Raw genomic sequence first — 886467 nt, 5'->3', positions numbered from 1 at the left:
GGTGCGCCTTGCGATCGGGGATCGTGGCGATGTCGAAGGCGGGCAGCAGGTGCACGTACGACGTCCACCGACTCGGCCAGCTTCCTCAGTGCCGGGAACCGTCGCTGTCCTTGTCGTGAACGCCAGGTAGTGCCCGGGTGCCTGGAGGTGCGGTCCTCGACGGAGAAGTCCCTGATGTGCAGCTCCTGGATCCGCGCGTCCCGCAGCGGCACGGCCTTCGGCTTGCGCAGGTCCGACCAGCCCGCCGGGGCCAGGGACCTGTCGTCCAGGTCCACGACCAGGCTGCGCTCGGAGTCCGCGGTGAGCGCGAGCGAGTACGGGTCGGTGACCTTGTTGGTGACCACCTTGCCCGCGCTGGGCGCCCACACCTTCACCACGTACCGGTACGGCTTGCCCTTCCAGGACGCCGGCCCCGTCACGGACCACACGCCCGTGGAGTCGTCCCGCCGCATGCTCCTGACCGAACCGTCCAGCTCCAGCGACACGCTCCGCGCCGTCGGGGCCCACACGGACAGCGTGGGCCTTCCGTCGCGGAACACCGTCCGAGGTGCGCCTTCGTGGCACCGGGGTAGAGGTCGTCCAGCACACCGGCGGTCTGCACACCGGTCGCCGCCAGCACGGCCCCGTTCTCCGCCCGCTGCGAGACGACCAGCTGCCCCTTGACCGCTTCACGCACCCGGTCCCGGTCGCGCGGGTCCACGGACCAGGCGGCGTAGTCCTTCAGGTGGGGAACTTCGCCTTCTGCGCGTCGGTCAGGGCCGTCTTCCCCAGCCTGATCCAGCGCTCGTCGTCGCTGCTCAGGGTCCCGTCCCGGACGGTCAGGGAGCCGTCGAGGGAGTACAGCAACTGGGTGGAGGCGGCACCCGCCACGCCGTTCCAGGCGACGGTGTCCCGGTCGATCCACACCGCCTCGGCGGTGGTGAGGTCGAGCGCGGCGGCGGTGCCGGCCGGCTGCGGCAGCAGGTGCTTCTCCTGGCCGCTCACCAGCCACACCTCGTGGCCGTCGGCCGTGAGGTCAAGGCTCCGGTCGGCCGGGAGGTCCTTCTCGTCGCCCTTGTGGATGATGTAGCCGAGACTGGTGGCACCCGCGGTGAGGGGCACCTCGAAGACCGCGCCATAGGCATCAGTCTTCACCGGCTCCAGCGGCCGCGACCAGTCGGTGGGGTGCGCGGCGCCCGTCCAGACGTGCAGGCCCCAGCCGTCGTAGTCCCCGTCGGCGCGGTGGTAGTGCAGGACGGCCTTGGCCGGGTCCTGGGCGGGGTGGTCCGGCCGCTCGGTGCGCACGTCGGCCTCGCCCTGTTCGATCCACACCTCGCCGGTGCGGGTGACGTCGATGAACCGGTCGGCGGAGATGTCCTTGTTCCCGTCCTTGTCGACGACCAGGAACCCGACGTTCGAGGCGCCCGGCCGGAGCTTGACGTAGGCGAAGGCGCCGTAGCGTCCCGGCCGATGAAGGGGTGGCCGGCCGGCCAGGTGGTGGCCTCGCCGTCGGCCAGGTCGCCCCAGGCGTACAGGCCCCAGCCGTCGTAGTCGCCGTCGGGGCGCTTGTAGTGCACGATCGCGTAGTCCCGGGAGGAGGCCCTGGGGACCTCGGGCGCGGGCGGGGTGCCGGTGGTGCTGCTCGCCGTGGCGCTCGCGGTGTGCCCGGCCGAGTCGATGACGACGGCCTTGTAGCGCAGGGCGGTCCCGGCGGGCACGTCGGTGCCGAGGGTCTGGGTGACCTGGTAGGGGGCGTGGTCGGCGGAGCCGAGCGTCCGCCACTTCCCGTTGCCGACCTGGGCGGCGAAGACGACCCGGTTGAGCTGTCCCCCATCGACGTCGGCCCTGAGGTCGACCGTTCCGGTGGCTCCGGCGGCCGGGGCGGTCAGGGTGATCGTGGGCTCGGCGGTGGGCTCGGCGAGCTTTCCGGCCGCCTTGTAGACGACGGCGGACCCGGCCGGGACGGTGACGGTGAGCCGCCGGTCGCCGTCGGAGCGCACCGGGCCGGTGGCGCCGTGGATCCCCCGGTACGTCATGTCCGGCGACCCGGTCGCGAAGGTCGCCGTCCGCTCCGAGCCGGCGTTGTTGAAGGCCACGACGTACTCCTGGCCGGACGCGGCGTCGGTGCGGGTGAAGGCGTAGATCCCGGGGCCGTCGGCCGCGTACCGCTCGGTCTGCACCCCGTCCGTCAGGGCCGGCTCGGCCTTGCGGAGCCGGGCCAGGTCCGCGATCCGCCGGTACAGCGGGGCGCCGGTGTCGTAGGCGGCGCTCGCGTGGGTGCGGTCGGTGCCGATCTCGTCGTCGTCCAGGTAGTCGGCGACCTTGGAGGCGAACATGGTCTGGCGGGCGTCCTTGTCGCCGCCGGAGCCGGTGAAGCCCTGCTCGTCGCCGTAGTAGACGACCGGGTTGCCCCGGCTGAGGAACATCAGCTCGTTGGCGAGCCGGTCCTTGGCCAGGATCTCGGCGTCGGTCGCGTTCGGGTTGTCCTGCTTCAGGAAGGTTCCGATGCGGCCCATGTCGTGGTTGCCGAGGAAGGTGACCTGTTCGTAGGCGTTGGCCTTGTCAGTCGTGTACTTGTGGTCGGCGCCGAAGACGGCCGCCAGCTTCCGGGCGCTGCCGCCCTGGGAGGCGTAGGCGCGGGCCGCGTCCTGGAAGGGGAAGTCGAGGGTGGCGTCGAGCCGGCCCCGGGTGACGTACGGGGCGGTGACGGCGGGGTCGGCGGAGTAGACCTCGCCGAACATGAAGAAGTCCTTCCGGCCGCGCTCGGCCGCGTAGCGGTCCAGCGCGGTGGCCCACTGGGTCCAGAACTCCATGTTCACGTGCTTGACGGTGTCGATCCGGAAGCCGTCGACGGCGAAGTCCCGCACCCAGCGCTGGTAGATCCGCTCCATCCCGCGGACGACCTCGGGGCGCTCGGTCCACAGGTCGTCCAGGCCGGAGAAGTCGCCGTAGGTGGTGGACTCGCCGGTGTACGTGGAGTCGCCCCGGTTGTGGTACATCGCCGGGTCGTTGAGCCAGGCCGGGACCTTGGCCTGGCTGGTCGCCCTCGGGGTGTGGGGAAAGGAGCCGGTGCCGACGGGCGGGAACTTCCCCGTGCCGTCGGCGTGGTCGGCGTCGTCGAAGGGGCGGCCGTCCTCGGTGAGGTAGGGGAAGGCGCCCTTGGAGAGGTAGTCGTAGGTCTTCTCGTCGTAGTCGACGACGTCGGCGGTGTGGTTGTGATGACGTCGAAGAAGACCTTCATGCCCTTGGCGTGGGCCTTGGAGATGAGGTTCTTCAGGTCCTGGTCGGTGCCGAAGTGGGGGTCGACCTGGGTGAAGTCGGTGATCCAGTACCCGTGGTAGCCCGCCGAAGCGTTGCTTCCGGTGCCCTGCACGGGGCGGTTCTTGAAGATCGGCGCCAGCCAGATGGCCGTGGTGCCGAGCCCCTTGATGTAGTCCAGCCGCTGCGTCAGGCCCTTGAGGTCGCCGCCCTGGTAGAAGCCCTTGTCCGTGGGGTCGTAGCCGGTGCGCAGCCGCGAACCGGTCAGACCACCGCGGTCGTTGGACGGGTCACCGTTGGCGAAGCGGTCCGGCAGGACGAAGTAGAACTGCTCGCGGGTGGCGTCGTGCCGGGCGGGTGCGGCGGCCAGCTTCGCGTCCGAGGGAGGCGCGGGCGGGCCGGCCGCGTGGGCGGCCAGGGGCGACAGCAGCGTGGCGGCGAGGGCCGCGGCGCTGACGGCCGCGGCACCGGCGCGCCGCCGGGTACGGCGCCTGGGCGGCGCCGGCCATCGTGGTGTCACTGGGTGGCTCCTCAGCAGTCCGGCTTGCCGGCGTACAGCGCCAGGGCGGTGTCGGGGGCCAGGGTGGCGGTGAACTGACCGCCGGCATTCACCGTCACCGGCCTGTTGCCCTGCACGTCGCAGTAGGTCCCGGCGGGCAGGGAGGTCTGGTAGGTGCGGGTCATGCTGCCCGGCTCGTGGTTGATGGCCACGTATCCCTTGGCGCCCCGGCCGAAGGCGACCCAGTCGTTGCCGTTGTCCCACCAGTTCGTGACCGCCTGGCCCCGGGTCGCGTTGCGGAAGGCGACCATGGACTTGATCTCCGGCCAGGCATGCTGGCACTTCCAGCCGCTTTGCCAACAGGCGTCCACCCGGCCGCCGTTCGGCGGGCCGGCGTCGGCGTCCGACCACTCGTAGCCGGAGTTGACGTCGGGGGCGCCGTACGGCCAGGCCAGCATGAAGACGTTGGCCAGGGTGTAGTTCGCGCCGCTCTTGTAGGAGAGCGTGCTGCCGTTGCGCTCGGTGTCGTGGTTGTCCACGAAGACGCCCGCGGCCGAGCCGCTCAGGTAGCCCCAGCCCTCGCCGTAGTTCTTCAGGTACGCCAGCTTCTCGGCGGTGAAGACCCGCTTGAGGTCGTAGGCGTAGCGGAACTCCTGGACGTCTCCGTTGCCGGTGTACTCGGAGGGCTGGACGGCCTCGCCCGCGCCGTGGATGACCTCCTGCTTCCAGTGGACCGACGGGTTGGTCAGCCGGCTCTTGATGTCCGCCAGGTCCGCGGCCGGTATGTGCTTGGCCCCGTCGATCCGGAAGCCGTCCACGCCCAGGCTCAGCAGGTCGTTCAGATAACCGGCGATCGCCTTGCGGACGTACTCCTCGCCGGTGTCCAGGTCGGCCAGGCCGAGGAGTTCGCAGTGCTGGACGTTCCAGCGGTCGGAGTAGTCCGAGATCTGGGCGGTGCAGTCGTCGAAGTCGTAGGACGAGTACAGGCCCGGGTAGGCGTACTTGGTGTACGACGAGCCGCCGGTGCCGGTGCCCGAGCCGGCCGACATGTGGTTGACGACGGCGTCGGCGACGACCTTCACCCCGGCCGCGTGGCAGGTGTCCACCATGTTCCGGAACGCCGTGCGGTCGCCGAGCCGGCCGGCGATCTTGTACGACACCGGCTGGTACGACGTCCACCACTGGGCGCCCTGTATGTGCTCGGCGGGCGGGGAGACCTGGACGTATCCGTAGCCGGCGGGGCCGAGGGCGGTGGTGCACTCCCTGGCCACGGAGTCGTAGTTCCACTCGAAGAGGACGGCGGTGACGTCCTTGGTGCCGGGCGGGGCGGCCTCTGCGGTAGTCGGGGTCATGCCCATCAGGGCGGCGGCGGTGAGGGCGACCGCCGTGGGGAGTGCGCTGCGTGCCATGTGGGGTTCCTTCGACGGTGAAGGGGGTGGGGGCCGCTGAAGCGGTTTGCTGAAACTTTTCAGCAAGCTTGCGGTGACGCAGATGGTAAAGGCCCGCTGCCCGGAAGGCAGCGGGCCGGAGTGAAGGTGATGCGGGAAAGTTCTCCGACGGAGCGTCAGGGGGCCGCTCCGGTGCGGGCGTCAGCGCTCCGCGGACCACCAGACCGTGGTGTCGGCGGGCACCTTCGTCTCGCCGTCCGCCTCGGTGACCTCGCCGCTGGCGAGCAGCACCCGGCCGTGGGACGGCATCGTCACGGACTCGCCGGTGGTGTTGGCCACGCACACGAAGTCGCCCCGCCGGAAGGCCAGGACGCCCTCCGGCGCGCGCAGCCACTCCACCGACTCGCCCGCGCCCAGGTCCGGCCGCTCCCGGCGGACCCGCAGCGCCGACCGGTACAGCTCCAGCGTGGAGCCGGGGGTCCCGGTCTGCGCCTCCACGCTCAGCTCGGCCCAGGCCGGCGGCTGGGGCAGCCAGCTTCCGCCGTCGCCGAAGCCGTAGGAGGAGCCCGTACGGGTCCACGGGATCGGCACCCGGCAGCCGTCGCGGAAGCCGTCCTGGCCCGCGCCGCGGAAGTACGCCGGGTCCTGGCGGACCTCGTCGGGCAGGTCCACGACGTCCGGCAGGCCCAGTTCCTCGCCCTGGTAGAGGTAGGCCGAGCCGGGCAGGGCGAGCATCAGCAGGGTGGCGGCGCGGGCCCGGCGCAGGCCCAGCTCGCGGTCGCCGGCCGTGCGGATCTGGGTGCCGAGGCCGGGCGGGTTGGCGAAGCGGGTGGCGTGCCGGGTGACGTCGTGGTTGGACAGCACCCAGGTGGCGGGGGCGCCGACGGGGCGCATCGCGTCCAGGGTGCGGTCGATGACCGTGCGCAGCTCCTCGGCGTCCCAGGCCGTGCCCAGGTACTGGAAGTTGAACGCCTGGTGGAGTTCGTCGGGGCGCACGTAGTTCGCGGTGCGCTCGACGGTCGGGGTCCACGCCTCGGCCACGAAGATGCGGTCACCCGAGTACTCGTCGAGGATGCGGCGCCACTGGCGGTAGATGGCGTGCACGCCGTCCTGGTCGAAGAACGGCATGACGTCATTGCCCAGCAGCTTGACCTGGTCGTGAGTGCCGAGGTCGGGCAGGCCCGCCGCCTTGACCAGGCCGTGGGCGACGTCGATGCGGAAGCCGTCCACGCCCATGTCCAGCCAGAAGCGCAGGATCGAGCGGAACTCGTCGCCGACGGCCGGGTGTTCCCAGTTGAAGTCGGGCTGCTCGGGGGCGAACAGGTGCAGGTACCACTCGCCGGGGGTGCCGTCCGGCTCGGTCACCCGGGTCCAGGCCGGTCCGCCGAAGATGGACTCCCAGTCGTTGGGCGGCAGTTCGCCGTTGTCTCCCTTGCCGGGGCGGAAGTGGTAGCGCTCGCGCAGCGGGGAGCCGGGACCCTCGGCGAGGGCGCGCTTGAACCACTCGTGCCGGTCGGAGGAGTGGTTGGGGACCAGGTCCACGATGACGCGCAGGCCGTGCGCGTGGGCGTCGCGGATCAGCGCGTCGGCGTCCAGCAGGGAGCCGAACATCGGGTCGACGGCGCGGTAGTCGGCGACGTCGTAGCCGGCGTCGGCCTGCGGGGAGGCGTAGAAGGGGCTGAGCCACACCGCGTCCACGCCGAGGTCGCGCAGGTACGGCAGGCGGGAGCGTACGCCCTCCAGGTCGCCCATGCCGTCGCCGTTGCCGTCGGCGAAGCTGCGCGGGTAGACCTGGTAGATGACCGCGTCCCGCCACCAGTCGCGGCGGTCGGCGACGGTGACGGCGCTGGAGTGGCGGGCCGGTGCGGCGGAGTGCTGCTGGCTCATGGCGTCCTTGATACGTAACTGGTGCATGGTGGGCGGTCGTTGATGGCCGGAGTACGAGGCGGGCCGCGGTGGCGGCGGGGTCGGTTGGGCCACCGCGGCCCGCCCGGCCGGTGCGGGCGTCAGCCCTTGGTGCCGCCGGCGGTGAGGCCGGTGACCAGGTTCTTCTGCACGAGGTAGAAGAACACCGTCACCGGTATCGCGATCAGCACCGCGGTGGCGGCCATGTAGTTCCACTGGGCGTCGTGCTCGCTGACGAAGGTCTGCAGGCCGACGGCGAAGGTGTACTTGGAGTCGTCCAGCAGGAAGGTCGTCGCGAAGGCGACCTCGCCGACGGCGGTGATGAAGGTGTAGAACGCGGCGACGGCCAGCCCCGGGCGGGCCAGCGGCAGGATCAGCCGGAAGAAGGTGCCGAAGGGGCTGAGCCCGTCCACCCGCCCGGCCTCGTCGATCTCGAACGGGATGGTGTCGAAGTAGCCCTTCAGCAGCCAGGCGCTGTACGGCACGGCGGTGGAGCAGTTGATGGCGATCAGCGCCCAGTAGGTGTCGATGAGGCCGAGCTCGCTGAAGATCTCGTACATCGGCACGATCAGGATGGCGATCGGGAAGGCCTGGGTGAGCAGCAGGACCCACATCAGCTGCTTGTAGCCGGGAAAGCGCATCCGGGAGACCGCGTAGCCGGTGGTGGCGGCGACGAGGACACCGATCACGGTGGTGCCGAGGGCCACGATCAGCGTCGACTTGAACCAGTCGAGGAAGCCGGTGTGCTGGAGCACGAAGCTGTAGTTGGAGAAGGTCAGCTTGCCCGCGATGCCGCCCGGGTGGAGGTAGTCGTCCTTGTCCGGGCCGAGGGACAGGTAGCACAGCCAGGCCACCGGGGCGAGGGCGATCAGGCTGGCCAGGGCGAGGCCGCCGTGCAGCAGGGCGGTGCCGAGCGGTCCGCGCTCGCCGCGCCGGCGGGTGCGGCGGACGGGTACGGCGGCGGGGGCCGGCGCGGTCTTCGTGGTGTCCAGGGTCGTGGTGCTCATGGCGGCGGCTCCTGCGGCGTCAGACGGCGAGTTGGTCATTGCGCTTCAGCCAGCGGAAGTAGAAGGAGGTGAAGACGGTGAGGATCGACAGCAGCAGCACGCCGTAGGCGGCGGACTGGGCGAAGTCGCGCGGCTGCTGGCCGAAGCCCAGCTGGTAGGCCCAGGTGACGAGGATCTGGGCGTCCGGGGCGGAGTTCTTGCCGAACAGCAGGAAGATGATGACGAACTGGTTGAAGGTCCAGATGACGCCGAGCAGGACCACGGTGGAGCTGACCGCGCGCAGTCCGGGCAAGGTGACGTGGCGGAAGCGCTGCCAGGCGCTCGCGCCGTCCATCTCGGCGGCCTCGTAGAGCGTGGAGTCGATGGACTGCAGCCCGCCGAGCAGCGAGAGCATCATGAACGGCACACCGCACCAGGTGTTCACCATGATCGCGGCGAACCGCTGCCAGAAGGTGTCCTCCAGCCAGGCCGGCTGGGGCAGGTGGAGGGCGCCGAGGAGCTGGTTGAGCGCGCCGGAGTCGGCGAGCATGATCCGCCAGGAGAAGACGGTGACGAAGGTCGGCACGGCCCAGGGCAGGACGAGCAGCAGCCGGTAGACGGTGCGGCCGCGCAGCTTCTGGTGCAGCATGAGCGCGAGGCCGAGCCCGAGGGCGTAGTGCAGGGCGACGCAGGCGGCCGTCCAGAAGACGGTCCACAGGAAGTGCGACCAGAACCGGTCGTAGGCCGTCGGGCCGAACAGGATGTCCTGGTAGTTGTCCAGGCCGATGAACTCGTAGGTGGCGTCGATGTGGTTGACGCCGATCGTCCGCGCCGAGTTGAGGCTGTTGGCGTCGGTGAGGGTGAGGTAGAAGCCGCGGGCCAGCGGGTAGCCGACGAGGACGCCGAGCACGATGACCACCGGGGCGATCATCGCGTAGGCGTACCAGTACTTCTGGAGGCCGTTCTTGACGCGCTGCCCCAGCCCGGGACGAGGCGCGCGGTCACCGCGGCGCTTGCCGGTGGCGCGGTCGATGGCGACTGTCATGGTTCGACACCTTCATTGGATCAGGGGGGCGGGCCGGGCACAGGGCGGTGGCCGCCGGTCTCCTCCCCCGCGCGCGGCGGGAGCGGCCGACGGCCACCCGGGCTCACTTGCCGAAGCCGTCCAGCAGCTCGGAGATGGCCAGTTCGGCGTTGCCCAGGCCCTTGTCCAGCGACTCCTTGCCGCCGGCGACCTTGGCCAGCTCGGTGTCGAGCGGGACCCACAGGGAGCTGTACTCGGGCAGTGCCGGGCGGGGCTGGGCGGCGGCCAGGACGCCCTGGTAGCCGGCGATGCCCGGGTCGGCCTTGACCTGCGCGGTGTAGGCGTCGGAGCGGGTGGGCAGGGTGGAGTTCTTCAGGGCGATGGTCTCCTGCGCCTGGGCGGAGGTCATGAAGTTCACGAACTTCAGGGCCGCCGCCTGGTGGGCCTTGTCCGAGCCGGCGTACACCGACAGGTTGTGGCCGCCGGTCGGGGCGCCCGCCTTGCCGGTGGAGCCGGCCGGGACGGTGGCGATGCCCAGGTTCTTCTTGTCCTTGAAGGCGCTGCCCTTGTAGAAGTTCGTGATCTCCCAGGGGCCCTGGATGATCGCGGCGACCTTGCCGTTGACGAACGCGTCCTGGATGTGGGCGTAGGCGTCGGCGGTGGTGTCGGCCTTGTGCAGGCCCTTGCCGGAGAACAGGCTCTGCCAGGTGCCGTAGCCCTTCTTGGCGGCGGCCGAGGTCACGGTGATCTTCTTGGCGGCGGCGTCGACGGTGTCGGTGCCCTCGCCGTAGAGGAAGGGCTGGGCGTAGTAGGCCTGGACGGAGCCCCAGTAGCCGTCGGCCCCGGTCTTGTCCTTGATCTTCGCGGCGGCGGCCTTCAGCTCGTCCCAGGTCCCCGGGGCCTCGGTGAGGCCGGCCTTCTGGAACAGGGCCTTGTTGTAGACCAGCGCGAGGGTGTCGGTGACCAGCGGGACGCCGTAGGTCTTGCCCTCGTACTGGGCCTGCTTGATCAGGCTCGGCTGGAACTTCGCCTGGTCGGCGAGGGCCTCGGTGCCGTCCAGCGGCAGGAAGAAGCCCTTCTTGGCGAAGGCCGGGGTCCAGCCGACCTCGGAGCGCAGCACGTCCGGGGCGCCGGTGGCGCCGGCCGCGGTGTCGAACTTGTTCTGCGCCTGGTCGAAGGGCACGTTGACGTACTTGACCTTGATGTCCTTGTGCGCGGCCTCGAACTGCTCGACCAGGGCCCGGTAGGCCGGGGCCTCGTTGGTGGCGTTGGAGGTGTCCCACCAGGTGATGGTGACCGGGCCGTCCGACTTCCCGCTGTCGCCGTCACCGCCGCCGCACGCCGTCGCCGTCAGGGCGAGGGACGCCGCCAGCGCGGAGGCCGCTATGCCACGCCGCATGAGTTCTCCTTGAGGGTTAAAGCCCGAGTGGTACAGGGGGCGGTGCAGGTCCGCCCCTTGCGACTTGCCGACTGCGCCGTTGCCGCGGCCGGGCGACAGGGAACGTAACAGCGATGTAAGCGCTGCGAAAGACCTTGCAGAAAAAAAGTGCAAGGGAACACGATGGTTACCCGGCCGTAACCGTTCGGCGGCCGCTGGACACTTGTGCAAGACTCTGCAAGCTCTTGCCACCATGATTCGAGGGAGCCGCGATGAGGCAGCAACCCACTGCGGGGCGTCCGGCCGTCCGCGCCCGGCGTCCGGCCGGTGTGCAAGGGCGGAGCCGACCGGTACAGTCCAGTGGCGTGACCACACGGCTTGCCGACATCGCTGCGCAGGCGGGGGTGAGCGAAGCGACCGTCAGCCGGGTCCTCAACGGAAAGCCGGGCGTCGCCGCCACCACCCGCCAGTCCGTGCTCGCCGCCCTGGACGTCCTGGGCTACGAGCGCCCGGTACGGCTGCGGCAGCGCAGCGAGGGTCTGGTCGGGCTGATCACGCCCGAGCTGGAGAACCCGATATTCCCGGCCCTGGCGCAGGTCATCGGCCAGGCGCTGACCCGCCAGGGCTACACCCCGGTGCTCGCCACGCAGACCCCGGGCGGGTCGACCGAGGACGAGCTGACCGAGATGCTGGTGGACCGCGGGGTCGCCGGGATCATCTACGTCTCCGGGCTGCACGCCGACACCACCGCCGACATGCAGCGCTACGAGCGGCTGCGGGCGCGGGGCGTGCCGTTCGTGCTGGTGGACGGGTTCTCGCCGCGGGTGCAGGCGCCGTTCATCTCCCCCGACGACCGCGCGGCGATGACGCTCGCGGTGACGCACCTGGTGTCCCTCGGGCACACCCGGATCGGGCTCGCCCTCGGGCCCAAGCGGTTCGTGCCGGTGCAGCGCAAGATCGAGGGCTTCGTACGGGCCGTGCGGGACCAGCTGGGGCTCGCCGCGCAGACCGTGGAGGGCGAGCTGATCCAGCACTCGCTGTACACGCTGGAAGGCGGACAGGCCGCGGCGGCGGCGCTGATCGAGCGGGGCTGTACGGCGGTGGTCTGCGCCAGCGACATGATGGCGCTGGGCGCGATACGCACGGCCCGGCAGCGGGGCCTGGAGGTACCCCGGGACGTGTCGGTGGTCGGCTTCGACGACTCCCCGCTGATCGCCTTCACCGACCCGCCCCTGACCACGGTGCGCAAGCCGGTCCCGGCGATGGGGCAGGCGGCGGTGCGCACGCTGCTGGAGGAGATCGGCGGGACCCCGGCGCCGCACAGCGAGTTCGTGTTCATGCCGGAGCTGGTGGTGCGCGGCTCGACCGCCTCGGCTCCGCACGGTTCACGCGCGTCGTAGGCCGCGGGACCCGGGCTCGCCCCGGCCGCGGGGCCCGCGCCCGGCCCAGAAGGTGCGCGGCGGAGCCGGTCTTGGGATGATCGGCCGGGGAAACAACCTTTTCTGGCAGACTCTGTGACCATGAGTGACTCGACCGTGACAGAGCCGGACGGTCGCGAGGAGGTGGCCGCTCCGCGGGCCGTCACGGGCGAGGACGGACCGGGACGGCCGCGCCGGCCGCGCCCGCGCCGGCCCCGGCTGTGGTTCGAGATCCTTCTGGTAGCGGTGAGTTACTGGACGTACTCGCTGGTGCGCAACGCCGTCCCGGAGCAGCGGGACGCGGCGCTGCGCAACGCCGACTGGATCTGGCGGTTCGAGCACGCGATCGGCGTCGGCGTGGAGCAGACGGTCAACCACGCCGCCAACTCGGTGTCTTGGCTCATCATCGGGATGAACTACTACTACGCGACACTGCACTTCATCATCACGCTCGGGGTGCTGGTGTGGCTGTACCGGTGGCATCCCGGCCGGTACGCGGCGACCCGGCTGGTGCTGTTCGCGACCACCGGTGCGGCCCTGCTCGGTTACTACCTGTTCCCGCTCGCACCCCCTCGGTTGATGCGCGGCGGGCACTTCGTGGACACCGTGATGGTGCACCACACCTGGGGTTCGATGGCCTCCGGCGACCTCAAGCACATGTCCAACCAGTACGCGGCGATGCCGTCGATGCACATCGGCTGGTCGCTGTGGTGCGGGCTGACGGTGTGCGCGCTGGCTTCGGTGCCGTGGGCGCGGGTGCTGGGGCTGCTGTACCCGGCGCTCACCCTCGTGGTGATCGTCGCCACGGCCAACCACTTCTGGCTGGACGCGGTGGGCGGGGTCGTCTGCCTCGCCTTCGGCTTCGCGGCGGCCCGCCTCTGGTACGGCAGCCCGCCCTACGCGCTGCCGCGGCTGGTCCCCCGGCCCGCTGGGCGGGCGTGGGGGTCGGCGCCGACCGGGTAGGCCGCGGGGGCGGCGACGGTTTGGGCCGCCGGCCGGTGCGGGTCGGACCTGGGCACCTGCCTCGCGGGCGTCCCGGGCGCGGCGGTCACGGGCTGCCACGGAGTCCTTCGGCCGCGGCGCGTGCAGCTCGTCGGAGACGGGGTCCGGGGCCGGGTTCCGGCGGGCGGGTTCCGGGCCTCCGGCGCGCGCGGGTCCCGGCTCCCGGCGCGCGGGGTCCCGGCTCCCGGCGCACGCGGGGTCCCGGCTTCCGGCGGGCGCGAGGTTCCGGTTACCGGCGCGCGCGGGGTCCCGGCTTCCGGCGGGCGCGAGGTTCCGGTTACCGGCGCGCGCGGGGTCCCGGCTTCCGGCGGGCGCGAGGTTCCGGTTACCGGCGCGCGCGGGGTCCCGGTTACCGGCGCGCGCGGGGTCCCGGCTTCCGGCGGGCGCGAGGTTCCGGTTACCGGCGCGCCCGGGGTCCCGGCTTCCGGCCGCGGAGTCCGGGCTTCGGGCGGGCGGGTTGCGGTGTTCGGTTGTGGGGCGGTTCGGGGGTCCGGGCCGGTGTCAGTCGCCGTAGAACAGGTCCTCCACCACCGTGCGGGCCCGGCGGGTGGTGCGGCGGTAGGCGTCCAGCATGTCCCCGGCGTGACCGGCGCCGTAGCCGAGGTAGCGGCCCACCGCGGCCAGCTCGCGCGGCTCGGTGGGGAAGGTGTCCCCGGCCCGGCCGCGCACCAGCATCACCGCGTTGCGCACCCGGCTCGCCAGCACCCACGCCTCGTCCAGGATCTCCGCGTCCTCGGCGGACAGCAGCCCGGCCGCGCGGGCGGCGGCCAGCGCCTCGCGGGTGCGGGTGGTGCGCAGGCCCGGCTCGTGGTGGGCGTGGCGGAGCTGGAGCAGCTGGACCGTCCACTCCACGTCGGACAGGCCGCCGGGGCCCAGCTTGGTGTGCAGCTTGGGGTCGGCGCCGCGCGGCAGCCGCTCGGACTCCATCCGCGCCTTCAGCCGGCGGATCTCGCGCACCGCGTCCTCGGTGAGGCCCTTGGCCGGGTAGCGCAGCGGGTCGATCAGCTCGACGAAGCGCCGGCCCAGGTCGGTGTCGCCGGCCACCGGCTCGGCCCGCAGCAGCGCCTGCGACTCCCAGACCAGGGACCAGCGGCGGTAGTACGCCTCGTACGACTTCAGGGTGCGCACCAGCGGCCCCGACTTGCCCTCCGGGCGCAGGTCGGCGTCGATGAGCAGCGGCGGGTCGGCGCTGGGCAGCTGGAGCAGCCGGCGCATCTCGGCGACGACCCGGTTGGCGGCGGCAGCCGCCTCCTGCTCGGCCACGCCCTCCCTCGGCTCGTGCACGAACAACACGTCGGCGTCGGAGCCGTAGCCCAGCTCGTGCCCGCCGAAGCGGCCCATGCCGATGACCGCGAACCGGGTGGGCAGGGTGTCGCCCCAGCCCTCCCGGACGACCGCGCGCAGGGTGCCGGCCAGGGTGGCCTTGGTGAGGTCGGAGACGGCCGCGCCGACCCGGTCCACCAGGGCGCCCTGGTCCGCCTCGGCGGGGCTGGTCTCGGTGCCGTAGGAGCCGACGATGTCGGCGGCGGCGGTGCGGAACAGCTCGCGGCGGCGCACGCCGCGGGCGGCCGTGACGCCCTGCACGGCGTTCTCGGCGCGGCCCACGGCCGCCAGGATCTCCTGCTCCAGCGCGGCGCGCTGCCGGGGCGCGAGGCCGCCGTCGCCGTCGCCGTCGCCGAGCAGGGCCACCGCCTCCGGTGCGCGCATCAGCAGGTCGGGGGCGAGGCGGCCCGCCGACAGCACGCGGGCCAGGTTCTCCGCCGCGGCGCCCTCGTCGCGCAGCAGCCGCAGGTACCAGGGGGTCTTGCCGAGCGCGTCGGAGACCTTGCGGAAGTTCAGCAGGCCGGCGTCCGGGTCGGCGGAGTCGGCGAACCAGCCGAGCAGCACGGGCAGCAGGGTGCGCTGGATGGCCGCCTTGCGGGTCACGCCGGAGGCCAGGGCCTCCAGGTGGCGCAGGGCGGCGGCCGGGTCGGCGTAGCCGAGGGCGATGAGGCGTTCGCGGGCCGCCTCCGCGCTCAACCGTGCCTCGCCGGGCGCGAGTTGGGCGACAGCGTCGAGCAGCGGACGGTAGAACAGCTTCTCGTGCAGGCGGCGTACGACCGTGGTGTGCCGCTTCCACTCGCGGGTCAGCTCGGTCACCGGGTCGGTGCGCAGGCCCAGCGAGCGGCCGAGGCGGCGCAGGTCGGTCTCCGCCTCGGGGACGAGGTGGGTGCGGCGCAGCCGGTACAGCTGGATGCGGTGCTCCATGGAGCGCAGGAAGCGGTACGCCTCGTCCAGCCGGGCCGCGTCCTCGCGGCCCACGTAGCCGCCGGCGGCCAGGGCCCCCAGGGCGTCCAGGGTGGTGCCGCTGCGCAGGGCGGGGTCGGTGCGGCCGTGCACCAGCTGGAGGAGCTGGACGGCGAACTCCACGTCGCGCAGGCCGCCCGGGCCGAGTTTGAGTTCCCGGTCGATCTCGGCCGCGGGGATGTTCTCCACCACGCGGCGGCGCATCTTCTGCACGTCCGGCACGAAGTTCTCCCGCTCGGCCGCCTGCCAGACGAGGGGGTGCAGCGCGTCCAGGTACGCCTGGCCGAGCGCCGGGTCGCCGGCCACCGGGCGGGCCTTGAGGAGGGCCTGGAACTCCCAGGTCTTGGCCCAGCGCTGGTAGTAGGCGACGTGGCTGCTGAGGGTGCGCACGAGGGGGCCGTTGCGGCCCTCGGGGCGGAGGTTGGCGTCCACCGGCCAGATGGAGCCCTCCACGGTCGTCTCGGAGCAGATCCGCATCAGGTGGGAGGCGAGTTTCGTGGCGGACCGGAGGGCCTGTTGCTCCGGGGTGCCCTCCGTCGGTTCCGCCACGAAGATCACGTCGACGTCGGAGACGTAGTTCAGTTCGTGGCCGCCGCACTTGCCCATCGCGATCACCGCGAGGCGGCAGGCGGCGGCGTCCTCGGGGGCGGCGGCGGTCGCGAGGGACAGGGCGGTACGGAGGGTGGCGGTGGCCAGGTCGGCGAGTTCGCCGGCGGTCTCGGCGACGTCCGTGGTGCCGCAGACGTCGCGGGCGGCGAGGGAGAGCAGGCAGCGGCGGTAGGCGACGCGGAGGGTGACCGGGTCGGTGGCCTCGGCCAGGCCGCGTTCGAACTCCGTGACGCCCGGGTGGAGGTCGTGCGGTTCGTAGGTGACCAGGGCGTGCCAGTCGGTGGGATGGCGGGTGAGGTGGTCGGCGAGGGCGGTGGAGGCGCCGAGGACGCCGAGGAGGCGGTCGCGGAGGGGTTTGGCCGCGATGAGGGTGTCCAGCAGTTCGCGGTGGGCGGTGGGGGTGGGCTGGGCCTCCAGGAGGCGGACCAGGCCGTGCAGGGCGAGGTCGGGGTCGGCGGTGGCGCCGAGGGCTTCGAGGAGGACGGGATCGTTGCGGACGGGGGCCAGTTCGGGGCCGTCCAGGAGGCGTTCGGCTGCGGAGGGGTCGGTGAAGCCGTGTCGGAGCAGACGGGTGAAGGTGCTGCTTCTGCGCCCCGGCGTCATGTCCGTGGTCTCCTCTGGTGTGGTGCGGCGTCCTGGCCCGAGCGTAACCGGCGGGGGGCGGGGGGCTTGGGTGGTGGGGCGGTGCTGCGGCGGGTGCGGGTGCGTGGGCCTTGTACCTGCGACGGGTGCGGGTGCGGGCCTTGTGCCTGCGGCGGGTGCGGGTGCGGGCCTTGTACCTGCGGCGGGTGCGGGTGCGGGCCTTGTACCTGCGGCGGGTGCGGGCGCGCGGGCCTTGTACCTGCGACGGGTGCGGGCGCGCGGGCCTTGTGCCTGCGACGGGTGCGGGCGCGCGGGCCTTGTGCCTGCGACGGGTGCGGGCGCGCGGGCCTTGTGCCTGCGACGGGTGCGGGCGCGCGGGCCTTGTGCCTGCGACGGGTGCGGGCGCGCGGGCCTTGTGCCTGCGACGGGTGCGGGCGCGCGGGCCTTGTGCCTGCGACGGGTGCGGGCGCGCGGGCCTTGTGCCTGCGACGGCCCGTGCGGGCTCGTCGTGGTTGCGGTCGCGCCCACTGTCGTGTGGGAGTCGGGGCCGCGGTGGGCAGTGTCCGTCCTCGGTCCGGCGCCCTGTCTCTCGTGCGTCGCCGGACTTCTCGCCGGCCGCTGCGGGCGGACACAACCCGCCAACGTCCCCTTCCCGCCGTGCGCGGCCTCGGGTTCGCTTCGCCTCCCCGTTCCCGGGCCGCCGTGGGCGGGCGCGGGTCCGCTTTTCTATGGGCCCGTCGGCCTCCCCTCCGGCGCTGTCCTCTGGTGTGGGATTCCCCTCCTGCTCAGTAGGTCTCGCATCATCTCGGCCGCCCTTGGAGCCGCGTCGCCGCAGCAGTTGTTGAAGAGGAGGTGGGTTTCGGCGGCGGCTGCCGCTGAGGTGTGGATGTGGGGGAGCCATTCCTCCAGTTCACGCTCGGTGTAGGTGTGGCGGAAGCGGTCTTCCTTGGTGCCGGTGCGCCAGTGGGGGCTGCGGCCGTGGAAGCGGACGATGGTGAGGTGGGGGGTGGTGACGGGGACGGGGTGCCGGGGGTCGGGGGTGTCCGTGGCCACCGCCGTGGCGTTCAGGTCCTTGAGGAAGGAGGTCGTGCGGGGGGCGTTCGCCGGGTGCCACCAGGCGGGGTCGCGGAACTCCACGGCGAAGGGCCAGCCTTCGGCGCGTTCGCGGGCGGTGCGGATGAAGGTCTCGGCCTCGGGGCCGGGGTGGAGGGAGGCCGGGTACTGGAAGAGGAGGGTGCCGAGGCGGCCGGAGTGGAGCAGGGGGGTCAGGGCTTCGGCGTAGCGGGTCCAGACCTCCGTACGCAGGGCCTCGTTCCGGGGGTGGGCGCGCAGGTCCGGGGGGAGGGCCGCGGGGCGGGTGGGGTGGCCGGTGAGGAGGGAGAACGCCTTGACGTCGAAGCGGAAACCGGGGGGTGTGCGTTCCGCCCAGTGGGTGGTGGTGCGGGAGGACGGCAGGGCGTAGTACGGCGAGTCCGCCTCCACCAGGGGGAAGCGGGTGGCGTAGTGGCGCAGGCGTTTCTCGGGAGTGCCGGTGCCCGGGGGGTACCAGTCGCTCCGGAGCAGGTTCGGGTCGGTCCAGCCGCAGGTGCCGATGAGGATGTCCGCCATGGGGGCGGGGGTACCCGGCGTTCATCCGGTCTTCACCCGTGGGGTTGGCTCGCGTGCGGCGCGGGCATTTTGGCGTGTGCATGCTCTGTCCGCACCGCCAGCCGTCCACCCATTTCCGGAGGTTGAAGTGTCCGGCAGTTCCGTGTACCGCCGCGCCCGGGCCCTCGTGGCCGGTACGGCGGCCCTCGCCGCGGCCGCGGCCGGGCTGTGGACCGGGCTCGGCCAGGAGTCCGCGCACGCCGCGGGCACCGTGCCCCGCCCGGACCACGTCGTCGTCGTGGTCTTCGAGAACCACGCGTACAGCCAGGTCATCGGGTCGTCCAGCGCGCCGTACCTCAACTCGCTGAAGGCGGGAGGTGCCAACCTGACCCAGTCGTACGCCGAGACCCATCCGAGCCAGCCCAACTACTTCGCGATGTTCTCCGGCTCCACGCAGGGCATCACCGACGACAGCTGCTACACCCCGGGCTTCTCCTCGGCGCCCAACCTGGCGTCCGAGATGATCGCCGCCGGGCGCAGCTGGGCCAGCTACAACGAGACCCTGCCGAGCCAGGGGTCCACGACGTGCAGCAGCGGCAAGTACGCGCGCAAGCACAACCCCTGGTTCGGGTTCAGCAATGTGCCCACGTCCACCGCCAAGACGTTCGCGCAGTTCCCCACCGACTACTCGACGCTGCCCCAGCTGTCGTTCGTGGTGCCGAACCTGTGCAGCGACATGCACGACTGCTCGGTGTCCACCGGTGACACCTGGCTGAAGAACAACCTGGGCGCCTACGCCACCTGGGCCAAGACCCACAACAGCCTGCTCGTCGTCACCTTCGACGAGGACAACCGGCTGAGCGGGAACCGGATTCCGACCGTGTTCTACGGGCAGCCCGTCGCCGCCGGGTCCTCTTCGAGCACCACCTACAACCACTACGACCTGCTGCGCACCCTGGAGGACACCCAGGGGCTGACCACGCACGCGGGCAACGCGGCCTCCGCCGAGGACATCACCGGGATCTGGGCGTCCTGACGTGTACGTAGCGGACAGTCGTGCCAGTACGTCCGCTCATGACGCCGTCCGGCCCCCGGCCGGGCGGCGCCGTGCGGCGGTCACGCCGACCGTGCTCGCGCTGGGGACGGTGAGCCTGGTCACCGACGTCTCCTCGGAGATGGTGACGGCGGTGCTGCCGTTGTACCTGGTGAGCGGTCTGGGTCTGTCGCCGCTGGGGTTCGGGCTCCTGGACGGCGTCTACAACGGGTTCTCCGCGCTGGTCCGGCTGGTCGGCGGGCACTTCGCCGACCGGGGCGGCGGGCGGCACAAGTGGATCGCCGGGCTGGGCTACGGCATCTCGGCCGTGTGCAAGCCGCTGCTGCTGGTGGCGCACTCGCTGACGCCGATCGGGGTGGTGCTCGCCGCCGACCGGACCGGCAAGGGGCTGCGGACCGCGCCCAGGGACGCGCTGATCTCGCTGTCCAGCACGCCGGAGACGCGCGGCCGGGCCTTCGGCGTGCACCGGGCGATGGACACCGCCGGGGCGCTGCTCGGACCGCTGGTGGCCTTCTGGATCCTGCGGGCCACCGTGGACGGCTACGACGCGGTGTTCACCGTCAGCTTCTGCGTCGCCGCGGCCGGCGTGCTGGTGCTGGTGCTGTTCGTGCCGGGCGGGCGGGGCGCGCCGACGGCGGTACAACGGCCCACGCTGCGGGCCGCGTTCGCCCTGCTGCGCCGCCGCGACCTGCGCCGGATCACCGGGTGCGCGCTGCTGCTGGGCCTGGCCACGGTCAGCGACTCCTTCGTGTACCTGCTGCTCCAGCGCAGGCTCGGGGTCCCGGACCGCTGGTTCGCGCTGCTGCCGCTCGGCACGGCCGCCGCGTTCCTGCTGCTGGCGGTGCCGCTCGGCCGGCTCGCGGACCGGGTGGGCCGCTGGACGGTCTTCCTCGCCGGTCACGGCGCCCTGCTCGCCGGGTACGGGCTGCTGCTCGGCTCCTGGCGCGGCACCGCGCTGCCCTGGCTGGTGCTCGCCCTGCACGGCTGCTTCTACGCGGCCACCGACGGGGTGCTGATGGCCGCCGCCTCCGACAGCGTGCCGGAGGGGCTGCGCTCCTCCGGGCTGGCCGTCGTGCAGACCGGGCAGGCGCTGACCCGGTTCGCCTGCTCGCTGCTGTTCGGCGCGGCCTGGACGGTGTGGGGCGACCGGGCGGCGCTGGCCGGGGCGGCGGTGGCGCTCGTGGGCTGCGTGGCGTTCGCCCTGACGCTGCGTCCGAAGGGAGTGGTGGGCGCGTGAGCGTACGCAATCGGGTGCTGGTCCTCGTCTCGGCCCTCACCGTGCTCGCGGCGGTCGGGCTGGCCGCCGTCCTGCACGCCTCCGCGCGGGCCGAGCGCCGTGACCACACGCAGGCGGGCGGGCCGCGCGTCACGTCCGGCACGGTGTCGCTGCGCGGGTCCGGGCGGCTGGTGTTCCGGAACCTGGCGTGGGGGCCGCACCGGGACGAGCTGACGAGCGTCCCGGCCAACGACCCGGACGGGCCGCGCACCGCCGCCGGGCTGAAGTGCCTCAGGTTCTACGCCGCCGCGGGCACCGGAGTGTGTCTACAGGCGGTGCGCGGACCCGTGTCGGACACCTACCGCGCACTGGTCCTGGACGCCTCTCTGCACATCCGGAACCGCTACGACGTGCCGGGCATCCCCTCCCGCGCCCGGGTCTCCCCCACCGGGCACTTCGCCGCCTGGACGGCGTTCGTGGGCGGCGACTCGTACGCGGGGACGGACTTCTCCACGCGGACGGCGGTCGTGGACACCCGCGGCGGGGAGCTGATCCCCTCCCTGGAGGCGTTCCGGATCGTCAAGGACGGGCGTCCCTACCGGTCGGCGGACGTCAACTTCTGGGGCGTGACGTTCACGGACGACGACCGTACGTTCTACGCCACGCTCGCCACGAAGGGCCGCACGTACCTGGTCCGCGGCGACCTGCGCGCGCGTACGGTCACCACCCTGCACGCCAACGTGGAGTGCCCGTCGTTGTCGCCGGACGGCACCCGGGTCGCGTACAAGAAGCGGGTCGCGGGGCTGCCGGAGGACGCGCCCTGGCGGCTGTACGTCCTCGACCTGCGGACGATGCGGGAGACCGCGCTCGCCGAACCGCGCAGCGTGGACGACCAGGCGGTGTGGCGGGACGCGCGCACGCTCGTGTACACGCTCCCCGGGGACTACGGCGCCGACCTGTACGAGGTCCCGGCGGACGGGTCGGGCCGGGCGCGGGAGATCAGCCGGGCCGCGGTGTCGCCCGCGTACCTCGGTTAGCCGCCCTTTGCGTCAATGCGGTGGTCGGATGATGCGCTATCCGGGTGTTCTGCCGTCGCCGCCGCCCCCTCGCCCGGCGGGCCGCGCCGGAGACTTTCCGCGGCGGCGGCCGGGCGGCCGCCGGGAGAGGGCAGGGCACCGGATGAGCGAGAGCAGGATCCTGGTGGCGGTGCCGGAGCACCCGCGTGCGGAGGGTGCCGGCGCCGAGCAGTTGCGGAAGATCCGGGAGGCGGTGGAGGCGGACGGCTTCGGGGTGCGCTGGGCCGTCACCGCCGAGGACGCCGACGCGGTACTGCGCACCGAGGCGGGCCTGGCGGCGGCCCTGGTGGCGTGGGACCTGCCCGGCGGCGCCCGGGCCGGTGACGGTCCGGGGGCGGCGCTCGCCGGGCCGGCCGGCGCCCTGGAGGAGGGCGCGGGCGGGGCCGCCGTACTGCGCCGGATCGGGCGGCGCTACCGGAATCTGCCGGTGTTCCTGGTCATGGCCGAGGAGGGCGTGCGGGAACTGCCGCTGTGGGTGTCGGAGACGGTCATCGGGTACGTCTGGCCGCTGGAGGACACCCCCGGGTTCATCGCGGGCCGGATCACCAGCGCCGCCCGCACCTACCGGGAGGACGTGCTGCCGCCGTTCTTCCGGGCGCTGCGCCACTTCCACGACGCGCACGAGTACTCCTGGCACACCCCGGCCCACTCCGGCGGCGTCGCCTTCCTGAAGTCGCCCGCCGGGCGCGCCTTCCACGAGTACTTCGGCGAGCGGCTGCTCCGCTCGGACCTGTCGATCTCGGTGGAGGAACTGGGCTCGCTGTTCGAGCACACCGGGCCCATCGGCGAGGCCGAGCGCAACGCGGCCCGGGTCTTCGGCGCCGACCTGACCTACTTCGTGCTGCACGGCGACTCCACCTGCAACCGCCTGGTGGGCCACTTCAGCGTCACCCGGGACGAGCTGGCGCTGGTGGACCGCAACTGCCACAAGTCGGTGCTGCACGGCCTGGTGGTCTCCGGCGCCCGGCCGGTCTACCTCATCCCGACCCGCAACGGCTACGGCCTGGCCGGCCCGCTGCCCCCGGCCGAGCTGGCGGCGGAGTCGATCGCGGCCCGGATCGCCGCGCACCCGCTCGCCGAGGGCGCCGCCACGCGCGACCCCCAGTACGCGGTGTTCACCAACTCCACCTACGACGGACTGAGTTACGACGCCGTACCGGCCGCGAAGGCGCTCGCGGCCAGCACTCCGCGGGTGCACTTCGACGAGGCGTGGTTCGCCTACGCCCGCTTCCACCCGCTGTACGCGGGCCGGTACGGCATGTCCGTGGACGAGGCGGCCTTCCCCGGGCCCGAGCGGCCGACGGTGTTCGCGACCCAGTCCACGCACAAGCTGCTGGCCGCGCTGTCGCAGTCGGCGATGGTGCACGTACGGCCGGCGCCCCGGGCCCCGGTGGAGCACGACCGGTTCAACGAGGCCCTGATGATGCACGGCACCACCTCCCCGCTGTACCCGATGATCGCCTCGCTGGACGTGGCGACGGCGATGATGGACGGGCCGCAGGGCGAGTGGCTGGTGGACGAGGCGGTCACCGAGGCCGTCCGGTTCCGGCAGGAGATGGTGCGGCTGGGGCGGCGGGTGGCGAGCGCCGGGGACCGGCCGCCGTGGTTCTTCGGCGTCTGGCAGCCGGCGGAGGTCACCGACCCGGCGACGGGCAAGCGGCTGGCCTTCGACGAGGCGCCGCCGGAGCTGCTGGGCCGGGAGCAGTCCTGCTGGCTGCTGGAGCCGGGCGCGGCCTGGCACGGCTTCCCGGGGCTGACCGAGGGCCACTGCATGCTGGACCCGGTCAAGGTCACGCTGACCTGCCCGGGGATCACGGCGACCGGTGAGATGGCCGAGGAGGGCATCCCGGCGCGGGTGCTGACGGCGTACCTGGCGACCCGGAGCATCGTGGTCGAGAAGACCGACAGCTACACCACGCTGATCCTGTTCTCGATGGGCATCACGAAGGGCAAGTGGGGCACGCTGCTGGACGCCCTGATGGACTTCAAGGCCCTCTACGACGGCGACGCCCCGCTGGACCGCGTGCTGCCCGAGGCGGTGGCCGCGCACCCGCGCCGGTACGCGGCGATGACCCTGCGGCAGCTGTGCCAGGAGATGCACGACCAGCTGCGCTCGGCCCGCCTGGTGGAGCTGCTGGACACCGCGTTCCAGGAGCTCCCGGAGCCGGTCCACCCGCCGCAGTACTGCTACCAGCGGCTGGTGCGCGGCGGCACGGAACGGGTCCGTATCGCCGACGCGGCGCACCGGGTGGCGGCGGCGATGGTCACGGTGACCCCGCCGGGCATCCCGGTCCTCATGCCCGGCGAGTCCACCGGCGCCCCCGACGGCCCCCTGCTGCGCTACCTCACCGCCCTGGAGACCTTCGACCGCCGCTTCCCCGGCTTCCGCAGCGAGACCCACGGCGTGACGATCGACGAGGACACGGGGGACTACGAGATCGAGTGCCTGCGGCAGGAGTGACACGCGCGGGGGCCGGCGGTTTGCGAACGCCGGCCCCCGCGCGTCCGGAGGCTACAGCACCGGCAGGTTCTTCCGCAGCTCGAACGCGGTGACCTCCGAGCGGTACTCCTCCCACTCCTGGCGCTTGTTGCGCAGGAAGAAGTCGAAGACGTGCTCGCCGAGGGTCTCGGCGACCAGGTCGCTGCCCTCCATGAGGGTCAGGGCCTCGCCGAGGTTCTGCGGGAGGGGCTCGATGCCCATCGCGCGGCGCTCGGCGTTGGACAGGGCCCAGACGTCGTCCTCGGCGCCCGGCGGGAGCTCGTAGCCCTCCTCGATGCCCTTCAGGCCGGCGGCGAGGAGGACGGCGTAGGCCAGGTAGGGGTTCGCGCCGGAGTCCAGGGAGCGGACCTCCACGCGCGCCGAGCCGGTCTTGCCGGGCTTGTACATCGGGACGCGGACCAGGGCGCTGCGGTTGTTGTGGCCCCAGCAGATGTACGACGGGGCCTCGCCGCCGGCGCCCGCCGTGCGCTCGGAGCCGCCCCAGATGCGCTTGTAGGAGTTCACCCACTGGTTGGTGACCGCGGAGATCTCGGCGGCGTGCCTGAGCAGGCCGGCGATGAAGGAGCGGCCGACCTTGGAGAGCTGGTACTCGGCGCCGGACTCGTAGAACGCGTTGCGGTCGCCCTCGAAGAGCGACAGGTGGGTGTGCATGCCGGAGCCGGGGTGCTCGGAGAACGGCTTCGGCATGAACGTGGCGTGGACCCCCTGCTCCAGCGCCACCTGCTTCATGACCAGGCGGAAGGTCATGATGTTGTCGGCCGTGGACAGCGCGTCGGCGTAGCGCAGGTCGATCTCCTGCTGGCCGGGCGCGCCCTCGTGGTGGGAGAACTCCACCGAGATGCCCATCGACTCCAGCATGGTGATCGCCTGGCGGCGGAAGTCCATGCCGACGCTGGTCGGGGTGTGGTCGAAGTAGCCCGAGTTGTCGGCCGGGGTGGGGCGGGAGCCGTCCAGCGGGCGGTCCTTCAGCAGGAAGAACTCGATCTCGGGATGGGTGTAGAAGGTGAAGCCCAGGTCGGAGGTGCGGGCGAGGGCCCGCTTGAGGACGTAGCGCGGGTCGGCGAAGGACGGGGAGCCGTCCGGCATGAGGATGTCGCAGAACATGCGGGCCGTGCCGGGGGTCTCCGCGCGCCACGGCAGGACCTGGAAGGTGGCCGGGTCCGGCTTGGCGATCATGTCGGACTCGTAGACCCGGGCGAAGCCCTCGATCGCGGAGCCGTCGAAGCCGATGCCCTCGTCGAAGGCCTGTTCCAGTTCGGCGGGGGCCACGGCGACGGACTTGAGGAAGCCCAGCACGTCCGTGAACCACAGGCGTACGAACCGGATGTCGCGCTCCTCCAAGGTCCGGAGCACGAACTCCTGCTGCTTGTCCATCTTCCGCTTCCCCATCCTTGCTGGTCAGGCCGCCTGCCCTGGTACTGCGGGAGGCGGTCGGGCACCTGAGCATCCCACCACAACAGCATTTCACGCGCGTTGCGGAGCGTGATCGCCCGAGCGTCCCCGCGCCGAAGGCCTGCTGTACGGCACGTGTACCGCGCTCTCGCCCATCTTGCCTTCTCACCCCGGCATCCGTAACGGGCGCCCGGCCCGGCCCCGCGGAAGGTTCCGCCAGGACCGCCCTCGCCAGGGCACCGTGCGTGCCCTTCTGGGCGGCGAACTCGCGTACCTCAACCCGCCGGACTCCGTTCAGCCGTTCCATCAGCTCGGTGGTCCCACCTCACGAGCCGGGCGACGGCCCGGTCCCGCCGCGGGGCGCTGTTGCGGGAGGTGCCGGACGGGATGGAGGAATGGGCCGTCGGCGAGCAGGACGCGAGACAGGACCTGCGACAGGACAGCTGAGACAGGACTGGAGACGGGACCGAGGCGGGGCGGGTCGCCGCCCGGGGCCTCGGCGTTCGGAGCGGGCCGGCGGGGTCCTGGGTGCCGGAACACGGCACGGGTGAACCCCGGCGGGCTCCCGCGCGCCGCCACCTGGTGCGGGCGGGCCCCGGCGGCCCTGTCTGCCGGCGCTTCACCGCCGCCATCGCCGCCCCGGCAACGGCCCGAGCCGGACCGTTGTCATGGACAGCGATCCGGCCGGCGGGGAGTACGGCACCTGGTCAGTGCTCCACGACCTGGGCTTCCTGCGCCCTGGCGGCGATCCCCTGGGCGGCCTGCGGGCTCTCGACGGGTTCCTGGGTCTTCCCCGGCCGGTCGGCGAGCTTGAGCCAGACCACACCGACGATGATCACGACGAGCCACACGGCCTGGCCCGCGGTGAGGGTCTCGTCGAAGAAGACGGGGCCGAGCAGCGCCGCGCCGGCCGCCCCGATCCCCGCCCAGACGGCGTAGCCGATGCTGACGTCGATGGTGCGCAGCGCGACGCTCAGCGCCCACAGGGTCAGCAGGAAGAACACGACGGCGACCAGCGACCAGGTCAGCCGGGTGAAGCCGTGGCTGCCGCCGACGGAGAGCGCGTAGCCGATTTCGAAGACTCCGGCGAGCAGGAGCGTGAGCCAGGAGTCGGCGGAGGAGCGGCCGGTGTCGGACATGTGGGTGGGTCCTCTCGTGAAGGGGGGCGGACTGCGGACGGGCCGCTCAGGCGGCGCCGCTGAGCTGGAGGCCGACGACGCCGACGATGATGGCGAGGATGCCGAGCGCCTTGCGCCAGTTCAGGCGCTGGGCGAAGAGCAGCGCGCCGAGCAGGGTGATGCCGACACCGGCGACGGACGTCCAGATGGCGTAACCGACGCCGACGTTGAAGGTCAGCAGCGCCTTGCTGAGGAAGAAGGTCCCGAGGGCACCGCTGACCAGGGTCACGATGGTCCACTTGCGGTTCTTGAAGCCCTCGGCCTTGCCGGCCGCGATGGCGACGGCGATCTCGAAGATGTCCGCGATGGCGAGGTAGAGCCAGTGCATGAGGAGTCCTTGTGTTCGGTGGAGGCCGGGCTTGCGGGGGCAGCCGGCCGTGGCGGGAGGCCGTACCGGGCGAACGGGTGGCGGCCACGGCGGGGAGGTGGTCCGCCGGGACGCCGGGACGCCGGCGGAGGTCCGCACCGCGCCGCGAACGCCGGGACGGCCGGATGCCGGCGGGAGTTCACAGCGCCGGGACGGCCGGGCGCAGGCGGGGGTTCAGCGCCGGAGCGACCGGGCGCAGACGAGGGTTCACAGCACCGGAGCGACCGGACACCGGCGAGGGTTCACAGCACCGGGGCCGTCCGGACGTTCCGCTCCGGGTCAGCAGCCGTCGATCCCGCAGGCGGCACCCCGGGCCACCGCCTGTTCGGCCACGTGGACGATGTGGCCGACGTTGAAGTGCAGCGAAGCCATGTAACACAGGGCGCAGGGCTCGCCGGAGGCGAACAGGGTGGCCCCGGCGGTGGCGTGCGGCCCGTACGTGGCGGCGGCCTCGCGCAAAGCGACGACCTCGGCGTGCGCGGTGGAGTCGGCGTCCTCGCGGACCCGGTTGACGCCGGTGCCGAGGACGCGGCCGCCGTTGACCACCACACCGGAGAACGGGATGCCGCCCTTGGCGACGTGTTTGCGGCTGATCCGTACCGCCTCACGGGCGTACTCGGTCAGCTCGCTCTCCGAGAGTCCGGAAGCCGACACCTGTACTCCCCGCCTCAGACCGTGGCCGGGCGGCGCGGAAGGCCGCCGCCGGGAACCGGGACGGAGGGGAGTGTCCGCAAGGGCGCGCACTTCCCCTTCGGCGTGCTCGCGGATGTCTTGGGATGCGACAGAACCAACACGGGAACCTCCATATTTGCTTGTACGTACATCTTATTGGGCCCCATGACGTCCGGCGGCCGGGGTCTGGGAACAGCTCGAAGCTTGCATGAACATGTATCTTGTTGTCAATGCGCAGCTGAGAAGGAGCCGCACCATGACCACGATCTCCTGTACGCCGGCCGCCGCGTCCGACCAGGCCATGTGGGGGAAGGTCCTCACCCTGCACGCGCACGTCGAGCGCCGGCTCACCCAGGCCCTGCAACGCAAACACGGCATCGGGCTCTCCGAGTTCCGCGCCCTGGAGTGCCTGGTCCAGTCGAAGGCCGGTGAGCTGCGGATGCAGGAACTCGCCGACAAGGTCGGGCTCGGGCAGAGCTCGGTGACCCGGCTGGTCGGCAGGCTCTTCTCGGCCGGTTACGCCTTCCGGGACCTCTGTCCGGGGGACAAGCGCGGTGTCTACGCCGTCATCACCGACGAGGGCAAGGAACGCTACGCCGAGGCCCGCGGCACCTACTCCGAGGTCCTGAGCGCGGCGCTGAACACCGCCGGCGCCACCCCTGAACTGGCCGGCACGGTCCAGGCGCTGCGCAGCGCCCGCTGAGCGCACCCGCCCCCAGCGCCCCCGTCCCGGCCGCCCCCCGTCCCGGCCGCCGCCGGCACCGTGACAGCGGGCGTTGCCGCCGAAACCCTTGACTGCCTGAGCAAATATGGAGCGCGACCATCCACCCGAAGGGAGTGAGGTGCATCACTGCATGCAGGCCAATAACATGCTTGATTCTGCATATAGCTCCGTTACGGGTGATCCCGCCTCGGCTCCGCCGTTTCTTCGGCGCGACTCGGTGAATCCGCGCCACGGTCGCCCGGTACCGGCCCGAGGCCGTCCCGGTGGCCGGCAACGGCATCCGGGCGGTGGGTGGCATCGACGCCCTGGAGCGGGAACCGGACTTCCCGCTCCCGACCGCCAACCAGGTGCTGTTCCGGCACGCCCCGCACCTGGCCGGGGCGCACGAGGCGGCCGCCCGGCTTCCGTCGCCGTGCCGGTCCCCTGGAGCACGACGCAGGGGTGAGCGACTCCCCACTTAACTTGCATCTCAGATGCAAGTTTTCATAGCGTGGCGGTGCCCCGACATCTCACGAGGAGTCGTGATGCTGACCGAGCAGTCCGCAGCCACCGTCCGCGCCACCCTGCCCGCCGTCGGCGCGGCCATCGGCGAGATCACCGAGCGGTTCTACGACCGTCTCTTCGCCGCCCACCCCGAACTGCTGCGGGACCTGTTCAACCGCGGCAACCAGGCCGCCGGCACCCAGCGGCAGGCCCTCGCCGGCTCCATCGCCGCCTTCGCCACGCACCTGCTGGACCATCCCGGCCGGCGGCCGGACGCGATGCTCGCCCGCATCGCCCACAAGCACGCCTCCCTGGGCGTGGCGCCGGAGCAGTACCAGGTCGTCCACGAGCACCTCTTCGCCGCCATCGCCGAGATCCTGGGCGAGGCCGTCACGCCCGAGGTGGCCGCCGCCTGGGACGAGGTCTACTGGCTGATGGCCAACGCGCTCATCGCGACCGAGAAGCGGCTGTACGAGGAGAGCGGCGGCCCGGGCCCGCGCCGCTGGGAGGTGGTCGAGCGGGTCGAGGAGACCGCGGACGTCGTCACCTTCCGGCTGCGCCCGGCCGACGGCGGCCCGGTCAGGGCCTTCCGCGCCGGTCAGTACGTCTCCGTCGGCGTCACCCTGCCCGACGGCGCCCGGCAGATACGGCAGTACAGCCTGACCGGGGCGCCGGCCGACTCGGTGCGCCAGTTCAGCGTCAAGCGGGTGCACGGCGGCACCACGCCCGACGGCGAGGTCTCCACCCACCTGCACGCACACGTCAAGCCCGGTGACGTCCTTCAGCTGTCCGAGCCCTACGGCGACCTGTTCCTGGACGCCGGTGACGACACCCCGGTGCTGCTCGCCTCGGCGGGCATCGGCGTGACCCCGATGATCGCGATGCTGGCCGGCCTCGCCGCCGGCGGCCACCGCGGCCCGGTCACCGTGGTCCACGGCGACCGCTCCCCCGCCGACCACGCCCTGCGCGCCGACCACAGCTCCTACGCCGGCAAGCTGTCCGACGCCGAGGTGCACTTCTTCTACGAGCGGGACGCCGGACCGGGCAGCCGCACCGGCCTGGTCGACCTGGCGGACATCGCCGTACGGCCCGGCACGCGCGCGTACCTGTGCGGCCCGCTGCCGTTCATGCGCGCGGTCCGCGCCCAGCTGATCGACAAGGGCGTGGCCCCGGCCGCCATCCACTACGAGGTGTTCGGCCCCGACCTGTGGCTGGCGCAGGGCTAGCGGCGCCTCAGTCCCGCTCCGCCGGCCCCCGCGAGATACCGAGCAGCAGGGGGCCGGTGGGGTCGGTGACGATGTCGGCGACGGTGACCGGGTCCAGGGCGGCGAAGAACGCCTCCTGGGCCCGTCGCAACGCGCCCCGCAGCCGGCAGCCGGAGCGCAGCGGGCAGCCCGGGGTGCCCTCGCAGTCCACCACGTCGCCCTCGCCCTCGAAGGTGCGCACCACCACGCCCACGGACGCCGTGCGGCCCCGCTCCGTCAGCGCCAGCCCGCCGCCCCGGCCCCGGCGGGCGTCGACCAGGCCGAGGTGCTGCAGCTCGGCGACCACCTTCGTGGCATGTGTGTACGGCACCTCCATGTCGGCGGCGACCTGGCGGGTCGTGGGGGTGGCGTCGGCGGCGACCGCGAGTCGCATCAGGACGCGCAGGGCCAGATCGGTGGAGCGCAGCAGCCGCATACGGCGAGCGTAGGTAACGCGCATCCTGGCGCCAAATCATCCGTGCCGCCGTGCGATCCCTACGGATGTCGGCCCTTCCCGCATTACGATCAGCGAGCCCCACCGTCCCCACCCATTCCTCTCGCGAAGGACACGTCTCATGGGCTCCGGCAACAACAGCAGCACCGCCGCGCGCAAGGCGCGCATAGACGAGATGCGGCGCGCCGAGCGTGCCCGGGACCGCCGCAACCGCGTCCTCGCCATCGCCGCGAGCGTGGTGGTCGTCGCCGGTCTCGCCGTCGGCGGCGTGGTGCTCGTGAACGCGCAGTCGGACGACAAGGACTCCACCGCGAGCGGTGACGCCAAGGGCTCCGGCGACTCCGGAAGCTTCACCACCGGCAAGGACGGGGTGCGGACCTGGTCGGGCAAGCTGGGCCGCAACCATGTGACGACCAAGGTGTCCTACCCGATGCACCCGCCGGTCGGCGGCGACCACAACCCGGTCTGGCTGAACTGCAACGGTGACGTGTACACCGCGCCGGTGCCGGAGGAGAACGCCGTGCACTCGCTGGAGCACGGCGCGGTCTGGGTGACGTACACCGCCAAGGCGCCCAAGGCGGACGTGGACGCGCTCGCGGCGAAGGTGAAGAGCACGCCGTACTCGATGATCAGCCCGTACGAGAACCAGGACGCCCCGCTGCTGCTGTCGGCGTGGGGCCATCAGGTGGCGGTCAAGAGCGCGAAGGACCCGGAAGTGGGCAAGTTCTTCGAGAAGTACGTGCAGGGTGACCAGACGCCCGAGCCGGGCGCCTCGTGCACCGGCGGGGTCATGAAGTGAGCGGGCGTTCCCTCGGGTGGGTCGCCGGGACGGCGGCGGCGGTGCTCGTCGCGGCCGGCGCGATCACCTACGCGGTCGCCCAGGACGGCGGCGACCCTGCGACGCGGACGCCGGACGCGAAGTCGGCCGACGCGGGCTTCGCGCGGGACATGGCCGTCCACCACCAGCAGGCGGTGGAGATGTCGTACATCGTGCGGGACCGCACCGAGGACGAGGAGGTGCGGCGGCTCGCGTACGACATCGCGCAGACGCAGGCCAACCAGCGCGGGATGCTGCTGGGCTGGCTGGACCTGTGGGGGCTGCCGAAGGTGTCGGCCGACCCGCCGATGACGTGGATGGGCATGCGCGGCATGCCTCCCGGCGAGGACGGCGCGCTGATGCCGGGGATGGCCACCAACACCGAGCTGAAGAAGCTTCAGTCGCTCGACGGCAAGCAGGCGGAGGTCTTCTACCTCCAGTTGATGACGGACCATCACAAGGGCGGCATGCACATGGCCGAGGGCTGCGCGGACAAGTGCGCGGTCGGGGCGGAGAAGCGGCTCGCGCAGGGCATGGTGGACGCGCAGCAGTCGGAGATCGAGCTGATGGCGGGGATGCTCAAGGAGCGTGGCGCACACCCGCGTTCGTGACGCGAGGCACGAAGCCCCCCACTTGATCGTCTTTTGACCCGCCCGTTCCCCTGGCATGAACGGTTCATCGCGAGAGTGGCCCCACCAGCCACTACACGCAGGTGAACCGCATCGCAGGGGGTTCTATGAGATCCGACCGCGCCACCGTGCGCGCCGGTGTGAGCATGGCGGCGACGCTGCCGCTGATCGCCGGCGCGCTGGCGCTGGGCATACCCGCGGCCCACGCCGCCGACGGCCCCGCACGCGCCGTACTGAAGGGCACCAAGCCGCTGTGGGCCACGGCCGAGGCGGACAAGGGCGCGACCCCGGACGGCGCCCGGGTGAAGGCCCGCGTCTACCTGGCCGGCCGGGACGCGTCCGGCCTCGCCGCCTACGCGAAGGCGGTGTCCGACCCCGCCTCCCCGCTCCACGGCAAGTACCTGAGCGCGAAGCAGACCCAGGCCCGCTTCGGCGCCACCAAGGCCCAGGTGGCCGCCGTGAAGTCCTGGCTGACGTCGGCCGGGCTGACCGTCACCGAGGTCACCCCGCGCTACGTCGCCGTCTCCGGTGACGTGGCCGCCGCCGAGCGGGCCTTCGGCACCCAGCTGCACGACTACGCCAAGGGCGCGAAGACCTACCGCGCCCCGGCCGCGACGCCCTCCGCGCCCGCCTCCCTCAAGGGCGCCGTCCTCACGGTCACCGGCCTGGACAACGCCCCGCACAAGGCACGCCACGCCGACCAACTCCCGCCGCCGGACGCGGTGTTCAAGAACTCGGGCCCGTTCTCCTCCTACTACGGCTCGAAGCTCGCGACGACCCTCCCGGACGCGTACGGCGGGAAGATCCCGTACGCGGTCAAGGGCTACACCGGCAGGCAGCTGCGGGCCGCGTACGGGGCGGGCACGTACACCGGGCGCGGGGTGCGCATCGCGATCACGGACGCGTACGCCTCGCCGACGATCGCCTACGACGCCGCGCGGTACGCCGTGAAGAACGGCGACGCGCCCTGGAAGACCGGCCAGTTGCACCAGGTCCTCCCGAAGAACTACACCAGGACCGAGGAGTGCGGCGCGGCCGGCTGGTACGGCGAGGAGACCCTCGACATCGAGGCGGCACACGCGGTGGCACCGAACGCCGAGGTGACGTATGTCGGCGCGGCCTCCTGCTACGACGACGACCTGCTGGACTCCCTCGGCAAGATCGTCGACAACCACCTGGCCGACATCGTCTCCAACTCCTGGGGCGACATCGAGGCCAACCAGACGCCGGACCTGGCCGCCGCGTACGACCAGGTCTTCCAGCTGGGCGCGGTGCAGGGCATCGGCTTCTACTTCTCCTCCGGCGACAACGGCGACGAGGTGGCCAACACCGGTACGAAGCAGGTCGACACCCCGGCGAACTCGGCGTGGGTGACGGCGGTCGGCGGTACGTCGCTGGCGGTCGGCAAGGGCGACACGTACCTGTGGGAGACCGGCTGGGGCACCGAGAAGTCCTCGCTGTCGGCCGACGGCAAGAGCTGGGAGGGCTTCCCCGGCACGTTCACCTCCGGTGCGGGCGGGGGAACGAGCAGGACGGTGCCGCAGCCGTACTACCAGAAGGGCGTGGTCCCCGACTCCCTGGCCAAGGCGCACAACGCCGCCGGCAACCGGGTGGTCCCGGACATCGCGGCGATCGCCGACCCCAACACCGGGTTCCTGGTCGGCCAGACGCAGACCTTCCCTGACGGCACGGAGCGGTACGACGAGTACCGCATCGGCGGCACGTCTCTGGCGGCGCCGGTCATCGCGGCGGTCCAGGCCCTGGCCCAGGAGGCCGGCGGCGGCAAGCCCCTCGGCTTCGCCAACCCCGCGATCTACGCCAAGTACGGCAAGAAGGGCGTCTACCACGACGTCACGGACAACCCCACGGGCTCCGGCCTCGCGGTGGCCCGCGTCGACTTCGCCAACGGCCTCGACGCGACGGGCGGCCTGCTGTACTCGGCTCGCACCCTCGGCCACGACAGCTCCCTGTCGGCGGTCAAGGGCTACGACGACGTGACGGGCGTCGGGTCACCGGCGAACGGGTACGTGCAGTCGTTCCGCAAGCGATAGGCGTGTAGACCGGTCGGGGGCGTGGGGTTCGGCCTCACGCCCCCTTCGTGTTGCGCGCCGATGTGATGGCCGAGAACAAGACAGCCATCACGTACGTGCTTTCGGGCCGGGATCATCCAGTGCGAAGCCAGGTCCCCCACACAGACGTATTCCACCAACATTTGGTTACTGACCGCAGTGGATCTCTTGCGCTCCGCAAGCGTCACTTTAGGGTCGAAGCACCGCCGACACCGTATCCATGGAGGATTCGTGGCACGCTTGCGCACTCGTCTGGCCCTGCTCGGCTCGGCCGCCGCCCTCGCCGCCGGCGCTCTCGTCCCCGCACAGTTCGCCGGGGCCCGACCCGCCGCCGCGGCCGACAACTACCAGTGGGTTGCCCTGGGTGACTCCTACACCGCCGGGGTGATCCGGGCCGCGGGCGACACCTTCGAAGTCCCGCGCGACGGCTGCGAGCGCACCGACCGGTCCTACCCCCAGGTCATCGACCGGGACCTCGGCGGTCTCTTCGATCTGACCAACGTCAGCTGCGGCGCCGCCACCATCGAGGACGTCACCGACACGGCCCAGCCCCCGATCGGCCGTCACCTGCCGCCCTTTTCGGAGGACCCGGACTATCCCTTCCCCCGGGTGCGCGCTCAGTCCGAGGCGGTGAACTCCGGTACCGACGTCATCACCGTCGGCGCGGGCGGAAACACCCTCGGCTTCGCCGAATTCCTCGTCAAGTGCTCGGAGCTGGGCAGCGAAAGCGGCGGCAAGGGCACCCCGTGCAAGGAGGCCATGGCCGCCGGCGTCCCGGCCCGGCTGAAGAAGGTGCGCCAGGACTACGACCGGATGCTCGCCGACCTCCACCGGCGCGCCCCGCACGCGAAGATCCTGACCGTCGGCTATCCCACGGTCGTCCCCAAGGACACCTCCGCCTGCCGCTTCGGCGAGCTGACGCAGTTCGGCACGATCACCCCGGGCGACCTGGCCTGGCTGCGCCATGACGTCCTGGAACCCCTCAACAAGGCCATCGCGAACTCGACCGGCACACAGGAAGCGGCCCGCTACATCGACCTCTACGCCTCCTCCCAGGGCCACAGCGTCTGCGACGACAGCAAGTGGGTGGAAGGCTTCGTCACCCTCCCCTACCAGATGTCCTTCGTACACCCCAACGCCCTCGGCCACCGCAACGCCGCCGACCACGTGGAACAGGCGATGCTGAACGCCATCAGCTGAGCCGCCCGGCTCCCAGCCGACAAACCGGCCTCCGGCACCGACGGGGGCCGGTTCGCGTTCCTCAGTACGCCCGCAGGCCCTGGTCGACCGGCAGCCCGAGGGCACGCAGCACACCCGGCGGCTCGTCAGCCCCTTCAAGCACGTCGGCGAGGCGCAGAGCACGGTCGGCGACGAGCAGGTCTCGGGGTTCTTCGGGTACGACGTGTCCAGCGCGGGTCAGCCATGCGGCGATCTCGCGCCAGGAGTAGGACTCCGTACCGCCGGAGGAGGCTTCCGGTTCGGGGAACCCGTGGCGCCGGGCCAGTTCGAACAACTCCCGCCCACAGCGCTGGGCCGCCTCCGCCAGTGTGCGGCACGGCGACACCGTGACATATTGCGGAAGGCGGCGGCCGAGCGATGACGCCGATGGAGTTCCACACGCTGGCGACACCTAAGGCCGCGCCGGACCTGCGGCACCAGTTGCGGGAGCACGGTTACGACGTGCATCTGTGCGCGACCGAGTTGCTGACCAACGTCATCGACCACTTGGGCGACGGTACGCCGGTGACCGTACGTGTCATCGGTACGGCGCCCCATTGCGGCCGTACCCGGATCGAGGTGACCGATCCTGATCCGCGTGCGTTGCCCGTGCTTCTCGCAGCCACGGAGTCGGAGGAGTCGGGGCGGGGTCTGGCGCTCGTAGTTGCCTTGGCCGAGTGCTGGGGCGTGGTGCAGGGGCCCGACTGCAAGACGGTGTGGTGTGAGCTGAGGAGTTGAAGAGGTTGCCGTGGGGCAGCCCGGGAAAGTGGCCGGCTCAGCTCCTTTGGCCCCTGCCGTCGGCTGCGTTCGCATCCTGGGTCGGGGATGCGCGCCCGCGCCTCGCCGGCACGCCGGGCGGGCTCAGCGGCTTGCGGCCCGGTGGGTGGTACGCGGTCGCGCCCGCATGCACTGCGGGGCGGTTGGGCGTCTGACGGCCGGGCGCACGGGCCGCAGGGGCGCCTTCGGACTCCGTTGGCGGCCGAGGCAACCGGGGTGCCGCCCACTACACCAGGTGGGTTGTTTTGGAATACCTGTCCATAACCAACCCGCCCACCCCTCTCGCCGCCACGGCAGCAGCGGGGACGCCTCACCATGCGGGTCACCAGGCCGCGACCGCTCTACGATCGTGTCGCCCTCGCGCACTCGTCGCCGGCCGACCCGCCCCGTCCGACCGGGCCGCTGCGGTCGTACGGGTCGATCTCCCTGTCGGCCTCGTCCGCCCGGCGGTCCGCGCCGAAGGGCGGGGTGAAGTAGCCCGTGGGGGCGCCGCAGCCGCCGTTGGTCATGGTGTATTTGTACGAGACGATCGAGAACGTGCCCGGCTCGGTGATCACCTTGTCCGGGTCGTCCCAACTCATGACCAGCTCGCGCCGGATGATCGTGCGCACGATCTCGTCGTCGCCGCCCGCGTCCGCGCGGGTGACCGGGTAGACGAAGGTCACGTCGGCGGTCACCTGGAGCGCGCCGCGCTCGCCCTCCTGGAACGTGAGCCGGCCCCGGGTCTTCACGACGCTGCCGACCAGACGGGCCTGGGAGGGCCTGAAGCGGCTGAAGAGGAGCAGCGGGTCGCTCTCCTCGCCCGGGGTCCGGAAAGCGGTCTTCAGGAAGTCTTGGACGTCCCGCTGGTGCGGATTGATCAGCGCGATCGCCTTCTCCGGGCGCTCGCCCCGCAGCACCCCGCGGTCCAGGCTCGACGCAACGAGGAAGTCCCGGCTGCGGGCGAGGGCCCGCTCGACCTGTGCCGCGCTCATCCAGCCGACCGCCCTGGCCTTCGGCACGGTGATCCCGGCCGCCCCACTCGCCCAGCGCGCCGCCGGCGAACCGCGGAACGGCTCCTGCGCGGTGGGGCGTTGGTCCGCCTCCGCCGGGGGAGCCTGGGTCGGGCGGACGGTCTCGGCCGCCAACGGCGCGGAGTCACGGTCGTCGCCGGCGAACAGGTCCACCGTCCGCCCCGGCGCGAGCGCCACCACAAGCAGTGTCAGCAAGGCCAGCAATCCGACCACGTACCAGCCCGTGCGCCGCTTGGGTCGCGCGGGCGTGTAGCCGCGCCAGCCCTCCGGGCCCCGGGCGGGGGCCGTGCGCAACCGCTTTGCCACCTCGCGGGCCCGCGCCGACGGCTCCTTGGGCGCGTCGGCGGCGCCCGCCACCGACTCGCGCAGAAACCGTTCCCACTCCTCGTCGGACCTGGACGAGCCGTCCGGCCCCGTACCCACGCCCATCCCCCAACCCCCTGGCAATCAGCAGACCCGCGCCCACTCCCCTGGGACGCGACCGCATCATGGCACAGAGCACTGACAGCGAGCCCGGCCGATGGGTTGTTTTGGAATGACTGGTCCAGAGACAGGGTCCCTGCCCGCCACCACCCGCCGATCCCACGAATCAGCCCCTTTCAGCCCCTTCCCTCCCCCCTCACGGACAGCCGCCAAGCCGAGCCGGCGTGCAGGCGAGGCGAGGACGCGCACCCGCCACCGGGCCGCAAGCCGCTGAGCCCGCCCGGCGTGCAGGCGAGGCGAGGACGCGCACCCGCCACCGGGCCGGTAGCCGCTTTGCCGCCCCGGCGTGCAGGCGAGGCGCGAGCGCGTGACCCTGCCGACGGGGCCTCGTAGGTCGCCCATGGGTCCGGTACCGGGCTGGGCCACTGTTCCTTCGGGCCGCTCGCTCGCTTCTCACCCGGGCTGGAGCGAGGTGTGTCAAGGGTGGGCCGCAGGCCCATCGGCGCAGCCGACGCGGAACGCGCCCTTGACTCGCCTCGTGGAAGCCCGACACTGACCAAGAAGCGAGCGGCCCAACGGCCACTTCGTCCCCAGAGGACACAGACCAAGCCCACCGGCCCAGGTCAGCCCCGTAGCTCCTCAAGACGCTCCAGGTCATCGCGTACCGACTCACGCTCCCCCGCCGTCAGGCGGACCGCGGCCGCCTTCGCGCGCGCGGACGCCGCCGTCTCCTCGTCACCGAGGCGCCCGGCGACATCCGCGCGCAGCACGAGAAGGCGGAGCAACTGCACGGGAGTGGGCCGCTCGTCCTCCATGCGCAGCACCCGGTCGATGATCTTCGCCGCGCCCTCCGGGTCGTCCCTGGAGTCCGCGAGGAGGGCGGCATGATGCAGAGCGCGGAGGAAGGTCTCCTTGGGCGCGGGCCGGTGGTGGGGGTCCTGGCTCGTCCGCTGGCCGATCCGCAGGCAGTTGCCGCCCGGATCGGTCATGAGGAACTGCCGTACACCGTGCGACGTGTCCTTCAACGCCCCTAAGCGCGGCAGCCCGCGGATCGGGACTCTGCCGTACGCCGCCTTGAGGCCGGCCCGGAAGGTCTCGTGCAGGCCGTCCACGTCATCGGTCTCGATGTAGCACGTGCTGTACGACTCGGCCGGTTCGTACCCCTTCATCCCGAAGAAGTGGAGCTGGATGCCGCCGCGCGCCACGACCGCGTACGGGTTGGGGCTCTTCTGCTGGAAGGTGACCTCGAACCCGAGGGCGCCGTAGAAGTCGAGGACGGGCTGGATGGTGCGGCACGGCAGGATCGGAACGGTCTTTTCACCCATGCCCGCAACCTAATCAAACTTGAATAGCCAGAGGAAGGGCGAATCCCGCGGATCACTACCCGTTGCGCGCCCCGGTCGTCTCCGCGGCCGACGGCACGTGCGCCGCCACCACCCGCCCCGCGTGCGCCACCGCACGCCGACGGTCCACTCCGTACGACACACCCGCCACGCCCAGCCCCAGCACCGCCAGCAGCGCGCCCGCCAGCGCGGGGGACGTCGTACCGAAGCCCGCCGAGAGGGCCAGGCCGCCGAGCCACGCGCCGCCCGCGTTGGCCAGGTTGAACGCCGCCTGGTTGGCCGAGGAGGCGAGGGAGGGGGCCGCCGACGCCTTCTCCATCACCATCAGCTGGAGCGGGGAGCCCGTGACGAACGCCGCCATGCCCAGCAGGGCGACCGCCAGCGCCGCGCTCCACTCCGCCCGCATCATCAGGGGGAACAGGAGCAGGACCAGCATCAGGGAAGCAAGCCCGCCGAACAGGGTGGCCCGCAGGGAGTGGTCCGCCAGGCGTCCGCCCAGCAGGTTGCCCGCCGTCGCGCCGACGCCGAACAGGGCCAGCAGCAGGGTCACGCTGGTCTCCGCGTAGCCCGCCGTGTCCGTCAGCATCGGGGTGACGTAGCTGTACGCCGCGAACAGCGCGCCGAAGCCCGCCACCGTCGTACCGAGGGCCAGCCAGACCGGCAGCGAGCGCAGTGCCGCCAGTTCGCCGCGCAGGCCCGTCGCAGGGGCGGGGGCGTGGTCGCGGGGGATCAGCAGCGCCAGGGACGCTATCGCGGCCACACCGATCGCGCTCACCGCGAGGAACGTCGCCCGCCAGCCCAGGTGCTGGCCCATGAGCGTCGCGGCGGGGACGCCCGCGATGTTGGCGACGGTCAGGCCGAGGAACATCAGGGACACCGAGCGGGCCTTGCGCTCCGGCGGGACCATCGCCGTGGCGACCACCGCGCCCACCCCGAAGAAGGCGCCGTGCGGCAGGCCGCTCAGGAAGCGGGCCGCCAGCAGCGAGGCGTTGCCGGGGGCGAACGCCGACAGGGCGTTGCCCGCCACGAACAGGGCCATCAGCGCGATCAGCACCGTACGGCGGGACATGCGGGCCGTGAGCGCGGCCAGCAGCGGGGCGCCGATGACGACGCCCAGCGCGTACGCCGAGACCAGGTGCCCGGCGGAGGGGATCGAGATGTGCAGGTCGTCCGCGACGTCGGGCAGCAGGCCCATCATCACGAACTCGGTCGTACCGATGCCGAAGGCGCCCACGGCTAGGGCGAGCAGGGCCAGGGGCATGAGGGACCTTTCAGAGCGGAGGAGGGGACGGAAAGTCTCGCAGTATGTTCCCGTGCCGAACAAACGCTCTCAGGGTCGGTATTCCGGCAGGTTACGAGCCTGTGTCCAGCTTCACACGGGCCGCCACCGGCAAGTGGTCGCTGTCGGTGCGCGGCAGCGTCCAACTGCTCTCCGGCTCCGCGCCCCGGACCATGATCTGGTCGATGCGGGCCATCGGGAACGACGCCGGCCAGCTGAACCCGAAGCCGCTGCCCGCCGCGCCCTGCGTGGAGCGCAGCTGGGAGGTGACGGCGTTCAGCGAGCGGTCGTTCATGGTGCCGTTGAGGTCGCCCAGCAGCACCACCCGGCGCAGGGGCTCGTCGGCGATGGCCTCGCCGAGCGCGTCGGCGCTCTTGTCCCGCTGCCGGGCGGTGAACCCGGCCTCGATCTTCACCCGGACGGACGGCAGGTGGGCGACGTAGACCGCGACCGGACCCTCGGGGGTCGCCACGGTGGCGCGCATCGCCCGCTTCCAGCCGAGCTTGATGTCGACGGCGCGTACGTCGGTCATCGGGTACTTGCTCCACAGCCCGACCGTGCCCACCACCGCGTGGTGCCGGTACGCCGGCGCCAGCGCCTTCTCGTAGACGGGGACGGCGGAGGCGGGCAGCTCCTCCAGGGCCAGCACGTCGGCGCCGGACGCGGCCACGTCGGTGGCGGTGGCGGCCGGATCGGGGTTGTCGGCGTTGACGTTGTGGGTGGCCACCGTGAGATCGCCGCCGCTGCCCGCCTTGTCGGTCAGCAGCCCGCCGAAGAGGTTCAGCCAGACGATCGCCGGCAGCAGTACGGCGATCAGCGCGATCGCCGACCTGCGCACCACGCCGAGCACCAGCAGCACCGGGATGGCCAGGCCCAGCCAGGGCAGGAAGGTCTCGGTGAGGCTGCCGAGGTTGCCCACCGCGTTCGGGATGTGGGCGTGCACCAGCATCACCAGGGCGAGCAGCAGGGCCAGCGCGGTGAGCACGGCGCCGCGGTGCCAGATGCGCGGATCGCCCCGCCAGCCGGTGGACAGCCGGTGCGCCAGGCGTCGGAGCCGGGTCCCCGGTCGCTCGGGCCCCGAGCCGCCGTCCGCCGTCTCCGTCATGTACGCCTGCTGCGCCATACCGTCTGCCTCACTGCCTGCCGTGCACACCGTTCGTCCCCCGTGGTCCCGACCCTAGGGGATGACCGGCTCTGTTCCGCCGTCCCGTGACGGCCGTACGGAAGACGATGACGTGTGATGCGGCGGCGGGAGTTCCGGCCGGGCCCCGGGCGGGCGGGGTCTGTGACGAAACGCGCACACGAGTGCTACGAGGCTGTGGAGCTGACGGGCCGTAGGCCGGCCAGGACCGAGTCGACGATCTCCTGCGCCAGGTCTTCCGGCAGGTCGACCTCGGGGCGCAGGACGGAGCGGACCAGGATCGGTCCGACGAACAGGTCGTTCGCCAGGTCCACGTCGACGTCCGCGCGCAGTTCGCCGTTGAGCTGCCCGCGGCGCAGCACGTCCAGGACGAGCCGGCGCCGGGGCTCTATGACGTTCTCGTGGTACGCGGCCCAGATCCTCGGGTTGCTCTTCATCTGGACGTGCACGTTGTGCAGCAGGACCGAGGAGCGGCTGGCCAGTCCGCGCTGGCGCAGGTTCTCCAGCAGGACGAGGAGATCGTCGCGCATGGAGGTGCCGGGGAGTTCCGGCTCGGGTGGCTCGGCCGCGCGGACCACCTCGATGAACAGTTCCTCCTTGCCGCTCCAGCGGCGGTAGATGGTGGCCTTGCCGACCCCGGCGGTGCGGGCGATCCGCTCGATGGACAGCTCCGCGAGGGGCACGCCCTCCTCCAGGAGCCTCATCACCCCGTCCAGGATGGCGCGCTCCGCGGCTTCGCTGCGCGGGCGGCCCCGCGCTGGTGCGTCCGGTCGCGGCCGGCTGCCGGCAAGGCTCACGTCGTTCCGTCCTCTCGGTGTGCTGCGGTGATTGTCCCGCAGCGGCCTCCCTCCCCCGTTGGACCGCGCCCGGATCCAGTGTCCCGCGCGGTCCTGTTGCGCCGCGGCCGAATCCAGTGTCCCGCGCGGTCCCGTGGCGCCGCGCCCGGTCCGGTTCCCCCGTGGTCCCGTGGCGCCGCGCCCGGTCCGGTTCCCCCCGTGGTCCCGTGGCGCCGCGCCCGGTCCGGGTTCCCCGTGGTCCCGTAGTCCGGTTCTCCCGTGGCGCCGGGTCCGGGCCTCAGTCCAGCGCGGCGGCCCTCTCCGGCTCCTTCTCGCCCTGCGGCGCGGCGGGCGTCCGGCCCGGCAGGAACAGGGCCGTCACCACGGCGCCGACCAGCGCCACGCCCGTGCCGCACAGCGCGGTGACGTGCATGGCGTGCAGGAACGCGTCGTTGGCCGGGGTGACCAGGGCCTCGCCCCGCGGGCCGAGCTTCTCGGCGATGCCCAGGGTGGCCTCGATGGACTCCGCGGCGGTGTCGCGCAGGTCCGGCGGCAGCGGGCCGAGCTTGCCCTCGATGCCGTTGCGGTAGGAGGTGGCGAGGACCGAGCCGAGGACGGCGATGCCGAGGGCGCCGCCGACCTGGCGGAAGGTGTTGCTGAGCGCGGAGGCGGAGCCGGCCTTCTCCCGGGGCAGCGCCTGCATGATCACGACCGAGGTCGGGGTCATGATGTGCGCCATGCCGGTGCCCATGAGGAAGAAGACGACCTCCAGCACCCAGATCGGGGTGTCGGCGTCGAAGGCGGTGAACGCGGCCAGCGTCGCGGCGATCAGCAGCAGGCCGCCGGTGGTGGTGGCCCGGTTGCCGAAGCGGTCGACGACCAGCCGCGCGCGCGGCGCGAAGAGCAGCTGGGCGACGGCGAGCGGCAGCATCAGCAGGCCGGACTCCAGCGCCGAGTAGCCGCGCACGCTCTGGGTGTAGAAGACGCCGAAGAACGTGACGCCCATCAGCGCGAAGAAGACCAGCGCGATGGCGCTCATGGCGGCCGAGAAGACCTTGTTCCTGAAGTAGGTGACGTCCAGCGAGGGGTGGTCGGTGCGCTTCTCGAAGACGACGAAGGCGGCCAGGACGACGATGCCGCCGAGGGTGGTCGCGAGCACCTGGGGGTCGGTGAAGTCGGCCAGCTCGCCGCCCTTGATGATGCCGTAGACCAGCAGGATGAGGCCGACGACGGACAGGACGACGCCGATGGGGTCGAGGCGGCCGGGCCTGGGGTCGCGGGAGTCGGGCACCAGCCAGGCCATCAGGATCAGCGCGATGATCACGATGGGCACGTTGATCAGGAAGACCGAGCCCCACCAGAAGTGGTCGAGCAGCGCGCCGCCGGTGATCGGGCCGATGGCGATGGCGAGGCCGACGCCGCCGGCCCAGATGCCGATGGCCTTGGGCTGCTCGTGCCGCTCGAAGACGTTCATCAGGACGGCCAGGGTGGCGGGCATCACGAAGGCGGCGCCGAGGGCCATCACCGCGCGGTAGGCGATCAGCTGGTTCGGGGTGCCGGACTCGGCGGCGAGCGCGGAGCCGATGCCGAAGACCAGGGTGCCGGCGAGCAGCACCTTCTTGCGGCCGAGCCGGTCGCCGATGAGTCCGGCGGTGAACAGCAGGCCGGCGAAGACGAGGGTGTAGGAGTTGATCGCCCACTCGATCTCGCTCTGGGTGGCGCCGAGACCGGTCGGCGCCGGGGTCGCGATGGTCTTGATGGCGACGTTCAGGATCGAGTTGTCGAGGACGACGATCAGCAGGGCGAGCATCAGCACGCCGAGGATGGCCCAGCGACGCCGGTGTACGGCTTCCGGTATTCGGGAGGCAGGGACGGGACTTGTCATGCGCCCGAGCCTATGTTCATTTCGATACGGAACCGTCTCGTATATAAATTTCTTTACCAAGCTCTTACGCGGAAACGGGGTTCAAGGGGGCGCGGCGGGCGGCCCGGGGGATCAGCGGGACCCCCTCTGGCCCTGTCCGGCACGAGGTGCCACCATGGAGACGGTCCGGGGACGCCGTCAGGGCGCCTCGAGATGACGTAAGGAGCCGTTGCAATGACGCAGCTTTCGGCTGCCCAGACGAAGCCTTCCGACGGCAGCAAGGCGCTGTACGGAGGGAAGGGCACCCGCCGCATCACCGTCCGCGACATCGCCCTCGCCAAGGAGCGGGGCGAGAAGTGGCCCATGCTCACCGCCTACGACGCGATGACCGCGTCCGTCTTCGACGAGGCCGGGATACCGGTGATCCTGGTCGGTGACTCGGCGGGCAACTGCCACCTCGGGTACGACACCACCGTGCCCGTCACCCTCGACGAGATGACCATGCTGTCGGCCGCCGTGGTACGCGGCACACGGCGCTCCCTCATCGTCGGCGACCTCCCCTTCGGCTCGTACCAGGAGGGCCCGGTGCAGGCGCTGCGCTCGGCGACCCGGCTGGTGAAGGAGGCCGGGGTCGGCGCGGTCAAGCTGGAGGGCGGCGAGCGCTCGCACGAGCAGATCCGCCTGCTGGTGGAGTCCGGCATCCCTGTCATGGCGCACATCGGCCTGACCCCGCAGTCCGTGAACGCGATGGGCTACCGGGTGCAGGGCCGCGGCGAGGAGGCGGCCCAGCAGTTGCTGCGGGACGCGAAGTCCGTGCAGGACGCGGGCGCGTTCGCGGTGGTGCTGGAGCTGGTGCCGGCCGAACTGGCGGCCGAGGTCACCCGGGTGCTGCACATCCCGACGGTCGGCATCGGCGCCGGTCCGGAGACGGACGCGCAGGTGCTGGTGTGGACCGACATGCTCGGCCTGACCTCCGGCCGGGTGCCGAAGTTCGTCAAGCGGTACGCGGACCTGCGCGAGGTGATGACCGGCGCGGCCAAGGCGTTCGCCGAGGACGTGGTCGGCGGCGCCTTCCCGGCGGAGGAGCACTCCGTCCACTAGTCCACCGCGGCACCACCGGACGGCCCGTCGATCTTCCCCCGTCGGCGGGCTGTCCCTTTTTCCGGTTTTCCGGCCAAGAGGCCGCTCCCGCTCTTCCGGCCGGGAGACCACTCCGGCACTCAAGCTTTGGCCTCAACTTCCCTCTCCGGAGCGGAAGTTGTAACAGAGTTGCGTCGAAACGCGCGCGGGGGCTTCCCCGCTCCTGGCTCAGTGGTGCACTTGACAGTGTGGGCCGTCTCACACTCGGGGGAGAGACAATGAGCCAGCCACCGGCCGTCTGCGCCGACTGTTCCACCGCCACCGTGCCCGGGGCGGCGTTCTGCGGCGCGTGCGGGGCCACGCTGGCCGTCGCCGGGAGCGCGGACGCGGACCGGTCGGTGCCCCACCTCGCCGTGCCCCGCTGGACCGGCGGCCGGGACCTGACCCGGTACATGTGCGCGGCCGTCTACCTGGACCGGCAGTACGCCGACTCCCTGATCAGGGACGTCGCCGCCGAACCGCACCTCGGCGTGGCACCGGCCCCGGGCTGCGACGTACCCGTGGTGCTGCGCTACGCCTACGAGGCCAACGCGCGCCGGCACGCCAGGGACCTGCTGCTGGCCGTGGAGTTCCTGGTGCTGGTCCTCGGCCTGCTGGTGATCCACAGCGGCCTCGCCGTGTTCCTCATGCTGCTGTTCGGCTGGCTGACCACGCTGGTCTTCGCCCTCTCCACCCAGTACGGCGAGCGCCTCCAGCGGCTGCGGCCCGACCGGTTCGACCCGGCGCAGGCACCGCCGCCGCCCAACGAGTCCGCCGCCCGGCGGCTGCGCCAGATCGACGAGTACGCGCGCGGCAACCTCACCGTCTACAGCGGCTTCTCGCCGTTCACCGGATACGGCCAGGAACTGGACTCCTGGTCGCTGGTCTTCGACGTGACCGCCTCCGGGCGGGAGGGCGTGCGGCCGCGGGACTTCGACGTCGCGGACCTGTACGCCCATATCGCCCGGCGGGTCGGCGAGTTGTCGCTGCCCTGCCTGGAGCTGGAGGAGCGGGTGTTCGTGGAGGGCTCGGCGCTGCTGGGCGACACCCGTTTCCTGCCGGACCCGCTCGGCCGCCCGGTGGCCCGGATCGGCGCCGACCGGCTGGACGCGCTGAAGCGGGACCCGGAGGAGACCGCCCGCGCCTATCTGGTCACCCACTCCTCGGGCTGGGGCGGGGAGCTGGTGACCTCGGTGTTCCTGCGGCTGGTGCGCTCGGACTCCAACCTGTTCGTGGAGGCCCTGCCCACCGTGCTGTGCCCGCTGCTGGACCGCTACCGGACCATCGACTCCCTGATGCCGGCCCCCTCGCCGCGCGAGTTCCTGTCGATGGCGCTGCAGAGCCTCGCCAGCACCCCGTTCGTGATGATCGCCTCGCCGGGGCGCGCGGTCACCGGCTTCTTCCCCGACTTCGGGATGCGCAAGCGGCTGAAGAAGCAGCACCGGCAGATCACCCGGCTCGGGGTGTTCGACTACGGGGCGCGCAAGAGCGTGCGGCAGCTCGCCTCCGCCACGGACCACCACCGCTACTTCCAGAAGGTCGACTCCGGGATGGTCCTCAAGACCGTCGAACGGCGGATTCTGGACGCCCTGGTGGAGTTCGCCGTGGAACACGACATCGACGCGGGCGATCTGATCAAGCGTCAGGAAACCATCATCAACAACGGCATCATCGCCACCGCGGGGGCGAAGGTCGAGTCGAGCGCGGTCGCCTCGGGCGACAAGTCCCGCATCTCGGCCATCCTGAAGAAGATCCCGCGGCCCAACACCGACTGACAACCACCGCATACGCAACGGACGAACGGGGACCGGCATGCACCAGCGCAGCAACGACGGCGTCATCGCGACGGGGAACGCGCAGGTCAGGAACACGGTGGTGGCGAGCGGCAGCAACGCCCGCGTCGACTTCCGGGTCACGGAGGAAGAGGCGGAGCGGACCGGGGGCCGGCCGCTGACCCCGCAGGAGATCAGCGACCTGCTGGCCCGGTTCGTCGAGGAGCTGCGCCGCTCGGACCACCCGGAGCGGGAGGACCTGGCGGAGTTCGCCGAGGACGCGCGCGAGGAGCTGGCCGCGCCCGAGCCCCGTACGGGCAAGCTGCGCCGGGTCGCGAAGGCGCTGGTGGAGGCCGTGCCCGGGTTCGCCGGGCTGGCCTCGCTCGCGGTGACCATCGAGGAAGCCGTCCGCGGCCTGTAGCCGGAGAGCGGCACGGAGACGGAAAACGGGCCGGAGACGGAGAGCGGCCTGTAGCGGAGAGCGGGCCGGAGACGGAGAGCGGGGGCCATGCATTTCTGTGTTCACTGCGGCGCGCGCGTCGAGGACGCCGCGCGGCCGGACTGCCCGGACTGCGGGGCGCCGCGCGCCGCGCCCGAGCCGGCCGGGGGCGGGTATGTGCGCGTCGGCGCCACCCGGCTGCCGGTCTGGCTGCCCTGGGCGCTGCTGGCGGTGCTGGTGGCCGGCGGGGTGACGCTCGGGGTGGCCGTCGCGGACGGCCCCGACACCCCGTCGGCGGGCGGCTGGTCCGGCGTCACCGTGTCGCCCGGCGGGTCCTACGACGGCTGGACCTCCCTGCCGTCCCCCACCGACGGCGGGTACACCACACCGGCGGTCACACCCGACTACGACGACAGCGGCGGATACGACGACACCCCGACGCCCGAGCCCTCGGCGGAGGAACAGGACGCGAGCGCGGTCGTCACCACGTACTACGACCACCTCAACGCCGGGGACTTCCAGGCCGCCTGGTCCATGGGCGGCGGCCGGCTCTTCGGCGGCTCCTACTCGGACTGGGTGGCGGGCTTCTCCTCCACCCGGCACATCGACGTCACCGCCTCCGACAACGGCGGCGGTGAGGTCGCCGCGGAGATCCGGGCGACCCAGACCGACGGCAGTGTGCAGGTGTTCCGGGGCACCTACACCGTGTCCGGCGGGCAGCTCGTCGGCGCCGACATCCGGCAGGTGTCGTAGCGCCCCCGCCCGCGCCGACAGGCCGCCGACGCGGCGCCGGTACCCGGTGTCGGCGCTCTGTCGGCGGTTTGTCAGTGGGGCCTGGCACTGTCTTCCCCATGACACGCATCGACGACAACCCCGCCGGCGGACGCTCCGCCGTGACCGTACGGGGGCTGGTCAAGCACTACGGCGAGACCAAGGCGCTGGACGGTGTCGATCTGGACGTGCGCGAGGGCACCGTGATGGGTGTGCTCGGGCCGAACGGCGCCGGCAAGACCACCCTCGTACGCATCCTGTCCACCCTGATCACCCCGGACTCCGGGCAGGCCACCGTGGCCGGCTACGACGTCGTACGCCAGCCCCGGCAGCTGCGCCGGGTCATCGGTCTCACCGGCCAGTACGCGTCGGTGGACGAGAAGCTCCCGGGCTGGGAGAACCTGTACCTGATCGGCCGGCTGCTGGACCTGTCCCGCAAGGAGGCCCGGGCCCGCGCCGACGAGCTGCTGGAGCGGTTCTCGCTGACCGAGGCCGCCCGGCGCCCGGCCGGCACCTACTCCGGCGGCATGCGGCGCCGGCTGGACCTGGCCGCCTCGATGATCGGCCGGCCGGCCGTGCTGTACCTGGACGAGCCGACCACCGGCCTCGACCCGCGCACCCGCAACGAGGTGTGGGACGAGGTCAAGGCGATGGTCGGCGACGGCGTCACCGTGCTGCTCACCACCCAGTACATGGAGGAGGCCGAACAGCTCGCCTCCGAGCTGACCGTGGTGGACCGCGGCCGGGTCATCGCCAAGGGCGGCATCGAGGAGCTCAAGGCCCGCGTCGGCGGGCGCACCCTGCGGGTGCGGCCGGTCGACCCGCTCCAGCTGCGCCCGCTCGCCGGCATGCTGGACGAACTGGGCATCACCGGGCTGGCGTCCACCACCGTGGACACCGAGACCGGGACCCTGCTGGTGCCGATCCTCAGCGACGAGCAGCTGACCGCCGTGGTCGGCGCGGTCACCGCGCGCGGCATCACCCTGTCCTCCATCACCACCGAACTACCCAGCCTGGACGAGGTGTTCCTGTCCCTCACCGGCCACCGCGCCAGTGCCCCGCAGGACGCCCCGCCCGCCCGCCAGGAGGTCGCCGCATGAGCACCGCCACCCTCTCCCCGGCCGCCGCGCAGGCCGATACGCCGATCCCGCTGCGGGCCCACCTGCGGCACACCGGCGCGCTGATCCGCCGCAATCTGCTGTGGATCCGCCAGGACCCGGAGTCGATGTTCGACGCCATCCTGTTCCCGGTCGTCTTCACCCTGCTGTTCGTGTACGTCTTCGGCGGCTCCATCGGCAAGTCGCTGGGCGGCGGCCAGGAGCAGTACGTGCAGTACGTGGTGCCCGGACTGCTCGCCATGATGGGCATGAACATGGCCCAGGGTGTGGGCACCGGCTTCAACCAGGACTTCAACTCCGGTGTCATGGACCGCTTCCGCTCGCTGCCCATCGGGCGCGGCTCGGTGCTCTTCGCGAAGATCGCGGTGGAGCTGATGCGGATGCTGTTCGCGACGGCGGTACTGCTGGTGGTCGCCCTGCTCGTGGGCTACGACGTGGGCAGCTGGAGCGGTCTGCTCGGTTCCGTGGCGCTGTCCGCGCTGTTCGGGTCGGCGCTGATGTGGGTGTTCCTGACCCTCGGCGTGGTGATGAAGAACGCGCAGTCGGTGCAGGCGATGGGCTTCCTGGTGCTGATGCCGCTCCAGTTCGGCTCCTCGATCTTCGCGCCGACCCAGTCCATGCCGGGCTGGCTCCAGGCGTTCACCGACTACAACCCGCTCTCCGCGCTGGCCGACTGCGCGCGCGGGCTGATGGAGGGCGGCCCGGTGGCGCACGCCCTGTGGGTGACGGTCCTCTGGTCGGTCGGGCTGACCGTGGTGATGGCCCCGGTCGCGATCCACAAGTTCCGTACGAAGAGCTGACGCCGCGCGACCGTCAGACCAGGGCGGTGGCCTCCGCGAGGGAGAGGCCACCGCCCTCGGCGTACGCGGCCTCGTACGACCGCTCGTCCAGCCGGGCCCGGAGCCGGGCCTCGGCCAGGTCGCGGATCCGCAGCTCCACGCCGGCCACCACATGACCGGCCGGCAGCAGCGCCTGGGCGGCACCCAGGCAGCGGGCGGCGTCGGCGGCCCGCTCGCCGCCGTCGGTGTCGGCGAGGGCCATCGCGGCGGCGGTGAGGCAGACGGAGTGCAGATGCGGGGTGAGGGCCTGGGACAGTGGTTCGGCGCTGAGCCGCAGTGCCTTGCGGGCCAGGGTGAGGGCCGTCCCGGTCCGCCGGTCCAGGGCGTCCAGCAGGGCCTCCTGGCACGTCAGCAGGGAGTCGAAGATGACGAACCGGGCGACGGGGAGTTCGGCGCGCATCACCCGTAGCTGCTCGCGCGCCTCGGCGGTGCGGTCGGTCAGGCCGAGCCAGGAGGCCAGGTGCAGCCGGGCCATCGTGGTCGCCTCGTTCGGCGCGCCGTCCTGGTCGGCGATGACGTCCCGGAGCATCCGCTCACCGCGCTCGCTCTCGCCGGACTCCAGCAGGACGCCGCCGAGCCGGGCGCGCAGCACGGCCGTCTGGGTGCGGGCGCCGAGGCGTTCGGCGTGCTCGATGGCGGCCCGGTAGTCGGCCGCCGCCCTGTCGTAGGCGGCCCTGCGTTCGTTGGCCTCGCCACGGGCGGCCAGGGCCTCGGTGGCGCCCCAGGCGTCGCCGAGGCGGCGGAAGATCTCCAGCGACTCGTCGGCGTCCCGGGTGGCGTCGCCCGTCCAAGCGGCCCGGTTGGACAGGAAGTTGGCGCGCAGGTACAGCACTCCGGCCAGCTCCCACTCGAAGCCCGGGGTCTCCCGGCAGGTCCGCACGCAGGCGTCCACGATGGTGTGCAGCCGGTCGGCGCCGCCGGTCAGCAGCACGGCGAAGAACCACAGCAGGCCAGGTGTCCGGCAGGTCTGCGGCAGGCCGGGTTCGTAGACCTGGGCGATGGTGCGCAGCTTGGCCTGCGCGGCGGGCGTCTGCCAGGCGTCCATCTCGGTGTCCATGCAGGCCAGATGGGCCAGATGGACGCCGCGCCGGGCCTCCGCCAGGGCCTCGCCGGTGTACGGGGGCGGGGTGTCGGTGCAGCGCTGCCAGACGGGTGCGGCGGGGCTCGCCGGTTCGGCGAACGGGTCGGGGCCGAGCGCCATGACCTCCCGGCACCAGTTGCGGGTCTCCACGCGCTGGTCGCGCATCTGCCAGAACCACAGCAGGGAGTGGACCAGGCACAGCCCCTCCTGCTCGTTGCCGAGGGCGAGGGCGTGCCGGAAGGCGGTGCGCAGGTTCTCGTACTCCAGCTGGAACCGGCCGATGGCGGCGAGCTGTTCGGGGCCGCGCAGCAACGGATCGGTGGTGCGGGCGAGTTCGCGGTAGTACGTCAGGTGGGCGCGTTCGGTCTCGGTGCGCCGCCCGGTCTCGGCGAGCCGTTCGGCGGCGTACTCGGCGACGGTCTCCAGCAGCCGGTAGCGCATGCCGCCGGCCGCGGGCGCGGCCACCACCAGGGACTTGTCGACCAGGGAGCCGAGGGCGTCCAGCGCGGCCGGCCCGCACACGGCCTCGGCGGCGGCCAGGTCGCAGCCGCCGGCGAAGACCGACAGCCGGGCCAGCACGTCCCGTTCGGCGGCGTCCAGCAGGTCCCAGGACCAGTCCACGACGGCTCTGAGGGTCTGCTGGCGGGGCAGCACGGTGCGGCTGCCGGAGGTGAGCAGCCGGAACCGGTCGTCCAGCCGGTCGGCTATCTGCCGGGGGGTCAGCATGCGCAGCCGGGCGGCGGCCAGTTCGATGGCGAGCGGGAGTCCGTCCAGGCGGCGGCAGATCTCGGCGCACGCCTCCGGGTCGTCGGCCACCCGGAAGCCGGGGCGGGCCGCCGCGCCGCGCTCGGCGAGCAGCCGCAGCGCGACCGGCTCGGGCAGCGGTTCCACGGGCCGCACCAACTCCCCCGGTACGCCGAGGGGTTCCCGGCTGGTGGCGAGGACGGTCAGCTCCGGGCAGCGGGCCAGCAGGGACTCCGCGAGCCGGGCGGCGGCGTCCACGACGTGCTCGCAGTTGTCCAGCACGAGCAGCATCCGGCGCCGGGCGCAGTGCTCCACGAGCCGTTCGAGGGGGTCGTCGTGCCGGTCGGCGACCGCGCGCATGCCGTCCACGCCGGCGCCGTGCAGCACGGTGTCCCGGGCGCCGATGGCGGTGAGCACGGCCTGGGGCACGGCGTCCGGGTCGTCCACGGGGGCCAGTTCGGCGAGCCACACCCCGTCCCGGACGCGGTGCCGTACCGCCTCGGCGGCCTCCTGGGACAGCCGGGTCTTCCCGGCGCCGCCGGGCCCGAGCAGGGTGACCAGGCGGGTCCCGGCGAGGTCGGCGGCGATGGCCTCCAGGTCGGCTTCGCGGCCGACGAAGGAGGTGAGCCGGGCGGGCAGGTTGCCCGGGGCGGCGGGCGCGGCGGGCGCCGGTTCCGCGCGCAGCAGTTCGGCGTGCAGGGCGCGCAGCTCCGGCCCGGGGTCGGAGCCGAGCCGGTCGGCGAGCAGCCGGCGTACGTCCTCGTAGGCGGCCAGGGCCTGGGCGGGGCGGCCGGTGTCGCGCAGGGCGCGCAGCCGCAGCGCCTGGAGCGGCTCGTCCAGCGGGTGGTCGTCGCACAGCGCGGTCAGCTCGGGCAGCGCCTGCTCGGCCCGGCCGAGGGCGAGTGCGGCGGCGTGCCGGGCGCGCCGGGCGTCGAGCCGGCGGGTCTCCCAGCGGGCCGCCTCGGCGGTGCGGTCGGGCAGGTCCGGCAGGGCGGGCCCGTGCCACAGGGCGAGGGCCTCGTCGAGGACGGCGGCGGCCTTGGCCGGGTCGCCGTCGGCGAGGGCGGTCAGGCCGTCGCCGGTGAGCCGGTCGAAGCGGGTGAGGTCGACGTCGTCGGGGGCGGCGGTGAGCCGGTAGCCGCCGTCGGCGGAGGCGACGGCCTCGGCGCCGAGGGCGCGGCGGAGCCGGCCGACGAGCGCCTGGAGGGCGCCGGTGGCGTCGGCGGGCGGGTCGGCGCCCCACACCTCGTCCACGAGCACGGCCGTGGGCACGGTCCGGCCGGCCCGCAACGCGAGCACGCTGAGCAGGGTACGCAGCCGCGCCCCGCCGACCGGGACGGCCGTGCCGTCGGGGCGGAACGCCTGGGTGGTGCCGAGCAGCCGGTAATACACGGGGTCCATTGTCTCCGGAGGGGGCGCGAACGGTGATCGGTGGTGGGGGCGGCCGGTGTCGGAAAGGGGGCGGGAGGGTGCCGGGACGGCCACCGGCTCGGCGAGAGCGGCGCTCGCCGGTCACGACCGGCGCGACCGCCGGGGACGATCGCCGACTGGACGGGGAGCCGCGTCCGGCGAACACGACCGGTGAAGCCGCCGGGGACGACCACCCACCGGACCGGAGCCGCACCCACCGGACGCAACCGGTGAGACTGCCGGAAACGGCCTCCCACAGGATGGCGAACCCACCCACCGAACCAACCGGCCGACCTCCCGGAACGACCGCCCGATGGGCGGAAGCCCCACCCACCGGACACGACCGGCCAGGCTGACGGCGTGGCACCCGGCGGGCCGGTGGCGGGGCAGGCGCGCGTGGTGGTCGGGGCGGTGGCGCGGGCCAGTGCCCGACGGCCATGCCCCCGGCCCCCGCCGTCAGGGGCGGTCGCCCGTCGGCTCCAGGGTGACCAGAGCGCCGACCGTGCGGTGCAGCCGCTGGGGGCCCGGGTCCGGGCCGGGTTCGTCGGGCTCGAACCACTTCGGACAGCTGTCGGCGCTCTGGAGGGTGTACGCGCCGGGCACCGCCTCCCAGCGGTACGGGGAGGGGAGGACGACCAGCCCCTCGGAACCCGCGGCCGGGTCGGGCGCGCGGTCGAGGCGTTCGCGGGCGCGCCGGTCCGTGTGGACCAGGTATTCCTGGCGGACCAGCTCGACGGCGCGGACCCTGCCGGTGGCCGGGCGGGTGCGGTCGCCGTGGTTCTCCACCCACGCCTCGGCCCCGTAGCACCGCTCCCGGTGTTCCTCCGTGGTCACGGCGACCAGCGGCCAGGCCACCTCGTCGCCCACCGCGAACGGCCGCCCGCAGCACTCCATCTGCCAGCCCTCGTAGAACACCCGCATCCCTGTCATCCCCCCAACCTTCCAGGAACCCGGCGGCGACGGCGAGACGTTTTCCCCGTATGCTCTCGGATCTTCCCGGAGTCCCTCGCCACGTCCCTCGTCACCACAGGAGCCGATGCATGACCACCGCCACCACCCGCCCCGGCGACCGGCAGGTCAGTCCCGTGTTCGTCGGCATCCTGGCCGTGACGGCGGTGACCGGCTGGGCCACCTGGACCGGGTACGCCGAGCAGCCGGGCGTCGCGGTGTTCCTGTTCGTGACCGCGGCCTGGATCGTCTCCCTGTGTCTGCACGAGTACGCGCACGCGCGCACCGCCCTGCACAGCGGGGACATCTCGGTCGGCGCGAAGGGCTACCTCACGCTGAACCCGCTGAAGTACACGCACGCGCTGCTGAGCATCGTGCTCCCGGTGCTGTTCGTGATCATGGGCGGGATCGGTCTGCCCGGCGGCGCGGTGTTCATCGAGCGGAACCGCATCCGGGGCCGCTGGCGGCACAGCCTGGTCTCGGCGGCGGGCCCGCTGACGAACGTGCTGTTCGCCGCGGTGTGCACGGCCCCGTTCTGGCTGGACGCGCTGGACGGCGTGCCCGCGGACTTCCGGTTCGCGCTGGCGTTCCTGGCGCTGCTCCAGGTGACGGCGGCGATCCTGAACTTCCTGCCGGTGCCGGGCCTGGACGGCTACGGCGTGCTCGAACCGTGGCTGTCGTACAAGGTGAAGCGGCAGGTGGAGCCGTTCGCCCCGTTCGGGCTGCTCTTCGTGTTCGCGGTGCTGTGGCTGCCGTCGGTCAACGAGGCGTTCTTCGACGTCGTCGACGCGGTCATGCGGGCGCTGAACGTGGACATGTTCTCCCAGTACTGCGGCGACGCCCGGTACCGCTTCTGGGAGGAGAGCCCGGCGATCTGCTCGCTCGGTTCGTGACCGGCTCGTTCAGCTCGTGACGGACGTGTCGCGGGCGGCCTCGGTCCGGCCGCGCTTGACGTAGTACCAGGTCATGTTGGACGACAGCCCGGCCAGCAGCACCCAGACGATCCCCAGCCAGCTGCCCTGGACGAAGGAGACGACCGCCGCGGCCACGGCGAGGACGCAGACGACGAGGGTGTAGAGGGCGATGCGGGGCATGACGGGGGGCTCCTGTCGGGGACACTGCTCGGAACTGCTTCGCGGACCAGTGTCCCCCATGGGCTCCGGCGGCTCACACGTCGGTCACGCGCAGCCCGCCGTGCGCCTTGTACCGGCGGTTGACGGAGATCAGGTTGGCGACCAGCGACTCCACCTGGTGGGCGTTGCGCAGCCGGCCGGCGAAGATGCCGCGCATGCCGGGGATGCGGCCGGCCAGGGCCTGCACGATCTCCACGTCCGCGCGCTGCTCGCCGAGGACCATGACGTCGGTGTCGATGCTCTCGATCTCCGGGTCCTGGAGCAGGACGGCCGACAGGTGGTGGAAGGCGGCGGTGACCCGGGACTCCGGCAGCAGCGCGGCGGCCTGCTCGGCGGCGCTGCCCTCCTCGGGCTTGAGGGCGTAGGCGCCCTTCTTGTCGAAGCCGAGCGGGTTGACGCAGTCCACGACGAGCTTGCCGGCCAGTTCCGCGCGCAGCGCCTTCAGGGTGTCGCTGTGGCCGTCCCACGGTACGGCGACGATCACGATATCGCTGCGGCGGGCGGCCTCGGCGTTGTCGGCGCCCTCGATGCCGTGGCCGAGTTCGGCGGCGGCCGCCTCGGCGCGGTCGGCGACGCGGGAACCGATGATCACCTTCTGCCCGGCCCGGGCCAGCCGGTAGGCGAGGCCCTTGCCCTGCGGTCCGGTGCCGCCGAGCACGCCTACGGTGTACCCGGAGACGTCGGGCAGGTCCCAGGGGTCCTTGGCGGGGGCCTTCTGTGCACTGTCGGTAGAGGTCATGGCCCGACTCTACGTCCGGTCCTGCCGGGGCACCGGCTCAGGTCAGCCGCCGTACCGGCACCCGGCGGAAGGTGATCGTCTCGTAGGGACCGAAGTCGCCCGTCTCGTACAGCAGCCCCACCGTGCGCGGGTCGACGCGGACCAGGTCGGAGTAGGCGGCGGGCAGTCCGTCGGCGGTGTAGGCCGGGCGCCAGGTGGTGCCGCCGTCGCGGGAGACGCGGATCGTCATCAGGGCGCGGGCGTTGCCGGGGTCGGCGGGGGCGGAGAACAGCAGCAGGTCGGGGTCGCGGAGCTGGAGGACGGCGGCCTGGCAGACGGGTGCGGTCAGGCCGGCCTGCGGGCGGAAGGGCTTGAGGAGCGTCCTGCCGCCGTCCGGGGAGTGGGCGTCGGCGCGGTTGCCGGGTGAGGGCGAGTCGTTGCGGGCGTTGAGGTAGACGCGGCCGTCGGGGAGTTCGGCGGCGGTGGTCTCGTTGACGTTGACGTAGCCGTCGGTGTTGTCGTCCAGGTAGCCGAGGTACCAGTTCTCGCCGCGGTCGTCGCTGAGCAGGCAGTGCCCGCCGTTGTACTTCGCCTCGGCGCCGGTGTCGGTGCCGGTGGGCGGCGCGGTGTGGTTGGCCGGGACCAGGACCCGGCCGGAGGTCAGCTGGAGGGCGTGGCCGGGGGTGGTGGCGTACCAGCGCCAGCCCGGTGTCTTCACCTGCTGCGTGATCTCCCTGGGCGCTGACCACGTCACCCCGTCGTCGTCGCTGTGCTGCACCCACACCCGCCGGCCGTCGGCGTCCGGGACCTGCCCGCGCACGATGGCGGCCTCGGTGGCCCAGCCTGCGGCGCGGACGTGGACCAGCAGGACGCGGCCGGTGTCGAGGACGACGGGGGCGGGGTTGCCGGCGAGGTCGGTGCCGTTGCTCGCGGCGACCTGGAGCGGGCCCCAGGTCCGGCCGCCGTCCGTGGACCGCTTCAGCACGATGTCGATGTGCCCGTGGTCGGCGGCGGAGCCGGCCCGGCCCTCGCAGAAGGCGAGCAGGGTGCCGGCCCGGGTGGCGACGACGGCGGGTATGCGGAAGCTCGCGTACCCCTCGCGGCCCGCGCGGAAGGGGACGGTCACGTCGGTCGGGGAAACGGTCGGGTCGGTCACGGGGCGGCTCCTCGGTCACGGACGGTCGCATACGGTCGCGGATGGGCGTGCAGGGAGTGCAGGGGCGCGGGTGGGGCCTTGTGGAGCTGACGGGGGGCGCGTGCCGGGCCGGCACGCGCCGCGTACGGGTCTCTCGGGAGCCGTGTACGCGTCTCCCGCGGTTCCCGTATGGGGCGCCTTTTCCCCGGGTCGGGCGAATTCCCGGTGAACTCCCGGTCACGAGTGGCCCGTTGCGGCAGGATTCGGCCACATGGACGCCGTACGGGTCGCGTTGCTGCGGGAAGTGCTCGCCGGGACGGAGTGGCTGGGGGCCACCCGGAGATTCGCGGGCGTGCTGCGCGGGTCGGTGGTGGCGCACGGGGGCGGGCTGCTGCTGGTGGGCACGCCGGAGTACGAGCCCTGGCACCTGGCCGCGCACCTGGTGGACGAGGCCGCCTGGTCGGGCACGCCCGAGCTGGCGCCGACCCTGGTACGACAGCACGCGCGCCCGTCCGACCCCGCGCACCTGGCGGTCGGGCCGGGCCGGATCTCGGCGGCGCGGCGCGGGGAGACCCTGCTGGTGGTGGCGCCCGAGGAACCGGCGTCGCTGCTGGAGCGGGTGCACGACGCCCGGCGGGCCGGGGTGACGGTGCTGGCGCTGGGCGGCACGGGCGGGGGCGAGCTGGCCGCGATGGCCCATGACACGCTGGCCGTGCCGGAGGGCGCGGAGCTGGACCTGGACAGCGTGCAGCACCTGGTGAGCGCGGCGGCCGGCGAGAACGCGGGGTCCACGGGATGCCGGCGGGGCTTCCGCGACCGCCTGTCCCGCCTGACGGAAGCCCTGACGGCACCGCCGCCGGCCCCCTGGTGACGCGCCCGCCACCCCCGCAAAAGTGGTTGCCGTGCGGCGGCCCGCGGCTCAGCATGCCTGGGTGACCCGCGCCCTCCTCCCCGACCTCGCTCCCTGGAAAGCCTCCGCCGACTTCCGGCGGCTGTGGATGTCCGGGCTGATCAGCAACTTCGGCAGCTTCCTGACGTTCGTCGCGCTGCCCGTGCAACTGAAGGACCTGACGGAGTCCACCGCGGCCGTGGGCGCGATCGGTGCCGTGGAGCTGCTGCCGCTCATCGTGTGCGGCCTGTACGGCGGTGCCCTCGCCGACGCCCTGGACAAGCGCAAGCTGATCGTGTGGACGGAGGCCGGGCAGGGCCTGCTCAGTGCCGTCCTGTTGCTGAACGCCCTGCTGCCGCACCCCGCGGTCTGGCCGCTGTACGCCGTCGCCGCCCTCTCCTCCGCCCTGGTGTCCGTGCAGCGCCCGGCGCTCGACTCCCTGTGGCCCCGGATCGTCGCCCACGACGACATGCCGGCCGCGGCCTCGCTGAACTCGCTGCGCTGGACCGTCGGCGGGGTGGCCGGCCCGGCGGTCGCGGGCGTGGTCGTCGCCTACGCGGGCCTCGGCTGGGCCTACGCCGCCGACCTGCTGACCTTCGCCGTCTCGCTGCTGTACGTCCTGCGCATCGCCCCCTCCCCCGCCGCCGAGGAGGCCGCGAAGCCGGATCTGCGGGCCGTCGCGCAGGGCGCCCGGTACGCGTGGAGCCGCAAGGAACTGCTCGGCACCTACGCCGTCGACCTCGCCGCGATGTTCCTGGCCATGCCGCTGGCGGTGCTGCCGTTCCTCGCCGACGATCTCGATGCCGAGTGGGCGCTGGGACTGATGTACGCGGCCGTGCCGGCGGGGGCGCTGGTGGTGAGCCTCACCAGCGGCTGGACCTCGCGGGTGCACCGGCACGGGGTGATGGTGGTGCTGGCGGCGGCCGGCTGGGGCCTGGCGATCGCGGCGGCCGGGGTGTGCGGGAACGTGTGGCTGGTGCTGCTGTTCCTGACCGTCGGCGGCGGCTTCGACATGGTCAGCGGGGTGTTCCGGTCGGCCATGTGGAACCAGACGATCCCGGACGAGCTGCGCGGCCGGCTCGCCGGGATCGAGCTGCTGTCGTACTCGGTCGGCCCGCAGCTCGGCCAGGTCCGGGCCGGTGGGACGGCCGCCTGGGCGGGGGTGCGGGCCTCGGTGTGGTCCGGCGGTCTGGCGTGCGCGGGCGCGGTGGGGCTGCTGGCGCTGTGCCTGCCGGGGCTGATGACGTACGACGCGCGGACGAACGAGCACGCGGTGCGGATGCGGGAGCGGCGCGCCGCCGTCGCCTGATCCGGCCCGCTCAGTCCTCGTCGGCCCGCTCGCCGGACGGCGCGTCGTGCCAGCGCGGGTCGTTCTCCCATCGGAGGTTGCGCTCGGCGGCGGTCCGCATCGCGTCCCGGGCGGCCTCGGGGGAGGCGTACGGTCCGAACCGGTCCTTGCCCGGGCAGTCGGGGCCCTCCTCGACCGTCCCGTGCTCCAGGCAGTAGTACCACTCGCCCGGTTTTCCGGCCGTGCGCTTCTTGAACAGGGCCATGGACAGCTCCTCTCGCCACCGACATGTTCCCCCATGTCCGCTGGTTAGACTCGCTGGCATGTCTGGCCAGTCGCTGCTCGTACCAGGGGAGCTGTCTCCCACCCGTTCGGTTCCCGGAAACATCCGCCGCCCCGAGTACGTCGGCAAGCCCGCGCCGGCGCCGTACACCGGGCCGGAGGTGCAGACCCCCGAGACCATCGAGGCGATGCGGACCGCCGGCCGTATCGCCGCGCGGGCGATGGAGGAGGCCGCGAAGATCATCGCGCCGGGGGTGACCACGGACCAGCTGGACAAGGTCGCCCACGAGTACATGTGCGACCACGGGGCCTACCCGTCCACGCTGGGCTACCGCGGTTTCCCGAAGTCGCTGTGCACGTCCGTCAACGAGGTCATCTGCCACGGCATCCCCGACTCGACGGTCCTCAGGGACGGCGACATCGTCAACCTGGACGTGACGGCGTACATCGGCGGGGTGCACGGCGACAACAACGCCACGTATCTGGTCGGTGACGTGGACGAGGAGTCGCGGCTGCTGGTGGAGCGCACCCGGGAGGCGCTCAACCGGGCGATCAAGGCGGTGAAGCCGGGCCGGCAGATCAATGTCATCGGCCGGGTCATCGAGTCGTACGCCAAGCGCTTCGGCTACGGCGTCGTGCGGGACTTCACCGGGCACGGCATCAACTCGTCGTTCCACTCCGGGCTGATCATCCCGCACTACGACAGCCCGCACGCGACGACGGTGATGCGGCCGGGGATGACGTTCACGATCGAGCCGATGCTGACGCTGGGCACCCACGAGTACGACATGTGGGACGACGGCTGGACGGTCGTGACGAAGGACCGCAAGCGCACCGCCCAGTTCGAGCACACCCTGGTGGTCACGGACACCGGCGCGGACATCCTGACCCTCCCCTGAGGCCGGGCCCCCCTGGCCGGGTGCGGGAGGGGGACCCGGGCCGCCTCAGAACAGGGTGTCGGTGCAGTGGGCGCCGGCCCAGGTGATGTGGTTGTAGAACGAGGACAGCGAGCCCGCGTACGGGCTGCAGACGGGCTTGTCGTCGTTCTCGGTCGCCTGGGTGCCGGCGGCCGCCGTCGACGCGCCGGCGCCGGCCAGGGCGACGGCGAGGACGGTCGCGGCCAGGACGGATCTGATGCGCATGGTGCTCCTCTCGGGGGGTGGAGTGGTCACGCCCAGAGGTCCCCGTTCGCCCTCGCACGCACACGCGGTTCCACCCGGACGGCGCGCTGCCGGTCACCCGGACGCGCGTGGCCGTCAGCGCTCCAGGCGGACCCGGCCGCCGATCTCGGTCCAGCCGTGCGGCTGGGGCGCGGTCAGGATCTGCGAGCCGCGGCCCTGGGTGATGTTCAGGGCCCGGCCGAGCCGGTCGGTGAGCAGCAGCGCCGCGGCGCCGGTGGCCTCGTCCTCGTCGATCCCGTCGCCGCGGCCGGGAAAGGCGCGGGCACGGATCCGCCCGGCGGCCTCGTCCTCCCAGGCCCAGGCGTAGACCCACTCCCCCGGTGGCGGCACGTCGAGCGCGTCCACCTCGGCCGCGCTCGGGTACTGGCGCAGGGTGCGCGGCGGCGCCCACTGTGCGCGGGCCTCGATCCAGCTGAACTCGCCGTCCTGCCGGGCCCCGACCACACCGGCGGGGGTCACGAGCTCGGGCACGTCGAGCAGCCAGGCGGTGCCCACGCAGGGGTGCCCGGCGAAGGGCAGGCGCAGGGTGGGCGTATAGATGTCGATCACTCCGCGCTCGGGGTCGTCCACGAACACGGTCTCGCTGAAGCCGAGTTTGCCGGCCAGTGCCTGCCGGTCGTCGCGTCCGGGCAGCAGCGAGCCGTCGCGGACGACGCCCAGCTCGTTGCCGTAGCCGCCGTCCGGCCCGCAGAAGACGCGGAGTACGTCGTAGTCGGTCACCCGGGCATTGAAGCACCGCGGCGCCCGCCGGGGGCCACACCGGGCGTTTTGACCCTCCCTTTGCCGTGGCGTGATGTCCGCTTTGCGGCACCGCAACCAAGTCGTGTCTGTGAGCCCGCTGTGAGAGCCGAATCACAACAGTACGGGTACGGGCCGGATAAGCCTCGGGTAAGTTAGGGCAGCCTCACCATACGAATCGCCCTTGGAGCCTGCATGCGAGCCGTCCGACTGACCGTCACCGCCGCCGTGACCGCGGCCGCTCTGACCGCCCTTTCGGCCTGCACCTCGAAGAGCGACGCCAAGGACGGTGACGCCATCCGGGTCACCGCCGCCGACTCCACGTGCGACACCTCCAGCAAGTCCGTGCCGGCCGGCCAGGTCACGCTGAAGATCGAGAACAAGGGCTCGCGGGCGACCGAGGTCGAGATCCTCTTCCCGGACGACCGGATCGTCTCCGAGAAGGAGAACATCGGGCCGGGCACCAAGTACACCCTCACCGCCGAGGTGAAGGCCGGCTCCTACGAGATCGCCTGCCGGCCCGGCATGAAGGGCCACGGCGTGCGGCAGAAGCTGACCGTGACCGGCGGTGGCGCCACCGCCGAGCGCGACCCGAAGCTGGACGCGGCAGTCGCCCGGTACCGCACCTACGCCCAGGAGCAGGCCGACGAGACGCTGCCGAAGGCCGAGGCGTTCGCGAAGGCCGTCCAGGACGGCGACCTGGACGCGGCGAAGAAGGCCTACGGCCTCTCCCGCCTCGGCTGGGAGCGCACCGAGCCGGTCGCCGAGTCCTTCGGTGACATCGACCCGAAGGTGGACGTCCGCGAGGACGGCCTGGAGCCCGGCCAGAAGTGGACCGGCTGGCACCGCCTGGAGAAGGCCCTCTGGCACGACAAGAAGATCGGCGCCGAGGAGAAGGCCCTCGCCGGGCAGCTGGTGACGGACCTCAAGGACTGGCAGAAGCGCGTCGGCAAGGCCGAGATCACCCCGACCTCCATGGCCAACGGCGCCAAGGAGCTGCTGGACGAGGTCGCCACCGGCAAGGTCACCGGCGAGGAGGACCGCTACGCCCACACCGACCTCGTCGACTTCAAGGGCAACGTCGAGGGCGCGCGGAAGGCCTACGAGCTGCTGAAGCCGGTCGCCGCGAAGAACGACCCGGCGCTGACGAAGGAACTGGACAAGCAGTTCGCCGCGCTGGACGCCCTGCTCGACAAGTACCGCTCGGACAAGACCTCGTACGACTTCGTCTCCTACGACAAGGTCGGCAAGGACCAGCGCAAGGAGCTGTCGGACGCGGTGAACGCGCTCGCCGAGCCGCTGTCCAAGCTCGCCGCCGCGGTCGTGAAGTAGGCAAGGGAAGGGCGATGACCGACACCCAGGGGAGCAATCCGTCGCGCCGGGCGCTGATCGGCTGGGGCGGTGCCGGGCTCGCGCTCGGGGCCGCCGTGGCCGGCGGGGCCGTGGCCGTGGCCCAGTCGGGCGACGACAGGGACCCGGCGGCCGGCGAGGCGGGCGGCGCGGTGGACTTCCACGGCGCCCACCAGGCCGGCATCGCCACCCCGGTGCAGGACCGGCTGCACTTCGCCGCGTTCGACGTCAAGACCGACGACCGCGAGGCGTTCGTCCAGTTGCTGAAGGACTGGACCGAGGCGGCCCGCCGGATGACCGCCGGCCAGCCGGTCGGCGAGGGCGCCTACGGCGGGCTCCCCGAGGCCCCGCCGGACGACACCGGGGAGGCGCTCGGCCTCGATCCGTCCCGGCTGACGCTGACCATCGGCTTCGGTCCGTCGCTGTTCGACAGGTTCGGGCTGAAGGACCGGCGGCCCGAGGCCCTGGTCGACCTGCCCAAGTTCCCCGGCGACAACCTGGAACGCTCCCGCACCGGCGGCGACCTGTGCGTCCAGGCGTGCGCCGACGACCCGCAGGTGGCCGTGCACGCCATCCGCAACCTCGCCCGCATCGGCTTCGGCAAGGTGGCCGTGCGCTGGTCTCAGCTCGGCTTCGGCAAGACCTCCTCGACCACCCCGGGCGCGCAGACCCCGCGCAACCTCTTCGGCTTCAAGGACGGCACCCGCAACATCGCGGGCACCGAGACCGGCCGGCTGGACGAGCACGTGTGGGTCGGCGCCGGGGACGGCCCGGCATGGATGACCGGAGGCTCGTACCTGGTCGCCCGGCGGATCCGGATGAACATCGAGACCTGGGACCGCACCTCGCTCCAGGAGCAGGAGGACGTCTTCGGCCGGGACAAGCGCGAGGGCGCCCCGGTCGGCAAGGCCAAGGAGCACGACGAGCCGTTCCTGAAGGCGATGAAGCCGGACGCGCACGTCCGGCTCTCGCACCCGGACTCCAACGGCGGGATCACCATCCTGCGCCGGGGCTACTCCTTCACCGACGGCACCGACGGCCTCGGCCGGCTCGACGCCGGCCTGTTCTTCCTGGCCTACCAGCGGGACGTGCGCAAGGGCTTCATCCCGCTCCAGCGCAAGCTGGCCGCGCACGACGCGCTCAACGAGTACATCCAGCACGTGGGTTCGGCGGTCTTCGCGATCCCGCCCGGCGTCCGGGACTCCGGCGACTGGTGGGGCCGGACGCTGTTCTCGAAGGAGGCGTAGCCCGTGTTCTCCAACTACCTGATCGGCCTGCGCGAGGGACTGGAGGCGTCGCTCGTCGTCTGCATCCTGATCGCCTACCTGGTCAAGACCGGCCGCCGGGACGCCCTCAAGCCTCTCTGGACCGGCATCGGGGTCGCCGTCGCCATCGCCATGGGCTTCGGCTGCGCCCTGGAGTTCGGCTCGCAGGAACTGACCTTCCAGGCGCAGGAGGCGCTCGGCGGTTCCCTGTCGATCATCGCCGTCGGCCTGGTGACCTGGATGGTGTTCTGGATGCGGCGCACCGCCCGGCACCTGAGGTCCGAACTGCACGGCAAGCTGGACGCGGCACTCAAGCTCGGCACCGGCGCGCTGGTCGCCACCGCGTTCCTCGCCGTGGGCCGGGAGGGGCTGGAGACCGCCCTGTTCGTGTGGGCGTCGGTGCACGCCGCCTCCGACGGCACCCCGCGCCCGCTGATCGGGGTCGCCCTGGGCCTGGCCACGGCGGTGCTCCTGGGCTGGCTGTTCTACCGGGGCGCGCTGAAGATCAACCTGGCGAAGTTCTTCACCTGGACCGGCGGCATGCTGGTCGTGGTCGCGGCGGGCGTGCTGGCGTACGGCTTCCACGACCTCCAGGAGGCCGACTGGGTGCCGGGCCTGAACGACCTGGCGTTCGACATCAGCGGTGCCATCCCGCCGGACAGCTGGTACGGGACGCTGCTGAAGGGCGTGTTCAACTTCCAGCCGGATCCGACGGTCGTCCAGGTCACGGTGTGGGCGCTGTATCTGGTCCCGGTGCTCGCGCTGTTCCTCTCCCCGGTAGGGTTCGCCTCCGGGAAGGGGAAGGTGAAGGAGCCCGATGAGCAGGGAACGCAGCCCTCGGCGGCCTCGCAGGCGTGACCGGAACGCACTCATAGCGGCCGCGCTGACCGCTTTGTCGCTGACGGCGAGCGGATGCGTGGTGGTGCACGGGGAGCGCGAGGTGCTCCCCGCCGCCACCCGCGCCGAGGCCGCCAAGGCCGTCGCCGCGTTCACGGACGCGTACAACAAGGCCGACAAGACCTACGACAGCTCCGTGGACGCCCCCTATGTCACCGGCGCCCTCGCCGACATCGACTCCGCCCGGCTGAAGGCGGGGCGCGTCAACAGTCCCTCCGGCAACCCGGCCCACACCCCGCTGACCCTGACGGACGTGAAGATCACGATCGTCAAGAAGGCCGGCTGGCCCCGCTGGTTCGTCGCCGACGCCCGGGGCAACAAGGGCGGCGACGTCCGCTGGGTGCTCGTGTTCACCCGCGGCGACCTCGGCGAGCGGTGGCGGGTGGCCTATCTGACCCTCATGGCGCCCGGCACCGTACCGGAGTTCAAGAAGGACGCGGACGGCCGGGCCGAGGCCGTGCCCGCCGACACCACTGGACTGGCCGTCCGCCCCGACGAGTTGAGCAAGTCGTACGCGGCCTACCTGAAGAACGGCGGGACGGCCTTCGCGGACGGCCGCGACACCAGCGGGCTGCGCGCGGCCCGGAAGAAGGAGGCCGAGAAGCCCGGCCTGGTCCGGCAGTTCATCGACGAACCGCTGACCCACGGCGCCTACGCGCCGCTCGCGCTGCGCACGGCGGACGGCGGGGCGCTGGTGTTCTTCACCACGCACCACTACGAGAAGCGGACCGCCGCGACCGGCGCCACCGTGCCGATCCCCAACAACGACGTGCGGGCCCTGATCAAGGGCGAGGTGAAGCAGTCCCTGACGATGGAGTCCATCGCCAACGAGGCCGTGCTCGACCCGGCCGGCGGCGGGCCGGTACGGATGCTGGGGCGGGTGCAGGGACTGACGTCCGCGCAGGGCGGCTGAACCGCGGCGGACCGGTCGGCGGAGTCGGCCGGGCGCCGGGCGGTGAAGTCGGTTGGGAACCGGGCGGTGATGTCGGTTGGGAACCGAGTGGTGAAGTCGGTTGGGGGCGCCGGTTTCAGTGGCGCAGGGGCCAGGCCGCGCCCGGGTGGTCGGCCTCGGCACCGTGCCGGGCGCAGGCGTCGGTGAGCGCCTCCAGCAGGCTCAGCGGATCGGGCAGCGCGTGCTCCGGGCCGCGCACCCAGCGCACCCGCTGGTCGTCGTCGCCGGGCAGCCGGGCGGGCGGTACGAGGACGTAGGAGCCCCGGCAGTGCCAGCGCAGGCCGGGATGCTCGTCCATCGTCTCCGGATGGCAGTCCAGCTCGCAGGGCCACCACTCGTCCTCGTCCTCCGGGGTGCCCCGGGTGAGGGTGAAGAACAGCATGCGGCCGTCGTCGCTCTCGGCGACCGGACCGACCTCGATCCCGGCGCCGAGCAGCCGCTGAAGGGCCTCCCGGCCGGCCTCCAGGGGCACGTCGAGGACGTCGTGCACCATGCCGGTGGCGGTGATGAAGTTCGCCTGCGGCTGGTGCCGGGCCCAGCGCTCGATCTGCGCGCGGTCGGTGGTGGACTGCGTCTGCCAGGCGAACGACACCGGGTGCCGGGCGGGGGTGGGACAGCCGACGCGGTCGCAGGAGCAGCGGTAGCCGGGCGCGGGGTGCGCGGCGGGGGCGAGCGGCAGACCCGCGCCGGCGGCGGCGAGCAGCAGGGTCTCGCGACCGCCGTCGTCGGCGGCGCCCTCCTTCGGGCGGCGTCCGCGCAGCCACTGGGAGAGTTTGCCCTGCCGGCCCGACCGGCCGCCGAACGTCCCGCTCATCTATCCCCTCGCCTCGCTGGTGTAGCGGACAGCATGCCTTATCGTCCCATCTTCGCGTGGACCGGGGGGTCGGCGCAGGCGAGTGGCCGACTGTCACCGGCAGGGGTACGGGCGGTCAACGCGGCGCCAGGCCGTACAGGGCGTAGTCGACCAGGGTGTCCGTGTAGTCGTAGGTGATCGGGCCGGTGTGCTGGAGCCAGCGCTGGGCGAGCGGCGACACGAACAGTTCCAGGGCGATCCGGGGATCCACGTCGCGCCGTACCTGCCCGGCCTCCTGCGCCGAGCGCAGCCGGGCGACGTACAGCTGGAGCTGCGGTTCCAGGAGCCGGGACACGAAGACGCGGCCGAGCTGCTCGTTGACGACGCCCTCCGCGGTCAGCGCGCGCGCCGGTGCGTCGAAGCGGGGGTCGAGCAGCTCGTCCACCGTGGCGCGCAGCACCGCCTTGAGGTCGGCGGCCAGGTCGCCGGTGTCCGGGATGCCGGCGGTCTGGTCCGCGGCGGTCTCGTCCCCGGGCGTGCCGGGTCCGGCCGTGCCCTGCCTGGCCGCCTCGTACCCGGCCGTGTCGTGTCCGGCCTCCCGAGCCGTCTGTTCGGCGAGGTCCAGGAATGCCTCCAGCAGGACGTCCGCCTTGGAGGACCACCAGCGGTAGATGGTCTGCTTGCCGACCCCGGCGCGGGCGGCGATGCCCTCCACCGTGGTCTTCGGGTAGCCGACCTCCGCGACCAGGGAGAGGGCGGCGGCGTAGATCGCCCGGCGGGACTTCTCGCTGCGGCGGGTGGCGTCGGGGGCGGGCTTGCTGACCATGGGACCGAAAGTAACAAGCCGGGGCGGCGGCTACGACACGGAGTCGTACGGCGGCCAGGCGTCGCCCCAGTCGGCGTCCCGGGCGGCCTTGTACAGGTCGCCGTGGCGCTTGGTGACCGTGCTGCGGCGCAGCCGCTCGTCGGCCTCGCACAGGTCGAGCAGTACCTGGCCCTTGCGGATCTGCGGGCGGCGGACCACCCGGGCGGGGGCCGGTTCGGCGGGCAGCCGGGTCGCGGCGACGTAGGAGAACTTCTCGTCCTCGTACGCCAGGGAGCCGCCCTTGACCTGGCGGTGCAGGGAGGAGCGGCCGACCCGGGCGGAGAAGTGGCACCAGTCGCTGCCGGGCGCGATGGGGCAGGCGGCGCTGTGCGGGCAGGGCGCGGCGATCCGGAAACCGGCCCGGACCAGCCGGTCGCGGGCCTCGATGACGCGGGCGTAACCGGCCGGGGTGCCGGCCTCGACGATCACGACGGTACGGGCGGCGCGGGCGGCAGCGTCGACGAGGGCGGCGCGGTCGGACTCGGTCAGCTCGTTGAGCACGTACGACACCGTGACCAGGTCGGTGTCGTCCAGGGTGAGGTCCGCGCCGATCCGGGCGCGCCGCCAGCGGGCGTCCTTCAGGGCCGGGTGGGCGGCGGCGAGCCGGCGGCCGACGGCGAGGGCGGGTTCGGCCCAGTCCAGCACGGTGACGGCGCGCTCGCCGGGCCAGGTCGTCTGGACGGCCCAGGTGGCGGCGCCGGTGCCGCCGCCGACGTCGGTGTGGCCGGCGGGGGTCCAGCCGGGGAGGGCGTCCGCGAGGGCGGCGAGGGCGGAGCGGACCGCCTCGAAGGTGGCGGGCATGCGGTAGGCGGCGTACGCGGCGACGTCCGCCTGGTCGCGGAGGATCGGCGCGTGGGTGGGGGTGTCGCCGCGGTAGTTGGCGATCAGCCGGTCGACGGCGGCGGCGACCTCCTTGGGGGGCAGGCCGTCCAGTAGTGCGGCCAGGGCCGTGCGGAGGTCGTTCACCCGGCGATTCTATGGCGCCCGGCACCGACACGAACGCCCCGGGGGGCTTCGCCCCCGGCCCCCCCGTTTCCCACCCGCCCACCCGTCTCGGTCGGCCGGAAGGGCGCCGTCACCGAGTCGCGGCTCGGCGGGTTCGGAGGGAACCGCCCCGACAGGGCGACTCGACCGGCCGGGAAGGAGCTGTCACGGAGTCGCGGCTCGGCCGGTCGGGAAAGCACCGTCTCCGAGTCGCGGCTCGGCCGGGCGGGAAGGCGCTCCCGGCTGCCTGTGACGACTCGGGCGGTCGAGTGGGCGGCGTCAGCGGGCCGTCGGTCCGTCGGCCGGGAAGGCGTCGGCGGCCGGTCGTCGGTCGTGGGGCGGACGTGACGGGGTGGGCGGTCAGATCACCGCTCTCGCCAGTCTCGTCGCCAAGGTCGCTCTCGGGGTGTTGTCGGGTGGGCGGCGGCGGGGGTGGACCGTGTTGGCCAGGAGGATCAGGAACGTGTCGGTGGCCGGGTCCAGGACCAGGGACGTGCCGGTGAAACCGGTGTGGCCCGCCGCGCCGCGGCCCGCCAGTTCGCCCATGAACCACGGCTGGTCCAGCACGAAGCCCAGGCCGGGCGGGGTGAACAGCAGCTCCACGTAGTCGGGGCCGAGGATGCGCGCGGGGCCGTAGGAGCCGCCGGCGAGCAGGGCGCGGCAGAAGACGGCCAGGTCGGGCGCGGTGGAGAACAGGCCCGCGTGTCCGGCGACCCCGCCGAGCGCCCAGGCGTTCTCGTCGTGGACCACGCCCCGCAGCATCCCCCGCTCGGCCTTGGCCCACGGCCGCCGCTGGTCCTCGGTGGCCGCGGCGCCGGGGCAGGGCCCGAAGCCGGTGCGGGTCATGCCGAGCGGCCGGGTGATGCCGTCCCGCACCAGGACGTCCAGGGAGCGGCCGGTGATCCGCTCCAGGACGGCCTGGAGCAGCAGCATGTTCAGGTCGGAGTACCGGTACGCGCCCGGCCGGGCCGTCGGCGCCTCGGCGCGCAGCAGGTCCAACCGGGACGCGTCGTCCGGGCAGTCGTACAGCGGCAGTTCGGGGCGCAGCCCGGAGGTGTGCGTGAGCAACTGCCGTACCGTGACGCCGTGTTCGGCGGCGGCGTGGAAGTCGGGCAGGTAGTCGCCGACCCGGGCGTCGATGCCGAGGGTGCCCCGCTCGATCTGCTGCACGGCGGCGACCGACGTGAACAGCTTGGTCAGGGAGGCCAGGTCGAAGCGGGTGTCGAGGGCGGCCGGGACCCGGGCGGAGAGCGGCAGCTCGACGCCGGTGCCGGTCTCGGGGTCGTGGCCGGCGTAGCGGACCGCCCAGCCGGCGGCCTCGGCGACGGCGATCACGGGCCCGCGGCCGGCCAGCACGACGGCACCGGCCGCCCAGGGACGCTCACCGGCGGTGAGGGCGTGCACCTCGGCGACCAGGTGCCCGAGCTCGACGGGGTCGAGCCCGGCTCGTTCCGGTGTGCCGGCGCGCAGTCTCGGTGCGCTCAGCTCGCGTCTCCCTCCGCGTGCGCACGGGTGGTCTCCCGTGTGGTCCGGGGACGGCACATTCCCACGAAGCAGGCCGCCGCGACCAGTGCTCCGGCCAGCTGGACCACGGCCATGGGCACCGCGGTGTGCTCTCCGGCGACGCCGACGAGCGGGGAGACCACCGCGCCGACGAGGAAGGAGGAGGTGCCGAGCAGCGCGGAGGCGGAGCCGGCGGCGTGCCGGACCCGCAGCAGCGCGAGGGACTGGGCGTTGGGCAGGGTGACGCCCATCGCGGACATCAGGACGAACAGGGCGGCGGCGACGGGCACCAGTCCGGTGTCGCCGAAGACGCCGGTGGCCATCAGCAGCAGGGCGGCCGCGGCGAGCGCGACCACCGCCAGGCCGGCCGCGAACACCTTGTCCAGGCTGACCCGGCCGACCAGCAGCTTGCCGTTGATCTGCCCGGCGGCCACCAGGCCGACCGAGTTCAGGCCGAACAGCAGGCTGAAGGTCTGCGGGGAGGCGCCGTAGATCTCCTGGATGACGAACGGGGAGGCCGATATGTAGGCGAACAGCGCGGCGAAGGTGAAGCCGCCGGCGAGCATGTAGCCGGTGAAGGGCAGGTCGGCGAGGAGGCCGCGCATGGCGCGCAGGGTCTCGCCGACGCCGCCGCGGTGCCGCTCGGCCGGGGGCAGGGTCTCCGGCAGCCGCACCCAGACCAGGGCGGTGAGCAGCGCGCCGATCACCGTGAGCACCACGAACACGCCCCGCCAGTCCGTCACCCGCAGGATCTGCCCGCCGACGAGCGGCGCCACGATGGGCGCGGCCCCGGAGATCAGCATCAGGGTGGAGAAGAAGCGGGCCATGGCGACACCGTCGTACAGGTCGCGTACGACGGCCCGGGCGATGACCACCCCGGCCGCGCCGGCCAGGCCCTGCACCAGGCGGAACGCGATCAGTGCCTCGACGGTGGGGGCGAGGGCGCACAGGGCGGTGGCGGCCAGGTAGATGACGAGCCCGGCGCGCAGCGGGCGGCGGCGTCCCCAGCGGTCGCTGAGCGGGCCGACGATCAGCTGGCCCAGCGCGAGTCCGGCCATGCAGGCGGTCAGGGTGAGCTGCACGGTGACGGCGGGGGCGTCCAGGGAGCGGGTGACCTGCGGCAGCGCGGGCAGGTACATGTCCATCGCGAGCGGGGAGGTCGCGGTGAGGGCGCCGAGGAGAAGGGTGACGAGGGGGCCGGTGCGGCCCGGGGCGCCGGCCGCCGGTGGCGCGGCCGCGGAGTGACGGTCCTGGCCCTGGCCTTGTTCCTGGTCCTGTTCCTGGTCCTGTTCCTGGCCCCGGCCCTGTTCCGGCTTCGGTGTCGCCGCGTGCTCCGGCATCTGCCCCTCCCTGTCCGTACTGTGAGCCCCTGAGCCGTCGGTGACGCTGACACGGGTGGCGCCGGCATCGGGCGTCGCGACATCGGTGTCACCGGTCCGACCGGCACCTATGCTCTCAGCTCGGACAGACTGCCGAGGCACACACGAGCGAGGGCGGGGCGGAGATGGCGGAACAGAGCGTGCGGTGGGGAATCCTGGCGACCGGCGGGATCGCGGCGGCGTTCGCGGCGGACCTGGTCGATCTGCCGGACGCGGAGATCGCGGCGGTGGCCTCGCGCCGGCCGGAGTCGGCCGAGGCGTTCGCCGAGCGGTTCGGGGCCCGGCGGGCGTACGGCGACTGGGAGTCGCTGGCCGCCGACGAGGACGTGGACGTGGTCTACGTCGCCACCCCGCACGCGGCGCACCGGGCAGCGGCCGGGCTGTGCCTGCGGGCGGGCCGGAACGTGCTGTGCGAGAAGCCGTTCACGCTGAACCTGCGCGAGGCGGAGGAACTCGTCGCGCTGGCCCGGGAGCACGGCCGCTTCCTGATGGAGGCGATGTGGATGTACTGCAATCCGCTGGTCCGGCGGCTGAGGGAACTGGTGGCGGACGGCGCGATCGGCGAAGTGCGCACGGTGCAGGCGGACTTCGGGATCTCCGGGCCCTTCCCCGCGACGCACCGGCTGCGGGACCCGGCGCTGGGCGGCGGGGCGCTGCTGGACCTGGGGGTGTACCCGGTGGCGTTCGCGCAGTTGCTGCTCGGCGAGCCGGACGGGATCGCCGCGAGCGCGGTGCTCTCGCCCGAGGGCGTCGACCTCCAGACGGGGGCCGTGCTGTCCTGGGAGAGCGGCGCGCTGGCCGCGCTGCACTGCTCGATCGCCGGCGGTACGGCGAACACCGCGTCGGTCACCGGCACGCGCGGCCGGATCGACGTGCCGTCCGGGTTCTTCCACCCGGAGCGGTTCGTGCTGCACCGCGAGGGCCGGGAGCCGGTGGAGTTCGCCGCCGATCCCGCCGACGGTCCGCGCACCAGCATGCGGCACGAGGCGCGGGAGGTCATGCGGGCGCTGCGGGCGGGCGAGAAGGAGTCGCCGCTGGTGCCGCTGGAGGGCACGCTCGCGGTGATGCGCACGATGGACGCGGTGCGGGAGCGGGTCGGGGTGCGGTACCCGGGGGACGCGGCGCCGGTGGGCGTTTAGCCGCGCGCCGGGCACCCTGTCCGCGCCGGCACCCTGTCCGCGCCGGCACCCCGTCCGTGCCGGGCACCCCGTCCGCGCCGGGCACCCCGTCCGCGCCGGGCACCCCGTCCGCGCCGGGTACCCCGTTCGCGCCAGGTAACCGTATGGCGGACAGTCGATTCCGTATGGCGGACTCTCCGCCTACGCTGCGGAGTCATGACTGACAGGAACTCGAAGATCGCGGTGGTGACCGGGGCCGGGTCCGGCATCGGGCGGGCCGTCGCCGTGGAACTGCTGCGCGCCGGCTGGTCCGTGGCGCTGGCCGGCCGGCGCGCCGAGCCGCTGGCGGAGACGGCGGCGCTGGTGCCGGGGGCGGCCTCGCTCGCCGTCCCCACCGACGTGTCCCGGCCGGAGGACGTCGAGGCGCTGTTCACGGCGGCCGTGGCGCGGTTCGGCCGGGTGGACCTGCTGTTCAACAACGCGGGGACCTTCGGGCCCGGCGGGGTCCCGGTCGAGGAACTGCCGTACGACGCCTGGCGGCACGTGGTGGACACGAACCTCAACGGGGCGTTCCTGTGCGCGCAGGCGGCCTACCGGCGGATGAAGGAGCAGGAGCCGCGGGGCGGCCGGATCATCAACAACGGTTCCATCTCGGCGCACACGCCCCGCCCGCACTCGGTCGCCTACACCGCGACCAAGCACGCGCTGACCGGTCTGACCAAGTCGCTGTCCCTGGACGGGCGGCCGTACGGCATCGCGGTCGGCCAGATCGACATCGGCAACGCGGCGACCGACATGACGGCCCGGATGCAGACCGGTGCGCTCCAGGCGAACGGGGAGGTAGCCCCGGAACCGGTGATGGACGTGGCCGACGTGGCGCGCACGGTACGGCACATGGCGGAGCTGCCGCTGGAGGCGAACGTGCAGTTCGCGACGGTACTGGCGACGACGATGCCGTACATCGGCCGGGGCTGAGCCGCGCCCGGGGCCGCGCCGGCGGCGGAACCGGTACGTCCGCGGTATTGCGGCCCGTTGCTGACCTATGCTCAACTTTTCTCCACCGGAGCTTCACAGTTGGAGCACGACGGTTCCGCGGCCATTCCGAGGGGGGAGGCGGCGGCCGTTCCACCGGACCGGAACAGGGGGGTACACCTCGCGCCACCGCGAGGCCGGACCGGGCGCGGGAACGGCCGCCGCACAAGCACGCGGGTGCGCGGACGCCGAGTACGTACGCCGGCTCAGTCCCGCTCGCCGGCCGTCGGTTCCGGTTGCTCGCCCTCCGGTGTCGCCGTCCGGGTCCGGCGGCGGCGCAGGGCCCAGGCGCCCGCCCCCAGCAGGGCGAGCGCGCCGGCGCCGGCCGTCAGCGCGACCGGGCCGGTGGAGCCGCCGCCCGCGGTCACCACACCGGGGGCACCGGCCGCCGCGCGCACCGTCTGCCGACCGGCCTGCGGACTCGCGCTCGCCCCGCCCTCGCTGAGCGGGGTGACCAGCGTGCCCACGGGCCGGGCCGAACGCCCGTGGCCGAAGCCCCAGTCGAGCAGCGCGGCCGTCTCCTCGTACACGGCGTTGCCGCCGGAGTCGGGATGCATCACGGTCACCAGCAGGGTGCGCCCGCCACGGGTGGCCGCGCCGGTGAACGTGTTGCCGGCATGGCTGGTGTAGCCGTTCTTGACACCGATCAGGCCGTCATATGTCTTCAGACCCCATGCCCCGGTCAGCAGACGGTCGGTGTTCTGGATCTGGAACGTCTTCTTGCCGCCCGCCGGGAAGTCGGCCGTCCTCGTGCCGCAGTAGCCGCGGAAGTCGGCGTCCTTCAGCCCGTGGCGGGCGAAGAGCGTGAGGTCGTAGGCCGAGGACAGCTGCCCCTTGTGGTCGTAGCCGTCGGGGCTGACCACATGGGTGTCCAGGGCCTGCAAGTCCTTCGCCCTGGCCTGCATCTCGGCGACGGTCTTGGCGAGGCCGCCGTTCATGCGGGACAGCACGTGCACGGCGTCGTTGCCGGACCGCAGGAACACGCCCTGCCACAACTGCTCGACGGTGTAGGTGATGCCGGGCTTGATCCCGACGAGGCTGGAACCGGCCGGGACGTCGGCGAGGTCGGCGTCGGTGACCTTGTACCGCCGGGCGCGGTCGAACTTCTTCAGCACGGTGTCCGCGAACAGCATCTTCAGCGTGGACGCGGGCGCGAGCCGCCGGTGCGCGTCGAACGAGGCGAGCACCTCCCCGCTCGCGCAGTCGGCGACCAGCCAGGCGCGGGCGGTCAGCTTCCGGGGCAGCCCCGAGGCGCCGCGCACCTGGACTCCGGTACGGGCCAGCCGTTCGCCCCCGACGGCCGTGGTGGCCGCGGCGGCGTCGGTGACCGTGGACAAGGGCAGGGCGGCGGCCGTCAGGCCGAGGACGGCACGCCGGCTGAGGCGGGAACATTCACGCACCCGGGGACCGTACACCGCGCCGAGCTGACGTTCCGCGCCCGGAGGGGGGTACGGTCCGGATCACGCCGCGTACCGGCGAGACGGGCCAAGTCGACACGCCCGAACGGGCCTTGGGACGCTCACCGGCCGAGCAGGCGGTCGATCTCGGCCACCTGGCCGGCGGTGAGCGGTCCCTTCTCGATCGCCCCGGCGTTCTCCTCGGCCTGGGCGACGGTCCGGAAGCCGGGGATCGGCACGGTGCGCGGGCCGCGGGCCCACAGCCAGGCGAGGGCGCCCTGGGCGAGGGTACGGCCGTCGCTGGTGAGGACGTCCCGGACGGCGTCGATCCGGGCCAGCCACCGCGGATCGGCGCCGGAGCCGTCGGGCGCGTACCCCGGGAGCCAGGCCGGCGGCCGGCTGCGGATGTCCCCCGCCTCCAGTGTCCCGCCGCGCCGCCCCGCCAGCAGTCCCATGGCCAGCGGGCTGCGGTTGACGCTCGCCAGCCCCAGCCGCTCGCACAGCGCCAGCGTCCGGGGCGCGTCCTGGAGCACGTTGAGGGCGTGCTGCACGGCCGCGCAGTGCGGGCCCTCGGCGAAGACGGCGGCCCGCTCGGGATCGTCGGTGCTCCATCCGTAGGCGCGCACCAGCCCTTCCCGCACGAACTCCTCGCAGGCGTCGCGGAGTTCGGCGGCGCGGTCCGGGTCGGCGTCGGAGATGTGCAGCTGGTACAGGTCGACGTGGTCGGTGCCGAGCCGGCGCAGGGAGGCGGTGAGGGCCCGCCGGGCGTACTCCGGGGTGTCGTCGGTGCCGGTCAGGGTGCGGGCGCCCGGGTCGAAGACGTTGCCCCACTTGGTGGCGAGGACCACGTCGTCCCGCCGCTTGCCCAGGGCCCGGCCCAGGATCTCCTCGCTGTGCCCGGTTCCGTAGGAGTCGGCCGTGTCGAAGAAGGTGACACCGAGGTCGAGCGCCCGCCGGACGGCCCGTACGGACTCGTCGTCGTCCACCTTCCCCCAGCCGACGGGCTGCCCGTCGGCCATCCGGTGCTCACCGCCGATGGCCCAGCACCCGAAACCGAGCGCGCTCACCGCTATGCCGCTGCGTCCCAGCGTCCGTGTCGTCGCCATGGGCCGGACGCTAGGAGTTGGAGCGCGCGCGAGGGCAAGGGCCGTACGGGGTCCCTCTCACACCTGTCGTGATCAGCCCGCCACCCGAACGGCGGCCACGAGGGGCCGGGCGGGGCCGTGGGTGCGAAGGTGGACGGAAGGTGGGGGAGCCCCGTCCGCCTGTCTGCTGGGAGTCACCGTGACCTGTTACGACCGACGTGATCTGGGCCTGCTGCTGCTCCGGCTGGGCACCGGAGGGGTGCTCGCGGCACACGGCACGCAGAAGCTGTTCGGCTGGTTCGGCGGACACGGCCTGGAGGGCACCGGCCGGTTCATGGAGTCCGTCGGCTACCTGCCCGGCAAGCTGAGCGCGATGGCGGCGGGCCTGGCGGAGACCGGCGGCGGCACGCTGCTGGCGCTCGGCCTCGCGACCCCGGCGGCCGGCGCGGCGGCGGCCGGCGGGATGGCCGGGGCGGCGGCGGTGCACGTGCCCAACGGTTTCTTCGCCCAGGAGGGCGGCTACGAGCACGCGGCGTTCCTGGGCCTGACCGCGGCCGGCCTGGCCGTCACCGGCCCCGGCCGCCTCTCCGTCGACCACGCCCTCGGCCACGTGCTCGACCGCGGCTGGATGGTCCCGGCCGCCCTCGGCGCGACGGCGGCGGTGACGGCCGTGGTGGTGGGCGCGCGCAACCGCCGGCTGCGGCGCAAGGCGCAGGGCGAGCAGGAGACGCTGTTCGAGGAGTGAGCCGGAGCCGGCGTCCGTACGGCACCGGGGCGGAACGCCTCAGAGAAGCGCGGCAGTTGGGCACGTGCGCGGATGGCCGTAGACGCGCACGTACAGGCGTGGACGCGCCCGGACAGCGATAGACGCGCACGGGCGATCGTAGACACGCACGGACAGTCGTAAACGACGCTGACGGGACCCATGGGGACGGTACGAGCAAGCCGTCCCGGGGCCGCCGCACGCACTGACGACTTTCGGCCATCTTCGGGCTTCCGCCTCTTCCATCCCACCCGCCACACCCCGCCTCGCCACTGCCCCCGCCCCTGCCGACCCCCCTCCGCGGGCGCCGCCGAAGAGTCCCCGGAGCCCTTGCCGCGCCTGGCTCAGGAGCCCTGTTCTCCCGCGCTGTCCGAACACTCGGCACCCCCGCCGGACACTACATCTGGGGTCCGTTGCGAGCCGAGACACAAGATGTATGCTCCCACCTGATTTCGCGACACCTGAGACGCCCACGGCACAACGGGCCCCTCAGGCACGGGCGGCTGCCTTGCCACGCCTTGCCCTCCTGTGTCCCGGGCCCCGTTTCCATCCGACGAGGGAGCACCACGTGACCATGGCTCCAAGCCATCCGGCCGCGCTCACCGAGGAGCGACCGCAGCACGATCCGGAGCACGCGCTGCTGCGGACGCTGTCCGAGCTGACGGCCGATCTGCCCGACGCCGACCCCGGGCGGGTCGCCGCCGCCGCGCTGCGCGGCCGGTCCGCGCGGGCCGACGAGGCGGAGCTGCGCGAGCTGGCCACGGAGGCCGCCGCCGGCCTGATCGCCGAGGACCCCGCCTACTCGAAGCTGGCCGCCCGGCTGCTGACGATCAGCATCCGCCGCGAGGCCCGCACCCAAGGCGTGTCGGCCTTCACCGACTCGATCGCGGTGGGTCATCGCGAGGGCCTGGTCGCCGACCGCACCGCCGAGTTCGTGCGCACCCACGCCGGACGGCTGGACGCGCTGGTGGACTCGGCCGTGGCGGAGGGCGCCGACGACCGCTTCGGCTACTTCGGCCTGCGCACCCTCTACACCCGCTACCTGCTGCGCCACCCGGTCACCCGCAAGGTCATCGAGACGCCCCAGCACTTCATGCTGCGCGTGGCCAGCGGCCTGGCCGAGGACCACACGCCCGGAGCGGTGGGCCAAGTGGCCGACCTCTACGGCCTGATGAGCCGCCTGGACTACCTGCCCTCCTCCCCCACCCTGTTCAACTCCGGCACCCGCCACCCCCAGATGTCCGCGTGTTACCTGCTCGATTCACCCCTGGACGAGCTGGACTCGATCTACGACCGGTACCGGCAGGTCGCCAGGTTGTCCAAGCACGCCGGCGGGATCGGCCTGTCCTGGTCCCGCATCCGTGCCCGGGGCTCCTACATCCGGGGCACGAACGGGCACTCCAACGGGATCGTGCCGTTCCTGAAGACCCTGGACGCCTCGGTCGCCGCCGTGAACCAGGGCGGCCGACGCAAGGGCGCCGCCGCCGTCTACCTGGAGACCTGGCACTCCGACATCGAGGAGTTCCTGGAGCTGCGCGACAACACCGGCGAGGACGCCCGCCGCACCCACAACCTCAACCTCGCCCACTGGATCCCCGACGAGTTCATGCGCCGGGTCAACGCCGACGCCCAGTGGTCCCTGTTCTCCCCCGCCGACGTCCCCCACCTCGTCGACCTGTGGGGCGAGGACTTCGACACCGCCTACCGCAAGGCCGAAGCCGCCGGCCTGGCCAAGAAGACCCTCCCCGCCCGGGAACTGTACGGCCGGATGATGCGCACCCTGGCCCAGACCGGCAACGGCTGGATGACCTTCAAGGACGCCGCCAACCGCACCGCCAACCAGACCGCCGAACCCGGCAACGTCATCCACTCCTCCAACCTCTGCACCGAGATCCTGGAGGTCACCAACGACGGCGAGACGGCCGTCTGCAACCTCGGCTCCATCAACCTCGGCGCCTTCGTCCGCGACGGCGACATCGACTGGGACCGCCTGGACGCCACCGTCCGCACCGCCGTCACCTTCCTCGACCGCGTCGTCGACATCAACTACTACCCCACCGAACAGGCCGGGCGTTCCAACGCGAAGTGGCGCCCGGTCGGGCTGGGCGCGATGGGCCTCCAGGACGTCTTCTTCAAACTCCGCCTGCCCTTCGACTCCTTGGAAGCGAAGCACCTGTCCACGAGCATCTCCGAGCGGATCATGCTGGCCGCCTACGAGACGTCCGCCGACCTCGCCGAGCGCAACGGCCCCCTGCCCGCCTGGGAGAAGACCCGCACGGCCCGGGGCGTCCTCCATCCAGACCACTACGACGTCGAGTTGACGTGGCCCGAGCGCTGGGCGGCGCTGCGGGAACGGGTGGCGGCGGTCGGCATGCGCAACGCCCTGCTGCTGGCGATCGCGCCCACCTCGACCATCGCGTCGATCGCGGGGGTGTACGAGTGCGTCGAGCCGCAGGTGTCGAACCTGTTCAAGCGCGAGACCCTGTCCGGCGAGTTCCTCCAGGTCAACTCCTACCTGGTGCAGGACCTGAAGGACCTCGGCGTCTGGGACGCCCGCACCCGCGAGGCACTGCGCGAGGCCAACGGCTCGGTGCAGGACTTCCAGTGGATCCCGGAAGACATCCGCGCCCTGTACCGCACGGCCTGGGAGATCCCCCAGCGCGGCCTGATCGACATGGCCGCCGCCCGCACCCCCTACCTCGACCAGGGCCAGTCGCTGAACCTGTTCATGGAGACGCCGACCATCGGCAAGCTCTCCTCGATGTACGCCTACGCCTGGAAATCGGGCCTGAAGACCACGTACTACCTGCGTTCCCGGCCGGCCACGCGGATCGCCCGGGCCGCGCGGGCGACGATCCCCGTCCAGCAGACCACCGATCCCGAAGCGGTCGCCTGTTCCCTGGAAAACCCCGAGTCCTGCGAGGCCTGCCAGTAATGTCCCGTAACACCAACCTGCTCGACCCCGGCTTCGAACTCACCCTGCGCCCCATGCGCTACCCCGACTTCTACGAACGCTACCGGGACGCCATCAAGAACACCTGGACCGTCGAAGAGGTCGACCTCCACTCCGACGTCGCCGACCTCGCCAAACTCACCCCCGAGGAACAGCACCTCATCGGCCGGCTCGTCGCCTTCTTCGCCACCGGCGACTCCATCGTCGCCAACAACCTCGTACTCACCCTCTACAAGCACATCAACTCCCCCGAAGCACGCCTCTACCTGAGCCGACAGCTCTTCGAGGAAGCCGTCCACGTCCAGTTCTATCTGACACTCCTGGACACCTACCTCCCCGACCCCGACGACCGCGCGGCCGCCTTCGCCGCGGTGGAGAACATCCCCTCCATCCGCGAAAAGGCCGAGTTCTGCTTCAAATGGATCGACGAGGTCGAGAAGATCGACCGCCTGGAGACCAAGGCCGACCGCCGCCGCTTCCTGCTCAACCTCATCTGCTTCGCCGCCTGCATCGAAGGACTCTTCTTCTACGGCGCCTTCGCCTACGTCTACTGGTTCCGCAGCCGCGGCCTCCTGCACGGCCTGGCCACCGGCACCAACTGGGTCTTCCGCGACGAGACCATGCACATGAGCTTCGCCTTCGACGTCGTCGACACCGTCCGCAAGGAAGAACCCGACCTCTTCGACGACCAGCTCCAGCAGCAGGTCACCGACATGCTGAAGGAGGCCGTCGAAGCCGAGCTGCAGTTCGCGCGCGACCTGTGCGGTGACGGCCTCCCGGGCATGAACACCGAGTCGATGCGGCAGTACCTCGAATGCGTCGCCGACCAGCGCCTCACCCGCCTCGGCTTCGCCCCGCTCTACGGCTCGGAGAACCCCTTCTCCTTCATGGAACTCCAGGGCGTTCAGGAACTGACGAACTTCTTCGAGCGCCGCCCCTCCGCGTACCAGGTCGCCGTCGAGGGCACGGTCGACCTGGACGAGGACTTCTGACCCCTCTCACTGTCCCGGGCCTCGGCGGCGGCGGCGAGGTCGTCCAGGAGCCGGGCCAGGGCCGTGCGGGTGGGCTCGTCGGTGATCCGGCCGTCGGTGATCATCAAGGTGGCCCGTGGGATGCCCAGTTCCCTCGGGACCACCTTGGCCCCCATCACGGCGAGGGTCTCGGCGAGCCAGGCCCGGGCCCGGTCGCCGCCGGTCGTCGCGGGGGACGCGCTGGCCAGGGCGACCGGCTTGCCCTCCATCTCCCCGCCCCCGACCAGCCACTCCAGGGCGTTCTTCAACACGCCCGAAGTACCGTGCGCGTATTCGGGGGTGGCGATCAGCAGCCCGTCCGCCGCGCCGACGGCACCCCGCAGTTCCGCCACGACCTGGGGCAGCGCCGTCATCTCCACGTCGGCGTCGAAGAACGGCAACCGCCCGAGCCCCGGGTCGATGAGGAGTTCCCGCGGAGGCACCACCAATTCCGCCGCCGACCGCAGCACAGCCGCGTTCAACGACCCGGCCCGCAGACTCCCGCACAACCCGAGGATTCTCATATCGGCCAGCCTATGTCCCGACGGCCCACGAGCGGTGACGAACCGGATCGCGCCAACTGGTGCTTATCCGCGTTGCCTCCGCGACGCCGGGTGAGGGAGGATGCCCCAGGTTCCGGGTGGTCTGCGCCGAATCGGCGGCAATGGGGCGTCCGGCACACGACACGCTTACGGGGTGAGTGAATGAAGTTCGACATGGGGTCGGCGACCCTGTCTCAGCTCGGTAAGAGCACGGTCGGTTCCAGCGACGACCTGGGCACGCTGATCAGGCAGCTGATCCAGGCGGCCGAGCCGTTGGAGGGCAGGTTCAACGGTGCCGGCAAGGCCGCGTTCGACACGTTCAAGGCGCACGCCGACGAGATCACGGCCGATCTGAACAGCTCGCTGAGCGCGATCCTGGGCGGCCAGTCCGGTATGGACACGGCGTTCGGCAGCGGTGACACGGAGCTGGGCGACAACGCGCGGCAGAACATGGGGGCCGCCAACTTCGACGCGGCCCGTTTCGGGGCGCGATAACCGGCCAAGCAGATCACCGGCCGAGCACCGGCCGAGAAGACGAACTCACCGCTGCCGCACACCTTTCCGAAGGGGGCCTGAACATGGCGCAGAACCAGGACCGCCGCTCGTACGACACCGGCGCCTCCGCCGAGGTGCAGACCAGCCTGGCCGGCATCATCGGCCGGCTGGAGCAGGTGCTGACCGACCGCGACCGGGCGGTCAAGGTCGCGATGGCCGACTTCCAGGCGGACGGGGTCTCGGACGAGTACCACGGCAAGGAGGTCCGCTGGCACCGGGCCGCGGCCGAGGTCCGCGAGATCATCCGTCTGGTCCGCACCACGCTGGAGCAGAACGACGGCACCGCCCAGGCCACCCTCGCCAAGGCGCGGGCGGCCGTCGACAGCATCGGCTGACGCGACGGCACGTCACGGGCGCGAGACGCCCGGCAGCAGGAAAACGGGGACGAGGGGATTGTCGTGACGGGGTGGGACATTCACCCGGCCGGGGTGTACAAGGTGCTGTCCGACTGCGGTACCGCCGCTAAGAACCTGTCGGACGCGGGCAGCGCGGTGCAGGACAACCTGGAAGAGGCCGCTTCCGCGGCCGGTACGCTGACCAGCCAGTACGGCCCCTACACCAGCACGGCCGGGCTGGTCGGCTCGGCACTGGGCCGGTTCGCCCAGCACTGGAGCCGGGACCTGGTGTACATAGCCGAGCGCGCCTCCCGGTCCCTGCGCGGGGCAGACGAGGCGACCCGCCACTACCTGGCCGGCGACGTGGAGCTGGCCGCGAACGCGCAGCGTGAGGCGGCCAAGGAGCCGAAGGTGGACCTGCCCGGCGTGGGCGGGGCGGCACCCGGCGCGAAGGGCCGGTGACGGTGAGCGACGAGGCAGAGCTGATCGATCCCTCCGGCATCCCGCACTTCATCGGCGACCTGGCCACCCTGGACACCGATGTGATGCTGCTGACCGCGGACGCGGGCCAGTTCCGCGCGTCCGGCGCGAATGTGCACACCACGTTCCAGCAGCTGTCCGCCTTCTACTCGGCACCCGAGGCGGAGCAGTTGTTCGGCACCACGCTGCCGGTGCGCACCAAGTCCGACGCCTTCGCCGACGACTTGGAGAAGGTCGCCGGCGCCCTGTCGGACTACAGCCTGGAAGTCCAGCCCCTCGTGAAGAAGCTGGACGCCCTCAAGGCGGAGGCGACCGCCTTCGTGCACTCGATCGCCGGGGACGACGACTGGCGCAAGGACCAGGACAAGGTCGACCACAACAACGACCTGTGGCACGACGTCAATCACACGGTGGCCGCCTTCCAGGCCGCCGAACTCCGGGCCTACAACAGGATCATGGCCCTGATCGGCGGTACCGCGCTGACCACCGACGACGGCTCCCACGGAAAGAACATGTACGGCTACGCGGCCGCCGACCTCGATCAGGCGGAGGCGACTCCCTGGGGCGCACCGGCGGAGCGGGAGTACGAGGGCTGGTCCTGGCTGGCCCACCAGGGCAAGCAGGTGTGGGACGGCGTCTGGCACGACGGCGTGATGGGCACGGTGCACGGCCTGGGCACCCTGGCCGGATGGGACGGCGCCGACGCGGCGGGCGAGGCGTGGAAGAACCTGGCCAAGCTCGGCACGGGCGTCGGCATGACCCTGGGCACCCTCGGCACCTGGGGGTGGGTGCCCGACGAGGATCTCCCGTCCTGGCTGCGCGACTCCCGTACGGTCCTCAACCAGACCGCCAAGGGGTTCGTCGCCTGGGACCAGTGGAAGACCAACCCGGGCCGGGCGGCGGGCGCCTTCGGTTTCAACGCTCTGACCGTCCTGGGCACGGGCGGTGCCGGAGCCGCGGCCTCCGGCACGGGCAAGGCGGCGGCGACGGTCCGGGTGGTGTCGGCCGTCGGAAAGACCAGCCGGGTCATCGACCCCATGACCTACGTCGGCAAAGCGGGCAAGTTCGCGTTCACCAAGGTCGGTGACACCTTCACCGCCCTGAGGAACCTGCACACCCCCGACCTGCTCAGGCAGGCCGAAGCCGCCCGGTCCGCCGAGGTCCCCGCCAACGCGATCCCCTACCTCGACCACACCACCGGCAAGATCGTCTACCTCACCGACGAGGGCCACCTCCTCAACGCGGACGGGAGCGTGCGCCAGTACGTCTCCCAAGCGAAGGTCGAAGGACCGGCCGCGCCCCGCACCGTCCAGGCATCCGGAGCGGACAGCCGCACCCCGGAACTTGTGGGAGCCCACCTCGGGAACGACGGCGGCGCCATCGCCGGGCACGCGGGTGACAACGCGGCGTCGCGCCTGCCGGAAGGCGGCATGGGCCGCGCCTCTCATGAGCCTTCTGCCGGCCATGAGGGGCCGACGGCTGGTGGCAGTCACGTCGAGGACCGCGGCCTCGGCCACGACGCCCGGCCAGGCGGCCATAACGGTCATCCAGCAGGCCCTGATCACATGGACGCGTCAGGGCACGACAACCCGATTCCGTCGAGTGGGAGGCAGGGGGGCGGTGATGTTCCGGGCGGGCCCCCCGACATCGACCCGGGCAGATACACCAAGAATGACCACGACCTCACTCAAACTCCGACGGGCCGCATGGAACCGGAGCAGGAGACCGGGGTCCTCGATGAGCTGACGCATGCCAAAATGCCCGAGCCGGAGCGGCAGAAGGTGCTTCACGCTCTGCGCAAGTCCCCGTACGGGGCCGGTGTCGCGGAAATGCTCACGCGGGGACACCTGCGGGACATCGAGGGGTACAGGAAACTGCTGGACATGTGCAAACAGGGACCGACCAAGTCCGACAAAGGAATGATCCCTGCTGCGTACATGGCGATGCGGCTGGCTACCGAACTTCAGGAACACGGTATCGGTCGTGTCGGGGTGGAACTCGACACACAGACTTTCGATCTCGATGTCTACACCCTGCACGCCGACGGTTCCGTCGACTACGGCTATCAGCTCAAGGATGTTGACACCGTCAACGGAATCAAGAAGGCGGTGGAAAAGTCCGCCAAGCAGCTGGCTTACGATGGCGTTGGCCATCGCGTAGCTGTTCTGGACGTTCACCAGTCCATGGCCGACCTCACGCCACGCGCGTTCAGACAGGCGGAGTTCCAGGCGGAGCGAATGGGCGGAGCGGTCGTGCTCCGTTTCACGGATGGTTCAATAACCGTCCCACCGAACGCGCCTACACTCCCGTAAGGAAAGTTCATGTCGAGGTTGATGCGCTCGCCGAAGGAACGTGGCTCCTGGTACTGGGACCTCGACGACTTCGCCGAGCCAGGTCTGGAGTCGGCGCTTTCCGTCGCCGCGCGCATGTGTGACGTCCTGGAGCGAGCCGAACTCCTCTTTCCCTCCGAGCTCAGGTACAACTGGTACGTTCTGGGCGCCGGGACGACCGGCGTCACCAGCGTCCTCGAACTCGCGAAGACGCCGCTGGGGGACCCCGGCCTTCCGGAGCGAGTACGTGGGACCCGCCCCACCGCTCATCCCTCCGCCGACATCGCCGACTTCGAGGTGCTCGGCGGGGGAACGTGGATCGGCGAGGGCGGTCACTCCCACACCGAGTACCGGCTCGTCGACCTTTCCCTGTCCACGGCCCCGACCGGTCTGTCGGCCGAACTGTCCGTGCATCACGACATCTGGGGGCTGTATGACTTCGCGGGCCGTCCCCACCCCGAGATCCATCAGAACAACGCCCCACGACTCGCCGCCGTTCTGAGAGACCTCACCGAATTGTTCGGCATGCCCCCCGAGCCTGGTGAACGAACCTATTTCGGAGCATCCGCCGTCGACGGGGTCGTCAACCCGGAGCCGGACCAGAACGGTCTCGGGCCCGATCTGACCAGCCGGCTCTGACCAGCGCAGGGCCAGGGGCGCATACATGTCAGCGCAGGATTACGACAGTCAGCTCCTCGAGTCCGTCGCCGTGCGGCGGCGGCGGTTGCGGGATGCCGTGTTGTTCGGGGGGCAGCGGCAGCGGCGTACCGTGGACGAGCGGCTGGGGAAGGTGTTCGCCGGGGTGGTGATCGCCGCCGTGGTGTGTGCCGGCTGTGTGGGGTGGTCCTTCCTCTCGCACCGGGTGGCCGGGCAGGATCCGTACGGGACGTCCGTGCCCGCACCCGCCGTGCCCTCCGGTCAGGCCAACGGAACTCCCCGGCCTGCGGATTCGGTCCGGTGATAGGTTCGAACCCGTGACATCCCGGGGGACTGTGAGCGGTACGGCACTGAGTCGGGTCACCTTGGCCGGTGAGCGGCGACGGGTGGATCTGGTGTTGCCGTCCCGGGAGCCGGTCGGACTGTTGCTGCCCGAAGTGATGCGGCTTCTCGATGACCGGGCAGGTGAACGTCCCCAGGCCCGGCACCTGGTGGCGGCCGACGGCAGTGCGCTGGAACCGGACGACACGCTGGAGTCGGCCGGCGTGCCCGACGGAGCCGTACTGCGGCTCGTCCGGGTCGAGGACGCGCCGTCCGCCCCCGTGATCCATGACGTGAGCGACGAGGCCGCCGACGATCTGGACGCACGGCTCTGGCGGTGGGACGCGCGGGCACGGCGGATCGTGGCCGCAGGCACGGGCGTTGGCTGGGCATCGGCCGCCGGGTTCATGGCACGGCAGGGCTTCGCAGCCGGAACCGCGGGTGCCGCCCTCCTCGTCACCGCGGCGCTGGCCGCTGTGGCCGGGGCGCTGCTGGGGCGGGCCGGGCGCAAGGGGTTCGCCGCCGCCCTGGTCGTCGTGAGCGCGGCCGTGGGCGTGCAGGGCGGCTGGGCCGTCGCCGACGCCCAGGCCTGGCCGAGAGCCGTGCGGCTGGCCGTGGTGCTCGCGGTCACAGTGGCGGACCTGGCTCTGCTCGGCTGGTTCTCCCCGTTCGGACGGGGCGCGCTGGTCGGGGCGGGGGCGCTGGCCGCGACCGGGGTGTGCTGGGAGGTCGCGCTCGCGGTCCAGTCCGGCGGGGCCGCGCGGGCCGGGGCGGTGCTCGCCGTCGTGTCCGCCGTCGCGCTGGGCGTGCTGCCCCGGTTGGCGCTGACGGCGTCGGGGCTGTCCGGGCTGGACGACCGGCGCGCCGCCGGGGCGTCGGTCAGCCGTTACCAGGTGGGTACCGCCTTGGCCGCCACACATCGCGGACTCGCTCTGGCCACGGTCGTCACCGCGGTCTCCGGTGCCGTCGCCGCGGTGCTGTCGGTGCGTACGGTGACGGTGTGGACGGTGCTGCTGGCCGTCGCGGTCACGGTGGTCCTCGCGCTGCGGGCGCGTGCCTACCCGCTGGTCGGGGAGGTCGTCGTCCTGCTCGGGGCCTCCGTGGCCGTGGCGCTGCGGCTGGTCTGGCTGTGGCGGGAGCACTCCGGTGCGGTGGCCCCGCTCGCCGTGCTCGGTCTGCTGGCCGTGCTGTCCCTGGGGGTAGTGGCCGTACAGCCCGCCGAGCATGTGCGGGTACGGCTGCGCAAGGCCGGTGATGTGCTGGAGTCGGCCGGTGTGATCGCTCTGTTCCCGCTGGTGCTCGGGGTGTTCGGGGTGTACGGGCGGCTGCTCGGCACCTTCGCGTGAGGTGGCGGTGATGACGGGTTCCGGTCGTTGGCAGGACGAGGTGCTGCGCGAACTGAACGCGGGCTCAACCGGCGAGACGGGTGAACCGCCGTCCCCGGAGGACGTCCGGCCGCCCTTGCCCGTACGCCGGCCGGACGAGGAGCGTCCCAACCCGGGCAAGCGGCGCGGCAAGGCGTCCCACGAGGCACGCACCACGCCGCCGGTCCCCGCGACCCCGCCGCGTCCCACGACCGCCCCCCAGCCGACCGCACCCCGGCCGGCTCCACCCCGGCCGACCGCATCCCGGCCCACCACGTCTCAGCCGACCACACCGCCCCCGGACCACCCGGGCACCTCCACCACGCCCGCCGCACCCACCGCACCCGCGTCGTCTCCGGCCACCGGTGTCCGGCCGGCACCGGAGGGCCGCCCCGCCGCCCCGGCCCCGCCCCCGGCGGACGCTCCCTCCACCGGTCCTTCCACGCCTCCGGCCACCGCTTCCCCCACCACCCCTTCCGCGCACCCGCGGAACGCCTCCCGCACCGGCTCGCCCATGCCCCCGGCCAACACCTCGCCCGCCGTGCGGCCGCCCCGCCAGGCCTCGTTGCCGACGGTGGCGCCCGAGCCCGTGCCGACGCTCGATCCGCGTCTGGCCATAGCGCTCGGCTCACCGCAGCACGGCGACTCGCTGGCCCGGCGTTCGGGCCGGTCGCTGCGCAGGCTGACCGCGTCGGCCGCGCAGGCGGTCGCCGAGGAGAGCCGGCTGGGCGGCCTGTTGCAGCAGCCGGTGACCACGGGCCGGGTGATCGCGGTGACGTCGATCCGCGGCGGGGTCGGCAAGACCACGACCGCCGCGCTGCTGGCGCGGACGTTCGGCCATTACCGGCACGACCCGGTACTCGCCCTGGAGGCGGACGCCGCCCTGGGCACGCTGCCGGTGCGGATGGGCGCGCAGTCCGTACGCTGGTCGTGCGTCGAACTCGCCCGGATCCTCACCCCGTCGATGCGCCTGACGGACGTCACCGGGTACCTGGTGCCGGTCGCGGACGGCGGCTGGCTGCTGCCCGCCGGTCAGGGCCGGGTGGGCGCCCCGCTGGACGTCCCCACCTACCGCACGGTCACGCTCGCGCTGCGCCGCTACTTCGCCGTCACGGTGGTGGACTGCGAGACACTGCCCGGCGAGGTGGCCCGTACGGCGATGGACACGGCGCACGCGCGGGTGGTCGTCGCCCCGCTCACCGCGGAGGGCGTGGGCGGTACCCGGATCGTCCTGGACTGGCTCGGCCGGCTGCCGCACGCCGCGCTCGCCTCCACCGTCGTGGCCCTCGTCTCGACCACGCCCGACATGAACCTGGATCCGAAGGCCGCCGCGGCCCATCTGCGCGAAACCGGAGTCACGCTGGTGCATCTGCCCTACGACCGGCACTTGGCCGGTGGCGGACCGATCAGGACCGACCGGCTCGGCGAGGACACCCGCCGCGCGGCCACCCGGCTGGCCGCCGAGGCGCTCCAGCGGGCGGTGCGGCGCCGTTGACACAGCGACTCGTCCACCGTCCGGCCCGAGCCACCCACCCGTTGCTCCCGCCCGCGCCCCGTACGATCGAGCCCCCGCCGAACCTGCCCGAGGGCAAGACCGGCACTCCGGCGACCGCTCTGCTGCCGATGGCCGGCGTCCTCAGCTCGGTCGTGATGATGACGGTGATCCGCTCCAGCCGGTTCGCGGGCCTGGGCGCCGTCGTCCTGGTCGTCGCGCTGCTCGGCGCGGTCGCCCTGTTCCTCTCGCAGCGCGGCAAGGCGCAGCGGCAGCGGCGCGTCCAGCGCGAGCGCTACCTCGAATACCTGGAGGAGTTGCGCGCCGAGTTGGGCGCGGCCGAGCGGGAGCGGCGCCGTGCCGCCCGCATCCTGCACCCCGCCCCCGCCGCCCTGTACGACGTGCTGCGCGATCCGGCCCGGCTGTGGGAGCGGCGGCGTACGGACGCGGACTTCCTCGATGTGCGTGTGGGGGTCGGCGACGTACCCGTGCAGGAGCTGGCCGTCGGCCGGAACGCGGCCGGGGGCGTGCTCACCCCGCCCGACCCGTTCATGCTGAACGAGGCCCGCGCCCTCCAGGCCCGCTACGCCACCGTGTCCGGCCATCCGCTGACCGTGCCGCTGGACCGGGCCGGCAACGTCAGCGTCATCGGCGACCGCGCGGACGTGCTGCGCGTCGCCCGGTCCCTGCTCGTACAGGCCGCGGTCACGCACGCCCCGGACGACGTGGCCATGGCGCTCGCCGTGCCCGAGGACCGTGCCGAGGAATGGGAGTGGGTGAAGTGGCTCCCGCACGTGCTCGATCCGCACGGTCTTGACGGGGCCGTGGCCGCGCGGCGCGTCGCCTCCGACCCGGCCCGGCTGGCCCGGGTGATCGGCACGGACCTGGCGCGGCGGGCCTCGTACGCGGCCGAGGTGCGCCGCGGGCTGTCCGACGAGAAGGCGCTCACCCTGGCCGGCCGGCTGCTCGTACTCAGCGACGCGTACGGGGGGAACGCCGTGGACCTTCCGCTCCCGGACTCCGCCGTCGCCTTGGCCGACATGGGCGTCACGGTGCTGCACCTGCTCGCCGAGCGGGTCCAGGAGCCCGATCACGTCGCCGTGCGCGTCACCGTCGACGGCGACCGGGTCACCGTGGAGGACTTGCGCGGGCAGCCGACCGTACCCACGCAAGGGGTGGCCGACCGCACCGGTCCCGCGGAGGCCGAGGGGCTCGCGCGGGCCCTCGCCCCGCTGCGGCTGTCCGCCGAGTCCGCGGCCGAGGGCACCCCCGTCTCCGGTCCGGTCGACTTCCCGCAGCTGCTCGGCATCGACGACATGGGCGCCCTCGACCCGGCCCGGCAGTGGACGCCGCGCGGTGAGCGGGACTTCCTCCGGGTACCGATCGGCCTGGACGACCGGCACCAGCCGGTCCTGCTCGACCTGAAGGAGTCCGCCGAACTCGGCATGGGGCCGCACGGGTTGTGCGTCGGCGCGACCGGCTCCGGCAAGAGCGAACTGCTGCGCACGCTGGTGCTGGCGCTGGTCACCACGCACCCGCCGGAGGATCTGGCGATGGTCCTGGTCGACTACAAGGGAGGTGCCACGTTCGCCCCGTTCACCCCGCTGCCGCATGTCGCGGGCGTCATCACCAATCTGGAGAACCAGGCCGGCCTGGTCGAGCGGGTGCACACCTCCCTGGCCGGGGAGATCAAGCGTCGCCAGCAGGTCCTCAAGGACGCGGGCGACGTCGCCGACATCGGGCACTACCGCGCGCTGCGCGCCACCGGCCGCCCCGGCCTCGAACCCTTGCCTCACCTCTTCGTCGTCATCGACGAGTTCGGTGAACTCCTCACCGCCAAACCGGATTTCATCGCCCTCTTCCTGTCGATCGGCAGGATCGGCCGCTCCATCGGCGTCCATCTGCTGCTGTCCAGCCAGCGCGTCGAGAGCGGCGGACTCCGGGGTCTGGAGACGTACTTGTCGTACCGGCTCGGTCTGCGCACCTTCTCGGCGGACGAGTCGCGCACGGTGCTGGAGACCACCGACGCCTTCCATCTGCCGCCGCTGCCCGGCTTCGGTTACCTGAAGGTCGACACCTCGACGTACACCCGGTTCAAGGCGGGCTTCGTCTCCGGTGCGTACCGCGGGGCCGCCGTACGAGACAGCGCTGCCGACGCCAGGCCGCCGGCCCGGCCGTACCCGGCCTTCCACGCGCCCGCCGCCGCGCCGGACGGGGACGCCCCCGCGCCACGTGAGCGCGAGACCGGGCCGACGGTCCTCGGGGTCGCGGTCGGCCGGCTCACCGGCGCGGCCGAACCGGTGCGCCGGATCTGGCTTCCGCCGCTGCCCGCGGCTCTCGCGCTGGACTCGGCCGCCGGCCCGGTGCGGGCGTCCGCCGAGGGTCTGCGACTGGCCGGTGCGGACGGGCCGTTGCGGGTGCCGTTGGGGGTGCTGGACGATCCGGCCAGGCAGTGGCAGGGCCCGTGGGTGCACGACCTGAACACCGCGGGCGGGCACACCGCCGTCATCGGCGGCCCGGCCTCCGGCAAGACGACGCTGCTGCGCACCCTGGCGCTCTCCCTCGCCCTCACCCACACACCACGTGACGTGGCCGTCTACGGCCTGGACCTGGCCGGCGGCGGCCTCAGCGCCCTGGCACGGCTGCCGCACGTCGGCGGTATCGCGACCCGCGCCGATCACGAGCGCGCCGCCCGCACCGTCGCCGAGGTGCGCGCGATGCTCGCCGAGCGCGAGGAGATCTTCCGGGAGCGGGGCATCGACTCGGTCGACCAGCTGCGTGCCCTGCGCGGCCGCGGTGAGCTGCCCGGGCTCGGCTCCACCGACGTGGTGCTGCTCATCGACGGATTCGGCGCGCTGCGCGAGGAGTTCGCCCACCTCGACGACGATGTGGCCGACCTCCTCAGGCGTGGCAGCGGCTACGGCATCCACGTGGTGGCCGGCATGCTCCGCTGGAACGACGTACGTCTCGCCGTCCAGTCGCTGTTCGGCAGCCGTATCGAACTGCGGCTCAACGATCCGGCGGATTCCTGCGTGGACCGCAAGCTGTCCGCGACCTTGTCGGCGGAGACGCCCGGCCGGGCCCTGACGGACGGCAAGCTGTTCGCCCAGGCGGCCCTGCCCCGCATCGACGGGCAGGCCACCGCCGACGGTCTGGGGCCGGCCCTGGAGCAGACGGCGGCCACCCTGCGCGCCGCTTGGCCGGGAGAACCGGCCGCCCCCGTACGGATACTGCCCACCAGGCTGCCCGCCGAGCGGCTGCCCTCCGCCGTGGCGGAACCACGCGCGATCCCGATCGGTGTCGACCAGGAGACGCTGTCCCCGGCCGTCCTCGACCTGTTCGGTGCCGACCAGCACCTGCTGGTCCTCGGCGACACCGAGTGCGGCAAGACGAACCTGCTCACCCTCGTCGCCCGCTCCCTCGTCGCCCGCCACGACGAGGACGAGCTGGTCTTCGGCGTGTTCGACCCGCGCCGCGGCCTGCGCGGGGTCGTCCCGGAGCCGTACCGCGGCGGCTACGCGCACAACGCCGCCCTCTCCCAGGCGCTCGCCACCGGCATCGCCGGCGAACTGGCGAAACGCCTGCCGGAGACCGCCGACCCCGACGCCCCGACCGACGAGCCGTCGTTCACCGGCCCGAGGATCGTGATCCTGGTCGACGACTACGACATCCTCACCGCCGCCGGACAGCAGCCACTCACCCCGTTCCTGCCGTACCTCTCCTCGGCCCGGGACATCGGCCTGCACTTCGTGGTCGCGCGCCGGGTCGCCGGGGCGTCCCGGGCGCTGTACGAGCCGTTCCTGACGGCCTTGCGGGAGACCGGCGCCACGGCTCTGGTGATGGCGGGCGACCGCGGCGAGGGCCAGCTGTTCCCCGGCCTGTACCCGTCCGCGCAGCCGCCCGGACGGGGCACCCTGCTGCGCCGTGGCAGGCGCCACCAGCTGATCCAGACCGCCCTCGCGACCACCGGGGACCCCAGGGAGGCGTCGGCATGACCAAGGATGTCATCGCGCTCACCGAGCGGATGCCCGACGCCGCGACGCTGCTCGCGGCCCTGCACGCCGGCGGCCCCGGCCTGGGCGTGACCGCCACCGACGACGGCGCGGTGATCCACCTGTGCACCGCGGCCGGCCGCCCCCTGGTCTCCGTGGAGTCCCCGCTCCTGGTCCAGGTGCCGGGCGAGGCCGAACGCCTCCTCGGCCCGGACGTCACCCCGCCGCCCACGCCGTACTGGTGGACCGAGACCCGTGCCTCCACCGCCGTTCCCACGGCGGAAGCGCTCGCGGGTTCGGTGTGCGGACGCCTGGCGCTGCTGCTGGGCGGAACGACCTGGCCGCGCCGGGCGGACGGCACGGCGGTCGTGGAGACACCCCCGGACAACACGGACCGCGCCGCGTCCCCGACACCGGACGGGGCCCTGCCCGCCGTCGACGTCCTCACCGAGACCACCGCGGTGATCATCGCCGACCGCCCCGTCCTCGGTTTCACGGCCTGGCTGTCCGGTGTGCTGCGCGCGACGGCGGCGTCCGGCCGGGCCCTGCACCTGGTCACACCGCCGCACGCCCGTCTCACCCTGCCCCTGCGCACGGCCCTCGGCGGCCCGCCGAACCGCTGGGTGGTGAGGCATCCGGAAGGCGGCTACTACGACGGCCTGTCCGGCGCCGAACTGGCCTGGCGGGACGGCACCTTCGCCCCGGCGGTCAGGCCCGCGAAGGTCGCGGACGCCTTCACGGAGGGGGCGCGGCCCACGGTGGAACGCCGGCTGACGGTGGCCCTGCGCACCGTCCGTCCACCGGATGCCGGCCTCGTCCTCGGCACCGCGCTGGAGACGGCCTGGCGCCACTTGACCGGAGCTGCGCCCGCCGGGTGGGGCACCGCCGAGCCGGTCAACCTGCCCTGGTCACCCCGTCAACTGACCGAACTGGCCCGCGACCGCTCCCCCGAGCCCACCCACGCCGTCGTCATCGGGACCCCGGGTGTTCCGGCCGTGGCGACCCACCGCACGACCCGCACCACGGCCGGCGTCGCCGAGGACGTCACGCTCACCGTCGGATACCCGGCTGCCGACCAGGTCCCGCTGGACGCGGTCGAGGCACTGGCCGCGGAACTCGTCGATGCCCAGGGCCTGTCGACCATGCTGACCACCCTGACCGCGGCGGACGCCGGCCTGACCGTGGCTCCCCGGCTCACCGCCCCGCCGGTCCCGGTCGCGTTCACCCTGGGCGCCCGGGACGTGCGGGCCGTCGGCCTCGCCCACTCCCGCCGTCCCCCTCTGGCGACGAGACCGGTACCGCTCGGCACCTCCGCGGACCCGGCCCTGCACTACCCGCTCGGCGACGGCACCGACCCCGCCGCCTGGGCGGCGCTTCAGGCCCTCACCGGGCACCTCAAGGCCGGCGGCGCCTGAAGCACGGGGCGCGTCACCCCGCCAGCAGCCCCCGTTCCAGGGCCACGACGACGGCGCGGGTGCGGTCGCTGACGTCCAGCTTGGCGAAGACGCGCAGGAGGTGGGTCTTCACCGTGGCCTCGCCGATCACCAGGCGGCGGCCGATCTCGGCGTTGGACAGGCCGTCGGCGACCGCCCGCAGCACCTCGCGTTCGCGGGCGGTGAGGGCGACGGGTTCGGGGCGGCGCATGCGGGCCACGAGGCGTTCGGCGACCTTGGGCGCGAGGACCGTCTCGCCGCGTGCCGCCGAGCGGATGGCGTCGGCGAGCTGTTCGCGGGTGGTGTCCTTGAGCAGATAGCCGACGGCGCCGGCCTCCACGGCCCGTTCGATCTCGGCGTCCGTGTCGTACGTGGTGAGGATCAGCACCCGGGTGGCGACGGGCAGGGCGACGATCTCGGCGGTGGCGGCGGCCCCGTCGAGCACCGGCATGCGCAGGTCGAGGAGGGCCACGTCGGGGGCGAGCCGCCGGACCAGGCCGACGCCCTCGCGGCCGTCGCTCGCCTCGCCGACGATCTCGATGGCGGGCTCGCCGGTCAGCAGGGCCACGACCCCGGCGCGCATCACGGCGTGGTCGTCGACCACGACGACCCGTATCCGGTCGGTGGCGGGGTCGGTGTCGGTCATCTGGTTCCTTCGGGGGCGGGCGCGGCCGGGGCTCAGTCCTGGGCGGGTGTGGGCAGGGTGGCGAGGACGCGGGTGCCGTCCCCGGGGGAGCTGGTGACGGTGAGTTCCCCGTCGAGTTCGGCGAGGCGCCGGCGCATGCCGTCGAGTCCGAAGCCGCGGGACTCCGCGACGACGAAGCCCCGGCCGTCGTCGGTGATCTCCAGTTCGACGCCGCCGGGGACTTCGCTGAGGACGACGCCGACGGTGGAGGCTCCGGCGTGTTTGCGTACGTTGGCGAGGGATTCCTGGGTGCAGCGCAGCAGGGCGACGCGGGTGCGCTGGTCGAGGTCGATGTCGGGCAGCTCGGCGGTGACGGTGAGGCCGGTGTCCTGGACGAAGCGGTCCAGGGTGCGGCGCAGGGTGGTGGCGACCGAGCCGGCCGCGACGCCGCTCGCCGGGACGGAGCCGACGAGCACTCGGGCCTCGGTGAGGTTCTCACGCGCGGTCTGCTCGATGGAGGCGAGCTGCTGGGCGCTGCGTCCGGGGTCGGTGGTGAGCGCGGCGCGGGCGGCTTCGGCGAGTACGACGATGGAGGCGAGGCCCTGGGCGAGCGTGTCGTGGATCTCCCGGGCCATCCGCTCGCGTTCCTCGGCGGCGCCCTGACGCTGGTGGGCGAGGGCCAGTTCCTCCTGGGTGAGGGCGAGTTCGGCGGTCAGCCGCTCCTGCCGTTCGTTGCTCTGGCCGATGAAGCGGTGGATCCACAGGCCGAGGCCGGTCCCGACAGCGTAGTCGGCAAGGGTGAACACCGTGTTGCCGGTGAGGAGTTGGGGGCTCCAGCCCTGGCCGAGGGTGCCGCCGAACACGGTGAGGGCGGCGGCGCCGCCGCTGAGGGCGACCGCCTCACGGGGGGTGCGGGTGTAGAGCCAGAACTGCGGCAGGGACACGACGTAGAAGGCGGCTCCGCCGTCGAGGAGGTACGAGCTGCCGCCGAGGGTGAGAGCGAGGAGGCCCAGGTAGGCCCGGCGGTTCATAAGGCGGGTGCGCGGGCGGGCGAGGGTGAGGGCGTGGCCGAGCGCGATCAGGGCGAGCAGGCCGAACATCCAGCCCTTGCGGGCCGGCGACCGGTCGAGCACGCCGCCGGCCGTCGGCAGCAGGCCGAACAGGACCCAGACCGCCGCGTTCCACAGGCGGATTCGGTCCGGGCTGAGCCGGTCGCTCGGCTCCTGCCGCCCGTGGGCCACGCTGACTCACCTCATCCGTAAGGGTGTTCGGAATCCTAGCGGCGGGCGTGGTCAGTTCACCGGCTCCAGGGAGCGGGCCGTGGGTTCGGCGGTGGCCCGGGCGTGGCGCACGCCCCGGGAGGGCCACCAGTTGGCCTCGCCGAGCAGCAGCATCAGGGAGGGCAGGACCAGCATGCGGATGACGAAGGCGTCCAGCAGGACGGCGACGGCGAGGCTGAAGCCGATCTGCTTCATCTCGATCAGGTGCAGGGCGGCGAAGCTGGCGAAGACGGTGACCATGACGACGGCGGCGCTGGTGACCACGCCGGCCGAGCTGCCGATGCCGTCGATGACGGCCTTGCGGGTGGGGACTCCGCGCAGCGCGGCCTCCCGGATGCGGCTGATCACGAAGACCTGGTAGTCCATGGACAGGCCGAACAGGATCACGAAGAGGAACAGCGGGACGCGGGAGCCGATCGATCCGGTGGAGGTGAAGCCGACCAGTCGCTCGGCCCAGGTGTGCTGGAAGACCAGGACCAGGATGCCGAGTGAGGCGGCGGCGGACAGCAGGTTGAGGACGATGCCGACCAGGCCGAGGACGACGGAGCGGAACGCCCGGACGGTCATGGCGAAGGTGACCAGGAGGAGGGCGCCGATGATGAGCGGCAGCTTCTGTGCCTGGTGGGCCGGGTAGTCGGCGTAGCGGGCGACGTCCCCGGTCACTGCGGTCTCGGCGCCCGTGACCCTGCCGACGGTCCCGGGGACGTGACGCTCGCGGATGTCCTTCAGGGAGGTCTGGGCCTCGTCCGTGCCGACGTGGTGCGGGACTTGGAGCTGGAGCATGCTGATCCGCCGGTCGGGCGAGGTGGTCAGGGTGGAGGTGCCGCTCAGGCGCGGGTCGTCCCGGACGTCGGAGGCGAGGGCGCGCAGGGCGGCGGTGACCTCGGCTGAGCGGCCGGCGTCGGCGCGGACGACGACCTGGTGCATGGACTTCAGCTCGGGGAAGGCCGCGTTGAGCCGGTCGTAGACCCGCATGGCGGCGATGGAGCGGGAGTGGGTGTCACGGCCCATGTCGGTGAGCTTCAGGCCGAGTACCGGGGCGGCCAGGCCGAGCAGCGCGAGGACCGTGACCAGGAGGGCGGCGGCGGGCCGCTTGGCGACGGGCCGCAGCACGGCGGCGGTGAGCCGCCCGGGCCCGGTCCGGTACGTCCGCTGCCTCTTCGGCGCGAGCCCGCGGGCGGCCCGCCGCTCGGCCCGGCGCTCCGCGCGCCTGCCCATCCGGGCGAGCAGCGCGGGCAGGACGGTCAGGGAGCTGACGACGGCGACGAGGGTGACGACGATCGCACTGGTGGCGATGGAGGAGAAGATCACGTCGTCGGCGAGGTAGAGGGTGGCGCTGGAGACGGCGACGGCGAGCCCGGAGAGGACGACGGCACGGCCGGAGGTGGCGGCGGCGATCTCCACGGTGGCCCGCGGGCCGATCCGGCCACCGCCGCGGGCGCGTTCCTCCCGTTCCCGCTTGAGGTAGAAGAGGGTGTAGTCGACGCCGACGGCGAGGCCGATGAGCAGGATGACGTTGGTGCCGATGCCCGCGTCGGGGAAGACGTGCGAGGCCGCCATCGACAGCCCCACGGCCGCCACGATCGAGGACAGGGCGAGCAGCAGTGGTACGAGGGCCATGGCGAGGGAGCCGAAGACGAGCAGCAGGGTGATCAGGGTGACCGGGAGGGCGATGACCTCGGTCCGCGAGAGGTCGTCGCCGCGCAGCTTCTCGACGCCCTTGCTGATGGAGGGCGAGCCGGTCTCCTCGATCCGCAGCCCGGGGTGGGCCCGCTGCACGGCGGCGGTCCGCGCGAGCAGCGGCCCGACGTGCTTCTTGCCTTCCAGCTCGGGGCCGTTGAGGGTGACGGTGACCCGTAAGGCGGTGTGCCGGACGTCGTACACCGGTTTCGCGACGGAGCGGACCTCGGGGAGCCCGCGCATCAGGGCGGTGACATCGGCGGCGGCCGCGTCGGCGTCACGGGCGTCGAGCCGCCCGCCGCCGTGCCTGGCAGTGATCAGGACGTGTTCCACGGGCCGCTGCTGCAACCCGCCCTCGGCGGCGATCGCCTCACCGCGCCCCGCCTCGCCGGTACGGAAGTCCTCGGTGGTCGCCGCGTTGGTGCCTACGGCCATGCCGACCCCGAGACACAGCACGACGAACACCAGCCACCCGACGATGCCCCGCCAAGGGTGCGCGGCACTCCAGCCGGCCATGCGCACAGTCAGATTCTTCATGCCGACCATGCTCTTGGCGGGGGGTACGCCGCCGACAGCGGCGACCGGTTGAACCTGGGGTCCACCGGGTGGTGGACGGGGGGAGGGCGGACAGTGGCGGCCGGCACGGACCGGCCCAGTGGGAGGCGAGCGGCAACCAGACCGCCGCCGACTGGCCCGCGCGGCAGTTCGGCGACGACGGGTACGGTGAACGCGACTGTCAGGGAGCCGACCTCGTCCGCGTCGGCCGGATCCGGCTCACCCAGGTCGTCACTCCGGACGGCACGGTGTGGCGGTACCCGCCTGGGACGCGACGCCCGCTTGGCACCACATTTCATCTCGGGACGAGCGATTGCACCTAGGTGGCCGATGCCTTCGACCGGCACCTTGCCGGCGAGGGCATCGAAGCCGTCCTATGCTTGACAAGGCATTCAAGCTGATGAGGACCAACTGATGTACACGATGGAGCAGGCGGAGCGGCTGGCGGCGGAGGCTTTGCGCCATAAGTTCGGCGAGTGGAGCGATCAGGTCGCACTGTTCGGCAACGGAGAATTCGCTACAAAAAAGGGCGACTTCTTCTATTTCGGTTTCCAGTCCGTGAAGTACATCGAAACCCGGGACGAGAAGTACTTCAACTACGGCCCCAACTGCATCTCGGTACACCGCGAAACCGGCGAGTGCCGCTTCCTCGACATCCACGAGATCCTGACCTTGAATCCCTTCAAGGCGGACTGAACCAAGTCACTGGCTGGTCATCCACCGCGACCCGCAGCAGAGCCCACCCAGCGATGATGCGCGCCACGCCAGAATGCTTCTGCTGGCCACTCTGATCCCGCCGTCCCCGGGAGGCATCACCACATGAGGCCCCCAGCACCCGTCCCGCCGACACCGACGCGTGGAACGCGTACCTCGCGGAGGGCACGCCAGGCAGGCCCGCAAGCGCGTGGCGGCCGATGTGCTGCGCGGGACCCGTCCGGCCGTGTGCTCCTGGTGAACCCCACCTGCAAACCGGGGGTGGGACCTGCCCGGCGGGATGGCGGAGGCCGACGAGCCGCCGCGGGATACGGCGGTGGTGGACTGGGTGGCCCCGCACGGGTCCCTGGGGTGATCAACACGCGTTCGTCTTCGACGGCGGCACCCTGGACGAGGACCGGGCCGACCGGCTACGTCCACGAGACGGCGAACTGTCCGAAGCAGCCTTCGTCACGGCCACCGAAGCCGCCGGTCGCCTCCAAAACCGCACCGGGCGCCGGTTCGAGCACGCTCTGCAGGCACTGGACACAGGACGGCCGCTGTACCTCCGCGACGGCACAGCCTTCATATGACGATCGCGTCGCCCAGCCCCGACACCAGTGGGTCAGGCCGGCAGGTTCCAGGAGCGGCCGTCGGGTGCTCCGAGCCACACTTGTTGGGTGCCGTCCGGGTCCACGGTCAGGCCGAGGTCGGAGTGTGGGGGTGAGCCCGCGTCCTGCCAGGCAGTGAGAGCGTCTTCCACCTGATCCCAGAGGCGAAGAGGGCCGTGCTGGTGCACGGTCCAGCCGCGTCCGACCGGTTCGGTCCACGCCTGTGACCCGGTGGCGACGTCCACGAGGATCACGCCCGTGCTGGTGGTCATGAGTTCGGCGGACGGTGCGGCGAGCTGAGCGAGGAACTGCCCGGTCCAGTCGTCCAGGAGTGCGGGGTTCACGCGGGTGGCGCGGGTGTGGCCGGGATACTGGCGGAAGGTGGGTCGGGGAGGGCGTTCGTGGGGGCGGGCGAGCATGTAGCCGATCTCGTCGGGGTGGAAGCGGCCTGTGGCGGTGCCGTCGTCCTGGACGGTGAGGCGGACGAGTCCGGAGGCGAGCATCCATCCGCTGATGGTTGTGGTGATGGTTCCGCCGGCGCGCACTTGGTACAGCCAGGCTGGGGGGATGTGGCGGACGGCGCAGGTGGCCACGATGTGGTCGTATTCGGCGTCGTCCTCGTGCCCGGCTAGGCCGTCGCCGGTGATCAGCGTGGGGTGATACCCGGCGGCGTGGATGTGGTCGGCCGCCGCGGCGGCCAGGCCCGGGTCGTACTCGATGGAGTACACGTTGTTGTCGCCGAGGCGGCTGCACAGGATGGCGGTGGAATAGCCCGTACCGGTGCCGATCTCCAGCACCTTGTGACCCTCGCTGATCCCGGCGACGTCGAGCATGCGCACGATCAGGGAGGGCAGCGTGCTGGACGAGGTGGGGCGGCCGGTGACGGGTCCGGTGGCGTCGACCGCGGTGGTGCCGTCGACCTGGGTGACCCAGGTGGTGTCCTGGTAAACGAGCCCCAGCCACTTTCCGGGATCGGTCCGGTCACGGTGCACGGGGGTCCACTGGCGGCCGTCGAACTGGAACAGGCCGTTGCCCAGGAAGAGTTCGCGGGGCACCGTTTCGAGGGCTGTGCGCCATGCCGGGTCGTCCACGGGGACGGCGGCGGCGAGTTGGCGGCGCAGCTCGGCGGGGTCGGTCATGCGAGGGCTCCATGCTGTAGGCAGTCGGCGATGGCGTGCTTGATGGGAGCAGTGATGTGGCCTGGGAACCAGGCCCATTGACCGTTGGGGTTGCACTCATACCAGTGCCAGACGCCCTCACGGTCCAGACCGAAGTCGAAGGCGCCGAAGGTCAGTCCGAAAGCATCGAGGTAGGTGCGCACGCCTTTGACGATGGCCGGAGGGACGGGCACGGGGGTGTAGGTGAGCCGGTCGTAATGGCGGCGCCAGTCCACGCCAGGTGAGCCGTCGATGCGGACGGCAGTGAGGTGGTCGCCGACGGCGGTAAGGCGGATGTCTGCGGACTTGCTGACGCGCTGCTGGAACAGGTGCGCGGTGTGACGTAGACGGTCGTCGATCTGTTCTGGGATGACGTCCTCGATCCACACGGTGAGCGCGCGGCCGGTGCCGTCGATGTACTCGGTTTCCCTGAGCGGCTTGTAGATGACCGGCCCGTGTTCAGCGGCGAAGGCGCGGGCGCGGTCGGGGACGTTGGTGATGAGCGTGGGTGGCACGGTAAAACCGCAGGCGGCAGCCGTGGCCAGTTGCGCCGGCTTGTACTCGGCATCCCTGTTGCGCCATGGGTGGTTAAGGTAGTGCGCGCCGGGGAGAGTGGCGAGGATACCGCCGAGCCCGTAACGGGCTTCTCCGACGGCCCATCGGCCGGTCTGCGCGTCCATGGCAAGGTCGGCGGTGTAGGGGGTGGGCCGCCGCCAGTACACCGAGCGGACGTTCCCGAGGTCGACGCTCCGGGACGCGGTGGCGAGAGTGCCACCGGTCCCGGTGCTGTCGAAGGTTCCGAACAGGGTCACCTCGCGGGGGAAGTCGCCGGGGTCCAGGCGGACTACTGGCACGCGACGCCGGTTCAGTTCAGTGATCACTTCATCAGCCGTCGCGTCGTCCAGGCGCGTGACAACGAGGACGGGCGGCCCACCCACAGCCATCAGTCGGTGTCCCCGTTCTGGTCGCTCCCCTGGTCCGGAGTGCCGTCCAGGCTGGTCTTCGTGCTCGTCTCCTGCGACGTCTCCGACCGCTTGTGCTTGGCCTCCGCCGTCAGCGGTGCGCCGTCGCGGCCGACCCACGCGGGGATCTGCGTGTGCGGGTCGAGGACAGGCCGGGCGGCGGGGAGGACGGCCGCAGCCGGGTAGGGCCGCATGCGTCCGAGTCCCCAGGGCTTGACCTGAACCAGTGGCGTCAAGGGCTGTTGCATGAGTCTCCTCGTCTCTCAGGTGATCCGACAGTGGCAGCCGCCGCCCGGAGCTTCCGGACGGCGAGAGGGGCTCGGCCGGGGCAGTGGATGTGAACGAGCGTTGTGCCCCGGCTGGGGCAGTAGTTGGGCCATCCGCCCCAGAAGACAGGGCGGGCGGCCGTTGCGGTCCCCCTCGCGTTTGAGGGACCGCTGCGCACACCGGCAGGGACGGCTATGGGGGGCGGTCCGGTGTGGCGAGAGTCGCCACGTGCGGCTCCTTGTCGGGAACGGAGTAGGTATTCGGGGCAGAATCCGTGTGGACTTCGTCGAAGACCATGGACACCACCAGCCCGAGCCCAACGGCGACGGCTCCCAGGAGCCCTGTGCCGGCGGTTACCCCGTCGGCTTGCAGCATGCGGTGGCGGCCGGTCATTGGTCGCCGACCCTGATCGCGATCTCGGCCCAGACGCGCTTACCCCAGGGAAGGAGATCGGTTCCCCAGCGGTCGGAGAGGGCGTCGACCAGGAGGAGACCACGGCCGCCGATGGCGTCTGGTCCAACGATGTTCAGCTCGGGCATGCGGCGGGACTTGTCGACCACGGCGACGCGGAGCCGGTCGGAGCGCGGCTGCTCGGCGATCACCCGGACGCTGTGAGAGCGACCGTGGCGGACTGCGTTGGTGACGATTTCGGAGATCAGGAGCGTGCCGGTCTCTACGGCGTCCTGGTCCATGCCCCACTCCGCGCATGCCTCGCGGACTACCTGACGCGCCACCGGAACACTGGCGGCCTCGCTCGCGAGGGTGGCGCTCTGGCGCGGGTATTGCCCTGGAATCACTCGCTCGTTGGTCATGGTCGTCGTCACGCCTTGGTCTGGGCGGCTGGGGGGAGGCCCCGCCCGCGTGCCTCGGGGGAGAAGCCTGCGGGCGGGACGGCGCCGAGGCGCGTTCACGGGTGCGCCTCCCGGCGGCTGACAGTCAACGCGTGGAGAAGGGGATGGGGAGACTCCAGAGGGTGACTCCAACGCGAAGTCAGGTCAGCGGGGTTGGCCTTAGCATCGGTTCCATTCGCTACCCGGGGGGAGTTGCAGATGGACCGTCTGTCACCGAATCCGCGTGAGGTCGTCGCCGGTCTGCTCGGGGATGGACGCCTGCTCCATGCGTGCGCCGAGCGGGACATGGGGGCGGTGTTCCGGATGCTCAATGCGCGCGGTGTCAGTACGCGGCGCATCGCTGCCGCCGTCGACATTACGCAGGGGCGGCTGTACGACTACATGAACGGCAAGAGCCGGGTGGAGAAGCTGACCCTGTTCGAGCAGATCGCCGACGCCTTCCACATCCCCGGCCATCTGCTGGGGCTGGCTCGACGCTCGTGGGAGCCCGCGCCAACGACCGCCGAGCACGAGCGCACGGACCGGCCGCCGCCGGACGGTGACGACCTGGTGGCGATGGATCATTTCCGCAGCGCTGACCGGCAGACCGGCGGCGGCAGGTTGTACGGGGCTGTCGTTCGGCACCTGTCGGACCGGGTGGCGCCCCGGCTGGTCGATATCGGCAGCGGTCCGCAGGTGTTCGCCGCCGCAGCCGCGCTGACCGAGATGGCGGGCTGGATGGCTCACGACTCCGGTCATGATGACCGCGCGGCCCAGCACTTCGCCTGCGCTCTCCCTCTGGCCCGCACCTCTGGTGACTTCCCGTTGGCCGCGCACATCGCTGCGAGCAGCAGCCACCTTGCCCTTGAGACCGGGGATGTGGCCGCGGCTGTCGGCTGGGCGCGGACCGGGCTCGAACTGGCCGCGCAGGGGCCTCGGATTCCCGCGCTGACGGCGCGGCTGCACACCATGCAGGCCCGTGCACTGGCGGTCGCGTCTCAGCGCACCCCGGCCACCCACGCGCTGGAGGCCGCGCACCGCGACCTGGAGGCTTCGCCCGCTGCTGATCACCCGTGGCTGAGCCCGTTCGACGCCGCCGCGCTGGCCAGCGAGTCAGCTCTGATCCTGCGTGACCTGGAGCTGTACGACGATGCCCTGTCGTACGCCGAACAAGCTGTTGCGCTGCGCGAGGCGGGGCGGGCGCGGTCCCTGGCTCTCAGCCGGATCAGCCTGGTGGACGTCCACGTGCGCCGGGGTGACCTGGACTCCGCGGTGAGCGTCGGCCACGACCTGCTCAGTACGAGCCCGACTCTCGGTTCGGTCCGAGTGGTGCAGCAGCTTGACGGGCTACGCCGGCTGCTGGAGCCGCACCGGGGGTACCTGCCGGTCCGGGAGTACCTGGCGCGGTTCGATGATGCACGCCACGCCAGAATGCTCCTGCTGGCCGATCTGATCCCGCCGTCCCCGGGAGGCACCACCGCATGAAGCCCACAGCACCCGATCCCGCCGACACCGACGCGTGGAACGCGTATCTCGCGGAGGGCAACGCCAAGCAGGCCCGCAAGCGCGTGGCGGCCGATGTGCTGCTACGGGACCCGTACGGCCGTGTGCTCCTGGTGAACCCCACGTACAAACCGGGATGGGATCTCCCCGGCGGGATGGCGGAGGCCAACGAGCCGCCGGAGGACACGGCACGCCGTGAGCTGATGGAGGAACTCGGCGTACGCCTCACGCTGCTCGGGCTGCTGGTGGTGGACTGGGTGGCCCCGCACGGTCCCTGGGATGATCAGCTCGCGTTCATCTTCGACGGCGGCACCCTGGACCAGGACCAGGCCGACCGGCTACGGCCACGAGACGACGAGCTGTCCGAAGCCGCCTTCGTCACGGCCGCCGAAGCCGCCGGCCGCCTCCGGGACCGCACCCGGCGCCGGTTCGAGCACGCCCTGAAGGCACTGGACGCGAAACACCCGCTGTACCTCCGCGACGGCGCACCCCTCATGTGATCAACAGTGCCGCACCCGTCGTGCGCACAGTGGATCGATCGGAGCCGTCACTGCGCTGGGAGCACCGGATCACCTGACCCACTACGCTCCGGACATGGACGACGAGCCGCTCGCCGAGTGGGCTGAGCGCCGGGATGCGAGGATCGGGCAGCTTCGCGCCGTACCCCTCGTGACCGGCGACGGCCCGCAGGCATCGCATCTGAACCCCGAGGCGCCCCGCGCGATCCAGCGGTGGAACGGCCATATGTGGGAGCCGCACGGCTTCGCGGTGAACCTCGCGGAAGCAAGGCGCATGCTGTTTCCCCACTCCGAGGTTGCCCCCGCCCCTGAGGCAACACCCAAGCTCGGCCCAGGGACCGGCAGACACCGGAAGCCGCCGCCCTGATACCTCTGCTGGAGTGCCGGCCCACGCCAAGCCCCCCCGGCGTGGCTACCTTCATGGCTACCTTCGTAGCGGCGAGGTTCGGTCTGAACCGGTACGGAACGGGGTGAGGCGACGCCCGCGATTCCACGAGAGAAGGCCCCTGGCCTTCGATACCGCAGGTCAGAGCCCTGAGCGGCAGACGAGTCGGGCTGTACGCCGGGTTCTGTTCCCCGGTTGCCTCGCGGCGGCCGGGGCGACGGCCATCCATCTAGGGCCGGCGTTGCCGTCGGCCTCGTGCGGTCTACCCGCGGACTCGGGCGGGCAGCCCTCGATCGTCCGCGCAGGGACACCGAGGTGCCCCCTCTTGACCTTGCTCCGGGTGGGGTTTACCTAGCTGCCCAGGTCACCCTGGGCACTGGTGGTCTCTTACACCACCGTTTCACCCTTACCAGGGACCGGAGTCCCTGGCGGTTTGCTTTCTGTGGCACTGTCCCGCGGGTCACCCCGGGTGGCCGTTAGCCACCACCCTGCCCTGTGGAGCCCGGACGTTCCTCGGGAAGCCCCCTAAGGGACTCCACGCGGCCGTCCGCCCGGCTCGTCTGCCGTAAGGACCATGGTACCGGGCGGCCGGCTCGGCCCGGACCGCGCCCACTACGGCAGCGGACGCTGTTCGTCGTACGGTCGCGGCCAACGGACCTCCGGGGCCGCCCGCTCCAACGTCGCGAACGCCGCCTCCAGCCGCTCCCTGTGGTCCCGGGCCACCTCCTCCACCGGATCTCCCGCGAGCAGTCGGCGTACGGAGGTGACGAACACCGTCCGGTACGCGGCCGTGGTCAGCGCCGCCCACAGTTCCGGGTCCGCCATGCCCGCCTCGTCGAACGCCTCGGTCAGCGCCTCCTCGACTTCCTCCACGCCCTCCCGGGCCCGGGCGCGCAGAGCGGGCGAGTCGGCGACGATCCGCCAGAAGTCGGCGAAGGTGTCCCCGACCCCGCCCAGCGGATGCCGCTCTTCGAGGAGCCGGAGCGCGAGGCGGCGCAGGGCGGTGAGCGGGTGCTCGTCGGGTGCGCGATCCCGTACGGCCGCCGCGAAGAGGGCCGCCGCCTCCGGGATGCGGTCCAGGAAGAGATCCTCCTTGCGCGGGAAGTAGTTGAAGACCGTCATCGGGGAGACGCCCGCCGCGCGGGCGATCTCCGCGACCGTCACCGCGTCGAAGCCGCGCTCCCCGATCAGACCCGTCGCGATGTCCGAGATGCGCTGCCGGGTCTCCCGCTTCTTCCGCTCCCGCAAGGAGAGGTCCCGATCGTGCCTGGAGTCCATGGGGAAACTCTATCCCAGAAATCTATAGTCACTCGAAACTTTTAGTGACTACAGTTACCCGTCATGACGACGAGCGAGTACGACTACGACGTGGTGGTGGCCGGTGCCGGCCCCGTGGGCCTCTTCCTCGCCTGTGAGCTGCGGCTGGGCGGCGCGCGGGTGCTGGTCCTGGAGCGGCGGACCGAGGTGGACGAGACGGTCAAGGCGGGCTCCGTCAACATCGCGACCGCCATCGCCCTGTACCGCCGGGGCCTGCTGCCCGAGCTGGCGGCGGCCGGGGAGGCGTCCCTGGCCCGGCTGCGCGACTTCCGCGGGAACGGCCGCCCCCAGCCGAAGTTCGCCAGGCGCTTCGCCGGGCACTTCGCGGGGATCATGCTCGACCCGGACCTGTTCGACGGCTCCGATGCCGCATGGACGGACGCGGGTCCCGCCGCCGGTGTCGGGCTCGCCGTGCCCCAGGCCGAACTGGAGCGGATCCTCGGCCGGTGGGCCGGACGGCTGGGCGTCGAGATACGCCGGGGCGTCGAGCTGACCGGCTTCGACACCGACGCCGACGGGGTGACCATGCACCTCGACACCGACTCCGACACCGACACCGACACCGACTCCGACTCCGACACCGGCACCGACACCGACACCAACGGGGTCAGCATGCGCACCGATAGCCCGCGCACCGGCCCGCGAACTCTTCGGGCCGGACGCCTCGTCGGGTGCGACGGCGGGCGCAGTACCGTCCGCAAGCTGGCCGGGTTCGACTTCCCGGGCACGGCACCGGAGATCACCGGCTACCAGGCGGTCGTACGGCTGTCCGGGGCCGAGCGGCTGGGCACCGGCTGGCAGACCACCGACACGGGGACGTACGTCCACGGGCCGTTCCCGGGGCGCGTGCTCACCGTGGAGTTCGACGGTCCGCCGGCCGACCGGTCCGCGCCGGTCACCGCCGGGGAACTGGAGGCGAGCCTGCGCCGGGTCTCGGGCGTGCCCGAGGTGAGCGTCACGGAGGTGCTCACAGCGACCCGGTTCACGGACAACGCCCGCCAGGCGACCGACTACCGCAAGGGCCGGGTGCTGCTCGCGGGCGACGCGGCGCACGTGCACGCGCCGTTCGGCGGGCAGGGTCTCAACCTCGGCATCGGGGACGCGCTGAACCTGGGCTGGAAACTGGCCGCCGTCGCACGCGGCCGGGCCCCCGAGTCGCTGCTAGACACCTACACCGCCGAACGGCACCCCGTGGGCGCCCGGGTGCTGGACTGGACCCGGGCCCAGGTCGCGCTGATGCGCCCCGACCGGCATGCCCGCGCGCTGCGCCGGGTGGTCACCGACCTGGCGCTGACCTCCGCCGGCGCGACCTACCTGGCCACGCGGATCTCCGGCGTCCGGCAGCGCTACGACCTGCCCGGCGACCACCCGCTGACCGGCGTCTGCGCGCCCGACCTGCGGCTTGCCGACGGCACCCGGCTCGGCGAGCGGCTGCGCACCGGCCGCGCCCTGCTCCTGGACCCGGCCGACGACGCCGGGCTGCGCACCCGGGCCGGGGGCTACGGCGACCGGCTGGACGTGGTCACGGCCGCCTGCCCGGACCGGCCCGGCTTGCGGGGGCTGTTCGTACGGCCGGACGGGTTCGTGGCGTGGGCCTCCGACACCGCGGGCGGCGCGGGGCTGCCCGAGGTCCTGGAACGCTGGCTCGGCACACCCCGGGCAGCCGCCGCATGACCGACGTCAACACCACCACACCGACCCGGCGCCCCCGGCCCACCCCTTGACCCCGCCGTGACGTCAACGTCTGTACTGATCCCATGCGGATCGGAGAACTCGCCGCCGCCGTCGGCGTCACGACGCGCACCGTGCGGCACTACCACCACCTGGGCCTGCTGCCCGAGCCGGCGCGGCGGGCCAACGGCTACCGGCACTACGCGCTGCGGCACGCCGTCGTGCTCGCCCGGATCCGACGGCTGACCGAGCTGGGCCTGGGCCTGACCGAGGTCCGGGACGTGCTCGCCGACGACGCGGGCAAGGACCTCACCGAGGTGCTGACCGAGCTCGACGAGGACCTGGCCCGGCAGGAGGCGGCGGTCCGGGAGCGCCGACGGCGGCTGCGGGCGCTGCTGGACGCCGGGGAGCCGCCCGCCGACGGACCCGTCTCACCCGAACTGGCCGTCCTGCTCGACATGTTGCCCGCCGATGACTCCCCCACGGCCGCCAAGGACCGGGAGATCCTGGCCCTGGTCGACACGGGGGCGTCGGCGGAGGACCGGGAGCGGCTGTCGGCCGCGTTGCGCGGCGCCCTGGACGACCCGGACGCGGTGGCCCGTACCCGCGAGGCGTACGCGCTGCTCGACGCGCTGGCCGACGTGGACCCGGGTGATCCGCGCGTGGAGCGGACCGCGCGCACGCTCGCCGCGTGCGTACCGGACGGACTGCCCACGGAGGGCCAACCCGACCTGGACAACGCGGTGTTGCGGGCCGTGTACGCCGACTTCGCACCTGCCCAGGCGGCGGCGGTGCGCCGTATGCTGGAGATCATTCTGGGGGTGGAGAGATGACGCCGATGTACCTGATGGCCCGGCACGAGATGCGGCTCTTCGTCAGCCTGGCGCTGTGGCTGGCCCGGCGCACCCAGGGCACCGCCGACGGGCGGGCGTTCGGGTACGCGCGCGGGCAGGGCTCGACGCTGCTGGGGCTGGCCTTCGTCTGTGTCGTCGAGACGGTCGGCGTGTCCTTCATGCTGCGGGACATGCCGCTCGCGCACGACGTGCTGCTGGCGGTGGACGTGTACACCGTGCTGTTCGTGATCGGCCTGCACGCGGCCGGCGTGGTCCGGCCGCACGTGCTGTCCGGCGACGCGCTGCGGGTGCGCCACGGCGCCCATGTCGACCTGCGGATTCCGCTGGCCTCGATCGCCGCCGTACGCCGGGAGACCCGCACCACGCACAAGCCGGAGCCGGACGCCCTGGACCTGATCGTCGGCTCGCAGACCACGGTGACCCTGGAGCTCGCCGAGCCCGTCGTGCACACGTCCCTGCTGGGCCGGCGCAGGCCGGTGCGCGTGGTCCGGCTGTACGCCGACGACGCGGGTGCCCTGGTCCAGGCCCTGGCCGCGCGCTGAACCCCGCGGTCGAGGCCGCGGGCGGGACCGCCGTACCCTGGCGCGGAGGTCTACGTAAGGAGTACGTGTTGCTGGTCCTGCTGCCGCCCTCCGAAGGCAAGGCGAACTCGGGCGACGGCGCCCCGCTGGAGCTGGACTCGCTGTCCCTGCCGGGGCTGACCGCCGCGCGGGAGGCCGTGCTCGGCGAGCTGGTCGAACTGTGCTCCGGCGACCCGGAGAAGGCCCGCGAGGTGCTGGGGCTCAGCGAGGGGCTGCGCGGCGAGGTGGCGAAGAACGCCGGGCTGCGCACGGCCGGCGCCCGCCCCGCCGGCGAGATCTACACCGGTGTCCTCTACGACGCCCTCGGCCTGGCCACGCTGGACGCGGACGCCCGGCGGCGCGCCGCCGACTCGCTGCTGGTGTTCTCCGGGCTGTGGGGCGCGGTGCGGGTGACGGACCGGATTCCCTCCTACCGCTGCTCGATGGGCGTGAAGCTGCCGGGCCTCGGCGCGCTGGCCGGGCACTGGCGGACGCCGATGGCCGAGGTGCTGCCGGCCACGGCCGGCGAGGGCCTAGTGCTGGACCTGCGCTCCTCGGCCTACGCCACCGCCTGGAAGCCGAAGGGCGAGGTGGCCGGGCGCACGGCGACGGTACGGGTGCTGCACGCGCCCACCCGGAAGGTCGTCAGCCACTTCAACAAGGCGACGAAGGGCCGGATCGTGCGCGCCCTGCTGACGTCCGGGGCCACTCCGGAGAACCCGGCCGAGCTGGTGGAGGCGCTGCGGGAGCTGGGCTACGCAGTGGAGGCGGAGGCCCCCGGCAAGGCGGGCAAGGCGTGGGCGCTGGACGTGCTGGTGGACGAGATCCACTGACCGGCACGCCGGCCGCACCGGCGCGCGTTGCAATATGCGCAACGCTCGTTGCGAGTAGTGCGGCTGATGGGCACGATGAGGGCATGACCTCGCCGCTGCCCCGCTCCGCCGACCCCTCCGGCCCGGATGCCGACCCCTGCGTCCTTGACCTCGCGCCCGTCCTGCCCGTGGTGGTGCTCGCCGACGCCGCCGAGGCCGTACCGCTGGCCCGGGCGCTGGTGGCCGGCGGGCTGCCCGCGATCGAGGTGACCCTGCGGACCCCGGCGGCGCTGGACGCGATCCGCGCCATCGCCCGCGAGGTGCCCGAGGCGGTGGTCGGCGCGGGCACGGTGGTGACCCCGGAGCAGGTGGACGCGGTGACGGCGGCCGGGGCGCGGTTCCTGGTCAGCCCCGGCTGGACGGAGTCGCTGCTGACGGCGATGCGCACGTCCGGGGTGCCGTACCTGCCCGGGGTGTCGACCGCCTCGGAGGTGGTCGCGCTGCTGGAGCGCGGGGTGCGGAAGATGAAGTTCTTCCCGGCGCAGGCGGCGGGCGGTACGGCCTATCTGCGCTCGCTGGCCGGGCCGTTGCCGCAGGCCCGGTTCTGCCCGACCGGCGGCATCGGGCCGGCGACCGCGCCGGAGTACCTGTCCCTGCCCAACGTCGGCTGCGTCGGCGGCAGTTGGATGGTCCCGGCGGAGGCGGTGGCCGCCCGCGACTGGGACCGGATCGAGGAGCTGGCGCGGGCGGCGGCCGGGCTCAGGAGCGCAGGTGGGACGTGTCGTTGAAGAGCCGCACGCTCGCGTTGCCGTCCGCGTAGTACGCCACCGCCGACAGCGAGGCCGCCGACAGCTCCATCCGGAACAGCGACTCGGGCGGGGCGCCGAGGGCGAGGCGGATCAGCGTCTTGATCGGGGTGACGTGGGTGACCAGCAGGACCGTGCGGCCCCGGTACGCCGCGACCAGTTTCTCCCGGGTGGCGGCCAGCCGTACGGCGGTCTCGGCGAAGCTCTCGCCACCGCCGGTGGGGTGCGCCTCCGGGTCGGCGAGCCAGGCGTTCAGGTCGTCCGGGTAGCGCTCGCGCACCTCGCCGAAGGTCAGGCCCTCCCAGGCGCCGAAGTCCGTCTCGCGCAGGCCGTCCTCGATCGTGACGTCCAGGTCCAGCCGGGCGGCGACGATGCCGGCGGTCTCGCGGGTACGGGCCAGGGGAGAGGCCACGATCGCCTGGATGGTGCCGCGCCTGGCCAGGGCGTCGGCGACGCGGTACGCCTGCTCGCGGCCGGCGGCGGAGAGGGCGGGGTCGCTGCCCCCGCTGCCGGAGAAGCGTTTCTGGGGGGTCAGCGGGGTCTCGCCGTGCCGCAGCAGCACGAGGGTGGCCGGGGCACCGAGATCGGGAGCGGCGCTCCAGCCGGGCGCCGAGGGATGCGCCTGACCTCCGGTCACCGGCCGCTGCCCACCGGCGGCCGCCGGGCGCTGCCCGCTGCCGGCCACCGCTGCGGCCGGGGCGGCCCCCGCCCCGGCGGCACGACTACCCGCAGCGGATTCGGACGCCGCGTCAGCCGCCCGGCCGACTGCGTCCGCGGAAGACGGCGACCCCCCGGCGGAGGACGACGACTCCCCGGCGGATGCCGTCCCGGCCGCACGGTCAGCCCCGGCGGCGGCCGGCGTCGGCTCGGCGGGCGGCGTCCCGGCCGTCGGCTTCGCGGTCGCCGCCTCGGCCGTGCGGCTGGCCGCGGCTGATTCGGACGCCACCCCGGCCGCCCCGCGGCCCGCCCCTGCCGAGGACCGCGGTTCACCGGCGGTTGCCGCCTCGGCCGTGCGGTCAGCCCCTGCTTCGGCGGCGGTCAGCGCCGCCTCGGCCGTCGTCGGCTCGGTCGGCGTCGGCTCGGTCGGCGTCGCCAGGTCGGCGCGGGAGCGGGACGGGGTCCACTGTTCGCCCTTCGCGCCCGCGTCCATCGCCTCGTTGGCCAGGCGGTCCGCCTGTTTGTTCCGCTCGCGCGGGATCCACTCGTACGTGACCTGGTCCGGCGGGAACACCGAGCGTGCCTCCATGGCCAGGGGCTTCATGTCGGGGTGCTTGATCTTCCAGCGGCCCGACATCTGCTCCACGACGAGCTTGGAGTCCATGCGGACGCGGACCCGCGCGCCGGGGTCGAGGGCGTGCGCGGCGCGCAGGCCGGCCAGAAGGCCGCGGTACTCGGCGACGTTGTTCGTGGCGGTGCCGAGGTACTCCGCCGCCTCGGCCAGCGTCTGCCCCGTCACCGCGTCGCGCACCACGGCCCCGTAGCCCGCGGGCCCGGGGTTGCCCCGTGACCCGCCGTCGGCCTCGACGATGAACTCCCGCACGCCCGCGCCCCCGGGTTCCTCAGATGCCCGACTCGGCCGTACGCACCAGGATGCGCCCGCAGTTCTCGCAGCGGACCACCTTGTCCCGGGCCGCCGAGCGGATCTCGTTCAGCTCGGTGATGGCCAGCTCCTGCCGGCAGCCCTGGCAGGTCCGGGCGTACAGCTTGGCCGCGCCGATGCCGCCCTGCTGGGCGCGCAGCTTGTCGTACAGCTTCATCAGGTCCTCGGGCACGGACGCGGCGACGACCTCGCGCTCCTTCGTCACCGAGGCGACCTCGCCGTCGATCTCCTCGAACGCCGCGTCCCGGCGCCCGGTGGCGTCGTCGATCTTCGCCTGCACGGAGGCGACCCGCTCGGTCAGCTCGTTCACCCGCTCCTGCGCGGCCTCGCGGCGCTCCATGACCTCCAGGACCACGTCCTCCAGGTCGCCCTGCCGCTTGGCGAGGGAGGCGATCTCGTGCTGGAGGTTGGACAGGTCCTTCGGCGAGGTGACCGCGCCGGAGTCCAGCCGCTGCTGGTCGCGGACGGCGCGCTGGCGCACCTGGTCGACGTCCTGCTCGGCCTTGGTCTGCTCGCGGGCGCAGTCGCTCTCCTCGGTCTGCGCGGCCACGAGCAGGTCGCGCAGCTGCGTGAGGTCCTTCGTCAGCGAGTCGATCTCGGCGTGCTCGGGCAGCGACTTCCGCTTGTGCGCGAGCTGCTGGAGGCGGACGTCGAGGGCCTGGACGTCGAGGAGTCGGATCTGGTCGGCGGGCGCGGCGTTCAGTTGGGGGCTCCCGTGGGCTAGAGGGTTGTGGTGGACGCCGCGTGGGCGGTCCAGGGGTCGGTGACCGTCTTGGAGACGTGGACCCGCAGGTCCCAGCCGTTGCGGTCGGAGATCTCGTCGAGCTGGCTCGCGGCCAGCTCGCACCAGGGCCACTCGGTGGCCCAGTGCGCCGCGTCGAGCAGCGCGAGGGGGCTCGTGGCCACCGCCTCGGAGGCCGGGTGGTGGCGCAGGTCCGCGGTCAGGAAGGCGTCGACGCCGGCCGCGCGGACCTGGTCGAAGAGGCTGTCGCCGGAGCCGCCGCTGACGGCGACCGTGCGGACGACGGCCTCGGGGTCCCCGGCCACCCGGATGCCCTGCGCGGTGGCGGGCAGCCGCTCGGCGGCGCGGACGGCCAGTTCGCGGACGGTGAGCGGGTGGTCCAGCTCGCAGACCCGGCCGAGACCCCGGCGCCCGTGCGGGTCGGTGGGGTCGGGCACGAGGGGCCGTACGACCCGCAGGTCCAGGGCGCCGGCGAGGGCGTCGGAGACACCCGGGTCGGCGGTGTCCGCGTTGGTGTGGGCGACGTGCAGCGCGATGTCGTTCTTGATCAGCGTGTGCACGACCCGGCCCTTGAAGTGGCCGGCCGCGACCGTGGTCGTGCCCCGCAGATACAGCGGGTGGTGGGTGACCAGCAGGTCGGCGCCGAGCTGCACCGCCTCGTCGACGATCTGCTGGACGGGGTCGACGGCGAACAGCACCCGGGTGACCTCCTGGCCGGGGTCGCCCGCCACCGTGCCGACCGCGTCCCAGGACTCGGCCCGCTCGGCGGGCCACAGGTTCTCCAGCGCGGCGATGACTTCAGACAGACGGGGCACGGGCCAAGGCTACCTGGCTGTTCGACGGGGGTGTACCGCATGCGTCCGGTCTGGCCCGGCTCGGCACACCCGTCCCGGTTTCCTCGGGTGAATCGCTTCTGCGCCACCCGTATGTGTGAAGCGGGCCTCGGCGCCCGCGCGCGCCGGAGCGCGCCGAAACTAGCGTCGTCGCCGGAGGTGACCGAACGATGACGGCCTGTGCTATCGAACCCCCGTCCACGAGCGGGACGGACGGCGTGCCGGAGGCGGGGTGCGTGATCACGGCGGACGGCGCGTACGCGGCCCGGCTCGCGCCCGCCGGTGACTGCTGGTTCCCAGAGCGCTGGACCCTGGACGGCCCGGAGCCCTACGCGGTGCCGCTGCCCGGCACGCAGCCCGAGGAACCGGGCACCGGGGTGCAGCCGATGGGCGACGGCCGGGTGCTGGTCCACCGGCCGTCGGCTTCGCGGCACCTGTTCTCGTTGCTGTACCCGGCCGGGACCGGCACCGGTGAGCTGCCGCTGGGCTCGGTGGAGTGCCCCGAGCCCGGCACCCGGCTGGTCCTGCTGCCGCCCGCCCCGGGAGGCGGCCGGGCGTACGCCCTCGCCGCCGGTCCGCGATCCGGCGTGGTCTGGCTGGTGGCGGGCGGGGCGGCCGGCCCCGAGCGGCTGGCCGAGGTGCCGGGGCGCTGCGCGGGCGGGGTCTGGCTGGACGGCACCGGGCGGCTGCTGGCGCTCGACCGGGAGCTGGGCGGGCGCACCAAGACGGTCGTGCTGGACCTGGAGCGGGGCGTGGTCTCGCCGCTGCTCCAGATCACGGACGACAGCGACGACCGGCTGCTGCTCGCCGACCCCGACAGCGGGCTGCTGCTGATCTCCTCCGACGCGCCCTCCCCCGGGCAGGAACGATTGGGCTGGGGCGTGCTGGGCAGCAGCCTGCCGGTGCGGTTCCCGGAGTGCCTGCGGCTGCCGGACTGCGCGGTGACGCCGTTCGCGATCCAGCCCGGGCAGGTGCTGACGCCGGAGAACTGCGCGGTGGCCTTGCGCGTCGACGGGGCGTTCGGCACGTGGGTGGGCACCTGGCGCCCCGCCGAACGCCGGGTCCGGCACCTCCCGGCCCCCGAGGGCTGGCTGGCCGGGGCCGGGGTGTGGACTCCTAAGGGGGTCCTACGACTCCCGTACGCGACCCGGACCACACCGTGCGGCGTGACCGACCTGCCGGCCGCCCCGCCCGGAACCCAACCCGCCACTCCGCCCGGAACCCAACCCGCCGCTCCGCCCGGAACCCAACCCCCCACCCCGCCCGGAAACCAACCCCCCACCCCGCTGGAAACGCCGGCCCCCGCGCCCGCGGCGACCCGGGCCGTCAGGCCGGTGCCGGTGCGGCCCGTGCCCTTGCAACAGGCCCCTCTGGGGCGTCTTGTAACGAACTAGTGCCGGTTGGCGTGTGCGCCTGGATTCGGCCCGTGGTGCGCCGGTTACACTCCCCGGCTGTACCGAAGATGATGTTGACGGGGTGAATACGTCCGATGAGCGACACCAGCACGACCGAACAGCTGTCTGCCGGCTCTTCCGAGACCGCGGGCCACGGCCGGCACCGAGGCCCGGTCGCCGTCCAGGAGAGGGAGACCGCTCCGCACGGCCGGCACCGCAAGCCGGTCCAGGAAACGGCCGAGGCGGCAGCCTGACGGCAGTGAAGAGGCGGGGGGCGTCCGACACCGGGCGCCCCCCTTTTTTCCTTCTCCCCTTGTCTCCTCTTCTCTTCTCTCCTCTTCTCTGCTCTTCTCTGCTCTGCTCTTCACCCGCGCTTGAGCGACAGCACCTCCGCCGCCGCGAACGTCTCCCCCGCCGGCCGCCCGGCGAAGTACGGAGTGAGCAGCGCGTCGAGTTCGTCGTAGGTGAACGTCTCCCGCTCGCTGTCGTACTTCGCCCGCACCCGGGGCCGGTCCAGCACGGCCACCATGCCGCCGTGGACGACGAACAGCCGGCCGTTGACCCCGGCGGCGGCCGGTGAGGCCAGATAGCCGACGAGCGGGGCGACGTGCTCGGGGGCGAGCGGGTCCAGCCCCTCCGCCGGCGGTCCGAAGCCCGCGAAGACGTCCTCGGTCATCCGGGTCCGGGCGCGCGGGCAGATGACGTTGGCCGTGACGCCGTACTTGGCGAGGGCGAGGGCCGTGGAGGTGGTCAGGCCGACGATCCCGCCCTTGGCCGCCGCGTAGTTGGGCTGGCCGGCGGATCCGGCGACGAACGCCTCCGAGGAGGTGTTCACGATCCGCCCGTACACCGGCTCCCCCGCCGCCTTGGACCGCTGCCGCCAGTGCGCGGCGGCGAACCGGGTGGTGTTGAAGTGCCCTTTCAGATGGACGCGGATCACCGCGTCCCACTCCTCCTCCGACATGGAGAAGACCATGCGGTCGCGCAGGATGCCGGCGTTGTTGACGAGGATGTCCAGCTTCCCGAACGCATCGGCCGCCAGCTCGACCAGTTCCCCGGCCTGCCGGAAGTCGGCGACGTCCCCGGTGTGCGCGACGGCCGTGCCGCCGGCCGCCCGGATCTCCGCCGCGACCTGTTCGGCGGGCCCCGCGGACGCGGCACCGGAGCCGTCCCGGCCGGGCTGCCCGTAGTCGTTGACGACGACGGCCGCGCCGAGCCGGGCGAGTTCCAGCGCCTCGGCCCGGCCGAGCCCGCGCCCGGCGCCGGTGACGATCGCGGAACGTCCCTCTAGTGGCAGTGTCATGGCCCGGCTTCCTCAGATCTCGATGCAGGTGCGCAGGGCGGTGCCGGTGCGCATCTGGTCCAGCGCCTCGTTGATCCCGGTGAGCGGCACCCGGTGGGTGATCAGGCCGGCCAGGTCGACGCGGCCGGCCCGCCACAGGGCGATCGCGCGCTCGTAGGAGCGCAGCACGTCCCCGCCGCCGTACAGGGACGGCAGGATGCGCTTCTCGTCGAAGAACAGCTCGAACATGTTCAGCCGGAGGTGGTCGTCCAGGGCGCCGGCGCCGACCACGACGAGGGTGCCGCCGCGCCGGGTGGTCTCGTAGGCGGTGCGGGCGGTGGCGGACTTCCCGACGACCTCGAAGACGTAGTCGAAGCCCTCGCCGCCGGTGATCCGCTGCTTGGCGTCGGCGAGTTCCTCCGGTGCGACGGCCCGGGTGGCGCCGAAGCGGAGGGCGGACTCCCGCCGGGAGGCGACCGGGTCCACGGCGACGATCTCGGCGGCGCCCTTCAGCCGCGCCCCCTGGACGACGGAGATGCCCACGCCTCCGCATCCGATGACGGCGACCGACGAACCGGCCGTCACATCGGCGGTGTTGAGGGCGGCGCCGAGTCCGGTCGTCACCCCGCAGCCGATCAGCGCGGCGATGTCGAAGGGCACGTCCTCGGGGATGGGCACCGCGCAGCCGGCGTCGACCACGACCTCCTCGGCGAAGGTGCCGGTGCCCGCGAAGCCGAAGACGTCGCCGCCGGAGCGGCGGAAGTTGGGGGTGCCCGCGTTCATGAACCCGGCCAGACACAGCTGGGTCTGCCCGCGTCTGCAGGCCGGGCAGCTCCCGCAGGCCGGCAGCCAGCACAGCAGCACCCGGTCGCCGGGCTTCAGGTGCGCCACCCCGTCACCCACGTCCACGATCTCCCCGGCGCCCTCGTGGCCGGGCACGAAGGGGGCCGGCTGGGGCAGCACCCCGTTCATCGCGGACAGGTCCGAGTGGCACAGGCCGGTGGCGCGCACCCGGATCCTGACCTTGCCGGGGCCGAAGCCCACCGCCTCGACGTCGTCGAGGACCTCCAGCTTCTCCCGGCCGATCTCGTGCAGTACGGCGGCGCGCATGCTGCGGCTCCCCTCACTGGCTGCTCAGGCGTGCGGAAACGACGGCTTCTTGCGGCTTTCCGGGAGTGACACCGCTCAGGAGTGCTCCACGACCGTGTCGGCGAGCACCGGCGCGTCGTCCCGCTCCACGGCGCCGGCCTCCGCCCGCACCCGGCTCTCCTCCCGCCACATCCGGATGCGCAGGGTCTCGCCCGGGAACACGACTCCGGCGAACCGGGTGTGGTAACCACGCACGCGGGTCACGTCCCCGTCGAGCAGCGTGTCCACGACCGCCTTGAGCGTCATGCCGTAGGTGCACAGCCCGTGCAGGATGGGCCGGTCGAATCCGGCGCGCTTGGCGAAGTCGGGGTCGGCGTGCAGCGGGTTCCAGTCGCCGCTGAGGCGGTAGAGCAGGGCCTGGTCCTCGCGGATCGGGCGCTCGACGGTCCGGTCGGGGTCACCGGCGGGCGGGTCGAGCCGGCCGGAGGGGCCGCGGTCGCCGCCCCAGCCGCCCTCGCCGCGGACGAAGATCCGGGCGTCGCTGGTCCACAGCGGGCCGTCGGCGTCGGCGACCTCGGTGCGCATGACCAGGACGGCGGCGGTGCCCTTGTCGTGGACGGCGGCGATCCGGCCGGTGGCGGTGGCGGTGCCCCGTACCGGGAGGGGGCGGTGGACCTCGATGCTCTGCCCGCCGTGCAGGACGCGTGCCAGGTCGACGTCGATCCCCGGCATGGACAGCCCGCTGATCACACCGGGCGAGCCGTTGCCCGCGACGGTGGCGAAGCTCGGCAGGACGCGCAGCCGGGACTCCAGGGTGTAGCGCAGCTCGTCGGGGTCGGTGGCGGGGTGTCCGGCGCCGATGCCGAGGTGGTAGAGCTGTACGTCCTTGTGGTCCCAGGTGATCTCGCCGGTCCGGGGTGCGGCCGCGAGGGCCTGCGCTGCGTCGATGGGCATGGGGCTCCTGAAGCGGTGGAGGCGGTCGTGGCGATGGTGGTGGCGGTCGTGACGGAAGACCCCGGCGCGGACGTCCGCACCGTCGGCCGCACCGGGGCCGCCACGAGCCGATCTAGAACGCGTTCCAGTCCGGCGCCCTCTGTATAGCCGAGCGCTCCCCAGTTGTGAAGGCTCCTGACGCCGCGTCAGCCGGGCGTGCCGGACCGTGACATTCGTACCGCTCGTTTCCGTACCTCCGTATCTGCCGAAGGAGGCGTCCGGTTCCTTACGTTCGCTCCATACGCTGTGCGGCCTGACGCCGTACGGCGAGGACCATTCGATCTGGGGGACACGGAGATGACGGGGTGGCGCGGACCACGGGACCGGCGGGCGGCCCGGCAGAAGGCGATGGACCGGTGGCGGGCGCGGCGCGCGTGCGCCCGGACCGCGCGACAAGCCCGGCGGGCGGAGGGGAAGTCCGGCATCGGCCATCCGGGCCCGCCGCCCACCGGTTTCTCCCTGCTGCCCTGGCTGCTGCTGGGCATGGGCGCCTTCTCCAATGTGCTCCAGGGGGAGACGCCGAACCCCTGGATCGGCGTCCTGGGCCTGCTGGCCTTCAACTCCCTCTACGTCCATGTCACCTTCCGCGCGTTCGACCGGGCCAAGCGGGAGTCGGTGTCCAACCGGGTGGCCCTGGGACTGCTCTTCCTGGTCACCACGGGACTCGCCCTCGGCTACGGCGGCAACTGGCTGATGTTCTTCCCGCTGCTGGGCCTGGCCACCGGGGCCACCCTGCGCGGGCCGTGGGTGGGCCGGGCCGGGTTGCTGCTCACCCTGTACGCGGGGGCGATCTGCTGGCTGCGGGCCGGCTGGGACGAGGCGACCGGCATGGCCTACGCCACGTTCCTGTCCAGCATGGTGACCGCCGCGATCCTCGGCCTGTCCGAGGCGGTACGGGAACTGCGGGCCGCCCGCGAGGAACTGGCGCGGCGCGCGGTGGAGAAGGAGCGGCTGCGCTTCTCCCGGGATCTGCACGACCTGCTCGGGCACACGCTTTCCGTGGTCGTGGTGAAGTCGGAGGCGGCCCGCCGGCTGGCCTCCCGCGACCTGGACGCGGCGCTGGCGCAGGTCGCGGACATCGAGACGGTGGGCCGGCAGGCGCTCACCGAGATACGGGAGGCGGTGACCGGCTACCGCGAGGGCAGCCTCGCCACCGAGCTGACCCGGGCCCGGTCGGCGCTGTCCGCGGCGAGCGTACGGCCGGTGGTCCGCCAGCTGGGCACACCGCTCGCCCCGGAGACCGAGGCACTGCTCGGCTGGGTGGTCCGCGAGGCGGTCACCAACGTCGTCCGCCACAGCGACGCCACCCGCTGCGAGATCACCGTCGAGTCGGCCGCCGAACGGGTACGCCTGACAGTGACGGACAACGGCACGGGCCCCTTTGGGGGCGGGGGCGGGGACGCCCCCGGCGGTGCGGGTACGGACACGTCCACGAGCTTCTCCGAAGACGGGCGCGCTCCCCTGCGCGGGGTCGTCGGCGGTACCGGGCTGAAGGGGCTGACCGAGCGGCTCGCGGCGGCGGGCGGTTCCCTGACGGCCGGTCCCGCGCCGCGCGGCGGCTTCACGGTCACGGCCGTCCTGCCCGTCGGCGCCGACGAGTTGACGCACACGGGGTGACGCCCGGGGCCGGGGCCAGGCGGGCCCCCGTCCGCGCCCGCCGTACTCTGGCCCCATGAGTGACACGCCCGGGAAGCAGCGCTCGGCCGCCCCCATCCGGGTGTTGCTCGCCGAGGATCAGGGGATGATGCGCGGCGCGCTCGCCCTGTTGCTCGGGATGGAGGAGGACATCGAGGTCGTGGCCGAGCTGGGCTCGGGCGACGGGATCGTGGACACCGTGCTCGCGCGGCGCGCGGACGTGGCCCTGCTGGACATCGAGCTGCCCGGGACGAGCGGGCTGGACGCGGCGGCCGAGCTGCGGACGCGGGCGCCCGGGTGCCGGGTGCTGATCCTGACCACCTTCGGCCGGCCCGGATACCTGCGCCGGGCCATGGAGGCCGGTGCCGCCGGTTTCCTCGTCAAGGACGGGCCGGTGGAGGAGCTGGCCGCGGCGATCCGGCGGGTGCTCGCCGGAGAGACCGTGGTGGATCCCGTACTGGCCGCCGCCGCGCTCAGCGCCGGGCCCAATCCGCTGACCCCTCGGGAGTGCGAGGTGCTGAAGGCGTCCGCGGACGGGGCGACCGTCGCCGATATCGCCACCCGGCTGAGGCTGTCCGAGTCCACCATCCGCAACTACCTCTCCTCCGCGATCGGCAAGACCGGCACCCGCAACCGGACCGAGGCGCTGCGCGAGGCCCGGCAGCAGGGCTGGCTGTGAGGCCGTGGGCGCGGCTCCCGACGCATGCACATACCTGACGGTGAGCCAGAAACCCATGGATCGGTCAAGACTTCGTTAGAGGCCCGAAGCAACGGAATAGTTGCCTGTGCATACGAGGTTTACCTGGCACTTATGACGCGTGGAAGGCCTCACTCCATGACAGACACGACGACCGACCAGCCCACCCGGCAAGCGGGCGGCGCGGTGGTCCCGGTGCTCGCGTTCGCGGGCATCGTCGTCGCGGTGATGCAGACGCTGCTCGTGCCGGTCATCAAGGACCTGCCGCAGCTGCTGGACACCGCTCCCAGCGACGCCACCTGGGTCCTCACCTCCACCCTGCTCTCCGGCGCCGTGGCCACCCCGATCATGGGCCGGCTCGGCGACCTCTACGGCAAGCGCCGGATGCTCGTCCTGAGCCTGTCCGTGATGGTGATCGGCGCCCTGGTCAGCGCGTTCACCAGCGAGCTGATCACCATGATCGTCGGCCGTACCCTCCAGGGCTTCGCCATGGGCGCGATCCCGCTGGGCATCGGCCTGATGCGGGACATGCTGCCGCGCGAGCGGCTCGGCTCGGCGATGGCCCTGATGAGCTCCTCGATCGGCGTCGGCGGCGGCCTCGCGCTGCCCGCCGCGGCCCTGGTCGCCCAGCACACGAACTGGCACGCGCTGTTCTACGGCGCGGCCGGCCTCGGCGTGCTCGCCATCCTGCTCACCCTCCTGGCCGTGCCCGAGTCCCCGATGCGCGCTCAGGGTTCCTTCGACCTGGCCGGCGCGCTGGGTCTGTCCACCGGTCTGGTGCTGCTTTTGCTGCCCATCACCAAGGGCAGCGACTGGGGCTGGTCCTCGGGCACCACGCTCGGCCTGTTCGCCGCGGCCGTCGTCGTCCTGGTCCTGTGGGGCCTGTACGAGCTGCGCGTCCAGGCGCCGCTGGTCGACCTGCGCACCACCGCCCGTCCGGCGGTGCTGTTCACCAACCTCGCGTCGATCATGGTCGGCGTCGCGTTCTACGTCGTCTCGCTCGTCCTGCCCCAGCTGCTCCAGCTGCCCACCGCGACCGGGTACGGCCTCGGCCAGTCGATGGTCGTCGCGGGCCTGTGCGTGGCCCCGCTGGGCCTGACGATGATGTTCACCGCGCCGGTGTACGCGCGGCTGTCCGCCCGCTACGGCCCCAAGGTCACCCTGATCACCGGCCTGCTGATCATCGCGATCGGCTACGGCGGCGGGCTCGGCCTGATGAACGCGGCCTGGCAGACGATCGTCACGTCCGTGGTCCTCGGCGCGGGCATCGGTCTCGCCTACTCCTCGCTGCCCGCGCTGATCGTGGGCGCGGTCCCGGCGTCCGAGACCGGTGCCGCCAACGGGCTGAACACGCTGATGCGGTCCATCGGCACGTCGGTGTCGAGCGCCGTCGTCGGCATGGTGCTGGCCAACACCGCGAACGACGTCGGCGGGGTCGCGATACCGACCATGCACGGGTTCCGGGTGTCCTTCCTGATCGCCACGGCGGCGGTGGCCGTCGGTCTGCTGCTGGCGCTCTTCCTGCCGAAGAGCCCGCGGCCGGCCCAGCGGCACCCGCAGCTGCGGGCCAGCAGCGAGGAGGACGCCGCGCTGGAGCGGGCCGAGGAGGTGCTGCGGGGCTTCCGGGGACGGGTGCTGGGCGCCGACGGCGCTCCGGTGGCCCGGGCGAAGGTCACGCTGATCGACCGGCGGGGGCGGCAGGCGGGGGCGACCGTCTCCGACGAGGAGGGCCGGTACGCGCTGGCCGTGCCGGCACAGGGCGCGTACGTCCTCGCCGCGAAGGCATCCGGCCACGGACCGCTCGCCTCTTCCGCGACGCATTCCGGGGAGGAGCGGACCGTCGACCTGGACCTGTCACTGCCGGGGGAGACGGTGAGCGCCTAGCGCGGCAGGGCGATCGCTTGGACCGGCCGGGCATTCGCCGCCCGGCCGGTGAGGCGCGTCAGGAATCGAACCTGATGTCCAGCTCGGACGAATAGCCGGGCCGCCCGCTGTCGTCGGTCGAGCGTCGCGCTCCGGCTCCGGCTCCGGCTCCGGGCCACACGGACACGGCGCGCCGGCGGTACCCGTCCTGTTCGGCCCGCTCGGCGGAGAAGGTGACGGACTGGCCGGCGGTGAGCTCCCGATAGCCCTCGGCCCGGATGGCCGAAAAATGCGCCCACACCCTGTCCGGGAGGGCGTCGGAAGCGAGAACTCCCCAGCCCTCCTCGCCGTGCCACTCGAGCACGCGGCCGGAGAACACGTCCGCGGACGTGGTGTCAGGCATGTTCGGTCCCCCCTCGCCACACCGGTGTTCCGCCGACCGTACCCCCTGTCCCCCACCCGGCCGGCCGTGCGGCAGCATAAGCGTTCGGACAGTCGTACGGTCGAGAGGAACCCATGGCCACCGCCACGCCCAAGCCCGAGATCATGGCCGCGTTCGAGGCGGCCAAGGGGTTCATGCCCGTGGACGAGGGACTCGCCCTGTACACGGCGGCGGTGGCGGCCGGGCGGCTCGGGCTGCCGTTGCTGGAGGTCGGGACCTACTGCGGGCGCTCCACGATCCTGCTGGCCGACGCGGCCCGGCAGGCCGGGGTCACCGCGCTGACCGTCGACCACCACCGGGGCAGCGAGGAGCAGCAGCCCGGCTGGGACTACCACGACCCGGAGACGGTCGACCCCGAGACCGGCCTGATGGACACGCTGCCGCTGTTCCGCCGCACCCTGCACCGCGCGGGACTGGAGGAGCACGTCGTCGCCCTCGTCGGCCGCTCCCCGCAGATCGCGGCGCTCTGGAACTCCCCGCTCGGCCTCGTGTTCATCGACGGCGGCCACACGGACGAACACGCCGGCGCCGACTACGAGGGCTGGGCCCCGCACGTCGCCGAGGGCGGCCTGCTGGTCATCCACGACGTCTTCCCGCACCCCGAGGACGAGTTCACGGGCCAGGCACCCTACCGGGTGTACCTGCGCGCGCTGGATTCCGGGGCGTTCACCGAGGTCAGCGCCGCGGGCTCGCTGCGCGTGCTGCGGCGTGCGGGGGCGGGAGCCTGAGGCCCCGGTTAGAGTCGCAGACGTGTCGTACACAGGCCCGGAATTCGAATCCCCGCAGCCCCGCCGCCCCCGGCGCGGCCCGCTGACCGTGGCGCTCGCCGCGCTGGTGCCCGGCGCCCTGCTCGGCTGGGGGGTGTACGAGACGCTGGGCGACGGCGGTTCGGGCGGCGCAGGGCGTACGGCCGCCACGTCCGCCTCCCGGCCGGTCTCCTCCGCCCCCGCCCCGGCGGCCTCCCGGGGCGACGACGGCAAGGTGTCCGGCTCGCCCTCCGCGCCCTCCGGCGGCTCCGGTGCGCTCCGGGGGAAGGTCGTCGTCGTCGACCCCGGGCACAACCCGGGCAACTTCCGGCACACTGCGGAGATCAACCGCCAGGTGGACATCGGCACCAACTCCAAGGAGTGCGACACCACCGGTACGTCCACCAACGACGGTTATACGGAGGCGTCGTTCTCGCTCGACCTGGCGCACCGGCTGCGCGACCTGCTGGAGCGGGAGGGCGCCACGGTGAGGCTGACCCACGACGGCGACAGCCCGCCCTGGGGGCCGTGCGTGGACGAGCGGGCCCGGTTCGGCAACGCCGCGCACGCGGACGCGGCGATCTCGCTGCACGCCGACGGCTCCGCCGCCGGCCACCACGGCTTCCACGTCATCCTGCCGGGGTCCGTGCACGCCGGTGCGGCGGACACCCGTCCCATCGTCGGCCCCTCGCACGAGCTGGGGGTACGGATCGCGGACACCTACCGCCGCGCGACCGGCGAGCCGCCCGCCAACTACGTCGGCGACGGCACCGGCCTGGTCACGCGGACGGATCTGGGCGGTCTCAATCTGTCAACGGTTCCCAAGGTGTTCATCGAATGCGGCAACATGCGCGATGACACGGACGCGGCCCTGCTGACCAGCGGAACCTGGCGGCAGCGTGCGGCGCAAGGGATCTCTGAGGGAATCGTGAGTTTCCTGCGCGTTTCGTGACCGGCGGCCATAACCGGCCGGACAGCCCGTTCTGGCGGACGGTAGGGTCTACCGACGACGAGACGACCTACGAAGGACCTGAAGTGAATATCCGCTCCCTCACTAGAGGCGACGGCGTGGTGATCGGAGCAGCGGTGGTGCTGTTCATCGCGTCGTTCCTCGACAACTACTCGTACGACGGACTGCCCGACAGCGTCGAGCTGCCGAACCTCTGGGAGAGCGGACCGGTCCTGCTCGGCGTCGTGCTGGCGGGCATCATCGGCGCGGCGCTCATCGTCGTCAGCCGCGGCCTGCCGCAGCCCCGCAAGATCGCGGGTCTGGAACTCGGCGCGTTCGGCGTGGCGTTCGCGGTCTTCGCCGCGTGGAGCGCGCTGGGCAACGTCATCGACCCCATCGGCGGTCTGGACAACATCGGCGAGGGCGGCGACCGTTCCCCCGACGCCGGCACGGGGCTGATCCTGGCCCTGATCGCCACCCTGGTGATGGCCGCCGCCGCCATCGCCACCCCGCTCGTCCCCGCCCTCCAGGCGTCCCTGGTCCCGGCCCCGAAGCCGCCGGCCCCGCAGCCCTACGGCGCCCAGCCGCCCGGTGGTTACGGCTACCCGGGCGCCCAGCCGCAGCAGCCCTACGGTGCCCAGCCGCAGCCGGGCCAGCCGTACGGGCAGCAGCCGCAGCCGGCCGCGCAGGGCGCCCCGGCCGCGCAGCCGCCGGCCGCGGACTTCTCGCCGTTCTGGTTCGCCGTGCCGGTGACCCGTCCGCTGTTCGCGGAGGACGGCTCGGGCGGCCAGATCGCCGAACTGGCGCCGGGCACCTGGTACCTGGCCGTCGAGCAGCGCGGTGCCGCACTGGTCGCGCAGACCCAGGACGGCCGTCGTGGCCTGCTCCAGGACACCTCCGGCATCCAGCGCGGCTGAGCCCGAGTCCCGTGGCGCAACGGCCCCCCGCCCTTCCGGGCGGGGGGCCGTTGCCGTACAGTCGCCTCCCGGCTGGTATCTGACGGAGCGTCAGGAGGCGGACGCCATGCGGCTCGGTCTGGCACTCGGCTACTGGGGACGCGGTCCGGACGCCGGCCATGTGCCGCTGGCCCGGGAGGCGGAACGGCTCGGCTACGACTCGGTGTGGACGGCGGAGTCCTGGGGCTCGGACGCGTTCACCCCGCTGACCTGGATCGCCGCGCACACCTCCCGGATCCGGCTGGGCACGGCGGTGGCCCAGATGGCCGCCCGTTCCCCGGCCGCCACCGCGATGCACGCGCTCACCCTGGACCACCTCTGCGGCGGCCGGCTCCTGCTCGGGCTGGGGCTGTCCGGGCCGCAGGTGGTGGAGGGCTGGTACGGCCGCCCGTTCCCGAAGTCGCCGCTCGCCGCGACCCGGGAGTACGTGGACGTCGTACGGCAGGTGCTGCGCCGCGAGGCACCGGTGGAGCTGGACGGCCGGTTCCACGCCCTGCCCTACCGGGGCCCGGACGCGACCGGCCTCGGCAGGCCGCTCAAGTCCGTCACCCATCCCCTGCGCCCCCGCCTGCCCGTCCTGCTCGGTGCCGAGGGACCCCGGAACGTCGCCCAGACCGTCAGCATCGCCGACGGCTGGCTGCCGCTGTACTGGGCGCCGGGCCGGCCGGAGGTCTACGGGGACGTGGTGCGCGAGTTGCCCGAGGGGTTCCTGGTGGCCGCGATGGCACGGGTGAAGGTGTGCGACGACGTGGCCGAGGGGCTGCTGCCGGTCAAGGCCATGCTCGGCTTCTACATCGGCGGGATGGGGCACGCGGCCCGCAACTTCCACGCCCGTCTGATGGCCCGCATGGGCTACGGGGCCGAGGCCCGGCGGATCCAGGAGCTGTTCCTCGCCGGGCGCCGCGAGGAGGCCGTGCGGGCCGTACCGGACGCCTTCGCGGACGAGATCTCCCTCGTCGGACCGCGCGAACGCATCGCCGAGCGGCTCCAGTTGTGGCGCGCGGGCCCGGTGACGGACCTGCTGGCCCTGTCCCCGGACCCGCACACCCTGCGGGTGCTGGCCGAGCTGAACTCCTAGCTCTTCGTCAGCTCGGCGGCCGTCGGCACCTGCTCCTTCACCGGCGCGCCCGCGCTGCGGCCCGCTTCCTTGATCTGGCCGATGATGTCGTCGAACGGGCCGGCCGCGCTTTCGTCGCCCTTGCGGAGCTTGCTCGCCAGGCCCTTCAGCGATTCGATGCCGGCCCCGAGCGGGATCAGGGCCTTGGAGAGCGTCGGGTCGCCCTGGGCGTTGCGCTGGGCGGCCTTGAGCCGGTTGTACGCGAACAGGCCGGCGGCACCCGCCTTGACCAGGGCGAGCCTGCGCCCCTTGGCCCCCTTCTTGAACTTGCCGGCCTTCCAGGGCTTCACGATCCACTGGTAGGTCGCGCCGGCGGCGAGGCCGGCGTTCGCCACGAACCGGGTCTTGGCGAACTTCTGGTGTTCGGCGGACGGGCTGGGGCTGTCGACGGCGGGCACTGCCTGGGCCGCCGCCGAGGTGTTCCTGGTACTGCTCTGCTGGCCGCTTCCGCAGGCGGTGGCACCGGCCACCAGGGCACAGCACAGGGTGAGCGCCACGATCAGGCGCCGTATCGGTACGGGCACGGGGTCCTCCCGGCGTGTCCTCCCCGAGCGGTCTGGTTCCTCCGGCAGGTTCGCCCGGGGCGGTCGGATGCGCCACTCGGGGGACGCCGTCCGGGGCGGGCGCGGTCGCCGTCCGGGGCGGGTCGGGGGCGTCTCCGGGGCGCGTCGGGGGCGTTTCAGGGGTTACAGGGCCCGCGGTGCGGCAATCCGGGAAGTATGTCCACTCGATATCGCAACGGTGCGAACCAGGCCGGACGGGTCGTGGCGATCGTCGCCGACCTCGCCGCGCTGATCCTCGGCCTGTGGATTCTGATGTACCTGCTGGAGGCGAACCGGGGCAACGACCTGGTCCGGTTCGTGCACGACGCGGCCTCCTGGCTGGCGGGGTGGTCGCACGACCTGTTCACCTTCGACGAGGCATGGGCCCGCGTGGTCGCCGGGTACGGCCTGGCCGCCGTGGTCTATCTGTTCGCCGGCCACGCGATAGCCCGCCGAATACACCGGCACTGAGCGATGCGCCCGCTGCCGGTGCGGGTGCCGGTTCCGGGGCGCGTGCCGGTGCGGGCGCCGGTCCTGGTACGGGGACCGGCGCCGGGGCCGGTCAGGCGCAGCAGTCCGGGTCCAGGCCGGCCGGCAGGTGCTCGCCGCCGAAGACCGCGCAGGTGGCCTCGTGGCCGCCCAGCGCGGCCACGGCCAGCAGGAGCGAGCCCGCCGTCCAGGTGGTCAGCTCGCGGGGCCAGATCGCGTCGTCCTCGAAGACGTAGCCCGTCCAGTACAGGCCGGTCGCGGGGTCGCGCAGGTGCTGGATGGACTGGAGGATCTCCAGGGCCCGGTCGGACTCGCCGACCGCCCACAGGGCCAGCGCGAGTTCGCTGGACTCGCCGCCGGTCACCCAGGGGTTGGGGTCCACGCAGCGCACGCCGAGGCCGGGCACGACGAACCGGTCCCAGCCCGCATCGATCCGGGCCTTGGCCTCCGCTCCGGTCAGGGCGCCGCCGAGGACCGGGTAGTACCAGTCCATCGAGTAACGGTCCTTGTCCAGGAAGCGCTCGGGGTGCCGGCGGATCGCGTGCCGCAGCGCCCCGGCGGCCAGCTCCCAGTCCGGCTGCGGCTCCTCGCGCTGCTCGGCGATGGCGAGCGCGCAGCGCAGCGCGTGGTGGACGGAGGAGCTGCCGGTGAGCAGGGCGTCGGCGGTGGGCGTGCCGTCGTCCTCGCGCCGCCAGCCGATCTGCCCGCCGGGCTGCTGGAGCCGCAGGACCCACTCGACGGCCGCGTAGACGGCCGGCCACATCCGGTCCAGGAAGGTGTCGTCGCCCGTGGAGAGGTAGTGGTGCCAGACGCCGACGGCTATGTAGGCGACGAAGTTGGACTCGCGGGCCCGGTCGGTGACGTCGTCGTGGGCGCCGTCGGCGTAGGCGGCGTACCAGGAGCCGTCCTCGTTCTGGTGCCGGGCCAGCCAGGTGTAGGCGCGCTCGGCGGCCTCGTGTTCGCCGGCCGCGTCCAGGGCCATGGCGGCCTCGGTGTGGTCCCAGGGGTCGAGGTGGTGTCCGCGGAACCACGGGATGGCGCCGTCCTCCCGCTGTCCGGCGAGGATGCCGGCGACGGTCGCGGCGGCCTGCTCGGCGGTGAGGACCCCGGGCAGGACGAGGTGTTCTGTCCGGGGCGTGGTCACCTGGCGTCCGCCTCTGCGCCGAGCGAGGGGAGGTGCGGCTTGGTCGCGTAGACCACGAAGCTCTTGCCGATCAGCGGGTTGAGCGCCTGTTCGGCGAGCCGGGTGGCGAGCGGCTTCTTCATGATGTCCCAGACCAGCAGCTTGTGGTACGCGCGCACCGGCAGCGCCTTGTCGTTGTCGACGCCGAAGGCACACTTCAGCCACCAGTAGGGGGCGTGCAGGGCGTGGGCGTGGTGGCTGCCGTAGGGCTTCAGGCCCGCCTCGCGGAGCTTGCCGGTCAGCTCGTCGGCCTTGTAGATGCGGATGTGGCCGCCCTCGACCTCGTGGTAGGCGTCGGACAGGGCCCAGCAGACCTTCTCGGGGCCGTAGCGCGGCACGGTGACGGCGATCCGGCCGCCGGGCTTGAGCACGCGGACCATCTCGGCGAGCACGCCCTTGTCGTCGGGGATGTGCTCCATCACCTCGGAGATGATGACGACGTCGAAGGACGCGTCGGGGAACGGCAGGGCGAGGGCGTCGCCCTGCATGGCGGTGGCGGTGGCGCCCTCGGGGGCCTCGCCGGCCTCCTTCATCGCCGCGAACCACTTGGCGACCTCGCGGATCTCCTCGCCGTTGCGGTCCACGGCCACGACCCGGGCGCCGCGCCGGTAGCACTCGAAGGCGTGCCGGCCGGCCCCGCAGCCGAGGTCCAGGACGCGGTCGCCCGGGGCGAGCGGGAACCGGGAGAAGTCGACGGTCAGCACGTGGCCCTGCTTTCGGAGGAGACGCTGGTGTCACTCGTGGAGGTCGCGGACGCGGCGCTGGGCGGGGCCGCGACGCTCGCCGGGGCCGCGTCGGGGATGCCCCCGCGCGGGCCGGTCCGGGCGTGGAGGAGGCCGTCGCGGGCGGAACCCGTCGAGGGCGCGGTGCGGGCGGCGCGGGCGATGGCCTCGCGGTAGTGGGCCACGGTGCCCTCGGCGGCGCGGGCCCAGGTGAAGTTGGCCAGCACCCGGTCGCGGCCCGCCGTGCCGAGCCGCGCCCGCAGCCCGGGGTCGCCGAGCAGCCGGTTCAGCGCGGCGGCCAGCGCGTCCGCGTCGCCGGGCGGTACGGCCAGGCAGGTCTCGCCGTCGCGGCCGGCGACCTCGGGGATCGCGCCGCCGGTGGTGGCGACCAGCGGGGTGCCGGTGGCCATGGCCTCGGCGGCGGGCAGCGAGAAGCCCTCGTAGAGGGAGGGCACGCAGGCCACCTCGGCGGAGCGGATCAGGTCGACCAGTTCGGCGTCGGAGATGCCCTTGACGAAGTCGACGGCGCCCGCGAGGCCGTGGCGCTCGATCGCCTGGGCGACCGGGCCCTCGGCGGGGCGCTTGCCGACGACGACGAGGTGGGCGGCGGGGTGCTCGGCGCGCACCTTGGCGAGCGCCTCCACGAGGAACACCAGCCCCTTGAGCGGCACATCGGCGCTGGAGGTGGTGACGATCCGGCCCGGCACCTCGGCGACGGCGGGATTCGGCGCGAACAGGCCGGTGTCGGCGCCGATGTGGACGACGTGCACCCGGTCGCGGCGGACCCCGAGGTGGTCCACGATCTCCTGGCGGGAGCTGCCGGAGACGGTGAGGACGGAGGGCAGCCGGCGGGCGACGCGCTTCTGCATCCGGGTGAAGGCGTACCAGCGGCGCACCGAGTAGCGGCGCTGCCAGGTCTCGGCCGCGTCCAGCTCCAGCCGCCGGTCCACGGTGATGGGGTGGTGGACCGTGGTGACCAGGGGCGCGCCGATGTCGCCGAGCAGGCCGTAGCCGAGGGTCTGGTTGTCGTGGACGACGTCGAACTCGCCGCGCCGGGCGCGCAGGTGCCGGCGGGCGCGCAGCGAGAAGGTCAGCGGCTCGGGGAAGCCGCCGGTCCACATGGTGGCGACTTCGAGGGCGTCGATCCAGTCCCGGTACTCGTCCCGCTTGGGGGTGCGGAAGGGGTCGGGCTGGCGGTACAGGTCGAGGCTGGGCAGCTCGGTGAGGGTGAGGTTCGGGTAGCCCTCGTCCAGCACGGGGTACGGCTGGGAGCCGATGACCTCCACGCGGTGCCCGAGGCGGGCCAGTTCGCGCGAGAGATGCCGTACGTAGACGCCCTGTCCCCCGCAGAACGGGTTCCCTTTGTAGGTGAGGAGCGCGATGTCGAGCGGTCGCCCCCCGTCGGCAGCGGGCTCCTGGTCGGCAGCCGCTTCCCGGGCCTCAGCGGTCACTCCGTGCCCCCTTCTGCCTGCACTGTCCCGCGAGACTACGACGGGACGCTAATCTAGAACAAGTTTCAGACTTGATCGTTCGGGAGGCTCCGAATCTACCGGCAGGTAGGGACGCTGTGAGCAGTGGATCGGGTGATTCGCGCCACGGCGCGCGGCCCTGCCATGCTGGCTGATCACGAGCCCTACAGCCCCCCTCACCGACTGTCACGGAACGGGACCCATGCCTGCGGAAGCCAGCACCTCGCGCCCGGCCGCGCCACCCCTCACCGAGCGGCAGGAGGCCCGCCGCCGCAGGATTCTGCACGCCAGCGCGCGGCTCGCCGGCCGGGGTGGGTTCGACGCCGTGCAGATGCGCGAGGTGGCCGAGTCCTCGCAGGTGGCGCTGGGCACGCTGTATCGCTACTTCCCGTCGAAGGTGCACCTGTTGGTCGCCACCATGCAGGACCAGCTGGAGCGCATGCACGGCACGCTGCGCAAGAAGCCCCCGGCGGGTGCCACGGCCGCCGAGCGGGTCGCGGAGACCCTGATGCGGGCCTTCCGCGCGCTCCAGCGGGAGCCGCACCTGGCCGACGCGATGGTCCGCGCGCTCACCTTCGCCGACCGCAGCGTCTCGCCCGAGGTCGACCAGGTGTCCCGGCAGACGACCGCGATCATCCTGGACGCGATGGGGCTGGCGGACCCCACGCCCGAGCAGCTGTCCGTGGTCCGGGTCATCGAGCACACCTGGCACTCGGCGCTGATCACCTGGCTGTCCGGCCGTGCCTCGATCGCCCAGGTGAAGATCGACATCGAGACGGTGTGCCGGCTGATCGACCTGACGGACCCGGCCGCCGCGCGCCCCTGACAGCCGCGGCGGCACCGGCGGGGAGGCACAGGAAAGACCTACGAGACGGGTTCCCTTCGCCGGTATGGTCCGGATCAGGTGATGGGGGTCGTCGTCCGGCGTCGCCGCCTTCCGACCTCTCAGCCCTACCGTCGCTGTCGGCCCGGGCGGACGCTCTTCACGTCTCGCCTGAGTCGGCTACTCCGGTCGGACTCCCTCACTCGCCTCGTAGGCTGATATCAGGATATAGCGGATATCCCTGACGGAATCGCCCAATTCCCACCATTTACCAACGCATCCCTGGTCTCCCCGCGCCATGGCCGCCGCGTCACGGGACGAGGGGCCGCCCGTCTACTCCTCCGGCGGGAACACGGCCTCCCCGCTCTCCGCCAGCGTGATCACGATGGCCTCCACCGGGCACCCCTCGGCCGCCGCCAGGAGCTGTTCGCTCGCGTCGGTGTCCGGCGCGAGGGGCCGGGACCGGCGGGCGGAGTCCAGCCGGAAGCCGCCGGGGGCGTGGTGGAGGCACTGGGCCGAGCCGACGCACAGGGACCGGTCGACCCGCACGTGCCAGCGGTCGCCCATGGCTCAGGCCCCCGCCGGCAGGTGGATCGTCTTGTGCTCCAGGTAGGCGCCGTAGCCCTCGGGGCCGAACTCCCGTCCCAGGCCGGAGTTCTTGTAGCCGCCGAACGGGCCGAGCATGTCCAGGCTGAAGGTGTTGACGGAGTAGGTGCCGGTGCGGACCTGCCGGGCGATGTCGGTGCCGTGCTCCACGTCGGCCGTCCACACGCTGCCGGACAGGCCGTAGTCGGAGTCGTCGGCGATCCGCACGGCCTCCCGCTCGTCGCCGTAGGGCAGCAGGCAGACGACCGGGCCGAAGATCTCCTCGCGGGCGATGCGCATGGTGTTGTCGACGTCGCCGAAGAGGGTCGGCTCCACGTACCAGCCGCGCTCCTGCCCGGCCGGACGGCCGCCGCCGGCGAGGATCTTGGCGCCCTCCTCCTGGCCGATGCGGATGTAGTCGAGGTTGCGGCGCAGCTGGCGTTCGGCGACGAGAGGGCCGACCTGGGTGGCCGGGTCCAGCGGGTCCCCGACCTTCAGGGAGCCGGCCGCGCGGGCGAAGGCGTCGGCGAACTCGTCGTAGCGGGAGCGCGGCAGCAGGATGCGGGTCTGGGCCACGCACGCCTGACCGTTGTTCATCCAGGCCGCCGGGACGATCCCGGCCACGGCCGTCTCCAGGTCCGCGTCCGGCAGCACCACGGCCGCCGACTTGCCGCCCAGTTCGAGGGTGACCCGGGTGAGGTTGCGGGCGGCGACCTCCATCACGCGCTTGCCGGCCGCGACCGAGCCGGTGAAGGAGATCTTGTCGACGCCGGGGTGCCCGACCAGGTACTCGCCGACCTCCCGGTCGGCGGGGAGGATGGACAGCACGCCCTCGGGCAGCCCGGCCTCGCGGGCGATCTCACCGAGGAGGTAGGCGTCCAGCGGGGTCTCCGGGGACGGCTTGAGGATCACCGGGCAGCCGGCCAGCAGCGCGGGCGCGAGCTTGGCGGCGGCCACGAACTGCGGGACGTTCCAGGGCACGACGGCGGCGACCACGCCGACCGGTTCGCGGCGCACCAGGATCGGGCCGAGGACACCGGCCCGGCGTTCCTCGTGGGTGAAGTCGCGGGCGACCTTGACGGCCGTGTCCCACACCATCATCGCGCCGAGCGCCTGGGCGAGGACGCTCCAGGAGTACGGGGAGCCGTTCTGGGCGGAGATCACCCGGGCGATCTCCTCGTGCCGGGCGGCGATGCCGTCCTTGATCCGGGTGACGACGTCGATCCGCTCGGCGAGCGACGCGCGCGGCCAGGGGCCCTCGTCGAAGGCGCGGCGGGCGAGGGCCACGGCCCGGTCGACGTCCTCCCGGGAGGCGTGCGGCACGCGGCCGATGACCTGCTCGGTGTGCGGGGAGATCACCTCGATGACGTCCCGGCCGTGCGGGTCGGTCAGCTCCCCGCCGATGAACAGCTGTCCGTGTTCCACGAGTCCGGTCATGACCGCCTGCCTCCCGCCGCACGTCATCGCGTCCCCGGCGTTTCTGACGCTGTGTCAGACTTGATACCAGCTCCCGTCCGAGGAGACCACCCGCGCGGCGGCCTCCGCGCGCTCCACGCCCAGGGCGACCACGGCGTCCACGCCGTCCGGCCGGCCCCGCCCGGCGTTCGCCGCGCCGGTCAGGGCCGGTTCGGCGGCCCGGTCGCGCAGGGCGTACCGCTCACGGCTCTCCTACCGCCCGTCCCCGGTACCGCCGGGCTCCTCGCGCCGCGAGGCGGCCATCCGCCACCACCCGATATGTCTGGCACCGCTGGGTACCCGACGGGCGACGGCGTGAACGCCTTCCTGCCGCGAGCAGGCGTACCCGGACATCGGGTTCAACGCGAGCGCAACGTCCCTCGTACTGCGCTGATGAGGTTCCGAGCGTCGTGGCCATACACGGCGGAATCTCGGAGCGTGGTCCAGACCCGCAGGTAGGTGGCCACGCTCTCGGCGTCGTCCAGCCACAGCTCTGCATGCCAGTCCTCGGTGATCACGAGCCTGTCATCCAGAATCCAGAAACCGTTGGCCGTCGGGACTTTGAGCGAGGCGCCGAGCGGAATGATCCCCAGCTCCACGGTGTCCATGCCGACGGTGCCCGCCAGCCGGTCGAGCTGGCCGGCGAGGACAGACGGAGGACAGATCAGGGCGTGGAGGGCCGCCTCCCACACCAGGGCGTGGAACTTCCGGCCCGCCTCGTACAGCCACTCCTGGCGCCGCATGCGGGCGCGGACCGCAGCGTCTGTGTCGCGGACCGACCCCTGAAGGTTTGCGTAACGCAGGAAAATATGCCGTGCGTAGTCGGCCGTCTGCAACATGCCGGGAACGACAGACTCCTCCCAGGCATAGATGGCCTGGGACCGCCCGACCTCAAGGTTCCAACTGTCCTGCACGGGGCGGTGCCCGGCGGCCAGTTGCCGGCGCCAGGAGCGGATGTGGGACTCGAAGCCCTTGAGCCGGGCGTCCAGTTCATCGAAGACGTCCGGTCGGCCGACGCCCCCGGCCCAAGCCCGTAGGTCCTCGCTGGTGGCGGTCTGCCGGCCGTTCTCCAGCTTGTAGATCTTGGAGTGTGGCCAGCCGAGTCGCTGAGCCAGTCGCGTACCGGTGAGCCGTCCTCCCGGGGCCGACAGCCGGAGTTCCCTCAAGCGCAGCCCGAGGGCCTCCCTGGCCTGCTGGAAGTCTGTGCTCACTGGTTCCGCTCGCTAGTGGTCGGCGCCGAGTCGCGCCGCGAACTCGTCGTACGGGACGGACCCGTGCACCGCTGCGTCGCGGACCTGGCAGTACCGCAGGACCTCGGCTGGCTCCGTGATGACCTCGACATCATGGAAGGCGTCCTCGTCATCGAAGCGCAGCACGGCCACCAGCCGACTGTCGAAGATCCAGAAGTCTTCAGCGGGCAGCCGGAACCGCTCCGCGTCTTCGCGCCACATGCTCCGCACGTCCTCGCCCGTGGCCGCGTTGCACCTCGCATAGTCGAGCAGGAACAACTGTCCCTCGGTCGGCGGGTTGTCCACGACGCGTACCCGCCCCACGTACTTGCCGCCGGCCGTCTGCCGGCGGATGTTCGCGCACCACTCGCTGTCGAGGTCGCACGGGGCCGTTCCGGTCGCAAGGAATTCCGCGTATCCGGGGTCCTCCCGGTCTGATGCGTAACCCCGCCGTGTCTCCAGATGCCAAGCCGAGTGCTCGAAGGTCTCGAAGAGCCGCCCGAACTCTTCCAGGACGATCAGCTTGGGCACGCGGGTGACCTCCTTGGGCCCGTGATTGACGAGGAGTTCACGCGGTACGACCACCGCGGCATCTCCAGGGCCGAAGTGCTGGAGCCGGGCGATGTCCTCGGGGTCGGTGAGCGGTGTCCCTTGGACGATGATCTCACCGGAGTCGAGATCCTCGTGAACGGCTGGGCAGCCACCGTTCTTGCTGTCGGTGCCGTTGAAACGCAGTCGTCGTGCCACGGTCGCCTCCCATGGTGTGGGCCCTGTCGCCATCAGCATCACCGGCGCCGATGCGCCCGCACCACAACGTGCACCCCCTCGCGTGAGACCACACGAGAACATTCAGCCGGAGTGAGAGAACATACGAGAACATCGCATCGCGGCCAGCAACTCCTCATCATTACCGTCCTGTACATGGTCACAGCACGCGACGTTGTTGATCCCTTCGGCAGCCATGGAATGTACGCGCCGACGTGGCTATGCGACTGGCCGATCACCCAGTAGCTCCCGCTGGGACGGGATCCGCAAGGCGCCCGCACCGCGCATCCAGGCCTGGACAGGCCGGCAGACGGGGCGGGCTCGAACCGGTACGGCACGACCTGTCTCCGAAGGAGTAGTCCATGACCGTCACACTCGACCGACCCACGAGCACCCGCGCACGGGACCCGAAGGAACTCCTCAACACCGTCCAGCCCCACATCAAGCACCTGACGATCAACGTCCTGGCCAGCGGCATGACCCTCTGGGACCGCGAGGTCGCCCTGTTGCTCCGCGACCACACGATGGTCCGCGACATGGCCGAACGCATCCTCGGCAACGCCGTCATGTACACCATCGGCTGCATGGAGCACCCCGAGGTCCACCTGGGCGTCGGCAAGCTCGTCGACATCGGCGTCCACCAGCTCATCCTCGACACGCCGGTGTGGTGGGCCCTCTGCGACGTATACAACGAGGGGCGTTACAAGCACCACGCCCCGTTCATCGAGCGCCGCCGCGACGGCCTGTGCCTGCGCACGGCAAACTTCCTGAAGTCCATCGGCTTCGACACCGACGAGGAACTGTGGGCGATCGACGGCACTGACTGCTCGCCGTGCGACAACAAGGTCCCCGACAGCCACTGAACGGTCCTGCCCTGGCCCCTGCCCTCGGCCCTCCGGAGGACAGGGGCCCGGCACTTTCGAAGAGGAATCGCCTTGCCCGCACAACACGACATCGCCGCCGAGACGGAGCTGTGGGACGCCTACGCCGCTTCCGCCTTCGAAGACGACGCGGAGCCGAGCTTCTGCTGGACCCAGTACGCCGGTCACGGACCCGGCCCGGAACTACTCGGCGAACCACGCTCCGTCCTGGAGATCGGCTGCGGCACCGGCCGCTCCCTCGCGTACCTCGCTCAGCGCGGCATCGCCGCTCGGGGTGTCGACCTGTCTCCCGTCATGGTGGAGAAGACCACCACGAAGTGGGCCGGTACCGGTGCGGAGTTCGTGTGCTCAGAAGCTCTGGAGTACCTGAGCGAGCACAAGGAGGTGTACGACGCGGTCTACTCGATCTTCGGAGCCGCCTGGTTCACCGACCCGGGCCGTCTCTTCCCTCTTGTCCGCCGGCGGCTGAAGCCGGGGGGCGTCTTCGCCTTCTCGCAGCCTCCTGCCATCCCCGGCGCCTACGGGCCGCAGGGCATGTACAAAGGAGGCTTTGCGGGCAAAGCCATGTTCACCTACCGCTACAGTTACCGTCCGGCTGTTTGGGAGCGCCTGCTCACCCGAGCCGGCTTCGCCGTGGCCGACGCGCGGATCCTCGGCGCACCGCAGCCTGGGCATATCGGCACGCTCCTGGTCCACGCGGTCACCCCGTGACGGTGTCCTCTTCCTCGAGCATGGCGGTCGTCGGCCCGCTGATGCCCGGTTTCCACTCCAGCACGGGGTGTCCTCGGCGAGTCTCTCCCCCGAGACCTGCGCTCGCTGCTCGACGAACCGCTCCGGGATCTCTCGGAAATCCTGGCCTCCGTCGTTGACGGTTGCTTGGTCCGCGCTTGTACTACCAGTCAATTGAACAAGGGGCGGAGGACCGGATGGCGGAGACGTTCGATCACGGTGGGGGCGTGCGGTCCGTGCGGGTGCCGATTCCGGACAACCCTCTCGGCCACACGCTGGTGTACGTGGTGGACACCGACCGGGGCCCGGTGCTGGTCGACACCGGCTGGGACGACCCTGGGGCCTGGGACACGCTGGCGGCGGGCCTCGCGGACTGCGGTACGGCGGTGCGGGAGGTGTACGGCGTCGTCGTCACCCACCACCACCCGGACCACCACGGGCTGTCGGCGCGGGTGCGGGAGGTCTCCGGCGCCTGGGTGGCGCTGCACGCGGCGGACGCGGCGATCGTGCGCCGCACCCGGGAGGGCCGGCCGGAGCAGTGGTTCGCGTACATGGCCGACAAGCTGGCGGCGGCCGGGGCGCCCGAGGAACACGTGGCTCCGCTGCGGTCGGCCCGCGGGCGGACGCTGCCCGGCCTGTCCCCCGCCCTGCCGGACCGGGAGATCGTCCCCGGGAAGCTCCTGGACCTGCCGGGCCGCCGGCTGCGCGCGGTCTGGACCCCGGGCCACACGCCCGGCCATGTCTGCCTGCACCTGGAGGAGGAGCATCCGGCCCGGCTGCCCGGCCGGGGCCGCCTGTTCAGCGGCGACCACCTGCTGCCCGGGGTCACCCCGCACATCGGCCTGTACGAGGACCCGGGCGACGCCACGGTGACCGATCCCCTGGGTGACTACCTGGACTCCCTGGAGCGGGTCGCCCGGCTGGTCCCCGCCGAGGTCCTCCCGGCCCACCAGCACGCCTTCACCGACGCCCCGGGACGTGTACGGGCGCTGCTCGACCACCACGAGCGCCGGCTGACCGGCCTGCTGGCCCTGCTCGCCGAGCCGCTCACCCCCTGGCGGCTCGCCGAGCGCATGGAGTGGAACCGCCCCTGGGGGGACATCCCCTACGGCTCCCGGAACATCGCGGTCTCCGAGGCCGAGTCCCATCTGCGCCGCCTGGTGAAGCTGGGCCGGGCGGAGCCGGTACCGGGCAGCGAGCCGGTGGCGTACGTGGCGGTGTGAGAGCGGCGGGACGAGCAACGGCAGCGGGACGAGCAGCGGCAGGGGTCAGGCCGACGCGCCCGGATCCCGTGCCCCGGGCCCCTCCACGACACCGGCACCGGCACCGGCGCCGGAGCCTTCCGCGGCGAGGGCCTGCCGGTGGAACCTGTCTATCGCCGCCTCGTGGTTGCGCAGCACGTGCGAGACGTTCTGCAGTTCGCTGTCTGGGACACAGGGGAACACGCACAACTCGTCATCGGCGTGCGGGTGTTCCGGGTCGTCGGGCGCGTGCAGCGCCACCGCGGCGAACCGGAGGTCCACCGCCCCCGCGATGCCCCGCGCGACCTGCTCCGGGTAGCCCGCCTCCAGCGCCGCGCTCCGTATCCGCTCCCGCCGGGACGCGCTCAGGTACGGCCCGAGCTTCAACAGGCCGTCGTTGATGGCGGCCCGGCGCAGCTCCAGACGCAGCGCGGCGCCGCTGACCCGGCCGGTGGCGGGCGCGGCGGGCGGGGTGATGGTGAGCATGGTCTGCCATAACGGCTTCAGCCGCCGGTGTTCACGCACCAGGCGCCGTCGCTCCGCCAGCACCGGACCGGCCTGGCCGACGATGAAGGCGACGGCCACCAGGCCCGCCTCGGCGATGGCGAACGGCGGCGCCGCGTGGGTCGACAGCCAGTCCCAGTCCCGGCCGCTCCACCGGCCGGCGATGGCCGCGAACTTGGCGACGTCGAAGAGGAGCCCGAGGGCGTAGGCCTCCTGGAGGAAGATCACCGCGCGGCGCAGCCAGGCGTCGGCGACCTCCCGGTACCAGGCCCGCAGCATTCCGGCGGCGACCAGCGCGGACGCCGTGTGGGCGATGACGTAGAGCAGGATGAACTCGCGCATCCACGGCGTGCGGGCGTAGTAGGTGTCGAGGTCGCGCAGCCGCTCCACGCTGTGGTCGGCGAGCAGGAACGTCACGCAGAGCCCGGCGATGACGGCGGCGTACGCCAGCCCGACCTGGCGGGTGCGCCGGCGACGGGTGGCGGACGGCGGTTCCCGCCAGGTGATGATGAGCCACAGGCAGGCCCCGCAGTAGGCGGTGGCGAGGGAGTACACCCACACGGCGGCGAAGTTGGGGACGCCGGTGAGGACGTTGATGCGGTGCAGGTTGGCCGGCGGCAGCGAGACGAAGACGAGGGTGCCGATGGCGAGCAGTACGGCGGTGGCCCGCAGGATCGGGTCCTGCCAGGCGCGCCGCAGCAGCGGCAGTTTGATCACGAAGGCGACGGCGAACAGGACGGCCGGGACGGCGTAGGAGATCCAGGAGCCGGAGATGTCCCAGCTCATCAGGGGCCGCCTATGTTGCCCAGCGAGGAGGACAGCCGGTCGGTGAGGGTGTCCTGGGTCATCCGGCCGGCCGCGCCCGGCCCGACGACCTTGGAGAACTTGGCCGCGAGGCGCAGCCCCCACTCCTCGGCCTCCCACTCGGCCTCGGCGGCCTCGGCGGCGGGCGACCGGGTGGCCATGGCGACCACCCGGTCCCAGGGGATGTCGTCGTCGGCGCGGGCCAGCAGCCGGCGGGCGGCGGCGGGCAGCCCGGGGGCGTAGTGCACGTCCAGGGTGCCGTGGTGGATGTGGCCGATCTCGTGTCCGGCGATGACGAACTTGTGCGGGTCGGAGGCGCGTCGCTCGACCACGACGATGTAGTCCTCCTCGCGGGCCAGGGTGATCCCGGAGATGTCCAGGCCCGGCGGGAAGGCGACGAACCGCAGCTTGACCGGGCGGTCCAGGTGGGGGCTGAGGGTGGCGCACAGCGCGTGCAGGAACGCCTCGGGGGTGGTCGGCGGGGTGAGGGTGCGGACGGTCTCGCGCACGAGCCGGTCCAGGAAACGCTTCGGGGAGCCGAAGGGCCGCAGGGCCATCGCCGACCGGGAAGTCCGCTTGGCCTTCGGGGTCTTGGCGGACTGTTCAGGCACGCCCGGTGTCCCCCGCCTTCTCCGAGGCGATGATCATCTCGGCCAGGTCGGCCAGGGTGGAGAGTTGCCGGGCGTTCATCTGCGGGGCTCGGGCGGCGAGCCGGATCAGGCCGCACTCGCGCAGCCTCAGCAGCGGGTCGGCCTCGGCCTCCAGGCTCTGCAGCACCGGTTGCAGCGCCTCGCACAGCGCCTCCGGTTCGTCGGCCGTGAAGAAGCCGGCGGGCAGGCCGAAGAAGCGGCGCAGCCGGTCGGCGTGTTCCAGGCTGGGCATGCCGCTCTTGCGCCACTCGCTCAGCCACTGCCTGCTGGTCCCGGCGATCCGGGCCAGTTCGTCCAGGGAGTACCGCTTGCCGTCCGGGCGGCGCCGGGTCTCCCGGATGAAGTCCAGCCGCTGGCGCACCCGGTGGGCGAGGCAGGTCTCGCCGGCCCGGCCGCCGGAGAGGAGTTCGACGACGACGCCCACGGGGATGCCGGTGCGGTAGGAGAGGCCGGCCACGTCGAGGGCCTCCGGCAGCCGGCCCGGCCTGCCGGTCAGCTCGCCGAGCCGGTCCAGCACGTCGGCCAGCGCGGCGTAGGCGTCACTCACCGAGTCCCCCCTGAGCGTGTCTTTCCGTTCGCTGGCTGGGCGCGAGGCTACTAGGTCGCCCCCTCGGCGACCAGATCTGACAAGGCTCCCTGCGTAATAGCGCAGCTATCGTTGACAGTTCAGGGCGCGGTGGGTGAGGATCACTGCACGGAGAGCAAGATCCGACCCGCCTCGGGTGCCGCCTATGGGGGAGCGGCACCCGGGGCGCTCCTGATCGCCTTCCCCCCGAGGAAGGTCCAGGCCCATGGCCCAGCCCGTCGTGCTCCTCGGGGCCGGCCGGGGGGAGATCTGCGGCGAGTTCCCGCTGGCACGGGTCGCCGCGGCCCGCCCGGTCCTCCTGGTCGACCCGTTGCCGCCCGCCCGCTGGGCCCGCCCGTATGCGACCGCGCACGTGGCGGCGGACCCGGCCGATACGGAACGGACAGCGGGGGCGTTACGGAGACGTTCCCCCGGAGGCGTACTGGCCTGGTCCCCGGAGTACCTGCCCGCGGCGGCCCGGCTGGCCGCCCGGCTCGGATTGCCGGGCCTGCCGTACGAGACGGCCGTGACGTGCGCCGATCCGGTGGCGTTACGGGCGCTGCTGGACCGGCACCGGGTGCCGACGGCGGATCCGGGGGACGCCGAGGGGGAAGCGGTGTCGGCCGAGACGGTCGTCCTGGACGACGAGGTACGCATCGTCGCGCTGACCCGTACGACCCCGGGCCCGCCGCCGGCCCGCCGCCCGCTGCGGCACGGCGTCCACGCCCACGACGGCCTGCTGCACAACCGCTTCCTGCGCCAGTGCGTGCAGCGGGCCGTGTGCGCCTTGCGGCTCACCGACACCGTCGCGCACATCACGCTGCGGCTGACCGCCCGCGGCCCCCGCGTCCTGGGCGTGGCACCCTGCCCGCCCGGCGACCTCATCACGCTGCTGGTGGAGCAGGCCACCGGCGTCGACCTGGCCGGGGCGGCCGCGACCCTGGCCACCGGCGGGCTCCCGGACGTCACCCCGACCCGGCAGCGGGCCGCCGCCGTCCAGTTCGCCTACCCGGCGGTGACCGGCCGCCTCACCCACCTCCGCCTGGACCCGGCCGCCGCGGACGAGCCGTCCGCCGAACGCATGGTCCTCACCCGCGGCCCCGGCGACCCGGTGACGGCGGCCCCCCACGCCGGGATCGGCGACCGCCTGGCCCACTGGGTGGCCACGGCCGACACCCCGGCCCAGTGCGAACACGCCCTCCACCGCATGTCCCACCACCTCACCGCCACGATCCACCCGGCGACCCACGTCTACGCGGCGTAGCTGTCGACCGGTCAGGCGGGCGTGACGAGGATGCGGTACGCGCTCGGGGCGCCGAGGAGGGTCAGGGGCTGCTGGGTGGTCTGGTCGGGCTCGTAGACCCCGATGCCCTTGTCCTCGCCGTACAGGATCTGGGCCGTACAGGATCTGGTACGTGTCCTCCTCGCCGTACAGGATCTGGTACGTGTCCTCCTCGCCGGCGACCGTCACTAAACGGAAGTCCGACGCCCCGGGACGACGGGCGGGCCGAGGAGCACTCGCGCGGGGGTCTTCTGGTCCGGCGTGAACCAGGCAGGGGACCGGTCCTCGGCGCTGCGCATCAGGAACGTGTCCCGCGCTACCGGCTCCAGCAGCCACTCGCTCAGCTTCCCACCCACGGTGACCTCGCCGTTCTCGTGGCCGATCGGCAGGTCGTCGGCCTTGACGCGCAGGTTGACGGGGCGCTGGACCAGGTCCGACAACCGTTCCGTGGTTCCTCCGTGTTCTCCGCCCTCGCACGCTCGGTTCTCCACCCTCGCACGCTCGTGGCGAGGGGTCCGTGGAGATCACCGCGCCGGGCCCAACCCGCCCGATCGCCCGCTCTCGGACATCCTCCCGTCCCGTCCCGCCGCCCTCCGGTCACCCTCCTCGGTCACCCCCGGAGCAGAAACGATCACTCGAAGGCCGATGCGGCGGTGAAGCGGAGACAAGACGAAAACCGCGGAGCCGCCCCGCCCTCCCGCGCGGCGTATCCGGGTGGCTTGATTCTTGCGCGCGCTCCCCGCCCGCCGCAGCCCCGGCACATCCCCACGGCCACCGCCGGGCCCGCTCCGGGCGGCCGGTAAAGTGGCGGGGTCGTCACACCCGTACGGGGGAAAGCCGGTGCAATTCCGGCGGTGTCTTCGCCGCGTCACCGGCCTGGCCGGAGCGGGCGGGAACGCCCCGCCGGGTCGTTGACGGCTCGCGTGCGCCGGTGGTCCGCCGCGCACGGCACCGTCGAGGTTGACGGAGCCGAGCCGCCCGGGGTGTCACCCGCGTGCTGCCCGGCTCCCCGCAGGAGAGGCAGTCGCCGACCATGAACGTCCGCCGCAGTGCCGCGGCTCTCGCCGCCGTAGGCGTGCTGGCCGCCGCAGCGCCCGCCACGGCCGCCGACCCGTCCCCGTCGCCCAAGACGACGGTCCCCTCCGGGCTGTACGGCAAGGGTGACCCGACGTACGACGGCGTGTGGCGGCAGTCGCTGACGCTGGTCGCGCAGCGGACCCTCGGCTACAAGCCCGCCCCCGCCGCCGTGGACTGGCTCACCGGCCAGCAGTGCGCGGACGGCGCCTTCGCCGCCTTCCGGGCCGCCCCCGGCAAGCCCTGCGACGACAAGCTGAAGACGGACACCAACAGCACGGCCGCCGCCGTCCAGGCCCTCGCCGCGACCGGCGGGCACGGCGGCGTGGTGGAGAAGGCCGTGAACTGGCTGAAGTCCGTCCAGAACGAGGACGGCGGCTGGAGCTACTACCCGGGCGACCCCAGCGACACCAACTCCACCTCCGTCGTCATCGGCGCGCTCGCCGCCGCCGGCACCGACCCGGCGTCCGTCCGCAAGTCCGGCAAGTCCCCCTACGACGCCCTGCCCGCCTGGTCCATCCCCTGCGACCGGGACGGCGGCGGCGCCCTCGCCTTCCAGCCGGACAAGAAGGGCGAGCTGCTCCCCAACGCCGACGCCACCGCCGCCGGTCTGCTCGGCGCGCTCGGCAAGGGCTTCGTGGCCCGCGCCGCCAGCCAGGCCCCCGCCAAGGACACCTGCGTCAAGGCCACCTCCCGCACCCAGGTCGCCGACAACGCCGGCGCCTACCTCGCGGCGGCCGTCGGCAAGACCGGGCACCTGGAGTCCACCCTGCCCGGCGCCAAGGCCCAGCCCGACTTCGGCAACACCGCGGACGCCGTCGTCGCGCTCGCCGCGGACGGCCGTACCGAACCGGCCCGCAAGGCGTACGCCTGGCTGGAGAAGAACGCCAGCCCGTGGGCGGAGCAGAGCGGCCCCGCCGCCTACGCCCAGCTGATCCTGGCCGCCCACGCCCTCGGCGAGCAGCCGGGCGACTTCAACGGCACCAGCCTGGTCAGCGCCCTCAACGCGCAGGGCCCGGCCCCGCAGATGGACACCTCCGGTCAGCAGCACGAGGAGGAGAAGAAGGAGTCCCGGAACTGGGGCTGGTGGATCTTCGGCGTCTGCCTCGTCGCCAGCATCGGTGTCGGGTTCCTGCTCAGCGGCCGGAAGAAGCGGCAGCCGTGACCGCCGTCCGCCGTGCCGCGCCGGTGCTCGTCGCCGCGCTGCTCCTCCTCGTCTGCGCGGGGCGGGCCGGTGCGACCGGCTACCGCTACTGGTCCTTCTGGGAGCGCACCGGCGACCACTGGACGTACGCGACGCAGGGCCCGGCCTCCGCCCGGCCCGACGACGGTACGGTGCAGGGCTTCCGGTTCACCGTGGGCGCGGACTCCGCGGACGCCGGCCGGCCGCGCGGTACGGCGGACTTCGACACGATCTGCGCGGACACCCCGGCGAAGTCCGGGTCCAAGCGGGTCGCCCTGGTCCTGGACTTCGGCACGTCCGCGGACGCGCCGTCCGGCGAGACCCCGCCGGAGCGGCGGGCCGTGTGCGCGCGGGTGCCGTCCGGCGCGTCCACCGCGGACGCGCTCGCCGCGGTGGCGGGGCCGCTGCGGTACGACACCAACGCCCTGCTGTGCGCCATCGCGGGCTACCCGCACAAGGGTTGCGGCGAGCAGGTCTCCACGGACCGCGAGCCCTCCGCCACCGCGCCCGAGTCCGGCTCCTCCGACTCCTCCGACTCCGACTCCGGCCCGTCCCTGGGGCTGCCGATCGGCGTGGGGGTGGTGGCCCTGCTGGCAGGCGCGGCGATATGGCAGTCCCGACGGCGGCGCAATGCGTCCGGGTGAGCCCGGCCCGTCCTGCGACCGCGGCGACGCCGTGGCCGGTCGCGCAGTTCCCCGCGCCCCCAGGGAGTCGCAGTCCCGTCCGCCGGAAACCACCCCCACCCGGTCCCGCCCCACCCTCCACCCCGGTGCCTGGTGGCTCTGGGCGATATCCCTCGGCGTCGCCGCGACCCGTACCACCAACCCCCTCCTCCTGGCCCTCCTCCTCGCGGCCTCCGGATACGTCGTGGCGACGCACCGCTCCCCCGCCCCCTGGGCCCGCTCGTACGCCGCGTTCGTCCGGCTCGCCCTCGCCGTGCTGCTCATCCGCGTCCTGTTCGCGGTGGCGCTCGGCTCTCCCATCCCCGGTACGCACACCCTGCTCACCCTCCCCGAAGTCCCCCTCCCCCACTGGGCGCAGGGCATCCGGCTCGGCGGCCGGGTGACCGCGGAGGCCGTGCTCTTCGCCGCGTACGACGGCCTGAAGCTCGCCACCCTCCTCGTCTGCGTCGGCGCCGCGAACGCCCTGGCCAGCCCCACCCGCCTGCTCAAGTCCCTGCCCGGCGCGCTGTACGAGACGGGCGTGGCCGTGGTCGTCGCGCTCACCTTCGCCCCGCACCTGATCGCCGACGTCCGCCGCCTGCGCGCCGCCCGCCGCCTGCGCGGCCGTCCCGACCGGGGTCTACGGGGTCTGCTCCAGGTCGGTCTGCCGGTCCTGGAAGGCGCGCTGGAGCGCTCGGTGGCGCTCGCCGCCGCGATGGAGGCCCGCGGCTACGGCCGTACCGCCGAGGTCCCCGCCCCCGTCCGCCGTACCACCGCCGCCCTCACCCTCGGCGGCCTGCTCGGCGTCTGCGCGGGCACGTACGGGCTGCTGACGGCGGAAGGCGGCACGTACGGGCTTCCCGTACTGCTCGCCGGGGTCCTCGCCGCGCTCGCCGGGCTGCGGCTGGGCGGCCGGCGTTCCCTCCGCACCCGGTACCGCCCCGACCCCTGGGGAGCGCACGCCTGGCTGGTCACCGGCTCCGGTGCCGCCGTGGCCGCGCTGCTGACGCTGGCCTCGGTCCGCGACCCCGAGGCCCTGCACCCCGGCGTGGTCCCGCTGGTCGCCCCCACCCTCCCGCTGTGGCCCGCCGTGGCCGTCCTGCTCGCCCTGCTGCCCGCCTTCGTCGTCCCCAGGGAGCCGTCGTGATCCGCTTCGAGGATGTCAGCGTGACGTACGAGGGTGCCGCCGGACCCACCGTCGCCGGCGTCGACTTCGAGGTGCCGGAGGGCGAACTCGTGCTGCTCGCCGGTCCGTCCGGGGTCGGCAAGTCCACCGTGCTGGGCGCGGTCAGCGGGCTGGTCCCGCACTTCACCGGCGGCACCCTGCGCGGACGCGTCACGGTGGCCGGCCGCGACACCCGTACCCACCAGCCGCGCGAACTCGCCGACGTGGTGGGCACGGTGGGCCAGGACCCGCTCGCGCACTTCGTGACGGACACCGTGGAGGACGAACTCGCCTACGGCATGGAGTCCCTGGGGCTCGCCCCGGCGGTGATGCGGCGCCGGGTGGAGGAGACCCTGGACCTGCTGGGCCTGGCCGCCCTGCGGAACCGTCCCATCGCCACCCTCTCCGGCGGGCAGCGGCAGCGGGTGGCCATCGGCTCGGTCCTCACCCCGCACCCTCAGGTACTCGTCCTGGACGAGCCGACCTCCGCGCTCGACCCGGCGGCGGCGGAGGAGGTGCTGGCCGTCCTCCAGCGCCTGGTGCACGACCTCGGCACGACGGTCCTCATGGCCGAACACCGCCTGGAACGGGTGATCCAGTACGCCGACCGCATGGTCCTCCTCCCCGCCCCCGGCGCCACCCCCCTCACCGGCACCCCGTCCGAGATCATGACGGTCTCCCCGGTCTACCCCCCGGTGATCGCCCTGGGCCGCCTGGCCGACTGGTCCCCGCTTCCGTTGACGATCCGGGACGCCCGCCGCCAGGCGGCTCCCCTGCGGGCCCGGCTCGCGAAAGTTTCTTCGGACGAGGGCAGGCGGGCAGCCGTGCCTGCCCCAAGCTCTTCGAGCAGGGAGTGCCCCCAGGCGGCACGGGTGGGCGATGGGAGTCCCCCCGCGCGAGCGAAGTCGAGCGTGGGGGAGGCACCCCGCGAGCGCGGGCAAGCGACCCGACTTCCGGCCCGCACCAGCACCGGGCCCCGCACCTGGTTCCGCCGCACCGCCCGCACCTCCCACCAACCGCGACCGGGGTCCCACCTCGCCCAGATCCACTCCCTCTCCCTCCGCCGCGAAACCACCCAGGCCCTGCGCGACGTGACCCTGACCATCTCCAAGGGCGAGACCATCGCCCTCATGGGCCGCAACGGCGCCGGCAAGTCCACCCTGCTCGGCGCCCTCGTCGGCCTGCTCGCCCCCACCACCGGCACGGTCACCGTCGGCGGCCTCACCCCGCACCGCACCCCGGCCCCCACCCTGATCCGCCAGGTGGGCCTGGTCCCCCAGGACCCCCGGGACCTGCTGTACGCCGACACGGTCGCGGCGGAGTGCGCCGCCGCCGACAAGGACGCGGGCGCCACCCCCGGCACCTGCCGCGCCCTGGTCTCCGAGCTGCTCCCGGACATCACCGACGACACCCACCCCCGCGACCTCTCCGAGGGTCAGCGGCTGGCGCTCGCGCTGGCCGTGGTGCTCACCGCCCGCCCGCCGCTGCTCCTGCTGGACGAGCCGACCCGCGGCCTGGACTACGCGGCCAAGGCCCGCCTGGTCTCCGTGCTGCGCTCACTCGCCGCCGAGGGGCACGCGATCGTGCTGGCGACGCACGACGTGGAGCTGGCCGCCGAGCTGGCGCACCGCGTGGTGCTGCTGGCCGAGGGCGAGGTGATCGCCGACGGCCCGATGGCGGAGATCGTCGTCTCCTCCCCCTCCTTCGCCCCGCAGGTGACGAAGATCCTGGCCCCGCAGCGCTGGCTGACTGTCTCCGAGGTCCGCTACGCCCTGAACGAGGTCCGCGAGGCCCTGACATGAGCCGCACCAGCCACATCGGCCACACCGACCCCACCCGCCCCACCCGTCCCACCCGCCTGCACGCCGTCCGCCTGGGCCCCCGCTCCCTCGCCGCGCTCGCCCTCACCGGCGCCGTCGGCCTGGTCGCGTTCTGCTGGCCGTTCCTCGCCCCGCCCCGCTCCCAGCTGAGCGCCCACGCGCAGGACGCGCCGTGGCTCTTCGCGGGCCTGCTCATTCTTCTGGTCGCGGTGGTCGCGGCGACGATCTCGGAGTCCGATCTCGGCCCGAAGGCGGTGGCGATGCTGGGCGTCCTGGCCGCCACGGGCGCGGCGCTGCGCCCGATCGGCGCCGGTACGGCGGGCCTGGAGCCGATGTTCTTCCTGATGGTGCTGAGCGGCCGGGTGCTGGGCCCGGGGTTCGGCTTCACCCTGGGCTCGGTGACGATGTTCGCGTCCGCCCTGCTGACGGGCGGGGTCGGGCCGTGGCTGCCGTTCCAGATGCTGGCGATGGGCTGGTTCACGATGGGCGCCGGGCTGCTGCCGGGCCCGGTCCGGCTGCGCGGCCGGGCCGAGCTGCTGGTGCTCGCGGTCTACGGATTCCTGGCCGCGTTCGCCTACGGCACGGTGATGAACCTGGCCGGCTGGCCCTTCATGGGCGGCGGGGCCTCGGGCATCTCGTTCGTGGCCGGGGACGCGGTCGCCGCGAACCTGGCCCGGTTCGTCGCGTACTGCACGGCCACGTCCCTCGGCTGGGACCTGGGCCGGGCCCTGTGCACGGTCGTGCTGACCCTCGCGCTCGGCCCGGCGGTACTGCGGGCACTGCGCCGGGCCACCAGGCGCGCCGCGTTCGAGACCGCGGTCACATTCGACGACCCCAAGCAGTGACCCAGCGCGCGAACCCAAGCACGCGTCGTGAGCGAGCCGGTGAAGGACCCCACATGACGCACGTCACCTACGACCCGACGCCGTAGCACCTTTTGCCGGATTCGCCCCATCCCGCACCGCCTGTGACCTGCGGATTGAGACGCACGCCACATACTTCGCGTCCCTCACGAATCCGGCCACCACTAGTAAAGGGGGTCATTGCGGGCCCCCGGCGGGCCTGCTTATCTGGATGACGTCGCCAGGCGCCACGAGCCCGAAGCGGGCCGCGGCGCCCACGCATGCCGGCCACACCACGTGGCCCACCACATGCGGGCGATCCCCTGCCCCCGACGCAAGAGGTACTTCGTGACCGTCTCCATCATCCGCCGCATCGCCTCCCCGAAGAAGGCCCTCACCACCGCCGCCGTGGCCGCCGCCACCGCCGGCATGGCGCTCACCGCCGCTCCGGCTCACGCCGCCCCGGCCCAGGCCTCCTCCGCCCAGGCGATCGCGCACAAGATGATCCCGGACGCCGCGCAGTTCAACGCCTTCAGCAAGATCGTCTCCCATGAGAGCGGCTGGAACCCCCACGCCACCAACAGCTCCTCCGGCGCCTACGGCCTCGTCCAGGCCCTCCCGGCCTCCAAGATGGCCTCCGCCGGCGCCGACTGGAAGACCAACCCGGCCACCCAGATCAAGTGGGGCCTGGACTACATGAACTCCCGCTACGGCAGCCCCGTCAAGGCCTGGGACTTCTGGCAGGCCAACGGCTGGTACTGAGCCCGGCCGACAGCACCCCACAACGCTCCCGCGCCCCCGCCCACCCGGCGGGGGCGCGCGCGTATGTCCACGGTTCAGCCGGCCACCACCCGCAGTTCCTTCACCCCGTTGATCCAGGCCGAGCGCAGCCGTCGCGGGTCGCCCGCGAGGCGCAGGCCGGGCATCGCGTCGGCTGTCGCGCGGAAGATCAGGTCGATCTCCAGCACGGCCAGGGACTTGCCGAGGCAGTAGTGGGGACCGCCTCCGCCGAAGCCCAGGTGGGGGTTGGGATCGCGGGTGATGTCGAAGGTGTCGGGGTCGGTGAAGACCTCCGGGTCGCGGTTGGCGGAGGCGTAGAAGAGCCCCACCCGGTCGCCCTTCCTGATCGGTACGCCGCCCAGCTCGGTGTCCTGGGTCGCCGTCCGCTGGAAGGCGTTGACCGGGGTGGCCCAGCGCACGATCTCCTCGGCCGTGGTCGCGGGGCGCTCCCGGCGGAAGAGGTCCCACTGGTCGGGGTGGGTGAGGAAGGCGTGCATGCCGTGGGTGATGGCGTTGCGGGTGGTCTCGTTGCCCGCGACCGCCAGCATCAGCACGAAGAAGCCGAACTCGTCGGAGTTCAGGTTGCCCTCGTCCTCCGCCGCCACCAGCGCCGAGACGATGTCCCCGGCCGGGCAGCGCTTGCGCTCGGCGGCCATGTTCATGGCGTAGGCGATGATCTCGACGGCGGACTGCGCGCCGATCTCCTCCGTGATGGCGTACTCCGGGTCGTCGTACGCGATCATCTTGTTGGACCAGTCGAAGATCTTCGTACGGTCCTCCTGCGGCACTCCGATCAGTTCCGCGATGGCCTGGAGCGGGAGTTCGCAGGCGACCTCGGTGACGAAGTCGAAGGGCTCGGAGCGGGCGCGGGCGGCGGCGACGATCGACTCGGCGCGGGCGCGCAGCCGCTGCTCCAGCGCGCGGATCGAGCGTGGCGTGAAGCCGCGCTGCACTATCTGGCGCACCCGCGTATGTTCCGGTGGATCCATGTTGAGCAGGATCAGCCGCTGGGCGTCGATGGCGTCGCGCTCGATGTGTTCGTTGAAGCGGATGACCGCCGTGTTGAGGGACGAGGAGAAGAGTTCGGGGTGCGTGGAGACGTACTTGACGTCGGCGTGCCGGGTGACGGCCCAGTAGCCGGTGTCGGCGAAGCCCGCGACGCCGTGCGGCTGCGGGATCCAGCGGACCGGTTCGCTACGGCGCAAGGCGGCGAACTCCGGGAAGGGCACGCGGTGGTGCAGCAGGTCGGGATCGGTGGGGTCGAACCCGTCGGGCAGCGCTGGACAGGGCATCGGCGGCTCCAGCCATCTGACGGTCCATCAGCGGGTGCGGCGACGGTAGTAACGGGTTCTACAAGTCGCAAGAGCCGCGACTGAGCCAATCCGCGCCGAAACCATGCGGATCACGCCTTCCGCACCCGCAAGACCCTTGCGGTGACGCACATCACGTCAGCAGACTGCCGAGGAGAACTAGAACACGTACTAGTTCTGGAGGAGAGCCCTCTCGGAGAGGACCCGCAGCCATGGCCGCCGAACCCGTGATCGTCGAAGCCGTCCGCACCCCCATCGGCAAGCGCGGCGGCGCGCTCGCCAATCTGCACCCGGCCTATCTGCTGGGCGAGACCTACCGTGAACTCCTCGGCCGCACCGGCATCCCCGCCGACGCGGTGGAGCAGATCGTCGGCGGTACGGTGACCCACGCCGGCGAGCAGTCCATGAACCCCGCGCGCACGGCCTGGCTGACCATGGGCCTGCCCTACGAGACGGCGGCGAGCACGGTCGACTGTCAGTGCGGCTCCTCGCAGCAGGCGTCCCACATGGTGGCCAACATGGTCGCGGCGGGCGTGATCGACGTCGGTATCAGCTGCGGTGTCGAGTCCATGTCCCGGGTCCCGCTGGGCTCCGGCTCCAAGCACGGCCCCGGGAAACCCTTCCCCGACGAGTGGAACGTCGACCTGCCCAACCAGTTCGAGGCCGCCGAGCGCATCGCCCGCCACCGGGGCCTGACGCGCGAGGACGTCGACGCGCTCGGCCTGCTCTCCCAGCAGCGCGCCGCGCACGCCTGGGCCGAGGAACGCTTCAAGCGGGAGACCTTCGCCGTTCAGGTGCCCACCACGGAGGAGGAGCAGGACGCCGGTCAGGGCATGTGGCGCCTGGTCGACAAGGACGAGGGCCTGCGGGACACCACCCCGGAGGCGCTGGCCGGTCTGAAGCCGGTCATGCCGACGGCCGTCCACACCGCCGGGAACTCGTCCCAGATCTCCGACGGCGCGGCGGCCATCATGTGGGCCTCCAAGCGGATGGCCCGCGCGCTGAAACTGAAGCCGAGGGCCCGGATCGTCGCCCAGGCCCTGGTCGGCGCCGACCCCCACTTCCACCTGGACGGCCCCATCGACGCCACCCGCGCCGTCCTCGGCAAGGCGGGCATGACCCTCAACGACATCGACCTCGTGGAGATCAACGAGGCGTTCGCCTCCGTCGTCCTGAGCTGGGCCCAGGTCTTCGACCAGAACCTCGACAAGGTCAACGTCAACGGCGGTGCGATCGCCCTCGGCCACCCGGTCGGCGCGACCGGCGCCCGCCTCATCACCACGGCTCTGCACGAACTGGAGCGCGCGGACAAGGAGTTCGCCCTCGTCACCATGTGCGCGGGCGGCGGCCTGGCGGCCGGGACGATCATCCAGCGGCTGTAGCCGACGCCCAGGTAACGAAGTCGCCGAAGGCGGCGGGGCCGACGTTCAGCACCGGTCCCGCCGGGTTCTTCGAGTCACGGATGGCGACGGTGGTGGCGCAGGGGGGTTCGGCGACCTCCAGGCACTGGCCGCCCTGGTCACTGCTGTACGAGGACTTCTGCCAGGTCAGGTCACCGAGGGGGGCGCACTCGACGCACTCACCGCCCTGGTCGCCGCTGTAGCTCGACTTACGCCACTTGCTCTCCATAGCGGTCCTCCATGACGCCTCGGATCAACTCCGCCGACTTCTTGATCGAGAGCGCGGCGGCCTGGAGGTGATCGTAACGGAGCGAGCAGTCCCTGACGGTCTCCGGGTTTGCGGTCGGATGCCCGCTGCTGTAGCCCTCCGTATAGACGATGGCTGGATCAGCGGCGAACTGGAAGACAGTGAACGAGCCTTGCAGGCCCGGGTGTTCCCCCGCCGAGTACGGCAGGATCTGCACGTTGACCCTCGGGTCGTCCTCGAACGTCAACAGGTGGGCCAGTTGCTCACGCATGACCTCGTGGCCACCGATCTCCTGATGCAGCGCGGCCTCGCTGAGGATCATCCAGAAGACCGGCGGGTTCTCCTTCTCGAAGACGCGCTGTCGGGCGAGTCGAGCGGTGGTCCGGTCCCCGAGCTTGTCCTGGTTCAGCACTCCGAGCACCGCCCGCACGTAGGCCGGAGTCTGAAGCAGACCGTGGACGACGTGGGTTTGAAAGGCGCAGATCTCCACCGCCCGCGCCTCCAACTCCGCCGCCTCCTGAAACCACGGCGGAAGCTGACTGCGCAGCACCAGCTGAACCAGCCGCGTAAGCGCACCCCCCGTCCCCAACGCCGCGTCCACCCGCTGACTGAACTCCAGCGTGGGCACTTTCCTCGCTGTCTCGATCTGACCGATGAGCGAGCCGGTGTAGTTGATGATTTCCCCGAGCTGGCGCTGTGTGAGGCCCGCCGCCTCCCGATACCGCCGTAGCTCGAAGCCGTAGTAGTGGAGCGGAGACGCGCCCGCGTCGAGGGTGCTGATGTTGGCCACGGTGGGACCCCTCTCACGCAACAGAGTCCACGTGGGGACTCGTTGTGTTCTTCCTGTAGCCGAGCGTAGTGAGAACAGGTCAGTCTCGTACCGTGAACCTGAATTTTCCCCACATTCCCCAGTACCGCATGGAAATCACGGTCGGCGAGCACTCGGTGCGCCACATCCGCCGGATCGTCCGCTCGCTGCTGCGCGAGTGGGAGCTGGAGCCGCTGACGTTCGCCGTGGAGCTGGGCGTGAGCGAGCTGGTCACCAACGTCGTACGGCATGTGCCCGACCGCCGCTGCCGGGTGGTCGTGGCCCGGCAGGCGGCGGGGGTCCGGGCCGAGGTGAGCGACGGCTTCGCCGCGCTGCCCCGGATGGAGACCGAGGTGGACGAGGAGTCCGAGGGCGGCCGGGGCCTGGCCCTGCTGGACGCCGTGGTGGACAAGTGGGGGGTGGCAGCGGGCGCCGGCGGGAAGACGGTGTGGTTCGAGTGCCACGGCTGCCCCGCCGCGTCGGCCCGCTGCACTGAAGGGCCGGTTGCGGAACCGGCTCAGACGAGGACGCGCACGGACAGCGGGTTCGCGTAGGACACTGTCCGGTTGGGGGCCAGGACGCCCCTGAGGTTGGAGCAGTTCGCGTTGTAGTAGTAGGCCACCGACCGGTTCGTGTTGTTGGCGAGCAGCCGCGCGCGGAAACGAAGATTGATGCAGACGTTGTCCGGCGGGTTGTCGATCCGGGCTTCCTCTCCGGTGGAGCGGAAGTACCGGATGTTCCCGGTGGCCGCCTCCGCGCTGGAGGTCAGGCCGACGGCCAGAACGGCCGCGGTGCCGGCCGCCAGGGCGAGCCTGGCCGGACGTGCGATGCGGAACATGGAGGGACCGCCTTTCTCAGCCGATGACGCGCACGGACAGGGGGTTGTTGTAGGCCACCGCGCGGCCGGGGGGCAGATTGTCGGTGAAGTTGGTGCAGTTCGCACCGAAGAAGTAGCTCACCGTCTTGTTCGTGTTGTTGGCGAGCAGCTGCGCGCGGAAGCGAAGGTTGATGCAGACGTTGTCCGGCGGATTGTCGATCCGGGCCTCCTGGCCGGACGCGCTGAAGTACCGGATGTTCCCGGTGGCGGCCTCCGCGCTGGAGGTCAGGCCGACGGCCAGGACGGCCGCGATACCGGCCGTCAGGGCGAGTCTGGCCACATGTGCGATGCGGAGCATGAGTGGGTGTCCCCTTTCCGTTCCAGCCCTCGAAAGGGGAAATCCCACCGATCGAGGGAATTAAAGGGGACACACCCGAACTCTCACCTGAACAAGTGATAGTTCAGGTAATGAGATTTCACTCATCCGGCGCGTTTGATCCACTGCTGGTCCTGGTCCCCGTACGCGCAATCGACCAGCTCGGCCGGACCGTTCAGCCGGGTCGCCGCGAGGCATTTGCCCTGGGCGTGGTTCCGGTAGACCCAGCGGTTGCCGCCCACGGCGACCTGGGTCCACCGCGTCACCGACCCGTTGTTGCCGCAGCTCTGCATGGACACTTCGGCGATGCCGTTGAACACGGCGGAGGCACACAGTTCCCGCCCGCCGATCCGTTGCATGATCTGGACGGTGTTGCCGCCCTCGGGGGCCACCTCCCACACCTGGTTCGGCCCGCCGTGCCGGTCGTAGACCAGGACACTCGAGTCCTCTCCCCGGCCGGCGTCGTTGTCGAGGACGTACCCGGGGTTGGCGACGTTCTCCAGCACCAGCCCCGACTGTGCCGCCGCCTGCCCCGTCAGGGCGCCGGAGGCCAGCAGCCCGGCGCCCAGCAGAGCGACGACCGCGCGCGTCCTGGTCTTGTTCACGGATGACTCCTTCACTCCCGTCCGCTACAGCGGGATGAGCCTTGCCCGCGAGCGGCCCGGAGGAGGCGTCGCCTCGCCCCGCCGTCACCTGAAGTCGGTACGCCCCAGAGCCGGGTGGAGCCCTGGAACCGGCGCCGGGGAGACCGCGGGCGCCGGGGCGGCCCGGGGCCCCTGGAAGACGTAGGACAGCCCGAAGCCCGCGCCCACCACCGCCGCGCCGCCCACCGCGTCCAGGACCCAGTGGTTGCCGGTCGCGATGATCGTGGAGACCGTGAGGAAGGGGTGCAGGAGGCCGAGGGCCTTCATCCACCAGCGGGGCGCGACGACCGCGATCACCACGCCGCACCACAGCGACCAGCCGAAGTGCAGCGACGGCATCGCCGCGTACTGGTTGGTCAGCGCGGTCAGGGTGCCGTAGTCCGGCTTGGCGAAGTCCTGGACGCCATGGACCGTGTCGATGATGCCGAGGGTCGGCATCAGGCGCGGCGGCGCCAGCGGGAAGAGCCAGAAGCCGGCGAGGGCGAGCAGGGTGGCGAAGCCGAGGGAGGCGCGGGCCCAGCGGTAGTCGGCCGGGCGGCGCCAGTACAGGACGCCCAGGATGGTCAGCGGGACGACGAAGTGGAACGACTCGTAGTAGAAGACGAAGAACTCCCGCAGCCAGTCGATCTTCGCGGTGGCGTGGTTGACCGCGTGCTCGATGTCGATGTGCAGGAAGCGTTCGAGGCCGAGGACCAGCTCGCCGTGGTGCTCGGCGCGGGCCCGGCCGCCGGAGATCGTGCCGCCGGTCGCCGCCAGGCGTACCTGCTGGTAGGCGGCGTAGGTGACGCGGAGCAGCAGCAGTTCCAGCAGGAGGTTGGGGCGGGACAGGACGCGGCGGAGGAAGGGCAGGAGGGGGACGCGGCTCCAGCGGGCGGGGGGCTGCGGCGCGTACTCGGCGGGTACCGGGTCGCGATAGTACGGCGAGGTGCGCGGCAGGAAGGGGACCGCCGTGGCGGCGGCCAGCGCCGCAAGCAGCACCAGGTTGTCCCGCAGCGGGTACAGCACGGACATCTCCGGCAGCATCATCGACGCCGGGAGCGTGGTGAGGAGGACGACGGCCACCGGCCAGACGTAGCGGTCCGAAGCCCGCCGCCCGGCCCGGCCGACGATCGCGAGCAGCAGCCACAGCAGCTGGTGCTGCCAGGTGGTGGGCGACACGGCGATGGCGGCGCAGCCGGTGACGGCGACCGCGAGCAGGAGCTGGCCGTCGCGGGCGTAGCGGACCGCGCGGCGCAGCGCGAGGACGGCGACGGCGGCGCCGAGCACGAGGTAGAGGGCCGTCTCCAGGTGGCCGGTGAGGCCGAGGCGGAGCAGGGCGCCGTGCAGGGACTGGTTGGCGAGGGCGTCGGCCTGCCCGCCGAGCCCGGCCCCGGCCAGGTGGTGCACCCAGTAGGCGTACGAGTCGTGGGGCAGCGCGGCCCAGGCGAGCGCGGTGCACACGGCGAAGGTCCCGGCGGCGGCGCCCGCGGCCCGGCGGCGGTCGGTGAACCACAGCAGGGGGACGAAGAGCAGCACGGTGGGCTGGAGCGCGGCGGCCACGCCGATGCACAGTCCGCTCGCGCGCTGTCCGCGTACGGTGAAGCAGCCGAGCAGGACGAGCAGGACCGGGGTGATGCTGGTCTGGCCGAGCCACAGGTCGTTGCGGACCGGCAGGGAGACCATCAGCAGGCTGACGGCGACCGGCGCGGCCAGCAGCGAGGTACGGCGGCCGACCGGTCCGGGCAGCGCGCGGGCGGCGACCACGCCGAGGGCGACGACCAGCAGCAGGGAACCGAACGTCCAGCTCCAGCCGAGGGCGGCCTCCGCCCAGCGGGTCAGGGGACGCAGGACCAGGCCGCCGAAGGGGGTGCCGGTGAACTCCGTGGAGTCGTAGATCGAGCCCTTGACGTGCAGGACGCCCTCGGGGCCGATCCAGGTCTCCAGGTCGGTGAGGCGCTCGTTGCCCGGGGTGGTGAGGACGACGGCCATCTGGCGGGCGGCGAGGATCAGGGCCACGGCCCACAGGGCGAGCCGGGTGGCTCTCAGCCGCGCGCCGGCCTCCGGCCCGTCGAAGCCCCCCGTGGGTCGTCCGCCGTGCCTCACGCTCATCACGACTCGTCGGCCTCCCGCCCCTTCGTCCCGGACGCCCGATGCGCCGGATTCCTGTCCGCGTGCCCTATGAGGCTCGCAGACACCTTGAGGAGGAACGCAGGCAACCCCCTGTTAACCCGACGTGGCCGCTTATGTCCGGATGCGTTCGACCCCGGGAGGCTCCGGTGGGCTCCGGTTGCAGCCCGGGGGCGCGATAAGGATCACACTGACCAGGAGGAATGACCTCGGGTGAGGGGGCAGACGTACCTGCGTACCCGCGGTTTCGCTGCAGTATGCACCTAGTCGCATACAGCACGTAAGACGCAGAAGCCGCCTATGGTCGATTTTCGGCCCACGCACGTCACCGTTGCCGTCGGCGGGCCCGACCCTGTCCCCGTCGAAAGGTAGGCGAGCCCCGTTTTGGCGACCGCCACTGCCGTCACCCCGCGTCCGACGACCCGCCGGGCCGCCAAGGCCCGCAATGTCACCGTCACCGATCCCGCCCTGGTGAGGCGCGCCGTCAAGGCGGCAGCGCTCGGCAACGCCATGGAATGGTTCGACTTCGGTGTCTACAGCTACATCGCGGTCACCCTGGGCAAGGTCTTCTTCCCGTCCGGCAACCCCACCGCGCAGCTGCTGTCCACCTTCGGTGCCTTCGCGGCGGCCTTCCTGGTCCGCCCGCTGGGCGGCATGGTCTTCGGGCCGCTGGGCGACCGCATCGGCCGCCAGAGGGTCCTCGCCCTGACGATGATCATGATGGCGGTGGGCACGTTCGCCATCGGCCTGATCCCGTCCTACGCGATGATCGGCGTCGGCGCGCCGATCCTGCTGCTGGCCGCCCGGCTGGTGCAGGGCTTCTCCACCGGCGGCGAGTACGCGGGCGCGTCCACCTTCATCGCCGAGTACGCCCCCGACAAGAAGCGCGGCTTCTTCGGCAGCTGGCTGGAGTTCGGCACGCTCGCCGGCTACATCGGCGGCGCGGGCCTGGTCACCCTGATGACCGCCCTGCTGTCCTCCGAGGACCTGCTCTCCTGGGGCTGGCGCATCCCGTTCCTGATCGCGGGCCCGATGGGCATCATCGGCCTGTACCTGCGGATGCGGCTGGAGGAGACCCCCGCCTTCGCCGCGCAGCTGGAGAAGGCCGAGGCCCGGCCGAAGGTGCCGCTGCGGGACATGGTCGCGGGCCAGTGGAAGGCGCTGCTGATCTGCATGGGCCTGGTGCTGGTCTTCAACGTCACCGACTACATGCTGCTGTCGTACATGCCCAGCTACCTCACCAGTGAGCTGAAGTACGACGAGACCCACGGCCTGCTGGTCGTGCTCGGCGTGATGGCCCTGATGATGATCGTCCAGCCGTTCGCCGGCGCGCTCACCGACCGGATCGGCCGCCGCCCGGTGATCGCGGCGGGCTGCGCGGGCTTCCTGCTGCTGTCCGTCCCGGCGCTGCTGCTGATCCGCCAGGGCAGCCTGCTCGCGGTCGGCCTCGGCATGGCCGCGCTGGGCCTGCTGCTGGTGTGCTTCACCGCCGCCATGCCGGCCGCGCTGCCCGCGCTGTTCCCGACCCGGGTGCGCTACGGCTCCCTGTCCATCGGCTTCAACGTCTCCGTGTCCCTGTTCGGCGGTACGACCCCGCTCGTCGTCACCGCGCTGATCGGGGCCACCGGGAACATGATGATGCCCGCGTACTACATGATGGCCGCCGCCGTCGTGGGCGGCTTCGCCGTCTGGCGCATGTCGGAGTCGGCGGGCCGCCCGCTGCCGGGCTCGGCACCGTCGATCGAGGGCAGCTGAGCACTCTCTCGCGTGCGGTTGGGGCCCGCGGCCGGATTCGTCCGGCCGCGGGCCTTCGCCGTGTCCGGGGGCGAGGCAACTCTTCCGTTCCCGGTCGTCTGCTGGGATCATCGGCCGTGCAAGCGTGAACAGCCTCCGGAAGACACTCGGGAAAGGCAGCAGGCGCTATGAGCGGGTCGCAGCTCTGGGTCGACGTCGACGACTACTTCACCAGCCATCTCTCACCGGACGACGAGGCGCTGCGGGCGGCCCTGCGGGACAGCGAGACCGCCAGGCTGCCCCCGATCGCGGTCACGGCAGCGCAAGGCAAACTCCTCCAGCTCCTCGCCCTCACGCAGGGCGCCCGGAACGTGCTGGAGATCGGCACGCTCGGCGGATACAGCACGATCTGGCTGGGCCGCGCCCTGCCGGAGGACGGCAGACTGGTCACGCTGGAGTACCACGCCAAGTACGCCGACGTGGCCGTCCGCAACATCTCCCGGGCCGGGCTGGAGCGGATCGTGGAGGTGCGGGTGGGCCCGGCCCTGGAGTCGCTGCCCAAGCTCGCCGACGAGAACCCGGCCCCCTTCGACCTCGTGTTCATCGACGCGGACAAGGAGAACTACCGGCACTACGTGGAGTGGGCGCTCAAGCTCACCCGGGCGGGCAGCCTGATCGTCCTGGACAACGTGGTGCGCGGGGGCCGGGTGGCCGATGCGCGCAGCACCGAGCCGGACGTGGTCGGCATCCGCGCCGCGCTCGACCTGTTCGCCTCCCACCCCCGGCTGTCCGGCACGGCCATCCAGACGGTCGGCCTCAAGGGCTACGACGGCTTCGCGCTGGCGCGGGTGCAGGACTGAGTCTCACGGCCGGCCTGTTGACCGGGTTCACAGCTGCCGTGTGCGATCGGCTGCTCACACCTGTTCGCGCGGCGCCGCCGGTTCACACCTCGTGGAAGAACCCCACGTTGACGCTGCGCCGCCCGGAGCGTTCCTGGACGACGATCTCGCCCGCCCCGCCGCGCGGCAGCGGCACGGTCGCGCCGTAGCCGACGGCCTGGGCGTGCGGGCCGTAGGTGAGCCGCACCTCGGAGGCCGGATCGGGCCGGGAGCCGCGCAGCCAGGTCAGCTGCCAGGTGCCGTCCGGGCCGCAGCGGAACTCCAGGTGCACGCGGGAGACGAACAGCCAGTCCTCCGGGGTGACCAGCCGGCACACCCCCGCGTCCCGGCCGACCCGCAACGCGGAGCCCGGCTCGCTGGGCAGCTCGGCCAGCGTCATGCCGGCCGTGGCACCCGCGTCCGCGCCCGCCCCCGGGACGGCGACCATGGTGAGTTCGAGCACGAGCGCTCCCCCTGAACGTCTGAAACGCCGTTGCACGGCGGTGGGTTGCGGCGGGCGGGCCGCCGTACCGTCGCCGCATGATAAAGCTCCCGGCACGGTGGCGTCCGGCACAATGGACCCATGACCGAGCGAAAGCCACCGGGCGTTCCGTTCGACTCCTGGGTGGACAAACAGATCCGTGAAGCGCAGGGGCGCGGGGAGTTCGAGGCGCTGCCGGGGGCGGGGGCGCCGCTGCCGACGGAGGTCGACTCCACGTACGACGAACTGTGGTGGGTCAAGCGGAAGATGGCTCGCGAGGGCCTGGCCTACCTGCCGCCCGCGCTGGCCCTGCGCAAGGAGGCGGAGGACGCGCTCGCGGCGGCGTACGCGGCGCCCTCCGAGCGGATCGCCCGCAAGATCATCGAGGACGTCAACGTCAAGATCCGCGACATGATGTTCAAGCCGCCGCCCGGCCCGCCGCTGGGGAAGAAGCCGTACGACGTCGAGGAGGTCGTACGGGAATGGCGGCAGCGCAGGGCTGCCGCCGGTGGCACGGACGCGACGGGCTCAGCTGTGCAGTAGCCGTTCCGCGAGTTCCCGGTAGTCCCGCAGGGCGAGCCGCAGTTGCTCGGTGTCGGTGTCGGCACCGGTTCCGCGTTCCTCGGCGCCCTCCCAGGACATCCGCAGGGTACGGCGGCGCCGCGTCACCGCCTCGCTAAACCGGGCGGCGATCTCCTCCAGGGTCCGGTCGGCCCGCTCCACGGCCCCCTTCGGCTGGTCCACGAACCCCCCGACCACCTCCCGCATCCGCCGCTGCCACTCCTCGACTTCCTCCCGCGCGATCAGGGGGGAGCCATGGCCGGAGGGGGCGGGCTGTGCGGTGGCGGGAGCGGCGACCGGGGTGACCGGAGTGACCGGTTCCGTGCCCACGGGGCCGGTGGCGGGGGCGGTGTCCGAGCGGGGCGCGTCGCGGGTCGGTGCGCCCGGTGCCGTCGGCCAGGTGTCGCGGCCCGGTGTGTCGGTCGTCATCGCCTCGCGCCGGGATGCCTCACCGGGCGCCGGCGCGCCCAGACCGTTGTCGGGCATCCGGTGCTCCTCCGAGATCGCGTCCCGCTCCGCCCGGTGACTGGCCCCGAACCCGTCGCCCAACTCCTCGGTACCGGGCCGCAGTCCCTCCGTTCCGTGCGACGTCCCGGCCCGCTCCGTACCCTGTCCGTGCCCGGCCTGCTCAGTACCCCGTCCGTGCCCGGCCTGCTCAGTACCGCGCCACTGCCCGGTCTCCTCCGCACCGCGCCACTGCCCGACGCCGGCGCCGGCCGGTCCCGGGGGTGGCGCCGGGGTGTCCTCGGGCGTGCGGTCGTCGCCGGTCAGACCCTCGCGACCGGGACCGACGGAACCGGGAAGCCGCCCGCCTGCCGGTCCGATACCGGACGCGTCCGGGGCCCGGTCAGCTACCGGTCCGACACCGTCGGCTTCCGTGTCCGGGGTCCGGCCGCGTGCCGAACCCGTCGTTCCGGCTTCCGTGTCCGGGGTCCGGTCGCGTGCCGAACCCGTCGATCCGGCTTCCGCGCCCGGCGTGCCCGTGCCCGTGCCCTCGCCCGCGCCCGAGATCCAGCCCGTCGTACCCCCGCTCGGGGCCTCCGCCCGGCCCGGTTCGCCCGGGAGGCGTTCCTCGGGGCGGGGCCTTCTCGGGGTGCGGTGGGCGGGGGTGGCGTCGCCCGGGCTCCATTCGTCGGTGTCCGGGGAGTCCTGTTCCGGTGTCCATTCCTCGCCCGGGGCCCGGGAGAGGCGTTCGGTGCGGTGGCGGTCCTCGCCGGGGCCGCGGCCGCTCATGCTGTCCCGCATGGCGCTCAGCTCTCCTTCGGTCGGCTCCGGTGCAGGGCCCACGGTGTGTGGGAGCGGGCGTGGGAGCGGCTGCCGTGGGACGCCGTGGCGCGGCCCGTACCCGCCGGGGCCCGGTGCCGGCCGGGCTCGGCACTGGTCAGGTCGTCGAAGAGGGCGCGCCCGCCGAGCAGCGCCGAGCGCAGTTCCTCGGTACCGCCGCCCTCGCGGGCCGCCCGGTGCAGCCGCCGGTAGCCGTCGACATGGTCGGCGTGGTGCACGGACAGCGCGTCGACCTGCTCCTCGTACCGCCCGCCGTCGGGGTAGCCGCGCGCCCCGGCGAGCTGCGCGAGCAGCCGGTCGGCCTCGGCCACCGCCTCCTTCGGAGAGTCCACGAAGCGTTCCTGCACGGCCGTCCAGAGGTCCGCGTACCGCTGCCGCTCGGCCCCGTCCAGCGGCCGTTCCCGCAGGTCCCCGTGGCGTTCGAGGCGTTCGCCCAGTTCCCGTTCGGCCGCCTTGGTGTCCCCGTCGTGCAGGGCGACGGCCCGCTCGTACTCCGGCCCGAAGCGCCGCTTCAGGCTCGTCCCGCCGCGCCGGCCACGGCCCCGCCGGGCGACGAGCCCGGCCGCGCCGAGGACCACGACCGCGGCGATCACGATCAACAGAATGATCAGCCAAGTGGACATGGTTGCCTTCCGGCCCCTTCCGATCGGACCGGCTCCGCCGGCCGGTTCACCCCCCGGGTGACCCGGAACCCGGTCCACAAACGACGGCCCGCACCCCACAATGACGCCCATGACGTGGACGATCACCGCCGAGCCGTACGACTCCCCGGCCGCCGCCGCACTCTGGCGGGCGTACTACACGGAGGTCAGCGACCGCTGGTACCTGCTGCACGAGGGCCGCCGCACCGACCCCGCCGAGCTGGAACGGGAGATCGCGGCGGGCAGCGGCGCGGAACTCGCCCCGCCGACCGGGTGCCTGCTGGTCGGGCGGTACGACGGCACCCCCGCGGGTACGGCGGGCGTACGGCTGCTGGACGCGGACACCGCCGAGCTGACCCGGGTGTTCGTGCTGCCCGAGCGGCGCGGCCGGAACGGGGCCGCGCTGCTCGTGTCCGCCGCCGAGGTGCGCGCCCGCCTGCTGGGCGCCCGGCGGATCGTCCTGGACACCCGCGGCGACCTGGTCGAGGCCCGCGCCCTGTACGCCCGCCTCGGCTACACCGAGACCGCCCCGCACAACACCGACCCCTACGCCGAGCACTGGTTCCGCAAGGAGCTGGGGTCGGACCCGGTCCCGGTACCGGAGTCGGCGGACCCGCTCAGCTGACCTTCGCCACCGTGCTCCCGTTGTGCGGGCGTTCGCGTTCGGCGCCGCACAGTTCGCCGGTGAGGTCGTGGACCAGCCGGGTCAGGTCCTCGGGGCGGCCGGGCCCCCACCAGTCGCCGAGCAGCTCGGCCAGCGACTGTTCGCGGGCCGCGGCGAGCCGTTCGGCGACCTCGCGGCCGGTGTCGGTCAGCACCAGGTCCAGTCCCCGGCGCTCGGCGAGCCGCCGCTCCTCCACCTGGCGGGCGGCGGCCATGACCGCCTGGAGCGGGACCGCGCTGCGCTCGGCCAGCAGCGCCGGTTCCACGGAGCCGTAGCGGCGGACGCGCAGCAGCAGCCAGCCCGCGGCGGGCAGCAGGTCGTACCCGGCCCGGTCGATGATCTTCCGGTAGACCTCGCGGCGGCCCTCGCGGGAGCCCAGCACGGACAGGGCCCGGCAGCACTCGTCGTAGGAGGAACGCTCCACCGGGTTGGGCGGGATCGTCTCGGAGACGTCCGGCGCGGTGACCGAGGCGCGCAGCCGGTCCTCCTTGAGGAACCAGGCCAGCAGGAAGCCGAGGAGGGCGACGGGGGCGGCGTAGAGGAAGACGTCGGTGATGGCGGACGCGTAGGCGTGCAGCGCGGCCTGGCGCGGCACGGGCGGCAGGGCGGCGATGCCCCGCGGGTCCGACTTCAGCGCGTCGGCGTCGGCCCCGGGCGGCAGCCGTACGCCCCGGAAGGCGTCGGCGAGCTTGTCGCCGAGGCGGCTCGCGAAGACCGTGCCGAAGATCGCCACGCCGAAGGAGGCGCCGATGGAGCGGAAGAAGGTGGCGCCGGAGGTGGCGACGCCCAGGTCCTCGTAGGGGACGGCGTTCTGCACGATCAGGATCAGCACCTGCATGACCAGGCCGAGTCCGAGGCCGAAGACGAAGAAGTAGGTGCTCATCACGGCGGTCCCGCCGTGCTCGTCCAGCCGGGCCAAAAGCAGCAGGCCCAGCGTGGTGACGGCGGTGCCGGCGACCGGGAACACCTTCCAGCGGCCGGTGCGGCTGACGATCTGCCCGGAGACGGTGGACGACAGCAGCAGGCCGAAGACCATGGGCAGCATGTGCACGCCGGACATGGTCGGGGTGACGCCGTGCACGACCTGGAGGAACGTCGGCAGATAGGTCATCGCGCCGAACATGGCGAAGCCGACGACGAAGCTGATGACGGACGCCAGGGTGAAGGTGCGCACCCGGAACAGCTTCAGCGGCAGCACGGGTTCGGCGGCCCGTCGCTCCACGGCCACGAACGCCGCGGCGAGGACGACGCCCAGCACGGCGAGCCCGATGATCCGCGCCGAGCCCCAGGCCCAGGTCGTGCCGCCGAGCGAGGCGACCAGCACCAGGCAGGTGGCGACGGCGGCGATCAGGAAGGTGCCGAGATAGTCGATGACGTGGCGGGCGGCGCGCCGCGGGAGGCGCAGCGCCACGGCGATCACGGCGAGCGCGACGACGCCGACGGGCAGGTTGACGTAGAACACCCAGCGCCAGCTGAGGTGCTCGGTGAACAGCCCGCCGAGCAGCGGCCCGAGCACGCTGGTGGCGCCGAACACGGCCCCGAACAGGCCCTGGTAGCGCCCGCGTTCGCGCGGCGGCACCAGATCGCCGACGATCGCCATGGACAGCACCATCAGCCCGCCGCCGCCCAGGCCCTGGAGCGCCCGGAAGGCGATGAGCTGGGGCATGTCCTGGGCCGTCCCGCACAGCGCGGAACCGATCAAGAAGATCACGATGGCCGTCTGGAACAGCCGCTTGCGGCCGTACTGGTCACCGAGCTTGCCCCACAGCGGGGTCGCGGCGGTGGACGCCAGCAGATAGGCGGTGACGACCCAGGAGAGGTGTTCCAGGCCGCCCAGGTCGCTCACGATGGTCGGCAGCGCGGTCGAGACGATCGTCTGGTCCAGGGCGGCGAGCAGCAGGCCGAGCAGCAGCGCGCCGATCGGGACGAGCACGCTGCCGGGTACGTGCTCGCCGCCGTGGGTGCGCTCGGCCGTGCCGTGCGTGTCCAGGGCCATGGCAACCTCCCGGGGCTCGGATGCACCTTCCATCGTGATCTGTGTGTCCGGTTATGGCCTGTCGAGACCTGCGGAAACCGCGGTCGTCCGCATAACCTCGGAAGTTCCCGAGGGGAGGGGGCACAGCGTGACGGGTGAGGGCGCACAGTGTGACGGGTGACGGGGGCACAGCGTGACCGGTGAGGGGGATACCGCGTGACGGGTGAAGGGGATACGGCGTGACGGGTGAGGGGGATGCAGCGTGACCGGTGAGGGGGGACTCGGCGTGACGGGAGAGCGGGGCAGCACCTGCCCGGAGTGCGGGACACCGAGGGGGCCGGACAACACGCCGGCGTGCGACTGCACCGAGCGCGCGGCCGAGGCACTGCGCGAGACCCGCACGGCCGAGGCGGCATCGGCGGAGGACTTCGACCCGCTGCGGATACGCCCGTACGTCACGACGACGACCCCGGCGACGACGGCCGTCCCGCCCCCGCACACCGACTTCCCCGACCCTCCGCCCCCGTCGGCCCCGGCCCCCCGGCCGGTACCGCCCGCCCCCGAGCAGCCCGCCGACCCCGGCCCCCGTTCCCGCCGCACGCTGCTGCTGGCGGGCGGCGGCCTCGGTGTGGCCCTGCTGGCGGCGACCGCCTTCGCCCTGACCTCCTACCGCACCCCGACCCACGACCGAGCGGCCCAGGAAATCAGACAGAGCATCCCGGCCGCCCCTACGAAGACTCCCGCGACGACCCCGGCACCGGCACCTCCGGCGGCCCCGCCCACTCCCCCGCCGACCTCACCGACCCCGGCGACCCCGAGCCCGACGCCGACCACCGCGTCCCCGTCACCGACGCCGACGCCGACGCCGTCCCGTACCCCGTCCGCGGCCCCGTCGCCGACGGCCACCTCCACCCCGCCCGCCACGCCGACGGCACCCCTGGTACTACGGCGCGGCGACACCGGCCCGGAGGTGACGGAACTCCAGCAGCGCCTACGCCGGCTGAACCTCTACGGCGACCGCATCGACGGCACCTACACCCGCCCCGTCGAAGACGCCGTACGCAACTACCAACTGGCCCGGGGCATCAAGGAGGACCCCTTGGGCGAATACGGCCCGGCAACCCGGAGAAGCCTGGAGAAGGAAACGAGGGAAGCCTGAAGCGCCCCAAAGGGGCGCGGGGAACTGCGCGACCAGCCACAACGCACCCGCACCCGCACCCGAAGACCGAGCGCACCGCGCCCGCAGACCGTCAGCCGATCAGCAGCCGGAGCGTCCCGTCGGCCCCCGCCTCCACCCGCACACACGTAAGGTCCGGCACAGCCACATCCGGCTCATGGACGACCGCCCGCGGCCCGACCCCCACGACCCGCATCCCCGCGGAGCGCCCCGCCGCGATCCCCGCACCGGAGTCCTCGAACACGACGCAGTCGGCCGGATCGATCCCCAGCTCGGCCGCGCCCTTCAGGAACCCCTCCGGGTCGGGCTTGCTCGCGCCGACCGACTCCGCGGTGACCCGGACCTCCGGCAGCGCCAGCCCGGCCGCGGTCATGCGCGCGGTCGCCAGCCCGAGGTCGGCGGAGGTCACCAGCGCGTGCGGCAGCCCCGCCAGCGACGCGAGGAACGCCCCGGCGCCGGGCACCTCGACCACGCCCTCGGTGTCGGCGGTCTCCTCGGCGAGCATCCGCTCGTTCTCCGCGAAGTTCTCCTCCATCGGCCGGTCGGGCAGCAGCAGGGCCATGGAGGCGTGCCCCTGCCGGCCGTGGATGACCTTCATCACCTCGTCGCCGTCCAGCCCGTGCCGTCCGGCCCAGCGGCGCCAGACGCGGTCGACCACGGCGTCCGAGTTGACGAGGGTGCCGTCCATGTCGAGCAGGAGGGCACGGCAGGTGAGGACGGTGGGCGTGGCGGTGGCCGGCATCGGCAGCTCCAGAAGGGAGGAGGACCCGGGTCGGGAAAGACGGCGGGAGGGACAAGGCGGCCCCGCCCGCCGGTCAGGGAAAACGGGCGGGAGCCACTTTGTTCCTCCACGGTACAAAACGGTTGCGCGTTTCCGCCACCGTCCCCGGCGAGGATTCATCGCCCGTTCGCCCGCCCGACCGCTCAGCCGGCCACCGCTTCCCACAGGCTCCAGGCGCCGAGCGCCAGCATCAGCACGGCCGCGATCTGCGTGATCAGCCGCAGCGGCACCCGCCTCATCAGGGCCTTTCCGCCGACGATGCCGAGCCCGGCGACGGCCCACAGACCGAGCACCGCGCCGAGACCGACGGAGACCGGGTCGTCGTAGCGGGCGGCGAGGTTGGCGGTCATGATCTGGGTGAGATCGCCGAACTCGGCGACCAGGATGAGCATGAAGCCGGTGCCCGCGACCTTCCAGAAGGACTGGTCGGCGGGCTTCTTGACCTCCTCCTCGCCGTCGTCCTTCTTCAGCATGAGCATCGCGGCCCCGCCGAGGAAGAGCACGCCGGTGAGGGCGTGCACGATCTGCTGCGGCAGCAGGGTGAGCACGCTGCCGGCCGCGACGGCGAGCACGACGTGCAGCAGGAAGGCGGCGGCGACGCCCGCGAAGACGTACGAGGCGCGGTAACGGGTGCCGAGCACGAGACCGGCGAGCGCGGTCTTGTCCGGCAGTTCGGCGAGGAAGACGACGCCGAAGACGAGCGCCGTCACGGTGATGCTGATCAAAGGTCCTCAATCGGTCGGGCTGCCCCACCGAGAGTGCGGTACGTCACGCGATGACACCTCGGCACGGCAGCACACTTCTCGCCCGTGCCGGTGGGGCACGGGCGTGCACTGCTTGCCGAAGGTCTCGCTGGCGGCTCCTGCCGGAAGCCGCCTCCGGGCGCCGGCTCAGGCTCGCTGAGCAGTATGTCGACGGTCCGGCGAAGAGCTACTCCCCTTCTGCGCCTCCCATCGTACGGGATGTGAAGGTTTTGCCGTCAACCTTGTCCTGACATGATCACGTCACTAACTTCTAATCAAACGCTCATCCGCCGGCAACCCCTCATCGCGAGCATTCCCTCGCTCGCGCTCCAACACCCCAAACTCCAAAGGGAGTTCACGCATGCCCACGTTCTACGCGCGTCGACGGACGAGCATCCTGGCCGCCCTCACCGGCCTGATCGCCACCGTCGCCCTGTTCAACTCGCCGAGCGCCTCCGCCGCCCTGCCCACGCCGGTCAGCGCCGCCACCGCCCGGGGATACCTCGCCCAGCTCACCGTGGCCACGGAGAACCGCACCGGCTACAGCCGCGACCTGTTCCCGCACTGGATCACCGTCAGCGGCACCTGCAACACCCGCGAGACGGTCCTGAAGCGGGACGGCGAGAACGTCGTCACCGACTCCTCCTGCGCCTCGACCAGCGGCAGCTGGTACTCGCCGTACGACGGCGCGACCTGGACCGCAGCGTCCGACCTCGACATCGACCACCTCGTCCCGCTGGCCGAGGCCTGGGACTCCGGCGCGAGCAAGTGGACGACCGCCCAGCGGCAGGCGTTCGCCAACGACCTCACCCGGCCGCAGCTCATCGCCGTGACCGACAACGTCAACCAGGCCAAGGGCGACCAGGACCCGGCCACGTGGATGCCGTCGCGGTCGGCGTACGTGTGCACGTACGTGCGGGCGTGGGTGCAGGTGAAGTACTACTACGGCCTGTCGGTGGACTCGGCCGAGAAGAGCGCGCTGACGAACTACCTGGCGAGCTGCTGAGTTCGTCCGCCTACGCGCCGTAGGGGTTGCGGGTGCACTGCGGCCGCGGCCCTCGTCGTGGCCGGTCGCGCAGTTCCCCGCGCCCCTTCGGGGCGCCCGTGCGGGGCCGTCTCAGGAAGCGGGCCTGCGCCTCATCAGGAACCCCGCCGCCGCGCCCGCGCCGAACAGCGCGGCCACCGACACCCCCGTGGCGAGCCAGGTGGCGCCCAGCCACTGGGCGCCGTAGTAGCCGAGGGCCACGCTGTAGGCGGCCCAGGACAGGCCCGCAAGGGCGGACCAGGGCAGGAAGTCGCGGGCGCGGCGGTGGGCGGCGCCGGCGCAGAAGGAGACGACCGAGCGGCCGGCGGGGGCGAAGCGGGCCAGGACGACCAGCGCGCCGCCGCCGCGGGCGAGGGCGTCACCGAGACGTTCCTGCGCGGAGGTGAGCCTGCGGGAGCGGGCTATCGCCCGGTCCAGCCGCTCGCCGCCGCGCCAGGCGAGGCGGTAGGCCACCAGGTCGCCGAGGACCGAGGCCGTCGCGGCGGACAGGATCAGGGCCAGGATGTCCGGCACCTCGTGCGCGACCTGGCCCGCCGCCGCGCCGGTGCCCGCCGCCGCTGCCGTACCCGCCGTGATGACCAGCACTCCGCTGGGCAGCACCGGCAGGAACACATCAAGCAGGACCGAGACGGCCACCACGGCGTAGATCCATGGCCCGGCCGCGAGCGACCCCACGCTTTCCCACACGACGACTCCTGACATTCCCCCGTTGACAGCTGTACAGCGTACGCGGCGGGTGTGACAGGAGATTCGCGGGGGGTTCGTGAACCGATCATGCGACGTTCACGGGCGGCCGGTCACCCGAGGTGCGCCGGCCGCCCGTGCGCTGTCCGGCGTCAGACCGCCACCGGGGCCTGCTCGGCCGCCTCGGCCTCCTCGGCCGCGTCCCGCGCCGGGCGCCGGGAAAGGAGGCGGTCCAGGCCGAAGGCGCCGGAGCCGGTGAAGACCAGCAGCAGGAACGACCAGCAGAACATCGCCGACAGCTCGCCGCCGTTCTGTATCGGCCACAGCGCGAGCCGCTGGTGGACGTCGAAGTAGGCGTAGGCCATGGAGCCGGAGGCGATCAGCGCGGCCCCGCGGGTGCCGAGGCCGAGCAGGACCAGGCCGCCGGCGACGAGCTGGATCACCGCCGCGTACCAGCCGGGCCAGGTGCCGGCCGCGACGGTGCCGCCGGTGCCGGCGGCGCCGCCGAGGACGCCGAACAGGGAAGCGGCACCGTGCACGGCGAAGAGCAGGCCGATGACGATGCGGAAGAGCCCCAGGACATAGGGCTGAGCGGAATCGAGACGAGCGGACATGTGGGGATGACTCCTCTTCGGTGTCTGTCGGGCCGGCCGGGGACGAGGCCGGCTAAGGGGAGGGGAACCGAATCAAGCCAAGGTTAGGTGCACCTAATCAGTGCTTGCAAGTTCAACATCTAGCCAACCCTTTCACGCCCCACCAGTCCCTCCAGTCACACCGTCACCGCCCGTGATCACTTGGGACCCGCACGCCCCCGCACCTCCAGCGCGCCCAGGAGTTCCGCCGTGGCGCGGGCCACGGCGTCCACCGCCGCGTCGAAGGCCTCGCGGTTGTGGGCGGCCGGGGTCCTGAAACCCGAAACCTTTCGGACGTACTGCAACGCGGCCGCGCGGATGTCGTCGTCCGTGGCCTCACCTGGCAGCACGGGCGGGCGCAGCGTCTTGATGCTCCGGCACATACCCTCAGTCTCGCGCCGCGCGCCGCGCCCTGCGATGATCACCGCGAAGGCGGCCACCGACTCCCGGGGCCGACCGTCGAAGGGAACAACTCCATGACGCATCCGCTCTCCGTGGCCGTCCTCGGCCCCGGCGGCACCGGCGGCCTGCTCGCCGCCCTGCTGTCCCGTTCCGGCCATCGCGTGCTCTGCCTCGCCGGGCCGGAAACGGCCGAAAAGCTGCGCCGCGACGGCATCACCGTCCGCAGTGCGCAGTTCGGCGACTTCACCGCCGCCGTCGACGCGGACACCGAACTGCGCACACCGGTCGACGTCTGCCTGGTCACCGTCAAGCACACAGCGCTCGACGCCGCCCTCACCCGGGTCCCGCCCGCCGTGCTCGGTGACGCCCTGCTCGTCCCACTGCTGAACGGCGTCGAACACCCCGGGCTCCTGCGCGAGCGCTACCGCCCCGACCGGGTCGCCCCGGCCGTGATCCGCGTGGAGTCCACCCGCGTCGCGCCCGGCGTGATCGAACACGGCAGCCCGTTCACGGAGCTGGACCTGGCCGGGGACGCCGTGCCCCGCGCCCGGCTGGAGGCACTGGCCGCGCTGCTCACGGAGTGCGGTACGACCGCCCGGGTGGCCGGGGAGGAGTCGGCGGCGCTGTGGGCCAAGATGGCCTTCCTCGCCCCGTTCGCACTGCTCACGACCCGGTACGGCGTCCCGCTCGGCACCGCCCGCACCCGGCACCGCCCGGAGCTGGAGGCGCTGGTCGCCGAGACGGCCGCGGTCGGCCGGGCCTGCGGCGCCGCCACCGACCCGGTGCGGGCCCTGGCCCGGTACGACGCCTTCCCGCCCGCCGCCAAGTCGTCCATGCAGCGCGACGCCGAGGCCGGCCGCCCGCTGGAGCTGGACGCCATCGGCGGCGCCCTGCTGCGGGCGGCCGAGCGGCACGGCGTGCCGGTGCCGGTGGCGCGGCGGCTGGTGCGGGAGCTGCGCGCGGCGGGATACTGACCAGCGGTCAGTCGAGCTGCCGACCGACGGTCACTCGGGCATACTGACCGTCGGTCACTCGCACGGCTGAAACCTCACCCGTACCGCCCGTACGGTCTCGCTTCACTAATTCGAACAGGCGTAGCATTGCCGCGTGGCTACGACCTATGAATTCCCCAGTGACCTCCTCGCCGGTCAGGAGGAGCTGCATCAGGTCCGGGCCGAGCTGTCGGCCCTGCTCAAGCGGCTGCCCTGGTCGGTCGAGCCGATGGACGGCTTCAGCGACGACAACGGCTGGCGCAAGGTGGAGCGGCCCGCGTCCCCCGGCTGGACGGAGGACGAGCAGGCCCAGGTGGAGAAGCTGCGGCGGCGCGAGCACGAGCTGGCGGTCTTCGTCAGCACCCACCGGTTCTGGACGGAGGTCCCGGCGGCGGAGCGGATGGACGCCCGGACCTGCCTGAAGCACGCCCACGAGGAGCGGGCGGAAGGATAGGGGAACGAAGAAGGCCCCCCGGAGATCTCCGAGGGGCCGTATCCGTGGGCGCGGACGGTTTCGAACCGCCGACATCCTGCTTGTAAGGCAGGCGCTCTACCCCTGAGCTACGCACCCGGACAGGTCGACAGCCTACATGGCCCGGCGGGCCGCTCCGCAAACAGCCGGGAACGTCACGCGCCCCCGGGCGAACCGACCGGCCCGTGTGTTCGTCCTCACCGGGTGGGACAATGGCACCACCCAGGGCGAATCACCACGCGGGAGAGGCATGTGACGGCGACACGGGGCACGCCAGCGACACCGCCGTACCCGCCGCCGTCCACCACCCGGACCCGGCGCGGCCGCCGTGCCGTCCGGGACACCCTCGCCCTGCTCGGCCTGCCGCTGCTGGCCGCGCCGCTGCTGGCCGCCGCGTTCGCCGGCGGGGGCACCCGGCGCTGGTTCGGCGGGCGGGCCGAGAACCAGCGCGCGGAGGCCCAGGCCGCCAAGGACGCCGCCGCGGCGGCCTTCTACGAACTCGACACCGCCCAGCGGGACCTCAGGATCTCGGTCGAGACCATCGCGGCGGCGGACGCCTCCCCCGCCGCCCGCCGCGCCGTCACGGACTTCGCGGCCCTCGGGCACCGCGTCGACGAGGCCAGCCGGCGGTACATCGAGGCGGTCGACGCCCACGACCTGGACCGCGACGCGCTGGAGGCCGGTCCGGCCGCGCGGGCGCGCACCGAGCTGACCGCGGCCCGGGACGAACTGCTGCGGGTGCGGCGGGAGCTGGAGGAGTTCGGCCGCTCGCTCGGGCCGCTGCTGGACAAGGCGGAGACCCGGCTGGCCCGGCTGGCGCCCGCCGTGGAGCGGGCCCGGCAGTCGCTGCTGGCCGCGAGCGACGCCCTGGACGCCGTACGCGCGAAGCACCTGCGGGCCGACGGCCTGGCCGCGCGGCTCGCCGCCCTGGCCCCGGAGCTGACCCGGCTGAACCAGGGCGCCGGGCAGCACGGGGTGGACGCCACGCTGGAGCGGGCCGAGCGGGTGCAGCGGGAGGCCGGGGCGATCCGGGCCGAGGCCGAGCGGCTGCCCGAGCGGGCGGCCGAGATCGACCACCGGCTGGTGTCCCTGCGCACCCGGGCGCAGGCGCTGACCACCCGGGCCGAGCAGGTGGAACCGGTCCTCAGCGAGCTGCGCCGCCGGTTCACCGCCGCCTGCTGGCAGGACCTCCAGCAGGTGCCCGCGCTGGCGGCCGGCAACGTGCGGCAGGCCGAGGCGAGGCTGGCGGAGGCGCGGGCGGCGCGGGACGACCAGCGGTGGGCGGACGCCACGGCGCTGCTGTCGACCGTCCGGGCGTTGCTGAACGCCACCGACGAGGCGGTGTCGGCGGCCGGTGACCGGCTGGCCCGGCTGAACGCCGTGCAGAAGGACCCGCAGGAGGAGATCGAGCGGACCCGGTTCGCGATCCGGGACGCCCAGCGGCTGGCGATGGCGGGCCGCACGACCCCCGACCCCCGGCACGCCCGCCCCCTGGACGAGGCGGTGGCCCGGCTGGAGCGGGCGATCGGCACCCTGGCCGGGCGCCACCCGGACTACTGGCACTTCCTCGGCGAGACGGAGGCGGTCCGGCAGAGCGTGGCCCGGACGGTGGCCCTCATCCGCGAGGACCGCGGCACCGGCCACTGAGCCACGCGGGCCGCACGGGCCGCACGGGCCGCCGACGGACGCGTGTTGCCGGGCAGGCGGGGGTGGCGGATATTGGGGGGACGGACGGATGGCCTCCGCTAGTGCGCGAGGAGGCGGACATGGCCACACACGCGGTGCATTCGAGGAAGGGCCGGGAACGCCGGCGGATCCGGCTCGACGACCACCTGCCCGTGGACCACCGGCTCAACCGGGTCTACCGCGCCGGGGCGGGCCTGATCGGCGCGTTCCTGGTCGCCTTCGGCATTCTCGGCCTGCTGGACCAGATCGGCTTCTTCAGCACGGGCGGCAACCAGGTCGCCGGGCTGAACACCAACGGCGCGCTCAGCGTGCTGTCGATCTGCATCGGCCTGCTGCTGCTGGTGGGCGCGGCCATCGGGGGGAACTTCGCCTCCACCCTGAACATGGTCCTCGGCGTGCTGTTCCTGCTGAACGGCTTCCTGTTCCTCGGCCTGCTGGACACCCCGAGCAACTTCCTGGCGTTCAAGATCCAGAACGTGTACTTCAGCTTCGTCGTGGGCCTGCTGCTGATGACCTTCGGCATGTACGGCCGGGTAGGGCACGCGCTGCCGCACGACAACCCGTACTGGCGGGCCCGCCACTCCGAGCCCTCCCCGCACGAGGAGGACGGCCGGCGGCCGGGCCCGCGGCAGGGACCCGATCAGGTCCGGTAGGCGTAGAACGCCGCGTTCGGGTACGAGGCGACCAGGCTGGCCACCGACCGGTTGTAGGTGTTGGTCGAGTGGTAGGTCACGTACGGCACGCCCCGGCGGTCCCGGGAGGTGACGATCATCGTGTGGTCCTTCGACCCGTCCCGGTTGAAGTCCATCTGGAGCACGTCACCGAGGTCCATCTGGTAGACGTTGGCCAGGCTGGTGGCCCGCTTGGACGACAGGGCGAACCAGGACCACTCGTTCACGCCGACGAACGAGTCCGACTGGATCTCGGCGTTGCCGAACCACTTGTGGAAGTCGTACGTGTACCCGGGCACGTGCTTCCAGCCGCCCGCCTTCAGGGCCTGGCTGACGAAGTTGGTGCAGTCGCCGCCGGCACCGTGCCCGTTGAAGTTCGGGTAGTCCGGGTTGTACCTGCTCCAGTACTTCTGCGCGTAGGCGACCATGGCCTTGTAGTCGTAGCCGCTCGCGGAGAAGTTCTTCGGGTTGGCCGGGGCCGTGCGGGTGGTGGCCGCGCGGACCGCGCTCGGCGGACCGTCGTCCTCGGCCGCGGCCTGCGGCTCGGCGGTCTCCGGCTTGGCGACCTGGTTCACGGCGAGGTAGCCGTCGTCGGTGTCGCGGATGCCGGTCAGCCGCCAGTTCCCGTGCCGGTCGGCCGAGAAGGTCAGCTCGTGGTGCGCCTGGAAGCCGGTCGACTCCGGGCTCTTCGTCGCGGTCTTGCCGTAGGTCAGCGTCGTGGTCTCGGTGACCGCGACCTTCGCCTTGCGGCCCTTCACCTGCGTCGCGTCGAGCCGGACCTGGGTGCTGCCCGCGCGGTACGTCTCCCCCAGCCGGGCGAGCCGGCCGCGGCGGTCGCGCAGCTGCTTCAGCGCCGACGCCTGCTCCCGCGTCTGTCCGCCGGACAGGCTCACGGAACCGGCGAAACCGGCCGTGTGCCGGGTCTCCTTCGCCCCGGCGCCTTCCACCAGGGCCTGCGTGCGGTCGGTGAAGACCGCGTCGGCCAGCCGCTGGAAGGTCGCCTTGGTGGCCGCGTCCACCGTCGGGTCGTCGGTCACCGCCGCGCCCGCGCTCCAGTTCGGCACCAGGGCCACACCGGCGACCACCGAGGCGGCCGCGGCGGTCACTATGGCCGTACGGCGCCGCTTACGGCTCAGTCTTCTGGATTTCAATGATGTTCCCCTCTACTCCGGTACACCTACCGGGAGAGGGGCATCTTCGCATGGCCGGTGCACCGGTTGTGAAGAGGGGCGCACAAGTGGAACCAGCCGTGCTGACCGGCTATTTGACGACCGCCGACCAGTCCGGCGACTGGGCCGGGTCCAGGCCCCGCAGGGCGGCCAGGGTCTGCGGTTTCTGCGCGTCCAGCCAGTCCGCCAGCTCCTTGAAGGAGACGCACTTGACGCCCTCCTTGGTGCACACGTTCTTGACCACCTGGTCGATGGCCTTCATGTAGATGCCGCCGTTCCAGTCCTCGAAGTGGTTGCCGATGAACAGCGGCGCCCGGCTGCCGTAGTAGACGCGGTCGAAGCCGTCCATGTAGGAGTCGACGGTGCGCCGCTCCCACTCGGGGAACTTGGCCGGGTCGCCCTGGGTCTCGCCGTCGGACTGGTTGTAGAGGAAGTTGAAGTCCATGGACAGGCCCTGGTACTTGCCGTCCTCGTACGGCAGCATCTGCAGCGGGAAGTCCCAGATGCCGTTCTTCTTCGTGGGCCATATCTGGAAGTCGCCCGGGGAGCTGGCGTCGTAGCGCCAGCCGTAGTCCTTGATGGCCTTCAGCAGGTTCGGCTGGCCCTCCAGGCAGGGTGCCCGGCCGCCGGTGACCTCCCGCTTGAAGTCGAAGGGCAGCGGCGGCAGATCGGTGAAGCCGGTGTTGGTCTTCCAGTGCTCGACGAACTTGTAGAACTGGTCGATCTCGCTCTTCCACTGCGCCACGCTCCAGTCGCCGCCGCCCTTGGCGCCGCAGAAGTGGCCGTTGAAGTGGGTGCCGATCTCGTTGCCGTCCTTGTACGCCCTGGACAGCTCCTCCACGGTGGTGCGGATGTGGTCGTCGGTGGCGTAGTCGATCGCGGCGTCACCAGGGGAGTGCATGGGGCCCTGGTACTGCGCCTTCTTGCTCTTGGGCAGCAGGTAGATGCCGGTGAGGAAGAAGGTCATGTGCGCGTTGTACTCCTTCGCCAGCTCCCGGTAGTGCGAGAACAGGTGGTCGCCGCCCTCCAGCGCGCCGTCCCAGGAGAAGACCACGAACTGGGGCGGCTTCTCACCGGGCTTGAGCGGGACCGGCTTCAACTGGCCCTTCTGCGGGCCGGTGTAGGAGGTCGAGCCGTCCCCCAGCACCTTGACCTTGCCGTCCCACGACGGGCTCGGGCTGGGCTTGGGGGGCGCGACCGGTTCGGGCTTCTTGCTTCCGGTCGCGGCGGCCGGTGTGCTCTCGCTGTCCGTGCCGGACAGCGCCAGGAACCCGGCCACCAGGGAGGCCACGACGAGGAGCGCGGCCAGTGTCAGGACCTGGGGACGGGTGGCACGGGGCGCGCCGCGGCGGCGGGGGGCTCGACGGCGGCCTGACGACGACATCTTGCGGGGCATGCGCGGCTCATTCTGCGGGAGGGGAGGGTGGACGGGGGACCCGGCTCAGCCGAGGCCCGTCGCGGCCGACCAGAGGGCGTACGGGACGCTGTGGGCGGGCCCGGCCAGTCCCTGGAGCGGCAGTGGCTCCAGGGACTTGGCCAGGTCGATCCGGTAGACGACGACCGCGGTGGACACGGAGTCGGCCGTGCCGACGTACCAGGCGGCGGTGTCCTTCTCGGTGCCGCCGGCCTTCCCGGACACCCCGGACCGGCCGGCCGCCGCGTCCGGGTGGGCGGTGCGGAAGGAGTCGGTGAGCGCCTCGGTGACCTGCTCGGCCACCCGCGCGGCGACCGCCCGCTTCGGGCGCGGGGTGTTCAGCGCGACCGGGGCGCCGTTGCGGGTGATCCGGACCACCGAGTACGGCTCGGTGTGGTTCCCGCCGGCGGCGAAGGTGGCGTAGCCGTTCGCCATCCGGATCGCGCTGGGCGTGGAGGTGCCCAGCGACAGCGCGGGCACCTGGGGGCCCATGCTGGAGCGCAGCAGCCCGGCGGCCACGGCGGTGTCGCGCACCTTGTCCAGTCCGGCGTCCATGCCGAGCTGCATGAACGGGGTGTTCACCGACTTGGCGAGCGCCTCGCGCAGGGTGATCTTCCCGTACGACTTCCCGCCGTCGTTGTGCGCGGCGACCTTCTTGCCGCTGCGGTCCCAGTACGGCCCCTCGGGGGTGGTGACGGGCACGGCGTCGTCGCCGTCGTAGACGCTGTCCGGGCCGATGGGGGTGGCGGAGCCGCTGCGCGTCTTGTGCACACCGTGTTCGAGTCCGGCGGCGTAGACGAACGGCAGGAAGGCGGTGCCGGCCGGGACCGTGGTGGCGTTGGACTCGTTGTAGCCCTGCTTGCGGTGGTCCGGGCCGCCGTAGACGGCGAGAATCCTGCCGTCGGCGGCCACCGAGGCGGCGCCGTAGTGGCCGTCCTCCGCCGCCTCGGGAGTCGCGTCCCGCGCCTCCTCGCGGGCCTTGGCGACGGCGTCGGTGAGGGCCTTCTCCCGCTTGCGGTCGAAGGTGGTGTAGATCTGGTAGCCGCCCAGGTCGAACTGCTTGTCCGTCAGGTGCGCGGCCTTCTTGGCGTACTGCGCCGCCAGTTCCACCAGGTAGTCGCTCTGCTCGCCGGTGTCGTACAGCGGGTTGGTCTTCAGCGGCTCGGGGAACTTCGTGTACGCGGCCCGCTCCTGCTTCGACAGCTTGCCGATCTTGACCATCCGGTCCAGGATCCAGGACCAGCGCTCCACCGCCCGCGCGTGGTTGGCCTTGCCGAGCGTCGGGTCGTACAGGCCGGCGCCCTTGAGCAGCGAGGCGAGCATCGCCGCCTCGGAGACGTCGAGTTTGTCGACGTCCTTGCCGTAGTAGGCCTGGGCGGCGCGCTGGATGCCGTAGGTGCCGCGGCCGAACCAGCTGGTGTTGAGATAGCCCTCCAGGATCTCGTCCTTGCTCATCTTGTTGTCGAGCTTGAGGGCGATCATCGCCTCGGTGAATTTACGGCTGACGGTCTGGTTCTGCGTCAGGTAAACGTTTTTCACATACTGCTGGGTAATGGTGGACCCGCCTTCGGTGTCCCCCGCGCCCACCGTGCGGAACAGCGCCCGGCTGATGCCTTTGAGGGATATGCCCGGGTCCGAGTAGAAACTCTCGTTCTCCGCGGCGAGCACCGCCCAGCGCACGTCCTGCGGAATGTCCTCCAGCGGCATCGCCTGCCGCTGCACCCAGCCCGTACGGGCCATGGGCGTGCCGTCGGACCAGAAGTAGACGTTGTCCTGCTGGGTAGCGTACGAGTTGATGTCGCTCGGTATGTCCGTCATCGCGTACGCGGTCACCAGGAACGCGCCGAGCAGGCCGAACGAGGTCAGCAGACCGCCGATCCACTGGCGCCAGGAGGGCATCCAGCGGCGCCAGCCGGTGCGGCCGGGGCGCGGATAGACAGGCTTCAGGCGGCGCGCGTAGGGGGCTATTCGGCGGGCGTACGGGGCGAGCGGGCCGAGCAGGCGGCTCCGCGAGCGCTTCCGGCCGGCGGAACGCGCGCCGCGCCGGCGGTCGGCCCGGCCGCCGGTCGGGGCGGAGTCCTTCGACGGCGAGGGCCGTTCGGACGGCGCGGGCACACGCAGCTGCATCGTCTCGTCCGCCCTGAGGGCGTCGACCCTCAGATGCAGGGTCTCGTCGGCCCCCCGCGGGTTCCCGCCACGGCCACCCCCCATGGGGCCGTCCTCCCCCTGCGACGCATCGGTCACGCCTGCGTCTCCCTCCGCACTCGGTCTCGCTCGCGCGGGTGAGCTGAGCATCCTCGCCACGGCGTTCACAAATTATCAGTAACGTTTTCGAATGCCCTGCACATATGCCGCACGGATGGCAACACTCATGAAACATTGAGCTGCCCCCGGCGCCCCCCTGACGGCTAACCTGGCCCCATGCCTCGCTACGAGTACCGCTGCCGGAGCTGCGGCGACACGTTCGAACTCAACCGTCCCATGGCGGAGTCCGCCGCCCCCGCGACGTGCCCTGCCGGGCATGACGACACGGTGAAGCTTTTGTCCACGGTTGCCGTGGGCGGCGTCTCCGGTGGGCCGGCGCCCGCGCCCCGGGCCGGGGGTGGCGGATGCTGCGGTGGAGGGTGCTGCGGATAGTCGCCAACCGGGGTGCCGCGCTTCGCCGTCGGGCGGGTGCGGCGCCGTTGTGGTACTTCGCGCAGTTCCCCGCGCCCCTAGGGAGTCGTCGCGCTGCTCGCTTTCAAGAACTCCCTGAGGATGCGCTCCCCCGCCAGTACCCCCCGTTCCGGTAGTGCGGTGATCCGAGGGGCCGTCCAGTCGGTGTCCGCCAGTTCTCCGTGGCCCGGGCGCCAGCCCCGGTCGGCTGCCAGGAGGAGGTCGGCGTCCAGCAGGGAGTCGCCGGCGGCCAGGGTCAGTTCCGCGCCGGTGCGGCGGGCGACCTCGCGGACGGCCGCGCTCTTGGTGAGCGGCTTGGGCACGGCGTAGATCTTGCGGCCCTGGAGCGAGACGGTCCAGCCGCGGTTCTCCGCCCACACCGCCAGCTCCTTCACCCAGTCCTCGGGCAGCAGTTCGCGCTCCACCACCAGGTAGGCGAACAGGTCCTCGGCGACCCGGTGCTTGCGCACCCACACCGGGTCGGCGGCGCGCAGCAGATGCTCGCGGACCTCCGCCAGCGGCGCGCACTCGTCGGCGAGCCGTGCCAGCACGCGCGCGTGCCAGCCGGCGTCGGCGACCCCGTCGACCAGCAGGTGGCCCCCGTTGGCGCAGATCGCGTAACGGGGCGGGGGGCCCGGCAGGTTGATGCGCTGGTACTGCTTGCGGGTCCGGGTCGTCGTCGGCACGAACACGGCAGCGTCGCCGAGCTCCGTCAGCAGCCCGGCCGCCGTCTCCGTCAGGTAGGACAGCGGCCTGGCCTCGTGCACCTCCACGCACAGCAGCCGGGGCGCCCGGGCGTCCGGCATGGTCAGCGCGAGGGCCGCCGAGGAGTAGATCAGCGTGCGGTCGAGGTCGCTCGCCACCAGCACCGGCATCAGACGTGCACCGCCTTCCCGTCGGCGCCCGTGGCACCGCGTGTGTACTTGGGGTGGATCAGCCCGACGCAGCTGTAGGGCAGCTCGCCGACCTCCTCCACCGGCACGCCCCGCTGTTCGGCGAGCAGGCGTACGTGGTCCAGTTCGGGGCCCGCGCCCGCGCGCGCCAGGATCTTCCACGGCACCCGGCGCAGCAGCACCCGGGTGGTCTCACCGACGCCCGGCTTGACGAGGTTCACGTCGTGGATGCCGTACTCCTCGCAGATCCGCTCGACCGCCCGCCAGCCCGCCCAGGTCGGGGTGCGGTCGGTGGCGAGCAGTTCCTTGACCGCGCCGGTCACGGAGTCGGCGACCTCCTCGAAGCGGGCGGAGACGGCGTCGAGGAAGGCCACGGAGACGTCGGCTCCGGCCAGTTCGCGGTAGAACTTCGCCCCGTGGTAGTCGTCCGGGCCGACCAGGTCCGCCCGCAGCACCGTGCGCGAGACCAGCCCGGACACGGTGGAGTTGAGGCAGGCGGAGGGGATGAGGAAGTCGTCCCGGGTGCCGTACGTGCGCACGCAGGAGCCGGGGTCGGCGAGGACGGCGATCTCCGGGTCGAACCCGGTGACGCCCTCCCGCTCCCCGAACTCCTCAAGCGCCTGGGCGAGCTCCCGGGTGATGGCGCCCTTGCCGGTCCAGCCGTCCACGAAGACGACGTCCCGGGGGTCGTGGTGGGCGGCGAGCCAGCGCAGCGCGTTGGTGTCGATGCCCCGGCCGCGCACGATCGACACGGCGTAGTGCGGCAGGTCCAGCCCGTGCCGGAACCGCGCCCAGCGGCGCATCAGGATGCCCACCGGGGTGCCGGCGCGGGCCAGGGAGACCAGCACCGGGCGCGGCGAGCGCTCGGCGATCACCGTCTCGGTGACCACGCCCACCGCCCGCGCCAGCCGGGCCGCCGACGCCTTGAGGGCCGCGTGGAACAGCGCCTGGTAGCGCTCGCTGGGCTGGTACTCCACCGGCAACGACTCCGCGTAGTGCGCGCCGCCGCTCTGGACGGCCTCCTCCCGCTCCTCGGTCGGCGCCTCCAGGGGCACGTCGGACAGGTCCTGGAGCAGCCAGCCGACCTCCTCCGGCGCGTACGAGGAGAACGCGGGACCGCGCAGGGGCTCGGGCAGCATGGCCGGCCTTCCGGGAACGTGCGGGACGTACGACGGTACGACCGCGAGCAGAACGTGCGGGACCTGCTCGGCGAGCCGGGCCGGCAGGCCGTCCCGCGCGTGCAGGGCGGGGGTGTCGGCGACGGAGTCGACCACGGCCACGACGGCGTCGAAACCGGCGCCGGCCACGTTGTAGGCGTAGCGCTCGCCGGGTCCGTCCGCCGGGTCGTCGTGGGCGGGGAAGACCAGGCGGGTACGGATCGCGTAGCCCGGGTCGTCGACGGCGAGCACGGGCGAGCGGGTGGTGGTGGAGAACCGCACCTCCGCGTCCGTGGCGCGCTCCAGCTCCCGCGCGAGCCGCAGCGGGGCGTACATCAGCTCCTCGAACCCGAGCACCAGCACCCGGCGCGCACCGGCCGGCAGGGCCGCGCGCACGCGCTCGGCCATGGCGGGGAGCGCGGCTTCGAGCCGGGCGCGGTGGGCGGGGGTGAACCCGTGCCGGGCGCCGTCGGGGAGGCCGGGAGGCCAGTGCAGGTCGACTCGCCTGACCCGGTGCGCCCCGGTAGGGGCGCGACCGGCCACAACGGACCCGCACCCGGCCGCCTCACATTCCGCGACCAGCCGCTGCCCCTTCTCCAGCACCCCCTCCGGCAGCTCCACGACCCCGGACGCGAGGGCTACCACGTCCACCCGTGCCCCAATGTCCCCGGCGAACCGTTCCAGCCGGGCCGTGTCCTCCGGCGACCGCATGTCCACCAGCGCGACCACCACGTACCGCCGCCGGGGATATCGCGCGTGCAGGTCACGGATGGTGTTCAAGACCGTGTTGCCGGTGGAGAACTCGTCGTCCACCAGCACCAGCGGCCCCCGCCCGGCGAGCAGCCCCGGATCCTCGGGCAGCAGCAGATGCGACGTGGCGTGGGAGTGCGACTCCTCGAACCCGCCCGCGGCGGCGACCCCGCGCACCGGCCGCCGCGTGGAGTGCAGATACGGCACGGAACCGAGCCCGTCCGCCACCGAGTGCCCCAGCCCGGTCGCGGTCTCGGCGTACCCGAGGACGAGCGCGTCCGACGCCTCGGCGCCGAGCAGCGCGGCGACCCGGCGGCCCAGCCGCAGGCCATGGTCGTAGACCACGGACGGCGACTGCGGGACGTGCTTGCCGAGGACCTGGGAGACGAGCAGGTGGGCGCGCTTGGGGTTGCGGCGCAGCGCGAGCCCGAGCAGGGCCGGCAGCCCGTCGTCGCCCACGAGCCCGACCCCGAGTCGCTCGGCGACCCAGCTGCCGGACCAGACCCCGTCGTTCACTGCGTTCTTCATGCGTTCCTTGCTGAGGTGGCGAAAGGTTCAGCCGGGTATGCCGGCGGCGAGCAGTTCCACGAAGCCGACGTCCTCGTGGGCGACACCGAACGCCTCGGCGCGCAGCAGGGTCCGCTCGGCCCAGGCGCGGTGCGGCTTCACCTCGTTCATCTTGTTCGTGTAGGCCGACCGCAGTACACCCCCGCCGCCGCGTTCCGGCCGCAGGATGTCCTGGGCGTCACTGAACTCCTCGTGACTGACCACGGAGAGCGCGTGCACGGGCAGGACGTGGGAGGGGTGGATGCAGGTCTTGCCGAGCAGACCGTTGGCCTGGTCCAGGGAGATCTCCCGGAGCAGCCCGTCCATGGCGTGGGCGATCAGCCGCTCGCGCAGCTCGGCGGCCTGCACCTGGAGGAAGGGGCTCTGCCGCAGCTGCGGCTTGAACATGCGCTCGGAGGCGCGGAAGTACTCCCAGACCGGTCCGGTGACGGTGAAGCCGGTGCCGTCGGCCCGGCCGAGCATGTTCACGACGTCGGCGATCACGGAGGCGACCACCTGGACGTCGTAGGCGGTCATGTCGGGGGCCCGGCGCAGGCCGTAGGAGGAGCAGAAGTCGGTGACGCCGAGGCGCAGGGCCAGCACCCGGTCGCGGTACTTGTCGACCGCGCGGAAGATGCCCTCCAGCGTCTCCACGCGCGACTCGCGGTACAGCAGCTCGGGCGACTCCAGGACCGGCATGGCGAACAGCCGCCGGCCGCCGGCGCTCTCGGCCGCCGTCAGGGCCTCCAGGAAGGGGATGCCGCGTTCCTCGGTGAACTTGGGCAGCACGAACCCGGACAGCAGGCGCCCGGCAGAGCCGAGGCGGCGGACCAGGTCCGGTATCTGCTCGGGGGCGCGCACCCGGATGAACAGCAGCGGCGGCTCCGCCCCGGGCCGGGCGGCGAGGTCGGCGAACTGCCGGACGAGGTTCTCCTCGCCCGCCGCCACGTCCGCGTCGCCGATCGAGTCCTCCAGGCACAGCACCATCGAGACCACGCCGTTGCCCGCCTGCTTGACGATGTCGTCCGCGAGTCTGGGCCGGGTCGCCGGGCTGTACAGCGTGGCGCCCAGGGCCGCGGAGAGCAGCCTGGCCGGGGAGTCGGCGGTGAACGCGCACGGCTCCTGGTGGAAGAGGCGCTGCCGCACCTCGGGGGCGATGTGCCCGAAATGACGCATAGGGCTCCCTTTGAACTCCGGCCACGCCTCTGGGTTCGGTAAAGGGTGGCCGGTAATAGTACGTAGGGACCCATGGCGGAGGTTCCCCGTGGACATGAATTTCCGGTAACTCGCCCCTGTTGGCGCCACGCCCCCACATTGTCGTGACCAGGACCGAGAGGGCAGGATGACCGCATGACGCACGCCATGCTGAAGGGGTCGAACGTCCCGCTGGAGGCCACCACGGTACGCGCCGTGCTGCGCTGGACACCCGGGCAGGGCGTCCCGGACGTGGACGTGTCGGCGCTGCTGCTCGGACCCGACGGCCGTGTGCGCTCCGACGAGGACTTCGTCTTCTACAACCAGCCCCGGCACCCCTCCGGGACGGTGTGGCGGCTGGGCAAGAAGCGGGTCGCCGAGGGGCTGACCGACACGATCCAGTCAGAGCTGACCGGGGTCGAGCCCGGCGTCTCGCGAATCCTGCTGGTCGCCTCCGCCGACGGGGTCGCCTTCGACCAGGTGCCGGCGCTGTGCATCCTGCTGTACGACGCGGGGGCCGCCGACGCCGAGCCGCTGGCCCGGTTCGACATCAAGCCGGAGACCGGGGCCGAGACGGCGCTGATCTGCGGTGAGCTGTACCGGCGCGGGGAGGGCTGGAAGTTCCGCGCGCTGGGCGAGGGCTACTCCAACGGGCTGGAGGGGCTCGCGACGGACTTCGGCATCTCGGTGGACGAGTCCGAGGCGGCGGCGGAGGAGCCGCCGACGTCCGCCCTGCCGTTGCCTCCGGAGGTGCCGGCGTACGGGTATCCGCAGCCGGTGCCGGTGCCGGCGGCTTCGGCGGGGGACGGGTACTTCCGGATGCCGCCGCAAGGGCCTCAGTTCATCGGGCGGTAGGTTCGCCTACCAGCTCGGGGGGGGGCTTCGGTCGTACGGCGACTGCGGGCCGGGCGTGGTTCCCGCGCAGTTCCCCGCGCCCCTTTCGGGGCGCCCCAGTGCGGAGCGTTCATCTGTCCGCCTTCGCCTTGTAGCCCCTGCCCCACTGGAGGCCCCAGCCGTAGAGGCGGTCCAGTTCGCCCTGGAAGCCGTAGACGAACTTGACCTCGCGGCGGACGATCAGTTCGTCCTTGACGTTCTCCAGGAGGACGACGGCGCAGGAGCGGGCCTGGGGATGGCGTTCGTCCAGGCCGATCTCGATGCGGGGGCCGTTGCTCGGGTAGAGGGTGACGACGGCCTGGGTACGGTCGAAGGCGGGCGTCTGGTCGTAGATGTAGACGAAGACCAGCAGCCGCCTGATGTCCTCGCGGTGGTCGAGGTTGACGTACATCGTCTCGCCGGAACCGGAGCCGAACCGGTCGTCGCCGCTGAGCTTGATGTACGGCGGTGCGTTGACGTCGCCGAGGTAGCCGCCGAGGGGCTGGACGACGCCCTTGGTGCCGTCGGTGAGCTCGTACAGGCAGCCCAGGTCGAGGTCGACGTTGACCATGCTCTGGCCGTGGCCGAGGATCTCCGGCGGCTTCAGCGCCTTGAAGGGGTGGCGCAGCAGGCTGGTGCGGGGGCCCGGACCGAAGTCGGAGGTCCGCATCCGCCAGGTGAGGTTGACGCGCAGGTTGCCGGTGGCCGCGCCCTGCTTGGTCAGGGACACCGTCGGGTGCCGCCTGGTCAGCTCGATCGCGTTGGTGGCCGCGTTGCCCGAGTCGAAGGCCGCGGCGCGCCCGCCGAGCAGCCCGTCGAAGAAACCCATTCCCGCCCCCAGGTACCCGTTGTGACACCGACGGGGCGGCCGACCGCGTCGGCCGCCCCGTTCGAAGCGTTCCTCACCGGCGGGGGTGTCACACCCCGGAGGAGACCTCGGTCTTCGCGCCGCCGCCCTCGCCCGCGGCGGCCAGGGCGCGGTTGCGGCGGACCGAGGAGAGGAAGGACGCCAGGATCAGGATCACGCCGATGGAGCCGGTGATGACCTCGTGGATCTCGTACTGGATGGTGATCAGCAGGACCACGGCGAGGGCGCCGATGGCGTAGTGGGCGCCGTGCTCCAGGTAGACGTAGTCGTCCAGGGTGCCCTGGCGGACCAGGTAGACGGTCAGCGAACGCACGTACATGGCGCCGATGCCGAGGCCCAGGGCCATCAGGACGATGTCGTTGGTGACGGCGAAGGCGCCGATCACGCCGTCGAAGGAGAAGGACGCGTCCAGGACTTCCAGGTAGAGGAACATGAAGAACGCGGCCTGGCCGGCCAGCACGATCGCGGGCTTCTTCTTGCCGCTGCGGGCCGCCGCTTCCTCCTGCTCGTGCTCGCGCTCCTCCTCTTCCTCCAGCTTGTCCTCGAAGTAGCCGGAGAGACCGCCGACGATCATGTAGGTGATCAGGCCGGCGATGCCGGAGATCAGCACCGTCTGGGCCTTGTCGGCGTGCACGCCGCCGTGCTGGTGGGCGTGGGTGGCGACGGTGAAGGCGGCGACCAGCAGGACGATCAGGGCGATGCAGACCGACAGCATGTCGACCCGGCCGAGCTTGGCCAGGGGCCGCTCGATCCAGCGCAGCCACTGGATGTCCCGGTCCTCGAAGATGAAGTCGAGGAAGATCATCAGCAGGAACATGCCACCGAACGCGGCGATCGCCGGGTGGGCGTCGGTCACCAGCTGCTCGTAGCGTTCCTTGTTGTTGATCGCGAGGTCGACGGCCTCGATCGGGCCCATCTTGGCGCTGATGGCGACGATGACGACGGGGAAGACCAGCCGCATGCCGAACACGGCGATGAGCACGCCGATGGTGAGGAAGATCTTCTGCCAGAAGGGGCTCATCTTCTTCAGGATTCCGGCGTTGACCACCGCGTTGTCGAAGGACAACGAGATCTCCAGGATGGCCAGGATCGCCACGACCCCGAAGCCGGTCCACCCCCCGTAGAACGCCCCCGCGACCAGACCGAGCGCGGTGATCGCGAAGGACCATCCGAAGGTTTTGAGAAGCACTGGCTACCCCATCATCTGTCGAGGCCCCTCCCGGACGAATTCCGAGGAGAGTTCTCCCCCGCGCCGTACGCGGCTTTACGAAACGTTGACTCCGAAGTCTAGAGCGATGCCCCGGAGCCCCGACGCGTACCCCTGGCCGACCGCTCGGAACTTCCATTCGCCCTGGTACCGGTACAGCTCCCCGAAGATCATCGCGGTCTCGGTGGAGGCGTCCTCGCTGAGGTCGTAGCGGGCCAGTTCCTGGCCGTCGGCCTGGTTGACCACGCGGATGAAGGCGTTGGAGACCTGGCCGAAGGTCTGGCCGCGCTCGTCCGCCATGTGGATGGAGACCGGGAAGATGATCTTCTCGCAGTGGAGCGGGACCTTGGCGAGGTCCACCAGGATCGACTCGTCGTCGCCGTCGCCCTCACCGGTGAGGTTGTCGCCGGTGTGCTCCACCGAGCCGTCGGGGCTCTTGAGCTGGTTGTAGAACACGAACCACTCGTCGCCCAGCACCCGGTTGCCCGCGCCGCACAGCAGCGCGCTGGCGTCCAGGTCGAAGGGGGCACCGGTGGTGGAGCGCGCGTCCCAGCCGAGCCCGATCATGACGTTGGTGAGGTTCGGTGCGGCCTTGGAGAGGGAGACCTTGCCTCCCTTGGCGAGCGTGACGCCCATGCTGGTCCTCCCCTGGTGGTGCTTCCCTGGTTCTCCTGTGCGTCCGGCGCCGCCCGTAAACGGTGCGGCGCCGGACACCGAGGATGTCGTTACGCTGCCGGGATCAGACGTTGACTCCGAAGTCCTGCGCGATGCCGCGCAGCCCGGAGGCGTAGCCCTGGCCGATGGCGCGGAACTTCCACTCCGTGCCGTGGCGGTACAGCTCGCCGAAGACCATGGCGGTCTCGGTGGAGGCGTCCTCGCTCAGGTCGTAGCGGGCGATCTCCGCGCCGCCGGCCTGGTTGACGACGCGGATGAAGGCGTTGCGGACCTGGCCGAAGGACTGCTGGCGGTTCTCGGCGTCGTAGATCGACACCGGGAACACGATCTTGTCGACGTCGGCCGGGACGCCGGCCAGGTTCACCTTGATCTGCTCGTCGTCGCCCTCGCCCTCACCGGTGAGGTTGTCGCCGGTGTGCTCCACCGAGCCGTCGGGGCTCTTGAGGTTGTTGAAGAAGACGAAGTGCTGGTCGCTGATGACCTTGCCGGAGTTGTTCAGCAGCAGCGCGCTCGCGTCGAGGTCGAAGTCGGTACCGGTCGTGGTCCGCACGTCCCACCCCAGACCGACGATGACCGCGGTCAGGCCCGGGGCCTCCTTCGTCAGCGATACGTTGCCGCCCTTGCTGAGGCTGACTCCCACGGGTCCTCCATGTGGTGTTCAGGGGCGGGGAGCCCCGTCGTGCTTCGGATATGGGATCAACGTGCCGATCCTAGTGACGGGTTCCCGCCTGCCGCTCAGCTTGGGCCGAGGAAACCCAGGTGTCGGCCCGCGTGGCTCACAGAGTGTCGAGCGCCTTCACGTAGTCGCCGAGGTCGCGGGCGTCCGGCAGGCCGTTGACCACGGTCCACCGCACGACGCCCTCCTTGTCGATGATGAAGGTGCCCCGGACGGCACAGCCCTTGTCCTCGTCGAAGACGCCGTAGGCGCGCGAGACGTTGCCGTGCGGCCAGAAGTCGCTCAGCAGCGGGTACTCGAGGCCCTCCTGCTCGGCGAAGACGCGCAGGGTGTGGATGGAGTCGTTGGAGACGGCGAGCAGCTGGGTGTCCCGGTCCGTGAACTTCGGCAGGTTGTCACGCAGCTCGCACAGCTCGCCGGTGCACACGCCGGTGAAGGCGAAGGGGTAGAAGAGCAGGACCACGTTCTTCTCGCCGCGGAAGTCCGAGAGCTTCACGCTGCGGCCGTGGTTGTCCTTGAGCTCGAAGTCGGGTGCCTTGTCGCCGACCTGGATCGCCATCGTCGTGCATCCCTTCGGGGGCTGTTCGGGTGGAAGTGACGCATGAGCGCACACGGCGCTCGGGTCCACCCTACGCAGCGGTCGCCGAGGGGTTCACGGCGGCCGGGCCGGGCCGAAAGGGGCCCGGCCCGGCCGGCCATCGGCTCAGACGGTCACCGCTTGGACTTGGCCTTGGGCGTCGCCAGGCGCGAGCCGCTCCAGTCCTTGCCGACGCTGACGCTCTTCGAGGCCGTCAGACCGGCCGTCGTGGCGGCGTCCTGGATGTCGCTCGGTTCCACATACCCGTCACGGCCGGTCTTCGGCGTGAAGAGCAGGATGGCGCCGCCCTCTTCGATGTACGTGGTGGCATCCACCAGCGCATCCGTCAGGTCGCCGTCGTCGTCACGGAACCACAGCACAACGGCGTCGGCCACGTCGTCGTAGTCCTCGTCCACGAGGTCAGTCCCGGTGACCTCCTCGATGGCCTCGCGGAGCTCCTGATCGACGTCGTCGTCGTAGCCGATCTCCTGGACCACCTGCCCGGGCTGGAACCCCAGCCTGGCGGCAGGGTTCGTCCGCTCCTCCGCGTGGTCCGCGGTCGCGCTCACGGGTTGCCTCCTGATCATGTCTTTGTTGAGTATCTCAGCCACGCGCGTGCGCGAAGCATTGGCCGTAGTCCACACGGGCGGGGCGGATCGCGCAAGTACCCGGCCGTCGGGACCGTCGAAACGGTGACGCTCCCGGCCGTGTCGCCGTAACTCCTGGCACCGTATCGCGCTTTTCCCTCCCCCACATCACGCCGATGTGCCCGGTTTGCACCCTTCGGAATCATCCTGGGTTACGCCACTCGAACAATTTTGCCAAGCACGTCACACCCCGGGCGTATCGTTGCGTTTTGACCGGTGGTGCGCCGGCGGAGACGACCGTGGAGATGACGTACGCGTTCCCCAGGTACACGATGGGGAACGGTGCAGGCAGCCGTTAACGAGAACTGGCCCTCCGACAGGTAAGGAACAGCGTGGCTTCCGGATCCGATCGCAACCCGATCATCATTGGCGGCCTTCCGAGTCAGGTCCCTGACTTCGATCCCGAAGAGACTCAGGAATGGCTCGACTCCCTGGACGCCGCCGTCGACGAGCGCGGCCGGGAGCGGGCCCGCTATCTCATGCTGCGCCTGATCGAGCGGGCCCGCGAGAGGCGCGTGGCCGTGCCCGAGATGCGCAGCACGGACTACGTCAACACGATCCCCACCAAGAGCGAGCCGTTCTTCCCGGGCAACGAGGAGATCGAGCGCAGGATTCTGAACGCCACCCGCTGGAACGCGGCCGTCATGGTCTCCCGCGCCCAGCGCCCGGGCATCGGCGTCGGCGGCCACATCGCCACCTTCGCCTCCTCCGCCTCGCTCTACGACGTCGGCTTCAACCACTTCTTCCGGGGCAAGGACGAGGGCGACGGCGGTGACCAGGTCTTCTTCCAGGGCCACGCCTCCCCCGGCATCTACGCCCGCGCCTACCTGCTCGACCGGCTCACCGCCGGGCAGCTCGACGGCTTCCGCCAGGAGAAGTCGAAGTACCCGGACGGCCTGTCCAGCTACCCGCACCCGCGCTCGATGCCGGACTTCTGGGAGTTCCCGACGGTCTCCATGGGCCTCGGCCCGCTCTCGGCGATCTACCAGGCGCGGATGAACCGCTACATGCAGGCGCGCGGCATCGCCGACACCTCCCGCTCGCACGTGTGGGCGTTCCTCGGCGACGGCGAGATGGACGAGCCCGAGTCGCTCGGCCAGCTCACCCTGGCCGCCCGCGAGGGCCTGGACAACCTGACCTTCGTGGTCAACTGCAACCTCCAGCGCCTCGACGGCCCGGTGCGCGGCAACGGCAAGATCATCCAGGAGCTGGAGTCGGTCTTCCGGGGCGCCGGCTGGAACGTGATCAAGCTGATCTGGGACCGCTCCTGGGACCCGCTGCTCGCGCAGGACCGGGACGGCATCCTCGTCAACAAGATGAACACGACCCCGGACGGCCAGTTCCAGACGTACGCCACCGAGTCCGGTGCCTACATCCGCGAGCACTTCTTCGGCGACGACCACCGGCTGCGCGCGATGGTCGAGAACATGACCGACGACCAGATCCTGCACCTGGGCCGCGGGGGACACGACCACCGCAAGATCTACGCCGCGTTCAAGGCGGCCAAGGAGCACAAGGGCCAGCCGACGGTCATCCTGGCCAAGACGGTCAAGGGCTGGACGCTGGGCCCGAACTTCGAGGGCCGCAACGCCACGCACCAGATGAAGAAGCTGACGGTCGACGACCTCAAGCGCTTCCGGGACCGGCTGCACCTGCCGATCTCCGACAAGGAGCTGGAGTCCGGCCCGCCGCCGTACTACCACCCGGGCCGGGACTCGGAGGAGATCCAGTACATGCACGACCGCCGCCGCTCCCTCGGCGGTTACGTTCCGACGCGCGTCGTGCGCTCCGAGCCGCTCGCCCTGCCGGACGACAAGGCGTACGCGACCGTGAAGAAGGGCACGGGCCAGCAGTCCATCGCGACGACCATGGCCTTCGTCCGGCTCCTGAAGGACCTCATGCGGGACAAGGAGATCGGCAAGCGGTTCGTGCTGATCGCGCCGGACGAGTACCGCACGTTCGGCATGGACTCCTTCTTCCCGAGCGCGAAGATCTACAACCCGCTGGGCCAGCAGTACGAGTCGGTGGACCGCGAGCTGCTGCTGGCGTACAAGGAGTCGCCGACCGGCCAGATGCTGCACGACGGCATCTCCGAGGCGGGCTGCACGGCCTCGCTGATGGCCGCGGGCTCGGCCTACGCCACGCACGGCGAGCCGCTGATCCCGGTGTACGTCTTCTACTCGATGTTCGGTTTCCAGCGCACCGGCGACCAGTTCTGGCAGATGGCCGACCAGCTCGCGCGCGGATTCGTCCTGGGCGCGACCGCCGGCCGCACGACCCTGACCGGCGAGGGCCTCCAGCACGCGGACGGCCACTCCCAGCTGCTGGCCTCCACCAACCCCGCGTGCGTGGCCTACGACCCGGCGTACGCCTACGAGATCGCGCACATCGTCCAGGACGGTTTGCGCCGGATGTACGGCGGCTCGCCCGAGCACCCGCACGGCGAGGACGTCTTCTACTACCTCACCGTCTACAACGAGCCCATCCAGCACCCGGCCGAGCCGCCGAACGTGGACGTCGAGGGCATTGTCAAGGGCATCCACAGGCTCGCCGAGGGCACCGCGGGCTCGATCCCGGCGCAGATCATGGCGTCGGGCGTGGCGGTCCCGTGGGCGCTGGAGGCGCAGAAGATCCTCGCCGAGGAGTGGAACGTCAAGGCGGACGTGTGGTCGGCGACCTCCTGGAACGAGCTGCGCCGCGAGGCCGTGGACTGCGAGCGGCACAACCTGCTGCATCCCGAGGAGGAGCAGCGGGTGCCGTTCGTGACCCGCAAGCTCGGCGGTGCGGAGGGACCGTTCGTGGCCGTGTCCGACTGGATGCGATCGGTTCCGGACCAGATCGCGCGCTGGGTGCCCGGCCCGTACCAGTCCCTGGGCGCCGACGGGTTCGGCTTCGCCGACACCCGGGGCGCCGCGCGCCGCTTCTTCCACATCGACGCCCAGTCGATCGTGGTGGCGGTGCTGACGGAACTGGCACGGGAGGGGAAGGTCGACCGGTCCGTGCTGAAGCAGGCAATCGACCGGTACCAGCTGCTGGACGTGTCGGCGGCGGATCCGGGGGCGGCCGGGGGCGACGCGTAGCCGTTGCGCTTGGCTTGGGCCGACAAGGGGGTGCGGGGAAGGCGCGGGCCGGCAGTGGGCTGGTCGCGCGGTTCCCCGCGCCCCTTTGGGGGCTGTACTTACCGTTTCTTTACGATGCGGGCATGGAACAACTGTCCGCGCAAGCGCGGTGGGAGCGGTTCACCGAGCGGCCGTTGTTGGGGCTCGCGGTGGTCTTCGGCGTCGCCTACGCGGTGCCCATCGTGGACGCCTCCGCCGGGCGGTTCCTGACGGCCGTGTGCACGGGGGTCGAGTGGGTGGTGTGGGGGGCGTTCGCCCTGGACTACCTGGTCCGGCTGGCGCTCGCCCCGCACCGGAAGACGTTCGTGCGACGGCACTGGCTCGACCTGTGCGCGGTGGTCCTGCCGCTGCTGCAACCGCTGCGGCTGCTGCGGCTGGTGTCGACGCTGCTGCTGGTGGGCCGGCGGGCGCGGATGGCTCCGCAGATCCGGCTGACCACCTATGTCGTCGGGGCCGTGATCGGCCTGCTGATGTTCGGCTCGCTGGCCGTGCTGTCCGTGGAACGCGAGTCACCGCACGGGAACATCCGGACGCTGGGTGACGCGGTGTGGTGGTCGTTCACGACGATGACGACCGTGGGGTACGGCGACCACGCGCCGACGACGGGACTCGGGCGGATGATCGCGGTCGGGCTGATGCTGTCCGGGATCGCCCTGCTCGGTGTCGTCACCGCGAACATCGCCGCCTGGTTCATCTCGCGGTTCGAGAAGGACGACGTGGAGGAGCGGCGGCAGACGGAGGCCATCGCCGCGCTGGCCGAGGAGGTGCGGTCGCTGCGCGCCGAGGTGGCGCGGCTCGCGGAGACCCGGAGGGACGCGGAGAGCTGCGCGGTCGGCAACAGTCCCTCCGCGCCCGGCAACGGGCCGCCGGCCCCCTAGAGAAGGCCGTTCCCCCAGGCCGCCGCGCCCGTGAGGGCCATGGCGGCGAGCAGGGTGTCGATGGCGCCCAGGACCAGGGCCACCAGCGCCGGTACGTTGCGTTCGCCGGACCAACTGCGGCCCATGGACTGCCAGCCGCAGAAGATCGCGACGGGACCGAGGACGATCCCCAGCGCGAAGAAGCCGGCCACCGCGCAGATGGCGCCGATGATCCCGAGCGTCGCGCGGTCCGGCCCGGTGCGTGACCACGTCCGGCCACGCGACCGGGGGTACCCGCGTGTTCCGTGCCCGAAGCCTGCCATCATCAACTCCCTGGGGCATCTGGACAGTTCGGCTTCACGGTGCGAGTACCCCGGTTGCGCCGGAGCAGACCGGGCGCGCTGTCCCCCTCCGACAGCGCGCGCCGCGGCCCCGTGGTCCTCCCATGTCCTGCGGAGGAGTTGACCCACTGTGACCTGCGGCGCGCGCCGGGAGCCAGCGATCTTGAGCGGAGTCACCCTGATAGGCGAACTCCGCCGGGAAGGGGCCGTCAGATGTGGCCCACGCCCGCGCCCGCCTCCGCGTTCGCGCCCCGCTTGGTGAGCAGCGCGACGAGGACGGCGACCGCGGCCACGCCCGCCGCCACGAGGGAGGCGAGGCTCATGCCGTCGATGAAGGTGTGGTGGGCCACCTCGGTGATCTTCTCGGCTATGGGTGCCGGGGTGTCCTTGGTCACCGGCGCGACACCCTGCTGGACCGCCTCGGCCGCCTGGTGCAGCTGCTCCGGGGGCAGCTTCGGCAGCCCGGCGTCCGCCCAGTTGTCGCCGAGGATGCTGTCGACCTTGGAGGCCATCACCGCGCCCAGCACGGCCGTGCCGAGGCTGCCGCCGATCTGCATGGCCGCCTGCTGGAGTCCGCCCGCGACACCGGACAGCTCCATCGGGGCGTTGCCCACGATGACCTCCGTGGCGCCGACCATGACCGGGGCCAGGCCGAGGCCGAGCAGGGCGAACCAGACGGACATCAGGCCGCTGCCGGTGCCCTCGTCCAGCGTGGACATGCCGTACATGGCGATCGCGGTCACGGCCATGCCGCCCGCCAGCGGGATCCGCGGGCCGACCTTGGTGATGAGGGCACCGGCCAGCGGGGAGCCGACGATCATCATGCCGGTCAGCGGCAGCAGGTGCAGGCCCGCGTCGATCGGGCTCATGCCGTGGACGTTCTGCAGGTAGAAGGTGACGAAGAACAGGCCGCCCATGAACGCGATGGCCATCAGCACCATCAGGACGACGCCCGCGGACAGCGCGACCGAGCGGAACAGCGCCAGCGGGATCAGCGGCTCCTTCACCCGCTTCTCCCAGAGGGCGAACAGGGCGAAGCCGGCCATCGAGGCGACGAGGAACAGCCAGGTCTTGCCGTCGCCCCAGCCCCAGGCCGGGGCCTTGATGAGGGCCCAGACCAGGCAGAACATCGCGCCCGAGAGCAGGGCGATGCCGAGCAGGTCGAAGGAGCGCGGGGCGTTCTCGGCGCGGTGGTCGAGCAGGATCAGCAGGCCCAGCAGCAGGGCGAGGGCGCCGACCGGCACGTTGATGAAGAACACCGACTGCCAGTTGACGTGCTCGACGAGGACACCGCCGAGGATCGGGCCGCCGGCGGTGGAGGCGCCGATGACCATGCCCCAGATGCCGATCGCCATGTTGAGCTTCTCGGCCGGGAAGGTCGCGCGCAGCAGGCCGAGCGCGGCCGGCATCAGCAGCGCGCCGAACAGGCCCTGGAAGACGCGGAAGGTGACGACCGCGGCGATGCTGTCGGACAGTCCGATGGCACCGGAGGCGACGGCGAAGCCGGTGACGCCGATCAGGAACGTCTGCCGGTGGCCGAAGCGGTCGCCGAGCTTGCCGGCGGTGATCAGGGAGACCGCGAGCGCCAGGAAGTAGGCGTTGGTGATCCACTGCAGCTGCGCCCAGCTGGCGTGCAGATCCTTGCCGATGGCCGGGTTGGCGATGGCCACGATGGTGCCGTCGAGGGCCACCATCATGACCCCTACGGCGACGGTGATCAGCGTGAGCCACGGGTGGCCGCGCAGGCCCGCGGCCGGCTGCGGCCCGGACGGGGCCGCCGGCGCTTTGTCCCCCGGCCCCGTCGCGTCGATGGTGGTCCGACTAGTCATACACTCAGGTTAGTGACAGCCGCTGACAGTTGACAAACCAATTCACTAGTCGGTTACTGACACGAAAAAAGGGGGTCAAGCCCAGGGCCGGACGGAGGTTCGCCCGCGTTCACAGGAGAGTGGCCATGGAGACGCTGCGCGAGCGCAAGAAGCGGCGTACACGGGAATCGCTGCTGCGGGCCGCTCTCGAACTGTTCACCACGCAGGGCTACGAGCGCACGACCGTCGACGAGATCGCCGACGCCGTCGACGTCTCGCAGCGCACCTTCTTCCGTTACTTCGCGGGCAAGGAGGACGTGGCCTTCGCGGTCCAGGACATGGCGGAGGCGGCGTTCGTGGGGGCCGTACGGGCGCGCCCGCCGCACGAGGCGCCGATGCGGGCCCTGCGCCAGGCGTTCCTGGAGAGCTGGGACGAACTGCACGCGACCGTCGAGTCGGTCGTGCCGGTCGAACTGCACCTGCGCATGTACCGCACGATCGAGGCCGAGCCCGCGCTGTTCGCCGCCCGGCTGCGCCGGCTGGCCGCGACGGAGGAGGCCCTCGCGCGGGTGCTGGCCGAGCGGGAGGGCGTCGACGTGGACGCCGACCCCCGGCCCCGGCTGGCGGTGGCCGTGTTCGGCGGGGTGATGCGCGTCACCGAGCGGCAGTGGTGCACCAGCGAGGACTCGGGGGCCGAGCTGATCCGGACGCTCACCACGTCGTACCTCGATCAGGTGGGTTCGGCGCTCACCGGAAACTGGCGGACCACCTGAGATCGTTGGCAGATCGCCGACTCCCTCACCACCGCCCGCCGAAACGTGATCCCCGCCACTCGGTTACCCCGAGACCCGCTCGCTCTCCTAGTGTGTCCTCCCAGTGACTTCCTTCGACACCTCCCCGCAGCTCAGCATCTGGCGCGCCCTGCTCGCGCTGGCCGTGGTGTTCGTGATGCTCGCGACCACCGGCTGGACCGCCCTGCGCACCCACCGGGAGTCGTCGGCGCTCGCGGCCTCGCTCGCCGAGTGGCGCCACGGTCACCTGCACGGCCTGCGCCTGCCGGACCCCGACGCCGCCCCCACCCGGCTCGCCCGATTCTTCGGCTCGCTCACCCCCGGCGACCGCGACCGGCTGGCCCGCCGCTACCCGCTCGCGGTCGGCAACATGAACGGCGCCCCGGTCTCCCTGCGCTACCGGGCCAACCACCTCGCGCTGGAACGCGCCCGCGCGACCGAGCGCGCCCGCATGCACGACAGCCGGCTCAGCGCGGCGGGCCAGCAGGACGCGGGCCGGCGGATGCACCGCTACGAATCCCTGCTGAGCGACGGCCGGCAGATCCTGGCCTTCGACCCCGCGGGCCCGGGCCGGATCGCCGAGGTGTTCGGCGACCTCGCCGCGGCCCGGCGGATCTCGGTCGTCGTCCCCGGCGTCGACACCGACCTGCTCACCTTCCAGCGCACCAGCCGCCCCTACAGCGCCCCGGTCGGCATGGCCAAGGCGCTCTACGCGGCCGAGCGGGCGGCGCGCCCCTCGACCCGTACGGCGGTGATCGCCTGGGCCGACTACACCTCCCCCGACGGGCTCGGGGTGGACGCGGCCACCGGACTGCGCGCCGAGGAGGGCGCCGTACGGCTGAACGCGCTGCTGCGGGCGCTGCCCGGCCGGTCCCCGGTGTCGATGTTCTGCCACAGCTACGGCTCGGTGCTCTGCGGGGTCGCCGCGCGCGACATGCCCCGCCGGGTCGCCGACCTGGCGGTGGCCGCGAGTCCCGGCATGCGCGCCGGCAGCGCCGCCGGCCTCGGCACGACGGCCCGGGTGTGGGCCATGCGGGACGCCAGCGACTGGGTGCGCGACGTGCCCTACCTGGAGCTGGGCGGCCTCGGCCACGGCGCCGACCCGGTGTCCTCGGCGTTCGGCGCGCGGGTGCTGTCGGCCCGGGACGCCGAGGGCCACAGCGGTTACTTCGAGCCCGGCACGGACAGCCTGCGCAATCTCGCCGACATCGGGGTGGGCGCGTACGGCGAGGTGACGTGCGCACAGCAGGATGATGCGTGCCGGTCCGGTCTGTCCGGCACGCCGACGGCCCAACGCGCGTAGAAACAGCAGGAAGTGCGGTCTGCGCGGGTGGCGACGGAGGGACACGTGCCGCATACGATGAGCCGCATGGGTGACGTACTGGCGGGTTTTCATGCCGTCTGGGAGTTCGAGTCCGACTCCGTGCTCATCCGTTACGAACGGGGGATTCGGACACCGAAGCTGTTCCAGGCGCTGGGCGAGCGCCGCATCCCGCTGACCGCGGTCGAGGGCGTGACCCTCGGTCCGGGGCGGCGCGGGACGGTCGTCCTGCGCCTGCGGCCGCGCCCCGGCGCCGATCCGCTGATGGAGGCGGCCGACGGGCAGCTGAAGGAGGGCTCCGACCCGTACCGGCTGGTGCTGCCGGCCGAGCGGGAGACCCTCGCCGAGTACTACGCCGACGAGCTGAAGGGGCTGCTCACCGAGTCCGGCCCCGCCGACCGGCACCTGGTCGCGGCGCCCGAGGCGCCCCTGCACTTCAAGGCCTACGACGGCAAGGCGTCCTTCGACGGGACGTCCGTGCAGTTCCGCTGGTCCTGGACGGGGGCGTCCTCGACCAAGTGGAAGGCCGGCGACCAGAGCTTCGCGGTGACCGAGCTGAGCGGGGTGGAGTGGCGCTCGCCGGAGGTCTTCGAGGGGCATCTGCGGCTGGTCCGGCGAACGCCCGGCCCGGCGGCGCCCGCGCAGCCCGACCAGGACCCGGCGGCCGTCGTCTTCGGGCTGGGCTACGGCCCGGTGCACGAGTCACTGCCGTTCGCCGCGGCGGTCCTGGCCGCCGTGCGCACCCGGGGACCGGTACCCGCGATACCGTCCCCGGCCCGGCGCGACCCCGCCGACATCGCCGAACGCATCCGCCACCTCGGCGAACTCCACCAGGCCGGCCTGGTCACCGACGAGGAGTTCTCCACCAAGAAGGCACAACTCCTCGCCGAACTGTGACCACCCGTCCGGCTCCCCCGTCCGGCCCAACGGGCCGGCAGGCCCCGCCGAACGGCCGGGCGCGCCGGACAATCGGCCCCGGCGAACGGCCGGGCGCACCGGACAGCCGGTCCGCCCGACAGCCAGCCCAGCCGCACAGCCGGGCGTGCCGGGCAGTCGACCCCGCCGGGTAATCAGCCCCGGCAGACAGCCAGCCCTACCGGGTAATCAGCCCCGGCAGACAGCCGGCCCCGCCGGGTAATCAGCCCCGCCGGACAGCCGGCCCCGCCGGGTAATCAGCCCCGGCGGACAGTCGGCACGCCGGATGGTCGGCGCGCCGGACGGGCAGTTCCGGACAGCCCCGCCGGATCGTCGGCCCCGCCGCGTGGTGCTTACTCGCGGCCCGCCGACGCGAAGCGCATGTCCGGGTAGCGGTCGCCGGAGACCTGGGAGGCGATGGGTTCCAGGGTGGCGAGTTCGTCGTCGGTGAGGGTGATGCGGGTCGCCGCCACGTTCTCCTCCACCCGGCCCGGCTTGCGGGTGCCCGGGATCGGCACCACGGTCAGGTCCGCGACCGACGCCCGCTGCTGCGCCCAGGCCAGGGCGATCTGGCCGAGCGTGGCGCCGCGGGCCTCGGCGATCGCCCGGATCGGCGCCAGCAGGGCCGCGTTGGCCGTCGCGTTGGCGCCGGTGAAGCGGGGCTGCTGGCGGCGGAAGTCGTCGGCCGTCAGGTCCTGCTCGGCGTTGGTGAAGGAGCCGGTGAGGAAGCCGCGGCCGAGCGGCGAGTACGGCACCAGGGCCACGCCCAGGTCCCGCGCGGCCGGTACGACCCTGGCCTCGATGTCCCGGCTGAACAGCGACCACTCCGACTGCACGGCCGCGATCGGGTGCACGGCGTGCGCGGCGCGCAGCTCGTCCGCGGTGACCTCGCTGAGCCCCAGGTGCTTGACCTTGCCCTCGCGGACCAGCTCCGCCATCGTGCCGACGGTCTCCTCGATGGGCACGTTCACATCGCGGCGGTGCATGTAGTACAGGTCGATCACCTCGACGTCCAGCCGCTTCAGGCTGGCCTCGACCGCCTCGCGGATGTAGGGCGCGTCGTTGCGGATGATGCGCTTGGTCGGGTCGTCCGGCGGGATGGACAGGGCGAACTTGGTGGCGATGACCACCTCGTCCCGGTGCGCCTTGAAGAAGGGCGCGAGGAACCGCTCGTTCTCCCCGGCACCGTAGGCGTCCGCCGTGTCGTACAGCGTGACGCCCAGCTCCAGCGCCCGGTCCAGGGCGGCACGGGCCTGCCCGGCGTCCGTCGGGCCGTAGCCGAAGTTCATGCCCATGCAGCCGAGGCCCTGCACGCCGACCTCCGGCCCGTCCGCGCCGAGCCGTACCGTCGGAATCCTGGCGTCGGTCATCGAGTGGTCCCCTCCGTGGCGTAAAAACTGATCTTGCGGTCGAGTACGGCGAGCGTGTCGCGCAGTTCGGCGATCCGGTTCAGGACGTCCCGGCGGGTCGACTCCAGCAGGTCCCGCCGCTCCGCGTAGGTGCCCTCGCCCTCCCGGACCAGCTCCGCGTACCGGACCATGTCCGCCACCGGCATGCCGGTCAGCCGGAGCTTGGTCACGAAGTCCAGCCAGTCCAGGTCGCGGTTGCGGTAGCGGCGCTGGCCGGTGTGTGAGCGGTCGACGTGCGGCATCAGCCCGATCCGCTCGTACCAGCGCAGGGTGTGCGCGGTCAGACCGGTGAACGCCACGACCTCGCTGATCGTGTAGCGGTCCTGGCCGTCGGGGCGGGGGTGGCGCCGGGGAGGGGCGGAGCAGATGTCGGCGGGGGTGGCTTGCCCGGTGGCCGCTGGCGTGGTCTGCATCACCGTCATGTCCCCACGCTATGGCGTTGGAGTGCACTCCAAGCAAGCCGGTCCGGTAAGAAATCCCCAGGACCGGACCCGGTGGCGGTGGTTAGCCTGCGCCCCATGAGTCTCGTACGACGGGCCCGGCCCGAGGATGCCGGGGAAGTACTGCGACTGCGCCAGATCATGATCGATTCCCTGTGGGGCGACGGAGGCGGCGGGGGTGACGGGGCGGCCGGCTGGCAGCGCGAGTCGCTGCCGGAACTGCGCGAGCGGCTCGCCGGGGACGCGGACTTCGCCGCGTTCGTGGTGGACCACCCCGGCCGGCCGGGGGCGCTGGCCGCGCTGGTGGCGGGGACCGTGGAGTACCGCATCGGCAAGCCCGGCAATCCGCGGGGCCGGGTCGGGTACGTCTTCAGCGTGGCGACCGACCCCGACGCCCGCAGGCGGGGCTACGCGCGCGCGTGCATGGAGGAGCTGCTGGCCTGGTTCCGGGCGCGCGGCGCCGGACACGTGCTGCTCAACGCCTCGCCGGAGGCCGAGCCGCTGTACACCGCGCTGGGCTTCACCCGGGATTCCGACCCGTCGATGCGGCTGTCGCTGTGAGCCGCATAGGCTCGGACGCATGTCGTTGCAGAGCCTGGCGCTGATCGAGAACTGGCCCGTCCCCACCGCCGCGGCGGGAGTCGTACGAGCCGACGGGACCGTCCTCGGGACGCACGGTCCCGTCGGGCACCGCTTCCCGCTGGCCTCCGTCACCAAGCCGCTGGCGGCCTACGCGGCGCTCGTCGCCTACGAGGAGGGCGCGATCGAGCTGGACGAGCCGGCCGGTCCGCCCGGGGCGACGGTCCGTCACCTCCTCGCGCACACCTCGGGCCTGGCCTTCGACGAGCACCGGGTCACGGCCCCGCCCGGGGACCGGCGGCTGTACTCCAACGCCGGGTTCGAGCAGCTCGGGGACCACATCGCCAAGGCGACGGACATCCCGTTCGCGGAGTACCTGCGCCAGGCCGTGCTGGAGCCGCTGGGCATGACGGCCACGTCGCTGGAGGGGTCGCCGGCGAAGGACGGGGTGTCGACGGTCGAGGACCTGCTGCGGTTCGCGGCGGAGGTCCAGGCGCCCCGGCTGCTGGACGCGCGGACGGTGGCGGCGGCGATGACCGTGCAGTACCCGGGGACCAAGGGCGTGCTGCCCGGGTACGGGCACCAGAACCCGAACGACTGGGGCCTGGGCTTCGAGATCCGCGACGGCAAGTCCCCGCACTGGACGGGCGCCTCGTCCTCGCCGCGCACGTTCGGGCACTTCGGGCAGTCGGGCACGTTCCTGTGGATCGACCCGGACGCCGGGGCGGCCGGGGTCGCCCTGACCGACCGCGCGTTCGGCCCCTGGGCGATCGAGGCGTGGCCGGCCCTCACGGACGCGGTCCTCGCGGAACTGCGCGGCTGACGAGGCCGCGTCCTTCGGGGGCTGCCGCCGCTACGGCGTCATCTCCCACAGCAGCAGGTCCGCCGGGGCCGACGCCAGCGCCCGGAGCCCCTCGGCGCCGGTGATCCGGGCCGCGTCGCCGGGGCCCAGCCCGGTCCCGGCCAGCCGGACCGCGCCGCGCACCACATGGACGTACACCCACGGTGCGTCCGGCACCGCCGTCCGCTCCCCGGCCCCCAGCCGCCGGACGTGCAGCACCGCGCCGGCGGCCGGGACCTCGTACCTGACGGGGCCCCCGGCGGCCGGGACCAGGGTGTAGGACGGGGTGCCGCCGGGCTCCCGGGGGGTCAGCCACATCTGGAGGAAGGTCAGCGGGGCCGGGCCGTCGTTGCGTTCCACGTGCCGCACGCCCGCCGCCGCGCTCAGGTGCTGCACGTCCCCGGGGCCGACCCGCGTCTCGTGCCCGCCGGAGTCGCGGTGGGTCAGCTCGCCCTCGACGACCCAGGTGACGATCTCGGTGTGGCTGTGCGGGTGCTCGTCGAAACCGGCGCCGGGGGCCAGCCGCTCCTCGTTGCAGGCGATCAGCGCGCCGAACCGCAGGTTGTCGGGGTCGTAGTGCGGCCCGAAGGAGAAGGCGTGCCGGGTGTCGATCCCGGCCCCGGGGTCCCCGCCGCGATAGCGCTCACCGGCGCGCCGTACGTCCGTCATCACGGCCCCCACGGTAGCCCCGCGGTCCGGACCGGGCCGCGGGCGGCCCCGGTCCGGGGCACCGTACGGAGACCGGCCGGGGGCGCCTTCCGGTTCCTGGCCCGGCCGCCCGGCGAAGGGCCGCCCGGCCGCCCCGCCGCACCGTCCCGGCCGCCCACACCGGTCCGGGCGTCGGCCGCGCGCCCCCGCCCGCCACCGGCCGGGCCGCCCGTCACCGCCCCCCGGCGGCGCGGGCTCCCGTCCGGATAAGGCACCCTTGTCCCCGTGCCCGAACCCGAATCCCACCACGGTGACCCCGCAGCCCGTCACGTCCACCCGCACGCCGCGACCCTGAAGCGGCTGGAGAAGTCCTCCGGGAGTCTCGCCGCGCAGGCCATCGCGCGCATGGACGAGACCCTGCCGTGGTACCGGGCCATGCCCCCGGAGAACCGTTCCTGGATCGGGCTCGTCGCCCAGGCGGGCATCGCCGCCTTCACCGAGTGGTTCCGGCGCCCGGACGCCCCGCAGGCGATCTCCACCGACGTCTTCGGGACCGCGCCCCGGGAGCTGACCCGGGCCATCACGCTGCGGCAGACCGTGGAGATGGTGCGCACCACCATCGAGGTGATGGAGTCCGCCATCGACGAGGTGGCCGCCCCGGGCGACGAGAGCGTGCTGCGCGAGGCGCTGCTGGTGTACGCCCGGGAGATCGCCTTCGCCACCGCCCAGGTCTACGCCCAGGCCGCCGAGGCACGCGGTGCCTGGGACGCGCGGCTGGAGTCGCTGGTGGTGAACGCCGTGCTGAGCGGGGAGGCCGACGAGGGGGCCGTCAGCCGGGCCGCCGCGCTCGGCTGGAACTCGCCGGAACACGTGTGCGTGGTGCTCGGCACCGCGCCCGACGGGGACAGCGAGCTGACCGTGGAGGCCATCCGGCGGGCCGCCCGGCACGCCAAGCTCCAGGTGCTGACCGGGGTGCTCGGCGACCGGCTGGTGGTCATCGCGGGCGGCAGCGACAACCCGCTGGCCGTCGCCCGCTCGCTGATCGGGCCGTTCGCCGCCGGACCGGTCGTCGCGGGCCCCGTCGTCCCCGATCTGCTGGCCGCCACCCGGTCCGCGCAGGCCGCCGCCGCCGGGCTGAAGGCGTGCACCGCCTGGCAGGACGCACCACGCCCGGTGCTCGCCGACGATCTGCTGCCGGAGCGCGCCATCGCGGGCGACCCGAGCGCCCGCGAGCAACTGGTGGAGGAGATCTACAGACCGCTGGAGGAGGCCGGCTCGGCGCTGCTGGAAACGCTGAGTGTCTACCTGGAGCAGGCCAGCAGTCTCGAAGGCGCGGCGAGAATGCTCTTCGTTCACCCGAACACCGTCCGCTACCGGCTCCGACGTGTGACTGACGTCACCGGCTGGTCCCCCTCGGATGTAAGATCCGCGTTCACACTGCGGATCGCGCTCATCCTGGGGCGTCTGGCCGACGCTGAACCCCAGACATAAGGTTTTGTCGAGGCTCCACAAAAGCCCTACGTGTTCTTCGTCCCTGTCCCCACGGGCGGCCCCCGCCCACCCCAAGAGAGAGTGTGAGAGTGCTCGTACTCGTCGCTCCCGGCCAGGGCGCCCAGACGCCCGGCTTCCTGACCCCCTGGCTCGACCTGCCCGGTGCCGCGGACCGCGTGGCGGCCTGGTCGGACGCCCTCGGACTGGACCTCGTCCACTACGGCACCCAGGCCGACGCCGACGCCATCCGCGACACCGCCGTGGCGCAGCCGCTGCTGGTCGCCGCCGGGCTGCTGTCCGCCGCGGCACTGGGTGACATCTCCGACATCGCGCCGGGCGCGGTCGCGGGCCACAGCGTCGGCGAGATCACCGCCGCCGCCTTCGCCGGCGTCCTGGACGACACGGCCGCCCTCGGCCTGGTCCGCACCCGCGGCCTGGCCATGGCCGACGCCGCCGCCGTCACCGAGACCGGCATGTCGGCGCTGCTCGGCGGCGACCCCGAGGTGACCCTGCCGCACCTGGAGAAGCTGGGCCTGACCCCGGCGAACATCAACGGCGCGGGCCAGATCGTCGCCGCGGGCACGCTGGAGCAGCTGGCCACGCTGAACGAGGACAAGCCCGAGGGCGTCCGCAAGGTCGTCGCGCTGAAGGTGGCCGGCGCCTTCCACACCCACCACATGGCCCCGGCCGTGACGGCCCTGGAGGAGGCCGCGGCCAAGCTGTCGCCGGCCGACCCGAAGGTGACCTACGTCTCCAACAAGGACGGCCGGGCCGTCGCCTCGGGCGCCGAGGTGCTCCAGCGGCTGGTCGGCCAGGTCGCCAACCCGGTCCGCTGGGACCTGTGCATGGAGACCTTCAAGGAGCTGGGCGTCACCGCGCTCGTCGAGGTGTGCCCGGGCGGCACCCTGACCGGCCTGGCCAAGCGGGCCCTGCCCGGCGTCAAGACGCTGGCCCTGAAGACCCCCGACGACCTGGAAGCGGCCCGGGCTCTGCTCGCAGAGCACGCCGGCGCCTAAGGAGAGCCGTACATGGCGAAGATCAAGCCCAGCAAGGGCGCCCCGTACGCGCGCATCCTCGGCGTCGGCGGCTACCGGCCGACCCGGGTGGTGCCGAACGAGGTGATCCTGGAGAAGATCGACTCGTCCGACGAGTGGATCCGCTCCCGCTCCGGCATCGAGACCCGGCACTGGGCCGGTCCCGAGGAGACCGTGGCCGCGATGGCCATCGAGGCCTCCGGCAAGGCGATCGCGGACGCCGGCATCGACGCCGAGCGGATCGGCGCGGTGGTCGTCTCGACCGTCTCGCACTTCAGCCAGACCCCGGCCATCGCCACCGAGATCGCCGACCAGCTCGGCACCGCCAAGGCCGCCGCCTTCGACATCTCGGCCGGCTGCGCGGGCTTCGGCTACGGCCTCACCCTGGCCAAGGGCATGGTGGTGGAAGGTTCCGCCGAGTACGTGCTGGTGATCGGCGTGGAGCGGCTGAGCGACCTCACCGACCTGGAGGACCGGGCCACCGCCTTCCTGTTCGGTGACGGCGCCGGCGCGGTCGTCGTGGGCCCCTCGCAGGAGCCGGCCATCGGCCCGACCGTGTGGGGTTCCGAGGGCGACAAGGCCGACACGATCAAGCAGACCGTCCCCTGGGACCGGTTCCGGGTCGGCGACCTCACCCAGCTGCCCGTCGACAGCGAGGGCAACATCAAGTTCCCTGCGATCACGCAGGAGGGCCAGGCGGTGTTCCGCTGGGCCGTGTTCGAGATGGCGAAGGTCGCCCAGCAGGCGCTGGACGCGGCCGGAATCACCGCGGACGACCTGGACGTCTTCATCCCGCACCAGGCCAATGTGCGGATCATCGACTCGATGGTGAAGACACTGAAGCTGCCGGAGCACGTCACGGTCGCCCGTGACATCCGCACCACCGGCAACACCTCGGCCGCCTCGATCCCGCTCGCGATGGAGCGGCTCCTGGCCACCGGGGAGGCGAAGAGCGGCGACACCGCGCTCGTCATCGGATTCGGGGCGGGTCTCGTCTACGCCGCCACGGTCGTTACCCTCCCCTAGACACTCCGTGCCGGATCACCCGGTCCGGTTCGGATGCAAATGCCATTAACCGTCTGGAATATCAAGAAGGAGCGCCTGACATGGCCGCCACTCAGGAAGAGATCGTCGCCGGTCTCGCCGAGATCGTGAACGAGATCGCCGGGATTCCGGTCGAGGACGTCAAGCTGGACAAGTCCTTCACCGACGACCTGGACGTCGACTCGCTGTCCATGGTCGAGGTCGTCGTCGCCGCCGAGGAGCGCTTCGACGTGAAGATCCCGGACGACGACGTCAAGAACCTCAAGACCGTCGGCGACGCCACCGACTACATCCTCAAGCACCAGGCCTGAGGCCACCGCGTAGGCCGCGTGTAGCAAGGCCCCGCCACCCGGCGGTGGCGCCGTAATCCCCGCACCGGCGGGGGTAGTCCTCCCCCGTATCCGTTGGAGAAAGAATTCCCGTGAGCCCGACCAATCGCACCGTGGTCGTCACCGGTATCGGCGCAACCACACCGCTGGGTGGCGACGCAGCCTCGACCTGGGAGGCCCTGGTCGCCGGCACGTCCGGTGTCAGACTGCTGGAGCAGGAGTGGGCGGCGGACATGCCGGTCCGCATCGCCGCGCAGATCGCCGTGGAGCCGGGCGAGATCATCCCCCGGCCGCAGGCCCGCAAGCTGGACCGGTCCGCGCAGTTCGCGCTGATCGCCGCTCAGCAGGCATGGAAGGACGCCGGTTTCACCGCCAAGGCCGGGGTGGACTCCTCCGTGAACCCCGACCGTCTCGGAGCGGTCATCGCCTCCGGCATCGGCGGCGTGACGACCTTGCTGGACCAGTACGACGTACTCAAGGAGAAGGGCGTACGCCGCGTCTCCCCGCACACCGTGCCGATGCTGATGCCCAACTCCCCGGCGGCCAACGTCGGGATCGAGCTGGGTGCCCGCGCCGGTGTGCACACCCCCGTCTCGGCCTGCGCCTCGGGCGCGGAGGCCATCGGGTACGCGATCGAGATGATCCGCACCGGGCGTGCGGACGTGGTCGTGGCCGGTGGTACCGAGGCCGCCATCCACCCGCTGCCGATCGCCGCGTTCGGCAACATGATGGCGATGTCCAAGAACAACGACGACCCGCAGGGCGCCTCGCGTCCCTACGACGCCGGCCGCGACGGCTTCGTGCTCGGCGAGGGCGCCGGTGTGATCGTCCTGGAGTCCGAGGAGCACGCGAAGGCCCGCGGTGCCCGGATCTACGCCGAGGCGGTCGGACAGGGCATCTCCGCCGACGCCCACCACATCACGCAGCCGGAGCCGTCCGGCAACGGGATCGCGCACGCGCTGCAGAACCTGCTGGACAACACCGACCTGAAGCCGGCCGAGATCGTGCACGTCAACGCGCACGCCACGTCCACGCCGCAGGGCGACGTGGCCGAGATCAAGGCGCTGCGGAAGGTGTTCGGCGACGACGTCGACCACATGGCGATCTCCGCGACCAAGTCGATGACCGGTCATCTGCTCGGCGGCGCGGGCGGTGTGGAGACCGTCGCGTCGATCCTGGCGCTGGTGAAGCGCACGGCGCCGCCGACGATCAACCTGGACAACCTGGACCCCGAGGTCAACGCGGACATCGTGAACGGTGAGGCGCGGGCGCTGCCGGAGGGCCGGATCGCCGCGCTGAACGACTCGTTCGGGTTCGGCGGGCACAACGTGGTGCTGGCGTTCCGTACGGTCTGAGTTCCGTAGCGCTTGAATGGCCCGGTCTCCTGGAGTGGAGACCGGGCCATCCGCTCTACACCACCTGGTGCAGCCAGCGGACCGGGGCGCCCTCGCCCGCGTACCGGAACGGCTCCAGTTCGTCGTCCCAGGGCTTGCCGAGGAGTTTGGCGATCTCGGCCTCCAGGTCGCTCTCGCCGCGCTGGGAGCGGGTCAGGGCGGCGCGCAGGCGGTCCTCGGGGATCAGGATGTCGCCGTGGAGGCCGGTGACGGCGTGGAAGATGCCGAGGTCGGGGGTGCAGCTGTAGCGCTCGCCCTCGGCGGTCGGGCAGGGTTCGGCGGTGACCTCGAACCGCAGCAGGTGCCAGCCGCGCAGCGCGGACGCGAGCTTGGAGGCCGTGCCGGCCTGGCCCTGCCAGGAGAACTCCGAGCGCCAGGTGCCGGGGGACGCGGGCTGCCGGATCCAGTCGAGGCTGACGCGCGTGCCGAGCACCCCGGCGATGGCCCACTCGACGTGCGGGCAGAGCGCGCGCGGCGCGGAGTGCACGTACAGAACTCCACGTGTCGTCACCGGAACCTCCGGGCAGAGCGGGACATCTTGCGGACTGGCTGGGCGGCAGTGGCACGACGGCCGCGTTGATGGCGAGGCTACCTTGCGACGGGGCAAGGAGTGTGACGTACCGTCGGTCCCGGCGCCAGGAAAACGCCGCCATTCACCCAGGGGGACGCTTGTACGGGGGCCGGCCGTTCCCCGGGTGCCGGACCGGGAACCCTCAGTCGTTGTCCTAGGGGGAGCACCGGGCCGTCGAGCGAGGGGAACAGCAGGGATGCGGAAGCGAAGCCACCGTGTGCGAGCCGCTTTCGCCGTCGTGGCGGCCACGGTGCTGGGGGTCGCCGGATGCCAGGGCGGGGACGGTTCGCCGGCGGCGGAGGGCACGAAGGCGCGCGCGGCCCGGCCCCCGCTGTGGGACACCAGCCCGGACTCGATCGCGGCGGTGGGCGATTCCATCACCCGCGGCTTCGACGCGTGCACGGTGCTGTCGGACTGTCCGGAGGCGTCCTGGGCGACGGGCAGCGACGCGGCGGTGGAGAGTCTGGCGGTGCGGCTGCTGGGGGTCGCGGGAGCGGCGGAGCGCAGCTGGAACTACGCGGTGACCGGGGCCCGGATGGCGGACCTGCCGGGGCAGATGGCGCAGGCGGTGGCCCGCCGCCCGGAGTTGGTGACGGTGATGGCCGGCGGGAACGACGCCTGCCGGACCACGGCGTCGGCGATGACGCCGGTGGCCGAGTTCCGCGCGGGCTTCGAGGAGGCGATGCGCACGCTGCGCTCGGCGCTGCCGAAGACGCAGGTGTACGTGTCGAGCGTGCCGAACCTGATGCGGCTGTGGTCCGAGGGCCGGACGAACGTGCTGGGCAGGCAGGTGTGGAAGCTGGGCATCTGCCCGTCGATGCTGGGCGACGCGGACGATCTGACCAGCGCGGCGACGCTGCGCCGGGAATCCGTGCAGCGGCGGGTGGTGGAGTACAACAAGGTGCTCCGGGAGGTCTGCGCGAAGGACCGCCGCTGCCGCTTCGACGGGGGCGCGGTGTACGACTTCCGCTTCGGCACGGACCAGCTGAGCCACTGGGACTGGTTCCACCCCAGCAAGGACGGGCAGGCCCGGCTCGCGGAGATCGCGTACCGGAAGGTCACCGCGAAGAGCCCGTGACCTAGGGTTTCCCACATGAGCGAACTTTTCGGCGCACTTTCCGACGGCACTGCCGTGCACCGGTGGACGCTGGAGCGCGGCGGGGTGCGGGTGCGGGTGCTGTCGTACGGCGGGATCGTGCAGTCGGCCGAGGTCCCGGACCGGTCGGGGCGGACGGCGGACGTGGTGCTGGGCTTCGCGGACCTGGACGGCTATCTGCGGCATCCGGAGCCGTACCTGGGCGCGGTGATCGGCCGGTACGCCAACCGGATCGCGGGCGGCCGGTTCCCCCTGGACGGCCGGACGCATGAGGTGACGCGCAACGAGGGCGCCAACTCGCTGCACGGCGGCAAGCGGGGCTTCGACAAGCACGTGTGGGAGGTGACTCCGGTGCAGCACGGGCTGCGGCTGAGCCGGGTCAGCCCCGACGGCGAGGAGGGGTTCCCGGGGCGGCTGGCGGTGACGGTGACGTACACGCTGACGGCGTCGGGGGCGCTGCGGATCGGCTACGAGGCGGTCACCGACGCGCCGACAGTCGTGAACCTGACCAACCACACGTACTGGAACCTGGGCGGCGCGGGTTCCGGTGCCACGGGCGGGCACGAGCTGCGGCTGGCCGCGTCCCGGTACACGCCGGTGGACGCGGACCTGATCCCGGTGGGGGCGCCGGCCGATGTGTCGGGCTCCCGCCTGGACTTCCGGGCGCCGCGCCCGACTGGCTCCGGATACGACCACAACTTCGTGCTGGACAAGGGCGTGACCGGGGCGGCCGAGGAGGTCGCGGAGCTCTACGACCCCGGCTCCGGCCGCACCCTGACGGTGTCGACGACCGAGCCGGGCCTCCAGCTCTACACCGGCGACCACCTGTCCGGCCCGTTCGCCCCGAACGCCGGCACCGCCCTGGAGACGCAGCACTTCCCGGACTCCCCCAACCGCCCGGACTTTCCCGCCACGGTCCTGCGTCCCGGCGAGGTCTACCGCTCGGAGACGGTGTACGGCTTCGGGGTGCGCGGCTGACGGCGGTGAGCCCCGGTCCAGGGGTCAGGTCCCGGACCGGGGCTGTTCGTGGGGGCTTCGTCCGCGGTGTGCGGGGAGTGTCCCGGATCAGACGTTAATCGGTGCCGTGAGCCGGCGGTCGGTGATCGAGCGGCCGGCGGAGATCTCGTACGAACCCTTCACACACGCCCACGTCTTCGTCGTGTCGTCCCACACCTCGAAGGCGCGGCGGGGCAGTTCGATGGTGGCCTCGGCGCTCTCGCCGGGGCCGGCCTCGACGGAGGCGAAGGCGGCCAGGCGGCGGGCCGGGCGGCCGGGGGCGGGCCCGGACGGGGAGAGGTAGAGCTGGATCACCTCCCGGCCCGGCCGTTCGCCGGTGTTGCGGACCCGGACGCGGACGGTGGTGCCGTCGGTCTCCAGCGACTCGTAGGCCCAGTCGGTGTAGCCGAGGCCGTGGCCGAAGGGGTAGGTGGGGGTGCGGCCGGCCCGGTCCCAGGCGCGGTAGCCGATGAACAGGTCCTCGCTGTAGGGCAGTTCGCCGTTCACCGGGACGACCTGGGTGACCGGGGCGTCGGCGAGGGTGCCCCAGGTGGTGGGGAGCCGGCCGCCGGGCTCGTGGGTGCCGGTGAGGACGTCGGCGAGGGCGGTGCCGCCCTCCTGGCCGGGGAACCAGGTGAGCAGAATCGCGGCGACCTCGTCCCGCCAGGGAAGTTCCACCGGGGAGCCGGAGTTGACGACCACGACGGTGTCCGGGTTGGCGGCGGCGACCGCGTGCACCAGGTCGTCCTGGCGGCCGGGGAGCCTCAGGTCCCGGCGGTCGAAGCCCTCGGACTCCACCCGCTCGGTGGTGGCGACCACGACCACGGCGGTGTCCGCGTTCCGGGCGGCCTCGGCGGCCTCGGCGATCAGCTCGTCCGGGTCGCGCGGCGGGCCGCAGTGGGCGAGCGCGAAGGCGACGGCCTTCATCGGGAGGTCCTCGGGGAGGCGGACGGCGTGGGTGAGGGAGACCTCGACCGGTTCGCCCGCGGTGAGTTCGGCTTCGGCGCGTGGCACGGGGGCGCCGAAGAAGGCGTCGAAGGGGTCGTCGGGACTCGGGCGCTGGACGTCGTCGTAGTACGTCGTCCCGCCGACGGTGAGCGTGAAGGCGCCCGTGCCCTTGACCGCGAAGGTGTGCCGGCCCGACTCGCGGGGGGTGTAGGTGCCGGTCAGTTCGACGGTGTCCAGGGTGTCGTGGGTGACGCCCTCGGGGAGGTCGGTGCCCATCCACTGGATGGCCGCGCCGGGGACGGAGCGGGTGCCGATGACCTCGCCGGCCGCGTTCCGGCAGACCGCCCGCACGGTGAACCCCGGGTCGTTCAGGGCCGGTTCGGTGACCGGGTCGGCGCCGACGTCGTACGTCAGGGTGCCGGCGGGGAGGGCGGCGGTGAGGCCGTCGAGCGGGGAGACGGTGCGGGCCGGGAAGACGGTGGCGGAGCCGCCGCCGAGGACGCGGGCGTCGCGGGCGGCGGCGCCGATCAGGGCCACGGTGCCGCCCGGCTTCAGCGGCAGGACGCGCCTTTCGTTGCGGACCAGGACGAAGGAGCGGCGGGCGATCTCCCGGGCCAGGGCCGCGCCGTCGACCGGCGCGGGCGGTTCGGTGACGGCCGGTTCGGCGCCGGCCAGGGCGCCGACGCGGGCGGCGAGGCGCAGCACCCGGCGAACGGCGGCGTCGACCGTGGCCTCGGCGACCTCGCCGTCCCGTACGGCCCGGGCGAGGGCGGGGCCGTAGACGGTCCGCGGGCCGGGCATGGCGATGTCCAGGCCGCCGTTCGCGGCGCCCACCGTGTCCCGGGCGGCCGTCCAGTCGGAGACGTTGACGCCGTCGAAGCCCCATTCGCCGCGCAGGACTTCCTCGACGAGGTGGTGGTGCTCGGTCATCGTCGTGCCGTTGACCGAGTTGTAGGCGGTCATGACGCCCCACGGGCGGGCGCCGCGCACGATGGCCTCGAAGGGCGCCAGGTACAGCTCGCGCAGGGCGCGTTCGGAGACCAGGTTGTCCACCGTGAACCGGTCGGTCTCGGCGTCGTTGGCGACGAAGTGCTTGACGGTGGCGCCGACCCCGCCGGACTGGACGCCGCGCACATACCCGCCGCCGATCACCCCGGTCAGGTACGGGTCCTCGCTGTAGCACTCGAAGTGACGGCCGCCGAGCGGGGAGCGGTGCAGGTTGACGGTCGGAGCGAGCAGGACGTGGACGCCCTTGCGGCGGGCCTCCTGGGCGAGCAGCACCCCGGCGCGGCGGGCGAGTTCCGGGTCCCAGGCGGCGGCGAGCGCGGTCGGCGAGGGCAGGGCCACGGAGGGGTCGTCGGCACTCCAGCGCACGCCCCGGACGCCGACCGGGCCGTCCGACATCACCAGGGACGCCAGGCCGATTCCGGGCAGCGCGGGCAGGCTCCACATGTCCTGCCCGGCCAGCAGCCGGGTCTTGGCGTCGAGGTCGAGCGCGTGCAGGGCAGCCGCCACGACGGCCTCGCGGGCCTCCTCGGCGGGGGTGGGCTCCGGTCCCGTCATCGGTACCTCCTCGTGGCGCCCGCACCGGCCCGTGCGGGAGCCTCCATCGTGCCCGCACCGCCGGTGGCCCGGTAGGTGGCCGCGCCCGGTCACCGCCGGTCAGGAGGTGACGTCCTCCGTGTCGGGCCGCCCGCCGGGGGCGTCGGCGTCGGTGGTCTCCTCGCCGAGCAGGTCACGGGCGAGCAGCGTGGCGCCCGCGACCGCGCCCGGCATCAGGAACACCGCGACGAACGGGACCAGGAAGGCCAGGCCGAGGGGGGTGCCGAACCCCCAGACCAGCGTCTTGCGGGAGCGCAGCAGGGCGAGCCGGGCGCGCAGGTCGACGTCCCTGCGCTGGAGGGCGACGGCGGCGAGTTCCTCGGTGAGGAAGAAGCCGGTGACGAAGAAGCCGATCACGGGGACGACGGTCTGCCCGACGAACGGCAGGAAGCCGAGGGCGAAGAGCAGCACGCCCCACAGTCCGGCCCGGACCAGGACCCGCAGGCTGTCCCGGGCGGAGATCCACAGTTCGCGCCAGAGCGGCAGGCCGGACTCGGGGGCGGTGCCGTCGGGCGAGACGTCGGCGTCGACCTGCTCGGAGAGGGACTCGTAGAAGGGCTGGCCGACCAGCAGGGTGACGGCCGTGAAGGTGAGCACGGCCAGCAGCAGGCCGAGCGCGAACAGGACGGCCGTCAGGAAGCCGCGGAACAGGCCCTGCCAAGGGCTGGACCAGTCGTCGGCGAACGGGGTGGCCCAGGCGACGGCGTCCTCGCCCCAGACGGCCAGCGCGACCAGCGCGGCGGCGTACAGCACCAGTGTGATCAGGCCGGGCAGCAGGCCGAAGCCGTACCGGCGCCCGTGCCGGGTCACCCACCGCTGGCCCTTCAGCAGATAACCGAAACCCACCCCGAGATCGCGCATGGCCAGGACTCTACTGGCTCCGCGAGGCGGTACGGCGCTCAGGCCCCGAGCATGCGGCGCAGCAGGTCACGCAGGGAGCGGCGCTCCTCCTCGGACAGCCCCGCGAGGGGTTCGCGGGCGAACCGCAGGCCCTCGCGCAGGTCCCGGGCCACCTCGCGGCCCCGCTCGGTGGCGGCGGCCACCTTCACCCGGCGATCGGCCGGGTCGGGGCGGCGCTCCACCAGCCCCCGGGACTCCAGCCGGTCCACGATCCCGGTGACGTTCGACGGCTCGCACTTCAGCTTCTGGGCCAGCTTGCGCATGGGCAGCGGCTCCAGCGAGAGCAGGCTGAGCAGCCGGGCCTGCGGGCCGGTCAGGGTGTGCTCGCCCGCCGCCTCCTCGTAGTCCGCGTAGAAGCGGGCCACGACCTCACCGATCAGCTCGACGACCTCCAGGGCGAGGGGGTCGGGGCGGCGGGCGTTCGATGGGGTGGGCATGCCCGCCAGGATACCCGGTTACTTGACATCATGAAATATTCAGGAGCATGGTTGTTTCAGGTAGTGAAGTACCACCCCGAAAGGCTCCGTCATGATCAACCGCGAGTGGCACCTCCTCAGCCGTCCCGTCGGCTGGCCGAAGCCCGAGGACTTCGCGCTCGTCGAGTCACCCGTCCCGGCCCCGGGCGAGGGCCAGGTGCTGGTGCGGAACAAGTACCTCTCCGTCGACCCGTACATGCGCGGCCGGATGAGCGCCGCCAAGTCCTACGTCGCCCCCTTCGAGCTGGGCAAGGTCATGCAGGGCGGCGCGGTCGGCGAGGTGATCGAGTCCAAGGCCGAGGGCATCGAGGCCGGCGACCACGTCCTGCACTTCTTCGGCTGGCGCGAGTACGCGGTCGTGGACGCGAAGAACGCCGTCAAGGTCGGCACCGAGGACGTGCCGCTGTCGGCGTACCTCGGCGTCCTCGGCATGACCGGCCTGACCGCCTACGCCGGCCTGCTGCGCACCGCCTCCTTCAAGGAGGGCGACAGCGTATTCGTGTCCGGCGCGGCCGGTGCCGTGGGCAGCCAGGTGGGCCAGATCGCCAAGCTCAAGGGCGCCTCCCGGGTCATCGGCTCGGCCGGGTCCGACGAGAAGGTCGAGCTGCTGGTGAACGAGTACGGCTTCGACGCCGCGTTCAACTACAAGAAGGGCCCGGTCGCCGAGCAGCTGCGGCAGGCGGCGCCCGACGGCATCGACGTCTACTTCGACAACGTCGGCGGGGACCACCTGGAGGCGGCCATCGGCTCGCTCAACCAGGGCGGCCGGATCGCGATCTGCGGCATGATCTCGGTCTACAACAACACCGAGCCCGCGCCCGGCCCGACGAACCTGGCCCGGCTGATCCAGACCCGCGGCCGGATCGAGGGCTTCCTGGTCGGCGACCACTACGACCTCCAGCCGCAGTTCGTCCAGGAGGTCGGCCCGTGGGTGGCCTCGGGCGCGCTGAAGTACCGCGAGACCGTGGTCGAGGGCGTCGAGAACACCCTGGAGGCGTTCCTCGGCATCCTGCGCGGCGACAACATCGGCAAGATGGTCGTCAAGCTCTGACCTGGAGCTCCCGCTCAGGCTCCGACCTTCCCGGTTTTTTCGCGATGCGGTAACTTCTTTCCGGAATCCTGTGGCGATCGTGGGCGCGAGTCGCCGTGGACCGAGGAGGAAGACAACCGCATGCCCATCACGCAGTCCGACGTCCTGTACACCGCCGTCGCCACCGCCGAGAACGGCCGTGACGGCCGGGTCGCCACCGACGACGGCAAGCTCGACGTGGTCGTCAACCCGCCCAAGGAGATGGGCGGCAGCGGCGCCGGCACCAACCCCGAGCAGCTGTTCGCCGCGGGCTACAGCGCCTGCTTCCAGGGGGCGCTGGGCGTCGTCGCCCGCCAGGAGGGCGCCGACATCTCCGGGTCGACGGTCACCGCCAAGGTCGGCATCGGCAAGAACGACGACGGCTTCGGGATCATCGTGGAGATCTCCGCGAACATCCCGAACGTCGACGCCGCGACCGCGAAGAGCCTGGTCGAGAAGGCGCACCAGGTGTGCCCGTACTCGAAGGCGACCCGGGGCAACATCACCGTGACGCTGGCCTGATCCGCGTCGTCGGCCACGACGGCAGCCGCATCCTTGGACGTGGGATGCGGCTGCCGTCGTGTGCGCGCCGCTCGGGCGCGGCCCCAGCACCGCTCAGCGGCACCACCACCGCTCAGCGGCACCACCACAGCTCAGCGGCACCACCACAGCCAGCGGTCGCAGGCCTTCTCGGGCGAGGGCGTGGGGGCCGGGGCCGAGGTCGTCGGGTCCGGAGTGGGGGCGGTGGTGGCGGGCCCGGTGGGAGCCGGGGCGGCGGACGTCGTCGCCGGTGTGCCGGAATCCGTGGCACCGGTGGTGCCCGACTGTCCCGCCTCGCCGGACTCCCCCGGCGAGGCGGAAGCGGAACCCTTGCCGTCCGTGTCCCCCGTGTCCCCCGTGTCGCCCGTGTCGTCCTCGTCGCTCGCGTCCCCCGCGGCCGGCGGGGCGGAGTCGGAGCCCGGGGCCGGGGCGTCCGGGGAGCCGGAGGCCGCGCCCGGGACGGCGCCCGAGGTCACGCCGGCCGGTCCCGCCGTACGGTCCGGGGCGCCGGAACCGGAATCGTCCTCCGCCTCGGTCTGACCGGCCGTGGCCGAAGGGTCGTCGGCGAAGGGCGAGAAGGGCGCGTCCGTACCCAGCTCCGCGAGACTGAGCCCGCCGGCCGCGAGCACGAATCCGGCGACGACCACCAGGACCCGCCGCCGACGGCGCCGGTGCCCGGCCGCCTTGCGCTCCCGCCGCCCCCTCCCGGCACGGACACCGCCCCGCCCGCCGACGGACTCCTCGGCGGGGCGCTCCTCGTCGGCGGCCCCTTCGGCGGACTGCCATTCGACAGGGTGCCCCTCATCGGCGTACCCGCCACCGGTGTGCCCCTCGGCGGTGTGGACACCGGCGTCCCTGTGAACACCGGCGTCCGCGTGGGCGCCCTCGCCGACAGGCGGGCGGCGACCACCGGCCGAGGCACTGCCGTCACCGCCGGGCGCCCGGCCGTCGTCGCTGAACTCCCCGCCGGAGCCGCCGAGTTCACCACCGTCCACGCCCGCTTCGCCACCGCCCCCGGCCGGCGCGCGGCCCGGCCCGGCGGGTCCCGGGCCGCGCTGCTCGGGCACGCGGACGGTGCCGGGCGGGGCGTAGTGGATTCCGGCGGGCGCAGGGCCGTTCCCGCCGGGGCGCCAACCGCTCCCCGTGCTCCCCTGGCCGTTCCCGCCGGGGCGCCAACCGCTCCCCGTGCTCCCCTGGCCGTTCCCGGCGGGCCACCCCTCCGTCGTGGTGGACGCCTGGTCCGGCAGGCAGCTCGCGGTGAGCCCGTAGGCGTCCCCGTCACGCCCGGTTCCGCGCGCCGGCCCACCCCAGGCGTCCCACGACGCCTCTCCGGCGCCGTACGCGTCGTCGTAGCCGTCGCCGGAGGCGGGCGTGCCGCAGCCGGGGCACGCCAGGGCGCCGTTCAGGTGGCGTCGACAGGGGTGGCAATAGTCCATGACGCGGGAAGACTAGAGTCCGCGCGGGCCGGGTTCCAGGCGCGGCTGTGAAGGTTCGGTGCGGGAGCGAAACAATCTCGAAAGCCTTGCCGAAACCGTTACCTGTTCGACCCATTGACACCCCCGGCGCCCCGTCCTTACTGTCACGCCAGCATTTCGAACGAGCGACGAAATACCGAACAGCTGAAGGGCAACTGCCGTGCGCATCACCGGAATCAGCACACACGTGGTCGGCACGCCGTGGCGCAACCTGACCTATGTCCAGGTGCACACCGACGAGGGGATCACGGGAGTCGGCGAGACCCGGATGCTCGGGCATACGGACGCGCTGATCGGCTATCTGCGGGAGGCCGAGGTCAACCACATCCTCGGCTCGGATCCGTTCGCCGTCGAGGACCTGGTGCGCCGTATGAAGTACGGCGACTACGGCCGCGCCGGCGAGATCGTGATGTCCGGCATCGCGGTGGTCGAGATGGCGTGCTGGGACATCAAGGGCAAGGCGCTGGGTGTGCCGGTGTGGCAGCTGCTCGGCGGGAAGGTCACCGACAAGGTCAAGGCGTACGCCAACGGCTGGTACACCACCGAGCGGACGCCGGAGGCGTACCACAAGGCCGCCCAGGGGGTCATGGAGCGCGGTTACAAGGCGCTGAAGATCGACCCGTTCGGCACCGGCCACTTCGAGCTGGACCACCAGGAGACCCTGTACGCCGTCTCGCTCATCGAGGCCGTGCGGGACGCCATCGGCCCGGACGCGGAGCTGATGCTGGAGATGCACGGCCGCTTCTCCCCCGCCACCGCGGTCCGGCTGGCCAAGGAGATGGCGCCGTTCAAGCCGGCCTGGCTGGAGGAGCCGGTGCCGCCGGAGAACCTGAAGGCGCTTCAGAAGGTCGCCGCCAAGGTCGACATGCCGGTGGCCACCGGCGAGCGCATCCACGACCGCATCGAGTTCCGCGAGCTGTTCGACAGCCAGGCCGTGGACATCATCCAGCCCGACGTCGGCCACATCGGCGGCATCTGGGAGACCCGCAAGCTCGCCGCCACCGCCGAGACCCACTACATGCTGGTCGCCCCGCACAACGTCGGCGGGTCCGTGCTCACCGCCGCCTCCCTCCAGGTCGGCTTCACCTCCCCGAACTTCAAGATCCTCGAACACTTCAACGACTTCGCGGACGCGGAGATCAAGAAGGTGGTCAAGGGCGCGCCGCAGGTGAACCCGGAGGACGGCTGCTTCCACCTCTCCGACGCGCCCGGTCTCGGCGTCGAGCTGGACGTCGACGCGGCGGCCGAGTTCCCGCAGCAGCGGGCCCACTTCGACCTGTGGGCCGAGGGCTGGGAGAAGCGCAATCCGAAGGACGCCCGGTGAGTTCACAGGTCCTCGTCGAGGCCCCGGGCGTGCACCGGGTCGAGGCCCACACACCGCGCGAACCGGGCCCCGGCGAGGCGCTGGTGGCCGTGCACGCGGTCGGCATCTGCGGCAGCGACCGCGAGGTGTACCAGGGCAACCGGCCCGAGGGGTACGTCCGTTACCCGCTCGTCCCCGGGCACGAGTGGTCGGGGACGGTCACCGCGGTGGGGGCCGGGGTACCCGGCTCGCTGGCCGGCCGCAAGGTGGTCGGCGAGGGCTTCCGCAACTGCCAGGTGTGCGACCGCTGTCACGCGGGCGAGACCACACTGTGCACCGCCGGGTACGAGGAGACCGGGTTCACCCGGCCCGGCGCCATGGCGGCCACCCTCACCCTGCCCGCCCGGCTGCTGCACGTACTGCCCGACGACGCCGACCTCACCGCCGCCGCGCTGCTGGAGCCGGCCGCCTGCGTCGCCGCCGCCGCGCTGAAGGCGAACGCCCGGCCGGGCGAGCGGGTCGCGGTGGTCGGCACCGGCACCCTCGGGATGTTCGCCGTGCAGTTCCTCGCGGCCGGCTCGCCGGCCGAGCTGCTGGTCGTGGGCACCCGGAACGACCGGGAGGCGCTGGCCCGGCGGTTCGGGGCGAGCGACTTCCGGCTGCGGAACCAGGAGCTGCCCGCCGACTTCGACGTGGTGATCGAGACCGCCGGGTCCGCCTCCGCCGCGCGGACCGCCGCCGCGCTGCTGCGGCGCGGCGGGCGCCTGGTCCTCACCGGCATCCCCGCGCCGGGCGCGGACGGGCTCGACCCGACCGATCTCGTCGTACGGCAGCTGGAGGTGCACACCGTCTTCGGCGCGCCGCCGGACGCCTGGGCGCACACCGTGCGGGTGTTCGGCGCCGGGCTGCTGGACCCGCTGCCGCTGGTCACGCACGAGGTGCCGCTGACCGACTTCCCCCGGGCCATCGAGCTGGTGGGGGCCGGCGATCCCGCCGTGGGCAAGGTGCTGCTCCGCCCCTGACCGTACGCCGGCCGGGGGGTGCCCTGACCACGCCCCGGCCGGCGTACCTCCACGCTTCTTCCGCCACCCAGAGCCGCGACCCTTGTCCGATATACCGAACACGAAGGACAGCTTGTGACCGACGCTTCCGCCCCGGCAGCCCGCAGGCCCGGCGAGCAGGTGCTCGCCGCTCTCGGTCTGGGCGCGCCCGCCCTCGACCCCGCCGACGCCTCCGTCCACACCTTCCCGGGCGGCGGCCGCTGGCGCACCGAGATCCCCTCGTGTGAGGGTCCCGAGGCGCTGGCGGTCGTCCTGAAGGAGGCCTCCCGCCTCGATGTGCCGATCCACCGGATCAGCCAGGGCAGCGGCGTGTGGATGCTCACCGACGACGAGATCACCGAGATGGTCGAGGCCACCGCCGACCGCGACATCGAACTGTGCCTGTTCACCGGTCCGCGCGGCACCTGGGACACCGGCGGCTCGGTGCGCTCCGACTCCCGGGGGGCCGGACTGCGCGCCCGGGGCCACGACGCGGTCGCCGGTTGCGTGGAGGACGCCGTCCGGGCCACCGAGCTGGGTGTCAAGTGCCTGCTCGTCGCCGACGAGGGCGTGCTGTGGACCCTGCACCGGGCCCGCACCGCCGGCCTCATCCCGGCCGACACCACGCTGAAGGTGTCCGCGCTGATCGGCCCGGTCAACCCCGCCTCGTACGCCGTGTACGAGCGGCTCGGCGCCGACTCCGTCAACGTGCCCAGCGATCTGACGCTGGACCACCTCACCGAGATCCGGCGGGTCTCGGGCGCCCCGATGGACATGTACATCGAGGCCCCGGACGACCTCGGCGGCTACGTCCGGATGTACGAGGTCGCCGAGCTGATCCGGCGCGGCGCCCCGCTGTACCTGAAGTTCGGCCTGTCCAAGGCGCCCGGCATCTACCCGTGGGGCCGTCACCTGCGGGACCTGACCCTGGACACCGCCCGGGAGCGGGTGCGGCGCGGCCGGCTCGCCCTGGACCTGCTGGCCCGGCACGGAGCGGACGGCGACATGGCGCCGCTCGGCTCCCGGATGCCGGGACCTTTGCACCGGTTCCCCGCCGAGAGTGCCACTGGATGACCGATCGGGGCTGCGGACCGTGTGTGGCTGGTCGCGCAGTTCCCCGCGCCCCTTCAGGGCGCTTCGACCGACCCCGACAGACATCTCAGCGAAGAGAAGAACAGGGACGACCACCATGCGCACTCGCAGAAGCGCCCTAACCGTCATGGCCGGCGCCGCCTCGCTCGCGCTCGCCCTCACCGCCTGCGGCCAGAACAGCGAAGGCGGCAGCAAGGAGAAGTCCGGTGACGCCAAGGGCGGCACCATCGGCATCGCCATGCCGACCAAGTCCTCCGAGCGCTGGATCAACGACGGCAACAATGTCGTCAAGAACCTTCAGGCCAAGGGCTACAAGACCAAGCTGGTCTACGGCGAGGACGACCCGGAGACCCAGGTCTCGCAGATCGAGAACCTCATCACGCAGGGCGTGAAGGGCCTGGTCATCGCGGCGATCGACAACAAGTCGCTGAACAGCGTGCTCCAGCAGGCCGCGGACGCGAACATCCCGGTCATCTCCTACGACCGGCTGATCCTCGGCACGAAGAACGTCGACTACTACGCCTCGTTCGACAACGAGAAGGTCGGCACGCTCCAGGGCACGTACATCGTGAACAAGCTCGGGCTGGACAAGGGCGCGAAGGGCCCGTTCAACATCGAGCTGTTCGCCGGCTCCAACGACGACAACAACACGAAGTACTTCTTCGGCGGGGCGATGAAGGTGCTCCAGCCGTACATCGACAAGAAGCAGCTCGTCGTCAAGTCCGGGCAGACCCGGCTCAACCAGGTCGTCACCCTGCGCTGGGACGGCACCACCGCGCAGAAGCGCATGGAGGACATCCTCACCTCGTCGTACAAGACCGGCCGGGTCGACGCGGTCCTCTCGCCGTACGACGGCATCTCCATCGGCATCCTGTCCGCGCTGAAGTCGGACGGCTACGGCTCGGGCAGCAAGCCGCTGCCGGTCATCACCGGGCAGGACGCCGAGCTGGCCTCCGTGAAGTCGATCATCTCGGGGCAGCAGACGCAGACCGTCTACAAGGATCTGCGCAAGCTCGCCGAGATCGCCGCCACGATGATGGACGAGTCCCTGAAGGGCAACAAGCCCGAGGTCAACGACACCAAGACGTACGACAACGGCGCCAAGGTCGTGCCGGCCTACCTGCTCCAGCCGGTCAGCGTCGACAAGTCGAACTACCAGAAGGTGCTGGTCGACGGCGGTTACTACACCGAGTCCCAGCTGAAGTGACCCGCCCATTTCCTCCAGAGTGAAAGGCACGACCATGGCGGGACCCGTCCTGGAAATGCGCTCGATCGTCAAGACCTTTCCCGGTGTCAAGGCGCTGTCGGACGTCACCCTGGCCGTCCGGCGGGGCGAGGTCCACGCCATCTGCGGGGAGAACGGCGCCGGCAAGTCCACCCTGATGAAGGTGCTCTCCGGCGTCCACCCGTACGGCACGTACGACGGGGACATCCTCTTCGACGGGGAGGTCTGCCGGTTCCGCGACATCCGGGCGAGCGAGCAGCACGGCATCGTCATCATCCACCAGGAGCTGGCCCTGGTGCCGCACCTGTCCATCGCGGAGAACCTCTTCCTCGGCAACGAACACGCCACCCGCGGCTTCATCAACTGGCGCGAGACCCTGCGCCACGCCACCGAACTGCTGCGCCGGGTCGGCCTGGACGAGCACCCGGAGACCCGGGTCGCCGACATCGGCGTGGGCAAGCAGCAGCTGGTGGAGATCGCCAAGGCGCTGTCCAAGCAGGTGAGGCTGCTGATCCTGGACGAGCCGACGGCGGCCCTGAACGACGAGGACAGCGACAAGCTCCTCGATCTGATCCTGGAGCTGAAGAAGCAGGGCATCACCTCGATCATCATCTCCCACAAGCTCAACGAGATCCGCAAGGTCGCCGACTCGGTGACGATCATCCGCGACGGCCGCTCCATCGAGACCCTCGACGTGAAGGCGCCGGAGACCACCGAGGAGCGGATCATCGCCGGCATGGTCGGCCGCGACCTCGACCACCGCTTCCCCGAGCGCACCCCGCACCGGCCGGAGCAGGGCGCCGCGCCGGCGCTGGAGATCCGCGGCTGGACCGTCTTCCACCCGATCGACCAACAGCGCAAGGTCGTCGACGACGTGTCGCTGACCGTGCGCCGCGGGGAGATCGTCGGCATCGCGGGCCTGATGGGTGCGGGCCGCACCGAGCTGGCGATGAGCGTCTTCGGGCGCACCTACGGCCGGTACGCGGGCGGCACGGTCCTCAAGGACGGCCGGGAGATCCGTACCAAGACGGTGGCGGAGGCGATCGGGCACGGCATCGCGTACGTCACCGAGGACCGCAAGCACTACGGCCTGAACCTCATCGACACCATCAACCGGAACATCTCGCTGACCGCGCTGGACAAGGTCGCCAAGCGGGGCGTGGTGGACGAGCACGAGGAGCGGCAGGTCGCCGAGGGCTTCCGGAAGTCCATGAACATCAAGGCGCCCACCGTGTTCGAGCCGGTGGGCAAGCTGTCCGGCGGCAACCAGCAGAAGGTCGTCCTCAGCAAGTGGATCTTCGCCGGTCCGGACGTGCTGATCCTCGACGAACCGACCCGCGGCATCGACGTGGGCGCCAAGTTCGAGATCTACACGGTCATCGACCAGCTCGCCGCCCAGGGCAAGGCGGTCGTCTTCATCTCCTCCGAGCTGCCCGAGCTGCTCGGCATGTGCGACCGCATCTACACGATGGCCGCCGGACGGCTGACCGGTGAGGTGCCGCGGGCCGAGGCCACGCAGGAAGTGCTGATGCGCCAGATGACGAAGGACAAAGAGGTAACGCGATGAGCACGGATGTGACCGCCAAGAGCCCGGCCCCCGCGCCGCCGGGCGGCGGAACGGGGGCCGGCGGACTGCTCGGCGTGATGCTGGCCGGACTGCGCCGCAACATGCGCCAGTACGGCATGCTGATCGCGCTCGGCCTGATCGTGGTCCTCTTCGCGATCTGGACCGACGGGGACCTGTTGCTGCCGCGCAACGTCTCCAACCTGGTACTCCAGAACAGCTACATCCTGATCCTCGCGATCGGCATGATGCTGGTGATCATCGCCGGGCACATCGACCTGTCGGTCGGCTCGCTCACCGCCTTCACCGGCGCCTTCGCGGCCGTACTGACCGTGCAGCACGGGGTGTCCTGGCCCGTCGCGCTGGTGCTGTGCCTGCTGGTGGGCGCCGCCGCGGGCTCGATCCAGGGCTATCTGATCGCCTATCTCGGCATACCGTCCTTCATCGTCACCCTCGCCGGGATGCTCCTCTTCCGCGGTCTGACCGAGATCCTGCTCAAGGGACAGACCCTCGGCCCGTTCCCCGAGGGCCTGCAGAAACTCGGCAACGGCTTCCTGCCCGAGGTCGGCCCGAACACCAACTACCACAACCTCACGCTGCTGCTCGGGCTCGTGCTGATCGCGGCCGTGGTGTGGCAGGAGGTCCGGGACCGCCGCCGCCAGCAGGAGTTCTCCCTGGACGTCCTGCCGGCCCGGCTGTTCCTGCTGAAGCTGACCGCGCTGGTCGCCGCGATCCTCGTCGTCACCCTGCTGCTCGCCAGCTACAAGGGCACCCCGATCGTGCTGATCGTCCTCGGCGTGCTGGTCGTCGGCTACGGCTACGTCATGCGCAACGCGATCTTCGGCCGGCACATCTACGCCATCGGCGGCAACCTGCCGGCGGCCAAGCTGTCCGGTGTGAAGGACAAGAAGGTCACCTTCTACGTCTTCCTGAACATGGGCGTGCTCGCGGCCCTGGCGGGTCTGGTGGTCGCCGCCCGGCTGAACGCGGCCTCGCCGAAGGCGGGCGTCAACTTCGAACTCGAGGCCATCGCCTCCTCGTTCATCGGCGGCGCGTCCATGAGCGGCGGTGTCGGCACCGTCCTCGGCGCCATCATCGGCGGCCTGGTCCTCGGCGTGCTGAACAACGGCATGAACCTCCTGAGCGTCGGCACCGACTGGCAGCAGGTCATCAAGGGACTCGCCCTGCTGGTGGCGGTCGGGTTCGACGTGTGGAACAAGCGCAAGTCCGGTTCGTAAGCGCCCAGGAAACGGAGCCGCACCCATGGAACTGAACAGACGCACGGTCATCGCGGGAGCAGCCGCGGCGGGCCTGGCCGCCACCACGCTCGGCGGCACGGCCCACGCGGCCCCGGGAAGGAAGCCGGTGAAGGAACTCTTCGGCACGCTCGCCGACGGCACAAAGGTCCACCGCTGGTCGCTGGAGAACGGCGGCACCCGGATGAAGGTGCTGTCCTACGGCGGTGCCGTCCAGGCCCTGGAACTCCCCGACCGGCACGGCCGGTACGCCAACGTGGTCGCCGGTTTCGGCGACCTGGCCGACTACGCGGCGAAGAGCCCGTACTTCGGCGCGCTGATCGGCCGCTACGGCAACCGCATCGACGCCGGCCGGTTCACCCTGGACGGGAAGCCGTACCAGCTCGACGTGAACGACGGCGGCAACAGCCTGCACGGCGGCGCCCGGGGCTTCGACAAGCGCGTGTGGGACGTCGAGCCGTTCACCGAGGGCACCGACGTCGGCCTGCGGCTGCGCTACACCAGCGCCGACGGCGAGATGGGCTACCCGGGCACGCTGCGCACCCAGGTGACGTACACCCTCACCCGGCACGGGGACTGGCGCATCGACTACGAGGCCACCACCGACAAGGCCACCGTCGTCAACCTCACCAGTCACGTCTACTGGAACCTGGCCGGCGAGGGCAGCGGAAGCATCGAGGACCACGAACTGTCCATCGCCGCCGCCCGCTACACCCCGACCGACGCCGGCCTCATCCCCACCGGAGAGCTGGCCCGGGTCGCGGGCACCCCGTTCGACTTCCGGCACGCCAAGCCCGTCGGCCGGGACCTGCGGGCGGGCCACGAGCAGCTCGTACTGGCCAAGGGGTACGACCACAACTGGGTGCTGGACAAGGGGATCACGGCACGGCCCGAGCACGTCGCGACCCTGCGCGACCCGCACTCCGGCCGCACCCTGAAGATCGCCACCGACCAGCCGGGGCTCCAGTTCTACTCCGGCAACTTCCTCGACGGCACGCTCACCGGCACCTCGGGCCGCACCTACCGGCAGGGCGACGCCCTGTGCCTGGAGACCCAGCACTTCCCGGACTCGCCGAACCACCCGGAGTTCCCGTCGACGGTCCTGCGCCCCGGCCGGACGTACCGGACGACGACGATCCACCGCTTCAGCGCGTGAAGTCCCTCTGGAACCGAGCAGAGTGAACGAGGCTGCCGACACCTCCGTATCCAGGAACGGTCCGCCCGGGCCCGCGCTCGGATACGGAGGTCGTCTTGGTGCCGCCGGTCACGCCCCCGGTGCTGGTGGGCGGGCAGCCGGTCCCGCTACCGTCCGTCCGGTAGAGGACCCGCCCCCGGAAGGAACACCGCACATGGCAGCGCACCGGCACCTGACCGTCCTGACGACCACGGACAGCGAGGAGAAGGCGAAGTCGCTCGCCGCCGGCGCGGTGGAGTCCCAGGTCGCCGCGTGCGCGCAGATCAGCGCCCCCGTCACCAGCGTCTACCGCTGGGAGGGGGCGATCCGGACCGAGCAGGAGTGGCAGATCCTGTTCAAGACCACCACGGCGCGCTACGAGGACCTGGAGACCTACATCAAGGAAGCCCACGACTACGACACCCCCGAGATCATCGCGACCCCGATCGTGACGGGCAGCGACGCCTACTTGGCGTGGCTGGACGAGGAGACCAGGCCGGCCGGGTAGCGGCCGGTTTCGGGCCGGGGCCGGGAACCGGGTTCAGGGACGTGACTCGCGGGACGTGAAGAGGCGGGACGGGTCCCATTGGTTGGTCAACTGGCCCATCACGGCCTGAGCGGCGACCTGTGGCGGGTCGATGTACTGCCACTCACACCGTCCGGGGCGGCCCCGGTAAATCGTGCATCCGGTACCAAGGGGCTCCGGCTTCTTCAAACATACGTCGATGTCCGCGAGCCACCGGACGGACGATCCGTCGCCCACATCGAGCTGGGGAATCCGGACAAGGCCGTGGACATGAGCACTCCGCTGCTCGATGAGCCGCCGACCGGCCTTACACCCAACCGCTTGGGACGTATGTTCATCGACATAGACCGCCTGCGCCCGAGAGGGGAGGCAGGGGGCTTGATCCAGGCGCGGGGCGAAGGGCGAAGTCGGAGTCACCCCTGTGAATCCCTGTCAGAACCGTTGACTCGTTGACTCATCGCTTCTACGGTCCCGTCCGAGCTGGCGATCGCTGTTCGATATCGCGAACACTCCAGGAAGAGGGAGCCGCAATGAAGCGCACCGCACTCCTCGCCGTCCCCGCCGCCCTGCTGCTCGCGCTCGTGCCGGGCACCGCCTCCGCGTACCCCAACCCCGGCACGGTCACCGGCAGCACCGTCGTGCACGACCCGACGATGATCCGTACCTCCGGGGGCCGTTACCTGCTCTACGCCACCGGCGGCGGCCTGGGCCACAAGACCTCCACCGACCGGATCTCCTTCACCGCCGGCGCGGACGCCTTCGGCACCAAGCCGTCCTGGTGGTCGTCGTACGCCACCGAGGCCTGGGCGCCGGACATCTCGTACGCCGGCGGGAAGTACCTGATGTACTACGCCGTCTCGAAGTTCGGCGAGAACACCTCGGCGATCGGCCTGGCCGGTTCCACGACCGGGCTGCCCGGCTCCTGGACCGACTACGGCGTCGTCTACACCTCCAACGCCGGCAGCGACTACAACGCCATCGACCCCAACCTCTTCGTGGACGACGACGGCAAGTGGTGGCTGTCCTTCGGCAGTTGGTGGACCGGCATCAAGATGATCCGCATCGACCCCGCGACCGGGAAGCAGTACGCGGGCGACACCAAGCGCTACTCCCTCGCCGCCCGGCCCACCGGCAGCAAGGCGGTCGAGGCCCCGTACATCGTCAAGCGCAACGGCTACTACTACCTCTTCGCCTCCTACGACGTCTGCTGCGAGGGCACCAGCTCGACGTACAAGGTGAAGGTCGGCCGGGCGACCTCGGTCACCGGGCCGTACTACGACAAGAACGGCGTGGCGATGACGAACAACGGCGGCACCCCGGTCCTGGAGTCCCACGGCAACGTCATCGGACCCGGCGGGCAGTCCATCATGCACGACACCGACGGCGACCTGATCGTCTACCACTACTACGACGGCAACGCGGGCGGCACCCCGAAGCTCGGCATCAACCTGCTGAACTGGTCGTCGGGCTGGCCGGTGGCCTACTGACCCGCACAGCCGGCCGCCGACAAGCCGTTCCGCGCCGTCCTCGTGGCGACTCGGCCCGTAGGGGCCACGGCCCCGGTGCGGGCCACACCACGCGGCACTCCGGCCGCGATCTCGGCGGCGGCTTCTAGGATCTGCGGCATGCCATCAAGACTCGTGCAGATCAACATGAAGGCCCGTGACGACTCCGCGCTCGGCCGGTTCTGGGCGGAGGCACTCGGTTGGGGGGTCGACAGCGAGGGGCCCGGCGTCACCAACCTCGAACCCGTGGGTTTCTCCTACCCCGACCCCGCGGCCGTCTGCGTCGACATCATCGCCCGCCCGGAACCCAAGACGGTGAAGAACCGGGTGCACCTCGATCTGGCCACCACCTCGACCGCCCATCAGGCCGAGTTGGTCGCCCGCCTGAAGGATCTCGGCGCGACGCCCGCCGACGTGGGTCAGGGGGACGTCCCCTGGACCGTGATGGCCGACCCGGAGGGCAACGAGTTCTGCGTCCTGGAGCCCCGCCCGGTCTACCAGGACACCGGGCCGGTCGCGGCGGTGGTGGTCGACTGCGCCGATCCGCGCGCCATGGCCCGGTTCTGGGACCAGGCGATCGACTGGACGCTGCACGAGGTCACCGACGACCTCGCGGTCATGCGCTCCGCCGACGGCGTCGGCCCGTACCTGGAGTTCGTCCGCACCCCCGACACGAAGAGCGTATGGAACCGCGTCCACCTCGACATCGCCCCCTATCCCGGTGACGACCTGGCGGCAGAGGGAGCCCGGCTGCGCGCCCTGGGCGCCACCGATCCCGGCATCGATCAGTCCGCGCTCTCCTGGACGGTCCTGGCCGACCCGGAAGGCAACGAGTTCTGCCTCCTCACTCCTCGCTGACCCCGGGCGACGGCACCGGCCCCGGTCCGCCGCCCCGCGCCGTCGGGAAGTCGGCCGGACCGCGCGCTTGACGGTTCCGCACTTTGCCGAACTGACAGCTCGCCGACAGGTGGCGTCCCTACGGTGCCGTGTCCATGACAGACACCTCTGATGCCCGGAAGATCGGGCGCCGTACCGTGCTGGCCGCCGCCGGCGGGGCCGCCGCCGCGTTGACCGTGGGGGCCGCGGCTCCCCCGAAGGACCCGGGCGGCACGCGGAACGCCGCCGCGGTGTGCACGCTCACCACCGAGATGACCCAAGGTCCCTACTACCTCGACGGCGCCCTCGTCCGCGCCGACCTCACCGAGGGCAAACCCGGCATCCCCCTGAAGCTCGCCCTGACCGTCGTCGACGCCGCCTGCGCCCCGCTCCCCGGCGCCCTCGTGGAGCTGTGGCACGCCGACGCGCTCGGTGAGTACTCCGGCTTCGTGGGCGCCAACGGGCACCAGGAGCCCGACGACCGCACCTTCCTGCGCGGCGGTGTCCTCACCGGCTCCGGCGGGGTCGCCAGGTTCACGACGATCTACCCGGGGTGGTACCGGGGCCGCTGCGTGCACATCCACGTCAAGGTGCACACCGGCGTGACCGTGACACCGGACGGCCACTTCACCGGCGGCTCGACCGTCCACACCGGCCAGCTCTTCTTCGACGAGACGGTGACGGCGGCCGTCGCCAAGGTCTCGCCGTACTCCACCAACACGGTCCCGCGCACCACCCTCGCGCAGGACTCCGTCTACGACGACCGGGGCGCCCGCTCCGGCCTGCTCACCCTCACCGCCCTCGGCGGCTCCGCCTCGTCCGGCTACACCGGCACGCTCACGCTGGGGGTGGCGGACTGACGGCCGGCCGGGGCGGGAGGGGGCACCCTCGGGCGCCCTCGCCTCCTCCCGCCCCGGCCGGGGGTACTCGCTCAGCGGCCCTGGATGCCCAGCGGGAGCAGGTTGTTCAGGGAGGTGGCCGGGTTGCCCGCCTCCAGTGAGCCGAGGAGGCCCGACAGGAGGGAGACACCGGGGGCGCCGGCGGCGGGGAGGGGGGAGCGGACGGCGTCGGCGGCCCCTGCGGCGGGGGCGGCGGTGGCCAGCAGCGCGGTGGCCAGGGCGGAGGCACAGGTGAGTTGCTTGATCATGTCCGCCCTAACGAACGGCACGGGCGGCGGGAAACGCGCCGGTCCCCCGGTCGGCCCAGTCCCGCCCGGCCCAGTCCCACCGGGCCGGTGCCGTCCCTCACGGGTTCTCCCACGCCGCCGGTTCCGCCGCCAGCGCCCGGACCGGCTCGGGCAGGGCGTCCGCCGCGAGGTCGGCCACGGTGACGCCCTCCAGGATGCGGCGGACGTTGGCGCGCAGGGCGATCCACAGCGGCAGCAGCGGCCGGGCCGTGCCCGTGTAGGCGAGGCCCGTCGGGCGTTCGCCGCGCACCGACACGATCGGGCCGTCCACCGCCCGGATCACGTCGGCCACGGTGACCGAGGGGGCCGCCCGCGCCAGCCGGTAACCGCCGCCCCCGCCACGCCGGCTGTCCACGATCCCGGCCCGCCTGAGGTCGCCGAGGATGCCCTCCAGGAACTTGTGCGGGATGTCCTGCACGGCGGCGATTTCCTCTGCTTTCACCGGGCCGTTACCCTGCCGTACGGCCAGCTCCAGTACCGCCCGTACCGCGTAATCCGCCCGTGCCGAGATCCTCATGGATCCATTGTGGGGCGTCCCGCCATGGAGAATGGCCGGACCCGCGCCCCCTAGGACCGCCCGGGAGGACCCACCTTGGCGCTCAGCAGACGTTCCTTCAGTGCCCTGGCCGGCTCCGCCGCGCTCGGGCTGGCCCTGGGCGGCAGCGGCGGCCCCGGGGCCCCCTCCGCGTACGCGGGCGGCAGCGCGCCGACCGGTCCGGCACCGGCCCCGCCGCGCGCCGACGGCACGCGGCACACCATCGGCTACGACCGCTACTCGCTGCTCGTGGACGGGCGGCGGCTGGTGGTGTGGTCCGGCGAGCTGCACCCCTTCCGACTGCCCAGCCCCTCGCTGTGGCGGGACGTGCTGCAGAAGATGCGGGCGCACGGCTACAACGCCGTCAGCGTCTACGTGGCCTGGAACTACCACTCCCCCGCGCCCGGCCGCTACGACTTCTCCGGCGTCCGGGACCTGGACCTGTTCCTGCGCATGGCGGCGGAAACGGGGCTGTACGTCATCCTGCGGCCGGGCCCGTACATCAACGCCGAGGTCGACGGCGGCGGCTTCCCGGGCTGGCTGACCGCGACCGAGGGCACGGCCCGCACCGACGACCCCACGTACCTGTCGCACGTCGACGAGTGGCTGACCCAGGTGAACCGGATCGCCCGCCGGCACCTGTTCACCCAGGGCGCCGGCACGATCCTGCTGTACCAGATCGAGAACGAGTACGACGCCCACCCGGCCGACGCCACCGGCCGGGCGTACATGTCGCACCTGTACAAGAAGGTCCGGGCCGACGGGATCGACGTCCCGCTGTTCCACAACGACAAGGGCAGGAACGGCTACTGGATCCCCGGCTCCTTCGACACCGGCGGGGAGAAGGGCGGCTGGCTGTACGGCTTCGACGGCTATCCCTCGCCGTTCAAGACCCCCCCGGACTGGGGGCATTTCGGGCCCGGCGGGCCGAAGGGCGGGGCCACCGCCTCGCCGAGCACGCCCGGGTTCGTGCCCGAGTTCGGCGGCGGCTGGTTCGACCCGTGGGGCGGGGCCGAGTTCGACGGCAAGGGGTACGCCGAGTCGCGGCGCACCCGGGACGCGGCCTACGAGCGCCGCTTCTACCTGACCAACCTGGCCAACGGCCTCACCCTGCACAACGTGTACATGACGTTCGGCGGGACCTCGTGGGGCTGGCTGCCCGCACCGGTCGTCTACACGTCGTACGACTACGGCGCCGCCATCGACGAGGCCCGCAACGTCACCGAGAAGATCGCCCCGATGCACCAGCTCGGGCACCTGCTGCAACGCGTGCCCGACTTCGCCAAGCTGGACCGGGCACCGGACGTGCGGGCCGAGGGGCTGAAGGTCTACCACCTCGCCAACCAGGACACCGGCGCGCACGTGTACATCGCCCGCAACGACGGCACGGAGGCGGTCACCACCGACCTGCCGACCGACGCCGGCACGCTGCGCGTCACCGTGCCCGGCAAGGACGCCAGGCTGCTGACCACCGGGCTGCGGCTGGGCCGGCGCAAGCTGAAGCACTCCACCGCCTCGCCCATGCTGTGCCTGACGACGGGCCGGCAGGACATCGCCGTGTTCACCGGGCCCCGCGGCGAGATGGCCGAACTGGTCCTGAAGTCCCGGTCCGAGCCGTCCGTGCAGCGGCTGGACCCGGAGGGCGGCTGGGCCTACGACCGGGGCGAGCTGCACGTCAGCGCGCCCCTGGGTGAGGACGGGCTGACCCGGATGCTGGTGCGGAAGGGCGACAGCGACACCCCGCTGCTGCTGCTCTTCGCCGACGACGCCACCGCCGTCCGCCTGTTCCCGTACGACACCCCGTCCGGGACCCTCCTGGTGTACGGCCCGGCGCTGCTGCGCCACGCCGAGCTGCGCGGCTCCGAGGTGCACCTCACCGGTGACCTGAAGGAGTCGACGAGCCTGGAGGTGTGGGCGCCGCGCGGGATCGACACCCTGGTCTGGAACGGGCACCGGGTGACCACCCGGGTCACCCTCTCGGGCTCCCTGATGTCCAGGGGCTCGCTGCCGGGGGTGCCCGAGGTACGGCTGCCCCGACTGGGCGGCTGGCGCATGCGGCGGGAGAACCCGGAGGCGGGACCGGGCTTCGACGACTCGTCGTGGAAGGAGGCCGACAAGACCTCGTCGTTCTCCACCACGGCCGTCCCCGAGGGGCAGCCGGTGCTGTTCGCCGACGACTACGGCTTCCACTACGGCGACGTCTGGTACCGGGGCACCTTCACCGACAGCACCGACATCGAGGAGGTCGCGCTCGCCTACAGCACCGGCACCCAGGGCCTGCTGATGGCGTGGCTGGACGGCGAGCCGCTGGGCACGCACCGGATGCCCGTTCCGGACAAGAAGACGGTCCGCCAGGGCAGTTGGGCGGACACGGCGGTCTTCCCGGTGCGCGAGCCGCTGCGCTCCCCCGGCCGGCACGTGCTGTCGGTGCTGGTCCGGCGGATGCAGCACGACCAGGACGGCAAGGCGCTCGACACGCACAAGGTGGCCCGCGGGCTGACCGCGGTCACCTTCAAGGGCGGCGCGCCGAAGGTGCGCTGGCGCATCCAGGGCGAAGGGCCCGCCGACCCGGTGCGCGGGCCGCTGAACAACGGCGGTCTGTACGGCGAGCGGCACGGCTGGCACCTGCCCGGCTTCCGGGACGGCGACTGGGAGAGGACGGAGTTCCCGCGCGCGGAGCGGTACCAGGGCGTCACCTGGTACCGGACCGCGTTCCGGCTGTCGGTGCCGGCCGGCGTCGACGCGTCGATCGGGCTGACCCTGGACGACGACCCGTACCGGGCCTACCGCGCCCAGCTCTTCCTCAACGGCTGGAACCTGGGCCAGTACATCAACAACGTCGGTCCGCAGCACACGTTCGTGCTGCCGAACGGCATCCTGCGCACCCGGGGCACCAACACGCTGGCGCTGGCGGTCCTGTCGGAGTTCACCACGCTGTCGGGCCCCGGGTCGGTGCGGCTGACGCTGCTCGGCGCCGCGAGCGGCGGCGTGCCCGTCACACCGGTGTGATCACACCGGCCCGGTCACGCCAGCCTGATCACGTTCCAGGACAGCGGCTCCAGTACGGCGGTGAGGGTGCCGTCCGCCAGGGCGGTGCCCTCCACCGGGTGCGGGGTGACGCGTTCGGGGTCGGTCAGGGTGTTGCGGGCGTCGGGATCGGCGTCCGCGAGGGCGGTGTGCTCGGTGACGGTGGTCAGCTCCAGCCCGTTCAGCGCGACTTCGAGGGGCAGCGGCTCGGTGCGGCTGCGGTTGACCGCGAACACGGTGACGGTGCCGTCGTCCGCGCGCACGGCGGTGGCGTGCAGCAGGTCGGTCTCGCCGTACTTCTTCGTCTCGTACGTCGGCGACTCCACGCGGACGTCCAGCACCTGGCCGCGGCCGTACCTGGAGGCCTGCGCGAACGGGAAGAACGTCGTCTGCCGCCAGGCCGGGCCGCCGGGCTCGGTCATGATCGGGGCGATGACGTTGACGAGCTGGGCGAGGCAGGCCACGGTGACCCGGTCGGCGTGCCGGAGCAGGGCGATCAGCAGCGAGCCGAAGACCACGGCGTCGGTGACGCTGTAGTTGTCCTCCAGCAGGCGGGGCGCCTCGGGCCAGTCGGACAGGTCGCGGGTCTCGGAGAACTCCACCCACTTGGTGAGGTACCAGACGTTCCACTCGTCGAAGGAGAGGTTGATCTTCTTCTTCGACTTCAGCAGCGCGCCCACGTGGTCGGCCGTGGCGACCACGTTCTCTATGAAGGACTCCATGTCGACGGCCGAGGCGAGGAAGGAGTCCACGTCGCCGTCGACGGGCTCGTAGTAGGCGTGCACCGAGATGTAGTCGACCAGGTCGTACGTCTCCTTCAGGACGGTGGCCTCCCACTCGGCGAAGGTGGGCATGGCCTGGCTGGAGGAGCCGCAGGCGACCAGTTCCACGCGGGGGTCCTGCTGGCGCATGGCGCGGGCGGTCTCGGCGGCGAGCCTGCCGTACTCCTCGGCCGTCTTGTGGCCGGTCTGCCAGGGGCCGTCCATCTCGTTGCCGAGGCACCACAGCCGGATGCCGAAGGGGTCCTTGTCGCCGTGGGCGGCGCGCAGGTCGGACAGGGCGGTGCCGGAGGGGTGGTTGGCGTACTCCTGGAGTTCCAGGGCCTCGGCGACGCCCCGGGTGCCGAGGTTCACCGCCATCATGGGCTCCGCCTGGGGGCCGACCTTCTTCAGGAACGCGATGTACTCGGACAGGCCGAAGCGGTTGGTCTCGGTGGAGTGCCAGGCCAGGTCGAGCCGGCGGGGACGGTCCTCCACCGGGCCGACGGAGTCCTCCCACTTGTAGCCGGAGACGAAGTTGCCGCCGGGGTAGCGGATGGCGGTGACGCCGAGTTCGCGGACCAGGTCCAGCACGTCGGTGCGCAGGCCGTCGGCGTCGGCCGCGGGGTGGTCCGGCTCGTAGACGCCGGTGTACACGCAGCGGCCGAGGTGTTCCACGAAGGAGCCGAAGAGTCGGGGGTTCACCTCGCCCACGGTGAAGGCGGGGTCGAGGGTGAAGCGGGCGGTGTGCTTGCTCATGGGTTCCTTCCGGGTCACTTGAGAACGGGCCAGCCCGTGCGCCACCGGAGCTCGTTGAGCCCCAGCTTCGGGGTGCCGTCGTCCGTCGCGTCGTAGTAGTGGTAGGCCAGCCAGGTCTTGCCGCGGGTGCGGAACACCGACTCCCCGCCGGGGCCCGTGTAGCGGCCGTGGCCGGCCAGGAGGAGGTCGCCGCCGCCGTCGAGCATCGGTTTGCCCGTGCTGTCGGTGTACGGGCCCGTCACCGACTTGGAGCGGCCCACGCGGATCTTGTACGTCGAGTCCACGCCCGCGCAGCAGGTGTCGTAGGAGGCGAAGAGGTAGTAGTAGCCGCCGTGGCGGACGATCGCCGGGCCCTCCACGGCGTACGGGGCGTCGGGGCGGGTCGCCAGGTGGTGGACCGGGGCCCCGGGGAGCGCCTTGCCGGTCCGCGGGTCCAGTTCGGTCATGCGGATGCCCGTCCAGTACGAGCCGAACGCCAGCCAGAGCCGTCCGTCGGCCCGGATCACGTTGGGGTCGATGGCGTTCCAGGTGTCGGTCTTCTCCGAGGTGAACGCCGGGCCGTGGTCGGTCCAGGTGCCGGGCAGGCCGGTGGGCGAGGTGGCGACGCCGATCGCGGAGTGGTTGGTGCCCCAGGAGGAGACGGCGTAGTAGAGCCAGTAGCGGCCGTCGCGGTAGGTCAGGTCGGGGGCCCAGGGGTCGGCGGTGGAGTTGTAGTCGTGCCACCAGGCGGGCGGGGTGGTGAAGGCGTTGCCCGCGTCCGTCCAGTGGCGCAGGTCGGTGGAGAGACGGGCGCCGAGGACGCCGCCGGTGGAGTAGGCGACGTACCGGCCGTCCTTCAGCCGGTGGACGGTGGGGTCGTGGACGGTCTGCTGCCCGGTCAGGGGCAGCGGGTCGGGGTACGCCGGCGCGGCCGAGGCCGTGGCGGGGAGCAGGGCGAGGGCGGTGGCCGCGAGGACGGCGGCGAGTCGGAGTCTCAACGCGGGGGCTCCTTGCGTCACTGGCCGGCCAGGCCGGTGTGGGCCACGCCCCGCACGATCTGGCTCTGGAAGAAGACGAAGACGATGATCAGCGGCAGTCCGGCGATCAGGCCGCCGGCCATCAGCTGGGGCCAGACGATGCCGAAGGCGTTCTGCACGGTGGCGATGCCGTTGGGCATGGTCATCAGGTCGGGGTTGTTGGTCACCATGTACGGCCACAGGAAGTTGTTCCAGGACGCGATGAAGGTGAAGATCCCGACCGCGGACAGCGAGGGCTTCGACAGGGGCAGCACGATGGTGAAGAAGATCCGCCAGCGGCCGGCGCCGTCGATGAACGCGGCCTCCTCCAGCTCCCGGGGCAGGCCCTGGAAGAACTTGTAGAGGATGTAGACCATCGCGGCCGGGGCGCACTGGGGCAGGATCATGCCCCAGTAGGTGTCGACCATGCCGAGCGACTGGACCGTGGTGAACAGCGGGACGCCGAGGATCGCCGGGGAGAACATCAGGCCGGCCATGGTCAGGCCCATCAGGGCGCCCTTGCCGCGGAACTCGGTGCGGGCGAAGCCGTATCCGGCGAGGGCGGCGACCAGCAGCACGATCACCGTGACGGACACGGAGACGACGACGGAGTTCACGAACCAGTTGGGGATGTCGCCCGCCCGGAGGACCTCCTTCCAGGAGTCCAGGGTGACGTGCTCGGGTATCCAGTGCGGCGAGGTGACGGACTCCGTCGGGGACTTCAGGGAGGTGGACAGGGCCCAGGCCAGGGGGGCGAGCCAGATCAGGGAGAGGGCCGCGGCGACGGCCGTGAGCGCGATCTGGGCGGGGGGCCAGCGGCGGGCGGAGCGGGTGGTCATCGGGTGGCCTCCTCGCGGCTCTTCAGCAGCCACATCCGGGCGAGCGCCACGGCCGCGATGATGACGAACAGGACGAAGGAGATCGCGGAGGCGTAGCCCACGCGGTAGGTGGTGAAGCCCTGTTCGAGGGTGTACTGGACGAAGGTGCGCGTCGATTCCTCCGGTCCGGGGCCGAACTGGTACATGACCACGGCCTGGTCGAAGACCTGGAGGGAGGCGAGGACCTGGAGGGCGACGACCAGGCCGGTGATGGAGCGCAGGTTGGGCACGGTGATGTACAGCATCCGCTGCAGGGCGTTCGCGCCGTCGAGTTCGGCTGCCTCGTACAGGTGCTGCGGGATGTTCTGCAGGGCGGCCAGGTAGAGCAGGAAGGAGAAGCCGACCGTCCACCACAGGGTGGCGACGACGACGGCGAGCATGGCCGTGGACTTCTGGGTGAGCCACGGTGTGTCCAGGCCGAGGACGTGGTTGACCATGCCGTTGGTGGGCTGGAACAGCCACCACCACAGGTTGCCGATGACGGCCGAGGGCAGCAGGAAGGGCGCGAAGAAGCACAGCCGCCACAGCCACTTGAAGTGCGTGGTGTGGTGGGCGATCAGGGCCATCAGCAGGGCCACGAGGACGATCAGCGGGACGACGTACAGCGTGAACTGCGTGCTGTGCCACAGGGAGTCCCACACGAGCGGGTCCCGCAGTGCCTCGCGGTAGTTGGCGAGGCCGACGAAGCCGGTGTGGTCGCCGGAGATGTTGGCGTCGGTGAAGCTGAGGTAGAGGCCGCGGACGACGGGCAGGATGACGAACAGCCCGTAGAGGACGAGGAACGGGGCGACGAACCAGCCGCCGTGCTGGAGGCGGCGGGACCAGCGCAGCCGGGTGGAGTCGGTGCCGGCGGCGGCGCGGGGGCGGGCCGTGCGGCCGGCCCTGGTCAGTGCCGTACTGCTCATGCGGCGGCTCCCTTCAGTTCCTGGGCGGCGGTCCGCCCGGTCATCGGGTTCTTCGCCGCGAGCAGCTGCTCCAGCAGGGACTTCAGGCGGCGGGCCGCCTTGTCGGGGGCGGTGGAGCCGAGGTTGGAGGAGGCGATGACCGGGCCGAGGCGCTGGGCGAGGATGCCGGTGGAGCCCGCGAACCAGATGTGCGGCTCGTTGGCCTGGTGGTCCATGGCGGGCCGGGAGTACTCGTTCTGCGGGGTCAGCTCGCGGTAGCCCGGGTCCTCGAAGGTGGGCAGGTAGGCGGGGATGTGCCCGCCGAGCGCCCAGGTGGTGGCGTGGGTGACCATGTAGGCGGCGAGGCGGTAGGCGCCCTCGTCGGCGGCGCCGCCGCGGCCGGCCCGGTGAGGCAGGACGAAGGAGTGGGACTCGGCGTGGGTGGCCGGGGTGCCGAAGACCGCGGGGAGCGGCTGGGCGCCGTAGTCGACCTTCTCGCCGGTGAAGTAGGGCACCGACCAGTTGCCCTCCCAGGTGAAGGGGGAACCGGCGAGGAACGCCTCGGCGTCGGTCTCGCCCGGGGTGACGTAGCCGTCGGTGACGTGCTTGCGGAAGAACTCCAGGACCTCGGTGGCCTTGCCGGTGTCGAAGGTCAGGTCCGTCTGGGCGGCGTCGAAGTAGGTGCCGCCGAGCTGCTGGTAGAAGGCGACGAAGAACCACCAGCAGAAGTTCTGGTCGTTGGCGTGCAGGCCGAGGGTCTGCTGACCCCTCTTCAGCTGCTTCCTGGCCTCCTTCAGGACGGCGAACCAGTCGTCGGTGGAGGTGACGGCGGGCAGCCGGCCGGCGGAGTCCAGCAGGCCGGCCCTGCGGCACACGTCCTTGCGGTAGAAGCAGAGCTGGACGTGGATGTCGAGGGGCAGGGCGTAGAGCTCGCCGTCGACGACGCCGCGCTTCCACAGCACCGGGTTGAAGTCGGCCTCGCGCACCCCGTACTCGGCCAGCAGTCCGGTGTCCCAGGGGTCGAGGAGGCGTCCGGGGGCGAAGCCGGGGACGCGGCCCTGGTGCATGACGGCGAGGTCGGGGGCGCGGTTGCCGGCGGCGGCCATGGCGAGCTTGGTGTAGTAGGGGCCGCCCCAGGTGAGGGTGGAGTCCTTCACCGCGGTGCCGGGGAACGCCTTGCGGAACGCGTCGACCATGGCGACCTGGTTGGCGCCGTCACCGCCCTGGAAGAGGTTCCAGTAGCGCACCCGGGTGCGGGCGCCGGTGGCCAGCGCGTCGGCCCCGCTGCCGAGGGCGGCGAAACCGAGGCTCGCGGCCGTCACCAACCCGCCCGCGGCGCCGAGGAAGTGCCTGCGGTTCAGGCCAGGTTGTCCCATACCTTGCCCCTACGTTCGATATGTCGAATGATGCCCGTAACTTCGAACGGGACCGTAGATTCCCCGCGCGTGCACGTCAATGGGTTGGACAAAGCTCATAGGTCGTTTCACGTTGAACGACGTTTGGGGGAACGCATGACGCGGGCACATCCGTGCGCGTACCCTCGGACCAGCCATGACCGGGCCGGACACGGTACGAAGGGGGGCCGATGGGCATCGCGGGCGCGCGACAGCGGCTGACCGGACTCACCTCCCGGCTGCTCCGCCCGCGCACCGGTCCGGCGATGCGGGAGCTGGCCGGCGACCTCTCCGCCGCCGTCCGCGCCCGGCCCGAAACCCCGCAGGACATACGGCAGTTGTGCCACGCGCTGTGCGAGGAGATGACCGCGCTGCGCGCCGGACGGCCGGTCGAGCTGCGGTTCGAGCGGTTCCCGGACGAGATCGAAGTGACCGGACTGTGGGTCGAGTTCGCCGACTTCGACCTGATCATCGTGGAGGAGCGGGCGGAGGACGTGCAGCAACTGGTCATCCTGGGGCACGAACTGTGGCACCTGCACGCCGGCCACCGCCACCACCACCTGGCCGGGGCCGCCGCGGCCCGCGCCCTCGCCGACGCCCCCGGCTGGCGGGAAGCGGCCCTGACGGTGGCCGCCCGCAACGGCTCCCGGGAGACCGACGAGGCCGAGGCGGACCACTTCGGGCACCGCCTGGCCACCCTGTTCCGCGGCCACCTGGCCGGCACCCGGCCCGCCCCGCCGGACCCCCTCCAGCGCTCCCTCGGCTACCGCGGACGCGAACGGGCGGGCGGCCCGGACGGGCGGGCCGCGCCGGCGGCGGACCGGCGGTCCGGGAAGGGGGGAGCCGCGCGGTGAGACCGCCGGTCTTCCTCTGCGAGTTCTCCGTCTCCTTCTGGCTCCCCGCGGCCGTGCTGGTCACCGCCCTGGCGATCAAACTGCCGACGATCATCCGGCTGTGGCGGGACCCGCTGCTGCGCACGGTCGGCACGCTGCTGCTGCTCGCCTGCGCGGTGTTCGTCTTCAGCGCCCCGTCCACCGTCGCCCTGGTCAACGGGCTGACCGGCGTGCCCAACATCTCGGCGCCCTGGTGCTACTCGCTGATCACCGCGCTGTGCGCGAACGGCCTGCTGCTGCTCATCACCTGGCGCAACGGCCCCTCCGGCCGCCCGGCCGGCACCCGCCGCGCGCGCCGCTGGGTGCTCTCGGTGTACTCCGGCGTGATCGTCGCCCTGTGGGTGCTGTTCCCGCTCGCCGACACACCCGTGGAGCGGCTGCGGGACCTGGACACCTACTACGCGACCACGCCGTTCGTCCGCGAGGGCATCCTTCTCTACCTCCTCGCGCACGCCGTGGCCTGCCTGATCAGCTCCCGGCTGATCCGGGCCTGGGTGCGCCTTCCGGGCCTGGACGCCTGGCTGCGCCGGGGACTGAGGCTGCTGGGCGCCGGGTACGCGCTGGACCTGGTGTACAGCGCGGCCAAGCTGACCGCCGTCGGGGCGCGCTGGGCCGGGCGGAACGCGGACTGGCTGAGCACCGACCTGGCGCCGGCCGTGGCCGCCGTCGCCGCGATCCTCGTGGCCGCCGGGTTCGTCCTGCCGCACGCCGGACAGTATCTGCGCGACCGGTGGCGGGTCCGGCTCGCACACTGCGAACTGCGGCCGCTGTACCGGCTGTTGCGGTCGGTGAGCGGGGCGGGACTGCCGTTCGTGCTGCGCGCCACGCCCGAACTGCGGCTCACCCGGCGCGAGACGTTCATCCGGGACGTGCTGCTGCCGCTGGCCCGGCGCATCGACACCGGGCTGTGCGGGCGGGCGTACGACGCGGCGCTCGGGCTCGGCCATCCGCCCGAGCGGGCCCGGGCGCTGGCGGCGGCGGTGTGCGTGCTGGACGCCGTCGAGACGGGTACGCGTGCGCGGCCCGGGCCGGGGGGCGGCGGGGCCGACACGGCGAATCTGCTGCGGGAGATCGGTGCGGTGTCGCGTGCGCTGCGGAGACCGGCCGACATCGAGGCGGTGCGGGCTCGGGTGGCGGGGGTGTGCTGCGGTCGGCCGGGGGCGGGTGTCGTTCGGCGGGGAGACGGGGGTGTGCTGTCGTCGGCCGGGTGCCGGTGCCTTGTGGCTGAGCGCGCAGTTCCCCGCGCCCCTTTGGGGCGCGGCAGCTCACGGAGTTGAGAAGCGGCCCTCAGCCCTCGAACGGCGGCTGGGGCAGGCCCTTGCCCGCGTTCGGGATCACCAGCAGGGAGCCCGACAGGGGGTGCGGGGCGTCCAGGCCCGTGCGGGCCGTGGTGACGTAGAGGTCCGTCAGGGCGGGGCCGCCGAAGGCGCACGCCGTGGTCCGGGGGGTGGGCAGGGAGATGACGCGGTCCAGCGTGCCGTCGGGCGTGTAGCGGCGGACCGCTCCGCCGTCCCACAGGGCCACCCATACGCAGCCGTCGGCGTCGACCGTGAGGCCGTCCGGGTAGCCCGCGCCCTCCTCGATCTCCACCAGCGGGCGGCGGTCGCGGATGCCCTCGGAGTCGTAGTCGAACACGTCCACGCGGCGCGTCGGGCTGTCGACGTAGTACATGAGGCGGCCGTCGGGGCTCCAGCCGGTGCCGTTGCTGACCGCGACGTCGTCCAGCACCGTCCGCGCGGTGCCGTCCCCGGTGAGCCGGGACAGCGTGCCGCCGCCGGCCGCCTCGTCGTAGCGCATCGTGCCCGCCCACAGCGAGCCGTCCGGGGCGACGGCCGCGTCGTTCGCGCGGCGGCCCGGGACCGGCTCGTGGTGCAGCCAGCGGAACGCGCCGTCGGGGTCCAGCAGGCCGACGCCGTCGCGCAGGTTCAGCACCAGGCCGCCACCCGCGCGGGGCTTGGCGGCGCCGACGTGCTGAGGCGTCGTACGGACCGTGCGGCGGCCGGTCACCGGGTCGTAGGTGTGCAGCCGCATGCCCAGGATGTCCAGCCACAGGAGCGTGCCGGTCGCCGGGTCCCAGGTCGGGCCCTCACCGAGCGTCGCCTCCGCCGCCACCGCCACCTCGTACGCCGTCATGCCGCGCTCCTGTGTCCCAGCCGCTCCGACAGTTCCGCCGCGCCCTTGGCGGCCAGCTGCTCCAGCTCGGCCCGGCGCTCGTCGCTCCAGCGAATCATAGGGACGGAGATGGACAGCGCGGCGACAACCTGGCCGGTGCGGTCGCGGACCGGCGCGGCGACGCAGGAGACGTCGGGGTTGGACTCGCGGCTCTCCACGGCGATCCCGCGCTCCCGGATCTCCGTGAGGGCCGCCCGCAGCGCGGACGGTTCGGTGATGCTGTTCGGCGTCATCGCGGCCAGTTCGGCGTCGTCCGGGATCCGCGCGGCCAGCTCCGGCCCGGGCAGCGAGGCCAGCAGCATCTTGCCGACCGAGGTGCAGTGGGCGGGCAGCCGGCGGCCGGCGGCGGAGACCATGCGGACGGCGTGGGTGGAGTCGACCTTGGCGATGTAGATGACGTCGGTGCCCTCCAGGATGGCCACGTGCACCGTCTCGTCACAGGTCTCGGCGACCGAGCGGGCCACCTGCTGGCCCTCGGCGGCGAGGTCGAGCTGCTCGGCGTAGCGGCTGCCGAGCTGGTACGGGCGCACGCCGAGCCGGTACCGTCCGGGCTGGCCGGGGACCGGCACGATGTACGACCGTGCGGCGAGCGTGGTGACCAGCTCGTGCACGGTGGTGCGCGGCAGCTGGAGCCTGCGCACGATGTCGGGGGCGGAGAGTGTCCCGTCCCCGTCGAGGAACAGCTCAAGAATGTCGAGAGCCCGGGTCACGGCAGGCACGAGGCGTCCCACGTCCGGCCCCCTCCCTTGGTGTTGGCGCCCGTGGTGATATCCGGGTCGGAATGTTCGAGATATCAACAGGCGATCGGCATGACGAACACAGGCTAGTCAGGGAAGGGTGCGCGGGCAATGGGCGGGGGCCGGACCGGGCACGATGGACCCATGGAACTCGACTTCCAGCTGGTGCTGCTGCGCCGCATGGCCGACCACAACCCGGACCTCGTGGATCAGGCGCGGCGACGGCTCGGCGCGTCGGCGGCGGACATGCGGGAGGCCAACAAGCGGTGGCAGGCGATGGTCCGCTCGCCGCGGGGCCGGGGTGCCGCCGCCCGGTACCGGGCCGTCCTCGGCGCCCCCGAGTCCGTGGTGCCGCGCCGGATCGGCGACCTGGACTGCGAGGCCCGGCGGTGGGCCCTGCCGCTCTGGCCCGACCTGCGGTTCGAGGTGCTGGCCGGGCCGGACGGCGGGGTGTGGCACGAGTGGCTGGTGCGGGCGCCGGACGCGCCGGGCCCGCGCCTCGACACCCTGGAGGACCTGACACCGTGGTCGTGCACGGTGGACGAGGCCGCCCGCGCCTTCGCCCCCGCCCGCCCGCTCCAGGGCACGGCCCCCACCCGGTCGGGCCTGGCCCTCACCGCCCCGGACCGCGACGGCGTACGGCACGAACTGGTCGCGGAGTTCACCTGGGGGCTGCTCCAGCGGACGGCGGTCCTCGGCTGAGCGGGTCGCCGGATCGACGTCGTGCATGGCCGAGCGGATCTGCTCCACGTTGACCGACGGGCGGGCTACCGCGCGCTCGCACTCGGCGACCAGCTCGGCGTGACGCTTTGGCGGCATGGGGAGGCTTTCCGCCGTTGCGCAGTGTGTCTACACAGCAGCGGGCTTCACCTGCTGTGCCCGCTCGTACAGCTCGGCAGCCCCAGGGTGCCGAAGGTGGGGCTTGATCAGTTTCCGCATGTTCCTGAACCGCGCGTCAGCTCGGCCGGAGCGAACCAGCGGATAGTCGTCCAGAGCCCTGTTCCAGGACGTGAGGGCTTCCTCAAGGTGACCCATCTGTAGCTGACGCTCGGCCTGGATGGCGTGGAAGCGCACGGTCGTACGGCGATAATGCGAGTGCCGTAGCTGGTTGCTGGTCCGCATGGCTGCCACCGATCCGGCTACGTCGCCGAGTTCGTACCGGACTTGCGCGATGTGGTAGTGCAGTGTGGCGGGATCGTAGGAGCCGAAGGTCTTGCCGCGCGACTCGGCACGGTCCATCGCCGCTTCGGCTTCGCGGATGCGTCGAAGAGCAGTAGCGCGGTCTCCGATCTGTGCGGCCGAGTGCGCTTGTTGACCGGTCAGGAAGGCGAGCATACGAGGGCCGGCCTTCGGCGCGGCGGTGGCTGCGGCGTCGGCCAGTTCCATGGCTCGCCGGCCGTGGCCGAGGTCGATGGCCTGAACGCTCATCCCCCGGAGCGTGGTGCAGTAAGTCAGGTGATCCTCGGCGGCCCCCGCCAGTTCGAGGGCCTTCAGGTAGTACTTCTGCGCCAGGCCGTGAAGCCCTTCGTCCACGGCCATGTACCCGGTGAGGTAGCACAGGTCGGAAGCGGCGGACAGCATCGCTTTCCGTACGTCCTCGGGGGCGTCCGCCCGAAGGCAGGGCGCGACAGTGTTCACGAGGAACGAGGCGGCCATCGGGCGCGCGGTGCGGCCCCCGAACTGGTCGTCAAGGTCGGACAGCTTCTCGGTCATCTGAATGACCATGTCGACTTCGCCTGATCCGATCCGAAGCCCCTTGCCACTCTTCACGGCCTCAGCGCGGCCTACGACGTCCGGCCATCCGGGGATCGTGAGCGCAACAGAGTAGAGACCGGCCCCGAGGACGCTTCGGCGGGACGGATCCATGTCAGTCCTTCCGAGATCTACCAACCCCTCCACGGTACTTGACGGGGACGGCACACCGTGCGGAACGGGGAGGCCGGCCTCGGCGTGCGTGATCTGGCGACCCAGGCGGCGGGAGAGTGCTTCCAGGATCAGCGGTCGTACCTTCTCGACGGGCGTGTGCCCACCGAGCCACTTGCTGACATTGCTCTTGTCGCTGCGGACGCTCACCCCGGCCTCGCCTCCGGCCCGGTTGACCGCCGTGGCCAACTGCCCCAAGGTCCAGCCCGCTTCCGCGAGAAGACGCTTCAACCCCTCGTTCGGCCGCCGCTCGGTCATGTCCCACTCCCGGACTTTCCACGCTTTCAACTCTCGCCGACTGCGCAACAGTACCGCTGGGGGTCATGACTTGGTTACGTAGAGCGACAACACCAGCGAAAGGTCACGGTATGTCTGCGCAACAAGTAGCTGAAGTGATCCGCCTCGAACCGATCGCCGTCGAGGGGTGCCGGGTCTGTGCGGTCAACTCGCGGTCTCGGGCAATCGCCCGGGACGCGGGTGTGCCCACGGCCGTGGCGTACTGCGACGCGGAGATCAGGAACCATCCGCACCGGTCCCCCATCGTTCGCCGCCCGCTCCGCGCGCTGGGGATCGCCGCATGACGGCCCCCGTCGCGGTCAAGGTGGATCACGCACCGGTTGACAGTCGTCTCATCTGCGCCGCTCTCGGCAAGGCACGCCCGGCGGTCCTCGTCCTCGGCAGCTCCGTCAGCGTGCGGGACGGCAGCGAGCAGATTGGCGACCACCTCCACCGACGCACTACCGACTGGAGGGCGGCACGGTGATGCGGCGCGGTGGTGTGACAGCCGAGGACTTGCTGGACGCTTGGCTGTACGAAGCCGATCCGGTGGCCGGTTGCCGGAACTGCGCTGCCGAGAAGCGCAAGCTCGACCAGGCCGTGGAGGCCGGTGACCGACGCGCCCGGTTCGCGGCTGCCCAGGCCATCCGGCAGTGCGGACACGGAACCGGGGCGTGACCACCGCCCCGGAACGCCCCCGGAAGAAGCGCCCGGCCGACCGAAGACCGTTCGACCGCCCTCGGCCGGTCCGCTTCGGCGAATGGTGGGACTCCATCGCGGACCTGTGCCCCACCTGCTTCGGGCACCGAGAGGTCTGGTGCCCCAACTGTGCTGGCTTCGGCGGCTGTCGGACATGTAACCGCAGAGAACGAGTGCCTTGCCCCCACTGTGCGGGCGGAAAGGTTCAGGCTTTCAGATGGTGAAACACGCCCGGCGCGGTTGAAGCGAGTCCTGCCCGGCGCCGGCTACCGGTTCAAGGTCCGGAAACGGCCCTGGAACGTGGCCGTCGGTGGGCCTCACCTCATCGCCAACCGCACCCTCTGAACTCCCCTTCCCGGCGTGACGAGCCGCCGGGCAGGGGCATCCGTCCCGGCCGCGCCCAGGGGACCGCGTGGCCGGGGCGGAATCCACCGCAACACCTCTGTTCGGCAACGACCAACCAGAGAGGTACACGCATGACCGCCATCGCGGAGACACCACTCATCACGACCACCACTACCACCGGCTTCGTGTGGCTGGACCTCACCCGGAAGTGTCAGCTCGACTGCGGCCACTGCCACAACGGCTCCGGGCCGACCGGGACACACGGCACCATGACCGCCGAGGACTGGAGGCGCGTACTCGACGAGACCGCCGCAGCCGGCATCCCCCACGTTCAGTTCACCGGAGGCGAGGTCACCCTGCACCCCGACGCGCCCGCCCTGGTCGACCACGCCCTGGCCCTGGGCCTTGGCGTCGAGGTCTACAGCAACATGGTGCACCTGAACGCCGACTGGTGGGCCCTGCTCCAGCGAGACGGCGTCAGCCTGGCGACCTCGTACTACGGCTCCGAGGCCACGCACAACACGATCACGCGGCGGAACAGTCACGCGCGAACGCGGGCGAACATCGCGAGGGCGGTGAGGGAGGGCGTCCCGATCCGCGTGTCCGTGATCGTCTCCGATCCCGCCGATACCGGCGACGGCGTACGACAGGAGCTGACGAACCTCGGCGTCAAGAACGTGCGCGTCGACCACGTCCGGCCCTTCGGGCGGGCGGCGAACGGGCAGCAGCCGTGCGCTGACGGCTTGTGCGGGCGGTGCGGGGACGGGCGGGCGTCCGTCGGCCCGGACGGCAAGGTGTCGCCGTGCGTGTTCTCCACCTGGATGGGCGTAGGGAACGTTCACGACGCACCGTTCGGCGCTGTCCTCGGCGGCCCCGAGATGGCGCAGGCCAACGAGGTCATCCGGCAGGCGACGCGCGGCGTTTCGCCCTCTCGTGGCTGCGGTCCGAATAGCCCATGCGGTCCGGACAATGAAAGCGACGAGGGCCCCGACAACGGGGAATGCACCCCCGGCTATCCGGGCAGTTCGTGTTCCCCGAGGAACTGAGCGGCATATGAACGCAGATACTCCAGAGTCCAGGATTCTTCCGTTCATCCGGCGGCACACGGGGGAGGTGAGCAGTATCCGGCGGACCGAGCGGGGGTTCAGCTCGGATCTGACCGCCCTTGTCGACTGCGAGAAGGGTCGGTTCTTCGTCAAGGCGGTCCGCAATCGTGCGGGGGGACGGCGTACGTCGCTGATCCGGGAACAGATGATCAACGACTACACGAGTCCTGTCTCGCCGCCCCTGCTCTGGGAGGTGGAAGACGACTGGCTGGTCCTGGGATTCGAGGCGGTACAGGCCCGGACGGCGGATTTCGCGCCCGGCTCGCCGGACGTGCCGAAGGTGGTCGATCTCGTCCGCCGGATCGGGGGGCTGCCTCTGCCCCCGGTCGCCGAGCACTGGACCGAGACCCGGTGGGACCGCTTCACCGCAGATCCCGCCGAGGCATCGTTGTTCCGGGGTGACTCCCTGCTGCACACGGACATCAATCCGAGCAACTTCCTGATCGGCTCCACGCGGAACTGGGTGGTGGACTGGGCCTGGCCGACCAGGGGCGCGGGATTCATCGATGTCGCCCTCCTGGTCGTGCAGCTCATCGCGGCCGGCCACGATCCGGGTGACGCCGAACGGTGCGCCACGCGGTGCCCCGCATGGCACCAGGCACAGCCCGGGGCGGTGGACGCCTTCGCGGCGGCCGGCCTGCGCATGAACCGGGCCTACGCGGAACGCAATCCTGAGGCCGAGTGGGTGAAGGCCATGGTCTCCGCCTGCCAGGCATGGACGGATCACCGCGGAATCGTCGTCAGCTGACGAGTGCACGGGGAAAGCCCCCCGGCCTTCGGGAGTTGGGGGACTTTCCAGGACGTGGAAGGACACCGCCTAAGCGTCGAAGCCGGTCGCCCGGGTCTGCTTCTCCCATTCGGTGATCTCCGCGCGGACCTGGTCGAGGTGGCCCAGGACCGCGGTCACCCCGTCGTCGCCCAGCGGCAGCCGCAGCGGGGTCCGCTCGGCCTCCAGCGCGGCCAGGATGACGGCCGCCGCCTTCGCCGGGTCGCCGGGCTGGGAGCCGTCGGCGCCGGAGACGAACCCGCGGGTCTCGCCGACCTTGGTGTACACCCCGCTGTCGGGGCTGGTCCCGGCCCGGCCGGCGTCGAACAGGGAGGTGCGGAACGCGCCCGGCTCCACGATCAGCACCTTGATGCCGAAGTCCGCGACCTCGTCGGCGAGCGCCTCGGAGATGCCCTCCAGCGCGAACTTGGTGGCGGAGTACGCCCCGAAGCCCGCGAAGGACATCTGCCCGCCCATGCTGCTCATCTGCACGATCGCGCCCGAGCGCCGCTCGCGCATGTGCGGCAGCACCGCCCGCACCAGTGCGGTCGGACCGAAGACGTGCAGCTCGAACAGGTCGCGCAGTTCCCGCTCCGTGGTCTCCTCGACCGCGCCGACGTGGGTGCGGCCCGCGTTGTTGACCAGCACGTCGATCCGGCCGTGCCGGGCCACGACGTCCGCGACCGCCGCCTCGATCGCGGCGCCGTCCGTCACGTCGAGGCGCAGCGCCTCCACCCGGCCCGGGTGGGCGGCGACCAGGTCCTGAAGCGCCTCCGGGCGGCGGGCCGCGCCGACCACCAGGTCACCGGCGGCTACGGCGGCCTCGGTGATCGCCCGGCCGAATCCGCTGCTCGCCCCGGTCACCAGCCATACTTTGGACACGTCAACTCCCCCGACTCGTCATGATCTTGGCGGGCACAGCCTGCGGCACGGTACCCTCCGACGTCCAGCGGTGACGGCGAACCGTCCGGCAGGCGGACGGAGTTCAGCTCTCCCGGGCCGTCCGCAGGATCGCCTCCGTCACCCGGGGCAGGGACTCCGGGTGCAGCCAGAGGAACAGGTTCGGTTCGACCAGCTCCAGTTCCATCAGGCGGGGTTCGCCGTCGTCGCCGTCGACCAGGTCCACGCGCGCGTACAGCAGCTCGGGCGTGCCGGGCACGGCGGCCAACGCCTGCTTTGCCACGGCCAGTTCGGCGGGCGTGGGCTGCCAGCGCTCCACGCCGGGGTGGGCGACCTTGTCGGCGTCGTAGGGGGTGCCGGGGGACAGCACGGCGCCCTTGCGGCTGGCGTGCAGCAGCCGTCCGCCGAAGAACTGCAGGGCCCGCTCGCCGCGCACGTCGATGCCCGGCATGTACGGCTGGACCATCGCGGTGAAGCCCTCGGCGTGCATCCGGGCGAGCTGCCTGAGCGCGGTGTCGTGCTCGGCGGGGGTGTAGCGGGCGGCGAACCGGGCGCCCGCGCCCGAGGTCGGCTTGACGACGAACTCGTGGCCGGTGGGCAGGGCGGCCGCTTCGCCGGGGGCTATGTAGCGGGTGGGGACGGTGGGCACCCCGGCCGCCGCCAGCTCGCCGAGGTAGCGCTTGTCGGTGTTCCAGCGCACGACGGGGGCCGGGTTGGCCAGCCGGGTCAGGGTCGCGGTGCGCTCCACCCAGGCGGCGAACTCGGCGGCCCGCCAGCTGTAGTCCCAGGTGGAGCGGATGACCACGAGGTCGTATCCGGCCCAGTCGGCCGCCGGGTCGTCCCAGTGCCGGGCCTCCGCGTCGGCGCCGGCGTCCCGCAGCGCTCGTACCAGGACTGGCAGATCGGTGTCCTCGCTGCGTCCGGGAGCGGGATCGTAGGTGGCGAGGGCGATACGGGGCACGGCGGGACTCCCTTTCGTACGGGGGTTCGATGACGGTGCGGTGGCGAGGCTAACAAGGCCCGCCACGCGCGCTCCCGCTGGTGTAGGAAGGGTGCTGTCGTCCCCGGCAGCCGGCCGCCGCCGGCAGTAAGGAGTGCGCCGCGTGTCCCGTCTCTTCCCCGCCCTGACGGACGGTCCCCCCGAGAAGGCCGCCCTGCGGTTCGGGCCCCGGACCCTGACGTACGGCTCGCTCGCGGGCGCCGCGGGTGCCCTCGCCGCCCGATTGGAGGGGACGGGCCGGGTCGCGGTGTGGGCCGTGCCGGAGCTGGAGACCGCCGTCGCGGTGACCGGCGCGCTGCTCGCCGGGGCGGCCGCGGTGCCGCTCAACCCGAAGTCGGGCGAGAAGGAACTCGGGCACATCCTCACCGACAGCGCGCCGTCCCTGATCCTCGCCCCGCCGGGCACCCAACTGCCGTCGGCGCTGGGCGACTTGCCCCGTATCGACGTGGACGCCTCCGCCGCCGGCCCGCTGCCCGAGGAGCGGGCGGCGGACGGCGATCCGGCGCTGATCGTGTACACCTCCGGCACCACCGGCCCGCCCAAGGGCGCGGTACTGCCCCGCCGGGCCCTCGCCGCCACCCTGGACGCGCTCGCCGACGCCTGGCGGTGGACCGGGGACGACGTGCTGGTACACGGGCTGCCGCTGTTCCACGTGCACGGGCTGGTGCTGGGCGTCCTGGGCCCGCTGCGGCGCGGCGGGAACGTGCGGCACCTGGGCCGGTTCTCCCCCGAGGGCGTGGCCCGCGAGCTGAACGACGGCGCGACCATGCTGTTCGGGGTGCCGACGATGTACCACCGCCTCGCCGAGGCCCTGCCCGGCGACCCGGAGCTGGCCGGGGCGCTGGCCCGGGCCCGGCTGCTGGTCTCGGGCTCGGCCGCGCTGCCGGTGCACGACCACGAGCGGATCGCGGCGGCCACCGGCCGACGGGTGATCGAGCGGTACGGCATGACCGAGACGCTGATGAACACCAGCGTGCGGGCCGACGGCGAGGCGCGGGCCGGCACGGTCGGGGTGCCGCTGCCGGGCGTGGAGCTGCGGCTGGTGGAGGAGGACGGCGCGGAGCTCACCGCCTGGGACGGGGAGAGCGTCGGCGAGATCCAGGTGCGCGGCCCGAACCTGTTCACCGAGTATCTGAACCGGCCCGACGCCACCGCCGCCGCGTTCACCGCCGACGGTTTCTTCCGCACCGGGGACATGGCCGTACGGGAGCCCGACGGGTACGTCCGGATCGTCGGGCGCAAGGCCACCGACCTGATCAAGAGCGGCGGTTACAAGATCGGGGCCGGGGAGATCGAGAACGCGCTGCTGGAGCATCCGGGGGTGCGGGAGGCGGCGGTCACCGGGGAGCCGGACGCCGACCTGGGCGAGCGGATCGTGGCCTGGATCGTCCCGGCGGACCCGAAGTCCCCACCCGGCGCGGAGGAGTTGGCGGACCACGTGGCCCGGCGGCTGGCCCCGCACAAGCGTCCCCGTGCCGTCCGCTACCTGGACGCGCTGCCCCGCAACGACATGGGCAAGATCATGAAGCGGGCCCTGGCCGATGCCTGAGCGGCGCTCGGCGCGGGAGGTGCTGGCGCTGCTGGCCGACCCCGGCAGCTTCCGCGAACTCCCCTCGCCCGCCGGGCAGTCGGTGCCGGACGGGCCGCTGGGCTGGCAGGGCTACGACGCCGCGCGGGCCCGCGCCGCCGAACGCACCGGCGAGACCGAGTCGGTGGTCTGCGGCACCGCGCGCGTCGCGGGCACCGAGGCCGTGCTGATCGCCTTCGAGTTCGGCTTCCTCGGCGGCTCGCTGGGCGAACGCACCGGGGACCGGCTGGTGGCGGCCCACGCCCACGCCCGCGCGCACCGGCTGCCGGTGGTGCCGCTGATCGCGACCGGCGGCAGCCGCATGCAGGAGGGCATGCTCGCGCTCACCCAGCTCCAGCGGGTGGCCCGCGCGTCCGCGCTGACCCGGCGGGCCGGGCTGGCGCAGATCGCGGTGGTCCGGGACCCGACGACCGGCGGCGGATGGGCCACGCTCGGCGCGGGCGCGGACGTGGTGCTGGCCCTGCCCGGCGCCCAGGTGGGCTTCGCCGGCTCCCGGGTCCGCCCGCCGGACGCCGACCCGGCCGCGTACACGGCCGAGGCGCAGGTGGCGGCGGGCTCGGCGGACGCGGTGGTGGAGCCGGACCGGCTGAAGGAGGTGCTCGGCACCTGGCTGCGGCTGCTGACGGCCCCGGCCGCCGAGGCGCCCGTGCCGCCGGCCCTGGGCCGGACCGGTCTGCCCGCCACCGGGTGGCAGGCCGTCGCGGGCGCCCGGGACCCTGGGCGGCCACGGGCGGACGCCTATCTGGACGGATTCTTCGACCGCCGGGTGCTGATCAGCGGCGACCGGTGCGGCGGCACGGACCCCGGCGGGATGCTGTGCGGGTTCGGCGAACGGGACGGCCGGAGCGTGGCGTTCGCGGCGCAGACCGGGACGGCGACCCGGCCCGCCGGGTACCGCACCGCCGCCCGGCTGATCCGGCTCGCGGACCGGCTCGGCGTCCCGGTGCTGACGCTGGTGGACACCCCGGGCGCCGCCAACGGCGCGGACGCCGAGCGGCAGGGGGCCGGGGCCGCGATCGCCGAGGTGTTCCAGGCGGTGGCCGACGCCCGGGTGCCCCTGGCGACCCTGGTGATCGGCGAGGGCGGCTCCGGCGGGGCGCTGGCACTGGCCGCACCGGGCAACACCTGGGCCACCCCGGACAGTTACTTCTCGGTGATCGCGCCCGAACTCGCGGCGGCCATCCTCAAGCGCCCGCCGGAGCAGGTCGAGGCGACCGCCGGCCAGTTGCGCATCCGGCCGCAGGACCTGGTGGAGCTGGGGGTGGTCCGGGGCATCGTGGGACCCGCGGACCACCCCCGTTCCACGACTACTTGACGGCCGCCGCCCGGATGATCTCCTGGGTGACCGAGCCGCCCCGGTCGTCCCGGGCGAAGGCGCGCAGGGAGAGGTGGGCGGTGCCGCGCGGCACGGTGAGCGTGCCGCGCCAGGAGGCGCCCCCGTCGGCGGTCAGCGGGACCGCCCGCCAGGTGGTGCCGTCGTCGTACGACACCTCCAGCCGGCCGCCGCCGAGCCTGCCGGTGCCGGTCGCGCCCGCCACGTACTCGGCGGCGATCCCGACCGGCACGCGCCGGCCCGCGGGCACCCGGCCGGCCAGGTCGGTGTCGAGGTCGAAGGCGAGGTTGACCAGCGGCAGGTACGTCCAGCGGTCCGCCGGGCCGGCCGCCGACCGGAAGGTCCACTCGGTGTGGCCGCGGGTGGCGACGGGCCACCGGGCGGCGTCCAGGGCGGTGTCGGTGACGACCTTGTAGGTGTGCTCGTCGGCGGGCGCGCCGGAGACGTATACGGCGGAGCTGGTGCTCTCGTCCACGAGGGTGCCGTCCAGGTAGACCGCGGTGGTCTGGCTCAGTCCGCTCCCGTCGCTCCACACGTCGCCGAAGCCGGTGTGGTCGGGCCCGGAGTCGCCCCAGCCGGGCGTGTTGAACTGGAGCCGGTCACCGGCGCGTTGCTGGCCCCAGCCGAGTCCGGTGCCCAGCCAGGGGTGCCACACCGGGCGGAACCAGTCCAGCTCCGGCCGGGAGCCGCCGGTGTAGCGGACCAGCCCGCCGCGTTCCTCCAGCGCGCCGTCGCGGACGGTGACCGACTCGTGCCACAGCTGGCCGGGGCCGGTGGAGACGTAGTCGGTGCGCTCGGCGGGCAGCGAGACGCGCTCCTGGAAGCCGATGCCGACCGGGAAGGTGCCGGTGAGGGAGTAGCGGAACTCACCGCCGTCGGCCGGCTCGGCCGCGTGGAACCTCACGTGCACGGCCGCGAGTCGAGGTGTGTACGTGAGGTCCCGGTCGGGGATCGCGCCCGGGTGGCCCTCGGACAGGTCGTAGACGTACGGCGAGTCGGCCGTGCCGGTCATGTCGACCCGGCCGGCGGCGCGCAGCCGGGCGGCGTCGGCGCGGCTCACGGTGGCGATCGTCAGCGGCCGGCCGGTGTTGTCGTCCGTGCCCCACCAGGCCAGCAGCCGGCCGGGCGCGTCGTCCGTGACGAACAGGGCCTTGGCGCCCGCGTCCTGGGCTGCCTGGGCGAGCGCGGCCGGGTCGGCGCCGGGGGCGAGGTGCGCGAGGACGGCCTTGCCGGACACGCCGGTCAGCGGGCCGTCACCGACGTCGGCCAGCGGCAGCCGGGTGCGGCCCTCGGCGAGGGTGCCGCCGGGCTGGACGGTGGCCTCGCCGACGCCCTTCACCTCCAGCCGCGGCTTGGCCAGCCGCCACACGGTGCGGTACTCGAAGGTGCCCTGGGTGACCTTCGGGGTGGGTGCGGCGAAGACGCTGTCGTAGGCGAGGGGGACCTGGACCGCGCCGAACAGGTCGGCGCCGCCCGCCCGCCGGTCGTACTCCATGAGCAGTTGGCGGGTCTCGGTGCGCCGGTCCACGGCGGCCCTGACCTCGCGCAGCTCCCGGCCGTCCAGGGTGACGTCCTGGTCGTGGTCCAGGCGGATCTGGGGGGCGGCGAGGAAGCCGAGGCCGAGGGAGTCGGCGCCGTGGCCGCCGCGCACGTCGAGGAAGGTGGCGAGGGTGTAGGTGCCCGGCTTCAGCCGCAGCCGGAGGGTGCCGGAGCCGTCGACGTGCGCGGGCCGGGCGTCCTCGCCCCCGGCGAGCCGCTGCACGGTGAGGTCGGCGGGCACGGGGGCGCCGTCGCGGTCCTTGACGTGGACGGTGAGCGTGTACCGCTCCTCCTCCTTGACCAGGCCGAACGCGGTGTGCGCGAGGGGGGTGCCGTCCTCGGCGGCGGCCACGACCTGTCCGCTGGTCTCGCCGACGGGCGCCCGGGTGGCGTCGCCGGTGACGGTGGTGGACGCGGTGGAGTGCGCGGGCACGGTGAGGGTGTCCCGGGCGAGGGTGACGACCCCGTCGGGGGCGCCCTGCACGGACAGCTTCAGCCGCACATCGGCGTCGGAGGCGTTGCGGTAGGTGAGGGTCCGGGTGACGGGCCGGTCGGTGTCGTAGGGCCAGCGGTGGAAGCCCAGGTCGGCGCTGCCGGTGGCGGTGAGGCCGGCCCGTACCGCGTCCGGGACGCTGACCCGGCCCGCGCCCAGGACGTAGGCGGAGGCGTCGAGCTGCCGGGAGGTGGACAGCAGCGCGTCCTTCAGCTCTGCGCCGCTCCAGTCGGGGTGCCGCTCCGCGAGCAGCGCGGCCACCCCGGCGACCTGCGGGGTCGCCATCGACGTGCCGCTCATGGAGGTGTAGTCGCCGGTGCCGGGGGCGAGCCGGGAGCGGGCGGCGAGGATGTCGACGCCGGGCGCGGAGACGTCCGGCTTCAGGGCGTTGTCGCCGAGGCGGGGTCCGGCGGAGGTGAAGTAGGCGGGCCGGTCGGCGGAGTCGACCGCGCCGACGGTGAGCGCGGCGTCGGCGGCGCCGGGCGAGCCGATGGCGGAGGGCGCGCCGGTGTTGCCGGCGGCGACCACGAACAGTGCTCCGGTCTCCTTCGTCAGGGTGTTCAGCGCCTGGGCCATCGGGTCGGTGCCGTCGCTCGGCTCCTGGGACCCCAGGCTCATGGAGACGATCCGGGCCCGCACGTCCCGGGCCGCCCACTCCATCCCGGCGATGATCTGCGACTCGCTGCCCGAGCCCTGGTCGCTCAGCACCTTGCCGACGGCGAGCGTGGCGCCCGGCGCGACCCCCTTCTCCGCGCCGTCGGAGGCGGCGCCGCTGCCGCCGACGGTGGAGGTGACATGGGTGCCGTGCCCGTTGCGGTCGGCGACCTCCTCGCCCTCGACGAAGCTCCGGCTGGTGCTCACCCGGCCGGCCAGGTCGGGGTGGCCGAGGTCGGCGCCGCTGTCCAGGACGGCGACGGTGACGCCCTTGCCGGTCAGCCCCGCGTCCCAGGCCGCCGCCGTGCCGATCTGGGCGTTGCTGTGGGCGAGGTCGGCCGTCACCCGACCGTCCAGCCACACCTTGTCGATGCCCGCGCCCCGGGTGAACGACCGCCAGAAGGTACGGCCCTTGCCCGCGGCCAGCGCGGCCCCGCGCAGGCTGGGCAGTGCCCGGGTCCGCTTCGCCCCGGCCGGGGTGGCGGCCCGGACGCCCTCGCCGTAGGTCACGATCAGCGGCAGCGCGTCCGCGCGGGCGTCGGTGAGCCCCTGCCGGATCAGCCCGGTGACGTCGAACAGCCGCCGGTCCAGGGTGCCGGCCCGCAGATACGGCAGCGCCTCGTCCGGTACGACGGTGAGGTGCCCGTCGGTCCGCTGGGTGCGGACGGCGCCGGTGGCGCCCTGGGGCCGCCGTACGGTGACGGTCTGCCGGCCGTGTCCGAGGTCGGTGACGGTCACCCGGTCGCCGGTGACCAGGGTGACGGTCGTCGGGGCGGCGGTGTCCTGGGCGGGCGCGGCGGCGGGGGCGGGGGCCGCCCGGGCGACCGCGGGGCCGGCCGGGAGCAGGGCGCCCACCAGCGCCGCCGCCAGCAGTGCCGTGCCGCGTCTGACTGGTCCTGTGCTCATCCACGCCTCATCTCGTCGGGGTCGCAGGTGACATGCGCTGGGACGAGTGTGATGTGAGCGCCCCGGCACGGGAGTTGACCACCGGTGACGGGAAGCTGCCCTGGCGGGTTCTCGCCAGCGCCGCCCGGCCGCCCGACGCGTGCCCGCCACTTGCGTCAACCGGCGTGACTGGCCAAGCGCCGTCCGTACCATGGGGCTTGCACGAGCAACGCACGGCACAAGGGGGAGCGAGCTGCGTCATGGACGACGGACTGCTGGAGTTCAGGACCGAGGACGGCTCGCTCGTCGTGGTCGACGACGGCAACGCCAGATCGGGCGCCCGCCTCGTCTCGCGCGGCGACGGACCGGCGCAGGCAGCGCGCACCTTCGAGGGCGCGCTGGACGGCGTGAGGGCGGCGGCAGCGGCGGCGCTGCGGGTCTTCCGGGACGGCAGCCTGCGCCCCGACGCGGTGGAGATCGAGTTCGGCGTACGGCTGTCCGCCGAGGCCGGCGCGATCATCGCCAAGGGGTCGGCCGAGGGTCATCTGGTGGTCAAGCTCAGCTGGTCCCCGGAGCGGGCCGGGTCACAGCGGGCCGAGCCGGCACCCGCCGAGCCGGGGCGGAGCGCGCCGACGCCGGCCGTGCCCGGACAGAGCCCGTCGGCTCCGGAGCCCGGGAGCCGGTGATGCGTGGCGCCGCCTGGCACGCCCGGATCGCCTGCGGCAGATTCGTGGGGGCCGGCTTCCTGGTGACCCGCCGCCTGCTGCTCACCTGCGCCCACGTCGTCCGCGAGCACGACTGGGCCCCGGTGACGGTCAGCTTCCCGCACGCCCGGGAGCTGGGCGAGCTGTCCGCCACGGTCGTCGCCCACGGCGACTGGAAGGGCCGGGAAACCGACCCCGGCGACGTGGCCGTACTCGAACTCGCGAAGGACAGCCCGCTCGCCCCGGCCCGGTTCGCCCCGCCGGAGGCCGCGTACACCGAGCCGTACCCGAAACTGGTCTCCTACGGCTTCCCCAAGAACTACGACGAGGGCACGCTCGCCGAATACCAGGCCGTCTCGGCGCAGTTGATCGCGGGCGAGTGGCTGGAGCTGGTGACGTGGCACGGTCACGGGCAGCCGATCGTGGAGGGCTTCAGCGGGGCGGCGGCGACGCTGCCGGACGGCAGGGTGGTGGGCATGGTCACCACCGCCCTGGGGACGTCGCCCGAGGTGCGCAAGGGCCGGATGCTCCCGCTGGACGTGCTGGCCCGGTACTGGCCCGGCCTGGCCGAGCTGGTGCCCGTACCCGGCCTCGGGGACGACGGCCTGCGGCGGCTGTACGACCTGCTGGGCCGGGCCGCCGCCGACCCCGGCGCGGGCCTCGACCCCAACCGCCTGTACCTGGACGCGGTGGGCCTCCTCGGGCCGCCCCTGCCCCCGGGCGGCTTCCCCTCCCTGCGGGCGGCGGCCGACTACGTGCGCTGGGAGGTGCCGGACCCGGACGCGCTGCCGAGGTTCGCCGACCGGCTCGCCGGGCTCCTCGACGGACGACCGGAGTCACCGCTCCGGCCGGCCCCGGACGCGGCGACCGCGCAGGACGGGCCCCTCTGGTCGCCGGTCGTCGTGGAGATCGACCACAGCGGCGCCGGGCCCGACCAGGTGACCGTGGAGGTGTCCGCGTACCGCGACGGCCGGCGCCGGCCGGTGGGCGCCCGTCGGCTGCCCCGCACCGGGGTGCGGGCGTACGTGCAGAGCCGTATCGACGAGGCCGTCGCCCATCTCGCGCCGGACGCCGACGAGTTGGTGACGTTCGTGCTGCCGCGCGAGTGGCTCAACGAGGCGGTGGCGCACTGGGAGTGCGGCGCGGACGACAGTACGCCGCTGGGCTGCGCCTATCCCCTGGTGGTGACCGACCGCGCGCGTCACCACAGCGGCCGGCTGCGCCACCAGCTGCGCAAGAAGTGGCAGAAGCTGGACACCGGGGGCGGGGCCGAGGTGTACCGCGTGGAGTGCGGCACCCGGGAGCGCCCGCCGAGCCTGCGCAAGCGGCTGTGGGACGGCGACGCCCGGCTGGCGGGCTTCGCCGCCCCGCCCACGGCGGCCCGCCCCCTGTTCGAGGTCGGCCTCACCGTGCCCGTACCGGTCCTGCTGTGGCCCCGGACCGGCACTCCCTGCGCCGTGCACGGGGACGCGCCCCGCGCCGAAGCCGTACGTACGGACGCACCCCGCGCCGAGACCGTGCGTACGGACACGCCCCGCGCCGAGGCGACACGCACGCCCGACGCGAAGAGCCCGCGCACGGACGCGCCCTGCGCCGCGAGCCCGTACCCGGCCACCCCCGGCGCCAAGAGCCCCCGCCCGGACCCCTCGGGCGCCGACTGCCCGTACGCGGACCCCGCCGGCTCCGGCGGCCCGCACGCGGGCGCGACCTGTCCCGGCACCGAATTCCTGGACCGGCTCACCGCCTCCATCGCCGACGTGCCACCCGCCGAACTCCCCCGGCACGTCATGTCGTTGCGGCTGACCGCGGAGGCCGCCGACGAGCCCGAGCGGCACTGGGCCCGCCATCTCCAGCTGCTCTGGGACGACCCGCGCTGCTTCCCCGAGACCGGCGCGAGCCTGCACTCGCCCGTCGCCTGACCGCCCGACCGCCCCCACGGAGAAGAAGAGCCCATGCCCCTGTGGCCCGTCTACACCGGTACGAACGAGCCGCACGACGGCATCACCAAGCTGCCCGCGCCCCCGCCCTGGCGGGACTTCGACGGCGGGCCGGTGCTCCCGGCGCCGGACGCCGCCGCCGACACCGCCGCCCACTCCCCCGACCGCACCCACCGCGCCGAGACCTACCAGGCCACCGAAGAGACCGTCGAACTGGTCAACGCGGCCCTGTACCTGCGCCGTCCGCTGCTGGTCACCGGCCCGCCCGGCACCGGCAAGTCCTCGCTGGTGTACGCGGTCGCCCGGGAGCTCGGGCTCGGGCCGGTGCTGCGCTGGAACATCACCAGCCGCAGCACCCTGCACGACGGCCTCTACCAGTACGACCCGCTCTCCCGGCTCTACGCGGCCCGGCAGGAGGCGGCCCGGCCGGGGCGGACGGGCGGTACGCGGGACACGGGCGGGGTGATCGACGGGTCCGGCATCGAGCACCATCTGCGGCTCGGCCCGCTCGGCACCGCGCTGCTGCCCTACGCCCGGCCCCGCGCGCTGCTCATCGACGAGATCGACAAGAGCGACCTCGACCTGCCCAACGACCTGCTGAACGTGCTGGAGGAGGGCCAGTACGAGATCCCCGAGCTGGTGCGCGCCTCCCGGCTGACCCCGGACGGCGTCGCCGAGGTGCTGGCCGACGGCACCGACGAGCGGGTCCCGGTGGTGCGCGGCCGGGTCCGCTGCCGGGCCTTCCCGTTCGTCGTCCTCACCAGCAACGGCGAGCGCGAGTTCCCGCCCGCCTTCCTGCGCCGCTGTGTCACGCTGCACCTCAGGCAGCCGGACGACCGGCACCTCGCCGAGATCGTCCGCGCCCACCTGGGCGAGCCCGACGCCTACGCCCGGACCCTGATCGACCGCTTCCTGTCCCGGTCGGGCGCCGGCGACCTGGCCACCGACCAGTTGCTGAACGCCATCTACCTGGCCCGCTCCGCCGGCCTGGACGCCGAGTCCCTGGACCGGCTGGCCGAGCAGCTGATGCCCTACCTGGGGCAGAGCGCGCAGTCCGATGTCTTCTGAGACCTCCGGGCCGGCCGGTTCCCCGGACCCCGTGGTCCGCCTGGCCGAGGTGCTGGCCCAGGTGTCCCACGGGGTGCGCCCGACCCCGCTGGAACTGGCCGAGGTGCTGTGGCTGGCGCGGCACATGAGAACGGAGACCGGCACCACCGGGGAGGAGCCCGGCACCGACGTACAGGGGGCCGAGGTCACCGGGCCGGAGGCCGAGGGACCGGAGGCGGCGGAGCCGACACCGCCGTCCCCGCCCGCGCCGGAGCCACCGGCCCCCGAGCCGTCGGCCCCGCCCGGGCCGCCGTCCGCGCCCGCGCCACCGCCGGCCCCCGCCCGGGTGCCCCTGCACCTGCCCGCCCGGCGGCCCTCCCCGGCGGCGGCCCGGCCGTACGCCACACTCCTCGCCCCGGCGCCCCCGATGCTGCGCCACCGCCTCGCCCTGCACCGCGCGCTGCGTCCGCTGGCCCGCCGCACCGACGCGCCCGTGGGCCGGGAGCTGGACGAGCGGGCGACCGCCGACCGCATCGCCCGGCTGGGCGCCGACCCCGCGTGGTGGCTGCCGGTGCTGCGCCCCGCCCGGGAGCGCTGGCTGCGGCTGAACCTGGTGTACGACGCCGGGCCGACCATGCCGGTCTGGCGCCCCTTGGTGCGCGAACTGCACACGGTGCTGGGCGAGTCGGGCGCGTTCCGCACCATCGGTCTCTACCAGGCGGACGCCGACGGCCGGGTGCGCGGCCCCGGCGTGCCCGCGCCCGCCGACGGCCGTACCGTCACGCTCCTGATCAGCGACTGCATGGGCCCGCAGTGGCGGGAGGGCCCCGCCGGGGAACGCTGGTACGCCGCCCTGCACCGCTGGGCGCGCCGGATGCCGCTGGCCGTCGTGAATCCGCTGCCGGAACACCTGTGGCGGGACACGGCCCTGCCCGCGGAACCCGGCAGCCTGTCGGCCCCGCACCCCGCGGCCCCCTCGGCGACGCTCACGTTCTCGCCGTACGACCGGTCCGCAGATCCCGCCTCGGACGAGCGGGCCCGGCCGGGCGGCACCGTGCCGCTGCCCGTGCTGGAGCCGGAGCCGCGGTGGCTGGCACACTGGGCCGGGCTGCTGGCCGCGCCGGGCGGCACGGAGTTCCCCGCCGCGGTCGCCGAGCTGGGCCGTCCGCTGCCGGCGGACGCCGAGGACCGGACCGACGTCGGGCGGCTCACCGCCGAGGAGCTGGTGCTGCGGTTCCGGGCGACCGCCTCGCCGGAGGCGGTACGGCTGGCCGGGCACCTCGCGGTGGGGCGCCCCGACCTGCCGGTGATGCGCCTGGTCCAGGCCGCCGTCGACCCGGACCCGCGGCCCCGGCACCTGGCCGAGGTCATCCTCAGCGGCATGCTCACCACCGTGCCCGGCGGCCCGCCCGGCTGTTACGCGTTCCGGGACGGCGTCCGCGAGCTGCTGCTGCTCGGCCTGCCCCGCACCGAGCGCCACCGCACCACCGAACTCCTCGACCGCGTCGGCGAGTTCATCGACCGCAGGGCGGGCCGGGCACCGGGCGAGTTCCGTGCGTCGGTGCCGTCCGCGCGGGGCACGGGGACGGCCGTGGAGGACGATCCGTTCGCCATGGTCCGCGAGGACAGCGCGCGACGCCTGTCGGCGGACGGCGCCGGGTCCTCGCCGGCGGAGGACACCCAGGACCTGCCTGCGGACGGCACCGGGTCCTCCTCGGCGGAGGACACCCAGGACCTGTCGGCGGACGGCACCGGGTCCTCCTCGGCGGAGGACACCCAGGACCTGCCGGCGGACAGCACCGGGTCCTCGGCGGCGGACGGCGCCGGGGAACTGTTCGCGGGGCGGTACCGGTTGCTGCGGCCGGTGGAGGGCACGGGCATCGGAGAGCACACGGGCCGGCTGGCGGAGGACACCCGGGAAGAAGGCACCCCCGTCGTCGTGAACAGGTATCCGGGCACGCGGGACCTGACCGGTTTCCTGGACCTGGGCCGGGCCCTCGGCGCGCTGCGCCACCCCGGGATCGCGCCGGTCCGGGACCACGGCGTCGAGGACGGAGTGCCGTACCTGGTGCGGGAGTTCGTCACCGGCCCGACGCTCCAGGAGCACCTGGCGGACCCCTCCGGCCGACTGCCCGACGACGAGCTCCGCGCCCTGCTCGCCCGACTCGCCGACGCCGTGCTCGCCCTGCACGCGCAGGACGGCCCGCGCGGGAGGCTGGAGCCGTCCGCGGTGGTCCTCACCCCGGACGGGCCCGTGCTGACCTGCACGGACACCGCGCCGGTCGCCGAGGAGGACCGTGCGGACAACCTGCGGGCGCTCGGGCACCTCGTGTACGACCTGTACCGCCACGGCGGCAACGCGGCCGTCGCAGAGTCGGAGGCGGCCGAGGCGCTGCTGTCCCACGTCCCGGAGCGGCAACGGCGCGGCGCCGAGGACCTCCGCCGCCCGAGAACCCTCGGCGTCTCCCTCCTCGGCCCGCTGCAGGTGTGGCTCGACGACCGCCCGCGCCCCCTGGGCGACCCCTACGACCAGGCCATCCTGTGCCTGCTGCTCCTGAGCGAGGGCCGGACCGCCACCCGGCACGAGCTGGCCGCCGGCGTCTTCGGCGGCCCGCTCACCCCCGCCGTCGCCGGCCGGCTGGACGCGCACCTCGCCGGTCTCCGGCGCCGCCTCGGCTCCAGTGTCCTCACCAGCGACCGCACCGGCCGCCTCCGTCTGTCCGCCCCCGACGACATCGACGTCTTCCGTGCCCGCCGGCTGGCCGCCGAGGCCGAACGGGCCCGGGCCGCCGGCGAACCGGAGCGCGGTCGTCAACTGGCCGTCGACGCGCTGGCGTTGTGGCGGGGCGAGCCGTTGCAAGGGGTCCCGGGCCCGGCCGCCGAGGCCGCCCGGACCGACCTGGCGGCGCTGCGCCGCACCCTCACGGCCCTGGCCGAGGAGGAACCCCCCGCCGACCCCCCCGGCATCCATTTCACGGCCGACGACCTGACCGGGCGCCCGGAGGCCCGGGTCACCCTCGAAGCCGCGGTGCACGAGATCCTCGCGCGCGGTTCCGTCAGCCCCCGCCGGTACGAGGTGACCGTCCGCCCGGACGGCTACCTGGTGCGCACCGGACCCGGCGCGTATCTGCTGCCCGTGCTCGTCGCCGTGCTGCGCGAACTCCCGTACGCGCTCACCCGGTTGAGCGATCCGCCCCGGCTCACGGTGACGTTCGGACGGCCGCCCGTGCCGCCGCCGGAGACGGGCGCGGACGTGACGGTCGTCGTACCGCCCGCGCTGTACGACGAGTTCGCCGCCAGCTCCGCCGCCCAGCGCGCCCGGCGCTTCAGGCCGCTGTTCGCCGACGACGCCCCGGACAGCCCGCCGGCCGCCTGGTACTGCCTGCTCGGCCCGAAGGCCGCCGAACCCGGTGAACGCGACCTGGTGCAGGGCCCGTTCATCACGGCCGACCTGCGTGAGCTGGGCGTCCCCACCCCGGGCCGCACGGCCGTCGTGCACACCCGGCCCGACGGCCCGCTGACCCTGCTCGACCCGATCCAGCCCTACGGCACCCGTCCGCCCCGCCCGGAGACGTACTACTCGGTCGACCTCACCCCGCACGAGATCCGCCGGATCGTGTCCCTGCCCAGTTCCGGCAAGGGCGCCTTCCAGGCCGCGGTGCTGCTGACCTGGCGGGTGGCCGACCCGGTCGCCTTCGTCCGCGCCGAGGCCACCGGCATCCCCGGGCTGCTGCTGCGGCACCTGTGCGCCGCGGCGGCCCCGATCACCCGCCGCCATCCGCTGCGCCGGGCGGGCGCGGCCCAGCGGGCGGTGAACGCGGAGGTGGCCGACTGGCCGGTGCCGGGGCTGGCGGTGTCGTACACCGTGCAGCTGGCACCCGAGTGGGCGCCGGCCCCGGCGACGGAGCCGCCCGTGCCGTCCCGGCGGCGGCTGGCCACGCTCCTCGGCGACGCCGAGACGGTGCTGGTCGGCTTCGAGGGGCCGCTGGCACGGCTGTTCACGACGCACTCGGCGCGGGAGGCGGTGCTCGACCTGCTGTCGCTGGTGGCCCACCACCGCGACCCGCAGGACGCGCTGTCGGGCCGGCCGCTGCCCGCCACCGGCGCCGCCGGCCGGGAGGCGTTCGCCCATCCGCTGGACCTGCTGCGCGCCTTCGCCCACGACCGGCTCGGCCCGCTGCTGCGGAACCGCCTCGACGAGCTGGAACTGGCCGCCGTACCCGACGCCCCCATGACGCACCGCTCCCTGGCCCTGGTCCGCGCCCTGCACCGGTCCGGGCGCCGGGTCGGCGTGGTGACGGACGTGTCCACCGCCGCCGTCCACCACTGTCTGCTGCCCTACCGGCTGCCGCTGGCGGGCGTGCACGGCCGCCGCGACGACCTCGGCCTGCTCACCCCGCACCCCGACTGCCTGCTGCGCGCCCTGGACACCGTCGGCACGCCGCCCCGGGGCGGTGTGCTGATCAGCTCCTCGGTCGCCGAACTCACCGCCGCCCAGCAGCTCGGCGTCCGCTTCATCGGCTACGCGCCCACCGCGGCCGGCCGCCGACGGCTGCGCGGGGAGGGCAGCGAGGTCACCGTCTCCTCCCTGGAGCCGCTGCTGGAGGCCGCGCGGGCGCTGTGACCCGCCGGCAGGACTGTCACCCGACAGGACCGCGACCCGGCGGCCTGTGACCCACCGACAGGTCTTGTGGCCCGCCGACACACCGGTGCGGCCGGGAATTACGCCCGTTCGGCGGCACCCCGCCCGGCCGTGCCCAGCGGGCGCCCGCTCCCGGCCGCGCGTCAGGATGCCAGTGGGCCCGCCGACCAGTCGGGCACCCCAAGGCCCGCGCATTCGGGAGGATCCGCCGTGACCGTCAGCCTGGAGCAGTTGCGCCGCTGCCACTTCGCCGTCGACCTGGGCGCGGCGCGTACCCGGGTGTACGTGAAGGGCGCCGGTCTGGTCGTGGACCAGCCCTCGGCCGCCGCCGTGAACACCCGCAGCGGCGCGCTCATCGCCGTCGGCGAGTTCGCGGAGCAGATGACGGGCCGCACCCCCGACTACATCAAGGTCGTCCGGCCCGTCTCCGGCGGCACCGTGGTCGACATCGAGATGGCCCAGCGCATGCTGCGGCACCTGCTGGGCGACAAGACGCACCGCATGCTGCGCCGCAAGCCCCGGCTGCGGGCGGCGGCCTGCGCCCCGCACGGCGCCGACCCACTGGCCCAGCGGGCGACCGTCGAGACGCTGGTCGGGCTGGGGGCGCGCCGGGTGGAGCTGGTGGACACGCTGATCGCCGCCGCGGTGGGCTGCGGGCTGCCGGTGGAGCGGCCCGAGGCCACCATGATCATGGTGTGCGGGGCGGCGGCGACCCAGGTCGCGGTGCTCTCGCTGGGCTCCATCGTCGCCGCCGAGCGCATCCCGGTGGGCGGCGAGGCCGTGGACCACGCGATCGTGCAGCACCTGCGGCACGCGCACGAACTGGTGCTGCCCACCCAGTCGGTACGGCCGCTGCACCTGGCGCTGTCCGGCAACGGCCTCACCCCGCACGGCCCGGCGTCGGCCGAGATCCACGGCCGGGACGTGGCCACGGGGCTGGCCCGCAGCGTGCGCGTGGACACCGCGGCCGTACGGGACGCGATCCAGACGCCGCTGACGGCCGTCCTGGACGGCATCGGGAAGGTGCTGCGCGACTGCCCGCCCGACCTGGTGGCCGACCTCGCCGACCGGGGGATCGTGATGGTCGGCGGCTCGGCCCTGCTGCCCGGCTTCGACCAGATGCTGCGGCGGGCCACGGGGATGCCGGTGCACATCGCCGAACGCCCGGACGTGTGCGCGGCACAGGGGCTCGGGGCGATGCTGGAGGGGCGGATCGAGCCGCTCCAGCTCAATCCGCTGGCGGCGTGAGGGGCCCCTGCGGCGTCGTGCGAGGGCGCCGTCACTCCCGGGCGCCCGTCACTCCCGGCCCCCGGCGGCCGCGACCACCCACACCGCGCACATCCCGGCGCCCAGGAGAACGTACCCGGACGTGCTGAGCCCTCCGAGGGTGCCGAGGACCGCCACGCCCAGCGCGGAGCCGGCCTGCCGGATACCGTTCAACGCGCCCTGGCTCGTCGCGGCGTACTCGGCCGGCGCGGCCGCGGCGACCGCCGCGGCGGCACCGGGGATGGACAGTGTGCCGGTCGCGGCGAGCGCCAGCTCCGCGGCGACGACCAGCGGCAGCGGCGGATGGTCACCGGTGGCAAAGGCGAGCAGCGCACCGGCGGTCACCGCCGCGGACGTACCGGCCAGCAGCACCGGGCGCGGCCCGTGGCGGGCGACCAGCCGGCCGGTGAAGAACGGCATCACGCAGACGGGGAAGGCCATCGGCAGCGAGGCGAGACCCGCCTGGAACGGGGTGAGGTCGTAGGTGTGCTGGAACCATACGGCGAGCTGGTACATGCCGCCGAAGTAGGCGAAGCAGGACACCGCGGCGGCGGCCATCGCGGCCCGCACCCTCGGCAGGACGAGCAGGGCGGGGGGCAGCACCGGGAAGGCCGACCGGCGCTCCACCAGGACCACGGCGGCGAAGCAGGCCGACGCGGCGGCGACGGGCAGCAGGGCCCGCGGCGCGGCCCAGCCCTCGACACCGGCCTCGGCCAGGCCGAAGGTGAGCAGGCCGAGGCCGGCGGTGGACAGCAGCAGGCCCGGCCGGTCCAGCGGTCGGGTGTCGCGGACGGGCGGTGCGGGCAGCCGGCGGACCGGCAGCAGCGCGGCCAGCGCCAGTAGCGGATTGACGAGGAACACCAGGCGCCAGCCGCCCAGTTCGACCAGGGCGCCGCCGAGGACGGGACCGACGGCGGCGCCCAGTCCGCTCAGCGCGGTCCAGGCGCCGATGGCGCGGGTGCGGCGGGCGGGGTCGGGGTTCAGGTGGATCAGCAGCGCGAGCGAGGCGGGTACCAGGCCCGCGCCCGCGGCACCGAGCAGGGCCCGGCCGGCGATCAGGGTGCCGGCCCCCGGCGCGAGCGCGCACGCGACGGACAGGGCGGCGAACAGGGCGAGGGCGCAGGCGTAGACGCGCCGGGCGCCCCAGCGGTCGGCGACGACTCCCCCGGCCAGCAGCAGTCCGGCGAAGACGACCGTGTAGGCGTCCACGGTCCAGGGCAGCGCGGCCGACGACGGGTGCAGGGACGCCTGGATGTCGGGAACGGCGACATTGAGGACGGAGGTGTCGAGCAGGACGAGAAGGTTGCCGACGGCGATGCCGGCGAAAGCGAGACGACCGGTCGACGCGGGGCCGGCACCGGTGGACGGCGCGATGCGGAGCCCTCCGGTACGGGGGGCCGGTCCGGGTGGGCCGCACAGGGGTACCGCTCGGGTCGTCACGGTTTCCACGGGAGTCGTGCCACGTTCTGCCAAGGTCATGCGGGCAGCCTGTCCGAGGGCGTGCCGTCCCGCGACGCCGTAAGTCCGTGACCCCTATCGGACAGTCCGATGGGGGTGGTTACGCTGTCGCCCATGGACTCCCGGTATCTGCGCGCACTCGTCGCGGTCGCCGAGCACGGTGGCATCTCGGCCGCCGCCCAGGCCCTGGGCTACGCGCAGTCCAGCGTCAGCGCCCAGCTCAAGCGGCTGGAGGCGGATCTGGGGATCGGTGTGCTGGTCCGGGCGGGCACCGGGGCGGTGCTCACGGAGGCCGGTTCCCGGCTGCTGCCGTACGCGCGCGAGGCGTTGGAGCTGGAGGAGCGGATGCGCCGGGCGGCCCGCGGTGAGCGGACCCGGCTGCGGGTGGGAGCGCAGGAGTCGCTGGCCCACGCCTGGATGCCCGAGGTGCTGGCCGCGCTGGAATACGGCGCGGGCGGCCCGGACCCGGCTGCCGAGACCGTTCTGACCGTGGCGGCCCGCGGCTTTCTCGACCAGTCCTTCGCGGCCGGCGAGCTGGACCTCGTCCTCCAGTACGACAACGCCGTCCGCGTGGACGGCCCGCACGCGGTGGTGGGGCACGACCGGACGGTGCTGCTGGCGGCACCCGGCCACCCGCTGGCCCGGCGGGAACAGGTGACCCCGGAACAATTGCTGCGCTACGACTTCCTGGTGGCCGAGCGCGGCTGCACCTCGCAGATGCTGGTGGACCGCCTCGGCCGCGACCTGCTGGCCGGGGTCCGGCAGACGCTGCTGCAAGGCTCGCTGGCGGCACTGCTGCGGCTCATCGGGCACGGGCAAGGCGTCACCCTGCTGCCGGAACTGGCGGTCGCCAGGGAGCTGCGCGAGGGCGAGCTGGTCGAGGTGCGGCTGACCGAGCCGGTCCGGCCCGTCAGCATCGTCGCCCGCTGGCGCACCCGGCTGGGCCCGGCCGAGGCCGCCGTGCACGCCCTGCTCGACGTGGCTCGCCGCGCCGACCCGCTGCCCGAGGTGACGGCGCAGGCCGGGGCCGGCGGCCCGGGGCAGGAGCGCGGCGGGGCCCCGGCCGGGCCCGGCCCTCAACGGCCCAGGTAGGAGCGGATGGTCGTGCCCTCCGGTCCGGTGTGGACGCGCACCAGGTCGGACAGCAGGTTGACCAGCAGCAGCCCGCGTCCGCCGCGCTGGTCGCGGGCGGGCGGGCGACGGCCGGCCAGCGGGTCGGCCAGACGCCCCTTGTCACGGACCTCGCACAGCACGTACCCGTCCTGCGGCCACACCGTCAGCGTGCCCGTGCCGCCGCCGTGCACCACGCTGTTCGTGGTCAGCTCGGCGGTGATCAGCGCCAGGTTCTCCAGGGCCGTCCCGGTCAGGCCCAGCCGGGCACCGTGGTCGGTGGCCAGGCGCCGGACCACGGAGAGGGCGTCCTCGGTGAAGGCGGTGCCGAACACCTCGGGACCGGCGCCGGGAGCGGGGGCGGGCGGCAACGGCAGGTTGTAGCGGTCCACGACGCCGTCGGGGTCGTACGCCGTACTGGCCACCTCGGCGGCGGAGCCGGCCGGGATGACCACCGGGTGGGTGGCGTGGGCGTCGGCCAGCACCTCTTCGTCCAGGCGGGAGGTGTCGTAGGGACACAGGATGGTGACCTCGCGGCCCTGGAACGCCGCGTTGATCAGTGCCTCGTGCTGGGCGCAGGCCGGGTACTCGTCCGTGCTGCGGCCCGCCCAGATCGGTTCGCCGATGATGCGCACCCGCCGGCCGGGGGCCTGGGCGTCGGCGAAGGCGCGCAGCACGCCGGGGATGATCCGGCCGGGGTTGCGGCCGGCGTCGCGCATGTCCAGGAACCGTACGGCGTCGCCGTCGGCGCCCAGGGCGTCCTGGATCAGCGCCAGGTTCTCCCCCGGCACGGCGACCGCGACCGGCTCGCCCGCCGCCAGCCCCTCGCGGATGAAGGGCACGGTGCCGGCCAGGTACTGGTGGGTGTCGGCGTAGAACAGCGCGGGGTGGACGAACGGTTCCACGGGGTGGGTCGCCGTGGTCATGACGCCGACACCTCGATCCCCGTGAGGCCGGGCCACAGCAGCCCCAGTATCCGCGACAAGGAATCCGGTGGTCGGTCCAGCACCAGCCGGCGGCGGCCGTCCAGGCTCCTGGCGGTGTCCGCCAGCACGCCGGCGCCCGCCACGTCGACGAAGGTCACCGCGGAAAGCTCCAAGTAGTACACGTCCTCGCCCCCGACGTCCTCGGCCTCACGCACGACCCGCTCCAACGCGCGCTCCCAGGTGTCCCGCGTGGGCAGGATCACCTCGCCCACCGCGCGGAAACCGCTCCGCCCGGTCAGTGGGTACACGTCGAGCCGCGGCGCCGCCTGCTTCGGCACGGCGGCCGTCGGCAGCAGCCGGGCCGGCTCGGGTGCGCTCATGCCATCTCCCAGTCGCACGGATACACAGCAGCCCAGTATGCGCCCTCCACGACCCCTACCGAGCACGGATCGTGGCCGGGGGGGCGGGGAGTCGGGGGTGGTGGGAGCGGGTAGGGGGCGGGCGCGGTGGGGGCCGGCGGACGCGGGCCGGTGCTTGACGGAGCCGACCGAGCCCGACGGGCATGGGTGGGTCGGCGGACGTGGGTCGCCACGGCGGGCGGGCGCGGCCGACACCCGACAGCCGACAGCCGACAGCAGTGGCCTTCACCCGGCGGGCATGGGCCGGACTCGGACGGCACGGCCGACGCTGGTGAGCGCGGGTCACCACGGCGAACATGGCCGACACCAGCGGACGAAGCCGACACCCGGCGGACGTGGGTCACCCCGCCAGACGCGCGTCACCCTGGCAGGGGTGGCCGACGCCTGACAGGCGAGGCGCGGCAAGAAGGCTGACGCCGGCCGACGCGACCGCCCCCGGCAGCCGTGGCCTCCGCCCGGCAGGCGCGGTTGACGACGGCAGGAACGGCCGCCACCCGGCAGACGCGACTCACCCCGGCGGGACGAAGCCGACGCCCGGCAGGCGCGGCCGACACCTGGCAGGCGCGGCCGGTGCCCGGAGGGGGCGCCGTGGGCGCGCGGGGGGTGCCGTGGGCGCGCGAGGGGTGTCGTGGGCGCGCGGGGGGTGCCGTGGGCGTGGTCGGGGGCGGTCGGCTGCTGGGTCGCCCCTGTGGGTGTAGGGCGGCGTGCGGAGGGCAGGCGAGGGGCGATGGAGGATCGGTGGACCGGGAGGGGAGACATGACCACGGCGGCACGCGCACCGCGGGGCGGACGAGCGGTACCCCTGACCGTCGGCGTCCGCGTGGAGGGCGGCCGGGCTCTCCTCGGCGCCCGGGGCGAACTGGTCCACGGCGGCGCGGACACCCTCGCCGAGGCCCTGGCCGCGCTGCCGCCGGGCATCGACCGGGTCGAGCTGGACGCCGGCGAGGTGGTCTTCCTGGACACGGCCGGGCTGACGGCCCTGGACACGCTGCGCGAGTACGGCCGCCGGCGAAACGTACCGGTCGCCGCCACCGGCTGGCGCGGACAGCCGCGCCGGGTGCTGGAGCTGACGGGCCTGGACCCCGTGGACCCGCTCGGCGGCGCACCGCCCGCCGGTCTGCGCGACCGCGCGGCCTCGGCGGTGGCCCGGGAACGCGCCGAGCAACTGGACGTACTGCGCCTGGAGATAGCGCAGTTGCGGCACGCGATCGACTCCCGCCCGGTCATCGACCAGGCCCGGGGCGTCCTGATGGCGGCCCACGCCTGCACGCCCGAGCAGGCGTGGGACATCCTGCGGGAGGCGTCCCAGCGCACCAACACCAAGCTGCGGCAGGTCGCGGCGGCGGTCACGGCGAGCGCCGCGCCGGACGGCACGCCGCCGCCGGAGCCGCTGCGCTCCGCGCTGGCCGCCGCGGTCCGCCGGGTCAGTACGGCAGCACACGCCCCGAGGGAGTCCTGCGGTCGATCTCCTGCCCGCGCGGCGCGGCGGGCCGCCGGCTGACACGTACCCGGATCCGACGGTCCATGACGCCCTCCTCCTGCCGGCACCGCGCGGTTCGGCGCACCGGTAGGGGGTCCGTGCCCAGGACGCGACCGGTTCACGCCTGAACGAGCCCACTTCATGGCATCGTTACGGCCGCGCGTGCCCGTTCCGCCGCCGCCTGCGGTCAGTGCCCCCGTGGTCAGTCGCCGCGGGCGCGCACCGCGAGCACGGCGACCAGCAGGGGCGGCAGGAGCAGCAGCGCGAAGGCCGCGCGGTAGCCGCCGAGCGGGCCGGCGCCGGCGGCGAGGCAGGCGTTGAGGACGGCGGAGGCCAGCGCGAGCACGACGACCTGGCCGAGGTTCATGTTGGTCTGCAGGGCGCTGGTGGTGTGGCCCTGCCGGTGCGGGGGGCTGTGCTTGAGGGAGAGCACGGTGACGCAGGGGTCGAGCAGCCCCATGCCGACGGCGGACAGCGGCATGGCCGCCGCGGCCGTGACCGCAGGCAGGCCGCCGGAGCAGCCGGCCACCGCGAGGGCCACGGCGGCGGCCATGACCAGGGCGCCGGCCGTGACCAGCCGGTGCCGGGCCACGTGTTGGAGAAGCCTGCCCTGCACCCAGGAGGCGGCGGCCCACAGCACGGCGGAGGCGGTGAACGCGGCGCCGACCACGACCGCGTCGACCCGCCGCTCGGTGATCAGCATCAGCGGTACCAGTGCCTCCACGGCGAAGTAGGTGCCGGAGGTCAGCCCGCGCAGCAGCACCGTGACCGGCAGCCCCCGGGCCCCGCGCAAGGTCCCGCGCGGCAGCAGCCGGGGCGCGAAGAGGGCGAGCAGGACGACACCGGCGCCGACCGCGGCCAGATGGCGCGGATCCCACCCGGAGGCCCCGTACTGCCCGAGCGCCGCTCCCGCGCTGAGCAGGGCCGCGACCAGCAACGGGGGCCGCCCGGCGGGGACTTCGCCGGTCCCGGTCGGTCCGCTCGCCGGGTGCGGGGCGGGCCGGCGCAGGACGAGGACCAGGGCCACGGCGGGCAGGGCGGTCAGCCCGGCCAGGCCGTAGAAGACCGCGCGCCAGGACCACCACTGGACGACCAGGCCGGCCAGCGGCGGGCCGAGCAGGGACGGCAGGACCCAGCCGGCGCTCAGCAGCGCGAGCATCCGGGGCCGCAGGTGCTCGGGGTAGGCCTGGCCGACGGCGGTGGTCACCGACACCGCGACCAGGCCCGCGGCCAGGCCGTCCACGAACCGGCCGGCGGCGAGCTGCCAGACGGAGACGCTGGACGCGGACACCAGCAGGGTGAGCACCGACAGGACCATGCCGAGCGCGAGGGGCCGCCGGGCGCCGGACCGGTCCGCCCAGTGCCCGCCGAGCACCCCGCCGAACAGCCCGGCGGCGACGAAGCAGCCGGCCACGACGGGGAACAGGGACACGCCGTCCAGGTCGCGGGCCGCCGTCGGCAGGGTGGGCACCACGGCCAGGGCGGCGAACCCGGTCAGGAACATCACCACCGCGAAGGTCAGGGTGGCGGCGAGGTACGGCGGCGAGAAGATCCCGCCGGAACCGGAACCGGAACCCGAACCGGACGCGGCCGGGGGCTCCTTGGCGTGCGCCGGGCCGGGTGGCACCGGTGACACGGGTTCGCGCACGTCGACCCCCCGAACCTCTGGTCTGGACCATTGAGCAGGACGGCACGGAAATCTACGGGCCGCCCGCCCCGGGGTCAACCGTCCAGGCGTCCGCCGCCGGTGAGGAAGGCGAGGGCCACCGCGGCCTCGCAGGCGATGCCGGTGGCGATCACGTCCTCGTCGATGGTCATGCGGGGCGAGTGCAGCGACGGGGCCTCGTGCGGGGCGACGCCGGGCGGGCAGGCGCCGAGGAAGGCCATGGCACCGGGGACGGCCCGCAGCACGTAGGAGAAGTCCTCCGCCGTCATCTGCGGGGCGGGCAGCTCGCGCACCGCCCCGGTGCCGAGCGCGTCGGCGGCGGCGCGCCGGACGAGGGCGGTCATGCCGGGGTCGTTGACGGAGACCGGGTAGCCGGTGACGACGGTCGCCTCGGCCGTGGCCCCGTGCGCGGCGGCCACCCCGTGGGCGACCCGGGCGATCGCCTCGTGCAGCCGTTGCCGGGTCGGCTCGGTCAACGTGCGCAGGGTGCCAGAGAGTTCGGCGGTGTCGGGGATGACGCCGGTCGCGGTGCCGGCGGTCAGCCGGGTCACGCTGAGCACGGCGCTGTCGTCGGCGGCCACGCCCCGGGTGACCGCGCTCTGCAGGGCCAGCACGATCTCGCAGGCCACCGGCACCGGGTCACAGGTGGTGTGGGGCGCCGAGGCGTGCCCGCCGCGGCCGCGGACCACGACCCGGAACCGGTCGGAGGCCGCCAGCTGCGGTCCCGGCCGCAGCAGCACCTGGCCGGCCGGCATGTTCGGGTTCACGTGCAGGGCGAAGGCGGCGCCGGCCCGGCTGCCGGACGCCTCCAGGACCCCTTCCTCGATCATGAGGCGGGCTCCGTGGTGGCCCTCCTCGCCGGGCTGGAACATGAACACCACGCGCCCGGGGAGCGTCGCGCGCCGCCCGGCGAGCAGCCGCGCCGCGCCCACCAGCATCGCCATGTGGACGTCGTGCCCGCAGGCGTGCATCAGCCCGGGGCCGCGCGAGGCGAACGGCAGCCCGGTGTCCTCGGTGACCGGCAGCGCGTCCATGTCGGCGCGCAGCAGGATCGTCGGCCCGTCGGCCGCCCCGGTGAGGGTCGCGGTCACGGAGGACAGGGCGCGCCCGGTACGGATGTCCAGGCCGAGGCCGTCGAGCGCGTCCAGGATCAGGCGCTGGGTGGCCGGCAGGTCCAGGGCCGTCTCCGGGCCCCGGTGCAGGGCGCGGCGCAGGGCGATCGCCTCGGGAGCCAGCCGACGCGCCGCGTCGAGCAGTTCCGCCCCGGCGGAGGCGGAGGCGGGGGCCGCCGGCCGGGACGGCGCGGGGTCGTACGACGTACGGCCGGCGGCGCTGGGGACGGGCCCGTACGGCGCGCTGTCGGCGGCGCTGGGGGCGGGTCCGTACGGCGCGCTGTCAGCGGCCTCGGGGACGGCGTCGCCCGGCGCACCGTCGGCGGCCCTCCGGACGGGCTCGTCCGGCGTACCGTCGGCGGGCCTGGAGGTGGGTGTCATACGGCCGTTCTCCTTCCCGGGACCGGGACCGGTCGGCCCACGGCACGGCGGCGGGTGCTTCCCCACCGTAGGGACCCCGGCGCCGGCCGGACAGTCCCCGGCGGCCCCGGCGCCCCGGATCCGGACAGGGCCGCATGCCGACAGGATGGCGGAAACACCGTCAGCCTCCCTGGTGAGCCACGCCATGACGGGCCTCGGCCACATGGCGCCGGCCGGACCGCACCGCCCAGGCGAACACCGCCGCGGCGAACAGCAGCACGGCGAGGGTGTCGCAGGGCGCCCGGAGCAGTCCGAGGCCGCCGGAGGAGCCGAGCGCGGAGCAGCACAGCAGTCCGGTCAGCCAGACCGGCAGCCAGGCCCCGTCGCGCAGCTCCCGGAGCAGTTCCCGGCGCGCGGGGAAGCCGTGCCGGCCGGAGCGGAGCAGCCAGGACAGCGGCACTCCGGCCAGCGCGAGCGGCAAGGTCAGGTGCAGCCGGTGCCAGGTGGACCAGTACACGAACAGGGTGGCCACGAGGAAGCTCAGCGGCGGGATCCAGCGCATCGCGCCGCCCGGCTCCCCCGTGGGGCGCAGGGTGGCGGCGGCGACGGCGGAGGTGGCGTACACGAGCAGGAAGAGGTTGCCGAGGGTGCCGACGACGTCCTGCCAGGTGCCGAACGGCAGCAGATAGACCGCCATCACCGAGGCGTTCAGGGCGAGGGCGCGGCGCGGGATGCCGGAGCCGGTGTGCACGCCGAGGAACCAGCGGGGCAGCAGGCCGTTCTTGGCGAGGGCGTAGGTGCGCCGGGCGCTGATCCCGAGCCCGATGAAGGTGGCGCCGCCGGGCGAGACGACGGCGTCGGCGTACAGCAGCAGGGCCAGCCAGTGCAGGTTGACCAGCAGGGCCAGCTGGCCGAACGGCGAGGTGAAGTCGATGCCCCGCCAGCCGTCGACGAGGGCGCTGTCGGGGACGGTGAGGAGGAAGGCGAGCTGGAGGCCCACGTAGAGCAGGACGGCCAGCGCGATGGCGGTCAGCACGGCGGGCCGCAGGTGCCGGCGCGGATCGCGGGCCTCGCCGGCCAGGTCGACCGGTGACTGGAAGCCGTTGACGGCGTAGACGAGCCCGCCCGCGGACAGCGCGGCCAGGCCCGCGGACCAGCCGTAGGGGGCGAAGCCGCCGTGGTCGGTGAGCCGGTGCGGGTGGCAGCCGGAGGCCAGCAGCAGGACGACGGTGAGGACGGGGACGGCCGTCTTGACGACGGTGAGCGCGTAGTTCACCCGGGTGAAGAGCCGTACCCCGAACCAGTTGAGGGCCGCGAACACCCCGGTGAGGACGAGCGCGACGGCCACCCCGGACAGGCTCAGCCGGCCGTCCGTGTGCAGTCCGGGGAACCAGCGGGTCAGGTACTGCACGGTCGCGGTGACCTCGGCCGCGGCCGCGCCCACGGACAGCAGCACCGCCCAGCCGATCACCCCGGCGACCAGCGGGCCGTTGGCGTACAGCGGCCAGCGCACCGTGCCGCCGGCCTCCGGCATCCGGGCCGCGAGGTCCACCAGGACCAGCGCGACGAGCATGGCCAGCGCCCCGGCGGCCAGCCAGGACAGCACGGACAGCGGGCCGGCGGTCTGGGCCGCGTACATCGCGCCGAACAGCCAGCCGGAGCCGACGATGTCGCTGAAGCCCACCGCGGTCAGGGCGGCGAACCCGAGGTGCCGGCGGAGTTTGCCCTCCTCGCGGAGTACGGCGTCGGGGGCGGCCGGTACGGTCCGGGCAGACGGCTGCCGCGGTCCGGAACCTTGCTGCGAGGGGGTGCGTGCCACCCTCCGTCGCTTCCCGAGCCCGCGCCGTACGACGCGCGGACACCGCCGGATTCACCTCGACGCCGCACGTTCGTCAACCCGGCGCAACCGACTCCGTTCGCCACTCAAGTGACTGGAGTGTGCAACTTTTTCGCGGTGCGAGAGGTCACGTACGAGCGCGGATGTGCGCGTACGGGCCCGGTCCGCGCGCGCCGACGCGCTCCACGGGTCACGCACGGCCCGTACCGACGCACGCCAACCGGTGTCGCCCAGGCGGCACTTGGGAACCGAAAGGTCTGCCGGATGAAGATCCGCCGCGCCCTGACGGCCGCCGCAGCGGCCGCCGTGATAGCGCCCGCCGCCGTACTGGCGGCCCCCGCCGCCGCGTTCGCCACGGAGCCGGTACCGGACACCAGTCCCCGCACGCCCGCCACTCCCGGCACACCCGATACCCCCGATACCGCGAAACCGGCCCAGCCGCCGACGGACGCCCCGGCGAACGGCGGCGGAACGGGTGCCCCGGACGAGACCGAGGCCGGTGGCCCCGGCTCCCAGGTGGACGACGGGGACACCTCGGGGAACCAGCGGAAGGCCGACGGGACCGCCGAGGAGGCCACCGGGCAGAAGCCCGACGGGACCGGCGCCCCCGACGACCCCCATGGCCGTCCCTGCGCGTTCGAGTCCGACCAGGTGCGCGTGGCCCTCCACGGGCTGCCGACCCAGTTGGTCGCGGACGGCCCCTGGTCCCCCTTCTCGATGACGCTCACCAACACCACCGGCAAGACCTTGAACGAGGTCGGGCCCTATCTGAACGTGATCTCCGCCGCGGACGTCGACCGGCCGTACTGGGAGCTGAAAACCGAGTACCACGACCCCAAGTCGGGGCGGTGGAAGCCCTACGAATCCTTCGAACCCGGCCGCCTGTTCGACCTCATCCCCGTCGGTCCGCACAGCACCCGCACGTTCCAGCTGCGCACCCACGTGGTCAAGAGCGCCAAGCCCGGCCCCGGGTACGCACTCGTCGCCGCCGACTACCGCAACCGCGACGGTTCCTGTGGTTCGTCCAAGGAAGGCTGGTACGACTTCACCATCCTCCCGGTGGGCGCGAAGCCGACGCAGTCCCCGACCGCCCGGCCGGGTGAGCCGGGCGGCACGGCGTCGCCCGGCCGGAGCTCCGCGCCCGGCGGCGGCACGGGGGGCTCCGCCTCCACCGGCGGCCCCGGCCCGCAGGGCGGCAACCTCGCCGAGACCGGCTCCTCGTCCGCGCTCCCGGCGATCGGCCTCGCCGCGGGCGCCGCGGTGGTGGCCGGCGCGGGCGCGGTCTTCGTCGTGCGGCGCCGCAAGGCCATGGCCGGTCCGGGCGGCGGCGACACGGACGTCACCGCGTAAGCACAGCCCTTCCTCCGAGACTCCGCAGCACCGGAAGAGAGATCACCATGAAACTGCGCCGTGCCCTGTCCCTCACGGCCGCGACGGCCGCCCTGCTCCCCGTGGCGATGGCAGCCGCCCCCGTCTCCCAGGCGGCCGACGCCCCGGTCCCGATATGCACCGAAGTCAGCCAGGGGAAGTATCACGAGAACACCTTCGTGACCCGCGCGTTCGGCATACCCGACAAGCTGACCCCAAGCACTCGCTGGACGCTCTTCACCACCACGCTCACCAACGCCTCGTCGATGAAGGTCGAGTCGTTCAAGCTCACCGCCTGGGCGCTCAATATCGACGACGACATGGACCACGCCTACCTGGGGCGGTACATCGATCTGCAGTACTGGGACACCTCCCTGCACCTCTGGAAGACGCTCCGCGGCTCCCGCGCCCCCGTCCCCGCCCCGGACACGCTGAAGCCCCGCACGTCGCTCCACGTGCAAATGCGGCTCAGGCTGAGGGGAGACGTGCCCATGAAGCCGGGCGAGAAGATCTACGGGGAAGTGAACGTCGGCGGCACCTGGGTCAACACCTCCCGCAACAACTGCGTGGGCCAGACCAGCAGCGGCGGGGACTTCTGGGCCGAGAAGGGCTGAACCCCGCGGACGGCCACCGGTACCGCCCCCGCTCAACGACCACCGAGGTCGGCCGGCAGGTCGTCGAGCACCATCTCCTCCTCGATGCGCGCGCCGAGTTCGGTGAGGGCGGCGGGCAGGTCCGGGTCCCACACGGCGCCGGCCGGTGTGCCGGCCAGGGGCGAGGCCGACGGGGTGGCGGCGACCGCGGCGCGGCAGTCGGCGGCCGTGTAGCGCCAGGGCCGCCAGGGGACCCGGCGCAGCAGGGGGTGCCCCGGGAACCTGCTCGCGCAGGCCGGGGGTACGGGTCCGCGGCGCCTCCGGCCCGCGTCGGCCGCCCGCAGCTCCAGACGCCGGCGCAACTCCCGGTCCCCGGCGAACTGCTCACGCACGAGCGCCAGCAACTCGTCGCGCGACAGCGCGGAAAGCCACGCCTCCCGGCCGAAGCCCGCGCCCGCGCCGCGGCCCGCCGCCCGCCGCCCGCTGCCGGGGACCGTCTCCGCCCGCCGCAACACGGTCGGCCCGACCGCCACACAGTGCTTGCAGAAGTCGCCCTCCTGCCCGTGCGGGCAGTCGCACCATCCCGAGACCCCCTCGTCACCGCGAGGGCGAGCTCCACCTCGTAGACATCCGTACCGTCCACCACGGCGGTGACCGAGCCCTCCCCCGCCTCCAGCCCCCTCACCGCGTCCGGATACCCGAGCCCCCGCTCGAAGGACCGGGCCCCGGCCGGCGCCCGCGGATCGTCCGCACCGAACCCCACCGCTTTGCGTGCCACACCGGCATTCAAACGCGGAAGGGGAGCCGGAGGAGCCCGAAGATCCCAGCCGTCCCCTATGAGGGACCGCGAGCGATGCTCACGGTGCCCCATCCCGAGCTGACGCGCGTCAGGCTCGACAGGGGCTGCCTTGCAGACACGGGCAAGACTCGTACTATATCTTGTACAAGTCGAGAAGGGAGGCGGCACGCATGTCCATCACCGCCAGCGAAGCGCGCCAGAACCTGTTCCCGCTGATCGAGCAGGTCAACGAGGACCACGCTCCCGTTCACATCACTTCCCGCAAGGGCAACGCTGTCCTCATGTCCGAAGAGGACTTCAGTTCGTGGACCGAGACAGTGCACCTTCTGCGCTCTCCCAAGAACGCTCGCCGCCTGCTCGACTCCATCGCCGAGGCGGAGGCCGGCAAGGCGCAGCGTCGCGAGCTGATCGACCCCGACGCGGAGCGTGCGTGAAGATCTCGTTCACGACCCACGCCTGGGAGGACTACACCTACTGGGCCGAGAACGACCGCAAGATGGTCAAGCGCATCAACAAGCTGATCGACGACGCCATGCGCGATCCCTTCAAGGGCATCGGCAAGCCGGAGCCCCTGAAGGGTGATCTCGCGGGCTACTGGTCACGGAGAATCGACGACACGCACCGACTCGTGTACAAACCGGCCGACGACGAGCTGATCATCATCCAGGCTCGGTACCGCTACTGACACGACCCGAAGCACCTGCACCGGTCCCGACCACGCATGACACCGAGGCGACGCCGCCCCAGAACTGCGGGCCAAACGTTCGCGCGGGTCAGAACGTTTCTCTGACCTGCGCTTGGTGGGGCGGGTGGGACTCGAACCCACGGCCGACGGATTATGAGTCCGCTGCTCTAACCGGCTGAGCTACCGCCCCATAGCGGCGTGTCGCGTACAAGTGTGCGCGCCGTCTGCCGCAGCATAGCCGCTCATACGATCTGCTGCCTCGGCTGGTCGGCTTCCACGCTGCCGCTCATGACCTTGAGGACACCGCCGTGGGCGCGACGGTTCCCGGGGACATGAAAAAGGACCCCTGAGGGGTCCTCGTTCAGCGCTCCCCCGACTGGACTCGAACCAGTAACCTGCCGGTTAACAGCCGGCTGCTCTGCCAATTGAGCTACGGAGGACCGAAGCTCCCCCGACTGGACTCGAACCAGTAACCTGCCGGTTAACAGCCGGCTGCTCTGCCAATTGAGCTACGGAGGATCGCCTCGTTTGCATCGAACGTACCTACCTGGGTATTCGCCAGGGGGCGGTTGCTCGCTGCGACACATACATTAGCGCAAGCAGGGGGGTGCTCCGCCAATCGGTACCCTCGGCGCCAGCGCCGCACCAGATACCTACGCACGGGAAGGGTGGCAGCCATGCGCTACCGGCTCACGTTCCTCGCCGGACTGGCCCTCGGTTACGTACTCGGCACGAAGGCCGGACGCGAGCGCTACGAACAGCTGAAGAAGTCGGCCCGGCAGATCGCGCAGAACCCCGCGGTCCGCAACACCGCCGAGACCGCCGCCCAACAGGGCCGCGTCTACGCGGGCAAGGCCTTCCACACGGTCGGTGACCGCATCCCCGAGTCGGTGGCCCACCGGGTCCGCTCGCTCAGGGAGCGCAACGGCCACGGCACCCGCGAGGACGACTGGGGCACCAGCAACACCTGACCTCCGGCCCGCGCCCGCGCCCCGGCGGGCACCCTCTCCCCCTGGGGCGCCCTCGGCCGAAGCCGGGCGCGGCGGTACGGCAAAATTCTCCGCATGGGGATAGTCGCCGGCTTGGACAGCTCACCGGAGTTCACACGCATCGTGGTCTGCGACACGGACACCGGTGCCGTACTACGACAGGGGTACGCCCCGCACCCGGTGGAGGGCCGGCCCAGCGACATCGATCCGCAGGCCTGGCTGCTCTCCCTCGGTGAGGCGGCCGGCGGCGGTCTGCTGGAGGGGGTGCAGGCCATCGGGGTCTCGGCCCAGCAGAACGCCGTGGTCCCGCTGGACGCCCAGGGCAACACCGTCCGTCCCGCCCTGGTCGGCGGCGACAAGCGCGCGCAGGTCGCCGCCGCCGACCTGGTGGACGCGCTCGGCGGCCGGGAGGCCTGGGCGCAGGCGGTCGGCTGTGTGCCGCAGGCCGCCCAGCCGGTCACCAAGCTGCGTTGGCTGGCGAAGAACGAACCTGAGAACGCCCAGCGCGTCGCCGTGCTGCTCCAGGCCCACGACTGGCTGGTCTGGCAGCTGCTCGGCCGGCCCCTGCGGCGCACCACCGACCGCGGCGGGGCCTCCGGCACCGGGTACTGGTCGGCGGCGACCGGCGCCTACCGCCCCGACCTGGTCGAGCTGGCGCTCGGCCACCAGGCGGTGCTGCCCGAGGTGATCGGCCCCTCGGAGGCGGCCGGCACCACCCCGGAGGGGCTGCTGATCTCGGCCGGCACCGGGGAGACCATGGCCGCCGCGTTCGGGCTGGGCCTGGGTCTCGGGGACGTGGTGGTGTCGCTCGGGGCCTCCGGTTCGGTGATGGCCGTGCACCCGGAGGCGCTCGCCGACCAGTCCGGGATGATCACCTCGCTCGCCGACGCCACCGGCATGTACCTGCCGGTGGTCACCACTCTGAACGCCGTACGGGCACTGCGCGGCACCGCCGAACTGCTCGGCCTGCCGGACCTGGAGAGCCTGTCGGAGCTGGCGGTGAAGTCCACGCCGGGGGCGCACGGGCTGGTGCTGCTGCCGTACCTGGAGGGCGAGCGGACGCCGAACCTGCCGCACACCGCGGGCACCCTCGCCGGGCTGCGGCGCGAGTCGATGAAGCCCGAGCACCTGGCGCGGGCCGCCTTCGAGGGCATGCTCTGCGGGCTGGCGGACGCGCTGGACGTGCTGCGCGGGCGGGGCGTGGAGGTGCGCCGCGTCTTCCTGCTGGGCGCCGCCGCCGAGCTGCCCGCCGTGCAGGCCTCGGCGCCCTCGCTGTTCGGCGCGCAGGTCGTCGTGCCGCAGCCGGCGGACTACGCGGCGATCGGCGCGGCCCGGCAGGCGGCCTGGGCGCTCGGGGTGTCACAGGGCGGCCTCGATCCGCGCACCCCGCCGGCCTGGCAGGGCGCGGCGGCGCAAGTGCTGGAGCCGGGCGAGGAACTGGCCGTGGGCCAGGCGGTGCGGCAGCAGTTCACCGCGGTGCGGGAGCAGACCCATCCGGGAGCGTTCCGCCCATAAGGGGCACCAGAGGAACAACAGGACTTAACTCCCTGAAACCTTGGGCCAGTAGAGGAGAAACCTTCGGGTTAATCGGTTGAGGTAACGCGGGTGGAGTGTCCGACGATAGGGGCCAAGGGCAACCGACCAGCCCCTGTCGCCGACTCCGAGAGACGTAGCGTGCTCATACGACTTCTACGGACCTATCTCAGGCCCTACAAGAAACCCATCGCCCTCCTCGTGGCGTTCCAGTTCCTCCAGACCTGCGCAACCCTCTACCTGCCCACCCTCAACGCCGACATCATCGACAACGGTGTCGTGAAGGGCGACACGAACTACATCCTGTCCTTCGGTGCCCTGATGATCGGCATCTCGCTGGCGCAGGTCGTGTGCAACATCGGGGCCGTCTACTACGGCGCCCGGACCGCCTCCGCGCTCGGCCGGGATGTGCGCGGTGCCGTCTTCGACCGGGTGCAGTCCTTCTCCGCGCGTGAGGTGGGTCACTTCGGGGCGCCCTCCCTGATCACCCGTACGACGAACGACGTACAGCAGGTCCAGATGCTGGTCCTGATGACGTTCACCCTGATGGTGTCGGCGCCCATCATGTGCGTGGGCGGCATCGTGCTCGCGCTCGGACTGGACGTGCCGCTGTCCGCCGTGCTGATCGCGGTCGTGCCGGTGCTCGGCGTCTGTGTGACCCTGATCGTGCGCCGCCTGCGCCCGCTGTTCCGGTCGATGCAGGACCGGCTGGACACGGTCAACCGGGTGCTGCGCGAGCAGATCAGCGGCAACCGGGTGATCCGCGCCTTCGTCCGGGACTCCTACGAGCAGGAGCGGTTCGGCCGGGCCAACACGGAGCTGACCGAGATGCAGCTGGCCACCGGCCGGCTGCTGGCCCTGATGTTCCCGATCGTGATGACGGTGGTGAACGTGTCGTCCATCGCGGTGGTGTGGTTCGGCGCGCACCGCATCGACAGCGGCGGGATGGCCATCGGCGACCTCACCGCGTTCCTCGCCTATCTGATGCAGATCGTCATGTCCGTGATGATGGCCACCTTCATGTTCATGATGGTGCCGCGCGCGGAGGTCTGCGCCGAGCGCATCCAGGAGGTGCTGGAGACCGACTCCAGCGTCGTGCCGCCGACGGCCCCCGTCACCGGGCTGCGCTCCCACGGGCACCTGGAGATCCGGGGCGCAGGCTTCCGCTATCCGGGGGCCGAGGAGCCGGTGCTGAAGTCCATCGACCTGACCGCCCGGCCCGGCCGGACCACGGCCGTGATCGGCTCCACCGGCAGCGGCAAGTCGACGCTGCTCGGGCTCGTCCCCCGGCTGTTCGACGCCACCGACGGCGAGGTGCTGGTGGGCGGCGTGGACGTGCGCGAGATGGACCCGGTGCTGCTCGCGAAGACCGTCGGGCTCGTCCCGCAGAAGCCGTACCTGTTCGCCGGCACGGTCGCCACCAACCTTCGCTACGGCAACCCGGACGCCACCGACGAGGAACTGTGGCACGCGCTGGAGGTGGCGCAGGCCAAGGACTTCGTGACCAGGCTGGAGGGCGGACTGGACGCGCCGATCGCGCAAGGAGGCACCAATGTCTCCGGCGGTCAGCGGCAGCGGCTCGCGATCGCCCGCACACTGGTGCAGCGCCCGGAGATCTACCTCTTCGACGACTCCTTCTCCGCGCTCGACTACGCCACCGACGCCGCCCTGCGCGCCGCGCTGGCCCGGGAGACCGCCGAGGCCACCGTGGTGATCGTCGCCCAGCGGGTGTCGACCATCCGGGACGCGGACCGGATCATCGTGCTGGACGAGGGCCGGGTGGTCGGCTCCGGCCGGCACGCCGAGCTGATGGCATCCAACGAGACCTACCGGGAGATCGTGCTCTCCCAGCTGACGGAAGCGGAGGCCGCCTGATGGCCGGGCCCATGGGACGCATGATGGCCGGGGGCGGCCCCGACCAGCGCTCGATGGACTTCAAGGGGTCGGGCAGACGGCTCGTCGCCCGGTTCCGGCCGGAGCGGGTGACGATCTACGCGCTGCTGCTGTGCGTGGTCGTCAGCGTGGCCCTGAGCGTGATCGGCCCGAAGATCCTCGGCCGCGCCACCGACCTGGTCTTCGCCGGGCTCATCGGCCGGCAGATGCCGCACGGCGCCACCAAGGAGCAGGTGCTCCAGTCCATGCGCGAGCGCGGCGAGGGCCGGGTCGCGGACATGCTGAAGAGCACCGACTTCACCCCCGGCAAGGGCATCGACTTCACGGCCGTGGGAGAGGTGCTGCTGCTCGCCCTCGGCACCTTCCTGGCCGCCGGTCTGCTGATGGCGCTCGCGACCCGGCTGGTCAACCGGGCCGTGAACCGCACGATGTACCGGATGCGCGAGGACGTGCAGGCCAAGCTGTCGCGGCTGCCGCTGTCGTACTTCGACAAGCGCCAGCGCGGTGAGGTGCTGTCCCGGGCGACGAACGACATCGACAACATCGGGCAGACCCTCCAGCAGTCGATGGGTCAGCTGATCAACTCGGTGCTGACCATCGTCGGCGTGCTGGTGATGATGTTCTGGGTCTCCTGGATCCTGGCGCTGGTGGCCCTCGTCACCGTCCCGCTGTCGTTCGTGGTCGCCACCCGGGTCGGCAAGCGGTCGCAGCCGCACTTCGTGCAGCAGTGGCGCTCCACCGGCAAGCTCAACGCGCACATCGAGGAGATGTACACCGGGCACACCCTGGTGAAGGTGTTCGGTCGGCAGGAGGAGTCGGCGCGGCAGTTCGCCGAGCAGAACGAGGCGCTGTACCAGGCCGGGTTCAAGGCGCAGTTCAACAGCGGCGTCATGCAGCCGCTGATGATGTTCGTGTCGAACCTGAACTACGTGCTGGTGGCGGTCGTCGGCGGGCTGCGGGTCGCCTCCGGCGCCCTGTCGATCGGTGACGTGCAGGCGTTCATACAGTACTCGCGGCAGTTCTCCATGCCGCTGACGCAGGTCGCCTCGATGGCGAACCTGGTGCAGTCCGGCGTGGCCTCCGCCGAGCGGGTCTTCGAGCTGCTGGACGCGGAGGAGCAGGAGGCGGACCCGGTGCCGGGCGAGCGGCCGGCCGAGCTGCGCGGGCGGGTGTGCCTGGAGCACGTGTCGTTCCGGTACGACCCCGAGAAGCCGCTGATCGAGGACCTCTCGCTGACGGTGGAGCCGGGGCACACGGTGGCGATCGTCGGCCCGACCGGCGCGGGCAAGACCACGCTGGTCAACCTGCTCATGCGGTTCTACGAGGTCTCGGGCGGCCGGATCACCCTGGACGGGGTGGACATCCGGAGGATGACCCGGGACGAACTGCGCTCCGGCATCGGCATGGTGCTCCAGGACACCTGGCTGTTCGGCGGCACCATCGCGGAGAACATCGCCTACGGCGCCGCGCGCGAGGTCACGCGAGGGGAGATCGAGGAGGCGGCGCGGGCCGCACACGCGGACCGGTTCATCCGCACCCTTCCCGACGGCTACGACACCGTGATCGACGACGAGGGCACGGGCGTCAGCGCCGGTGAGAAGCAGCTGATCACCATCGCGCGGGCGTTCCTGTCCGACCCGGTGATCCTGGTGCTGGACGAGGCGACGAGCTCGGTGGACACGCGCACGGAGGTGCTGATCCAGAAGGCGATGGCCAAACTGGCGTCCGGCCGTACGTCGTTCGTGATCGCGCACCGGCTGTCGACGATCCGGGACGCGGACACCATCCTGGTGATGGAGAACGGCTCGATCGTCGAACAGGGCGCGCACACCGAGCTGTTGGCGGCCGGCGGGGCGTACGCCCGGCTGTACGAGGCGCAGTTCGCGCAGGCCGTGGCGGAGGTGGACTAGGCACGGGCGGGGCCGCCGCCCGGCGGTGGCCCCTTCAGTCCAGGTAGCCCCTCAGCTGCTCCGCGAAGGCGTGGTCACGGAGCTTGCTGAGGGTCTTGGACTCGATCTGGCGGATCCGTTCCCGGGTCACGCCGAACAGCCGGCCGATCTCCTCCAGCGTGCGCGGGCGCCCGTCGGCCAGGCCGTAGCGCAGCTGCACGACCTTCCGCTCGCGCTCGCCCAGGGTGGACAGCACCGCGTCCAGGTGCTCGCGCAGCAGCAGGAAGGCGGCCGACTCCACCGGGCTCGCGGCGTCGCCGTCCTCGATGAGGTCGCCGAGGGCCACCTCGTCCTCCTCGCCGACCGGTGCGTGCAGGGACACCGGTTCCTGGGCGAGGCGCAGCACCTCGCGGACCCGCTCGGGCGTCAGGTCGAGATGGGCGCCGACCTCCTCCGCGGTGGGCTCGTGGCCGCGTTCCTGGAGCATCCGCCGCTGCACCCGGACGACCCGGTTGATCAGCTCCACCACGTGCACGGGCACGCGTATCGTGCGGGCCTGGTCGGCCAGCGCGCGGGACATGGCCTGGCGGATCCACCAGGTGGCGTAGGTGGAGAACTTGTAGCCGCGGGCGTAGTCGAACTTCTCCACGGCCCGGATCAGGCCGAGGTTGCCCTCCTGGACGAGGTCGAGCATGGTCAGTCCGCGGCCGACGTACCGTTTGGCGACGGAGACGACCAGCCGCAGGTTGGCCTCGATGAGTCTGCGCTTGGCCATCCGGCCCATGACGACGAGCCGGTCCAGGTCGAGCGCCAGCTCGCTGTCGAGGTCCGGGGTGGTGCTCAGCTTCTCCTCCGCGAAGAGGCCGGCCTCGACCCGGCGGGCGAGTTCCACCTCCTCGGCGGCGGTGAGCAGCGGGATACGGCCGATCTCGCGCAGGTACTGCCGGAGCAGGTCGGCCGAGGGCCCGCCGGACTCCGCCCGCGCGACGACCGGGACCTCGGCCTCCGGCTGCTCGTCCGACTCATCCGACTCGTCCGACTCGTCCGGCGCCTCCGCGACCACCGCCTCCCCGGCGGCCGGCTCCGGGTCCAGGCCGGCCCGGCCCTGCGGGGGTACGGCCACGAGGACGCCGGTCTCCGCGTCCGGCTCGTCCCCGCCGGCGGGGGTGGCGCTGGTACTGCTGTCGGTCTGGGCGAGGGTCCGGGTCTGCACGGGGGGCGACCTCCAGGATGATCGCTGCGAAGCCGAGCGGCAGCGTGCGCTCCGAGGCTCGGGCACCGCCCCCAGTGTGGGGTACGACACAACACCGCCACGAGGGGCGTGCGGTGACTTTTTGCATCCATCTGGTGACTGGCCGGTTATGCGGCACGTCGGACTATGCGACCGGCAACCGCGGACGGCCGGATCGCGTCACAGCGCCTCGGCGCCCCGTTCGCGCAGGGACTGGTCGTACTGCTGGAGGACCCACAGCTCGTTCTGGACGGCGGCCAGTTGGGCGGGGTCGCCGCCGGTGGCGAGGCGGGTCATCTGGGACTGGATGTCGCGGATGCGGCGTTCGACGGCGCGGCGGCGGATCTGGACCAGGACCGTGCCGGCGTAGGTCTCGTCCACCGTGCGGCGCAGGATCGGCTCGACGGCCAGCTCCGTGACCATGGAGCGGACCGCGTCGTCCGGCGCGGCCTCGCGCACCCGGACCAGGTACTCCTGCGGGTCGGGCACGCCGTACTCCGCGCCGCCCGCCTCCGCGATGGCCAGCCGCACGGCCGCGTACGGCGGTGCCGTGAACTCGTCCACGCCGTACGCGTCGAACGCCGGGGAGACCAACTCGGGCCGTTGGAGGGCGAGTTTGAGCAGCTCTCGTTCGGCGGCGTAGACCGGGTTGCGCAGGGTCAGCGCCGGGCCGGAGGTCGCCGGGCGCGGCGCCTCGGCCCACTGCCTCTCGTCCGGGCGGCGCCGCTCGGAGGGCTGCGGCCCCCTGCCGCCCTCGCGCGCCCAGCGGGCCAGCTGGGCGACCCGGCGGACCACGAACTGGGTGTCGAGGATGCCCAGCATCCCGGCCAGCTCCACGGCGACCTCGTGCTGCGCGCCGCTGTTCTTGATCTTCGCGACGACCGGCGCGGCCTCGTCCAGCGCGGCGGCCCGGCCGGCCGGGGTGTCCAGGTCGTACCGGCTCACGATCTGCCGGAGCGCGAACTCGAAGAGCGGGGTGCGCGGTTCGACCAGGTCGGCCACCGCCTCGTCGCCCTTGGCCAGCCGCAGGTCACAGGGGTCCATGCCGTCGGGCGCGATCGCGATGTACGTCTCGGCGGCGAACTTCTGGTCGTCCTCGAAGGCCCGCAGCGCCGCCTTCTGCCCGGCCGCGTCACCGTCGAAGGTGAAGATCACGCGCGCGCTGCGGTTGTCCATCAGCAGCCGCCGCAGGATCTTGATGTGCTCCCCGCCGAAGGCCGTGCCGCAGGTCGCGATGGCCGTCGTCACCCCGGCCAGGTGGCAGGCCATGACGTCGGTGTAGCCCTCGACCACCACCGCGCTGCTGGTCTTGACGATGTCCTTCTTCGCCAGGTCGATGCCGTACAGCACCTGGCTCTTGCGGTAGATCGCCGTCTCGGGCGTGTTCAGGTACTTCGGCCCGTTGTCCGCCTCGTACAGCTTGCGGGCGCCGAAGCCGACGACCTCGCCGCCGATGTCCCGGATCGGCCACATCAGGCGGCCCCGGAAGCGGTCGATGGGGCCCCGGCGGCCCTCCTGGGACAGCCCGGAGAGGATCAGCTCCTTGTCGGTGAAGCCCTTGCCGCGCAGATAGCGGGTGAGGTGGTCCCAGCCCTGCGGGCTGTAGCCGACCCCGAAGTGCACGGCGGCGGCCTGGTCGAAGCCGCGCTCGGCGAGGAAGATCCGTCCGGTCTCGGCCTCGGCGCCGGTGGCGAGCTGCTCGGCGTACCACTGCGCGGCGATCTTGTGCGCCTCGACCAGGCGGATGCGCTCGCCGCGCTGGTGGGCCGGGTTGTACCCGCCCTCCTCGTACCGCAGCGTGATGCCGGCCTGCGCGGCCAGCCGCTCCACCGCCTCCGAGAAGGAGAGGTGGTCCACCTTCATCACGAAGGTGATGGTGTCGCCGCCCTCCTGGCAGCCGAAGCAGTGGAAGAGTCCCTTGCTGGGGCTGACCTGGAAGGACGGCGACTTCTCGTCGTGGAACGGGCACAGGCCCTTGAGGTTGCCGCCGCCCGCGTTGCGCAGCTGGAGGTACTCGGAGACCACGGCGTCGATCGGGACCGCGTCCCGTACCGCCTTCACGTCCTCGTCGTTGATCCGTCCTGCCACGGATGAATTCTACGGGGGCGCGGGGAGGCTCCCGGTGCCTTCGGCGGTCACGGGACGAGCCCGGCGAGCGGCACGTGCGGGTCCGACAGGGCCTCGACGTTCACCCGGGCCCGGGAACGGATCAGGTTCTGGATCGGCTCTGTGACATCCCACACGTTCACGTTCATCCCGGCCAGCACGCGCCCCTCGCGCACCCAGAACGCGATGAACTCCCGCTTGCCCGCGTCGCCCCGGATCACCACCTCGTCGTACGACCCGGGCGGCGCCCACCCGCTGTACTCCATGCCCAGGTCGTACTGGTCGGTGAAGAAGTACGGCACCCGGTCGTAGGTGACCTCCTTCCCGAGCATCGCCCGCGCGGCGGCCGGACCGCCGTTCAGGGCGTTCGCCCAGTGCTCCACCCGCAGCCGGGTGCCGAACAGCCCGAGCGGGAAGGACGCCACGTCACCGGCCGCGTAGATGTCGGGGTCGGAGGTGCGCAGCCGCTCGTCCACCAGGATGCCGCCGCCGTCCGCCCGGCCGGCGATCTCCAGCCCGGCCGCCTCGGCGAGCGCCACCCGGGGTGCCGCGCCGATCGCCGCGAGGATGTCGTGCGCCGGGTGCTCCTCGCCGTCGTCGGTACGGGCCGCGAGGACCATGCCGTCCTGTCCGACGATCTCGGTGAGCCGGGCCCCGAAGTGGAAGCGGACGCCGTGCTCTCGGTGCAGCTGGGCGAAGACGTTGCCCAGCTCCGGCCCGAGGACGCCGTGCAGCGGGGTCGGCTCCGGTTCGATCACCGTGACCTCGGCGCCGTACTCCCGGGCCGCCGCCGCGACCTCCAGCCCGATCCAGCCGGCGCCCGCGATCACCAGGTGCCCGTTGTCCCGGCCGAGGTGCTGGAGCACCCCCTTCAGGCGCTCGGCGTGCGCGAGGCGGCGCAGGTGGTGGACGCCCGCCAGGCCGGTGCCGGGGATGTCCAGGCGGCGCGGTTCGGCGCCGGTGGCCAGCAGCAGCTTGTCGTAGCGCACGAGGGTGCCGTCGTCACCGAAGCGGACCGTCTTCGCCGTGCGGTCGATACGGTCCACGGTCTGGCCGAGGTGCAGCTCGACATCGTGCCGCGCGTACCAGGCGGGCTCGTGCACGAAGACGCTGTCGCGCTCCGCCTTGCCGAGCAGGTGGCCCTTGGACAGCGGCGGGCGCTCGTAGGGGTGGTCGCGTTCGTCGCAGATCAGTATCACCCGTCCGCTGAAGCCCTCCGCGCGGAGCGTCTCGGCCGCCTTCGCGCCGGCGAGACCGCCTCCGACGATGACGAATGTCTGATCCGCGTCGACCACTTGATGCCTCCTCGTAAGGGTGCCGCCACGTGCGAGCCTCCCGCACGCAGCGTGATGCGGGAAGAGGGTGTGACCCGATCAGGCCACGGACGGTCACTTACCGTTCACCGGCGTCCCGTCAGTCTCGCGTGCAACGACAGCGCGGAGGCGTCGGTGAGGGAGGCGATCTGGTCGACGATCACCCGCTTGCGCGCCCGGTCGTCGTCCGCCGCGTCGAACAGCGCGCGGAACTGGGGGTCCAGTCCGGCGGGCGCGCGGGCGGTCAGCGCCTCGGCCAGCTCGGCGACGATCACCCGCTGGTCGGCGCGCAGCCGCTCCTGCTCGGCGCGCTGCATCACATACCGGTCCGCGACCGCCTTGAGCACCGCGCACTCCATCCGGGTCCCGCGGGGTACGACCAGCCGGGCGGCGTACCGGGTGAGCCGGCCCGTGCCGTACGCGGCGCGCGTCGCGGTCTCGGCGGCCAGGCAGAACCGGCCGATGAGCTGGCTGGTGGCGTCCTTCAGCCGGGCCTGGGCGACGGCCGTGCCGTCGTAGCCGTGCGGCCACCACTCCGCGTCCTGGAGGCGGTCCAGCGCGGCGGAGAGTTCGGCCGGGTCGGTGCCGGCGGGAACGTAGCGGCCGACGGCCACCTCGAACACCGCCCGCCGTTCCGGCTCCGCGTGCAGGCAGCCCGGGTCGATGTGCCCGGCGTGCAGTCCGTCCTCGACGTCGTGCACCGAGTAGGCCACGTCGTCCGACCAGTCCATGACCTGCGCCTCGAAGCAGGTGCGGGTGCCGGGGGCGTGGGCCCGGACCCAGTCGAACACGGCGCGGTCGTCGTCGTACACGCCGAACTTCGGGGACGTGGGCTCGGTGGGGTGCGCGCCGCGCGGCCAGGGGTACTTGGTGGCGGCGTCGAGGGTGGCGCGGGTCAGGTTCAGGCCGACGGAACGGTCCTCGGTGAACCGTTTCGGCTCGATGCGGGTGAGGAGCCTGAGGGACTGGGCGTTGCCCTCGAAGCCGCCGCAGTCGTCGGCGAACTCGTTCAGCGCGGTCTCGCCGTTATGGCCGAAGGGGGGATGGCCGAGGTCGTGGGCGAGACAGGCCGCCTCCACCAGGTCCGGGTCGCAGCCGAGGGCCGCGCCCAGCTCCCGGCCCACCTGGGCGCACTCCAGGGAGTGGGTGAGCCGGGTGCGCGGGCTCGCGTCCCACGCCTGGCTCCGGGTTCCCGGGGTCACCACCTGCGTCTTGCCGGCCAGGCGGCGCAGGGCGGCGGAGTGCAGGATGCGGGCGCGGTCGCGCTGGAAGGCGGTGCGGCCGGGGCGTTTGTCGGGTTCGGGAGCCCAGCGTTCGGCTGACGCCGGGTCGTACGCCGGGTCGTACGCCGGGTCGTCTGCGGTGGAGAGTGCGGTGCCTTCCATGGGTCGACAGTAAGCCTGATCGCCTGCCCGGTCTTCACCGCGGGCGGCTGCACGGCGGCCCGCGCCCCCTCAGGCGGCCTCGGCCCACCGCGCCGACAGGCTCCGCTCGTAACGGTGCAGGACCAGGCGGGCCATCGCCTCGTGGGCGCCGAGCGGCGCGGAGGCGATCCAGGGCGCCTGGGCGGCGCACTGCGTCGCGAAGCGGCCCGGAGCCGTGAAGCAGGAGGCGACCGCCACCCGGTGCCGGCCCCCGGCCGCCAGGGCGCGCAGAGCCGCCGGGACCGTCGGGGCCGCCGCCGAGGCGTACGCGGGGACGACCGGGACGCCCAGGCGGGCGGCCAGGAGGCGGGCCGTGCGGCGGGTGTCCGCGGCCGAGTCCGGGTCACGGGAGCCCGCCGCCGCGAGGACGACCGCGGTCGTGCGGCGGGCGGTGCCGTCCAGGGCGGCCGGCCAGCCGGACTCGGTGAGACGGGCGTGCAGGGCCTCGGCGAGCAGCGGGTGCGGGCCGAGCGGGGCGGCCACGCTCGCGCGTACCGGCGCGGCGGCGGCCAGCTCCGGGATGTCCCGCTTGACGTGGTAGCCCCGGGCGAGGAGCAGCGGGACGAGGACGGCGCGGGTGCCGCCGAGGGCCGCGAGGGTGTCGGGCAGCAGGGGCTCGTTCAGCTCGATGTGCCCCAGGCGGACCGGCAGGCCGGGGCGCAGCGCGCGGACCCGCGCCATCAGGGCCCGTACGGTGCGAAGCGCCCGCGGGTCGCGGCTGCCGTGGGCGACCAGGACCAGGGCGGGCGGTGCCGGGCGGCGGCCGCCCGGCGCGGAGACCGGCCGGGTGCGGGTGCGGGAGGGGATCGACGCCGTCATGGCAGGATCCTGGCCCGCGCGGGTTGCGCCCCCGTTGCCGGGCCGTCACGGGCGTTTTCCGCACCTTCACCCCGGCCGGCGGCGGGGTGTGAGGAGAACCGGACGGGTGCGGGGGGCGTCTTCACTCGGTCGGGGGCGGCGGTCGGGGCGTCGTATTTCGGGACGGTCAGGGGAACGTCGTATTCAGGTTCAGGGGGACGTCGTATGAGAATCCGTCGGCCGGGATGGCCGCGCCTGCCGCGATGGCTGCGCCTGCCGCGATGGCCGCGTACCCGGGCCGGGCAGCGGCGGGTGCTGTGGGCCCTGATGGCCGGGTGCGTGCTGGCGCTGCTGCCGGCGACCTGGCTGCGCCTGTCCACGGCGGACCGGCTGCGGACCACGGCGGACGTGCCGCGCACCGAGGTCGCGGTGGTGTTCGGGGCGGGGCTGTGGGACGGGGAGCCGTCGCCGTACCTCGCGCACCGGCTGGACGCGGCGGTGACGCTGTACCAGGCGGGGCGGATCGAGGTCGTCCTGGTCACCGGGGACAACAGCCGCGAGGACTACGACGAGCCCGACGCCATGCGCGCCTATCTGACGGAACGCGGCGTGCCGGACCGGCGGATCGTCAGCGACTACGCGGGCTTCGACACCTGGGACTCCTGCGTGCGGGCCAGGCGGATCTTCGGGGTGGACCGGGCGGTGCTGATCAGCCAGGACTTCCACATCCGGCGGGCCGTGGCGCTGTGCGAGGCGGCGGGGGTGGCCTCGTACGGCGTCGGGGTGGCCGCCGAGCACGACGTGACCTGGTACTACGGCGGGACGCGTGAGCTGTTCGCGGCGGGCAAGGCGGCGCTGGACGCGGTGTTCCGGCCGGACCCGCGGTTCCTCGGGCCCCGGGAGCCGGGAGTGGCGCGGGCGCTGGCGACGGGCCGGTGACGACGCCTCACGGCGGGCGGACGGTAACGGCTCACCCTGGCGTGGCGGACGGTAACGGCTTGCCCCGGCGGGCCGATCGGTGACGGCTCCCTCACGGCGGGCCGGGCCATGACGTGCCCGTACGGCGGGCCGGGCCGTGCCGCTCCCCACGGCGGGCCGTGCCGCTCCCTCACGGTGGGCCGGGTGGCGTGGGGAGGGCGCCGTGCCGGGGGTGTAACCGGACGCGACCGGGGGCCGTAACACGCCGGACGCACGCTGGGCGGCATGGAGAAGACCTCGACGCCCACCCACTGCCCGTACTGCGCCTTGCAGTGCGGGATGAACATCACGCCCCTGCCCCAGGGAGGCGTCGAGGTCACCGAACGCGCGGACTTCCCGGTCAACCGGGGCGCGCTGTGCGGCAAGGGCCGTACGGCGGCCGAGGTGCTGTCCCCGGCGGTACGGCTGACCACCCCGCTGGTGCGGGAGGGCGGCCGGCTGGTGCCGGCGGACTGGCCCGAGGCGCTGGACCGGATCGCCGGCCGGCTGGCCGCGACCCGGGAGCGGTACGGCCCGGACGCGCTCGGCGTGTTCGGCGGGGGCGGGCTGACCAACGAGAAGGCGTACGCGCTGGGCAAGTTCGCCCGGGTGGTGCTGGGCACCTCGCAGATCGACTACAACGGCCGGTTCTGCATGTCGTCTGCCGCGGCGGCGGGCACCAAGGCGTTCGGGCTGGACCGGGGGCTGCCGTTCCCGCTGGAGGACATCCCGAGGACGGGCTGTGTGATCCTCGTCGGCTCCAACCTGGCCGAGACCATGCCGCCGTCGCTGCGGTTCTTCACCGAGCTGCGGGAGAACGGCGGCACGCTGATCGTCGTCGACCCGCGCCGGACGCGGACGGCGGACCAGGCGGACCTGCACCTCGCGCCCCGCCCCGGCACCGACCTGGCCCTCGCCCTCGGCCTGCTGCACCTGGTGGTGGCCGAGGGGCGGACGGACGAGGAGTACATCCGGGAGCGGACCACGGGGTGGGAGGAGGCCCGGGCCGCGGCGATGGCGCACTGGCCGGAGTACGTGGAGCGGATCACCGGGGTCCCGGTTCCCCGGCTGCGCGAGGCCGTACGGATGTTCTGCGAGCCCGAGGCGGCGATGGTGCTCACCGCGCGCGGACCGGAACAGCAGTCCAAGGGCACGGACACGGTGGGCGCGTGGATCAACCTGTGCCTGGCGACCGGGCGGGCGGGGCGCCCGCTGTCCGGGTACGGCTGTCTGACCGGGCAGGGCAACGGGCAGGGCGGGCGCGAACACGGCCAGAAGGCCGACCAGTTGCCCGGCTACCGCAAGCTGGACGACCCGGCGGCGCGGCGGCACGTGGCCGGGGTGTGGGGCGTGGACCCGGACAGTCTGCCGGGCCCGGGGCGCAGCGCGTACGAACTCCTCGACGCGCTCGGCACGGACGTGCGGACGCTGCTGCTGATGGGCTCCAACCCGGTGGTGTCGGCCCCGCGCGCGGCCCACGTCGAAAAGCGGCTGCGCTCGCTGGACTTCCTGGCCGTGGCCGACGTCGTGCTGTCGGAGACGGCGGAACTGGCGGACGTGGTGCTGCCGGTGACCCAGTGGGCGGAGGAGACGGGCACGACGACCAGCCTGGAGGGCCGGGTGCTGCTGCGCCGCCGGGCGGTCGCCCCGCCCGCGGGCGTCCGCAGCGACCTGTACGTCCTGCACGAGCTGGCCGGCCGGCTCGGCGTGGAGAAGGGCTTCTCGACCGACCCGGAGGAGGTCTTCGCGGAGCTGCGCCGCGCCAGCGCGGGCGGCCCGGCGGACTACTCGGGCATCACCTACCGCCGCCTGGCCGAGGAGAACGGCGTCTTCTGGCCGTGCCCGGAGGAACCGGCCGGGACGCCTGGAGCCGACGGCGGGGACGCACCCCGGGTCCCCCCGTCCGAGGGCCGGGCGCACGCCGGCGCGGCCGACGCCTCGGACACCTCGGACCCCGTACGCCATCCCGGCACCCCCCGCCTCTTCCTCGACCGTTTCGCCACCCCGGACGGGCGGGCCCGGTTCGTGGCCGTGGCGCACCGGGCGACCGCCGAGGAGCCGGACGCCGAGTACCCGCTGCTGCTGACCACCGGCCGGGTGGTGTCCCAGTACCAGTCGGGGGCGCAGACCCGGCGCGTGGCGGAGTTGAACGCGGCGGCGCCGGGACCGTTCGTGGAGCTGCACCCCCGGCTCGCGGCCCGGCTGGGCGCGGCCGACGGCGATCCGCTGGCCGTGGTCTCGCGGCGCGGCCGGGCCGTGGCGCCGGCCCGGATCACCGACACGATCCGCCCGGACACCGTCTTCATGCCCTTCCACTGGCCGGGCGAGGGCCGCGCCAACACCCTCACCAACCCGGCGCTGGACCCCACGTCCCGGATGCCGGAGTTCAAGTCGTGCGCGGTGCGGGTGGAGCGCGTGGAGGTCGTACCGCGGTCGTAGGGCCACGGTCGGAGCGCGCTTCGGCCGGGGGGCCGCGGCGGGCGGGGTGCGGGCTCGCGTAGGTTCGGGGTATGTCCGACAAAGAGCAGTACGACCTCGACGCCTACCTGGACCGGATCGGCTTCAAGGGCGAGCGGCGGGCCGACCTGGCCACCCTGCGGGGCATGCACCTGGCGCATTCGCTGGCGCTGCCCTTCGAGAACCTGGACCCGGTGACGGGCACGGCCCCCTCCCTGGCGCCCGGGGACCTGATGGCGAAGATGGTGCGCGGGCGGCGCGGCGGCTACTGCTACGAGCACAACACCCTGCTGCGGCTGGCGCTGGAGGCGCTCGGGTTCGGGGTGACCCCGCTGGCCGGCCGGGTGGTGCTGGGCGCCGAGGGCCCGCCCGGGAGCCGGCCGCGCACGCACGCGATGCTCCGGGTGGAGGTGGCGGGCGAGCCGTGGCCGTACCTGGCGGACGTGGGCTTCGGCGCGGTCGGCGCGCTGCTGCTGCCGGTGCCGCTGGTGTCCGGGACCGAGTACGAGGGCGCCGGGCGCCGGCACCGGCTGGTGCCGCTGCCGCACGAGGGGCCGCTGGAACTGTGGGAGTTGCAGGCGCGGGACCGGCTGACCGGGGGGTGGACCGGGCAGTACGCTTTCACCCTGGAGCCGTTCACGGCGGGCGACTTCGAGGTGTTCAACTGGTTCGTCGCCACCCACCCGCGCTCCCCGTTCACCCGCCGCCCCTACCTCCAGCGGACCCTGCCCGACGGCCGCCACCTCTCCCTGGACGGCGCCCGCCTGACGGAGACCCTCACCGACGGAACGGTCACCGAGCGGGCCCTGACCGAGGAGACCGAGGCACGGCGGGTGGTGGAGGAGCGGTTCGGGGTCGCGGTGCCGGCCGGGCTGACGCTGCTGGGCTGAGCCTCGCTTCGGCGAACTACACCGGTGACGCGGAGAACAAGAACCCGGCTTCGGCAAGGCGGCGCTGCGCTTCATGGACAAGCCCTCCCGGGACGGCGGTTCGGCGGACTACTGGAGTCCGTCGGTCGGCGACCTCGACGTCCACTACTCCTCCGGCGTCGCCAACCACTTCGCCTACCTGCTCGCCGAGGGCAGCGGCGCGAAGGCCGTCAACGGCGTCGGCTACGACTCGCCGACCTACGACGGCTCCGCCGTCACCGGCATCGGCCGGGACAAGGTCGGCGAGATCCGGTACCGGGCACTGACGGTCTACATGACGTCCTCCACCAACTACAAGGGCGCCCGCACGGCGACCCTGAACGCGGCGAAGGACCTCTACGGCGCGGGCGGCACGGAGTACAACGCCGTGGCGGCGGCCTGGAGCGCGGTCAACGTCAGCTGACCTCCGCCGTCCGCACATCGGGGCCGGTGTCCGCTCGGGCACCGGCCCCGGTGCGTGTACCGGCGGGCGCGCTGACGTGATGTCACCCGTTCACCGATGCCGCCACTCCATTCGTGTTCTTTTCATACTTCTTCCTTCCGGCCGTCCCGCACCCACGCCTGACCTGCCGGAACACCGCACGGGCTCACCCGGGCGGGCGGCCGGGCCGCCACCCGTTCACCGCATTCCCGACGCCTCCTCGGCAAGCGGGCCGACCGCCGAGCCACTTATCTCGGAAGGGCAGGGGCGCACCCCTGGACGAGTCGGACAAGCTCTGGGGAGCACCATGCGACGCACTGCCCGTCTCCTGGCCGGTACCGCGCTCGCCGTGGCCGCCACGGCACCCGCCCACGCCGCCCACGCCGTGGCCGCGACGGACCCGGCGGCACCGCTCACGGCCGCCCCGGCCGACCGGCTGGAGGTCCGGCCGGCCACCGTGACGCCCGGCGGCGAGATCACCGTGAGCACGGCCGCGTGCGGGTCCCCGGGCGCCGCGACCGGGGACGCGGGCGCGGTCGGCGCCGGCACCTTCCCGCTGGCGCCCGGCACCGGCGAAGGACGGCTGTCCGGCCGGTTCCGGGTGCCGCCGAGCGCCCAGCCGGGCACGTACGAGATCGTCGCCCGGTGTGCCGAGGGGGACCGGCAGGTGGCGGGCGACCTGGTGGTGGCGCTCAGCGCGGCGCACGGGCAGGTGCAGCCGCGGGGAAGCGTGAAGACAGGGGTCGGCGGCGGGCTGGGCCCCGACCCCGTGCAGACCACGGCGGGTGTGGCGGCACTGGCCGTCGCCGCCGCGGGCGGTACCTGGCTCCTGCATCGCCGGGCGAGAGGCGACGGGATCTGACGGACACCCTCCGCTGTCCGTCCACCGGTACCGCACATCCCGCCCCCTCCGGGTCCGACGCCCCTCGCGGCCCGGAGGGGGCGGGCATCCGACAGGGGGTCGCCTGATGGAGAGGGGTCGCGCATGCGTGCTGGGACGGCCGGGGGCGCCGGAAGAACCAAGCGTCGCCATGGGCATGTACCCGGGCACGAGCGGGGCCGGCGGGCCCGGCTCGGGGACGCCGTCATAGCCGCCGTCACCGTGGCGGCCCTCGGCTCGGGGGTGTGGCTGCTGGCCGGCACCGGTCCGCGCACCCCGCCGCAGCCGACGGCCGCCGAGGGCCGGGCCGAGCCCGGCGGCGACCGGCAGGCGGCCCCCGCCCTCGCGCCCTCGCCGCCGCTGCGCGTCCGCATCCCCGCGATCCGCGTCGACGCGCCCCTGACCGGCCTGTCCCTCACCCCTTCCGGCAGCCTGGACGCCCCGCCCGCCGGGGAGCGCAACCTGGCCGGCTGGTACGAGGCCGGGACCACGCCCGGGGAGACGGGCACCGCGATCGTCGCCGGCCATGTCGACAACGCCGACGGTCCCGCCGTCTTCTACCGCCTCGGCGCACTCAAGCGGGGCGACCGCGTCGAGGTGGACCGCCGGGACGGCACCGTGGCGCTGTTCACGGTGGACGCGGTGGAGGTGTACTCGGCCCGCGGCTTCCCCGACGACAAGGTGTACGGCGCCGCCCCCCGCCCCGAACTCCGCGTCATCACCTGCGGCGGCGGCTATTCGAAGACCACCGGTTACCAGGGCAACGTGGTGGTGTTCGCGCACCTGACGGGGAGCCGCTGAGCGCGCTCCGCGCGCCCTCAGCGCACCGCCGGCTCCACGCCCAGGACATGCCTCTTCCCCCACACGCCCAGCGGCGCCAGCGCCTCGTTCAGCTGGTGGCCGATCTCGGTCAGCGAGTACTCGACGCGGGGCGGCACCTCCGCGTAGTCCTCGCGGTGCACGATCCCGTCGGCCTCCAGTTCGCGCAGCTGCGCGGCGAGCACCTTCTCCGTGACGCCCGGCAGCAGCCGGCGCAGTTCCCCGAACCGCCGGACGCCCTCCTCTCCCAGCGCCCACAGGATCGACACCTTCCACTTGCCGTCGATGATGTCCATCGCCGCGTCGGTGCCGCAGACGTACGACCCCGGCCGTCGTCCCACCGGCATGCCGTTCCCCCTTCCGACCCGCAGGCTTTCCCGCGGGTAACCACCCACTCCAAAGTACGTACTTACGCGCGGTGACTCTCCGGAGGAGCCTAGTCGTCATGAGCGACAACCTCCCTTCCTCCGGCCCCCGTACCTCCCTGACCCTGCTCGGCACCGGTGCCATGGGCACCGCCCTCGGCCGCGCCTGGCTCGCCGCCGGGCACCCCCTGACCGTCTGGAACCGCACGCCGGAGCGGACGGCCGCGCTGACCGCCGAGGGCGCGGTGGCCGCCGACAGCGCGGCGGCGGCCGTGGCCGCGAACCGGCTCGTCGTGGCCTGCCTGCTGGACGACGCCTCGGTGGGCGCCGCCCTGGAGGGCGCCGACCTGGCCGGCCGGGACCTGGTGAACCTCACCACCGGCACCCCGGCCGACGCCCGCGCCCGTGCCGCCTGGGCCGCGGAGCGGGGCGCCCGGCTGCTGGACGGCGGGATCATGGCCGTACCGCCGATGATCGGCGCGCCCGGTGCCTTCGTGTTCTACAGCGGTGACCCGGAGCTGTTCGAGGAGCACCGGGACACCCTCGCCGTCCCGGCCGGCACCGAGTACGTGGGCGCCGATGCCGGGCTCGCCGCGCTGCACGACGTGGCGCTGCTGACCGGCATGTACGGCATGTTCGCGGGGATCACGAGCGCGTTCGCGCTGATGCGGGAGGCGGACGTGGCCCCCAAGGACTTCGCCCCGCTGCTCGTGCACTGGCTGAACGCGATGGCCGGCCAGGCGCACGGCATGGCCGACCGGCTGACGACCGGCGACTACACCTCCGATGTCGTCTCCAACCTCGCGATGCAGGTCGCGGGCACCGACACCCTGCTGCGCACGGCCGGGGAACAGGGGGTGAGCCCGGAGCTGATCACCCCCTTCTTCGACCTCATGCAGCGCCGCCTGGCCGACGGCCACGGCACGGAGGACACCACGGGCCTGGTGGAACTGCTGAGCACCCGCAGGCCCGCCGGGGCCCGGTGAGCCACCGGGGACCGACACCCCGGTCCCGATAACCGCGAGGTCCCGGTGAGCGCCACCGGGACCTTCGCGTGCTCCACCCCCTCACACCCCCCGCCCCGCCCCGCTGAGGGCAGCGTTCCTCCCGGGAAACAGATGTGATGCCGCCGGGTAACGTCGGGGCCGCACGCTCAAGGGCATGACCTCGAATACGCGTGTGGTGGTGATCGGCGCCGGCCTCGCGGGCGTACGGCTCGCCCGGCGGCTCGGCGAGCTGGGCACGCCCGCGCTGCTCGTCGGCGACGAGGAGCACGCGCCGTACAACCGGGTGCTGCTCGCCGAGGTGCTGGCCGGCCGGTACGCGCCGGAGGTGATCACCCTCCCGCCGCCGGCCGGCCTGCTGCGCGCCCGCGTCACCGGCATCGACCGGGCCGCCCGTACCGTCTCGTGCGCCGACGGCATGTCGATCGCCTACGACACGCTGGTCCTGGCCACCGGCTCCAACCCGGTGCTGCCCCCGCTGCGCGGCCTGTTCACGCCCGACCGGCGGCTTCCCGAGGGCGTCCACGCCTTCCGCACCCTGGACGACTGCCTGGGCCTGGCGAAGGCGGTGCGGCCGGGAATCCGCGCCGTCGTCATCGGCGGCGGCCTGCTCGGCGTCTCCGCGGCCCGCGCGCTGGCCGTCCGCGGCGCCCAGGTGGTCCTCGCCCAGCAGGCCGAACGGCTGATGGAGCGCCAGCTCGACCCGGACGCCTCCCGGCTGGTCCGGCACCACCTGACCGAGCTGGGCGTCGAAGTGCACACCGAGTGCCGGGTGCGGGACGTGCGCTGCGTGGCCGGCGCGGTCCGCTCGGTGGAGCTGGCCGACGGCTACGCCCTCGACGCCGACCTCGTCGTCCTCGCCTGCGGAGTACGCCCCCGTACCGGGCTCGCCGAGCAGGCGGGCCTCGCCGTGCGCAAGGGCGTCCTGGTGGACGACGAGCTGCGCACCTCCGACCCGTGCGTCCACGCCGTCGGCGACTGCGCCCAGCACGACGGCACGGTCTACGGCCTGGCCGCCCCGGCCCTCGAACAGGCCGAGGCGCTCGCCGAGTTGCTCGCGGGCGACGCCGGCGCGCGCTACCGCGGGACCCGTTCCCTGACCCGGCTGACCCTGACCGGTCCCGGCTCCCCCTTCGACCTCGCCGCGTTCGGCGAGACCGAGGCGCGCCCCGGCGACGACGTCGTGCGGCTCGCCGACGCCACCCGGGGCACCTACCGCAAGGTCGTCGTCCGCGACGACCGCCTGGTCGGCGGGGTCCTCGTCGGCGAACTCGGCACCGTCGGCGCGCTCGCCCGCGCCTGGGAGGGAGCGGAGCCGCTCCCCGGCGACGGGCCCCTGCTGCACCTGCTCACCAACGATGGAGGCTCCTGAATGACCGCCACCCCGGGGGCCACCCCCACGATCGTGCTCGTCGGCCACGGCATGGTCGGCCAGCGCTTCCTCGAGGCGCTGGCCGAGCGCGGCCTGACCGCCACGCACCGCGTGGTCGTGCTGTGCGAGGAGCCGCGTCCGGCGTACGACCGCGTGCAGCTCACCTCGTACTTCTCGGGAAAGACCCCCGAGGACCTCTCCCTGACCGACATGGAGTTCGTCAAGGACCACGGCATCGAGCTGCACGTAGGCGACCCGGCCGAGTCCATCGACCGCGCGGCGCGGACGGTGACCGCCCGGTCCGGCCTGGTCGTCGGCTACGACGTGCTGGTGCTGGCCACCGGCTCCTACCCGTTCGTGCCGCCGGTGCCGAACAAGGACGCCACCGGCTGCTTCGTCTACCGCACCATCGAGGACCTGCTCGCCATCGAGGAGTACGCGAAGTCCCGGGCCACCACGGGTGCCGTGGTCGGCGGCGGGCTGCTCGGCCTGGAGGCCGCCGGCGCGCTCAAGGGGCTCGGACTGAACACGCACATCGTGGAGTTCGCGCCGCGCCTGATGCCGGTGCAGGTCGACGAGGGCGGCGGCGCGGCCCTGCTGCGCACCATCGAGCAGCTGGGCCTGACGGTCCACACCGGCGTGGGCACCCAGGAGATCGTGACGGACGCCGAGGGTGCCGTGACCGGCATGAAGCTGTCCGACGGCTCCGAACTCGCCGCCGACATGGTGGTGTTCAGCGCCGGTGTCCGACCCCGCGACCAGCTCGCCCGGGACGCGGGCCTGACGGTCGGCGAGCGCGGCGGCATCGCGGTGGACGAGCGGTGCCGGTCCGTGTCCGACCCGCACGTCTTCGCGATCGGCGAGTGCGCGCTGGCCGCCGACGGCCGGGTGTACGGCCTGGTGGCGCCGGGCTACGAGCAGGCCGAGACGGCCGCGGCCACCATCGCCTCCGACGAGGCCGCCTTCACCGGCGCCGACCTGTCCACCAAGCTGAAGCTGCTCGGCGTGGACGTCGCCTCCTTCGGCGACGCGCACGGCACCACCGAGGACTGCCTGGACGTCGTCTACTCCGACTCGCGGGCGGGCCTGTACAAGAAGCTGGTCATCGGTGCGGACGGCACCCTGCTCGGCGGCATCCTGGTCGGCGACGCGGAGGCGTACGGCACCCTGCGCGCGCTCACCGGCTCGGTGCCCCCCGTCTCCCCCGAGTCGCTCGTCCTGCCCGCCGGCGCAGGCTCGGGGGCCCGGCTCGGGCCGTCCGCGCTGCCGGACGACGCGGTCATCTGCTCCTGCCACAACGTCAGCAAGGGCACCATCCGCGGCGCGGTCACCGAGCACCGGTGCACCACCGTGCCCGAGGTGAAGAAGTGCACCAAGGCCGGCACCGGCTGCGGCAGTTGTGTGAAGGTGCTGGGCCAGCTCGTCACCGCCGAGCTGGAGGCGTCCGGCGTCGAGGTCGACAAGGGCCTGTGCGGCTGCTTCGCCCAGACCCGCGAGGAGCTGTACGAGATCGTCCTCGCGCTGCGCGTCACGTCGTACCGGGAGCTGCTGGACCGCTTCGGCCGCGCCGACGCCCGGGGCGGGGAGGGCTGCGAGGTGTGCAAGCCGACGGTCGGCTCGATCATCGCCTCCCTCGCCCCCTCCATCGGCGCGAGCGGTTACGTCCTGGACGGCGAGCAGGCCGCGCTCCAGGACACCAACGACCACTTCCTCGCCAACCTCCAGAAGAACGGCTCGTACTCGGTCGTGCCGCGCATCCCCGGCGGGGAGATCGCGCCCGAGAAGCTGATCGTGATCGGCGAGATCGCCCGGGACTTCGGCCTCTACACGAAGATCACCGGCGGGCAGCGGATCGACATGTTCGGCGCCCGGGTGGAGCAACTGCCGCTGATCTGGGCCCGGCTGGTCGACGCCGGCTTCGAGTCGGGGCACGCCTACGGCAAGGCGCTGCGCACGGTGAAGTCCTGCGTGGGCTCCACCTGGTGCCGCTACGGCGTGCAGGACTCGGTGCGGATGGCGATCGACCTGGAGCTGCGCTACCGGGGCCTGAGGTCCCCGCACAAGCTGAAGTCGGCGGTCTCCGGCTGCCAGCGCGAGTGCGCGGAGGCCCAGTCGAAGGACTTCGGGGTGATCGCCACCGCGAGCGGCTGGAACCTGTACGTCGGCGGCAACGGCGGCGCCACCCCGCGCCACGCCGACCTGCTCGCCCAGGACCTGTCCGACGCCGAACTGGTCCGGTTGATCGACCGGTTCCTGATGTTCTACATCCGCACCGCCGACCGGCTGGAGCGCACCTCCACCTGGCTGGAGCGCATCCCCGGCGGCCTGGACCACGTACGGGACGTGGTGGTGCACGACTCGCTCGGCATCTGCGACGAACTGGAGCGGCTGATGCGGGAGCACGTCGCGCACTACCGGGACGAGTGGGCGGAGACCGTCAGCGACCCGGAGAAGCTGGCCCGGTTCGTGTCCTTCGTGAACGCCCCGGACACTCCCGACCCGGTGGTCTCCTTCGTCCCCGAGCGCGACCAGATCAAGCCCGACCTGCCGCTGCTGTCCATCGGGCTGCGGCCCGCCGACGACGTCCTGGAAGGAAGCGCCCAGCGATGACCCTGACAGTTGAGACGACCGGTCTGAAGGTCCAGCTCCGGCTCGCGGACGGCTGGTTCACGGTCTGCGACCTGAGCGTACTGGTCCCCGGTCGCGGGGTGGCGGCCCTGCTGCCGGACGGCCGCCAGGCGGCCCTCTTCCGGGACCGCGCGGACCGGCTGTACGCCGTCGGCAACCGCGACCCGTTCACCGGGGCGGCCGTCCTCTCCCGCGGCCTGACCGGCACCCACCAGGGCCGCCCCTTCGTGGCCTCCCCCCTACTGAAGCAGCGCTTCGACCTGGTCAGCGGCGCCTGCCTGGACGACGAGGCGGTGCGGATCGAGGTGTACGAGGTGCGCACGGCGTCGTGAGACCCAGGTATCTTGACGGATCGGTACAGTAAATCTAGGCTGCCGGGCATGGGCAGGACCAAGGAATTCGACCCGGACGCCGCACTCCAGTCGGCGCTCGAACTGTTCTGGCGGCGCGGCTACGAGGCCACCTCGATGGCCGACCTGGTCGAGCACCTCGGCATCGGCAAGGCGAGCCTGTACGCCACCTTCGGCAGCAAGCACGAGCTGTACCTGAGGGCGCTGGACCGGTACGGGCAGGCACAGAAGCCGATGCTGATCCGCGAGCTGTCCGCGCCCGGCCAGGTACTGCCGGCCGTGCGCGGCCTCGTCCGGCGGTTCGCCGCCGAGGCCGCCGCGGCGGCCACCCGGGAGCAGGGCTGCCTGGTCACCAACACGGCGGTCGAACTGGCCCCGCACGACCGGGAGGCCGCCCGCCGGGTGGAGCACAGCTGGGACACCGTCGAGACCCTGCTGCACTCCGCCCTGGTGCGCGCCCAGGCACAGGGCGAGCTGGCGCCGGACCGCGACCCACTGGCCCTCGCCCGGATGCTGTTCGTCCTGCTCCAGGGGCTCAGGGTGGTCGGCAAGGCGTCGGCGGACCCGGCCCGGGTGCGGGACGCGGCGGAGCAGGCCCTGGCACTGCTGGACTGACCCCGAGGACGCGCGCCTCTTCTTACGGAGGCGCGTTTTTCCGGCCCTCATACTGAACCGATCGTTCTAGACAAAAGGGACTTCGTCATGTCGCACCGCTTCTCCGGCCGGACCGCACTCGTCACCGGCGCCGGCTCCGGCATCGGCCGCGGGGTGGCCCTCGCCCTCGCCCGGGAGGGCGCCCAGGTCGTCGTCGCCGGCCGGCGCCGCGCCCCGCTCGACGAGACGGTGGCGCTGATCGAAGCCGAGGGCGGCAAGGCGCTCGCCGTGGCCGCCGACGTCTCCCGCGCCGCGGAGGTGCGGGACCTGGTGGCCGCCGCCGTGGACCGGTTCGGCTCGCTGGACGTGGCGGTGAACAACGCCGGTGTCCTCCAGGGCCGCGGGCGCACCGTGGGCGAGCTGCCCGAGGAGGACTGGCGCCGGATGATCGACGTCAACGTCACCGGGGTCTTCCTCGCCCTCCAGGCCGAGATCGCCCGGATGCGCACCCAGCCGAACGGCGGCGCCATCGTCAACATCGCCTCCCGGATCGGCGCGCACAGCCGGCTGCCCGGCGTCGGGGGCTACGCCGTCAGCAAGGCGGCCGTGTCGGTCCTCACCCGGTCCGCCGCCCTGGACCACATCGCCGACGGGGTGCGCATCAACGCCGTCAGCCCCGGCTCCACCGCCACCGACATGTCCTTCAAGCCCGGCGAGACCGAGGCCGACCGCGCCGCGCGGATGCGCACCGAGGTGCCGCTCGGCCGGGTCTCCACCATCGAGGAGGTGGCCGCGGCGGTGCTGTACCTCGCCTCGGACGACGCGGCCTCGGTGGTCGGCGCCGACCTGGTGATCGACGGCGGCTCCACGGCCTGAACCGGCCCGGCCCCGCGGCCCGAACCGGCCCGGCCCCGCGGGTCGGCCGGCCCCGTTCCGGACGGTCGGCCGGTCCCGTTCCGGGTGGTCAGTCGATCCCGGACCGCTCCACCCCGGCCACGATCCACCGCTGGAAGCACAGGAACACCAGCAGCAGCGGCAGGATCGACACGGCCGCCGCGAGGAACAGCTCGTGCAGCCGTACGACCTGCGCGGTGGTGAACGAGGACAGGGCCACCTGCACCGTCCAGGCGCTCTGGTCCTGCCCGATCACCAGCGGCCACAGGAAGGAGTTCCACGCGCCGAGGAACACGATCGTCCCCACGGCCGCGAACACCGGGCGGCTGTTGGGCACGACGACCCGCCAGTACGTCCGCCAGTACCCGAGCCCGTCCACCTGGGCGGCGTCCTCCAGCTCCCGGGGGAAGCCGAGGAAGTACTGCCGGAAGACGAAGCAGGCGAACGCGGAGAACAGCGTCGGCACGATCAGACCGCGCAGCGTGGAGATCCAGCCCAGCGACGACACCAGCACGAAGCTGGGCACGAAAGTGACGGCCGCCGGGACCAGCAGGGTGCCCAGGATGCCGTAGAACACCTTGCCGGCGTGCCGGTAGGGGATGCGGGCCAGGCCGTAGCCGGCGAGGGAGGCGAGCAGCAGGGTGCCGAGGGTGGTGGCGACGGCGATCAGCGCGGAGTTGAGCAGGGACCGGGCGAACGGCACCGACGGGTCCTGGAACAGCTCCTGGACGTTGCCCCACCGCACGTCGGCGGGGAAGAAGGTCCACTCCGGGGAGGTGATGTCCCGCTCGTCGGCCAGCCCGTTGCGCACCAGCAGGTAGAAGGGGATCAGGAAGAGCAGGGCGAGCGCGGTCAGCAGGGCCAGCCTGAGCGCCCGCCCGGCCCGCACCAGGGCGTCATCCATCGCCGTCCGTCCTTCCCAGCCGCAGCCAGCGTGCCTGTGCCACCGTGACGGCCGCGATGACCAGCGCCAGGATCACCGCGCCCGCGCTGCCGAGGCCCAGGTTCTGCCCCTGCCCGAGCGCGGTGTAGTAGAGGTAGACCAGCGGCGGCCGGGCGTACGGCGGGTAGCCCCGGGCGTCGGACAGCAGGTTGTAGAACTCGTCGAAGGCCTGGAAGGCGTTCACGACGAGCAGCAGCAGCACCGCCACCGAGGTGCCCCGCAGCTGCGGCAGGGTGATGTGCCGCAGCACCGTCCAGCCGGGCCGGGCCCCGTCCACGGCCGCCGCCTCGTACAGCGCCGGGTCGATCCGCTGGAGCCCGGCGAGGAACAGGATCATGTAGAACCCGGCCTGCAACCACAGCCGTACGGTGACGATGACCAGCCAGTACCAGGGCGGGTCGGTGGTGGACAGCCAGGCGACGGGGTCGCCGCCGAACCAGCCCAGCACGGTGTTCGCCAGCCCGAACCGCACCCCGTTGAAGAGCGACATCTTCCAGATCAGCGCGGCCACCACATAGCTGCACGCGGCCGGCAGGAAGAACACCGACCGGAAGAACGCCCGCGCCCACCGGACCCGGTTGACCATCAGGGCTAGGGCCAGGGAGAACCCGTAGGTGACCGGCACGATGAAGGCGGTGAAGAGCAGGAAGGTCTTCAGGCTGTCGCGGAACGCCGCGTCCCGCAGCATCGCCGCGTAGTTGTCGAGGCCGGTGAAGTGCGTGGGGGTGACGGTGTTGTGCGCGTCGAAGAAGCTCAGGCCCACGCTCCACAGCAGCGGTACGTAGGTGAACAGGGCGAGCCCGAAGGCGAACGGCCCGACGAACACCCAGAACCACAGGGCTCCGCGCCGCCTCACGCGCGCACCCTGGCGATCTCCTCCGCCACCTTCCGCACGGCCGACCGCAGTTCGCGCTCCGGGTCCGCCCCGCCCTTGATGATCCGGCTGAGGGCGTCCTGGTAGGCGGTCTGGCCGGCCGGGGTCCACAGCAGCGGCCGGGCGTAGCCGTGGTCGACGGTGAACCGTACGACGTCGGCGGCCGGGCCCTCGCGCAGCGGGGCGGCCTCGGCCGCGAGGGAGCGCCGGGCGGGGATGTGGAAGCCGTAGGAGAGCGCGAAGTCCTTCTGGTAGTCGGTGCGTTCGACCCACAGCCACTTCACGTACGCCTTGGCCAGATCCTTGTGCCGGCTGCGCGCGCTGACGGCGGCGCCGTAGGCCCCCACGGGCACGGCGGGCCGGCCGCGGTCGCCGTCCCCCGGGAACGGCAGCACCCCGAAGTCGTCGCCGAGTTCGCGCTTGATCCGGGGCAGCGCCCACAGGCCGGACCACTGCATCGCGGTGAGCCCCTGGAGGAAGGCGGAGGGGTCGGACCAGTCGGCGGGCGCGCCGAGGAGCAGGGACTCGTCGGCGTACAGCCGGTGCAGTTTGCCGAGGGTGCGGGCGGCGGCGGGATCGTCGAAGCCGACCCGGCCGTCGTCGGTGACGAGCGGGAATCCGGCGGCGTACAGGGGAGTCGCGCCCAGGACCCCGGCGCCTCCGTCGTTGCCGAGGAAGAGTCCCTTGGTCTTGCGGTCGGTGAGTTCGCGGGCGGCGTCGACGAGGGCGTCCAGGGTGGTGGGCGGCTCCACGCCGGCGTCACGCAGCAGGCTCTTGCGGTAGTACAGCAGTTGGGTGTCGATGACCTGCGGAATCCCGTAGACCCGCCCCTCGTGGGTCTTCGGCGCGAGCACGGCCGGGTTGAAGTCGTCCTTGACGCCCGCCAGCAGATCGGTGAGATCGAGGACCTGGCCGCCTCTGATCTGGTCGAGGGTGGGCCCGTCGACCTCGAAGACGTCGGGCCCGGAGTCGGTGAGGAGGGCGGCGGCGGTCTGCTGGTCGTAGTTGCCCGGCCGCCACTGCACCGAGACGTCGGCCTCGCGGAAGGCGGTGGCGTACCGCTGGACGGCCCGTTCGGTGCCCGGCTCGCCGTACTGGTGGTACCAATGGGACAGCCGGGGCCCCGAACCGCCGCCCCCGCGCCCGGTGTTCGACCCGCACGCCGTGAGGAGTCCGGCTCCCGCGCCCGCGGCCAGCAGTGTCCTGCGGCTGATCGTCATCATGTGCCCCCTGACGTCCGTCATCGATGCACGGCCCAACGATCAACCATGCGCGGCGATTACGAAAGACGCGTTGCGGCCGTGTGTCGGCGTTCGCCCCTCGCTGGGCACCCGGTACCCGTGTCCCCGGTACCGGTGCACAACTTTTCCGCTCCGGGACGCATCCAACACAGCGACCCACATGCACCCTTCGCCTCGAAGAAGGAGAATGTGCCCATGTTCTCGAAGCCGAATCCGACGACTCCGCCTCCCGGCCGGCGCCCCACGGGACGCTCCCGGGTCCCGCGCGGACGCGGCCCGGTGACCGCGCTGGCCGTCGCGCTGCTGGGCGTCACGGCGGCCGGTACCGCCTGGAGCGCGACACCGGCGGCGGCCCGGACCACGGCGGCCATACGGACCTGCGCGGTGAGCGACCTGTATCTGTCCATGGGCGCCAAGGAGGGCGCGGCCGGCTCCCTGTACTGGCCGGTCCGGTTCACCAACACCAGCACGAGCGCGTGCGCCCTGCGCGGCTACCCGGGCGTGAGCGTCCTGGACGGCGCCCACCACCGCATCGGCCCGGCGGCGAAGCACAGCGGCCGCGGCTACGGCACCGTCACCCTCTCCCCCGGCCGCACCGCCACGGCGGTCCTGCGCACGACCAACGGCCCGGTCGGCGGCCCCTGCGAGCCCACCGGCACCTACCTCCGGATCTACCCGCCGGCGTCCCGCACGGCCACCCTGGTCCCGGCCCCGTGGAAGACCTGCTCGGGGGTGTTCCAGACGGGGCCGGTGAACACGGACGGCACGTTCTGACCGAAGCACGCAGCCGGAGGCGCCCACTCACCGGAACGGGCGCCTCCGCCCCGCGTCAGGGCCGGGCACACCGCCGGACCTCGCTCGGCACCGTCAGGCCCGCCGCTCCTGGCGGGAGCCGCGCCGGCGGGTGATCGACATCAGGTCGCTCGGGGCGTCCAGTTCCAGTCGATGCCGGCGGCCCCGGGGCACGATCACGGCGGTGCCCGCCCGCAGCCGCACCATCTTCTTCCGGGCCGTCCTCGTCGAGGGGACGGACGTACAGCCGTACGCCGCCGGACAGACAGCACACGGCCTCCTCGCCGTCGGGGTGCGTCTCCCAGTGGTCGGCGTGCACATCCGCGTCCGTCTCCACGGGGAAGGCCGCCACTTGCCAGACCCCGGGGTCGCCGTCCGTCATCCGGCGGGCGCCGGCCCGGACGTCACCGTCGGGCCGGAACCGCAGCGCCGAGGCAAACAGGTCGACGGTGGTGAGGGTCATGTCGGGGTTCCTTCCAGTCGGTTGCCGGCACGGACGGCGGGCTGCCGCACCTCGCCGGGTGCGGTCGGCCCGCGCCTGGGCAGTACGCCGATCGCCACGGCCGCCGCCGGCACGAAGAGACCCGCGCTGACGGCCAGGCCCAGTGCGTAACCGGCGGTGGGGTCGGCGGCAGCGCCGGTGCGACGGGCGGCGACCGTGGCGAGGACGGCGAGGCCCAGACATCCCCCGAGCTGTCGGGCGCTGTCGAGCACACCGGAGGCCGTTCCGGCCTCCTCGGGGCGGATTCCGGTGGTCGCGGCGGCTGCCGCGGGGGCCGGCACCAGCCCGGCACCGAGGCTGGTGAGCAGGGACGGGCCGAGCACATCGGTGAGGAAGCCGCCGTGCGGGCCGATGCGGGCGAACCAGGCCGGGCCCGCGGTGGCGAGCAGGGAGCCGGTGACCAGCGAGGCGCGGGGCGAGCGGGCGGCGGTGACACGGGTCGCGACCGCGGTGCCCGCGACCAGGCGGTCCACGCCTACCGCGCCATCTGGTACTACACGGCCGGTGAAATCCTGGTCCGCGCGACAGCGAGCCGGCGCCGCACGACCGACGCCCGGGCCACCTATCGTGACCGGGTCTTCATCGACTTGGACCCGGCCGAACTCCCCCACCTGTCCCAAGTCGCCGACCGCTGGGCGGGCCTGACCGCGGAAGACACCTACGAACTCGGCCTGCGTGCACTGCTGAACGGCTTCTCGGCCACCCATTGAGCCGAGCCGCACGGCATTGACTCTCACTCCTCCTTTTGTTCATCACGAAACCATCACTCGCCTTCACAGGCGGCGCCCCGCAATTACGGTGGTCGGCACGTGCCACCGCCCGGGGTACGCGCCATCGCCTGAGGGGGGCACCCATGACGAACCCGTACATCCCGCCGTCCACGCCGGCCGCGCCCCGGAGCCCCCGGTGGGCCCGGAAGCGCTACGCGCTCCCCGCCCTCGCCCTCGCGCTCTTCGTCGGCGTGGGCATAGGCGCCGCGGGCGAGGACCCCGCGTCCGACACGAAGCCGACCGCCGCCCAGCCCCGCCCGACCGTGACCGTCACGGCGACAGCCACGGCCACGCACACCGCGGACCCCGAGCCCGCTCCCACCGTGACCGAGACCCGTACCGTGAAGGTCACCACGACCGTCACGGCCCAGCCGGCGTCCGGCGGCGGCACGTCCGGCGGCGAAGCCGCCGACGCCGACGGCTCCGGCAGCGTCCCCTACGCCAACTGCACCGCGGCCCGCGCCGCCGGCGACACCCCCCTGTACGCGGGCGACCCGGGCTACGACTCCCACCTCGACCGGGACGGCGACGGCGTGGCCTGCGAGTGACCGAGCCGGCCCTGGCCATCACCTCGCCCCGGAGGCGACCCGGGCCGTCGACGCGTGCGCCCGCGCGCTGGACGGCACCGAGGAGGTACGCGCCCGTGCCGGGCGGTCCGCCGACACCCGGGCGGTGAGCGGGCGGGACGCGCAAAGGGGCGGCACCCCCGCACTGGGGTGCCGCCCCTTCTCTTTCGTGCGCCGGGGCCGTCGTCGATCGGTGAGGGTCGGGGACCGGCGACGGCTCCGGGGACTGGGGGTCAGCGGTGGTCGCTGCCCGCCGACTGGGTGGCCGCGCGGCCCGCTTCCAGACGGGCGACCGGGATGCGGAACGGGGAGCAGGAGACGTAGTCCAGGCCCGCCTCGTGGAAGAAGTGGACCGACTCCGGGTCGCCGCCGTGCTCGCCGCAGACGCCCAGCTTGAGGTCGGGGCGGGTGCGACGGCCGGCCTCCGCGGCCGACCTGACCAGGGAGCCGACGCCGTCCTTGTCGATCGTCTCGAACGGGCTGACGCCGAAGATCCCCTTCTCCAGGTAGGCGGTGAAGAACGAGGCCTCCACGTCGTCGCGGCTGAAGCCCCACACCGTCTGCGTCAGGTCGTTCGTGCCGAAGGAGAAGAACTCCGCCGCCTCGGCGATCTCGCCCGCCGTGAGCGCGGCGCGCGGGAGTTCGATCATCGTGCCGATGGCCAGCTTGAGCTTCGTACCCGTCGCCGCCTCGACCTCCGCGATGACCTGGTCCGCGTCCTCGCGGACGATCTCCAGCTCCTGGACCGTGCCGACGAGCGGGATCATGATCTCCGCGCGCGGGTCGCCCTTGGCGGCCTTGCGCTCGGCCGCCGCCTCCGCGATCGCGCGGACCTGCATGGTGAACAGGCCGGGGATGACCAGGCCGAGGCGTACGCCGCGCAGACCCAGCATCGGGTTCTGCTCGTGCAGCCGGTGCACCGCCTGGAGCAGCCGCAGCTCGTTCTCGTGCGGCTCCTGCCGGGACTCCGCCAGGGCCACCCGGACCGACAGTTCGGTGATGTCGGGGAGGAACTCGTGCAACGGCGGGTCCAGCAGCCGGATCGTCACCGGCAGGCCGTCCATCGCCTCGAACAGCTCCACGAAGTCCTGCTTCTGGAGCGGCAGCAGGGCCTTCAGGGACGCCTCGCGCTCGTCCTCGGTGTCGGCGAGGATGAGGCGTTCGACCAGCTCGCGGCGGTCGCCGAGGAACATGTGCTCGGTGCGGCACAGGCCGATGCCCTGGGCGCCGAAGCGGCGGGCCCGCAGCGCGTCCTCGGCGTTGTCGGCGTTGGCCCGCACCCGCAGCCGGCGCTTGCGGTCGGCGAAGGCCATCATGCGGTGCACGGCCTCCACCAGCTCGTCGGCGTCGTCGGCGCCCGGGTGCATGCGGCCCTCGAAGTACTCCACGACCGGGGACGGCACGACCGGGACCTCGCCCAGGTACACCTTGCCCGTGGAGCCGTCGATGGAGATCACGTCGCCCTCCTCGACGACGTGCCCGCCGGGGACCGTCATACGGCGCCGCTTGGTGTCGACCTCCAGCTCCTCCGCGCCGCACACGCAGGTCTTGCCCATGCCCCGGGCGACCACGGCCGCGTGGGAGGTCTTGCCGCCCCGGGAGGTGAGGATGCCCTCGGCCGCGATCATGCCGTCCAGGTCGTCGGGGTTGGTCTCCCGGCGGACCAGGATGACCTTCTCGCCCGAGCGGGACCACTTCACGGCCGTGTACGAGTCGAAGACCGCCTTGCCGACCGCCGCGCCCGGCGAGGCCGCGATGCCCCGGGCCACCTGCTCGACCTTCGCGTCCTCGTCGAAGCGCGGGAACATCAGCTGGGCCAGCTGGGCGCCGGTGACGCGCTGGAGCGCCTCCGTCTCGTCGATCAGACCCTGGTCCACCAGCTGCGTGGCGATCCGGAAGGCCGCGCCCGCCGTGCGCTTGCCGACGCGGGTCTGGAGCATCCACAGCCGGCCGCGCTCGATGGTGAACTCGATGTCGCAGAGATCCTTGTAGTGGTTCTCCAGGGTCTCCATGATCTTCATGAGCTGGTCGTACGACTTCTTGTCGATCCGCTCCAGCTCGGCCAGCGGGACGGTGTTGCGGATGCCCGCGACCACGTCCTCGCCCTGGGCGTTCTGGAGGTAGTCGCCGTAGACGCCCTGGTGGCCGGAGGCGGGGTCGCGGGTGAAGGCGACGCCCGTGCCGGAGTCGGGACCGAGGTTGCCGAAGACCATCGAGCAGACGTTGACGGCGGTGCCCAGGTCGTGCGGGATGCGCTCCTGACGGCGGTAGAGCCGCGCGCGGTCGCCGTTCCAGGAGTCGAAGACCGCCTTGATGGCGAGGTCCATCTGCTCGCGCGGGTCCTGCGGGAAGTCCCGGCCGGCCTCCTTCTTGACGATCTTCTTGAAGGTGGTGACCAGCTTCTTCAGGTCGGCGGCCTCCAGGTCGGTGTCGACCGTGACCTTCTTGGCGGCCTTGGCCTTGTCCAGGGCCTCCTCGAAGAGGTCGCCGTCGACGCCGAGGACGGTCTTGCCGAACATCTGGATGAGGCGGCGGTAGGAGTCCCAGGCGAACCGCTCGTCACCGGCCTGGGCGGCCAGGCCCTGCACGGAGGCGTCCGACAGGCCGATGTTCAGGACGGTGTCCATCATGCCGGGCATGGAGAACTTGGCGCCGGAGCGGACCGAGACCAGCAGCGGGTTGTCCGCCTGGCCCAGCTTCTTGCCCATCTTGCGTTCCAGGGCGTCGAGGTGCGCACTCACCTCGTCACGCAGTGCCGCCGGTTCCTCGCCACTTTCGAGGTAGACCTTGCAGGCTTCCGTGGTGATGGTGAAGCCGGGAGGGACCGGCAGACCGAGGTTGGTCATCTCGGCGAGATTGGCACCCTTGCCGCCGAGGAGGTCCTTGAGGTCCTTGTTGCCCTCGATGAAGTCGTAAACGAACTTCGGCGCGTGGGGTTCTTTGTTTTCCGACACGGGTCTCGACTCCTTGAGGCCACGGTGGCTGCCCTGACGGCGAGGAACATACCCAGATCGAAGGTGGTTGGGTACGTCTACTTGCCCGTCATGCGCCTGTAACCACCCGTCCGCCAGCGGATCGAAAGTCAAAGCTTGGCAAGCCTGACGGAGATCATGTTTTCACTTCTTAAACGCACCACTGCCCACAGGTGCGGTTTGCCGCTCACATGAGCGCCCATCGGTACGACTGATTTCGATCGCTGAACGATCGAGGGGTGGCACCCAGTGCCACCCCTTGGAGAAGTGCAGTCGCCCATGGTCCGCTCATCTGAGCGCTACCCCTATCAAGGGTGGCGAGAATCACGCTGCCACAGGCCGCCGGATTCCACCATGCGGACGACGCCTCGGACACCAGTCGGAAGCGGAAACACGGCCGTCACACCCGCCCTCGCCACCCGCCGTCGCCCCCGCCCGGAACCGCGCCGGCGCCGACCGGCCGGGGGCCGGGGCGTCGGGTGCCGGGGCGTCGCGGATGGTGTGACCGGGACGGGTTTTGGACCGGTCGTACCGGAGAAGGTGCCAGGCGGAGGGGACCAGAGACGGTTCCGGACCCCGACCCCGGTCACGCCACCCCCGCGGACCCTCCCCGTCACACCCCCATCGCCGCGAGCCGCTCCTCCACCCGCTCCGGTGCGTACAGGTGCTCCACCACCAGCGCCCCGGCGCCGACCAGCCCCGCCCGGTCGCCGAGCCGGGAGGTGACCACGTCCAGGTGGGCCGTGGAGCGGGGCAGCGCCCGCTGGTAGAGCAGCTCGCGCACGCCGGTCAGGAACGGCGTCCCGGCCAGGTCGCCCGCGATCATCAGCACGCCCGGGTTGAGCAGGGTCACCACCGTCGCCAGCACGTCCCCGACCCGGCGCCCGGCCTCCCGCGCCAGCGCGGCGGCCTCCGGGTGCCCGGCCGCCAACAGGTCCCGCACATCGGAGCCGGAGGTGGCCGGCACCCCGGACGCGGCCAGCCGCCGGGCCACCGCGCCCCCGCTGGCGACCGCCGCCAGGCAGCCCTGCGAACCGCACCGGCACAGCGCGTCGGCGCCGACCCGGATGTGCCCGATGTCGCCCGCGCCGCCGTCCGCGCCCCGGTAGATCGAGCCGTCCACCACCACCCCGGCGCCGATACCGGTGGACACCTTGACCAGCACGAAGGCCGTGCAGTCGGGATATCCGGTGCGCTGCTCGCCGTAGGCCATGAGGTTGGCGTCGTTGTCGACCAGCACGGGTATCGCGGGCGCCCCCGTGCGCTCGGTGAAGGCGCGCGCCATCCGGCCGCGGATGTCGTAGCCGTCCCAGCCCGGCATGATCGGCGGCTGCACCACCCGGCCGGTCTCGCTGTCCACCGGGCCCGGCACCGCGAGCCCGATCCCGCACACCTCCTCGGCCCGGTGCCCGGCCTTGGTCAGCAACTCCTCGAACCAGCCGCCCAGTTCGCCGAGGACCGCCTCCGGCCCCTCCTCCACCACCAGCGTGCCGGCCTGCTCGGCGAGGAGCTCGCCGGTCAGCGAGAGCACGGCCGCGCGGGCGTGCCGGGTGTCCAGGTCGGCGGCCAGGACCACCGCGTGGGAGTCGTCGAACTCCAGGGTGATGGAAGGGCGTCCGCCGAGCGGCGAGTCGACCGGGCCGCCGGCGCCCTCGCGCAGCCAGCCCGCCCGGAACAGCCGGTCCAGGCGCTGGCCGACGGTGGCCCGGGACAGTCCGGTCGCCTGCTGGAGCGCCCCGCGCGTCACGGCCCGGCCGTTGCGCACGAGCGCGAGCAGATCGCCGGCTCCCGCCTGGCCTCCGCTCCTGCCGCTCCTGCCGGGCCTTCCCGGACGTCCGGTCATGCGCACCCCCTTGTGTTTCTCCAGCTTGCCTTACATATTGAGTTTTGCGTGTTAAATAGACGTAACCCTACGGTGGCCGCAGCCGAACCGCTCGTGCGGCCGGACGTCTTCGGGGAGCCCCGAGTGGATCGCACCGCCCAGCTCAGTACCCGTCCCCTCCCGTACGAGATCGCATACGATCCACCGACCGCACCGCCGTCCCCGCACGTCAGGGCCGCCCGGGTGCTCGCGGCGAACTGGACCGGCGCCTCCACGGTCCCGTCCAGGAAGCTGTACCCGCACCAGTGGTCCTGGGACTCCGCGTTCATCGCGATCGGGCTGCGGCACGTCTCCCCGGCCCGGGCCCAGACGGAGCTGGAGACGCTGCTGGCCGCGCAGTGGGCCGACGGGCGCGTCCCGCACATCGTCTTCAACCCCTCCGTCCCGCTCGACGCCTACTTCCCGAGCCCCGACTTCTGGCGCTCCTCCACCGCCGGGCACGCCGCGGGCGCCCCGCGCACCGTACAGACCTCCGGCATCGTGCAGCCACCGGTGCACGCGCTGGCCGCCTGGCTGGTGCACCGCGCCGACCCCGCCCTGTCCCGCTCCCGCGGCTTCCTGGCCCGGGTCTACCCGAGGCTCGCCGCCTGGCACCGGTATCTGCTGCACCGGCGCGACCTCGGCGGCGCCGGGCTGGTGTCCGTGGTGCACCCGTGGGAGCAGGGCATGGACAACAGCCCCTGCTGGGACGCTCCGCTGGCCCGGGTCACCCCGGCCCCGGCCCGCTCCTTTCGCCGCGCCGACCTCGACCACGGCGCGGCGGAGGACCGGCCGACCGACCTGGACTACGGCCGGTACGTGCGGCTGGCCGCCGACTACCGGGACCGTGGATACCGGGACGGGCCGGGCGGGGAACACGGCGCCGGAGACGGGGAGTTCGCCGTGGAGGACCCGGCGTTCAACGCCCTGCTGATCGCCTCCGAGCACGCCCTCGCGCGGATCGCCGAGGAACTGGGCGCCACCGGTGCCGCCCGCAGGGAGCGCGCCGAGCGGCTGACGGCGGCCCTGGTGGAGCGGCTGTGGGAGCCGGCCGCCGGGATGTTCCTGTGCCGGGACCTGCGCGGCGGCGGCCTGCGGCCCGAACGCTCGGTCTCCGGGCTGGTCCCGCTGCTCCTGCCCGGCCTGCCCCGCGCGCTCGCCGCCGCGCTGGTGGACACGCTGCGCGGACCGCACTTCTCGCTCGGCGACCGCACCCGGCTGGCGCCGAGCTACGACCTGCTCGGAGAGTCCTTCGACCCGCACCGCTACTGGCGTGGCCCGGCCTGGTTCAACACCAACTGGCTGCTGGAGCGCGGACTGCGGGCGCACGGCGAGACGGCCGCGGCCGACGCCCTGCGCGCGGCGTTCCTGCACCTGGCCGACGCCACCGGCTACGCCGAGTACGTCGACCCGTACACCGGTGAGCCCTGCGGGGCCACCGGCTTCAGCTGGACGGCGGCGCTCGCGCTGGACCTGTACCACCGCGAGCCCGCATCACATGGACGTCAAAGGCCGGACAAGAGCCCGTCAAGGGGCGTGTCCGCGCCCGGCACCGGCACGTTCGACAGGAGTGACCAAGGAGGGGACCGGGGATGACGGACCGGCATCATCTGCTCGTGCACGGCGCCACCTTCGCCGCCGTGGGCGACCGCGGCGACATCGGCGGAGTACGCGGCGGCGGCCTTCCGGACGGGTTGTTCGTCCGGGACGCCCGGCACCTCAGCCGCTGGCAGCTCACCGTCGACGGAGCGGTGCCCGAGGTGCTCAGCCCGGTGACGGACGGGGAGGAGGCGCGCTGCGTACTGGTCCCGCGCGGCGGCCGGCAGGAGCCGCCGGCCTGCACCGTCTTCCGCGAACAGGCCGTCGGGGACAGCTCGTTCGTGGAATCGCTGAAGATCACCAGCAACCGCCCGGTACCCACCACCGTACGGCTCGCGCTCACCGTCGACGCCGACTTCACCGACCAGTTCGAACTCCGCTCCGACCACCGCACCTACGTCAAGACCGGTGCGGTACGCTCCCGCCAACTCCTCCCCGACGGCATCGAGTTCGCCTACCGCCGGGCCGACTGGCGGTCCCGCACGGCGATCACCGCCGACCCCGCCCCGGACGCCGTGGAGGAGACCGGCACCGGCGCCCGCCGCCTGGTGTGGTCCCTCGACGTCGCACCGCACGGCACGACCGAGCTGCTGCTGCGGGTGATCGCCCGCCCGCACGGCGAGAAGCGCGCGCTGCGCGTGCCCCGCGACCCGGCCGCCGTACACCGCCAGCAACGCGCGCGGGAGGAGCGGTTCGCCGAGGGGGTGGCCTTCCCCACCGGTTGGCCGGAGCTGGCCGCGGCCTGTGTCCGGGGCCTCGCCGACCTCGCCGCGCTCCAGGTGCCGGCCGGCGGACCGGACGGCGAGGACCTGCGCGTCCCGGCGGCCGGCGCGCCCTGGTTCCTCACCCTGCTGGGCCGGGACGCGCTGATCACCTCCCTGTTCACCCTGCCCTACCGCCCCGGGCCGGCCGTCCACACCCTGCTCGCCCTGGCCGCCACCCAGGCGACCGGCACCGGTGACGCCCCGGTCGCCCAGCCCGGCAAGATCGTGCACGAGGTGCGGCACGGGGAGCTGGCCCACTTCGGGCAGGTGCCGTTCGGCCGCTACTACGGCTCGGTGGACGCCACCCCGCTGTTCCTGGTGCTGCTCGGCGCGTATGTCGAGCAGACCGGTGACACGGCCCTGGCCCACCGGCTGGAGCCGCACGCCCGGGCCGCCATCGGCTGGATGCTCGACCACGGCGGGCTGACCTCCCGCGGCTACCTCGTCTACCGCGCCGACGAGGGCGGCCTCGCCAACCAGAACTGGAAGGACTCCCCCGGCGCGATCTGCTGCGCCGACGGCACCCGGCCCACCGGCGCGGTGATGGCGGCGGGCGCGCAGGGCTACGCGTACGACGCGTTGCGCCGTACGGCGTCGGTGGCGCGCGGGGTGTGGGGCGACGAGACGTACGCGGCGCTGCTGGAGCAGGCGGCGGCCGATCTGCGGGACCGGTTCCAGCGGGACTTCTGGATGCGGGAGCGGTCGTTCCCGGCGCTCGCGCTGGACGGCCAGGGCCGGCAGATAGACGCGCTCGCCTCCGACGCCGGGCACCTGCTGTGGTCCGGGCTGCTGGACAAGGAGTACGGCGAGGTGGTGGGCCGGCGGCTGCTGGAGCCGGACTTCTTCTCCGGCTGGGGCGTGCGCACGGTGGCCTCCGGGCAGCCGGCCTACCACCCGCTGTCCTACCACCGCGGCTCGGTCTGGCCGCACGACAACGCCCTGATCGCGCTGGGCCTCGCCCGCTACGGACTGCACGACGAGGCCCGTACGGTGGCGCACGCGCTGCTGGACGCGGCGGCGGTGACCGGGTACCGGCTGCCGGAGGTGTGGGCCGGGTACGGGCGGGACACGCACGGTGAGCCGGTGCCGTATCCGCACGCGTGCGGCCTGGAGGCCCGCTCGGCGGCGGCACCGCTGGCCCTGCTGACGGCGGTGGGGGGCGTCTGACCGCTCCTCGCAGGGGTCGGGGTCCGGGGCGGAGCCCCAGGCGGGGTCCGGGGCGGAGCCCCAGGCGGGGTCCGGGGCGGAGCCCCAGGCGGGGTCCGGGGCGGAGCCCCGGGGACGGTCGGCCCGGGCAACGGTCAGCCCGACGCCGGTCAGCCGCCGGAGGTGTCCAGCTCCGCTTCCTCCCCGACACCCGAGCAGTCGTACGGGTCCTTCAGCCACCCGTCCGGCAGCACCACCCTGTTGTTGCCGGAGGTCCGGCCCCGCGGCCCCTCCGCCCCGGCCGGCCACGCCTGGTCCAGGTCCAGCTCGTCCAGCCCGGCCCGCAGCTCCTGAAGGGACGAGGTGACCGCGAGCCGCTTGCGCATCTCGGAGCCGACCGCGAACCCCTTCAGGTACCAGGCGACGTGCTTGCGGAAGTCGACCACGCCCTTGGACTCGTCACCACTCCACTCCCCGAGCAGCGTGGCGTGCCGCACCATCACGTCGGCGACCTCCCGCAGCGTCGGCCGGACGAAATCCTCCGTACGCCCCTCGAACCCGGCCACCAGGTCCGCGAACAGCCACGGCCGGCCCAGGCACCCCCGGCCGACCACGACCCCGTCGCAGCCGGTCTCCCGCACCATCCGCAGCGCGTCCTCGGCCGACCAGATGTCGCCGTTGCCGAGCACCGGGATCTCCGGCACGTGCTCCTTCAGCCGGGCGATGGCGTCCCAGTCGGCGGTGCCGCCGTAGTGCTGGGCGGTGGTACGGCCGTGCAGCGCGATGGCGGTCACCCCCTCCTCGACGGCGATCCGGCCGGCGTCGAGGTAGGTGATGTGGTCGTCGTCGATGCCCTTGCGCATCTTCATGGTCACCGGCAGGTCCCCGGCGCCGGAGACCGCCTCGCGCAGGATGGCCCGCAGCAGGTTCCGCTTGTACGGCAGCGCGGAGCCGCCGCCCTTGCGCGTCACCTTCGGCACCGGGCAACCGAAGTTCAGGTCGATGTGGTCGGCGAGGTCCTCCTCCACGATCATGCGGACGGCCTTGCCGACGGTCGCGGGGTCGACGCCGTACAGCTGGATCGAGCGCGGCCGCTCGCTCGCGTCGAACCTGATCAGCTGCATGGTCTTCTCGTTGCGCTCGACCAGCGCCCGGGTGGTGATCATCTCGCTGACGAAGAGTCCCTTGCCGCCCGAGAACTCCCGGCACAGGGTACGGAAGGGCGCGTTGGTGATCCCCGCCATGGGTGCGAGCACGACGGGCGGCGTCACGGTGTGCGGTCCGATGGAGAGCGGGGGGTGGGTCATCGTCAGGACTCCGGGACGGATCTACGGCGACAGGGGCGAGGCTCCATTGTCCCTCACCCGGCAGGACGCCCGTGTCCCTCACCCGGCAGGACGCTCGTTTCCCTTACCCGGCAGGGCGCTCGTCGGGCAGTTCCGCGAGCCGCTCCAGCCGCTCCTCGCTCTCCTCGTCGGCGGGCAGGTAGGCGACCACCCGGTGGGCCGGGGACTGCGGGGCCAGCCACATGTTCCGGTGCTCCAGCCGGATCAGCCCGACCCGGGGGTGCCGGTACCGCTTGACGTGCGGTGACATCGGCGCGACCTCGTGCCGTTCCCACAGCTCGCGGAACTCGCCGGAGACCTGGAGCAGCCGGTTCAGCTGCTGCTTCCAGGCGGGCTCGGCCACGTGCTCGGCCATGCCCGCGCGGTACTTGGCGATCAGGTCGCGCAGCATCTCGTCCCGGTCCAGGAAGTCCCGCTTCCAGCGTGCGCTGGTGGTCAGCAGCCACAGGCAGTTCCGGTCGGCCGGGGGCAGCTCGGCGGGGTCGCCGAAGAGCTGGGCGTAGGGGCGGTTGGCGGCGAGGACGTCGTAGCGGGCGTTCTGCAGGGAGGCCGGGTAGGGGGCGAGCCGTTCGACGACCTTCAGGGCGGTCTTGGCGGCGACCGGGTACTCCGGCCCGGAGCGCGGGTCGTGGGTCCCGGCCAGGGCGAACAGGTGGGCGCGCTCGGTGGGGTCCATCAGCAGGGCGCGGGCGACGGCGTCCAGCACCTGCGCGGAGACGTGGGCGGCGCGGCCCTGCTCGATCCACGTGTACCAGGTGACGCCGACCGCGGAGAGCTGGGCGACCTCCTCGCGGCGCAGACCGGGGGTGCGGCGGCGGGGGCCGCGGGGCAGGCCCACCTGCTCGGGGGTGATCCGCTCGCGCCGGCTGCGCAGGAAGGCGGCCAGTTCCCTGCGCCGTATCTCCGTGTTCTGCTCGGGCACTGTCCCCGCGTTCCGCTCGGGCACTGCGATGGTCATGGCACCCAGGGTGCCGTCCGGCCGTAACCCCGTGCCAGTTGGTGCTGATACCTGGACAACGGCCGCCTGGTACCCGGCTGCGGGCTGCCCCAGAGTCGGGGGCGTGACCACGACGACATCCTCTGCGACCGCCGCCCCGCCGCGGGCGGCCCTGACCCCGCTCGGCCTGTTCACCCTGCTGCTCGGCGCCGCCCTGCCGATGATCGACTTCTTCATCGTGAACGTGGCGCTGCCGACGATCGAGCACGATCTCGACGCGCCCCCGGCGACCCTGGAGATGGTGGTCGCCGGGTACGCGGTGGCGTACGCCGTGCTGCTGGTGCTGGGCGGCCGGCTCGGGGACACCTTCGGCCGGCGGCGGCTGTTCCTGTGGGGGGTGACCGGTTTCGGGCTGACCTCGCTGGCCTGCGGGCTGGCGCCGGGCGCGTGGTGGCTGGTGGCCGCGCGGGTGGCCCAGGGCGCCGCGTCGGCGCTGCTGCTGCCGCAGGTGCTGGCCACCATCCACGCCACGACGTCCGGCGAGCGCCGGGCCCGCGCGGTCGCCCTGTACGGCTCGGTGGGCGGGGTGTCCATCGTGCTCGGGCAGGTGCTGGGCGGGGTGCTGGTCGCCGCCGACCTGGCGGGCAGCGGCTGGCGGGCGGTGTTCCTGGTGAACGTTCCGGTGGCGGTGGCCGGGCTCGGCTGTGCGCTGCGGTCGGTGCCGGACAGCCGGTCGGAACGCCCGGCGCGGGCGGACCTGGCCGGTACGGCGCTGCTGGCGGCGGCGCTGTGCGCGCTGCTGCTGCCGCTGACCGAGGGCCGGGCGGCGGGCTGGCCGCTGTGGTCGGTGCTGCTGCTGGGCGCGGCGCCACTGTGCGCCTGGGCCTTCCACCGGGTGGAGCGGCGGGCGGAGCGCACCGCCGGGAGCCCGCTGCTGCCGCCGTCGCTGCTGGCGTCCGCCGAGGTGCGCCGGGGGCTGCTGCTGGGGCTGCCGGTGTTCGTGGGCTTCGCGGGCTGGATGTTCGTGACGGCGGTCACCCTGCAACAGGGCCTCGGGTACGGGGCGTTGCGGGCGGGGCTGGCGCTGGTGCCGATGGGGGTGGCGCAGTTCGCCGCGTCGATGCTGGCGCCGCGCGCGGTGGCGCGGTTCGGCGGGCGGGCGGTGGCGCTGGCGGCGGTGGCGCACATCGCGGGCCTGGCGACGATGGCCGCGACCGCGCTGCTGGGCCCGTGGCCGCACCTGAGCCCGCTGGCGCTGGCGCCGGGCCTGGCGCTGTGCGGGATCGGCCAGGGTCTGCAGCTGCCGCTGTACTTCCGGTTCCTGCTGGCGGCGATCCCGGACCGGCTGGCCGGGACGGGCAGCGGGCTCGCGGCCACGCTCCAGCAGTCGTGCCTGGCGGTCGGGGTGGCGTCGCTCGGCTCGCTGTTCCTGTCGCTGGTCCCGGGGGCCGGGATGCGAGGGGCGCTGGCGGTGGTGCTGGCGGTGCAGGCGGCCGGGCTGCTGGGGCTGATGGGGCTCGGCCTCCGGCTGCCCGGCAAAGACCGTGCAAAATTCATTAGTTAGACGCACTATCGAAATCGGCGTACGATGGCACGCATGCCCGAGTTGAGCCGTCACCGCCGCATGCTCGTGCTCGCGATCTGCTGTACGAGCCTGCTGATCGTGAGCCTGGACACCACCGCGCTGAACGTGGCACTGCCCGCGATGCAGCGCGATCTGGGCGCCACCACCTCCGGTCTGCAGTGGACCATCGACGCCTACACGCTCGTACTGGCCTCGCTGCTCATGCTCGCCGGCTCCACCGCCGACCGGATCGGCCGCAAGCGCGTGTTCATGACGGGCCTGGCCCTGTTCACCGCGGGGTCGGTGCTCTGCTCCCTCGCCCCGGACCTGGAGCTGCTCGTCGTGTTCCGCATGGTCCAGGCGGTGGGCGGCTCGATGCTCAACCCGGTCGCCATGTCGATCATCACCAACACCTTCACCGACCCCCGCGAACGCGCCCGCGCGATCGGCGTGTGGGGCGCGGTCGTCGGCATCGCCATGGCGGCGGGCCCGCTGGTCGGCGGGCTGCTGGTGCAGTCGGTGAGCTGGCGCGCCATCTTCTGGCTCAACCTCCCGGTCGGCCTCGCGGCCCTGCTGCTCACCCTGCGCTACGTCCCCGAGTCCCGCGCGCCCCGGGCCCGCCGCCCCGACCCGGTCGGCCAGTTGCTGGTGATCGCCCTGTTCGGCGCGCTGACGTACGCGATCATCGAGGCACCGGAATCCGGCGCCGGGCCCGTGCTCCCCTTCGCCGCGATCGCCGTGGCCGCCCTCGTGGCCCTCCTCTGGTACGAGCCCCGGCGCGCCGAACCCCTCATCGACCTGCGTTTCTTCCGTTCGGCCCCGTTCAGCGGCGCCACCGTGATCGCGATCGGCGCGTTCGCGTCCCTGGGCGGCTTCCTGTTCCTGTCCACGCTGTACCTGCAGAACGTGCGCGGTCTCGACGCCCTGCACGCGGGCCTGTGGATGCTGCCGATGGCCGTGCCGATGTTCCTGTGCGCCCCGTTGTCCGGCCGCCTGGTCGGCAGCCGCGGCCCGCGTCTCTCGCTGCTGGTGGCGGGTGCGGCGATGACCGCGAGCGGTGTCCTGTTCGCCGCGTTCGAGGCGGAGACGGAGAACGCCACCCTGGTGCTCGGCTACGCCCTCTTCGGGATCGGCTTCGGCTTCGTGAACGCGCCGATCACCAACACGGCGGTGTCGGGCATGCCCCGCACCCAGGCGGGGGTCGCCGCCGCCGTCGCCTCCACCAGCCGGCAACTGGGCTCGACGCTCGGCGTCGCGGTGATCGGCGCGGTCCTGGCCTCCGGCACAGGCTCGTCGCCGTACCGTCGGACGTTCGTCGCGGCGGCCCGCCCCGGCTGGTGGATCCTCGCCGGCTGCGGCCTCGCCGTCCTGGTCCTCGGCCTGCTGACCAGCGGCCGCTGGGCACGCCGGACGGCCGAGCGGACGGCGGCGGCCCTGGAGACACCGGAGATACGCCCGGCCACGGAGGCGGCGCCGGAACGGGTCTGACCCGGGCCGGGCAAAACGGGCGGGGCGAGGCCGGTCACCGCCAGGCGGTGGCCTCGGTGGCGTGGATGCAGTACCGCTCGTAGGTGCTCTTGCCACCGGGCTTCGGCACCGCGCACGCGGTGACCTGGAACTCGCCGTCGGGGACCGTCACCATATGCGTGAACTGGTCGTCGCCGTAATCGATGTCGGCCGTCCGCGTCCTGCCGCCCGTGACGCCGACCGTCACCTGGTCGCCGGGACTCCCCCGCTCGATCTTCGCCCAGACCGCCTCGCAGTCCTCGCTGTAGCGGATCTGGAGGAGCGCGGGATTGCCCGCCGTGGGCTTGAAGGTGCCCGCGTCCTCGCCGCACCCCTGGTTCTGCGGGTTCTTGCCGTCGCAGGCCGCTCCGTCACCGGGGCAGGTCGGCTCGTCGAAGAGCGACTTCAGCACATGATCCCCGAGCGGAGTCATCACGGCACCGGCCCCCGCCCCGACGACGGCGACCGCGTACGCGAGCGCCGCCGGCCCACTGAGCCACTTCTTCCACCACGGGCGCCGCGCCCGGGGGTTCGGGGGGTCGGCTGGTGCCGCGGAGTCGTCGTCGGTGTCGGCCGTCGTCATGAGAACTCACCTTGCTGTACCGGCTTTGACGGCCAGAATCGCCTCCCGCTACCGCAGACGTAAGGCGCACACGGAAGCAAGAAGGCGCGTCGGCCGGCAACGCATGCGCCCCCACACGCCCGCCTCCGCGCCGCCCGAGGGCCGTCCGAGCCAGCTCCCGTCGGCTGACAGGAAGGAAAACCGGTCAGCCTTTTCATTAATTCGTTACATCATAATTATTACGCCCCTTCACAAATGGCTTGGAATTGCCCACGGTTCACCGACCAGCACTACCGATGGACTACGCTGCTTTCCCGGCGAGACCCTGGTTCATCAGACAATGAGCCCGAACAGGGGGATTCACCATGGCGACCAGCCGCTTCCTGACCATCGCCACCTTGTCCACGGCGCTGATTTTCGGGGCCACTACGGCTGCCTCCGCCGGCACCGGCGGCACCACCAGCACCAAACTGTCCAACGGAAAGCTGAAATTCGAGGCGCGCAACGGCTCCGTCGTCAGCGGTAACTCCAGTGTCTTCTATGGTGCCACGGAATATGAAAAGAGTGGCGGCAGCAAGGTTTACGTCACTCTCATGATGGTGACGAGCGAGGCTCTCTTCAGGGACAGTCAGAAGGCCGTGTCCGCGGGGCAGAAGGTGTCGCACTCCTTCGGCGCCCAGTCCATAGCAAAGTACGCTCCGGACTGCTCGGCCACAGGCCTGATGGACGCGACCACGGGTAAGTACTACACCCCGCCGGTCACCTTCTGCTGATCCGCCCGTTCGACGAAACGGGGAAGAAGCCCTGCGCAAGGGGCCTCTTCCCCGTTCTCGTCCCCCTTCCCCGTCGAAAGGACCGCCGTTCTCGTGATCGACGCGTCCGTACAGGCCATTCCCGGACTGCTGGTCTGGTTCGTTCCGATCGCCCTCTGCTTGGCGGTGCCGACAGTTCTGATCGCGCGTGCGCGCCGGAAACCGGTCACGGTACGCGCACTCCTGGCCGTCTGTTCCGCCGGGATTCTCGCCGTGACGTTGCTGCCGACAGACGGAGGGCCGGTCGGCGACGGAGCGGTGTGCGATCTGAGTTCGCCGTTTCCTCAGCTGACCTCTTCCAGCGCGCTGCTGAACGTTGCTCTGTTCATCCCGGCCTCCTTCTTCGCCGCTCTCGTCTTCCAGCGCCCCCTGACCACCCTCGCGGTCACGGCAGTGGGAAGCGGACTCATCGAACTCATCCAGGCGGAGGGGGCCATGGGCCGCTCGTGCAGTGCGACGGACATCGTCGCCAACACGACCGGGTCGCTGATCGGAGTGGCGGCGGGAACCGTATGGTGCCGGCGGACCGGGTGGGTCACGAGAAGGGCCAAGCGTGATGCGCTCTGGGGAGCGACTCTCGCCGTTACGGGCTCCGCCGCCTTGATCGCCACCTTCCACTCCTCCGTCACTCCTTACATTCCCCTGACACAGCGACCGGGATTCGCGGCTGCCCAACGGGCCGTCGAGGGTGCGGACGCATGGATCACCGAGGCCGCCGCGTATGTCTTCGGAAAGGGGACGCAGGTCGAGCAGACCATTGTCGCGAAGCACAGTGGACTAGTGACGGCGAAAACCAATCGGGGCGAGATCACCGGATGGTGGCCCGAGAAGAAATTGGAAGAAGCCGCCTTCACGGACAACAGGGCCGAGGCCGGCCCCCTGAATCAGACCCAGGCCGAAGAGATCTCGACCCGTTTCGTCCGTCGATGGTTCCCTGCCGAGGTGCTCGGCGCCAAACGAACCGTCCATGTCAGCGGATCAGGCAAGAGCGCGGTCTACATGTTCACATACCGTCGGTACCGCAAGGGACTGATGATGCCTATGCGGCTGAACGTCACGGTGACCTCGAATGGGCGCATCATGAACTTCACCGCCCGCGCGGTGAAAGACCCCAAGCTGCCCGAAAGCACCGTTTCGAAGGACAAGGCAGCGCGGCTTGCCCGCACGTATACGGGCCGCACCGTCCATGGCGCGGTCCTTCTGGCCCAGAAGGTCAAGGGCCAGGGCTGGCGCCCCGTGTGGATGATGGGTGTCGAGAACGGTGATGTGTTCGTTGATGCCGTCACCGGCCTGCGGATCTCCCAAGGCGCCTTGGTCCGCTAACGGTTTGGATCACGAGCGCGACGATCGCCGCGTACGAGGCGACGCGGTTTCGTCCCCCAACGGTCCGGCACGGCCGGAGGGTGGCGTCAGCACCCGCCCCCCCGTGGCTCTGCGGACGTGTGTGGTCAGCCGATCGTCAGCTGCCATCGGATCTCTCCGTCGTGCCACTGATCGGTGGGGGTGAGACCGGCCGCGGTGGCGACGGCGGCGGATGCCTTGTGGTCCGGGTGGATGTGGGCGACGACCGTGTGCACCGGATGATTTCGGAGCCAGGCGACGAGACCTCGGGCGGCTTCGGTGGCGATGCCGCGCCGCTGCCAGGGGGTGCCCACCACCCAGGCGATCTCCGCGGCGGCTCCGCGGTCGTCGGCAGTGACCGTCGCTTGGACATAGCCGGTCAGGCAGGCGGCGTCGCGGAGCCGGAGGACCCAGTTGCACCAGGTTTCGCCGGGGCGGGGTGAGCCGGCCGCCAGGCGTTCGTAGCGGGCGCGCAGTTCCTGGGCGGTGTCCGGTGTGCCGCCGGTGAAGGTGTGCAGGCCGGGGTCGGACAGCGCCACGGCCATCTCCTCGGCGTGCTCCGCCTCCAGGGGGAGCAAGGCCAGCCGGTCGGTGTGGATGGTCTCGGGCACGAGGGTGATCACGCTGCCTCCTGGTCGGGACGTTCGAGGAGTATGTCCCGCCCGAAGCGTATGCCCGACCCGGCAACGAGGCGGGACGCGTTCCTACCCCGCCGCCCTCAACCCCCGCACCAGCAACCCCACCACCGCCTCGAACTCCTCCTCGATGCCCGGCGTCGTCCAGTCGCGGGCGTAGCCCGGGTCGTGGAAGCGGGCCGTCGCGTGGAAGACGGCGCGGGCCGTCGTGGCCGGGTCGGTGGCGGTGAAGTCGCCCGACTCCGTGCCCGCGGCGATGATCCGGGTGAGCTGGCCGGTGAGGTCGGCGATGTGGTCGTGGACCACGCCGCCGAGTTCGTCGACGAGCACGGTGTACGTGGCGAACAGCTCGGGATCGTCGCCCGCCTTGTGCCGCTTGGCCTCGAAGAGGGCCGCGAGCCAGTCCCGCAGCCGCCGCTCCGGGGCGAGGTCCTCGGCGGCGGCGATGACCGCGAGCCGCTCGGAGGTGCGGTCCAGCCAGCGCTTGGTCACCGCCTCGCGCAGCGCCGCCTTGGTGCGGAAGTGCCGGTAGACACTGCCATGGCTGACGCCGAGCGCGCGGGCCACGTCGACCACGGTGGCCTTGGCCGGGCCGTGGCGGCGCAGCACCTCCTCGGTGGCTTCGAGGATGCGCTCGGCGGTCAGGGTCTCGCTGGTCGGTGGCATGCCTAGACGGTACCCGGCACGCCGTCAGCGTTCGCTGTCGAGCATCGCCATCTGCTCCGCCGCGTACCGGTCGCCGGCCGCCGCGTCCGCCGGTACCGCGGCCTCGATGGCGGCGAGGTCGGCCTCCTCCAGGGTCACGTCCAGCGCGCCCAGCGCCTCGCCGAGGCGCTGCCGGGTGCGGGCGCCGACCAGCGGCACGATGTCCTCGCCCCGGGAGAGCACCCAGGCGATGGCGATCTGCGCGACGGAGACGCCCTTCTGCCCGGCGATCTCGCGCAGGGACTCGACCAGGGTGAGGTTGTGCCGGAGGTTGTCGCCCTGGAAGCGGGGAGAGTGGGCGCGGAAGTCGTTCGCGGCGAAGGCCCGGTCGGCCGAGACGTGGCCGGAGATCAGCCCGCGCGAGAGCACGCCGTACGCGGTGACGGCGATGCCCAGTTCGCGCAGGGTGGGCAGGATCTCCCGCTCGGGTCCCCGGGAGATGAGGGCGTACTCGATCTGGAGGTCCGCGATGGGGGCGGTGGCGGCGGCCCGGCGGATGGTGTCCGCGCCGACCTCGCTGAGCCCGATGTGCCGGACCCAGCCCTTGTCGACCAGTTCGGCGATGGCGCCGACGGTCTCCTCGATGGGCACGTCCGGGTCGAGCCGGGACGGGCGGTAGACGTCGATGTGGTCGACGCCGAGGCGCTGGAGGGAGTAGGCGGCGAAGTTCTTCACGGCGGCCGGGCGGCCGTCGAAGCCGTACCAGTCGCCGTCCGGGCCGCGCAGCGCGCCGAACTTCACGCTCACGAGCGCGTTCTCGCGCAGCGCGGCGGGGGCGGTGCGCAGCGCCTCGTTGATCAGCAGTTCGTTGTGGCCCATGCCGTAGAAGTCGCCGGTGTCCAGCAGCGTCACGCCGGCCTCCAGGGCCGCGTGGATGGTCGCGATCGACTCGGCGCGGTCCGCCTCGCCGTACATGCCGGACATGCCCATGCAGCCGAGGCCGAGGGCGGAGACCTGGGGGCCGGTGGTGCCGAGGTTACGGGTTCGCATCGTCATGCCACCACCGTGACATAACAGCTAACAGATTTCAATATCTGTCAGCCCAATAATGTCCCCTCTTCTGGACAAGGTCCGAAGCATCGAGGAGGCCGCGGCTCGGCTTGTGCCCGATGCCGGAGTTCTTCGAGCCGGAGGGGGTCTGGCCGGTGGAGGACCGGCTCCGGTGGACCGGCGGCGCGATGCCCTGCTGGTGGAGTGCCGGGCGAGGAAGTTCGGGCCACCACGCCACGTCGACCGCCGATCGAGGACCAGGAGAACGACCTCCTGGGCGACAGCAGCCCGCGATACCGAATGGGACGAGGCGGACTCATACGAGTGCAGCCGGTGAAGGCGCAGGTCACAGGATCGACGGCGCACCTGTCACGGTGCGGCGCCAAGCGGGGCGGCCGGCCGGTTGCGATCCGGACCACGGTCACCGTGCGCGCCGGTCGACGAGTGCGGCCAAGCCGTCCAAAATCCGCCGCAGGCCGAAATCCCATGCCTGGTCTTGCCCGCCGGACCGGGCGACTGAAGCGAGGGCCGCGGTGAGCGCGGGGAACCGCTCGCCGTGCGCCCGCATCAGATCGCCGAGGATGGCACCCGATTGCGCTTCGGGGTCGCCCGCGGGGCCCGCCACACGGGCCTGCTGGGTGATGCCGCGTACGTGACCGGCCAGCAGGACAGCCGCGCACGCAACTGGCGGGCCCATTCCTCCATCTGCCCACACCGTGGCCCTGCCCGACTATCCGGCCGGCCCCAGCCCCGTCGGCTGCCGACCATCGCACCGATCCCACAGTCCGGGCATCACGGACAGCCGCTTCGCCCCTGGGGGCGGAGAGGGGGTCCGGGGCCGTCCACGGTCGTGTGGTCCAGACCTCTTGACGAAAGGTCTGGACCAGCGCACTGTCATGTCTGCGACACCTCACGAGCCGACACCGAACCCGACACCGACCCGACACCACCCCCGACCCGCCGGGAGGCCCGATGCTCCGCCGCACCCTGCGCCTGCTCACCGCCGCCCTGACCGGCGCCGTCCTCGCCCCGCTCGCCATCGCCACCGCGCCCGCCGCCTCCGCCGCCGCCGACACCTGCGCGGTCAAGTCCAGGCCGGCGGGCAAGGTGCTCCAGGGCTACTGGGAGAACTGGGACGGCTCCGCCAACGGCGTCCACCCGCCCTTCGGCTGGACCCCGATCACCGACTCCCGCATCCCCGCCCACGGCTACAACGTGATCAACGCGGCCTTCCCGGTGATCCGCTCCGACGGCACCGCGCTGTGGGAGGACGGCATGGACGCCGGCGTGAAGGTGGCCACGCCCGCCGAGATGTGCCAGGCCAAGGCGGCCGGCCAGACGATCCTGCTGTCCATCGGCGGCGCGGCGGCCGGCATCGACCTGTCGTCCCAGACCGTCGCCGACCGCTTCGTGGCGACGATCGTGCCGATCCTGAAGAAGTACAACTTCGACGGCATCGACATCGACATCGAGACCGGCCTGGTCGGCAGCGGCAACATCAACCAGCTGTCCCCGTCCCAGGCCAACCTGATCCGCGTCATCGACGGCATCCTCGCCCAGATGCCCTCGAACTTCGGCCTGACGATGGCCCCGGAAACGGCGTACGTCACCGGCGGCAGCGTCACCTACGGCTCGATCTGGGGCGCGTACCTGCCAATCATCAAGAAGTACGCGGACAACGGCCGGCTGTGGTGGCTGAACATGCAGTACTACAACGGCAGCATGTACGGCTGCTCGGGCGACTCCTACTCGGCGGGCACCGTGCAGGGCTTCACCGCGCAGACCGACTGTCTGAACAAGGGCCTGGTGGTGCAGGGCACGACGATCAGGGTGCCCTACGACAAGCAGGTCCCGGGGCTGCCCGCCCAGCCCGGCGCGGGCGGCGGCTACATGTCCCCGTCCCTGGTCGCCCAGGCCTGGCGGAACTACGGCACCTCGCTCAAGGGCCTGATGACCTGGTCCGTCAACTGGGACGGCTCGAAGAACTGGACGTTCGGCGACAACGTCAAGGCCCTCCAGGGCCGTTGAGCGGGCGCGGACACACGAATGCCGGGCGGGCCGAGGTCGGCCCGCCCGGCATCACGCGGTCGTGACTAGGCGCCCAGCAGACGCGAGGCCAGGTAGCCCTCAATCTGGTCCAGCGACACCCGCTCCTGCTTCATCGAGTCACGCTCGCGCACGGTGACGGCGTTGTCCTCGAGGGTGTCGAAGTCGACGGTCACGCAGTACGGCGTGCCGATCTCGTCCTGACGGCGGTAGCGGCGGCCGATGGCGCCGGCGTCGTCGAACTCGATGTTCCAGTGCTGGCGCAGCGCCTGGGCGAGGCCCTTGGCCTTCGGGGACAGCTCCGGGTTGCGGGACAGCGGGAGCACCGCGACCTTCACCGGGGCGAGGCGGTGGTCCAGGCGCAGCACGGTGCGCTTCTCCATCTTGCCCTTGGCGTTGGGCGCCTCGTCCTCGACGTAGGCGTCCAGGAGGAAGGCCAGCATGGTGCGGCCGACACCCGCCGCCGGCTCGATGACGTACGGCGTCCAGCGCTCGCCGGCCTCCTGGTCGAAGTAGGAGAGGTCCTGGCCGGAGGCCTTGGCGTGCGCGGAGAGGTCGTAGTCGGTGCGGTTGGCGACACCCTCCAGCTCGCCCCACTCGCTGCCGCCGAACTGGAAGCGGTACTCGATGTCGGCGGTGCGCTTGGAGTAGTGGGAGAGCTTCTCCTTCGGGTGCTCGTACCAGCGCATGTTCTCCTCACGGAGACCCAGGCCGGTGTACCAGTTCCAGCGCTGCTCCATCCAGTATTCCTGCCACTGCTCGTCCTCGCCCGGCTTGACGAAGAACTCCATCTCCATCTGCTCGAACTCGCGGGTGCGGAAGATGAAGTTGCCCGGCGTGATCTCGTTGCGGAACGACTTGCCCATCTGGGCGATGCCGAACGGCGGCTTGCGGCGCGAGGTGGTCTGCACCTGGGCGAAGTTGGTGAAGATGCCCTGGGCGGTCTCGGGGCGCAGGTAGGCGACGGAGCCGGAGTCCTGGGTCGGGCCGAGGTGGGTGGACAGCAGGCCGGAGAACTGCTTGGGCTCGGTGAACTGGCCCTTGTTGCCGCAGTTCGGGCAGTTGACGTCCGCGAGGCCGTTCGCCGGGGCGTGGCCCTTCTTCTCCTCGTACGCCTCCTCCAGGTGGTCGGCGCGGAACCGCTTGTGACACGAGGTGCACTCGGTCAGCGGGTCCGTGAAGGTGGCGACGTGGCCGGAGGCGACCCAGACCTCGGAAGCCAGGATCACGGACGAGTCGATACCGACGACGTCCTCGCGCGACGTCACCATGTAGCGCCACCACTGGCGCTTGATGTTCTCCTTGAGCTCGACACCCAGCGGTCCGTAGTCCCAGGCGGCACGCTGGCCGCCGTAGATCTCACTGCAGGGGAAAACGAAGCCACGGCGCTTGCTCAGGCTGACGATGGTGTCGATCTTGTCGGCGGCCACGGTGCTCTCTTCATTACGACGACGGGCGTTGAAGCGAGATGCTTCCAGCGAATGATTCAGGTTACCGGCGCAGGCTCCCCCACGACCAAATCGGCCCCTGTCCGGACCGCATGACGAGCGTTGTTGACAACGGTTTCCATATTTGTTGAAAATGACTGTCATGAACGTACGACGACGCCTCATACCCACCGCCGCCATGGCCGCGGCCACCGCGCTCGGGACCGCCACCCTCGCCGGCTGCTCCGGCGACGCGGCGGGAGCGGGCAACACGTCCAAGTTCGACGTCGTCGCGTCGTTCTACCCGATGGCCTTCCTCGCCGAGCGGATCGGCGGGGACCACGTCCACGTCACCACCCTCACCTCCCCCGGCCAGGAACCGCACGACCTGGAGCTCAGCACCCGGCAGACCGCCTCCCTGGAGGAGTCCGACGCGGTCCTGTACCTGAAGAACCTCCAGCCCGCCGTCGACAAGGCCGTGGAGCAGTCCCCGGTGGACACGAAGATCGACGCGGCGTCCCTGACCACGCTGGAGAAGCACGGCAACGAGGTCGGCGGCCACGCGGCCGGACACGACGACCACGACCACGGCCACGGCGAGGAGGCGGGCAAGGACCCGCACATCTGGCTCGACCCGGTGCGCTACGCCCAGGTCGCCGAGGGCGTCGGCAAGGCCTTCGAGAAGGCCGACCCCGACCACGCCGCCGACTACAAGAAGAACACCGCCGCCCTGGTCAAGCAGCTGAACGCGCTGAACACCGAGTTCGAGAACGGCCTCGCGCACACCAAGAGCAAGGTCTTCATCACCACCCACGCCGCCTTCGGCTACCTCGCCGAGCGCTACGGCCTCACCGAGGAGGCCATCAGCGGCCTCGACCCCGACTCCGAGCCGAGCGCCGCCCGGGTGAAGGACCTGGAGAAGATGGCCGAGGCGGACGGCGTCTCCACGGTCTTCTACGAGACCCTCGTCAGCGACAAGACCGCCAAGACCCTCGCGAGCGACACGGGCCTGAAGACCGACGTCCTCGACCCGATCGAGGGCATCACCGAGCACTCCCGAGGCCAGGACTACTTCACGGTCCAGCGGGCCAACCTGAAGGCGCTCCAGCAGGCCCTGGGCGCCAAGTGAGCGGCACGGGAGGCACCATGACCACCGGCGAACCCGTCATATCCCTGCGCGGGGTGACCGCCGAACTCGGCGCCCGGCCCGTGCTGCGCGGCGTCGACCTCACCGTCGGCCGCGGCGAGGTCGTCGCGCTGCTCGGCGCCAACGGCTCCGGCAAGTCCACCGCCATCCGCGCGATCATCGGCCAGGTGCCGGTCAGCGGCGGCACGGTCGAGCTGTTCGGCACCCCGCGCCGGTCCTTCCGCGACTGGGCGCGCGTGGGCTACGTACCGCAGCGTACGACGGCCGCGGGCGGCGTCCCGGCGACCGTCACCGAGATCGTCTCCTCCGGCCGGCTCGCCCGCACCCGCTTCGGGCCCTTCCGCAGGACCGACCGGGAGGCCGTCCGGCGCGCCCTGGAGCGGGTCGGCATGGCCGACCGCGCCAAGGACTCGGCGACCGCCCTGTCCGGCGGCCAGCACCAGCGGGTGCTGATCGCCCGCGCGCTGGTCTCCGAGCCGGAGCTGCTGATCATGGACGAGCCGATGGCCGGCGTCGACCTGGCCAGCCAGGAGGTCCTGGCCGAGACCCTGCGCCGGCAGGTCGAGGCCGGTACGACGGTCCTCCTCGTGCTGCACGAGCTGGGCCCGCTGGAGCCGCTGATCGACCGGGCGGTGGTCCTGCGCGACGGCTGCGTCCTGCACGACGGCCCGCCGCCGCGCGCGGTCGGCCAGCATGCCCTGCCCGGCCACGACCACGTACACCCGCACGCGCCGGCGGGCACCGAACCGATCCGCACGGGACTGCTGAGCTGATGGAATTCCTGAACTACGCCTTCATGCAGCGGGCGCTGCTGGCCGCCGTGCTGGTCGGCATCACCGCGCCCGCGGTCGGCATCTACCTGGTCCAGCGCCGCCAGGCCCTGATGGGCGACGGCATCGGACACGTGGCCATGACCGGCGTCGGCCTCGGCTTCCTGCTCTCCACCTCCCCGGTGTGGATGGCGACGGCCGTCTCGGTGCTCGGCGCGGTCCTGATGGAGCTGATCCGCTGGTACGGCCGCACGCGCGGCGACATCGCCCTGGCCATGCTGTTCTACGGCGGCATGGCCGGCGGCGTGATGCTGATCAACCTGGCGCCGGGCGGCTCCAACGCCAACCTGACCTCGTACCTGTTCGGCTCCCTGTCCACGGTCTCCCCGTCCGACGTGACCGCGATCTGCGTGCTCGCCGCCTTCGTGCTGCTGGTCACCCTGGGCCTGCGCCGCCAGCTGTTCGCGGTCAGCCAGGACGAGGAGTTCGCGCGGGTCACGGGCCTGCCGGTGCGCGCCCTGAACCTGCTGACGGCCGTCACCGCGGCCGTCACCGTGACCGTCGCCATGCGGGTGGTCGGGCTGCTGCTGGTGTCCGCGCTGATGGTCGTGCCCGTGGCGGCGGCCCAGCAACTCACCCGCAGCTTCACCGTCACCTTCGTGATCGCCGTCGCCGTCGGCGTGGCCGTGACCGTCAGCGGCACGATCACCTCCTACTACCAGGACGTCCCGCCCGGCGCCACGATCGTCCTGCTGACCATCGCCGCCTTCCTCGCGCTGACCGCGCTCGCCACCCCGCTGGCCCGGCGGCGCGCCCGCGCGGCGGCCGCGGCCCGGCCCGCCCCGGACCCCGCGGAGTGCGCGATTCCCGCCGCGCGCGAGGCCGCGGACGAGATCGGCGTCTGACCGCCGATCGCCCGGGCTGGCACAATGGCCCGGGCAGAAGCGAGCCATCGAAGGAGGCAACGGTGACGACCGCTGGACCGCCCGTGAAGGGTCGCGCGACCCGCCAGCGTGCAGCCGTGGCGGCGGCCCTGGACGAGGTCGACGAGTTCCGCAGCGCCCAGGAACTGCACGACATGCTCAAACACAAAGGCGATTCCGTCGGGCTGACCACGGTCTACCGCACCCTCCAGTCCCTCGCCGAGGCCGGCGAGGTCGACGTCCTGCGCACCTCCGACGGCGAGTCCGTCTACCGCCGCTGCTCCAGCGGCGAACACCACCACCACCTGGTCTGCCGCGCCTGCGGCAAGGCGGTGGAGGTGGAGGGCCCGGCCGTCGAGAAGTGGGCGGAGGCCATCGCGGCGGAACACGGCTACGTCAACGTGGCCCACACGGTGGAGATCTTCGGCACGTGCGCGGAGTGCGCGGCCGCCTGCTGAGCGCCGTTGCCGGGTGCGGGTCCGTGGACGGCCGGTCGCGCAGTTCCCCGCGCCCCTTGCGGGGCGCGGGTGACCGCGGTCGTTACGAGTCGCCCTTCATGGCCGCCTCCATCGCCAGCAGCTCCTCGTTCGGGACGGCGCCGCCGAAGCGGCGGTCCCGGGAGGCGAACTCCATGCAGGCCCGCCACAGGTCGCGGCGGTCGAAGTCGGGCCACAGCACGTCCTGGAACACCATCTCGGCGTACGCGCTCTGCCACAGCAGGTAGTTGGAGGTGCGCTGCTCACCGCTCGGCCGCAGGAACAGGTCGACGTCCGGCATGTCCGGGTAGTACAGGTGCTTCTGGACGGTCTTCTCGGTCACCTTCGACGGATCGAGCCGGCCCGCCCGCACCTCCTCGGCGATCGCCCGCGCCGCGTCGGCGAGCTCGGCCCGGCCGCCGTAGTTCATGCAGAAGTACAGGGTGAGCAGGTCGTTGCCCTTGGTCTGCTCCTGGGCGACCTCCAGCTCCTTCGCCACCGACTTCCACAGCCGGGGCATGCGGCCCACCCAGCGCACCCGGATGCCGAGCGCGTCGAGCTCGTCACGGGTCTTGCGGATGAAGTCCCGGTTGAAGTTCATCAGGAAGCGGACCTCGTCGGGCGAGCGCTTCCAGTTCTCGGTGGAGAAGGCGTACAGGGAGATGTTGCGCACGCCGATCTCGATCGAGCCCTGGAGCACGTCCAGCACCCGCTCGGCGCCGACCTTGTGCCCCTCCGTGCGCGGCAGCCCGCGCTCCTTGGCCCACCGTCCGTTGCCGTCCATCACGATCGCGACGTGGTTCGGCACCAGCTCACCGGGGAGCTTGGGCGCGCGGGCACCGGACGGATGCGGCTCCGGCGCCTTGTACTCGCGCCGCTGGCGCCCCAGGATCCCGCGTACGACCATGTGCTTCTCGTCTCCTCGACCCGTGCCGTGCTTACTTCTCTACGTAGCGCAGGGAGCGCAGTCCGCGCTCCAGGTGCCAGTGCAGGTAGGCGGACACCAGCCCGCTGCCCTCGCGGACGTACCTCGGCTCGCACGCGTCCGCCGTCTCCCAGTCTCCCGTAAGCAGCGCCCCCAGCAGGACCAGGGTCTGCGGCGACGGCACGACGCTGCCGGGCACCCGGCAGTCGGCGCACACCGAGCCGCCGGAGGCCACGGAGAAGAACCGGTTCGGTCCCGGCATCCCGCACTTGGCGCAGTCGCCGAAGCTGGGCGCGTAGCCGTTGACGGCCAGGGACCGCAGCAGGAAGGCGTCGAGGACGAGGTGCGGCGCGTGCTCGCCCCGGGCGAGCGTCCGCAGCGCCCCGACGAGCAGCAGGTACTGCTGCACCGCCGGCTCGCCCTCGTGATCGGTGAAGCGCTCGGCGGTCTCCAGCATGGCCGTCCCGGCGGTGTACCGGGCGTAGTCCGTGACGATCCCGCCGCCGTACGGAGCGATGGTCTCGCTCTGCGTGCACAGCGGCAGGCCGCGCCCGACCAGCTCACTCCCACGGGCGAAGAACTGCACGTCCACATGGGAGAAAGGCTCCAGCCGGGCCCCGAACTTCGACTTCGTCCGCCGCACCCCGCGGGCCACGGCCCGCACCCGTCCGTGCCCGCGCGTCAGCAGGGTGATGATCCGGTCCGCCTCGCCCAGCTTCTGGGTGCGCAGCACGATGCCGTCGTCGCGGAACAGACTCATGGGCCCATTCTCGCCCATGGGCGAAGGCGCTAGAGCACCTCTCCGCGGCTGCGGGCGTTGGCGTACGCGGTGGCCGCGCTGAGCCGCTCGGCCGGGGTGGCGCAGCGCAGCACCCCCGGCTCGGCGTCCCACTCGCGCCCACCGCCGTAGGGTCTCACCTGCACATACGGCCCCTCGTGCCCCATGACGACGCCGACCTTCCCGGTGCGGGTGTCCACCACATGACTGCCGACGACGGGTTTCACCGGGCCTCCCCCGCCAGTGCCGCGGCCAGCCGGCGCGCGGTCTGGACCGAACACCGCCCCAGGTCCACCAGCGGGCAGGGCACCTCCCGCACGACACTCACCGGATCGAGCCCCAGCGACGGGAGAACGACCCCGGCCTTTTCGAGAGCCGACCGCAATTCCCTCAACGCCTCCTCCGCCTCTTCGATGCCGCTCACACTGCTCCCCTTCCATGTCCGAGTTTACGCTTTGTACATCAAGCGTGACGCTGCGCTTCTCCACTCGGAAGGCGTCCCCGCCCCGGGTCGGCCGTGGCCGGCGGTCCGCGACAGGCGGTACGGGAGTGCTCGGGGGCGGAACGCGAACGCGCCGGACGGGGGCGGGATTCACCCGGGTGGAGCTGGGACGGGCGGGTTCGTTCGCGTGCGCTGTCTTGACCGCCCCCACGGCCCCTCCTATCGTCGCGCTACCGAGCGGACGTAGGACGTAGGACGTCGTATCTCACTCCTCCCACCACCCCCATCCCTCATCGGCTCACCGACCTGCTGGAGGACCCGTGCGCGACGACGTGATCCCCGACGTACCGGCACCGCGCCGCCGGTCGTTGCTGCTGGGGGCCGGGATGCTGGGCGCGGGGGCGGTGCTGACGGGGTGTTCCGCCGGGCCGGAGTCGACCAACGACCCCGGCGGCGGGCGCGACGGCAGGGACCGGACGCTGACCGCCGTCATCGGCTACGGCAACGACGGCAGCTGGGACCCGACGCAGACCGCCTCCGCGTTCGCGATGGCCGCCAACAATCACATCTACGAGGGACTTCTCGACACCGACCCGATCACCCGGGCGCCGTACCCCGCGCTCGCGACCGCGCTCCCCGCCGACCCGGACGCCACCACCTGGCGGTTCACGCTCCGCGACGGCGCCACCTTCCACGACGGCAAGCCCGTCACCGCCGAGGACGTCGCGTTCGTCTTCGACCGGATCCTCGACCCGAAGACCCAGACCCTCGCCAAGGGCTTCTTCGCCTCCTGGCTGGAGTCGGTCCGCGCGGCCGGCACCCGGACCGTCGAGCTGCGGCTCAGGTTCCCGTTCCCGGACGGGCTCGCCCGGCTCACCCTCGCCAAGATCATGCCCGCGCACGTCTACTCCCGGCCCGGCGCCTGGGACGACGCCGTCAAGGGACTGGCCGTGGGCTCGGGGCCGTACCGGCAGACCGCGCACCACCCGAAGTCGAACACCACCTTCGAGGCGTTCGCCGCGTACAACGGCCCGCGCAGGCCCGTCTTCCGGAAGATGAACTGGCTGACCATCGTGGACGCCTCCTCCCGCGTCGCGCGCATCTCCGGCACCGGCGCCGGCGCGCAGATCGCCGACAACATCCCGTACGCCAACATCCCCCGCCTGGAACAGAGCGGGCTGAAGGTGGCCGGCGGGGCCGGGATGAACAACCTGTTCCTGATGTTCAACACCCGGCACAAGCCGTTCGACGACGTGCGGGTGCGCCAGGCCCTGCACTACGCCATCGACAGCGAGAAGATGGTGCGGGTCGCCCTGAAGGGGCACGGCAGGCCCGCGTCCTCGTTCCTCGACGAGGGCAACCCGAGCCACCGGCGGGCCAGGACCGTCTACGACTACGACCCCGGCAAGGCGAGGGCGTTGCTGGAAGCCGCCGGGGTGACGGACCTGAAGGTCGAGATCATGGCCGTCAACGTCAGCTGGATCGTGGACTGTCTGCCGACCGTCAAGTCCTGCTGGGACGCCGTGGGCGTGCGCACCACCCTGGCGCCGCAGGAGACCACGGCCGTGTTCACCAAGATGGACCAGCGGCGCGACTACCAGGTGGTGGCCGCCGCCTCCAACCCCAACCAGTTCGGGCTCGACGCCGATCTGATCCTGCGCTACAACCACGGCCCCGACAACCTGTGGATGCGCTACACGCGGTGGGCGGACGACCCGGTCGCCCGGCGGCTCTTCACGGACATGGACCGGGCGACACGGGAGCCGGACCCCGCGAAGAAGAAGGCGATGATCCAGGACTGCCTCGACGTCGTCGCCGAACAGGCCGTGCTGTACCCGGTCGTCCACAACGAGCTGATGACCGCCTGGGACCCGCACGAACTCACCGGGATAAGGCCCCAGCCCTACCCCGGCCTCAACCTCCTGCAAGCCCGCTGGGTCTGACGGCATGACCACGGTCGTACGCATCCTGCTGCGCCGCATCGCCCTGCTGGTACCGCTGCTGCTGGGCATCGTGCTGTTCGTGTTCCTGGTGATGCGGTTCTCCGACGCCGACCCGGCCTCCGCGTTCTTCCAGGGCGCCAACCCCACCCGAACAGCTGCACGACTTCCGGGAGCGCAACGGACTGCTGGACCCGCTGCCCGTGCGCTACGTCCACTTCGTCGGCGACGTCCTCCACGGCGACCTCGGCACCAGCGCCCTCACCCGCGCCCCGGTGCTCGACCAGGTCACCACCGCGCTGCCGCTCACCCTCCAGCTGACCTTCCTCGGGCTCGCCCTCGCCGTCGTCCTGGCGCTGGCGGGCGGGGTGACCGCGGCGGTGTACCGGGACCGGCTGCCGGACCAGATCATCCGGGTGGTCTCGCTGGTCGGGGTGGCCGCGCCCGGCTTCTGGCTGGCGCTGCTGATGATCCAGTACCTCGCCGTGGACCGGGGCTGGTTCCCCACCGGCGGCTACATCAACCCGGGCGACTCGGTCACCGGCTGGCTGCGGACCATGGCGCTGCCCGCCGTCGCCCTGTCCCTGCCGGTCGCCGCCCAGCTCACCCGGATCGTGCGGACCTCGGTGGTGGAGGAGCTGGACAAGGACTACGTGCGCACGGCGATCGGCGGCGGGCTGCCGCCGCGTGTCGTGGTCGGCCGGAACGTGCTGCGCAACGCGCTGGTCAACCCGCTCACCGTGCTCGGGCTGCGGGTCGGCTATCTGCTCGGCGGCGCCGTCGTCATCGAGACGATCTTCTCGCTGCCCGGCATGGGCAAGCTGATGATCGACGCGGTGCAGAACGGCGACCCGGCGGTGGTGCAGGGCGTGGTACTGACCACCGCGACCGGGTTCGTCGTCGTCAACCTCGTCATCGACATCCTGTATCTGCTGGTCAACCCACGACTGAGGGCGGGCTGATGGTCACGCGCGCGACGCTCACCGAGCGGCTGTCCCGGCCCGGCGTCCGGCTGCGCGGCTGGCGCCGGCTGCCGCTGCCGTCGAAGGCCGCCGTCTGCTTCCTGGCCGTGGTCGTCCTGGTCGCCCTCCTCGCCCCGGTGCTGGCACCGGACGACCCGCTCGACATGCGGGACCCGGCCGGCGGGACGGGGGCGCCGTCCGCCGCGCACTGGATGGGGCAGGACAGCCTGGGCCGGGACATCCTGAGCCGGCTGATGCACGGCGCCCGCTGGTCGCTGGCCATCGGGCTGGGCGCGACCGCGCTGGCGCTGGTGGCCGGGGCCGTGCTCGGGGCCGTCGCCGCCACCTCCCGCAAGGCCGTGGACGAGACGCTGATGCGCTGCCTGGACGTGGTGATGGCGTTCCCCGGCATCGCGCTGGCCGCCGTGCTGGTGGCCGTGTTCGGCGGCGGGATCGGGGTGCTGATCTGCGCCATCGCGTTCCTGTTCACCCCGCCGGTGGCGCGGGTGGTGCGGGCGAACGTGCTGGACCAGTACGGCGAGGACTACGTCACCGCCGAGCGGGTCATCGGCGCCCGCACCCCGCACATCGTGCTGCGTCACGTGGCCGTCAACTGCGCCGCCCCGGTGCTGGTGTTCTGCACGGTCCAGGTCGCCGAGGCCATCGTCTTCGAGGCGTCCCTGTCCTTCATCGGCGCGGGAGTCAGGCCCCCGGACCCGTCCTGGGGCAGCGTCATCGCCGACGGCAAGAACATGGTGCTGACCGGCGGCTGGTGGGCGACCGTCTTCCCGGGGCTGCTGATCCTGGTCACCGTGCTGTCGCTGAACATCCTCTCCGAGGGCCTGTCGGACGCGTGGGCCGCGCCCGCCCCCAGGGAGGTGCGGACGCCCGCGGAGCCGGTCCGGACGCCCGAATCCGGCGCATCCGGCACCGGCGGGGTGCTGCCGCTGCCCGGCCTCGCCGAGGCCGCCCGGCGGCTGCGCTCCCGGGCCCGGCCGCTGCCCGGCCGGAGCGGGCAGCCGGTGCTCGCCGTGGAGAACCTCACCATCGGCTTCCCGGACCGGCACCGGGGCGTGGACATCGTGGCCGGAGTCGGTTTCGAGGTGTACCCCGGCGAGGTGCTGGGCCTGGTGGGCGAGTCGGGCTGCGGCAAGTCGCTGACCGCGCTCACCGTGATGGGGCTCCAGCCGAAGGGCGCCCGGGTCGGCGGGCAGGTGCGGTTCCAACAGCGGGACCTGCTGACCGAGCCGGCACGGGCCCGGCGCCGACTGCTCGGCCACGAGATGGCCATGGTCTACCAGGACGCCCTGTCCTCGCTGAACCCGGCCATGACCATCCGCGCCCAGCTCCGGCAGCTCGTACGGCGTGGCGGCCGGCGCAGCCCCGCGGAGCTGCTGTCGCTGGTCGGGCTGGACCCGGAGCGCACCCTGCGCAGCTATCCGCACGAGCTGTCCGGCGGGCAGCGCCAGCGCGTGCTCATCGCCATGGCTCTCTCCCGCGACCCGAAGCTGATCGTCGCCGACGAGCCGACCACCGCCCTGGACGTCACCGTGCAGGCCCAGGTCATGGAGCTGCTGCTGCGGCTGCGCGAGGAGCTGGGCTTCGCGCTGGTCCTGGTCTCGCACGACCTGGCGCTGATCGCGGACGTCACCGACCGGGTGGCGGTGATGTACGGCGGGCAGATCGTGGAGACCGGGGTGACCGCCGACCTGGTGGCGGCGCCGGCCCACCACTACACGCGCGGCCTGCTCGGCAGCGTGCTGTCGCTGGAGTCGGCCGAGGAGCGGATGACGCAGATCAGGGGCGTCGTGCCGGCCCCGGCCCACTTCCCGGCGGGCTGCCGCTTCGCCGACCGCTGCCCGCTCGCCACCGAGGTGTGCCACACCACCGCCCCGGTCCTGACCGGCACCGCCACGCACACGGCCGCCTGCCACCACCCGGCGGTGGAGCTTTCGTCCACGGAGAGCGAGGAGGCCCTGCAATGACCGCCGTGGTGGAGGTACGGGACGCGCACGTGGTGCACCGGGCACGCGGCGGCGGGCTCTTCCGGCGGGAGAGGGTGTACGCCCTGACCGGCGCCGACCTGACGGTGGCGGCCGGGGAGACGGTGGGCGTGGTCGGCGAGTCGGGGTGCGGGAAGTCGACGCTGGCACAGGTGCTGGTGGGCATCCAGCGGCCGGTGACGGGGACGGTGGCGTTCCGCGGCCGGGACCTGTGGGCGATGCCGGCCGCCGAGCGCCGGGCGACCGTGGGGGCGGGCACCGGACTGGTCTTCCAGGACCCGTCGACCGCGCTGAACCGCCGGCTGACCGTCCGCCGCATCCTGCGCGACCCCCTCGACGTGCACCGGCGCGGCACCCGGGCCGAACGCGAGGCGCGGGTACGGGAGCTGATGGAGCTGGTGGGGCTGCCCGGGGCGCTCGCCGACGCCCTGCCCGGGCAGTTGTCGGGCGGGCAGCGGCAGCGGGTGGCCATCGCCCGCGCGCTCGCCCTGGACCCGGCGCTGGTGGTCGCCGACGAGCCGACCAGCGCCCTGGACGTCTCGGTCCGCGCGCAGATCCTGAACCTGCTGCTGGATCTGAAGGAACGCCTCGGCCTCGCCCTGGTGTTCGTCTCGCACGACATCCAGACGGTACGGCGGATGAGCGACCGGGTGATCACGATGTACCTGGGGCGGATCGTGGAGGAGACCCCGGCCGGCCGGGTCACCGACGCGGCCCGGCACCCGTACACCCGGGCCCTGTTCTCGGCCACGCCGGGCCTGCTGGACCCCATCGACCCGATCCCGCTGACCGGGCCGGTGCCCTCGGCGACCCGCCCGCCGAGCGGCTGCCCGTTCCGCACCCGGTGCTGGAAGGCCGACGAGCTGTGCGCCCGGGTGATGCCGGACTTCTCGGCCGCGTCACACCCCGCTCACCGCTACCGGTGTCACCATCCTGTGGAGGAGGACACGTCGACCAGAGACCTAGCGCGCCAGGAGCCCTGAATGACCCTTCCCGCCCCGCTCACCGGTGTCGTCCCGCCCGTCTGCACGCCCCTGACACCGGAACGCGAGGTGGACGTGCCGTCCCTGCTGCGCCTGGTGGACTTCCTGGTGGAGGCGGGGGTGCACGGGCTGTTCCTGCTGGGCTCGACCTCGGAGGCGGCGTTCCTGACGGACGCGCAGCGCCGGCGGGTGGTGGCGGCCGTGACCGCGCACCTGGGCGGGCAGCTGCCGGTCATCGCCGGCGCGATCGACATGACCACCCCGCGCGTCCTGGAGCACGTCGCCGCGGTCACCGGGGCCGGTGCGCGGGCCGTCGTCGTCACCGCCCCGTTCTACGCCCGCACCCACCCCGCGGAGATCGTCCGCCACTACCGCCGGATCGCCGCCGCCAGCCCGGTCCCGGTGATCGCCTACGACATCCCCGTGGCCGTGCACACCAAGCTGCCCGCGGACCTGGTGCTGGGGCTCGCCGGGGACGGTGTGCTGGCCGGGGTCAAGGACTCCAGCGGGGACCTGGCGGCCTTCCGGGAGCTGGTCACCGGCTCGCGTGCGCACCCGGGGTTCGGCGTGCTGACCGGCTCGGAGCAGATCACCGACGCGGCGCTGGAGCTGGGCGCGGACGGGGCGGTGCCGGGCCTGGCCAACGTCGACCCGCACGGGTACGTCCGGCTGTACCGGCACTGCCGGGCGGCGGACCGGGAGGGCGCGCGGGCCGAGCAGGAGCGGCTGTGCGCCCTGTTCCAGATGGTCGGCGTGGGCGATCCGGCGCGGATGGGCGGCAGTTCGGCGGCGCTGGGCGCGTTCAAGGCGGCCCTGCACCTGCGCGGTGTCATCGACTGCCCGGTGACCGCCGAGCCGCAGGTCCCGCTGTCCGGCGAGGAGGTCGAGCGGGTCGGCAAGTTCCTCGCGGCGGCGGGCCTGCTGGGGCGGGACGCGCACGGACGCTGACGCCCGGAGCGGGGCCGGCCCCCGCTCTCGCGCACGGTCGTGCCGGGCCGCTGTCAGGGCAGCGGGACGCGGCGGAACTCCAGGGTCTCGTAGGGGCTGTCGGTGCCGGTCTCGTAGAGGACGCCGATGTGGCGGGGGCCGAGCTGGACCAGGTCGGAGTAGGCGGACGGGCGGCCGGTGAGGGTGAGCAGCGGGGTGAAGGCGCGGCCGGCGTCCGTGCCGGCCCACAGGGCGAGGGCGCGGCGGGCGGTGGGCACGGAGGGCGCGGAGAACAGCAGGGGGGCGCCCGGGGTGTCGGGCTGCAGGACGCTGCCCTGGACCACGGGGACGGCGTTCAGGGCGGGCTGGACGGCGTAGGGGCGGTCGAGGGTCTCGCCGCCGTCGCTGGAGTAGCTGTCGAGCCGGTTGCCGGGCGCGGTGCCGTTCTGGTCGCGGGCGGCGAGGTAGACCCGGCCGTCGGGGAGCTGGGCGGCGCTGGTCTCGTTGGCGTTGGTCACGCCGTCGTAATCCGCGTCCACGAAGCCGAGGTGCCAGGTGTGGCCGGCGTCGTCGCTGTAGAGGGCGTGGCCGCCGTAGTACTTGGCCTCCTGGCCGGTGTCGGGGGAGCCGGCGGGCGGGGCCGCGGAGTGGTTGGCGGGGATCAGCAGGCGGCCGGCGTGGGGACCGTGGGTGAGGGCGAGGGCGTGGCCGGGTCCGGTGGCGTACCAGCGCCAGTCCGGCCGCTTCACCGCGCCGGTGATGTCCCGGGGGGCGGTGAAGTGCCGGCCGTCGTCCGCGCTGCGCTGGACGTAGACCCGGCGGCCCCGCTCGGGGGTGACCTCGCCGCGCATGATCCGCGCCTCGGTGGCGCTGCCGCTGTTGCCGCAGGTCACCAGGACGATGGTGCCGGTGCGCGGGTCGACGACGGGCGCCGGGTTGCCCCGGGTGTCGCCGTGGCCGGCGGCGACCACGGTCAGCGGGCCCCAGGTGCAGCCGCCGTCGGTGGAGCGGCGCAGCACGATGTCGATGTCCCCGCTGTCCTGGGGGCCGTCGCGGCGGCCCTCGGCGAAGGCGAGGAGGGTGCCGGGCCGGGTCCGCACCACGGCGGGGATGCGGTAGACGGCGTAGCCGCCCTGCCCGGAGACGTACGGCACGGAGGAGTCGCAGGCGCCGGGCGCCGCGTGCGCGGGCTGCCGGGTGGTGAGCGCGGTGAGGGCGCCGAGTGCGGTGAGGAGGGCGAGGACGGTCGCGTGGGAGCGGCTGCGCGGGGTCACGCCCTGATTGGTGCCCGCGACAGGGGCTCCGTTCTTACTCCGCCGGAGTGATCAGGAGGGGGTGCGGGCGGCGGCCAGCAGCCGGGTGACGTCGTCGGCGCGGATGGTGAGGGCCGCGCCGACGGTGGCGAGGGCGTCGCGTTCGGCGGGGGTGTAGGGGCCGTCGGCGAGGGCGATGCGGGCGCCCTGGAGGAGCAGGGCCTCGCGGCCGGCCGGGGCGAGGTGCGGGGCGAGCGGGTCCAGGGCCTCGTGCAGCTCTATGGTCAGCCCGGCCCCGGAGGGCTGCTCGAAGTACCGGCCGGTGTCGGCGGCGAGGGCGTCGACCAGGGCGGCGAGCTGTTCCTCGGTGCAGTCGGCGAAGCCGGCCGCGCGGACGGTGGCGGCGGCCGTCTCCAGGGCCGTACGGGAGGAGGTGCCGCCCGCGGCGAGGACCGCGAGGGCGACGGTGTGCACGGCGTCGCGGAGCATCGCGGAGAAGCGGCGGGTGGTGGGGTGGCCCAGGACGTCGGTGCCGAAGTGGTGCCGGCAGGCGGCGCACTCCACCACCGGTCCGGTCTCGCCGCGCGGCAGCAGGGGCACGCCGAGCAGGGTGAGCCTGCGGCGGCCGGTGAGCCGCTGGTAGTTGCGGTCGCCGCCGCAGCCGGGACAGAAGAACTCTCCGTCGCCGACGGGCGTCCACGCGGTGCGGGTGCCCAGGATGCGCAGGGCCCCGGTGGCACGGCCGTCTCGTCCCCGTACTGGCAGCACGTCGCACCTCCGTAACGGCGCGGCAACATCGCCGCGCTGGCGTGATGTTAGCCACATCCGGCAGGCGGAGTCAGTACCCCGTGGGAGACCTTTCCGTGACCTGGGGCGGCGTTGGCCGGAAACCGGCACCCCGCCCGCCGGTGCGCGGCGGGCGGGGCGCGGGTGGGGAGACCGTCAGCGGGCGGCGCGGTTGACCGCGGAGACGACCGCCTTCAGGGAGGCGCGCGTGGTGTTCGCGTCGATGCCGATCCCCCACAGGACCTTGCCGTCGATGGCGCATTCGATGTAGGAGGCGGCCTGCGAGGAGGCGCCCTCGCTCATCGTGTGCTCCTGGTAGTCCAGCAGGCGTACGTCGATGCCCAGGGTGTGCAGGGCGTCGAAGAAGGCCGAGATCGGACCGTTGCCGGAGCCGGTCAGGACGGTGTCCCGGCCGTCGACGGTGGCCTCGACGGTGAGGGTGTCCACGCCGTCGGTGTCCGTCGTGGACTGGCCGGTCCGCACCTGGATGCGGCCCCACGGGTTGTCCGGGTTGGGCAGGTACTCGTCCTGGAAGACGGCCCAGATGTCCTTCGGCGTGATCTCGCCGCCCTCGGCGTCGGTCTTCGCCTGGATGATCTTCGAGAACTCGATCTGCATCCGGCGCGGCAGGTCCAGCTTGTGGTCGTTCTTCAGGACGTAGGCGATGCCGCCCTTGCCGGACTGGGAGTTGACCCGGATGACGGCCTCGTAGGAGCGGCCGACGTCCTTGGGGTCGATGGGCAGGTACGGCACCGCCCACTCGATGTCGTCGACCGTGACGCCCTTGGCCTTCGCCTCGGCCTCCATGGCGTCGAAGCCCTTCTTGATGGCGTCCTGGTGGGAGCCGGAGAAGGACGTGTAGACCAGGTCGCCCACGTACGGGTGGCGCGGGTGGACCTCCATCTGGTTGCAGTACTCCCAGGTACGGCGGATCTCGTCGATGTCGGAGAAGTCGATCTGCGGGTCGACGCCCTGGGAGAACAGGTTCATGCCCAGGGTGACCAGGTCGACGTTGCCGGTGCGCTCGCCCTGGCCGAACAGGCAGCCCTCGACGCGGTCGGCGCCGGCCATCAGGGCCAGCTCGGCGGCGGCCACGGCCGTGCCGCGGTCGTTGTGCGGGTGCACGGACAGGCAGACGTACTCGCGGCGGGAGAGGTTGCGGTGCATCCACTCGAAGCGGTCCGCGTGCGTGGACGGGGTGGAACGCTCCACGGTGGCGGGCAGGTTGAGGATGATCTCGCGGTCCGGGCCGGGCTGCCAGACGTCCATGACCGCCTCGCAGACCTCCAGGGCGAAGTCCAGCTCGGTGTCGGTGAAGATCTCCGGCGAGTACTGGTAGCCGAACTCGGTCTCGGGGCCCAGCAGTTTCTCGGCGTACTCCATCACCAGACGGGTGCCGTCGACGGCGATCTGCTTGATGTCGTCCTTGGAGCCGCGGAAGACGACCCGGCGGAAGACCGGCGCGGTGGCGTTGTACAGGTGGACGGTGGCGCGCCTGGCGCCCTTGAGGGACTCCACCGTGCGCTCGATCAGGTCCTCGCGGGCCTGGGTCAGCACCGAGATCGTGACGTCGTCCGGGATCGCGCCCTCTTCCTCGATGATCGAGCGCACGAAGTCGAAGTCGGTCTGGCCGGAGGCGGGGAAGCCGACCTCGATCTCCTTGTAGCCCATCTTCACCAGCTGGTCGAACATCCGGCGCTTGCGCTCGGGCGACATCGGGTCGATCAGCGCCTGGTTGCCGTCGCGCAGGTCGGTGGAGAGCCAGCGGGGCGCGGCGGTGATCCGCTTCCCGGGCCAGGTGCGGTCCGGGATGTCGACCTGCTCGTAGCGGCTGTACTTGTGGACCGGCATGGGGCTGGGCTGCTGACGGTTGGCCATGATGCGTGGGCTCCTCGGGGTGTCCCGGATATCCGGACGGACGGCCGACGACGCAACGCCGAGCTCCGCGGGGAGGGAGTCGGCCTCGACTACAGACCCTCGCCGCGGCAGCTAAGGAGAAGCAGCCAGGAACGCATGATGCTCCGCAGCCTAGCCGAGCCGTTCCGGGCGCGCGGGCCTGTCCCAGTATGCGGGACCCCACGGCAAATCCGGACAAAGAGTGCGCTATACCACATCGCCGTAGCATAACGTCACGCTGCGTGGCCACTGTTGTCCGGGTATTTCACCAATCATGGTGGCAGGTAGTGACAGTGAGGTCACACAATGCGATGGTTTCGGGTATGACCAGCAACGGGGGCTCCGAGCCCGTCTTCTGCACGATCGTGCCGCCGCACGTCCTCGACCAGCTCGCCCGGCACGACGACCCCGCCCTGTCCGGACCGGCCCGCCGGTCGCTGGAGCACGACGCCTACCAGCGCACCAAGCGCCGCCTGACCACGGTGATCGGCGCCGCCGCCGTCGCCCCGCCCGAGGGCGCCGCCGCCGACCGGCCGCACCGCACCATCTACGACGCCGGGCACACCCAGGACCTGCCCGGCACCAAGGTCCGCGAGGAGGGCTCCGAGCCCGGCTCCGACGCCTCCGTCAACCGGGCCTACGCGGGCCTCGGCGCCACCTTCGACCTGTACCTGAAGGTGTACGGCCGGCACTCCATCGACGGCAACGGCCTGCCGCTGGACGCCACCGTGCACTTCGGCGAGGGCTACGACAACGCCTTCTGGAACGGCGAGCAGATGGTCTTCGGCGACGGGGACAACGAGGTCTTCCTCGACTTCACCATCCCGGTCGACGTCATCGGCCACGAGCTGACCCACGGCGTCACCCAGCACACCGCCAACCTCGACTACCACGGCCAGTCCGGCGCGCTCAACGAGTCGCTCTCCGATGTCTTCGGCTCGCTGATCAAGCAGTACACGCTCGGCCAGACCGCCGCCGAGGCCGACTGGCTGATCGGCGCCGGGCTGCTCGCCCCGCGCGTCACCGGCACCGCCCTGCGCTCGATGAAGGCCCCGGGCACGGCGTACGACGACGACGTCCTCGGCAAGGACCCGCAGCCGGCGCGGATGGAGGACTACGTCCGCACCGGCCGCGACAACGGCGGCGTGCACATCAACTCCGGCATCCCCAACCACGCCTTCTACCTGACCGCCACCGCCCTCGGCGGCCACTCCTGGGAGAAGGCCGGGCAGGTCTGGTACGACGTGCTGACCGGCGGCGACCTCAAGGAGAACGCCCAGTTCACCGACTTCGCCACGCTGACGGTGAAGGCGGCCCGGGAGCGGTACGGCGCCGGGGACGAACTGCGGGCCGTGCAGAAGGCCTGGGAACAGGTGGGGGTGCGCACACTGTAGTTCCGTACTAGACACGGACCCATGCGTATTCGAGTGCGGCGTACGGGCGGTTTCGCGGGCATCGAGCGCCGGGCCGAGGTGGACACCTCCACCCGGCCCGACGCCGAGGAGTGGCAGGCCCTGGCCAGGCGCGTCCTCGCGTCCGGCCGGAGCGCGCCCCCGGCGGGCGTCCCGGACGGCTTCAGCTACGAGATCACGGTCGACGATCGGACCGTGCACACGGCCGATCCCCGACTCACCGACGACGAGAGGGAGTTGGTGACACGGGTACTGAAGGAAGGCGCGTGACGGGGCGTTGACTTCCGTCGCCGAGGGTGCGGATGATCCCGCCCATGGCGACTGACGCAGGCACCGAGATACCCCGGTTCCCGGCCGGCTTCCTGTGGGGTGTGTCGACCTCCGCCCACCAGATCGAGGGCGCGGCCGAACTGCGGGAGCCGTCCGTCTGGGACGTGTTCACGGCCGGGCCAGGGCGGGTGCGGGACGGCTCGACGGCGGCGGTCGCCTGCGACCACTACCACCGCTACGCCGAGGACGTGGCCCTGCTCGCGGACCTCGGCGTGGACGCGTACCGCTTCTCCGTCTCCTGGCCCCGGGTGAACTCCCCCGGCGGCCTGGACTTCTACGACCGTCTGGTGGACGAGCTGTGCGCGGCGGGCGTGCGGCCCGTGCCCACCCTCTTCCACTGGGACCTGCCCGCCGCGCTGGACTGGCTGGAGCGGGACACGGCGTACCGGTTCGCCGACTACGTGTCGGTGGTGGCGGACCGGCTCGGCGACCGGGTGGCCACCTGGATCACCCTCAACGAGCCGGCGGAACACACCCTGCTGGGCCACGCGATCGGCGCCCACGCCCCCGGCCGGCGGCTGCTGTTCGACGCCCTGCCCGCCGCCCACCACCAGCTCCTCGCCCACGGTCTCGCGCTGCGGGCGCTGCGCGCGGCCGGTGCGGCGGACATCGGCATCGCCAACTCCCACGGCCCGGTCTGGCCCGCGTCCAAGGACCCGGCCGACATCGCGGCGGCGGACCTCTACGACACCCTCCTCAACCGGCTGTTCGCCGAGCCGGTGCTCCTGGGCGCGTACCCGGAGGGCATGGCGGAACTGATGGGCGACACCACGGCGGAGGATCTGGAGGTGATCGCCGGACCCGTCGACTGGTACGGCGTCAACTACTACGCGCCGTCCCGGGTGGGCGCCCCCGGGGACGGCGACGGCGCGTACGGCGGCCTGGAACTGCCCGCCGAACTGCCCTTCTCGGTGCGGGAGATCGAGGGCCACCCGGTGACCGACTTCGGCTGGCCGGTGGTCCCCGAGGGCCTGACCGAACTCCTCACCGGCCTGCGCGACCGCTACGGCGACCGGCTCCCGCCCGTCGTCATCACCGAGAACGGCTGCTCCTACGAAGGCGTCGACGACCAGGACCGCATCGCCTACCTGGACGCCCACATCCGCGCCGTCCACACCGCCCGCGCCGCCGGTGCCGACGTCCGCGGCTACTTCGTGTGGTCCCTGCTGGACAACTTCGAATGGGCCGAGGGCTACACCCGCCGCTTCGGCCTGGTGCACGTCGACTACACGACGCTCGAACGCACCCCGAAGTCGTCGTACCACTGGTACCGCGAGGTGCTGCGGGCCCAGCGCCGGTGAGACCTCAGAAGCCCAGCTTGCGCAGCTGCTTGGGGTCGCGCTGCCAGTCCTTGGCCACCTTGACGTGCAGGTCGAGGAAGACCGGCGTGCCCAGCAGCGCCTCGATGTGCTTGCGGGACTTGATGCCGACCTCCTTCAGGCGCTTGCCCTTGGGGCCGATGATGATCCCCTTCTGGCTGGGGCGCTCGATGTAGACGTTGGCGTGGATGTCGAGGAGGGGGCGGTCGGCGGGGCGGTCCTCGCGCGGGAGCATCTCCTCCACGACCACCGCGATGGAGTGCGGCAGCTCGTCGCGCACGCCCTCCAGCGCGGCCTCGCGGATCAGCTCGGCCACCATCACCTGCTCGGGCTCGTCCGTCAGATCGCCCTCGGGGTAGAGCGCCGGCCCCTCGGGGAGCAGCGGGATCAGCAGGTCGGCCAGCAGATCCACCTGCTTGGCGCCGACCGCCGACACCGGCACGATCTCCGCCCACTCGATGCCCAGTTCCTTGCCCAGCTGGTCGATGGCGATCAGCTGCTCGGCGAGGGCCTTGGAGTCGACCAGGTCGGTCTTGGTGACGATCGCGACCTTCGGCGTCTTCTTGATGGCGGCCAGTTCCTTGGCGATGAACCGGTCGCCGGGGCCGAGCTTCTGGTCCGCCGGCAGGCAGAAGCCGATCACGTCGACCTCGGCCCAGGTCGTGCGGACCACGTCGTTCAGCCGCTCGCCGAGCAGCGTGCGCGGCTTGTGCAGCCCGGGGGTGTCGACCAGGATCAGCTGCGCGTCCGGCCGGTGCACGATGCCCCGCACCGTGTGCCGGGTGGTCTGCGGGCGGTTGGAGGTGATCGCCACCTTCTGCCCGACCAGAGCGTTCGTCAGGGTGGACTTGCCCGCGTTGGGGCGGCCCACGAAGCAGGCGAAGCCGGCGCGGTGGACGGACTCGGCCGGCTGCTCGGAATTCTGGCTACGAACGCTCATGCCGCCCATTCTCCCTGATCCACGAAGCGGCGCCGTACCACCGCCGCCCACCGCCCCCGCCGGTGAGCTTCCAGCCGCCGCCGGACCGGCAGCTGCCGGCGGTGGCGGCGTACGCGTTCTCGGTGTCGCACGGGCCCGGCGAGCCGCTCGACAAGGCGCTGGGGTTCCGGGCGAGCGAGGAGCAGGAGTACACCGGTCCGGACCTTACGGTGCACGCCGAGACCGCATACGATCACGGCGTCCTGGGCCACGGCGCCCCGGTCTCCCGCTCCGCCCCGCTCACCGCCCAGAAGGTCGAGACCCAGGCATGAAGCTCATCACCGCCGTCGTCAAGCCGTACCGTCTGGACGAGGTCAAGGCCGCGCTGCGGGAGCTGGGGGTGCACGGGCTGACCGTGACCGAGGCCGGCGGCTACGGCCGGCAGCGCGGGCACACCGAGGTCTACCGGGGGGCCGAGTACCGGGTCGACCTGGTGCCGAAGGCGCGGATCGAGGTGGTCGTGGAGGACGCGGTCGCCGACGACGTGATCGACGCGGTGGTCAGGGCCGCCCGGACCGGGAAGATCGGCGACGGAACGGTCTGGGCCGTTCCCGTCGAGACGGTCGTCCGGGTGCGGACCGGCGAGCGCGGGCCCGACGCCCTCTGACCAGCAACGCCCCGGTCAGCGTCCCGGCGGCGAACACCAGCGCCAGCAGCAGCCAGGGCAGCACGAGGAAACCGGCGCTCGCCGACTCCCGGGTGTCCCGGGCGCTCGCGGTGACCGTGACCTCGCCGCGGTCGAAGCGGGGCAGCCCGCGCCAGGTCTCGGTGAGCCGTACCCGCTGACCCGGCAGCAGTTCGGCGGGCACCCGGGTGAGCGTGCGGTCGAGCAGGGTACTGCCGAACAGTCCGCGCGCCGTCAGCCTCACCCGGGGGCTGAGGGTGACGTTGCCGGTGTTGCGCAGGGTGTAGGAGACGGTGGCCGTGCCGGCGCCGAGCCCGGGCAGCGACGGGCGGTGCCGGCTGACCCGCACCTGTCCGACGGAGAGCGCGGGCAGCCGGGGTCCGCCGACCCGGAGGTAGACCCGGGCGCCGACGGCCCGTCGCACCCCCAGGGCGGGGCTTCCGCCGCCGGTGCCGGTCCGCTCGTCCAGGGCCACGATCGCGCCGGGGTGGTCGCCGGGCTCGGCACCCTCCGGGACGCGCAGGGTGAAGGGCACGGTGACGGTCCGGTGTCCGGGCACGGTGATCCGGGTCCGGGCGAGACCTGCCCAGGCGCCCACCCCGCGCATCGGCTCCCCCGCGGTCCGCACGGCGAACCCGCCGTCCCGGGCGGTGTTGTAGGCGTCGGCCGCGTACAGCCGGAAGGTCAGCGGGCGGCCCGTCCGGTTGTGGACGGCGACCTCGTCGGTCAGGGTCCGGCCGGGGTCGGCCCAGAGGGTGAAGTAGGGCCGCGCGGCGGGCTCGGAGGCGACCGGGTAGACGGACCAGCTGCCGTTGTCGGCGGCACGGGCGGGGGCCGCCGGCCACAGCGGCAGGAGAGCGGCCAGGAGGAGGGCGTACGGCTTGCGCATGGGTGCGGAAACCCCCACGGGGCTCAAGGACAGGGGAGGCGAGGGCCGGGCGGGTGCGGACGCCCGTGGAGCTCACGTGAGCGTCAGCGTGAGCACGCCCGCGTACGCGCCGGGCGGGGTGAACGCCGGTACGTCCAGGGAGAGGCCGGCGTCGACGGTGAACTCGCCGCCGGTCAGCGTCCCGTCGGCGGTGGAGGCGAGGGTCGCCCCCGAGTCTCCCACGGTGCCCGCCGAACCGGCCTGGCAGGCGCTGGGGCTGCCCGCCTTGGCCGCGCAGGCGGGGGTCCAGCTCAGCTCGTCCGCGTCGATCCGGCCGCCGGGGCCGGTGAAGTCGGTGACCTCGCCGGTCAGGGACCAGCCCGCGGGCCCGCCGCGGAAGTCCTTGACGGTCACCGTGTTCAGGCGGCCGGTGGCGGGTCCGCCCCGGCCGAAGTCGACCGCGGAGAGGGCGACGGAGTCCCCGGCCTGGGTCATGGACAGGGTGCCCGCCTTGACGGTGGTGGTCAGCTTCTGACCGTTGCCGGGGACGGGCGTGTCGTCATGGACGGTGTAGACGGCCGGCCCGGCGCCCCGGTCCGGGTTCCAGGAGCCGCCTTCGTAGGCCACGATCCCGGTCGTCGCCTTGTCGCGCACGACGAGAGAGCCGCTGAAGGAGCCCTGTGCGTTGGCGGTGACGGTCGCGGTGTCCGCGGTCTGGGTGTCGCCGGCCCGTCCGGCCAGGGTGACGGCGGCGCCCGGCGTGAAGTGGCTGCCGCTGACGGTGACGCCCGCCCCGGGGGCGCCGGACGCCGCACCGAGGGAGATCGACCGGGTGCCGGCCGGGGGGCCGTCGGTCGCGGTGACGGTCACCGAGACCGGGGCGGGCGGGGTGATGACCGTGCAGGGGGTGTCCAGCTCCATGATGTAGCTGGTGTGGATGTTGTAGTCGCCGGGCGAGAGGGTGATCCGCCCGGGCTCGGTGACGGTGAACGTGCCCGTCATGGAGAACGACGGGAAGGCCGCCTTCCCCGGCACCGGCGGGTTCTTCTTCGGCCCGGCGACGGTGACGGCGCCGGTCTGGGCGCCGCCGAGGGTGACCTTCCCGGTCGGGGTCATGATGTCGGCGGGCAGGGCCAGTTCGGTGGGGTTGCTCGCGGCGGCGGTGACCACGGTGTAGGTCACCGTGACCTTGTCGCCGACCCGGGGGCGGGTGGTGTCCACCGCCACGTTGGCGGTGGTGGTGCCGTCGATGGGCGGGATGCCGGCGACGGCCGGCGGGATGCAGTGCGTGCCGAAGTCCACGTTCGCGCCGGCGGCGCTGGCCGGACAGGCCAGCGCGCCGCCCGCGGTGACCGCGAGGGCGGTCGGCCCGAGCAGTGCCGTCCAGCGCCACCGTCGGGCTCTTCGGGGTGTCGGACCCATGGGCCCCCTCCTGAGGGTTGCGGGCGCAGCGGCTCGGCTGCGCCGACAGGGGGCATTGGCGGGGAGCGGGGGTGAGAAGTCAATGGAAATGCCGCAGAGACCTGACGGATCATCAGTTTCTGCGGCATTCCGGGAGTCACGGCGGTTACGGCGGTCACCGCGCGATCCGGAACGGATCGCTCGGCCGCGCTCAGAACACGAACGGTCCGGGCGACTGCTTGGCCGTGGCGGTACAGGTCACGGAGACCCCGAAGATCACCATCTTCAGCGAGCCGCCGTACGCCTCCAGCCTGTCGCCGGCGGCCACGGTGCCGGCCAGCGGGCCGACGGTGACCGCGGCGCCGGCGGCCATCGCCGGGTTCCTGGTCCCGCTGAAGACGGTGGTGCCGCCGCTCGCCTTGACCATGGTGAGCGTGGTGGCGATCGAGTCCTGGGCCACCGCGACCGGGGTCTTGATCGCGGAGGAGCTGAGGGTGAGGGTGGCCGAGGTGCCGCTCTGGGTGGCGGTGAGCGTGGCCGCGCCACCGCCGAAGACGCCGCAGTTCGCGTTGATGGTCGCCGACTGGGGGGTGACGGCGGCCGCGGAGGGCGCGAAGGCCAGTCCGGTGACCGCGAGGGCCCCGGCGGCCAGGGCCGCACCCATCGCCGTGCGTGTGCCTCTCATGGGGATCCGCTTCCCTTTCGTGGTGGGGAGGTGCCGGGTGGGGACGCCGACGAACGGAGAGAGGCCCGAGCAGGCGGGTGCGGGCGCTGCACGGCGGTGCGGATCTGACGGTCCGTCGGACGTAATGGCCCCATTGACGCGCGCCGACGAAAACCCGACAAGGTTGAAATCCAGCCGACCTGGCGGGGGCGGGGTGCCTGGGTGGGGGCGGGGCCCCGGGCGAAGGCGGAAGCCCGGATTCCGGCGGAAGTACGGGCGGCCCGGCCCCGGGCCCGGGCCGGTGTGGGGGTCTCAGGTGGCGGGGATGGTGAGGCGGACCGTGCCGTCGGGGGCCGCGAGCAGGATCGGGGTGCCGGTGCCGCCCAGGTCGGCCACGGCGGACAGGTCCTCGGCCGGGAGCGAGTCCGCGTCGCTCACCACGGCCGCCGCCTCCAGGGACCGCGCCCCCGAGGCCGCGGCCATCGCGACGGCGGTCCGCAGCGCGCTCAGCTTCAGCGAGGGCAGCTCCACCGTCCCGGCGACATACGTGCGCCCGGTCTCGTCCCGTACGGCCGCGCCCTCGGGCACGACGTTGCGGGCCCGCGCGGAACGGGCCAGGGTGACGATCTTGCGGTCCTCGGGGTCAAGCCCGGTGCTCTCGGTCATGCCCCGAGCATACGAAGCCGCGCCGGGCCCGCCCCGCCACGGGTGCGTCACGGCCGGTCGAGCCGCAGCCGCTGCGCCCTCGGCAGACCCGCCACGACCAGGTCGTAGGAGTCCTCGATCAGCTCCCTGACCAGCCGGTCCGGCAGCGCCCCGTCGACGGTCACCGTGTTCCAGTGCCGCTTGTTCATGTGCCAGCCGGGGACGATCAGCCCCTCGTGCTCGCCGCGCAGCCGGACCGCGTCCTCCGGGTCGCACTTGAGGTTGACCTTCAGGGGCCGCGCGTCCAGCGTCGTCAGGGCGAACATCTTGCCCAGCACCTTGAAGACCGAGAACTCCGGGCCGAACGGGAAGTCCTCCACGGCCGCCTCGAACGACAGGCAGAAGGCGCGCAGCTCCTGCGGGGTCACTCGGCCTTCTCCTCCTCGGAGACCGGCACGGGAACCGGCTCGACCAGCACCGTGACGATCTTGTTGCGGCGACCGGCCGCGGCCTCCGCCGTCAGCCGCAGCACCCGCCCGTCCGGCAGCCGCACATCGGCGGACGCACCGGCGATCGGCACCCGGCCGAGCGCCTTGGCGAGCAGCCCGCCGACGGTCTCCACGTCCTCGTCGTCGTACTCCTCCAGCCCGTACAGCTCGCCGAGGTCGGTGATGTCCAGGCGGGCGGTGACCCGGAAGCGGTCGTCGCCGAGGTCCTCCACGGGCGGAAGTTCCCGGTCGTACTCGTCGGTGATCTCCCCGACGATCTCCTCCAGGATGTCCTCGATGGTGACGATGCCCGCGGTGCCGCCGTACTCGTCGATGACGACGGCGACGTGGTTGCGTTCCTTCTGCATCTCGCGCAGCAGGTCGCCGGCGTTCTTGGTGTCCGGCACGAACACGGCCGGGCGCATCGCCGTGGACACCAGGTCGCCCTCCGCCTCCCGGCTGATGTGCGTCTTGCGGACCAGGTCCTTCAGATACACGACCCCGATGATGTCGTCCTCGCTCTCACCGGTGACCGGTATCCGCGAGAAGCCGGACCTCAGGGCCAGGGTGAGGGCCTGGCGGATGGTCTTGAAGCGCTCGATGGTGACCAGGTCGGTGCGCGGCACCATGACCTCGCGCACCAGGGTGTCGCCCAGTTCGAACACCGAGTGCACCATCCGGCGCTCCTCGTCCTCGATCAGCGACTCCTTCTCGGCGAGGTCGACCAGCGCGCGCAGCTCCGCCTCGGAGGCGAAGGGGCCGTGCCTGAAGCCCTTGCCGGGCGTGAGCGCGTTGCCGATGAGGATCAGCAGGGACGGCACCGGGCCCATGATCCGGGCCAGCGGCAGCAGCACATACGCCGCCGCGGTCGCGGTGTGGATCGGGTGCTGGCGGCCGATGGTGCGCGGGGAGACCCCGACGGCGACGTACGACACGAGGACCATCACGCCGAGGGCGACCAGCAGGGCCTCCCACGTGGTGGGGAACTCCTGGAGGCAGGCGTAGGTGACCAGGGTCGCGGCGGCCATCTCGCAGGCCACCCGGACCAGCAGGGCCACGTTCAGATAGCGGGTGGGGTCGGCGGCGACCTGGGCGAGCCGGGCGCTGCCCCGCCGCCCGGACTTCACGGCCTCCTCGGCGCGGAAGCTGGAGACGCGGGCGAGGCCCGCCTCCGCGCAGGCGGCGAGCCAGGCCACGACGACGAGCGCGATCGCGCCGAGCACGAACTGGACGGACATGCTGCCCGCTTACGAGACGGTCGGCGCCGGGGACGGACCGGTCAGGCCACGCTCGGCCCGCCAGCCGTCCACGATGGCCGCCTGGAGCCCGAACATCTCGGCCTTCTCGTCGGGCTCCTCGTGGTCGTACCCGAGCAGGTGGAGCACGCCGTGGACGGTGAGCAGCTGGAGCTCCTCGTCCATGGAGTGCCGGGTGGGCGCCTCGGCGCCCTGCCGGGCGGCGACCTCCGGGCACAGCACGATGTCGCCGAGCAGCCCCTGCGGCGGCTCGTCGTCGTCCTTGGACGGCGGCCGGAGCTCGTCCATCGGGAAGGACATGACATCGGTGGGGCCCGGCAGGTCCATCCACTGGATGTGCAGCTGCTCCATGGCGTCGGCGTCCACGACGATCACCGAGAGCTCGGAGAGCGGGTGGATGCGCATCCGCGCGAGCGCGTAGCGGGCGATGTCCAGGATCGCCTGCTCGTCTACCTCGGTGCCGGACTCGTTGTTGACGTCGATCGACATGGTCGTGCTGGTCTACTTCCCCTTGGAGCCCCTGGCGCCGGTCCCGGCCCGGCCACCCTTGGGGGAGCCGCCGTTCTCGGTGCCGTGCTTGCTGTCGTACTGCTCGTACGCGTCGACGATACGGCCCACCAGCTTGTGCCGTACGACATCGTGGGACGACAGCCGGGAGAAGTGGACGTCCTCGACGCCGTCGAGGATCTCCTGCACCTGGCGCAGGCCGGACTTCTGCCCGCCGGGCAGGTCGACCTGTGTGACGTCACCCGTGATCACGATCTTCGAGTCGAAGCCGAGGCGGGTGAGGAACATCTTCATCTGTTCGGGGCTGGTGTTCTGGGCCTCGTCCAGGATGATGAAGGCGTCGTTGAGCGTGCGGCCGCGCATGTAGGCGAGCGGCGCGACCTCGATCGTCCCGGCGGCCATCAGCCGGGGGATGGAGTCCGGGTCGATCATGTCGTGCAGCGCGTCGTACAGCGGGCGCAGATACGGGTCGATCTTCTCGTAGAGCGTGCCGGGCAGGAAGCCGAGGCGCTCGCCCGCCTCCACCGCCGGGCGGGTCAGGATGATCCGGTTGACCTGCTTGGACTGCAGGGCCTGCACGGCCTTGGCCATGGCCAGGTAGGTCTTGCCGGTGCCGGCGGGGCCGATGCCGAAGACGATCGTGTGCTTGTCGATCGCGTCGACGTACCGCTTCTGGTTGAGGGTCTTGGGGCGGATGGTGCGGCCCCGCGAGGAAAGGATGTTCTGCGTGAGCACCTGCGCCGGGGTCTCGGGCCCGTCGTTCGTGCCGTTCTCGCTCGCCTTGAGCATGGCGATCGAGCGTTCCACTGCGTCCTCCGTCATCGGCTGCCCGGTGCGGAGCACCAGCATCATCTCGTCGAACACGCGCGAGATCAGGGCGACGTCCACGGGGTCGCCGACCGCGCTGATCTCATTGCCCCGGACGTGGATGTCGGCCGCCGGGAAAGCCCTCTCGATCACGCGCAGGAGGGAGTCGCCGGAACCCAGCACGGTCACCATGGGGTGCTGGGCGGGGACGGTGAACTGCGCTCTCGCCTGCTCCTGCGCGGGGGTGTGAGCTGTCGGTGTCTCTGTCATGGGCCGGCGCTGAAGGCCTGCGCTTCCTCCTCGTCACGGCCGCACGGCTGACGGCGGCCTCGCACTGTCCAGGGTACGACGGGGGGCTGACAACGCCGTAGGGCTTTTCCTACGACCGTTTTTCCGGCCCGCCGCGCCGTCACCGACCCATCGCCGTGCCCTTGGACCAGGTCGCCGTGCCCCCGCCGTGACCATGCCCCGGCTCAGGCCGAGCGGCCGAACCCGATGGTGGGCACGGCCCGGCGCAGCGGCCAGGGCCGGTCCAGCCGCCGGGGGACGAGGTCCTCCAGGAAGGCGTACCGGGCCAGCGCCATCGGGTCCTGCCCGGGCAGGGACTGCACCTTGCGCCACCACGCCCCGATCTCCGACCAGCCGGGCGCGGACAGTGAGCCGCCGAACTCCTGCACCGACAGCGCGGCCGTGAGCCCGGCGAAGGCGAGCCGGTCGGCCAGCGGCCAGCCGGCCAGGGAGCCGGTCACGAACCCGGCGACGAACACGTCCCCGGCCCCGGTCGGGTCCAGCGCCTCCACGGCGATCGCGGGGACCTCGGCGGCCTCCCCGGTGCGCCGGTCCACCGCGTAGGCGCCCTCCTCGCCGAGGGTCACCACGGCCACCGGCACGCACTCGGTCAGCGCGTGCGCGGCGGCCCGGGGGCAGTCGGCGCCGGTGTAGCGGCGGGCCTCCTCCGCGTTGGGCAGGAACGCCTCGCAGTGCTCCAGGTCGGGCAGGCCGGCCAGATCCCACGCGCCCGTGTCGTCCCAGCCGACGTCGGCGAAGATCCGGGTGCCCGCGCGGGCGGCCTCGGCGATCCACGGGGCGCCGCGGCCCGGGGTGAGGGAGGCCACGGCGGCCCGCGCGCGGGGCGGCCGGGCGGGCCCCCCGTCCGGGCCGAAAACTGCCTGGGGCGGCGGCTCGTGGCCGTGGGAGACCATGGTCCGCTCGCCCTCGTAGGCCATGGAGACGGTGACCGGGGAGTGCCAGCCGGGCACGGTCCGCGAGGCCGAGAGGTCGATGCCCTCGCCCCGTTCCAGCGCGTCCCAGCAGTACTCGCCGTAGTGGTCGTCGCCGAACGCGGCGGCCAGGGCGGTGCGCAGGCCGAGCCGGGCCAGGGCGGCGGCCATGTTGGCGACCCCGCCGGGGCTGGAGCCCATGCCCCGGGCCCAGGACTCGGTGCCGCGCACCGGCGCCGAGTCCAGGCCGGTGAAGATGATGTCGAGGAAGACCGTGCCGGTGAGGTACACGTCCCAGGGCGGATCGCCGGGGGCGCGCAGCGCGGCGAGCGGGTCGACCTGGACCTGGCGGCGCGCTGCCTGGGTGAGGTGTTCCGGTTCCTCTCGGGCGAGGGTGTGCGACGACGTCACGGTGCGCTCCCTGGCGTGGTGCGGTTCTGGCCAGTGTGCACCAGCACACCCATCGGAACGCCAGGAGTTCGCTCACGACGGGCCGGCGCCGGTCACCAGCGGGGCATCGCCGGGGTGCGCCAGGCGGGGTCCGCGACGCGCATCGCCGCCGCGTCGTCGCGGTCGCGCAGCGTGCCGTCGTCGTCGGCCCAGCGCCGATGCAGCCGGGCCAGTTCGTCCCGGTCCAGTTCGACGCCGAGGCCGGGCGCGTCGGACACGTCGACCCGGCCGGCCCGGAAGGCGATCCGCTCGGTGAGGACGTCCTCGGACTGCCAGGGGTAGTGGGTGTCGCAGGCGTGGTGCAGGCCGGGGACCGTGGCCGCCACCTGGGTCATCGCGGCGAGGCTGATGCCGAGGTGGGTGTTGGAGTGCATGGAGACGCCGACCCCGAAGGCGGCGCAGATCCCGGCGAGCCGCTGGGTGTTGCGCAGCCCGCCCCAGTAGTGGTGGTCGGACAGGACGACCTGGACGGCGTCCTTGGTGAACGCCTCCTTGATCTCGCCGAAGGTGGTCACGCACATGTTGGTGGCCAGCGGCACGTCGGTGCCGGCGGCCACCTCGGCCATGGCGGGCGTGCCCAGCGTGGGGTCCTCCAGGTACTCCAGGACGTCGCCCAGCTCTTCCGCGACCTTCAGGGAGGTGGCGACCGACCAGGCGCCGTTGGGGTCGAGCCGCAGCGGGTGCCCGGGGAAGGCGTCGGCGAGGGCGCGGACGGCGGCGATCTCCTGCTCGGGCGGGAAGACCCCGCCCTTGAGTTTGAACGAGCCGAAGCCGTGCCGCCGCTGGAACAGGCGGGCCTGTTCGACCACGCCGGCCGGGTCGAGCGCGGCGCCCCAGTCGTCGGGCTCGGCGGGGATGCCCGCCGGGTGCCCGTCCCACTTGTAGAAGAGGTAGGCGCTGTACTCGACGGCGTCGCGGACCTTCCCGCCGAGCAGCGCGTGCACGGGCAGGCCGAGCGCCCGGCCCTGGGCGTCGAGGCAGGCGACCTCGAAGGCGGACAGCACCGACAACCGCAGTTTGTCGGCGGTCTGTACCCCGCGCAGCCCGCCCGCGTCCGTCCCGCCGTCGGTCCGGGAGGCGTCCACGGCCAGGTCGATCCCGAACAGGCCGTTCACGTCCATGACCGAGCGCCCCGTGAGCCGTTCGGCCAGCGACCGGGCCGGCTCCAGGTACTTGGTGTCGCCGTAGGTCTCGCCGAGCCCGGTGACCCCGTCGGCGGTGACGATCTCCACGATCAGCCGTGGGGTGTACGGCTGGTGCACGCCCTGGGTGTTGAGCAGGGGCGGGTCGGCCACCAGGATCGGCGTCAGCCGCACCTCGGCGATGGTCAGGTCACGGGTCACAGGGAGGCCCCCACCATCTCTCAGCATGAATAACGTCTATATATGAGAACGCGCGCTAGACGGTTCTACCCTCGGACACCACCCGCAAACGACACCGTGGCCGGGATCACACACCCCGGCCACGGCAGCGGCACGTCACATCACCTCGTCCGCGGCTACGACACGTCGTCCCCGAACTCGTACGCGTCCACCTCGGCGAGGTAGCGGGCCCGGCGCTCCTCGTCGTCCTCCAGGAAGGAGGCGAGGAAGGAGTTGCGGGCCAGCTCGCGCAGCCGGCCCCGGGACAGGCCCAGGCTCTCGTGCACGGCCGCGAAGTTGTCGCCCGCGTACCCGCCGAAGTACGCCGGGTCGTCGGAGTTGACCGTGCACAGCAGCCCGGCGTCGAGCATGGCGGGCAGCGGGTGGTCGGCGAGGGTGTCGACGGCCCGCAGGCGCACGTTGGACAACGGGCACAGGGTGAGCGGGACGCGTTCCCGCACCAGCCGCTCCACCAGCGCCGGGTCCTCCACGCAGCGCAGACCGTGGTCGACGCGCTCCACGCCCAGCACGTCCAGTGCCTGTGTGATGTACTCCGGCGGCCCCTCCTCACCGGCGTGCGCGACCCGGCGCAGCCCGAGCGCGGCGGCGGCCTCGTACACCTCGCGGAACTTCGCCGGAGGGTGCCCGACCTCGGCGGAGTCCAGGCCGACACCGGTGATCCGGTCCAGGTACGGCCGCGCGGCCTCCAGCGTGACCAGGGCCGACTCGGCGGACTCGTCCCGCAGGAAGCACATGATCAGCCTGGTGGAGACGCCGTGGTTCGCCTCGCTCTCCCCCAGCGCCCGCCACAGCCCCTCCACGACCGTGCCCAGGGACACGCCCCGGGCCACATGGGCCTGCGGGTCGAAGAAGATCTCCGCGTGCCGCACGCCCTGCGCGGCGGCCCGGGCCAGGTAGGCATCGGCCAGGTCGGCGAAGTCGTCCTCGGTGCGCAGGACGGCCATCAGCTCGTAGTACAGGTCGAGGAAGGACTGGAGGTCCGCGAAGCGGTAGGCCTCGCGGAGGGCGTCGGTGTCCGCGTACGGCAGGCGCACGCCGTTGCGGGCGGCCAGCTCGAACGCCAGCTCCGGCTCCAGGGTGCCTTCGATATGGAGGTGCAGTTCTGCTTTCGGGAGAGGCATCAAAGCATCGTACGGGTGTATTACCGCCGTTTCGGAAGCGGCACCCGCAGCAGATCGTGGGCCACGGTCAGCTCCCCCGTGAACCCGGCCGCCCGCGCCTGCCGCTCGAACTCCCCGGGCTCGGTGTAGCGCTGGCTGAAGTGGGTCAGCACCAGGTGCCGCACCCCGGCGTCCCGGGCCACGGCGGCGGCCTGCCCGGCCGTCAGGTGCCCGTGCTCGACGGCGAGGTCCGCGTCCTCGTCCAGGAACGTGGACTCGATGACGAGCAGGTCGCAGCCCTCCGCGAGCGCGTGCACGCCGTCGCAGAGCCGGGTGTCCATGACGAACGCGAACCGCTGTCCGCGCCGCACCTCGCTGACGTCCTCCAGGGCCACGTCCCCGAGTCGCCCCTCCCGCTGGAGCCGGCCCACGTCCGGGCCCTGGATGCCGTGCGCGGCGAGCCGGTCGGGCAGCATGCGGCGGCCGTCGGGCTCGACGAGCCGGTAACCGTAGGACTCCACGGGGTGCGAGAGCCGGCGCGCCTCCAGGGTGTACGACCGGGTGACCGCGAGGAGGCCGTCGGCGGCGACCGGGGCCTCGGTGAGGGCGACGGTCTCGCGGTAGGCGGTCGCGTAGCGCAGGCGCTCGAAGAAGCGCCGGCCGGAGCGCGGGTAGTGCGCGGTGATCTCGTGCGGCACCCGGTCCAGGTTGATCCGCTGGATGACTCCGGCCAGGCCGAGGGAGTGGTCACCGTGGAAGTGCGTGACGCAGATCCGGTTCAGGTCGTGGGCGGCGACCCCGGCACGCAGCATCTGCCGCTGCGTGCCCTCGCCGGGGTCGAAGAGGATGCCCTCGCCGTCCCACCTCAGCAGGTAGCCGTTGTGGTTGCGGTGCCGGGTCGGGACCTGGCTGGCGGTGCCGAGGACCACCAGTTCACGTACGGACACGGACGCTCAGCCCGGGGGCCACTGGAGGCCGCGGCCGCCGAGGACGTGCGCGTGGGCGTGCCAGACGGTCTGCCCGGCGCCGGACCCGGTGTTGAAGACGAGCCGGTAGCTGTCGAGGCCCTCGGCGTCGGCCACGGCCTTGGTCTCGGCGAGGACGTCGGCGGCGACCTGCGGGGCACCGGCGGCCAGCTCGGCCGCGTTCTCGTAGTGGGCCTTGGGGATGACCAGGACGTGGGTCGGGGCCTGCGGGTTTATGTCCCGGAAGGCCACGGTTGTTTCCGTTTCGCGGACGATTGTCGCCGGGATCTCGCCCGCGACGATTCGGCAGAACAGGCAGTCGTTCTGCGGCTCTCCGGCCATGCGTATGCCTCCTGTGATCACTACGGTGGGCATCGTAGTCGTTCGGTCGTACGTGGTCGCTCGCGCGGTTCCCCGCGCCCCTCAGGTCGGCAAGCCGGGCGGAGTTTTCGCGGGCTGCTCCTCCAGCGCCTCCAGCGCGAGCGCGATCGCCGCGTCGAGCTGTGCGTCCGTGCCGGATGCCCAGTCCTGGGGGCGCTGTACGACCTCCACGTCGGGGTCCACGCCGTGGTTCTCCACGTCCCAGCCCACCCCCTCCAGCCAGATCGCGTACTTCGGCTGGGTGACCAGGGTGCCGTCGACCAGGCGGTAGCGGCTGTCGATGCCGATGACGCCGCCCCAGGTGCGGGTGCCGACGACCGGGCCGATGCCGAGGGCCTTGATCGCCGCGTTGACGATGTCGCCGTCCGAGCCGGAGAACTCGTTGGCGACGGCGACGACCGGGCCGCGCGGCGCGTCGAGCGGGTAGCTGGTGGGGCGCATGCCGCGCGCCAGGTCCCAGCCGATGATCCGGCGGGCCAGCTTCTCCACCACCAGCTGAGAGGTGTGGCCGCCCCGGTTCTCCCGGACGTCGACCACGAGTCCCTCGCGGGCGACCTCCACGCGCAGGTCGCGGTGGATCTGGGCCCAGCCGGGGGCCTGCATGTCGGGGACGTGGAGGTAGCCGAGGCGGCCGCCGGAGGCCGCGTGGACGTGGGCGCGGCGGTCGGCGACCCAGGCGTGGTAGCGCAGGGGTTCCTCATCGGCGATGGGGACGACGACGGTGTGCCGGGGTTCGCCGCCGCCGGCCGGGGAGACGGTCAGCTCCACCGGGTGGCCCGCCGTGCCGACCAGCAGCGGGGCCGGGCCCGTCACCGGGTCGACCGGGTGCCCGGCCACCGCGATGACGGCGTCCCCGGGGCGGACCGCGACGCCGGGCGCGGCCAGCGGGGAGCGGGCGTCCGGATCGGAGGTCTCCGCCGGCAGAATCCGGTCGATGCGCCAGCTGCCGTCCTCGTGCCGGGAGATGTCGGCGCCGAGCAGGCCGTGCCGGGCGCGTCCGGAGCCGCCGCGCGGGGTGACGTAGGCGTGCGAGGTGCCGAGTTCGCCGTGCACCTCCCACAGCAGGTCGACCAGGTCGCTGTGGGTGGCGAGGCGGGCCAGCAGCGGGCGGTAGCGGTCGAGGATCCCGGCCCAGTCGGCGCCGCCGAGATCGGGGCGCCAGAAGTGGTCGCGCATGAGGCGGCCGGTCTCGTCGTACATCTGCCGCCACTCGGCGGCCGGGTCGACGGTCTGCCGGACCCGGGCGAGGTCGACGGTGACGCTGGTGTCGCCGTCGTCGTCGCTGCCGGCGCGCCGGTCGCTGGGCACGACCCGCAGCCGGCCGTCGCTCCACAGCAGCAGGCGTTTGCCGTCGCCGCTGACCTCGAAGTGGTCGGCGTCGGCGGCGAGGTGCTCCAGGCGGCGCTGGGCGAGGTCGTAGCGCTCCAGCTCGGTGTGCGGGTCGGGGTCCTCGGGGTGGGCACGGGCGGCGCCGAGGGCACCCCGCACGGGGTGGCGCAGCCACAGGACACCGTCCTTGGCGGCGCGCAGCGTGGAGTAGCGGCCGGCCTCCACCGGGAAGGGCACTATGCGGTCGGCGAGCCCTTCGAGGTCGACGCGGGTGGCCGGGGTGCCCTCGCTGTCGGGGGTCTCGTCCTTGTCGGGGGTCTCGAAGGGGCGGCCGTGGCGCTGCGGACCGAACGGCGAGGGGGTGGTGGCGGCCAGGGTGATCAAATGCGGCCGGGCGCCCACCACGAAGGCGAGGTCGAAGACGTGTTCGTCGTAGACCGGGTCGAAGGCGCGGTTGGAGAGGAACGCCAGGTGCTTGCCGTCGAGGGTGAACGCGGGCGCGTAGTCCTGGAAGCGCAGCGGGGTCGCCTCGGTGACCGACAGGTCGGTGGTGTGGGCGATGCGCAGCTGGGACAGCGGGCGCGGGCCGGGGTGGGACCAGGCCAGCCAGGCGGAGTCCGGGGAGAAGGCGAGGCCGGAGACCTCGCCGTCGTCGCTGCGGTCGACCTCGCGGACCTCGCCGGTCTCGCGTTCGACCAGCAGCAGCCGGCCGTCGTGCGCGGCGACGGCGGCCCGGCCGCCGTCGGGCGCCATGGCCAGTTCCAGGACCCGGCCGAGCTGTCCGGCGGCGAGCCGGCGCGGCGGGGCGCCGGGCACGGTGCCGGTCGCCGGGGCGAACTCCAGGGCGTCCTCGCCCTCGGCGTCCGTCACCCACACCACCCATTCCTCGCCGTCGGCGCGGAAGGCGCGCGGCATCCGGGCGCGGACGCCGGGGCTGGCGGCCAGGGCGCGGGCGGGGCCGGAACGGTGGGTGACCCAGTGGACGCCGCCGCGCACGCAGACGGCGCTGCCGCGCGCGGTGTGGCCGGGGGACGCCTCGCCGAACCAGCGGGCGGCGTTGACCGGGTACGGCCTGAGGTCCACGCGGGGCCCGCCGAGCCGTATCTCCAGGCGGCGCGGCTCGGCGCCCTCCAGGTCGTCCAGCAGCCACAGTTCACCGGCCGAGCTGTAGACGATCCGGGTGCCGTCGCCGGCCGCGTGCCGGGCGTAGAAAGTGTCGAGGGGGGTGTGCCGGCGCAGGTCGGAGCCGTCGGCGAGGGAGGAGTAGAGCGCGCCGGTGCCCTCGTGGTCGGACAGGAACGCGATGCGGTCCCCCGCCCACACCGGGCACTCGATGTTCCCGTCGAGGTTCTCGTGCAGCCGTACGAACTCCCCGGCGTCTTCCCCGCCTCGGGCCGCCCGGTCGATCCACAGCTTGCCCGCCGTGCCGCCCCGGTAGCGCTTCCAGTAGGCGGCCTCGCGGCCCATCGGCGCCGACAGCAGCACGGTGGCCGGGCCGAGGGCGACGCCGCCGACCGGGCCGTAGGGCAGTGTCTCGGCCGGGCCGCCGTCCAGCGGGACGGCGTGCGCCCAGGTGTGCCGGAAGCTGTGCCGGCCGTGCGCGCCGAGCGCGAGCACCCGCCCGTCCGTGGTCCAGCCGCGCACCTCCGTACGGGAGTTGCCCCAGTACGTCAGCCGCTTGGCGGGCCCGCCGTCGACCGGGGCGACGTGCACCTCGGGGGCGCCGTCCCGGGTGGAGGTCCAGGCGAGGTGCCGTCCGTCCGGTGACAGACGGGGCTGGGTCACCGGCATGTTGTCGGCGCTGACCCGCCAGGCCCGGCCGCCGTCCAGCGGGGCGAGCCATACGTCGTCCTCGGCGACGAAGGTCACCAAGTCGCCGTGCAGATGGGGGAACCGGAGGTAGCCGGAGCCGTGCGCGTTTCCCGTCGAAGCACCCTGAGTCACCCCGTCACTCTACGCAGCGGCGGGCCCGCTCCGCCCCCGGTTTCCGGTCACTCGCGGTCAGCCGCGCAGCAGCAGCCACTCCTGGAGTTCCACCAAGTTGCCCTCCGGGTCCTTCAGATGGGCGACGCGCATGCGGTCGGTCATGGGCGCCGGGCCGTGCAGCAGGGTCGCGCCCCGGGCGGTGATCGCGGCGCAGTAGGCGTCGAGGTCGTCGACGCGCAGCACGACCAGGGAGCGGTGCCCGGTGGCGGTGTCGCCCGCCTCGGCCAGGACCCCGGCCATCATCGAGCGGTCCTGGAGGGCGATCCCGGCGGAACCGGTGTGCGGGCTGAACTTCTCGTACGGCCCCCCGGTCGCGCCGGACTGCGGCTTGAGGCCGAGGACATCGGCGTAGAAGCGGTAGCAGGCGGCGAAGTCGCTGACCAGGAGCCGGACTTGGGCGAGTTCCACGGGGCCTCCGAGCGGTGTTCTAGGACCAGCGGCCGGTGCGACCCAGCAGCAGGGCCGCGGCGGCGGTGCCGGCGGTGGAGGTGCGCAGGACGGTCGGGCCGAGGACGTACGGCGTGGCACCGGCCTCGGCGAACAACGCCAACTCCTCCGGGGACACGCCCCCCTCGGGGCCGACGACCAGCACGATCTCGCCCTCGGTGGGCAGTTGGGCGGTGGCCAGCCGCTCCGTGCCGCTCTCGTGGAGCACCGCGGCGAAGTCGGCGCGGGCGAGCAGCGCGGCCACCTGCTTGGTCGTCGCCGCGTCCGCGACCTCGGGGAAGCGGACCCGGCGGGACTGCTTGCCGGCCTCCCGGGCGGTGGCCCGCCACTTGCCGAGGGCCTTCAGCCCGCGGTCGCCCTTCCACTGGGTGATGCAGCGGGACGCCTGCCAGGGCACGATCGCGTCGACGCCGACCTCGGTCATGGTCTCGACGGCGACCTCCCCGCGGTCGCCCTTGGGCAGGGCCTGGACGACGGTGATCCGCGGGCTCGGCGCCGGTTCCTCGGTCACCGGGTCCATGCGGACGATCAGCCGGTCCTTGCCCTCGGTGCCGGTCACCTCGCCCACCGCGAAGCGCCCGGCGCCGTCGGTGAGGACGACCTCCTCGCCGGGCCGCAGCCGCTTCACGGAGACGGCGTGGCGGCCCTCGGCGCCCTCCAGGACGAACCGGTCGCCGTCCGGCTCGAAGCGCTCCACCACGAAGACGGGGGCGGTCACGCGCCCTCACCCCCCGCACGAAATTCGTCCTCACGGGACTCGGCCTTACGGGACTCGTCCGACAACGCTGTCCGGGCCGCGGCGAGTTCCGCCGCCAGCACCTCCACCAGCCGTCCGGCCGGCAGCCGCCGGGCCATGCGGTGGCCCTGTCCCGCCCACAGCGCCATGCCCTGCGCGTCACCGGCGTTCGTGGCGGCCTTGCGCAGCGGCGAGGTGAGGTGGTGGACGTCCGGGTAGGCGGCGGGCGCGTACGGGCCGTGTTCGCGCAGGAAGCGGTTGACCAGGGAGCGGGCCGGGCGGCCGGTGAAGGCGCGGGTCAGCCGGGTGCGCGCGAAGAGGGGGTCGGTCAGCGCCTGTTTGTACGCGTCGGGCGCGCCGGACTCGTCGGTGGCGAGGAAGGCGGTGCCGAGCTGGGCCGCCTCGGCGCCGGCCGCGAGGACGGCGGCGATCTGGCCGCCGCGCATGATGCCGCCGGCGGCGACGACCGGGATGTCCACGGCCTCGCGGACCTGCGCGAGCAGCGACAGCAGCCCGGTGCCGGCGCCGTCGTCCTCGGGCGAGTCGCGGTGGGTGCCCTGGTGGCCGCCGGCCTCCACGCCCTGCGCGACCACCGCGTCCGCCCCGGCCGCCTCGACCGCGCGGGCCTCCTCGGCGGTGGTGGCGGTGACCAGGGTGAGGGTCCCGGCCCGGCGCAGCCGCGTGACGACCTCGCGGTCGGGCACGCCGAAGTGGAAGGAGACCACCGGGACCGGGTCGTCGAGCAGGACGGCGAGCTTGGCGTCGTAGCCGTCGTCACGGCCGCCGTCCGGGTCGCCCAGCTCGGTCTCGTACCAGGTGGCCTCGCCGGCCAGCTGGTGGGCGTAGACCTCGACGGCGCCGGACTCCGCGAGGTCGGGCTGCGGCATGAACAGGTTGACGCCGAACGGGCGGCCGGTGAGCCCGCGCAGCCGCTTGATCTCCTGGTACATCCCGTCGGCGGTCTTGTACCCGGCGGCGAGGAACCCCAGGCCGCCGGCCTCGCAGACGGCGGCGGCGAGCTGCGGGACGGAGACTCCGCCCGCCATGGGTGCCTGCACGATCGGGAGGGGGCAGAGATCGGTCAGCGCGGAGGACATGACCGCATGGTGTCACGTCCTTCGGACCGGCCGGAATCGGGGCGTCCCCCGGAACGGCCCTGAGACGCCCCCGACACAACCCGGGGGCGCCCGCATGGTCCAGCGCCCGCCGAACGCGCCCTTCAGCCGACGTCAGCGCCCGTTGAACGCGCCCCTCGGCCGACCTCAGCGCCCGTTGAACGCGTCCTTCAGTCGCGAGAACAGACCCTGCTGTCCCGGCTGGAACTGGCCCTGGGGCCGTTCCTCGCCGCGGAGCTTGGCCAGTTCGCGCAGCAGGCGCTCCTGCTCGGGGTCGAGCTTGGTCGGGGTCTGCACCTCGACGTGCACGACCAGGTCGCCCCGGCCGCCGCCGCGCAGATGCGTGACACCGCGGTCGTGCAGCGGGATCGACTGGCCGGACTGGGTGCCGGGCCGGATGTCGACCTCCTCCATGCCGTCCAGGGTCTCCAGCGGCACCTTGGTGCCGAGCGCCGCGGCCGTCATCGGGATGGTGACCGTGCAGTGCAGGTCGTCGCCGCGCCGCTGGAAGGTGGGGTGCGGCAGCTCGTGGATCTCCACGTACAGGTCGCCGGCCGGGCCGCCGCCGGGGCCGACCTCGCCCTCGCCCGCGAGCTGGATCCGGGTGCCGTTGTCGACACCGGCCGGGATCTTCACGGTGAGCGTGCGGCGGGAGCGCACGCGGCCGTCGCCCGCGCACTCCGGGCACGGGGTCGGCACGACCGTGCCGAAGCCCTGGCACTGCGGGCACGGCCGGGAGGTCATGACCTGGCCCAGGAAGGACCGGGTGACCTGGGAGACCTCGCCCCGGCCGCGGCACATGTCACACGTCTGGGCGGACGTGCCGGGGGCCGCGCCCTCGCCGTTGCAGGTGTTGCAGACGATGGCGGTGTCGACCTGGATGTCCTTGGTCGTCCCGAAGGCCGCCTCGTCCAGCTCGACCTCGATCCGGATCATCGCGTCCTGGCCGCGCCGGGTGCGCGAGCGCGGCCCGCGCTGCGACGCCGTACCGAAGAACGCGTCCATGATGTCGGAGAAGTTGCCGAAGCCGCCGGCCCCGAAGCCGCCGGCGCCGGCGCCGCCGGACTGCGAGAGCGGGTCGCCGCCGAGGTCGTAGACCTGCTTCTTCTGCGGGTCCGACAGCACCTCGTAAGCGGCGTTGATCTCCTTGAACCGCTCCTGGGTCTTCGGATCCGGGTTGACGTCCGGGTGCAGCTCGCGTGCGAGCCGCCGGAACGCCTTCTTGATCTCATCCTGCGACGCGTCGCGGCGCACGCCGAGAACGGCGTAGTAGTCCGTGGCCACCTACGACTCCGCCAGGATCTGTCCGACGTACCGTGCCACTGCGCGTACCGCTCCCATCGTTCCCGGGTAGTCCATGCGGGTCGGTCCGACCACGCCGAGCTTGGCAACCGCCTCGCCGCCCGAACCGTAGCCGACCGACACGACGGACGTGGAGTTGAGTCCCTCGTGGGCGTTCTCGTGGCCGATGCGCACGGTCACGCCCGGGTCCTTCGCCTCGCCGAGGAGCTTGAGGAGCACGACCTGCTCCTCCAGTGCCTCCAGGACGGGCCTGATCGTGAGGGGGAAGTCGTGCCCGAAACGGGTGAGATTGGCGGTACCGCCGATCATCAGCCGCTCCTCGTTCTCCTCCACGAGTGTCTCCAGCAGGGTGGAGAGCACCGTGGAGACCGTACCTCGGTCCTCCGGCTCGAAGGCGTCCGGCAGGTCCTCGACCAGCATCGGCACATCGGTGAACCGGCGGCCCGCGACCCTGCTGTTCAGCCGGGCCCGCAGATCCGCCAGCGAGGCCTCGCCGAACGGGGCCGGGCAGTCGACCATACGCTGCTCGACCCGGCCGGTGTCGGTGATCAGCACGAGCATCACGCGCGCCGGGGCGAGCGAGAGCAGCTCCACGTGCCGGACCGTGGACCGGGTCAGCGACGGGTACTGCACGACGGCGACCTGCCGGGTCAGCTGCGCGAGCAGCCGCACCGTGCGCGCCACGACGTCGTCGAGGTCGACGGCGCCCTCCAGGAAGTTCTGGATCGCCCGCCGCTCGGGCGCGGTCATCGGCTTCACGCCCGCGAGCTTGTCCACGAACAGGCGGTAGCCCTTGTCGGTGGGGATGCGCCCCGCGCTGGTGTGCGGCTGCGCGATGTACCCCTCCTCCTCCAGGGCCGCCATGTCGTTGCGGACGGTGGCCGGGGAGACGCCGAGGTTGTGCCGCTCGGTGAGCGCCTTGGAACCGACCGGCTCCTCGGTGCCCACGTAGTCCTGGACGATGGCGCGCAGTACCTGAAGCCTGCGTTCACTCAGCATGCGCGCGCACCTCCAGCACGTCGTCCCTCGTCCCATCGGGTCGTCCGCCTGGCACTCTTCCCATACGAGTGCCAGCCTTCCCCGGCCCAGTGTACGGCCGTCGGGTACACCCTGGGCAAGGTCGGGCCGCGCCGCCGGGTGGTAGCGCTAGCGTCGCGGGTATGAGCGTGACTTGGGAAGAGCTGGGGTGGGAACGGCTGGCGGCCGGGGTGGGGCGGTGCCGGCTGCCGGGCTGGGACTGCACGGCGGGGCTGGTCGTGGGCGAGGGGACGGCGCTGCTCGTGGACGCCGGTTCGAGCCTGGCGGAGGGGGCCCGGCTGCGCGCGCGGGCCGAGGAGCTGGCGGGCGGCCGTGTGACCCATCTCGCGCTCACCCATCCCCACTTCGACCACGTCTTCGGCGCGGCGGTGTTCGCCGGGGCGGAGGTGTACGGAGCGGTCGGCCTGGACGCGGTGTTCGCGTTCGAGCGGGCGGAGCTGCGACTGGACGCGGTGCGCAACGGGCTGCCGGTCGCCGACGCCGACGAGGCGGTGGACGCGCTGGTCACGCCCCGGCACCTGGTGTCCGGCGAGTGGACGCTGGACCTCGGCGACGGCCGGCAGGCGCTGCTGGCCAATGTGGGCCCGGGCCACACCGCCCACGACCTCGCGGTGCTGGTCCCCGGCTCCCCCGAGGTGGTCTTCTGCGGCGACCTGGTGGAGGAGTCCGGCGAGCCCCAGGCCGGCCCGGACGCGGTCCCCGCCCGCTGGCCGGACGCCCTGGACCGGCTGCTGGCGCTGGGCGGCGAGGACGCGGTGTACGTGCCCGGTCACGGGGCGGTGGTGGACGCGGCGTTCGTGCGACGTCAACGGGACGAGCTGGCGGCACGGTTCGACGTGATCTGAACGGCGTTCCGGCCGGCATTCCGGCGTGTCGCGCTTGCCCTGGCGCGGCTTCTCCTATCGTCATCCGAATGCGCCCACCCGTCTCCCGCCACCGCCCTTCCAACGAGGGCCCTTCGGGCCCGCGCCCTCGTGTGTATTCGCCGGATCTCACCCCTCCCTGGAAGAAGAAGCCGCAGCCGGCGCCGGAGGTGGCCGCGGAGCCAGGCTTGGTGGTGGAGGAGGCCGGTACCGGGTTCTGCGGCGCGGTGATCCGCTGCGAGGCGGGCACGGTGACCCTGGAGGACCGCTTCGGCAAGCACCGCGTCTTCCCCCTGGAACCGCGCGGCTTCCTGCTGGAGGGCAGGCCCGTCACGCTGGTCCGCCCGGCCTCGGCCCCGGCCCGCCCCACCCGTACGGCGTCCGGCTCGATCGCCGTCCCCCAGGCACGCGCGCGCGTGGCCCGCGCCGGCCGCATCTACGTGGAGGGCCGGCACGACGCCGAGCTGGTCGAGAAGGTCTGGGGCGACGACCTGCGCGTCGAGGGCGTGGTCGTGGAGTACCTGGAGGGCGTGGACGACCTGCCGGCCATCGTGGAGTCCTTCGCCCCGGGCCCCGACGCCCGCCTGGGCGTCCTGGTGGACCACCTGGTGCCGGGCACGAAGGAATGGCGGATCGCCCAGTCGGTCACCAGCGAGCACGCCCTGGTCGTCGGTCACCCGTTCATCGACATCTGGCAGGCGGTGAAGCCCGCCTCCCTGGGCATCGAGGCATGGCCGACGGTACCGAAGGGACAGGACTGGAAGACGGGGGTCTGCCGGTCACTGGGCTGGCCGGCGGAGAACACCGGCGCGGTGTGGCAGGCGATCCTGAAGCGGGTGCGGTCCTACAAGGACCTGGAGCCGGAACTGCTGGGCTGTGTCGAGCGTCTCATCGACCACGTGACCGTGCCCTGAGGGCCTGCCGAACCGTTGAGCCGGGCGGGACCGGTGGATCGCTCTCCGCCGTCGCGGAGGTGGCCCGTCGATCAGCTCGTCCACACGTCCGAGCATGTCGTCGTCCCCGCCGCCGCGGGGCTGCCGGTCAGTCCACCAGGTCCCGCACCACCGCGTCCGCCAGCAGGCGCCCCCGCAGGGTCAGTACGGCTCGGCCCTCCTCGTACGGCCGTTCCTGGAGGAGTCCGTCCGTCAGTGCGCGCCGGGAGGCGGCGAGGCCCTCCGGCTTCAGCAGGGACAGGGGGACACCCTCGCGCAGGCGCAGTTCGAGGAGGACGCGTTCGACGCGGCGGTCCTCGTCCGACAGGAGCTCGCGGCCGGCTCCCGGAGAGCGTCCGTCGGCGAGCGCCGCCGCGTACGCGCCGGGGTGCTTCACGTTCCACCAGCGCACGCCGCCCACGTGCGAGTGCGCCCCCGGTCCGGCGCCCCACCAGTCGGCGCCGCGCCAGTACAGCTCGTTGTGCAGGCAGCGGCCCGCCTCGGAGGTTGCCCAGTTGGAGACCTCGTACCACTCGAAGCCCGCCCGGCTCAGCGTCTCCTCCGCGATCAGGTACCGGTCGGCGTGCACGTCGTCGTCGGTCATCGGGACCTCGCCCCGGCGGATCCGGCGGGCCAGCTGGGTGCCCTCCTCCACGATGAGCGCGTAGGCGCTGACGTGGTCGGGCCCGGCGCCCAGGGCGGCCTCCAGCGAGGCCCGCCAGTCGTCGTCGCTCTCCCCCGGCGTGCCGTAGATCAGGTCGAGGTTCACGTGCTCGAAGCCCGCCGCCCTGGCCTCCGCCACGCACGCCTCGGGACGGCCGGGGGTGTGGGTGCGGTCCAGGACCTTCAGCACGTGCCGCCGGGCGCTCTGCATGCCGAAGGAGATCCGGTTGAAGCCGCCCTCGCGGAGGGTGGCCAGGTAGGCGGGGTCGACGGACTCCGGGTTCGCCTCCGTGGTGATCTCCGCGTCCGGCGCGAGACCGAACTCCTCGCGGATCGCCCCCAGCATCCGTACCAGGTCCCCGGCGGCCAGCAGCGTGGGCGTACCGCCCCCGACGAACACCGTACGGACCTCGCGGGGGTCGTCACCCAATACCTTGCGGGCCAGCCGGATCTCGTCGGTCAGCGTGTCCGCGTAGTTGTCCCGGGACGCGAGCACTCCGCCGGTGCCGCGCAGCTCGGTCGCGGTGTAGGTGTTGAAGTCGCAGTAGCCGCAGCGGGTCGCGCAGTACGGGACGTGCAGGTAGAAGCCGAGCGGGCGGGCGGCGGCCCCGGCGAGCGCGGAGCCGGGCAGCGCGCCGTCAGCGGGGACGGGCTCGCCGTCGGGGAGTGCGGAAGGCATGCCTTCCATTGTCCAGCACCGCGGGCGTTGCCCGGCCGGCCGTGCTGCGGGGGCGTCACTCGGCCTGGAGCACCAGCAGGGCCAGGTCGTCCCCGGGCAGGTCGGCGCCGAAGTCGTGGACCAGGCGGCGGATGCGCTCCGCGATCAGTTCGGCGCCGAGCCCGGCGCAGCCGGACAGGGCGTGGGCAAGGCCGTCGCCGTCGTCGAACTGGCGGCTGCCGGAGCGCCGCTCGGTCACCCCGTCGGTGACGCACAGCAGGCTTTCACCGGACCGCAGCTCCACGGTCTCGCTGGTGTACGTCTCGTCCTCCACCACGCCGAGCAGGGTCTGCGGGCGGGCGACGGTGCGCACGGTGCCGTCCGGGGCGAGGACCAGCGGCAGCGGGTGACCGGCGGAGGCGAGGGTGCAGCGGACCCCGTCGGCGTGCGGGGTCAGCTCGCCGTAGAGGAGGGAGAGGAAGCGCGTCTGCGGGCCGTCCCCGAGACCCGGCGGCCGGCCGCCGGCGGTGACCAGGGCGCGGGCCGCGGCGTCGGCCGCCTCGGTGGCGTCGTCCAGCAGCAGCTGGTTGAGGCGGTCCAGGACGTCGGCGACGCCGTACCCCTCGCGGGCGAGCAGCCGCAGCCAGGGGCGGGCGAGGCCGATCACCACGGCCGCCTCGGGGCCCTTGCCCTGGACGTCGCCGACGGCGAAGCACCAGCGTCCGTCACCCGCCGGGAACAGGTCGTAGAAGTCGCCGCTGGGGCCGCCCTGGTCGCAGGGTTCGTAGACGAGCGCGCTGCGCACGCCGGGGATCTCGGCGACCGCGCCGGGCAGCAGACCGCGCTGGAGCACGGCGCTGATGGTGGCCTGGCGGGCGTACTGGCGGGCCGCGCCGATGGCCAGGGCGACCCGTCGGCTCAGGTCCTCCACCAGGCCGGTGATCTCGTCGGGGAAGCCGGCCGGGCCGCACCGGCCGATGACCAGCGTGCCGAGCGGCCGGCCGCCCGCGACCAGCCGGTAGGCCAGCGCCGTGCCGTCGGTGCCGTGCGGACCGAGCGCGTGGCCGGGCCAGGGGTAGGACCCGGGACCGGAACGCGTTCCGTCCGGCGGGCGCGGCGGCTCCTTCTCCAGCGCGGCGCGCAGTTCCTCGATGCGGGCCTCGCTGGCGTGCCAGACCCGGACGGGGCCGTCGCGGGCGCCGCCGCGCACGGTCGCCTCGTCCTCCAGCCAGACCGCGCACCAGTCGGCGAGCCGGGGCACGATCAGCTGGCCGGTGAGCGCGGCGACCAGGTTCTCGTCGAGCTGTCCGGCGAGCAGGTCGGAGGCCTCGGCGAGGAAGGACAGGGCGCCCCGGCCGAGCCAGTCCCGGTCGCCGTCGGCGCGGTGCGGCTGCGGGGCGAGGCCCTCGGCGACCTCCAGGGCGGGCCCGGGAACGGGGCCGTCCGGGGCATCGCTGCCGCCCGGGGGCAGCCGGGCCCAGACCGTCTTGGCGCCGGCGCGGTAGGTGACGCCCCAGGATTCGGCGAGCGTGGCGACGAGCCGCAGCCCACGCCCGTACTCGGGGGTGTCGTACGGCGCCTCGCAGCCGGCGTCCCGCGGGGCGCGGGAGGGGTGCCGGTCGCACACCTCGATCACGAACGCGCCGGTCTCCTCCAGCCGCCACTCGACGTGCACGTCCGTACCGGCGTGTACGACGGCGTTGGTGACCAGTTCGCTGACGACCGCCATCGCGTCGTCGGCGAGCCGCGCCGGGACGCCGGGCGCCTCGGCCAGCACGGCCCGCACCAGCGCGCGGGCCGACCCCGGGGCGAGGGGGCTGCCGGGCAGCGTGGCCCGCCCCCGCGCCGCGCCTGGCTGAGACTCGCTGTCCCGCTGTGCGGGTATGGCCGCCATGTCCATGCGGCCAGGGTGACAGACCGGACCCGCCTATAAGCGCCGAGTCACGGAACTGACCGGAAGACGGAACCTTTCGAGCGCCGGTGAGCGTTAAATTCGAGCGTCGGTGAGCGTGAGGGGTGTGGCACCGCACCGCCGTGCCGCCGCGCCGCGTGGCGCGAAACCGCGGCCGGCCCACGGTCGCCCCGGCGGTCTACGCCTCTCTGGTGCCGGCGTACATCTCGTCGATCAGGTCCTTGTACGTCCGCTCCACCACCGGCCGCTTCAGCTTCAGGCTCGGTGTGATCTCGCCGTGTTCCACGTCGAGGTCGCGCGGCAGCAGCCGGAACTTCTTGATGGTCTGCCAGCGCTGGAGCCCGGCGTTGAGCTGCTGCACGTACCCGTCGACCATCTCCACCGTCCGCGGCGCGGCGACGACCTCCGCGTACGACGCGCCCTCCAGACCGTTCTCCTTCGCCCACTGGAGGATCGCGGGCTCGTCCAGGGCGATCAGGGCGGTGCAGTAGTTCCGGTCGGCGCCGTGCACGAGGATGTTGGACACGTACGGGCACACCGCCTTGAACTGGCCCTCGATCTCGGCCGGCGCGACGTACTTGCCGCCGGAGGTCTTGATGAGGTCCTTCTTGCGGTCGGTGATGCGCAGATAGCCGTCGGGCGACAGCTCGCCGATGTCGCCGGTGTGGAACCAGCCGTCGGACTCCAGCACCTCGGCGGTCTTCTCGGGCTGCTGGTGGTAGCCCTGCATGATGCCGGGGCCGCGCAGCAGGATCTCGCCGTCGTCGGCGATGCGGACCTCGGTGCCGGGCAGCGGCTTGCCGACCGTGCCGGTGCGGTAGGCCTCGCCGGGGTTGACGAAGGAGGCGGCGGAGGTCTCGGTGAGGCCGTAGCCCTCCAGGATGTGGATGCCGGCGCCGGCGAAGAAGTAGCCGATCTCGGGCGCGAGCGCGGAGGCACCGGAGACACAGGCGCGCAGCCGGCCGCCGAAGGCCTCGCGGAGCTTGGCGTAGACGAGGGTGTCGGCCACCTTGTGCTTCGCGGCGAGCCCGAACGGCGCCGAGGCGACACCGGTGCGGCGGAAGTTGTCCTGGGTGACCTTGGCGTACTCGCGGGCGACCTCGGCCGCCCACTGGAAGACCTTGTACTTGGCCGCGCCGCCCTCGCGGGCCTTGGCCGCCACGCCGTTGTACACCTTCTCGAAGATGCGCGGCACGGCCGCCATGTACGTCGGCCGCACCACCGGGAGGTTCTCGATGATCTTGTCCACGCGGCCGTCGACCGCGGTGACGTGCCCGACCTCGATCTGGCCGGAGGTGAGCACCTTGCCGAAGACGTGCGCGAGCGGCAGCCACAGGTACTGGACGTCGTCGATGGTGACCAGGCCGGTCGCGGCGATCGCCTTGGCCATGTACGACCAGTTGTCGTGCGGCAGGCGCACGCCCTTGGGGCGGCCGGTGGTGCCGGAGGTGTAGATGAGGGTGGCGAGCTGCTCCCTGGTGATCGCGCCGACCCGCTCCTTGATCAGCTGCGGGTGCTGCTCCAGGTAGGCGGCGCCGCGCTCCTCCAGCTCGGCGAGGGTGATCACCCAGTCACCGGTCTCCACACCGGCCGGGTCGATCACCACGACCTTGGCGAGCGCGGGCAGCTCGGGGCGCTTCGCCACCGCCTTGGCCAGCTGTGCCGCGTCCTCGGCGACCAGGACGCGGCTCTCGGAGTCGGAGAGGATGAACGCGGACTCGTCGGCGTTGGTCTGCGGGTAGATGGTCGTGGTCGCCCCGCCGGCGCACATGATGCCGAGGTCGGTGAGGATCCACTCGACCCGGGTGGAGGAGGCGAGCGCCACCCGCTGCTCGGGCTCGATGCCCAGCTCGATGAGCCCGGCCGCGATCGCGTACACCCGCTCGGCCGCCTGCGCCCAGCTGAGCGACTCCCAGTCGTCGGGGCCCTCGCCCGCGGCCGGCGGAGCGGGGTAGCGGTAGGCCTCGGCGTCCGGTGTGGCCGCCACGCGCTCCAGGAAGAGGGCCGCCACGGACGGCGGACGGTTCTCGATCAGGGTCTGTGTGTCGCTCACGACATCCTCCCGGGGGCCCGCGACGGTGCGGCTGGCTCGGTGCGGCTGGGTTGACTCACGGTGGGGTAGCGGACTGTTGTTTAACTCGCGAGTAACTAACGAGCAGGGACAGGGTAAGGGGCGGCCGCCCGCCGCGTAAGGGGCATCGGCCCGACACTTTCCGACACGGAGCAACGCCCGTCACGCACGGGGGCCCGCCGCGCTTTCGCACGACGGGCCCCCACATGCCCGCTTTGCGGACGCAACCGGCCACAGCCTCCGGTTACTTCTTGCCCTTGGCCGATCCCGCACTGTCATCGCTGGACAGGACGGCGATGAAGGCCTCCTGCGGAACCTCCACGGAACCCACCATCTTCATCCGCTTCTTGCCTTCCTTCTGCTTCTCCAGCAGCTTCCGCTTACGGGAGATGTCACCGCCGTAGCACTTGGCGAGGACGTCCTTGCGGATGGCGCGGATGGTCTCGCGGGCGATGACCCGGGAGCCGATGGCGGCCTGCACCGGCACCTCGAAGTTCTGCCGCGGGATCAGCTCCTTGAGCTTGGCGACGAGCCGCACGCCGTACGCGTACGCCTGGTCCTTGTGGGTGATCGCCGAGAAGGCGTCCACCTTGTCGCCGTGCAGCAGGATGTCGACCTTGACCAGGGAACTGCTCTGCTCGCCCGTGGGCTCGTAGTCCAGGGAGGCGTAACCCCGCGTCTTCGACTTCAGCTGGTCGAAGAAGTCGAAGACGATCTCCGCGAGCGGCAGGGTGTAGCGGATCTCGACGCGGTCCTCGGAGAGGTAGTCCATGCCCAGCAGCGTGCCGCGCCGGGTCTGGCACAGCTCCATGATCGCGCCGATGAACTCGGTCGGCGCGAGGATCGTCGCCCGCACGACCGGCTCGTACACCTCGTCGATCTTGCCCTCGGGGAACTCGCTCGGGTTGGTGACGGTGACCTCGCTGCCGTCCTCCAGGATCACGCGGTAGACCACGTTGGGGGCGGTGGCGATCAGGTCGAGCCCGAACTCGCGCTCCAGCCGCTCCCGGATGACGTCCAGGTGCAGCAGGCCGAGGAAGCCGACACGGAAACCGAAGCCGAGGGCGGCGGAGGTCTCCGGCTCGTAGACCAGCGCGGCGTCGTTGAGCTGGAGCTTGTCCAGGGCCTCGCGCAGCTCCGGGTAGTCGGAGCCGTCCAGCGGGTACAGACCGGAGAAGACCATCGGCTTCGGGTCCTTGTAACCGCCGAGCGCCTCGGTGGCGCCCTTGTGCTGGCTGGTGACCGTGTCACCGACCTTGGACTGCCGGACGTCCTTCACCCCGGTGATGAGGTACCCCACCTCGCCGACGCCGAGGCCGTCGGCCGGCAGCATCTCCGGCGAGTTGACACCGATCTCCAGCAGCTCGTGCGTGGCGCCGGTCGACATCATCTTGATGCGCTCGCGCTTGTTGAGCTGGCCGTCGATGACACGGACGTACGTCACGACACCGCGGTAGGAGTCGTAGACCGAGTCGAAGATCATCGCGCGGGCGGGCGCGTCGGCGACACCGACCGGCGCCGGGATCTCCTTGACGACCTTGTTCAGCAGCGCGTCCACACCGAGACCGGTCTTCGCCGAGACCTTGAGCACGTCGTCCGGTTCGCAGCCGACCAGGTTCGCCAGCTCCTCGGCGAACTTCTCCGGCTGTGCGGCCGGCAGGTCGATCTTGTTCAGCACCGGGATGATCGTGAGGTCGTTCTCCATCGCCAGGTACAGGTTGGCGAGGGTCTGCGCCTCGATGCCCTGGGCGGCGTCGACCAGGAGGATGGTCCCCTCGCAGGCGGCGAGCGACCGCGAGACCTCGTAGGTGAAGTCGACGTGCCCCGGGGTGTCGATCATGTTGAGGATGTGGGTCGTGCCCTGGTCGGGGCCCTCGGTCGGGGCCCAGGGCAGACGCACCGCCTGGGACTTGATCGTGATGCCGCGCTCGCGCTCGATGTCCATCCGGTCGAGGTACTGAGCACGCATCTGCCGCTGCTCGACCACACCGGTCAGCTGGAGCATCCGGTCGGCGAGCGTGGACTTGCCGTGGTCGATGTGCGCGATGATGCAGAAATTGCGGATCAGAGCCGGGTCGGTACGGCTCGGCTCGGGCACATGGTTAGGGGTCGCGGGCACGCAGGGTCCTGTCTCTTGAGGCGCCTTATGCCTCGGGTCGGATCGTTACGTAGTCTCCATGGTCCCACGGGGCGGGACCTAGGGCCGTTTTGGGCTGCCCGGAGGGCCACTGGTACTGTAGATGGCTGTGCCTCATGCCCTCTCAGCGCGAGGCGCGACAGAAAATTTTGGATCACCGGTACGGGACCCGAGCGGCCCCGTGCCTGAACCTGAAAAGGCTCCTTCGTGGCGAACATCAAGTCCCAGATCAAGCGGATCAAGACCAACGAGAAGGCCCGGCTGCGCAACAAGGCCGTCAAGTCCTCCCTGAAGACCGCGATCCGCAAGGCCCGTGAGGCCGCTGCCGCGGGTGACGTCGAGAAGGCCACCGAGCTGCAGCGCGCTGCCGCGCGTGCGCTCGACAAGGCCGTCTCCAAGGGCGTCATCCACAAGAACCAGGCCGCCAACAAGAAGTCGGCGCTTGCTTCCAAGGTCGCTTCCCTCAAGGGCTGAACCTCCTTTCTGATCTGATCGCCGGAAGGACCCAGAGCGGGCCCTCTCTCATCCGCTCCCGACCGGCACCCCCGGACCCACGCGCGGCCTGCGTTCGCCACGCGGGCGTGGATCCACAAGCTTGATCCGACGGCCCCGGCGCCTTCGCCTTTCCCCAAGGCGGGCACCGGGGCCTTTGGCGTGCCCGGGGAGCCTTGTCGGGTCTGGGGAGTGTTTGGTGTGCTGGGGGCTGGGTGGGGGCGCCGCGCTAGCGGAGACAGTCGTCCGGTGTCCGTGGGCGCCGGTTGTCGGTGCCCGTGTTCCGGTGAGTGGGGCGAGCCACCCCGGCCGGTGGCTCAGGGGTGTTCCGGCTTGTCCGTGTCCCTGGGGCGACCGGTCAGGCCCGGCCTCTGGAGCGGGCGGCTCGGGCGATCACCACGACCGCCTTCTCCAGGGCGTACTCGGGATCGTCACCGCCGCCCTTCACGCCCGCGTCCGCCTCCGCGACCGCTCTGAGTGCGACCGCGACCCCGTCCGGCGTCCAGCCCCGCATCTGCTGGCGCACCCGGTCGATCTTCCACGGCGGCATGCCCAGCTCCCGCGCCAGATCGGCCGGCCGGCCGCCCCGGGCCGAGGACAGCTTGCCGATCGCCCGCACGCCCTGCGCCAGCGCGCTGGTGATCATCACCGGCGCCACCCCTGTCGCCAGCGACCATCTCAGCGCCTCCAGCGCCTCCGCCGTACGCCCCTCCACGGCCCGGTCGGCGACCGTGAAGCTGGATGCCTCGGCGCGCCCCGTGTAGTACCGCCCGACGATCGCCTCGTCGATCGTCCCTTCCACGTCGGCGACCAACTGCGAGACCGCCGAGGCCAGCTCCCGCAGATCGCTCCCGATGGCGTCGCAGAGCGCCTGGCAGGCCTCGGGGGTGGCCGACCGCCCGAGAGAGCGGAACTCGCCCCGCACGAAGGCCAGCCGGTCCGCCGGCTTGGTCATCTTCGGGCAGGCCACCTCCCGCGCGCCCGCCTTGCGCGCCGCGTCCAGCAACCCCTTTCCCTTGGCGCCGCCGGCGTGCAGCAGCACCAGGGTGATCTCCTCGGCGGGCGAACCGAGATACGCCTTCACGTCCTTGACCGTGTCGGCGGACAGGTCCTGCGCGTTGCGTACGACCACGACCTTGCGCTCCGCGAAGAGCGACGGGCTGGTCAGCTCGGCGAGTGTGCCGGGCTGCAGCTGCTCCGGGGTCAGGTCACGTACGTCCGTGTCGGCGTCGGCGGCCTTGGCGGCGGCCACCACCTCCCGCACGGCACGGTCGAGCAGGAGGTCCTCCTGGCCCACGGCAACGGTCACCGGGGCGAGAGGGTCGTCATTCGCAGTCTTCCTGGCCATCGCTTACAGCATCCCACGCGGCACTGACAGCCAACCGGCTCCGCGCCCCTGACCGGTCCCGGAGCGGACCCTGAGGGCGGCTCGGGGTCACGGTTCCTCGCGCCAGCCGTCCCACTCCCCCGCGAACGCGTCCAGCTCGGCGGGGTCGAGCCGCGCGGCCTCGTCCCGCAGGACCACCAGCCACTGGGCGTCCTCGGCGTCGTCCTCACCGGCGAGCGCGTCCCGGACGAGCCGGGGCTCCTCGTCGATCCCGAACCGCTCCCCGAGCGCCTCGGCCGCTTCCTCGGCGGCATCGCGGTCGGGCAGCACCAGCACGTGTCTCACATCGCTCACGGGCCCATTCTCCGGCACCTGGCGCGGGCCTCCGGCCCGGGTCAGCCGGCCTCTGCCCCAGGTCGGCGGAGGCCGGAACGGTACGCACGACCTGTGCCGCGGGTGCCCACGCCTCCCTGCGGGAGGGCTTTCGCCCTGGCAGGGGTGACAGTCCCAGAGCGCGCGCCCGCGGCTGCCCGGACACGTCCGCGCCGTCGCCTGCGGCCCGTGTCCCTGGGCCCGCGCCCTGGCGGGCCACCCGCCGGCTTCGGGGCGGCAGAACCGGGCGCGGGGGCGGGGGCGGGGTGATTTCCGCGCGGTCAGCTCTTCGGCACGATCTGCACGTCCAGGTCGACGCGGATGCTCGGTCCGACCGCCGCGATCCCCCGGGCCAGCATCGACTGCCAGCTGATCGTGAAGTCGTCCCGGTGCAGTTCGGTGGTGGCCCGGCAGGCCGCCCGCGTCTCGCCCTCCACGCCGTTGCCGAGCCCGAGGTAATCGGTGTCGAGCGTGACCGTGCGGGTCACGCCGTGCAACGACAGCGCCCCGGTGACCGTCCACCGGTTGCCGCCCTTGTGCACGAACCGGTCGCTGTAGAACTCCAGCGTCGGGAACCGCTGCACGTCCAGGAAGTCCGCCGACCGCAAGTGGTCGTCGCGCATCCTGATACCCGTGTCGATGGAGGACGCGTCGATCACCACGTGCATCGCCGACTGTTCGATCCGCTCGGCGATCCGCACCACCCCGGCGAAGGAGTTGAACCGCCCGTGGATCCGGGCCAGTCCGATGTGCCGTGCGGTGAAGCCGATCGAGGAGTGCGCGGGGTCGATGTCCCAGTCGCCCGGCGCCGGCGGCTCCGGCGGCTGGGCCACCTGGAGCGTCACATCGCCCAGCGAGGCAAGGGAGTTCTCCCCGACCAGCGCGGTGGCCCGGTACGGCGCGTAGCCCTCGGCCCCGACCGCGAGCCGGTACTCCCCCGCCGGCACCATGGCCAGGAACAGCCCGTAGGGGTCCGTGCCCCCGGCCACCACCCGCCGGCCCATGGCGTCGGTGACCGTCAACTCCGCGCCGGCCACGGGCTCGTTGACCGGGTCGACCACCCGGCAGCTGAGCACTCCGGCATGCGGCGGTGTCCGGACCCCCGCCAGGGGATTCGACCGTTGTACGCGGTTTCTCCGGTTACCCAACAAGCGACCGAACATCCACGACACCCCTGTACCCCTCGACATGATCCGTTGCCGAAGGTTCATTCGATCACCGATGCGGCTTTCGAGGCAACACGGACCCACATCACAGGAATCCACTGCATGCGCCGGGACTGATCCGAATTAGTCGCTCAGGTCAAAATTTCACAAAGCGACCACACGGCCCATCCCGTGTGACACCGGCTCAGCGGTCGCTCGTCACCCGCATCTCCCCTCCCTTCCCTCCGGTGCCGGTGAGCGCGAGCGCGCCGTCCCGGTCGGTGCGCAGGACCGTCGCCCCGCCGCTCCGCAGGGCGGCCACGGTGGACGGGGCCGGATGGCCGTAGGGGTTGTCGGCACCGGCGGAGACGAGTGCCACCCGGGGTGCGGCGAGGCGCAACAGCCTGGGGTCCTGGTAGGCCGATCCGTGGTGGGCCACCTTCAGGGCGTCCACCCCGGCCAGACCGGCCGCCGCCGGGGACCGCAGCAGTGCCTGCTGGGCCGGGGGTTCGAGGTCCCCGAGCAGGAGCAGTCGCAGTCCGCCCGTGTGTACGAGCAGCGTGACGCTGGCGTCGTTCGGCCCTTCCGGCCGGAAGGCGGGACCGGGTACGGGGGCCGGACCGAGCCCAGAGGCCGGGCTGGGTACGGAGGCCGGGACGGATGCAGGGATGTGGCCAGATACGGGGGCCGGGCCGGGTGCGGAGGCGGGGCCGGGCGCGGGGGCCGGGCCGGGCGCGGAAGCGGGGCCAGGCACGGAGGCAGGGCCGGGCGCGGGGGCGGGCGTTCGCGCTCCAGAGGGCGTCCCGGCTCCCTGGGGCGGGGGCCACAGGACCCGCCACGTCAGCGGTCCGACGCGCCGTTCCTCTCCCGCGGCGGCCGTCACGACCGGGATGTGCCGCTCGGCCGCCTCCCTGCGGACGAACCTCGCCTGGTCCGGCGGCTCCGCGAGCCCGGTGGTCTCGATCGCGGCCACCGAGCGGCCCCGCAGGACACCGGGCAGGCCCGCCACGTGGTCGGCGTGGAAGTGAGTGAGGATCACAAGGGGGACGCGGGTGATGCCCAGCCGCCGGAGACAGTCGTCGACCAGCGCGGGATCCGGTCCGGCGTCCACGACCACCCCGGTTCCCTCGCCCGCCGCCAGCACCGTCGCGTCGCCCTGCCCGACGTCACACACCGCGAATCTCCAGCCGGGCGGCGGCCAGCCCGTGATCACCCGGGTCAGCGGCGCCGGCCGGGCCACGACCAGCACGAGCAGTATGCCGAGCAGTCCACACCACAAGGGGTGCCGCAGCAGTCTCCGGCCGATCGCCACGACGGCCACGGTGACCGCCGCGAGCGCCAGTGCCCCCGGCCAGCTCCCCGGCCAGTCCACACCCGCGCCGGGCAGCGCCGCCCCGGCCCGGGCGACTGCGGCGATGCACCCGGCAGGCCAACTCGCGCACCAGGCCAGCGCCTTCGCCACCGGCATCAGCAAGGGCGCCGTCGCGAGCGCCGTGAACCCCAGCACTGTGGCCGGTGCGACCGCCACCTCGGCCAGCAGATTGCACGGCACCGCCACCAGGCTCACCCGGGCCGACAGCACTGCCACGACCGGCGCGCACACTGCCTGGGCCGCGGCAGCCGCCGCGAGCGCCTCGGCGAGCCTCGGGGGCACCCGGCGCCGACGCAACGCCTCGCTCCAGCCCGGCGCCAGCACCAGCAGCGCGCCGGTGGCCAGCACCGACAGCAGGAAGCCGTAACTGCGCGCCAGCCACGGGTCGTACAACACCAGCAGCAGGACGGCCGTGGCCAGCGCCGGGATCAGCGATCTGCGGCGCCCGGTGGCCAGGGCGAGCAGCGCGACGGCGCCGCAGGCCGCGGCCCGCAGGACGCTGGGATCGGGCCGGCAAACGATTACGAACCCCAGCGTCAGCGCTCCCGCGAGCGCGGCCGTCATCCTCAGTGAGAGGCCCAAGCATGGGGCCAAGCCCCTGCGTTCGGCCCGTTGGGCCAGGCCCGGCGGCCCGATGAGCAACGCGAGCAGGACGGTGAGGTTGCTGCCGGAGACGGCGAGGATGTGTGCGAGGTCCGTCTCGTCGAAGGCGTGCTCCAGCTCGGGCGTGATCCGCGAGGTGTCCCCGACGACCAGACCGGGAAGCAGTGCCCGCGCGTCCCCCGGCAGGTCCTCGGTCGCCTCCCGCAGGCCCGCCCTGAGCCGGCCCGCGAGCCGTTGCGGTCCACTCGGCCCGGCCACGATCCGGGGTACCGGCCGTCCGCGTACCCGTAGCACGGCCGCTGTCCGGTCGCCGCCCGTGAGCGCGGGCGCCAGCCGGCCGCCGACCCGGAGCCGCGTGGACGGCAGCAGCCCGAGCCAGGCGGCCCGACCACCCGGCCGGTGCCGGTCGGCCCCGGACGGCGGCCCGGGACTTCGGCTTCTCCCGGCGCTTGCCTCCGGTGCCGGGACATCCGCGTCGATGATCAGCAGCACGGGCGTCCGCACCCGCATCCGCCGTCCGTCGGCCGCCTCCACGCTCCGCACCTCGGCCCGCGCCAGCACCGCCACCGGTGCCATGTGATCGCCGCTCGCCCGTGGACCGCTCAGCCAGGGATCGCCGCTCAGCTCGACCTCGGCGGTGACGGCCGCGAACCGCCGGGCCAGCTCGGGCACCGGCCCGCGTCGCACGTCGGCCCCGTGCAGTCCGGCGGAGACGGCCGCCGCGGCGGCACAGAGCAGCACGGCGGCGACGGTGGCCCGCGCCCAGTGAAACCGGCCCCGCATCCAACCGGCCGCCCTGGCCCGTCCGGCCTGCCCTGCCCACCTGGTGGGTTCGGGGCGTCCAACCTGCCCGGACCGTCTCCTCTGCCCAGCTCGCCTTGTCCTTCCCCTCCGCCCGGCCCGGCCCGATCGCCGTACCGACAGCAGCAGGACCCCGCCGAGCAGGCAGCAGGCGACGGTCCCGGCGGTCCAGGCCGCCGATGCGTCCAGGGTCAGGGCCGCCGTACCCCAGGCCGCGAGCGCGGGCGGCACCAGGCGCAGGTCCAGGGGGCCGGCCCGGCTGGGTCGCGTGGCTCCGCTCCCCTCGTATCCGGTGCCCCGGCCGGCCGCGTCGAGCGCGCGGTTCACGGCCGTACCAGGTCGCGCAGATCGGTGAACCGGCTGTCTCCGATGCCGTTGACCTCGCGCAGTTCGTCCACGGAGCGGAAACCACCGTGCTGGGTGCGGTAGTCGATGATGTGCCGGGCCAGTACCGGGCCGACTCCGGGCAGGGTGTCGAGCTGGTCCACGGTGGCGGTGTTGAGGGAGACCGGCGCGGCCGGGCCCGGGTCTGCGGCACCGGAGAGCTGCCCGACCGCCGAGCCGGCCGGTGCGGCGGCCCCTGCGGGGACGCCGACGAGAACCTGCTCGCCGTCGACCAGGAAACGGGCCCGGTTGAGCCCCTCGGTGCTCACCCCCGGCCGGACCCCGCCCGCGGCTCGCAACGCGTCGGCCACCCGGGCGCCTGACGGCAACCGCAGGATTCCCGGTTTGCGGACCTTGCCGCCGACGTCCACGACGATCTCCGCACCGGGTGTCGCCGGGGCGGACCCGGCCGTGGTCGCCGCCTCCTCCTTCTTGGGGAACGGCGCCTGTGGGCGGACCACTTGCGGGACACTCACGGACTGGGTCCGGCCCGACCAGAAGTGCTGCCCGGCGAAGACGGCCGCGGCCACGAGCACCGCGGCCAGCGCCACGACCGCTCGCCGCTCCACCCCGTACCGCGCCTGGAGCCACACCGGCATCCGCTCCCGCAAGGTCAGTCCGGCACGTTCCCGCCAGCCCGGGACCGCGGGCACCTCCGCCTCTCCCGGTCCCTCCGGTTCCGGCGACCGCGCACCACCGGCCCGCTCGCCCTTCGCCGAGACGGCGGATGGCGGGGGCGGTAGGGGTGGCGGGAGCGGTGCGGATGGCGGGGACGGCGGGGCCTGGTCGGCCGGTGAGCGCGGCGGAAGCGTGCCCCGCTCCGGCACAGCCGTGGTATCTGCCCACGCCGGCACCGTCGGCCGTACGGGCCCCCGCTCCGTCGGCTGCCCCGACCCCGGCGCCGTCCCGGGCACCAACGGTCGCACCGGCCCCGGTGACACCCCCAGTACGATCGGCCGCAACCGCCCCCTCGACACACCCGGCACCACCGACCGCACCGGCCCCGGCGTCGTCCCCGACACCGACCCTGCCGCCCCCGGGGCCGCCCCCGGCATCGCCCCTGCCGCCCCCTCCGTCCGCCCCGCCGATGCCGACGCACCCGCGGAGCCGACTGGATCGGGCGGCGCGTTCCCGGACTCCCGCCACTGCGCCGCCCGTTCACCGAAGAGGAGTTCCGCACGGTGACGCAGTTCCTCCGCCGGCGCGTTCGCCCGACGGCGGCTGCGACGGTGATCGGTGGGGCGTGGGTCGGTGGGACGTGGGTCGGTGGGTCGCGGGTCGGTGGCACGCTGTTCGGCAGGGCGGGGCCCGGTGACACGGTGGCGCGGTGGCCGGTGTCCGATGGCGCGGCGGTGCCGGACGCGGCCGTCGGAAGCCGGGCCACGGCCGGGACCGCTGGTCGGGGTCGCGATGCGGGAGCGAGATCGAAGTGCCATGCGACGAGGATGGAGCACTTCGCCACATCACGATGATCTTGGTGAATTCCCGTGCATTACCGACCGGTTGTGGATAACTCCGCCACTCACACGAGTGAAACCGGCGGGCCGAGGGCCCCGCCCGGGCCTCAGCGAGGCGAGACGACCGCCCCCAGCAGTCCAGGCCCGGTGTGCGCCCCGATCACCGCTCCGACCTCGCTGACATGCAGGTCGGCCAGGCCCGGGACGCGTGCCCGCAGCCGGTCGGCGAGCGCGGCGGCACCGTCGGCGGCGGCGAGATGGTGAACGGCGATGTCGACCTCCGCGTTGCCCGCCCGCTCCACGGTGAGCTCCTCCAGGCGCGCGATCGCCTTGGACGCCGTACGCACCTTTTCGAGCGGCTCGATACGGCCGTCCTCCAGCTGGAGCAGGGGTTTGACGGCGAGCGCGGAGCCCAGCAGCTTCTGCGCGGCGCCGATGCGGCCGCCTCGGCGCAGATAGTCGAGGGTGTCGACGTAGAACACGGCGGATGTGCCGGCGGCCCGCTTCTCGGCGGCCGTGACGGCCTCGTCCACCGTGCCGCCCGCCTCCGCGGTCTCGGCCGCGGTGAGCGCGCAGAAGCCGAGCGCCATCGCGATCACTCCGGTGTCCACCACGCGCACCGGCACCGGTGCCTCGCGCGCCGCGAGGACCGCCGCGTCGTAGGTGCCGGACAGCTCGGCGGACAGGTGCAGGGAGACGATGCCGCTCGCGCCGGACTCGGCGAGTCTGCGGTAGGTCTCGGCGAACACCTGGGGGCTGGGGCGGGAGGTGGTCACGGAGCGCCGTTTCTGCAGCGCCTGGGCGAGGGAGCGGGTGGAGATCTCGGTGCCCTCTTCGAGCGCCTGGTCGCCGAGGACCACCGTCAGCGGGACCGTGGTGATGCCGTGACGCTCCATCGCCCGGGGCGGCAGATAGGCCGTTGAATCGGTGACGATCGCGACATGGCGGGACATGAGCTGGAGGTTACCTGGCGTAGTGCTCGCTCGGCAGCCCGGCCCCTGTCGGGTGCCCGGGGAGCGGTCCGCTCATGTGGTGCTCTCGGGGCGGGGCTTCTTCTGCCACGGGACGGTGGGGCGCCACGAGGTCCCGGCGATCGCTTCGGGCGCGGGCCGCGCGGTGGCGTGGGCACCGGCCTCGTCGGAGCGCGCCTGTCCCGTGGCGGAGCCGTCGGCGGGGGTGGCGGGGGCGTCGGACCAGTGCGAGGGCGCCTGGCCGGGTTCGGTGCTCGTCCAGTGGCGCAGGGCGCCCGCCTCGATGTCGATCTGGGCGCTGAGGTGGTCCAGCTCGTCGTCGGAGAAGCGGCGGGCCCGGTCGCGGACGGCCCAGCGCAGGGAGTCGGCGGACTGGGTGATGCGCTCGGTGCGTGCGCGGAGTTCGGGCAGGCGCGCGGCGAGTGTGGCCCGGTCGGGCTCGGTCTCCAGGCGCTTGAGGTCGGCGTCCAGGTCGTGCCCGTGAACGCTGAGCCGTTCGAAGAGGCCGAGGGACTCCTTCAGCGACTCGTCCTCGGCCGCGCCCGCGTGCAGCGCGTCCTGTGTGGCGCGCATGGAGGTGCGCAGGGCGAGCCGCAGCCGGGCGATCTCGCCGGCCGGCCCGGGCTGGGCGACGGACTTGGCGCGCAGGGTGTGGTCCTCGACCGTGCGCCGGGCCTGCGCGATGGTCCGGTCCACACCGCGCTTGGTGGCGCGGACGGCCTTGACCGTGGCGTAGGCGCCCATGCCTACGAGGATCAGGAAGAGCAGGGAGAACACGGTGAGCACTACGTCCATGGCGCTCCTCCTCCGGTCGGTGCGGTAGGGCCCGCTGCGCTTCTCCACGATAAACGCAGCGGGCAGGCCCGGAGTTCCGTCCGAACCCCGAACCTGCCCGTAGGGGACTACCCCGAGCCGGCGGGAACACCCGCTTTCGCTGCCCCGTCGCATACCGGTAATGGGCCGGTGTACGCCGGTTCCGGCCCGGTTGTCCGCCGGTGTTGTACGCCGGCGGCCGGTGTTGTACGCCGGTGTTTACGCGGGAACGATGTTGACCAGCTTCGGCGCCCGCACGATCACCTTGCGGATGCCCGCGCCGCCCAGCGCCGCGATCACCTTCTCGTCGGCCAGCGCGACCTTCTCCAGTTCCTCCTCGGAGATGGCGGGCGGCACCTCCAGCCGGGCCTTGACCTTGCCCTTGATCTGCACGACGCAGGTCACGGTCTCGTCGACGACGTAGGCCGGGTCGGCCACCGGGAAGTCCCGGTGGACGACGGAGTCGGTGTGGCCCAGCTTGCGCCACAGTTCCTCGGCGATGTGCGGGGCCAGCGGGGCGACCATCAGCACCAGCGGCTCGGCCACGGACCGCGGCACAGCGCCACCGGTCTTGGTCAGGTGGTTGTTCAGCTCGGTGACCTTGGCGATGGCGGTGTTGAAGCGCAGGCCCTCCAGGTCCTGGCGCACGCCGTCGATGGCCTTGTGCAGGGCGCGCAGGGTCTCGTCGTCGGGCTCGGCGTCGGTGACGGTGACCTCGCCGGTGGTCTCGTCGACGATGTTGCGCCACAGCCGCTGCAGCAGCCGGAACTGGCCGACCACCGCGCGCGTGTCCCACGGGCGGGAGACGTCCAGCGGGCCCATGGCCATCTCGTACAGGCGCAGCGTGTCGGCGCCGTACTCGGCGGCGATCTCGTCCGGGGTCACCGCGTTCTTCAGGGACTTGCCCATCTTGCCCAGCAGGCGGGTGACCTTCTCGCCCTGGTAGTAGTACGCGCCGTCGCGCTCCTCCACCTCGGCGGCCGGCACCGCGATGCCCCGGCTGTCGCGGTAGACGTAGGCCTGGATCATGCCCTGGTTGAACAGCTTGTGGAACGGCTCCGCGGAGGAGACGTGCCCCAGGTCGTACAGGACCTTGGACCAGAAGCGCGCGTACAGCAGGTGCAGCACGGCGTGCTCGGCGCCGCCGACGTACAGGTCCACACCGCCGTGCGGCAGGCCCTGGCGCGGGCCCATCCAGTACCGCTCGATCTCCGGGTCGACCAGCTTGCGGTCGTTGTGCGGGTCCAGGTAGCGGAACTCGTACCAGCAGGAACCGGCCCAGTTGGGCATGGTGTTGGTCTCGCGGCGGTACTTCTTGGGGCCGTCGCCCAGGTCCAGGGTGACGTTGACCCATTCCTCGTTGCGCGACAGCGGGGTCTCGGGCTGGGTGTCGGAGTCGTCCGGGTCGAAGGTGCGCGGGCTGTAGTCCTCGACCTCGGGCAGCTCCAGCGGCAGCATCGACTCAGGCAGCGCGTGGGCGACGCCGTCCTCGTCGTAGACGATCGGGAAGGGTTCGCCCCAGTAGCGCTGGCGGCTGAACAGCCAGTCGCGCAGGCGGAAGTTGACGGTGCCCTCGCCGATGCCCTCGCGCGCCAGCCACTCGGTGATGCGCGCCTTGGCGTCGGCCACGCCCAGGCCGTTCAGCTTCAGGTCGTCGCTGTCGGAGTTGACGATCTTCGCGTCGTAGGAGACGAAGGCGTCGTCCCAGGTGGCCGGGTCGGTGCCGCGGCCGTCGGTCGGCTCCACCACGCAGCGGATGGGCAGCTCGAAGGCGCGCGCGAAGGCGAAGTCGCGGCTGTCGTGGCCCGGGACGGCCATGATCGCGCCGGTTCCGTAGCCCATCAGGACGTAGTCGGCGATGAAGACCGGGATGCGCTCGCCGCTGACCGGGTTGGTCGCGAAGGCTCCGGTGAAGACGCCGGTCTTGTCCTTGGCCTCGGCCTGCCGCTCCACGTCGGACTTCGAGGCGGCCTGCGCGCGGTAGGCGGCGACGGCCTCGGCCGGGGTGGCGTGGCCGCCGGTCCACACCTCGTGCGTGCCCTCGGGCCACGCCTCGGGGGTGAACTTCTCGACCAGCGGGTGCTCGGGCGCCAGCACCATGTAGGTCGCGCCGAACAGGGTGTCCGGGCGGGTGGTGAAGACCGTGATGCGCTCGCCGTCGATCGGGAAGTCGATGCGGGCGCCCTCGCTGCGGCCGATCCAGTTGCGCTGCTGGAGCTTGATGGCCTCGGGCCAGTCCAGTTCCTCCAGGTCCTCCAGGAGCCGGTCGGCGTAGGCGGTGATGCGCATGTTCCACTGGCGCAGTTTGGCCTTGAAGACCGGGTAGTTGCCGCGCTCGGAACGGCCGTCGGCGGTGACCTCCTCGTTGGCCAGTACGGTGCCCAGGCCGGGGCACCAGTTGACGGGCGCGTCGGAGGCGTAGGCCAGGCGGTACTCGCCCAGGATGTCGGCGCGTTCGCGGGCGCTCAGTTCGCTCCACGCGCGCGTGGTGCCCGGAATGGCGCGTTCACCGGACTCGAACTGGGCGATCAGCTCGGAGACCGGGCGGGCCTTGCGCGCCTCCTCGTCGTACCAGGAGTTGAAGATCTGCAGGAAGATCCACTGGGTCCATTTGTAGTACTCCGGGTCGATCGTGGCGAACGACCGGCGCTTGTCGTGGCCCAGGCCCAGCCGGCGCAGCTGGGCCTTCATGTTCTCGATGTTGGCCTCGGTGGACACGCGGGGGTGCGTGCCGGTCTGCACGGCGTACTGCTCGGCGGGCAGGCCGAAGGCGTCGAAGCCGAGGGTGTGCAGGACGTTGTGGCCGGTCATGCGCTGGAACCGGGCGTAGACGTCGGTGGCGATGTAGCCCAGCGGGTGGCCGACGTGCAGGCCCGCGCCCGAGGGGTACGGGAACATGTCCATGATGAACTTCTTGGGCCTGGCGGCCAGCCCGGGGTCGCCCGCCAGGTCACCCGTGGGGTTCGGTGCCGCGTAGGTGCCGTCGGCGTCCCAGAAGTCCTGCCAGCGTGCCTCGATCTCGGCTGCCATGGCGGCCGTGTAGCGGTGCGGCGCGGCCTCCGCCGACGCGGCGGTGGCAGCGGGGTTCGTCTCGCTCATGATCCTCAAAGCTCCATCGATCGTCTCTGCCTGCGGAAATGAAAAAACCCCTCACACAGGAGGGGACGCCGCGCCGATGCCGACCTCACGGCTGAACCGGAGTCGGTACTGATCAGCGCGGCCCGCTAAGCAGAAGGCGTACGGCACGCATGGCGCTAGGGTACCGCAGCCCTTGAGCAAGCCGCGACGCGCTTCCGTATCCCTGTGGGACATGTCCACGAAGCCCGCCGGTACCAAACAAAGGTCGGCGATTACTTCTCGCGTACCTCCTCCTAGGACACGCCACTCCGATCAGATTGTCCGCCGATAACAGCGCAATAACCCAAACCCCGTACTGATCGGTATGGCGCCACTTAGAGTGCGGCAGCGGGACCGCTTTCCCGGAACTGCTCGGAGTCGCCCCCATGAACCGTCGTCGACGTACCAGCTCGCTCCCCGTACCGGGCCGCTCGGCCTATGGGGTGGCGTCCGCCGTCTCCTTGCTGCTCATACCCGTGTCCGTGCTGGCCGGAGGCGTCCGGTTCCGCGAGTTCCTGAACTTCGGCGCGGGCGTGCTGTCCCTCGTCTCACTGAGCTGCTCGGTGATCTGGGGCCTGTTCGCCCAGGACCGGATCTTCCTGAACACCCGGCAGCGGATCATCGGCCAGGCCGTGCACCGGACGACCGCGGTCGCCTCGATCGCGTTCCTGCTGCTGCACATCACCACGAAGATCGCGCTCGGCCACACGGAGGCGATCGCCGCTGTCGTCCCGTTCTCGCTCGGCGTCACCGGGATCGCCGGCCTGATCGGGCTCGGCTCGCTCGCCGGCCTGCTGATGGTCTTCGTGGGGGTCACGGGCGCGCTGCGCGGCGCCTTCGCCACCCCGGCCCCGGTCGCGGCGCGCTGGCGGGCCATGCACATGCTGGCCTACCCCGCGTGGTGCGGGGCGCTGATCCACGGCCTTTACGCGGGTCGCGCGGCCAAACCCGTCTTCGTGTTCCTCTACGGCCTGTCGCTGCTCGGCGTGATGGGCGCCCTCGCGCTGCGCGCCGCGCCGCGCCCAGTCAAGCGCAGGGTCGCCGGCCGGCTGGCGGCCCTGTTCCACCGGACCGCACCGCCCGGACCCGCCGGGCCGGAGGCGAACCGCTCCCGGGCGGCCGGACCGGACCGGACCGGCCCGCACAACGGCCGGGAACCGCGGCATGCGCCCACCGCCCCGCTCCCCCGGCCACCGGCCGCCGCGCCCGCCGCCGGTTTCGCCGCGGCCTACCGCGCGGTGTCCGACCCGGACCGCCCTCGGCAGCCCTTCACGGCCGCCCGGACCGCCGCCGCGGACCTGCCGCCGGATCTCCGGCCCACACAGGCCGCCGCGCCCGTGGACGGCCCCTCCAGCGCCTTCGGCGGCTGGCCGGTGCCCTCCCCGCCGCCGGTCGGCGAGGCCCCGCCGTCCGCGTACGACCCGCTCCAGGACACCGGGTACACCGTCCCGGTCCACGGCGGTCCGGGCGCCACCGGCTACGGCGGACGTGACATGTACGACACCACTGAGACGAACGGCTCCTACGGCACGTACCTCCCGGGTGACACGTTCGACGGCGGTCCCGCCACCGAACCGCTGCCCGGCTCGCCCTACGGGGCACCGTTTCCGGGCGGACCGTGGAACACGCCTTCCGGAGGCTTCAAGTGAACGAGGCACTGCCCGACGTCCCCGAGGTCCGAGTGGTCGGTCTTCCCCAGCTCACGTCGGGCTTCGACCTTGTCGAGCGACTCGACCTGCCGATGCACCTGAAGGTGCACGGGCCGCTCGACCCGCTGGGCGGCGAACAGCTCGCCAAACTCGCCGAACGCGTCAACCTGAAGGGGCGCGGCGGAGCCGGCTTCCCCTTCCACAAGAAGCTGCGCTCGGTCGCCGAGTCGGCGATCAGGCGCGGGGTCCGGCCGGTCGTCGTGGTCAACGGCAGCGAGGACGAGCCGGCCTGCCGCAAGGACACCGTGCTGATCAACCGGGCGCCGCACCTCATCCTGGACGGCGCCCTGCTGTGCGCCGAAGCGCTCGGCGCGCGCACCCTCGTCGTCGGCGTCACCCGGGAATCCACGCAGTGCTCCATGGAGACCGCGCTCGCCGAACGCGGCCTGGGCAACAGCCGTAGATTGGCGCTGCGCGCGTGGGTGCAACGCAATCCGGTGCGCATGGTCTCCGGTGCCGCCGCCTCGCTGATCCGCTCGATCGACGGCGGCCCGGCGATCCCGCCCGGCCGCAAGGTCAGCGCCTCGCGGAGCGGTGTCGGCGGGGCGCCCACGCTGCTGTCGAACGCGGAGACGTTCGCGCAGCTCGCCATAGCCGCCCGCATCGGCCCGGAGCGTTACGCCCACACGGGCCTGCACGACGAGCCGGGCACCGTGATGCTCACCGTCTCCGGTGCGGTCGCCCGCCCGATGGTGATCGAGGTGCCCACGGGCGTGCCGCTGCGCTACGTGTTGCGGCTCGCGGGCGCCCCGCCGGTGCCGCAGGGCGTGCTGACCGGCGGCTACCACGGCAAGTGGATCGACGCGGCGACCGTGGACGAGGCGATCGTCTCCCGCAACTCGCTGGACGCGGTGGGCGGTTCGCTGGGCGCGGGCGCGATCCTGCCGATCGGCCGGGAGACGTGCCCGCTGGGCGAGTCGCTGCGGGTGGCACAGTGGCTGGCCGAGGAGAGCGCCGGTCAGTGCGGGCCCTGCTATCTGGGGCTGCCCGCCGCCGCGCACGGGCTGGAGGACGTCCTGGACGGCGGCGGACCGGCGGCCCTGGAGGCGCTGAAGCAGATCGCGAGCAACGTCAAGCGGCGCGGCGCGTGTTCACACCCGGACGGATCGGCGATGTTCCTGGAGTCGACCATCAAGGCGTTCACCGACGACCTGGCGGCGCACGTCCTCGGCGACGGCTGCGGACGGCCCGTGGAGGGCGTTCTGCCGCTCTTCGAGGACGGCGGGGCCCCTACGGGCGTCCCGGGCGGCACGGAGAGCGGCGCGAGCCGCCAGAGGATCCACGTGGACTGGACGCTGTGCCGGGGCCACGGGCTGTGCGCGGACATCCTCCCGGAGGTGTTCGAACTCGGCGCGGACGGCTTCCCGACCGTCGCCCAGGCGCAGGTACCGCGTTACGCGGAGGCGAAGGCGCTGCGCGCGGTACGCCGCTGCCCGGCGCTCGCCCTGCGCATCGAGGAGGACACGCGCGGGCAGGCGCCGGCGCGCAATCTGCCGGTGCTCTCCCAGGGGCGCGGCCGGCGCGCGCTGGGCCGCTGACCACACGTAAGGGGCGGGTCACCGGATCGGGTGAACCGCCCCTTACGCCACAACACGCCGAAGGCGGACCATCTCTGGGATGATCCGCCTTCGATTTCTGTGGAGCTAAGGAGAATTGAACTCCTGACCTCCTGCATGCCATGCAGGCGCTCTACCAACTGAGCTATAGCCCCTTGTTTTGTTGTTTCGCCCGGTTCCCCCGGCGACGACGTAAACATTACAGGCCCGTGGGCGCAGCGCCAAATCGCTTTCGGCTTCGCTTCGGTATGACCGCTAATGTCGGTTTCCATGCCCGAGATCGCGCCGTTCACCGCACATCGCCGGGTCCCGGTCGCCCTGGGCGTGTGCCTGATGTCCTTCGCGGCGTTCTGGGCCGCGCAGCGGGCCGCGCACGTGTCGATGATCGACCTGATGGTCTACCGGGCCGAGGGGGCCGCCGTGCGCGCCGGCGACGACCTGTACGCGCTGCGCGCGACCACCGCCCGTCTGCCCACCACGTACCCGCCGTTCGCGGCCCTGCTGTTCACGCCGCTGTCCCTGCCGGACACCGCGCTGCTGCGCACGCTGGCGACGGCCGGCAATCTCGCGCTGCTGGTGGTCTTCGTACGGTTGTCGCTGAAACTCGTCGGCCACGCGCGCGTGCGGACCGTCTGGTGGGTCGCGGGCGCGGCCGTGTGGTGCGAACCGGTGTGGACGACCGTGCGCTACGGCCAGATCAATCTGCTGCTGGCCGTGCTGGTGCTGTGGGACCTGACCCGCCGGCCCGCCGGCGGCCACGACCGCTGGAGCGGGCTGGGCCTCGGACTGGCCGCCGCGGTCAAACTGACGCCCGCGCTGTTCCCCGTGTTCCTGCTCGCCACGGGCCTGGCGGACCGGCTGCGGGGCGGACGGGGCGGGCCGTGGCTGCCGCACGCGCGCGGGGCGGCCGTCGCGTTCGCCGGGGCCACCCTGCTGGCGGCGGCCGTCCTGCCGTACGACTCCTGGCGGTTCTGGACGCGCATGGTGTTCCGCGCGAGCCGGGTAGGGCTGGCCGAGGACACCGGCAATCAGGCACTGCGCGGCATTCTGGCCCGCCTCCTGCACACGCCGGACCCGGCGGCCGTCTGGACGGCCGGTGCCGCCGTACTGGCCGTCCTCGGCCTGACGGTGGCGGTGCGGGCGGAGTCGCGGGGGCGGCGGGCCTGGGCGGTGTGTGCCTGCGCGGTCACCGCCCTGCTGGTCAGCCCGGTGTCGTGGACCCACCACTGGGTGTGGTGCGTGCCGCTGGTGCTGCTGCTGTGGACGCGCGGGCACCGGGCTGCGGCCCTGGGCACCTTGCTGGTCTTCTGGTCGTACATCCCGTGGTGGGTGCCGCACGGGCCCGGGCGCCCGGAACTCCACCTGGGCGGCGCGCACTTGCTGCTGTCGGCCGGCTACGGAGTCGCCGCCGCGCTCTTCCTCGCGCTGGCCCGGACATCGTCGCCGAGCCCCAGGGGCGGCGAGGCCGGTGTCAGGCCGTGACGAACTGGTAGAACCTCTTGAGCGTGCAGTGCTCCTCCAGGAGCCGGCCGTAGATCGGCTCGCCTTCCAGCTCCCGGTAGGTCTCGATGGGGTCGCCTTTTATGATCAGCGCCCGCGCGCATTCCTCGCACCAGTACTGGTAAGCGGTGTTGATCGGCTCCATGTCGCGGACGATGGGCGTGCCACTCCCGCACCAGTCGCACTTCCGCCGGTGTGCCCCCATCGATCAGCTCCAGGTGTGGCCGCAGGCCGTGCACACGTACGAGATTCCGCCATTGTCGCCGAGCACCTGCGCCACATGCGCGGAACCGCAGGAAGGGCAGCTCAGCCGGGTGATCGAATCCCGTATCAACGCCGCGTCGAGGAGGTGGCCGACCTCCTCAAGGATGCTCGCAGGCATCGCCACTCCTCCCGTCGGGCCGCGCCCCCTTCCGGCCGTTTGATTCTGCCACGACCGGACCAATACGGTCAGCGACGCCTGAGTACCAGTCCGGACACGGCGCCCACCGCGGCCGTCCCGGCTCAGTACCCACGCGCACGCCGGGAACGCCTCCGCGGAGGTGTACGGGCCTCGGGGACCGGAAGGCGGCGGGTGGCACACCGAGCTGCGGGCGGGGCCGGTTGTCAGTGGCGGGTGCTTCACTGTTCGCAGGGTTCGGAACGGGAGCGCACGCAGAAAATCCCGCCCCCAGGCGGGGACGGGATCCTCATCACCGATCTTTGACAACTCAACAGAGTGTCGATCAGTGGAGCTAAGGAGAATTGAACTCCTGACCTCCTGCATGCCATGCAGGCGCTCTACCAACTGAGCTATAGCCCCTGGTGTTCTTCCCGCTCGGCGGGGCGAACAAGAAGAACTTTAGCCTGTGACCTGCCGGAAAGTGAAATCCGGGGTCCGGGGAGCCCGGGACGGTCAGTCGTCGTCGCCGAGGACGGGCTCCGGAAGGGTGCCCGCGTTGTGCTCCAGCAGACGCCAGCCACGGGCGCCCTCGCCGAGCACGGACCAGCAGCAGTTGGAGAGGCCGCCGAGGCTCTCCCAGTGCCGGGCCTCCAGGCCGAGGAGCCGGCCGATGGTGGTGCGGATGGTGCCACCGTGGCTGACGACGACGAGAGTGCCGTCCTCGGGCAGCTTCTCGGCGTGCCGCAGCACGACGGGGGCGGCGCGGTCGGCGACCTCGGTCTCCAGTTCCCCGCCGCCGCGGCGGACCGCTTCCCCGCGCTTCCACGCGGCGTACTCCTCGCCGTGGCGGGCGATGATCTCCTCGTGCGTCAGCCCCTGCCAGACGCCCGCGTAGGTCTCGCGCAGGCCCTCCTCGCGGGTGACCTCCAGGCCGGTGAGGGCGGCCAGCTCGGCGGCCGTGTGCGCGGCGCGCCGCAGGTCCGACGAGACGATCGCGTCGGGCCGCAGGGAGGCGAGCAGCCGGGCGGCGCGGCGGGCCTGGCCCAGGCCCGTCTCGGTCAGCTCGACGTCCGTGGTGCCCTGGAAACGCCGCTCGACGTTCCAGGAGGTCTGGCCGTGTCGCCACAGGATGATGCGGCGGCCCCGGCCCGTGCGGTCGGTCACCTCACCCGTGGCGCTCATCACCACTCCCCGCCCGGCTCCTGGTCGGCCTCGGCGGCCTGCAGCCTGGCGTGCTCCTCGGCCTTGCCGCGGGTGGCCTTGGCGTCGGCGGGCAGTTCGATCTCGGGGCAGTCCTTCCACAGCCGCTCCAGGGCGTAGAAGACCCGCTCCTCACTGTGCTGGACGTGCACGACGATGTCGACGTAGTCGAGCAGGACCCAGCGGGCCTCGCGGTCGCCCTCGCGGCGGACCGGCTTGGCGCCGAGTTCCTTCTGCAGGCGCTCCTCGATCTCGTCGACGATGGCCTTGACCTGGCGGTCGTTCGGCGCGGACGCGAGCAGGAAGGCGTCCGTGATCGACAGTACGTCGCTCACGTCGTAGGCGATGACGTCGTGGGCGAGCTTGTCGGCCGCCGCCTGGGCGGCGGTGTTGATGAGCTCAAGGGAACGGTCGGTGGCGGTCACTACATGGCTTTCCGTCGGCGGTCTTTTGCCATCAAGGGTCTCACGGACCGCCCGGCACACCCCACGGGATTACGGCGGGGCTCGCGGGCCGCGCTCCGCCCGGGAGCGCGGCCCGGGGTCAGGACGAGGACGGCTGGTAGTCGCGGCCGAGGACCACCGAGACGTCGGCGCCGGAGGAGACGGTGCCCTTGGTCACGGAGCCGGCGGGCAGCCCGAGGGTCTTGGCGACCTCGGTGGCCTTCGCCTGGTCGGCGGCGTCCGCGTAGGTCACCTTCGAGGTGGCCTCGGTGCCGGAGGCACTGCCGCCCTCCAGGAAGGTGAAGCCGCCGTTGAGGAGCACGACGCGGGCCTTCTCCGTGTCGTCCTTCACACCGGTGGCGTTCTGGACGGAGACCCGGACCGCGGAGCCGGCGTCGGGGCTCTTCGCGGTGCCGCCGAGGATGTCCTTCACCACGCTGTCGCCGGTCTCGGCGCTGAGCGTGCCGTCGGGCTGTACGGGCAGCAGGGCGGTCTGGTAAGCGCCGCTCTTGGCCAGGTCGGCGAGTCTGGCGAGGAACGTGCCGAGGTCCTTGTCGGTGAGCGGGGGGTCGAGGATCTGCGCGAGCGTCTGCACGGTGGTGGTGGCGGAGGCCGGGTCGGAGGACATCTTGCGCAGCACGCCCTGCATGACCTGGCCGAACCGCTGCAACTGGGCGTTCTCGGTCTCGCCGGAGGCACGGTAGGTCGCGTAGGCGACGGCCATCTTGCCGCTGAGGGTCTGGCCCTGGCCCTTGTGGACGAGCGGTGCGGCGCCCTTCTTCTTGGCGTCCGGGTCGGGCACGTCGGTGTCGGTGTCGATCTCGATGTTGCCGACGAGGTCGACGAGGTTCTGCAGGTAGGGCGTGTCGAGCCGCCAGCTGCCCTGGATGCTGGTGCCGAGGACGGTGTCGAGCTGGTCGCGGGTGCCGGAGGTGTCGTCGTCGTCCACGGACTTGGCGAGGGTCGTGGTGGAGCCGTCGTCGCCGGTCAGGGCCAGGGAGTTGGGCAGCAGGACCGTGGTGCCCTGCTTGGTGGTGGTGTTGTCGACCAGCAGCGCCGTGGAGGTGCCGCCCTTGACGGTGTTGTGCAGGTGGACGACGAGCACGTCGCGCTTCTGGGCGGTGACCGGGGCGGCCGTGCCGCCCGGGCCGCCGGAGGACAGGCCGGGCAGCTTTCCGGCGTACCAGAGGTAGCCGACCCCGCCGGCCGCGACGACGGCGAGGACGACGAGCAGGGCGATGAGCCGGCTGCGGGCGCGGCGGCGGGCCTCCTCGCGGCGCTCGGTGCGGTTCTCGGTGAACTTCAGCCAGTCGATGACGTCCTCGGAGTCACCGTCCGGCTCCTCGACGAAGGCGAACTGTTCGGTGCGGTAATCCGGTCCGGCCGGCCCGGGCCCGGTCTCCTCGGCGGTCGCGCCGCCTCGCGCGACCGGGCCGTCCTGCGCGTCCGGGCCGTCCTGCGCGACCGGACCGTCCTGCGCGGCCTGGGCGTCCTCCGCGGGGCCGGCCTGCTGCGGGATGTAGGCGGTCTGCTCGGCGGCCCTCGGCTGCCGGCCGCCGCTCACGGCCTGCCCGTAGGGGTCGTAGCCGCCGGCGTCCTGGGTTCCGGTGTCGGTGGCGTACGGGTCGTACGGGGTCTGGGAGCCGTAGGGGTCGTAGGTGGCGTAGGAGTCGTGGCCGGGCTGCTGATGGCCGGGGGCGTAGGGCGAGGCCGGCGGCTGCTGGCCGGTGGCGTAGAGGTCGTAGCCGTAGCCCTGCTGCTGGGCGTAGGGGTCGTAGGCCGCCGGCTGGGGCTGCGGGACCTGCTGGGCCTGGGGAGCCTGCTCGGCCGGTACCTGCCGGTACACGGGCCTGCCGTACTCGTCGTAGCCGACGACTTCGTACGGAACGGCGCCGTAGCCCGCGCCACCCGCGTCGTATCGGTCGTTCACCGGTGCCCCTCTCGGCTCACTCGCCGCGGTACAGCTCGCGCTTGTCGATGTAGCGCACGACTCCGTCCGGGACCATGTACCAGATGGGGTCGCCCTTGGCGACTCGCGCGCGGCAGTCCGTGGAGGAGATGGCGAGGGCCGGCACCTCGACCAGCGAGACGCCGCCTTCCGGCAGGCCCGGGTCGGTCAGGTGGTGGCCGGGGCGGGTGACGCCGATGAAGTGCGCGTAGGAGAACAGTTCCTCGGAGTTGTGCCAGGTCAGCAGCTGGGCGAGGGCGTCGGCGCCGGTGATGAAGAAGAGGTCGGTGTCCGGGTTGAGGGCACGCAGGTCGCGCAGGGTGTCGACGGTGTAGGTGGGGCCGCCGCGGTCGATGTCGATGCGGCTGACGGAGAACTGCGGGTTCTCGGCGGTCGCGATGACCGTCATCAGGTAGCGGTCCTCGGCCGGGGAGACCTTGCGGTGCGACTTCTGCCACGGTTCGCCGGTGGGGACGAAGACCACCTCGTCCAGCTGGAACTGCGCGGCGACCTCGCTGGCCGCCACCAAGTGCCCGTGGTGGATCGGGTCGAATGTCCCGCCCATGACGCCCAGGCGCCGCTTGCCCGTGTGGGCGGGGGCGTGGCCCGGTCCGTGCTGCGGGTGCTTCACCGGGTCGTCGGCCGTCTCGCGTGCCGGACCGGTAGGCATGTCCTGCTCTCCCATGCGTGCAGACCCTACCGGCCCGGCCTCGAACGTCCGGCCGGGGACGGGGTCCCCGCTCAGCGGTCGCGGTTGAAGCGCGTGGTGATCCACAGCAGCAGGAGCAGGATGATCAGGGCGCCGCCGCCGGTGACGAGCGGGTTCAGGCTCTCGTGGTTTCCGCCGCGCTCCTCGCCCTCGGCGGCAAGGGTGACCAACTGGGCTGCGGCGCTGTGGAAGCTCATCTTCGGCAGGACCTATCGCGTGTGGGCGGAATAAAGATGTCGGCTCATCGTAAGCGGGCGGCCGTGCGGCGATCACGCCGACTCCGCCGTTGGGGACGAGGGGCGCCCGCGGCCGGCCCCGGCGAGGATCTCCCGCCGCGGACGGGAGGGGAACTTTCGGCGCGCGTCAGTCGTCCTTGCGCTTGTAGCCGCTCAGCAGGAACCAGGCGGTCAGCGCACAGCCGAGGACCATCACGACCAGCACGACACGGAGCAGGTTGCCCGTCCCGTGCTGCTGGACGGCCAGCGTGGCTGCCTCGGTCAGCCGGGCGGCTGCGGGGTGGTGCTCCATGGCGGGGACTCCTTCGGGTGTACTGCCCGTCCACGGTATCTCCGCCTAGGCTGGGCCCCGCCTCGGGGGCGCGGTGGGCACTGACACGTACATGGGGGAAGACATGTCCGACGACGGCCGGCAGCAGACGGGGCACGAGCGGTTGCCCGGCAGGCAGCGCAGGCGTTTCCCGGGGATCTCCTCGCGCGCCTACGAGCACCCGGCGGACCGTTCGGCGCTGGTCGCGCTGCGCAAGCTGAGCGGGTTCGACACCGTGTTCAAGGCGCTCAGCGGGCTGCTGCCGGAGCGGAGCCTGAGGCTGCTGTTCCTGTCCGACTCGGTACGGGTCTCCGAGCGGCAGTTCTCCCACCTGCACGACATGCTGATGGACGCCTGCTACATCCTGGACCTGGAGAAGGTCCCGCCGATGTACGTCACGCAGGACCCGCGGCCGAGCGCGATGTGCGTCGGCCTGGACGAGCCGATCATCGTGGTCAGCACGGGGCTGGTGGAACTCCTCGACGAGGAGGAGATGCGGGCGGTCATCGGGCACGAGGTGGGGCACGCGCTGTCCGGGCACTCGGTGTACCGCACGGTCCTGCTGTTCCTGACCAGCCTCGCGGTGAAGGTCGCGTGGATCCCGCTCGGCAATCTCGCGGTCACGGCGATCGTCACGGCGCTGCGGGAGTGGTTCCGCAAGTCGGAGCTGTCCGCCGACCGGGCGGGCCTGCTGGTGGGCCAGGACGTGCGGGCCTCGATGCGGGGCCTGATGAAGATCGCGGGCGGCAACCACCTGCACGAGATGAACGTGGACGCGTTCCTGGAGCAGGCCGAGGAGTACGAATCCGGCGGTGACTTGCGCGACTCCGTGCTGAAGATCCTGAACGTGCTGCCCCGTTCCCACCCGTTCACCACCGTGCGGGCCGCCGAGCTGAAGAAGTGGGCCGAGTCGCGCGACTACCAGCGGATCATGGACGGCCACTACGCACGGCGCAGCGAGGACAAGGACGCCTCCGTCAGCGACTCCTTCCGCGAGTCGGCGGCCGGCTACGCGAGCGATGTGAAGAGTTCCAAGGACCCGCTGATGAAGCTGGTCACGGACCTGGCGGGGGGCGCGGGCGACCTGGGCGGCCGGGTCCGTCGCGGCTTCGACGGCTTCCGCAGCCCTCCGCCGGCCGCGGGGGAGGCACCGGGCGGCGCGGACGCGTAGCCCCGGGCTTCCGCCTCCGCTCCGACAGCGTCCCGGAGCGGAGGCGGAAGCCCCTCTCGGGTCACGCCGACAGCCCTCCCCGGAGCGCGTCCCGCCCCCTCCAGAGCCGGCCGGCAGTGCTCACACCCTCGGTTGCGCTTCCGTGGCCAGTGTTCCGCAGAGGACCGCCGGGCTGTCGGTGTCGTAGGGGTTGGTGCCCGCGGGGCCGTCCGTCCCGGCGGTCTGGCCGGCCAGGAGGGGGCGCAGGTAGGCCGAGGCGTCCTCGGCGCAGGCGAGGGGGCCCGCCTGGACATGGGACGCGGTCAGCTGGACCTGGTGGGTGCGCAGGTCGTCGCGGTCGAGGTGGAACGTCAGCTCGCGGCGGACCGTGAAGAGGGACGCGGGGGCGTGCGGGGCGGCGCCGGTGGGGCGCAGGGCGTAGACGAAGGTGTGGTCGGCGGAGACCTCCAGCGTCGCCGCGTCGGCCTCGGTGACCTTCAGGGTGCCGAAGGCGCGGATCCGGTCGTCGGCCAGCCGGGCTCGCGCGGGGTCGATGCGGACCATCCAGCCCGTGGAGGCGTGCCGCCCGTCCGCCGCGGGGTGGGTGACGCTCCGGTCGAACTGGTCGAGCTGATCGGAGTCGACCAGGGCCCGGACGGGGCGCACCTCGCGGCCGGTCAGCACCTCGGGGTGGAGGGAGGAACGGACGATGTAGTCCTTGACGGCGGTGAGGGCGGTCATCACCTGGCTGTCGGAGAAGTGGGCGGTGCCGCGCGAGGCCGGCAGCGGGATGCCCTCGGCGCCGATGTCGAAGGGGGCGGCGGGGCTGTGCGTGAACAGCCGCCGGGGGTCGGCGGCACCGGGCACCCTGCCCTGCGGGGCGAGCGGGACGACGGTCATCCGCAGGGCCTCCACGGACCGGCGGACCGGCGTGGAGCCGTAGGGGTGGCGGACGCCCATGTACAGGGCGGTGCCGAAGGCGACGGCGATGAGCAGGGCGAGGATCAGGACCTGCCGGGTGAGTCCGCGGCGCAGGGCCGGGCGGCGGCGTACGGCGGGCGCGTGGTCGGCCATCCGCTCCGCGGCGGAGGACTCCTGGAGCCGGGCAGCGCGGACGAACGACTCGTCGAAGACGACGGATCGGTATTCGTCCTCCGCACCGCCGGGGCCGCCCTCGGGTGTCCCCTCCGGTGGGTCTCCAGGCCCGCCCATACTTTCAGAGTAGGTCCGGCGGGGCCCGGGTAAACGCCCGGCCGACGACAACTTCTGACAGGTTCTCAACAGGCGCGAGTCGGTGCTCGAAGGGCGCTCAGGGGGAGTGCGGGACGGCCGAGACGGCCGGCCGGGGATGGTCGTCGGTGGCGGCGGGAGCGGAGGCGGTGTCCTTGCCCACGCCGGTCGAGGCGGGCGCGGGAACCCGGTCGCGGGTGCCCGAGGAGCCTCCCCGGTAGACGGCGGCGAAGGCCAGGGCGACCATGCCGATGCCCATCACGACGGCCAGGACCCAGGCGACGGGACGGTGCCAGCGGACGTGCTTGCCGTACGGGCCGTAAGAACCGTCGTCGAGGGCGTAGGCGCCGTCCGGCCCGGCATCGTCGTGATCTTGACCGAATCCGGCGCCGTCGGGGCCGTAGCCGTCGTCGTAGCGCTCGCCCCGGGCGTGGGCGCGGCGGGCCTCCGCCTCGGAGGCCTCGGCTCTCGCCTGGGCTGCGGCCAGGAGGCGTTCGACGGCGGACGGTTCATGGACCGTGGCCGCCTGTACGAAGGCCTCGTCGAAGACCACGGAGGCGAACTCTTCGTCCGACACCCCGTGGTCGTGGTCGTCGTCGGGCTCCCAGCCGTCAGCGAACGGCGTGCCCCCCACGTCCTCCGGCACGGGTCCAGAGTAGACCTGGGGGGTCAATTTGGGCAGACGGTATGGAAATTCGTCTGCCTGGTGAGATGCCTTTCGGCCGCGTTCCCCGGGGCCGGGTGCGCTCGGCCGGACGGGTGAACGTCAGCGGCGTACGTGCCCGTCGCCGGTGACGATGTACTTGGTGCTGGTCAGCTCCGGCAGCCCCATCGGGCCGCGGGCGTGCAGCTTCTGGGTGGAGATGCCGATCTCGGCACCGAAGCCGAACTGGCCGCCGTCGGTGAAGCGGGTGGAGGCGTTCACGGCGACGGTGGTGGAGTCGACCAGCTGGGTGAAGCGGCGGGCGGCCTGCTGGGAGGTGGTGACGATGGCCTCGGTGTGGCCGGAGGTCCACAGCCGGATGTGCTCGACGGCCTTGTCCAGCGAGTCGACGACCGCGGCGGCGATGTCGTAGGAGAGGTACTCCGTCTCCCAGTCCTCGGGGGTGGCCTCGACCGCGGTGACCTTGGAGTCCTTGGCGTAGGCCATGACCCGGTCGTCGGCGTGGACGGTGACCCCGGCCTCGGCGAGGGCGTCGAGGGCCCGGGGCAGGAACTCGGAGGCGATGTCCTGGTGGACGAGGAGGGTCTCGGCGGCGTTGCAGACGCTGACCCGCTGGGCCTTGGAGTTGATCAGGATCTCGATGGCCGTGTCGATGTCGGCCTGGGCGTCGACGTAGACGTGGCAGTTGCCGGTGCCGGTCTCGATCACGGGGACCGTGGACTCGTTGACCACGGTCCGGATCAAGGAGGCGCCGCCGCGCGGGATGAGGACGTCGACCAGGCCGCGGGCGCGCATCAGCTCGCGGACGGAGTCGCGGCTCTCGCCGGGCACGAGCTGGACGGCGTCGGCGGGGAGCCCGGCACCGCCGACGGCGTCGCGGATCACCCGGACGAGGGCGGTGTTGGACTCGTAGGCGGAGGCGGAGCCGCGCAGCAGGACGGCGTTGCCGGACTTCAGGCACAGGGCCGCCGCGTCGACGGTCACGTTCGGGCGGGCCTCGTAGATGATGCCGACGACGCCGAGCGGTACGCGGACCTGGCGCAGGTCGATGCCGTTGGGCAGGGTGGAGCCGCGGACGACCTCGCCGACCGGGTCGGGCAGCTTGGCCACGTCGCGGACGTCGGAGGCGATGGCGCGGATCCGCTCGGGGGTGAGGGTGAGCCGGTCGACGATGGCCTCGCTGGTGCCGTTCTCCCGGGCCTTGGCCACATCCTTGGCGTTGGCCTCGATGATCTCGGCGGTCCGGACCTCCAGGGCGTCGGCGATGGCGAGCAGCGTGTCGTCCTTCACGGCGCGCGGGAGCGGCGCGAGGTCGGCGGCGGCGGCCTTGGCCCGGTAGGCGGCCTGGGTGACCGGGGACATCGAGTCGTACGGCGAGAGCGTGGTCATGGGGGAAGGGTAGTGCGCGGGGCGCCGCGGTTCAGCGGCCGTCCCACACCCCGAGACACCCCAAAAAGGGCGAACCCCTCCCCCGGGCCACCACCTGGTCCACCCTGCGCCCCCGGCCCGCCGACGCCCTGGAGCGACGGCTCCCCGCTCAGAACGGATGCACGCCCACCGGTGTCGCCGGTGGCGGGCCGTAGCCCTCGGCGATGCGGTGGTGGTAGGTCTCGCGGTCGATGACCTCCAGGCCGACGATCTCCCAGGCGGGCAGGCCGGCGGTCTGCCGGTGCTCGCCCCACAGGCGCAGCGCCACCGCGGCGGCGTCGTGCAGGTCGCGGGCCTCTTCCCAGTACCGGATCTCCGCGTGGTCGGTCGCGTATCTGCTGGTCAGCAGGAAGGGGTGGTCGTGGGCGAGCTGTTCCAGGGCCCGCCGCAGTTCCGGCAGCGGGACCTTCTCGCCGGAGACGCTCAGGGTGACGTGCCACAGCCTGGGCAGGTCCCTGGGTTCCTCGTAGGTGTCCCCGGCCGCGACGCTCGTCAGAGCACCGCGGGACGCCGCCCCCGGGCGCACTCGTCTCACGACGGCCTCCTTCACGCATGGCCGGCAAGGCCGTACGGCTCGCTTGGCCCCTTGACGGAACGTGTTCCCTTCAACATGTTCCCGAGACAAAGTTGAGCAGGCCGCCGGGCTCCGTGTGGGGGTTTTACGGAACGTCCCCCACCGGGGGCGTTCCGTACGCTCCGCTTTACGAGTGGTTTTGCGAGCGTTACACGTGCAGGAGCACCAGGTCGTCCCTGTGTACGACCTCGCGTTCGTACGCGGCGCCCAGCTCGCGCGCCAGCTCACGCGTCGAACGCCCGATCAGCAGGGGGATCTCCTTGGCGTCGAAGTTGACGAGCCCCCGGGCCACCGCGCGGCCCCGCGCGTCCCGCAGCTCGACGGGGTCGCCGGCGCTGAACTCGCCCTCCACGGCGGCGATTCCGGCGGGCAGCAGCGACTTGCGCCCGTTCACGACCGCGTCCACCGCGCCGTCGTCCAGGGTGAGGGCGCCCTGCGGGGTGGAGGCGTGCTGGAGCCACAGGAGCCGGTCGGCGGAGCGCTTGCCGGTGGGGTGGAAGTAGGTGCCGGTGTCACCGCCGGCCAGTGCCTCGGCCGCGTGCACGGCGCTGGTGAGCACCACCGGAATCCCGGCGGCGGCGGCGATCCGCGCGGCCTCCACCTTGGTGACCATGCCGCCGGTGCCGACGCCGGCCTTGCCCGCGCTGCCGATCTCGACGCCCGCGAGGTCCCGCGGGCCCCTCACCTCCGCTATCCGGGAGGTGCCGGGCCGGCTGGGGTCGCCGTCGTAGACGCCGTCGACGTCGGAGAGGAGGACCAGCAGGTCGGCGTGGACGAGGTGGGCGACGAGCGCGGCGAGGCGGTCGTTGTCGCCGAAGCGGATCTCGTCGGTGGCGACCGTGTCGTTCTCGTTGACGATCGGGAAGGCGCCCATCGCGAGCAGCTCGTCCAGGGTGCGGGAGGCGTTGCGGTGGTGGGCGCGGCGGCTCATGTCGTCGCTGGTGAGCAGGATCTGGCCGACGCGGACGCCGTAGCGGGCGAAGGAGGCGGTGTAGCGGGCGACGAGCAGGCCCTGGCCGACGCTGGCGGCGGCCTGCTGGCGGGCGAGGTCCTTGGGGCGGCGGCGCAGGCCGAGCGGGGCGAGGCCGGCGGCGATGGCACCGGAGGAGACGAGGACGATCTCCCGCTCGCCCCCGCTACGGCTCTTGGCGAGGACGTCCACGAGGGCGTCCACGCGGTCGGCGTCCAGGCCGCCCTCGGCGGTGGTCAGCGACGACGAGCCCACCTTGACGACGATCCTGCGGGCCTCGCCCACGGCCTGCCTTGCCCTTGCCACGATGCCTTCCGTTCCCTCGCGCGCTGTCCGGCTGCCTGTTCCGGCAATCTACGCGAAGCCGTGTGGATGGTGTGCCCGGGTCCGGTGGATGGACAGCGGCGGACCCGCTCACCGGCGAGGCGTGCGGTCGCCGGCCGTGACCGATTCTGGACCGTCCGGCACCACGGAGTCGCCCCCTTTTTCGGCGCGGAACCGCCGTGGGACGCGGCCGCCGGTCCGGCGCGGTCCGAGACCATGGGGCCCATGCGTCAAACGGGTTCGACACGTGTCGTCGCGGGCGTGGTCTGTGGTGCGCTGGCCGTCATGTCCCTCGCGGGGTGCGGGACTTCGGACCACGGGAAGCCGGCCGCCGCTGATGCCCGCACGGACGACGCACAGCCACGGCAGACGCCGCTCAAGCGCATCCCCGGTGTCGGGGACCGGCTGTGGGACCGGGTACCGGCGGACTCCCGCCAGGTGGTCGTCGTGTACGGCGCGGGCAGGAACTCCCCCGACTCCGCCATCGCCCTCTTCGACAGGCAGGGCTCGGTGTGGCAGCAGGAGCGTTCCTGGTCCGGGCACAACGGCCGGAGAGGCTGGACGACGGACCACCACGAGGGGGACCAGCGCAGTCCGGTGGGCGTGTTCACACTGACCGACGCGGGCGGGGTGAAGGCCGCGCCGGACGCCAGGCTGCCCTACACCAGGTCCGCGGCCTTCCAGGCGCCCCACTACTGGAAGAAGTCGTCCTGGCACGACTTCGACTACGTCATCGCCATCGACTACAACCGCGTGAAGGGCACCGCGCCCGACGATCCGGCCCGGCCGCTGGGGCAGTCGAAGGGCGGCAGTATCTGGCTGCACGTGGACCACGGCGGCGGGACCTCGGCGTGCGTCAGCCAGTCCGCGTCGGACATGCGGTACCTGCTGCGCACGCTCGACCCGAAGGCGCACCCCGTCGTGGTGATGGGCGACCGGGACGACCTGAAGGCGTGAGCCGGCCCGGGCCCCGGCTTCAGCCCCGCCGGCCACGGCGGAAGGGCCGGCCCGTGGCGGGCCGGCCCTTCCGTCGTGCCTGAGGCCGTCAGCGCTCCAGGAACCTGAACAGTTCCTCCCACCGGTCACGGATGACCTTCGGCGAGTACCGCTGGACGTTCTTCCGGGCCAGCTCGCCCATCCGGTCGCGGAGTTCGGCGTCCTCCATCAACCGGCCGAGCTTCTGGGCGAGTTCGGGCACGTTTCCGGGGCGGGCCAGGAGGCCGTCCTCCTCGTCGCGGACGATCTCGCGCACGCCCGGCGCGCAGTCGAAGGCCGCGCACGGCACCGCGCAGGCCATCGCCTCCAGCAGGGCCAGCGGGAAGCCCTCGCCCCGGGAGGACTGGACGAACACCGACGCCCCGCGCAGCGCGCCGGCGACGTCGTCCGTCTGGCCGGCCCACTCCACCCGGTCGTCCAGGCCGAGCCGGGTGCACTGGGCGCGCAGCGCCTCCTCGTCGGGGCCGGAGCCGTAGATCCTCAGGAGCCAGTCGGGGTGCTTCGGCGCCGCCTCCGCCCAGACGTCCAGGAGCATGTCGATGCCCTTCTGGTGTCCCAGACGGCCGATGCTCGCGACGACCTTCTCGGTGCGCTCGGAGGGGACCTCCGGCATCATCGGCAGCGGGTTGGGCATGTACCCGACGTTGTTCATGCCCCGGCCGATCCACAGGTCGGCGTCCTCGCGGGTCAGCAGCAGCAGGCGGTCGACGTTCCTGTAGTACCGCTCGACGCGCCCGAAGCGGGAGGAACCGCGCGAGTACTCGTACGACTCGTGGCTCATGCCGATGACCGGGTGGCCCGCGGTGTCCGCGAGCGCGACCCACTCCATGGCCCACACCTGGGTCACGATGATCATCGCCCCGGGCCGGGCGGCCCGGAAGATGGCCGACAGCCGGTCGGCCGCCGCCCGCATGCCCTCCTCGCGCGCGGCCTCGCGGCGCCGGGCCTGGAGGTTGGCCCGGTCCAGCAGGGTACGGGCCTGCCAGCGGCCGGGCGGGCGCTCGTCGTAGAGCGTCACGGTGGTGAAGGGCGGGTTGTCACCGAGGTCCATGGGCACCTCGGGCGGCGCGATGCCGACGATGGTGACCCGGTGGCCCTCCTCGGCGAACAGTTCGGCCATCAGCGCCTGCCAACGGGCCACTCCGCCGAGTTCGTTGACCTCGTTGGCCACGAAAATGATGTCACGCTGCGTCATCGGGCGTCTCCCCGGTTTCCGAAGAAGCGATCGACGATCTGGGCGGCGGCGTCGCCGCGGTCGTACTCGCCGTACTGGGCCACGAATTCCTTGAGGCGCGCCTCCTGTTCGGAGGCGAGGGTGTCCAGGCCCTCCAGGACGCCGAAGAGGTCCTCCGCCGTGTGGACGACGGGACCGGGGGCCTCCTGCGACAGGTCGAAGTACGTCCCGCGGCTGTTGTCGACGTACTCCTCCCAGTCGTAGGTGAAGAACACCATGGGGCGCTGGAGCAGCGCGTAGTCGAACATCACCGAGGAGTAGTCGGTGATGAGCGCGTCCGCGAGCAGCAGGACCGGAGTGATGTCCGGCTCCCCGCTGACATTGACGACCCGGCCCGCCACGGAGGGCGGCAGCGTGACGTTGTTCAGGTAGTGCGTGCGCACCAGCAGGGTGAAGCGGTCACCGAAGCGGTCGGCGAACTCGTCGACGTCGAACGGGAACTCGAACTTCTTGACCTTGCCGTTCTGCTCCCGGAACGTCGGGGCGTACAGCACCACCGGGCGGTCCAGGCGGATGCCGAGGCGCTCGGCGAGTTCCCGGGCCGCCGGGTCGAGGGTGCCGGCGTCCCTGGCCCGGACGAGCGCGTCGTTGCGCGGGTAGCCGGTGCGCAGGAGCCTGTCCTCGGTGATCCGGTAGGCCGGGGCGAGGGTCCGCTCGTCGTGCCGGCCGCGCACCACGAAGTAGTCGAACCGGTCGATCGCCTCCTGGTAGGCGCGCTGCTCGTGCTCCGGCTTGATGCGGTACTTCGGCTCGTCGAAGCCCATCCGCTTCAGGGCGGAGCCGTGCCAGGTCTGGATGTACGTGGTCTCCGGGCGCTTGCTCAGCTTCAGCGGGAAGCCCTGGTTGTCGATCCAGAACTCGGCCTGCGCCAGCGCCCTGAGGTAGGGCCAGGACCAGCGGCGCACCAGTTCCACGTCGTCCGGGAAGCCCGTGGGACGCTCGCCGGCGTAGGACCAGATGACGTGGAAGGGCAGGTTGCGGCGGCGCAGCTCCTCGTAGATGGCCCGCGGGCTGTCGCTGTACTGCTTGCCGAGGTGGCTCTCGAAGACGACCGTGCCCTTGCGGACGGGCAGCAGCCGGATCATACGGTGGTAGGTCTCGATCTTGCGCGGGCCGGAGTGCAGGTCCTTGCGCGCCTTGACGACCTTGCGCGCCATCTTCTTGGCCATCGCGGCGGGCGGGCTCTGCAGGTTGCGCCGCACCAGCGTCGTGGTGCGCTGGGCGAGCGTGCCGTGCTGGGCGAGCCGGAAGGCCAGGTGGCCCTTGGCCGAGGCGTGCGGCACGAGCCGGTCGGCCGTCATCCGGCCGAGCCGGGGCCGGACCCGGACCACGCCGGCGTCCTCCAGCGCGGTCTGGCCGACGGTGAGCCGGCTGGTGGCCTGGACACCGTCGACACTCAGGTAGAGGCGTACGTCCCACACCTCGTCGACGATGCCGAGGGGGCGGAACTTCGCCGCCAGGGGCACGGTGGCCTGCCACGCCACCGTCTCGCCCTCGTGCTGGACGCTCTGCACGGGGAAGCGGAACTTCTGCAGGCTGCGGCGGCGGGCGCGGAACTCCAGCTCGGCCTTGAGCTCCGCCCCCGGCGGGATCACCCCGAGCGGGTTGACGACCGCGCCGGACACCTTGATGCCCGCGGGGTTCTCCGCGTAGGAGGTCACCTGGTTGCGCAGCCACATGCGCTGGACCGGCCGGGTGTGGTAGCCGAGGTCGGTCACGTCGAGGATCTTGCGGGCCAGCGGGTCGTCGAGGTGCTCTTCGCACCAGTAGACCCGGCCGTCGCGCTCGGCCAGCGGGCTGGAGATCTTGCGCGGGTTGATGAGGGTGTCGATCGCCGGGGTGAGGTTCTTCCAGTCCTCCTGCAGCAGCAGGTAGGCGCACAGCCGGTGGACCGGGGACAGCTCCTCGTAGGCCTCCGGGGAGAAGCCCTGGATGTAGCCGCGGGCCAGCTCGGCGAACCGGTGGCGGTAGTCGTCGTCCAGGAAGGGCAGGTCGCGCAGGTACAGCACGAGGTCGTGCTTGAGGAACTTGCGGTCCTTGTGGAGCTTCAGCTCCGTCTGGCCCATCTCGTCGAGGACGCGGTCGATCCGGCGGTGGATCTCCACGCGGTCGGCGAAGTTGTTGATCTCGTGGCGCCGGTTGCTGATCGACTTGGCGGCGGCCTTCTCCACGACGTTCCAGTGGTAGACCGTGTTCGGGATCAGGGTGATCCGGGAGGCGGCCAGGTAGGCCTGCGCGGAGAAGAGCAGGTCCTCGTAGTGGATGCCCTTGGGGAAGGTCAGGCCGCTTTCCAGCAGGAACTCACGCCGGTAGCACTTGTTCGTCGACAGGGTGTCGAAGACCATCAGGTCCGGTATCTCGGCGACCGAGTCGAAGGTGCGGGTCTCCCGGTAGAGCCACGGGTACCACTTGACCTTCTTGCCGTTGCGGCTGTCCGTGTGGACGCGCAGGCAGAGCCCGGAGACCAGGTCGGCCCCCGTGCTCTCGGCGGCGTCGAGCATGTTGCGGCAGGCGTTCAGTTCCAGGGTGTCGTCGCTGTCCAGGAACATCACGTAGCGGCCGCGGGCGACGGCGATGCCCTGGTTGCGCGGCTCGCCGCAGCCGCCGCTGTTCTCCGGCAGCTGGATGGCGCGCACCCGGTCCGAGCGGGCGGCCAGCTGCTGTGCGACCTCGAAGGAGCCGTCGGTGGAGCAGTCATCGGCGATGATGACCTCGACATTGCGCAGCGTCTGGTCCAGGACCGACTGCACGGCGGTCGGAAGACGTGCCGCGTCGTTGTAGACGATGACGACGACGCTGATGTCGGGCGTTGTGTCGGGTTGCTGGGACACTGCAGCGGCTACCTCTGGCTCGTGTGGGTGGATATCAGGGCCGACGCGTCGCGGGACGGCTCCGGCGGCGGGGCGGGGGTCCGCTCGTCCAGGGGGACGACCGGCGGCAGATCCCCGAGTTCCTCTCCGAGGAAAATGTGGCGCACCACACGCTCCGCCGCACGACCGTCGTCGAAGTCGCAGAAGCGGCGACGGAACCGGTCGCGTGCCCGGGCGGCCCGCTCCCCGCGCCAGGCGCCGGAACAGAGTACTTCGGCCAGTTCCTCCTCGGTGGTGGCCACCGCCCCCGGCCCCTCGGTGCGCACGTCGAAGTACGTGCCGCGTACGGCGGAGTAGGTCTCCCAGTCGTCGGCGTGGACGACGATCGGCCGGTCCAGGTTGGCGTAGTCGAACATCGCCGAGGAGTAGTCCGTGACCAGGCAGTCGGCGGCGAGGTAGAGACGCTCGACCGCGGGGTGGCCGGACACGTCGACGATCCGGTCCTCGGAGCGCCATGCGGCAGGCCACTCGGCCGGGCGCTCGCCGGGGTGGGCCCGCACGAGCAGCACCGCGTCCGGTCCGAGCCGCCCGGCCAGCTTCGCCAGGTCCAGCCGCGGCTCGGAGCCGTGCCGGTACTCCCGGCGCGTCGGCATGTACAGGAAGGCCGTCACGCGCTCGCCCAGTCCCAGCTCGTGACGGGCCTCACGCACGTCCTCGGCGGTGGAGTTGAGCAGGACGTCGTTGCGCGGGTAGCCGGTCGCCAGGGAGGTGTACGAGCAGGGGTACGCCCGCTGCCACACGGCGCTGGAGAAGTGGTTGGAGACGAGGCTGAAGTTCCAGCGGTCGCAGCGCCGGAGCAGCGCGGCGAAGTCGGTGCCCGCCGCGGCCGGGTACTGCCGCCGGTCCAGCCCCATGGTCTTCAGCGGGGTGCCGCGGTGGGTCTGCACATGGATCTGGCCCGGCCGGCGCACCATGGCGTCCGGGAAGTTCTCGTTGTTCACCAGGTAGGTGGCGCGGGCGAGGGCCGCCCAGTACTCGCGCGACCCGGTCCGGACGATGTCGACGCCCTCGGGCACCTGGTCCACGGCGTCCGGGCGGACGGCCCACACGCGGCGGATGTGGGGGGCGCGGCGGGCGAGCTCGGCGTCGATGGCCGCCGGGTTGCAGGACACGCCGCTGCCCCCGTAGGCGGAGAACACCGCCAGGTTCTCGTCGAGCGGCAGTCTCAGCTGGTGCCGGTAGTCGAGGCTCAGCGCGGTGCGTCTGGTGCGGCCGAGGGTGGTGCGCGCGTAGCCGGTCGCCTTGGCGCGGAGCTTCACGACGGCCTTGGCGCCCACCAGGCCGGCGTAGGCGTCGCGCTCCAGCAGCGCGTACTTCTTGCCGCGGGAACCGGCCGGCTTGCGGAAGCCGGCGGGCATCCGGGCCCGGTAGTCGGCGGCGGCGCGGTGGAAGAACTCGGCCCGCGCGTCCCGCGGCAGCCGGCCGGGGCGCTCCAGGATCGCCAGGTAGTGGTCGACCATCTTGCGGAACAGCGGCGCGCGCCACTGCTCGGCGTCCGCGCGGGTGTCGAGGAACTCGAAGACGCGGCGGTACTGCTCGAAGATGTCGAAGTGCTTGCGGCTGACGGTGGCGAGGATGTTGCCGCCCTCGCGCCGCTGCCGGTACAGCAGGCAGACGCGGTCCAGCACGGCGATGCGCTCGGCGCTGATCAGGGAGCGGAACGTCCACAGGGCGTCTTCGTAGTAGCCCGGCGGGAAGGTGAGGCCCTCGCGCGCGATGAACTCCCGGCGGTAGGCCTTGTTGCAGACGATCTGCAGCAGGCTGAGCAGCTGCGGGCGCTCGGCGAGGGGGAACACTCCCGGGCCGGCCTCCGCGAGCAGTCGCGCCTTCTGGTTCGGACGTCTCTCGCCGTCCCAGTAGGTGCGCACGTAGTCGTAGATCAGTACATCGGGATCGCCGGCGGCCGTCAGCCGCTCCGCTATCGCGCCGAGCGCGCCCGGCGCCAAGGTGTCGTCACTGTCCAGGAACAGAACGTAGTCGCCGCGCGCCAATTCCAGGGCGGCATTGCGCGCCCGTCCGAGGCCCACGTTTTCCATGAGGTGGATCACACGAATGCGATCGTCCCGGGCGGCGTATTCGTCCAGGAGGGCGCCGGAGCCGTCCGGGGAGCGGTCGTCGACGGCGACGATCTCGAAGTCCTGGTAGTCCTGCCCGAGGACCGACTCAAGGCACTCTGCGAGGTAGCCCTGCACGTTGTAGACGGGGACGACGAGAGAGAGCCTTGGCATCCTTAGCAACCTGTCTCCGTGGCGGACTTTGACGACGCGATCGGCCGGCACATGCGGCCATCGCCGACCCGAGTGCACACCGTCCATCAGCGTAGAGGATTAACAGGTTGTTTCCGTCGGGGCCACTTGTCATCTTACCGACAGTCACCGCAACGGCATTGCCCCATTGATCCGCATGGAACCGGATTCGCCCGATTCGATTTTTCCGGGGCCGGGAGCCAGGCTGAACAGACTGACCACCGCTGTGAGAGGTGACGATGAGCTGGCTGGTAACTGGTGGCGCCGGATATATCGGCGCGCACGTGGTACGCACCCTGATCCAGGGCGGTGAGGAGACCATTGTCTACGACGACCTCTCCACCGGCAGCGCCGACCGGGTGCCCGAGGGCACCCCGCTGGTGGTCGGCAGCGTGCTGGACGCCGACAAGCTGGAGCGGACGATCCGTGACCACCAGGTGACCGGCGTGGTGCACATCGCGGCCAAGAAGCAGGTCGGCGAGTCCGTCGAGCGGCCGCTGCACTACTACCGGGAGAACGTCACCGGCCTGCAGACCCTGCTGGAGGTCATGACCGCCACCGGGGTCGACCGCATCGTCTTCTCCTCCTCCGCCGCGGTGTACGGCATGCCGGACGTGGACCTCGTCACCGAGGACACCCCCTGCGCGCCCATGAGCCCGTACGGCGAGAGCAAGCTGATCGGCGAGTGGCTGATCACCGCAGCCGCCCGGGCGCACGGACTGCGCGCCGCCTCCCTGCGCTACTTCAACGTGGCCGGGGCGGCCGAGCCCGCACTCTCCGACAGCGGTGTCTTCAACCTCATCCCGATGGTCTTCGAGCGGCTGGAGGCCGGCGAGGCGCCGCGGATCTTCGGCGACGACTACGCCACGCCGGACGGCACCTGCGTACGCGACTACATCCACGTGCAGGACATCGCCGGCGCGCACCTGGCCGCCGCCCGCCGCCTCACCGACGCCGAGGCGGGTACGTCCCTCGTCCTCAACATCGGCCGCGGCGAGGGCAGTTCGGTGCGCGAGATGGTGGACCGCATCCTGAAGGTCACCGGCCGGCAGGACGTGCGGCCCGAGGTCACCGAGCGCCGCCCCGGCGACCCGGCCCGCGTGGTGGCCTCCGCCGACCGCATCCGGCGCGAGCTCGGCTGGAGTGCCGCGCACGACCTGGACGACATGATCGAGTCGGCCTGGCAGGGCTGGCGGCACCGCCACCCGTGAACGCGAACGGGCGGCGCCACACGGCGCCGCCCCGGGGCGTCACCGCCCCCGCCGGTCCACGACCGGCACCTCGGACCGCTTGAGAACGGCTCGGACCGCTTGAGAACGGCTCGGACCGCTTTAGAACGGCTCGGACCGCTTTAGAACGGCTCGAAGTCGTCGAACTCCTGCTGCGCCTCGTCGCGCTCGGCCTGCTTGTCCCGGCGGCGCTGGGCCGCGGGGCGGGGCGCGTCGAAGCGGTGGTCCTCGCCACGGCGGCCGAGCATCTCCGCGCCGGACATGACGGTCGGCTCCCAGTCGAAGACGACCGCGTTCTCCTCGGGGCCGATGGCGACGCCGTCGCCCGCGCGGGCGCCCGCCTTCATCAGCTGCTCCTCCACACCGAGACGGTTCAGCCGGTCGGCGAGGTAGCCGACGGCCTCGTCGTTGTTGAAGTCGGTCTGGCGGACCCAGCGCTCGGGCTTCTCGCCGCGCACCCGGAACAGCGGCTCGCCGCCGGCGTCCTCGCGGACGACGGTGAAGCCCGCGTCGTCCACGGCCTTGGGCCGGATGACGATCCGGGTCGCCTCCTCCTTCGGCTTCGCCGCGCGCGCCTTGGCGACCAGCTCGCCGAGGGCGAAGGTCAGCTCGCGCAGACCGGTGTGGGCCACGGCCGACACCTCGAAGACGCGGTAGCCGCGGGCCTCCAGGTCGGGGCGGACCATCTCGGCGAGGTCCTTGCCGTCCGGCACGTCGATCTTGTTCAGGACGACGATGCGGGGCCGGTTGTCCAGACCGCCGTACTCCCGCAGCTCGGCCTCGATGACGTCGAGGTCGGAGACCGGGTCGCGGTCGGACTCCAGCGTGGCGGTGTCCAGCACGTGCACCAGCACGCTGCACCGCTCCACGTGCCGCAGGAACTCCAGGCCGAGGCCGCGGCCCTGGCTGGCGCCGGGGATGAGGCCGGGCACGTCGGCGATGGTGTAGACGGTGGAGCCCGCGGTCACCACGCCGAGGTTCGGGACCAGCGTCGTGAACGGGTAGTCGGCGATCTTCGGCTTGGCCGCGCTGAGCACGGAGATCAGCGAGGACTTGCCGGCGCTCGGGTAGCCGACAAGGGCCACGTCCGCGACGGTCTTCAGCTCCAGGACGATGTCGTGGACGTCACCGGGCTCGCCGAGCAGCGCGAAGCCGGGCGCCTTGCGGCGGGCGGAGGCCAGCGCCGCGTTGCCGAGACCGCCCCGGCCGCCCTGCGCGGCGATGTACGAGGTGCCGTGGCCGACCAGGTCGGCGAGCACATTGCCCGCCTTGTCCAGCACGACCGTGCCGTCCGGCACCGGCAGGACCAGGTCCTGGCCGTCCTTGCCGGAGCGGTTGCCGCCCTCGCCGGGCTTGCCGTTGGTGGCCTTGCGGTGCGGGGAGTGGTGATAGTCCAGCAGCGTCGTCACCGACTGGTCGACGGTCAGGATGACGTCACCGCCCCGGCCGCCGTTGCCGCCGTCGGGGCCGCCGAGCGGCTTGAACTTCTCACGGTGGACGGAGGCACAGCCGTGGCCTCCGTTACCCGCGGCGACGTGCAGTTCGACGCGGTCCACGAAGGTGGTCATGGTGGGGTGCCTCCAAAAGACGAACGGGGTTTTACCTGTGTTAACACGCGAAAGGCGGACCCGCCTTCCCGCCCGGGAAGTGAGGTCCGCCTCGCGAAAGCGTTCAGCGCTGAATCAGGCGATCAGACGATCTGGTGATTCAGGCGACCGGAACGATGTTCACGACCTTGCGGCCGCGGTGGGTACCGAACTCCACCGCACCGGCCTGCAGGGCGAACAGCGTGTCGTCGCCGCCACGGCCGACACCGGCGCCGGGGTGGAAGTGGGTGCCGCGCTGGCGGACCAGGATCTCACCCGCGCTCACGACCTGACCGCCGAAGCGCTTCACGCCGAGCCGCTGGGCATTGGAGTCGCGACCGTTCCGGGTGGACGATGCGCCCTTCTTGTGTGCCATTTCTCCTCAGTCCCTTACTTCGCAGCCGTGGGGATCGACGTGACCTTGATCGCCGTGTACTGCTGGCGGTGACCCTGCCGACGACGGTAACCGGTCTTGTTCTTGTAGCGCAGGATGTCGATCTTCTGGCCCTTGTGGTGGTCCACGACCTCGGCCTGGACCTTGATGCCGGCCAGCACCCACGGGTCGCTGGTCACGGAGTCGCCGTCGACAACGAGCAGGGTCGAGAGCTCGACCGTGTCGCCAACCTTGGCGGTGGAAATCTTGTCAACCTCAACGATGTCGCCGACAGCAACCTTGTGCTGGCGACCACCGCTGCGCACGATGGCGTACACGCGGATCTCACTTTCGCTCGTTCAAGAACCGGCACCCCCGCAGGCCAGCCGCCCAGAAACACCACAGACGACCTCTCCCGGCCAACCGCGTCGCCCGGGAGGAAGAGGTTTACGGGGATGTGGCGTGTTCAGTGGACACGCCGACGGTCCAGGGTACGGGGCCACGGCCAGGGGGGTCAAACCGGGCCACGGCTCAGGACGTGACCGCGGCGACGTACTCCGCGTACGCGTCCTCGATGCCCTTCGGCGACAGCTCCAGGTGCTCCAGGACGGTGTACCGGCCGGGCCGGGTCTCCGGGGCCAGGCGGACGGCCCGGACGAACTCGTCGTCGCCGAAGCCGATGTCCCGCGCCAGCACGGGCAGCCCGTGGCGGCGCAGCACGCCGGCCAGTTGCCGGGCCCCCTCGTGGTCGCCCCGCAGATGCGTGGCGAAGGCGGCCGCGAGGCCCACCTGCTCGCCGTGGCTCGCCGCCCGCTTCGGGTACAGCAGGTCGAGCGCGTGACCGATCTCATGGCAGGCACCCGAGGAGGGCCGGGTGTGACCGGCGATCGACATGGCGATGCCCGAGAGCACGAGGGCCTCGCAGAGCACGGTGAGGAACCCGTCGTCACCGCAGCCGCCCGGATGGCGCAGCACGCTCTCGCCGGCCTGCCGGGCCATGGCCGCGGCCAGGCCGTCGATCCGCTCCCCCTTGACCCGGTGGGCCAGCTCCCAGTCCGCGACCGCGGAGATGTTGGACAGGGCGTCGCCGATGCCCGACCGCACGAAGCGGATCGGCGCCTCCCGCACCACCGCGAGGTCCACGACGAGGGCGATGGGCGTAGGCACGCCGTACGAACCCCGGCCGGCGTCGTTGCCCAGTATCGACACGGGCGAGCAGATGCCGTCGTGCGAGAGGCTGGTGGCGACGGCGACCACCGGCAGCCCGATGCGCGCCGCGGCGTACTTCGCGCAGTCGATGACCTTGCCGCCGCCGATGCCCACCACCGCGTCGTACCGGCCGGGCTTCATCTCGTCGGCCAGCCGGATGGCGTCGTCCAGGGTGCCGCCACCGACCTCGTACCAGGCGGCGCCGGGCAGCATGGGGGCGATCCGCTCGCGCAGCCGGGCCCCGGAGCCGCCACTGGCCGCGACGGCGAACCGGCCCGAGGGCGAGATGCGCTGGTCGGCGAGGACGCCCGCCAGGCCGTCCAGGGCACCCGGGCGGATGTCCACGACGACCGGCGAGGGAATCAGCCGGCTCAGTACCGGCACGCGATCTCCCGTCCCCGGGCGAGGTCGTCGTGGTTGTCGATCTCGACCCAGTCGACCTCGCCGATCGACGCCACGTCGATGCGGAAGCCGCGGTCGACCAGCTCCTGGTACCCGTGCTCGTAGAACTGCTGCGGGTCCGTCTCCCAGACCGTCTTCAGCGCGTCCGCCAGCTCCGGCGCCGCGTCGCCCTCGATCAGGGTCACACCGATGTACTCGCCGGTGGCCTCCGCCGGGTCCATCAGCTTGGTGATCTTCGTCATCCCCTTCGCGGGGTCGACGACGACCTTCATCTCCTCGTCGGCCAGCTTCTTCACCGTGTCCACGGCGAGGATGATCCGCTTGCCCTCACCCCGGGCGGCCAGCAGCGCCTTCTCCACGGAGACCGGGTGCACGGTGTCACCGTTGGCCAGGATCACCCCGTCACGCAGCGCGTCCCGGCCGCACCACAGGGAGTAGGCGTTGTTCCACTCCTCGGCCTTGTCGTTGTCGATCAGGGTGAGCTTCAGGCCGTACTTCGCCTCCAGCGCCGCCTTGCGCGCGTAGACGGCCTCCTTGCGGTAGCCGACGATGACCGCGACCTCGGTCAGCCCGATCTCGGCGAAGTTGCCCAGCGTCAGGTCCAGGACCGTCGGTTCGCCCTCCACACCCTCGGGCCCCACCGGCACCAGCGCCTTGGGCAGCGTGTCGGTGTAGGGGCGCAGACGCCGTCCGGCGCCGGCCGCCAGCACAAGGCCTATCATCGCGGTTTCTCTCCTTTTGGTTCACGTGTGGACCGTCCGACGCGGTCGGCCGGGGCGCCGTGCGGGGGCGGCGGGCGGTCGCACGCCGGCCGGGGCCGGCGGGAAAAACGGGTGTGGCCCTGTCCGGGGACAGGACCACACCCTGTACGGCGGCGCGATCAGTCGTCGGCGGCCGGGGCCGACGGCACGGACTTCGCCGTCGACTTCGCGGCGGCCGTCTTGGCGGTCTTCGTCGCCTTCTTGGCCGTCGTCTTCTTCGCTGCCGTCTTCTTGGCCGCGGCGGTCTTCTTGGTGGTGGCCTTCTTGGCCGCCGCCTTCTTCGCCGGTGCCTTCTTGGCCGCCGCCTTGCGGGCGGTCTTCTTGGCCGGAGCGGCCGCCTCGGCCTCCTCGGCTCCCTCGGTCACCGGGGCCTCGGCCACGGGGGCTTCCGCCGCCGCGCCTTCGGGCACCGGGGCCTCGGCCGCCGCGGCTTCCGCCGCCGGAGCCGCCTCGGCCGCCGCCGACGGGACGACCACCACGGCCGCCTCCTCGGGCGCGGTCGGCGCGGTGGCCTTGCGCACCGCACGGCGGCGCGGGCGGGCCGGCGCCGGGGCGCTCTCGGCCACCGGCTGCTCGGCCTCCACCGGCTTCTCGGCCTCCGCCGGGGCCTCGGCGACCGGAGCGGGCTGCTCCGCCGGAGCCTCGGCCGCGGACGCGGGCTCGGACACGGTCACCACGGCCGCCTCGGCGCCCGCGGGGGAACCGGCCGGGGCCGACGCCTTCCGGGTCGCCCGACGGCGCGTACGGCCCTTGGGCGCGGCCTCCTCGGCGGCCGGCACCTCGGCCTGCGGCGCCGGGACCACCTGGTCCTCGACGGCCGCGGGCTCGGCCAGTGCCTCGGCGGCGGGCTCCGGCCGCACCGGGCGCGCCGCCGCCTCCTCGGCGGTGACGTCCTGGGCGGTGGGCGCCTCGGGCTCCGCGACGGGCTCGGCCTCGGCCCGCTCCGCCTTGCGGCGGGCCTTCTCCGGCTTCTCCGCCGTCTTCTCCGGCTTCTCGGCCTTCTCGGGCTTCTCCGCCGGCTTCTCGGCCTTCTCGGCCTTCTCGGGCTTCTCCGCCTTCGGTGCGCCGGCCGGAGCCGAAGCGCGGCGGCTCGCCCGGCGGCGGGTACGGCCACGGGTGGCCGCCGCCTCCGCCTCGGCGACGCTGCTGTACAGCTCCTCGTCCGGCGCGAAGTCGGGCGCGGGCAGGGCGACCGGCTCGGCGGCCTCGGCGGCCACCTCGGCGGCGGACTCCACCGCGGGCGTGACGGGCGTGCCGGCCTCCACGGCCACGGCGGGGGTCTCGTGCACGTGCTCGTGCACCGGTTCCGCCGCCTCGGCGCCCCGGCCGCCGCGCTTCTTGCGCTTGCCGCCGCCACCGTTCGCGGCGGCCTGGTCCAGGTGGACGATGACACCGCGGCCGTTGCAGTGGACACAGGTCTCGGAGAAGGACTCCAGCAGGCCCTGGCCGACCCGCTTGCGGGTCATCTGCACCAGGCCCAGCGAGGTGACCTCGGCCACCTGGTGCTTCGTACGGTCCCGGCCCAGGCACTCCAGCAGGCGGCGCAGCACCAGGTCGCGGTTGGACTCCAGGACCATGTCGATGAAGTCGATCACGATGATGCCGCCGAGGTCGCGCAGCCGGAGCTGGCGCACGATCTCCTCGGCCGCCTCCAGGTTGTTCCTGGTGACCGTCTCCTCCAGGTTGCCGCCCTGGCCGGTGAACTTGCCGGTGTTGACGTCGATGACGACCATCGCCTCGGTCCGGTCGATCACCAGCGAACCGCCGCTGGGCAGCCAGACCTTGCGGTCCAGCGCCTTGGCGAGCTGCTCGTCGATCCGGTAGGTGGCGAAGACGTCGACCTCGCTCGTCCACTTCGACAGCCGGCCGGCCAGGTCCGGGGCGACGTGCGAGACGTAGCCGTGGATGGTCTGCCAGGCGTCGTCGCCGCTGACGATGACCTTGGAGAAGTCCTCGTTGAAGATGTCGCGCACGACCCGGACGGTCATGTCCGGCTCGCCGTACAGCAGCGTCGGGGCGTTGCCGCTCTTGGCCTTCTTCTGGATCTCCTCCCACTGCGCCTGGAGCCGCTCGACGTCACGGCGCAGCTCGTCCTCGCTCGCGCCCTCGGCGGCGGTGCGCACGATCACGCCCGCGTCCTCGGGGACGATCTTCTTGAGGATGGTCTTCAGCCGGGCCCGCTCGGTGTCGGGGAGCTTGCGGCTGATGCCGGTCATCGAGCCCTCGGGCACGTACACCAGGTAGCGGCCCGGGAGGGAGACCTGGCTGGTCAGACGGGCGCCCTTGTGGCCGATCGGGTCCTTGGTGACCTGCACCAGGACGGACTGGCCGGACTTCAGGGCGGACTCGATGCGGCGCGGACCGCCCGACATGCCGAGCGCCTCGAAGTTGACCTCACCGGCGTACAGGACGGCGTTGCGGCCCTTGCCGATGTCGATGAAGGCGGCCTCCATCGACGGCAGCACGTTCTGGACCTTGCCCAGGTAGACGTTGCCGACGTACGAGGTCGACTGCTCCTTGTTGACGTAGTGCTCGACGAGCACGCCGTCCTCCAGGACGCCGATCTGCGTACGGTCGCCGTGCTGGCGGACCACCATCACGCGCTCGACGGCCTCGCGGCGGGCCAGGAACTCGGCCTCGGTGATGATCGGGACGCGCCGGCGCCCCTGCTCACGGCCTTCGCGGCGGCGCTGCTTCTTGGCCTCCAGCCGGGTCGAGCCCTTGATGGACTGCACCTCGTCGGACGGCTCGCTGGGCTTGCGCGGCTCGCGGACCTTGACGACGGTGCGCTCCGGGTCGTCGGCGGACGGCTCGGCGTCGGCGGTGGCGTCACCGGCCCGGCGCCGGCGGCGACGGCGCCGGCGGCTGCTGGAGCTGGACCCGGCGGGCTCGTCGGCGCGGCCCTCCTCGGCGTCCTCTTCCTCCTGCTCGGCGGTGTCCTCGGCGTCCTGCGCGGCCTGCTCGGCGGCCAGTTCCTCGGCGTCGGCGTCCACGCCCTCGCCGGACTCGCCGTCGGCGGCGTCACCGCGCCGGCGGCGGCGTCCGCCCCGGCGGCGACGGCGGCGCGAGCCGGACTCCTCGTAGCCCTCGGCGCCCTCGGTGTCGTCGCCCTCCTCGCCCTCGGCGAGGTCCTCGGCGGACTCGGGGGCCTCCTCGGCCTCCTCCGGCTCCTCCTCGGCGGCGGTCTCGACGGGCCGGGTCTCCTCGGCGGCACCGCGGCGGCGCCGGCGCCGGCGGGTGCCGGTCTCGGCGCGCTCCTCCGCGTACTCCTCGGGCTCCTCCGCCTCGGCGGCCTCGGCCGCGGCCTCGGCGGCGGCCCGCTCCGGGGTCTGGAACCGGGGTTCGGTGAACACCGGCGCCTGGAACACGGCGACGGCGGGACGGGCGGGGCGGCGCTTGCCCTTCGCCGCGGCGGGCTCGGCGGCCTCGGTGGGCTCGGCGGGCTCGGCGGCCTTGGGCGCGGCGGGCTGCGCGGGCTCGGCGAACCCGGACGCGGCTCGTACGACCCGGCGCCGGGCGCGGCGCGGCGCGGCGGCCTCGGCGGCCGGCACGGGGATCTGCGGGGCCTGGGCGGCGGCGGCCGGCTCGGTGGTGTGCGTGGTCACGGGGGCCTCCGGCTCCGCGGGGGTGGCCGGAGTCCGCTCCTCGGCCCGGTTGGCGGCGGGGGCCTCGGCGGCCTCCTCGCCGGCGGGCGCGGAGACCCGGCGGGTGGCCCGGCGCCGGGTACGGCGCGGGGCGGCCTCCTCGACGGGCGCCTCGGCAGCGTCGTCCACAGGCGTCTCGGCGGGCGTCTCCCGCACCGGCTCCGCCTCGGCGGCGGGCGTCTCCTCGGCGGCCTTGGGCGCACCGGCGGGCGCCGACGCACGGCGCGTGGCCCGACGACGCGGACGCGCGGCGGGAGCGGCCTCGGCAGCCTCCGGCGCGGCCTCCTCGGCGGCCGGCTCCTGCGGGGCGGCAACGGCGGGCTCGGTCAGCTCGGCGGCGGGCGTCTCCTCGGCGGCCTTGGGCGCACCGGCGGGCGCCGACGTACGGCGCGTGGCCCGACGGCGCGGACGCGCGGCGGGAGCGGCCTCGGCAGCCTCCGCCACGGTCTCCTCGGCGGCCGGCTCCTGCGCCGCTTCCGGCGCGGCGGCGGCCGGGGCGACGATCTCGGCGGCCGGGGCGGACGTCTCGGCGGCCTCGGCGGTGGCCGGCGTACCGGCGGGGGCCGACACGCGGCGCGTGGCCCGGCGACGCGGACGCGCGGCGGGAGCGGCCTCGGCGGGCGCCTCCGGCGCGGCAGCTTCGGCGGGTGCCTCGGCGGCCGGAGCGGTCTCGGGGGTCTCGGCGGCGGTCGTCCCGGTGGCGGCGGTCGGCGCGGAGACGCTGCGCGTGGCCCGGCGGCGGGTGCGGCGCGGCGCGGCCTCCTCGCCGACGACGACCGCCCCGGCCTCGGCGACGGGGGCCGTCTCGGCGGCAGCGGCCGGAACGACGGTCTCGGCGGCCTCGCCGGACACCGGCGCACCGGCGGGCGCCGACACACGGCGCGTGGCCCGACGACGCGGACGCGCGGCGGGAGCGGCCTCGGCGGGCGCCTCAGCCGCCTGGGGCTCTTCGGTCACCTGCGCTTCTCCGGCTCCGGTGGCCTCGGCGTCCGCGACCGCCTCGGCGACCTCGTCGGTCTCCGCGGCCGGTATGGCCGGCACGGTGACCTCGGTGGGCGCCCCGGCCGCCGCGGCGGGCGGGCCCGCCGGGCGGGAGGCGGCACGGCGGCGCCTGCGCGGCGGCAGGGTGTCGCTGGGGGTGTTCAGTTCGGAACCCTCTTGGGGTTCGTTCGGTCCGAGCATGCGGGCGTATCTCCCGTCAGGCTCCCGGGCGCCGCACCTGGTCCGGCGCCGGTCTCAGGGGACCGTCCGCCGTTGACGTCCGCGGCCCGCGCGATGCGCGGTGGCCGCCGTCCGGGGCGCGGGCGCCGCACGGGAGCACTCTGTGTCCTGTCTCGCCGGTTCCGTACGCCTTGTCGGTACGGCCTGGCGAAAGTCTTCTGGTCGGTGCGCTGCCCGACCCAGGTGGCTCCCGAGTACGAGGGCGGCGCTACGACGTCCGTCCCTACGCGGGACCTTCCGGCATAGGCGCCGTCGCGGCGGCCGGCTGGGCCGTCAGGGCCCCGGCAGCCTCGCGGTCGGGCGCGAGCGGGTCGGTCACCGTGCCGGTCTCTTCATCGAACAGCCCCTGCGCCAGCCTGGTCACCGCTGCGGGGACCGGCGGCGCCAGGTCGGCCACGGCGCGGAGACCGGACAGGACGTCGTCGGGTCGTACGGCAGGCGTCACGTGCCGAACAACCAGCCGCAGTATCGCACAGGGCCGGTCGCTCGGCCTATCAGCCGGAGCGCCGTGCGTTTCCAGGCTCACCACGGCCGGGCGGGCGTCGAAGGTGCGGACGCCGTTCTTCGTCATCCGCTGCACCTCCACGGCCTCGGCCTTGGTGAAGGCCTCGACCGCGCGCTCGGCCTCGGCCGGCTCCACGCCGTCCAGCCGCAGCTCCCAGACGGAGGCCGTCAGCCGGTCGGCGAGGCCGGAGGTCCGTGCCTCGACCGCCTCGACGATGTCGAGCCCGGCGGGCAGCGACTCGTCGAGGAGGGCGCGCAGGGTCTCCGGGTCGCGCGGTGCGGTGAGCGCGATCTCCAGGTACTCCGCCTCACTGCCCGTGCCGGTGGGTGCGGCATTGGCGTACGACACCTTGGGGTGCGGCGTGAACCCGGCCGAGTACGCCATGGGCACCTCGGCGCGACGCAGCGCCCGCTCGAAGGCGCGCTGGAAGTCTCGGTGGCTGGTGAACCTCAGGCGGCCGCGCTTGGTGTAGCGCAGGCGAATGCGCTGCACCGCGGGTGCGGGCGGCGGGCCTTCGGGCTGTCGCTTGCCCAGTGTCGCTCAGTCCTTCGTGAGTGCGGTCGTACTCCTACCAAGAGTACGTGTGTCGCGGACCACGGGTTCCCGCCGGTCCACCGCGGCCGGCTGCCGGGAGGTGCCGAACAGCATCCGGCGGAACTCGGCACGGGCCTGCCGTACCGTGTCGCGGGCCGTGGTCACCGCCGCCCGGGCCACCCGGCCCACCGCGCGCACGCCCGCGGCGACGGGCCGCAGGACGGCGTCGCGCACCGCGTGCCCGACCGGAGTGAGGACGGTGCGGTACACCCAGCGCACCGGTTCCACGAGGATCCACCGGAAGAGGGTGGCGAGGACGCGTCCGACGGCCCGGGAGATCCGCCCCGCGATCCGCCAGGCGTGTCCGAGGGCGTCCCGCACCTCGCGGGCGAGGAGCGCCAGGAACCGGCCGACGGGCGCGAGCACCCAGCGCCACACCGCGAGCGCGGGCAGGACGAACAGGATTCGGGCGGTCCAGTACAGGGCGAGGCCGATCCCGGTGACGAGGAGGCCCAGCAGCCGGGCGAGTCCTCGCGCGCACCAGGCGACGGCCCGGCCGACGGGGGCGAGGAACCAGGTGTGGAGCCACCGCGCGGGGACGACGACCAGGTACCGCACCAGCCAGGCCAGCGCCCGCCCGACGGGCACCAGCACGCGCGCGTACACCCACGCGAGCCCGGCGCCGATCGCGCGCGCCAGCCAGGCGAGGGCGTGTCCGACGGGGGTGAGGACGTACCGGTAGCACCACACGGCCGGCACGACGACGAGGACCCGGCCGAGCCAGGCGAGTGCGAGGCCGACGGGGACCAGCAGGTACCGCCACAGGGCCACGAAGGGCCAGACGAACAGGGCCCTGCCGGTCCACAGGAGGGCCCGTCCGAGTGGTTTGAGCACGGTGTCCCGCAGAAGCCGTCCGGTGACGACGAGCGCGTCCCACACCATCCGCACCGGCACGACCAGCACCAGGACGACGATCCGCACGGGCAGGCGGACGGCGACGACGAGGCAGCCCTCGGGCTCCCGGCGCGGCTCCGGCGACTTCTGAAGATCCATGACCGAGAAGACGCGCGGACCGGCCGATCGGATGCGACCCTGTCATGTTCATCACGAAATACGCGGGCGCCGTGAGCACGCGGAAGGGGTGGCCGGCAGCCGTCGCGGGCCGCCGGACACCCCTGTCCGACCGGAGAGAGGGCCTCAGTGCGTGTGGCCGCTCGCCGCCGGTGCGGGAGCCGCGTTCTTCACCGTCAGGGGCAGCAGCTTCTTGCCCGTCGGGCCGATCTGGATGTGGGTGTCCATCTGGGGGCAGACACCGCAGTCGAAGCACGGCGTCCAGCGGCAGTCCTCGACCTCGGTCTCGTCGAGGGCGTCCTGCCAGTCCTCCCAGAGCCAGTCCTTGTCCAGGCCGGAGTCGAGGTGGTCCCAGGGCAGGACCTCCTCGTAGCCGCGCTCCCGGGTGGTGTACCAGTCGACGTCCACGCCGAAGGGGGCGAGGGCCTTGTCCGCGCACGCCATCCAGCGGTCGTAGGAGAAGTGCTCGCGCCAGCCGTCGAACCGGCCGCCGTCGTCGTACACCGCGCGGATCACCGCGCCGACGCGGCGGTCGCCGCGGGAGAGCAGGCCCTCCACGATGCCGGGCTTGCCGTCGTGGTAGCGGAAGCCGATCGAGCGGCCGTACTTCTTGTCGCCGCGGATCTTGTCGCGCAGCTTCGCCAGGCGCGCGTCCGTCTCCTCGGCCGACAGCTGCGGCGCCCACTGGAACGGGGTGTGCGGCTTGGGCACGAAGCCGCCGATGGAGACCGTGCAGCGGATGTCGTTGGAGCCGGAGACCTCGCGGCCCTTCTGGATGACGCGCGTGGCCATGTCGGCGATCTGGAGGACGTCCTCGTCGGTCTCCGTCGGCAGGCCGCACATGAAGTACAGCTTCACCTGGCGCCAGCCGTTGCCGTACGCCGTCGCGACCGTACGGATCAGGTCCTCTTCCGAGACCATCTTGTTGATGACCTTGCGGATGCGCTCCGAGCCGCCCTCGGGGGCGAAGGTCAGACCGGACCGGCGGCCGTTGCGGGTCAGCTCGTTGGCCAGGTCGATGTTGAAGGCGTCCACGCGGGTGGAGGGCAGGGACAGGCCGATCTTGTCGTCCTCGTACCGGTCCGCGAGGCCCTTGGCGATGTCGCCGATCTCACTGTGGTCGGCCGAGGACAGGGACAGCAGGCCCACCTCCTCGAAACCGGTCGCCTGCAGGCCCTTTTCGACCATCTCGCCGATGCCCGTGATGGAACGCTCGCGCACCGGACGGGTGATCATGCCGGCCTGGCAGAAGCGGCAGCCGCGGGTGCAGCCGCGGAAGATCTCCACGGACATCCGCTCGTGGACGGTCTCGGCCAGCGGCACCAGGGGCTGCTTCGGGTACGGCCACTCGTCCAGGTCCATGACCGTGTGCTTGGACACCCGCCACGGCACGCCGGAGCGGTTGGGCACCACACGGGCGATCCGGCCGTCCGGCAGGTACTCCACGTCGTAGAACGCCGGGACGTACACCCCGCCCGTCCTCGCGAGGCGGAACAGCACCTCCTCGCGGCCGCCGGGACGGCCCTCGGCCTTCCACTCGCGGATGATCCGGGTCATGTCGAGGACGGCCTGCTCGCCGTCGCCGATCACGGCCGCGTCGATGAAGTCGGCGATCGGCTCCGGGTTGAAGGCCGCGTGACCGCCGGCCAGGACGATCGGGTCGTCCTCGGTGCGGTCCCGGGACTCCAGCGGGATGCCCGCCAGGTCCAGCGCGGTGAGCATGTTCGTGTAGCCCAGCTCCGTGGAGAAGCTGAGGCCGAGCACGTCGAACGCCTTCACCGGGCGGTGGCTGTCCACCGTGAACTGCGGGACGCCGTGCTCGCGCATCAGCGCTTCCAGGTCCGGCCAGACGCTGTAGGTGCGCTCGGCGAGGACGCCCTCCTGCTCGTTGAGGACCTCGTAGAGGATCATGACGCCCTGGTTGGGCAGACCCACCTCGTACGCGTCCGGGTACATGAGCGCCCAGCGGACGTCGCACTCGTCCCACGGCTTGACCGTGGAGTTGAGCTCTCCGCCGACGTACTGGATCGGCTTCTGCACGTGCGGGAGCAGAGCTTCGAGCTGCGGGAAAACCGACTCGACAGGCATCTCGCGAACCTTCATGAGCTGACGGGGGTACCCCCGGCCGGAGGCTGGGGGGGGGTGACCATCAAGCGTAACCCGCCCGGCGGGTCGCCCCGCACGCTCAGCCGGACAGCCCGTCGGCGATCTTCTTCCACCGCCCTTCCAGCTCCGCCACCAGCCGGGCCGCGTGCCCCTCCTCCCTGCCGTACAGCAGCCCGTAGGCGAACGCGTTCTCCCCCGCCGCGTGGGCCACCGCGGCCAGCTCGCGCAGGGTGTGCCGGGCCATGACGCCGTCCTGGTGGTCGCCGAGCAGGGTGGTCAGGCTCTTCATGGCCTTGGTGAGGGCGCGGGCGGGGCCGCCCAGGGCGTCGGTGGCGGCCTCGGCGGCGTAGCGGGTGCGCTTGGCCTTCTTGCGGGCCTCGTGCAGCGCGCGGTCGCGCTCCTGCCCCGCCGGCAGGGCGAGCGCGTGCTCCATCAGGGCCGCCAGCTTCCGCTCGTCCTTGCGTACGGCCTTGGCGAGCGTCTTCTTCGGTTTCCGCCCGGCCGTCGCGCGCAGCGGGGGTCGGCGAGCAGGGCGTCCAGGGCGTCGAGCAGGGCCAGATAGCGGCGCGAGTCCAGGACGCCGGTCAGATGGGCGCGGGTGCCGTGGCGGGCCTCGGCCCAGGCGGTGAGCCGTTCCGGGACGGGGCCGGTGACCAGGGCGGGCGGGAGCGCGTCGAGGGCGCTCGTCAGCCGGTCGGCCAGCACCTCCCGGTCGCGTGCGACGCCCAGCTCGCCCGCGAGCCACTTCAGCTCGGCCCCCACGGGGCCGGTCACGGCGCGGTCGAGGACGCCGGTGAAGGTGCGCAGGGTGGCGCGGGCGCGGCGGGTGGCGACCCGCATCCGGTGCACCGAGTCGGGGACGCCGCGGCGCACGGCGGGGTCGAGCGTGACCAGCGCGTCCCGCTGGGCGCGCAGATAGGCGAGGACATGGTCGCCGGCGGTCACGGGCGCGGCGGGCCCGGCCTGCTTCCCGGGGTCCGGCGCGGTCTCCGCCAGGGCGCGGGCCAGTTTCGACGCGGCGGCGGACGGCCGGACCCCGGCCTCGCGCAGCCGCTCCTCCAGCCGGTCGAGCAGGGCCGGGTCGCCGCCGTCGGCCAGTTCCACCTCGATCTCGGTCCACCGGGCGGTCCCGCCGGGGCCGGTCAGCCGCTCGGCGGTCACGGTGTCGACGCTCGCCTCGGCCAGCAGGGTGCCCCGCGCGTCGACCAGGTGCCGCACGTCCCGCGCCGAGCGCAGCCGGACCAGCGGCACCAGCGCGCGGTCGCGGACCCGGGAGCGGACGAGGGCGGCGATCTCCCCGGGCACGCTGTCGCCGAGCGGGGCCCGGATCTCGTCGCGGACCCCGGGGGCGACGGGGAACTTCAGATGCCAGCCGGCGTCCGAGCCCCCGGTGCGCCGGCGCAGGGTGAGCGAGTCTGCGGCCAGGCGTTCGTCGGCGGTGTCGTAGTAGGTGGCGTCCAGCTCGGCCACGCCCCGGTCGAGGACGGCGGCCACCGGGCCGACGCCGGTCAGGTCGGGCAGCTCGCTGTCGTCGGCTTCGTACTTGCGTTCGATCTCGCGTTTCGTGTCCGCCATGTACCGAATCTAGTGGCGGCGGCGCCCCCGCGGCAGAGGGCACCGCCGTCACCGGGAGGGCTACGCCGACATCGGCCGCTGTACCTTGATCGACTGGAGCAGGCCCACGGCCACCCACACGGCGAACATCGACGAGCCGCCGTACGACACGAACGGCAGGGGCAGACCCGTGACCGGCATGATGCCGAGGGTCATGCCGATGTTCTCGAAGGACTGGAAGGCGAACCAGGCGACGATCCCGGCGGCCACGATCGTCCCGTACAGCTCGGTCGAGTCGCGCGCTATCCGGCAGGCGCGCCACAGCAGCAGCCCGAGCAGGAAGATGATGAAACCGGCGCCGACGAAGCCCAGCTCCTCCCCCGCGACCGTGAACACGAAGTCCGTCTGCTGCTCGGGCACGAACTGGCCGGTGGTCTGCGAGCCGTGGAAGAGCCCGGCGCCCGTCAGACCGCCGGAACCGATGGCGATGCGGGCCTGGTTGGTGTTGTAGCCGACGCCCGAGGGGTCCAGGTCCGGGTTGGCGAAGGCCGCGAACCGGTTGATCTGGTACTCGTCCAGGATGTGCAGCTGCCAGATCGCCACGCAGCCGATCACCCCGGCGGCGAGCAGGCCGAACACCCAGCGGTTGGAGGAGCCTGAGGCGAGTAGCACGCCCAGGACGATCGCCACCATGGCCAGCACCGAGCCGAGGTCGGGCATGAGCAGCAGGATCATGATGGGGACGGCGGCCAGGCACAGCGACTGGAACACCGTCCGGTGGTCGGGGTACGGCTTGTCGCCCGCGTCGACCCGCGCCGCCAGCAGCATGGCCATGCCCAGGATGATCGAGATCTTGAGGAACTCGGCCGGCTGGAGCGAGAAACCGCCGATGACCAGCCAGTTGCGCTGGCCGTTGATCGTCGCCCCGAGCGGGGTGAGGACGACCAGGGCGAGCAGCACCGACAGGCCGTAGAGGATCGGCACGGCGTTGCGCAGGGCGCGGTGGCCGAGCCAGATCGTGGCGGTCATCAGGGCGATCCCGATGCCGAGGTTCATCAGGTGCCGCAGCAGGAAGAAGTACGGGTCGCCCTGGTTCAGCTCGGTGCGGTTGCGGGTCGCCGAGTACACCAGCAGCGAGCCCAGCAGGGACAGCGCGGTGGCCGCGAACAGGATCGGCCAGTCCAGCCGGCGGGTGACCGAGTCACGGGCGAAGAGCCTGGCCCAGCCGGGCCGTTCGGGGCCGTACCGGGAGACGGAGAAGCTGTTCGTGCCGGTCATGAGGGCATCCTCCGGCTTCCCCGGGCCCGGTGCCCGCGGCGCCTGCGGGTGTCGCGGTTGCCGGTCGTGGGCGACGGCGTGGTGCCCGCGGGCTGCTGGTCGTCGCCGTTGGTCGGGTTGTCCTTCTGGGCGGTCTCGGTGTCCTTCGCCGGGTCGCCGGTGATCTTAGGGGCGGCGATGGTGCCGTCCGTGCGGACCTTGGGCAGGCCCTTCTGCGGCTCGGGCAGCAGCGCCTTCCCGTTGTCGACGGAGCCGTCGCCCTGGACGCCGTAGAGCGCGCTGTAGATGTTGCGCACGGCCTCACCGGAGGCACCGGAACCCGTACCGGCCTGGGCGATCGTCATGATCACCGTGTAGTCCTTCGAGTAGGTGGCCAGCCAGGAGGTGGTCTGCTTGCCGTAGACCTCCGCCGTACCGGTCTTGCCGTGCAGCGGGATCTTGTCCTGGGGCCAGCCGCCGAACTTCCAGGCCGCCGTGCCACGGGTCATGACGCCCGCGAAGGCGTCGTCCATGCCCTTGAGGGTGGCCTGGCTGACCGGGAGCTTCCCGCGCTTCTTCGGCTTGATCTCCCGCACGGTCTTGCCGTCGGGGCTGATGACCGCCTTGCCGATGGTCGGCTGGTACATCGTGCCGCCGTTGGCGACGGCGCCGTAGATCACGGCCTCCTGGATCGGCGTGACGAGCGTGTCGCCCTGGCCGATGGAGTAGTTGATCGAGTCGCCCTCGCGCATCTTGTTGCCTTCGAGGCAGTTCTCGTAGGCGATCTTCTCGACGTACGAGCCGTCCTTCTTGCCGGTCTTGCACCAGGCGTCCTTGTTGGCCTCCCAGTACGCCTGCTTCCAGCGGCGGTCGGGGACCCGGCCGGTGACCTCGTTGGGCAGGTCGATGCCGGTCTCCTTGCCGAGGCCGAACTGGTGGGCGGCCTTGTAGAAGTAGTCCTTCGGGGTGCCCTTGGGGTTGCTGCCGCCGTCCCTCTTCCACTCCTTGTCGGCCAGGTAGTAGAAGACGGTGTCGCAGGAGACCTCCAGGGCGCGGCCCAGGGAGATGGGCCCGAAGTTCTCGCCCTCGAAGTTCTTGAAGACCTGGTTGCCCACCGAATAGGAGCTGGTGCACGGGTAGCGCCCGTCGAAGGCGTAGCCGGCCTCGACGGCGGCGGCCGTGGAGATCACCTTGAACGTCGAACCGGGCGCGGCCTGACCCTGTATGGCCCGGTTCAGCAGCGGGTAGTCGGAGTCCTTGCCGGTGAGGGCCTTGTAGTCCTTGGCGGAGATGCCGCCGACCCAGACGTTCGGGTCGTAGGTCGGCGCGGAGGCCATCGCGACGATCCGGCCGGTCTTGGCCTCCATCACCACCACGGCACCGGAGTCGGCCTTGTAGTTGGTGCCCGTGATCTTGTCGTACTGCTGGCGGGCGACCTTCATCGCCTTGTCCAGTTCGTACTCCGCGACCCGCTGGACGCGGGAGTCGATGCTGGTCACCAGGTTCGCACCGGGCTGCGCCGCCTCCGACTCGGCCTTGCCGATGACCCGGCCGAGGTTGTCGACCTCGTAGCGGGTGACGCCGGCCTTGCCGCGCAGCACCTTGTCGTACGTCCGCTCCAGGCCGGAGCGACCGACCATGTCGGAGCGCAGGTACGGCGAGTCGGTGTCCTTGGCCTGCTGGATCTCCTCGTCGGTGACGGGCGAGAGGTAGCCGAGCACCTGCGCGGTGTTGGACTTGCCGGGGCCCGGGTAGCGGCGCACGGCCTCGGGTTCGGCGGTGATGCCGGGGAAGTCCTCGGAGCGCTCGCGGATCTGCAGGGCCTGCTGGGGCGTGGCCTCGTCGGTGATCGGGATCGGTTGGTACGGCGAGCCGTTCCAGCAGGGCCGGGGGGTCTTGGCGTCGCACAGCCGGACCTTCTGCGTGACCTCCGTCGGGTTCATGCCGAGGACACCGGCCAGCTTGGTGAGGACGGCCCGGCCGCCGTCCTTCTGCTTGGTCAGCTCGGTGCGGGAGGCGGAGACCACCAGCCGCGTCTCGTTGTCCGCGAGGGGGACGCCGCGGGCGTCCAGGATGTCCCCGCGCACGGCGGGCTGGACCACCCGCTGGACGTGGTTGCCGGACGCCTCCTTCTGGTACTCCGCGCCCTCGCGGATCTGGAGGTACCACAGCCGGCCGCCGAGCGTGCCGAGGAGGGAGAGGACGAGGATCTGGATCACGACGAGCCGGATCTGGACCCGCGGGGTCCGACCGGTCTCGGGAATGTTGGTCACTGCGGCTGTCTCCCCCTCTCAGTGCGCGGACGTCCGCGCGCGGACGTCGGTGCGTGCCATGGGCGTACTGGGCACCCGGGCTTGAACCCGCCGCCCCCGTACGCATGATGAACGACCGGCCTGTGAACTCGCGTTCCAGGAGAGCCGACCCGTTCGAGTGAACCTGCCGGGTGCGAACCCGTCGCCGCTCACAGCCGCTTGACCCCCTTGATGCGGCCGACCCGGGCGGAGCGGGTGCGGGCCTTGGCCTTCAGCGCGCCGATCCCTCCGCGCCGGCCGCCGACGCGCAGACCGGTGCCGGAGGACAGCCAGCCGGAGGAGATGTCCCCGGCCTTGGCGGCGGAGCCGGTCTCGGTGAGCGGGTCGTTGTCGGCACGGCGGGCCAGCCACATCACCCCGGGCACCACGAACGGGGCGAGCAGCAGGTCGTACAGGGCGGCCGAGAACAGCAGCCCGGGCAGGCCGACATGGCGGGCGGCGGTGTCGCCGACCAGGGCGCCCACCCCGGCGTAGAGCAGGGTGGAGCCGACGGCGGCGGCGACCACGACGGCCATCGGACCGGTCGCCGACTTCAGCCGGCCGTTCTCCGGCCGGATCAGACCGGCGAAGTAGCCGGTGACGCACAGCACGAGCGCGTAGCGGCCGGCCGCGTGGTCGGCGGGCGGGGCCAGGTCGGCGAGCAGTCCGGCGCCGAACCCGACGAGGGCGCCGCCCACATGGCCGTACACCATCGCCAGGCCGAGGACGGTGAGCAGCAGCAGGTCGGGCACCGCGCCCGGCAGGTGCAGCCGGGCCAGGACGCTCACCTGGAGCACCAGGGCCACCACGACCAGCGCGCTGGACAGCAGGATCCGGTTGACACGCATGGGATTCGGCTCCTACTGCTGCTCGTCGCTGGCGGTGTCGGTGTTCGCGTCGCCGTTGGGGACGGGGGCGCCGGCCGACGGGGTCACCGTGACGGTCACCGTCGGCGTCGGCACCGGCTTCGGCTTGGCCGGGAGCACGGTGTCCCGCGGGTTCTTCTTGGGGCCCTGCACGACCACGCCGACGATGTCGAGCTTGGTGAAACCGACGTACGGGGTGACGTACAGGGTGCGGGTGAGGCCGCCGCCGGAGGGGTCGACGCGGGAGACCACACCGACCGGGACGCCGGGCACGAACGGCTTGTCGGCCTCGGAGCCGAAGGTGACGAGCCGGTCGCCCTTCTTCACCTCCGCCTTGCCGTTGAGCAGTTCCACGCGCAGCGGGCGGTCCCCCTGGCCGGAGGCGAAGCCGAGTTCGTCATTGCCCTCGATGCGGGTGCCGACGGTGAAGTCCGGGTCGTTGGCGAGCAGCACGGTGGAGGTGCTGGGGCCGACGGTGGTGACCCGGCCGACCAGGCCGTCCCCGTTGAGGACGGTCATGTCCCGCTTGATGCCGTCGTCGGCGCCCGCGTCGATGGTGATGGTCCAGGAGAAGCCCTGTGCCGACCCGATGGCGATGACCTGGGCGCCCTTGATGGCGTACTGCCCCGCGCCGGCGACCTTCATCAGCTTGTCGAACTGCTTCAGGCGGCTGCGGTTGCGGTCGTCGCTGCCGAGCTCGGCCTTGAGGGCCGCGTTCTCCTTCTCCAGCGCGGCGAGCCGGTCGTGCCGGGTGCCCGAGTCGCGGACGGCGGAGACGGCGTCGCCGACCGGGTCGACCACACCGGACAACCCGTCCTCGACCGGGCCGAAGACCGCCGCGGCGGCGTGCCGGGCACCGTCGACCGGGGAGTTCCGTCCTCCCCGGATGTCCACCGTGATCAGCGCGAACGCGATGGCGACCAGCAGGACCAGGAGCAGCCGGCTCTCTTTCGTGTCCCTCACGTGCGGCGGCCGTGCCCTTCCTCAAGTAGGAATTCGGCGGGCCTTTCGGAGAACGCGAATGGCGCCGCGCGAACCGAAGAGGCCCAATAGGGGGAGCGTATGCCTCTATATCAACGATCCGCCGCACGAGAGGAGAACGTCTCGTACGGCGGAATGGAGGAGTGACGTCATCTGCGCGGCTGGGCGTCCAGAACCTGCTGGAGCGCCTCGAACTCCTCGACGCACTTCCCGGAGCCGAGCGCGACGCTGTCCAGCGGATCCTCGGCGATGTGGATCGGCATGCCGGTCTCCCGGCGCAGCCGCTCGTCCAGCCCGCGCAGCAGCGCCCCGCCGCCGGTCAGCACGATCCCCCGGTCCATGATGTCGCCGGAGAGCTCCGGCGGGCACTTGTCGAGGGTGGTCTTCACCGCGTCCACGATCGCGTTGACCGGCTCCTCGATGGCCTTGCGGACCTCGGCCGCCGAGATGACGACCGTCTTCGGCAGCCCGGACACCAGGTCACGGCCGCGGACCTCGGTGTGCTCGTCGGTGTCCAGGTCGTACGCCGAACCGATCGTGATCTTGATCTGCTCGGCGGTGCGCTCGCCCAGCAGAAGGCTGTACTCCTTCTTGATGTACTGGATGATCGCGTTGTCCAGCTCGTCCCCGGCGACGCGGATGGACTGGGCGGTGACGATCCCGCCGAGCGAGATGACCGCGACCTCCGTGGTGCCGCCGCCGATGTCCACCACCATGTTGCCCGTGGCCTCGTGCACCGGCAGTCCGGAGCCGATGGCGGCGGCCATGGGCTCCTCGATGATGTGCACCTGGCGGGCGCCGGCCTGGGAGGACGCCTCGATGACCGCGCGGCGCTCGACTCCCGTGATGCCCGAGGGCACGCAGACCACGACCCGCGGCCGGGCCAGGTACCGCCGCTTGTGGATCTTCAGGATGAAGTAGCGGAGCATCCGCTCGGTGATCTCGAAGTCGGCGATCACACCGTCCTTCAGCGGACGCACGGCCACGATGTTGCCCGGCGTCCGGCCGATCATCTTCTTGGCTTCCGAACCGACCGCCAGGATCCCACCCGTGTTGGTGTTGATCGCCACGACGGACGGCTCGTTCAGTACGATTCCGCGACCCCTGACGTACACCAGCGTGTTGGCGGTCCCGAGGTCGACAGCCATGTCACGGCCGATGAACGACATTGAGTTCCCCATCCGGATTCATCTGGCCTCCCTGCGCTTTTGAGGGCATGTCAGGTAGGCGAGGCGGGTGCTGTGACGTGAAGGCTTCCATCGTAAACGCGCCGCCACGAACACTGCGCGAGGGTCTCCGCCATTGTCACCAGATGGCGTGCCGCCTCGCTTGTGGAGACGGGCGTTCGGGGGCGCGCGTTCCCTCAAATGCGCGGACTGTGCGGCGGGCCCGGACGAAGGGTGCGAGAAAGGCCCGGGACCACCGCCCGGACCTTCTCCGCCGCCGTGGGTCTTACGCGCGACCGGGGAAGAAGATCTTCACCTCGCGCTCGGCGGACTCCTCCGAGTCCGAGGCGTGGATCAGGTTCTCGCGGACGATGACACCGAAGTCACCGCGGATCGAGCCGGGCGCGGCGGCGATCGGGTCGGTCGGGCCGGCCAGCTGGCGCACGCCCTCGATCACCCGCTCGCCCTCCACGATCAGCGCGACGACCGGCCCGGAGGACATGAACTCCACCAGCGGCTCGTAGAACGGCTTGCCGACGTGCTCGGCGTAGTGCTGCTCCAGCGTGGCGCGGTCCAGGGTGCGCAGCTCCAGCGCGGTGATCCGCCAGCCGGCCTTGCGCTCGATGCGGCCGATGATCTCACCGGTCAGCCCCCGGCGGACGGCGTCGGGCTTGAGGAGGACAAGGGTGCGCTGGCTCACGAGGGGCTCCTTACACGGCTTACGGGTGCGGTGGCACGAGGTTACAGGGCGTGCCGAGGCGTCCGTCACGCAGCGTCAGCCGGGGAGGAGGACGCCTGCGCCCCCGCCGCGAAGCGGGCCTTCGCCTCGTCCACCTTTCTCCCGAAGTGCACCGACGCCCACCACAGCGCCGCGAAGACCGCGCCCATGAAGTACATGGTCGGCACGAAGACACCGGAGGCGATCAGGGCGAGCTGCAGGGCCCAGCCGAGGGCCACCCCGCCCGGGCGGGTCACCATGCCGCACAGCAGCACGCACAGCAGCATGGCGATACCGCTGACCAGCCACACCGTCGACGTCGCCAGGTCGGGGTCCTTCATGGCGACCAGCCCGGCGAAGCCGATGATGAAGAACTCGCCGATCAGGGTCGACGCACAGAGCGTACGCATCTTGTCTCTCAGCCCTTCCCCAGCAGCAGCCGGGCCTCGCCGACCGTGATGACGGAACCGGTGACCAGCACACCGCCGCCCGCGAACTCGCCCTCCTCCTCGGCCAGCGTGATCGCGGCCTCCAGGGCGTCCGGCAGCCGCGGCTCGACCTGCACCCGCTCGTCGCCGAACACCTCGACGGCGATCGCGGCCAGCTCGTCCACGTCCATGGCGCGGTGGCTGGAGTTCTGGGTGACGACGACCTCGGCGAAGATCGGCTCGAAGGCCTCCAGCAGCCCCCGCACGTTCTTGTCCCCGCTCGCGCCCACGACGCCGATCAGCCGGCTGAAGTCGAACGCCTCCCGCACCGCCTCCGCGGTGGCCTCGGCGCCCGCCGGGTTGTGCGCCGCGTCCAGCACGACCGTCGGGGAGCGCCGGACGACCTCAAGCCGGCCCGGGGAGGAGACGGCCGCGAACGCCTTGCGCACGGTGTCGATGTCCAGCGGCTCCGCGCGCTGGGCGCCGACGCCGAAGAACGCCTCCACGGCGGCGAGCGCGACGGCCGCGTTGTGCGCCTGGTGGGCGCCGTGCAGCGGGAGGTAGACCTCCGGGTACTCGCCGCCGAGGCCGCGCAGGGTCAGCAGCTGCCCGCCGACGGCGACCTGCCGGGCGGTGACGCCGAACTCCAGCCCCTCGCGGGCGACCGTGGCGTCCACCTCGACGGCCTTCTTCAGCAGCACCTGCGCCGCGTCCACCGGCTGCTGGGCCAGGATGACGGTCGCGTCCTGCTTGATGATGCCGCTCTTCTCGCCGGCGATCTCCGCGGTGGTCTCCCCGAGCCGGTCGGTGTGGTCCAGGCCGATGGGGGTCACGACGGCCACGTCACCGTCGATCACGTTGGTGGCGTCCCAGGAGCCGCCCATGCCGACCTCGACGACGGCGACGTCCACGGGCGCGTCGGCGAAGGCGGCGTACGCCATGCCGGTGAGGACCTCGAAGAAGGAGAGCCGGTACTCCTGCTGACCGTCCACCATCTCGACGTACGGCTTGATGTCCCGGTACGTCTCGATGAACCGCTCGGCCGAGACCGGGGCGCCGTCCAGGCTGATCCGCTCGGTGACCGACTGCACGTGCGGGCTGGTGTACCGCCCGGTGCGCAGTTCGAAGGCGCCGAGCAGGGCCTCGATCATGCGGGCGGTGGACGTCTTGCCGTTCGTGCCCGTGATGTGGATCGAGGGGTACGAGCGCTGGGGCTCGCCGAGGACGTCCATCAGCGCGGAGATCCTCGTGACCGAGGGCTCCAGCTTGGTCTCGCCCCAGCGGGTGGCCAGCTCCGCCTCGACCTCGCGCAGCGCCTTGTCGACCTCGGGGTCCTCCGGGCGCGCGGGTACGTCGGCCTGCGGCGGGCCGCCCTGGGTGCGCAGGGTGCGGCTGCCGGCCTCGATCACCGCGAGGTCGGGGTCGCGGGTGGTCTCGGCTTCGATGATCTCGTCGAAGCTGTCGAGGGGGTCGGGCTGGTCGGTACCGTTCGGGTCGCTCACGGTGCCCAGTCTACGGAGACCGGCTGACAAAGGGTGCGGTGGCTTGGTGTCGCCGGCCGGGGTGGCTTGCCCGCTCGGCCGGCTGCGGGTCCGTCGTGGCTTGTCGCGCAGTTCCCCGCGCCCCTGGCGGGGCACGCCGAAGGCCCCGGCGCCTGGGCGGCACCGGGGCCTTCGGCAGCGTCAGACGTTTCGCGCTCCCGCTACCCGTGACTCACGCTTTTGCGTCAAACGTTTGACGCGACGTGCGTGCGTCGGTGACTCACGCCTGCGGCAGCCTCTCCAGCTGGGCGGTGATGCGGGCGATGTCCTCGTCCGCCTTGGTCAGGCGGGTGCGGATCTTGTCCACGACGTGGTCCGGGGCCTTGGCGAGGAACGCCTCGTTGCCGAGCTTGGCCTCGGCCTGCTGGCGCTCCTTCTGGGCCGCCGCCAGGTCCTTCGCCAGGCGCTTGCGCTCCGCGGCGACGTCGATCGTGCCGGAGAGGTCGAGCGCGACCTGGGCGCCCGCCACCGGCAGGGTCGCCGTGGCCGTGAAGGACTCGCCCTCGGGCTGGAGCCGCAGCAGCTGGCGGATGGCCGCCTCGTGCGGGGCGAGGGCCGTGCCGTCCAGGGTGAGGCGGGCCGGGACCCGCTGGCCGGGCTGGAGGCCCTGGTCGGCGCGGAAGCGGCGGACCTCGGTGATGACCGACTGGAGGGTGGAGATCTCCTGCTCGGCCGCCGCGTCCCGGAAGCCGCTGTCGGCCGGCCAGTCGGCGATCACGACCGACTCGCCGCCGGTCAGCGTGGTCCACAGGGTCTCCGTGACGAACGGGACTACCGGGTGCAGCAGCCGCAGCGTGACGTCGAGGACCTCGCCGAGGACCCGCTTGCTGACCTCGGCCTGCTCGCCGCCCGCCTGGAAGACGGTCTTGGACAGCTCCACGTACCAGTCGAAGACCTCGTCCCACGCGAAGTGGAAGAGGGCGTCGGAGAGCTTGGCGAACTGGAAGTCGTCGTAGTAGGCGTCGACTTCGGCGACGACCGAGTTCAGGCGGGAGAGGATCCAGCGGTCGGTCGCGGACATCTTCGCCGGGTCCGGCAGCGGGCCCTGGACCGTCGCGCCGTTCATCAGCGCGAAGCGGGTCGCGTTCCAGATCTTGTTGGCGAAGTTGCGCGAGCCCTGGACCCAGTCCTCGCCGATCGGCACGTCCACGCCCGGGTTGGCGCCGCGGGCCAGGGTGAAGCGCAGGGCGTCGGAGCCGTACTTGTCCATCCAGTCCAGCGGGTTGACCGCGTTGCCGAAGGACTTCGACATCTTCTTGCCGAACTGGTCGCGGACCATGCCGTGCAGGGCGATGGTGTGGAACGGCGGGGTGCCGTCCATCGCGTACAGGCCGAACATCATCATCCGGGCGACCCAGAAGAAGAGGATGTCGTAGCCGGTGACCAGGACGGAGTTCGGATAGAACTTCGCGAGCGACTCGGTCCGCTCGGGCCAGCCGAGGGTGGAGAACGGCCACAGGCCGGAGGAGAACCAGGTGTCGAGGACGTCGGTGTCCTGGTGCCAGCCCTCGCCGGACGGCGGCTCCTCGTCGGGGCCGACGCAGACGACCTCGCCGTTCGGGCCGTACCAGACCGGGATGCGGTGGCCCCACCACAGCTGGCGCGAGATGCACCAGTCGTGCAGGTTGTCGACCCAGTCGAAGTACCGCTTCTCCATCTCCTGCGGATGGATCTTGACCTTGCCGTCGCGGACGGCGTCGCCGGCGGCCTTGGCCAGCGGGCCGACCTTGACCCACCACTGCATCGACAGGCGCGGCTCGATGGTGGTCTTGCAGCGCGAGCAGTGGCCGACGGAGTGGACGTAGGGCCGCTTCTCGGCGACGATCCGGCCCTCGGCGCGCAGCGCGCCGACGATCGCCGAGCGGGCCTCCAGGCGGTCCATGCCCTGGAAGGGGCCGTGGACGGTGATGACGGCGTGCTCGTCCATCACGGTGATGGACGGCAGGTCGTGGCGCTGGCCGATCTCGAAGTCGTTCGGGTCGTGGGCCGGGGTGACCTTGACGGCGCCCGTGCCGAACTCGGGGTCGACGTGGGTGTCGGCCACGACCGGGATGGAGCGGTCGGTCAGCGGGAGCCGGATGAGCTTGCCGACGAGGTGCTTGTAGCGCTCGTCGTCGGGGTGGACGGCGACGGCCGTGTCACCGAGCATCGTCTCGGCGCGGGTGGTGGCCACGACGATGGAGTCCTCCCCGTCGCCGTAGCGCATGGAGACCAGCTCGCCGTCGTCGTCCTGGTACTCGACCTCGATGTCCGAGATGGCCGTCAGACAGCGCGGGCACCAGTTGATGATGCGCTCGGCGCGGTAGATCAGCTCGTCGTCGTAGAGCTTCTTGAAGATGGTCTGGACGGCCTGGGACAGGCCCTCGTCCATGGTGAAGCGCTCACGGGACCAGGCGACGCCGTCGCCGAGGCGGCGCATCTGGCCGCTGATCTGGCCGCCGGACTCGGCCTTCCACTGCCAGACGCGTTCCACGAAGGCGTCGCGGCCCAGGTCGTGGCGGGACTTGCCCTCCTTGCCCAGCTCGCGCTCGACCACGTTCTGGGTGGCGATGCCGGCGTGGTCCATGCCGGGCTGCCACAGCGTCTCGTAGCCCTGCATGCGCTTGCGGCGGGTGAGCGCGTCGATCAGGGTGTGCTCGAAGGCGTGCCCGAGGTGCAGGCTGCCCGTGACGTTCGGCGGCGGGATGACGACGGTGTACGGCGGCTTGTCGCTCTTGGCGTCCGCGTCGAAGTAGCCCCGCTCTACCCAGCGCTCGTACAACGGCCCCTCTACATCGGCCGGCGCGTACTGGGTCGGCAGTTCGGTGTCGGGCTTGGGGGGCTGCTGCTGAGCGTTGTGGGTCACGGAGGCCAGTTTAGGGGTGGCTCGGCAGCGCCGGAAAACCGGTGAAGGACACCAGGACGGACGGGCGCAGCCTGGCGGTCGGGCTGGTGCCCCGGAGAACGAACGGCGCCGACCGCGCGTGGAGCGGCACCGTCATGGCGTCGGGCCGTGTCCTGCGCGTGTTTCGTAACGATGCGACCCCTGCCGACGTGACCGGTCGCGCCTTCCGCGAGGATTCCGTCCGAGGAACATCCAACGGGAGGACTCCAGAGATGAGCAACAACCAGCCGGGCCCGTACGGCGGGCCGCCCCAGCCGCCGGGTCCGTACGGCCAGCCGGGGCAGCCCGGCCCGTACGGCCAGCCGGGGCCCTACGGCCAGCCGGGCCCGTACGGCCAGCAGCCGCAGGCTCCGCAGCCCGGCTACGGCTATCCCCCGCAGGCGCCTCCGGCTCCGTCTCAGGTGCCTCCGGCTCCCCCGCAGCCGGGGTACGCCTACCCGCAGCAGGGCGGCGTGCCGCAGCAGCCGAACCCCTACGGCCAGCAGCCGAACCCGTACGGTCAGCAGCCCGGTCCGTACGGCCAGCAGCCCTACGGCATGCCGCAGCAGCCCCAGCCGAGCGGGGGCAAGAAGAAGACCGGGCTGATCATCGGCGCGGTGGCGGTGGTGGCGGCGGTGGCCGTCGGCGTGTACTTCGCGATCGGCGGCGGAGGCGGCGGCAGCGCTGTCGCGGACGACGGACCGCACAAACTGACGGCACCGGGGTCGGTCCTCAACGGCACCTACACCAAGTCGACCGAGTCGAGCGGCGATGAGGTCACCTCGTCCGACCTCGAGGACTTCGAGAAGGCCGGCGTCAAGAACCCGACGGGCGCCCACGGCACCTATCAGAGCGGCAAGGGGCTCACCGCGAAGGGGCTGTCCTTCAGCGGTGTCTACGGCACGATCGACGATCCCGAAGGGGTCCTCGACACCGTGTTCGCCAAGGCCAAGGCGGAGTCCGAGAAGGACCAGAGCAGCTCCGACCTGAAGGGCAAGCTGGTCGGCAGCCCCGAGCAGGTCAGCCCGGCGGGCTTCGCCAACGGCATCATGAAGTGCCAGGTGGTCCAGCTCGACAACACCAGCTCCTCGGCGTCGTCCAGCGGAGCGGCCAAGTCGGTCAAGATGCCGGTCTGCATCTGGGCCGACCACAGCACGGTCGCCCGGGTGTCGGGCTTCAGCGTCGCCATGCTCGCCTCCGGTGACGGAGGCACCATCGACGACACGGCGCGGCTCGCCGCCAAGCTGCGCGACGATGTGCGTGTGAAGGCTTGACAGCAGCGCCGAAGAGCTGCGTAGCACCGAAGGCGGCTCGGAGACACCGAGCCGCCTTCGCTTCGCTCACCCTGCCGGGCTCAAGCCGACTTCTGCTCCCCGGACCCCCGCCCCCGCGCGTCCCGCGGGATCAGGGTGGGGTTCACGTTGGAGAGGACCACGTCGGCGGTGATGACCACGCGGGCCACGTCCTTGCGGGACGGGACCTCGTACATCACGCCCTGGAGGACCTCCTCCATGATGGCGCGCAGGCCGCGGGCGCCGGTCTGACGGAGGATGGCCTGGTCCGCGATGGCCTCCAGCGCCTCGCGCTCGAAGTCCAGCTCCACGCCGTCGAGTTCGAACAGGCGCTGGTACTGCTTGACCAGGGCGTTGCGCGGCTCGACCAGGATCTTCAGCAGCGCCTCGCGGTCCAGGTTGTGCACGGACGTGATCACGGGCAGTCGGCCGATGAACTCGGGGATCATGCCGAACTTGACCAGGTCCTCCGGCATGACGTCCTCGAAGACGTCCTTGGCCTCCAGCTCGCGCTTGGACAGGATCGTCGCGCCGAAGCCGATGCCCTTGGCGCCGGCCCGGGCCTCGATGATCTTCTCCAGGCCCGCGAAGGCACCGCCCACGATGAACAGCACGTTCGTCGTGTCGATCTGGATGAACTCCTGGTGCGGGTGCTTGCGGCCGCCCTGCGGCGGGACCGAGGCCGTCGTGCCCTCCAGGATCTTCAGCAGCGCCTGCTGGACGCCCTCGCCGCTCACGTCCCGGGTGATCGACGGGTTCTCGCTCTTGCGGGCGACCTTGTCGATCTCGTCGATGTAGATGATCCCGGTCTCGGCCTTCTTGACGTCGTAGTCCGCCGCCTGGATCAGCTTCAGCAGGATGTTCTCGACGTCCTCGCCGACATAGCCCGCCTCGGTCAGCGCCGTGGCGTCGGCGATCGCGAACGGGACGTTCAGCATGCGCGCCAGGGTCTGCGCCAGCAGGGTCTTGCCGGAGCCGGTGGGACCGAGCAGCAGGATGTTGGACTTCGCCAGTTCGATCGCGTCGTCCCGGCCGCTCGCGCCGCCGTTCTCGCCCGCCTGGACCCGCTTGTAGTGGTTGTACACCGCGACCGAGAGCGCCTTCTTGGCGGCCTCCTGGCCGACCACGTAGCCCTCGAGGAACTCGTAGATCTCGCGCGGCTTGGGCAGTTCCTCCCAGCGCACCTCGCTGGTCTCCGCGAGCTCTTCCTCGATGATCTCGTTACAGAGATCGATGCACTCGTCGCAGATGTACACACCGGGCCCTGCGATGAGCTTCTTGACCTGCTTCTGGCTCTTGCCGCAGAACGAGCACTTGAGCAGATCGCCGCCGTCACCGATGCGTGCCACGGTGTGCTTCCCCTTCGCCTGGGAGACGCCTGGACGTCGTGAGTCCAGCGGCTCCTGGTGCTGCCTTATGTCCGACGGTACCTTGCCGGGCCCGGTGTTCGGGCCCCCCTTGGCAGGGTTCACTTTGCCGTGCGCCGCGCCAAGGGGGGCTCGGAGTGCCGCGTGCCGCGTCAGCGGACGGCGGCGTTGTTCAGCTTGCGGGTGGAGATGATCTGGTCGACGAGGCCGTACTCCAGCGCCTCCTCGGCCGTGAGGATCTTGTCGCGCTCGATGTCCTCGCGGACCTTCTCGATCGGCCGGTTCGAGTGCTTGGCCAGCATGTTCTCCAGCTGCTCGCGCATCCGGGTGAACTCGTTGGCGATGATCTCCAGGTCGGAGAGCTGACCGCGGCCGGTGGAGCCCGCCGGCTGGTGGATCAGCACCCGGGAGTTCGGCAGCGCCATGCGCTTGCCGGGCGTGCCGGCGGCCAGCAGGATGGCCGCGGCGGAGGCCGCCTGGCCCATGCAGACCGTCTGGATGTCGGGCTTCACGAACTGCATCGTGTCGTAGATCGCCGTCAGCGCGGTCATGTCGCCGCCGGGGCTGTTGATGTAGATCGAGATGTCCCGGTCGGGGTCCATCGACTCCAGGCACAGCAGCTGCGCCATGACGTCGTTGGCGGAGGCGTCGTCGATCTGGACGCCCAGGAAGATCACGCGCTCCTCGAAGAGCTTCGCGTACGGGTCGTACTCGCGGATGCCCTGGGAGGTGCGCTCGACGAAGCGCGGGATGACGTAGCGGCTGTCGGGCCGGGGGCCCTCGTACATACCGCTGGCGGCGCCGGGGAAGTTGCTCATGGGGTTCACCGTCCTGGTGGCGTTCGGGGGGCTGGTGTCTCGGCGGTGCGTGGCGTGGCCGGGCCGGTCAGGCACCGGTGCCGCCGCCTCCCGGAACACCCGAGGCGTGCGTGATGATCTCGTCAATGAGACCGTACTCCTTGGCCTCTTCCGGGGTGAACCAGCGGTCGCGGTCGCCGTCGCGGATGATCGTCTCGACCGTCTGGCCGGAGTGGAACGCGGTCAGCTCCGACATACGCTTCTTGGTGCGCATCAGGTACTCGGCCTGGATCTTGATGTCCGAGACCGTACCGCCGAGGCCGGCGGAGCCCTGGTGCATCATGATGTCCGCGTGCGGCAGGGCGAAGCGCTTGCCGGCGGCGCCGCCCGTGAGCAGGAACTGGCCCATGGAGGCCGCCATGCCCATCGCGATGGTGACCACGTCGTTCGGGATGTACTGCATGGTGTCGTAGATCGCCATGCCGGCCGTCACCGAGCCGCCGGGGCTGTTGATGTAGAGGTAGATGTCCTTGTCCGGATCGGCGGCAAGGAGCAGCAGCTGCGCCGTGATCTTGTTGGCGATGTCGTCGTCAACCTGCTGGCCGAGGAAGATGATCCGCTCGTTGAGCAGCCGGTTGTAGACCTGGTCGCCGAGGCCACCACCGATGGAAGGCTCGCCGGCGGCGGAGGGCATCAGATTCGTCACGTATCCACCTGCTCGTCTTACGACGGCGCCGGGCCGTCTCACGTCGTCCTGCCGGAGGCTTTGGCGGGGGGTGTCAGGAGACTCCCCTGCCCCCGTATTCATGGACCCTAACGCTCAGCCTCCTTCGGGGAATCCCGGAGATGGGAGTGTTCGCCGGGGGCGTAGCGCGGGGGGCTGTCGCCGGACACCGCGCGCGGTGCGCGGGGGCTTGCGGGGGGTGCGGCGGGCCGGCCGCGATCACCGGCGTACGCGAACGGGCCCCGGGGACATCCCCAGGGCCCGCTGTACGGCCTTACCCGCGCCGCAGGGCTCGCGCTCAGCCCTCGGTCTTCTCCTCGGAGGTCTCCGACGCCTCGGCGGCCTCGGTCTCCTCCTCCTCGTCGTCCAGGTCGACGATCTCGCCGTTGGTGTCCTTCACCGTGGCGGCCTCGACCACGACGGCCAGGGCCTTGCCACGGGCGACCTCGCCGACCAGGAGCGGCACCTGGCCGCCCTCGACGACGGCCTGGGCGAACTGGTCGGGGGACATGCCGGAGGAGGCGGCGCGCCGCATGAGGTGCTCGGTGAGCTCCTCCTGGTTGACGTTGAGCTGCTCCTTCTTGACCAGCTCGTCCAGGACGAACTGGGTCTTGATGCCCTTGACCGCGGCCTCGCGGGTCTCGGTCTCGAACTCCTCGGCGGTCTTGCCCTGGATCTCCAGGTACTTGTCGAGGGTGAGGCCCATCTGGGCGAGCTGGTGGTGCTCCAGGTTGTGCTTGCGGGTGTTGATCTCGTCCTCGAGCAGCTTCTCGGGGACGGGGACCTCCACCAGCTCCAGCAGCTTCTCCAGGACGCGCTCCTGGGCCTGCGTGGCCTGGTCGAACTGCTTCATGTTGGCGAGGCGCTTGCGGCTGTCCGCCTTCAGCTCCTCCAGGGTGTCGAACTCGGAGGCGAGCTGCGCGAAGTCGTCGTCCAGCTCGGGCAGTTCCCGCTTGGCGACCTGGGTGACCTTGACGGTGACCTCGGCCTCCTTGCCGGCGGCGGAGCCGCCCTTCAGCTCGGAGGTGAAGGTGGCCTCGCCACCGGCCTCCAGGCCCTTCACGGCGTCGTCGATGCCGTCCAGCAGCTCGCCGGAGCCGATGGTGTAGGACACGCCGTTGGCGATGCCGTCCTCCAGGACCTCGCCGTCGACCTTGGCCTCCAGGTCGATCGTGACGACGTCGCCCTCCTCGGCCGCGCGCTCGACCGGGGTGGTGGAGGCGAAGCGCTCACGGAGCTGCTCGACCGACTTCTCGACGTCCTCGTCGGTGACCTCGACGGCGTCGACCTCGACCTCGATGCCGGAGTAGTCCGGGATCTCCAGGGCCGGGCGGACGTCGACCTCGGCGGTGAAGTTCAGCGTCTCGCCGTCCTTCAGCTCCGTGATGTCGACCTCGGGCTGGCCCAGCACGTTGAGCTCGGCCTCGTTGACCGCCTCGGTGTAGAACTTCGGCAGCGCGTCGTTGACGGCCTCCTCCAGCACCGCACCGCGGCCGAACCGCTGGTCGATCACGCGGGCCGGGATCTTGCCCTTGCGGAAGCCCTTCACCGTGACCTGCTGGTTGATCTTCTTGTACGCCGCGTCGAGGCTGTCCTTGAGCTCCTCGAAGGGCACCTCGACAGTGAGCCGAACCCGGGTCGGGTTCAGGGTCTCCACGGCGCTCTTCACGGTTCGGTCTCCTTGTGGCTGACTTCTTGGTTTCTGCCGGAGCCAGACAGGTCCGGCGGATTCGCCGCCCGGACGAGTACGTAGGCCGTGAGGGCCAGGACACACGGGCGCGCAGCTTGCATAGTAACCACAGCCGGTCGGCGCCCCAAAAGGCGATCTTCGCGGGTCGTGTGCCGGTGGTCGGGGTGGCGGGATTTGAACCCACGGCCTTCCGCTCCCAAAGCGGACGCGCTACCAAGCTGCGCCACACCCCGTCTGGTGTGCGACACGTAGGGTACATGCCCCGGCCGATCGCGTCGGCCGGATTGTGCGGGCCAACACGCGGGAGAGCGGGCCGGGGGCCCGTACGGGCGGCGCCGGCACCTTCCCCGGGGCCGTCGCCGGGCCTCCCGTCGCCACACAGGGCCCCTCAGGGCCGTCATGAGGGAAGTCGTTGGCCTCGGCGGCGGGCGACCCGCTACGATGCCTCCAGTGCCGCGGTCACCGACCCGCGGCGCGGTGTTGCGGGCGTAGCTCAATGGTAGAGCCCTAGTCTTCCAAACTAGCTACGCGGGTTCGATTCCCGTCGCCCGCTCTGACCGGCTCAAGGGCCCGGCCTTCCGCTTCGGCGGGGCCGGGCCCTTGGCGTTTCGCTGCGTGGCGTCGGGGGCCGGGGCGGGCCCCGGTGATCGCCGGGGCCGCACCGGTCAGAACCTGATCGAGTTGATGGAGTCCGCTATCGAGTTCAGGAAGCGGGTGAGCGGCGGGGCCATGCCGGTGGAGGCCAGGAAGAAGCCGAAGAGGATCGCGACGATGGCGGGGCCGGCCTTGAGGTTCCCCCCTCGGATCAGGACCACCAGGATGACCGCCAACAACAGCACCACGGACAGTGAAATGGCCACTACTGATCACACCCTCGGTCGGTCCGCTCTCCCGGCCCGGAGGTACGGCCCGCGCACCCCCGCCAGGGACATCGTGCCACCAACCCGGGCCGCATATGCGGCCGATGACGAATCGTCGGACACCGGCGCCCGCCACGGACGACCTACCGCACAGTAATTCGATCAAGCACCCACGCGCGGCGCACCACGGAATTACCCGACTTCGTTTCCGTCTCCACACATCTCGCGCCCAGGTAATTCGAATTGATGTCACAGGAACGATGTATGCCCCCTTTAGTCGGGATGAATCGGGACATTACGCGGGTGTCCTGGACCGATAACCGGGAATCATTGCGGGGGTTTTACGAAATACAGCGGACGCCGTTAGGGTGCCTGAGATGTTTGACGCCGCCTCGTCCCCCGCCGGCCCGAACCGCAACCCGCTCCCCCTGGCGCAGCCGCCGGTGAACGGAGTGCCCGCCCCGCGTCCCCCGGTGGACGCGCGGGAGCGGCAGGCGGCGCCGGACAGACCCGGACGGCAGCGCGACGCGTTCTTCGACAATGCCAAGTACCTGGCCATCGTGCTCGTCGCGACGGGCCACGCGTGGGAGCCGCTGAAAGACGGAAGCCGGTTCCTGGAGAGCGTGTACACCGTCGTGTACACCTTCCATATGCCGGCGTTCATCATCGTCTCCGGCTTCTTCTCCCGCCATTTCGACATGCGCCCGCACCGGCTGAAGCGGCTGGTCACCGGGGTCGCCGTGCCCTACGTCCTGTTCGAAACGGCGTACACGCTCTTCCGGAACCTGATCAACGGCTCGCACGCGGACATCAGCCTGCTCGACCCCTGGTATCTGACCTGGTTCCTGGTCGCGTTGTTCGTCTGGCGGCTGACCACTCCGCTGTGGCGGCTGGTGCGTCATCCGTTCCCGCTGGCCGTCGGCATCGCGATGCTGGCGTCCGTCAGCCCGGACATCGGCGACGACCTCGATCTCCGGCGCGTCCTGCAGTTCCTGCCGTACTTCGTGCTCGGCCTGTGCCTGCGGCCCGAGCACTTCGAGCTGGTGCGCCGCCGCGGGGCGCGGATCGCCGCGGTGCCGGTGTCCGCGGCGGCGCTGGCGGTCGGCTGGTGGGCGGTGCCGCGCATGAACACCGGGTGGTTCGCCCACAGCGAGTCGGCGCAGGAACTGGGCGCCCCCTGGTGGTGCGGCCCGGTGATGACGCTCGCGCTGATGGGCTGCTCACTGCTGCTGACGGCCTGCTTCTTCGCGTGGGTGCCGCGCCGGACGACGTGGTTCACCACGCTCGGCGCGGGCACCCTCTACGGCTACCTGCTGCACGGCTTCCTGATGAAGTACGGCGACTACCGCGGCTGGTTCGAGCACCCCTGGCTGCACCGGCCGGCCGGCGTGGTCCTGGTGACCGTGCTCGCCGCGGCCGCCGTCACGGTGCTGTGCACCCGGCCGGTGCGGCGGGTCTTCCGCTTCGCGGTGGAGCCGCGGATGGAATGGGCGTTCCGGCAGGACGCGGCCGAGCAGGCCCGCAGCCGCAACCGGCCAGGGGAACGGGAGCGGGAACGGCGGCCGGAGAGGGCCGGTGTCTAGGCGGCCGGACTCCCGTCACGGTTGCGGGCCGAGAAGCGCGCGCATCCTGTCGTACTTCCCGGTCAGCCGGGTGCGGACCGGCTCGGGGAGGACGGCGAGGCGGTCCGGGTCGGCGTTGTGCGCGAGGTCGGCCTCCTTCACCAGCGGCGCACCCGGGGTGGCGAGGATCCGGGCGGCGTACGCCTCCGGGGACTCCCCCGGTCCTCTGGTGAGGGCCCGCACGATGGCCTTGGTCCGCGCGGTGAGGCGGGCCCGGGCCAGCCACTCCTCGCTCAGCACTGCGTCCTCCACGGCGTCGTGCAGCCAGGCCGCCGCGATCTGGTCCGGGTCGCCGCCCCGGGCGCGCACGCCCTCGGCGACGGCCGCCAGGTGCTCGGCGTACGGCCGTCCGGCCTTGTCGGTGCGGCCGTCGTGGGCGGCGCGGGCGAGGGTCTCGACCTCGGCGAGGGTGAGAGGGGACATGCCCTCAGTGTCCCCCGCGGAGGACCGGAAGCCCCGGTGTCCCCCGCGGAGGACCGGAAGCCCCGGTGTCCCCAGCGGAGGACCGGAAGCTCCCGGCTCAGCGGGACGCGGACGCCTCGCGGCAGATCAGCAGCAGGGCCCGGTCGTCGTTGACGTCCTTGGCGACCGCTTCGATGAGGTGCCAGGCGGCGCCGTGGAAGCCGCCCGGCACATAGCGGTCGGCCTCCCCGGTGAGCCGGTCGATGCCCTCCACGATGTCCCGCTCGGCGGTCTCCACCAGACCGTCTGTGAACAGCATCAACACGTCACCGGGCCGTAGCGAGCCCTTCACGGGGTCGAACTGGGCGCCGTCGTACACACCGAGCAGCGGGCCCTCGGCCGCCTTCTCCTCCCAGCGTCCGCTGCCCGCGCTCAGCTGGAGCCCCGGCGGATGGCCCGCGGAGTACAGCTCGTAGTCCCCGGAGTCCAGGTCCAGCACCAGGTGGATGGAGGTGGCGAACCCCTCCTCCCAGTCCTGGCGGAGCAGATAGCCGTTGGCGGCCGGCAGGAAGGCGTGCGGGGGCAGCGAGCCGAGCAGACCGCCGAAGGCGCCGGACAGCAGCAGGGCCCGCGAGCCCGCGTCCATGCCCTTGCCGGACACGTCGGTGAGGACGACCTCCAGCGTCCGGCCGCCGTTCGTACGGGCGGCGACGACGAAGTCACCGGAGAAGGACTGCCCGCCCGCCGGCCGCAGCGCCATCTCGTGGTGCCAGCCCTTGGGCAGCTTCGGCAGCTTGCTCTGCACCCGGATCCGCTCGCGCAGGTCGAACAGCATGGTGCCGCCGCGCCGCCACGGCACCCCGACCCGGCTGCGGAACTGCGCGGTCAGCAGCCCGAAGAAGCCGCACGCGGCGACCACCAGGACCACGCCGGGGGTGACCCGGGAGGGGCCCTCGGTGTACGGGCCGAGCCGCACCGACTCCACGATCAGCGCGGTGGCCGCCGCCGCGTACAGCCCGAGCAGGCTCGCCGGGCGCAGCAGCAGACCACCGGCGACGATCGGCAACACCAGGCTCGCCGGGGACCACCACACCGCGTCGAACAGGGTCATGGCCGCGAGGAGCGGGACGGTCAGCAGCAGACCGGCGAAGGCGATCCAGTCGGAGCCGTCGCCGCGGAAGTAGTCCACGGCGCTTTTGCGCAGCCCGACGCGGGCCCGGTGCCACCGCTTCTTGCACCGGGCCGCGAACGTGTCGGCCTTCGCGCGCCGCTGTCGTCCTGCTGCCATCAGTTCGGGACCCTATCCAGCGGACCGGCCGCTTGGCACGGGAGGTCCCACTTGTCCCCCCTGCGGGATTCCGCTTCGCCGCGCGCACGCCGGGCCGCGCGGCGCCCGCGCCGGGACGAAAATTGCTGGCTCACCCCCTGGCGCCCTGATAGGCATGGCACATGGGGACTGACCACAGAACCGAGTTGAGGCCGCTGCGCGAGGACGAGTGGGACGGGTGGTACGACGCCTTGTACCGGGCCTTCGGCGCGGCACCCGTCTCCGGCGAGGAGCGCGAGGTGGAGCGGGCGGCCACGGAGTTCGACCGCTCCCTCGCCGCCTGGGACGGGGACGCGCTCGTCGGCACGGCCGGGGCGTTCAGCTTCCGGCTGACCGTGCCGGGCGGGGCCTCGGTCCCCACGGCGGGAGTGACGATGGTGAGCGTCGCCGCCACCCACCGGCGGCGCGGCGTGCTGACGTCGATGATGCGCCGGCAGCTGGACGACTTCCACGCGCGGGGCGAGCCGGTGGCGATGCTGACCGCGTCCGAGCCGGCCATCTACGGCCGCTTCGGATACGGCGCCGCCACGTTCCGGATCAGCGCCGAGATCGACACCAGCCGGGTGACCCTGGCACTGCCCGAGGGCACCGACGAGGTGCGAGTGCGGTCCGCGGCGCCGGCCGACGTCCTGGACGCCTGCGAGGCGGTGTACGCGGCCCTGGTCCCGCGCCGGCCCGGCATGCTGGCCCGGCAGCCGAACTGGGAGCGGGTCGCCATCGTCGACCCGGAGCGCGACCGGGACGGGGGGCCGCCGTTGCAGTGCGTGGTCGCCGAACGGGACGGCGAGATCACCGGGTACGCCCGCTTCCGCACCAAGGGCTCCTGGGAGGCGGGCGGTGCGCCCAAGGGCACGGTACGGCTGAGGGACCTGGCCGGGCTGGACCCGGCGACCGAGGCCGCGCTGTGGCGGTTCCTGTTCGGCATCGACCTGATGACGACGTTGTCGGTGTCGTCGCGGCCGGTGGACGACGCCCTGCGGTACCTGGTCTCCGACATCCGCCGCTGCGACCCGCGGCTGCAGGACGACGCCTACGTCCGGCTGGTGGACGTCGGCGCGGCGCTGTCGGCGCGCACGTACCAGGCGCCGGTGGACGTCGTGTTCGAGGTGGAGGACGCGTTCTGCCCCTGGAACGCTGGGCGCTGGCGGCTGACGGGTGACGCCAAGGGCGCGTCGTGCGAGCGTACGACCGACGCGGCGGAACTCGCCCTGTCCGTACGGGAGCTGGGCTCGGCGTACCTCGGCGGGGTGTCCCTGCTGTCGCTGGCGGCGGCCGGGCGGGTGCGGGAGCTGCGGGCGGGGGCGCTGACGGAGGCGTCGGTGGCGTTCGGTTCACCGCTCGCCCCGTGGCTGCCGCACGGCTTCTAGCCGCCGGCTCACGCCCGCTGGCAGGTGGGACACCAGAAGAGGTTGCGGGCGGCGAGGCCGGCGGTGCGGATCTCGTCGCCGCAGATGTGGCAGGGCAGGTTGGCGCGGCGGTAGACGTACACCTCGCCGCCGTGGTCGTCCACGCGGGGCGGGCGGCCCATCGCCTCCGGGGTGTGCTCGGGGCGGACGGTGTCGATCCGGTTGTTCCGCACGCCCTCGCGCATCAGCCCGGCCAGGTCGGCCCAGATCGCGTCCCACTCGGCCGGGGTGATGTCGCGGCCGGTGCGGTAGGGGTCGATGCCGTGCCGGAACAGCACCTCGGCGCGGTAGACGTTGCCGACGCCGGCCACGATCTTCTGGTCCATGAGCAGGGCGGCGATCGTCGTGCGGCTGCGGGAGATCCTGCGGTACGCGGCGGCCGGGTCGGCGTCCGCGCGCAGCGGGTCGGGGCCGAGCCGGTCGTGGATCTGCCCCTTCTCGGCGTCCGTGATCAGGGCGCAGGTCGTGGGGCCGCGCAGGTCCGCGTACGACGTGTCGTTCACCAGGCGGAGCCGGACGGTGTCCGTCGGCGGGGGTGCGGGGGCGTCGCCGAAGCCGACCTTGCCGAAGAGGCCGAGGTGGATGTGGACCCAGTCGGTGTCCCGGAACCCGAGGAAGAGGTGCTTGCCGTGGGCCTCGGTGGCGGTCAGCTCGGTACGGTCCAGCAGGGCGGCGGCGTCGGAGAACTTGCCCTGGGGGCTGGTGACGCGGGGTGCCGTGCCCAGGAAGCGCCCGGCGTAGTCCTGGGCCAGCCGGTGAATGGTGTGCCCTTCCGGCACGGGGTGTCCTTTCCTGCGTTCCTGGCCCACCCACCCGACTCGAAAACTCGAGAGGTGAGCGTCCAACGCCCCCCGGGGGGAGAGGCGACGGGCGTGGGGCGGGACGGCCTGGGGGTGGCGGTGCTTGGAAGCGCTTGGGCGAACCAGCGAGTTCTGACCGGGTGGGGTTGCCTGCGGGTGCCCCGGGGCGGGATACCCCACGGTTGCCTTCGCGAGGGGTGCGACCCGGTGCCGCAGCCGGCCGGGCCGGCCGAGACACGGCAGGCCCCGGCACAGTCAGACCTCACACAACCAGCCCCGGAACGGCCGACGCCGGAACGGTCAGACCCGGGACGGCCGGCCCCCGCACAGTCAACTGCGGCACAGTCCCACCCCGCGCGGTCGGTCGCGGTGCGGTCAGGGCGGCTCGGGCCGGCCCGTTCCGTGGGGTTACGGCTGGGGGTGGTGGGCCGGGATCGGGGGGAGGGTGCCCGTCGTCTCGTAGTCCGCGAGCATCTCGATGCGCCGGACATGCCGCTCGTCACCGGAGAACGGCGTGTTCAGGAAGACCTCGACGAACTTGGTCGCCTCCTCGGTGCTGTGCATGCGCGCGCCCACGGCCACCACGTTGGCGTTGTTGTGCTGCCGCCCGAGCGCCGCCGTCTCCTCGCTCCAGGCCAGCGCCGCCCGCACGCCCTTCACCTTGTTCGCGGCGATCTGCTCACCGTTGCCGGAGCCGCCGATCACGATGCCGAGGGCGTCGGCGTCCGCGGCCGTCCGCTCCGCGGCACGCAGGCAGAAGGGCGGGTAGTCGTCCTGGGCGTCGTAGATGTGCGGCCCGCAGTCGACGGGCTCGTGCCCCGCCTCCTTCAGCCACTCGACGAGGTGGTTCTTCAGTTCGTAGCCCGCATGGTCGGAGCCGAGATACACGCGCATGCAACGAGTGTGACACGCCCCCACCGGGGCAGCAGCCCCAGGGTGCCGGCCGCCGGCCGGCCCGGAATCGTGTGAGACATGCCATAGATCCCCAAGAGAACCAGAGGTAACGATACGGATTCGGAGGTTCCCGATTCCGTTGGCCTCGGATTCACTGGACCGACTCGTACACCGCTCGTACGGGCAGCTCCACCTGGCGCAAAGGAATTCCGTCCATGACCCCTGGTTCGGGCCTCCAAGCAGGACTCAAGAACCGCCACCTGTCGATGATCGCGATCGGTGGCGTCATCGGAGCCGGTCTCTTCGTCGGTTCCAGCTCGGGTATCGCCACCGCGGGACCCGGCATCCTCCTGTCGTACGCCCTCGTCGGCACGCTCGTCGTCCTCGTGATGCGGATGCTCGGCGAGATGTCCGCCGCCAATCCGACGTCCGGCTCCTTCTCCGCGCACGCCGACCGCGCGCTCGGCCGCTGGGCCGGGTTCTCCATCGGCTGGCTGTACTGGTTCTTCTGGGTCGTCGTGCTCGCGGTCGAGGCGACCGCCGGCGCGAAGATCCTCGAGGGCTGGGTCCCGGCCGTCCCGCAATGGGGCTGGGCACTGATCGTGATGATCGTGCTGACCGCGACCAACCTGGTCTCCGTCGGCTCCTACGGCGAGTTCGAGTTCTGGTTCGCTGGGATCAAGGTCGTGGCGATCGGCGCGTTCGTCGTCATCGGTCTGCTCGCCGTGTTCGGCGTGCTGCCGGGCGTGGACGCCGACCAGGCGTCCTTCTCCAACCTCACCTCGCACGGCGGCTTCCTGCCGCACGGCCCGGGCGCGATCCTCACCGGTGTGCTGCTGGTCGTGTTCTCCTTCATGGGCAGCGAGATCGCCACCCTGGCGGCCGGTGAGTCCGAGGACCCGCAGCGCGCGGTCACCAAGTCCACCAACAGCATCATCTGGCGGATCGCCGTCTTCTACCTGGGCTCGATCCTGGTCGTGGTCTCGCTGCTGCCGTGGGACGCCCCGTCCATCACCAAGGACGGCTCCTACGTCGCCGCGCTGAACTCGCTCGGCATCGCCCACGCCGGCCAGATCATGAACGTGATCGTGCTGACGTCGGTGCTGTCCTGTCTGAACTCCGGCCTGTACACGGCCTCCCGGATGGCCTTCTCGCTCGGCGAGCGCGGCGACGCGCCGAAGGCGTTCGCGCGGGTCAACAGCCGGGGCGTGCCGATGACCGCGATCCTCGCCTCGGTCGTGTTCGGCTTCGTCGCCGTCTTCTTCAACTACCTGTCCCCGGACAAGATCTTCCTCTTCCTGGTCAACTCCTCCGGAGCGGTGGCGCTGTTCGTGTGGCTGGTCATCTGCTTCTCGCAGCTGCGGATGCGGAAGATCATCCAGCGCGAGGCGCCGGAGAAGCTGGTCGTGAGGATGTGGCTGTACCCGTATCTGACCTGGGCGACGGCGACGCTGATCGTGGGCGTGCTGGTCTACATGCTCTTCGACACCGAGCACGACGGCCGCCGGACCGTGCTGCTGTCGCTGCTGGTCGCGGCGATCGTGCTGGTGATCGCGGTGGTCCGGCAGCGGCTGGCGGCGGCCCGCCCGGCGCCCGCGGCCGAGTCCCCGGCCGACAAGGTGTCCGTCGGCTGATCCCTGCCGCCATACAACGTCGTACAAGTACAAAAGGAAGAGGCTCGCCCGGCCGGGAATGATCCCGGCCGGGCGAGCCTCTTCCATACGGTTCCTCAGCGCTTGCCGAGCGCCTTCCAGGCGGCGGGCACGGCGCCCATCGCCAGGGCGGCCTTGAGGGCGTCCCCGATCAGGAACGGGGTGAGGCCGGCCGCTATCGCCTCGGACGCGGACAGGTGGGCCGCCAGGGCCAGGTAGGGCACGCCGACGGCGTAGATGACGGCCTCGCCGAGGACCATCGTGCCGGCCATGCGCAGCGGCGAGCGGTCGGCGCCGCGCCGGGCCAGGGCACCGACGACGGCGACGGCCAGCAGCATGCCGAGGACGTAGCCGAAGGAGACGAGACCGGTGCCGGCCTCGCCGCCCGCGAACCACGGCACGCCCGCCAGACCGGCGACCGCGTACAGGGCGAGGGAGAGGAAGCCGCGGCGGGCACCGAGGGCGGTGCCGACGAGCAGCGCGGCGAAGGTCTGGCCGGTCACCGGCACCGGGGAGCCGGGCACCGGCACCGACAGCTGGGCCGCGAGGCCGGTGAGCGCGGCGCCGCCGACCACGAGGGCGGCGTCGCGGACGCGGGAGGCCGGGAGCAGGTCGGCGAGGACTGCGCCGGGACGGGCGGTGGCGGTGGCGGTGCTCATGGGGGACTCCACGGGATGGTGTGGACACGTCGGGACACCGTGACGCTATACCGGCGCACTCGCCACGATCACCGTCAGCGCCCGACAAAGGCCGGAACGACGGCTTGGTGGGCTCCGGACAAAGACCGTGGGCCACACCAGCCGGGGCGTGACACTGATCACTAGGGCGGAGACGTTTCCCTCACGTGTTCCGCGCGGGCGGGGCAGGCTCCCCAACTGTGGAACCCCGCCAAAGGAATTGCGAGTCGTGTACGACCTCTGGTCACGTTCGACGCCGTAACCGTAGATTGACCCTGCGCACCAGAGGTGTCCGGATAGTGGTCAGTCCCTTCGCCTGAGCGGACGCGACACGGAGACTGGCGGGGTTTTTGCCCGCCCATCGCACGGGGAGAGCAGCACCCATGCCCAACAGCACGACCACGGAGACACCGCCACCGCGGGCGGACGGCTCCCTCTCCCACGGCCTCAAACAGCGCCACCTATCGATGATCGCCCTGGGCGGGGTGATCGGCGCGGGCCTCTTCGTCGGCTCCGGCTCGGGCATCGCCGCCGCCGGTCCGTCCATCGTGGTCGCCTACGCCCTCTCCGGGGTGCTGGTGATGCTGGTGATGCGGATGCTCGGCGAGATGTCGGCGGCCTACCCGTCGTCGGGCTCCTTCTCCGCGCACGCCGAGCGCGCGATCGGCCCCTGGGCGGGCTTCGCGGCGGGCTGGTCGTTCTGGGTGCTGCTGTGTACGGCGGTCGGCATCGAGGGCATGGGAGCCGCGAAGATCGTCCAGGGCTGGCTGCCTGGCACCCCGCAGTGGATGTGGGTGGCCCTGTTCATGGTGGTGTTCTGCGGCACGAACCTGGCCGCCGTGAAGAACTTCGGCGAGTTCGAGTTCTGGTTCGCCGCGCTGAAGGTCGGCGCGATCAGCCTGTTCCTGATCCTCGGTGTGCTGGCCATCGCCGGCGTACTGCCGGGCACGGACGCGCCCGGCGCCTCCAACCTCACCGACTTCATGCCGAACGGCGGCGACGGCCTGGTGATCGGCCTGCTCGCGTCGGTCTTCGCCTACGGCGGCCTGGAGACGGTCACCATCGCGGCGGCCGAGTCCCAGGACCCGGTGCGGGGCGTGGCACGCGCCGTACGGACCGCCATGTTCCGTATCGCCGTCTTCTACATCGGCTCGATGGCGGTCGTCGTCACCCTGGTCCCGTGGGACTCGAAGGACGTCGCCAACCCGGACAAGGGGCCGTACGTCGCCACGCTCGAACGCCTCGACATCCCTGGGGCGGGACAGCTGATGCAGGTGATCGTCCTCGTCGCCCTCCTGTCCGCCATGAACGCCAACATCTACGGCGCCTCGCGCATCGCCTTCTCGCTGGTCGAGCGCGGCCAGGGCCCGAAGGTGCTGGCGCGGCTGTCCGGCGGGGTGCCCCGGATCGCGGTGGTCACCTCCTCCGTGCTGGGCTTCGTCTGCGTCCTGCTCAACTACTGGCGGCCGGACGACATCTTCAAGTGGCTGCTGAACATGATCGGCGCGGTCATCCTGGTCGTCTGGATCTTCATCGCCGTCTCCCAGCTGCTGCTGCGCCGCCGCATCGAGCGCGAGGCCCCCGAGCGGCTGGTCGTGCGCATGTGGGCGTTCCCGTGGCTGACCTGGGTGGCGCTGGCCGGCATGGCCGCGATCTTCGTGCTGATGTGGCGCGAGCCGGACACCCGGACCCAGCTGTACTCCTCGGGTGGCATGGCCCTGTTCCTGGCCGCGGTCGGCTACGCCTGGCAGCGGCTGCGCGCCAAGGGCTGAGCGCCCCGCCTCACACGACAGGCCCCCACGGAACACACGTGGGGGCCTTTCTGTTGCTCTGATCCACTTGTTGCTAGCGTGTAGTTGCAAGAGGCTTGCAATAAGGTTCCGGAGGGGAACACCCATGCCCGTCTACACGCTGCCCGAGCTGCCCTACGACTACTCCGCGCTCGCCCCCGTCATCAGCCCGGAGATCATCGAGCTGCACCACGACAAGCACCACGCGGCCTATGTGAAGGGCGCCAACGACACCCTGGAGCAGCTGGCCGAGGCGCGGGACAAGGAGACGTGGGGCTCGATCAACGGCCTGGAGAAGAACCTGGCCTTCCACCTCTCCGGGCACATCCTGCACTCGATCTACTGGCAGAACATGACCGGCCCGAAGGACGGCGGCGGCGAGCCGCTGGCCCAGGACGGCGTCGGCGAGCTGGCCGAGGCCATCAAGGAGTCCTTCGGCTCCTTCGCCGGCTTCAAGGCCCAGCTGTCCAAGGCCGCGGCCACCACCCAGGGCTCGGGCTGGGGCGTGCTCGCCTACGAGCCGCTGAGCGGGCGCCTGGTCGTGGAGCAGGTCTACGACCACCAGGGCAACGTCGGCCAGGGCTCCACCCCGATCCTGGTCTTCGACGCCTGGGAGCACGCCTTCTACCTCCAGTACAAGAACCAGAAGGTCGACTTCATCGAGGCCATGTGGCAGGTGGTCAACTGGCAGGACGTGGCCAAGCGCTACGAGGCCGCCAAGTCCCGCGCCAACGTGCTGCTGCTCGCTCCCTGAGCGCCCGCACGCCCCGGTCGTCCTGCCTCGTGATCGTCTTCTCACCCTTCACGACGGCAGGCGGATGAAAGAAGACCCCCGTGAGGACGTGACTCACGGGGGTCTTCCCTTGGGCGGTTACAGGGGTTACAGGTTGCTGAAGTCCGGGCCCTTGGTCCGGGTCCGCTTGATCTCGTAGAAGCCCGGTACCGAGGCCACCGCCACCGCGCCGTCCCACAGGCGGGCCGCCTGCTCGCCCTGAGGGGCGGGGGTGACGACGGGCCCGAAGAAGGCGATCTGCTCGCCGTCGGGGCCGGGCAGGGCGATGACCGGGGTGCCGACCTCCTGGCCGACCTTCTCGATGCCCTCCTTGTGGGAGGCGCGCAGCTCGGCCTCGAACTCGAAGTCCTCCTGGCCGGCGTAGTCGATCAGCTCGGCGGGCAGCCCGGCGTCGGCGAGCGCGCCCGCGATGGCCTCCGGGGTCGGGCCCTCGCCGTTGTTGTGGATGTGGGTGCCGAGGGCGGTGTAGAGAGGGCCGACGACGTCCTCGCCGTGCTTCTGCCAGGCCGCGGTGACCACCCGGACGGCCGGCCACGCCTTGGTGGTCAGCAGCTCGCGGTAGTCGGCGGGCAGCTCGTCGAGCTTGTCCTCGTTGAGGACCGCCAGGCTCATGACGTGCCAGCGGACCTCGATGTCGCGGAGCTTCTCCACCTCCAGCACCCAGCGGGAGGTCATCCAGGCCCACGGGCACAGCGGGTCGAACCAGAAGTCGACGGGTGTCTTGCCGGACGAGGTGGCGGTCTCGGACATGGCGCTCCTTGGCGAAACGTGGGTTTCCCGCGTCAACGAGACGGGCGCCACCCGCATTCCCCGCTGTCCGCCGTCAGGAGCACATGGCAGGATCGGTCCTGTTTCAGCCGTTCTCCGCGATCATGAGGAGTGCCGTCCGTGCCCGGTGAGAACCTTTCCCGCGACGAGGCCCGGGAGCGGGCCGCCCTGCTGTCCGTCGACGGTTACGACGTGTTCCTGGACCTGCGGTCCGCCGTCGGCGACGGGGCCGGGGAGCCGCGCACGTTCCGTTCGGTGACCACCGTGCGCTTCCGCTGCAACGAGCCGGGCGCGTCCAGCTTCGCCGATCTGCTGGCCCCGCGGGTCACCTCCGTCTCGCTCAACGGCCGGGACCTGGACCCGGGCGAGGTCTTCGACGGCTCGCGGATCGTACTGGAGGACCTGGCGGCGGAGAACGAGCTGGTGGTGGACGCGCAGTGCGCGTACTCGCGCACCGGTGAGGGCCTGCACCGCTTCGTCGACCCGGAGGACGGCGAGGTCTACCTGTACACGCAGTACGAACCGGCCGACGCCCGCCGGGTGTTCGCGAACTTCGAGCAGCCGGACCTGAAGGCGCCGTACCGGTTCGAGGTGCGGGCGCCGGAGGACTGGACGGTGTGGAGCAACGGCGCCGGTGAACTCGTGGACGGGGTGTGGCGGTTCGCGGAGACGAAGCCGATCTCGACGTACATCACGTGTGTGGTGGCGGGCCCGTACCACTATGTGACGGACTCCTACAGCCGTACCTTGGAGGACGGTACGAAGCTGGAGATCCCGCTGGGCGCGATGTGCCGCAGGACGCTCGCCCCGTACTTCGACGCCGACGACATCTTCCTGGTCACCAAGCAGGGCCTGGACTTCTTCCACGAGCACTTCGACTATCCGTACCCGTTCGGGAAGTACGACCAGGCGTTCGTGCCGGAGTACAACCTGGGTGCGATGGAGAACCCGGGCATGGTGACGTTCCGGGAGGAGTACGTCTTCCGGGGGAAGGTGACGCAGGCGTCGTACGAGGCGCGGGCCAACGTCATCCTGCACGAGATGGCGCACATGTGGTTCGGCGACCTGGTCACCATGGAGTGGTGGGACGACCTGTGGCTGAAGGAGTCCTTCGCGGACTTCATGGGCACGTTCGCGAACGTCGGCGCGACCCGTTTCAAGGACGCCTGGATCACCTTCGCCAACCGGCGCAAGGCGTGGGCGTACCGCGCGGACCAGCTGCCCTCGACGCATCCGATCACGGCGGACATCCGCGACCTGCAGGACGCCAAGCTGAACTTCGACGGCATCACCTACGCCAAGGGCGCCTCGGTGCTCAAGCAGCTGGTGGCGTACGTCGGCCAGGACGCGTTCCTGGAGGGCGCCCGGCGCTACTTCAAACGGCACGCGTACGGCAACACCCGCCTGGGTGACCTGCTGTCGGTGCTGGGCGAGACGAGCGGCCGGGACATGAGCGCGTGGGCGCGGTCGTGGCTGCAGACGGCGGGCGTGAACGCGCTGACCCCGCAGGTGCTGCTGGACACCACGGGCGGCCGGATCGCCGAGCTGGCCGTCGTCCAGGAGGCCCCGGAGTCGCACCCGGAGCTGCGTCCGCACCGGATCGTGGTGGGCCTGTACCGGCGTACGCCCGAGGGCACGCTCCAGCGCTACGCGCGCGCGGAGACGGACGTGCACGAGCCGCGCACGGTGGTGGCGGAGCTGGCGGGGCTCCAGGCGCCGGAGCTGGTGCTGGTCAACGACGAGGACCTGACCTACTGCAAGACCCGGTTCGACACGACGTCGCTGGAGACGCTGCGCACGGACCTGGGCGGGCTCACGGATCCGCTGGCGCGCGCCCTGTGCTGGTCGGCGCTGTGGAATATGACCCGGGACGGGCTGCTGCCGGCGCGCGAGTTCATCGCTCTGGTGCTGCGGTTCGCGGGCGGCGAGTCGGACATCGGTGTGTTGCAGATGCTGCACGCCTGGGCGAACTCGGCGCTCACGCACTACACGGCGCCCGAGTGGCGGGAGACCGGCGGGGAGCTGCTGGCCGAGGGGGCGCTGCGGGAGCTGCGGTCGGCCGCGCCGGGCAGCGAGCACCAGCTGGCCTGGGCGCGGTTCTTCGCCGCCGTGGCCTCCGCGGAGCCGGATCTGAAGCTGCTCGGGGACCTGCTGGACGGCACCACCGCGATCGAGGGTCTGGAGCTGGACCAGGAGCTGCGCTGGGTGTTCCTGGAGCCGCTGGCGGCGCACGGGGCGGCCGACGAGTCGGTGCTGGCGGCGGAGCTGGCCCGGGACGACACGGCGTCCGGCAAGCGGCACCAGGTGCGCTGTCTGGCCGCGCGGCCGCAGGCCGCGGTCAAGGCGCAGGCGTGGGCGCAGGTGGTGGAGTCGGACGCGCTGTCGAACGCGCTGGTGGAGGCGACGATCGCGGGGTTCGCCCAGCCGTCGCAGCGGGAGCTGACCGCGCCGTACGCGCAGCTGTACTTCGCGGCGATCGAGCGGGTGTGGCGGGAGCGGTCGATCCAGATCGGCATGGACGTGGTGCGGGGTCTGTTCCCGGCGCTGCAGGACCGGCCGGAGACGCTGGAGGCGACGGACGCGTGGCTGGCGGCGCACCAGGACGCGGCGCCGGCGCTGCGGCGGCTGGTGCTGGAGGCGCGGGACGACCTGGCGCGGGCGCTGCGCGCGCAGGCGTGTGACGCGACGGCCGGCCGCTGACCCTTGGCCTGAGCCCGCCCGGCCGGCAACCGTTACGAAATCAGGGCGAACGGAGCCGTAACCCCTGGTCCGCACCCGATCGGACCAGGGGTTTTCGCTGCCCTCTCGGCATCCGAACACCTGACCTTTAGTACCGTCTTGTCCGCATTCTTCGACGGATGTGTAACAGCGGTTACGGACCGGTCCGGGCGCGGGAATCCCGAGGCCATGACGCACGACACCCCCCTCTCCCCCCGTCCCCTGCGCCACCTCGCCGACGTCCACCGCCGGGTCCTGACGGCGGCCCAGCTGCGCGCCCACGGCGTGTCCCCGGCCGAGCTGGCCGAGCGGTGCGGCCCCGGCGGCCCCTGGCGGGAGCTGCTGCCGCGGGTGATCCTGCTGCACTCCGGCCCGCCCACCGGCGAGGAGCGGCTGCACGGCGCCCTGCTGTACGCGGCCCGCACGGCGCGGGAGGGCGTGCCGGCCCAGCCGACGGCCCAGGGCCCGCACCGGCCGCAGTACCCGGACGCGGTGCTCACCGGGCCGGCGGCGCTGGCCCTGCACGGTTTCTCGGCCACCCCGCCGCCCGACGCCCTGAACCGGGTGGACGTCCTGGTGTCCCGGCAGCGCCGGCCGCGCTCCACCGGCTACGTGCGCATCCTGCGCGCCGCCGAGCCGCCCGAGCCGCAGCGGGTGGCGGGTCTGCCGGTGGCGCCGGTGGCGCGGGCGCTGGCGGACGCGGTGGCGGAGCCGACGGACACCGAGACGGTACGGCGGCTGCTGACCGAGGCGGTGCGCGGCGGCCACTGCGAACCGGCCGCCCTGCTGCGGGAGCTGGCCCGGGCGCGGCTGCTGCACCGGCCGCACGTGGCGGACGCGGTGGACGCGGTGTTCGCGGAGGGCCGCCCGGCCGCCGAGGACCGTCTGTACCGGATGGTCCGCGAGTACGGTCTGCCGGACCCGGTGTGGAACGTCGACCTGCGCCTGCCCGGCGGCCCGCACCTGGGCGGCCTGGACGCCTACTGGCCGGACCACGCGGTGGCGGTGGAGCTGGACACCCGGGCGCCCCGGCAGGACGACGAGGCCGTGTGGTCCCGGTACGCCGGCAAGCGGGAGCACCTGGAGCGCCTCGGCATCACGGTCGTGTACCTCACGCCGCGCAAGCTCAGGGACTGCCCGGAGCAGCAGGCGACGGTGGTGCGGACCGCGCTGATGGCCGCCGCCGACCGCGAGCCGGCCGCGTACGTCGTGGTGCGGCCCCGGTAGCCGCCGGCTCGGTGCCTCGCAGGCGCCGGGCGCGGTGCTGCCCCGCGTCCGCCGGTTCGGCCAGTCGTGCCGGTCCGGCCGGGTGAGGGCTCACCCGGGCGGACCAGCGCGGCGGGCGGGGCGGCGCGGGCCCCGGTACAGGAGAGTCATGAGACAGACCCGAACAGCGGCGGGCGCCTGCTCCCTGCTCCTCGCGGCGGCCTGCGCGTTCGCCGGTCCCGCGACCGCGCAGGCGCCGCCCCGCACCCCGGCCGGCGGCTATGTGGCCCTCGGTGACTCCTACTCCTCCGGTGTCGGCGCCGGCGACTATCAGGCCTCCGGCAAGGAGTGCAAGCGCAGCAGCCGGGCCTACCCCGTGCTGTGGGCCGAGGCCCACGCGCCGGCGACGTTCAGCTTCGCCGCGTGCAACGGCGCCGGCACCGAGGAGGTGCTGACCGAGCAGCTCGGCCACCTCAGCCCGCGCACCTCCCTGGTCACCCTCACCGTGGGCGGCCACGACTCGGGCTTCGCCGGGACCATGGCGATGTGCGCGATCGGCGGTTCCGACCGCTGCCGCACCGCCGTGTCCCGGGCCGTCGACACCATGGACGGGTCGCTGACGGACCGCCTCGACCGCCTGTACACGGCCATCCGGGACCGGGCGCCCGCCGCCCGGGTCGTGGTGCTGGGCTACCCGCGCCTGTACCACCTCAAGGGCTCCTGCGCGCTCGGCCTCCAGGACGGTGAGCGGGCCGCCCTGAACGACGCCGTGGACCACCTCAACGGGGTGATCGCGGGGCGCGCCGCCGCCCACGGGTTCACCTTCGCCGATGTCACCGCCGCCTTCGCCGGGCACGAGATCTGCTCCTCCCGCCCCTGGCTGCACAGCGTGGAAGTACTGGCGATCACCGAGTCCTACCACCCCACCGCGCCGGGCCAGTCGCTCGGCTACCTGCCGGTGCTCTCCCGCGTCTCCGGCTGACAGAACTCCTCCTCGGCCACGGCCGTGGTGTCCCCGGCCCAGTCGCCGTCGAAGTTGACGGCCAGGGTGTGCCGGCCGTCCGCCGAGGCCGCCGTCCCGGACACCGAGCCCGGGATCTCGCCGCTGTGGCCCCAGACGTGGGTTCCGCAGGCCAGCCGGGTGTCGGTGAGTCCGAGGCCGTACCGCAGGCCGGGGACCGCTTTGACGCGCACGGTGGTCTTCATCTCCCTGAGCTGGCGCGGCGGCAGCAGCCGGCCGCCGAGCAGGGCGCCGTAGAAACGGGTGAGGTCGGCGGAGTCGGAGATCATCTCGCCGGCGGCGTAGGCCAGGGAGGGGTTGAGGGCCGTGACGTCGTGGACGGGGCCACCGGGGACGCCGAAGGTCGAGTACGCCCTGCCGCTCGGGCGCGGCAGGCCGGTCCGGGTGCCGGGCAGGGAGGTGGCCGTCAGGCGCAGCGGGGTGATGATCCGGCGGGTGACCTCGGTGGCGTACGGGCGGCCCGTCACCCGCTCGATCACCATTCCGGCGAGGACGTAGTTGGTGTTGGAGTACCCCCAGGAGGCGCCCGGCGCGAAGGCGGGCGCGTGCCGCATCGCCACGGCCACCAGGTCCCGGGGGGCGAGGGTGTCGTAGCGGTGCCGGAAGAAGCCGTCCTCGGTGAAGTGGTCGCGGCGGAAGTCGTCGTCGGTGAGGTAGTCGCGGATGCCGCTGGTGTGGTTGAGCAGCCGCCGCACGCTGATCCGGCGGCCGTCGTGGCCGTGGCCGCGGACCAGGCCCGGCAGCCAGGTGTCCACCGGGTCGTCCAGGGAGAGCCGGTCCTCCGCCGCCAGCTGGAGCAGGACGGTGGCGACGAAGGTCTTGGTGATGCTGGCGACGCGGTAGCGGTCGTGGGCCGAGCGCGGCCGGCCGGTGCGGATGTCGCCGACCCCCGCCGCCGTGGACCAGGTGCCGTGGACGTCCCGGACGGTGGCGGTGGCGCCGGGCACCCCGGCCGCGACGGCGGCCCGGACGGCCGCGCGGGTCCTGGTGTGCGCACCGGGCGCGGGACCGGCCGCCAGGGCCGGGCCCGCGAGGGCCGCCGAGAGGAGCAGGACGGCGGTGCCCGTCAGAGCCGTGCGTACGCGCATGTCTTCCCCTGCCTGTGGGTGCGGAGCGGTCGGGGGGAGAAACGGCGGCCGGGGGGCGCGGGTTGCCCGGGTGTGTGCCGGTCGGGCGACTTCCGGCCTTCCCCGGACCGGCTCTCGCCGCGTCCTACGACGCTGCTTCCGGCCGGTCCGCGAGCCGTCCGTGCGGCGGGCGTTCGCGCCACAGCCGCAGCCCGATGTCGACCATCTGCACCCGGACCAGGCCGGGTACGGCGGCCAGGTCGTGCCAGGCGGCGAAGTCGGTGGAGCCGCCGGTCTCGGGGCGGAGTTCCCCGCCGGTGACCTCGCCCGCGTAGAAGATCCGCAGGGACTGGTGGTCCCGTCGGCGGCCGACGCGCGGGTCCCCGACGAACCGGCGGGTGTGGACGCCGAGCAGGCCGGTCACCTCGATGCGGTAGCCGGTCTCCTCGGTGACCTCGCGCCGGACGGTGTCGTACGGGTCCTCGCCGTGCTCCATGCCGCCGCCGGGCAGCACCCACTCGTGGGTTCCGCCGGGCGTGGGTGACCGGGCGAGCAGGAGGTGTCCGTCGCGGACGCACACGGCGTAGGCCGCCACCCTCAAGTTCCGTCGCATGCCCGGACGTTATGCGGTGCGGCGGGCACCGGCGAGCGAAAATCCCGGCAGCGGGCGGGTCACCCCGTACGCAATGACCGGATTCCGTCCCATACCGAAAGAACACGCCCGTTTCGCATAGCGGGTTTTCCCCATACGTTCATTTCGATTGCGTCAACGGTCCGCCACCATGGCGCCCTTTCGGTCAGGCTGAGCGCTTCCGCCCGCTCGTTCCTTGACCTGAGGGATGCCGATGAACCACACCGCCCCCGAGCGTGATCCCATATCCGGCCCGAGACGCCTGGCCCGCATAGCCGTGGCCGTGGGCGTGGTGGCCGCCCTCTCCGCGGCCGGACCGGTGCCGCTCGCCCTCGCCGCGGAGCCGTCCCCCGCCCCGGCCGCCGATCCCGGCGTCAAGTCCGCCCACGACAAGCTGGGTTCGGACGACGCCGCCCTGCTCGCCGAGGCCAAGGCCGGCGGCGACAAGAACGTCACCCTGATGATCGCGACCTCGCCCGGGAAGACCGAGCAGGTCGCCGGAGAGCTGGACGCGGTCGACGGCGGCCTGGTGGGCCGCAGGGACGACAAGCTGGGCTACGTCCGGGCCACCGTCCCGACGAGCCGCGCGGACTCGGCCATCGACGCCGCCGTGAAGCTCTCCTCCGTGCGGGCCATCGACCTCAAGCAGGAGATACCGCTGGACGACCCGGTGCCCACGGGCGCCAAGTCCCCGTCCGGCAAGGCGGCTTACCCGGCGCCGGGCCGCAACACCCCGGCGGAGAACCCGTACAACCCCTCCTTCGAGACCGGCGCCGTCGAGTTCGTCCGGGACCACCCGAAGGCGGACGGACGCGGGGTCACCATCGGCATCCTGGACTCCGGCGTCGACCTCGGCCACCCGGCGCTGCGCACGACCACCACCGGCGAGCGGAAGATCGTGGACTGGGTGACCGCGACCGACCCGGTCACCGACGGCGACGGCACCTGGCGGCGGATGACCACCGGCGTCACCGGCCCGGCCTTCTCCGTCACCACCGCACAGGGCACCGAGAAGTTCGCGGCGCCCGAGGGCTCGTACAAGTTCAACTACATGTACGAGTCCGCCACCGCCGGCGGCGACGAGAAGGGCGACCTGAACCGGGACGGCGACACCACCGACGCCTGGGGCGTGCTGTACGACCCGGCCGCCGGCACGGTCCGCGTCGACACGAACGACAACCTGGACTTCACCGACGACCCGGCGATGAAGCCGTACAAGGACGGCTTCCAGGTCGGCCACTTCGGCACCGACGACCCGGCGACCGACGTCGCCGAGCGGGTCCCGTTCGTGGTGGAGACCCGCAAGGACGTCGTCTACAACGCCTCCGGCGCCAAGGCCGACTACGTCAACATCGGGGTCATCGAGTCCGAGCACGGCACCCATGTCGCCGGCATCACCGCCGCCCACGGCCTGTTCGGCGGGAAGATGAACGGCGCGGCCCCCGGCGCGAAGATCGTCTCCTCGCGGGCCTGCACCTGGACCGGCGGCTGCACCAACGTCGCCCTCACCGAGGGCATGATCGACCTGGTGACCAGGCGCGGCGTCGACATCGTCAACATGTCCATCGGCGGGCTGCCCGCGCTCAACGACGGCAACAACGCGCGCGCCGAGCTGTACACCCGGCTCATCGACACCTACGGCGTCCAGCTGGTGATCTCCGCCGGGAACTCCGGGCCGGGCACCAACACCATCGGCGACCCGGGTCTGGCCGACAAGGTGATCTCCGTCGGCGCGACGATCTCCAAGGAGACCTGGGCCGCCAACTACGGCTCGGCCGTGGCGAAGAAGTACGCGATGATGCCGTTCTCCTCGCGCGGCCCGCGCGAGGACGGCGGCTTCACCCCGACCCTGAGCGCGCCCGGCGCCGCGATCAACACCACCCAGACCTGGCTGCCCGGCGGCCCGGTCGCCGAGGCGGGCTACTCCCTCCCGGCCGGCTACTCGATGCTCCAGGGCACCTCGATGGCCGCCCCGCAGGCCACCGGCGCCACCGCGCTGCTGCTGTCGGCCGCGAAGCGCGAGGGCATCGGCCTCACCCCCGCCCGGCTGCGCACCGCGCTGACCTCGACCGCCGACCACATCAAGGGCGTCCAGGCGTACGAGGAGGGCGCGGGCCTGATCAACATCGTGGACGCCTGGGACGCCATCGAGGACGGCGCCACCGCCCACGACTACACCGTCGAGGCGCCCGTCGACACCGCGATCGACGACGCCCTGAAGACCCCCGGCCGCGGCACCGGCCTGTACGACCGCGAGGGCGGCCTGAAGGCGGGCCAGAAGAAGACGTACGACGTGACGATCACCCGTACGTCCGGCCCGGACAAGGCGCTCCGGCACGAGCTGCACTTCGAGAACAACGCCGGGCGCACCTTCCGGATCGTCGGCGACGACGTGGTGCGGCTCCCGCTGAACCGGCCGGTGACGGTCAAGGTGCAGGCGGCGCCCGGGTCCGCGGGCCTCAAGAGCGCGATCCTGGAGGTCGACGACCCGCGGACCGAGGGCGTCGACAAGCAGATCCTCACCACGGTCGTCGTCGCGGAGCCGGTCAAGTACACCTACTCCGCGTCCGGTTCGGTACAGCGCAACAGCACCCGGTCGTACTTCGTGACCGTGCCCGAGGGCGCCACGTCCCTGGAGGTCGCCCTCGGCGGGCTGAAGGACGGCAGCCAGACCCGGTTCATCGCCATCCACCCCTACGGCGTCCCGTCCGACACCACCGGCACGCCGTACTGCTACCACAACTACCTGGACGGCAACGGCTGCAAGCCCGGCGTGCGCGCGTACGCCGACCCGCAGCCCGGCGTCTGGGAGATCGAGGTCGAGTCCCGGCGCACCTCCCCGCTGCTCGACAACCCCTACCGGCTGGACGTCTCCGTGCTCGGCGCGGCCTTCGACCCGCAGACCGTGACCGTGCCCGAGGCCAAGGTCGGCACCCCGGTCACCGCGTCCTGGAAGGTGACCAACGGGTACGCCCCGCTGGACGGCACGCTGACCGGCGGCCCGCTCGGCTCCGCCGAGACCGCCCGGCCGGCGATCAAGGAGGGCGAGACGCGGACCACCACGGTGACCGTCCCGGCCGGCGCGACCTCGCTCGACGTCGCCATCGGGCGGGTCTCGGACGCGGCGGCCGACCTGGACCTCGCGGTGTACGACGCGGCCGGCAAGGAGGTCGGCAAGTCCGCCGACGGCGACTCGGAGGAGGCGGTCTCCGTGCCGTCCCCGGCCGCCGGCACCTACACGATCCAGGTCGTGGGCTACGCCGTCCCGTCCGGCTCGGCCGACTACGACTACCGGGACGTGTTCTTCTCCTCCGCCCTCGGCTCCGTCACGGTCCCCGGCTCGGCCCCGGTCCGCCTCGGCACGGGTGCCTCGGCGACGGTCACCGGGCAGGTCACGGCCGCGGCCGAGGCCCCGGCGGGCCGCGAGTTCTTCGGCCGGGTCCAGCTGGTGAACGCGCGCGGCACGACGGCGGGCACGGCCAGCGTGAAGATCGGCAAGGTCACGCCGTAACGGGGTGACGGCCGGCCCGGAAAGGAGGGGCGGGGGTCCGTACGGGCCCCCGCCCCTTTCCGTGCGCCGGCGGCCTGCCCGGCCGGTCACAGAGGCGTACGTCACACCCTCGTATGGCCGGGGGCCCGCGCGGGCAGGGGCGGGACGGCACAGCTTGCGGCGCGGGGCCGTCGTGGAGGGAATTCCTCCAGCCCGACGGGGTGCCGGGCGGACGCGCGGAACCGTTCGCGGGGCGGCCCGTGTCCCATTCCTCGGGCACGCTGGGCAAAGAATTGGACAGGTGGGCCGGGGTGGGCCGCATGATGGAAACGCCCCGGTCAGGCAAGCAACACACGAAGAGGGAGTCGCCGTGAGGGTCGGAATCGTCGGAGCCACCGGTCAGGTGGGCACGGTCATGCGCAGGATCCTCACGGAGCGCGACTTCCCGGTCACGCAGCTGCGCCTGTTCGCCTCGGCCCGCTCGGCCGGGACCGTGCTGGACGGTGTGACGGTGGAGGACGCGGCGACCGCCGACTACACCGGCCTGGACATCGTGCTCTTCTCGGCGGGCGGCGCTACCTCCAGGGCGCTGGCCGAAAAGGTCGCCTCCCAGGGCGCCGTCGTGATCGACAACTCCTCGGCCTGGCGCAAGGACCCCGAGGTCCCGCTGGTGGTCTCCGAGGTGAACCCGCACGCGATCGCCGACCGCCCCAAGGGCATCATCGCCAACCCGAACTGCACCACGATGGCCGCGATGCCGGTGCTGAAGCCGCTGCACGAGGAGGCCGGCCTCGAGGCGCTGGTCGTCGCCACCTACCAGGCGGTGTCCGGCTCGGGTCTCGCGGGCGTGGCCGAGCTGCACGGCCAGGTGCAGAAGGTGGCGGCCGAGGCCGACAAGCTCACCCACGACGGCGGGGCGGTCGACTTCCCCGAGCCGCAGGTGTACAAGCGCACCATCGCCTTCAACGTGCTCCCGCTGGCGGGTTCGATCGTGGACGACGGTCTGAACGAGACCGACGAGGAGCAGAAGCTGCGCAACGAGTCCCGCAAGATCCTGGAGATCCCGCAGCTGAAGGTGTCCGGCACCTGTGTGCGCGTGCCGGTCTTCTCCGGCCACTCCCTCCAGGTCAACGCCCGCTTCGCCCGCCCCCTCAGCCCGGAGCGGGCCACCGAGCTGCTGGCGAAGGCGCCCGGCGTGGCCCTGTCCGACATCCCGACCCCGCTCCAGGCGGCCGGCCAGGACCCGTCGTACGTCGGCCGTATCCGCCGCGACGAGACGGTGGACAACGGCCTGGCGCTGTTCATCTCCAACGACAACCTCCGCAAGGGCGCCGCGCTGAACGCGGTGCAGATCGCGGAGCTGGTGGCGGCGGAGCTGTCGGCGAAGTAACGGCACCCACGCGGTACGGGGCGGTCACGGTGACGTGGCCGCCCCTCGCTCGTCGCGGCCCGGGGTGAGGGCCGCCAGCCCCGCGAGCACACCGCCCGTGAGCAGGACGGCGGTCGTCCCCGGTCCGTCCGCGAGCCGGCCGCCGGCCAGCGCGCCGAGCGCGATGGCCGCGTTGAACACCCCGGCGAACAGGGCGGACGCGGCCTCCGGGGCCTCGGGCGCGGCGGCCGTGAGGGCCCGCTGGCCGGAGACGGACACCCCGCCGTAGGCCAGTCCCCACACCAGCAGCAGCGCGGCCGACCCGGCGGCACAGCCTCCCGCCGGGGCGAGCAGCACCACGACCGCGCCGAGCACCGCGGCGATCAGGCGCAGGGCGCGGCGCGGACGGCGGGCGGCGAGCGCGCCGCCCGCGAAGTTCCCTGCTACGCCCGCGAGTCCGTAGCCGAGCAGCAGGGCGCCGACCAGACCCGGCCCGGTGCCCGGGGTGCGTTCCAGGACGGGCCGGACGTAGGTGTAGGCGGCGAAGTGGCCCGTGACCAGCAGGGCGATGGTGACGAGCAGCCACCGCACCCGCGCGGCGCCGAGCAGCCGGGGGAACGTGCCGAGGCGGACGGCGCCCTCGGCGGGCAGCGGCGGCAGGACGACGGCCAGCCCGGCCGCCACCAGCAGCGCGCAGCCGGTCATCGCGGCGAAGGCGGTGCGCCAGCCCGCCGCCGCGCCGAGGAAGGTCCCGGCGGGCACCCCGAGCACCGAGGCGACCGCGATCCCACTGAAGACCAGCGCGGTGGCCCGGCCGGCCGACGGCCCGGGCAGCAGCCGCGCGCCGAGCCCGGCGGCCACCGCCCACACCCCGCCCATGCACACCCCGACCAGCAGCCGGGCGGCGAGCACCACGGGGAAGGCGGGGGCGAGCGCGGTGAGCAGGTTGGCGGCGGCCAGCAGGAGCAGCAGTGCGCACAGCACGCTGCGGCGGTCGGCGCGGCGCACGGCGACCGGCAGCAGCGGGGCGGCGACGGCGGCGACCAGTCCGGGCAGGGTGACCGCGAGGCCCGCGGTGCCGGCGGAGACGTCCAGTCCGGCGCCGAGCGAGGTGAGCAGGCCGACGGGGAGCATCTCGGTGGTGACGACGGCGAAGGTGGCGCCGGCGAGCATCCCGACGGCGGCCCAGGGCCGGTCCGCGCGGTCTGACGGGGTGTCGGGACGGCGGGCGGGGCGGCGGGTGCGGAGGTGGGGGGTTCGGCGGAAGACCATGCCCTCCAGCCTTTGCCGCGGGCGGCGCGGGAACAACGGCGATCCGCTCACCCTTGCATGAGCGGGAGTGATCGGCGGAGGGAGTCGCGTGTCCGGGCTGGAGCTACGGGAGTTGGAGTGCTTTCTGGTGCTCGCCGAGGAGCTGCACTTCGGCCGGGCCGGGGAGCGGTTGTTCGTGTCGCAGAGCCGGGTGAGCCAGCTGCTGGCCGCGCTGGAGCGCCGGGTGGGCGCCCGGCTGGTGCACCGCTCCAGCCGCCGGGTGGCGCTGACCCCGCTCGGCGAACGCTTCCTGGAGCGGCTGCGTCCGGCGTACGGGGCGCTGCACGCGGCGGTGGCGGACGCGCGGGCGGTGGCCCGGGGCGGGACCGGCCCGCTGCGGCTGGGTTTCCAGGGGACGGCCTACGCGGCGCTGCTGGAGGCGGTCGCGGCGTTCGAGGCGACGGACGCGGCCCGTTCGGTCGACCTGGTGGAGATCCCGTACGCGGATCCGTTCGGGGCGGTGCGGCGGGGCGCGGTGGACGCGGCGGTGGTGCTGCTGCCGGTGGCGGAGCCGGACCTGGTCGTCGGCCCGGTCTTCTCCCGGCAGCGGCACACGCTGGCCGTCTCCCGGCGGCACGCGTTCGCCGGCCGGGACCGCATCGGCGCGGCGGACCTCGCGGCCGTACCGCTGATCGGGGCGGCGGCGCCGGCCCCGCCGTACTGGCGTGCCGCCCGCGCCCCCGGCGCGCTGCCCGGCCCGGCGGCCGGCACCCTTCAGGAGGCCCTGTCCCTGGCCGCCGCCGGCCGCGGCGCCCTGCTGCTGTGCCGGCCCACGGCCGCCCAGCACCGGCGCACCGACATCGCCTACGTCCCCGTCGACGGCGTCCCCGACTCCGAACTGGCCCTGGTCTGGCACCGGGACGCGGAGACGGAGACGGTACGGGAGTTCGCCCGGACGCTCGCGGAGGTGGAGGGGCGGGCGGCGGGCTGACGCCGAGGGACGGTGCCGGGCGGGGCCGGGGTCCGAGATGCCGAGCCGCCGGGGGGCCGCTAGCGTGTTGGAGGAGGGCCGCGGGCGGGCGGTGTGCCCGCCGCCGGCGGGCACCCTGGTCACGATCCCCGGCCGGGCACCCGGGAGGTGCCCCTGGCCCCCGCGGCATCACCCGCGTACCGCGCCGTGCCCGTGCGCGCCGCGGCATCGCCCGTCGTCCCCGTGCCGGACAACCCCACGAGGGCGTAAAAGGAAGGCAGACCCATGAAAGCACTACGCGTGAGGCGTCTCCTCGCGGCGTCCGCGGCAGGCGCCGTCCTGGCCGGTGGCGCGGCCATCGGCACGGCGGGCACGGCCTCGGCGGCCACGCCGGGGCAGGTCTCCACCCACCACGGCTGTTTCGACCGCGGGGGCTGGGGCAACGGCTGCGGCTTCCGGAACAACTTCTTCGGCAACGGCTTCCACAACGGCTTCGTCGGCACCGGTGTCGTGGTGATCGTGGTGAGGTGAGCGCGCGACGCGGGCCAGCGGCACACGGAAGGCCGTCCCCGGGCGGCCTTCCGCGTGTGCGCCCTCCCTCCCGCGTACGTCCCCCCGGCGCCACCGGCACCGGCGGGAACCGGTCATCGCGTCCCCGTCACTCCCATGGAAGGATGGCGCAACCGACACATAACGAGGAGATGACCGCGTGCCTGGCACAAACCTGACTCGCGAAGAGGCGCAGCAGCGGGCCGAGCTGCTCACCGTTGACTCGTACGAGATCGATCTCGACCTCTCCGGCGCGCAGGGTGGGGGTACCTACCGGTCCGTGACCACGGTGCGCTTCGACGTGGCCCGGGGCGGCGCCGAGTCCTTCATCGACCTGGTGGCGCCCACCGTCCACGAGGTGGTCCTCAACGGCGACCCGCTCGACGTCGCCGAGGTCTTCAAGGACTCCCGGATCGCGCTGCCGGGCCTGCTTCAGGGCCCCAACGTCCTGCGGGTGGTCGCGGACTGCGCCTACACCAACACCGGCGAGGGCCTGCACCGCTTCGTCGACCCGGTGGACGAGCAGGCCTACCTGTACACGCAGTTCGAGGTGCCGGACGCCCGCCGCGTCTTCGCCTCCTTCGAGCAGCCGGACCTGAAGGCCACCTTCAAGTTCACCGTGAAGGCGCCCGAGGGCTGGACCGTCATCTCCAACTCGCCCACCCCGGAGCCGAAGGACAACGTCTGGTCCTTCGAGCCGACCCCGCGGATCTCGACGTACATCACCGCGCTGATCGCCGGCCCGTACCACTCCGTGCACAGCGTGTACGAGAAGGACGGCCGGTCGGTGCCGCTCGGCATCTACTGCCGGCCCTCGCTGGCCGAATTCCTGGACGCGGACGCCATCTTCGAGGTCACGCGGCAGGGCTTCGACTGGTTCCAGGAGAAGTTCGACTACGCGTACCCGTTCAAGAAGTACGACCAGCTGTTCGTGCCCGAGTTCAACGCGGGCGCGATGGAGAACGCGGGCGCGGTGACCATCCGGGACCAGTACGTCTTCCGGTCCAAGGTGACCGACGCGGCGTACGAGGTGCGCGCGGAGACCATCCTGCACGAGCTGGCCCACATGTGGTTCGGCGACCTGGTCACCATGGAGTGGTGGAACGACCTGTGGCTGAACGAGTCGTTCGCCACGTACACGTCGATCGCCTGCCAGGCCGCGGCCCCCGGTTCCCGCTGGCCGCACTCGTGGACCACGTTCGCCAACTCCATGAAGACCTGGGCGTACCGGCAGGACCAGCTGCCGTCCACGCACCCGATCATGGCGGACATCCGCGACCTGGACGACGTGCTCGTCAACTTCGACGGCATCACCTACGCCAAGGGTGCCAGCGTGCTGAAGCAGCTGGTGGCGTACGTCGGCGAGGACGAGTTCTTCCAGGGCGTGCAGGCGTACTTCAAGCGGCACGCCTTCGGCAACACCCGCCTGTCGGACCTGCTGGGCGCCCTGGAGGAGACCTCCGGCCGGGACCTGAAGACCTGGTCGAAGAAGTGGCTGGAGACGGCCGGCATCAACATCCTGCGCCCCGAGGTGGAGACGGACGCCGACGGTGTCATCACCTCCTTCGCCGTACGCCAGGAGGCCCCGGCGCTGCCCGCCGGCGCCAAGGGCGAGCCGGTGCTGCGCCCGCACCGCATCGCGATCGGCCTGTACGACCTGTCCGACGCGGGCAAGCTGGTGCGCACCGAGCGGATCGAGCTGGACGTCGACGGCGAGCTGACGGCCGTGCCGCAGCTGACCGGACGGCGCCGCCCGGCCGTGGTGCTGCTCAACGACGACGACCTGTCGTACGCCAAGGTCCGGCTGGACGAGCGGTCGCTCGCGGTGGTCACCGAGCACCTCGGCGACTTCACCGAGTCGCTGCCGCGCGCGCTGTGCTGGGCGTCGGCCTGGGACATGACGCGGGACGCCGAACTGGCCGCCCGCGACTACCTCTCCCTGGTGCTGTCCGGCATCGGCAAGGAGTCCGACATCGGTGTGGTGCAGTCGCTGCACCGCCAGGTGAAGCTGGCCATCGATCTGTACGCCGACCCGTCCGCCCGCGATGCGCTGCTGACCCGCTGGACCGACGCCGCGCTGGCCCACCTGCGCGCGGCCGAGGCGGGCAGCGACCACCAGCTCGCCTGGGCGCGGGCGTTCGCGGCGACCGCGCGCACGCCGGAGCAGCTGGACCTGCTGGAGGCCCTGCTGGACGGCACGCAGACCATCGAGGGCCTGGCCGTGGACACCGAGCTGCGCTGGGCGTTCGTGGAGCGGCTCGCGGCGGTCGGCCGGTACGACGAGACGGAGATCGCGGCCGAGTACGAGCGGGACAAGACGGCGGCCGGCGAGCGGCACGCGGCCACCGCCCGCGCCGCGCGTCCGACGCCGGAGGCGAAGGCGGAGGCGTGGGCCTCGGTCGTCGACTCCGACAAGCTGCCCAACGCCGTGCAGGAGGCCGTGATCGGCGGCTTCGTGCAGACCGACCAGCGGGAGCTGCTCGCGCCGTACACGGACCGCTACTTCGAGGTCCTCAAGGACGTGTGGGCGTCGCGTTCGCACGAGATGGCCCAGCAGATCGCCGTCGGCCTGTACCCGGCGGTCCAGGTGTCCGAGGACACCCTGGCCAAGACGGACACCTGGCTGGCCGCGGCCGAGCCGAACGCGGCCCTGCGCCGCCTGGTCTCGGAGTCCCGCGCCGGCGTGGAACGGGCCCTGAAGGCCCAGGCGGCGGACGCGGCGGCGACGTCCCGCTGACCCACCGAGAAAGGGGCGCCCGGTTTCCGCACCGGGCGCCCTTTCGTGTGCGCGGGCTGATCAGCGCAGGGCGAGCAGAACCCGGCCACGCAGCGTCTCGTCCTCGATCGTGTCAGCGGGACGCCAGACAGAGGCTGGGCACCTCTACGAAGTGCAGTACGAGTTCACACCGGAGTGACCCGGGCATGCCGGTGCCGGACGGGCGCGGTGACTCAGCATCTCGCACGACGGCAGCGCCCCGGTCCGCGGCAGCCGGGGGTGCGGGCCCCGTCTGCGCGTCCTCACTCCCCGGGCGTCCGGTCCGCCACCCGGCGCAGGGCGTCGAGGACGCCGGCGGTCGCCGGAGCGGCGGCGCCGCCGCTGCGCACCGCTGCCACCACGTGTCGGACCGGGCCGTCGGCGCCCAGTTCCCTGAGGACCACGCCCGCGCGGGGGTCCGCCGCCAGCCGCGGCACCAGGGCCACCCCCATGCCCGCCTCCACCATGGCGAGGATCGCGGTCCAGCCGGAGGCCGAGTGGCCCTGGTGGGGGCGGAAGCCGGCCGCCTCGCAGGCGCGGCGGGTGATGTCGGACCAGGGGCCGCTGCCGCCGTAGATCCAGGGCTCGGCGGCGAGGTCGGTGAGGGTCAGGCCGGGGGCCGAGGCCAGCGGGTGGTCCGGGGGCAGGGCCACGTCCAGCGGGTCGGCGAGCAGCGGGACGTGGGTGAAGCGGGGGTCGGCGGCGCCGGGTGCCTCGGCCGCCAGGGACAGGGCCAGGTCGACGTCCCCGGCGGCCAGCAGCCGGTAGGCCTCGGCGGCCTCCGTCTCGCGGACCCGGACGGTCACCCGGGGGTGGGTGTCCCGCAGGGCCCGTACGGCCGGTACGACCAGGGCGGGGACGGCGGTCGGGAAGGCGCCGACGCGGACCTCCCCCGCGTCGCCGTGCGCGTAGGCCGCGAGGGCCGCGTCCGCCCGCTCCAGCTGCTCGAACACCGGCTCCGTGTGCGCCAGCACCAGCCGGGCCGCGTCGGTGAGCCGGACCCGGCGGCCGTGTGCCTCCAGCAGATCCACACCGAGTTGGGCGGCGAGATTGGTGAGCTGCTGGGACACCGCGGACGGGGTCATGTGCAGGGCCGCGGCGGTCGCGGTGACCGTGCCCCGTTCGCGCAGGGTGCGCAGAATCCGCAGCTTTCTGAGGTCCCACTCGCTCATGCGCCGCACGCTACACGGCACCGTCAGCGGCGCGAGCCCGCGCCCAGCACGACCCCGGCCAGGATCAGCGCCAGGCACAACAGGCCCGTGACGCCCGTGTGTTCGCCGAGCAGCGCCCAGGAGAGCGCGGCCACGCAGACCGGCTGGAGGTAGTAGACGATGCCGGCGCGGGTGGCGCCGATCAGGGCGACGGCCTTGTTCCAGGCGAAGAAGGCGAACGCGGAGGAGGCCACGCCGACGTAGAGCAGGGGCAGCACCGTGCCGGGCACGGGCTCGAAGCCGCCCTGCACGGCGAGGCTGACGGCGTGCGCGGGCAGCAGCAGCACGGTGCCGGCGAGGAAGGTGGTGAACAGGAAGGCGGTGGCGTCGAGTCCGGCCGGCCGGCGGCGCAGCAGCGCGCTGTAACCGGCGAAGCAGCAGGCGGCGGCCGGCATCCACAGGGTGCCCGGGGTGAAGCCCGCGCCGCCGCCGGCCACGAGCAGCACCACGCCCGCGCAGGCCAGCAGCAGCCCGGTGGTGCGCCGCGCGCCCAGCCGTACCCCGCCCAGCCGGTCGAACACGGCCATGAGCACCGGTGAGGCGGCCATGATCATGCCCATGGTGGCGGCCGGGGTGGTCAGGCCCGCCTGGTTGACGAGGGTGTTGTAGAGGGCGACCCCGAGGAGGGAGACGAGGAGGACGTAACGGGCGTGCCGCCGGAAGAGGTGCCGTTGCCGCCAGGCCCGGCGGGCGCCGAAGGGGGCGACGGCGAGCAGCGCGATCACCCACCGCCAGAAGGCGTGCTGGATGGGCGGGACGCTGTCGTGCAGTCCGCGTGAGGTGACGAAGCTGCCGGACCAGACGACCGTGGCGAGCGCGGCGCAGGCCAGCCCGAGGAGGGGGGCGGCGGCCTGCCGGGAGCGGATGGCGCGGGGCGCGGGGGCGGTGGCGGTGGCGGTCCGGTGCGCGGCTGCGGGCACAGGGGGCCTTTCGGGTCGGCTCGGTCGGGAAGGTGCTTCTACCGTCGCAAGGCCGGAACCGTCAGGTCCATCGAATCTTTACGATCGCTCTTTTCAGTTCTGCTGAACAATCCGGGTTGTGCACGCGAAAACGCCGAGGGCGCCCGTCTCACGCGGGTACGGCGCACGCGCGTACCGGCGGGAGGACGGGCGCCCCCGGCGAACGAACCGGCGGGGCGGTCAGGCCTTGGCCTCTGCCCCGGGCTTGACGTTGATGTTGGACGAGGTGGTGTCCTTCTTGGCCCGCGACTTGTCCAGCACCATGACCAGACCGGCGATCACCGCGAACAGCACCAGCGGGAGGAAGACGTACAGGCCCAGCGTCTGGATGACGCTCAGGCCCGGACCGGGGTCGTCACCGTCGTCGCGGGTCAGCGCGAGCGCGGGGGACGACATGAGCAGCATCATCAGCGTCGTACCGGCGGCCAGGGCGCCGGCGCGCAGGGCGTTGTTCTTGTCCACGCATTCAAGTTAGCGAACCGGGCTGAAGGCCGCGCGCCCGGGGTGCCTTACCGCCGGGGACGCGCGGGCCGGCCGGGCGGGGGCCGGCGCCCCCCGCGCACCGCTTCCGGCACCCGGCACCCGGCACCCGGCACCCGCTCTCAGCCTCCCGGCACGCGGCCCCCAGCCCCGGGTCTCAGCCTCCCGGCGCGCGGTCCTTCCCGAGGACGTCCAGCAGCCCCCGCAGCCGCGGCGAGGCGACCAGCTCCTCCAGGGGGACCGGGCGGCCCTCCGGATCGGCGAGCGGGAGGCGCCAGTTCGGGTATTCGTCCCAGGTGCCGGGCAGGTTCTGCGGGCGCCGGTCGCCGACGCCGTCCGGGAGCCAGACGCCGACCAGCCGGGCCGGCGTGCGCAGCAGGAACCGGTGGACGGCACGGATCTCCTCCTCCTCGTCGGAGCCGGGCGGCCCGGCCGCCGTCAGGTCCAGCAGGCCGAGGCTGCCCAGCAGGGCCAGCCACTCGGCCGCGTCGGCGGTGGCCCCGGCCCGTTCCTCGGCGGCCGGGCGGGTGAGCAGGCCGAGGCGGTCGCGCAGCTCGACGTGGTCGCCGGTGAGCCGGGCGGCGGTGGGCGGCAGATCGTGGGTGGTGGCGGTGGCCAGGCAGTCGGCGCGCCAGCGCTCGGGCGGCAGCGGGCGGCCGTCGCCCTCCCAGTCCCGCTCGAACCACAGCACGGAGGTGCCGAGCACCCCGCGCCGCTGGAGCGCCTCGCGCACCCCGGGCTCGACGGTGCCCAGGTCCTCGCCGATCACCACCGCCCCGGCGCGGTCGGCCTCCAGGGCGAGGACGGCGAGCATGGCGTCGGCGTCGTAGTGCACGTAGGTGCCCTCGGTGGGCGGGCTGCCCTCGGGGACCCACCAGAGCCGGAACAGGCCCATGACGTGGTCGATGCGCAGGGCTCCGGCGTAGCGGAACAGGGCACGCAGCAGCTCGCGGTAGGGCGCGTAGCCGGTGGCGGCGAGCCGGTCGGGGCGCCAGGGCGGCAGGCCCCAGTCCTGGCCGCGGGCGTTGAAGGCGTCCGGCGGGGCGCCGATGGACATGCCGGCCGCGAACACGTCCTGCTGGGCCCAGGCGTCGGCGCCGCCCGGATGCACGCCGACGGCGAGGTCGTGCACGATCCCGACGGGCATGCCGGCCTCGCGCGCGGTGCGCTGGGCGGCTTGGAGCTGGCCGTCGGTGAGCCAGGCGAGCCGGGTGTGGAACTCCACCCGGTCGGCGAGCACGGACCTCGCGCGCGCGGTGGCGGCCGAGCGCGGGTCGCGCAGCTCCTGAGGCCACCGGTGCCAGTCGGGGCCGTGCGCCTCGGCGAGGGCGTACCAGGTGGCGTGGTCGACGAGGGCCTGGCCGTGGGCGGCGCGAAAGGCGTCGTAGGCGGCCTGCCGGCCGGGGCCCAGGGGCACCGCCAGGACCGTCTCCAGTGCCTCCCGCTTCAGTTCCCACACGGCGTCCCGGTCGATGAGGGCGCCCTTGTCCAGGACGGCGGCGCGCAGCCGCCCGGCCCGTTCCAGCAGGCCGCCCAGCCGCTCACGGCCGGCGGCGTACGCGAACTCGGGCACGTCCTCGATCCGCAGGTGGACGGGGTCGGGGAAGCGGCGGGAGGAGGGGCGGTACGGGGAGGGGTCGGTGGGGGCGCCCGGCACGGCCGCGTGCAACGGGTTGACCTGCACGAACCCGGCGCCGGCGGTGCGTGCGGCCCAGCCGGCCAGCTCCGCGAGGTCGGCGAGGTCGCCCATGCCCCAGGAGCGGTGGGACAGCAGGGAGTACAGCTGGACCAGGAGGCCGTGGGAGCGGCCGGGCGGGGCGGGGAGCCGGTCCGGGGCGACGACCAGACGCGCCTCGCCGGTGCGGCCGTCGGGGGCCGTGGCGGTCAGCCGGTGCACGCCCGGCGGCAGGTCTCCGGTCCCCTCCCGGTCCTCCCCGTCCTCGGTCACCACGCGCAGCACGGTGCCGGCGGGCAGGCCGGTGAGGGCGGCGGGCGGCTCGGCGCCGGCCCAGCGGACCACCACCGGCGGCAGCAGCCGCTCGAGCAGCTCGCGTTCCCGGGCGGCGAGGGCGGCGCGCACCGCGTCCGGGCCGCTCGCGTCGACGCCCAGGGCGGCGAGGGCGCGGGTCACAGCGGAGGCGGGGACGTGGACCGTACGGTCCGGGGCGGGGCGGTAGGAGGTGGCGACCCCGTGCAGTCCGGCGAGCCGGGCGAGATCCTCCGTGAGGTGCTCTGCGGGCGCCGCGGCCATCTACAGCCCCGACGCGCAGAAGTCCGGGACCGGGTCGGCCTCGCTGGTCAGCGGGGCGGCCTCGGCGAGCGGGGGCTCGCTGGTCAGCGGCTCGGCGTCGGGCAGCGGCGGCTCGCTGGTCAGCGGGGCCTGCGCGGACGTGCCTTCCGCGCTGAAGACGCAGACCGGCGCCTGGCCGGGCTCGGCGAGCGGTGCCGCCACGGGTTTGGACGGGGCCGGGATCGTGAGGCGAGCGGCCACGGGGGCCTCCTTGTCGGTGTCCGGGTGCCACGGGTCGGCCGTGGCCGGGTTACGGCAGGCCTACCCCGTGAGACCGCGCCCACGCGCGGCGGATGACCGGCGCGCGGGTGATCCGGCACCGGTGACCGGCCGCGAGCGCCCCGGACGCCCCGGCCCGCCCGCCGGGCGTCCACACACCGGCCCGGATCCAGCCCGCGAGGCGCACACACACGGGCCCGGATCTAGGCGGACACTCCGTCGATCCGGGCCAGGGCGTCGTCCGCGCCGTACGGCTGCAAGTACGGCAACCAGCGCGGGTCCCGGTGCCCGGTGCCGATGATGCGCCAGGCGAGCCCCGTCGGCGGGGCCGGCTTGTGCCGCAGCCGCCAGCCCAGCTCGACCAGGTGGCGGTCGGCCTTGACGTGGTTGCAGCGGCGGCAGGAGGCCACCACGTTGTCCCAGACGTGCTTGCCCCCGCGGCTGCGCGGGATGACGTGGTCGACGCTGGTTGCGACGCCACCGCAGTACATGCACCGGCCCCCGTCGCGCGCGAAGAGGGCGCGGCGGGTCAAGGGGACGGGCCCGCGGTAGGGGACCCGGACGAATCGCTTGAGCCGGACCACGCTGGGTGCGGGGAGGGTGACGGTCGCGCTGTGCATATAGGCGCCGGATTCCTCCAGGGAGACGGCCTTGTTCTCCAGGACGAGGACGAGCGCGCGGCGGAGCGGTACGACGCCGAGCGGCTCGTACGACGCGTTGAGGACCAGGACATGCGGCACGGGTGCCTCCTTGGGCGTCGGCGGCGCGTGGCTCGCGCCGGGACGATCTGCAGTCAGTCTCCCCTCATGCCTGGTGGAAGCGCCACCACGTCCCGGTAACGGGCTGGGAGTGTTTTCGACCACATCTGATTCATCCCCCGGACCACGCCCCGTTCAAGCCCGCGTGAGCCGTGTCTCTCCTGCGCCCCCGCCGCACGGAACGGCGGGGGGCACCCGCGATGCCCCGTTAGTGTGGTGGTTCCGTCCGTCCGGTGACCTTTTCGTGATCTTGCCCCCCCCGCCGGTGCGGACCACGCAGCACCTGGAGGTACCTGCCGTGTCGTCCCTGCCCGCCCTCCTCGTGGCCGCCGGCGCGTCCCCGTCCCCGTCGCCGTCACAGTCGACGACCCCGGCCGTGCCGACGCTCCAGGACGCCCAGGAGAGCGCGACGAACGCGGCGAGCTGGGTGGAGCAGAACTGGTCGACGTGGCTCGCGATGGGCCTGCGCATCCTGCTGATCGTGATCGTCGCGGCGGCGCTGCGGGCTGTGGTGCGGCGGGCGATCACCCAGCTGATCGACCGGATGGGCCGTACCGCGCAGGCCGTGGACGGCACCGCGCTGGGCGGACTGCTGGTCAACGCCGAGCGGCGGCGGCAGCGCTCGGCGGCGATCGGCTCGGTGCTGCGCTCGGTGGCGAGTTTCCTGATCCTCGGCACGGCCGCGCTGATGGTGCTGTCCACCTTCGAGATCAACCTGGCGCCGCTGCTGGCGTCGGCCGGTGTCGCGGGCGTGGCGATCGGTTTCGGCGCGCGCAACCTGGTCACGGACTTCCTGTCCGGCGTGTTCATGATCCTGGAGGACCAGTACGGCGTCGGCGACGTGATCGACGCGGGCGTGGCCACCGGCGAGGTGATCGAGGTCGGGCTGCGGGTGACCAAGCTGCGCGGCGACAACGGGGAGATCTGGTACGTCCGCAACGGCGAGGTCAAGCGGATCGGGAACCTGTCGCAGGGCTGGGCGACGGCCGGGGTCGACGTGACCGTCCGGGCGAGCGAGGACCTGGACCGGGTGAAGGCCACGCTCGACGAGGTCGCCGAGCGGATGAGCCGGGAAGAGCCCTGGAACGAGCTGCTGTGGGGCCCGGTGGAGGTCCTCGGCCTGGACTCGGTGCTGATCGACTCCATGGTGGTCCGGGTCTCGGCGAAGACCATGCCGGGCAAGTCGGTGACGGTGGAGCGGGAGCTGCGCTGGCGGATCAAGCGGGCCTTCGACGCGGCGAGCATCCGGATCGTGGGCGGCGCGACGGCGGCCGAGGACGCCGAGGACGCCCCGGACCCGACGGCGACGGTGGCGGCCCCGTCGGTGTACTCCAACGCGGACTCGCCGCAGGTGAAGGCGACGGCCCCGCTCGTGTCCCCGCGCCCCGAGCCGCCGGCGAAATAGCGGAACGGTTTCAGCACACTCGTTCGAGTGAGCAGATGGGGCATTCCGGCGCGGCGGCGCTCGGAGTGCCCCATCGTTCTGCCGGGGCGCCCGACGCGGGATTAGCCTGGCATCAGCGTGACGGGGAGAAGCGATGAGCGCCGAACCGATCATGGAGCCGATCATGGAACCGGTCGTGCCGAAACCGCAGCCGCAGGTGGACCCCCTCGACTTGTTGAGCAAGCTCGAGTCGGCGTCGCCGATGCCGATTCGGCCCGAGTATGTCGAGGGGACGGTCTACGTTCCGCCGCAACCTGACGAAAACCACAATGACGGCATCGGCGAGCTGTACCTCCAGTTCCGCACGGCCGGCGTCCATCTCGTCGGCTTCGGCAGCGGCTTCCGCGCCGCCGACAAGGACGGCGCCACCACAGCGCTGCTCGCCCCGGACTTCTACGTACGCCGCCGCAAGGCTTCCGAGCTCGACGAGTCGTACCGCAAGGCACACAGGGGTTGGTACCCGGTCGACATGCTCGCCCTCGTCGGCGAAGTCACCTCCACCGACCACGAGACCGACACCGGCCCCAAGCTCCGTACCTACGCCGCCGCCGGCATCCCCGTCTACGTCCTCGTCAACCGCCACGCCAAGACGGCCCACTGCTACACCGACCCCGTACTCCCCGAGAAGACCGACGAGGACGACGACCCCATCGAGGCCTACTACAGCTCCGACACCAAGGTCACCCTCGGCGACCCGCTTCCCCTCCCGGCGCCGTACCCCGCCCTGGACACCGCCCCCTTCATCTAGAGCCGAGCCCCGGCCCCGGCCCCCAGCGGCCCCCGGACGACGACAACGTTGCCGGGGGCCGCTGTCCGTCGACGGCTATTGACGCCTCCTCCGCCGTCGGCTTACGTTCCTCCCACCCGGACAGGAAACTTTCCTAACAGTGGTCGCAGTGATCGTCCGGTGCCCGTCGATCAAGGACTGGACGCCCCACCCGGGTCACTGAAAAGCTGAGCGGCTGGAAAGGCAGGTGTGGAACCCCATGGCAGGAACCGCCGGTACGCCGGGCACCCCGCGCGTCCTGCGCGCCATGAACGACCGCGCCGCCCTGGACCTGCTGCTGGCGCACGGGCCGCTGTCGCGCACCCGGATCGGCAAGCTCACCGGCCTGTCCAAGCCCACCGCCTCCCAGCTGCTGGCCCGCCTGGAGGCGGCCGGACTGGTCCGGGCGACCGGGACCAGCGAGGGCCGGCCGGGCCCCAACGCCCAGCTGTACGCGATCGATCCGGCCGTGGCGTACGCCGCCGGGCTCGACGTCACCCCGCAGCGCATCCGGGCCGCCGTCGCCGACATCACCGGCCGCACGGTCGGCGAGTACGAGCTGTCCACCCCCGGCCGGCGGCCCGCCCAGCCGGTCGTACGGCAGGTGACCGACGCCCTCGACGGCGCGGTCAAGGCCGCCGGGCTCGCCCGGTCCGACGTGCACCGGCTGGTCATCGGCACCCCGGGCGCCTTCGACCCGGGCACCGGGCGGCTGCGCTACGCCTCCCACCTGCCCGGCTGGCACTCCCCCGCGCTGCTGGACGAGCTCGCGGCGGCGCTGCCGATGCCGGTGGAGTACGAGAACGACGTCAACCTCGCCGCCGTGGCCGAACAGCGGCTCGGCGCGGCCCGCGGCCACGAGGACTTCGTGCTGCTGTGGAACCAGGAGGGCCTCGGCGCGGCCCTGGTGCTGGGCGGCCGGCTGCACCGCGGCTGGACCGGCGGCGCCGGCGAGGTCGGCTTCCTGCCGGTGCCGGGCGCCCCGCTGGTGCGGCACGTCACCCGGGCGAACAGCGGCGGCTACCAGGAACTGGCCGGCTCCCAGGCGCTGCCGGGACTGGCCCGGGACCTGGGCATATCCGACGTGCCACCGGGACCGCACGCCGAGGCCGCCGCCCTCCTCGTGGCCCGCGCCGCCGACCACGCCGACGGCCCCCACCGGGAACTGCTCCGGGCCTACGCCACCCGGCTGGCCACCGGCCTCGCCTCGCTCGTCTCCGTCCTCGACCCCGAACTCGTCGTACTCAGCGGCTCCGCGCTGACGGCCGGCGGCGAGGTGCTGCGGGCCCTCGTCCAGGCCGAACTGGCGGAGCTGGCCGCGACCCGGCCCCGGCTGGTCGTCGGCGAGGTACGCGAACACCCCGTGCTGCGCGGCGCGTTGGAGTCCGCGCTCGCCGCCACCCGCGACGAGGTCTTCGACACCTCGCGCTGAGCGCCCCCGGCTCACCCGCTCCTCGCCGAACCCGTCCCGTCCTGCCCCGTCCCCTGGGAGACCTCGTCATGCCCACACCCATACCCAAAACCGCCCGAAAAGCGGCTTTCGCCCTGGCCGCCGGCTCGGTGCTGCTCACCACCGCGTGTACCGGCCAGTCCGTCGGCAGCGCCACCGACGACCCCTCGAAGGAGGCCACGATCACCTTCTGGCACGCCTGGAGCGCGCCGAACGAGGTGAAGGCCGTGCGGTCGCTGGTCGCCGGGTTCGAGCGGGCGCACCCCAACATCCATGTGAAGGTCGTCGGGAACATGACCGACGACAAGATCAACCAGGCGCTGCGGGCGGGCGGCGACCGGGCCCCGGACGTGGTCTCCTCGTTCACCACCAACAACGTCGGCAGGTTCTGCTCCTCGGGCGCGCTGGTGGACCTGAACCCCTTCTTCGCCAAGTCCGGGATCGACCCGGAGAAGACGTTCCCGAAGCCCATGACCGAGTACACCGCGTTCGAGGGCGACCGCTGCGCGGTCCCGCTGCTCGGTGACGCCTACGGGCTCTACTACAACAAGACCGCCTTCGCGAAGGCGGGCATCACCCGCCCGCCGAGGACCTGGTCCGAGTTCCTCGCCGACGCCAAGAAGCTGACGATTCCCCGGGGCGACGGCTACCGGCAGCTCGGGTTCATGCCGAACTACCACGGCTGGGAGTCCACCACCGAGCACTACCTCGGCCAGTTCTCCCCGACCTACTTCGACGAGGACGGCAAGTCCAACGTCGCCAAGGACCCGGCGTTCGAGCGGGCCTTCACCCTCCAGAAGAAGCTCGTGGACGAACTCGGCGGATTCCGCAGGCTGGAGCGGTTCCGGTCCACGCTCGGCGACGAGTGGGGACCCAAGCACCCCTTCCACACCGGCCAGGTCGCCATGCAGCTCGACGGCGAGTGGCGGCTCGGGATGGCCGAGGAGGCGAAACCGGACTTCGAGATCGGGGTGGCCCCGCTGCCCGTCCCGGACGACCAGGCCGGCCAGTACGGCAAGGGCTACATCACCGGCACCGTCGCGGGCATCGCCGCCACCAGCCACAAGCAGAACGCGGCCTGGGAGTTCGTCAAGTACGTCAGCACGGACACGGACGCGGTGACCGGCTTCGCCAACGACATCCACAACGTGCCCTCCACGCTGGCCGCGCTGAAGTCCCCGAAGCTGAAGTACGACCCGCGGTTCAAGACCTTCCTGGACATCGCCGCCCACCCCCGCTCCACCTCCGCGCCCGCCTCCGTCAACGGCGGGGTGTACCTGGTGACGATCCAGCAGTTCGGCTACGACTACGAGAGCGGCAAGGTCACCGACCTGAAGGCCGGGCTGGAGAAGACGGCCGCGCAGATCGACACCGACATCGTGCAGGCGCGGCCGTGAGCGCCGGCACCCTGGCGGCGAAGCGCCGCCGCGCGACCCTGCGCACGCTCGCCTTCATGGCGCCCTGGCTCGTCGGCTTCGCGGTCTTCTTCGCCTACCCGCTGATCTCGACCGTCTACTTCTCCTTCATGCACTACGACGGCTTCCGGCCGCCGGAGTGGACCGGCGGCCGCAACTGGGTCTACGTCTTCGAGCACTACCCGCTGTTCTGGCCCGCGCTGCGCAACACGCTGTGGCTGGTCGTGGTGATGGTGACCCTGCGGGTGGTCTTCGGGCTGGGCGTCGGCCTGCTCATCACGAAGATCAAGACGGGGACGGGTCTCTTCCGCACCCTGTTCTACCTGCCCTACCTCGCCCCGCCGGTCGCGGCCACCATGGCCTTCGCGTTCCTGCTCAACCCGGGCACCGGGCCGGTGAACTCCCTGCTGGAGCGGGCCGGGCTGCCCGCGCCGGGCTGGTTCGGCGACCCGACCTGGTCCAAGCCGGCGCTGACCCTGCTGGCGCTGTGGGGCATCGGCGACCTGATGGTGATCTTCATGGCCGCGCTGCTCGACGTGCCGGCGGAACAGTACGAGGCGGCTCAGCTGGACGGCGCCTCGGCCTGGCAGCGGTTCCGGTACGTGACGCTGCCGGCGATCTCCCCGATCGTGATGTTCGCGGTCGTCACCGGCGTGATCCAGACGATGCAGTACTACACCCAGCCGCTGGTCGCCGGGAAGGTCGCCTCCGGGGTGATCCAGGGCGCCGGCACCCAGTTCGAGCCCGGCTACCCCGACAAGTCGACGCTCACCCTCCCCCAGCTCGTCTACAACCTCGGCTTCCAGCGCTTCGACTACGGCTCGGCGTGCGTGGTGGCGCTGGTGCTGTTCGCCCTGTCGATGGCGTTCACCGCGCTGCTGATGCGGCGCCGCGGCGGCCTGATCCAGGCAGGTGACTGAACACATGACCCGCCGCAAGGCATCCCTCCAGTGGATCGCGGTCCACTCCCTGGGCGTGGCCGCCGCGCTGTTCTTCACGCTCCCGTTCGTCTTCCTGTTCCTCACCTCGCTGATGAGCGACAGCCAGGCCCTGAGCCGGGACCAGATCCCGCACACCTGGGAGTGGGGCAACTACCGCAAGGTGTTCGACACCCCCGGCTTCCTCACCTGGTGGCGCAACACGCTGCTCTACGCCGGGCTGGGCACCGTCCTCACCGTGGTGTCCTCGCTGCCGGTGGCGTACGCGCTCGCCAAGTTCCGCTTCCGCGGCCGCAAGCTGTCGCTGATGCTGGTGATCTCGATGATGATGCTGCCGCCCCAGGTGGTCGTCATCCCGATGTACCTGTTCTGGGCCAAGCAGCTCGGCCTGTCCGGCACCCTGTGGCCGCTGATCCTCCCCATGGCGTGCGGGGACGCGTTCTCCATCTTCCTGCTGCGCCAGTTCCTGACCACGATCCCGGACGAGTACCTGGACGCGGCCAAGGTCGACGGCTGCGGCGAACTGCGCACCCTGCTGCGGGTGGTGCTGCCCATGGCCAGACCGGGCATCGCGGCCGTGGCCCTCTTCCAGTTCTTCTACGCCTGGAACGACTACTTCGGCCCGCAGATCTACGCGTCCGAGAACCCCGGCGCCTGGACCCTGTCCTACGGCCTGGAGTCCTTCAAGGGCGCCCACCACACCGACTGGAACCTCACCATGGCCGCGACCGTGCTGGTCATGGCCCCCGTCATCCTCGTGTTCTTCCTCGCCCAGAAGGCGTTCGTCGAAGGCGTGACGCTCACCGGAGTAAAGGGTTGATCTGACTGTGAAACTCACCGTGGTCGGCGGCGGCTCGACCTACACCCCCGAACTCGTCGACGGCTTCGCCCGGCTGCGCGACACCCTGCCCATCGAGGAACTGGTGCTGGTCGACCCGGCCGCGGACCGGCTGGAGCTGGTCGGCGGCCTGGCCCGGCGGATCTTCGCCCGGCAGGGCCACACCGGCCGGATCGTCACCACCTCCGACCTGGACGCGGGGGTCGACGGCGCCGACGCCGTCCTGCTCCAGCTGCGCGTCGGCGGCCAGGCGGCCCGCGAGAAGGACGAGACCTGGCCGCTGGAGTGCGGCTGCGTCGGCCAGGAGACCACCGGCGCGGGCGGCCTGGCCAAGGCCCTGCGCACGGTCCCGGTCGTCCTCGACATCGCCGAACGGGTCCGCCGGGCCAACCCGCGCGCCTGGATCATCGACTTCACCAACCCGGTCGGCATCGTCACCCGCGCCCTGCTCCGGGCCGGGCACCGGGCGGTCGGCCTGTGCAACGTGGCGATCGGCTTCCAGCGCAAGTTCGCCGCCCTGCTGGACACGGCCCCCGCCGAAGTACACCTGGCACACGTGGGCCTGAACCACCTCACCTGGGAAACAGGTGTACGACTGGGCGGGCCGGACGGCGAGGACGTCCTGCCCCGGCTGCTGGCCGAGCACGGCGACGCCGTCGCCGCCGACGTCCGCCTGCCCCGCCCCCTGCTGGAGAGCCTCGGCGTGGTCCCCTCCTACTACCTGCGCTACTACTACGCCCACGACGAGGTCGTCCGCGAACTGCGCACCAAACCCTCCCGGGCCGCCGAAGTGGCGGCGATGGAACGGGAATTGCTGGCCATGTACGGCGACCCGGCCCTGGACGAGAAACCCGCGCTGCTCGCCAGGCGCGGCGGCGCCTTCTACTCGGAGGCGGCCGTGGACCTCGCGGCGGCCCTGCTGGGCGGGGGCGGCAGCCCGTACCAGGTGGTGAACACCCTCAACCGGGGCACGCTGCCGTTCCTGCCCGACGACGCGGTGATCGAGGTACAGGCGGCGGTCGGCCCCGAAGGCCCGGCCCCACTGCGAGTCCCGGCGCTCGACCCGCTGTTCACGGGACTGATCGCGAACGTGACGGCGTACGAGGACCTGGCCCTGGACGCGGCGCTGCGCGGCGGCCGGGACCGGGTGTTCCGCGCCCTGCTGGCCCACCCCCTGATCGGGCAGTACGAGTACGCCGACGCCCTCACCGACCGGCTGGTCGCGCACAACCGGGAGCACCTGGCGTGGGCCTGACCTCGACCGTGCTCGCCATCGACGCGGGCAACAGCAAGACCGACGTGGCCGTGGTCGGCGCCGACGGCGAGGTGCTGGCCACGGCCCGCGGCGGCGGCTTCCGCCCGCCCGCGGTCGGCGTGCCCGCGGCGGTCGACGCGCTGGCCGCACCGGTCGCCCGCGCCTTCGCCGACGCGGGGGTCTCCTCCGTCTCCCATGTGTCGGCCTGCCTCGCCAACGCCGACCTCCCGGTGGAGGAGGAGCGGCTGGCGGGCGCGCTGCACGCGCGCGCCTGGGGCGGGTCCGTGGAGGTCCGCAACGACACCTTCGCGATCCTGCGGGCGGGCGTCGCCGAGCCGCGCGGGGTGGCGGTGGTGTGCGGGGCGGGCATCAACTGCGTGGGCATGCGCCCCGACGGCCGCACCGCCCGCTTTCCCGCCATCGGCCGGATCTCCGGCGACTGGGGCGGCGGCTGGGGCCTGGCCGAGGAGGCGCTGTGGCACGCGGCCCGCGCGGAGGACGGCCGGGGCGAGCCGACCGCGCTGGCCCGCACCCTGCCCGCGCACTTCGGGCTGCCCAGCATGTACGCGCTCATCGAGGCCCTGCACCTGGAGCGGATCGCCCCCGCGCGCCGGCACGAGCTGGCGCCGGTGCTGTTCGCCACGGCGGCGGACGGCGACCGGGTGGCCGGAGCACTGGTCGACCGGCTCGCCGAGGAGGTCACGGTGATGGTCACGGTGGCGCTGACCCGGCTGGACCTGCTCGCGGAGCGGACCCCGGTACTGCTCGGCGGCTCCGTCCTCACCGCCGGCCACCGGCAACTGGACGACGCCGTACGCGCCCTGCTCGCCGCGCGCGCCCCCGAGGCCGACGTCCGCGTGGTCACGGCCCGCCCGGTCCTGGGCGCGGCCCTGCTGGGCCTGGACCACCTGGGCGCGGGGCCGGAGGCGGGCGAACGGGCACGCGGGTACTGGGAGACGGCCACGCCCTGACCGGTCGCCGGTTCCCCGGACGGCTCCCGGGGAACCGGGCCCCGGCCGCCCCCGGCGGAACCGATGCGCCGTCACCGGCGTCTTGGCCCCCAGGGGTGGTGCGTCCGCCGGCCACGCGCCCCGGGGGCCACCATGATCCGTTCAAGATCCAGTGAAGGCCGGTGCGGATGCCGGCGCGGACGGTGATACTGGGCGGCGAACGGATGACCATGGGGGAGGTCGAGTGACACACCCGCCGAAGAGCAGCGCGGCGCCACCGCCGGCCGGGCCCGCCGGCCTCGCCGGTGCCCCCGGCATCCCCGCGCAGCCCCACGGGCGGCCCGCGCCCTCCGCGCCGCCCGCGCCGCCCGCGCGCCGCACCGCCTTCGTCGAGGGCGCCGAGCGGGTGCGGGCCGCCGCGACCACCGAGCCGGGGCGGCTGCGGATCATCGGCGCCGTACTGGCCCTGCTGGTCCTCGGGTTCGGCGCGGTCACCGCCTGGCAGGCCGGCACCCGTTCGGCCGCCGCCGATGACGTGCTGCACCGCAGCCAGCCGCTCAGCTTCGGCGCGGCCGGCATCTACCGCTCGCTGGCCGACGCCAACACCGCCGCGGCCGGCGCGTTCCTGGCCGGCGGGCAGGAGGACGCGAAGTCCCGGGACCAGTACGAGAGGGACATCCGGGAGGCCGCCGCCGGGCTCGTCACCGCCGCCGCCAACGCCGAACCCGGCTCCGCCGCCGAGGCGACCGTCGCCCGGCTGAACCGGCTGCTGCCCGAGTACAAGGGCCTCGTGGAGCGGGCCCGGACCTACAACCGGCAGGGCTACCCGGTGGGCGGCGCCTACCTGCGGTACGCCGACGAGAAGATGCAGAAGCACATGCTCCCGGCCGCGCAGGCGCTCTACACCACGGAGAACCGCCGGCTGGACGCCGACTACGGCGACGCGACACCGTACCCGTGGGCGGCGATCACGCTCGGCGTGCTCGCCCTGGCCGCGCTCGGCTGGGCCCAGCACCGCGTGTACCGGCGCACCAACCGCATCCTCAACCGCGGCCTGGTCGCCGCCACCGCCGCGACCACGGCCGCCCTGCTGTGGCTGATCGTGGGCCACGCCGTCGCCCGCTCGGGGCTCGACGGCTCCTACGCGCACGGCATCAGGTCGCTCAACGTGCTGCACGAGGCCCGGATCGCCGCCCTGAAGGCGCGCGGCAACGAGAACCTGAGCCTGGTGGCACGCGGCGCGGACACCGTCACGGTGGCCGGGCAGACGTACGACGCCCACTACTACGACTTCGACAAGGACATGGCGGTGCTCCGCGAGGCGCTTTCCGAGGCGGCGCGGCTCGCCGACGACGACGCGGGCACCGCCCCGGTCACGGCCGCGCAGAGCGACACGGCCGTGTGGCAGCGGCGGCACGCGGCGGCCCGCGCCGAGGACGAGAACGGCAACTACCAGCAGGCCCTGGACAAGGTGATCGGCGCCAAGGGCGCGACCGCCGAGTGCTTCGACGGCGTCGCCCGCGGCCTGGAGAGGGCCATCGGCCACGAGCGGGCCGAGTTCAGGCAGGCCGCCGGCGACGGGCGGGACGCGCTGGCCTGGCTGCCGCAGGGCACCGCCGCCCTCGCGGTGCTGGGCGCGGCGGGCTCGGTCGCCGGCATAGGGCGCAGGCTTTCGGAGTACCGGTGACAGGGGACAGGGCGATGGACGCGAGCCGGGCGCGGGCCTCGCTGCGGGGCTGGGGCGGAGTCGCCACGATGGCGGTGCTGTGCGCGCTGGCGCTGGCGTTCGTCCTGCTGCTGCCGTGCACCCAGCGGGCGCCGGCCGAGCCGGGCCGCGCGGCGCCGCCGGCCGCCACCGGCACCCAGGTCCGCGCCGACAACTGCGTGGACGCCGAGGCGCACGAGCGGACGCTCGCCCCGTCCGGTGCGGACGGCCCGACGATCGAGGCGATCCGGGCCCGCACGGGCGCCAAGCGCAAGCTGGTCGTCGGCGTCGACCAGAACAGCTACCGCTGGGGCTACCGCGACCCGAACACCGACGGCGCCCGGCTGGAGGGCTTCGACATCGACCTCGCGCACCGGATCGCCCAGGACATCCTCGGCGACCGCGACGCGGTGCAGTTCAAGGCGATCCCGACCAACCAGCGCATCCCCGCGATCCAGGACGGGCGCGTCGACATGGTCGTGCGCACCATGACGATCACCTGCGACCGGCTGCGCCAGGTCGCGTTCTCGGCGCCCTACTTCAGGACCGGCCAGCAGGTCCTCGCCCCCAAGTCCTCGCCGGTCACCGGCTACGACAGCTCGCTGGCCGGCAAGGAGGTGTGCACGGCGACCGGTTCGACCGCGTACGCCAAGCTGGACGCCGACCGCAAGGCGGGCCGGCTGCCCGGCTCCACCGACCTGTCCACCACCGTGCCCAACCAGCTGGACTGCCTGGTCCGGCTGCAACTCGGCGAGGTGGACGCGGTGGTGACCGACGGCGCCCTCGCCGCGAGCCAGGCCGCCCAGGACCCGACCGTGGAACTCAAGGGCGAGGCGTTCACGACCGAGTACTACGGCGTGGCGATGAAGAAGGACGCCGACGATCTGGTACGCCGGGTCAACCGCGTTCTGGTGGACTACGCGGCGAACGGCTGGCAGAAGTCGTACGACGAGTGGCTGTCGGCGACACTGGGCGAGGACCCGGCCGCGTCGAAGCCGCCCGCGCCCCGCTACCTGCGCGGCAGTTGAGCCGCGCCCGACCGGAACCGACAGCGAGCGAGAGGTGATCGATGGGCGTCACGGACCCCGCCGGGCCGGTGATGGACCGGGACGAGGCGGACCGTGCGCTGGCGCGGCTCGGCCAGGAGCACGAGGCGATCGAGACCTCCCTGCTGGCCCTCCAGGACCACGCGGGCCGCAGACTCCTCGAAGGCGCCGCGCTGACCGGCGTCACCCGGGAACGCTGGCAGGCCACGGAGGCACGGATCACCCGGCTGTGGGCGTACTTCGACGCCTACACGGCCGCGCTGCGCGGCGCCCGGGAGATCCGCGCCCGGCGCCGCTGGTCCAGCCGCGAGGACCTGGCGGAGCTGACCGGGCTGCTGCGCGGCGCGTCCGTGACCGTCCCCGGCGGCGACAGCGGCCGGCTCAGCGAGACGTTCACGCTGCCGGGGCTGGTGGAGCGGATGAACGAGCTGTACGCGACGAGCCTGGACGTGATCGTCGCCGCGGACGCGGTGTGGTCGGCGCTGCCCGCGCGGATCGACCTGCTCGCCGCCGAGCTCCAGCGCACCCGGCAGCTCGCGCACTCCGTCGGGGTGCGCCCGGGCGCACACCCGGCCGGCGACGACCTGGAGCGGATCACCCGCACCCTGACCCGGCTGCGCGAGGACGTCGTCGCCGACCCGCTCGCGTTCTGGGTGCCGGCCGAGGGCAGTTCCGCGCCGGGCGGCGGACGCCCGGACACGACGGTGTACGACCGTGCGGCGCGCGCCCTGGAGGACGTGCGCCGGGAGATCGACGCCGTGCTGACGGTGCGCCAGGACGCGGAGGCGCGGCTGGTCCGGGTGCGGGACGTGCTGTCCCGGGCGGACCGCACCCTCGCCGAGGCCCGGACCGCGCGCGGCGAGGTGCTGGCGAAGATCGCCGCCACCGAGGTGCCGGTGGTCGGCGGCCCGCCGACCGTCCTCCAGGAGCAGCTGGCGACCGCCGTGGAGTACCGCAGGCAGGGCCGGTGGCACCGGCTGTCCCCGCTGCTGGAGTCCCTGGAGGAGAAGGCGGAGGACGAACTGCTGCGCGCGCGGGAGTCGCTGACCGCGGTCACCGCGCCGCTCGCGGTCCGCGCCGAGCTGCGCGGCCGGCTCGACGCCTACAAGGCGAAGGTCGCCCGGCACGGCCTGGCCGAGGAGCCGCTGCTGGTGGAGCGCTACGACGCGGCCCGCCGCATGCTGTGGAGCGCGCCCTGCGACCTGCGCGTGGCCGAACAGGCCGTGCTGCGCTACCAGCGGGCGGCGGCCGAACTGATCGGCGGCGCGGACGCGCCGGCGGACCGCGAGGGGGACGCGTCATGAGCCGGCCGGGACAGACCTGCCAGCGGCCGGGGTGCGAGGGCGCCTACGAGGACGTGGGCGGCGGGCTGTACTGCGACACCTGCGGTCTGGCGCCGGTGGTGTCGGCCGCGGCTTCGCCCGCCGGGGAGGGGATGGTGGTCTCGCCGGCCACCGGGGTCGCCAAGGGGGCCACGGACGGCGCGGGTTCGCGCAGCGCCCGGACGTCCTCGCAGTCGTCGCGCTCGCGCCGCTCGGTGTCCGGGCGGCTGTCCCGCTCGGTGTCGGGGAAGTCCACCGGCCGTTCGGTGTCGGTGCGCAGCTCCGGCGCCTCCACCGGCTCCTCGGCACGCGGCCGGCTGGGCGCCGGGCTGGTGTCCGTGCCGCAGGTGCCGCGGCCCGACCCGCACGCGATGGTGCTGGAGCGCCCGGAGGTGCCCGAGCGCAAGCGGTTCTGCTCCCGGTCGGACTGCGGGGCCCCGGTGGGCCGGGCGCGCGGTGACCGGCCGGGCCGCACGGAAGGTTTCTGCACCAAGTGCGGGCACCCGTACTCCTTCGTGCCCAAGCTGCGCGCCGGGGACATCGTGCACGGCCAGTACGAGGTCGCGGGCTGTCTCGCGCACGGCGGGCTGGGCTGGATCTACCTCGCCGTGGACCGGGCCGTCGCCGACCGCTGGGTGGTGCTCAAGGGCCTGCTGGACACCGGCGACCAGGACGCGATGGCCGCGGCGATCTCCGAGCGGCGCTTCCTCGCCGAGATCGAGCACGCCAACATCGTGCGGATCTACAACTTCGTGGAACACCTCGACCAGCGCACCGGCTCCCTGGACGGCTACATCGTCATGGAGTACGTCGGCGGCAAGTCCCTGAAGGAGATCGCCAACGCCCGCCGGACCCCCGACGGCCGCCGCGACCCGCTGCCGGTGGAACAGGCGTGCGCCTACGGCATCGAGGCCCTGGAGGCACTCGGCCACCTGCACAGCAGGAACCTGCTGTACTGCGACTTCAAGGTGGACAACGCCATCCAGACCGAGGACCAGCTCAAGCTGATCGACATGGGCGCCGTCCGCCGGATGGACGACGCGGAGTCGGCGATCTACGGCACGATCGGCTACCAGGCCCCCGAGGTCGCCGAGACCGGCCCGTCGGTCGCCAGCGACCTGTACACGGTGGGCCGCACCCTGGCGGTGCTCACCTTCGACTTCCAGGGCTACACCACCGTCCACGCCGACTCCCTGCCCGACCCGGACACCATCGAGGTGTTCCGCCGCTACGAGTCCTTCTACCGGCTCCTGGTGCGCGCCACCGACCCCGACCCGGACCGCCGGTTCGGGTCCGCGCAGGAGATGGCCGAGCAACTGACCGGTGTGCTGCGCGAGGTGGTGGCGCTGCAGACCGGACAGCCCCGGCCCGCGCTGTCCACCTTGTTCGGGCCCGAGGTGAAGGTCACGGACACCGAACTGTTCCCGCCCCTTGACGGGGACGTGACCCGGCTCGGCGCCCGCCGGGACCGCGGGGCCCCGGCCGCCGCTGCCGCCCCCGCTCCGGCGGCGCTCGTCCGGCCCGTGGACACGGCGGCCGCCGCCCTCGCCCTGCCCCTGGCGCTCGTCGACCCCGGCGACCCGGCCGCCGGCTTCCTGGCGGGCCTGCCGGCCGCCGGGCCGGCCGAGCTGATCGGCGCGCTGGCCGCGGCGCCCGAGCAGACCGTGGAGACCCGGCTGCGGCTGATCCGCGCCCGGCTGGAGAGCGGCGAGACGCAAGGCGCCCTGCTGAGCCTGGCCGAGCTGGAGGAGGAACGGCCCGACGACTGGCGGGTGGTGTGGCAGCGGGGCGTGGCCGCCCTGGTCACCGGCGACTTCGAGAGCGCCGCGCCGGCCTTCGACGCCGTCTACGACGCCTTCCCCGGCGAGAGCGCGCCCAAGCTGGCCCTCGGCCTGTGCGCGGAGGTGCTGGGCCAGCCGGACAACGCGGCCGAGTACTACCGGCTGGTGTGGACCACCGACCGGAGCTTCGTGAGCGCCGCGTTCGGGCTGGCCCGGGTGCGGCTCGCGGGCGGGGACCGGCAGGGCGCGGTACGCACGCTGGAGTCGGTGCCGGAGTCCTCCATCCACTACACGGCCGCCCGGGTCGCCGCCGTCCGGGCCCGGCTGAGAGGCCGTACGCCCGGCCCCGGTGACGTACCGTTCGGGGACGACCTGACGGCCGCCGCCGGGCAGGTCGAGGCGCTCCAGGCCTACGGTCTGGACCCGGCGCGGCGCGCGCGGCTGTCGGCGGAAGTACTCGGCGGCGCGCTGGACTGGGTACTCTCCGGGGGCGCCGGATCCGCCGCGGCGGGCCGGACGCTGCTGGGCAGCGGTCTGGACGAGCGGGGTCTGCGCTTCGGCCTGGAGCGTGCCTACCGCACGCTGGCCCGGCTGGCGCCCGGCGGCAAGGAGAGGATCGAGCTGGTGGAACGGGCCAACCGTTACCGCCCCCGGACGTGGGTGTAAGTCGATGTCGCAGATGCCCCGGCAGGCCGCACTGCCGAAGTGCCCGAGCTGCGCGGAACCGGTGGAGCCGGGTGACCTGTTCTGCGGAGCGTGCGGATACGACCTTTCGGCGGTGCCCGCACCGCCGCAGGACCATCCGACGCTCCCCATGACCGGTGCCGCCGCGCCCGGGAACGGAACGGACCGGCCCGCCCCCTGGCCCGCCGGCCCGGCCCCCGCGCCCCCGGCGGACCCGCCGGGCCCCGGCGCGGACCGCGCCGCGCCGCACGGGCGGGAGGACGGGGACGAGCGGTCCGCCGGTTCCGGGGTGCGCTTCGACCGGCGGGCGGAGCCCGACGAGTACCCGCTGCAGGCACCGGACCCGCGGCCGGCCGCCCCGGCCGCCGCCCCCGCCGCCCCGGCGCGGCCGTGCGTGGCCTGCCGCACCGGCCGGGTCGACGACGACGGCTACTGCGAGAACTGCGGGCACGCCCAGCCCCGCGAACGCGACCACCTGGAGCGGGAGACGGGCCCGGTCGCGGCCGTCAGCGACCGCGGACTGCGCCACCACCGCAACGAGGACGCGTTCGCCGTCGGCCACACCACGCTGCCCGACGGCACCCCGGCGGCGCTGGCGATCGTCTGCGACGGCGTGTCCTCCGCGACCCGCCCCGACGCCGCCTCCCTGGCCGCCTCCCGGGCGGCCGGCGACACCCTGCTGGCCGAACTTCCGCGCGGCACCCACCCGCAGGCGGCGATGCACGAGGCGATCGTCGCCGCCGCGCACGCCGTCAACGCGCTCGCCGGCGAACCCGCGACGGCCCGCGAGCACGCCCCGCACCAGAACGCGCCGGCCTGCACGATCGTCGGCGCGGTGGTCACCTCCGGGCTGCTGGTCGTCGGCTGGGTCGGCGACAGCCGGGTCTACTGGGTGCCCACCGACCGCTCCGCGCCGTCCGCCCGGCTCACCGAGGACGACTCCTGGGCCGCGCAGATGGTGGCCGCCGGACTGATGAGCGAGGCCGAGGCGTACGCCGACGAGCGGGCCCACGCGATCACCGGCTGGCTCGGCGCGGACGCCTACGAACTGGAGCCGCACACCGCCTGCTTCCAGCCCGACCGGCCCGGCGCGGTGGTGGTGTGCACCGACGGACTGTGGAACTACGCCGAAACGCCGCAGGAGATGTCCGAGGTCGTCCCGCCGGACGCGGCGACCCGCCCGCTGCACGGCGCCCGAGTGCTCGTCGGGCACGCCCTGGACGGCGGGGGCCACGACAACGTAACAGTGGCGGTGCTGCCGTTCCCCGCGCCGCCGCAGGGGGCAGGATCGGCGGGAAGGCCGTAGCCCGCGGGACTGCGGCACGGGGAAGCCGGGACGGACCGGAGGGGACCGGTCCGCCCGCAGCCGGCGCCCGGCGTGGGCCGGGCGATCGAGGGGGATGCGTCACAGCATGGCCAATTTCGCGAAGCCGGACGTACCGCGGTTCTCGGTGGACGTCTACCAGAACGAGTACCTGCCCGAGGGCGGCAGTCAGGTCGACGCCATAGTGACGGTGACCGCGACCGGCGGCGGCACCCTCGGCGGCGCCCTCACCGCGCCGGGGCGGCCCTCCGCCGCGGTGGCCGTCATGGTCGACTGCTCGGGCTCCATGGACTACCCGCCCGCGAAGATGCGCGGCGCGCGGGAGGCCACGGCCGCCGCGATCGACACCCTGCGCGACGGCACCCGCTTCGCGGTGATCGGCGGCACCCATGTCGCGCAGGAGGTCTACCCGGGCGGCGGGCGGCTCGCGGTCGCCGACGCCACCACCCGCGCGCAGGCCAAGCAGGCGCTGCGCCGGCTGAGCGCGGGCGGCGGTACGGCCATCGGCACCTGGCTGCGGCTCGCCGACCGGCTGCTGTCCGCGGCGGACGTCACCATCCGGCACGGCATCCTGCTCACCGACGGCCGCAACGAACACGAGTCGCCCGCGGACCTGCGGGCCACCCTGGACGCCTGCGCGGGCCGGTTCACCTGTGACGCGCGGGGCGTGGGCACGGACTGGGACGTGAAAGAAGTCACAGGCATCGCCTCGGCGCTGCTCGGCACCGCCGACATCGTCGCCGACCCGGCCGGGCTCGCCGCCGACTTCACGCGGATGATGGAGACGGCGATGGGCAAGGAGGTCGCCGACGTCGCCCTGCGGGTGTGGACGCCGGCCGGGGCCGCCCTGCGGTTCGTCAAGCAAGTCGCGCCCGCCGTCGAGGACTTGACGCACCGTCGGACCGAGGCCGGGCCGCGTTCCGGGGACTATCCGACCGGGTCGTGGGGCGACGAGTCCCGCGACTACCACCTGTCCGTGACGGTCCCGCCGGCCGGACTGGGCCAGGAGATGCTGGCGGCGCGGGTCTCCCTGGTGGTCCCGCAACCGGACGGAACGGTACAGAACCTCGGCGCGCAGGGACTCGTACGGGCCGTGTGGACCGACGACATGGCCGCTTCCACCGCCATGAGCCCCCAAGTCGCCCACTACACCGGGCAGGCCGAACTGGCGCAAGTCATCCAGCAAGGCATCGATCTGCGCAAAGCGGGCGATATCGATGGAGCAACGGCCAAACTGGGGAGGGCCGTTCAGCTCGCCAACGCCTCCGGCAACGCCGATACTGCGAAACTGCTTGCGAAGGTGGTGGACGTGGTCGACGCCGCGACAGGTACTGTGCGGTTGAAGACGAGGGTCACGGAGGCCGACGAGATGACTCTGGAGACCCGGTCCACCAAGACCGTCCGTGTGAAGAAGTGACCCTCCAAAGCGTAGAAGAAGGGGAAGCACCGACATGCCGACCTGCCCGAACGGACACCAGTCGGGTTCCGACGACTGGTGCGAGGTCTGCGGTCACCGCATGGCCGGTGCCGTACCTCCGCCCCCGCCGCCGCCCCCGGGCGCCGGCGGCTACGGCTTCCCGCCGCCCGCCGGCGCCCCCGGCCGGCCCGGTCCCGCCGCGGCCGACCCCGAACCGGAGCTGTGCCCGCAGTGCCGCACGCCCCGCGAGGGCGGCGCGCCGTTCTGCGAGGAGTGCCGGTGGAACTTCCTGACCAACACGGCGACCTCGTACACCCCGGCCGCGCCGCGCCCGCCGCAGCCCCGGTTCCAGCCGCCCAGCGCGACCTACGGCGGCGGTGACGGGTACGAGTACCAGGGCTCGCGGCCCTCGCAGGTGAACCGGCCCGCCGAACCGATCCCGTCCTTCGGCGGCGAGCCGTCGGGCCCGACCCCGTTCGGCCCCGACCGGACCCCGCCCGCCGCGGGCCGGCCGCCCTTCCCGCCCGGCAACCGCCGCCCGCCCGCGCCCCCGCAGGGGTTCGGACAGGGACCGGGCGGCCCTGGCGGTCCCGGTGGGCCTGGCGGCGGTCCCGGTGGGCCTGGCGGCCCTGGTGCCGGTGGTCCCGGTGCCGGTGGCGCGTCCGGTCCCGGCGGGTTCCCGGGGCAGGGCACCGGTCACGGCGGGTTCCCGGGTCAGGGGCCCGGTGGCCCCGGCGCCGGCGGGCCCGGTGGTCCGGCCGGTTCTGGTGGCCCGGCCGGTTCTGGTGGTCCCGGTGGTCCGGCCGGTCCCGGTGGTCCCGGTGCCGGTCGTCCGGCAGGGCCGCCGTCCGGCTTCGGCGGCGGTCCCGGGCAGGGCCCGGCCGGCGGTGCCCCCTCCGGCCCGTCGGGGTTCGGCGGCGCCCCGGGGCAGGGCCCCGGTTCCGGCGCTCCCTCCGGCCCGTCCGGGTTCGGCGGCAACCCGGGGCAGGGCCCCGGCGATCCCTCCCGTCCCGGCGGCCCGTCGGGTCCGGGTGCCCCCGGCGCTCCCGGCGGCCCCGGTCCCTCCGGCTTCGGTGGTGACCCCTCGCGTCCGGCTCCGCCGCCGCCCGGCGGACCGGGTGGGCCTGGCGGTCCCGGCGGCCCCGGTGGTGTGCCGCAGGCGTTCCAGCAGGCCGGAGCCTCCGCTCCGCCCGCCCCGCCCGCCTTCCCGCGCGGGAACCGCCGGCCCCCGGCCGGTGAGGACGACTGGGTGATCTCCCCGCCGTCGTCCGGCGGCCCGGGCCAGGACACCGGCGGCCAGGGCGGCGGCTACGGCTACCCGCACCCCGGCGCCACCCAGGCACCGCCCGGCCAGGGCGGCCCCGGCGGACGACCGGGCGGACCGGGCGGCCCCGGCGGGTTCCCCCAGGCACCTCAGCAGGCTCAGGCCCCGCAGGCGCCCCAGGCCCCGCACCAGTCCCAGGCCCAGGGCGCCCGGCCGGGCACCTGGACCGCGACCATCGGCCCGGACCGCGAGTACTTCATGGCGATGATGCAGCGCTCCGGCCCCGAGGCCGCGGGCCTGAACCTGCCCGCGTACTCGCCCGAGCAGCAGCGCACGCTCACCGGCAACCAGGTGACCATCGGGCGCCGCCGGCACTCCACCGGCGACACCCCGGACATCGACCTGTCGGTGCCGCCGGAGGACCCGGGCGTCTCGCACCAGCACGCCATGCTGGTGCAGCAGCCGGACGGCAGCTGGGCGGTCGTCGACCAGAACTCGACCAACGGCACCACGGTCAACATGTCCGAGGAGCCGATCCAGCCGTTCGTGCCGGTCCCGCTCCAGGACGGCGACCGGGTGCACGTGGGCGCCTGGACGACGATCACCGTCCGCCGGGGCTGACCGCGCTCAGGACAGCGGCCAGGCGTACGGCCCCCCGGGGTCGTCCAGCCAGGCCCAGGCGTGCTCGCCGCGGACCGTGACGCCGTAGCGGCCGCGGCCCGGCTCGCCCTCGCGCTCCCACAGCGCGTACGCCTCCCGGGCGCCGAGGGCGCCCCGGGTCAGCGCGAGCAGGAAGCGCAGCGGCTCCTGCTCGCGGGCGCGGGCGGGCAGTCCGGCCAGGCTCACGCTCCCGGGTCCGGTCCGGCCCTGGCCGCGCAGTGGCACGAAGAAGACGGCCCCGGGCAGGAAGCGCCCCTCGGCGTGCTCCGCGTCCCGCACGGTCAGGGCGAGCAGTCCGGTGGCGAGCGGGGTGAGGACGCGCGCGCCGGGGCGGCACTGGGCGAGCCAGGCGCGCGGCACCGCGCACAGCTCGCAGGTGGCGATGATCCGGTCGTAGGGGGCGCGTTCGGGCACCCCGCGCGCGCCGTCGCCGGTGACCACGGCCGGGTGGTGGCCGGCCGCCGCCAGGTGCCGCCGGGCCGACTCGGTGATCTCCGGTTCCAGGTCGACGGTGGTCACCAGGCCGTCGGCGCCGAGCCGGTGGGCGAGCAGGGCCGCGTTGTAGCCGGTGCCGGCGCCCACCTCCAGGACCCGGTCGCCGTCCTCGACGCGCAGGGCGACCAGCATCCGGGCCATCAGGGAGGGCTGGCTGCTGGAGGAGACCAGCTCGCCGTCGCGCAGCCGGGTGGCCAGCGGCACGTCCGCGTAGGCGCCGCGCACCCAGCGTTCCCGAGCGGCCGGTTCGGGACTCTCGCCCCAGCGGCGTTCGTACCCGCGCGGCCCGGGGACGTAGTAGTACGGCACGAACAGGTGCCGGGGCACCGCCGCGAACGCCTCCCGCCACACCGGGTCCTCGGCCCACACCCCGTCGGCGTCGATCCGCCGCACCAGCTCGGCCCGCGCCGCGTCGGCGAGCGCCTCGGTGCCGGTGTCGTAGCCCATGGGTCCACAGTAGGGGCGGGCGGCCCCCGCACGGGGCGGTCCTACGTCTTCCGTCCTGGGTCACCGCGTCTGAGACGATGGACGGGTGAATGAGATTCGGCGCGGCACGCTTCAGGAGCAGACCTTCTACGAGCAGGTCGGTGGGGAGGAGACCTTCCGCCGGCTCGTCCACCGTTTCTACGAGGGGGTCGCCGAGGACCCGCTCCTGCGGCCGATGTACCCGGAGGAGGACCTGGGCCCGGCCGAGGAGCGGCTGGCCCTGTTCCTGATGCAGTACTGGGGCGGCCCCACGACCTACAGCGACAACCGCGGGCATCCCCGGCTGCGCATGCGGCACGCCCCGTTCACCGTCGACCGGGCGGCGCACGACGCCTGGCTGCGGCACATGCGGGTGGCCGTCGAGGAACTCGGCCTGTCCGAGGAGCACGAGCGCACGCTGTGGAACTACCTGACGTACGCCGCCGCGTCGATGGTGAACACGCCGGGCTGAGCCGGGTACGGCGTCGGTGCGGACGACCCCGGCCGGGCCCCGGTGCGGCTCAGCGCACGCTGACCCCGAGGGACCCGAGCGGCCCCGCCTGCCGTACGGCCACCGAGCCGTACGGCGTGCGCAGCCGCAGCCACGTCCCCGAGGAGAACAGCCCGGTCTCACCGGGCCCGGTGCCCGGCCGGAGGAAGCCCAGGGACTGGGCCGCGTGCACGGCGCGCACCGGCAGAGCGGTGCCCCCGATCCGCCGGGACCAGATGTCCCGGCCGATCCGGTCCAGTTCCGCGCGGGTACGGGCCTCGGGCGCCAGTTCCTCGGTGCGGGAGCGGAATTCGGCCACCGCGGCGGCGACCGTGGCGCGCAGCGCGTCCGGCGCGGGCAGCCCCGGCTCGGGCCGCCAGCCGGTACGCGGCGGCAGCAGCCCGGCCCACGGCGGACCGGTGACCGCGCCCGGGACGGCGGCGGTGGCCGCCCGCTCCTCCACGGACTCCAGCAGCTCGCCGGCGGAGACGGTCACGTCGAGGGTGGCGTCGAGCCCGTCCTCGTAGGGCTTGGCCAGCCGCACCGCGCGGACGGCCAGTACCTCGAAGGACGGCGGGCGGCCGAAGACGGCGAGTGCCGTGCCGGCCGCTTGCAGGCGCACCGCGGCCCCACGGTCGTAGTGGAGCAGCCGGGAGAGGAAGGCGGCGAGGTCCGCCGCCTCCGTCTCGTCGGCCAGGTGCAGCACCGTCATGCGGCGACGGCCTCCCCGTCGGTCTCCGCGGCGCCCTGGCCGGCGTCCGTGTACTCCTGGAGGAAGTCACGCTCCTCCGCGGTGATCCGCCGCGGGCGCTGGGCGGCGAAGTCGAACGGGACGATGACCGTCGACGCCCGTGCGTAGACGAGGTCGCCGTCCTTCACCTCGTAGGCGAGGGTGAAGGAGGCGGCCTTGATCTCGCTGACCCACAGCTCGACGGTCACCGGCTCGTGCCGGTGGACGAGCTGCCGCTTGTAGTCGATCTCGTGGCGCGCCACCACGGACCCCTGCTGGAACTCCTTGTCCGGACGGAACAGGAAGTCGACCCGGGCCTCCTCCAGGTAGCGGAGGAACACCACGTTGTTGACGTGGCCGTACGCGTCCATGTCCGCCCAGCGCAGCGGGCAGCGGTAGATGTGGCGCAAGACCGATCAGCCCCGGGTCAGCTTCTTGTAGGTGGCCCGGTGCGGACGCGCGGCGTCCGGACCCAGCCGCTCGATCTTGTTCTTCTCGTACGACTCGAAGTTGCCCTCGAACCAGAACCACTTCGACTCGCCCTCGTAGGCGAGGATGTGCGTCGCGACGCGGTCCAGGAACCAGCGGTCGTGGGAGACGACGACGGCGCAGCCGGGGAAGTCCAGCAGGGCGTTCTCCAGGCTGGAGAGCGTCTCGACGTCGAGGTCGTTGGTGGGCTCGTCGAGCAGGAGCAGGTTGCCGCCCTGCTTCAGGGTCAGCGCCAGGTTGAGCCGGTTGCGCTCACCGCCGGAGAGGACCCCGGCCGGCTTCTGCTGGTCCGGCCCCTTGAAGCCGAAGGCGGACACGTAGGCCCGGCTCGGCATCTCGACCTGGCCGACGTTGATGTAGTCGAGCCCGTCGGAGACGACCTCCCACAGCGTCTTCTTCGGGTCGATGTTGGCGCGGCTCTGGTCGACGTAGGAGATCTTGACGGTCTCGCCGACCTTGATGTCACCGGAGTCCGGCGTCTCCAGGCCCTGGATCATCTTGAACAGGGTGGTCTTGCCGGCGCCGTTCGGGCCGATGACACCCACGATGCCGTTGCGCGGCAGCGTGAAGCTGAGGTTGTCGACCAGGACCTTGTCGCCGAAGGCCTTGTTCAGCTCGTTGACCTCGACGACGACGTTGCCCAGGCGCGGGCCCGGCGGGATCTGGATCTCCTCGAAGTCCAGCTTCCGCATCTTCTCGGCCTCGGCGGCCATCTCCTCGTACCGCGCGAGACGGGCCTTGGACTTGGCCTGGCGCCCCTTGGCGTTGGAGCGGACCCACTCCAGCTCTTCCTTGAGCCGCTTCTGCCGCTTGGCGTCCTTCTGGCCCTCGACCTTCAGACGGGCGGCCTTGGTCTCCAGGTAGGTGGAGTAGTTGCCCTGGTACGGGTACGCACGACCGCGGTCGAGCTCCAGGATCCACTCGGCCACGTTGTCCAGGAAGTACCGGTCGTGGGTGATGGCGACGACGGTGCCCGGGTACTTGGCCAGATGCTGCTCCAGCCAGTTCACCGACTCGGCGTCGAGGTGGTTGGTGGGCTCGTCCAGGAGCAGCAGGTCGGGCTGCTCCAGCAGCAGCTTGCAGAGCGCGACGCGGCGCTTCTCACCACCGGAGAGGTTGACCACGGGCCAGTCGCCCGGGGGGCACCCGAGCGCGTCCATGGCCTGCTCCAGCTGGGCGTCGAGGTCCCAGGCGTTCGCGTGGTCCAGCTCCTCCTGGAGCTTGCCCATCTCGTCGAGCAGCGCGTCGGAGTAGTCGGTCGCCATCAGCTCGGCGATCTCGTTGAACCGGTCGAGCTTGCCCTTGATCTCGGCGACACCCTCCTGGACGTTCTCCAGGACGGTCTTCTCCTCGTTCAGCGGGGGCTCCTGGAGCAGGATGCCGACGCTGTAGCCGGGCGAGAGGAAGGCGTCGCCGTTGGACGGCTGCTCCAGCCCCGCCATGATCTTCAGCACGGTCGACTTACCGGCACCGTTCGGGCCGACGACGCCGATCTTCGCCCCGGGGAGGAAGTTCAGGGTGACGTCATCGAGGATCACCTTGTCGCCGTGCGCCTTGCGCGCCTTGCGCATGGTGTAAATGAACTCAGCCAAGAGAAACCGTCCGGCAGCTTGAAATCTGGCAGTGGGCAGATACACCCCATCTTGCCGTACCGCCACCCCTACGGGGAAACCCGTTCCGCCCAGGGGCTCTGACCTGGGGTTTCACTGTGGCGCACTGCGTCTCGTCTGTCACTGCCGGTCGCCGCCGGTCGGCTTCGGACGCCCTCGCACGGCCCAGGGACGGCCCGGAGTCGATCACCAGGAACCGGTCATCGGCTGACAGCGGCGCCCTCGAACAGACCGTACGAACCTCAGCCACCGACAGCCAGCCACGACGGCGGACACGCCGACCGACCAGGCGCGCGTATGTCTCGCCGCTCCCCCACCGGCCTCAGCCCCGGTGCAGCACCGTCGACGGGAGCAACCACGCCGGCCGGGCCGGGGGGACGAGTCGGAGTCGATCGCCCCAAGCCCTCAGCTTGGGAAGCTTGGATCTCTGGGGGATGGTTGCCCCACTGACCTGCGGTGAGGCCGTAAGCGAACCTTCCTGACCGCCGACTTGGTGCCCGCTATTCCCCGTGATTCCCCGCGGAATCTGGCACGCGTCTGGCACGGCCGCTGGCTGGGTGAGGCCTGACTTGCCGGTCTACTGATCACCGGTCTCGCTCACCAGCGAGGTGGGGGCAGCCGACGGCTCTGATTTGGGCGGATGCCGTGGGCTTCTGTCGTTGTCGGTCGACGCCGGGTGACCTCGGACGGCCCGGAGACGGCCCGAGATAGCGTTCGAGGAAGCTCTCGTCGGAGGGGCGTGAATGGACATGCTTGTGCTGATGGAGCGGCTGGCCGAAGGCGGAGTCACGACCGTGCGCAAGGTCGATGATGACCGCATGACTGAGCACAGGAAGGCATGGTGGTCATCGTCAGTGGCGGACCGCTTGGCGAGGACTCATTTTTCCGCGCGGACTGAACACGACCGACGCGTGCCTTGACTCGTTGCTCGCCCACCTGGAAGCAACGAGTCTGCCGCCGTTTGCGTGATCGACATGGGCTGTGGTCGCCCCTATCCCTGCGCGGTTGTCCGCTCTGGGAAGAGCCTGGGCCCGCCAACGCAGGAGCGACGCTGACCTGCTTGCTCGTAGGCGGTCATACAGGATTCAGCCACCCACACGTGTGCTCACAAGATTCCGTAACTAGCTCGCGCGCGGTGTGTCAAAATCGGAGCTGGGGAAGGGTAGTTGCTGATCCGGGTCGTGGCCGCTGCTGTAGGCGGCCCGGTCTGATGACATCCGGCACCACGTTGCGTCGGCCGCTGGCCGTTGGCGTTATCGGCCAACTGCTGTTCCCGTACGTAGCGTTGCTGAACAGCAGAGCACACAAGGGGGAACGTCATGACCGAGATCATTGCGGCCATCGTTGGTGGAGTGTTTGCGCTCGGAGCCGCTGTCATCACTGTGCGGTGGACGCGTTCACGCTCGGTCGGCGGCCCTGCGACGACCCGGGCAAACTCGTCCGGTGATACCGGACCGGATAGCCCGACGCCGACGGCACCCCAAGCGATCAACGCTGGGCAATACATTCAGACTAATAATGGAACGGTTTCGCAGACGAACTACCGAGACGGCAAGCAGTGAGACTGCCGACAGGTATACCGTCGGGCTTGCTTGACACCCTCTATGCAGTTCTTCGTGTCATCCTGGCGGTGCTGCTGATCCTATTCGGCATCGAGATGATTCAGTATTATTTCCCTGATGCTTTCCCCGAAGCTGTTGAGTTCATCGAGTACGCAGTTCGACTATCATCCGATAAATATGTTGCTGCGTTCGTGGGTGATCGCCTACTCGTCTTCGCTGGTTTTGGTGTCGTGTTTGTTCTGTGGGTCACACACAAGTGGCCTACTCTCATCAAAACGGCAGGGCAGGCACTTAACCCGTTCGCGAGGATCGGTGTGGCCACAGTTTCGGCCCTTGCGGCTGTTTTGGTGGCGCTTATTCTTGCTGGTCCCCTAGGTCAGTCGCGATCGAAGGGCGAATGTGAGTCCTCATTCAGCTTCACTTGGGATAAGGCGCCGTCGATTGTAAGTAGCACGGAGTGCGGAGGGGGTGAAAGTGGCAGAGGTTCCGGCAATTGACCAATATATCCAGACGAATAATGGAAGCGTCTATCAGACGATCATCAAAAACGAAGCAATTGACGAGGAAACCAAACGGCAAGTGCGACGTCTTGCGGTCACTTCGCCTGAGATGCTGTCTAAGTTGGATGCAATGCTGAAGGACTCCGGCGACGTGAAGGCTGCGGCCGCGATCGTTAAGGAAGCCGGCGACATCCTTAAAAGCACGGCCAGCGGCTCCACGCCGTTCACTGACGACGGGGACGACCCGATGTTTCCCGGCAAGGGGGAGCGGGAGCTACGGAAGGCGATAGCCGGACCCTTCTTGCTGCTTCTGATTATCGCTGCCCTGATTCTATGGCTGTGATGATACACGCGGGGAAAATGCCGTGCCTTTCCTTGCAGTTTCGTCGCGGCGTGATGCTCGCGCGCTTTGGACGCAGCTTCTTCGCCTAGAGATCCGAAAAGGGCGGCAACGGTCCTAGTCCGCCTGTTCGAGGGTTGATAGGTCTGAGCAGTTCGCACCACCTACGATGCTTTGAGCAAGGCTCAAATTTTCCTCTAGGTTCGGCATCTTCCGCACGCCGGGGGATCCAGGGGCAGCATGCTTTCCGCATGAGTTCACTTGTGAGACGAGTTCTTCCATGGCTGGCGGCTACCGCTGGAACCCTCGTGTTCGTGCTCCTTATTTGGAAGGGGCCTTGGTGGGCTGACAACGGACACCTAGGAAAGCAACTCAGCCCAGGTGTCGGAGCGGTCGTAACAGGATTTCGCACGACTGTCGTCGCCGTAGGAGCCGGGATAATCGCCTGCTTCGGCCTTTATTACACGGATCGAAACCTTCGCCACACGCGTGAAAAAGACCGAGACCAAGCTGAGCTAACCCGTGAAGGACAAGTAACTGAGCGATACGTAGCCGCAGTGCAGTTGCTCGCTTCGGAGCATCTCACTGAACGACTTGGCGGGATTTATGCTCTGGAGCGGATTTTGTACGACTCGCCAAGAGATCAATTCACAGTGACCAAGTTACTGGCAGCCTTCCTGCGGCAGCATCCGACTGCCTGTGCCGAGGACCACCAGTGTGGTGTGGTGGCCGAAGACGTCATGGCAGCCTTCGTAGCGATTGCGCGTCGCCCTCGCCGGTTGGATCGAGCCTTCTCCATCAATCTGCGTGAGTTGAAGGTGTGTGGGGCCGAGGTGTACGGATATGACGAGGAGAGCCAAGCGGATCTCGAATCTGTGGACCTGGACGGGGCGTGTTTGAAGGGGGCAGACCTCGAATTTGCCAACATGTGCGGAGCAGGTCTGGATGGCGCCAACTTGGAAGGGGCGATTCTGGATGGGGTGAATCTTGCTGTCGCCAAACTACGGGGCGCGAACCTGAAGGATGCACATCTTTCCAGGGTAAACCTGTCGTCAGCCGACCTCACCGATGCAACAGGACTCGAAGTGGAATCTCTCCTCGCTGGCGACTTCAATTTACACACGAAATTTCCACCCGAGATTATGCAAGACGAGCGAATGAAGAAGCGACTCAGTGAATAGGCGGCAGGTGTGTGCAGTGCAAGGTCGGTGGAGCGGCTTTGGGCTGGAGCTGCTTTGGCGCGAGTGATCATGGCCCCGCAAGCTTCCGGCGCGTCGGGCAGGCAGTGGACCTGCCCGGTAAAGCACGACGTTGGGGCCATGATCTGCGAGGCTCGCGCCAAAGTGGCTGCCTAAAGCCGTGGAGCCGACCGCCATAGCCACGACGTACCCCTTCTCTGACGTCAGGGGGCTGATAGCTGTGCGCGCGGCACGGGCGCCGGCCGGGCTGGAGCGGGGCGGAGACAGGAGCGCAGGCCCGGCCGGGGGCCGGGCCGCGCGCGGGGAGCGGAGCGAGCCGCCTTGAACCAGTAGAGAAAGTTGTAACTCACTCTTCAGGGTGGGGCGTGAAGTCGTGTGCGCATGCCGGGTGTTCGGTCCCTTGGCGGTGCGCGAGGGGCAGGAAGAGCACGGGCTGGATCGTCCAGGTGATGCGTGTGCTGACGTGGGTCAGGGACACCGTGCAGGGCTCGGCCCGCAGCAGGGCTCGTCGGGTGTCGATCCGGCCGTCATACATCCACTCCCACGCTGCGCTGGAGGCGTCCACGTCCAGTGCCGGGGAGATCGTTTCGAGGGCGATCGCTACCCACCGGTCCGCCTGCGGAGCGGAGTAGGCGTCGAACGATGCCACCAGTGCCAGCGGGCCCTGCTCGGTCAGGTTCTCCGTCCAGCACTCGCACCAGAATCCCCACCGGGGCAGTTTCATCAGCATCGTCGGTCTCCCAGCCGTGCGTCGGCGTACAGCTCGGCGGTGACCGTGTGGCCCTGGTCGGTGTCGTGGACGACGACCCGGTGGGCGATGAGGCTGACCATGCCCAGTCCCCGGCCTCGTTCGGCGTCGTGGTGCTGGTGCTCGACCTTGGGGGCCGTGGCCGCACCGCCGTCGTCCGTGACCGAGACCGCGACCACCTGGGCCGAGACCGCGACGGCCAGGTGGAAGCTACCGGGCTCCCAGCCGCTGGCCGTGTGGCGGATCGCGTTGGTGCTCAGCTCGCTCACGATCAGCTCGGCGTCGTCGGCCAGGGGGGAGTCGCGCAGGATGTCGCGGGTCCAGCGGCGGGCCCGGCTCACTTCTTCCGGGAATCCTGGGCAACTCAGCCCCCAGACCCGGGCTGTACTCGTATGCCCGTGCATACAAGTTCCTGGGTGATCGGCCCCCACCACCCCCACCGCACCGACGCGATTGCCGCGAGCGCGTGGATCGGGGTGCCGCCGGGCCGGGCGGACTGGCTGGACTTCAGCGCGGTCAGCGTGTTGGCGGTGCCCGACTCGCGCCCGCTGACGCGCCGTAGCCGGTCGACGAGTAGCAGCCGTGGAAGTGCCGTACCCCGTGGGTGCGGTGGTAGACGGCGCACAGCCGGTCGGCGCGCGGCCCAGCCGCTCCTGTGGTGGGGCGGACACCGAGCCGACCGGACTCCTCGAAGGCGGGGACCCGGTCCGGGAACCGGTCGAGGACCTCCTCACTCCCGCCCAACTGTCCCCGTCGCCGTGCCGGACTCTCCCGGCCGCCTCCATTCGACGAACCTGGAATCCCAACGCACCGGATACTCAAGTGCCCGTCCCTCACTCGATCCTCTACCTTGAGCCGGGGCGCACGGACAAAGGGGATCGGCGATGAGCATGAACTTCGACATCGGTGACGAGACGTTGTGGAACCCGTCGAACAGTGCCGGCCGCCTCTTCCTGCGGCAGGTCGGAGTCTTCGAGGCCGAACTCGGGCTGCCCTCGGGAATCGGCCCGGGAAAGTATTGGGGCGACCCGAGCACGCTTGAGGTCGATCCGGCTGTATTCGCGCGGTTCACGCGCGGTCTGGTCGCCTGGTACTGCCAAACCGGGCACGCCGTGATCCACGCGCTCTCTGAGGGGTTCGCGGCGACAGTGGTCGCGCTCGCGCGGCGGGCGGGAATCGATGTCGAGATGCCCGAGGCGGGGCCCGGCCATGTGTGTGGTGGCAGCCAGTCCGATGTGCAGGTCCCCGGCAATCCCCTGGCCGCGTCAGCCGCAGTCGTCGCCGCGCTGGACACGCGCGCGCGGGAGACAGACCGCTGGATGGCCCGCTGAGCCTGTGCACCGGGACCGCTCCTGCCGCCCAACGCCCTCTCCGATGCTTGCCGTTCTTGCGTCTTGCCCGGCTTCAAAAGCCATCGAGGGCTGCGAGATCCTCAGGAGGACAGCGGACGTGGGACCCGGTGAGGGGGGATCAACATTGTGGGACCAGCTACCCGCTTTGACCGGCGTCGTCGTGGGAGCCATCGGCTCCTACCTGGCAACCAGTCTCACGGAACGCAGCAGGTGGCGACGGGTAAGAGCCGAACGCTGGGATCAGAAGAGACTGGACACCTACGCGTCCTACGCGAACAGCTTGAAGCATCAGATCAACATCGCCCAGCGCATAGGAGCCGCACGGGGATTCCAACACGCCGTGGACCCGCTGGATCCGGAACAGGGCCTGGCCCAGCTCGCCGAAGCCGAGGCGCGGCGTGCGACCGAGTGGGAAACGATGCTGCTCGTAGGGGAAGCGGAGACCGTAGCGGCGGCTCGTAAGTGGCATGAATCCGTGTGGAACGTCGAACTCTATGCCCGCGGTCTGAAAGACGACCCCGCCGGCTGGGAGAGAGCAGTTGGGCAGATGAGCCGGGCACGGGATGACTTCTACGTTCTCGCACGGCGTGACCTGGGCATCGCGGGACCCCCTCCACCGTCCGGCAACTGGCCTCGCGTCTGGCAGCGGCAGGACGAAACGAACTGAGGGCAACACGCTGCCACGGCCGGCCTGCCGCCTGCTGCCTGCCGCCTGCCGCCTGCCGCCTGCCGCCTGCCGCCGGAAACATGGCGATGTACGGCTGCCGTGTTGTTCGCGGTTCGCTCTGGGCCGGGCACCGACTGCCGCCGCCGTCCCAGCCGAACGGCTACGGCAGGCCCGGGGCGCACACCGTCCACGTGCCGACGGTCAAGCCTGGTGTGGTCGCGCCCGGCCTCGTCGGCTCCGTCCCGCTTCGGCCTCCACTCACACTCGGCGCACCCCTGACTTGCACCCTCCCCCGCCCGACCGAAGCGAATTCGCCACTCGCCGCTCCCAGGGAATTCGTCGACGGCTCGCGTGCATCCGGCAGGGGACCTCGCGAGGCGGTTCATAGCCATTCGCGGAAGTTCGCCCCGTCGGCCGCGCCTTCCAGCTTTGGCGAAAACAAGCCGTTGCCCCCTGGTTCCCGGCCGCGCAGCCTGGAGGGCGCGGGAGCGCTCCCACGCACCCGGCACCCGCACAGTGAAGACGTCCCCCATAGGAAGAACCCCGCAATGCATTGTCATGAGCATGCACAGCGCCGTACGCCTCACCGTACCGGCCGTCGGCTGGCGCTCGTCCTGAGCACCCTCGTCGGCGTACTGATCAGCCTGATCACCTGGGGCGGCACCGCGTCCGCGCACGGTTCCGTGGTCGACCCCGCCTCCCGCAACTACGGCTGCTGGCAGCGCTGGGGCAGCGACTTCCAGAACCCGGCGATGGCCCAGCAGGACCCCATGTGCTGGCAGGCCTGGCAGGCCAACCCCAACGCCATGTGGAACTGGAACGGCCTGTACCGCAACGGTTCCGCCGGCAACTTCCAGGCCGTCATCCCCAACGGACAGCTGTGCAGCGGCGGCCAGACCGAAAGCGGCCGCTACAACTCCCTCGACGCCGTCGGCCCCTGGAAGACCACCGACATCAGCTCCGACTTCACCGTGAAGCTGTACGACCAGGCCAGCCACGGCGCCGACTACTTCCTGGTCTACGTCACCCGACAGGGCTTCGACCCCACCACCCAGCCGCTCACCTGGCAGGACCTGCAACTGGTCACCAAGACCGGCAAGTACGCACCCAGCCAGAACTACTCGATCCCCGTCAGCACGTCCGGCTACACCGGCCGCCACGTCGTCTACACCATCTGGCAGGCCTCGCACATGGACCAGACCTACTTCCTGTGCAGTGACGTGAACTTCCGCTGACCCCGGCCGTCACCGACCCTCAGCACCCACCGGACGCGACCCGGCGCCGACCCGGGTCGCGTTCATCCGATTGGGAGCGCTCCCATCCGCTCTGGGGGGCTCCCTCGGGGGGAGTCCTCTTGGGGGGCTCCCCCCTCCCCCCTCCCCCGCCCTCCCCACCCCCTCCTCCCACCCCCAGGAGCCCACATGCCCCACCTGCCCACCCGATGCCCGCGATGGGTGCGCACGCCCTGGACGGCGGTCGTGGCCGTGCTCGGGCTGGCGGTGTCCCTCCTGGTCGCGGCGCCCGCCAGTGGCGTCGGAGCCGGAGCCGCTGCCGGATGCCGGGTCGACTACACCGTCAACGAGTGGTCCGGCGGCTACACCGCCCAGGTCCGCGTCACCAACCTCGGCCCCGCGCTCAGTGCCTGGCGGCTGACCTGGACCTACGGCGGCGACCAGCGCATCACCTCCGCCTGGAACGCCACCGTCACCCAGACCGGCCGCTCCGTGACCGCCGCCGGCACGGACTGGAACGCCGCCCTGCCCAGCGGCGGCGCCGCCGACTTCGGCGTGCAGGGCACCTGGCAGTCCGCGGACCCGGCGCCCACCGACTTCAGCCTCAACGGCGTCTCCTGCGGCGGCGACACCACCGAGCCGCCGACCACACCGCCCACCACTCCGGGCACCCCCTCACCCACCCAGCCGCCGGCCGACTGCGGCGGCGCCGCCCTGTGCAGCGACTTCGAGAACCAGACCGGCACCTCCCCGTCCGGCGACTGGCGCTTCACCGCGCCCGACTGCCAGGGCACGGGCACGGCCACCGTCGACACGGCCGTGGCTCACAGCGGCGCCAAGTCCCTCCGGGTGGACGGCCGGGCCGGCTACTGCAACCACGCCTTCGTCGCCGCCACCACCGACCTTTCGACGGTCGGCCCGGTGCTGTACGTCCGTATGTGGGTACGGCACACCACCGCGCTCCCCTCCTCCCACGTCACCTTCGTCTCCATGCCGGACAGCTCCCAGGGCGGCCGGGCGCTCAGGGTCGGCGGCCAGAACGGCGCCCTGCAGTGGAACCGGGAGAGCGACGACGCCACGCTTCCCGCGCAGAGCCCGGCCGGTGTGGCGCTGAGCAAGCCGCTGCCGACGGGCAGTTGGCAGTGCCTGCGGTTCGCCATCGACACCTCCGCGCCCAAGCTGGACACCTGGCTGGGCGACCAGCAGGTCCCCGGCCTGCACGCCGACGGCGTACCGACCCAGGACATCGACCAGCAGTGGCTCTCCCGCACCACCCCGCCCCGGCCCACCGCCCTCCGGCTCGGCTGGGAGAGCTACGGCAGCGGCGACGACACCCTGTGGTTCGACGACGTGGCAGTCGGCTCGGCACCGATCGGCTGCTGAGAGGGGCGCCGGACGCCGTTCACCGTGAGCCCGGCCGCCGGGCTCACGGCGCCCCTCTCTCCGCCCGCCGCCCCAGCCCGGACGCTCTCCCGCCCCGGACGCTCTCCCAGCCCGGACGCTCTCACGCGTCCGGTGTCGTGTCCTTGCGGCGCAGGACGACCAGGACCGCGCCGCCGATCACGACCAGACCTATGGCCACGCCGGTGATCAGGGGGGTGAGGGCGGAGACACCGGTCTCGGCCAGGTCGGTGGTGTCCAAGGCGCTGCCGCCGCCGACCGAGGCCGGGCTGGGCTCGTTGGGGAGCTGGGCCGCCGTCTGCGTGGTGACCGCTCCCTGGGTCTTGCAGTCCAGGACGCCGGTGAAGCGGTGGCTGAAGCCGTGGGGGCCGGTGATCGTGAAGTCGTAGGCCTGGTCCTCCGGGAGCGGTACGGTCACCGTGCGGGTGGCGCCCGCGGGGATCGTGTGACCGGTGCCCATCAGCTGGAAGGAGAACGGCTCGTCGCCGTTGTTGACCGCGGTGATGTCCACCCCGCCCTTGGCGCAGTTCTCGCGGGCCGACACCGCCGGTATCGAGCCGTCGGCGGCCCAGCCGGCCGTCGCGGTCGCGGCGACGGTGGACTCGCTGGAGCCGGCCAGGATCTGCGTCTGGCTGCGGCTCTCGGAGGCGAAGGCCCGTCCCACCGGCACGGTCGTGGACGCCTGCACGGTCAACTCGGCCGTGCCTGCCCCGTTGCCGGCGGTGTGGCCGGCCTCCCCGGCCGGGTCCTCGGGGACGTCGAAGTACAGCCGGGTGCCGTCCTTCGCCGAGGTGATCACCTTGCCGTTCTTGTCGGTGATCCGCACCCCGCCGGTGGCCGCGTCCGCCGGCGGGCTCACCGTGACCGCGCTCGCGTTGGTGTGCACGGTGACCGGGCCGAGCCGGTCGCCCGGGCGGCCGGAGACCGCGGGCGGATCGAGGGTGAGCGAGGCCCGCGGCTCACCGACGCCACGGGCGCTCTTCTCCAGGTAGTCGGCGAGCTTCTCGGCCTGCGGGTCGAGGGCGTCGACGTCGGCGCCGTCGGAGTAACGCCAGATGGCCACCTGGGTGCCGGCCGCCGCGTCCTGCTCGGTCAGCCCGGGTGCGCCCGCCTTGCGGGCCAGTGCGGCGAGGTCGTTGACCTGAGGATAGGAGTGCTGCAGGATCCAGCCGATCCGGCCCGCGTCCTTGTTGGTGCCCAGCGAGGTGCCGCGCCAGGAGGTCTCCTGGTATCTGGCGTCCCGCTGGGTCGGGTTGTGCAGGTCGACGCAGTACGTCTGGAGGGTGCCGCCGCCGTCCACGGACATCTCGAACAGGCCCGCCGGGACCCGCTGGTCGGCGCCGTCGCCGTGGATCACGGCCTCGCCGTAGGTCTTCAGACCGTTGTTCGTGGCCGTCGCCCCGCCCTCGGTCCGCGGTGTCTCGTCGGCCACCGCCGTACCGGCGCCGGACAGCACGCCGGCCGCCACGAGGCCGGACACCGTCGTGGCGGCGGCCAGGCGTGCCGTTCCGGTGGACCGGCACAGCCCAGTTAGCGCAGCAAGCACAGAATTCCCCTTCGAGCAGGACCCGTTGGACGTGGGGGACGGTCCCACCAGCAGAAATCGGCAGCCCCTAGGGGCACGCCCGGCATCCTATGGATCACTGGGAGCCCAACCCGGCGGTCGGATGATCGGATGGCCGATCCGATCCGTAATCGTTATCGCCGGGACCGTCCATGAGCTGGCCTTATCGACAAATCCACCGGTTTCCGCGACTGACGGAACGTCACCGGGCGGATGTGACGTCATGTCACTGGTGCTGGTTCCGGCGCCTGTTGGTCCGCCGGATCACCCTCGGTGTCCGTCCGGCTCGGTGTCTCCCAGTTCGGTTCCGGGCGGGCCACCGCGGCCGGTGCATCGGCCCTGGCCGCGCGCTGGAAGAGCGCCGTGCCGCGGCCCAGGTCGTGGCCGATCGCCACGGCGTCGATGTCGGCGGAGGCCCACGGCTGCTGTCCCTCCCGTGTCTCCGTGCGGACCTTCAGCCGCCCCTGGACGACGACCGGCTGGCCCACCTCCACGCACGCCGCCACGTTGACCGCGAGCTGCCGGTTGGCCCACACCGTGAAGAAGTTGGTGTGGCCGTCGGTCCAGGCACTCTTCTCCCGGTCCCAGTAACGCGCGGTGACCGCCAGCCGGAACCGGGCCGACGGACCCGCCGCCGACTCCCGGTAGACCGGCTGGGTCGCCACGTTGCCCACCACACAGACGATCGTCTCGTTCACGTCTCGCTCCCCTCCCCCGCCCGCGCTCTTCCGGCCGGGCGGACACACGTACGGGCCCGTCCCGTACGGCTGCGTCTGCCGTGCCGGCGCGTACGACTGCCGTACGCGCCCGCACGTCCCGCCGACCGCTCGCGCCGTCCGGCCGCCTGTGCGGCCGGACCCGTCGTGCGATCGCCGTGGCCTCAGACTGCCTCCGCCGGGCCGGGCCCGCTGAGCGCTGTGGACGGCCACCCGCCTGTGGATAACTCCGTCACCCGCGCGGGTGAACCCCGCTTTCTCCCAGCAACCCCCGCACCCCCACTGGTCCCACCACCCCACCGATCGCCCCCAGACCGCTCACCCCACCCCGGTTCTGCTCCGGGCGACTCTCCCGTACTGCTCCCGCACCTCCCGGTACCGCAGCAGTTCCGCCGCCACCGGATCGAGCACCCGGGCCCGGCCGCAGCCCGCCGCCGCCTCCCGCAACCGGCGTTCCGCCTCTTGGCCGTAGCGCCGCGCGGGGCCCCGGGCCGCCATCCGGCACCCCCACTCCACCAGCGGCCCGCCGACGATCCCGCACACCATCAACAGCACCGGAACGCCCAGGTTGGGCGCCATCAGCCCGGCGATCTGCCCCGCGAGCCACCCGCCGCCCACGATCTGCAGCAGGGTCATCGCCGCCTGGACCAGTACCGCCACCGGCCACCAGCCCGGCCGAGGCGGGCGGCCCGGCGGCAGCCCGGCCCGTGCCGACAGCGCGTCCAGCGCCTCGGACAGCCCCTGGGAGCCGCGTACGGCCGCTTCGCGCACCGCCTGCGCCCACGGCGCGGGCAGCCCGGCCGAGGCCCGGTCGGCGACCGTGCGAACCGCCTGTTCCACCCGCTGGCGGGCCGTGGCCTCCTCGTCGGCCTGGCCGCGGACCGCGTGGCGGCCCGTCGTGGCCTCGCCGCGGCCCTGGTACCAGCGCCACAGCCGCAGCCAGGGCGTGCCGCAGGCCCGGTTGGCGTTGCGCAGCCAGGCGCGTTCGGCGGCCTCGCCCGCCGCGGTGGCGCCCACCGCGTCCGCGAGCCGCGCGGCGAACTCCTCGCGGGCCTCCTCGGTGAGGCCGGCCCGCCGCCCGGTGGCGTACACGGGCCGCAGTCCGGCCGCGGCGGCGTCCAGGTCGGCCGCCACCCGGCGGGCCGCCGCGCCGCGCTCCGCCACGAACTGGCCAAGTGCCTCGCGGAGTTCGCCGACACCCTCGCCGGTGAGCGCGGACAGCGCGAGGACGGTGGCGCCCGGTTCGCCGTGTTCGCCGAGCGCGATGCCGTCCTCGTCCAGCAGCCGCCGCAGGTCGTCCAGGACCTGGTCGGCGGCGTCCCCGGGCAGCCGGTCCACCTGGTTGAGGACGATGAACATGACCTCCGCGTGGCCGGCCATCGGCCGCAGATAACGCTCGTGCAGCATGGCGTCGGCGTACTTCTCGGGGTCGACCACCCAGATGACGGCGTCGACCAGTTTCAGGATCCGGTCGACCTGTTCGCGGTGCTGTACGGCGGCGGAGTCGTGGTCGGGCAGGTCGACCAGGACCAGCCCGCGCAGTTGCGCCTCGTTGTCCGGGCTGTGCATGGGGCGGCGGCGCAGCCGGCCCGGGATGCCCAGCCGGTCGATGAGGGTCGCCGCGCCGTCGCTCCAGCTGCACGCGATGGGCGCGGCGGTGGTCGGGCGGCGTACGCCGGTCTCCGAGATGGCCACTCCGGCGAGCGAGTTGAACAGTTGGGACTTGCCACTGCCGGTCGCGCCGGCCAGGGCGACGACGGTGTGCCGGCCGGAGAGCTTGCGGCGGGCGGCGGCCTCGTCCAGGACCCGGCCCGCTTCGGCGAGCGTGTGACTGTCCAGGCGGGTACGGGACAGCCCCACCAGTTCGCGCAGGGCGTTCAGCCGGGAGCGCAGCGGGCCGTCGTACGCCAGCGGGACCGGGACCTGCGCGCCCGGCCCGCGGTGCGGCTGCTCCCCGGAGGGGGTGCGCTCGGCGGTGGCGGACCCGGTGACGCGGCGGGCGATGAGGCCGTCGTCCCAGGTCTCCTGGGCGGCGCCGGCTTCGCCGTCCGTGGCGGAGGTGGGCGTGGGGGTGGCGGCGCCTGCCGCGGTGGCCGTCTTGGGGGGCGTGGCGCCCGGTGTGGTGCGGGGCTTCGGGGAGCGTGCGGGGTGCGGGTGGGGGCGGGGCACCGAGACGCCTTGCTCGGTCCCACGCCCGTGCGCGGAGCGGTCCCGGTCACCGTTGCCACCGGCTTCGCCGTGCCGGTCGCGCTCCTGGGCACCGAGACGGTCGTGGTCCTGGGCACCGCGCCTGTCGTGGTCCCGGGCACCGTGCCGGTCGCGGTCTTGCACGGCGTGCCCGTCGCGGTCTTGTACGGCGTGACGATGGCCGTCTTCTCCGGCGTGGCCGTCGCGCTCGATGCTACGGCCACGGTCACGGTCGGCGTCACCGCTGCGCTCACGGTCGGCGCCGTCCCCCTGGACGCGGTCGGCGTTCTCGTCGCGTACGCGCGCGGGACGCTCCTCCCGGCCGGTGTCCGGGCCGCCCTCGACGGTCTCGTCCGGCACGCGCGCGTGCCGGACGCCGGCGCCGTCGCCTTCACACCCGCCGCCACCCCCCTCGTGTCCGCCGCCGTTCCCGTCCTCGGTGGCGTCGTCGCCCCGCCCCTCGTAGCGGCCGCCGGTGCCGGGCCCGTCGTCCCCGGGGCCCTCCTTGACCAGGCTCAGGCTCGCGTGCGCGAGGCCGCCGACGCGTTCGGCGGTGTCCGGGGCGCCTGTGGCGGCGCGACCGACGTGCTCCAGGGACCCGGTGTCGCCGCTGCCGCTGTCGGTGCGCCTCATGTGGTCGGTGTGCTCCGTGTGGTCCTGGTCAGTGACGGCGGTCACCGGTCACCTCTCCTTCTGCAGTACGGACAGCGCGGCGATGAGTTCGGCCTGGGGCTCGGGGTGAACGTCCAGGGCGTCCAGCGGGGCGAGGCGCCGCTCGCGTTCGGCGTACATGACGCGGTCCACGTGCTCGGCGAGCAGTCGTCCGGCCCGGTCGCGCAGCCGCAGGACGCCGTGTGCGCCGAGCCGCTCGGCGAGCCCCTCGCCCGCGGTACGCGCCCGGCGCCCGCCCAGCACCGCCGTGGCGACGAGGGCGGCGACGACCTCGGGGTCGGGGGCGCCGGTACGCTCCAGGACCCGTACCTCGTCCTCGGCGTACTCCTCCAGCTCGCGCCGCCAGCGCCGGGCCGCGAGCCCGATGCGGTGCTCGGCGTTCTCCAGGGAGGTGTCGCGGGCGGTCAGCTCGGGGGCGCGGGCGGCGGGCTCGCGCCGCCAGGCGTCGTCCACGCGCTCGTCGGCGGCGGTGACGGCGCACAGCAGCAGGGCGGCCAGGCTTTCCACGAGGGCGTCGAGGAGTTCGGCGGCGGTGCAGTCCAGGGGGAAGGCGCGCCAGCGCTTGAGGGCGTCGCCGGCGAGTACGGCGCCGGACTGCAGGCGGCTGCGCACGCGCGCGTGCTCGCTGTCGTAGGCGGCGTCCACGGCGGAGGTGAGCCGGAGGGCCGCCGCGTACTGGGCCGCGGCGGCGCCGGCCAGCTCGGGCATGCGGGACTTCAACGAGTCGAGCAGGCCGTAGGCGGTCCGGGCCATGATGTGCTGGCGGGCGGCCGGGTCCTGGGCGTGGTGGACGAGCCAGCTCTTCAGGGGTGCGACGGCGGTGGCGGGCAGCAGTCCGGCGCCCCAGGCGGACTCCGGCAGCTCGGGCACCGTGAAGCGGGGTACGTCGCCCAGTCCGGCCTTGGTCAGCAGGGCGCCGTACTGCCGGGAGACCTCGGAGACGACCTGGTGGGGCACCCGGTCCAGGACGGTGATGAGGGTCGCGTCGTACTCCTTGGCGGTGCGCAGCAGGTGCCAGGGGACGGCGTCGGCGTAGCGGGCGGCCGTGGTGACCATGATCCAGATGTCGGCGGCGCAGATGAGTTCCGCGGCGAGGACGCGGTTGTCGGCGATCAGGGAGTCGACGTCGGGGGCGTCGAGGAGGGCGAGGCCGCGCGGGAGGGTGTCGGCCGTCTCGACGCGCAGCACGCGCGCGTGCTCGTCGTCGGTGGGCGGGAACTCCTCGGCGGGGTCCCGGTCGGGGTCCCATACGCGGGTGAGGGCGGGGAGCACGCGCATGCCGCTGAACCAGTGATGATCCTCCGGATGGCAGACGAGGACCGGTGTCCGGGTGGTCGGCCGGAGCACGCCCGCCTCGCTCACCCGTCGGCCGACGAGGGAGTTGACCAGGGTGGATTTCCCCGCGCCGGTGGAGCCGCCGACGACGGCGAGCAACGGCGCCTCGGGGTGCCGCAACCGGGGTACGAGGTAGTCGTCGAGCTGCGCGAGGAGTTCGTCGCGGTTGGCACGCGCGCGTGGGGCCCCGGCCAGGGGCAGCGGAAAGCGTGCGGCGGCGACACGGTCGCGCAGAGCGGAGAGTGTGTCGAGCAGCTGAGGCCGTACGTCCAAGGTCACCACATGCGAAGAATGCCCAATTTTAGGGGAATTCTGAAGCATATGGACATGTCTGCGCGCCGACAGAACAGAACGGACGGAAGGGATGAGTGGGACACTCGCACAGTCCAGGCATAACGAGTGCACAACACCCGGCGCGCCGGGCGCCAAAAGCGGTGCGCGATTCGCACTTGCCTGCGATTATCAGGATCGCTTCACCGAACCTCCACATCGAGCCACGGAGGGGAAGCGACAGGGTCAAGGAACCGGGAGCCCTATCCTTGACCCCGGCAACGTCACGGATCGGCCCCCACCAGGCCACCAGGCACGAGGCCACCCCACCCGGCCCCCGTAGCTCAGTGGATAGAGCAGGCGCCTTCTAAGCGCTTGGCCGCAGGTTCGAGTCCTGCCGGGGGCGCCAAGCTCCGCCCTCCCGCTCGGGAGGGCTTTTCGCTGGTCAGAGCGGCTTTCAGTGGGCACGACGAAGCCCCGGACGCCTCTTGGTGATCAAGGGCCGACTCCGGGGGCTGTCCGGCTGTCACCGGGTTCTCGCGGGTGGCCGTGTCGAATACGTGTCGAAGTTCTCGACCGGTGAAAGATCAGCCGGCGCCCGGCACCTCCGCCTCCGGAAGATCACCCGCGGCTTCCAGCCGCCGCTTCAGGTCCGGCAGCTTCCCGTCGACGCACCGGGCGTACGTCGCCGGCAGCACGGCGACGCTGTTCCCGGCCCACTCGGCCACCTGGGCGGGCGGCATCCCGTCGTTGAGCCACTTCGTCAGGCGCGCGTGCAGGATGTCGTACACGCGCCGTCCAGTGGGTGACTCGAAGACCTGCGGGGGCAGTACGGCCTTACGCGCGCTGCGCCACGCCCGGCGGATGACGGAGCCGGCGAGGACTCCGCCGGACTCCCCCGGAAGAGCAGATCACCCGGATGGAGCTGTTCATCCTCGATGTGCGTCCCAGGGTGTACTGGAGGGTCGCGCCGGTTCGGGCACGTACGTCGCCGAGCAACGGCAGCGCATGCGCGTGGTCCGGTCGTCGGCGCGTGAGCGGCCCGACGGGTCTCCGTTCCGGGCGGACATGAAGGCCGCGGGCAGGCAAGGGGTGTGGGAGATCCGGACCGAAGCCTCCGATCAGCCGCTAGGGCCTGTCCGGCGAGGGAACGCCTTCACGTCCCGCCGCGGCGGAACCTACGGTTTGTGGGTCACCCAGAGCAGTTCCGCCGGCCAGCGGTGCGCCCAGTCGGGCGGGTCGGTTTCGTTGTAGCCGTTGGGTGTTCCGCGTTCGGGCCGCGGCTCGATCAGGTCGTCGATGACGAGACCCGCGCCGCGCAGGACCCTGACCCAGTCACCGTAGGTGAGCTGATAGCTGGTCGCGCCGTCGTCTTCGGCGATGGTGTTCAGCCCGAAGTAGTCCTGCTGCAGCATCGTGGTCACGCGGCCGGCGGCTTCGTCGTAGCAAGCTTCGAACCATGGGCTGGCGACGTTGAACACCAGGCGCCCGCCTCGGACCAAGACGCGGGCAGCCTGCGGGACGGCCAGGTGCGGAGGCGCCCAGCTGAGCCCACCGAAGTCGCAGAACACCAGGTCGAAGCTATCGTCGGCGAAGGGGAGTTTCTCGGCGGCGCCCTGCACCAGCGAGTAGCGGGCCGCCCCCATCGCATGCTCCGCCGCGGCGAGTTGGGCCTCGGACAGGTCGAGCCCGACCACGGTGGCGCCCTCGGCGGCGAGCGCCCTGGACCACTGGCCGGCGCCACAGCCGAGTTCGAGGACGCGCTTGCCGGTGACGTCCCCCAAGGCGTGCAGATGCGCGTCGGGGATGGAGTACATGCCCCACAGCCGGGGTGCGGCGCCGATTTTCGGGTCATGCTTGTGCTGGTAGGCGCTGCTGATCTGGTTCCAGAACCGCCGGTTGGCGGGGATGCTGTCCACGTGCCGACTCCAGCACTGCCTGCCAGCGGCGGTCAACAGGTTTAGGCACCGGCCGGCCGTCGCCTCGGTCTGGCCCTGGCTCGGCCCGTGATCCGCCGGACGAGCCCCCAGCTCCGCTCGGACAGCGTACCGAGCAGGGTCCGCAAGCCACTGACCGGCGGAGACGCTGGTCAGCTTCTTTTCCGGCCCGATGCGCGCCGCGCCCAGGCCAAGCGCCTGCGCCCCCCTGCCGGACGGCGATCAGCCCATGGCCGGCAGGAAGCCCCCGCGAGTCGTGCCCGAGGAGAGCAGGGCGGACCAGTCGAGGGTCTGCGGGAGCCGGTCCAGGGACAGCACCACCGCGCCGCCGGCCCGCTCGGTGTCGTCGCACCAGTCGGCCATGCGGCCCGGCGCCGTGCCGTCGTCGGTGTCGCCGATCACCGGCGCGGCGAGCGCGGGGACGAGGACTCCGTGGTCACCGGGACCGTCCACGACGCACAGGGTGAGCCGGGGCACGATGCTCCAGCCCTCGCACCGGGGTATCGCCCCATCGGGCGCGGTCAGCGGCGGCAGAGCGTCGTGGACGGACGCTCCCGCCAGGAAAAGCACCGGCGTGGCGCCGCGGACGAACAACGTGTTCTCGGGATCGAGCAGCATGGGGCCACTCTTTCAGCCCGCCGGCCGCTACGGATGCCGACCGGCGCCCACGCCTGCCGGCCGGCGACCTACGACCAGCGCCCCGCTCCCACACCTGCCGACCGATGTCCTACGACCAGCGCCCCGCGCCCCCATACCTGCCGGCCCACGCCCCACACCTGCCGGCCCACGCCCTACGGCTCCCGGCCCACGCCCTACGGCTGCCGGCCCGCCTCCTCCGGTCTCTCGCCCCGGTTCAGCTTCCGCAGCGTCTCCCTGCTCCAGCCGGAGATGCGGGCCAGGTCCGACTGGCGGACGCCGCCCGTGGCCGCGTCGCGCAGTGAGGACTGGAGGGCCTCCGTCGCATCCTCCAGGCGGGCCAGGGCCTCGCGACGGCGGCCGGCGTCCCTGCGCACCTTGTGTTCCAGGACGCTGTGCAGGGTGAACACCGCGGGCCGGCCACCGGTCCCCTGCACCCGGACGAGGATCCGCAGGCCGGGGGCGTCCGGGGCGACCAGGGCCGCCACGGTCTGCCGGTGGTGGGCCATGTAGCGGTCGAAGGCCTGCACGGCGGCGTCGGCGGCGTGGTACCCGTAGAACCAGCTCGGAGTGACGGCCTGCGTGCACCATTCGTCGGCGCCTCCGCGCTGCACCTCGACGGCGAACACCATCCGCTGCGGACGCGCCTCTTCCATGGCTCCCCCTTATGGAAGTCACCTTGTCCGACCATGGATCACGAGCTACCGCCCGGCCAGCGAACCGCCCGGCCCGGAGGGCAGGCCGAGCCACCCAATGTTTCCGCTGGTCAGCAGGGGCCTTACCAGGATCTCTCACTTCAGTGAAACGTGCCACTGTTCGAGCGGCAACAACCCTCCGCCACAACGCTGTTGTCGCCAGTACCCGAGCGTGGAACCGAATGCCTCGCCCGGAACGATGAGTTCACGGGTGGGTAGAGTCGCTCACAGGAGAGGGGAGGACACGCCGTGCGGCTTCGTTGTGTGGTGCTGGACGACTTTCAGGGGGTGGCCACCGAGGTCGCCGACTGGTCGGTGCTCGGGGACCGGGTGGAGGTCGTCGCCCTGCGCGAGCACCTCCCCGACGAGGACGCCCTCGCCGCGGCCCTCGCCGACTACGACATCGTCGTCACCCTGCGCGAACGCGTCCCCTTCCCCGGCTCCCTGATCTCCCGCCTCCCCCGGCTGAAACTGCTCATAGCCTCAGGGATGCGCAACAGCGTCATCGACTACGCCGCCGCCGAGGCGCACGGCGTCACCGTGTGCGGCACGGAGAGTTCGGGCACCCCGCCGGTCGAGCTGACCTGGGCGCTGCTGCTCGGCCTCGCCCGGGGCATCGTCCAGGAGAACAACGCCCTGCGCGCGGGCGGCCCCTGGCAGTCCACCGTCGGCGCCGATCTGCACGGCCGCCGGCTGGGACTGCTCGGGCTGGGCAGGATCGGCAGCCGCGTGGCACGGGTCGGCCTCGCCTTCGGGATGCGGGTCTGCGCCTGGAGCCAGAACCTCACCAAGGAGCGGGCCGCGGAGGTGGGCGCGGAACTGGCCGGCTCCAAGGAGGAACTGCTCGCCGGCAGCGACTTCGTCTCCGTTCACCTGGCCCTCGGCGACCGCACCCGCGGCCTCGTCGGCGCCGCCGAACTCGCCCTGATGAAGCCGACCGCCTATCTGGTCAACACCTCCCGCGCGGCCATCGTCGACCAGGACGCGCTGCTGGCCGCGCTGCACGAGGGCCGGATCGCCGGCGCCGGCGTCGATGTCTTCGACATCGAGCCGCTGCCCACCGACCACCCGATGCGCACCGCGCCCCGCCTCCTGGCCACACCCCACCTCGGCTACGTGTCCCAGGCCAACTACACGACGTACTACGGCCAGGCCGTGGAGAACATCCAGGCCTACCTCGCGGGCTCCCCGATACGACGGCTGCCCTGAAACCGGCTGTGACGGCTGCCTTGAGCCCCGCTGCGACGGCTGCCCTGAAACCCGCCGCGACGGGTCAACACGGTGCCGGGCTGCCGTCACACGAACAGCCCAGCCGCCATTCCGGTGTCCGCACGGGTCGCCAAGGCCCCCTGCCGTTGAAAGGGTGATCCCCGGCCGATCGGCGTGACCCGCCCCGCACGGCGCCGTTGAACGGGGAGTGCGGCGGCTGGCTGGCCGCCGCGCGCTTCCCCAGCCACAAGCAACAAAGGAGAACGTGATGTCTCGCATCGCGAAGGCGACCGCTGTCGCCCTCGGCGCCGGCGCCGTGGTGGTCAGCGGGTCCGGGCTGGCCATGGCCGAGGCGGACGCCCACGGCGCGGCCGTCAACAGCCCGGGCGTGATTTCCGGCAACCTGCTCCAGGTGCCGATCGGCATCCCGATCAACGTGTGCGGCAACACCATCGACATCGTCGCCCTGCTGAACCCGGCCTTCGGCAACGCCTGCGCCAACGTCGGCGACGAGGTCAAGCCCGGCAAGCCCGGCAAGCCCGGTCCCACCAAGCCCGGCAAGCCCGGCAACAGCAGCCACGGCAACGACGGCTACGGCCACTGAGCCACCGGCACCCCGCAGACAAGAGCCCCGGCACTCCGAGCGCCGGGGCCTTGCCGTACCCACCACACACCTGCTCACGCGCGCCCAGCGCACCCGCTCACGCGCGCACCACACACCTCCTCACGTGCCCCCGGCAGCCCCGCTCACACGTACCGGTAGATGCGGCTCATGTCCTCCAACTGGTCCGGTGTCTCGTCCCACGGCGGCAGCTTCTGGTGCCGGGCCACGACCCGGCCGTGCTGAGCGTCACCGGCACGGGGCGGCTCGGCCGGCAGATAGCGCCGGCCGCGGTGGGCCCGCTGCCAGCGGTACCACTGGAGGTCCAGGAAGGCGTGGTGCAGCCAGAACACCGGGTCGTTGACGGACGCGCCGCCGAGCATGACGCCGCCGACCCAGCGGTGCACCCGGTTGTGGTTGCGCCAGGAGGCGCTGCCGCTGCCGCTCCCCCACCCCTCCAGCTTGTTGCGGAAACCCTTGCGGACGGTGGAGTCCCACGGCCAGGCGTCGTAGAGGGGGTCGTCCAGCGCCCACTGCAACTCGCCACGGGTGGGCAGTTGGATGGGCGCGGCCGAACGGCCCAGGTCCCGGGTGAGGAACCTGCCGTCGGTGACGCCCTCTTTGATGGTCCAGTGGCCCGCCGCGTAGGCGAACGGCCCGGTCGTCACCTGCCGGTCGGAGCGCCGCCCGTTCCCTCCGAGCAGGTCCTTCGTCCACGGCACGGACGTCGTCGTACGGTCCCGGGTCCAGTCCCAGTACGGCACCGTCACCGAGGAGTCGACCCGGCGCAGGGCCCGCTCCAGCTCCAGCAGGAACCTGCGGTGCCACGGCAGGAAGGACGGCGCCATGTGGGCGCTGCGCAGGCCCGCCTCGCCGTCGGCGCTGTAGTAGTCGATGTGCATCCGCACGAACTCGTCGTACTCACCGCGCTTTTTGAGCGCGAGCAGCGCGTTCACGAACCGGCGCCGCTCCCCCGCGGTGAGCGCGGCTACGTTCTTACGCACGTACGCCATGCCGACCCCCCGTGTGCGCGTGGCCGTCAGGGTGGCCGGCGGCGGTCCCGGCCGACGTCGGTTCGCGCAGCCGCCGCCCGGGCCCCATCTCGTCCACGGCCGCCCGGGTCGCCTCCAACGGCGTCCGGTACGACGTGTAGTGGTCGACCATGCTCAGCCAGGAGCCGTCGGCCCGGCGCATCAGGTGCAGCGGACGCCCGTCCACGGTGATCCGCCATGTGGTGCCCGCCGTCTGCCGCCCCGCCGCGGGCACCAGGACGCCCTGGATACGGCGGCCCCGGTAGGTCTCGTCGAAGACGCCGTCGTCGGAAGCCCCGGCCGGGTGCACGGGCCGGGAGGCGGCGACGACCGGGGTCAGCGCCAGTGCGGCGGCGGAGGCCAGCAGCCCCCGCGCCACCTCCCTGCGGGAACGTCCGGCCCCGGCGTCCCGATGAGCCCCGGCCCCCTGATGAACCCCGGCCTCCTGATGGGGCCCGACCGCCACTTCGCCGACACCGACGACCATGCTCGCTCCTCGTCCGGGTGCAGATGTCCGTACCGGCTAACCGGCCGAGGGCGCACGGGGTCACCGCCGTAGAGCCATACGAGCCACAGGAGGCTTACGAGCCACAGGAGGCGTACGAGCCGGAGGTACCGGCGAGGGCGTGTGGGGCCTGGTCAGCGGCCCGGGCCCGTGGCCAGGTTGCCGCCGGCGACGGTGCGCAGGACCGGCGCGAGGACACCGGCCTGGGGAAGCTTGGTGGACGGGAGGCCGAAGTGGTCCGCGTCCGGAGCGGTCAGCGGGGCGTCCAGGGCCAGGCCGGGGGCGAGGGCCCGTACGTCACCGGCGGGCGCGTCCACGTCGAGGTGGTCGAAGTCGTCGCCCAGGAGGCGCGGCAGCGGAGCCCTGCCCTCCAGACCGGGCAGCCCGCCGCTCACCGGCAGCTGGGGCAGGGTCCGGTCGGGCAGCAGCCGGCCGGTGACGTAGCGAGGCCCCTCGGGGGCGCCGGGCTTGACCAGCGGCACCTCGGCGCGCAGCCTGGGCACCTCCATGTCCAGCGCCTGGGACACACCGCCCAGGGGCACGGGGACGGGAACCGTACCGGCCGCGGCGGCGGGGCCTGCGGCTCCCACGGTGGCCGCGAGGCCCGTGACGACGGCGGCGAGGGTGCCTCGGGTGAGGGTGATCGGTTTCATCACAGGTACGGGCCCTTTCGGAATGCGGGGGTTCGACGTCCGTACCGCGTAACGAGCGGAAATGGCCCGCATTTCACAATTCCCCCGGGTGCCGTAATAGTCAGCTCGTCCAGAAGTCCCACCAGCGGTCGGTAGGAGAATTCCGGCCGGGCTGCCGGGCCCGTGGGCCGGGATGTCAGGTACGCAGGCCGCGGACGGGCAGGTAGACGTGCGCGGCGGCGTCCGTGGTCTCCGGGGAGCCGGCGAACGCCGCCAGCTCCGGTCCCTCCACCGAGCGGCGGGGACCGGCCGACGGGCAGATCCGGGTGGTGAACATGAAGTAGGCGTAACCGAGTTCCCCGACCGCCTTGAGCCAGTCCGCCGGCGGGGTGGCCTGTCGGCTGATCTGCGGCATCTGCAGCACGATTTGCCCGGCGATGACCAGCATGGAGACCTTCAGGCCCGGCCGGGCCATACCGATCACGGGCTGGCCGCCCACGGGCAGGTCCATGTCCTTGAGGAGCCGGGCGACGGCGGCGGACGCGGCCTGCGGGCCGTCGGGGCCGTCGCCCAGGGAGCAGGCGAGCAGACAAGGGGTATGGCCGTTGCCCTCCTCGTTCCTGGCCATCCAGGCGAGCAGCGCGAGCGTGCCGAGGTCGGCGGCGCGGAAGGGGCGGGTTTCGCTTGATGCTGAGGTCATCGCGCGACCATATCGACGGGCGGTGGCGCGGCCTGGTGGTCTCTCACCCGTCCGGAGCAGCGTCCGGGACCTCGCCACACGATCGGGCGACGTGGTCCCGGACGTGCCGGGGCGGGCCGGGAGCGGGCGTCAGCGCAGGGGCAGACCGCCGAGCAGCCCCCGCTGGTTGAGCGTCGTGGTGGCGCCCTTGACGCTGCTCAGCACGGAGTCCTTGTTCTCGGTGTCGAGCGCGTCCGACTGGTGCTGGAGCGGCATCAGGTCCTTCACGCCGGGCGGGTGCTCCGTCAGCTGGGCGAGACCGCCGTTGAGGCTCATGGGCGGCAGGTGCTGGGCGTCGTAGGCGAACGCGGGTGCGGTGACGCCGGCGAGGGCCACGGAACCGGCGACAACGGCGGCGGCCTTGAGGGACTTCATCGTGTTCCTTTCTTGGCAACTCACGTCACCCAGGAAATACGGACGCCCTGCTCAACGATTTCCGCACGGGCCGGAAACCCCGCGCGGAGAAGACATATGAGATCCCCCGGGAACCGCGGGGGCACCGCGTCAGCCGGCCGGGGCCGGGCCGGGTACGGAGGCCGGCGTGGCCGCGGTCGTACCGGCCGGCGTGGGCAACTCGGTCACGGCGAGCTTCGTACCGCCGCCGAACAGGCCCGTCAGCAGGTCGAGCAGGCCGGACAGCAGGCCGTCGAGGGCCGGCAGCTGCGGGTCGGAGGCGTCGGCGGTGGCCGCCTCGTCCGTGGTGGCCACCTGGTCGGTGGCCGTCTGAGCGGAGGCCGCTTCGCCGGTGATGGCCTGCACCAGGTTCTCGATCGCGGTCGCCAGCGAGCCGAGCACGTCGTCGAGGATGTCACGGGCCACGGGCGCACCGACGTGGGCGTGCCGTGCGGTCACCGGGGCGGCCGGGAGTGCGGCGGGCGCCTGGGCGGCGGGGGAAGCCGGAGTCGCGGCGGCGGGAGTCGCGGGCTTCGCCGCCGTGGCCGGCCGGGCCGCGGTGGCCCTGGTGACCGCCTCCTTCGCCGCCTCGCCCAGCCTTCTCGCCTCGTCGGCGGGCAGTCTGCCCGCCTCCAGCGACCGGCTGAGCAGGTCGGTGACCGGGCCTAGCTCGGGATGGGTCCGGCCCAGGGCCCTGACCTGGGCGAGCAGCCTCTCCTTCTGAGCCGCCGGGACGGACGCCCGGGACGCGGTACGCCCGTGCTCCCCGGCCGCGTCGGCGGCGAGCGCCACCGGGCCGGTGATGCCGGCCAGCACGGACGCGCAGAGGACGGTGGACGCGAGACGCCGGGCGGGCAGAACACGCATGGGGTTTCCTTTCGGTGGACGGTGGGGCCTGAGCCCACCGTCTGATCACCGATGGCGCCTCGCAACCGCTCGTCCGCCGCGCGTGATCCGTACGAGGGAGCGCGAACCGGCCGCCCGTTCCGTGCCACGAGCGCGGAACGGACGGCCGGCCGAAGGGGGAGGGTGCGTGCCCGGCGTCAGTGGTTGACGCAGCTGTTGCCGAAGGCCGGGTTCAGCAGACCGATGATGTCAATGGTGTTGCCGCACAGGTTGATCGGCACGTGCAGCGGGATCTGGATGGTGTTGCCCGAGATGACGCCCGGCGAGTTGACGGCGGCGCCGCCCGCGCCGGCACTGGCGGAAGCCACACCGGCGCCCCCGGCGACGGCCGCGGCGGCGGCGGAGGTCAGGACCAGACCCTTCGCGATACGCGACATGGAGAGGTGCTCCTTGGGATCGACACAACATCCGGGCGGATACCCGGCGTTGTGTCAACGCCGGGCGCCTCCGGGAGTTGTGCCGCCAAAGGGGTGATGTCCGGGTGGTGCGGGGTCACGTGGCGGCAGCGGCGCCACCGCGGCCGGCGGGCGCCCCGGGCCCGGCCGCTCCCCCGCACGGCGTAGCGGACCCACGCTCGGCGCACCGGGTGCCCTACCGGTGCCGGCGCAGGCACGCCTACGCCCACGTGCTCGGCACCATCGGCGATCCGTGGGATCCGGGCCCGGCTCACCGGCGCGGGCGGTGACCCACCGGGCTCCCGGCTCGTTGGCCACGCGGACGCGGCGTGGGCCCGCGCGCTCCGCGCCGCCGTGGACGCCCCGGACCGAAGGCGCGTTCACGACCGCAGTCCCGAGCGCCCCGTGAGCGAGGTACCCCGCGCATGCACCAGTCAGTCCCCGCCCTCCGGCCCCGGGTCCTGCACCTCGCGCAACCCGTCGACGGGGGTGTCGCCCGGGTCGTGCTCGACCTGGTACGGGCCCAGCTCGCGGCGGGCCTGCCGGTCGCGGTCGGCTGTCCCCGCGGCGCCCTCGCCGAGGGCCTGCGGGAGCTGGGCGCCGAGGTCCGCGACTGGCCCGCGCGCCGGTCCCCGGGGCCCGAGCTGCCGGGCGAGGTACGGCGCGTGGTGCGCCTGGTCGAGGAGGTGCGGCCCGCTCTGGTGCACGCGCACAGTGCCAAGGCCGGGCTGGCCGCGCGGCTCGCCGTGCGCGGGCGCGTGCCGACGGTGTACCAGCCGCACGCCTGGTCCTTCGAGGCGGCCGGCGGTCTCACCGGGGCGCTCGCCCGGTGCTGGGAGCGGTGGGGGGCGCGCTGGGCCGACCGGGTGGTGTGCGTGAGCGCGGCGGAGCGGGCGGCCGGACTGCGCGCCGGGGTACGCGCCGCGTACACGGTCGTCCCGAACGGCGTCGACACCACCCGCTTCGCGCCGGGCCCCGCCGTGCCCTCACCGCAAGGTGCCGGCCACGAGACGGACCGGCCGCTCGTCGTCTGCGTGGGCCGCCTGTGCCGGCAGAAGGGCCAGGACGTGCTGCTGCGCGCCTGGCCCACCGTCCTCGGCGCGCTGCCCCGGGCCCGGCTCGCGCTGGTCGGCGACGGCCCGGACCGCGAGGCGCTGCGGCTGCGGGCGCACCCCTCGGTGGAGTTCGCCGGTGCCGTCGCCGACGTCGTGCCCTGGTACCGGGCCGCCGACCTGGTCGTGCTGCCCTCGCGTTGGGAGGGCATGGCGCTCGCCCCGCTGGAGGCGCTGGGCTGCGCACGGCCGGTCGTCCTCACCGATGTCGCCGGCGCCCGGGAGAGCCTGCCACCCGCGCTCGCCGCGCGCTGCCTGGTGCCACCGGAGGATGCCGTGGCGCTGGCCCGGGCGATCACCGGCCTGCTGACCGACCCGCCCCTGCGCGCGGCGCTCGGCGAGCAGGGGCACCGGCACGTCGTCTCCCGGCACGACGTACGGCTCACCGCCGCGCGGATCACGACCGTCTACGACGAACTCCTCACGCCCGCCGAACACCGCGCACCGCGCCATCCCCACCCCGCGCAGGACAGCGCACCGCGCCATCCCCACCCCGCACAGGACAGCGCACCGCGCCATCCCCATTCCACGCAGGACAGCGCACCGCGCCTTCCCGGCCCCCCGCAGGACAGCGCGCCGCCCCGGCTCACGCCCCCCGGGCGCGGCGGCACAGGGCGGGTCGTGCCCGGGCAGGGCAGGGGGGCCGGGCGCCCGTGACCACGGAAACCAGCGTCGCCTCGGCCGGCACGCAGCCGTGGGCGTCCGAGGTCCCGCACGGCCCGGTCCGGCCGGCGCGCCCCGGCGGCGGCCTCCGGTTCCCGTCGCGGCGCCCGCCCACGTCGTCCGGCTCGCCGCTGCCGTTGTTCGCCGCCGACCTGCTCGCCGCGCTGGCGGGCGCGGTCGTCCTGGAGGAGGCCGCGGGCGGGCCGGTGCCGGTCGCCGTGCTGGTCGCCGGCACGCTGCTGCTGCGCCCGCGCTCCGCCCGGCCGGGGCCCGGCACGCCCGGCGTGCTCGACGAACTCCCCGCCCTGTGCGGGCGGACCGCGGTGGCCTGGCTGGGTCTGGCCGCGCTGCTCGCCGCGTACGATCCCGCGCGCGCCCTGTCCGCCCGGACCCTGCTGCTCGGCTGGGCGCTGCACGCGGCGGCGGCCGGGGCGGGCCGGGGCGCGGTGCAGTGGCGGCGCCGGGCCGCGCTGCTGCGGCAGCCGCGTACCGCCCTGGTGGTCGGGCCCGCCGCGACCGCGCAGCGGGTGGCCGCCGCGCTGCTGCGCCACCCGCGCTGCGGGGTAAGGCCGGTGGGCGTGGTCGCCGACCATCCGGAGGGCGCCGCCGGGCTGCCGGTCCTCACCACCGGCGAGGAGGTGGAGCGGGCGCTCGTCCAGAACCGGGTGCGGGTCGTGCTCACCGTCCACCCGGCCGTACGCACCGCCAAGGCGCCGCTGCTGCGGGCGCTCGCCGCATCGGGGTGCACGCTGTGGGAGGCGGACGCGGACTCCCCGGCGTACGAGACGCGCGACCAGCTCGCCGGGTTCGCGGTGCGCTGCCTGGACCCGGGCCCGCGACGCGGCGCCGCCGGCAAACGGCTGCTGGACGTCGTGGTGTCCGGGACGCTGCTGGTGCTGGCCGGGCCGGTGCTGCTGGTGTGCGCCACGGTGCTGCGGCTCACCGGCGGACCCGGTGTGGTGTTCCGGCAGGAGCGGGTCGGCAAGGACGGCCGCCCCTTCACCATGCTGAAGTTCCGCACCCACCGCCCGGCCGACGAGCAGGAGGCGGCCACCCGGTGGAGCGTGGCCGGCGACCAGCGGATGAGCCCCTTCTGCCGGCTGCTGCGGCGGACCTCGATGGACGAGCTGCTCCAGCTGTGGAACGTCTTCCGGGGCGACATGAGCCTGGTCGGGCCGCGCCCCGAACGCCCTTACTTCGTCGCGCGGTTCAGCCGGATGCACCCGGGCTACGCGGCCCGGCACCGCATGCGGGCCGGCATCACCGGGCTCGCCCAGGTCAACGGGTTGCGCGGGGACACCTCCATCGAGGACCGGGCCCGCTTCGACAACGCCTACATCGACAACTGGTCGCTGTGGCAGGACATCCGCATCCTGCTGCGCACCGCCGCCGCGGTCGTGCGGTCCACGGGGAGCTGACCGATGGCCCTCGCCCCGCCGCCCGGCCGCCTCACCCGGCTGCGCCCGCTGCTGCCGGTGCTGCCGGTGGTGGCCGTGGTGGCGCTGCTCGCGCTGCCGGTCGCGCCCGGCGCGGACGCCGGCGCGGGTCCCGCCGACGCGCTGTCCGCGCTGGTCGTCGTCGCGTGCGCGGTGCGGCTGCTGCGGGCGCGCCGCCGTCCGCTGACCCCGGCCGCCGCGGTGATCCTCGGCCTGCCGGTGATCGGGCTGGTGCCGGCCGCGCTGCACGCGGTCCCGGCCGACGCCGGGGTCACCGGCCTGGGCCGCTACCTCCAGGTCTTCGTCCTGGTCCCGGCCGCCGTCGTGCTCCTGCTCCGCGACCGGGCCGACTTCCGGCTGCTGGCCTGGTCGTTCGTGGCGCTCGCGCTCTGGCAGGGGGCGGTCGGCACGCACCAGTACGTCACCCGGACCGGGGCCTCCTACCAGGGCCGGGACGTCCGGGCGGTCGGCACCTTCGGGGTGGCGGACGTGATGGGCATGGCCACGGTGGTGTCCTTCGGGCTGGTGTGCGCGGTGGGGCTGGCGCTGGGCCGTACCGGGCCGCGGGAGCGGGCCGTGGCCGTCACGTGCGCGCTGCTGCTGCCGGTGCCGCTCGCCCTGTCCTTCAGCCGGGGTGCCTGGATCGCCACCGCCGTCACCCTCACCGTCCAGCTGCTGCTGGCCGGGGTGCGCCGGGCGGTGCGGGTCGCGGCGGCCGTGCTGGCGGCGGGGGTGGTGCTGGTGGGCGGCGTGGGGGTGGGGACGACGATGCTCCGGGAGCGGATCGACAGCATCACGCGGGTCGCCGACGCGCCGGACCAGTCGGTCACCGACCGGTACGCGATGTGGGCGGCGGCCCTCGGCATGTGGCGGGACCGGCCGCTGACCGGCGTCGGCCTGAAGGCGTTCCCCGAGTACCGCGACGCGCACGCCTCGCTCGCGCTGTCCTCGGGCAGCGACACCGAGGGCGCGGGCGCCGCCTTCCGCCGGCAGCCGCTGCTGTCCCCGCACAACATGTACCTGCTGGTCCTCGGCGAACAGGGGCTGACCGGGCTGCTGTGCCTGGCGGGCGGCTGGCTGGCCCTGCTGGTGTGCGCCCTGCGCGGGCTGTACCGGACCCGCGCGGCCCGCGGCCGGGGCCTGGACTGCGCGCTGGTCGCCTGCGGGCTGCTGGTCTGGCAGCTAGTGGACTTCGCCTACGCCGACATCGGCGGCCCGTCGACCGTGCTGACGGCGGTGTCCCTCGGCCTGGCCGCGTGGTGGGCCCTGCCGCCCGCCGACCACCCCGACCCGCCGGCTCCCCGCACCGCCCCGCCCGCGCGTGAGGCGGTACGGGGAGAGGCGGCCACGCGATGAGCGCTACGACCGACGGCCCCGAGGGACCGCAGACCGACACCGGCACGTCGACCGTGGCCGCCACACCCACGACTTCGGCACCGCAGACCGGCACCGGCCGCCGGTCCGTCGTGACAGCCGCACCCACGGCTTCGAAACCGGGGACCGGCCCCGGCCCGTCCGCCGTGGCAGCCGCACCCCCCGCTCCCGTCCCGCTCCGCCCTCCCGGGAGCCGTCCCCTGGAATCCGCTCCTCCCACCTCCCGTCTGCTGGCGCGGGCCGCGCTCCTCACCGCGTGTCTGTCCGTCGCGGCGGCGCTGCTCGGGCTGGTGCGGGACCAGTCGCTGGCGCGGTTGTTCGGGGCCGGGCGGGACACGGACGCCTTTCTGGTCGCCTGGACCGTGCCGGAGTTCGCGGCCACGCTGCTCATCGAGGACGGGCTGGCCTTCGCGCTGATCCCGGCGTTCAGCGCGGCCCTGGCCCGCCGGGCGCGGGGTGCCGCCGGGGACCCGGTGCGCTCGCTGGTGGCCGGCACCCTGCCCCGCCTCATGCTCGCGTTCGCGGCGGCCGGTGTGCTGCTCGCGCTGGCCGCGCCCTGGTTCGTCGCGGTGCTCGCGCCGGGCCTGCCCGACCCGGCCCTGGCCGTGGACTGCACCCGGCTGACGGCGAGTTGCGTGCTGAGCTTCGGCCTCGCCGGCTACTGCAGCGCGGTACTGCGGGCGCACCGCCGCTTCCTGGCGCCGGCCGCCATCTACATCGTCCACAACGTCGCGATCATCACGGTGATGTACGCGTTCGGCGGCCGGTGGGGCGTACGGTCGGCCGCGTTCGGGGTCGCTGCGGGCGGCTGTCTGATGGTGGCGATACAACTCCCGGCGCTGGTCGCCGAGTTGCGGCGCGGCAGGGGCGGTCGTACGGAGCCCCGGCCCGCCGCCCATGTGCCCCCGCTTGACGTGCCGTTGCTGGCCGCCGTGCTGCTGTTCGCGCTGTGCCGGCAGTCGCAGGTGCTCATCGAGCGGTTCCTGGCCTCCGGGCTGCCCGCCGGAGCCATCTCCCACCTGAACTACGCGCAGAAGGTCGCGCAGATCCCGATGACGCTGTCCATGATGCTGTCCACGGTCACCTTCCCGGTGGTGGCGCGGGCGCTGGCCGACGGCGACACCGAGCGGGCCCGGGGCCGGGTCGAGCGGGACGTGGCGGTGGCCGCCCGCCTGGTGCTGTTCGGCACGGCCGCCGTCGTGGCCTGCGCCCCGCAGCTGATCGGGCTGCTGTTCCAGCGGGGCGCGTTCACCGCCGAGGACACCGCGGCGACCGCCGGTGTCATGCGCGTCTACGCGCTCGGGCTGCTCGCCCAGACCCTGACCGGGGTCCTGGTCCGCTCGTACTTCTCGGCGGGCCGCGCCACCTGGTACCCGGTGGCCGCGATGGCCGCGGGGATCGCCGCGACCTGCGGGATCGGCGCGTGCACGGCCGGTTCCCGGGGTGCCGTCGGGATCGCCGCCGCCAACGCCGCCGGGATCACCCTGACCGCCGCGCTGCTGCTCGCGGGCACCGCCCGCCGCGGGGTGCCGCTGCGGGCCGGGGCCGTGCTGCGCGGGCTGGCCCGTCCCCTGGTGGCGGCCGGCGCTGCCACCGTGGCGGGCGCCCTGGCGGCGGGGGTGCCGTCGGCCGCCCCGGCCGGGTTCGCCGCCGGCGCGGCCACGGTGACCGTCGTCTTCCTGCTGCTCGGCGGCGCCCCGGGCGCCCGCGCCCTGGCCCCCGCCCTCCGTCCCGTCCGCTCCCTCCCGCAAAGGCTCGCCCATGCCCTCACCACCCGCTGAGTCCCCGGCGCCCGGCCCGGCCCCGTGGATCGCCATGTACCACTCGGTCGGCGACCGCTCCGACGACCCGTACCGCGTCACCGTCTCCCCCGCCCGGCTGGAGCGGCAGTTGCGCTGGCTGGTCCGGCGCGGGCTGCGCGGGGTGTCGGTGGCCGAGTTGCTGGCCGCCCGGGACCGGGGCGAGGGGCGTGACCTGGTGGGCCTCACCTTCGACGACGGGTACGCCGACTTCGTCGCAAGCGCCCTGCCGGTGCTGGCCCGTTGGCAGTGCACGGCCACGCTGTTCGTGCTGCCCGGCCGGCTCGGCGGCGACAACGCCTGGGATCCGCTGGGCCCGCGCAAGCCGCTGCTGACCGCCGACGGCATCCGGCGGGCCGCCGCCGAGGGCGTGGAGATCGGCTCGCACGGCCTCACCCACGTCGATCTCACTCGGGCCGACGACACCCTGCTGAAGGCCGAGACGGTCGAGAGCCGGGCCGTGCTGGAGGAGTTGACGGGCGCTCCGGTGGGTGGGTTCTGCTACCCGTACGGCATGGTCGACCGGCGCGCGGTGGCGGCCGTGCGGGAGGCCGGGTACGCCTACGCGTGCGCCGTCGACCCCGGTGAGCTGACCGGCCGGCACGCCCTGCCGCGGGTGCACATCGGGCAGGACGACACCGCCGTACGCCTGTTCCTGAAGCGCCGGTTGCACCGGTGGCGCCGACGGCCGGTGGAGGGACTCAGGTGAGGGTCCTGCACATCATCACCGGGCTGAAGGTGGGCGGCGCCGAACTGCAACTGCGGCTGCTGCTGCGGCACCTGCCCGTCGAGTGCGAGGTGGTGACGCTGACCGACCCGGGGCCGGTGGCCGACGGGCTCGCGGCCGACGGGGTGCGGGTGATCCACCTCGGCATGACCGGCAACCGCGACCTGGGCGCGCTGCCGCGGCTGACCGGGCTCATCCGGCGCGGCCGGTACGACGTGGTGCACACCCATCTGTACCGGGCCTGCCTGTACGGCCGGATCGCCGCCCGGCTGGCCGGGGTGCGCGCCGTCGTCGCCACCGAGCACTCGCTCGGGGACACCCAGACGGAGGGCCGGCCGCTCACGGCGGGGGTCCGCGCGCTGTATCTGCTGGGCGAGCGGCTGGGCCGGACCACCGTCGCGGTCTCCCCGGCGGTCGCCGCCCGGCTGGCCCGCTGGGGCGTGCCCGAGCCGCGCATCACGGTCGTGCCCAACGGCGTCGACCTCGCCCGGTTCGCCTTCGACCCGGCGGCCCGCCGCCGCGCCCGCGCCGAACTGGGCCTGGGCGAGGACGCGTTCGTGATCGGCGGCATCGGCCGGCTCGTCCCCGGCAAGCGCTTCGACGTCCTGGTGCACGCCCTGGCCGGGCTGCCCGCCGACTGCCGGCTGCTGCTGGTCGGCGGCGGCCCGCAGGAGGGCGCGCTGCGGCGGGCCGCGCACCGGGCCGGCGTCGCGGACCGGGTGGTGTTCGCCGGGGAGCGGCCGTATCTGCCCGACGGCTCGCCGGGGCCCGGGCTGCCCGCGCTGGCCTCGGCGATGGACGTGCTCGCCGCCCCCTCCCCCGAGGAGGCGTTCGGGCTGGCGGTGGTGGAGGCGCTCGCGGCCGGGCTGCCGGTGCGCTACACCTCCTGCCCGGCCCTGGAGGACCTGCCGCCCGAGGCCGCCCCGGAGGCGGTACGGGTCCCGTGCGATCCCGGCGCGTACGCCCGCGCGCTCGCCGGGGTGCGCGCCGCCGGGCCCGGTCCGCGCGTTGCCGCCGGGGCGGCCCGCCACTACTGCGTCACCCGCAGCGCCGCCCGGCTGCTGAACGTCTACGCGGCGGCGCTCGCCCACCCGGCCCCGGCCCCCAGGCCCCCGCAGAAAGCCGTCCTGTCATGACCGAGAACCACACGCAGAAAGCCGTCCTGTCATGACCGAGAACCACGCCCGGCGCCACCGCGGCCCCCGCCTCACCCCGCCCCGCGCGCTCCCCCCTTGGTCGCTGGTGGCGGCCGGGGTCCTCGCGGGCGGGCTGCTGGGCGGCGGGTACGGCGTGCTGCGGCCCGCCGAGTACACGGCCACCAGCTATCTGGTCGCCGTGCCCGGCGAGCGCTCCGACGCCGCCGGCGCGCTGGGCTTCGCGCAGGTCTACGGCCGCATCGCCACCCAGCCCGCGGTGCTCGCCGACGCCCGGGCGGCCGCCGGGGTGCCGGTGGCCGCGCTGCGCGCCGGGGTGCGCACCGCGACCTCGCCGGACGCGCCGATGGTCGCCGTCTCCGCCACCTCGCCCCGCCCCGCCGAGGCCGCCGCCATGGCCAACGCGGTCGCCGGGGCGCTGACCCGGCGCGCCGACGCCGCCCGGGCCGGCACCCGGGTGACCCTGGTCCCGTTCACCCGCGCGGTACGGCCCACCGAGCCGTCCTCGGCGTCGGCCGGGGTGACCGGGCTGGTCGGGGCGGCCGGGGGCGGGCTGCTCGGCGCCCTCGCGCTGCTGGTACGGCCGCGCCGCGGACCCGAGGCGGAGGCCCCGCGCCCGGCCCCGGTGCCCGGACCGGCCGTCGTCGACGGCGCGCGCGGCCGGCGGTGACCGCCACCGTCACGGCGCGCGCCCGGGGCGTCCGCCTCACCACCGAACTCGTCACCGACGCGGACGTGTTCGCCGGGCTGGCCCCGGCCTGGGGACGGCTGCTCGGGCGGTGCGCCGCCGCGACCCCGTTCCAGAGCCACGCCTGGCTGCACTCGTGGTGGCTGTCGTACGGCCGGCCCGGACGGCTGCGGCTGCTGCTGGTACGGGCCGGCCGTGACCTGGTGGCCGCCGCGCCGCTGACCCTGGTCCGCCGGCCGCTGCCCGCGCTGCTGCCGCTCGGCACGGGCATCTCCGACTACGCGGACGTGCTGCTGGACGACGCCGACGACGGCCGGGCGGCGGGCGCGCTCACCGCGGCCCTCGCGGACGCGGCCCGCACCGCGCTGGTCGACTTCCGCGAGGTGCGCCCGGGCGGGGCGGTGGAGCGGGTCTACGACCGCTGGCGCGGGCCGCGCCGCACGGTCCCCGACTCGCCGTGCCTGGAGCTGCCCGCGCTGCCCATGGACGGGCTGATCGCCCGCCTGCCGTCCGGCAAGTCCGGGCAGCGGGTACGGGCCAAGCTGCGCCGGCTGGCCGCGCTGGGCGTGCGGCGGCGGACGGTGGGCCCGCAGGAGGTGGAGACGGCACTGGTCCGGCTGCTGGCGCTGCACCGGCTGCAGTGGCAGGGCCGGGGGGTGACGAGCGAGCATCTGCGGCCCCGGTTCCGGGCGCATCTGCTGCGCGCGGTGGGCCCGATGGTGCGCTCGGGCAACGCGGTGGTCACCGAGTTCCGGATCGCCGACGAGGTGGTCGCCGTGGACCTGACCCTGCTCTCGGGCGGCATGGCCGGCGGCTATCTCTACGGCGCCCACCCGGGCCTGCGGGAGCGCCGGGCGGACGTGGCGGTGATGCTGCTGGACGCCTGTGCCGAGCTGGCGGGCGGCGGGCACGGCACGCTGAGCCTGCTGCGCGGCGACGAGCCGTACAAGCACCACTGGCGGCCCGAACGCGTCGTCAACCAGCGGCTGCTGATGGCCCGCCCGCACACCGCCCCGCTCCTGACGGCCGCGCTGTGCGGGGCGAACGCCCGGCAGCGGGGCAGGGAGGTGCGGCACCGGTGGCGGGCACGCGGCCAGGGCTGAGCCCCCGCCTAGCGGACCCCGGGCCGGCGTTCGAAGGGGAGGCACGGCCGGCGGCCGGGCCAGTACGCGGTCCAGTCGCCGAGGTCCACCGGGATGCAGACGGGCGGGAGCGGTGCGGGCTGCCCGGTGCCGCCGTACAGGGCGCTCCGGTAGACGTGCGCCGAGCGCGGGTTGGCCGGGCACTGCCACACGCCGTGCGGGCAGTAGTCGGTCAGCGTCTGGTAGACCGGCCGGTGTTCGCCGATCCAGGCGAGCATGCGCCGCATGTACTCGGCGTTGTCGCCGTTGCGGAACAGGCCCCATTCCGGGTACGACACGGGCTTGCCGTGGGCTTGGGCGAAGTCCGCGTGCCACTGGAGGCCGTAGGGCTCGCTCACCTGTTCGTCGAAGGTCACCCCGGCCGGCTGGTCGTAGGAGTCCATGCCGAGGATGTCGACCGTGTCGTCCCCGGGGTAGCACTCGGTCCAGGGCACGGCGTCCCGGCCGCGGCTCGGCGCGAAGTCGAACCGGAACCGCTGGCCCGGCACCGCGCGCATGGTGGCGACGATCCTGTTCCAGTACGCCTTCCAGGCCGCGGGGTCCGGCGCGCAGCGATGGGTGTAGGTGGTGCCGTTCATCTCCCAGCCCAGGACGAGCACCGTGTCCGGCGCCCCCAGCGCCACCAGCCGCTCGGCCAGGGTCCTGAAGTGCCCGTCGAACGCGCCGTCCGCGCCCTGCCGCAGCAGCCCGCGCACCTCCTCGTCCGGGACGTCCTCCTCGTTGCGTTCCTGCATCGGCACGTTGAGGACGAGGGTCCGGTCGGACCGCTCGCGCCGCCAGCCGGCCCAGGGTTCCAGGAAGCCGGGCGGGCCCTCGATGTCCTCCCACAGGCCGCCGGGCAGATAGGTGTGGGCGACCTTCAGCTCCGCCCCGCCGAGCCAGTGGCTCAGCCCGGTCATCCGCGTGACCCCGTCCGGACCGGAGTCGAGGAACGCCCCGAAGGCCGCGGCGGCCCGCGCGGGCCCGGGAGGCGCCGGATCGTCCACGGGGGACCCGGGACGGGTCGCCGCCGGCGCCAGGGCGACGATCGCGGTGAACAAGGCGATGACCGACGCCGCGCGCACGGCCGGCCCTCCGCGCCGCTGTGAGGCCATCCGCCGCTCCTCTCCGCGTGTCACCACGCGTCACACTCCTCTGACACTCAGTCATACCTGTGGGAACAACGCCAGTGCGGTCGCCGCGTCCGGCCCCTGATCCCCCCGCACGGGCCAACGCGACCGAAAGCGAGCACATCGCCGATGTACGACCTGCTGGTGGTGGGGGCCGGACCGTACGGCCTGTCCATCGCGGCGCATGCCGCGGCGGCCGGACTGCGCGTCCGCGTCTTCGGGCGGCCCATGGCTTTCTGGCGCGACCACATGCCCCGCGGCATGCTGCTGACGTCACCGCCGTGGGCGTCCGACCTGTCCGACCCGGAGGGCCGCTGGCGGCTCGACGTCTTCCGCGCCTTCCGCGGCCTGGCCGCCGGGGACGCCGGGCCGGTCCCGCTGGAGGTGTTCACCGAGTACGGCATGTGGTTCGCCCGCAACGCCGTGCCCGGGACCGACGAGCGGACCGTGACCCGGGTGGCGCCGCGCGCCGGCGGCTTCGAGGCCGTCACCGAGGACGGGGAGACGTTCACCGCCAGGACGGTCGCGCTGGCCGTGGGCCTGCTGCCGTTCGCGGAGCTGCCGGCCGTCCTGCGCGGACTGCCCCCGGCCCTCGTCACCCACAGCAGCCGGCACGCCCGGCTCGACCGGTTCCGTGACCGGGACGTCACCGTGCTCGGCGGCGGCCAGGGCGCCCTGGAGACGGCCGCGCTCCTCGCCGAACAGGGCACCCGGGTACGGCTGCTGGTCCGCGCCGACCGGCTGCGCTGGGAGAAGGCGCCACCGCCCCGGGAGCGTCCCCGGTGGCGCTCGGCCTGGTCCCCGCACGGCAGCCCCGGCGAGCGGGACCGGTGGTGCTCCGAGCGGCCCGGGCTGTACCGACGGCTGCCGGAGCGGGTCCGGTCCCGGCTCGGGGCGCGGGCGCTCGCCCCGGCCGGCTCCTGGTGGGTGCGCGAGCGGGTGGAGCACCGGGTGGAGGTGCTGTTCGGACGGGAGGTGGCGGGCGCCCGGGAGGTGCCGGGCGGGCTGCGCCTGGAGACGGTGGTCCGGCGGGGCGGGGCCGCGGTGCTGGAGACGGGGCACGTCATCGCGGCGACCGGCTTCCGGCCCGCTCTCGGCCGGCTGCGGCCGCTCACCCCGGAGCTGCGCGCGCTGCTGGCGACGGGGGCCGGCGGGGTGCCGGAGGCGGGGCCGGAGTTCGAGTCGTCGTACCCGGGGCTGTTCCTGGCCGGTCCGGTCACGGCCGCGTGCTTCGGCCCGGCGGCACGGTTCCTGCACGGCGCGTCCTTCACGGCGGGCACGCTGGTACGCGGCGTACGGCGGCGCCTGCGCACGGGCCCGGCGGGCTGGCCCCGCTGAGAAAGCATCGTGCCGGAAGGCCCACGGCGTGGGGGCGCGGGGTGCCGGGCGCTCGGTCCGGCACCCGGTGCGCTAGCGACGGCAGGCGGACCGGCCGCGCCGGTACAGGATCGTCCCGGCCCCGATCAGCACGGCACCGGCGCCCGTGGCCGCCATCATGGTCCGGGTGCTCCCGCCGGTCTGCGCGAGCACGGGCGGCTGTCCGGGCCGCTCCTGGTCCACGGGAGGCGTGGTGCGGCCGGGGGCCGGGGGCGTGCCGTGATCGTCGCGCGGCGGGGTGGTCTCCTCGCCGCCGTAGGGGGGTGGGGTGGTCTCCTCGCCGCCGTAGGGAGGCGGGGTCGACTCCTCACCACCGTACGGAGGCGACGTGGTCTCGTCACCGCCGTAGGGAGGCTGGGACGACTCCTCACCACCGTACGGAGGGGAGGTCGTCTCTCCGCCGCCGTAAGGAGGTGACGTCGTCTCATCCCCGCCCTGCGGGGACGGAGCCGGCTCGTCGCTGCCGTACCGCGGTGCGGTGTGGCTGTCTTCGGGGCTCGGGCCGGCGCTGTGGCCGAAGTCGTCGGAGTCGCCGTACCCGTCGGGGTGCCGGGGGCTTTCCTGTGGCCGCGGGGTGTGGCCCACGTTGGCGCAGGAGTTGGCGAACGCCGGGTTCAACGCGGCGGCCGCGTCGACGGAGTTGCCGCAGATGTTGACCGGGACGTTCACCGGGACCTGGACGTTGTTCCCGGACAGCACGCCGGGAGAGCCCTGCGTGCTGCCGTGCGCGTGGCTGTCGGCGAGCGCTGTTCCGCCGTACCAGGACAGCACGCCGGTCGCGGCGGCGGCCACGGCCATGCCCTTGCTGAGGGTCTGTCGCAATCTCGTGGTCTTCCTGCTCGGAGAAGTGGGAAAGGCCGGCCCCGGAACGGCGAGTAGTCGGTCCGGGGCCGGCCAGTACACAGCCGGGGAAGCTGGTGAATCGCGCGGGCGAACGTCAGTCGTTGACGCAGGTGTTGCCGAACGCCGGGTTCAGCAGCGCGATGATGTCGATGGTGTTGCCGCAGAGGTTGATCGGCACGTGTACCGGGACCTGGATGACGTTGCCGGAGATGACGCCCGGGCTGCCCACGGCGGCGCCGGAAGCCCCGGCGTCCGCGAAAGCGGGCCCGGCCATACCCAGGGCCAGCACTGCGCCCGTGACGGCGACGACGGTCTTCTTCATGGATGTTCCCTTCTCTGGGGTCAGGACGAGGAATTGACGCAATAGGAGGCAGCGGAACACGGAGAGCGCGATAATCACTCGATCGCACCGCTTCCTCGTGCGTTCTTTCCTCAGGTGAGATAGGCGGAAAAAAGGCCCGGGCGGCCCGCAGACGACGCCGCGGACGACCCGGGCCCTGCCAATCCGGCTCAGCCTTCGCCGTTGGCCGAGAGGACCGCCAGGTCCTCCAGGATGTGCGAGAGCGCACCGTCGCGCTTGATGTTCGACGACTGGTCGCTGCACTGCTGGTCCAGGTCGTCCGACAGGATCGGGACATCGTTGATCGGAACGATGTTGATGATCGGGACGTGGACGTCGTCCACGGCGAGGCACGGCTTGTTCAGCGTGCCCTGGACGAGCGACAGCTGCGGGCTCAGATCGCCCTCGGTGGCCGAGTTACCCCAGTCCGCACGGGCGCCGTTGCCATTAGCGACGGTCGGGCCGTCGTCGTTGCCGATGGCAAGCGCCTGCGGCGCGGCCGCCACCGCCATTCCCACGACCGAAGCGGCGGTCGCGGCGGCAACCATTGCCTTCTTGAGCACTTCGCGTTCCTTTCCTCGTAGCGACGCATGCCCTACGGCCTCATCAACCCGGCGCGACGGGAATGGTTCCGCCTATTCACTCGGTTGGCTCCCCGCCGTTCGGGAGGTGACGGCAGCCGCCAATCGGAAAAACGCACCAGCAGTCCGGGGTATCGGCCGTCGGGGTGAAGAGCAGAAACCATGCGGGGCCCGGAGAGTTGTCCAATGCGCTCCGGTGGACGGGGTTTCCTCAGAAAGGACTGGCCAGTGATCAAGAAGATTGTTGCCACCGCGGCCGTCGCCGCTTCGGCCGTGGGCGCCTCGGCCGCCGTGGCGCCGCAGGCGCTGGCGATCGGCAACGACAGCGGCCCGGCCGCCGCCAACGGCAACGGGGCCTGGCAGACCTACGGCAACTCGGCCACGTACGGGAACATGAGCCCGCAGATCGCCCTGATCCAGGGCTCTTTCAACAAGCCGTGCATCGGCCTGAGCGATGTCCATGTCCCGGTTCTCAACATCGTGCCGATCAACGACCTGCCGATCCTCTCGGACGACATGACGCAGCAGTGCACCGAGAACTCCTCGAACGTCAAGCGCGACGGCGCGCTGGCGCACCTGCTGGAGGATGTGTCGATCCTGTCCGAGAACGTCGAGTCCGGGGACTGATCCCGCGGTACGGCACGGAGCGGGCCACCGGGTGTTCCCGGTGGCCCGCTCCGGCGTGTCGGGGCGTGCGCCAGGAGGCGTGCGCTAGGAGACGACGTCCTTGCGGGAGAAGTTCCGGAAGGCCAGGGCGAACAGCACCAGGGCGTACGTCACGGAGAGCGCGGCGCCCTGGATCATGCCGGACCACTCGGGGGTCGGCTGGACGGCGTCCGCCCAGGCGAACTGCCAGTGCGCGGGCAGGAAGTCGCGCCAGTGGCCGAGGGCGGTGACGGCGTCCAGGACGTTGCCCACGATGGTCAGGCCGACCGCGCCGCCGACCGCGCCCAGCGGGGCGTCCGTCATCGTGGACAGCCAGAACGCCAGCCCGGCGGTGACCAGTTGGGACACGAAGAGGTACGCCACGGCCACCAGGAGCCGCTGGGCCGCCGTACCGGTGTCCAGCGCGCCGCCGGTGGGGATCCGGAGCGGGCCCCAGCCGTAGGCGGCCGTGCCGGCGGCGAGCGCCACGAGCGGCAGCAGCACCATCGCGGCGAGGGACAGCCCGAGCGCCACGACGAGCTTGGACCACAGCAGCCGGGCGCGGGGCACGGGCGCGGCGAGCAGATAACGCAGCGAGGACCAGCTCGCCTCGGAGGCGACCGTGTCCCCGCAGAACAGGGCGACCGGGATGACCAGCAGGAAGCCGGCCGACACGAAGAGGCTGACGGCGGCGAAGTTGGCGCCGGAGGCGGTGGCCGTGTCCATCAGCGTGACCTGGTTGTTCCGGCCGCCCGGGTCGCCGCCGACCGCGAAGGCGATCAGCAGCACGAACGGCAGCACGGCCAGGAGCGCGCCCATGACCAGGGTGCGGCGCCGCCCCAACTGGCGGACCAGCTCGACCCGCAGCGGCAGGGTGCGCCCCGCCTGATAGCCGGAGGCGACCTCGGTGAGGGTGCTCATGCGGAACCTCCGATCAGGGTGAGGAAGGCGTCTTCCAGGCGGCGGTGCGGGCCGATGGAGGCGACCGGCAGCTCCAGCCGCACCAGTTCGGCGACCAGCCGTTCGGCGGTACCGCCGGGGGCGAGCCGGACCAGCAGCCCGTCGTCGGTGCGCGCGGCGGAGGCGACGCCGGGCAGCGCGGCCACCTTCTCCACCAGCGGCTCCTCCACGGGCCGGGCGGTGCCGACCAGCAGGGTGTCGCCGGAGCCGACGATGTCCCGGACCTCGCCGGCCCGCACCAGCCGGCCGCGGTCCATCACGACCAGGTGGGTGCAGGTCTGCTCGACCTCGGCGAGCAGATGGCTGGAGACGATCACGGTGCGGCCGTCGGCCGCGTAGCGGATCATCACCTCGCGCATCTCGCGGATCTGGGGCGGGTCCAGGCCGTTGGTGGGCTCGTCCAGGATGAGCAGGTCGGGCAGGCCGAGCATGGCCTGGGCGATGGCCAGGCGCTGGCGCATGCCCTGGGAGTAGGTGCGCACCGCGCGGGCCAGGGCGTCGCCGAGCCCGGCGATCTCCAGGGCCTCGTCGAGGTGGGCGTCCTCGGGCGGGCGGCCGGTGGCCCGCCAGTACAGCTCCAGGTTCTCCCGGCCGGACAGGTGGGGCAGGAAACCGGCGCCCTCCACGAAGGCGCCGACCCGGGAGAGTACCGACGCGCCGGGCCGGATGACGTGGCCGAAGACGCGGATCTCGCCGTCATCGGGGCGGATGAGGCCCATGAGCATGCGCAGGGTCGTGGTCTTGCCCGCGCCGTTGGGCCCGAGCAGCCCGAGGACCTGGCCCTTGTCCACCCGGAAGGACAGGTCCCGGACGGCGTACCTGTCGGTGGACTTGGCGTAGCGCTTGCTCAGGCCCTCGATGACGAGGGGGACCTCGGCCAGGTCCGGGTCGGGGGCGGGGGCGGCCGTGCGGCGGCGGGCGGTGAGCAGCAGGGCGAGGGCGGCCGCGGCGCCGGCCGCGGGCAGCCACCACACCCAGGCGGGCAGGGGCGCGGCGGCGGTGGTGACCTCGGGCGCCGTCGGCACGCTGAGGTCCGACTTCAGGGCGACGGTGTAGGTGGCCGGGGCGGCGGGTGAGGCGTAGGCGAGGTCGGTGGAGGCGAGGACCAGGCGGAGCCGGTGGCCCTTGCGCACCTCGTGGTCGATCGCCGGGAGGGTGACGGTGACGTCCTTGCCCGCCTTCGCGCCGGTCACCCGGAACGGGGTGACGAGCTGGGCGGGGAGCACGGGGCCGCCGCCGTCGGGGCCGACGTCGTACACCTTGCCGAACAGGACGGCGTCGTCGCGGCTGGAGGTGATGCGCACGGTGGCCGTCGGGGTGCCGGTGATGCGCAGGTCGCGGGTGAGCGGTGCCGAGTCGAACCGCGCGTACTGGCCGGGGAAGTCCATGGAGAGGCCGACGCCGAGCGCGGACAGCCGGGCGAGGCCGCCGGAGGCGCCGAGGCCGGGCAGTGCGGAGACGCCGGGCGGGGTGGCGCCGGCCGGGTTGGTGACGCGCTGGGCGGGGCCGGTGAGGGCGATGGCGCGCGGGTGGTCGCGCAGGCCGGGGTAGCCGTCGGCGCTCGCGCCGCGCAGCCGGGCCGTGCCGTCGGTGGAGTCGACGCCTCCGGTGCGGGTGATCCGGAAGGGCGGGCCGGTGTCGGTGGCCTTGTCGCCCTTCAGGTACCGGTCGAACCAGGCACGCGTGCGTGCCTCGGTCCGGGCGGTCTCCATGTCGCCGCCGTCGTGTCCGCCGGCGATCCAGTCGACGGCGACGGGGGCGCCGTTCGCGCGGATGGTCCGGGCTGCGGCGTCGGCCTGGTCGAGGGGGAACAGGGAGTCCCTCTGTCCCTGTACCAGCAGGGTGGGCACCTTGACGCGGTCGCCGACGGCGGACGGCGAGCGCCGTGTCAGCAGCGCGCGGGCGGCCGGGTCGGGGGTGCCGGAGGCGGCGACCCGCTCGTACATCCGGCACAGTTCGGGCTGGAACCTGGCGCAGCCGCCGCCGGTGTTGACGAACACGCCGGCCCACAGCTTCTTGAACACGCCGTGCGGGAGCAGGGCGTCGGCGAGGTTCCAGTAGGTGATGGCCGGGGCGATGGCGTCGATCCGGCGGTCGTGTCCGGCGGCGAGCAGGGCGACCGCGCCGCCGTAGGAGCCGCCGGCCACGCCCACGCGCGGGTCGCCGGCCCGGTCGAGCCGTACCTCGGGCCGCTCGGCCAGCCAGTCGAGGAGCCGGGAGACGTCGGCGACCTCGGCCTCGGGGTCGTTCAGCCCGATCTTCCCGGTGGAGCGGCCGAAGCCGCGCGCGGACCAGGTCAGCACCGCGTACCCGGAGCGGGCCAGGTCCTCGGCCTGCCGGCGCATGTCGTCCTTGCTGCCGCCGAAGCCGTGCGCGAGCAGCACGGCGGGGTGGCGGCCGGCGCCGGCCGGGGTGACGTAGGAGGTGTCCAGGCGCGCCCCGTCGACCGCGAGGACTCGGTCGCTGCGGCGCACGGCCCGGGGGTCGTCGGAGGCGACGGCCGCCGTCCACGTCCCGGCACCGGCGAGCACCAGGGCGGCGGCCACGGCGGCTAGGAGCCGACGCGCCCGCCGCCGGGGCGTCCGGGGCGCGCGAGGTCGAAGATCCATGGGTCAACGGTACGGGGCCGCACCGACAAGCGCTGCTGCCGCCGGGGGGAGGGGTGAGCCCTCCCTGGGGCGTACGGAGGGGGTCCCGTGTACCGCGCCCGTGGTACGCGGGCGCGGCGGGCGGTGGCGGGCCGGGCGCTCAGGCCCGCGTCTCTCCCGTGACCGGGGCCGGCTCCGCGGGGCCGGCCTGGGCCGGGATGGTCACCGCCGGGTCCGCCGGGTCCGTGATCCGCGTGTCCTCGGGGAGGGACACCAGCCAGCGGGTGTCGCGGCGGGGCCGCAGGTACAGGGCCCAGTACAGGGTGGCGACGGCGGTGATGCCGCCGGTCCACAGCAGGTAGCTCGCCTCCTGCTGGGTCAGGATGTAGGCCAGGACGGCGATGAGCAGGACCGGCACCGCGGGCCACAGCGGCATCCGCCAGGCGGGCGTGTGCTTGTGGGAGCCGCGGCGGGCGAGCAGCGCGGCGACCGCGACCAGCAGGTACATGCCGGTGACCGAGACGCCGGTGACGCCGTAGAGGGTGTCGAGGTTGACGAAGCAGAGCACCGCGCCGGGGACGCCGACCGCGAGGGTGGCCACCCACGGGGAGCCGAACCGGCCGAGCCGGGAGAAGACCGTGTTGACCGGGCCGGGCCAGGCCTTGTCGCGGGCGGAGGCGAACAGCACGCGGGAGTTCTGGATGACCATGACGATGCCCGCGTTGATGATGGCGAGGGCCACGCAGAGGCTGACGAAGGTGCCGACCGCGGAGTTGGACCAGGCGGTGACCATGGAGCCGATGTCGCCGCCGGTCAGCTCGGAGAGGTCGGAGGCGCCGAGGGTGATGGCGGCGACCGGGACCAGGATGACCACGGTGGAGATGGCGAGGGTGGCGAGGACCGTGCGGGCGACGTTGCGGCGCGGGTTCTCCAGTTCCTCGGAGAGGTAGACGGCGGTGGAGAAGCCCTGGGTGATGAACAGGGCGATGGCGAGGCCGGAGACCACCAGCATGGCCGTCACGGTGTCCGTGTGGCCGTTCTCGCCGGCCACCCGCATCGAGACCAGGCTGCCCATCCCGCGCTGGCTGTGCGAGAAGCCGAGGACGGCGACGACTCCGGCGGCGATGACCTCCAGGACCAGGAAGACGCCGGTGATCCAGGCGTTGGCGCGCAGGTCGAGCAGGCCGGCGAGGGTGGCGAGCAGCATCACGCCGGCGCCGGTCATGGACGGGTCGAGGTGGACGATCGGGGCGAGGTAGTCCGCCGTGCCCATCGCGATCACCGGCGGCACGATCATGACGACCAGCAGGGAGAGCACGAAGACGAGCCAGCCCGCGAGCCGCCCGGCCATCGTGGACACCATGGCGTACTCGCCGCCCGCGCTCGGGATGAGCGTGCCCAGCTCCGAGTAGCAGAACGCCACGGCGATGCAGAGCAGGGAGCCGATGGCGATGGTCAGGGCGGTGGCGGTGCCGAGGGAGCCGAACAGGTCGGGAACCACGACGAAGAGCGTGGAGGCGGGCGTGACGCAGGACAGCGTCAGCAGGGTGCCGCCCACGACACCGATGGAGCGCTTCAGCCCGGGGGCGGGGGCTGTCCCGGCGTCGGCCACGGTCTTGTAGTGGGTGTCGGTCATGGGCGGTTCCGATCGACTGGTGCGAGTGAGGGTGGGCTCGGGAGCGCTATCGCCTCCGGCGGATCGTCGAATGTCAGGTCTCGTCCACTCCCGGCGCTGCATAGAACCCTGACGAAAACCCCCACGTCAATGGCCGTTTACCTGCGGAATCCGTAGTTCCGGTTTCCCGTGGGCGGCATCGCTTTCCCAGGCCGTTACGCCCTATAGGTGCATCCATCAAGCCCGGACCGGTTGTGACCTTGCTTTCAAAGGCGCTGTCGCGGCAACCCCTTCGTCACCCGTTTCGTCCGCACTGCACGGGAACCGCAGCGGACGTGGCAAAAAAATGTCGGGCGTCCGCTATCCGGACGGCCCGGCCGGAGGGTGCGCGGACACACCGGTGCCCCGCCCGCCGCCGCGCGGAGGACGGGGCACCGGCCCGGCTCAGTGGTTGCGCGGGAAGCCCAGGTCCACGCCCGCCGGGGCGTCGGCCGGGTCGGGCCAGCGCGTGGTGACGACCTTGCCGCGGGTGTAGAAGTGCGTGCCGTCGTTGCCGTAGATGTGGTGGTCGCCGAAGAGCGAGTCCTTCCAGCCGCCGAAGGAGTGGTAGCCCACCGGCACCGGGATCGGCACGTTCACGCCGACCATGCCCGCCTCGACCTCCAGCTGGAAGCGCCGGGCCGCGCCGCCGTCCCGGGTGAAGATCGCGGTGCCGTTGCCGAACGGCGAGGCGTTGATGAGCGCCAGGCCCTCCTCGTAGGTGTCGGCGCGCAGCACGCACAGCACCGGGCCGAAGATCTCGTCCTGGTACGCCTTGGCGGTGGTCGGCACCCGGTCCAGCAGCGAGATGCCGATCCAGTGGCCGTCCTCGAAGCCCTCCACCGTGTACCCGGTGCCGTCGAGCACGACCTCGCAGCCCTCGGCGGCGGCACCCGCGACGTAGGAGGCCACCTTGTCCCGGTGCGCCTTGGTGATCAGCGGGCCCATCTCGGACGCCGGGTCGTTGCCGGGGCCGATCTTGATCTTCTCGGCGCGCTCGCGGATCTTCTCCACCAGCGTGTCGCCGATGGAGCCGACCGCCACGACCGCCGAGATGGCCATGCAGCGCTCGCCGGCCGAGCCGTAGGCCGCGCTCACCGCAGCGTCGGCCGCCGCGTCCAGGTCGGCGTCCGGCAGCACCAGCATGTGGTTCTTGGCGCCGCCGAGGGCCTGCACCCGCTTGCCGTTCAAGGAGGCGGTGGCGTGGATGTGCCGGGCGATCGGGGTGGATCCGACGAAGGAGACGGCCTTCACGTCCGGGTGCTCCAGGAGGCGGTCGACGGCCACCTTGTCGCCGTGGACGACGTTGAAGACACCGTCGGGCAGACCGGCCTCGGACAGCAGCTCGGCGATCCGCACGGCCGCGGACGGGTCCTTCTCGCTGGGCTTGAGCACGAAGGTGTTGCCGCAGGCGATGGCGATCGGGAACATCCACATCGGGACCATCGCCGGGAAGTTGAACGGCGTGATGCCCGCGACGACGCCGAGCGGCTGGCGGATCGCGGCCACGTCGACCCGGCTGGCGACCTGCGTGGACAGCTCGCCCTTGAGCTGGACGTTGATCCCGCAGGCCAGGTCCACGATCTCCAGCCCGCGCGCGACCTCGCCGAGCGCGTCGGAGTGCACCTTGCCGTGCTCGGCGGTGATCAGGTCGGCGATCTCGTCGCGGTGGGCGTCCAGCAGCGCCCGGAACCGGAACAGGATGGAGGTGCGCTGGGCCAGCGAGGACTGCCCCCAGGAGGCGAAGGCGTCCTTGGCCGACGCGACCGCCGCGTCCACCTCCTCGGCCGACGCGAACGCGACCTTCGTCGTCACCGCGCCGGTCGCCGGGTCGGTGACCGGCCCGTACGCACCCGACGCGCCGTCGACGGTCTTCCCGCCGATCCAGTGGTTGACGATCTTCGTCATGTCCGGGGACTCCTTCTCACAGATGGCGGCGTCGGGTGGAGACGTGCCGTTCGTACAGCTCGCGGGCCTTGACCGCGGACGGGCGGGTCGCGGTCGCGGCCACGGGAACATCCCACCAGGCCTGGGCGGGCGGCGCGCCCGACACAGTGTCGGACGTTTCGGTCTCCACGTAGACACATGTGGGGACGTCGGCGGCGCGCGCCTCGCCGAGCGCCGCCCGCAGCTCCCCCGCGGTCCCCGCGCGCAGCACCCGCATGCCCAGGCTGGCCGCGTTCGCCGCGAGGTCCACGGGCAGCGGGGCGCCGGTGTGGGTGCCGTCCCCGGCCGGGTAGCGGTAGGCGGTGCCGAACCGCTCGGCGCCCACCGCCTCGGACAGCCCGCCGATGGAGGCGTAGCCGTGGTTCTGCAGCAGGACGAGCTTGATCGCCACGCCTTCCTGCACGGCCGTCACGATCTCCGTCGGCAGCATCAGGTACGTGCCGTCGCCGACCAGCGCCCACACGTTGCGCTCCGGCGCGGCGAGCTTCACCCCGAGCGCGGCCGGGATCTCGTAGCCCATGCAGGAGTAGCCGTACTCCAGGTGGTACTGGTCCGCCGACCGTGCCCGCCACAGTTTGTGCAGGTCGCCGGGGAGCGAGCCGGCCGCGTTGACGATGATGTCCGACTCGTCCACCAGCGCGTCCAGCGCCCCGAGGACCTGCGGCTGGGTGGGGCGGGCTGCTGGGTCGGGGGCGGCGAAGCAGGCGTCGACGGTCCGCTCCCAGCGGTTCTTGGCCCCGGTGTACTCGGCGACGTACTCCCCGGGCACCCGGTAGCCGTGCATCCCGAGCCGCTCGGTCAGCTCCTCCAGGCCGTTACGGGCGTCCGCGACCAGCGGGAGCCCGGCGAGCTTGTGGCCGTCGAAGGGGGCGATGTTGAGGTTGAGGAAGCGGACGGCGGGGTTCTCGAAGAGGGTGCCGGAGGCGGTGGTGAAGTCGGTGTAACGGGTGCCGACCCCGATCACCAGGTCCGCGGCGCGGGCCAGGTCGTCGGCGGTCGCGGTGCCGGTGTGCCCGATCCCGCCGACGTCCTGCGGGTGGTCGTACCGCAGCGATCCCTTGCCGGCCTGGGTGGAGGCGACCGGGATGCCGGTGGCACCGGCGAACTCGGCGAGGGCGGTCTCGGCGCGGCTGTGGTGCACCCCGCCGCCCGCGACGAGGAGGGGCCGCCGCGCGGTCCGGATAGCCTGCACGGCCTCCGCCAGCTCGGCCGCGTCCGCGCCCGGCCGCCGTACGGTCCACACCCGCTCGGCGAAGAACCGCTCCGGCCAGTCGTAGCCCTCCGCCTGCACGTCCTGGGGCAGGGCGAGGGTGACCGCGCCGGTGTCCACCGGGTCGGTGAGCACCCGCATCGCCTGGAGGGCCGCCGGGATCAGGGCCTCCGGGCGGGTGATCCGGTCGAAGTACCTCGACACCGGGCGCAGGGTGTCGTTGACCGACACGTCGCCCGCGTACGGCACCTCCAGCTGTTGCAGGACCGGGTCGGCGGGGCGGGCGGCGAAGACGTCGCCGGGCAGCAGCAGCACCGGCAGGTGGTTGATGGTGGCGAGGGCGGCGCCGGTGACGAGGTTGGTCGCGCCGGGCCCGATGGAGGTGGTCACCGCGTGGGCGGACAGCCGGCCCGACTGGCGGGCGTAGCCGACGGCCGCGTGCACCATCGCCTGCTCGTTGCGGCCCTGGTGGTACGGCATGAGGTCCGCGTACTCGACCAGCGCCTGGCCGATCCCGGCGACGTTGCCGTGCCCGAAGATGCCCCACATGGCGCCGATCAGCCGCCGCCGGGTCCCGTCCCGCTCGGTGTACTGGGCGGCCAGGAAGCGGACCAGCGCCTGGGCGACGGTCAGCCGGATCGTCGTCATCGGTACCCCCCGGTGGTGTGGTCGGGATGGAAGCGGATGAGCCACTCGCGGCTGTCCCCCGGGCCCGCCATGACGTTCAGGTAGTACATGTCGTGCCCGGGCTGGGCGATGGACGGGCCGTGCCAGCCGTCGGGGACGAGGACGGCGTCGCCGGAGCGGACCTCGGCGAGCACGTCCGCACCGCCCTCGCGGGAGGGGAACACCCGTTGGTAGCCCAGGCCGTTCGGGCCGTCGATCTCGAAGTAGTAGATCTCCTCCAGCTCCGACTCCTCGCCCGGCCGGTGCTCGTCGTGCTTGTGCGGCGGGTACGAGGACCAGTTGCCGCCGGGGGTGATCACCTCCACGGCGATCAGCCGGTCGCACGCGAAGGCGTCGGCGGCGGCGAAGTTGCGCACCCGGCGGGCGCAGGTGCCGCTGCCGCGCTCCTCGACGGGGACCTCCGGCGCGGGGCCGTAGCGGGCGGGGAGTCGTCGCTCGCACTTCGCTCCTGCCAGGGCGAAGCGGCCTCCCGCGCCGGAGGCGATCTGGACCCGGGCGTCCCGGGGGGCGTACGCGAAGTCGGTGACGTCCGCGAACACGCTGTCCCGGCCCAGGAGTTGGAACTCGTCCTGCTCCGTTTGTACGGTACATCCGCCTTCCAGCGGAAGCACGATCCATTCGCTGTCGCCAGTGGTGAAGGCATGGCTGGCGCCGGGCGCCAGCTCCACGACCCGCAGGCTGCTGTGCGTCCAGCCGGCCGTCTCGGGGCCGATGTCGACGGCGTACCGGGCGTTCGCGGTCGCGCCCCTGGGCCGATGCAGCTCGGTGCCTCTCATGCGCCCCTCACAGCAGTCCTACGGCGGTGTCCACGGCGGCGGCCACGTCGCCGTCCGCCGGGTACAGCAGCGAGCGGCCCGCCACCAGGCCGCGCACGGTGGGCAGGCGCAGCGCGGCCCGCCACCTGTCGTAGGCGGCGGCCCGGTCCGCCGGGGAGTCGCCGATGTCCCCGCCGAGCAGGACGGCGGGCAGCGTGGAGGTCCGCATCACCCGGGCCATGTCGTCGGGGTCCTCGGTGACCGGCACCTTCAGCCAGGTGTAGGCGGAGGAGCCGCCGAGGCCGGAGGCGATGGCGATGGCCCGGGTGACCGCCTCGGCGGAGAGGTCGTTCAGCAGCTCGCCGCCGGGGCCGCGGCGGCTGATGAACGGCTCCACGAACACCGGCAGCCGGCGGGCCGCCATGGCGTCGATGACGCGGGCGGCGGTCTCCAGGGTGGCCAGGGAGCCCGGGTCGGCGTAGTCGACGCGCAGCAGCAGCTTGCCCGCGTCGAAGCCGAGCCGCTCGATGTCCTCGGGGCGGTAACCGGTGAACCGGTCGTCCAGCTCGAAGCTGGCCCCGTGCAGCCCGCCGCGGTTCATGGAGCCCAGGACGACCTTGTGCTCCAGGGCGCCGAGCAGCAGCAGGTCGTCCAGGATGTCGGCGGTGGCCAGCACCCCGTCGACACCGGGCCGGGACAGCGCGAGGCACAGGCGGCTCAGCAGGTCGGCCCGGTCGGCCATGGCGAGCCGCCGGTCGCCGACGTCGAGGGAGCCGCGGGCCGGGTGGTCGGCGGCGACGATCACCAGCCGCCCGCCGTCGTCCAGCAGGGGACGGCGGGCCCGGCGCGCGGCGGCCTCGGCGATGGCCTCGGGGTGCCGGGTGCGGACGCGGACCAGCTCGGCGACGTCGACCTGCGGGCGCGCGGGGCCCGCGGCGCCTTCCGGGGGCGCGGCCCCGCCGGGGACGGCCACACCGGGAGCGGCCTCGGGGCGAGCGGCCTCGGGGCGAGCGGCCGGGCCGGGAGCGGTCCCGCCGGGCGTCGTGGCCGGTGGCCCCGCACCGGCGCCGCCCTCGGTGTGGGTGCCGGTGACCCGGCCGGCCCTCACCGCACCGCTCCGGAGTCGAGCGCGGCGGCCACCTCGGCGGGGGTCGGCATCGCGGAGGAGCACTCCAGGCGGGAGGCGACGATGGCACCGGCCGCGTTGGCGTGCCGCATCACCGTCTCCAGGTCGTGCCCGGCCAGCAGGCCGTGGCAGAGCGAGCCGCCGAAGGCGTCACCGGCGCCGAGCCCGTTCAGGACGGTGACGGGCAGCGGCGGGACCTCGGCGCTCTCGCCCGCCCGGCTGACGGCGAGGACGCCCTTGGGTCCCTGTTTGACGACGGCCAGCTCGGCCCCGGCGTCCAGCAGGGCGCGGGCGGCGGCGTGCGGCTCACGCGTGCCGGTGGCGATCTCCACCTCGTCCAGGTTGCCGACGGCGACGGTGGCGTGGCGCAGGGCCTCGGCGTAGAACGGGCGGGCGGTCTCGGGGTCCGCCCAGAACACGGGGCGCCAGTCCAGGTCGAAGACGGTGATGCCGGTTCTGGCCCGGTGGGCGAGCGCCCCCAGGGTCGCGGTACGGCTCGGCTCCTCGCTCAGTCCGGTGCCGGTGACCCAGAAGACCCGGGCCGCCGCGATGGCGTCCAGGTCCAGTTCGTGAGGGTGGATCTCCAGGTCGGGGGCCTTGGGCCGGCGGTAGAAGTACAGCGGGAAGTCGTCCGGCGGGAAGATCTCGCAGAAGGTGACGGGGGTGGGCAGGCCGGGGACGGGGGTGACCCAGCGGTCGTCGACGCCGAAGCCGCGCAGGGCGTCGTGGAGGTAGGCGCCGAACGGGTCGTCTCCGGTGCGGGTGATCACGGCGGTGCGGCGGCCGAGCCGGGCCGCGGCGACCGCGACGTTGGCCGCGGAGCCGCCGAGGAACTTGCCGAAGGACGTGACCTGGGCGAGCGGGACGCCGGTCTGGAGCGGGTAGAGGTCCACCCCGATCCGCCCCATGGTGATCAGGTCGTAGGCCATCGGTTTCCCTTCGTCATGGCTCTCCCGGCTTTCTAGTCCGCGTACGGAACCGTGTCAACGTTTTGTCCGGACATACGGACCTCCCTGCTCCGGTGAGCGGGGCCGCCCGCCTCCCCATGGATGCCCTTTGTGGCGGGTTCGTCACAAACACCTCCTTCCTGTCACAGATGTCACGCCTGTATAGGTTCTCGGTCACAGCCCGTCGACAGCCGCCCCCGGTCGTGACTCAAGGTCGCCGTCGCACACAGGCTGGGTGACCGACTCAGCGCCCGGTCCCCCCGGGCGGCCGTACCGGTCGCCGCCGCGGCGCACAGGGAGGTGCGGCTCATGACCGACCGGAGACTGTGGTCCTACAAGGAGATCGCGGCGCACATCCGGGTGCGGCCGGACACCGTGCGGGCCTACCGCAAACACGGGCATCTCCCCCCGCCCGACCACGTCGAGGGCGGCAGGCCCTACTGGTACGCCGACACCGTCCGCGCCTGGGTCGCAGCGCGCCCCGGCAACCGCCGGCGCGGAGCGGGCTGACCCGCCCGGACGCGGCGCGTCAGCTCCAGGGCTCGATGACCGTGACGCCCGCCTCCGGGGCCGTACCCATCGCCGCGAGCGCCGCCGGGGCCGCGTCGAGCGGGATGGTGCGGGTCACCAGGAGGTCGGGGCGCAGCGTGCCGGCGCGGACCAGGCGGAGCATGCCGGGGTAGGCGTGGGCAGCCATGCCGTGGCTGCCGAGCAGTTCGAGCTCCAGGGCGATCGCGCGGGCCAGCGGGACCGGGGTGGTGCCGTCGGCCGAGGGCAGCAGGCCGACCTGGACGTGCCGGCCGCGGGGGCGCAGTCCGTTCACGGAGGCGGCGCAGGTGGCGGGCGAGCCGAGGGCGTCGAGCGAGAGGTGGGCGCCGCCGCCGGTCAGCTCTCGGACGGCGGCGCCCGGGTCGGGCACGCCGGTCGCGTCCAGGCACTCGGCGGCGCCGAAGCCGCGGGCCAGTTCCAGGGCCCGGGGCGAGATGTCGACCGCCACCACCCGGGCGCCCGCGGCCGCCGCGATCATCACCGCCGACAGGCCGACCCCGCCGCAGCCGTGCACCGCGACCCACTCCCCGGCCGCCACCCGGCCCTGCTGGACCACGGCCCGGAAGGCGGTGGCGAAGCGGCAGCCGAGGGCGGCGGCGGTGGCGTACGCCAGGTCGTCCGGGAGCGCGACGAGGTTGACGTCGGCGTGGTCGAGGGCGACGTACTCGGCGAAGGAGCCCCAGTGGCTGAAGCCGGGCTGGGTCTGCCGTTCGCACACCTGCTGGTCGCCCGCCGCGCACGGCCCGCAGCTGCCGCAGGCGCAGACGAAGGGCACGGTGACCCGGTCGCCGGGCCGCCACCGGGTCACCCGGGCGCCCACCGCCTCGACCACTCCGGCGAGTTCGTGCCCCGGCACGTGCGGCAGCGTGATGTCCGGGTCGTGCCCCGCCCAGCCGTGCCAGTCGCTGCGACACAGGCCGGTGGCCGCCACCCGGACCACCACGCCGTGCGCCGCCGGCTCCGGGTCGGGGACCTCCCGGACCCCGGCCGGCTTTCCGTACTCCTCGAAGACCACGGCTCGCACATCCGCTCCTTTCGGGAACCCGAAGGAAGGCTAGACGCTCCGGGGAGTCGCTTGGCTTGATACCCCCTAGGGGTATACAGTACGGATATCGGGGTTCCTCCGGGCACCCCACAGGTCCCACACGCGCCTCGACGAGGAGTAACGACATGACCACCGTCACCACCGTCTACAAGGTCACCGGCATGAGCTGTGGCCACTGCGAGGGCTCCGTCTCCGAGGAGATCTCCCGCATCCCGGGCGTCAGCTCGGTGAAGGCCGTCGCGTCGAGCGGCGAGGTGACCGTCGTGTCCGCGGCCCCGCTCGACGAGGAGGCCGTGCGCGCCGCCGTCGACGAGGCCGGCTACGAGCTGGCCGGCCAGGCCTGAGCACCACCCCCCGATCCCCGACCGGGCCGTGCCGACCAGCTGATACTGGATCCGTACGGCCCGGTCCGATGTCTGGAGTCCGGACATGACCAGCACCACCGCCAAGCCGCCGGCCACGGCGCCCGGCACCGAACAGGTCGAGCTGCTCATCGGCGGCATGACCTGCGCCTCCTGTGCCGCCCGGGTGGAGAAGAAGCTCAACCGGATGGACGGCGTGAGCGCCACCGTCAACTTCGCCACCGAGAAGGCCAGAGTCACCTTCGCCGACGGCGTCGAGGTCGCCGACCTGATCGCCACCGTCGAGAAGACCGGCTACACCGCCGAGGAACCCCGGCCGCCGGAGCCCGAACCCGAGACCGGGAGCGCGCCGGAGAGCCCCGGACGGGACGCCGAACTCGGCGAGCTCGGGCACCGCCTGCTCGTCTCCGCGCTGCTCGCCGCGCCCGTGGTCCTGCTCGCGATGATCCCCGCGCTCCAGTTCGCCAACTGGCAGTGGCTCTCGCTCACCCTGGCCGCGCCGGTCGTCGTCTGGGGCGGCGCGCCCTTCCACCGGGCCGCCTGGACCAACCTCCGGCACGGCGCCGCCACCATGGACACCCTCGTCTCGGTCGGCACGCTGGCCGCGTTCGGCTGGTCGCTGTGGGCGCTGTTCTTCGGCGACGCGGGCACGCACGGCATGCACGACGAGTTCCGGCTCACCGTCTCCCGCATGGACGGCGCCTCCACCATCTATCTGGAGGTCGCCTCCGGGGTCATCGCGCTGATCCTGCTCGGCCGCTACCTGGAGGCCCGCTCCAAGCGCCGCGCCGGTGCCGCCCTGAAGGCCCTGATGGAACTGGGCGCCAAGGACGTGGCGGTGCTGCGGGACGGGCGCGAGGTGCGGGTGCCGGTGTCCGAACTGGCCGTGGGCGACCGGTTCGTCGTACGCCCCGGCGAGAAGATCGCCACCGACGGCACGGTGGTCGAGGGCGTCTCCGCGGTGGACGCGTCCATGCTGACCGGCGAGTCGGTGCCGGTGGACGTCGGCCCCGGCGACCGGGTCACCGGCGCCACGGTCAACGCGGGCGGCCGGCTGGTCGTCGAGGCCACGCGGGTCGGCGCGGACACCCAGCTCGCCCGGATGGCCCGGCTGGTGGAGGACGCGCAGAACGGCAAGGCCGAGGTGCAGCGGCTCGCCGACCGGATCTCCGCCGTCTTCGTCCCGGTGGTCATCCTGATCGCGCTCGGCACCTTCGGCGTCTGGCTGGGGGTCACCGGGGACACGGTCGCCGCGTTCACGGCCGCCGTCGCCGTCCTGATCATCGCCTGCCCCTGCGCGCTGGGCCTGGCCACGCCGACCGCGCTGATGGTGGGCACCGGGCGCGGCGCCCAGCTGGGCATCCTGATCAAGGGCCCCGAGGTGCTGGAGTCCACGCGCCGGGTGGACACGGTCGTCCTGGACAAGACCGGCACGGTCACCACCGGCCGGATGACCCTCCAGGACGTGTACGTCGCCGAGGGCGAGGACGAGAAGGAGCTGCTGCGCCTCGCGGGCGCCCTGGAGCACGCCTCCGAGCACCCGGTGGCCCGCGCCATCGCCGCCGGCGCCGAAGAACGGGCCGGGGCCCTTCCGCCGGTCGAGCACTTCGAGAACGTGCCCGGGCGGGGCGTGCGCGGGCGCGTGGACGGCCGTGAGGTGGCTGTGGGGCGGCTCTACGACGAGCTGCCGCCGGAGCTGGCGCGCGCGGCCCGGGAAGCCGAGCGACAGGGCCGTACGGCCGTCGTGGCCGGCTGGGACGGGCGGGCCCGCGGGGTCATCGCCGTCGCCGACGCGGTCAAGGAGACCAGCGCCGAGGCCATCCGCGAGCTGCGCGGACTGGGCCTGACGCCGGTGCTGCTCACCGGGGACAACCGCACGGTCGCCGAGGCGGTCGCCAGGACCGTCGGCATCGACGCCGGGCACGTGTACGCCGAGGTGCTGCCCGAGGACAAGGTGGACGTCGTACGGCGGCTCCAGGGCGAGGGCCGGGCCGTGGCCATGGTCGGCGACGGCGTGAACGACGCCGCCGCGCTGGCCACCGCCGACCTGGGCCTGGCCATGGGCACCGGTACGGACGCGGCGATCGAGGCCGGCGATCTGACGCTGGTGCGCGGGGACCTGCGGGTGGCCGCGGACGCCATCAGGCTGTCCCGCCGGACGCTGGCCACCATCAAGGGCAATCTGGTGTGGGCCTTCGGCTACAACGTCGCCGCGCTGCCGCTGGCCGCCGCCGGTCTGCTCAACCCGATGATCGCCGGGGCCGCGATGGCCTTCTCCTCGGTCTTCGTCGTCACCAACAGCCTGCGGCTACGCGCCTTCCGGTGAACGGAAGCCGAATTTCGGAATCGATCTTCCGTTCCCCCTGGAGTCCTGCGCGGGCCTCACATAAGCTCTTCACAAGCCTCGCGCATCTTCCTTACGCACGGGCCTCGATCGGCATATCGGGGCTCTTGCGTACGTAAAGGACATATGCAAGAGACGCACATCACAGTGATGCGAACGTAACCATCGAAGGGGTTCGAAGGTCTAAGTTGGCGATTGTCAGGCCGACGTCTTGGGGGGCGTCGACTGGCGTCTGGGGATGTCTTGGGGGACTTTCCCAGAAGGGGGTACCTCCCGGCTCGCACGACGTTGAGAGCTTGGGGGAGCGTTGCCGGGACACGTACACCGGGAAGCTTTGAGCGGCCCTCCCAGCGTGCGCTGTCCCGGCAGACCGCACCGCATCACTGGAGTACGGCGAGTTCGCTCGCGCGTGCTCAGACAGCGATTCAGGCGCTGTCCTCTCCGAGCGCCCGGCCGGATCCCGTGGGGGGAATCCGCACCGGGACATGGGAAGGCGCCCTGGTCGTCGGCCCGTGGGGGGACCGGCGGCTCGGGGCGCCTTCCGCCTTTGTGAAGCTTCTTCGCCTCCCGATCACCCGTGAGTGACCGTTTCCGAGAACCGAACCGGGGCCCGCCCCCTTCGGACAGGCCCCGTGCTCAGGACGCTCAGCGCTCCTCGACCGGGACGAAGTCCCGCTCGACCACGCCGGTGTAGATCTGGCGCGGGCGGCCGATGCGGGAGCCCGGCTCCTTGATCATCTCGGTCCACTGGGCGATCCAGCCCGGCAGCCGGCCGAGGGCGAACAGGACCGTGAACATCTCGGTCGGGAAGCCCATGGCCCGGTAGATCAGACCGGTGTAGAAGTCGACGTTCGGGTAGAGCTTGCGCTCGGTGAAGTAGTCGTCGGAGAGGGCGTGCTCCTCCAGCTTCAGGGCGATGTCGAGGAGCTCGTCCTCCTTGCCCAGCGCGGAGAGGACGTCGTGCGCGGCGGCCTTGATGATCTTGGCGCGCGGGTCGAAGTTCTTGTAGACCCGGTGGCCGAAGCCCATCAGGCGGACGCCGTCCTCCTTGTTCTTCACCTTGCGGATGAAGGTGTCGACGCCGGAGCCGGAGTCGCGGATGCCCTCCAGCATCTCCAGCACCGACTGGTTGGCGCCGCCGTGCAGGGGGCCCCACAGCGCGTTGATGCCGGCCGAGATCGACGCGAACATGTTGGCCTGCGAGGAGCCGACCAGGCGGACCGTGGAGGTCGAACAGTTCTGCTCGTGGTCGGCGTGCAGGATCAGCAGCTTGTCCAGCGCCGAGACCACGACCGGGTCCAGCTCGTACTCCTGCGCCGGGACCGAGAAGGTCATGCGCAGGAAGTTCTCGACGTAGCCGAGGTCGTTGCGCGGGTAGACGAACGGGTGGCCGATCGACTTCTTGTACGCGTACGCGGCGATGGTCGGGAGCTTGGCGAGCAGCCGGATCGTGGAGAGGTCGCGCTGCTTCTCGTCGAACGGGTTGTGGCTGTCCTGGTAGAAGGTGGACAGCGCCGAGACGACCGAGGACAGCATCGCCATCGGGTGGGCGTCACGCGGGAAGCCCTTGTAGAAGTTCTTGACGTCCTCGTGCAGCAGCGTGTGCCGCGTGATGTCGTTCTTGAACGCCGTCAGCTGGTCGACGGTGGGGAGCTCGCCGTTGATGAGCAGGTACGCCACCTCGAGGAAGGTGGAGCGCTCGGCCAGCTGCTCGATGGGGTAGCCGCGGTAGCGGAGGATGCCCGCCTCGCCGTCGAGGTAGGTGATCGCGGATTTATAGGCGGCCGTGTTGCCGTACCCGCTGTCCAGGGTCACCAGACCGGTCTGGGCGCGGAGCTTCCCGATGTCGAAGCCCTTGTCGCCGACGGTGCTGTCGACCACCGGGTAGGTGTACTCGCCGTCGCCGTACCGCAGTACTACAGAGTTGTCGCTCACGTCTTCCCTCACCGACGTAGTGCCTCATCTTCGAGGTGCCCTGACTGTCTCTACCATCCCCCATTTGGCTCAGGAGAGTGCACTCGGGGTCGACCATTGGGCCTATTGACGGCACTCAGTGCCGCCAGCCTGCCCATACTGCCCCCTTCGCGGGGGTTCCGGAAGTGCTCTGTGACCTTCACGACTCGTTTGATCGATCATTTCGTGCCGAGCCTGAAGTCCAGGGCCGTACAGCGCCGTCCGGCCGACACCGTGCGCACCGCCTGACCGATCGCCTTGCGTGATCCGACGAGCACGACGAGCCGCCGGGCCCGGGTGACCGCCGTGTACAGCAGGTTGCGCTGGAGCATCATCCATGCCCCCGTCGTGACGGGAATCACCACGGCGGGATACTCGCTGCCCTGCGAACGGTGGATGGTCACCGCGTAGGCATGGGCCAGTTCGTCCAGTTCGTCGAATTCGTACGGGACCTCCTCGTCCTCGTCCGTCAGCACCGTCAGGCGCTGTTCGACCGGGTCGAGCGAGGTGACGACGCCCACGGTGCCGTTGAAGACACCGTTCTTCCCTTTCTCGTAATTGTTGCGAATCTGGGTGACCTTGTCGCCGACGCGGAAGACCCGGCCGCCGAACCGCTTCTCCGGCAGATCGGGGCGGCCGGGCGTGATGGCCTGCTGGAGCAGCCCGTTGAGCGTGCCGGCGCCGGCCGGGCCGCGGTGCATGGGCGCGAGCACCTGCACGTCCCGGCGCGGGTCCAGCCCGAACTTGGCGGGAATTCGCCGTGCGGCGACGTCCACGGTGAGCCGGCCGGCGGCCTCGGTGTCGTCCTCCACGAACAGGAAGAAGTCCTTCATCCCGTCGGTGAGGGGGTGCTGCCCGGCGTTGATGCGGTGCGCGTTGGTGACCACACCGGACTGCTGGGCCTGGCGGAAGACCCGGGTGAGCCGGACCGCGGGGACGGGACTGCCGTCGGCGAGCAGGTCCCGCAGCACCTCCCCGGCGCCGACGCTGGGCAACTGGTCCACGTCCCCGACGAACAGCAGGTGGGCGCCCGGGGGCACGGCCTTGACCAGCTTGTTGGCGAGCAGCAGGTCCAGCATGGACGCCTCGTCCACCACCACCAGGTCGGCGTCCAGCGGGCGGTCACGGTCATAGGCCGCGTCGCCGCCGGGCTTCAGCTCCAGCAGGCGGTGCACGGTGGAGGCCTCGGCGCCGGTCAGCTCCGCCAGCCGCTTGGCCGCGCGGCCGGTCGGGGCGGCCAGCAGCACCTTGGCGTGCCGGGCCCGGGCCAGCTCCACGATCGAGCGGACGGTGAACGACTTGCCGCAGCCCGGCCCGCCGGTGAGGACGGCGACCTTCTCCGTGAGCGCCAGCCTGACTGCCGCCTCCTGCTCGGGCGCGAGGTCGGCGCCGGTACGGGACTTCAGCCAGCCGAGCGCCTTGGCCCAGTCGACGTCCCGGAAGCCCGGCATCCGGTCCTCGTCGGTGCGCAGCAGCCGCAACAGCTGACCGGACAGGGAGAGTTCGGCGCGGTGGAAGGGCACCAGGTAGACCGCGCTGACCGGCTCCTCGTCGCCGTCGGGGCCGGGCACCCGCTCCCGTACGACGCCGGGGTCGGCGCCGTCCTCGGGGGGCTCGGCCAGCTCGGCCAGGCACTCGATGACCAGCCCGGTGTCGACCTGGAGCAGCTTGACGGCGTCGGCGATCAGCCGCTCCTCCGGCAGGAAGCAGTGTCCCTGGTCGGCGGACTGCGACAGCGCGTACTGCAGGCCGGCCTTCACGCGTGCGGGGCTGTCGTGCGGGATGCCGACCGACTGGGCGATCTTGTCGGCGGTGAGGAAGCCGATGCCCCAGACGTCGGCGGCGAGCCGGTACGGCTGCTCCTTGACGACGGCGATGGAGTCGTCCCCGTACTTCTTGTAGATCCGCACGGCGATGGAGGTGGACACCTCGACGGTCTGGAGGAAGAGCATGACCTCCTTGATCGCCTTCTGCTCCTCCCAGGCTTCGGCGATCCGCTTCGTGCGCTTCGGGCCGAGGCCGGGCACCTCGATCAGGCGCTTCGGCTCCTCCTCGATGATCCGCAGGGTGTCGAGGCCGAAGTGCTGGGTGATGCGGTCGGCGAAGACCGGGCCGATGCCCTTGACCAGCCCGGACCCCAGATAGCGGCGGATGCCCTGGACGGTGGCGGGCAGGACGGTCGTGTAGTTCTCGACGTGGAACTGTTTGCCGTACTGGGGGTGCGAGCCCCAGCGGCCCTCCATGCGCAGGGACTCCCCCACCTGGGCACCGAGCAGCGCGCCGACCACCGTGAGGAGGTCGCCGGCGCCTCTGCCCGTGTCGACCCGGGCGACGGTGTAGCCGTTCTCCTCATTGGCGTATGTGATGCGCTCCAGCACGCCTTCGAGGACGGCGAGACGCCGTTCACCGCTGGAGTTCCCCGCCTGTCGGTCCATGATCCGACCGTACCGGTGGGGTCTGACAGCCTGCCCGGGCGGCTGGGCCCGTGCTTCAGCCGGCCTTCTTCCCGGTCCTGTCGCCGGGTGACAGGAGCGTCTTCAGACGCATGAGGAGCGAGGCGCGTGGCTCACGGGATACGCTGAGGCTCGCTCGTACGCTCTCGAAGTCCATGGAGCGCAGCGCCGTGGCCTTCCGCTTCATGTACTCGGCCGGGTCTCTCTCGAACTCGCGTACCGCCGGGTCGGTGTCTAAGACGACCCCGCTCCACACCTCACTGTGCGCAGTGCTCATGCTCGCGCTCCCCCCCGGGTTCGACTCGGAGGACGGGTGGCTCCCGCCGTTCTGGGTCGGCATACGCCCTCCAAGCATCGACGGTACAGTCTCGGCTGATGGCTTGTCAGCGTCAATCCGACGGTATGGCTTACGGATTGACAATCGGACCGGTTCAAGAGGCTGACATCGTCCCTGAACGAACCGTCCGCCTCCCGGTCACGGCCTGGACACCTTCCGTCACCGTATCGATACCCAGAGACACACCCATCGAAACGACAGAACCACCCACTTGGCCTAACTCTGCGTGTAGGCTCCGTCGCTATGTCCTTGAGTGGATTACGGGTCGGCTGGGGTACGGCGACGATGGGGACGCTGAGCGTCGTCACCTACGTGGGGCCGATCGTCCTCGGTCTTGGCCTGGAACTGCCGATATGGCTCGCCATGACCATCATGGGTGTCGGCGTGATCGCCACGGTGGCCACGGTCATCGTGTCCCGGCGGGAGGCGGTCGCCGCCCGGCGTGACCTCGTCACCGCCGAACAGGCCGCGAAGGTCGCCGCGGAGCGCGCCCGCGGCGCCATGGAAGACGTGCTCACGGTGCTGGTCCACCACATCGGGGAGATCGTCAGCGCGAACAGCAAGAGCACGCGCAGTCAGCTCCAGCAGCAGATGAAGCAGGCCATCGTCTCCCTGACCGCCCAGCTCATCGGACCGGACAACGCGCGGGCGTGCGTCCTGGAGGTCGACCCGGCGTCCCAGGGGACCGGCATCCGGGAGATGAAGTGCCTGAACGGCCTGTGGATGGGGCGGGCGGAGGCGCCGCGGACGGTGTTCCGCGAGGACCAGGCGCGCGGGGCGTCCCTGCTCAAGCTGATGGACGACCGCAAGAGCACGTTCGTGGAGAACGTCGACGCGCTCGATCCCGCGCTGCGTCCCGAGACGGACTCGTACAAGACCTACATCACCGCCACCATCACGGCCGCCGGCAAGGACGCGTTCGGCGTCCTGTGCGTGGATGCTCCTAGCCCCGGAAACCTCCGCAAGGAGGACATCCGGCTGGTGGAGGTCCTGGCCCGGCTTCTGGGCGCGGCGCTGGCGGTACGCCGCTGAGTCCCTGAACAGCTCTCCCCTGGACACGAGTTCAGCACCTCGTACGGGTGCGCGACTCTCGGCGGCCTGGCTCATTGAGCAGGTCGTACGAAAGGAGAGCTGATGGTCGGCTCGTCGCATGAGGCGCTGCACCGGATCTTCCAGAAGGACCCGGAACTGCTGACGCGGGCGTTGCAGCGGGTGCTGGGCGTGCCGTTTCCCCGACCCAGGGAGATCGCGGCGCTGAACGTGGACCTGACGGAGATCGAGCCGGTCGAGCGCCGGGGGGACACGTTGCTGCGGGCGGAGACGGACGAGGGCACGTACCTGCTGGTCGTGGAGTCGCAGGGGAAGGCGGACGAGCGGAAGCGGGGGAGCTGGCCGTACTACCTGTCGTACCTGTACGAGAAGTACCGCTGTGAGCCGGTGCTGATCGTGATCACGCAGAGCGGTTCCACGGCGAAGTGGGCCTCGCGTCCGATCCGGCTGGGTTTTCCGGGCTGGCACTCGCTGACGGTGCGGCCGTTGGTGCTGGGGCCGGACAACGTGCCGGTGATCGCGGACGAGAAGCAGGCGGAGGCGGATCCCACTCTCGCGGTGCTGTCCGCGATGACACACGGGCGTGGGCCGGGGCGATGGCCATACTGGAGTCCCTGGCATCCGCCCTGCGGACCATCGACTCCGACAGCGCCGCGGTCTTCGCGCAGTTCGTCGACTCATGCCTGGCCGACCCCCAGGCGAAGCAGATGTGGAGGGACCTGATGACGGCTGTCCAGTACTTCTGGCGACACCCGCTGGCCGAACAGGTGCGTGAGGAAGGGCGTATTCAGAAGCAGCAGGAGATGACCCTCCGCGTCCTGGAGTGGCGCGGCATCCCGGTGCCCGACGCCGTCCGTGAGCGGGTTATGGCCTGCGCGGATGAGGATCAGTTGGACGTCTGGGCCCAGCGAGCCGTTCACGCCACGGACGCGGCGGAGCTATTCGCCGACGAGTGAACACGTGGCCGTTGGGCCGCTCGCTTTCGGGCAGTGTCGGGCTTCCGCGAGGTGAGTCAAGGGCGCTACGCGTCGCCTTCGGCGATGGCCCTCCGGGCCACCCTTGACACACCTCGCTCCAGCCCGGGGTGGAAGCGAGCGAGCGGCCCGGAGAGGCGGTGGGCCGGGCCGGCGCCGGGCCCGTGTGTGGGCTGTGTGGCGCTGTCGGCTGGGGGCGCGGTCGCGGCTCGGCGGCACGCCGGGTGCACCAAGCGGCTTCCGGACCGGTGGTGGGGGGCGTGGTCGCGTCACGTGCGTGTGATGGGCGGCTTGCGGTAGTCGTCTCTTCCTCTCGCCCGGGTAGGGCGGAACCGCGCCACCCCTACTTTTGGAATGGCTGGTCCAGAAGGTGAGCGTCCGGCGCATGGCGCAACGGTTCTGCGCTACCTGCCGTGGCGGGGTTTCTCCTGGCTCTGGGGCAGCGTCAGGGTGATCTGGCGGATCAGTTGCTGGAAGCAGGCCAGGGACGCGAACGCGGGGAGCGCTGCCCCGGCGACGCCAGTGACCGTTCGGTCGGCCTGGGCCACGCACAGGATCATCGCGACCGAGGAAAACAGCACGACGATGCACCACGAGTGCACGGCCCGGCGCTGGTGCAGGGCATTCCGGAGGATGGAGAGGGAAGCCGCCATCCACGGGCCGTACACGAGAAGGGGCCACCAAGCGATCATTCCGCCGTTCACGCCCGAGGTGGCATTTCGCAGCGGACCGTAGGCCGCCATTCCGCCGAATACGCTGACCATCGCCACCAGGACGGACACGAATGCGGCGATCACAAAGCTGCCGGCCCGCATCCACTTGATGTGATTTCTTTGGACACGCCTCTTCCGGTGCGTCGCCCCGGCAGGAGAGTGTCGGCCGGAGAGGAATTGACCGGTGTTCCGCGCCCGTTTCCGCATCGGGTCGGCGTAGTCGACGCCGGGTGCGGGCTCGGTGCGAGGGGGCGGGACCGTGGCCGGCTGCTCGGCCCGAGCGGTGCCCTCCAACAGACTGGCGAGTTCTTCCGCCGGGTCCCAGTGGGCGTCCGGCGGTAGCAGCACTTCGGCCGCCGGGTACGTGACCGCGTCCGCGTACCATTCGGGATGCGTAAAAGGTGAGCCAGTATATTTTTGGTTCATAAGGATCCTCCCCCGTCAGACGCTGTCCAAGTGGCAGTCGGTGTCGATACCTCCGGCTCCGCCAGGCGGGTGCAATGTTGGACTGGATGTCAGCAAACTGCCCGCCGATCGGCTATCCTTCCCGGTGTCCCGGTGAAGCAGGCCGTGGGGCCTCGTCGTCGTCATATTCGGGCTAACGCCACCCCCTCTCCTCCAGATGCGCGGCAAATGAGTGAACGCGGCGTCTGGGCAACGTTACGGAGAGCTTTTTTTCATTTCTGTCATTCCGTCTGCGTGCGCATCCGCACTCCGCCCACCCGCACCTCCGCTGCTCCTGCGTGCGCGGTCGCGGCCCACGGCGGGGCCGGCCTCGCCGGTGCCGGTCCGCCGCCCGGCCGTCACGGTCACGATTGGGTTTCGGCCCGCCCTGACCTCTTGCTCCCGCCCCGTGTAATCGTTTCCAATCCTCGTACCGCAAGGATGTAATCGATTCCACGAGGAGGTGGAGCCGGCGATGGCGAGCATCAAGGATGTCGCCGCTTCGGCGGGGGTCTCGGTGGCCACCGTGTCACGCGTGCTGAACGGCCATCCGTCCGTCAGCGCCGACGCCCGGCAGCGGGTGCTGGCCGCCGTGGCCTCCCTCGGGTACCGGCCGAACGCCGTCGCCCGGTCCTTGCGGACCGATCAGACCCACACCCTCGGCCTGGTCATCAGCGACGTGCTGAATCCCTACTTCACCGAGCTGGCGCGGGCCGTCGAGGAAGAGGCCCGCGCGCTCGGGTACAGCGTCATCATCGGGAACGCCGACGAGCGGCCCGAGTTGCAGGACCACCACGTGCGGAATCTGCTGGACCGGCGGATCGACGGGCTGCTCGTCTCCCCCACCGACGGCGGGTCGCCGCTCATGCTCGACGCCGCTCGGGCCGGGACCCCGATGGTGTTCGTCGACCGGTGGATCCCCGGCGTGGACGTTCCCGTCGTACGGGCCGACGGGCGGGCCGCCGTGCGGGATCTCGTGGCGCACCTGTACGGGCTCGGGCACCGGCGGCTCGCCATCATCGCCGGGCCCGCCGCCACCACCACCGGCAGTGAGCGCGTCGAGGCCTTCCGGGCCGCCCTCGCCGAGTACGGGCTGCCGTTGCCCGACGCCCGCATAGGCCAGGGCGACTTCCAGGCCGAGAGCGGCCGGCGGGTCACCGAGGGCTTCCTGGATCTGCCCGAGCCGCCCGACGTCGTCTTCGCCGCCGACAACCTGATGGCGCTCGGCGCGCTGGACGCCGTACGCGCCCGTGGTCTGCGGGTGCCCGACGACATCGCGCTGGCCGCGTTCGACGACATCCCGTGGTTCGTGCACACCGATCCGCCGGTCACCGCCATCGCCCAGCCCACCGGCGAGCTGGGGCGGGCCGCCGTACGCGCGCTGGTCGACCGGATCGAGGGGCGTACCCCGCGCTCCGTGACGCTGCCCGCCCGGCTCGTCGTACGCCGCTCGTGCGGTGAGCCTCCCACCCCCTCCCCAGTGCAAAGGAGCACGACGTGAGCGACCCGGACGAGTTGCTGCGCATCGAGGGCATACGGAAGACCTTCCCCGGCGTGGTCGCGCTCGACGGCGTCGACTTCGATCTGCGCCGGGGCGAGGTCCATGTGCTGCTCGGTGAGAACGGGGCCGGCAAGAGCACGCTGATCAAGATGCTCTCCGGTGCCTACACCCCCGACGCCGGCCGGATTCTCGTGGGCGGTGAGGAGGTGCGTGTCCACGGGGCGCAGGACGCCGAACGGCTCGGGATCGCCACCATCTACCAGGAGTTCAACCTGGTGCCGGATCTGACCGTCGCCGAGAACATCTTCCTGGGGCGGCAGCCGCGCCGCTTCGGGATGATCGACCGGAAGCGGATGGAGGACGACGCCGCGACGCTGCTGAAGCGGGTCGGGGTCGATGTGTCGCCCCGGGCGCGGGTGCGGGACCTCGGGATCGCCCGGCTCCAGATGGTCGAGATCGCCAAGGCGCTCAGCCTGAACGCGCGCGTGCTCATCATGGACGAGCCGACCGCCGTGCTCACCTCGGAGGAGGTGCAGAAGCTCTTCACCATCGTGCGGGGGCTGCGCGCCGACGGCGTGGGCATCGTGTTCATCACCCATCACCTGGAGGAGATCGGCGCCCTCGGCGACCGGGTCACCGTCATCCGGGACGGGAAGAGCGTCGGGCAGGTGCCCGCCTCCACCCCCGAGGACGAACTCGTCCGGCTGATGGTGGGGCGGTCCATCGAGCAGCAGTATCCGCGGGAGCGGGCCGAGAAGGGCGCCCCGCTGCTGTCCGTGGAGGGGCTGGGCCGGGACGGCGTCTTCCATGACGTGAGCTTCGAGGTGCACGCCGGTGAGGTCGTCGGCATCGCGGGGCTGGTGGGCGCCGGGCGGACCGAGGTCGTGCGGGCAGTGTTCGGTGCCGACCCCTATGGCCGCGGGGTCGTACGGGTCTCCGGTACCGAGCTGCGGCGGCATGACGTGAACGCCGCCATGGACGCCGGGATCGGGCTCGTGCCGGAGGACCGCAAGGGGCAGGGGCTGGTGCTGGACGCCTCCGTCGAGGAGAACCTGGGGCTGGTGACGCTGCGCGCGGCCACCCGGGCGGGGCTCGTGGACCGCAAGGGCCAGCGGGCCGCCGCCGGGCGGATCGCCGGGCAGCTCGGGGTGCGCATGGCGGGCCTCGGGCAGCCGGTGCGGACGCTGTCCGGCGGCAACCAGCAGAAGGTCGTCATCGGCAAGTGGCTGCTGGCCGACACCAAGGTGCTGATCCTCGACGAGCCGACGCGCGGGATCGACGTCGGCGCCAAGGTCGAGATCTACCAGTTGATCAACGAACTGACGGCCGCCGGTGCCGCCGTGCTGATGATCTCCAGCGACCTGCCCGAGGTGCTCGGCATGAGCGACCGGGTGCTGGTGATGGCCCAGGGCCGGATCGCCGGCGAACTCTCCGCGGACCAGGCGACGCAGGACGCGGTGATGTCCCTCGCCGTCTCCACCCCCACCACCGAGAAGACCGACACCGAGAACCCCGAGACCGACAAGGAGGCCACCCGTGGCCACTGACACGCTCAAGAGCCGGTCGGGCGCGAGTGGCGCCCCGGGCGGCCTGCGCCGGCTGCTGCTCGACAACGGCGCGCTCACCGCGCTGATCGTCCTCGTCATCGCCCTGTCGGCGCTCTCGGGTGACTTCCTGACCACGGACAACCTGCTGAACATCGGTGTGCAGGCCGCCGTGACGGCCATCCTCGCCTTCGGTGTGACGTTCGTGATCGTCTCCGCGGGCATCGACCTGTCCGTGGGGTCGGTGGCCGCGCTGTCGGCGACCATGCTGGGCTGGAGCGCCACCTCGCACGGGGTGCCGGTCGCGCTCGCGGTGGTCCTGGCGGTCGCCACGGGTGTCGTCGCCGGTCTGGTGAACGGTTTCCTCATCGCCTACGGCAAGCTGCCGCCGTTCATCGCGACGCTGGCCATGCTGTCGGTGGGCCGCGGTCTGGCGCTGGTGATCTCGCAGGGCTCCCCCATCGCGTTCCCCGGCTCGGTCTCCCACCTCGGGGACACCCTCGGCGGCTGGCTGCCGGTGCCGGTGCTGGTCATGGTGGTGATGGGGCTCGTCGCCGCCGTCGTGCTCGGGCGGACGTACATCGGCCGGTCCATGTACGCGATCGGCGGCAACGAGGAGGCCGCGCGGCTGTCGGGCCTCAGGGTCAAGCGGCAGAAGCTCGCGATCTACGCGCTGTCCGGGCTGTTCGCCGCCGTCGCGGGCGTGGTGCTGGCCGCCCGGCTGTCCTCGGCGCAGCCGCAGGCCGCCGACGGCTACGAGCTGGACGCCATCGCCGCCGTCGTCATCGGCGGTGCCTCGCTGGCGGGCGGCACCGGCAAGGCGTCCGGCACGCTGATCGGCGCGCTGATCCTGGCGGTGCTGCGCAACGGGCTGAACCTGCTGTCCGTCTCCGCGTTCTGGCAGCAGGTCGTCATCGGTGTGGTGATCGCGCTGGCGGTGCTGCTGGACACCGTGCGCCGCAAGGCCGGTGCCGCCCCGGTGGCCGCCGGGGCGGGCGGCCCGAAGGGCAAGCAGGCGGTGACGTACGGGCTGGCGGCCGTGGTCACCGTGGCCGTGGTCGGCGCGACCTCGCTGCTGCACGGCGGTTCGTCGTCGTCGGCGAACCCGCGGCTGGGCCTGTCCCTGTCCACCCTCAACAACCCGTTCTTCGTGCAGATCCAGTCCGGCGCGCGTGCCGAGGCCAAGAGGCTGGGCGTGGAACTGTCCGTCACCGACGCCCAGAACGACGCCTCCCAGCAGGCCAACCAGCTCCAGAACTTCACCAGTACGAACCTGGACGGGATCATCGTCAACCCGGTGGACTCGGACGCGGCGGGCAACTCGGTGAAGGCCGCGGGCAAGGCGGACATCCCGGTGGTCGCCGTGGACCGGGGCGTCAACCACGCCTCGGTGGCCACCCTGGTGGCGTCCGACAACGTGGCCGGCGGTGAGCTGGCCGCGAAGACCGTCGCCGAGAAGCTGGGCGGCACCGGCAAGATCGTCATCCTCCAGGGGCAGGCGGGCACCTCGGCGGCGCGCGAGCGGGCGGCCGGGTTCGCCAAGGGCCTGAAGGCCTACCCGGGCATCCGGGTGCTGGCCCAGCAGCCCGCCGACTTCGACCGCACCAAGGGGCTGGACGTGATGTCGAACCTGCTCCAGGCCCACCCGGACGTGCAGGGCGTCATCGCCGCCAACGACGAGATGGCCCTCGGCGCGATCAAGGCGCTCGGTTCCAAGGCGGGCAAGTCGGTGCAGGTCGTCGGCTTCGACGGCACCCCGGACGGGCTGACGGCGGTCAAGGGCGGCACGCTGTACGCGTCGGTCGCCCAGCAGCCCTCGCAGCTGGGCCGGATCGCCGTGGACAACGCCCTGAAGGCGGTCCGGGGCGAGAAGGTGGCGCCGACGGTGAAGGTGCCGGTGAAGGTGGTCACGAAGGACAACGTGGCCGGTTTCACCGGCTGACGGACCACAGCGGGCGGGCGGTTCCGGGAGGTGCTTCCGGGGCCGTCCGCCCGAGGTCATCTCTCAGGGGAGTCAACTCATGTACGACTACGACCTGCTGGTCGTGGGTTCGGCCAACGCGGACCTGGTGATCGGCGTCGAGCGGCGGCCGGCCGCGGGCGAGACGGTGCTCGGCGGCGATCTGGCCGTGCACCCGGGCGGCAAGGGCGCCAACCAGGCGGTGGCGGCGGCCCGGCTGGAGGCGCGTACGGCCCTGCTGGCGCGGGTCGGTGACGACGGCCACGGCCGGCTGCTGCTCGACTCCCTGCGCGCGGCCGGGGTGGACACGGTGGGGGTGCTGGTCGGCGGCGCCCCGACGGGCGTCGCGCTGATCACCGTGGACCCGTCCGGGGACAACAGCATCGTGGTGTCGCCGGGCGCCAACGGGCGGCTGCGGCCGGAGGACGTGCGGGCGGCGGGCGGCCTGTTCCACGCCTCCCGGGTGGTGTCGGCGCAGCTGGAGATCCCGCTGGAGACGGTCGTGGAGGTGGTGCGGAACCTGGCGCCGGGCAGCCGCTTCGTGCTGAACCCGTCCCCGCCGCGCGAACTGCCGGCGGAGGTGCTGGCGGCCTGCGACCCGCTGATCGTGAACGAGCACGAGGCCCGGGTGCTCCTCGGGGACGCCCGGGTGGGCGACGACCCGGCCGACTGGGCCCGGCTGCTGCTGGCCAAGGGGCCGCGTTCGGTGGTGGTCACGCTGGGCGCGCGCGGGGCGCTGGTGTGCGACGGCTCGGGGACGGCCCTGGTGCCGTCGGTGAAGGTGGACGCGGTGGACACGACCGGCGCGGGTGACGCGTTCACCGCCGCGCTGGCCTGGCGGCTGGGCGCGGGCGCGGGCCTGGCGGAGGCGGCGGCGTACGCGGCCCGGGTGGGCGCGGCGGCCGTGACGCGGCGGGGCGCGCAGGAGTCGTACCCGACGGCGGCGGAGGTCGAGGCGCTGTGAAGAAGACGGGCATTCTGAACCGGCACCTGTCCGGTGCGCTGGCCGAACTCGGCCACGGGCACGGAGTGTTGGTGTGCGACGCGGGCATGCCGATACCCGACGGGCCCCGGGTCGTGGACCTGGCGTTCCGGGCCGGGGTGCCGTCCTTCGCCGAGGTCCTGGACGGCCTGCTGGCCGAGCTGGTGGTGGAGGGCGCCACGGCGGCGGAGGAGGTCCGCACGGCCAACCCGGCGGCGACGGCCCTGCTGGAGGGCCGTTTCCCCGACTTGGCCTACGTGCCGCACGAGCGCCTGAAGGAGTGGTCGGCCGGGGCCCGGCTGATCGTCCGCACGGGCGAGGCCCGACCGTACGCGAACGTGCTGCTGCGGTGCGGGGTGTTCTTCTAGGGGCGCAGCATGGCCTGGACAAGCCTCGCCCCGTGACGCTCCTGCCACAACGGCCGATCTCCCGCAGGGGTCCGGCGATCACCCTCACAGTCATAGTTGTGATGCGCCGGTTGCCGATGACGAGCGCACGGGTCGAACTCTCCATCACCCGACCGTGATCAGCATCGACGCTCGACGTCTCATCGCTGCTTACCGTCGACGAGCCCGTTGAGGTTCTCTACGGAAGTTCCGACGGGCCGGGGCAGGGGAGCTGATCCAGCCGGCGTCCGCCAGCCTTTCTGCGGCAGGGTGAGCTGACGGCCGTCGCGCTTGGGGGTCCGGACAGCGGTGTGACTGCCGATACCAGGCACTCAGGCGAACCCGCGGATTTCCGGCAAGCCGACGTGCTTCGCGGTACGGCCCCGCCGGCCTGTCGCCGGTTTTCGGCACCGTTCGTGTTGCCCGGAAAGCCGCGCCGATCTCCTCGAAGGACGCTGCGCTCGGCCTGGACGGACCAGCGAGAGGGCCAAACGGGCGACGCCGGGGCGCTGCGGAGGTTCGAGGTCTGCGCCGCGCGAGTGATATCTGACGGCACGCCCGGTGTCATTGCCGGGGTTCACGCGGGCCACGATGCAGGGTCCAGGCGAAAGAGTGATTCGTATGACAATCATCTGAATTCGGAGGTTTGTGCATGCCCACCCCGATGCCCCCTTATGCGATCGGCCCCCGCGCCAGAGCCACCATCGTCCTCACCGTCCTCGCCGCGTCAGGCGCATCGTGGGTGGCCGCCCCGGACGCGGCGGCCAACGGGGACAACGGCGACGCAGCCCTCGCGGCTGCGGGCGCGGCGTGGGCGCAGGTCTCACGCGGACAGAGCTATGGGGCCTACTGGGCGGGCTATGGGGTGAATGGAGTTGGCCCTGGCGGTCCGGGAGGACCAGGTGGCCCGGGGGGTCCGGGCTTCCCCGGCATCCCGGGCATTCCCGGAGGACCAAATGGCCCCGGGGTTCCAGGCGTTCCCGGTGCCCCTGGCGGGCCCGGGGCACCAGGGTTCCCCGGAGGTCCGGGCACTCCCGGAGGACCAGGCGGCCCCGGCGGCCCCGGATTCCCCGGAGGACCGGGCATTCCCGGAGGACCAGGCGGCCCCGGCATTCCAGGGTTCCCCGGAGGACCAGGCATTCCCGGAGGACCAGGCGGCCCCGGCGGCCCCGGATTCCCCGGAACACCAGGCACTCCCGGAGGACCAGGCGGCCCCGGCATTCCAGGGTTCCCCGGAGGACCGGGCACTCCCGGAGGACCAGGCGGCCCCGGAGGACCGGGCACTCCCGGAGGACCAGGCGGCCCCGGCGGCCCCGGATTCCCCGGAACACCAGGCACTCCCGGAGGGCCAGGCGGCCCAGGGGCACCGGGATTCCCCGGCATTCCCGGAGGACCAGGCGGCCCCGGGGCACCGGGATTCCCCGGCATTCCCGGAGGACCAAATGGTCCCGGCGGCCCAGGGGCCCCAGCATTCCCTGGAGGTCCGGGAGGTCCGGGAGGTCCGGGAGCACCAGGCGGCCCGGGAGGGCCAGGGGGCCCGGGAGCACCAGGCGGCCCGGGAGGGCCAGGGGGCCCGGGAGGGCCAGGGGGCCCGGGAGGGCCAGGGGGCCCGGGAGGGCCAGGCAGACCTGGAGACCCGGGAGGGGCAGGCGTACCAGGCACTGCCGGGGGGCCAGGCGGCCCTGAAACTGCGAGCTTCTTTGGAAGGCCAGGGGACCCCGGGGGACCAGGGGACCCCGGCCTTCCAGGCGGTCCGGGGGCTTCAGGCGGGTCAGGACAAGGTGACCACGGCGGCCCGCGGGGCGGTGTGCGCGCGGGCGGCGGCGGCCTCGCCGACACGGCCGCCGCGTACTCCCCGGTGGTCGCCGCGGGGACCGTGGGCCTGGTCGCGGTCGGCGTCGCTGTGTACATCCGGCTCCGCCGTCGGTCGGATGGCACCGCTTAGACGGCACGGGCCCTGGTACCGGACCCGCGCCTTATGGGTCGACACACCCAGCCGCTCGACAGCCGCGCTCCCCTGCTCTCCGCGACGCGCTTGACCTCCCGCAGGAATTTCGTGAGCTGCCGGGCGAGGTAGTGCAGTTCCATCCGCCAACCCGAGCTGCACGCGCCCGATCGTGCGTACGGGCGAGGCACACCCGTACGCGAACGTGCTGCTGCTGCTGTGCGGGGTGTTCTTCTAGCGGCCGGACGGATCACTTCCGTTACCAGGGCGCACGCGACCTCCGGTCGCTGCGCCTTCCGGCCTGATGCGGGCGTACTGCTCCGACGACAGCTCGAAGACCCGGACCCGCCGGTCACTGACGGGGGTCACGGTCTCACGTTCCAGGCGCATCCCCAGCTTGGCAGTGATCCGTTCGGAGGCGTCATTGCCCACTTGAACGATGCTGAGAATCCGCTCCAGTCCCAGTTCCTCGAACCCGAACCGCACGGCGGCCGCGCCGGCCTCGGTGGCCAGGCCCTGCCCCCAGTGGGCACGACCCAGCCGCCAGCCGACCTCGACCGCGGGCAGTACCTCCGGCAGGAAGCCGGGCACCGAGAGGCCGGCGAACCCGGCCAGCTCACCGGTGGCCCGGACCTCCACGGCGAACAGACCGAAGCCTCGTGTCTCCCACTCGCTCTCCCAGGCCCGGACCTTGTCGCGCGTCTGCTGTGCGTCGAGGACGCTGCCGTCACGGATCCACCGCATGACCTCGGGGTCGGCGTTGACGGCGGCCATGGGCCCGATGTCCTCCTCGCGCCAGCGGCGCAGGACCAAACGGGGAGTCTCCAGCGTGATCATCAGGTCATTCTGGATCAGGGGCAGGCGGCCCCGCCATCCTCAACCGCCGCTCGACAGCCGCGCTCCCCTGCTCTCCGCGACGCGCTTGACCTCCCACAGGGATGTGGCCAGCTGCCGGGCGAGGTAGTGCAGTTCCCGGTCCGTCAGGCGGTGTGCGGTGAGGAGTTCGGCCGCGTGGTCGATCAGCTCTTCCGCCATCCCGAGCTGCACGCTCTCGATCTGGTCCGCGAGCCGGGACACGTACCCAGTGCCGTCGCCCAGCACATAGCAGGGCTTGCCCCCGTCACCGGTCCACGGCAGCAGGCGCCCGTCCGCCGACGGGTCGTCGTACGTCCGGTCGTTCATGCGTAGGTCTCCACCAAGTCGAGATACGGCCGGACGAGCGGGCTGTCCTCCCCGCGTAGGGGTGCCTCGCCCCTGCGGTACGCCGTGGGAGCGCCGACGTACGGGCACGAGTACGGGGACACGTCCGCGTACGGCGGGGGTGTGACCGGCCTACGGCGCCGACGCGACGGCCTGACCAGCCGGGCCAGGAGACGAACCATGCCGACCTGCTTTCTCACCTGCGGTGACTGCGTTGTGTGCTGATTTCCTCACAGAGTGGGGTCGGTTGTGGCTACGCTGCCAGGGGCGGGGGGTTGACATTGCGCCTGTCACCAAGGGAGTTGGCCGGATGAGCGTTGTCCGCAGGCCGAAGACGCCGCGCGAGAAGTACGGGGAAGAGCTGAGGCTGCGCCGCATCGCGGCCGGGCTCACCCAGGAGCAACTGAGCGAGATCGTGGTCTGCTCGCCGACGCTGATCAGTCACTGGGAGGCGGGGAGACGGCTTCCCAAGCCGGATGACGCCCGTCGGATCGACCAGGCGTTGGGGACGGACGGGTTTTTCGAGAGGTGGCTGCAAGACCTCGAGTCGAAATACACCGATCACTTCGCCGCAGTAGCGGAGCTGGAGCAACAGGCGTCCCTGATGCAGCAGTTCGCGCTAACGCTGGTCCCTGGAACGCTCCAGACCGACGAGTACGCAGGCGCCCTCTTCCGCGCCTACCGGCCGAACTACACGGCCGAGGAGCTTGAAGAGTTCGTTGTCATCCGAACAAAGCGGCGCCGCATCCTCGATGGACCCTCGCACCCTGTCGTCTGGACGCTGCTCGACGAGGCTGTGCTTCGACGCCGGGTCGGCGGCCCACAGGTCATGGCCAAGCAGTTGCACCGGATTGCCGACATGGCCGAGGCTGGGCGGCTACGGCTGCATGTTCTGCCGTACGAGGTGGGAGCACATGCACTCATGCAGAGTCTGCTCACTCTCATGGCCTTCGATGACTCCGCTCCCGTGGCCTACGTAGAGGGCTTCCAGAGTGGGAACTTGATGGATGATCCGGCGCTGGTGAGCGGCTGCCAGACCGCCTACTCTCTGGCTCTGAGCGACGCGTTGTCGCAACAGGAGTCACTGGCCCTCGTCAGGGCGGCAGCAGAGGAACATGCGCATGGTCAGCAGTGAGCACACCGTCCCCGACTCGTCCAGCATCACCGGTTGGTACAAGTCCAGCTACAGCGGCGGTGATCAGGGTGAGTGTCTCGAAGTCGCCCGCGGCCACGCTCACGTACCCGTCCGCGACAGCAAAGCCGTCACCGGGCCCGCCGTACTCTTCTCCCTGGACGGTTGGACCTCATTCGTAACCGCCGTCAAGAAGGGTCAGCTCCTACTCGGCCAGTAAAGCTAGTGCCGCATCAGGCAACGTTCGCCCGTTCTTGCAGTCGGAAATTGAGCTGCTGCGGCCGGGATTGCCGCATAGCCTGCTCGGCTGTGGACAGTGAGCGCAGTGCTCGGCAGCTTCGGCTGATCGGCGAGACGGTGGAGATCTCGAAAGCCCTCGGTGTGGAGGTGTGGCTCCGCGGGGGTTGGGCCATGGACTTCTTCATCGGCGAGGTCACCCGTGACCATGTGGACATCGACTGGTTCGCCTGGGCGGAGGATGCTCCTGCTCTGACCGAGGGCCTGCTGCGTTCCGGCTATGCGCCTCTGTCCGGGCCGCCTGCCGATCAGCAGCTCGATTTCTGCAAGCAGGGCGTGGAGAGCAGCTTCGCTCTCTTGAGCAAGGACCGGTTCGGGCGCGTTGTGGTCGCTGGCGGTCCCTGGGCTGGGGAGGTGTGGCCGGAGGGCATGCTCGATGCTTCTGTTGGCTGTATCGGGGTGCTGCGGTGCCGGATCATCAGTCCGCGCGCCCAGATCGAGATCAAGCAGATGATGCCGGTCTGGGTTCCGGGTCGGCCCCGCCGCAGGAAGGACACCGAGGACATCACCCGGCTGGAAGCGGCCCTGCGAGAGCAGGGCACCCGCCCGGCATGAGGGAGTGGACACGCGTGCAGCCGCTAACGTCTGTGCGTGGCAGAACGGGTGTGCTTACGCGAGATCGATGACGACGAGGGCTGGCGGCTGCTGAGGATCATTCGCCGCGGCTCCGGCTCAATGGTGACCTGGCGGCGCGCGCAGATGGTGCTGCTGTCCGCGCAGGGCATGCCGGTTGCGAAGATCGCCGAGGTGACGTTCACCAGCGCGGACCGGGTCCGGGGCGTGATCCACGACTTCAATGCCGACGGCTTCGAGGCGCTCTACCCGAAGTACAAGGGCGGCCGGCCCAGGACATTCACCCTGCCCGAGCGGCGTGAGATCAAGAAGATCGCCAAGTCCAAGCCGTCCGAACACGGCCTGCCGTTCTCGACCTGGAGTCTGGCCAAGCTGGCCGACTTCCTGGTCGCCGAGGGGGTGGTCGACGACATCAGCCACGAGGGCCTTCGGGTCCTGCTCCGTGAGGAGGGCGTGTCCTTTCAACGCATAAAGACGTGGAAGACCTCCCGCGACCCCGACTACGCCGCCAAGAAGGCCCGTGTCGAGCACCTCTACGCGGTCGCTGACGATGAGGTCATACCCGAGGACGGTGAGCCCGAAGTCGTGTTCTGCCTGGACGAGTTCGGTCCGCTCAACCTCCAGCCCTACCCTGGCCGGCAGTGGGCAGAGCGCGGAGGACGGCACAAGGACCCCGACCGGGAGCCGAGACCTCGCCGGCGGGCGACCTACACCCGCCCGCACGGGGTCCGGCACCTGTTCGCCGCCTACGATCTGGCCCGGGACAAGCTCTACGGACCATCAAGCCCAAGAAGAACCGCACAAGGTTCCTGGAGTTCTGTCGGTACCTGCGCAGCCTCTACCCGGCCGACATCCGGATCGCGATCGTGCTCGACAACTTCTCCCCGCATCTGACCACGAAGAAGGACACCCGGGTCGGTGACTGGGCGGCGGCCAACAACGTCGAATTTGCCTACACACCGACAAACAGCTCCTGGCTCAACCGCATCGAGGCCCAGTTCACCGCCCTGCGCTACTTCGCACTGGACGGGACCGACCATGCCAGCCACAAGGAGCAGGGCAGCATGATCCGCCGCCACATCATCTGGCGGAACAAGCACGCCGCCGACGAACGGCTACGTGAAGTAATCGACAGGGCGAGCGTTGCCTGATGCGGCACTAGATGCCGCGAGTACGTCCCGGATTACGTCCTCGAGCGTGACGCGGGCCAGTTCGCGTCTCAGAGTCTCCTCGATGCCCTCGTAGATGCTCCGCATCGTCGGCTGGATGGCGCGGCCCACCACGCATCCCTGGTCCGGGGTGGCACGGTGCATCGCGAAGAGAGGGCCGGGTTCCACCGCCTCGTACACGTCGAGCAGGGTCATCGACGACGGCTCGCGCGCCAGCGACCAGCCCGCGCCCACGCCCCGCCGGGACTCCACGAGCCCGGCCCTGCGCAGCTCGCCGAGCAGCCGCCTGATCACCACGGGGTTGGTGTTCGCGCTGGTCGCGATCTGCTCGGAGGTGGCGACCTCGTGGCCATGGCGCTGATAGAGCCCGATCCATGCCAGCGCGTGCGCGGCGATGGTCAGCCTGCTGTTGGCGCTCATGGCCTTCTCCTCCCGACCGCAACGTCTCATGTTACGACGGCACAGTCGTAACAGCTTTGGTTGCGACCAACGGTCGTAACAACTAATGTTTCGACTGCCAGGAGGGTCAATCAGCGAGGTGAGAAGCATGAGCAAGCCACTCATGGGCAAGGTCGCCCTGGTCACCGGCGGGTCGCGCGGACTGGGGGCCGCGACCGTGCGGCTGCTGGCCGAGCAGGGCGCCGACGTCGCCTTCACCTACGTCAGCTCCGAGGAGCAGGCGCGGGCCGTCGCCGACGAGGTGCTCGGCAAGGGAGCCAAGGCCGTCGCCTTCCGGTCCGACCAGGCGGACACGAGCCGGGCACCGGCCCTGATCGATGACGTGGTCGCGCACTTCGGCGGGCTGGACATCCTCGTCAACAACGCGGCGATCTCGGTGGAGCAGGGCCGCAGGGTGGACGACCCGGACGCCGACACCGCCGCACTGGACCGGATGCACGCCACCAACTACCTCGGCGTGATCGCCGTCATCCGGGCCGCCTCCCGGGTGATGCGCACGGGCGGTCGCGTCATCACGGTGAGTTCCGGCCTGGGCTCCCGCGTCGGCGCCCCCGGACTCGCCGACTACGCGGCGACCAAGGCCGGGATCGAGCGGTACACCATGGGCGTCGCCCGCGACCTCGGACCCCGGAACATCACGGCCAACGTCGTGGAGGCCGGACTGATGGAGGGCGGCATGCAACCGCCGGACCCCGAGACCCTCGACGCCCTGCTGAACTCGCTGGCCCTGCGACGCATGGGGCACCCCGACGAGATCGCCGCGGCGATCGCCTTCCTGGCGAGCCCCGCCGCGTCGTACGTCACGGGCGCGGTGCTGGACGCCCATGGCGGCTACAACGCCTGAACTTCAGCGGACCGGGCAGCAGTCGTCGTCGCTCGGCCCGGTCCGGGCGCTCTCGCCGAGGGTGTCGGCGTCGGCCTTGACGACGTAGACCTCCCAGGGCTCCCGGCCGGGGCCGTGGACCCAGACCTTGTCCTGGAGGGCGTAGCAGCAGGAGGTGTCGTTCTCCTCGAACGTGGCCAGGCCGGCGTCCTTGAGGCGTTCGGTCGCCGCGGTGACCTGGCCGGCGGACTCGACCTCGACGCCGAGATGATCCAGGCGGGTGTCCTGGCCGGGCTCGCCCTGGATGAGGACGAGCTTGAGCGGGGGTTCGGCGATGGCGAAGTTGGCGTACCCCTCGCGCCGCTTGGCCGGTTCGGTACCGAACAGCTTCGAGTAGAAGGTGATCGACGCCTCCAGGTCGCTGACACGCAGGGCGAGCTGAGCGCGGGACATGGCGGTACTCCCATCCGCTTGGATTGATATCCGTCGATGCAACATTGCGGGCTGGATCGAAGGCTGTCAACATAGACGTATGTCGAAGCAAGAGCTTGTGGTGGTCGAAGCAACCGGCGGCGCCGACGCGTGCTGCCCGGGGCTGCTGACCGCTCCGCTGGACGAAGAACAGGCCGTCGACCTGGCGAAAGTCTTCAAGGCGCTCGGTGATCCGGTCCGGCTGCGGCTGCTGTCGATGATCGCCTCGAAGGCGGGCGGGGAGGTGTGCGTGTGCGAGCTGACCCCGGCCTTCGACCTGTCGCAGCCGACCATCTCGCACCACCTCAAGCTGCTGCGGCAGGCCGGTCTGATCGACTGCGAGCGGCGCGGGACGTGGGTGTACTACTGGCTGCTGCCGGAGACGACCGATCGGCTGGCGGGCATCCTGTCGCGCCCCGGCGGCACTCCGGTGTCCGACCGTGGCGAGAGGGCCGGTGCCGGCTCATGAGCACTGCCGCGCCTGAACGGAGCGTGGCCGGACGGCTGTCGTTCCTGGACCGCTACCTGGCCGTGTGGATCCTCGCCGCCATGGCCGTGGGCCTCGGCCTCGGCCGTCTGGTGCCGGGGCTCGGCGACGCGCTGGCCACCGTGACGGTGAGCGGGGTGTCCCTGCCGATCGCGCTGGGCCTGCTCGTGATGATGTACCCGGTGCTGGCCAAGGTCCGCTACGACCGGCTCGGCACCGTGACGCGGGACCGGCGCCTGCTGCTGCCCTCGCTGCTGCTGAACTGGATCATCGGTCCGGCGCTCATGTTCGCGCTGGCCTGGCTGTTCCTGGCGGACCTGCCCGAGTACCGCACCGGGCTGATCATCGTCGGTCTCGCCCGCTGCATCGCCATGGTCGTCATCTGGAACGACCTGGCCTGCGGACACCGGGAAGCGGCGGCCGTCCTGGTCGCGCTCAACTCCGTGTTCCAGGTGATCGCGTTCTCCGCGCTCGGCTGGTTCTACCTCCAGGCCCTGCCCGGCCTGCTCGGCCTGGAACAGACCGGACTCGACGTGTCCGTGTGGGAGATCGCCCGCAGCGTGCTGGTCTTCCTCGGCATCCCGCTCGCGGCCGGCTACCTGACCCGCCGCGTCGGCGAGAAACTCAAGGGCCGATCCTGGTACGAGGCGGAACTGATCCCGCGCATCGGCCCGTTCGCCCTGTACGGCCTGCTGTTCACGATCGTCCTCCTCTTCGCCCTCCAGGGCGACGCCATCACCGGCCGGCCGCTCGACGTGGCCCGCATCGCGCTGCCGCTGCTGGTCTACTTCGCGCTCATGTGGGCGGGGTCCATGCTGCTGGGCCGGGCCGTCGGACTCGACCACCCGCGGGCCACCACGCTCGCCTTCACCGCCGCGGGCAACAACTTCGAGCTGGCCATCGCCGTGGCCATCGCCACCTTCGGCGCCTCCTCGGGACAGGCCCTGGCCGGCGTCGTCGGACCGCTCATCGAAGTACCCGTACTGATCGGACTGGTCCACGTGGCCCTGTACGCGCGCCGCTACTTCGCCAGTCCGACCGCCCCCACACCGCAGGAAGAGCCCACCCGTGCCTGACACCCCGCGACAACCGTCGGTGCTGTTCGTCTGCGTCCACAACGCCGGACGCTCGCAGATGGCCGCCGCCTTCCTCACCCACCTCGCCGGTGACCGCGTCCAGGTGCGCTCCGCGGGTTCCGCCCCCGCCGGCACGGTCAATCCGGCCGTGGTCGAAGCGCTCGCCGAGGTCGGTATCGACATCTCCGCCGAGGTGCCCAAGGTGCTGACCGTGGAAGCCGTACAGGCTTCCGACGTCGTCATCACCATGGGCTGCGGCGACACCTGTCCCGTCTTCCCCGGCAAGCGCTACCTCGACTGGCGGCTCCCCGACCCGGCCGGCCAAGGCGTCGACGCCGTCCGCCCCATCCGCGACGAGATCGAAGAACGCGTCCGCGCCCTGATCACCGAGATCGCACCACCGGCCCGCGCGTGAACGGCACCCTGGACGTCGTGCTCCAGTAGTGCTCAGGACGGCCGGGCGGCGGTGACGAGGTGACGTGATGGTGCCGGCCGCGCCGCCGGGTGCGGACCCGCGTCGGCGATGCGGATCGTGTCGCCGGCAGTGGCCTTGCCAAGCAGCTCCTGGAACCCGGTGCGGCTGAGGCACAGGACCCGGCCGGACGGTGCCGGGCCCTCGTACACCGGGGTGCCGGCGGCCGGCAGCGGGGCCGAGGCGCGCTTCCGCCGGGCGGCGGTCTGCTCGTCCGCCGAGTGCCGCGGGTGCAGCCGGTCAGCCGCGGTCCCCCTCCGGGCCGGTCTTCGCCAGCCGGGCGATCCGCGCGGCGGCCTGTCCGATCGTCGACGCCTCGACGCGCAGCGACTCGGTGTCGGGGGAGCCCCTGTCCAAGCCGTCGGTGACGTCCGAGAGCAGTGCGGCGATGTCCTGGAGGAGGGTGGCGAGGTCCCCCAGCGCGCCGGGAACGTCTCCCTGTTCCAGGCGCTCCTCGGCACTGGCGTAGGGGTCGGCGGGCAGCAGGTCCCGGCGGACGGCCACGGCTGCCTGGACGTCCGGGGTGCTGTCGAAGGGGATGCACACCGTCCCGAGCTCCAGACCGGGCTCCATGGAGGCGTCCTCGGTCTCGTCGGCCGTGTCCACCCAGACGATGCGTGGGGTGACGGTGAGGAGCTGCTGCTTCAGGCGTTCGTCCGGGTCCCAGCGGACGTGCTCGTCGAGCCAGAGGGGCAGCTCCGGAGGGAGGTGCGCGAGCAGCCTCGCGAGGGCGCCGACGCTGCCGAGCATCGGGTGGGCCGCGACGGTGGTGGCCAGGTGCCGTTCTTCATCGGGGACGGGCGTCTTGCCGGGGCCGAGAGCACGGTCGGTGGGGATCGGCTGGCGGTGGGTGTCGGACATGGGCGTTCCCTCGGATGGGCCGGGCCGGGGTGCATCCGGCGTCGATGACACCCTAGAAGTGCTTCGTCAGGGTCTGGGCCGGGGTCTGGTTCTGCTGGTCGGCTCACGCGCTTCTTCCGGGTGTCGGCGGTGCGAGAGGGTTCCGGCCGCCGGGTCGTCCCCCAGGACCCAGCGGCCGTCGATCCGCTCCAGCGGACCCGGCTTGTCGGTCATGACCTTCACCACCGCTCCGGAATCACTGATCGGTCGGGCACTCGTACTGCCGGTCCGGCCCCCAGCGGGTGTAATCATTCGCCGGTGTGAGGTCGAAGGCCCCGCAGACGAGGACGGGTACGGGGTTGCCCCTGTCGAAGTGGCGGAGGATGATCACCGGCTTGTCCTGGGGGTCGGCGTCACCGGGGAGGTAGCGGAGTGCTCCGCTCGCTCCTACTCGGTTTATCCCGTTGTGGAGCGTGTTCTGGACGAGTTCGCTGGTCACCGTCTGATCACCGGTGGCCACGGTGGAAGCCGCCTTGGCCATGAGGCTGATCGCGTCCCGGCCCTGGGCGGCGTGGCCGTCGTTGCTCCACAGATCGTTCTTCCACGTGGACGCGTATTCCTCGCTGAATTCCGTCGCCGTCTGGGTGCGCCGTTTGTCGCCCACGGGCAGGGCGTGCGCGGTGTGATAAAGCCGCAGCCGGTCACCGCCGGGGAATTCACCGGCGAGGGCGGCGTTGGTCAGTTCGTTGCCGCCGAGTACGGTCAGGTGCCGGCTGCTGCAGGCGGTGCCCTGGTTGAACTCCTTGAGGAACGTCCTGAAGTCCTCTGCCCGTGCCGCCCAGTACAGCAGGGTCCGGTCGCCTTTGCGCAACTGGGAGCAGACGGCTGTGGCGACCTGGGAGATGTCGCCGGTGCTGAAGTCGGGGGTCTGCGCCGGGACGGCGGACGCGTTCGTCTGGTAGTAGGCCACGTTGTAGGGGCGGGCGCGGGTGAGCTTCTCGAACTGCGCGCCGAATTGTTCGCCCAGTTCGTTGCTGTACAGGTCGCTGGGGTCCCGTACCACCACCGCGGCCCGCGCCGTGTGGCAGTCGCGGGAGTCGTTCCCGATGATCGCCCCGTACTTGACGAAGGCGGCCTCCACGGCGGTTTCCCGGCTGTTGACCGGAGAGACGCGATGGACGAACCCGGAGTTGCGGCTGGGAAGCATGGCGTTGGCCGTCGAGGTGCTGATGATCACCGGAATCCTCGCCGCGGTCAGCTCGGCGATCGCCTTCCTGCTTTCCTCCCGGCTTTCCGAGAACCCCACCACGCCGATGACGTCCCGGTCTTCGGCGGCCTTCCGGACGATCTGTCGCGCCACATCGGCGGCGTGCTCGAACCGCACACCCGCGTCCCGCGCGTCGACCTTCAGCCAGACCCCGTGTTTCATATCGCTCTGGGCGGTCCTGTTCGCCTCCCGCTGGCCCAGGGCGATACCGCGGAGCTCCGGAAGTCCCGAGCCGAACCGGGTGTTGCCGCGGCTCGCCCCCAGATAGACGACCGTACGCACGTGCCCGGCGGGTGCCGTCTCGTCGACCCGGCGGTTCTCCTCGGTGATCATCCGGCGGGCCTGCGCGTATTCCTCGGGTGAGGCGGGGGACGCGGGGACCGGCGGTGCGGACGCCCCCGAGGTCCAGTCCCCGCCGAGGCACGGCGTGAGACTGTGTGCGCGGGAGGGAGCGTGTCCGCGAGAAGGGGCACCTGTCAGCACCAGCCAGGCGGTCACACTCAACGCGGCGGCCAACGCCGTGACCTCGATGGCCAGTTCACCCCCGGCCCGGGCGACCGGCCGGAAATACGGCACCGGCAAGGGAGGCACCCGCACTCCGTGCTCGGGGAGCTTTTCCGACAGGCGTGCCGTCTGCCGCTCGGGCGTGCGCTGCGGCCTCCACCGCGCGGCGACATCGGCGAGGCTCCTCGTGCCCTCGCCCCTCATGCCCGCCACCAGGACGACCGACGCGTAGGGAATCACCGCGCAGGCGTCCTCGTACGCCTTCAGGCAACGGTCGAAGACCTCCCGCTGACCGTTGCCGGCGGGAGGTGACAGCAGCACGACACACCGGGTCCTCCGGCGCCGGCGGTAGGGCCGCAGCCGCCCGGGACGGTTGGCGTGCCGCAGGTCCGACAGCAGCGCGGCCCACATCGCCCGCTCCATCAGCTCGGCCCTCTCGTGGCCCTCGGCGTCGCGCAGGCGACGACGCCAGGCGATGGCCGTGTCGAAGAACCGCCCGGCCTCCGGGTGCGCCTCCCTGCCCCGCGCGAAGGCCCACCAGGGAAACCTCTTCGCCTGGCGCAGCAGCCGCCGGTCGCGGCGGAGCGTCCACAACCACCGGGGCAGGAAGTAGAACAGCGGTACGGGGAGCAGGATGAAGAGGAAGTCCCGCAGTCCCCGGCCGGCGCCGAGGTCCGGCTGCTGTCCTCCGGCCAGCCAGCGCAACGCCATGAGACCTTTGTGACAGTCGCACAGCCTTTCGTACGCGTAGTCGCGGAGCCTGACGGCGGGTTCCTTGGCCCCGTCCGGGCCTGCGTCGGGGTCCCACTTGAGCAGGCTCCTCAGCAGCGCGACCTCGGGCAGCCGCAGCCGCCCGACGCCGTTCAGCTCCGCGCTTTCCAGCTGGTCGATCACCTCGTCGCACACGGTCCGGTCCGGCCCGGCGACGAGCCGGCCCGGCTCGATCAGCGCGTGCCGGGCCCCTCTGTGCGCGGCATCGGGGCACACGTACGCCGCCAGTTCCCTGATCGCGACGGCAGCGGCATCCGGATCACCTCCCGCGGCCCCGTCATCGCACAGCACCACCGCGGGTAACGCGCCCTGTCGCTCCGTGCGGTGGATCCGCCGGGGCTCGGGCCTCACCGCGGCCTTGAACGCCTCGACGAATCTCGTTCCCTCTTCAGGCATGGCCCACCAAGTCCCCCGACAACCAATGGTGTTGGCGGACCATACTCCGTTACCACCCCGCGCCCAATCCCCCGGAGGGGTCGTACGGGAGTGGCCCTGTCAGATCACATGCGCGAGGAAACGCTCGGCCGTCTCCGCCAGTACCTCCCGCCCGTCCCGTGCCCACAACTCCTCGTTGAACAACTCCACTTCGATGGGCCCGGTGTAGCCGGCCGACTCTACGTAGCCCTTCCATTCGCGCATGTCGATCGCGCCGTCGCCGATCTGGCCGCGGCCGTTGAGGACGCCCTCGGGGAGGGGGGTGGTCCAGTCGGCGAGCTGGAAGGTGTGGATGCGGCCCGCCGCGCCCGCGCGGGCGATCTGGGCGGGGGCCTGGTCGTCCCACCAGATGTGGTACGTGTCCACGGTGACGCCCACCTGGTCCGCCGGGAAGCGTTCGGCCAGGTCCAGGGCCTGGGTGAGCGTGGAGACCACGCAGCGGTCGGCCGCGTACATCGGGTGCAGGGGTTCGATGGCGAGGCGTACGCCGCGTTCGGCCGCGTAAGGGGCCAGGACGGCCAGGACGTCGGCGATGCGTTCGCGGGCGCCGCGCAGGTCCTTGCTGGGCGCCGGGAGGCCGCCCGAGACCAGGACGAGGGTGTCCGTGCCGAGCGCGGCGGCCTCCTCGATGGCCGCGCGGTTGTCGGCCAGGGCCCCGGCCCGCTCGGCCGGACCGGTCGCCGTGAGGAAGCCGCCCCGGCACAGGGTCGTCACCGTCAGGCCCGCGTCGCGGACCAGCTTGGCGGTCGCCTCCACGCCGTACGCCCGGACCGGCTCCCGCCACAGGCCCACGTTGCCGATGCCCAAGCGGGCGCAGGCGTCGGCCAGTTCGGGGAGGGAGAGCTGCTTGACCGTCATCTGGTTGACGGAGAAGCGGGCGAGGCCGGGGTTCATCGGGTCACTCCGTACAGCGACAGCAGGGTCCTCATGCGTTCCTCGGCCAGTTTCGGGTCGGGGAACAGGCCCAGGGTGTCGGCGAGTTCGTAGGCGCGGGCGAGGTGCGGGAGGGAGCGGGCCGACTGGAGGCCGCCGACCATCGCGAAGTGGTCCTGGTGGCCCGCGAGCCAGGCGAGGAGGACCACGCCCGTCTTGTAGAAGCGGGTCGGGGGCTGGAACAGGTGCCGGGACAGCTCCACCGTGGGGTCCAGCAGGGCGCGGAAGCCCTGGACGTCACCGGTGTCCAGGACCCGTACCGCCTGCGCCGCCAGCGGGCCCAGCGGGTCGAAGATGCCGAGCAGGGCGTGGCTGAAGCCCTGGTCGTCGCCCGCGATCAGCTCCGGGTAGTGGAAGTCGTCGCCGGTGTAGCAGCGCACGCCCTGCGGGAGGCGGCGCCGGAGGTCGACCTCGCGGCCGGCGTCCAGCAGGGAGATCTTGACGCCGTCGACCTTGTCCGGGTGGGCGGCGATGACCTCCAGGAAGGTGCCGGTGGCCGCGTCCAGGTCGGACGAGCCCCAGTAGCCCTCCAGGGCCGGGTCGAACATCGGGCCCAGCCAGTGCAGGATCACCGGCTCGGCGGCCTGGCGCAGCAGATGGCTATAGATCTCCAGGTAGTCCTCGGGGCCGCGGGCGGTGGCGGCCAGGGCGCGGGAGGCCATGACGATGGCCTGGGCCCCCGCCTCCTCGACCACGGCGAGCTGCTCCTCGTAGGCCGCGCGGATCTCGGCGAGGCTGCCGGCGGGCAGGTGGTCGGTGCCGACGCCGCAGGCGATCCGGCCGCCCACGGCACGGGCCTCCGCCGCGCTGCGCCGGATCAGTTCGGCCGCGCCCGCCCAGTCCAGGCCCATGCCGCGCTGGGCGGTGTCCATCGCCTCGGCGACGCCGAGCCCGTGGGACCACAGGTGGCGGCGGAAGGCGAGGGTGGCATCCCAGTCGACGGCGGCGGGTGAGTCGGGCGTGACGTCGGCGAGGGGGTCGGCGACGACGTGGGCCGCCGAGAAGACCGTACGGGAGGTGACGGGGGCGCCGGGCGGGAAGGCGAGCGGCTCGGTGCGGGGTTCGTAGGCGCGCAGGGTGCCGTCCGCGGCGGGGAGGTGGAGGGTCACAGCGAGATCTCCGGGACGTCGATGCGGCGGCCCTCGGCGGAGGACCTCAGGCCCAGTTCGGCGAGCTGGACGCCGCGGGCTCCGGCCAGCAGGTCCCAGTGGTAGGGGGCGTCGGCGTAGACGTGCTTGAGGAACAGCTCCCACTGGGCCTTGAAGCCGTTGTCGAACTCGGTGTTGTCGGGCACTTCCTGCCACTGGTCGCGGAAGACCTCGGTGGCGGGGATGTCCGGGTTCCACACCGGCTTCGGGGTGGCGCTGCGGTGCTGGACGCGGCAGTTGCGCAGGCCGGCCACGGCCGATCCTTCCGTGCCGTCGACCTGGAACTCCACCAGTTCGTCGCGGTGGACGCGCACGGCCCAGGAGGAGTTGATCTGGGCGACGGCGCCGCCCTCCAGCTCGAAGACCCCGTACGCGGCGTCGTCGGCGGTGGCGTCGTAGGGCTTGCCCTGCTCGTCCCAGCGCTGCGGGATGTGGGTGGTGGCCAGCGCCTGGACGGACGTCACCCGGCCGAACAGCTCGTGCAGCACGTACTCCCAGTGCGGGAACATGTCGACGACGATGCCGCCGCCGTCCTCGGCGCGGTAGTTCCAGGAGGGGCGCTGGGCGGGCTGCCAGTCGCCCTCGAAGACCCAGTAGCCGAACTCGCCGCGCACGGAGAGGATCCGGCCGAAGAAGCCGCCGTCGATGAGGCGCTTCAGCTTCAGCAGGCCCGGCAGGAAGATCTTGTCCTGGACGACGCCGTGCTTGACGCCCTTGTCGTGGGCGAGGCGGGCCAGCCGGAGCGCGCCGTCCAGGCCGGTGGCGGTGGGCTTCTCGGTGTAGATGTGCTTGCCGGCCGCGATCGCCTTGGCGATGGCCTCCTCGCGGGCGGAGGTGACCTGGGCGTCGAAGTAGATGTCGACGGACGGGTCCGCGAGGACGGCGTCGAGGTCGGTGGAGACGTGGTCGAGGCCGTGCCGGCCGGCGATGTCCCGCAGGGCGTGTTCGCGGCGGCCGAGCAGGATCGGTTCGGGCCACAGCACGGTGCCGTCGCCGAGGTCGAGTCCGCCCTGCTCGCGCAGGGCGAGGATGGACCGGACGAGGTGCTGGCGGTAGCCCATGCGCCCGGTCACGCCGTTCATGGCGATTCGCACCGTCTTGCGTGTCACGTGAGTCCCTTTCGCGGTCCGGTGTAGCAAGCGCTTTCTACAAGGGGAGAAGCTAGCCTCTCGACGTGGTCTGTACAAGACCGCGGCCGAGTTGTTCGAGGGAGCGAACAAGCGGGGGGCCTTGGCCGTAAGGTCGGCTCGGAACCAGGACACAGACCTGGTTGTCTACGAGGCCGTACGACACGACGCGTGACCGGAGGACGACGAGATGACCGTGACCCTGGCGGACGTGGCGGCCCGCGCCCAGGTCTCCCCCGCGACGGTGTCGCGCGTGCTGAACGGCAACTACCCGGTCGCCGCCGCCACCCGGGAACGGGTGCTGCGGGCGGTGGACGAGCTGGACTACGTCCTCAACGGCCCCGCCAGCGCGCTCGCCGCGGCCACCTCCGACCTGGTCGGCATCCTCGTCAACGACATCGCCGACCCCTTCTTCGGGATCATGGCGAGCGCGATCCAGGGCGAGATCGGCGGGCCGGGCGGGCGCGCCGGCGGGGAGCGGCTCGCTGTCGTCTGCAACACCGGCGGATCGCCCGAGCGGGAACTGACCTACCTGACGCTGCTCCAGCGGCAGCGGGCCGCGGCCGTGGTGCTGACCGGCGGGGCCGTGGAGGACCCGCAGCACGCGGCGGCGGTGGCGGCCAAGCTGCGGAAACTCGCGGACGCCGGGACCCGGGTGGTGCTGTGCGGGCGTCCGCCGGCGCCGGACACCGACGCCGTCGCGCTCACCTTCGACAACCGGGGCGGCGCCCGCGCGCTGACCGCCCATCTGCTCGGCCTCGGCCACCGCCGCCTGGGCTACATCGCCGGGCCCGTGGAACGTACGACCACCCGGCACCGCCTGGAGGGCCACCGGGCCGCGCTCGCGGCGGCGGGCGTCGAGGAGGACCCGCGCTGGACGGTGCACGGCCGCTACGACCGCCGGTCCGGTTACGAGGCCACGCTGGAGCTGCTGCGCCGGGACCCGTCCCTGACGGCGATCGTGGCCGCGAACGACTCCGTCGCCCTCGGCGCGTGCGCCGCGCTGCGCGAGTCCGGGCTGCGCATCCCCGAGGACGTCTCGGTGGCCGGCTTCGACGACCTTCCCTTCAGCATCGACGCGGTCCCCTCCCTGACGACGGTCCGCCTGCCCCTCGCGGAGGCGGGCGCCCGCGCGGGCCGCGTCGCGATGGGCCGCGAGGAGCCCCCGCCGGGCGGGATCGCCTCGGTGCGGGGGGAGTTGATGGTGCGGGGGTCCACGGGGGTGCCGCACGAGTCTTGAGGGCGGGCGCGTCACACCGGGGGCCGACGGGGGTGCCACGGGCGTACTGCGGCCGGTGCATGACCCTGTGGGGTGGCGCGGGGGGCCGCCTCGGTGCCGCGTACGTCCTGACGGCGGTGCGTGACCCGCGTGGTCTCGGCCCGGGGCCGGTGCACGACCCGCGTGGGTGGTGGCGCGGGGGGCCGCCTGGGTGCCGCGTACGTCGTGAGGGCGGTGCATGGCTCCCGTAGGTGGACGGTAGTACGGAGGACGCCTGAGCGCCGCGTACCTCCCGAGGCCGGTGCGTGAGCCCCGTAGGCTGACGGTACGAGGGGCCGTCCGGGCGCCCGGTGCATGAGCCCCGTAGGCAACGGGTACGCAGCGGTCTCATGAAGCTGGCGTTCTCCACTCTCGGTGTCCCCGGGCTGCCCCTCCCGGACGTCCTCTCACTCGCGACCGCGCACGGCTACCACGGGGTCGAGCTGCGGGCCCACCCGGAGGAACCGGTGCGTGCGGACCTGACCCCCGCCGAACGCGCCGGGGCCGCCGCCCTGTTCCGGTCCGCCGGGGTGGAGGTGGTGGGGCTGGCCGGGTACGCCCGAGTAGCCGCGGCGGGCGAGGACGGACCCGTACTGGCGGAGATCCGGGAGCTGCTGCGGCTGGCCCACGACCTGGGCGCGCCCTTCGTACGGGTCTTCCCCGGCGCCGGCGCGGACCTGCCCCGCGCGGAGGCGGACGCGATCGCCGCGCGCCGGCTCGGTGCCGCCGCCGAGGACGCCGCCGCGCTCGGCGTCCGGATTCTGCTGGAGACGCACGACTCGCACCGCACCGGCGCCGACGCGATCCGTATCCTCGGCCCGGTCGGGCACCGGCACGTGGGCGCGCTGTGGGACGTGCTGCACACCTGGCTGGGCGGCGAGCAGCCGGCCGACAGCCACGCGGCCCTCGCCCCGCACCTCGGCTACGTCCAGGTCAAGGACGTGGCCTCGGCCGGGGACACCACCCCGCTGCCGCTCGGCGCCGGGGCGCTGCCGCTCGCCGAGTGCGTGGACGTGCTCACCCGGCGGGACTGGGACGGCTGGCTGTGCTGGGAGTACGAGAAGCGCTGGTACGAGGAGGCGGCGCCGCTCGCCGGGCTGCTGGGCGACGGGCGGGAGTACCTGGCGCGGCTGCTGGGGGAAGCCGCCTGAGCGCGGATATTCGCTGGCGGGTGCCGGGGGCCGCGGCTACCCTCGCCCGGTGACACCGCCGCCCGGGCCCCGCGCCCGCCCCCGCTCATGAGCCTCGCCGGCTCCCTCCTCGACCTCCGCCCGCTGCGCACCTCGCCCGTCTTCCGGCGGCTGCTGATCGGGCGGACCGTGTCCGTGCTCGGCGGGTTCATGACCATGGTGACGGTCATGTACCAGGTGTGGGACCGGACCCACAGCACCGCCTGGACCGGCGCCGTCGGGCTCGCGCAGGCGCTGCCGCTGGTGGGGTTCGGGCTGTTCGCCGGAGCCTGGGCGGACCGGGCCGACCGGCGGCGGGTGTACCTCGCGGCCACCGTCGGGCAGGCGGTCTGCTCCCTCGCGCTCGCGGTGCAGGGCTTCACCGGGCACGTCCCGGTGGCCGGGGTGCTGCTGCTGGTCGCGGCGCAGTCGGCGTTCGGCGCGCTCGGCGCCCCGGCCGCCGGGGTGTTCCTGCCCCGCCTGCTGCCCAAGGACCAGGTGGCCGCCGGGCTCGCGCTGCAACAGGTCACCTCGCAGTCGATGATGCTGCTCGGGCCCGCGCTGGCCGGGGTGCTGCTCGGCTGGTTCGGCATCGGCGTGTGCTACCTGCTGGACGCCCTGAGCTTCGGCCTCGCCTTCTACGGCGCCTTCGGGCTGCCCCCGCTGCCGCCCGAGGGGACGCCCGCCCGGCCGGGGCTGCGCGGCGCGCTGGACGGGCTGCGGTTCCTGGCCGGGCACCGGGTGGTGCGCGGCGCGCTGATCACCGACCTGGCCGCCACCGTGCTGTCGTTCCCGGTGAGCCTGTTCCCGCTGGTCAACGCCGAGCGGTTCGGTGACGAGCCGCGCACCCTCGGGCTGTTCCTGTCGGCGCTGGCGGTGGGCGGGGTCGCGGCGACCGCGCTGTCCGGCCCGCTGACCCGGCTCGCCCGGCCGGGCTCGGTGATGCTGTGCGCGTCCGCCGGTTGGGGCGCGGCCCTGGTCCTGTTCGGGCTGTCCACCAGTCCCTGGCTGGGCCTGGCGCTGCTGGTGCTGGCCGGGGCGGCGGACGCCGTGGCGGTGGTCTCCCGGTCCACGATCGTGCAGACCCGTACCCCGGACGCGCTGCTCGGCCGGGTCACCGCGGCCGAGCAGATCGTCGGCCAGGCGGGCCCCAGCCTGGGCAACGTGCGCGGCGGCCTGGTGGCCGGCTGGACCTCCGGCGTGACCGCGCTGGTGGCCGGCGGGGCGCTGTGCGTCCTGGCGGTGGCCGCGGTCGCCACGACCACCCCCGAACTGCGCGACCGGAAGACCCCCGCTACCGAGCCGGCCGTGCCGTGAGCGGCACCGTTTCGTTCAGGCACCAGTCCAGGACGGCCGGCCAGGGGCCGTAGCCGGCGTCCAGGTCGAGGTGGGCGGCGCCCGGGAGGATGTCGGCGGGGATGCCGAGCGGCTCGGCGAAGAGCGTGGCCGCGCCCTCGGGGCAGTACGGGTCGTCGTCGCCCGCGACCAGGCGGGCCGGGCCGGGCAGGGTGAAGTCGAGCGGGGGCGGGGCGAAGGCGGTCACCTCCGGGTGCCGGGCGAGGACGGACCCGGACGGCGGGGCGACGAGCAGCACCCGGCCGGCGCGGTCCAGTTGGCGCATGCCCCGGGCGGCGGCGTGCAGCCACAGCAGGGCGGAGGCGCTGTGGGCCACCACGACCAGCTCCCCGGTGCCCTCGGACTCCTCCAGGTGCCGGGCCAGTTCACCGAGCCAGACTTCCAGGTCGGGGTCGTCGGGGTCGGGCAGGCCCGGGTAGGTGACGTGGTGGCCGAGCGCGGTGAGGCGGTCGGCGAGCCAGTGCTGCCAGTGGGCCTTCGGACGGTGGTTCTGCCAGCCGTGCAGGATCACATAGGAGCGCGGGGTTGTCATGGCGCCGATCATCACCTCCGCCAACTGCCCTGGTCCAGTGCATGCCGGCGCGTGCCAGGTTACTGTGCAGTCCCTTGACGGAAAGAAACTTCCCGGATATTGGTGACTCCTCGGAAGTTTCCTTCAGCGGTTCTCCTCTGGAAGGAGCGCACGTGCCCGACACCAGCACGGGAAGCGACACCGGTACGGGAAGCACACGAAGAGACACCGCACGGCCGTCCCGGCGCGCCGTTCTCGCCGCGACCGCGGGCCTCACCGCCGCGCTCACCGTCCCGGCGACCGCCGACGCCACCGAAGACGGCGACCGCCGGCTGCGTGCCCTGATCTCCCGCATGACGCTGGAGGAGAAGGTCGGCCAGCTGTTCGTGACGCGGGTCTACGGCCACTCCGCCACCGACCCCGACCAGGCCGACATCGACCTCAACCAGAAGGAACTCGGCGTCCGCACCGCCGCCGAGCTGATCGCGAAGTACCGGGTCGGCGGCGTCATCTACTTCGCCTGGGCGCACAACACCCGCGACCCGCGGCAGATCGCCGCCCTGTCCGACGGCATCCAGCGGGTTTCGCTGGACCAGCCGCGCGGGCTGCCCGTGCTCATCGCCACCGACCAGGAGCACGGCGCGGTGTGCCGGATCGGCAGGCCCGCCACCCTGCTGCCCGGCGCGATGGCGATCGGCGCGGGCCGCTCCCGCTCCGACGCGCGGACCCTCGGCCGGATCTCCGGCGCCGAACTGCGCGCGATGGGCGTCCACCAGGACTACGCCCCCGACGCCGACGTGAACGTCAACCCGGCCAACCCGGTCATCGGGGTGCGCTCCTTCGGCGCCGACCCGGACGCGGTCGCCGCGCTGGTCGCCGCCGAGGTGAGGGGCTATCAGTCGGCCGGGGTGGCGACGAGCGCCAAGCACTTCCCGGGGCACGGGGACACCTCCGTGGACAGCCACTACGGCTTCCCGGTCATCACGCACAGCCGGGAGCTGTGGGAGCGGCTGGACGCCGTGCCGTTCCGGGCGGCGATCCGGGCGGGCGTCGACTCGGTCATGACCGGGCACATCCAGTTCCCGGCCCTGGACGGCTCCGGCGACCCGGCCACCCTGTCCCGGCCGGTGCTGACCGGCATCCTGCGCGAGGAGCTCGGCTACGACGGGGTCGTGATCACCGACTCGCTCGGCATGCAGGGCGTGCGCACCAAGTACGGCGACGACCGGGTGCCGGTGCTGGCGCTGAAGGCGGGCGTGGACCAGCTGCTCAACCCGCCGTCGCTGGACGTGGCGTGGAACGCGGTGCTGACGGCCGTACGCAACGGCGAGCTGACCGAGGACCGGCTCGATGAATCGATCCTGCGCATTCTGCGGCTGAAGGCCCGGCGCGGGGTGCTCGACGACCCCTGGGCCCGCCCGGACCGGATCGGCCGCACGGTGGGCACGAAGGCCCATCTGGCCGCCGCCGACCGCATGGCCGAGCGCACCACCACCCTGCTGGTCAACGAGGACGGCACGCTGCCCTTCGACCACCGCCGGGAACAGCGGGTCCTGGTCGTCGGCGCCGACCCGGCCTCCCCGTCCGGCACCACCGGCCCGCCCACCGGCGTGCTGGCCGCCGCCCTCACCGAACTGGGCTTCACCGCGACCGCCCTGTCCACCGGCACCGCGCCCTCCGCCGCGACTGTCGACAAGGCCGTCACCGCCGCCGGGAACGCGGACGCGGTGGTCGTGGCCACGTACAACGTGACGGCGGGCAGCTCCCAGCGCACCCTGGTCGACCGCCTGCTGGCCACCGGCAGACCGGTGGCCGTGGTGGCGGTCCGCAACCCGTACGACATCGCGCAGCTGCCCGCCGTCCGGGCGTGCCTCGCCACGTACTGCTGGACGGACGTCGAACTGCGCGCCGCCGCACGGGTCCTGGCCGGGCGCGTGGCACCGCGCGGGCGGCTCCCGGTGCCGGTGCGACGGGCGGACGACCCGGCACGGGAGCTGTACCCGATCGGGCACGGGCTGAGGTACTAGCCGACGACCCGGGGCCGCAGCGCGGGCTCCCGCTCCACGTCCCGTACGTCCAGCCGCGCGTCATAGCGGGCCAGCGGCTTGGCCCGGTCCACGGTGGCCCGCGGCAGGCCCGCCCAGGCCAGGATGCGGGCGGTGGCGAGGCTCTTCTCGTCCGGGACCAGACCGGCCACGTTGGCGCCGTGGTTCATGCCGGGCGCGGTGAACACGTAGGAGTCACGGGCACCCGCGCCGGGCCGGAAGCGCTCCGAGCCCCAGGGGTCGTTCTGGCCGTAGACGAAGATCATGCGCGTGGCGTGGTGCCGCACCCAGGTGTCCACGTCCCGCATCGCCCACGGCTGGAACCGCATCGGGATGGAACGGGGCACGTAGTTCCGGGGCGGCTGGTAGCCGTAGCGGATCAGCTCGCGGTCGATGCCGGGGAAGTGGATGGTGGGGGCGCCCAGCTGGGTGCCGGCCTGGTAGTAGTACGGGGTGTACGGGTCCAGTCCCTGGTCGGTGTAGGCGTCGAAGCCGGAGACGGTGTCGAGCGAGGTCCACAGCGCGTCGTCGTCCGCCGTGGCGGCCGGGATCGTGTCGCAGTCCTCCAGCAGGCCGTACTGCCAGAAGCCCCAGGCGTAGTCCAGGACGACCGCCTCGTAGGCCCGGTCCAGGCCGCCGATGGTGTCGAAGGTGCGGCCCTTGTCGGCGGCGTACTCGGCGTACTTCTTCTCCATGCGCTCGCGGCGCACCAGCGCCTCGCGCTGCACGGCGGTCAGCTTCTCCCGGCACTCCTCGGTGCCGACGCGGGCGAAGAAGCGGTCGTAGGCGGAGTCCTCGTCGTCGACGACGTCGTTGGGCGCGACGTAGGCGACGACGCCGTCCATGTCGCCCGGGTAGAACCGCTCGTAGTAGGTGGCCGTCATGCCGCCCTTGGAGGCGCCGGTGGCCAGCCAGTTGGCGGGGTAGACGGCCTTCAGCGCCCGGAACACGCGGTGCTGGTCGCTCGCGGCCTGCCAGATGTCGAGCTTGGACCAGTCGGCCGGCTGGGGGCGCGAGGGGCTGAAGTAGCGGTATTCCAGGGAGACCTGGTTGCCGTCCACGATCTGGGTGGGCTCGCGGCGCGAGGGCTTGGTGGAGACGCCGTAGCCGCCGGTGTAGAAGACGGTGGGCCGGCTCACGTCCTTGTGCAGTACGGTGATCCGCTGCTGGAAGGTGCCCCGGTCGGGGTGGCGGTGGTCGACCGGCTGGGTGAAGTTCAGGACGAAGTAGCGGTAGCCGGGGTACGGCTTCTCCTCGATCAGGCTCGTGCCGGGTATCGACAGGAGCCGGTCCTTGATGTCGGTGGGCTCATCGCCGGCGGCGGTGGCCGCCCCGGCCGTCGTGCCCAGCGTGCCGATCAGCACCGTGAGCGCGAGCAGCCATCGGAGCGCCTTGCGCATGCGCACTCTCCCCTGTGAGTCGGATGTGCGCCGGAAACTATCCCAGCAAGTGCCGCCCCACCAGAGGACGTTCGTCCGGACGCCGGGCCGCCCCTGCTCAGCGGGTCAGCACAGGATCCAGCCGGAGCTGACCGAGGAGCGGCCCACCGCGCCCTTGATCCATACGCAGCGGTGCCCGGCGTGCACGGTCACCGGGCCGGCCCGGCGGGTGTAGCGGCCCGCGTCGACGACCGGCCGGTTGCCGCGCGCCTGCACGCTGACCGACATGCTGCGGACGGGGCCGGGGGTGCGCGGAACGGTGACGGCGCAGACGTAGCCGTCGCGCTTGTAGACGTGGGTGACGCCGGTCTTGAACGGCAGGGTCCGCACCTCGCGCCCGGCACAGCCCCCGGACGCGGCCTGCGCGGTCCCGGTCGCCGTCAGCGCGAGCGCGCCGGACGCGGCCAGCACGGCCGCGCCGAGGGCCAGCCGCCGGCGTATCGCACCACTGTCCACTTCGTCCTCCCCGTACCCGGTCACACTCCCCCGTCTCCGTACTGATGTACGGACGCACGCGTATGCCGGATGGTTGCACGACCGTCAGCCAAACGATTCGGCGGGGGCCTCACCGGGCCGCGCCGACCGGCTCCTCCGGCTCGGACCGGCCGATGAAGGTCCGCCACAGTTCGGCGTACCGGCCGCCGCGGGCCAGCAGTTCCTCGTGGGTGCCGTCCTCGGCGACCCGACCGTGGTCCATCACCACGACCCGGTCGGCGCGGGCCGCGGTGGTCAGCCGGTGCGCCACCACCAGCGTGGTACGACGGCCCGCCAGCCGGTCGGTGGCCTGGTTGACCTGGGCCTCGGTGGCCAGGTCCAGGGCGGCCGTGGCCTCGTCCAGCAGCAGGACGTCCGGGTCGACCAGCTCGGCGCGGGCCAGGGCGATCAGCTGGCGCTGGCCCGCCGAGAGGTTCCGGCCGCGCTCGGCCACCCGGTGCAGATAGCCGCCCGGCAGCCGGGCGATCATCTCGTGCGCGCCGACCGCGCGGGCCGCCGCCTCCACCTCGGCGTCGGTGGCGTCGGGCCGGCCGTAGGCGATGGCGTCGCGGACGGTGCCCGGGAAGAGGTACGCCTCCTGCGGCACCACGCCGAGCCGGTGCCGGTACGAGGTGAGGTCCAGGGCGCGCAGGTCCGTGCCGTCCACCGTGACCCGCCCGGCGGTCGGGTCGTAGAACCGCGCGACCAGCTTGACCAGGGTCGACTTCCCGGCGCCGGTCTCGCCGACGAAGGCGACCGTCTGCCCGGCCGGGATCGTCAGGTCGATGCCGGTGAGGGCCTCCTCCTCGTCGCCGTAGGCGAACCGGACCCCCTCGAAGGCGATGTCGCCGCGCAGCGAGAGCACCTCCAGCGGGGCCTTCGCGGTCTTCGTGGACGTCGGCTCGCGCAGCAGCTCCTGGATGCGGCCCAGCGAGACCGTGGCCTGCTGGTAGCCGTCGAAGACCTGGGAGAGCTGCTGGACGGGCGCGAAGAACAGGTCGATGTAGAGCAGGTAGGCCACCAGGGCGCCGGTGGTCAGGGTGGCCGCCTCCACCCGGCCCGCGCCCGCGATCAGCACGGCCGCCGCCGCGACCGACGACAGCAGCTGCACGAACGGGAAGTACACCGATATCAGCCACTGGCCGTGGACGCGGGCGCGCCGGTAGTCGGCGCTGCGCTCGGCGAACCGCCGGCCGCCGTCCCGCTCCCGCCGGAATGCCTGCACGATCCGCAGTCCGGCCACGGTCTCCTGGAGGTCGGCGTTGACCGCCGAGACGCGTTCACGGGCCAGTTCGTACGCCTTCACGCTGGCCCGGCGGAAGAAGAAGGTGGCCACGGCCAGCGGGGGCAGGGTGGCGAAGACGACCAGGGCGAGCTGCACGTCGAGGACCAGCAGGGCGACCATGATGCCGAAGAAGGTGACGACCGAGACGAACGCGGTGACCAGGCCCGTCTGGAGGAAGGTCGACAGGGCGTCGACGTCCGTGGTCATCCGCGTCATGATGCGGCCGGTCAGCTCGCGCTCGTAGTAGTCCAGGCCGAGCCGCTGGAGCTGCGCGAAGATCTTCAGCCGCAGGGTGTAGAGCACGCGCTCGCCGGTGCGGCCTGTCTTCCGGATCTCGGCGATCTGCGCGGCCCACTGCACCAGCACGGTCAGCAGGGCGAGCAGGGAGGCCGACCACACCGCGCCGATCGCCATCCGGGTCACGCCGGAGTCGATGCCGTGCCGGATCAGCACCGGCAGCAGCAGGCCCGCGCCCGCGTCCACGGCGACCAGCGCCAGGCTGACCAGCAGCGGCGGCCAGAAGCCGCGCAGCAGGCGGCGCAGCCCGTAGGACTCCTCGGGCAGCGTCGCGCGGCCCTCGTCGATGTCCGGGGTGTCGGTGGCCGGGGGCAGCGCCTCGACCTGGGCGAGCAGCTCCGGGGTGGCCGGGGAGCCGGCGAGCGCCCGGTCCTCCGGTTCGCGGTCGCCGGTCCACAGCCGGGGGGTGACGCCCCGCTCGGCGTCGAACTCGGCGTCCAGCTCGTCGCGGACGGAGGTGTCCTCGGCGGGCGTGGCCGGGCGGGCGTGGCCCGGGGAGACGCCGCCCAGCTCGTCCGGGTCGGTGAGCAGCCGCCGGTAGAGGGCCGAGCGCTCCTGGAGTTCGTCGTGGGTGCCGAGGTCGGCGAGCCGGCCGCCGTCCAGGACGGCGATGCGGTCGGCGAGGTTCAGGGTGGAGCGGCGGTGGGCGATGAGCAGGGTGGTGCGGCCCCGCATCACCCGGCCCAGCGCCTCGTGGATCTCGTGCTCCACGCGGGCGTCGACGGCCGAGGTGGCGTCGTCCAGGACCAGCAGGCGGGGATCGGTGAGCAGGGCGCGGGCGAGCGCGAGGCGCTGGCGCTGGCCGCCGGAGAGGGTCAGGCCGTGTTCGCCGACCTTGGTGTCGTAGCCGTCCGGCAGCTCGCTGATGAAACGGTCCGCCTGGGCGGCGCGGGCGGCGGCCTCGATCTCCTCGTCGGTGGCGTCCGGGCGGCCGTAGGCGATGTTGGCGCGGACGGTGTCGGAGAAGAGGAACGAATCTTCCGGGACGAGTCCGATCGCGGCCCGCAGCGAGTCCAGGGTCAGCTCGCGCACGTCGTGGCCGCCGATCAGGACGGCGCCCCGGTGGACGTCGTAGAAGCGCGGCAGGAGCAGCGAGAGGGTGGACTTGCCGGAGCCCGAGGAGCCGACGACGGCGAGGGTCTCGCCGGGCCGGATCTCGAAGCTGATCCCCTCCAGGACCGGCCGCTCGTCGTCGTAGCCGAAGCTCACGTCGTCGAACTCGACGGTCGCGGGCGCGTCGGCGGGCAGCTCCTTGGTGCCGTCCTTCAGGGCCGGCTCGGTGTCGATCAGCTCCAGCACGCGCTCGGTGCCGGCGCGGGCCTGCTGGCCGACCGTGAGGACCATGGCGAGCATCCGGACCGGGCCGACCAGCTGGGCCAGATAGGTGGAGAAGGCCACGAAGGTGCCGAGGGTGATGTGGCCGTGCACGGCGAGCCAGCCGCCGAGGGCCAGCATGGCGACCTGGCCGAGCGCGGGGACGGCCTGGAGGGCCGGGGTGTAGCGGCTGTTCAGGCGGATCGTGCGCAGCCGGCCCGCGAACAGCCGGCGGCCCACCTCGCGGAGCTTGTTGGTCTCCTGCTCCTCCTGCCCGAAGCCCTTCACCACGCGCACGCCGCCGACCGCGCCGTCGACCACGCCGGCCACGGCGGCGGCCTGCGCCTGGGCGTACCAGGTGGCCGGGTGCAGCCGGGTGCGGCTGCGCCGGGCGATCCAGCCGAGGGCGGGGGCGACGGCGAGGGCGATCAGGGTGAGCGGCAGCGACAGCCACGCCATGATCACCAGGGACATCAGGAAGAGCAGGACGTTCCCGATGGTCATCGGGAGCATGAAGAGCAGGCCCTGGATCAGCTGGAGGTCGCTGGTGGCGCGGCCGACGACCTGCCCGGTGGACAGCTCGTCCTGGCGGCGGCCGTCCAGCCGGGTGATCGTGCCGTACATCTCGGTCCGCAGGTCGTGCTGGACGTCCAGGGCGAGCCGGCCGCCGTAGTAGCGGCGTATGTAGGTGAGGACGTAGACGAGGACGGCGGCGCCTATGAGGGCGCCGGCCCAGGGGGCCATGGCGCGGCTGTGGTCGCCTATCACGTCGTCGATGATCACCTTGGTGATCAGGGGGACGACGGCCATCACCGCCATGCCGGCGAGGGAGGAGCCGAGGGCCAGGACGACGTCCTTCGGATACCGCCAGGCGTACCCCGCCAGCCGCCGCGCCCATCCCCGTTCCGCTGCCACGCCGGTGCCTTCCGTTCGCCCTGCTCTGCCGGAAGGCGTCAACGCGACGGGATGCGGATTTCATCCCTCCGCAACATTGCCGGGGCGACGCGGCCCGCGCTCGCGGCGGAACGCGACAGGGACGGGTCTCCCCGCTCAGGCGTCTTATGCAACTGCATAACGCCCACATGCGGGTATCGGCGTCAGGCGCGCGATCCGGGGCCGGCCGCCTTCGCGAGCCATGCGGCGGCCGGGGCGAGGTCCTCGTCCTGGGCCGCCTCGGCCAGCGCGGCCTCCAGCGTCCGGACGTAGACGACGCGGGCCTCCGCCACGCACGCCCGCCCCTTGTCGGTGATCTGCGTGTAGACGCCCCGCCGGTCATGGGGGCACAGGTACCGCTCGGTCAGGCCGAGCTTCTCCAGCCTGCCGACGAGCCGGCTCAGGGAGCTCTGGTTGAGCGGAATGGAGTCGGCCAGGAACTGCTGGCGCAGATGGCCGTCGTCGTCCGAGTACGCGAGCGCGGACAGGGCCGCGAACTCGGAGACCGACAGGCCGTGCGCCGCCTGTAGGGCTTTGGCCAAGGCGTCCTCGATCCGCGCCATCAGGATGCGCGTCGCCTGCCAGCGCTGCTCAAGGACCGTGGGCAGCTCGATGACGGGATTCACCTGACCGGCGAGCGGCACGCCAGGCTCCTTCTCCTCGGGGCGGTGCTGGCCCTCTCACAGTACATCGGCCGCATCCGCGTTTTATGCATAAGCAACCATTGCATCGGCGCATTATGCACGTACATACTACTGCCCGCCCACCCTGCTCGGCACGCAGAAGGACGGACACCCCCATGCCCATCGCTCTCCTCGCGCTCGCCTTAAGCGCGTTCGGCATCGGTACGACAGAGTTCGTGATCATGGGCCTGCTGCCTGACGTCGCCGACGACCTGGACGTCGGCATCACCTCCGCGGGCCTGCTCGTCACCGGCTACGCGCTCGGCGTCGTCGTCGGCGCCCCGGTCCTCACCGCGGCCCTCGGACGGCTGCCCCGCAAGAAGACGATCCTCATCCTCAGCGGCGTCTTCCTCGCCGGGAACCTGCTGTGCGCCGTGGCACCCTCCTACGGTGTCCTGATGGCGGCCCGGTTCATCACCGCCTGCGCCCACGGCGCCTTCTTCGGCATCGCCTCGGTCGTCGCCACCGGCCTGGTCACCAAGGACAAGCAGGCCAGCGCCATCGCCATGGTGTTCACCGGCTCCACCGTCGCCAACGTGCTCGGTGTCCCCCTCGGCACCTTCCTCGGACAGCACCTCGGCTGGCGCTCCACCTTCTGGGCCGTGACCGCCATCGCCCTCGTCGCCACCCTCGGCATCGCCGCCCTCGTGCCCGACATCCGGCAGGACGCCCCGCCGAGCTTCCGCGCCGAGATGCGGGTCCTCAAGCGGCGCCAGGTCCTGCTCGCCCTGCTCGTCACCGTCTTCGGCTACGGCGGTGTCTTCACCCTCTTCACCTACATCACGCCCCTGCTCACCGACGTGACCGGGTTCGCCGAGTCCACCGTGAGCTGGCTGCTGGTCCTCTTCGGCACCGGCCTGTTCATCGGCAACCTGGTGGCCGGCAAGGCCGCCGACCGGCGTCTGATGCCCACGGTGTACGTGGTGCTGCTGGCGCTCAGCGCCGTCCTGTTCGCCTTCGGCACCGCCAGCCACGACAAGACGGCGGCCGCCGTCTGCGTCCTGCTGCTCGGCGCCACCGCGTTCGGCACCGTGCCGCCCCTGCAGATGCGCATCCTCGCCAAGGCCGGCGACGCCCCCGCCGTCGCCAGCGCCTTCAACATCTCCGCCTTCAACGTGGCCAACGCCGGCGGCTCCTTCATCGGCGGCCGGGTCATCGACGCGGGCCACTCCCTGAGCACCCTCGGCCCCGTCGCCGCGGTCATCTCCCTGACCGGCCTGGCCATCGCCGCCTACTCCGGCCGGCTCGACACCCACGGCAGGCCGGGCGACCGGGACATCACGGCCCGCCCCGGGACCGATGCGGAGGGCACGTCCGAGGACACCGTCCCCTCCCCCGCGGAGGCCTGATGACTCCCGGCGCGCCCGGCCGCACCGCGGCCGATGACGAACTGTCCGCCTCCGCCTGGCGGGAACTCCGGGCGCTGTGCGCGCGGGTGGAAGCGGCCCTCGCCGCGGAACTGCTCCGCTTCGGGCTCTCGGTACGGGAGTACCGGGCACTCGACCACCTGCACACGCACCGCGGGGAACCGGTACGGGTGCGGGACTTCGCCGACGCGCTGTGCCTCGGCCACAGCGGAGCCACCCGGCTGATCACCCGGCTGGAGCGGCGGGAACTGATCGCCCGGCGGCCGAGTGCCACCGACCGGCGCGCGCTGGAGGTGGAACTCACCATCGCCGGCGACGAGTTGTTCGGCCGGGTGGGCCCGGCCGGCACGGCCGCACTGGCCGGAGCCTTCGCCGCCGAGGGCGCACGGCCTGCCGACGACGCCCTCGCCCGCGTACCGCGCCAGGCCGCGGTGGGACCCGTCAGACCCGTACCCGCAGGTGGTAGAAGCGTGTCGTCTGGGCCGGGTTCTGGTTGTCGTCGCTGACCAGGAGGACCTTCAGGCGGCCCTTGGTGTCGCGGCCGGTGACCGTCATGCCCTCGATGTTGTCCAGGAGGGGGTTGGGCTGGGGCTGTCTGGCCGTGGCACCGAGGGACGGGCAGGCCGCGATGTCGGCGAGCAGGGTCTTCCGCACCAGCCGGACGGAACTCTGGCCCGTGAGGTTCCCGACGCCGGCCGTGTCCGTGGCGTGGCGGGGGTCGGCGAGGTAGAGGCGGACGGTGTTGCCGACGCCCGCGGTGAAGCCGCGCTCCAGGACGAGGAGGCGGCCGTCGGGGGTGGCCTGGACCTCGGGGACGCCGAGGCCGGGGTCGGTGCGGTAGGCGTACTGGGCGGCGGGCGTGAAGCGGCCCCGGTGGCGCTGCCAGGTCTGAAAGCGGACGATCCCGGCGGAGTCGCCCGCTGTCGCGTACTCCATGGAGGCCAGCAGGGTACGGCCGCCGGGCAGCAGGGTCAGGCCCTCGAAGGTCTGGTTGGCGGTGGCCCGGCCGGCCGGGGCGACCTGGAGGGCGGCGGGCACCGGGAGCCGGTCGAGGAGGCGGCCGTCGGGGCCGTAGCGGCGGACGGACGGCTCGGTCTCGGAGGAGACCAGCCGGGTCCCGTCGCGGTCGACGACCAGGCCCTCGGAGTCGAGGTCGGCACCCTTCTCGTCGGCGAGGCGGACAACCCCCTCGGGCCGGAGGGTACGGGCGTCCAGCCGGAACAGCGACGAGCGGTCCCCCAGGGCCGCGAGGGAGCCGTCCCGGTCCACGGCGAGGGCGGAGAGGTTGCCGGTGTACGTGCCCTCGTACGTCGTCTTGTCGAGCGCGTCGGAGAAGCGGTCGAGGACGGCGTACGGGGAACAGGCGTGGTTTCCCGGCGAGTTGGCGGCGGCGGGTCCGGCGGCGGTCAGCGAGGTGACCGCCGCCAGGCCGGCGGCGAGGCCGGCGCATACGGTTCTCAGGCGCATGGCCGTCACCGTAGGGCCGGCCGGTGACGTACGGGAAGCCGCCCCGTGAAGGGTCAGCCCTGCGGCGGGACGGCGACGAACGCCTCGCGCGGCTCGCTGGTCGGGGTGAAGCGGGCGACACCGGACTTGACCGGCACCAGGTCCTTGTGGATGACCTTGGCGACGTTCTGGATGGTGGTCACGCCGTAGTTCATCGTGCTGTTGTCCTGGGTCAGCACGGTGATCATGTAGTCGTGACCGGCGCCCTTGAAGGTGCCCAGGCTGTGCACGCGCCAGCCGTGCGTGGAGCGCTGCAGCCAGCCGTTCTTGACGTGCACGGAGACGGAGGACGGGGCGCCGGCCGGGGTGCCCCAGCGCTGCGAGGAGACGACCTGCCCCATCAGCTTCAGGATGTACTCGCGGGAGTTGTCGCTCAGCACGTTGTTCTTGGCGGTGACGAGCTGGAGCAGCTTCTGCTCGTCGTTGACGTTCTCCTGGGTCAGGCCCCAGTAACCGCCCGTGCCCGGCACGGTCTTGGTCATGCCGGCGGCCTTGAGAAAGCCCTTGATCTTCGTCATGCCGAGCTGCTTCCAGAGCTTGCTGGTCGCGTTGTTGTCGGACTTGGTGATCATGGCCTTGGCGAGCGACTGCTCGGTGCTCGTCAGGTACCGGTTGTGCTTCTTGGCGTCCCACAGCAGCGTGGCGAGCACGGTGACCTTGACGGTGCTGGCCGAGTCGTAGGCGCTGGTGGCCCGCAGGGTGCAGGTGGTCTTGGTGCTGCGGTCGTAGAGGCCGACGGCGACGGTGCCCTTGCGGCCCGCGAGGGCGGCCGTGATGTCCTTCTTCAGCTTGGCGGCGAGGCCCGCCTTGGCCGACGTACAGGTCACGGCCGGGGTGGCGGCGGCGGCCGGGGTGGCGGCGGTGACGGCGGGTATGAGCAGCGCGGCACTGACGACGGCCGCGAGCGCGCCGGCCCGGCCGGTGGTCCGGTGAGTCATGGAAAAGTCCCCTTGGAGGTCCGGGCGTCCCCCTGAACGCCCTTGGGCGCACTCGTGCGCCGCCTAAGTGGACTCGCCAGAACGGTCGACGGTTGCACGTACGTTCGGCTGAATGGGGTCACTCGCCAATCTGTCCTACTAGTCCCACTTCTTCCCTCACATCGGGGAAGGGGACGTGACCGCCGGGCGTGTCAGGTCAGCCTGCCCTCACCATGACGATGCCCGGCGCACCGCCCTGCCGGACACCTCGACTCCTGTCTCTGGAGAGCCACATGAAGCAGCTCCGTTCCTGGACGCTGGCCGCCGCCCTCGCCCTGACCGCCGTACTCCTGCCCACCCAGACCGCGACCGCCAAGGCAGCCCAGCCCTCCTGCCCCGACGGCTCCGTCTGCTTCTGGAGCAGCGAGAACTTCCGCGGCTCCTCCTGGGAGTGGACGTCCCGCAGCGGCTACCGCGACATGCCGTCGTTCCTCCACGACCACGTGGGCTCGTTCGTCTCCTCCACCCGCGCGTGTTTCATCAACTGGCAACCGGTGGAGAAGCGCAACGTCTTCAACGGCGACTGGCGCTCCCGCTACCTGAGCGACTTCGGCGGCCGCATCGACGGGGTGGGACCGGGGGGCTGCTGACCCGCCCGCCCGGCGACGACTTCCGAGGCCTGAGGGAGCAGTTGGACTCCCTCAGGCCTCGAAGTCGTACTCCAGGACGTAGGCCGAGGAGTCCAGCACCATCTCGTTGACCTCGACGGCACGCCCTTCGGCGTCGAAGGCGGTGCGCGCGATCAGCACGACCGGCACACCCGCCGACAGCGCCAGCCGCTCGGCCTCCTCCACACCCGGCATCCGGGACCGGACCTCCTCCCGGAACCGCACGGGCCCGTGCCCCAGCTCCGCGAGCCGCGCGTACGTGCCACCGGGCCCGGTCTCCGGCCGGGTGATCGCCGTACCCGCGACGAGCCCGGCCGGCAGATAGGACGTGGACAGCAGCACCGGCTTGCCATCGAGCACGAAGCGCCGCCGCCGGGCACAGACGTTCGTGTCCTCGCCGAGCCCCAGCACCGCCGCGACGGCGGCGGGCGCCGATTCCTCGGTCACCTCGACGGAGTCGACGACCAGTTCCCGGTCCCCGATGTCGGTGGACCAGATGGAACGCCCCTCGGCCCACCGCGCTCGCGCGAGCCGCTCGATGCCCCGGCGGCGGATGGGCCGGAAGTCCCGGACGAACACCCCGGCACCCTTGCGGGCTTCCGCGATGCCCTCCGCCTGAAGCACGCCCAGCGCCTGCCGTGCCGTCATCCGCGCGACGCCGTGTTCCGCCATCAGGTCGTTCTCACCGGGCAACCGGTCCCCCGGTCCGTACCGGCCGGCCTCGACCGCCGCGCGAAGCTCCGCCGCGATCCGCTGGTACTTGGGCTGCCGCCCTGTCTCCCGGCCGCTCATCCAGACCTCTCCTCCGATCATCTCTAGACATCCTAGGCATCAGAGGACTCCCAGCCCCAGTCAGGCAGCGTCCACATTCGGCCATCCGGCGCCACTTCTCTAGAGACGTATTGCGCCGTACCCCCGTCGAGGTTTTACTTCTCACATCTCTAGAGATGTATCCCATCCTCGCCTGTGGCCTGATCACCTCGGAGGCCCCATGCCAGACAACGGCACCCAACAACCGTCCGGATGCACCGGTATGACGGAAGCCCAATGGCGCCTGCCCCATGGCCCGCGCAGTGCCGGACGTGCCCGTGCTTTACTCCGCGCACAACTCACCGAATGGAAGATCGACGGCGAAGTCGCCGACAACGCCGAGCTGTTGCTCGCGGAACTGATGAGCAACGCCATCCGGCACGCCCGGAGACCGGCCGGCCGGGAGATCGGCGTCCGCATCGCCCGGTACGACAGCCGACTGAGGGTAGAGGTGGCCGACGCCAACCAAGCCCGACCGGTGCCGAAGACGGTGGCGACCGACGACGAACAGGGCCGCGGTCTCGCCATCATCAGGGCCCTGTCGGTGCGTTGGGGCTGCTGTCCCCGGCGGCACGGCATCGGGAAGGCGGTCTGGGCCGAGCTGTTGCTGCCGTCCAGCACTCAGCCCAGGTGAGTAGGCGCGAACATCCGCAGGACCGCCGGGAGTACCACCACCGACGGGCCCGGGGTCTTCAGGGCCCTCGTCAGGTCCTCCTGGAGGGTTTCCGGGGTCGTGCGCACACCCGTCACGCCGAAGGACTCCGCCAGGGCCACGTAGTCCGGGCGGTGGAGTTCCGTGGCCGTGGGCTTGCCGAAGGCGTCCGTCATGTATTCGCGGAGGATGCCGTAGCCGCCGTCGTCGATGATCAGCCAGGTGACGGGGAGGTCGTACTGCTTGGCCGTGGCCAGTTCGGCGATGGAGTACAGGGCTCCGCCGTCGCCGGAGACCGCCAGGACGGGGCGGGTCGGGTCGGCCGCCGCCGCGCCGAGGGCCGCCGGGAAGCCGTAGCCGAGGCCGCCCGCGCCCTGGGCGGAGTGCATGAGGTTCGGGCCCTGCGCGTCGAACGCCGACCAGGCCCAGTACGCCAGGATCGTCATGTCCCAGAAGGACGGGGAGTCGGCGGGGAGGGCCCGGCGGACAGCCGACAGCACGTTCTGCTCCAGGGTCAGGTGCTGCCCGCCGATGCGGGACGCCACCTTTGCCAGCAGGTCGCGTACCCGCTCCCGCGCCGTCTCGTCCGGGCGGTCCTCCACCGTCTCCAGCAGGGCCTGGAGGGCCAGGCGGGCGTCCGCGTGGATGCCCAGGGCCGGGTGGTTGGACTCCAGTTTGCCGAGGTCGGCCTCGATCTGGATCACCCGGCCGCGGGGCCTGAACGTGTGGTAGTTGGAGGAGAGTTCGCCGAGGCCCGAGCCGATCACCAGCAGGACGTCCGCGTCCTCCAGGAAGTCCGTGGTGTGGCGGTCCTCCAGCCAGGACTGGAGGGAGAGCGGGTGGTGCCAGGGGAACGCGCCCTTGCCGCCGAACGTCGTCACCACCGGCGCGTTCAGCTTCTCCGCCAGCAGCCGCAGCTTCCCCGAGGCGTCCGACCGTACGACCCCGCCGCCCGCGATGATCGCCGGGCGGTCGGCGTGGGACAGCAAGTGGGCGGCCAGCGCGGTCAGTTCGGGGCGCGGGGGCAGGTCGTCCGGGGTGGCGTCCGGCGCCGTCACCACCGGCAGCGCGGCCGGAGCCAGCAGGACGTCCTGCGGGATCTCCACCCACACCGGGCCGTGCGGGGCCGTCAGCGCCGACTTCCAGGCCGCCGCGATCGCCGACGGGATCTGCGACTGGCTGCGGACCGTGTGAACCGACTTCACCACGCCCCGGAACGAGGCCGACTGGTCGGGGAGTTCGTGGAGGTAGCCCTTGCGACCCCCGCCCAGCCCCGCGACCGGGATCTGGCTGCTGATCGCCAGCACCGGCGCGCTCGCCGCCGCGGCCTCCTGGAGCGCGGCCAGCGACGTCAGCGCCCCCGGACCCGTCGACAGGAACAGCGGGGCCGCCTCGCCCGTGACCCTGCCGTACGCGTCGGCCGCGAAGCCCGCGTTGTTCTCCACCCGCAGGCCGACATAGCGCAGCGAGGAGCGGCGCAGGGCGTCGAACATGCCGAGGGCGTGCTGGCCGGGCAGACCGAACACGGTCGTCGCGCCGAGCCCGGCCAGCGTCTCCACGACCAGGTCTCCGCCGGTGCGCCCCGGGGGCGGGTTCAGGGCGGCGGTGATCTGCGCCGGCGACGGGCGGAGTACCAGGTCGTGGTCGTGGGTCACTTCGCTTCAGCGTCCTTCCGGGCCGCGGCGATCTGGCGGCTCATGATGGTGGTCAGTTCGTAGGCGGTGTGCGAGGCCGCGACCGAGGTGATCTCGGCGTGGTCGTACGCCGGGGCCACCTCGACCACGTCCGCCGAGACCAGGTTGCACGACGCCAGGCCGCGCAGGATCTCCAGCAGCTCGCGGGAGGTCATGCCGCCCGCCTCGGGGGTGCCGGTGCCGGGCGCGTGCGCCGGGTCCAGGCAGTCGATGTCGATGGAGATGTACAGCGGGCGGTCGCCGATGCGCTGGCGCAGCTGGTCGGCGATCTCGTCGGCGCCCCGGCGGTAGACGTCCGCCGAGGTGACGATGCCGAAGCCCATCTTCTCGTCGTCGGTGAGGTCCTGCTTGCCGTACAGCGGGCCGCGGGTGCCGACGTGGGAGAGGGCCGAGGTGTCGAGGATGCCCTCCTCCACCGCGCGCCGGAACGGGGTGCCGTGGGTGTACTCGGCGCCGAAGTAGGTGTCCCAGGTGTCCAGGTGGGCGTCGAAGTGCAGCAGGGCCACCGGGCCGTGCTTCTTCGCCACCGAGCGCAGCAGCGGCAGCGCGATGGTGTGGTCACCGCCGAGGGTCATCAGGCGGGCGCCGGTGCCGAGCAGGTCGTCGGCGGCGGCCTCGACGGTCTCCACGGCCTCGTTGATGTTGAACGGGTTCACCGCGATGTCACCGCCGTCGGCGACCTGCGCCAGGGCGAACGGGGAGGCGTCCTGCGCCGGGTTGTACGGGCGCAGCAGCCGGGACGCCTCGCGGATGGCGTTGCCGCCGAAGCGGGCGCCGGGCCGGTACGAGACGCCGGAGTCGAACGGCACGCCCACCACGGCGACATCGGCGGTGCCGACCTCGTCCAGGCGGGGCAGCCGGGCGAAGGTCGCGGGGCCGGCGTACCGCGGGATGCGGGAGGAGTCGACGGGGCCGCGGGGCGTCTCGTTGCTGCTCATCGTGAAATGCCTTCTTCCTTGCGCTTCGTCGCGCATGTACTGCTTTCCTGTTGACTCTACTGGTGAGCCGGGACCGTTTCGGACGGGAGTTCGGAAGACCGCCCGGCGAGGCGTTCGCGCCAGGCGGCGAGGACGGCCTCGTCGGTGGGCCGGGTGGCCAGGGAGACGGCGACATAGGCCACGAGGGAGGCCAGCAGGCCGTAGTAGACGGGTTCGTTGGCGAGGATGCCGTAGCCGGCCATCAGGCCGATGACGGCCAGGCCGCCGACGGCGACGGCGGCCAGCGCGCCCTGCGCCGTGCCGCGCTTCCACAGCAGGCCGCCGAGGATGGGCACCAGCAGGCCGCCGACGAGCAGGTTGTAGGCCACGGTCAGCGCCTCGACCACGTCGTTCAGCGCGATCGAGGTGCCGATCACGGCGAGGCCCATGACGAGGATGAAGGCGCGGTTGCCGGCGACCTCGTCGCGCTCCTCGTGCTCCGCGGAGCGCTTGGCGAGGCCGCGCAGCCGGGACCAGATGTCGTTGTTGGCGACCGTGGCACAGGCGATCAGGGCGCCGGAGGAGGTCGACATCACGGCGGCCAGGGCGGCGGCCAGCACCAGGCCGCGCACGCCGACGGGGAGTTCGTCCTTGACGATGGTGGCGAAGGCGTCGTCGGGGCTGCCCAGGTTCGGGTAGAGCACCTTGGCGGCGGTGCCGATCACCGCGCCGGCGACGGCGTAGGCCAGACAGTAGGTTCCGGCCACCGTGCCGCCCCAGCGGGCGGTGCGGTCGCTGCGGGCGGTGAACACGCGCTGCCAGATGTCCTGGCCGATCAGCATGCCGAACGTGTAGATCAGCACGTAGGTGAAGATGGTCTCGCCGCCGATGCCCAGCGGGTCGAAGTAGGAGGTCGGCAGCTCGGCCTTCATCTCGGCGAAGCCGCCCGCCTTGACCACCGCGACGGGCAGCAGCAGGAGCAGGACGCCGATCGTCTTGACGACGAACTGCACCATGTCGGTCAGGGTGATGGACCACATCCCGCCGAGGGTGGAGTACGCCACGACGATCGCGCCGCCGAGGACGATCGCGACCGTGCGGTTCACGTCGAACAGCACGTCGAAGATGGTGGCGTAGGCGATGGTGGAGGTCACCGCGAGCATGAGGGTGTACGCCCACATGACCACGCCGGAGATCACGCCCGCCCGGCCGCCGTAGCGCAGGTCCAGCATCTCGGAGACGGTGTAGACCTTCAGGCGGGCGATGCGCGCGGAGAAGAACACGGACAGGGCGAGGATCCCCAGGCCGATGGTGAAGACCATCCAGGCGCCGGACAGGCCGTACTGGTAGCCCAGCCCCACGCCGCCGATGGTGGACGCGCCGCCGAGCACGATCGCCGCCATGGTGCCGGAGTACATGACCGGGCCCAGGCGGCGGCCCGCCACCAGGAACTCGCTCTTGGACTTGGCGCGGCGCATGCCCCACCAGCCCATCGCCAGCATGCCGACGAGATAGACGACGATCACTGTGTAGTCGACGGCCATGGGGCGGCCCTCCTTCGCGCACTGTCCGGTGGCGTGTCGTGCAGATCCTGCGGTTCTGTCGGCAGCGGCTCGCGGGGACATCCGCCCGTACCCGCGGCTGCCGTGCTCACTTGACAGTAGGTGGCCGGAAAGCGACTGCGAAGTGTACGTTTCATACAGAGGAACGGGGCGGGATGGAAGGTACGCACACCATGCCGGAGACCATCGGCCCAGCCCCGGCCGTGCCGCCGACCCCGCCGGTGCCGCTCCAGGCGCTGCTGGCCCGGGAGGACCTCGCCCTGCGGCAGATCGCCGGGCCCGCGGACCCCGGGACCGTGGTCCACGGCGCGCACACCTCGGAGATGACCGACCCCTCCCCCTACCTGCTGGGCGGCGAGCTGCTGCTCACGGCCGGGGTGCACATCCCGGAGGGGGCGGAACCGGGGGGCTACTTCGCCGGCTACGTCTCCCGGATCGTGGCCGGGGGCGCCGCGGCACTCGGCTTCGGGGTGGCCCCCGTGCACGACACGGTCCCGCCCGCCCTGGTCGCCGCCTGCGAGCAGCGGGGCCTGCCGCTGCTGGAGGTGCCGCCGCACACCGCGTTCTCGGCCGTGGCCCGCGCGGTCTGGCAGCTGATGGCCCAGGCCCGGCTGGCCGAGCTGCGCCGCGTCACCGAGGCCCAGCAGAGCCTCGCGGCGGCCGCCGCCCGCCCCGACCCCGTCCCCTCGGTCCTGCGCCAGCTCTCCCAGCGCCTGTCCGGCCGCGCGGTCCTCTACGGCCCGGACGGCACGGAGATCGCGGGGGCGGGGCACGTGCCGGCGGAGGGGGGCGCGGGGGCGGCCCTGGCCGGGCTCGCCGACGTGGTCAGGCCGGCCCCCCACCCGGCGAAAACCCCCTCCCGTCCCGCCTCCGCCACCGACACCCACGGCGGTGTGCACCTCGCCGTCTACGCGCTCGGGGCCGGGGAGGGGTTCGTGCTCGGGGTGGCCAGCCGGCGGCGGGAGGCCGGGGACCACACCATCGCGTCGGTCGCCGCCGTGCTGCTGGCGCTGCTGACCGGGGAGCACCACAGCGGGGCCGGCGCGGCCCGCTCCTCCGCGCTGGTGCGGCTGCTGCTCGGCGCCCCGCCCGAGGAGGTGGCCCCGCTGCTCGGCACCGGCCGCCGGCTCGTCGTGCACGCCCGGCCGGAGGCCCAGGCCCCGGACCCGGTCGCCGCCTCCGCGCTCGGCGCCGCCCTGGGCTCGCCGCTGGTCGACCTCGCCGGCGAGGTCGTACGGGTGCTGGTGCCCGCCGACCGGGTACCGCAGCCGCAGCCCGGCTGGACCCTCGGGGTGAGCGCCCCGGCCGAGCCCCGCGAGTGGCCGGCCGCCGACACCCAGGCCGCCCGCGCCCTGGCCCGCGCCCGCGCCACCCGCGCCCCGCTGCTGCGGCACGCCGCCCGGCCGGCGCTCGCGGACCTGGTGCCGGCGGCGGACGCCGAGACGCACGCCCGCACCCTGCTCGCCCCCCTCGCCGGGCAGCCCGCGCTCGCCGAGACCCTGCGTGCCTGGCTGTCGCTGCACGGCAGTTGGGACCGTACGGCGGTGGCGCTGGGCGTGCACCGCAACACCGTGCGGCAGCGCGTCGCCCGCTGCGCCGCCCTGCTGGACACCGACCTGGACGACCCGGACGTGCGCATGGAGCTGTGGTTCGCGCTGCGCCGGGGCTGACCGCACCGGGGCGTGACCCCCGTCCCAGCGGGCGATATCCCCGGTACCGGCGCCGCGCGCTGCCCCACAATGGGAGCCATGCCGATATCCGGGACACCCAGCCGCGCCCAGCTCGTCGACCATCTGGTGCGCACCCGCATCGCGGGGGACGTCGCCACGCCCCGCGAGAACAACCTCTCCCACTACCGTCAGCTCGCCAACGGTGTCCGTAACTTCTGGCTCGGCCTGGAACTGGGCGACCGCTGGACGGACGAGCAGGACGTGCTCGCGGTGATGGCCGAGCGGGTGGGTGTCAACGACGACCCGGAGTACCGGTTCGGGCAGGACACCATCGACCCCGAGCTGACCGTGGACGCGCTGGACCGGATGGCGGCGCGGCTGCGCAAGGCGGCCGAGGGACGCCAGCGGGTGCTGTTCGCCACCGGGCACCCGGGCGGGCTGCTGGACGTGCACCGGGCCACGGCCGCCGCGCTGCGCGCCGCCGGCTGCGAGATCGTGGTCATCCCGGACGGGCTGAGCACGGAGGAGGGGTACGTCATGCAGTTCGCGGACGTGGCGGTGCTGGAACACGGGGCGACGCTGTGGCACACCCACTCCGGGGAGCCGATGCGGGCCGTCCTGACCGGACTGGAGCGCGCCGGGCGTCCGCTGCCCGACCTGGTCGTGGCCGACCACGGCTGGGCGGGATACGCCGGGCAGCACGGCGTGGACTCCGTCGGGTACGCCGACTGCAACGACCCGGCGCTCTTCCTCGCCGAGGCGGAGGGCACCGTGCAGGTGGTGGTCCCGCTGGACGACCATGTGGTCAGCCCCCGTCACTACGACCCGATGACGGCGTATCTGCTGGCCGCGGCGGGGCTGGCCTGACGGCTCGTCACTCCGGGTGCGGACACGACGTGCGGCCCCGCCGAGGGGGCCGCACACCGTGTTCGGTTGTCAGGTCGGATCAGTGGCCACCACCGCCACCGCCGCCGCCGTGACCGCCGCCACCGCCGTGGCCACCGCCACCGCCGCCGTGACCGCCGCCACCGTCGCCGTGGCCGCCACCGCCACCGTGGTCACCACCGCCGTAGCCGCCGTGGTCGCCACCGCCGTAGCCGTCGTGGTCACCACCGTAGCCACCGTGGTCACCGCGGCCGTAGCCGTCATCGTCGTCCCACCAGCCGCCGCCGTGGTCGTCGTCGTAACGGCTGTAGGAACTGTCGCTGCCGTAGTCCGAGGCGGAGGCCGTCGCGGCCGTGCCGAACGCGGCTCCGCCGGCCAGCAGCAGACCGGAGGCGGACAACGCGACAAGACGCCTCGTGCGCTGTGATCGCATGGGAATACCTTCCATCTCCATCGTCTCTCGCGACTCCCTGACGGAAGCGCGAGGTGGATGGCCGTCGCCGCGGCTGATGAGAAAGATGCGGCGCGGTCTTCAGGTGTCACCGCAGCGGAGAATGAACGAACACGTCGTTCGCTGCGGCCCTTCACCCAGAGAGCCTAATCGGACATACGCCACAAGTCACCCCGAAAAGCGCATCTGTCACAGCTGTCTCGGAACGCGGACCACGCCCTCCTGGATCACGGTGATGGCGAGCCGTCCGTCCTGCGTGTATATGCGGGCCTGACCGAGGCCGCGGCCACCGGACGCGGACGGCGACTCCTGGTCGTACAGCAGCCATTCGTCCACCCGGAAGGGCCGGTGGAACCACATCGCGTGGTCCAGGGACGCCCCGACGACGTCCCCGACGGCCCAGCCGCCGCGCCCGTGGGCGAGCAGCACGGGGTCCAGCAGGGTCATGTCGGAGACGTAGGCGGCGAGGACGGCGTGCCCCAACGGGTCGTCGCCGTCGAGCTTGCCGTTGACGCGGAACCACACCTGGGAGTGCGGCTCGCGCGGCTCGCCGTAGCGCCCGTACGGCGGCTCGTCCACGTATCTGAGGTCGACCGCCTCGCGGGCCTTGAGGAACCGCTCGACGACCTCGGGCGCGAGGTGGCCGTAGCCGCCCAGCCGCTCCGGGGAGGTGGGCAGGGTGGCCGGGTCGGGCGCGGCGGGCATCGGCGCCTGGTGCTCCAGGCCGTCCTCGTACGTCTGGAAGGACGCCGAGAGGTGGAAGACCGGCCTGCCGTGCTGGACGGCGACCACCCGGCGGGTGGTGAAGGACCGGCCGTCGCGGATGCGGTCCACGGTGTAGACGATCGGCGCGCCCGGGTCGCCGGGGCGCAGGAAGTACGCGTGCAGGGAGTGGACGGGCCGGTCGGCGGGGACCGTGCGCCCGGCCGCGACCAGCGCCTGCGCCGCGACCTGCCCGCCGAAGACGCGCGGGACGACGGCGGAGCGGGACCGGCCGCGGAAGATGTCCTCCTCGATCCGCTCCAGGTCGAGCAGATCGAGGAGGTCCTGGAGTGCCTGGCTCATGGCGTGCAGGTATACCGCCCGGGATCTCGGCGTCCTTAGAGACCCATGTCCTTGGCGATGATCGTCTTCATGATCTCGCTGGTGCCGCCGTAGATGCGGTTGACGCGGTTGTCCGCGTACAGGCGGGCGATCGGGTACTCGTTCATGTAGCCGTAGCCACCGTGCAGCTGGAGGCAGCGGTCGATGACGCGGTGCGCGACCTCGGTGCAGAACAGCTTGGCGGAGGCGGCCTCGGCGGGGGTCAGCTCGCCGGCGTCCAGCGCCTCCAGCGCGCGGTCGGCGACGGCCTCGGCGGCGTCCACCTCGGCCTGGCAGGCGGCCAGCTCGAACTTGGTGTTCTGGAAGTGCGCGACCGGCTTGCCGAAGACGGTGCGCTCCTGCACGTACTGCTTGGCGAACCGGACGGCGGCCTTGGCCTGGGCGTAGGCGCCGAAGGCGATGCCCCAGCGCTCGGAGGCCAGGTTGTGGCCGAGGTAGTAGAAGCCCTTGTTCTCCTCGCCGAGCAGGTCCTCGGCGGGCACCTTGACGTCCACGAAGGCCAGCTCGGCGGTGTCGGAGGTGCGCAGGCCCAGCTTGTCCAGCTTGCGGCCGATGGAGTAGCCCTCGGACTTGGTGTCCACGGCGAACAGGGAGATGCCGTGGCGGCGGTCCTCGGCGGTGGGCGCGGAGGTGCGGGCGCAGACGATCACCTTGTCGGCGTGGACGCCGCCGGTGATGAAGGTCTTGGCGCCGTTGAGGACGTAGTGCGTGCCGTCCTCGCTCAGCTTGGCGGTGGTCTTCATGCCCGCGAGGTCGGAGCCGGTGCCCGGCTCCGTCATCGCGATGGCCCACATCTCCTCGCCGGTGACGAACTTCGGCAGGTAGCGCTTCTTCTGCTCCTCGGTGGCGAGCATCTTGATGTAGGGCAGGGCGAGCAGCACGTGCACGCCGGAGCCGCCGAACTGCACGCCCGCGCGCGCGGTCTCCTCGTAGAGGACGGCCTCGAACTTGTGGGTGTCCAGGCCGGCGCCGCCGAACTCCTCGGGCACGCTGATGCCGAAGATGCCGAGCTCGCCGAGCTTGTAGTAGAAGTCGCGCGGCGCCTGGCCGGCGGCGAACCACTCGTCGTAGACCGGGACGACCTCGGCCTCGATGAAGGCGCGGACGGTCTCCCGGAACGCCTCGTGATCCTCGTTGAACACCGTACGGCGCACGCCGCCACCTCCACGTACCTCGGCATGACATCGGGTCTGTCTAAGCGCTTGCTCATTCACCGTACCGGCGAGTACGGAAGCCCGTCCAGGGGGGTTTCGCCGTAATACTCGTCACGCGTTCGACGACGGCGCCCGAGGGCACGGCCCGTCGACGCACGCGCGCCACCCGGCCGCACACCGACGGCACGCGGGGCACGGAGGCCCACACGGGCCATGACGGTCGGGCGGTGGCTTCCCGGGCCGGGTCGCCGGGGGCAACGGACAGGGACGGCCAGGCGGCGGGCAGGCGGCGGGCAGGCGGCGGCCGTGGACGCGGGACACGGCGGACGGGCGACAGCCCCTGGACGCGGGGCACGGCAGACGGACGGCACCCCTGGACGACAGGCACGGCAGACGGACGGCGGCCCTCCAGGCACGGGCAGGCGACACGCGACAGGCAGCAGACGGCAGACGGCAGACGGCACGCGACAGGCAGCAGACGGCACGCGGCGGCAACTCGGGCCGATCCGGTCGGGTTGCGCAAGGCTCCCCGTCGGTGACCCGCACGGGAGACAGCCGTACGGCTACGCCCCTCCCGCCGCCTCGAACGCCCCCCGCGCCATCCGGTGCAGCAGGTCCGCCGTCGTCCCCCGGCCGGGGAGCGTGCCGGCGCGGCCGAGGTGGGGGGTGGAGTTGAGCAGGCCGAAGACGGAATGGACGGCCGAGCGGGCGGCCGGTTCGGTCAGGGCCGGGTAGGCCTCGCGGACCACCTGCACCCACAGCTCCACGTACTGCCGCTGAAGCTGGCGCACCAGCTTGCGGTCGCTGTCGCGCAGCCGGTCCAGCTCGCGGTCGTGCAGGGTGATCAGCGGGCGATCGTCCAGGGCGAAGTCGATGTGTCCCTCGATGAGGGAGTCCAGCACGCGGGTCGCTGGGGTCCCGTCGGCCTCCGCGAGCCGGCGCCGGGCACCGGTGAGCAGCTGTCCGCTGATGCCGACCAGCAGCTCGGCGAGCATCGCGTCCTTGCCCGGGAAGTGCCGGTACAGGCCGGGGCCGCTGATGCCGACCGCGGCGCCTATCTCGTCGACACCGACGCCGTGGAAGCCGCGTTCGGCGAAGAGCCGGGCGGCCTCCTTGAGGATCTGCTCGCGGCGGGTGGGGGCGTCGGTTCTGCTGGCCATGCCGACAATTCTAGACAGCCACGTTAGCGGTCGTTAACCTGGAGGGAATGGTTAACGCTCATTAACAGGTTCGGACACCGGTGAGGGGACCGCAGATGCAGGAGGCACCGGAGCTTCACAGCGCGGCCGATCCCGCGTCGGAGGGCTGGCGGGCCAACGAGAGGGCCCATCTCCAGCTCGTGGAGGAGCTGCGCGGCAAGCTGGCCGCCGCGGCCCTCGGCGGCGGCGACAAGGCGCGGGCGCGGCACACCGCGCGCGGCAAGCTGCTGCCGAGGGACAGGGTGGACACACTGCTCGACCCGGGCTCGCCCTTCCTGGAGCTGGCGCCGCTCGCGGCCGACGGGATGTACGACGGGCAGGCCCCGGCCGCCGGGGTGATCGCCGGCATCGGTCGGGTCAGCGGCCGCGAGTGCGTGATCGTGGCGAACGACGCCACGGTCAAGGGCGGCACGTACTACCCGATGACGGTGAAGAAACACCTGCGCGCCCAGGAGGTGGCCCTGGACAACCGGCTGCCGTGCGTCTATCTGGTCGACTCCGGCGGGGCCTTCCTGCCGATGCAGGACGAGGTCTTCCCCGACCGGGACCACTTCGGCCGGATCTTCTACAACCAGGCCCGCATGTCCGGCGCGGGCATCCCGCAGATCGCGGCCGTCATGGGCTCCTGCACGGCGGGCGGGGCGTACGTCCCGGCGATGAGCGACGAGGCCGTGATCGTGCGGAACCAGGGCACGATCTTCCTGGGCGGGCCGCCCCTGGTGAAGGCGGCCACCGGCGAGGTCGTCACCGCCGAGGAGCTGGGCGGCGGCGAGGTGCACTCCCGGGTCTCCGGGGTCACCGACCACCTCGCCGAGGACGACGCGCACGCGCTCAGGATCGTCCGGGACATCGTGGCCACGCTCCCCGCCCGGCGGTCCCTGCCCTGGGAGGTCCGGCCGTCCGTCGAGCCCAAGGTGGACCCCTACGGGCTCTACGGCGCCGTCCCGGTCGACTCCCGTATCCCCTACGACGTCCGCGAGATCATCGCGCGCGTGGTCGACGGCTCCCGGTTCGCCGAGTTCAAGGCGGAGTTCGGGCAGACCCTGGTCACCGGGTTCGCGCGGATCCACGGCCACCCGGTGGGCATCGTCGCCAACAACGGCATCCTGTTCTCCGAGTCCGCCCAGAAGGGCGCCCACTTCATCGAGCTGTGCGACCAGCGCGGCATCCCGCTGGTGTTCCTCCAGAACATCTCCGGCTTCATGGTCGGCAGGGACTACGAGGCGGGGGGCATCGCCAAGCACGGCGCCAAGATGGTCACGGCGGTGGCCTGCACGCGCGTGCCCAAGCTGACGGTCGTGGTCGGCGGCTCCTACGGCGCGGGCAACTACTCGATGTGCGGCCGGGCCTACTCCCCCCGCTTCCTGTGGATGTGGCCGAACGCCAAGATCTCCGTGATGGGCGGCGAGCAGGCCGCGTCCGTGCTGGCCACCGTCAAGCGGGACCAGTTGGAGGGGCGCGGCGAGGAGTGGCCCGCCGAGGAGGAAGAGGCGTTCAAGGCGCCGATCCGCGCCCAGTACGAGCGCCAGGGCAACGCCTACTACGCCACCGCCCGGCTCTGGGACGACGGCGTGATCGACCCGCTTGACACCCGTCAGGTCCTCGGTCTGGCCCTGACGGCCTGCGCCAACGCGCCTCTGGGAGACCCCCAGTTCGGCGTCTTCCGGATGTGAGGAGGGGAACCGTGTTCGACACAGTGCTGGTGGCCAACCGGGGCGAGATCGCCGTACGCGTGATCCGTACGCTGCGCGCCCTGGGCGTGCGCTCGGTGGCGGTCTTCTCCGACGCCGACGCCGACGCGCGGCACGTACGGGAGGCCGACACGGCGGTGCGGATCGGTCCGGCGCCGGCCGCCGAGAGCTATCTGTCCGTGGAGCGGCTGCTGGAGGCCGCCGCCCGCACCGGCGCCCAGGCCGTCCATCCCGGGTACGGCTTCCTCGCCGAGAACGCGGCCTTCGCGCGGGCCTGCGAGGAGGCGGGGCTGGTCTTCATCGGCCCGCCGGCGGACGCGATCGCGCTGATGGGCGACAAGATCCGGGCCAAGGAGACGGTCGAGGCGGCCGGGGTGCCGGTGGTGCCGGGCGGCCGCGACCCGGAGCTGGCCGGGGCGGCCCGCGCCCTGGGCGCGCCCGTGCTGCTGAAGCCGTCGGCCGGCGGCGGCGGCAAGGGCATGCGCCTGGTGCGGGACCTGACCGTGCTGGAGGAGGAGATCGCCGCCGCCCGCCGGGAGGCCCGCGCCTCCTTCGGCGACGACACGCTGCTGGTGGAGCGGTGGATCGACCGGCCCCGGCACATCGAGATCCAGGTGCTGGCCGACGGCCACGGCAACGTGCTGCACCTCGGTGAGCGCGAGTGCTCCCTCCAGCGGCGCCACCAGAAGGTCGTCGAGGAGGCGCCGAGCGTGCTCCTCGACGACAAGACCCGGGCCGCGATGGGCGAGGCGGCCGTGCAGGCGGCCCGCTCGTGCGGGTACCGGGGCGCGGGCACGGTGGAGTTCATCGTCCCGGGCGGCGACCCGTCGCAGTACTACTTCATGGAGATGAACACCCGCCTCCAGGTGGAGCACCCGGTCACCGAACTGGTGACCGGACTGGACCTGGTGGAGTGGCAGCTGCGGGTCGCGGCCGGCGAACGGCTGCCCTTCGCCCAGTCGGAGATCACGCTCACCGGACACGCGGTGGAGGCCCGGATCTGCGCCGAGGACCCCGCGCGCGGCTTCCTGCCCTCCGGCGGCACGGTCCTGCTGCTGGACGAGCCCGAGGGCGACGGGGTGCGCACCGACTCCGGGCTGAGCGAGGGCACCGAGGTGGGCAGCCTGTACGACCCGATGCTGTCCAAGGTGATCGCCTACGGCCCCGACCGCGCGACCGCGCTGCGCAGGCTCCGGGCGGCCCTGGCGGAGACGGTCACGCTGGGCGTGCAGACCAACGCCGGGTTCCTGCGCCGGCTGCTGGCCCACCCGGCGGTGGTCGCGGGCGACCTGGACACCGGGCTGGTGGAGCGGGTGGTGGAGGACCTGGCCCCCGCCGAGGTGCCCGAGGAGGTGTACGAGGCGGCGGCGGCCGTACGGCTTCAGGCGCTGCAGCCGAGCGCGGAGGGCTGGACCGACCCGTTCTCGGTGCCGAACGGCTGGCGGCTGGGCGGCACCCCGAAGCCGCCCGTCTTCCACCTGCGGGTGCGCGAACCGGTCGTCCACACCCCCCGGGGCGTTCACACCGTCACCGGTGACCGGGTGACCGTCACCCTGGACGGCGTCCGGCACACCTTCCGCCACGCCGGCGACTGGCTCGGCCGGGACGGCGACGCCTGGCAGGTGCGCGACCACGACCCGGTCGCCGCGTCCCTGAACCGCGCGGCCCACGCGGGCGCCGACTCCCTCACCGCGCCCATGCCGGGCACGGTCACGGTGGTCAAGGTGGCCGTCGGCGACGAGGTGACGGCCGGACAGAGCCTGCTGGTGGTGGAGGCGATGAAGATGGAACACGTCATCTCCGCTCCGCACGCCGGCACGGTCGCCGGACTGGACGTGTCACCGGGCAGCACGGTCGCCATGGACCAGGTGCTGGCCGTCATCGCACCGCACGAGGAGGCGGCCGGATGAGCGTCACAGGACTGCCTATGACCGTCCCCGCCGAGGGCCTGCCCGCGCGGGTGCGGATCCACGAGGTGGGCGCGCGCGACGGGCTGCAGAACGAGAAGACGGCCGTACCGACGGCGGTGAAGGCCGAGTTCATCCGCCGGCTGGCCGGCGCGGGCCTGACCACGATCGAGGCGACGAGCTTCGTACACCCCAAGTGGGTGCCCCAACTCGCCGACGCGGAAGAACTGTTCCCCCAGGTCAAGGACCTGGACGCGGCGCTTCCGGTGCTGGTGCCCAACCAGCGCGGCCTGGACCGGGCCCTCGCCCTCGGCGCCGGGTACGTCGCCGTGTTCGCCAGCGCCACCGAGTCCTTCGCCAAAGCCAACCTCAACCGCACGCTGGAGGAGTCCCTCGCGGTGTTCGAGCCGGTGGTGCGGCACGCGAAGGACGCGGGCGTACGGGTGCGCGGCTATGTCTCCATGTGCTTCGGCGACCCGTGGGAGGGCCCGGTGCCGCTCGCCCAGGTGGCGCGGGTGTGCGGGGCGCTGCGGGACATGGGCTGCGACGAGCTGAGCCTCGGCGACACCATCGGGGTGGCCACGCCGGGCCAGGTCCGGGCGCTGCTCGGCCTGCTGAACGAGCGGGGGGTGCCGACCGACGCGATCGGCGTGCACTTCCACGACACCTACGGCCAGGCGCTCGCCAACACCCTGGCCGCCCTCCAGCACGGCGTCACCACCGTGGACGCCTCCGCCGGGGGGCTCGGCGGCTGCCCGTACGCCAAGTCCGCCACCGGCAATCTCGCCACCGAGGACCTCGTCTGGATGCTGCACGGGCTCGGCATCGAGACGGGGGTCGACCTCGGCCGTCTGACCGCCACCAGCGTGTGGATGGCCGAACAGCTGGGCCGGCCCAGCCCGTCCCGTACCGTCCGCGCTCTCTCCCACGAGGACCAGTGATCAGCATGGACCATCGCCTCAGCCCCGAACTGGAGGAACTCCGCCGTACGGTGGAGAAGTTCGCGCACGATGTCGTGGCGCCGAAGATCGGCGACTTCTACGAGCGGCACGAGTTCCCGTACGAGATCGTCCGCGAGATGGGCCGCATGGGCCTGTTCGGGCTGCCGTTCCCGGAGGAGTACGGCGGGATGGGCGGCGACTACCTGGCGCTCGGCCTCGTCCTGGAGGAACTGGCCCGGGTCGACTCCTCCGTGGCGATCACGCTGGAGGCCGGTGTCTCGCTGGGTGCGATGCCACTGCACCTGTTCGGCACGGAGGAGCAGAAGCGGGAGTGGCTGCCCCGCCTGTGCTCGGGCGAGATCCTGGGCGCGTTCGGCCTGACGGAGCCGGACGGCGGCAGCGACGCGGGGGCGACCCGTACGACGGCCCGGCTGGACCCGGACACCGACGAGTGGGTGATCAACGGCACCAAGTGCTTCATCACCAACTCGGGCACGGACATCACGGGCCTGGTCACGGTCACCGCGGTCACCGGCCGCAAGCCGGACGGCCGCCCGGAGATCTCGGCCGTCATCGTGCCGTCCGGCACCCCGGGCTTCACGGTGGCGGCGCCCTACTCGAAGGTCGGCTGGAACGCCTCCGACACCCGCGAGCTGTCCTTCCAGGACGTCCGGGTCCCGGCCGCCAACCTGCTGGGCGAACGGGGCCGCGGCTACGCCCAGTTCCTGCGCATCCTGGACGAGGGCCGGATCGCCATCGCCGCGCTCGCCACGGGCCTGGCCCAGGGCTGTGTGGACGAGTCGGTGAAGTACGCGAGGGAACGTCACGCCTTCGGCCGCCCGATCGGCGCCAACCAGGCCATCCAGTTCAAGATCGCGGACATGGAGATGAAGGCCCACACGGCCCGCCTGGCCTGGCGCGACGCGGCCTCCCGTCTGGTCGCGGGCGAACCTTTCAAGAAGGAGGCCGCCCTCGCCAAGCTCCACTCCTCCACGGTCGCCGTGGACAACGCCCGCGACGCCACCCAGATCCACGGCGGCTACGGCTTCATGAACGAGTACCCGGTGGCCCGCATGTGGCGGGACTCCAAGATCCTGGAAATCGGCGAGGGCACGAGCGAGGTCCAGCGCATGCTGATCGCCCGGGAGTTGGGTCTGGAGAGCTGAGCCGACGCCGCTCGCGCGGAGCTATGGGTGTCCGGGGGTGTCGGTCACTCCCCGGGCGCCCTGGTTCGTAGCCCGGATCATCACGGTGAGGACCGGCGAGGCCGCTGACGGCTGACTGTGCCCTATGTCCTCGTATCCCCATGAGCGGTAGAGCGCGTGGACCTTTCCGTCACCGGCCGCTTTGTTGACCATGAGAGTGACGTACGGCTCTTCTCGGCCGGCGAGAAGGGCGTCGTGGATGCGGCGTGCCGTCCCGGTGCCCCGCCACGCGGGCCGTACGCCGATTTCCTTGAGCGCCACTGCCGGGCCCTTGACGTACTCCTCGGCGGGCGCCGGGGTGGTTCGCTGCCAGTAACGGTCACCGCGTTCGATGGTGTTGCCGTAGGCATAGCCGATCGGATGCCCGGCCTCGTAGGCCAGGACGGCCATGAATCCGGGTTCGGCGCCGTGCCGGTCCAGGCGCTCGCCGAAAGCGGTCACGGCGTAGTTCGGGAGGTGGAGCAGCGGGGCACGCACCTCGGCGTAGACGTCGATCAGGTCGGCACGGACGGCGTCAAGCGTTGTGAACGTACGAAGCTCAATGGCAGGTGCCGAAGTCATACAGTGGTCCTCCATGCGGCGGCGTGCTCGGTCCAGGTCCGCACGACACGGCTGCCGGACGCGGTGGCCCGAAGCGCGGCCCCGAACTCCTGAAGCATGCGCGAGACACGGGCGTGTTGGGTAGCGGCATCGGCAGAGACCTTCATGGCTGTGACCGTAGCGGTCTCCGCTTCGCCCTGCGCCAGTTGGGCATGTGCGAGCCGGGTCGTGGCGATGGCCCGGGACCGGGCCATGTGGGGCCGCAGAGCCGACAGGCAACGATGAGCGTGGAACTCGGCCGTCTGGTAGTCACCGAGCGACAGGTACGCCGACAAGGCCAAGGAGTCCAGCTCGGCCTGATCGTAGAACGCGAGCATCCATACTGGCCGGTAGGCATCGGGGTCGGCACGGAGCATGGCCTCTTGTGCCTGGTCGAACGCGCGACGAGCTCCGGTACGGTCCTGCGCGACGCCCTGGATGGCCCCCTGCCTAGCCAGGCCGAGGCTCGCGAACATCGGGTCCCGACGTGTGATGTGCAGACTGCGGGCGACATCGTTCGCGGCGAGGGCATCGGCAGGACGCCCCATGTGCCGGTACATGGTCCCCGCGTGGCTCCAGATACGGAACTTGATCGCCTGATCACCGGACATCTCGGCGAGGGCTTGCGCCTCACGCATATGGGCCCTGGCATCGTCGTAGCGGCGGCCGTCGATGGCTGCCCACATCGCTGACGATCGGAACGCCGCAGCGGCCGCGTACAGGTTGCTTCGTACGCGTTGGGTGGCACTGCCCGCGTTCTGGAGGTTAAGTGCCTCGTCAGCGAGCGCGGCGGCTCGCTGCTCAAGGTCGCGCTCCCCGCCATGCCGGTGGTCCCGGGCGACGACCTCAACGAAGCGGTTCTGTAGGCGGGTGACATCGCTCATGCCGACACGGCGAGGCGAGGTGGTACCGGGTGCGGCAGCAACGGCGGCAGCAGCAGCGATACCACCGACGAGGGAACGGCGCTTCACCGAGTCGGACTCCTCCTGGGATGGAGCCGACGCGGAGTGGGTCCGTCCCCGTGGCACAAACCCCAAAGCGGTGGCAGGTAACCCGGAAACGTCCTCAAGAGCCTTGCGAGTAGCCGACTTCGGCCACCTCACCCGACCGGCTTTCCAGTCTCGGATCGATGAACCGTCCAGGCCACCAGTCCGACCGGTAAGCCGCTCAAGGGCCAGGTTCACGGCTTCGGCAAGGCCGTTAGAGCTGTATCCGTGCTGATTCATCCACGCCTCAAGAGCGGTGTTTCGCGTGGCTCCATTCATGTGCGCAACGTATCGCCACGACCCCGAGGAGTCACGCCCGCGAGGGTCAAATCACCCTAGGGCATTTCGTCGGTTGCCCGTCTAAACGCCCTAACCGACCTACAGCCAGGGCGAGTTATCTGTGTATCGGCCGCCCGCTTCGCCATACGAGCGCCACGACAACGACGAAGGCTCCCCTTTATGACGAGTCTCAGTAAGCCAGTCCAGACCCCGCCGGCTGGCCACCCCGTCTACAGCCAGACCTTGCCCTGTGAAACCCGAACGGCCGGGCACGGCCGCAGGCTCATCCGTGACGCGCTTGGTTCGTGGCACCTCGACGACCTTGCCGACTCCGCCGAGTTGATCATTACGGAACTGGTTGCGAATGCCGCCAGACATACCCCGTGCCGATCGATTCGCTTGCTTGTCAGGCGGCCGAGCGAGGCCCGGGTACACATCGGCGTGGTGGACCGAGCGCCGTCGCGCCTGCCTGTCTTCAGCCCCACCGGAGCGGACGACGAACGCGGCCGTGGCCTGGTGCTCATCGACGCGCTCGCGGAACGCTGGGGATACACCCTGCTCGGCAGCCATCCCCAACGTGGCTTCTGGGGCAAAGAAATCTGGGCAGAGCTGAAGGCGGCGCTGTGATCCTCTGTGACGACCCACCGAGGAGGGCCGCGCTCCCACCGCGCCGGCAGCGACCGTCCCGCATCGGGTGGCCGGTCACCATCCAGTTCTGCTCCGTTCTCGCGGTCACGGACTTCGTCGTTTCGCTGCGCCGCACCGACAACTGAGGACCGCCCTCGACGGCTGGCCAGTGGCCTACTCCCCACACACACGGAAGGAGCAAGCCTTGCCCGTCCCGCTCCCCACAACCGACACCGACTGGACTGCGCTGCGGAACTTCGCCGCGCTGCGCGGACAGCTCAGGGTCTCGCTGACCCCGCACTGCAACCTGAAGTGCTGGTTCTGCCATAACGAAGGTGACGTCCCGCCGCCCTTCTCGCACCTGCACCGCGACGCCAAGCCGCGCCCCATGGAGATCGGCGCAGGCGACTACGTGAACGTCCTGCGCGAGTTGATCAACGCCGGGCTGAGGCGCGTGTACTTCACCGGCGGCGAGCCCCTTGCGTCAAAGCTGGCGCGACCGGTTCTCACCCGGCTCCCCATCCGCGCCCCCGACGTTTCCTACACGCTGATCACCAATGGGCTGCTGGTGCGAGCACATCAGGAATGGCTCGCCACGACCGCCCTGGACAAAGTGAAGATCTCTCTTCACTACTTCAGCGACAACTCGTTCCGGGCCATCGCACAGACACGTTCGGGCATCGCGCCCGTCCTGGACGGCATCGAAGCCGCTCGCGAGGTGTTCCAGCGGGTGGAACTGAACACACTCGTCCAGCGCGAGAACGAACACGAGTTGCGCGACATCCTCGCCTTCGCGCTGGAGCGCAGGCTACCCGTGCAGTTCATCGAGCTGGTCGACACGGAATTCAACGCGGGCCGGAAGTCTTCGGCGGTCGGGGCGCGGGACATCATCGACCACCTGCGCACCCTGACCGGCGACGAGGAGGTGGAGGTCTTTGGAGTCGGCCAGGGCCGGAGGATCTTCCGCGTCGACGGCATCGAGATCGATGTCATCCAACGTCAACTGGGTCGTCATCATGTCGGCCAGTGCGGCACCTGCCCTGTACGGAGCAAGTGTGTGGAGGGCTTCTGGGCCCTGCGCCTGGACCAGGCGGGCGGAGTCCAGCCCTGCCTTCTGCGGGACGACCTCCGGATGGACATCCGGCCTCTGCTAGGCACTGCGGAGCAGCTCTCCGCAGCCGTGGCCCGGCATGTGGCCGCCTTCACGGAGGGCACCCTATGACCCCGCTGCGCGCTCCCTACGCCCCTGAAGCGGATGACGGGTACCTGGAACCCTTCGTCGTACTGGAAGGAGCTTCAGGCGTCGGCAAGACAACGCTCGCCCGCCTCCTGGCCAGGCGCCTCGACGCCACGGCGATCCACACCCTCACCGACCCACACACCGAGTGGTCCGAGGCGGTCAATCGGCAACTACGACCGCTGCCGCAGTTCGCCTTCTACCTCTCCGGTCTCCTGCACACCTCCGACACCGTACGGCAGGCCCTGGCCGTGGGGCCGGTGATCGCGGACCGATACGTGTCTTCGGTCATGGCCTGCCACGCCGCCGTCAACCGCGTCCGCCTCGACCAGGTGCGCGAACTGATCAACCCCTTCTGGTCCTACCTCGTCGCGCCCGACGTCACCTTCTACCTGGTCAGCTCAGCCACATCGTTGCGGGAGCGGATGCGGACCAAGAGGGATGTCAAGCAGGACGACATCGACTTGTTCGATGTCCCCGGCCGTCTCGACAGGCTCCAGGCGAACTTCGCGGCCGTTGCCGAGACCGATCCCAGCGCGGTGCTGCTCACCACGGACGGTCGCAGCCCGGACGAGCTGGCCGACGCCGTCATCACGTACCTGGAGGACAGGCGTGCTCCAACCGATCGACACTGACAGGATCATCCGCGACAGCCGCGTCTCCGGCTCGTACCCGGAGGAGATCCACCAGGGCGTGGCCTGGTGGGTGGCCGCCTGCTTCGTCGTTGTGAGCGGGGCCGGGCAGATGGCCGTGGCCCACGACGACCACCCCGTCACGGACGGCTTTCACCGGCGGTTCTGCCTGGGAGCCATCAACGCCGGGCACTGGCGCTGCCAGGTCTGCACCCTGGGCGTGGCCGACGAGGCCCAGCTCCTGTACGCCATGCAGGAACTCGGGTGCGTCCCCGGTGCCCTGCTGACCACTGCCGAGTCCGGCACGCGACCGACCGTCACGATCCGTCTCTACGACACCCAGGGCCGGCCAGTGGCCGAAGACACCGGTCTGGCCATGGTACGCGAAATGATCGCCCGCGACCGAGTGCCTCTTCCGGTGAATGAACAGGCCAAGGGCCGTATCACCTCACGCCGCGATCTGCTGGAGGGGCTGTGATCGACACGACCGAGATCATCAAAAACAGGGTCGGCATCCTGTTCGTCACTCTGGACTCCCTACGCTACGACGTCGCCCGCGCGGCCCTGTACGGCGGTAGGACCCCGCGGCTGGCCGAGGTCCTGCCGGGCGGAGTGTGGGAAGAGCGTCGTACCCCCGGCACCTTCACGCTCCCCGCGCACATCGCGTTCTTCTCCGGTTTCCTGCCCAAGCTCCCACAGCCCGTACAGCCGCCCCGGCTCTGGGAGTGCCGCCCGCCCGCGTTCAAGACCGTCGATGCGGGCACGTTCGTTTTCGACGCACCCAACCTCCTCGCCGGACTCGCACAACACGGCTACCGCACCGTGTGCATCGGTGGCGTGACGTATTTCTCCCGGGAGACGCCGCTCGGCTCGGTACTGCCCGCCATGTTCCACGAGGACCACTGGCGGCCCGAGTTCTGTTCTCCGGACGCGGACTCCACACGCCACCAGGTCGACCATGCTCTGACCATCGCGGACAAGTACAGGAACCGCCCGCTGTTCCTGTTCGTCAACGTCTCGGCCACGCACGTCCCCCATGGACACTATGTGGGCCGCAGCGACGACTCGTGGCAGTCACAAGCAGCGGCCCTGGCGTACGCGGACGAACACCTCGGACGACTCATCCACACACTCACCAGCACGAGGTCGTGGCTGGTCATCATGTGTGCCGATCACGGCGATGCCTTCGGCGAGGACGGCTATCACGGTCGTGGCATCGCGCACCCCACCGTGCTGAACGTGCCGTTCGCCGCCACGCTGACAGGCCCCGGCACTACGCTCACCGGGCATGGTCCAAGTCCACGCCACTGACGCGAAACCCGACGCCTCCGTGGTCGTCGCCCGTGACGACCACGGACAGGTCGCCGTCCTGGCCGCGGAGTTCCCCCGGCATGGGGGCGAGTACCTGTTCCTGCCCGGAGGCAAGGCGGAGAAGGGCGAGACGCCGGAACAGTGCGCCCGCCGCGAACTCCTGGAAGAGGCGGGCGTCAGCGCCCGGTCCTGGCGGCATCTCGGCTCGTACGCCATGACGCTCGACTCCACCGCCCGAGTCCATCTCTTCGAGGCCACACGACTCTCCTGCGGGCCCCAGCAACTCATGCCGTGGGAAGCGGATTTCAAGCTCATGTGGTGGACGATGGACGACGCGCTCAGGGCCGTCGGCGAGGGGCGCTTCCTCTTGCAGGGCGGGCCCTTGGCACTGCTTCTCGCGAGCAGGGTGTCCGCGTCCGCCGACTCCCGGCCCTGATCTCCGAGTTGGCCCCGGCACCACTTGTGCAGGTTGGGCTGGGCCGGTGTTGCCATGGTTGCCGTGGGGCCGCCCGCTTCTCGGCGATTGTCGTGCCTCCGCGAGCTGAGTCAAGGGCGCTGCGCGTCGCCTTCGGCGATGGGCCTTCGGCCCACCCTTGACACACCTCACTCCAGCACGGGGGAGAAGCGAGCGGGCGGCCAGGGGAAAGTGGCCGGCTGGACTTGGTTGGGCCCTGCGGTGGGCTGCGTTCGCATCGTGGGTCGGGGATGCGCGTTCGCGTCTCGCCTGCACGCCGGGCGGGCGTAGCGGCTTGCGGCCCGGCGGGTGGTGGGTGCGCGTCGTCGCCTCGCATGGACGCCGGGTGGGCGTAGCGGCTTGCGGCCCGGCGGGTGGTGGGTGCGCGTCGTCGCCTCGCATGGACGCCGGGTGGGCGTAGCGGCTTGCGGCCCGGCGGGTGGTGGGTGCGCGTCGTCGCCTCGCATGGACGCCGGGTGGGCTTGGCGGCCTACGGACCGGCGGGTGGTGCGCGCTCGCGTCTCGCCAGCACGCCGGGTGAGTTGGGCGGCTTGCGGGTTGGTGGGTGGTGTGTGGTGGCGCCGGGGGGATGGGTGACGGGTGATTAGTGCTGGGTGGTGGGGTGGTGGGTCTGGGGGTGGGTTGTTTTGGACTGCTTGTCCATAACTAGGTCCCCTGTCCCTCGCCTCCTCGCCCCTCGCGTATCTGGGTTGCTGTGGCAGTCGCTGTCGTCCGCCGCCCCGGTTCGCGAGATGGCCGCTCGCCCGCCAGGCCCGCCCGCCGGGCCGCAGGCCGCCAAGCCGACCCGGCGTGCAGGCGAGACGCGACCGCGCACCACCCCACCGGGCCGCAAGCCGCTTTGCCGACCCGGCGTGCCGGTAAGGCGCTTCCGCGCACCCGCCACCGGGCCGCAAGCCGCTGAGACCGCCTGGCGTGCTGGTGAGGTGCGGGTGCGTGACCCTGCCGACGGTAACCGCGTAGCCAACTCGGGGGTCCGGTGCCGGGCTGGGCCACTGTTCTTTCGGCCGCTCGCTCGCTTCTTCCCCGGGCTGGAGCGAGGTGTGTCAAGGGTGGGCCGAAGGCCCATCGGCGCAGCCGACGCGGAACGCGCCCTTGACTCGCCTCGTGGAAGCCCGACACTGGCCGGGAAGCGAGCGGCCCGACGGCCACTGGGAGGAAGAGGGGAACGCGTCCCACGTAACAGGGCTGACGGCACTTCCGAATGGCGCGTGCCCCGACCCCACCCCCTGGACATAAGCTGAGGTTAGGCTAACCTACCTTCGAACTTGTCCGGCGGGCGCTTCGCCCCGGTCGAAAGCAGTCATACCCATGTCCCATGCCCGTGTCACCCACCTCACTCGCCGCGGACTGCTCGCCGCGGGCGGCGCCCTCGGTCTCGGTGCCGCGCTCGCCGCCTGCGGGGACGACAAGGGCAAAGACGGCGCCTCCGGCGGGAGCACGGGCGCGGGCAAGTCGGGCCCCTGGTCGTTCAAGGACGACCGCGGCACGACCGTGAAGCTGGACAAGGCCCCCGCGAACATCGTCGCGTTCACCGGCGTCGGCGCCGCGCTGTACGACTACGGCATCCAGGTCAAGGGCGTCTTCGGCCCGACGAAGACCACCGCCGGCAAGCCCGACGTCCAGGCCGGCGACATGGACATCAGCAAGGTGACCGTCCTCGGCAACACCTGGGGCCAGTTCAACATCGAGAAGTACGCCTCCCTCGCCCCGGACGTGCTCATCACGACGATGTTCGACGGCGCCGGCACCCTCTGGTACGTCCCCGAGGAGTCGAAGGGGAAGATCTCCCAGCTGGCCCCCAGCGTCGGCATCTCCGTCTACGACCGTCAGCTCACCCAGCCGCTCCAGCGCATGTGGGACCTGGCCGAGTCGCTCGGCGCGGACATGAAGGCCGCCAAGGTCACCGGCGCCAAGAAGCGCTTCGAGGACGCCGCCGCCCGGCTGCGCGCCGCCGCCAAGGCCAAGCCCGACATCAAGGTGATGGCCGGCAGCGCCAGCGACCAGCTCTTCTACGTCTCCGGCAGCAACCTCTCCATCGACCTGGAGTACTTCAAGTCCCTCGGCGTGAACCTCGTGGAGCCCCCGGAGAGCGCCAAGAAGCAGGGCGGCGGCTGGTACGAGTCGCTCAGCTGGGAGAACGTCGACAAGTACGGCGCCGACATCATCATGATGGACGACCGCTCCTCGGCCATCCAGCCCGCCGACATCACCAAGGCCACCTGGAAGAAGCTGCCCGCGGTGAAGGCGGGACAGATCATCCCCCGCTCCCCCGAGCCGATCCTCTCGTACGACAAGTGCGTGCCGCTGCTCACCAACCTGGCCGAGGCCCTGGAGAAGGCCAAGAAGGTCAGCTGACGCCGGTCCAGCCCCCCGACAAAGCCCTGAACCACACCCTCAGGAGCCACACATGACCACGGCCGTAGCCGCCCCGTTCCGTTTCTTCTCCCTGCAGGTCGTACGGACGAGGCGGCTCGGCCCGTCTCTGGTCCGGGTCACCTTCACCGGTACCGACCTGCACGCCTTCCACTCCGACGGGCGCGACCAGTCCCTGTCGCTGTTCCTTCCGCACCCCGGGCAGAGCGAACCGGCCGTCCCGCTGGAGCTGGGCGACGGCTGGTGGCAGGGCTGGCGGGAACTGCCGGACGACGTACGGGCCGTGATGCGCTCGTACACGCTGCGGGCGCTGCGCCGCGACCCCGACGAGATCGACATCGACTTCGCCCTGCACGGCGTGGAGCCGGGTGCCGCCACCCCGGCCGGCCCCGCCTCCCGCTGGGCCGCGCGGGCCGCCGCCGGCGACCGGGTGCTGCTGCTCGGGCCGGCCGTCGCCGACAACCGCGCGATCCGCTTCCGGCCGCCCGCGGACACCGACCTCGTCGTCCTGTGCGGCGACGAGACGGCCGTACCCGCCGCGACCGCGATCCTGGAGTCCCTGCCCGCCGGTACCCGGGTCCGGGCCTGGCTGGAGGTGCCGCACGCCGGCGATGTGCAGGACGTGCGCACGGAGGCGGACGCGGAGATCACGTGGCTCGTGCGGCACAACGGGTCCCCCACGGCCGTCGACGCCGTGCGGGCCACCGCGCTGCCGGCCGCCGAGCGGCCGTATGTGTGGCTCGCCGGGGAGTCCGGCCAGGTCAAGGCCCTGCGACGGCACTTCGTCGGCGAACTCGGGGTGGACCGGCGCCGCGTGACGTTCGTCGGCTACTGGCGCCAGGGCCTGACGGAGGAACAGCTCCGCGCGGCGGGCGAGTAACCCGGCAGTCCTCTCCTCCGGCCCGATCCGGCCCGGGGAGAGCGCATACCCACCTCCAGCGCAACTTAGGTTAGGCTAACCTAAGATCATCCCGCACGGACCGTCCCCTCGGAGGACCCCCACATGCGCTCGCACCTGCTCAATGGCCTCACCGCGGAGCACTACCGCCGCTCCGTGACCGAAGGAGTCGAGCGGGTGGCGGCCAAACTCGCCACCACCGACCGTCCGTTCACCGGCGTCACCGTGGACGCCCTCTCCCCCGCCATCGACGCGATCGACCTCGACCGGCCGCTGGGCGACACCACTGCCGTCCTGGACGAACTCGAGGACGTGTACCTGCGGGACGCGGTCTACTTCCACCACCCCCGCTACCTCGCTCACCTCAACTGCCCCGTGGTCATCCCGGCGGTGCTCGCCGAGGCCGTGCTGTCCGCCGTCAACTCCTCGCTGGACACCTGGGACCAGTCGGCCGGCGGCACCCTCATCGAGCGCAAGCTCGTCGACTGGACGGCCGCCCGCATCGGCCTGGGCCCGGCCGCCGACGGCGTCTTCACCTCCGGCGGCACCCAGTCCAACCTCCAGGCGCTGCTGCTCGCGCGGGAGGAGGCCAAGAGCGACTCGCTCGCCAAACTGCGGATCTTCGCCTCCGAGGTCAGCCACTTCAGCGTCAAGAAGTCCGCGAAACTGCTCGGGCTCGGCCCGGACGCCGTCGTCGCCATCCCCGTCGACCACGACAAGCGCATGCAGACGGTCGCCCTCGCCCGCGAGCTGGAGCGCTGCGCGCGCGACGGGCTGGTGCCCATGGCCGTCGTCGCCACCGCCGGCACCACCGACTTCGGCTCCATCGACCCGCTGCCGGAGATCGCCGGGCTGTGCGCCCAGTACGGCGTGTGGATGCACGTGGACGCCGCCTACGGCTGCGGGCTGCTCGCCTCGCTGAAGTACCGGGACCGCATCGACGGCATCGAGCGCGCCGACTCCGTCACCGTCGACTACCACAAGTCCTTCTTCCAGCCGGTCAGTTCCTCCGCCCTGCTGGTCCGGGACGCGGCCACCCTGCGGCACGCCACCTACCACGCCGAGTACCTCAACCCGCGCCGCATGGTGCAGGAACGTATCCCCAACCAGGTGGACAAGTCCCTCCAGACCACCCGCCGCTTCGACGCCCTCAAGCTGTGGCTGACCCTGCGCACGATGGGCGCCGACGGCATCGGGCAGCTCTTCGACGAGGTGTGCGACCTGGCACGCGAGGGCTGGGAGCTGCTGGCGGCCGACCCGCGCTACGACGTCGTGGTCGAACCCTCGCTGTCCACCCTCGTCTTCCGCTACATCCCGGCGGCCGTCACCGACCCGGCCGAGATCGACCGGGCCAACCTCTACGCCCGCAAGGCCCTGTTCGCCTCCGGTGACGCCGTCGTCGCGGGCACCAAGGTGGCCGGCCGCCACTACCTGAAGTTCACCCTGCTCAACCCCGAGACCAAGGCGGACGACATCGCCGCCGTCCTCGATCTGATCGCCGGCCATGCCGAGCAGTACCTGGGAGAGTCCCTTGACCGCGCGTCCTGACAGCCCGACCAAGACCTACGACTTCGTGGGGATCGGGCTCGGCCCCTTCAACCTCGGCCTCGCCTGCCTCACCGAGCCGATCGCCGAACTGGACGGCGTCTTCCTGGAGTCCAAGCCCGACTTCGAGTGGCACTCCGGGATGTTCCTGGACGGTGCCCACCTCCAGACCCCGTTCATGTCGGACCTGGTCACCCTGGCCGACCCGACCTCGCCGTACTCCTTCCTGAACTACCTGAAGGAGAAGGGCAGACTGTACTCGTTCTACATCCGCGAGAACTTCTACCCGCTGCGCGTCGAGTACGACGACTACTGCCGCTGGGCCGCCGGAAAGCTGAGCAGCATCCGCTTCGGCACCACGGTCACCGAGGTGTCCTACGACGGTGAGCTGTACGACGTGCGCACCGCGGCGGGGGACACCTACCGCGCCCGGCACCTGGTGCTGGGCACCGGCACCGTCCCCTTCGTCCCCGAGGCGTGCCGGGACCTCGGCGGGGACTTCCTGCACACCTCCCAGTACATGCACCGCAAGGCGGAGCTGCTGGAGAAGAAGTCCATCACCGTCGTCGGCAGCGGCCAGAGCGCGGCCGAGATCTACTACGAGTTGCTCTCGGAGATCGACGCCCACGGCTACCGGCTCAACTGGGTCACCCGCTCCCCGCGGTTCTTCCCGCTGGAGTACACCAAGCTGACCCTGGAGATGACCTCCCCGGACTACATCGACTACTTCCGGGCACTGCCCGAGGAGACCCGGTACCGGCTGGAGAAGCAGCAGAAGGGCCTGTTCAAGGGCATCAACTCGGACCTGATCGACTCCATCTTCGACCTGCTCTACCAGAAGAACGTCGAGAGCGGCGACCGCGGAGTGCCCACCCGGCTGCTGACCAACTCCACGCTGCGCACGGCGACTTACGCGGACGGCTCGTACACCCTCGGCTTCCACCAGGACGAGCAGGGCAAGGACTTCGAGATCCGCACCGAGGGCCTGGTCCTGGCCACCGGCTACCACTACACCCCGCCGGCCTTCCTCGACCCCATCCGCGACCGGCTCCGCTTCGACGGCCACGGCCGCTTCGACGTGGCCCGCAACTACGCCGTCGACATCACCGGCCGCGGGGTCTTCCTGCAGAACGCCGGCGTCCACACCCACAGCATCACCAGCCCCGACCTGGGCATGGGCGCGTACCGGAACGCGTACATCATCCGAGAGCTGCTCGGCACCGAGTACTACCCGGTCGAGAAGTCCATCGCCTTCCAGGAGTTCGCCGTATGACCTTCACTTTCCGACCCGTCGACCCGCTGAACGACGCCCGGTTGCTGCACGCCTGGGTGACGCATCCCAAGGCGGCGTTCTGGATGATGCAGGACGCGCGGCTGGAGGACGTCGAGCGGGCCTATATGGAGATCGCGGCGGACGAGCACCATCACGCGCTGTTCGGGCTGCGCGACGGTGCGCCGGCGTTCCTGATGGAGAAGTACGATCCCGCGCACCGGGAGCTGGTGGGGCTGTACGAGGCGCGGCCGGGGGACGTCGGCATGCACTTCCTGACGCCGGCCACGGACACCCCCGAGCACGGGTTCACCCGGGCCGTGATCACCGCGGTGATGGCGCACCTGTTCGAGGACCCGGCGGTGGAGCGGGTCGTGGTCGAGCCGGACGTCCGCAACACGGCGGTGCACGCCCTGAACGCGGCCGTCGGGTTCGTGCCCGAGCGGGAGATCGACAAGCCGGAGAAGCGGGCGCTGCTGAGCTTCTGCACCCGTGAGCAGTTCGAGAAGGCGGTGACCGCATGACCCTCGCCGACAGCGTGGCCCATCTGTCCCCCGAGCGGTGGGAGCGGGCCAACCGCCTGCTGGTGCGCAAGGCCCTCGCCGAGTTCGCGCACGAGCGGCTGATCACGCCCGAGGAGGACGGCGGCCACTATGTGGTGCGCAGCGACGACGGGCTGACCGCCTACCGGTTCGCCGCCGTGCGCCGGGCCCTGGACCACTGGCAGATCGACGCCGACTCGATCACCCGGCACCGCGACGGCGGCGAACTCCCGCTGGCCGCGCTGGACTTCTTCATCGAGCTGAAGGAGTCGCTGGGGCTGAGCGACGAGATCCTGCCGGTGTACCTGGAGGAGATCTCCTCCACCCTGTCGGGCACCTGCTTCAAGCTCACCAAGCCGCGGATGACCTCGGCCGAGCTGGCGCGCGCCGGGTTCCAGGCGATCGAGACCGGGATGACCGAGGGCCACCCGTGCTTCGTCGCGAACAACGGGCGGCTCGGCTTCGGCGTCCACGAGTACCTGTCGTACGCGCCGGAGACGGCGAGCCCCGTGCGGCTGGTGTGGCTGGCGGCACACCGCTCGCGGGCCGCGTTCACGGCCGGCGTGGGGATCGAGTACGAGTCGTTCCTGCGCGAGGAGCTGGGCGAGGAGACGGTGGCGCGGTTCCGGTCCGTGCTCACCGGCCGGGGCCTCGACCCCGCCGACTACCTGTTCATACCGGTGCACCCCTGGCAGTGGTGGAACAAGCTCAGCGTCACCTTCGCCGCCGAGGTGGCCCGGAACCTGCTGGTGCCGCTCGGCGAGGGCGACGACGAGTACCTGGCGCAGCAGTCGATCCGTACCTTCTTCAACACCAGCGCCCCGCACAAGCACTACGTGAAGACGGCCCTGTCCGTCCTCAACATGGGCTTCATGCGCGGTCTCTCGGCCGCCTACATGGAGGCCACCCCGGCGATCAACGACTGGCTGGCCCGGCTGATCGAGGGCGACCCGGTGCTGAAGGCGAGCGGTCTGTCGATCATCCGGGAGCGGGCGGCCGTCGGCTACCGGCACCTGGAGTACGAGCGGGCCACCGACCGCTACTCGCCGTACCGCAAGATGCTGGCCGCGCTGTGGCGGGAGAGCCCGGTGCCCTCGCTGGAGGAGGGCGAGTCCCTGGCGACGATGGCCTCGCTGCTGCACGTCGACGACGAGGGCGCCTCCTTCGCGGGCGCGCTGATCGAGCGGTCGGGCCTGGCCCCGGTGGAGTGGCTGCGGCGGTACCTGCGGGCCTACTACACCCCGCTGCTGCACAGCTTCTACGCCTACGACCTGGTGTTCATGCCGCACGGCGAGAACACCATCCTGGTGCTGCGGGACGGGGCCGTGCGGCGGGCGGTCTACAAGGACATCGCCGAGGAGATCGCCGTCATGGACCCGGACGCGGCACTGCCGCCGGAGGTGCGGCGCATCCGGGTGGAGGTCCCCGAGGACAAGAAGCTGCTGTCCATCTTCACGGACGTCTTCGACTGCTTCTTCCGCTTCCTCGCCGCCCAGCTCGCCGCCGAGGGCATCCTGGAGGAGGACGGCTTCTGGCGCACGGTCGCCGAGGTCACCCGCGAGTACCAGGAGGCGAATCCGCAGCTGGCCGACCGGTTCCGGCAGTACGACATGTTCGCCCCGGAGTTCTCGCTGTCCTGCCTCAACCGGCTCCAGCTGCGCAACAACAAGCAGATGGTGGACCTCGCCGATCCGTCCGGCGCGCTCCAGCTGGTCGGCACGCTGAAGAACCCCATCGCCGGGTTCTGACGGCCCCGCGGGCGGACGGGCACCCCGGAGTACGGTCCTCCGGGGTGCCCGTCGGTGTTCCTCGGGTCAGGGTGCCGGCCAGGGCACCTGGGGTGAGTGGTAGTAGCCGATGCCGAGGGCGTCCCAGCGGGGGCCCTGGGCGGCCAGCCGCTCCCGGTAGCCGTCCCAGCCCAGCCGGTCGGCCGGCGACCAGCCCAGCTCGGCCGCCCCGGCGAACCGCGGGAAGGCCAGGTACTCGATGTCGGCGGTGGTCGCCACCGTCTCCGTCCACAGGGGCGCCTCGACGCCCCGGACGGCCTCGGCGGGCACCCCGGCCAGATAGGAGCCCGGGTCCCAGTCGTAGGCGCGCCGCACCTCCACCAGGCTCGCCCACTTGGTGCCGATGGGGGTGTCGGCGGTGTACTTCATGTCGAGGTAGATCCGGTCGGCCGGGGACAGGACGATCCCGGTGCCGTTCCGGGCGGCCTGCGCGACCTGTTCCTTCTCGGCTGCGCTCGTGCGGTCCAGGCCCCAGTACTGGGCGAGGGCGCCCGGGGCCGGGCCGGCACCGGCGAGCTGGTGCCAGCCGATGACCGTCTTGCCGTAGCGGGCGACCACCGGCTGCACCCGGTCCATGAAGGCCACGTAGTCGGCGTGGCTGGTGGAGTACGCCTCGTCTCCGCCGATGTGCAGGTAGCGGCCGGGGGTGAGGGCGGCGACCTCGCGGATCACGTCGTCCACGAAGTCGTAGGTGACCTCCTTGGGCACGCACAGCGAGCTGAAGCCGACCCGGGTGCCGGTGTAGGGCGGGGGTGCCACCCCGTCGCAGTTGAGCTCGGCGTACGAGGACAGGGCCGCGTTGGTGTGGCCGGGCATGTCGATCTCGGGGACGACCTCCAGGTAGCGGGAGGCCGCGTAGCGGACGATCTCCCGGTAGTCGGCCTTGGTGTAGTAGCCGCCCGGGCCGCCGCCGACCTGGGTGGCGCCGCCGTGGGTGGCCAGGCGCGGCCAGGAGTCGATGGCGATGCGCCAGCCCTGGTCGTCGCTGAGGTGCAGGTGCAGTTCGTTGACCTTGTAGAGGGCCACCTGGTCGATGTAGCGCTTGACCTGGTCGACGGTGAAGAAGTGCCGGGAGACGTCGAGCATGGCGCCCCGGTAGGCGTAGCGGGGGCGGTCCTCGATGGTGCCGCCGGCGATCCTCCAGGGGCCGTCCTGCACGGTCTTCCTCTCGACGGCCGCCGGGAGGAGCTGGCGCAGGGTCTGGACGCCGTGGAAGAGCCCGGCGGGGGTGCGTGCGGTGAGGGTGACACCGCCGGCACCGCTGTGCAGCCGGTAGCCCTCGGCGCCGAAGTCTCCCTTGTGCAGGCGGAGCCGGATGCCGCCGCTGCCGTGGTCGGTGAGCGGCAGCGGGTATCCGGTGGACGGGCGCAGGATGCCGGCGAGGTAGGCGCCGACGCGGCGGACCTCGGCGGAGCCGTCGACGCGGATGCGGGTGGCGCGGGTGATGCGGTACGGAGAGCCGCCCGGCTCGGCGGAGACGGGCGCCGGGACCACCTGGTCCAGCGGCGAGGGGGCGGCGGCCTGGACCTCGGGGGCCGCGCCGACGCCGAAGACACCGGCCGCCGCGAGCAGCAGCAGGGTGGCGAGGGTGCGGAAGGTCCGGGGAGTCGTGCCGTGGTTCGGTCTCACATGCGCTCCCTTCGGTTAAGGGGAGGTGACCGTCTGACGGGGTCGTCCTCCACTGTGCCGCAGATCGGGTGAAACAATCCCCGTATGGCGGACATCATCCAGAAGGACGGCACCTGGGCCTTCGACGGCGACGCTCTGCGGATCACCCCGGGCCGGGACAAGAACGTGGGCCTGCTCCGCCGTGAGCTGGGCGAACTCGTCGTGCCGCTGCGCGCGTTGGCCGGGGTCTCCGTGGAGCAGGGCCGGAAGTCGGGACGGCTCAGACTGCGGCTGCGCGACGGCGCCGATCCACTGCTCCAGGCCACCGCGGGCCGGCTCACCGAGCCGCACGACCCCTATCAGCTCGTCGTGGAGCCCGACCGGTACGGCGTGGCCGAGTACGTCGCCGACGAGCTGCGCAACGCCCTGCTGCTGGAGGGGATTTCGCCCGGCCCGGTCGACGAGTACCTGCTGCCCGGCCCGTCGCTGCCGGTGTCCGCCTCGGCCGGGGACGGCACCGCGAGCTTCGACGGGGAGCGGGTGCGGCTGGAGTGGAACTGGAAGACGGAGGAGTCCAAGGCGTCGGCCGGGTCCCGCACGATCGCGCTCGCCGACCTCACCGGTGTGGACTGGCAGCCGGCCGCCGGTCTGGAGAACGGGCACCTGCGGTTCGTGGTGCGCGGCGCCCCGGTGGACGTGCCGCCCAAGTACGACCCGAACGCGGTGGAGTTGTGGGGGTTCCGGAAGGACCCGCTGATGGCCCTGGTCGCGGCGGCGGTGCAGGCGCGGCTGCCGCACCCCTCGGCCGCGCGGGAGGCGGCGGAGCTCGTCCCGGCGCGGCGGGCCGGGGAGCGGGCGGCCGGGGACGACCACGACACGCTGCTGCGGCGGCTGCGGGAGCTCGGCGAGCTGCGCCGTGACGGGGTGCTCACGGAGGAGGAGTTCGCGCTGGCCAAGCAGGCGGTCCTCAAGCGCCTGTGAGGACCGCCCGTGCGGCGGGGGCTACTTGGCCGTGCGGGACACCGTGAAGTGGTCGATGCGGTCGCCGGTCTCGGCGATGCCCGACACCCTCAGGGTGGCCTGGCGGCCCCGGGGCGCGGGGCTGACGTCCACGCGCAGGAAGGAGTAGTCCAGGTAGCGCACCCGGGACCAGCCGACGGTCTCGTGGACCTTGCCGTCCTCGGTGTTGACGAACGAGGCCACGGAGTCGGTCCGGTGCTCGTGGCCCTCGTAGGTGTCGGGGGCGGTGAAGGCGTACAGACTGCGGCCGGCCGCGCCGGCGGTGACGTAGACCACGCCGTCGGTCTCGGGGTAGGCCGTGCCGCCGATGGGCAGCTCCCTGGCGACCTCGCCCGCCTTGATCACGTCGGTGCGCTCGTACTGGTGGTTGTGGCCGTTGATGACCAGGTCCACGGTGTACTTCTCGAACAGCGGCACCCACTCCTGGCGCACCCCGCCCTCGGAGGCGTGGGCGGTGGAGGTGCAGTAGGCGCAGTGGTGGAAGAAGACGACGATGAAGTCCACGTCCTTGGCGGCGCGGAACTTCTTCAGCTGCCCTTCCAGCCATGTGGTCTGGGTTCCGCCGGAGATGCCCAGGTTCGCCGGGATCTCGTAGGAGATGTCGTTGGCGTCGAGTGAGATGACGGCGGTGTTGCCGTAGACGAAGGAGTAGACGCCCGGGAGGTTCTCGCGGTCCGGGCCGTTGTCCGGCAGGGTCCAGCGGGCGTCCTCACCGCCGTAGCCGTTGGGCGAGTACCAGGCCTCCATGTCGTGGTTGCCGTACGCCGGCATCCACGGGACCTGCTTGGCGACGGTTTCGGTCTGGGCGAGGAAGGAGTCCCAGGTGCGCGCGTCGAAGCCGGTGTCGGAGGTCTTGCCCGCGCCGGACGGGTCGGCGTAGGCGATGTCGCCGGCGTGCAGGTGGAAGGCGGGGTTCTGGCCGAGCAGGAGGCTGTTGTTGGCCAGGCCGTGGTAGCCGACGCCCTCGTCGCCGAAGGCGGTGAAGGTGAACGGCGCCTTGTGGGCGGGGGCCGTGGTGAAGGTGCCGACGGTGCCCAGCAGGTGCGGCTCGGCCGGGTCGAAGCCCTGGTGGCCGACGCCGTAGTAGTAGGTCCTGCCGGGGCGCAGGCGGGTCAGCCGGGCGTGCAGGTAGTACTGGGTGTGGTCGCCGCTCGCGCCGCCCCCGGCCGGGGTGTGCAGGGTGCGGACCTCGGCCTCTGCCTTGTGGGAGAGGTCCCAGGGGTGGGCGCCGATCCGGATGAACGGCTTCTTGACGGCGACCGGGACCTGCCAGGAGACGGTGACCTCGGTGCGCGGGTCGTTGCCCCAGGCCAGGTGGCGGCCGAAGGGGGCGACGTGCGCGCCGTCGACCGTGGCGGCGGCGGGGGCGGTGCTCCGGGCCGGCCCGGTGGCGGCCCGGGCGGTGGCGCCCGGCACGAACGCGCCACCGGCGACGGCGCCCAGCGTGACCGCGCCGCCCCGGATCATGGTGCGGCGCGAGAATCTGGCGCGCAGGTACTCGTGCTGTTCGGCCATGCTCATGCGCTCGGCCAGCTTCTCGGGAACGCCCATACGAGGAATGTCCATGGCGTCTGAAACTCGTCGGCTCGGGCAACGAGATGCCGGACTCCGGATGGACAGGGGGCGAACAGGGCGCCATAAGAGTTTCAACAGCCCTCTGCCCGGAATCGGGCACGATTCTTGCGAAACCGGCGCCGGTACCCCAGGATCTACCGGGTGCACGACGAACTCGTAGATCATCTGACGCGGTCCACGCCCCTGAGCCGGGGCGAGGCGCTGCGCGTGGTCCAGGACGTGCTCGCCTACTTCGACGAGACGACCCAGGAGTACGTCCGTCGCCGCCACCGCGAGCTCCAGGCCCAGGGCCTGGTGAACGCGGAGATCTTCCAGCGGATCGAGGCGGACCTGAAATACCGGGCGGTGGCGCCGCCGGAGCTGACGCTCAGGCAGCTGCGCCGCATGGTCTACGGCTGAGACCGGCCGTACACAGGCCCCGTTCAGCCCGCCCCTCCAGCCCGGACCAGCGACAGCCAAGGGATACCTCTATATATGTGCGGAATTGTCGGTTACATCGGGAAGCGTGATGTCGCCCCCCTCCTCCTGGAGGGCCTCCAGCGCCTGGAGTACCGCGGCTACGACTCCGCGGGCATCGTCGTCACCTCCCCGAAGGCGCCCGGTCTGAAGATGGTCAAGGCCAAGGGCCGGGTGCGCGACCTGGAGGCCAGGGTCCCGGCGCGCTTCAAGGGCACCACCGGCATCGCCCACACCCGCTGGGCCACCCACGGCGCCCCCTCCGACGTGAACGCCCACCCGCACATGTCGGCCGACCAGAAGGTCGCCGTCGTCCACAACGGCATCATCGACAACGCCGCCGACCTGCGCCGCAAGCTGGAGGCCGACGGCGTCGAGTTCCTCTCCGAGACCGACACCGAGGTCCTCACCCACCTCATCGCCCGCTCGCAGGCCGAGAAGCTGGAGGACAAGGTCCGCCAGGCGGTCCGGCTGGTCGAGGGCACCTACGGCATCGCCGTCCTGCACGCCGACTTCCCGGACCGGATCGTGGTGGCCCGCAACGGCTCCCCGGTCGTCCTCGGCATCGGCGAGAAGGAGATGTTCGTCGCCTCCGACATCGCCGCGCTGGTCACCCACACCCGCCAGATAGTGACCCTCGACGACGGCGAGATGGCCACCCTCAAGGCCGACGACTTCCGCACCTACACCACGGAGGGCACGCGCACCACCGCCGAGCCCACCACGGTGGAGTGGGAGGCCGAGTCGTACGACATGGGCGGCCATGACACCTACATGCACAAGGAGATCTTCGAGCAGGCCGACGCCGTGGACCGGGTGCTGCGCGGCCGGATCGACGACCGGTTCTCCACCGTGCACCTCGGCGGCCTCAACCTGGACGCCCGCGAGGCCCGGCGGATCCGCCGGGTGAAGATCCTCGGCTGCGGCACCTCCTACCACGCGGGCATGATCGGCGCCCAGATGATCGAGGAGCTGGCCCGCATCCCCGCCGACGCCGAGCCGGCCTCCGAGTTCCGCTACCGCAACGCGGTCGTGGACCCCGACACCCTGTACATCGCCGTCTCCCAGTCCGGCGAGACCTACGACGTCCTGGCCGCCGTGCAGGAGCTGAAGCGCAAGGGCGCGCGGGTCCTCGGCGTGGTCAACGTCGTCGGTTCGGCGATCGCCCGCGAGGCCGACGGCGGCGTCTACGTCCACGCCGGCCCCGAGGTCTGCGTCGTCTCCACCAAGTGCTTCACCAACACCACGGTGGCCTTCGCCCTGCTGGCGCTGCACCTGGGCCGCACCCGCGACCTGTCGGTGCGCGACGGCAAGCGGATCATCGAGGGCCTGCGCAGGCTGCCCGGGCAGATCTCCGAGATCCTGAAGCAGGAGGAGGAGATCAAGCGGCTGGCGGAGAAGTACGCCGACGCCCGCTCGATGCTCTTCATCGGCCGGGTCCGGGGCTACCCGGTGGCCCGCGAGGCGTCCCTGAAGCTCAAGGAGGTCTCCTACATCCACGCCGAGGCCTACCCCGCCTCCGAGCTGAAGCACGGCCCGCTGGCCCTCATAGAGCCGGCCCTGCCCACGGTCGCGATCGTCCCCGACGACGACCTGCTGGAGAAGAACCGCGCGGCCCTGGAGGAGATCAAGGCCCGCGAGGGCAAGATCCTGGCGGTGGCCCACCAGCACCAGGAGAAGGCGGACCAGACCATCATCGTCCCGAAGAACGAGGACGAGCTGGACCCGATCCTGATGGGCATCCCCCTCCAGCTCCTCGCCTACCACACGGCGAAGGCGCTCGGCCGGGACATCGACAAGCCGAGGAACCTCGCCAAGTCGGTCACCGTCGAGTAGGCGCTGCCACAGAACGGACCCCCGCGTGTGCCACCGGTCACGCGGGGGTCCTTCTCATGCCGCTCGACTTCAACCGGTGGCCGTCACCCCCCGGCCCGCGGCACGCCGGGACACCGCCGTCGGCCAGTGCGCGAGCGCCGCCGTCGCCGCGTACCAGGCCACCGCGCCCGAGGCGACGGCCACCCAGCCGCCGGCCCGGGCGAGCACGGAACTGCCGGCGAAGGCCGCGACGGCCAGCACCAGCATGGACAGGAACAGCAGCCCGTACAGCAGCCGGCCGAGGGTGTCGCGGCCGGTGAGGGTCAGGGTGAGGGCGACCAGGGCGAACAGCAGCAGGAAGAGCCCGGCGGCGTTGGCCGGCCCGCGGTCCGACACGGCCCAGGCGAACCACAGGGCGCCGAGCGTGACATACCCCGCGCCGGAGGCGGCGGCGCCGTCGTGCAGGGCCAGCAGGCCGACGAGGAAGAGGGTGACCCCGCCGACGTAGTGGGCCACGGTCACGGTGTCGGAGGCGCCCACGCCGTGGATGACGCCGGTCGTGCCGAGCCCGAACGCCAGGAGGGTGAGGGCGAGGGCCAGCCGGCCGGCCACGGCGGTGGTCACGTTCCCCGCGGAGACGTCGTTGTCCACGGCGGGCTCCCTTCGTGCAGGTGCGGTGGTGCGGTGCCCGGTATATGCCCTCCACCAGGGCCGGAACACCTGCTACGCGCGAGTAGTCCGCGTGTGCGCAAAGGGAGTTGAGGGGGCGTGGGACGCCCTAGGGGATGACGATCACGGGCCGTCGCGCCCGCTTGGCGAGCCGCCCGGCGACGGAGCCGAAGATCCGCCCGACGATGCCGTGCGTGGAGCCGACCACGATCGCGTCGGCCTCGTACTCCCGCCCGACCTCTTCGAGTTCGTGGCAGATGTCGCCGCCCCGCTCGACCAGGATCCACGGCACCTCGGCCAGATAGTCCGCACAGGCCAGTTCGAGCCCGAGGACCTCGGTGCGGTGGTCCGGCACGTCGACGAAGACGGGCGGTTCGCAGCCGGCCCACACGGTGGTGGGCAACCGGTTGGCGACATGGACGATGATCAGGCCCGAGCGGGAACGGTGGGCCATGCCGATCGCGTAGGCGAGGGCGCGCTCACTGGAGGTGGAGCCGTCGAAGCCGACGACGACTCCGTGCCGGAAGGCGGGGTCGCAGGAAGGACGTGTCTCTTCCGCCGCCAGGGGATCGGCCGCCGTGGGGTCGGCGACCGGCCGCTTGCGGTCCGCGGGTTCGAAGAATTCGTGACCGGCCATGGCTGTCTCGGCGTTGTGATCCTTTATGGGAAGGGACGACAGTGTGCGGCGGAGCTGTGTCCGGGAAACGTCTTCCCAAGCCCATACCCCCAAGGGTACGGCGGCACTCCTCCCGAGCCCAGATACCGCGCACGCTCCGTAAGCGGTCCCCCGGCGTCCGCAGGGGTTCACCGGAGCATGCACGAGCCGCGCCCGTAACGCAATGGTTGCTGCCACGTACAGGCGGTTTGCACACCGTTCACAGATGTACGGTCGGTGACCGGCCGGTCGAACGCGCGTTGTACCGGGGTGAGCCACCGCCACAGGGAGTACGAGATGCCCGGTCCCCGATCCAGCAGCGACCCCCGCCCCGCGCCGGACGCCGTCGGCGAGCTGATCCGGTGGGCAGCCTTCAGCTGCGTGCTCGTACCGGTCGTCCTGCTCTGGTACGGCACCTCACTGGCCGGCACCGCCGGCACCGCACTGGGTCTCACCGCCGTCACGGCCGTCTGCAGGCTGCTGCTGCGCCGGTCGGAGCGGTGTGCGGCGCGTTGCGCCGCGCAAAGAGGCGGACGTCACACCCGGGGTCAGACACCGGTCGACTGACCTGTTTTCGCGCCTCCGAGCGCTGCTTTTCAGCCAACTTCTGGATATCGACCAAGAGGGCTCCGACCCACCCTCCAATCCCCGTTCCACCTGCAAGGAAAGGGTCCGCGGGCCGTCGTGCACCCTACGCGGATTGGCCACGACGACAAGGCGCACTTCCCTGCACGCCCCGTGAGTGCAACGCTTCGTGATCGAATGCTTCACGCCAAGTTGTCATGTCGACAATGTCCGGCGTGTCGAACTGGCCACCGCATGATCGCGGGAGCCAGTAAATTCGATCTTGATCGTCTTTACGGCGGGGGACTCGTGCAGGACCGAGGGGAAACGTGCAGGAGCGACACAACCGAGGAGCCGCGACCACCGAGGGGGGCTTAGCAGTATGAGCCACGACTCCACTGCCGCGCAGGATGCCGCAGCCCGGAAACTGTCCGGGCGACGCCGTAAGGAAATCGTCGCGGTGCTGCTGTTCAGCGGCGGCCCCATCTTCGAGAGTTCCATTCCGCTTTCGGTGTTCGGCATCGACCGCCAGGACGCCGGCGTGCCGCGCTACCGGCTGCTGGTGTGCGCGGGCGAGGAAGGCCCGCTGCGGACCACAGGGGGCCTGGAACTCACCGCACCGCATGGGCTGGAGGCGATCTCCCGCGCCGGGACGGTCGTCGTGCCGGCCTGGCGGTCGATCACCTCGCCGCCGCCGGAGGAGGCGCTCGACGCGCTGCGCCGGGCGCACGAGGAGGGCGCCCGCATCGTCGGGCTGTGCACCGGGGCCTTCGTGCTCGCGGCGGCCGGCCTGCTGGACGGCCGCCCGGCGACCACCCACTGGATGTACGCGCCGACGCTGGCCAAGCGCTATCCGTCGGTGCACGTCGACCCGCGGGAGCTGTTCGTCGACGACGGCGACGTGCTGACGTCGGCGGGCACCGCGGCCGGGATCGACCTCTGCCTCCACATCGTGCGGACCGACCACGGCAACGAGGCGGCCGGCGCGCTCGCCCGGCGCCTGGTCGTCCCGCCGCGCCGGTCGGGAGGCCAGGAGCGCTACCTCGACCGGTCTTTACCCGAGGAGATCGGCGCCGACCCGCTCGCCGAGGTCGTCGCCTGGGCGCTGGAACACCTCCACGAGCAGTTCGACGTGGAGACACTGGCGGCACGCGCCTACATGAGCCGCCGCACGTTCGACCGCCGGTTCCGCTCGCTCACCGGGAGCGCGCCGCTGCAGTGGCTGATCACGCAGCGGGTGCTCCAGGCGCAGCGGCTGCTGGAGACGTCGGACTACTCGGTGGACGAGGTGGCGGGCCGCTGCGGCTTCCGCTCCCCGGTGGCCCTGCGCGGCCACTTCCGCCGCCAGCTCGGCTCCTCCCCCGCCGCCTACCGGGCCGCCTACCGGGCCCGCAGGCCGCAGGGCGAGAAGCCGGGCGAGCCGGAGCCGGCGGTGCCGGTGACCGGCCCGCAGGGCGCCCCCGCGGGGCTGCCCGGCCCGGGACCGGTGAGCGGCACCGCCCCCGCGCTGCTCCACGAGCACCGCGAAGGCGGAGTACCGCTCCAGGCGCGCCGCGCCCCGGCCGGCGCGGTGGGCCTGCTCCCGGGCCCGCGCAGCGGTAACTGAGCACGACGGAGGGGGCGGACGCGTCCGCCCCCTCCGTCGTGCCCGAGGGACGCGGGGAACCGCGCGACGAGCCAGGACGCGCCCGCACCCGGACGACGAACCCCCTTCGGCCCGTCCTGCGGAGCACGGGGGCACGTAAAAAGCTCAGGTGCGCTTTAGGGTGGTCGCATGAACGATCGCATGGTGTGGATCGACTGCGAGATGACCGGCCTCTCGCTGTCCGACGACGCGCTCATCGAGGTGGCCGCCCTCGTCACCGACTCCGAGCTGAACGTACTCGGCGAGGGGGTGGACATCGTCATCCGTCCGCCGGCCCGCGCGCTGGAGACGATGCCGGAGGTGGTGCGTCAGATGCACACCGCGTCCGGGCTGCTCGCCGAGCTGGAGCGGGGCACGACCCTGAAGGACGCCGAGGAGCAGGTCCTGGCGTACGTGCGCGAGCACGTGAAGGAGCCCGGCAAGGCCCCGCTGTGCGGGAACTCCGTGGGCACCGACCGCGGCTTTTTGCTGCGGGACATGCCGACCCTGGAGGACTACCTCCACTACCGGATCGTCGACGTCTCCTCGGTCAAGGAGCTCGCCCGCCGCTGGTACCCGCGGGCGTACTTCAACAGCCCGGAGAAGAACGGCAACCACCGGGCCCTCGCCGACATCCGCGAGTCGATCGCCGAGCTGCGCTACTACCGGGAGGCCATCTTCGTGCCCCAGCCCGGCCCGGACTCCGACACCGCCCGGCAGATCGCCGCCCGGCACGTCGTACCCGCGCCGTAGCCGCCCCGGGCCCGCCCGCGCGAAAACGTGTGCGCGAGCACCCCTGAAGACCCTGTAGACTTCTTCTCGGCCGGTCGGGGAAACGACAAGTTCCACCACCGGTCGTGGTGGGTGTAGCTCAGCTGGTAGAGCACCTGGTTGTGGTCCAGGATGTCGCGGGTTCGAGTCCCGTCACTCACCCTGGGTGATCAGCCGGTGACTCCGTCGGAAGACGGAGTCACCGGCTGATTCGTTTTCCCACCCGCGTTTTCCGGCCCGCTCCCCCACCGGCCGGGACTCGTGCGGACCCGGCCGGTGAGCCGCGTCACGACGACGCCCGCTCCACCAGCTGCACCGGCAGCACCGCCCGGCGGGGGGCCGCCGCCCGCGCCGGACCCGGGCCCCGGCCGGCGATCTCCGTGAGGAGCAGGTCGATCATCGCGCGGCCCATCTCCTCGATGGGCTGCCGGACGCTGGTGAGCGGCGGGTCCATGTGGCGGGCGATGGCCGAGTCGTCGTAGCCGACCAGTGCCACGTCCTCCGGGATGCGCCGGCCCGCCTCGCGCAGCACCTGGCGGGCGCCCGCCGCCATCACGTCCGAGCCCGCGAAGACCGCGTCCAGGCCGGGCCGGCGGGACAGCAGGGTGGCCATCGCGCGCCGGCCGCCCTCCTCGCTGAAGTCCCCCGGTTCGATGAGGAGTTCGTCCACCGGGCGGCCGGCGTCGGCGAGGGCGTCGCGGTAGCCGTCGGCGCGGCGCTGGGCGCCGTAGACGTCCAGCGCGCCGGTGATGTGCGCGATCCGGTGCCGGCCCCGGGACAGCAGGTGTTCCACGGCCGCGCGGGCGCCCGCGTAGTTGTCGGAGTCCACCGAGGTGAGCGACTCGGCCGCCGAGCGCGGGCCGCTGATCACGGCCGGGATCTCCAGCTCGGCCAGCAGATCGGGCAGCGGGTCGTCGGCGTGCACGCCCACCAGCAGGACGCCGTCCACCCGGTGGGCGGCCAGGTACTGGGCCAGCCGCTGCCGCTCCCGGTCGCTGCCCGCGAAGGTCAGCAGCAACTGCATCTCGGTGTCGGACAGTCCCGCGCCGACCCCGCGCAGCATGTCGGAGAAGTAGGGCTCGGCGAAGAACCGGGTCTCCGGCTCGGGGACGACCAGCGCGATGGCGTCGGTGCGGTTGGCCGCGAGGGCGCGGGCCGCGGTGTTGGGGACGTAGCCCAGCTCGGCGACGGCCGCCTCTACGGCGGCACGGGTGGCGTCGCTGACCCGGGGTGAGCCGTTGATCACCCGGGAGACCGTGCCCCGCCCGACCCCGGCCCGGGCGGCGACCTCCTCCAGGGTCGGCCGCCGGCCGCCCCGGCCCCTCACACCGTTGCCTGCCATGGTCGCCGCCTTCCGTTCACCGCCGTCAGGCCAGGAATGTAACAGCGTGACGGCGGCGCCTTCGATTCCGCGGGCGGGGACGGGCCGTCAGGCGGGCAGGGCGTTGTTCCGGATCACCTCGGCGTACCAGCGGGCGCTGGCCTTGGGGATGCGGCGCTGGGTGGGGTAGTCGACGTAGACGGCGCCGAACCGCTTCGAATAGCCGTAGGACCACTCGAAGTTGTCCAGCAGGGACCACAGGAAGTAGCCCCGCACGTCGGCGCCGTCGGCGATGGCGCGGCGGACGGCGTCCAGGTGGGAGCGGAGGTAGGCGATCCGCTGCGGGTCCTCGACGCGGCCCTCCGGGGAGACATAGTCGTCGAAGGCGGCGCCGTTCTCGGTGACCATCAGCGGCAGCCCGGGGTGCCGGGCCGACATCTCGGTCAGCAGGGTGTGCAGGCCGCTGGCGTCGATGGCCCAGTTCATGGCGGTCAGGTCGTCGTTGGCGAGGTGGAAGGCGACCTGCTCGGAGCCGGTCCACGGGGAGTGGTCGCTCGCGCCGTGGCCGTCGTTGCGGGTGCTCGCGGCGCCGTCGGCGGGCAGCGAGACCACGGTCGGCGCGTAGTAGTTGACGCCGAGCACGTCGAGCGGACGGGAGATCTCCGCGAGGTCCCCGGCGCGCACCAGCTCGTCCCAGTCGACCAGGTGCGCGGTGTCGCGCAGCAGGTCCTCGGGGTAGGCGCCGTCCAGCAGGGGGCCGGTGAAGATCCGGTTGCCGACGGCGTCGATGCGGCGGGCGGCCTCGGCGTCCTCGGGGCTGCCGGTGAGCGGGCGCACCTGGTGCAGGTTCAGGGTGATGGAGACCTGCGCCGAGGAGGGCAGGGCCGTGCGCAGGACGCCGACGGCCTCGCCGTGGGCCAGGTTCAGGTGGTGGGCGGCGCGCAGGGTGGCGGCCGGGTCGGTCCGGCCCGGGGCGTGCACGCCGGAGCCGTAGCCGAGGAACGCCGAGCACCAGGGCTCGTTGAGGGTGGTCCACATCCCGACCCGGTCGCCCAGGGCGCGGGCGGCGAGGGCGGCGTAGTCGGCGAACCGGTGGGCGGTGTCGCGGTGCGGCCAGCCGCCCGCGTCCTCCAGCTCCTGCGGCAGGTCCCAGTGGTAGAGGGTGGCGACCGGGGTGATGCCCGCCTCCAGGAGGGCGTCGGTCAGCCGGCGGTAGAAGTCCAGGCCGCGCTCGACGGCGGGGCCCCGGCCGGTGGGCTGGACCCGGGGCCAGGAGATGGAGAACCGGTAGGCCTTGAGCCCGAGGTCCTTCATCAGGGCCACGTCGTCGCGGTACCGGTGGTAGTGGTCGGCGGCGATGTCACCGGTGTCGCCGTTGCGGACCTTGCCGGGGGTGTGGCTGAAGGTGTCCCAGATGGAGGGGGTGCGGCCGTCCTCGGTGGCGGCGCCCTCCACCTGGTAGGCGGCGGTGGCGGCGCCCCAGACGAAGCCGGTCGGGAAGGAGGTGTCCGAGGCCGGCTCGGCGATGGTCTCGGGTCGTACGGCGGTCATGGTGAGAGCGCTCCCAAAACGAAGAGGAATGGATGACGGACGGCGCGGCCCGGCCGTGCGGGAGCCGGTCGCGGGTGGGGCGGGACGGCCCGGGCCCCCGCCTCGGTGCGTGACGGGCGTCGCGGCCGGTGGGCGGTGGAGAGGGACAAGTGCCGTGCCCGTTCGGTACCCGGTGCGGGCCCGAAAGGCGCGGCCGTGGCCGGGCGGTGGGCGTCCCGTTCGAATACGGCCCCGGCGGGGCCGGGTGGTGTCCGGTCCGGTACGGCCCGCTGCGGGGCGGATGAGGAGGCGGGCGGTACCGGACCGGGCACGAGGGGTGGGCCGGCGCGCGCGGCGGGCCGGCGGTGGGACACGGGCCGGTCCGGCGGGGCGGGCCCCGCGGCCGGGGTTCAGCCCTTGACCGCGCCCGCCATGATCCCCCCGACGATCTGCTTGCCGAAGATCACGAAGACCAGCAGCAGCGGCAGGGTACTGATCAGCGCGCCGGCCATGACGATGCTCTGGTCGGGCGTGTAGGAGGCGCTGAGCTGGCCGAGCGCCACCTGGATGGTCGGGTTCTGCTGGTTCAGCGCGAGGAAGGGCCAGAAGAAGTCGTTCCAGGCCTGCACGAAGGTGAGCATGCCCAGCACCATCATCGCGGGCCGGGCCACGGGCAGTACCACGCTCCACACGATGCGGAAGTTGCTCGCCCCGTCCACCTTGGCCGCCTCGATCAGCTCGTACGGCAGCGCCTCGACGAGGTACTGGCGCATGAAGAAGACGCCGAACGCGCCGACCAGGGTCGGGAAGATCACCGACTCGAGCTTTCCGCCCCACCCGATGTCCGACATCATCATGAACAGCGGAACGACGCTGAGCTGGGGCGGGATGGTCAGGGTGGCGATGACCGCGGTCATCAGCACGTTCCGGCCGCGGAAGCGCATCTTGGCGAAGGCGTAACCGGCGAGGGTGCAGAAGAACAGGGTGGCGACGGTGATGCTGCCGGCCACGATCACGCTGTTGACGATGGCCTTGCCCAGGTTCGCCTGCTCCCAGGCCGCCTGGAGGTTGCTCCCGAGCCTGCCGCCCGGCACCAGCGGCGGCGGGCTGTCCAGGACCCGCTGCTGGTCGTGCGAGGCGGCCACCAGCGTCCAGTACAGCGGGAAGATCGAGCCGAGCCCGACGACGATCAGGGCGGCGTAGGTGAACGGGCCGCCCCGCAACTGCTGGCCGGCGCCCAGGCGGAGACGGCCCGGGGTCTTGCCGGAGGCGGTGTAGGACGGTGCCTGGAGGAGGTCCGGCGCCGAGGTCTTGGTGGGACTGGTCGTGGTCATCGATGTCGCTCCCGTCAGGCCGCGTTCTTGCGCACGAACCGGCCGACGATCCAGTTGATCAGGGCGATCAGCAGCAGCAGGACGAGCATGGCCCAGGCCACGGCCGCCGCCGGTCCCAGATGACCCAGCTTCCAGCCGTAGTTGAACAGGTAGATGCTGAGCGTCTCGTACTGGTGCTCGCTGCCGCCGATCGAGCCGAGGGTGCCGCCCTGGAGCAGCAGCGGCTCACCGAACAACTGCATCGAGCCGATGGTCGAGATGACGATGGTGAACAGGATCGTCGGCCGCAGCGAGGGGATGGTCACCTTGCGGAACTGCTGCCAGCGCGACGCCCCGTCGATGGCGGCGGCCTCGTACAGATCGGTGGGGACCGCCTGCATCGCGGCCAGGTAGATGAGGGCGTTGTAGCCGGTCCACCGCCAGATCACGATGACCGAGATGGCGATCTTGGACGTCCAGGTGCCCTCGCCCCAGTCGACGTCGCCGACGCCGAAGAAGTGCAGCACCCAGTTGAGGATGCCGCCGTCGGCGCGGAAGACCAGCGCGAAGACCAGGGCGGCCGTGGCGACCGAGGTGGCGTACGGGGTGAGGATGACGGTTCGCCAGAAGGTGCTGGCGCGCAGCTTGTAGTTGAGCAGGTGGGCGAGGCCCAGGGCCACCAGCAGCTGCGGCACGGTGGAGATGACACCGATGACGAAGGTGTTGAAGACGGCCGTCCAGAACTCGGCGTCCTGGAGGATTCTGGAGAAGTTGTCGAAGCCCACCCACTCGGACTGGTCGAGGCCCGTCATCTCCACCCGGTGCAGGGCGATCCAGCCGGTGTAGAGGAGCGGATAGAGCCCGAAGGCACCGAAGATCAGGAAGAAGGGGGCGATGTAGGCGTACGGCGACGCCTTGTCGTCGAAGCGCCACAGCCGGCTGCGCCATGTGCCGCGTCCGTTCGACGCGGCACCGGAGCCGCCGGACGGCGGGGTGTAGGCACCCCGTGCGGGGGTTGTCGTTGCCACGGAGGGAGTCCTTCCCTGAAGGTTTCGGCCGGTGGGGCGTACGGCGCGGTCCGGACCGGGACCGGTCCGCCGCTCCCCGCGCGGATCGGTACGGTGGCGGACGACCCGTGCCGCGGCCTGACGTGCGTAGGGGGCGGAACCCGGCCGTCGGCCGCCGGTCCCCGCCGGTGACGCCGCGGCGGCGCCCTGACCGGGCACCGCTCCGCGTCGTCGGGCACTCACCCGCCCTGGGCCCGGCTCCGGTCGCCGTCCCTCCCGCCGCCGGCACGAGGGACGGGCCTGGCGGGAGTTCGGCGACGGCGTCCGGCTCCCCGTGCCGCGCACCGGTCTGCGCTGTCCGGCGGCGGGGGCGGGGGCCCGTACGGGCGGGGTGCGGGCGGCTCACGCGCCGCCCGCACCCCGGCCGGTCAGCCGAGCGCCTTGTCGAGCGTCTCGGTCGCGGCCTCCCAGGCGTCGTCGGGGTCGGTGCCCCGCTTCTCCATGTTGTTGATCTGGTTGGAGATGGTGTCCTTGATGACGCCGTCCTTCGGGCCGAGCACCGCCTCGGGGATGGTCTTGGCCTCCTCGGCGAAGATCTGGCCGATGGGGGCGTCACTGAAGTACGGGAGCTTGCCGTTCTTCACGTCGGGCAGGTCGTAGGCCTTCTGGTTGGACGGGAAGATACCGGCGGCCTTGAACACCGCGGCCTGCTGCTCGGGCGCGGTCAGCCACTTGACCAGCTCCTGGGCCTCCTTGACGTGCTTGCCGCTCTTGGGAACGGTCAGGAAGGAGCCGCCCCAGTTGGCCGCCGTGGAGCCGGGCGCGCGGGAGATGTCCCACTTGCCCTTGTAGGCGTCGCCGGAGTTGGTGGAGATCTGGGCGGCCATCCAGGCCGGGCAGGCCACGGTGGCCACGCTGCCCTTGCGCAGCGCCGCGGTCCAGGCGTCGGTGAACTGCGGCAGGCCCTGGGTGAGCTTCTTCTCGGCGGCCTGCGCCGCCAGGTTCCAGCCCTGCTTGACGGACGGGCTGTCCTTGTAGACCGCCTCGCCCTCGGCGTTGTAGTACTGCTGGGACGAGGAGGAGACGACCGCGTTGTACATCGCGGAGGCGGAGTCCATGAAGTACGTGCCGGAGGGCGCCTTCTTCTGGTACTGCTCGCCGAGCTTGAGGTAGTCCTCCCAGCCGCCGGCGACGGCCTTGGCGACGGCCTCGCGGTCGGTGGGCAGGCCCGCCTTCTCGAAGAGGTCCTTGCGGTAGCACAGGGACATCGGGCCGATGTCGGTACCGGCGCCGATCACCGTGCCGTCCTTGGCGGTGGCCTGCTTCGCCTTCCAGGACACCCAGTCGCCGACGTTGATCGTCTTGCCGAGGTCGGTGAACTTGTCCGCCTGGGTGTCCACGACCTCCTTGATGCGCGCGACCTCGATACCGACGACGTCCGCCAGGCCGCTGCCCGTGTTCAGCTGCTGAAGGAGCTTCGGGTAGTAGTCCTGCTCGTTGGCGGTCGTCTCTTCCTTGACCGTGATGTTCGGGTGCAGCTCGTGGTACTTGGCGAACAGGTTGGCTTCCTTGTAGCCGAACTGCCCGTAGTCGGCCACCGTGAGGGTGATGTTGCCGTCCGCGTCCGTGCTGCCCGAGTCGCCGTCGTCGCTGCTGCAACCGGTCAGCAGCAGGGCTGAGGCGGTCAGGGCCGTCGTGGCCACGATCGCCGCTCTGCGGCCGTGGCCACCGCCGGTACGGGTGATGCGCATTCCACTACTCCTTGTTCCAGTGGGGAACGGGACCTCAGGATTCGGACCGCCGGGCCGGGCGGTCCGGACCTGCCCTCTCGGATCGAGCAGCGGCTAGCCAACAGCACACGGTGTGCGATGGAAACGTGCTGGTCAACGGTGTGCCATGCAAGGTAGAGGGGAAGGCCATGGGTGGTTTCGGCCACACGGAAGAGAGCCCCGGTCACCCCGTGGGACCGCTCCCACGCGGCATGCCGGAAGACTCGTCCGTGCCGGGGCCGGGTGTCAAGACTTGAAGACGGCGTTGTTGCGCAAGCGTGTTCCGTACGTCACGGGAACGTGTCGCCCCGCTCACCTCGGTCTGCCTGGGGCCGCCCGGCATCGGCCCAGGTCACCGGCGGTTCGGCCGCTCCCCGCTGCCATCTGCCCGCAGCCCGGGGGCCGTTGCCGGAATTCCTGGGCCAGAATGAAGCGCCCCCGACCCGGACCGCCGGAAGGTGAACGATGAGCCCTGCCCAACAGCCGCAGCCGCCCCGGACGGTGGACGTGCGGCGACCGACCCTCAACGCCGTGGCCGCCCGCGCCGGCGTGGGCCGCGGCACGGTCTCCCGGGTCATCAACGGCTCCCCCAAGGTCAGCGACCGCTCCCGGGCGGCCGTCGAGCGGGCGATCGCGGAACTCGGCTACGTCCCCAACCGCGCCGCCCGCACGCTGGCCACCCGCCGCACGGACTCGGTGGCGCTGGTCGTGCCCGACGCCGAGAGCCGCCTGTTCGCCGAGCCCTACTTCTCGGAGATCATCCTGGGCGTGTCCGCCGGACTGACCAGCGCGGGCATGCAGTTGCTGCTGGTGCTCACCGGCGACGAGACCGAGTACGGCCGGCTGGCCGGCTACCTCGCCGCGCAACGGGTGGACGGGGTGCTGCTGATGGCGGTGCACGCCGAGGACACCCTGCCCGACCGGCTCGCGGAACTGGCCGTGCCCACCGTGCTCGCCGGGCGCCGCGGCGAGGGGGAGCGGCTGGGCCATGTCCGCGCGGACAACCGGGGCGGCGCCCGGCTCGCCGTGCGGCACCTGCTGGCGGGCGGGCGGCGGGCCGTCGCCACCATCACCGGCCCGCTGGACATGGACGCGGCGCGGGCCCGGCTGGACGGCTACCGGGACGCGCTGCGGGACGCCGGCGTTCCCGTCGCCGGGGAGCTGATCGCGGCGGGCGACTTCACCGAGCAGGGCGGACGCGCGGCCATGCGGGAACTGCTGCGCCGACGCCCGGATCTCGACGCCGTCTTCGCCGCCTCCGACGTGATGGCCTCCGGCGCGGTGCAGGAACTGCGCGCGGCGGGCCGCCGGATACCCGGGGACGTGGCGCTGGTCGGCTTCGACGACTCCATCGTGGCCCGGCACATCGACCCGCCGCTGACCAGCGTCCGCCAGCCGCTGGCGGAGATGGGCCGCACGATGGCGACCCTGCTGCTGGAGGAGATCGCCCAGCGCGGCACGGGGCAGCGCGGGGTGGTGCTGCCCACGGAACTGGTGGTGCGGGAGTCCGCCTGACGGGCCGTCCGCCGCACCGCGCCCCCGCACGCCCCCTCTCGCATCGCACCCCCGCACGCCCCCCTGTCGCACCGCACCACCGCGTCTCCCCCTTCCATCGTGGGAGCGCTCCCATGCATAATGCGTGCACTCGACCCCTGGGAGAGCCTCCATGCCCGAACCGATGACACAGACCTTTCCGCCCGCCTTCCTCTGGGGCGCCGCGACCTCGGCGTACCAGATCGAGGGGGCGGTGGGGGAGGACGGCCGCACCCCGTCGATCTGGGACACCTTCAGCCATACGCCGGGCCGCACGGCCGGCGGTGAGACCGGGGACGTCGCGGTCGACCACTATCACCGCTACCGCGACGACGTGGCGCTGATGGCGGAGCTGGGCCTGACCGCGTACCGCTTCTCCGTGTCCTGGAGCCGGGTGCAGCCGACGGGCCGGGGCCCGGTGGTCCAGCGCGGCCTGGACTTCTACCGGCGGCTGGTCGACGAGCTGCTGGAGCACGGCATCAAGCCGGCGCTCACGCTCTACCACTGGGACCTCCCGCAGGAACTGGAGGACGCGGGCGGCTGGCCGGAGCGGGACACCGCGTTCCGGTTCGCCGAGTACGCGCGGCTGGTCGGGGAGGCGCTGGGCGACCGGGTGGAGCAGTGGATCACCCTCAACGAGCCCTGGTGCAGCGCCTTCCTGGGCTACGGCTCCGGGGTGCACGCGCCCGGCCGCACCGACCCGGCGGCCTCCCTGCGTGCCGCGCACCACCTGAACCTCGGGCACGGGCTGGCCGTGTCCGCCCTGCGCGCGGCGATGCCGGCCCACAACCGGATCGCGGTCAGCCTCAACTCCTCGGTGGTGCGCCCGCTCGGCCAGGACCCGGCCGACCTGGCCGCCGTGCGCCGCATCGACGACCTGGCCAACGGGATCTTCCACGGCCCGATGCTGCACGGGGCGTACCCGGAGACGCTGCTGGAGGCCACGCGCTCGGTGACGGACTGGAGTCACGTCCTGGACACCGACGTGCGCACGATCAACGCGCCGCTGGACGCGCTGGGCCTGAACTACTACACGCCGGCACTGGTCTCGGCCGCGTCCGGGGAGGTGAAGGGGCCCCGGCCGGACGGGCACGGCGCCAGCGAGCACTCCCCCTGGCCGTGCTCCGACGACATCCTCTTCCACCAGACGCCGGGCGAGCGCACGGAGATGGGCTGGACCATCGACCCGACGGGCCTGTACGAGCTGATCATGCGCTACACGCGCGAGGCGCCCGGCCTGCCGCTGTACGTCACCGAGAACGGCGCGGCCTACGACGACAAACCCGACCCCGACGGCCGCGTGCACGACCCCGAGCGCATCGCCTACCTGCACGGCCACCTGTCGGAGGTGCGCCGGGCCATCGCCGACGGCGCCGATGTGCGCGGCTACTACCTGTGGTCGCTGATGGACAACTTCGAGTGGGCCTACGGCTACGGCAAGCGGTTCGGCGCGGTCTACGTGGACTACGCGACGCTGGAGCGGACGCCGAAGTCGAGCGCCCGCTGGTACGGCGAGGCGGCCCGCACCGGAGCGCTGCCGCCCGTGCCGGCCGCCTAGCCCGGAGGGCGCGGCCTGCCGTGGGGGACGGGCCGCGCCCTTCGTCGTCCCCGGTGCGGGACGCCGGGCGTCAGGCGATCACTTTGAGCGCGGAGTACAGCGCGTAGAGGATGGCCGGCAGGGCCCCGAGGAGCCCGGCGAGCGCAGCGATCACCACGGGCAGCCGGTGTGCCGACTTCAGGGCCCGGGCGAGATACGCCACGAGTACGAAATAGGCCAGAGTCACCACGACTCCGGCCGAGAGCAGGACAGCAGGACTCATCGAGTGCATACGGCGCTCTTCTCTGTGCGACATGCCCAGTCCGGTACCGGCCACGCCGTGAGCAGGCCATACGCGTCCCTTGGCGGGGGACATGGACAGTCTCGGTGAGGTGCCGGTGATATGACGGTAGCTCAAACCGAGCCCTGTGGACCAGAGTTGGCCGAGACGACGAAGGAGCAGGGGGCCCCAGGGAGCCACCCCTGGGTTCCCCCGCTCAGGTCAGCTCCGGACTGGGCAAGTCGCGGAAGACTGCTCGTCAGATGGTCGCGCGCCGAGATATACGAACGATATACGCGCCGTCCGCACCGGTTGTTACCCTGACTTGCGGGAAGGGGGCGTCATGCGTGAATCGGTATCCGGTGACCCGGAACTGCGGTTCACCCTCCTCGGCCCGGTGCGCGCCTGGCGGGGCGAGGACTCCCTGGCCACGGGCAGTCCCTACCAACGGGCGCTGCTGGCCGCCCTGTTGCTGCGCGAAGGCCGTACGGCGAGCACCGCCGAGCTCATCGACTCCCTGTGGGGCACCGAACCGCCCGCGTCGGCGCTGCCCGGCGTGCGCACGTATGCCTCCCGGCTGCGGAAGGTGCTGGGCCCCGACGTCGTGGTCAGCCGTCCGGGCGGATACGCGATCAGCGCGCTGCCCGAGGGCGCCGTCGACCTGTGGACCGCACAAAGCCTGGCGGAGGAGGCGGAGCAGGCGCGCGCCGCCGGGGAGCTGGGCCGGGCACGGGACGTCCTCGGCCGGGCGCTCGCGCTGTGGGACGGCGAGCCGCTGGCCGGCGTGCCCGGCCCCTACGCGGAGGCACAGCGGACCCGCCTGGAGGAGTGGCGGCTGCAACTCCTCGAATCCCGCCTGGACATGGACCTGGACCAGGGCCGGCACGCCGAGGCGGTGGCCGAGCTGACCGCGCTGACGGCGGCCCATCCGCTGCGCGAACGGCTGCGCGAACTGCTAATGCTGGCGCTGTACCGCAGCGGCCGGCAGGCGGAGGCGCTCGCGGTGTACGCGGACACCCGTCGGCTGCTCCGGGACGAACTGGGCGTGGACCCGCGGCCGGGCCTCAGCGACCTCCAGCAGCGCATCCTGCAGGCGGACCCGGTCCTCGCACAGCCCTCGGCCCCGGTGGCCGGACCGGCTGCCGCACCCGTCGTACCCGCGCAACTCCCGGCTGCCGTATCCGACTTCACGGGCCGGACCACGTTCGTGGAGGAGCTGCGCGACGCGCTCACGTCAGGTGAGGGCAAGGTGATGGCCGTAGCATCCGTCACGGGCATGGCCGGGGTCGGCAAGACCGCACTGGCGGTCCAGGTGGCGCACCTTGTCAGCCCCGCCTTCCCGGACGGGCAGTTGTGGGCCGTCCTCCAAGGCGCGGAGCGGCGTCCCGCCGAACCGGCCACGGTGCTCGGCTCGTTCCTGCGCGCGCTCGGCACCCCGGATGCGGCGATCCCCGACTCGACGGAGGAGCGGGCGGCGCTGTACCGCTCGCTGCTGCGCGGCCGGCGGGTCCTGGTGGTCCTGGACGACGCCCGGGACGCGGCCCAGGTGCGCCCGCTGCTGCCCGGCACCCCCGGCTGCGCGGCCCTGGTGACCTCGCGCGTGCGCATGCCGGACCTTGCGGGCGCCCACCTGGTGGACCTGGATGTCATGTCCCCGGAGGAGGCCCTGGCCCTGTTCACGCGGATCGTGGGCGAGGAGCGGGTGCGGGCGGAACGCGAGGCGGCCATGGACGTGGTCGCAGCCTGCGGTTACCTGCCCCTGGCCATCCGCATCGCCGCCGCCCGCCTGGCCGCCCGCCGCACCTGGACGATCTCGGTGCTGGTGGCCAAGCTCGCCGACGAACGGCGCCGCCTGGACGAGCTTTACGGCGGCGACCTGAGGGTGACGGCGCTGTTCGCATACGTCTACGAACGGCTGGAGCCCGCCCAGGCCCGCGCCTTCCGCCTCCTCGGCCTGGCCGACGGCCCCGACATCTCCCTGGCCGCGGCGGCGGCCCTGCTGGACCTCCCGGCCGAGGACGCCGAGGACCTGCTCGAGTTCCTGGTCGACGCCCACCTGCTGACATCGGCCGCGCCCGGCCGCTACCACTTCCACGATCTGGTCCGCCTCTTCGCCCGCGCCCGCACGGAGCGGGACGAGGGGCCCGCCGAACGGGAGGCCGCCCTCGGCCGGCTGCTGGACTTCTACCTGGCCACGGCCACCCGCGCGTACGCGATCGAGCGGCCGGAGGACCGGCTGGTGGACCACCTGGAGACCGCCGGGCACCCCGGGCTGTCCTTCGCCGACCCGCCGGCGGCCCGGGACTGGCTCTACGCGGAGGCCGGGCCCCTGCTCTCCGTGGTCCGCCAGACGGCCCGGTCACCGCTGCTGCGGCGCGCGGTGGACACGCTCTGGGCCGCGCTCGACCTGTCCGAGGGCAGCCTCTCGCAGCCGTACGAGGAGGCGGCCCTGGCCCTGTGCGACGCCGCCCGCGCGGCCGGCGACCGGCGGGCCGAGGCGCGGGCCCTGATCACGGCGGCCCATGCCCATGTGATCAGCGGCCGGTTCGAGGCCGCCGACGAGGCCGCCGCGCGGGCCGTCGAACTGAGCGCCGACACCGACCCCCTGACCACGGCCTGGGCCTGTGACCGGCGGGGCGTCATCGCGCACTACCGGGGCCGGCTCGCGGACGGCGAGAGGCATCTGACCCGCGCGGCCGACGGCTTCCGCGCCTGCGGCGACCGGCCGGGCGAGGCGGCGGCGCTGAGCGGCCTGTCCCGTCTCCGGGTGGCGGACGGCCGCCCCGAGGAGGCGGTCCGGCTGGCCCGGCAGGGCGTGGAGATGTACGACGCGATGGGCCACGCCCTGCGCGGCGCCAACGCGCGCTACGCCCTGGCGCTCGCCCTGGCCGCCTCCGGCGAGCCGGATGCCGCGCTGCGCCTGCTCGACGAGGCGCTGGAGGTGTTCCGGGGCAGCAGGCAGCTGTTCTGGCAGAGCATGACGCACTACCGGATGGCGGAGATCCAGCTCGCCCAGGGCGCTCCGGCGGCTGCCGCCGCCTCCGCCGAGGCGGCACTGGTTCCGCTGGCCGAGGTGGGCGGGGACGTGCGGCGGGCGGACGCGCTGACGCTGCTGGGCCGTGCGCTCGACCGGCTCGGCCAGTCCGGCCGGGCCAAGTCCTGCTGGCGGGAGGCGCTCGCCCTGTACGAGAATCTGGGCACGGGCCAGGCCCGGGTTCTGCGGGACCTGCTGCACGAGGGCGCCGCGTCGGCGCTGGCCTCCTGACCCGGCACCGCCCCGGCCCAGGGCGTGGTCGTCCGGCCGGGGCGGGCACGCCCGTGCGGGCAGGTCACTTGTAGGCGGCGAACGCCTTCGAGAAGGCGTACGGCTCCTGGGCGACGGAGCTGCACGTGGGGTCGGCGGCGGGCTTGGGGCCGCCCGCGCAGCTCTTGTCCCGGGTCGCGGACCACATGGACAGCCCGCCGAGGCCCTTGGACTTGGCGAAGTTCACCAGTTGGGTGGCGTCCTCGACCTTGAAGACCTCGGAGGAGACGTCGTTGACGCCGATCATCGGGGTGACGGCCACGGTCTTCCAGGCGGCGGCGTCGGACAGCCCCAGCACGCTCTTGACCTGGGCCTGGGTGGCGGTCGCGGCCTGCTCGGCGTAGGTCCCCATGTCCCCGCCGTACGAGGCGCCGTAGTCCATCGCCATGATGTTGACGGTGCCGGTCCGCACGCCGTTGGCCTTGGCGTCGGCGAGGAGGTCGACACCGGCCTGGGTGAGGCCCTCGGGCATCACCGGAAGGGTGAAGGAGACGTCCAGGCCGGGGTGCCGGGCCTGGAGCTTGGCGATGGCCTGGGCGCGGCGGGTGTTGGCGGCCTTGTCGGGCAGCGCGCCGCCCTCGACGTCGAAGTCCACCTTGGTCAGCCGGAAGGCGTCGACCGCCTTGCCGTACGCCGCCGCCAGCGCGTCCGCGGAGGAGCAGGTGGTGGCCAGCTCCGAGCCGGCGGCGCCGCCGAAGGAGACCCGCACGTCACCGCCCTTGGCGCGCAGCGCGCCGATCTGCGCGGCCACGCCGTCGCCGGTGAGGTCCGTGACCCCGCCCCACTTGGGGGTGCAGCCGCCGCCGTCGGTGAGGAAGGCGAGGGTGTACTCCTTCACGCCGGTGGCGTCGGCCGCGCCGAGGAGGTCGAAGGCCGGGTAGAGGGAGGTGTCGACGTAAGGAGCGAAGCCGGCGGAGGCGGTGCTGCCGGTTCCGGTGCCCGTGCCGGTGCTCTGCGAGGGGGTGGGGGCCGGGGTGACGGTCTGGGTCGGCGTGGTCGTCCTGGTGGGGGTGGGGTCCGGGGCCGGGGTGGTCCGGGTCGGGCGGCCGCTCGGCTCGGGGGTGGCGGCGCCGTCCGCGGAGCACTGGGTGCCGTCGATGCGGCAGCCGTCCGGGTCGCCGCCGCCGTTCACCACGAAGCCGACGGTCACCGACTTGCCGGGGGCCAGCCCGGCGGTGTCCCAGGCGGCCGGCTTCACGGTGACGTGCCGGCCGCTGACGCTCCACTCGCCGTTCCAGAGCGAGGAGAGCGTGGCGCCCGCGGGCAGGTCGAACTCCAGCGTCCAGGTCTTCTCGGTCTCGCCGGTGTTGTTGGTGACGACGTACTGGGCGGTGTAGCCCGTGGACCAGTCGCTGGTCCTGGTGTACGCGGCGTGCACCCCGGCGGCGTTGGCGGTGCCGGTGAGCAGGACCGCGCCGCCGCCGGTCACGGCCGCGGCCAGCAGGCCGCCTATCGCCTTGTTCCTGCCACTGATCCTGCGCCGGTGCGTGCTCATGCGCGTGCCTGCCTTCGCTGTTCACGGGGGTGGGGTGCGGCAGCACGCTAGCGATCCGGAAACGGACAAACCGCTTGTCCGGGGCGCCCTTCGCGCACCTTAGGGTTCGCTTAAGGAAGCGATCGGGGTCGGTTAAAGGCGAAGACCGATTTGCCCGGCCGGCGCCTGCGCACGGCTCCTGCCCGGCCACGGCCCGCCGGTCCCCGTCCGGTCTGCTGCAACCAGATCCGCACCTCCGTGCCGCCCAGCACCGAGGAGCCGATGCGCACGTCACCGCCGGTGGACTCGGCGAGCCGGCGGACGATGTCCAGGCCCAGCCCGGTGGAGCCGGTGTGCCCGGAGCCCCGGCCGCGGGCCATCGCCGCCTGGGGGTCGGATATGCCGGGGCCCGCGTCGGAGACGAGCACGATCACCGCGTCCTCGCCGTTGTGCACGTCGACCGCGAAGGCGGTGCCCTCGGCGGTGTGCCGGAACACATTGCCGAGCAGGGCGTCGAGGGCGGCGACCAGGTCGGCGCGGGCCACGGGTACGCGCACCGGCCTGTCCACCCCGGCCACCCGCCACTTGCGGCCCTCGTCCTCGGCCAGCGCGGACCAGAACTCCATGCGCTCGCGCACCACTTCGGCCGCGTCGCAGCCGGCGCCGGGCCCGGCGGCGGCCGTCTGCGGCTTGGCCTCCCGGGCGGTGCGGATGATGGTGTCGACCTCGCGTTCCAGCTGGGCGACGGCGGCCCGGGTCTGCTCGGCGGCCGGTCCGCCGCCGAGGGAGGCCGCGTTCAGCCGGAGCACGGTGAGCGGGGTGCGCAGCCGGTGCGAGAGGTCGGCCGCCAGCTCGCGTTCGTTGGCGAGGAGCTGGACGACCTGGTCGGCCATGGCGTTGAACGCGCTGGCGGCCAGCCGCAGTTCGGTCGGGCCGTCCTCGGGCACCCGGGCGCCCAGCTTGCCCTCGCCCAGTTCGTGCGCGCCCTCCACCAGCCGGCGCGCGGGGCGCACCATGCGCACCCCGAGCCGGTCGGCGACGGCCACCGAGCCGACGATCAGCGCCAGGCCGACGGCGGCGAGCACCGCCCAGGCCGTGCCGACGCCGTTGGTCACCTCGGACTCCGGGACGTACACCTCGACGACGGCTATCGCGCCCGAGCCGAGGGCGACCGGCTGGAGCAGGGTGGAGCCGCCGGGCACGGTGGTGGTGGAGGCGCGGCCGAGTCCGCGGACGGCCCGGACGTCCCGGGCGGCGGCGCGCTGCCGGCCGAGGTCCAGCGCGGCCCGGCCGCCGTCGGCGGGCAGGTGCACGGCCATCCGGGAGCCGGCTCCGGCCGAGGCCACGACCCGCTCCAGCTGGTCCCGGTCGGTGGTGATGGACAGCGCGGGCGCGACCGCGGCGGCCTCCCGCTCGGCGTTGGAGAACGCGCGGTCACGGGCCATCTCCTTGACGACCAGGCCGAGCGGCACCGCGAAGGCGACGACGACCATCGTGGTCACCGCGAGACAGACCTTGACCAACGCCCACCTCATCGCGCCTCGCCGCCGAAGGGGGACGGGGGCACGCGGGGGGCGGGTTCGGAGGGACCGGGTGCGGAGGGGCCGGGCACGGTCGGCCAAGACACCGGCGGCTCGGATCTGCCCGGCCGGGACACCGGAGGCTCGGGCACGGGGCCTTCCGGTGCCGGGGGTTCGAGTTTGACGCCGACGCCTCGGAGGGTGTGCAGGTAGCGCGGGCGGGCGGCCGTCTCGCCCAGTTTGCGGCGGAGCCAGGACAGATGGACGTCGATGGTCTGGTCGTCGCCGTAGGTCTGCCGCCAGACCTCGGCGAGGAGTTCCCGGCGCGGCACGACGACCCCGGGACGGGCGGCGAGGAAGGCGAGCAGATCGAACTCGCGGCGGGTCAGGTCGAGCCGGACGCCGTCCAGTTCCGCCTGGCGGCGCAGCGGGTCGACGGTCAGGCCGCCGACGCGGAGCACGGACGAGGACGGCGTCTCACCGCCGCCGGCCCGGGCCCGGCGCAGCACGGCCGCCATCCGGGCGCACAGGTGCTCCACGGAGAACGGCTTGGTCAGATAGTCGTCCGCCCCCGCGTTGAGCAGCCGGACGATCTCGGCCTCGTCGTCCCGGGCGGTGGCGATGATGACCGGCACGTCGGTGACGCCCCGGAGCATCTTCAGGGCCTCGGAGCCGTCCAGATCGGGCAGTCCGAGGTCCAGGACGACCACGTCGAAACGGACGTGGGCGACCTCGCGCAGCGCCTCCAGTGCCGTGCCGACGCTGCGCACCGTGTGGGCGGCGTCGGTCAACTGCCGGATGAGCGCCGAGCGTACGAACTGGTCGTCCTCGACCACGAGCACACTTGCCATGCGCCGCACCGTACGCCATGCCGCCGGGCCCGGCCGGAGCCTGTGGACAACTCCGCGCTTGTGGACAACTCCCCGCGACCGGTGTGACCGGCGTGACCAGTGTGACCGGTGAGGCAGTATGGCGCCGATGCGCAGAGGACTCGTACACGTACTGGCCTGGCTGCTCGCGACGGCAGCGGCGGTCACGCTGTCCTGGTGGGGCGTGCACACGGTGCTGGCCGGGACCGCGTACGAGCCGCCGCGTGCCCTGCCCGTCCCGGCGGCCGGCGCGTCGGCCCCGGAGACGGCTTCCGCGCCCTCGACGACCGCCGCCTCCCCGGTCCCGCCGTCGACGCGGGAACCGGCCCGGCCGACGCCCGCGCGGACCGACACGGCGACCCCGGCCGGCCCCCGGCCCCCGTCCCCCACCCCCACCGCCACCGCCACCGCCACCGCGACCGCCTCCGCCGGCGCGTCCGGCCGGGTCAGGTCCTACGACACCGACGGCGGCCGGGCGGTGTTCGACCTCGGTCCGGCCGACGCCACGCTCGTCTCGGCGGCCCCGGGGGCCGGCTGGTCGATGCAGGTGTGGAAGACGGCGAGCTGGATCCGGGTGGAGTTCGTCCGGGGCACGGACCGGGTGTCGGTGTTCTGCACCTGGCACGACGGGCCGCCACGGGTCGAGGTCGGCACGTACTGAGCAGGGGCTGGGCAAGGACTGAACAGGTGCCGAGCAGCGGCCCTAGCGGAACACCGACGGCGGCGGGGCCGGGGACGCCACCGCGGCCTCGTCCGTCACGGGCACCGCGCCGCCGGTGAAGTCGGTGAGCGCCCGGCCGTGTTCGACCCGGCCGGGGTGCGGGTCGGAGGCGGCACGGCGGGTGAGTTCGGCGAGCGGCAACGGGGCGTCGGAGGCGACCAGGACGGCGTTGCCGAAGCGCTTGCCGCGCAGCACGGCCGCGTCGGCGATCAGCGCGAGTTCGCCGAACCGGGCGGCGGCGGTGGCGATCTGGCCGCGCAGGTGGGCGAGCGGCGGGCCGTCGGCGAGGTTGGCCGCGTAGCTCCCGGAGGGTTTCAGGGCCCGGCGGACCTCGTCGAGGAACTCGGTGGAGGTGAGGTGGGCGGGGGTGCGGGCACCGCTGAACACGTCGGCGATGACCAGGTCGGCCCAGCCGTCCGGCACCTTGGCCAGGCCCTCACGGGCGTCCACCGCGCGCACCCGGACGCGCGCGTTCGTGTCCAGCGGCAGCTCGCGGCGGACCAGCCGGACGAGGCTCGCGTCGCGCTCCACGACCTGCTGGGTGGAGCGGGGCCGGGTCGCGGCGACGTACCGGGCGAGGGTGAAGGCGCCGCCGCCGAGGTGCACGGCGTGCACGGGACGGCCGGGCGGGGCGGCGAGGTCGATGACATGGCCGAGGCGCCGCTGATAGTCGAAGGAGAGGTACGCCGGGTCGTCCAGGTCGACGTGCGACTGGGGCGCCCCGTCGATCAGCAGGGTCCAGGCCCGGCCCCGGTCGGGGTCGGGGACGAGCTGCGCGAGACCGCCGTCGACCGGCTCCTCGACGGTGACGGCCGACCTGCGCCGGGTGTTCCTGGACCTGCCCATCCGCCCATTTTCGCAGGTGCCACGGCAGGGTGCGGCACCGCCGGCGACCGATGGAGACTCGGGACACGCGCGTCGGCACAACGCGTCAGCACGTGCCGCACAACGCTCAGCACGTGTCAGCACGTGCCGGAACGCCTCAGCCGGCGTCCGCCCGCCTCAGCAGCACCCGTCCGCCACCGCGATCAGCCGGGCCGCCTCCCCCAGCGCCCGGCGCAGTACCGCCGGGTCCGTGGCGGGGTCGGCCTCGCCGGGGGGCAGCAGCCAGTCCGAGCCCGCCGCCGGGGGGCCGGGGGCCGGCCGCAGTCCGCGCCCGTCCGTCTCGGTGCAGGTGCTGCCCGGCAGGTCCCAGCAGGCCGCCGTGCCGGCCGGCACCAGGAAGCAGAGGGTGTCACGGTCGTCGTCGTGCAGGACGGGCCCCACCGCGTCCGCTCCCGCTCGCCGCAGGATGTCGACCGCCTCCAGCCCCTGCCGGGCCGGTACCGTCACGAGGTCGCAAGCCGGGTCGCCCGCACACGCGGGCGACGACGGCGACGTACAAGGTTCATTGCTCTGGCTGGTCTCCATGCCGGCCTCCACACAGCCCTGTTGCGGTCCACGGGGTTCAACGCGACAACACGTCAACAGGCACGGTCCAGGTGCGCCGCAAAGGATGGCACTTCATGGCAGATCACGCGGGAGATATCCGGTTTGTGGCCAAACACCGCGTGCCGGGCCCCCTACAGCGGGTACGTTCATGCCCGCCGGAAGCGGCCGCGTCAGCCAGGCGCCCCGTCCCGGTACCACCCCGGAACCGCCCCGGTCCCGGCATGGTTCGACGGTTCGCACGAGAGGACCCGGCCATGGCGTCGTCAACGGTGACCTCGTCACAGCCCGACCGGCCGCTCCGGCCGAACCTCGCCTTCCGCCGGCTGCGGGGCTCGCGCTCCCCGGCCGAGTTCGCGGCGCTGGTCCGGCGGGCCGCGCGCGAGATCGGCGAGCGGGTGAGCTGTGACGCGCGCTACATCGGCCGGGTCGAGGCGGGTGAGATCCGCTGCCCGAACTACGCCTACGAGCGGGTGTTCCTGCACATGTTCCCCGGCCGCGCCCTCACCGACCTGGGCTTCGTGCCCCGCTCGTCCGTCCGCGGCCGGGCGGCGCGTACGGCCGTGGCGGCTCCCCGGGGGCCCGCACCCGGGGGGCCAGCCGGGGGGTCGCCCGGGGCCGACGAGCCGTACGACCCGGGGGACCCCTGGCGGAACGATCCCCCGAACCACACGAACCACCCGAACCACCCGAACCACGAGGAGAGCGACGTGCTGCGTCGCGCATTCATGACCGGCGGAGGCGCCACGGTGGCCGCCGCCACACTGGTCCCGCTGGGGCTCGCCCCGGCCGCCGCGGCGGCGGACCGGCTGCCGTGGCGCGCCGGTGTCCCCGAGGCCATGGCCCTGGAGGAGGCCGTCCGCCGCATCCGGTTGCTCGACGACCGGCACGGCGCGGACGGCCTGTACCGGCGCGCGGCGGCCCCGCTGCGCGCCGCCTACGCGCTGCTCGACGCCGGCGCCACCCGGCAGACCACCGCCGACCGGCTGCACGCGGGAGCCGGTGAACTCGCCATCTCCGTCGGCTGGCTGGCCCACGACTCCGGCCGCTTCGACGACGCGCGCTCGCACTACGCGGAGGCGCTGGCCACCGCCCGGATGACCGGGGACGCGGGGCTGGAGGCGCACGCCTTCTGCAACACCGCCTTCCTCGCCCGGGACGCGGGCCGTCCCCGGGAGGCGGTCCGGGCCGCGCAGGCCGCGCAGCGCGCCGCGCGGCCGCTCGGCTCGGCCCGGCTGCTGTCCCTGCTGGCGCTGCGCGAGGCGGGCGGCTGGGCGGGGCTCGCCGACCGCACCGGCTGCGAGCGGGCGCTGGCGCGTGCCCAGGCCCTGTTCGAGCGGGGCCGTGCGGACGCGGACCCGGAGTGGATGAGTTTCTACGGCGAGGCCGAGCTGGCGGGCCTGGAGGCGCAGTGCTGGTCCACGCTGGGCGACTGGCGGCGGGCGTCCCGGCAGGCGCGGCGCGCCGCGCAGGCGCAGGATCCGCACTTCACCCGCAACATCGCGCTCTACACCGCCGAGCTGGCCGACGACCTGGCCCGCGAGGGCCGTCCCGACGAGGCGGCGGAGGCGGGGCTGCGGGTGCTCGCGCTGCTGGACCAGGTCCAGTCCTCGCGGATCCAGGGGATGCTGGCCGGGACGGCGCGGGTGCTGCTGCCGCACCGGCGGGCGTCGGGAGTGGCGGAGTTCCTCGACCGGCACGCGTCCTACAAGGGGCCGCGTCCGGTGCGGGGCGGGGGGCCGGTGTAGTCAACCCGGGACGGTACGTCACCGGTCCCGGCGAAAGCCGACGCACCCCCAGCCCCGCGCACCGGCACCGCTCCCCCGTCAGCCGGCCAAGTGCCCCACGTCGTTCCAGTTCTCGATCGCCGGCTCGCCGTACGCCCAGCCCAGGACGGACAGGGACGTGGGGTTCAGCCGGATGCGGGCCGCGAAGTCCAGCGGCAGGCCCAGCCACCGCGCCCCGATCGACCGCAGGATGTGCCCGTGGGCGAAGACCAGGACGTCGCGGTCGGCCGAGCGGGCCCAGGACACCACCTCGTCGGCGCGCGCGGCGACCTCGGCGACGGACTCGCCCTCCGGGACCCCGTCCCGCCAGATCAGCCAGCCCGGCCGGACCGCCTGGATCTCGGCGGGGGTCATCCCCTCGTACGCGCCGTAGTCCCACTCCATGAGCGTGTCCCAGTGCTCGGCCCGCTCGCCGAACCCGGCGAGTTCGCACGTCTCGCGCGCGCGGGAGAGCGGGCTGGTGCGTATCTCCACGTCCGCCAGCCCGTCCAGCGGAGCCCGGTGCAACCGCTCGCCGAGCAGCTTGGCCCCGTGCCGGCCCTCCTCCAGCAGCGGCACATCGGTCCTGCCGGTGTGCTTGCCGGACAGCGACCAGGCCGTCTGTCCGTGCCGGGCCAGCAGGATGCGCGGTGCCATGGGAGACCTCTCCGGAAGGGGTGGCGCCCGTGGGGGGGGAGCCACGGAAGCTACGAGTGTTTTCGGCCCCTCCATCATCACTCACCCCGCCGACAGGCAACCTTGCGGGCGGCCCCGGCGTCTTCCAGGGCCGGACGTGCACCGGGCATGGTCGACCGGCCCCTCATGGGCGCGGTAGGGACACCGTAAAGTGGCACGGTCGCCCGCCGGGGGCGCCAGCACCGCACACAGCAGAAGGGGGAGGGCGATCGGATTGCCGCAGACCGAGACACCGGGCACCGAGGTGGCCCTCCGTCCCCGGCCGCGCTGGTGGACCGAGCTGCCGCTGATCCTGCTGGTCTACGGCTGCTACTCGGCCGGCCGGCTCCTCGCCCGCGGTGACGTCTCCGGCGCCGTCGACCACGGCCTGGCGATCCTGCGCATCGAGAAGGCCCTCCACCTCAACGCCGAGCACCCGCTGAACCGGCTGTTCACCCGGGAGGCCTGGCTCGGCGTGCCGGCCGACTTCTGGTACGCCTCGCTGCACTACCTGGTGACGCCCGCCATCCTGGTGTGGCTCTTCCGCGCACGTGCCCCGCACTACCGGGCCGCGCGCACCTGGCTGCTCACGTCCACCTTCATCGGCCTGATCGGCTTCACCCTGCTGCCGACCTGCCCGCCCCGGCTGCTGGACGCCGGTTACGGCTTCGTGGACACCATGGCGCAGTACAGCTCGTACGGCTGGTGGGGCGGCGAGGCCAGCGCCCCGCGCGGCATGGGCGGCATGACCAACCAGTACGCGGCGATGCCGAGCCTGCACGTGGGCTGGGCGCTGTGGTGCGGGGTTCTGTTGTGGCGCCACGGCGGCACGCGCCTGGCGAGGGTCCTCGGCGTGGTCTACCCGCTGGTGACCGCGATCGTGGTCATGGGCACCGCCAACCACTACCTCCTGGACGCGGTCGCGGGTGTCGCCGTGATGGGCGTCGGCTACCTGCTGGCGCCGCCCCTCATGCGGGCGGTGGACCGGCTCCGCGCCCGGCTGTCGCGCCCCGCCGCCCCGGTCGCTTCCGGCACCGGTTCCCCGATTGTCAGTGCCGGATGCCAGACTTCGGCGGGTGAGCGAATTCCACGGCAGCGCGACTCGCGGCGCGGCCTCGCGGCCGGACCGGACGCCCCCGCCACCGACGCGGGCGAAGGGGCTCCGACACCGGCTCGCTGAGCTGCGCGGTCCCGACGTACCGGCCAAGGCCCTGGACGCCCGCGCCCTCGCGGCGCTCGCCGCGAACCCGGGGTGCGCCCGGCGGGCGATCCTGGACGGCGCCGGGGTGGACAAGGCCCGGCTGGCGAGCGCGCTGGGCGCCCCGTCCGGCTTCGGGCAGTCGCAGTTCGCGCTGACCCGGGGCAACGCGTTCGAGGCGCGGGTGAAGGCGGACGGCGGCGCGGAGCTGCTGCGGCTGGTGCACGCCCGGCTCGACCCGGGCGCCGAACCGCCCGCCGGCGCGGCCGTGCCCGACCTGACCGCGCACGGCCCCGAGGGACGTACGGCCCGTACGGCGCTGGCGCTGCGCGAGGCCACCCGGGCGGGCGGCTGGACGCTGCTGGACCATCCGATGCTCGCCCTGGACGTGGCGGGTTCGCCCGCCTTCCTGGAGCCGGACGCGGTGGTGGTGCACCCGGACGGCGGCTGGTCGGTGGTGGAGATCAAGTCCTTCCCGATGGTGGACGGCGCCGCGGACCCGGCGAAGGTCGGCGCCGCGGCCCGGCAGGCGGCGGTGTACGTGCTGGCGCTGGAACAGGTCGCCGCCCGCCTCGACCCCGTTCCCGAGGTGCGCCACCAGGTGCTGCTGGTGTGCCCGAAGGACTTCTCGAACCTGCCCGCGGGCCGCGCCGTGGACGTCCGCAAGCAGCGCGCGGTCACCGCCCGCCAGCTCGCCCGGCTCACCCGGATCGAGGAGATCGCCGACACCCTGCCCGAGGGCACGTGCTTCGCGCCCGACCGGCCCGCCGAGCAGCTGACGGCCGCGGTGGAGGCGGTGCCGGCGGCCTACGCCCCGGAGTGCCTGTCCGCCTGCGAGCTGGCCTTCCACTGCCGGGAGCGGGCCCGCGCGGCCGGTGCGGTCACCCGGCTGGGCCGGCCCCTGCGGGCCGAGCTGGGCGGCCTGGCCACCGTGGCGGAGGTGCTGTCCGCCGCCCGTGGCGCGAGCGGCGACCCGGCCGACCCGGCGGTGGCGGCGCTGCGCCGGGCGGCGGCCCTGCGCGCGGAGGCCCTGCGGACGGCCGCCGGGCAGCCGGCACCGCTCCCGGCCGACGCCCCGTCGGCGGGCGCCGGGGAGGTGGGCGCGTGTCCCTGATCACCGCCCTCGCCCGGCTGGAGGCCGTGGACAGCGGCCGGGCGCAGCCGACGGCGACGGTCCGGCACCGGCATCTGTCCGACCGCCCGCTGGTGTTCGTGCCGCTCACCACCGCCGGCGAGACCGGCGCCCCGCTCGGCGCGCTGGTCGGCACCGACCGGGACGCGCCCCGGCTGCTGGTCGTGCCGCAGCCCCGGGACCGCGATCTGCGCTTCACGTTCCTCGCCGACCTGGCCGACGTCGTGCTGCCGCACATCGAGTCCTACGCCGACGCCGTGGAGGCGGCCGAGCGCACCGAGACCGACCCGGAGACCGGCAAGCGGGTCAAGGTGGCGGCCGAGCTGTGCGCGGACGCGCCCCAGCTGATCGTCCCGAGCCGCACCGGCCTGGACTTCGTACGGCTGCTGGGCCGCTCGATGCGGTTCCGGCGCACCGCCGAGCAGGACCCGGACGCGCCCTACCCGGCGCCGCCCCGGGTGCCGCTGCTCGGCCGCTGGCTGACCCACTACGGCGAGCGGGCCCGGGTCCCCGGCTCCTCGCTGCTGCTGGCCCTGACCGACGTGCTCTCCCGGCACTGGGCGACCGGCCAGTCCGGCCTGGAGGACGAGCACCTGGGCGCGCTGCTCGCCTGGATCGATCCTCCCGAGGGGCTGTCCGGCGCCGAGGCCGCCCGCCGGGCCGAACTCGCCCGGGACGCCGGCGGCCAGCTGCTGTGCCCGCCGGCCGGTCCCGCCACCGACCCGGCGTTCGACAACAAGCTGCTGGCCCCGGCGATCGAGCGCTACGACCGCGCGCGGACGGCCCTGGCCGCCGCCGAGGACCCGCTGACGGCCGACACCCGGCTGGCCGCGCTCACCGCCGCGGAGCGGGACATCCGCGACCTGGTCGAGAGCCGCACCCGGCCCACCTGGGACGCGGTGTGGCGGGGCCTGGACCTGCTGCGGGCGCTGCCGCCGGGCGCGCACGTGGAGGGACGCTGGACGCGGGACCGCTGGTCGTTCACCGCGCACCGGGACCGGGTGCGCGCCGGCGAGCCGCCGCAGCCGCGCCGGGACGACGCGGTGACGGCGGCGAACAAACTGGCCACGCGCGAGCGGGAGCAGGCCCGGCTGGAGGCGCAGGAGGCGCTGGACGATCCGCTGGTGATGGCCGGGCGGCGGCTGGCCGGGGAGGCGTTCGCGGGCGAGGTCACGGATGTCGTGATGGCGTACGGCGAGGGGAAGCGGCCGAGCCCGCGCCCGCTGGTGACCGTCCGCACCGACGACCTCCCGCACCTCGCGGAGCGGGCGCGGGTGTACCGCTCGCTGGACGGCCGGCCGCAGTCGGCGGAGTTCGTCGGGTACGAGGCGGACGGGGTGCTGACCCTGCGCGTCCTGGACCGGATGGGCCGGGGCAAGGAGCCCGAGCCCGGTTCGGTGCCCGAGAAGGGCGACCGGATCTGCTTCACGCTGTTCGAGCACGAGCAGCGCGGCGGCGCGAAACTGCCCGACCCCGAGGACACCCCGTGGACGCACGGCGGCCCGCCGGGCGAGGCGGCGCCTGAGGCCCCCGACCCCGTCACCGAGGAGGACGTGCTGTGACGACCGTCGACTTCGATCCCGGCACCGCGGCCGGCCGCGCCACCGAGGCGATCCTCCACGACACGCTGCACGGCACCGAGCGGGGTGTGGTGGTGGACTCGCCGCCGGGCGCCGGCAAGTCGACGCTGGTGGTGCGCGCGGCCCTGGAACTCGCCGCCGCGGGCCGCCCGCTGATGGTGGTGGCGCAGACCAACGCCCAGGTCGACGACCTGGTGCTGCGGCTGGCCGAGAAGAACCCGGAGCTGCCCGTCGGCCGGCTGCACAGCAGTGACGCCGACGCCTACGACAAGGCGCTGGACGGCCTGCCGCAGGTGCGCACGTCGGCGAAGGCGGCCGACCTCGCCGGGCTGCCCGTCGTGCTGTCCACCGCGGCGAAGTGGGCGCACGTGAAGGTGGACGAGCCATGGCGGCACGCGATCGTGGACGAGGCGTACCAGATGCGCTCGGACTCCCTGCTCGCCGTGGCCGGCCTGTTCGAGCGGGCGCTGTTCGTGGGCGACCCGGGCCAGCTGGACCCGTTCTCCATCGTGGGCGGCGAGCAGTGGGCGGGGCTGTCGTACGACCCCTCGGCCTCGGCGGTCAGCACGCTGCTGGCCCACAACCCGGGTCTGCCCCAGCACCGGCTGCCGGTGTCCTGGCGGCTGCCGGCGTCGGCGGCTCGCCTGGTGTCGGACGCGTTCTACCCGTACACGCCCTTCCGCAGCGGCACGGCCCACGGTGACCGCCGGCTGGCCTTCGCGGTGCCCTCGGACGGCTCGGGGCCGGACCGGGTGATCGACGAGGCCGCGGAGTCCGGCTGGGGCCTGCTGGAGCTGCCCGCCCGGCACACTCCGCGCACGGACCCGGAGGCGGTGCGGGCGGTGGCGACGGTGGTGCGCCGCCTGCTGGACCGCGGCGGCGCGGCCACGTCCGAGCGCTCCCCCGACCCCGTCCCGCTGACGGCCGACCGGGTCGCCGTGGGCACGGCCCACCGCGACCAGGCGGCGGCGGTCCGGGCGGCCCTGGCCGAGCTGGGCGTCCGGGACGTCACGGTCGACACCGCGAACCGGCTCCAGGGCCGGGAGTACGACGTGACGGTCGTCCTGCACCCGCTCTCCGGCCGGCCCGACGCCACCGCGTTCCACCTGGAGACCGGCCGGCTGTGCGTCCTGGCCTCCCGCCACCGCCACGCCTGCATCATGGTCTGCCGCGCCGGCGTCCCCGACCTCCTGGACGACTACCCCGCCACGGAACCGGTCCAGCTGGGCACCCTGGTGAAGTTCCCGGATGGCTGGGAGGCGAACCACGCGGTGCTCTCCCACCTGACCGAACACCGGGTGGTCTGGCGTCCCTGACCGCCCCTCCGGCACCTGTCCGGCGGACGACCGGTGCGGCACCGCCCAATCCGCCGGACGGAGTCCGGCACGCCGCCGGAGGCGGCCAATGGTCACAGCCCCGGATGGCTGGGAGGCGAACCACGCGGTGCTCTCCCACCTGACCGAACACCGGGTGGTCTGGCAACCCTGACCGACCGCGGTCCTGGGCCAGGTGCGTCGTACCGCGGAATAAACGGGGACTCCCTCCTGTTGGCGCCCGGAGGACAGCGCAGTGCTCGGAACAGGAGGCCATACCGTGGCGGCAGACGAGGTAGACGAGATCAGGGGGGTCACGCGCGGCAGCGCCCCCGCGCCCCTCTCGGTGCTGGACCTGGTGACCGTCGGCGCGGGCAGTACCGCCACCGACGCCCTGCGCACCAGCGTCGCGCTCGCCCGGCTCACCGAATCCCGCGGCTTCCACCGGTACTGGGTCGCCGAGCACCACTCCATGCCCGGCGTGGCCTCCTCCTCCCCCGCCGTGATCCTCGCCCACCTCGCCGCCCACACCGACCGCATCCGGCTCGGCTCGGGCGGCGTCATGCTGCCCAACCACGCCCCGCTGGTGATCGCGGAGCAGTTCGGCACGCTGGAGGCGCTGGCCCCGGGCCGGGTCGACCTGGGGCTGGGGCGGGCGCCGGGCACGGACGGCGCCACCGCCGCGGCCCTGCGCCGTACCGACCGCCTGAACGAGGGTGCCGACGACTTCCCGGAGCAGCTCGCCGAGCTGACCCGGTTCCTGGACGACGACTTCCCCGACGGCCACCCCTACCGGCGCATCCACGCGATCCCGGGTCCCGTGCAGGGCACCTCGCCGGGCGGGACGCAGTCCCCGCACCGCCCGCCGATCTGGCTGCTCGGCTCCTCCGGGTTCAGCGCGCGGCTGGCCGGTCTGCTCGGTCTGCCGTTCGCCTTCGCGCACCACTTCTCCGCGCAGAACACCATCCCGGCCCTGGACCTGTACCGGGAGACCTTCCGGCCGTCCGCCGTCCTTGCCGAGCCGTACGCCCTCATCGGCGTCTCCGCCCTCGCCACGGACGACGCGCGGGAGGCCCGCCGGCAGACCCGGGCGATGGCGCTGAACATGCTCCGGCTGCGCACCGGCCGGCCGGGCCTGTTCCCGGACCCGGCGGAGGCCGAGCGGCACGAGTTCGGCCCGATGGAGGAGGAGTTCATCACCTCCTGGACGGCGAACGTCGTGCACGGCACGGCCGACGAGGTCCGCACCGGCCTGGACGATCTGCACAAGCGCACCGGGGCCGACGAGCTGATGCTGGTCTCGCACGCGCACCGCGGCGAGCTGCGGTTGCGCTCCTACGAACTGATCGCGGACGCCTACGGGTTGCCGACCGCGTAGGTCCGCGCCCCGAGCAGCTCGGAGATACGATCCGGCGGCACCGGGCGGGAGTACAGCCAGCCCTGCCCGGTGTCGCAGCCGATCCGGCGCAGCCGGCTGGCCTGGGCCGAGGTCTCCACGCACTCCGCGGTGACCGTGAGGCCCAGCCGGTGGGCGAGCTGGATCATCGCCTCCACGACGACCTCGTCGGCCGGGTTGGGCATGGCGTCCCGGGCGGCCTCCTCGTACTGGAAGCCCCGGACGAAGGAGCCGTCCAGCTTCAGCGCGGAGACCGGCAGCCGGCTCAGGTAGGCGAGGTTGGAGTAGCCGGTGCCGAAGTCGTCGATGGCGATGCGCACGCCCATGTCGCTGAGCGCCTGGAGGGCCTGGAGCGGGCGGCCCGCCGAGCCCATCACGGCGGACTCGGTCAGCTCCAGCTGGAGCAGGTGCGGGGCGAGCCCGGTCTCGGCGAGGGTCTCGGCGACGTCGGCCACCAGGTCGGAGTCCCACACCTGCCGTACGGCCACGTTGACGCTGACGAAGATGGGCGGTTCGCCGGGGCGGTCGAGCTGCCAGCGGCGGGCCTGCCGGCAGGCGGTGACCAGCGCCCAGCGGCCCAGTTGCACGATCGAGCCGTCCTCCTCGGCCAGTCCGATGAACCGATTCGGCGTGAGCGTGCCGAACTGCGGGTGGTGCCAGCGGATCAGCGCCTCGACGCCGTTGAGCCGGCCGTCCTCCATGGCCACCAGCGGCTGGTACTCCAGGGCGAACTCGCCCCGCTCGATGGCGGGGCGGAGGGTGGAGGACAGGGCCTGTCGGGTCATGCGGTGGGCGTTGCGCTCGGGGTCGAACAGGGTCCAGCGGGCCTTGCCGTCGGCCTTCGCCCAGTACAGCGTCGTGTCGGCGGCCTGCATCAGCCCGGTGGCCGTGGTGCCCGCGGTGTGCCGTTCGACCACGCCGATGGACGCGGTCAGCGACAGCCGCTGCCCGGCGAGGTCGAAGGGTTCCTGGAGGGCCTTGAGCGCGGAGTCGGCCAGGTCGGCGAGTTGTTCGGTGCCGGTGGAGTCCTCCACCAGCAGGGCGAACTCGTCGCCGCCGAGCCGGGCCACCAGAGGAGTGGCGGCGCGGGCGTAGCCGGCCGCGTCGGCGACCCGGGTCAGCCGTCCGGCGACGGCCGAAAGCAGCCGGTCGCCGACGCGGTGGCCGAGGGTGTCGTTGACGGCCTTGAAGCCGTCGAGGTCCAGGTAGCACAGGCCGATCCGGCCGGTGCCGCCCTGTTCGTACGGCTCCGCCTCCAGCGCGGCCGTCAGCCGCTCGAAGAACAGCGTGCGGTTGGGCAGCCGGGTCACCGGGTCGTGCATTAGCAAATGCCGCAGTTGCGCCTGGAGTTCACGGCTGGCGCTGATGTCGGTGACCGACATCAGGGCGCCGGGCTCGCCGCCGCTCAGCGGGGCGAGGGTGATCTGCGCCCACACCGAGTTCCCTCCCGGCTGTTTGAGCCGGCGGGTGCAGCGCAGCCGGGTCTGGCGTCCGCCGAGTACCTCCTGGAAGGCGTGCCGGCCGCGGGCGTCCCCGGCCAGGTCCACCAGGTCGGCGGCGGACCGCCCGACGGCCGTGTCCGCGTCGATGCCGAGCAGTTCGCCGAGGGCGGTGTTGGCGGTGACGACGAGCCCGTCGGGGCCCACGACCGCCATGGCGAGCGGGGCGGTCGCGAAGACACGGTGGTAGGTGGTGTAGTGACTGTGTGTGACGGCTGACCGGTCGAGGTCTGCCGCGGGCGTCGGCCCTTCGGACGTTCCGCTCACCGCTCGCTCCCGCAGTGCACTCGATCTCTGTCCGTGCCGGAAAGTGTGCCGATCATAGAGGCTGGCCCCGGGCCCTTCCAGCCGATGTCCAGTGTCCCGGACGGGGCACGGGTTCTGACAGATCGTTTCTGCCCGCACCTGGGCAGCTTCTTCGGCCCTCCGACAAGTTGTGACGTTCCGTGAATGTTTCCGGATATCGAGCGCCGGGGCGCGCCCGGCGCTCGACGGGCGCGCGCTCACCCTTCTGGTGCAGACAAACAGGGCATAAACCAATGAATACCAGCAATCTGGGTGCGGGTCCCGCGAACCACATCCGGAGGTCACGTCCGTGCCCAAGCTGCGCAGCACCGCCGCCGTGTGCACCACGATGTCGGCGCTCGCCGCGACCTCGATCCTCACCGTCCCGTCGGTCGCCGAGCCGTTCTCCACGGCCCCCTGCGCGCTGCACCGCACCGAGGCCCACCACTCGGAGGGCGTGGACACCTGGAACACCGCCTACCCGCGCCCGGCCGGCGCCCTCGACGCCGTACTGGTGTTCCTGTCGTTCCCCGACTCCGCCCCGCGCACCACCCCGGAGGAGCTGACGGCCGACCACTTCCCGGCCACCTCCGGCTTCTACGCGCAGACCTCCTACGGCAGGTTCACCCTGCGCCCGCACCCGCTGGACCGCTGGCTGCGCATGCCGCGCCCGTCGACGTCGTACGCCATAAGGCGGGACTGGAGCGCCGAGGACCGGGCCGCCTACCTGCGCGACGCGTTCGCCGTGGCCGACAAGGAGGTCGACTTCTCGCGCTACCAGGTCGTCTACCTCGTCGCCGACCCGGACGCGCCCGGGGTCGACTCGGACGCCACGAAGGTGGTGAACCTCGACGCGCCCCTGCGCGCGGACGGCACCGACATCCACCGGGTCGTCACCGTCTTCGAGCACCACCCGCCGGACCGGCTGGTCCTCGCCCACGAGACCGGCCACGTCTTCGACCTGCCCGACCTCTACCACCGCCCGGCCGACGGCAAGGGCGACTGGGACACCCATGTGGGCGACTGGGATCTGATGGGCAGCCAGTTCGGACTCGCGCCCGATCTGCTGGGCTGGCACAAGTGGCGGCTCGGCTGGCTGGATCCGCGCCAGGTGGTGTGCGTGCGCGGTGCCGCGCCGAACCGCCTCACCCTGGAGCCCCTCGCGGCCGGACCCGGCGCCCCCCTGCCGGTCGCCGACGGCGGGTCCGCCTTCGGCCTGGGGCACGGCGTCAAGCTGGCCGTGGTGCGCACCGGGCCGGACAGCGCCCTCGCCTTCGAGGCGCGCGGCCCGGCCGGCGCCGACCGCGGGGCCTGCCGGCAGGGCATCCTGGTCTACCGGGTGCGCGGCGGCGCCGCCTCCGGTGACGGCCCGGTCCAGGTGGTCGACGCCCATCCGCGCACCGAGGCATGCTGGGAGGACTCGGTCTACCCGCCGCTCGCGGACGCCCCGGTCTTCCTCGGCGAGAGCTTCACCGTGCCCCGGGAGGGCGTGCGGGTGGAGGCGGAGGGCAGGACGGCGTCCGGGGCGTGGACGGTGACGATCACTCCGGGGGTGCGCGACTGAGCCCCGCCGGCCCTGTTCGCATGCGAAAGCAGCGAAGCCGTTCGCAGCCGTTCGTATACGAAGACAGCGGGCCGAATTCTTTCGAATTCGGCCCGCTGTCTTTCGCGTGTGCGCCGCCAGGGACTCGAACCCCGGACCCGCTGATTAAGAGTCAGCTGCTCTAACCAACTGAGCTAGCGGCGCCTGCTGACGTCGTAGACATTAGCACCCTGGTCGCGGTGAGGAGAAATCGACGGCCGCCCGGCGGACCGGGCGGCCCCCACGGCCGCCCACAGCAGCACCTCCGGGCCCGGCAGCCAGGGGTGCCGACCGTCCGGGGCGACCAGCCAGCGAGCCGCGCCGGGGGCGTCGTCGCAGCTCAGGGGCGTCAGCGGGGGTACGGTCACGGCGTCGCCCGGGCCGTGGCACAGCAGCGGCGGCACCTCCCGCGCCCGCCGGGTGCCCCACTCCTCCCAGGCCAGCAGGGAGGGCAGCCGCTGCGCGGTGCCGGGGGCGGCGAAGAACAGCGTGCGGCCCCGGAACACCGCGACCGGGCCCGAGCGCGATCCCGCGCCCCACAGCCGGTCCAGCATGCGGCGCCCGAACACCACCGGGGCGCTGACCACGTCGAAGACGGTGCCGCAGGGCAGGACCACGGGGGCGTCCGGGTGCTCCCGCCACAGGGCGAGCGTGCTGCGCGGGTGGGTTCCCGCCGAGGCGAGCCAGGCGACGGCGCCGGGGCTGTCACAGGTCACGTTCGGGGCACTGGTCGTCATGACACCCAGATGTACAGCCCGTCAGCGAGTAGCTGCGCTGAGTTGCGGAAAACCGGGACAGGACGGCCGGGGAGGAGTATCTTGCCCACCCGGCATATGCCCCTGGCGGTCGGGAAGCGACCGCCGTGCCGCGCGCTACAGCGGATCGGCCGACGTCCGCCCGTCGCCCTCCCCGCGCATCAGGTCCCGCCCGAACTCGACCATCTTCTTGGCATAGTCCTCGGTCCACTCCGCCCGCTCGGCGATGTCCGCCGGGGTCAGCCGGTCGAACCGGCGCGGGTCGGCGAGCTGGGCCGCCGCGACGGCCTGGAACTCCACGGCCCGGTCGGCCGCCGCGCGGAACGCCTGGGTCAGCTCCGTCGCCCGGGACAGCAGCTCCCGCGGGTCCTCGATCGACTCCAGGTCGAAGAAGTGCTCGGGGTCCGAGGCCGCCTGCGCGGGCTCGAAGAGCAGGGGCGCGGGGCGTAGCCGCGGTTCGTTGCGACGCGGCGTGGGCTCCGCCATGTCTCGTCTCCTCCTCGTACGGTTCGCCGGCACCGCCTTCGGGTGGGCCACCGTCCATTGTCCCGCGCCCGCGCAAGGGGCCGGCCCGGCGAGGAGGACCGGGACTACACCTGCACGAGCGGCTCCCGGGTGAACAGGCTGCCCAGCGTCGGCGCGTTCACCCGGCGGTCCGCCAGCCGCAGCGCCTCCCAGACCGTGACCTGGCTGGCGGTGAGGACCGGCTTGGACAGGGCCTCCTCCAGTGGGCCGAGGTGGGCGGCGGTGTGCAGGGCCGTGTCCGGCAGCAGGACGGCCTGGGCGTCGTGGGTGTCGGCCGCGCGCGCCAGGGCGAGCACCTCCTCCTGCCCCCAGCCGGCGACCTCGGCCGGGGCGGCGGCGGCCGAGGAGCGTGGGCCGGTCACCTCCAGGCCGCCGGCCCGCAGGAAGTCGGCGAACAGGGCGGTGAGGTCCTCCGGGTAGGCGGCGGCGACGGCGACCCGTCGTACGCCCAGCTCGCGGGCCGCGTGGACGAAGCCGAAGGAGGTGGAGGAGGCGGGCATCCCGGCCAGCCGGGCCAGGGTGCGCACCTGCTCCTGGGCGCCCGCCCAGCCGTGCGCGAAGCCCCCGCCGGCGCTGGCCCACACCACCGTCTCGGCCCCGGTCAGCCGCAGCGCCTCCATCCCCTCGGCGAACCGCTCGGCGGAGCCCAGCGCGCGCAGCGCCGCCGGCTCGCGGGTGTCCTCGCCGGGGTCGGTGTGGATCAGGTCCACCCGGATGTCGCTGCCCAGGAGCTGCTCGATGCGCGGATAGTCGTCCTCGGCACGGTGGCCCGGGTAGAGGAATCCGAGTGCGGTCATGTCCAGCCTTCCTGATGGTGGTCCGGCGGTACGGGCCGTCCCCGGGCAGGCGTGCCCGGCGGGCCCACGGCCCGGGTACCCCGTCGGCGCGGCACCGCGCCTTCGGGCCCGCTGCCGTGTTGACGACGCCGGGCCCGGGTGCGAGCGTGGTCGGTCCGTGCACGGTCCACGCAGGTCAGACCTTCGGGAGCCGCTCCGCATGACACCGTTACCGCCCACCGTGCTGGTCCTCGACGCCGATCCGCCGCCCCGGCTCGGCCGCCTCACCGGACGCGCCCGGATCGTGCGCACGGACGAGGCCCACCTGGCCGAGCGGCTGCCCGCCGCGGACGTCCTGCTGGTGTGGGACTTCACCTCGCACGCGGTGCGCGAGGCGTGGCCCGGGGACGGTCCCCGGCCCCGCTGGGTGCACACGGCGAGCACGGGCGTGGACCATCTGATGTGCCCGGAGCTGGCCGCGTCGGACACGGTGGTGACCAACGCGCGCGGGATCTTCGAGCAGCCGATGGCCGAGTACGTGGCGGCCCTGGTGCTGGCGGTCGCCAAGGACCTGCCGCGCACCCTGGCCCAGCAGCGGGAGCGCACCTGGCGGCACCGGGAGACCCGGCGGGTGGCGGGGACGCACGCGTGCGTGGTCGGCTCGGGCCCCGCGGGCCGGGCGATCGTGCGGGCGCTGAAGGCCCTGGAGGTGCGCACGGCGCTGGTCGGGCGGGTGCCGCGGACCGGGATACACGGCCCGGACGACCTGGACCGGCTGATCGCCCGGGCGGACTGGGTGATAGCGGCGGCCCCGCTGACCGAGCGGACGTACCGCATGTTCGACACGCACCGGTTCGGCGTGATGCAGCCCTCGGCGTTCTTCGTGAACGTCGGCCGGGGCGGCCTGGTGGACGAGGAGGCCCTGGTCCGGGCGCTGGAGCGGCGCTGGATCGCGGGCGCGGCGCTGGACGTGTTCGCCGCCGAACCGCTGCCCGCGGACAGTCCGTTGTGGGAGCTGCCGGGGCTGATCGTGTCCCCGCACATGAGCGGTGACACCTTCGGGTGGCGCGATCGACTCGGTGCGCAGTTCGTCGAGTTGTACGAGCGGTGGGCGGCGGGCAGACCTCTGCCGAACGTGGTCGACAAGACGCGTGGCTATGTGCCCGGTCACTGAAGGCCCCGCCGCCGATCCCCTGGAGGGTGCATGCAGCTCACCGACCTGACCGCCGTCCGGCTCCTGGAGGGTTACCGCACGGGCGAGTTCAGCCCGGTGGAGGTGACCGAGCAGGTGCTGGAGCGGGCCCGGCGGATCCAGCCGGAGGTGAACGCGTTCGTCCGGCTCATGGAGGAGGACGCGCTCGCCCGGGCCCGGGAGTCGGAGGCCCGCTGGCGGCGCGGGGAGCCGGCCGGGCTGCTCGACGGGGTGCCGGTGACGGTCAAGGACCTCCTGCTGCTGCGCGGCCATCCCACCCTGCGCGGCAGCACCACCCTTTCCGAACAGGGGAGTTGGGACGAGGACGCGCCGCCGGTGGCCCGGCTGCGCGAGCACGGCGCGGTGTTCCTCGGCAAGACGACCACGCCCGAGTACGGCTGGAAGGCCGTCACCGACTCCCCGCTGACCGGGGTCACCCGCAACCCCCACGACACCTCGCGCACCGCGGGCGGCTCCAGCGGGGGCGGCGCGGCGGCCGTGGCACTGGGCGCGGGCCCGCTGTCGCTGGGCACGGACGGCGGCGGCAGCATCCGCGTCCCGGCCGCGTTCTGCGGGGTGTTCGGGCTGAAGCCGACGTACGGCAGGGTGCCGCTGTATCCGGCGAGCCCGTTCGGCACGCTGTCGCACACCGGGCCGATGACGCGGGACGCGGCCGACGCGGCCCTGCTGCTCGACGTGATCGGCACGCCCGACCCGCGGGACTGGACGGCGCTGCCGGCCGCGCCGGGCTCGTTCACCGAGGCACTGGCGAAGGGCGTGCGGGGGCTGCGGGTGGCGTACTCGCCGTCGCTGGGCGGGCAGGTGGCGGTCCGGCCGGCGGTGGCGGCGGCGGTACGGCGGGCGGTGGCCCGCCTCGCCGGTCTGGGCGCGTACGTCGAGGAGACCGACCCGGACCTCAGCGACCCGGTGGACGCCTTCCACACCCTGTGGTTCACCGGCGCGGCCCGGCTGACCCAGGACCTGTCGCCGCACCGGCGGCGGCTGCTGGATGCGGGGCTGCGGGAGATCTGCGCGCTGGGCGCCCGGACGAGCGCGCTGGACTACCTGGCCGCGGTGGACGTCCGCGCGCGGCTCGGGCGGCGGATGGGCCGGTTCCACGAGCGCTACGACCTGCTGGTGACGCCGACGGTGCCGGTCACGGCGTTCGCGGCGGGCCGGGAGGTCCCGGAGGGCTCCGCGCACCGCCGCTGGACGGGGTGGACGCCGTTCACGTACCCGTTCAACCTGACCCAGCAGCCGGCGGCGAGCGTGCCGGTGGGCACGGACGGGGACGGTCTGCCGGTCGGGATGCAGATCGTGGCGGCCCGGCACCGGGACGATCTGGTGCTGCGGGCGGCGCACGCGCTGTACGAGGCGCGGGCGGTGGCGCCGGCCGCCACCCCCGTGGTGTGACCCCCGCCGGGCCGGTCCGGCGGGCGGTCCGGGCGAGACGGTGACGCATCGCCCGGCCGGCAGAACCGGGGTGCATAGCCGGATTACGTCTGGGTAGCCGCGCCGCCATGGCTGCACCACGTGGGAACGAGGCACACACCATACGGCCGGAACGCAGACGCACCCGGCGCTCCGTGCTGGCGGGACTCGCGGCGTTCGGCGCGCTGGGCGCGGCGGGCTGCACACGGGTGGCGTCGGCGTCCGGGGAGGGCGGCGGCGACCTGCTGGAGCGGCTGCGCGCCCAGGGCGTCGTACGGCTCGGGATCGCCGGCGAGGTCCCCTTCGGGTACATCGACCGGGACGGCAGGCTCACCGGGGAGGCGCCCGAGCTGGCCAGGGCCGTCTTCAAACGGCTCGGGGTGGACCGGGTGCAGCCGGTGCCGACCGAGTTCGGCTCGCTGATCCCGGGGCTGAACGCCCAGCAGTTCGACGTGGTGGCCGCCGGGATGTACGTCACCCCCGACCGCTGCGAGCAGGTCATCTTCGCGGACCCCGACTACCAGATGCCGGATGCGTTCATCGTCCGCAAGGGCAACCCGCTGGGGCTGCGCACCTACGCGGACGCGCTGCGCCGGCACGCGAAGATCGCCACCGGGACCGGGTACGCGCAGATCCAGCACGCCGTGGAGGCGGGCTTCAAGGAGAACGACCTGGTCATCGTCCCGGACCAGGTGGCCGGGCTGAACGCCGTGGAGTCCGGGCGGGTCGACCTGTTCACGGCCACGGCGGTCACCGCGCGGATGGTCGCGCGGGGCTCCGCCAAGGCCGAGTCGACCAAGCCGTTCGTCGCGCTCGTGGACGGCAAGCCCAAGGCGGACGGCGGCGCGTTCGCGTTCCGGCCGACCGAGACCCGGCTGCGGGACGCCTTCAACGCCGAGCTGCACAAGCTGCGCCGCAGCGGGGAGCTGTACCGGATTCTGCGGCCCTTCGGCTTCACCGAGGCGGAGATGACGACCATGACCGCGAAGGAGCTGTGCCGCCGATGACCGCGGGGTTGTGGGAAATCGTCCTCCGAGGGGTCGGCGTCACCCTCCAGTTGCTGGTGTACAGCGCGCTGCTGGCCGCCGCGATGTCCTTCGTCGCCGGTGCCGCGCGCACCCACCGCTCGTGGCTGGTCCGCTTCGTCGCCGGCCTGTACACCGAGGTGTTCCGCGGCATCTCGGCACTGGTGATGATCTTCTGGGTGTTCTTCGTGCTGCCGGTCGCCTTCGGCTGGCAGCTGGTGCCGATGTGGGCGGGCACGCTCGCGCTGGGCCTGACCTACGGCGCGTACGGCTCCGAGATCGTGCGCGGCGCGCTGGCGGCGGTGGATCCGGCGCAGCGCGAGGGCGGGGTCGCGCTCGGCTTCACGCCCTGGCAGCGGCTGCGGCTGATCCTGCTGCCGCAGGCGGTGCCGGAGATGATCCCGTCCTTCTCGAACCTGCTGATCGAGCTGCTCAAGGGCACCGCGCTGGTGTCCATCACGGGCATGGGCGACCTGGCGTTCAGCGGCAACCTGGTCCGGCTCGCCCTCCAGCAGAGCGCCCAGATCTACGCGTACCTGCTGCTGATCTATTTCGTGATCGCGTTCCTGCTGACCCGCGGGATGCGCGGTCTGGAGCGCCGGCTGAAGGCGGAGGTGGCCCGATGACCTGGGACTGGGGAGCGGTCGCCGACTTCCTGCCGTACTTCGGCAAGGGGCTGGTCGTCACGCTGGAGGCGCTGGCCCTGGGGTCGCTGATCTCGTTCGCGCTGGGTCTGGTGTGGACGCTGCTGATGCGGGCGCCGACCCGGTGGGTGCGCTGGCCGGTGGGGGCCTTCACGGAGTTCGTGCGGGACACCCCGCTGCTGGTGCAGCTGTTCTTCCTGTTCTACGTGCTGCCCGAGGCGGGGGTGACCCTGTCCCCGCTGACCACCGGGGTCCTCGGGCTCGGGCTGCACTACTCGACGTACACGATGCAGGTCTACCGGGCCGGCATCGAGGCGGTGCCGGCGGGTCAGTGGGAGGCCGCGACGGCGCTGAGCCTGCCGGTGCGGCGCACCTGGACGGCGGTGGTGCTGCCGCAGGCGGTGCGCCGGGTGGTGCCGCCGCTCGGCAACTACGTCATCGCGATGCTGAAGGACACGCCGATGCTGATGACGATCGGCGTGCTGGAGATGCTGGGCCGGGCGCGGCTCGTCTCCCAGCAGCACTTCCAGTTCACCGAGCCGCTGACGGTGATCGGGATCGCCTTCGTCGTCGTGTCGTACCTGGCCTCCCTTCTTCTGCGCACCCTGGAGCGACGCCTTGTCCGTTGAGACCAGCAAGCAGCCGGCCGCGACCGGCACCGTGCCGACCGAGCTGATCCGCATCGAGGGGGTGACCAAGCGGTTCGGGGAGAACACCGTGCTGGACGGGCTGGACCTGTCCGTGGACGCGGGCCGGCACGTCACCCTGATCGGGCCGTCGGGTTCGGGCAAGACCACGATCCTCAGACTGCTGATGACCCTCGCCAAGCCGGACGAGGGCACGATCACGGTGGACGGGCAGCGGCTGTTCCCGGCGCCGGAGAAGCAGGTCCGGGAGGTCCGCAAGAAGATCGGGATGGTGTTCCAGCAGTTCAACCTGTTCCCGAACATGTCGGTGCTGCGCAACATCACCGAGGCGCCGGTCCGGGTGCTCGGGCTGTCGAAGGACGAGGCCGAGGAGCGGGCGCGGGAGCTGCTGGACCTGGTGGGCCTGGCCGACAAGTGCGACATGAAGCCGACCCGGCTGTCCGGCGGGCAGCAGCAGCGGGTGGCGATCGCGCGGGCGCTGGCGATGCGGCCCCAGGTGCTGCTGCTGGACGAGGTGACCTCCGCGCTGGACCCGGAGCTGGTCGCGGGCGTGCTCGACCTGCTGCGGGACATCGCGCGCAGCACCGACATCACGATGCTGTGCGTGACCCACGAGATGGGGTTCGCCCGGGACATCTCCGACCAGGTGCTGATGTTCGACGCGGGCCGGGTCATCGAGGCCGGCCCGCCGGAGCAGATCTTCGGCGACCCGGAGCGGGAGCGGACCAGGGAGTTCATCAGCGCGGTGCTGTGAGCGCGGGGCCCGCCGACAGCGGGCGGGTACATGCCTTTGGCATATGCCAGTGGATCTCACCGCCGGTGGGGGCGGGCACTCGAAGGGCTTCATCTCGCCGACACCCTCTTCCCGGGGGTCCCCGCGCGGCTATCGTGGACACGATCCGACCCGGATCGCGGCCGAGGGGGACCCATGAGTTTCAAGCCGACCGCCCCGTACCACTGCGCCCAGGAAGCCCTGCGCGTGCTGGAGACCGTCTCCGGCCAGCCGGCCGGCGTCACCGCCGCCGAACTGGCCCGCCGCACCGGCCTGGGCCCCGGGCGGCTCACCGGCCTGCTGCGGATGCTGCGCCGCGAGGGCTACGTCCAGGAGATCGCCGACGGCGCGTACGTCACCGGCGAGACCCTGCGCCGGCTCGGCTCGGCGCACGACCGGGAGCGGGCCCTGCGCGACAAGCTCCAGCAGAACCTGGACCGGCTGCGCGACTCGGTCGGCGCGGCCGTCTACCTCAGCCGGTACGTGGACGGCGAGGTCCGGGTCGCCCAGTACGCCGCCGGGCCGGCCACCCCGGCGGTCAACGAGTGGGTGGACTTCCGCTACTCCGCCCACGCCACGGCCGTCGGCAAGAGCCTGCTGACCCAGCTGGACGCGGGCGCCCGCCGCGACCACCTGGCCCGGCACAAGATGGCCCGGCTCACCTCGCGCACGATCACCAGCGACAAGCTGCTGCTGTCCCGGCTGGAGGCCCAGCCGCCGTCGGCGCCGGTGCTCGACCTCCAGGAGTACGCGGTCGGCACGGTCTGCGCCGCCGTACCGGTCACCGCCGGTTCCACGGTCGGCTGCCTCGCGCTGTCGCTGCCGGTGCGCGACGCCCACCGGCTGAAGCGGGCCGCGGACACCCTGAACCGCAACGCGGCACCGGTCCTGCTCTCGCTGGCGATCTAGGGCCGCCCGGGGTGGTCACGAGCACCCCTCGGGACCAGGTAGTATTTTCTTCGTCGCCGGCCGCGGGAGGAAAACCCGAGGCAGGCGGGAGTCACGCGCCGCTAGCTCAGTTGGTTAGAGCAGCTGACTCTTAATCAGCGGGTCCGGGGTTCGAGTCCCTGGCGGCGCACCTGGGAAAGGCCCCTCGCCTCGGCGAGGGGCCTTTCGTTTCACCTCAGAAGGTGACGTCCGAGCAGGCGTAGAACGCGTTGCCCGTGTCGGCGATCGTCCACACCGAGACGATGACGTGGTGCCCGCTCAGGCCGGACGGCAGGGTGCCGCTGTGGCTGAGCGTGGACGGCGGCTGCTTGCCGCCGTAGGGCACCGTCAGGAACGGCGTGAGGTTGAGGTCGGAGCGGGCGAGGTTGTGGCCCTCGTTCCAGCCCGGCTTGGTGATGTAGTACTTGAAGTCCGTCGTGGCGTGCCTGGCGGTGAACTGCCAGCGGAAGCTGTACGACTGGCCGCCCGTCACCTTGGTGGTCGGCCAGGCCGCGCCGGACGGCGTCCTCGGCGCGCTGAGCTGGGCGAACTGCCCCAGCCCGGCGTTGCAGATCTGGCCGTCGGCGGGTCCGCCGGCCGGGAAGCCCTTGGGGCCCTCGACGCTCTGCGGCTCCCACTGGATCGAGCCGCAGTTGGTCACGGTGCCGTTCTGGCAGAGCTTCTGCCTGCTGATGGGGAGGTCGGTGTAGCCGTGGCCGCTGGCACCGCCGGTGGAGAGCGCGAACGCTCCGGCGGTCACCGCGCCCAGTACGACCGCGGACAACTTGGTCTTGGTGCGCATGCTGCCGCTCCTGGGGAACGTGGGGAGTTCAGGGAGTTCGGTGCGCCGTGCAGGTAGGTCTAGACCAAGTCTCAGATTATTGCCGTTAGTTGAACATGTCCATACCAATCGCCTAAGCGTTCGTCCCGCCGCTACACCGGCTCCCCGCGCCCCGAGCAGAACGCCACGGTCAGGTCCCGCACCAGCACCTTGCGGTCGTAGTCGTCCAGCTCGACCAGGCCGCGCGTGGTCAGCCGGGTCACCGTGTCCTCCACCGAGTCCACCACCGAGCCGAGCAGGCTGGCCCGCTGCCGGGCGTCCAGCGCGGCGATCCGGCGCCGGTGCACCGCGGCGGCCACCTCGGGGGCGTACTCCACCCGGACCGGCTGCACCGAGAACACCTCCACCCCCACCGGCGCGGTCTCCTCGGCCACCAGCCGGGTCAGCGCGTCCCCGGCCGCCGTCGTCCCGCCCCGCGCGCCGCCCGCCGGCTCCACCGGCACCCGGGCCAGCGCCGCCTCCACGCACTCGCGCAAGTACGTCTCGTGGTCGTCGACGCTGAGCAGGGCCCGCGCGGTGTCCCGCACCCGCCACACCACCAGCACCACCACCCGCAGCGCCATCCCGTCCGGATCCACCGCCGGCATCGCCTCGCTGCGCCAGTGCCGCAGCCGCACATCCACCCGGCGGCGCGGCAGCAGCGGATTCACCCACAGCAGCCCGGTGCGCCGGACCGTCCCCCGGTACCGCCCGAACAGCCCCAGCACCCAGGCCCGCCCGGTCCGCCCCCGGGCCAGCCCGCCGAACCCGGCCGCGCCCAGCAGCCCGGACCCGGCGTACGCGGCCAGGTGGGCCAGGCCGAGCCCGGGACCGGAGCCCGCCGGCAGCCCGAGCGCCCGGCCCGCCGGGGGCGGCAGCAGCCCCGCCCACCAGGTGGTGACCAGCGCGCCGGTGAGCCCGCAGGCCCCCGCGAGCAGCCCGGCCGCCCCGGGCAGCACCCGCGCCGGGCGCTCCGCCAGCCCGGGGTCGGTCTCCGGCAGCGGCCGGCGGCGCACCGGCACCGGGCGGCCGGGCCGGGGCCGCTCGCCGGTGTCCTGCCGGCGGCCCACCAGCGCCGGTGCGAGCGGCACCCGCACCGGGTCGGGGCCGTCCCGGAAGAGCAGGTGGACGGGGATCTCGGTGGTGGCCTCGTTCTGGATCAGCCGGGCCGGCCGGACACCGGCACCGCAGGCGGTGCCGTCCGACTGCCCCTCGGACTCGGGCGGGGTGTGGGATGTGGTCGTACTCATGCGTGCTCCAGCCTCCGCGCCAGACGCGTCATGAACAGGGAAAGGGACGAGAACGTGCCCGGCCGGCGGCCCGGGAGCGGGGAAGGCGGTCCGGGAAGGGGGAAGGAGGGAGGGGGGAAGGGGGGGAAGGGGGGAAGGGGGAAGGAGTGGGGGCCTAGGCGAACAGGCGGCGCCAGGTCTCCGGGCCCGGATGACCGTCCGCGGCGCCGCCCCGCCAGCCCTGGGCCCGCTGGAACGCCTCGACAGCCCTGCGGTCCGCCTCGCCCCAGCGCGGGCCCGGGCCGTGGGCGTAGAACCGGCCGTACCCCTTGTGCACCAGCCGGGCGCGGAGCCGGGTGACGTGGTCGTTGACCGCGCCGGGCCGGAAGGAGGACACCCCCGGATAGGGCACCTCCGTCTTCGCGCCGCCGGCCGCCTGGGCGCCGGCCGCGCCCTGGGGCAGGCCCTTGTAGCGGTAGGGGACGTACTTGCCGGAGTTGCTCCAGTAGGCGTAGGGAGTGGTCTGGCGGCGGGCGTGCGGGGGCGTCTGCTCGTAGGCCGTGTAGGAGGTGTGCTTGTCGTCCGTCCAGCCGCCGAAGATCACTACGTGGGAGCCCTTCTCGGGGTTGTCGGGGTTGTGGAACAGCAGGATGTCCCCCGGCTCCAGCTCCGCCTTGGTGATCTTCACGCCGAACTGGCCGAGGCTGCCGGTCCACTCGTTGTTCGGCAGGCCCCAGGCCATGGAGACGTAGCCCGAGCAGTCCTGCCGGTAGCCGTCGGACCAGAAGGCCGTCATGCTGTACGGCACCTTGGCGTCCACCCAGGTCTTGGCCCGCTTGATGATGTCGGCGCGGGTGGTGGCCGGGACCGGCTCGGCGGGGATCTTCTCGGGGCCGCCCGGTCTGCCGTACAGCGGGGCCCAGGGGCCCTGCGGGGTGGCGAACTCCTCGTCGCCGGGCTGTGCCGCGCGGTGCGGGGCCTGGCCGGGGGCGGCGACGGCGACGGCCGGGAAAAGCGCGCCGAGGGCGGCGGAGGCGGCGGCCGCGACCACGGCGGCGCGGGCCGCCGGGCGGGTGCGGCCGGGGTGGGGACGGGGGGAGCCGGTCCGGGAGAGCCGGCAACCGGGGCAGAGGCAGTCGCTCGCGGGGTCGACTTCCTCGAACGTCGGAGCGGTCATGCGATCTGCCTCACATTCTGGGGGGATGTGTTCGCGAGTGCGCACGTTGATCAGTTTCCCAACCGCCTTGGAACCGCGCATTCTGACGGTCCGAATGATGTACGCGGACCCTCCGGGCGGGGTACGGGCCACCGGAGTGCGGTCCGGAGCACCCTCCAAGGTCCGGTAGAGTTTTCTCTGTCAGCAGGCGCCGCTAGCTCAGTTGGTTAGAGCAGCTGACTCTTAATCAGCGGGTCCGGGGTTCGAGTCCCTGGCGGCGCACCGACGGAAAAGCCCCTCGCCTCGGCGGGGGGCTTTTCGTCTGCCCGGGGTGCGGACGGGCGGTTACGCTCTGGCCATGGCAGCCCGGGACCTTCAGGAGCGGATCAAGAAGCTGATCGTGGACCGGCGGCTGCCCTCGGGCGCCCCGCTGCCCACCGAGCCGGAGCTGATGCGGCTGCTGGGGGCGAGCCGGAACTCGGTGCGGGAGGCCCTGAAGGCGCTCCAGGCGATGGGCATCGTGGAGATCCGGCACGGCTTCGGGACGTACGTCGGCTCGATGTCGTTCGCGCCGATGATCGAGGGGCTGGCCTTCCGGACCGTGGCCGGCCACTACCGGGGCGAGGACACGCTGCTCCAGCTGCTGGAGCTGCGCGAGGCCGTGGAGACAGGACTGGTGTCGCGGCTGGCCGGACGGCTGGCGGAGGCGGACCTGGCCGAGCTGGACGCGCTCGTGGACCGGATGGAGCGGGAGGCCGCCGAGGGCACCGGGCTGGCCGGGACCGACCGCGCCTTTCACGCCACGCTGTACCGGGGCCTGGACAACGTGCTGCTCGGCGAGGTGCTGGAGGCGTTCTGGGACGCCTTCCACCGGGTGCGGCGCGACCTGGCGGCAACGCCGCAGGACCCCCGGGTCACCTGCCGCCAGCACCGGGAGATCGTGGACGCGGTGCGCTCCGGGGACTCGCTGCGGGCCGAGCGGGCCATACGGGACCACTTCGGCAACCTGCGCGCCCGCCTGTCCCACACGCCCACGGCCACCTCCTGACCGCTCACCGGGACACCCCCGTCAGGTACGAGGAGACGACCACGTTCGCCGTGTAGCTGCCGTCGGCCCGGTCGAAGGAACCCCCGCAGGTGATCAGGCGCAGCTCGGCGCGGCCGGGCCGGCGGGGGCCGTAGGCCTGGTGGGCGTCGAAGCCGTCGCGGGGCAGGACACGGATGTCGTCCACGGTGAACTCGGCGACCTTGCCGTCCGCGCGCACCACCCGGACGGTGTGGCCCGGCTTGAGGGTGCTGAGCCGGTAGAAGACGGCCGGCCGGGTCGTGGTGTCGACGTGGCCCACCAGCAGGGCCGCCCCGGCCGCGCCGGGCTTCGGGCCGGCGCCGTACCAGCCGACCACGCCCGGCTGGTCGTAGGGCGGCGGGTCGATCGCGCCCCGGGCGTCCAGGCCGCGGGTCACCACCGGGGCCTGCACGCCCAGGGCGGGGATGTCGACGCGCTGGGGCACCGCGTCGGCCAGCGGCCGGGCCGCGCCGGGCAGCCGGGCGGGGTCGCCGGCGCGGCCCGCGGCGAAGACGTCGCCCGTGGCGGCGCCGCCCGCGTCGCGCGTCACGCCGGTCACCTCGCGCCCCCACAGCCACAGTCCGCACAGCAGGAGCCCCCAGGTCAGGGCGGTGACCAGCCGCCCGGTGCCGCTGCCGCGGCCCTGCTCGCCGGACACGGGCGGTCAGCGGGTGGAACGGGTGCGGCGGGCGCGCAGTCCGACGGCGAGCGCGGCGAGGCCGGCCAGCACCAGGCCGGTCACCGCCTGGCCGGTGTCGGGGCCGGAGCCGCTGGTGGCGACGGTGGCGAAGTGCGCGGTGCCGCCGCCGCCCGCGGGGACCGGGGCGATCGGGGAGGCGGCGGCGGTGGCCGGGGCGACGGGCGCGGCGGGGCGGGCGCCGTCCGGCCCGCCGACCGTGAGGCTGCCGGTGATCACCCGGTCGCCGCAGACGGCCTTCACGGTGTAGGCGCCCGGCTCCAGGTCGGAGCGGACCCGGGTGTCGCCGGTCAGGGCGCCCCCGCCGCCGGTCAGGCGGGCGTCGGAGACGAAGGCGGCCGAGGCGGCACTGCCCTGCCCGCCCGCGCAGCCCTCGGTGCGCACGGTGAGGTCGGCGCCGGGCGCCGGGGAGGCGGGGGTCACGGCGACCGAGCCGCCACCGTCCGCCGCGTGGGCCGCGGGGGCGGCCGCGGTGACCGCGACGGCGAGGATTCCGGTACAGACAGTGAGGCGTAGTGAGCCCATCGTGAACCTCCAGTTATCTGGAGGCTCCCCCGCACCGGGCGCCTCCGCATCCTCGGGAGGCGCCCAACTGCTCCGAACGAGTGATACCGGGTTTCGGCCGGGCGGGACCCGCCGCCGGAGCCGCCCGGACCGGGCCGTTCGGACCAGGCCGTTCGGACCAGGTCGTTCGGACCGGGCCGCTCAGACCAGGTCGACCAGGTCCGCGATGGAGTCGACCACCTGGGACGGGCGGAACGGGTAGCGGTCGATGTCGGCGGGCTGGGTGACGCCGGTCATCACCAGGAAGGTGCGCATCCCGGCCTCCAGGCCCGCGAGGACGTCGGTGTCCATCCGGTCCCCGATCATCGCCGAGGTCTCGGAGTGCGCGCCGACCGCGTTCAGCCCGGCCCGCATCATCAGCGGGTTGGGCTTGCCCACGAAGTACGGCTTCTTGCCCGTGGCGGCGGTGATCAGCGCGGCGACCGAGCCGGTGGCGGGCAGGTCGCCCTCGGTGGAGGGGCCGACGTTGTCGGGGTTGGTGGCGATGAACCGGGCGCCGTTGTTGATCAGCCGGACGGCCTTCGTCAGCGCCTCGAAGGAGTAGGTGCGGGTCTCGCCCAGGATCACGAAGTCGGGCTCGTGGTCGGTGAGGATGTAGCCGATGTCGTGCAGGGCGGTGGTCAGGCCCGCCTCGCCGATGACGTAGGCGCTGCCGCCGGGCCGCTGGTCGTTCAGGAACTGGGCGGTGGCCAGCGCCGAGGTCCAGATGTTCTCCACCGGCACGTCCAGGCCCATCCGGCGCAGCCGGGCGTGCAGGTCGCGGGCGGTGTAGATGGAGTTGTTGGTGAGCACCAGGAAGGGCCGGCCGGACTCCCGCAGCTTCTTCAGGAAGGCGTCGGCCCCGGGAATGGGCACGCCCTCGTGGATCAGGACGCCGTCCATGTCGGTGAGCCACGACTCGATGGGCTTGCGGTCTGCCATGTGCTGCGTCTCCTGGCCTGCGTGCGAACGGAAAACGGGGGGCGCCGGAACCACGGCGTACCGACGCCCCCAGCCTAGTCAGGACCGGTCGATCCGGACCCCGTCGATCACCCAGTACCAGTTGTTGCCGCCGGTGTAACGGAACCGGACCCGGGCGCTGGTGGCGCCCGCCGGCACCTGGAGGGTGACGGTCTCGGTGCGCGAGGGCACGTCGGCGGAGTACGTGCGCACGCTCACCGGGGTGCCGCCGTCGTAGGAGACGAGGACCTCGCCCTTCTGCGGGGACTCGTGCCGGTAGTAGGTGGTGTACGTCAGCACGGCCGTGCCGCCGCCGGTGACCGGGTAGGCGGGGCTGACCAGGGTGGAGTCGAAGGTGCCGGTGTAGGTCCGGTCGGCCCACTCGTCGCCGTCGGCGACCGCGAAGACGTTCCGGGCGCGGATGTTGGACTCGCGGTTCTGGTCGCGCTGGGCCTGGGTCCAGAACTCGTCGGTGGTGAAGGACCAGCCGCGCCACTCGGTGACCCCGCCGCCGCCCATCGCCGAGTTGTCGACGGACCAGCCGGGCGGCGGGGTGTGGGTGAAGCCCACGAGGCCCGCCGGGATGCCGGTCTCGTCCACGCGGGCCGCCAGCGAGCCGCGCAGGGCGTCGAAGTCGTCCGGGACGGGCTGCTGGACGGGCCGGCCGTCCAGCCCCCACGCCGGGTCGAGGGGGATGCCGAGGTGGGCGAGGGCGGAGACGGCGACGTCCGGCATCTTCACGTCGTGACGCACCGATCCGGGCGCGAGCGCGGAACCGGTCGCGATGAGGAAGGTCTGCCGCTCCTGGAGGGTGGAGCCGCCGTGGCCGCCGGCGTCGGTGTGGCCGTGGTCGGCGGTGACCATGATCAGCCAGTCCTCGGCGGCGTACGACGGCCGGGCCTTGACGGCGGCCACGATCTCCCCGACCTGGGCGTCGGCGGTGTGGATGGCGTCCAGGTACCGCTGGGAGGCGGCGCCGTAGGAGTGGCCGGCGTGGTCGATGTTGTCCAGGTGGACGAAGACCGCGTCCGGGTTCGCGTCCCGCAGCCGGGCGACCGCGCGGGAGGTGGTGCCGGTGTCGTACTCGGCGCTCGGGGTGGAGACGCGGGTGTCGACCTTCGCGGAGAACACCGTGTCGGTGAGCGGCGTCCAGGAGGCGACGGCGTACGTGGACAGGGCGGGCTTCGCGGTCTCGGCGCGGGTCAGGAAGTCCGGGTACTGGGTGAACCGGGCGCCGGTGAAGGCGTTGTCCTTCACGTTGTGCTTGTCGGGCCAGACACCGGTGAGGATCGTCGACCAGCCGGGGCCGGAGAGGGTCGGGGCGAGCGGGTTGGCGTAGATGCTGCTGGGCGCGGTGAGCCCGGCCGCCATCAGGGCGTCCAGGTGCGGCGCGTCGGCGTCCTTGATCCGGCTGAGCAGGGCGCCGTCCAGGCCGATGACGAGCACCTTCGGGGTGCGGGCCGCGGCCCGGGCGACGGCGGTGAACGACCCGGCGGTCGCCGCCGCCGCGGCGGCGGACAGGAGGAGGGAGCGACGGGAGAGGTGGGGCACGGGGTCCTCCGGAGAAAGAGGGGCGGACGTGCGTACGGGCATGGCGACGCCCCCGGTGGTGCCAGGGGCGTGTGGTCTCGCGGTGCGGGGCTGTCTACGGCCGCGCGGCGGAGAAATCAACTGCCGGTCGCGGACTTCCAGTCCTCGACGTAGGCGCTGAGGTTCTTCTCGATGTCGTTCCAGTCGGGTTCGAAGACCTCCACGCCGTCCATCAGCCGGGTCAGCGCGACGGCGTCGGCGTCGGTGGCCTTGACGTCCTGCCGGGCGGTGAAGCCGCCGCCGATCGCGCTGACCTCCTGCTGCTGCTTGCGGGCGAGCATGAAGTCCAGCAGCTTCTTGCCGTTGGCGCTGTGCGGGGCCTTGGTGACCAGGCCGGCCGCGTACGGCAGGGCGAACGTGGTGGGCTTGCCGTCGGCGCCGGCCGGGAACCAGATGCCGAGGTTCGGCATGGACTTGGTCTGGGCGTAGTTCATCTGCACGTCGCCGTTGGCGACGAGGAGTTCGCCCTTGTCCACCTTGGGGGCGAGCTTGCCGGTGGAGGCGGACGGGCCGACGTTGTTGGCCTGGAGCTTCTTCAGGTAGGCGAGGCCCCGCTCCTTGCCGCCGAAGTCGTGGAACGCCTTGATGAGGACGGCCGTTCCGTCGCCGGCCACGCCCGGGGTGGAGTACTGGAGCTTGTTCTTGTAACGGGCGCCGAGGAGTTCGTCCCAGGTCTTCGGGGGCTGCTTCAGCTCCTTCTTGTTGTAGACGAACCCGAAGTAGTTGGTGACGACCGAGGTCCAGGTGGAGTCGGCTGCCTTGTCGGCGCCCGCGACCTGGTCGGCGCCGGCCGGGGCGTACTTCTGCAGCAGGCCCTTGCCGGCGGCCTGCTGGATGAACGGCGGCAGGGTGACCAGCACGTCGGCCTGCGGGTTGCTCCGCTCGCGGACGGCGCGCTGCACCATCTCGCCGGAGCCGCCCTCGACGTACTTCACCTTGATGCCGGTCTGCTTCTGGAAGTCCTTGAACACCTGGTCGTACCAGCCGTCGCCGTTCTCCCCCTTGAGTCCGTCCGCGCTGTAGACGGTGACGACCCTGGCGTCCGAGGCGGCGGAGGAGCCGCAGGCGGACAGCGCGGGCGCGGCGAGCAGGGCGAGGGCCACGGCGAGCGGGACGCGGTTTCTGGGCATGGCGGGGCGGTCTCCTGGCGAGGTGACGGAGGTGATCCGGGGAGGGTTCAGCGGTAGGAGGCCCGGGTGCGGACCCGGGAGACGGCGAACAGGACGAGCAGGGTCGCGGCCATCAGGACCACGGCCACGGCGGACCCGGTGAACAGGGCACCCCGGTCGGTGGCCGCGTAGATCAGCACGGGCAGCGGGGTCCAGTCCGGCGGGTAGAGCATCATCGTGGCGCTCAGCTCGCCCATGGACAGGGCGAAGCACAGGCCGGCGGCGGCGGTCAGCGAGGGCAGCAGCAGCGGCAGCCGCACCCGGAACAGGATGTAGGCGGGCCGGGCGCCGAGGGAGGCGGCGGCCTGCTCGTAGGCCGGGTCCAGGCGGGTCAGGGCGGCCGACACCGACTGGTGGGCGAAGGCGGTGACCAGCACGGTGTGGGCGGTGATCACGATCCACCGGGTGCCGTTGAGCAGCAGCGGCGGCTGGGAGAACGCCACCAGCACCGCGAGGCCCACCACCACCGACGGCACGGCGACCGGCAGCACGAACAGGGCGTCCAGCACCCGGCGGTGGCGCCTCTTCAGGGCGGCCCCGGCCAGCGCGGCCCAGGTGCCGGCGGTCAGCGCGAGCAGGCTGGCGGCGACCGCCGTGACCAGGCTGGTGGTGAGCGCCTGGAGGGCCTCGCCGCGGGTGGCGGAGCGGTAGTGGTCCAGGGTGGGGCCGGAGGGCAGGGTGCCGGACCAGTGGGTGGCGAAGGAGGCGCCCAGGATGACCAGCAGCGGCAGCGCGAACAGCGGCAGGAACAGGACGAGGAACACCGTCCACACGGCCCACCTGGCCTTGCGGCTATGCACCAGCACGACGGCTCACCACCCGGTACAGGCCGTACAGGCCCACGGAGATCAGGACGTTGACGACGGCGACCGCGCAGGCGCCCGGGTAGTCGGACTCCAGGATCGCCTTGCCGTAGACGAGCATCGGCAGGGTGGTGACCCCCTTGGCGCCGGTGAACAGCACGATCCCGAACTCGTTCAGGCACAGCACCAGGACCAGGCTGCCGCCGGCCGCGAGCGCGGGCAGCGCCTCGGGAAGGATCACCTGCCGGACGATGCGCGGCGCCCGCGCGCCCAGCGAACCGGCCACCTCCAGCTGGGCGGTGTCGAGTTGCGCGAACGCGGCGAGCAGCGGGCGCATCATGAACGGCGTGAAGTAGGTGACCTCCGCCAGCAGCACGCCCCAGGGCGTGGTGAGGAACTGGAAGGAGCCGAGGACGCCCGTGCCGCCGTAGAGGAACAGCAGCGCCAGCGTGATCAGGAAGGACGGGAAGGACAGGTACACGTCGATGAACCGGGCCACCGACCTTGCCCCGGGGAACGGCACGAACGCGATGACCAGCGCCAGCAGGAACCCCAGGACCAGGCAGCCGGCGGTGGCGGCCAGCGCCAGCCACACGGTGGTCCACAGCGCGTGCCGGAACGCCTCGGAGCCGAAGACGTCGGCGTACGCCTGGAGGGAGGTGCCTCCGGTGTCGGGGCGCAGGGACTGGCGGACGACGAGGGCGAGGGGGTAGAGGAAGAAGAGGGCGAGCGCGATTACTGGAGGAAGGGCCCAGGCAAGCGCCCCGAAGGGGCGCGGGCCCGTCTTCGAATTGCGGCTGCCGCCGCGTGGGCGCAACCAGCCACGAACCACCCGCGGATTCTCGACAACCTCAGCCATGGCTGACTCCCGCGGGCAGCAGCACGGCGTCCTCGGGCTCGAAACTCAGGGTGACCTGGTCCCCGTAGGCCGGCGGAGCCTTCAGTTCCCGTACGTCCGCCATCACCGTGTGCCCGTCGACCTCGACGTACAGCCGGTGCGTGGCGCCGCGCCACTGGATCTCCCGTACGGTGCCCGGGAGCCGGTTGGGTCCCTCGCCCAGCCCGACCAGGTGCGGCCGTACACAGAGCGTGGCGCGGGCGCCCACGGCGGCCCCGGCCGTGTCGAGCTTCAGTTCGGTGCCCGCGAGGGACACACCGCCATCCGTCACGGTCACCGGGACCAGGTTGGCGCCGCCCACGAAGGACGCGGTGAACGCGTCGGTGGGCGCCCGGTACAGCTCCCTCGGCGTGCCGCAGGCCCGCAGCCGGGCCGAGTCCATCACCGCGATCCGGTCGGCCAGGGTCAGCGCCTCGACCTGGTCGTGGGTGACGTACAGCATCGACACGTCGGGCAGCTCGCGGTGCAGCCGGGCGAGTTCGGCGAGCATGCCGGAGCGCAGCCGGGCGTCCAGCGCGGACAGCGGCTCGTCCAGGAGGAGTACGCGGGGCCGGATGGCGAGGGCGCGGGCGATCGCGACGCGCTGCTGCTGTCCGCCGGACAGCTCGCGCGGGTGCCGGCGGGCGTAGCCGGCCATGCCGGTCAGCTCCAGCGCCTCGGCGACCCGCTGCCGGATCTCGCCCTTGGGGGTGCGGCGGGCCTTGAGCCCGAAGGCCACGTTCTCGTCCACCCGCAGGTGCGGGAAGAGGGCGTAGCTCTGCACGACCATGCCGATGCCGCGCCGGTACGGCGGGAGGTCCGTCACGTCCTCGCCGCCGAGGTACACCCGCCCGGACGCGGGCCGCACGAACCCGGCGACCGCCCGCAGCGCGGTGGTCTTGCCGGATCCGGACGGCCCGAGGAGCGCCATGACCTCGCCGGGCTCGACGGTCAGGTCGAGGGAGTCGAGGACGACGTTGCCGTCATAGGCGACCGTGACGGAGTCGAAGCGGATGCCCATGTCAGCGGTCCCCGGCGAGCAGGCCGGGCAGGCCGGCGACGGAGTCGAGGACATGGGTGGCACCGGCGGCGGTGAACTCGGCGTCGCCGTGCGCGCCGGTGCGCACGCCGGCGACCAGCCCGGCCCCGGCGCGTACGCCGCTGAGCACGTCGTACGACGTGTCGCCGGCCACCGCGACCTGCCGTACGTCGTCGGCCGCCTTGGTGCGGACGAACGCCTCCAGCACCATGTCCGGGTACGGTCGCCCGCGCCCGCCGGCGTCGGCCGGGCACAGGGTGAGCGGCACCAGGCCGCGCCAGCCGAGGGCGTCCAGGATGGCGTCCTGGGTGACCCGGGCGAAGCCGGTGGTGAGGACGACGGTACGGCCGGCCTCGGTCAGTTCCTCGATGGCCTCGCGGGCGCCGGGGACCGGCGCGATCAGGCCCTGGTCGACCAGGTCGCCGTACGCCTTCTCGAAGGCGGTGTTGGCGCGCCGGGCCCGCTCCTCGTCGCCGAAGAGGTGACGGAAGACGGAGATCTTGGACTCGCCCATGGTGGCGCGGACGTAGGCCAGGTGCTCGGCGTGCTCGGCGGAGCCGGGCTCGACGCCCAGCTCGGCGGCGGCAGCGGCGAAGGCGCGCTCGACCAGGCCGCCGTCGGCGACGGTGGTGCCGGCCATGTCGAGGACGACGAGGCGGATGCCGGGGCCGGCCGGGGTGTTCGGGGTGACAGGGGTCATGGAGGTGTTCACCAGCCCAGTTCGTTCGCGGTGGTCTCGGCTATCGCGGGGGCGCAGGTCATGCCGCGCCCGCCGGGCCCGGTGACCAGCCACACCCCCTCGTGCACCTGCTGGCGGTGGACGACCTTGCCGGGGTCGGTGCACTGCGCGTACACGCCCGCCCAGCGGTGCCGTACGCGCGGCAGCGGCCGGCCGAGGAGGGACTCGACGACGCCGGTGAGGTGCTCGTAGGGCTCCTCGACGGTGTCGAAGGCGAAGGGGTGCTCGTACTCGTGGGTGTCGCCGATGGTCAGGCCGCCGTCGGCGCGCTGCACCATGAGCAGCTGCATCTTGTGCGCGGCGGCGGTCTGCGGCTGCGGCTGCCGGGCGTTCAGCTCGTCCAGCGCCGGGGAGGCGTACGCCGGGTAGTAGCGGAAGCTGTCGGCGTCGGCGACGGAGGTGGTCAGCGGCTCGCCGAGCGGGTCGGTCTGCATCATCTGGAGGCGGACGCGGCGCACCGGGAGGTCCGGGCCGGCCAGTTCGCGGACGAGTCCGCCGAGCCAGGCGCCGGTGCACAGCACGACGGCGTCGGCGTGGTGGGTGTCCCCGTGGTCGTCGCGGACGGTGCCGGCGCCGGTCACGTCGCGCACCTCCCGGCCCGGCAGGAAGGTGTAGTTCGGGGACTTCAGCAGCTCGGCGCGCAGGGCGAGCTGGGCGGTGCGGGGCTCCACGGCCGCGTCCCGCTCGCAGTACAGGGCGGCGGTGAAGTCGCCGCGCAGGGCGGGGTTCAGGGCGCGGGCCTCGCCGGGGGTGAGCAGCTTGTAACCGCGGGCGGCGGCGTCCGCGCGGGCCACGGCCGCCTCGGCGACGGCGAGTTCGAGCGGGCCGCGGACCGGGGTGAGGGAGCCGTTGGGGCGGAAGCCCAGCGCCGGGACCCGGCCGCCGATCCCCTCCCACAGCTCCCGCGCCCGCAGGGCGGCTGCCAGCTCTTCTCCACCCGCGCGCCCGCTGACCCAGATCTGCCCGAAGTTGCGCAGCGAGGCGCCGCGCGCCTCGGCCTCGCGCTCGATCTGGACGACCTGGTGGCCGCGTTCCACTGCGTGCCAGGCGTGCATGGTGCCCACCACGCCGGCTCCGACGACTGTGACTCTCACGGCGGCAACGCTCCTCTTGATTCGGGAACCGGAGACATCCGGCTGACAACGAGAGCGTGAACGAGCCATCACGTTTGGGCTAGACCCGTTATCTTTTTGTGACTTCAGGGCGGGGTGCGCGGGGTGCGGAGCGGCCGGGGCCCCTCAGCCCTGGAGGTGGGTGGTGAAGGAGAAGCGGTCGCCGCGGTACAGCGACCGCACCCGCTCCAGCGGGCGGCCCTCGGTGTCCCGGGAGATCCGGTGGATCAGCAGCATGGGCAGGGCGGGCGGGGTGCCGATGAGGAGCGCCTCGCGGGGGGTGGCCAGGACGGTCTCGATGCGCTCGTCCGCGTCGCCGAAGGAGATGCCCTGGGCGGCGAGGTAGCCGTAGAAGGAGGAGTCCGGGTCGAAGTCGGCGTCCAGCCGGGGCACCCGCGCGACGGCGACGTACGTGCTCTCCAGGCCCACCCGCTCGTCGTCGGCGAGCAGCACGCGCTCCAGGTGCCAGACGGGCTCACCGCGGCCGATCCCGGTCTCGGCGGCGAGCGGGTCCGGGCACGGGAACCGGTCGAGGGTGACGAGGGTACGGCCGGGGGTGCGGCCCTGCCGGCGCACGCCCTCGGTGTAGCTGGCCAGGGACAGCGGCTGGGCCAGCTTGGGTCCGGCGACCACCGTGCCCCGGCCCCGGCGCCGCAGCCGGCCTTCCAGCACCAGGTCCCGCACGGCCTGCCGCACGGTCTCGCGGGCCACGTCGTACCGCTCGGCGAGATCCCGTTCGGTGGGGATGACGCCGCCCTCCCCCAGTTCCTCCAGCAGCGCGGCGATCCGCGCCTTCACCGCGTAGTACTTGGGGATGCGCCCGTGCTCGGGGATACCGGAGCGGACGGGGGCGCCGGGGGCCTGGTCGTTGGGGTAGTCCACGGGGGGATCGTCGCAGACGGGGTCGGTGGCGGAGGGGGTGGGGAGGGGGCGGGGAGGGGCGTGGGCGCGGGGCGCGCAACGGCGGGCGCGGGACGGGGCCGTCAGCGGCGGGTGCGGGCGCGGGCCGTCAGCGGCGGGCGCGGAGCAGGAGGCAGGCGCCGGTGGCGGCGGCGAGCAGGGTGAGCAGGGGGACGAGGACGGTGGTGAGCGGGGTGCGGGCGGGCTCGGGTGCGGCCCGGGTGGCCGGGGAAGGGGCCGGGGTGCGGGTGGGGCGCAGGGCGTGGGCTTCGCGCGCTTCCCGTACGGGGTCGGGGTCCTCCGGCCCCTCCTCGCTGCCGCCGTCGCCGTCCTCGGTGACCGAGAAGCGGTAGGCGCTGGACTCCCCGACCCAGTCCCCGTCCTGGCCCCGCCGCTGTACGACGGCGGCGTTCGCGGTGACCCGGCCGGCCACGGCGTCCGGGGCGAGCGAGAACCGGACCCGTACGGCGACGGTCCGGCCGGGCGGCACGGTGAACCCGGCGAATCCGGCGCCGTCCAGCACGCCGACCAGTTCCCGGGCGTCGGTGGCCTCGAAGGCGACGCGGTGGGCGCGGGGGCCGTCGTAGAAGTCCAGGCGGGGGTGGTCCGGCCGCAGCGCGCGTTCGTCGTCGACGAGGACCACGACCGGGTGGATGCCGGCGCAGGGCCGGTCGGTGGTGTTGGTGAGGTCGATGTACCAGGTGCGGGGCCGGTCACCGGCCTCGTACGACGCGGGGCCGCCGCGGATGCGGGTGGCCAGCGGGAACGTGTGGGCGTCGGCGGCGGCGCAGGAGGGGGCCGCGGGGGGTTGTGCGCGGACGTGGGCTGCGGACGGTGGCACGGAGAGGACGACGGTGGCTGCCGTGGCCGCGGCCACGGCCGCGGCAGCCAGGCAGCGGGACAGGGGCGTGCGCAGTCGCATGAACACATGACCCTGCCGGGCGGAACGGGGGTGGCGGCGCCGCCATGCCGGGGCCTGGGGAAGGTCCCCTCCACCGGCGGACACCGGACGCCGACCGGCCGGTTGTCGTCTGCGGGCCCGCCGTGGCCGGTCGCGCAGTTCCCCGCGCCCCTGAGCGAGTCACCGCACCCTCGACCGAACACGCAACGGCGTCACCCACGGCGCCGCGGGACCACCCGCCGGTCGCCAGGCCGCGGGCCCGTCGTGGCCGGTCGCGCGGTTCCCCGCGCCCCTTCGGGGGGGGCTCCCCCGTCAGACATCCCCCCGTCCGAACAGCGGCGCCAGCAGCAGTTGTGCGGCGCCCTCCGAGACCAGGCGTTCCGCTCTCGGGGCGACCCGTACGGGTACGTCCTCGTCCGCTCCCTCGCGTCGGGCGCGTGCGGCCAGTGCCTCGGCGACCCCCCGTACGTACGCCTCGGGCGCCCCCGCGACCGTACGTCCCCCGAGCAGCACCCCGTCGATGTCCAGCAGCCCGACCAGGTTCCCGGCGGCCACCCCGAGCACCCGTGCCGCCTCCGTGATCTCGCCCCGGGCCGCCGCGCCGAGGCACAGTGCCTCCACGCAGCCCCGGTTCCCGCACTCGCACGGCGGCCCGTCCAGTTGGATCACCTGGTGGCCGAACTCCCCCGCCCCGGTGCGCGCCCCGCGGTGCACGCCGCCGTCGATCACCAGCCCGGCGCCGAGCCCCGTACCGAGGTGCAGATACGCGAAGGACCGGCCCGCCACCTCCTGCGCGCCGCCGACCGCCAGCCCGAGCGCCGCCGCGTTGGTGTCCTTGTCGACCACCACCGGCATCCCCAGCCGCCGCGCGAGCGCGTCCCGCAGCGGAAAGCCGTCCCACTCGGGGAACCCGGTGACCCGGTGCAGCACCCCGCGCGCGTGGTCCAGGGGGCCGGGCAGCGCCACCCCCGCCCCGACCAGCGAACCGGCCCCGGCGAGGTCCTCACCGCCGGCACCGGGCAGGTCCCCCACGACGTCGTGTACCGCCGCGCACACCGCCCCCAGCACGGCCTCGGCCCCCGCCCCCAGGTCCAGTTCCGCGCGCCGCTCGGCCACCACGGCACCGTCCAGCCGGACGAGCACGGCGCGCAGTTCGTCACGGTCCAGGTGCACCCCGACGGCGTGCCCCGCCTCCGGTACCAGCCGCAGCACGGTCCGCGGCTTGCCCCCGGTCGACGCCCGCCGCCCGGCCTCCGTGGCGAACCCCTCCGCCCGCAGCCGCGCGGTGATCTTGCTGACGGCCTGCGGGGTCAGCCCGGTGCGCTCGGCCAGCTCCAGCCGGCTGATGCCCTCGGCCCCGGCGTCCCGCAGCAGCCCCAGCACCAGCGCGGTGTTGTGGCTGCGCACCAGCCCGAGATTGGCCCCCGCGACGCCCTTGTCCCCCGTCATCCCCGCCCTCGGCTCGCTCCTGTTCACGCCCCCATTCTCCCCGCCGCTTGCACTTTCGCAACAGCGTTGCCAAAGTGGGACGCATGACTGCAACCCCCCTCCGCGTCGGCCTGATCGGCTACGGCCTCGCCGGCTCGGTCTTCCACGCCCCGCTGATCGCCGCCACCGAGGGCCTCGCCCTGGACACCGTGGTGACCTCGAACCCGGAGCGGCAGAAGCAGGCCCTCGCCGAGTTCCCGGAGGTCCGGCCCGTCGCCACCGCCGAGGAGCTGTTCGACCGGGCGGACGAGCTGGACCTCGTCGTCGTGGCCTCCCCGAACAAGACCCACGTGCCGCTGGCCACCACCGCGCTCCGGGCGGGCCTGCCGGTGGTCGTGGACAAGCCGGTCGCCGGCACCGCGGCCGAGGCGCGGGCGCTGTCCGCCCTCGCCGAGGAGCGCGGTCTGCTGCTGTCGGTCTTCCAGAACCGCCGCTGGGACAACGACTTCCTGACCCTGCGCACGCTGCTGGCGGACGGCGCACTCGGCGACGCCTGGCGCTTCGAGTCCCGCTTCGAGCGCTGGCGCCCGCGGCCCAAGGGCGGCTGGCGCGAGTCCGGTGACCCCGCCGAGATCGGCGGCCTGCTCTACGACCTCGGCAGCCACGTCGTCGACCAGGCCCTGGTCCTCTTCGGCCCGGCCACCGAGGTGTACGCCGAGACCGACATCCGCCGCCCGGGCGCCGAGACCGACGACGACACCTTCATCGCGCTCACCCACGCGAGCGGCGTCCGCTCCCACCTCTACGTCTCCGCGACGGCCGCCCAGCTCGGCCCCCGCTTCCGGGTGCTGGGCTCCCGCGCGGGCTACGTCAAGTACGGCCTGGACCCGCAGGAGGCGGCCCTGCGCGAGGGCGGCCGGCCCGGCACCACCGCCGGCTGGGGCACCGAGGACGAGTCCCTGTGGGGCCGGATCGGCTCCGGGGAGTCCCCGCTGACCGGCGCCGGCACCCCCGTACCGACCCTGCCGGGCGACTACCCGGCCTACTACGCGGCCGTCGCCGACGCCCTGCGCGGCACCGGGCCCAACCCGGTGACCGCCCTGGAGGCCGCCGCCGCGCTCGACGTCCTGGAAGCGGCCCGCCGGTCCGCCCGCGAGAAGGTGACGGTGACCCTGTGATGCCCGAGAACGCCCCGACCGTCCAGGAGCTGGAGGAGCAGCAGCGGCGCCTGGTCTTCCGGCGGTTCACCCACGAGGACGCCTGGGCCCTCGGCTGCCTCCTGGTCGAGCGGGCCCGGGAGCGCCGGGCGCCGGTCGCCATCGACATCCACCGGGCCGGCCAGCAGCTCTTCCACGCCGCCCTGCCGGGCTCGGCCCCGGACAACGACGCCTGGATCGCCCGCAAGCGCCGGGTGGTGGAACGCTACGGCGCCCCGTCCTACCTGGTCGGCGCCCGCTTCCGCGCCAAGGGCACGACCTTCGAGGACTCCTCCCGCCTGGACCCGGACACCTACGCGGCGCACGGCGGCTCCTTCCCGGTCACGGTGGAGGGCGTCGGCGTGATCGGCGCGGTGACCGTCTCCGGCCTGCCCCAGATCGAGGACCACCGGTTCGTGGTGGAGGCGCTGGAGGAGTTCCTCGGCCGTTCGGCCGGCTGAGGGAACGGCGGGAATCAACCCGGGTCACCCTCCGGTTGGCAGGACCGAAGGCCTGACGATCACGGCACTGTCCACCACCGGAGGGATCACATCCGATGACCACCGCACTGAAGGAAGGCGTCGGCCGCTACGGCGTCTGGAGCATCGAACTGCGCGCCGAGGACCCGGCCCGGCGCGGCGAGCTGGACGAGGCCGCGGCCGAGCTGGAGGAACTCGGGTACGGCGCGATCTGGCTGGGCGGCAACAGCACCGCGGACCACGCGGCCCCGCTCGTCGGCGCCACGCGTGGTGTCGTCGTCGGCACCAGCATCCAGAGCGTCTGGCAGCAGGACGCCGCCACCACTGCGGCCGGCTTCACCGGGCTGGAGACCGCCCACCCCGGCCGGTTCGCGCTCGGCCTCGGGGTGAGCCACGGCCCGCGGGTGAAGGAGTACCGGCGCCCGTACGCGGCCATGGTCGAGTACCTGGACGAGCTGGACCGGGCGGGCGTGCCCGCCGAGCGGCGGGTGCTGGCCGCGCTGGGCCCCCGGATGCTGGAGCTGGCCCGGGACCGCGCGGCCGGCGCGATCCCGTACCTGACCACGCCCGAGCACACCGAGCGGGCCCGGGAGATCCTGGGCGCGGGGCCGCTGCTGGCCCCCGAGCTGAAGGTGGTCCTGGAGAGCGACCCGGGCCGGGCCCGGGAGACGGCCCGCGCCTACCTGGCCCGCTACCTGGAACTGCCCAACTACACCAACAACTTCCTGCGGCTGGGCTTCACGGAGGAGGACGTCGCCGACGGCGGCAGCGACCGGCTCATCGACGCGGTCTTCGCCTGGGGCGACGAGACCCGGATCCGCGAGCACGTCAACGCCTTCCACCAGGCGGGCGCGGACCACGTGGCCCTCCAGGTGGTGACGGCGAACGTCGGCGAGGTCCTCCCGAGGAAGGAATGGCGCGACCTCGCCGCCCTCCTGGGCTAGCCGGTCCGGAACAAGGGGTACGGGAACCGCGCGACCGGCCCGGACACATGTCCGGGCGAGGCCGCGCTCCCGGCCCTCCCCGGCTCTCCCGGCGGGGCCGCTACGCGTCCTTCAGTTCCTGCCGCTGCCGGCCGAGCCCCTCGATCTCCAGCTCCACCACGTCCCCGGCGCGCAGGTACGGCTTGGGCTCGGGCGCGCCCATCGCCACTCCGGCCGGCGTGCCCGTGTTGATGACGTCGCCGGGGTACAGGGTCATGAACCGGCTGAGGTAGCGCACGACCTCACCCACGGGGAAGATCTGCTCGGCCGTCGTGCCGTCCTGCTTCAGCTCGCCGTTCACCCACAGCCGCAGCGACAGGTCCTGCGGGTCGGCGATCTCGTCGGCCGTCACCAGCCACGGGCCCAGCGGGTTGAACGTCTCGCAGTTCTTGCCCTTGTCCCAGGTCCCGCCCCGCTCGATCTGGAACTCCCGCTCGGAGACGTCGTGCGCCACCGCGTACCCGGCGACGTGCGCGAGCGCCTCCTCAGCCGAGTCCAGGTAGCGGGCCGTACGGCCGATGACGACCGCGAGTTCGACCTCCCAGTCCGTCTTCGCCGAGCCGCGCGGCACCAGCACCGTGTCGTCCGGCCCGACCACCGTGTCCGGCGCCTTGAGGAAGACGACCGGCTCGGCGGGCGGCTCGGCGCCCGCCTCGCGGGCGTGGTCGTGGTAGTTCAGCCCGATGCACACGACCTTCCCGATACGGGCGACCGGGGGGCCGATCCGCAGTCCGGTCGCGTCCAGCGCGGGCAGGTCGCCGGAGCCGGCCGCCGCCCGGAGCCGGGCGAGCGCCTCCTCGTCGGCGAGGAGCGCGCCGTCGATGTCGTCCACGAGGCCTGACAGGTCCCGGAGGGTCCCCCCGGCGTCGAGCAGTGCGGGGCGCTCGGCCCCGGCCGTACCGACTCGCAGCAGCTTCATGGTCACCTTCTCCCTCGATCGCGGGCGCCCCGCCGATGGGTGCAGCCATCGAAAGGACTGGCTGATCCTCCAATTCCCCTGTCCAGTCCGCAAGACCCTGTTCAGGTACTGGACCGTAACCGGGACGCCCGGTACCGCTCAGCGGTACAGCAGGGCCTGCTCCGCCGCGCTCCACGCCGTGCTGGTGACGATGTACAGCGCGGCGGCCAGCGGGACGAACGCCACCGAGACGAGGGTGAAGAAGGACAGGAACGGGGTCACCCGGGTGACCGCGGCGAGGCCGGGCACCTGGTCGCCGCCGACGGCCGGGGCGGGCCGGCCGGCCATCGTCCGCCGGGCGCGCCGGTAGTTGACGGTGGCGACGGCCGCGACGAGGGCGAACAGGCCGAGGTAGACCAGTCCGGCCGGGCCGAACACCCCGCCGTCGGCGAGCGCGTCGGCCCAGCGTCCGCCGAGCGGTGCCGTGAACAGCCGGTGGTCCAGCAGGGAGTTGCGCTCGCCGCCGATCGTGGTGCTGGAGAAGAGGTGGTAGAGGAGGAAGAAGGCGGGCAGCTGGAGCAGGCCGGGCAGGCAGCCGGACAGCGGTGAGACCTTCTCCCGGGCGTGCAGTTCGAGCACCGCCCGCTGGAACCGCTCCGGGTCGCGGGCGTGCCGGGCGCGCAGCGCGTCGATCTCCGGCTGGAGCGCGGCACGGGCACGCCGGCCGCGCGCGGCGGCCCGGGACAGCGGGTGGACCAGGAGCCGTACCAGCGCGGTGAACAGGACGATCGCGGCGGCCGCCGCGGAGGCGTGGAAGAGCGGGGTGAGCAGGTCGGCGAGGTGCTCGACCAGACGGGCGAAGACGGACATGGGTGAGCCCTCCGGGGGTCTCGTCGTGCCGGAAGCGGCCGGAACCAGGGGATTCGGCCGGAAGCAGGGGTCCGGTGGGGAATCAGGGGGTTCGGCGGGGAAACGGCATGACGAGCCGCGCGGGATCAGCCGTCGGCGGATACGCGGACGTGCGGCCCTACGGCCTCACGGGTGCGCAACGTACGGATGCGCGGGTGCGCGGGGGTACGGGTGCGCGGACGCGGGGACGTACGGGTGCGCCCGAGCGTGGCTGCGCCGACGTGCCCTACGCGGCGGTCGTCGCCGGTCCGGCGTGTCCGGGGGCCCTGGGCCGTCGCCGGCCGGGTGCGTCGGGGTCGCGCTGGGGCAGGAAGGCGGTGCGGCGGGCCCGGTCGCGGATGGCCGTGCGCACGCGGGTCGGGGGTACGGCGGGCACGCGCCGCGCGGCCAGCAGGGCGCAGGCGGCGAGCGTCGCGGCGACGGTCGCGGTCGCGGCGAGGGCGACGGCGGTGGTGAGACCGCCGCTGCCGAGGAGGGCGGTCTGGAGCAGCAGCAACTGCGCCAGGGCCGGCAGGAAGGCGAGGGGACGGGGGCCGACCGCACTGCCGCGCATCACAACTCCCCCTCTCTCCTTCGCACTTCCGTACACCGTGCCTCCGATCAGTGTGCCAGACGCGCCGGTTCGGTCTCCAGGGGCTCCAGCAGCCGCTTCGGCAGCAGCAGCGCCCTGCTGACCGGGTCCTGGGGAGCGGTGTCCAGTTCCGGCCCCGGCACCATGACGATGTCGGCGACCGGCACGGGAGTTCCGCAGTCGGCGCACGTTCCGTACGGCCCGACCTCCCCGCCGCAGTCCGCGTGCCGGAAGGACCGCAGCCGGCCGGCGTCGGCGTGCTCCAGCCCCCACTGGCTCAGGGCGCGCAGCGCGGGCCACAGGGCGGTGCCGCGCTCGGTGACGACGTACTCGTCGCGCGGCGGCGCCTCCTGGTACCGGCGCTTTTCGAGGATGCCCTGCTCGGTGAGCGTGCGCAGCCGGTCGGAGAGGACGGCGCGCGGGATGCCGAGGTGGACGAGGAAGTCGTTGTAGCGCCGGACGCCGTAGATCGCGTCGCGGACCACGAGCAGTGTCCAGCGCTCGCCGACGACCTCCAGAGCGCGGGCGATCGAGCACTCCTGCGTCACGTAGTCCTTGCCCAGTGCCATGCCGTCCACTGTAACCGCGCACGGTGCATTGGTTCAGTGAACGAACCGACAGTGCTACGGTGTCGCCGACCGAGGTTGATTCAATGACCGAACCGATACGCGCGGGCTTCGCCGGACCGGACCGGACCGGACGCCGGCCCCGGAAGGACACGACAGACCATGCCCCGGCCCGACTCCGCGACCACCCCAGGCACCCCGGCGAGCGACTCCGCGACCATCCCAGGCACCCCGGCGAGCGACTCCCCCGCCGCCCCAGGCACCCCACCGGACGACTCCCCCGCCGTCACAGGGGAAGCGCCCGCGCGCCCCGGCGCCACCCTGGCCCTGACCAGCGCCGCGACCGCCGTGACCCTCATGTCGTACACCGCCCCGATGGTCACGCTGCCGGACACCGCGCGCGATCTGCACACCCCGCTGTCCGCCCAGGCCTGGCTGCTGAACGGCACCCCGCTCGGGCTCGCCGCCCTGCTGCTGGTGGCCGGCAGCCTCGCCGACGACCACGGCCGCCGCCGGATCTTCCTGGCCGGCACCCTGGGCCTCGGCCTCACCACCGCCCTCGCCGCGGTGACCACGTCGACCTGGCAGTTCACCCTGGTCCGGGTCGCCCAGGGCGCGGCCAGCGCGGCCCTGCTGGCCAGCGCGCTCGGCCTGATCGTGCACGCCTTCCCCAGCCCGCGCGGCCGGCTGCACGCCACCGGGGTGTGGGGCGCGTTCGTCAGCGGCGGCATCGCCGTGGGCCCGCTGCTCGCGGGCGCCCTGCCGAACTGGCGGCTCGCTTACGCCCTGCTGGGCGCCGCCGCGCTGGTGGTGGCCGCGCTCGGCGCCCGGAGCCTCACCGAGTCACGCGCCCCGCGCGGCGGCCGGCCGGACGTGCTCGGCGCGCTCACCTTCGGCGTGGCGCTCGCCGCCCTGGTCGCGGCCCTCACCCTGGGCCGGGACGGCTGGCTGCGCGCCCCGGTCGGCCTGCTGCTCGCGGCGGCCGTGCTGCTCATCGCCGCCTTCGCCGCGATCGAGCGCCGGGCCGCCACCCCGATGATCGACCTCGGGCTGCTGCGCCGGCCCCGCTTCCTGGCCTCCTCCGCAGGCGGCCTGTTCACCGGTCTCGCCGTGATCGGCGTGTTCAGCTACCTGCCGGCGCTGCTCCAGCAAACCCTGTGCCTGTCTCCCCTGGCCACGGCCTGGCTGTTCCTGCTGTGGGCCGGGCTGAGTTTCGCCGTCGCCCTCCAGGTCAGACATCTGGACGGCCGCCTCGCCCCGCGCACCCGGCTCGCCCTCGGCTTCGCCCTGCACGCGGTCGCCGTGCTGACGATGCTCGGTGCCGTCGGCGCCGGTTCCTGGCCCCGACTGCTGCCCGGCCTGGTCATCGCCGGGGTCGGCAGCGGGCTGCTCAACGGCGCGCTGCCGCTGCTCGCCGTGGAGTCGGTGCCCCGGGAGCGGGCCGCGATGGGCTCCGGCGCCCAGCAGACCTTCCGCTACATCGGCTCCTGCGCGGGCGTGGCCCTGACCATCGCCCTCGCCACGTCGGCCGGTGACCTGGCCCGGGGCACGGACCTCGCCCTGCTGGTGTCGGCGGGGCTGGCGGTGGCGGGCGCGGTGGGCGTGCTGGTGTCGCGGGAGGCCGCGTGACCCCGCCCGGGGTGCTCACCCGGGCCGCACGGACACCAGCCTCGCCCACACCACCAGCCGGTAGCGGGAGGTGAACTCGGGGGTGCAGGTGGTCAGGGTGAGGTAGTGGCCCGGCTCGTCGTACCCGTACCCGGGCCGGACCAGCGAGCGCGGGACGGGCCGTACGACCCCCACGTCCCGGGCCGTCGTGCGCGGCAGGACGCGGTCGACGCCGTAGGTGTACGTCGCCGAGCCCGTCTCCACCTCGACGGTGTCCCCGCGCCGCAGCCGGGGCAGGTACCGGAAGGGTTCGCCGTGGGTGTTGCGGTGCCCGGCGAGCGCGAAGTTCCCGGCCTGGCCCGGCTGCTGGGTGCCGGGGTAGTGACCGGCGTACCCCTTGTTCAGCACTTCCGCCCGGTCCACGCCCTCCGCGACGGGGACGCGCAGCCCCAGCCGGGGGATGCCGAGGACGGCGTACGCCCGGGAGTGGTGGGGCGGGGACGCGGGGGCGTACGGGCGCCGGGGCGCGGAGGAGGTTCCGGGGCGCGCCGGGTCGGCGTCCGTGGCCGGGTCCGTGTCCGGAGCCGTGACGGCACCGCCGGAAGGACCACCGCCGAGCCCGGCCGCCGTACCCTCGCCCCGCTCCCCCTCTCCGTCCTCTTCCCACTGCCGCTCCAGCGCCGCCACCGCGCGCTCGGCGCCGCGCCGGGCCTCCCGGTTGGTCCACCACATCTGGTGCGCGACCAGCAACAGCAGGACCAGCCCGGCCGTCACCAGCAGCTCGCCCCCGCCCCACAGCACCCGCCTGCCCCAGGCACGCCGGCGCCGGTCCCCGTGCCCCACGACCCGTACGCCCGCAGCCGCCCGCATCCACCCCCACCTCCTCCGCCAAGCCGCCCGCACGATAGGCCCGGCGCCCTCAACTGGCCATAGGCATCAGGCCGATCGCCTTTTCCAACGGGTTTGAGGAAGGGCCGTCACAACCCTCGACAACGCCGTCCGGCAGCCCCGATGCTTCGTGGTGGCATACCGGGGGGACGAAGCGGCACCGCTTCCGGACGCGGTGCCGCAGCCGCATGGAGAGGCAGCGAACGCACCCATGATCCGACGCAGAACACTGCTGGCCGCCGCGGGCGGCGGCCTGCTCGGCAGCGCACTGGCCACGGGCACGGCCCGGGCGGACGCGACGATCTCCGTCAACCCCTCGGCGTCGTACGGCACCTGGGAGGGCTGGGGCACCTCCCTGGCCTGGTGGGCGAACGTCTTCGGCACCCGGGACGACTTCGCCGACATCTTCTTCACGACCAGGAGCACCACGTACAACGGCACCTCGCTGCCCGGCCTCGGCCTGAACATCGCCCGCTACAACCTGGGCGCGTGCGGCTGGAACAGTGTGGGCGGCACGACGATGGCCGTCTCCCCGAACATCCCCTCCTTCAAGCAGATCGAGGGCTACTGGCAGGACTGGACGAACGAGGACCCGGCCTCCGCTGCCTGGAAGTGGACGGCGGACGCCGCCCAGCGGGCCATGCTCGTGAAGGCCACCCGGCGCGGCGCGATCTCGGAACTGTTCGCCAACTCCCCCATGTGGTGGATGTGCACGAACCACAACCCGTCCGGCGCGGCCGACGGCGGCGACAACCTCCAGTCCTGGAACCACCGGCAGCACGCCGCCCACCTCGCCGCCGTCGCCCTGTACGCCCGGCAGCACTGGGGCGTGGACTTCGCGACGGTGGAGCCGTTCAATGAGCCCTCCTCGTCCTGGTGGACCGCGACCGGCACCCAGGAGGGCTGCCACATCGGCGCGGCCACCCAGGCGGCCGTACTGCCGTACCTGCGCTCCGAGCTGGACAAGCGGGGCCTGACCGGCACCCGGATCGCCGCGTCCGACGAGACGGGCTACGACCTGGCCCGCACCACCTGGAACTCCTTCTCCGGCACGGTCAAGGGGCACGTGGACCGGGTCAACGTGCACGGCTACCAGGGCTCCGGGGGCCGCCGCGACCTGCTGTACACGGACGTGGTGACCACCGACCGCAAGGCCCTGTGGAACTCCGAGACCGGCGACGGCGACGCCACCGGCCTGACGACGGCGAGCAACCTCCTCTACGACTTCCGCTGGCTGCACCCCACGGCCTGGGTGTACTGGCAGGTGATGGACCCCAGCGCGGGCTGGGCGGCGATCACCTACGACCCGGCCACCCGGCAGCCCGGCGCGGTACAGACGAAGTACTACGTCCTCGCCCAGTTCACCCGGCACATCCGCCCCGGCATGACGATCCTCGACACCGGCGTGAGCTACGCGGCGGCGGCCCTGGACCGGCCGGCGAAACGCCTGGTGATCGTCGCCGCCAACACCTCCGCCGCCGCCCAGACCCTGACCTTCGACCTGTCCCGCTTCACCGCCGTCACCGGCGGCCCGGACGGCCTGGTCCCCCGCTGGAACACGGTGACGACGGGCGGCGACCGCTACGCACCCCACTCCGACACCCGCCTCAACGGCACGTCGGTGTCCGTCCCGTTCGCACCGAAGTCGGTCCAGACCCTTCAGATCGACGGCGTCACCGGATAGGTCCGGCGAGGCGCGCCGTACAACCCTGGGCATCGCTGACCAGTCCTCAAGGTGTACGAAAAGCAACCCGTTCGACGCACTCATCACACCGTGAGGACCGCTTCCATGAAGTACCGTCCGGCCGTGGTCGCGGCCGCAGCCTCCGTCGCCCTGCTCACCGGCACGCCCGCCGCCGGGGCGGCGGAGGACGGCCTGAACTCCCTGCCCCTCTGCACCGACGTGTCGACCGCGTTCGGCGACTACAAACAGCGCGACCTGAAGGCGTCGTTCGACATCGCCGCCGACGAACTGGTGCCGGGCGGCGACTGGGCCCCGGCCAAGGGCTCCGTGACCAACCTGGGCCGGCGGGACATCCCGGAGGTGGGCGTGCGCGCCTACCCCTGGCTCCAGACCGAAGAGCCGGAGTACCAGGACCTGACCAAGTTCGTGAAGCTGGAGGTGCGCACGGCGGACGGCGCCTGGCAGCCCGTGAACGGCATGGAGATCGTCGCCTCCGAGCCCCTGCCGTCCGGCCAGACCCGCTCCTACGACCTGCGGGTGCGGGTGATCAAGGAGGTGCCGGCGGGGCTCGGCGGCTCCGAGTTCGACTTCAGGGGCGCCTTCGAGGACGTGTACCGCTACCCGGACACCGGCAAGGAGGTGAAGTGCCTGGGCACCGCCCCCGGGTACGACGCGATCCGCATCCGGCGCGCGACCACCACCCCCAAGCCGACCCCGAGCTCCGCCCGGCCCACGCCGACCGCGTCCCAGGCCACCCCCACCCCGACGTCCACGCCCACGTCCGCGCAGCCCACGGCGTCCCCGAGCACCACCGCGTCGTCCACCCCGTCCCCCACCTCGACGACGTCGGCCGCCCCGGTCCCCGCGTCCGCCCCCTCCGCAACGGGCGGTGAGCTGGCCGAGACCGGCGGCTCCGACGCCACCCTCCCGCTCGCCGCGGCGGCCGCCGGCCTGGCCGTACTGGGCGCCGGAGCGGTGGTGTTCGCCCGCCGCCGCAGGGGCTGACGGACCGGCCGGCGCCGGGGTGACCGCGTGCCGGTGTCACCGTACGGCGGTTTCCCCCGGCGGCAGGGCGTCCTGGTAGCCGTTCGTGGGCCGGGGGACCTTCGTGACCGTACGGGCGTCCAGCGCGACCGGCGCGGACGCGGTGCCGAGCGTCCCGCCGGGGTGCCAGGTCCCGGTGACCGTCACCCAGGTGTCGGCGGGCGGCACGGGCCCGCCGTGGACGCGCACCTTGACCGACTGGGCGTCGGCGGCACAGCAGTTGAGGACGAGCCGGGTCAGCTCCCAGCCGTCGCCGTCCCCGGGGGTCACGAAGCCGGTCATCCGGACGACGCGCCCCTTGATGGCCTGACCGCGGTCCTCCCGCACCCGGCTGGTGAAGTCGGAGAGGGTCATGGGCAGGGGTGAGGTGCGCGGCAGCGGACCGAAGTCACCGCGGTGGACGACGGGCTTCGCCGACTGCCGGGCCGCGGTGTAGGCGCCGAGGGCGGGCGGGGCGTAGCAGAGCAGGCTGAGGGCGGGGAGGAGCAGCAGCCAGGCGACTCCGGGCGGCCCGGAATGCCCGTGACCGTGCCCGTCACCGTTGTGCGCCCCTCTGTCGAGGACGGCGCTCGCGAGTCCCAGCAGAAGCAGCACGGCCCCGGCGGCGATGAGCAGGGGCCGCATGCCCTCCTTGACGTAGCGCAGGTACAGGTCCGTGACCAGGGAGACGTGCAGCAGCCCGAGCCCGCACAGCACGAGCAGCCCCGCCTGGAGCGACCGCCTCACAGCAGCACCCCCGCGGTCAGCGCCGAGCAGGCGACGGCGACGACCGCGGTCGCGGCGGAGAACCGTACCGCGAAGGCCCGCCCGAAGGTTCCCGCCTGGAGGGCGATGAGCTTCAGGTCGACCATCGGCCCCACCACCATGAACGCCAGCCGCGCCACCGGCGGGAACCCGGTCAGCGAGGCGGCCAGGAAGGCGTCGGCCTCGGAGCACACCGCGAGCACGATGGCGAGGGCGGCGAGGAACAGCACGGACAGCCAGGGCGAGGCGGAGAAGGTGTCGAGCACGGAGCCCGGGACGGTGACGTTGAAGGTGGCCGCGGCCATGGCGCCGACCACCAGGAACCCGCCGGCGTGCAGGAAGTCGTGCTGGAATCCGCGCCGGAACTCCTCCCACCGGCTGTGTCCCGCCCGGTGTCCGGTGTGCCGTGCGGCGGGCCGCAGCCACTCGGCCCGCCCGAACCGCAGCCACAGCCAGCCCATGACGACGGCGGTGGCGAGGGAGGCGAGCAGCCGGGCGAGCACCATGGCGGGATTCCCGGGGAACGCGATCGCGGTGGCGGTGAGCACGACCGGGTTGACGGCGGGCGCGGAGAGCAGGAACGCGAAGGCGGCGGCCGGGGTGACGCCCCGGCTGATGAGACTGCCGGCGACCGGCACGGAGGCGCACTCGCACCCGGGCAGCACGACCCCCGCGACACCGGCCACCGGGACGGCGAGCGCGGGCCGGCGCGGCAGGACACGGCGGAACACGCTCTCCGGCACGAAGGCGTTGATGGCCCCGGACAGGGCGGTGCCCAGCACCAGGAACGGCAACGCCTGCACGGTCACGGCGAGACACACGGTCCGCCATGCCTGCACGGCCGGGGCGTCCCCCCACCGCCCGAGCAGGAAGACGACGACCCCGGGGAGCACGGCGGCACCGAGGAGCAGCAGGGGCCAGAAGGGGGGCGGGGCGGGCGAGGGGGGCGGGGCGGGCGTCCGGGGGGCCGGCGCGTCGACGACCGGGTTCTCGGCGACCGGGTTCTCGACGACCGGGCTACCGGCGACCGGGTTCTCAGCGACCGGACTCCCGGCGACCGGACTCCCGGCGGTCGGACTCCCGGCGGTCGGCCCCTCACCGGCCAACGTCTCAGTGGCCGGCGCGCCAGCGGTCGGCACGTCAGCCGGCGCCGTACGAGTCAGCGTTGTGCGGGGCGGTGTCGCAGGGACGGCCGCCTCGGGGGCAGGCGGCTCAGGGGCCGGCGCTGTGCGGGACGGTGCGCCGAGGACTGACGCTTTTCGAACCGGATTCTCAGGGAAGGGCGCGGGCACCGCACGAAGGCCGGCCACGCCACCCGGCGGATTGCCCTCCCCGGGGCCCCGCCGCTCTCCCTCCCCGGAGCCCGTCCGCTCTCCCTCCCCGGAGCCCCGCCGCTCCGGTACCGGGCTCACCCCGCCCACCTCCCGCACGTGCCGGCCCCCCTGTCCTCCCGGGCCCCGGTGGGCCCCTGTGTCCGCCCGCCCGAAGATAGCGGTCGGCCACGGCGGCCCGTACGTGGCCCCTGTGCGCCTCACGTTCACCGGCGCCCGGCAGTACGGTGTCCCCCATGCGCCCCGACACGCCTGCCGAGAACGTCGACCACACCGCCGAAGCGGCACGCCTGGAGCGGACCGCCGGACTGTACCCGGAGGACGCCGAGACCCTCCTGCTGCGGGCGGCGGCCCACCTGGAGCTGTCCGGCGACCGCCCCGCCGCCACCACGCTCTACGACCGCCTGCTGTCGTCGTCAGCGGAACTGGCCAACCCCGCCCTGGTCCGCGCCCTGAAGGCCTCGAACCTGTGGGAGTACGGCCACGAGGCCGAGGCGAGGGCGATCATCGAGGGCATCCGCGCGACGGCCCCCCGGGACCCGGCCCCCTGGGTGATCGCGGCGGAGGCCCTGGAATCGCACGACGAGCTGGAGGCGGCGGCCGAGACGTTCACGGAGGGAGCCCGCCTGCTGATTCCGGGCCCGGCGGAAGCGCCCCTGCCCTCCACCCACCCCCTCCTCCACGGCCGCCACCGCGTCCGCCGCATGCTGGGCCTGCCGCACGACGACTGGGACACCCTGGCGGACACCGTGCACACGGGCCCGGTCTCCCTCGACGAACTCCACGACCCGAAACGGGTGTGGTCACTGGGCTCGGACAACCCGGCGGAGCTGGAGGCGGAGATCTCCCGCCTGCGCGCGGAGCTGGGCGCCTACCGAGCGGCCCTGTCCCGCCCGTTCCCGGTGGCGGTCCTGCACTGGCCCGCCCCGGAACTGGAGGAACTCCTCACGGCGTACCCCACGCTGTCCACGGAGTACCCGTCCCACACCGAGCACCTGGCGACCATAGAGTCCTCCTTGCGCGAACTGGCCTCCTCGGGCACCCCCAACCTGGGCATCGTGACCGGCACGGTCCCGTCCTACGAGGCCTTCGCAGCATCGGAAGCCACCTCCCCCACCGACCCCACCCTCCTCCCCCAGTACGCGACGACCCTGGCGGCCCGGGGCCGAGCAGTGGCTTGGCCACCGGGGGAGGGGGCGGGGTGTTGGTGTGGGGCAAAGTTGGGTTACGGAGAGTGTCACGGGGCCGACTAACGGCTCAACCACCATTCACGGTGGTAGCGGACGTAATCCAGGTGAACCTTGTGCTTCGGGCGCCGCTTGAGCTTGGGCCGGACGTTCACGCCGAAGGCGCCTGCCCGTACGACGATTGACCAATCGTCGTCGATGACGAAGGCGCCTATGTCCAGGCCGACGTGGCAGTTGGGGCAGAGGCAAAGGACATTCGGCTCGACGTCCGGGCCCCGGTGGGGCTTGCCCAGAGGTCGGATGTGGGCGCCTTCGCTGTACGGCTTGCCGTTTGGGCCGAGCAGGCGGAGGCCGCACACTTGGCACTCTCCGTCATGGAGCCTTTTCACATTCCGTATCACTGCGTTGTCCCGGATCAAACGCTGTACCCGGGTCAGCCGCGTCTCAGGGAACTTCTCCTGCTGGGCCGGCTCCTCCACCACACCCGCCTCCTCAACGGGCTCGTCCGGGTCGCCTTCAGGCTCCGTACCCTCCTCCGGCACCTCGTCTCGCTGATCGAGCAAGTCGGCGATCTGACCCTCGAGAGCAGTCGGATCTTGGCGGTCTTCCGGAAGACGCTTCAAGTCGAACTGGCATATTTTTATGGGTGTTCCGTCGGGAGCCGGTGACTGTGCAACGGCGGTGCGGATGGCCGTGACCAGGTACAGGCCGTCGTACCGGTAGCAGTCGATCGGTGAGTACCGGCTGTCACCGTTATATCCGCGGATGACACGTACCGGGTGGCCGCGTTCGTAGCTCCGCTTCAGGGCAGCATTGTCCACATAGTCCCAGGATTGGCTACGCCGAAGCCTTGGCTCCCCCTTGACCTTGTACTTGTCCTTGTCAGACGAGGCACCTGTGTAGCGGATGGTGTCCCAATCATCATGATCATCCTGGTATCCACCGTGCAGGACGATGGCGTCCGCTATGTGGCTACCATCATCATCTGCAAGCTTTGAGATACCCCTAACTGTGTCGCTGTGCAGGTTGTTGCGCTTCACCTGCACGCGGCGGTGGAACTCCGCACCCGGAGTGATGCCCTCGATGTGTCCGATCTTTCGCTCTCCCACAACGCCATACTGAAGCGAATCGATCACTTGTGTCACTCTCGATTCGCAATGTGACGCAAGCCAGGGTGTCAGTAGTTCCTGTTACAACTAGTCGTGTCACAAAGGGATCAAGGGGGCGGGCGTGATGCAGCCAGATCAGACTCAGCCGGTGGCAGGGGTGTACGAGGAGCTCGTGACCCGCCGCTTGCAGGACCGCATCCAGCAGCTGAACACAGCAGGCTGGAAGACGGTGGAGGCAGAGGTCAGCGAAGAATCGACTCCCCACGTGCTCGCTCGCCACATTGGCGAAGCGGTCCGCATCCATCTAAGCCAACTCCCGCATGGCCAGCAGGTCGACGCGGCGAACGACATCATGCGTGCTCTGGCATCCCGCATCGACACCCCCGAAGCAGGCGAGGTGGTCGAGACCATCGCGGACGGCCCTCGGCAACTGCTCGCCTTGGCCAAGCAGGAAGCACCGGGCGTCTTCGCCCTCCGCCCACTCACCCCCTTGTCTGAAACGGCGCTCATGACCAACGCTCCGGAAGACCCCAGCCTGGGGGCGGAGCTGAGGGCGGAGCTGGCCACCGCGGACCGCATCGACCTGCTCTGTGCGTTTGTGAAGTGGTACGGCATAAGGGTCCTGGAAGACGCTCTCCGCGCTGCAAAGGACCGGAACGTGGAGATCCGGGTCATCACGACCACGTACATGGGAGCCACTGACCGCCACGCGCTTGACCGACTCGTCCGCGACTTCGGCGCTACCGTCAAAATCAACTACGAGACGCGCTCCACCCGCCTGCACGCAAAGGCATGGCTGTTCCGTCGCAACACGGGCTTCGACACCGCTTACGTCGGCAGCTCGAACCTGTCCAAGGCCGCGCTGCTTGATGGCCTGGAGTGGAACGTACGGCTGTCATCGGTCACCACACCAGCCGTGCTGGACAAGTTCGAAGCAACCTTCGACGCGTACTGGAACGACATCGCCTTTGAGACATACGATCCCGACCTTCACAGCAAGCGCCTCGACGGAGCACTGGCCCAGGCGAGCGGGGTGACTGCGCCTACCGACCTGAAGATCAGCCTTTCCGGCCTTGAGGTGCGCCCATACCCGCACCAGCGGGACATGTTGGAGCGGCTCAGGATCGAGCGAGAGATCCGCGGACGGCACCGGAACCTGCTCGTTGCAGCCACGGGCACGGGAAAGACCGTGATGGCCGCACTGGACTACCGCACTCTGTGCCGGCAATCGCGCGACGGACGGCGGCCTACGTTGCTGTTCGTCGCCCACCGCAAGGAAATCCTCAACCAGTCCCTGCGCACATACCGGGAGGTGCTGGACGACGCCTCCTTCGGCGAGCTGCTGTACGCAGGGCAGGATCCGCAGGACTGGACCCACGTCTTCGCCAGCGTCCAGTCACTCAACATCCGACGGCTTGAACAGCTGGCTCCAGATCACTTCGACATCATCGTCATCGACGAGTTCCACCACGCCACCGCTGCCACGTACCGCCGGGTGATCGACCATTTCAAGCCCAAGGAGTTGCTCGGCCTGACGGCGACCCCCGAGCGGATGGATGGGCTGAACGTCCAGGACGAATTCTTCGACGGACGCATCGCTGCAGAGATGCGGCTGTGGGAAGCACTGGAAAATGATCTCCTCTGTCCATTCCACTACTTCGGCATCCCTGACGGTACAGATCTGAGGAACCTAGGCTGGCAGAGGGGGGCGTACGACGACCAGGACCTCGACAATCTCTACACGGGCAACAAGGCACGGGCACGGATCGTGGTGAAGCAGATCCGGGACAAGGTTTCGAACCCCGCGGCGATGCGCGCGCTCGGCTTCTGCGTGAGCAAGAGGCACGCCCACTTCATGGCGAACTTTTTCACCGAGGCCGGCTTCCATGCCGTCGCACTGGACAGTGACTCGTCTGTTGACGTGCGTGACCAGGCACTGACAGATCTGCGTGACGGCAGGTTGCAGGTGATCTTCTCTGTCGACCTGTTCAATGAAGGACTCGACATTCCTGACGTCGACACCCTTCTCCTCCTGCGCCCCACCAACAGCGCAACAATCTTCCTTCAGCAGTTGGGGCGAGGCCTGAGGCGCACCGAGACGAAGCCCGTGCTCACGGTCCTCGACTTCATCGGGCAGCACCGAGCAGAGTTCCGCTTCGAAGAACAGTTCCGGGCCCTGACGAATCTTTCACGCAACCGGTTGGTGGAGCACATCGAGCATAACTTCCCCCAGCTGCCATCCGGCTGTCAGATCCTCCTGGAAGGCAAGTCCAAGGACCTCGTTCTTGACAACATTCGAAGCCAACTGAATGCGAACGTCCGTACGTTGGTGAGTGAGGTCAAGGCCTATGGCACGCCACGCCTAGCAGACTACCTCCGCGAGAGCCGCCGAGAGATCAAGGAGCTGTACAAGAACGACAACTCCTGGACAACCGTCCTGCGCCGGGCGGGCCTGACCGACGGGGCCTCACCGTCGGGAGAGGCGGCGCTACTCAAAAGGGTTCATGCCTTTCTCCATGTGGATGACCCCGAACGCGCTCAGGCCTACCTCCGCCTCCTCGAAGACGACGCCCCTCCGTACGAGGAGCTGAGCCCAGCCGACCAGTCGTATGCCCGCATGCTGTTCTTCAACATCTGGGATGACGCCGGCGGGTTCACCAGTTATGGGGACGGTATCGCTTCCCTGCGCTCTCAGCCGCAGTTCCGGGACGAGCTGCGACAGGTACTGTCGTACGTCATTGAGCAGGCAGATCACTTCCCCCTTCCACTGTCGGGCCGCCTCGGCACCATTCCGCTAAAAGTCCACAGCGCCTACAACCGTTCCGAGATCCTCGCTGCGCTAGGTGTGGCTCGCTTCGGTGGCCAGATGCCTCGAACCTTCGCGCAGGGGGTGCAGTGGGTTGAGGAGCTCCAGACGGACGCCCTGCTCATTACACTGGAGAAGAATGAGAAGGATTTCTCGCCAACTGTCCGGTATAAGGACTACGCGCTAAGCCCAACACTGTTCCACTGGGAGTCTCAGAACGCGACGGCCGCTGAATCCAGCACCGGCGTGCGGTACCAGGAGCATGCACAGCGCGGCAGTGAGGTTCTGTTGTTCATGCGCCGCTACAAGAGCACGGATACGGGCAAGCCACACCCGTGGATGCTCCTTGGCCCTGCAACCTACGTAACGCACACCGGTAGTAAGCCGATGGCGATCACTTGGCGCCTGAAGCACGAGCTTCCAGCCGACGTGTGGACGTACTCAGCTATCACTGGCAGCTGACCGCGGTCTCGCCTTCGGTTACGTCATGAACAGAAAGGCGGTGGGCGCCGCGTGGTGCGGCGCCCAGGGGGCCTACTGCTACCTACGCCATCGCCGCCAACTCCGCCCGTCCGAACAACAAGGCGTACCCCGGAGGCAGCTGGGACAGCACCCGGGTGGTCAGGGGTTCGCCCACGTGGGTGGCGAGGACGCTCAGGACCGAGCTGACGTCCCAGCGGGCCGTGGCCGGGGTCGCGCCCTCGATGCGGGTGGCGACCGAGTCGACGAACTCGCGGGCCGTCAGGGGGTGGGTCGCGGGGATCTGGGAGGCGAGGACCCGGCCGGCCTCGCGCGGGAGCGCCTGCGCCAAGGCCACGCGTTCGTCACCGGTCACGTGGCCGCCCAGGGCCGACAGGACGATACGGGTGATGCGTTCCGCCTCCGCCTTGGTCGTGTACTGGCCCGCCTCGCGCACCGCCTCGGTCAGCTCCAGCCAACCCGTGTCCTCGGCCGCTTCCCGGGTGCGGGGGCGGGGCGGAGGGGTCTGGGCGGGGATGGTGGTTCTCGGCTGCGGGGTGGTCACGGTCATCGTGCTGGCTCCTCCTCCGGGACACTGCGGGGCACCGACAACCCGGTACCCCGTAACGCGGCGGGCATGAGCGGGAGTTCGGCCAAAGTGCGGCGTGTGGTGTCTCTGGTGGTGTGTGGTTCCTTGTGGCGTGTTGTGCTGATTTATCGGCGTGTTGTCGCCATGGGCCCCCTCACCCGGTGGTGCGGGAAGGGGGTACGCCCGCCCGGGCGCGTCCCGGGTCCCGCTCCGGCCCCGGGGCGCGTCCGTACCGGCCGTGGCCGACGGCCCGCGGCGGTGACCGACGGCCATGGCGGTGGCCGACGGCCAGTGGAGGTGGCCGACGGCCAGTGGAGGTGGCCGACGGCCAGCGGCGGCGGCCGACGGCCATGGCGGTGGCGGCCGGGTTCAGCCGCTGATCTGCCTGCGGCCCGATCCGCCGCCGGTGATCTGGATGCGGCGTGGCTTGGCCTGTTCGGCCACCGGGATGCGCAGGGTCAGGACGCCGGCGTCGTACGACGCGTCGACGCGGTCCGTGTCGAGCGTGTCGCCCAGGAACAGCTGGCGGGTGAAGGTGCCCGTCGGCCGCTCGGCCACCAGCATCTCCGCGCCCTCGGGGGCGGGGCTCCGCCGTTCGGCGCGGACGTTCAGGACGTTGCGCTCGACGTCCAGTTCGATCGTCTCGGGGTCGATGCCGGGCAGGTCGAAGTGGACGAGGAACTCGTCCCCGGACCGGTAGGCGTCCATCGGCATCACGGCCGGACTCGCGGCGTTCGCGCCGAGCACCTGCTGCGCGAGCCGGTCGAGTTCACGGAACGGATCCGTGCGCATGAGCATCACAGGTCACTCCTCTCTTCAGGCGCTGCGTGCGATGCCCTACGGCTTCTTATATAACTCTCCGCTGGAAACTTGACAAGCCTCGACTCAGGGTCGTAACACCCTCCGACCTGCGCGTTAACCTCGGGGCAGACATCACGGATAACGAGGGTTACCAGGAGGCACTCATGGCCAGGGTTCCCAGCGCGGTCGTCGCCGCCACCGGGCTCGTCGGCGGCTACGGCGTCGCCCGTTGGACCAAGAAGCGGCAGCTGGGCGGGGCCGTGCTGGCCGTCGCCGGGGCCGCCGCCGCGCAGCAGTGGCGCTCCCGGGCCGGCGGGAAGGCCGCGGGCGCGCTGACCGCCGCCTACGTCGCCGCCTTCGCCGGCTCCCACCCGCTGGCCAAGAAGGTCGGCGCCTGGCCGGCCGTCCTCGGTGTCGCCGGCGCCGTCGCCGCCGCCTCCTGGGCCGTCGCCGACCGCAAGGCCTGACGGCCGGGACATCACTTACAGGGGGCTACGGGCCAAGGCCGTCCCTACGACGCCCTCCCCTCCGCCCGGAACGCCCTCCGGTACCCCTGCGGGCTCGTCCCCACCACCCTCCGGAAGCGTTCCCGGAAGGCGGTGGGGGAGCCGAAACCCGTCTGGGCCGCGATCCGTTCCACGGGGTGGTCCGTCGTCTCCAGCAGGTGCTGGGCCCGCCGCACCCGGGCCCGGTGCAGCCACTGGAGCGGTGTCGTGCCGGTCTGGTCGCGGAAGCGGCGGTTGAGGGTACGGGTGCTCATGCCGGCCTTCGCCGCCATCTCGTCCAGCGTCAGATCGCGGTCGCAGTGGTCCTCCAGCCAGCGCAGCAGCGGCTCCAGGGTCGCGCCGGCCGGCGCCGGGGGCAGGTCCCGGACGATGAACTGGGCCTGCCCGCCCTCCCGTTCCAGCGGCATCACGGACATCCGGGCCGCGTGCGCCGCGACCGCCGAGCCGAAGTCCCTGCGGATCATGTGCAGGCACATGTCCAGCGCCGCCGCCGCGCCCGCCGACGTCAGGAACTGACCGTTGTCGACGTAGAGCACGTTCGGGTCGACGGTCACCTCCGGGTACCGCGCCGCCAGGTCGCCGGCCGCGATCCAGTGGGTCGTCGCGCGCTTCCCGTCCAGCAGGCCCGTCGCCGCGAAGAGGAACGCGCCCACACAGATCGACGCGATCCGGGTGCCGTTCGCCGCCGCCGCGCGCAGCGCCTCGGCCACCCCGGGCGGCAGCGTCTCCGGCGGGTCCGCCACCCCCGGCAGGATGATCGTGTCGGCCTCCGCGAGCGCCTCCAGGCCGTACGGCGCCCGGACCGTGAAGGCGCCCGACGCGACCTCCTCCCCCACCGAGCACACCCGCACCCGGTACGGCTCCCGGCCGTCGGGCAGCCGGGCCCAGCCGAAGGTGTCGACGGGGGCGGACAGATCGAACGGGATGACGCCGTCCAGCGCCAGTACGGCCACGGTGTGCATGGCAGGAACCTAGCCGTACCACCGGTTGTCGCCAACCCCCGCCGAGCAGGCAAGACGTGGGCCGCACACCCTCCTCGTGCCGGTGGCGGGAATCCGTCGGCAGGTGGCAATCCCGCCGCTTCCGCGTGATCCCACCGCCTCCTAGCGTCGCCCCGTGACCAAGTTCCTCCTCGCCGTGCACGTCATCGCCGCGATCCTCGCCATCGGGCCCGTCGCCGTCGCCGCCAGCATGTTCCCGCCCGTCGCCCGCCGGGCCGCGGCCACCACCGGCCCCGGCTCCACCGACGCCACCGCGAGCCTTCACCTGCTGCACCGGATATGCCGCGTCTACGCCGTCGTCGGCGTCGTCGTCCCCGTCTTCGGCTTCGCGACCGCCGGCGAGATGGGCGTACTCGGCAGCCCCTGGCTGATCGTGTCCATCGCGCTGACCGCCCTCGCCGCCCTCGTACTGGTCGCCCTGGTGCTGCCCGCCCAGTCCGCGCTTCTGGAAGGGAGCACGGAAACCGGCCGGGCCGCCCGCCTCGCCATGTACACCGGCCTCTTCAACCTCCTCTGGGCCGCCGTCACCGTCCTGATGATCGTCCGGCCGGGCTCCACCACCGGCGCCTGAGAGCCGGCCCCCCCCTCACGGCCTGCTCGCCGCCGGCGGTGCCGTAGGGCCACTGCTGCCACTGCCCCGGGAGCCCGGCGCGCCCCGGGCCGGCCCCGCCGCCGCCTTCGCCCGGCTCGCCACCGCCGTCAGCGGGCGGGCGATGTCCTCCAGGGAGCGGCGTTCGGCCCGCACCGCCAGGAACACCGCGACCAGGCCGGCCGCGCACATCAGCACCGCGCCGATGGAGAAGGCCAGGACCGTGTCCCGGACCCGGCCGGTGCCCGTGAGGTCGGCGAACAGCAGCGGGCCGCTGATGCCGCCGGCCGCCGTGCCGATCGCGTAGAAGAAGGCGATGGACATGGCGCGGGTCTCCATCGGGAAGATCTCCGACACCGTCAGATAGGCGCTGGAGGCGCCCGCCGAGGCGAAGAACAGCACCGCGCACCAGCAGGCGGTCAGCGTGGCCGCGGTCAGCGCGCCCCGGTCGAACAGCCAGGCCGTGCCGAACAGCAGCAGGCCCGACAGCAGATAGGTCGAGGAGATCATCACGCGCCGGCCGACCGTGTCGAAGAGCTTGCCGAGCAGCAGCGGACCGCAGAAGTTCCCGGCCGCGATCACCGCGAAGTAGTAGCCGGTGCGGTCGGAGGGGATGTCGTAGAACTTGGTCAGGATCGCGCCGAAGCCGAAGGTGATGGCGTTATACAGGAACGCCTGGCCGATGAAGAGGGAGAAGCCGAGGACCGCGCGCCTGCGGTAGCGGCCGAAGACCGTGCGGGCGATCTCCAGGAAGGAGACGCTCTTGCGCTGGTGGATCTCCAGCTCGCCCTCGGCGTCCGGCAGCCGTTCGCCGCGCTCGGCCTCCACCCGGCGTTCGATGCCGGAGACGATCTCCTCGGCCTCCCGGTCCCGGCCGTGGATCAGCAGCCAGCGCGGGCTCTCCGGGACGTGCCGCCGTACCAGGAGGATGACCAGCGCGAGGACGGCGCCGAGGGCGAAGGTCAGCCGCCAGCCGACGTTCGCGGCCAGCAGGTCGGTGTTCAGCGCGACGATCGACAGCAGGGAGCCGCCGACCGCGCCCAGCCAGAAGCTGCCGTTGATGAGCAGGTCGACCCGGCCGCGGTAGGCCGCCGGGATCAGCTCGTCGATCGCGGAGTTGATCGCCGCGTACTCGCCGCCGATGCCGAAACCGGTCAGGAAGCGGAACAGGAAGAACCACCAGGCCTGCCAGGAGACGGAGGTCAGGGCGGTCGCGGCCAGATACACCGCCAGGGTGATCATGAAGAGGTTCCGGCGGCCGAACCGGTCGGTCAGCCGGCCCCAGAACAGGGCTCCGGAGCAGGCGCCCGCGACGTAGAGCGCGGCGGCGACGCCGGTGACCTGCCCGGAGGAGATCGCCAGGCCGCTGCCGGACTCCGACAGCCGGCCGGCGATGTTGCCGACGACCGTGACCTCCAGGCCGTCCAGGATCCATACGGTGCCCAGCCCGATCACGACGGACCAGTGCCAGCGGGACCAGGGCAGCCGGTCCAGCCGGGCGGGGATGTTCGTGGTGATCGTCCGGCCGGTCCGCACCGGCGGCGTCTCCGCTTCGCTCATGGGCTCCCTCCTCGTCGAAGGACGGAAAAGCGGGTGCCCTGACCGCGCCGGAACAGTCCGGTCAGGCTCCCAGGCCGCGCGAGACCGCGTAGATCAGCAGTCCCGCGAGGGATCCCACCACCGTGCCATTGATCCGGATGAACTGCAGGTCGCGGCCGATGTGCGCCTCGATCTTGCGAGTGGTGTGCTCGGCGTCCCAGCCCGCCACGGTGTCCGTGATCAGCGAGGTGATCTCCTTGCGGTAGGTCGTCACGACGTGCACCGCCGCGCCCTCCACCCAGGCGTCGACCTTGCCCTGCATCTTCTCCTCGGTGGCCATCCGGGTGCCCAGGGACAGCAGCGCGGACCGCACCCGGCGGCGCAGTTCGCTGCGCTCGTCCTCCGCCGCGGTCACGATCATGGACCGTACGGCCGTCCAGGCGGACGCGATCAGGTCCTGCACCTCGCCGCGGCCCAGCACCTCGCTCTTGAGCCGCTCCACCCGCGCCCGGGTGTCGGTGTCGGACTGCAGGTCGCGGGCGAAGTCGGTGAGGAAGCGATCCAGCGCGCCGCGCGCCGGGTGCGAGGGCATGTCCCGCATCTCGGTGACGAACCGCAGCAGCTCCTTGTAGACGCGCTCGCCGACCTTGCGGTCCACGAACCGGGGGGTCCAGCCGGGCGCGCCGCCCTCGACGGCCACCATCACGTCGGCCCGGTGCAGTTCCAGCCAGTCGTGGGCGCGGGACACCACCAGGTCCACCACCCGCCGGTGCCCGCCGTCGGCGACGACCTTCTCCAGGGTCTTGCCGAGGCCCGGCGCGATCTCCTGGGCGTCGGCCCGCCGGGTGACCGCCTCGCCGACGACCGCCTGCACGTCCGAGTCGCGCAGCACGGTCAGGGCGCCGCGCAGGGCGGTGGCCAGTTCCGCCGTCACCCGGTCGGCGTGCTCGGGCTCGGCCAGCCAGGCGCCGAGCCGGCTGCCGATGCCGACCGCGCGCAGCCGCTGCCGTACGACGTCCTCGGAGAGGAAGTTCTCCCCGACGAACTCGCCCAGCGAGACACCTAGCTGGTCCTTCTTGGTGGGGATGATCGCGGTGTGCGGGATGGGCAGCCCGAGCGGGTGCCGGAACAGGGCGGTGACCGCGAACCAGTCGGCGAGCGCGCCCACCATGCCGGCCTCGGCCGCCGCCGCCACATAGCCGGCCCAGGCCCCGGCGCCCGCGTGCTGGGCGACCTCGGCCAGGACGTAGACCACCGCGACGAACAGCAGCAGGCCCGTCGCCGTGAGCTTCATGCGCCGCACCCCGCGCCGGCGTTCCTCGTCGGCGGGGGTGAACGCCGTCATGGTGCGGTACGACGCGGCCCGCGGCGGTGTTCTGGTCTCGGTAGGTTCCATCAGCTCCACCCGTTCGGTGATCCCCGCACAATTGTCCCTGCCCGTCCGACTCCGGAACCAGGACAGGAGTTCCCGGTGCCGGTACCCGCGGCGGGTGCGGGGCAGGCGCGGCCGTGGCCCGGCGGGGAGGGGCGGCTGTGATCCGGGGCGGGGACGGATGCGGTCGTGGCCGGGGCGGGGACGGATGCGGTCGTGGCCGGGGCGGGGACGGATGCGGGGTGCGGGCGGGGCGGCGGCTGGGAGAGGTGTGGCCAGGCCGGGACCGGGACGGACACGGGCGGGCCAGGGACGGACGCAGCCGGGACCGGGACCGGGACGGACACGGCCGGGGCCGGGGCGGGGCGGGCTGCGGGCGGGGCGGGAGGAATACTGTCGGGCATGACCCGCTTGATCCTCGCCACCCGCAACGCCGGAAAGATCACCGAGCTGAGGGCGATCCTCGCCGAGGCCGGACTGCCGCACGAACTGGTCGGCGCCGACGCCTTCCCCGAGGTCCCCGACGTCAAGGAGACCGGCGTCACCTTCGCCGAGAACGCCCTGCTGAAGGCGCACGCCCTGGCCCGGGCCACCGGGCTGCCGGCGGTCGCCGACGACTCCGGGCTGTGCGTGGACGTCATGGGGGGCGCCCCCGGCATCCTCTCCGCCCGCTGGGCCGGCCGGCACGGCGACGACGAGGCCAACCTGAGGCTGCTGCTCGCCCAGCTCTCCGACATCGCCGAGGAGCACCGCGCGGCCCACTTCGCCTGCGCGGCGGCCCTGGCGCTGCCGGACGGCACCGAGCGGGTGGTGGAGGGGCAGCTGCGCGGCACGCTGCGGCACGCCCCGGCCGGCACGAACGGCTTCGGCTACGACCCGATCCTCCAGCCGGAGGGCGAGACGCGGACGTGCGCCGAGCTGAGCCCCGAGGAGAAGAACGCCATCAGCCACCGGGGCAAGGCGTTCCGGGCCCTCGTCCCCGTGGTGCGGGAGCTGCTGGGCTGATACCTGGTGCGGCCGGAGGGACTCGAACCCTCACGGGAGTTACCCCACTGGGACCTAAACCCAGCGTGACTGCCAATTCCACCACGGCCGCCTGGTGCTGCCCGGCCATGCTAGCGGCCGGGCAGTGCCCGCGGACGTCAGATGCCCAGATCCTTGATGATCTTGGCCACGTGGCCGGTCGCCTTGACGTTGTACAGGGCGCGTTCGACCTTGCCGTCCTCGTCCACGACCACCGTGGAGCGGATGACGCCGACGACCGTCTTGCCGTAGAGCTTCTTCTCGCCGAAGGCGCCGTACGCCTCCAGCACCTTCTTGTCGGGGTCGGCCAGCAGGGTGACCTTCAGGGATTCCTGCTCGCGGAACTTCGCGAGTTTCTCCGGCTTGTCCGGCGAGATGCCGATGACGTCGTAGCCGGCGGAGGCCAGGACCTCCAGGTTGTCGGTGAAGTCGCAGGCCTGCTTGGTGCAGCCGGGGGTCAGTGCGGCCGGGTAGAAGTAGACGATGACCTTGCGGCCCTTGTGGTCCGCAAGGGACACCTCGTTGCCGTCGGCGTCGGGGAGGGTGAAGGCGGGGGCAACGTCCCCGGGCTGGAGTCGCTCGCTCATCGGACTAGCGTAACCGGGGGCCCTTGCGGTGCGGTGCGGCCATGAGCTGACAGACTGTTCGTCAAAGCAGCAGCAATTTTCGGCAGACTTCGGAGGCCGTACGGTGGCGGACACGTCGGACACCAGAACCCCGGCGCAGATCGAGGCGGACATCAGGCGCCGCCGCGAAGTGCTGGCCGAGACGCTCGACGAGATCGGGGTGCGGGTGCATCCGAAGACCGTCGTCGGGGACGCGAAGGCCAAGGTCGTCGCGAACGTCGACCACACGGTCGGACGGGCGTACGTGCAGGTCAACCGCGTCGTGAGCGAGGTGAGGGCGCGGTTCACGGACGAGGAGGGGGCGCCCCGGCTGGAGCGGGTGGTGCCCGTGGCGATGGTCGTCGTGGGGGTCGTGGGGCTGCTCGCCCTGGGGGCCCGGCGGCGCAGGGACTGACCGGGAACAGGTAGGTTTCGACGCGTGAGCGCCAACAGAAACGAACAGAGCACTCCCCACCACGACAAGCTGCCCATCCGGATGCTGCACGACCGGGTTCTCGTGCGGCAGGAGACCGGTGAGGGCGAGCGGCGGTCGGGCGGCGGCATCCTGATTCCCGCCACCGCGGCGGTCGGGCGGCGGCTGGCCTGGGCCGAGGTCGTCGCGGTCGGCCAGAACGTACGCACGGTGGAGCCCGGTGACCGGGTGCTGTTCGACCCGGAGGACCGGGCGGAGGTCGAGGTGCGGGGCGTGGCCTACGTCCTCATGCGCGAGCGTGACCTGCACGCCGTCGCCGCGGACCGGTTCGAGGGGTCGGAGGACTCCACGGGGCTGTACCTGTAGCACGCGGGAGAAAGAGGGCCGGTGACCATCGTCACCGGCCCTCTTTGCCGTGCTCTTGCTAGCGTGGAAGGAACCCGACGAGACGCGCCGTACCGGGTCCAAGGCAAAGACGACGCACCCCCAAGAAGTCACTGTGTCTCGGAGGTGCCGTCATGGCCTGGATCCTGCTCGTCGTCGCCGGTCTGCTGGAAGTCGCCTGGTCGATCGGGATGAAGTACACCGAGGGTTTCACCCGTCTGGTCCCGAGCCTGTTCACCGGCGCCGGCATCGTCGCCAGCATGGTCCTGCTGTCCTACGCCGCGAAGTCCCTGCCCATCGGCACGGCCTACGGCGTCTGGGTGGGCATCGGCGCGGCCGGCGCGGCGGTGCTCGGCATGGTGGTGCTCGGCGAGCCGGTCACCGCCGCCCGGATCTTCTTCGTGTGCCTGCTGCTGGTCGCCGTGGTGGGGCTGAAGGCGACCAGCGGTCACTGAGCCGATCGAAGCGGCCCCGGCACGTCACCGGCCGGGGCCGCCCCGCGTTCACAGGCCGGGGCCGCCCCCGGCTCCCCCGTCCGCGGCGGTGGTGCCGCCCGCGTCGGTGCCCCCGCCCGGCGTCCCGCCGCCGGTGGCCGTGCCGCCGCCGGGGGTGCCGCCACCGGTCGTGGCGGTGCCGCCGCCGTCCGTGGCCGGTCCGCCGCCGGTCGTCGTCGTGTTGCCGCCGGTGGTGGGCGTACCGCCGGTGGCCGTGCCGCCGGTCGCGGGGGCCCCGCCGCCGGTGTCCTGGCCGCCGTCGGCGGGCGCGCCCGTGGTGGCGCCGTCGGTCGGGGTGGCGGAGGGGCCGCCGGTGTCCTGGCCGCCGTCGGTGGCGGTGCCGCCGGTGTCCTGGCCGGCGTCCGTGCCGGGCTCGGCCGTGCCCGAGGTGGCCGGGGGCTCCTGGACCCGGTCGGCGCCCTGCTGGAGCCGCAGGTCGAAGTCCTTGACCGGCTCGCCCTCCAGCGCGTCCCGCGTGTACTGCGCCCAGATCTCGGTGGGCGGGCCGCCACCGTTCATCCGCGCCTGGCCGAGCGCGCCGTACAGCGGCTGGTGCTTGGCCGTCACCGGGTCCTGGCCCATGACCGCGACCACCGTGGCCAGTTCGGGGGTGTAGCCGGCGAACCAGGCGGCGGTGTCGCTCTCGGCGGTACCGGTCTTGCCGACGGCCGGACGGCCCGCGGCCTGCGCGGCGGTGGCGGTGCCGCTCTCGACCACGCTCCGCAGCACCGAGGTGGTGGTGTCGGCGGCCTCCCGGCTGACGGCCTGCTTCACGTTCCGCTCGGGCAGCTTGATCTCGTCCCGGCCGTCCTTGGTGATCTCCTTGACCAGGCTGTACGTGCCGTGCTTGCCGTGGTTGGCGAGCGTGGCGTAGGCCTCCGTCATCTCCAGGACGCTGGCGGTGGCGGTGCCGAGCGCGATGGACGGGTACGGCTGGAGGTCCGGGGTGTCGGAGGGCAGACCGAGGTCGACCGCGGTCTGCTTGACCTCGGCGGGCCCGACGTCGACGGCCATCTGCGCGTACACCGAGTTCACCGACAGGTCGGTGGCCTTGCGGACGGTGATCGGGCCGTACGAGCGCTGGTCCTCGTTCTCGGGGGCGTAGGAGCCGCCGCTCCAGCCCTGGACGGGACGCTGGTTGGTGCCGTCGTAGACCGTGTTCGGGGTGATGGTGCGGCCGTCCTGGGTGGTGGACCCGTTCTCCACGGCGGAGGTGAACACGAACGGCTTGAACGTCGAACCGACCTGGAAGTCACCGCGGGTCGCGCCGTTGGTGTACTGCTTCACGTAGTCGATGCCGCCGTACAGCGCGACGACCTCGCCGGTCTTGGGGTCGACGGAGGCGCCACCGGCCCGGACGTAGGTGTCGACCTTGTTGTTCTTCTTGTCCAGCTTGCTCATCAGCTGGTCGTCGACCGCCTTGACGAAGGCGTTCTGCCGGTCCTTCTGGATGGTGGTGCGGATGCGGTAGCCGCCGGCCTCCAGCTGTTCGGCCGTGAGGACCTTGTTGGTGATCAGGTACTGCTTGACCGCCTCGACGAGATAACCACGCTGCCCGGACAGTCCCGTGGAGAGAATCTGCTCCTTGGGCATGGGGAACTTCATGCCGGTGCGCTCGGCCTGGCTGAGCCAGCCCTTCTTGACCATGCCGTCCAGGACGTAGTTCCAGCGGGCGACGGCCGCCTTCCGGTTCTCCGGGTGGGCCACGACGTCGTACTCGCTCGGCGCGTTGACGAGCGCGGCGAGGTAGGCGCCGCGGGCCGGGTCCAGGTCGGCGGCGTCACGGCCGTAATAGGCCTGGGCGGCGGCCTGGATGCCATAAGCGCCGCGACCGAAGTAGCTGGTGTTGAGGTAGCCCTCCAGGATCTCGTCCTTGGACTTGTTCTGGTCGAGCTTGATCGCGATGAAGAACTCCTTGGCCTTGCGGGTGACCGTCTGTTCCTGGGCCAGGTAGTAGTTCTTCACGTACTGCTGGGTGATCGTCGAGCCGGACTGCTTGCCCTTGCCGGTCGCGGTGTTCCAGGCGGCGCGGATCATCGCCTTGGGGTCGACGGCGGACTCGGAGTAGAAGTCGCGGTCCTCGGCGGCCAGGATGGCGTGCTGCGCGTCCTTGGAGATCTCGGCGAGACCGACGTTCTCGCGGTTGACCTGGCTGTCGCGTGTGTCACGGGCGATCTGGGAGCCGTCGGCGTAGAGGTAGATGTTCGCCTGCTTGGTCGCGAACGCGTTGGCCGGCGGGATCTTCACCAGGGAGTAGCCGACGAAGAGCACGCCGATGATCAGCAGCACGAAGCCGAAGCAGGTGCCGAGCACCATGCGCCAGGTCGGCACGAGGCGCCGCCAGCCGGTCCGCTTGGGCCGCTTGCCCTTCTTGGCGTTCTTGGCGTTCTTCGCCTTCTTGCCGGTGGGTCCGTCACCGTCACCGTCGGCGGCGGCGAGCACGGTGGTCTCGGCTTCGGGAGCGCCCGGGGGGCCCGCTGGTGGGGGCCCTTCGGTGCGGGGGCCGGATTCGGTACGGGGGCCGGGTACGGCACCGGCGGCCTTCGCGCCCTGGGCCCCGGCACCGGCACCGGCACCGGCCGCTCCGGCGGCGCCCGCCGCGCGGGCGGCGCGGGCGGCGGCCGGGGTGGAGGTTCCGGTGGTGCTCGTCGTCCCGGCCGCGGGCGCGGCACCGGCGGACGCGGGATCGGTGGGCTTGGTGCCCCGGGTGCCGGGGGTCCGCGCGGAACGCTTCCCGGCGCCCGGCTCCGCCGGGGAGGAGGACGGGACCTTCGTACCGGGTGCGCCCGGCTCGCCCGCGCGGGGCGCGCTCACCCGCCGGAGCACCTGGGTGGTCTCGGGCGCCCGCCCGGCACCGGCACCGGCACCGGCTCCACGGGCGGCACCGCCCGCCGGACCGGCACCCTGCGCACCGTCCCGGGCAACACCGCCCGCCGGACCGGCACCCTGACCACCACCACGCGGCCCGCCGGCCGCCTGGCCGGGCCGGGCCTCGCGGTCCGGCTTCCCGCCGGAACGGTCGGCGGACGCGGGCCCCTCGGCGGCCCTGGGCGGGGTGACGCGCCTCAGTATCTGGGTGCTCTCGGACGGCTGGGCCGGGCCGGCACCTGCCGGTCCGCCCGTCTTCCGGGCGCCGGCGCCGTCGGCGGAGTCCGCGCTCCCCTGCTGGTCCGCGCGGGCACCGCGCGCCGCCTGCCGGGCGCGCGCCACGGACGCCGTCCGGTCCTGCGGCGCCCGGCCGGCACCCCGGGTGCCGTCGGCGGACTCCCTGGCCGGCCGCCCGGAGCGCTCCCGGCCGGAGTCGTCGCGGTCCGGCGTGCCCGGCCCCTTACGGGCACCCCCGGCACCACCGGTGCGGGGAGTGCTCGCGGCCCCACCGGCACCGCCGGCCCCCGCCCCCTCGGGGCGTCGAGGCCGGTCGGTGTGCTGTTCGGCGGCCTTCTCCTCGTGGCCCCCCGGCTTCCCGGGCCCTTCAGCCGGCAGCGGCTTTTCCGGCGCCACGCCTTCGTTCGGCTGCTGCGGCTGCGGCTCGTCGCTCATGTCGTGCACGGACTCCTGTTTCGCGTCGTACGTTCCCGTACGCCTCGTACGCTTCTGCGCTCCCCCTGCTTGAAGACTCTCGCACCTGGCGTTCCGTTCCCGGATTCCGGCACGGTTCCGGCGGAAAACGCGTGGCCGACCGCCGGGTCGCCGGACTAGGCTCCTGCGCTTCGGTGTCGAGTGGTCCGAGGAGGTCGACTGGCGTGGGCGCGGGACGGTTGTACGCGGCTGTCGCGGCAGGGGGGTTCCGACGGTACGCGACCTACCGTGCCGCCACTGCGGCAGGGGTGTTCACGAACACCGTCTTCGGTCTGATTCTCGTCTACACCTACCAGGCGCTGTGGGACGAGCGGCCCCTTCTCGGCGGATACGACCAGGCGCAGGCGGTGACCTACGTCTGGCTGGGGCAGGCCTTCCTGTCGACGCTGGCGATCGGGGGCGGCGGGGTCGAGGACGAGCTGATGGAGCGGATCCGCACCGGGAACGTGGCGATCGACCTGTACCGGCCCGCCGACCTCCAGCTGTGGTGGCTGGCGGCGGACCTGGGGCGGGCGCTGTTCCAGTTGCTGGGCCGGGGCGTCCTGCCGTTCGTGTTCGGCGCGCTGTGCTTCCCGGTGTCGCTGCCGGCCGACGCGGGCACCTGGGCGGCGTTCCTGGTGGCCGTGATCCTTGCGATGCTGGTCGGTTTCGGCATCCGGTACCTGGTGGCGCTGAGCGCGTTCTGGCTGCTGGACGGCACCGGGGTCACCCAGATGGGGTGGCTGCTCGGTTACTTCTGCTCGGGCATGCTGCTGCCGCTGAACGTGATCCCGGGCGTCCTCGGCGAGGTCGTCCGGGTGCTGCCCTGGTCCTCGCTGCTGCAAGCCCCGGCGGACATCCTGCTGGGGCATGCCGACCCGCTGCCCACCTATCTGTTCCAGGGTGCCTGGGCGGTCGTGCTGCTGGGTGCCGGGCGGCTGGCGCAGTCGGCGGCCACGCGCCGGGTGGTGGTGCAGGGTGGCTGAGGGACGGGCCCGGCGGGCGGCCGAGGGGGTACGGGCGTACCGGCTGATCGCGGGGATGTGGGTGCGGTCCACGATGGCCTACCGCGCGTCCTTCGCCATGACCACGTTCGGGAACTTCGCGGCGACCTTCCTCGACTTCGTCGCGATCATGCTGATGTTCTCCCGGGTGGACGCGCTCGGCGGCTACCCGCTGCCCGAGGTGGCGTTCCTGTACGGGCTGTCCGCGACCTCCTTCGGCCTGGCGGACCTGCTGATCGGGTCGATGGAGCGGCTGGGCCGGCGGGTGCGGGACGGCACGCTGGACACGCTGCTGGTGCGCCCGGCGCCGGTGCTGGCGCAGCTGGCGGCCGACCGGTTCGCCCTGCGGCGGCTGGGCCGGGTGACCCAGGGCGCGCTGGTACTGGGCTGGTCGCTGACGCGGGTGGACGTCGACTGGACGGCGGACCGGCTGCTGCTGATGCCGGTGATGGTGGCGAGCGGCTGCGGGATCTTCTGCGCGGTGTTCGTGGCGGGCGCCGCGTTCCAGTTCGTGGCGCAGGACGCCTCGGAGGTGCAGAACGCCTTCACCTACGGCGGGACGACGCTGCTCCAGTACCCGCCGACGGTGTTCGCGAAGGAGCTGGTGCGCGGGGTGACGTTCGTGCTGCCGCTGGCCTTCGTCAACTGGCTGCCCGCGACCTATGTGCTGGGCCGACCGTATCCGCTGGGCCTGCCGGAGTGGACCGCGTTCGCCTCGCCGCTCGTGGCGGTGGCGTGCTGTGCGCTCGCGGGGTCGGCCTGGCGGGCGGGACTTCGTTCGTATCGCAGCACAGGGAGCTGACATGGGCGGGTTCATCACGCTGGAGAACGTCGAGAAGGTCTTCCAGGTGCGCCGCAGGACCGGGTTCTGGCGGCGGGAGCGGCGCGAGGTGCGGGCGGTGGACTCGCTGTCGTTCACCGTGGCCCGCGGGGAGATGGTCGGGTACATCGGGCCGAACGGCGCCGGGAAGTCGACCACCGTCAAGATGCTGACCGGGATTCTGACGCCGAGCGCCGGTCGGCTGCGGGTGGCGGGGATCGACCCGGCGCGGGAGCGGACGCGCCTGGCGCACCGGATCGGGGTGGTCTTCGGGCAGCGGACCACGCTGTGGTGGGACCTGCCGCTGATCGACTCCTACCGGCTGGTGCACCGCATGTACCGCATCCCGGACGCCCGTTACCGGCGCAACCTGGAGCGGATGGTGGACCTGCTGGAGCTGGGCGACCTGCTGGAGGTGCCGGTGCGGCAGCTCTCGCTGGGGCAGCGGATGCGCGGGGACATCGCGGCGGCCCTGCTGCACGACCCGGACGTGCTGTACCTGGACGAGCCGACGATCGGCCTGGACGTGGTGTCGAAGGCCAAGGTGCGCGAGTTCCTGCGGGAGGTGAACGCCGAACGCGGCACGACCGTGCTGCTGACCACGCACGACCTGCAGGACATCGAGCAGCTGTGCTCCCGGGTGATGGTGATCGACCACGGCCGGCTGGTGTACGACGGCCCGCTCGCGGGGCTGCACGAGGCCGGGGAGAGCGAGCGGACGCTGGTGGTGGACCTGGAGCGGGAGCTGCCGCCGGTCGAGGTGCCGGCGGCCCGGGTGGTGCGGGTGGAGGGGCCGCGGCAGTGGCTGGCGTTCCCGGCGGGGCAGTCGGCGGCGCCGCTCGTCGCACATCTGGCGGCCCGCTACCCGCTGGTGGACCTGTCGGTGCGGGAGCCGGACATCGAGGCGGTCATCGCCAGGATGTACGCGGAGCGGCCGGCGCCGTAGCCCGTCGGCGTACTAAGACGTGCACACCTTCGTCAGTTCCCCGGCCGCGTCCGTCACCGGGCTCACGTCCGGGGTTCCGTCGCCGTTCCTGATCGCCGCACGGACGTTGTCCACGGCCTTGCCGAGATCGTCCACGGCCTTGTCGACGTCGGCGTTGTCGGTCTTGTCGCCGATCTCGCGGAGGTTCTTCTCGATGGAGTCGAGCGAGGCGTCGGCCCGGGAGGGGTCGTTCGCGGCGTTCTCCACGGCCTGCTGGAGGTCGGTGACGCTGTCGGCGACGGCGTCGGCGGTCTGTACGCAGTCCAGTGCCTTGTCCACGGCGTCACAGCCGGTGGTCAGGCCGGCGGTGAGCGCGACGGCGGCCACCGTGGCGGCGACGACGGCGATCCGGCCCCGGCGTGGGCGTCGGCTGGCGGGCATGGCGGGTTCCCTCCCCTGGGATGGCTGGCCGGGAGCGCGGCGGTGAGGCCGCGCGCCCGTACCCACAGGGACGCCACCGGGCCCCGGCGGGTTGCCGACGGGATCCGGCCGCTTGCCGGCAGGCCCCCGCGGACGCGTCAGGCCCGTGCCGTCTCCAGGGCCGCCCGCTGGATCGCGGCCAGTTCGGCGCAGCCGCCGACGGCGAGGTCGAGCAGGGCGTTCAGCTCGTCGCGGGCGAAGGGCTCGGCCTCGGCGGTGCCCTGGACCTCGACGAAGCGGCCGTCGCCGGTGCAGACGACGTTCATGTCCGTGTCGGCGCGCACGTCCTCCTCGTAGCAGAGGTCGAGCAGCGGGACGCCGCCGACGATGCCGACGGAGACGGCGCTGACGGTGCCGGTGAGCGGCTGCCGGCCGGCCTTGACCAGCTTCTTGCCGCGGGCCCAGGCGACGGCGTCGGCCAGGGCGACGTAGGCGCCGGTGATCGCCGCCGTGCGGGTGCCGCCGTCGGCCTGGAGGACGTCGCAGTCGAGGACGACGGTGTTCTCGCCGAGCGCCTTGTAGTCGATGACGGCGCGCAGGGAGCGGCCGATGAGCCGGGAGATCTCATGGGTGCGGCCGCCGATCCTGCCCTTGACGGACTCCCGGTCGCCGCGGGTGTTGGTGGCGCGGGGCAGCATGGCGTACTCCGCGGTGACCCAGCCCTCGCCGCTGCCCTTGCGCCAGCGCGGGACCCCCTCGGTGACGGAGGCGGTGCAGAAGACCTTGGTGTCGCCGAAGGAGATGAGGACGGAGCCCTCGGCGTGCTTGCTCCAGCCGCGTTCGATGGTGACCGGGCGGAGCTGTTCGGGCGTACGGCCGTCGATGCGAGACATGCCGCCGAGCCTAGCCGTAGCGGACGAAGGGGCTCCTCCCGCGTCGGGAGAAGCCCCTTCAGGGTGAACCTGCGCGGTTCACATCATGTCTTCGATCTCCGCGGCGATCGGGTCGGCGTCGGTGCCGATGACGACCTGGATGGCGGTGCCCATCTTCACCACGCCGTGGGCGCCGGCTGCCTTCAGGGCGGCCTCGTCGACCAGGCTGGCGTCGGACACCTCGGTGCGCAGCCGGGTGATGCAGCCCTCGATCTCCTCGATGTTGTCGATGCCACCGAGCCCGGCGACGATCTTCTCAGCCTTGCTGGCCATATTCCTTCTCCCTGCTCCGAACCGCTTGGTCGCAGTAACCCACAGTTGGCCCATCTTCGCGAGCGGTCGTGCCGTCCGTGCCCAATGATGGCGATCACAACAGCGGAACCGTCCGCCGACTGGTCTACACCACCGTGGGGAAGGTCGCCAAACCCATGACCGCCGAGAGCACGGCCGGCCCCGTCCGGGTCCGCTGGAACAGTCTGTTCCAGGGGCTGCAGAAGATGGGCCGCAGCCTCCAGCTGCCCATCGCCGTGCTGCCGGCGGCGGGCATCCTGAACCGGCTGGGCCAGCCGGACCTGTTCGGCGCGGACGGCCTGGGCTGGACGGACGTGTCCAAGGTGCTGAGCGGGGCGGGCGGCGCCCTGCTGGACGGGCAGCTCGGGCTGCCGCTGCTGTTCTGCGTGGGCGTCGCGATCGGCATGGCGAAGAAGGCGGACGGATCGACCGCGCTCGCGGCGGTGACCGGCTTCCTCGTCTACTACGGGGTGCTCCGGCAGTTCCCCGAGGGGTGCCCGGCGGGCGCGAAGGTGGTGACGACCGGCTGCCAGGCGGCGGACGGCACGGTGTCCGCGTTCACCTATCAGAACCCGGGCGTCTTCGGCGGCATCGTCATGGGCCTGCTCGCGGCCTTCTTCTGGGCCCGCTACCACCGCACCCGCCTGGTGGACTGGCTGGGCTTCTTCAACGGCCGCCGACTGGTGCCGATCATCATGGCGTTCGCGGCGATCGTGTTCGCGGTGGTGTGCCTGCTGGTCTGGCCGGCCGTCGGGGGCGCCCTGGAGAACTTCAGCGGGTGGCTGCGGGACGCCGGCGCCTGGGGCTCGGGCGTCTTCGGGGTCGCCAACCGGGCGCTGCTGGTGGTGGGCCTGCACCAGTTCCTCAACGTGCCGATCTGGTTCCAGTTCGGCAGCTACACCAAGCCGGACGGCACGGTGGTGCACGGCGACATCAACATGTTCCTCCAGGGGGACCCGGGCGCCGGCCAGTTCACCTCCGGCTTCTTCCCGGTCATGATGTTCGCCCTGCCGGCCGCCGCGCTGGCCATCACGCACTGCGCGCGGCCGGAGCGGCGCAAGGAGACCGGCGGTCTGATGCTGTCGGTGGCGCTGACCTCGTTCGTGACCGGGATCACCGAGCCGCTGGAGTACTCGTTCCTGTTCGCCGCGCCGGCCCTGTACGCCGTGCACGCCGTGCTCACCGGGGTGTCGATGGCGGTGACCTGGGCGCTCGGGGTGCACGACGGGTTCAGCTTCTCGGCGGGGCTGATCGACTACGTGATCAACTGGAACCTGGCGACGAGACCCTGGGCGATCATCCCGATCGGCCTGTGCCTGGCGGCCGTGTACTACGTCGTCTTCCGCGTCGCGATCACCCGGTTCGACCTGCGGACACCGGGCCGGGAGCCGGCGGAGGAGGCGGAGGACGTCACCAAGGTCTGAGGCCCTGTCACCGCGGGTCCGAAAGGCCACGGCGCGTAGCGCCGCGGTCGCGGAATCACGGGTTCCTTACGCCGCCTTCATCGTGCTACAACAGGTCTACACCACAGGTGGTGTAGACCAGAGACGCTGCCGTCCCCTTCCATGGTTCCCGGGCGGCGCCCTGCCCGATGGAGGAAGTATGACCACCGCCACCGAGTCGGCGGCCCCGGCCAAGAAGCCGGCGAAGAAGAAGGGGGCGGGCCTGTTCCAGGGCCTGCAGAAGGTCGGCCGCAGCCTGCAGCTCCCGATCGCCGTCCTGCCGGCGGCGGGCATCATGGTCCGGCTCGGCCAGGACGACATCTTCGGCAAGGACGGCCTGGGCTGGGACAAGGTCGCGACCGTCTTCAGCGCCGCGGGCGGTGCCATCACCACCAGCCTCCCCATCCTGTTCTGCATAGGCGTGGCCATCGGTTTCGCCAAGAAGGCGGACGGCTCCACCGCGCTCGCCGCGCTGGTCGGCTTCCTCGTCTACGACAAGGTGCTGAAGGCCTTCCCGGTGACCGAGGAGCACATCGAGAAGGGCAAGATCGTCGCCGCGACGTACAACGAGCCCGGGGTGCTCGGCGGCATCATCATGGGTCTGCTCGCGGCCGTGCTGTGGCAGCGGTTCCACCGCACCAAGCTGGTGGACTGGCTCGGCTTCTTCAACGGCCGCCGGCTGGTGCCGATCCTGATGGCCTTCGTCGGCACGCTGGTCGGCGTCCTCTTCAGCCTCGTCTGGGAGCCCATCGGCGAGGGCATCACCAACTTCGGCGAGTGGATGACCGGCCTCGGCTCCGGTGGCGCTGCCCTGTTCGGCCTGGTCAACCGTGGTCTGATCCCGATCGGCATGCACCAGTTCGTCAACACGGTGGCGTGGTACCAGCTCGGCGATTTCAAGGACGCGGCCGGTCAGGTCTTCAGCGGCGACTACAACCGCTTCCTGGGCGGCGACCCGAGCGCCGGTATGTTCATGTCCGGCTTCTTCCCGATCATGATGTTCGGTCTGCCGGCCGCCGCGATCGCCATCGCGCACTGCGCCCGCCCCGAGCGCCGCAAGGCCGTGATGGGCATGATGGTCTCCCTGGCGCTGACCTCCTTCGTGACCGGTGTGACCGAGCCCATCGAGTTCACCTTCATGTTCATCGCCCCGGTCCTCTACGTCATCCACGCGGTGCTGACGGCCGTGTCCATGGCGGTCACCTGGGGGCTGGGCACCCATGCGGGCTTCAACTTCTCGGCCGGCGCGATCGACTACGTACTGAACTGGAACCTGGCGACCAAGCCCTGGCTGATCATCCCGGTCGGCCTGGTGTTCGCGGTCGTCTACTACGCGCTCTTCCGGTTCGCGATCGTCAAGTTCGACCTGAAGACCCCGGGCCGCGAGCCCGAGGAGGAGGTCGAGGACCTCACCAAGGCGTGAGCCAGGTGTGACGAAGGGCCCCGGAGCCGATGGCTCCGGGGCCCTTCGCGTTCTCCTGGTCTCAGATCTCGTACGTGTGCCGCGGCGCGGCCAGCTCCACCGGTCCGGTGAACACCTCGCGCGCGTGCCGCAGGTTGACCTGGGGGTCCGTCCACGGCGGGATGTGGGTGAGGAGCAGCCTGCGGGCGCCCGCGCGGGCCGCCGTCTCGCCCGCCTCGCGGCCGTTGAGGTGCAGGTCGGGAATGTTCTCCTTGCCGTGCGTGAACGCGGCCTCGCACAGGAACAGATCGGTGTCCCGGGCCAGCTCGTCCAGCGCCTCGGTGACACCCGTGTCGCCGGAGTAGGTCAGCGACTTCCCGCCGTGCTCGACACGGATGCCGTACGCCTCCACGGGGTGGCGGACCCGCTCGGTGTGCACGGTGAAGGGGCCGATCTCGAAGGTGGAGGGCTTCACCGTGTGGAAGTCGAAGACCTCGCTCATGGAGGAGGCGGAGGGGGTGTCCGCGTAGGCCGTGGTCAGGCGGTGTTCGGTGCCCTCGGGTCCGTAGACCGGGAGGGGGGCGCACCGGCCGCCCTCGTAGCGGTAGTAGCGGGCCACGAAGTACGCGCACATGTCGATGCAGTGATCGGCGTGCAGGTGGCTGAGGAAGATCGCGTCGAGGTCGTAGAGACCGCAGTGGCGCTGCAGCTCGCCCAGGGCGCCGTTGCCCATGTCGAGAAGCAGCCGGTAGCCGTCGGCCTCGACGAGGTAGCTCGAACAGGCCGATTCCGCGGACGGGAACGACCCCGAGCAGCCGACGACGGTGAGCTTCATGAAGCAGAAACCTCCGTTGGCGGAAAGAAGCGGTGGGCAGGATGGCGGGGCCACTCGGGATGAGGGCTGTCGGGGGTCGTGCGGTTCGTCGAGCGTAAGGCGCGACGGCGCGGGTCGCTCCTCCGCCCGGGGCCGTTGTGGGCGAACTCACCTGTGCTGTCACCGGTTCGGCTGGACCGGGGGCGCACCGGGTTCCCCGGAGGGCGCGCGAGTACCGGCGCGCGCCGGTAACGTCGTCGTATGGACACGTCCTGGTGGCTGGCGCTCGCGGCGGTGGTGCTGCTCGCGCTGGTGGCCACGCTCGTCGACGGCTGGGGCCGGGGCCGCCGGCCCGCCGGGCGGCGCCTGAGGCCGCCGGGCCGGGCGGACGCGCGCTCCCGGCACGCGCCGCGGCCGTCGCCCGGGGACATCTGGTGGGCGCACGTCCCGTTCGAGGACCGGCCGGGGCACAAGGACCGGCCCTGCCTGGTGCTGGCCGTGCGCGGCGACCGGGCCACGGTCGCGAAGATCACCAGCAGGTACCACGACGAGCGCAGCGGGGTGATCCCGCTGCCGCCCGGCGCGGTCGGCGACGCCCAGGGCCGCCCCAGCTTCCTGGAGACCGACGAGCTGCGCGAGGTCCCGGTGGACGGCTTCCGCCGTCGGGTGGGCGTGGTCGACCCGGTCCTGTGGGACCAGGTACGGCACCTGGCCGGTTAGCCGACCCGGACGGTGACCGTCCATTCCTCGACGCCCTCGCAGGATGCCTGGTCCGGTGCGGCGGGCTCGGGGCACCGGGGGCGGGAGGAGCTGAGCTTCACCGTGCCGGCGGCCACCGCGCGGTACGCGGCCGTGGCGTCGCCCGGCTGGAGGACGAGGCCCGCGTTGATCGCCCGCAGTCCGGTGCCGCTGGCGGTGACCGGCTGCCAGGGGCGGGCCCTGGTGCCGTCCAGGGTGAGCCGGAGTTCGCCGCCCTCGGCCACGCAGACGCTGCGGTCCCGGTCGGCGGCCGTCAGGTTCGCGTGCCCGGTGCAGTCGCCGGCGTCCCGGCCGGCCGGCGGAGCTCCGGTGCCGGCCGGCGCCGGCGCCCGGCCGCCGCCGCTCCCGGTGTCCTGCTGGGAGCCGCAGCCGGCCAGGAGGAGCGCTGCCGCCGCGAGGACGAGGGGCGTGGTACGGCGCATGGGGTCCGCCTTTCCGCAGGAGTACTGGTGCGGATGTGACGTACCACCGGCGCGCGCGGATCCCCTGGCTACGCCCAGAGCTGTCCCTGGAGGGTGGCGATGGCCTCCTCCGTGGTGGCCGCCGTGTAGACGCCCGTGGACAGGTACTTCCAGCCGCCGTCGGCCACGACGAAGACGATGTCGGCGCTCTCGCCCGCCTTGACGGCCTTGTTCCCGACGCCGATCGCCGCGTGCAGGGCGGCGCCGGTGGAGACGCCCGCGAAGATGCCCTCCTGCTGGAGGAGTTCCCGGGTGCGGGTGACCGCGTCGGCCGAGCCGACCGAGAAGCGGGTGGTGAGGACGGAGGCGTCGTACAGCTCGGGGACGAAGCCCTCGTCGAGGTTGCGCAGGCCGTAGACCAGGTCGTCGTAGCGCGGTTCGGCGGCGACGATCTTGACGTCCGGCTTGTGCTCGCGCAGGTAGCGGCCGACGCCCATCAGGGTGCCGGTGGTGCCGAGGCCCGCCACGAAGTGGGTGACCGAGGGCAGATCGGCGAGGATCTCCGGGCCGGTGGTCGCGTAGTGGGCGCCCGCGTTGTCCGGGTTGCCGTACTGGTAGAGCATCACCCAGTCGGGGTGCTCGGCGGCCAGCTCCTTGGCCACGCGCACCGCGGTGTTGGAGCCGCCGGCGGCCGGCGAGGAGATGATCTCGGCGCCCCACATGCCGAGCAGGTCCCGGCGTTCCTGCGAGGTGTTCTCCGGCATCACGCACACCATCCGGTAGCCCTTGAGCTTGGCGGCCATGGCGAGGGAGATGCCGGTGTTGCCGGAGGTGGGTTCGAGGATCGTGCAGCCGGGGGTGAGCCGGCCGTCCTTCTCCGCCTGCTCGATCATGTGCAACGCGGGACGGTCCTTGACCGAGCCGGTGGGGTTGCGGTCCTCCAGCTTGGCCCAGATCCGCACGTCGGGGGACGGCGACAGCCGCGGCAGGCGCACCAGGGGGGTGTTGCCCACCGCGGCCAGCGGGGAGTCGTAGCGCATCGCTGCTCGGAGGCCGATCAGCGCATGCCGCCGGCCACGGCCGGCAGGATCGTGACGTTGTCGCCGTCGGACAGCTTGGTCTTGATGCCGTCCAGGAAGCGGACGTCCTCGTCGTTCAGGTACACGTTGACGAAGCGGCGCAGCTCGCCGCCGTCCACGATGCGGGCCTGGATGCCGGCGTGCCGGGTCTCGAGGTCGGCGAACAGCTCGGCGAGGGTCTCGCCGGTGCCCTCCACCGCCTTCTGACCGTCGGTGTACTGGCGGAGGATGGTCGGGATGCGGACCTCGATGGCCATGGCTCAGGGCTCCTGTCGGAAGGTGTCGTCGGTTCGGTCAGGCGCGCGGCGGCGGACCGCCGCGGCGCGGGGCCGTACGGCGGCAGCGGTGTGGGTCAACAGAGGGCGCTGTTCAGCCTGCACAGGTCGACGTGCAGCCGCGCCACGAGCAGGGTGCCCGGCGCCTCGTCGCCCACGTCGAGAAGAACCATGGGCTCATCGTATCGATTCCCGGCCCGCGGCCCGGAGTGTGATTCCGCATGCCGGACGGATTTCGTCCGGTGGGCGAGATCAGTAGTCCGCCACGACCCTGACCTCCTCCTCGGTGACCTGGCCGTCCACGATCCGGAAGGAGCGGAACTGGAAGTCGCCGAGGCCGTCGGTGTCGGCGGTGGAGACCAGGACGTAGTGGGCGCCGGGCTCGTTGGCGTAGGAGATGTCGGTGCGCGAGGGGTAGGCCTCGGTGGCGGTGTGGGAGTGGTAGATGACCACCGGCTCCTCGTCGCGGTCGTCCATCTCGCGGTAGAGCCTGAGGAGATCGCCGGAGTCGAACTCGTAGAAGGTGGGCGACATCGCCGCGTTCAGCATGGGGATGAAGCGCTCGGGGCGGTCCGAGCCCGCCGGGCCCGCCACCACGCCGCACGCCTCGTCGGGGTGGTCCTTGCGCGCGTGGGCGACGATCTGGTCGTACAGGGCCTGGGTGATGGTCAGCATGGGGGTCAGGATAAGCAGAGGGCCGCTCCGTACCGATGGGTGGTACGGAACGGCCCACATGCCGGACGTCCTGAGCGGCGGCCGACGGGGGCGCCACGAGAGCTCCCGGCGGCCGGACGTCCCTTTCCGGAAGGTCCGGGGTCCTCTCAGCGCTTGCGGAAGGCGGCGGCCTCCGGGTTGCGGCGCCGGAGCACCAGGTAGGCGACGGCGAGTACCACGCCCCACACCGGCGCGCAGTACAGCGAGACCCGGGCGTCCTTGTCGATGCCCATCAGCACGATCACCATGCCGATGAAGGCGAGCGCGATCACGCTGGTCCACGGCGCGCCCGGGGCCCGGAATTCCGAGCGGGGCAGCTCGCCGCGGTCGGCCTTGGCCCGGTAGCGGATCTGGCAGATCAGGATGACGATCCAGGCCCACATGCCGGAGATGGTCGCGAAGGACACCACGTAGTCGAACGCCTTGCCCGGCCACTGGTAGTTGATCCAGACGCCGACCAGCATCAGCGCGGCGGAGAACGTGGTGCCGATCAGCGGGGTACCGCTCGATGTGAGCTTGGTGAACGCCTTGGGGCCCTGGCTGTTGAGCGCCAGGTCGCGCAGCATCCGGCCGGTGGAGTACATGCCGGAGTTGCAGGACGACAGCGCGGCGGTGAGCACGACGAAGTTGACGATGCCGGCGCCGGCCGGGAGGCCCATCCGCTCGAAGGCGACCACGAAGGGGCTGTTGCCCGCGCTGAAGCTGGTCCACGGCACGACCGACAGGATCATGATGAGCGCGCCGACGTAGAAGACGGCGATGCGCCACGGCACGGTGTTGATCGCCTTGGGCAGCACGGTCTTGGGGTCCTTGGACTCGCCCGCGGTCACACCGACCAGTTCGACGGCGAGGAAGGCGAACATCACCATCTGCAGCGTCATCAGCGTGTCGTCGATGCCGTGCGGGAAGAAGCCGCCCTGGTTCCACAGGTGGGCGACGGAGGCGGTGTCGCCGGCGTCGGAGAAGCCGATGGTGAGGATGCCGGCGCAGATCAGGATCATGCCGATGATGGCGGTGACCTTGACCATGGAGAACCAGAACTCCAGTTCGCCGAAGAGCTTCACGGAGATCAGGTTGGCGCCGTAGAGGATGACGGTGAACACCAGGGCCGACAGCCACTGCGGGATGTCGAACCAGTACGTCATGTACTTCGCCGCGGCGGTGACCTCGGTGATGCCCGTGACCACCCAGAACAGCCAGTACGTCCAGCCGGTCACGAAACCGGCGAACGGGCCGATGAACTCCCGCGCGTAATCGGAGAACGAACCCGACACCGGGCGGTACATCAGCAGTTCGCCGAGTGCCCGCATGATCAGGAAGATGACGAGGCCCGCGACGGCGTACGCCAGGATCAGGCTCGGGCCGGCCTTGGAAATGCCCTTGCCCGCGCCGAGGAACAGGCCGGTGCCGATGGCCCCGCCGATGGCGATCATCTGGATCTGCCGGGCCCCCAGCCCGCGCTGATACCCCTCGCCGCCCTCGCTGCCCTCGGCCCCCGCGGCCTCATTGCCGTCGCGATGCTGATCGACCTGCGCTGAGGTCATGTGTGGTGCGCCTTTCTCCATGCCGAACCGGGCCTTGCGTCGGCCTCGGATCGGATCTCGATCCCCCCGGATTGATGGAGCTGTTGCCTGGCCGACGGTCGTCGGCTCGGTGGCGCACCCGGCCGAACATGGGTGGTGTTGGCCGGGCGGTCGTGAAGATTTATCACGGGCGCAATACTGATCACAGAGGGGCAGTGTGAGGCACTGCACAGCCAAAATCGGACAAAGACGGTCCGAAAGTAGCAAAAAAGGCTTGGATGGTAATGGGATCGTTATCCGGGTTTGAGCGTCCTCTGAGCGGACACCGATCGGAACCAGCCAGTCCGCCTCACGACATCAGAGTCGACACCAAGGTCTCCTGGAGCCCGCCCAGCCAGAGGTACGCCAGCACCATCGGCTTGCGCGGGTCCTCGTCCGGCAGCCGGTAGAGCAGTTCCGTGTCGTCCTCGTCGGTGATCTCCAGCCGGGCGCCGATCGCCAGCCGGAGGTCGTTGAGCGCGCCGAGCCACTGCCGGGACTCCTCCGGCGTCAGCTTCAGCACCGCGCCGCCCTCCCCGGCCGGGGCGAGCGCGTCCAGCGAGCGGACCACGGCGAGCGCGCCCTCCCGCTTGCCCGCGCGCAGGTCGTTCTCGGTGTAGCGGCGGAACTCGGCGGAGTGCGCCCGCCGCTCCTCGGCCTCGGCCGGCGAGGCGGGCGCGTGCTCCGGGTCGCTGTAGGCGTCCGGGAAGAGCCGCCTGAGCACCGGGTCGGCCGGCGGCTCGCTCGGGCCCTCGGCGAACAGCTCGGCCAGCGGGTCGGCCGGGGCGTCGGCGCCGGGTCCGGGACCGATCAGCTCCAGGAGCTGGACGGCCAGCGAGCGGATGATGGAGATCTCGACGTCGTCGAGCGCGACGGCCGCGCCGCCGCCGGGGAGCGGTTCGAAGTGTCCGGGCATCTGCGGCGTTTACTTCCGGTCCTGCTGGAGGGTGGCCCACAGTCCGTAGCCGTGCATCGCCTGCACGTCGCGCTCCATCTCCTCGCGGCTCCCGCTGGAGACGACCGCCCGGCCCTTGTGGTGGACGTCGAGCATGAGCTTGGTGGCCTTGTCCTTGGAGTAGCCGAAGTACGTCTGGAAGACGTAGGTGACGTAGCTCATGAGATTGACCGGGTCGTTGTGGACGATGGTGACCCAGGGGACGTCGGGTTCGGGTACGGCGGAGATCTCCTCCGCCGACTCGGTGCGTTCGATCTCTACGGGCGCGGGTGACGTCACACTGCCCATGCTGCCACGCCCCCCTTAAATCGTCACACCGACGAAAAGGGAGTACGATTCCCCGACATGAACACAGCGGACCTTGGGCTGCCGGTGGACGTTCCCTCGACGGCGCTCTTCACGGACCAGTACGAGCTGACGATGCTGCGCGCCGCGCTGAAGGCCGGTACGGCCGAACGGCGGAGCGTGTTCGAGGTCTTCACCCGGCGGCTGCCGAACGGGCGCCGCTACGGCGTGGTGGCCGGGACCGGACGCGTCCTGGACGCGGTGGAGAACTTCCGCTTCGACCCGGGCGTCCTCGGCTTCCTGCGCGAGCGGCAGATCGTCGACGAGGAGACCCTGAAGTGGCTCGCCGACTACCGCTTCAGCGGCGACATATGGGGTTACCCCGAGGGCGAGGTGTACTTCCCCGGCTCGCCGGTCATGCGCGTCGAGGGCAGCTTCGCCGAGTGCGTCCTGCTGGAGACGGTGATCCTGTCCATCCTCAACCACGACTCCGCGATCGCCGCCGCCGCCTCCCGGATGGCCTCCGCCGCCGGTGACCGGCCGCTGATCGAGATGGGCGCCCGGCGCACCCACGAGCTGGCCGCGGTGGCCGCCGCCCGCGCCGCCTACGTCGGCGGCTTCGCCACCACCTCCGACCTCGCGGCCGGCTTCCGCTACGGCATCCCCACCGTGGGCACCTCGGCCCACGCCTTCACCCTGCTGCACGACCGCGAGCGGGACGCCTTCCAGGCCCAGGTGGAGACCCTCGGCCGGGGCACCACCCTGCTGGTGGACACCTACGACGTCGCCGAGGCCGTCCGCACGGCGGTGGAGGTGGCCGGCCCCGAGCTGGGCGCCGTCCGCATCGACTCCGGCGACCTGCTGCTGGTGGCCCACCGGGTGCGGCAGCAGCTGGACGAGCTCGGCGCCACCGACACGAAGATCATCGTGACCTCCGACCTGGACGAGTACGCCATCGCCTCGCTGGCCGCCGCGCCCGTGGACGCCTACGGCGTCGGCACCCAGCTGGTGACCGGCTCCGGGCACCCCACCAGCTCCATGGTCTACAAGCTGGTCGCCCGCGCCGACTCCGCCGACCCGAAGGCGCCGCTGGTGCCGGTCGCGAAGAAGTCCAGCGGCGGCAAGATGTCGATCGGGGGCCGCAAGTGGGCGGCGCGCCGGCTGGACGCGGACGGGATCGCCGAGGCCGAGGTCGTCGGCACCGGGCCGGTGCCGGCCGAGCTGGCCGGCCGGCAGCTGCTGGTGCCGCTGGTGCGCGGCGGCACGGTGGTGGCCCGGGAGCCGCTGGACGTGACCCGGGACCGGCACATCGCGGCGCGCGCCAATCTGCCGCTGTCCGCTACCCAGCTCTCGCGCGGGGAACCCGTCATCCCGACGGAGTACGTGCACGGGCGCTCGGGTAGCTAAAGCCCGACCGCCGTCCGCCCCTTCCCACCCCTCCCGCACGGGCCCGGAAGTCTCTAGGCTCAGTTACTTCACTCTCAGTCGAAGGACACCCACCATGCGCCGCGCCTTGATCGTCGTAGACGTGCAGAACGACTTCTGCGAGGGGGGCAGCCTCGCGGTGGCCGGGGGAGCCGACGTGGCCGCCGCCATCACGGAGCTGATCGGCGAGGCGGCGGGCACCGGGTACCGGCACGTGGTGGCCACCCGGGACCACCACATCGCCCCCGGTGGTCACTTCGCCGACGACCCCGACTACGTCCGCTCCTGGCCCGCGCACTGTGTCGCGGGCACGGAGGGCGTGGGCTTCCACCCGAACTTCGCCCCCGCGGTCGCCTCCGGCGCGGTGGACGCCGTGTTCGACAAGGGGGCGTACTCGGCGGCGTACAGCGGCTTCGAGGGCACCGACGAGCACGGCGTGTCCCTGGCCGACTGGCTGCGCTCCCGGGAGATCACGGAGGTGGACGTGGTGGGCATCGCCACGGACCACTGCGTACGGGCCACCGCCCTGGACGCGGCCCGCGAGGGCTTCCGCACCCAGGTCCTGCTGGACCTGACGGCCGGGGTCGCCCCGGAGACGACCGAGGGCGCCCTGGAGGAGCTGCGGGCGGCGGGCGTCGAGCTGACCGGCAAGCCGGTCGTCGGCGGCTGAGCGAGCCGGGCGGAGGCTTACGGCCGGCTCGGCACCGGAGGGGCGAAGCCGGCCTCAGGGGCGCAGCCGGCCTCAGGGGCGCGGGGGACTGCGCGGCAGGCCACGACGCGCCCGTACCCGACGACGCACCGAAGCACCCTCACCGCACCGTCGCCGGCCCCCGCAGCAGCGCCCGGATGGGGTGCCACAGTTCCGTCGCCATGACGCCGCCGGCCGCCGTGGGGGCCGTGGGTGCCGTGCGCCAGACCAGGCCGTCGGGGTGGTGCAGTACCGCCGTGATCTCGTCCGGTGTCGGAGGCTCGGCGTTGCCCCGGAGGTACACCGCCCGCAGGCCCAGGTTGCGCAGCCTGGTCAGGGCGCGGGCGCGGTTGGCGGCGTGCACCAGGATGCGCACCCCGGCGGAGCCGTACGGCAGGTTGAGCGCCACCACCACCGTGCCGTTCGGCAGCTTGCTGAAGCCTCCAGCGGCCATGCGGTCACATCCCCGTTCCGGTCGGTGTCAATAAGCGGTCCACAGGACGCACCTAAACACGATCGGCGGCAACCCGCCAGGGGGTTGCCGCCGATACGCCTATGACCTGCGGTGATGCGGGTTACTTCACCGCGGGGCCGACCTTGAGGGAGATCGTCGAGCCGTCCTTGGCCTCCTTGACGATCGTGATCTTGGTGTTGGTGTCAGTGACCTTCACGCCACCGGTCGGGTTCGCCGGGTCGTAGTAGGTGCTGGTGTGGTCGTTGAAGACCGGCACGCCCTTCGAGCCCTTGATCTTCAGCGCGACATCGGCCTTGTGCAGGGTGATGCCGTCCGTGGCGTACAGGCTGAACGGCGAGTCGTATGCCTGGACGCGGTTGCGCAGCAGCGTGCCGTCGGCCCACTTCAGCGCCGTCGGGTGCGAGTCGACGGGGAGGATCAGACCGGTGCCCGGGTGACCGTTGGTGCTGTTGGTGTTGTTGTCCGCCTGGGAGGTGTCCCACTTCCAGATCAGCAGGCCGTTCTGGTACGGGTAGTGCTCCACCCAGTCCGGGCGCGACGCGAAGCCGAAGTTGTACGGGCCCGTCTTCAGCGTCTTGTCGTACGACACGTACTGCCGGTTCTCGGCGATGTAGTACTGCTTGTAGTCCTTGGTGAAGGACGCGCCGATGCGGGAGAAGCCGTTCGCGGTCCAGCCGGCGTCCGCCTTCTCGGCGTCGTCCGAGAACAGCGGGGTGCCGTCGGCGGTCACGGTGATCTCGTCGGCGGTGAAGCCGTTCTCCGCGACACCGCTGTCGGTGGCGTAGCGGAAGCGCAGGTCGATCTTCTTGCCCGCGTAGGCGTCGAGCGGGAACGACAGCTTCTTGTGCGTCTCGGAGAAGCCGCTCAGCGCGGGCTTGCCGCCGGCGTCCTTCGGCAGGGCCTGGCCGTCCGCGGTGCCGTCCAGCGCGGTCCAGTTGGCGCCGCCGTCGGTGGACACCTCGGTGTAGACGTAGTCGTAGCCCTCCTCGGTGGCCCACCAACCGTCCAGGCTGAGGCTCGCCGAGGTCTTGCCGGTCAGGTCCACGGACCGGGTCAGCGTGTTCTTCAGGTCGTTGCCGCTGCCGCTCCACCACTGGGCCGAGCCCTGGGCGGGCTGGACGATCGTGGTGGTGACCGCCTTGTCGGGCAGGCTGACCACGAGGGCCTGCTTGTCGAAGGTGTTGTACTCGGCCGGGCCCAGCTTGTGCGTGGACTGCTTGCCGGCCGTGGCGGTGTCGTAGTTCAGCCAGCCCAGCTGGAGCTTGTCCCAGGCGTTCATGTCGCCGGGCAGGTCGCCGATGGACTCCTTGCCCCGGCCGAGCCAGGAGCCGGAGGACATCAGGGTCCAGAAACCGGTGGAGTTGTCGCCGCCGGCGGTGTCGTACTCGTCCGGCAGGCCGAGGTCGTGGCCGTACTCGTGGGCGAAGACGCCGAGGCCGCCGTTCTCCGGCTGGATGGTGTAGTCGCCGACCCAGATGCCGGTGTCGCCGACCTGGGTGCCGCCGAGCTTGTTGTTCTGCGGGCCGGTGGCACCGGCGTCGGTGCCGAAGGCGTACCAGCGGTGGGCCCAGATCGCGTTCTCGCCCTCGGCGCCGCCGCCCGCGGACTCGTCCTCACCGGCGTGCACGATCTGGAAGTGGTCGACGTAGCCGTCCGGCTCGTTGAAGTTGCCGTCGCCGTCGAAGTCGTACCGGTCCCACTGGTCGTACTGGACGAGGTCCTTCTTGATGTCGGCGTCGGTGCGGCCGGCCGCCTTCTGCTGGGCGACCCAGGCGCCCAGGCCGTCGCTGACGATGTTCCACACGCTCGGGCAGTTGGTGGAACCGCACGCGTTGTTGCCGTAACGGGCCTCGTTGTAGGGGACCTTGACCCAGTCGGTGACCTCGCCGGAGACCGAGTAGCGGCCCGAGGACTGCTTCTCGTAGTACTTCTTCAGCGACTCGGTGTTCTTGCCGGTGCCGAAGTAGAGGTCCTGGTAATGCTTGCGGTCGTAGTCCTGCTGCCAGGCCGTGGAGTTGTCCTTGGCGCGGTCCGGCGCGGCGATCTGGTTGTGCAGCGGGCCGGGGGTGCCGCCGAACTTGGGGTCGGTCTTGTCCCCGAACTCCACCAGGATGGTGAAGATCTTGTCGGTCTTCTCGCGGCTCAGCTCGACGTACTTGCTCTCGCCCTTGCGGCTCTTGAGCTTGACGACCTTCGAGCCGTTGCGCTCCTGCGCGGTGGCCTTGCCGGATATGAGCTGGTTCAGGGCCTCTTCGCGCTGGGCGTCCTGGGTCTTGCTCAGCGGGCCGTCCAGGTCGTGCTCGTGCTGCTTCACCGGTGCCGGGTCGTGCCGGTTCGCGGTGGCGGGCCGGGGCTGGGTGCTCGCCTCGGCGACGGCGAACGTCGCGAACGAGGCGGACGCCGCCGCGAGGGTCACGCCGATGGCGGCCGCCCTGAACGTCCAGGATCTGCTGGTCACTTGAGTTCCTCCCCCGCGCCGCGCACACGGACAGGGGGTTCCGGGCATGGAGGAATCCGTGCGCGCAAGATCAACGCGTGTAGTCAAGTGACGACATTTGACTAGAGGTTTGGCAGAAAAGACAGACCTTGACTTGCGCAGGACAAGTGCACTATGCGGAGGTGGAGTTCGCTTTACGGACAGGCGCCGACGCGCCTACAGCCCTGCCGAGTCGCCCGTCCGACGGGACGGTGACTCCGTGCGCCCCCCGTGCACCGGCACCGTAGGGTCAGGGCGCGATCACCATGCCGACGCAGCGCCGGGGCGGTGGGCAGGTGCCCACCGCCCCGCGCTCCGCCCCGGCGGTGCGTCGCTCACCGGGTGCTGACCACCACCGTCTTGGCCGCCTTGTCGTGCAGGCCCTGCTTGTACGGCTTGTCGAAGAAGCTCCAGCCGCCCGCGACGGCCGTCCAGACACAGGCGCAGCAGAAGGCGAACGGCACCCACAGCACCAGGGCGCGGGTCAGCGAGGTCGACACGGACGGGGTGGCGCCGTTCGCCAGATCGGCCACCCGCAGGCCGAGCCACTTCTTGCCGAGCGTCTGCCCCGACCGGCTGATCATGAAGGTGTCGTAGGCGACATAGAGCGCGGCCGCGATCAAGGACTGGGCGACGGACCGGCCGGCGTCGATCCGGTCGCCGTCGATGGTGTATGTGTACTCGCTCACGCCGAACGCCATGGTGAGCAGCCAGACGACGATGCCGACCAGGACCATGTCGATGATCCGCGCGAGCGTCCGCTTGCCGCTGTCGGCGAGCGGGGGCATGCCGGCCAGCGGATCGGCGGGATAGCCACCGGCCCCGGCTCCGTAGGGGCCGCCGCCGTACGGCCCGCCGCCGTAGGGGCCTCCTCCGTAGGGGCCTCCTCCGTAAGGTCCGCCGGGGGGCGGGGGCTGGTCGCCGCCGTACGGGGGCGGGGTGCCGTACGGCGAGCCCGACCCCTGGTCCGACGGGGGCCGCTTCCTGAAGGGGTCGTCCTCGGGGGGCTGCTCTCCGGAGCCGGGGGGCGGTGCGCTGCTCATGGCCCGAGTGGAACCCGCGGGCCGCCGCCGCGCATCCGGCAGACGGCCGGACGGAGTACCCGGCCCTCACCCGGCATCTCCCGGGCCCTCACCCGGCCCCTCCCCCGGCTCAGCCCGCGACGAACGTGTGCGCCGCCTTGTCGTGCCAGCACTGGCGCCAGGGCCGGTCGAACAGACACCACAGCACGCCCACGACACCGACGACCAGCAGACCCGGCACGCTGAACACCAGCCAGCGGCGCAGCGCCGGGCCGAACGTCGGCGGCTCGTGCGCCTCGATGTCCCGCACCTCCAGACCGCACAGCTTCTTGCCGAGGGTGCGGCCCCAGCGGACGGTGGGCAGCACCTCGTACAGGACACCGGCGAGCAGCAGGACGGCGAGGACGATGCCGAGGCCGGTGCCGGTCGTGCCGTCGATCAGCCACACGGTGACCTGGTGGCCGGACAGCCGGGCCGCGTCGATCTTCTGCTGGACGTGGTCCACGGCCCGGATACCGAGCGGCACCGCCGCGGCGGCCGTCACGGCGCCCACCACGGCCAGGTCGATCAGCCGCGCCGCGAGCCGCTTGCCGAGACCGGCGGGCCGCGCGGCGGCCTGCCGGCGCGCGGCGGCCTGGAAGAGGTCCTCCACCGGTGGCTTCCACGGCGCGACGGACGGTTCGTCCCCGCCGCCGGCCAGCTGGTGCACCTGTTGCGCCCAGGACGCCTGCCCGCCGCCGGGCCCGCTGGTCACGGGGGTGGTGACGGGAGCGGGGCCGGACTGCTGCGGCACGGGGGCCGCCACGGCGGGAGCGGGGTGCGGTGCCTGCGGCTGCTGCGCCTGAGGGGTGACGGGCGCCTGCGCGGCGGCGGCCTGGGCGGCGGCCTTGCCGGCGCCGAAGCCGGAGGCGGCGGGCGCGCCGACGGGGCCCTGGGCGCCCTCGGCGGCGGGGCCGGGCGGGTCGGAGGGCACCGGGCGGATGGTCATCGTGCCGTCGTCGGTACGGGTCACCGGGCGGATGGTCATCGTGCCGTCGTCGGTACGGGTCACCGGGCGCCGGAAGACGAACGTGCCGGGGTCCGGGGCGTCGCCGGCCTCGGCCGGGGGGACCGTCGCGGCGCCGTCGGCGCGGGCGGCGCCCTGGCCACCGGAGCCGGCCGGGGAGTCCATCGGCACCCGCGGATCGGCACCCCAGGCCCCACCACGCCCGGCGTCCCCACCGAACCCACCCGACCGGTCCCGCTGCCCGGGGAGACCGGGGGTACCGGGGGTACCGGGCAGGGCGGTCCCGCCGGACTGGGCGGGGCCTCCGGACTGGGCGGGGCCTCCGGACTGACCGGGGACTCCGGACTGGGCGGGTCCACCGGACTGACCGGGGACTCCGGACTGGGCGGGTCCACCGGACTGACCGGGGACTCCGGACTGGGCGGGCGTGCCGGACTGGGCGGGCGTGCCGGGCTGGGCAGGGGTGGCCCACTGGCCTGCCTGGCCGTTCTGGCCTGCCTGGCCGTTCTGGCCTGCCTGGCCGTTCTGGCCTGCCTGGCCGTTCTGGCCTGCCTGGCCGTTCTGGTCTGCCTGGTCCACGGCCGACCACTGATCGGCCTGGCCGCGCGGACCGGCCTGGCCCGTGCGGGTCCACTGGTCGGCCGGGTCTGACTGGTCGCTCTCGCCCGCCCGGGCCCACTGATCCGCCTGGGCGGCCTGGGCCGTCTGTTCCCACCGGCCCGCCCGGGCGCCTCCGGGGTCCTGCCGTCCGGTGCCGGTGGCCGGGCCGGTCTCCGCGGGCCGGGCGCCGGCCGCGGGCGGGTCCTCGTCGAAGAAGTGGGGGCCCGTCTCCTCCACGGCCGGGGCGGCCGGCCGCAGACCGGGGGGCGGGATGAGCGGCTCGCCGTCCTTCGGCGCCGGACGGCTGGTGCCGGGCACCCAGGAGGCGCCGTTCCAGTACCGGACGTAGCCGGGGATGGACGGGTCCGGGTAGTAGCCCTCGCGGGGCCTGTCGTCGCCGGGTGCCGGGGTTGGGGCGCTCATGTCCGTCGTCCCGTATCTGCTCGGGGGTGTGATGGGGGCCTCCACATCTATCAGACCGGGGCAGCCCGCAGCGCCAGTCCCGTGGGACCCACCCCTTTCCGGGCAACGCCGTACACGCTTTCCGGGGCCCGCGGAAAAAAAACTTCCCCGGACCCGCGTAATGGTCCGGCCCCTGCCCGCTCTCCCCTGGTACGGGCCCGGTCCGAGCGGCCCCGACCAGAAGGGAAACACGTCATGCGGCACACCGTGGTGGAGCGGGAGCTGGAGCTGAGGCTCGTCCTGTCGCCGGAGGAGAGCGTGCCGGTCCCGGCCCGGCTCACCTACCGCTGCGACGACCCCTACGCCGTCCACATCGCCTTCCACATCAACTCCGAGCGCCCGGTGCACTGGACGTTCGCCCGCGAGCTGCTGGTGGAGGGGGTGTTCCGGCCGTGCGGGCAGGGCGACGTGCGGGTGTGGCCGGGCAGGTCGGACGGGCGCGGTGTCGTCCTGATGGCGCTGAGCGCGCCGGACGGCGACGCGCTGCTCCAGGCGCCCGTCGCGCAGGTCTCGGCCTGGCTGGAGCGGACGCTGCGGGCGGTGCCGCCGGGCACGGAGGGCGGTCAGCCGGGCCTCGACGACGCGCTCGACCAGCTCCTCGCCCGGTGAGCCGGGCGTTGGGCCGGGCGCCGGGGCACGGGCGGACGGACCGGCCCGGGAGGTCAGAGCAGCTTGCCGGGGTTGAGGATGCCCAGCGGGTCGAAGGCATGCTTCACCGCCCGCTGCATCTCCACCCCGACCGGGCCCAGCTCCCGGGCCAGCCACTCCTTCTTCAGCACGCCGACCCCGTGTTCCCCGGTGATGGTGCCGCCCAGCTCCAGGCCGAGGGCCATGATCGCGTCGAAGGACTCGCGGGCCCGGCGGGACTCCTCGGGGTCGCGGGCGTCGAAGCAGACGGTGGGGTGTGTGTTGCCGTCGCCCGCGTGCGCGCACACCCCGATCGTGAGGTCGTACTCGGCGGCGATCCGCTCGACGCCGGCCAGCATCTCGCCGAGCCGGGAGCGCGGCACGCACACGTCGTCGATCATCGTCGTGCCCTTGACCGCCTCCAGCGCGGTCAGCGAGAGCCGCCGGGCCTGGAGCAGCAGTTCGGACTCGGCCGCGTCGTCGGCGGGCACGACCCCGGTGGCGCCGGCGGCCTCGCACAGGGCGGCGACGGCGGCCAGGTCGGTGGCGGGGTCCGGGGTGTCGAAGGCGGCCAGCAGCAGTGCCTCGGTGGTCTCGGGCAGGCCCATGTGCGCGAGGTCGTTGACCGCCTTGACCGTCGTACGGTCCATCAGTTCGAGGAGGGACGGGACGTGACCGCCGGCCATGATGCGGCACACCGCGTCGCAGGCGGCGGTCGCCGAGGCGAACTCGGCGGCCAGCACCAGCTGCCGGGGCGGCTTCGGCTTCAGCGCCAGGACCGCCCGGACGACGATGCCGAGGGAGCCCTCGGAGCCGACGAAGAGACGGGTGAGGTCGTAGCCCGCGACGCCCTTGGCGGTGCGCCGGCCGGTGGACATCAGCCGGCCGTCGGCGAGGACGACGTCCAGGCCGAGGACGTACTCGGCGGTGACGCCGTACTTGACGCAGCACAGGCCGCCGGAGGCGGTGCCGATGTTGCCGCCGATGGTGCACATCTCCCAGCTGGAGGGGTCCGGCGGGTAGTACAGGCCGTGTTCCTCGACCGCGCGGGAGAGCGTCGCGTTGATCACGCCCGGTTCCACCACGGCGATCCGGTCGACCGGGCTGATCTCCAGGATGCGGTCCATCTTGGTCAGTGACAGCGCGATGCAGCCGTCGGTGGCGTTCGCGCCGCCGGACAGGCCGGTGCGGGCGCCCTGCGGGACGACCGGGACACGCAGCTCGGTGGCGGTGCGCATGACGTGCTGGACCTGCTCGACGGTGCGCGGCAGGACGACGGCGGCGGGCCGGCCGGCCGGGCAGAAGCTCGCCATGTCGTGGGCGTAGGAGGCGGTGACGTCGGGGTCGGTCAGGACGGCCTCGGGCGGCAGGCCGGCCAGGAGCCGGTCGGCGAGGTTACCGGTGTGCTCGTCGCGTGGCGCTTCGATACGGCTCATGATCACAGCGTGACACTCGCGGCCATCGGTGTGAACCCCGCCCGCGCCGCCCTTGGGCCACCCGGATGTGCTCGTCATATTGACGCACAGTGAGCGCCATGGAGAACCGGCAGTGCGTGGGTACGTCCCTGATCTCCGAGGCGCCGGCGCCGCGCCGGCGGCGCCTGGTGCGGCGGCTGCTGCTCGCCGCGCTGGCGGGCAGTCTGGCGACGGGCGCGGTACTCGTGCTGCTGCCCGCGGAGCCGCAGCGGCACCGGCCGGCCCGGCCGCCCGCCGCCGGCCCGCAGTCCCGGCCGCGGGAGCAGGCGCTGACGGCGGTGACCTACGGCGTGCCGGCCGCGCTGCCCGGGCTGACCGCGCTGATCGGGCGGCAGGAGCGGCTGGTGCGGGAGCGGCCGAAGGACGCCGTGGCCTGGGCGGTGCTGGGGTCGGCGTACGTGGAGCGGGGCCGCCGGGCGGGTGACGCGGCCGACTATCCGCGCGCCGAGCGGGCGCTCAAGACCTCGCTGGACGTGCGGGGCGCGCGCAACACCGGGGCGTTGGACGGGCTGGCCGCGCTGGCGCTGGCGCGCCGGGACTTCCCGGCGGCGAAAGGGTACGCCGAGCAGGCGCACAAGGCGGCGCCGAAGCGGTGGTCGGCGTACCCGGCGCTGATCGACGCCTACACCGGGCTCGGCGACTACGAGAAGGCCCGCGCCGCCCTGGACAAGCTGCTGGCGCTGCGCACCGACGCGGCGGCGCGGCCGGCCGTGATGGCGCGGGCGGCGGCGGTGTACCGGGACCGGGGCTGGCGCGAGGACGCGGTGGCGCAGCTGACCGACGCGGCGGCCGCCGCCCGCACCCCGGCGGAGCGGGCCGCCTGGCTGGCCGGGGTCGGGCAGCTGGCCTGGGAGCGCGGGGACCTGCCGGAGGCGCTGCGGCACTTCGAGGCGGCGCTGCGGCTCGACGCGGACCAGCGGGCGGCAGTGGCCGGGCGGGCGCGGACGCTGGCCGCGCTGGACCGCACCTCGGAGGCGCTGGCCGCGTACCGGGCCGCCGTCGCGCACCGGCCGCGCCCGGAGGATCTGCTGGAGCTGGGCGAGCTGTACGAGTCGCTGGGGCAGCCGGGCGCCGCCGAGGAGAGTTACGCGCGGATGCGGGAGGCGGTGGCGCGGTCGGTGGCGGGCGGGGTGGACGAGGAGCTGCTGATCGGCCGGTTCGAGGCGGACCACGGGGACCCGTGGGAGGCCGTGGAGCGGCTGGAGGAGGAGTGGCGGCGGCAGCCGGGCATCGAGGTGGCCGACGCGCTGGGCTGGGCGCTGCACCGCGCCGGCGATGACCGGCAGGCGCTGACGTACGCGGCCGTCGCGACGGACAAGGCGAAGGGCGGCGGGGTGCGCAGCGCGCTGTACGCGTACCACCTGGGGGTGATCGAGGCGGAGCTGGAGCGGACCGGCCCCGCCCGGCGGCACCTTCAGGAGGCGCTCAGGATCAACCCGTACTTCTCGCCGCTGTGGGTGCCGCTGGTGCGGGAGGCGCTGCGGGAGCTGGGCGACGTACCCGACGAGCCGCCGCCCAGCGAGTAGGGCCCGCCGCTACAGGTTGCCCCGCTTGGCCTGCTCGCGCTCGATCGCCTCGAACAGGGCCTTGAAGTTGCCCTTGCCGAAGCCCATCGAGCCGTGCCGCTCGATGAGTTCGAAGAACACCGTGGGCCGGTCCTGGACCGGCTTGGTGAAGATCTGGAGCAGGTAGCCGTCCTCGTCGCGGTCGGCGAGGATCTTCAGCTCGCGCAGGGTGTCGATCGGCACGCGGGTGTCGCCGACCCACTCGCCGAGGGTGTCGTAGTAGGAGTCCGGGGTGTCGAGGAACTCGACGCCGGCCGCGCGCATGGTGCGGACGGTCTGCACGATGTCGTTGGTGTTGAGCGCGATGTGCTGGACGCCGGCGCCGCCGTAGAACTCCAGGTACTCGTCGATCTGGGACTTCTTCTTGGCGATGGCGGGCTCGTTGATCGGGAACTTGACCTTGAGGGTGCCGTCCGCGACCACCTTCGACATCAGCGCGCTGTACTCGGTGGCGATGTCGTCGCCCACGAACTCCTTCATGTTCGTGAAGCCCAGCACCTTGTTGTAGAAGGCCACCCACTCGTTCATCTTGCCGAGTTCGACGTTGCCCACGCAGTGGTCGATGGCCTGGAAGGTACGCACGGCGGGCGGCTCGACGAGCGGCTCGGCCGCCGTGTAACCGGGCAGGTAGGGGCCGTCGTAGCCGGAGCGGTCGACCAGGGTGTGGCGGGTCTCGCCGTAGGTGGCGATCGCGGCGAGGACGACCGTGCCGTGCTCGTCCTTCACCTCGTACGGCTCGGTGACGCCGCGGGCGCCGTGCTCGACGGCGTACGCGTACGCGGCGCGCGCGTCCGGGACCTCGATGGCCAGGTCGATGACGCCGTCACCGTGCTCGGCGACGTGCCGGGCCAGGAAGTGGCCCCAGGTGCTCACCGGCTTGATCACCGAGGTGAGGACGAACCGGGCGGAGCCGTTCTCCAGCACGTAACTGGCGGTCTCGCGGCTGCCGTTCTCCGGTCCGGAGTAGGCGACCAGCCGCATGCCGAAGGCGGTGGAGTAGTAGTGCGCCGCCTGCTTGGCGTTGCCCACGGCGAAGACGACCGCGTCCATTCCCTTGACCGGGAAGGGGTCGTCCTGCCGGGCGGTCGTGTCGGGAGTGTGGTGTGTGGTCTGCGTCATACCCGAAGGGTGGCCCCGCTCTGCAAGGTGCGCAATAGTTCGCGAATCCGCTGGGCAATCTGTTCAGCGATACGGCCGTTCCTACGGTCTTTCTGTACAGGCTGACCATCTCAGGGGGTCCCGTGGCGATCGATCATCTGGACGGGCGGATCATCGTGCTGCTGGCCGAGGAACCGCGCATCGGCGTGCTGGAGATGTCCCGGCGGCTGGGGGTGGCGCGGGGCACCGTGCAGGCCCGGCTGGACCGGCTGCTGGCGAACGGGGTCATCCGGGGCTTCGGCCCCCAGGTGGACCCGGCCGCCCTCGGCTACCCGGTCACCGCGTTCGCCACCCTCCAGATCCGCCAGGGCCAGGGCGCCGACGTCCGCGCGCACCTGGCGACCGTGCCGGAGGTGTTGGAACTGCTGACCACCACCGGCAGCGGGGACATGCTGTGCCGGCTGGTGGCCCGCTCGAACGCCGACCTGCAACGGGTGATCGACCGGGTGGTGGGCTTCGACGGCATCGTCCGGGCCTCCACGACGATCGTGATGGAGACACCGGTACCGCTGCGGGTGATCCCCCTGGTGGAACAGGCGGCGCGGGAGGGGGGACGGGCGGGGGTGTGAGGGGCGGCAAGGAGCCGTGCCGGGAAGTCGCGTCACTGGAGTGCCGGCAGGCGGCGGGGCTCGCGCCGCTTGAGGTCTCGCCAGGGGCCTGACTCAGCAGCTCGGGACCCGGCCCTTGCCCTTCTCCAGGGCCACCAGGGCGTCGACGGCGCCCTTGAGCGTGGTCACCGGCACCAGGCGCAGCCCCTCGGGCAGTTCGGCCTCGGCCTCGGCGCACTCGGCCTTCGGCACCAGGAACACGGTCGCCCCGTCCCGGCGCGCGGCCTGCGTCTTCAGGCCCACCCCGCCGACCGCGCCGACCTTGCCGGAGCCGTCGATCGTGCCCGTACCGGCGATGGTGCGGCCGCCCGTGAGGTCGCCGCCGCTGCCGTCGCCGTCCAGCTTGTCGATGATGCCGAGGCTGAACAGCAGGCCCGCGCTGGGCCCGCCCACGTCGGCGAGGCGCAGCGTGACCTTCACCTTGTCCGCGCTGAGCCCGAGGTGCTTCAGCGCCGCCTGGGTGGCCGAGTCCTGGGACTCGCGCATCTGCGCCAGGTTGTGCTGCTCGATCTCCTTGACGGAGTCGCCCTTCGGATACACCGAGTCGCGCGGCATGACGGCCCGGTCGGTACGGAACCAGTTGCCGGCCACGTCACCGAGGGAGATCCGGGCGTCCGGGCCGGTCGCCACGATCGTGGTCATCCGCAGCTGCCCGCTGGTCTTCCGGGTCGGCGTGCCGGACACGGTGATCACCGGGGTGCCCTGGCTCTCGCCGAGCACGTTCGCCGTCGAGCCGGGCTGCGCCACGGAGAACGGCAGCGGCGCGAACGCCGCCGTGGCGAGCAGGGCCACGACGGGCAGCGCGCTGACGGCGAGGGCCTGGGGGCGTGTGAGACGTGAGAGCACGGAATCAATCTAACGTGAGGGCCGCGGGGGCCCTCGCCGTGTCCGGGCCCCGCGGTCAGCGCAGTGCTTCCGCGACCTCGCGGGCCGCTTCCACCACCCGCTCGCCGACCCGCTCCGGTACGGCGTCGGCCAGCATCACCACGCCCACGCTGCCCTCGACGCCGGTGACCCCGACCAGTGGCGCGGCGGCCCCGCTCGCGCCGGCCTCCAGTTCCCCGTGGGTGAGGGTGTAGCCGGGGTCGGCGGACGGCGACTGGCGCGCGGCGAGGATGGCCCGGCCCGCGGCTCCCCGGTCGAGGGGGTGCCGGAAACCGGCGCGGTACGCCACGTGGTAGTCGGTCCAGGTGGGCTCGACCACGGCGACGGCGAGCGCCTCCGTGCCGTCCACCAGCGTCAGGTGCGCGGTGGCCCCGATGTCCTCGGCGAGGGAGCGCAGTGCGGGCAGCGCGGCCTCGCGTACCAGCGGATGGACCTGCCGGCCGAGTCGGAGCACTCCCAGGCCGACCCTGGCCCGGCCCCCCAAGTCCCGCCGTACGAGCGCGTGTTGTTCGAGGGTGGCGAGCAACCGGTAGACGACCGTCCGGTTCACGCCCAGTTTGGTGGACAACTCGGTGACGGTCAGCCCATGGTCCGTGTCGGCCAGCAGCTTGAGGACGCGCAGTCCCCGGTCGAGCGTCTGAGAGGTCTCCGCGGTCACGACGCCCACTCCTTCGGCGGTGAGGTCGGCGGGTCCCTGAGCGGCGGATGCGTCACCGAGTCCCGTCGGCGACGCGCTTCAGAGGCCGCCGATCGGCAGGACGGCCCGGCGGCTCCAGGCCCTGTCGCTTCACGGCTGCGCTCCGCGGCGGCGCTGCCACGGGGCGTGTGCGTAGCCGGACAGTAGCGAAGCGGGTTCGCTGAGCGGAAGTCTCAGTCCAGAATCCGGGCAAGGCCAGATCCGGCCTGGCTGCATTCGTCCGGATACGCACACCTGGGGGTGTCGAAAGGGAGTCGAACAGGGTCCCCGCACCGTCCCCGCATCCCACCCGCGCGCCTCGCCCCGGCACCCCGTCCCCGGGGTCCGGGGCGGAGCCCCGTGGCGGCGACCGCTCGGCCGACCGAGTCGGTGGGCGGGCGGGCGGAGAAGTGGTGGCGCACGCGGGCCGTCACTTCATGCGGGTCGCCCACTCCTGCACCTTGGCGATCCGCTGCCGCAGCTGTCCCGCCGTGGCCTCCGCACTCGGCGGCCCCCCGCACACCCGCCGCAGCTCGGTGTGGATCACCCCGTGCGGCTTGCCGCTCTGGTGCACATACGCGCTGACCATCGTGTTCAGCCGCTTCCGCAGCTCCATCAGCTCCTTGTGCGTCACCACCGGCCGCCGCTCGGCCGGCAGCTCCAGCAGGTCGGCCTCCGTATCCGGCTTCTTCCGGCTGTGCGCGATCTGCCGGGCCTGCCGCTTCTGCAGCAGCAACTGCACCTGCTCGGGCTCCAGCAGCCCCGGAATCCCCAGGTAGTCCTGCTCCTCCTCGCTCCCGGGGTGGGCCTGCATGCCGAACTCGGCGCCGTCGTACAGCACCCGGTCGAACACGGCGTCGGACTCCAGCGCCTCGAAGGGCAGCATGTCCTGCTCGCCGGTGTCCTCGTCCTGCTGCTTGTTCGCCTCCTCCATCTCCTTCTCGGATTCGGCGTACGGGTCCTCCTCGCCCTCCTTCTTGGGCTTGTCGAGGGCGTGGTCCCGTTCCTTCTCCATCTCGTTGGCGAAGGTCAGCAGGTCGGGCACGGTCGGCAGGAACACGGACGCGGTCTCGCCGCGCCGCCGGGACCGCACGAAACGCCCGACGGCCTGCGCGAAGAACAGCGGTGTCGAGATCGTCGTGGCGTACACCCCGACCGCGAGCCGCGGCACGTCGACGCCCTCGGACACCATGCGGACGGCGACCATCCACCGGTCGTCGCTCGCGCTGAACTCGTCGATCCTCTTCGAGGCGCCGGCGTCGTCGGAGAGCACGAGCGTCGCCTTCGTCCCGGTGATCTCCCGGATGAGCTTGGCGTACGCGCGCGCGGAGTCCTGGTCGGAGGCGATGACGAGCGCGCCCGCGTCCGGGATGCCCTTGCGGACCTCGGTCAGCCGCTGGTCGGCGGCGCGCAGCACGCTCGGCATCCACTCGCCGCGCGGGTCGAGGGCCGTACGCCACGCCTGGCTGACCGCGTCCTTGGTCATCGGCTCGCCGAGCCGGGCGGCGACCTCGTCACCGGCCTTGGTGCGCCAGCGCATGTTGCCGCTGTAGGAAAGGAAGATCACCGGCCGGACGACGCCGTCCGCCAGCGCGGAGCCGTACCCGTAGGTGTAGTCGGCGGCGGAGCGCCGGATGCCCGCGTTGTCCTCCTCGTAGGTCACGAAGGGGATGGGGTTGGTGTCGGAGCGGAACGGCGTACCCGTCAGGGCCAGGCGCCGGGTGGCCGGCTCGAAGGCCTCCAGGCATGCCTCGCCCCAGGACTTGGAGTCACCGGCGTGGTGGATCTCGTCCAGGATCACCAGGGTCTTGCGCTGCTCGACCCGGTTGCGGTGCAGCATCGGACGGACGCCCACACCGGCGTACGTCACGGCGACGCCGTCGTACTCCCGGCCGAGCGGTCCCGCGCTGTACTCCGGGTCGAGTCTGATCCCGATCCGGCCCGCGGCCTCGGCCCACTGCTTCTTCAGGTGCTCGGTGGGAGCGACCACGGTGACCTGCTGCACGACGTGGTGGTGCAGCAGCCAGGAGGCCAGGGTCAGCGCGAAGGTCGTCTTGCCGGCGCCGGGCGTGGCGACGGCGAGGAAGTCGCGCGGCTGCTCCTGGATGTACTTCTCCATCGCCCCCTGCTGCCAGGCACGCAGCTTGCTGGCGGTGCCCCAGGGGGCCCGGCCCGGGAAGGCGGGCGAGAGGTGATGGGAGGAAGCGGAGGTGGCGGAGGATGCGGCGGTGGTAGTCACGGTCTCCGTGGATCAGGGTCGGGCGGCTACGTACGACAACCGGGCCACCCTACCGGCGCCGTCCCGCGAGCACGCCGTGAACGAGCCGGGGTCGCCCCCGGGTGGGAGCGACATCACAGCGGCCCCGTGGTCCCCCTGGCCACCACCGGTCACTCGGGGCGCGCGGTGCGTTCCCGCAGCCGCGTCGCCACCCAGGAGCCCACCAGCGCCACCACGGCCATCGGCAGGAAGACGGCGGCGAAGGCGGCGGGACGGCCCCCGTCGCCGGCCGTGGTGGCGGCGGTGCTGCCACCGCCCAGGGCGGCGAAGGCCGCGCCGGCCGCCGCCAGCAGGACGACGTTGGACAGGCCGTCGGAGATCTGGAGCGCGGCCGAGTTGGTGCCGGCCTCCTCGGGGGCGGACAGCTTCAGCAGCAGCACGCTGGTGGAGGAGATCACCAGGCCCATCCCGAAGCAGCCGACGCCCCACGCGGCGGCGACGGTCCACACGGGCACGGAGTGGATCAGCACGCTGGGCGCGGTCAGGATCGCGGCGGCGACCAGCACCATGCCCAGGGTCATCAGCCGCTCCCGGTACGGCGCCAGGCGCGGCCGGGACTGTACGAACGAGCCCAGCGCCCAGGTGCCGCCGCCGGCCGCGAGCGAGAACCCGGCGAGGGTCGGCGACAGCCCGCGCTGGGTGACCAGCATCAGCGGGACGAAGGACTCGGCGGCGATGAAGGACCCGGCCGCCAGCCCGCGCAGCAGCACCACGGAGGGCAGGCCGCGGGCGGCCCGGTAGGTGCCCCGGGGGAGCAGTCCGAGGACGGCGGGGACCAGCAGGGCCGCCCCGGCCAGCCCGGGGAGCAGGGAGAGGAGCCGCAGGTCCTGGGCGGCGTACTGGAGGAGTCCGGCGCCGAGGGAGATGCCGAGCGCGAGCCGGATCCGCCGCCGGTCGAAGGCGGCGGCACCGGCCCGCTCGTCCACCGGGCCCGCCGCCCGCCGGCGTATCTGGGGCAGGGCGAGGGCGAGCGGGAACACGACGAGGACCGGGATGCCGAGGAACACCCAGCGCCAGCCGAGCTGCTCGGTGACGGCACCGGAGGCGAGGGGGCCGACGATGGACGGTACGACCCACCCGGCGGCGAACGCGGCCATGATCGCGGGCCGCAGCCGCTCGGGGTAGGCCCGGCCCACGACGACGTACAACGCGACGATGACCAGCCCGCCGCCCAGCCCCTGCACGGCACGGCCGAGGATGAACACCCACATGGCCTGCGCGGTCCCGGCGACGACGAGGCCCGCGGCGAAGGCCGCGATGCCGGTGGTCAGCGCACTGAGCGGACCGCGCCGGTCGGACCACTGCCCGGCGAGGACCATGCCGAAGAGGCTGGTCGTGAAGTAACCGGAGAAGGCGAACGCGTACAGCGCCACGCCGTCCAGCTCGCGCGCGGCGACCGGCATCGCCGTGCCCACGGCGGTCGCCTCGAACGCGATCAGCACGACGACGGACACGATGCCGACACTGAGCGCCCGGTAGGCCCGGCTCAACACGCCGGTCGCCTGGCCGGCCGGGGGATCAAGGACAGCGGGGTCGCGGGATTCGAGGGCGCTCATGCTCGTCAGGGTAAGGCCCACAACCAGCTTTGACCCCTGTCAGGAGCCGCACCCGCTCTGGTCCCTTGGTCGTACGCCCACCACCGCTTTCATGAACGGCGTGTGGCAGTCGCATTGCACCCCCCGCCCTCCCCTTGAGCCCCGCCCACCCCGCCCCATACGTTCATCTCACCAACACGGCCGTGTGCCCGAGTGGCTCAGGGACTCGCCTGCGCTGTATCCAACAGCGGGCTCCGCCCGCGGGGAGTCACGCGGGTTCGATCCCCACCACGGCCGAGAACAACAACCCAACACGGCCGTGTGCCCGAGTGGCTCAGGGACTCGCCTGCAAAGCGAGTTACGCGGGTTCGATTCCCGCCACGGCCTCTGAAGCTGGTCTGACCAGCGGAGATGAACGGAGCGGGGCGGTTGGCGGCACCGTTGGAACGGTGCCAGGTCAACCGCCTGCTGCCGGCGGCGGCAGTCCCCGTGTCCATGGCTTCGCCGCCCTTGGCGACTGCTCCTGGTTCCAGCCCGCCCCAGAGCCCCTGACGCCCGTCAGGGGCTCTTGTCGTTCGCCCCCGCCCAAGATCCTTACCCGACTACGCGAATATTGGCGTTGCCACATAGACGCGTGCAGCCGTCCCCCGTACCGTCGTGACCGCCAGGCCCCAACGGGGGCAAGTGACAAGGGGGTTGCGCTATGGCCCGCGAGGAACTGACCCGGCTTACCGGCAACGGGAACGGAAACTGCAACAAGAACGACTGTCCCAATGTCTACCGGACGGCGTCCGGCTCGTTCGTCGTTCAGGGTGATGTTTCCAACGCGTTCACCGCCCCGGACGGGGAAGGACTCGTGGAGATCCCGGAGGAGACGTTGAGGGAGGCTTTTCGTGCTCTTGGATGGTGAGGAGTGGGCTGCCCGGTTCAGGTCCTTCCAGCGTGAGGCATGGAGGCTGGAAACCCTGCCGGAGTACCGCGTCCCGCAGGAAGCCGAGGAGATCAAAGCGTACCTCGCCGGGGAACGCATCGACCCTCACGCCTACTCGAACGAGTACACCGATGATCTCAAGCAGTTGCGACGGGAAGGGAAGAGTAAGGGGCGCGTTCACATCGTGACTCGGCCCCTGTCGGACTACCTGCGCTTTGAGTTCATGTACTACCAGCCTCACGCGTGGGCCGGCGATGACATTCGGATCATGGACGTCACCGGACGCCCCAATCCCCTTCAAGGGGTGCAGGATTTCTGGATGTTCGACCAGTCGGAAGTCGTACTGATGAACTACGAGCCCGACGGCACACAGATCAGCCGTGAAGTTTTCGAGGGAGACGTGACACCCTTCCTCGAATACCAGCGCATCGCGCTGGCTGAGTCGGTGCCCTTCGAGGAGTATGTGAAGGGCCTTGACGCTTGAGCCTGAGTCCCTAGGTCAGTCAAGGTCAGACCTAGCGGAAGCACTCCGCAGCGAGCGCAGGCGGGCCGGGTTGACTCAGACCCGGCTCGCTCAACGCTGCAACATGTCCCAGACCAAAATCAGCAACATTGAGAGCGGAAAGCTTACCCCCACTATTGTCGATGTCGAACTAATTCTTGAGGCTATCGAGACCGAGGGCCCCGTCACCACGAAAATACTCGCCCTTGCTCGTACAGCCAACACGGAATGGCAGAACGATTGGGCTTCACAACGGCGGGGCTTGGATAAGAAGCAGAATGAACTAGCCCGACTGGAAGCGGTTACAACAGAGTTCCGATTCTTCCTGCCAACGATGATCACCGGACTACTGGCAACGCCCGATTACGTGCGAGCGAGCCTGGCGCGCAACCCCGGCGACATGTCCAAGGTCGTGGCCAAGAAATTGGAACGACAGCGGATCCTCTTGGACTCGTCAAAGTCCTTCACATTCCTGCTGACGGAACAAGCCGTACGGTGGCCGCTGGCCTCACCCATAGCCATGGCTATGCAGCTCGACCGGCTGGCCTCCGTCTCCCGTATTCCGAATGTGCGACTCGGCGTGATCCCGCTCGGGATAGCGGGACCTGTCACCGAAACACCGCTGAGCGTCTTCACTGTGTACGATCGTCGACTGGTTCAAGTCGAGACGCATACAGGGGCACTGATCTTGCGGGACCACAGGGACATAAGCACATATCGAGATGACTTTGAGCGGTACGAGTCCTACGCCGTGTTCGGAGACGACTGCCGGGAACTCTTGGCCGAGTGGGCCAAGATCTTTACCCGACCACGCCAATAAATGCCGGACCCCTGCACCCCTCTTGGCACCATGACCTGACCGACATGGAGCCGAGGGGCGATCGATGGTTGAGTACGCGCCGCAGAATGAATCCCGCACTGGACCGGTAGTCCGGAATCCCGGATTAGAACCCGTCCGCGTCGAGGGCTGCACGACGTGCGCCGCTCTCTCCGAGCCCCGCGAAGTCGTCCGTGAAGCGGGCATAACTGAAGCAGTAGCCACCACCGATCAGGAGATCAGCAATCACCCTCACAGCACGTCCGGGAACGGGTGGAAGCTTCCTGTCTCGTCCGTATGGGGGGTGGCCGTATGAAGCCGCACACCTATCCGGGCGAAGCGCGAACTCGAAGTTCACGTCGTTCAGATTCCGCCCCGGCTCCCACCGTACCGCGGTGAGTGACGACTTGGTCGCGTAGAGCGCCGACGTCAGTGAGAGGCGAGGAATGCGAGCGAGCCAAGGAGCCGTCGTGACTCCAGCCCATCGATACCGCATTCCGGTCGCTGTCCGGCGACCGCTCCCCGTCGTAAGGGCGGCCGTATGAGGCAGCGGACCTATCCCGGCCCGCCGGTCGATCCGCCGCTGGACGGGTGGCTGTACGAGGCCAGGCCGAAGCCCGGTTGTACCCGGTGCGCGGAGCTGAAGGCGCAACTCGACCGTGCCACGCGGCGGGGCGAGGCGAACGCGCGCTTCGAAGCGGCCCGCAGCATCCGGCAGTGCGCCCACGAGGCCGCGGAGTGACCGCGGCGGTGGAACAGAGAATCCAGCCTTGATCCTCCGCTTCCCATCTCAGCCGGATTCCGCTCGTCCTACGCCGGCCTGGGAGCCGGCAGGGGAGCGGCCACAAGCGCCCACCCCTCGGTCTTGATCTTCGCGGGACCGGGCCGAGGGGTGGGTCGGCAAGTGCACAACGGCCGTGGGAAGGCCCCTCGGCCGCAGCTTGAGAGAGGCAGAAGCCCATGACCCTCAAGGAAGCACTCGGCAGGAAGGCTACCGCGCGCGGTGGCGGCGACGACGGCGGCCACGGGTCCGATAACACGGACATCGAGGACGGCGACGGCCAGGGCGGTTCCGGTTCTCCCGGTCACCTGCGCTTCTCCTGACCCCTTCCCAACCCCCGAAGGGAGTCCTCCGGTTTCTGCCGGGGGGCTCCCCCTGCTCACGAGAGTCACGCCATGCATCTCCTAGTGGTCGACTGGGACTACTTCTTTCCGACTCCCGCAGCGGGAGCGCCGGTTGACGCGGACGCGCACTTGTACGCCTGGCCCGTCGCCGAGGACGCCGTACACGTCGAGATGATCTGGCTCCGGCGCGTGCGCACGTTCCTGGCGGCCGGTGTACCCCTGCCGTACTGCAAGGGCTTCCTCGACTTCTGGGACCGGTTCGGCCTCTCCTCGGACGCGCCACTCTTCTACGCCGACTCCAACGCGTGGGCCGGACAGCTCTTCCCTTCGAACCTGGGCGGTACCGGGCCGTGGGAGTCGGTTCACCTGTACGACGCACACCACGACTGCGGCTACAAACAGACCCACCGAAGCTTCGAGGACTGGCAGGCTCGGGGCCCGATCAGCGCGGAGAACTGGCTTCTCGCCCACTACTGGGCAGGCTCTCGCCTTTACGTGCACTTCCCGCCGTGGCGCGAGTCCATCAGGCGGCCGACCGAGGAACCCCTGATCCCGGTGAGCATGGCCATCGACAACGGCCAGGCGCCGAACGTGGTCTTCGATGCCGTATTCGTCTGCCGTTCGGGCGCGTGGGTCCCGAGCTGGTGTGACGAACAGTTCGGGGTGTTCCTGGAGGCATGCCCGGTCAGCCGCCGTGCCGAGATTCCCCAGAACCTCTGGAACCAGCCCCGCCCGGACGTGCTGCGCATGGTCGAGATGGAGCGTGCCGTGACGGACTCGCTTCCCAAGTGAGCGCCGTCCACCCTGTCGTCATCGAGGCTTCGGCCGCCGTACCGGGCGCCCCGTCACCTACTGAGGAAGCCGCACACTGGAAAGGCAGACATGGACCCATCGCGCCGCACGGTCCTGACCACCGCGCTCTACTCGGCCACGTTGGCGGTACCGCGCTTCGATGACGCAGAGAAGACGCAGGACCGGCTGGCGCACCAGGCCGCCAACCTCCGGCACGCGAACAAGGCTCTGGAACTGGCGGACTCCGCCGCGGACGCGGGACCCTCCGCCGGTCCGCGCCTCGTCGCCTGCCTGCGGGGGCAGCAGGCGCACGGGGCCGCGCTGGTCGGCGACCGGCGGCATGCCTTCGCGCGGCTCAGGGAGACCGAAGCCGCCCTGTCGAAGGCGGACAACCGGCGGGACGCCATCGGGGGCTATGACCAGGCCGCCTATTTCTTCCACCAGTCCGCCGTTCTGCACGCCCTCGGCGATGTCCCCGGGTCGGTCACGGCCATGCAGGCATCGAACCGGGTACGTCCGCCCAAGGAGAAGCAGGGCAACGCCCACGCCAACGGGCTGCCCGCCCGGCGCCAGTTCGAGGTCGGTCGCATCGAGGCGGCGTGTGCCACCTGGCATGCCTTCCTGGACGACTACGCGACCCTTAGCTCGTCGCGGGCCGATGAACGATTCGGCATCATGCGGCGACGCATCCGCCCGTATCTGAAGAACGCGAAGGTACGGGAACTGAACGACCGGGCCCGGGAAATGGCCCGGCAGAAGGCCGCCGCCTGACCGGGCCGTCGGGACGTGGTGGTGCACGAACCTGGCTCGTCGAGTCCTGTCGAACGGGCAGGCTGTCGTGTCTCGTCCGGGCCGGTGTGCGTTGGGACGGGTATGAAGCGTACTCAGGTCAGAGGCTGCGTGGTCCTGCTCGGTGCGGTCGTCGGGGTTCTCGGTGGGGCGGTGCCCGCCGGGGCCACCTCTGTCGTCGGGTTCGGCAACGCGGCCTTCGACAACGTCTGTGCCGACCTCGGCGGGCCGCGCGCCGGAGGCGGCGCCGTGCGGAGCGGTGGTGGTCTCGCCGGGCTCGGTGTCGCCCTGCCCGTCGGGGCTCCGGGTAATCAGTGCGGGACCCTTGGGCTGCCGACCGCCCTCCATGAGATGGGCGGTGTTGATGTGATCGGCACACTCACGGGCGGGGAGGTCTGACCGGGCCCCGGGTCACAGCACCCCGCCCGTCTCGTCCTGGAGCACATGAGTCCAGTAGTGCCAGGTCGTTTCCGGGAGGGTGGCTGTGGGGTCTATGGACTGCAGGGTGTGGATCATGAGGGCGACCAGGTGGTCGTAGGCGTGGGTGGCCAGTTCGTGGCCCAGGTGGGTGTCGATCACGCGCTCGTGGTGGATGAGCCACAGGGTGAACGCCAGTGTGGAGACGTCGGTGTTGAGGGGGTGGAGCGTCGCGTCCGGCTCGCTGAAGGTCAGGACCGTGCCCGTTCTGCCGTCCACCACAAGGCTGGTCTCGTCCCTGAGCCGGCCGAGGCGGATCAGGTGGTCGCAGTGGGCCGGGAGGTCGGTGACGGGGCGGTCGGGGCGTTCCTCGGTGAAGTACTCCCGGAGCGTGGGCAGCGGGACGTCCGTGTCGGCCTGGTACAGGACCGCCGACTCCGGCAGTCCCGTCTCGCGCAGGAAGCGGCGCGTCGGCTCGTGGGTGAGCGTCGGCGGGAAGTCGACCTCCTCGAACCTGGTCACCCTGCCGTGCCCGAACTCCTGGTCCAGCACCCGCGCGGGCACGTCCAGGGTCAGCCCCGAGGCCGTACCGGGGCCGGCGACCAGGGCGAGGGGGCGGATCAGGGCCGCCGCCTTCCAGTACGGCGGGACCTCGCCGTTCGAGTCCTCCTCGAAGAGGGTGAGGAGGCGGCGGGACGCCTCGGTCGCGGTCTGCGGGCCGTACTGGCCCGCCAGCGACGCGAACCGGCCGCGCAGACCCACCAGTTCCTCGGTGACCGCCGCGAAGCGCAGCAGCGTGTGCAGGGACGACGCTAAGGGGCGCGCGTCGTACGGGTCGCGCAGGAACGCCGTCGTCAGCTCGCCCGTGGCGCCGTCGAGCAGGATCGACTCGCGCTCCGTCCCGGCCGGGGTGAGCAGTTCGCCTATGACCAGCCGGCCGCGCAGCTCCTCCGCCAGGCGCAGCGGGCCGTCGGCGGCGTCGGCGAGGGTACGGAGGCCGTGCGTGCGCAGCGGGGAGAAGGTCAGCAGGTCGGTCACCGCGGGCAGGCCGGTGTCCGTGAGCAGGCCGCGCGTCGGCGCGTGTGTGACGTAGCGGTCCAGTTCCGCCTCGGTCAGCGTGATCGCCGGAATCCCGGCGTCGGTCGTGCTCATCGCTCCCCCGCGATCTTCCCCGTGCGTGACGGGCCCGCGCACACCGTCGTACGCGGTCCCGGGCAGGTGCCCCCACCGCTTCGCAGCCTACGCCGCCCCACTGACAACGGCCGCCACCAGGAAAGACGTCGGCCGGGCCGGGCACGTTGCCTGCCCGGCCGGACCGGCGTCCAGGGGCCCGCCCGCCGTCCGGCCCAGGTGAAGTAGATCCCGCCGAGGACAACGGCCGGTGCCGCCGCGGCGAACGGCAGGATTCAGAGGGCCGTTCTGCCCGGCCCGGGGGGCGTAATGCGGCTCGCCGGACGGGGGCGTGTGGCCCGGGCCACCGGACGGGGATACGGCGGGCCGCTCAGCGGATGGGGCTACGGAGCCCTGCTCGCCGAACGGGACAGCAGAGCCCGGCTCGCCGGACGGGACCGCGGAACCCAGTTCGCCCGGCGGGGATACGGCAGAGCCCGGCTCGCCGGGCCGCGGCTCGGGCCCGGCGAGCCCGGCGGCCGGCGGTGTGCTCAGCGGTCCGCGGCCACCGCCGCCTGCGGGCGGATCGGGAGGCGGTTGACCGGGCGGCCGGTGGCGGCGCGTACCGCGGAGGCGATCGCCGCCGGGGCCGTCACCACCGGGACCGCGCTGACCGACTTGGCGCCGAAGGGGGCGACCACGTCCCGTTCCTCGACCAGCTTGACGATTTGGATGCCGGGGGCGTCCAGGGCGGTCGGGAGGGCGTAGCCGGTCAGGTCGGGATGGCGGACCAGGCCGCGGGGCGCGCGCAGGTTCTCGGTGAGCGCGATGCCCACGCCCTGGGTGACGCCGGCCTCGATCCGGGCCGCCAGCTGGGCCGGGTTGAGGACCCGGCCGACGTCCTGGGCGACCGCCAGCTCCACCACCCGCACCGAGCCCAGCTCGACGTCCACGTCCACCACAGCGCGGATCGCGCAGAACGCGAGGCCCACGAAGGCGTCGCCCTGCCCGGAGGCGTTCAGCGGCTCGGTCGGATGCGGGCGGCACTGGGCCGTGGCCCACAGCTCCTTGCCCTCCAGCGCCTCCATGACGGTGGTCGACAGCACCCCGTCGTACGAGGTGATCTTGCCGTCGGTGATCTGGAGCAGCTCCGTCGACATGCCGAACTTGTGCGCGAGCGGCTGGAGGAGCTGGGTGCGGACCATCTTCGCCGCGCGCTCCACCGCGCCGCCCGACACCCAGGTGTGCCGGCCCCGGCAGCCCGCGCCGGCCGGCGGCTGGTCGGTGTCGACGGGCGCGACGTGGACCTCCTCGATGCCGAGGGTCTCCTGGACGATCTGCCGGGCCAGCGTGGTGAAGCCCTGGCCGGTCTCCACGGCGGCGCACAGCACGGTCGCCACCCCGTCGTGCACCTTGACCGTGGCCGTGGACACCTCGTCGGCGCCCTCCGCGCCCAGCATGTGCACCATGCCGAGGCCGTAGCCGACGCCCCGGCGCACCGCACCCGGTTCGCCCGCGCCCTCGGGGCCGCCGGGCAGCAGCCACTCCTCCTCGGGGGTGTCCTTCGGCAGCGCGGGCAGCGGGAAGTCCCGTACCGCCTGGAGGAGTTCGGCGACCGGCGCCGGGCAGGTCACGGTCTGGCCGATGGGCAGGACGTCCCCGGTCGCCAGGACGTTGCGCAGCCGCAGCTCGGCCGGGTCCAGGCCCAGTTTCCGCGCCAGTTTGTCCATCTGCGCCTCGTACGCGGCGCACACCTGCATGGCGCCCTCGCCGCGCACGTGGCCGGAGGGCGGGTTGTTGGTGCGGACGGCCCAGCCCTCGATGAACGCGTTCGGGACGACGTACGGGCCGCACGCGAAGGAGACGGCGGCGGCCAGGGCGTCGGCGGAGGTGTCGGCGTACGCGCCGGCGTCCAGCAGGATCTGCGCCTCGACCTTGACCAGCCGGCCCTCGGCGTCGGCGTGGTGGCGGTAGCGCAGCAGGGTGGGGTGGCGGTGGGCGTGACCGAGGAAGGACTCCTCGCGGGTCGCCGTCAGCTTCACCGGGCAGCCGGTGCGCAGCGCGAGCAGGCCGAGCGGGAGCTGGAAGCCCTGGTCCTCGCGGTCCGCCGTGGCGCCGGGCACCCCGGTGACCACGATCTTCACCCGATCGGGGGACAGGCCGTAGCAGGCGGCGGCCGTGTTGCGGTCGGTGTGCGGGTCGGTGGAGGCCAGGTACAGTTCCACCCCGCCGTCCGGGCGCGGCACGGCCAGACCGGCCTCGGCGCCGATGGGGGCCGGGTCCTGGCGGCCGATGCGGTACAGGCCCTCGACCACGACCTCGCCGACCGCCTCCGGGTCGCCGTGGCGCAGCGGGATGTGCCGGATCAGATTGCCGTCGGGGTGCAACGGCTCGGCCTCGAAGGCCTGTTCCGGGTCGGTGACGGGGTCGAGGACCTCGTACTCGACGATGACGGCGGCGGCGGCCATCCGCGCGGTGTCCGGGTGGTCGGCGGCCACGGCGGCGATGGGCTCGCCGTGGTGGCGTACGACATCGGAGGCGAACACCGGCCGGTCGGGCGTGCCGCGGCCGTGGCGCGGGGTGCCGGGCACGTCCTCGTGGGTGATGACGGCGCGGACGCCGGGCATCTCGCGCGCGTGCGTGGTGTCGATGGACACGATGCGCGCGTGCGCGTGCGGGGAGCGCAGTACGGCCGCCCACAGCAGGCCCTCGGCCCACAGGTCGGCGGCGTACGGGAAGGTCCCCTCGGTCTTGGCGCGGGCGTCGGCGTGCGGCAGGGAGACGCCGAGGCCGTGCGGCGACGGCTCGGCCTCGGGGGCGGGTTCCGGGGCGGTGGTCGCGATGCCGGCTTCGTTGCTCACGCCTGGCCTCCGTCCTGGCCGTAGTGCTGCTGGTCCTGCGGTCCCGGGGGCGTGGTGCCGTACGGGTCCGGCGTGTCGTACTGCTCCGGGGGCCGGGGGGCGGCGAACGCGCCGGGGGCCTCGAAGGCCGACGGGTGGACGCCGCCGGAGCCGGGGGCCGCCTGGTGCGGGATACGTGCCTCGTCCGCGTCGGTCGTCTCGTGGCCGGCGTGGGACGCCTCGCGCTCGGCGACGACCTCCTTGACGGCCTCCAGGACGCCCCGGTAGCCCGAGCAGCGGCACAGGTTGCCGCACAGGGCCTGCCGGGTCTCCAGCTCGGTGGGCGCCGGGTTGCCCTCCAGCAGGTCGTGCACGGTCATCGCCATGCCGGGCACGCAGAAGCCGCACTGCACGGCACCGCAGCGGGCCAGCGCGCGCTGCACGTCGGAGGGCCGGCCGTCCACGGCCAGACCCTCGACCGTACGGACCTCGCTGCCGGCCGTGGTGACCGCCGGGACCAGGCAGGACGCCACCAGCCGGCCGTCCACCTGGACGTTGCAGGCCCCGCACTCGCCCTGCGAGCAGCCGTCCTTGGCGCCCGCGAGGCCGAGCCGTTCGCGCAGCACGTAGAGCAGCGACTCGCCGATCCAGGCATCGGTGACCGGCCGGTCGGTGCCGTTGACCCGCAGGACGTACGAGGCGAGGGGGTGGTCGTCGTGCGGCGGCAGGGGGGCGGCGGCGGGCTCTTCGGCGCCGTCGGCTACGGGCTCCTGGGACTCGTGGGCCTCCCGGGGTTCCTGAGCCTCGCCGGTTTCCGGGTGTTCCTGGGTTTCGTGGGATTCCTGCGCGGCCTGGGCGTTGCCGGGGGCGCCGTCGTCCTCGGACGGCTCCGTGACGGCGGGTGCCTCGGCGGGTTCCGCCGGGGCCGGGGGCGCGGCCGCCTTGGGTACGGCGGTCTCGGCCGACTGCTCCGCGGTCTCGGCGGCATCGACGGCGCCGGTGGCACCGGTGGCGTCGGCGGCGGCCGTGTCGGCGGGTTCCGCCGGGTGGGCGGCGGGCTGCTCGGCTGCGGCGGGGTCGGCGCCGGGCTCCCGGACCACGGTGGGATCGGCGACGGAATGCGCGGCGGAATCCGCTGCGGGCTGCTCGGCCGCCGTCGGCGTGCCGGTGTGCGCAGTGCCGGGCGTGTCGGGTGTGCCGGCCGGGGCCGCCGGGTGGGCGGCGGAGGCCGAGTCGTCGGGAGTCGACGCCGGGAGGGCCGTCGTCACCGGGTCCCCGTGGGCCTCCGCGGATGCCGTGGGCGTCGCTGTGGCGGACTGGGGCGCTGAGGCCGGATCGCTGGGCTGTTCGTGGCCCGACGGCGCTTCCGCAGGGCTCTCGGGGGCTTCCGCGAGGCCATGGGCGTCCGCTTCCGGCGCCGTGCCGGGGCCGCTCGGCCGAGGAGCCGGTACGGCCGGTTCACCGGACGGGCCCGCGGTGCCGGGCGCGACCGTACCGCCGGGCGTGTCACCGTCGGCCGCGTCGGCGTGCCCGGCGTGGCCGTGCCCCGCTACGCGACCGTGCTCGGCGTGCCCCGCCTCGACGTGACCGGCGCCGAGGTGAGCGCCGTCGGTGTGCCCGGCGTCCGGCAGGGCGTGCCCGGGGTGCTCAGCGTCCCCGTGACCCTCCTCGGCGTGCCCGGCGTCCGGGTACCCCGTACCGGCAGGCCCGGCGGCACCCTCGGGCTCGCTTCCCGGACGGCCGGCGCCGGAGTAACCCGCGCCCGCGGGCACGGCACCGTCATCGCCACCCGCGACATGCCCGGCGTCCGCGTGGCCACCGCCGACGTGCCCGGCCTCCGGGTAACCGGCACCGGCGTGCCCAGCGTCCTCGTGACCACCCTCGACGTGCCCGGCGTCCGCGTGACCGCCGACCTGCCCGGCATCCACGTACCCCGCACCGGCATGCCCGGCAGCCCCCTCGTGACCACCCTCGACATGCCCGGCATCCCCGTAACCACCCCCATGGCCGTCCGGGTACCCCTCGCCGTGCGTGGCGGGACCATGTCCGTAGCCGGTCTCGGGACCGTACGTCTGCGGTGCCGTGTCCGACGGGTGGGTGGCGGTGTCCCAGGCGTGGGGGGTGGCCCAGGGGGCCGGGGCGCCGCCGGGCAGGGTGGCCGGCGGGGTGCCGCCCCACTGCTCGACCAGCGAGGACGTGGTGTACTCGCCCGACTCGTCCGGAAGTTCGCCCCCGGCGACGGGGATGGACCACTGACCGGTGACGTCGTGCCCGGGGGCGGCCGGTGCCGCGGGCTCCTCGAAGGTCCACTGCTGGGTGGCGCCGGGCTCGTAGGTGAACCGGTCGTCCGCCGCGTGGGAGGAGGCCGGCGCGGCGTTCGGGTCGGGCCACTGGCCGCCCTCGGGCGCCGGCCAGCCGGCCGTGCCGTCGGTGTGCGTGGCCGTGATCTGCGGCGGCACGTAGCCGTGGCCCGGCGCGGCCAGCGGGCTGTCGCCGGTCAGCAGGGCGTCGATGCCCCCCTCGGGGAGCTGGACGAAGGCGGTGGCGCCGTCGTCGTAGTCGCCCTGGGGCAGCGGGTTCCAGCGTCCGCCGCCCTGGGGCGTGCCCTCTCCGTGCTGGTCGTCGGTCACGACAGCGCCCTCCCCAGTGCTCGTCGGGCCAGCGCGGCGACGGTGCGCCGCAGGTGCAGTACGGCGGGCGGAAGCGGGACCACCGTGCCGTCGGGCTCGGGGGCCGGGTCGGGGATGCAGGCCGCGGCGACGTACTCGCCGAAGGCGTGCAGGGCCTCCGGGACGAGGGCGCGGTCGTTGTCCCAGTCGATGAGTCCCGCGATCCACTGCTCGGCCTCCAGGGGCCGCAGCGGCATCGGCGCTATGGCGCCGACGGCGCAGCGCACGCCGCGCCGGGCGGGGTCGAGGACGAGGGCCACGGAGGCCAGCGCGCGGCCCGGGCCGGTGCGTCCGGTGGCCTTGAGGAAGACCTGCGGGGCGTGCAGCAGCGGTACGCGGACGTAGCCGATGAGTTCGCCGCCGCGCAGCATCTCCACGCCGGCCAGCAGGTGCGACACGGGGATCTCCCGGCGGGCCCCGCCCGGGCCCGCGATGATCAGCGTCGCTTCCAGGGCGGCCAGCACCGGCAGCGCGTCCCCGGTGGGGGCGGCGGAGGCGATGTTGCCGCCCAGGGTGCCCGCGTTGCGGATGTGCGGCGGTCCGGCGGCGCGCGCGGCGGCGGCGAGCGCCGGGATGAGGGCCGCGAAGTCGGGGCGGCCCATGCGCGCGTGGGTGAGGCCCGCGCCGAGCAGCGCGTGGCCGTCCTGGTACTGCCAGCCGCGGATCTCGCTGATGCGGCCCAGTCCCACCAGCGCGGCGGGCCTGAGCTGGCCGGAGTTGACGGCGGCCATCAGGTCGGTGCCGCCCGCCACGGGGACGGCGGTGGGCATGGCCGCGAGGGCCGCCACCGCCTCGTCCAGCGTCGTGGGCAACGTGACGGCCTGTGCCGTCCGCGGTGCGTGCGTGGTCAAACCGGCTGCCCCTTCCCGCTGCCCCACCTGGTCCCGCCTGTGTTGCCGTACGGTACGTGCTGACAGGGCGGACGACGCAACTCTGGCACATCTTCGCAACGGCCGAACGCGGGGGTCCGCTAGGAGGCTTTCGCCCACCTCACCGGGGGGTTGGTCCGGTTTCGCACGGCTTCGGTGGTGCGGGCGGATTGCCACTCTTCGGTGATACTGCCGGGGTTTTTCCGGTACTTGTTCGGGGGCGGGGAGGCGCGGGCGCGGGGCAGGTCCGGGGTGCCGTGCGGTCAGCGGTTCGGGGGCGGTCCCTCGATCGGGCGGCCGGGCACGCCGGGGCGGCGCTGCCACGGGCGGGGTCCGGCGGGTGGCCGGTAAGCGACGCCGAGGGCGTCAAGTCGCCGGTAGTGGGCGGTCATCCGGCGTTCGAAGTCGGCGTAGTCCCGGTCGGCGGGGGCGGGCAGCGGGCTCCAGGCGACCTCGGCGAACGCGGCGAGGCGGGGGAATGCCTGATAGTCCACGCGGGCGGAGTCCTCCAGCACCTCGGTCCACACGTTGGCCTGGGTGCCCAGCACGTGCCGGGCCTCCTCCTCGGTGAGCCCGGCGGGCACCGGTTCGAACCGGTAGACGTCCTCCAGGGTGCGCACGAAGCCGATGGGCACGGGTTCGTCGTCGCCGGGGGCCTGCCGGTGGTCCAGGTACACGTACTGCTCCGGGCACATGACCACGTCGTGGCCGGCCCGGGCGGCGGCGACGCCGCCCGCGTAGCCGCGCCAGGAGGCCACGGCGGCGCCCGGCGCGAGTCCGCCCTCCAGGATCTCGTCCCAGCCGATGAGGCGGCGCCCGCGCGCGGCGAGCCAGGCGTCGAAGTGGCCGATGAACCAGGACTGGAGGGCCTCTTCGTCGGTGAGGCCGAGGTCGGCGATGCGGGTCTTGGCGGTGACGGACTCGGTCCACTGCTCCTTGCGGCACTCGTCGCCGCCGACGTGCACGAACGGGGAGAACTCGGCGGCGTCGGCGGGGAACAGCTCCAGGACTTCCTCGAACACCCCTTCGTAGAAGCGCAGGGTGGTGTCGGTGGGGGCGAGCACGTTGGAGGAGATGCCCCAGGTGTCCCAGACGGAGAGGGCGGCGGTGTCGACGACGTCGGTGTTGCCGAGTTCGGGGTAGGCGGCGATGGCGGCCTGCGAGTGGCCCGGCACGTCGATCTCGGGGACGACGCTGATGTGCCGCTCGGCGGCGTAGGCGACGATCTCGCGGATGTCGTCCTGGGTGTAGTAACCGCCGTGCGGTTTCTCGTCCCACAGCGGTGAGGCGCGGTGGCCGAATTTGGTCCGCGAGCGCCAGGAGGCGATTTCGGTCAGTTTCGGGTAGCGCCGGATCTCGATCCGCCAGCCCTGATCGTCCGTCAGGTGCAGGTGCAGGACGTTGAGTTTGTGCGCGGCCATCAGGTCCAGATAGCGCAGCACGCCTTCCTTGGGCATGAAGTGCCGGGCGACGTCGAGGAGCAGGCCGCGCCAGCGGAAGCGGGGGGCGTCCTCGACGACCCCGGGCGGGACGGAGGGTGTCGCGGCCGGGCGCAGCGGGGCGCGGCGGAAGGCGTCGGCGCCGAGCAGCTGGCGCAGGGTCTGGGCGCCCCAGAACACGCCGGCCGGGCCGCCGCCGCGGATCTCCACGCCGTCCCCGGCGCCGACGGTGAGCCGGTACGCCTCGGGGGCCAGGGTGTCGTCCAGCAGCAGCCGTACGCCGTCGCGGGCGTCGGGCGGCCCGGGGCGCAGCGGCAGGTTCAGGGCCGCGCCGAGGGTGGCGCGCAGCCAGCGTTCGGTGCGTTCGGTGCCCGGAGCGGCCCACAGGGTGGTGTCCGGGCCGAGCGGCACGCCCGGTCCGGTGGGCTCCTCTACGGCGCGCGGCGCCGGAATCAGTTCCACGTCCTCAGCCCCCTGGAGAGGTCGTTGCAGTATGCGCAACGGTCGTTGCACAAAGCGACACCTCGAAGGCTAGGCACTGCGCCGGGCCCCCACAAGAGGTCTGGACCAGTCGGCGGCCGGAAAACACGAAGATCCCCGGGACGCACCGCACGCGCGTCCCGGGGACCTCACCGCCTCCGGCCGGGCCGGGGACCTACTTGTCGCCGCCCTTGCCCTTGTCGTCGCCGCCGCTGCCCATGGATTCGTAGATCTCCTTGCACATCGGGCAGACGGGGTACTTCTTCGGGTCGCGGCCCGGCACCCAGACCTTGCCGCACAGCGCCACGACGGGGGTGCCGTCGAGGGCGCTCGCCATGATCTTGTCCTTCTGGACGTAGTGGGCGAAGCGCTCGTGGTCGCCGTCGCCGTGGGACACCTGCGGCGTCGGCTCTACGAGGGTCCCCGTACCAGTCCCGCGCTCGGGCTCGAGAGTGCTCATAACAGCCAGGGTACTGAAAGCTCACACGCATCAGTTGAGCGAAGGGTCGTCCGGGTACGTGGCCACCATCGCCAGCTCGCTGCGCTGGCGGCGCAGCACCTCGCGCCACAGCCGCTCCGGGGCCGGCGAGGACACGTCACCCGGCTCGGACTCCACGACGTACCAGGCGCCCTCCACCAGCTCGTCCTCCAGCTGGCCGGGGCCCCAGCCCGCGTACCCGGCGAAGATCCGCAGGCTGCCCACGGCCGAGGCGAGCAGCTCCGGCGGGGCCTCCAGGTCCACCAGGCCGATCGCGCCGTAGACCCGCCGCCAGCCGAGCGGCGCCCGGTCGCCGTCGGCGCCGCCCGGGATGACCGCCACGCCCAGCGCCGAGTCCAGCGACACCGGGCCGCCCTGGAAGACCACACCGGGCTCGCCGGCCAGGTCGGCCCAGCCCTCCAGGATGTCGCCGACGACCACGGGGGTGGGACGGTTCAGGACGACACCGAGGGAGCCCTCCTCGTCGTGGTCGAGGAGGAGCACCACCGCACGGTCGAAGTTCGGGTCCGCCAGGGCGGGAGTGGCCACGAGCAGCCGCCCTGTGAGCGAGGACACCTCGGTCATGCCAGACATGATCCCGCATCTTCCCCGGGCGTGGGGAGCCAATCGGGGGCACGGGGGTGAAGCAGGTCAGGACCCCGACACGCCCCCGGCGCACACCCGGGACGCCGGTGACCCCATGTGCCCGAAAGGGAACGGTTCGTGTTGTGACACAGCTATGACGGACTGGCCGGGTACTGGGCTTACGGGAGGGGGGTAATCGGCGATTACCCTGTCTTCCCGGCCCCTGCGCACAGTGATCGGCCGGCCCCTGACCAACTCATCGGAACGCGAGATTCATGACCGTCAACGACGATGTCCTGCTTGTCCACGGCGGAACCCCGCTGGAGGGCGAGATCCGTGTCCGCGGTGCGAAGAACCTCGTGCCGAAGGCCATGGTCGCCGCCCTGCTGGGCAGCGAACCGAGCCGCCTGCGCAACGTTCCGGACATCCGTGACGTACGCGTCGTCCGCGGCCTGCTCCAGCTGCACGGGGTGACGGTCCGTCCGGGCGAGGAGCCGGGCGAACTGGTGCTGGACCCGACGCGTGTGGAGAGCGCCAACGTCGCCGACATCGACGCCCACGCGGGTTCCAGCCGCATCCCGATCCTCTTCTGCGGCCCGCTGCTGCACCGTCTCGGCCACGCGTTCATCCCCGGTCTCGGCGGCTGTGACATCGGCGGCCGGCCCATCGACTTCCACTTCGACGTGCTGCGGCAGTTCGGCGCGACGATCGAGAAGCGGGCCGACGGGCAGTACCTGGAGGCTCCGCAGCGGCTGCGCGGCACGAAGATACGGCTGCCCTACCCGTCCGTCGGCGCGACCGAGCAGGTGCTGCTGACGGCCGTACTGGCCGAAGGCGTCACGGAGTTGTCCAACGCGGCCGTCGAGCCGGAGATCGAGGACCTCATCTGCGTGCTGCAGAAGATGGGCGCGATCATCGCGATGGACACCGACCGCACGATCCGCATCACCGGTGTGGACAAGCTCTCCGGCTACACCCACCGCGCCCTGCCGGACCGCCTGGAGGCCGCCTCCTGGGCTTCTGCTGCGCTCGCGACCAACGGCGACATCTACGTCCGCGGCGCCCAGCAGCGCTCGATGATGACGTTCCTGAACACCTACCGCAAGGTGGGCGGCGCCTTCGAGATCGACGACGAGGGCATCCGTTTCTGGCACCCCGGCGGGCAGTTGAAGTCCATCGCCCTGGAGACCGACGTGCACCCCGGTTTCCAGACGGACTGGCAGCAGCCGCTGGTGGTGGCCCTGACCCAGGCCACGGGCCTGTCCATCATCCACGAGACGGTCTACGAGTCCCGGCTCGGCTTCACCTCCGCGCTGAACCAGATGGGCGCGCACATCCAGCTCTACCGCGAGTGCCTGGGCGGCTCCGCCTGCCGCTTCGGCGCGCGCAACTTCCTGCACTCCGCGGTCGTCTCCGGCCCCACCAGGCTCCAGGGCGCCGATCTGGTCATCCCCGACCTGCGCGGCGGCTTCTCGTACCTCATCGCGGCCCTCGCCGCCGAGGGCACCTCCCGCGTCCACGGCATCGAGCTGATCAACCGCGGCTACGAGAACTTCATGGACAAGCTCGTCGAACTCGGCGCGAAGGTCGAACTGCCGGGCAAGGCGCTCGGCTGACAGTCCGGGTATGACGAAGGGGCGGCCCTCCTGTGCAGGAGGGCCGCCCCTTTGACGTCCTCGGCCGGGCCGCGCCCCAAAGGGGCGCGGGGCCGTGTCGATCTGCGGCTTCGCCGCGGGGCGCGATCAGCCACAGCGGCCCCGCAGTCGCCCACGGCGCTCCGTCGAACGGCGCTCAGTGGGCCGGCGCTCGAAGCGGAGCGATTACTTGCCCTTGGCGGCTTCCTTGAGCTTGCTGCCCGCGGTGACCTTCACGCTGTAGCCGGCCGGGATGTTGATGGGCTCGCCGGTCTGCGGGTTGCGCGCGGTGCGAGCGGCACGGTGAGTGCGCTCGAAGGTCAGGAAGCCAGGGATGGTGACCTTCTCGTCGCCCTTGGCGACGATCTCGCCGACGGTCTCGGCGAACGCGGCCAGCACGGCGTCGGCGTCCTTGCGGGTCACCTCGGCGCGGTCGGCCAGCGCGGCCACCAGCTCACTGCGGTTCATGTTGTTACTCCCGTATTTTTCTTGCCGTTGGGGTGTGCCACGCGGCGGTACGCCGCCCGAGGCACTGCGATGCCGATGCGCTCGCGCCCTTGGGGGTGCCCCCCGGAGGGACAGGGTCCCTGCGGGAGCATCCTGCCCCTACCTGCGGCGGGAAAGCCAATCCGGCACCCGTAGGAGTCGTGAGAACACCCTGGGGAGTCACACGAAAAGCGCCCGCTCGGCCGTCACCCTAGAGCGCGCCCGGCATCCGGTGGTTCCACGACGCGCCGGTGCGGGGGCCGCCGTGGTGATACTCACAGCCCCCTGCACCGTACGTCACGCCATGGTCAGGCCGTCGCGCCGGCCGCCTTGGCGGCCTCCCGGACCGCCCCGGCCACGGCGCCCGCGACCTTGTCGTTGAAGACGCTGGGGATGATGTAGTTCGGGTTCAGCTCGTCCTCGCTCACCACGTCGGCCAGGGCCTTGGCGGCGGCGAGCATCATCTCGGTGTTGACGGTGCGGGACTGCGCGTCCAGCAGGCCGCGGAAGACGCCCGGGAAGACCAGCACGTTGTTGATCTGGTTCGGGAAGTCGGAGCGGCCGGTGGCCACGACGGCCGCGGTCTGCCGGGCGATCGCCGGGTCCACCTCGGGGTCGGGGTTCGCGAGCGCGAACACGATGGCGCCCTCGGCCATGGCGGCCACGTCGGCGCCGTCCAGGACGTTCGGGGCGGAGACGCCGATGAAGACGTCGGCGCCGCGCACGGCCTCCTTCAGGGTGCCGGTGAGGCCCTCGGGGTTGGTGTTGTCGGCGATCCAGCGCAGCGGCGAGTCGGCCGGGGAGTTCACCAGGTCCTCGCGGCCGGCGTGCACGACACCGTGGATGTCGGCGACGACGGCGTTCTTCACGCCGGCCGCCAGCAGCAGCTTCAGGATGGCCGTACCGGCCGCGCCGGCGCCGGACATGACGACCCGGATGTTCTGGATCGCCTTGTCCGTCACGCGCAGCGCGTTGGTCAGGGCGGCGAGCACGACGATGGCGGTGCCGTGCTGGTCGTCGTGGAAGACCGGGATGTCCAGGGCCTCGCGCAGCCGGGCCTCGATCTCGAAGCAGCGCGGCGCGGAGATGTCCTCCAGGTTGATGCCGGCGAAGCCCGGGGCGATCGCCTTGACGATCTCCACGATCGCGTCGGTGTCCTGGGTGTCCAGGCAGATCGGCCAGGCGTCGATGCCGGCGAAGCGCTTGAAGAGGGCCGCCTTGCCCTCCATCACGGGCAGCGCGGCCTTGGGGCCGATGTTGCCGAGGCCCAGCACGGCGGAGCCGTCCGTCACGACCGCAACGGAGTTGCGCTTGATGGTGAGGCGGCGGGCGTCCTCGGGGTTCTCGGCGATGGCCATGCAGACGCGGGCCACGCCGGGCGTGTAGACCATGGAGAGGTCGTCACGGTTGCGGATGGGGTGCTTAGACGCCATCTCGATCTTGCCGCCGAGGTGCATCAGGAACGTACGGTCGGAGACCTTGCCGAGCGTGACGCCCTCGATGCCGCGCAGCTTCTCGACGATCTCCTCGGCGTGGGCCGTGGAGGTGGCCGCGATGGTGACGTCGATACGGAGCTTCTCGTGGCCGGACGCGGTGACGTCGAGGCCGGTCACCGAGCCCCCGGAGGACTCCACGGCGGTGGTGAGCTGCGAGACGGCCGTTCCGCTCGCGGGCACCTCCAGCCGGATCGTCATCGAGTAGGAGACGCTGGGCGCCGTTGCCATGGCCGACTTCCTCTGCTTTCACCGTGTCGCGAGTTGTGCCGTCCGATCGTCGCACCTACCACTCAGTACGTGGTAGTCGCCCTGGGTTACGGACTTTTTGTTCACGCGACATTCCCTGTGGAGTGCGTGGTTTCGGAAAACTACTTCCACCATACGAGAAACAGCCGGGGGTGGAAAGAGGTCCCCGGGGCAAAGAAAGAGGCCCACGTCACATCTGTGACGTGGGCCTCCCACGCTTATGACACCGACCCGCCATGCTCGCCTCGCGGCAAGTGGTCGCTCGTAGCGACGAAGGTTGGGCCCGGGGGCTTGGATCGGGCCGGTGCCACACCAAGGCTAACAAACCCTCGCCCAGGGCCATTCCCCTCGCGCGGGATTGTTTGGAATCGCCCCCTGAGCAGGGGGCGCGACCGTGCCCGTCCGGCCCCGAGCGGGATCGCGACCGGCCCGTCAGCCCACCCGAGGCGGGACCGGACCATCCCCCGTCAGCCCCTGATCGGGTCCGGGGCCCTGCCCGCCAGTCCCAAGCGGGAGCCCCGGCCCGCGCCCGCCAGTCCCGCGGGAACCACAACCCCGCCCACCGGCCCCCAGCAGGCCCGGGACCACGTCCACCGGCCCCCGAGCAGGACCGGGACCACGTCCGCCGGCCCCCGAGCGAGAGCCTCAGCCCCGCCCGTCAGCCCCCCCCTGAGCGGAAGTCGCGCCCCCGCCCCTCAGTCCCTGAGCAGGTCCGGGACGCCGGTCGCGTCCGGCTCGTCGCGCTGGCCCGAGACCACCGTCAGCTGCTGGGTGGCCCGGGTCAGCGCCACGTACAGCACGCGCAGGCCGGCCGGTGACTCGTCGGCGATCTCCGCGGGCGAGACGACGACCGTCGCGTCGTACTCCAGGCCCTTGGCCTCCAGGCTGCCGAGGGCCACCACCCGGTCGCCCAGCCCGGCCAGCCAGCGCCGGGCCTCCTCGCGCCGGCCCATCGCCACCACCACGCCGACCGTGCCGTCCACCAGGCCCAGCAGCCGCTCGGCCTCCGCGCGCACCGTCCGCTCCAGGGAGTCCGCCACCACGGTGAAGCGCGGCTCCACCCCGGTCGACCGCACGGCGGAGGGGGCCTCGGCGCCGGGCATGGCGAGCGCGAGCACCTTCGCGGCCAGCTCGGCGATCTCGGCCGGGTTGCGGTAGTTCACGGTGAGCTGGAAACGGCGCCTGGGCCGGGTGCCCAGCGCCTCGTCGCGGGCCTCGGCCGCCTCGTCCGGGTCGGACCAGGAGGACTGCGCCGGGTCCCCGACGACCGTCCAGGTGGCCTGCCGGCCGCGGCGGCCGACCATGCGCCACTGCATCGGCGTCAGGTCCTGCGCCTCGTCCACGATGACGTGCGCGTACTCGGTGCGCTCCTGCGCCAGCCGCTCGGCCCGCTCGCGCTGGGTCTCCTCGCGCACCGGCATCAGCTCCTCCAGGCCGGTGAGCTGGTCCAGCGGGTCCAGTTCGCGCTTCTTGCGGGGGCGGGCCGGGGCGCCGAGGATCGCCTGGAGTTCGTCGAGCAGGGCGATGTCGTGCACGGAGAGGCCGTCCCGCCTGAGCGAGCGGGCGACCTTGCGGACCTCACCGGGATTGAGCACCCGCCGGGCCCAGCGGCCGAGCCGCTTCTCGTCGGCCATCGCGGCGAGCACCGTCCGCGGGGTCAGCTCCGGCCACCAGGCGTCGAGGAAGGTCAGGAAGGAGTCCTCGCTCGTGACGTCCTCGTCGAAGGAGGAGCGCAGCTCGGCGGCCAGCTCCGGGTCGGTGTGCCGGGCGGCGGCGCCGGATCGGGCCCACAGGGCGTCCAGCAGCAGCTTGCGGGCGCGCGGGCGGAGCAGGTTGACCGGCGCGGTGCCGGTGAGCGCGGTACGGCGGATACGTTCCAGCTCGTCGGCCTCCAGTTCGAGCCGGCGCCCGAAGGCCACGACGCGCAGCCGGGAGGGCGGGCCGTCGCAGGGCCGGTTCTCGTCGTCCTCGGCGTCGGCCGGGGCGGCCGGGCCCAGTTCCAGGGCGCCCCGGGCGGCCTTGCGCAGCACCTTCAGCATCCGGGAGGAGCCCTTGGCGCGGGCCACGGACGGGGAGTCGTAGACGGTGGCCTCCGCGCCGTCGACGAGGGAGCCGATGGCGCGGATGGCGACCTGGCCCTCCTCGCCGAGCGAGGGCAGCACGCCCTCGGTGTAGGCGACCAGCAGCGGGGTCGGGGAGACGATCAGGATGCCGCCCGCGTAGCGTCTGCGGTCCTGGTAGAGCAGGTAGGCGGCGCGGTGCAGGGCGACGGCGGTCTTCCCGGTGCCCGGCCCGCCCTCCACGTAGGTGATGGAGGCGGCGGGGGCCCGGATGACCAGGTCCTGCTCGGCCTGGATGGAGGAGACGATGTCCCGCATGGTGTGGCCGCGGGCCTGGCCGAGGGCGGCCATCAAGGCGCCGTCGCCGATGACCGGCAGCTCCCGGCCGTCCAGGTACGCCGTCAGCTCCGGCCGCATCAGGTCGTCCTCGACGCCGAGCACCCGGCGCCCCTTGGAGCGGATGACCCGGCGCCGCACCACCCGTCCCGGCTCCACCGGCGTGGCCCGGTAGAAGGGCGCGGCGGCCGGCGCCCGCCAGTCGATGACCAGCGGGGAGTAGTCCTCGTCGAGCACGCCGATACGCCCGATGTGCAGCGTTTCGGCGATGTCGGCGGTGTTGTCCTCGCGCACGGCGCCCTCGGCGGGCTCGACGGCCGTGTAGGCGCCGTCGGGCCCCTTCTTGCCGTCCTTGCCGAGCAGCAGGTCGATCCGCCCGAACAGGAAGTCCTCGAACTCGTTGTTCAGCCGGTTGAGATGGACACCGGCCCGGAAGACCTGGGCGTCCCGTTCGGCGAGCGCGCCGGGGGTGCCGACCTGGCCGCGCTGGGCCGCGTCGTGCATCAGGAACTCGGCTTCGTGGATCTTCTCCTCTAGCCGCCGGTACACCCGGTCCAGGTGTTCCTGTTCGACGCTGATCTCCCGGTCACGGACGGAATCGTGTGCCTCGTGTACCGAGCCGACCGCGGACTGCTGAACCTGAGCGGCCACCTGGCCCCCTTCTGACGTGCTGGGCAGCCGTCAACCGTACGCGAAGAGGACCAGTCGGGGCCACGGGGCGGTCCCCCGGGGCGCGCCCGGGTTACGCGTCGACCTCCACCAGCTTCCGCCCCTCGAACGTCACCACCTCGAAGTGGTCGATCTCGTCGGGCCGGAAGGCCGCCGCCCCGCCGATGTAAAGCGGTTTCCGCGCCTTGTCGGTGTTCGCGTCCGGGATGCCGTACCCCTGGTCGGGCACCGTCCACGACGACATGGTCACGCGTCGGCCGTTCTTGGCGACGAGCACCAGGGAGCACTTCAGCGGGCCCTTGACGTTCTTCAGCTCCAGCACCGCCTGGGTGCCCCACTCCTTGCCGGTCATGGCGACGGTCGCGCTGACCCGCGTCGAGGCGTCCGTGGCGGACCTCCGGTCGGACATGGCGCCGAACACGGACCGGGCCGGCGGCGCGGCGGCCCGCCCGTCCCCGTCGGAGCCGCCGCCGGCCGCGACCGCGGCCAGCGGGCCCGCGATGACCAGGGCCGCCGCGGCGGCGATCATGCAGAGGCCGCGGCGGCGCTTGCGGGCGCGCTGCTCGGCGACCTCGTCCACCAGCTCCGCCACCAGCCGGGAGCCGGGCCGGGCGGCCAGCGACTCGCCGATCGCGGGCGTGCCGCCGGAGCCGGGCAGGTCGGCCAGCGCGGCGAGCACCGGCTCCATCCCGGCCAGTTCGTCCAGTTGCCGGGCGCACCACTCGCAGCCGGCGAGGTGCGCCTCGAAAGCGGTTGCCTCGGCGTCGTCGAGGATCCCGAGGGCGTAGGCGCCCACGGTCTCGTGTTCGCTCGGCACCGGAGATCCCTGGCTGGGGTTCATGGGCCCAGGCATACCCGGACCACCCGGTCCGAATGCCCGCTGCCCCCCGTACCCGCTGCTCATCACGCCGTCACCCCCCGCTCCTCCAGGGCCAGCTTCATCGACCGCAGGGCGTAGAACACCCGGGAACGGACGGTTCCGCTGGGTATGCCGAGGGTCTGGGCCGCCTCGTTGACGGTACGCCCTTTGAAGTACGTCTCGACAAGTACCTCCCGGTGGGCCGGGGTCAGGTCGTCGAGCGCGTCCGACAGCGTCATCAGCCACAGCGCCTTGTCGATCTCGTCCTCCGCGGGGATGACCTCCAGCGGCGACGGATCGACCTCCTGCGGCCGGGCCTGCCGGCTGCGGTGGCCGTCGATGACGATGCGGCGCGCGACCGTCACCAGCCAGGGGCGTACCGAACCGGTCGCCCGATTGAGCCGACCGGCGTTCTTCCAGGCACGGATGAGCGTTTCCTGTACGACGTCCTCGGCGCGCTGCCGGTCACCGGCGACCAGCCGCAGGACGTAGGCGAGCAGCGGACCGGCGTGCTCCCGGTACAGCGCGCGCACCAGTTCCTCGTCCGGCTCCGCGGACGGTGCGGGCACACGGGGTTCCGAGGAGCGTGCGGACAGGCGATGTCGGGCCCTCGCACCACGGTCCTTGGCCACGGCCGCATCCTTGCGCACGCCCACCTCCGGTGTCCGGGGCTTCCCCCAGTCGGTCGCTCGCCCACCGGTACGCAGGGGGGCGGTGGGGTGTTCAAAGCGGAGGGGCGGATTTCCCTGAGGCGAGCCACCGACCGGGACATGCCCGCGCATTTCCACCGCGGGTTCTTCACCCGAGCGGCACGGTCGGGCGCGTTGGCCGCATGGTCAGTAGGTGCGTAGGGTCTGCGGGGATGCCGGTAGGTACGTTCGCATCGCCCGACGTCCGTATGCGGCCTGAACATCCGTGCGTCAGGCGCGGGCGAGCGCGGCCCGCCGCCGGTGCCGGGCGACCCGTTCCCGGTTGCCGCACACCTCGCTGGAACACCAGCGCCGGCGCCGCCCCCGGGAGGTGTCGAGGTACACGAGCGGGCAGTCGTCCCCCGCGCACTGCCGCACCGAGGCCCGCGCGACGGGATCGGTGAGCAGCTCCACGGCGTCCCGGGCGACGACGGCGAGCAGCCCGGCACACCCGGGCGGCACCGCCAACTCCCTTACCAGACACCCGTCTTCCGCGGGCACGGCAACGGGCGCGGGCGGCACGGCCCGGGCGGCCTCGTTGACCCGGGCGAGCGCACCCCCGTACCCGCCGGCCTCGCCACCCAGTAGTACGCGCATCAAGTACCCGATGTCCGCCCGCAGTTCCCGGAAGGCGGCCGGCCAGGAGACGTCCGCGTGCCCGAGCGGCGTCCCGTCCGGCACCAGCCCGGTACCGGTGATCCACGCGCACAACGCGCCCACCCCGTCCAGGCGTTCGCCCGGATGCCGGGTGGCGAGCAGGTCCAGGCACACCCGTCCGGCATCGAACCGCAGCGGGTACGCGGGCGTGCCTCCACCGAGTGCCATGTGCCAGTCACCGCCTAGGCAGAAACCGCGCGCAGGCGTGCACCCCCGCGCACGGACGGCATGCGGGACCACCGCGTCCCGCCTTCTCCACAGTGCCTGGCGGGGGGTTGGGCCGGAAGCCCTCGCGCGGGGAACGGGTCGCCCGCCACGGTCCGGGGTTCCGTGCGCCATGGCGGAATCCCGCGCCGCCGGGCCGTGCCCCGGCCCTACTGGTCCGCGTACTTGGTGTCCGTCGCCGGGTCGAGGGCCAGCCGGTAGCCCCGTTTCACCACCGTCTGGATCAGCTTCGGCGCGCCGAGGGCCGTGCGCAGGCGGGCCATCGCCGTTTCCACGGCGTGTTCGTCGCGGCCCGCGCCGGGCAGGGCCTTGAGCAGGTCCGCGCGCGGGACCACCCAGCCGGGGCGGCGGGACAGGGCGCGCAGCAGGGACATGCCGGCCGGCGGGACCGGCCTGAGCTCGCCGTCGATCAGGACCGCGTGGCCGCGGATCTCCATCCGGTGCCCGGCGACGGGCAACGCGCGGGCGCGGGCCGGGAGTTCCTGGCAGAGCAGCTGCACCAGGGGCCCGAGGCGGAAGCGTTCCGGCTGGACCGTGTCCACCCCGTGGGCCTGGAGGGGCAGCGCGGTGACCGGGCCGACGCAGGCGGGCAGGATGTCGTGGGCCAGCGCCGACAGCAGCTCGCCCAGCAGGCCGCGCTCCTCCGCGCGGGACAGGAGGGAGGCGGCGGCGGGGGCGCTGGTGAAGGTCAGGGCGTCCAGGCCGCGGCCGACGGCCGTGTCCAGCAGACGGTCCAGCGGGCCGGTGTCCTCCGGGGGCATCCAGCGGTAGACCGGCACCGGAAGCACCTCCGCCCCGGCGGCCCGCAGCGACTCCACGAAGCCGGGCAGGGGTTCGCCGTGCAGCTGTACGGCGACGCGGCTGCCGTCGACGCCCTCCTCCAGGAGCCGGTCGAGCACCTCGGCCAGGGACTCCGAGGAGGGCGACCATTCCTCGGTCAGGCCCGCCGCCCGGATCGCGCCTTTGACCTTCGGGCCACGGGCCAGCAGCCGTGCCCCACGCAGCCGTCCCACGAGTTGTTCGCCGAGGCCCCAGCCGTCGGCGGCCTCGACCCAGCCCCGGAAGCCGATGGCAGTGGTGGCCACGACCACGTCCGGCACCCGGTCGATGATCTCCTTCGTGGCGGCGAGCAGCTCGCTGTCGTCGGCGAGCGGCACGATCCGCAGCGCGGGAGCGTGCAGGACGGTGGCGCCGCGCCGCTGGAGCAGGGCGCCCAGCTCCTCGGCCCGGCGCGCGGCGGTGACGCCCACGGTGAACCCGGCGAGGGGTCCGTGCTCGGGTTGCTGCTCTTCGTCGTACATGGGGCTCTCCTAGCTGACCGGCGCGCCGGACGAGCCTGTCAACACTGCGTGACAGGCTCGGTTCGGCTCGATGTCGCCGGTGTTACGTCACACCTCGGCATAGCTGAGCTGGGCCTTCTCCTCGGACGCGGACGCCGTGGCCGGAACCCGCCCGATCGGGCGGCGAAGGTATACGGCCCAGGTGACCACGAAGCAGAGGCCGTAGTAGGCGAGGAACGCGACGAACGCGCCGGTCCCGGAGCCGTACGCGAGGAAGGACTGGCGGAAGGCGAGGTTGATGCCGACCCCGCCGAGCGCGCCGACCGCGCCGATCAGCCCCATGGACGCGCCGGACAGCCGCCGGCCGTGGGCCACGGCCGCCTCGCCCTTGAGCCCCCGGGCCAGCGCCTTGGCCTGGAAGATGCCGGGGATCATCTTGAACGTCGATCCGTTGCCGAGCCCGCTGAGCACGAACAGCACGACGAACACGGACACGAACAGCGGCAGCGACTTCTGCATGCCGGCGACGATGAGTACGGCGGTGGCGGCGGCCATGCCGACATAGTTCCACAGGGTGATCCGGGCGCCGCCGTAGCGGTCGGCGAGCCAGCCGCCGAGGGGACGGATGAGGGAGCCGAGCAGCGGGCCGATGAAGGTGAGGTAGGCCGCCTGGAGCGGGGTCCGGCCGAACTGGATGGTCAGCACCTGGCCGAAGGCGAAGCTGTAGCCGATGAAGGAGCCGAAGGTGCCGATGTAGAGCACGGCCATGATCCAGGTGTGGCCGTCCCGGGCGGCGTCCTTGGCCGCGCCGGTGTCGTTCTTCACCGAGGTCAGGTTGTCCATGAACAGCGCGGCACACACGGCGGCGACGACGATCAGCGGAATGTAGACGCCGAGCAGCACGCGCGGGCCGCCGCTCGCGCCGATGACGGCGAGCGCGGCGAGCTGGATGACGGGGACGCCGATGTTGCCGCCGCCCGCGTTGAGCCCGAGCGCCCACCCCTTCTTCCGCAGGGGGAAGAAGGCGTTGATGTTGGTCATGGAGGAGGCGAAGTTGCCGCCGCCGATCCCGGCCAGCAGGCCCACCAGGAGGAACGTGGAGAAGGACGTGCCCGGCTCCATCACCGTGAACGCGGCGACGGTCGGGACGAGCAGCAGACTCGCCGAGATGACCGTCCAGTTCCGGCCGCCGAAGACGGCCACGGCGAAGGTGTACGGCACCCGGACGACCGCGCCGACCAGCGTGACCACCGAGGTCAGCAGGAACTTGTCGGCGGGGGTCAGCCCGTACTCGGGGCCCATGAACAGCACCAGCACGGACCACAGGGTCCACACCGAGAACCCGATGTGCTCCGACAGCACGGAGAACCACAGGTTCCGGCGGGCGATCCGCTCCCCGGTCGCGTTCCAGAACCCCTCGTCCTCCGGGTCCCAGCGCTCGATCCAGCGGCCTCGACGGGTTGGGGCTGGGGCTGTCATCACGCCTCCACGGTGCTCCGGCTGCTCGGTCTGCCGACCACTGACTCGGTTGACTCGGTCCGAAGGTAGGAAGGGCGCGTTTCCGCCCTGTGGCAGCGGGTGACCGGAAGGGAACGTTGCTCTCACTCGGGCGGGGGCCGGCCGGTGAGGGCGCCCGACCTGTCCTTGCGGTTCCCGCCCACCTCGAACCACAGGAGCTTCCCCGCGCCCCGGTCCGGCGGGCCGCCCCCGACGGCCCACCCTCCCCACGCGTCGGCGCAGTGCGGTACGAGCCCCAGCCCGCGCCCGCTCGCGGCGTCCGCCGGGGGCGATGGCACCCGGTCCCGGGGCGGCTCCCCGAAGGGCGCGGGCGCGACAAGGACCGGCTCACCGCGCTCGTCGTTTCCGCCGCCGAACGGCTGCGCTCCGGCGGTGACGTATCCCTCGGCGTCTATCCGGAGCGCCCGGCCTTCCTGTCCCTGGCCGTCGTGACCTGCTCCCCCGACCACGCCATCGGCGCCCATCCCCGCCCGGCATCCCGGAGAACGGGGCTGACCCTCTGGATCTGCTCAAGTGGTTTGGAGGGCGCCGCTCACCGGAGCGAGCATGATCCATATGAAGGGACTCGCGGGATTCGGCAAGAAGCAGGACTGTGTGCTCGTCATCCGGGACGCCGATGTCGTGCTGGAGGCGTTGCGGGAGGCTCTGGACGGGGCTCCGGATCAGGAGCGGGCCGGGCTGGAGCGGGCCCTCGCCGTGGCCGGGGGTGTCGCCGGGGCGGACGAGGGGGCGCTGCGGGCCGCGTGGGTGCGGGAGCGGCTCGCCGGGGTCGGGTTCGCCGGGGACATCGGCTCCGTCGCCGCGGTCAAGGCGCTGCGCCAGGCCGAGCCGGACCTGAGTCTGCTCGCGGCCGTCCAGTTGCAGCGGGACGCGGTCGCCCACCCGGTGTGATACCGGCCTGCATGGTCTCCTCGTCCTCGGCCGGGAGCCAGCCGTCGGCCGGGCGGCGCAGCCAGCCCGCCGACCGGGCGGTCCGCTCCGCCGCGCGTCTCAGGGCCGTCAGGCCGGGGTGGACCAGGCCCCTGCGCCAGACCAGGGAGACGGGGGACAGCGGGACGGGGGCCACGAGGGGGCGGCGGACCGCGCCGGGCATGGGCGGGAAGTCCACCACCGCCAGGACCGGGTTCCCGGTCTTCGCCATGACGCGGGCGAACTCCTCGTCGCCGACGGCCATCGGCAGCGGTGGCGCCAGCCGCACGCCCCGGCCCTCGAACAGGCGCAGGGCCAGGTCGGTCCACTCCCGGGTGCGAGGGTTGCCCGCGCCGGCGTACACCGTCTCCCCGGCCAGCGCGGACAGCGGGACCTCGGGCAGGGATGCCAGCGGGTGGTCCTCGGGCAGGACGACGGCCATCGGCTCGTACCGCACCGGCTGCTGCGCGAGGCCGGAGCGGAGCGCCGGGTCGAGTCCGGCGAAGCGGCCGAAGGAGACGTCCAGGCGGCCGGCCAGCAGATCGGCGGCGGCGCCGGTGAGACCGCTCTCGTAGCGGGCCATCAGCTCGCAGTCGGGGGCGAGTTCGCGGGCCCGGTACAGCACCCGGCGGCCGGTGGCCAGGCCCGGCGAGTTCAGGTCGACCAGCAGGGGGCGGGCCTGCCCGGCGGCGAACGCGGCGAGCAGGTCGTCCTGGGCGGCGAGGACCCGGCGCGCGTGCGGCAGCAGCCGCTCGCCGTCGGGGGTGAGGGTGACCTGCCGGGTGGTGCGTACGAACAGCTCCGCGCCCAACTCCCTCTCCAGGCGCCGTACATCGCGGCTGAGCGCCTGCTGGGCGACGTAGAGGCGGGCCGCGGCCCGGGTGAAGTGCAGGTCCTCCGCCACGGCCACGAAGGCGCGCAGCAGGCGCGGGTCCAGGGATGCGGGCATGCCGCGAATCTACAACGCGGGTGCGTCAATCGGCGCCGCGCAGGTGTTGGACCCGGTGATCCGCTCCGGGTGACCGTGGGGGCATGCCTCAATCGACCACCCAGGAACGCCGGATACGCAAGAGAACCACTGGACTCTCCGGGTACCGGCGACTGTTCGGGCTCCCCGGTGCCCGTGCCTTCACCGCCGGCAATCTCCTCGCCCGCCTTCCCATGGGCATGTTCAGCGTGAGCGCGGTCGTGATGATCGCCGGTACCCGGGGCTCGTACGCCCTCGCCGGTGCCGTCACCGCGACCGGGCTCGCGGCGACCGCGGTGGCCGGGCCCTTCGTCGCCCGGCTGGTGGACCGGCACGGGCAGGCCCGCATCGCGCTGCCGGCCACGGTCGTCTCCGTGCTCGGCAGCCTCGCGCTGCTGCTGTGCGTCCGCCGCGACGCCCCCGACTGGACCCTCTTCGCGGCCTACGCCTGCACCGCGACCACCCCAAACATCGGCGGCCTCTCCCGCGCCCGCTGGGCCCATCTGCTGCGGGACGATCCCGGCGCGCTGCACACGGCGAACGCGTTCGAGCAGGCCGCGGACGAGCTGTGCTTCATGCTCGGGCCGGTCCTCGCCTCCTTCCTGGCCGGGACGTTCTTCCCGGAGGCGGGCACGCTCACGGGGGCGGTGCTGCTGCTCGCCGGGATGCTGCTGTTCACCGCCCAGCGGGCGACCGAGCCGCCGCCTTCGGCCCGGTCCCAGGCGCCGTCGCCGCTGCGCAGCCCGGGTATCCCGGCGCTGCTGGTCTGCTTCACGGCGACCGGAGCCGTGTTCGGTTCCATGGAGGTCGTCACCCTCGCCCACGCCGACGCGCAGGGGCACCGCGCGGCGGCCGGCGCGGTGCTCGCGTTCCAGGCGGCGGGCTCGTGCGCGGCGGGGCTGGCCTACGGGGCGTACGGGACGTCCGGACCGGCCGGGCCCCGGCTCGTCCGGTGCCTGGCGGCGATGGCCGCCCTGATGGCGCTGCCCTGGGCGGCGGCCGGCACCGGCTCGCTCGTGGTGCTCGCCGGTGCGCTGCTGGTCGCGGGCATGGCGACCGCGCCGACCATGGTGACGGCGATGGCGCTGGTGCAGCGGCGCACCCCGGCCGGCCGGCTGAACGAGGGCATGAGCCTGATGGTGACCGGGCTGCTCGCCGGGATCGCCTGCGGCACGGCGGCGGGCGGCTGGGCGGCCGAGCGCCTCTCCCCCGGCACCGCCTTCGCCGTACCGGCCGCGGCGGCCTTCCTGGCCCTGCTCTTCGGCGTGGCGGGCGGGCGGGAGCGGGCAAGGCGAAGGCCCCGCCACCAGGAGTGACGGGGCCTTGCCCACATGGGGTCGGCCCCCTGAGGGGCCTCGTGGAGATGGCGGGAATCGAACCCGCGTCCAACGGTGCGGAACCAGGGCTTCTCCGTGTGCAGTCCGCTGCGATTTTCTCGGCCCCGGAGATCACGCGGACAAGTCTCCGACGGGCTCAGTCACTGTTTGATTTCCCTCTACACCCCGTGACCGGGTCTAGAGGTTTAGTTCCCTAGCTGATGCCAGGATCCGGGTCGGGAACAGCCCCGGGCTGACACTTCGCAAGTCGCTACTTAGGCAGCGAGGGCGAAGGAATCGCGCTTGGTGTTGGCGATTATTTTTTGCGACATATGGTTTACGAGATCATTGCCGCTTCCTCGACACGCTTCCCCTGCTTCGACAGCCGCTGTCGAAACCGATCATCCCCATGTTGATTTCTCAAGGTGCGCACCCACTGCGAGGTGCAGGTGCCATCGTACGGGAACAACGCGGGCCGATGCCAGCCTATTCCCGTCGGACGGCCGGTCCCGTGGGCCGGCCGGCTAGACGCCGCGCTGCCGGCGCTTCGCGGCCGCGATCGCCCGGGCCGCCTCCCGCCGGTCCTGCTGCTCGCGCAGCGTCTGCCGCTTGTCGTACTCCTTCTTGCCCCGCGCGAGAGCGATCTCGGCCTTCGCCCGGCCGTCCTTGAAGTAGATGGCGAGGGGCACGATCGTGTGTCCCGTCTCCTGGGACTTCGACTCCAGCTTGTCGATCTCCGCGCGGTGCAGCAGCAGCTTGCGCTTGCGGCGCGCGGAGTGGTTGGTCCAGCTGCCCTGGTGGTACTCGGGGATGTGGGCGTTGTGCAGCCACGCCTCGCCCCGGTCGATGTGGACGAAGCCGTCGGTCAGCGAGGTGCGTCCCTCGCGCAGCGACTTGACCTCCGTGCCCATGAGCACGAGCCCGGCCTCGAAGGTGTCGATGATCGCGTAGTCGTGCCGGGCCTTCTTGTTCTGGGCGACGATCTTGCGCTTGCCGCCCTTCTCGCCGTCCCTGGCCTTGGCGGCCCCGCCGTGCTTGGGCTGGGACTCCTTCGGTACGTACATTCCCTTGCTCATAGTGCCGCCATTTTCGCACCACACAGGGGTGGTGAGTACAGCCGATTACGCGTGGGCGCGCGGCGTGGCTACGACGGGTCGCCCAGCCCGGTGAGCACCGTACGGGCCCGGGTCAGGGCCTGGTCCGGGCCCGCCTCCAGGTCGGGGGTGATGCCCCGGCCGTCGACGGTGTGCCCGGACGGGGTGCGGTAGTGGCCGACGGTCAGCTCGGCCACCGAGCCGTCGGGCAGCTTCACCGGCATCTGGACGGAGCCCTTGCCGAAGGTGCGCGACCCGATCACCACCGCGCGCCCCCGGTCCTGGAGGGCGCCGGTGAGCAGTTCGGCCGCGCTCATGGTGCCGCCGTCGACGAGGACGACCAGGGGCCGGGCGGTGTCGCCGCCCGGGTCGGCGTGCAGGGCGCGCTGGGCGCCGTCGACGTCGTAGGTGGCGACCAGGCCGCCGTCCAGGAAGGCGGAGGCGGTGGACACGGCCTCGGTGACCAGGCCGCCGGAGTTGCCGCGCAGGTCGAGGATGGTGCGGCCGTCGGCGGGGGCGGTGCGCAGGGCCGCGCGGACCGCGTCGGCGGAACCCTTGGTGAACGCGGAGACCTTCACGGCGGTGACCGCGCCGGGCAGCCGGCGCACGGTCACGGGGTCGGTGGACAGCTTGGCCCGGCGCAGGGTCCTGGTCCACGCGCGGGTGCCCCGCTCCAGGCCGAGCGTGACCGTCGTACCGGCCGGGGCGCCCGCCGTGCCGTCGCCGCGCGTGTCACCGCGCAGCAGGGCGATCACCTCGGTGACCGGCCGGCCGTCGGTCTTGTGGCCGTCGACGCTGCGCAGCCGGTCGCCGGCCCGGATCCCGGCGCCGGCGGCGGGCGAGCCGGGCCGCACCCGGGTGACCTCGATCCGGCCGTCCGGCTCCTGCCGCGCCCACAGGCCGACGCCGGTGTAGCGGCCGTCGAGCGCGTCCTGGAACTCCTCGAACTCACCCTCGGAGTAGACCGCGGCCCAGCGGTCGCCGCTGCGGCTGACGGCCCGTTCGGCGGCCTCCGTCGGGGACTTGCCGGCGGCCATCGCCGCGGCGGCGGCCTCCCGTACGGCCTCGGACCGGCCGGCCGGGTCCGCCGGCGCGGCGACGGCCCTGCGCTGGGGGGCGCGGGGCCCCGGGAAGGCGTCGGTGGCGGCGCCGGCCCCCAGCACTCCGGCGAAGACCAGTGTCAGGGCGGCACCGCGGCGGACGCGGCGGGGACTACAGAGGGGGTCACGGCCTGACATGGCGGTGAGTCTAGGACAAGGCGAAGGGCCGCACGGACTGTTGCCCGTACGGCCCTTCTTGGTGTGCGTCACACCTTCAAGTACTTGCGGAGCGCGAAGAACGCCGCCAGGGACGGCATCAGCACGCTGGTCGCCAGGATCAGCGGCAGCTTGGTCAACACCGCGTCCCAGCCCACGAAGTTGATGAGGGTCAGCTTGTGGGAGAGGTCCATGCCGTGGTCGATGGTGAAGTACCGGCCGAGCACGAGGGCCACACAGGCCAGGCCGCCGCCGATGAGTCCGGCGACCGCGGCCTCGGCGATGAACGGCGCCTGGATGTAGAAGCCCGAGGCACCGACCAGGCGCATGATGCCGGTCTCGCGCCGGCGGCTGAACGCCGAGACGCGCACGGTGTTGACGATCAGCAGCAGGGCGACGATCAGCATCATCGCCATCACGCCGAGCGCGCCCCGGTTCATCAGGTTCAGCAGCTGGAAGAGGTTGTCCAGGATGCCCTTCTGGTCCTGCACCGACTGCACGCCGTCCCGCCCGTTGAACGCGCTCGCGATCACCTGGTACTTCTGCGGGTCCTTGAGCTTGATCCGGTACGACTCCTGCATCTGGTCCGGCGTCAGCGAGCCGGCCAGCGGGGAGTTGCCGAACTGCTCCTTGTAGTGCTTGTACGCCTCGTCCTGGGACTCGTAGGTCACGTTCTCGACGACCGGCATCTGCTTCAGGTCCGCGAGGATCTGCTTCTTCTGGTCCTCGGTGACCGCGCCCTTGGCGCAGTGCACGTCGTTCTCCGCGTCGTGCTTGTTGCACAGGAAGATCGAGACGTTGACCTTGTCGTACCAGTAGCCCTTCATGGTGCTGACCTGGTCGCTCATCAGCAGCGAGCCGCCGAACAGGGCCAGGGACAGGGCGACGGAGACGATGACGGCGAAGGTCATCGTCAGGTTGCGGCGGAGACCGACACCGATCTCCGACAGGACGAACTGGGCGCGCATGGCTACTTCTTCAGGCCTTTCGGGAACTGGGTGCGGTCAGTGCTGGTAGCCGTAGACGCCGCGGGCCTGGTCGCGGACGAGGCGGCCCTTCTCCAGCTCGATGACGCGCTTGCGCATCTGGTCCACGATGTTCTGGTCGTGCGTCGCCATGATGACGGTGGTGCCCGTCCGGTTGATCCGGTCGAGCAGCTTCATGATGCCGACGGAGGTCTGCGGGTCGAGGTTGCCGGTGGGCTCGTCGGCGATGAGCAGCTTGGGCCGGTTGACGAACGCGCGCGCGATGGCGACGCGCTGCTGTTCACCGCCGGACAGCTCGCCGGGCCTCCGGTCCTCCTTGCCGCCGAGCCCGACGAGGTCGAGCACCTGCGGCACGGACTTGCGGATCTCGCCGCGGGACTTGCCGATCACCTCCTGGGCGAAGGCCACGTTCTCCGCGACCGTCTTGTTCGGCAGCAGCCGGAAGTCCTGGAAGACGGTGCCCAGCTGGCGGCGCATCTGCGGCACCTTCCAGTTGGACAGGCGCGCGAGGTCCTTGCCGAGCACGTGCACCTGGCCGTGGCTGCACCGCTCCTCGCGGAGGATGAGCCGCAGGAAGGTGGACTTTCCGGAGCCGGAGGACCCCACGAGGAAGACGAACTCGCCCTTCTCCACCTCCAGGGAGACATCCCTGAGTGCGGGGCGGGTCTGCTTGGGGTAGACCTTGGAGACGTTGTCGAATCGGATCACGGATGCACCACGGGTCGCCGGGGGTAGATGAGCGTGACCATACGCGAACCGGGTGCGCAAGCGCAGGCGCAGGTTGAGGTTGGGCAAGACTTGTACGTTTTTGTACCTCCCGGTGTCCGTACCCCCCGCCTGCGCCCGCGTGCGGGCCCCGCGCACGCTCCGCGGGAACCTGGCACAGTGGAAGAAGGAAGACGAAGGGCGACGGGAGCGCCGGGGAACGTTCCCGCTCCCGTGAGCGTTGTACATGTGATGGCCGGTGCAAGGAGGGCGAGCGCATGACGTACGACCGGTTGGTGTGCGCGAACTGCGCGGCGCCCGTGAGCGAGGGCCGGTGCCCGGTGTGCCGTGCCAACCGCGAGCGACTGCAGCAGGAGGGCTTCTTCGGGGGCCTGAACGGGCTGAACCCGATGGCGCTGATCGCGCTGCTGGCGGTGCTGATCGCCGCGGTGGCGCTGCTGGCGCACCAGACGGTGTGAAAACGCCGCAAGGGCCCGGAGCGCCAGGCTCCGGGCCCTTGCGTGTACGCCGTGCGTGCGGTGCGTGAGCGCGGGGTCACGCTCAGGCCGCGGCGCCGCTCCGGCCGCTGACCAGGCGCGGCAGCATGCGGAAGCCGATACCGCCGGCGATCATCGTCGCGGCGCCGACGAGCAGGAACGCGGTCTGACCGGCACCGGTCTCGGCGAGCTGCTTGTCACCGCCCTGGGCCACGGTGTCGGAGCCGGTGTCGGTCAGCGCCGAGGAGCCGGCGTCCTGCGGGACGGTGTTGTTGCCGCCGCCGTTGGGCGTGGTGTTGTTGCCGCCGGTGCCGGTGGAACCGCCGGTGGTACCGGTGCCGCCGTCGGTGGAACCACCGGTGGAGCCGGAGCCGCCCGTGGTACCGGTGGTGCCGGTGCCGCCGTCGGTGCCGGTGTCACCGCCCGAGTTGCCGCCGTTGCCGTTACCGCCGCTGTTGCCGCCGTTGCCGTTGCCGCCGGAGTTGCCGTTGCCGCCGTTGCCGTTGCCACCCGAGTTGCCGTTACCGCCGTCGGTGGAACCGCCCGTGCCGGGGCCACCGTTCGTGGAGGTGTCACCACCGGTGCTCGGGCCACCGTTCGTGGAGGTGTCACCGCCCGTGCTCGGGCCACCGTTCGTGGAGGTGTCACCACCGGTGCTCGGGCCACCGTTCGTGGAGGTGTCACCACCGGTGCTCGGGCCACCGTTCGTGGAGGTGTCACCGCCCGTGCTCGGGCCACCGTTCGTAGAGGTGTCACCGCCCGTGCTCGGGCCACCGTTCGTAGAGGTGTCACCACCGGTGCTCGGGCCACCGTTCGTAGAGGTGTCACCGCCCGTGCTCGGGCCACCGGACGTGGGGCCGCCGTCGGTGCAGATGGCGATCGGGCAGTCGTCGCCGCCCCCGCCGGTGTCCTCGCCGTCGGCGCCGACACCGCTCACGCCGAGGCTGATCGGACCCGCCTGGACATCGAGGTCCAGGGCGGAAGCCGCGCCCGCCGCGGTCAGCGAGGCACCGGCCGCGATCACGGCGCCGGCGGCTATCCGCGCGACCCGGATCCGCGTCTTCTTCGTCATATGGTTGCTACCCCCAGTAGCTGTTCGTCAATGAGGCGGCGCATGGGCGGGCGTGCCGTGATCGACGGAGGCAGCTGGTGACGAAGAGTGCGTCAACTCGATCCCCCGGTTCACATGCGCCCCGCGAGTACGCATGCCGCCGCCCCACCCTTCCGATTTTTCATAGCAACGTCAAGGGCGTTGCGGGCGCATTGTCCGATGGGGTGGCGTTTACGGGGAATTGAAGCCTGTGAGTGTGATGTAGAACCCGGACAAAACAACAACTGCCGCCCATCGGACGGCAGTTGTCATGTCGACAAAGTTACTTCTCCTGCTGCTTGCGCCAGCGAATACCGGCCTCCAGGAACCCGTCGATCTCGCCGTTGAACACGGCCTCCGGGTTGCCCACCTCGTGCTCGGTGCGCAGGTCCTTGACCATCTGGTAGGGGTGCAGCACGTACGAACGCATCTGGTTGCCCCAGGAGTTGCCGCCGTCGCCCTTGAGGGCGTCCATCTTGGCCTGCTCCTCCTGGCGGCGCCGCTCCAGCAGCTTGGCCTGGAGGACGTTCATCGCGGTGGCCTTGTTCTGGATCTGCGACCGCTCGTTCTGGCAGGAGACCACGATGCCGGTGGGCAGGTGGGTGATGCGGACGGCGGAGTCGGTCGTGTTGACGCCCTGGCCGCCGGGGCCGGAGGAGCGGTAGACGTCGATCCGCAGGTCGGACTCGTCGATCTCGACGTGGTCGGACTGCTCGACGACCGGCAGCACCTCGACGCCCGCGAAGGACGTCTGGCGGCGGCCCTGGTTGTCGAAGGGCGAGATGCGCACCAGGCGGTGCGTGCCCTGCTCGACGGAGAGGGTGCCGTAGGCGTACGGCGCCTGCACGGCGAAGGTGGTCGACTTGATGCCGGCCTCTTCGGCGTACGACGTCTCGATCAGCTCCGTCTTGTAACCGCGCTGCTCGGCCCAGCGCAGGTACATCCGCTGGAGCTTCTCGGCGAAGTCGGCCGCGTCGACGCCGCCGGCCTCGGCGCGGATGTTGACGAGCGCCTCACGGGAGTCGTACTCCCCGGACAGGAGGGTGCGCACCTCCATCTCGTCCAGCGCCTTCTTCACCGAGGCCAGCTCGGACTCGGCCTCGGCGCGGGTGTCCGGGTCGTCCTCCTCCTCGGCCATCTCGAAGAGGACCGCGAGGTCGTCGATCCGGCCGCGCAGCGCCTCCGCCTTCCTGACCTCGGCCTGGAGGTGGGAGAGCTTGCTGGTGATCTTCTGCGCCTCGTCCGGGTTGTCCCACAGGGACGGGGCCGCCGCCTGCTCCTCAAGCACGGCGATATCTGCCCTCATCTTGTCGAGGTCCAGGACGGCCTCGATCGACTCCATGGTCGAGGAGAGGGACTTCAGCTCTTCGGATACATCGACGACTGCCACGCCTTCCAGCGTAACGGCTGTGGCAAGCGTCCTCGGCCGGGTCGCGTCCGCCCCCGTCTCTCAGGGGGCCGACGTGCTGTGCGTGTCCTGGGGCGCCTGGTCGTCCCCGTCGGCGGAGGCGAACCACGCGCCGACGCCCACGGCCGCCGCCACCAGCACCCCGGCCACGCCCAGGGTCACCCGGCGCCGCCGCACCGCGGCCCGGTGACGGGCCGAGCCCGGGCGGGGCGCGCCGGCGGCCCGGGGCACGCGGGCGGTCCCGTGGGCGCCGCCGGCCAGCTCGTCCGGCGCGGGCACCCGCATCGACGTGTGGGTGTCCCGGTTGGAGTCCGGCCGGGCGCCGGGGACCAGGGACACCGCGCCGCGCCGCCGTACCGGCTCGGCCTCCGGGGCGGCCGCCGGCGCGGGCTCCCCGGCCTCCTCCTCGGCGGGGTCCGGCTCGTCCACCTCCAGCGGCGGCAGCCCGGCCAGCGTGGGCAGCTGCTCGCGCAGCCGGGCCGCGAGCTCCGAGGCGCGCAGCCGGGAGGCCGGGGCCTTGGCCAGACACTGGACGAGGAGCTGCCACAGCTCCTCGGGGATGCCGGGCAGCGGGACGACGGTCTCGGTGACGTGCCGGCGCAGCACCGCGCCGGGGTGCCCGCCACCGAAGGGCGTGAAGCCGGCCAGCAGCTCGTACAGGACCGTCGCCAGGGCGTAGATGTCCACGGCGGCGCGCGGCGGCAGACCCTCCACGATCTCCGGGGCCAGGTAGTCCGGGGTGCCGATGATCTTCGTGGCGCGGGTCCGCTTGGGCGAGTCGATCAGCTTGGCCACGCCGAAGTCGGTGAGCAGCGCGGGGTGGGCGCCGCCCGGTCCGAGCGGGCCCTGCATGTCGAGCAGCACGTTCTCGGGCTTGACGTCCCGGTGGACGACCCCGGCCGCGTGGGCCGCGGCCAGCGCGTCGGCGACGTCGGCGACGATCGCGACGGCCGCCTCGGGGGCGAGCCGCCGCTCCCGCTCCAGCCGGGTGCGCAGGTCGGTGCCGCGCACCAGGTCCATGACCAGGGCCAGGTCGTTGCCGTCGACCACCAGGTCCCGCACGGTGACGATGCGCGGGTGCTCCAGGCCGAGCAGCGCGGTGCGCTCCTGCACGAAGCGTCCGACGAGCTCCTGGTCGGAGGCGAGGTCCTCGCGCAGCAGCTTGATGGCGACGGGGCCGTCCGGTCCCTCGCCCAGCCACACCGTCCCGGCGCTCCCCCGCCCCAGGATCTGGTTCGCGGTGTACCGGCTGCCGATCTTCCGTGCCAAGACTGCTCCTACAGACGCGTGTTGTCGTTAAAACTACGCGTCCGGCGAGCCAACCTTCTCCGCGGAGGCGGAAATCACCCGGCAGGTGTCGACAAATCTCCAACCTGACGGTCAGTTCCCGGAGGAGCCGCCCAGGTCGTCGATCCAGCCGCCCACCTTGCCGGCCCAGTCGGTCAGCTGGTCCCAGTAGCCCTTGCCGGTGCCGATCCAGTCCTGGAGCGGGGTCAGCTCCCAGATCAGCCAGCTGACGACGATCAGGATGACGATCGTGAACAGGCAGCCCTTCAGGCAGCCGAGCCCGGGGATCTTCATCGGATTGGCGCTGCGCTGCCGCGGCGCCCGGGGCTCGCGCGCGGGCCGCTGCGGCTCGGGCGGGGCGGGCGGCGCGTACCGCTGCGGCTGCTGGGGCTGCGGCGGCTGGGGCGTGGCGTACCGCTGGGGCTGCTGCTGCGGGTAGCCGTGGCCCGGTGCCTGCTGCGGGCGCTGCCGGCCGCGCGGCTGGGGCTGCTGCGGGCGGGGCTGGGGGGCCGGGCGCGGCTGCTGCTGGGGCCGGGGGGCGACCTGCCGCTGGGGGCGGCGGCGCAGCGGGTCCTCGTCCGGGTCCAGGTACCGGATCTGCGTCTGCTCGTTGCGGTCGCGGGCGGCGCGCAGCTGGTTCTGCCAGGGGTGCGGCTGCTCGGGCTGCTGCCCCTGCGTGCCGTGCTGTCCCTGCGCGCCGTGCTGTCCCTGCTGGTTCGGCGGGACCGGCGGCAGGACGGCCGTGGGATCCGCGGCGCCCCGGTTCGGCAGCACGGCCGTGGGGTCCGCCGCACCCGTGTTCGGCAGTACGGCGGTGGGGTCGGCGGCGCCGGCCGGGCCGTCGGTGTGCGGCAGCACGCTGGTCGCGCCGTTCGGGTCGTACACCCCCGACGGCGCGTTCGCCGGCAGCACCTGGGTGGGATCGGCGGCGCCGGGCGCGTCCGGGACGGCGGTCGGGGCCGGGTCGGGGGCGAGGAGCGCGCCGACGCCGTCGGCCGCGGCGATCTGCGCGGCGTTCGCGTGCACGCCGACGCCCTCGGCGACGACCCGCAGGGCCCGCGCGAGGTTCTCGGCGCCGGGCCGTTCGTCCGGGTTCTTGCGCAGGCAGCGCTCTATGACCGTCCACAGCGGGTCCGGGACGGTGGAGGGGCGGCGCGGCTCGGCGCTCAGGTGCTGGTGCAGCACCTCCAGGGCGGTGGAGCCGGCGAACGGCGGGCGGCCGGTGACCAGCTCGTACAGCAGGATGCCGGCGCCGTAGACGTCCACGGCGGAGGTCTGCGGGCGGCCCTCGGCGGACTCCGGGGCGACGTAGGCGGGGGTGCCGACGAACTCGTGGGTGCGGGTCAGGCCCGGGGAGTCGGCGAGGCGGGCGATGCCGAAGTCGGTCAGCATCGGGTGCATCTCGCCGTCCTGCTGCATGAGCAGCACGTTGGCGGGCTTCAGGTCGCGGTGGACGACGCCGTCGGCGTGGCTCGCGGCGAGGGCGTCGGCGATCTGCGCGGTCAGCAGGGCCGCGGCGACCGGGGTCAGGGGGCCGTTCTCGCGCAGGTAGCGGTGCAGGTCGGGACCGTCGACCAGGTCCATGACCAGGGCCAGCAGGTCGCCCTCCACGACCAGGTCGCGGACCCGGACGATGTTCGGGTGGGTGAGCCGGAGCAGTACGGAGCGCTCGCGCAGGAAGCGCATCACGATGTCCGGATCGCTCGCCAGCTCCTCCTTGAGGACCTTGATCGCGACCGTCTCTCCCGGCTGTCCGGGCACGGCGGCCTCGGCGCCCGCCGTCTCGCGCTGGCGGGCACGCCAGACAGTGCCTGTGGCGCCGCGTCCGAGCGGCTCCTCAAGCAGGTACTTGCTGCCGACTGGCCGCACGTCACGCGCTCCCTGCTGGTTGCTGTCGCTTGCTTCCGGTGCATCCGGTCCCCGGTGTCCCGAGGGCCCGGTGCCCCGCTGTTCCGCCCCACTGTAGTGCCGTGCTACGGGGCACCACCCCCGCGTTCCCGGGCATCCCCGGGGCGCTCGGGGCGGGGTTCGACGGAAAGACGCCGGTCGCGGTCCTCCGGTTGCCCGGTGCCGGACGTGACCGATCTCAACTGATCGCCGGCGGGGTCCGGGTCCGGCACTTTTGGGGGCAGAGCCGACCAATCAAGATCACTTGCCGTCGGGTTCCGGGCGCGTTGCCGACGGCAGGTGCGAGGATGCCTGCAGCAGTCCGCCGGGACGGTTCCGGCGGCCGCTGGCCGACGTGCTCGTGTGGGGTGGGGGGAAGTCCGCGCCCGCGCAGACCCGCGCAGAAGGGACCGCTGACGCCGATGCAGATCCGGCTGACCGTCGTAGACCCGCTCGGTCCGCCCCCGCAGCGGGGCCGCGCCGTGAGCCGCGACGTGCTGGTCACGGCGCCCGTGGGCACGGAGCTGGGCGCGGTGGCCTCGGCGCTGGCCGGGGCGGTCGCGGGCGAGGGGGGCGCGGGGCGGGAGGCCGGCGCGTCCGTGGTGCTGTACGCGGGCGCGGAGCGGCTCGATCCGCGCCGGAGCACGCTCGGTGAGCCGCCGCTGGTGGACGGCGCCGTGCTGTCCCTGGGCGCGCCGGCGCAGCCCGAGCCGCATCCCGAGCTGGACTCCGCGCCGGCGCAGTTGCACGTGGTGGCGGGGCCGGACGCGGGCGGGGTCCATCTGCTGCACGGCGGGCGGATCACCGTGGGCCGCTCCGCCGACGCGGACGTGCCGCTGGACGATCCCGACGTCTCCCGGCTGCACTGCGCGGTCGCCGTCGGCGCGGACGGCCGGGTCTCGGTCGCCGACCTCGGCTCCACGAACGGCACGTCCCTGGACGGCACGCGGGTGACGGACCGTCCGGTACGGGTGCCCGCCGGGGGCCTGCTGCGGATCGGGGAGTCCGCCTTGCGGGTGACTCCGTCGGGCGGGGCCGGGATACGGGTACGGGCGGTGCCGGACGGGGAGGGCCGCGTACGGGTCGGCGTGGGCGGTGGCGGGCCGGGACCGGAGGTGGGGCCGGGGCCGACGTCGGCTTCGGGCACGGGTTCGGTCTCGGGCACGGGTTCGGTCTCGGGCACGGGTTCCGGTTCGGGGCCGGGTCCGGATGCGGTGCCGGGCCCGGGTTCACTTTCTGATCCGGCCTGGGCTCCGCATCCCTCCGGGCAGACGCACCACGCCTACGGCTCCTACACCCCCGCCGCTCAGCCCCGGGATCACCGGCTCGGGCAGTCACCGGTGGTGCCGGGACAGGCCGGGGCGCCGAGCGTGGAGAGCAGGAGCGCGGGCTCCGGTGTGCCGGGCGCGGTGCCCGGCGGTGCCGCCACCCACGCGGGCCGCTTCGGCGTCGCCGGCGGGCCGGGCGGGACGTCCGGAGCGGCGTACGCCGGAGCGCCCGGCGGCGAGGACCCGCGCCCGAGCGGGCGCAAGAACACCCCGGTCAGAGGCACGGACCTGCCGCCGGGCGGCCTCCCCGGACCCGACGGCGCGACCTACACGCAGTACGGCGACCATCCCGGGCACCCCGACGCGCCGTACGGCCACCACCTCGGGCCCGCCGACGCGCCGTACGGCGATCGTCCCGGGCGGATCGACGTGCCGCAGGGGACCCACCCGCTGCCCGGCGACGCCGGTGTCCACGGCGCCCCCGCCCGGCCGGCCGCCGTCCCGCAAGGGGCCCGGCGACGCGGATTCGGGGCCTGGGCCCGGCGGCTGACCGGTGGCCGCGGCGAGCAGGCGGGCGGTGCCGTGCCGTACGACGCCGTTCCCGGGCCCGCCGACGGGGGGCCGGCCGCCGGTGCCGTACCGCGCCCGGACACCTGGCCGGACCCGGCCGCGCTGCTGCTGACCGCGCTCGGTCCGGGACCCCGGCTGTGGGAGCGCGGGCCGGGCCACCCGGAGGCGCTGACCGTGCGGCTCGGCACGGCCGACCGGAGCGCGCCGGACGGCTCGGGGCTCCTGCCCGCCGTACCGGTGACCGCCGCGCTGCGCGAGGCCGGCGCGCTGGGCCTGGCCGGTCCGCGCCCCCGGCTGTCCGGGCTGGCCCGCGCGGTGCTGGCCCAGCTCGCCGCGCTGCACTCCCCCGACCTGTTGGAGATCGTGCTGATCAGCGCGGACCGCTCCCGGGCGGTGGCGGACCGTACGGAGGAGTGGGCCTGGCTGGGCTGGCTCCCGCACGTCCGGCCGGGCCACGGCCAGGACTGCCGGCTGCTGCTGGCCTACGACCGCGAGCAGGCCGCGGCCCGTGTCGAGGAACTGCTGCGCCGGGCGGAGGACCACACCGGGACGCCGGGCGAACCGTACGGAACGGTGACCGGGGCCGGACCCGCCGCAGCGATGCCCGCACCCGCCGGGGCAGCGACCGGCCCCGCCGGGACGGTGCCCGGACCCACCGGTCCCATGGCCGCACCCGCCGGGGCAGTGCCCGGACCCACCGGGACGATCGCCGGCCCCGCGGGGGCCCCGTCCCAGCACGCTCTCACCGGTCCGGCAGGGATATCCGTACCCGCGCAGGGCGCGCCCGCCCGGACCTCCGGCCTCCCCGCTTCCGGCTTCCCCACCCAGTCCTCCGGCCGCCCCGCCAGTGATCCCCTCGGCACCCCCGGCACCGTCGGCGTCCCCGGCGGCGGCTCCCGAGGGCCGTTCACCGTCGTCGTCGTGGACGGAGACCCCGGCGGTTCCGCCCTGCGGGACGCCCTCGCCCGGCTGGCCGTGGCCGGGCCGCGGGCCGGGATCCACCTGGTGTGCCTCGCCGAGACCGAGCCCGCCTCGCCCGTCTCCCCCGTGGCGCGGACGTACGAGGCCGCCTGCGCGGTGACGCCCGCCTTCCGGCACTGCGGTGCCGTCGCGCTGCTCAGCGGGGACGTCGCCACCGCGCTGCAACTGCTGCGGATGGGGCCGGGCGGCCCGGTCGGCCCGGGTACGCACGGCACCGTGGACGCCGTCTCCGCCGCCTGGGCGGACCGGTTCGCGCGGGCGCTGGCCCCACTGCGCCCGGACGGCCCGGACAGTGAGCCGCACCCGCGCGTGGCCGCGCCGCTGCCGCGGGCGGCCCGGCTGCTGGACGAGCTGGGACTGGCCCGCGCCACCCCGGCGTCGCTGATGGCGCGCTGGGCGGACGCGGCGGACGACACCGAGTCCCCGGGCGGCCGGGCCCGGGCCGTGCTCGGCGCCGGGCCGCGCGGCCCGGTCACCGTCGACCTCGTGACGGAGGGGCCGCATCTGCTCGTCGAGGGCCCGGCCGGCAGTGGCCGTACCGAGCTGCTGCGGACCGTGGTCGCCTCGCTGGCCGCCGCCGAGCGGCCGGACCGGCTGGCCATCGCGCTGCTCGACGGCCGGGACGGCGCCGGCACGGGCGCCGGGCGGGGCGAGGGTCTGCGCGTGTGCACGGACATCCCGCATGTGACCACCCACCTGATCGCCAACGACCCGGTGCGAATGCGGGAGTTCGCGCAGTCGCTGAGCGCCGAGCTGAAGCGCCGGGCGGAGTTGCTGGGCCGGACGGACTTCGCCCGCTGGCACGCGGGGCGGGAGGTGTCCGGCCGGATGGTGGCCCAGCGCGGCCCCGCCGTGGGGTCGGCCTCCGGTGACATCGAGGCGCCGCCCAGCTCCACGCTGCGGCTGCGGCCGGGCGCCGCGGCCCGCCAACGCGCCGCGGCGGCGCCCCCGTTGCCCCGGCTGGTGGTGGTCGTGGACGACCTGGACGCCCTGGTCTCGCCGGCGCTCGGCTCGCCGGGCCGGCCCGCCGCCGGCTCGGTGATCAGGGCGCTGGAGGCGGTGGCCCGGGACGGCGACCGGCTCGGGGTGCACCTGGTCGCGGCGGCCGGGGCCGACGGCCGTACGGCCCAGTCCGAGCCGGCCCGCCGGGCGGCCCTGCGGGTCGTCCTGGACGCGCCGCAGCCGGGGCCGGAGCAGCCGGCGCCGGGGCGGGGCCGGCTGGCGTACGCGGACGGGCCGGCCGTGGGCTTCCAGGGCGGCCGGGTGACCGGGCGCATCCCGCGCACCGCGACCCAGCGGCCCACGGTGGTCCCGCTGGACTGGGCGCGCGCGGGCGACCCGCCGGCCCGCCGGCCGGTGCGGGAGCTGGGCAACGGCCCGACCGACCTGGCCCTGCTGGCGAGCGCGGTGGAGCGGGCGGCCCGCGAGGTCGCGGCGGCCGAGATACCGTCCCTGCTCTAGCTCCTCTTCCCCGCGAACTCCCCTGCATGCGTGCCCGGTTACGAGCCGATCACGATACGCCGGTCCGGCCCCCGGGCGCTCTTGCCCGGGTGGAGCGGCCCGGCGTACACCGGACCGCACGGGACAGAGTTCTTACGTTCAACGCGCGTTCAACGAAGAACGAACGAACGGGGAAGTGATGCACAGCAAGAGCAGCACATTCCGGGGCCACCGGGCCGTCACCGCGGTCGCCGCCCTGCTCGCGGGGGCCCTCGCGCTCACCGCCTGCGCCGGCGGTGACGACGACAAGGAGGGCACCGGGGGAAAGACCGGCGCGACCACGGGCACCACCGTCACCCTGCCGAAGCTGGACGGCGCCAAGCTGGAGGTGTCCGCCGTCTGGACCGGCGGCGAGCAGGCCAACTTCAAGAAGGTCCTCGCCGAGTTCGAGAAGCGCACCGGCGCGTCGGTCACCTTCGTGCCCGCGCAGGACCCGATCATCAACTTCCTCGGATCGAAGATCGCGGGCGGCCAGCCGCCGGACGTCGCCCTGCTGCCGCAGCCCGGCGCCATCAAGCAGGCCGTGGACAAGGGCTGGGCCAAGCCGCTCGGGGCGGCGGCCGTCAAGGAGCTGGCGGAGAACTACTCCCAGGGCTGGCAGGACATCGGCAAGGTCGACGGCAAGCAGTACGGCGCCTACTACAAGGCCGCCAACAAGTCGCTGATCTGGTACAACGCCCAGGTCTTCGAGAACGCGGGCGCGAAGGAACCGAAGACCTGGCAGGAGCTGCTGACCGCCTCGCAGGCGGTGTACGACTCCGGGGTCACGCCGTTCTCGGTGGCCGGCGCGGACGGCTGGCCGCTGACCGACTGGTTCGAGAACATCTACCTGTCCCAGGCGGGCCCGGAGAAGTACGACCAGCTGGCCCAGCACAAGATCAAGTGGACCGACCCCTCGGTCAAGCGGGCGCTGACCACCCTGGCCGAGCTGTGGGGGAAAAAGGACTATCTGGCGGGCGGTCAGAAGGGCGCGCTGCAGACGGAGTTCCCGCAGTCGGTCACCCAGACCTTCACCGGCGGCGACCAGCCGAAGTCGGCCATGGTCTACGAGGGCGACTTCGTGCAGGTGAACATCGGCGAGACCGAGTCCGAGGTGGGCACGGACGCCAAGGTGTTCCCCTTCCCCGCGGTCGGCGACAGCGCGCCGGTGGTCTCCGGCGGTGACGCGGCGGTGATCCTGAAGGACTCGAAGGCGGCGCAGGCCCTGGTCACCTTCCTCGCCTCCCCGGACGCGGCCACCATCCAGGCCGGGCTGGGCGGTTACCTCTCCCCGAACAAGAACGTGCCCCTGTCGGCGTACCCGAACGAGGTGCAGCGCAAGATCGCCAAGGCGCTGGTCGAGGCCGGTGACGACTTCCGCTTCGACATGTCCGACCAGGCCCCGCAGGCCTTCGGCGGCACGCCCGGCAAGGGCGAGTGGAAGGACCTCCAGGACTTCCTGAGGAACCCCGAGGACGTCGCCGGCGCCCAGGCGAAGCTGGAGCGGGACGCGGCGGCGGCGTACGGGAACGGGGGCTGATCCAGGCATGGCGTCGGCAGCGGCGGCAGGGGCCGCACCGGGCCCCGCCGCGCCCCGCGGTCGCAAGAGCGTGACCGGCACCCGCAAGACGGTGGCAGCGCTGTTCCTGCTGCCCGCGCTGGTGCTGCTCGGCGCGCTCGTGGTCTACCCGATCGGGTACTCGATCGTCCGCAGTTTCTCGAACGCCTCCGGTGACGGCTTCGCCGGGTTCGACAACTACAGGACGCTGTTCACCGACGACGGCATCCGGACCGCGCTGAAGAACAACGTCATCTGGGTGGTGTTCGCGCCGACGGTCGCCACCGCGCTCGGCCTGGTCTTCGCGGTGCTGACCGAACGGGTGCGCTGGGGTACGGCGTTCAAGCTGGTCGTCTTCATGCCGATGGCGATCTCGATGCTGGCCGCCGGGATCATCTTCCGGCTGGTGTACGACCAGGACCCGGACAAGGGGGTCGCCAACGCGGTCTGGGTGGGCGTGCACGACACGTTCGCGCAGTCGTCGGCGTTCCCCAAGGCGCATCCGGGCCGCAAGTCGCCGCTCGTGGCGGACGGCGGGGGCTTCGTCACCAAGGACGCCGTGCGCGCCGGTCAGCCGGTCGCCCTGCCGCTGGTGGGCGTGGCCCCCGACCAGTTGCCCGACGGTGTGAAACGGGCCGTCGCCGCGCAGCCGGAGCCGGGCAAGGTCACCGGCACCACCTGGCAGGACTTCACCCGCGGCAAGGGCGTCGGCAGGCTCGGTGCCCCGGACCCGTCCGAGGTGGGGTACGCCGGGATGCGGATCGAGGCGGTGAAGGACGGGAAGGTGGTGGCCTCCGCCGAGGCGTCCGCCGACGGCACCTTCACCCTGCCCGCCGCCGCGGACGGGGCCCGGCTGCGGCTGCCCGCGGACAACTTCCGGGAGCCGTACAACGGGGTCTCCTGGCTCGGCCCGGCGCTGGTCACCCCGGCGATCATCGGGGCGTACGTGTGGATGTGGGCGGGCTTCGCGATGGTGCTGATCGCGGCCGGACTCGCGGGCGTGCCCCGGGAGCTGCTGGAGGCGGCCCGGGTGGACGGTGCCTCCGAGTGGCAGGTGTTCCGCAAGGTCACCGTGCCGCTGCTGGCCCCGGTGCTGGCGGTCGTCGTCGTCACGCTGATGATCAATGTGCTGAAGGTGTTCGACCTGGTGTTCATCATCGCGCCGGGCTCCTCCCAGGACGACGCGAACGTGCTGGCGCTGGAGCTGTACCGCAAGGGCTTCTCGGAAGGACAGCCGGGCGTCGCGAGCGCCATCTCGGTGTTCCTGCTGCTGCTGGTGATCCCGGTGATGCTGTTCAACATCCGTCGGCTCAGGCGGGAGGTGCGGCGATGACGGTGACCACCGAAGGCGTCCGGAAGGCCGGGACGGCACGGGCGGTTCCCGCCCGGCGGTCGGTCGGCGCCCGGATCGTGGAGCGGCTGGGCGGCGGGCTGGTCCGCGTGGTGCTGATCGTCGTGGGCCTGTTCTGGCTGGTGCCGACCATCGGCCTGCTGGTGTCCTCGCTGCGCTCGCCGCAGGACATGAGCGCGAGCGGCTGGTGGACGGTGTTCACCGAGCCGTCCCGGCTCACCGTGGACAGCTACCGGACGCTGCTGGAGAACTCCGACATCACGAACTCGCTGCTGAACACCGTGCTGATCACGGTCCCGGCGACGGTCCTGGTCGTGGTGATCGGGGCGCTGGCCGGGTACGCGTTCGCGTGGATGGAGTTCCCGGGCCGGGACTGGTGGTTCCTGGGCGTGGTGAGCCTGCTGGTGGTGCCCGTGCAGGTGGCGCTGATCCCGATCGCCGAACTCTTCGGCAAGATCGGGCTGTTCGGGTCGATCCTCGGGGTGATCCTGTTCCACACCGGGTTCGGGCTGCCGTTCGCGGTGTTCCTGCTGCGGAACTTCTTCGCGGAGATCCCGCGCGAACTGCTGGAGGCGGCCCGCCTGGACGGCGCCGGTGAACTGCGGCTGTTCGCCCGGGTGGTGATGCCGCTGGGCGGCCCGGCGATCGCCAGTCTCGGCATCTTCCAGTTCCTGTGGGTGTGGAACGACATGCTGGTCGCGCTGGTGTTCACCAAGTCGGGCACCCAGCCGATCACGGTGGCCCTGCAGACGCAGGTACGGCAGTTCGGCAACAACATCGACGTCCTGGCGCCCGGCGCGTTCCTCTCCATGGTGATCCCGCTGGCCGTGTTCTTCGCGTTCCAGCGGCAGTTCGTGTCCGGCGTGATGGCGGGCGCGGTGAAGTAACCGTACGAACGGGTCACTTCAGGGGGCGGGCCGGTCGCGGCCCGCCCCCCTTCGCGTCGGGCCGGGGTAGCCCGAATGCCGTACCCGCCGTAACCAATTCACCCCATCGGCCGTTCCCGGACCACCACGCCCGCGCCGAGCGACCCAGGGATGTCCCGTGCCCCGGTTCAGTGTCACCGTGCCGCCACCTCCCGGTTCCCTCCCCGACCCCGGGAGCCGCTGAACACCGTTGTCACGTCCTGGAGTTCCCGTGCCCCTCGGCTCGACGCGGCCCGCCCCGAGCCGGCCGTCCCCCTGGCGTCCGGCGGGACGGCCCGGCCGCGTCCGCACGACGACAGAGAGAACAGAATGCCCCGCTTCAGCATCATCGTCCCGTCCCATGGGGTCGCCGGACGGCTGTCCCAGGCGCTGGACTCGGTCCTCGGCCAGTCCTTCGGCGACCTCCAGCTGATCCCGGTCTGCGACGCCCCCGACGCCGCGGCCGAGGTCGCCGCCGGGTACGCGGGGCGGGACTCCCGGGTGACCGTCGTCCACTCGCCGCCGTCCGCCGGGCTGAGCGGGGCGCGCAACACCGGGATGCGGGCGGCGACCGGCACCTATGTGCTGTTCCTGGACGGTGACGACCTGCTGCTGCCGGGGGCGCTGGCGGTGGTGGACGCCCGGCTGTCCGAGGTCGCCGGGGTGGACGTGCTGTACTGCGAGCACGAGCGCGCCCCCTGGTGGGAGGGCGAGCCGGCGACCCCGGCCGGGCCGCTGCCGGCGAAGGCCCCGCTCGGTGCCTTCGCCCCCGCCGAGCTGCCCGGCCTGACCGGCGTCCAGCTGCCCGCGTGGAGCGCCGTGTACCGCCGGGCCTTCCTCACCGAGCGGGAACTCGTCTTCCCGGACGGGCACTTCACGGACCTGGGCTGGGGCGGGCTGGTGACCGTCGCGGCCGGGCGGATCGCGGTGCTGCGCCGGGCCGTCGTGCGCCACCGGTCCCGCCGCCAGGGCAGCCGGCTGAACCTGCCCGGCCCGCACCAGCACACCCTGCTGGACCAGGTGGAGCGGGTGCTGACCCGGGCGGCCGAGGCGGAGCTGCCTCCCGAGCGGACCGGGCCGCTGTTCGACCAGGTGTTCGCGATGGTGCTGAAGACGGCGTCCCGGCCGGAGCGGCTGCCCTCGGGGCACCGGGCGTTCTTCCGTCGCGCGGCCCGGCTCTACCGGCTGCACCGCCCGGCCGGCCACCGGGTGCCGGACGGCAGCCCCGGCGTGCAGCACCGGCTGCTGGCGGCGGGCGCGTACGGCGCGTTCCGCGCCCTGCGCGGCGCCCACCGGGCGGCCGGCGCCACCGTCGCCCGGCTGCCGCGCCCGCGCGCGGCCCGCACCCGGCTGCGCTACGCCCGCGACCTGCGCCGCCCGCTCGATCCCGGCCTCGCCGTGTACTGCGCGTACTGGGGCCGGGGGTACGCCTGCAACCCGGCGGCGATCCACGCCAAGGCCCGGGAGCTGGCCCCGCACATCCGCTCGGTGTTCCTGGTCGAGGCCGGCCGGGAACACACCGTGCCGGACGGCGTCGAGTACGCGGTGCTCGGTTCGCGCCGCTCCTGGGAGGTGCTGGCCCGGGCCACGTACCTGATCAACAACGCCAACTTCGCCGAGGGCGTGGTCAAGCGGCCGGGCAGCGTGCACCTGCAGACCCAGCACGGCACCCCGCTGAAGACGATGGGCGTGGACCAGTCGGTGTACCCGGTGGTCGCGGCCCGCTCCGGCAGCTTCACCAAGCTGCTGGGCCGGGTCGACCGCTGGGACTTCAACCTGTCGTCCAACCGCCACTCCACCCGGATGTGGGAACGCGCCTTCCCGGGCTCCTACGAACAGCTGGAGTACGGCTATCCGCGCAACGACGTCTACTACACGGCGACCGCCCGTGACGTGGCCCGGATCCGCCGTGAGCTGGGCATCCCGGAGGGCCGGACGGCCGTGCTGTACGCGCCGACCCACCGCGACCACCACACCGGCTTCGAGCCGGGCCTGGACCTGGAGGCGTTCTGCCGGGCGGCCGGGGAGAACGTCGTCGTGCTGCTGCGCGCCCACTACTTCTACGACCGGGGCGGCCCGCGCGGCTCGGGCCGGATCATCGACGTCACCGCGCACCGCTCGACGGAGGACGTGTGCCTGGCGGCGGACGCGCTGATCACCGACTACTCGTCCATCATGTTCGACTACGCCAACCTGGACCGGCCGATCGTGATCCACGCCGACGACTGGGAGGTGTACCGGGAGACCCGGGGCGTCTACTTCGACCTGATGGCCGAGCCGCCGGGCCTGGTCGCCCGGACGCCCGGGGAGCTGGCCGCCGTGTTCCGCGACGGCTCGTACGCCGGTCCCCGGGCGCGGGCGCTGCGGGCCGCGTTCCGGGAGCGGTTCTGCGAGTTCGACGACGGGCGGGCCGCCGAGCGGGTGGTGCGCCGGGTGCTGCTCGGCGAGCCGCCTCAGGCGCTGCCGCCCGTGCTCCCGCTCGCCGAGCGCGTCCCCGCCCCCGCCGCGACCCTCACGAGGAGCTGACCCGCCGTGCCCCGCTTCAGTGTGATCGTGCCCTGCTACCGGGTGCAGGCCTTCCTGCCCGAGTGCCTGGACTCGGTGCTCGGGCAGTCCTTCGGGGACTTCGAGCTGATCGCCGTGGACGACCGCTCCCCGGACGACTGCGGCGCGATCCTGGACGAGTACGCCCGGCGCGATGCGCGGGTGAAGGTGCTGCACCTGCCGGAGAACGTGGGCCTCGGCCCGGCCCGCAATGCCGGGCTCCCGCACGCCACCGGCGACTACCTGCTCTTCCTGGACAGCGACGACACCCTCACCCCGGGCGCGCTGGAGGCCGTGGCCGGCCGGCTCGCCGAGACCGCCGACCCGGACGTGCTGGTCTTCGACTACGCGCGCACCTACTGGTGGGGCGGCACCCGGCGCAACGTCCTCGCGCACCTGCTGGCCAAGGAGGAGGTGTTCACCGCCGCGGAGTACCCGGGCATCCTGGACCTGCTGATGGTGGTCTGGAACAAGGCCTACCGCCGGGACTTCGTCACCGAGCACGGCTTCGCCTTCCCGCCGGGCTACTACGAGGACACCCCCTGGACGTTCCCGGTCATGCTCAGCGCCCGCCGGATCGCCGCCCTGGACCGGATCTGCGTGCACTACCGGCAGCGCCGGCAGGGCAGCATCCTGTCCACCACCAGCCGCAAGCACTTCGACATCCACGACCAGTACGAGCGGGTCTTCGCGTATCTGGCCGGGCGGCCGGAGCTGGCGTCCTGGCGGCCGTATCTGCACCGCAAGATGGGCGAGCACTGCCTGGACATCCTGGCCAAGCCGGACCGGCTGCCGCCCGCCGACAAGGCCGAGTTCTTCCGGCGCACGGCCCGGATGTTCCGCGCCCACCGGCCCGGGGGCGCCCGGGTGGACGGCGAGGTCGCCGTGCTGACCGGTTCCTGGACCGGGTACCGGCTGCGGCGGCAGTCGGCGCGGGCCGGGCGGGAGGCGGCCCGGCGGGCGGGCCGGGCACGCCGGGCCGCCGCCGCGCGGGCCGGCGCCGGCTGGGCCGCGCTCAACGCCCGCCGCCCGCTGGACGAGCGCCTCGTGGTGTACTCGGCGTCCTCGCACCGGGGCGTGCTCGGCGACCCGGCGGCGATCTACCAGGCGGCCCGCGAGATCGCGCCGGAGCTGCGCGGGGTGTGGGTGGTGCGGGACGAGGAGACGGCGGCGGGACTGCCGGACGGCGTGGAGCACGTGATCGTCGGCTCGCGGCGCTATCTGGAGGTCACCGCGCGCGCGAAGTTCTTCGTCAACGACGTCAACTGGCCCGGCACCCTGGCCAAGCGCCCCGGCAGCGTGCACATCCACACCCACCAGTGCACCCCGCTGAAGTACCTGGGCGCCGATCTGCGGGACAAGCCCGGCGCGCGGCTCGGCGTCGACGTGCCGCGGATGCTGCGCCGGGCCGACCGCTGGGACTTCAGCCTGGTCGCGAGCCGCCACGCCGAGCTGGTGTGGGAGCGGGCCTACCCCTGTCACTTCACCTCGGTGCGCACCGGAAGCCCGCGCAACGACGTGCTGGTGCGCGGCGGGCCCGGCGGTTTCCGGGAGCGGCACGGCATCCCGGAAGACCACACGGTGGTGCTGTACGCGCCGACCCGCCGGGACTACCGGCGCGGCGGGTACGTGGACCGGATCGACCTGGCCCGGTTCGCGGCCGGTCTCGGCGCGGGGCACACGCTGGTGGTCCGGCTGCACCCGTCGCTGGCGGCCGGCCCGGCGCGGGGCATGGGCCTGGCGGAGCTGGCCCGGCGCCGGATCGTGGTGGACGCGACCGACGAACCGCACCTGGCGGACGTCCTGCTCGCGGCGGACGCGCTGGTCACCGACTACTCGTCGGTGATGTTCGACTACGCCGTCCTGGACCGGCCGATCGTGGTCCACGCCGACGACTGGCCCGCGTTCGCCGCGAGCCGGGGCACCTACCTCGACCTCACCGCCGAGCCGCCGGGCCATGTCACCCGCGGTTTCCGGGAGCTGTCCGGGCTGTTCCGCTCGGGCGGCTGGCGGGACGGGGAGTCCGCGCGGCTGCGGGCCGCGTTCCGCGCCCGGTTCTGCGAGTTCGAGGACGGGCGGGCCGCCGAGCGGGTGGTGCGGACGCTGCTGCTGGGCGAGCCGCCGTCCGGCCCGGCGTCCCGGATCCCGGGCCAGTCCGGGTCCCGGGACGCGCTGTCGCCGGCGTAGCGGTCAGCAGGCCGCCCGACGGCTACTCGATGACGAGGTCGACGTCGATGTTGCCGCGGGTGGCGTTGGAGTACGGGCAGACCTGGTGGGCGGCCTCGACCAGCTCGCGGCCGGTGGCCTGGTCCACCGTGTCGGGCAGTTCGACGCGCAGGGTGACCTTCAGCCCGAAGCCCTCGCCCTGCTTGCCTATGCCCACCTCGGCGGTCACGGCGGCGTCGCTGACGTCGACCTTCGCCTGGCGGCCGACCAGGCCGAGGGCGCTGCCGAAGCAGGCGGCGTACCCGGCGGCGAAGAGCTGCTCGGGATTGCTGCCCTGGCCGTCGCCGCCCAGCTCGACCGGCATGGCCAGGGCGAGGTCGATCCGGCCGTCGGAGGAGACGGCACGGCCCTCGCGGCCGTGGGTCGCGGTGGCGACGGCGGTGTAGAGCGCGTCCATGGAGACCATCCCTCTCGGATGCGGGGTTCGTTACGATCGAAAGTAGAGCACACAACTAAGTTGTGCACAACTAAATGCCGGGCAAGGGTTACCCTGGAGGCATGACCGAACCGGAGTGGCTCCGCCTGGACCGCCAGATCTGCTTCTCCCTGCACGCCGCGTCCCGCGCCTTCACCGGCGTCTACCGCGTCCTCCTCCAGGACCTCGGGCTCACCTACCCCCAGTACCTGGTGATGCTGGTGCTGTGGGAACAGGGCGAGCTGCCCGTCAAGAAGCTCGGCGAGCGGTTGCGGCTGGACTCCGGCACGCTGTCCCCGCTGGTCAAGCGGCTGGAGACGGCCGGTCTGGTACGGCGTGAGCGCAGCGCCGAGGACGAGCGGTCGGTCCTCGTCCGGCTCACCGGGGAGGGCGCGGCGCTGCGCGAGCGGGCGCTGGAGGTGCCGCGCCGGATCATGTCGGCGACCGGCTTCGACCCGGCGGAGATCGGCGAGCTGCGCGAGCGGCTCGACCGGCTCACCGCCGCCCTGGACGCGGCGGCGCGGACGGAGGCCGCGCGCTGACCGGGCGGACGTAGAGCCGTACGGTCGCCATCCCCCGCACGGCCTCCTCACGGCCGGTGAACTGCTGCCAGAGCGTGGTCACCTTCGCCCGTTCCACGGGGTTGCGCGGCACCCAGCGGGCGCCGAGCAGCCGGCGGTCCCCGACCACCCACACCCGGTCCAGCCGCTCCAGCCTGCGGCGCAGCTCGGCCACGCCGGCCTCGCGCCCGTACAGCGTCCCGGACTCCGCCGCCCCCGCCACCCGCAGCACGTCCCGGGTGCCGCGGAACGGCCGGGGATACGTGAGCGCCACGTTCCGCATGGCCGCCGGGACGAACACGACGGCGTCCCCGTCCGCCAGTTCCCGCCCGGCGGCCCGGGAGACGGCCCCCAGGTCGTCCGCCCGGGACCCGGGGTCGCGGTCGTCGCGGAGGAGGGGGAACTGGTGGAACACCGAGAGGGCGACGGCGGCGACACCGAGGAGGGTGAGGGCCGGGGATGCCAGGGGCCGGCCCCCCGCCCGCCGGCGGCGCCCCCACATCCGCTCCACCGCCCCCACCACCCGCTCCGCCCCGCAGGCCACCAGCAGCGGCGCCCCCGACAGGGCGTAGAGCACGTACCGGTCGACGTACAAGGGCGATGCCTGGGACACCAGCATCAGCACCAGCGGCGGCACCACCGTCACCGGCAGCGCCACCCCCGCGCACGTCGGCTCCCCCCGCCGCCCGGTCAGGCGCGACAGGCCCAGGCAGCCCAGCGCGAGACACACCCAGTACACCGAGTCGGCCGGCCCCAGGAACGTGCGCAGCAGACCCCCGGCCGTCTCCGCCGTGGGCGAGCGCAGCCACGCCAGCTGCGCCGACTGGCCCCGCGACACCACCGCCAGCGGCAGCAGCGCGAGCACGACCGCCGCCGCCGCGCACCCCCAGCCCCGCCATGCCCGCCGTCCGGCCCGGGCCAGCGCCAGCGACACCGCGTGGGCGAGCAGCAGCAGCACGGCGAACTCGTGCAGCCAGCAGGTGACGGCGAGGACCACGCCGTAGGCCCGCCAGGCACCGCCGCGCACGGCCCGTACGAACAGCAGCGTCGCCGCGGTGGCACCGGCCGCGACCAGGGCGTAGGAGCGGCCCTCCTGCGCGTAGTGCCCGGCCATCGGCGTGACGGCGTAGAGCAGCCCGGCCCACAGTCCGGCCCGCGGCCGAAGCAGCCGACGGCCGAGCTCGGCCACCAGCGCCGCCGTGGCCGCCGCCGCGCACACCGACGGCAGCCGCAGCGCGACCTCGCCGGGGCGGACGGCGAGGACGGCGTGCACCAGCAGGTAGTACAGGCCGTGCACCGCGTCCACGTCGTGCAGCAGGTGCCAGATCTGCGGCACGGTTCGGCGCCCCACCTGGAAGCTGACGGCCTCGTCACGCCACATGCCGCCCCGGTCCAGCCGCCACAGCCCGAGGACCAGCATCACCAGCGCGGGCACGCCGGGGACTGCGGCCCGCCGCAGCCGTTCCCGGGCGGGTGGCCGGCTCGTTGTACCGGCCGGTGCGCCCAGGGGCGCGCCGGCCGCTCGACGCGATCGCGGTGTGACAGGAAGCCCGACGTTCACCATGGCCCGATCTCTTGCGATTAGCCAATATTTGCGGATTATGACGGCGTATCAGCCGGGATACACCAACCGCACCGCTTAGGCTCCCATGTGATGAACCGTCTCCGTGTCACCCCCGGACCGATCGTCACCCTCATCGCCCTGTGGCTCGCCACCCGCGCCCTGATGCTGTGGCTGACCGCGCACAGCGGCCCCCGGCTGCTGGGCGGGGGCGCGGTCACCCGGGAGGTGTGGCGGCTGTACCACCACTGGTACGGCGTGCTCGCGCACGGCTCCTTCCCGGTGCACGACACGCTGTGGCAGTACCCGCCGGGCGCGGGCGCGGTGCTGCTGGCGCCGGGGCTGCTGCCCGGCCTGACCTACTTCCAGGCGTTCGTGCTGCTCACCCTGGCCGCGGACGCGGTGACCGTGGCGGCGCTGCTGCGCGCGGGCAGCCGACCCGGCCGCAGCCTGCTCGGCGCGGCCCTGTGGACCGGCGGCCTGCCGCTGCTGCTGCACCTGCCGCTGGCCCGCTACGACGTCCAGGTCACCGCCCTGGCCGTGCTCTCCCTGCTGGCCCTGGCCCGCTCCCCGCGCGCGGGCGGCGCTCTCGCGGCGCTGGGCGCGCTGGTGAAGGTGTGGCCCGCGCTGGTGCTGCTGGGCACGCCCCGGGGCCGGCCGACGCGCGGGGCGTGGCTGTCGGCGGCCTGGACCGGGGCCGGGTGCCTGGCCGTGCTCGCGGTGTTCTTCACCCACCCGCTGTCCTTCCTGCGGGAGCAGGGCGGCCGGGGCGTGCAGATCGAGTCGCTCGGCGGTACGGCGCTCAACCTGGCCCGGCACTTCGGCTGGTCCGGCCGGTCCCGCTACCAGTACGGCGCGGTGGAACTGGTCGGCCCGTATGTCCGCGCGGTCGCCGTCGCCTCCCTCACGCTGACCGTGCTCTCCTTCGGGCTGCTGGTGCTGTGGCGGGTGCGGGCGCGGCACTTCGGCGAGGCGACGCCGTTCGACGCGGCGCTGAGCGCGGTGCTGCTGTTCACGGTCACCAGCCGGGTGATCAGCCCGCAGTACATGATCTGGCTGATCGGGCTGGCCGCCGTCTGCCTGACCTCGCGGCACACCGTCCAGCGGCCGGTGGCAGTGCTCGTCCTGGCGGCGTCCGCGCTGAGCACGGTGGCGTTCCCGATGTACTACCGCGAGGTGATCGACGGCACCTGGGCGGGCTGTCTGCTGATGCTGGCCCGCAACGGGCTGCTGACGGCCGCCGCCGTGCTGTCCTTCGTACGGCTGTGGCGGTCCGCGCGCCCGGCGGCCGGCGGCACCGGGCCCACGACGCGGCCCCGGCCCGGCTCCGACCGCCTCCCGGACCGGGCACTGAGCGCGTCGTAGCGGGGCCTTCCTCGGATCCGGGGCACAGGGGCGGCGAGTCGGTCTTCAGGCCCTGGGCGCCCGGCCCGTCACAGCGCCCTGAGGGCCGCCGCCGTGGTCCGGGCCAGCTTCTCCAGGTAGCCCTTCGGCGGTTTCGGGCCCCGGATCACCACCGAGCGCCAGTACAGCGGGCCGGAGATCAGGTCGAGGGCCAGCTCCGGGTCGGCCCCGGCGCGCAGTTCGCCCCGCTGTTCGGCCGCCGCCACGATCCGGCTGGCCACGCCCTCCTGGCCGTCCCGCAGGGCCTTCCGGAAGGCCTCGGCGAGATCGGGGTTGCGGGCCGCCTCGGCCTGGAGGTCGGGGATGACCTGGGAGGCGACCGGGTGGCGCAGGGCGCGGGAGGTGACCTCGTACAGCAGGCGGAGGTCCCCCTCCAGGGAGCCGGTGTCGGGCACCGGGAAGCCGGTCACCGCCATCGCGGAGACCACGTCCAGGACCAGGTGGAGCTTGGAACGCCAGCGCCGGTACACCGCCGTCTTGCCGACGCCGGCCCGCCGGGCGATGCCCTCGATGGACATGCGGGCGTAGCCGACGGCGGCCAGCTCCTCGAAGACCGCCGTCCGGATGGCCTCGGTCACGTCCTCCCGGAGCACGGCGGCCCCGGCGGGCGCGCGGCGGCGCGGACGCGCCGGCGGCTCGTCGGCGGAGGCGGCGTTCGTCGTCATACCGCACAGCATAGGCCGTGACGACGAAACGGTTGCGTTCCGACGTACCCTGCCCTACGCTCACGTAGCGACGATACGGTCCCGTCCCGACGTAAGAGCACGTGAAGAGAAACGTAAGGAAACGCCGGCCGACGGGCACCGCGGCGCTCCCGGCGCGAGCCGGGCGCGGCATCCCCTCCCCCGAGCGAAAGCAGCGGATGTGAGCCAGGTCCTCCACACACCGCCCCCCACCCGGGCCCCGGCCGACGACGATCTCGCGGCGCTCGCGGCCCGGCACGGCCTGTCGGTCAGCGGCGCCCGCCCCTCCCTGCCGCAGTACGTCCGCCAGCTGTGGGCCCGCCGCCACTTCATCAGTGCCTTCGCCACCGCCAAGCTCACCGCGCAGTACAGCCAGGCGAAGCTCGGCCAGGTCTGGCAGGTCATGACCCCGCTGCTGAACGCGGCGGTCTACTACTTCATCTTCGGCGTGCTGCTCGGCACCAAGCAGAACGTGCCGGACTACGTGCCGTTCCTGGTCACCGGCATCTTCGTGTGGACGTTCACGCAGAGCTCGATCATGGCGGGCACCCGGGCGATCTCCGGCAACCTCGGCCTGGTCCGGGCGCTGCACTTCCCGCGCGCCGCCCTGCCGATCTCCTTCGCCCTCCAGCAGCTCCAGCAGCTGCTGTTCTCGATGTGCGCGCTGGCCGTCATCCTGCTCTGCTTCGGCGTGCCGGTCGCCGCCTCCTGGCTGCTGGCCGTCCCCGCGCTCGTCCTGCAGTTCACCTTCAACGCGGGTGTCTCCATGATCATGGCGCGGCTGGGCGCCAAGACCCCGGACATCGCCCAGCTGATGCCCTTCGTGCTGCGCACCTGGATGTACGTGTCCGGCGTGATGTGGAGCATCGACAAGATCGCCGAGCACGACGTCCTGCCGCATCTCGTCACGGTTCTGCTACAGATCAACCCGGCCGCCGTCTACATCGACCTGATGCGGTTCGCTCTGATCGACAGCTTCCAGGCCGACCAACTGCCCCCGCACGTCTGGGCGGCGGCGGTCGGCTGGGCCCTGCTCGCCGGCGTCGGCGGCTTCATCTACTTCTGGAAGGCTGAGGAGACGTACGGCCGTGGCTGAGCACACCACCGAGAAGGTCCCCACCGTCGTCGCCGACCGCGTCGACATCGTCTACCGGGTCAACGGCACCGGCGCCGGCCGCGGTTCGGCCACCGCCGCCCTGAACCGCATCCTGCGCCGGGGCCAGGCCGAGAAGGCGGCCGGCGTGCGCCGGGTGCACGCGGTGAAGAAGGTGTCGTTCGTCGCCTACAAGGGCGAGGCGATCGGGCTCATCGGCACCAACGGCTCGGGGAAATCGACCCTGTTGAAGGCGGTCGCGGGCCTGCTCCCGGTGGAGAGCGGGCACATCTACACCGACGGCCAGCCGTCCCTGCTCGGCGTGAACGCGGCCCTGATGAACGACCTCACCGGCGAGCGCAACGTCCACCTCGGCGGCCTGGCCATGGGCATGTCCCGGGAGCAGATCAAGGAGCGCTACCAGGACATCGTCGACTTCTCCGGCATCAACGAGAAGGGCGACTTCATCACGCTGCCCATGCGCACGTACTCTTCCGGCATGGCCGCGCGGCTGCGCTTCTCCATCGCCGCCGCCAAGGACCACGACGTCCTGCTCATCGACGAGGCGCTGGCCACCGGTGACCGCTCCTTCCAGCGGCGTTCGGAGGAGCGGATCCGCGAACTGCGCAAGCGCGCCGGGACGGTGTTCCTGGTCAGCCACAACAACAAGTCGATCCGCGACACCTGCGAGCGGGTCCTCTGGCTGGAGCGCGGCGAACTGCGCATGGACGGGCCGACGGAGGAGGTCATGAAGGAGTACGAAGCCTTCACCGGCGAGAAGAAGCCGGCGGCGAAGGCGTAGGCCGCGGCCTCCCGGCACAGACGTCACGACAATATCCGTTTTATATGACCCTTACATGATGTTGTGGAAGATGTGCCGGTCATACCCAGCCTAAGGAGTCCACAGCCATGCCTCAGTTGAGCGTGATCGTCTACGGGTCCACCGCCCAGGGGCATCTGGCCGAACTGCTCGACTCCCTGACACCCCATCCGCCGCCCGACACCGAGGTGGTCGTCGCCGCCGTCGGCGCCTGGGCGCGGGAGACGGCCGAGGCTCACGCGCCCGGAACGATCGTCGTACCGCTGCCGGACGGCACGGGTGACGCGGAGGCCCGCACGGCCGGTGCCGCCCGGGCCTCCGGCCGCTGGCTGCACTTCGTGCACGCCAAGGACGGCCTCCCGGCCGGCGGGCCCCGGCTGATCGCCGAGCGCACCGCCGAACTGGACGCCCCGGACGGCACGGACCCCGTCGACGTGCTCCTGTTCGACCACGTCGGCACGGACTGGCAGGGCGTCAGCAGACCCTCCCCCGACGGCCGCCGGCTGGCCGCCGCCGGCCGGGCCCCCCAGCCCCTGGACGAGGCCGCCGACCTGCTGCGGCTCGCCCCGCTGCTCGGCAACCGCGCCCTGCGCGCCGCCTTCTGGCAGGCCCATAAGGAACTGCACACCCTCGCCGACGAGCCGCGTGCCGCCCACGCCGCCCTGCTGGCCGCCGGCCGGGTCGCCTGCCTGACCCAGGCCGCGTACGAACACCGCGTGCCGCGCCCGCAGAGCCTGCCGCCCCGCACCCCCGAGGACCGGTTCGCGCTCATAGACCGCTACGAGTCCCTGCTCCCGCTCACCGAGGACCGCCGCGCCCCGCACGCGGTGCTGTACGACCTGATGGTGCGTGACCTGGTCTCCACCTTCGCCCGCGAGGACCTGCCCGATCGGGTGGCCCGCGAGTTCTTCCGCCGCGCCTCGCAGGCCGCGGTCCGCTGGCGCCCCGGCGACCACCAGCGCCCGGCCGGCCTGGACGGCATACGGCACGCGCTGCTGGAAGAGGGCGCCTACACCCGCTACCGCGCGCTCCAGGCCGCCAACCGCACCCGCCGCGCCGCCCGCGCGACCCTGCGCACCCGCAAGCGGCAGCTCGGCACCAAGGTCCGCGACCAGCAGTACCGGCGCGCGCTGAGCCGCCCGGTCGACCCCGACCTCGCCGTGTTCGCGGCCTACTGGAACCGCGGGGTGGCCTGCAACCCGGCCGCGATCGCCGCCAAGCTCGGCGAACTCGCCCCGCACATACGCCCCGTGTGGACGGTGAGCAAGAAGAACGCGGCCCTGCTGCCGCCCGGCACCGACCACGTGATCCCCGGCTCCCGCCGCTACTGGGAGACCATGGCCACCGCCAAGTACCTGACGAACAACGTCAACTTCCCCAACGCGGTGGTCAAACGCCCCGACGCGATCCACCTCCAGACCCACCACGGCACCCCGCTCAAGCGGATGGGCATGGACCAGCGGGACCACCCGGCCGCCGCCCAGGGCCTGGACTTCGCCGCGCTGATGGCCCGCGTCGACAGATGGGACTACAGCCTCAGCGCCAACAGCCACAGCACCCGCATGTGGGAGCGCGCCTACCCGTCCCGCTACACCTCGCTGGACTACGGCTATCCGCGCAACGACGTCTACTACACGGCCACCGCCGCCGACGTCCGCGCCGCCCGCGAGCGCCTCGGCATCGCCCCCGGGCAGAGGGCCGTGCTGTACGCGCCCACCCACCGCGACTACGAGGCCGGCTTCACCCCCCGCCTCGACCTGGCCGCCCTCGCCGACAGCCTCGGCGAGAACACGGTCCTGCTCGTCCGCGCCCACTACTTCTACGGCGCCGCCGCCCAGCTCACCGGGCTGCGCCGCTCCGGCCGGATCATCGACGTCTCCGTCTACGACCCCGTGGAGGAGCTGTGCCTGGCCGCCGACGCCCTGGTCACCGACTACTCGTCGATCATGTTCGACTACGCCAACCTGGACCGGCCGATCGTGATCTACGCCGACGACTGGGAGACCTACCGCACCACCCGCGGGGTCTACTTCGACCTGATGGCCGACCACCCCGGCCAGGTCGCGCGCACCCAGGAGGAACTGGCGGAGATCTTCCGCTCCGGCGCCTGGCGCGACGAGCGCGCGGCCAAGGCACGGGCCGCGTTCCGGCACCGGTTCTGCGAGTACGACGACGGACGCGCCGCCGAACGGGTCGTACGGCGGGTGTTCCTCGGCGAGCCGGCGGAGGCGCTGCCCCCGGTCCTGCCCGTCGAGCGGCGCACCCCTGCCCCGACGCCCGAGGAGGCCACCGCATGACCAGCCCCGATGTCACGGTCACGATCATCGTCCACAACGACGCCGCCCGGCTGCCCCGCGCGGTCGCCTCCGTGCGCGCGCAGACCCACGCCGGCATCGAGATCGTCATCAGCGACGACCACTCCACCGACGACACCCCCGAGGTGGCCCGGCGGCTCGCGGCCGAGGACGACCGCATCCGCGTCATCCGGCTGCCGGAGAACAGCGGCGGGTGCAGCGCACCGCGCAACCGGGCCATCGAGACGTCCCGGGCGCCGTACCTGATGTTCCTGGACAGCGACGACGAACTCCCACCGCGCGCCGTGGAGGTGCTGCTCGCCGCGCACCGGGAGCACGAGGTCGACTTCGCCATGGGCGCGGTGCGCCGGGTCCGGGTCGACAACGGGCGCCGCTCCACCTGGATGCCCCACCTGGTCGCCGAGCGCCGCACCCTGCAGGGCATCGAGGAGGACCCCCGCCTGCTCTTCGAGCACCTGGCGACGAGCAAGATGTACCGGCGCGATTTCCTGGACCGCCACCGGCTCCGCTTCCCCGAGGGCATCCACTACGAGGACCAGCTCTTCTCGGCGCAGGCGTACTGCCTGGCGAAGGCGTTCACGATCGTCCCGGACCCGGTGTACACCTGGTACATCGAGCCGTTCGCCGCCGCGGCCTCCGCCTCCATATCCAACCAGCGGGACCGGATCTCCAACGTCCGCGACCGGGTGGGCGTCCAGCGGCTGATCGACGACTTCCTGCGAGACAGCGGGCACGAGGGGCTGCGGGCGGACAAGGACTTCAAGTTCCTCAAGCACGACTTCCGCATGTACGCCGGCGACCTGCCCTACCGGGACGACGCGTGGCTGGCCTCCTTCGCGGAGATCATGAACCCGTACCTGGACACGCTGTCCCCCGAGGCGTACGACAGGCTGCCGCGGGCCGAGCGGGTGGTGCTGGAGCTGCTGCGGCAGGGGCGCACGGCCGAGGTACGGCCGGCGGCGCGCGGACTGGGGCACGCGGTCGCGCCGCGTGCGGTGACGACCGACGACGCGGGTGTCCCGTACTGGGGTGAGACACCGCCGGCGACGGAGCGGGCCCGCCGCGAACTGGACCTGTCCGAACTGGAGCTGGACACCCGCCCGTTCCCGACAGCGCTGTTCCGCCACGAGATCACGGACCTGACGTACGACGCCGGCGCGGCCCTCACCCTGACGGTCCGCACCTACGATCCCGGCCTGCGCCTGCCCGTCGGCCCCCAGCGGGCGTCGCTGCTGCTCACCCCCGGCAAGCGCCGGATGACGGTCCCGTTCCGCCTGGACCCGGTGCGCCCGGGCGTCTTCACCGGCACGGTCCGCCTCGACCTCGCCTCGGCGTCCCTCCCGGTCCAGGGCTTCGACGGCTTGCGCCACCCCCAGATCCGGCTGGAGCAGCAGGGCCTGGCCAACTCGTCCGTGCTGCTCGCCCCGCTGGACTTCCCCGCGCGCACGGCCCGCGTCCCGCACCACACCGTCACCGTCGAACCGGAACCCCGCAACCCCGGCCGGCTGCAGATCCGCTGGCGGCCGGTGGGGGCGACGGCCCGGGTCCTGCGCCCGATGGCCCGCCGGGTCACCAACCCCCGCCTGCGCAGCGCCGCGCGACTGGCGGCGAGCGTACTGAAGTAGGGGGCACGTGCGAGCGCCATCGTGACGCGTCTCCCGCCCTAGCTGCGGGCAGTCGTGCCGCTAGGGCGGCACGGGTGGGCGCAGCGGCACCCGGCCGGCGCCGGTAAGCGCCCCCGGCCCCCGGCCCCCGGCCCCCGGCCAGCTCAGGGCACCACGCGGTACAGCACCTGTCCCCGGGGCCCCACGGCCGTCTTGTGGAGCCACGGGGCCGGGGCGCCCCCGACCACCCAGCGCACCCCGTACTCCCGCAGGATCTCCCGCCGCTCCTCCGGCCCGGCCGCGGCCGAGAAGTACCGTTTCACCGCCGCCTCCCGCCGCGCCGCGTCCGGCAGGAACACGTCCGGATAGCCGGGCGCCACGGTGTACGGCCCGTACGCGGGGATCTGCCGGGCCGGGAAGCGGCGGGCCATCACCACGTCGCCGTACCGCACCCCGGCCCGTACGGTCCACTGGTACCCGGCCCACGGCTGCCGGTACTTCGCCGCGACCGCCCCGGGCAGCGCGTCCTCGCGCACCACGTACCCGAGCGTCCCGGCCTGCGTCCACGCGCCCGCCGCCAGCGCGACGAGCAGCACGCACGCCCACCCCCGGCGCACCGCCCACCGCCCCGCCGACACCGCCTGGAGCGCGGCGGCGAGCTGGGCCGGGATCAGCGCGGCGGGCAGCGCGCGGCCCCAGGAGTAGTGGCCGGTCAGCCCGCCCGCCGCCACCATCAGGACGCCGAGGAGGAAGAACAGGGCGAGCGGGTCCCGGCGGTCCCGGCGCAGCCGGAACCCCAGCGCCACCACCCCGAGCAGCACATACCCGAACCGCCCGGCCAGGTCCCGGTACAGCGACCGGTGGACCGCCTCCAGGTCCCCGCCGGCGAAGAACAGCGCGAAGAAGTCGTAGTACGGCCACAGCCACAGCACCAGCAGCCCGGCGAGCAGTCCGGTGCCGAGGCGGAGCAGCGTCGCGCGCGCCGGGCGGGCCCCGGCCACCATGGCCAGTGCGCCCAGCGTCGCCACCACCCCGGTGAACTGGTGGCACAGCAGGATCACCGCCCACAGCGCCCCCAGCGCGGCCCCCGCGCCCCACCCGGCCGGTCCGCGCGCCGCCCGGGTCAGCCACGCCCAGAAGTGGAAGGTGAGCCCGAGCGCCAGCACGCTGGGGTACGACACCGTCAGGGCCAGGGAGTTCAGGCCGAGGAAGCCGCTCCAGGCGAACAGCGCCGGGCCCCACAGGAACAGCAGGCTCAGCAGGGCCAGGGCGGGTGCGGCGCGGTGCGCGGTGAGGGTGCGGACGTAGCGGTGGACGCCCGTCACCAGCAGCGCCAGTCCGGCGAGCGCGGCCAGCCGCAGGACCACGAAGACGGACAGGCCGGTCAGCTTGGCGACGATGCCGAGCAGCAGCGTCCACGGCGAGTAGTACGGGCTCGGCGTGTCGGCGTCGACCAGCGGGTTGCCGGGATGCAGGAGGCCGTGCCGCAGCCGCTCGACCGTGGCCGCGTGCATGCCCAGGTCGCCCGCCCACGGCAGCCGGACGACGACCAGGAGCAGCAGCACCAGGACCAGTGCGGCGGCGCCCTGCACCGCCGCCCGGCCGGCGCGGGCCACCGGATGGCGCGGCACCGCCGTGCGCTGCTCCGGTTCGATGTCGGATGTCGTGGTCTGCATGATCCACCGACCCTACCTCCGTCCGTGTCTCCCGCTCCGGACGGAGGATGCCCGGATGGACGACACGCCCCCGGAGAGACGGAAGGCGCCCGGGGCCACCGCGGGCCCCGGGCGCCTGTCCCTCCGCGCGGACTACGAGTGCGTGCGCAGCAGCGTCCGCATCGTGCGCATCGCCACCGACAGGTTGGCGAGGTCGAACGAGTCCGAGCCGCGGATCTCGTCCAGGGTGGTGCGGGCCCGGCTCAGCAGCGCCGCGTTCTTCTGCTCCCACGCCTCGAACCGCTGCTCCGGCGTCGAGGTGCCGTTGCCCACCGCGAGGATGTCCGCGGTGAGGGCCGCGTGCGCCGCGTACAGGTCCTCGCGGATGGAGGCACGGGCCATCGACTGCCAGCGGTCGGTGCGGGGCAGCTCGATGATGCGGTCCATGAGCCGGGTGATGTCCAGGCGGTCGGCGAGGTCGTAGTACACCTCGGCGACGTCCAGCGGCTCCTTGCCCATGCGGTCGGCCACCGACACGATGTCGAGCGCCGGGAAGGCGGAGGAGAAGCCGGCCACGCGGGTCGCCAGCTCGTCCGGGACACCGGCCGCGGACAGCTCGTCGTACACGTGCTGGTACCACTCCAGGTCCGCGCCGCGCAGCAGCTTCGGCAGCTCCTGCCAGACCCGCTCCACCCGCTCGGCGAAGAACTCCACCGTCTCGGCGAGCTGGACCGGCTGCTGCCGGTTGTTCAGCAGCCAGCGCGTGCCGCGCTCGACCAGACGGCGCGAGTGCAGCCGGATGCGGGTCTGCACGGCCGCGTCGACCTTGTTGTCCAGCGCCTCGACGGCGTCCCACACCGGTGCCGCGCAGAAGATCACGCGGGCCGCGGTCTGGGCCCGGACGATCTCCTCCAGGGAGGCGCCGGTCTCCTCGCGCAGCCGGTGCAGATACGTCGTACCGCCCGTGTTGACCGTGTCGTTGACCAGCACGGTGGTGGTGATCTCGCGGCGCAGCGGGTGGTTGTCGATGGCGTCGGCGAACCGCTCGCGCAGGGCCGTCGGGAAGTAGGCGTGCAGCAGACCGCGCAGGTACGGGTCGTCCGGCAGCGAGGTGTGCAGCAGCTCCTCGGCCACCGTGATCTTCGTGTACGCCAGGACGACGGCCGTCTCCGGGCCGGTCAGGCCCTGGCTCTGGGCGAGGCGCTCGCGGATCTGCCGGTCGGTCGGCAGGAACTCCAGCGCCCGGTCCAGGTGGCCCTCGCGCACCAGGTGGCGGATGAACCGCTGCTGGGCGTGGAGCATGTCCTTGGCCTGGAACAGGGCGTTGGCCAGGGCGGTGTTCTGCGCGTAGTTGTTGCGCAGGACCAGCGCGCCGACCTCGTCGGTCATCTCGGCGAGCAGCTTGTTGCGCTGCTTGACGGTCATGTCGCCGTCCGCGACCAGGCCGTTCAGCAGGATCTTGATGTTCACCTCGTGGTCGGAGGTGTCCACACCGGCGCTGTTGTCGATCGCGTCGGTGTTGATCTTGCCGCCGTGCCGGGCGAACTCGATCCGGCCGAGCTGGGTCAGGCCCAGGTTGCCGCCCTCGCCGACGACCTTGGCCCGCAGGTCCTGGCCGTCCACGCGGATGGCGTCGTTGGCCTTGTCGCCGACGTCGGCGTGGGACTCCGTCGACGCCTTGACGTACGTGCCGATGCCGCCGTTCCACAGCAGGTCCACCGGCGCCTTGAGGATGGTCCGCATCAGGTCGGCCGGGGTCATCTTGGTGACCTTGCCCTCGATGCCGAGGGCCTCGCGGATGTGGCTGTTGAGCGGGATCGACTTGGCGCTGCGGGGGAAGATCCCGCCGCCCGCCGACAGCAGGCTCGTGTCGTAGTCGGCCCAGCTGGAGCGGGGCAGCTCGAACAGGCGGCGGCGCTCGGCGTAGGAGGTGGCCGCGTCCGGGTCCGGGTCGATGAAGATGTGCCGGTGGTCGAAGGCGGCGACCAGGCGGATGTGCTCCGACAGCAGCATGCCGTTGCCGAACACGTCACCGGACATGTCGCCGATGCCGACGACCGTGAAGTCCTCGGTCTGCGTGTCCACGCCCAGCTCGCGGAAGTGCCGCTTGACGGACTCCCAGGCGCCGCGCGCGGTGATGCCCATGCCCTTGTGGTCGTAGCCGGCCGAGCCGCCGGAGGCGAAGGCGTCGCCGAGCCAGAAGTCGTAGCTGTTCGCGACGTCGTTGGCGATGTCGGAGAAGGTCGCGGTGCCCTTGTCGGCGGCGACCACCAGGTAGGTGTCGTCGCCGTCGTGCCGGACCACGTCCCGCGGCGGCACGACCTCGCCGGCCACCATGTTGTCGGTGATGTCGAGCAGCGCCGAGATGAACGTCTTGTAGCTGGCGATGCCCTCGGCCAGCCAGGCGTCGCGGTCCACGCCCGGGTCGGGCAGCTGCTTGGCGACGAAGCCGCCCTTGGCGCCCACCGGCACGATCACGGTGTTCTTCACCATCTGCGCCTTGACCAGGCCGAGGATCTCCGTACGGAAGTCCTCCCGCCGGTCCGACCAGCGCAGACCGCCGCGCGCGACCTTGCCGAAGCGCAGGTGCACGCCCTCCACCCGCGGCGAGTACACCCAGATCTCGAACGCCGGGCGCGGCGCGGGCAGGTCCGGGATGGCCTGCGGGTCGAACTTCATGGAGACGTAGTCGTGCGGCTCGCCGCCCGGCCCCTCCTGGAAGAAGTTCGTGCGCAGGGTCGCCTTGATGACGGTCAGGAACGACCGCAGGATGCGGTCCTCGTCCAGGCTGGCCACCTGCTCCAGGGCCGCGTCCAGCTCCTCCAGCAGGGCGTCGGTGATCTCCACGCCGGCCTGCTGCCGCTCCGGGGACATCCGGGCCTCGAACAGGGAGACCAGGAGCCGGGTGGTGTGGACGTTGTTGCGGAGGGTGTCCTCCATGTAGTCCTGCGAGAAGGTCGAGCCGGCCTGCCGCAGGTACTTGGCGTAGGCGCGCAGCACCATCGCCTGCCGCCAGGTCAGCCCGGCGCTGAGCACGAGGGCGTTGAAGCCGTCGTTCTCGGCCTTGCCGGTCCAGGTCGCGGCGAACGCGTCCTGGAACCGCTCCCGGCCGTCGTCACCCAGGTAGTCGCCGTTGCCGCCGCCGGGCGACTTCGGCATGCGCAGGCCGAAGTCGTAGATCCAGGCGGTGGTGCGGTCGGCGCAGCGCATCTCGTACGGCCGCTCGTCGGTGACCTCGACGCCGAGCCGGCTGAGCACCGGCAGCACCTTGGACAGCGAGACCGTGCCGCCCTTCTGGTAGATCTTGAACCGGCGCTCGTCGGGTGCGGCGCCCACCGGCTCGTACAGGCTCAGCGAGAAGGCCTTGTCCTCGCTCAGCTGCTCCAGGTGGGCCAGGTCGGCGACGGCCGCGCGCGGGCTGTGGTCGGCCTTGTAGCCCTCCGGGAAGGCGTGGTTGTAGCGGCGCAGCACCTCGGCCGCGCGCTCCTCGCCGCACTCGGCGGTCAGCGCCTCGGCGAACGCGTCGGCCCAGGAGCGGGCCGCCTCCACCAGGCGGGCCTCGATGCGCTCCTTGTCGGCGTCCGACAGCTCGGGCAGCTCGGTGCCCTGCGGGACGCGGACCACGAAGTGCAGCCGGGAGAGGATCGACTCGGTGTTCCAGGCGGTGAAGTCGACGCTGGTGCCGCCCAGCTCCTCCTTGAGGATGTCGATGATCCGCAGGCGCACGCCGGTGGTGTAGCGGTCGCGCGGGAGGTAGACGAGGGCCGAGTAGTAGCGGCCGTACTCGTCCTGGCGCAGGTACAGCCGCAGCCGGCGGCGCTCCTGGAGGTAGAGCACGCTGGTGACGATGGCCTGGAGCTCGGCGACCGGCGTCTGGAACAGCTCGTCGCGCGGGTAGGTCTCCATGATCTGGAGCAGGTCGCGGCCGTCGTGGCTGTGCGGCGAGAAGCCGGCCCGGTCCAGCACCTCGTCCACCTTGCGGCGGATCACCGGCACCCGGCGCACGGACTCGGTGTAGGCGGCGGAGGAGAACAGGCCGAGGAAGCGGCGCTCGCCGACGACGTTGCCGTCCGCGTCGAACTTCTTGACGCCGATGTAGTCCAGGTACGACGGCCGGTGCACGGTGGCCCGGCTGTTGGCCTTGGTCAGCACCAGCAGCTTGTGCTCGCGGGCCTTGGCGCGGGCGTCGGCCGGGAGGCGCTCGAAGGAGGGGCTGACCGGGTGCTGGTCCTCCTTGGCGTGGTGCGGGTCCGAGCGCAGTATGCCGAGACCGGTGCCGGGCACGGCGGCGAGCGTGTCGTCGTCGCGCAGCTGGTACTCGCGGTAGCCGAGGAAGGTGAAGTGGTCCGCGGCCAGCCAGTGCAGCAGCTCGCGGGCCTCCGCGACCTCGGGGCGGGGCAGGTCGGCGGGGGCGGGCTCGCCCTCCAGGCCGTCGGCGATGCGGATCGCCGCGTCCCGCATCTTCTCCCAGTCCTCGACGGCCTCGCGCACGTCGGACAGCACGCGCAGCAGGTCGGCGGAGATCTGCTTCAGGTCGGCGCGGTCGGTCTCCCGGTCGATCTCGACGTGGATCCAGGACTCGACATGCGCGTCGTGCGGGAGGGCGTCGCCGACGGGCGGGGTCGGCAGCACCTCGAGCAGCTTGCCGGTCAGGTCCCGGCGGACCACGAACTGCGGGTGGATGACGACGTGGATGCCACGCCCCTGCCGCGTCAGCTCGTTGGTGACCGAGTCCACGAGGAAGGGCATGTCGTCGGTGACGACCTCCACGACGGTGTGGCTGCACGTCCACCCGTTCTCTTCCACGGTCGGGGTGTGCACCCGCACGTTGGCGGTGCCCTGCGGGCGGTGCTCGGCGAGCCGGTAGTGCGAGACCGCGGCGCCGAAGACGTCGACCGGGTCGCGGTCGGCGAAATCCTCGGGGGCGGTGTGCAGGTAGTAGCGCTGGAGGAACGCGAGCACGGATTCGCTGTCCGGGGTGCCGGGGGTGCCCTCGCTCGTCGTCCCGGTCGGTAGGTGCCCCCCGACCGGGCTGTTCTCAGCTACCCGGGCGGCCCTTTCGAGCAGCTCGGCCTTGGCTTCGTCCAGCTTGGTCTGCATTGTCCTCTGGCTCCTGTCGCGCGCCGTTGCGTGACGTAGAAGGAAGTTCTGTCTCTTCCCTTGCGACACAACGCCACGTCCCGGGGTGTCCGGTCACTGTCGACGGTATGCCGCGAGGCGAGATGAGCGGGGAGATTTCGGCCAATTTGATGACGCCGGCCGAGTGTGACGCTGCTCTCGGCACCGTCGTGTCCCGGACCGTTTCCGGCGCCGCGGGGGCGTCCGCGCCCCCGTCCCGCCCGCGAGGACCAGCGACTGCCGCCCGGTCACGGAGACGAGCCGTGCAACCCGGGCGCAGGGCGGGAACAGGATCGTTCCCGCGGGATATCGCGCTGATCACGCCACAAGGCTATCGCTCTTGCCCCGGGGCGCGTCATGAGCCGCTTGTGTACAAAACCGAGGGGTGAAGTTTGACATTCTGCACAGCGGTGGGGGCGTGGCGGGTGGCGTATCCGGCCACCGGCGCGCGCCGCCCGCCGCCGGGCCATCCGGTCGCGCCCCCGCGTGCGCCGCCGCACTCTGAAAACCACCGGGTCCCCTTGGCAAGCGCGCCCGGCGCGGGGCACGGTGCCTCAAGCCCGCCGCGGGTCCCAGCGTCCCACCGCGGAGCCCCGAGTCCCACCCCCACGCACGAAACCCCGCGAGGAGCCGACATGCCCACGAAGATCCTCATCGTCACCGGTGACGCCGCGGAGTCCCTGGAGGTGTTCTACCCCTACCAGCGGCTGCGCGAGGAAGGCTACGAGGTCCACATCGCGGCCCCCTCCCGCAAGACGCTCCGCTTCGTCGTCCACGACTTCGAACCCGGCTACGACACGTACACCGAGAAGCCCGGCTACACCTGGCCCGCCGACCTGGCGTTCGCCGAGGTCGACCCCGGTGAGTACGCGGCCCTGGTGATCCCCGGCGGCCGGGCGCCCGAGTACCTGCGCAACGACGCCGAGCTGCGCAAGATCCTCAAGGCGTTCTTCGACGCGGACAAGCCCGTGGCCCAGATCTGCCACGGTCCGCTGCTCACCGCCGCGGTCGACTCCCTGCGGGGCCGCCGGGTGACGGCCTACCCGGCCCTGGAACCGGACATGCAGGCGGCCGGCGCGGACTTCCAGGACACCGAGGCGGTGGTCGACGGCACCCTGGTCTCCTCCCGCGCCTGGCCGGACCACCCGGCGTGGATGCGGGAGTTCCTGAAGGTGCTGCGGGCGTCCGCGCCGGCGAGCTGAGCCCGCGTACCTGATCCCGCCGCGGGGTCCGGGCGGCGGGCACGTCGTGGCCGCGCGCGCCGTTCCCCCGCCCCCCCTGCGCGCCGTTCCCCACGCCCCCCTGCGGGGCCCGCCTCGCCGCCCCGGGTTACGCCGCTGACCTCCGCACCGTCCTCCGCACCTCGTCACGCCGCTGTTCTCCGCGCCTCCGCGACCGCCTCGGCCAGGGAATCCACCACCGGCACCCCGGCCCCCTCCAGACTCGCCCGGCTGTGCGACCCCCCGCTGTACAGCACGGCCCGGGCCCCCACGTGCCGTGCCGCGACCGCGTCGTCCGCCGCGTCCCCGATCACCACGGTCCGCTCCGGCTCGGCCACCCCCGCCAGCGCCCGCAGGTGCCGCACCATGTGCTCGGCCTTGCTGCCGCCGGACGGGCCGGTGCGCCCGTCGATCCGTACGAAGTGCGGCTCGATGCCGAAGCCCCGCACCACCGGCACCAGTTCCTCGTGCCCGTACATGCTCAGCAGCGACTGGCTGTGTCCGTCCGACCGCCACCCGGCGAGCAGTTCCTCGGCCCCCTCGGTCAGCCCGCACCGCACCCGGTGCTCGGTGTAGTGCCGGTGGAAGGCCCCGTCCATCAGCTCCCACTCGGCGTCGCTCGGCAGCCGGCCGAGCAGCCGCTCGTAGAACTTGGGCACCGGTACGCAGTACAGCGAGCGGTACTGCTCCAGTGTGATCGGCGCGAGTCCCAGTTCGGCGAAGGCGGCGTTCGTCGCCCCGATGACCGCGTCATTGTCGTGGAAGAGCGTCCCGTTCCAGTCCCAGACGATGTGCGCGCGCTTGTGCGTCCCCATGCCCGAGACCGTACCCGCCGCCACTGACAATCACGGCGCCGGTCCAGGTCAGCCCTGTGCGACGAGGTTGGGGATCTCCTGCGTGGCGTACCACAGCAGTTCGTGGTCGTCCGCCCCGTCCACCACGAACCGGGCGTCGTCGTCCCCGCCGTCCGCGGCCGGGAGCGCCCGCGCCGCCGCGGCCACGTCCGGTTCCGCGTCCTCGGCGTCGACGTGCACGGCGGCCGCCTTCGCCAGCGGCACCGACACCGCGACGGTCACCTGGCCGAGGGCGGAGGGTTCGAGCCCGCGGTCCGGGTCGACGCTCGCCGCGCCGTCGGGCACGTCCACCGCGACCACCACCCGGCGCCGTACCGCGTCCGGGTCCGCCGCCAGCAGCCGCAGCGAGGCCAGCGCGGCCCGGCCGAGCGCCGCGTACTCCAGCTCCTCGATGTCCTCGGAGAGGTACCACTCGCGCAGGGCGGGCGTGACGGCGTACGCGACGAAGGGGCCGCTCCCCAGCTCGCCCGTCCTGTGCGCCTCGGCGAGAGCGGGGAGGGTCAGGGGGACGTAGACGCGCATACTGGCCGCTCTTTCCTGGTCAAAGGCTCCGCTGGGGCCCCGGGGAGGGCGGCTGGCGCGTCTCCCGGTGGGCCTTCAGGATACGTGCGCCGGTCCCCTTTCGAGCCCCTGCCCGCTCCCGTCGAGAAGTCCACTCCAGGCCGCCGGTTCACCCTCTCCGGCCGCTTCCTCGCGGGGTCCGGGACCCTCACCCCACCCTGATGGGTGAACTTCTCCGGCTCCCGCCCACCGGTCGCCCCTCGCTTGTCCGCGCCTTTCCCGCCCCGTACAAGGTCCCCACCACTTGTTACCGCCCGGTACCCCTCCCGGGCCGGCCGAACGGGATCCCCATGAACAAGGTCATGAGCCGAACCGTCCAGCCCCGCCCGCGGCACCGCCCGCCGACCCGCCGCGACACCCGCCGCCCCGGCGGAGCGCCACCCCGCGCGGCCACCCGCCCGGCGGCCGGCCGCGCCCAGAGCCCGCGCACGGCCCCCGGGACGGCCGCACGGCAGCCCCGGCCCACCGACCTCTTCGCGGACCGCCTGCTCGCCGTCCTGAGCGGCCAGCGGCCCGTCCACTGGATGCTCCGCCACACGGCCGGCCGCGCCTACGACGACCTCGCCCGCCTCGCCGAACGCGGCCCCCTGCGCTCCCGCGGCATCCGCCCGGTCGTCCAGGACATCGGCTACTACGTCGCCGGCGAGGGCGCGCTGGAGGTCTTCGCCCGGGTCGCCACCGGCGACCGCCTGCGTGCCATGGCCTTCCGCCTGGAACGCGGCGAAGACCTCCGCTGGCGCTGCACAGCGGTGGAAACGGGGCCCGTGTGACCCCCTTCCCCGGCTCCCACCTGACCGCCTCCCGGGCCCGTCGCGGCCCGGAGCGACGCCCGAGGGCCGGGTCCCTCTCGGAGACCCGGCCCTCGGACACCGCCGGCCGCTCGGGCGCGGCGTCGCTTCCCGCGTTACTTCGTCACTCCGTCACTTCTTACGGCGCCGGCCGCCCTTGGCCTGCCGCCGCCGCTCCGCCCGGGTCAGCCCGTCCGACTCGGAGCGCACCGGCTCCTCGTCCTCCAGGTCCCGCTCCACGATGCCGCCCTCGCCGTCCACCGTCGGCGCGGAGAAGTGCAGCTCCCGGCGCTGCGGAACGTCCAGTCCCTTCGCGCGGATCTCGGGGCGGGCGGTCGCCTGCGCCGGCACCGTGTCCTGCGCGCCCTCGCCGGCCGGCTGGGCCTGCGCCTCGACCGGGACCTCCTCGACCTGCTGCTCGACCTGGACCTCCAGGTTGAACAGGTAGCCGACGGACTCCTCCTTGATGCCGTCCATCATCGCGGTGAACATGTCGAAGCCCTCGCGCTGGTACTCGACCAGCGGGTCCTTCTGCGCCATCGCGCGCAGGCCGATGCCCTCCTGGAGGTAGTCCATCTCGTAGAGGTGCTCGCGCCACTTGCGGTCCAGGACCGACAGCACGACCCGGCGCTCCAGCTCACGCATGATCTCGGAGCCGAGCTGCGCCTCGCGGGCCTCGTACTGCTCGTGGATGTCCTCCTTGATGGACTCGATGATGAACTCGGCGGTCAGACCGGCCCGGTCGCCGGCCGCCTCCTCCAGTTCCTCGATGGTGACCTTCACCGGGTACAGCTGCCGGAAGGCGCCCCACAGCCGGTCCAGGTCCCAGTCCTCGGGGAAGCCCTCGGAGGTCTCCGCGGTGACGTACGCCTCGATCGTGTCGTCCATGAAGTGCCGGATCTGCTCGTGCAGGTCCTCGCCCTCCAGGACGCGGCGGCGCTCGCCGTAGATGACCTCACGCTGCCGGTTGAGCACCTCGTCGTACTTCAGGACGTTCTTACGGGTCTCGAAGTTCTGCGTCTCGACCTGTGCCTGCGCGGACGCGATGGCGCGGGTGACCATCTTGTTCTCGATCGGCACGTCGTCCGGCACGTTGGCCATGGACATCACGCGCTCGACCATCTGGGCCTTGAACAGGCGCATCAGGTCGTCGCCCAGCGAGAGGTAGAAGCGGGACTCGCCCGGGTCGCCCTGACGGCCGGAACGGCCGCGCAGCTGGTTGTCGATGCGCCGCGACTCGTGCCGCTCGGTACCGAGGACGTAGAGGCCGCCGAGCGACTCCACCTCCTCCTTCTCCGCCTTGACGGCCTGCTCGGCCTTCTCCAGGGCGGCGGGCAGGGCCGCGGCCCACTCCTCGATGTGCTCCTCGGGGTCGAGGCCGCGCTGGCGCAGCTCCGCCTCGGCGAGGTCCTCGGGGTTGCCGCCGAGCTTGATGTCCGTACCACGGCCGGCCATGTTGGTGGCCACCGTCACCGCGCCCTTGCGGCCCGCCTGGGCCACGATCTGCGCCTCGCGCTCGTGGTGCTTGGCGTTCAGCACCTCGTGCTGGATGCCGCGCTTGCTGAGCTGCTGCGAGAGGTACTCCGACTTCTCGACGGAGGTCGTGCCGACGAGGATCGGCTGGCCCTTCTCGTGCTTCTCGGCGATGTCGTCCACGACCGCCTCGAACTTGGCCACCTCGGTGCGGTAGATCAGGTCCGACTGGTCCTTGCGGATCATCGGCCGGTTGGTCGGGATCGGGACCACGCCGAGCTTGTAGATCTGGTGGAACTCGGCGGCCTCAGTCATCGCCGTACCGGTCATGCCGGAGAGCTTGTTGTAGAGGCGGAAGAAGTTCTGCAGGGTGATCGTGGCGAGCGTCTGGTTCTCGTCCTTGATCTCCACCCCTTCCTTCGCCTCGATCGCCTGGTGCATGCCCTCGTTGTAGCGGCGGCCGGCGAGGATGCGGCCGGTGTGCTCGTCGACGATCATGACCTCGCCGTCGATGACGACGTAGTCCTTGTCGCGCTTGAACAGTTCCTTGGCCTTGATGGCGTTGTTCAGATAACCCACGAGCGGGGTGTTCACCGACTCGTAGAGGTTGTCGATGCCCAGCCAGTCCTCGACCTTGCCGACACCGGACTCGTGGATGGCGACCGTGCGCTTCTTCTCGTCGACGTCGTAGTCGCCGGTCTCCTCGATGCCCTTGAGGGGGTTGCCGGCCTCGCCGCGCTTGAGGCGGGTGACCAGCTTGGCGAAGTCGCCGTACCACTTGGTGGCCTGGTCGGCCGGGCCGGAGATGATCAGCGGCGTACGGGCCTCGTCGATGAGGATGGAGTCGACCTCGTCCACGATGGCGAAGTTGTGGCCGCGCTGCACCAGCTCGTCCTTCGACCACGCCATGTTGTCGCGCAGGTAGTCGAAGCCGAACTCGTTGTTCGTGCCGTAGGTGATGTCGCACGCGTACTGCTCGCGGCGCTGGGCCGGGGTCATGCTGGCGAGGATGCAGCCGACGTCCAGGCCCAGGAACTTGTGGACGCGGCCCATCATCTCGGAGTCGCGCTCGGCCAGATAGTCGTTGACCGTGACGATGTGCACGCCGTCGCCGGACAGCGCGTTCAGATAGGCGGGCAGGGTGCCCACGAGGGTCTTGCCCTCACCGGTCTTCATCTCGGCCACATAGCCGAGGTGGAGCGCGGCGCCGCCCATCAGCTGCACGTCGTAGTGCCGCTGGCCGAGGACCCGCTTGGCGGCCTCGCGGACCGTGGCGAACGCCTCGGGGAGCAGGTCGTCGAGGCTCTCGCCGTCGGCGTACCGCTGCTTGTACTCATCGGTGAGGGCCCGCAGCTCGGCGTCGGAGAGGTCGACGAAGTCCTCTTCGATGGAGTTGACCTGGTCCGCGATGCGGTGCAGCTTGCGCAGGATCTTGCCTTCGCCTGCACGCATGATCTTCGAGAGGACGGACACGGGGGCTGGTCTCCTTGCCGGTCGGGCCTGGGACGGTCGGTGTTTCCTTCTGACTACTGAGCAACGGCCATCGTATGCGAGGACCCGGTCGCGCCGGGAGGCCCGGCGCCCCGGCGGCTTGCTTCATCCAGGACAACGGACGGGGTGTCCTGATGGTGCCGCTCGGGCGCGAGGAATTACGCGAATTGTGATCACGCGCTCACGCAACGGGGAAATCCGTGGCGCCGGCCCGGGGCGCCGCGCAGAATCGGGCGATGGAACACGTCACGCTCACCACGGACCGTCTCGTGCTGCGTCCGGTCGGCCCCGAGGACACCGCCGCGGTGTACGCCGCCGCGCAGGACCCCGGCATCCAGCGCTGGACGACGGTTCCCTCCCCTTACCTGCCCGAGCACGCGGCCGGCTTCACGGAGCGGACCGTCCCCGACGGCTGGGCGCAGGGGTCGATGTTCACCTTCGGCGTGTTCCTCACCAGCGGGGAGCTGGCCGGCATGCTCGGCCTGACGACGCGCTCGCCGGGCACGGCCGAGATCGGGTTCTGGGCGGCCAAGGAGCACCGCGGCCGGGGCTACGTCGTGGAGGCCACGCTCACCGCCTGCCGCTGGGCCTTCACCGAGGCCGGTGTGGACCGGGTCGAGTGGCGGGCCGAGGTCGGCAACCACGCCTCCCGCGCGGTGGCCGAACGCGCGGGCTTCACCGTCGAGGGCGTGCTGCGCTCCGCCGTCACCAACAAGGGGGTGCGCCGGGACTGCTGGGTCGGCTCGCTGCTCCCCTCGGACCTGGGTCTGCCGTCCACCGCCCCGTACCTGCCCGCGCGTCCCTGAGCCGCCTTGAGCCGCGGCCCCGGGCGAACGCGCTGGTCATCGCGGACTGTCGGTGCCACCCTCTATCGTCACGGGACATGACGACCCTTCCGCGTCCCACCACCTCGCTCACCGCGGACGACGCCCGCCGGATAGTCCTGCGGGCCCAGGGCCTGCTCGGCGCGCCCGACCGGCGCGCCGGGGTCCGCGGGGTGCTGCGCCACCTCGGCGCGGTCCAGCTCGACACCATCTCGGTCCTGGCCCGTTCCCACGAGCTCGTGCCGTACGCCCGGCTGGGCGCGGTCGGCCGGCGGACGGTGGAGGCCGCGTACTGGACGGACACCCACGCGTTCGAGTACTGGTCGCACGCGGCCTGCCTGCTGCCCATCGAGGAGTGGCCCCACTTCGCCTTCCGCCGCCGCGCCTTCCGCGACCGCCCGCACTGGCACCACGAACTCCCCGACGGCGTCTACGACCAGGTGATCAAGCAGCTGCGCACGGAGGGCCCGCTGACCGCCACGGAACTGGGCGGCGCGAAGAAGACGAACGACTGGTGGGACTGGTCGGGCACGAAGGTCGCCGTGGAGCGGGCGCTGATGTACGGCGAGGTGGTCTGCGTGGAACGGCGCGGCTGGAAGCGGGTGTACGACCTCGCCGAGCGCGCGGTCCCGGCCGCGCTGCTGCACGACGAGCTGGACGACGCCGAGTGCCTGCGGCGTCTGGTGCGGCTGGCGGGCGAGGCGCTCGGTGTGGGCACGCGCGCGGACATCGCCGACTACCACCGGCTCAGGGGCGAGCAGGTCGACGCGGTGATCGCGGACTCGGGTCTGGTGCCGGTGGAGGTGGAGGGCTGGTCCAAGCCGGCGTGGGCCGACCCGGCGGCCCTGGCGACACCGCCGCGCGGCCGGCACCGCACCACGCTGCTGTCCCCCTTCGACTCCCTGATCTGGGAGCGGGCGCGCACGGAGCGGATCTTCGGCTTCACCCACCGGCTGGAGGCGTACGTCCCCAAGCCCAAGCGGGTGCACGGGTACTTCGCGATGCCGGTGCTCGCCGGCGGCCGGCTGGTCGGGCGGGTGGACCCGGCGCGCCAGGGCCGCACGCTGGTGGCCAAGCAGGTCACCCTGGACGGCCCGAAGGCGGTCCCTGCGGTGGCCCGGGCCCTGGCCGAGGCCGCGTCCTGGGTGGACTGCACCGACGTCCGCGTCGAGCGCGCGGACCCGCCGGAGCTGCGCGAGCCCCTCACCAGGGAACTCGCGGCGCTCCTCGGCTAGGCCCTAGCGGATCTCCAGGATCTTCTCCCGCATCGCGTAGACCACGGCCTCCATCCTGGAGTGCAGCTGGAGCTTCTCCAGGATGTTGCGGACGTGGTTCTTCACGGTGTTCTCGGAGATGAACAACTCCTTGGCGATGTCCCGGTTGTTCATGCCCGTCGCGACGAGTTTGAGGACCTCCAGCTCCCGATCGGTGAGCCGGGGCGCGGGCACCAGCCGGCGCTCGTCGGTGCGCTGGATCATCGACTTGAACTCGGTGAGGAGTTTGGACGCCATCGACGGACTGATCTGCGACTGCCCGTCGGCCACCGCGCGAATGGCGGTGGCCACCTCGTCGGTCGAGATCTCCTTGAGGAGGTATCCGGTCGCACCCGCCTTGATCGCGTCGTAGAGGTCGGCCTCCTCGTCGCTGATCGTCAACATGATGATCTTCGCGCTGGGGGCCACCTCCTTGATGGAGGTGCAGGCCTCGATCCCGCCGCGCTTGGGCATACGGACGTCCATCAGGACGATGTCGGGCAGCAGGTCGGCGGCCTTGTCGACGGCCTCGGCGCCGTCGCCCGCCTCGCCGACGACCTGGATGTCCTCCTCGGCCGCGAGCACGATCTCCAGGCCGCGCCGGAAGAGGGCGTGGTCGTCCACGACCAGGACTCTGATCGGCTCCTTGCGCGGCGCGTCCGCGCCGGGGTCCCTGCCGATGACAGCGTCGTCGGCGTCCCCGTCCCGCATCGGTCCGAAGGTGTCCGCCATCGTTCCTCCCCCTGAAGGCTGTGGCCTGTGGTCCTGTGCCATCGCCAACCCAAGGCAACGGCCCACCGGTTGGGCCGGTGCGGCCATGATTTCATGCCCGGGCGACACCGAGGTGACGTGCGGGGCGCGAACTGGTCGCACGCCGGTGCCCCTGGGGGCGCACGCTCGCTCCAGGGGCACCGGCTCAGCCTCAGCCGGGTGGGTCAGCCGCCCAGCGTGCCCCCGGCCGTAGGGGTCTGCGCCTCGGCGACCATCGGGTCCGTGCTGAGATGGATCACGCCGTAGTCGTAGGCGTGCCGCCGGTAGACGACGCTCGGTTCCTTCGTCTCGGAGTCGACGAACAAGTAGAAGTCGTGGCCGACCAGCTCCATCTCGTAGAGGGCCTGGTCAAGCGTCATCGGTGCGGCGACGTGGGTCTTCTCGCGGACGACGAGGGGGCCTTCGCCCTTGACCTCGAGAGAGCCGATCTTCTTGGTCGGCACCCCGTCCGACTCCTCCTCCGAGGCGGCCAGGCCGTTGCCGTTCAGTGTCGCCGCGCCGGGTACGTGGTCGGGGACCTCGGCCGCCGAGATGCGGCGCGCGCCCCGGCGTGAGAACCGCTTGTCGTGCTGCTTGCGCAGCCGCGCGTCCAGCTTCTCCGCCGCCAGGTCGAGTGCGGCGTAGGGATCGCTGGCCGCCGCCTCCGCCCGGATCACCGGACCGCGGGAGCGGAGCGTGATCTCCACTCGGTCACAGCGGTCGGCCTGCCGGGGGTTGGGCTCCTTGGACACCTCGACGTCGAGGCTGATCACCTTGGCATCGAGCCTCTGGATCTTCTCCAGCTTCAGCTTCTCGGCCACGTGCTTGCGGAACCGCTCGGGCACCTCGGTCTTGCGGCCCTTGACGACGATGTCCACGCAGAACTCCGTTCCCGGATCGCTCCGCTCCATCGGCGGAGCGTCTCCCTTTCGCACCAGGTCCGGTGATCACCGGACCTCGGACTCGGTGACTTCCACCTCCTCCTCCCCCAAGGGCGAGATCTCCACCCCACCGGCGCGGGTGATTGCCGAAAACCGCGCACGGCATTCGGATATGCGAGGTGTGTGGCCTGGGCCTTTCCTCACAACCGAACATATCTCGCCCGGAGCGATGTCGTCACCCTCTCTGCTGCCGCACCTCCGTTCAGGCGAATTAAGCCTCTCACTACCTGCAACGATGCACGTTGACGATCAGTTCCTGTTTATTTCCAGGGAATCGGCGGGAGCGGCGATCACGGCGGCACGCGGCATCCGCGCGCGGGCGTTCGGCATCGCCTTTTCCGGTGCACTGTGCACCGACTCCGTCCTCTCCTGCTCTGAACCGATCCGTCGTTCCTCCCTACCTTCCCGAGTTATGGCCCGATACACGGCCGTTCCGCCATTGGCGCCGGATACCGCGGTCTCCCGCAGCGCCCGCGCCGCCTCCGCGAGACTGGCGCCCGTCGTCATCAGATCGTCGACGAGGACGACGCGCCGGCCGTCGCCGAGCAGCGGGCCGCCTCCCGCGGTCACCTCCAGCGCCCCGGCGAGGTTCGCCCGGCGCCCCGGCGCGTCCAGCCCCGCCTGGTCCGCGACGGCCCGCCGCTGCCGCAGCACGGCCGCCACCCGGGCCGGCGTCCCGGTGCGCCGCAGCTCCCGCGCCGCCGCGAGCGCCATCCGCCGCACGGGATCGTGCCCCCGCGCCCGCACCGCCCACCGCGCGGAAGGCACGGGCACCAGCAGCAGGGGTTCCCGCCAGAAGTGCCCCGCCGGCCCGCCACCGGCACCCCCGGCCGCACCGAGGCCGACGCCGGGGCCGAGGCCGCCCACGTCCTCGCCATCCGCCCCGAGGCCCGCCCGTACAGCCCGCGCCAGCGCCACGCCCAGCGCTCCCGCGAGAGCCAGCACGCCCCGCTCCTTGTGGGCCAGCAGCAGCGCGCGCACCTCCCCCGCGTAGGGGGCCACCGCGTGCACCACCGGCAGCCCGGCCGGCTCCGGCACCGGCCGTGCCCGCCGCGGCACGCCCCCGTCCAGCGTGGCCCGGCACCGCGGGCACAGCGCCGTACGAGGTGCCCCGCAGCCCGCGCAGTCGGCCGGCAGCACCAGGTCGGTGAGGTCCTGCCACCACCCCCGCATGACCACCACTGTGCCCGCGCCGCCGCCGGCCCGCCACCCCTGTGGAAAACCGCCTGTGGATAACCGGCGAAACGCCAGACGACCAGAAAACCGCGCAGGTCAGCGTGGTGTCAGCCCGGATAGACCGGCGCCGAACCGTCCTTGTCGACCTTCTGCCACTGCGCCCCGGACGGCAGCCGGACGATCCCGTCCTCCGAGTAGGCCACCAGCGGCACCCGCTCGTCCTCGGCCGCGGCGATCGCCTTGACGCTGGTGAGGGCACCCGGGGCGGGGCCGTCCAGCGTGGACCCGTCGGCCTGGACGTACCGCATCTGCTGCACGCCCCCCTGTTCCTGGCCGACGACGAGCAGTCTGCTGTCCCCGGCCCAGGAGATGGCGCTGACCTGCTCCAGGTCCGGTGTCGCCGAGCGCAGCCCGTCCACCGAGATGCCCTGCCCGGTGCCGTCGTCGTGCTGGATCCGGCCGATGAACAGGGACTGCTTGCCGTCCTTGGCCACGAGCAGCGCGATCCGTGCCCCGTCGGCGGCCACCCGCGCGTCCGTGATCCGGCCCGGAAGATCGGGCACGGCGACGGGCACCGCTTCCTTCTCCCCCTCCTCCAGGACGTACAGGCGGGGCCGGCGGGGATCACCGTCGGCCACCCACAGGTCGCCGTGGGCGTCCCAGCTCGGCGTGGTCAGACGCTCGTCGGGAGTGGGCCCGTCGCTGGTCACCAGCGGCTCACCGAGCGAACCGCCCGACGCCAGCGAGGCCACGTACAGCGAAGCGCCCCCGTCGGCGACCCCGGCCGCGGTGTGCTCGTCCCGCGACACGGCCACCGACCGCAGGTCCCTGCCGCCCTCGCCGAGCGGACCCGGCACCGCGACGGAGCCCGTGCCGGTGCTCGCGGTCGGCATCCGCACCACCCGGTGCCTGCCGTCGATGAAGTACACGTACTCCGGGTGCTTGGACGACCCGTGCCAGGCGGTGGCCTCGGCCCGCTCCTCGGTCAGTTCGCACAGCCGCTCGTCACCGGCCCCGCGCAGCTCGACGGATTCCAGCGTCGGCGCCAGGTTCCGCAGGGTGAACAGCAACTGCGTCGCCATCTCGGTGCACTTGCCCGTAGCGACCTGGGACGCCTTGAGGTTCAGCGGCACGGTCAGCCGGTTCTGGTCGTCCGGCGTCAGCCCGGACACGCCCTCGCGCAGCGCCGTACCGGTCGGGAAGCTCGACCTGACCACCGGCCCGAGCCAGGTGGTGGGCCCCTTCAGCAGCGCCCGGACCATCTGCGTCATCGGGTCCACCTTGCCGCGCACGAACACCGGATCGGCGACCGCCACCGGCTGCCCGCCCGCCCCGACCGCCGTGTCGGAGGCGAAGTAGTACTTGTCGACGGACGTGTAGTTGCGCTGGAAGTCCGACTTGCCCATGACGACGCCGTCCGGCAGCCCGTCGATGCGCCACTGTCCGCTCTTGGGGTTCTTCGTCAGGTGCAGCGTCTTGCGGTAGGAGCCGCCGGCCGGCTGGTAGGCATGCTGCGCGTCGACCGTGGCGACCCGGGTGCCGGTCAGCACACAGGTGACGCTGTTGGTCTCCTCCCGTCCGCCCGGGCTGCAGTCGGTCTCGATGCTCGGCCCGTTCGCCAGGACGGTGGTCGACAGCTCCGGCCGCCAGCGGCTCGCCGCATCGGCCGACAGATACTTGCGCGCCGTGTCGTACTCCGGGTCGTCGCTGGTCAGCGCCTCCAGGAAGCCCTGCATGATCTCGCCCGGACCGGCCCCGTCGGCCGGCGGCATGGCGAACACCCGTACCGCGGTGTCCTGCCGCGGCGTGGACTCCACATCCCGCAGGTCCCCGCTGTCGGGCATCGAGGCGCACCCCGCCAGCAGTACGGCACCCAGGGCGGCGCACGCCACCGCGCGCCCCGGCCGCCGCCGTGCGCCCCCCACGCGGTCAGCGACCACGGAATGCCTCCCCTGACTGCGTCGAGTCCTGCGGCGCGGCGGAGTCCGGCCGGGTCCCCGCCGCGTCCGGCACGTCCGGCGCCGGGCGCGTGGCGGCCTCGTCGCCGGGCCGCCGTACGCCTCCGGTGGGCCGGGGCACCACGCGCGCGCCGTTGCCCTTGCCCGGCAGGGCGGTCGGATCCGCGGCCGGGGTCGCGGTGGTCAGCGGCGACGCCATCGGCGCCCGCGAAAGCAGCGCGGGCACCTGTGCGCCGGTCTGCTGCACCGGGACGGTCGCCCGTTTCTCCTCGCCGGCGCCCGCCTCGCCGCCGTCGTCGAGGCCGCGGTTGCGGCGCGAGTCCTTCGGCTCCAGCGGTATCGGCGAGCCCCGCAGCGGCTCGTCCGCGGTCCTCGGCAGCGTCAGCCTGAACTGGGAGCCGCCACCGGGCTCGCCCCAGGCCTGCAGCCAGCCGCCGTGCAGCCGCGCGTCCTCCAGGGCGATCGACAGCCCGAGGCCGGTGCCGCCGGTGGTACGCGCGCGTGCCGGGTCGGCCCGCCAGAAGCGGCTGAAGACCCGGGTCGCCTCGCCGGGCTTCAGGCCGACGCCGTAGTCCCGTACGGCGACGGCCACCGCTCCTCCCGCGGCGGCGAGCTTGACGACGACGTCCTTGCCCTCGCCGTGCTCGACCGCGTTGACGACGAGGTTGCGCAGGACGCGCTCCACGCGCCGGGCGTCCGCCTCGGCGACGACGGGCTGCTGGTCGCCGACCACCCGTATGCGCGTGCCCTTGCGCTCGGCGAGCGGCTCGGCACCGCTGACCACCCGCCGGACGACCTCCCTGAGGTCTATCGGCTCGGCCTCCAGCGCGGCGGCGCCGGCGTCGAACCGGCTGATCTCCAGCAGGTCCGCGAGCAGCGACTCGAACCGGTCCAGCTGGTCGGCGAGCAGCTCGGCCGACCGCGCGGTCACCGGGTCGAAGTCCTCGCGCGCCTCGTGGATGACGTCGGCGGCCATCCGGACGGTGGTCAGCGGAGTGCGCAGCTCGTGCGAGACGTCGGAGACGAACCGCCGCTGCATCCGCGACAGGTCCTCCAGCTGCTGGATCTTGACCTGGAGGTTCTGCGCCATCTTGTTGAAGGCCTCGCCCAGGCGCGCGATGTCGTCCTCGCCGGTGACCTTCATCCGCTCCTGGAGCCGCCCGGCGGACAGCCGCTCCGCGATCCCGGCCGCCATCCGCACCGGCGTGACCACCTGCCGCACCACCAGCCAGGCGATGGCGCCGAGCAGGACGACGACGAACAGCCCCGCCGTGGCCAGGGTGCCCTTGACCAGGCTCAGGGACTTCTCCTCCTGCGTGAGCGGGAAGAGGTAGTACAGCTCGTACTGGCGGCCGTTCGGGTCGCTGACCTGCTTGCCGATGGCAAGACCCGGCTGCGGTTCCTTGCCGCCGAAGTAGACGATCCGTGTGTTGCTCTGCACGGCCGTCGTACCGCTGTTGACCCGCTCGCGCAGCTCGGCGGGCACGCTGGAGGTCGGGTTGACGTTCCCCGAGCCGCGCGGGCTGCGGCCGCCGCCGCTGTCGTCGCCGACGGGCAGCGTCACCACGTCGAAGGCGCCCGCGCCACCGCTGGACAGCGACTCCACGAGGTCGCTCATCCACTGGATGACGTTCTGCGACTGCCGTCCGTCGGCGGTCGCCGTACCGTCACCGGTCCCGGCCGCCCTGCCGGCGCCCGTGCCGCTCACCGCCTCGTCGGCCTTCTGCCTGGCCACCGCGAACCCGCCTGTGGCCTGGCTCTGCGACGCCTTCACCTTGGCATCCAGCAGGCCGTTGCGCACCTGCCCGATCACGACGAAGCCCAGCAGCAGGACGACGCCCAGCGACATCACCAGGGTCGTCGCCACGACCCGGAGCTGGATGTTGCGCCGCCACAGCCGCATCACCGGCAGCAGCGGACGGCGCACCCAGCGCAAGAACAACCGCAGGACCGGGCTGCCCTGCACCCCGCCGCGCGGCAGCCCGCCCTCGAACAGACGCCTGAGGCGCGCACTCACCGCCGTCCGGCCGACAGGCCGCCCCGGACGGGTCCCGGGCCCACCGGGAACCGAAGCAGCACTGTCCCCGGACACGTCAGCTCGGTCCGGCCTTGTAACCGACACCACGGACGGTCACCACGATCTCCGGCCGCTCCGGGTCCTTCTCGACCTTGGAACGCAGCCGCTGGACATGCACGTTGACGAGCCGCGTGTCGGCGGCGTGGCGGTAGCCCCACACCTGCTCCAGCAGCACCTCACGGGTGAACACCTGCCACGGCTTGCGCGCGAGCGCCACCAGCAGATCGAACTCCAGCGGGGTCAGCGCTATGGACTGCCCGTCCCGCTTCACCGAGTGCCCGGCGACATCGATGACCAGGTCACCGATGGTGAGCTGCTCCGGCGCCGGCTCCTCCGACCTGCGCAGCCGGGCCCGGATCCGGGCCACCAGCTCCTTGGGCTTGAACGGCTTGACGATGTAGTCGTCGGCCCCCGACTCCAGGCCCACCACGACATCCACGGTGTCGCTCTTGGCCGTGAGCATCACGATCGGCACCCCGGACTCCGCCCGGATCAGCCGGCACACCTCGATGCCGTCCCGCCCGGGCAGCATCAGGTCGAGCAGCACCAGATCGGGCTTGCTCTCACGGAAAGCGGCCAGCGCCTTGTCGCCGTCGGCTACGAAAGACGGCTCAAAACCTTCACCACGCAGCACGATCCCGAGCATCTCGGCCAGTGCGGTGTCGTCGTCGACGACAAGGACTCGTCCCTTCATAAACGACATCATCCCATTCTCGTAACGGTGACCGGGGCGCTGGTGAGGCAGGTCACTGGCCCGTGACGATAGTCGTAGGGGACGGTCACTGTCTGCCCCCGGCCACCGCCCGCGGCCCGCTCAGGCGGGGTCCGCGCCGCGGCGCGAGAGGGCACATGCCTCGGCGAGGGACTCGGCGGTCACCGGGGAGACGACTCCCTGCTCGGTGACGATGGCCGTCACCAGCTCGGGCGGCGTCACGTCGAACGCCGGGTTGTACGCCTGCGTCCCCAGCGGCGCCACCGGTATCCCGCCCGCCGCACCGGTCGCCGCCACCTGGGGTGCCACGACCTCGGTCACCTCGAAGCCGGGCCGCTGCTCGACCTCGATGGACGCCCCGTCGGGAGTGTCCGGGTCGATCGTCGTCACCGGGGCCACCACGATGAACGGCACATGGTGGTACCGGGCGAGCACAGCCAGCGGATAGCTGCCCACCTTGTTCGCCACCGAACCGTCGGCCGCGATCCGGTCCGCCCCGATCAGCACCGCGTCCACCTCGCCCGCCGCGAACAGCGAACCCGCCGCGTTGTCGGTGAGCAGCGTGTACGGCATGCCGCTGCGGGCCGCCTCGTACGCCGTCAGGCGCGCCCCCTGCAACAACGGCCGCGTCTCATCCACCCACAGCCGCCGCAGCCGCCCCGCCCGGTGCGCGGCGAGCGCCACCGCGAACGCCGTGCCCTCCCCGCCCGACACCAGCGAACCGGTGTTGCAGTGGGTCAGGATGCGGTGCCCGCCGGCCGGCAGCAGTTCGTCCAGCAGGGTCAGCCCGTGGGCCGCCATCCGGGCGCTGGCCTCGGCGTCCTCCTGGTGCAGCGCCCGCGCCTCGGCGAGCGCCGCCACGGCGGCCGCCGTGGGGTCACCGGTGCGGGCCAGCGCCGCCCGGTGCGCGGACTCGGCCCGGCGCACCCCGACGGACAGGTTCACCGCGGTGGGCCTGGCCCCTTCCAGCGTCCGCGCCGCCTCGGGCACGTCGAAGCCACGCGCGGCGGCGAGCGCGACGCCGTACGCCCCCGCGATCCCGAGCAGCGGGGCCCCGCGCACGGCGAGCGAGCGGATCGCCTCCACCAGCGCCGGCGCGTCCGTGCACACCAACTCGACCTCTTCGGCCGGGAGCCTCGTCTGGTCGAGAAGGACCAGTACGGGACCCTCGGGTGGTTCCTCCCATCGGATCGCCGGTACCTCGGTCGGCCGCTTGTCCCCGCCGGTTCGCGCCTGCTGATCAGCCATGCCGTCAGTCTGCCCCGGATCCGGCGGACAATTGAAGAAGTCCCGCCCCCACTGCGGCCGGTACCCCGATGACCGGCCCATGGCACGATGGCTGCCAACCCGCCGCCGCGACCGCGGACGGGCACCGAGAAGGAGCTTCGATGACTGACACTCCGGGCTGGGCCTCGCCCGGATCCGCCTCGTCGTCCGAGGGGCGGGAACCCGGTGCGTCCGGCCCCGCCGAGCCCGCCGACCGCCCCGGCCCCGCCGAGCCCGCGCCGCAGCCGGGCCCGGACCCGCAGGGCCCAGGCGTGAAATGGTCCAAGGAGCAGCCGCCACCCGGCCAGTGGTCGGCGCCCACCGGCGCCCCCGGCGCCCCCGGGACACCCGGCCCGCACCAGACCCCGCCACCCCCGCCACCCGGCCCCGGCTGGGGCGGCCGGCCCCCCGGCGCCCCGGGCCCCGGCGGCTACGGCGGTCATGGCGGTCATGGCGGCGGATACCAAGGCCCGCCCACCGGGCACGGCGGTTACCCGGCGTGGGGCGGCGGCTGGGGCGGACCGCCGCCCGCCGCCAAACCCGGCGTCATCCCGCTGCGCCCGCTCGGCGTCGGTGAAATCCTCGACGGCGCCGTCTCCACCATGCGCACCTACTGGCGCTCGGTCCTCGCCATCTCGCTGGCGGTCGCCCTGCTCACCGAGACCGGCCTGGTCCTGCTGCAGGGCTTCGTCCTCAACGACGCCCTCACCGACACCGCGCTCGACAGCGAGACCGCCACCCCCGGCGAGGTGCTCCGCAGTCTGCGCGACACCATGGTCGGCACCGGACTCCTCACAGTGGTCTCGGCGGCCGCCACCATCGTCGCGACCGCCCTGCTCACGACCATCACCAGCCGTGCCGTGCTCGGCAAGCCGGTCAGCACCGGCGAGGCCTGGCGCGAGGCCCGCCCGCGGCTGCTCAAGCTGTGCGGTCTGCTCATCCTGCTCGGTCTGATCGTCTTCGGCGTGCTCGCCGCCGGCGCGCTGCCCGGCTTCCTCGTCCTGATCGGCAGTGGCAGCGACGCCGCAGGGGCCGCGCTGATGGCCCTGGGCATCATCGGCGCCGCCGCCGTCGCGGTCTGGCTGAGCATCCGCTACTACCTGGCCGCACCCGCCCTGATGCTGGAACGGCAGGGCATCCGCCAGTCCATGAGCCGCTCCGCCCGGCTGGTGCGGGGCTCCTGGTGGCGCGTCTTCGGCATCCAGTTGCTCGCCGGCCTGATCGCGAACATCGTCTCCGCGATCGTGACCATCCCCTTCGCCGTCATCGGCGCCGCCGCGAGCGGCGACGGCATGGCCGACTTCCTCGCCACCAACGGCGGACACGTCGGCTGGGCGTTCCTGATCATCCGGTCCATCGGCTCGGTGATCGGCACCACGCTCACCCTCCCGATCAGCGCCGGCGTCACCGCGCTCCTGTACATCGACCAGCGCATCCGCCGCGAAGCCCTCGACCTGGAACTGGCCCGCGCGGCCGGTGTCCAGGGCCACGGCACCGGCGCCCCCGGTCCCGTCCCCGGGAGCTGACGCGGTGGGCCTCACGGGGGGAGTACTCACGGCGGTCCTGCCATCGGGCGGAACCACCGTCGTACGAGTCTGGCGCGCGTCGGACCGTGCGCTCCTGGCGGCCGGCGGCTCGGGCGACGAGCCGCCGGTGACCATCCCGCGCGACCCCGCGCGGGAAGCGGCCCGGCGCGAACTGTCCAAGCGGATGTACCACGAGAACGATCCCAGCCTGTTCCAGCGCGCCCTGAACGCGTTCTGGGACTGGCTCGACCGGCTGTTCGGCACGGCCGCGTCGGCCACCCCGGGCGGCGCGGTCGGCCTGTTCGTCGTCATCCTGTTCGCCGTCGCCGTCCTGGCCGCCCTCTGGTGGCGCCTGGGCACCCCCCGCCGCCAAGCTTCCTCAGCCGCGCCCCTGTTCGACGAGCGCACCCGCAGCGCCGCCGAACACCGCGCGGCCGGCGAGGCACACGCGTCCCAAGGCCACTGGAACCAGGCCGTCCAGGAACGCATGCGAGCCGTGGTCCGCGCCCTGGAGGAACGCGCCCTGCTCGACGTACGCCCCGGCCGCACCGCCGACGAAGCCGCCGCCGAGGCCGGCCGCGCCCTGCCCGTCCACGCGGACCGACTGCGCGTCGCGGCACGGGAGTTCGACGACGTCACATACGGCGGGCGCACAGCCGACGAGCAGTCGTACCGCCGCCTCGCCGAACTGGACCGCGACCTGGAGAACACCCGGCCGAGCCTCGCCGGCAGTGCCGTCAGCGCGGCCCACAGCACCCGCCAGGGGGCACCCGAGTGACCACCGTGGCCCCGCCGACGACCACCACCTCCACCGCGCCCACCGGCCGCCTGCTGTGGACCCGGTCCCGCGGCATCGCGCTCGCCGTCGTCCTCGTCCTGGCCGCGGCCGTCGCCATGGCCGCCGTGCGCTCCACCGCCCACCACGGCGAACTGGACCCGCGCTCCGCCGACCCCTACGGCAGCCGCGCCGTCGCCGAACTCCTCGCCCAGCGTGGCGTGTCCACACGCGTGGTCACCACACTCGACGCGGCACGCTCCGCCACCGGCCCCGACACCACCCTCCTCGTCGCCGTACCCGACCGGCTGACCCACCGGCAACAGGACCTGCTGCACTCGGCGATGGCGGACTCCGGCGGCCGGACCGTCCTGGTCGCGGCCGGCGGCTGGTCCGTCGAACGGCTCGCCCCCGGGGTCACCGCGGACCCCGCGGTCAGCGGCGACTCCACGCTCGCCCCGGACTGCGCCCTGCCCGAGGCCCGGCGCGCGGGCACCGCCGACACCGGAGGCATCCGCTACACCACCGCGCACCTCGACGCCGACTCCTGCTACCCCAGCAAGCGCCTCGCCACCCTGCTGCGGCTCCCCGCGGCCTCCGGGGGCGGCGACACCGTCGTGCTCGGCGCGCCCGACATCCTCTACAACGACCGCCTGGACGAGCAGGGCAACGCCTCCCTCGCCCTTCAACTCCTCGGCTCCCGCCCCCATCTGGTCTGGTACCTCCCCTCGCTGTCCGACGCCTCCGGCGCCCCGACGGACGACCGGAAAGGCTTCTTCGACCTGCTCCCCTCGGGCTGGCTGTGGGCCACCCTCCAGCTGTTCATCGCGGCGGTCCTCGCCGCCTTCTGGCGGGCCCGCCGATTCGGCCCGCTCGTGGCCGAGAAACTCCCCGTCGCGATCCGCGCCTCCGAGACCACCGAAGGCCGCGCCCGCCTCTACCGCAAGGCCAACGCCCGTGACCGCGCGGCCGACGCGCTGCGCTCCGCCACCCGCACCCGCCTCGCCCCCCTCTCCGGCGTCCCCGCAGCTCAGGCGCACACGCCCGAGGCCCTGCTGCCCGCCCTCTCCGCCCGCCTGCCCGGCGACGGACAGGACCTGCACTCCCTCCTCTTCGGACCGCCGCCCGGCGACGACGCGGCCCTCATCACCCTCACCGACCGACTCGACGCCCTCGAAAGAGAGGTACGCCGTTCATGATGGACCCGACCACTGACAACGCCGGGCAGAGCGGGGACGCGGGCACCGCCCGCACCGCGCTGGAAGCCCTGCGCGCCGAGATCGCCAAAGCCGTGGTCGGCCAGGACCCCGCCGTGACCGGCCTCGTCGTCGCCCTCCTGTGCCGCGGACACGTACTCCTGGAAGGAGTCCCCGGGGTCGCCAAAACGCTGCTCGTCCGCGCCCTCGCATCCGCGCTGGAACTCGACACCAAGCGCGTCCAGTTCACCCCGGACCTGATGCCGAGCGACGTCACCGGCTCCCTCGTCTACGACACCCGCACCGCCGAGTTCTCCTTCCAGCCGGGCCCGGTCTTCACCAACCTGCTCCTCGCGGACGAGATCAACCGCACCCCGCCCAAGACCCAGTCCTCGCTGCTGGAGGCCATGGAGGAACGCCAGGTCACGGTCGACGGCACCCCACGCCCGCTCCCGGAACCGTTCCTGGTCGCCGCGACCCAGAACCCGGTCGAGTACGAGGGCACCTACCCCCTTCCGGAAGCCCAGCTGGACCGTTTCCTGCTGAAGCTGACGATTCCCCTGCCCACCCGCCAGGACGAGATCGACGTCCTCACCCGGCATGCCTCCGGCTTCGACCCGCGCGACCTGCGCGCCGCCGGCGTACGACCGGTCGCCGGCCCGGCGGACCTGGAGGCGGCCCGCGCCGCGGTCGCCAAGACGACCGTCTCACCGGAGATCACCGCCTACGTCGTGGACATCTGCCGCGCCACCCGCGAGTCGCCGTCGCTCACCCTGGGCGTTTCCCCGCGCGGCGCCACCGCCCTGCTCGCCACCTCACGCGCCTGGGCCTGGCTGACCGGCCGCGACTACGTCATCCCCGACGACGTGAAGGCCCTGGCCTTGCCGACCCTGCGGCACCGCGTACAGCTGCGTCCGGAAGCCGAGATGGAGGGCGTGACCGCCGACTCGGTCATCAACGCCATTCTCGCCCACGTCCCGGTACCCCGCTGATGGCACTCACCGGACGCGCCGCTCTGCTCGCGGCCCTCGGCTCGATCCCCGTCGGCATCCTGGAACCGGGCTGGACCGGCATCCTCGCGGTCAACGGTCCACTGGCCCTGGCCTGCGCCTGCGACTACGCGCTGGCCGCGCCGGTACGCCGCCTGCTGCTGACCCGCTCCGGCGACACCACGGCCCGGCTCGGTGACACCGCCGACGTCACCCTGACGGTCACGAACCCGACCCGCCGCCCCCTACGCGCCCAGCTCCGGGACGCCTGGCCGCCGAGCGCCTGGCAGCCGGGCACCGAGACCGAGGCCTCACGGCACCGGCTGACCGTGCCCCCGGGCGAGCGCCGACGCGTGCCGACCACGCTGCGTCCCACCCGCCGTGGCGACCGCCAGGCCGACCGCGTGACCATCCGCTCCTACGGCCCCCTCGGCCTGTTCACCCGCCAAGGCACCCACAAGGTGCCCTGGACGGTACGAGTCTTGCCCCCGTTCACCAGCCGCAAGCACCTCCCGTCGAAACTCGCCCGATTGCGTGAACTCGACGGCCGCACCAGCGCGCTGACTCGTGGGGAGGGCACGGAGTTCGACAGCCTGCGCGAGTACGTGCCCGGAGACGACACCCGCTCCATCGACTGGCGTGCCACAGCCCGGCAGACCTCCGTCGCGGTCCGCACCTGGCGTCCGGAACGCGACCGGCACATCCTGCTGGTCCTGGACACCGGCCGGACCTCGGCGGGCCGCGTGGGCGATGCCCCACGGCTGGACGCCTCCATGGACGCGGCCCTGCTGCTCGCGGCCCTCGCCTCGCGCGCGGGCGACCGGGTGGCACTGCTCGCCTACGACCGCCGGGTACGTGCTCTGGTCCAGGGCCGTACGGCCGGCGATGTCCTGCCTTCGCTGGTCAACGCGATGGCGACGCTGGAACCGGAACTCGTCGAGACCGATGCCCGTGGTCTCACCTCCACCGCTCTGCGCACGGCACCTCGGCGTTCCCTGATCGTGCTCCTCACGACGTTGGACGCGGCACCGGTGGAGCAGGGTCTGCTTCCGGTGCTTCCCCAGCTCACTCAGCGCCACACGGTTCTGGTGGCGTCGGTGGCGGATCCGCACATTGCCCGCATGGCTCAGGCCCGGGGCAACACTGAGGCCGTTTACGAGGCGGCGGCAGCGGCTCGCTCGCAGGAGGAGCGCCGACGCATCGCCGAGCAGCTCCGTCGTCATGGGGTGACGGTGGTGGACGCGACTCCCGAGGAACTGGCGCCGGCACTCGCGGACGCCTATCTGGCGCTCAAAGCGGCGGGCCGGCTCTAAGAACCTTCAGAGGTGTTTCTAACCGCCGCAGTCCCTCCGGGGACGTCATTCATGCATAACGCAGAAAACCCCCGCACCGTAAGGTGCGGGGGTCTCCCTCAAAATTTGTTCGGCGGCGTCCTACTCTCCCACAGGGTCCCCCCTGCAGTACCATCGGCGCTGTGAGGCTTAGCTTCCGGGTTCGGAATGTAACCGGGCGTTTCCCTCACGCTATGACCACCGAAACACTATGAAACTGAACGCCGCACCATGTGTAACACATGGGGCTGTTCGTGGTTTCAGAACCAACACAGTGGACGCGAGCAACTGAGGACAAGCCCTCGGCCTATTAGTACCGGTCACCTCCACACGTTACCGTGCTTCCAGATCCGGCCTATCAACCCAGTCGTCTACTGGGAGCCTTACCCCATCAAGTGGGTGGGAGTCCTCATCTCGAAGCAGGCTTCCCGCTTAGATGCTTTCAGCGGTTATCCCTCCCGAACGTAGCCAACCAGCCATGCCCTTGGCAGAACAACTGGCACACCAGAGGTTCGTCCGTCCCGGTCCTCTCGTACTAGGGACAGCCCTTCTCAAGACTCCTACGCGCACAGCGGATAGGGACCGAACTGTCTCACGACGTTCTAAACCCAGCTCGCGTACCGCTTTAATGGGCGAACAGCCCAACCCTTGGGACCGACTCCAGCCCCAGGATGCGACGAGCCGACATCGAGGTGCCAAACCATCCCGTCGATATGGACTCTTGGGGAAGATCAGCCTGTTATCCCCGGGGTACCTTTTATCCGTTGAGCGACGGCGCTTCCACAAGCCACCGCCGGATCACTAGTCCCGACTTTCGTCCCTGCTCGACCCGTCGGTCTCACAGTCAAGCTCCCTTGTGCACTTACACTCAACACCTGATTGCCAACCAGGCTGAGGGAACCTTTGGGCGCCTCCGTTACCCTTTAGGAGGCAACCGCCCCAGTTAAACTACCCATCAGACACTGTCCCTGATCCGGATCACGGACCCAGGTTAGACATCCAGCACGACCAGACTGGTATTTCAACGACGACTCCACCCACACTGGCGTGCGAGCTTCACAGTCTCCCAGCTATCCTACACAAGCCGAACCGAACACCAATATCAAACTGTAGTAAAGGTCCCGGGGTCTTTCCGTCCTGCTGCGCGAAACGAGCATCTTTACTCGTAGTGCAATTTCACCGGGCCTATGGTTGAGACAGTCGAGAAGTCGTTACGCCATTCGTGCAGGTCGGAACTTACCCGACAAGGAATTTCGCTACCTTAGGATGGTTATAGTTACCACCGCCGTTTACTGGCGCTTAAGTTCTCAGCTTCGCCCACCCGAAAGTGAGCTAACCGGTCCCCTTAACGTTCCAGCACCGGGCAGGCGTCAGTCCGTATACATCGCCTTACGGCTTCGCACGGACCTGTGTTTTTAGTAAACAGTCGCTTCTCGCTGGTCTCTGCGGCCACCCCCAGCTCACGGCGCAAAGCCGATCACCAGACGTGGCCCCCCTTCTCCCGAAGTTACGGGGGCATTTTGCCGAGTTCCTTAACCATAGTTCACCCGAACGCCTCGGTATTCTCTACCTGACCACCTGAGTCGGTTTAGGGTACGGGCCGCCATGAAACTCGCTAGAGGCTTTTCTCGACAGCATAGGATCATCCACTTCACCACAATCGGCTCGGCATCAGGTCTCACCCTGCAAGAGTGGCGGATTTGCCTACCACTCGGGCTACACCCTTACCCCGGGACAACCACCGCCCGGGATGGACTACCTTCCTGCGTCACCCCATCACTCACCTACTACCAACTTGGGTCAGCGGCTCCACCACTCCCCTTTGCCCGAAGGCTCCAGGGCGGCTTCACGGCCTTAGCATCACTGGATTCGATGTTTGACGCTTCACAGCGGGTACCGGAATATCAACCGGTTATCCATCGACTACGCCTGTCGGCCTCGCCTTAGGTCCCGACTTACCCTGGGCAGATCAGCTTGACCCAGGAACCCTTAGTCAATCGGCGCAAACGTTTCTCACGTTTGTATCGCTACTCATGCCTGCATTCTCACTCGTCAACCGTCCACGACTACCTTCCAGTGCCGCTTCACCCGGCAGACGACGCTCCCCTACCCATCACAGCGGGCGTTGGCCCTCATGCTGCAATGACACGACTTCGGCGGTACGCTTGAGCCCCGCTACATTGTCGGCGCGGAATCACTAGACCAGTGAGCTATTACGCACTCTTTCAAGGGTGGCTGCTTCTAAGCCAACCTCCTGGTTGTCTCTGCGACTCCACATCCTTTCCCACTTAGCGTACGCTTAGGGGCCTTAGTCGATGCTCTGGGCTGTTTCCCTCTCGACCATGGAGCTTATCCCCCACAGTCTCACTGCCGCGCTCTCACTTACCGGCATTCGGAGTTTGGCTAAGGTCAGTAACCCGGTAGGGCCCATCGCCTATCCAGTGCTCTACCTCCGGCAAGAAACACACGACGCTGCACCTAAATGCATTTCGGGGAGAACCAGCTATCACGGAGTTTGATTGGCCTTTCACCCCTAACCACAGGTCATCCCCCAGGTTTTCAACCCTGGTGGGTTCGGTCCTCCACGAAGTCTTACCTCCGCTTCAACCTGCCCATGGCTAGATCACTCCGCTTCGGGTCTTGAGCGTGCTACTAAAACGCCCTATTCGGACTCGCTTTCGCTACGGCTTCCCCACCCGGGTTAACCTCGCAACACACCGCAAACTCGCAGGCTCATTCTTCAAAAGGCACGCAGTCACGAGACACCAGCAAGCTGATGTCCGACGCTCCCACGGCTTGTAGGCACACGGTTTCAGGTACTATTTCACTCCGCTCCCGCGGTACTTTTCACCATTCCCTCACGGTACTATCCGCTATCGGTCACCAGGGAATATTTAGGCTTAGCGGGTGGTCCCGCCAGATTCACACGGGATTTCTCGGGCCCCGTGCTACTTGGGTGTCTCTCAAAC

At 72.5% G+C, this 886467-nt stretch carries 762 protein-coding genes, 16 tRNA genes, 2 rRNA genes, 2 other RNA genes, 12 pseudogenes and 1 riboswitch (1 of these 795 running past the window's edge); of the genes and pseudogenes, 368 read left to right on the top strand and 426 right to left on the bottom strand.

Annotation, left to right across the window (positions count from 1 at the left end; translation table 11 throughout):
* The 6 genes and pseudogenes from Srubr_RS39100 to Srubr_RS39075 form a co-directional block, all read right to left on the bottom strand.
* Positions 1–3757, bottom strand: a pseudogene (locus Srubr_RS39100) (alpha-amylase family glycosyl hydrolase); the annotation flags it as partial.
* A gap of 11 nt (positions 3758–3768) precedes the next feature.
* Positions 3769–5145, bottom strand: coding sequence for an alpha-amylase (locus Srubr_RS39095; protein ID WP_189996456.1), 1377 nt, complete (start codon positions 5143–5145; stop codon positions 3769–3771).
* Positions 5146–5325: 180 nt separating this feature from the next.
* The gene (locus Srubr_RS39090; RefSeq protein WP_189996455.1) at positions 5326–7011 is read right to left on the bottom strand and encodes a glycoside hydrolase family 13 protein; all 1686 of its coding nucleotides are present in this window, start codon (positions 7009–7011) and stop codon (positions 5326–5328) included.
* Positions 7012–7130: 119 nt separating this feature from the next.
* Entirely contained in the window at positions 7131–8036 is a 906-nt protein-coding gene (locus Srubr_RS39085) for a sugar ABC transporter permease (RefSeq protein WP_189996454.1), read from the bottom strand.
* A gap of 19 nt (positions 8037–8055) precedes the next feature.
* Positions 8056–9060, bottom strand: a complete 1005-nt coding sequence (locus Srubr_RS39080; RefSeq protein WP_189996453.1) for a carbohydrate ABC transporter permease — start codon at positions 9058–9060, stop codon at positions 8056–8058.
* Between the two features lie 103 nt (positions 9061–9163).
* Positions 9164–10438 (bottom strand): extracellular solute-binding protein, encoded by a 1275-nt coding sequence (locus Srubr_RS39075; RefSeq protein ID WP_189996452.1) that lies wholly within the window; start codon positions 10436–10438, stop codon positions 9164–9166.
* Positions 10439–10782: 344 nt separating this feature from the next.
* On the opposite strand from Srubr_RS39075, the gene Srubr_RS39070 reads away from it, so the two are divergent.
* Positions 10783–11817 (top strand): LacI family DNA-binding transcriptional regulator, encoded by a 1035-nt coding sequence (locus Srubr_RS39070; protein WP_189996451.1) that lies wholly within the window; start codon positions 10783–10785, stop codon positions 11815–11817.
* A 120-nt stretch (positions 11818–11937) separates the two neighbouring features.
* Entirely contained in the window at positions 11938–12798 is an 861-nt protein-coding gene (locus tag Srubr_RS39065) for a phosphatase PAP2 family protein (RefSeq protein WP_189996450.1), read from the top strand.
* A 540-nt stretch (positions 12799–13338) separates the two neighbouring features.
* Here the strand turns inward: Srubr_RS39065 and Srubr_RS39060 are convergent.
* A complete protein-coding gene (locus tag Srubr_RS39060; protein ID WP_189996449.1) occupies positions 13339–16335 on the bottom strand; it encodes a bifunctional [glutamine synthetase] adenylyltransferase/[glutamine synthetase]-adenylyl-L-tyrosine phosphorylase in 2997 nt (998 codons plus the stop codon).
* A 705-nt stretch (positions 16336–17040) separates the two neighbouring features.
* On the bottom strand, positions 17041–17922 hold the full coding sequence (locus Srubr_RS39055; RefSeq protein ID WP_189996448.1) for a DUF72 domain-containing protein: 882 nt from the start codon (positions 17920–17922) through the stop codon (positions 17041–17043).
* A gap of 127 nt (positions 17923–18049) precedes the next feature.
* On the opposite strand from Srubr_RS39055, the gene Srubr_RS39050 reads away from it, so the two are divergent.
* From Srubr_RS39050 to Srubr_RS39035, 4 genes are all read left to right on the top strand, one after another.
* Positions 18050–18937 carry an alkaline phosphatase family protein gene (locus Srubr_RS39050; RefSeq protein ID WP_189996447.1) on the top strand — a complete coding sequence of 296 codons (888 nt, stop codon included), beginning with the start codon at positions 18050–18052 and terminating at the stop codon, positions 18935–18937.
* A 1-nt stretch (position 18938) separates the two neighbouring features.
* Complete coding sequence (locus Srubr_RS39045) at positions 18939–20192, top strand: MFS transporter (protein WP_189996446.1); 1254 nt, start codon at positions 18939–18941, stop codon at positions 20190–20192.
* A complete protein-coding gene (locus Srubr_RS39040; RefSeq protein WP_189996445.1) occupies positions 20189–21208 on the top strand; it encodes a TolB family protein in 1020 nt (339 codons plus the stop codon). The genes Srubr_RS39045 and Srubr_RS39040 overlap by 4 nt, the downstream gene beginning before the upstream one ends.
* A gap of 142 nt (positions 21209–21350) precedes the next feature.
* Positions 21351–23708 (top strand): Orn/Lys/Arg family decarboxylase, encoded by a 2358-nt coding sequence (locus Srubr_RS39035; RefSeq protein WP_189996444.1) that lies wholly within the window; start codon positions 21351–21353, stop codon positions 23706–23708.
* Positions 23709–23759: 51 nt separating this feature from the next.
* Here the strand turns inward: Srubr_RS39035 and Srubr_RS39030 are convergent, their stop codons facing one another.
* From Srubr_RS39030 to Srubr_RS39015, 4 genes are all read right to left on the bottom strand, one after another.
* Entirely contained in the window at positions 23760–25121 is a 1362-nt protein-coding gene (locus Srubr_RS39030) for a glutamine synthetase family protein (RefSeq protein WP_189996443.1), read from the bottom strand.
* A gap of 725 nt (positions 25122–25846) precedes the next feature.
* Entirely contained in the window at positions 25847–26278 is a 432-nt protein-coding gene (locus Srubr_RS39025) for a DMT family transporter (RefSeq protein WP_189996442.1), read from the bottom strand.
* A 46-nt stretch (positions 26279–26324) separates the two neighbouring features.
* Positions 26325–26645 carry a DMT family transporter gene (locus tag Srubr_RS39020; protein ID WP_189996441.1) on the bottom strand — a complete coding sequence of 107 codons (321 nt, stop codon included), beginning with the start codon at positions 26643–26645 and terminating at the stop codon, positions 26325–26327.
* 318 nt (positions 26646–26963) lie between these two features.
* Positions 26964–27338 (bottom strand): nucleoside deaminase, encoded by a 375-nt coding sequence (locus tag Srubr_RS39015; protein ID WP_189996440.1) that lies wholly within the window; start codon positions 27336–27338, stop codon positions 26964–26966.
* A gap of 274 nt (positions 27339–27612) precedes the next feature.
* On the opposite strand from Srubr_RS39015, the gene Srubr_RS39010 reads away from it, so the two are divergent.
* Positions 27613–28059, top strand: coding sequence for a MarR family winged helix-turn-helix transcriptional regulator (locus Srubr_RS39010; protein ID WP_189996439.1), 447 nt, complete (start codon positions 27613–27615; stop codon positions 28057–28059).
* Positions 28060–28604: 545 nt separating this feature from the next.
* Positions 28605–29789 carry a globin domain-containing protein gene (locus Srubr_RS39005; RefSeq protein ID WP_189996438.1) on the top strand — a complete coding sequence of 395 codons (1185 nt, stop codon included), beginning with the start codon at positions 28605–28607 and terminating at the stop codon, positions 29787–29789.
* A 7-nt stretch (positions 29790–29796) separates the two neighbouring features.
* On the opposite strand, the gene Srubr_RS39000 is transcribed toward Srubr_RS39005, so the two are convergent.
* Positions 29797–30243, bottom strand: coding sequence for an RrF2 family transcriptional regulator (locus Srubr_RS39000; RefSeq protein ID WP_189996437.1), 447 nt, complete (start codon positions 30241–30243; stop codon positions 29797–29799).
* 139 nt (positions 30244–30382) lie between these two features.
* On the opposite strand from Srubr_RS39000, the gene Srubr_RS38995 reads away from it, so the two are divergent.
* The 4 genes from Srubr_RS38995 to Srubr_RS38980 all read left to right on the top strand — a co-directional run bounded on the left by Srubr_RS38995 (position 30383) and on the right by Srubr_RS38980 (position 34976).
* A complete protein-coding gene (locus Srubr_RS38995; RefSeq protein ID WP_189996436.1) occupies positions 30383–31060 on the top strand; it encodes a DUF3105 domain-containing protein in 678 nt (225 codons plus the stop codon).
* Positions 31057–31689: a DUF305 domain-containing protein gene (locus Srubr_RS38990; RefSeq protein WP_189996435.1), complete on the top strand. Its 633-nt coding sequence runs from the start codon at positions 31057–31059 to the stop codon at positions 31687–31689. Before Srubr_RS38995 ends, Srubr_RS38990 begins: the two co-directional genes overlap by 4 nt.
* A 125-nt stretch (positions 31690–31814) precedes the next feature.
* Positions 31815–33758, top strand: a complete 1944-nt coding sequence (locus Srubr_RS38985) for a S53 family peptidase (protein ID WP_189996434.1) — start codon at positions 31815–31817, stop codon at positions 33756–33758.
* A gap of 249 nt (positions 33759–34007) precedes the next feature.
* Entirely contained in the window at positions 34008–34976 is a 969-nt protein-coding gene (locus Srubr_RS38980) for an SGNH/GDSL hydrolase family protein (protein WP_189996433.1), read from the top strand.
* 61 nt (positions 34977–35037) lie between these two features.
* On the opposite strand, the gene Srubr_RS38975 is transcribed toward Srubr_RS38980, so the two are convergent.
* Positions 35038–35340 carry a hypothetical protein gene (locus Srubr_RS38975; RefSeq protein WP_189996432.1) on the bottom strand — a complete coding sequence of 101 codons (303 nt, stop codon included), beginning with the start codon at positions 35338–35340 and terminating at the stop codon, positions 35038–35040.
* A gap of 32 nt (positions 35341–35372) precedes the next feature.
* Here Srubr_RS38975 and Srubr_RS38970 point away from each other — a divergent pair, with 32 nt between their 5' ends.
* Positions 35373–35732 carry an ATP-binding protein gene (locus Srubr_RS38970; protein ID WP_189996431.1) on the top strand — a complete coding sequence of 120 codons (360 nt, stop codon included), beginning with the start codon at positions 35373–35375 and terminating at the stop codon, positions 35730–35732.
* 380 nt (positions 35733–36112) lie between these two features.
* Here the strand turns inward: Srubr_RS38970 and Srubr_RS38965 are convergent, their stop codons facing one another.
* The 6 genes from Srubr_RS38965 to Srubr_RS38940 all read right to left on the bottom strand — a co-directional run bounded on the left by Srubr_RS38965 (position 36113) and on the right by Srubr_RS38940 (position 43631).
* Positions 36113–37213 carry a hypothetical protein gene (locus tag Srubr_RS38965; RefSeq protein WP_189996430.1) on the bottom strand — a complete coding sequence of 367 codons (1101 nt, stop codon included), beginning with the start codon at positions 37211–37213 and terminating at the stop codon, positions 36113–36115.
* A 617-nt stretch (positions 37214–37830) separates the two neighbouring features.
* On the bottom strand, positions 37831–38532 hold the full coding sequence (locus Srubr_RS38960) for a bleomycin resistance protein (RefSeq protein WP_189996429.1): 702 nt from the start codon (positions 38530–38532) through the stop codon (positions 37831–37833).
* Positions 38533–38587: 55 nt separating this feature from the next.
* A complete protein-coding gene (locus Srubr_RS38955; RefSeq protein WP_189996428.1) occupies positions 38588–39811 on the bottom strand; it encodes an MFS transporter in 1224 nt (407 codons plus the stop codon).
* Between the two features lie 91 nt (positions 39812–39902).
* Positions 39903–40952 carry an endonuclease/exonuclease/phosphatase family protein gene (locus Srubr_RS38950; protein WP_189996427.1) on the bottom strand — a complete coding sequence of 350 codons (1050 nt, stop codon included), beginning with the start codon at positions 40950–40952 and terminating at the stop codon, positions 39903–39905.
* A 185-nt stretch (positions 40953–41137) separates the two neighbouring features.
* Positions 41138–41767, bottom strand: coding sequence for a TetR/AcrR family transcriptional regulator (locus tag Srubr_RS38945; RefSeq protein ID WP_189996426.1), 630 nt, complete (start codon positions 41765–41767; stop codon positions 41138–41140).
* A 277-nt stretch (positions 41768–42044) separates the two neighbouring features.
* The gene (locus Srubr_RS38940; protein ID WP_189996425.1) at positions 42045–43631 is read right to left on the bottom strand and encodes a DHA2 family efflux MFS transporter permease subunit; all 1587 of its coding nucleotides are present in this window, start codon (positions 43629–43631) and stop codon (positions 42045–42047) included.
* Positions 43632–43844: 213 nt separating this feature from the next.
* Between Srubr_RS38940 and panB the strand changes: the two genes are divergently transcribed.
* From panB to Srubr_RS38910, 6 genes are all read left to right on the top strand, one after another.
* Positions 43845–44711: a 3-methyl-2-oxobutanoate hydroxymethyltransferase gene (gene panB, locus Srubr_RS38935; protein ID WP_189996424.1), complete on the top strand. Its 867-nt coding sequence runs from the start codon at positions 43845–43847 to the stop codon at positions 44709–44711.
* Positions 44712–44968: 257 nt separating this feature from the next.
* Positions 44969–46504 (top strand): zinc ribbon domain-containing protein, encoded by a 1536-nt coding sequence (locus Srubr_RS38930; RefSeq protein ID WP_189996423.1) that lies wholly within the window; start codon positions 44969–44971, stop codon positions 46502–46504.
* A 37-nt stretch (positions 46505–46541) separates the two neighbouring features.
* A complete protein-coding gene (locus tag Srubr_RS38925) occupies positions 46542–46922 on the top strand; it encodes a hypothetical protein (protein WP_189996422.1) in 381 nt (126 codons plus the stop codon).
* 87 nt (positions 46923–47009) lie between these two features.
* Positions 47010–47693, top strand: coding sequence for a zinc ribbon domain-containing protein (locus tag Srubr_RS38920; protein WP_189996421.1), 684 nt, complete (start codon positions 47010–47012; stop codon positions 47691–47693).
* A 98-nt stretch (positions 47694–47791) separates the two neighbouring features.
* On the top strand, positions 47792–48811 hold the full coding sequence (locus Srubr_RS38915; RefSeq protein ID WP_189996420.1) for an ATP-binding cassette domain-containing protein: 1020 nt from the start codon (positions 47792–47794) through the stop codon (positions 48809–48811).
* On the top strand, positions 48808–49629 hold the full coding sequence (locus Srubr_RS38910; protein ID WP_189996419.1) for an ABC transporter permease: 822 nt from the start codon (positions 48808–48810) through the stop codon (positions 49627–49629). Before Srubr_RS38915 ends, Srubr_RS38910 begins: the two co-directional genes overlap by 4 nt.
* 13 nt (positions 49630–49642) lie before the next feature.
* Here Srubr_RS38910 and Srubr_RS38905 read toward each other — a convergent pair whose 3' ends face one another.
* Positions 49643–52894 (bottom strand): BTAD domain-containing putative transcriptional regulator, encoded by a 3252-nt coding sequence (locus Srubr_RS38905; RefSeq protein ID WP_189996418.1) that lies wholly within the window; start codon positions 52892–52894, stop codon positions 49643–49645.
* Between the two features lie 465 nt (positions 52895–53359).
* Positions 53360–53833 carry a DUF6578 domain-containing protein gene (locus Srubr_RS38900; protein ID WP_189996417.1) on the bottom strand — a complete coding sequence of 158 codons (474 nt, stop codon included), beginning with the start codon at positions 53831–53833 and terminating at the stop codon, positions 53360–53362.
* Between the two features lie 110 nt (positions 53834–53943).
* Between Srubr_RS38900 and Srubr_RS38895 the strand changes: the two genes are divergently transcribed.
* Positions 53944–54744, top strand: a complete 801-nt coding sequence (locus Srubr_RS38895; RefSeq protein ID WP_189996416.1) for a site-2 protease family protein — start codon at positions 53944–53946, stop codon at positions 54742–54744.
* Between the two features lie 9 nt (positions 54745–54753).
* On the opposite strand, the gene Srubr_RS38890 is transcribed toward Srubr_RS38895, so the two are convergent.
* From Srubr_RS38890 to Srubr_RS38880, 3 genes are read right to left on the bottom strand one after another with little or no spacing between them, the layout of a single operon-like run.
* On the bottom strand, positions 54754–55005 hold the full coding sequence (locus Srubr_RS38890; protein WP_189996415.1) for a hypothetical protein: 252 nt from the start codon (positions 55003–55005) through the stop codon (positions 54754–54756).
* Positions 55006–55018: 13 nt separating this feature from the next.
* Positions 55019–55723 (bottom strand): NADPH-dependent F420 reductase, encoded by a 705-nt coding sequence (npdG, locus tag Srubr_RS38885; RefSeq protein ID WP_189996414.1) that lies wholly within the window; start codon positions 55721–55723, stop codon positions 55019–55021.
* Positions 55724–55760: 37 nt separating this feature from the next.
* A complete protein-coding gene (locus tag Srubr_RS38880; RefSeq protein ID WP_189996413.1) occupies positions 55761–56858 on the bottom strand; it encodes a sialidase family protein in 1098 nt (365 codons plus the stop codon).
* Between the two features lie 250 nt (positions 56859–57108).
* Between Srubr_RS38880 and Srubr_RS38875 the strand changes: the two genes are divergently transcribed.
* Together Srubr_RS38875 and Srubr_RS38870 are read left to right on the top strand one after the other, a co-directional pair.
* Positions 57109–57708 (top strand): phosphoheptose isomerase family protein, encoded by a 600-nt coding sequence (locus tag Srubr_RS38875; RefSeq protein WP_189996412.1) that lies wholly within the window; start codon positions 57109–57111, stop codon positions 57706–57708.
* Positions 57709–57769: 61 nt separating this feature from the next.
* A complete protein-coding gene (locus Srubr_RS38870) occupies positions 57770–59035 on the top strand; it encodes an MFS transporter (protein ID WP_308439906.1) in 1266 nt (421 codons plus the stop codon).
* Between the two features lie 10 nt (positions 59036–59045).
* Here Srubr_RS38870 and Srubr_RS38865 read toward each other — a convergent pair whose 3' ends face one another.
* Positions 59046–59279, bottom strand: a complete 234-nt coding sequence (locus Srubr_RS38865) for a hypothetical protein (RefSeq protein ID WP_189996410.1) — start codon at positions 59277–59279, stop codon at positions 59046–59048.
* 58 nt (positions 59280–59337) lie between these two features.
* On the opposite strand from Srubr_RS38865, the gene map reads away from it, so the two are divergent.
* Entirely contained in the window at positions 59338–60195 is an 858-nt protein-coding gene (gene map, locus Srubr_RS38860; RefSeq protein ID WP_189996409.1) for a type I methionyl aminopeptidase, read from the top strand.
* Positions 60196–60240: 45 nt separating this feature from the next.
* On the opposite strand, the gene Srubr_RS38855 is transcribed toward map, so the two are convergent.
* Both Srubr_RS38855 and Srubr_RS38850 read right to left on the bottom strand, forming a co-directional pair.
* Positions 60241–60438, bottom strand: a complete 198-nt coding sequence (locus tag Srubr_RS38855; protein ID WP_189996408.1) for a hypothetical protein — start codon at positions 60436–60438, stop codon at positions 60241–60243.
* 114 nt (positions 60439–60552) lie between these two features.
* On the bottom strand, positions 60553–61197 hold the full coding sequence (locus Srubr_RS38850) for a PhzF family phenazine biosynthesis protein (RefSeq protein WP_189996407.1): 645 nt from the start codon (positions 61195–61197) through the stop codon (positions 60553–60555).
* Between the two features lie 213 nt (positions 61198–61410).
* On the opposite strand from Srubr_RS38850, the gene efeO reads away from it, so the two are divergent.
* The 4 genes from efeO to Srubr_RS38830 are packed head-to-tail and all read left to right on the top strand — an operon-like array spanning position 61411 to position 65640.
* Positions 61411–62547, top strand: coding sequence for an iron uptake system protein EfeO (gene efeO, locus Srubr_RS38845; protein WP_189996406.1), 1137 nt, complete (start codon positions 61411–61413; stop codon positions 62545–62547).
* A gap of 14 nt (positions 62548–62561) precedes the next feature.
* The gene (gene efeB, locus Srubr_RS38840) at positions 62562–63812 is read left to right on the top strand and encodes an iron uptake transporter deferrochelatase/peroxidase subunit (RefSeq protein ID WP_189996405.1); all 1251 of its coding nucleotides are present in this window, start codon (positions 62562–62564) and stop codon (positions 63810–63812) included.
* 3 nt (positions 63813–63815) lie between these two features.
* Positions 63816–64688: an iron uptake transporter permease EfeU gene (gene efeU, locus Srubr_RS38835; protein ID WP_189996404.1), complete on the top strand. Its 873-nt coding sequence runs from the start codon at positions 63816–63818 to the stop codon at positions 64686–64688.
* Entirely contained in the window at positions 64648–65640 is a 993-nt protein-coding gene (locus Srubr_RS38830; RefSeq protein WP_189996403.1) for an SCO2278 family lipoprotein, read from the top strand. The genes efeU and Srubr_RS38830 overlap by 41 nt, the downstream gene beginning before the upstream one ends.
* Positions 65641–65755: 115 nt before the next feature.
* Here the strand turns inward: Srubr_RS38830 and Srubr_RS38825 are convergent, their stop codons facing one another.
* The 5 genes from Srubr_RS38825 to Srubr_RS38805 form a co-directional block, all read right to left on the bottom strand.
* Positions 65756–66493, bottom strand: a complete 738-nt coding sequence (locus Srubr_RS38825) for a bifunctional DNA primase/polymerase (RefSeq protein ID WP_189996402.1) — start codon at positions 66491–66493, stop codon at positions 65756–65758.
* 115 nt (positions 66494–66608) lie between these two features.
* Positions 66609–67298, bottom strand: a complete 690-nt coding sequence (locus Srubr_RS38820; protein WP_189996401.1) for a TetR/AcrR family transcriptional regulator — start codon at positions 67296–67298, stop codon at positions 66609–66611.
* Positions 67299–67328: 30 nt separating this feature from the next.
* A complete protein-coding gene (locus tag Srubr_RS38815; RefSeq protein ID WP_189996400.1) occupies positions 67329–68303 on the bottom strand; it encodes a small ribosomal subunit Rsm22 family protein in 975 nt (324 codons plus the stop codon).
* Positions 68304–68681: 378 nt separating this feature from the next.
* Positions 68682–69878 carry a serine hydrolase domain-containing protein gene (locus Srubr_RS38810; RefSeq protein WP_189996719.1) on the bottom strand — a complete coding sequence of 399 codons (1197 nt, stop codon included), beginning with the start codon at positions 69876–69878 and terminating at the stop codon, positions 68682–68684.
* Entirely contained in the window at positions 69803–71164 is a 1362-nt protein-coding gene (locus Srubr_RS38805) for a multidrug effflux MFS transporter (RefSeq protein ID WP_189996399.1), read from the bottom strand. The genes Srubr_RS38810 and Srubr_RS38805 overlap by 76 nt, the downstream gene beginning before the upstream one ends.
* A gap of 164 nt (positions 71165–71328) precedes the next feature.
* Between Srubr_RS38805 and Srubr_RS38800 the strand changes: the two genes are divergently transcribed.
* Positions 71329–72342: a Gfo/Idh/MocA family protein gene (locus Srubr_RS38800; protein ID WP_189996398.1), complete on the top strand. Its 1014-nt coding sequence runs from the start codon at positions 71329–71331 to the stop codon at positions 72340–72342.
* A 195-nt stretch (positions 72343–72537) separates the two neighbouring features.
* Positions 72538–73296 carry an SDR family oxidoreductase gene (locus Srubr_RS38795; protein ID WP_189996397.1) on the top strand — a complete coding sequence of 253 codons (759 nt, stop codon included), beginning with the start codon at positions 72538–72540 and terminating at the stop codon, positions 73294–73296.
* A 263-nt stretch (positions 73297–73559) separates the two neighbouring features.
* On the opposite strand, the gene Srubr_RS38790 is transcribed toward Srubr_RS38795, so the two are convergent.
* Together Srubr_RS38790 and Srubr_RS38785 are read right to left on the bottom strand one after the other, a co-directional pair.
* Complete coding sequence (locus Srubr_RS38790) at positions 73560–74753, bottom strand: D-alanyl-D-alanine carboxypeptidase family protein (protein WP_189996396.1); 1194 nt, start codon at positions 74751–74753, stop codon at positions 73560–73562.
* 119 nt (positions 74754–74872) lie between these two features.
* Entirely contained in the window at positions 74873–75856 is a 984-nt protein-coding gene (locus Srubr_RS38785) for an aldo/keto reductase (RefSeq protein ID WP_189996395.1), read from the bottom strand.
* A gap of 178 nt (positions 75857–76034) precedes the next feature.
* Between Srubr_RS38785 and Srubr_RS38780 the strand changes: the two genes are divergently transcribed.
* From Srubr_RS38780 to Srubr_RS38770, 3 genes are all read left to right on the top strand, one after another.
* The gene (locus Srubr_RS38780) at positions 76035–76580 is read left to right on the top strand and encodes a DoxX family protein (protein ID WP_189996394.1); all 546 of its coding nucleotides are present in this window, start codon (positions 76035–76037) and stop codon (positions 76578–76580) included.
* A 586-nt stretch (positions 76581–77166) separates the two neighbouring features.
* Entirely contained in the window at positions 77167–79533 is a 2367-nt protein-coding gene (locus tag Srubr_RS38775) for a ribonucleoside-diphosphate reductase subunit alpha (protein ID WP_203855075.1), read from the top strand.
* Positions 79533–80543 (top strand): ribonucleotide-diphosphate reductase subunit beta, encoded by a 1011-nt coding sequence (locus tag Srubr_RS38770; RefSeq protein WP_203855074.1) that lies wholly within the window; start codon positions 79533–79535, stop codon positions 80541–80543. Before Srubr_RS38775 ends, Srubr_RS38770 begins: the two co-directional genes overlap by 1 nt.
* Here the strand turns inward: Srubr_RS38770 and Srubr_RS38765 are convergent.
* Positions 80456–81085 carry an NADPH-dependent FMN reductase gene (locus Srubr_RS38765; RefSeq protein ID WP_189999452.1) on the bottom strand — a complete coding sequence of 210 codons (630 nt, stop codon included), beginning with the start codon at positions 81083–81085 and terminating at the stop codon, positions 80456–80458. The genes Srubr_RS38770 and Srubr_RS38765 overlap by 88 nt on opposite strands.
* Positions 81086–81265: 180 nt before the next feature.
* Between Srubr_RS38765 and Srubr_RS38760 the strand changes: the two genes are divergently transcribed.
* The 10 genes from Srubr_RS38760 (at position 81266) to Srubr_RS38715 (ending at position 94044) form a co-directional block, all read left to right on the top strand.
* Positions 81266–81598 carry a hypothetical protein gene (locus Srubr_RS38760; protein WP_189999453.1) on the top strand — a complete coding sequence of 111 codons (333 nt, stop codon included), beginning with the start codon at positions 81266–81268 and terminating at the stop codon, positions 81596–81598.
* An 83-nt stretch (positions 81599–81681) separates the two neighbouring features.
* On the top strand, positions 81682–81993 hold the full coding sequence (locus Srubr_RS38755; protein WP_189999454.1) for a pore-forming ESAT-6 family protein: 312 nt from the start codon (positions 81682–81684) through the stop codon (positions 81991–81993).
* 63 nt (positions 81994–82056) lie between these two features.
* The gene (locus tag Srubr_RS38750) at positions 82057–82455 is read left to right on the top strand and encodes a DUF6507 family protein (RefSeq protein WP_189999455.1); all 399 of its coding nucleotides are present in this window, start codon (positions 82057–82059) and stop codon (positions 82453–82455) included.
* A gap of 2 nt (positions 82456–82457) precedes the next feature.
* Complete coding sequence (locus tag Srubr_RS38745; protein ID WP_189999456.1) at positions 82458–84785, top strand: hypothetical protein; 2328 nt, start codon at positions 82458–82460, stop codon at positions 84783–84785.
* Positions 84786–84794: 9 nt separating this feature from the next.
* Positions 84795–85442 carry a hypothetical protein gene (locus Srubr_RS38740; RefSeq protein WP_189999457.1) on the top strand — a complete coding sequence of 216 codons (648 nt, stop codon included), beginning with the start codon at positions 84795–84797 and terminating at the stop codon, positions 85440–85442.
* 25 nt (positions 85443–85467) lie between these two features.
* Positions 85468–85764 (top strand): hypothetical protein, encoded by a 297-nt coding sequence (locus Srubr_RS38735; RefSeq protein ID WP_189999458.1) that lies wholly within the window; start codon positions 85468–85470, stop codon positions 85762–85764.
* A gap of 13 nt (positions 85765–85777) precedes the next feature.
* On the top strand, positions 85778–87127 hold the full coding sequence (gene eccD, locus Srubr_RS38730) for a type VII secretion integral membrane protein EccD (protein WP_189999459.1): 1350 nt from the start codon (positions 85778–85780) through the stop codon (positions 87125–87127).
* Between the two features lie 10 nt (positions 87128–87137).
* Entirely contained in the window at positions 87138–88640 is a 1503-nt protein-coding gene (locus Srubr_RS41195) for a MinD/ParA family ATP-binding protein (RefSeq protein WP_229926988.1), read from the top strand.
* Positions 88637–92632 (top strand): type VII secretion protein EccCa, encoded by a 3996-nt coding sequence (gene eccCa / locus Srubr_RS38720; RefSeq protein WP_189999460.1) that lies wholly within the window; start codon positions 88637–88639, stop codon positions 92630–92632. Before Srubr_RS41195 ends, eccCa begins: the two co-directional genes overlap by 4 nt.
* Positions 92629–94044 carry a DUF6177 family protein gene (locus Srubr_RS38715; protein ID WP_189999461.1) on the top strand — a complete coding sequence of 472 codons (1416 nt, stop codon included), beginning with the start codon at positions 92629–92631 and terminating at the stop codon, positions 94042–94044. Before eccCa ends, Srubr_RS38715 begins: the two co-directional genes overlap by 4 nt.
* A gap of 13 nt (positions 94045–94057) precedes the next feature.
* On the opposite strand, the gene Srubr_RS38710 is transcribed toward Srubr_RS38715, so the two are convergent.
* Genes Srubr_RS38710 through Srubr_RS38700 form a run of 3 tightly spaced genes read right to left on the bottom strand, consistent with a single transcriptional unit; the run spans position 94058 to position 98184 of the window.
* A complete protein-coding gene (locus Srubr_RS38710; protein ID WP_189999462.1) occupies positions 94058–94708 on the bottom strand; it encodes a response regulator in 651 nt (216 codons plus the stop codon).
* A gap of 32 nt (positions 94709–94740) precedes the next feature.
* Positions 94741–95928, bottom strand: a complete 1188-nt coding sequence (locus Srubr_RS38705) for a sensor histidine kinase (RefSeq protein WP_189999463.1) — start codon at positions 95926–95928, stop codon at positions 94741–94743.
* Between the two features lie 51 nt (positions 95929–95979).
* A complete protein-coding gene (locus Srubr_RS38700) occupies positions 95980–98184 on the bottom strand; it encodes an MMPL family transporter (RefSeq protein WP_189999464.1) in 2205 nt (734 codons plus the stop codon).
* Positions 98185–98616: 432 nt separating this feature from the next.
* On the opposite strand from Srubr_RS38700, the gene Srubr_RS38695 reads away from it, so the two are divergent.
* Positions 98617–98898: a hypothetical protein gene (locus Srubr_RS38695; RefSeq protein ID WP_189999465.1), complete on the top strand. Its 282-nt coding sequence runs from the start codon at positions 98617–98619 to the stop codon at positions 98896–98898.
* A 622-nt stretch (positions 98899–99520) separates the two neighbouring features.
* Here the strand turns inward: Srubr_RS38695 and tgmC are convergent.
* The 4 genes from tgmC to Srubr_RS38675 form a co-directional block, all read right to left on the bottom strand.
* Positions 99521–100645, bottom strand: coding sequence for an ATP-grasp peptide maturase system methyltransferase (gene tgmC, locus Srubr_RS38690; protein WP_189999466.1), 1125 nt, complete (start codon positions 100643–100645; stop codon positions 99521–99523).
* Positions 100642–101607 (bottom strand): ATP-grasp ribosomal peptide maturase, encoded by a 966-nt coding sequence (gene tgmB / locus Srubr_RS38685; RefSeq protein WP_189999467.1) that lies wholly within the window; start codon positions 101605–101607, stop codon positions 100642–100644. Before tgmB ends, tgmC begins: the two co-directional genes overlap by 4 nt.
* Positions 101607–101873, bottom strand: coding sequence for a putative ATP-grasp-modified RiPP (tgmA, locus tag Srubr_RS38680; protein ID WP_189999468.1), 267 nt, complete (start codon positions 101871–101873; stop codon positions 101607–101609). Before tgmA ends, tgmB begins: the two co-directional genes overlap by 1 nt.
* A gap of 408 nt (positions 101874–102281) precedes the next feature.
* A complete protein-coding gene (locus tag Srubr_RS38675; RefSeq protein WP_189999469.1) occupies positions 102282–102704 on the bottom strand; it encodes an ATP-binding protein in 423 nt (140 codons plus the stop codon).
* 237 nt (positions 102705–102941) lie between these two features.
* Between Srubr_RS38675 and Srubr_RS38670 the strand changes: the two genes are divergently transcribed.
* The 3 genes from Srubr_RS38670 (at position 102942) to Srubr_RS38660 (ending at position 105110) form a co-directional block, all read left to right on the top strand.
* Complete coding sequence (locus Srubr_RS38670) at positions 102942–104207, top strand: helix-turn-helix transcriptional regulator (RefSeq protein WP_189999470.1); 1266 nt, start codon at positions 102942–102944, stop codon at positions 104205–104207.
* Entirely contained in the window at positions 104204–104725 is a 522-nt protein-coding gene (locus Srubr_RS38665; protein WP_189999471.1) for an NUDIX domain-containing protein, read from the top strand. The genes Srubr_RS38670 and Srubr_RS38665 overlap by 4 nt, the downstream gene beginning before the upstream one ends.
* A 94-nt stretch (positions 104726–104819) precedes the next feature.
* Positions 104820–105110, top strand: a complete 291-nt coding sequence (locus Srubr_RS38660) for a DUF6087 family protein (RefSeq protein WP_189999472.1) — start codon at positions 104820–104822, stop codon at positions 105108–105110.
* Between the two features lie 175 nt (positions 105111–105285).
* Here the strand turns inward: Srubr_RS38660 and rnpB are convergent.
* Together rnpB and Srubr_RS38650 are read right to left on the bottom strand one after the other, a co-directional pair.
* Positions 105286–105687: RNase P RNA component class A (gene rnpB, locus Srubr_RS38655), an RNA gene on the bottom strand.
* A 53-nt stretch (positions 105688–105740) separates the two neighbouring features.
* A complete protein-coding gene (locus Srubr_RS38650; protein WP_189999473.1) occupies positions 105741–106406 on the bottom strand; it encodes a TetR/AcrR family transcriptional regulator in 666 nt (221 codons plus the stop codon).
* Between the two features lie 63 nt (positions 106407–106469).
* Here Srubr_RS38650 and Srubr_RS38645 point away from each other — a divergent pair, with 63 nt between their 5' ends.
* The 5 genes from Srubr_RS38645 (at position 106470) to Srubr_RS38625 (ending at position 111130) form a co-directional block, all read left to right on the top strand.
* Positions 106470–108119: an FAD-dependent monooxygenase gene (locus tag Srubr_RS38645; protein ID WP_189999474.1), complete on the top strand. Its 1650-nt coding sequence runs from the start codon at positions 106470–106472 to the stop codon at positions 108117–108119.
* 83 nt (positions 108120–108202) lie between these two features.
* On the top strand, positions 108203–108949 hold the full coding sequence (locus Srubr_RS38640; RefSeq protein ID WP_189999475.1) for a MerR family transcriptional regulator: 747 nt from the start codon (positions 108203–108205) through the stop codon (positions 108947–108949).
* Positions 108946–109512 (top strand): hypothetical protein, encoded by a 567-nt coding sequence (locus Srubr_RS38635; RefSeq protein ID WP_189999476.1) that lies wholly within the window; start codon positions 108946–108948, stop codon positions 109510–109512. Before Srubr_RS38640 ends, Srubr_RS38635 begins: the two co-directional genes overlap by 4 nt.
* A gap of 68 nt (positions 109513–109580) precedes the next feature.
* Entirely contained in the window at positions 109581–110363 is a 783-nt protein-coding gene (gene yaaA, locus Srubr_RS38630; protein WP_189999477.1) for a peroxide stress protein YaaA, read from the top strand.
* 83 nt (positions 110364–110446) lie between these two features.
* On the top strand, positions 110447–111130 hold the full coding sequence (locus Srubr_RS38625) for a bifunctional 4-hydroxy-2-oxoglutarate aldolase/2-dehydro-3-deoxy-phosphogluconate aldolase (protein ID WP_189999478.1): 684 nt from the start codon (positions 110447–110449) through the stop codon (positions 111128–111130).
* Here the strand turns inward: Srubr_RS38625 and Srubr_RS38620 are convergent.
* From Srubr_RS38620 to Srubr_RS38610, 3 genes are read right to left on the bottom strand one after another with little or no spacing between them, the layout of a single operon-like run.
* Entirely contained in the window at positions 111102–112688 is a 1587-nt protein-coding gene (locus tag Srubr_RS38620) for a bifunctional RNase H/acid phosphatase (protein WP_189999479.1), read from the bottom strand. The genes Srubr_RS38625 and Srubr_RS38620 overlap by 29 nt on opposite strands.
* A gap of 19 nt (positions 112689–112707) precedes the next feature.
* Positions 112708–113451 carry a zinc ribbon domain-containing protein gene (locus Srubr_RS38615; protein WP_189999516.1) on the bottom strand — a complete coding sequence of 248 codons (744 nt, stop codon included), beginning with the start codon at positions 113449–113451 and terminating at the stop codon, positions 112708–112710.
* A 17-nt stretch (positions 113452–113468) separates the two neighbouring features.
* The gene (locus Srubr_RS38610; protein WP_189999480.1) at positions 113469–114305 is read right to left on the bottom strand and encodes a Nif3-like dinuclear metal center hexameric protein; all 837 of its coding nucleotides are present in this window, start codon (positions 114303–114305) and stop codon (positions 113469–113471) included.
* A gap of 188 nt (positions 114306–114493) precedes the next feature.
* Between Srubr_RS38610 and Srubr_RS38605 the strand changes: the two genes are divergently transcribed.
* Together Srubr_RS38605 and Srubr_RS38600 are read left to right on the top strand one after the other, a co-directional pair.
* The gene (locus tag Srubr_RS38605) at positions 114494–115717 is read left to right on the top strand and encodes a hypothetical protein (protein ID WP_189999481.1); all 1224 of its coding nucleotides are present in this window, start codon (positions 114494–114496) and stop codon (positions 115715–115717) included.
* A 95-nt stretch (positions 115718–115812) separates the two neighbouring features.
* Positions 115813–115971 (top strand): hypothetical protein, encoded by a 159-nt coding sequence (locus tag Srubr_RS38600; RefSeq protein ID WP_189999482.1) that lies wholly within the window; start codon positions 115813–115815, stop codon positions 115969–115971.
* A 110-nt stretch (positions 115972–116081) separates the two neighbouring features.
* On the opposite strand, the gene Srubr_RS38595 is transcribed toward Srubr_RS38600, so the two are convergent.
* The 3 genes from Srubr_RS38595 to Srubr_RS38585 form a co-directional block, all read right to left on the bottom strand.
* Positions 116082–117020: a 3-oxoacyl-ACP reductase gene (locus Srubr_RS38595; protein WP_189999483.1), complete on the bottom strand. Its 939-nt coding sequence runs from the start codon at positions 117018–117020 to the stop codon at positions 116082–116084.
* Between the two features lie 12 nt (positions 117021–117032).
* Positions 117033–118109, bottom strand: a complete 1077-nt coding sequence (locus Srubr_RS38590; protein WP_189999484.1) for a Zn-dependent alcohol dehydrogenase — start codon at positions 118107–118109, stop codon at positions 117033–117035.
* Positions 118110–118184: 75 nt separating this feature from the next.
* Positions 118185–119042, bottom strand: a complete 858-nt coding sequence (locus tag Srubr_RS38585) for a MaoC/PaaZ C-terminal domain-containing protein (protein WP_189999485.1) — start codon at positions 119040–119042, stop codon at positions 118185–118187.
* Positions 119043–119378: 336 nt separating this feature from the next.
* Here Srubr_RS38585 and Srubr_RS38580 point away from each other — a divergent pair, with 336 nt between their 5' ends.
* The 3 genes from Srubr_RS38580 to Srubr_RS38570 all read left to right on the top strand — a co-directional run bounded on the left by Srubr_RS38580 (position 119379) and on the right by Srubr_RS38570 (position 123297).
* Positions 119379–120698 (top strand): sensor histidine kinase, encoded by a 1320-nt coding sequence (locus tag Srubr_RS38580; protein WP_189999486.1) that lies wholly within the window; start codon positions 119379–119381, stop codon positions 120696–120698.
* 55 nt (positions 120699–120753) lie between these two features.
* Positions 120754–121395, top strand: coding sequence for a response regulator transcription factor (locus Srubr_RS38575; protein ID WP_189999487.1), 642 nt, complete (start codon positions 120754–120756; stop codon positions 121393–121395).
* A gap of 156 nt (positions 121396–121551) precedes the next feature.
* Positions 121552–123297 (top strand): MFS transporter, encoded by a 1746-nt coding sequence (locus Srubr_RS38570; protein WP_189999488.1) that lies wholly within the window; start codon positions 121552–121554, stop codon positions 123295–123297.
* A gap of 58 nt (positions 123298–123355) precedes the next feature.
* Here Srubr_RS38570 and Srubr_RS38565 read toward each other — a convergent pair whose 3' ends face one another.
* The gene (locus tag Srubr_RS38565; RefSeq protein WP_189999489.1) at positions 123356–123679 is read right to left on the bottom strand and encodes a cold-shock protein; all 324 of its coding nucleotides are present in this window, start codon (positions 123677–123679) and stop codon (positions 123356–123358) included.
* Between the two features lie 113 nt (positions 123680–123792).
* Between Srubr_RS38565 and Srubr_RS38560 the strand changes: the two genes are divergently transcribed.
* From Srubr_RS38560 to Srubr_RS38545, 4 genes are all read left to right on the top strand, one after another.
* Entirely contained in the window at positions 123793–124446 is a 654-nt protein-coding gene (locus Srubr_RS38560) for a class I SAM-dependent methyltransferase (RefSeq protein WP_189999490.1), read from the top strand.
* Between the two features lie 22 nt (positions 124447–124468).
* On the top strand, positions 124469–125416 hold the full coding sequence (locus tag Srubr_RS38555) for an N-acetylmuramoyl-L-alanine amidase (protein WP_189999491.1): 948 nt from the start codon (positions 124469–124471) through the stop codon (positions 125414–125416).
* 83 nt (positions 125417–125499) lie between these two features.
* Positions 125500–126330 carry a DUF5336 domain-containing protein gene (locus Srubr_RS38550; RefSeq protein WP_189999492.1) on the top strand — a complete coding sequence of 277 codons (831 nt, stop codon included), beginning with the start codon at positions 125500–125502 and terminating at the stop codon, positions 126328–126330.
* A gap of 106 nt (positions 126331–126436) precedes the next feature.
* Positions 126437–127447 carry an LLM class F420-dependent oxidoreductase gene (locus Srubr_RS38545; protein ID WP_189999493.1) on the top strand — a complete coding sequence of 337 codons (1011 nt, stop codon included), beginning with the start codon at positions 126437–126439 and terminating at the stop codon, positions 127445–127447.
* Here Srubr_RS38545 and Srubr_RS38540 read toward each other — a convergent pair.
* The gene (locus Srubr_RS38540) at positions 127444–128010 is read right to left on the bottom strand and encodes a hypothetical protein (RefSeq protein WP_189999494.1); all 567 of its coding nucleotides are present in this window, start codon (positions 128008–128010) and stop codon (positions 127444–127446) included. The genes Srubr_RS38545 and Srubr_RS38540 overlap by 4 nt on opposite strands.
* A 195-nt stretch (positions 128011–128205) precedes the next feature.
* Here Srubr_RS38540 and Srubr_RS38535 point away from each other — a divergent pair, with 195 nt between their 5' ends.
* Positions 128206–128499 carry a hypothetical protein gene (locus Srubr_RS38535; RefSeq protein ID WP_189999495.1) on the top strand — a complete coding sequence of 98 codons (294 nt, stop codon included), beginning with the start codon at positions 128206–128208 and terminating at the stop codon, positions 128497–128499.
* Positions 128500–128590: 91 nt separating this feature from the next.
* Here Srubr_RS38535 and Srubr_RS38530 read toward each other — a convergent pair whose 3' ends face one another.
* Genes Srubr_RS38530 through Srubr_RS38520 form a run of 3 tightly spaced genes read right to left on the bottom strand, consistent with a single transcriptional unit; the run spans position 128591 to position 131873 of the window.
* Positions 128591–129661 carry a prenyltransferase/squalene oxidase repeat-containing protein gene (locus tag Srubr_RS38530; RefSeq protein WP_189999496.1) on the bottom strand — a complete coding sequence of 357 codons (1071 nt, stop codon included), beginning with the start codon at positions 129659–129661 and terminating at the stop codon, positions 128591–128593.
* Positions 129658–130404, bottom strand: a complete 747-nt coding sequence (locus Srubr_RS38525; protein ID WP_189999497.1) for a class I SAM-dependent methyltransferase — start codon at positions 130402–130404, stop codon at positions 129658–129660. The genes Srubr_RS38530 and Srubr_RS38525 overlap by 4 nt, the downstream gene beginning before the upstream one ends.
* Entirely contained in the window at positions 130398–131873 is a 1476-nt protein-coding gene (locus Srubr_RS38520) for a glycosyltransferase family 4 protein (RefSeq protein WP_189999498.1), read from the bottom strand. The genes Srubr_RS38525 and Srubr_RS38520 overlap by 7 nt, the downstream gene beginning before the upstream one ends.
* Positions 131874–132093: 220 nt before the next feature.
* Between Srubr_RS38520 and Srubr_RS38515 the strand changes: the two genes are divergently transcribed.
* Positions 132094–132717 (top strand): TetR family transcriptional regulator, encoded by a 624-nt coding sequence (locus Srubr_RS38515; RefSeq protein ID WP_189999499.1) that lies wholly within the window; start codon positions 132094–132096, stop codon positions 132715–132717.
* A gap of 330 nt (positions 132718–133047) precedes the next feature.
* On the opposite strand, the gene Srubr_RS38510 is transcribed toward Srubr_RS38515, so the two are convergent.
* From Srubr_RS38510 to Srubr_RS38495, 4 genes are all read right to left on the bottom strand, one after another.
* A complete protein-coding gene (locus Srubr_RS38510; protein WP_189999500.1) occupies positions 133048–133281 on the bottom strand; it encodes a ferredoxin in 234 nt (77 codons plus the stop codon).
* A 3-nt stretch (positions 133282–133284) separates the two neighbouring features.
* Positions 133285–134736 carry an aldehyde dehydrogenase gene (locus Srubr_RS38505; RefSeq protein WP_189999501.1) on the bottom strand — a complete coding sequence of 484 codons (1452 nt, stop codon included), beginning with the start codon at positions 134734–134736 and terminating at the stop codon, positions 133285–133287.
* Between the two features lie 377 nt (positions 134737–135113).
* On the bottom strand, positions 135114–135965 hold the full coding sequence (locus Srubr_RS38500; protein WP_189999502.1) for a helix-turn-helix domain-containing protein: 852 nt from the start codon (positions 135963–135965) through the stop codon (positions 135114–135116).
* 12 nt (positions 135966–135977) lie between these two features.
* Complete coding sequence (locus tag Srubr_RS38495; protein WP_189999503.1) at positions 135978–136730, bottom strand: DUF6879 family protein; 753 nt, start codon at positions 136728–136730, stop codon at positions 135978–135980.
* A 380-nt stretch (positions 136731–137110) separates the two neighbouring features.
* On the opposite strand from Srubr_RS38495, the gene Srubr_RS38490 reads away from it, so the two are divergent.
* The 3 genes from Srubr_RS38490 to Srubr_RS38480 all read left to right on the top strand — a co-directional run bounded on the left by Srubr_RS38490 (position 137111) and on the right by Srubr_RS38480 (position 139581).
* Complete coding sequence (locus Srubr_RS38490) at positions 137111–137611, top strand: hypothetical protein (protein WP_189999504.1); 501 nt, start codon at positions 137111–137113, stop codon at positions 137609–137611.
* Between the two features lie 72 nt (positions 137612–137683).
* Positions 137684–138340 carry a class I SAM-dependent methyltransferase gene (locus Srubr_RS38485; protein WP_189999505.1) on the top strand — a complete coding sequence of 219 codons (657 nt, stop codon included), beginning with the start codon at positions 137684–137686 and terminating at the stop codon, positions 138338–138340.
* Positions 138341–138555: 215 nt separating this feature from the next.
* Positions 138556–139581, top strand: coding sequence for an MBL fold metallo-hydrolase (locus tag Srubr_RS38480; RefSeq protein WP_189999506.1), 1026 nt, complete (start codon positions 138556–138558; stop codon positions 139579–139581).
* Positions 139582–139626: 45 nt separating this feature from the next.
* Here the strand turns inward: Srubr_RS38480 and Srubr_RS38475 are convergent, their stop codons facing one another.
* Genes Srubr_RS38475 through Srubr_RS38465 form a run of 3 tightly spaced genes read right to left on the bottom strand, consistent with a single transcriptional unit; the run spans position 139627 to position 142104 of the window.
* The gene (locus Srubr_RS38475; protein WP_189999507.1) at positions 139627–140889 is read right to left on the bottom strand and encodes an MAB_1171c family putative transporter; all 1263 of its coding nucleotides are present in this window, start codon (positions 140887–140889) and stop codon (positions 139627–139629) included.
* Positions 140889–141518 (bottom strand): hypothetical protein, encoded by a 630-nt coding sequence (locus Srubr_RS38470; protein WP_229926989.1) that lies wholly within the window; start codon positions 141516–141518, stop codon positions 140889–140891. The genes Srubr_RS38475 and Srubr_RS38470 overlap by 1 nt, the downstream gene beginning before the upstream one ends.
* Positions 141511–142104 (bottom strand): helix-turn-helix domain-containing protein, encoded by a 594-nt coding sequence (locus tag Srubr_RS38465; RefSeq protein ID WP_189999508.1) that lies wholly within the window; start codon positions 142102–142104, stop codon positions 141511–141513. The genes Srubr_RS38470 and Srubr_RS38465 overlap by 8 nt, the downstream gene beginning before the upstream one ends.
* Before the next feature lie 244 nt (positions 142105–142348).
* Here Srubr_RS38465 and Srubr_RS38460 point away from each other — a divergent pair, with 244 nt between their 5' ends.
* The gene (locus Srubr_RS38460; protein ID WP_189999509.1) at positions 142349–143386 is read left to right on the top strand and encodes an ATP-grasp domain-containing protein; all 1038 of its coding nucleotides are present in this window, start codon (positions 142349–142351) and stop codon (positions 143384–143386) included.
* 206 nt (positions 143387–143592) lie between these two features.
* Here Srubr_RS38460 and Srubr_RS38455 read toward each other — a convergent pair whose 3' ends face one another.
* A complete protein-coding gene (locus Srubr_RS38455; protein WP_189999510.1) occupies positions 143593–143844 on the bottom strand; it encodes a hypothetical protein in 252 nt (83 codons plus the stop codon).
* A gap of 593 nt (positions 143845–144437) precedes the next feature.
* Here Srubr_RS38455 and Srubr_RS38450 point away from each other — a divergent pair.
* The 6 genes from Srubr_RS38450 (at position 144438) to Srubr_RS38425 (ending at position 150912) form a co-directional block, all read left to right on the top strand.
* Positions 144438–145643, top strand: coding sequence for a prenyltransferase/squalene oxidase repeat-containing protein (locus Srubr_RS38450; RefSeq protein ID WP_189999518.1), 1206 nt, complete (start codon positions 144438–144440; stop codon positions 145641–145643).
* Positions 145640–146305 (top strand): SCO2322 family protein, encoded by a 666-nt coding sequence (locus Srubr_RS38445; RefSeq protein ID WP_189999511.1) that lies wholly within the window; start codon positions 145640–145642, stop codon positions 146303–146305. The genes Srubr_RS38450 and Srubr_RS38445 overlap by 4 nt, the downstream gene beginning before the upstream one ends.
* Positions 146306–146336: 31 nt before the next feature.
* Positions 146337–147470 (top strand): energy-coupling factor transporter transmembrane component T, encoded by a 1134-nt coding sequence (locus Srubr_RS38440; RefSeq protein WP_189999512.1) that lies wholly within the window; start codon positions 146337–146339, stop codon positions 147468–147470.
* The gene (locus Srubr_RS38435) at positions 147467–149290 is read left to right on the top strand and encodes an ABC transporter ATP-binding protein (RefSeq protein WP_189999513.1); all 1824 of its coding nucleotides are present in this window, start codon (positions 147467–147469) and stop codon (positions 149288–149290) included. Before Srubr_RS38440 ends, Srubr_RS38435 begins: the two co-directional genes overlap by 4 nt.
* Positions 149287–150153 (top strand): ECF transporter S component, encoded by an 867-nt coding sequence (locus Srubr_RS38430; RefSeq protein WP_189999514.1) that lies wholly within the window; start codon positions 149287–149289, stop codon positions 150151–150153. The genes Srubr_RS38435 and Srubr_RS38430 overlap by 4 nt, the downstream gene beginning before the upstream one ends.
* Positions 150154–150498: 345 nt before the next feature.
* Positions 150499–150912 (top strand): lytic transglycosylase domain-containing protein, encoded by a 414-nt coding sequence (locus tag Srubr_RS38425; protein WP_203855073.1) that lies wholly within the window; start codon positions 150499–150501, stop codon positions 150910–150912.
* 74 nt (positions 150913–150986) lie between these two features.
* On the opposite strand, the gene Srubr_RS38420 is transcribed toward Srubr_RS38425, so the two are convergent.
* Positions 150987–152222 (bottom strand): cytochrome P450, encoded by a 1236-nt coding sequence (locus Srubr_RS38420; protein ID WP_189996739.1) that lies wholly within the window; start codon positions 152220–152222, stop codon positions 150987–150989.
* A 230-nt stretch (positions 152223–152452) separates the two neighbouring features.
* Here Srubr_RS38420 and Srubr_RS38415 point away from each other — a divergent pair, with 230 nt between their 5' ends.
* Positions 152453–153622, top strand: coding sequence for a steroid 3-ketoacyl-CoA thiolase (locus tag Srubr_RS38415; RefSeq protein WP_189996740.1), 1170 nt, complete (start codon positions 152453–152455; stop codon positions 153620–153622).
* On the opposite strand, the gene Srubr_RS38410 is transcribed toward Srubr_RS38415, so the two are convergent.
* Positions 153606–153869 (bottom strand): DUF397 domain-containing protein, encoded by a 264-nt coding sequence (locus Srubr_RS38410; protein WP_189996741.1) that lies wholly within the window; start codon positions 153867–153869, stop codon positions 153606–153608. The two genes, Srubr_RS38415 and Srubr_RS38410, sit on opposite strands and share 17 nt — an antisense overlap.
* A complete protein-coding gene (locus tag Srubr_RS38405; RefSeq protein ID WP_189996742.1) occupies positions 153850–154677 on the bottom strand; it encodes a helix-turn-helix domain-containing protein in 828 nt (275 codons plus the stop codon). Before Srubr_RS38405 ends, Srubr_RS38410 begins: the two co-directional genes overlap by 20 nt.
* Before the next feature lie 128 nt (positions 154678–154805).
* On the opposite strand from Srubr_RS38405, the gene Srubr_RS38400 reads away from it, so the two are divergent.
* Entirely contained in the window at positions 154806–155249 is a 444-nt protein-coding gene (locus Srubr_RS38400; RefSeq protein WP_189996743.1) for an ATP-binding protein, read from the top strand.
* Here the strand turns inward: Srubr_RS38400 and Srubr_RS38395 are convergent.
* The 4 genes from Srubr_RS38395 to Srubr_RS38380 form a co-directional block, all read right to left on the bottom strand.
* The gene (locus Srubr_RS38395) at positions 155213–155533 is read right to left on the bottom strand and encodes a hypothetical protein (RefSeq protein WP_189996744.1); all 321 of its coding nucleotides are present in this window, start codon (positions 155531–155533) and stop codon (positions 155213–155215) included. The genes Srubr_RS38400 and Srubr_RS38395 overlap by 37 nt on opposite strands.
* A 16-nt stretch (positions 155534–155549) precedes the next feature.
* Positions 155550–155870, bottom strand: a complete 321-nt coding sequence (locus tag Srubr_RS38390) for a hypothetical protein (protein ID WP_189996745.1) — start codon at positions 155868–155870, stop codon at positions 155550–155552.
* A gap of 122 nt (positions 155871–155992) precedes the next feature.
* Complete coding sequence (locus Srubr_RS38385; RefSeq protein WP_189996746.1) at positions 155993–156493, bottom strand: RICIN domain-containing protein; 501 nt, start codon at positions 156491–156493, stop codon at positions 155993–155995.
* Between the two features lie 84 nt (positions 156494–156577).
* Positions 156578–158620, bottom strand: coding sequence for a bifunctional glycosyltransferase 87/phosphatase PAP2 family protein (locus Srubr_RS38380; RefSeq protein ID WP_189996747.1), 2043 nt, complete (start codon positions 158618–158620; stop codon positions 156578–156580).
* A 402-nt stretch (positions 158621–159022) separates the two neighbouring features.
* Here Srubr_RS38380 and proP point away from each other — a divergent pair, with 402 nt between their 5' ends.
* Positions 159023–160393: a glycine betaine/L-proline transporter ProP gene (proP, locus tag Srubr_RS38375; protein WP_189996748.1), complete on the top strand. Its 1371-nt coding sequence runs from the start codon at positions 159023–159025 to the stop codon at positions 160391–160393.
* A gap of 167 nt (positions 160394–160560) precedes the next feature.
* Positions 160561–161232, top strand: coding sequence for an O-methyltransferase (locus Srubr_RS38370; RefSeq protein WP_189996749.1), 672 nt, complete (start codon positions 160561–160563; stop codon positions 161230–161232).
* Positions 161233–161314: 82 nt separating this feature from the next.
* On the opposite strand, the gene Srubr_RS38365 is transcribed toward Srubr_RS38370, so the two are convergent.
* Complete coding sequence (locus Srubr_RS38365; RefSeq protein ID WP_189996750.1) at positions 161315–161713, bottom strand: FHA domain-containing protein; 399 nt, start codon at positions 161711–161713, stop codon at positions 161315–161317.
* 120 nt (positions 161714–161833) lie between these two features.
* On the opposite strand from Srubr_RS38365, the gene Srubr_RS38360 reads away from it, so the two are divergent.
* Positions 161834–162274, top strand: a complete 441-nt coding sequence (locus Srubr_RS38360; protein ID WP_189996751.1) for a DnaJ family domain-containing protein — start codon at positions 161834–161836, stop codon at positions 162272–162274.
* On the opposite strand, the gene Srubr_RS41185 is transcribed toward Srubr_RS38360, so the two are convergent.
* Both Srubr_RS41185 and Srubr_RS38350 read right to left on the bottom strand, forming a co-directional pair.
* The gene (locus Srubr_RS41185) at positions 162260–163537 is read right to left on the bottom strand and encodes a hypothetical protein (protein ID WP_229926746.1); all 1278 of its coding nucleotides are present in this window, start codon (positions 163535–163537) and stop codon (positions 162260–162262) included. The two genes, Srubr_RS38360 and Srubr_RS41185, sit on opposite strands and share 15 nt — an antisense overlap.
* 5 nt (positions 163538–163542) lie before the next feature.
* Complete coding sequence (locus Srubr_RS38350) at positions 163543–164199, bottom strand: hypothetical protein (protein ID WP_189996752.1); 657 nt, start codon at positions 164197–164199, stop codon at positions 163543–163545.
* 100 nt (positions 164200–164299) lie between these two features.
* Between Srubr_RS38350 and Srubr_RS38345 the strand changes: the two genes are divergently transcribed.
* A complete protein-coding gene (locus Srubr_RS38345; RefSeq protein WP_189996753.1) occupies positions 164300–164842 on the top strand; it encodes a GNAT family N-acetyltransferase in 543 nt (180 codons plus the stop codon).
* Here Srubr_RS38345 and Srubr_RS38340 read toward each other — a convergent pair.
* Positions 164835–166877, bottom strand: coding sequence for an MDR family MFS transporter (locus Srubr_RS38340; protein ID WP_189996754.1), 2043 nt, complete (start codon positions 166875–166877; stop codon positions 164835–164837). The genes Srubr_RS38345 and Srubr_RS38340 overlap by 8 nt on opposite strands.
* A 241-nt stretch (positions 166878–167118) precedes the next feature.
* Here Srubr_RS38340 and Srubr_RS38335 point away from each other — a divergent pair, with 241 nt between their 5' ends.
* On the top strand, positions 167119–168015 hold the full coding sequence (locus Srubr_RS38335) for a peptidoglycan-binding domain-containing protein (protein ID WP_229926747.1): 897 nt from the start codon (positions 167119–167121) through the stop codon (positions 168013–168015).
* Between the two features lie 91 nt (positions 168016–168106).
* Here the strand turns inward: Srubr_RS38335 and Srubr_RS38330 are convergent, their stop codons facing one another.
* Together Srubr_RS38330 and Srubr_RS38325 are read right to left on the bottom strand one after the other, a co-directional pair.
* On the bottom strand, positions 168107–168775 hold the full coding sequence (locus Srubr_RS38330) for an HAD family hydrolase (protein WP_189996755.1): 669 nt from the start codon (positions 168773–168775) through the stop codon (positions 168107–168109).
* Between the two features lie 182 nt (positions 168776–168957).
* Entirely contained in the window at positions 168958–169539 is a 582-nt protein-coding gene (locus Srubr_RS38325; RefSeq protein ID WP_189996756.1) for a TMEM165/GDT1 family protein, read from the bottom strand.
* Between the two features lie 379 nt (positions 169540–169918).
* Here Srubr_RS38325 and Srubr_RS38320 point away from each other — a divergent pair, with 379 nt between their 5' ends.
* A complete protein-coding gene (locus tag Srubr_RS38320; RefSeq protein ID WP_189996757.1) occupies positions 169919–170563 on the top strand; it encodes an HNH endonuclease family protein in 645 nt (214 codons plus the stop codon).
* Positions 170564–170674: 111 nt separating this feature from the next.
* Here the strand turns inward: Srubr_RS38320 and Srubr_RS38315 are convergent, their stop codons facing one another.
* From Srubr_RS38315 to Srubr_RS38305, 3 genes are all read right to left on the bottom strand, one after another.
* Positions 170675–171289 (bottom strand): DedA family protein, encoded by a 615-nt coding sequence (locus Srubr_RS38315; protein ID WP_229926748.1) that lies wholly within the window; start codon positions 171287–171289, stop codon positions 170675–170677.
* A gap of 149 nt (positions 171290–171438) precedes the next feature.
* Positions 171439–171900 (bottom strand): DoxX family protein, encoded by a 462-nt coding sequence (locus Srubr_RS38310; protein WP_189996759.1) that lies wholly within the window; start codon positions 171898–171900, stop codon positions 171439–171441.
* Between the two features lie 176 nt (positions 171901–172076).
* Positions 172077–172301: a DUF2277 domain-containing protein gene (locus Srubr_RS38305; RefSeq protein ID WP_189996760.1), complete on the bottom strand. Its 225-nt coding sequence runs from the start codon at positions 172299–172301 to the stop codon at positions 172077–172079.
* A 93-nt stretch (positions 172302–172394) separates the two neighbouring features.
* On the opposite strand from Srubr_RS38305, the gene Srubr_RS38300 reads away from it, so the two are divergent.
* Positions 172395–173294: a ketopantoate reductase family protein gene (locus Srubr_RS38300; protein WP_189996761.1), complete on the top strand. Its 900-nt coding sequence runs from the start codon at positions 172395–172397 to the stop codon at positions 173292–173294.
* Between the two features lie 133 nt (positions 173295–173427).
* Complete coding sequence (locus tag Srubr_RS38295; protein ID WP_189996762.1) at positions 173428–173766, top strand: hypothetical protein; 339 nt, start codon at positions 173428–173430, stop codon at positions 173764–173766.
* Between the two features lie 45 nt (positions 173767–173811).
* Here Srubr_RS38295 and Srubr_RS38290 read toward each other — a convergent pair.
* A tRNA-Val gene (locus Srubr_RS38290) sits at positions 173812–173883 on the bottom strand.
* A gap of 153 nt (positions 173884–174036) precedes the next feature.
* On the opposite strand from Srubr_RS38290, the gene Srubr_RS38285 reads away from it, so the two are divergent.
* Together Srubr_RS38285 and Srubr_RS38280 are read left to right on the top strand one after the other, a co-directional pair.
* Positions 174037–175431, top strand: coding sequence for an ATP-binding protein (locus Srubr_RS38285; protein WP_189996763.1), 1395 nt, complete (start codon positions 174037–174039; stop codon positions 175429–175431).
* Positions 175432–175550: 119 nt separating this feature from the next.
* Positions 175551–176123: a DUF4383 domain-containing protein gene (locus tag Srubr_RS38280; protein WP_189996764.1), complete on the top strand. Its 573-nt coding sequence runs from the start codon at positions 175551–175553 to the stop codon at positions 176121–176123.
* Here the strand turns inward: Srubr_RS38280 and Srubr_RS38275 are convergent.
* The 3 genes from Srubr_RS38275 to Srubr_RS38265 form a co-directional block, all read right to left on the bottom strand.
* Positions 176111–177214: an amidase domain-containing protein gene (locus tag Srubr_RS38275; protein WP_229926758.1), complete on the bottom strand. Its 1104-nt coding sequence runs from the start codon at positions 177212–177214 to the stop codon at positions 176111–176113. The two genes, Srubr_RS38280 and Srubr_RS38275, sit on opposite strands and share 13 nt — an antisense overlap.
* 187 nt (positions 177215–177401) lie before the next feature.
* Positions 177402–178706 (bottom strand): polysaccharide deacetylase family protein, encoded by a 1305-nt coding sequence (locus tag Srubr_RS38270; protein ID WP_189996766.1) that lies wholly within the window; start codon positions 178704–178706, stop codon positions 177402–177404.
* A gap of 45 nt (positions 178707–178751) precedes the next feature.
* A complete protein-coding gene (locus tag Srubr_RS38265; protein WP_373313566.1) occupies positions 178752–180935 on the bottom strand; it encodes a transglycosylase domain-containing protein in 2184 nt (727 codons plus the stop codon).
* 210 nt (positions 180936–181145) lie between these two features.
* Here Srubr_RS38265 and Srubr_RS38260 point away from each other — a divergent pair, with 210 nt between their 5' ends.
* Positions 181146–181361: an FmdB family zinc ribbon protein gene (locus Srubr_RS38260; RefSeq protein WP_189996767.1), complete on the top strand. Its 216-nt coding sequence runs from the start codon at positions 181146–181148 to the stop codon at positions 181359–181361.
* 77 nt (positions 181362–181438) lie between these two features.
* Here Srubr_RS38260 and Srubr_RS38255 read toward each other — a convergent pair whose 3' ends face one another.
* Genes Srubr_RS38255 through Srubr_RS38245 form a run of 3 tightly spaced genes read right to left on the bottom strand, consistent with a single transcriptional unit; the run spans position 181439 to position 185901 of the window.
* The gene (locus Srubr_RS38255; RefSeq protein ID WP_189996768.1) at positions 181439–182254 is read right to left on the bottom strand and encodes an HAD family hydrolase; all 816 of its coding nucleotides are present in this window, start codon (positions 182252–182254) and stop codon (positions 181439–181441) included.
* Positions 182254–184707, bottom strand: coding sequence for a phosphoribosyltransferase (locus Srubr_RS38250; RefSeq protein WP_189996769.1), 2454 nt, complete (start codon positions 184705–184707; stop codon positions 182254–182256). The genes Srubr_RS38255 and Srubr_RS38250 overlap by 1 nt, the downstream gene beginning before the upstream one ends.
* A gap of 27 nt (positions 184708–184734) precedes the next feature.
* On the bottom strand, positions 184735–185901 hold the full coding sequence (locus Srubr_RS38245) for an HpcH/HpaI aldolase/citrate lyase family protein (RefSeq protein WP_189996770.1): 1167 nt from the start codon (positions 185899–185901) through the stop codon (positions 184735–184737).
* Between the two features lie 174 nt (positions 185902–186075).
* Between Srubr_RS38245 and Srubr_RS38240 the strand changes: the two genes are divergently transcribed.
* Positions 186076–186774 carry a TerD family protein gene (locus tag Srubr_RS38240; protein ID WP_189996771.1) on the top strand — a complete coding sequence of 233 codons (699 nt, stop codon included), beginning with the start codon at positions 186076–186078 and terminating at the stop codon, positions 186772–186774.
* Positions 186775–186883: 109 nt separating this feature from the next.
* Here Srubr_RS38240 and Srubr_RS38235 read toward each other — a convergent pair whose 3' ends face one another.
* From Srubr_RS38235 to Srubr_RS38210, 6 genes are all read right to left on the bottom strand, one after another.
* Positions 186884–187621 (bottom strand): TerD family protein, encoded by a 738-nt coding sequence (locus Srubr_RS38235; RefSeq protein WP_189996772.1) that lies wholly within the window; start codon positions 187619–187621, stop codon positions 186884–186886.
* A gap of 88 nt (positions 187622–187709) precedes the next feature.
* Positions 187710–188849, bottom strand: a complete 1140-nt coding sequence (locus Srubr_RS38230; RefSeq protein WP_189996773.1) for a DUF475 domain-containing protein — start codon at positions 188847–188849, stop codon at positions 187710–187712.
* Between the two features lie 75 nt (positions 188850–188924).
* Positions 188925–189503, bottom strand: coding sequence for a TerD family protein (locus Srubr_RS38225; RefSeq protein WP_189996774.1), 579 nt, complete (start codon positions 189501–189503; stop codon positions 188925–188927).
* Between the two features lie 103 nt (positions 189504–189606).
* A complete protein-coding gene (locus Srubr_RS38220; protein WP_189996775.1) occupies positions 189607–190182 on the bottom strand; it encodes a TerD family protein in 576 nt (191 codons plus the stop codon).
* 136 nt (positions 190183–190318) lie between these two features.
* Entirely contained in the window at positions 190319–190777 is a 459-nt protein-coding gene (locus Srubr_RS38215) for a peroxiredoxin (RefSeq protein WP_181794128.1), read from the bottom strand.
* A gap of 152 nt (positions 190778–190929) precedes the next feature.
* Positions 190930–191364 (bottom strand): DUF3052 domain-containing protein, encoded by a 435-nt coding sequence (locus tag Srubr_RS38210; RefSeq protein WP_189996776.1) that lies wholly within the window; start codon positions 191362–191364, stop codon positions 190930–190932.
* 410 nt (positions 191365–191774) lie between these two features.
* On the opposite strand from Srubr_RS38210, the gene aceE reads away from it, so the two are divergent.
* Both aceE and Srubr_RS38200 read left to right on the top strand, forming a co-directional pair.
* Positions 191775–194522, top strand: coding sequence for a pyruvate dehydrogenase (acetyl-transferring), homodimeric type (aceE, locus tag Srubr_RS38205; protein ID WP_189996777.1), 2748 nt, complete (start codon positions 191775–191777; stop codon positions 194520–194522).
* A gap of 122 nt (positions 194523–194644) precedes the next feature.
* Positions 194645–195439, top strand: coding sequence for a potassium channel family protein (locus Srubr_RS38200; protein WP_189996778.1), 795 nt, complete (start codon positions 194645–194647; stop codon positions 195437–195439).
* Here Srubr_RS38200 and Srubr_RS38195 read toward each other — a convergent pair.
* Together Srubr_RS38195 and Srubr_RS38190 are read right to left on the bottom strand one after the other, a co-directional pair.
* On the bottom strand, positions 195436–195744 hold the full coding sequence (locus Srubr_RS38195) for a small hydrophobic protein (RefSeq protein WP_189996779.1): 309 nt from the start codon (positions 195742–195744) through the stop codon (positions 195436–195438). The two genes, Srubr_RS38200 and Srubr_RS38195, sit on opposite strands and share 4 nt — an antisense overlap.
* Positions 195745–195968: 224 nt before the next feature.
* A complete protein-coding gene (locus Srubr_RS38190) occupies positions 195969–197588 on the bottom strand; it encodes an MFS transporter (RefSeq protein WP_189996780.1) in 1620 nt (539 codons plus the stop codon).
* A 125-nt stretch (positions 197589–197713) separates the two neighbouring features.
* Here Srubr_RS38190 and Srubr_RS38185 point away from each other — a divergent pair, with 125 nt between their 5' ends.
* The 3 genes from Srubr_RS38185 (at position 197714) to Srubr_RS38175 (ending at position 200576) form a co-directional block, all read left to right on the top strand.
* Positions 197714–198340, top strand: a complete 627-nt coding sequence (locus Srubr_RS38185) for a TetR family transcriptional regulator (RefSeq protein WP_189996781.1) — start codon at positions 197714–197716, stop codon at positions 198338–198340.
* Positions 198341–198443: 103 nt separating this feature from the next.
* Positions 198444–199661, top strand: a complete 1218-nt coding sequence (locus Srubr_RS38180) for an alpha/beta hydrolase (protein ID WP_189996782.1) — start codon at positions 198444–198446, stop codon at positions 199659–199661.
* Positions 199662–199727: 66 nt separating this feature from the next.
* Positions 199728–200576, top strand: coding sequence for a DUF4429 domain-containing protein (locus Srubr_RS38175; protein WP_189996783.1), 849 nt, complete (start codon positions 199728–199730; stop codon positions 200574–200576).
* A 371-nt stretch (positions 200577–200947) separates the two neighbouring features.
* Here the strand turns inward: Srubr_RS38175 and Srubr_RS38170 are convergent, their stop codons facing one another.
* Together Srubr_RS38170 and Srubr_RS38165 are read right to left on the bottom strand one after the other, a co-directional pair.
* The gene (locus Srubr_RS38170; RefSeq protein WP_189996784.1) at positions 200948–201964 is read right to left on the bottom strand and encodes an aldo/keto reductase; all 1017 of its coding nucleotides are present in this window, start codon (positions 201962–201964) and stop codon (positions 200948–200950) included.
* Entirely contained in the window at positions 201961–202425 is a 465-nt protein-coding gene (locus tag Srubr_RS38165) for a MerR family transcriptional regulator (RefSeq protein ID WP_189996785.1), read from the bottom strand. Before Srubr_RS38165 ends, Srubr_RS38170 begins: the two co-directional genes overlap by 4 nt.
* 96 nt (positions 202426–202521) lie before the next feature.
* Between Srubr_RS38165 and Srubr_RS38160 the strand changes: the two genes are divergently transcribed.
* Both Srubr_RS38160 and Srubr_RS38155 read left to right on the top strand, forming a co-directional pair.
* On the top strand, positions 202522–203004 hold the full coding sequence (locus Srubr_RS38160; RefSeq protein ID WP_189996786.1) for a GNAT family N-acetyltransferase: 483 nt from the start codon (positions 202522–202524) through the stop codon (positions 203002–203004).
* 19 nt (positions 203005–203023) lie between these two features.
* Entirely contained in the window at positions 203024–203845 is an 822-nt protein-coding gene (locus Srubr_RS38155; protein WP_030604517.1) for a serine hydrolase domain-containing protein, read from the top strand.
* 30 nt (positions 203846–203875) lie between these two features.
* Here Srubr_RS38155 and Srubr_RS38150 read toward each other — a convergent pair whose 3' ends face one another.
* Entirely contained in the window at positions 203876–204532 is a 657-nt protein-coding gene (locus tag Srubr_RS38150) for a pirin family protein (RefSeq protein WP_189996953.1), read from the bottom strand.
* A 264-nt stretch (positions 204533–204796) separates the two neighbouring features.
* On the opposite strand from Srubr_RS38150, the gene fasR reads away from it, so the two are divergent.
* The 5 genes from fasR to fabF all read left to right on the top strand — a co-directional run bounded on the left by fasR (position 204797) and on the right by fabF (position 209764).
* Positions 204797–206002 carry a fatty acid biosynthesis transcriptional regulator FasR gene (fasR, locus tag Srubr_RS38145; protein ID WP_189996787.1) on the top strand — a complete coding sequence of 402 codons (1206 nt, stop codon included), beginning with the start codon at positions 204797–204799 and terminating at the stop codon, positions 206000–206002.
* 89 nt (positions 206003–206091) lie between these two features.
* On the top strand, positions 206092–207018 hold the full coding sequence (locus tag Srubr_RS38140) for an ACP S-malonyltransferase (protein WP_189996788.1): 927 nt from the start codon (positions 206092–206094) through the stop codon (positions 207016–207018).
* 12 nt (positions 207019–207030) lie between these two features.
* Positions 207031–208062 (top strand): ketoacyl-ACP synthase III, encoded by a 1032-nt coding sequence (locus Srubr_RS38135; RefSeq protein WP_189996789.1) that lies wholly within the window; start codon positions 207031–207033, stop codon positions 208060–208062.
* Positions 208063–208142: 80 nt separating this feature from the next.
* On the top strand, positions 208143–208391 hold the full coding sequence (locus Srubr_RS38130) for an acyl carrier protein (protein WP_189996790.1): 249 nt from the start codon (positions 208143–208145) through the stop codon (positions 208389–208391).
* Positions 208392–208501: 110 nt separating this feature from the next.
* The gene (gene fabF, locus Srubr_RS38125) at positions 208502–209764 is read left to right on the top strand and encodes a beta-ketoacyl-ACP synthase II (protein WP_189996791.1); all 1263 of its coding nucleotides are present in this window, start codon (positions 208502–208504) and stop codon (positions 209762–209764) included.
* A gap of 55 nt (positions 209765–209819) precedes the next feature.
* On the opposite strand, the gene Srubr_RS38120 is transcribed toward fabF, so the two are convergent.
* Positions 209820–210314: a DUF3145 domain-containing protein gene (locus Srubr_RS38120; RefSeq protein ID WP_189996792.1), complete on the bottom strand. Its 495-nt coding sequence runs from the start codon at positions 210312–210314 to the stop codon at positions 209820–209822.
* A gap of 256 nt (positions 210315–210570) precedes the next feature.
* Here Srubr_RS38120 and Srubr_RS38115 point away from each other — a divergent pair, with 256 nt between their 5' ends.
* Together Srubr_RS38115 and Srubr_RS38110 are read left to right on the top strand one after the other, a co-directional pair.
* Positions 210571–211452 (top strand): SGNH/GDSL hydrolase family protein, encoded by an 882-nt coding sequence (locus Srubr_RS38115; protein WP_189996793.1) that lies wholly within the window; start codon positions 210571–210573, stop codon positions 211450–211452.
* Between the two features lie 15 nt (positions 211453–211467).
* Positions 211468–212448 carry an aldose epimerase family protein gene (locus Srubr_RS38110; RefSeq protein WP_189996794.1) on the top strand — a complete coding sequence of 327 codons (981 nt, stop codon included), beginning with the start codon at positions 211468–211470 and terminating at the stop codon, positions 212446–212448.
* Positions 212449–212535: 87 nt separating this feature from the next.
* On the opposite strand, the gene Srubr_RS38105 is transcribed toward Srubr_RS38110, so the two are convergent.
* From Srubr_RS38105 to Srubr_RS38095, 3 genes are all read right to left on the bottom strand, one after another.
* The gene (locus Srubr_RS38105; RefSeq protein ID WP_189996795.1) at positions 212536–214977 is read right to left on the bottom strand and encodes a beta-glucosidase; all 2442 of its coding nucleotides are present in this window, start codon (positions 214975–214977) and stop codon (positions 212536–212538) included.
* A gap of 99 nt (positions 214978–215076) precedes the next feature.
* Positions 215077–215877, bottom strand: coding sequence for an EI24 domain-containing protein (locus Srubr_RS38100; protein ID WP_189996796.1), 801 nt, complete (start codon positions 215875–215877; stop codon positions 215077–215079).
* A gap of 38 nt (positions 215878–215915) precedes the next feature.
* Positions 215916–216353, bottom strand: coding sequence for a MarR family winged helix-turn-helix transcriptional regulator (locus Srubr_RS38095; RefSeq protein ID WP_189996797.1), 438 nt, complete (start codon positions 216351–216353; stop codon positions 215916–215918).
* A gap of 91 nt (positions 216354–216444) precedes the next feature.
* Here Srubr_RS38095 and Srubr_RS38090 point away from each other — a divergent pair, with 91 nt between their 5' ends.
* Together Srubr_RS38090 and Srubr_RS38085 are read left to right on the top strand one after the other, a co-directional pair.
* Positions 216445–217443 carry an NADP-dependent oxidoreductase gene (locus Srubr_RS38090; RefSeq protein ID WP_189996798.1) on the top strand — a complete coding sequence of 333 codons (999 nt, stop codon included), beginning with the start codon at positions 216445–216447 and terminating at the stop codon, positions 217441–217443.
* A gap of 120 nt (positions 217444–217563) precedes the next feature.
* Positions 217564–217983 carry an organic hydroperoxide resistance protein gene (locus tag Srubr_RS38085; RefSeq protein ID WP_189996799.1) on the top strand — a complete coding sequence of 140 codons (420 nt, stop codon included), beginning with the start codon at positions 217564–217566 and terminating at the stop codon, positions 217981–217983.
* Positions 217984–218114: 131 nt separating this feature from the next.
* Here the strand turns inward: Srubr_RS38085 and Srubr_RS38080 are convergent, their stop codons facing one another.
* The gene (locus Srubr_RS38080) at positions 218115–219437 is read right to left on the bottom strand and encodes an SCO2400 family protein (RefSeq protein ID WP_189996964.1); all 1323 of its coding nucleotides are present in this window, start codon (positions 219435–219437) and stop codon (positions 218115–218117) included.
* Positions 219438–219636: 199 nt separating this feature from the next.
* On the opposite strand from Srubr_RS38080, the gene Srubr_RS38075 reads away from it, so the two are divergent.
* The 11 genes from Srubr_RS38075 (at position 219637) to Srubr_RS38025 (ending at position 231897) form a co-directional block, all read left to right on the top strand.
* On the top strand, positions 219637–220800 hold the full coding sequence (locus Srubr_RS38075; protein WP_189996800.1) for a mandelate racemase/muconate lactonizing enzyme family protein: 1164 nt from the start codon (positions 219637–219639) through the stop codon (positions 220798–220800).
* Positions 220797–221801: a zinc-dependent alcohol dehydrogenase gene (locus tag Srubr_RS38070; RefSeq protein WP_189996801.1), complete on the top strand. Its 1005-nt coding sequence runs from the start codon at positions 220797–220799 to the stop codon at positions 221799–221801. Before Srubr_RS38075 ends, Srubr_RS38070 begins: the two co-directional genes overlap by 4 nt.
* A gap of 114 nt (positions 221802–221915) precedes the next feature.
* Entirely contained in the window at positions 221916–222893 is a 978-nt protein-coding gene (locus tag Srubr_RS38065) for a hypothetical protein (RefSeq protein ID WP_189996802.1), read from the top strand.
* 115 nt (positions 222894–223008) lie between these two features.
* A complete protein-coding gene (gene chvE, locus Srubr_RS38060; protein ID WP_189996803.1) occupies positions 223009–224118 on the top strand; it encodes a multiple monosaccharide ABC transporter substrate-binding protein in 1110 nt (369 codons plus the stop codon).
* A gap of 34 nt (positions 224119–224152) precedes the next feature.
* Entirely contained in the window at positions 224153–225703 is a 1551-nt protein-coding gene (mmsA, locus tag Srubr_RS38055; RefSeq protein ID WP_189996804.1) for a multiple monosaccharide ABC transporter ATP-binding protein, read from the top strand.
* A complete protein-coding gene (gene mmsB / locus Srubr_RS38050) occupies positions 225700–226938 on the top strand; it encodes a multiple monosaccharide ABC transporter permease (RefSeq protein ID WP_189996805.1) in 1239 nt (412 codons plus the stop codon). The genes mmsA (Srubr_RS38055) and mmsB overlap by 4 nt, the downstream gene beginning before the upstream one ends.
* Before the next feature lie 25 nt (positions 226939–226963).
* Positions 226964–228112 carry an aldose epimerase family protein gene (locus Srubr_RS38045; protein WP_189996806.1) on the top strand — a complete coding sequence of 383 codons (1149 nt, stop codon included), beginning with the start codon at positions 226964–226966 and terminating at the stop codon, positions 228110–228112.
* A gap of 193 nt (positions 228113–228305) precedes the next feature.
* Complete coding sequence (gene cutA, locus Srubr_RS38040) at positions 228306–228638, top strand: divalent-cation tolerance protein CutA (protein ID WP_189996807.1); 333 nt, start codon at positions 228306–228308, stop codon at positions 228636–228638.
* Positions 228639–229186: 548 nt separating this feature from the next.
* Complete coding sequence (locus Srubr_RS38035) at positions 229187–230143, top strand: arabinan endo-1,5-alpha-L-arabinosidase (protein ID WP_189996808.1); 957 nt, start codon at positions 229187–229189, stop codon at positions 230141–230143.
* A gap of 138 nt (positions 230144–230281) precedes the next feature.
* A complete protein-coding gene (locus Srubr_RS38030) occupies positions 230282–231019 on the top strand; it encodes a VOC family protein (protein WP_189996809.1) in 738 nt (245 codons plus the stop codon).
* 134 nt (positions 231020–231153) lie between these two features.
* Complete coding sequence (locus tag Srubr_RS38025; protein ID WP_189996810.1) at positions 231154–231897, top strand: intradiol ring-cleavage dioxygenase; 744 nt, start codon at positions 231154–231156, stop codon at positions 231895–231897.
* 71 nt (positions 231898–231968) lie between these two features.
* On the opposite strand, the gene Srubr_RS38020 is transcribed toward Srubr_RS38025, so the two are convergent.
* Both Srubr_RS38020 and Srubr_RS38015 read right to left on the bottom strand, forming a co-directional pair.
* Positions 231969–232184, bottom strand: coding sequence for a hypothetical protein (locus tag Srubr_RS38020; RefSeq protein WP_189996811.1), 216 nt, complete (start codon positions 232182–232184; stop codon positions 231969–231971).
* A gap of 97 nt (positions 232185–232281) precedes the next feature.
* A complete protein-coding gene (locus tag Srubr_RS38015) occupies positions 232282–232740 on the bottom strand; it encodes an RrF2 family transcriptional regulator (protein ID WP_181794554.1) in 459 nt (152 codons plus the stop codon).
* Between the two features lie 75 nt (positions 232741–232815).
* Here Srubr_RS38015 and Srubr_RS38010 point away from each other — a divergent pair, with 75 nt between their 5' ends.
* Positions 232816–235767, top strand: coding sequence for a glycoside hydrolase family 35 protein (locus Srubr_RS38010; protein WP_189996812.1), 2952 nt, complete (start codon positions 232816–232818; stop codon positions 235765–235767).
* A gap of 14 nt (positions 235768–235781) precedes the next feature.
* On the opposite strand, the gene arfA is transcribed toward Srubr_RS38010, so the two are convergent.
* Genes arfA through Srubr_RS37985 form a run of 5 tightly spaced genes read right to left on the bottom strand, consistent with a single transcriptional unit; the run spans position 235782 to position 241435 of the window.
* Positions 235782–237302, bottom strand: coding sequence for an arabinosylfuranosidase ArfA (gene arfA / locus Srubr_RS38005; RefSeq protein ID WP_189996813.1), 1521 nt, complete (start codon positions 237300–237302; stop codon positions 235782–235784).
* A 14-nt stretch (positions 237303–237316) separates the two neighbouring features.
* Positions 237317–238279 carry an arabinan endo-1,5-alpha-L-arabinosidase gene (locus tag Srubr_RS38000; RefSeq protein ID WP_189996814.1) on the bottom strand — a complete coding sequence of 321 codons (963 nt, stop codon included), beginning with the start codon at positions 238277–238279 and terminating at the stop codon, positions 237317–237319.
* 17 nt (positions 238280–238296) lie between these two features.
* Positions 238297–239136, bottom strand: coding sequence for a carbohydrate ABC transporter permease (locus tag Srubr_RS37995; protein WP_189996815.1), 840 nt, complete (start codon positions 239134–239136; stop codon positions 238297–238299).
* Entirely contained in the window at positions 239133–240080 is a 948-nt protein-coding gene (locus tag Srubr_RS37990; RefSeq protein ID WP_189996816.1) for a carbohydrate ABC transporter permease, read from the bottom strand. Before Srubr_RS37990 ends, Srubr_RS37995 begins: the two co-directional genes overlap by 4 nt.
* On the bottom strand, positions 240077–241435 hold the full coding sequence (locus Srubr_RS37985; protein WP_189996817.1) for an extracellular solute-binding protein: 1359 nt from the start codon (positions 241433–241435) through the stop codon (positions 240077–240079). The genes Srubr_RS37990 and Srubr_RS37985 overlap by 4 nt, the downstream gene beginning before the upstream one ends.
* A 209-nt stretch (positions 241436–241644) precedes the next feature.
* Between Srubr_RS37985 and Srubr_RS37980 the strand changes: the two genes are divergently transcribed.
* Both Srubr_RS37980 and Srubr_RS37975 read left to right on the top strand, forming a co-directional pair.
* On the top strand, positions 241645–242307 hold the full coding sequence (locus Srubr_RS37980) for a toxin-antitoxin system, toxin component family protein (protein WP_189996818.1): 663 nt from the start codon (positions 241645–241647) through the stop codon (positions 242305–242307).
* On the top strand, positions 242304–243623 hold the full coding sequence (locus Srubr_RS37975; protein WP_229926749.1) for an MAB_1171c family putative transporter: 1320 nt from the start codon (positions 242304–242306) through the stop codon (positions 243621–243623). The genes Srubr_RS37980 and Srubr_RS37975 overlap by 4 nt, the downstream gene beginning before the upstream one ends.
* A gap of 10 nt (positions 243624–243633) precedes the next feature.
* On the opposite strand, the gene Srubr_RS37970 is transcribed toward Srubr_RS37975, so the two are convergent.
* Together Srubr_RS37970 and Srubr_RS37965 are read right to left on the bottom strand one after the other, a co-directional pair.
* Entirely contained in the window at positions 243634–244479 is an 846-nt protein-coding gene (locus tag Srubr_RS37970; RefSeq protein ID WP_189996819.1) for an SMP-30/gluconolactonase/LRE family protein, read from the bottom strand.
* Complete coding sequence (locus Srubr_RS37965; protein ID WP_189996820.1) at positions 244476–245249, bottom strand: IclR family transcriptional regulator; 774 nt, start codon at positions 245247–245249, stop codon at positions 244476–244478. Before Srubr_RS37965 ends, Srubr_RS37970 begins: the two co-directional genes overlap by 4 nt.
* 117 nt (positions 245250–245366) lie before the next feature.
* Between Srubr_RS37965 and Srubr_RS37960 the strand changes: the two genes are divergently transcribed.
* Complete coding sequence (locus Srubr_RS37960; protein ID WP_189996821.1) at positions 245367–245957, top strand: hypothetical protein; 591 nt, start codon at positions 245367–245369, stop codon at positions 245955–245957.
* 147 nt (positions 245958–246104) lie between these two features.
* On the opposite strand, the gene Srubr_RS37955 is transcribed toward Srubr_RS37960, so the two are convergent.
* A complete protein-coding gene (locus Srubr_RS37955; RefSeq protein WP_229926750.1) occupies positions 246105–247436 on the bottom strand; it encodes a tetratricopeptide repeat protein in 1332 nt (443 codons plus the stop codon).
* A 1193-nt stretch (positions 247437–248629) separates the two neighbouring features.
* Here Srubr_RS37955 and Srubr_RS37950 point away from each other — a divergent pair.
* A complete protein-coding gene (locus Srubr_RS37950; protein WP_189996822.1) occupies positions 248630–249544 on the top strand; it encodes a radical SAM/SPASM domain-containing protein in 915 nt (304 codons plus the stop codon).
* Between the two features lie 67 nt (positions 249545–249611).
* Entirely contained in the window at positions 249612–250352 is a 741-nt protein-coding gene (locus Srubr_RS37945) for a protein kinase family protein (protein ID WP_229926751.1), read from the top strand.
* Positions 250353–250421: 69 nt separating this feature from the next.
* Here Srubr_RS37945 and Srubr_RS37940 read toward each other — a convergent pair whose 3' ends face one another.
* Together Srubr_RS37940 and Srubr_RS37935 are read right to left on the bottom strand one after the other, a co-directional pair.
* Positions 250422–251252: an oxidoreductase gene (locus Srubr_RS37940; RefSeq protein WP_189996824.1), complete on the bottom strand. Its 831-nt coding sequence runs from the start codon at positions 251250–251252 to the stop codon at positions 250422–250424.
* Positions 251253–251355: 103 nt separating this feature from the next.
* Positions 251356–252231 (bottom strand): ATP-grasp domain-containing protein, encoded by an 876-nt coding sequence (locus Srubr_RS37935; protein WP_189996825.1) that lies wholly within the window; start codon positions 252229–252231, stop codon positions 251356–251358.
* Positions 252232–252373: 142 nt separating this feature from the next.
* Here Srubr_RS37935 and Srubr_RS37930 point away from each other — a divergent pair, with 142 nt between their 5' ends.
* On the top strand, positions 252374–253819 hold the full coding sequence (locus Srubr_RS37930) for an acyl-CoA synthetase (RefSeq protein WP_189996826.1): 1446 nt from the start codon (positions 252374–252376) through the stop codon (positions 253817–253819).
* The gene (locus tag Srubr_RS37925) at positions 253812–255173 is read left to right on the top strand and encodes a carboxyl transferase domain-containing protein (RefSeq protein ID WP_189996827.1); all 1362 of its coding nucleotides are present in this window, start codon (positions 253812–253814) and stop codon (positions 255171–255173) included. The genes Srubr_RS37930 and Srubr_RS37925 overlap by 8 nt, the downstream gene beginning before the upstream one ends.
* Here Srubr_RS37925 and Srubr_RS37920 read toward each other — a convergent pair.
* Positions 255166–258783: a S8 family serine peptidase gene (locus Srubr_RS37920; RefSeq protein ID WP_189996828.1), complete on the bottom strand. Its 3618-nt coding sequence runs from the start codon at positions 258781–258783 to the stop codon at positions 255166–255168. The two genes, Srubr_RS37925 and Srubr_RS37920, sit on opposite strands and share 8 nt — an antisense overlap.
* Before the next feature lie 239 nt (positions 258784–259022).
* On the opposite strand from Srubr_RS37920, the gene Srubr_RS37915 reads away from it, so the two are divergent.
* The 5 genes from Srubr_RS37915 to Srubr_RS37890 all read left to right on the top strand — a co-directional run bounded on the left by Srubr_RS37915 (position 259023) and on the right by Srubr_RS37890 (position 268340).
* Entirely contained in the window at positions 259023–259448 is a 426-nt protein-coding gene (locus tag Srubr_RS37915; RefSeq protein ID WP_189996829.1) for a CU044_2847 family protein, read from the top strand.
* Positions 259448–261385: a VMAP-C domain-containing protein gene (locus Srubr_RS37910; RefSeq protein WP_229926752.1), complete on the top strand. Its 1938-nt coding sequence runs from the start codon at positions 259448–259450 to the stop codon at positions 261383–261385. Before Srubr_RS37915 ends, Srubr_RS37910 begins: the two co-directional genes overlap by 1 nt.
* Before the next feature lie 33 nt (positions 261386–261418).
* Positions 261419–262471, top strand: a complete 1053-nt coding sequence (locus Srubr_RS37900; RefSeq protein WP_189996830.1) for an AAA family ATPase — start codon at positions 261419–261421, stop codon at positions 262469–262471.
* Positions 262461–267074, top strand: a complete 4614-nt coding sequence (locus Srubr_RS37895; protein WP_189996831.1) for an SAV_2336 N-terminal domain-related protein — start codon at positions 262461–262463, stop codon at positions 267072–267074. Before Srubr_RS37900 ends, Srubr_RS37895 begins: the two co-directional genes overlap by 11 nt.
* A 228-nt stretch (positions 267075–267302) precedes the next feature.
* A complete protein-coding gene (locus Srubr_RS37890) occupies positions 267303–268340 on the top strand; it encodes a rod shape-determining protein (RefSeq protein WP_189996832.1) in 1038 nt (345 codons plus the stop codon).
* A gap of 48 nt (positions 268341–268388) precedes the next feature.
* Here Srubr_RS37890 and Srubr_RS37885 read toward each other — a convergent pair whose 3' ends face one another.
* Positions 268389–269798: an MFS transporter gene (locus Srubr_RS37885; RefSeq protein WP_229926753.1), complete on the bottom strand. Its 1410-nt coding sequence runs from the start codon at positions 269796–269798 to the stop codon at positions 268389–268391.
* A gap of 132 nt (positions 269799–269930) precedes the next feature.
* Here Srubr_RS37885 and Srubr_RS37880 point away from each other — a divergent pair, with 132 nt between their 5' ends.
* A complete protein-coding gene (locus Srubr_RS37880; RefSeq protein WP_189996834.1) occupies positions 269931–270908 on the top strand; it encodes a LysR family transcriptional regulator in 978 nt (325 codons plus the stop codon).
* Here the strand turns inward: Srubr_RS37880 and Srubr_RS37875 are convergent.
* Together Srubr_RS37875 and Srubr_RS37870 are read right to left on the bottom strand one after the other, a co-directional pair.
* The gene (locus Srubr_RS37875) at positions 270893–271852 is read right to left on the bottom strand and encodes a sensor histidine kinase (protein WP_189996835.1); all 960 of its coding nucleotides are present in this window, start codon (positions 271850–271852) and stop codon (positions 270893–270895) included. The two genes, Srubr_RS37880 and Srubr_RS37875, sit on opposite strands and share 16 nt — an antisense overlap.
* A complete protein-coding gene (locus tag Srubr_RS37870; protein ID WP_189996836.1) occupies positions 271849–272232 on the bottom strand; it encodes an STAS domain-containing protein in 384 nt (127 codons plus the stop codon). The genes Srubr_RS37875 and Srubr_RS37870 overlap by 4 nt, the downstream gene beginning before the upstream one ends.
* A gap of 796 nt (positions 272233–273028) precedes the next feature.
* On the opposite strand from Srubr_RS37870, the gene Srubr_RS37865 reads away from it, so the two are divergent.
* Positions 273029–273772 (top strand): ANTAR domain-containing response regulator, encoded by a 744-nt coding sequence (locus Srubr_RS37865; protein WP_189996837.1) that lies wholly within the window; start codon positions 273029–273031, stop codon positions 273770–273772.
* A gap of 181 nt (positions 273773–273953) precedes the next feature.
* Here the strand turns inward: Srubr_RS37865 and Srubr_RS37860 are convergent, their stop codons facing one another.
* The 3 genes from Srubr_RS37860 to Srubr_RS37850 form a co-directional block, all read right to left on the bottom strand.
* On the bottom strand, positions 273954–275303 hold the full coding sequence (locus Srubr_RS37860) for an MFS transporter (RefSeq protein WP_229926759.1): 1350 nt from the start codon (positions 275301–275303) through the stop codon (positions 273954–273956).
* 170 nt (positions 275304–275473) lie between these two features.
* Positions 275474–276910 (bottom strand): M20 metallopeptidase family protein, encoded by a 1437-nt coding sequence (locus Srubr_RS37855; RefSeq protein WP_189996838.1) that lies wholly within the window; start codon positions 276908–276910, stop codon positions 275474–275476.
* Between the two features lie 160 nt (positions 276911–277070).
* The gene (locus Srubr_RS37850; RefSeq protein ID WP_189996839.1) at positions 277071–278708 is read right to left on the bottom strand and encodes an APC family permease; all 1638 of its coding nucleotides are present in this window, start codon (positions 278706–278708) and stop codon (positions 277071–277073) included.
* A gap of 282 nt (positions 278709–278990) precedes the next feature.
* On the opposite strand from Srubr_RS37850, the gene Srubr_RS37845 reads away from it, so the two are divergent.
* Both Srubr_RS37845 and Srubr_RS37840 read left to right on the top strand, forming a co-directional pair.
* Positions 278991–280076: an LAETG motif-containing sortase-dependent surface protein gene (locus Srubr_RS37845; RefSeq protein ID WP_189996840.1), complete on the top strand. Its 1086-nt coding sequence runs from the start codon at positions 278991–278993 to the stop codon at positions 280074–280076.
* A 47-nt stretch (positions 280077–280123) separates the two neighbouring features.
* A complete protein-coding gene (locus tag Srubr_RS37840; RefSeq protein WP_189996841.1) occupies positions 280124–280708 on the top strand; it encodes a hypothetical protein in 585 nt (194 codons plus the stop codon).
* A 32-nt stretch (positions 280709–280740) separates the two neighbouring features.
* Here Srubr_RS37840 and Srubr_RS37835 read toward each other — a convergent pair whose 3' ends face one another.
* Complete coding sequence (locus Srubr_RS37835; RefSeq protein ID WP_229926754.1) at positions 280741–281220, bottom strand: DUF2399 domain-containing protein; 480 nt, start codon at positions 281218–281220, stop codon at positions 280741–280743.
* Between the two features lie 436 nt (positions 281221–281656).
* Here Srubr_RS37835 and Srubr_RS37830 point away from each other — a divergent pair, with 436 nt between their 5' ends.
* Together Srubr_RS37830 and Srubr_RS37825 are read left to right on the top strand one after the other, a co-directional pair.
* Complete coding sequence (locus tag Srubr_RS37830; RefSeq protein WP_189996842.1) at positions 281657–281920, top strand: type II toxin-antitoxin system Phd/YefM family antitoxin; 264 nt, start codon at positions 281657–281659, stop codon at positions 281918–281920.
* Positions 281917–282171 carry a Txe/YoeB family addiction module toxin gene (locus Srubr_RS37825; RefSeq protein ID WP_189996843.1) on the top strand — a complete coding sequence of 85 codons (255 nt, stop codon included), beginning with the start codon at positions 281917–281919 and terminating at the stop codon, positions 282169–282171. The genes Srubr_RS37830 and Srubr_RS37825 overlap by 4 nt, the downstream gene beginning before the upstream one ends.
* Before the next feature lie 113 nt (positions 282172–282284).
* Here the strand turns inward: Srubr_RS37825 and Srubr_RS37820 are convergent.
* From Srubr_RS37820 to Srubr_RS37810, 3 genes are all read right to left on the bottom strand, one after another.
* Positions 282285–282361 (bottom strand) — tRNA-Ile (locus Srubr_RS37820).
* Between the two features lie 177 nt (positions 282362–282538).
* A tRNA-Asn gene (locus Srubr_RS37815) sits at positions 282539–282611 on the bottom strand.
* Between the two features lie 6 nt (positions 282612–282617).
* Positions 282618–282690 (bottom strand) — tRNA-Asn (locus Srubr_RS37810).
* A gap of 158 nt (positions 282691–282848) precedes the next feature.
* On the opposite strand from Srubr_RS37810, the gene Srubr_RS37805 reads away from it, so the two are divergent.
* The 4 genes from Srubr_RS37805 (at position 282849) to Srubr_RS37790 (ending at position 288496) form a co-directional block, all read left to right on the top strand.
* Complete coding sequence (locus Srubr_RS37805) at positions 282849–283142, top strand: YtxH domain-containing protein (protein WP_189996844.1); 294 nt, start codon at positions 282849–282851, stop codon at positions 283140–283142.
* Between the two features lie 93 nt (positions 283143–283235).
* On the top strand, positions 283236–284675 hold the full coding sequence (locus tag Srubr_RS37800; protein WP_189996845.1) for an FGGY family carbohydrate kinase: 1440 nt from the start codon (positions 283236–283238) through the stop codon (positions 284673–284675).
* Positions 284676–284834: 159 nt separating this feature from the next.
* Positions 284835–286568, top strand: coding sequence for an ABC transporter ATP-binding protein (locus Srubr_RS37795; RefSeq protein ID WP_189996846.1), 1734 nt, complete (start codon positions 284835–284837; stop codon positions 286566–286568).
* Entirely contained in the window at positions 286568–288496 is a 1929-nt protein-coding gene (locus Srubr_RS37790) for an ABC transporter ATP-binding protein (protein ID WP_189996847.1), read from the top strand. Before Srubr_RS37795 ends, Srubr_RS37790 begins: the two co-directional genes overlap by 1 nt.
* Before the next feature lie 34 nt (positions 288497–288530).
* Here Srubr_RS37790 and Srubr_RS37785 read toward each other — a convergent pair whose 3' ends face one another.
* From Srubr_RS37785 to Srubr_RS37765, 5 genes are all read right to left on the bottom strand, one after another.
* The gene (locus tag Srubr_RS37785; RefSeq protein ID WP_189996848.1) at positions 288531–289688 is read right to left on the bottom strand and encodes an RNA polymerase sigma factor; all 1158 of its coding nucleotides are present in this window, start codon (positions 289686–289688) and stop codon (positions 288531–288533) included.
* A 198-nt stretch (positions 289689–289886) separates the two neighbouring features.
* Positions 289887–291794, bottom strand: coding sequence for a DNA primase (dnaG, locus tag Srubr_RS37780; protein ID WP_189996849.1), 1908 nt, complete (start codon positions 291792–291794; stop codon positions 289887–289889).
* Between the two features lie 47 nt (positions 291795–291841).
* Positions 291842–293107: an NAD(P)/FAD-dependent oxidoreductase gene (locus Srubr_RS37775; protein ID WP_189996850.1), complete on the bottom strand. Its 1266-nt coding sequence runs from the start codon at positions 293105–293107 to the stop codon at positions 291842–291844.
* A gap of 104 nt (positions 293108–293211) precedes the next feature.
* On the bottom strand, positions 293212–294510 hold the full coding sequence (locus tag Srubr_RS37770; RefSeq protein WP_189996851.1) for a deoxyguanosinetriphosphate triphosphohydrolase: 1299 nt from the start codon (positions 294508–294510) through the stop codon (positions 293212–293214).
* A 69-nt stretch (positions 294511–294579) separates the two neighbouring features.
* Entirely contained in the window at positions 294580–295368 is a 789-nt protein-coding gene (locus Srubr_RS37765; protein ID WP_189996852.1) for a sirohydrochlorin chelatase, read from the bottom strand.
* Between the two features lie 204 nt (positions 295369–295572).
* Here Srubr_RS37765 and Srubr_RS37760 point away from each other — a divergent pair, with 204 nt between their 5' ends.
* The 6 genes and pseudogenes from Srubr_RS37760 (at position 295573) to Srubr_RS37735 (ending at position 301792) form a co-directional block, all read left to right on the top strand.
* Positions 295573–296286, top strand: a complete 714-nt coding sequence (locus Srubr_RS37760) for a SanA/YdcF family protein (protein ID WP_189996853.1) — start codon at positions 295573–295575, stop codon at positions 296284–296286.
* Positions 296287–296550: 264 nt separating this feature from the next.
* The gene (locus tag Srubr_RS37755; protein WP_189996854.1) at positions 296551–298743 is read left to right on the top strand and encodes a molybdopterin oxidoreductase family protein; all 2193 of its coding nucleotides are present in this window, start codon (positions 296551–296553) and stop codon (positions 298741–298743) included.
* A 71-nt stretch (positions 298744–298814) separates the two neighbouring features.
* A complete protein-coding gene (locus Srubr_RS37750; RefSeq protein WP_189996855.1) occupies positions 298815–299651 on the top strand; it encodes an arylamine N-acetyltransferase family protein in 837 nt (278 codons plus the stop codon).
* A 46-nt stretch (positions 299652–299697) separates the two neighbouring features.
* Positions 299698–300093, top strand: a pseudogene (locus tag Srubr_RS37745) (M4 family metallopeptidase); the annotation flags it as partial.
* Positions 300094–300418: 325 nt separating this feature from the next.
* Positions 300419–300973, top strand: coding sequence for a hypothetical protein (locus Srubr_RS37740; protein ID WP_189996856.1), 555 nt, complete (start codon positions 300419–300421; stop codon positions 300971–300973).
* Positions 300974–301096: 123 nt separating this feature from the next.
* The gene (locus tag Srubr_RS37735; RefSeq protein ID WP_189996857.1) at positions 301097–301792 is read left to right on the top strand and encodes a class F sortase; all 696 of its coding nucleotides are present in this window, start codon (positions 301097–301099) and stop codon (positions 301790–301792) included.
* Between the two features lie 17 nt (positions 301793–301809).
* Here the strand turns inward: Srubr_RS37735 and Srubr_RS37730 are convergent, their stop codons facing one another.
* Positions 301810–302157 (bottom strand): winged helix-turn-helix transcriptional regulator, encoded by a 348-nt coding sequence (locus Srubr_RS37730; RefSeq protein ID WP_189996858.1) that lies wholly within the window; start codon positions 302155–302157, stop codon positions 301810–301812.
* Between the two features lie 98 nt (positions 302158–302255).
* On the opposite strand from Srubr_RS37730, the gene Srubr_RS37725 reads away from it, so the two are divergent.
* The 6 genes from Srubr_RS37725 (at position 302256) to Srubr_RS37700 (ending at position 308999) form a co-directional block, all read left to right on the top strand.
* A complete protein-coding gene (locus tag Srubr_RS37725; RefSeq protein WP_189996859.1) occupies positions 302256–303161 on the top strand; it encodes an NAD(P)-dependent oxidoreductase in 906 nt (301 codons plus the stop codon).
* A 175-nt stretch (positions 303162–303336) separates the two neighbouring features.
* The gene (locus tag Srubr_RS37720) at positions 303337–304551 is read left to right on the top strand and encodes an NAD(P)/FAD-dependent oxidoreductase (protein ID WP_189996860.1); all 1215 of its coding nucleotides are present in this window, start codon (positions 303337–303339) and stop codon (positions 304549–304551) included.
* Complete coding sequence (gene nirB, locus Srubr_RS37715) at positions 304552–307161, top strand: nitrite reductase large subunit NirB (RefSeq protein ID WP_189996861.1); 2610 nt, start codon at positions 304552–304554, stop codon at positions 307159–307161.
* The gene (gene nirD, locus Srubr_RS37710; RefSeq protein ID WP_189996862.1) at positions 307158–307511 is read left to right on the top strand and encodes a nitrite reductase small subunit NirD; all 354 of its coding nucleotides are present in this window, start codon (positions 307158–307160) and stop codon (positions 307509–307511) included. Before nirB ends, nirD begins: the two co-directional genes overlap by 4 nt.
* 48 nt (positions 307512–307559) lie before the next feature.
* Positions 307560–308144 carry a TetR/AcrR family transcriptional regulator gene (locus Srubr_RS37705; RefSeq protein ID WP_189996863.1) on the top strand — a complete coding sequence of 195 codons (585 nt, stop codon included), beginning with the start codon at positions 307560–307562 and terminating at the stop codon, positions 308142–308144.
* 87 nt (positions 308145–308231) lie between these two features.
* Positions 308232–308999 (top strand): SDR family NAD(P)-dependent oxidoreductase, encoded by a 768-nt coding sequence (locus Srubr_RS37700; RefSeq protein ID WP_189996864.1) that lies wholly within the window; start codon positions 308232–308234, stop codon positions 308997–308999.
* A gap of 88 nt (positions 309000–309087) precedes the next feature.
* On the opposite strand, the gene Srubr_RS37695 is transcribed toward Srubr_RS37700, so the two are convergent.
* The 3 genes from Srubr_RS37695 to Srubr_RS37685 are packed head-to-tail and all read right to left on the bottom strand — an operon-like array spanning position 309088 to position 312054.
* Positions 309088–309921, bottom strand: coding sequence for a carbohydrate ABC transporter permease (locus Srubr_RS37695; protein ID WP_189996865.1), 834 nt, complete (start codon positions 309919–309921; stop codon positions 309088–309090).
* A complete protein-coding gene (locus Srubr_RS37690; RefSeq protein WP_189996866.1) occupies positions 309914–310816 on the bottom strand; it encodes a carbohydrate ABC transporter permease in 903 nt (300 codons plus the stop codon). The genes Srubr_RS37695 and Srubr_RS37690 overlap by 8 nt, the downstream gene beginning before the upstream one ends.
* Complete coding sequence (locus tag Srubr_RS37685; RefSeq protein ID WP_189996957.1) at positions 310813–312054, bottom strand: ABC transporter substrate-binding protein; 1242 nt, start codon at positions 312052–312054, stop codon at positions 310813–310815. Before Srubr_RS37685 ends, Srubr_RS37690 begins: the two co-directional genes overlap by 4 nt.
* A gap of 216 nt (positions 312055–312270) precedes the next feature.
* Between Srubr_RS37685 and Srubr_RS37680 the strand changes: the two genes are divergently transcribed.
* Positions 312271–312849 carry a DUF4232 domain-containing protein gene (locus Srubr_RS37680; protein ID WP_189996867.1) on the top strand — a complete coding sequence of 193 codons (579 nt, stop codon included), beginning with the start codon at positions 312271–312273 and terminating at the stop codon, positions 312847–312849.
* 93 nt (positions 312850–312942) lie between these two features.
* Here Srubr_RS37680 and Srubr_RS37675 read toward each other — a convergent pair.
* Positions 312943–313330 (bottom strand): annotated as a pseudogene (locus Srubr_RS37675) (cupin domain-containing protein).
* Entirely contained in the window at positions 313327–313842 is a 516-nt protein-coding gene (locus Srubr_RS41180; protein ID WP_308439911.1) for an MFS transporter, read from the bottom strand. Before Srubr_RS41180 ends, Srubr_RS37675 begins: the two are co-directional and overlap by 4 nt.
* Here Srubr_RS41180 and Srubr_RS41175 point away from each other — a divergent pair.
* Both Srubr_RS41175 and Srubr_RS37665 read left to right on the top strand, forming a co-directional pair.
* A pseudogene (locus Srubr_RS41175) lies at positions 313828–314079 on the top strand (TetR/AcrR family transcriptional regulator C-terminal domain-containing protein); the annotation flags it as partial. The gene Srubr_RS41180 and the pseudogene Srubr_RS41175 sit on opposite strands and share 15 nt — an antisense overlap.
* A gap of 143 nt (positions 314080–314222) precedes the next feature.
* On the top strand, positions 314223–314687 hold the full coding sequence (locus tag Srubr_RS37665; RefSeq protein WP_189996868.1) for an excalibur calcium-binding domain-containing protein: 465 nt from the start codon (positions 314223–314225) through the stop codon (positions 314685–314687).
* 251 nt (positions 314688–314938) lie between these two features.
* On the opposite strand, the gene ppdK is transcribed toward Srubr_RS37665, so the two are convergent.
* On the bottom strand, positions 314939–317659 hold the full coding sequence (gene ppdK / locus Srubr_RS37660; RefSeq protein ID WP_189996869.1) for a pyruvate, phosphate dikinase: 2721 nt from the start codon (positions 317657–317659) through the stop codon (positions 314939–314941).
* A gap of 631 nt (positions 317660–318290) precedes the next feature.
* Entirely contained in the window at positions 318291–319520 is a 1230-nt protein-coding gene (locus Srubr_RS37655; RefSeq protein WP_189996870.1) for an ROK family protein, read from the bottom strand.
* A gap of 123 nt (positions 319521–319643) precedes the next feature.
* On the opposite strand from Srubr_RS37655, the gene Srubr_RS37650 reads away from it, so the two are divergent.
* Positions 319644–321134: an MGH1-like glycoside hydrolase domain-containing protein gene (locus Srubr_RS37650; protein WP_189996871.1), complete on the top strand. Its 1491-nt coding sequence runs from the start codon at positions 319644–319646 to the stop codon at positions 321132–321134.
* The gene (locus Srubr_RS37645; protein ID WP_189996872.1) at positions 321131–323068 is read left to right on the top strand and encodes an amylo-alpha-1,6-glucosidase; all 1938 of its coding nucleotides are present in this window, start codon (positions 321131–321133) and stop codon (positions 323066–323068) included. The genes Srubr_RS37650 and Srubr_RS37645 overlap by 4 nt, the downstream gene beginning before the upstream one ends.
* 149 nt (positions 323069–323217) lie before the next feature.
* Here the strand turns inward: Srubr_RS37645 and dusB are convergent, their stop codons facing one another.
* Positions 323218–324354, bottom strand: a complete 1137-nt coding sequence (gene dusB / locus Srubr_RS37640) for a tRNA dihydrouridine synthase DusB (RefSeq protein WP_189996873.1) — start codon at positions 324352–324354, stop codon at positions 323218–323220.
* 103 nt (positions 324355–324457) lie between these two features.
* On the bottom strand, positions 324458–325351 hold the full coding sequence (locus Srubr_RS37635) for a helix-turn-helix transcriptional regulator (RefSeq protein WP_189996874.1): 894 nt from the start codon (positions 325349–325351) through the stop codon (positions 324458–324460).
* Between Srubr_RS37635 and Srubr_RS37630 the strand changes: the two genes are divergently transcribed.
* Together Srubr_RS37630 and Srubr_RS37625 are read left to right on the top strand one after the other, a co-directional pair.
* Positions 325344–326894 (top strand): MFS transporter, encoded by a 1551-nt coding sequence (locus Srubr_RS37630; protein WP_373313556.1) that lies wholly within the window; start codon positions 325344–325346, stop codon positions 326892–326894. The two genes, Srubr_RS37635 and Srubr_RS37630, sit on opposite strands and share 8 nt — an antisense overlap.
* Before the next feature lie 33 nt (positions 326895–326927).
* A complete protein-coding gene (locus tag Srubr_RS37625) occupies positions 326928–328382 on the top strand; it encodes an MFS transporter (protein WP_189996876.1) in 1455 nt (484 codons plus the stop codon).
* Positions 328383–328416: 34 nt separating this feature from the next.
* Here Srubr_RS37625 and Srubr_RS37620 read toward each other — a convergent pair whose 3' ends face one another.
* Positions 328417–328983 (bottom strand): DUF2690 domain-containing protein, encoded by a 567-nt coding sequence (locus Srubr_RS37620; RefSeq protein ID WP_189996877.1) that lies wholly within the window; start codon positions 328981–328983, stop codon positions 328417–328419.
* Between the two features lie 344 nt (positions 328984–329327).
* Between Srubr_RS37620 and Srubr_RS37615 the strand changes: the two genes are divergently transcribed.
* Together Srubr_RS37615 and Srubr_RS37610 are read left to right on the top strand one after the other, a co-directional pair.
* Complete coding sequence (locus Srubr_RS37615; RefSeq protein ID WP_189996878.1) at positions 329328–329735, top strand: hypothetical protein; 408 nt, start codon at positions 329328–329330, stop codon at positions 329733–329735.
* Between the two features lie 93 nt (positions 329736–329828).
* Positions 329829–331097 carry a VanZ family protein gene (locus Srubr_RS37610; protein WP_189996879.1) on the top strand — a complete coding sequence of 423 codons (1269 nt, stop codon included), beginning with the start codon at positions 329829–329831 and terminating at the stop codon, positions 331095–331097.
* Between the two features lie 125 nt (positions 331098–331222).
* On the opposite strand, the gene Srubr_RS37605 is transcribed toward Srubr_RS37610, so the two are convergent.
* The 4 genes from Srubr_RS37605 to Srubr_RS37590 form a co-directional block, all read right to left on the bottom strand.
* Complete coding sequence (locus Srubr_RS37605; RefSeq protein WP_189996880.1) at positions 331223–331738, bottom strand: GNAT family N-acetyltransferase; 516 nt, start codon at positions 331736–331738, stop codon at positions 331223–331225.
* Between the two features lie 81 nt (positions 331739–331819).
* Positions 331820–332416, bottom strand: coding sequence for a TetR family transcriptional regulator (locus Srubr_RS37600; protein WP_189996881.1), 597 nt, complete (start codon positions 332414–332416; stop codon positions 331820–331822).
* Positions 332417–332440: 24 nt separating this feature from the next.
* Complete coding sequence (locus Srubr_RS37595) at positions 332441–333451, bottom strand: aldo/keto reductase (protein ID WP_189996882.1); 1011 nt, start codon at positions 333449–333451, stop codon at positions 332441–332443.
* A gap of 415 nt (positions 333452–333866) precedes the next feature.
* Positions 333867–334142 carry a TetR/AcrR family transcriptional regulator C-terminal domain-containing protein gene (locus Srubr_RS37590; RefSeq protein WP_189996883.1) on the bottom strand — a complete coding sequence of 92 codons (276 nt, stop codon included), beginning with the start codon at positions 334140–334142 and terminating at the stop codon, positions 333867–333869.
* Between the two features lie 275 nt (positions 334143–334417).
* Here Srubr_RS37590 and Srubr_RS37585 point away from each other — a divergent pair, with 275 nt between their 5' ends.
* Positions 334418–335473 carry a chitinase gene (locus Srubr_RS37585; protein WP_189996884.1) on the top strand — a complete coding sequence of 352 codons (1056 nt, stop codon included), beginning with the start codon at positions 334418–334420 and terminating at the stop codon, positions 335471–335473.
* Between the two features lie 65 nt (positions 335474–335538).
* Here the strand turns inward: Srubr_RS37585 and Srubr_RS37580 are convergent, their stop codons facing one another.
* On the bottom strand, positions 335539–336921 hold the full coding sequence (locus tag Srubr_RS37580; RefSeq protein ID WP_030604840.1) for a glycine--tRNA ligase: 1383 nt from the start codon (positions 336919–336921) through the stop codon (positions 335539–335541).
* 160 nt (positions 336922–337081) lie between these two features.
* Between Srubr_RS37580 and Srubr_RS37575 the strand changes: the two genes are divergently transcribed.
* From Srubr_RS37575 to Srubr_RS37560, 4 genes are all read left to right on the top strand, one after another.
* Complete coding sequence (locus tag Srubr_RS37575) at positions 337082–338047, top strand: metal ABC transporter substrate-binding protein (protein ID WP_189996885.1); 966 nt, start codon at positions 337082–337084, stop codon at positions 338045–338047.
* Between the two features lie 17 nt (positions 338048–338064).
* On the top strand, positions 338065–338838 hold the full coding sequence (locus tag Srubr_RS37570; RefSeq protein ID WP_189996886.1) for a metal ABC transporter ATP-binding protein: 774 nt from the start codon (positions 338065–338067) through the stop codon (positions 338836–338838).
* A complete protein-coding gene (locus tag Srubr_RS37565; RefSeq protein WP_189996887.1) occupies positions 338838–339740 on the top strand; it encodes a metal ABC transporter permease in 903 nt (300 codons plus the stop codon). Before Srubr_RS37570 ends, Srubr_RS37565 begins: the two co-directional genes overlap by 1 nt.
* Positions 339741–339802: 62 nt before the next feature.
* The gene (locus Srubr_RS37560; RefSeq protein WP_189996888.1) at positions 339803–340216 is read left to right on the top strand and encodes a Fur family transcriptional regulator; all 414 of its coding nucleotides are present in this window, start codon (positions 339803–339805) and stop codon (positions 340214–340216) included.
* An 82-nt stretch (positions 340217–340298) separates the two neighbouring features.
* Here Srubr_RS37560 and Srubr_RS37555 read toward each other — a convergent pair whose 3' ends face one another.
* From Srubr_RS37555 to Srubr_RS37540, 4 genes are read right to left on the bottom strand one after another with little or no spacing between them, the layout of a single operon-like run.
* Positions 340299–341141 (bottom strand): isoprenyl transferase, encoded by an 843-nt coding sequence (locus tag Srubr_RS37555; RefSeq protein ID WP_189996889.1) that lies wholly within the window; start codon positions 341139–341141, stop codon positions 340299–340301.
* A 31-nt stretch (positions 341142–341172) separates the two neighbouring features.
* Complete coding sequence (recO, locus tag Srubr_RS37550) at positions 341173–341919, bottom strand: DNA repair protein RecO (protein WP_030604856.1); 747 nt, start codon at positions 341917–341919, stop codon at positions 341173–341175.
* Positions 341920–341948: 29 nt separating this feature from the next.
* A complete protein-coding gene (locus Srubr_RS37545) occupies positions 341949–342164 on the bottom strand; it encodes a hypothetical protein (RefSeq protein ID WP_189996890.1) in 216 nt (71 codons plus the stop codon).
* A complete protein-coding gene (locus Srubr_RS37540; protein WP_189996891.1) occupies positions 342161–342361 on the bottom strand; it encodes a hypothetical protein in 201 nt (66 codons plus the stop codon). Before Srubr_RS37540 ends, Srubr_RS37545 begins: the two co-directional genes overlap by 4 nt.
* Positions 342362–342765: 404 nt before the next feature.
* Here Srubr_RS37540 and Srubr_RS37535 point away from each other — a divergent pair, with 404 nt between their 5' ends.
* From Srubr_RS37535 to Srubr_RS37515, 5 genes and pseudogenes are all read left to right on the top strand, one after another.
* Positions 342766–344322 carry an ABC transporter substrate-binding protein gene (locus Srubr_RS37535; protein ID WP_189996959.1) on the top strand — a complete coding sequence of 519 codons (1557 nt, stop codon included), beginning with the start codon at positions 342766–342768 and terminating at the stop codon, positions 344320–344322.
* A gap of 4 nt (positions 344323–344326) precedes the next feature.
* Positions 344327–345281, top strand: a pseudogene (locus Srubr_RS37530) (ABC transporter permease).
* Positions 345281–347266, top strand: coding sequence for a dipeptide/oligopeptide/nickel ABC transporter permease/ATP-binding protein (locus tag Srubr_RS37525; protein WP_189996893.1), 1986 nt, complete (start codon positions 345281–345283; stop codon positions 347264–347266). The pseudogene Srubr_RS37530 and the gene Srubr_RS37525 overlap by 1 nt, the downstream one beginning before the upstream one ends.
* A complete protein-coding gene (locus tag Srubr_RS37520; protein WP_189996894.1) occupies positions 347263–348267 on the top strand; it encodes an oligopeptide/dipeptide ABC transporter ATP-binding protein in 1005 nt (334 codons plus the stop codon). The genes Srubr_RS37525 and Srubr_RS37520 overlap by 4 nt, the downstream gene beginning before the upstream one ends.
* Positions 348268–349215, top strand: coding sequence for a dihydrodipicolinate synthase family protein (locus Srubr_RS37515; protein ID WP_189996895.1), 948 nt, complete (start codon positions 348268–348270; stop codon positions 349213–349215).
* A gap of 53 nt (positions 349216–349268) precedes the next feature.
* Here the strand turns inward: Srubr_RS37515 and Srubr_RS37510 are convergent, their stop codons facing one another.
* The 3 genes from Srubr_RS37510 to leuA all read right to left on the bottom strand — a co-directional run bounded on the left by Srubr_RS37510 (position 349269) and on the right by leuA (position 353111).
* Positions 349269–350468, bottom strand: a complete 1200-nt coding sequence (locus tag Srubr_RS37510; protein ID WP_189996896.1) for a sialidase family protein — start codon at positions 350466–350468, stop codon at positions 349269–349271.
* A 51-nt stretch (positions 350469–350519) separates the two neighbouring features.
* Positions 350520–351215, bottom strand: a complete 696-nt coding sequence (locus Srubr_RS37505) for a TerB family tellurite resistance protein (protein WP_189996897.1) — start codon at positions 351213–351215, stop codon at positions 350520–350522.
* 174 nt (positions 351216–351389) lie between these two features.
* Positions 351390–353111: a 2-isopropylmalate synthase gene (gene leuA, locus Srubr_RS37500; protein WP_189996898.1), complete on the bottom strand. Its 1722-nt coding sequence runs from the start codon at positions 353109–353111 to the stop codon at positions 351390–351392.
* A gap of 341 nt (positions 353112–353452) precedes the next feature.
* On the opposite strand from leuA, the gene Srubr_RS37495 reads away from it, so the two are divergent.
* From Srubr_RS37495 to Srubr_RS37485, 3 genes are read left to right on the top strand one after another with little or no spacing between them, the layout of a single operon-like run.
* On the top strand, positions 353453–354523 hold the full coding sequence (locus Srubr_RS37495) for a M4 family metallopeptidase (RefSeq protein WP_189996899.1): 1071 nt from the start codon (positions 353453–353455) through the stop codon (positions 354521–354523).
* A 21-nt stretch (positions 354524–354544) separates the two neighbouring features.
* Positions 354545–354811 carry a protealysin inhibitor emfourin gene (locus Srubr_RS37490; protein ID WP_189996900.1) on the top strand — a complete coding sequence of 89 codons (267 nt, stop codon included), beginning with the start codon at positions 354545–354547 and terminating at the stop codon, positions 354809–354811.
* Positions 354812–354855: 44 nt separating this feature from the next.
* Positions 354856–356172, top strand: coding sequence for a GH1 family beta-glucosidase (locus tag Srubr_RS37485; protein ID WP_189996901.1), 1317 nt, complete (start codon positions 354856–354858; stop codon positions 356170–356172).
* Positions 356173–356176: 4 nt separating this feature from the next.
* On the opposite strand, the gene era is transcribed toward Srubr_RS37485, so the two are convergent.
* A complete protein-coding gene (gene era, locus Srubr_RS37480) occupies positions 356177–357130 on the bottom strand; it encodes a GTPase Era (protein WP_189996902.1) in 954 nt (317 codons plus the stop codon).
* 98 nt (positions 357131–357228) lie between these two features.
* On the opposite strand from era, the pseudogene Srubr_RS37475 reads away from it, so the two are divergent.
* Both Srubr_RS37475 and Srubr_RS37470 read left to right on the top strand, forming a co-directional pair.
* Positions 357229–357441, top strand: a pseudogene (locus Srubr_RS37475) (ammonium transporter); the annotation flags it as partial.
* On the top strand, positions 357438–357776 hold the full coding sequence (locus tag Srubr_RS37470) for a P-II family nitrogen regulator (RefSeq protein ID WP_189996903.1): 339 nt from the start codon (positions 357438–357440) through the stop codon (positions 357774–357776). The pseudogene Srubr_RS37475 and the gene Srubr_RS37470, both read left to right, overlap by 4 nt.
* Here Srubr_RS37470 and Srubr_RS37465 read toward each other — a convergent pair.
* The 19 genes from Srubr_RS37465 to hrcA all read right to left on the bottom strand — a co-directional run bounded on the left by Srubr_RS37465 (position 357670) and on the right by hrcA (position 377842).
* Positions 357670–358683 (bottom strand): DUF916 domain-containing protein, encoded by a 1014-nt coding sequence (locus Srubr_RS37465; RefSeq protein WP_189996904.1) that lies wholly within the window; start codon positions 358681–358683, stop codon positions 357670–357672. The genes Srubr_RS37470 and Srubr_RS37465 overlap by 107 nt on opposite strands.
* Before the next feature lie 72 nt (positions 358684–358755).
* A complete protein-coding gene (locus Srubr_RS37460; RefSeq protein WP_189996905.1) occupies positions 358756–360084 on the bottom strand; it encodes a WxL domain-containing protein in 1329 nt (442 codons plus the stop codon).
* A 190-nt stretch (positions 360085–360274) separates the two neighbouring features.
* Positions 360275–360748 carry a hypothetical protein gene (locus Srubr_RS37455; RefSeq protein ID WP_189996906.1) on the bottom strand — a complete coding sequence of 158 codons (474 nt, stop codon included), beginning with the start codon at positions 360746–360748 and terminating at the stop codon, positions 360275–360277.
* 291 nt (positions 360749–361039) lie between these two features.
* Positions 361040–361393, bottom strand: a complete 354-nt coding sequence (locus Srubr_RS37450) for a cytidine deaminase (protein WP_189996907.1) — start codon at positions 361391–361393, stop codon at positions 361040–361042.
* 47 nt (positions 361394–361440) lie between these two features.
* Complete coding sequence (locus Srubr_RS37445) at positions 361441–361800, bottom strand: MmcQ/YjbR family DNA-binding protein (protein ID WP_189996908.1); 360 nt, start codon at positions 361798–361800, stop codon at positions 361441–361443.
* Positions 361797–363098 (bottom strand): hemolysin family protein, encoded by a 1302-nt coding sequence (locus Srubr_RS37440; protein ID WP_189996909.1) that lies wholly within the window; start codon positions 363096–363098, stop codon positions 361797–361799. The genes Srubr_RS37445 and Srubr_RS37440 overlap by 4 nt, the downstream gene beginning before the upstream one ends.
* Before the next feature lie 9 nt (positions 363099–363107).
* The gene (ybeY, locus tag Srubr_RS37435; RefSeq protein ID WP_030777220.1) at positions 363108–363605 is read right to left on the bottom strand and encodes an rRNA maturation RNase YbeY; all 498 of its coding nucleotides are present in this window, start codon (positions 363603–363605) and stop codon (positions 363108–363110) included.
* Positions 363606–363617: 12 nt separating this feature from the next.
* Complete coding sequence (locus tag Srubr_RS37430; RefSeq protein WP_189996910.1) at positions 363618–364700, bottom strand: PhoH family protein; 1083 nt, start codon at positions 364698–364700, stop codon at positions 363618–363620.
* Between the two features lie 203 nt (positions 364701–364903).
* The gene (locus tag Srubr_RS37425; protein ID WP_189996911.1) at positions 364904–366061 is read right to left on the bottom strand and encodes a carbohydrate kinase family protein; all 1158 of its coding nucleotides are present in this window, start codon (positions 366059–366061) and stop codon (positions 364904–364906) included.
* A gap of 92 nt (positions 366062–366153) precedes the next feature.
* Positions 366154–367470 carry a glucarate dehydratase family protein gene (locus tag Srubr_RS37420; RefSeq protein WP_189996912.1) on the bottom strand — a complete coding sequence of 439 codons (1317 nt, stop codon included), beginning with the start codon at positions 367468–367470 and terminating at the stop codon, positions 366154–366156.
* A gap of 128 nt (positions 367471–367598) precedes the next feature.
* Positions 367599–368603 (bottom strand): adenosine deaminase, encoded by a 1005-nt coding sequence (locus Srubr_RS37415; protein WP_189996913.1) that lies wholly within the window; start codon positions 368601–368603, stop codon positions 367599–367601.
* A 20-nt stretch (positions 368604–368623) separates the two neighbouring features.
* A complete protein-coding gene (locus tag Srubr_RS37410; protein ID WP_189996914.1) occupies positions 368624–369529 on the bottom strand; it encodes a ribonuclease Z in 906 nt (301 codons plus the stop codon).
* A 6-nt stretch (positions 369530–369535) separates the two neighbouring features.
* Positions 369536–369889, bottom strand: coding sequence for a histidine triad nucleotide-binding protein (locus Srubr_RS37405; protein WP_189996915.1), 354 nt, complete (start codon positions 369887–369889; stop codon positions 369536–369538).
* Between the two features lie 81 nt (positions 369890–369970).
* Entirely contained in the window at positions 369971–373201 is a 3231-nt protein-coding gene (locus Srubr_RS37400; RefSeq protein WP_189996916.1) for a S41 family peptidase, read from the bottom strand.
* Between the two features lie 57 nt (positions 373202–373258).
* Positions 373259–373651, bottom strand: coding sequence for a VOC family protein (locus Srubr_RS37395; RefSeq protein WP_189996917.1), 393 nt, complete (start codon positions 373649–373651; stop codon positions 373259–373261).
* A gap of 19 nt (positions 373652–373670) precedes the next feature.
* The gene (locus tag Srubr_RS37390; protein WP_189996918.1) at positions 373671–374408 is read right to left on the bottom strand and encodes a 16S rRNA (uracil(1498)-N(3))-methyltransferase; all 738 of its coding nucleotides are present in this window, start codon (positions 374406–374408) and stop codon (positions 373671–373673) included.
* The gene (locus tag Srubr_RS37385) at positions 374405–375523 is read right to left on the bottom strand and encodes a nitronate monooxygenase (protein ID WP_189996919.1); all 1119 of its coding nucleotides are present in this window, start codon (positions 375521–375523) and stop codon (positions 374405–374407) included. Before Srubr_RS37385 ends, Srubr_RS37390 begins: the two co-directional genes overlap by 4 nt.
* Positions 375524–375688: 165 nt before the next feature.
* The gene (dnaJ, locus tag Srubr_RS37380; RefSeq protein WP_189756483.1) at positions 375689–376825 is read right to left on the bottom strand and encodes a molecular chaperone DnaJ; all 1137 of its coding nucleotides are present in this window, start codon (positions 376823–376825) and stop codon (positions 375689–375691) included.
* On the bottom strand, positions 376826–377842 hold the full coding sequence (gene hrcA / locus Srubr_RS37375) for a heat-inducible transcriptional repressor HrcA (RefSeq protein WP_189996920.1): 1017 nt from the start codon (positions 377840–377842) through the stop codon (positions 376826–376828).
* A gap of 161 nt (positions 377843–378003) precedes the next feature.
* On the opposite strand from hrcA, the gene Srubr_RS37370 reads away from it, so the two are divergent.
* Together Srubr_RS37370 and Srubr_RS37365 are read left to right on the top strand one after the other, a co-directional pair.
* Positions 378004–378726: an MBL fold metallo-hydrolase gene (locus Srubr_RS37370; protein ID WP_189996921.1), complete on the top strand. Its 723-nt coding sequence runs from the start codon at positions 378004–378006 to the stop codon at positions 378724–378726.
* A 68-nt stretch (positions 378727–378794) separates the two neighbouring features.
* Positions 378795–379658 carry a DUF3097 domain-containing protein gene (locus tag Srubr_RS37365; RefSeq protein ID WP_373313562.1) on the top strand — a complete coding sequence of 288 codons (864 nt, stop codon included), beginning with the start codon at positions 378795–378797 and terminating at the stop codon, positions 379656–379658.
* 127 nt (positions 379659–379785) lie between these two features.
* Here the strand turns inward: Srubr_RS37365 and hemW are convergent, their stop codons facing one another.
* The 4 genes from hemW to lepA all read right to left on the bottom strand — a co-directional run bounded on the left by hemW (position 379786) and on the right by lepA (position 387099).
* Positions 379786–381018: a radical SAM family heme chaperone HemW gene (gene hemW / locus Srubr_RS37360; protein WP_189996923.1), complete on the bottom strand. Its 1233-nt coding sequence runs from the start codon at positions 381016–381018 to the stop codon at positions 379786–379788.
* A gap of 55 nt (positions 381019–381073) precedes the next feature.
* The gene (locus Srubr_RS37355) at positions 381074–382891 is read right to left on the bottom strand and encodes a SpoIIE family protein phosphatase (RefSeq protein WP_189996960.1); all 1818 of its coding nucleotides are present in this window, start codon (positions 382889–382891) and stop codon (positions 381074–381076) included.
* Positions 382892–383087: 196 nt separating this feature from the next.
* Positions 383088–384962, bottom strand: coding sequence for an AMP-dependent synthetase/ligase (locus Srubr_RS37350; protein WP_189996924.1), 1875 nt, complete (start codon positions 384960–384962; stop codon positions 383088–383090).
* A gap of 262 nt (positions 384963–385224) precedes the next feature.
* Positions 385225–387099, bottom strand: a complete 1875-nt coding sequence (lepA, locus tag Srubr_RS37345) for a translation elongation factor 4 (RefSeq protein ID WP_189996925.1) — start codon at positions 387097–387099, stop codon at positions 385225–385227.
* Positions 387100–387324: 225 nt separating this feature from the next.
* Here lepA and rpsT point away from each other — a divergent pair, with 225 nt between their 5' ends.
* Positions 387325–387591: a 30S ribosomal protein S20 gene (gene rpsT, locus Srubr_RS37340; protein ID WP_004001350.1), complete on the top strand. Its 267-nt coding sequence runs from the start codon at positions 387325–387327 to the stop codon at positions 387589–387591.
* A gap of 376 nt (positions 387592–387967) precedes the next feature.
* Here rpsT and holA read toward each other — a convergent pair whose 3' ends face one another.
* The 5 genes from holA to Srubr_RS37315 form a co-directional block, all read right to left on the bottom strand.
* Positions 387968–388957, bottom strand: coding sequence for a DNA polymerase III subunit delta (gene holA, locus Srubr_RS37335; RefSeq protein WP_189996926.1), 990 nt, complete (start codon positions 388955–388957; stop codon positions 387968–387970).
* An 87-nt stretch (positions 388958–389044) separates the two neighbouring features.
* The gene (locus tag Srubr_RS37330) at positions 389045–389290 is read right to left on the bottom strand and encodes a hypothetical protein (protein ID WP_189996927.1); all 246 of its coding nucleotides are present in this window, start codon (positions 389288–389290) and stop codon (positions 389045–389047) included.
* Positions 389291–389589: 299 nt separating this feature from the next.
* Entirely contained in the window at positions 389590–390471 is an 882-nt protein-coding gene (locus tag Srubr_RS37325; RefSeq protein WP_189996928.1) for a YceI family protein, read from the bottom strand.
* 187 nt (positions 390472–390658) lie between these two features.
* Positions 390659–393556 carry a ComEC/Rec2 family competence protein gene (locus Srubr_RS37320; protein WP_373313564.1) on the bottom strand — a complete coding sequence of 966 codons (2898 nt, stop codon included), beginning with the start codon at positions 393554–393556 and terminating at the stop codon, positions 390659–390661.
* Positions 393553–394266, bottom strand: a complete 714-nt coding sequence (locus Srubr_RS37315; RefSeq protein ID WP_373313565.1) for a ComEA family DNA-binding protein — start codon at positions 394264–394266, stop codon at positions 393553–393555. The genes Srubr_RS37320 and Srubr_RS37315 overlap by 4 nt, the downstream gene beginning before the upstream one ends.
* A gap of 178 nt (positions 394267–394444) precedes the next feature.
* Between Srubr_RS37315 and Srubr_RS41170 the strand changes: the two genes are divergently transcribed.
* The gene (locus Srubr_RS41170) at positions 394445–394798 is read left to right on the top strand and encodes a hypothetical protein (protein WP_230426678.1); all 354 of its coding nucleotides are present in this window, start codon (positions 394445–394447) and stop codon (positions 394796–394798) included.
* A gap of 379 nt (positions 394799–395177) precedes the next feature.
* Here the strand turns inward: Srubr_RS41170 and Srubr_RS37310 are convergent, their stop codons facing one another.
* From Srubr_RS37310 to leuS, 3 genes are all read right to left on the bottom strand, one after another.
* The gene (locus Srubr_RS37310; protein WP_189996930.1) at positions 395178–396023 is read right to left on the bottom strand and encodes a DegV family protein; all 846 of its coding nucleotides are present in this window, start codon (positions 396021–396023) and stop codon (positions 395178–395180) included.
* A gap of 72 nt (positions 396024–396095) precedes the next feature.
* The gene (locus tag Srubr_RS37305; RefSeq protein ID WP_189996931.1) at positions 396096–396836 is read right to left on the bottom strand and encodes a hypothetical protein; all 741 of its coding nucleotides are present in this window, start codon (positions 396834–396836) and stop codon (positions 396096–396098) included.
* A gap of 237 nt (positions 396837–397073) precedes the next feature.
* Positions 397074–399953 (bottom strand): leucine--tRNA ligase, encoded by a 2880-nt coding sequence (gene leuS, locus Srubr_RS37300; RefSeq protein ID WP_189996932.1) that lies wholly within the window; start codon positions 399951–399953, stop codon positions 397074–397076.
* 404 nt (positions 399954–400357) lie between these two features.
* On the opposite strand from leuS, the gene Srubr_RS37295 reads away from it, so the two are divergent.
* Complete coding sequence (locus Srubr_RS37295) at positions 400358–401620, top strand: cytochrome b/b6 domain-containing protein (RefSeq protein ID WP_189996933.1); 1263 nt, start codon at positions 400358–400360, stop codon at positions 401618–401620.
* Positions 401617–403218 (top strand): NADH-quinone oxidoreductase subunit NuoF family protein, encoded by a 1602-nt coding sequence (locus tag Srubr_RS37290; RefSeq protein ID WP_189996934.1) that lies wholly within the window; start codon positions 401617–401619, stop codon positions 403216–403218. The genes Srubr_RS37295 and Srubr_RS37290 overlap by 4 nt, the downstream gene beginning before the upstream one ends.
* Positions 403219–403318: 100 nt before the next feature.
* On the opposite strand, the gene Srubr_RS37285 is transcribed toward Srubr_RS37290, so the two are convergent.
* Positions 403319–403391, bottom strand: a tRNA-Ala gene (locus Srubr_RS37285).
* Between the two features lie 115 nt (positions 403392–403506).
* On the opposite strand from Srubr_RS37285, the gene Srubr_RS37280 reads away from it, so the two are divergent.
* Positions 403507–404718 (top strand): glycosyltransferase 87 family protein, encoded by a 1212-nt coding sequence (locus Srubr_RS37280; protein ID WP_229926757.1) that lies wholly within the window; start codon positions 403507–403509, stop codon positions 404716–404718.
* Here the strand turns inward: Srubr_RS37280 and Srubr_RS37275 are convergent.
* The 9 genes from Srubr_RS37275 to Srubr_RS37235 form a co-directional block, all read right to left on the bottom strand.
* Entirely contained in the window at positions 404708–404941 is a 234-nt protein-coding gene (locus Srubr_RS37275; protein WP_189996935.1) for a hypothetical protein, read from the bottom strand. The genes Srubr_RS37280 and Srubr_RS37275 overlap by 11 nt on opposite strands.
* 3 nt (positions 404942–404944) lie before the next feature.
* Positions 404945–405118, bottom strand: a complete 174-nt coding sequence (locus Srubr_RS37270) for a hypothetical protein (protein WP_106980580.1) — start codon at positions 405116–405118, stop codon at positions 404945–404947.
* Between the two features lie 347 nt (positions 405119–405465).
* Positions 405466–405538, bottom strand: a tRNA-Ala gene (locus Srubr_RS37265).
* 93 nt (positions 405539–405631) lie between these two features.
* The gene (locus tag Srubr_RS37260; RefSeq protein ID WP_189996936.1) at positions 405632–406300 is read right to left on the bottom strand and encodes a histidine phosphatase family protein; all 669 of its coding nucleotides are present in this window, start codon (positions 406298–406300) and stop codon (positions 405632–405634) included.
* Positions 406300–406743, bottom strand: a complete 444-nt coding sequence (gene rsfS / locus Srubr_RS37255) for a ribosome silencing factor (RefSeq protein WP_030777295.1) — start codon at positions 406741–406743, stop codon at positions 406300–406302. The genes Srubr_RS37260 and rsfS overlap by 1 nt, the downstream gene beginning before the upstream one ends.
* A gap of 118 nt (positions 406744–406861) precedes the next feature.
* Positions 406862–408691: a LytR C-terminal domain-containing protein gene (locus Srubr_RS37250; RefSeq protein ID WP_189996937.1), complete on the bottom strand. Its 1830-nt coding sequence runs from the start codon at positions 408689–408691 to the stop codon at positions 406862–406864.
* A gap of 16 nt (positions 408692–408707) precedes the next feature.
* On the bottom strand, positions 408708–409394 hold the full coding sequence (gene nadD, locus Srubr_RS37245) for a nicotinate-nucleotide adenylyltransferase (protein WP_189996938.1): 687 nt from the start codon (positions 409392–409394) through the stop codon (positions 408708–408710).
* 56 nt (positions 409395–409450) lie between these two features.
* Positions 409451–409615 (bottom strand): hypothetical protein, encoded by a 165-nt coding sequence (locus Srubr_RS37240; protein WP_030777300.1) that lies wholly within the window; start codon positions 409613–409615, stop codon positions 409451–409453.
* A 166-nt stretch (positions 409616–409781) separates the two neighbouring features.
* The gene (locus Srubr_RS37235) at positions 409782–409946 is read right to left on the bottom strand and encodes a hypothetical protein (RefSeq protein ID WP_030777303.1); all 165 of its coding nucleotides are present in this window, start codon (positions 409944–409946) and stop codon (positions 409782–409784) included.
* A 103-nt stretch (positions 409947–410049) separates the two neighbouring features.
* Here Srubr_RS37235 and Srubr_RS37230 point away from each other — a divergent pair, with 103 nt between their 5' ends.
* Positions 410050–411135, top strand: a complete 1086-nt coding sequence (locus tag Srubr_RS37230; protein ID WP_189996939.1) for a M48 family metallopeptidase — start codon at positions 410050–410052, stop codon at positions 411133–411135.
* Positions 411136–411255: 120 nt separating this feature from the next.
* On the opposite strand, the gene Srubr_RS37225 is transcribed toward Srubr_RS37230, so the two are convergent.
* The 5 genes from Srubr_RS37225 to proB form a co-directional block, all read right to left on the bottom strand.
* Positions 411256–412326 carry an SCO2583 family membrane protein gene (locus Srubr_RS37225; RefSeq protein WP_189996940.1) on the bottom strand — a complete coding sequence of 357 codons (1071 nt, stop codon included), beginning with the start codon at positions 412324–412326 and terminating at the stop codon, positions 411256–411258.
* A gap of 97 nt (positions 412327–412423) precedes the next feature.
* Positions 412424–412990: an SCO2584 family spore wall biosynthesis protein gene (locus Srubr_RS37220; RefSeq protein ID WP_455569593.1), complete on the bottom strand. Its 567-nt coding sequence runs from the start codon at positions 412988–412990 to the stop codon at positions 412424–412426.
* A 120-nt stretch (positions 412991–413110) separates the two neighbouring features.
* Positions 413111–414397: a glutamate-5-semialdehyde dehydrogenase gene (locus Srubr_RS37215; protein WP_189996942.1), complete on the bottom strand. Its 1287-nt coding sequence runs from the start codon at positions 414395–414397 to the stop codon at positions 413111–413113.
* 148 nt (positions 414398–414545) lie between these two features.
* Positions 414546–414971 carry a hypothetical protein gene (locus Srubr_RS37210; protein ID WP_030777314.1) on the bottom strand — a complete coding sequence of 142 codons (426 nt, stop codon included), beginning with the start codon at positions 414969–414971 and terminating at the stop codon, positions 414546–414548.
* A gap of 187 nt (positions 414972–415158) precedes the next feature.
* Positions 415159–416265, bottom strand: coding sequence for a glutamate 5-kinase (gene proB / locus Srubr_RS37205; protein WP_189996963.1), 1107 nt, complete (start codon positions 416263–416265; stop codon positions 415159–415161).
* Between the two features lie 264 nt (positions 416266–416529).
* Between proB and Srubr_RS37200 the strand changes: the two genes are divergently transcribed.
* The gene (locus tag Srubr_RS37200) at positions 416530–417261 is read left to right on the top strand and encodes a L,D-transpeptidase family protein (protein ID WP_189996943.1); all 732 of its coding nucleotides are present in this window, start codon (positions 416530–416532) and stop codon (positions 417259–417261) included.
* Positions 417262–417349: 88 nt separating this feature from the next.
* On the opposite strand, the gene Srubr_RS37195 is transcribed toward Srubr_RS37200, so the two are convergent.
* From Srubr_RS37195 to Srubr_RS37185, 3 genes are read right to left on the bottom strand one after another with little or no spacing between them, the layout of a single operon-like run.
* Positions 417350–418495, bottom strand: a complete 1146-nt coding sequence (locus tag Srubr_RS37195; RefSeq protein ID WP_189996944.1) for a glycosyltransferase family 4 protein — start codon at positions 418493–418495, stop codon at positions 417350–417352.
* Positions 418492–421365 carry a bifunctional glycosyltransferase/CDP-glycerol:glycerophosphate glycerophosphotransferase gene (locus tag Srubr_RS37190; RefSeq protein ID WP_189996945.1) on the bottom strand — a complete coding sequence of 958 codons (2874 nt, stop codon included), beginning with the start codon at positions 421363–421365 and terminating at the stop codon, positions 418492–418494. The genes Srubr_RS37195 and Srubr_RS37190 overlap by 4 nt, the downstream gene beginning before the upstream one ends.
* An 8-nt stretch (positions 421366–421373) precedes the next feature.
* Positions 421374–423632 carry a bifunctional glycosyltransferase/CDP-glycerol:glycerophosphate glycerophosphotransferase gene (locus tag Srubr_RS37185; RefSeq protein ID WP_189996946.1) on the bottom strand — a complete coding sequence of 753 codons (2259 nt, stop codon included), beginning with the start codon at positions 423630–423632 and terminating at the stop codon, positions 421374–421376.
* A gap of 257 nt (positions 423633–423889) precedes the next feature.
* Between Srubr_RS37185 and galE the strand changes: the two genes are divergently transcribed.
* Positions 423890–424861 (top strand): UDP-glucose 4-epimerase GalE, encoded by a 972-nt coding sequence (galE, locus tag Srubr_RS37180; protein WP_189996947.1) that lies wholly within the window; start codon positions 423890–423892, stop codon positions 424859–424861.
* Between the two features lie 140 nt (positions 424862–425001).
* Here the strand turns inward: galE and obgE are convergent, their stop codons facing one another.
* The 19 genes and pseudogenes from obgE to Srubr_RS37085 form a co-directional block, all read right to left on the bottom strand.
* Complete coding sequence (gene obgE, locus Srubr_RS37175; protein WP_189996948.1) at positions 425002–426447, bottom strand: GTPase ObgE; 1446 nt, start codon at positions 426445–426447, stop codon at positions 425002–425004.
* A 139-nt stretch (positions 426448–426586) separates the two neighbouring features.
* The gene (gene rpmA, locus Srubr_RS37170; RefSeq protein WP_030605064.1) at positions 426587–426841 is read right to left on the bottom strand and encodes a 50S ribosomal protein L27; all 255 of its coding nucleotides are present in this window, start codon (positions 426839–426841) and stop codon (positions 426587–426589) included.
* A gap of 14 nt (positions 426842–426855) precedes the next feature.
* Positions 426856–427176 carry a 50S ribosomal protein L21 gene (rplU, locus tag Srubr_RS37165; protein WP_028422127.1) on the bottom strand — a complete coding sequence of 107 codons (321 nt, stop codon included), beginning with the start codon at positions 427174–427176 and terminating at the stop codon, positions 426856–426858.
* A 193-nt stretch (positions 427177–427369) separates the two neighbouring features.
* Positions 427370–428431, bottom strand: coding sequence for an iron-containing alcohol dehydrogenase family protein (locus tag Srubr_RS37160; RefSeq protein ID WP_189996949.1), 1062 nt, complete (start codon positions 428429–428431; stop codon positions 427370–427372).
* Entirely contained in the window at positions 428419–429171 is a 753-nt protein-coding gene (locus tag Srubr_RS37155) for a phosphocholine cytidylyltransferase family protein (protein ID WP_203855071.1), read from the bottom strand. The genes Srubr_RS37160 and Srubr_RS37155 overlap by 13 nt, the downstream gene beginning before the upstream one ends.
* A 158-nt stretch (positions 429172–429329) precedes the next feature.
* Positions 429330–434036 carry an Rne/Rng family ribonuclease gene (locus tag Srubr_RS37150; protein ID WP_189995363.1) on the bottom strand — a complete coding sequence of 1569 codons (4707 nt, stop codon included), beginning with the start codon at positions 434034–434036 and terminating at the stop codon, positions 429330–429332.
* Between the two features lie 262 nt (positions 434037–434298).
* Positions 434299–435072 (bottom strand): TIGR03936 family radical SAM-associated protein, encoded by a 774-nt coding sequence (locus tag Srubr_RS37145; protein WP_189995365.1) that lies wholly within the window; start codon positions 435070–435072, stop codon positions 434299–434301.
* Between the two features lie 48 nt (positions 435073–435120).
* The gene (locus Srubr_RS37140; protein ID WP_189995367.1) at positions 435121–436167 is read right to left on the bottom strand and encodes a hypothetical protein; all 1047 of its coding nucleotides are present in this window, start codon (positions 436165–436167) and stop codon (positions 435121–435123) included.
* Positions 436168–436311: 144 nt separating this feature from the next.
* The gene (locus tag Srubr_RS37135) at positions 436312–438273 is read right to left on the bottom strand and encodes a TIGR03960 family B12-binding radical SAM protein (protein WP_189995369.1); all 1962 of its coding nucleotides are present in this window, start codon (positions 438271–438273) and stop codon (positions 436312–436314) included.
* A gap of 97 nt (positions 438274–438370) precedes the next feature.
* Positions 438371–439866 (bottom strand): annotated as a pseudogene (locus Srubr_RS37130) (CYTH and CHAD domain-containing protein).
* Positions 439867–439926: 60 nt separating this feature from the next.
* Positions 439927–441123, bottom strand: a complete 1197-nt coding sequence (gene rodA, locus Srubr_RS37125; protein ID WP_189995371.1) for a rod shape-determining protein RodA — start codon at positions 441121–441123, stop codon at positions 439927–439929.
* The gene (mrdA, locus tag Srubr_RS37120) at positions 441120–443375 is read right to left on the bottom strand and encodes a penicillin-binding protein 2 (RefSeq protein WP_189995373.1); all 2256 of its coding nucleotides are present in this window, start codon (positions 443373–443375) and stop codon (positions 441120–441122) included. Before mrdA ends, rodA begins: the two co-directional genes overlap by 4 nt.
* A 188-nt stretch (positions 443376–443563) precedes the next feature.
* Positions 443564–444241, bottom strand: a complete 678-nt coding sequence (mreD, locus tag Srubr_RS37115) for a rod shape-determining protein MreD (protein WP_189995375.1) — start codon at positions 444239–444241, stop codon at positions 443564–443566.
* Between the two features lie 12 nt (positions 444242–444253).
* Entirely contained in the window at positions 444254–445222 is a 969-nt protein-coding gene (gene mreC, locus Srubr_RS37110) for a rod shape-determining protein MreC (RefSeq protein ID WP_189995377.1), read from the bottom strand.
* Positions 445223–445389: 167 nt separating this feature from the next.
* Positions 445390–446409 carry a rod shape-determining protein gene (locus tag Srubr_RS37105; protein ID WP_030790429.1) on the bottom strand — a complete coding sequence of 340 codons (1020 nt, stop codon included), beginning with the start codon at positions 446407–446409 and terminating at the stop codon, positions 445390–445392.
* A gap of 283 nt (positions 446410–446692) precedes the next feature.
* Positions 446693–447106: a nucleoside-diphosphate kinase gene (gene ndk / locus Srubr_RS37100; RefSeq protein ID WP_189995379.1), complete on the bottom strand. Its 414-nt coding sequence runs from the start codon at positions 447104–447106 to the stop codon at positions 446693–446695.
* Positions 447107–447171: 65 nt separating this feature from the next.
* Entirely contained in the window at positions 447172–447534 is a 363-nt protein-coding gene (locus Srubr_RS37095; RefSeq protein WP_189995380.1) for a DUF4233 domain-containing protein, read from the bottom strand.
* Between the two features lie 8 nt (positions 447535–447542).
* On the bottom strand, positions 447543–449054 hold the full coding sequence (gene folC / locus Srubr_RS37090; protein ID WP_189995381.1) for a bifunctional tetrahydrofolate synthase/dihydrofolate synthase: 1512 nt from the start codon (positions 449052–449054) through the stop codon (positions 447543–447545).
* A gap of 259 nt (positions 449055–449313) precedes the next feature.
* Entirely contained in the window at positions 449314–451938 is a 2625-nt protein-coding gene (locus Srubr_RS37085; protein WP_189995385.1) for a valine--tRNA ligase, read from the bottom strand.
* Between the two features lie 251 nt (positions 451939–452189).
* Between Srubr_RS37085 and Srubr_RS37080 the strand changes: the two genes are divergently transcribed.
* Positions 452190–453230 (top strand): hypothetical protein, encoded by a 1041-nt coding sequence (locus Srubr_RS37080; RefSeq protein WP_189995387.1) that lies wholly within the window; start codon positions 452190–452192, stop codon positions 453228–453230.
* 80 nt (positions 453231–453310) lie between these two features.
* Here the strand turns inward: Srubr_RS37080 and clpX are convergent, their stop codons facing one another.
* The 5 genes from clpX to Srubr_RS37055 all read right to left on the bottom strand — a co-directional run bounded on the left by clpX (position 453311) and on the right by Srubr_RS37055 (position 458059).
* A complete protein-coding gene (gene clpX / locus Srubr_RS37075) occupies positions 453311–454597 on the bottom strand; it encodes an ATP-dependent Clp protease ATP-binding subunit ClpX (protein ID WP_069780904.1) in 1287 nt (428 codons plus the stop codon).
* A gap of 170 nt (positions 454598–454767) precedes the next feature.
* Positions 454768–455433, bottom strand: a complete 666-nt coding sequence (locus Srubr_RS37070) for an ATP-dependent Clp protease proteolytic subunit (protein ID WP_181793786.1) — start codon at positions 455431–455433, stop codon at positions 454768–454770.
* 67 nt (positions 455434–455500) lie between these two features.
* Positions 455501–456106, bottom strand: a complete 606-nt coding sequence (locus Srubr_RS37065; protein ID WP_189996000.1) for an ATP-dependent Clp protease proteolytic subunit — start codon at positions 456104–456106, stop codon at positions 455501–455503.
* A gap of 328 nt (positions 456107–456434) precedes the next feature.
* On the bottom strand, positions 456435–457805 hold the full coding sequence (gene tig, locus Srubr_RS37060; protein ID WP_189995389.1) for a trigger factor: 1371 nt from the start codon (positions 457803–457805) through the stop codon (positions 456435–456437).
* Between the two features lie 177 nt (positions 457806–457982).
* Positions 457983–458059, bottom strand: a tRNA-Pro gene (locus Srubr_RS37055).
* A 249-nt stretch (positions 458060–458308) separates the two neighbouring features.
* Here Srubr_RS37055 and Srubr_RS37050 point away from each other — a divergent pair.
* Positions 458309–458379 (top strand) — tRNA-Gly (locus tag Srubr_RS37050).
* Between the two features lie 112 nt (positions 458380–458491).
* Here the strand turns inward: Srubr_RS37050 and Srubr_RS37045 are convergent.
* Positions 458492–458686, bottom strand: a complete 195-nt coding sequence (locus Srubr_RS37045; protein ID WP_030790404.1) for a hypothetical protein — start codon at positions 458684–458686, stop codon at positions 458492–458494.
* Positions 458687–459063: 377 nt separating this feature from the next.
* Here Srubr_RS37045 and Srubr_RS37040 point away from each other — a divergent pair, with 377 nt between their 5' ends.
* Positions 459064–460269: an acyltransferase family protein gene (locus Srubr_RS37040; RefSeq protein WP_189995391.1), complete on the top strand. Its 1206-nt coding sequence runs from the start codon at positions 459064–459066 to the stop codon at positions 460267–460269.
* A gap of 15 nt (positions 460270–460284) precedes the next feature.
* Here the strand turns inward: Srubr_RS37040 and Srubr_RS37035 are convergent, their stop codons facing one another.
* Both Srubr_RS37035 and Srubr_RS37030 read right to left on the bottom strand, forming a co-directional pair.
* The gene (locus Srubr_RS37035) at positions 460285–460731 is read right to left on the bottom strand and encodes an HD domain-containing protein (protein ID WP_189995392.1); all 447 of its coding nucleotides are present in this window, start codon (positions 460729–460731) and stop codon (positions 460285–460287) included.
* A 97-nt stretch (positions 460732–460828) separates the two neighbouring features.
* Complete coding sequence (locus tag Srubr_RS37030; protein ID WP_189995393.1) at positions 460829–461998, bottom strand: PP2C family protein-serine/threonine phosphatase; 1170 nt, start codon at positions 461996–461998, stop codon at positions 460829–460831.
* 161 nt (positions 461999–462159) lie between these two features.
* Between Srubr_RS37030 and Srubr_RS37025 the strand changes: the two genes are divergently transcribed.
* A complete protein-coding gene (locus Srubr_RS37025; protein WP_189995394.1) occupies positions 462160–463404 on the top strand; it encodes a GNAT family N-acetyltransferase in 1245 nt (414 codons plus the stop codon).
* 8 nt (positions 463405–463412) lie between these two features.
* Here the strand turns inward: Srubr_RS37025 and Srubr_RS37020 are convergent, their stop codons facing one another.
* Both Srubr_RS37020 and Srubr_RS37015 read right to left on the bottom strand, forming a co-directional pair.
* Positions 463413–464222 (bottom strand): Fpg/Nei family DNA glycosylase, encoded by an 810-nt coding sequence (locus Srubr_RS37020; protein WP_189995395.1) that lies wholly within the window; start codon positions 464220–464222, stop codon positions 463413–463415.
* A 429-nt stretch (positions 464223–464651) separates the two neighbouring features.
* Positions 464652–465137, bottom strand: coding sequence for a ribose-5-phosphate isomerase (locus Srubr_RS37015; protein ID WP_189995396.1), 486 nt, complete (start codon positions 465135–465137; stop codon positions 464652–464654).
* A 215-nt stretch (positions 465138–465352) separates the two neighbouring features.
* Here Srubr_RS37015 and Srubr_RS37010 point away from each other — a divergent pair, with 215 nt between their 5' ends.
* The gene (locus Srubr_RS37010) at positions 465353–466771 is read left to right on the top strand and encodes an amino acid permease (protein ID WP_189995397.1); all 1419 of its coding nucleotides are present in this window, start codon (positions 465353–465355) and stop codon (positions 466769–466771) included.
* Positions 466772–466866: 95 nt separating this feature from the next.
* Here Srubr_RS37010 and Srubr_RS37005 read toward each other — a convergent pair whose 3' ends face one another.
* Complete coding sequence (locus Srubr_RS37005; protein WP_189995398.1) at positions 466867–467448, bottom strand: biotin transporter BioY; 582 nt, start codon at positions 467446–467448, stop codon at positions 466867–466869.
* Between the two features lie 401 nt (positions 467449–467849).
* On the opposite strand from Srubr_RS37005, the gene Srubr_RS37000 reads away from it, so the two are divergent.
* Both Srubr_RS37000 and Srubr_RS36995 read left to right on the top strand, forming a co-directional pair.
* Positions 467850–469238: an amino acid permease gene (locus Srubr_RS37000; protein WP_189995400.1), complete on the top strand. Its 1389-nt coding sequence runs from the start codon at positions 467850–467852 to the stop codon at positions 469236–469238.
* Positions 469239–469362: 124 nt separating this feature from the next.
* The gene (locus Srubr_RS36995; RefSeq protein WP_189995402.1) at positions 469363–470010 is read left to right on the top strand and encodes a superoxide dismutase; all 648 of its coding nucleotides are present in this window, start codon (positions 469363–469365) and stop codon (positions 470008–470010) included.
* Between the two features lie 126 nt (positions 470011–470136).
* Here the strand turns inward: Srubr_RS36995 and Srubr_RS36990 are convergent, their stop codons facing one another.
* The gene (locus Srubr_RS36990; protein WP_189995410.1) at positions 470137–470799 is read right to left on the bottom strand and encodes a mycothiol-dependent nitroreductase Rv2466c family protein; all 663 of its coding nucleotides are present in this window, start codon (positions 470797–470799) and stop codon (positions 470137–470139) included.
* A gap of 138 nt (positions 470800–470937) precedes the next feature.
* Between Srubr_RS36990 and pepN (Srubr_RS36985) the strand changes: the two genes are divergently transcribed.
* The 3 genes from pepN (Srubr_RS36985) to Srubr_RS36975 all read left to right on the top strand — a co-directional run bounded on the left by pepN (Srubr_RS36985) (position 470938) and on the right by Srubr_RS36975 (position 475723).
* Entirely contained in the window at positions 470938–473517 is a 2580-nt protein-coding gene (gene pepN, locus Srubr_RS36985; RefSeq protein ID WP_189995413.1) for an aminopeptidase N, read from the top strand.
* Positions 473518–473724: 207 nt separating this feature from the next.
* Positions 473725–474762, top strand: a complete 1038-nt coding sequence (locus tag Srubr_RS36980) for a hypothetical protein (RefSeq protein WP_189995415.1) — start codon at positions 473725–473727, stop codon at positions 474760–474762.
* A 148-nt stretch (positions 474763–474910) separates the two neighbouring features.
* Positions 474911–475723 carry an SGNH/GDSL hydrolase family protein gene (locus tag Srubr_RS36975; protein ID WP_189995417.1) on the top strand — a complete coding sequence of 271 codons (813 nt, stop codon included), beginning with the start codon at positions 474911–474913 and terminating at the stop codon, positions 475721–475723.
* On the opposite strand, the gene Srubr_RS36970 is transcribed toward Srubr_RS36975, so the two are convergent.
* Both Srubr_RS36970 and Srubr_RS36965 read right to left on the bottom strand, forming a co-directional pair.
* Positions 475690–476850 (bottom strand): serine hydrolase domain-containing protein, encoded by a 1161-nt coding sequence (locus Srubr_RS36970; RefSeq protein ID WP_189995419.1) that lies wholly within the window; start codon positions 476848–476850, stop codon positions 475690–475692. The genes Srubr_RS36975 and Srubr_RS36970 overlap by 34 nt on opposite strands.
* A 124-nt stretch (positions 476851–476974) precedes the next feature.
* Positions 476975–477442: an NUDIX hydrolase gene (locus Srubr_RS36965; RefSeq protein WP_189995420.1), complete on the bottom strand. Its 468-nt coding sequence runs from the start codon at positions 477440–477442 to the stop codon at positions 476975–476977.
* A gap of 232 nt (positions 477443–477674) precedes the next feature.
* Here Srubr_RS36965 and Srubr_RS36960 point away from each other — a divergent pair, with 232 nt between their 5' ends.
* Positions 477675–480971 carry a S8 family serine peptidase gene (locus Srubr_RS36960; RefSeq protein WP_189995423.1) on the top strand — a complete coding sequence of 1099 codons (3297 nt, stop codon included), beginning with the start codon at positions 477675–477677 and terminating at the stop codon, positions 480969–480971.
* Positions 480972–481320: 349 nt separating this feature from the next.
* Positions 481321–482340 (top strand): aspartate-semialdehyde dehydrogenase, encoded by a 1020-nt coding sequence (locus tag Srubr_RS36955; RefSeq protein ID WP_189995434.1) that lies wholly within the window; start codon positions 481321–481323, stop codon positions 482338–482340.
* A 24-nt stretch (positions 482341–482364) separates the two neighbouring features.
* Here Srubr_RS36955 and Srubr_RS36950 read toward each other — a convergent pair whose 3' ends face one another.
* Positions 482365–483591, bottom strand: coding sequence for an MFS transporter (locus Srubr_RS36950; RefSeq protein ID WP_189995436.1), 1227 nt, complete (start codon positions 483589–483591; stop codon positions 482365–482367).
* Positions 483592–483679: 88 nt separating this feature from the next.
* On the opposite strand from Srubr_RS36950, the gene Srubr_RS36945 reads away from it, so the two are divergent.
* The 3 genes from Srubr_RS36945 to pepN (Srubr_RS36935) all read left to right on the top strand — a co-directional run bounded on the left by Srubr_RS36945 (position 483680) and on the right by pepN (Srubr_RS36935) (position 487826).
* Positions 483680–484561: a LysR family transcriptional regulator gene (locus tag Srubr_RS36945; RefSeq protein WP_189995438.1), complete on the top strand. Its 882-nt coding sequence runs from the start codon at positions 483680–483682 to the stop codon at positions 484559–484561.
* Between the two features lie 264 nt (positions 484562–484825).
* On the top strand, positions 484826–485071 hold the full coding sequence (locus tag Srubr_RS36940; protein ID WP_229926683.1) for a hypothetical protein: 246 nt from the start codon (positions 484826–484828) through the stop codon (positions 485069–485071).
* A gap of 178 nt (positions 485072–485249) precedes the next feature.
* Positions 485250–487826: an aminopeptidase N gene (gene pepN / locus Srubr_RS36935; RefSeq protein ID WP_189995440.1), complete on the top strand. Its 2577-nt coding sequence runs from the start codon at positions 485250–485252 to the stop codon at positions 487824–487826.
* A 281-nt stretch (positions 487827–488107) separates the two neighbouring features.
* On the opposite strand, the gene Srubr_RS36930 is transcribed toward pepN (Srubr_RS36935), so the two are convergent.
* From Srubr_RS36930 to Srubr_RS36905, 6 genes are all read right to left on the bottom strand, one after another.
* Complete coding sequence (locus Srubr_RS36930) at positions 488108–489016, bottom strand: LysR family transcriptional regulator (protein ID WP_189995442.1); 909 nt, start codon at positions 489014–489016, stop codon at positions 488108–488110.
* A 23-nt stretch (positions 489017–489039) separates the two neighbouring features.
* Positions 489040–489975, bottom strand: a complete 936-nt coding sequence (locus Srubr_RS36925; protein ID WP_189995444.1) for a DMT family transporter — start codon at positions 489973–489975, stop codon at positions 489040–489042.
* Between the two features lie 219 nt (positions 489976–490194).
* Positions 490195–490476 (bottom strand): hypothetical protein, encoded by a 282-nt coding sequence (locus tag Srubr_RS36920; RefSeq protein ID WP_189995446.1) that lies wholly within the window; start codon positions 490474–490476, stop codon positions 490195–490197.
* A gap of 175 nt (positions 490477–490651) precedes the next feature.
* On the bottom strand, positions 490652–492745 hold the full coding sequence (gene malQ, locus Srubr_RS36915) for a 4-alpha-glucanotransferase (RefSeq protein WP_189995448.1): 2094 nt from the start codon (positions 492743–492745) through the stop codon (positions 490652–490654).
* Complete coding sequence (locus tag Srubr_RS36910) at positions 492746–492985, bottom strand: hypothetical protein (protein ID WP_189995450.1); 240 nt, start codon at positions 492983–492985, stop codon at positions 492746–492748.
* 221 nt (positions 492986–493206) lie between these two features.
* Entirely contained in the window at positions 493207–493743 is a 537-nt protein-coding gene (locus Srubr_RS36905; RefSeq protein ID WP_030608086.1) for an HNH endonuclease, read from the bottom strand.
* Positions 493744–494059: 316 nt separating this feature from the next.
* Between Srubr_RS36905 and Srubr_RS36900 the strand changes: the two genes are divergently transcribed.
* The 15 genes from Srubr_RS36900 (at position 494060) to Srubr_RS36830 (ending at position 513981) form a co-directional block, all read left to right on the top strand.
* Entirely contained in the window at positions 494060–495166 is a 1107-nt protein-coding gene (locus Srubr_RS36900; protein WP_189995452.1) for a mechanosensitive ion channel family protein, read from the top strand.
* Positions 495167–495299: 133 nt separating this feature from the next.
* A complete protein-coding gene (locus tag Srubr_RS36895; RefSeq protein ID WP_189995454.1) occupies positions 495300–495953 on the top strand; it encodes a Uma2 family endonuclease in 654 nt (217 codons plus the stop codon).
* A 238-nt stretch (positions 495954–496191) separates the two neighbouring features.
* Positions 496192–497403 carry an ROK family transcriptional regulator gene (locus Srubr_RS36890; RefSeq protein WP_189995456.1) on the top strand — a complete coding sequence of 404 codons (1212 nt, stop codon included), beginning with the start codon at positions 496192–496194 and terminating at the stop codon, positions 497401–497403.
* Between the two features lie 68 nt (positions 497404–497471).
* Entirely contained in the window at positions 497472–498818 is a 1347-nt protein-coding gene (locus Srubr_RS36885; protein ID WP_189995458.1) for an ABC transporter substrate-binding protein, read from the top strand.
* On the top strand, positions 498815–499756 hold the full coding sequence (locus Srubr_RS36880; protein ID WP_189995460.1) for a carbohydrate ABC transporter permease: 942 nt from the start codon (positions 498815–498817) through the stop codon (positions 499754–499756). Before Srubr_RS36885 ends, Srubr_RS36880 begins: the two co-directional genes overlap by 4 nt.
* A gap of 4 nt (positions 499757–499760) precedes the next feature.
* Complete coding sequence (locus tag Srubr_RS36875) at positions 499761–500594, top strand: carbohydrate ABC transporter permease (protein ID WP_189995462.1); 834 nt, start codon at positions 499761–499763, stop codon at positions 500592–500594.
* A 7-nt stretch (positions 500595–500601) separates the two neighbouring features.
* On the top strand, positions 500602–501867 hold the full coding sequence (locus Srubr_RS36870) for a 6-phospho-beta-glucosidase (RefSeq protein WP_189995464.1): 1266 nt from the start codon (positions 500602–500604) through the stop codon (positions 501865–501867).
* Positions 501858–502838, top strand: a complete 981-nt coding sequence (locus Srubr_RS36865) for an N-acetylglucosamine kinase (RefSeq protein ID WP_189995466.1) — start codon at positions 501858–501860, stop codon at positions 502836–502838. Before Srubr_RS36870 ends, Srubr_RS36865 begins: the two co-directional genes overlap by 10 nt.
* A 223-nt stretch (positions 502839–503061) precedes the next feature.
* On the top strand, positions 503062–504504 hold the full coding sequence (locus tag Srubr_RS36860) for a hypothetical protein (RefSeq protein ID WP_189995468.1): 1443 nt from the start codon (positions 503062–503064) through the stop codon (positions 504502–504504).
* A 14-nt stretch (positions 504505–504518) separates the two neighbouring features.
* Complete coding sequence (locus Srubr_RS36855; RefSeq protein ID WP_189996002.1) at positions 504519–505550, top strand: glutamate ABC transporter substrate-binding protein; 1032 nt, start codon at positions 504519–504521, stop codon at positions 505548–505550.
* A 41-nt stretch (positions 505551–505591) separates the two neighbouring features.
* Positions 505592–506872: a coiled-coil domain-containing protein gene (locus Srubr_RS36850; RefSeq protein ID WP_189995470.1), complete on the top strand. Its 1281-nt coding sequence runs from the start codon at positions 505592–505594 to the stop codon at positions 506870–506872.
* Positions 506869–509337 (top strand): serine/threonine-protein kinase, encoded by a 2469-nt coding sequence (locus Srubr_RS36845; protein ID WP_189995472.1) that lies wholly within the window; start codon positions 506869–506871, stop codon positions 509335–509337. The genes Srubr_RS36850 and Srubr_RS36845 overlap by 4 nt, the downstream gene beginning before the upstream one ends.
* 4 nt (positions 509338–509341) lie before the next feature.
* Positions 509342–510661: a PP2C family serine/threonine-protein phosphatase gene (locus Srubr_RS36840; protein WP_189995474.1), complete on the top strand. Its 1320-nt coding sequence runs from the start codon at positions 509342–509344 to the stop codon at positions 510659–510661.
* 106 nt (positions 510662–510767) lie between these two features.
* Positions 510768–512096: a vWA domain-containing protein gene (locus Srubr_RS36835; protein ID WP_189995476.1), complete on the top strand. Its 1329-nt coding sequence runs from the start codon at positions 510768–510770 to the stop codon at positions 512094–512096.
* Positions 512097–512130: 34 nt separating this feature from the next.
* Positions 512131–513981, top strand: coding sequence for an FHA domain-containing protein (locus tag Srubr_RS36830; RefSeq protein ID WP_189995478.1), 1851 nt, complete (start codon positions 512131–512133; stop codon positions 513979–513981).
* Between the two features lie 6 nt (positions 513982–513987).
* On the opposite strand, the gene Srubr_RS36825 is transcribed toward Srubr_RS36830, so the two are convergent.
* A complete protein-coding gene (locus Srubr_RS36825) occupies positions 513988–514962 on the bottom strand; it encodes a methyltransferase domain-containing protein (protein ID WP_189995481.1) in 975 nt (324 codons plus the stop codon).
* Positions 514963–515047: 85 nt separating this feature from the next.
* Here Srubr_RS36825 and Srubr_RS36820 point away from each other — a divergent pair, with 85 nt between their 5' ends.
* A complete protein-coding gene (locus Srubr_RS36820) occupies positions 515048–515452 on the top strand; it encodes a globin (RefSeq protein ID WP_030790264.1) in 405 nt (134 codons plus the stop codon).
* A gap of 49 nt (positions 515453–515501) precedes the next feature.
* Here Srubr_RS36820 and Srubr_RS36815 read toward each other — a convergent pair whose 3' ends face one another.
* The 3 genes from Srubr_RS36815 to ettA are packed head-to-tail and all read right to left on the bottom strand — an operon-like array spanning position 515502 to position 518281.
* Positions 515502–516182: a hypothetical protein gene (locus Srubr_RS36815; RefSeq protein ID WP_189995482.1), complete on the bottom strand. Its 681-nt coding sequence runs from the start codon at positions 516180–516182 to the stop codon at positions 515502–515504.
* Entirely contained in the window at positions 516179–516610 is a 432-nt protein-coding gene (locus Srubr_RS36810; protein WP_189995484.1) for an acyl-CoA thioesterase, read from the bottom strand. Before Srubr_RS36810 ends, Srubr_RS36815 begins: the two co-directional genes overlap by 4 nt.
* Positions 516611–516616: 6 nt before the next feature.
* Complete coding sequence (gene ettA, locus Srubr_RS36805) at positions 516617–518281, bottom strand: energy-dependent translational throttle protein EttA (RefSeq protein WP_189995487.1); 1665 nt, start codon at positions 518279–518281, stop codon at positions 516617–516619.
* A gap of 1337 nt (positions 518282–519618) precedes the next feature.
* On the opposite strand from ettA, the gene Srubr_RS36800 reads away from it, so the two are divergent.
* The 4 genes from Srubr_RS36800 to Srubr_RS36785 all read left to right on the top strand — a co-directional run bounded on the left by Srubr_RS36800 (position 519619) and on the right by Srubr_RS36785 (position 521882).
* Positions 519619–519861, top strand: coding sequence for a hypothetical protein (locus Srubr_RS36800; RefSeq protein WP_189995490.1), 243 nt, complete (start codon positions 519619–519621; stop codon positions 519859–519861).
* A gap of 26 nt (positions 519862–519887) precedes the next feature.
* Positions 519888–520358 (top strand): hypothetical protein, encoded by a 471-nt coding sequence (locus Srubr_RS36795; protein ID WP_189995492.1) that lies wholly within the window; start codon positions 519888–519890, stop codon positions 520356–520358.
* Complete coding sequence (locus Srubr_RS36790) at positions 520336–520704, top strand: hypothetical protein (protein WP_189995494.1); 369 nt, start codon at positions 520336–520338, stop codon at positions 520702–520704. Before Srubr_RS36795 ends, Srubr_RS36790 begins: the two co-directional genes overlap by 23 nt.
* Before the next feature lie 248 nt (positions 520705–520952).
* Positions 520953–521882, top strand: coding sequence for a pentapeptide repeat-containing protein (locus tag Srubr_RS36785; protein ID WP_203855070.1), 930 nt, complete (start codon positions 520953–520955; stop codon positions 521880–521882).
* A gap of 364 nt (positions 521883–522246) precedes the next feature.
* On the opposite strand, the gene Srubr_RS36780 is transcribed toward Srubr_RS36785, so the two are convergent.
* The gene (locus Srubr_RS36780; RefSeq protein ID WP_189995498.1) at positions 522247–522630 is read right to left on the bottom strand and encodes a hypothetical protein; all 384 of its coding nucleotides are present in this window, start codon (positions 522628–522630) and stop codon (positions 522247–522249) included.
* Positions 522624–523052: an ATP-binding protein gene (locus Srubr_RS36775; RefSeq protein ID WP_189995499.1), complete on the bottom strand. Its 429-nt coding sequence runs from the start codon at positions 523050–523052 to the stop codon at positions 522624–522626. Before Srubr_RS36775 ends, Srubr_RS36780 begins: the two co-directional genes overlap by 7 nt.
* A 480-nt stretch (positions 523053–523532) precedes the next feature.
* Here Srubr_RS36775 and Srubr_RS36770 point away from each other — a divergent pair, with 480 nt between their 5' ends.
* The 4 genes from Srubr_RS36770 (at position 523533) to Srubr_RS36755 (ending at position 527282) form a co-directional block, all read left to right on the top strand.
* Entirely contained in the window at positions 523533–523979 is a 447-nt protein-coding gene (locus Srubr_RS36770; protein ID WP_189995500.1) for a DUF6086 family protein, read from the top strand.
* A gap of 301 nt (positions 523980–524280) precedes the next feature.
* Positions 524281–524667: a hypothetical protein gene (locus Srubr_RS36765; RefSeq protein WP_229926684.1), complete on the top strand. Its 387-nt coding sequence runs from the start codon at positions 524281–524283 to the stop codon at positions 524665–524667.
* Between the two features lie 548 nt (positions 524668–525215).
* On the top strand, positions 525216–525902 hold the full coding sequence (locus tag Srubr_RS36760; RefSeq protein ID WP_189995501.1) for a lytic polysaccharide monooxygenase auxiliary activity family 9 protein: 687 nt from the start codon (positions 525216–525218) through the stop codon (positions 525900–525902).
* A gap of 186 nt (positions 525903–526088) precedes the next feature.
* Entirely contained in the window at positions 526089–527282 is a 1194-nt protein-coding gene (locus tag Srubr_RS36755; protein WP_189995502.1) for a cellulose-binding domain-containing protein, read from the top strand.
* 121 nt (positions 527283–527403) lie between these two features.
* On the opposite strand, the gene Srubr_RS36750 is transcribed toward Srubr_RS36755, so the two are convergent.
* From Srubr_RS36750 to Srubr_RS36735, 4 genes are all read right to left on the bottom strand, one after another.
* Positions 527404–528846 carry a Cys-Gln thioester bond-forming surface protein gene (locus Srubr_RS36750; protein ID WP_229926685.1) on the bottom strand — a complete coding sequence of 481 codons (1443 nt, stop codon included), beginning with the start codon at positions 528844–528846 and terminating at the stop codon, positions 527404–527406.
* 239 nt (positions 528847–529085) lie between these two features.
* Entirely contained in the window at positions 529086–529562 is a 477-nt protein-coding gene (locus Srubr_RS36745) for a single-stranded DNA-binding protein (RefSeq protein WP_189995503.1), read from the bottom strand.
* Positions 529563–529898: 336 nt separating this feature from the next.
* The gene (locus Srubr_RS36740; RefSeq protein WP_189995513.1) at positions 529899–532445 is read right to left on the bottom strand and encodes a GTPase; all 2547 of its coding nucleotides are present in this window, start codon (positions 532443–532445) and stop codon (positions 529899–529901) included.
* A gap of 3 nt (positions 532446–532448) precedes the next feature.
* The gene (locus tag Srubr_RS36735; protein ID WP_189995515.1) at positions 532449–534056 is read right to left on the bottom strand and encodes a dynamin family protein; all 1608 of its coding nucleotides are present in this window, start codon (positions 534054–534056) and stop codon (positions 532449–532451) included.
* 321 nt (positions 534057–534377) lie between these two features.
* Between Srubr_RS36735 and Srubr_RS36730 the strand changes: the two genes are divergently transcribed.
* Positions 534378–534453: transfer RNA gene (locus tag Srubr_RS36730), tRNA-Arg, on the top strand.
* 178 nt (positions 534454–534631) lie between these two features.
* Here the strand turns inward: Srubr_RS36730 and Srubr_RS41160 are convergent.
* Positions 534632–534835: a hypothetical protein gene (locus Srubr_RS41160; protein ID WP_229926686.1), complete on the bottom strand. Its 204-nt coding sequence runs from the start codon at positions 534833–534835 to the stop codon at positions 534632–534634.
* Positions 534836–534989: 154 nt separating this feature from the next.
* Here Srubr_RS41160 and Srubr_RS41155 point away from each other — a divergent pair.
* Positions 534990–535160: pseudogene (locus Srubr_RS41155) on the top strand (GntR family transcriptional regulator); the annotation flags it as partial.
* A gap of 62 nt (positions 535161–535222) precedes the next feature.
* On the opposite strand, the gene Srubr_RS36720 reads toward Srubr_RS41155, so the two are convergent.
* The 3 genes from Srubr_RS36720 to Srubr_RS36710 form a co-directional block, all read right to left on the bottom strand.
* Entirely contained in the window at positions 535223–535963 is a 741-nt protein-coding gene (locus Srubr_RS36720) for a class I SAM-dependent methyltransferase (protein ID WP_189995517.1), read from the bottom strand.
* Positions 535964–536203: 240 nt separating this feature from the next.
* Positions 536204–536599 carry a hypothetical protein gene (locus Srubr_RS36715; RefSeq protein WP_189995519.1) on the bottom strand — a complete coding sequence of 132 codons (396 nt, stop codon included), beginning with the start codon at positions 536597–536599 and terminating at the stop codon, positions 536204–536206.
* A gap of 194 nt (positions 536600–536793) precedes the next feature.
* Entirely contained in the window at positions 536794–537273 is a 480-nt protein-coding gene (locus Srubr_RS36710) for a hypothetical protein (RefSeq protein WP_189995522.1), read from the bottom strand.
* A 288-nt stretch (positions 537274–537561) separates the two neighbouring features.
* Between Srubr_RS36710 and Srubr_RS36705 the strand changes: the two genes are divergently transcribed.
* A complete protein-coding gene (locus Srubr_RS36705) occupies positions 537562–538521 on the top strand; it encodes a D-2-hydroxyacid dehydrogenase family protein (protein ID WP_189995524.1) in 960 nt (319 codons plus the stop codon).
* A 268-nt stretch (positions 538522–538789) separates the two neighbouring features.
* Entirely contained in the window at positions 538790–539125 is a 336-nt protein-coding gene (locus Srubr_RS36700; RefSeq protein WP_189995525.1) for a chaplin, read from the top strand.
* A gap of 143 nt (positions 539126–539268) precedes the next feature.
* Here Srubr_RS36700 and Srubr_RS36695 read toward each other — a convergent pair whose 3' ends face one another.
* The 7 genes from Srubr_RS36695 to Srubr_RS36665 all read right to left on the bottom strand — a co-directional run bounded on the left by Srubr_RS36695 (position 539269) and on the right by Srubr_RS36665 (position 543705).
* Entirely contained in the window at positions 539269–540135 is an 867-nt protein-coding gene (locus tag Srubr_RS36695) for a tyrosinase family protein (RefSeq protein ID WP_189995527.1), read from the bottom strand.
* On the bottom strand, positions 540119–540640 hold the full coding sequence (locus Srubr_RS36690; RefSeq protein ID WP_189995529.1) for a tyrosinase family oxidase copper chaperone: 522 nt from the start codon (positions 540638–540640) through the stop codon (positions 540119–540121). Before Srubr_RS36690 ends, Srubr_RS36695 begins: the two co-directional genes overlap by 17 nt.
* 152 nt (positions 540641–540792) lie before the next feature.
* Complete coding sequence (locus Srubr_RS36685) at positions 540793–541311, bottom strand: hypothetical protein (protein WP_189995532.1); 519 nt, start codon at positions 541309–541311, stop codon at positions 540793–540795.
* A 175-nt stretch (positions 541312–541486) separates the two neighbouring features.
* Entirely contained in the window at positions 541487–541990 is a 504-nt protein-coding gene (locus tag Srubr_RS36680) for a DUF5949 family protein (protein ID WP_189995534.1), read from the bottom strand.
* Between the two features lie 129 nt (positions 541991–542119).
* Complete coding sequence (locus tag Srubr_RS36675) at positions 542120–542404, bottom strand: hypothetical protein (RefSeq protein WP_189995536.1); 285 nt, start codon at positions 542402–542404, stop codon at positions 542120–542122.
* 129 nt (positions 542405–542533) lie between these two features.
* Positions 542534–543289, bottom strand: a complete 756-nt coding sequence (locus tag Srubr_RS36670; RefSeq protein ID WP_189995538.1) for a hypothetical protein — start codon at positions 543287–543289, stop codon at positions 542534–542536.
* Between the two features lie 176 nt (positions 543290–543465).
* The gene (locus Srubr_RS36665) at positions 543466–543705 is read right to left on the bottom strand and encodes a chaplin (protein WP_189995540.1); all 240 of its coding nucleotides are present in this window, start codon (positions 543703–543705) and stop codon (positions 543466–543468) included.
* 443 nt (positions 543706–544148) lie between these two features.
* Between Srubr_RS36665 and Srubr_RS36660 the strand changes: the two genes are divergently transcribed.
* The 8 genes from Srubr_RS36660 to Srubr_RS36625 are packed head-to-tail and all read left to right on the top strand — an operon-like array spanning position 544149 to position 553779.
* Positions 544149–545492, top strand: coding sequence for a glycosyltransferase (locus Srubr_RS36660; protein WP_189995542.1), 1344 nt, complete (start codon positions 544149–544151; stop codon positions 545490–545492).
* On the top strand, positions 545489–546916 hold the full coding sequence (locus Srubr_RS36655; protein ID WP_189995545.1) for a sugar transferase: 1428 nt from the start codon (positions 545489–545491) through the stop codon (positions 546914–546916). The genes Srubr_RS36660 and Srubr_RS36655 overlap by 4 nt, the downstream gene beginning before the upstream one ends.
* A 3-nt stretch (positions 546917–546919) precedes the next feature.
* Entirely contained in the window at positions 546920–548290 is a 1371-nt protein-coding gene (locus Srubr_RS36650; RefSeq protein ID WP_189995547.1) for an O-antigen ligase family protein, read from the top strand.
* The gene (locus Srubr_RS36645) at positions 548287–550089 is read left to right on the top strand and encodes a lipid II flippase MurJ (RefSeq protein ID WP_229926687.1); all 1803 of its coding nucleotides are present in this window, start codon (positions 548287–548289) and stop codon (positions 550087–550089) included. The genes Srubr_RS36650 and Srubr_RS36645 overlap by 4 nt, the downstream gene beginning before the upstream one ends.
* Entirely contained in the window at positions 550070–550816 is a 747-nt protein-coding gene (locus Srubr_RS36640) for a polysaccharide deacetylase family protein (RefSeq protein WP_229926688.1), read from the top strand. The genes Srubr_RS36645 and Srubr_RS36640 overlap by 20 nt, the downstream gene beginning before the upstream one ends.
* A complete protein-coding gene (locus Srubr_RS36635; protein WP_189995549.1) occupies positions 550813–551970 on the top strand; it encodes a glycosyltransferase in 1158 nt (385 codons plus the stop codon). The genes Srubr_RS36640 and Srubr_RS36635 overlap by 4 nt, the downstream gene beginning before the upstream one ends.
* A gap of 31 nt (positions 551971–552001) precedes the next feature.
* Positions 552002–552658 carry a lipopolysaccharide biosynthesis protein gene (locus tag Srubr_RS36630; protein WP_189995551.1) on the top strand — a complete coding sequence of 219 codons (657 nt, stop codon included), beginning with the start codon at positions 552002–552004 and terminating at the stop codon, positions 552656–552658.
* Entirely contained in the window at positions 552655–553779 is a 1125-nt protein-coding gene (locus Srubr_RS36625) for a GNAT family N-acetyltransferase (RefSeq protein WP_189995553.1), read from the top strand. The genes Srubr_RS36630 and Srubr_RS36625 overlap by 4 nt, the downstream gene beginning before the upstream one ends.
* A gap of 8 nt (positions 553780–553787) precedes the next feature.
* Here Srubr_RS36625 and Srubr_RS36620 read toward each other — a convergent pair whose 3' ends face one another.
* A complete protein-coding gene (locus Srubr_RS36620) occupies positions 553788–554912 on the bottom strand; it encodes a glycoside hydrolase family 26 protein (RefSeq protein ID WP_189996007.1) in 1125 nt (374 codons plus the stop codon).
* Between the two features lie 144 nt (positions 554913–555056).
* Between Srubr_RS36620 and Srubr_RS36615 the strand changes: the two genes are divergently transcribed.
* Entirely contained in the window at positions 555057–556265 is a 1209-nt protein-coding gene (locus Srubr_RS36615) for an NAD(P)-binding domain-containing protein (RefSeq protein WP_189995555.1), read from the top strand.
* A 72-nt stretch (positions 556266–556337) separates the two neighbouring features.
* On the opposite strand, the gene Srubr_RS41740 is transcribed toward Srubr_RS36615, so the two are convergent.
* The 3 genes from Srubr_RS41740 to Srubr_RS36600 all read right to left on the bottom strand — a co-directional run bounded on the left by Srubr_RS41740 (position 556338) and on the right by Srubr_RS36600 (position 558050).
* Positions 556338–557126, bottom strand: a complete 789-nt coding sequence (locus Srubr_RS41740) for a chaplin (protein WP_189995556.1) — start codon at positions 557124–557126, stop codon at positions 556338–556340.
* Positions 557127–557241: 115 nt separating this feature from the next.
* Complete coding sequence (locus tag Srubr_RS36605; protein WP_189995558.1) at positions 557242–557469, bottom strand: chaplin; 228 nt, start codon at positions 557467–557469, stop codon at positions 557242–557244.
* A 188-nt stretch (positions 557470–557657) separates the two neighbouring features.
* Positions 557658–558050, bottom strand: a complete 393-nt coding sequence (locus Srubr_RS36600; protein ID WP_189995560.1) for a rodlin — start codon at positions 558048–558050, stop codon at positions 557658–557660.
* A gap of 246 nt (positions 558051–558296) precedes the next feature.
* Between Srubr_RS36600 and Srubr_RS36595 the strand changes: the two genes are divergently transcribed.
* Positions 558297–558695 (top strand): rodlin, encoded by a 399-nt coding sequence (locus Srubr_RS36595; protein WP_189995562.1) that lies wholly within the window; start codon positions 558297–558299, stop codon positions 558693–558695.
* 84 nt (positions 558696–558779) lie between these two features.
* Here the strand turns inward: Srubr_RS36595 and Srubr_RS36590 are convergent, their stop codons facing one another.
* The 8 genes from Srubr_RS36590 to iolC all read right to left on the bottom strand — a co-directional run bounded on the left by Srubr_RS36590 (position 558780) and on the right by iolC (position 570569).
* Positions 558780–559634, bottom strand: coding sequence for an ABC transporter permease (locus Srubr_RS36590; RefSeq protein ID WP_189995564.1), 855 nt, complete (start codon positions 559632–559634; stop codon positions 558780–558782).
* Positions 559631–562282 (bottom strand): alpha/beta fold hydrolase, encoded by a 2652-nt coding sequence (locus tag Srubr_RS36585; protein WP_189995566.1) that lies wholly within the window; start codon positions 562280–562282, stop codon positions 559631–559633. Before Srubr_RS36585 ends, Srubr_RS36590 begins: the two co-directional genes overlap by 4 nt.
* A 139-nt stretch (positions 562283–562421) precedes the next feature.
* Positions 562422–563897 (bottom strand): APC family permease, encoded by a 1476-nt coding sequence (locus tag Srubr_RS36580; protein ID WP_229926690.1) that lies wholly within the window; start codon positions 563895–563897, stop codon positions 562422–562424.
* 423 nt (positions 563898–564320) lie between these two features.
* On the bottom strand, positions 564321–565823 hold the full coding sequence (gene mmsA, locus Srubr_RS36575; protein ID WP_189995574.1) for a CoA-acylating methylmalonate-semialdehyde dehydrogenase: 1503 nt from the start codon (positions 565821–565823) through the stop codon (positions 564321–564323).
* Positions 565824–565839: 16 nt separating this feature from the next.
* On the bottom strand, positions 565840–567720 hold the full coding sequence (iolD, locus tag Srubr_RS36570) for a 3D-(3,5/4)-trihydroxycyclohexane-1,2-dione acylhydrolase (decyclizing) (RefSeq protein WP_189995577.1): 1881 nt from the start codon (positions 567718–567720) through the stop codon (positions 565840–565842).
* On the bottom strand, positions 567717–568535 hold the full coding sequence (gene iolB / locus Srubr_RS36565) for a 5-deoxy-glucuronate isomerase (protein WP_189995579.1): 819 nt from the start codon (positions 568533–568535) through the stop codon (positions 567717–567719). Before iolB ends, iolD begins: the two co-directional genes overlap by 4 nt.
* Before the next feature lie 7 nt (positions 568536–568542).
* On the bottom strand, positions 568543–569412 hold the full coding sequence (locus Srubr_RS36560; RefSeq protein WP_189996008.1) for a Cgl0159 family (beta/alpha)8-fold protein: 870 nt from the start codon (positions 569410–569412) through the stop codon (positions 568543–568545).
* A gap of 206 nt (positions 569413–569618) precedes the next feature.
* Entirely contained in the window at positions 569619–570569 is a 951-nt protein-coding gene (iolC, locus tag Srubr_RS36555) for a 5-dehydro-2-deoxygluconokinase (RefSeq protein ID WP_189995581.1), read from the bottom strand.
* Between the two features lie 327 nt (positions 570570–570896).
* Between iolC and Srubr_RS36550 the strand changes: the two genes are divergently transcribed.
* Complete coding sequence (locus tag Srubr_RS36550) at positions 570897–571097, top strand: helix-turn-helix transcriptional regulator (RefSeq protein ID WP_189995583.1); 201 nt, start codon at positions 570897–570899, stop codon at positions 571095–571097.
* A 19-nt stretch (positions 571098–571116) separates the two neighbouring features.
* Here the strand turns inward: Srubr_RS36550 and Srubr_RS36545 are convergent, their stop codons facing one another.
* Positions 571117–572160, bottom strand: a complete 1044-nt coding sequence (locus Srubr_RS36545; RefSeq protein ID WP_189995585.1) for a zinc-dependent alcohol dehydrogenase family protein — start codon at positions 572158–572160, stop codon at positions 571117–571119.
* A 146-nt stretch (positions 572161–572306) separates the two neighbouring features.
* Between Srubr_RS36545 and Srubr_RS36540 the strand changes: the two genes are divergently transcribed.
* Positions 572307–572525 carry a heavy-metal-associated domain-containing protein gene (locus Srubr_RS36540; protein ID WP_030782225.1) on the top strand — a complete coding sequence of 73 codons (219 nt, stop codon included), beginning with the start codon at positions 572307–572309 and terminating at the stop codon, positions 572523–572525.
* Between the two features lie 85 nt (positions 572526–572610).
* The gene (locus Srubr_RS36535; RefSeq protein ID WP_189995587.1) at positions 572611–574869 is read left to right on the top strand and encodes a heavy metal translocating P-type ATPase; all 2259 of its coding nucleotides are present in this window, start codon (positions 572611–572613) and stop codon (positions 574867–574869) included.
* 663 nt (positions 574870–575532) lie between these two features.
* On the opposite strand, the gene Srubr_RS36530 is transcribed toward Srubr_RS36535, so the two are convergent.
* From Srubr_RS36530 to Srubr_RS36520, 3 genes are all read right to left on the bottom strand, one after another.
* Positions 575533–576822, bottom strand: a complete 1290-nt coding sequence (locus Srubr_RS36530) for a citrate synthase (protein WP_189995590.1) — start codon at positions 576820–576822, stop codon at positions 575533–575535.
* 197 nt (positions 576823–577019) lie between these two features.
* Positions 577020–579275, bottom strand: coding sequence for an SF1B family DNA helicase RecD2 (gene recD2 / locus Srubr_RS36525; RefSeq protein WP_189995591.1), 2256 nt, complete (start codon positions 579273–579275; stop codon positions 577020–577022).
* Between the two features lie 55 nt (positions 579276–579330).
* A complete protein-coding gene (locus tag Srubr_RS36520) occupies positions 579331–579570 on the bottom strand; it encodes a hypothetical protein (protein ID WP_189995592.1) in 240 nt (79 codons plus the stop codon).
* Positions 579571–579873: 303 nt separating this feature from the next.
* Here Srubr_RS36520 and Srubr_RS36515 point away from each other — a divergent pair, with 303 nt between their 5' ends.
* Both Srubr_RS36515 and Srubr_RS36510 read left to right on the top strand, forming a co-directional pair.
* Positions 579874–580662 (top strand): GAF domain-containing protein, encoded by a 789-nt coding sequence (locus Srubr_RS36515; RefSeq protein WP_189995594.1) that lies wholly within the window; start codon positions 579874–579876, stop codon positions 580660–580662.
* Between the two features lie 102 nt (positions 580663–580764).
* A pseudogene (locus tag Srubr_RS36510) lies at positions 580765–581636 on the top strand (hypothetical protein).
* A gap of 422 nt (positions 581637–582058) precedes the next feature.
* Here the strand turns inward: Srubr_RS36510 and Srubr_RS36505 are convergent.
* Positions 582059–582793: a DUF2637 domain-containing protein gene (locus tag Srubr_RS36505; protein ID WP_229926691.1), complete on the bottom strand. Its 735-nt coding sequence runs from the start codon at positions 582791–582793 to the stop codon at positions 582059–582061.
* A 493-nt stretch (positions 582794–583286) separates the two neighbouring features.
* On the opposite strand from Srubr_RS36505, the gene Srubr_RS36500 reads away from it, so the two are divergent.
* From Srubr_RS36500 to Srubr_RS36470, 6 genes and pseudogenes are all read left to right on the top strand, one after another.
* Positions 583287–584312, top strand: a complete 1026-nt coding sequence (locus tag Srubr_RS36500; RefSeq protein WP_189995597.1) for a LacI family DNA-binding transcriptional regulator — start codon at positions 583287–583289, stop codon at positions 584310–584312.
* Positions 584309–585859 (top strand): sugar ABC transporter ATP-binding protein, encoded by a 1551-nt coding sequence (locus Srubr_RS36495; RefSeq protein WP_189995599.1) that lies wholly within the window; start codon positions 584309–584311, stop codon positions 585857–585859. The genes Srubr_RS36500 and Srubr_RS36495 overlap by 4 nt, the downstream gene beginning before the upstream one ends.
* Positions 585849–587798, top strand: a complete 1950-nt coding sequence (locus Srubr_RS36490; protein ID WP_189995601.1) for an ABC transporter permease/substrate-binding protein — start codon at positions 585849–585851, stop codon at positions 587796–587798. Before Srubr_RS36495 ends, Srubr_RS36490 begins: the two co-directional genes overlap by 11 nt.
* Positions 587799–587877: 79 nt before the next feature.
* Positions 587878–588780, top strand: a complete 903-nt coding sequence (locus Srubr_RS36485; RefSeq protein WP_189995603.1) for a ribokinase — start codon at positions 587878–587880, stop codon at positions 588778–588780.
* Positions 588777–589166 carry a D-ribose pyranase gene (gene rbsD / locus Srubr_RS36480; RefSeq protein ID WP_189995613.1) on the top strand — a complete coding sequence of 130 codons (390 nt, stop codon included), beginning with the start codon at positions 588777–588779 and terminating at the stop codon, positions 589164–589166. Before Srubr_RS36485 ends, rbsD begins: the two co-directional genes overlap by 4 nt.
* A 2126-nt stretch (positions 589167–591292) precedes the next feature.
* A pseudogene (locus Srubr_RS36470) lies at positions 591293–591367 on the top strand (D-ribose pyranase); the annotation flags it as partial.
* Here Srubr_RS36470 and Srubr_RS36465 read toward each other — a convergent pair.
* Together Srubr_RS36465 and Srubr_RS36460 are read right to left on the bottom strand one after the other, a co-directional pair.
* Entirely contained in the window at positions 591364–591966 is a 603-nt protein-coding gene (locus tag Srubr_RS36465) for a GNAT family N-acetyltransferase (RefSeq protein ID WP_189995618.1), read from the bottom strand. The pseudogene Srubr_RS36470 and the gene Srubr_RS36465 sit on opposite strands and share 4 nt — an antisense overlap.
* Positions 591967–592005: 39 nt before the next feature.
* A complete protein-coding gene (locus Srubr_RS36460) occupies positions 592006–592311 on the bottom strand; it encodes a hypothetical protein (RefSeq protein ID WP_189995619.1) in 306 nt (101 codons plus the stop codon).
* Positions 592312–592639: 328 nt separating this feature from the next.
* On the opposite strand from Srubr_RS36460, the gene Srubr_RS36455 reads away from it, so the two are divergent.
* From Srubr_RS36455 to Srubr_RS36440, 4 genes and pseudogenes are all read left to right on the top strand, one after another.
* On the top strand, positions 592640–593464 hold the full coding sequence (locus tag Srubr_RS36455) for a helix-turn-helix domain-containing protein (protein ID WP_189995620.1): 825 nt from the start codon (positions 592640–592642) through the stop codon (positions 593462–593464).
* Positions 593445–593681, top strand: a complete 237-nt coding sequence (locus Srubr_RS36450) for a DUF397 domain-containing protein (protein ID WP_373319218.1) — start codon at positions 593445–593447, stop codon at positions 593679–593681. Before Srubr_RS36455 ends, Srubr_RS36450 begins: the two co-directional genes overlap by 20 nt.
* A gap of 89 nt (positions 593682–593770) precedes the next feature.
* Entirely contained in the window at positions 593771–594313 is a 543-nt protein-coding gene (locus tag Srubr_RS36445) for a nucleotidyltransferase domain-containing protein (RefSeq protein WP_189995622.1), read from the top strand.
* 36 nt (positions 594314–594349) lie between these two features.
* Positions 594350–595482: pseudogene (locus Srubr_RS36440) on the top strand (IS630 family transposase).
* Here the strand turns inward: Srubr_RS36440 and Srubr_RS36435 are convergent.
* A complete protein-coding gene (locus Srubr_RS36435) occupies positions 595447–595920 on the bottom strand; it encodes an Rrf2 family transcriptional regulator (RefSeq protein ID WP_189996010.1) in 474 nt (157 codons plus the stop codon). The pseudogene Srubr_RS36440 and the gene Srubr_RS36435 sit on opposite strands and share 36 nt — an antisense overlap.
* A gap of 127 nt (positions 595921–596047) precedes the next feature.
* Between Srubr_RS36435 and Srubr_RS36430 the strand changes: the two genes are divergently transcribed.
* Positions 596048–596803, top strand: coding sequence for an SDR family NAD(P)-dependent oxidoreductase (locus tag Srubr_RS36430; RefSeq protein ID WP_189995623.1), 756 nt, complete (start codon positions 596048–596050; stop codon positions 596801–596803).
* Positions 596804–596806: 3 nt separating this feature from the next.
* Here Srubr_RS36430 and Srubr_RS36425 read toward each other — a convergent pair whose 3' ends face one another.
* The gene (locus Srubr_RS36425) at positions 596807–597235 is read right to left on the bottom strand and encodes an ArsI/CadI family heavy metal resistance metalloenzyme (protein ID WP_189995624.1); all 429 of its coding nucleotides are present in this window, start codon (positions 597233–597235) and stop codon (positions 596807–596809) included.
* Positions 597236–597314: 79 nt separating this feature from the next.
* On the opposite strand from Srubr_RS36425, the gene Srubr_RS36420 reads away from it, so the two are divergent.
* The 3 genes from Srubr_RS36420 to Srubr_RS36410 are packed head-to-tail and all read left to right on the top strand — an operon-like array spanning position 597315 to position 599231.
* A complete protein-coding gene (locus Srubr_RS36420) occupies positions 597315–597722 on the top strand; it encodes an ArsR/SmtB family transcription factor (RefSeq protein ID WP_189995625.1) in 408 nt (135 codons plus the stop codon).
* Positions 597719–598816 carry an ACR3 family arsenite efflux transporter gene (gene arsB, locus Srubr_RS36415; RefSeq protein ID WP_189995628.1) on the top strand — a complete coding sequence of 366 codons (1098 nt, stop codon included), beginning with the start codon at positions 597719–597721 and terminating at the stop codon, positions 598814–598816. The genes Srubr_RS36420 and arsB overlap by 4 nt, the downstream gene beginning before the upstream one ends.
* On the top strand, positions 598809–599231 hold the full coding sequence (locus Srubr_RS36410) for an arsenate reductase ArsC (RefSeq protein ID WP_189995629.1): 423 nt from the start codon (positions 598809–598811) through the stop codon (positions 599229–599231). The genes arsB and Srubr_RS36410 overlap by 8 nt, the downstream gene beginning before the upstream one ends.
* Before the next feature lie 297 nt (positions 599232–599528).
* On the opposite strand, the gene Srubr_RS36405 is transcribed toward Srubr_RS36410, so the two are convergent.
* From Srubr_RS36405 to Srubr_RS36385, 5 genes are all read right to left on the bottom strand, one after another.
* On the bottom strand, positions 599529–600149 hold the full coding sequence (locus tag Srubr_RS36405; protein WP_189995632.1) for a hypothetical protein: 621 nt from the start codon (positions 600147–600149) through the stop codon (positions 599529–599531).
* Between the two features lie 235 nt (positions 600150–600384).
* On the bottom strand, positions 600385–603066 hold the full coding sequence (locus Srubr_RS36400) for a type 1 periplasmic-binding domain-containing protein (protein WP_189995634.1): 2682 nt from the start codon (positions 603064–603066) through the stop codon (positions 600385–600387).
* Between the two features lie 99 nt (positions 603067–603165).
* Complete coding sequence (locus tag Srubr_RS36395) at positions 603166–603999, bottom strand: sugar phosphate isomerase/epimerase family protein (RefSeq protein WP_189995636.1); 834 nt, start codon at positions 603997–603999, stop codon at positions 603166–603168.
* Positions 603996–605147 carry a dihydrodipicolinate synthase family protein gene (locus tag Srubr_RS36390; RefSeq protein WP_189995638.1) on the bottom strand — a complete coding sequence of 384 codons (1152 nt, stop codon included), beginning with the start codon at positions 605145–605147 and terminating at the stop codon, positions 603996–603998. The genes Srubr_RS36395 and Srubr_RS36390 overlap by 4 nt, the downstream gene beginning before the upstream one ends.
* Entirely contained in the window at positions 605144–606295 is a 1152-nt protein-coding gene (locus Srubr_RS36385) for a Gfo/Idh/MocA family protein (RefSeq protein WP_189995640.1), read from the bottom strand. The genes Srubr_RS36390 and Srubr_RS36385 overlap by 4 nt, the downstream gene beginning before the upstream one ends.
* Before the next feature lie 208 nt (positions 606296–606503).
* Between Srubr_RS36385 and Srubr_RS36380 the strand changes: the two genes are divergently transcribed.
* The 3 genes from Srubr_RS36380 to Srubr_RS36370 all read left to right on the top strand — a co-directional run bounded on the left by Srubr_RS36380 (position 606504) and on the right by Srubr_RS36370 (position 610057).
* Complete coding sequence (locus tag Srubr_RS36380; RefSeq protein WP_189995642.1) at positions 606504–607553, top strand: LacI family DNA-binding transcriptional regulator; 1050 nt, start codon at positions 606504–606506, stop codon at positions 607551–607553.
* Positions 607554–607921: 368 nt separating this feature from the next.
* A complete protein-coding gene (locus tag Srubr_RS36375) occupies positions 607922–608722 on the top strand; it encodes a sugar phosphate isomerase/epimerase family protein (RefSeq protein ID WP_189995644.1) in 801 nt (266 codons plus the stop codon).
* An 87-nt stretch (positions 608723–608809) separates the two neighbouring features.
* Positions 608810–610057, top strand: coding sequence for an MFS transporter (locus Srubr_RS36370; RefSeq protein ID WP_189995646.1), 1248 nt, complete (start codon positions 608810–608812; stop codon positions 610055–610057).
* Here the strand turns inward: Srubr_RS36370 and Srubr_RS36365 are convergent.
* Entirely contained in the window at positions 610035–610628 is a 594-nt protein-coding gene (locus tag Srubr_RS36365) for an alpha/beta hydrolase (protein ID WP_189995654.1), read from the bottom strand. The genes Srubr_RS36370 and Srubr_RS36365 overlap by 23 nt on opposite strands.
* 152 nt (positions 610629–610780) lie before the next feature.
* Here Srubr_RS36365 and Srubr_RS36360 point away from each other — a divergent pair, with 152 nt between their 5' ends.
* A complete protein-coding gene (locus Srubr_RS36360) occupies positions 610781–612634 on the top strand; it encodes a glycoside hydrolase family 3 protein (RefSeq protein ID WP_229926693.1) in 1854 nt (617 codons plus the stop codon).
* Here the strand turns inward: Srubr_RS36360 and Srubr_RS36355 are convergent.
* From Srubr_RS36355 to Srubr_RS36340, 4 genes are all read right to left on the bottom strand, one after another.
* Positions 612631–614052, bottom strand: a complete 1422-nt coding sequence (locus Srubr_RS36355) for a S28 family serine protease (RefSeq protein WP_189995658.1) — start codon at positions 614050–614052, stop codon at positions 612631–612633. The two genes, Srubr_RS36360 and Srubr_RS36355, sit on opposite strands and share 4 nt — an antisense overlap.
* Positions 614053–614157: 105 nt before the next feature.
* Positions 614158–614547 (bottom strand): hypothetical protein, encoded by a 390-nt coding sequence (locus Srubr_RS36350; protein WP_189996011.1) that lies wholly within the window; start codon positions 614545–614547, stop codon positions 614158–614160.
* A gap of 109 nt (positions 614548–614656) precedes the next feature.
* Entirely contained in the window at positions 614657–618376 is a 3720-nt protein-coding gene (locus Srubr_RS36345; RefSeq protein ID WP_189995660.1) for an ABC transporter ATP-binding protein, read from the bottom strand.
* Positions 618377–618558: 182 nt separating this feature from the next.
* Positions 618559–619038 (bottom strand): MarR family winged helix-turn-helix transcriptional regulator, encoded by a 480-nt coding sequence (locus Srubr_RS36340; protein WP_229926694.1) that lies wholly within the window; start codon positions 619036–619038, stop codon positions 618559–618561.
* Between the two features lie 155 nt (positions 619039–619193).
* Here Srubr_RS36340 and Srubr_RS36335 point away from each other — a divergent pair, with 155 nt between their 5' ends.
* The gene (locus Srubr_RS36335) at positions 619194–620426 is read left to right on the top strand and encodes an MFS transporter (protein WP_189995663.1); all 1233 of its coding nucleotides are present in this window, start codon (positions 619194–619196) and stop codon (positions 620424–620426) included.
* Positions 620426–620950, top strand: a complete 525-nt coding sequence (locus Srubr_RS36330; protein WP_189995665.1) for a MarR family winged helix-turn-helix transcriptional regulator — start codon at positions 620426–620428, stop codon at positions 620948–620950. The genes Srubr_RS36335 and Srubr_RS36330 overlap by 1 nt, the downstream gene beginning before the upstream one ends.
* Here the strand turns inward: Srubr_RS36330 and Srubr_RS36325 are convergent.
* Both Srubr_RS36325 and Srubr_RS36320 read right to left on the bottom strand, forming a co-directional pair.
* Entirely contained in the window at positions 620886–621911 is a 1026-nt protein-coding gene (locus Srubr_RS36325; RefSeq protein WP_189995667.1) for an esterase-like activity of phytase family protein, read from the bottom strand. The two genes, Srubr_RS36330 and Srubr_RS36325, sit on opposite strands and share 65 nt — an antisense overlap.
* A gap of 53 nt (positions 621912–621964) precedes the next feature.
* Positions 621965–622888 (bottom strand): serine hydrolase, encoded by a 924-nt coding sequence (locus Srubr_RS36320; protein WP_189995669.1) that lies wholly within the window; start codon positions 622886–622888, stop codon positions 621965–621967.
* A 272-nt stretch (positions 622889–623160) separates the two neighbouring features.
* On the opposite strand from Srubr_RS36320, the gene Srubr_RS36315 reads away from it, so the two are divergent.
* Entirely contained in the window at positions 623161–623517 is a 357-nt protein-coding gene (locus Srubr_RS36315) for a peptidase inhibitor family I36 protein (RefSeq protein ID WP_189995671.1), read from the top strand.
* Positions 623518–623568: 51 nt separating this feature from the next.
* Here Srubr_RS36315 and Srubr_RS36310 read toward each other — a convergent pair whose 3' ends face one another.
* On the bottom strand, positions 623569–624327 hold the full coding sequence (locus Srubr_RS36310) for a GntR family transcriptional regulator (protein ID WP_189996013.1): 759 nt from the start codon (positions 624325–624327) through the stop codon (positions 623569–623571).
* Between the two features lie 199 nt (positions 624328–624526).
* On the opposite strand from Srubr_RS36310, the gene Srubr_RS36305 reads away from it, so the two are divergent.
* A complete protein-coding gene (locus Srubr_RS36305) occupies positions 624527–624979 on the top strand; it encodes an ATP-binding protein (RefSeq protein ID WP_229926696.1) in 453 nt (150 codons plus the stop codon).
* Here the strand turns inward: Srubr_RS36305 and Srubr_RS36300 are convergent.
* From Srubr_RS36300 to Srubr_RS36290, 3 genes are read right to left on the bottom strand one after another with little or no spacing between them, the layout of a single operon-like run.
* A complete protein-coding gene (locus Srubr_RS36300; RefSeq protein WP_189995673.1) occupies positions 624967–626652 on the bottom strand; it encodes a thiamine pyrophosphate-binding protein in 1686 nt (561 codons plus the stop codon). The genes Srubr_RS36305 and Srubr_RS36300 overlap by 13 nt on opposite strands.
* Positions 626649–627629, bottom strand: coding sequence for an agmatinase (gene speB, locus Srubr_RS36295; RefSeq protein WP_189995675.1), 981 nt, complete (start codon positions 627627–627629; stop codon positions 626649–626651). Before speB ends, Srubr_RS36300 begins: the two co-directional genes overlap by 4 nt.
* A 56-nt stretch (positions 627630–627685) precedes the next feature.
* Positions 627686–629152, bottom strand: coding sequence for a sodium:solute symporter family protein (locus tag Srubr_RS36290; protein WP_189995676.1), 1467 nt, complete (start codon positions 629150–629152; stop codon positions 627686–627688).
* 173 nt (positions 629153–629325) lie between these two features.
* Here Srubr_RS36290 and Srubr_RS36285 point away from each other — a divergent pair, with 173 nt between their 5' ends.
* The gene (locus tag Srubr_RS36285) at positions 629326–630840 is read left to right on the top strand and encodes a PucR family transcriptional regulator (RefSeq protein ID WP_189995678.1); all 1515 of its coding nucleotides are present in this window, start codon (positions 629326–629328) and stop codon (positions 630838–630840) included.
* A 78-nt stretch (positions 630841–630918) separates the two neighbouring features.
* The gene (locus Srubr_RS36280) at positions 630919–631707 is read left to right on the top strand and encodes a phosphatase (RefSeq protein WP_189995679.1); all 789 of its coding nucleotides are present in this window, start codon (positions 630919–630921) and stop codon (positions 631705–631707) included.
* Positions 631708–631786: 79 nt separating this feature from the next.
* Here Srubr_RS36280 and Srubr_RS36275 read toward each other — a convergent pair whose 3' ends face one another.
* The 4 genes from Srubr_RS36275 to Srubr_RS36260 form a co-directional block, all read right to left on the bottom strand.
* A complete protein-coding gene (locus Srubr_RS36275) occupies positions 631787–632158 on the bottom strand; it encodes a hypothetical protein (protein WP_189996031.1) in 372 nt (123 codons plus the stop codon).
* Positions 632159–632365: 207 nt separating this feature from the next.
* On the bottom strand, positions 632366–633241 hold the full coding sequence (locus tag Srubr_RS36270; RefSeq protein WP_189995680.1) for an acyl-CoA thioesterase: 876 nt from the start codon (positions 633239–633241) through the stop codon (positions 632366–632368).
* A gap of 35 nt (positions 633242–633276) precedes the next feature.
* Positions 633277–634434, bottom strand: coding sequence for an acyl-CoA dehydrogenase family protein (locus Srubr_RS36265; protein WP_189995681.1), 1158 nt, complete (start codon positions 634432–634434; stop codon positions 633277–633279).
* A gap of 563 nt (positions 634435–634997) precedes the next feature.
* Positions 634998–635594, bottom strand: coding sequence for an SACE_7040 family transcriptional regulator (locus Srubr_RS36260; RefSeq protein ID WP_189995682.1), 597 nt, complete (start codon positions 635592–635594; stop codon positions 634998–635000).
* 95 nt (positions 635595–635689) lie between these two features.
* On the opposite strand from Srubr_RS36260, the gene Srubr_RS36255 reads away from it, so the two are divergent.
* The 4 genes from Srubr_RS36255 to Srubr_RS36240 are packed head-to-tail and all read left to right on the top strand — an operon-like array spanning position 635690 to position 641338.
* Positions 635690–637306 carry a carboxyl transferase domain-containing protein gene (locus Srubr_RS36255; RefSeq protein WP_189995683.1) on the top strand — a complete coding sequence of 539 codons (1617 nt, stop codon included), beginning with the start codon at positions 635690–635692 and terminating at the stop codon, positions 637304–637306.
* Between the two features lie 11 nt (positions 637307–637317).
* Positions 637318–639234 (top strand): acetyl/propionyl/methylcrotonyl-CoA carboxylase subunit alpha, encoded by a 1917-nt coding sequence (locus Srubr_RS36250; protein ID WP_189995684.1) that lies wholly within the window; start codon positions 637318–637320, stop codon positions 639232–639234.
* A complete protein-coding gene (locus tag Srubr_RS36245) occupies positions 639231–640172 on the top strand; it encodes a hydroxymethylglutaryl-CoA lyase (RefSeq protein ID WP_189995685.1) in 942 nt (313 codons plus the stop codon). The genes Srubr_RS36250 and Srubr_RS36245 overlap by 4 nt, the downstream gene beginning before the upstream one ends.
* 5 nt (positions 640173–640177) lie before the next feature.
* Positions 640178–641338, top strand: coding sequence for an acyl-CoA dehydrogenase family protein (locus Srubr_RS36240; RefSeq protein ID WP_189995686.1), 1161 nt, complete (start codon positions 640178–640180; stop codon positions 641336–641338).
* Positions 641339–641359: 21 nt separating this feature from the next.
* Here the strand turns inward: Srubr_RS36240 and Srubr_RS36235 are convergent, their stop codons facing one another.
* Positions 641360–641938 (bottom strand): GNAT family N-acetyltransferase, encoded by a 579-nt coding sequence (locus Srubr_RS36235; protein WP_189995688.1) that lies wholly within the window; start codon positions 641936–641938, stop codon positions 641360–641362.
* Complete coding sequence (locus tag Srubr_RS36230) at positions 641935–643221, bottom strand: ATP-binding protein (protein ID WP_229926697.1); 1287 nt, start codon at positions 643219–643221, stop codon at positions 641935–641937. The genes Srubr_RS36235 and Srubr_RS36230 overlap by 4 nt, the downstream gene beginning before the upstream one ends.
* Positions 643222–643401: 180 nt before the next feature.
* Here Srubr_RS36230 and Srubr_RS36225 point away from each other — a divergent pair, with 180 nt between their 5' ends.
* The 12 genes from Srubr_RS36225 to Srubr_RS36170 all read left to right on the top strand — a co-directional run bounded on the left by Srubr_RS36225 (position 643402) and on the right by Srubr_RS36170 (position 655879).
* On the top strand, positions 643402–643848 hold the full coding sequence (locus Srubr_RS36225; RefSeq protein ID WP_189995692.1) for an ATP-binding protein: 447 nt from the start codon (positions 643402–643404) through the stop codon (positions 643846–643848).
* 205 nt (positions 643849–644053) lie between these two features.
* Positions 644054–645070 (top strand): radical SAM protein, encoded by a 1017-nt coding sequence (locus Srubr_RS36220; protein ID WP_189995694.1) that lies wholly within the window; start codon positions 644054–644056, stop codon positions 645068–645070.
* Complete coding sequence (locus Srubr_RS36215) at positions 645067–645720, top strand: dTMP kinase (protein ID WP_189995696.1); 654 nt, start codon at positions 645067–645069, stop codon at positions 645718–645720. Before Srubr_RS36220 ends, Srubr_RS36215 begins: the two co-directional genes overlap by 4 nt.
* Positions 645698–646195, top strand: coding sequence for a phosphohexomutase domain-containing protein (locus tag Srubr_RS36210; RefSeq protein WP_189995698.1), 498 nt, complete (start codon positions 645698–645700; stop codon positions 646193–646195). Before Srubr_RS36215 ends, Srubr_RS36210 begins: the two co-directional genes overlap by 23 nt.
* The gene (locus Srubr_RS36205; RefSeq protein WP_189995700.1) at positions 646192–647028 is read left to right on the top strand and encodes an STM4013/SEN3800 family hydrolase; all 837 of its coding nucleotides are present in this window, start codon (positions 646192–646194) and stop codon (positions 647026–647028) included. Before Srubr_RS36210 ends, Srubr_RS36205 begins: the two co-directional genes overlap by 4 nt.
* Positions 647006–647464 (top strand): NUDIX hydrolase, encoded by a 459-nt coding sequence (locus tag Srubr_RS36200; RefSeq protein WP_189995703.1) that lies wholly within the window; start codon positions 647006–647008, stop codon positions 647462–647464. Before Srubr_RS36205 ends, Srubr_RS36200 begins: the two co-directional genes overlap by 23 nt.
* Before the next feature lie 1347 nt (positions 647465–648811).
* The gene (locus Srubr_RS36195) at positions 648812–649858 is read left to right on the top strand and encodes an ABC transporter substrate-binding protein (protein WP_189995706.1); all 1047 of its coding nucleotides are present in this window, start codon (positions 648812–648814) and stop codon (positions 649856–649858) included.
* Between the two features lie 52 nt (positions 649859–649910).
* Entirely contained in the window at positions 649911–650756 is an 846-nt protein-coding gene (locus Srubr_RS36190; protein ID WP_189995707.1) for a siderophore-interacting protein, read from the top strand.
* Positions 650757–650879: 123 nt separating this feature from the next.
* A complete protein-coding gene (desA, locus tag Srubr_RS36185; protein ID WP_189995709.1) occupies positions 650880–652322 on the top strand; it encodes a lysine decarboxylase DesA in 1443 nt (480 codons plus the stop codon).
* Positions 652306–653592: a lysine N(6)-hydroxylase/L-ornithine N(5)-oxygenase family protein gene (locus Srubr_RS36180; RefSeq protein ID WP_189995711.1), complete on the top strand. Its 1287-nt coding sequence runs from the start codon at positions 652306–652308 to the stop codon at positions 653590–653592. Before desA ends, Srubr_RS36180 begins: the two co-directional genes overlap by 17 nt.
* Positions 653589–654113, top strand: a complete 525-nt coding sequence (locus Srubr_RS36175; protein WP_189995713.1) for a GNAT family N-acetyltransferase — start codon at positions 653589–653591, stop codon at positions 654111–654113. Before Srubr_RS36180 ends, Srubr_RS36175 begins: the two co-directional genes overlap by 4 nt.
* Positions 654110–655879: an IucA/IucC family protein gene (locus Srubr_RS36170; RefSeq protein WP_189995715.1), complete on the top strand. Its 1770-nt coding sequence runs from the start codon at positions 654110–654112 to the stop codon at positions 655877–655879. The genes Srubr_RS36175 and Srubr_RS36170 overlap by 4 nt, the downstream gene beginning before the upstream one ends.
* Positions 655880–655945: 66 nt before the next feature.
* Here the strand turns inward: Srubr_RS36170 and Srubr_RS36165 are convergent, their stop codons facing one another.
* A complete protein-coding gene (locus tag Srubr_RS36165) occupies positions 655946–657547 on the bottom strand; it encodes a beta-N-acetylhexosaminidase (protein ID WP_189995717.1) in 1602 nt (533 codons plus the stop codon).
* Between the two features lie 84 nt (positions 657548–657631).
* Here Srubr_RS36165 and Srubr_RS36160 point away from each other — a divergent pair, with 84 nt between their 5' ends.
* On the top strand, positions 657632–658507 hold the full coding sequence (locus Srubr_RS36160) for a DUF4429 domain-containing protein (RefSeq protein ID WP_189995719.1): 876 nt from the start codon (positions 657632–657634) through the stop codon (positions 658505–658507).
* A gap of 21 nt (positions 658508–658528) precedes the next feature.
* Here Srubr_RS36160 and Srubr_RS36155 read toward each other — a convergent pair whose 3' ends face one another.
* Positions 658529–660097: a purple acid phosphatase family protein gene (locus tag Srubr_RS36155; RefSeq protein ID WP_189995721.1), complete on the bottom strand. Its 1569-nt coding sequence runs from the start codon at positions 660095–660097 to the stop codon at positions 658529–658531.
* A gap of 165 nt (positions 660098–660262) precedes the next feature.
* Between Srubr_RS36155 and Srubr_RS36150 the strand changes: the two genes are divergently transcribed.
* On the top strand, positions 660263–660520 hold the full coding sequence (locus Srubr_RS36150; RefSeq protein WP_189995723.1) for a hypothetical protein: 258 nt from the start codon (positions 660263–660265) through the stop codon (positions 660518–660520).
* A gap of 75 nt (positions 660521–660595) precedes the next feature.
* Positions 660596–662413 carry a glutamine--fructose-6-phosphate transaminase (isomerizing) gene (gene glmS / locus Srubr_RS36145; protein WP_189995725.1) on the top strand — a complete coding sequence of 606 codons (1818 nt, stop codon included), beginning with the start codon at positions 660596–660598 and terminating at the stop codon, positions 662411–662413.
* 69 nt (positions 662414–662482) lie between these two features.
* On the opposite strand, the gene Srubr_RS36140 is transcribed toward glmS, so the two are convergent.
* Together Srubr_RS36140 and Srubr_RS36135 are read right to left on the bottom strand one after the other, a co-directional pair.
* Positions 662483–663043 (bottom strand): GPR1/FUN34/YaaH family transporter, encoded by a 561-nt coding sequence (locus tag Srubr_RS36140; RefSeq protein ID WP_189995728.1) that lies wholly within the window; start codon positions 663041–663043, stop codon positions 662483–662485.
* 127 nt (positions 663044–663170) lie between these two features.
* Positions 663171–663698, bottom strand: coding sequence for a universal stress protein (locus Srubr_RS36135; RefSeq protein ID WP_189995730.1), 528 nt, complete (start codon positions 663696–663698; stop codon positions 663171–663173).
* Between the two features lie 315 nt (positions 663699–664013).
* Between Srubr_RS36135 and Srubr_RS36130 the strand changes: the two genes are divergently transcribed.
* From Srubr_RS36130 to Srubr_RS36115, 4 genes are all read left to right on the top strand, one after another.
* Positions 664014–664283, top strand: coding sequence for a hypothetical protein (locus Srubr_RS36130; protein ID WP_189995732.1), 270 nt, complete (start codon positions 664014–664016; stop codon positions 664281–664283).
* Between the two features lie 379 nt (positions 664284–664662).
* Entirely contained in the window at positions 664663–665886 is a 1224-nt protein-coding gene (locus Srubr_RS36125) for a helix-turn-helix domain-containing protein (RefSeq protein WP_189995734.1), read from the top strand.
* Positions 665887–666054: 168 nt separating this feature from the next.
* Entirely contained in the window at positions 666055–666657 is a 603-nt protein-coding gene (gene orn, locus Srubr_RS36120; protein WP_189995743.1) for an oligoribonuclease, read from the top strand.
* A 107-nt stretch (positions 666658–666764) separates the two neighbouring features.
* A tRNA-His gene (locus Srubr_RS36115) sits at positions 666765–666837 on the top strand.
* Between the two features lie 124 nt (positions 666838–666961).
* On the opposite strand, the gene Srubr_RS36110 is transcribed toward Srubr_RS36115, so the two are convergent.
* From Srubr_RS36110 to Srubr_RS36090, 5 genes are all read right to left on the bottom strand, one after another.
* On the bottom strand, positions 666962–668017 hold the full coding sequence (locus Srubr_RS36110) for a LacI family DNA-binding transcriptional regulator (protein WP_189995745.1): 1056 nt from the start codon (positions 668015–668017) through the stop codon (positions 666962–666964).
* Between the two features lie 87 nt (positions 668018–668104).
* The gene (locus tag Srubr_RS36105) at positions 668105–669547 is read right to left on the bottom strand and encodes a GH1 family beta-glucosidase (RefSeq protein WP_189995747.1); all 1443 of its coding nucleotides are present in this window, start codon (positions 669545–669547) and stop codon (positions 668105–668107) included.
* 389 nt (positions 669548–669936) lie between these two features.
* On the bottom strand, positions 669937–670860 hold the full coding sequence (locus Srubr_RS36100) for a carbohydrate ABC transporter permease (protein ID WP_189995749.1): 924 nt from the start codon (positions 670858–670860) through the stop codon (positions 669937–669939).
* Between the two features lie 14 nt (positions 670861–670874).
* Positions 670875–671867, bottom strand: coding sequence for a carbohydrate ABC transporter permease (locus Srubr_RS36095; protein ID WP_189995751.1), 993 nt, complete (start codon positions 671865–671867; stop codon positions 670875–670877).
* 407 nt (positions 671868–672274) lie between these two features.
* Positions 672275–673597 (bottom strand): ABC transporter substrate-binding protein, encoded by a 1323-nt coding sequence (locus tag Srubr_RS36090; protein WP_189995753.1) that lies wholly within the window; start codon positions 673595–673597, stop codon positions 672275–672277.
* A gap of 483 nt (positions 673598–674080) precedes the next feature.
* Between Srubr_RS36090 and Srubr_RS36085 the strand changes: the two genes are divergently transcribed.
* Positions 674081–675130, top strand: coding sequence for a LacI family DNA-binding transcriptional regulator (locus Srubr_RS36085; protein ID WP_189995755.1), 1050 nt, complete (start codon positions 674081–674083; stop codon positions 675128–675130).
* 151 nt (positions 675131–675281) lie between these two features.
* Positions 675282–676706, top strand: a complete 1425-nt coding sequence (locus tag Srubr_RS36080) for a GH1 family beta-glucosidase (protein WP_189995757.1) — start codon at positions 675282–675284, stop codon at positions 676704–676706.
* A 70-nt stretch (positions 676707–676776) separates the two neighbouring features.
* Here the strand turns inward: Srubr_RS36080 and Srubr_RS36075 are convergent, their stop codons facing one another.
* The gene (locus Srubr_RS36075; RefSeq protein ID WP_230426673.1) at positions 676777–677001 is read right to left on the bottom strand and encodes a hypothetical protein; all 225 of its coding nucleotides are present in this window, start codon (positions 676999–677001) and stop codon (positions 676777–676779) included.
* 307 nt (positions 677002–677308) lie between these two features.
* Between Srubr_RS36075 and Srubr_RS36070 the strand changes: the two genes are divergently transcribed.
* Complete coding sequence (locus tag Srubr_RS36070) at positions 677309–680230, top strand: AfsR/SARP family transcriptional regulator (protein WP_189995760.1); 2922 nt, start codon at positions 677309–677311, stop codon at positions 680228–680230.
* Between the two features lie 64 nt (positions 680231–680294).
* Here Srubr_RS36070 and Srubr_RS36065 read toward each other — a convergent pair whose 3' ends face one another.
* The 3 genes and pseudogenes from Srubr_RS36065 to Srubr_RS36055 all read right to left on the bottom strand — a co-directional run.
* A complete protein-coding gene (locus Srubr_RS36065; protein WP_189995762.1) occupies positions 680295–681764 on the bottom strand; it encodes a glycoside hydrolase family 18 protein in 1470 nt (489 codons plus the stop codon).
* A 110-nt stretch (positions 681765–681874) separates the two neighbouring features.
* Complete coding sequence (locus Srubr_RS36060; protein ID WP_189995764.1) at positions 681875–683278, bottom strand: sensor histidine kinase; 1404 nt, start codon at positions 683276–683278, stop codon at positions 681875–681877.
* 131 nt (positions 683279–683409) lie between these two features.
* A pseudogene (locus tag Srubr_RS36055) lies at positions 683410–684114 on the bottom strand (response regulator transcription factor); the annotation flags it as partial.
* Between the two features lie 127 nt (positions 684115–684241).
* Here Srubr_RS36055 and Srubr_RS36050 point away from each other — a divergent pair.
* Positions 684242–684793, top strand: a complete 552-nt coding sequence (locus Srubr_RS36050; RefSeq protein ID WP_189995766.1) for a hypothetical protein — start codon at positions 684242–684244, stop codon at positions 684791–684793.
* A 42-nt stretch (positions 684794–684835) separates the two neighbouring features.
* Here the strand turns inward: Srubr_RS36050 and Srubr_RS36045 are convergent, their stop codons facing one another.
* Positions 684836–685699, bottom strand: a complete 864-nt coding sequence (locus Srubr_RS36045; protein ID WP_189995768.1) for a spermidine synthase — start codon at positions 685697–685699, stop codon at positions 684836–684838.
* A 156-nt stretch (positions 685700–685855) separates the two neighbouring features.
* Positions 685856–686263, bottom strand: a complete 408-nt coding sequence (locus Srubr_RS36040) for a hypothetical protein (RefSeq protein WP_189995770.1) — start codon at positions 686261–686263, stop codon at positions 685856–685858.
* Between the two features lie 275 nt (positions 686264–686538).
* Here Srubr_RS36040 and Srubr_RS36035 point away from each other — a divergent pair, with 275 nt between their 5' ends.
* Positions 686539–688029: a hypothetical protein gene (locus Srubr_RS36035; RefSeq protein WP_189995772.1), complete on the top strand. Its 1491-nt coding sequence runs from the start codon at positions 686539–686541 to the stop codon at positions 688027–688029.
* A 78-nt stretch (positions 688030–688107) separates the two neighbouring features.
* Here Srubr_RS36035 and Srubr_RS36030 read toward each other — a convergent pair whose 3' ends face one another.
* On the bottom strand, positions 688108–688704 hold the full coding sequence (locus Srubr_RS36030; RefSeq protein WP_189995774.1) for a histidine phosphatase family protein: 597 nt from the start codon (positions 688702–688704) through the stop codon (positions 688108–688110).
* A gap of 253 nt (positions 688705–688957) precedes the next feature.
* Here Srubr_RS36030 and Srubr_RS36025 point away from each other — a divergent pair, with 253 nt between their 5' ends.
* The 5 genes from Srubr_RS36025 to Srubr_RS36005 all read left to right on the top strand — a co-directional run bounded on the left by Srubr_RS36025 (position 688958) and on the right by Srubr_RS36005 (position 695323).
* Positions 688958–689902, top strand: coding sequence for a phosphatase PAP2 family protein (locus tag Srubr_RS36025; RefSeq protein ID WP_189995775.1), 945 nt, complete (start codon positions 688958–688960; stop codon positions 689900–689902).
* Positions 689799–691034 (top strand): hypothetical protein, encoded by a 1236-nt coding sequence (locus Srubr_RS36020; RefSeq protein ID WP_373313520.1) that lies wholly within the window; start codon positions 689799–689801, stop codon positions 691032–691034. Before Srubr_RS36025 ends, Srubr_RS36020 begins: the two co-directional genes overlap by 104 nt.
* Entirely contained in the window at positions 691025–692614 is a 1590-nt protein-coding gene (locus Srubr_RS36015) for a hypothetical protein (RefSeq protein ID WP_189995777.1), read from the top strand. The genes Srubr_RS36020 and Srubr_RS36015 overlap by 10 nt, the downstream gene beginning before the upstream one ends.
* The gene (locus tag Srubr_RS36010) at positions 692611–693948 is read left to right on the top strand and encodes an AAA domain-containing protein (protein WP_189995779.1); all 1338 of its coding nucleotides are present in this window, start codon (positions 692611–692613) and stop codon (positions 693946–693948) included. Before Srubr_RS36015 ends, Srubr_RS36010 begins: the two co-directional genes overlap by 4 nt.
* Before the next feature lie 277 nt (positions 693949–694225).
* Positions 694226–695323 (top strand): LLM class flavin-dependent oxidoreductase, encoded by a 1098-nt coding sequence (locus tag Srubr_RS36005; protein WP_189995781.1) that lies wholly within the window; start codon positions 694226–694228, stop codon positions 695321–695323.
* Here the strand turns inward: Srubr_RS36005 and Srubr_RS36000 are convergent.
* Positions 695302–697107: a putative bifunctional diguanylate cyclase/phosphodiesterase gene (locus tag Srubr_RS36000; protein ID WP_189995783.1), complete on the bottom strand. Its 1806-nt coding sequence runs from the start codon at positions 697105–697107 to the stop codon at positions 695302–695304. The genes Srubr_RS36005 and Srubr_RS36000 overlap by 22 nt on opposite strands.
* 367 nt (positions 697108–697474) lie before the next feature.
* On the opposite strand from Srubr_RS36000, the gene Srubr_RS35995 reads away from it, so the two are divergent.
* Positions 697475–698689, top strand: coding sequence for a M6 family metalloprotease domain-containing protein (locus Srubr_RS35995; protein WP_189996017.1), 1215 nt, complete (start codon positions 697475–697477; stop codon positions 698687–698689).
* A gap of 109 nt (positions 698690–698798) precedes the next feature.
* On the opposite strand, the gene Srubr_RS35990 is transcribed toward Srubr_RS35995, so the two are convergent.
* The 4 genes from Srubr_RS35990 to Srubr_RS35975 form a co-directional block, all read right to left on the bottom strand.
* Positions 698799–698872: transfer RNA gene (locus tag Srubr_RS35990), tRNA-Lys, on the bottom strand.
* Positions 698863–699444, bottom strand: a complete 582-nt coding sequence (locus Srubr_RS35985; protein WP_189995784.1) for a bifunctional DNA primase/polymerase — start codon at positions 699442–699444, stop codon at positions 698863–698865. The genes Srubr_RS35990 and Srubr_RS35985 overlap by 10 nt, the downstream gene beginning before the upstream one ends.
* Before the next feature lie 135 nt (positions 699445–699579).
* On the bottom strand, positions 699580–699948 hold the full coding sequence (locus Srubr_RS35980; RefSeq protein WP_189995785.1) for a hypothetical protein: 369 nt from the start codon (positions 699946–699948) through the stop codon (positions 699580–699582).
* A gap of 104 nt (positions 699949–700052) precedes the next feature.
* Complete coding sequence (locus tag Srubr_RS35975; RefSeq protein WP_189995786.1) at positions 700053–700784, bottom strand: maleate cis-trans isomerase family protein; 732 nt, start codon at positions 700782–700784, stop codon at positions 700053–700055.
* 199 nt (positions 700785–700983) lie between these two features.
* Here Srubr_RS35975 and Srubr_RS35970 point away from each other — a divergent pair, with 199 nt between their 5' ends.
* The 8 genes from Srubr_RS35970 (at position 700984) to Srubr_RS35935 (ending at position 707552) form a co-directional block, all read left to right on the top strand.
* Complete coding sequence (locus Srubr_RS35970; RefSeq protein WP_189995787.1) at positions 700984–701937, top strand: D-2-hydroxyacid dehydrogenase; 954 nt, start codon at positions 700984–700986, stop codon at positions 701935–701937.
* 30 nt (positions 701938–701967) lie between these two features.
* On the top strand, positions 701968–703368 hold the full coding sequence (locus Srubr_RS35965) for an amidase (protein ID WP_189995788.1): 1401 nt from the start codon (positions 701968–701970) through the stop codon (positions 703366–703368).
* A 107-nt stretch (positions 703369–703475) separates the two neighbouring features.
* Positions 703476–704393 (top strand): ectoine/hydroxyectoine ABC transporter substrate-binding protein EhuB, encoded by a 918-nt coding sequence (gene ehuB, locus Srubr_RS35960; RefSeq protein WP_229926699.1) that lies wholly within the window; start codon positions 703476–703478, stop codon positions 704391–704393.
* Complete coding sequence (gene ehuC, locus Srubr_RS35955; protein WP_189995789.1) at positions 704390–705037, top strand: ectoine/hydroxyectoine ABC transporter permease subunit EhuC; 648 nt, start codon at positions 704390–704392, stop codon at positions 705035–705037. The genes ehuB and ehuC overlap by 4 nt, the downstream gene beginning before the upstream one ends.
* Positions 705034–705684, top strand: coding sequence for an ectoine/hydroxyectoine ABC transporter permease subunit EhuD (gene ehuD, locus Srubr_RS35950; protein ID WP_189995791.1), 651 nt, complete (start codon positions 705034–705036; stop codon positions 705682–705684). The genes ehuC and ehuD overlap by 4 nt, the downstream gene beginning before the upstream one ends.
* Positions 705674–706456, top strand: a complete 783-nt coding sequence (gene ehuA / locus Srubr_RS35945) for an ectoine/hydroxyectoine ABC transporter ATP-binding protein EhuA (protein ID WP_189995793.1) — start codon at positions 705674–705676, stop codon at positions 706454–706456. Before ehuD ends, ehuA begins: the two co-directional genes overlap by 11 nt.
* Positions 706457–706630: 174 nt before the next feature.
* Positions 706631–707383 carry an IclR family transcriptional regulator gene (locus Srubr_RS35940; RefSeq protein ID WP_189995795.1) on the top strand — a complete coding sequence of 251 codons (753 nt, stop codon included), beginning with the start codon at positions 706631–706633 and terminating at the stop codon, positions 707381–707383.
* A 95-nt stretch (positions 707384–707478) separates the two neighbouring features.
* Positions 707479–707552 (top strand) — tRNA-Lys (locus tag Srubr_RS35935).
* A 45-nt stretch (positions 707553–707597) separates the two neighbouring features.
* Here the strand turns inward: Srubr_RS35935 and Srubr_RS35930 are convergent.
* The 3 genes from Srubr_RS35930 to Srubr_RS35920 form a co-directional block, all read right to left on the bottom strand.
* The gene (locus Srubr_RS35930; RefSeq protein ID WP_189995797.1) at positions 707598–708203 is read right to left on the bottom strand and encodes a lytic polysaccharide monooxygenase auxiliary activity family 9 protein; all 606 of its coding nucleotides are present in this window, start codon (positions 708201–708203) and stop codon (positions 707598–707600) included.
* 131 nt (positions 708204–708334) lie between these two features.
* Positions 708335–709471, bottom strand: coding sequence for an SPFH domain-containing protein (locus tag Srubr_RS35925; RefSeq protein WP_189995798.1), 1137 nt, complete (start codon positions 709469–709471; stop codon positions 708335–708337).
* Positions 709472–709625: 154 nt separating this feature from the next.
* Positions 709626–710627, bottom strand: a complete 1002-nt coding sequence (locus Srubr_RS35920; RefSeq protein ID WP_189995800.1) for a peptidoglycan-binding protein — start codon at positions 710625–710627, stop codon at positions 709626–709628.
* Between the two features lie 187 nt (positions 710628–710814).
* Here Srubr_RS35920 and Srubr_RS35915 point away from each other — a divergent pair.
* Positions 710815–710888: transfer RNA gene (locus tag Srubr_RS35915), tRNA-Lys, on the top strand.
* Positions 710889–710964: 76 nt separating this feature from the next.
* Positions 710965–711654 carry a FadR/GntR family transcriptional regulator gene (locus Srubr_RS35910; RefSeq protein ID WP_189995801.1) on the top strand — a complete coding sequence of 230 codons (690 nt, stop codon included), beginning with the start codon at positions 710965–710967 and terminating at the stop codon, positions 711652–711654.
* Positions 711655–711658: 4 nt separating this feature from the next.
* Here Srubr_RS35910 and Srubr_RS35905 read toward each other — a convergent pair whose 3' ends face one another.
* The 13 genes from Srubr_RS35905 to Srubr_RS35845 all read right to left on the bottom strand — a co-directional run bounded on the left by Srubr_RS35905 (position 711659) and on the right by Srubr_RS35845 (position 724451).
* Positions 711659–712330: a class F sortase gene (locus tag Srubr_RS35905; RefSeq protein WP_189995803.1), complete on the bottom strand. Its 672-nt coding sequence runs from the start codon at positions 712328–712330 to the stop codon at positions 711659–711661.
* Positions 712331–712336: 6 nt separating this feature from the next.
* Positions 712337–712894 carry a hypothetical protein gene (locus Srubr_RS35900; protein WP_189995805.1) on the bottom strand — a complete coding sequence of 186 codons (558 nt, stop codon included), beginning with the start codon at positions 712892–712894 and terminating at the stop codon, positions 712337–712339.
* A 180-nt stretch (positions 712895–713074) separates the two neighbouring features.
* Positions 713075–713854 (bottom strand): HAD-IIA family hydrolase, encoded by a 780-nt coding sequence (locus Srubr_RS35895; protein ID WP_189754171.1) that lies wholly within the window; start codon positions 713852–713854, stop codon positions 713075–713077.
* 78 nt (positions 713855–713932) lie between these two features.
* A complete protein-coding gene (locus tag Srubr_RS35890; protein WP_189995813.1) occupies positions 713933–715465 on the bottom strand; it encodes an alkaline phosphatase family protein in 1533 nt (510 codons plus the stop codon).
* A 74-nt stretch (positions 715466–715539) separates the two neighbouring features.
* A complete protein-coding gene (locus tag Srubr_RS35885) occupies positions 715540–716592 on the bottom strand; it encodes a 2-aminoethylphosphonate ABC transporter substrate-binding protein (protein WP_189995815.1) in 1053 nt (350 codons plus the stop codon).
* Between the two features lie 47 nt (positions 716593–716639).
* Positions 716640–717437 (bottom strand): ABC transporter permease, encoded by a 798-nt coding sequence (locus Srubr_RS35880; RefSeq protein WP_189995817.1) that lies wholly within the window; start codon positions 717435–717437, stop codon positions 716640–716642.
* Positions 717424–718293 carry a 2-aminoethylphosphonate ABC transporter permease subunit gene (locus Srubr_RS35875; protein WP_229926700.1) on the bottom strand — a complete coding sequence of 290 codons (870 nt, stop codon included), beginning with the start codon at positions 718291–718293 and terminating at the stop codon, positions 717424–717426. The genes Srubr_RS35880 and Srubr_RS35875 overlap by 14 nt, the downstream gene beginning before the upstream one ends.
* Positions 718286–719332 (bottom strand): ABC transporter ATP-binding protein, encoded by a 1047-nt coding sequence (locus Srubr_RS35870; protein WP_189995819.1) that lies wholly within the window; start codon positions 719330–719332, stop codon positions 718286–718288. The genes Srubr_RS35875 and Srubr_RS35870 overlap by 8 nt, the downstream gene beginning before the upstream one ends.
* A 1-nt stretch (position 719333) precedes the next feature.
* On the bottom strand, positions 719334–720050 hold the full coding sequence (locus Srubr_RS35865; RefSeq protein WP_189995820.1) for a phosphonatase-like hydrolase: 717 nt from the start codon (positions 720048–720050) through the stop codon (positions 719334–719336).
* An 8-nt stretch (positions 720051–720058) separates the two neighbouring features.
* Positions 720059–721183, bottom strand: coding sequence for a TIGR03364 family FAD-dependent oxidoreductase (locus Srubr_RS35860; protein WP_189995823.1), 1125 nt, complete (start codon positions 721181–721183; stop codon positions 720059–720061).
* Between the two features lie 144 nt (positions 721184–721327).
* Positions 721328–722083 carry a GntR family transcriptional regulator gene (locus tag Srubr_RS35855; RefSeq protein WP_189995825.1) on the bottom strand — a complete coding sequence of 252 codons (756 nt, stop codon included), beginning with the start codon at positions 722081–722083 and terminating at the stop codon, positions 721328–721330.
* 127 nt (positions 722084–722210) lie between these two features.
* A complete protein-coding gene (locus tag Srubr_RS35850; protein ID WP_189995827.1) occupies positions 722211–723023 on the bottom strand; it encodes a hypothetical protein in 813 nt (270 codons plus the stop codon).
* A gap of 291 nt (positions 723024–723314) precedes the next feature.
* Positions 723315–724451, bottom strand: a complete 1137-nt coding sequence (locus tag Srubr_RS35845; RefSeq protein WP_189996020.1) for an ROK family transcriptional regulator — start codon at positions 724449–724451, stop codon at positions 723315–723317.
* A gap of 83 nt (positions 724452–724534) precedes the next feature.
* On the opposite strand from Srubr_RS35845, the gene Srubr_RS35840 reads away from it, so the two are divergent.
* The 3 genes from Srubr_RS35840 to Srubr_RS35830 all read left to right on the top strand — a co-directional run bounded on the left by Srubr_RS35840 (position 724535) and on the right by Srubr_RS35830 (position 727049).
* Positions 724535–725608 (top strand): Gfo/Idh/MocA family protein, encoded by a 1074-nt coding sequence (locus Srubr_RS35840; RefSeq protein ID WP_189995829.1) that lies wholly within the window; start codon positions 724535–724537, stop codon positions 725606–725608.
* Complete coding sequence (locus Srubr_RS35835; protein WP_189995831.1) at positions 725608–726087, top strand: heme-degrading domain-containing protein; 480 nt, start codon at positions 725608–725610, stop codon at positions 726085–726087. The genes Srubr_RS35840 and Srubr_RS35835 overlap by 1 nt, the downstream gene beginning before the upstream one ends.
* Positions 726088–726182: 95 nt before the next feature.
* Positions 726183–727049, top strand: a complete 867-nt coding sequence (locus Srubr_RS35830; RefSeq protein ID WP_189995833.1) for an LLM class F420-dependent oxidoreductase — start codon at positions 726183–726185, stop codon at positions 727047–727049.
* Positions 727050–727149: 100 nt separating this feature from the next.
* Here Srubr_RS35830 and Srubr_RS35825 read toward each other — a convergent pair whose 3' ends face one another.
* The 4 genes from Srubr_RS35825 to Srubr_RS35810 all read right to left on the bottom strand — a co-directional run bounded on the left by Srubr_RS35825 (position 727150) and on the right by Srubr_RS35810 (position 730044).
* Positions 727150–728007 carry a fumarylacetoacetate hydrolase family protein gene (locus Srubr_RS35825; protein WP_189995835.1) on the bottom strand — a complete coding sequence of 286 codons (858 nt, stop codon included), beginning with the start codon at positions 728005–728007 and terminating at the stop codon, positions 727150–727152.
* A gap of 138 nt (positions 728008–728145) precedes the next feature.
* Positions 728146–728856 carry a YidC/Oxa1 family membrane protein insertase gene (locus tag Srubr_RS35820; protein ID WP_189995837.1) on the bottom strand — a complete coding sequence of 237 codons (711 nt, stop codon included), beginning with the start codon at positions 728854–728856 and terminating at the stop codon, positions 728146–728148.
* 265 nt (positions 728857–729121) lie between these two features.
* Positions 729122–729448 carry a DUF6412 domain-containing protein gene (locus Srubr_RS35815; RefSeq protein ID WP_189995839.1) on the bottom strand — a complete coding sequence of 109 codons (327 nt, stop codon included), beginning with the start codon at positions 729446–729448 and terminating at the stop codon, positions 729122–729124.
* 47 nt (positions 729449–729495) lie between these two features.
* The gene (locus tag Srubr_RS35810) at positions 729496–730044 is read right to left on the bottom strand and encodes a winged helix-turn-helix transcriptional regulator (RefSeq protein WP_189995841.1); all 549 of its coding nucleotides are present in this window, start codon (positions 730042–730044) and stop codon (positions 729496–729498) included.
* A 150-nt stretch (positions 730045–730194) separates the two neighbouring features.
* Here Srubr_RS35810 and Srubr_RS35805 point away from each other — a divergent pair, with 150 nt between their 5' ends.
* A complete protein-coding gene (locus Srubr_RS35805; protein ID WP_189995843.1) occupies positions 730195–731661 on the top strand; it encodes an MFS transporter in 1467 nt (488 codons plus the stop codon).
* A 15-nt stretch (positions 731662–731676) separates the two neighbouring features.
* Here the strand turns inward: Srubr_RS35805 and Srubr_RS35800 are convergent, their stop codons facing one another.
* Positions 731677–732510 carry a class E sortase gene (locus Srubr_RS35800; RefSeq protein WP_189995845.1) on the bottom strand — a complete coding sequence of 278 codons (834 nt, stop codon included), beginning with the start codon at positions 732508–732510 and terminating at the stop codon, positions 731677–731679.
* 229 nt (positions 732511–732739) lie between these two features.
* Between Srubr_RS35800 and Srubr_RS35795 the strand changes: the two genes are divergently transcribed.
* The gene (locus Srubr_RS35795; RefSeq protein ID WP_189995847.1) at positions 732740–734212 is read left to right on the top strand and encodes a glycoside hydrolase; all 1473 of its coding nucleotides are present in this window, start codon (positions 732740–732742) and stop codon (positions 734210–734212) included.
* A gap of 105 nt (positions 734213–734317) precedes the next feature.
* Entirely contained in the window at positions 734318–735217 is a 900-nt protein-coding gene (locus Srubr_RS35790; protein WP_189995849.1) for an LAETG motif-containing sortase-dependent surface protein, read from the top strand.
* A gap of 36 nt (positions 735218–735253) precedes the next feature.
* Here the strand turns inward: Srubr_RS35790 and Srubr_RS35785 are convergent, their stop codons facing one another.
* Together Srubr_RS35785 and Srubr_RS35780 are read right to left on the bottom strand one after the other, a co-directional pair.
* Positions 735254–735982, bottom strand: a complete 729-nt coding sequence (locus Srubr_RS35785) for a TIGR03943 family putative permease subunit (RefSeq protein WP_189995851.1) — start codon at positions 735980–735982, stop codon at positions 735254–735256.
* A complete protein-coding gene (locus Srubr_RS35780) occupies positions 735979–737106 on the bottom strand; it encodes a permease (RefSeq protein WP_373313521.1) in 1128 nt (375 codons plus the stop codon). Before Srubr_RS35780 ends, Srubr_RS35785 begins: the two co-directional genes overlap by 4 nt.
* Before the next feature lie 461 nt (positions 737107–737567).
* On the opposite strand from Srubr_RS35780, the gene Srubr_RS35775 reads away from it, so the two are divergent.
* Positions 737568–738584, top strand: coding sequence for a tetratricopeptide repeat protein (locus tag Srubr_RS35775; protein ID WP_189995853.1), 1017 nt, complete (start codon positions 737568–737570; stop codon positions 738582–738584).
* Here Srubr_RS35775 and Srubr_RS35770 read toward each other — a convergent pair.
* On the bottom strand, positions 738581–739654 hold the full coding sequence (locus tag Srubr_RS35770; protein ID WP_203855069.1) for a YDG/SRA domain-containing protein: 1074 nt from the start codon (positions 739652–739654) through the stop codon (positions 738581–738583). The two genes, Srubr_RS35775 and Srubr_RS35770, sit on opposite strands and share 4 nt — an antisense overlap.
* A gap of 97 nt (positions 739655–739751) precedes the next feature.
* Between Srubr_RS35770 and Srubr_RS35765 the strand changes: the two genes are divergently transcribed.
* Positions 739752–742895: a DUF3427 domain-containing protein gene (locus Srubr_RS35765; protein ID WP_189996023.1), complete on the top strand. Its 3144-nt coding sequence runs from the start codon at positions 739752–739754 to the stop codon at positions 742893–742895.
* A gap of 82 nt (positions 742896–742977) precedes the next feature.
* Here Srubr_RS35765 and Srubr_RS35760 read toward each other — a convergent pair whose 3' ends face one another.
* On the bottom strand, positions 742978–743463 hold the full coding sequence (locus Srubr_RS35760) for a DUF2267 domain-containing protein (RefSeq protein WP_189995855.1): 486 nt from the start codon (positions 743461–743463) through the stop codon (positions 742978–742980).
* Between the two features lie 387 nt (positions 743464–743850).
* Positions 743851–744279: an Hsp20/alpha crystallin family protein gene (locus Srubr_RS35755; protein ID WP_189995857.1), complete on the bottom strand. Its 429-nt coding sequence runs from the start codon at positions 744277–744279 to the stop codon at positions 743851–743853.
* Between the two features lie 167 nt (positions 744280–744446).
* Between Srubr_RS35755 and Srubr_RS35750 the strand changes: the two genes are divergently transcribed.
* Positions 744447–744749, top strand: coding sequence for a hypothetical protein (locus tag Srubr_RS35750; RefSeq protein ID WP_189995860.1), 303 nt, complete (start codon positions 744447–744449; stop codon positions 744747–744749).
* A 44-nt stretch (positions 744750–744793) separates the two neighbouring features.
* On the opposite strand, the gene Srubr_RS35745 is transcribed toward Srubr_RS35750, so the two are convergent.
* On the bottom strand, positions 744794–745750 hold the full coding sequence (locus tag Srubr_RS35745) for a GlxA family transcriptional regulator (protein ID WP_189995861.1): 957 nt from the start codon (positions 745748–745750) through the stop codon (positions 744794–744796).
* A gap of 154 nt (positions 745751–745904) precedes the next feature.
* Here Srubr_RS35745 and Srubr_RS35740 point away from each other — a divergent pair, with 154 nt between their 5' ends.
* A complete protein-coding gene (locus tag Srubr_RS35740) occupies positions 745905–746360 on the top strand; it encodes a hypothetical protein (protein WP_189995863.1) in 456 nt (151 codons plus the stop codon).
* A gap of 15 nt (positions 746361–746375) precedes the next feature.
* Here Srubr_RS35740 and Srubr_RS35735 read toward each other — a convergent pair whose 3' ends face one another.
* Both Srubr_RS35735 and Srubr_RS35730 read right to left on the bottom strand, forming a co-directional pair.
* A complete protein-coding gene (locus Srubr_RS35735) occupies positions 746376–747938 on the bottom strand; it encodes an MFS transporter (protein ID WP_189995865.1) in 1563 nt (520 codons plus the stop codon).
* A gap of 61 nt (positions 747939–747999) precedes the next feature.
* Positions 748000–749313, bottom strand: coding sequence for a DUF445 domain-containing protein (locus Srubr_RS35730; RefSeq protein WP_229926701.1), 1314 nt, complete (start codon positions 749311–749313; stop codon positions 748000–748002).
* A gap of 378 nt (positions 749314–749691) precedes the next feature.
* On the opposite strand from Srubr_RS35730, the gene rdgB reads away from it, so the two are divergent.
* Positions 749692–750294: an RdgB/HAM1 family non-canonical purine NTP pyrophosphatase gene (gene rdgB / locus Srubr_RS35725; protein ID WP_189995867.1), complete on the top strand. Its 603-nt coding sequence runs from the start codon at positions 749692–749694 to the stop codon at positions 750292–750294.
* A 4-nt stretch (positions 750295–750298) separates the two neighbouring features.
* On the opposite strand, the gene Srubr_RS35720 is transcribed toward rdgB, so the two are convergent.
* Together Srubr_RS35720 and bcp are read right to left on the bottom strand one after the other, a co-directional pair.
* A tRNA-Leu gene (locus Srubr_RS35720) sits at positions 750299–750385 on the bottom strand.
* 46 nt (positions 750386–750431) lie between these two features.
* Positions 750432–750899, bottom strand: a complete 468-nt coding sequence (gene bcp, locus Srubr_RS35715; protein WP_181796647.1) for a thioredoxin-dependent thiol peroxidase — start codon at positions 750897–750899, stop codon at positions 750432–750434.
* Between the two features lie 103 nt (positions 750900–751002).
* On the opposite strand from bcp, the gene Srubr_RS35710 reads away from it, so the two are divergent.
* From Srubr_RS35710 to sugE, 3 genes are all read left to right on the top strand, one after another.
* Positions 751003–751332 carry a DUF3618 domain-containing protein gene (locus Srubr_RS35710; RefSeq protein ID WP_189995869.1) on the top strand — a complete coding sequence of 110 codons (330 nt, stop codon included), beginning with the start codon at positions 751003–751005 and terminating at the stop codon, positions 751330–751332.
* Positions 751333–751356: 24 nt separating this feature from the next.
* The gene (locus tag Srubr_RS35705) at positions 751357–751716 is read left to right on the top strand and encodes a GroES family chaperonin (protein ID WP_030610388.1); all 360 of its coding nucleotides are present in this window, start codon (positions 751357–751359) and stop codon (positions 751714–751716) included.
* A 49-nt stretch (positions 751717–751765) separates the two neighbouring features.
* A riboswitch (guanidine-III (ykkC-III) riboswitch) is annotated at positions 751766–751835 on the top strand.
* A 33-nt stretch (positions 751836–751868) separates the two neighbouring features.
* Positions 751869–752189, top strand: a complete 321-nt coding sequence (sugE, locus tag Srubr_RS35700) for a quaternary ammonium compound efflux SMR transporter SugE (RefSeq protein WP_189995871.1) — start codon at positions 751869–751871, stop codon at positions 752187–752189.
* 48 nt (positions 752190–752237) lie between these two features.
* On the opposite strand, the gene Srubr_RS35695 is transcribed toward sugE, so the two are convergent.
* Positions 752238–754670: a transglycosylase domain-containing protein gene (locus Srubr_RS35695; RefSeq protein ID WP_373313525.1), complete on the bottom strand. Its 2433-nt coding sequence runs from the start codon at positions 754668–754670 to the stop codon at positions 752238–752240.
* A 1301-nt stretch (positions 754671–755971) separates the two neighbouring features.
* Here Srubr_RS35695 and Srubr_RS35690 point away from each other — a divergent pair.
* The 3 genes from Srubr_RS35690 to Srubr_RS35680 are packed head-to-tail and all read left to right on the top strand — an operon-like array spanning position 755972 to position 758556.
* On the top strand, positions 755972–756772 hold the full coding sequence (locus tag Srubr_RS35690; protein ID WP_189995873.1) for an ABC transporter permease: 801 nt from the start codon (positions 755972–755974) through the stop codon (positions 756770–756772).
* On the top strand, positions 756765–757592 hold the full coding sequence (locus Srubr_RS35685) for an ABC transporter permease (RefSeq protein ID WP_229926702.1): 828 nt from the start codon (positions 756765–756767) through the stop codon (positions 757590–757592). The genes Srubr_RS35690 and Srubr_RS35685 overlap by 8 nt, the downstream gene beginning before the upstream one ends.
* Position 757593: 1 nt before the next feature.
* A complete protein-coding gene (locus Srubr_RS35680) occupies positions 757594–758556 on the top strand; it encodes an ABC transporter ATP-binding protein (RefSeq protein WP_189995876.1) in 963 nt (320 codons plus the stop codon).
* Positions 758557–758568: 12 nt separating this feature from the next.
* On the opposite strand, the gene Srubr_RS35675 is transcribed toward Srubr_RS35680, so the two are convergent.
* From Srubr_RS35675 to Srubr_RS35665, 3 genes are all read right to left on the bottom strand, one after another.
* A complete protein-coding gene (locus Srubr_RS35675; RefSeq protein WP_189995878.1) occupies positions 758569–758976 on the bottom strand; it encodes a hypothetical protein in 408 nt (135 codons plus the stop codon).
* A 137-nt stretch (positions 758977–759113) separates the two neighbouring features.
* Positions 759114–759848: a ribonuclease PH gene (gene rph, locus Srubr_RS35670; RefSeq protein WP_189995880.1), complete on the bottom strand. Its 735-nt coding sequence runs from the start codon at positions 759846–759848 to the stop codon at positions 759114–759116.
* Between the two features lie 78 nt (positions 759849–759926).
* The gene (locus tag Srubr_RS35665) at positions 759927–760160 is read right to left on the bottom strand and encodes a glucose PTS transporter subunit EIIB (protein WP_030610403.1); all 234 of its coding nucleotides are present in this window, start codon (positions 760158–760160) and stop codon (positions 759927–759929) included.
* Between the two features lie 155 nt (positions 760161–760315).
* Here Srubr_RS35665 and Srubr_RS35660 point away from each other — a divergent pair, with 155 nt between their 5' ends.
* Positions 760316–761602 (top strand): PTS transporter subunit EIIC, encoded by a 1287-nt coding sequence (locus Srubr_RS35660; protein ID WP_189995882.1) that lies wholly within the window; start codon positions 760316–760318, stop codon positions 761600–761602.
* 178 nt (positions 761603–761780) lie between these two features.
* Positions 761781–763043, top strand: coding sequence for a PTS transporter subunit EIIC (locus tag Srubr_RS35655; RefSeq protein WP_189995884.1), 1263 nt, complete (start codon positions 761781–761783; stop codon positions 763041–763043).
* Positions 763044–763104: 61 nt separating this feature from the next.
* On the opposite strand, the gene Srubr_RS35650 is transcribed toward Srubr_RS35655, so the two are convergent.
* Positions 763105–763857, bottom strand: coding sequence for an MBL fold metallo-hydrolase (locus tag Srubr_RS35650; RefSeq protein WP_189995886.1), 753 nt, complete (start codon positions 763855–763857; stop codon positions 763105–763107).
* Positions 763858–764097: 240 nt separating this feature from the next.
* On the opposite strand from Srubr_RS35650, the gene Srubr_RS35645 reads away from it, so the two are divergent.
* Positions 764098–764556: a type II toxin-antitoxin system PemK/MazF family toxin gene (locus Srubr_RS35645; RefSeq protein ID WP_189995888.1), complete on the top strand. Its 459-nt coding sequence runs from the start codon at positions 764098–764100 to the stop codon at positions 764554–764556.
* Here Srubr_RS35645 and Srubr_RS35640 read toward each other — a convergent pair.
* The 8 genes from Srubr_RS35640 to clpS all read right to left on the bottom strand — a co-directional run bounded on the left by Srubr_RS35640 (position 764553) and on the right by clpS (position 769869).
* The gene (locus Srubr_RS35640; protein WP_189995891.1) at positions 764553–765017 is read right to left on the bottom strand and encodes a hypothetical protein; all 465 of its coding nucleotides are present in this window, start codon (positions 765015–765017) and stop codon (positions 764553–764555) included. The genes Srubr_RS35645 and Srubr_RS35640 overlap by 4 nt on opposite strands.
* Before the next feature lie 68 nt (positions 765018–765085).
* Positions 765086–766036, bottom strand: a complete 951-nt coding sequence (locus tag Srubr_RS35635; protein ID WP_189754223.1) for a PLP-dependent cysteine synthase family protein — start codon at positions 766034–766036, stop codon at positions 765086–765088.
* Between the two features lie 17 nt (positions 766037–766053).
* A complete protein-coding gene (locus tag Srubr_RS35630; RefSeq protein WP_189995892.1) occupies positions 766054–766332 on the bottom strand; it encodes a MoaD/ThiS family protein in 279 nt (92 codons plus the stop codon).
* Positions 766333–766427: 95 nt separating this feature from the next.
* Positions 766428–766523 (bottom strand): putative leader peptide, encoded by a 96-nt coding sequence (locus tag Srubr_RS42155; protein WP_351328700.1) that lies wholly within the window; start codon positions 766521–766523, stop codon positions 766428–766430.
* A 79-nt stretch (positions 766524–766602) separates the two neighbouring features.
* Complete coding sequence (locus Srubr_RS35625) at positions 766603–767025, bottom strand: M67 family metallopeptidase (RefSeq protein WP_189995894.1); 423 nt, start codon at positions 767023–767025, stop codon at positions 766603–766605.
* 146 nt (positions 767026–767171) lie between these two features.
* Positions 767172–768608, bottom strand: a complete 1437-nt coding sequence (locus Srubr_RS35620) for an amino acid permease (protein WP_189995896.1) — start codon at positions 768606–768608, stop codon at positions 767172–767174.
* A 328-nt stretch (positions 768609–768936) separates the two neighbouring features.
* Complete coding sequence (locus Srubr_RS35615; RefSeq protein WP_189995898.1) at positions 768937–769542, bottom strand: DUF2017 domain-containing protein; 606 nt, start codon at positions 769540–769542, stop codon at positions 768937–768939.
* A gap of 9 nt (positions 769543–769551) precedes the next feature.
* Positions 769552–769869, bottom strand: coding sequence for an ATP-dependent Clp protease adapter ClpS (gene clpS / locus Srubr_RS35610; protein WP_030782738.1), 318 nt, complete (start codon positions 769867–769869; stop codon positions 769552–769554).
* Between the two features lie 57 nt (positions 769870–769926).
* On the opposite strand from clpS, the gene Srubr_RS35605 reads away from it, so the two are divergent.
* Both Srubr_RS35605 and Srubr_RS35600 read left to right on the top strand, forming a co-directional pair.
* Positions 769927–771273 carry a nicotinate phosphoribosyltransferase gene (locus Srubr_RS35605; protein WP_189995899.1) on the top strand — a complete coding sequence of 449 codons (1347 nt, stop codon included), beginning with the start codon at positions 769927–769929 and terminating at the stop codon, positions 771271–771273.
* A gap of 94 nt (positions 771274–771367) precedes the next feature.
* Positions 771368–771961: an isochorismatase family protein gene (locus Srubr_RS35600; RefSeq protein WP_189995901.1), complete on the top strand. Its 594-nt coding sequence runs from the start codon at positions 771368–771370 to the stop codon at positions 771959–771961.
* Between the two features lie 139 nt (positions 771962–772100).
* Here the strand turns inward: Srubr_RS35600 and Srubr_RS35595 are convergent, their stop codons facing one another.
* From Srubr_RS35595 to Srubr_RS35580, 4 genes are all read right to left on the bottom strand, one after another.
* Complete coding sequence (locus Srubr_RS35595) at positions 772101–772433, bottom strand: hypothetical protein (RefSeq protein ID WP_189995903.1); 333 nt, start codon at positions 772431–772433, stop codon at positions 772101–772103.
* A 121-nt stretch (positions 772434–772554) separates the two neighbouring features.
* A complete protein-coding gene (locus tag Srubr_RS35590; RefSeq protein WP_189995909.1) occupies positions 772555–774912 on the bottom strand; it encodes an immune inhibitor A domain-containing protein in 2358 nt (785 codons plus the stop codon).
* 353 nt (positions 774913–775265) lie between these two features.
* Positions 775266–775973 (bottom strand): RDD family protein, encoded by a 708-nt coding sequence (locus Srubr_RS35585; protein ID WP_189995910.1) that lies wholly within the window; start codon positions 775971–775973, stop codon positions 775266–775268.
* A 109-nt stretch (positions 775974–776082) separates the two neighbouring features.
* Positions 776083–777981 carry an RDD family protein gene (locus tag Srubr_RS35580; protein WP_189995911.1) on the bottom strand — a complete coding sequence of 633 codons (1899 nt, stop codon included), beginning with the start codon at positions 777979–777981 and terminating at the stop codon, positions 776083–776085.
* A gap of 234 nt (positions 777982–778215) precedes the next feature.
* Between Srubr_RS35580 and Srubr_RS35575 the strand changes: the two genes are divergently transcribed.
* On the top strand, positions 778216–778629 hold the full coding sequence (locus Srubr_RS35575; RefSeq protein ID WP_189995913.1) for an SsgA family sporulation/cell division regulator: 414 nt from the start codon (positions 778216–778218) through the stop codon (positions 778627–778629).
* A gap of 53 nt (positions 778630–778682) precedes the next feature.
* Here the strand turns inward: Srubr_RS35575 and Srubr_RS35570 are convergent, their stop codons facing one another.
* Positions 778683–780089, bottom strand: coding sequence for an FAD-binding oxidoreductase (locus tag Srubr_RS35570; protein ID WP_189995915.1), 1407 nt, complete (start codon positions 780087–780089; stop codon positions 778683–778685).
* Between the two features lie 92 nt (positions 780090–780181).
* On the opposite strand from Srubr_RS35570, the gene Srubr_RS35565 reads away from it, so the two are divergent.
* A complete protein-coding gene (locus Srubr_RS35565) occupies positions 780182–781648 on the top strand; it encodes a tetratricopeptide repeat protein (RefSeq protein ID WP_189995917.1) in 1467 nt (488 codons plus the stop codon).
* Positions 781649–781657: 9 nt separating this feature from the next.
* Here the strand turns inward: Srubr_RS35565 and hppD are convergent, their stop codons facing one another.
* A complete protein-coding gene (hppD, locus tag Srubr_RS35560) occupies positions 781658–782806 on the bottom strand; it encodes a 4-hydroxyphenylpyruvate dioxygenase (protein WP_189995919.1) in 1149 nt (382 codons plus the stop codon).
* Between the two features lie 122 nt (positions 782807–782928).
* On the opposite strand from hppD, the gene Srubr_RS35555 reads away from it, so the two are divergent.
* Complete coding sequence (locus Srubr_RS35555; RefSeq protein ID WP_189995921.1) at positions 782929–783414, top strand: Lrp/AsnC family transcriptional regulator; 486 nt, start codon at positions 782929–782931, stop codon at positions 783412–783414.
* Positions 783415–783507: 93 nt separating this feature from the next.
* Here the strand turns inward: Srubr_RS35555 and Srubr_RS35550 are convergent, their stop codons facing one another.
* The 4 genes from Srubr_RS35550 to Srubr_RS35535 form a co-directional block, all read right to left on the bottom strand.
* Positions 783508–784299 carry a S16 family serine protease gene (locus tag Srubr_RS35550; RefSeq protein ID WP_189995923.1) on the bottom strand — a complete coding sequence of 264 codons (792 nt, stop codon included), beginning with the start codon at positions 784297–784299 and terminating at the stop codon, positions 783508–783510.
* Positions 784300–784354: 55 nt separating this feature from the next.
* Positions 784355–784996, bottom strand: a complete 642-nt coding sequence (locus Srubr_RS35545; RefSeq protein ID WP_189995924.1) for an IclR family transcriptional regulator — start codon at positions 784994–784996, stop codon at positions 784355–784357.
* A gap of 448 nt (positions 784997–785444) precedes the next feature.
* Positions 785445–787253: a DEAD/DEAH box helicase gene (locus tag Srubr_RS35540; protein ID WP_189754240.1), complete on the bottom strand. Its 1809-nt coding sequence runs from the start codon at positions 787251–787253 to the stop codon at positions 785445–785447.
* A 149-nt stretch (positions 787254–787402) separates the two neighbouring features.
* Entirely contained in the window at positions 787403–788848 is a 1446-nt protein-coding gene (locus Srubr_RS35535; protein WP_189995926.1) for an MFS transporter, read from the bottom strand.
* 178 nt (positions 788849–789026) lie between these two features.
* Between Srubr_RS35535 and Srubr_RS35530 the strand changes: the two genes are divergently transcribed.
* The 10 genes from Srubr_RS35530 to Srubr_RS35485 all read left to right on the top strand — a co-directional run bounded on the left by Srubr_RS35530 (position 789027) and on the right by Srubr_RS35485 (position 794182).
* Positions 789027–789124: transfer RNA gene (locus Srubr_RS35530), tRNA-OTHER, on the top strand.
* Between the two features lie 18 nt (positions 789125–789142).
* Positions 789143–789214 (top strand) — tRNA-Cys (locus tag Srubr_RS35525).
* Between the two features lie 316 nt (positions 789215–789530).
* A complete protein-coding gene (locus tag Srubr_RS35520; protein ID WP_189995928.1) occupies positions 789531–789737 on the top strand; it encodes a hypothetical protein in 207 nt (68 codons plus the stop codon).
* Positions 789721–790242, top strand: coding sequence for a DUF6879 family protein (locus tag Srubr_RS35515; protein WP_189995930.1), 522 nt, complete (start codon positions 789721–789723; stop codon positions 790240–790242). Before Srubr_RS35520 ends, Srubr_RS35515 begins: the two co-directional genes overlap by 17 nt.
* The gene (locus tag Srubr_RS35510; protein ID WP_189995932.1) at positions 790232–791080 is read left to right on the top strand and encodes a helix-turn-helix domain-containing protein; all 849 of its coding nucleotides are present in this window, start codon (positions 790232–790234) and stop codon (positions 791078–791080) included. The genes Srubr_RS35515 and Srubr_RS35510 overlap by 11 nt, the downstream gene beginning before the upstream one ends.
* A gap of 538 nt (positions 791081–791618) precedes the next feature.
* Complete coding sequence (locus Srubr_RS35505; protein ID WP_189995934.1) at positions 791619–791819, top strand: hypothetical protein; 201 nt, start codon at positions 791619–791621, stop codon at positions 791817–791819.
* A gap of 218 nt (positions 791820–792037) precedes the next feature.
* Positions 792038–792181 carry a hypothetical protein gene (locus tag Srubr_RS35500; RefSeq protein WP_189995936.1) on the top strand — a complete coding sequence of 48 codons (144 nt, stop codon included), beginning with the start codon at positions 792038–792040 and terminating at the stop codon, positions 792179–792181.
* Between the two features lie 72 nt (positions 792182–792253).
* Positions 792254–792994, top strand: coding sequence for a hypothetical protein (locus Srubr_RS35495; protein ID WP_189995938.1), 741 nt, complete (start codon positions 792254–792256; stop codon positions 792992–792994).
* A gap of 90 nt (positions 792995–793084) precedes the next feature.
* Positions 793085–793765 (top strand): hypothetical protein, encoded by a 681-nt coding sequence (locus tag Srubr_RS35490; protein WP_229926703.1) that lies wholly within the window; start codon positions 793085–793087, stop codon positions 793763–793765.
* A 102-nt stretch (positions 793766–793867) separates the two neighbouring features.
* The gene (locus tag Srubr_RS35485; protein ID WP_189995939.1) at positions 793868–794182 is read left to right on the top strand and encodes a hypothetical protein; all 315 of its coding nucleotides are present in this window, start codon (positions 793868–793870) and stop codon (positions 794180–794182) included.
* A gap of 12 nt (positions 794183–794194) precedes the next feature.
* Here Srubr_RS35485 and Srubr_RS35480 read toward each other — a convergent pair whose 3' ends face one another.
* The 7 genes from Srubr_RS35480 to Srubr_RS35450 all read right to left on the bottom strand — a co-directional run bounded on the left by Srubr_RS35480 (position 794195) and on the right by Srubr_RS35450 (position 804670).
* A complete protein-coding gene (locus tag Srubr_RS35480) occupies positions 794195–795352 on the bottom strand; it encodes an SUKH-4 family immunity protein (RefSeq protein WP_189995941.1) in 1158 nt (385 codons plus the stop codon).
* A gap of 509 nt (positions 795353–795861) precedes the next feature.
* Positions 795862–798171 (bottom strand): xanthine dehydrogenase family protein molybdopterin-binding subunit, encoded by a 2310-nt coding sequence (locus tag Srubr_RS35475; protein ID WP_189995944.1) that lies wholly within the window; start codon positions 798169–798171, stop codon positions 795862–795864.
* The gene (locus tag Srubr_RS35470; protein WP_189995946.1) at positions 798168–800780 is read right to left on the bottom strand and encodes a 2Fe-2S iron-sulfur cluster-binding protein; all 2613 of its coding nucleotides are present in this window, start codon (positions 800778–800780) and stop codon (positions 798168–798170) included. Before Srubr_RS35470 ends, Srubr_RS35475 begins: the two co-directional genes overlap by 4 nt.
* Positions 800777–801670: an FAD binding domain-containing protein gene (locus tag Srubr_RS35465; protein WP_189995948.1), complete on the bottom strand. Its 894-nt coding sequence runs from the start codon at positions 801668–801670 to the stop codon at positions 800777–800779. The genes Srubr_RS35470 and Srubr_RS35465 overlap by 4 nt, the downstream gene beginning before the upstream one ends.
* A gap of 281 nt (positions 801671–801951) precedes the next feature.
* Positions 801952–803589, bottom strand: a complete 1638-nt coding sequence (locus Srubr_RS35460) for a beta-N-acetylhexosaminidase (protein ID WP_189995950.1) — start codon at positions 803587–803589, stop codon at positions 801952–801954.
* 193 nt (positions 803590–803782) lie between these two features.
* Positions 803783–804067 (bottom strand): DUF3039 domain-containing protein, encoded by a 285-nt coding sequence (locus Srubr_RS35455; protein WP_030610517.1) that lies wholly within the window; start codon positions 804065–804067, stop codon positions 803783–803785.
* A 30-nt stretch (positions 804068–804097) separates the two neighbouring features.
* A complete protein-coding gene (locus Srubr_RS35450; RefSeq protein WP_030610520.1) occupies positions 804098–804670 on the bottom strand; it encodes a YqgE/AlgH family protein in 573 nt (190 codons plus the stop codon).
* A 275-nt stretch (positions 804671–804945) separates the two neighbouring features.
* Here Srubr_RS35450 and murA point away from each other — a divergent pair, with 275 nt between their 5' ends.
* Positions 804946–806286, top strand: a complete 1341-nt coding sequence (gene murA, locus Srubr_RS35445; protein ID WP_030610523.1) for a UDP-N-acetylglucosamine 1-carboxyvinyltransferase — start codon at positions 804946–804948, stop codon at positions 806284–806286.
* A gap of 204 nt (positions 806287–806490) precedes the next feature.
* Here murA and Srubr_RS35440 read toward each other — a convergent pair whose 3' ends face one another.
* The 9 genes from Srubr_RS35440 to Srubr_RS35400 form a co-directional block, all read right to left on the bottom strand.
* Complete coding sequence (locus tag Srubr_RS35440) at positions 806491–806772, bottom strand: HU family DNA-binding protein (RefSeq protein ID WP_023550134.1); 282 nt, start codon at positions 806770–806772, stop codon at positions 806491–806493.
* A 326-nt stretch (positions 806773–807098) separates the two neighbouring features.
* The gene (locus tag Srubr_RS35435) at positions 807099–808514 is read right to left on the bottom strand and encodes an NAD-dependent malic enzyme (RefSeq protein ID WP_189995951.1); all 1416 of its coding nucleotides are present in this window, start codon (positions 808512–808514) and stop codon (positions 807099–807101) included.
* A 713-nt stretch (positions 808515–809227) separates the two neighbouring features.
* Positions 809228–811579 carry a HelD family protein gene (locus Srubr_RS35430; RefSeq protein WP_189995952.1) on the bottom strand — a complete coding sequence of 784 codons (2352 nt, stop codon included), beginning with the start codon at positions 811577–811579 and terminating at the stop codon, positions 809228–809230.
* A gap of 91 nt (positions 811580–811670) precedes the next feature.
* Positions 811671–812438 carry a zf-HC2 domain-containing protein gene (locus Srubr_RS35425; RefSeq protein WP_189995953.1) on the bottom strand — a complete coding sequence of 256 codons (768 nt, stop codon included), beginning with the start codon at positions 812436–812438 and terminating at the stop codon, positions 811671–811673.
* A 62-nt stretch (positions 812439–812500) separates the two neighbouring features.
* A complete protein-coding gene (locus Srubr_RS35420; protein WP_189995954.1) occupies positions 812501–813112 on the bottom strand; it encodes a sigma-70 family RNA polymerase sigma factor in 612 nt (203 codons plus the stop codon).
* 264 nt (positions 813113–813376) lie between these two features.
* Positions 813377–813970, bottom strand: coding sequence for a CGNR zinc finger domain-containing protein (locus Srubr_RS35415; RefSeq protein ID WP_189995955.1), 594 nt, complete (start codon positions 813968–813970; stop codon positions 813377–813379).
* A gap of 206 nt (positions 813971–814176) precedes the next feature.
* The gene (locus tag Srubr_RS35410; RefSeq protein ID WP_189995956.1) at positions 814177–815328 is read right to left on the bottom strand and encodes a uroporphyrinogen-III synthase; all 1152 of its coding nucleotides are present in this window, start codon (positions 815326–815328) and stop codon (positions 814177–814179) included.
* A gap of 87 nt (positions 815329–815415) precedes the next feature.
* A complete protein-coding gene (locus tag Srubr_RS35405) occupies positions 815416–816786 on the bottom strand; it encodes a nitrate/nitrite transporter (RefSeq protein WP_189995957.1) in 1371 nt (456 codons plus the stop codon).
* A 122-nt stretch (positions 816787–816908) separates the two neighbouring features.
* Entirely contained in the window at positions 816909–817289 is a 381-nt protein-coding gene (locus Srubr_RS35400; RefSeq protein WP_189995958.1) for a hypothetical protein, read from the bottom strand.
* Between the two features lie 91 nt (positions 817290–817380).
* Here Srubr_RS35400 and Srubr_RS35395 point away from each other — a divergent pair, with 91 nt between their 5' ends.
* Positions 817381–817716, top strand: coding sequence for a hypothetical protein (locus tag Srubr_RS35395; RefSeq protein WP_189996027.1), 336 nt, complete (start codon positions 817381–817383; stop codon positions 817714–817716).
* Here the strand turns inward: Srubr_RS35395 and Srubr_RS35390 are convergent.
* Positions 817631–818683, bottom strand: a complete 1053-nt coding sequence (locus tag Srubr_RS35390; RefSeq protein WP_189995959.1) for a LysR family transcriptional regulator — start codon at positions 818681–818683, stop codon at positions 817631–817633. The genes Srubr_RS35395 and Srubr_RS35390 overlap by 86 nt on opposite strands.
* An 83-nt stretch (positions 818684–818766) precedes the next feature.
* On the opposite strand from Srubr_RS35390, the gene Srubr_RS35385 reads away from it, so the two are divergent.
* Positions 818767–820017: an MFS transporter gene (locus Srubr_RS35385; protein ID WP_189995960.1), complete on the top strand. Its 1251-nt coding sequence runs from the start codon at positions 818767–818769 to the stop codon at positions 820015–820017.
* A gap of 39 nt (positions 820018–820056) precedes the next feature.
* Here Srubr_RS35385 and ssrA read toward each other — a convergent pair.
* The 5 genes from ssrA to ftsE form a co-directional block, all read right to left on the bottom strand.
* Positions 820057–820426, bottom strand: a transfer-messenger RNA (tmRNA) gene (gene ssrA / locus Srubr_RS35380).
* A gap of 115 nt (positions 820427–820541) precedes the next feature.
* Complete coding sequence (gene smpB, locus Srubr_RS35375; RefSeq protein WP_229926716.1) at positions 820542–821081, bottom strand: SsrA-binding protein SmpB; 540 nt, start codon at positions 821079–821081, stop codon at positions 820542–820544.
* A gap of 80 nt (positions 821082–821161) precedes the next feature.
* Positions 821162–822349, bottom strand: a complete 1188-nt coding sequence (locus Srubr_RS35370) for a S41 family peptidase (RefSeq protein ID WP_189995961.1) — start codon at positions 822347–822349, stop codon at positions 821162–821164.
* A 68-nt stretch (positions 822350–822417) separates the two neighbouring features.
* Entirely contained in the window at positions 822418–823335 is a 918-nt protein-coding gene (gene ftsX / locus Srubr_RS35365) for a permease-like cell division protein FtsX (RefSeq protein WP_189995962.1), read from the bottom strand.
* A gap of 36 nt (positions 823336–823371) precedes the next feature.
* Positions 823372–824061 (bottom strand): cell division ATP-binding protein FtsE, encoded by a 690-nt coding sequence (ftsE, locus tag Srubr_RS35360; RefSeq protein WP_030610589.1) that lies wholly within the window; start codon positions 824059–824061, stop codon positions 823372–823374.
* 275 nt (positions 824062–824336) lie between these two features.
* On the opposite strand from ftsE, the gene Srubr_RS35355 reads away from it, so the two are divergent.
* Complete coding sequence (locus Srubr_RS35355; RefSeq protein ID WP_189995963.1) at positions 824337–824537, top strand: hypothetical protein; 201 nt, start codon at positions 824337–824339, stop codon at positions 824535–824537.
* An 82-nt stretch (positions 824538–824619) separates the two neighbouring features.
* Here the strand turns inward: Srubr_RS35355 and Srubr_RS35350 are convergent, their stop codons facing one another.
* The 4 genes from Srubr_RS35350 to Srubr_RS35335 all read right to left on the bottom strand — a co-directional run bounded on the left by Srubr_RS35350 (position 824620) and on the right by Srubr_RS35335 (position 830209).
* Positions 824620–825627 carry a hypothetical protein gene (locus tag Srubr_RS35350; protein WP_189995964.1) on the bottom strand — a complete coding sequence of 336 codons (1008 nt, stop codon included), beginning with the start codon at positions 825625–825627 and terminating at the stop codon, positions 824620–824622.
* A 301-nt stretch (positions 825628–825928) separates the two neighbouring features.
* Entirely contained in the window at positions 825929–827035 is a 1107-nt protein-coding gene (gene prfB / locus Srubr_RS35345; protein WP_189995965.1) for a peptide chain release factor 2, read from the bottom strand.
* A 60-nt stretch (positions 827036–827095) separates the two neighbouring features.
* The gene (locus Srubr_RS35340; protein WP_189995966.1) at positions 827096–828322 is read right to left on the bottom strand and encodes a serine/threonine-protein kinase; all 1227 of its coding nucleotides are present in this window, start codon (positions 828320–828322) and stop codon (positions 827096–827098) included.
* Positions 828323–828433: 111 nt separating this feature from the next.
* A complete protein-coding gene (locus Srubr_RS35335) occupies positions 828434–830209 on the bottom strand; it encodes a serine/threonine-protein kinase (RefSeq protein ID WP_189995967.1) in 1776 nt (591 codons plus the stop codon).
* Positions 830210–830649: 440 nt separating this feature from the next.
* On the opposite strand from Srubr_RS35335, the gene Srubr_RS35330 reads away from it, so the two are divergent.
* From Srubr_RS35330 to Srubr_RS35305, 6 genes are all read left to right on the top strand, one after another.
* Entirely contained in the window at positions 830650–834507 is a 3858-nt protein-coding gene (locus Srubr_RS35330) for an FtsK/SpoIIIE domain-containing protein (RefSeq protein ID WP_189995968.1), read from the top strand.
* 178 nt (positions 834508–834685) lie between these two features.
* Positions 834686–836065, top strand: coding sequence for an ABC transporter substrate-binding protein (locus Srubr_RS35325; RefSeq protein WP_189995969.1), 1380 nt, complete (start codon positions 834686–834688; stop codon positions 836063–836065).
* 7 nt (positions 836066–836072) lie between these two features.
* Complete coding sequence (locus tag Srubr_RS35320; protein WP_189995970.1) at positions 836073–837416, top strand: carbohydrate ABC transporter permease; 1344 nt, start codon at positions 836073–836075, stop codon at positions 837414–837416.
* Entirely contained in the window at positions 837413–838321 is a 909-nt protein-coding gene (locus Srubr_RS35315) for a carbohydrate ABC transporter permease (RefSeq protein WP_189995971.1), read from the top strand. The genes Srubr_RS35320 and Srubr_RS35315 overlap by 4 nt, the downstream gene beginning before the upstream one ends.
* Before the next feature lie 348 nt (positions 838322–838669).
* The gene (locus Srubr_RS35310) at positions 838670–840865 is read left to right on the top strand and encodes a bifunctional glycosyltransferase/CDP-glycerol:glycerophosphate glycerophosphotransferase (protein ID WP_189995972.1); all 2196 of its coding nucleotides are present in this window, start codon (positions 838670–838672) and stop codon (positions 840863–840865) included.
* A 6-nt stretch (positions 840866–840871) separates the two neighbouring features.
* Positions 840872–843070 (top strand): bifunctional glycosyltransferase/CDP-glycerol:glycerophosphate glycerophosphotransferase, encoded by a 2199-nt coding sequence (locus Srubr_RS35305; protein WP_189995973.1) that lies wholly within the window; start codon positions 840872–840874, stop codon positions 843068–843070.
* 22 nt (positions 843071–843092) lie between these two features.
* Here the strand turns inward: Srubr_RS35305 and Srubr_RS35300 are convergent, their stop codons facing one another.
* Entirely contained in the window at positions 843093–843506 is a 414-nt protein-coding gene (locus tag Srubr_RS35300) for an organic hydroperoxide resistance protein (RefSeq protein ID WP_189995974.1), read from the bottom strand.
* A 101-nt stretch (positions 843507–843607) separates the two neighbouring features.
* On the opposite strand from Srubr_RS35300, the gene Srubr_RS35295 reads away from it, so the two are divergent.
* Entirely contained in the window at positions 843608–844066 is a 459-nt protein-coding gene (locus Srubr_RS35295) for a MarR family winged helix-turn-helix transcriptional regulator (RefSeq protein WP_229926704.1), read from the top strand.
* Here Srubr_RS35295 and Srubr_RS35290 read toward each other — a convergent pair.
* Complete coding sequence (locus tag Srubr_RS35290) at positions 844020–845519, bottom strand: glycosyltransferase family 39 protein (protein ID WP_229926705.1); 1500 nt, start codon at positions 845517–845519, stop codon at positions 844020–844022. The genes Srubr_RS35295 and Srubr_RS35290 overlap by 47 nt on opposite strands.
* A 219-nt stretch (positions 845520–845738) precedes the next feature.
* On the opposite strand from Srubr_RS35290, the gene Srubr_RS35285 reads away from it, so the two are divergent.
* The gene (locus Srubr_RS35285) at positions 845739–847010 is read left to right on the top strand and encodes a glycosyltransferase 87 family protein (protein WP_189995977.1); all 1272 of its coding nucleotides are present in this window, start codon (positions 845739–845741) and stop codon (positions 847008–847010) included.
* Positions 847011–847078: 68 nt separating this feature from the next.
* On the opposite strand, the gene Srubr_RS35280 is transcribed toward Srubr_RS35285, so the two are convergent.
* Positions 847079–847714 (bottom strand): TetR/AcrR family transcriptional regulator, encoded by a 636-nt coding sequence (locus Srubr_RS35280; protein WP_189995978.1) that lies wholly within the window; start codon positions 847712–847714, stop codon positions 847079–847081.
* A 199-nt stretch (positions 847715–847913) separates the two neighbouring features.
* Here Srubr_RS35280 and Srubr_RS35275 point away from each other — a divergent pair, with 199 nt between their 5' ends.
* The 4 genes from Srubr_RS35275 to Srubr_RS35260 all read left to right on the top strand — a co-directional run bounded on the left by Srubr_RS35275 (position 847914) and on the right by Srubr_RS35260 (position 853585).
* Positions 847914–848828 (top strand): ABC transporter permease, encoded by a 915-nt coding sequence (locus Srubr_RS35275; RefSeq protein WP_189995979.1) that lies wholly within the window; start codon positions 847914–847916, stop codon positions 848826–848828.
* Positions 848821–849627, top strand: coding sequence for an ABC transporter ATP-binding protein (locus tag Srubr_RS35270; protein ID WP_189995980.1), 807 nt, complete (start codon positions 848821–848823; stop codon positions 849625–849627). The genes Srubr_RS35275 and Srubr_RS35270 overlap by 8 nt, the downstream gene beginning before the upstream one ends.
* 107 nt (positions 849628–849734) lie before the next feature.
* Complete coding sequence (locus tag Srubr_RS35265) at positions 849735–851942, top strand: CDP-glycerol glycerophosphotransferase family protein (protein WP_189995981.1); 2208 nt, start codon at positions 849735–849737, stop codon at positions 851940–851942.
* Positions 851939–853585 (top strand): glycosyltransferase family 2 protein, encoded by a 1647-nt coding sequence (locus Srubr_RS35260; protein WP_189995982.1) that lies wholly within the window; start codon positions 851939–851941, stop codon positions 853583–853585. Before Srubr_RS35265 ends, Srubr_RS35260 begins: the two co-directional genes overlap by 4 nt.
* A gap of 143 nt (positions 853586–853728) precedes the next feature.
* Here Srubr_RS35260 and Srubr_RS35255 read toward each other — a convergent pair whose 3' ends face one another.
* A complete protein-coding gene (locus tag Srubr_RS35255; protein WP_229926706.1) occupies positions 853729–855240 on the bottom strand; it encodes a hypothetical protein in 1512 nt (503 codons plus the stop codon).
* A gap of 132 nt (positions 855241–855372) precedes the next feature.
* A complete protein-coding gene (locus tag Srubr_RS35250; RefSeq protein WP_189995983.1) occupies positions 855373–860319 on the bottom strand; it encodes an NAD-glutamate dehydrogenase in 4947 nt (1648 codons plus the stop codon).
* Between the two features lie 653 nt (positions 860320–860972).
* Here Srubr_RS35250 and Srubr_RS35245 point away from each other — a divergent pair.
* A complete protein-coding gene (locus Srubr_RS35245) occupies positions 860973–861539 on the top strand; it encodes a DJ-1/PfpI family protein (RefSeq protein ID WP_189995984.1) in 567 nt (188 codons plus the stop codon).
* Positions 861540–861703: 164 nt separating this feature from the next.
* Here Srubr_RS35245 and Srubr_RS35240 read toward each other — a convergent pair whose 3' ends face one another.
* Complete coding sequence (locus Srubr_RS35240) at positions 861704–862372, bottom strand: HAD family hydrolase (protein WP_189995985.1); 669 nt, start codon at positions 862370–862372, stop codon at positions 861704–861706.
* A 48-nt stretch (positions 862373–862420) separates the two neighbouring features.
* Positions 862421–862933, bottom strand: coding sequence for a DUF6912 family protein (locus tag Srubr_RS35235; protein ID WP_189995986.1), 513 nt, complete (start codon positions 862931–862933; stop codon positions 862421–862423).
* Positions 862934–863262: 329 nt separating this feature from the next.
* On the opposite strand from Srubr_RS35235, the gene Srubr_RS35230 reads away from it, so the two are divergent.
* On the top strand, positions 863263–863742 hold the full coding sequence (locus Srubr_RS35230; protein WP_189995987.1) for an Rv3235 family protein: 480 nt from the start codon (positions 863263–863265) through the stop codon (positions 863740–863742).
* Positions 863743–863892: 150 nt separating this feature from the next.
* On the opposite strand, the gene secA is transcribed toward Srubr_RS35230, so the two are convergent.
* Positions 863893–866706 (bottom strand): preprotein translocase subunit SecA, encoded by a 2814-nt coding sequence (gene secA, locus Srubr_RS35225; RefSeq protein ID WP_189995988.1) that lies wholly within the window; start codon positions 866704–866706, stop codon positions 863893–863895.
* A 254-nt stretch (positions 866707–866960) separates the two neighbouring features.
* Here secA and Srubr_RS35220 point away from each other — a divergent pair, with 254 nt between their 5' ends.
* Together Srubr_RS35220 and Srubr_RS35215 are read left to right on the top strand one after the other, a co-directional pair.
* Entirely contained in the window at positions 866961–867530 is a 570-nt protein-coding gene (locus tag Srubr_RS35220) for a GNAT family N-acetyltransferase (protein WP_189995989.1), read from the top strand.
* Positions 867531–867607: 77 nt separating this feature from the next.
* Complete coding sequence (locus Srubr_RS35215) at positions 867608–868783, top strand: winged helix-turn-helix domain-containing protein (RefSeq protein WP_189995990.1); 1176 nt, start codon at positions 867608–867610, stop codon at positions 868781–868783.
* A gap of 3 nt (positions 868784–868786) precedes the next feature.
* On the opposite strand, the gene Srubr_RS35210 is transcribed toward Srubr_RS35215, so the two are convergent.
* The 7 genes from Srubr_RS35210 to mtnA all read right to left on the bottom strand — a co-directional run bounded on the left by Srubr_RS35210 (position 868787) and on the right by mtnA (position 877663).
* Positions 868787–869533 (bottom strand): response regulator, encoded by a 747-nt coding sequence (locus Srubr_RS35210; protein ID WP_030782947.1) that lies wholly within the window; start codon positions 869531–869533, stop codon positions 868787–868789.
* Between the two features lie 203 nt (positions 869534–869736).
* Positions 869737–870429: a ribosome hibernation-promoting factor, HPF/YfiA family gene (gene hpf, locus Srubr_RS35205; RefSeq protein ID WP_373313526.1), complete on the bottom strand. Its 693-nt coding sequence runs from the start codon at positions 870427–870429 to the stop codon at positions 869737–869739.
* A gap of 312 nt (positions 870430–870741) precedes the next feature.
* Entirely contained in the window at positions 870742–871665 is a 924-nt protein-coding gene (locus Srubr_RS35200) for a ComF family protein (protein WP_189995992.1), read from the bottom strand.
* A gap of 110 nt (positions 871666–871775) precedes the next feature.
* On the bottom strand, positions 871776–873608 hold the full coding sequence (locus Srubr_RS35195; protein ID WP_229926707.1) for an LpqB family beta-propeller domain-containing protein: 1833 nt from the start codon (positions 873606–873608) through the stop codon (positions 871776–871778).
* On the bottom strand, positions 873598–875718 hold the full coding sequence (gene mtrB / locus Srubr_RS35190; protein WP_189995993.1) for an MtrAB system histidine kinase MtrB: 2121 nt from the start codon (positions 875716–875718) through the stop codon (positions 873598–873600). The genes Srubr_RS35195 and mtrB overlap by 11 nt, the downstream gene beginning before the upstream one ends.
* A 1-nt stretch (position 875719) precedes the next feature.
* The gene (mtrA, locus tag Srubr_RS35185; RefSeq protein ID WP_187279108.1) at positions 875720–876409 is read right to left on the bottom strand and encodes a two-component system response regulator MtrA; all 690 of its coding nucleotides are present in this window, start codon (positions 876407–876409) and stop codon (positions 875720–875722) included.
* A 108-nt stretch (positions 876410–876517) separates the two neighbouring features.
* The gene (gene mtnA / locus Srubr_RS35180; RefSeq protein ID WP_189995994.1) at positions 876518–877663 is read right to left on the bottom strand and encodes an S-methyl-5-thioribose-1-phosphate isomerase; all 1146 of its coding nucleotides are present in this window, start codon (positions 877661–877663) and stop codon (positions 876518–876520) included.
* A 140-nt stretch (positions 877664–877803) separates the two neighbouring features.
* On the opposite strand from mtnA, the gene Srubr_RS35175 reads away from it, so the two are divergent.
* The 5 genes from Srubr_RS35175 (at position 877804) to Srubr_RS35155 (ending at position 883480) form a co-directional block, all read left to right on the top strand.
* Positions 877804–879207: a glycerophosphoryl diester phosphodiesterase membrane domain-containing protein gene (locus Srubr_RS35175; RefSeq protein ID WP_189995995.1), complete on the top strand. Its 1404-nt coding sequence runs from the start codon at positions 877804–877806 to the stop codon at positions 879205–879207.
* A gap of 127 nt (positions 879208–879334) precedes the next feature.
* Positions 879335–879985 (top strand): DUF4129 domain-containing protein, encoded by a 651-nt coding sequence (locus Srubr_RS35170; protein WP_229926708.1) that lies wholly within the window; start codon positions 879335–879337, stop codon positions 879983–879985.
* Entirely contained in the window at positions 879982–881181 is a 1200-nt protein-coding gene (locus Srubr_RS35165; protein WP_189995997.1) for a DUF4350 domain-containing protein, read from the top strand. The genes Srubr_RS35170 and Srubr_RS35165 overlap by 4 nt, the downstream gene beginning before the upstream one ends.
* On the top strand, positions 881181–882170 hold the full coding sequence (locus tag Srubr_RS35160; RefSeq protein WP_189995998.1) for an AAA family ATPase: 990 nt from the start codon (positions 881181–881183) through the stop codon (positions 882168–882170). The genes Srubr_RS35165 and Srubr_RS35160 overlap by 1 nt, the downstream gene beginning before the upstream one ends.
* Positions 882170–883480: a DUF58 domain-containing protein gene (locus Srubr_RS35155; protein WP_189995999.1), complete on the top strand. Its 1311-nt coding sequence runs from the start codon at positions 882170–882172 to the stop codon at positions 883478–883480. Before Srubr_RS35160 ends, Srubr_RS35155 begins: the two co-directional genes overlap by 1 nt.
* A 107-nt stretch (positions 883481–883587) precedes the next feature.
* Here the strand turns inward: Srubr_RS35155 and rrf are convergent.
* Both rrf and Srubr_RS35145 read right to left on the bottom strand, forming a co-directional pair.
* Positions 883588–883704, bottom strand: a 5S ribosomal RNA gene (gene rrf, locus Srubr_RS35150).
* A gap of 84 nt (positions 883705–883788) precedes the next feature.
* Positions 883789–886467 (bottom strand): 23S ribosomal RNA (locus Srubr_RS35145) (it continues 442 nt past the right edge of the window).

The organism is Streptomyces rubradiris, from assembly GCF_016860525.1.
GTDB classification, from domain to species: Bacteria; Actinomycetota; Actinomycetes; order Streptomycetales; family Streptomycetaceae; genus Streptomyces; species Streptomyces rubradiris.
Note: the sequence above shows the minus strand (reverse complement) of the source record. Positions and strands in the feature narration are given on the sequence as shown.

Bases quoted from the DNA above. Each gene is read 5' to 3' on its own strand.
- Srubr_RS35925 (WP_189995798.1), bottom strand. From the start codon at position 709,471: ATGAGTACGACCACATCCCACACCCCGCCCGAGTCCGAGGGGCAGTCG.
- Srubr_RS37955 (WP_229926750.1), bottom strand. From the start codon at position 247,436: ATGACCGAGCGGCGGCCGAACGAGGGGTTGAAGCGTCTTCTCGCGGAA.
- Srubr_RS36960 (WP_189995423.1), top strand. From the start codon at position 477,675: ATGAACCACACCGCCCCCGAGCGTGATCCCATATCCGGCCCGAGACGC.
- cutA (WP_189996807.1), top strand. From the start codon at position 228,306: ATGGCAGCGCACCGGCACCTGACCGTCCTGACGACCACGGACAGCGAG.
- Srubr_RS37755 (WP_189996854.1), top strand. From the start codon at position 296,551: ATGGAGAAGACCTCGACGCCCACCCACTGCCCGTACTGCGCCTTGCAG.
- Srubr_RS36270 (WP_189995680.1), bottom strand. From the start codon at position 633,241: ATGAGCCAGGCACTCCAGGACCTCCTCGATCTGCTCGACCTGGAGCGG.
- Srubr_RS38915 (WP_189996420.1), top strand. From the start codon at position 47,792: ATGACACGCATCGACGACAACCCCGCCGGCGGACGCTCCGCCGTGACC.
- Srubr_RS37680 (WP_189996867.1), top strand. From the start codon at position 312,271: ATGTTCTCGAAGCCGAATCCGACGACTCCGCCTCCCGGCCGGCGCCCC.
- Srubr_RS38155 (WP_030604517.1), top strand. From the start codon at position 203,024: ATGTCGTTGCAGAGCCTGGCGCTGATCGAGAACTGGCCCGTCCCCACC.
- Srubr_RS35370 (WP_189995961.1), bottom strand. From the start codon at position 822,349: ATGTCAGGCCGTGACCCCCTCTGTAGTCCCCGCCGCGTCCGCCGCGGT.
- Srubr_RS36680 (WP_189995534.1), bottom strand. From the start codon at position 541,990: ATGACCTCAGCATCAAGCGAAACCCGCCCCTTCCGCGCCGCCGACCTC.
- Srubr_RS35745 (WP_189995861.1), bottom strand. From the start codon at position 745,750: ATGCACACCGTGGCCGTACTGGCGCTGGACGGCGTCATCCCGTTCGAT.
- Srubr_RS36135 (WP_189995730.1), bottom strand. From the start codon at position 663,698: ATGGCCGGTCACGAATTCTTCGAACCCGCGGACCGCAAGCGGCCGGTC.
- Srubr_RS35805 (WP_189995843.1), top strand. From the start codon at position 730,195: ATGCCCCGGCCCGACTCCGCGACCACCCCAGGCACCCCGGCGAGCGAC.
- Srubr_RS38925 (WP_189996422.1), top strand. From the start codon at position 46,542: ATGCACCAGCGCAGCAACGACGGCGTCATCGCGACGGGGAACGCGCAG.
- Srubr_RS35820 (WP_189995837.1), bottom strand. From the start codon at position 728,856: ATGTCCGTCTTCGCCCGTCTGGTCGAGCACCTCGCCGACCTGCTCACC.
- Srubr_RS38045 (WP_189996806.1), top strand. From the start codon at position 226,964: ATGGAACTGAACAGACGCACGGTCATCGCGGGAGCAGCCGCGGCGGGC.
- Srubr_RS38250 (WP_189996769.1), bottom strand. From the start codon at position 184,707: ATGAAGAACGCAGTGAACGACGGGGTCTGGTCCGGCAGCTGGGTCGCC.
- Srubr_RS36500 (WP_189995597.1), top strand. From the start codon at position 583,287: ATGGCGAGCATCAAGGATGTCGCCGCTTCGGCGGGGGTCTCGGTGGCC.
- Srubr_RS36775 (WP_189995499.1), bottom strand. From the start codon at position 523,052: ATGCACGGGCATACGAGTACAGCCCGGGTCTGGGGGCTGAGTTGCCCA.
- Srubr_RS35970 (WP_189995787.1), top strand. From the start codon at position 700,984: ATGACACCGTTACCGCCCACCGTGCTGGTCCTCGACGCCGATCCGCCG.
- Srubr_RS36780 (WP_189995498.1), bottom strand. From the start codon at position 522,630: ATGCTGATGAAACTGCCCCGGTGGGGATTCTGGTGCGAGTGCTGGACG.
- Srubr_RS38635 (WP_189999476.1), top strand. From the start codon at position 108,946: ATGACGCCGATGTACCTGATGGCCCGGCACGAGATGCGGCTCTTCGTC.
- Srubr_RS36170 (WP_189995715.1), top strand. From the start codon at position 654,110: ATGACCCTCGCCGACAGCGTGGCCCATCTGTCCCCCGAGCGGTGGGAG.
- Srubr_RS35615 (WP_189995898.1), bottom strand. From the start codon at position 769,542: ATGCCCGGACACTTCGAACCGCTCCCCGGCGGCGGCGCGGCCGTCGCG.
- Srubr_RS36325 (WP_189995667.1), bottom strand. From the start codon at position 621,911: ATGCGCCTGAGAACCGTATGCGCCGGCCTCGCCGCCGGCCTGGCGGCG.
- leuA (WP_189996898.1), bottom strand. From the start codon at position 353,111: ATGGCCAACCGTCAGCAGCCCAGCCCCATGCCGGTCCACAAGTACAGC.
- Srubr_RS38130 (WP_189996790.1), top strand. From the start codon at position 208,143: ATGGCCGCCACTCAGGAAGAGATCGTCGCCGGTCTCGCCGAGATCGTG.
- Srubr_RS36425 (WP_189995624.1), bottom strand. From the start codon at position 597,235: ATGTCCCGCGCTCAGCTCGCCCTGCGTGTCAGCGACCTGGAGGCGTCG.
- Srubr_RS38110 (WP_189996794.1), top strand. From the start codon at position 211,468: ATGAGCGAACTTTTCGGCGCACTTTCCGACGGCACTGCCGTGCACCGG.
- Srubr_RS38515 (WP_189999499.1), top strand. From the start codon at position 132,094: ATGCCTGCGGAAGCCAGCACCTCGCGCCCGGCCGCGCCACCCCTCACC.
- Srubr_RS35790 (WP_189995849.1), top strand. From the start codon at position 734,318: ATGAAGTACCGTCCGGCCGTGGTCGCGGCCGCAGCCTCCGTCGCCCTG.
- Srubr_RS39080 (WP_189996453.1), bottom strand. From the start codon at position 9,060: ATGACAGTCGCCATCGACCGCGCCACCGGCAAGCGCCGCGGTGACCGC.
- Srubr_RS38085 (WP_189996799.1), top strand. From the start codon at position 217,564: ATGCCCATCACGCAGTCCGACGTCCTGTACACCGCCGTCGCCACCGCC.
- Srubr_RS36995 (WP_189995402.1), top strand. From the start codon at position 469,363: ATGCCCGTCTACACGCTGCCCGAGCTGCCCTACGACTACTCCGCGCTC.
- Srubr_RS36030 (WP_189995774.1), bottom strand. From the start codon at position 688,704: ATGGCACCGCGCATCCTGCTGGCCCGGCACGGACAGACGGCCTGGTCG.
- Srubr_RS36515 (WP_189995594.1), top strand. From the start codon at position 579,874: ATGTCCTTGAGTGGATTACGGGTCGGCTGGGGTACGGCGACGATGGGG.
- Srubr_RS36310 (WP_189996013.1), bottom strand. From the start codon at position 624,327: ATGAGCGGCCGGGAGACAGGGCGGCAGCCCAAGTACCAGCGGATCGCG.
- Srubr_RS37950 (WP_189996822.1), top strand. From the start codon at position 248,630: ATGACCGCCATCGCGGAGACACCACTCATCACGACCACCACTACCACC.
- Srubr_RS37915 (WP_189996829.1), top strand. From the start codon at position 259,023: ATGGACGACGGACTGCTGGAGTTCAGGACCGAGGACGGCTCGCTCGTC.
- Srubr_RS35825 (WP_189995835.1), bottom strand. From the start codon at position 728,007: ATGAAGCTGCTGCGAGTCGGTACGGCCGGGGCCGAGCGCCCCGCACTG.
- Srubr_RS35385 (WP_189995960.1), top strand. From the start codon at position 818,767: ATGCCTCAATCGACCACCCAGGAACGCCGGATACGCAAGAGAACCACT.
- ehuC (WP_189995789.1), top strand. From the start codon at position 704,390: ATGACCGCGGGGTTGTGGGAAATCGTCCTCCGAGGGGTCGGCGTCACC.
- Srubr_RS36430 (WP_189995623.1), top strand. From the start codon at position 596,048: ATGAGCAAGCCACTCATGGGCAAGGTCGCCCTGGTCACCGGCGGGTCG.
- Srubr_RS38190 (WP_189996780.1), bottom strand. From the start codon at position 197,588: ATGACTAGTCGGACCACCATCGACGCGACGGGGCCGGGGGACAAAGCG.
- Srubr_RS38955 (WP_189996428.1), bottom strand. From the start codon at position 39,811: ATGCCCCTGGCCCTGCTCGCCCTAGCCGTGGGCGCCTTCGGCATCGGT.
- Srubr_RS36420 (WP_189995625.1), top strand. From the start codon at position 597,315: ATGTCGAAGCAAGAGCTTGTGGTGGTCGAAGCAACCGGCGGCGCCGAC.
- Srubr_RS36660 (WP_189995542.1), top strand. From the start codon at position 544,149: ATGCACCAGTCAGTCCCCGCCCTCCGGCCCCGGGTCCTGCACCTCGCG.
- Srubr_RS35255 (WP_229926706.1), bottom strand. From the start codon at position 855,240: ATGCAGACCACGACATCCGACATCGAACCGGAGCAGCGCACGGCGGTG.
- Srubr_RS36630 (WP_189995551.1), top strand. From the start codon at position 552,002: ATGACCGAGAACCACGCCCGGCGCCACCGCGGCCCCCGCCTCACCCCG.
- Srubr_RS38625 (WP_189999478.1), top strand. From the start codon at position 110,447: ATGACCTCGCCGCTGCCCCGCTCCGCCGACCCCTCCGGCCCGGATGCC.
- mmsA (WP_189996804.1), top strand. From the start codon at position 224,153: ATGGCGGGACCCGTCCTGGAAATGCGCTCGATCGTCAAGACCTTTCCC.
- Srubr_RS38415 (WP_189996740.1), top strand. From the start codon at position 152,453: ATGGCCGCCGAACCCGTGATCGTCGAAGCCGTCCGCACCCCCATCGGC.
- Srubr_RS35320 (WP_189995970.1), top strand. From the start codon at position 836,073: ATGGCGTCGGCAGCGGCGGCAGGGGCCGCACCGGGCCCCGCCGCGCCC.
- Srubr_RS36715 (WP_189995519.1), bottom strand. From the start codon at position 536,599: ATGCTGCTCGATCCCGAGAACACGTTGTTCGTCCGCGGCGCCACGCCG.
- Srubr_RS35390 (WP_189995959.1), bottom strand. From the start codon at position 818,683: ATGCCCGCATCCCTGGACCCGCGCCTGCTGCGCGCCTTCGTGGCCGTG.
- Srubr_RS38800 (WP_189996398.1), top strand. From the start codon at position 71,329: ATGGCGGAACAGAGCGTGCGGTGGGGAATCCTGGCGACCGGCGGGATC.
- Srubr_RS35405 (WP_189995957.1), bottom strand. From the start codon at position 816,786: ATGACAGCCCCAGCCCCAACCCGTCGAGGCCGCTGGATCGAGCGCTGG.
- Srubr_RS37565 (WP_189996887.1), top strand. From the start codon at position 338,838: ATGGAATTCCTGAACTACGCCTTCATGCAGCGGGCGCTGCTGGCCGCC.
- Srubr_RS37725 (WP_189996859.1), top strand. From the start codon at position 302,256: ATGAGCGACAACCTCCCTTCCTCCGGCCCCCGTACCTCCCTGACCCTG.
- Srubr_RS36275 (WP_189996031.1), bottom strand. From the start codon at position 632,158: ATGCGATCACAGCGCACGAGGCGTCTTGTCGCGTTGTCCGCCTCCGGT.
- Srubr_RS36845 (WP_189995472.1), top strand. From the start codon at position 506,869: ATGAGCCGGCCGGGACAGACCTGCCAGCGGCCGGGGTGCGAGGGCGCC.
- Srubr_RS36550 (WP_189995583.1), top strand. From the start codon at position 570,897: ATGACCGACCGGAGACTGTGGTCCTACAAGGAGATCGCGGCGCACATC.
- Srubr_RS38380 (WP_189996747.1), bottom strand. From the start codon at position 158,620: ATGAGCGTGAGGCACGGCGGACGACCCACGGGGGGCTTCGACGGGCCG.
- Srubr_RS39000 (WP_189996437.1), bottom strand. From the start codon at position 30,243: ATGCGGCTGCTGCGCTCCACCGATCTGGCCCTGCGCGTCCTGATGCGA.
- Srubr_RS35735 (WP_189995865.1), bottom strand. From the start codon at position 747,938: ATGAGCGAAGCGGAGACGCCGCCGGTGCGGACCGGCCGGACGATCACC.
- Srubr_RS35795 (WP_189995847.1), top strand. From the start codon at position 732,740: ATGATCCGACGCAGAACACTGCTGGCCGCCGCGGGCGGCGGCCTGCTC.
- Srubr_RS36365 (WP_189995654.1), bottom strand. From the start codon at position 610,628: ATGACAACCCCGCGCTCCTATGTGATCCTGCACGGCTGGCAGAACCAC.
- Srubr_RS37105 (WP_030790429.1), bottom strand. From the start codon at position 446,409: ATGTCGTTCATCGGCCGTGACATGGCTGTCGACCTCGGGACCGCCAAC.
- mtnA (WP_189995994.1), bottom strand. From the start codon at position 877,663: ATGGCTGATCAGCAGGCGCGAACCGGCGGGGACAAGCGGCCGACCGAG.
- recD2 (WP_189995591.1), bottom strand. From the start codon at position 579,275: ATGGACCGACAGGCGGGGAACTCCAGCGGTGAACGGCGTCTCGCCGTC.
- Srubr_RS37000 (WP_189995400.1), top strand. From the start codon at position 467,850: ATGCCCAACAGCACGACCACGGAGACACCGCCACCGCGGGCGGACGGC.
- Srubr_RS36620 (WP_189996007.1), bottom strand. From the start codon at position 554,912: ATGGCCTCACAGCGGCGCGGAGGGCCGGCCGTGCGCGCGGCGTCGGTC.
- Srubr_RS35480 (WP_189995941.1), bottom strand. From the start codon at position 795,352: ATGAGCACGACCGACGCCGGGATTCCGGCGATCACGCTGACCGAGGCG.
- Srubr_RS38475 (WP_189999507.1), bottom strand. From the start codon at position 140,889: ATGAGCTGGGACATCTCCGGCTCCTGGATCTCCTACGCCGTCCCGGCC.
- Srubr_RS36195 (WP_189995706.1), top strand. From the start codon at position 648,812: ATGTCCCATGCCCGTGTCACCCACCTCACTCGCCGCGGACTGCTCGCC.
- Srubr_RS36240 (WP_189995686.1), top strand. From the start codon at position 640,178: ATGGACCATCGCCTCAGCCCCGAACTGGAGGAACTCCGCCGTACGGTG.
- npdG (WP_189996414.1), bottom strand. From the start codon at position 55,723: ATGACCTCTACCGACAGTGCACAGAAGGCCCCCGCCAAGGACCCCTGG.
- Srubr_RS36370 (WP_189995646.1), top strand. From the start codon at position 608,810: ATGAGCCTCGCCGGCTCCCTCCTCGACCTCCGCCCGCTGCGCACCTCG.
- Srubr_RS38640 (WP_189999475.1), top strand. From the start codon at position 108,203: ATGCGGATCGGAGAACTCGCCGCCGCCGTCGGCGTCACGACGCGCACC.
- speB (WP_189995675.1), bottom strand. From the start codon at position 627,629: ATGAGCAGCAACGAGACGCCCCGCGGCCCCGTCGACTCCTCCCGCATC.
- dusB (WP_189996873.1), bottom strand. From the start codon at position 324,354: ATGACCCACCCCCCGCTCTCCATCGGACCGCACACCGTGACGCCGCCC.
- Srubr_RS37025 (WP_189995394.1), top strand. From the start codon at position 462,160: ATGGGGACTGACCACAGAACCGAGTTGAGGCCGCTGCGCGAGGACGAG.
- Srubr_RS37770 (WP_189996851.1), bottom strand. From the start codon at position 294,510: ATGGAAGGCACCGCACTCTCCACCGCAGACGACCCGGCGTACGACCCG.
- Srubr_RS35775 (WP_189995853.1), top strand. From the start codon at position 737,568: ATGCGCCCCGACACGCCTGCCGAGAACGTCGACCACACCGCCGAAGCG.
- efeB (WP_189996405.1), top strand. From the start codon at position 62,562: ATGACCGACACCCAGGGGAGCAATCCGTCGCGCCGGGCGCTGATCGGC.
- Srubr_RS36815 (WP_189995482.1), bottom strand. From the start codon at position 516,182: ATGACGGTGCTGCACCTGGCCGACGAGACGGAGGCGGCGGACCTCGCC.
- Srubr_RS38450 (WP_189999518.1), top strand. From the start codon at position 144,438: ATGAACGTCCGCCGCAGTGCCGCGGCTCTCGCCGCCGTAGGCGTGCTG.
- mreD (WP_189995375.1), bottom strand. From the start codon at position 444,241: ATGCGTGTCAACCGGATCCTGCTGTCCAGCGCGCTGGTCGTGGTGGCC.
- Srubr_RS36075 (WP_230426673.1), bottom strand. From the start codon at position 677,001: ATGTCGCACAGAGAAGAGCGCCGTATGCACTCGATGAGTCCTGCTGTC.
- Srubr_RS38740 (WP_189999457.1), top strand. From the start codon at position 84,795: ATGTCGAGGTTGATGCGCTCGCCGAAGGAACGTGGCTCCTGGTACTGG.
- Srubr_RS36225 (WP_189995692.1), top strand. From the start codon at position 643,402: ATGACGAGTCTCAGTAAGCCAGTCCAGACCCCGCCGGCTGGCCACCCC.
- Srubr_RS38115 (WP_189996793.1), top strand. From the start codon at position 210,571: ATGCGGAAGCGAAGCCACCGTGTGCGAGCCGCTTTCGCCGTCGTGGCG.
- Srubr_RS35835 (WP_189995831.1), top strand. From the start codon at position 725,608: ATGCCCGAGAACGCCCCGACCGTCCAGGAGCTGGAGGAGCAGCAGCGG.
- Srubr_RS36290 (WP_189995676.1), bottom strand. From the start codon at position 629,152: ATGGCCGTCGACTACACAGTGATCGTCGTCTATCTCGTCGGCATGCTG.
- Srubr_RS38090 (WP_189996798.1), top strand. From the start codon at position 216,445: ATGATCAACCGCGAGTGGCACCTCCTCAGCCGTCCCGTCGGCTGGCCG.
- Srubr_RS37080 (WP_189995387.1), top strand. From the start codon at position 452,190: ATGAGCAACAACCAGCCGGGCCCGTACGGCGGGCCGCCCCAGCCGCCG.
- Srubr_RS39090 (WP_189996455.1), bottom strand. From the start codon at position 7,011: ATGAGCCAGCAGCACTCCGCCGCACCGGCCCGCCACTCCAGCGCCGTC.
- Srubr_RS36175 (WP_189995713.1), top strand. From the start codon at position 653,589: ATGACCTTCACTTTCCGACCCGTCGACCCGCTGAACGACGCCCGGTTG.
- Srubr_RS37485 (WP_189996901.1), top strand. From the start codon at position 354,856: ATGGCGACTGACGCAGGCACCGAGATACCCCGGTTCCCGGCCGGCTTC.
- Srubr_RS38510 (WP_189999500.1), bottom strand. From the start codon at position 133,281: ATGGGCGACCGCTGGCACGTGCGGGTCGACCGGTCCCTGTGCGTCGGC.
- Srubr_RS38320 (WP_189996757.1), top strand. From the start codon at position 169,919: ATGCCCACGTTCTACGCGCGTCGACGGACGAGCATCCTGGCCGCCCTC.
- arsB (WP_189995628.1), top strand. From the start codon at position 597,719: ATGAGCACTGCCGCGCCTGAACGGAGCGTGGCCGGACGGCTGTCGTTC.
- Srubr_RS35640 (WP_189995891.1), bottom strand. From the start codon at position 765,017: ATGCGCCGTACCACGCCCCTCGTCCTCGCGGCGGCAGCGCTCCTCCTG.
- Srubr_RS36830 (WP_189995478.1), top strand. From the start codon at position 512,131: ATGCCGACCTGCCCGAACGGACACCAGTCGGGTTCCGACGACTGGTGC.
- ehuB (WP_229926699.1), top strand. From the start codon at position 703,476: ATGGCTGCACCACGTGGGAACGAGGCACACACCATACGGCCGGAACGC.
- Srubr_RS37450 (WP_189996907.1), bottom strand. From the start codon at position 361,393: ATGACCGAGAGCACCGGGCTTGACCCCGAGGACCGCAAGATCGTCACC.
- Srubr_RS36190 (WP_189995707.1), top strand. From the start codon at position 649,911: ATGACCACGGCCGTAGCCGCCCCGTTCCGTTTCTTCTCCCTGCAGGTC.
- Srubr_RS38280 (WP_189996764.1), top strand. From the start codon at position 175,551: ATGGCCACACACGCGGTGCATTCGAGGAAGGGCCGGGAACGCCGGCGG.
- Srubr_RS38240 (WP_189996771.1), top strand. From the start codon at position 186,076: ATGACGCACGCCATGCTGAAGGGGTCGAACGTCCCGCTGGAGGCCACC.
- Srubr_RS38235 (WP_189996772.1), bottom strand. From the start codon at position 187,621: ATGGGTTTCTTCGACGGGCTGCTCGGCGGGCGCGCCGCGGCCTTCGAC.
- Srubr_RS37870 (WP_189996836.1), bottom strand. From the start codon at position 272,232: ATGAGCGCACCCGAGCCGGCCCGGCTGCTGCCGACGGCCGCCGTGCCG.
- Srubr_RS37765 (WP_189996852.1), bottom strand. From the start codon at position 295,368: ATGACGGCGTCGATCCCCTCCCGCACCCGCACCCGGCCGGTCTCCGCG.
- Srubr_RS35500 (WP_189995936.1), top strand. From the start codon at position 792,038: ATGACCCTCAAGGAAGCACTCGGCAGGAAGGCTACCGCGCGCGGTGGC.
- Srubr_RS36070 (WP_189995760.1), top strand. From the start codon at position 677,309: ATGCGTGAATCGGTATCCGGTGACCCGGAACTGCGGTTCACCCTCCTC.
- sugE (WP_189995871.1), top strand. From the start codon at position 751,869: ATGGCCTGGATCCTGCTCGTCGTCGCCGGTCTGCTGGAAGTCGCCTGG.
- Srubr_RS36400 (WP_189995634.1), bottom strand. From the start codon at position 603,066: ATGCCTGAAGAGGGAACGAGATTCGTCGAGGCGTTCAAGGCCGCGGTG.
- Srubr_RS37355 (WP_189996960.1), bottom strand. From the start codon at position 382,891: ATGGCGGCCATACCCGCACAGCGGGACAGCGAGTCTCAGCCAGGCGCG.
- Srubr_RS35920 (WP_189995800.1), bottom strand. From the start codon at position 710,627: ATGACCGCTCCGACGTTCGAGGAAGTCGACCCCGCGAGCGACTGCCTC.
- Srubr_RS37635 (WP_189996874.1), bottom strand. From the start codon at position 325,351: ATGACCATCGCAGTGCCCGAGCGGAACGCGGGGACAGTGCCCGAGCAG.
- Srubr_RS37740 (WP_189996856.1), top strand. From the start codon at position 300,419: ATGCGACGCACTGCCCGTCTCCTGGCCGGTACCGCGCTCGCCGTGGCC.
- Srubr_RS37215 (WP_189996942.1), bottom strand. From the start codon at position 414,397: ATGACCACGCTCTCGCCGTACGACTCGATGTCCCCGGTCACCCAGGCC.
- Srubr_RS36940 (WP_229926683.1), top strand. From the start codon at position 484,826: ATGAAAGCACTACGCGTGAGGCGTCTCCTCGCGGCGTCCGCGGCAGGC.
- Srubr_RS37760 (WP_189996853.1), top strand. From the start codon at position 295,573: ATGAGAATCCGTCGGCCGGGATGGCCGCGCCTGCCGCGATGGCTGCGC.
- Srubr_RS37960 (WP_189996821.1), top strand. From the start codon at position 245,367: ATGGGCGGGGGCCGGACCGGGCACGATGGACCCATGGAACTCGACTTC.
- Srubr_RS38545 (WP_189999493.1), top strand. From the start codon at position 126,437: ATGCGGCTCGGTCTGGCACTCGGCTACTGGGGACGCGGTCCGGACGCC.
- Srubr_RS37365 (WP_373313562.1), top strand. From the start codon at position 378,795: ATGCGCCCACCCGTCTCCCGCCACCGCCCTTCCAACGAGGGCCCTTCG.
- Srubr_RS38370 (WP_189996749.1), top strand. From the start codon at position 160,561: ATGAGCGGGTCGCAGCTCTGGGTCGACGTCGACGACTACTTCACCAGC.
- Srubr_RS38015 (WP_181794554.1), bottom strand. From the start codon at position 232,740: ATGAGGATCTCGGCACGGGCGGATTACGCGGTACGGGCGGTACTGGAG.
- Srubr_RS36855 (WP_189996002.1), top strand. From the start codon at position 504,519: ATGGACGCGAGCCGGGCGCGGGCCTCGCTGCGGGGCTGGGGCGGAGTC.
- Srubr_RS38395 (WP_189996744.1), bottom strand. From the start codon at position 155,533: ATGTTCCGCATCGCACGTCCGGCCAGGCTCGCCCTGGCGGCCGGCACC.
- Srubr_RS35575 (WP_189995913.1), top strand. From the start codon at position 778,216: ATGCGGCACACCGTGGTGGAGCGGGAGCTGGAGCTGAGGCTCGTCCTG.
- Srubr_RS36585 (WP_189995566.1), bottom strand. From the start codon at position 562,282: ATGGATCTTCGACCTCGCGCGCCCCGGACGCCCCGGCGGCGGGCGCGT.
- Srubr_RS37295 (WP_189996933.1), top strand. From the start codon at position 400,358: ATGAACCGTCGTCGACGTACCAGCTCGCTCCCCGTACCGGGCCGCTCG.
- Srubr_RS38330 (WP_189996755.1), bottom strand. From the start codon at position 168,775: ATGCCGGCCACCGCCACGCCCACCGTCCTCACCTGCCGTGCCCTCCTG.
- nadD (WP_189996938.1), bottom strand. From the start codon at position 409,394: ATGGGAGAGCAGGACATGCCTACCGGTCCGGCACGCGAGACGGCCGAC.
- Srubr_RS36520 (WP_189995592.1), bottom strand. From the start codon at position 579,570: ATGAGCACTGCGCACAGTGAGGTGTGGAGCGGGGTCGTCTTAGACACC.
- Srubr_RS35435 (WP_189995951.1), bottom strand. From the start codon at position 808,514: ATGGCAACGGCGCCCAGCGTCTCCTACTCGATGACGATCCGGCTGGAG.
- Srubr_RS38135 (WP_189996789.1), top strand. From the start codon at position 207,031: ATGGCGAAGATCAAGCCCAGCAAGGGCGCCCCGTACGCGCGCATCCTC.
- Srubr_RS38590 (WP_189999484.1), bottom strand. From the start codon at position 118,109: ATGCGCGCCGCCGTACTGCACGAGATCGGCCGGGAGAAGCTGGAGGTC.
- Srubr_RS35490 (WP_229926703.1), top strand. From the start codon at position 793,085: ATGGACCCATCGCGCCGCACGGTCCTGACCACCGCGCTCTACTCGGCC.
- Srubr_RS35330 (WP_189995968.1), top strand. From the start codon at position 830,650: ATGCAGATCCGGCTGACCGTCGTAGACCCGCTCGGTCCGCCCCCGCAG.
- Srubr_RS38400 (WP_189996743.1), top strand. From the start codon at position 154,806: ATGGAAATCACGGTCGGCGAGCACTCGGTGCGCCACATCCGCCGGATC.
- Srubr_RS38020 (WP_189996811.1), bottom strand. From the start codon at position 232,184: ATGATCAAGCAACTCACCTGTGCCTCCGCCCTGGCCACCGCGCTGCTG.
- Srubr_RS38650 (WP_189999473.1), bottom strand. From the start codon at position 106,406: ATGGACTCCAGGCACGATCGGGACCTCTCCTTGCGGGAGCGGAAGAAG.
- Srubr_RS36650 (WP_189995547.1), top strand. From the start codon at position 546,920: ATGGCCCTCGCCCCGCCGCCCGGCCGCCTCACCCGGCTGCGCCCGCTG.
- Srubr_RS37405 (WP_189996915.1), bottom strand. From the start codon at position 369,889: ATGGCCGGAGAGCCGCAGAACGACTGCCTGTTCTGCCGAATCGTCGCG.
- Srubr_RS35965 (WP_189995788.1), top strand. From the start codon at position 701,968: ATGCAGCTCACCGACCTGACCGCCGTCCGGCTCCTGGAGGGTTACCGC.
- Srubr_RS38875 (WP_189996412.1), top strand. From the start codon at position 57,109: ATGGACGCCGTACGGGTCGCGTTGCTGCGGGAAGTGCTCGCCGGGACG.
- Srubr_RS35840 (WP_189995829.1), top strand. From the start codon at position 724,535: ATGACTGCAACCCCCCTCCGCGTCGGCCTGATCGGCTACGGCCTCGCC.
- Srubr_RS36050 (WP_189995766.1), top strand. From the start codon at position 684,242: ATGCGCAGAGGACTCGTACACGTACTGGCCTGGCTGCTCGCGACGGCA.
- hppD (WP_189995919.1), bottom strand. From the start codon at position 782,806: ATGACGCAGACCACACACCACACTCCCGACACGACCGCCCGGCAGGAC.
- Srubr_RS36465 (WP_189995618.1), bottom strand. From the start codon at position 591,966: ATGATCACGCTGGAGACTCCCCGTTTGGTCCTGCGCCGCTGGCGCGAG.
- Srubr_RS39095 (WP_189996456.1), bottom strand. From the start codon at position 5,145: ATGGCACGCAGCGCACTCCCCACGGCGGTCGCCCTCACCGCCGCCGCC.
- Srubr_RS38255 (WP_189996768.1), bottom strand. From the start codon at position 182,254: ATGCCGGTGCTGGTGGCGAGCGACCTCGACCGCACGCTGATCTACTCC.
- Srubr_RS37625 (WP_189996876.1), top strand. From the start codon at position 326,928: ATGCCCGAGTTGAGCCGTCACCGCCGCATGCTCGTGCTCGCGATCTGC.
- Srubr_RS38225 (WP_189996774.1), bottom strand. From the start codon at position 189,503: ATGGGCGTCACGCTCGCCAAGGGAGGCAAGGTCTCCCTCTCCAAGGCC.
- Srubr_RS36980 (WP_189995415.1), top strand. From the start codon at position 473,725: ATGACGCACGACACCCCCCTCTCCCCCCGTCCCCTGCGCCACCTCGCC.
- Srubr_RS37015 (WP_189995396.1), bottom strand. From the start codon at position 465,137: ATGCGCGTGTATCTCGGCTCCGACCATGCGGGCTACGAACTGAAGAAC.
- Srubr_RS37440 (WP_189996909.1), bottom strand. From the start codon at position 363,098: ATGTCCGTCCAGTTCGTGCTCGGCGCGATCGCGCTCGTCGTCGTGGCC.
- Srubr_RS35535 (WP_189995926.1), bottom strand. From the start codon at position 788,848: ATGAGCGCCCTCGAATCCCGCGACCCCGCTGTCCTTGATCCCCCGGCC.
- Srubr_RS37370 (WP_189996921.1), top strand. From the start codon at position 378,004: ATGAGCGTGACTTGGGAAGAGCTGGGGTGGGAACGGCTGGCGGCCGGG.
- tgmA (WP_189999468.1), bottom strand. From the start codon at position 101,873: ATGCAACAGCCCTTGACGCCACTGGTTCAGGTCAAGCCCTGGGGACTC.
- glmS (WP_189995725.1), top strand. From the start codon at position 660,596: ATGTGCGGAATTGTCGGTTACATCGGGAAGCGTGATGTCGCCCCCCTC.
- Srubr_RS35580 (WP_189995911.1), bottom strand. From the start codon at position 777,981: ATGAGCGCCCCAACCCCGGCACCCGGCGACGACAGGCCCCGCGAGGGC.
- Srubr_RS37235 (WP_030777303.1), bottom strand. From the start codon at position 409,946: ATGGAGCACCACCCCGCAGCCGCCCGGCTGACCGAGGCAGCCACGCTG.
- Srubr_RS35455 (WP_030610517.1), bottom strand. From the start codon at position 804,067: ATGAGCACTCTCGAGCCCGAGCGCGGGACTGGTACGGGGACCCTCGTA.
- Srubr_RS37630 (WP_373313556.1), top strand. From the start codon at position 325,344: ATGGTCATGGCACCCAGGGTGCCGTCCGGCCGTAACCCCGTGCCAGTT.
- Srubr_RS38930 (WP_189996423.1), top strand. From the start codon at position 44,969: ATGAGCCAGCCACCGGCCGTCTGCGCCGACTGTTCCACCGCCACCGTG.
- Srubr_RS36160 (WP_189995719.1), top strand. From the start codon at position 657,632: ATGGCGGACATCATCCAGAAGGACGGCACCTGGGCCTTCGACGGCGAC.
- leuS (WP_189996932.1), bottom strand. From the start codon at position 399,953: ATGAGCGAGACGAACCCCGCTGCCACCGCCGCGTCGGCGGAGGCCGCG.
- Srubr_RS35295 (WP_229926704.1), top strand. From the start codon at position 843,608: ATGACCGAACCGGAGTGGCTCCGCCTGGACCGCCAGATCTGCTTCTCC.
- Srubr_RS38175 (WP_189996783.1), top strand. From the start codon at position 199,728: ATGGGTGACGTACTGGCGGGTTTTCATGCCGTCTGGGAGTTCGAGTCC.
- Srubr_RS38595 (WP_189999483.1), bottom strand. From the start codon at position 117,020: ATGACACTGCCACTAGAGGGACGTTCCGCGATCGTCACCGGCGCCGGG.
- Srubr_RS38910 (WP_189996419.1), top strand. From the start codon at position 48,808: ATGAGCACCGCCACCCTCTCCCCGGCCGCCGCGCAGGCCGATACGCCG.
- Srubr_RS36685 (WP_189995532.1), bottom strand. From the start codon at position 541,311: ATGAAACCGATCACCCTCACCCGAGGCACCCTCGCCGCCGTCGTCACG.
- Srubr_RS36700 (WP_189995525.1), top strand. From the start codon at position 538,790: ATGTCTCGCATCGCGAAGGCGACCGCTGTCGCCCTCGGCGCCGGCGCC.
- Srubr_RS35635 (WP_189754223.1), bottom strand. From the start codon at position 766,036: ATGCGCTACGACTCCCCGCTGGCCGCGGTGGGCAACACCCCCCTGGTG.
- Srubr_RS36455 (WP_189995620.1), top strand. From the start codon at position 592,640: ATGAGCGTTGTCCGCAGGCCGAAGACGCCGCGCGAGAAGTACGGGGAA.
- Srubr_RS38710 (WP_189999462.1), bottom strand. From the start codon at position 94,708: ATGACCGACACCGACCCCGCCACCGACCGGATACGGGTCGTCGTGGTC.
- Srubr_RS36435 (WP_189996010.1), bottom strand. From the start codon at position 595,920: ATGAGCGCCAACAGCAGGCTGACCATCGCCGCGCACGCGCTGGCATGG.
- Srubr_RS39060 (WP_189996449.1), bottom strand. From the start codon at position 16,335: ATGACGCCGGGGCGCAGAAGCAGCACCTTCACCCGTCTGCTCCGACAC.
- Srubr_RS36285 (WP_189995678.1), top strand. From the start codon at position 629,326: ATGGAAGGTACGCACACCATGCCGGAGACCATCGGCCCAGCCCCGGCC.
- Srubr_RS38360 (WP_189996751.1), top strand. From the start codon at position 161,834: ATGACCGAGCGAAAGCCACCGGGCGTTCCGTTCGACTCCTGGGTGGAC.
- Srubr_RS37415 (WP_189996913.1), bottom strand. From the start codon at position 368,603: ATGCCTCTCCCGAAAGCAGAACTGCACCTCCATATCGAAGGCACCCTG.
- Srubr_RS36890 (WP_189995456.1), top strand. From the start codon at position 496,192: ATGGCAGGAACCGCCGGTACGCCGGGCACCCCGCGCGTCCTGCGCGCC.
- Srubr_RS39025 (WP_189996442.1), bottom strand. From the start codon at position 26,278: ATGTCCGACACCGGCCGCTCCTCCGCCGACTCCTGGCTCACGCTCCTG.
- Srubr_RS35440 (WP_023550134.1), bottom strand. From the start codon at position 806,772: ATGAACCGCAGTGAGCTGGTGGCCGCGCTGGCCGACCGCGCCGAGGTG.
- Srubr_RS36930 (WP_189995442.1), bottom strand. From the start codon at position 489,016: ATGAGCGAGTGGGACCTCAGAAAGCTGCGGATTCTGCGCACCCTGCGC.
- Srubr_RS38865 (WP_189996410.1), bottom strand. From the start codon at position 59,279: ATGGCCCTGTTCAAGAAGCGCACGGCCGGAAAACCGGGCGAGTGGTAC.
- Srubr_RS38490 (WP_189999504.1), top strand. From the start codon at position 137,111: ATGACCGTCACACTCGACCGACCCACGAGCACCCGCGCACGGGACCCG.
- galE (WP_189996947.1), top strand. From the start codon at position 423,890: ATGAGCTGGCTGGTAACTGGTGGCGCCGGATATATCGGCGCGCACGTG.
- Srubr_RS36535 (WP_189995587.1), top strand. From the start codon at position 572,611: ATGACCAGCACCACCGCCAAGCCGCCGGCCACGGCGCCCGGCACCGAA.
- Srubr_RS38300 (WP_189996761.1), top strand. From the start codon at position 172,395: ATGACGCATCCGCTCTCCGTGGCCGTCCTCGGCCCCGGCGGCACCGGC.
- Srubr_RS35595 (WP_189995903.1), bottom strand. From the start codon at position 772,433: ATGGCCGCTGGAGGCTTCAGCAAGCTGCCGAACGGCACGGTGGTGGTG.
- Srubr_RS36875 (WP_189995462.1), top strand. From the start codon at position 499,761: ATGACCCGCCGCAAGGCATCCCTCCAGTGGATCGCGGTCCACTCCCTG.
- Srubr_RS37040 (WP_189995391.1), top strand. From the start codon at position 459,064: ATGTTTGACGCCGCCTCGTCCCCCGCCGGCCCGAACCGCAACCCGCTC.
- Srubr_RS37460 (WP_189996905.1), bottom strand. From the start codon at position 360,084: ATGGGTCCGACACCCCGAAGAGCCCGACGGTGGCGCTGGACGGCACTG.
- Srubr_RS37200 (WP_189996943.1), top strand. From the start codon at position 416,530: ATGCGTCAAACGGGTTCGACACGTGTCGTCGCGGGCGTGGTCTGTGGT.
- Srubr_RS38820 (WP_189996401.1), bottom strand. From the start codon at position 67,298: ATGGTCAGCAAGCCCGCCCCCGACGCCACCCGCCGCAGCGAGAAGTCC.
- Srubr_RS35605 (WP_189995899.1), top strand. From the start codon at position 769,927: ATGAACACAGCGGACCTTGGGCTGCCGGTGGACGTTCCCTCGACGGCG.
- Srubr_RS38855 (WP_189996408.1), bottom strand. From the start codon at position 60,438: ATGCGCATCAGATCCGTCCTGGCCGCGACCGTCCTCGCCGTCGCCCTG.
- Srubr_RS35505 (WP_189995934.1), top strand. From the start codon at position 791,619: ATGAGGCAGCGGACCTATCCCGGCCCGCCGGTCGATCCGCCGCTGGAC.
- Srubr_RS36665 (WP_189995540.1), bottom strand. From the start codon at position 543,705: ATGTCGCGTATCGCGAAGGGTCTGGTCCTGACCTCCGCCGCCGCCGCG.
- Srubr_RS35895 (WP_189754171.1), bottom strand. From the start codon at position 713,854: ATGGCAGACCGCAAGCCCATCGAGTCGTGGCTCACCGACATGGACGGC.
- rpmA (WP_030605064.1), bottom strand. From the start codon at position 426,841: ATGGCACACAAGAAGGGCGCATCGTCCACCCGGAACGGTCGCGACTCC.
- Srubr_RS35235 (WP_189995986.1), bottom strand. From the start codon at position 862,933: ATGCGCGTCTACGTCCCCCTGACCCTCCCCGCTCTCGCCGAGGCGCAC.
- smpB (WP_229926716.1), bottom strand. From the start codon at position 821,081: ATGTACGTACCGAAGGAGTCCCAGCCCAAGCACGGCGGGGCCGCCAAG.
- holA (WP_189996926.1), bottom strand. From the start codon at position 388,957: ATGGCCAGGAAGACTGCGAATGACGACCCTCTCGCCCCGGTGACCGTT.
- Srubr_RS35160 (WP_189995998.1), top strand. From the start codon at position 881,181: ATGGACCCGACCACTGACAACGCCGGGCAGAGCGGGGACGCGGGCACC.
- Srubr_RS35985 (WP_189995784.1), bottom strand. From the start codon at position 699,444: ATGACGACCAGTGCCCCGAACGTGACCTGTGACAGCCCCGGCGCCGTC.
- Srubr_RS38200 (WP_189996778.1), top strand. From the start codon at position 194,645: ATGGAACAACTGTCCGCGCAAGCGCGGTGGGAGCGGTTCACCGAGCGG.
- Srubr_RS37995 (WP_189996815.1), bottom strand. From the start codon at position 239,136: ATGACCACCCGCTCCGCCCGCCGCTGGCCCCCCGCCCAGATCGCGCTC.
- Srubr_RS37805 (WP_189996844.1), top strand. From the start codon at position 282,849: ATGCGCTACCGGCTCACGTTCCTCGCCGGACTGGCCCTCGGTTACGTA.
- Srubr_RS37590 (WP_189996883.1), bottom strand. From the start codon at position 334,142: ATGGGCCCGCCAGTTGCGTGCGCGGCTGTCCTGCTGGCCGGTCACGTA.
- Srubr_RS37570 (WP_189996886.1), top strand. From the start codon at position 338,065: ATGACCACCGGCGAACCCGTCATATCCCTGCGCGGGGTGACCGCCGAA.
- Srubr_RS38605 (WP_189999481.1), top strand. From the start codon at position 114,494: ATGACGGCCTGTGCTATCGAACCCCCGTCCACGAGCGGGACGGACGGC.
- Srubr_RS36895 (WP_189995454.1), top strand. From the start codon at position 495,300: ATGAGCGCCGAACCGATCATGGAGCCGATCATGGAACCGGTCGTGCCG.
- Srubr_RS38760 (WP_189999453.1), top strand. From the start codon at position 81,266: ATGAAGTTCGACATGGGGTCGGCGACCCTGTCTCAGCTCGGTAAGAGC.
- Srubr_RS35830 (WP_189995833.1), top strand. From the start codon at position 726,183: ATGACCACCGCACTGAAGGAAGGCGTCGGCCGCTACGGCGTCTGGAGC.
- Srubr_RS37695 (WP_189996865.1), bottom strand. From the start codon at position 309,921: ATGGATGACGCCCTGGTGCGGGCCGGGCGGGCGCTCAGGCTGGCCCTG.
- Srubr_RS38960 (WP_189996429.1), bottom strand. From the start codon at position 38,532: ATGGGTGAAAAGACCGTTCCGATCCTGCCGTGCCGCACCATCCAGCCC.
- Srubr_RS37465 (WP_189996904.1), bottom strand. From the start codon at position 358,683: ATGCGCAAGCCGTACGCCCTCCTCCTGGCCGCTCTCCTGCCGCTGTGG.
- Srubr_RS35200 (WP_189995992.1), bottom strand. From the start codon at position 871,665: ATGCGGGGGTGGTGGCAGGACCTCACCGACCTGGTGCTGCCGGCCGAC.
- Srubr_RS38890 (WP_189996415.1), bottom strand. From the start codon at position 55,005: ATGGGGGACACTGGTCCGCGAAGCAGTTCCGAGCAGTGTCCCCGACAG.
- Srubr_RS37280 (WP_229926757.1), top strand. From the start codon at position 403,507: ATGCCCGAGATCGCGCCGTTCACCGCACATCGCCGGGTCCCGGTCGCC.
- Srubr_RS38575 (WP_189999487.1), top strand. From the start codon at position 120,754: ATGAGTGACACGCCCGGGAAGCAGCGCTCGGCCGCCCCCATCCGGGTG.
- Srubr_RS35750 (WP_189995860.1), top strand. From the start codon at position 744,447: ATGGCCAGGGTTCCCAGCGCGGTCGTCGCCGCCACCGGGCTCGTCGGC.
- Srubr_RS35425 (WP_189995953.1), bottom strand. From the start codon at position 812,438: ATGAACCCCAGCCAGGGATCTCCGGTGCCGAGCGAACACGAGACCGTG.
- Srubr_RS35755 (WP_189995857.1), bottom strand. From the start codon at position 744,279: ATGCTCATGCGCACGGATCCGTTCCGTGAACTCGACCGGCTCGCGCAG.
- Srubr_RS35630 (WP_189995892.1), bottom strand. From the start codon at position 766,332: ATGGCCATCGAGGTCCGCATCCCGACCATCCTCCGCCAGTACACCGAC.
- ybeY (WP_030777220.1), bottom strand. From the start codon at position 363,605: ATGTCGATCGACGTCAACAACGAGTCCGGCACCGAGGTAGACGAGCAG.
- Srubr_RS37525 (WP_189996893.1), top strand. From the start codon at position 345,281: ATGGTCACGCGCGCGACGCTCACCGAGCGGCTGTCCCGGCCCGGCGTC.
- Srubr_RS35350 (WP_189995964.1), bottom strand. From the start codon at position 825,627: ATGACGAAGAAGACGCGGATCCGGGTCGCGCGGATAGCCGCCGGCGCC.
- Srubr_RS38770 (WP_203855074.1), top strand. From the start codon at position 79,533: ATGTCCCGTAACACCAACCTGCTCGACCCCGGCTTCGAACTCACCCTG.
- Srubr_RS36710 (WP_189995522.1), bottom strand. From the start codon at position 537,273: ATGGAAGAGGCGCGTCCGCAGCGGATGGTGTTCGCCGTCGAGGTGCAG.
- Srubr_RS37665 (WP_189996868.1), top strand. From the start codon at position 314,223: ATGACGAACCCGTACATCCCGCCGTCCACGCCGGCCGCGCCCCGGAGC.
- Srubr_RS36640 (WP_229926688.1), top strand. From the start codon at position 550,070: ATGCCCTCACCACCCGCTGAGTCCCCGGCGCCCGGCCCGGCCCCGTGG.
- Srubr_RS37470 (WP_189996903.1), top strand. From the start codon at position 357,438: ATGAAGCTCATCACCGCCGTCGTCAAGCCGTACCGTCTGGACGAGGTC.
- Srubr_RS38565 (WP_189999489.1), bottom strand. From the start codon at position 123,679: ATGCCTGACACCACGTCCGCGGACGTGTTCTCCGGCCGCGTGCTCGAG.
- Srubr_RS38695 (WP_189999465.1), top strand. From the start codon at position 98,617: ATGTACACGATGGAGCAGGCGGAGCGGCTGGCGGCGGAGGCTTTGCGC.
- Srubr_RS37800 (WP_189996845.1), top strand. From the start codon at position 283,236: ATGGGGATAGTCGCCGGCTTGGACAGCTCACCGGAGTTCACACGCATC.
- Srubr_RS37645 (WP_189996872.1), top strand. From the start codon at position 321,131: ATGACGGACCGGCATCATCTGCTCGTGCACGGCGCCACCTTCGCCGCC.
- Srubr_RS35870 (WP_189995819.1), bottom strand. From the start codon at position 719,332: ATGGGCATCCGCTTCGACTCCGTCACGGTCGCCTATGACGGCAACGTC.
- Srubr_RS35485 (WP_189995939.1), top strand. From the start codon at position 793,868: ATGAAGCGTACTCAGGTCAGAGGCTGCGTGGTCCTGCTCGGTGCGGTC.
- Srubr_RS35410 (WP_189995956.1), bottom strand. From the start codon at position 815,328: ATGTACGACGAAGAGCAGCAACCCGAGCACGGACCCCTCGCCGGGTTC.
- Srubr_RS36460 (WP_189995619.1), bottom strand. From the start codon at position 592,311: ATGAACGACCGGACGTACGACGACCCGTCGGCGGACGGGCGCCTGCTG.
- Srubr_RS36835 (WP_189995476.1), top strand. From the start codon at position 510,768: ATGGCCAATTTCGCGAAGCCGGACGTACCGCGGTTCTCGGTGGACGTC.
- mmsB (WP_189996805.1), top strand. From the start codon at position 225,700: ATGAGCACGGATGTGACCGCCAAGAGCCCGGCCCCCGCGCCGCCGGGC.
- nirB (WP_189996861.1), top strand. From the start codon at position 304,552: ATGACCGCCACCCCGGGGGCCACCCCCACGATCGTGCTCGTCGGCCAC.
- Srubr_RS37150 (WP_189995363.1), bottom strand. From the start codon at position 434,036: ATGCTCGGACCGAACGAACCCCAAGAGGGTTCCGAACTGAACACCCCC.
- Srubr_RS38305 (WP_189996760.1), bottom strand. From the start codon at position 172,301: ATGTGCCGGAGCATCAAGACGCTGCGCCCGCCCGTGCTGCCAGGTGAG.
- Srubr_RS38100 (WP_189996796.1), bottom strand. From the start codon at position 215,877: ATGCGCGATCTCGGGGTGGGTTTCGGTTATCTGCTGAAGGGCCAGCGG.
- iolD (WP_189995577.1), bottom strand. From the start codon at position 567,720: ATGACGACGATCCGGCTGACCGTCGCCCAGGCGCTGGTCCGCTTCCTG.
- Srubr_RS39085 (WP_189996454.1), bottom strand. From the start codon at position 8,036: ATGAGCACCACGACCCTGGACACCACGAAGACCGCGCCGGCCCCCGCC.
- Srubr_RS39005 (WP_189996438.1), top strand. From the start codon at position 28,605: ATGCTGACCGAGCAGTCCGCAGCCACCGTCCGCGCCACCCTGCCCGCC.
- Srubr_RS38310 (WP_189996759.1), bottom strand. From the start codon at position 171,900: ATGTCCGCTCGTCTCGATTCCGCTCAGCCCTATGTCCTGGGGCTCTTC.
- Srubr_RS37495 (WP_189996899.1), top strand. From the start codon at position 353,453: ATGACCAGCAACGGGGGCTCCGAGCCCGTCTTCTGCACGATCGTGCCG.
- Srubr_RS37705 (WP_189996863.1), top strand. From the start codon at position 307,560: ATGGGCAGGACCAAGGAATTCGACCCGGACGCCGCACTCCAGTCGGCG.
- Srubr_RS37240 (WP_030777300.1), bottom strand. From the start codon at position 409,615: ATGAGCTTCCACAGCGCCGCAGCCCAGTTGGTCACCCTTGCCGCCGAG.
- Srubr_RS37010 (WP_189995397.1), top strand. From the start codon at position 465,353: ATGACCCCTGGTTCGGGCCTCCAAGCAGGACTCAAGAACCGCCACCTG.
- Srubr_RS35210 (WP_030782947.1), bottom strand. From the start codon at position 869,533: ATGGCGGACACCTTCGGACCGATGCGGGACGGGGACGCCGACGACGCT.
- Srubr_RS37035 (WP_189995392.1), bottom strand. From the start codon at position 460,731: ATGTCCCCTCTCACCCTCGCCGAGGTCGAGACCCTCGCCCGCGCCGCC.
- Srubr_RS36540 (WP_030782225.1), top strand. From the start codon at position 572,307: ATGACCACCGTCACCACCGTCTACAAGGTCACCGGCATGAGCTGTGGC.
- Srubr_RS38895 (WP_189996416.1), top strand. From the start codon at position 53,944: ATGACCACCGCCACCACCCGCCCCGGCGACCGGCAGGTCAGTCCCGTG.
- Srubr_RS35355 (WP_189995963.1), top strand. From the start codon at position 824,337: ATGACGTACGACCGGTTGGTGTGCGCGAACTGCGCGGCGCCCGTGAGC.
- Srubr_RS37985 (WP_189996817.1), bottom strand. From the start codon at position 241,435: ATGGGACAACCTGGCCTGAACCGCAGGCACTTCCTCGGCGCCGCGGGC.
- Srubr_RS37270 (WP_106980580.1), bottom strand. From the start codon at position 405,118: ATGCCTGCGAGCATCCTTGAGGAGGTCGGCCACCTCCTCGACGCGGCG.
- Srubr_RS35660 (WP_189995882.1), top strand. From the start codon at position 760,316: ATGACCGCCGAGAGCACGGCCGGCCCCGTCCGGGTCCGCTGGAACAGT.
- Srubr_RS35265 (WP_189995981.1), top strand. From the start codon at position 849,735: ATGCCTCAGTTGAGCGTGATCGTCTACGGGTCCACCGCCCAGGGGCAT.
- nirD (WP_189996862.1), top strand. From the start codon at position 307,158: ATGACCCTGACAGTTGAGACGACCGGTCTGAAGGTCCAGCTCCGGCTC.
- Srubr_RS37840 (WP_189996841.1), top strand. From the start codon at position 280,124: ATGAAACTGCGCCGTGCCCTGTCCCTCACGGCCGCGACGGCCGCCCTG.
- Srubr_RS37830 (WP_189996842.1), top strand. From the start codon at position 281,657: ATGTCCATCACCGCCAGCGAAGCGCGCCAGAACCTGTTCCCGCTGATC.
- Srubr_RS35645 (WP_189995888.1), top strand. From the start codon at position 764,098: ATGGACACGTCCTGGTGGCTGGCGCTCGCGGCGGTGGTGCTGCTCGCG.
- Srubr_RS36230 (WP_229926697.1), bottom strand. From the start codon at position 643,221: ATGAATGGAGCCACGCGAAACACCGCTCTTGAGGCGTGGATGAATCAG.
- Srubr_RS38970 (WP_189996431.1), top strand. From the start codon at position 35,373: ATGACGCCGATGGAGTTCCACACGCTGGCGACACCTAAGGCCGCGCCG.
- Srubr_RS35655 (WP_189995884.1), top strand. From the start codon at position 761,781: ATGACCACCGCCACCGAGTCGGCGGCCCCGGCCAAGAAGCCGGCGAAG.
- Srubr_RS37185 (WP_189996946.1), bottom strand. From the start codon at position 423,632: ATGCCAAGGCTCTCTCTCGTCGTCCCCGTCTACAACGTGCAGGGCTAC.
- Srubr_RS37600 (WP_189996881.1), bottom strand. From the start codon at position 332,416: ATGCCACCGACCAGCGAGACCCTGACCGCCGAGCGCATCCTCGAAGCC.
- Srubr_RS36320 (WP_189995669.1), bottom strand. From the start codon at position 622,888: ATGACTCACCGGACCACCGGCCGGGCCGGCGCGCTCGCGGCCGTCGTC.
- Srubr_RS38715 (WP_189999461.1), top strand. From the start codon at position 92,629: ATGACCAAGGATGTCATCGCGCTCACCGAGCGGATGCCCGACGCCGCG.
- Srubr_RS35395 (WP_189996027.1), top strand. From the start codon at position 817,381: ATGAAGGGACTCGCGGGATTCGGCAAGAAGCAGGACTGTGTGCTCGTC.
- Srubr_RS37195 (WP_189996944.1), bottom strand. From the start codon at position 418,495: ATGACGCAGCGTGACATCATTTTCGTGGCCAACGAGGTCAACGAACTC.
- Srubr_RS37620 (WP_189996877.1), bottom strand. From the start codon at position 328,983: ATGACGACGGCCGACACCGACGACGACTCCGCGGCACCAGCCGACCCC.
- Srubr_RS36375 (WP_189995644.1), top strand. From the start codon at position 607,922: ATGAAGCTGGCGTTCTCCACTCTCGGTGTCCCCGGGCTGCCCCTCCCG.
- Srubr_RS38560 (WP_189999490.1), top strand. From the start codon at position 123,793: ATGGCCACCGCCACGCCCAAGCCCGAGATCATGGCCGCGTTCGAGGCG.
- Srubr_RS38905 (WP_189996418.1), bottom strand. From the start codon at position 52,894: ATGGACCCCGTGTATTACCGGCTGCTCGGCACCACCCAGGCGTTCCGC.
- Srubr_RS35240 (WP_189995985.1), bottom strand. From the start codon at position 862,372: ATGGGGACGCACAAGCGCGCGCACATCGTCTGGGACTGGAACGGGACG.
- Srubr_RS36315 (WP_189995671.1), top strand. From the start codon at position 623,161: ATGAAGCAGCTCCGTTCCTGGACGCTGGCCGCCGCCCTCGCCCTGACC.
- Srubr_RS38665 (WP_189999471.1), top strand. From the start codon at position 104,204: ATGAAGCCCACAGCACCCGATCCCGCCGACACCGACGCGTGGAACGCG.
- mmsA (WP_189995574.1), bottom strand. From the start codon at position 565,823: ATGACGAAGATCGTCAACCACTGGATCGGCGGGAAGACCGTCGACGGC.
- Srubr_RS36335 (WP_189995663.1), top strand. From the start codon at position 619,194: ATGCCCATCGCTCTCCTCGCGCTCGCCTTAAGCGCGTTCGGCATCGGT.
- Srubr_RS38160 (WP_189996786.1), top strand. From the start codon at position 202,522: ATGAGTCTCGTACGACGGGCCCGGCCCGAGGATGCCGGGGAAGTACTG.
- Srubr_RS37990 (WP_189996816.1), bottom strand. From the start codon at position 240,080: ATGAGCAGTACGGCACTGACCAGGGCCGGCCGCACGGCCCGCCCCCGC.
- Srubr_RS36085 (WP_189995755.1), top strand. From the start codon at position 674,081: ATGAGCCCTGCCCAACAGCCGCAGCCGCCCCGGACGGTGGACGTGCGG.
- Srubr_RS36850 (WP_189995470.1), top strand. From the start codon at position 505,592: ATGGGCGTCACGGACCCCGCCGGGCCGGTGATGGACCGGGACGAGGCG.
- Srubr_RS39010 (WP_189996439.1), top strand. From the start codon at position 27,613: ATGACCACGATCTCCTGTACGCCGGCCGCCGCGTCCGACCAGGCCATG.
- Srubr_RS36040 (WP_189995770.1), bottom strand. From the start codon at position 686,263: ATGGAGACCAGCCAGAGCAATGAACCTTGTACGTCGCCGTCGTCGCCC.
- Srubr_RS35875 (WP_229926700.1), bottom strand. From the start codon at position 718,293: ATGGCTGAGGTTGTCGAGAATCCGCGGGTGGTTCGTGGCTGGTTGCGC.
- Srubr_RS37875 (WP_189996835.1), bottom strand. From the start codon at position 271,852: ATGACCACGGCGACCCACCCCGTGGAACCGTTCGTCCACCCCGCGCTG.
- Srubr_RS36130 (WP_189995732.1), top strand. From the start codon at position 664,014: ATGCCCGGTCCCCGATCCAGCAGCGACCCCCGCCCCGCGCCGGACGCC.
- Srubr_RS37420 (WP_189996912.1), bottom strand. From the start codon at position 367,470: ATGCTGAGAGATGGTGGGGGCCTCCCTGTGACCCGTGACCTGACCATC.
- Srubr_RS35625 (WP_189995894.1), bottom strand. From the start codon at position 767,025: ATGCTGACCATCACCCAGGCCCTGTACGACCAGATCGTCGCCCACGCG.
- iolB (WP_189995579.1), bottom strand. From the start codon at position 568,535: ATGAGAGGCACCGAGCTGCATCGGCCCAGGGGCGCGACCGCGAACGCC.
- ftsX (WP_189995962.1), bottom strand. From the start codon at position 823,335: ATGCGCGCCCAGTTCGTCCTGTCGGAGATCGGTGTCGGTCTCCGCCGC.
- Srubr_RS36825 (WP_189995481.1), bottom strand. From the start codon at position 514,962: ATGGGCTACGACACCGGCACCGAGGCGCTCGCCGACGCGGCGCGGGCC.
- Srubr_RS36990 (WP_189995410.1), bottom strand. From the start codon at position 470,799: ATGTCCGAGACCGCCACCTCGTCCGGCAAGACACCCGTCGACTTCTGG.
- Srubr_RS36840 (WP_189995474.1), top strand. From the start codon at position 509,342: ATGTCGCAGATGCCCCGGCAGGCCGCACTGCCGAAGTGCCCGAGCTGC.
- rdgB (WP_189995867.1), top strand. From the start codon at position 749,692: ATGACCCGCTTGATCCTCGCCACCCGCAACGCCGGAAAGATCACCGAG.
- Srubr_RS36690 (WP_189995529.1), bottom strand. From the start codon at position 540,640: ATGGTCGTCGGTGTCGGCGAAGTGGCGGTCGGGCCCCATCAGGAGGCC.
- Srubr_RS38985 (WP_189996434.1), top strand. From the start codon at position 31,815: ATGAGATCCGACCGCGCCACCGTGCGCGCCGGTGTGAGCATGGCGGCG.
- Srubr_RS37230 (WP_189996939.1), top strand. From the start codon at position 410,050: ATGTCCGACGACGGCCGGCAGCAGACGGGGCACGAGCGGTTGCCCGGC.
- Srubr_RS42155 (WP_351328700.1), bottom strand. From the start codon at position 766,523: ATGGTTCTTCTCGACGTGGGCGACGAGGCGCCGGGCACCCTGCTCGTG.
- Srubr_RS38095 (WP_189996797.1), bottom strand. From the start codon at position 216,353: ATGCCCACCCCATCGAACGCCCGCCGCCCCGACCCCCTCGCCCTGGAG.
- Srubr_RS36670 (WP_189995538.1), bottom strand. From the start codon at position 543,289: ATGCGTGTTCTGCCCGCCCGGCGTCTCGCGTCCACCGTCCTCTGCGCG.
- murA (WP_030610523.1), top strand. From the start codon at position 804,946: ATGACCGTCAACGACGATGTCCTGCTTGTCCACGGCGGAACCCCGCTG.
- Srubr_RS35260 (WP_189995982.1), top strand. From the start codon at position 851,939: ATGACCAGCCCCGATGTCACGGTCACGATCATCGTCCACAACGACGCC.
- Srubr_RS38030 (WP_189996809.1), top strand. From the start codon at position 230,282: ATGCCATCAAGACTCGTGCAGATCAACATGAAGGCCCGTGACGACTCC.
- ehuD (WP_189995791.1), top strand. From the start codon at position 705,034: ATGACCTGGGACTGGGGAGCGGTCGCCGACTTCCTGCCGTACTTCGGC.
- Srubr_RS37225 (WP_189996940.1), bottom strand. From the start codon at position 412,326: ATGGGCGGGCCTGGAGACCCACCGGAGGGGACACCCGAGGGCGGCCCC.
- Srubr_RS35815 (WP_189995839.1), bottom strand. From the start codon at position 729,448: ATGCGCGGCAGTGCGGTCGGCCCCCGTCCCCTCGCCTTCCTGCCGGCC.
- Srubr_RS38765 (WP_189999452.1), bottom strand. From the start codon at position 81,085: ATGAGAATCCTCGGGTTGTGCGGGAGTCTGCGGGCCGGGTCGTTGAAC.
- Srubr_RS38105 (WP_189996795.1), bottom strand. From the start codon at position 214,977: ATGACGGGACCGGAGCCCACCCCCGCCGAGGAGGCCCGCGAGGCCGTC.
- Srubr_RS36770 (WP_189995500.1), top strand. From the start codon at position 523,533: ATGAGCATGAACTTCGACATCGGTGACGAGACGTTGTGGAACCCGTCG.
- Srubr_RS36245 (WP_189995685.1), top strand. From the start codon at position 639,231: ATGAGCGTCACAGGACTGCCTATGACCGTCCCCGCCGAGGGCCTGCCC.
- Srubr_RS35250 (WP_189995983.1), bottom strand. From the start codon at position 860,319: ATGCAGACCAAGCTGGACGAAGCCAAGGCCGAGCTGCTCGAAAGGGCC.
- Srubr_RS41195 (WP_229926988.1), top strand. From the start codon at position 87,138: ATGACGGGTTCCGGTCGTTGGCAGGACGAGGTGCTGCGCGAACTGAAC.
- Srubr_RS38150 (WP_189996953.1), bottom strand. From the start codon at position 204,532: ATGACGGACGTACGGCGCGCCGGTGAGCGCTATCGCGGCGGGGACCCC.
- Srubr_RS35865 (WP_189995820.1), bottom strand. From the start codon at position 720,050: ATGACCCCTGTCACCCCGAACACCCCGGCCGGCCCCGGCATCCGCCTC.
- Srubr_RS35765 (WP_189996023.1), top strand. From the start codon at position 739,752: ATGCAGCCAGATCAGACTCAGCCGGTGGCAGGGGTGTACGAGGAGCTC.
- Srubr_RS37310 (WP_189996930.1), bottom strand. From the start codon at position 396,023: ATGTCCCGCCATGTCGCGATCGTCACCGATTCAACGGCCTATCTGCCG.
- Srubr_RS36965 (WP_189995420.1), bottom strand. From the start codon at position 477,442: ATGCGACGGAACTTGAGGGTGGCGGCCTACGCCGTGTGCGTCCGCGAC.
- Srubr_RS37730 (WP_189996858.1), bottom strand. From the start codon at position 302,157: ATGCCGGTGGGACGACGGCCGGGGTCGTACGTCTGCGGCACCGACGCG.
- Srubr_RS36235 (WP_189995688.1), bottom strand. From the start codon at position 641,938: ATGACTTCGGCACCTGCCATTGAGCTTCGTACGTTCACAACGCTTGAC.
- recO (WP_030604856.1), bottom strand. From the start codon at position 341,919: ATGAGTCTGTTCCGCGACGACGGCATCGTGCTGCGCACCCAGAAGCTG.
- Srubr_RS37490 (WP_189996900.1), top strand. From the start codon at position 354,545: ATGCGTATTCGAGTGCGGCGTACGGGCGGTTTCGCGGGCATCGAGCGC.
- Srubr_RS38350 (WP_189996752.1), bottom strand. From the start codon at position 164,199: ATGTCCACTTGGCTGATCATTCTGTTGATCGTGATCGCCGCGGTCGTG.
- Srubr_RS37845 (WP_189996840.1), top strand. From the start codon at position 278,991: ATGAAGATCCGCCGCGCCCTGACGGCCGCCGCAGCGGCCGCCGTGATA.
- Srubr_RS37455 (WP_189996906.1), bottom strand. From the start codon at position 360,748: ATGAGAGGCACACGCACGGCGATGGGTGCGGCCCTGGCCGCCGGGGCC.
- clpS (WP_030782738.1), bottom strand. From the start codon at position 769,869: ATGGGCAGTGTGACGTCACCCGCGCCCGTAGAGATCGAACGCACCGAG.
- Srubr_RS35315 (WP_189995971.1), top strand. From the start codon at position 837,413: ATGACGGTGACCACCGAAGGCGTCCGGAAGGCCGGGACGGCACGGGCG.
- Srubr_RS37385 (WP_189996919.1), bottom strand. From the start codon at position 375,523: ATGTCCTCCGCGCTGACCGATCTCTGCCCCCTCCCGATCGTGCAGGCA.
- Srubr_RS36060 (WP_189995764.1), bottom strand. From the start codon at position 683,278: ATGAGGTGGGCGTTGGTCAAGGTCTGTCTCGCGGTGACCACGATGGTC.
- Srubr_RS38260 (WP_189996767.1), top strand. From the start codon at position 181,146: ATGCCTCGCTACGAGTACCGCTGCCGGAGCTGCGGCGACACGTTCGAA.
- Srubr_RS37910 (WP_229926752.1), top strand. From the start codon at position 259,448: ATGCGTGGCGCCGCCTGGCACGCCCGGATCGCCTGCGGCAGATTCGTG.
- Srubr_RS35900 (WP_189995805.1), bottom strand. From the start codon at position 712,894: ATGGGCTCACTACGCCTCACTGTCTGTACCGGAATCCTCGCCGTCGCG.
- Srubr_RS36970 (WP_189995419.1), bottom strand. From the start codon at position 476,850: ATGCGCGTACGCACGGCTCTGACGGGCACCGCCGTCCTGCTCCTCTCG.
- Srubr_RS38195 (WP_189996779.1), bottom strand. From the start codon at position 195,744: ATGATGGCAGGCTTCGGGCACGGAACACGCGGGTACCCCCGGTCGCGT.
- Srubr_RS37005 (WP_189995398.1), bottom strand. From the start codon at position 467,448: ATGAGCACCGCCACCGCCACCGCCCGTCCCGGCGCAGTCCTCGCCGAC.
- mtrA (WP_187279108.1), bottom strand. From the start codon at position 876,409: ATGATGTCGTTTATGAAGGGACGAGTCCTTGTCGTCGACGACGACACC.
- Srubr_RS38215 (WP_181794128.1), bottom strand. From the start codon at position 190,777: ATGGCGATCCAGGTCGGCGACAAGGCACCCGACTTCGAGCTCAAGGAC.
- Srubr_RS38940 (WP_189996425.1), bottom strand. From the start codon at position 43,631: ATGACAAGTCCCGTCCCTGCCTCCCGAATACCGGAAGCCGTACACCGG.
- Srubr_RS36125 (WP_189995734.1), top strand. From the start codon at position 664,663: ATGAGCCACGACTCCACTGCCGCGCAGGATGCCGCAGCCCGGAAACTG.
- Srubr_RS35930 (WP_189995797.1), bottom strand. From the start codon at position 708,203: ATGCGCACCAAGACCAAGTTGTCCGCGGTCGTACTGGGCGCGGTGACC.
- Srubr_RS36215 (WP_189995696.1), top strand. From the start codon at position 645,067: ATGACCCCGCTGCGCGCTCCCTACGCCCCTGAAGCGGATGACGGGTAC.
- Srubr_RS38995 (WP_189996436.1), top strand. From the start codon at position 30,383: ATGGGCTCCGGCAACAACAGCAGCACCGCCGCGCGCAAGGCGCGCATA.
- Srubr_RS37865 (WP_189996837.1), top strand. From the start codon at position 273,029: ATGACCACGGCGGCACGCGCACCGCGGGGCGGACGAGCGGTACCCCTG.
- efeO (WP_189996406.1), top strand. From the start codon at position 61,411: ATGCGAGCCGTCCGACTGACCGTCACCGCCGCCGTGACCGCGGCCGCT.
- Srubr_RS36950 (WP_189995436.1), bottom strand. From the start codon at position 483,591: ATGGTCTTCCGCCGAACCCCCCACCTCCGCACCCGCCGCCCCGCCCGC.
- Srubr_RS35665 (WP_030610403.1), bottom strand. From the start codon at position 760,160: ATGGCCAGCAAGGCTGAGAAGATCGTCGCCGGGCTCGGTGGCATCGAC.
- Srubr_RS36080 (WP_189995757.1), top strand. From the start codon at position 675,282: ATGCCCGAACCGATGACACAGACCTTTCCGCCCGCCTTCCTCTGGGGC.
- Srubr_RS37275 (WP_189996935.1), bottom strand. From the start codon at position 404,941: ATGGGGGCACACCGGCGGAAGTGCGACTGGTGCGGGAGTGGCACGCCC.
- Srubr_RS35675 (WP_189995878.1), bottom strand. From the start codon at position 758,976: ATGCCCGCCAGCCGACGCCCACGCCGGGGCCGGATCGCCGTCGTCGCC.
- Srubr_RS36100 (WP_189995749.1), bottom strand. From the start codon at position 670,860: ATGACCACGACCAGTCCCACCAAGACCTCGGCGCCGGACCTCCTCCAG.
- Srubr_RS36785 (WP_203855070.1), top strand. From the start codon at position 520,953: ATGAGTTCACTTGTGAGACGAGTTCTTCCATGGCTGGCGGCTACCGCT.
- Srubr_RS35215 (WP_189995990.1), top strand. From the start codon at position 867,608: ATGACGACCCTTCCGCGTCCCACCACCTCGCTCACCGCGGACGACGCC.
- Srubr_RS37305 (WP_189996931.1), bottom strand. From the start codon at position 396,836: ATGGACGTAGTGCTCACCGTGTTCTCCCTGCTCTTCCTGATCCTCGTA.
- Srubr_RS38805 (WP_189996399.1), bottom strand. From the start codon at position 71,164: ATGCCGGAGCACGCGGCGACACCGAAGCCGGAACAGGGCCGGGGCCAG.
- Srubr_RS38920 (WP_189996421.1), top strand. From the start codon at position 47,010: ATGCATTTCTGTGTTCACTGCGGCGCGCGCGTCGAGGACGCCGCGCGG.
- Srubr_RS37325 (WP_189996928.1), bottom strand. From the start codon at position 390,471: ATGTTCGGTCGCTTGTTGGGTAACCGGAGAAACCGCGTACAACGGTCG.
- Srubr_RS35980 (WP_189995785.1), bottom strand. From the start codon at position 699,948: ATGGCGGAGCCCACGCCGCGTCGCAACGAACCGCGGCTACGCCCCGCG.
- Srubr_RS39055 (WP_189996448.1), bottom strand. From the start codon at position 17,922: ATGGCGGACATCCTCATCGGCACCTGCGGCTGGACCGACCCGAACCTG.
- Srubr_RS36200 (WP_189995703.1), top strand. From the start codon at position 647,006: ATGGTCCAAGTCCACGCCACTGACGCGAAACCCGACGCCTCCGTGGTC.
- Srubr_RS35885 (WP_189995815.1), bottom strand. From the start codon at position 716,592: ATGCCCAGAAACCGCGTCCCGCTCGCCGTGGCCCTCGCCCTGCTCGCC.
- Srubr_RS37900 (WP_189996830.1), top strand. From the start codon at position 261,419: ATGCCCCTGTGGCCCGTCTACACCGGTACGAACGAGCCGCACGACGGC.
- Srubr_RS36450 (WP_373319218.1), top strand. From the start codon at position 593,445: ATGCGCATGGTCAGCAGTGAGCACACCGTCCCCGACTCGTCCAGCATC.
- Srubr_RS37520 (WP_189996894.1), top strand. From the start codon at position 347,263: ATGACCGCCGTGGTGGAGGTACGGGACGCGCACGTGGTGCACCGGGCA.
- rodA (WP_189995371.1), bottom strand. From the start codon at position 441,123: ATGACCGGCACGAACAGCTTCTCCGTCTCCCGGTACGGCCCCGAACGG.
- Srubr_RS36395 (WP_189995636.1), bottom strand. From the start codon at position 603,999: ATGAACCCCGGCCTCGCCCGCTTCTCCGTCAACCAGATGACGGTCAAG.
- Srubr_RS37735 (WP_189996857.1), top strand. From the start codon at position 301,097: ATGCGTGCTGGGACGGCCGGGGGCGCCGGAAGAACCAAGCGTCGCCAT.
- Srubr_RS38830 (WP_189996403.1), top strand. From the start codon at position 64,648: ATGAGCAGGGAACGCAGCCCTCGGCGGCCTCGCAGGCGTGACCGGAAC.
- Srubr_RS35325 (WP_189995969.1), top strand. From the start codon at position 834,686: ATGCACAGCAAGAGCAGCACATTCCGGGGCCACCGGGCCGTCACCGCG.
- Srubr_RS38535 (WP_189999495.1), top strand. From the start codon at position 128,206: ATGTCCACTCGATATCGCAACGGTGCGAACCAGGCCGGACGGGTCGTG.
- Srubr_RS38245 (WP_189996770.1), bottom strand. From the start codon at position 185,901: ATGCGTCATTTCGGGCACATCGCCCCCGAGGTGCGGCAGCGCCTCTTC.
- Srubr_RS37925 (WP_189996827.1), top strand. From the start codon at position 253,812: ATGCCTGAGCGGCGCTCGGCGCGGGAGGTGCTGGCGCTGCTGGCCGAC.
- Srubr_RS38660 (WP_189999472.1), top strand. From the start codon at position 104,820: ATGGACGACGAGCCGCTCGCCGAGTGGGCTGAGCGCCGGGATGCGAGG.
- Srubr_RS39030 (WP_189996443.1), bottom strand. From the start codon at position 25,121: ATGGACAAGCAGCAGGAGTTCGTGCTCCGGACCTTGGAGGAGCGCGAC.
- Srubr_RS38900 (WP_189996417.1), bottom strand. From the start codon at position 53,833: ATGACAGGGATGCGGGTGTTCTACGAGGGCTGGCAGATGGAGTGCTGC.
- Srubr_RS35620 (WP_189995896.1), bottom strand. From the start codon at position 768,608: ATGACCTCAGCGCAGGTCGATCAGCATCGCGACGGCAATGAGGCCGCG.
- Srubr_RS37895 (WP_189996831.1), top strand. From the start codon at position 262,461: ATGTCTTCTGAGACCTCCGGGCCGGCCGGTTCCCCGGACCCCGTGGTC.
- rph (WP_189995880.1), bottom strand. From the start codon at position 759,848: ATGTCTCGCATCGACGGCCGTACGCCCGAACAGCTCCGCCCGGTCACC.
- Srubr_RS39065 (WP_189996450.1), top strand. From the start codon at position 11,938: ATGAGTGACTCGACCGTGACAGAGCCGGACGGTCGCGAGGAGGTGGCC.
- Srubr_RS35230 (WP_189995987.1), top strand. From the start codon at position 863,263: ATGAACAAGGTCATGAGCCGAACCGTCCAGCCCCGCCCGCGGCACCGC.
- Srubr_RS38025 (WP_189996810.1), top strand. From the start codon at position 231,154: ATGACAGACACCTCTGATGCCCGGAAGATCGGGCGCCGTACCGTGCTG.
- Srubr_RS35995 (WP_189996017.1), top strand. From the start codon at position 697,475: ATGTCGGCGCTCGCCGCGACCTCGATCCTCACCGTCCCGTCGGTCGCC.
- Srubr_RS35845 (WP_189996020.1), bottom strand. From the start codon at position 724,451: ATGACGGGGGACAAGGGCGTCGCGGGGGCCAATCTCGGGCTGGTGCGC.
- Srubr_RS35220 (WP_189995989.1), top strand. From the start codon at position 866,961: ATGGAACACGTCACGCTCACCACGGACCGTCTCGTGCTGCGTCCGGTC.
- Srubr_RS38825 (WP_189996402.1), bottom strand. From the start codon at position 66,493: ATGAGCGGGACGTTCGGCGGCCGGTCGGGCCGGCAGGGCAAACTCTCC.
- Srubr_RS37535 (WP_189996959.1), top strand. From the start codon at position 342,766: ATGCTGGGCGCGGGGGCGGTGCTGACGGGGTGTTCCGCCGGGCCGGAG.
- Srubr_RS38950 (WP_189996427.1), bottom strand. From the start codon at position 40,952: ATGGCGCAGCAGGCGTACATGACGGAGACGGCGGACGGCGGCTCGGGG.
- Srubr_RS36580 (WP_229926690.1), bottom strand. From the start codon at position 563,897: ATGACCGACACCCACTACAAGACCGTGGCCGACGCCGGGACAGCCCCC.
- Srubr_RS35300 (WP_189995974.1), bottom strand. From the start codon at position 843,506: ATGGACGCGCTCTACACCGCCGTCGCCACCGCGACCCACGGCCGCGAG.
- Srubr_RS36090 (WP_189995753.1), bottom strand. From the start codon at position 673,597: ATGCGCATCACCCGTACCGGCGGTGGCCACGGCCGCAGAGCGGCGATC.
- Srubr_RS37155 (WP_203855071.1), bottom strand. From the start codon at position 429,171: ATGATAGGCCTTGTGCTGGCGGCCGGCGCCGGACGGCGTCTGCGCCCC.
- Srubr_RS37095 (WP_189995380.1), bottom strand. From the start codon at position 447,534: ATGCGTACGCTCTGTGCGTCGACCCTGATCGGCGAGTTCTTCATCATC.
- Srubr_RS41185 (WP_229926746.1), bottom strand. From the start codon at position 163,537: ATGCGGGACAGCATGAGCGGCCGCGGCCCCGGCGAGGACCGCCACCGC.
- Srubr_RS38460 (WP_189999509.1), top strand. From the start codon at position 142,349: ATGGCCCAGCCCGTCGTGCTCCTCGGGGCCGGCCGGGGGGAGATCTGC.
- Srubr_RS38700 (WP_189999464.1), bottom strand. From the start codon at position 98,184: ATGAAGAATCTGACTGTGCGCATGGCCGGCTGGAGTGCCGCGCACCCT.
- hrcA (WP_189996920.1), bottom strand. From the start codon at position 377,842: ATGCTGAGTGAACGCAGGCTTCAGGTACTGCGCGCCATCGTCCAGGAC.
- Srubr_RS37750 (WP_189996855.1), top strand. From the start codon at position 298,815: ATGTCCGACAAAGAGCAGTACGACCTCGACGCCTACCTGGACCGGATC.
- Srubr_RS38410 (WP_189996741.1), bottom strand. From the start codon at position 153,869: ATGGAGAGCAAGTGGCGTAAGTCGAGCTACAGCGGCGACCAGGGCGGT.
- iolC (WP_189995581.1), bottom strand. From the start codon at position 570,569: ATGGCCTACGACCTGATCACCATGGGGCGGATCGGGGTGGACCTCTAC.
- Srubr_RS37065 (WP_189996000.1), bottom strand. From the start codon at position 456,106: ATGCCCTCCGCCGCCGGCGAGCCTTCCATCGGTGGTGGCCTCGGCGAC.
- desA (WP_189995709.1), top strand. From the start codon at position 650,880: ATGCGCTCGCACCTGCTCAATGGCCTCACCGCGGAGCACTACCGCCGC.
- Srubr_RS35155 (WP_189995999.1), top strand. From the start codon at position 882,170: ATGGCACTCACCGGACGCGCCGCTCTGCTCGCGGCCCTCGGCTCGATC.
- Srubr_RS38795 (WP_189996397.1), top strand. From the start codon at position 72,538: ATGACTGACAGGAACTCGAAGATCGCGGTGGTGACCGGGGCCGGGTCC.
- Srubr_RS37140 (WP_189995367.1), bottom strand. From the start codon at position 436,167: ATGGATCTTCAGAAGTCGCCGGAGCCGCGCCGGGAGCCCGAGGGCTGC.
- Srubr_RS38735 (WP_189999458.1), top strand. From the start codon at position 85,468: ATGTCAGCGCAGGATTACGACAGTCAGCTCCTCGAGTCCGTCGCCGTG.
- Srubr_RS39035 (WP_189996444.1), top strand. From the start codon at position 21,351: ATGAGCGAGAGCAGGATCCTGGTGGCGGTGCCGGAGCACCCGCGTGCG.
- Srubr_RS37685 (WP_189996957.1), bottom strand. From the start codon at position 312,054: ATGACGATCAGCCGCAGGACACTGCTGGCCGCGGGCGCGGGAGCCGGA.
- Srubr_RS38035 (WP_189996808.1), top strand. From the start codon at position 229,187: ATGAAGCGCACCGCACTCCTCGCCGTCCCCGCCGCCCTGCTGCTCGCG.
- Srubr_RS37515 (WP_189996895.1), top strand. From the start codon at position 348,268: ATGACCCTTCCCGCCCCGCTCACCGGTGTCGTCCCGCCCGTCTGCACG.
- Srubr_RS35730 (WP_229926701.1), bottom strand. From the start codon at position 749,313: ATGGAACCTACCGAGACCAGAACACCGCCGCGGGCCGCGTCGTACCGC.
- Srubr_RS38645 (WP_189999474.1), top strand. From the start codon at position 106,470: ATGACGACGAGCGAGTACGACTACGACGTGGTGGTGGCCGGTGCCGGC.
- Srubr_RS35975 (WP_189995786.1), bottom strand. From the start codon at position 700,784: ATGACCGCACTCGGATTCCTCTACCCGGGCCACCGTGCCGAGGACGAC.
- tgmB (WP_189999467.1), bottom strand. From the start codon at position 101,607: ATGGCTGTGGGTGGGCCGCCCGTCCTCGTTGTCACGCGCCTGGACGAC.
- malQ (WP_189995448.1), bottom strand. From the start codon at position 492,745: ATGGCCGCGGCGCCCGCAGAGCACCTCACGGAGGATCTCGCCCGGCTC.
- Srubr_RS35910 (WP_189995801.1), top strand. From the start codon at position 710,965: ATGGCAGCCCGGGACCTTCAGGAGCGGATCAAGAAGCTGATCGTGGAC.
- Srubr_RS36260 (WP_189995682.1), bottom strand. From the start codon at position 635,594: ATGGCCAGCAGAACCGACGCCCCCACCCGCCGCGAGCAGATCCTCAAG.
- Srubr_RS37585 (WP_189996884.1), top strand. From the start codon at position 334,418: ATGCTCCGCCGCACCCTGCGCCTGCTCACCGCCGCCCTGACCGGCGCC.
- Srubr_RS36155 (WP_189995721.1), bottom strand. From the start codon at position 660,097: ATGGGCGTTCCCGAGAAGCTGGCCGAGCGCATGAGCATGGCCGAACAG.
- Srubr_RS35585 (WP_189995910.1), bottom strand. From the start codon at position 775,973: ATGAGCAGCGCACCGCCCCCCGGCTCCGGAGAGCAGCCCCCCGAGGAC.
- Srubr_RS35285 (WP_189995977.1), top strand. From the start codon at position 845,739: ATGAACCGTCTCCGTGTCACCCCCGGACCGATCGTCACCCTCATCGCC.
- Srubr_RS35175 (WP_189995995.1), top strand. From the start codon at position 877,804: ATGACTGACACTCCGGGCTGGGCCTCGCCCGGATCCGCCTCGTCGTCC.
- Srubr_RS39075 (WP_189996452.1), bottom strand. From the start codon at position 10,438: ATGCGGCGTGGCATAGCGGCCTCCGCGCTGGCGGCGTCCCTCGCCCTG.
- Srubr_RS36330 (WP_189995665.1), top strand. From the start codon at position 620,426: ATGACTCCCGGCGCGCCCGGCCGCACCGCGGCCGATGACGAACTGTCC.
- Srubr_RS36695 (WP_189995527.1), bottom strand. From the start codon at position 540,135: ATGGCGTACGTGCGTAAGAACGTAGCCGCGCTCACCGCGGGGGAGCGG.
- Srubr_RS35760 (WP_189995855.1), bottom strand. From the start codon at position 743,463: ATGACCGTGACCACCCCGCAGCCGAGAACCACCATCCCCGCCCAGACC.
- Srubr_RS35800 (WP_189995845.1), bottom strand. From the start codon at position 732,510: ATGCGGGCGGCTGCGGGCGTACGGGTCGTGGGGCACGGGGACCGGCGC.
- Srubr_RS35940 (WP_189995795.1), top strand. From the start codon at position 706,631: ATGAGTTTCAAGCCGACCGCCCCGTACCACTGCGCCCAGGAAGCCCTG.
- orn (WP_189995743.1), top strand. From the start codon at position 666,055: ATGAACGATCGCATGGTGTGGATCGACTGCGAGATGACCGGCCTCTCG.
- Srubr_RS38580 (WP_189999486.1), top strand. From the start codon at position 119,379: ATGACGGGGTGGCGCGGACCACGGGACCGGCGGGCGGCCCGGCAGAAG.
- chvE (WP_189996803.1), top strand. From the start codon at position 223,009: ATGCGCACTCGCAGAAGCGCCCTAACCGTCATGGCCGGCGCCGCCTCG.
- Srubr_RS38505 (WP_189999501.1), bottom strand. From the start codon at position 134,736: ATGACCGGACTCGTGGAACACGGACAGCTGTTCATCGGCGGGGAGCTG.
- Srubr_RS37920 (WP_189996828.1), bottom strand. From the start codon at position 258,783: ATGAGCACAGGACCAGTCAGACGCGGCACGGCACTGCTGGCGGCGGCG.
- Srubr_RS35565 (WP_189995917.1), top strand. From the start codon at position 780,182: ATGGAGAACCGGCAGTGCGTGGGTACGTCCCTGATCTCCGAGGCGCCG.
- hemW (WP_189996923.1), bottom strand. From the start codon at position 381,018: ATGCCTTCCGCACTCCCCGACGGCGAGCCCGTCCCCGCTGACGGCGCG.
- Srubr_RS38265 (WP_373313566.1), bottom strand. From the start codon at position 180,935: ATGGGGGGTGGCCGTGGCGGGAACCCGCGGGGGGCCGACGAGACCCTG.
- Srubr_RS37700 (WP_189996864.1), top strand. From the start codon at position 308,232: ATGTCGCACCGCTTCTCCGGCCGGACCGCACTCGTCACCGGCGCCGGC.
- Srubr_RS35495 (WP_189995938.1), top strand. From the start codon at position 792,254: ATGCATCTCCTAGTGGTCGACTGGGACTACTTCTTTCCGACTCCCGCA.
- Srubr_RS38170 (WP_189996784.1), bottom strand. From the start codon at position 201,964: ATGACCGACGCCAGGATTCCGACGGTACGGCTCGGCGCGGACGGGCCG.
- era (WP_189996902.1), bottom strand. From the start codon at position 357,130: ATGAGCGTTCGTAGCCAGAATTCCGAGCAGCCGGCCGAGTCCGTCCAC.
- Srubr_RS35890 (WP_189995813.1), bottom strand. From the start codon at position 715,465: ATGCCCGTACGCACGTCCGCCCCTCTTTCTCCGGAGGACCCCGTGCCC.
- Srubr_RS38600 (WP_189999482.1), top strand. From the start codon at position 115,813: ATGAGCGACACCAGCACGACCGAACAGCTGTCTGCCGGCTCTTCCGAG.
- Srubr_RS37575 (WP_189996885.1), top strand. From the start codon at position 337,082: ATGAACGTACGACGACGCCTCATACCCACCGCCGCCATGGCCGCGGCC.
- Srubr_RS36045 (WP_189995768.1), bottom strand. From the start codon at position 685,699: ATGGGCAGGTCCAGGAACACCCGGCGCAGGTCGGCCGTCACCGTCGAG.
- Srubr_RS38585 (WP_189999485.1), bottom strand. From the start codon at position 119,042: ATGCCCATCGACGCAGCGCAGGCCCTCGCGGCCGCACCCCGGACCGGC.
- Srubr_RS36505 (WP_229926691.1), bottom strand. From the start codon at position 582,793: ATGAACCAAAAATATACTGGCTCACCTTTTACGCATCCCGAATGGTAC.
- Srubr_RS36405 (WP_189995632.1), bottom strand. From the start codon at position 600,149: ATGTCCGACACCCACCGCCAGCCGATCCCCACCGACCGTGCTCTCGGC.
- Srubr_RS37260 (WP_189996936.1), bottom strand. From the start codon at position 406,300: ATGAGCGCCACGGGTGAGGTGACCGACCGCACGGGCCGGGGCCGCCGC.
- tgmC (WP_189999466.1), bottom strand. From the start codon at position 100,645: ATGACCGACCCCGCCGAGCTGCGCCGCCAACTCGCCGCCGCCGTCCCC.
- Srubr_RS35520 (WP_189995928.1), top strand. From the start codon at position 789,531: ATGGCCCGCGAGGAACTGACCCGGCTTACCGGCAACGGGAACGGAAAC.
- Srubr_RS39020 (WP_189996441.1), bottom strand. From the start codon at position 26,645: ATGCACTGGCTCTACCTCGCCATCGCGGACATCTTCGAGATCGCCGTC.
- Srubr_RS36255 (WP_189995683.1), top strand. From the start codon at position 635,690: ATGCAGGAGGCACCGGAGCTTCACAGCGCGGCCGATCCCGCGTCGGAG.
- Srubr_RS37030 (WP_189995393.1), bottom strand. From the start codon at position 461,998: ATGGCAGCAGGACGACAGCGGCGCGCGAAGGCCGACACGTTCGCGGCC.
- Srubr_RS36280 (WP_189995679.1), top strand. From the start codon at position 630,919: ATGCCGATATCCGGGACACCCAGCCGCGCCCAGCTCGTCGACCATCTG.
- Srubr_RS35600 (WP_189995901.1), top strand. From the start codon at position 771,368: ATGCGCCGCGCCTTGATCGTCGTAGACGTGCAGAACGACTTCTGCGAG.
- Srubr_RS35415 (WP_189995955.1), bottom strand. From the start codon at position 813,970: ATGGCACTCGGTGGAGGCACGCCCGCGTACCCGCTGCGGTTCGATGCC.
- Srubr_RS37595 (WP_189996882.1), bottom strand. From the start codon at position 333,451: ATGACGATGCGAACCCGTAACCTCGGCACCACCGGCCCCCAGGTCTCC.
- Srubr_RS37655 (WP_189996870.1), bottom strand. From the start codon at position 319,520: ATGACCGGACGTCCGGGAAGGCCCGGCAGGAGCGGCAGGAGCGGAGGC.
- Srubr_RS36615 (WP_189995555.1), top strand. From the start codon at position 555,057: ATGTACGACCTGCTGGTGGTGGGGGCCGGACCGTACGGCCTGTCCATC.
- Srubr_RS38755 (WP_189999454.1), top strand. From the start codon at position 81,682: ATGGCGCAGAACCAGGACCGCCGCTCGTACGACACCGGCGCCTCCGCC.
- Srubr_RS37430 (WP_189996910.1), bottom strand. From the start codon at position 364,700: ATGACAGAGACACCGACAGCTCACACCCCCGCGCAGGAGCAGGCGAGA.
- Srubr_RS38420 (WP_189996739.1), bottom strand. From the start codon at position 152,222: ATGCCCTGTCCAGCGCTGCCCGACGGGTTCGACCCCACCGATCCCGAC.
- arfA (WP_189996813.1), bottom strand. From the start codon at position 237,302: ATGAGCAAGCACACCGCCCGCTTCACCCTCGACCCCGCCTTCACCGTG.
- Srubr_RS36110 (WP_189995745.1), bottom strand. From the start codon at position 668,017: ATGGCAGGCAACGGTGTGAGGGGCCGGGGCGGCCGGCGGCCGACCCTG.
- Srubr_RS38965 (WP_189996430.1), bottom strand. From the start codon at position 37,213: ATGGGCGTGGGTACGGGGCCGGACGGCTCGTCCAGGTCCGACGAGGAG.
- Srubr_RS36590 (WP_189995564.1), bottom strand. From the start codon at position 559,634: ATGAGCACCCTCACCGAGGTCGCCTCCGGCTATCAGGCGGGGCGCACC.
- Srubr_RS38670 (WP_189999470.1), top strand. From the start codon at position 102,942: ATGGACCGTCTGTCACCGAATCCGCGTGAGGTCGTCGCCGGTCTGCTC.
- Srubr_RS35680 (WP_189995876.1), top strand. From the start codon at position 757,594: ATGGGCGGGTTCATCACGCTGGAGAACGTCGAGAAGGTCTTCCAGGTG.
- Srubr_RS35400 (WP_189995958.1), bottom strand. From the start codon at position 817,289: ATGGGCGCCGATGGCGTGGTCGGGGGAGCAGGTCACGACGGCCAGGGA.
- Srubr_RS36760 (WP_189995501.1), top strand. From the start codon at position 525,216: ATGCATTGTCATGAGCATGCACAGCGCCGTACGCCTCACCGTACCGGC.
- Srubr_RS36485 (WP_189995603.1), top strand. From the start codon at position 587,878: ATGTACGACTACGACCTGCTGGTCGTGGGTTCGGCCAACGCGGACCTG.
- Srubr_RS36105 (WP_189995747.1), bottom strand. From the start codon at position 669,547: ATGACCGCCGTACGACCCGAGACCATCGCCGAGCCGGCCTCGGACACC.
- Srubr_RS37720 (WP_189996860.1), top strand. From the start codon at position 303,337: ATGACCTCGAATACGCGTGTGGTGGTGATCGGCGCCGGCCTCGCGGGC.
- Srubr_RS38570 (WP_189999488.1), top strand. From the start codon at position 121,552: ATGACAGACACGACGACCGACCAGCCCACCCGGCAAGCGGGCGGCGCG.
- Srubr_RS38675 (WP_189999469.1), bottom strand. From the start codon at position 102,704: ATGACCAACGAGCGAGTGATTCCAGGGCAATACCCGCGCCAGAGCGCC.
- Srubr_RS36380 (WP_189995642.1), top strand. From the start codon at position 606,504: ATGACCGTGACCCTGGCGGACGTGGCGGCCCGCGCCCAGGTCTCCCCC.
- Srubr_RS38430 (WP_189999514.1), top strand. From the start codon at position 149,287: ATGAGCCGCACCAGCCACATCGGCCACACCGACCCCACCCGCCCCACC.
- Srubr_RS37980 (WP_189996818.1), top strand. From the start codon at position 241,645: ATGGGCATCGCGGGCGCGCGACAGCGGCTGACCGGACTCACCTCCCGG.
- Srubr_RS35450 (WP_030610520.1), bottom strand. From the start codon at position 804,670: ATGACCGAGGTGTCCTCGCTCACAGGGCGGCTGCTCGTGGCCACTCCC.
- Srubr_RS36035 (WP_189995772.1), top strand. From the start codon at position 686,539: ATGGCGTCGTCAACGGTGACCTCGTCACAGCCCGACCGGCCGCTCCGG.
- Srubr_RS38345 (WP_189996753.1), top strand. From the start codon at position 164,300: ATGACGCCCATGACGTGGACGATCACCGCCGAGCCGTACGACTCCCCG.
- Srubr_RS36065 (WP_189995762.1), bottom strand. From the start codon at position 681,764: ATGAGCACGCACCGGCGCAGGATCAGTGGCAGGAACAAGGCGATAGGC.
- Srubr_RS35245 (WP_189995984.1), top strand. From the start codon at position 860,973: ATGCCCACGAAGATCCTCATCGTCACCGGTGACGCCGCGGAGTCCCTG.
- Srubr_RS35280 (WP_189995978.1), bottom strand. From the start codon at position 847,714: ATGACGACGAACGCCGCCTCCGCCGACGAGCCGCCGGCGCGTCCGCGC.
- Srubr_RS38185 (WP_189996781.1), top strand. From the start codon at position 197,714: ATGGAGACGCTGCGCGAGCGCAAGAAGCGGCGTACACGGGAATCGCTG.
- Srubr_RS36645 (WP_229926687.1), top strand. From the start codon at position 548,287: ATGAGCGCTACGACCGACGGCCCCGAGGGACCGCAGACCGACACCGGC.
- Srubr_RS36675 (WP_189995536.1), bottom strand. From the start codon at position 542,404: ATGAAGTCCCTCAAGGCCGCCGCCGTTGTCGCCGGTTCCGTGGCCCTC.
- Srubr_RS37615 (WP_189996878.1), top strand. From the start codon at position 329,328: ATGGCGACCAGCCGCTTCCTGACCATCGCCACCTTGTCCACGGCGCTG.
- Srubr_RS38785 (WP_189996395.1), bottom strand. From the start codon at position 75,856: ATGGCGACGACACGGACGCTGGGACGCAGCGGCATAGCGGTGAGCGCG.
- Srubr_RS35850 (WP_189995827.1), bottom strand. From the start codon at position 723,023: ATGCGACTGCGCACGCCCCTGTCCCGCTGCCTGGCTGCCGCGGCCGTG.
- Srubr_RS37070 (WP_181793786.1), bottom strand. From the start codon at position 455,433: ATGAGCAACTTCCCCGGCGCCGCCAGCGGTATGTACGAGGGCCCCCGG.
- Srubr_RS38480 (WP_189999506.1), top strand. From the start codon at position 138,556: ATGGCGGAGACGTTCGATCACGGTGGGGGCGTGCGGTCCGTGCGGGTG.
- Srubr_RS35650 (WP_189995886.1), bottom strand. From the start codon at position 763,857: ATGAAGCTCACCGTCGTCGGCTGCTCGGGGTCGTTCCCGTCCGCGGAA.
- Srubr_RS37555 (WP_189996889.1), bottom strand. From the start codon at position 341,141: ATGGTCGTACGCGGGATCCTGGGGCGCCAGCGGCGCGAGTACAAGGCG.
- Srubr_RS36885 (WP_189995458.1), top strand. From the start codon at position 497,472: ATGCCCACACCCATACCCAAAACCGCCCGAAAAGCGGCTTTCGCCCTG.
- panB (WP_189996424.1), top strand. From the start codon at position 43,845: ATGACGCAGCTTTCGGCTGCCCAGACGAAGCCTTCCGACGGCAGCAAG.
- Srubr_RS36800 (WP_189995490.1), top strand. From the start codon at position 519,619: ATGACCGAGATCATTGCGGCCATCGTTGGTGGAGTGTTTGCGCTCGGA.
- Srubr_RS37135 (WP_189995369.1), bottom strand. From the start codon at position 438,273: ATGCCTGTCGAGTCGGTTTTCCCGCAGCTCGAAGCTCTGCTCCCGCAC.
- Srubr_RS37855 (WP_189996838.1), bottom strand. From the start codon at position 276,910: ATGACACCCACCTCCAGGCCCGCCGACGGTACGCCGGACGAGCCCGTC.
- obgE (WP_189996948.1), bottom strand. From the start codon at position 426,447: ATGACCACCTTCGTGGACCGCGTCGAACTGCACGTCGCCGCGGGTAAC.
- bcp (WP_181796647.1), bottom strand. From the start codon at position 750,899: ATGAGCGAGCGACTCCAGCCCGGGGACGTTGCCCCCGCCTTCACCCTC.
- Srubr_RS38165 (WP_189996785.1), bottom strand. From the start codon at position 202,425: ATGACGGTGATGCAGACCACGCCAGCGGCCACCGGGCAAGCCACCCCC.
- Srubr_RS37790 (WP_189996847.1), top strand. From the start codon at position 286,568: ATGGCCGGGCCCATGGGACGCATGATGGCCGGGGGCGGCCCCGACCAG.
- Srubr_RS36355 (WP_189995658.1), bottom strand. From the start codon at position 614,052: ATGCGCAAGGCGCTCCGATGGCTGCTCGCGCTCACGGTGCTGATCGGC.
- Srubr_RS38390 (WP_189996745.1), bottom strand. From the start codon at position 155,870: ATGCTCCGCATCGCACATGTGGCCAGACTCGCCCTGACGGCCGGTATC.
- Srubr_RS35310 (WP_189995972.1), top strand. From the start codon at position 838,670: ATGCCCCGCTTCAGCATCATCGTCCCGTCCCATGGGGTCGCCGGACGG.
- Srubr_RS36305 (WP_229926696.1), top strand. From the start codon at position 624,527: ATGCCAGACAACGGCACCCAACAACCGTCCGGATGCACCGGTATGACG.
- Srubr_RS36605 (WP_189995558.1), bottom strand. From the start codon at position 557,469: ATGAAGAAGACCGTCGTCGCCGTCACGGGCGCAGTGCTGGCCCTGGGT.
- map (WP_189996409.1), top strand. From the start codon at position 59,338: ATGTCTGGCCAGTCGCTGCTCGTACCAGGGGAGCTGTCTCCCACCCGT.
- Srubr_RS36755 (WP_189995502.1), top strand. From the start codon at position 526,089: ATGCCCCACCTGCCCACCCGATGCCCGCGATGGGTGCGCACGCCCTGG.
- Srubr_RS38340 (WP_189996754.1), bottom strand. From the start codon at position 166,877: ATGGCCCTGGACACGCACGGCACGGCCGAGCGCACCCACGGCGGCGAG.
- Srubr_RS36975 (WP_189995417.1), top strand. From the start codon at position 474,911: ATGAGACAGACCCGAACAGCGGCGGGCGCCTGCTCCCTGCTCCTCGCG.
- Srubr_RS37970 (WP_189996819.1), bottom strand. From the start codon at position 244,479: ATGACGGCGTACGAGGTGGCGGTGGCGGCGGAGGCGACGCTCGGTGAG.
- Srubr_RS37880 (WP_189996834.1), top strand. From the start codon at position 269,931: ATGGACTCCCGGTATCTGCGCGCACTCGTCGCGGTCGCCGAGCACGGT.
- Srubr_RS38080 (WP_189996964.1), bottom strand. From the start codon at position 219,437: ATGGACTATTGCCACCCCTGTCGACGCCACCTGAACGGCGCCCTGGCG.
- Srubr_RS38270 (WP_189996766.1), bottom strand. From the start codon at position 178,706: ATGCCCCGCAAGATGTCGTCGTCAGGCCGCCGTCGAGCCCCCCGCCGC.